Consider the following 750911-nt stretch of genomic DNA (forward strand, 5'->3'; position numbering starts at 1 on the left):
GTTCGCGGAGGCGGCCACGCGGGCGCTGCTCGACACGGCGGCGGTGAGCCCGGACGCACCCGCGCGGGCCGTCCACCTTCGGCCGGCCGCGGAGTTCTGGGTATGAGCGATCCAGTGCGGCAGCCGGCCGGGCACGCGGCGGGGAGTCCCGTCGCCCGGGTGCAGTCGGCCTTCGCCGAGGCGGGCGTCACCGGGTGGCTGCACGCCCTCGACATCGACTCGGGCGCGGAGACCGGCGTCGGTGCGGACCACCCCGTGGTCACCGCCAGCGTGCACAAGCTCTGTCTGCTCGTGGCCCTTCACCAGGCCGCGGCCGAGGGCCGGCTGGACCTCACCGAGCAGGTGGAGTGCGCACCGGACGGGCGCGCTCCCGGGCCCACCGGGACGGCCGCGATGCTCGACCCCGTACGGATGTCGGTGCGCGACGCCGCGTATCTGATGATGGCGGTCAGCGACAACGCGGCGGCCGAGGAACTCGTGCGGCGCGTCGGCCTGGCGGCGGTCAACGCCTCGATGGCCCGCCTCGGCCTGACCCATACGCACGCCACGCACACCTTCCGCGAGCTGCTCGACACGATGCGGGAGGACGCGGGTCCCGGCGGCGCGGCGATGCTGACGGAGCCTCATGTCATCAGCCATCTGCGGGCGTTGGACCCGTCCCGCACCAATCGGAGCACTCCGCGCGACATGACCCGGCTGCTGGCCGCCGTGTGGCGCGACGAGGCGGCCCCGCCCGAGCACGGCGCGGCGATGCGGCGGATCCTCGGGCTGCAGGTGTGGCCGCACCGGCTGGCCTCCGGGTTCCCCTTCGACGACGTGCACGTGGCCGGGAAGACCGGGAGCCTGCCCACGGTGCGCAACGAGGTGGGGGTGGTGGAGTACCCCGACGGGGGGCGGTACGCGGTGGCGGTGTTCACCCGGGCCGCGAGCGGGGCGGCGACGCTGCCGGCCGCGGACGCGGTGATCGGGACGGCGGCGCGGGTGGCGGTGGACGCGCTGCGGCGCGGCCGGGGCTGACCCGCCCGGCCCGGTGTCGGGCCACCCGACGCCGGACCGCCCGCCAACCCACCCCCGGTCAACCCCACTTGACGGCCTCTTGATCTCCGCATTCCCCCCACGTGAACCGTTCCCCACCAGAGTGGCTCTGGCATGTGCCCAACATGTCCACCCAACTCTCAGGGGGGTTCCATGAGAAGACACACCCGCATCGCAGCCCTCCCGCTGCTCGCCGGCGCCCTGGCCCTCGCGCTGCCCGCGGCCGCCCACGCCGAACCGCACCGGCCGTCCGGTGCCCGCGACACCTTCCACGGCACCAAGCCCTCGTGGGCCACGGCGAAGGCCGACCGGGGTGCCACCCCGGACAGCGGCAAGGTCTCCGCCCGCGTCTACCTCGCGGGGCGCGACGCGCAGGGCCTCGCCGCCTACGCGAAGGCGGTCTCGGACCCGGCCTCACCCTCGTACGGGAAGTACCTCAGCGCCCGTCAGGCACAGGCCCGCTTCGGCGCGACGGCCGAGCAGATATCCGCCGTGAAGGCGTGGCTCAAGGACTCCGGCCTCACCGTCACCGGCACCACCCGCCACTACCTCACGGTCACCGGCGACGTCGCCGCCGCCGAGAAGGCGTTCGGCACCCAGCTGCGCCAGTACGCCAAGGGCGACAGGACCTACCGCGCGCCCGCCGCCACCGCCTCCGCGCCCGCCTCCCTCGACGGCGCCGTCCTGACCGTCACCGGCCTGGACACCGCCCCGCACAAGGCGAGCCACCAGGACGAACTGCCGCCGCCGGACGCGGTGTTCAGGAACTCCGGGCCCTTCTCCTCGTACTACGGCTCGAAGACCGCGAAGACGCTGCCGAGCGCGTACGGAGCGAAGATCCCGTACGCCGTGAAGGGGTACACCGGCAAGCAGCTGCGCGCCGCGTACGGGGCGGGCAAGCGGACCGGGAAGCACGTCCGCGTCGCCATCACCGACGCGTACGCCTCGCCGACGATCGCCAAGGACGCCGCGACGTACGCGAAGCGCAACGGCGATCCGGCCTACCGCAACGGGCAGTTGAGCCAGGTCCTGCCCGGCGAGTACACGAAGACCAAGGAGTGCGGGGCCGCCGGCTGGTACGGCGAGGAGACCCTCGACGTCGAGGCCGTGCACGCCGTCGCGCCCGCCGCTGACATCGTGTACGTGGGCGCCGCGTCCTGCTACGACGACGACTTCCTCGACTCGATCGGCAAGATCGTGGACGGGCACCTCGCGGACATCGTCTCCAACTCGTGGGGCGACATCGAGGCGAACCAGACGCCTGAACTGCTCGCCGCCTACGACCAGTTGTTCCAGCTGGGCGCCGTCCAGGGCATCGGCTTCTACTTCTCCTCCGGCGACAACGGCGACGAGGTCGCCAACACCGGCACCAAGCAGGTCGACGTCCCCGCCAACTCCGCCTGGGTGACGGCGGTCGGCGGCACGTCGCTCGCCGTGGGCAAGCACGACAAGTACGGCTTCGAGACCGGGTGGGGCACCCTCAAGGCCACGCTCGCGCCCGACGGCAAGAGCTGGAAGGACTTCCCCGGCGCCTTCAGCGGCGGCGCGGGCGGCGGCACCAGCAAGACGGTGCCGCAGCCGTTCTACCAGCGCGGCGTCGTACCGGGCGGTCTCGCCAAGGCGAACGGCGGCGGCAAGGCGATGCGCACCGTCCCGGACATCTCGGCGGTCGCCGACCCCAACACCGGGTTCCTGGTCGGCCAGACCCAGACCATGCCCGACGGCTCCCTCGGCTACGACGAGTACCGCATCGGCGGTACGTCGCTGGCGGCGCCGGTCATCGCGGGCGTCCAGGCGCTGGCGCAGGAGGAGCGCGGCGGCCGTCCGGTCGGGTTCGCGAACCCCGCGATCTACGACCGGTACGGGTCGGGGCGCGTGTACCACGACGTGACCGACCGCCCGAAGGGGCGTGAACTCGCCGTCGCCCGCGTCGACTTCGTCAACGGGCACGACGCGTCGGGCGGGCTCACCACGTCGGTGCGGAGCCTGGGCAAGGACAGCTCGCTCAAGGCGGTGCGGGGGTACGACCCGGTGACAGGGGTGGGCTCGCCGGCGGCGGGCTACATCCGCTCCTACCGTCGCTGACGGCCTCCTTCTTCTGCCGCGTCCGCCACTTGATGTGTGGCGGACGCGCCTCCGGCGGTTCTTTCCCCAATCCCGCCCCTTCCCGAATTCCCCGGCTCCGCCGGGGCCTGGGGCGCCCTGATCGCGGCCTGCTCGTCCTCAATCGCCGGACGGGCTATCTATAGCCCGTCCGGCGATTGAGGACGAGGCCGTCCAGGCCGATCGGGGGTTTAGGGGCGAAGCCCCAGGAAGGGCACCCCAGGGGCGACGGAGTCGCCGTATCGGGAAGGGGCGGGGTCGGGGAAAGAACCGCCGGAGGCGCCCCCAACGCCGCCCCTACGCCAACCGCCCCAGCTCCTCCCGCCTCAGCCTCCCCACCAGCTCCTCCCCCCGCACGAACCTCTCCACCTCCGCCACCGCGAACTCCCCCAGCCTCCGCACCTCGCTCCCCTGCGCCCCCGCGACATGCGGGGTCACCAGCACGTTGGGAAGCCCCAGCAGGGGATGCCCCGCAGGCAGCGGTTCCGGATCCGTCACGTCCAGGAACGCGTCCAGACGCCCCGCCCCGCACTCCCGCGCCAACGCCTCCGTGTCCACCAGCGACCCCCGCGCCGTGTTGATCACCACCCCGCCGTCCGGGATCAGCTTCAGCAGGTCCGCGCTCACCATGCCCCGGGTCTCGGGGAGTTGCGGCGCGTGCACCGTCACGATGCTGCTGGAGCGGCACAGCTCCGCCAGCTCCACCAGTTCGGCCCCGAGCGCGGCCGCCTCCTCCCGCGTCACATACGGGTCCGCGAGCAGCACCCGGTACCCCGCGTCCGACGCGGTCAGCGCCGCGATGACCCCCCGGCCGATCCGGGACGCGCCGATCACGCCCACCGTCCGCGCGTCCGCCCCGGTCCGCTCCGTGAACGAGGGCCACCCGGCCGCGTACCGGGCCGCCGTCGGCAGCGCCCCCTTCGCCGCGAAGGTGATCGCGGCGAGGGTGTAGGACACGACGGGGGCCGCGTTCGCGTCGGCCGCCGAGGAGACCACCACGCCCCTGTCCCAGACCGCGTCCGTGACCACCGGTTTCACCGAACCGGCGGCGTGCACCACCGCCTTGAGGCGGGTCGCGGGAGCCAGGATCTCGGCGGTCAGGGGCGGGCAGTTCCAGCCCGTGATCAGGATCTCCGTCTCGGCCAGGACCGTGCGGGCCTCGGCGCCCAGGAGGGTGCCGGTGAGCAGGGCGGGCGCCAACTCCACGCTGCGGGCGAGCCGTTCGCGGATGTCGGGCGCGAACACCCGGGCCGCCACGTCGGCGCTCATGGCGAGCGCCGTGATCGGAGTCTCTACCTGGTCTGCCACGCGTGGCCGCCCCTCGTAGTAACCGGTTACCTCTCAGCGGCAGGAGGCTAGGACGAGGACGGGAGCCTGGTCAAGAGACAGGCAGGCGAGGGGGGTTGACCGGGCGCAGTAACCGCTTTAGATTCCCGGCACCTTGTTCGGACGGCCGTACTCAAGTCAGGGGCTGCTGTGTCAACGGTGACGAAGGACCGGACGGAATCCGGGGCGGTGAAGCCGCCCGGCGGGAGCGAGAAACGGGCAAAAGCAAGTAAAGGCGGCGCCGGTGGGGCGTGGAAACGGTTTCAGTCCTCCCGGGTGCTCCTGCTGCTCATGGTCCCCGGAGTCGCGTACTTCCTGGTGTTCCACTACGGCGCCTTCTTCGGCAACGTGGTGGCCTTCAAGGAGTACGTGCCCTTCGACGGACTCTGGGCCAGCCCCTGGGTCGGGGGCGACAACTTCAGCCGGATGTTCGGGGATCCGGACTTCTGGCACGCGACGGGGAACACCCTGTTCCTCGCCACGCTGCAGCTCGTCTTCTTCTTCCCGGTCCCGCTCGGCCTCGCCCTGCTGCTGCACAGCCTGACCCACGATCTGACCCGGCGGTTCGTGCAGTCGATCGTCTATCTGCCGCACTTCCTGTCGTGGGTCATCGTCGTCGCGCTCTTCCAGCAGGTGCTCTCCGACACGGGACTGCTCAACTCCGTGCTCGGTGACGCCGGGCTGCACTCCATCGACATCATCGGCAACCCGGACGCGTATCCCGCGCTCGTCGTCGCCCAGGTGGTCTGGAAGGACGCGGGCTGGGGCACGATCATCTTCCTCGCCGCGCTGATGCAGGTGGACGAGCAGCAGTACGAGGCCGCCGCGATCGACGGGGCCGGGCCCTGGCGGCGGTTCTGGCACGTCACGCTGCCCGGCATCCGGCCCGTGATCATCCTGCTGCTGATCCTCAGGCTCGGCGACTTCCTCAACACCGGCCTCGAACAGATGCTGCTGCAGCGTCAGTCGGTCGGGCCGGAGACCGGTGAGGTCCTCGACACCTTCGTGTTCTGGCAGGGCATCGTCGGCGGCGACACCGGCTACGCGGCCGCGGCGGGCCTCTTCAAGGGAGTTGTTGGTGCGATCCTCGTCTTCACGGCCAACAAGATCGCCCACCGTCTCGGCGAGCAGGGAGTCTACAAGTGAGCACTGACGCACCGCGGTTGGCGCCGGTCAGGCCCTCCTGGATGGAGAAGCCGAAGCCCGTCACGAAGATCGCGAAGACCCTCGCCGTCGTCACCGTCCTCGCCCTCGTCCTGGTGCCGTTCCTCGTCATCGTCTCGACGTCCTTCGCCTCCAACCGCGAGGTCGTCGAGAACGGCGGCTGGGTGATCTGGCCGAGCGATCCGACGCTGCGCGCCTACGAGCAGATATTCGAGGGCGGGGTCGTCACCAAGGCGCTGTGGGTGAGTGTCGGGGTCACCGTCATCGGCACGGCCTTCTCGCTCGCGTGCACCACGCTCCTCGCGTACGCGCTGAGCCGTCCCAAGGTCTTCGGCGGCCGGCCGATCCTCCTGTTCGTCCTGTTCACCTTCCTCTTCCCGCCCGGCATGATCCCGGCCTTCCTGCTGGTCAAGGGCATGGGAATGCTGGAGAGCTACAGCGCGATCATCGCCCCCGTCCTCATCAACGTCTTCAACCTCGTCGTGCTGCGCGGCTTCTTCCAGGGCATCCCGGAGGAGCTGTACGAGGCGGCGCGGATCGACGGCGCGGGCGACTGGGCCGTGCTGTGGCGGATCGTCCTGCCGCTGTCCAAGGCGGCGCTCGCCGTGGTCGGGCTCTTCTACGTGGTCAGCTACTGGAACGCCTGGTTCCATGCCTCGATCTATCTGAACTCCGACCAGTGGCCGCTCCAGCAGGTCCTGCGGACGTATGTGATGGGCGGCTCGCAGATCGCCGACACCGGGCTCAGCGACGCCGCGAACGTCTCGGCACCGCAGACCATGCAGATGGCCATCCTCGTCGTGGCCACCGTGCCCGTCCTGCTCGTCTACCCCTTCCTGCAGAAGTACTTCACCAAGGGCGTGCTCACCGGCGCCATCAAGAGCTGAGCCAACTCCCCCCTCCCCACCGAGAGGTTGACACTCATGTCTGCTCCGGACTCCTCGTCCTCCTCGTCCTCCTCGATCTCCTCGATGTCGCGCCGGACGCTGCTGCGCTCCATCGCCGTCGGGGGCGCCGCGATCGCCGCGCCCTCGGTGCTCACCGCGTGTTCCACCGGCTCCAGCGGGGGCGGGGACGTCTCCAACGCGGGCAAGAAGGCGGCGCCCTGGCCGACGTACACCGCCGTCAAGGGCCCGGCGCCCGACCTCGCCCCCGACATCAAGGGCGTGCAGGCGGGCTACACCAAGTACCCGGAGAAGCTCGTCCAGGCGATGAGCCAGAAGCCCGGCACCGGCAAGGAGAAGATCAAGGTCCTCTCCATCACGTACGGCACTCCGCCCAAGCCCCTCGGCTCCAACAAGTACTGGCAGGCGGTCAACGAGGCCCTCGGCGTCGACATCGAGTTCACCGTCGTGCCCGACGCGGACTACCGGGCCAAGATGTCCACGCTGATGTCGGGCGACGACCTGCCGGACGTCATCAACTTCGGCGGCGGCTACTTCCTGCCCCGCGAGCAGCAGTTCGTGAAGAGCCGCTGCGCCGACCTCTCCGACCACCTGTCGGGCGACAACATCAAGCACTACCCGAACCTCGCCAACATCCCCACGTACGCCTGGGAGGGCATGGGCCGCATCGCGGGCCGCATCTACGGGCTGCCCATCGAGCGGGCCAAGGTGCAGGGCGCGATGTTCATCAACCGGGAGGCGTTCGACGAGGCCGGCTACAAGCCGGGCATGACGGCCGAGGACTTCGCGGCGATGGCGAAGGACGCCTCGAAGGGCAAGAAGTTCGCGCTCGGCGCGTCGACGGTCGGGATCTTCGGCTACCTGTACCACGCGATGTGGCACGGGGCGCCCAACGAGTGGCAGATCAAGGACGGCAAGGTCACTCCCATGTACGGGACGGACGAGTTCAAGGCCGCCCTGGAGTTCATGTCGGACATGCGCAAGGACGGCTCGTACACCCCGGACGCCACGTCGATCTCGCAGGTGGACCTGAAGACGCAGTTCTACAACGGCACGGTCCGCTCCATGACGGACGGCTGGGGCGCCGTGCTCTCCAACGCCCAGGGAATCAAGGACGAGTTCACGCTCGACTGCGCCGTGCCGTACACGGTCGGCGGGGCGTCCACCGTCTACCAGCAGAACCGCGGCTGCTTCGGCTACACCGTCCTCAAGAAGGCGTCCAAGGAGCGCATCAAGCTGATCCTGCGCGTCCTGGACTGGCTGGCCTCGCCGTTCGGCTCCAAGGAGTACCAGCTGATGCACTACGGCCTGGAGGGCCGCCACTTCACGTACGACAAGAACGGCGACCCGGTGCCGACCTCCACCGGCCTCGTCGAGTCCAAGACCAACCTGCCCTTCGCGTACCTCATGGACGCCCCGCAGGTCCTCTACAACCCCGGCTACCCGGACCTCACCAAGCGGCTGCACGCCTGGCAGCAGAAGGTCGCCCCGCAGCTGGTGCCGAACGACCACTGGGGGCTGCAGTCCTCGACGTACAACCGGCAGCAAGCCACCATGCAGCAGATCATCGAGGACGGGGTGACGGCGATCGTCGCGGGCCGCAAGAAGGTCTCCGACTGGGACTCCATCCACGACAAGTGGCTGGCGCAGGGCGGCAGCAAGACCATCCAGGAGTTCGAGAAGGAGTGGGAGGCCGCGCACTGACCCCTGCGAACCGCCCTGCGGGGCGGTTCGCGATGATGGAGGCCGGCGCGGGATGCCGGGGCGTGGTGACGGGGCGTGGTGGTCCACAACCACGCCTCGGACGGGGCGAGTTGAGGAGAGACAACTGTGGGTGAGCGGGTCACCATCCGCGATGTGGCCGCGCGCGCGGGCGTCTCGGTAGCCACCGTCTCGCGGGTGCTCGCGGGCAACTATCCGACGTCGACGGCGTCGCGCGCCAAGGTCCTGCGGGCCGTCAAGGACCTGGACTACGTCGCCAACGCGCACGCGCGGGCGCTCGCGGGCGCGGGGCGCAAGATGATCGCGGTCCTCATGTACGACGTGGTGGGGTCCTTCTACGGGGAGGTCGCCCAGGGCGTGGAGATGGAGGCCGCCCGGCACGGCAGGCTCACCCTCGTCGCGTCGACGGGCAGCGACCCGGAGCGGGAGCTGGCCCTCGTGCAGATGATGCGCGAACAGGCCGCCGAGGCCGTGGTCCTGGTCGGCGGCGTCACCCAGGACGAGGAGTACCGCTCACGGATGGCGCGGTACGCGGAGGCGCTCGCGGCGGCGGGCTCCCGGCTCGTGCTGTGCGGCCGCCCGGCCCCGGCCCCGGACGTGCCCGCGCTCGTCGTCGAGTACGACAACGAGTCGGGCGCGCACGCGATCACCAGCCATCTGCTGAGCGCGGGCCACCGCAGGATCGCCCTCATCGGCTACTCCCCCGGCAACACGACCGGCGACGACCGCGTCACCGGGTATCTGCGCGCGCTCGACGACCACGGGGTGCCGCGCCAGGAGGCGATCCTCCACGGCGTGGGCTTCGGCCGGCACAACGGCTACCAGGCGATGCGGGAACTCCTCGAAAAGGCCGACGGGAAACCGGAGTTCACGGCGGTGTTCGGCGGCGACGACCGGGCCGCGGCGGCGGCCTGCACGGCGCTGCGGGAGTTCGGCCTGCGGATTCCGGAGGACGTCTCGGTGGTGGGGTACAACGACGACCCCGTCGCGGGCGACGTCGTACCCGGCCTGACGACCGTGCACATCCCCGGGGAGGAGCTGGGCCGGATGGCGGTGCGGCGGGCCCTGGCGGGCGGGCCCCGGGGGGCTCAGGAGCGGCACGTTCTGGGGACGCACATCGTCGTACGGGAGAGTGTGCGGGCGCCGCGGCGGGGGTGACTGGTCCTCTCCGGCTCTCCGCGCCGGGGCTCTCGCCGCGCCGCGGCCTGGCTTCGCGGCGCTCCGCGCCCCCGTGTCTGCGGCGCTCCGCGCCGTGCCTCTCCGGCGCTCCGCGCCGTGAACCCGCCGCTCCGCGGCGGTCTCCCACCCGGCCCACCCGGCCCACCCGGCACTCTGCGACTTTCCGAGACCTACCGCGGCTCTTGTCGCGTCCGCCCTATCACCTCGGCCACTTCCCCCGGCGCGTCCCGCGCCACCAAGTGCCCTGCCCCGTACGCCACTTGATAGCTCGCCCCGAGCTCCTCCGCCAACCCCCGCTGCTGCTCCAGCCACCCCCGCGATCCCCCCGCGTACGCCGCGAGCACCGCGACCGGCACCCCGGCAGGGAGCGGCAACTCACCTCGGAGCGCGCCCAGTTGCTGCGCCACCTCGCCGTACGTCGCGTACTCCATGAGCCCGCCCCGCGCACCCCGGATCACCCGCCCGACCGCACGGGTCACCCCGAGACGGGCCGCTCTCGCGGGCAGCGGCCGCACCCGGCGGCCGCCCCGGTGGAACGGCACGCTGGAGTCGATCAGGACCAGGCCCGCCGTCCGGTCGGGGTGGCGGCGGGCGAACGCCTCCACGTGGAATCCGGCCAGCGAGTGGCCGACGGCCGTGACCCGGCGGGCGCCCAGGCCGAGCGCGTCCAGGACGTGGGCGATCCGGTCGGCCTCCGCCTCGAGGGCGGGTGCCGTGCGGGCGGGGGCGCTGCGGCCGACGCCCGGGCGGTCGAAGGTGACCGTCGTCCAGCCCGCGCCGGTGAGCAGCGGCACCACCAGGTCCCAGTGGGAGCAGGGCAGTCCGAGTCCGGCGCTGAGGACGCAGACGGGCCCCGCACCGTCGCCGGTCACCTGCGCGTGGTGCGGCACTCCCCCGATCCGTACGAACCGCACGAACCGCACGAACGTCATGGCGTGCGCCGTCGTCGTCTGGTCACCGTCCCCGCCAGCAGGCCCAGCCAGACCGCGATCAGGAGCACCTGGAGGCGCTGGCCGAGGCCGAGGGCCCAGGAGCCGCGGCCCGTGTCGAGGGCGGCGATGCCCGCCAGAGTCCATACGGTGGCGGCCAGTTCGAGGGCGACGAAAGCGGGGCCGCGGCGGGCCAGCGGGGGCAGGGCGCCGTAGCGGCGGGCGGCGAGGGTGAGCAGGACCATGGCGACGAGGGCGGCCGTGACCGCGACGCTGCTGCTGACCGAGTGCGCGGTGTGCGTCGCGGGCACGAGTCCGTCGCGTTCCCGTGCCGCGCACGCGGAGTCGGAGGTCGGGGCGCAGCTGAGCGGGAGCCGGGAGTCGGCCGCGGTGGCCGCCCCGAAGAGGGCGAGGGCCGCCCAGCCCGCGACGGCGAGGGGGCGCCGGGGCAGGGCGCGGGAGAACAGTCCGCAGCCGGCGCCCGCGAGGACGAGGAGCCCGGCGACGAGGTCCGTGGTGCGGAACAGGACGCCGTAGGGCTGGTCCTGGGCGGCGAGTTCGCTGACGTAGGCGAGGACGGGGTCGAGCCCGGTGGTGAGCAGGGCCTCCAGGACCCAGGCGCTGTAGGCGACGGCGCCGAGCGCGAGGAGCACGGCACAGGCGGCGACGAGGACTCCCTCGAGGGAGGACGCGGCGGGTGGCTTACGGAAGCGAGGGCTGGACATATCCGCACAAATGCTATTCGGCGAGCCGTGTGTCCTGGTGGTCAGGGTGGATCCACTCCGGTTTGCGGAACTTGAGGAAGGCGAAGGGCGCGAGGACGCCGATGAGCAGGAGGCCGCCGCCGACGATCAGGAGGTAGCGCCAGAGGGGGCCGCTGCCGAACTGGTCGGGCGGCACGAAGCCGATGCCGAGGGCGAGCAGCGAGGCGACGAAGCCGGTGCCCGCCACCAGCTTCACGGCGGGCACGACGAAGCCGCGCTCGACGTGCGGCCGGGTCACGCGCAGCCGCACCACGGCCAGGAACATCAGCAGGTACGCGATGAGATAGATCTGGATCGTGATGACGGAGAACATCCAGTACGCGCTGGAGACGTCGCTGCTGAACGCGTAGAGGATGCCGATCAGGGTGGTGAGCACGCCCTGCGCGACCATGATGTTCTGCGGGGCGCCGTGCTTGTTGAACCGCTGGAGGAAGGGCGGCAGATAGCCCTCCTGGCGGGCGATCAGGAGCAGGCCCTTGGCCGGTCCGCCGAGCCAGGTGAGCATGCCGCCGAGCGCGGCACAGACCAGCATGATGCCGACGACCTTCGTCATCCAGCCGATGTCGAAGTGCCCGAAGAAGGCGTCGAACGCCTGCATGAGGCCCGCGGTGAGGCTGAGCTGCTCGGACGGCATGACCCAGCTGATGGCCAGGGCCGGAAGGATGAAGATCAGCAGGACCAGGCCGGTGGCGAGGAACATCGCGCGCGGGTACTCGGCGCGGGGCTTGCGCAGGGACGTCACATGGACGCCGTTCATCTCCATGCCCGCGTACGAGAGGAAGTTGTTGACGATCAGGACGAGGCTGGACAGGCCCGTCCACGGCGGCAGCCAGTGATCGGCGCTCATGGGCGCGGCCGAGGCGTTGCCCTGCCCCAGGAAGACGAGGCCGAGGACGACGAGCAGGACGCCGGGGATCAGGGTGCCGATGATGAGGCCGAACGAGGAGAGACCGGCGATCGCCTTGGTCCCGCGCGAGCTGACCCACACGCCGGTCCAGTAGACGACGATGATGACGCAGGCGACGTACGGGCCGTTCTCGGCGAGGCTCGGGTGGATGACGTACGCGAAGGTCGAGGCGACGTACGCGAGCAGGCTCGGGTAGTACGCGATGGTCAGGGCGAACTGGCACCAGACGGCGACGAAGCCGAGCGGCTTGCCGAGCGCCTCGCTGACCCAGCGGTAGATGCCGCCGGACCAGCCGGAGGCGAGCTCGGCGCCGACGAGGGCGGTGGGCAGCAGGAAGACGATCGCGGGCAGCAGATAGAGGAAGACCGCGGCGAGCCCGTAGATGGCCATCGAGGGCGAGGGACGCAGGCTCGCCACGGAGGCGGTGGTCATCAGGGCGAGGGTCACCCAGGAGATGCTGTTTCTTCCCGGGAGTTCCCCCCGGACCCCCTGGCGCCGGGTGCCGGTGTCCCCGGCGAGCTCGTCGGCGCCACCGCCCGCCGCGGCCGCTCCCGCCATGGCCGCTCTTCCCGCTTCGCCCGCATTGTCCGCAGTCGTCATGCGCCCATGATCATGGGAGTGCCGGGGGGCCGCACGTCGCGGGATACCGGGCGGGGGTAGGGTGCGGTCCATGGCGACGACCACGAAGAGGCGGGCGGGGGCGCGGCAGCTGCTGCTGCTCGCCGCGCTGCTCTTCGGGATCGTGACGATGCATACGCTGGGGCATCCGACGGGGCACGGCTCCAGCTCCGGCTCCGGCTCCGGGGGGTCCGAAGCCTCCGCCATGACGCACGCCCAGGGCATGGCCGCCGGGCAGGACGTGACCGCCGGGCAGGGCATGACCGCTCACGAAGAGCGGCCGCCGCACGCGACGGGCGGCGCGGAAACGAAGCCCCGCGCCGAAGCGAAGCCCCTCCTCGGAACGAAGCCCCTCCTCGAAACGGCGTCCCGCACCACGGCGGACCCCGTCCCCGCCCGGCACGGCGGCATGGACCCGCTCTCCGTCTGTCTCGCCGTCCTCGGCGGCCTCACCCTCGTCCTGCTGCTCGCGGCCGCCGTGGCCCGGACGTGGGGCGGGGCCGGACTCGTGCGCCCGCGCGCCCTGCTCGCCGCCGCGCTGCGGCCGCGTCCGCCGCCGCCCCGCATACTCCTCGCCCGCCTGTCGGTGCTGCGCATCTAGGCCGCGTACCGGCTGCTCCGTGCTGCCCAGAACCGGGCCGGAGCGGCGTACGCGTCCCTTCACACGCACCATCGAGACGAGGTGTACTCAGACATGCGCACTCCCACTCCGCGCACCCCCGCTCCGCGCACGCACACTCCCGGCGCCCCTTCGCGCCGCACCCTGCTCGGCGCTTCGATCGCCGTCGCCGGCACGGGACTTCTGTCGGCCTGCTCCGGCTCCGACGGCTCCGGCGGCTCCAGCGGGTCCGGGCACGGCGGCCACGGCGGCACCGACGCCGCACCCGAGGGCTATGTCTCCCCCTCCGGCAAGGAGGTCGCCGCGGCCGAGAAGAAGCGCGGCAAGGGCCCGGTCCGCGAGGTCAAGCTCATGGCCATGGCGGGCAAGGTGGAGCTCGGCGACGGCGCGGCGGTCCGGACCTGGGCCTACGACGGGCGGCTCCCCGGCAAGGAGGTCCGGGTGACCGCGGGCGACACCCTCGCCCTCACCCTCGCCAACCACCTGCCCCAGCCCACGTCCCTGCACTGGCACGGCATCGCGCTCCGCAACGACATGGACGGCGTGCCCGGCGTCACGCAGAAGGACATCAAGCCCGGCGCGGACTTCACGTACCGCTTCACGGTGGCCCACCCCGGCACGTACTGGTTCCACCCGCACTCGGGCGTGCAGCAGGACCGCGGCCTGTACGCGCCACTGATCGTGGAGGACCCGAAGGAGCCCCTGAAGTACGACAAGGAGTGGGTCGTCGTCCTGGACGACTGGGTCGACGGGGTGCAGGGCTCGACCCCGGACGCGGTCCTCGCGGAGCTCCGCAAGGGCATGGGCGGCCACGACATGGGCGGCGACTCCGGCGGCATGGGCGGCATGGACCACGGCGGTGGCGGCGACGGCGGTGGCGGCCACGACATGTCCCACATGTCGATGGCGACGGACGGTTCACCGAAGCCGTCGGCCTCGGCCTCCGGCCCCTCCCGCATGATGATGGGCGCCAAGAGCGAGCTGCTCGGCGGCGACGCGGGCGACGTGGAGTACCCGCACTACCTCGTCAACGGCCGTACGCCCGGGGCCCCTTCGTCCTTCAAGGCCCGCCCCGGCGACCGCATCCGGATCCGCTTCATCAACGCGGGCGGCGACACCGCCTTCCGGGTCGCGCTCGGCGGCCACGAGATGACGGTGACGCACACGGACGGCTACCCGGTCCGGCACGCGAAGACGGACGCGCTGCTGCTCGGCATGGGCGAGCGCTACGACGTCCTGGTGACCGCGGGCGACGGGGTCTTCCCGCTGACCGCGCTCGCCGAGGGCAAGAAGGCGTCGGCGCTCGCGCTCCTGCGTACGGGAGGCGGCGCGGCCCCGTCGGCGAAGACCCGCCCCAAGGAGCTGGAGGGCCGCCTCCTGACCGCCGACAAGCTCACGGCGGACGCCTCCGTGGCCCTGAAGTCCCGCACACCGGACCGCACGGTCAAGCTCCAACTGACGGGCGGCATGGCCAAGTACGACTGGGCCTTCGACAAGAAGCCCTACTCCCCCTCGCAGCGCCACCCGGTCCGCGCGGGCGAACGCGTCCGCCTGGTCTTCGCCAACTCCACGTCGATGTGGCACCCGGTCCACCTCCACGGCCACACCTTCGCCCTGGCGAACGTCGCGGGCGGCCCCCGCAAGGACACCGCGATCGTCCTGCCGAACGGCACCCTGACGGTCGACTTCGACGCGGACAACCCGGGCCTGTGGATGGTGCACTGCCACAACGTGTACCACTCGGAGTCGGGGATGATGACGGTTCTGGGGTACCGGGCCTGACGCCCGTCGCGTACCGGGTGGCCCGGGGCCCGAGGGCCCGATGGTCCCGGCGCTGAGGCCCATCGGTCCCCGAGGAGGGACCCTGGAGGGATAAGCAGGAGGTAAAGATTCCGGCAGAGTGGATGGATCCCCCCACTCCACTCTGCCGGAAGGCCGTCCGAACATGTCCACACCCAGCACTTTCTCGCCCCCACCGCCCTTCCCCGTGCACCAGGCCCGCAACGGCCTCGGCACCGCCTCCCTCGTGCTCGGCATCATCGGTGTGCTGAGCGGGCTGATCCCGCTGCTGTTCTGGCTCGCGGGCATCCTCGCGGTGCTGGCCCTCGTCTTCGGACTCATCGGCGTCGGGCGGGCCCGCAAGGGGCAGGCCACCAACAAGAAGACCGCGATCTGGGGCACCTCGCTGGGCGCGGTCGCCGCGGTGCTCGCGGTCGTGGGCCTCGTCATCACCGTCACCGCCGTCGACGACGCCGTGAACTCGCTCAAGGGGACGGGCGGAAAGAAGGAGTCGTCGGCCGACAGAGACTCCAAGGGCTCCGACGAGCTCGGCTTCGGTGACACCTTCGCGTACGACGACGGCATGAAGGTGACCGTCGCCAAGCCTGCCGCGTACAGCCCCGGCGACTCCGCCGTCGGCCACAAGAAGGGCAACAAGGCCGTCCAGGTGCGCATCACCGTCGTGAACCGCTCGAAGGACAAGGTCGACCTGAGCCTCTCCACCGTCCACTTCAAGGACGCGAACGGCGCCGAGGCCGAGCAGATCTACGACGACGGGATGCCGAAGGAGTTCAGCGGAAAGCTGCGTCCGGGCAAGCAGGCCGTCGCGACGTATGCCGTCTCCCTCCCCGCCGATGCCGCCTCCTCCCTGGAGGCCGACGTCGAGCCCGGCTTCCTCGACTACGAGGACGCCAGCTGGACCGGCACGGTCAAGTAGGCCCCGCCCCACCGTCCGACAGGACATCGCGTCGCTCTGACGATTAAACTGGGCCGCGTGCCTCAACTACGTCTCGCACTGAACCAGATCGACTCCACCGTCGGCGACCTCTCCGGGAACGCCGAGGCGATCGTCCACTGGACCCGGCACTCCGCCGAGCAGGGGGCGCACCTCGTGGCGTTTCCCGAGATGGCGCTGACCGGGTACCCCGTGGAGGACCTCGCGCTGCGGTCCTCCTTCGTGCGGGCCTCGCGGGACGCGCTGCGCGCGCTCGCCGTGCGGCTGCGGGACGAGGGGTTCGGGGAACTGCCCGTCGTCGTCGGCTATCTCGACCGGTGCGACGAGGCCAAGCCCAAGTACGGGCAGCCCGCCGGGGCGCCGCGCAACGCGGGTGCCGTGCTGCACCGGGGGGAGGCCGTCCTCACGTACTCCAAGCACCACCTGCCGAACTACGGCGTCTTCGACGAGTTCCGGTACTTCGTGCCGGGCGAGACCCTGCCCGTCGTCCGGGTGCACGGCGTCGATGTCGCGCTCGCCATCTGCGAGGACCTCTGGCAGGACGGGGGGCGCGTGCCGGCGGCCCGGTCGGCGGGGGCGGGGCTGCTGCTGTCCATCAACGCGTCGCCGTACGAGCAGCACAAGGACGACCAGCGGCTCGAACTCGTGCGGAAGCGGGCGCAGGAGGCCGGGTGCACCACCGCCTATCTCGCCATGATCGGCGGGCAGGACGAGCTGGTCTTCGACGGGGACTCGATCGTCGTCGACAAGGACGGTGAAGTCATCGCGCGCGCACCGCAGTTCGCGGAGGGGTGTGTGGTGCTCGACCTGGAGCTGCCCGCCGCGGGGGACGTGCCGTCGGGGGTCGTGGACGACGGGCTGCGCATCGAGCACGTCACCGTCTCCGAGGAGCCCCTCGCCGCCTATGAACCCGAGCTCACCGGCGGGTACGCCGAGCGGCTCGACGACGACGAAGAGGTCTACTCGGCGCTGGTGGTGGGGCTGCGGGCGTACGTCGCCAAGAACGGCTTCCGGTCCGTGCTCATCGGGCTCTCCGGCGGCATCGACTCCGCGCTGACCGCCGCCATCGCCTGCGACGCCCTGGGCGCGCAGAACGTGTACGGGGTCGCCATGCCGTCCCGCTATTCGTCGGAGCACTCGATCAGCGACGCGGAGGAGCTGGCACGGCGCACCGGCCTCAACCTCCGCACGGTGTCCATCGCCCCGATGTTCGACGCCTACATGGGCGCGCTGGGGCTCACCGGCCTCGCGGAGGAGAACCTGCAGTCGCGGCTTCGCGGCACGATGCTGATGGCGCTCTCCAACCAGGAGGGCCACATCGTGCTCGCGCCGGGCAACAAGTCCGAGCTGGCGGTGGGGTATTCGACCCTGTACGGCGACTCGGTGGGCGCGTACGGGCCCATCAAGGACGTGTACAAGAGCTCGATCTTCCGGCTCGCGAAGTGGCGCAACCGGTCCGCCGCAGAGCAGGGCCACACCCCGCCGATCCCGGAGAACTCCATCACCAAGCCGCCCAGCGCGGAGCTCCGTCCCGACCAGGTCGACACGGACTCGCTGCCGGACTATCCCGTGCTCGACGGGATGCTGGAGCTGTACGTGGACCGGGACCAGGGCGCGGAGGCGGTCGTCGCCGCCGGGTACGACCGGGCCCTGGTGACCAAGACCCTGCGGATGGTGGACGCCGCCGAGTACAAGCGGCGCCAGTATCCGCCGGGCACGAAGATCTCCCCGAAGGGGTTCGGGAAGGACCGGCGCCTTCCGATCACCAACCAGTGGCGCGAGGGCAGTTGAGGGTTCCTCCCGAGGTTCGCCGCGGGGTTCGCCGCGGGGTTCGCCGCGGGGTTCCTCCCGAGGTTCGCCCCGAGGTCCGACCCGGGGGTCAGGTGCGGGCCGACTCGCAGGAGTCGGCTCCCTCGGCCCCCGGGGAGGCCGCCACCAGGCGCCCCTTGCCGAGGTCCACGCCCCGCCGCCGGTCCACCCCGTACGCCACCCCCGCCACGGCCACGCCGAGCACCGCGAGCCCCGCGCCCGCGACCGCCGGGGAGACCACGCCGAAGCCCGCCGCGAGGGCGAGGCCGCCGATCCAGGCGCCGCCCGCGTTGGCGAGGTTGAAGGCCGCCTGGTTCGCGGAGGAGGCGAGGGAGGGGGCCGCCGACGCCTTCTCCATGACCATGAGCTGGAGCGGGGATCCTGTGGTGAACGCGGCCGTGCCGAGCAGGACCACCGCGAGGGCGGCCGTGGCCTCCGTACGCATGAGGAGCGGGAAGAGCGCGAGCACGGCGGCGAGCGCGGTGAGGCCGCCGAAGAGGGTGCCGCGCAGGGAGTGGTCGGCGAGGCGGCCGCCGAGGAGGTTGCCCGCGGTCGCGCCGACGCCGAAGAGCGCCAGGAGCAGCGTGACGGTGGACTCCGCGTAGCCCGCCGCGTCCGTGAGCATGGGCGTGATGTAGCTGTAGGCGGCGAAGAGCGCGCCGAATCCCGCGACGGTCGTGCCGAGGGCCAGCCACACCGGCACGCTGCCGAGGGCCCGCAGCTCCCCGCGCAGGCCGACGGAGTCGCCGTGGCCGTGGTCGGCGGGGACGAGCAGCGCGAGCGAGGCGATCGCGGCGAGGCCGATGGCGCTGACCGCGAGGAACGTGGCGCGCCAGCCGAGCTGCTGCCCCATGGCGGTGGCCACCGGGACGCCCACGATGTTGGCGACGGTCAGGCCGAGGAACATCAGCGAGACCGAGCGGGCCTTGCGCTCCGGCGCGACGAGCCCGGTGGCGACGACGGCGCCGACGCCGAAGAACGCGCCGTGCGGCAGTCCGCTGAGGAAGCGCGCCGCCAGCAGCAGGTGGTAGTCGGGGGCGGCGGCCGAGAGCGCGTTGCCGACGACGAAGAGCACCATCAGGCCGATGAGCACGCGCCGCCGCGGCAGCTTCGCGGTGACGGCGGCGAGCAGCGGGGCGCCGATGACCACGCCGAGGGCGTACGCGGAGACCAGGTGTCCGGCGGTGGGCAGGGATATGTGCAGGTCGTCCGCGACGTTGGGCAGCAGGCCCATCATCACGAACTCGGTGGTGCCGATACCGAAAGCGCCCACGGCGAGGGCGAGCAGGGCCAGGGGCATGAGGGAGGGCTTTCCACGGGTGGGGCAGGAGGGGCGGAGCCCTCAAGGGTACGGCTCAGAGTTCGACGCGCGCCGCGATCGGCAGGTGGTCGCTGCCCGTCTCGGGCAGGGTCCAGGACGAGACCGGCTCGACGCCCTTGACCATGATCTGGTCGATGCGGGCCATCGGGAACGACGCGGGCCAGCTGAAGCCGAAGCCGCTGCCCGCCGCGCCCTGGGTGGAGCGCATCTGCGAGGTGACCGCGTTCAGCGCACGGTCGTTCATCGTGCCGTTCAGGTCGCCGAGCAGGATGGCCTTGCCGGTCGTGTCGTGCGAGATGGCCTTGCCGAGCGCGTCGGCGCTGTTGTCGCGCTGGGTGGCGGTGAAGCCCGCGTCGAGCTTGACCCGCACCGAGGGCAGGTGCGCCACGAAGACGGCGACCTCGCCCTTGGGCGTCTCGACCGTGGAGCGCATGGCGCGGACCCAGCCGAGCTTGATGTCGACGGGCTTCGTGCCGGTCAGCGGGTACTTGCTCCACAGGCCGACGGTGCCCTGCACGGAGTGGTACTTGTACGTGTCCTTGAGCGCCTTCTCGTACGTGGGGACGGCCGAGGCCGTGAGCTCCTCCAGGGCCACCACGTCGGCGCCGGACTTGGCGACGTCGCGGGCGGTGCCGGTCGGGTCGGGGTTGTCCGCGTTCACGTTGTGGGTGGCGACGGTGAGGTCGCCGCCGGTGCCCTGCTTGTCGGTGAGCAGGCCGCCGAAGGCGTTGAGCCAGACGATCACCGGGAGCAGCAGCGCGATCAGGGCGGTCGCGGACCTGCGGACCACGCCGATGACTAGGAGCACCGGGATGAAGACGCCGAGCCAGGGCAGGAAGGTCTCGGTGAGGCTGCCGAGGTTGCCGATGTCGTTCGGGATCTGCGCGTGGAACAGCATCACCAGGGCGAGCAGGACCGCGACGGCGGCGGTGGCGATGCCGCGCCGCCAGACGCCGGGGTCGTTGCGCAGGGTGTCCAGCAGGCGCCGGAGCCGACGGCGCCAGGACTGCGGGCCTTCGGGCCCCGAGCCGCCGTTGCCCGTCTCCGTCACATACGCCTGCGCCATCACTGCTGTCGCCTCGCTTGCCTGCCGTGCCCGCCATCTCTCCGCCCTGGAAACCCTAGGCGATGATCCGGCGTCGAACTGCGCCGTCCGTGACGGCCGTACGGGCACGAGGACGAACGAGGCGGCGGCCGGGGTTCCGGCCGGCGGTGGCGCAAGCGTTCTCTGTGACGAAACGCGCACAAACGTCTGGGCGGAACTCCCTGGTGGGGGCCCGGGTCAGGGCCGGGCGGCCGGTTTCGGTCCGAGCCCGTCGAGGACGCAGTCCACCATGCGCTCGGCGAGCCCTTCGTCGAGGGGCGCGTCGTGCCGCATGACCGTGCGAAGGAGCATCGGCCCGGTGAAGAGGTCCGCCGCCATCTCGACGTCGACGTCGGCCCGCAGCTCCCCGTTCGCGGCGCCGCGGCGCAGCACCTCGTGCATGAGGCGGCGGCGCGGGCCGATGACCGTGGTGTGGTAGGCGTCCCACAGCTTGGGCAGGCTCTTCATCTGCGCGAAGACGTTGTGCAGCAGCGCCGACGAGCGCAGGCTGAGGCCGCGTCGGCGCTGCCACTCCAGGAGGCTGACCACGTCGTCGCGCATGGAGGTGCCGGGCAGCTGGGGGTCGGGGTCCTCGAAGCCGCGCAGGACGTCGACGAAGAGGGCCTCCTTGCCGGGCCAGCGCCGGTAGATGGTGGCCTTGCCGACGCCGGCGGTGCGGGCGATCCGCTCGATGGACAGGTCGGTGAGGGGCACCCCGTCCTCCAGGAGCTTCATCACGCCCTCGAGGATGGCCCGCTCGACCGCCTCGCTGCGGGGTCTGCCCCGGGCGCCCGTCCGCACCGTGTCCGTCACGTCAACTCCCGCTTCCTCGCCTGCCCCCGCCACACCGTCGATTGTCCCTGGTCACGAACCCGGCCCCCGCCGCCCTCGGCGGTGGGGGCCGGTGCGCCTCACTGGCCCGCGCCCACCTTCTCCGGCGCACCCGTCTGCTCGGTGGGTGCCGCGGGGGCCTTGCCCGGCAGGAACAGGGCCGTCACGACGGCGCTGATCAGGGCGACGCCCGCGCCCCACAGGGCGGTGACGTGCATGGCGTGCAGGAACGAGTCGTTGGCCGGGCCGATCAGTGCCTGGCCCTTGGGGCCGAGCTTCTCGGCGACGCCGAGCGTGGCCTCGATGGACGCTCCCGCGGTGTCGCGCAGCCCGGGCGGGAGCAGCCCGAGCTTGTCCTCGATGCCGCTGCGGTACGCGGTGGAGAGCACCGAGCCGAGCACGGCGATGCCGAGTGCGCCGCCGACCTGGCGGAAGGTGTTGCTGAGCGCGGACGCCGAACCGGCCTTCTCGCGCGGCAGGGCCTGCATGATCACGACGCTGGTGGGCGTCATGACGTGCGCCATGCCGGTGCCCATCAGGAAGAAGATGACTTCCAGGATCCAGATGGGGGTGTCCGCGTCGAGGGCGGTGAACGCGGCGAGCATGCCCGCGAGCAGCACGAGCCCGCCCGTGGTGGTCGCGCGGACGCCGATCCGGTCGACGACGAGCCGGGCGCGCGGCGCGAAGATCAACTGGGCGGCGGCGAGCGGCAGCATCAGGGCGCCGGTCTCCAGCGGCGAGTACCCGCGCACGCTCTGGGTGTAGAAGACGGAGAAGAAGGTCACGCCCATCAGCGCGAAGAAGACGAGCGCGATGGCGCCGATCGCGGCCGAGAAGACCTTGTTCTTGAAGTAGTTGATGTCGATGGACGGGTGGTCGCTGCGCTTCTCGTAGACGACGAACGCGACGAGGACGGCCAGTCCCGCGGCGATGGTGGCGAGCACCTGGGCGCTGGTGAAGTCGCCCTCGTCGCCGCCCTTGATGATCCCGTACACGAGCAGGACGAGGCCGACGACGGACAGGACGACGCCGACGAGGTCGATCCGGCCCGGCTTCGGGTCCCTGGAGTCGGGCACGAGCGCGATCATCAGCACGACGGCGATGATCACGATCGGCACGTTGACCAGGAAGACCGAGCCCCACCAGAAGTGGTCGAGCAGCAGGCCGCCGGTGATGGGGCCGATGGCGATGGCGAGGCCGACGCCGCCCGCCCAGATGCCGATGGCCTTGGGCTGCTCCTCGCGCTCGAAGACGTTCATGAGCACGGCGAGCGTGGCGGGCATCACGAAGGCGGCGCCGAGGCCCATCACAGCGCGGAACGCGATGAGCTGGACCGGCGAGCCGGACTCGGCGGCGAGCGCGGAGCCGATGCCGAAGACGACGAGGCCGCCGATGAGGACCTTCTTGCGGCCGAGCCGGTCACCGAGGAGCCCCGCGGTGAAGAGCAGGCCCGCGAAGACCAGCGTGTAGGAGTTGATGGCCCATTCCAACTCGCCCTGGGTGGCGCCGAGTCCGGTGGGTGCGGGGGTCGAGATGGTCTTGATGGCGACGTTCAGGATCGAGTTGTCGAGCACCACGATGAGCAGGCTCAGCATCAGGACGCCGAGGATCGCCCAGCGGCGGCGGTGCACCGCCTCCGGTATGCGAGGAGGCGTGGGCAGGGCGGGAGTTGTCATGCGTCTCAGCCTAAGGCCATTTCGATACGAGACCGTCTCGTATTGGAAGAGACTTTACCGAACGACTGTGCGCGGGCCCCTCTAGCCTCCCCCTGCCCCGCGGTGCGACGATGGACGTGATCCGGGGACGCCGTCAGGGCGCCTCGAGACGACAGAAGGAGCCGTTGCGATGACGCAGCTTTCGGCTGCCCAGAAGCCGGGCCAGAGCTCTGCGCCGACACCCGACAGCAGCAAGGCGCTGTACGGAGGCAAGAGCAACCGCCGCATCACCGTCCGCGACCTCACCGCCGCCAAGGAGCGCGGCGAGAAGTGGCCCATGCTCACCGCGTACGACGCGATGACCGCCTCCGTCTTCGACGAGTCCGGCATCCCCGTGATGCTCGTCGGCGACTCGATGGGCAACTGCCACCTCGGCTACGACACCACCGTGCCCGTCACGCTCGACGAGATGACGCTGCTCGCCGCCGCCGTCGTACGGGGCACCAGGCGCGCCCTGATCGTCGGCGACCTCACCTTCGGTTCGTACCAGGAGGGCCCCGTGCAGGCGCTGCGCTCGGCGACCCGCCTGGTCAAGGAGGCCGGGGTCGGCGCGGTCAAGCTGGAGGGCGGCGAGCGCTCCCACGAGCAGATCAAGCTGATCGTGGACGCCGGGATCCCCGTCATGGGCCACATCGGTCTGACCCCGCAGTCGGTCAACACCATGGGCTACCGGGTGCAGGGCCGCGGCGAGGAGGCCGCCCAGCAGCTGCTCCGGGACGCCAAGGCGGTGCAGGACGCGGGCGCGTTCGCGGTGGTCCTGGAACTCGTACCGGAAGAGCTGGCCGCCGAGGTCACGCGCATCCTGCACATCCCCACCGTCGGCATCGGCGCGGGCGTCGAGTGCGACGCGCAGGTCCTGGTGTGGACGGACATGATGGGCCTCACCCCCGGCAAGATGCCGCGCTTCGTGAAGCAGTACGCGGATCTGCGCGGCGTCATGGGCGACGCGGCGCGGGCGTTCGCGGAGGACGTGGTCGGCGGGACCTTCCCGGCGGCCGAGCACGCCGTCCACTAGGGCCTGTCCGGCCCTTCGGCCGGCCCCCCAGGAGCCACTGCGGCACCACGACAGCCCGCCGATCTCCCCCTGTCGGCGGGCTGTCGGTCGCTTGTCGGTGGATTGTCGGTGGCGGCTGCTCTCATAGGGGCCATGACGCGAATCGACACCAACACCAGCAGCGGCGAGCACGCCGTGGAAGTACGCGGGCTGGTCAAGCACTACGGGGAGACGAAGGCCCTGGACGGCGTGGACCTCGACGTCCGCGAGGGCACCGTCCTCGGCGTGCTCGGCCCCAACGGCGCGGGCAAGACGACGCTCGTGCGGGTCCTGTCCACCCTCATCCAGCCCGACGCGGGCAGCGCCTTCGTGGCCGGCTACGACGTGGTCCGCCAGCCCCGCCAGCTGCGCCGCCAGATAGGTCTCACCGGCCAGTACGCCTCGGTCGACGAGAAGATCTCCGGCTTCGAGAACCTGTACATGATCGGCCGCCTGCTCGACCTGTCGCGCGCCGACTCCAAGCGCCGCGCGGGCGAGCTGCTCGAGCGGTTCTCGCTCACCGAGGCCGCCAAGCGCCCGGCGGGGACGTACTCCGGCGGCATGCGCCGCCGCCTCGACCTCGCGGCGTCCATGATCGGCCAGCCCGCCGTCCTCTACCTGGACGAGCCCACCACGGGCCTCGACCCCCGCACCCGCAACGAGGTGTGGGACGAGGTCAAGCGCATGGTCGGCGAGGGCGTCACCGTGCTGCTCACCACCCAGTACATGGAGGAGGCCGAGCAGCTGGCCTCCGAGCTCACGGTCATCGACCGCGGCCGCATCATCGCCAACGGCGGGATCGACGAGCTCAAGGCCAAGGTCGGCGGCCGCACCCTGCGCATCCGCCCCTCGGACCCGCTGCAGCTGCGCTCCCTCGCCCAGGACCTGGACGAGTCGGGCCTGACCGGCCTCGCCACCACCACGGTCGACGCCGGAGCGGGCACCGTCCTCGTCCCCGTGCAGAGCGACGAGCAGCTCACCGCGATCATCGGCGCCCTCGCCGCCCGCGGCTACGGCCTCGCCGACGTCAGCACCGAACTGCCCAGCCTGGACGAGGTGTTCCTCTCCATCACCGGCCAGAAGGCTAGCGCTCCGCAGGACGCGGCGCCCGTTCTCGAGGAGGTCGCCGTATGAGCACCACCACCCTGGAAGCCCCAGTCGACGCCCCCGCCCTGCGCAAGGGCGAGGCCGACGGCCGCATCGGGCTGCGCGGCAACCTCCGCCACACCGGCGCCCTGGTCCGCCGCAACCTGCTGTGGATCAAGAACGACCCGGAGTCGATGTTCGACGCCGTCCTGATGCCGGTCGTCTTCACCCTGCTGTTCGTGTACGTCTTCGGCGGCTCCATCGGCCAGGCGCTCGGCGGCGGCCAGGACGCCTACGTCCAGTACGTGATACCGGGCATGCTCGCAATGATGAGCATGAACATCGCCCAGGGCGTCGGCACCGGCTTCAACGAGGACTTCCACAAGGGCATCATGGACCGCTTCCGGTCCCTGCCCATCGGGCGCGCCTCCGTCCTGGTCGCCAAGATCTCGGTCGAGCTCCTGCGCATGCTCATCGCCACCACGATCCTGATGATCGTCGCGATGCTCGTCGGCTTCGACATCAACGGCCACTGGGCCGGTCTGCTCGGCGCGGTCGGCCTGTCGGTGCTGTTCGGCTCGGCCATCATGTGGATCTTCCTGGTCCTCGGTGTGACCATGAAGAACGCCCAGTCCGTGCAGGCGATGGGCTTCCTGGTGATGATGCCGCTGCAGTTCGGCTCGTCGATCTTCGCGCCGCCGCAGTCGATGCCGGGCTGGCTGGAGAGCTTCACGAAGTACAACCCGATGTCCGGGCTCGCGGACGCGGCCCGCGGCCTGATGCTGGGCGGCAACTACCCCATCGCGCACGGCCTGTGGGTGACGCTGGCGTGGACGGTCGGCCTGACGGTCGTCATGGCCCCGGTCGCGATCCACAAGTTCCGCACCAAGAGCTGACGTTCACTGGGACGCACGGCTCGCGTGCGGCCACGGGGGGTGTGGGTCCCGTCGGTTCGCGCCGGACGTCAGACGAGGGCGGTGGCCTCTTCGAGAGAGAGGTCGCCGCCCTCGGCGTATGCCGAGGCATAGCGCGCTTCGCCGAGCGCGGCGCGGGCGAGGCGCTCGGCCTCGTCGTGGATCTGCCGCTCCATCGAGTTCGGGACATGGCCGGGCGGGGCGTGGCGGTGGGCGGCCCCGACGAGCCGTGCCGCGTCCTCGGCGCGGCCACCGCCGTCGAGAGCGGAGAGCGCCCAGGCCGCGATGAGCAGCGTCATGGCGCGCATGTGCGGCGCGATCACGATCGACACCGGGTCGGCTGCCAGCTCCAGGGTCCGGCGGGCCTTGACGAGCCCCTGCGCGTACTGTCCCTCGGTGAGGTCCAGGCAGGCGTGGGCGCTCAGGATGAAGCTCTCGAAGAGCGGGAAGCGCATCACCTTGAACTCTTCGGACAGCAGGTCGAGTTGCTCGCGCGCCTCGGCGGTGCGCCCGGTGAGGCCCAGCCGCTTGGCGAGGTACATCCGGGCCGCGGGCCACGCCTCGTTGGCGGGACGGTGCTCGTCGCCGAGGACGTCCCGCAGGATCGCCTCGCCCCGCTCGCCCTCACCGGCCTCGATGAGCACTTCCGCGCGCCGGGACCTCAGCAGCGCGATCTGCGACTGCGCCCCGAGCACCTCCGCGCGCGCGATGGCCTCCTCGAAGTCCCGTGCCGCCAGGGCGTATTCACCTCTCCGCTCACGGGCCTCGCCGCGCACGGCGAGCGTCTCGGCCTCGCCGAAGGCGTCGCCGAGCTCCCGCACGATGGCCAGCGCCTCCTCGGCGTCGCCGAGCGCGTCGCCCGCCCAGTCGCTGCGGTTGGCGAGGATGTTCGCCCGCATCTGCAGGGACAGGGCGAGCTCCCAGGTGTAGCCGTGCTCGCGGCAGGCCGCCACCGTCGCGTCGATGATGCCGCGCACGTCCGTGGTGCCGCCGGTCAGCATCACCGCGTAGAACCAGAGGTTGCCCGGGGCCCAGCAGGTCTGCGGCATGCCGGGCCGGTAGGCGTTGCGGATGCGGCGCAGCTTCGCCTCCCCCTCCGCGGTCTCCCAGATGTCCAACTCCATGTCCATGGAGGCGAGTTGGATGAGGTGCACCCCGCGGCGGGCCTCCTGGAGGAGCTCGCCGGTCCAGGGCAGCGGGCGGTCCGTGCACCGCTCGTGCAGCGGGGCGGCGGGGACGAGGGGGTCCGCGAAGGGGTCCGGGCCGAGGTCCTTGACCAGGTTCGACCAGTGCCGGGACTCGGTGCGCAGATCGCGGACCTGCCAGAACCAGGCGAGGGACAGGACCAGGCAGAGCCCCTCCTGCTCGACCCCGGCGGCGACGGCGTGCCGCAGGGCGGTGCGCAGGTTCTCGTACTCGGTCTGGAGCCGCTCGATGGCGGCGAGCTGGCCGCGGCCGCGCAGCTCGGGGTCGGTGGTGCGGGCCAGCTCGTTGAAGTACGCGAGGTGGGCGCGCTCGGCGAGGGGCCGCTCGGCGGCGTCGCCGAGCCGCCCGGCCGCGTACTCGCCGACGGTCTCCAGGAGCCGGTAGCGCATCTCCCCGTCCGCCGAGGCCGAAGGGGCCGCGACGACAAGGGACTTGTCGACGAGGGAGCCGAGCACGTCGGCCACGTCCAGGACGTCGGGCGCCTTCCCCCCGTACGCCCCGCCGCACACCGCCTCGGCGGCGGCCAGGTCGCAGCCGCCGGAGAAGACCGAGAGGCGGCGCAGCACGGCGCGCTCGGCCTCGTCGAGGAGGTCCCAGGACCAGTCGACGACCGCCCTGAGGGTCTGCTGGCGGGGCAGGACGGTGCGGGCTCCGCTGGTCAGGAGGCGGAAGCGGTTGTCGAGGCGGTCGGCGATCTGGCGGGGCGTGAGCATCCGCAGACGGGCCGCGGCCAGCTCGATGGCGAGCGGCAGGCCGTCCAGGCGGCGGCAGATCTCGGCGGCCGCCTCCGGGTCGGCGGTGACCGAGAAGCCGGGGCGCGCCGCCGCGCCGCGCTCGGCGAACAGGCGCAGCGCGACCGGCGTCGGCAGCGGTTCCACGGGACGGAGCAACTCCCCCGGCACGCCGAGGGGTTCACGGCTGGTGGCGAGGATCGTGAGCCCCGGACACCGCTCCAGGAGCCGCTCGGCGAGCCGGGCCGCGGTGTCCACGACGTGCTCGCAGTTGTCGAGGATCAGCACCATGCGGCGCGGGACGCAGTACTCGGTGAGCCGGACGAGCGGGTCGTCGCCGCCGCGCTCGGCGACGGCGCGCAGCTCGTCGGCGCCCGCGCCCCGCAGCAGGGACTCCCGGGCGCCGAGCGCGGTGAGCACGGCCTCGGGCACCGCGTCCGGGTCGGCCGCCGGGTCGACGGGCGCCAGCTCGGCCAGCCACACCCCGTCCGGCGCGGCGTCCCCGAGGGTCTCGGCGGCCTCCTGCGAGAGCCGGGTCTTGCCGGCGCCGCCGGGCCCGAGCAGCGTGACGAGCCGGGCCCGCCCGAGGTCACCGCGGATGACGTCGATGTCGGACTCGCGGCCGACGAAGGAGGTGAGGCGGGCGCGGAGGTTGCCCCGGCGGGGGGCGGGGGCGACCGGAGGCGGGGGCGCAGGGGCCGGGGCCGCCGGAGCCGGGGGCGGAGTCGGAGCCGAGGCCGGGTTGAGCAACTCATGCTGGAGGGCGCGGAGTTCGGGCCCCGGGTCGGTGCCGAGGCGGTCCGCGAGGAGGCGGCGCACCTCCTCGTACGCGGCCAGGGCCTCGGCGGGGCGGCCCGCGTCGCGCAGGGCCCGCAGCCGCAGCGCCTGGAGCGGCTCGTCGAGGGGGTGGGTGTCGCAGAGCGCGGTGAGCTCGGGCAGGGCCTGCTCGGCGTCGCCCAGGGCGAGCGCCGCCGTGAGCCGCAGTCTGCGCGCGTCCAGGCGCAGGCCCGCCCACCGGGCCGCGTCCGCCGACCGGTCCGGCAGATCGGCGAGGGCAGGCCCGGCCCACAGCGCCAGGGCGGCGTCGAGGGCGTCGGCGGCCTTGGCCGGGTCGCCGTCGGCGAGGGCGCGGCCGCCCTCCCCGGTGAGCCGCTCGAAGCGGAAGACGTCCACGTCGTCCCGGTCCGCGCACAGCCGGTAGCCGCCGCCCTCTGCGGAGGCGACGGCGTCCGCGCCGACGGCCCGGCGCAGCCGCCCGACCAGCGCCTGCAGCGCGCCCGTCGCGTCGGCGGGCGGCTCGTCGCCCCACACCTCGTCGACGAGCACGGCCGCCGGTACGGGGCGCCCGGCGCGCAGCGCGAGCACCGTCAGCAGGGCACGCAGCCGCGCCCCGCCGACCGGGACGGAGCTGCCGTCGGGGCGGAGTGCCTGAGTGGTGCCGAGAACGCGATATCGCACGGTGCCATTGTCCCTGGTGGGCTCGGTCGGATGAGGGCTCGGGCTCAGCGGCCCGGAGGGGTCACTTCCAGTTCGACGAGGACCCCCGTCTCGTCGTGCCGGTAGCCGCGCCCGTCCCGCACCTGCCCTTGGTCCTCGTGGCTCTTGAACCACTTGGGGCAGGTGTCGACGGAACGCAGCCGACGCTCGCCGGGGACCACCTCGTACGTACGGGAGCCCGGGTGCGTCTCCGCGAAGCCCTCGCTGACCACGTGGATGGCCCGGACCCGCCCGACCGTACGCGGCCACTGCGCACCGTGCCGCTCCACGGAGAGCAGTCCGGTGAGGCGGACGCGCTCGGGCAGCGGGTCGTCGGCGCCCCAGCAGACGGTCAGCCCCCGGTCACGGACGACGGCGACCCAGCCACGGTCGCCCCCTTCGTCGTCGTCATCGCCGTCGCCCTCGTCCTCGTCGTCCTCGTCGTCCTCGTCGTCTTCCTCTTCGTCGTCCGACTCCTCATCGAGATCCGCCTCGTCGTCGAAGTCCTCGACCTTCTCCACCAGCCCCTCCACCACGCTCAACTCGCCCTCCCAGCCGACCGGATCGGACAGCTGCCCCCGCTCCGCAAGAAGCAGCGGCCACGCCACCTCGTCCCCCACCGAGAACGGCGTGCCGCAGCACTCCATCTGCCAGTCGTCGTACCTCACGTGCCAGAGCGCCATGCCCCTAGCCTCCCCGGAACTCAACGGCGATTGCGAGACGTTTTCCCAGCACGCCCAGTACGGTCGTCGAGCACGCCCCACGACCCGGCAGGACCAGGAGCCCCATGACCACCGCCCCCACCCGCAAGAGCGACCGGCGGATCAGCCCCGTCTTTCTCGGGATCGCCGCCGTCACGGCGGTCTCCGGCTGGGCCGCCTGGACGGGGTACGCGTCCCAGCCGGGCTTCGCCGTCTTCCTGTTCGTGACGGCCGCCTGGATCGTCTCGCTCTGTCTGCACGAGTACGCACACGCACGCACCGCCCTGCACAGCGGCGACATCTCCATCGGCGCGAAGGGCTATCTGACCCTCAACCCGCTCAAGTACACGCACGCGCTGCTCAGCATCGTGCTGCCCGTGCTCTTCGTGATCATGGGCGGCATCGGTCTGCCCGGCGGCGCCGTCTTCATCGAGCGGGGGCGGATCCGCGGACGCTGGAAGCACAGCCTGATCTCGGCGGCGGGCCCGCTGACGAACGTGCTGTTCGCGGTCGTCTGCACCGCCCCGTTCTGGCTGCACGCGCTGGACGGCGTGCCGGACACGTTCCGGTACGCGCTCGCGTTCCTCGCGCTGCTCCAGGTGACGGCCGCGATCCTCAACTTCCTGCCGATCCCGGGCCTGGACGGCTACGGGGTGATCGAGCCCTGGCTCTCGTACAACATCCGCCGCCAGGTGGAGCCGTTCGCGCCCTTCGGGCTGCTCGCGGTCTTCGGCATCCTGTGGATCCCGGAGGTCAACGGCTGGTTCTTCGACGCGATCGACGCCGTGCTGCGCTCGCTCGGCGTCAGCGACTGGGACACGTACTGGGGCCAGAAGCTCTACCGCTTCTGGGAGGGCACGCAGGAAGTGCCCCCGGCGCTCAGCTCTTAGCGAGCGTCGCGCGGCGCAGGTAGTACCAGCACATGTTGGAGGAGAGCCCCGCGAGCAGCACCCACACAATGCCGATCAGGCCGCCCCGCCAGAAGGAGACGACGGCCGCGACCACGGAGAGGACGCAGACGACCAGGGCATAGATCGCGAGGCGGGGCATGGGGGGAGGCTCCTGTCGAGGCGTTCCGGTACGGCGTACGGAACCAGTGTCCCCCATGCCCCGAACGTCCTAGACGTCGGTCACGCGCAGCCCGGCGTGCGCCTTGTAGCGGCGGTTCACCGAGATCAGGTTGGCGACGAGCGACTCCACCTGGTGGGCGTTGCGCAGCCGCCCGGCGAAGACGCCGCGCATGCCGGGGATGCGGGCGGCCAGGGCCTGCACCACGTCCGTGTCGGCGCGGCTCTCGCCGAGGACCATCACGTCCGTGTCGATCTCCTCGACCTCGGCGTCCTGGAGGAGGACCGCGGACAAGTGGTGGAAGGCGGCCGTCACCCGGGAGTCGGGCAGCAGGGCGGCGGCCTGCTCGGCGGCGCTGCCCTCCTCGGGCTTGAGGGCGTAGGCGCCCTTCTTGTCGAAGCCGAGCGGGTTCACGCAGTCGACGACGAGCTTGCCGCTCAGCTCCTCGCGCAGGGACTCCAGCGTCTTGCCGTGCCCCTCCCACGGCACGGCGACGATCACGATGTCGCTGCGCCGCGAGCACTCCGCGTTGTCCGCGCCCTCGACGCCGAGGCCGAGCTCGGCGGCGGCGGCCTCGGCCCGCTCGGCCGCGCGGGAGCCGATGATCACCTTCTGGCCCGCGCGGGCCAGGCGGTAGGCGAGCCCGCGCCCCTGGTCGCCGGTGCCGCCGAGCACGCCGACGACGAGCCCGGACACATCGGGCAGCTCCCAGGGGTCCTTGGCCGGGGCCTTCTGCACACTGTCAGTAGAGGTCATACCGTGACCTTACTCAGGCGTACGCCGGGTCAGCTCCCCCACCGGTATCCGCCGGAACGTGATCGTCTCGTACGCGCTGAAGTCCCCCGTCTCGTAGAGCAGTCCCACGGTGCCCGCGTCGGCGCGCACCAGGTCCGAGTAGGCGGCGGGCAGCCCGTCGACGGTGTGTGCGGGCTCCCAGGTGGTGCCGCCGTCGTGGCTGCGGCGGACGGTGAGCAGGGCGCGCAGGCCGCCGGGGTCGGCCGGTCCGGAGAAGAGCAGCACGTCCGGGTCGCGCAGCTGCAGGACGCAGCCCTCGACGACGGGGGTGACCAGGCCCGCCTGCGGCCGGAAGGGCTTCACCAGACTCTCGCCGCCGTCGAGGGAGTGGGCGTCGGCGCGGTTGCCGGGGGCCGGGGAGTCGTTGCGGGTGTTGAAGTAGAGCCGCCCGTCGGGGAGTTCGGCGCCGGTGGTCTCGTTCACGTTGATGTAGCCGTTGACGTTGTCGTCGACGTAGCCGATGCGCCAGGTCTCGCCCCGGTCGTCGCTGAGCAGGCCGTGGCCGCCGTTGTACTTGCCCTCGGTGCCGTTGTCGGAACCTGTCGGCGGCAGCGAGTGGTTGGCGGGCACGACGACGCGGCCGCCGGTCACTTGGAGCGCGTGGCCCGGCGTGGTCGCGTACCAGCGCCAACTCGGCCGCTTCACCTGGCCGGTGATCTCCCGGGGTGCCGACCAGGTGAGCCCGTCGTCGTCGCTGTGCTGGAGCCAGACGCGGCGGCCGTCGGCGGCGGAGACCTGGCCGCGCCGGATGGCGTCCTCCGTCGCGGCGGCGGCGTTCCTGACCTGGACGAGGAGGATGCGCCCGGTGTCGAGGACGACGGGGGCGGGGTTGCCCGCGAGGTCGGCGCCGTTCGCGCCGACGATTTGGAGCGGGCCCCAGGTGCGGCCGCCGTCGGTGGACCGCTTCAGGACGATGTCGATGTTGCCCGCGTCGCTGGAGGAGCCGACCCGGCCCTCGCAGAAGGCAAGGAGGGAGCCGGTGTTCGTGGCGACGACGGCGGGGATGCGGAAGCTCGCGTACCCCTCGCGGCCCGCCCGGAAGGGAACTGACGTCTCATATGCCATCTCTCTCACCTCCCCTCTCCGGGCGAATTCGAAGTGAACTCGGCCTGACCACTGCACAGTTGGGGCAGGATGCGACTCCATGGACGCCGTACGGGTCGCACTCCTCCGCGAAGTGCTCGCCGGGACCGACTGTCTCGCCGCGACGCGCCGCTTCGCGGGCACGCTGCGCTCGTCCGTCGTGCCGCACGGCGGCGGTCTGCTCCTCGTCGGCACCCCGGCGTACGAGCCCTGGCACCTGGCCGCGCACCTGGTGGACGAGGCGGCCTGGTCCGGCACCCCCGAACTGACCCCCACCCTCGTACGGCACGAGGCGCGCCCCGGCGGCCCCGCGCACCTCTCGGTGGGGCTCGGCAGGATCGAGGCGGCCCGGCGCGGCGAGACCCTCCTGGTGGTGGCCCCGGACGCGCCGGGCGCCCCGCTCCTCGAGCGGGTGCACGACGCGCGCACGGCGGGCGCCACGGTGCTCACCCTGGACGGCGGCGACGCGGCCGGCGGCGACCACGACCTGCGCGCGATGGCGCACGAGGCCCTCACGGTGCCCGAGACGCCCGACCTCGACCTGGACACGGTGCAGCACCTGGTGAGCGCGGCGGCGGGCGAGAACTCGCTGCCCGCGCCGCGGGGCCGGCGCCGCTTCCGGGACCGACTCTCGCGCCTGGCCGACCAGTTGACGGCGCCGCCGCCCGCGCGCTGGTAATTCGGTTGCCGCGGGCACGACCTGCGGCTGAGCATGACTGTTCGTGAACGACGACGACCATCCCTCTCCACTCCGCCCCCGGCTCCCGCTGCGGCGGCGGCTCGCCGCGGTCCTGCCCGACCTCTCGCCGTGGCGCTCCACCCGCGACTTCCGGCTCCTGTGGGTGCAGGGACTGGTCACGTACTTCGGCAGCTTCATGGCGATGATCGCGCTGCCGCTGCAGATCAAGGACCTCACGGACTCGCCGCTCGCGGTCGGCGCGATGGGGGCCGTGGAGCTGGTCCCGCTGATCGTCTTCGGCCTGTACGGGGGCGCGCTCGCCGACGCCGTCGACCGCCGCAAGGTGATCCTCCTGAGCGAGGCGGCACTCGGCGTGCTGGCCGTGATCCTGCTGGTGAACGCGCTGCTTCCGCAGCCGCTGCTCTGGCCCCTGTACGTGGTCGCGGCCGGGGTCTCGGCCCTGTCCGGCCTGCAGCGCCCGGCCCTCGACTCCCTGATGGCCCGCATCGTGCCGCACGACCAGCTCACCGCGGCGGCCGCGCTCAACTCGCTGCGCTGGAACGTCGGAGCGATCGCGGGGCCCTCGCTCGCCGGTGTCGTGGTGGCCTACGCGGGCCACGCCACGGCGTACGCGATCACCGTCGCCGGCTTCACCGCCTCGGTCGCCCTGTGCACCCGGCTCTCCCCCGCGCCCGCCGCGCACGACGCGGAGAAGCCGTCGCTGCGGGGGCTCGCGGAGGGTGCCCGCTACGCCTGGTCGCGCCCGGTGCTGCTCGGCACGTACGCCATCGACATGGCGGCGATGTTCTTCGCCTTCCCCAACACGATCTTCCCGTTCCTCGCGGACGACCTGGACGCGGAGTGGTCGCTGGGCCTCATGTACGCGGCGGGCGCGGTGGGTTCGCTCCTGCTCAGCCTCACCAGCGGCTGGACCTCACGGGTGCGGCGGCACGGGCTGCTCGTCGTCTTCGGTGCCGCCGGGTGGGGCCTCGCGATCACGGCGGCGGGGTGGTTCGGGAACGTGTGGGTGGTGCTGTGCTGTCTGGCGCTCGCGGGAGCGGGCGACATGCTCAGCGGGCTCGGCCGCTCCACCATCTGGAACCAGACCATCCCCGACGAGCTGCGCGGGCGGCTCGCCGGGATAGAGGTCCTCTCGTACAGCGTCGGCCCCCAGCTCGGCCAGGTCCGCGCGGGCGCCGCGGCGGGCTGGACGGGGACCCGGTCCGCCATCTGGTCGGGCGGGCTCGCGTGCGTGGCCGCGGTGGGCGTGCTCACGGCGACGCTGCCGAAGCTGATGTCTTACGACGCTTCGACGGACTCGGACGCGGTGCGCCGGCGGCGGGCTGCCGGGGAGAAGGTTGCCCTCTGAGTGCGTTGCCCTGCCCCGTCGCTCCGCGACGGCAACCACCACGCCGCTCCGCGACGGCAACCACGTCGCTCCGCGACGGAACTCCGCCGCTCCGCGGCGTGACTGCTTCGCCGCTCCGCGGCGGGTCTCCCACCCACCCACCCGTTCTCTGCGACGCGAGGGCGACCGAGGTCGCGGGCGGGTGGGCCGGGAAAGAGAGCTCCCTGCGGCCACGGACCCCGGCCGAGGTCGCGGACGGCGGGCCGGGAGGGACAGAGCCCTGCATCCACGGACCCCGGCCGAGGTCGTGGGCGGGTGGGCCGGGGAAGAGAGCTTCCTGCGGCCCGGGGCCGGTCGAGGTCGGGCCTCGGGGTCAGGTGTCCCCGTCCTCCGCCTCGCCCTTGCGGTCGTGCCAGCGCGGGTCCGTGTCCCATTCGAGGTTGCGGTCCTGGGCCGTCTGCATCGCGTGTTCCGCCTCCTCGCGGGTCGCGTACGGCCCGAAGCGGTCCTTGGCCGGGCACTCCGGGCCCTCCTCGACCTTCTTGTGCTCCAGGCAGTAGAACCACTCACCCGGCTTACCGACCGGCGTCCGCTTCTTGAACAGGGCCATCGTCGAGCTCCTCTCCGTCCCGTTCACTGTCCCGCTCTCTGAGCCATGCTGCCCCAAGCCCGCTGGTTAGACTCGCTGGCATGTCTGGCCAGTCACTGCTCGTACCAGGGGAGATCTCCCCCACCCGCCCCGTCCCCGGCAACATCAGGCGCCCGGAGTACGTGGGCAAACCGGCACCCACCCCTTACACCGGGCCCGAGGTGCAGACCCCCGAGACCATCGAGCTGATGCGGACCGCCGGGCGGATCGCCGCGCAGGCGATGGCGGAGGCCGCCAAGCACATCGCACCCGGCGTCACCACCGACGAGCTGGACCGGGTCGCCCATGAGTACATGTGCGACCACGGCGCCTACCCCTCGACGCTCGGCTACCGCGGCTTCCCCAAGTCGCTGTGCAGCTCCGTCAACGAGGTCATCTGTCACGGCATCCCGGACTCCACCGTCCTCAACGACGGCGACATCATCAACCTCGACGTGACCGCGTACATCGGCGGCGTGCACGGCGACAACAACGCCACGTACCTGGTCGGGGACGTCGACGAGGAGTCGAAGCTCCTGGTCGAGCGGACCCGGGAGGCCACGCACCGCGCGATCAAGGCGGTCAAGCCGGGCCGTCAGATCAACATCATCGGGCGCGTCATCGAGTCGTACGCGAAGCGGTTCGGGTACGGCGTCGTCCGTGACTTCACGGGCCACGGCATCAACTCGTCCTTCCACTCCGGCCTGATCGTGCCGCACTACGACAGCCCGCACGCCACCACCGTGATCCAGCCCGGCATGACCTTCACCATCGAGCCGATGCTGACCCTGGGCACGTACGAGTACGACATGTGGGAGGACGGCTGGACCGTGGTCACCAAGGACCGGAAGCGGACCGCGCAGTTCGAGCACACACTGGTGGTGACCGACAGCGGAGCGGAGATCCTCACGCTTCCCTGAACCGACCGCGGGTAGCGTTTTTACCGACAGGGTGTCGGGAACCAGTTGACTTAGGTAAGCCTAACTTGGAATGATCGACCGCGGTCGCACTGGTTCCCGCCTTTCCTCTTCGGCATCGGAGGCCCCCGATGAACACGCCGTTCTCGACGCTGATCCGCACCGCCTCGCACGAACAGCACACCGAGGCGGAGACGTCCACGTTCATGAGCGACCTGCTCGGCGGCAGGCTCGGCGTCGACGCGTACGCGCGCTACACGGAGCAGCTGTGGTTCGTCTACCGCGCCCTGGAGGACGGTGCCGACGCCCTGCGGGACGACCCCGTCGCGGGCCCCTTCATACGACCGGAGCTGCTCCGCGTCACCGAACTGGAGCGCGACCTGGCGCACCTGCGCGGCCCGCACTGGCGCGCCCACCTCACGCCCCTGCCGGCCACGGCGGCCTACGCGGCCCGCGTCGAGGAGTGCGCGCGCACCTGGCCGGGCGGCTATGTCGCCCACCACTACACCCGCTACCTGGGCGACCTCTCCGGCGGCCAGATCATCCGCGGCAAGGCCGAGCAGACCTGGGGCTTCGCCCGCAAGGGCGACGGCGTGCGCTTCTACGTCTTCGAGGACATCTCCAACCCGGCCGCGTTCAAGCGCAGTTACCGCGAACTCCTGGACGGCCTCGACGCGGTGGTGCGGGACGATCTGGAGCGCCAGCGCATCATCGACGAGTGCAAGAACGCCTTCGCTTTGAATACGAGGGTCTTCGCCGAGCTCGGGGCCGAGTTCCCTCTCACCGCGTGAACCCCTCATCAAGCCGGGGAAAGGGAAACCCTCCCGCCCACCTCGATCAGCCCACCCGGACCGGGCGCCGTCAGGACCTGTGATCCCCGCCCCTGGCGGACGTTCAGCGCTCGGCCCAGCTCCTGCGTGAGCAGCAGCGCCGCCGCCCCCGTCGCCTCGTCCTCGTCGATCCCGTCCCCCCGCCCGGGGAACCCCCGCGCCCGCACCTTCCCCGCCGCCTCGTCCTCCCACGCCCACGCGTAGATCCACTCACCGGGCGGCAGGATCCCCAGCGCGTCCACCTCGGCGACGCTCGCGTACTGGCGCGTCGCCTTCCCCGACACCCACTCCGCCCGCCCCGTGATCCACGTGAACTCCCCGTCCTGGCGCGCCTCCACGACGCCCGCCTCGGTGCGCAGTTCCGGCAGGTCGAGGAGCCAGGCGGAGCCCACGCACGGGTGCCCCGCGAAGGGCAGGCGCTGCGAGGGGGTGTAAATGTCGATGACCCCGCGCTCGGGGTCATCGACGAACACCGTCTCGCTGTAGCCGAGTTTGCCCGCGAGGGCCTGCCGGTCCGCGACGTCCGGCAGCAGGGCTCCGTCGCGGGCCACTCCCAGCTCGTTGCCGTGCCGACCGTCCGGCCCGCAGAAGACACGCACCACGTCGAGGGAGTCCAGGGCATCGGGGAATTCGCTCATCCCCGCATTGAAGCATCCGTCCGCTGCCGACGCCGCGCCGCGTACATCGCGCCCGCGCCCACCGCCACGACCGCGCCCGCCGCGCCGAGCAGCGCCCCCGACGGGACCCCCGCACCGGTGCTGGCCAGCGAGCCGGAGCCGCCGCCGACGGTGTCCGCGCCGTCGCCCAGGGAGACCGAACCGCCGCCCGTGGAACCGGAGTTGCCGGAATCACCGGAGTTGCCGGAGTCCCCCGACCCGGCAGGTCCGCCGGTCCCGCCCGACGGGAGCTTGCCGTCCGCGGTCAGCGTGAGCGCCAGCGTCACCGGGTCGATCGGGTCGCCCTCCTTGTACTGGGAGGGGGCCTGGTCGCTGGCGAACTGCCGCGCGCCCGCCGCCGTCAACGCCGCCGGGACCTGGTCGAGGACCACGACGTCGTCCTTCGGCCCGTACGAGACCTTGGAGAGGTCGAGCGTCGCGAACTTCACGTCGTCGTGGGTGCCCTTGGGCGTGGTGACGTCGACCGTCAGCGTGCCCCTGGCGCCGTCGGCGGCCACCTTGATGTCGCTGAACTTCATGTCGATGCCGTGCGCCTTGTACTGGAAGCGGACGGCACCGCCGAAGGACGCGGTCAGCTTCTTGGCGTCGGAGTCCAAGTCGGCCTTGGCGTACGGGAAGTCGTAGCCGTTGTCGTTCTTCCTCGCGCCGCCGGAGGGCACCGCCGTGCCGCCGGACTCGATGTAGCGGCGGAAGGACTCCTTGACGCCCCAGGCGAGCGAGCCGTCGAAGACCGCGCCTTCGGGGTGCGTGGTCTCCGTCGGGGCGGAGGTGCCCGTCGGCCGCGTGGTCGGGGCCATGGTCGGGGACGCGGTACCCGTGGGGTTCTGTGTCGGGGTCTGCGTGGGCGCGGGCGTCCGGGTGGGGGTCGGCGTGGGGGGCGGCGTGGGCGTCGGCGTGGGCTCCGGGGACTTCTGCGCGACCGTCAGCGGGTCGCCGGCCGCGCCGGTGTAGCGGCCGCCCCCGCCGAGCGCCTCGTCGGCCTCCTTGGTCAGCTTGGTCTTCATGTCGGTCATGGAACGCGTGACCGTGACGTCGGCGAGCGGCACGTCGTCCTGCGCGGCGCCGCCGTCCTTGCTGACGTCGGCCGTGATCCTCGCCCTGGCGCTGTCGAAGCGGACGTCCGACAGCTTGACGTCGAAGCCGTGCAGCTTCGAGGTGAAGTTGACGCTGCCCTTGAAGGCGAGGGAGACGGTGTGCTTGTCCGTGTCGTACGACCCGGTGCCGTCCACGAACGTCAACGGGCCGTTGTCCTTGGCCTGTTCGGCGCCCCCGGCGGGGGTGATCTTCCCCGCCGCCATGCCGGTGACGTAGGTGCGGTAGCTCTCCTTCACGCCCCAGGTCAGCCGGTAGTCCTTCAGCGGGGTGTCCGCCGCGGCGGCGGGGGCGGCCGCGAGGACGGTGGCGCCGAGGGCCACGGCGGTGGCGGCGGCCGAGGCGAGGGCTATGGGGCGGCGGATGGCAGCCATGGTCGGGGGTCTCCTTGAGGGAACTTGAGGGAAGTCGGGAGTGCGAGAAGCGGCCTGGAGTTGCTGTTGCGGTGGTGAAGTGGCGTTCTTTGCAGGTCAGTTGGCGGGGTCGGTGGTGCTGGTGGCGCTGGCGGCGCGGCGCCTGCGGAGCACCCCGAAGGTGATCCCGGCGGCGAGCAGCACCGCGACGCCCGTGCCGATCCCGATCGGCACCGCCGCGGAGGAGCCGTCCGACGCCTTCGCCGTCTTCCCGGTGCCGACGGCGGCCTTCTTCGCCTCGGGCTGCGGGCTCGCGGACGAGCCGAGGTCCGGCAGCGCGGGCAGGTGCGCGTCGGCGTCGAGGGCGACCGCGAGGGAGACGGGGTCCATCGCGGTGCCCGCCTTGTACATCGAGCCGAAGGTCCTGGCGCCCTGGGCGGTGAGTTCGGCGGGGGCCTCGGCGAGGGTCACCAGGCCGTCCTTCGGGGTGAGCCGACCGGCTCTGAAGGTGATGAGCGGGGCCTTCTTCGCCGTGAGGTCCTTGCTGTCGACGTCGGCGGACAGGGTGCCCTTGCCGTCCCGCACGGCGACGGTGACCTTGCTGAGCGCGATGTCGAGGCCGTGCTTTCCGGTGAAGCGGATCCCGCCCGCGAAGTCCGCGTCGAGGGTGTGCTTCTTCGGGTCGTACGTGCCTTCGCCGCGCGGGAAGCGGAAGAGCGCGCCGCCGTCCTGGGCGCCGCCGGACAGGGTCCACTTGCCGTGGGCGAGGGAGCCGGTGACGTATTCGCGGAAGGTGCGGCGCACGCCCCAGTCGACGGCGGCGTCCTCGATGCGGCCCGCCGCCTTCGCCCCCTTCTTGCCCTTGCCCCTGCCGTCCTTGTCCTTGCCCTTGTCCTCGCCCTTGTCGTCCTTGTCCTTCGCGGGGCTCTCGGCGCCCTTCCCGGACGGGTTCCCGGCCGTGGACTTCGGTGCGAGGTCCGCGGAGAGGCTCACCGGGTCGAGCCGGGTGCCCGACGCGTAGTACCCGGCGAACGCCTTGGCGCCCTGCGAAGTGAGCGTGGCGGGAAGGCCGGTGAGCGCGATCGGTCCGCCGCCGCCCTTCATGGCGAGGCCGGACACGTCGAGCGAGGCGAGCGGGACCTGGGCGGCCGTGGTGACCTTTCCGGTCCCCTTCTCCTTGCTGACCATGTCGGCGTAGAGGGTGCCGGAGCCGCCGGAGACCTTCACGGTGGGGCGGCCGATGGTCAGGTCGAGCTCGTAGGAGCCGCCCTTCTTGTGGCCGGTGAAGTGCACGGCGCCGGAGAACGAGGCGCGGAAGGCGCCGCTTTCCGGGTCGTAGCCGCCGCTCGCGGAGTGGAAGCGGAACTGGCTGTCGCCGACCGTCGCGGCACCGCCCTGAAGGGTCCAACTGCCGTGCGCCACAGGCCCGGTGACGTAGCTCTGGAAGGAGGATTTGATGCCCCAGTCGAGCCGCCCGCCCCGCACCGTGCGCTCCTCGGCGTGCGCGGCCGTCGCCGTGAGCAGCACCCCGGCGAGCACGACGAGCGGGACGAGCGCGGCGATCAGGGTGATGCCCGGCCTGCGGACGGCCGCGCGTATGTGTGCCGACGTGGACATCGGACTCCTCCTGCACCTGTGCACATGTCAGGTCCACTCGGGACCTGGCGATTTAGGTAAGGCTAACCTAAACTATGATCGCCGGGAGCGGGAACCCCTCCCGCCCCGGCAACCTCGCCCGGCACCCCAACAGCACGACAGGACGGTGGACTTCGGTGCGCACGCAGCGCTCACAGCCCCGCGCTCTTCGCCTCGCGGGCACGCTCGCCACCGCGCTCGCCCTCCTTCTGACGGGGTGCGGCACCTCCGGCGACGGAGGCGGTAGCGGCGGTGGAGGTGGTGGTGGAGGCGGCGGTCACGGTGGGCCCGGCGCCGCGCACGCGAAGAGCGCGCCCGCCGACCGCGTCGAGCCCCTGAAGTCGACGCCCCGGCCCCAACTGCCCGTCACCGTCCGCTCCGCCGACGGTCACAAGGTGACGGTCGAGGACACCAGCCGGATCGTGCCGCTCACCGGGTCCCTGAATGAGATCGTGTTCACCCTCGGCCTCGGCAAGCACGTGGTGGCCCGCGACATCACCGCCACCTTCGAGCAGGCCGGGAAGCTGCCCGTGGTGACGCGCGCCCACGACGTGTCGGCCGAGAGCGTGCTGTCCCTGAAGCCCACCGTCGTCCTCGCCGACACCACCACGGGCCCCGCCGAGGCCCTCGGCCAGATACGTGACGCGGGCGTCCCCGTCGTCGTGCTCGACCCGGCCAAGAACCTGGGCGACGTGGACCGGAGGATCGACGCCGTTGCGGGCGCCCTCGGCGTGCAGAAGGCGGGCACGGAACTCAAGTCCCGTACGCGGGAGCGCATTGCGCAGGTGCGGAAGTCCGTCCCCGCGCACACCGGCAAGCCCCGGGTGGCCTTCCTCTATCTGCGCGGCTCGGCCTCCGTGTACCTGCTCGGCGGGCGCGCGTCGGGGGCGAGCTCGCTCCTGGAGGCGGCGGGCGCCGTCGACGCGGGCAAGGCGTCGGGCCTGAAGAAGGACTTCACACCGATCACCAGCGAGGCGCTCGCGGCGGCCGCGCCGGACGCGATCCTCGTCATGACCAAGGGCCTGGAGTCGGTGGACGGCGTCGACGGGCTCGTGCGCATCCCCGGCGTCGCCGAGACCCCGGCGGGCGCCGACCGCCGCGTCGTCGCCATCGACGACGGCACGCTCCTCAACTACGGCCCCCGCACCGACCAGGTCCTGAAGTCCCTGGTGGACCAGCTGTACCGGGCGGACGGACAGTGACGGCCACACAACCGGCGGACGCCACGGGCGAGTTGACCGCCCAGGAAGCTGCCGCCACCGCGCCGCCACGCCGCCGCCCCGTCGCCCCCGTCCTCACCCTCGCCCTGCTCGCCGCCCTGCTCCTCCTCTGCCTCCTCTCCGCCGGGATCGGCGCCTACGACATCCCGCTCGGGGACGTCCTCGGCTCGGTGCGCCACCGCATGGGGCTCGGCGGCGCCGCCCTGGGCCGGGTCGGCGAGAGCGTGCTGTGGAACGTGCGGCTGCCCCGGGTGACGCTCGCGCTGCTCGTGGGCGGGTCGCTGGGGTGCGCGGGGGCACTGATGCAGGGCGTGTTCGGCAATCCGCTCGCGGAGCCGGGCGTCATCGGGATCTCCTCGGGAGCGGCTGTCGGCGCCGTCGCCTCTCTCGCGTTCGGGCTCGGCTTCTTCGGGAACTGGACCGTGACGGTGTGCGCGTTCCTCGCGGGCCTCGCGACCGTGCTCCTCGTGTACGCGCTGTCACGCAACGGCGGGCGCACCGAGGTCGTCACGCTCATCCTCACCGGGATCGCCGTGAACGCCTTCGCGGGCGCCCTCATCGGCCTGTTCCTCTTCTTCGCCGACAACGCCCAGGTCAGCCAGATCACGTTCTGGCAGCTCGGCTCGCTGGCGCAGGCGACCTGGCCGAAGGTGCTCGCGGTGCTGCCGTGCGCGCTCGCCGGGCTGGCCGTGGCGCCGTGGTACGCACGGAAGTTGGACCTCCTCGCACTCGGGGAGCGGCCCGCCCGGCACCTCGGCGTGGACGTCGAGCGGCTGCGGATCGTGCTCATCCTCGTCGTCGCGCTGCTCACCGCGGCGGCCGTGGCAGTCGCCGGGATCGTCACGTTCGTGGGCCTCCTCGTGCCGCACCTGCTGCGCATGGCGGCGGGTCCCGGGCACCGGTTCCTCGTCCCGGGCAGCGCGCTCGGCGGCGCCGTCGTGCTGGTCGGCGCGGACCTCGCGGCCCGCACGGTGGCCGCCCCGGCCGAGCTGCCGCTGGGAGTGCTCACGGCGCTCTTCGGCAGCCCGTTCTTCTTCTGGCTGCTGCGCAGGACCCGGCGCAGGCAAGGGGGTTGGGCATGATCCTCCGGCTGGGCAGACAGCTGACCGGACGGCTGAGCGGACAGCTGAGCGGACTCGCGCACGAGCCGCCCGCTCCCGCCGCGCCCGGCGAGCCTCTCGCCGAGGCCGACGGGGTGCGCGTCCGGCTCGGCGGCCGGGACGTCCTCGCCGGGGTCACGCTCGCGGCGCGCGCGGGCGAGGTCCTCGCCCTCGTCGGCCCCAACGGGGCGGGCAAGTCGACCCTGTTGGCCGCGCTCGCCGCCGACCTCCCGGCGGACGAGGGAGTCGTACGGGTCTGCGGGCGCCCCGCCACCGGGTGGAGCGCCCCCGAACTCGCCCTGCGCCGCGCCGTGTTGCCGCAGTCGGCCGCGCTCTCCTTCCCGTTCACGGTCGAGGAGGTCGTCCGGATGGGGCGAGCGCCCTGGGCCGGTACGCGCCGCGGGTCCGACGAAGACGACGACCGGGTGGTGGCCGAGTCGCTGGCCGCCACGGAGGTGGACGCCTTCGCGGCGCGGCCCTTCGCGGCGCTCAGCGGCGGGGAACGGGCGCGCGTCGCCCTGGCCCGCGTACTGGCGCAGCGCGCGCCCCTGCTGCTCCTCGACGAGCCGACCGCCGCGCTCGACCTGCGCCACCAGGAGCTAGTGCTCCGGCTGTGCCGGGAGCGGGCGGCGGCCGGGGACGCGGTCGTCGTGGTCCTGCACGACCTGGGCCTGGCGGCGGCGTACGCCGACCGGGCGGCGGTCCTGTGCGACGGGCGGGTGGCGGCGGAGGGGGCGCCCGGCGAGGTGTTCACGGAGGAGCTGCTGTCGCGGGTGTACCGGCAGCGCGTGGACGTCTTTCCGCATCCGCGGACAGGGGTTCCGCTCGTGACTCCGGCCCGCCCCATCCGTTGACTCCGGCTCCACCCCTCCCAGTCCTCCCAGCCCCCTTGATCGCACCCCTTGACCCTCCCTTTGCCTGCCCATGGACGGCCCATCGCCGGGCCGTGACCTGCCCGTGAGCAGGGCGCGATGCGTGAGAGCTGAATCACCGGACGGGTGGGTACTACCGAGGTAAGGCTCGGTTAAGTTAGGTCCGCCTCAGTCGAGCAGCACCCGTCCGTGAAGCGTCTTGGAGCCCGTATGCGACCCGCCCGCCTCTCCGTTGTCACCGCCGCAGCGACCGTCGCGGCCCTGGCCGCCGTCACGGGCTGCACCGAGAAGAGCGACGCCAAGGGCGGCGACGGGGCGATCAAGGTCACCGCGTCCGACAACAAGTGCGAGGTGTCGAAGAAGGAGTTCCCGGCCGGGCACGTCGAGCTGGCCGTGGAGAACAAGGGCTCCCGCGTCACCGAGGTCGAGATCCTGTTCCCGGACGACCGCATCGTCACCGAGCGCGAGAACATCGGCCCCAGCACCAAGCACACCGTCACCGCCGAGGTGAAGGCGGGCGACTACCAGATCGCCTGCATCCCCGGCATGAAGGGCAAGGGCGTGCGCCAGCAGGTGAAGGCGACCGGCGGCGGCAAGACCGCCAAGCGCGACCCCCGCCTGGACAAGGCCGTCGCCGACTACCGCGCCTACGCGCAGGAGCAGGCCGATCAGACGCTGCCCAAGGTGAAGGTCTTCACCGACGCCGTCCGCAAGGGCGACCTGGAGGCCGCGAAGAAGGCGTACGCCCCCTCCCGCATCGGCTGGGAGCGCACCGAGCCGGTCGCCGAGTCCTTCGGCGACATCGACCCGAAGGTAGACGTCCGCGAGGACGGCCTCGCCAAGGGCCAGAGCATCGAGAAGGACTGGACCGGCTGGCACCGCCTGGAGCGGGCGCTGTGGAAGGACAAGAAGATCGGCGAGCGCGAGAAGGAGCTCGCCGACCTGCTCGACAAGGACCTCAAGGACTGGCAGAACCGCGTCGGCAAGGCCGTGATCACCCCGACCTCCATGGCCAACGGCGCCAAGGAGCTCCTCGACGAGGTCGCCACCGGCAAGGTGACCGGCGAGGAGGAGCGCTACTCGCACACCGACCTCGTCGACTTCAAGGCCAACGTCGAGGGCGCCGAGAAGTCGTACGAGCTCCTGAAGCCGGTCGCCGCCGAGAACGACCCGGCGCTGACCAAGGAGCTCGACAAGCAGTTCGCGGCCATGAGCAAGCTCCTCGACAAGTACCGCGAGGACAAGGGCGGTTACGACTTCACCTCGTACGACAAGGTCGGCAAGCCCGAGCAGAAGGAGCTGTCCGACGCCGTCAACGCGCTCGCCGAGCCGCTCTCGAAGCTGGCCGCGGCCGTCGTCAAGAGCAAGTAGCGCAGGCGCAGCAGGAGTTCAGGGAGAGCCGAGGAGCCTGTCATGGCGGACACCGAGACCACTACCGAGACCGTGCCGGAACCGGCACCGGACGAGGCGACCAACTCCCGTGCCCCGTCGCGGCGTTCACTGCTCGGCTGGGGCGGCGCGGGGCTCGCGCTCGGCGCCGCCGTGGCGGGCGGCGCGGTCGCCCTCGCCCGGGACGACGAGAACGAGGCGGTACCCGCCGGCGAGGCGGGCGCGGCCGTCGCCTTCCACGGCCGTCACCAGGCGGGCATCGCGACCGCCGTCCAGGACCGGCTGCACTTCGCCGCGTTCGACGTGAAGACCGCCGACCGGGACGAGTTCGTGCAGCTCCTCAAGGACTGGACGAAGGCGGCCGCCCGCATGACCGCCGGCCACGAGGTCGGCGAGGGCGCCTACGGCTCGCTCGCCGAGGCGCCGCCGGACGACACCGGCGAGGCCCTCGGCCTCAAGCCGTCCCGGCTCACCCTCACCATCGGCTTCGGGCCCTCCCTGTTCGAGAAGTTCGGCCTGGCGGACCGGCGGCCCGAGGCTCTCGTGGACCTGCCGAAGTTCCCCGGCGACAACCTCGACAGGACCCGCAGCGGCGGCGACCTGTGCATCCAGGCGTGCGCCGACGACCCGCAGGTCGCCGTGCACGCCATCCGCAACCTCGCCCGCATCGGCTTCGGCAAGGTCGCCATCCGCTGGTCCCAGCTGGGCTTCGGCAAGACGTCGTCGACGACGCCGGACGCGCAGACCCCGCGCAACATGATGGGCTTCAAGGACGGCACCCGGAACATCGCGGGCACGGACGCGCGCCGGCTCACCGAGCACGTCTGGGTGGACGGCAGGGACACAGACGCGAACTCGGCCTGGATGACCGGGGGTTCGTACCTCGTGGCGCGCCGCATCCGCATGAACATCGAGACCTGGGACCGGACGTCGCTCCAGGAGCAGGAGGACGTCTTCGGCCGCGACAAGGGCGAGGGCGCGCCGGTCGGCAAGGCCAAGGAGCGCGACGAGCCGTTCCTGAAGGCGATGAAGCCGGACGCGCACGTGCGGCTCGCGCACCCCGACAGCAACGGCGGTGCGACGATCCTGCGCCGCGGCTACTCCTTCACCGACGGCACCGACGGCCTGGGCCGCCTGGACGCGGGGCTGTTCTTCCTCGCGTACCAGCGCGACGTCCGCAAGGGCTTCATCCCGGTGCAGCGCAGCCTGTCCGAGAAGAACGACGCCCTCAACGAGTACATCCAGCACGTGGGTTCCGCGGTCTTCGCGATCCCGCCGGGCGTCCGCGACAAGGACGACTGGTGGGGCCGGGCGCTGTTCGCCAAGAGCTCCAAGGAGGCGTGAGCAGTCCATGTTCGGCAACTATCTGATCGGCCTGCGCGAGGGACTCGAGGCCAGCCTCGTCGTCTGCATCCTCATCGCCTACCTGGTGAAGACGGGGCGCCGGGACGCGCTGCGCCCCATCTGGATCGGCATCGGCGTCGCGGTGGCGCTCGCGCTCGGCTTCGGCTGCGCGCTGACCTTCGGCTCGCAGGAGCTGACGTTCCAGGCGCAGGAGGCCCTCGGCGGCTCCCTGTCGATCCTCGCGGTCGGCCTGGTGACGTGGATGGTCTTCTGGATGCGGCGCACCGCGCGGCACTTGAAGGCCGAGCTGCACGGCAAGCTGGACGCGGCGCTGCAGATGGGCACGGGCGCCCTGGTCGCCACCGCGTTCCTCGCCGTGGGCCGCGAGGGCCTGGAGACGGCCCTGTTCGTGTGGGCGTCGGTGCGGGCCTCCAACGACGGCACGCACGGCCCGCTGATCGGCGTGATCCTGGGCCTGCTCACGGCCATCGCGCTCGGCTGGCTGTTCTACCGGGGAGCGGTCCGCATCAACCTCGCGAAGTTCTTCACCTGGACCGGCGGTCTGCTGGTGGTCGTGGCGGCGGGCGTCCTCGCGTACGGCGTCCACGACCTGCAGGAGGCGGAGTTCCTCGGCGGTCTGCAGAACAAGGCGTTCGACATCAGCGGGGCGATCCCGCCGGACAGCTGGTACGGCACGCTCCTGAAGGGCGTCCTCAACTTCCAGCCCGACCCGACGGTGCTCCAGGTCGTGGTCTGGCTCCTGTACCTGGTGCCGACGCTGGCGCTGTTCCTCGCGCCCTCATTCCGATCCGGACGCAACATCCGTACCGCCGTCCCCCCGTCGAACTCCCGTGTCTAGGATCAGCCTTGACTCAACGGGCGCTGCCATCGGAGCTCGCCCGACAGGCTGATCAGCGGGGAAGAAACTCATGCGAAACTCCCGTATCGGGACGACCCTTGCCACGGTGACCGCCGCGGCCGCCGTCGCACTCGGCGGCACGCTCGTCGCGGCCCCCACCGCCTCGGCGGCGGGCACCGTCGGCGGCACGGCGTGCAGCAAGAACATCAAGAACCACCAGATGCTCGTCGGCAGCTTCGGCGCTCCCGCACGCAAGGGCCCGGCCGCCAAGTACGGCCAGATCACGCGGCTGCAGTCCTTCGACGGCTTCTACGTCCGCTGCTACAAGATCAACAGCCACCACAACAAGTGGTTCTACGGCGACCTGCCGCGCTCCAGCAAGCGCGGCTGGGTCTACGAGACGTACCTCCAGGAGCTCTGACCGGCTGCTCGCTCGCTTCCCGGGCCCGATATGGTTCGGGCCCGGGAAGGGCTAGGTGAAGGTAATCCGATGAGTAGGGTTCGACGTCTGAGCCGGCTGGCCATGCCGGCGGCCGCGGTGACCGCTCTGGCGCTGGCGGCGAGCGGCTGTGTGACCGTGCACGGTGAGCGGGAGGTCGTGCCGTCGGCCACCAAGGCCGAGGCGGCAAAGGCCCTGCAGTCCTTCCTGGCCGCGTACAACAAGGCGGAGAAGGCGTACGACCCGGCCCTGGACGCGGACCGGATCAACGGCCCGCTGGGCGCCATCAACCAGGCGGGCCTGAAGTCGCGGGGCGTGCAGCACCCGGGCGGCAACCCCAACGGGACCCCACTGAAGCTCACCGACGCCAAGTACTCCATCCCGAAGAAGGCGGGCTGGCCGCGCTGGTTCGTCGCCGACACGAAGGCGACCAACCGCAGGCCGGAGAACATCCGCTGGATCTTCGTCTTCACCAAGAGCGGCCCCGACGAGGTGTGGCGCGCCTCGTACCTGAACCTGGTGGCACCGGAGCGCGTCCCCGAGCTGAAGAAGGACAAGGACGGCTACATCGAGCCGGTGCCGGCCGACTCGGCCCGGCTCGCGGTGGCGCCCGCGGACCTCGGCGAGCAGTACACGACGTATCTGAACAAGGGCGGCGACCAGTTCGCGCCGGGCGACCACACGACGCGGTGGAAGGCGATCCGCGACAAGAGCAAGAAGAGCCGCGGCGGCATCGGCTACCAGTACATCGACCAGCCGCAGAACGGCGGCGCGTTCGCCCCGGTGGCGATGCGCACCGAGGACGGCGGCGCGCTGGTCTTCTTCTCGACGCACCACTACGAGAAGCAGACGGCGGCCAAGGGACTCGACCTGAACGTGGACGGCGACGCGAAGGCCCTCATGGAGGGCGAGGCGAAGGAGTCGGTGACGCTGGAGCGCGTCTCGAACCAGGTGGTCCTCGACCCGAAGAAGTCCGGCGGCGGCAAGGTGGCCTTCCTCGGCCGCATCCAGGGACTCACGGGCGCGAAGGGCTCCTAGCCCCCGCGCGGGGACCGGGATGCGTGACGGTCAGCCGCGCAACGGCCAGGCGGCGACGTCGTGTTGGGGCTCGCCCGCGACGCGCGCGCACTCGTCGGTGAGCGTCTCCAGGAGCGTCAGCGGATCCGGCAGCGGATGCTCGGGGCCGCGCACCCAGTCGACGCTCAGCCCCTCGGGCAGCCGCGCGGGCGGCACCAGAACGTACGAACCCCGGCAGTGCCAGCGCAGGCCGGGGTGTTCGTCCATCGTCTCGGGGTGGCAGTCCAGCTCGCAGGGCCACCACTCGTCCTCGTCCTCGGGGGTGCCGCGCGTCGCCGTGTAGAAGAGCATCCGACCCTGCCCGTCGGCGGCGCCGGACTCGGCCACGGGGCCGACTTCGATCCCGGCGTCGAGGAGCCGCTCCAGGGCGGCGCGGCCCGCTTCGAGGGGGACGTCGAGGACGTCGTGGACCATGCCGGTCGCGGTGATGAAGTTGGCCTGCGGCTGGTGCCGGGCCCAGCGCTCGATCTGCGAGCGGTCGGTCGTGGACTGCGTCTGCCAGGCGAAGGAGACGGGGTGCCGGGCCGGGGTGGGGCAGCCGATGCGGTCGCAGGAACATCGGTAGCCGCTGGGGTGGGCGGCCGGGGCGAGGGGCAGTCCCGCGGCCGCGGCGGCGAGCAGCAGGCGCTCGCGTCCGCCCGCGCCGTCCGCCTGGTCCGTGGCGTTCTTCGGACGGCGACCGCGGCCGAGCCACTGGGAAAACCTGCTCTGTCCGCCGGTGCGGCGGCCGAACTCCGCGCCCATCTATCCCCTCATCTCGCTCTGGTCACCTCACTGTGATTCCTCACCGTGATGCCCGTCAGCATGACCTATGGTCCCACCATCCTGCTCTCCGGGGGGCCAGAGCCCACATCCGGGGTACGGGGGCGGATGCCAGCCGCTGGGTGACTTAGCGCGTCATTGCGTACTAAGAAGGGATTTACCCCCCTACCGTGGTCGCCATGGTCACTCGGACTGTGCTCACCGGTCTCACGACTCTGGCCCTCGCCGGGCCCTCAGGTTTCCTCGCCCCCCTGGAGTGGGGCGGCGGCCCCCTCACCGTGGACGCACTCCCCCGCGTCGTCTACACCGCCCATCGCGGCGGCGCCCTCGAAGTGCCGGAGAACAGCATGTCCGGCCTGGCGGCGGCGTACGAGCGCGGCACGGCCCAGGTCCTCGACTTCGATACGCGGATACTGCGTGACGGCACGCTCGTGGTCATGCACGACGAGATGCTGGACCGCACCACCTACCAGTCCGGCTCGGTGCACCGGCTCGACCGGCGCGGCTGGCAGGACGTGCGCATCCGCCCCAGGACGGAGCTGCCGGGCCGCTGGCGCCCGGAGCGGCCGCCGACGGTGGCGGAGGTCCTGGACCGCTTCGGCGGGCGGATCATGCTGATGCTGGAGGCGAAGGACCCGCGCAGCCTGCGGGCGCTCGGCGCGGCCATCAAGTCCCGGGGCCTCGCCCGCTCGGTCTTCGTGAACTCCAACAAGCCCGCGGTGGCCCACCGCGCGCACCGCATGGGTCTGCTGGCGCAGCTGTGGCGATCGAAGAAGCAGATGCGCACCGACCAGCCCGAGCAGTGGGCGTCCTTCGTCGACCTCCTGGACGTCGACTACAAGGCGCGCGACCAGGACCTGATCCGTGCGGTCAACTCCGGCATCCCGCGGGTGTGGGCGCACACGGTGACCACCCCGAAGCAGCGCGACCGGGCGCTGCGGCTCGGCTGCAACGGCATCATCACGGACGCCCCGGGGCGGCTCGCGCGCACCCCGGCGAAGGGGCTCAAGTCCCCCGGGCGCAACGCCGATTGGCCGCTGAACGAGGACCCTTTCCGGGAGGGTCCTAGCGCGGTGTGATGCCGTAGAGCGCGTACTCGACGAGCTTGTCGGCGTACTCGTGCGTGAGCGGGCCCGTTCGCTGCAGCCAGCGCTGCGCGAGCGGGCCCGTCCACAGTTCCAGGGCGATGCGGGGGTCGACGGCGGGGGCGACCTGGCCCGCCTCCTGGGCCGCGCGCAGGCGGTTCACATAGAGCTGGAGCGAGGGCTCCAGGAGCCGCTCCACGAACTCGGCGCCGAGCTGCGGGTTGAGCATGCCCTCGGCGGCGAGGGCGCGGTAGGGGGCGTCGTACTTCGGGTTCACGAGCTCGTCGACGGTGGCCCGCAGCACGAACTTGAGGTCGGCCTCCAGATCCCCGGTGTCCGGGATCTCGTACGGGGCGTCGGCACCCTCGCCGTCCTTGTTGGCCTCCGCGTGGGCCTGGCCGCCGAGGTCGAGGAAGGCGTCGAGCAGGACGTCACCCTTCGAGGGCCACCAGCGGTACACGGTCTGCTTGCCGACGCCCGCGCGGGAAGCGATGGCCTCGATCGTCATCTTGCTGAAGCCGACCTCGCCGACGAGGGCGAGGGCGGCGTCGTAGATCGCGCGGCGCGAACGCTCGCTGCGGCGCGTGGAGTCAGGAGCGGTCTTCTGGGCCATGCCGTCGAAGGTAGCACTCGACGAGGCGAGACGTACCGTCTCTTTTGGCATTGACAAGACGCCCCGTCTCGTCCAGAGTGAAGGCCAAGCGAGACGAACCGTCTCACCAATTCGAAGGGCGTCTCTCGCAGGTCGCAGATCGCCCTTCGAAGTCGTCCACGGAAACGGAGGCCGGACATGACCCGAGGCGGATCCGGAAACATGCTGGGCGTCGGCGGCACCCGCAGCAAGCTGTCGCGCAGGGCACTGCGCGGCGGAGGGGGCGCCGGGCGCGTGGGCGGCGGGCTCAGCCCGCAGGAACAGAAGCGTGAGCTGCTGCGTAGATTGCAGGAGGGCCGCTCGGCCGACGGACGGTCATGAGCGCAGAGAACGGGTGGCGTCCGAACCACCCGTTCAGTTCACTGCGGGAGGGCTCCTCAGACCGCACCATGGGCAGCATCTGCCCCTGCGGTATGTGAGGAGCCCTCCTTGCTGCGAACTGCCCGGCGCGCCACACCCCGGCGCTACCTGATGTGCTCACCGGCACACTTCAAGGTCACGTACTCCATCAACCCCTGGATGGACCCGGCCAAACCCGTGGACGTCCCCCTCGCGGTCGCCCAGTGGGAAGACCTGCGCGACCGCTACCGCTCGCTCGGCCACACCGTCGAGGAGCTCACCCCTCGGACCGGACTGCCGGACATGGTCTACGCGGCCAACGGCGCCACCGTCATCGGCGGCCGCGTGCTCGGCGCGCGCTTCGCCCATGCCGAGCGGGAGCTGGAGGCCGCGGCCCACGTGGAGTGGTTCCGCGCGCACGGCTACACCGACATCCACGAGCCGGACCACATCAACGAGGGAGAGGGCGACTTCGCCGTCACCTCCTCCTACGTCCTGGCCGGGCGCGGCTTCCGGGCCAGCCCCCTCTCGCACGGCGAGGCACAGGAGTTCTTCGGCCGCCCGGTCATCGGACTCGACCTGGTCGACCCCCGCTACTACCACCTCGACACGGCGCTCGCGGTCCTCGACGACGCGACCGACGAGGTCATGTACTACCCGCCCGCGTTCTCGCCCGGGAGCCGCGCCGTCCTGGAGCGGCTCTTCCCCGACGCGCTGATCGCCGAGGAGCCGGACGCCGCGGCCCTCGGCCTCAACGCGGTCTCGGACGGCCTGCACGTGCTGCTTCCGCAGGCCGCCCTCGGCCTCTTCGAGCCGCTCAGGGAGCGCGGCTACGAACCCGTCGGGATGGATCTGAGCGAGCTGCTCAAGGGCGGTGGCAGCGTGAAGTGCTGCACGCAGGAGCTGCGTCCGTAGCCGTCAGGAGAACCGTCACGAGAGGTCACCCGGACAGAGCCGGCGCGGCTTGTCGTCGCCCTTCAGGCGGGCGTCGGCACAGCCGCCCGGCAGTCCCTTGTACGCCTTCTTGCCGAAGTTGGCGGTGACGGTGAGCGTGCCCTTCCCGAAGACGGTGCGCTGGACCAGGTGGTCCGGGGTCAGGTTCCGGAACGAGGTGAGCTCCTTCGCTCCCGCCGCCTTGTGGAGCGGCTCGAAGTACCGCTGCAGGGCGGCGAGTTCGCGACCGTGCTGCTTCAACGACGGCCCGTCGAGGACGTAGTTGAGGGGCGTGTTGTAGAGCATCGCGAGGAGGGCCCGGGTGGTCTTCTGCCGCGGCAGCTTCTCGTACGACAGCTCCCAGCGCTCCGTGTTGACCAGGGAGCCGTGCAGCGCGGTCTCGTACAGGGGGACGCGGTAGCGCGGGTCGTACATGGCCTTGGCGACGTCGGCCGGCAGCTCGGCGGGCTTGAAGAACACCTTCGGGGCGTTCTCCGGGTAGTAGCCGCCCCACTTCTCGCGGTCCTTCTGCACCGCCCAGTAGCCGTCCGCGGTCGGGGTCGCCGCGCCGTGGTCGAAGGCGAGGACCCCGTTGGCCCAGGGCTGGGCGGACTCCGAGCCGAGGACGGGCCCCCGAACTCCTTGACCTCCCTGGCTGCCCTGGCTGCCCTGGCCGGTGGTGCGGCGCATCCGCGCGAGCCGGTTCTCGCGGTCCTCGGCCTTGGTCATCGGGTGGCTCCCCGCGTGGTCGCGGAAGAGCTCGCCGGTGGCGTCGACGTCGAGGAAGTAGCTGTTGGAGCCGTTCGCGAGCATGGTGCGGGTGCGGTCGCGCAGATAGTGGTGGCGGGACTCGGCCCGCTCGAACGCCTCGGAGCTCAAGTAGCAGCCCCGGCCCCCGAACCCGGTCTCCGGCTTCCCGTCCGCGCGGCGCACGCAGAAGTCCGGGTAGACGGTGCCGGGCCAGGTGGAGACCGGCGAGTCGGAGCTCTTCGGGTCCTGGCCGTTGTCGAAGGAGTCGTACGGGCCCACGAGGTATCCGGCCTTCTTGGCCTCCCGTACGGCCGCCGCGTCCATGGGGTGCTCGTCGGCGTCGTAGCCGAGCCACATGCGGTCCACGCCGAGGGCGCGCAGCTTCTTGACGCCCGCGGCGGTGCGGGCGTCGCCCCAGGTGTAGGCGTGGAAGGCCCCGAGGAGCTTGCGGGTATCCGGGTTCTCCTTCATCTTCCGCTCCAGGGAGCCGAGTCGGCCGCGCTCGGCGAGGTAGGAGCGGTAGTCGGCGGCGGGGGCCACGGGGTTGCCGTCGGTGAGGGCGAGGGTGACGGTGTAGGTGCGGGTGCCGTCGCCGCCGTCGAAGGTGTGGCGGGCGGTGGTGCGGAGGCGGTCGTGGGAGTCCTGGGCGAATTTCAGGGTGGTGCCGAGGTCGGTGGGGGTGAGGTAGCTGACACCCCGGCCGTGGCCGAGGGAGTAGCCCCAGAGGGGGAGGGACAGGTCGGCACCCATGTCGATGGCCGCGCCGCCCAGTTGGCCCTTCTTCCCGGTCCAGAAGGCGTCCTTCACCGGGATGTCGAGCCCCTCCCCGCGCGGGAGTTGGAGGCTCGCGGAGTCGTTGCCCGCCTCGGTGACCGGCCAGTCGAGCGTGGTGTCGCGGCGGGACGTGACCGAGAGGGAGAGGCGGCCGTGGTCGGTGCGGGCCGTGACGTCGAGGCCGCGGTCGGGGTAACTCCACTTCTTCGAGCGGCCGTTGTCGGTCGACCTGACGGGGCCCGGCTTGCCGAGGTCGGTGGGCGAGGGGGCGGAGAGGGCGAGTTCACGGCCGGCGCGGGTGCGGGCGGTGACGGCGAGGGTCGCGGTGTCGATGGTGGTCCGGCCGCCGGTGACGTCCAACTCCACGTGGTTTCCGTGGGGTTGCTCGGCTCCGGCGGTGAAGGCGTAGGTGGTGGCTCCGGCGGCCACGGCCGCCAGGGCGAGGCTCAGGGCTAGGAACCTTGTCTCCGAGCGTTTGCGGGCGTGGCTCGGGGACTGAGGGTTGGTGGTTGGCATGAGGATGTGGATAGTCGGGGGTTCTAAGAGGTTTCTAAGTTCCCCGCTGAATCTGTGAGCGCGCTCCGCGCGTGGGCGCCCCTTCCCGAAACCGCCGCCGCGGCCCCGAGTCGCCCTCCATCGCCTGAACGGCTCGTCCTCAATCGCCGGACGGGCTAGTCAGTTCCGGCCGGAGGCCAGGAGTCGCCCCACTGCGCGTCCCTCGCCGCCTTGTACAAGGCCCCGTGCCGCTTCGTGACCGTCTCCCGCGCAAGGCCCGGCTCCGGTGCCCCGCACAGGTCCAGGAGCACCTGGCCCTTGCGGATCTGGGGGCGGCGCACCACGCGGGCGGCCGCCGGGGAGGAGTCGAAGCGAGTGGCGGCGACATAACTGAACTTCTCGTCCTCGTACGCCAGTGAGCCGCCCTTCACCTGGCGGTGCAGGGACGAGCGGCTGACCCGGGCCGAGAAGTGGCACCAGTCCGTGCCGGGGACGATCGGGCAGGGCGCGCCGTGCGGGCAGGGGGCCGCGATGTGGAAGCCCGCCGCGAGCAGGCGGGTGCGGGCCTCGATGATGCGCGCGTAGCCGTCGGGGGTGCCCGGTTCGACGATGACGACGGCCTGTCCGGCGCGGGCGGCCGCGTCCACGACGGCGTGGCGGTCGCCCTCGGTGAGCTCGTTCAGGACGTACGAGACGGTGACCAGGTCGGCGGGGTCCAGGGCGAGGGCCGAGCCGATGCGGGCACGGCGCCAGTCGGTGTCCGTCAACTGAGGCAGGGCAGCGGCCAGTTGGCGGCCCAGGGCGAGTGCGGGGTCGGCCCAGTCCAGGACCGTGACCGGGCGCTCGCCGTCCCACGTCGCGCTCGCCGCCCAGATCGCCGCTCCGGTGCCGCCGCCCACGTCCACGTGGCTTGCGGGGGCCCAGTCGGCGGGGGCCGCGTCGGCGAGGGCGGTGAGGGCCGACCGTACGGCTTCGAAGGTGGCGGGCATGCGGTACGCCGCGTAGGCCGCGACGTCGGCGCGGTCGCGCAGGACCGGGGCGTCGGTGGGGATGTGTCCCCGGTAGTTCGCGATCAGCCGGTCCACGGCCTGGGCCGCCTGCCGGGGCGGAAGGTCGGCGAGCAGCCCCGCCAGGGCCGTGCGCAGGGTCTCAGCTGGGGAAACGACGTCACTCACCCGGTGATTCTAGGCGCCCGGCGGAGGTGGGCGCCGCGGCCGCCCGGGCCAGCCTGGTGGCCGCCCTGGCCCGTGGTCCGCTGTCCGGCGGGCGCCGCTTCGGGTGCACCGTGTTGGCGAGGAGCACCAGGAACGTGTCGGTGGCCCGGTCCAGGACCAGGGACGTGCCGGTGAACCCGGTGTGTCCCGCGGCGCCGCGCCCCGCGAGCTCGCCCATGAACCACTCCTGGTCGACGCCGAAGCCGAGGCCCGGCGCCGTCAGCATCAGGTCCACGTGGTCGGCGCCGAGGATGCGGGCCCGGCCGTAGGAGCCGCCGCAGAGCAGGGTGCGGCAGAACACGGCGAGGTCGCCGGCGGTGGAGAAGAGACCGGCGTGGCCGGCGACGCCGCCGAGTGCCCAGGCGTTCTCGTCGTGCACCTCGCCGCGCAGCGGCCCCCGGTCGGCCTTGGCCCACGGGGTGCGCTGGTCCTCGGTGGCGGCGGCGTCGGCGTGCCGGCCGAAGGAGGTGGCGGTCATGCCGAGGGGGCGGGTGATGCCGTCGCGGACGAGGACGTCGAGGGTGCGTCCGGTGATCCGCTCCAGGACCTGCTGGAGCAGCAGCAGGTTCAGGTCGGAGTAGGCGTAGGTGCTGCCCGGCGCGGTGAGCGGGGCCTCGGCGCACAGGGCGGCGGTGCGGGCGGGGGCGTCCGGGCTGGCGTACAGGGGGAGTTCGGGGCGCAGCCCGGAGGTGTGGGTGAGGAGGTGGCGGACCGTGATGCCGTGCCGGGCGGCGGCGGTGAGCTCGGGGACGTAGGCCGCGGCGCACGCGTCCAGGCGCAGCGTGCCGCGCTCCAGCTGCTGGACGGCGGCGACCGTCGTGAACAGCTTGGTGAGCGAGGCGAGGTCGAAGGGCGTGCCGGTGCGCATCGGGGTGCGCAGGCCCGGCGGCAGCTCGACGCCGCTGTCGGTCTCCTCGTCGTACGCGGTGTAGCGCACCGCCCAGCCCGCCGCCTCCTCGACGGCGATGACCGGGCCGCGGCCCGCGAGCACCACGGCGCCCGCACACCAGGGGCGCGGGCCGTGGGTCAGCGCGCGGACCTCGCGTACGAGCTGACGCATCTCCTCCGGATCGAGACCCGCGCGCTCCGGGGTGCCGGGCCGCAGGGAACGGGGTGCTGCGCTCAGTGCTCCGCCTCCTCGCGGGACGTGTGCTGCCAGGGGCGGCACAGTCCCACGAAGCAGGCGATGGCCGCCAGTGCGCAGGCCAACTGGACGACGGCCATCGGCACGGCGGTGTCCTCGCCCGCGATGCCGACGAGCGGCGAGGCGACCGCGCCGACGAGGAAGGAGGTGGTGCCGAGCAGGGCCGACGCGGAGCCGGCGGCGTGCGGGGTGCGGGTCAGGGCGAGGGACTGGGTGTTGGGCATCGCGAGCCCCATGGAGGACATCAGCACGAAGAGCCCGGCCGCGATCGGGAAGAGCCCGATGTCGTCGCCGAAGACCCCGCTCGCCATGAGCAGCAGCGCGACGGAGGCGAGGGCGATGAGGGCGAGCCCGAGCCCGAGCACCTTGTCGAGGCTGACCCGCCCGACGAGGACCTTCCCGTTGATCTGCCCGGCGACGATCAGTCCGACGGAGTTGATCCCGAAGAGCAGGCTGAAGGTCTGCGGCGAGGCCCCGTAGATCTCCTGGATGACGAACGGGGAGGCCGAGATGTACGCGAACAGGGCGGCGAAGGCGAAGCCGCCCGCGATCATGTAGCCGCTGAAGACGCGGTCCTTGAGGAGTCCGCCCATGGTGCGCAGGGCGGCGCCGGTGCCCCCGCTGTGCCGCCGCTCCGGGGGCAGCGTCTCGGGCAGGGCCCGCCACACCAGCAGCGTCAGCGCGATGCCGACGCCGGTGAGCACGACGAAGACGCCGCGCCAGTCGGTGACGCGCAGCACCTGCCCGCCGATGAGCGGCGCGACGACGGGCGCCACACCGGAGATCAGCATCAGCGTCGAGAAGAACCGCGCCATCTCCACCCCGTCGTAGAGGTCCCGGACGACGGCGCGCGCGATCACGATCCCGGCGGCTCCGGCGAGGCCCTGGAGGAGGCGGAAGGCGATGAGGAGCTCGGCGTTCGGGGCGAGGGCGCAGATGGCGGTGGCGACGATGTAGACGAGCAGCCCCGCGAGGAGGGGCCTGCGCCGCCCCCACTTGTCGCTCATCGGGCCGACCACGAGCTGGCCGAGGGCCATGCCGAGGAGGCAGGCGGTGAGGGTGAGCTGGATCGTGGCGGCGGGGGCGTGCAGTGAGTCGGTGACCTCCGGGAGCGCGGGGAGGTACATGTCCATGGAGAGCGGCGGGGTGGCGGTCAGGCCGCCGAGGACGAGGGTGACGAGGGCGCCGGTCGCCACGCGGCGGGCGGCGACGGGGTTCTTGGCCCCCGTCGCCCCCGCTATCGCCGTCTCTGCACTCTCAGGCATGGCGCCCCTCCCCTTTTGGTTGGCTCGACCATCCATGGTCGCAGCTGAGGAGGAGTGCTCTTTCCCCGATCCCGCCCCTTCCCGGCTGCATCTATTGGCGCGCTCCGCGCGCGCAGGGGGCTCCGCCCCCAGGGCCGCGGGAGCGGTTTCGGGAAGGGGCGGGGTTGGGGAAAGTGACCGCCGGATGCTACGCCGGGTGCAGTCCCGGGTTGCCCGCCTCCGTCACGAACGACGCCGCCGTCACGATCGGCGCACCCGGCGTCGTCACCGCCGACACCGTCTTGAAGTCGGCCCGCGCCGACTCCCGCCCGAGCCCGACCGTCACATAGCCGCGCCGCCCGTTGTAGAACTTCAGGTGCGGGTTGGCCTTCATGTACGTGTCCCAGTTCGCGGGCTTGTCCGCCCCGTCCTTCCCGCTCGCGACCGACGTCGCGACGATCTCCGTACCGACCACCTTCGACGACGGATCGGCGAAGTCCGCCTTCACATCAAAGGCGTACCCGACGTGCACGTCCCCGGTGAGGACCATCAGGTTCTCCACGTCCGCCGACCGCGCGCCCGCCAGCACCCGCTGCCGCGACGCCACGTACCCGTCCCAGGCGTCCATCGACACCTTCGCCACCGGGTTCAGGTCCAGCTTCCGCTCGGAGAAGGTGACCTGCTGGGGGACGACGTTCCACAGAGCGCGCGAGCGGCGCCAGCCGTCGATGAGCCAGCGCTCCTGCGTGGCCCCGGTGATGGTCCGCGCCGGGTCGAGGGACTCGGGCCCGGGTATGTGCGCCCCGTCCCCGTACGCCTGGTCCGAGCGGTACTGGCGGGTGTCGAGGATGTCGAACTGCGCGAGCCGGCCCCAGACCAGGCGGCGATACAGCTGGGCGTCGGGGCCCGACGGGAGCTGGGCGCGGCGCAGCGGCTGGTTCTCCCAGTACGCGCGGTACGCGGAGGCGCGGCGCAGCAGGAACTCGGCGGGCGGGTCGTCGTTCTCGCTGGTCTCGTCCGCGTAGTTGTTCTCGGTCTCGTGGTCGTCCCAGGTGACGGCGAAGGGGTGCGCGGCGTGCGCGGCCCGCAGGTCCGGGTCGGACTTGTAGAGGGCGTAGCGCAGGCGGTAGTCCTCCAGTGTCAGGGTCTCCTTGTTGAAGTGCGCGGGCAGCGTGCGGTCCGTGTAGTTGCGGGCGCCGCCCACCGCGTTCACCGCGTACTCGTAGAGGTAGTCGCCGAGGTGGAAGACCACGTCGACGTCGTCCTGCGCCAGGTGCTTGTACGCGGTGAAGTAGCCGTCGTGGTACGCCTGGCAGGAGACCGCGGCGAGGGTCAGCCCGGCGGGGCGGGACCCGGCGGCGGGCGCGGTGCGGGTGCGGCCCGTCTCGCTCACCCACTTCCCGGCGCGGAAGCGGAAGTAGTAGACGCGCCCGGCCTCCAGGTGGTCCACCTCGACGTGCACGGCGTGGTTGAACTCGGGGTGCGCGGTGACGGTCCCTCTGCGGACCACCCGGCGGAAGCGGGCGTCGTGGGCCAGCTCCCAGGCGACGGTGACGCGCTGCTGCGGCAGACCGCTGCCCGGCTCGTACGGGGACGGGGCGAGGCGGGTCCACAGGATGACGGAGCCGGGCAGCGGGTCGCCGGACGCGACGCCCAGCGTGAACGGGTCGGCCTTGATGCCCCGCGCGTCCAGCTCGGCGGCGGCCGCGACGCCCACGGTGGGCAGGTTGGTGGCGAAGGCGAGCGCGGCGGCGGCCGCGGTGCCGGTGAGGAACCCGCGGCGGCCCAAGTGGCGTGCGGCGGCGCGGAGTTCGGGTGCGTGCTGTGCTGCGGGCTGACCTGCGTACGTCATGTGCCCCTCCCCTGACGATTGGTGTCAGGGGCAAGTACAGGAGGGCACGGGGTCCTGGGGACGACGGAATTCTGTCACGTACACAACAGCCGGATGGCGGATGGGTGATGCCCGCGGTGTCCAGCCTCCCGTACGCTGCGGGGCCATGAACGCTGAGCGAACTGAGCATCCGACCGGAGCCGCCGACGGGTCCGCGGGCACGTCCCCGAGGACCGCCGTGGTGACCGGGGCGGGTTCCGGCATCGGCCGCTCCGTCGCCGTCGAACTCCTCCGCTCCGGCTGGTCGGTGGCGCTCGCCGGGCGGCGGGCCGAGACGCTCGAGGAGACGGCGGGCCTCGTGCCGGACTCCTTCGACGGCGGGCGTGCGCTGTGCGTGCGCACGGACGTGGCGCGGCCGGACGACGTCGAGGGGCTCTTCGCCGCCGTGCGCGACGAGTTCGGCCGGCTCGATCTGCTCTTCAACAACGCCGGTACGTTCGGGCCCGGCGGCGTCCCGGTCGAGGAGCTCCCCTACGACGCATGGCGGCACGTCGTGGACACGAACCTGAACGGCGCGTTCCTGTGCGCGCAGGCCGCGTTCCGGCAGATGAAGGAGCAGGAGCCGCAGGGCGGCCGGATCATCAACAACGGATCGATCTCGGCGCACGTGCCGCGCCCGCACTCGGTCGCCTACACGGCGACGAAGCACGCCCTGACGGGGCTCACCAAGTCCCTGTCCCTGGACGGCCGTCCGTACCGGATCGCCGTCGGCCAGATCGACATCGGCAACGCGGCGACGGACATGACGGAGCGCATGCGGTCCGGAATCCTGCAGGCCAACGGCGAGTTGGCGGTGGAGCCGGTGATGGACGTGGCGGACGTGGCGCGCACGGTGCGGCACATGGCGGAGCTGCCGCTGGGTGCGAACGTGCAGTTCGCGACGGTTCTCGCGACAGCCATGCCGTACGTGGGGCGGGGCTAGCTCTCGTTACGAAGGCCCGTTGCGGGGCTGGTTCTCAGCATGGGGCCGCCCCGCCGGGTCACGCCTGTCCGGTCTCGAAGCGGGAGATCTTGTCCCCCTCCACCGTGAACCGCCACTTCGTCCGCATCTCGCCCCACGTGTCGTTCCGGTACGTGACGAGCAGCGCGCGGCCGCCGTCCGACTCGTTCTCGACGTCCATGTGACCGTTGCACGAGAAGATCTCGCGCTCGGTCCAGTCGGCGATGTCGCGGTCGGAGCCGTCGTCGGACATCGTGGCGCCCGGGGTCAGAAGGGCGTGGAAGCCCTCCTGGTCGTGGGCGTTGACCGCGGTGACGAAGGCCCGGACCACCGGGTCGCTCAGCCTGTTTACCTGGATGCTCATGGGCCCACGGTCACACCGGGCGGGCCGGGCCGCCACCGGGCGTACCCCAACAGGTTGGCGGGAATCGCGCCGGCCTCGCCCTGGCACGACGGGCACGACGGGCACGACGGGCGCCCGTGTCGCCCGGCGCCGGGAAAATCGCTGCCCCCGCCGATCGTCCCGGACTACGGTTCGCCTCCATGACCTCTGAGACCCCTGAGACCTCTGAGACCCCTGAGACCTCTGCCGCAGCCACGTCCGCCGACGCCCCGCCCCGTCTCACCCGCCTCGCCTTCCACGGCCCGCTCTCCGAGGCCCGCGCCACGGGGATCGTGGAGCGGCTCACCGGGGGCGGCCGTGCCCCGCGCACCGTGCTCGATATGGGCTGCGGCTGGGGCGAGTTGATGCTGCGCGTCCTCGCGGCGGCGCCGGACGCGACCGGGGTGGGCGTCGACCTGAACGGCGAGGACCTGGCCCGCGGCCGCGCGGAGGCCGAGCGGCGCGGGCTCGCGGACCGGGTCGAGTTCGTGGAGGAGTCGGGCCTGGACAGCGCGCGCGGCCCCGCCGACGTCGTGCTGTGCCTGGGCGCCAGCCACGCCCTGAGCGAGGCCGAGCCACCCCTGTACTCCGCCGCCGCCCTGCGCGCCCTGCGCCGCCTGGTCTCCCCCGGCGGCCGCGTCGTGCTCGGCGAGGGCTTCTGGCAGCGCACCCCGACCCCGGACGAGCTCGCCCACATGTGGCCGGACGCCCACGCGGGCCAGCACATCTTCCTCGGGGACCTGGTGGACGAGGCCGTCGCGGCGGGGTTCAGGCCGCTGTGGGTGGAGACGGCGAGCGGCGCGGAGTGGGAGGAGTTCGAGTCCGGCTACCGCACCGACACGGAGGAGTGGCTCGCCGCGCACCCGGACCATCCGCTGGCCGCCGAGACCCGCGCGCGGGTGGACACGCAGCGCTCCAGCTGGCTGCGCGGGTACCGGGACGTGCTCGGCCTCGCGTATCTCACGCTGGCCCCGGTGGGCTGAGGCCGCACCGCGGACGGCGCCGCCCACGGGGGTGGACGGCGCCGCCTCACAACTGCCTTGCACCATCAGGGACTTGAAGAGTCACCCGGCGGCTCAGAACTTGAACGGCCCCGGCGCCTGCGCCGACGTCGCGTTGCAGGTCGCCGTCACGCCGAGGACGGTGACGGTCAGCGACTTGCCCTCCAGGCTGTCCCCCGCGGCGACGGTGCCGGTGAGCGGGCCGGTGGAGACGTCGCCGCCGGAGGGAATGGCCGGGTTGGAGTTGCCGGTGAAGTCCGTGGTGCCGGAGCCGTTCTTGGTGAGGGTCAGCGTCGACTTCACGGAGTTCGCGCCGATGTCGATCGGCGCCTTGATCGCGGAGGTGGACACTTCGATGGTCGCGGAGGTGCCGTCCTGGGTGGCCTTCAGGGTCGCGTTGCCCTTGCCGTAGGTGCCGCAGTCGAAGTCGATGGTCGCGGTCTGGGGGTCGACCGCCTGCGCGGCCGGTGCCAGGACCAGCGCGCCGAGGCTCAGGGCACCGACGCCCAGAGCCGAACATATGAGCCTTCGGCCGTGCGTGCCATGTCTCATGAGGGGCCTGCCTTCGGTGGGGAGGGATCCCGTCCGTCGGTGGGGGGTGATCCCGTCCTTGGGTGGGGGGGGGGTGATCCCGTCGAGCGCTAGCGCCGCCTGCATCCCGTCCCTGACGGTCTGTCAGCGACCGGGATCGCGCTTATTGAGGCACAGGTGGCGCGAGGGGGCAAGGCAGACCCCTCCTCGCATTGACATGTCACGACCAATTCCGGCCGCAGTCACCACACACCTCAGGAATCCCCCGCGACCCGCCGGTGCACATCGGCGCTCAGCTTCTCCAACACCCCCACCAACAGCCCCCGTTCCTCCTCCGACAGGCAGCTCACGAGGGTGGCCTCCCGCCCGAGCACGACATCGACGGACCGCTCGACGAGCGCGTGCCCCTCGTCGGTGAGCGACACCATGACGGTCCGCCGCCCCTCCTCGCCGGGCCCCCGCTCCACCAGCCCCTGCCGCTCGGCGCGGGCGACGCGCTGCGAGACGGCCCCCGCCGTCACCAGGGTGCGGCGTGCGATCTCGCGCGTGCTCAGGGCGTACGGGGGTCCGGAGCGGCGGATCACGGACAGCAGGTCGAGGGTGGCGGCGTCGATCCCCGCCACGCGCAGGATCCGCGCCCGGTCGTCGGCGAAGAGCTTCGCGAGGCGCCAGATGGGCGTGACGACCTCGATCGACTCGGTCGGCGTGCCGGGCCGCTCACGCTGCCAGGCGGCGGCGATCTCCCGTACCGGATAAGGGTGTTGGAGATCACCCACCGGGGGCATGGCGTCGTCCCGCATCCTGCGACCCCTCTCTCATCTCTCTCGACGCCTCTCTCGACGCCTCTCCTGGACTCTCTCGGACTCTCTTGACGCGCGCTACGTTTAGACCTAAACATAGCAGGAGGCAGAAGATCACCACCCACCGCACAGGAGGAGCCGTGCCCCGCACCGCACTCGTCACCGGAGGCACCAGCGGCATCGGCCGCGCCGTCGCCGCCCGCTTCGCCGCCGACGGCGCGCGGGTCGTCGTCACCGGACGCCACGCGGACACCGTCGAGCTCACCGCCAAGGAGCTGTCCGCTTCGGGCGCCCCGTGCCACGGCATCGTCTGCGACGCGACCGACCCGGCACAGGTCGCGGCGCTGGCCGCCCGTACCGACGTACTGGAATCGGTGGACGTCCTGGTCAACGCGGCAGGCGGCCTGTTCAACGCCCCTTCGGCGCAAGCCACTTCGACCACTTCGCCCACTTCGACCACTTCTGGCACTCCGACCACTTCCAGCACTCCTGACGCTCCCCTGGAGCGCCTGGAGCACCTGCTCGCCGAGTGGCAGGGCAACCTCGCCCAGAACCTGCTCGGCACGGTCCTCACCACGACGGCGCTGCGCGACCGGCTCGCGGCGGGCGCCTCGGTCATCAGCATCGGCTCGATCGGCGCGGAGCGCGGGGGCGGCTCGTACGGGGCGGCGAAGGCGGCCCTCGCCGCGTGGAACGCCACGCTCTCCGCCGAACTCGCCCCGCACGGCGTGACCGCGAACGTCATCGCGTCCGGCTATGTCGAGGGAACCGCCTTCTTCGGCGGGGAGCTGGCCGCCGCGCGCCGCGCCGCGCTCGTCGAGGAGACCCACAACAAGCGCCCCGGCACCCCCGAGGACATCGCCGAGACGACGTACTTCCTCGCCTCCCCCGGCGCCCGCCACATCACCGGACAGACGATCCACGTCAACGGCGGTGCCCACACGACGCGTTAGGCCGCGCCCGCACCGCCCCGGCATGCTTCGCTTGCCCCATGGAACCGCTCGCCACCAGCGTCATAGCCGTGCTCGGCACCCTCCTCGGCTCGGCCCTGACCCATCTGTTCCAGCGCCGCGCCACGCTGCGCACGGAGGAGTTCACCCGCCGCGAACGCCTCCGCCAGGAACGCATCGACGCCTACTCCTCGTACGGGGGCGCACTCGCCAACTACCGGCGTGGTCAGGTGGATTACTGGTTCGCCCGGCACGGCGGGCGCGTCTCCGAGGAGTCCGAGCTGCACGAGATGCGCCGCGAGGCCCAGCGGCTGCGGGCGGCGGCGATGGAGGCGATGTTCCGCGCGGAGCTGCTCACGGACTCGGCAGCCCTGCACACCATGGGCCGCCGGGCCCTGGAGGCGATCAGCCGGATCGCCACGGCCGAGACCCGCGACGAACTGGCCCGGGAGCGAGAGGTCTCGCGCACCCTGATCTACGAATTCATCGGGGCGTCACGGGCACACATTCCCCCGCATGCCGCGCGCCCCACAGGGGCGCCCGTCGCGTGACCCCCCAGGCATGAGCGAGCCGTGTCCTGTTCTTCTTCCAACCGAGCGGATCGTTGCGGGCGATCTCATCCCAGGTGCGGGCGTTCGCCTCGGAGAAGGCGCCACTGAAGGGGCGCCGAACAATTGGCAGCCCCACAGAAGGCGGTATGCACTCCCAAGGGGATTGGCGCCCCTTTAACAGCACTGCCCGGCAGGCCAGTTGACCAGACGTCAAGAATTGAAAGAACGAAAGGGCGCTAATGATCCATGTCCGCGATGGCCGACACGATTCGTTGCGGTGAAACACAGGAGGCCCGATGAGCAACCGCAAAAGCGAGGATGACGCCCACGCCAGAACGGGGTCCGAACCTTGGATCGCAAAGCCCGATGCGAATCCTACCCACTCTTTCCGAAGTGAAGCGGCTCATGGAATGCATGGTTTGAAGGTAATGATCGAGTCAAGGTATGTTCATGCCGCCGCCAGCCAGGTCCGGACCAGGCCGCGAACTGGCGGGAAGAGCGAGCCGAACTGCAGCCCATCGCGGACGGCGATTACCTGCGCACCAAGGGCGGCAAGCTCGACCCTTAATTCCGTCTCGGATTAGTGGTGCATTGACGCACGCACGGAGCCTCCCGGCGCCTTCAAGCCGGGGGCTTCGACCCAAGGAGACAAGGAATCATCGTGACCCCCACCACGAGCGACGCGAAGAAGCCAGAGATCCCGAGCCTGCCTATATGGGTCACCGTCCCCATCGGCTTCGTTGTCGCCTTCATCCTCGGCGAGTACTACGACTTCGAATGGTGGCAGCGTTTCGTCACCGTCGTCACCGCTTCTTTCCTTGTAGAAGCGATCAACCAGGCTGTGCGCCGCGCCGCACACAGCAGGAAGAACATGGGCAAGGTGTGAACATCGACGTTGCCGTGGCCCAGCTATTGCCGCGCCGGATTGCCGCGGCACTCTCCGCGGCAGTCCTGCGCCCGTGGTGCCAACGGCACACTCCCCAGGGACTCCCCATGGCCCCTCCGGGTCATGAAGCAAGCAGGTCCGCGCCAGCTCAGCCGGGCGAGGGGCAGACGAGTCGGGCTGTACGCCGGGTTCTGTGCCGCGGGTCCTCGCGGACGTCGCGGCGACGGCCATCCATCTAGGGCCGGCGTTGCCGCCGGCCTCGTGCGGTCTACCCGCGGACTCGGGCGGGCAGCCCTCGATCGTCCGCGCAGGAGCCGCCGTTTTACCGGCCGCTCCCTCTTGACCTTGCTCCAGGTGGGGTTTACCTAGCCGCCTGAGTCACCTCAGGCGCTGGTGGTCTCTTACACCACCGTTTCACCCTTACCGAGGACCGGAGTCCTCGGCGGTCTGTTTTCTGTGGCACTGTCCCGCGGGTCACCCCGGGTGGCCGTTAGCCACCACCTTGCCCTGTGGAGCCCGGACGTTCCTCGGGAGGAACCCTGGTGAGAGGGGTCCCCACGCGGCCGTCCGCCCGGCTCGTCTGCCGTGCCGACCATCGTACCCGGCGCGTGGTCCTCCCAGGTCCGGAGGCCGCGGTGGCGAGGAAGGAGCCCGCCAGGATCAGGGCGAAGGACACCAGGACCGTGGCGGTGAGGGGTTCGCCGAGGAACGCCGCCCCCGCCGCGACCGCCACCGCCGGGTTGACGTACGTGAAGACGACGGCCCGCGTCGGGCCCGCCTCGCGGATCAGTTCGAGGAAGACCACGAAGGCCAGGGCCGTGCACAGGACTCCGAGGCCCGCGAGGGAGAGCAGGACGGTTGGAGTGGGGAGAGTGGTGGGCCAGGTGGCGGCGGCCGCCGGGGCGTAGACCAGGGCGGCGAGGAGGAGGCAGGGGGCGATGAGCTGGAGGGTGGGGACGTTCTTGAGGTGGCGGGCGGCGATCAGCGGGGCGATGGCGTAGCCGAGCGCCGTGAGCAGGACCTCGGTGAGGGAGCGGGCGTCGCCGCCGGTCAGGTGCGGGGCGGTGAGGACGGCGACGCCGGACAGGCCGAGGGCGAGCCCCGCGAGACGGCGGGCGCCGAGCCGTTCGGTGTCGCCGAAGAAGCGGGCGAGGACGGCGCCGATGATCGGGACGGCGGCGATCAGGAGGCCCGCCGTGGAGCTGGAGAGGTGGCGCTCGGCGTCGGTCAGGGTCCACCAGGGGCCCAGGATCTCGATGCACGCGAAGGCCAGCATGGGGCGCCAGTGCGCGCGCACCACACGGGCCAGTCCGCCCTGTCGCAGGGCGAAGGGGAGCAGGAGGGCCGCGCCGAGCGCGCAGCGCGTGAACACCACCATGGAGGGGGACAGTCCGTCCACCGCCACCTTGATCATCAGGTACGGGATGCCCCACAGGACTCCCATGAGGGAGAAGAGGAGCCAGGCGCGTGCAGTCATGGGGGGAGTGTGGGGCGGGGTGCCCCGGGGCGTCTTGAACGTCGTTGCGGACGGCGAACACCGCACGGCGAACGGCAGACGGCAGACGGCAGACGGCGAACGGCGACGACCGCACAACCGACGGCGGGTGATGGGCTACGGGCCGGGGGCGGTGGGCTGCTCGCCGTCAGAGGTCAGCGGCGCGACGCGCGCACGCTCGTGCGGTACGCGGCCGGGGTGACCCCCACCACCCGGCGGAACCAGCGCGTCAAGTGCGCCTGGTCCGCGAAGCCCACGAGTGCCGCCGCCTCGGCCGGCCGGTGTCCGGCCTCCAGGAGCGCGCGGGCGCGCGTCACCCGGTGCTGGGCCAGCCAGGCGTACGGGGGCAGGCCCACCGTGTCGCGGAAGGCGCGCAGGAGCTGGTAGCGGGAGAGGCCGAGGGGCGCGGCGAGTTCGGCGAGGGTGGGCGGGGCGAGGAGTTCGTCGGCCAGGCGGTCGCGGACCTCCAGGGCGATGCGGGCGGCGCCGGGGACCGTCTCGCGCAGGGGGCGGGCGGTGCCGTGGCGGCGGGCGAGGGCCGTGAGCAGCCAGGGCAGGCGTGACTCCGCCTCCAGGGCGTCCGGAGCGGCGCCGTCCGCGCTGAGTTCGCGGTGGGCCAGGCGGATCGCGGCGGCCAGCTCCGGGTCGTCGATCACGGGGTCGCGGAAGTGCGGGAGGAGGGCGGTGCCCTCGGTGAGGAGGGAGCTGCCGGGGTACAGGGCGCGGTACGCGTAGCCCCCGCCGGGACCCGGGCCTCCCGTGTGCACCTCGCCGGGGGCGAGCACCACGATGGAGCCGGGTCCGAGGTGCAGCCTGCCGCCCCGGTAGTCGATGATCTCGGAGCCGCCGACGCAGACGCCGACGGTGAACTCCTCGTGGAAGTGCGGCGCGTAGCGGTGCCGGTCGAAGCGGGCGGTCAGCAGGTCGAGCGACTGGCACGGGCCGAGCGGCGCACGGGTCCACAGGGCCTGCTCACGTCCGCGCTCCCCCGTCCCGGTCACTTGCGCCCCCTTCGCGTATGCACTGGACTCCGCTGCGCCGGCCCTTGCCGGCCCTCCTCAGGAGTGCAACGCCTCCGTGCCCTTCTTCCATGCCGCCGTGAGGTCCGCGCCCTCCGGAAAGCGTCCGTTGATCTCCAGGATGACCATGCCGTGCGCGAACGCCCAGGCGGCGCGGGCCAGATCACCGTCGCCGTCGCACACCCTCAGCAGGGGCGCGGCGGCGCGGTCCTCCAGGCCCGGTGGCAGGTCGTGGCGCGGCAGGGGGCGCTCGGTGGCCAGGCGGTAGAGGTGGGGGTGGGCGAGGGCGTAGTCGCGGTAGGCCGTGGTGAGCGCCGCGAGGGAGCCCGGCGACGCGGTCTCGGCCGCCTCGCAGGCCACCGCGAACTCGCTGAGCATCAGCGCGATCAGCTCGACCTCGACGGCCGACTTGTCGGGGAAGTGCTTGTAGAGCGAGGGCGCCTTGATGCCGAGGCGGTCGGCCAGGGAGCGCATCGTCAGGGCGCCGGCGCCGGACTCCTCGAGCACGGCCCTGGCGGCCTCGACGATCTCCCGGGCACGGGGGGTGAGCCGGTCAGCCACGCTGGAAGCCTTCCTTCGTACGCAGTCCATAGCCGAAGGCGCGATCGTACGAGATGTGGGCCAGCCAGCCGCACAGGGCCGCGAACGCGGGGGCCCAGGTGAAGGGCGCGTAGGTGTACGCGACGATCAGGGCCAAGGGGATCAGGGCGCGGTGGGCCGTGTTGTAGAAGGGCACCGCCTTGGGGGCGAGCCGGCCGTGCTCCATGTGGGGCGCGTCGCGCAGCGCGACCAGGAACGTCAGGTCGGGTGCGATGAAGAAGAAGAAGGCGAGGCCGCCCGCGAGCCAGCCGTGGTTCACGCCTTCCAGGACGGCGAACGCGGACCAGAAGAGCGCGTTGGCGAGCCACGCGGACCGGCGGATCACGGTGAGGGGGGCGGTCCTGCGGGGAGTGACGGCGACTGTTCCGCTCATGGCTGTCTCCTTCGAGCGAGGCGGGCGGGCTAACTAAGTTAGCCAGAACAGTATGGCTAACTTAGTTAGCCGTCAAGGGGTGCGCGCCCCACGGGACCTGCTGCCCCCGGCGGCACGGCGCTTGACCTTGCCGCAGCGTCAACGTTTCTACTGAAGCCATGCGGATCGGAGAGATCGCCCGGGTTGTCGGTGTGACCACGCGGGCCATCAGGCACTATCACCACCTCGGGCTCCTGCCCGAGCCCGAGCGGCGCCCCAACGGGTACCGGGACTACGGGGTGCGCGACGCCCTCGCGCTCGCGCGGATCCGGCGGCTCACCGAGCTCGGGCTCGGCCTCGACGAGGTGCGGGACGTGCTCGCGGACGACGCAGGGCGCGAACTCGCCGAGGTCCTGGGCGAGTTGGACGAGGACCTGGCCCGGCAGGAACGGGCGATCCAGGAGCGGCGGGAGCGGCTGCGCGTGCTCCTGGAGGAGGCGCGGGAAGGGCGGCTGCCCGCCGACGGGCCCGTGTCGCCGGGGCTCGCGGGGCTGCTCGGCGCCTTCGGGCCCACCGACTCCCCCGCCGCCACCAAGGACCGCGAGCACCTGACGCTGCTCGACACCGCCGCCGACCCGGAGCAGCGCGACCGGCTCTACGCGGCGCTCACCCCGCTCGCCCAAGAGCCTGAACTCACCGAGCGGTTCGGGGAGTTGTACCGGCGGCTCGACGGGCTGGCCGACGCCGATGCCCGTGATCCGCGGGTCGCGGCGCTCGGGGCCGAGCTCGCCGCGAGCGTGCCGGACGGGCTGCTCGGGGTCATCGGCCAGGAGGAGGGCGTGCGGGAGGGGCTGGAGAACGGGTTCGGGGAGGCGTTCCTCGCCGACTTCGCGCCCGCGCAGGCCGCCGCCGTACGGATCATGCTGGACGCCCTCGCGGCCCGGCTGCGGGAGCGGGAGCGGGAGCAGGAACGGGAGCAGGAACGGGAGCAGGAACGGGAGCAGGAACGGGAGCAGTCATGAGGCGGGCCGTGCGGGTGGTGGTGCGGCTCGCCGGCCATGAGCTGCGCGGGCTGCACAGCCTCGGGCTCTGGGTGGCGCGGCGGCGGCACGGGGTGCGGACGGCGGGTGACGGTGCGCTCGCCGCCCCGTACACCGGGCCGCAGACCGCCATGCTCTTCGGGCTCGCCTTCGCCGCGGTCGTCGAGACGGTGGTCCTGGCCGTGCTCGTCCCCTGGCCCCTCGTGCACGCGATCCTGCTGTTCCTCGACGCCTACACCGTGGTGCAGATCGTCGCGCTGCACGCCGCGTGTGTGACGCGGCCTCATGTGGCGGGCGCCGACGGGTCGTTGAGGGTGCGGTACGGGCAGTTCCTCGACGTGCGGATACCGGCCGGGGGCGTGCGGGACGCGCGCGTGGAGCGCCGTTATCCGGAGGGCGGACAGGTGCAGCTGAGCGCCGACGGGGTCCTCGACGTGGCGGTGGGCGGCCAGACGACGGTCACCGTCGAACTCGACCGACCCCTGGAATTCGTACGGCCGTTGGGGCGCCGCGCCACCGCCCGCACCGTGCGGCTGCACGCCGACGACCCGGCCGGGCTCGTGGCCGCGCTCAGGCGGGCGCGAACTGGACCTTCGCCGTCAGCGGATCAGCCTGCGTGAGCCGGACCCGCAGGCGCTCGCCGAGCGGGAGCTTCGAGGTGCCGCCGGAGATGCGGGCGACCACCGCCGGGTCCTGGACGTGCACGGTGCCGACGGCCGGTTCGTGCTCCTTCACCTCGATGACCGTCGCGTCGAAGATCTCGCCGACCCGGTCCTTGAGCAGCGCCGCCTCCACGATGTCGATGGATTCGCGCTCCACGGTGCCCGCCCGGCGCGAGCCGTCCGCCATCTCCTTGGGGAGCGCGTCGAGCGCGGCGCGCACCCACTCCGGCGGCTCCTCCCCCGCGACGGCCGCGACGCACAGCTCGCTCGCGTACCGGTCGACGAGGCGGCGCAGCGGCGCGGTGCAGTGCGTGTACTCGTCGGCGACGGCGGCGTGCACGGTCTGCTCGGGGATCTTCCCGTCGGTGAAGACGGTGTAGCCCGCGCCGCGCAGCAGCGTCGTGCACTCCTGGAGGAAGGCGGCGTGCCGGGTGTCGGCCGGGTCGAGGGAGCGCACCACCTGCGCGTACGGGACGTGGTGCGGCCAGTCGACGCCGAGGGCCTTCGCGCAGCGGCGCAGCCGGGCGACCGCCCCGCCGGGCGCGACGGGCAGGGTGCGCAGGATGCCGGTGCCGGCCGCGGTCATGAGGTCGGCGGCGGCCATGCCGGTGAGCAGGGAGATCTGCGCGTTCCAGCCGTCGGCGGGCAGCGGGGCGCGGTATTCGAGGCTGTACGCGCCGTCGCCGCCCGCCACGATCTCCTGTTCGGGAACGTTGAGGGAGATGCCGCCCCGCTCCACTTCGAGACGTTCACGCAGCTCCCCGATGTCCTTGAGGAGCGCGAGGGCTTCGGGCGCCGTGCCCTCGTCGATCTGCCGCTGCACGCCCGCGTAGTCGAGCTTGGCCCGGCTGCGCACGAGGGCCCGGCGCACGTCGGTGGCGACGCGGCGCCCGTCGGCGTCCAGGTCGATGCGCCACAGGACGGCGGGCGCGACCTGGTCGGGCAGCAGGCTCGCGGCGCCCTCGGACAGGAGGGTCGGGTGCAGGGGGACCTTGCCGTCCGGGAAGTAGAGGGTGAGCACGCGCCGGTGCGCCTCGGCGTCGAGCGCACCGCCGGGCGTCACGAAGGCCGCCACGTCGGCGATGGCGTAGTGCACGCGGTAGCCGCCGTCCGCGCGCCGCGCCAGGTGCATCGCCTGGTCCAGGTCGACCGAGGTGGGCGGGTCGATGGTGAACAGCGGCAGGTCCGTGGCGTCGTAGCCGGGCAGCCGGGGCGCCTTGGCCGCGGCCTCCGCCTCGGCGAGCACGTCCGCGGGGAAGCCGTCGGGCACGTCGAGGCTCGTCCGCAGCTCACGCAGGGCGTCGCGGAGGGGGGCGGTCTCGGCTGCGGCGGTGACGTGGAGCTGGCGGCGGGGCATGAGATCGAGCGTAGGGCGGGGTGAGGCGGGCGGCACCTCGATGGCCGGTCCGCGACAGCCCGGCAAGGGGGGTCCCGTGCTCCTCAAGAGCTTGGGGGAGTTTGAGGACGATGCCGTTCGGGCCGATAGGGGGGCCGGGGGCGAAGCCCCCGCGAGGGCGGCCCCGCGTAAGGTGGCGCGGGGCCCGCACGCCCACCCACCCCCCGTAGAAGGAGAACCACGTGCTCACGCTGCTGCCGCCCTCCGAAGGCAAGGCCGCCTCCGGCCGCGGCGCCCCGCTCAAGGCGGAGTCGCTCTCGCTGCCGGGGCTCGCCGAGGCGCGGGCGGCGGTCCTGGACGAGCTGGTGGAGCTGTGCGCCGCCGACGAGGACAAGGCGCGCGAGGTGCTCGGGCTCAGCGAGGGGCTGCGCGGCGAGGTCGCGAAGAACGCGGAGCTGCGCACGGCGGGCGCGCGGCCCGCCGGGGAGATCTACACGGGCGTGCTCTACGACGCCCTCGACCTGGCCTCCCTCGACGCCGCCGCGAAGCGGCGTGCCGCCCGCTCGCTGCTCGTGTTCTCCGGCCTGTGGGGCGCCGTCGGCGTGGCCGACCGCATCCCCTCGTACCGCTGCTCGATGGGGGTGAAGCTGCCGGGGCTCGGGGCGCTCGGCGCGTACTGGCGGACGCCGATGGCCGCGGTCATGCCCGAGGCGGCGGGCGACGGGCTGGTGCTGGACCTGCGCTCCTCGGCGTACGCGGCCGCGTGGAAGCCGAAGGGCGAGGTGGCCGGGCGGACGGCGACGGTGCGGGTGCTGCACGCGCCGACCCGCAAGGTGGTCAGCCACTTCAACAAGGCGACCAAGGGGCGGATCGTCCGCTCGCTCCTGAGCGCGGGCGCCGTGCCGCGCGACCCCGCCGAACTCGTCGACGCGCTGCGGGACTTGGGTTACGAGGTGGAGGTCGAGACGCCCGCGAAGGCGGGCCGGGCGTGGAGCCTGGACGTCCTGGTGGACGAGATCCACTGAATCCTCCCCCCCAGAAGGGCGTTGCGTGCTGCGCAACGCCCTTTGCGCATGTTGTGAACGCCGGGGCAGGATGACGGCATGACTTCCTCCGCGCCTGCGCCCTCCGTGCTTGACCTCGCCCCCGTCGTGCCCGTCGTCGTCGTGGAGGACGTCGCCGACGCCGTGCCGCTGGCGCGGGCGCTGGTCGCGGGCGGGCTGCCCGCGATCGAGGTGACGCTGCGGACGCCGGCCGCGCTCGCCGCGATCCGGGCGATCGCGGACGAGGTGCCGGACGCCGTGGTGGGCGCGGGCACCGTCATCAGCCCCCGGAACGTCGCCGACTCGGTCGCCGCCGGGGCCCGCTTCCTGGTCAGCCCCGGCTGGACGGACACGCTCCTGGACGCGATGAAGGGGTCCGGGGTCCCCTTCCTGCCGGGGGTCTCCACGACGTCGGAGGTCGTGGCGCTGCTGGAGCGCGGGGTGAGCGAGATGAAGTTCTTCCCGGCGGAGGCCGCGGGCGGCGTCCCCTATCTGAAGTCCCTCGGCGCTCCCCTCCCCCAGGCCCGCTTCTGCCCGACGGGCGGCGTGAACCTCGCGTCCGCCCCGTCGTACCTGGCGCTGCCCAACGTGGGCTGTGTGGGCGGCAGCTGGATGCTCCCGAAGGACGCGGTGGCGGCGAAGGACTGGGCCCGCGTGGCGGAACTGGCCCGCGAGGCAGCGGACTTGGGGCGCTAGGCCGCGTCCGGCCTGGAGCACCCCCGTACCCCTCGGCTCAGCGCAGGTGCGCCGTCTCGTTCAGCAGCCGCACGCTCGCGTTCCCGTCCCCGTAGTACGCCACCACCGACAGCGAAGCCGCCGAGAGCTCCATCCGGAACAGGGACTCCGGCGGCGCCCCGAGCGCGAGCCGGACCAGCGTCTTGATCGGCGTGACGTGCGTGACGAGCAGGGCCGTGCGCCCCGCGTACTCCGCGACGAGCCGTTCGCGCGCCGCGGCCACCCGGCGGGACACCGCCGCGAAGCTCTCGCCGCCGCCCGTGGGCGCGGTCTTCGCCGAGCCGAGCCAGGCGTTCAGGTCGTCCGGGTACCGCTCCCTGACCTCGCCGAAGGTCAGCCCCTCCCACGCCCCGAAGTCCGTTTCGCGCAGGCCCTCTTCGACCCGTACGTCGAGTCCGAGCCGGGCGGCGACGGCCTGCGCGGTCTCCCGGCAGCGGCGCAGCGGCGAGGTCACGACGGCCTGCACCGTCCCGCGCGCGGCGAGCGCGGCCGCGACCCGCTCGGCCTGCCCGCGGCCGACGTCCGACAGGGCGGGGTCGCTGCCGCCGCTGCCCGAGAACCGCTTCTCGGGCGTGAGCGCCGTCTCGCCGTGGCGCAGGAGCACGAGGGTGGCGGGGGCGCCGAGGTCGGGCGCGGCCCAGCCGACGGACGGGGCGGTTCCGGTCCCGGCACCTGTCCCGGTACCGGAACCGGTGCCGGTCCCTGTGCCGGTACCTGTCCCTGCCCCCGTCCCGACGTTCGTGGCGGCGCGGGCGTCGGCGTCGAGCTCAGCCGTCGAAGCCGAGGGGGACCACTGTTCGCCCCGCTTCCCCGCGTCCATCGCCTCGTTCGCGAGCCGGTCCGCGTGCTTGTTCTGCTTGCGCGGGATCCACTCGTACGTGACGTGGTCCGGCGGGAAGACGCGGGCCGCCTCCGCCGCCAGGGGCTTCATGTCGGGGTGCTTGATCTGCCAGCGGCCCGACATCTGCTCGACGACCAGCTTCGAGTCCATCCGGACGTGCACCGTGGCGTCCGGGTCGAGCGCGTGGGCCGCCCGGAGACCGGCCACCAGGCCGCGGTACTCGGCGACGTTGTTCGTCGCGACGCCGATGTACTCCGCGGCCTCCACCAGGGTCTCCCCGGAGGCCGCGTCGATCACGACCGAGCCGTAGCCCGCGGGCCCCGGGTTGCCCCGGGAGCCGCCGTCGGCCTCGACGATGAACTCGCCCATGCGCGGGGGTCCTTACAGGCCCGACTCGGACGTGCGCACCAGGATGCGGCGGCAGTTCTCGCAGCGCAGGACCGTGTCCGGGGAGGCCGCCTTCACCTCGTTGACCTCGGTGATGTTGAGCTCCAGGCGGCAGCCCTCGCAGCGGCGCTGGAAGAGCTTGGCCGCGCCGACGCCGCCGTGCTGCTCGCGCAGCTTGTCGTAGAGCTTCAGCAGGTCGGCCGGGATCGCGCCCGCCACGACCTCGCGCTCCTTGCCGACCGTGGCCGTCTCCCCGTCGAGCTCCTCGGCGGCGGTGTCCCTGCGGCCCGTCGCGTCGTCGATCTTCGACTGGACCGAGGAGACGCGCTCCGTCAGCTCGGCGACCCGCTCCTGCGCCGACTCGCGGCGCTCCATGACCTCGAGGACCACGTCCTCCAGGTCGCCCTGGCGCTTGGCGAGGGAGGCGATCTCCTTCTGCAGGTTCTCCAGGTCCTTGGGGGACGTGACGGCACCCGAGTCCAGGCGCTGCTGGTCGCGCGAGGCGCGCTTGCGCACCTGGTCCACGTCCTGCTCGGCCTTGGTCTGCTCGCGGGCGCAGTCGCCCTCCTCGGTCTGCGCGGCGACGAGCAGGTCGCGCAGCTGCGTGAGGTCCTTGGTGAGCGACTCGATCTCGGCGTGCTCGGGCAGCGACTTCTTCTTGTGCGCGAGCTGCGTCAGGCGTACGTCGAGGGCCTGGACGTCGAGGAGTCGGATCTGGTCGGCGGGCGCGGCGTTCAGTTGGGGGCTCCAGAGGATGTGTAGGTCGAGGACGCCGCGTGGGCGGTCCAGGGGTCGGTGACCGTTTTCGAGACGTGGACGCGGAGGTCCCAGCCGTGGCGGTCGGAAATCTCGTCGAGCTGGGCGGCGGCCAGCTCGCACCAGGGCCACTCGGTCGCCCAGTGGGCGGCGTCGATGAGGCCGAGCGGTGAGTGCTGGGTCGCCTCGGACACCGGGTGGTGGCGCAGGTCGGCGGTGAGGAACGCGTCGACGCCCGCGGCACGCACCGCGTCGAAGAGGCTGTCGCCGGAGCCGCCGCTCACCGCGACGCGGTGCACGATCGCGTCCGGGTCCCCGGCGACCCGGATGCCCTGCGCGGTGGCGGGCAGCCGCTTCGCGGCGCGCTCGGCGAACTCCCGCAGGGTCTGGGGGTGGTCGAGCTCGCAGATCCGGCCGAGGCCGTTCTCGGGTACGAGGGGTCCGGTGACCCGCAGGTCGAGCGCGCCCGCGAGGGCGTCGGAGACTCCGGGGTCGGCGGTGTCGGCGTTGGTGTGCGCGACATGCAGCGCGATGTCGTGCTTGATCAGGTCGTGGACGACCCGGCCCTTGAAGGTCGAGGCCGCCACGGTCGTCGTGCCGCGCAGATAGAGCGGGTGGTGCGTGACGATCAGGTCGGCACCCAGGCGGACCGCCTCGTCGGCGATCTCCTGGACCGGGTCGACGGCGAACAGGACCCGGGAGACCTCGGCGTCCGGGTCCCCGCAGACCGTGCCGACGGCGTCCCACTGCTCGGCCCGCTCGGGGGGCCACAGGGCGTCGAGCTCGGCGATGACTTCAGACAGACGGGGCACGCAGAAAAGGCTACCTTCCCCCCGCGCCCCACCGGTCGGCGCTGCCTACTTGACCAGGAATCCCCGGAGGTCGTCCAGGACGGAGTCGGCCGCCGTGACGCCGAGGCCCAGGTACCAGGTCTCGTCCGGGACGTTCTCGGCCTGGCCGTCCTTGACCGCGCCGAGCTTCTTCCACAGCGGGTTCTTCTCCGCCTCGGAGCGGCCGGTCTTCTGGGCGTCGCCGTAGACGCCGGTGAAGATCCAGTCGGCGTCGGCCTCGTCGATCTTCTCCGGGCTGATCTCCGTGGCGAGGTCGTTGACCTGCTGGTTCTTCGGGCGGGGCAGGCCCGCGTCGTCGAGGATCGTGCCGATGAAGGACGCCTTGGCGTAGAGGCGGGTGCGGTCCGGCATGTAGCGCAGCATGGTGACGGTCGGCTTCTTGCCGCCGTCCTGCTTCGCCACGTCCTCGCCGAGCCGCTTCGCCTTCTTCTCGTACGCCGCCAGGTTCTGCTTCGCCTCGGCGGTCTTGTCGAGGGCGGCCGCGTTCAGGAGGTAGTTCTCCTTCCACGTGAAGCCGGGGCGGATGGAGAAGACCGTCGGGGCGATCTTGGAGAGCTGCGGGTAGAGCTTGGCGGCGCGCAGCTCGCTGCCGAGGATCAGGTCGGGCTTGAGGTTCGCGATCGCCTCCAGGTTGAGGGAGTTGATCGTGCCGACGTTCTTCGGGTCCCCTGCGGCCTTCTTCAGGTAGCCGGGGACGCCGTCGTCGCCCTCGGTCGGGGCGTAGCCGACGGGCCGCACGCCGAGCGAGACCGCGTTGTCGAGCTCGCCGACGTCGAGGACCACGACGCGCTTCGGCGCGGCCTTGAGCTCGGTCTTGCCGCGGGCGTGCTCGATGGTGCGCGGGAACCGGCCCGGCTCGGCCTTGGTGCCCATCTTCGCGGTCTGGTCGGCGGCCTTGGCGAAGTCCTCGCCGCCCTGCGCCACGGCCTTGCTGCCGCTGCCGTCGCCGGACTTCCCGGAGCCGTCGGAGTCCGCCGCGCCGCAGGCCGCGAGCGACAGGGCCGCGGTCACGGCGAGGGCGACGGCGGCGGTGCCGCGGTGGCGGCGGCTGCGTATGGACGACGGGGACATCGGTGCTCCAGGGGGTACGGCGGGCGCGCGAGGTCGTGAGGGATCGCGAGGAGTCGCGAAGTCACGAGGGACGCGGACGGCCCGCTCACTTAGGTTCGCCTTACTTTAAGCGCCTCGCCCCCGCTCAGCACAACCACCCCTCGTTGCTCAGGCGAACCCGCGCATCGCCACCCTTATGCGTGAAGCCGATGGCGGGCGGTGCCACGTGAGTGCGTACGAAAACTAGCTTCGACGCCGGAGGTGGCTCCCACAGATGACAGCGCCGACGACGACGATCAAGGTGACCCCGGTTTCCCCCGCACCGCCCACGGCATCCCCGGCTTCCCCCACGCCCCCGGTACCGGGCCTCACCCTCACCGCCGACGGGTCGTACGCCGCCCGGCTCACCCGCGCGCACGGCACGGGCGACGCCTGGTTCCCGGAACGCTGGACCCTGGACTCGTCCGAGCCCTACGCGGTCGCGCTCCCCGGCGGCCAGCCCGAGGAGCCCGGCACGGAGGTGCAGGCCATGGGCGACGGACGGGTGCTCATCCACCGGCGCACGGACGGACGGCACACGTTCACGCTGCTGTACCCGACGGGCCGGGCGCCCGGCCCCGGAGGGTCGGGGACCGGGTCGGGGACCGGCTCGGCGACCGGCTCGGCGACCGGTTCGGCGACCGGTGAGGTGCCGCTCGGCGCCGTGGAGTGCCCGGACGGCGAGCCGCTGCGGCTGCTGCCGCCCGCACCCGGCGGCACCCACGCGTACGCCGTCGCGGCGGGCGAACGGTCGTCCGCCGTCTGGCTCGTGGCGGGCGGCGCCTTCGGGCCCGAGCATGTCGCCGAGGTTCCCGGGCGCTGCTCCGGCGGGGTGTGGCTGGACCGCGCGGGCCGACTGCTCGCCCTGGACCGGGAGTTGGACGGCCGCACGAAGACGGTCGCCGTCGACCTGGAGCGCGGCGGCGAGGTCTCCCCGCTGCTCCAGATCTCGGAGGAGAGCGACGACCGGCTGCTGCTCGCCGACGCGGACAGCGGACTGCTCCTCATCCGCTCCGACGCGCCGGGCCGACCCCGGCTCGGCTGGGGCGTGCTGGGCAGCTCCCTGCCCGTCCGCTTCCCCGACTCGCTGCTGCTGCCGGACCTGACGGTGACGCCGTTCGCGATCCAGCCGGGGCAGGTACTGATGCCGGAGAGCTGCGGGGTGGCGTTCGCGCTGCGGATGAGCGAGGGGCCGGGAGGGGGCCCCGGCGGGGCGGCGTGGCTCGGCTTCTGGCGGCCCGCCGACCGGACGGTCCATCAACTCGGGGCACCGGACGGCTGGTTGACGGGGTGCGGATTCTGGTCGGGGGACGGGGTGCTGCACCTTCCGTATGCCACGGAGGCGGTGCCGTGCGGAGTGGTGCGGGTACCGGCACCCGCGCCCGCGCCCGTGGAGTCGGCGGTCCGGGTGCGCGCCATACCACCGACGCCCACCGCGCCGCGGCCGGTGCCCTTGGGGCAGGCGCCGCTCGCCGGTCGGGGGACGGGCGGTTAGACTCGCCCGGCTGTACCGAAGGATCTTGTTACGGGGTGAGTTGTGTGATGACGGACACCAGTACAGAGACGGGGACCGAGAGGGACAGGGACGGCGGCAGGGACGGTGAGCGGCAGGACCCGCGGGCGGCCGTCGCCGCGGGTTCCGGTCGGCACCGGGGGGCGTCCGCCTCTCATGACGGGGAGGGGACTCCTCGGGGGCGGCATCGCCGTCAGAACGGCTGAGGTCGGCTTTTTTTCTTTCCCCGATCCCGCCCCTTCCCGAAACCGCCGCTCCGCGGCCCTGGGGCACCCGATATCGCCTTGGGGGCTCGTCCTCAAACGCCGGACGGGCTGACATCACTCAGCCCGTTCGGCGCTGGTCAGCCCCTCTTCAGGCCCAGCACCTCCGCCGCCGCGAACGTCTCCTTCGCGGGGCGGCCCGCGTAGTGCGGGGTGAGCACCTCGTCCAGTTCCTCGAACGTGAACGTCTCCTTCGCGGAGTCGAACTTCGCGCTCACCTTGGGGCGTTCGACCACCGCCACCATCCCGCCGTGCACCACGAGCAGCTGCCCGTTCACGCCCGCGGCCGCCGGTGAGGCCAAGTAGCCGACGAGCGGGGCGACATGCTCGGGAGCCAGCGGGTCGAGCTGGCCGTCGCCCGGCTCCGCGAACCCCGCGAACACGTCCTCCGTCATCCGCGTACGCGCCCGTGGGCAGATCGCGTTGGACGTCACGCCGTACTTGGCGAGGGCCAGCGCCGTCGAGGTGGTGAGGCCGACGATGCCGCCCTTGGCCGCCGCGTAGTTCGGCTGGCCCGCCGAGCCCGCCAGGAACGCCTCCGAGGAGGTGTTGACGATCCGGCCGTACACCGGGGCGCCCGCCGCCTTGGAGCGCTCGCGCCAGTGCACGGACGCGAAGTGCACCGTGTTGAAGTGGCCCTTGAGGTGGACGTGGATGACCGAGTCCCACTCGGACTCACTCATCGAGAAGATCATCCTGTCCCGCAGGATGCCCGCGTTGTTGACGAGGATGTCGAGTTTTCCGTACGTGTCGATCGCCAACTGGACGAGTCCGCGGGCCTGTTCGTGGTCCGCGACGTCCCCGGTGTGGGCGACGGCCTGGCCGCCCGCCGCCCGGATCTCGGCGGCGACCTCCTCGGCGGGGCCCGCCGACGCCTCGCCCGAGCCGTCCCGGCCCGGCTGGCCGAAGTCGTTGACGACGACGCGCGCGCCGAGCCGGGCGAGTTCGAGGGCCTCGACACGGCCGAGTCCGCGGCCCGCGCCGGTGACGATCGCGGACAGGCCGTCAAGTGGCAGTGACATCAAAGTCCCTTCAACGCTCTACAGGTACGAGGCAGGTACGAGGCAGGTATGAGACAGGTACGAGTGGTTCAGATCTCGATGCACGTGCGCAGCGCCACGCCCGTCCGCATCTGGTCGAGGGCCTCGTTGATCTCCGCGAGCGGCACCCGGTGCGTGATGAGGCCCTCCAGGTCGATGCGGCCCGCACGCCACAGCGCGATGGCCCGCTCGTACGACTCGAGCACGTCTCCCCCGCCGTACATGGACGGCAGGATCTTCTTCTCGTCGAAGAACAGCTCGAACATGTTGACCTGGAAGAAGTCGTCGAGCGCGCCCGCGCCGACGACGCACAGCGTGCCGCCGCGCCGCGTCTTCTCGTACGCGGTGCGGGCCGTGGCGGACTTGCCGACGACCTCGAAGACGTAGTCGAAGCCCTCGCCGCCGGTGATCCGCTGCTTGGCGTCGTCCAGGGCGTCGGGGGCCACCGCCTCCGAAGCGCCGAACCGGAGGGCCGCCTCGCGCCGCGACTCGACCGGGTCGACGGCGACGATCTGTGCGGCGCCCTTGAGCCGGGCTCCCTGGATCGCCGAGATGCCGACGCCGCCGCAGCCGATGACGGCGACCGACGAACCCGCTTTGACGTCCGCGGTGTTGATGGCCGCGCCGAGGCCCGTCGTGACACCGCAGCCGATCAGCGCCGCGATGTCGAAGGGCACGTCCTCGGGGATCGGCACGGCGCAGCCCGCGTCGACCACGACCTCTTCCGTGAACGTGCCCGTACCGGCGAAGCCGAAGAGATCCCCGCCGGAGCGCTTGAAGTTGGGCGTGCCCGCGTTCATGAACCCGGCCAGGCACAGCTGGGTCTGGCCGCGCTTGCAGGCCGGGCACTGTCCGCACGCGGGCAGCCAGCAGACCAGGACCCGGTCGCCCTGCTTGACGTGGGTGACGCCGTCGCCCACGTCGATGATCTCCCCTGCGCCCTCGTGGCCGGGGATGAAGGGGGCGGGCTGCGGGAGCACCCCGTTCATCGCGGAGACGTCGGAGTGGCACAGTCCGGTGGCCCGGACGCGGATCCTGACCTTGCCGGGGCCGAAGCCCACCGCCTCCACGTCGTCGAGGACTTCGAGCTTGTCCTGGCCTATCTCATGCAGTACGGCTGCGCGCATGACGGTGCGGCTCCTTTCGGCAAGGTCCTGACCGGGTCGTGCCTGATTGTCCTTACTGGGCCGGCTAGTTGTGCAGGACGAGGGTGTCGGCGAGGACCGGTGCGTCGTCCCGCTCGACGGCCGTGACGCTGACCTGGACGCGGCCCGGCGACTCCCATAGGGCGATGCGCAGGGTCTCGCCGGGGAAGACGATCCCGGCGAAGCGCGTGCTGTAGGAGGTCACGCGCGAGACGTCGCCGCCGAGCACGGTGTCCACGACGGCCTTGAGCGTCATCCCGTAGCTGCACAGGCCGTGCAGGATCGGCCGGTCGAAGCCCGCGAGCTTGGCGAACTCGGGGTCGGCGTGCAGCGGGTTCCAGTCCCCGGAGAGCCGGTAGAGCAGCGCCTGGTCCTCGCGGATGGGCCGCTCGACCGTCTTGTCGGGGGCGCCCGTCGGGGCCTCCAGGCGGGTGGAGGGGCCGCGGTCGCCGCCGAAGCCGCCCTCGCCGCGCACGAAGATCTGGGCGTCGCTCGTCCACAACGGGCCCTCGGCGTCCGCCACTTCGGTGCGCAGGACGAGGATCGCCGCCTTGCCCTTGTCGTAGACCGCCGCGACCCGGGAGGTGGTGGTGGCCTTCCCCTTGACGGGGATCGGCCGGTGCAGCTCGATGGTCTGGCCGCCGTGCAGGACGGAGGCCAGGTTGATCTCGACGCCGGGTGCGGAGAGCCCGCCGACGACGCCCATCCCGGCGCCCGCGACGGTGGCGAAGCTGGGCAGGACGTGCAGCTTGGACTCGAGGGTGTAGCGCAGCTCGTCGGGGTCGGTCGCGGGCACGCCCGCGCCGAGGCCCAGGTGGTAGAGCTGGATGTCCTTGTGATCCCAGCTGATCTCTGCGGACCGGGGCTCGGCGGCGACGGCCTTGGCGGCATCGATGGGCATTCGGCATCTGCTCCTTGGCTGAACGAAGACCTCGGCGCGACCGTCCGCACCGTCGGCCGCACCGAGGTCGCTTGCGACCGGCCGAACCGTCCGTTCTAGAACGCGTTCTAGGGCCGGGTGTCCCCATGTATAGCCCAGCACAGAGGAGTTGGGAAGACTCCTGACGTTACGTCAGATCCGGTCCCCGCGGCCCGAGCGGTGACATTTGTCCTGGCCGAGTCCGGATATCCGCATCTGCCGCGCGGACACCTCCGCTTCGTAGCGTCATAGCCATGACGAAGACAGCAGAGAGCGGGGCGACCGGGGCGGCCGTCGCCTTCGCGGGGGCCGTGAAGCACTTCGGGCCCGTGCGCGCCGTGGACGGCGTCGACCTGGAGATACCGCGCGGCCAGACCGTCGCGCTGCTCGGCCGCAACGGCGCGGGCAAGTCCACCACCCTCTCCCTCCTCCTCGGTCTCGACGAGCCGGACCGGGGCAGCGTGCGGCTCTTCGGGCGCACCCCCGAGCAGGTCGTCGGCGCCGGGCTCGTCGGGGCGATGCTCCAGGAGGGCCGGCCCGCCCGCCGCGTCACCGTCCGCGAACTCGTCTCCTTCGTCGCCGGGCGCTACCCGCGGCCCATGCCCGTCGACGAGGCGCTGCGGCTCGCGGGCATCGGCGAACTCGCCGGGCGCCGCGTCGACAAGCTGTCCGGCGGCCAGATCCAGCGGGTGCGCTTCGCCGTCGCCCTCGCCGGTGACCCCGCGCTCATCGTGCTCGACGAGCCCACCGCCGCCCTCGACGTCGAGGCGCGGCAGGCGTTCTGGACCTCGATGCGGGCCTACGCCCGGCGCGGCCACACCGTCCTGTTCTCCACGCACTACCTGGAGGAGGCGGACGCCCACGCCGACCGGATCGTGGTCATCGACCAGGGCCGGATCGTCGCCGACGGCAGCGGCGAGGAGCTGCGCAGGGCCGGGGGCGGCAGCCTCGTCTCCTTCGACCTCGCGGGCCGCGGCACCGAAGGTCTCGCCCACCTCCCGGGCGTGGTCGCCCTGGAGGTGCGCGGGGACCGGGCGCGGCTGCGCACCGAGGACTCGGACGCCACCGTCGTCGCGCTGGCCGGTCTCGGCGCCGTCCGCGGCCTCGAGGTCGCCCCGGCCTCCCTCCAGGACGCGTTCCTCGCCCTGACGAGCCCCGCCGCTGCCTCTGCTCCGTCTGCTGCCTCCGCTGCCTCTGCTTCATCCCTTTCCGACCCGTCCGGCGCCGATCTGGAGACCGTGTGATGTTCGAGTACATCAAGCTGGAAGTGCGCAGGACCCTGCGGGACATCACCTTCGTCCTCTTCGGCATCGGGATGCCCGTCCTGATGTACCTCCTCTTCACCAACATCGGCGGCGACGACGGCAACAGCGGCGAGTGGAAGACCGTCTCGATGGTCGGCATGGCGGCGTACGGGGCGCTCGGCGCGGCCCTGGCCACCGGGACCGGTGTCGCCGAGGACAAGTCGAACGGCTGGCTGCGGCAGCTGCGGGTCACCCCGATGCGCCCCCGTGACGTGGTGCTCGGCCGGGCGCTGTCCGGCTCCGTCACGGTCCTTCCCACCATCGTCGCGGTGCTCCTCTCCGGGGTACTCGTCAACGGCATCGCGCTCGACGCCTGGCAGTGGGCGTCCGTCGTGGTGCTGCTCTGGCTCGGCTCCCTCCCCTTCACGCTGCTCGGCATCGGCAACGGCTACCGCCTCACCGCGCAGACCACCGGCGTGGTGAACGTGGCGTGCAACCTGGGGCTCGCGGTGATCGGCGGACTCTGGTTCCCCACCAGCCAGTTCCCCGACTGGCTGCGCACCCTCGGCAGCTACACCCCCGCCAACCGCTTCGGCGAGCTCGGCTGGTCGGCGGCCGCCGGCGGCGCGCCCGGCCTGGCCACGGTGGCGGTGCTCTCCCTATGGCTGCTGGCCTTCGGTTCGTACGCTGTGATCTCTTACCGCCGGGCCGCGCGGACCGTGTGACGGCACGATGGGCGCGACAGGAGCAGAGATGACGGACAAGGGCACGTCCAAGGCCCCCGGGGCCTGGTCGGAGTACCGGCGCCAGCGGCGGGAGTGGAAGGCCGAGTGGACGGAGCGCAAGGCCCGCGCCAAGGAGCAGGCGGCACAGACCCGCGCCGAGAAGAAGTGCGAGCGCTCCTCCCGCGCCGAGGAGGTGGGACCGGCCAGCGGCTTCGCCCTGCTGCCCTGGCTGATGATGGGCATGGGCGCCTTCACGAACCTCGTCTCGGGCGAGGCGGCCAACCCCTGGCTCGGGGGCCTCGGCCTGATCGTCTTCAACTCCCTGTACATCAACGTGGCGTTCCGTGCCTTCCACAAGAAGGCGCGGGAGGCGCCCGCCACGAAGGTCATGCTGGTCCTGATGGCGACCGTCACGTGCGCGCTCGGGATCGGCTACGGCGGCAACTTCCTGATGTTCTTCCCGGTCCTCGGGCTCGCCACGGGCGCGGTGCTGCGCGGCAAGCAGCTCGCTCCCGCCGCCTTCGGCCTCGCCATCACGGCGGGGGTCATCGGCGGTGTGCACGAAGGGTGGGACGCCGCCGGATACGCGTACGGCACCTTCATCTCCGTCATGGTGACCGCCGCGATCCTCGCGCTCTCCGACACGGTCCGCGAACTGCGGGAAACCCGCGAGGAGTTGGCCCGCACCGCCGTCGAGAAGGAGCGGCTGCGCTTCTCCCGCGACCTGCACGACCTGCTCGGCCACACGCTGTCGGTGATCGTCGTGAAGGCGGAGGCCACCCGGCGGCTCGCCCCGCGCGACCTGGACGCGGCGCTCGGCCAGGTCTCCGACATCGAGGCCGTCGGGCGGCAGGCGCTCACCGAGATCCGTGAGGCCGTCACCGGCTACCGCGAAGGCAGCCTCGCCACGGAACTCGACCGGGCCCGCGATCTGCTCGGCGCCGCCGGGATCGAGACGGTCGTCCGCCAGTCGGGGCCGCCGCTCGACCCGCAGACGGCCGCCCTGCTCGGCTGGGTGGTGCGCGAGAGCGCCACCAATGTCGTACGTCATTCCAAGGCCTCCCACTGTGAGATCGAGGTGGCGGGCACCACCGAACGGACCCGTCTCGTGATCACCGACGACGGGCGCGGCGTAGGCTCGGGCACGCCCGGCAGCGGGCTGAAGGGACTGGCCGAGCGCCTCGCGGCGGCGGGCGGCTCCCTCGAGTCGGGTCCCGCGCCGCGCGGGGGCTTCCGGGTCACCGCCGAGCTGCCGGTCACCGCGCTGCCGGTCGACGGGACCGGCCCCGGCCAGGAGGAGCCCGCCCCATGATCAGAGTCCTGCTCGCCGAGGATCAGGGCATGATGCGGGGCGCCCTCGCGCTGCTCCTCGGCCTGGAGGAGGACATCGAGGTCGTCGCGCAGGTCTCGGCGGGCGACGAGATCGTGGACGCGGCCCTCGCGGCGCGACCGGATGTCGCGCTGCTCGACATCGAACTGCCGGGCCGCAGTGGGCTGGACGCGGCGGCCGACCTGCGCAGTGAGTGTCCCGAGTGCCGGGTGCTCATCCTCACGACCTTCGGCCGGCCCGGGTATCTGCGGCGGGCCATGGAGGCGGGTGCGGCGGGGTTCCTCGTCAAGGACGGGCCGGTCGAGGAGCTCGCGGAGGCGATTCGGCAGGTGCTGCGGGGTGAGACCGTCATCGATCCGGCGCTGGCTGCGGCGGCGTTGAGTGCGGGGCCGAGTCCGCTGACGGGGCGGGAGGCGGATGTGCTGAAGGCTTCCGTGGACGGGGCGACGGTCGCCGATATCGCCGGGAAGCTGCATCTGTCGGAGTCGACTGTCCGGAACTACCTCTCTGCGGCCATCGGGAAGACGGGGACGCGGAACCGGATGGAGGCGGTCCGGGAGGCGCGGCAGCGGGGGTGGTTGTAGGGGGTTTTCCCTTCCCCGAGCCCGCCCCTTCCCAAAACCCGCCGCTCCGCGGCCTTGGGTGCCCGTCCTGGGGCTTCGCCCCTTGCCCCCCGATCGGCCTCAACGGCCTCGTCCTCAAACGCCGGACGGGCTCAGTCCTCCACGCTCACCACCTTCGCCTTGCCCTTCTCGTCGAAGACCTTCACCGTCAGCAACTTCCCGTCCGGGCCCGGGTCGTCGTCGTCCTGCACGAACCACTTGTCCGTGGCGCCCTTCGCCTTCAACAGGGGAGGCTCCGCCGTGCCGCCGTCGTACTCGAATGAGACGTCCTTCACCTTGGGGCCCACATGCCCAACGGTCAGATGGCGGCCTCCGACGGCGACCCGCGCCGCCTCGTATCCCAGGCCGTCGTCCCCCTTCGTCTGCTTTTCTTGGAAGCCGAAAGACGTCGGATTCCTCTTGCCGTCGACGGTCACCATCACGACGTGCCAGGACCGGCCCTCGGCGGCCGTCGGATCCGCCTCGCGGGCCTTCCAGACGCCCGCCTGGATCATCCGCTTCTTCTGCTCCTTCGCCTCGGCGTCGGTTCGCGGTGCGCCCCAGACCTGGAGCTCCGCCTTACCCACCTCCTCCACGTTCTCGTCGTAGAGATCCGTGAGGCTGGTGAACTGCGGGATGTACACATGCCGCTCCTCCGCCGTCCCGTACCGCGAAGCCACCTGCGACTGCTCCCGCCCGTCCACCACCGCCAGCGCGATCGTCCCCGTCGAGGCCGCGAGGGCCAGTGCCGTCGCTGCTCCGACCGCCCAGCGGCGTGCCCTGCGGCGGCGGCCGCCTCGCATCACCGCGGCGTAGGGGGGTATGCCGACCTCCACCTCGTCCGCCGCCTCAGCCAGGCGGAGGGCGATGTCGTGGTGTGCCATGTCCTGTTCACCGGTCATCGGTCCATTGGTCATTGGTTCACTTCTCCCCTCGGGCGGCGACCGTCGCGGTCAGTACCGGTATGGCGCGGAGTTTGGCGATGCCCTTCGCGGCGTTGCTCTTCACCGCGCCGACCGAGCAGCCCATGGCCTCGGCGGTCTGGGTCTCGCTCAGGTCCTCCCAGTAGCGCAGGACCACCGCTTCGCGCTGGCGCAGCGGAAGTTGGGACAGGGCCTGGAGCAGGGCCGCCCGGTCGTCGGACTGGGCCATGCGGTCGCCCTGCTCGGGTCCGTCGGCCGCCTCGAATATCGGGGCCGAGTCCTGGAAGGAGAGGAACTCCTTCAGCTTTCTGCGGTGTTTGCGGGCATGTGCGTTGATCATGATCCGGCGCACGTACGCGTCCGGGTCACCGGCCGCGGTCACCTTGCGCCAGGACACATAGGCCCGCTCCAAGGACGACTGCACCAGGTCCTCCGCGGCGTGCTGCTCCCCCGTGAGAAGGAATGCCGTGCGCATCAGCTGTGGCCAGCGGTGCACGACGAACCCCTGGAACTCATCGTCCAGAGTCTGCTTTCGCTCCCCCATGAGTACCTCCTTGCATAAGGGAGTCCATGGGGGTCGAAAACCGTTGCCTCGCATCCCGGGGAGGGAGAAGAAAACCCCGGGGAGAGAGCCGAAAGGGGCGAGCCGGGCCGTTCAATTCCCCGGTCAGGGGCGAGAGTTCGCCTTTTGTCCGGGCATCCACACCAGCAGCACCACAACCGCCACCAGCAGGATGAATCCACTCGTACGGAACGCCATCGCGTATCCGGCGGTCAGCGCCTCCGGGCTCGTCGAGCCCGCCATCTTCGACGCCGCCACCGTGGAGAGCACCGCGAGGCCGAGCGCGCCGCCCATCGTGCGGGACGTGTTGATCAGGCCGGAGACCAGACCCGCGTCGCCCGGAGCCGCACCCGACGTGGCCAGGGAGGCCAGCGGGGTCGTGGCGAAGCCCGCGCCGAACATCATCACGATGCCGGGGAACAGGATCGACGTGACGTAGGAGCCGTCGGCGGTCATCGTCGACTGCCAGCCGAAGCCGGCCGCCGCCACCAGGACGCCGAGCACCGAGACGTTCTTCGCGCCGATCACCGGCATCACGCGCGGCGCCAGCTTCGAGCCGAGGACGATCGTGAGGGAGGAGGGGATGAGCGCCAGACCCGCCTTGAGCGGGGAGTAGCCGAGGACGTTCTGCGCGTACAGCGTCATGAACATCCACATCGCGAACATGCCGCCGCCGCACACGAACATCGCGGCGTTCGCCGCCGACACCGAGCGCACCCTGAACAGCTTCAGCGGCATCAGCGGCGCCTTCGTCCGCGCCTCCACCAGGAGGAAGAGGGCGAGCAGGAGCAGGCCCGCGGCCAGCGGGACGAGGGTCTTCGCCGCCGTCCAGCCCTCCGCCTCCGTCTGCACGATGCCGTACGCGAGGGTGGCGAGCCCGGCCGTCACCAGGACCGCGCCCGGCAGGTCGATCCTGCGGCCCTCGCCCGCGCGGCTCTCCGTCAGCCACAGCACCCCGGCGGCCAGGACGAGCGCACCGATCGGCACGTTGATCAGGAGCACCCAGCGCCAGGAGAGCAGGTCCGTGAGGACCCCGCCGACCAGGCCGCCCGCCGCGCCGCCGCCCGCGCCGACCGCCGCCCAGGTCCCGATGGCCCGCACCCGCTCCGGGCCCTCCGGCACCGCGGAGGTGAGGATCGTCAGCGTCGACGGCGCGAGCACCGCGGCGCCGAGCCCCTGCACGGCGCGCGCCAGGAGCAGCTGCCACTCGGCCTGGGCGAGGCCGCCCGCAAGGGACGCCGCGGTGAAGAGCCCGAGCCCGACGAGGAACATCCGCTTCCGCCCGAAGAGGTCGCCCGCGCGGCCGCCGAGCAGCATGAACCCGGCGAACGCGATCGAGTAGGCGTTGACCACCCATTGCAGCCCGGTCGCGCTCATGCCCAGGTCGGCGCGCATGGAGGGGAGCGCCGTGTTCACCACGGACACGTCCAGGACGACCAGGAACTGGCCGGCGCAGGCGGTGAAGAGGACGGCCCACAGCGGCGCGGCCTTGCGGGCGGCGGCGCCGGGCGTGGGTATGTACGTGTCGGTCGAGCTTGAGGGCATGACGGACATCCTCTCAGCCACCGGATGCCCCGTACATGGGATTTTGGCCCGAGGGGTCTCGGCCGCCAGACCTAGGCCACGTCGGTGCGGGAGTCGGGAGAGCCGCCCTTGCGCGCGATGACGTACGCCTGCTCCGTCCGCTCCGTCGGCTTGGCCGCCCGTACGAGCCGGGAGTCCACCGTGAACCCGGCCGTCGCGAGCTGCTCCTCCAGGCGCTCCGGTCGCATGCGGTGGAAGTCGAGGCCGAGCTGGTGGCCAAACGCCTCCTTCACGTGGAAGGGTTCGTCGCCCACCTGGAAGGCGAGCACCAGCAGACCGCCGGGGGCGAGCACCCGGGCGAGCTCGGCGAGCACGTCCGGGAGCCGCTCCGGCACGATGTGGATCAGCGAGTACCAGGCGACGACCCCCGCGAGCGCGCCGTCCGCCAGGTCGAGCGCCGTCATCGAGCCCTCGTCGAAGCGCAGCCCGGGGTGGTCGCGCCGGGCCTGTGCCAGCATCCCCGGCGACAGGTCCACGCCGAAGACGTCGAGGCCGAGCGCGGCCAGGTGCGCCGTGACGCGCCCGGTCCCGCAGCCCACCTCGACGACCTGTCCCGCGCCGTCGCCGAGCATCTCCACATATGCGGCGAGCATCGCCCGGTCGTAGGGGTCCGGGATCGGCACGGGCCCGATGAGCTCTGCATAGTCGCCGGCCATGGCGTCGTACGCGGCACGGGCGGTCTGGATGTAGGCGGCTTCAGTCATGGACCTGGACCCTAGGGCCTGTCCGGCGGATCTGGCCGCGGTCGCGGGCTGTGGCACGCACATCTGCGGCGTTGTCGTCGCTCGCCAACGCTCCGCGTTGACTCCCTCCTCCGCCTTGCAGCTGCACGCACCACAGCCCGCTCACCGGCGACGCAAGGGCCAGCTCGAAATCCTGCGGCCTGATCCGCCGGACAGGCCCTAGCCCCGCCCACTGACAACGACCGTCGGCGACGGCGTCAGGCCCCCGCCGACACCGACGGGATCAGCCCCGCCGCAGCAGCGTCACCACCGCCGCACCCCCCAGCCCGATGTTGTGCGCGAGCCCCACCCGGGCCCCCGCCACCTGCCGGGCCTGCGCCTCGCCGCGCAACTGCCAGGTGAGCTCGGCGACTTGGGCGATGCCGGTGGCGCCGAGCGGGTGGCCCTTGGAGATCAGTCCGCCCGAGGGGTTCACCACCCAGCGCCCGCCGTACGTCGTCGCCCCGCTCTCCACGAGCTTGCCGGACTCCCCCGCCGCGCACATGCCGAGCGCCTCATAGGTGAGGAGCTCGTTGATGGAGAAGCAGTCGTGCAGCTCGACGACGTCGACGTCCTCGATGCCGAGGCCCGACGCCTCGTACACCTGGTGCGCGGCCGCCCGGGACATCGGCTGCCCGACGACGTCGATGCAGGAGCCGGAGTCGAAGGACTCGGCGGTGTCCGTCGTCATGGCCTGCGCCGCGATCTCCACGGCCTTCGCCTCCAGGCCGTGCCGCTCCACGAACCGCTCGGAGACCACGACCGCCGCCGCCGAGCCGTCCGAGGTCGGCGAGCACTGGAGCTTGGTGAGCGGCTCGTGGATGGTCTTGGCGGCGAGGATCTCGTCGACGGTGTACGCGTCCTGGAACTGGGCGTACGGGTTGTTCACCGAGTGCCGGTGGTTCTTGGCGCCGACGGCCGCCAGCTGAGCGGCCGTCGTGCCGTACTTCTCCATGTGTTCGCGGGCCGCGTTGCCGAAGATCTGCGCGGTGGGCGGGGACATCTCGAAGCCGTGCCTGGCCGCCATGACGCCGTAGTGGCGGGCCACGGGCGAGGTCTTGAAGTCGCCGCCGTCGCTGCCGCCGCCGAGCGAGCCGCGCGCCATCTTCTCGAAGCCGAGCGCCAGCACACAGTCGTTCAGGCCGCCCTCGACGAACTGACGGGCCATCATCAGCGCGGTCGAGGCGGTCGCGCAGTTGTTGTTGACGTTGTAGACGGGGACGCCCGTCAGACCCAGCTCGTAGGCGGCGCGCTGTCCGGCGGTGGACGCCTGGAAGCAGTAGCCGACCGGGACCTGCTCCACCTTCTCGTACGGGATCCCGGCGTCCTCAAGGGCGTTGGTGCCCGCCTCCTTCGCCATGTCCCAGTACTGCCAGTCGCGCGTCTCGGGCTTCTCGAACTTCGTCATGCCTACGCCGACGATGTACGCCTTCATGGGGTCCCTTTCCGTGATGGGTCAGTCGCGGGGCAGGCCGAGGATGCGCTCGGCGACGACATTGAGCTGGACCTGGGTGGTGCCGCCCGCGATGGTCAGGCAGCGGGAGAGCAGGAAGCCGTGCACGGACCGCTCCCCCGCGCCCTCGCGCACCGCGCCGTCCGGTCCGAGGAGTTCGAGGGCGAGTTCGGCGACCTTCTGCTGGTGCGGGGTCTGCACGAGCTTGCGGATGGAGGCGCCGGGCCCCGGTTCCGCGCCCGCGACCTGCTGGGTCGTGGTGCGCAGGCCGATACAGGCGAGGGCGTGCGCCTCGGCGGCGAGGGCGCCGATCCGGGCGCGGGTCGCGCCGTCGAGGTCGGCGGCGCGGGCGATGAGCGCTTCGAGGCCGGTGTCGAAGGTCAACTGGTCTGCCATGTGGACGCGTTCGTTGCCGAGCGTGTTGCGGGCCACGCGCCAGCCGTCGTCGACCGTGCCGACGACGGCGTCGGCGGGCAGCGGCGCGTCGTCGAAGTAGACCTCGTTGAAGAGGGAGTCCCCGGTGATCTCCTTCAGCGGCCGGATGTCGATGCCGGACCCCTCTTCGGAATGCGCGGCCTTCATGTCGACGAGGAAGTAGGTGAGCCCCTTGTGCTTGGGCGCCTCGGGGTCGGTGCGGGCCAGCAGGATGCCGTGGTCCGCCCACTGTGCGGCGCTCGTCCACACCTTCTGGCCGCTGATCCGCCAGCCGCCCTCGGGGGTGCGCTCGGCCCTGGTGCGCAGCGAGGCGAGGTCGGATCCGGCGTCGGGCTCGCTGAACAGCTGGCACCACAGGAGCTCGCCGCGCAGGGTGGGCCCGAGGAAGCGCTCCTGCTGCTCCTTCGTCCCGTACGCGATGAGGGACGGCACCACCCAGGTGGCGATGCCGAGGTCGCTCAGCTTCACCCCGGCGGCGGCCAACTCCTGCTGCACGGCGAGCTGTTGGACGGGTCCGGCACCGAGCCCGTACGGCGGTGGCAGGTGCGGGGCCGCGTAGCCGGTGGGCGCGAGGGCGGTCCGGGCGGCGGCGGGGTCGAGGCCACGCGCCCGCTCGATGACCTCGCGCGCCTGCTCCCGGTACGCCTCCGCCTCCGCGGGCAGTTCCAGGCGGAGTTCGCGGCGCGCACCGTCGGCCGCGAGCCGCACGGCCCGCAGCCGGTGCGCGTCCCCGGCGCCGAGGAGCTGCCGGGCGACGACGGCCCGCCGCAGATACAGATGGGCGTCGTGCTCCCAGGTGAAGCCGATGCCGCCGAGGATCTGGATGCAGTCCTTGGCGCAGGAGTACGCGGCGTCGAGCGCCGTCGCGGCGGCGAGCGCGGCGGTCAGCGCGCGCACGTCCGGCGCCACCGCCTCGTCGGCGGCACGGGCCGCGTCCCAGGCGAGGGCGCGGGCCTGCTCGACGCGGACGAGCATGTCGGCGCACAGGTGCTTGACGCCCTGGAACTGCCCGATGGGCCGCCCGAACTGCTCGCGCACCTTGGCGTGTTCGGCGGCGGTGTGCAGCGCCCAGGCAGCGGTGCCGCAGGCGTCGGCGGCGAGCACGACGGCGGCCAGGTCGCGGACGGTCGCGGAGTCCACGGCGAGGATCCGCCCGGCCGGGACCCGCACGCCGTCGGCGCGGACCTCGGCGGTGGGCCGGGTCGGATCGGCGCTCTCGTGCGTACGGAGGGTCAGCGCGCTCGCGTCGACGGCGGCCCATACGGTGCCGTCGGCGCCCTGGGCGGCAAGGACCAGCAGATCGGCGTCGGCCCCGCCGAGCACGGGCGGCGCCGTCCCGTCCAGGGTGAGGCCGTCCGCGTCCACGACGGCCGTGAGGGTGCCGGGCCCGAGGGCGACGGCCCCGATACGCGCACCGCTCGCGAGGTCGGCCGCGAGCGCGCGGGCCCCGGCGCGGTGCAGCACCGAGGAGGCGAGGCCGCCGGCGAGGAAGGGCCCGGGCAGCGCGGCCCGCGCCGCCTCCTCCACGACGACGGCCAGGTCGACCAGGGTGCCGCCCCCGCCCCCGTACTCCTCGGGCAGGTGCGCCGCGAGCAGGCCCTGCTCGGCGAGCCCGTCCCAGTAGGCGGGGCGGCCGCCGCCGGGCGGGGCGTCGAGCAGCTTGCGGACCTCTTCGGGGGGCATGGCGCGGGTGATCCAGCCACGTGCGGCCGCCGCCAACTCCCGTTGTTCTTCGGTGATTCCGATCCCCATGCGCGTCCGTCCTCGCCGGTAGCAGCGTGCATGCTTGCGTGCTTGCTTGCGGAACGGCGCCAGAGTAGAACACGTTTCAATCTGACGGAAGGTCAGATGCGGCGTCCGGTGCGGACACCCGGTTCGGCGGAGAATCGCTGCTCCCCACGGGCCCGCCAAACGTCCTGGTTAACAGAAGGTCAAGACTTCCCCTGGTACGACACCCGTCGGAATAGTCGCCCCAGGAAACAGGTTCAACCAGCACGTACCTGTGCCCACGCACGCCTGCCAAGAACCACTTCCGCACCGGAGGCCCCCCGTAATGTCGCAGTCGACGACCCCCATACGCGGCTCCCGCACACGCGGCACCCGCGGAGTCGTCCCCGTACTCGCCTTCGCCGGGATCGTCGTCGCCGTCATGCAGACGCTGCTCGTCCCGGTCATCAAGGACCTGCCGACCCTGCTGCACACGGCACCGTCCAACGCCACCTGGGTCATGACCGCGACCCTGCTCGCGGGCGCCGTCGCCACCCCGATCATGGGCCGGCTCGGCGACCTCTACGGCAAGCGCCGCATGCTCCTCACGAGCCTCGCCGTCATGGTCGTCGGCTCCCTCGTCTGCGCGTTCACGGACGACCTCCTCGTGATGATCGTCGGCCGAGCGCTGCAGGGCTTCGCGATGGGCGCCATCCCGCTCGGCATCGGCCTGATGCGCGACGAGCTGCCCCGCGAGAAGCTCGGCTCCGCGATGGCCCTGATGAGCTCCTCCATCGGCGTCGGCGGCGGCCTCGCCCTGCCGCTCGCGGCGCTCACCGCACAGCACGCCGACTGGCACGCCCTCTTCTTCGGCTCGGCGGGACTCGGCACCCTCTCGATCATCCTGACCCTGGTCTTCGTACCGGAGAGCAGCGTGCGGGCGGAGGGCACCTTCGACGTGCTGGGGGCGCTCGGCCTCTCCGCCGGACTCGTCCTCTTCCTCCTGCCCATCACCAAGGGCAGCGACTGGGGCTGGAGTTCGGCCACCACGCTTGGCCTGTTCGGAGCGGCGGCGGTCGTCCTCGTCCTCTGGGGCGTGCTGGAACTGCGGATGGCGGCGCCGCTCGTGGACCTGCGCACCACGGCCAAGCGCTCGGTGCTCTTCACCAACCTCGCCTCGATCATGGTCGGCGTCGCCTTCTACGCGGTCTCGCTGGTCCTGCCCCAGCTCCTCCAGCTGCCGGCCTCGACCGGCTACGGCCTCGGCCAGTCGATGGTCGTCGCGGGCCTGTGCGTGGCGCCGCTCGGCCTGACGATGATGCTGATCGCCCCGGTCTACGCCCGCCTCTCGGCGAAGTACGGCCCGAAGCTCACCCTCATCCTCGGCATGCTGGTCATCGCCATCGGCTACGGCGCGGGCCTCGGCCTGATGAGCGCCGCCTGGCAGACCGTGGTCATCGCGGTGGTCCTCGGCGCGGGCATCGGCCTCGCCTACTCCTCGCTGCCGGCCCTGATCATCGGCGCCGTCGACCCGTCCGAGACGGGCGCGGCCAACGGCCTCAACACCCTGATGCGCTCCATCGGTACGTCGGTGTCGAGCGCCGTCATCGGCATGGTCCTGGCCAATACGGCGCAGCACGTCGGGCCGGTCGCGGTGCCCACGATGCACGGGTTCCGGGTGTCGTTCCTGATCGCCACCGGGGCGGTGGCGGTGGGGCTGCTCTTCGCGCTGCTGCTGCCGTCGCGGGGGCGTGGGGCGGCGGCCGCGGCGCCGCAGAAGCCGCAGCTGCGGGCCAGCAGCGAGGAGGACGCGGCGCTGGAGCGCGCCACCGCTGCCCTGGCGGGCTTCCACGGGCGAGTGCTCGACCCGACGGGGGCGCCGGTCGCGCGGGCCAAGGTCACGCTGATCGACCCTCGCGGGCGACAGGCGGGGGCCGCGCTCACCGACCACGAGGGGCACTACGCACTCGCCGTGCCGGGTGACGGGAACTATGTGCTGGCCGCGACGGCCGCGGGGCATGCCCCGCGGGCTTCCTCCGCGGCGCATCCCGGGGCGGATGCGGCGGTCGAGGTGGACTTGGCGCTGCCGGGGGAGAGTGGCGTTCCGGCCTGATTCCTTCCCTTTCCCCGATCCCGCCCCTCCCCGAATCAGCGACAGGGGGTCCAGGGGCGAAGCCCCAGGAAGGGCGCCCCAGGGCGACGGAGTCGCGGGATTCGGGTAGGGGCGGGATCGGGGAAAGGAAACCCGTGCGGCACGATGGGCGGCCAGACACCCGTACCCCCGGAGGAACCCCCATGGAGCCCACCTCGGAACCCAAGCCCGAGATCCTCGCCGCATTCGAGGCGGCGAAGGGCTTCATGCCGCTCACCGAGGGCCTCGCCCTCCACGCCGCGGCGACCGAGGCGGCACGCCTCGGCCTCCCCCTCCTCGAGGTCGGCACCTACTGCGGCCGCTCCACCATCCTGCTCGCCGCCGCCGCCCGCGAGGCATCCGTGAGCGCGCTCACCGTCGACCACCACCGCGGCAGCGAGGAGCAGCAGCCCGGCTGGGACTACCACGACCCCGAGACCGTGGACCCGGAGGTCGGCCTGATGGACACGCTCCCCACCTTCCGCCGCACCCTGCACAAGGCGGGCCTGGAGGAGCACGTGATCGCGCTCGTGGGCCGCTCGCCGAAGGTGGCGGCGGCCTGGGGCGGCCCCCTCGGCTTCGTCTTCATCGACGGCGGCCACACCGACGAGCACGCGACGGCGGACTACGAGGGCTGGGCCCCGAAGCTCGCCGAGGGCGGACTCCTCGCCATCCACGACGTCTTCCCGGACCCGGTGGACGAGTGGACGGGCCAGGCCCCGTACCGCATCTATCTGCGGGCCCTGGCCTCCGGCGCGTTCACGGAGGTGTCGGCGACCGAGTCGCTCCGCGTCCTGCGGCGAACGGGAGCGGGCATCTGACACGGCGGTTAGGCTCGCTGGCGTGTCGTACGTAGGTCCGGAATTCGAGCCCGCGGATCCCTCAGGGTCCCCCCGCCGTCGCCGCTTCGGCGGCCGTCCCCTCACCGTGGCTGCCGCCGCGCTGGTCCCCGCGTGTCTGGCGGGCTGGCTGATCTGGGACGCGACGGCGGACGACGGCGGCAAGGACCCGCAGGGCGCCCCGCCCGCGTCGAGCTCCTCGGCGTCCTCCGGTCCGGACGGCAAGGGCGAAACGGGACCGGACGGAGACAAGGACAAGGACAAGGGCAAGGACAAGGACAAGGACAAGGACGGCAAGGGGCACGGATCGAGCTCCAAGCCGTCCGGACCGTCCGCACCGGCCGCGTCCTCCAAACCTTCACACTCCTCCCGCCCCGCCGCCTCCGGCCCCCTCAAGGGCAAGGTCGTCGTGATCGACCCCGGCCACAACTCCGGTAACTTCCGCCACACTGCCGAGATCAACCGACCGGTAGACATCGGGACGAACCAAAAGGAATGTGACACAACGGGCACATCCACCAACAACGGCTATACGGAAGCCCAGTTCACCCTCGACGTCTCCCGCCGCCTGCGCACCCTGCTCGAAAAGGAAGGCGCAACGGTCAAGTTCACACAGGACGGCGACCGCCCCTGGGGTCCCTGCGTCGACGAGCGCGCACAGATCGGCAACAAGGCCCACGCGGACGCCGTCGTCTCGGTGCACGCGGACGGCTCGGCCGCCGGAAATCGCGGCTTTCACGTCATTCTCCCCGCGAAGGTGCAGTCGGGTTCCGCCAATACGTCCGGAATCGTCGCCCCGTCAAAGGAGTTGGGCGAGCGCATCGCCGGAAAGTTCCTGCGGGTGACGGGCAGCGCCCCCTCCAACTACGTGGGCAACGGCACGGGCCTCGACGTTCGCGGGGACCTCGGCGGCCTCAATCTCTCGACCGTCCCCAAGGTGTTCATCGAATGCGGCAACATGCGGGACGCCAAGGACGCGGCCCAGCTCACGAGCGGCGCGTGGCGCCAGAAAGCCGCGCAGGGGATCTCTGAGGGAATCGTGGGGTTTCTGCGGGGGTAGGTCACAGCTGCCTGTGATCTCTTTATCCCGAGCAGACACCCCACCCGCATGGACGATATTGTCCTCCGTACGATGAGGGGCCACCCCCGCGCTTCGCGCACCGCGACACGACCGCGACTACGGCGACAGCGACGCCTCCACTGACGAGACGACTGACGAAGGACCTGAAGTGAATTTCCGCTCCCTCACTCGAGGCGACGGCGTGGTGATCGGAGCAGCGGTGTTGCTCTTCATCGCCTCGTTCCTCGACACCCTCGACATCGACGGCGCCCCCAGCGACAAGCTGCCCAACGCCTGGGAAAACGGCAACCTCCTGCTGAGCGTGTACCTGCTCGGCATCATCGGTGCCGCGCTGATCGTCTTCGGCCGTGCGCTGCCGGCGCAGACCAAGGTCATCGGCCTCGACCTCGGCCAGGTCGGTGCCGCCTTCACCGTCGCCTCCGCCTGGAGCGCCCTCGGCGCGATCTTCGACACCGACCAGTCCTACGGCTTCTTCTTCGACACCAGCCTCGGGGGCAGCAAGACTCCCGACGCCGGCGTCGGCCTCATCCTCGGCCTGATCGGCGCCCTCGCCCTCGCCGCCGCCGCCGTCGCCACCAACCTCGTCCCCGCCCTCAAGGCCCCCCTCATGGGCGGCCCGAAGCCCATGGCCCCGCAGCCCTACGGCGGCCAGCCGCAGGGTGGTTACGGCTACCCGGGCGCCCAGCAGGGTCAGCCGCAGCAGCCGTACGGTGCGCAGCCGGGTCAGCCGCAGGGCGGTCAGCCGGGTCAGCCCTACGGCGGGCAGCCGCAGGGCGGTGGCCAGACCCCGCCGCCGCAGGCGCAGCAGCAGGCCGCCGCTCCGGCCGGGGACTTCTCCCCGTTCTGGTTCGCCGTGCCGGTGCCGCGTCCGCTGTACGCGGAGGACGGCTCGCCCACGCCGATCGCCGAACTGGCGCCCGGCACCTGGTACTTGGCCGTCGAGCAGCGCGGCCAGAGCCTGGTGGCCCAGACGCAGGACGGCCGTCGCGGCGTCCTGCAGGACACCACGGGGATCCAGCGCGGCTGACCCCGACCAGCACACCGCACAGCAGCCCCTCGCCCCTTCCGGGCGGGGGGCTGTTGTCGTACAGTCGCCTCCCTGACGGCAACTGACGTACCGTCAGATATAGCGATACGGTGTCGGAAGATCTCTGGGAGGCACGCCATGCGACTCGGACTCGCACTCGGCTACTGGGGGCGCGGACCGAGCGCCGAGCACGTGCCCCTCGCGCAGGAGGCCGAGCGCCTCGGGTACGACTCCGTATGGACCGCCGAGTCCTGGGGCTCGGACGCCTTCACGCCGCTGACCTGGATCGCGGCGCAGACCTCGCGGATCCGGCTCGGCACGGCCGTCGCGCAGATGGCGGCCCGCTCCCCCACCACCACCGCCATGCACGCCCTCACCCTCGACCATCTGTCGGGCGGGCGCATGATGCTGGGGCTCGGGCTGTCCGGGCCGCAGGTGGTGGAGGGGTGGTACGGGCGGCCGTTCCCGAGGTCGCCGCTGACCGCGACGCGTGAGTACGTGGACGTCATCCGGCAGGTGCTGCGGCGCGAAGGGCCGGTGGAGGTGGCGGACGGGCGCTTCCACCCACTGCCGTACCGGGGGGAGGACGGGACGGGGCTCGGCAAACCGCTGAAGCCGATCACCCACCCCCTGCGGGCCGAACTGCCCGTCCTGCTGGGCGCGGAAGGACCCAAGAACATCGCCCAGACCACGCGCATCGCGGACGGCTGGCTGCCGCTGTACTGGTCGCCGACACGGACCGACGTCTATGAGGCGTCGCTCACCGATCTGCCCGAGGGGTTCACCATCGCCCCCATGGCGCGGGTGAAGGTGTGCGACGACGTGAGCGAGGGGCTGTTGCCCGTCAAGGCGATGCTCGGGTTCTACATCGGAGGGATGGGGCACTCCGCGCGGAACTTCCACGCCGACCTGATGGCGCGCATGGGATACGAGGCGGAGGCCCGGCGCATCCAGGAGCTGTTCCTGGAGGGGCGGCGGGAGGAGGCCGTGCTCGCCGTGCCGGACGCGTTCGCCGATGAGATCTCGCTGGTGGGACCGCGCGAACGGATCGCCGAGCGGCTGGAGTTGTGGCGCAAGGGTCCGGTGACGGACCTGCTGGTGCTGTCACCGGACCGTGAGACGCTGCGGGTGCTGGCCGAGCTCAACGGTTAGGGCGTGATCCGCGCGACCGGCTCTACCCCTTCGCCAGCTCTCCCGCCGACGGCACCTTGTCCTTGACCTCCGCGCCCGCGCTCTTGCCCGCGTCCTTCACCGAGTTGATGATCCCGTCGAAGGAGTTCACCACCGAGTCCGTGGAGTCGCCCTTGCGGAGCTTGGAGGGGAGGTCCTTCAGCGCGTCGATGCCCGCGGACAGCGGGGCCACCGCCTTCGCCAGCGTCGGATCGCCCTGCGCGTTCTTCACCGCCGCCTTCAGGCGGTTGTAGGTGAAGGCGCCCGCCAGGCCCGCCTTGACCAGGGCGAACTTGCGGCCGTCCGCGCCGTTCTTGAACTTGCCCGCGCGGAACGGCTTCACGATCCACTGGTACGTCGCGCCCGCGGCGAGGCCCGCGTTGGTGACGAAGCGGGTCTTCGCGAACTTCTGCTTCTCGGCGGAGCTGGTGCCGGTGGGCGTCGCCGCCGAGTCCTTGTCGTCGTCGTTGCAGGCCGTCGCGCCCACGAGCAGGGTGCAGCAGAGAGTGAGGGACACTCCGGCACGGCGGATGGATACAGCAGATATCGGTGTTGCCACGGCTGCGGCCTCCAGGGAGGTGGGCGGTTCTCATCGCAGCCTCGCCCTGCCCCTCGGGTGCCGCCACTCGGGCGAGCCCATCCGGGGACGGCCGCCGGGGGGCTCGGAGTCACCGGGGGTTTCGACGCGCTCACGTCAGGTACTCGTACGCCATGTCTCCGACTTCTCTGCGACATCGCTACGGCAACAACGAAGCAGCCAAGGTCATCGTGGTCGTCGCCGACGTGCTGGCCCTGATCCTGGGGCTGTGGATCCTGATGTACCTGCTCGACGCCAACCGGGCCAACGACCTCGTCCGGGTCGTCCACGGCGCGGCCCGGTGGCTGGCGAGCTGGTCCCACGACCTGTTCACGTTCGACGACGCCTGGGCCCGGGTCGTCGCGGGCTACGGCCTCGCCGCGGCGGTCTACCTCGTGGTCGGCCATCTGATCGCGGGCCGGCTGCGGCGCCTCAACAAGTAGGTACGGCTAGGGCCTGATCCGCCGGACAGGCCCTAGGTGCAGCAGTCCGGGCGCGGGCCCGTCGGCAGCCGCTCCCCCGAGAACACCGCGCACGTCGCCTCGTCCCCGCCGAGCGCCGCCACCGCGAGGAGCAGTGAGCCCGCCGTCCAGGTGGTCAGCTCCTCCGGCCAGATCGCCTTGTCCTCGTAGACGTATCCCGTCCAGTAGAGGCCCGAGTCCGCGTCGCGAAGGTGCTGGATCGACTGGAGGATCTCCAGGGCGCGGTCGGACTCGCCCAGGATCCAGAGGGCGAGGGCGAGTTCGGCGCTCTCGCCGCCCGTGACCCAGGGGTTGGGCACGACGCAGCGCACCCCGAGGCCGGGCACCACGAAGCGGTCCCAGCCCTCCTCCATACGGGACTTGGCCGCCGTCCCGGTCAGGGCGCCGCCGAGGACCGGGTAGTACCAGTCCATCGAGTAGCGGTCCTTGTCCAGGAACCGCTCGGGGTGGTGGCACACCGCGTGGGCGAGCGCGCCCGCCGCCAACTCCCAGTCGGGCTGCGGCTCTTCGCGCTGCTCGGCGATGGCGAGGGCGCAGCGCAGGGCCTGGTGGACGGACGAGGACCCGGTGAGGAGCGCGTCCGTGACCGGAGTGCCGTCCGGCTCCCGCTTCCAGCCGATCTGGCCGCCGGGCTGCTGGAGCGCCAGGACGAACTCGATCGCCGCGACCACGACCGGCCACATGCGGTCCAGGAACGCCTCGTCGCCCGTGGAGAGGTAGTGGTGCCAGACGCCGACGGCGACGTACGCGCAGAAGTTGCTCTCCTGGCCCCGGTCGGTGACCGCCTCGGCGTCGCCGTCCGCGTAGGCCGCGTACCAGGACCCGTCCGGGTTCTGGTGGCGCGCCAGCCACTCGTAGGCGCGGGCGGCGGCCTGGTGCTCGCCCGCCGCGTCCAGGGCCATGGCCGCCTCGGTGTGGTCCCACGGGTCGAGGTGGTGGCCCCGGAACCACGGAATGGCACCGTCGGGGCGCTGGACGGCGAGGATGCCGCGGACGGTGGCGGCGGCCTCGGCGGCGGTCAGCACGCCGGGCAGGACGAGGCGTTCGGTCCGCTCGGGGCTCGTCACTTGGCGGCAGCCCGGGTCGTCTTCTTGGCGGGGGTCTTGGTGGCGGTCTTGGTGGCGGTCTTGGTGGTCGATTTCGCGGTCGCCTTGGCGGGCGTCTTCGCGGGCGTCGCCTCAGCCGCCGCCTCGGTCGTCGCCGCCTCGGCCCGCGGCAGGTGCGGCTTGGTGGCGTACGCGACGAAGCTCTTGCCCACGACCGGGTTCAGGAGCTGCTCGGCGACCCGCGTGGCCAGGGGCTTCTTCATGATGTCCCAGACCAGGAGCTTGTGGTACGCGCGGACGGGCAGGGCCTTGTCGTTGTCGACTCCGAACGCGCACTTGAGCCACCAGTAGGGAGAGTGGAGCGCGTGGGCGTGGTGCGTGCCGTACGGCTTGAGCCCGGCCTCCTTCATCCTGCCGAGGAGCTCGTCCGCCTTGTAGATCCGGATGTGGCCGCCTTCGACCTCGTGGTACTCGTCGCTCAGCGCCCAGCAGACCTTCTCCGGGCCGTAGCGCGGGACGGTCACCGCGATGCGGCCGCCCGGCTTGAGCACGCGGACCATCTCGGCGAGCACACCCTTGTCGTCCGGGATGTGCTCCATGACCTCGCTGATGATCACGACGTCGAACGACTCGTCCGGGAACGGGAGGTTGAGGGCGTCGCCCTCCATGGCGGTGGCCGTCGCGCCCGCCGGGGCCTCCCCCGCCTCCTTCATCGCCGCGAACCACTTGGCGACCTCGCGGATCTCCTCACCGTTCTGGTCCAGGGCCACCACCTGGGCCCCCCGCCGGTAGCACTCGAAGGCGTGCCGGCCCGCGCCGCAGCCCAGATCGAGCACGCGGTCGCCTGCGGCGAGCGGGAAGCGGGTGAAGTCGACGGTCAGCACGTGCTCCTGCTTTCGTGGTGGGGGCCTGCTACTTCGCGGGCGACGGTTCCTCCGGCCGTGGCGCGGGCCTGTCCGCGCGCCACCGCGCGGGCCGCACCCCGGTCCGCGGAGCGCTCGATCGCCTCCCGGTAACGAGCCACGGTGCCCTGAGCCGCCCGCGCCCAGGTGAACTTCTCCAGCACCCGCTCCCGCCCCGCCGAGCCGAGCCGAGCCCGCAGGGCAGGGTCACCCAGAAGCCGTCCGAGCCCAGCGGCCAGCGCCCCCGCGTCGCCGGGCGGCACCGCCAGGCAGGTCTCGCCGTCGGGGCCCGCGACCTCGGGGATGGCGCCGCCGGTCGTGGCCACCAGGGGCGTCCCCGTGGCCATCGCCTCCGCGGCGGGCAGGGAGAAGCCCTCGTACAGGGAAGGGACACAGGCGACCTGGGCCGAGCGGACCAGGTCGACCAGCTCCTCGTCCGAGATGCCCTTGACGAACTCGACGGCGCCCTCGAGCCCGTATCGCTCGATGGCCGTCGCGACGGGGCCGTCCTCGGGGCGCTTGCCGACGACGACGAGGTGCGCGGCGGTGTGCTCGGTGCGCACCTTGGCGAGCGCCTCGACGAGGTGGACCAGACCCTTGAGGGGGACGTCCGCGCTGGAGGTGGTGACGATGCGGCCGGGGACCTCCGCGACCGCAGGGTCCGGGGAGAAGAGGTCCGTGTCGGCGCCGATGTGCACGACGTCGATGCGGCCGGGGCGGACGCCGAGGTGGTCGATGATCTCCTGGCGGGACGTGCCGGAGACGGTGAGCACGGAGGGGAGGCGGCGGGCGACGCGCTTCTGCATGCGCGTGAACGCGTACCAGCGGCGGACGGAGGCGCGGCGCTTCCAGTCGGGTGCCGCGTTCAGCTCCAACTGCCGGTCCACGGTGATGGGGTGATGGATCGTCGTGACGAGCGGCGCGCCCAGGTCGCCCAACAGCCCGTAGCCGAGGGTCTGGTTGTCGTGCACGACGTCGAACTCGCCGCGCCGCGACCGCAGATGGCGCCGGGCGCGCAGGCTGAACGTGGCGGGCTCGGGGAAGCCGCCGGTCCACATCGTCGCGACTTCGAGGGCGTCGACCCAGTCGCGGTACTCGTCCCGCTTCGGCGTGCGGAAGGGGTCCGGCGAGCGGTAGAGGTCCAGGCTCGGCAGCTCGGTGAGCTTGAGCCCTTCGAGGCCGGGACCCTCGTCGAGCACCGGATAGGGCTGGGCGCCGATGACTTCGACGCTGTGGCCGAGCCGGGCCAGCTCGCGCGAGAGATGGCGGACGTAGACGCCCTGGCCCCCGCAGAACGGGTTCCCCTTATACGTGAGGAGAGCGATGCGCAGCGGGCGGTCCCCCTGGGCTCCTCCCGGTCCGTCCGACCCCTCTCGGGGGCCCGCCTCCACGGCCTCAGCGGTCACTCTCGGCCCCCTTCTCCCTGCAGTTGTCCGCGAGGTTACGCCGGGACGGTAATCTAGAACAAGTTTCAGACTTGATCGCTCGATGCGCTTCGAATCTACCGGCAGGTAGTCGAGCTGTAAGGCCCGGATCAGGTGATTCGCGCCACGGCGCAGGCCCTGCCATGCTGTGCGATCCCGGGGGAGCTTCCCCGGTTCGGGACAACGGGAGCAGGTTCGGGACAACGGGACCTGGTTCGGAACAACGGGACTTACGGGATTTACGGGATTTACGGGATTTACGGGGACTGACGCGACTTATGACAGCGGACGCGAACACAGGCACTCCGGCGTCGCCGCCCCTCACCGAGCGCCAGGAGGCGCGCCGCCGCCGCATCCTGCACGCCAGCGCCCAGCTGGCCAGCCGGGGCGGCTTCGACGCGGTGCAGATGCGTGAGGTGGCCGAGTCGTCGAGCGTCGCCCTCGGCACGCTCTACCGCTACTTCCCGTCCAAGGTCCATCTGCTGGTCGCCACCATGCAGGACCAGCTCCAGCACATGCACACCACGATCCGCAAGCGCCCGCCCGGCGGCGAGAGCCCGGCCGAGCGGGTCGCGGAGACGCTCATGCGGGCCTTCCGCGCGCTGCAGCGGGAGCCGCACCTCGCGGACGCGATGGTGCGGGCGCTGACCTTCGCGGACCGCAGCGTCAGCCCCGAGGTGGACACGGTCTCGCGGCTCACCACGGCGATCATCCTGGAGGCCATGGGCCTCACCGAGCCGCCGACCGCCCAGCAGCTCTCCGCGGTCCGCGTCATCGAGCACACCTGGCACTCGGCCCTGATCACCTGGCTCTCCGGGCGGGCCTCGATCGCCCAGGTGAAGATCGACATCGAGACGGTCTGCCGGCTCATCGACCTCACCACGCCACCGCCGAAAACGGGCCCCGCCCAGTAGCACGGGCCGGTCCGCCCAGTAGCACAGACGGATGCGCGGGGGCGCACGCCCGCGCGGCCGATGCGCCCCGTGCCCCCTCTTGGCCTCCCCTTGGCCAGATCTCTGCGTCCATGGCGCCGGTGGCGCCGCTATGAATGGTCTGGCGTGCTTGGGGACCCGTCCGGCCAGACCCTCCGGACGGGGCCCACGAGGCGAACGGACCGGAAAATGCGGAGCTGGAGGGGCAGAGCGTGATCCGGGTACTGCTCGTGCACGATGCCTGTCTGTTGCGATCGGCTCTGGCGGAACGACTCGCCCGCGAGCCTGACTTGGAGGTGTTTCACGCTCCGTGGCGCGGAGCGCGGGGTCACACCACTGCGGTGCGCCCCGACGTCTGCGTGGCGGACCTGGACTGTGAGACGACGTACGGAATCGCCCCGCTGGGCGAGCTCATGAACAGCGCGACGGGCCGAGGGGGCCCACCGCTGCTCGTGCTCGCCAGCGCGCACCGTCCCGGGCTGCTGCGGCGGTCCATGGAGGCGGGGGCGCTCGGCTACGTCGACAAGGCGAGTCCGCCGGAACGGCTGCTCACCGCGATCCGTCAGGTCGCGGCGGGCGCCCGCTTCGTGGACGAGTCACTGGGTTTCGGTTTTCTGAAAGCGGCCGACATGCCGTTGACCCAGCGGGAGTTGAGCGTGCTCTCACTCGCCGCCGGGGGTGCGTCGATCGCGGACATCGCGCGCCGGCTCCATCTGTCCAACGGGACGGTGCGCAACTACATGGCCGCGATCACCCGGAAGACCGGGGCGCGCAACAGGATCGACGCCATACGGATATCCCAGGGGGAGGGCTGGGTGTGAGGCCGCCGCCGTGGCCTGCGGGGACCAGTTCCCCGCGAGGTCGCGGTAGAGCGGAGACCGCTCGATGAGCTCGCCGTGCCGCCCGCACAGGGTGCGTGGCCCGTCCATCACGAGGACACGCCCTGCACGGCGGGCCGAGCTGATGCGGTGCGCGATCACCACGAGGGTGGACCCCGGCCGGGCCGCGAACGCCCGCTCGGCGCGGGCCTCCGCCACCGGGTCCAGATGGCAGGTGGCCTCGTCGAGCAGGACGAGGGCGGCGCGGGACACGTACGCGCGGGCCAGGGCTATCAACTGCCGCTCCCCCGCCGAGAGTTGCGCCGGATCGACCGCTCCCTCGAGGCCGCCGAGCCGCCGCAGCAGCCCGCCCATGCCGACGGCCTCGGCGGCCGCCGCGAGCTCCCCGTCGGGCGGCGGGTCGGACTCCGCCCGCAGATAGCGCAGGTTCTCCCCGAGGGTCCCGCTGAAGACGTACGCCTCCTGCGGGATCAGCACCCGTCGCCCCACCGCGTCCGCCGAACGCGCCTCCCGCCCCTCGACCCGCACGCCCCCCGCCCCCGGCACGAGCAGCCCCGCGACGAGCCCCGCCAGGGTGGACTTCCCCACCCCGCTGGGCCCGACGACGGCCAGGTGCTCGCCCCGCGCGACGGTGAGGTCGAGGTCCCGTATGACGGGTTCGGCGCGGGGCCCGTAGGCGAAGGTCACGGAGGTCAGCCGCACGGCAGGAGGTGGCGTCCCCGCCTCCGAAGGAGCAGGTCCCGCAGAGGAGTCGGGGAGTTCGGGCCGTCGCGACGAGGTGTCCGACGTCAGCCGCCGCAACACGATCACCAGCCGCGATCCCCCCGCCCCCAGCCCGTGCACCAGGTTGTGCAGCGCCGGGAGGAGCGCCTGCGTCAAGTAGGCGAGGGCGCCCGCCAGATCGCCGGGCGTCACCTGGTGGTCGAGCAGCCACGGCGCCGTCACGAGGAGCAGGACGATGGGCAGCTGGCCGCCGACGGTGAGGGCGAGCAGGCGCAGGACGCCCCAGCGGGCCAGGGTGCGGGCCGTGCGGGCCTCCGCCGCGATGGACGCGTTCAGCGCGGTGGCCGTCTGCTCCTCGGCGCCCGCCGCCGTGACGTCCCGCAGTCCCGGGCAGACCTCGCCGAGCCGGGCCGCGAGTGCCTCGTCCGCGATCAGGAACTCCTCCTGGCGGCGGGCCAGCGGCGCGAGCGTCAGGGCGAACAGGAGGAGCCCCGCGAACAGCGGCGGGACCACGATCAGGAGCAGCGCGGGAGAGAGCTTGAACAAGCCGATCAGGGCGCCCGCCGCGGTGAAGACGAAGGAGCGCGAGACCATGACGAGGCCCGCGAAGGTGTCCCGCGCGATCTCCACCTGCTGGGTGAGCCGGGAGACCGCCGCGCCGTCCGCGTCCCGCAGGCCGCGCGCCACCACCCGCCGCGCGAGGGCGTCCCGCAGCGGCTCCACGAGCCGGGCGACGGCCCGGTAGACCCGCCCCGTCCCGTACGCCGCCGCGAGCACCCCGAGCGCGGCGGCGCCGAGCCAGCCGAGCCCGGTCCGCTCCCGGCCCGCGAGGAACCCCTCGTCGAGGGCGCGCGCGAGGGCGTACCCGGTGAGGAACGTCTGGCCCGTCTCCAGGACCGACCAGAAGGCCAGCTGGGCGACGACCCATCGGCGGGCCCAGAGGAAGCGCATGCCCTTGCGGTACGTGCCTTCGGCCCCGCTCGTACCCTTGCGGTCCGTGCCTTCGGCCACGCTCATGCCTCCCCCGCCCACTCCGGCCCCTCCGCTTCACTTGCTTCCTCCGCCTCCCCGAACACGGCCCGGTACTCGGGGAGTTGCCACAGCTCCGCGTGCGCACCCATCGCCCGGATGCGGCCGCCGTCGAGCCAGGCCACCAGGTCGGCGCGGGCCGCCGTGGCGGCCCGGTGGGCGATGATCAGGCGGCTGGACTCGGGGGTGTGGCGCAGCAGCGACTCGGCGATGCGGTGTTCGGTGACCGTGTCGAGGCTGGACAGCGCGTCGTCGAGGACGAGCAGCCGCCCGCCGCGGGCGAACGCCCTTGCCAGGCCCAGGCGTTGGGCCTCGCCTCCGGAGAGCGGGGCCTCGGCGCACGGCGTGGCGTACCCCTCGGGCAGGCTGCGCACGAAGGCGTCGGCGCAGGCGGCGCGGGCGGCCTCGCGGATGCGGGTGGAGCCCTTCGGGCCCGCTTCGCCCGGCGCCGGGAGGCCCAGACCGATCGTGCCCTCGATGGTGGCGCCGAGCAGCGCGGGCCGTTCGAAGGCGTAGCCGACGGCGCGGCGCAGCTCCTCGTGGCCGAGCTCGCGCAGGGGCACGCCGTCGAGGAGCACGGTGCCCTCGTCGGGGTCGGCGAGGCGGCCCGCGAGGGCGGCGAGCAGTGACTTGCCCGCCCCTGAGCGGCCGACGACGGCGAGGGTGTGTCCGGCGGGCACGACGAGGTCGACGCCGTCGAGGACGGTGCGCTTCCCGCGGCGTGCCGTCACGCCGCGCAGCTCCAACTTGCCGTTTCCTGCCGGTAGTTCGGATGCGCCGTAGGGCGTCATGGGTTCCGTGAGGACCTCGTCGAGGCGCCGTCCGGCGGTCCTGGCGCGCACCAGTGTGGAGAGCTGGCCGACGAGGACGCCGATGCCGGTGGCGAGCATCGCGTAGCGCGAGGCGGCCAGCACGTCGCCGAGGGAGACCCGGTGGTTCATGAGGAGATGGCCCGCGACGGCGAGGACGCCGAGCTGGAGCAGGGGCGCGACCGCGAGGGCCTGGGCCTGGGAGCGGCCCTGGACCCGCCACATCCGGTGGCCCTGGCGGGAGAGTTCGGGCAGCGGCCGCAGTACGCGGGCCTCTTCCTTGGTGTGGGTGTGCGCGGCGGCGATGGTGCGGGCGCCGCCGATCGCCTCGGTGAGCAGACCCGCGATCTCGCCCTGGGTGTGCTGGTAGCGGGCGACGCAGTCGGTCGAGGCGCGGGTGAACGCCTTGAGGACAAGGGCCAGTACGGGTGCCCCGCCGAGGAACACGGCCGCCAGCCAGGGGTCGATGAGACCGAGCGCGACGACGGCGCCGAGCGGGCCGACGAGGGCGGCGAGCAGCGCGGCGAGGGTGGCGGGTGCGGCGCCCGCCTGGTTGGCGTTGCCGATGAGCCGGGCGACGAGGTCGCCGGGGGTGAAGCGGGCCGTGGCGCGCGGCCCGGCGCCGCACACCTGGCGCACGAGGCGCTCGCGCATCCGGGCGGTGGTGCGGGCGTTGGTGGTGCCGGTGAGGACTTCCTCGCAGCCGTCGAGCAGGGCCATGCCGCCGACGAGGGCCGCGCAGGCGAGCACCCAGCGGGTGGCGTCGGCGCCGGCGACCAGGCGGTCGAGGGCGTGCCCGATGGCGAGCGGGAGGATCAGGTTGGCGCCCGCGACGGCGACGGTGAGCAGGCACAGGACCGCGCAGCGGCGCGCGCTCGCCCGCAGCTCGGTGCGCACCATGTGGTCGGGGCCGACTGGGGGGTCCACCAGAGGAGTTGCCATAAGCGGTCGGGGGCCTCGCGTCCGTGGCGGGAGAGACGGGGACCGGACGGACCTCCTGGGGGAAGTGCCGTCCGGACCCGTCGTCATGACGGCGCGTCAGCGCAGTGGACGCCGCGCGTCGATGGCGCTACAGCGGTGGTTGTCGGTCAGAGGCACAGCACGACGCTGGCCGCGCTCCAGCAGAGCAGCAGGCTCGCGACGCTGCCGCCGCCACCGCCGCCGCCACCGGTGACCTCTTCGGTCTCCATCGTCTGCAGGTCCAGAAGCGACATGGTGTTCCCTTTCTCGATGTGAAGCGAGCGGTTGCGGTTCAGAGACAGACGGTGACGCTGACGGCGCTCCAGCAGAGCAGCAGGCTGGCGACACTGCCGCCGCCACCGCCTCCGGTGACCTCTTCGGTCTCCATCGTCTGCAGGTCCAGGAGCGACATGGTGTTCCTCTCTTTCTGGGGATGCGGGGACGTTCGGTGGTGCGGTCACGACTCCGCGGCCCCTGGTCCAGGGGTGCGGAGCCGGTTCTGGGGCCGCTCGGGCGGCGGCAGGAACGGCACGTGCGGGGTGTGCGGGCCGTCGCCGAGCGTCGCGCCGAGCGCGAGCAGGCAGCCGGCCGTCCCGGTGTGCAGATCCATGGAGAGACGCATCATCTGGTCGCCGGGGAAGGCGAGTTGGCCCTGGTACGGCATCGTGAACCAGCCGAGCGCCTCGACCTGCGCGGCGACCTCGCCGGACGTGACGTTCGGCGTGGTGGTGCGGCCCAGGTGCAGCAGGAGCCCGGCCCGCCCGCGGAACAGCCCGGGCTGCACACAGAACCGGGCGCGCGCGGCGGCGAGGATGTCGGGGCGTGCGGCTTCGAAGCGTTCGTCGGGCCGGTGGGCGAGGTAGTCGTCGAGGACCATGCCGATGCCGACGCTGCCGTCCCCGAGGTAGGGCAGGGTGCGCCAGCCCTCGTCCACGGCGAGGCTTCCGTCGCGCTGCGGCACGCACCGGTCGAGGTCGGCGTGCAGGGCCCGCGCGGCCAGTTCGAGCAGCGCGGGGTCGCCCTCGCTCTCGTACAGGCGCAGGAAGAGCAGCGCGGAGCCGGCGTGGCCGTGCAGGAGTCCGGCGCGGGGCCTCTTGGGCGGGTCGGCGGCCGCCCGGTCGAGGCGTTCGCCGAGGAGGTGCGCGGCGCGCAGGGCGTGGTCGCGCAGGGTGCGCTCGCCGGTGGTGTCCGCGAGGCCGTGCAGGACGAGGCCGAGGCCCGCGAGCCCGCCGTACAGGTGGGAGGGGAGCCGCTGCCAGTTCTCCCGGAGGATGACGTCGACGAGGTCGAGGGCGCGGCCGCGGTGGCCGAGCGCGTCCAGGACGTGGGCGATGCCCGCGGCCCCGTCGTACAGGCCGAAGGGGGTGCCCTGCGGCACCGGGTCGGTGTGCTTGAGGAGCCAGCGCTCCCCTTCTTCGTAGCGCTCGGCCCCGGTCTGGTGGAGCGCGAGCAGGACCCCGGCGGCACCATGGGCGATGCCCAGTCCTCCCCCCTCGCTGAACTGGGCGATGTCGCCGGGGAAGAGGCGGTCGTCACGGTCCGGTGTGGCCGCGGCGAGGATGGCCCTGACCATGGAGTCCCGGCTCGCGGGCCAGTCCCCCGGCTCGACGGGGGGCCGCTCCCAGGTCACGGGCGCGGTGGCGGCCGCCGTGGGCGCGGACCCGGGCCGCTCGATCTCGCGCACGGCCTCGTCGAGGAACTCCCGTGGCACGTCGGGGAATTCGGCGGCGACGAGCCGGGCGAGGTGTGCGGCCTTGCCCCGGTCCACGGAGAGCAGCGTGGTGAGCGGCAGGAACAGCGCGAGCCGCAGACAGGCGAGGGCGTAGCGGTCGACGTCGGGTCCGGTGCGGTCGGCGGGCGCCACGAAGCCGGGGTGGGCGACGACCTGGCGGCCCGCCTCGCCGCCGGTGGTGGCGGCCTCGAAGTCGAGCAGTGCCACGGTCTTCTCGTCGGGGGCGACCATGATGTTGAACAGGTGCAGGTCGTTGAAGACGACGCCCCGTTCGTGCACGGCCGTGACGGCCTCCTCGACGGCGCGGTGCATGCGCAGCGCCCACTGGGTGTACTCGGCGACGTCGGCCGGGTCGGGGTCGCCGACGCAGAGCGGGTGGCGCTCGGCGTAGAAGGAGTTGAGGGTGCGGCCCTCGAGGAAGTCCATGACGAGGAAGCGGTGGTCGCCGAGGAGGAACCAGTCGCGCACCTCGGGTGCGACGCCGAGGCCCGACAGCGCTCGCAGGGCGTCGCGTTCGCGCTCCAGGCGGGTGACGGCGTCGGCCCCGTCGGCGGCGAGGCCCGCGTGCGGGCGGCCCTCCTTGAGGACGACCTTGCGGCCGTCGCGGGTGTCGGTGCCCACGTAGACGCCGCCGCCGTTGGAGAAGTGCAGCGCCTTCTCGATGCGGTACGGCAGGTCGGTCACGGTCGTCGTGTTGCGCGCGGCCAGGTGGGGTTCGAGGAACGGCGGGAGGGTCACCCAGGCGGGCACCTTGAAGACGGGGTCCCTGGTGTCGGGCACGAGCCGTCCCTCGCCGTCCTCGACGGCGGGCACGAGGTTGCCCTTCTCGTCGGCGCAGACGCGGCGCGTGAAGGCGCCGTAGCGGACGTACAGCGGGCCCTCGCCCCAGCGCAGGTCGGTGAGGATGTACGGGCCCTCGAAGCCCTCCAGGAGCCTGCCCAACTCCCTCAGTATCTCGTGGAGTTGACTCTCGTCGGCGGGGTAGACCGTGACGGCCTTGCCGCTGCCGTCGCGGCCCGCGTACTTGCTGTTGCGCAGGTGCAGCAGCTGGCGGCTCGGCACGAACTTGAAGGGCACGGCGCGCGGCACGCAGTAGTCCCACACGGCGGCGGCGATCGCGTCCGCGTTGGCCAGGGTGGCGCTGACGTGCACCTTCCAGCCCTGCTGCGGGCCGGGCCTGGGCTCGCCGGCGTCGTCGAGCGGGACGAGGGTGAGCCAGTCGCCGGCGCGGCGCTGCCGCCAGCCGGGCGGAACCGGCCTCTCGGCGGTGGCGAACTCCCCGGTGACGGAGGTGTTCTGGGTGCGCGAGGGGACGGAGAGCCGGTCCGGGGTCTCGTAGAAGTGCCTGTCGGCCAGACAGTAGACCTCGTACCGCTTGTCCATGGCGTCCCCTCCCTGCACGGCGTCGGGAGAGAGATTTCCAGGGCGCAAAGGGCGGGGACAGTAACGGCTGTCATCAGATCACCGTGCGGAACGCACGGGTAAAGTCCCGTTCGCCCGCGTTCGAGAACACATTGAGCGCACGATGTTCACAATTCGCATACACATCGCAAACGCCCAAGCCCTCGAACGCGGGCGCGACTTGAACATGCCCCGGGCCAACCCACACTGACCGAAAGTCAGTCCTCCGGCGGGAACACCACTTCACCGCTGCCCACGAGCGTGATCGTGATCGCCTCGACGGGGCAGCCCTCGGCCGCTTCCAGCACCTTCTCGTTGGCGTCGATCTCCGGGTCCGTCGGGTGCGACTGCCGGGCGGAGTCCAGCGAGAAGCGGCCCTCCGCCGTGCTCACGCACATGCCCGAGCCGATGCACACGGACCGGTCGACCTCCACGTGCCAGCGATCACCCATCAGGCACCCGCCCCGTCGTAGCCCGCCGGCAGGTGGATCATCTTGTGCTCCAGGTACTCGCCGAAGCCCTCGGGCCCGAACTCCCGCCCCAGACCGGAGTTCTTGAAGCCGCCGAAGGGGCCCATCATGTCGAGGCTGAAGGTGTTCACGGAGTACGTGCCCGTGCGCACCCGGCGCGCGATGTCGATGCCGCGCTCGGTGTCACCGGTCCACACGCTGCCGCTCAGGCCGTAGTCGGAGTCGTTGGCGATCCTCACGGCCTCCTCCTCGTCCCCGTACGGGAGCAGGCAGATGACCGGGCCGAAGATCTCCTCGCGGGCGATCCGCATCGAGTTGTCGACACCACCGAAGAGCGTCGGCTCGACGTACCAGCCGCGGTCGAGCCCGTCACCGGCCGGACGCCCGCCCCCCGTAAGGATCTTGGCGCCCTCCTCCTGCCCGATGCGGATGTAGTCGAGCGAGCGCTGCTGCTGGCGCTCGGCGACGAGCGGGCCGAGCTCGGTGGCCGGGTCCATCGGGTCGCCGACCTTCAGGGCCGAGGCCGCCGCCGCGAACGCCTCGGCGAACTCGTCGTAGCGCGAGCGCGGCACGAGGATGCGCGTCTGGGCCACGCATGCCTGGCCGTTGATCATCCACGCGAAGGGCACGATGCCCGCGACGGCGCCCGCCGCGTCGGCGTCGGGCAGGATGATCGCGGCCGACTTGCCGCCCAGCTCCAGGGTGACCCGGGTGAGGTTCTTCGCGCAGACCTCCATGACGCGCTTGCCCGCCGCCACGGACCCGGTGAACGACACCTTGTCCACACCGGGGTGCCCCACCAGATACTCGCTGACCTCCCGGTCGGCGCACAGGATCGACAGGACCCCCTCGGGGAGCCCGGCCTCCTGGGCCATCTCGGCGAGGAGGTAGGCGTCCAGGGGCGCCTCGGGCGAGGTCTTGAGGATCACCGGGCACCCGGTGAGCAGCGCGGGCGCGAGCTTGGCGGCGGCGGTGAACTGCGGGACGTTCCACGGCACCACGGCCGCCACGACCCCGACCGGCTCGCGCCGCACGAGCAGCTTGCCGAGGACGCCGTCGCGCGCCTCCTCGTACGGGAAGTCGCGGGCGATGGCGATGGCCGCGTCCCACGCCATCATCGAGGAGAGCGCCTGCACCATCACGCTGGCGGTGAAGGGGGTGCCGTTCTCGGAGCTGATGGTGCGCGCGACCTCCTCGTGCCGCGCCGCGAACAAGTCCTTTATTTTACCGATGACTTCGATGCGCTCCTCGACGGTCATCCGTGGCCACGGACCCTCTTCGAACGCCTTGCGCGCGGTGGCCACGGCCCGGTCCACATCGGCCGGGGCGGCGTGCGGCACCCGCGCGAAGACCTCGCCGGTGTGCGGCGAGACCACCTCGATGACGTCCCGGCCGAGCGGATCGACCAACTCCCCGCCGATGACGAGCTGTCCGTATTCCTTGATGTCCGCGCGTTCCGTCATGGTGACTGCCTCCTGCGACCCGTGCCGCTGCTGACGCCGTCCTACGCTGTCTGACACTGTTTCAGAACTGATACCAGTTCTAGTTATAGTGAGCAATGGCCGCGCGGCCACCGTGAGTTGACAACGAGAGACGGGGGCACCCCATGGCAGAGGTGACCGGACCGCAGGTGACCGACCACGGCGGGGGCGTGTGGAGCATCAAGGTGCCCATCCCGGACAACCCCCTCGGCCACACTCTGGTCCACCTCGTCGACACCGACGCGGGCCCGGTCCTCGTCGACACCGGCTGGGACGACCCGGACTCCTGGACCACCCTCACCACCGGGCTCACCGCCTGCGGCGTGGGCGTCGAGGAGGTGCACGGCGTCGTCATCACCCACCACCACCCCGACCACCACGGCCTGTCCGCGAAGGTCCGCGAGGCGTCCGGGGCCTGGATCGCGATGCACGAGGCGGACGCGGCGGTGGTGCGCCGGATGCGCGAGTACCCGGTCCAGCGCTGGTACGGGTACATGGCCGACAAGCTGCTCGCGGGCGGCGCCCCCGCCGAGCACGTCGCCCCGCTCCTCGCCGCCCGCGACGCAGGCCGCACCCCCAGCCTCCCCGGTGCCCGCGCCGCGCTGCCCGACCGCGCCATCACCCCCGGCGAGCTGCTCACCCTGCCCGGCCGCAGGCTGCGCGCGATCTGGACCCCGGGCCACACCCCCGGCCACGTCTGCCTCCACCTGGAGGAGCGGCACCCGGCCGAACTCCCCGGCCACGGCCGCCTGTTCAGCGGCGACCACCTGCTGCCCGGCATCACCCCGCACATCGGCCTGTACGAGGACCCGGACGACCAGACCGTCACCGACCCCCTCGGTGACTACCTCGACTCCCTGGAGCGCGTCGGCCGCCTGGGCGCCGCCGAGGTGCTCCCCGCCCACCAGCACGCCTTCACCGACGCGCAGGGCCGGGTGCGCGAGCTGCTGGCCCACCACGAGGACCGGCTGCGCGACCTGGCGACCCTCCTGGCCGCCCCGCTCACCCCGTGGCAGCTCGCCGAGCGCATGGAGTGGAACCGGCCCTGGGACCAGATCCCGTACGGCTCCCGCAACATCGCCGTCTCGGAGGCGGAGGCCCATCTGCGGCGGCTCGTGAAGCTGGGCCGGGCGGAGGCCGTGGTGGGCAGCGACCCCGTCACGTACGTGGCGGTGTAAGGAGCGGGCAGCGGAGGGGCGGCGTACGGGCCGGTAGAGTGGGCCCGTCGTCATCATGCCCGTACGGGGGGAAGCCGGTGGAAATCCGGCGCTGACCCGCAGCCGTCAGCCACCGCGAGTGGCGAGCCGGAATGCCTCGTACGGGACGTGACCGGCTCGCGCCATCGGGACGTCCGATGGCCGGCACCGTCGAGGCATACGGAGCCGGAGCCGCCCGGAGCCCGTGTCCGCACGCGCCCGTGCTGCCCCGCTCCCCGCAGGGAGAGGCAACCCGCCGCATCATGAACGTTCGCCGCAGCTCAGCGGTCCTGGCCGCCGTGGCCGCAGCTGTCGTCGTCGGAGCGGCCGCCGCGCCGGCCGCCGTCGCGGACAGCGCGAAGCCCTCGCCCTCCAGCGCCCCGCTCCCGTCCGGCCTGTACGGCAAGGGCGACCCCAAGGCCGACGGCGTCTTCCGCCAGTCGTACGCCCTGCTCGCCCAGGACACGGCGGGCGTCAAGCCCGCGACGAAGGCCGTGGACTGGCTCACCGGGCAGCAGTGCGCGAGCGGCGGCTTCGCGGCCTTCCGCGCGGACGTCTCCGAGCCCTGCGACGCGAAGACGCCGGTCGACAGCAACTCCACCGCCTCCGCCGTGCAGGCCCTCGCCGCGCTCGGCGGGCAGGACAAGACGGTGAAGAAGGCCGTGTCCTGGCTGAAGTCGGTGCAGAACCAGGACGGCGGCTGGGGCTACAACCCGGGCCTGAAGAGCGACGCGAACTCCACCAGCCTGGTCATCGGCGCCCTCGCGGCGACCGGCGAGAAGCCCGCGTCCGCCAAGTCCCAGGACGGCAAGTCGCCCCTGGACGCGCTGGCGAAGCTGGCGATGGACTGCGACAAGGACGGCGGCGCCTTCGGCCTCGCCGACTTCAAGACCGGCAAGCTCTCCCCGAACGCGGACGCGACGGCGGCGGGCGTGCTCGGCGGCCTCGGCCAGGGCCTCGTGGTGAAGCCCGGCGCCAAGCAGGACTCCGCCCCCAAGTGCGCCAAGGCGACCGACTTCGGGCAGGCCACCGTCAACGGCACCGGCTACCTCCTGAAGACCCTCGCCAAGGACGACCACCTGACGTCCACGCTGCCGGGCTCCGAGGACCAGCCGGACTACGGCAACACCGCGGACGCCGTGGTGGCCCTCGCCGCCGCCGGCCAGCAGGAGCAGGCGAAGAAGTCGGCCGACTGGCTGGCGAAGAACGCCGCGGACTGGGCGAAGAAGTCCGGCAGCCCCGCCGCCTGGGCCCAGCTCGTCCTCGCCGCGCACGCCTCGGGCCTCGACCCGCGCGACTTCGGCGGCACCGACCTCGTCAAGGCGCTCAACGCTACGGGCCCGGCCCCGCAGGCCGACGCGGGCTCCGCCGACAGCGACAAGAAGAAGGACAGCGACGACGACGGCGTCAGCGTCTGGTGGATCGTCGGCGTCGGCCTGGTCTTCGGCTGCGGCATCGGCTTCCTGATCAGCGGCCGCAACAAGAAGAACAAGCTGTGACGACGGCGCGGAGCACGGCGGCGCGGAGCGCGGGGGCCCGGAGCGCGAGGGCCCGGAGCGCGGGGGCCCGGATCACGGGGGCGCGGGTCACCGCTTTCCTCGGGGCGCTGCTCGCCGCGGCCCTCGTGCTCACCGCCGCGCCCGCCGCCCAGGCCGCCGGGTACCGGTACTGGTCGTTCTGGGACCGCGACGGCAAGCAGTGGGTGTACGCCACCCAGGGGCCCTCGACCGCGCGGCCCGACGACGGGGACGTGCAGGGCTTCCGGTTCGCCGTCTCCGCCGACTCCAAGGACGACGCCGCCCAGCCGCGCGGCGCCGCCGACTTCGCCGCGATCTGCGCCAGGACGCCCGCCGAGGACGGCCGCAAGCGGATCGCGCTCGTCCTCGACTTCGGCACCCCGGGCGACGCCCCCGGCGGCGAGACGCCGCCGAAGCCGCGTACCGCCTGCGCCCGGGTCGCCGAGGACGCGACGACCGCGGAGGCCCTCGCGGCGGTCGCGAAGCCGCTGCGCTACGACAACAACGCGCTGCTCTGCGCCATCGACGACTACCCGAAGAAGGGCTGCGGCGAGCAGGTCTCCGGCGACGGCCGCGAGGACACGACGAAGCCGGCCGCGGCGGACAAGAGCGGCAAGGACGACGACGGCGGCCCCTCCGTGGGGCTCATCGCGGGCGGGGCGGCCGTCGTGCTGCTCGGCGCGGCCGCGATCTGGCAGGCCCGCCGCCGTCGCGGCTGACGCGGGCGCCCTGGACACGCAGGATGACAGCTGTGAAGCGTGACCGCCGCGTGCGCGGGATGCTCGCGCCCGAGGCGCACCGGAGCAACTCCCTGCATCCGGGCGCCTGGTGGGTGTGGGCGCTCGGCCTCGGCACGGCGGCGTCCCGCACCACCAACCCGCTCCTGCTCGGGCTGCTCATCGGTGTCGCCGGGTACGTCGTCGCGGCGCGCCGCACGTCCGCGCCATGGGCGAAGTCGTACGGGGCGTTCGTGAAGCTCGGGCTCGTGGTCATCGGCATCCGGCTGCTCTTCGCGACGGTGCTCGGCTCCCCGATCCCGGGCACACACGTCCTCGTCACGCTCCCCGAAGTGCCGCTGCCCGACTGGGCGAAGGGCGTGCGGATCGGCGGCCGGGTCACCGCGGAGGGCCTCACCTTCGCCCTGTACGACGGGGTGCGCCTGGCCGGGCTGCTCATCTGCGTCGGCGCCGCCAACGCGCTCGCGAGCCCGGCCCGCCTCCTCAAGTCGCTGCCGGGTGCCCTGTACGAGGCGGGGGTCGCCGTCGTGGTGGCCATGACCTTCGCCCCGAACCTGATCGCCGACGTGCAGCGCCTGCGGGCCGCCCGCCGCCTCCGCGGCCGCCCCGACCGGGGCATCCGGGGCCTGCTCCAGGTCGGACTCCCGGTCCTGGAGGGCGCGTTGGAGCGGTCGGTGGCGCTGGCGGCGGCGATGGACGCGCGGGGCTTCGGGCGCGCGGCACAGGTTCCGGTACGGGTCCGCAGGACAACGGCGGCCCTCACGCTCGGCGGCCTGATGGGCGTGTGCGCGGGCACGTACGGGCTGCTCTCGGCGCAGGGCGCGGGCTACGGCCTGCCGGTCCTGCTGGCGGGGCTCCTCGCCGCGCTCGCCGGGCTCCGGCTCGGCGGCCGCCGCTCGGTGCGCACCCGCTACCGCCCCGATCCGTGGGGGTGGCGGGCGTGGCTGGTGGCCGGGTCGGGGGTGGCCGTGGGCGGCCTGACGATCTGGGCCTCGACGGTGGACTGGACGGCGCTGCACCCGGGCGTCGTCCCACTGGTCGCGCCCTCCCTGCCGCTCTGGCCCGCGGCGGCGGTCCTGATCGGGCTGCTCCCGGCGTTCGTGGCACCGGTGCCCGCGGCGGAGCAGCGCCCCGGCGGCGCACCGGAGGCCCCCGACGCAGGGTCCGCCGAGCCCGCTCTCCCCGTCCCGCCGGTGCACCGCCTGCGCCCTTCCGCCCCGCCCGCCGACGCTCCCGCCGACGCTCCCGCCGACGCCCCCTCCGAGGAGACCTCCCGATGACCGCCATGATCCGGTTCGAGGACGTCTCGGTGACGTACGAGGGCGCGCCGGGCCCGACCGTCCAGGGCGTCGAACTCTCGGTGCCCGAGGGCGAGTTGGTCCTGATGGTGGGCCCTTCGGGGGTCGGCAAGTCCACGCTCCTGGGCACGGTGAGCGGCCTCGTCCCGCACTTCACCGGAGGCACCCTGCGCGGCCGCGTGACCGTGGCGGGCCGCGACACCCGCACCCACAAGCCCCGCGAACTCGCCGACGTCGTGGGCACGGTGGGCCAGGACCCGCTCTCCCACTTCGTGACGGACACGGTGGAGGACGAGCTCGCGTACGGCATGGAGTCGCTGGGCCTGGCCCCCGAGGTGATGCGCCGCCGCGTCGAGGAGACCCTCGACCTCCTGGGCCTCGCGGGCCTGCGCGACCGCCCGATCGCCACGCTCTCCGGCGGCCAGCAGCAGCGCGTCGCGATCGGCTCGGTGCTGACCCCGCACCCCCGGGTCCTGGTCCTCGACGAACCCACGTCGGCCCTGGACCCGGCGGCCGCCGAAGAGGTCCTCGCCGTGCTCCAGCGCCTCGTCCACGACCTGGGCACCACGGTCCTGATGGCCGAGCACCGCCTGGAACGCGTCGTCCAGTACGCCGACCAGGTCCTCCTCCTGCCGTCCCCCGCCGCACCCCCCGTCCTCGGCGCCCCCGCCGACCTGATGGCGGTCTCCCCGGTCTACCCCCCGGTCGTCGACCTGGGCCGCCTCGCCGGCTGGTCCCCCCTCCCCCTGACGGTGCGGGACGCGCGGCGGGGGGCGGGGGCACTGCGGGAGAGGCTGGCGGGGGCGGAGCCGGGAGGACGGGGGGCGGAGGAGGCCGCGCCCGAGACGTCCACGGACCCGGGTCCGGCTGACGGCGGCGGATCCGTCAGCCCGGGTCCGGGTCCGAGTCCGAGTCCGGCCGACGGCGGTGCCCTGCCCGCCCATATCCAGTCCCTCGCCCTCCGCCGCGGCCGTGTCGAAGCCCTGCGACGGGTCGACCTCCGTGCCGCGCCCGGCGAGACCATCGCGGTCATGGGCCGCAACGGGGCCGGGAAGTCCACCCTGCTCTCCGCTCTCGTCGGGCTGCTCGCGCCCACGGCGGGCAGCGTCCGGGTCGGCGGCGTCGTCCCGCACCGGACGAGTCCGCGCGAGCTGTTGCGGCACGTCGGCCTCGTACCGCAGGAGCCGCGCGACCTCCTGTACGCGGACACCGTGGGCGCCGAGTGCGCGGCCGCGGACCGGGACGCCGACGCCGCGCCGGGGACCTGTCGCGCCCTGGTCTCCGAGCTGCTCCCGGGCATCCCGGACGACACCCACCCCCGCGACCTCTCCGAGGGCCAGCGCCTCACCCTCGCCCTGGCCATCGTGCTGACGGCCCGCCCCCCGCTGCTCCTCCTCGACGAGCCGACCCGCGGCCTCGACTACGCGGCCAAGGCCCGCCTGGTCACGGCCCTGCGCCGGCTCACCGCCGAGGGACACGCCATCGTCCTGGCCACCCATGACGTGGAACTGGCCGCCGAGCTCGCGCACCGCGTGGTGATCCTCGCGGACGGCGAGGTCGTCGCGGACGGGCCGACGCCGGACATCGTCGTCTCCTCCCCTTCCTTCGCCCCGCAGGTCACCAAGATCCTGGCGCCGCAGCAGTGGCTGACCGTCGCCCAGGTGCGGCGGGCCCTGGGCGGGGTGCCGTCGTGAGCGCGCCCTCGCCTGAGGAGGGGCTTCCCTCCCCTGGGAAGGGAAGCCCCTCCTCCGGGAAGGGAAAGGTGAAGGCCGCGGCGGCCCAGGCCCGGCCCATCCGTCTCGGCAAGCGCTCGGTCACCGCCCTCGCCCTCGTCAGCGCCGTCGGCGTGGTCGCCTTCGGGTGGCCGCTGCTCGCCGGGCCCGACTCGGGCCTGAACGCGCACGCTCAGGACGCGCCCTGGCTGTTCGCCGCGCTGCTCCCCCTTCTTCTCGCCGTCGTCGTGGCGACCATCGCCGACGGCGGGCTCGACGCGAAGGCCATCGCGATGCTGGGCGTGCTCGCCGCGGCGGGGGCGGCGCTGCGGCCGCTGGGCGCGGGCACCGCGGGGATCGAGCCCATGTTCTTCCTGATGGTGCTGAGCGGCCGCGTGCTCGGCCCCGGCTTCGGCTTTGTGCTCGGCGCCCTGTCGATGTTCGCCTCCGCGCTGCTGACGGGGGGCGTCGGGCCGTGGATGCCGTTCCAGATGCTGTCGATGGGGTGGGTGTGCATGGGGGCGGGCCTGCTCCCGGGCCCGGACGTCCTGCGCGGGCGGCGCGAGCTGTGGATGCTCGCCGCGTACGGAGCGGTCTCCTCCGTCCTGTACGGAACGGTGATGAACCTCCAGGGCTGGCCCTACCTCGGCGGCCTGGCCACCGGCGTCTCCTTCGTTCCCGGCGACCCGCTCACCGACAACCTGGGCCGTTTCATCGCGTACTGCCTGGCCACCTCCCTCGGCTGGGACCTGCCGCGCGCGATCGTCACGATCCTGCTCAGCCTCGCCCTCGGCCCCGCCGTCCTGAAGGCGCTGCGCCGGGCGACCCGGCGCGCGGCCTTCGAGGCGCCCGTCACATTCGAGCCCCCGAAGCCGTGAGGGGCGACCACCCCTCCGTGACGAAAGGGGTCCCGCCTCCGTGAGGCGGCCCACAGGACCTTGGTCCTCTACTAAGCACGCACGTAGCGGACTCTCCTTGATACGTACGCGTCAAAACCCGCTCTGACCTGCGCATTGAGAGCCTCGTCACATGAGGGACATTCCGCGTGAGTGCGACTCCCACTAGTAAAAGGGGTCATTGCGGCGAGGTAACAGCCCTGCTTCTCTGGATGAGTCGCACGGCGCCGACCAGCCCACCCGGGCCCTGGGCCCTGGTCGACACACTCCCGTCTGCTTCGCGGTGTCTGGCACGCACGCTCGCGGCGTTGCGGAAATGTCCTGGTAGCTCCGCTACAAGGACGTTCCCGCGCCTTGCGATCGCACGCACCAGACACCGCGAAGCCCGCCCTCCGGGCGGACGACGGGAGTGTGTCGACCAGGCCCCGGCGCCGCCGCATGCCCCCCACGCCCCCCGTGTTCCCCGGCGTGCCCGCGACCGCCCTGTCCCCGACCGGAAGGTCCCCTGTGTCCGCCTCGCTCCTCCGCCGCATCGCTTCCCCGAAGAAGGCCCTCACCGGTGCCGCCGTGGCCATCGCCACCACCGGTATGGTCCTCGCCGCGGCCCCCGCTCAGGCAGCCACTCCCACCGTCGCCAAGGCCGCCCCGGCCGCGGCTCCGGCCGCCGCCCCCGCCTCGGCGCAGGCGATCGCGCAGCAGATGATCCCGGACCCGGCCCAGTACGCGGCCTTCTCCAAGATCGTCTCCCACGAGAGCGGCTGGAACGTCCACGCCTCGAACGCCTCCTCCGGCGCCTACGGCCTGGTCCAGGCCCTGCCCGGTTCGAAGATGGCCTCGCACGGCGCCGACTGGCAGAGCAACCCGAAGACCCAGATCGCCTGGGGCCTCGACTACATGAACTCCCGCTACGGCAGCCCGGTCGGCGCGTGGAACTTCTGGCAGTCCCACGGCTGGTACTGAGCCGAACCACTGACTGACTGACGCACGGCGGCACCCCTCACACGAGAGGTGCCGCCTTCGTCGTGCGTACGGCAGGTCAGCGCACCGCCGCGAACCACCGCGCGATCTTGGGCGCGGCCACCTGCACGGACCCGAAGTGGTCCACGTCCCCCTGGTTCATGACGGGCGCCCGCACCCCGTTCTTCCCCAGGTCCGCGGCGCAGCTGCGCGCGTTCCCGATGGGCACGTCGGTGTCGGCCGCCCCCGCGTACAGCCGCACCGGCGCCCCGGGCTTCCAGTCACAGACGCCGTCGTTCGCGTCGAGCGCCTCCTTCAGCCCGCCCTCCGGGTGCTTCATCCGCTCGTAGAAGGCGGGCGTGAGGAGCTGCTTCACGTTCTTCGGGAGCACCTTGAAGACGTCCTCCTCGCCGTGCCGCCCGTCGTACAGCGCCTCGACCCGGTCCGCGTACGGGGCGCGGAAGACCTCCGCCGGGTCCTTGTAGAGGGGGTGCAGCCGGTTCTGGGCTACGAGGAAGTACGAGAAGTAGAGCACTCCGCTGGTGTCGTTGATCCGCCCGTCGTAGAGCGCGGGGATCTCCTGCCCGGCGAGGTCATAGGGCCCGCTGACGGGTGCGAGGGCCCGCACGCGATAGCCGTGCCCGCCCCGCTGGGCCAGCTCCCTGCCCAGGGCCATCGCGACCTGCCCGCCCTGCGAGAACCCGGTCAGGTACAGGTCCCCGGTGAGCGGCCTGCCCTTCGCCCCTGCCGCCGTACGGGCGGCGCGCAGCATGTCGACGGAGGCGGTCACGGCGGAGGCCGTGTCCATGTACGGGTGCAGGCCCGGCCCCTTGCCGAGCCCCAGGTAGTCGGGGGCGGCGACGGCCTTGCCCGCGGCGGCGTGCAGGAAGGGGCTGAGGCGGCCGAAGTCCTCGGCCGTGGAGGGCGCGTAGTCGCGGTGGACCATGGTCCCGTGCGTGTCCGAGACGAGCCCGAGCCGGTGCGGGCCGCCCTTCGGGAGCGCCAACAGGCCGGTGGCGGTGGTGGGTCGGCCGTGCGTGTCGACGGTGCGGTAGGTGAGGCGGTAGGCCCGCACCCCGTACCGGACGGTGTCCGTGCCGATGTCGCCCTTCTTGAGGAAGGCGGCGACCTGGGTGCGGGTGAGGTCGGCGACGGGGGTGACGGCGAGGAGGGTGCCGCGCGCACCGCTCTCGTGGACCGCCCCTCGGGGGGCGGTCCCGTCCCTGTCGCCCGCGACGGCGGTCGCGGGGGCGGCGGCGAGAGCGGTGAGGAGGGTGAGGGCAACGGCGGTGCGGCGCTTGGTGGTTGTCGTCATGCGGAAAACGCTAGAAAGGGAGCGCCCCCTTCAGTATCCGCCCACCACCCGAACCCAGGGTGTACTTCTCCCCACCCCCGCCCCTGGACGGGGGTGGGGACAGCCCGTCCGGCGATTGAGGACAAGCCCTTCAGGCGATACAGGCCCACCCAAGGCGACGGAGTCGCGGATTCGGGAAGGGGCGGGATCGGGGAAGGAACCGCCGGAGGCAAGCCCCAGCCCCCCCACCTACAGCCGCTGAATGATCGTCCCCGTAGCGACAGCGCCCCCCGCACACATCGTGACAAGCGCGAACTCCTTGTCCCGCCGCTCCAGTTCGTGCAGAACCGTCGCGATCAGCCGCGCCCCCGTAGCCCCCACGGGATGCCCCAGAGCGATCGCCCCGCCATTCACGTTCACCTTCTCCAGGTCCTGCTCGAAGACCTGCGCCCAGCTCAGCACCACAGAGGCGAAAGCCTCGTTGATCTCGACCAGGTCGATGTCCTTCAGGGACATCCCCGCCTTGCCGAGCACCGCCCGCGTCGCGTCGATCGGCCCGTCCAGGTGGAAGTGCGGGTCCGCCCCCACCAGCGCCTGCGCCACGATCCGCGCCCGCGGCTTCAGCTTCAACGCGCGCGCCATCCGCTTCGACGCCCACATCAGGGCCGCCGCGCCGTCCGATATCTGCGAGGAGTTGCCCGCCGTGTGCACCGCCGTCGGCATGACCGGCTTGAGCTTGGAGAGCCCCTCCATCGTGGTGTCGCGCAGCCCCTCGTCGCGGTCCACGAGCCGCCACATGCCCTGCCCGGCGGCCTGTTCCTCCTCGGTCGTGGGGACCTGGACCGCGAACGTCTCGCGTTTGAAGCGCTCCTCCGCCCACGCCACGGCGGCCCGCTCCTGTGAGATGAGACCGAGGGAGTCGACGTTCTCGCGGGTCAACCCCCGGTTGCGCGCAATGCGTTCGGCCGCCTCGAACTGGTTCGGCAGGTCCACGTTCCACTCGTCCGGGAAGGGCTTGCCAGGCCCGTGCTTGCTGCCTGATCCCAGCGGTACCCGCGACATCGCCTCGACGCCGCAGCTGATGCCCACGTCGATGACGCCCGCCGCGATCATGTTGGCGACCATGTGGCTGGCCTGCTGGGACGAGCCGCACTGGCAGTCCACGGTCGTCGCCGCCGTCTCGTACGGGAGGCCCATGGTGAGCCAGGCCGTGCGCGCCGGGTTCATGGACTGCTCGCCCGCGTGGGTCACGGTGCCGCCGACGATCTGCTCGACGCAGTCGGCGTGGATGCCGGTCCTGCCGAGGAGTTCGCGGTAGGTCTCGCCCAGCAGATAGGACGGATGGAGATTGGCGAGGGCGCCCCCGCGCTTGCCGATGGGGGTGCGTACGGCTTCGACGATGACAGGTTCCGCGGCCATGACCAGATCCTCTCCATCCACCACCCGCAGAACGCCCCGGCGCGCCCCGCAGAGAACTAGTACGCGTTCTAGTTCTGCCCCGCAGTCTGCTGACCCGCACCCCACCGCCGCAAGGGTCTTGCACTGACCTTCCCCGCGTCCTGCACGAGTGGGGCCTCCCCTGTTCCTTGAGAACTTGGGGAACGACCCTGTCACGAGCCTTGCCACTTGTAGAACCCGTTACTACCTTGCGAGGCATCTCCTGATGGACCGTCAGACATAGACATGGAGCACCGATGCCCTGTCCCGCGCTGCCCGACGGGTTCGACTTCACCGACCCGGACGTACTCCAAGACCGCGTCCCCCTCCCGGAGTTCGCACAGCTGCGGCAGACCGAGCCGGTCCGCTGGATCGAGCAGCCGCACGGCATATCCGGCTTCGACGACGCGGGCTACTGGGCCGTGACCCGGCACGAGGACGTCAAGTACGTGTCCACGCACCCGGAACTCTTCTCCTCGAACACCAACACCGCCGTGATCCGCTTCAACGAGTCGATCCAGCGGGACCAGATCGAGGTCCAGAAGCTGATCATGCTCAACATGGACCCGCCCGAGCACACCCGGGTCCGCCAGATCGTGCAGCGCGGCTTCACCCCGCGCGCCATCCGCTCCCTGGAGGACGCGCTCCGCGACCGCGCCCGCTCCATCGTCGAGAAGGCGCTCGCGGGCGCCGACCCGGACGACGGCAGCTTCGACTTCGTCACCGACGTCGCCGTCGAACTCCCCCTGCAGGCCATCGCCGAGCTCATCGGCATCGAACAGGACGACCGGGCCAAGGTCTTCGACTGGTCCAACAAGATGGTGGCGTACGACGACCCGGAGTACGCCATCACCGAGGAGGTCGGCGCCGAGGCGGCCATGGAGATCATCGGGTACGCGATGAACCTCGCCGCGGCCCGCAAGGAGTGCCCGGCCAAGGACATCGTCAGCCGGCTGGTGGCCGCCGAGGACGAAGGCAGCCTCTCCTCCGACGAGTTCGGCTTCTTCGTGATCCTGCTCGCGGTCGCGGGCAACGAGACCACCCGCAATGCCATCACCCACGGCATGCACGCCTTCCTCACCCACCCCGACCAGTGGGAGCTCTACAAGCGCGAGCGCCCCGAGACGACGGCCGAGGAGATCGTGCGCTGGGCGACCCCGGTGGTCTCCTTCCAGCGCACCGCGACACAGGACACCGAGCTCGGCGGCGCGCAGATCAAGAAGGGCGACCGGGTCGGGATCTTCTACTCCTCGGCCAATAACGACCCCGAAGTCTTCGACGCGCCCGAGAAGTTCGACATCACCCGCGATCCCAACCCGCACCTGGGCTTCGGCGGTGGCGGCCCGCACTTCTGCCTCGGCAAGTCCCTCGCGGTCCTGGAGATCAACCTCATCTTCAACGCGATCGCCGACGCGATGCCCGGCCTGCGCCTCACCGGCGACCCGCGCCGGCTGCGCGCGGCCTGGCTCAACGGCGTCAAGGAGCTTCAGGTCAGCACCCGCTGACCTGCCTCATGGGAGGCAGGGGCGAACACCTCCCACGCCCGGCCCCTGCCTCCCCCTGAGGATCACCGCCGCTCGTTCCCCCGACAGCGGGCCCGATCCGGTCAACTTTCTTTACGGAACCAACGTTTCCGTTGCGTATCGCGTCTGAAGTGGTGAACCTTCCTGTTCCAGGCGTCGAACAGAAATGGTGGCCGTGGCCTCTGCCGAGCTCTCTCTCGTCCCGTCCGGCGGCAGTGCGGCCAGCGGGTGGAAGGAGTCCTTCCGAGGCTTCCGGCGGCGCCACCGCATAGCGCTCATCGCCGTCGGCGCGACACTCCCCCTGTACGTGATCTGGTGGGCCTTCCTCGCCACCGGGGGCGGCGACCTCGCCGCGCAGGAGGCATGGGCCCGGTTCGCGGCCGACCACGGCAAGTCCGCGTACAACCTCTTCTGGTACGGCGGCATGCACACCGCCAACTACTCGCTGATCTCCCCGTATCTGATGGCGGCCGTCGGGGTGCGGACGGTGACCGCCGTGTCCGGGGTCGCGGCCGCCTGGCTGGTGTCCGAGCTCCTCGTCCGTACGGGGATCCGCCGGCCGCTGTGGCCCGCGCTGCTCGCCTCGCTCGCGGTGTGGTGCAACGTGGCGTCGGGGCGCACCACGTTCGCGCTCGGCGTCGCCTTCGGCCTCGCCGCCTGCCTCGCCCTGGTGCGGGAGCGGCGCCTGACGGTCGCGGTGCTGTGCGGGGCCCTGTCGACGATGGCCTCGCCGGTCGCGGGGCTCTTCCTGGTGGTGGCGGGCGCGGGCTACTTCTTCGTACGGGACTGGCCGCGCGCCGCCGCGCTGCTGGCCCCGCCGGTCCTGATCGTGGCGACGACGACGCTGCTGTTCCCGTTCAAGGGCGAGCAGCCGATGCCGTACGACCGGGTCTTCCCGCCGGTGCTCTTCAGCGCGGCGCTGATCCTGGCGGCGCCGCGCGGGTGGCGGGTGCTGCGGTGGGGCGCGGGCGCGTTCGCGGTGGGCACCGTCCTGACGTATCTGATCGCGAGCCCGATCGGGACGAACGTGGAGCGCCTCGCCGAGCTCTTCGCCCCGGCCGCGCTGCTCGCCGCCCTGCTCCACAGGACAGGCCCCAGGGCCCGCCGGATCGTGCTGGTCGTCGCGCTGGTCCTGTCGTCGGCGTGGGTGGTCAAGAAGACCGCCGACGACCTGGTGGAGTACACGGCGGTGCCGAAGTGGGCGGCCGACACCAGCGGCGTGGTGCGGGAGCTGCGGCGGCTCGGCGCCGACCGGGGGCGGGTCGAGGTCGTCCCGGCCCGCGACCACCGCGAGGCCGCGGCCCTCTCCCCGTACGTGAACATGGCGCGCGGCTGGAACCGCCAGCTGGACGTGGAGCGCGGACGCCTCTTCTACGACGGCACGTTCTCGGCCACCACCTACCGGGCCTGGCTGGACCAGTGGGCCGTGGGCTTCGTGGTGCTGCCCCTGGGCAAGCCGGACGGGCCCGCACAGGCCGAGGCGAAGCTGGTGGCGAGCGGCCCCGCGTGGCTGGAGCCGGTGTGGCAGGACGCGCACTGGAAGGTCTTCAAGGTGAAGAACGCGGTGCCGCTGGTCTCCAAGCCCGCGAAGGTGGTCCGCTCCTCGGGCTCGGACGTGGTGCTGCGGGTGCCCCGGCGCGGTCCGGTGACGGTGCGGCTCGTGTACTCGCCGTGGCTCCGGGCGGAAGGCGGCGCGTGCCTGACGCAGCTCGGCGAGTTCACGCGGCTCTGGGTGCCCCGGCCGGGCACCTACAAGATCAGCTCGGGGTACGGTCCTGCGCGGAGCCGTCCTTCGGCCTGCTGACCCCGGCGGATCCGGCCGGATCCGGGGCCGGGGCGGTCGCGGGGCGCTCGGCTCCGGTGGCGAGCTTCGACGGCGTACGGACGCGGGGCCCCGCCAGCAGATGACCGAGGCCGAAGCCCGCGCCGACGACCGCGGCGCCGCCGGCCGCGTCGAGCACCCAGTGGTTGCCCGTCGCGACGATCGCGGAGGCCGTGAAGAGCGGGTGCAGCAGGCCGAGGGCCTTCATCCACCACTTCGTCGCGATGATCGCGATGACCAGGCCGCACCACAGGGACCAGCCGAAGTGCAGCGAGGGCATCGCCGCGTACTGGTTGGTGAGACCGGTGAGCGTGCCGTAGTCCGGCTTCGAGAAGTCCTGCAGGCCGTGCACCGTGTCGATGAAGCCGAGGTCCGGCATCAGGCGCGGCGGGGCCAGCGGGTAGGCCCAGAAGCCGATGAGCGCGAGGACGGTCGCGAAGCCGAGCGCGGTGCGCGCCCAGCGGTACTCGGCGGGGCGGCGGACGTAGAGCACCGCGAGGACGGTCAGCGGCACCACGAAGTGGAACGACGTGTAGTAGAAGTTGAAGAAGCCCTTGAGCCAACCCACCTGGTACACGGCGTGGTTGACCCAGTGTTCGATGTCGATGCGGAGCGCCGACTCGACGGCGTGGACCTGCGCACCGTGGTGCTCGGCGGTGGCGCGGCCCCCGGATACCGTGCCGCCGGTCGCGGCGAGGCGGACCTGCTGGTAGGCGGAGTAGCCGACGCGGATCAGAAGCAGTTCGAGGAGCAGGTTGGGGCGGGCCAAAACGCGGCGCCAGAACGGCAGCAGCGGCACCCGCGACCAGCGCGCCGGCACGGGCTGCGCGTACGGGGCGGGCAGCGGCTCTTGGTAGTGCGGCGAGGTGCGGGACAGGAACGGCACCGCGCAGGCGGCGGCGAGGGCCGCGATCAGCACGATGTTGTCGCTGATCGGCGCCAGGACCGCCAGGTTGGGCAGCAGCATCTTCGGCGGCAGCGTCAGCGCGAGGACGACGAGGACCGGCCACATGTAGCGGTCCGAGCTCCGCCTGCCGACCCGGCCGACCACCGCGAGCAGCACCCACAGGAGCTGGTGCTGCCAGGTCGTCGGGGAGACCGCGACCGCCACACAGCCGGTGACGGCGACGGCGAGCAGCAGCTGGCCGTCCTTCGCGTACGTCACGGCGCGGCGCAGGCCGAGGACGGTGACGGCGGCGCTGAGCGCGAGGAACAGGCCGATCTCCAGCGGCCCTTGGATGCCTGAGCGGAGCAGGACGCCGTGCAGCGACTGGTTGCTGAGGGCGGCCGGGCTGCCGCCGAGGCCGACGCCGGCGAGGTGGTGCCCCCAGTACGTCCACGAGTCGTGCGGCATCGCGGCCCAGGCCAGGGCGGTGGCGGCGGCGAACGTGCCCCCGGACGCCACGGCGGCGCGCCTGCGCCCGGTGCACCAGAGCAGCGGCACGAAGAGCAGCACGGTCGGCTGGAGGGCGGCGCCGACGCCGACGAGGACGCCGCTGGACCGCTCCCCGCGCACGGCGAAGCAGCCGAGCAGCACGAGCAGGACCGGCATGATGCTGGTCTGGCCCAGGAACATCGTGTTGCGCACCGGCAGGGACAGCATCAGCAGGCTGACCGCGATGGGGGCGGCGAGCAGCGAGGTGCGCCGGGACACGGGCTTCGGCAGGGCACGCGCGGAGACCAGGCCGAGCACGACGACGAGGCCGAGCGTCCCGAACGTCCAGGCCCAGCCGAGCGCCTGCTCGGCCGATCTCGCGAGGGGTTTGAGGACGAGTCCGGAGAACGGGGTGCCGGTGAACTTGTCCGCGTCGTAGAGCGAGCCCTTCACATGGAGGACACCCTCCGGACCGACCCACGTCTCCAGATCCGTCAGCCGCTCCCCCTCGGGGGTCCGCAGGACGACGGCCGCCTGCCGTGCCGCGAGGACGGCGGCGATCAGCCAGAGGGCGACGCGCAGCGCCGCGATCCGCGCCCGGTCCGCGCCGGTCGCCGCTGTTCCGAAGGCATTTCCCGGTCCGCTGTGCTCCGCGTTCTCCACGCCTCGTCAGCCTTCCGCCCCCGATCCGCCCGGACGGTCCGGGCGTTTCAGCCCCGCGGGGACGCAGGCGCCCCCTGAAAAGGGACGCACGCAACCCTCATGTCACCTGGCAGTCATTTCGCTTTCTCTCGGCCATTTGTGCGCACAGTTCCACGATCCGGCCGCGACAAAGATCACACAGCGCGCATACCGGCCACACCGCGAGAAGGCGTGTTTGGCCTGTATAGCAACCGTTTCCGCGCATTGCGCGGTTGGCCGAACACCACCCGTAATGGTGCCCCTTGCACCTAAGGTCGCTTGCGGCCGTCTCGTCCCCGACGGCCCCGTCCGTGCCCCCGTCCCCGAAAGCAGGCGAGCGAACTCTTGGCGAGCGCCACCTCCGTCGCCCTCCGCGAGGAGCCCACCGGCCCCCTTGCCCCGGACCGCCAGGACGTCACCGTCTCCGACCCCGTGCTGGTCAAGCGCGCGGTGAAGGCGGCCGCGCTCGGCAACGCGATGGAGTGGTTCGACTTCGGCGTCTACAGCTACATCGCCGTGACGCTCGGCAAGGTCTTCTTCCCCTCGGGCAACGCCACCGCCCAGCTCCTGTCCACCTTCGGCGCCTTCGCCGCGGCCTTCCTGATCCGCCCGCTCGGCGGCATGGTCTTCGGCCCGCTCGGCGACCGCGTGGGCCGCCAGAAGGTCCTGGCGCTGACCATGATCATGATGGCGGCGGGCACCTTCGCGATCGGCCTGATCCCGTCGTACGCGACGATCGGCGTGGGCGCCCCGGTGCTGCTCCTCCTGGCCCGCCTGGTGCAGGGCTTCTCGACGGGCGGCGAGTACGCGGGCGCGGCGACGTTCATCGCCGAGTACGCGCCGGACAAGAAGCGCGGCTTCCTCGGCAGCTGGCTGGAGTTCGGCACGCTCGCGGGCTACATCGGCGGCGCGGGCCTGGTGACCCTGATGACGGCGCTCCTGTCCGCCGACGACCTGGTCTCCTGGGGCTGGCGCATCCCGTTCCTGATCGCGGGCCCGATGGGTCTGATCGGCCTCTATCTGCGCATGAAGCTGGAGGAGACCCCGGCGTTCGCGGCGGAGCTGGAGAAGGCGCACCAGGACGAACAGGCGCGCCCGAAGGTACGGCTGCGCGAGATGGTGACCGGCCAGTGGAAGGCCCTGCTCCTGTGCATGGGCCTGGTCCTGGTCTTCAACGTCACGGACTACATGCTGCTCTCGTACATGCCGAGCTACCTCACGAGCGAGCTCAAGTACGACGAGACGCACGGGCTGCTGGTGGTGCTCGTGGTGATGGCGCTGATGATGTGCGTCCAGCCGTTCGCGGGGGCGCTCACCGACCGGGTGGGGCGCCGCCCCGTCATCGCGGCGGGCTGCGCCGGCTTCCTCTTCCTCTCCGTCCCCGCGCTGCTCCTGATCCGCCAGGGCTCGCTGTGGGCGATCGGCCTCGGCATGGCTGCGCTCGGCCTGCTCCTGGTCTGCTTCACGGCCTCGATGCCGTCGACCCTGCCGGCCCTCTTCCCCACGAAGGTCCGCTACGGCTCGCTCTCGATCGGCTTCAACATCTCGGTGTCGATCTTCGGCGGGACGACTCCGCTGGTGGTGACGGCGCTGATCGGGGCGACGGGGAACATGATGATGCCCGCGTACTACATGATGGCGGCGGCTGTGGTGGGTGGCGTCGCGGTGTGGTTCATGTCGGAGTCGGCGGGCCGGCCACTTCCCGGCTCACCGCCGGCGGTGGAGCGGTAGGGGTTCCCTTTCCCCGACCCCGCCCCCTTCCCGAAACGGCGACTCCGTCGCCCCTGGCGTGCCCTGATCGCGGTCTGCGGCCAGCTCGTCCTCAAGCGCCGGCCCACCCGCCCATAGTGAAGCCCGTCCGGCGATTGAGGACGAGGCGCGTTCAGCGCCGATAGGGGGCGAGGGGCGAAGCCTCAGGAGGGCGCCCCAGGGCGACGGAGTCGCCGTATTCGGGAAGGGGCGGGATCGGGGAAAAGGAAAATCCCGCTACCCCCGCGGCACACTCCCCTGCCACCCCACAAACAACGGCACCCCCACCTCCCCCTCGTCCCCCACCACCACAACAACCCCAAAGGGCCGCTCAAAAGCCACCCGCTCCACCCGCCGGACAGGCGGCGCCGCACCCGGCGCCATGGGAACAGCGGTAACGGCCGCAGCCTCAACCCCCGCCTCCCCCACCCGCACCACAGCCTCCTGCACCACCTCCGACACAGCGAGCCGCTCCGGCGACATCAGGGAGAAGTCCGCCCGAGCCCCCAGCACCGCCCCCGCCCCCAACTCCCCCAGCTGCTCCGTCACATCCACCCGGCGCCGCAGCACGAACCGCGGCAGGGCCAGCGCCACCACATCCGCGTCCAGCGAGGCACACCGCTCGGGCCCGGCGGCCCACCCCAGCGGCAGCACCTCCTCCGCCCCGGCCCCCACCGCCCCCAGCACCAACCGCACCCGCACCGACGAAGCCCCGGCGCACCGCAGCTCGACGACCGTCGCCCGGCCGCCGTCCACCGACCACGCGTCCCCCACCGGCACCGTCCGATGCATCGTCGGCACCCGGTGCCGCACCCCCGCCCCGTCCACGAAGTCCGCGTCCCGCGTCGCCGCGCCCTCGAAGGGGACCTCCCAACGCGCCTTCAGGGCAAGCGCGTTGACCAGCACCAGCAGCATGTCCGGGGTCAGCTCCACCGGGAGCCGGTCGATCAGCCCTCCGGTGGCTTCCCGCACCCACGCGTCCACCTCCTCCTGCCCGCCCGGATCCCCGGGGCCCTCCGGCGCCAGCGGCCCGAAGCCCACGTCCGGGAGCGCCTCCCGATAGGCGCGGTAGACCGGGACCTTGCTCCACACGCGCGTGGCGACCCCCAGCGCGTCCTCCCCCGCGAGTGCCCGGCCCACCTCCGTGACCGCCCTCGCCGCGTCCGGCCCCGCGGCCCCGAGCAGCCGCCGCAGCTCCTCGGCCGTCTCGCCCCGCGCCCCCGCCGCGACCGCCGTCAGCGCGAGCCAGAGCCCGGCGGGCGAACACACGAAGTCACCGCCGCCGCAGCCGTCGCCGGAGCTCTCCTCCCCCTCGCCGCTCCCCGCCGGCTTCGCCCCCGCTTTCCCCTTCGCCTCCGCCGCCACCAGCGGCACCCACCGCTCCGCCAGCCCGCGCATCGCCTCCGCCGCCGTCCCCGACAGCTCCATCTGGCCTGCCCCGTACGCCACTTGGCCCCCCGCTTCCCGTCCGCGCCGTCTCCACGCCGCTCCACTCGCCACCAGCACGCCCAGTATGCGAGGCACCGCTGACAATCCGCCGCGCACCGGCTAGGCTCCTTAGCGAAACTAACTAGGCATGTGAACGGAACGGCGCACCACAGAATCAGCGGGCCACAGCGCCAGCAGGCCACAGCGCCAGCAGGCCGTCAGCAGGCCACAGAGCCGAAGAGGAGCCATGACCGACCAGCAGTCGCAGCAACAGCAGCAGTGGAACGACGTCGACAGCTACTTCACCGACCTCCTCGCCCCCGCCGACGAGGCCCTCGCCGCGGCCCTCGCCGACAGCGACGCGGCCGGGCTGCCGCAGATCGCCGTCGCACCGAACCAGGGCAAGCTGCTCCACCTCCTCGCCCAGATCCAGGGCGCCCGCCGCATCCTGGAGATCGGCACCCTCGGCGGCTACAGCACCATCTGGCTGGCCCGCGCCCTGCCCGCCGACGGCAGCCTCGTCACCCTCGAGTACGCCGCCCGCCACGCCGAGGTGGCCCGCGCCAACCTCGCCCGCGCCGGGGTCGACAAGAGCGTGGAGGTCCGCGTCGGGCCCGCCCTCGACTCGCTGGCCGCGCTCGGCGCCGAGGGCGTCGACCCCTTCGACCTGGTCTTCATCGACGCGGACAAGGCCAACAACCCGCACTACGTGGAGTGGGCGCTCAAGCTCACCCGGCCCGGCAGCCTGATCGTCCTCGACAACGTGGTGCGCGGCGGCGCCGTCGCCGACGCCACCAGCACCGACCCGAGCGTGCGCGGCACCCGCGAGGCGCTCGGTCTCTTCGCCTCCCACCCCCGCCTGGAGGGCACGGCAGTGCAGACGGTCGGCGTGAAGGGCTACGACGGCTTCGCCCTCGCCCGCGTGCTGGACTGAGGAGCGGGGCGGTCCGGGGGCCCGTAAGCCCGTCGGGTCTCTCAACCCTCGTGGTAGAAGCCCACGTTCACGCTGCGCGGTCCCGAGCGGTCCTGGATGACCACCTCGCCCGAGCCGCCCCGGGGCAACGGCGCCGTCCCTCCGTACAGGAGGGGCTGCGCCGCCCCGGCGACGAGCAGGCGGACCTCGGACGCCGGGTCGGGCTGGGAGCCGCGCAGCCAGACGACGGCCCAGGACCCGTCGGTGCCGCAGCGGAACTCCAGGTGGGTGCGGGATATGAACAGCCAGTCGTCGGGGGTCACCAGGCGGCACACACCGCGGTCCCGGCCCACGCGCAGGACCGCGCCCGGCCGGCTCGGCGCCTCGGCCATGAGCATGCCCGCGGTCGCGCCCGCGTCCGCGTCCGCGCCGGACATCGAGGCCATGGTGAGCTCCAGCACGTGCGCTCCTTAGGTCGGCTGGTTCAACACGGCTGAATCTAATGGAGGTTCGGCATCTGCGACGGAAGGTTCTGCGTCTGCGACCATGGATCCATGACGGAGCGCAAGCCACCCGGGGTCGACTTCGAGTCGTGGGTCGACAAGCAGATCCGTGAGGCGGAGCAGCGCGGCGACTTCGCCGCCCTGCCCGGCGCGGGCAAGCCCCTTCCCGGCGGCAACGACACGACGTACGACGAACTGTGGTGGGTCAAGAAGAAGATGGCCCGCGAGGGCCTCTCCCCGCTGACGCCCACCCTCGCCCTGCGCAAGGAGGCCGAGGACGTCCGGGCGGCCGCCGCCGACGCGCCCTCCGAGAGCGCGGCCCGGCGCCTGGTCACGGAGCTGAACGAGAAGATCCGCGAGGCCCTGCGCGTGGCACCGCCGGGCCCGCCGCTCGGCCTGACGCCCTTCGACGTGGAAGAGGTCGCCCGCGACTGGCGGGAGCGCCACCCCGGCCGCTAGCCGGTATCCGGAAGCCGGTAATCCGCGGTAGTCCGCGGTAATTCGCTTGCGGGGCACGGTCGTACGGGTCCGAGAATGACCCGCATGACCCGCATGACCAGCGTTCAGCACCAGCCCGCCGCCGTATGGACCGTGGCTCCGGAACCGTCCGACTCCCCCGTCGCCCTCGCCCTGTGGCGGGCGTACTACACGGAGGTCAGCGACCGCTGGTTCCGGCTCCACGAGGGGCGGGACACCCCGCCCGACGAGCTGGAGCGGGAGGTCGTCGCGGCGGAGGACGGCGCGACGCTGGTGCCGCCCGCCGGGGTGCTGCTGCTCGGCCGGTACGGGGACGAGCCGCTCGGCATGGCCGGGGTGCGCCTGATCGACGCGGAGACCGCCGAGCTGAAGCGCGTCTTCGTACAGAAGGAGGCGCGCGGCACGGGCGGCGGCCCCGTCCTCCTGGCCGCCGCCGAGGACGCGGCACGGGGCCTCGGCGCCCGCCGGATGGTCCTCGACACCCGCAGCGACCTGGCGGAGGCGTGGTCGCTGTACGAGCGGAACGGCTACGTACGGACCGAGCCGCACAACGACGAGGAGTACGCCGAGCGCTGGTACCGCAAGGAGCTCACGGAGTCCTGAGTCTCTCGGTACCTCTTCGGGCGCGGCTCAGGCCGCCAGGCCCCGGGGTGACGGCGGTGAGCCGTCGGGGCGCGGGCGTTCGCTGTCCGAGCCGCACAGCTCGCCGCTGAGCTCCTCGACGAGCTGCATCAGGTCCGTGGGCCGGTCGGGGCCCCACCAGTCGCCGAGCAGCTCCGACAGGGACTCCTCGCGGGCCTTCGCCAGCTCGGCCGCGACGCCCCGGCCCGCCTCCGTCAGGACCAGGTCGAGCCCCTCGCGCACCGCGAGGCGCCGCTCCTCGACCTGCCGGGCCGCCTGGGTGATCACCGAGAGCGGCACCACGCTGCGCTCGGCGAGCACCGCGGGCTCCACCGAGCCGTGCCGGCTGATCCGCAGCAGCAGCCAGCTCGCCGCCGGGTGCAGGTCGTAGCCCGCCCGCTCGGTGATCCGCTCGTAGATCTCGCGGCGCCCCTCCCGCGTGCCGAGCACCGAGAGGGCCCGCGCCACCTCGTCGTACGAGGAGCGCTCCACCGGGTTGCTGGCCAGCGTCTGGGTGGTGTCGGGGGCCGTGACGGAGCCGCGCAGCTTGTCCTCGCGCAGGAACCAGGAGAGGGCGAAGGCGAGCAGGGCGACCGGGGCCGCGTACAGGAAGACGTCCGTGATCGACGAGGCGTAGGCGTGCAGGACGCCGGGGCGCAGCGCCGCCGGGAGCTCCGCGATGCCGCGCGGATCCGCCTTGAGCGAGTCCGGGCTGACACCGGGCGGGAGCTGCTGTCCGGAGAGTGCCGACGTCAGCTTGGTGCTCAGCCGGTTGGCGAAGATCGTGCCGAAGATCGCGACGCCGAAGGAGGCGCCGATGGAGCGGAAGAAGGTCGCGCCGGACGTGGCGACGCCCAGGTCCTCGTAACTGACCGCGTTCTGCACGATGAGCACGAGCACCTGCATGACCAGGCCGAGCCCGAAGCCGAACACGAAGAAGTAGCCGCTCATCTCCGCGGTGCTGCTGTTCTCGTCGAGCTGGTGCAGCAGAAGCAGCCCGAGCGTGGTGACCGCCGTACCGGCGATCGGGAAGACCTTCCAGCGGCCGGTGCGGCTGACGATCTGCCCCGACGCGGTCGTCGAGATGAGCATGCCGGCCACCATCGGCAGCATGTGCACACCCGACATCGTCGGCGTCACACCCTGCACCACCTGCAGGAACGTCGGCAGATAGGTCATCGCCCCGAACATCGCGAAGCCCACGACGAAGCTGATGACGGCCGACAGCGTGAAGGTCCTGATCCGGAACAGCTTCAGCGGCAGTACGGGCTCCGCGGCCCGCCGCTCCACGGCCACGAACACCACGGCGAGCACCACGCCCGCCACCGCGAGCCCGATGATCTGCGCCGAGCCCCACGCCCAGGTGGTGCCGCCGAGCGAGGCGACGAGGACCAGACAGGTCGCGACCGAGGCGATGAGGAAGGTGCCCAGGTAGTCGATGGTGTGCCGGGTGTCGCGGCGCGGGATGTGCAGGGTGGTGGCGATGACGGCGAGGGCGATCACGCCGACGGGCAGGTTGATGTAGAAGACCCAGCGCCAGCTCAGATGCTCGGTGAAGACCCCGCCGAGCAGCGGCCCGAGCACACTGGTCGCCCCGAAGACCGCGCCGAACAGCCCCTGGTACTTGCCTCGTTCGCGCGGCGGGACCAGGTCACCGACGATCGCCATGGACAAGACCATGAGCCCGCCGCCGCCGAGCCCCTGCAGCGCCCGGAACCCGATCAGCTGCGGCATGTTCTGCGCCATCCCGCACAGCGCCGAGCCCACCAGGAAGATCACGATCGCGGTCTGGAAGAGCTTCTTGCGCCCGTACTGGTCGCCGAGCTTTCCCCACAGCGGGGTCGCGGCGGTCGAGGCGAGCATGTACGCGGTGACGACCCAGGACAGGTGCTCCAGTCCACCGAGATCGCTGACGATCGTCGGCAGCGCCGTCGACACGATCGTCTGGTCGAGGGCCGCGAGCAGCATCCCGAGGAGCAGCGCCCCGATGGAGACCAGGACGCCGCCCTGGACGTGCTCCGAAGGGGCTCTGCCGTGTGCGCCCCTTCGCGCGCCCGCCGCATCGCCCTGTCGCGCGCCCGCCACGTCGCCCTGTCGCGCGCCCGCCACGTCGTCCCGTCGTGCGCCCGTCACGTCGTCCTGCGTCATCGGCACCTCCTGAGGCTCCCGCCGGGACTCCCGGCCAGGCAGTCCTGGGGACCCTTCTCACACCCCATCCTGGTCCGGTTGTCCTGTTATGGCCTGTTGAATCCTGCGGGAGCCCTGGGAAGGGGCGGCGGGCGTCTGCATAATCGCTGGAGTCTCCGGGGGGAGCGCACGCGCAACGAGGGAGAGGATGCACACAGTGACCGGAGCGAACGTCCGGGACGGCGGGCACGGCGACCGCGGCGGGCCCGTATGCCCCCGCTGCGGCGCGGCACGCGAACTCGGCACGGCACCGGACTGCGGCTGCGCCGAGCGGGCGGGTGAGGCGGCGCGGGACACGCGCTCGGCGGCCGCGGCGGCCGCCGAGGACTTCGATCCGCTGCGGATCCGCCCGTACGTGTCCCTCCCGGAGCCGGGGCCGGAGCTGGGACCGGGCGCGGGCTCGGACTCGGACTCGGACTCGGGGGATCCGGGGGCCTCGACCGTGCGGGTCCCGCCGGTGTCGGCGGGGCTGATGCCTGCGGCTTCGGCTTCGGCTTCGGCTTCGACGGCACTGGAACCGGTGGACCCTGTGGATCCGGTGACGGACCCGGTCCCGGAAGACGGCTTCGCACCCGGCCGCCCACCACGACGGCGTCGCGTCGCGCTGTTCGCCGGGGCCGGAGCGGCGGCCGCGGTGGCAGCCGTCGCGGTCTTCGCCACGGGGCCGTTCTCCTCCGATACGGAGGCGGGGCCGGGCTCGGGCGGAGGGGCCCGCGACGATCGCGCGCTCTCCGACACGGCGACGAGGTCGGGGCCGGGGACCGACTCCGGCCTGTCCCCCGCCCCGACCCCGTCCAAGGCGAAGTCCTCCCCCTCGGCCACGGCCTCGCACCGCGCGAGCGCGTCCCCGTCCCGGTCCGCGTCCAGGGCCCCGCTCACGCCCTCCGCGACCGCGCCTCCGTCGACGGCGCGGGCCACGGGTTCGGTGGAGCCCCCCGCGTCCCGCCGCCCGCCGGAGCCCGCGGGCACGCTCCGCACGGGCGACTCCGGCAAGGACGTACGTGAACTCCAGCAGCGCCTGGGCCAGTTGTACCTGTACATGGGTCCGGCGAACGGGCGCTACGACGCGGAGGTCGCGGATGCGGTGGCCCGCTATCAGTGGGCGCGGGGGATCGACGCGGACGAGAAGGGTGTGTACGGGCCGACCACGCGGCGGAGCCTGGAGTCGGAGACGAAGGACCCGTAGGGCCCGTAGGGCCCGTAGGCCAGTAGGGGCCTGCCGCTCTCAGCCGATGGTGAGCTGAAGCTCGCCGCCGGGGAGGGCCTGGACCTGTACGTGGGTCAGGTCGGGCACCTGCACGGTGGGGTGGTAGGCCGCCGCGCGGGGGCCCACACCGACGACGCGCATCCCTGCCGCGAACCCGGCGGCGATGCCCGCCTCCGAGTCCTCGAAGACGATGCAGTCCTCGGGGGCGACGCCCAGTTCGGCGGCGCCCTTGAGGAAGCCTTCGGGGTCGGGCTTGCTGGCGCCCACGCTCTCGGCGGTGATGCGGATGTCGGGCAGGCCGAGTCCGGCGGCGGCCATGCGGCCGGTGGAGAGCGGGACGTCGGCGGAGGTCACGAGGGCGTGGGCCCGGCCTTCGAGGGAGGCCATGAAGGCGGCGGCGCCGGGGACGGGGACGACGCCGGTCATGTCGGCGGTCTCCTCGGCGAGCATCTGCCGGTTCTCGGCGTAGTTCTCTTCCATGGGGCGGTCCGGGAGCAGCACGACCATGGAGGCGTAGCCCTGTCGGCCGTGGACGACCTTCAGGACCTCGACGGGGTCGAGGTCGTGGCGTGCGGCCCAGCGGTGCCAGCAGCGTTCCACGACGGCGTCGGAGTTGACGAGGGTGCCGTCCATGTCGAGAAGGAGGGCGCGGGCGGTCAGGACAGTGGTGGCCGTCATCGGCGTTCTCCAGAGCGCAGGGGGAGTCAAGGCGGCCCCGCCCGCCGGTCAGGGAGTACGGGCGGAGCCACTTTGTTCCTCCACGATACAAAACGGTTCCGCGTGTTGGCCAACCACCCCCTGCCGCGGGGTGGGGGCGGCCGGTGGGTGGGCGGGTGCTGGTGGGTGGTGGGGCGGGGTGGGGACGCGGCGGTATGTCCGTCCTCGAAACGCCTCGGGCGCCGAACGAGTACACGAGTACTGCCTTGGGCGGGTTGCTGTACTGCGGGCGGACATACCGCCGCGTCCCCACCCCTCCCGCCGTCGCCCGCCTGCAGGCCGTCCCACCTTGCTGGGGGGTGTCTTTCAGCCCGTCCGGCGTTTGAGGACGAGGCCGTTCAGGCCGATGGGGGGTCTGGGGGCGCAGCCCCCAGGGGGTGCCCCAGGGGCGACGGAGTCGCCGTATCGGGAAGGGGCGGGGTTGGGGAAAAAGCCCCCGGCAGGGACCACCCGCACCCCCTTACGCAATCGCCTCCCAGAGGCTCCACACACCCAGCCCCAGCATCAGCAACGCCGCCACCTTCGTGATCAAAGCCAACGGCACCCGCTTCATCAGCGCCTTGCCGCCCACGATCCCGAGCCCCGCCACAGCCCACAGCGCCAGCACGGCCCCCAGCCCCACGGACAGCGGATCGTCGTACCGGGCCGCCAGGTTCGCCGTCATGATCTGCGTCAGATCGCCGAACTCCGCGACCAGGATCAGCATGAACCCCGCCCCGGACACCTTCCAGAAGCTCTGGTCCTTCGGCTCGCGGACCTCCTCCTCGTCCTCGCCGCCCTTGAGCAGCAGCATCGCCGCCCCGCCGAGGAAGAGCACACCGGTGAGGGCGTGCAGCAGCTGCTGCGGGAGGAGGGTCAGGACGCTGCCCGCCGCCACGGCGAGCACAACATGGACCACGAACGCCGCCGCCACCCCCACGAACACGTACGAGGCGCGGTAGCGCGTGCCGAGGACGAGCCCGGCCAGGGCCGTCTTGTCGGGGAGTTCGGCAAGGAAGACGACGCCGAAGACGAGCGCCATCACGCTGATGCTGATCAAGGGTTCCTCAATCGGTCGGGACTGCCCCACCGAGAGTGCGCGCTCCGTCACGTACGACACCTCGGCATGGCAGCGCACGGACGGCGTACACACACGCGTGTACGCCAGGCACTGCTTGCCGAAGGTCTCGCTGGCCGGTCCCCGTGGGACCCGCCTCCGGGCGCCGGCCCAGCCATCCAGTGATGGCCGAGCAGTATGTCGACGGTCCGGCGAAGAGCTACTCCCCTTCTGCGCCATCCATCGTACGTGACTTCCGGACAGCCCCCACCAGGGCCTTTCGCCCCGGGAGGCGAGTGACGCGGGCCACACGCCCCCCTCCATGACACCGGCGCACAAGCACCGAAGACGGCACCGGCCCGCCCCGAAGGTCGCGCCGCCCAGCACCTACAGCAGCGCCGGCGCGCCCCCGAAAGTGACGCCGCGCCAGTCCGTTACGCCAACTCCCCACTCTCTTCCCCGGCATGACACCCCGCCAGACCCCTTGAACTCCCCGCCCCATTGACGCGACCCTGTCACCTGGCGCACACCTGCAGGAAACCCCACAGCGCCACCATGGCCACGCCCCACCGGCCAACGTCCCCCCACATCAAGGGAGTTCACATGTCCCGCGTCTACGCGCGTCGACTCACCGTCTCGGCCTCACTCACCGTTCTCGTCTCCGCCGCCACCCTCCTCGCCGGATCCCCCGCCCAGGCCGCGCCCCCGGACCCGGTCAGCGCCGCCACCGCCCGCACCTACCTCGGGCAGCTCACCGAGAAGGCCGAGGGGTCGTCGGACGGCTACAGCCGCGACAAGTTCCCGCACTGGATCACGCAGTCCGGTGCGTGCAACACCCGCGAGGTCGTCCTCAAGCGCGACGGCACCGACGTCCAGCAGGACGGCAGTTGTGCGGCCGTCTCCGGGAAGTGGCACTCCGCCTACGACGGGGCCGACTGGACCAAGTCCTCCGACCTCGACATCGACCACGTGGTGCCGCTCTCCGAGGCGTGGAAGTCGGGGGCCAGCGCGTGGACGACCGCGCAGCGGCAGGGGTTCGCCAATGACCTCACCCGGCCGCAGCTGATCGCCGTCACCGACAACGTCAACCAGGGGAAGGGCGACCAGGACCCGGCCGAGTGGCTGCCGTCGCTCACCTCGTACCACTGCATGTACGCCCGGATGTGGGTGGACGTGAAGCACCACTACGACCTGACCGTCGACCCGGCCGAGAAGAAGGCCCTCTCCGGCATCCTCGACGGCTGCTGACCTCCGGCCGGGAAGAACCCTCCGATGGGGAGGAACCGGCCCGCCCGCCTTCGTCGTTCCGTACCGTACGGGGCGACGGAGGAGGGTGATCACCGTGGCACGGCTGCGCCTTGGTCCACTGCTGAGGTACGTCGACGGTTCGGCGGCGACCGTCTGGGTCGAGGCCGACCGGCCCTGCACCGCCGAAGTGCGGGGCGGGGGAAGGGTGCTGGGGAGCGCGGCCACCTTTCAGGTTGCCGGGCACCACTATGCGCTCGTGCCGGTGAGCGGGCTGCGGCCGGGGAGCGAGACCGCCTATGAGGTGCGGCTCGGCGAGAGCGTGGTGTGGCCGCTCGCCGATTCGCCCTATCCGGCCAGCGTCATCCGCACCCCGGGCGACGGCGAGCGCGCCCTCCGGGTCACCTTCGGGTCCTGCCGCTGGGCCGCCCCGCCCTCGGGAGAGCACGACCCCGTCGGGCCCGACGCCCTGGACACGCTGGCCGCGCGGCTCGCCGCCGACCCGGGGGCGGAGCGGCCCGATGTGCTCCTGCTGCTCGGTGACCAGGTCTACGCCGATCAGACCTCCAAGGCCACGCGGCGCTGGCTCGCCGCCCGGCGGAGCCTGAACGATCCGCCGGGGGATCAAGTCGCCGACTATGAGGAGTACACCCGGCTCTACTACGAGTCGTGGCTCGATCCCGAGGTCCGGTGGCTGCTCTCCACCGTGCCCAGCTGCATGATCTTCGACGACCACGACGTCATCGACGACTGGAACACCAGCGCCTCCTGGCTCGCCGAGATGCGGGCCACGCCCTGGTGGCGTGAGCGGGTGCTCGGCGGCCTGATGTCGTACTGGGTCCATCAGCACCTGGGGAACCTGCCGCCCGGCGAGCTGGAGGCGGACGAGGTGTACGCCGCCGTGCGGGCCACCCCTGACGGCACGGACGCGCTGCGCGCCTTCGCCGCCAAGGCCGACGCCGAGCCGGGCGCGGTCCGGTGGAGCTACCGGCGGGACTTCGGGCGGGTGCGGCTGCTCATGGTCGACACCCGGGCGGCCCGCGTCCTGGACGAGCGACAGCGCGCGATGGTCGACCCGGAGGAGGCCCGCTGGCTGCGGGAGCAGGCCCTGGACGGGGACGTCGATCACCTCCTGATCGGGTCCTCGCTGCCCTGGCTGCTGCCCCATCTCATCCATGACGCGGAGGGGTGGAACGCCGCGCTGTGCCGGGGTGAGCGCGGTGCGCGCTGGGCCCGGATCGGTGAAGACCTGCGCCGGCGCTCGGACTTGGAGCACTGGGCCGCCTTCCCGGCGTCGTTCGACGCGCTGACGGAGCTGGTCGCCGAGGCGGGCTCGGGGCCGGACGCCCCCGCCACGGTGTGCGTGCTCTCGGGGGACGTGCACCACGCGTATGTCGCCGAACCGGAGTGGACGGCGGGCGCGGGGCCGGACTCACGGGTGCTCCAGCTGACCTGCTCGCCCGTCCACAACTCCATCCACGCCTCGATACGGCTGGGCTTCCGCTTCGGCTGGAGCCGCGCGGGACGTGCGCTGGGGCGGCGCTTCGCCCGCCACGGCCGCACCCCCCGGATCCCCATCAAGTGGCGCAGAACGGGCGGGCCTTGGTTCGGCAACCAGCTCATGACGCTGACGCTGCGCGGGCGTTCGGCGGGGCTGCGCCTGGAGCAGGCGCGCGCGGCGGGGAGCGGGGGCGCACGCCTCGAAGCGGTGGCGGAGAGCACGCTCACCGAGGAGTGACACACGCCACACCCGGAGGCGGATCGTCCGTTACGGGGTTCGACTCCGGCCCCTTCGGCGGCATGATGAGGCGGACCATCCGGTTCCTGCGCCCCATACGCCCCGGGAGTCACAGTTTTGTCCGCAGTGAACGAGCCTCAGCTGTCCGCGGCGGACGACACCCCGCTCGCCGTCGCCCTCGTCGGCGCGGGCCCCCGAGGCACCAGCGTCCTGGAGCGCCTGTGCGCCTCGGCCGCCGAACTCCTCGCCCCGGGCACCCGCCTGACCGTCCACGTCGTCGACCCCGCACCCCCGGGCCCCGGCCGCGTCTGGCGGACCGCACAGCCGCCCGAGCTGCTGATGAACACGGTCGCCTCCCAGGTGACCCTCTTCACCGACGAGAGCGTCGACTGCGCGGGGCCCGTGCGGCCCGGTCCGAGTCTGTACGAGTGGGCCGCGAGCGGGGCGGGCGACGGGCGCGGCGGGCGTGAGCCGGGGCTCGGGCCCGACGACTACCCGACCCGCGCCTGCTACGGGCGCTACCTGGAGTGGGTCTTCGCCGAAGTGCTGCGCACCGCCCCGGGCGCGGTGCGCGTCGAGGTGCACGCCGCCCGTGCGGTGCGGCTGGAGGACCTGGAGGAGCCGCAGGAGCCGGAAGGCGGGGGCGGGGGGCTTCAGGTTCTCGTCCTCGACGACGGGCGGGAGCTGGCCGGGCTCGCCGCCGTGGTGCTCGCCCAGGGGCATCTGCCCGCGATCGCCGGCCGGGGGCAGGAGCGGCTCGCCGAGCACGCCGCCCGCCACGGCCTGCGCCACTTCGCGCCCGCCAACCCGGCCGACCTGGACCTGTCGCCGCTTGCCCCCGGCGAGCCGGTGCTGCTGCGCGGGCTCGGCCTCAACTTCTTCGACCACATGACGCTGCTGACCGAGGGGCGCGGCGGGCGGTACGAGCGGGGGGCCGACGGCCGCCTCCGGTATCTGGTCTCGGGCAACGAGCCGCGCCTGTACGCCGGTTCGCGGCGCGGCATCCCGTACCAGGCGCGCGGCGACAACGAGAAGGGCCCCTACGGGCGGCACCGGCCCGCGGTGCTCACCGGCGACGTCATAGCCCGCTTCCGCAAGCGCGCCGACAGCGGGGACGCCCCGGACTTCCTCGCGGAGATATGGCCGCTGGTCGCCAAGGAAGTGGAGACGGTCTACTACGCGGCGCTCCTCGGCGAGCGCGGCGGTGCCGCCTTCCGCGAGCGGTTCCTGGCCACCGGGCACCGCAGCCCCCAAGAAGCCCTGATCCTCGACGAGTTCGGGGTGGACGAGAGCGAGCGCTGGTCCTGGGACCGGCTGTCGAGGCCGCACGCGGACCGCGCCTTCGGCTCCCCGGGCGAGCACCGGGCCTGGCTCCTCGCCCATCTGCGCGAGGACGCCGCGCAGGCCGCGCTCGGCAACGTCGCGGGCCCCCGCAAGGCCGCCCTCGACGTGCTCCGCGACCTCCGCAACGAGCTGCGGCTCATCGTCGACCACGGCGGCCTGACCGGGGCCTCCCGGCGCGAACACCTCGACCGCTGGTACACCCCGCTCAACGCCTTCCTGTCGATCGGGCCGCCCCGCCGCCGCGTCGAGGAGATGACGGCCCTGATCGAGGCGGGCGTCCTCGACGTGCTCGGTCCGCGCCTCGAGGTGCGGGCCGGGGACGGGGCGTTCCACGCGCACTCCCCCGACGTCGCGGGCTCCGGGGTGCGGGTGAGCACGCTGATCGAGGCGCGGCTCCCCGAGCCGGACCTCCGGCGCACCCGGGACGAGCTGCTCGGGCGGCTCCTGAAGACCGGACAGTGCCGCCCGCATGTGGTCGACGGGTACGAAACCGGAGGATTGGATGTGACGCCCCGCCCGTACCGCCTCCTGGACCGCCAAGGGCGCGCCCACGCACGGCGGTTCGCCTTCGGGGTGCCGACCGAGGGGGTGCACTGGGTGACCGCCGCCGGGGCCAGGCCCGGGGTCGACTCGGTGACCCTGTCGGACGCGGACGCGGTGGCACGAGCGGTACTGCGGACGGTGGCGCAGGCGCAAGTGGGACTGGCCGGTAGCTGCCAGAACCGGGAAGCGGAATGCCCGGGATGGCCAGATGTTGAACTTGCAAGCATTGATTAGGTGCGCCTAACCTAGGGCCTCCGCTCGGTTACCCGTCCCCAAAACCGAAGGAGTCCCCACCATGACTGGACGGCTCAACAGCGCCCAGCCCTACGCCCTCGGCCTGTTCCGCATAGTCATCGGCCTGCTCTTCGCCTGCCACGGCGCGAGCACGCTCTTTGACGTGCTCGGCGGCCCGATGGGCGGCAAGGCCCCCGAGGTCGGCGCCTGGCCCAGCTGGTACGCGGCCGTGATCCAGCTCGTCGGCGGCGGCCTGGTGATGCTCGGCCTCGGCACCCGCGCCGCGGCGTTCATCTCGTCCGGCTCGATGGCCTACGCCTACTTCAAGGTCCACCAGCCAGAGGCCCTGTGGCCCCTGCAGAACGGTGGCGAGGCATCGGCGATCTTCTGCTGGGCCATGCTGCTCTTCGTCTTCACCGGCTCGGGCGCGCTCGGCCTCGACCGGCTCTTCGCCGCGCGCGGCGCGGACGGCCAGGAGTCGGCCTCGGACCGCACGCCGATCGCCGCCTGACGGCACCCTGCCCCACGACGGCGCCCCTTCCCTTCGTACGAGGGAAGGGGCGCCGTTCTGTGTCCGCCGGCTCTGTGTCCGCCGGCTCTGTGTCCCCCGGCTCTGTGTCCCCCGGCTCTGCGAGAGCGGGCTCTACGGGAAGGGCGGTGAGCCGAAGGGCACGGTGAAGCAGGCCACCCGGTCGCCCGCACCGCCCTGCTCGCGGTGGAGCACCACGGACTGGGCCCCGCCCGGACGCAGTCCCCAGCGGTGGTGGGCGCTCGCCCGGCCCGAGCCGTCCGCCCGTGCCGTGAAGTCGAGCCACACCTCGTTGTCGGGGTTGCGGTAGGCCGGGTTCTCGGAGGGCTGCACCGGGTCGGGGCGGTGCTGGTAGTGGCCGCCGGCCGCCGCCGGGTCGGCGCCGCAGGGCTTCTGGTGGACGTGCACGCCGTACTTGTGGCCCGCCTTCAGGCCCGTGACCCGCAGCCCGACCGTCGTGCCGCGCTCGTCGCTGCGCTGCTCGACCCGGATCCACGCCGCCGCGGGGACCAGCTTCATGTCGTACGTGATCGCGGGCGACGGGATCAGCGCCGTCGGCGGCGCGAACTGCGCCGAGGCCCGCACCCAGTAACAGTCCGCGGCGCCCGGACTCGCGCCGCCGCCCGCCGCGAGCACCGCCGCCGCCACCGCGCCGGCCAGCATTCCTGCCACCATGTCCCTGCTCTCCTTCGCCTCGCCCCCTTGTCGTGTCCTGCTTCGTTGGTACGGGACGTGGAGGGCGCCCGCTCCGCGGGGGACGGCAGGTGGGTGAACGTGATGTAGCGAACATCTGAGCCCCCAGCGGATCTCCGCCCGAGGGCTCGGCGTACGCTGTACAGCTGTCGTCAGCCCCGGCCGCCCCAGCAGTCACCGTGGCACCAGGGCCGATGATGGGGGTGCAAGGGGGAAACGGGGACATGGGGAGTTTGTTCGGTGCTTGAGAGCTTGGGTGCGTTGACCGGCAGCCCATGGATCTATGTCGTGGTCGTCGTCTCCGTGCTCTGCGACGTCTTCGTCCCCGTGCTGCCCAGCGGCGTGCTCGTCATCACGGCGGCCACCGCGGCGGCGGCCGCCGGGACCAACTCGGGACACGTCCCGCGCGACGTCCCCGACATGCTGGTCCTCACGCTGTGCGCGGCCACCGCCTCGGTCCTCGGCGACCTCGTCGCCTACCGGCTCGCCTGGCGCGGCGGCGAACGCTTCGACCGTGCCATCGCCCGCTCCCGCCGCCTCACGAGCGCGCAGGAACGGCTCGGCGCGGCGCTCCAGCGGGGCGGCGGCGCCCTCGTGATCCTCGCCCGCTTCGCCCCGGCGGGCCGCTCGGTCGTCTCCCTGGGCGCGGGCGCGGCACACCGCACGGTGCGCGAGTTCCTGCCCTGGTCGGCCCTGGCCGGCGTGGCCTGGGCCCTCTACAGCGTCGGCCTCGGCTACTTCGGCGGCCAGTGGCTCGGCGCGACCTGGCTGGCGACGGGCGTCTCGGTGCTCGCGCTGTTCGGGGCGGGCGCGGCGGCGGCCTTCATGATGCGCCGCCCGGCCCCGGCGACGTGACCTTCCGGGCACACGGCGCCCGGCCCACCGACTAACTCGCGGAGCGGCTCGCGGCGCCCCGCACCTCCAGGTGGGCGAGCAGGTCCGCCGTCGCCTCCGCCACCGCGTCGACCGCGCGGTCGAAGACCTCGCGGTTGTGGGCGGCCGGGGCGCGGAAGCCGGACACCTTGCGCACGTACTGGAGCGCGGCGGCGCGGATCTCCTCCTCGGTGGCCTCTTCGGGGAGCACGGGCGGGCGGAGTGTCTTGATGCTGCGGCACATGCCTCCAGCTTGCCTCGCCCGGCGCCCCGCCGTCGGCATACCGCCCTTCTTCCCGACTCTGCGCGATCGCACAGTGTCGGGGCACGAGGCTTCTGGTGATCGGCTGCTCGTAGCGACTTCTGATGATCGGCGGCTCGGAGCGACTTCTGGTGACGGCGGCTCGGAGCGTGCCGGGCTCCCGGAGGGATCAGCCCAGTCCTTGCCCGACCCTCTTCGCCCGCCCCAGCAAGAGCTCCCGCTCCCTCTCGTTCCGCGTCAGCGACGCCGCCCGTTCGAACTCCGCCCGCGCCTCCTCCGTGCGCCCGAGCCGCTCCAGCAGGTCCCCTCGTACGCTCGGCAGCAAGTGGTAGTCCTTCAGGGCCGGTTCGGCCGCGAGGGCGTCCACGAGGGGCAGGGCCGCCGCCGGGCCGTGGGCCATGGAGACGGCGACCGCGCGGTTCAGCTCCACCACCGGGGACGGGGTGAGGGTGACGAGGCGGCCGTAGAGGGCGGCGATCGACGTCCAGTCCGTGTCCTCGTAACGGACCGCCTGAGCGTGGCACGCGGCGATCGCGGCCTGGAGGGCGTACGGGCCCATGTCCGGGCCGATCCCGGCGCGCTCCAGGGCGGCGAAGCCGCGGCGGATCAGCATGCGGTTCCACTTGGCCCGGTTCTGCTGAGCGAGCAGCACGGGCTCCCCTTCGGGCCCCGTGCGGGCCGTGAAGCGGGACGCCTGGAACTCCAACAGACCGGCCAGCGCGTGCACTTCGGGCTCCTCGGGCATGAGCCCGGCGAGCACCCGGGCGAGCCGGAGCGCGTCCTCGCACAGGGCGGGGCGCAGCAGGTCGTCGCCCGCCGTCGCGGCGTAACCCTCGTTGAAGATCAGGTAGATGACGTCGAGGACGGACGCCAGACGCGCGGGCCGCTCGGCGGCGGCCGGCACCTCGAAGGGCACCTGCGCCCGCGCGAGGGACCGCTTGGCCCGTACGACACGCTTGGCCACCGTCGCCTCGGAGACCAGGAACGCGCGCGCGATCTCCGTCGTCGACAGTCCGCCCAACAGGCGCAGTGTGAGGGCGACTTGGGCCTGCGTCGACAGGACCGGGTGGCACGCGGTGAAGATCAGCCGGAGCAGGTCGTCGTCGATGTCGTCGGCGTCGGCGAGGTCGGGCGGCGGCACGTCCTCCAGGGTCCGGCCGACCTCCGCCAGCTTGCGCGCGTACGTCTCCTTGCGGCGTACGAGATCGATGGCGCGCCGCTTCGCCGTGGTCATGAGCCACGCGCCGGGCCGGTCCGGCACCCCCGCCGCGGGCCACTGTTCGAGCGCGGCGACCAGGGCGTCCTGCGCGAGTTCCTCGGCGATGCCCACGTCGCGCACGATGTGGGCGACGCCCGCGATGATCCGCGCCGACTCGATCCTGAAGACCGCCTCGACCGTCGTCCGGACCGGTCCGGTCGCACTTCCTGCCGTCACGGGCACCCATCAGAGCAGCCATCGAGAGGACGGGCAAGCGCGACCGGTCGGCCGGTCAGCGGTCAGCGGTCAGCGGTCAGCGGTCAGCGGTCAGCGGTCAGCGGTCAGCGGTCAGCGGTCAGCGGTCAGCGGTCAGCGGTCAGACGAACGGAGTCGGCGGTCGACTCACCGTTCCGTCTCCGCCCGTCTCTCCGTCCCCGCTCACATCTCCTCGATCTCGCGGATCTCGGCCGAGACGGTCCACTCCTTGGGGTGGATCTCCAGGAACCGCTTCGTCCACTCCAGGGCCTCGGCCTTGTCCTTGGCCTGGATGATGGAGTAGCCGCCCACGACCTCCTTGGTCTCGGTGAACGGCCCGTCGGTGTAGCCGAGTTGGCCACCGTCCCAGGTGACCCGGGTGCCCTCGGCGGTCGGCTTGAGCCCGGCCGTGTCGAGCATGACCCCGGCCTTGGTGATCTCTTCGTAGAGCTGGCCCATGCGCTCGTCGAAGTCGCACCCCGAGCCCTCGGCCGGGGGGTTCTGCTCGTCGATACGGATCATGGTCAGGAAGCGCGGCATGGTGACTCCTCGGTCTGAGTGGTGCGGCGGACTCTTCCGCCTCTCACTCCTGCGTCGAACGGCGCCGCGCCGGATCGACACCTTCCCCGAAGAATCTTGAAAAAGTTTTCCGGCTCAGGCCGGCACGCCGTCGACCGTCGGCACGACCACGCCGAACAGGTCCCCGACCGTCGTCAGCGCGGCGGCGTGCAGCGCGGCCGCGGGCACCACCGAGCCGTCCGGTCCCGGCAGGGCGCGCGTCGCGGTGGCCTCGGCGACGACGGTGGGCCGGTAGCCGAGGTTGAAGGCGCCCTGGGCGGTGAAGGCCACGCACATGTGCGTCATGAACCCGGCCAGGACGAGGTCCTTGCCGCTGCCCGGGCCGAAACCCAGGCCGGTCAGGGTCTTTTCGAGCTCGGTGGCGTGGAAGGAGTTCGGGAACTGCTTCACCACGACGGTCTCGCCGTCGACCGGGGCGACCTCGTCGCTGATCGCGCCGATGTGGGCGCGGATGTCGTACGGGGTGCCCTCGCCGCCGTCGTTGACGACGTGGACGACCGGGGTGCCGGCGGCCCGGGCGCGCTCCAGCAGCAGGGCCCCGGCGGCGAGCGCCTCGTCGGCCCCCTCCAGGGCCATGACGCCCTCGCGGTAGGTGTTCTGGAAGTCGATCAGGACCAGGACGGACTCGCTCAGGCGGGGCGGCGTGCTGTCGAGGCCGACGACGTCGCGGAGGGTCTTGGACGGGGTGGTGTTGCTGCTCATCGGGGGTCCTTTCACAGGTGATACAGCGGTTTCGGGCATGGCGGAGCCAGCCTCAGGAAGGTGAGAGAGGTACGTGGTGAGTGGCGAGTGGTGAGTGGCGCGGTCAGGCGATCTGCGTGCGGAAGCGGCGCCGGTAGGCCACCGGCGTCGTCGCGAGCTGCCGCCGGAACGCCCGGTGCAGCGTCTCGACCGAGCCGAGCCCGGCCGCGGCCGCGATCCGGTCGAGCGGCTGGTCGGTGGTCTCGAGGAGGCGCCGGGCGACCTCGATGCGCGCGGCCTCGACGTAGACCGCGGGGCTGCTGCCCGTCTCCTGGGTGAAGACCCGGGCGAAGTGCCGCTCGCTCAGACACATCCGCTCGGCCAGGGCCGCCGCGGACAGGTCGTGGTCGAGGTGGTCGGCGATCCACAGCCGGAGCTCGTCGATGTCCCGGCGCGCGGTGGCCGAGCGGCGCAGCGGCACCGAGAACTGGCTCTGGCCGCCCTGCCGCTTGAGGTACATCACCAGCTGCCGGGCCACCGCGAGCGCCGTCTGCTCGCCCTGGTCCTCGGCGACCAGGGCGAGGGCGAGATCCAGACAGGCGCTGATCCCGGCTCCGGTCCACAGGCGGCCCCGGTCGGTCCTGACGAAGATCGGGTCCGGGTCGACCGTGACGTCCGGGTGGTCGGCGGCGAGCTGGCTCGCGGTCGACCAGTGGGTCGTCGCCGTCTTCCCGTCCAACAGGCCCGCCGCGGCCAGCACATGGGCGCCCACACAGACGGACGCCACCCGCCGGGCGTGCGGCGCGGTCGCCTTCACCCAGGCCACGACGTCCGCGTCGATACGGGCCACGGGCCCCGCCTCGGCCATGTCGACGGCGCCCGGCACGAGCAGGGTGTCCACCTGCCCGCCCACGTCGTCGAAGGCGAGGTCCGCGAGCAGCCGGACCCCGGCCGAGGTCCGCACCGGGCCCGCGGCCGGACCGGCGAGGCGCACCTCGTACCCGGCGCGGCCGCCGGTCTCCCGGTTGGCCAGGGCGAAGACCTCGGCCGGGCCGGTGACGTCGAGGAGGTCGACGTCGGGGAAGACCGCGATGACGACTCGGTGCGGAAGGGGCATGTCCTCATGCTCACCGCTCCGCCCTCATGGCCGCAATGACGATTCCCTGTCACATCCAGACATCCGGACACCCTCGCCCGCCCTCCGCTTCCGCACTCCCCGGACCGGATCAAGACACTCCACCGGCTTCGCTCGCCTCTCGAATTCGAACAGGAGTAGCATTCCCGCGTGGCTGCATCACCGTCGTCTTCCGCGTACGAGTTCCCCAGCGACCTCCTCGCCGGACAGGAGGAACTGCACCAGGTCAGGTCCGAGCTGATCGCCCTCCTGAAGCGCCTCCCCTGGTCCGTCGAGCCCCTCGACGGCTTCAGCGACGACGGCGGCTGGCGCAAGGTGGAGCGCCCCGCGTCCCCCGGCTGGACCCCGGACGAGCAGGCCGAGGTCGAGAAACTCCGCGACAGGGAGCGAGAGTTGGCCGTCTTCGTCAGCTGTCACCGCTTCTGGAAAGAGCTGTCGGGGCCCGACGCGGTCACGGCACGCGCGCAACTCAAGCACGCCCACGCCACTCCGCCCCCGCCCGGCTCCGGCGCCGACGAAAGCCGTTGACAGGCGGCTACGGCGGGCGTTGACTCGCCGTACGGCTCCCCGCGATTCCAGGAACTCCAGCCCTGTGAGCCCGCGGAGGTAATCACGACATGACTGTTCTGCTCACCGCTCTGCTCGTGCTGCTGATCGGCTTCGGCTTCGCCAACCATCTGCTCTGGCTGGCCGCGGCGGCACTCCTCTACTTCATGGTCAAGTACCGGGACGAGCTCAAGCCCGGCTCCGGATCCGGGAGTTCCGGCTCCGGTGCCGCGGGCGGGGGCGGGGGCGCGGGAGGCTCCGGCGGTGGCGGCGGTGGCGGCGGCGGCTTCACCGCCCCGAACTACCACGCGTACCGCGTCCGCCGCGACCGCATGGAGCGCTGGGACCGCAGGTACCGCCGCACCCACCGCACACGCCGCTCCTGACCGTGACGGGCGCGGCTCCCCGTAGGCTCCGGACGCGCCCCTCCGTACGTGACGGATGTGACCCCACGTAACTGATGCGGCTCCCGCGATACGACTAGTCACCGGTACGAGTGGCGCGATGACTGCGCGCGGCGACGGCTGGGGTATTGCTGAACACGCAACGCAATCACCCAACGTAATCACCGCACTTGGGGAGCCACTCACATGCGCCACCGCGCCCTCCTCGCCCCTGCCGCCGTCCTGGCAGCGGCCCTCACGACCTTCGCCCAAACGGCCGCAGCGACGCCGGACACCTCCACGTCACGAGCACACTCCGTAGCCACCCCGCCCGGCCGCGTCTGCTTCTGGACGCAACCCGGCATGATGGGCCAGGCGTGGTGTTACGGCCCGCCGGGCTACGCCGAGGCGGAGAACGGCACCCAGCGCAACGCCCACTCCTTCGAGTCCCGCTACAACGGCACGGTCTACGCGATCAGTTACAGCTCGGGCTCCGGCTGCCTCTACCGGGAGATCCGCACGGACGACTACTCCGAGGACTGGGAGTGGGCCGGAAAGCTCGACGGCGTCAGCCACGAGACCATGGGCTGCGAGCCGGGCTGATCCACCGATCATGAGCAGCACACCTCCCCAACTGCCGGTGCCGTCAAGGGCATTGCTCTCCCGTCACCGCACCGCCGGAGCCCTCGCCCTGTGCGCCGCCGTCCTCCTGAGCACCCTCACCGGCTGCGCACCCGCCCCTGCCCGCCCGCACGTCCTCTCCTCGGCCGACATCATCAGGGCCGCGCAACAGCAGCTCACGGACCGCTGCCTGCTCCGCCAGGGCCTCACCCCGCCCAGGCCGGGACGGCACGCCAGGAGCGAGGCCGAGGAACAGCGCATGTCCGGCGCCCTGTTCGGCTCCGGCCGCACCGAACTCTCCCTGACCCTGCCCACCGGCTACTCGGTGCGCGCCCACACCGACGGCTGTCTGGCCGCGGCCCAGCGCTCCCTCTACGGCGACCAGCGCCGCTGGTTCCACGCCTCCACCATCGTCAACAACCTCAAGCCCGAGGCGGCCCACGGCCACGACAGCCTCGCCTCGGTCCGCGACCGCCACCGCGCCGACATCGCGGAGTGGCAGCGGCTGCGCGCCCGCGCCCTGACCCGGGCCAAGGCACAACTCACCCGCCAGCGCCAGAACACCCACCAGCACCAGAAGGAGAACGTCTCTCGATGAACAAGCCCCTCGCCCTGCTCTCGGCCACCCTGCTCACGCTCGGCGGCGCCTTCATGACCACCACCGGCACCGCCCAGGCGGCCTCGTGCCCGAGCGGCGAGTTCTGCGCCTGGACGGACGCCAACTTCGGCGGCCAGCGCACCAACTGGTCGGGCGACGACCACGACTGGGAGGACCCGATCCAGGACCAGGACTCCTCCTGGGCCAACCACGGCATCACCGGCCCCGGCATCAAGGACCACGTCCAGGTCTACGAGAACCCGGGCCTGATCGGCCTCGGCACGGTCTGCCTCGGCCCCGGCCAGGAGATCGCCTCCGACAGCTGGGGCAACGACAGCGGCGACTCCCACACCTGGAAGATGGAGTGCTGACGCACGGCCCGCACGACCTCGCGGGCCCCGCATGACAAAGACCCCCAGCCGCAGTTGGCTGGGGGTCTCGGTCGCTGGTGGGCGCGGACGGTTTCGAACCGCCGACATCTGCCTTGTAAGGGCAGCGCTCTACCGCTGAGCTACGCGCCCGGGTTGAATCGACAGCCTACCTTGCCGGTGGGCCCGGCTCGCAAACCCGTCACGAGCTGCGGGACGCCCGTCCCGCCGGCGGGCAAAGTCACCGTGCGCGGTGCGAACTATCCGCCCGGTGTGTTCGTCTTTACCGGGTGGGAGAATGGGACACCGGGCAGGGCGAATGACAGCACGGGAGAGGGAAGTGACGGCGACGACACCTACGCGGCCGCACACGCCGAGCGGGCCGCGCGCGGACCGACGCCGCCATGGGTCCTCCGTACCCGCGTCTCCCGTCGCCCGCCGCTCCCGCCCGCGCCTGCGCGGAGCCGTCGCGGACACGCTGACGCTGATGCTGCTGCCCCTCCCGCTGCTCGCCGCCGCACTCCCCGCCGCCTTCGCCTCCGGCGGCACCCGGCGCTGGTTCGGCGGCCGGGGCGAGAGCGTGCGGGCCGAGGCGCAGGCCGCGAAGGACGCCGCGGCGGCCGCGTTCTATGAGCTGGACACGGCCCAGCGCGATCTGCGGATCTCCATCGAGACCATCGTCGCCGTCGACTCCACCCCCGCCGCCCAGCGCGCCGTCGCCGACTTCGAGGCGCTCGGCCACCGCATCGACGAGGTAAGCCAGCGCTACATCACGGCGGTCGACGCCCACGACCTGGACCGGGACGACCTGGACAGCTCCGTCGCCGCCCGCGCCCGCACCGAGCTGACCCAGGCGAAGGACGAGCTGACGCGGGCCAAGCAGGACCTGGAGCGGTTCTCGCAGGGGCTCGGCCCGCTCCTCGACAAGGCCGAGACACAGCTGGCCCGGCTCGCCCCGGCGGTGGAGCGCGCCCGCCAGACCCTGCTCGCCGCCAGCAACGCCCTGGACGCGGTGCGCGCCGCGGGCCTCAGGGCCGACGACCTCGCCGCCCGGCTCGCCGCCCTCGGCCCCGAGCTGACCAAGCTCAACCAGGGCGCGGGCCGCCATGGCGTGCCGGAGACGCTGCAGCGCGCGGACCGTGTCCTGCGCGACGCGGAGGCCGTGCGCGCCGAGGCCGAGCGGCTGCCCGAGCGGGCCAAGGAGATCGACAAGCGGCTGGTCTCGCTGCGGACGCGCGCGCAGGCGCTCACCACCCGCAGCGGCCAGGTCGACCCGGTCCTCAGCGAGCTGCGGCGCCGGTTCGCCGCCGCCTGCTGGCAGGACCTCCAGCGGGTCCCCGACCAGGCCGGTGAGAACGTGCGGCAGGCCGAGACCAAGCTCAAGGAGGCCCAGCAGGCGCGCGACGACCAGCGCTGGCCGGACGCCACCGCGCTGCTCTCCACGGTCCGCGCCCTGCTCAACTCGACGGACGAGGCGGTGTCCGCGGCCGGCGACCGGCTGCGCCGGCTGAACGCGGTCGCGAAGGACCCGCAGCAGGAGATCGAGCGCACCCGCTTCGCGATCCGGGACGCCCAGCGGCTGGCCATGGCGGGCCGCCACACCCCCGAGCCCCGGCACGCCCGCCCCCTCGACGACTCGGTGGCCCGTCTGGACCGGGCGATCGCCTCGCTCGAAGGGCGCCACCCCGACTACTGGCACTTCCTGACCGAGACGGAGGCGGTGCGCGGGACGGTGGCGCGGGTCGTCTCGCAGATCAGGGAAGAGCGGGGCCAGGGCGCCTGACCAGCGCGGTCGGGCCCGGCAGCGCCCGCTGCGGTTGGTGGTCCGCCCCCTGCGGGCGGATGCTGGACGTACGTACGTCCTCCACGAAGTACGTCAGTCGTCCGCGCGCACGAAGGAGGCGGACATGGCCACGCACGTGCTGCATCCACGGCGACACCACATCACCCTCGACGAGCACCTGCCCGTCGACCACCGTCTCAGCCGGGTCTACCGCGTCGGCGCGGGCCTCATGGGTCTCGTCCTGCTCGCGTTCGGGGTGCTCGGCCTGATCGACAAGATCGGCTTCTTCGACACCCGGGGCGACACCGTCGCGGGCCTGAACACCAACGGCGCGCTGAGCGTCCTGTCCATCGGCGTCGGGCTGCTGCTCTTCGCGGGCATGGTGATCGGCGGGAACTTCGCGTCGACCCTGAACATGGTGCTCGGCGTCGTGTTCATCCTCAGCGGCTTCGTCAACCTCGCCCTGCTGGACTCCGGCTACAACTTCCTCGCGTTCCGCATCCAGAACGTGCTGTTCAGCTTTGTGGTGGGTGTCCTGCTGATGTTCTTCGGCATGTACGGGCGGGTCGGCAGCGCCCTTCCGCACGACAATCCGTACTGGAAGGCGCGCCACCGCGACGGCTGAGGTCAGCCGCAGCAGCCCCCGCCGCAACAGCCGCCGCCCCCGCCCGACTTCGGGGCGGGCGCCGCGGCCGCGCCGCCGACGGCCACCGTCGACAGGAGCTTGACCGTGTCGTCGTGCCCGGCGGGGCAGGCGGCAGGGGCGCTGGACTCGGCCATGGGACGGCTGAGTTCGAAGGTGTCGCCGCAGCTGCGGCAGCGGTACTCGTATCGGGGCATGGGCACAGGTTACGAGGTCCCCGGCGGACGTGGGGCGGCCCGGGTCACACGCTTCCCGCGGCGCCCAGGAAGCGGCGGAGGATCTCCTCACCCGCCGCCACGCCCCGCTCCGCCAGCGCCGTGAGACCGGGCGCCGCGAAAGCGGTGTCGGCCAGCTCCCCGTGGCCGGGGCGCCAGGAGCGGTCGGCGGCGAGCAGGAGATCGGCGTCGAGCAGCGAGTCACCGGCGGCCAGGACCTGTCCGGCGCCGACGCGGCGGGCCACCTCGCGCGCCGCCGCGCTCTTGGTGAGCGGCTTCGGCACCGCGTAGATCTTGCGGCCCTGGAGCGAGACGGTCCAGCCGCGCCCCTCCGCCCACGCCGCGAGCTCCTTCACCCAGGCGTCCGGCAGCAGCGCCCGCTCGACGACGAGGTATGCGAACAGGTCCTCGGCGACGCGCTCCTTGAGCAGCCACGCCGGGTCGGCCGTGCGCACCAGGTGGTCGCGGACCTCGGCGAGCGGGGCGCACTCGGCGGCGAGGCGGACCCCGACGGCGGCCCGCCAGTCGGGGTCGGAGACGCCGTCGACCAGCAGGTGGCCGCCGTTGGCGCAGATCGCGAACTTCGGTACCGGGCCCGGCAGTCGGATGCGCCGGTACTGCTCGCGGGTGCGCGTGGTGGTGGGCACGAAGACGGCGGCGCGGCCGAGCTCGTCCAACAGCCCGGCGGCGGTCTCCGTCACGTACGACAGCGGCTTGCCCTCGTACACCTCGACGCAGAGCAGCCGGGGCGCCTCGGCGTCGGGCACGGTCAGGCCGAGGGCGGCGGCGGAGTAGATGAGGGTGCGGTCGAGGTCGCTGGCGACGACGGTCACGGGGGTGGTCGCTTCGGTCACGGGAGTGGTCACTTCGCCGCCACCGCCTTGCCGTCCGCGCCCGTGGCGCCGCGCGTGTACTTCGGGTGGATCAACCCGACGCAGCTGTACGGGAGTTCGGCGACCTCTTCGACGGGGACGCCGCGCTGCTCGGCGAGGAGCCGGATGTGGTCGAGGTCGGCCCCGGCACCGGCGCGGGCCAGGATCTTCCAGGGCACGCGGCGCAGCAGCACGCGGGTGGTCTCGCCGACGCCGGGCTTGACGAGGTTCACGTCGTGGATGCCGTACTCCTCGCTGATCCGCTCGACGGCGGCCCAGCCCTCCCAGGTGGGCGCGCGGTCCACCGAGAGCACCTCCTTGACCTGGGCGTCCACCGCGTCGGCCACCTCGTCGAAGCGGTCCTGGACCGCGGCGAGGAAGTCCCGGGAGACATCGGCGTCGGCGAGCTCGCGGTAGAACTTCGCGCCGTGGAAGTCGTGCGGGCCCACCAGGTCGGCGCGGAGCACCGTACGGGAAATGAGGCCGGAGACCGTGGAGTTGAGGCACGCGGAGGGGATCAGGTAGTCCTCGCGGGTGCCGTAGGTGCGCACGCAGGAGCCGGGGTCGGCGAGCACGGCGATGTCGGGGCTGAAGCCCCTGGCGCCGCCGCCCTCCTCGAACTCCCGTATCGCTTCGGCGAGTTCGCGGGTGATGGCACCCTTGCCGGTCCAGCCGTCGACGAACACGACGTCGGCCGGGTCGTGGTGGGCGGCCAGCCAGCGCAGCGCGTTGGCGTCGATGCCGCGGCCGCGCACGATCGACACCGCGTAGTGCGGCAGGTCCAGGCCCCGGCGGTGCGCGGCCCAGCGGCGCATGAGGACGCCGACGGGGGTGCCCGCGCGGGCGAGCGAGACGAGCACCGGGCGCGGTGACCGCTCGGCGAGCACCGTCTCGGTGACGACCCCGGCGGCCTGCGCGACGCGGGCGGCGGAGGCGTCGAGCGCGGCCCGGAACAGCTCCTGGTACTGCGCGCTCGGCTGGTACTCGACGGGCAGCGACTCCGCGTAGTGGGCGCCGCCGCTCTGGATGGCCTCCTCGCGCTCCTCGGTGGGGGCTTCGAGGGTGACGTCCGAGAGGTCCTGCAGCAGCCAGCCGACGTCTTCGGGCTCGTACGAGGAGAAGGCGGGGCCGCGGAGGGGCTCGGGCAGATCGGGCACGGCGGGCCTTTCGGGGACGTACGAGGGGACGACGGCGAGCAGCACGTGCCCGGTGTGCGCGCAGAGCTGCGCCAACAGGCCGTCGGGGGCGTGGAGTTCGGGGGTGTCGGCGACCGAGTCGACGACGGCGACGACCGCGTCGAAGCCGGCACCCGCGACGTTGTAGGCGTACCGCTCGCCGGGGCCGTCGGCGGAGGCGTCCGCGGGGTCGTCGTGGGCGGGGAAGACCAGGCGGCTGCGTATCGCGTAGCCGGGGTCGTCCACGGCGAGAACGGGCGAACGGGTGGTGGTGGAGTAGCGCACCTCCGCGTCCACGCCGCGCTCAAGGGCGACGCCGAGCGCGAGCGGCGCGTACATCAACTCCTCGAAGCCGAGGACGAGTACGCGGCGGGCAGCTGCCGGGAGCGCGTCGGCGATGCGCTCGGCCATGCCGGGCAGCGCGGCGTCCAGCGCCTTCCGGTGCTCCGGAGTGAAGCCGTGCCGCCCGCCGTCGGGGACACCCGCGGGCCAGCCGAGTGCGACGCGGGTGACGGGCGCGACAGGGACGACGGGGGCGCCTTCCGCGCGGGGCGCGGGCACCGCCGAGGTGGCCGCCTCGTGCTCCGCGACCAGCGCCTGCCCCTTCTCCAGGACGCCCTCGGGCAGCCGCACCGTGCCGCTCGCGGCCGCCACCAGGTCGACCCGGGCGCCGATCTCCGCGGCGAACTCCGCGAGCCGGCCCCGGTCCGCGGGCGAGCGCATGTCGACGAGCGCGACGATGACGTACCGGTCGCGGGGGTAGCGGGCGTGCAGGGCGCGGATGGTGTTGAGGACGGTGTTCCCGGTGGAGAACTCGTCGTCGACGAGGACCAACGCGCCGTCGCCCGCGAGGAGTTCGGGGTCCTCGGGCAGGATCAGATGGCTGGTGGCGTGCGAGTGGGCCTCCTCGAAGCCGCCCGCCCGGGCCACGCCGGGGACGGGGCGGCGGGTCGAGTGGAGGTAGGGGGCGCTGCCGATGCCGTCCGCGACGGAGTGGCCGAGGCCGGTCGCGGTCTCCGCGTAGCCGAGCACGACGGCGCGCGCGGCCGCGTCGGCGCCGAGCAACTCCCGCACCCGCAGACCGAGTTCGTATCCCGAGCGCCACACCACGGACGGCCGCTGCGGCACGTGCTTGCCGAGGACGTTCGACACCAGCAGATGGGCGCGCTTGGGGTTGCGGCGCAGGGCGAGCCCGAGCAACTCCTTCAGCCTGCCGTCACCGTCGGTCCCTTCGCCCCCTTCGAGCGCGACCCCGAGCCGCTCGGCGACCCATGTACCCGACCACTCCACGTTCTCTGTCTTCCTCACGTCGTTCACGTTCACGTTCGCGTTCATGGTCAGGCGGGCAGGCCCGCGGTGAGCAGCTCCACGAAGCCGATGTCCTCCTTGGCGACGCCGAAGACCTCGGCGCGCTGCAGGGTGCGCTCGGCCCAGGCGCGGTGCGGCTTCACCTCGTTCATCTTGTTCGTGTACGCGGAGCGCATCACTCCGCCGCCGTCGCGCTCGGGGCGCAGGATGTCCTCGGCGTCGGAGAACTCCTCGTGGCTGACGACGGACAGGGCGTGCACGGGCAGCACGTGCGAGGGGTGGATGCAGGTCTTGCCGAGCAGTCCGTTGGCCCGGTCGAGCTCGATCTCACGGAGCAGGCCGTCCATGTCGTGCTCGATGAGGGCCTGGCGCAGTTCGTCGGCGCGGCCCTCCAGGAAGGGGCTGCGGCGCAGCTGCGGCTTGAACATCCGCTCCTGGACCCGGAAGTACTCCCACACGGGTCCGGTCACGGTGAAGCCGGTGCCGTCGGCCCGGCCCAGGACGTTCACCACGTCCGCGATCACGGAGGCGACGATCTGCACGTCGTACGCCGTCATGTGCGGCGGCCTGCGCAGCCCGTGCGCCGAGCAGAAGTCGGTGACGCCGAGGCGCAGCGCGAGGACCCGGTCGCGGTACTTGTCGACGGTGCGGGAGATCCCGGCGAGCGTCTCGACGCGGCTCTCCAGGTGCAGCAGCTCGGGCGACTCCAGGACCGGCATGGCGAAGAGCCGCCGCCCGCTCGCCGCCTCGGCGGCCGTGAGCGCCTCGAGGAAGGGCACGCCCCGCTCCTCGGTGAACTTCGGCAGCACGAATCCGGACAGCAGGCGGATGGCGGGGCCGAGGCGGGCGGCCAGGTCGGGTATCTGCTCGGGCGTGCGGACGCGGATGAACAGGAGGGGCAGCTGGACCTCGATGCCGCGGGCGGCAAGGTCCGTGAACTGGCGGACGAGGTTCTCCTCGGCGTCGGTCACATCCGCGTCGCCGATCGAGTCCTCCAGGCACAGGACCATCGAGATCACGCCACGCCCGGCCTGTTTGACGATGTCGTCGGCGAGGCGGGGGCGGGTCGCGGGGCTGTAGAGGGTGGCGCCGAGGGCGGCCGCGAGCATGCGGGGCGGGGAGTCCGCGGTGAAGGCACACGGCTCCCTGTGGAAGAGGCGCTGACGCACCTCTGGGGCGATGTGCCCGAAATGACGCATGAGATTTCCTGGTTTCTCCCGTATCGACGGTACGCCCTGACGAGATGTGGCCGGTAATAGTACGTAGAGACCCATGTCCGGGGTTCCCTCCGGGCATGAAATTCAGGTAACCCACCCATGTCGTACGCGCTGGTCACAACCGTGGAGCCGCCCCTCGGCCGGATCCGCGCGAGGCAGCGGGCCACGGGCCCCCCGCGTTGTCCGGGCCCGAGCCGGGAAGGCAGGATGACCGCATGACGCACGCGATGTTGAAGGGGTCGAACGTCCCGCTGGACGCCACGGCGGTACGGGCGGTGCTCCGCTGGGCCCCGGGTCAGGGCGTGCCCGACGTCGACGCGTCGGCACTGCTGCTCGGCACCGACGGCCGCGTGCGCTCCGACGAGGACTTCGTCTTCTACAACCAGCCGCGCCACCCCTCGGGCAAGGTCTGGCGCCTCGGCAAGAAGCGCGTCGCCGAGGGCCTCACCGACACCATCCAGACCGACCTCGCGGGCCTGGACGCCGCGGTCGGCAGGGTCCTCCTGGTCGCTTCGGCGGACGACGTCCCCTTCGAGCGCGTACGGGCGCTGCGCATCCTGCTGTACGACGCCACGAGCGGCTCTGACGATCCGCTGGCGTACTTCGACATCACCCCGCAGACGGGCGCCGAGACCGCGCTGATCTGCGGTGAGCTCTACCGCCGCGGCGACGGCTGGAAGTTCCGCGCCCTGGGCGAGGGCTACTCGAACGGTCTGGTGGGCCTGGCCACCGACTTCGGGATCTCCGTGGACGAGTCGGAGGCCGCTCCCCCGGCGACCGGGCACCTGACCGCGGCCCCGGCGACCGCCGCGGCGGGCACGGCGGGCACGGCCGCTCCCGAGCCCGCACCCGAGGCCTCGCAGCCGCTGCCGCCGCCCGCCCAGGCACCCCAGACCGGCTACGGCTACCCGCAGCAGCCGCCGCTGCCGCCCCACCAGCCCGCGCCCCAGCCCGGCTACGGCTACCCGCAGCCCGCGGTGGCACAGCCTTCGTACGGCTATCCGCAGCCGGTCGCGCCCGTGCCGGACCCGAACTTCCGGATGCCGCCGCAGGGCCCGCAGTTCCTCGCCCGCTGAGCCCGGCCGACCGGCCGAGCCCGGCTGACCCGGCCGAGGCCCGCTGAGGCTCAGCCGCCGCCCGCCTTCGTCTTGTAGCCACGGCCCCACTTCATGCCCCAGCCGTAGAGCCGGTCGAGCTCGGACTGGAAGCCGTAGACGAACTTCACCTCGCGGGTGACGATCAGCTCGCCCTTGTGGTTCTCGATGGAGACCACGGCGCAGGACCGGGCCTGGGGCGCGCGCTCGTCGAGGTTGATCTCGATGCGCGGGCCGTTGCTCGGGTAGAGCGTCACCTTCGCGTGCGTGCGGTCGAAGGCGGGCGTCTGGTCGTAGATGTAGACGAAGACCAGGAGCCGCTTGATCGAGTCCCGGTGGTCGAGGTTGACGAAGAGCGTCTCGCCCGAGCCGGACCCGAAGCGGTCGTCGCCGCTGCCCTTCACGTACGGCGGCGAGTTGAGGCTGCCGAAGAAGTTGCCCAGCGGCTGCACCACGCCCTTGGCGCCGTCCGTCAGCTCGTACAGACAGCCGAGGTCGAGGTCGACGTTGACCATGCTCTGCGTGTGCGCCTGCACCTGCTCGGGCTGGAAGGCCCGGAAGGGGTGGCGCAGCAGGCCGCCCTTGCCCCGCTTGGTGACGATGTCCGACGTGCGCATCTGCCAGGACAGGTTGACCCGCAGATTGCCGCTGGCCGCGCCCTGCTTGTTGAGCGAGACCCGCGGCCGCCGCTTGGTGAGTTCGATGGAGTTGGTCGCCGCGCTCCCGGAGATGTACTCCGGCGACCGCCTCGGCCACAGACCGTCCAGGAAGGACATACCCGCCCCCAAATCACGTACGAATGCCCCGCTGTGAATGCCCCGCGGGGCGGCCCCGAGGAGTCATCCCCGATGGCCGCCCCGCAGAAGCGTTCCTCATTCAGGCCCTGGTCACACTCCGGATTTCGGACCCTTGTCAGACCTCAGACCTCAGACCTGAGGCCGCAGACCTCAGACCTCAGACCTCAGACTCCGGACGAGACCTCAGACTTCTCGTCCGAGCCCGTCGCTTTTCCCTCTGCCGCCGCCAGCGCCCTGTTGCGCCGGACCGAGGAGATGAACGACCAGGCGATCAGGAGGACGCCGACCGAGCCGGTGATGACCTCGTGGATCTCGTACTGGATGGTGACGAGCAGGATCGCGGCGAGGGCACCGATCGCGTAGTGCGCGCCGTGCTCCAGGTAGACGTAGTCGTCGAGGGTGCCCTGGCGGACCAGGTAGACGGTGAGCGACCGGACGTACATGGCGCCGATGCCGAGGCCGAGCGCCATCAGGACGATGTCGTTGGTGATCGCGAAGGCGCCGATGACGCCGTCGAAGGAGAACGACGCGTCCAGGACCTCCAGGTAGAGGAACATGAAGAACGCGGCCTTGCCGGCCATCACGACCGCCGGGACCTTCTTGCCGCTCTTCTTGGCCTCTTCCTCGGCCTCGTGCTCGCGCTCCTCGTCCTCCTCCAGCTTGTTCTCGAAGTAGCCGGAGAGGCCGCCCACGATCAAATAAGTGATCAAGCCCGCGATGCCGGCGATCAGGACGGTCTGCGCCTTGTCCACATGGACGCCGCCGTGCTGGTGGGCGTTGGTGGCGAAGGTCATCGCGGAGACGAGCAGCACGATGAGCGCGATGCAGACGGAGAGCATGTCGACCTTGCCGAGCTTGGCGAGCGGACGCTCCAGCCAGCCCAGCCACTTGATGTCCCGGTCCTCGAAGATGAAGTCGAGGAAGATCATCAGCAGGAACATGCCACCGAAGGCGGCGATCGACGGGTGCGCGTCGGTCACCAGCTGCTGGTACTTGTCCTTGTCGTCGAACGCGAGCTTGACCGCCTCGATCGGGCCGAGCTTCGCGCTGATGGCGACGATCACGACCGGGAACACGAGCCGCATGCCGAAGACGGCGATCAGCACACCGACGGTGAGGAAGATCTTCTGCCAGAAGGCATTCATCTTCTTCAGGATCCCGGCGTTGACCACGGCGTTGTCGAAGGACACCGAGATCTCGAGGATGGACAGGATCGCCACGATCCCGAAGCCGGTCCACCCCCCGTAGAACACCGCCGCGACAAGGCCGAGCGCGGTGACCGCGAACGACCAGCCGAACGTTTTCAGAAGCACTGGCTACCCAATCGTGTGTGTACGGGCTCCCGTGTAGCGGTCTCCCCCGCGCCGGTCCCCGGCTTTACGCAACATTGACCTCGCAGTGTAGAGCGCCCGTGCCCCGGCCGGAGTGGGCGACCCCCGTTCCGGAGCGATGCCCGGCCACGCTGCGTCCGGCACCCTTTACGAGACGTTGACCCCGAAGTCGAGAGCGATGCCGCGCAGACCGGACGCGTACCCCTGACCCACCGCACGGAACTTCCACTCGCCCCCGTAGCGGTAGACCTCGCCGAAGATCATCGCCGTCTCCGTGGAGGCGTCCTCGCTGAGGTCGTAGCGGGCGAGCTCCTGGCCGTCGGCCTGGTTGACCACGCGGATGAAGGCGTTGCTGACCTGGCCGAAGGTCTGTCCGCGGTTGTCGGCGTCATGGATCGAGACCGGGAAGACGATCTTGTCGCAGTTGACCGGGACCTTGGAGAGGTCGATCAGCAGCGACTCGTCGTCCCCGTCGCCCTCACCCGTGAGGTTGTCACCGGTGTGCTCGACGGAGCTGTCCGGGCTCTTGAGGTTGTTGTAGAACACGAACCACTCGTCCCCGAGGACGCGGCCCCCGTTGCACAACAGGGCGCTGGCGTCGAGGTCGAAGGGGGCTCCGGTGGTGGAGCGCGCGTCCCATCCGAGCCCGACCAGGACCTGCGTGAGATTCGGTGCGGCCTTGGAGAGGGAGACATTGCCCCCCTTGGCGAGCGTGACGCCCATGATCGTGATCCTCCCCGTGGTGACGAGAGTTGTGTGAGCGCGTCCGGCGCCGCACGGAGAAGTGCGGCGCCGGACGACGTGGTGAGAGGCTGCTCGGCTCAGACGTTGACGCCGAAGTCCTGCGCGATGCCGCGCAGGCCGCTGGCGTAGCCCTGGCCGACGGCCCGGAACTTCCACTCCGCGCCGTGCCGGTACAGCTCACCGAAGACCATGGCGGTCTCCGTGGAGGCGTCCTCCGAGAGGTCGTAACGCGCGATCTCGGCACCGCCCGCCTGGTTCACGACGCGGATGAACGCGTTGCGGACCTGGCCGAACGACTGCTGACGGCTCTCGGCGTCGTAGATCGAGACCGGGAAGACGATCTTCTCCACGTCGGCGGGGACCGCGGCGAGGTTCACCTTGATCGCCTCGTCGTCGCCCTCGCCCTCACCGGTGGTGTTGTCACCGGTGTGCTCGACGGAGCCGTCGGGGCTCTTGAGGTTGTTGAAGAACACGAAGTTCTGGTCGTTGGCGACCTTGCCCTCCGCGTTGGTCAGGATGGCGCTGGCGTCAAGGTCGAAGTCCGTACCGGTGGTGGTACGGACGTCCCAGCCCAGGCCGACCGTGACAGCGGTCAGGCCAGGGGCCTCCTTGCTCAGCGATACGTTGCCGCCCTTGCTGAGGCTGACTCCCACGAGTCCTCCCAAATCGGTGTCCAGGGGCGGGGAGCCCCAGTCGTGCTTTGCCATCGGATCAACGTGTGGATCCTAGTGACGGGTTCCCGGCCGCCACAGGCTCCGCACCCGAAGAATCACAGGGTGTCACCCCTGAGGAATCACAGGGTGCCGAGCGCCTTGACGTACTCGTTCAGGTCACGGGCGTCCGGCAGACCGTTGACCACGGTCCAGCGCACCACGCCCTCCTTGTCGATGATGAAGGTGCCGCGCACCGCGCAGCCCTTGTCCTCGTCGAAGACGCCGTACGCGCGCGAGACCTCGCCGTGCGGCCAGAAGTCGGAGACCAGCGGGTACTCCAGACCCTCCTGCTCGGCGAAGACGCGCAGGGTGTGGATGGAGTCGTTGGAGACGGCGAGCAGCTGCGTGTCGTCGTTCACGAACTTCGGCAGCTCGTCACGGAGGGCGCAGAGCTCACCGGTGCAGACGCCGGTGAACGCGAACGGGTAGAAGAGCAGCACCACGTTCTTCTCGCCGCGGAAGTCCGAGAGCCGCACGGTCTGGCCGTGGTTGTCCTTGAGCTCGAATTCCGGGGCCTTGGCGCCGACCTCGATGGCCATGAGTACGCATCCCTTCCACGGGTCTGTTCGGGTGACGCCCACCCTACGCAAAGGCCCCCTTGGACGTACGTACGTCCAAGGGGGCCCGGGAAACTCAGGCGGTCGGCACCCGTGTCACCGCTTCTTGGCCGCGCCCTTCGGCGTGATCAGGCGGCTGCCGTTCCAGTCCTTGCCGGCGTTGATGCTCTTGGTCTGGGACAGGCCCGCGGTGGTGGATGCCTCGCCGATCTCGCTCGGCTCGACGTAGCCTTCGCGGCCGGTCTTCGGCGTGAGGAGCAGGATCGAGCCGCCCTCCTCCATGTACGCGATGGCGTCCACCAGCGCATCAGTCAGGTCCCCGTCGTCCTCACGGAACCAGAGCACCACGGCGTCAGCCACGTCGTCGTATTCCTCGTCGACGAGCTCTGTGCCGGTAGCCTGCTCGATGGCCTCGCGGAGCTCCTGGTCGACGTCTTCGTCGTAGCCGATCTCCTGGACCACCATGTCGGGCTGGAAACCCAGCCTTACGGCAAGGTTCGTCTCCGCGTGGTCCGCGGTCGCGCTCACGGATTGCCTCCTGATCATGTTTTCGGGAATGCCTTCAGCCACGCGCGTGCGCGGGGCATTGGCCGTAGTCCACACGGGCGGGGCGGATCGCGCAAGTACCCGGCCGTCAAGACCGCCGAAACGGTGACGTTCCCGGCCGTGTCGCCGCAACTCCCGTCACGCCCGTACGGCGGCCGGTGAAACGCACCACAGCGATCTGCCGAAAGTGCCGGACCTCGAGGCCGTAAGCCCCGGTGATGAGGGCCGAACGGCCTGACCGAGGCACTAGGCAGGATGGGCGTATCGTTGCGATTTGGCCGAGCCTACCCCAGGGCCTCCGGGCTGCCCTCTCCGTCAGCTGTCAGCGGAGTTGCCGTTTCCGCCTCAGTTACCTTTCGGTAGAGATGACGTTTCCGCCCGGGCGGTAGACGATGGGGAGCGGTGCACGGCCAGGCATGACCCAGGCGAAAGCCCCCAACAGCGAAGGAACAGCGTGGCTTCCGGACCCGATCGCAACCCGATCATCATTGGCGGCCTGCCGAGCCAGGTCCCGGACTTCGATCCCGAAGAGACCCAGGAATGGCTCGACTCCCTCGACGCCGCGGTCGACGAACGCGGCCGCGAGCGGGCCCGCTATCTGATGCTCCGACTCATCGAGCGGGCCCGCGAGAAGCGCGTCGCCGTTCCTGAGATGCGCAGTACGGACTACGTCAACACCATCGCCACCAAGGACGAGCCGTTCTTCCCCGGCAACGAGGAGATCGAGCGCAAGGTCCTGAACGCCACCCGCTGGAACGCGGCCGTGATGGTCTCCCGCGCCCAGCGCCCCGGCATCGGGGTCGGCGGCCACATCGCCACGTTCGCCTCCTCCGCCTCGCTCTACGACGTGGGCTTCAACCACTTCTTCCGCGGCAAGGACGAGGGCGACGGCGGCGACCAGATCTTCTTCCAGGGGCACGCGTCCCCCGGTATCTATGCCCGCGCCTTCCTCCTCGACCGGCTCTCCGAGCAGCAGCTCGACGCCTTCCGGCAGGAGAAGTCCAAGGCGCCGTACGGCCTTTCCTCCTATCCGCACCCGCGCCTGATGCCGGACTTCTGGGAGTTCCCCACGGTCTCCATGGGCCTCGGCCCGCTCGGCGCGATCTTCCAGGCCCGCATGAACCGCTACATGGAGGCGCGCTCCATCGCGGACACCTCCAAGTCGCACGTCTGGGCCTTCCTCGGCGACGGCGAGATGGACGAGCCCGAGTCGCTCGGCCAGCTCTCCATCGCGGCGCGCGAGGGCCTGGACAACCTCACCTTCGTCGTCAACTGCAACCTGCAGCGCCTCGACGGCCCGGTGCGCGGCAACGGCAAGATCATCCAGGAGCTGGAGTCCCAGTTCCGCGGCGCCGGCTGGAACGTCATCAAGCTGGTCTGGGACCGCAGTTGGGACCCGCTGCTCGCGCAGGACCGCGACGGCGTCCTGGTCAACAAGCTCAACACCACCCCCGACGGACAGTTCCAGACGTACGCCACGGAGACCGGTTCGTACATCCGCGACCACTTCTTCGGCGACGACCACCGGCTGCGCTCGATGGTCGAGAACATGACCGACGACCAGCTCCTGCACCTGGGCCGTGGCGGTCACGACCACAAGAAGATCTTCGCCGCGTTCTCGGCGGCCAAGGCCCACAAGGGCCAGCCGACCGTGATCCTGGCGCAGACCGTCAAGGGCTGGACCCTCGGCCCCAACTTCGAGGGCCGCAACGCGACCCACCAGATGAAGAAGCTGACGGTCGACGACCTGAAGCGCTTCCGCGACCGGCTGCACATCCCGGTCACGGACAAGCAGCTCGAGGACGGCGCGCCGCCGTACTACCACCCGGGCCGGAACTCGGAAGAGATCCAGTACATGCACGACCGCCGCAAGGGCCTGGGCGGCTACGTCCCGACCCGTGTGGTGCGCTCGAAGCCGCTGCAGCTCCCCGAGGACAAGACCTACGCGAGCGTGAAGAAGGGCTCGGGCCAGCAGTCGATCGCCACGACCATGGCCTTCGTCCGGCTCCTGAAGGACCTCATGCGGGACAAGGAGATCGGCAAGCGCTTCGTGCTGATCGCCCCCGACGAGTACCGCACCTTCGGCATGGACTCCTTCTTCCCGAGCGCGAAGATCTACAACCCGCTCGGCCAGCAGTACGAGGCCGTGGACCGCGACCTGCTCCTCGCGTACAAGGAGTCCCCGACCGGTCAGATGCTGCACGACGGCATCTCGGAGGCGGGCTGCACGGCCTCCCTGATCGCCGCGGGCTCGGCCTACGCGACCCACGGCGAGCCGCTGATCCCGGTGTACGTCTTCTACTCGATGTTCGGCTTCCAGCGCACCGGCGACCAGTTCTGGCAGATGGCCGACCAGCTGGCGCGCGGCTTCGTCCTCGGCGCCACCGCGGGCCGCACGACGCTGACCGGTGAGGGCCTCCAACACGCGGACGGCCACTCGCAGTTGCTCGCCTCGACCAACCCGGGCTGTGTCGCCTACGACCCGGCGTTCGGCTTCGAGATCGCGCACATCGTCAAGGACGGGCTGCGCCGGATGTACGGCCCGGACAGCGAGGACATCTTCTACTACCTCACCGTCTACAACGAGCCGATCCAGCACCCGGCCGAGCCCGCCGACGTGGACGTCGACGGCATCCTCAAGGGCATCCACCGCTTCAAGGCGGGCGAGCAGGGCGCCATCCCGGCGCAGATCCTCGCTTCCGGTGTCGCGGTGCCGTGGGCGGTCGAGGCACAGCAGATCCTCGCTTCCGAGTGGAATGTGAAGGCGGACGTCTGGTCGGCGACCTCCTGGAACGAGCTGCGCCGCGAGGCCGTCGAGGTGGAGCGGCACAACCTGCTGCACCCCGAGGAGGAACAGCGCACTCCGTACGTGACGCAGAAGCTGTCCGGTTCCGAGGGCCCCTTCGTGGCGGTCTCGGACTGGATGCGCTCCGTGCCCGACCAGATCGCGCGCTGGGTGCCCGGCACGTACCAGTCGCTCGGCGCGGACGGCTTCGGCTTCGCGGACACGCGGGGCGCGGCCCGGCGCTTCTTCCACATCGACGCCCAGTCGATCGTGGTCGGCGTGCTGACCGAGCTCGCCCGTGAGGGCAAGATCGACCGCTCCGTCCTGAAGCAGGCGATCGACCGCTATCAACTGCTCGATGTCACGGCGGCGGACCCGGGTGCGGCCGGGGGCGACGCGTAGACGACGCGCGGACCTCGCCTTTTGCACGGCGAGAGCTCTTTCGGAGGGCGGCGGGCCAGGACCCGCCGCCCTCCGGCGTTTCCTACGATGCGCCCATGAAGGAACAACCCGCACAGATCCGTTGGGAGCGGCGCACCCAACGCCCGCTCCTCGCGCTCGCGGTGGCATTCGCCGTCGCCTACGCCGTGCCGATCGTGGCGCCCGACGCGGCCAGTCCGGTGGCGACGACATGCGCCGTCGTGGAGTGGGGCGTGTGGGGGCTGTTCGCCACCGACTATCTGGTGCGACTCTCCCTCACCGAGCACCGCACGGCCTTCATCCGCAGCCACTGGCTCGACCTCTGTGCCGTGATCCTGCCGATGCTCCAGCCGCTGCGGCTGCTGCGGGTCGTCTCCACGCTGATGCTCGTCGGGCGGCGGGCCCGGATGGCGTCGCAGATCAAGCTGACGACGTATGTGGCGGGGGCCGTGGTCGGCCTGCTGATGTTCGGCTCACTGGCGGTCCTCTCGGTGGAGCGGGAGTCGCCCAACGGCAACATCAAGACGCTGGGTGACGCGGTGTGGTGGTCCTTCACGACCATGACGACGGTCGGCTACGGCGACCATGCGCCGACGACCGGGCTCGGCCGGATCCTGGCGGTCGGGCTCATGCTCTCGGGCATCGCCCTGCTGGGTGTGGTCACGGCCAACATCGCGGCCTGGTTCATCGCGCGGTTCGAGAAGGACGATGTCGAGGAGCGGCGTCAGACGGCGGCGATCGAGGCGCTGACGGCCGAGGTGCGGGCCCTGCGGGCCCAAGTGACGGCGCTGTCGGGTGAGTCGGGGTCGGGCTCTGCGGCCGGAGTGGCGGGAGGGCTCAGAGGTACGGGAACTACCGGAGGTACGGGAAGTACCGGAGGTACCGGAGGACCCAGAGGTACCGGAGGTCTCGGAGGTTCCGGAGGCGTTCCCCACCCCGTTCCCCACGGGCCGGCCGTCGAGGGCTCCGCCACGGGGGCGGAGCCGCTCGGTGGGCCGGCCTGACGCGGTTCTTTCAGCTCTCCCAGACCTTGAACGCCCGCACGCGGTAGGGCGATTGGGGCGTCCAGGTGCCGCCGCCCGGATAGGTGTCGAACTCCCCGGTCTCCGCGCACTCCACCGACTGATAGGTGGTGACGGGCCGACCGGTGCGGTTGGCGAGAGCCTGCGCGCTGCCCCCCTCCGGCAGCGCGACACAGCTCTCGACATCGGTCCCGGCCAGCTCGTACACCTGCCGTGCCCCCTTGAACCCGGCCTTCTCCCAGAGGCAGAGCTCGCCCGGACCGCACCCTCCGAGTGTCGGCGGCGCGGCGGCTCCCGCATGGCCCGGCGTGAGGATCACCGCGGTGAGCGCGGCCGCGGCCACCGTCGCGGACATGGCCGCGGACATGGCCGCGGACATGGTCGTACGCATGTGCATCAACCCCCGTGTCGTGCAGATCAGTTGCGAGCGCGAAGGCCCGTGTCAGCACTGTGGCCCGCCGCGACGTCCGATCGGAAGGGGTACGGATGTGCGTCACCCGGATAGGCGAAAGCCCCCCGAGCTGACCCGGAGGGGCTTTCCCTGAGAGGTGGCTTCCAGCCGCTGACGTGGAGGTCAGATGCGCGCCTGACGTGGGGCCAGATGCGCGCCTGACGTGGGGGTCAGATGTGCGCCGCCCCCGCGCCCGCCTCGGCGTTGGTCCCGCGCTTGGTGAGCAGGGCGACGAGGATCGCCACGACCGCGACGCCCGCCGCGACGAGGCAGGCCATGCTCATGCCGGAGATGAAGGTGTCGTGCGCGACGCCCGTGATCTTCTCGGCGATTCCGGCCGGGGTGTGCGGCGGCACCGGGGCGCTGCCGACCTGGACGGCCTCCGACGCCTGGTCGAGCTGCTCGGGCTTGAGCGGCGGGAGCCCCGCGTCCGCCCAGTTGCCCCCGAGGTCGTTGTCGACCTTCGAGGCCATCACGGCGCCGAGCACCGCCGTGCCGAGGCTGCCGCCGATCTGCATGGCGGCCTGCTGGAGTCCGCCCGCGACGCCGGAGAGCTCCATCGGGGCGTTGCCCACGATGACTTCGGTCGCGCCGACCATGACGGGCGCCAGGCCGAGGCCGAGGAGGGCGAACCAGATGGACATGACGCCGCTGCCGGTGTCGGTCTCCAGCGTGGACATGCCGTACATCGCGACGGCCGTCAGCAGCATGCCCCCGGCCAGCGGGACGCGCGGGCCCAACTTCGTGATCACCGCGCCCGCCAGCGGCGAGCCCACGATCATCATGCCGGTGAGCGGCAACAGGTGCAGGCCCGCGTCGACCGGGCTCATGGCGTGCACGTTCTGCAGGTAGAACGTGACGAAGAACAGGCCGCCCATGAAGGCGATGGCCATGAGCACCATGAGGACCACACCGGCCGACAGCGGCACGGAGCGGAACAGTGCCAGCGGGATCAGCGGCTCCTTGACCTTCGACTCCCAGAGGGCGAAGACCAGGAAGCAGACCACCGAGGCGCCCAGGAACATCCAGGTCTTCCCGTCGCCCCAGCCCCACGCCGGAGCCTTGATGAGCGCCCAGACGAGGCAGAACATGGCGCCGGACAGCAGCGCGATGCCGGGGAGGTCGAACGACCTGGGGGCGTTCTCCGCGCGGTGGTCCTTGAGGATCACGAGGCCGAGGACGAGCGCGATGATGCCGACCGGCACGTTGATGAAGAACACGGACTGCCAGCTGACGTGCTGCACGAGCAGACCGCCGATGATGGGGCCGCCGGCGGTGGAGGCACCGATCACCATGCCCCAGATGCCGATGGCCATGTTCAGCTTCTCGGCCGGGAAGGTGGCCCGCAGCAGGCCGAGCGCGGCGGGCATCAGGAGCGCACCGAAGAGGCCCTGGGACACCCGGAAGGTCACCACGAGGGCGATGCTGTCGGACAGGCCGATCGCCCCCGAGGCGGCGGCGAATCCGACCACGCCTATGAGGAAGGTCTGACGGTGGCCGAACCGGTCGCCGAGCTTGCCCGCGGTGATCAGCGTGACCGCGAGGGCGAGGAAGTAGCCGTTGGTGATCCACTGGACGTCGGCGAAGCTCGCGTCGAGGTCCTTCTGAATGGCCGGGTTGGCGATCGCCACGATGGTGCCGTCCAGGGCCACCATCATCACGCCGATCGCGACGGAGAAGAGTGTCAGCCAAGGGTGGCCACGCAGCCCCTTGGCCGCCGGAGCGGGCGGGGGCTCCGGGACCCTGTCCGCCTTGTCGACAGTGATCTGACTAGTCATGCGCCGAGGCTAGTGACAGCCGCTGACAGTTGACAATTCATTTCACTAGTCTGTAGCTGTCACCTAGCTCACAGGTAAGGTGAACTGCGAAAACAGTCGAGACGAGGGCCGTGGTGTGAGGATCGAGCAGTCAGCGACGAGCCCCGCCGAGGAGGCCGTCACCTCCGCCCCCTCCGGGCTGCGCGAGCGCAAGAAGCAGCGCACCCGTGACGCACTACTGCGCGCGGCCCTCGAACTCTTCACGACCAAGGGGTACGAGGAGACGACCGTCGACGAGATCGTCGACGCCGTCGAGGTCTCGCAGCGCACGTTCTTCCGGTACTTCACCAGCAAGCAGGACACCGCCTTCGCCGTCCAGGAGATGGTGGAGCGGAAGTTCGTCGAGGCGCTGCGCCAACGCCCCGCGGACGAGGCGCCGTTCACCGCCATGCGCGGAGCCGTGATCGGCGCGTGGGACGCGCTCAGCGACTCCATCGAAGAGGTCGTCCCGGTCGAACTCCACATGCGCACCTACCAGATGATCGAATCCACCCCCTCCTTGCTCGCGATCTATCTGCGCCGCGCCATCGACATGGAGGAGGAGATGGCCCGGGTCATCGCCGCGCGCGAGGGCCTGGACGTGGACACGGACCCACGCCCGCGCGTGGCCGTCGCCGCGTTCGGCGGGGTGATGCGGGTGACGGGGCGCCTGTGGGGAGCCGGCGGGGACGTCAGCGTCGAGTCGCTGCGCGCGGTCACGGAGGACTACCTCGACCATCTGGAGCCCGCGTTGGCGAAGAGCTGGCGCACGAGGTGACCGACGGTCCGCGCATGAGGTGACCGGCAGCCCCGACGGGCGCCACTCCTGTAGTCGATCAACTCCTCTGCGTGCGCAGTCGCGTTGAGCGAGCGGATTCACACCAGGAGTCAACTGTTACCGAGAGAAACCCCAGTCGCGCACCCTCTACGGAGCGTGAACAAGTGGCTGCAGGTGCGCCCGGTTTGCCGCAATTACCCTATGGGAAACGTGATCTGCCTCACCCCCTGCACGGCGGGCCTCACGGTTCTCCTAGGGTGTCCCGTAGTGACTTCCTTCGACTCCTCTCCCCAACTCAACGCCTGGCGCGCCCTGCTCGCCCTCGCCGTCGTGTTCGTCATGCTGGCGACCACCGGCTGGACAGCAGTGCGCCACAGAGGCGTGGCGTCCCCGCTCGAAGCCACGCTCTCCGCCTGGGAGCGGGGCCACATAGACGGGCGCGCGCTGCCCGACCCCCACGGCCCCGCGGACCGCCTCGCCCGCTTCTTCGCGACGCTCACCGCACAGCAGCGCACCCGGCTCGTCGACCGCTACCCCTTGGCTGTCGGCAACATGAACGGCGCCCCTGTAGACCTGCGTTACCGCGCGAACCGCGTCGCCCTGGGCCAGGCCCGCAAGATCGAGCGTCGGCACATGCACGACGACCGGCTCTCACCCCTGGGGCAGCAGGAGGCGGAGCGCAGGATGAAACGGTTCGGGGTGATGATGCGCCCCGAACGCCACGTGCTCGCCTTCGATCCCATGGGGTCCGGGCGCATGGCCGAGGTCTTCGGGGACCTCGACAAGGCCGACCGGGTCTCCGTCGTGGTGCCCGGCGTCGACACCAATCTGCTCACCTTCGAGCGGACGTACCGCAAGTACACCGCCCCGGTGGGCATGGCCAAGGCGCTGTACGCCGCGGAGCGCGAGGCCAGCCCGCGCACGCGTACGGCCGTGATCGCCTGGGCCGACTACACGGCGCCCGTCGGCATCGGTGTGGACGCCGCGACGGCGATGCGGGCCGACGACGGCTCGGTGCGCCTCGACGCCCTGGTGCGCGCGCTGCCCGGACGCTCCCCCGTCGCGCTCTACTGCCACAGCTACGGCTCCGTGGTCTGCGGTGTCGCGGCGCACCGACTCCCGTCCCGGGTCCAGGACATCGCCGTCGCCGGCAGCCCCGGCATGCGCGCCGACAAGGCTTCCCAGCTGGGCACGCACGCACGGATCTGGGCCACCCGCGACGGCGACGACTGGATCGCGGACGTGCCCAACATGGAGGTCGGCGGGCTCGGACACGGTGCCGACCCCGTGTCCGACGGCTTCGGCGCGCGGGTGCTGTCCGCGACGGGCGCCGTCGGCCACACCGGCTATTTCACGCCGGGCACGGAAAGCCTCACCAACTTCGCCGAGATCGGCACCGGTTCCTACGACTCCGTGCAGTGCGCGAGCAGGGATGACGCCTGCCGGGAGGGTTTGTCCGGTGGGTCTGCGGCCTGACGCGCGTAGAAATCGATGAAACAGCGGCCCGCCGCAGGAGGGACGGAGGCGCGCGTGCCGCCTACGATGAGCCGCATGGGTGACGTACTGGCCGGATTTCATGCCGCCTGGGAGTTCGAGTCCGACTCCGTGCTCATCCGCTTCGAACGGGGAATCCGCACGCCGAAGCTCTTCCAGGCGCTCGGCGAACGCCGCATCCCCCTCGAGGCGATCGCGGCGGTGACGCTCACGCCCGGCAAGCGCGGGACGGTCGTCCTGCACGCCGTGCCGAGACCGGGAGCGGATCCGCTGATGGAGGCCGCGGCCGGACAGCTCAAGGACGGCTGCGACCCCTACCGCCTGGTGCTGCCCGCCGAGCGGGAGACCCTCGCCGAGTACTACGCCGACGAGCTGCGGGCCCAGCTCCCGCCCGGGAGCTCCGAGCCCACGGACCGCTATCTGGTGACCGCGCCGGAGGCTCCGCTGCAGTTCAAGGCGTACGACGGGAAGGCGTCCTTCGACGGCAAGTCGGTGAGCTTCCGCTGGTTCTGGACCGGCGCCTCCTCGGCGAAGTGGAAGGCCGGTGACCAGAACTTCCTGGTCACCGACATCAGCGGCATCGAGTGGCGCTCGCCCGAGGTCTTCGAGGGGCATCTGCGGCTGCTGCCCCGCGAGACTCCGGCCGGCGGCCAGGCCGCGCAGGCGGACCAGGACCCGGCGGCCGTGGTCTTCGGCCTCGGCTACGGCCCGGTCCACGAGTCGCTGCCGTTCGCGGCGTCGGTGCTGTCGGCGGTGCGGACCTGTGGCCCCGCCCTGACGCCCGGCGCGAGCACGGTCCCGAGTGCCACCCCGGCCGTGCGCCGCGACCCCGCGGACATCGCCGAGCGCATCCGGCACCTGGGCGAGCTGCACCAGGCGGGGCTGCTCACGGACGAGGAGTTCACGACGAAGAAGGCCGAGCTGCTCGCCGAGCTGTGAGTGCTCCTACCTGGCTCATACCTGGGTAGGGGGTCGGGTCCGGCTCTCCGGTATGACGGCGGGCCGGGCGGTTCATGCCTAGTCTGATCACGCCATGAGCAGCACATCGACACCTCGCGGGCACGGCCCCGACCACGACAGCAACCACGATCACGACCCCGCCCCGCCGGCGTCCGAGCCGGAGGGGGCCCGGGCCGCCCGACGGCATGCCGCCACCGCCCTCCGCGAGGGACTGGGCGCGCTGGGCGCCGCCCTGGCAGCACCCCCGGTCCGCTCCGAGCCCCTGCTCGCGCGGGCGCAGCAGCGGTGGGTGCGCCTGTTGCCGTACGTGATCGTGCTCGGCTTCACCCTCGCACTGCTCCCCGTCACGGTGACGGTCCTGACGCAGGACTACAAGGTCAACGGCGCGATCGCGGGCGCCCTGGCCTCGGCCCAGTCCCTGCCGCTGCTCCTCGCTCTGACCCAGCCGCTGCTGGCCTGGCGGATCGTCTTCGCCGCCGATGTCCTGGGCGGCTTCCTGATCATGAATGCCCCGGGTCTGGACGGCCGGTCCTGGCCCTGGACGCCCATGGTGGTGGTCGGCTACCTGCTCCTCATGGTCCTCCTGGGCCTGCGCGAGAGGCGCCGCACGCTGTTCACCGTGTGGTTCGCCACCGGGGCCGCCGGGCTCCTCTTCGAGCTGGTCTCGGGCGAGCGGAGTGACGGCATCAATCTGCTGCTCTTCGTGCTGAGCGGGGTCGCTCTCCTCGTCTCCGGCACCCTGCGGGAGCGCGGTGACGCCGAGCGCAGACTCGTCGAGCAGGAGACCATCAGCGAGGCCGAGCGCTCCCGCCGCACGCTGCTGGAGGAACGGGCGCGCATCGCCCGGGAGTTGCACGACGTCGTCGCCCACCACATGTCCGTGATCACCGTGCAGGCGGACTCCGCGCCCTACCGTCTGGACGGTCTGCCCCACCCGGTCCGCGCGGAGTTCGAGAGCATAGCGGCGAGCGCCCGTGAGTCCCTCACGGAGATGCGGCGGCTGCTGGCCGTGCTGCGCAGCGAGGAGGCCGCGGGCGACCTGGCCCCGCAGCCGGGGCTCGACCGGCTGCCGCACCTGGTGGAGGCGACCGTGCGGGCCGGCATCCCGGTCGATCTGTCGCGCCCCGAGCTCGCGGTGCTCCGACAGCTGGCCGACGTCTCCCCGGCCGTGGACCTGTCGGCGTACCGCATCGTCCAGGAGGCCCTGTCGAACGTGATCCGGCACGCCCCCGGTGCCCGCACGGAGATCACGCTCACCCTGGACGCCGACCGCCTCCTGATTCTCGTGGTCAACGGCCCGCCGACGGAGCGGCCCGCCCCGCTGGAGGGCGACGGCACCGGTCACGGGCTCGTCGGCATGAAGGAGCGCGTACGGTTGGTCGGCGGCACGGTCGACGTCGGCCCGCTGCCCGACGGCGGCTTCCGAGTGGCGGCCCGACTCCCCCTCCTCGAAAAGGACTCCGGCACCGCATGACCATCCGCGTGATCATCGTCGACGACCAGGCCATGGTGCGGGCGGGGTTCGCCGCGCTGCTGTCGGCGCAGAGCGACATCGACGTCGTGGGCCAGGCGCCGGACGGCAAACAGGGCGTCGAGGTGAGCCGCAGCACGCACCCCGACGTGGTGCTGATGGACGTCCGCATGCCGGAGATGGACGGACTGGCCGCGACCCGCGCCCTGTTGGACCCGCCGCCCGGCGTGGTGCACCTGCCGAAGGTCCTGATGCTCACCACCTTCGACGCCGACGACTACGTGTACGAGGCGCTGCGCGCCGGTGCCTCCGGCTTTCTGCTCAAGGACGCCCCGCCCGCCGATCTGATCTCCGCGGTACGGGTGGTGGCGGCCGGCGAGGCGCTGCTCGCCCCCTCGGTGACGCGACGTCTGATCGCGGACATCGCCCAGCGCAAGCCACCCCTGCGCAAGGACCCGGCGCTGCGGCTCAACGGTCTGACGCCGCGTGAGACCGAGGTGCTGGAGCTGATCGCCCGGGGCCTGTCCAATCAGGAGATCGCCGAGCGCCTGATCCTCGCCGAGCAGACGGTGAAGACCCACATCGGGCGGGTCCTCGCCAAGCTCGATCTGCGCGACCGCGCCCAGGCCGTGATCTTCGCGTATGAATCGGGCCTGGTCACGCCGGGCGGGCAGTAGCCACCCCCTACTCCGGTATGAGTCCCGGATACCCCGGTATCAGCTGAGAGTTGGCTCCGCGGTGTGACGTGCCGCGACAGATCGTCTTCCTACCTTTCGCTGCGTCAGGCCACAGCGCGCCACGCAGCAGGGAGGGAGACGAGCCATGCGCCGTCAGTCCGGGAAAGCCAAGACCGTACGAGCACCGCGGATTTCGCGGACTTCGCGGACGTCACGCCCGTCACGGACCTCGTGGAGGGGCCGCGGCAGGCGGACACTGGTCGCGGCGGCGCTCACCACGACGATCGTGGCGGGCACGGCGGGCTGGACCGTCGGCAATGAGCAAGAGCCGCTGACGGGCCCGCCGCCGGGCACGAGTTCCTGGCGCGCGGACCATGCGCTGGGCCGTGAGCTGCCGGATCCGGAGACGGCCACCCCGGACCGAGTCGCCCGCTTCTTCGACGCGTTGAGCCCCGCACAGCGGCGTTCCCTGGTGCGGCGGCATCCCTCGGTCGTCGGAAACCTGGACGGCGTCCCGACAGCCCTCAGATATGAGGCCAACTCCCTTGCGCTCAAGAAGGAGCGCGCGCGTGAGCAGAGCCGGGCGACCGACCCCGGGCTGACCCTCCAGGACCACGAGCACGCCCGCGCCCAGGTGGAGCGCTACGAGGAACTGCTGCGCCCAGGGCGCCGGATACTCGCCTTCGACCCGCGCGCGCGGGGCCAAGTGGCCGAGGTGTACGGGGACTTGGAGCGCGCCGAGCACGTGTCCGTCGTCGTCCCCGGCTCGGACATCGACCTGGACTCCTTCGACCGGACGACGGATGTGTACGGCACCCCGGCCGGCATGGCCCGCACCCTGCACGCGCAGGCGGGCGACCGCACGGCCGTGGTGGCGTGGGTGGGCTACACCACCCCGGTCGGCCTGGGCCCGGACGCGGCGACAGGGCGGCTCGCGGAGGCGGGTGCCCCGCGGCTCGCCCGCTTCGTCCAGGGTCTGACCGCGTCCGGCGCGCCCCGGCCCGCCGTGTTCTGCCACAGCTACGGCTCGGTGGTGTGCGGCCTGGCCGCGCCCCGGCTGCCCGCCGCCGACCTGGTGGTGCTCGGCTCCCCCGGCATGCGCGCGGACAGCGTGGCCGAACTGCACACGACGGCCCGCGTCTGGGCCGCCCGGGACGACAGCGACTGGATCGCCAAGGTGCCGAACGTCGAGTTGTTCGGGCTCGGCCACGGCGAGGACCCGACGGACCCGGCCTTCGGCGCCCACCGGGTGCCCGCCGAGGACGCCCGAGGCCACACCGGCTACTTCGCCCCCGGCACCGACTCGCTGCGGGCCTTCACCGACATCGCCACGGGAGACGGCTCCTCCGTCCCCGTGGGCCCCTGACCCACCGGAGAACTTCGATGAACGCCACCGTCGAGCGCGACACCAGAGCCGACGTCCGCACCAAGCCGGGCCCCCAGGGCAAGACCGGTCCGAGGGGCGCCCTGCGCACGGCAGCCGCGGCCATAGAGGCGAAGACGCCCGCGCACCGCGACCGGGCCGTGGACGGACTCCGGGCGCTCGCCCTCCTCGCCGTGCCGATCGGGCACTGGATGCTCGGCGGCTTCACCCGCGACCCGGGCGGCGCCCTGCACAACACGAGTCCGCTCGCCTCGTTCGGCTTCTTCGCGCCCCTGAGTTGGGTGCTGCAGATGCTGGGGATCTTCTTCCTCGTCGGCGGGTACGCCGCCACGCTGTCGTACCGCAGGGCGACGGCGCGTGGTGAGTCCACGGGCCGCTGGCTGCGCGGGCGACTCGTCCGCCTCGGCCGTCCGGTGCTCGGCGTGACGGCGGTGTGGGCGGCACTGCTGCCGGTGCTCCACACACTGGGGGTGCCGGGCACGACGCTGCGGACCGCCTCGACGCTGGTGATACAACCCCTGTGGTTCGTGGGCGTGTACACGGTGATCACCGCGCTCACGCCCTGGTGCATCCGTGCGGCCCGGAGATTCGAGGGCTGGGCCGCCGCGCCCCTGCTGGGCTCGGTCGCCGTGGTCGACTTCCTGCGGTACGGCCCGTTCGCCGCCGCGATGCCCTCGTGGCTCAGCTTTCTGAATCTCCTGCCGGGCTGGCTGTTCGCCTACCAACTGGGCGTCAGCTGGGGCGAGAAGAGGCTCGGCAGGCGCGGCGCCTGGCTGCTGCTCGTCGGGGGCACGGCGCTGTTCGCGGCGCTGCTGCTCGTCTGCCACTACCCGGCGTCGATGGTCGGCGTCCCGGGCGAGGTCCGGACGAACTCGCATCCGCCGTCGCTCCTCGTCCTCGCCCTCGCGGCCGCACAGAGCGGGGCGGCGATCCTGCTGCGCGACCGGATCGGCCGGCTGTTGCGCAGGCCGCTGCTGTGGGCGCCGGTGGTCGTCATCAACCTGTCGGCGATGACGATCCTCTGCTGGCATCAGACGGCGCTGCTGGCCGCGGCCGTGCCGGGGGCGGTGTTCGGCGCGGTGCCGGGCCTGACCAGCGGCCCGGACACGCTCGGCTGGATACTCGCGCGGCTGCTCTGGCTCCCGGTCTTCGCGGGTCTGCTGATCCTGATAGGGCGGTACGCACGCGGCTTCGAGGGCCCTTGGAAGCGTGCGACGCACGCGCGGCGGGCGCTCGCCGCGCTGCTCGCCGCCGGGTTCGCGGTGTTCGCGCTGGGGCTTGCGTGACCAGCGTGTTCCGCGAGCCCGGCGGGTGGCTCCCGTCCGCTGTGCTACTCGCGTCCGGCCGAGGTGAACGTCATGTCGGCGTAGCGGTCGCCCGCGACCTGGGAGGCGATGGGGGCGAGCGCCGAGAGCTCGGCGTCGGTGAGCCGGATGCGCGTGGCCGCGGTGTTCTCCTCGACGCGGGTGCGCTTGCGGGTGCCGGGGATCGGGATGACCGGGAGCTGGTGGATGTCGGCCTGCTGCTGCACCCAGGCGAGGGCGATCTGGCCGAGGCTCGCTCCGTGCGCCTCGGCGACGGTGCGGACGGGGTCCAGGAGAGCCACGTTGGCGAGGGCGTTGTCGCCGGTGAAGCGGGGCTGCTGGCGGCGGAAGTCGTCCTGGCCGAGCTCCTTGTCGGCGCTGATGAACGAGCCCGTCAGGAAGCCACGGCCGAGCGGCGAGTACGGGACGAGGGCGACGCCCAGTTCGGCCGCGGCCGGTACGACGCCCCGCTCGATGTCGCGGCTGAAGAGCGACCACTCCGACTGGAGGGCGGCGATGGGGTGCACGGCGTGGGCGGCGCGCAGTTCGGAGCCGGTGACCTCGCTGAGGCCGAGGTGCTTGACCTTGCCCGCGGCGACGAGTTCGGCCATGACGCCGACCGTCTCCTCGATCGGCACCTTCGGGTCGCGGCGGTGCATGTAGTAGAGGTCGATGGCCTCGACGCCCAGGCGGCGCAGGCTGGCGTCGACGCAGGCGCGGATGTAGTCCGGGTCGTTCCTGATGATGCGCTTCGTCGAGTCGTCCGGGTCGATGGCGAGGGCGAACTTGGTGGCGAGGACGACCTCGTCGCGGTGGGCCTTGAGGAAGGGGGCGAGGAACTTCTCGTTCTCTCCGGCCGCGTAGGCGTCGGCGGTGTCGTAGAAGGTGACGCCGAGTTCCAGCGCGCGCTCCAGGGTGACGCGGGCCTCGTCGGCGTCCGTGGGGCCGTAGGCGAAGCTCATGCCCATGCAGCCGAGTCCCTGGACGCCGACTTCGGGGCCGCCCGCGCCGAGGCGTGCGGTGGGGATGGGGGCCGTCGCGTCCGTGGTGTTCCGCTCAGCGGTCATCGGTGGTCAGTGCCTCTCCGGTGCCTGCTCGGCGCCAGCGTAGATGTTGATCTTGTAGTCGAGCACGGCGAGCGCGTCCTGGAGTTCGGCGATCCGCGCGCGGACGTGGTGCCGGGTCTCTTCGAGGAGGCCGTGCCGTTCGGCGAAGTTGTCCGGGCCCTCGCGGACCAGCTCGGCGTAGCGGACCATGCCCGCCACGGGCATGCCGGTCAGCCGGAGCTTGCCGACGAGGGACAGCCAGTCGAGGTCACGGTTGCGGTAGCGGCGCTGGCCCGTGTGCGAGCGGTCGACGTGGGGCATGAGCCCGATCCGCTCGTACCAGCGCAGGGTGTGCGCGGTCAGACCGGTGTAGGCGACCACCTCGCTGATCGTGTAGTGGTCCTGCCCGTCCGGGCGCGGGTGCGGTGCGGGCTCCGCGGCGCAGGCGTCGACCGTGGTGGGCGTGGCCGGTCCCGGGGCGGGCGTGGCTGCTGCGAGGCTCTCCATCACCGTCATGACCGTCACGCTAGAGCCTTGGAGTGCACTCCAAGCAAGAGGGTTCGGGGAAATCGGGAGGACGTCTCACGGCCCGGTCACTACGGTGCCGACCATGAGCCACTCACGCGACACCACCCCGGTTCCCGTCCGGCGGGCCACGCCCGACGACGCCGAGGAGGTGCTCAGGCTGCGCCAGGTGATGATCGACTCGGTCTTCGCCGCGGACGGCTCCACGGACTGGCACGCGGAGTCGCTGACCACGGTGCGGCGCCGACTGGCCGACGGGGACGGGGAGTTCGTGGCGTTCGTGATCGACCATCCGCAGCGGCCCGGGGTCCTGGCGGCGCTGGTCGCGGGGACCGTCGAGTACCGCATCGGGCGCGCGGGCAACCCGCACGGCAAGCTCGGGCACGTGTTCAGCGTGGCGACCGATCCCGATCAGCGGCGGCGCGGATACGCACGGGCCTGCATGGAGGCGGTGCTCGACTGGTTTCGCGAGCAGGGGGTGCCCAGCATCGATCTGAACGCGTCGACCGAGGCGGAGCCGCTCTACGCCTCGCTCGGCTTCGTCCGCAAGCCCGACCCCTCGATGCGGCTGAACTTCTAAGGCTTAGGCTCGGGGACATGCAGAGCCTGGCGTTGATCGAGAACTGGCCGGTACCGACCGCGGCCGCCGCCGTCGTCCGCGCGGACGGAACCGTCGTCGGCAGCCGTGGACCCACGGGACAGCGGTTCGCCCTCGCCTCGGTGACCAAGCCGATCGCGGCGTACGCGGCGCTCGTCGCGTACGAGGAGGGTGCGATCGAGCTGGACGAGCCGGCCGGCCCCGAGGGGTCGACGGTCCGTCATCTGCTGGCACACACCAGCGGGCTCGCCTTCGACGAGCACCGGGTGATGTCGGAGCCGGGCACGCGGCGGCTGTACTCGAACGCCGGGTTCGAGGTGCTCGGGGATCACCTCGCCAAGGCGACGGACATCTCCTTCGCGGAGTATCTGCGCCAGGCGGTGCTCGAGCCGCTGGGGATGTCCTCGACCTCGCTGGAGGGCGGTGCGTCGCCCGCCAAGGACGGGGTGTCGAGCGTCGACGACCTGGTGCGGTTCGCGGCCGAGGTGCAGGCGCCCCGGCTGCTCGACCCGCGGACCGTGGCCGAGGCGATGTCGGTGGTGCACCCGGGCCTCAAGGGCGTGCTGCCGGGGTACGGGCACCAGAATCCGAACGACTGGGGGCTCGGCTTCGAGATCCGGGACTCCAAGTCGCCGCACTGGACGGGGAGTTCCTCGTCGCCGCGGACGTTCGGGCACTTCGGGCAGGCCGGGACGTTCCTGTGGATCGACCCGGACGCGGGGGCCGCGTGCGTGGCGCTCACGGACCGGGCGTTCGGGCCGTGGGCGGCCGAGGTGTGGCCTGCGTTCACCGACGCGGTGCTCGCCGAGCTGCGGGGCTGAGCCCCCGCCCCATCCCCAGACGCCCGGACCTCGGACCTCGGACCCACCGTCGGCCTCAGCCCGTCATCTCCCAGAGCAGCAGCTCCGCCGGGCCGCCGCCCGTCGCCACCGCCGCGAGGCCCTCGGCGTCGGTGATGCGGGCCGAGTCGCCGGGCTCAAGCAGGTCGCCGTCGAGCGAGGTGCCGAGCGCCACCGCGCCCCGCACCACGTGCGCATAGACGAAAGGGGCGTCGGGGAGCGCGGTGCGCTCGCCCGGGGCGAGGCGGCGGGGGTGCAGCAGGGCGCCCGCGGCCGGGACGGCGTACGGGGTGGAGTCGGCGATGCCGCGGACGATCTCGTAGTGCGGTTCGCCGCCGGGTGCGAGGGGGGACAGCCACATCTGGACGAAGGTCAACGGGCGGTCGCCGTCGTTGCGTTCGACGTGGCGGACGCCGCCGCCCGCGCTCAGCCGCTGCACGTCGCCGGGGCCGACCACCGACTCGTGCCCCTGTGAGTCGCGGTGCGTCAGCTCGCCCTCGACGACCCAGGTCACGATCTCGGTGTGGCTGTGCGGGTGCTCGTCGAAGCCCGCGCCGGGGGCGAGCCGCTCCTCGTTGCAGGCCAGGATCGCGCCGAAGCGGAGGTTGTCGGGGTCGTAGTACGGCCCGAAGGAGAAGGCGTGGAGGGACTCGATTCCGGCCGCCGTCTCGCCGCCGCGGTACCGGTCGCCGGAGCGACGTACTTCAATCACGCACCCCACGGTAGACCCGGCCCCGCACAGCACCGTCCGGATAAGGCAGTCTTGTCCCCGTGCCCGAACCCTCTGCGAACGAAGCCCACCAGGAGTCCACCCCGGACGGACCGGCAGCCCACCGCTCCGCCCACCCGCACGCCGCGACCCTGAAGCGCCTCGAGAAGTCGTCCGGCAGCCTCGCGGCGCAGGCCATCGCGCGCATGGACGAGACCCTGTCCTGGTACCGGGCCATGCCACCGGAGAACCGCTCCTGGATCGGCCTGGTCGCGCAGGCCGGTATCGCCGCCTTCACCGAGTGGTTCCGGCACCCGGACGCCCCCCAGGCGATCTCCACCGATGTCTTCGGCACCGCGCCCCGCGAGCTGACCAGGGCGATCACGCTGCGCCAGACCGTGGAGATGGTGCGTACGACGATCGAGGTCATGGAGTCCGCGATCGACGAGGTCGCGGCACCCGGTGACGAATCGGTGCTGCGCGAGGCGCTGCTCGTCTACGCCCGCGAGATCGCCTTCGCGACGGCGCAGGTGTACGCGCAGGCCGCCGAGGCCCGCGGCGCCTGGGACGCCCGGCTCGAGTCCCTGGTCGTCAACGCCGTGCTGTCGGGCGAGGCCGACGAGGGCGCCGTGTCCCGGGCCGCCGCACTCGGCTGGAACTCACCGGAGCATGTGTGCGTGGTGCTCGGCACCGCCCCGGACGGCGACAGCGAGCTGACCGTGGAGGCCATCCGCCGGGCCGCGCGCCACGCCAAGCTGCAGGTCCTGACGGGGGTGCTCGGCGACCGGCTCGTCGTCATCGCGGGCGGCAACGACAACCCGCTGCACGTCGCGAAGTCCCTGATCGGGCCGTATGCGGCCGGGCCCGTGGTGGCCGGGCCCATCGTTCCCGACCTGCTCGCCGCCACCCGGTCCGCGCAGGCCGCGGCCGCCGGGCTCAAGGCGTGCGCAGCCTGGCAGGACGCCCCGCGCCCGGTGCTCGCGGACGATCTCCTGCCGGAGCGCGCGATCGCCGGGGATCCCTCCGCCAGGGAACAGTTGGTGGAGGAGATCTACAGACCGCTGGAGGAGGCGGGCTCCGCGCTCCTGGAGACGCTCAGCGTGTACCTGGAGCAGGCGAGCAGCCTCGAAGGGGCGGCCCGGATGCTCTTTGTGCATCCCAATACCGTGCGCTACCGGCTTCGACGTGTGACTGACGTCACCGGATGGTCGCCGTCCGATGTGCGCTCCGCGTTCACGCTGCGGATCGCGCTGATCCTGGGACGTCTGGCCGACGGGGATCCCCAGCCGTAGCATTTTGTCGGGGACCTACAATTCCCCCAGCCGTTCTTCGTCCCTGTCCCCACGGGCGGGTCCCACCGCCCACAAGAGAGAGTGTGAGAGTGCTCGTACTCGTCGCTCCCGGCCAAGGCGCTCAGACGCCCGGCTTCCTGACCCCCTGGCTCGACCTCCCCGGCGCCGCCGACCGCCTCGCCGCGTGGTCCGACGCCATCGGTCTCGACCTCGCCCACTACGGCACGCAGGCCGACGCGGACGCCATCCGCGACACCGCCGTGGCCCAGCCCCTGCTGGTCGCCGCCGGTCTGCTCTCCGCCGGGGCACTCAGTGACACCCTCGCCGAGCACGCCCCGGGCGCCGTCGCCGGGCACAGCGTCGGCGAGATCACGGCCGCCGCGTGGGCCGGCGTACTCACGGACGACGCGGCCCTGGGACTCGTACGCAAGCGCGGTCTGGCCATGGCCGAGGCCGCCGCCGTCACGCAGACCGGCATGGCCGCGCTGCTCGGCGGCGACCCGGACGTCACCGTCCCGCACCTGGAGAAGCTCGGCCTGACCCCCGCGAACGTGAACGGCGCGGGCCAGATCGTCGCCGCCGGCACCGCCGAGCAGCTCGCCGCGCTGGTCGAGGACAAGCCCGAGGGCGTCCGCAAGGTCGTGCCGCTCAAGGTCGCGGGCGCGTTCCACACGCACCACATGGCCCCGGCCGTGGCGACCCTGGAGGCGGCGGCCAAGGAGCTCGCCCCCGCGGACCCGAAGCTCACCTACGTCTCGAACCGTGACGGCCGCGCCGTCGCGAGCGGTGCCGAGGTCGTGTCCCGCCTGGTCGGCCAGGTCGCCAGCCCGGTCCGCTGGGACCTGTGCATGGAGACCTTCCAGGAGATGGGCGTCACGGCGCTCATCGAGGTGTGCCCCGGCGGCACCCTGACCGGTCTCGCCAAGCGGGCCCTCAAGGGCGTCAAGACCCTCGCACTCAAGACCCCCGACGACCTCGACGCCGCCCGCGCGCTCATCGCCGAGACCGCCGAGGCATCCGACGACGCATCCGCCGCCGCCGCGGCGGGAGCCTGACAAGGAGCCGGAAGCATGGCGAAGATCAAGCCCAGCCAGGGCGCCCCGTACGCCCGGATCATGGGCGTCGGCGGCTACCGGCCGACCCGGGTCGTGCCGAACGAGGTGATCCTCGAGACGATCGACTCGTCCGACGAGTGGATCCGCTCCCGCTCCGGCATCGAGACCCGCCACTGGGCCTCGGACGAGGAGACCGTCGCGGCGATGTCCGTCGAGGCGTCCGGCAAGGCGATCGCGGACGCGGGCATCACGCCCGAGCAGATCGGTGCCGTGATCGTCTCGACCGTCTCGCACTTCAAGCAGACCCCGGCGATCGCCACCGAGATCGCGGACAAGATCGGCGCGGGCAAGCCCGCCGCCTTCGACATCTCCGCCGGCTGCGCGGGCTTCGGCTACGGCCTGACCCTCGCCAAGGGCATGGTCGTCGAGGGCTCCGCCGAGTACGTCCTGGTGATCGGCGTCGAGCGGCTCTCGGACCTCACGGACCTGCACGACCGTGCGACGGCCTTCCTGTTCGGTGACGGCGCGGGCGCCGTCGTCGTCGGCCCCGCCAAGGAGCCGCGGATCGGCCCGACCGTCTGGGGCTCGGAGGGCGACAAGTCCGAGACGATCAAGCAGACCGAGTCCTGGGAGGCGTTCCGCAACGGCGGCGCTCCCGACAAGTTCCCTGCCATTACGCAGGAGGGCCAGGCGGTGTTCCGCTGGGCCGTGTTCGAGATGGCGAAGGTCGCCCAGCAGGCGCTGGACGCGGCCGGAATCACCGCGGACGACCTGGATGTCTTCATCCCGCACCAGGCCAACGAGCGGATCATCGACTCGATGGTGAAGACTCTGAAACTGCCGGAACACGTCACGGTCGCCCGCGACGTGCGCACCACCGGTAACACCTCGGCCGCCTCGATCCCGCTCGCCATGGAGCGGCTCCTGGCGACCGGCGAGGCGAGGAGCGGCGACACAGCGCTGGTCATCGGCTTCGGGGCGGGTCTCGTGTACGCCGCCACGGTCGTTACCCTCCCCTAGGCATCAGTTCGGATCACCCGATCCGGACGGAAGCCATCACAACCCTCTCGATACATACCGAAGGAGCGCCAACATGGCCGCCACTCAGGAAGAGATCGTCGCCGGTCTCGCCGAGATCGTGAACGAGATCGCCGGGATCCCCGTTGAGGACGTCCAGCTGGACAAGTCCTTCACCGACGACCTGGACGTCGACTCGCTGTCCATGGTCGAGGTCGTCGTCGCCGCCGAAGAGCGCTTCGACGTCAAGATCCCCGACGACGACGTCAAGAACCTCAAGACGGTCGGCGACGCCACGAAGTACATCCTCGACCACCAGGCCTGAGCCACTTTCCCGTAAGGGAACGCCGGCCGAGCCAGCCGCCACCCGGCGGTGGCGCCGCCTCATCCGCACGCTCTCTAACCGTGGAGAAAGAATTCCAGTGAACTCGACCAATCACACTGTGGTCGTCACCGGTATCGGCGCAACCACACCGCTGGGTGGCGACGCAGCCTCGACCTGGGAGGGCCTGATCGCCGGCCGCTCCGGCATCAGCCTCCTCGAGCAGGAGTGGGCCGCCGAGCTGCCCGTGCGCATCGCCGGCCAGATCGCCGTCGAGCCGACGGAGACCATCCCGCGTCCGCAGGCCCGCAAGCTGGACCGCTCGGCCCAGTTCGCGCTCGTCGCCGCCTACGAGGCGTGGAAGGACGCGGGCTTCGAGGGCAAGGCGGGCGAGGAGACGGCCGTCGACCCCGACCGCCTCGGCGCGGTCATCGCCTCCGGCATCGGCGGCGTGACGACCCTCCTCGACCAGTACGACGTGCTCAAGGAGAAGGGCGTACGCCGCGTCTCCCCGCACACCGTGCCGATGCTCATGCCCAACTCCCCCGCCGCCAACGTCGGCATCGAGCTGAACGCCCGCGCCGGTGTGCACACTCCGGTCTCGGCGTGCGCGTCGGGCGCGGAGGCCATCGGCTACGCGATCGAGATGATCCGCACCGGCCGTGCGGACGTCGTGGTCGCGGGCGGCACGGAGGCGGCCATCCACCCGCTGCCGATCGTCGCGTTCGGCAACATGATGGCGATGTCCAAGAACAACGACGACCCGCAGGGCGCCTCGCGTCCCTACGACGTCGACCGCAACGGCTTCGTCCTCGGCGAGGGCGCGGGCGTGGTCGTCCTGGAGTCCGAGGAGCACGCCAAGGCCCGCGGCGCCAAGATCTACGCGGAGGCCATCGGCCAGGGCATCTCGGCCGACGCCCACCACATCACGCAGCCCGAGCCGACCGGCACCGGAATCGCGGCGGCCGTGCAGCACCTGCTGGACAACACGGGCCTCAAGCCCGCCGAGATCGTGCACGCCAACGCGCACGCGACCTCGACCCCGCAGGGCGACATCGGTGAGATCCGCGCGCTGCGCAAGGTCCTCGGTGACGACCTCGACCACGTCGCGATCTCCGCGACGAAGTCGATGACCGGTCACCTCCTGGGCGGCGCGGGCGGCATCGAGACCGTCGCCACGGTCCTCGCCCTGAAGAACCGCATCGCTCCGCCGACGATCAACATCGACAACCTCGACCCCGAGGCCGACGCCGACATCGTCCGGGGCGAGGCGCGAGCTCTGCCCGAGGGCACCATCGCGGCGCTGAACGACTCGTTCGGCTTCGGCGGACACAACGTGGTGCTCGCCTTCCGCAGCGTCTGACGGCGCACCAGCAGTACGTAAGCGAAAGGGCCCCCACCATCCGGTGGGGGCCCTTTCGCACGGGTCAGACCACTTGGTGCAGCCACCGCACCGGCGCGCCCTCTCCCGCGTACCGGAAGGGCTCCAGTTCGTCGTCCCAGGGCTTGCCGAGGAGCTTGGCGAGCTCGGCCTCCAGGACGCTCTCGCCCTGCTGGGCGCGGGTGAGCGCGGCGCGGAGGCGGTCCTCGGGGATCAGGATGTCGCCGTGGATGCCGGTGACGGCGTGGAAGATGCCGAGTTCGGGCGTGGCGCTGTAGCGCTCGCCCTCGGCGGTGGCGCAGGGCTCGGCCGTGACCTCGAAGCGCAGCAGGTGCCAGCCGCGCAGCGCGGAGGCGAGCTTGGAGGCCGTGCCCACCGAGCCCTGCCAGGAGAACTCGGATCTCCAGGTGCCCGGCGCCGCGGGCTGCCGGATCCAGTCAAGGCTGACGCGCGCGCCGAGTACGCCCGCGACTGCCCATTCGACGTGCGGGCACAGCGCGCGGGGCGCGGAGTGCACGTACAGAACTCCACGTGTCGTCACCGGGACCTCCAGTGTGGGTCGAGGTTCGCCTTCCCCAGCGGCCTCGCGCCCGTGCCGAGCAATTGTTCCCAGATACTAGATAAACACTAGAAAAAAGGGACAGATGTGACGTGATGTAATTTAGCGGAACCAGGTAAGCGGGGTGCCACTGGGTGGCGAGGCTACCGTGCGGCGGGACAAGGAGTGTGACGTACCGTCGGTCCGATGGCCCGGAATCGCCCAGGTTTCACTCGCAGGGACCGCATGGCCACGGGGTGTACGACACCATGGCCGTGCGGCGATGTCGAGGTTGTCGACAGAGGGGACGGTAGGGGATGCGGAACCTGCGGTACCGCGTGCGCGGCGTCATCACCACCGTGACGGCTGCGCTGCTCGGCGCCGGGGCGCTCACCGCGTGTGACGCCACCGGCGACAACTCCCCCGGCCCCCAAGGTTCCTCGGCCCACCGGCCGTCCCCCAAGCCCACCCCGACGTGGGACACGAGCCCGCGCTCCGTCGCCGCCGTCGGCGACTCCATCACGCGCGGCTTCGACGCCTGCTCGGTGCTCTCCGACTGCCCCGAGGTGTCCTGGGCCACCGGCTCGGACGCCGGGGTGAAGAGCCTCGCCGTGCGGCTGCTCGGCAAGGATCGGGCGGCGAAGCACAGTTGGAACTACGCGCGCACCGGCGCCCGCATGTCGGATCTGACCGGGCAGGTCGAACAGGCCGCCGCCAAGCGGCCCGAGCTGCTCACGGTGATGGCGGGCGCCAACGACGCGTGCCGGTCCTCCGCCGACCAGATGACCTCCGTCTCCGAGTTCCGCGCCGACTTCGAGGATGCGCTGCGGGCGCTGCGCCGCGAGCTGCCCAAGACGCAGGTGTACGTGGCGTCGGTGCCGGACCTGAAGCGGCTCTGGTCGCAGGGGCGCGCCAACCCGCTGGGCAAGCAGGTGTGGAAGCTGGGCATCTGCTCCTCGATGCTGGCCGACGCGGACGCGATGGACGCCAAGGCGACGCAGCGCAGGGCCTCCGTGCAGGACCGGGTGGTCGCGTACAACGAGGTCCTCAAGGACGTCTGCGCCAAGGACAAGCGCTGCCGTTACGACGGCGGGGCGGTCTTCGACTACCGCTTCGACGGCGATCAGTTGAGCCACTGGGACTGGTTCCACCCCAGCAAGGACGGCCAGTCGCGGCTCGCGGCGCTCGCGTACCGGGGGATCACCGCGAAGGAGCCCCTCGCTTAGGCTGCCCGGCTCGTTCCTCGCATAGGGTCGCGATCATGCGCAGTGAACTCTTCGGCACGCTTCCCGACGGCACGCCCGTGCACCGCTGGACGCTGGAGCGTGGCGGAACGCGGGTGCGGGTCCTCACGTACGGCGGGATCGTGCAGTCCGTGGAGGTCCCGGACGGGCAGGGGGAGGTCGCGGGGATCGCGCTGGGGTTCGCGGAGCTCGGCGGGTATCTGGAGCACCCGGGGCCCTACTTCGGGGCGCTGGTGGGGCGGTACGCGAACCGGATCGCGGGCGGGGTCTTCTCGCTCGACGGGGAGACGTACCGGCTCGCGCAGAACAACGGGCCCAACTCGCTGCACGGGGGCGAGTGCGGATTCGACAAGCGGGTGTGGGAGGCGGAGCCCGTCGGGGAGGACGGGGCGGAGGGCGCGGAGGGGGTGCGGCTTTCGCGGGTCAGCCCTGACGGGGAAGAGGGCTTCCCCGGGCGGCTCACCGTCTCGGCCACGTATCGGCTCGGGGAGGACGGGGCCCTCTCCCTCGCGTACGAGGCGCGGACGGACGCGCCGACCGTGGTGAGCCTCACCAACCACACGTACTGGAACCTCGCGGGGGCGGGGACGGGGAGTGCGCGGGGGCACGTGCTGCGCGTCGCGGCGGGGCGGTACACGCCGCTGGACTCGGTGCAGATCCCCACCGGGGAGTACGCGGAGGTGGCGGGGACGCGGTGCGACTTCCGGGAGGAGCGGGTGGTGGGGGCGGGGTACGACCACAACTTCGTGCTCGACAAGGGGGTCACGGAGGGGGCGGAGGCGGTGGCCGAGCTGTGTGACCCCTCGTCGGGGCGGGTGTTGAGCGTCGCCACCACCGAGCCGGGGCTGCAGCTCTATACGGCGGATCACTTCGGGGCGGGGCTGCCGTTCGCTCCGGGGGACGGGGTCGCGCTGGAGACGCAGCGGTTTCCCGACTCGCCGAATCAGGACGGGTTCCCCAGTGCGGTGCTGCGGCCTGGGCGTGTGTTCGCTTCGGAGACCGTGTATCGGTTCTCGGTGAGGTGAGGTGAGACACACGCGCCCCGGCCCGGCCGTCAGGTGCCGGGGCGGGGCGCGTGGTGTGCGAGGGCCGTCAGACGGTGATCTCCGCGCTGAGGCGGCGGTCCGTGAGCGACCGGCCCGCTTCCACATGGTACGAACCCGCCTGGTGTGACCAGGAGTTGGCCTTCTCGTCCCAGATCTCGAAGGCGCGGTGCGGGAGTTCGAGGGTCAGCTCCGCGCTCTCGCCGGGTGCGGCCTCCACCGTGGCGAAGGCGGCGAGCCGGCGCGCCGGGCGGGTGCTGTCGGGGGTGGTCGGGGCCACGTAGAGCTGGACCACCTCGCGGCCCGTGCGCGTGCCCGAGTTGCGGAGGGTGACGCGGGCCGTGGTGCCGACGACGGTCAGGGACTCGTACTCCCAGTCGGTGTAGCCGAGGCCGTGGCCGAAGGGGTACGTGGGGGTGGCGCCGGAGCGGTCCCAGGCCCGGTAGCCGATGAACGTGTCCTCTGTGTAGGAGAGTTCGCCGTTCGTGGGGGTGACGTCCGTGACCGGGGCGTCCGCCAGGGTGCCCCACGTCGTGGGGAGGCGGCCGCCCGGTTCCGCCGCGCCGAGGAGCACGTCCGCGAGCGCCGCGCCGCCCTCCTGCCCGGGGAACCAGCCGAGCAGCACCGCCGCCACCTCGTCGCGCCACGGAAGTTCCACCGGGGAGCCGGAGTTGACGACGACGACCGTACGGGGGTTGGCGGCTGCCACCGCGCGCACGAGGTCGTCCTGGCGGCCGGGCAGGCGCAGGTCCTGGCGGTCGAAGCCCTCGGACTCGACGCGTTCGGTGGTGGCGACGACGACCACGGCCGTGTCCGCGGCACGGGCGGCCGCCACCGCCTCGGCGATGAGCGCGTCGGCGTCGCGGCGCGGGCCGAGGTGGACGAAGGAGAACATGACCGCGGGCAGCGGCGGCGCGTACTCCTTGGCGAGGGTGTGCAGGAGCGAGACCTCGACCGGCCGCCCCTCGGTGAGTTCGACCTGGGCGCGCTCGGCGGAGGCGCCGAAGAAGGCTTCGAAGGGGTCGGCGTCCGGGCTCATGGCCTGGAATCCGTCGTAGTGGACCGTGCCGTCGACGGTCAGCCTGAAGGCGCCGAGGCCGCGGGTGCCGAAGGAGTGCGGGCCGCTCTCGCGCGGCGTGAACGTGCCGGTGACCTCGATGCTGTGCAGGGCCTCGTGGGTGACGCCGGCGGGCAGGTCGTCGCCGATCCACTGGACCTGGCCGGAGGGCAGGCTGCCGACGCCGAGCACGGTGCCGGACTCGTCGCGGCAGACGGCGCGCAGCTCGAACCCCTTGTCGGCGGGGGTGAGTTCCTCGCTCGGGTCGGCGCCGACCGAGTAGCTGAGGGCGCCCTCGGGCAGTGCGCCGGTGAGGCCGTCGAGCGGGGAGACGACGCGGGCCGGGAAGACGGTGGCGGAGCCGCCGCCGAGGACGCGGGCGTCGCGCGCGGCGGCACCGCTGAGCGCGATCGTGGCAGCGCCGTCCAGGGGCAGGGTCCCGCCCTCGTTGCGTACGAGGACGAAGGCGCGGCGGGCTATCTCACGGGCCAGGGCCTCGCCGTCGACCTCGGCCGGGAGCTCGCCGACGACCGGCTCGGCGCCGTCGAGGATGCCGACGCGGGCGGCGAGGCGGAGCACGTTGCGCACGGCCTCGTCGACGGTGGCCTCGGCGACCTGCCCCGCGCGCACGGCCGCGGCGAGCGGTTCGCCGTACACCGTCCGCGGGCCCGGCATGGCGACGTCGAGGCCGCCCTCGATGTCGCCGGTGGTGGAGCGGGCGGCCATCCAGTCGGAGACGTTGTAGCCGTCGAAGCCCCACTCGCCGCGCAGGACGTCGCCCACGAGGTAGCGGTGCTCGGTCATGGTCGTGCCGTTGACCTGGTTGTAGGCGGTCATGATGCCCCAGGGGTGGGCGTTCTCGACGATCGCTTCGAAGGGCGCCAAGTAGAGCTCGCGCAGGGCACGTTCGGAGACCAGGTTGTTCACGGTGAAGCGGTCGGTCTCGGCGTCGTTGGCGACGAAGTGCTTGACCGTCGTGCCGACGCCGCCGGACTGCACGCCCTGGACGTAGCCGCTGCCGATCTGCCCGGTCAGATACGGGTCCTCGCTGTACGCCTCGAAGTGGCGGCCGCCGAGCGGGGAGCGGTGCAGGTTGACGGTGGGCGCGAGCAGCACGTGGACGTGCTTCCGGCGGGCCTCCTGGGCGAGCAGCACGCCTGCCCTGCGGGCGAGTCCGGGGTCCCAGGTGGCGGCGAGCGCGGTCGGGGACGGCAGCGCGATCGACGGATCGTCGGCGGTCCAGCGCACGCCCCGGACGCCGATGGGGCCGTCCGACATCACGAGCGGCTTCAGGCCGATCTCGGGCAGCGCGTGCAGCGACCACATGTCCCGGCCGCCGAGCAGCCGCGCCTTGGCGTCCAGATCCAGCTTGCCGAGCGCGGCCTCGACCACGGCCTCGCGGGCGCGCTCGGCGTCCTGGTCGACCTGGGTGGGGCTGATTCCGGCACTGGTTACCGCCATGGCGGTGCCTCCTCGTTGAGTCCGTTCCGTGTCCCCGGTCCCTCCATCCTGCATCCGCTACCTGTGAAGCGGTAGGTTTCGTTATCTCCTCGTAATATGAAGGTGGCGTACGGTCCTCCGAGCAGGGGCGGAGGCGGAACGGGGCGAAGGGAAGGGGCTCAGGGCATGGCTGCGGTGCGGGCACGGAGCGAGGAGCGGCGGGCGGAGATCCTGCGCGCGGCGCTCGAGGTGATCGCGGAGCGGGGCTACCGGGGAGCGAGCCTCGGGGCGGTCGCCGAGCGGGTCGGCCTCACGCAGCAGGGCCTGCTGCACCACTTCCCCACCAAGGAGGCGCTGCTGGTCGCGGTCCTGGACGCGCGCGACCAGTGGGACGCGGTACCGGGCGGCGAGCTCCGCCTGGACCTGCTCGGCTCCCTCGTCGAGTACAACGCGATGCGCCCCGGCATCGTGCAGACCTTCTCGGCCCTGCTCGGCGAGAGCGTCACGGACGGGCATCCGGCGCGCGAGTTCTTCACCCGCCGCTACGAGACGGTGCGCGCGTCCTTCGCGGAGCTGCTGCGCGCCGAGTACGGGGACCGGCTGCCCGGGGGTCTGACCCCGGAGGCGGCGGCGCCGCTCCTGACGGCCGTGATGGACGGGCTCCAGTACCAGTGGCTGCTCGACCCGGAGTCGGTGGACATGCCCGGAGCCTTCGCGGACTTCCTCAAGCTGATTGCCCCGCAGGAGAGTTGACGGCCGCGACCACGTCGATCTCGATGAGGGCCTCGGGCCGGAAGAGGCGCGGCACCTCGACGGTGGTGCTCGTCGGCGGGGCGCCGGTCAGGTAGCGGGTGCGGACGGCGCCCTCGGCGATCTGGCCCGACACGTACAACAGGACGCCTCCGTCGTCGAGTTGGGCGCGGGCCACTCGGGCCCTCAGGGTGCGGGGGCGGTGGCGGGGTTGTCGAGGGTGACGTTCACGGGGTCTGCTTCTCCTGTTCGTGGCTCCTGCCCGGGTGGCGGCGGATCCGGGTGACGGCGTGGGCGATGTCCTCGTGGACGACGGCGGGGTCGGCGGCGGCCGCCTCGAAGTGGGCCAACACCGCTTCCATCGCCGGGAGTTGGACGGTCCCCGTGGCCAGGGCGACGTCCTTCACGGCGAGGTCGCTGCCGAAGTGGACGTCGGTGGCGAAGGCGCGGGCGACGGCGCCGCCGAGGGGTCCCCGGGCGAGGGCGTCCCGGGCGGTGGACTCGTCGAGGCCGAGGGCGTCGGCGAGCCGCATGGCCTCGGCGACCAGGGCGACGCCGCCGATCACCGCGGTGTTCACGACGAGCTTGAGGGCCGCGCCGGAGCCGAGCACCCCGGTGCGGGTGACGGACCCGAACCGCGACAGGACGGGCACGATCGCGTCGGCGTCACCGCCCGCGAGGACGCCGAGGGCGCCCGCCTCCGCCTTGTCGGTGCTGCCCGTCACGGGGGCGTCGACGAGGGTCACGCCCTGCGGCATGCGGGCGCCCAACTCCCGTACGGCGTCGGGGCCCACGGTCGACATCTCGGCCCAGTGCACGCCGGGCCGCAGCAGCGGCAGGATGGCGTCGGCGACGGCGCGAACGGCCTCCGGTCCGGCCAGCATGGTGATGACGACGTCGGCGTCGCGCACGGCGTCGGCGGGGTCGGCGGCGACCCGCGCACCCTGGCCGGCGAGCGGCTCGGCCTTGGCCGCGGTGCGGTTCCACACGGTCAACGGGTGTCCTGCGGCAAGGAGTTGGCGGGCCATGGGTGCGCCCATGCGACCGAGCCCCAGGAAGGCGATCTTCTTCATGGCCTCGACGTTAGGCCCAGACAAGGCATGCGACAAGCGAGTGTCTAGCATGTCAGCCATGCTGATATCGCACGCCTCGCCCGATGTCTCCACCGTCTGGCTGCGCGTCTTCCTGGACGTGGCCCGGCACGGCTCGTTCACCCGGGCGGCGCGGGACCTCTCCTTGACGCAGTCTGCGGTGTCGCGCCAAGTCGCCTCGCTGGAGGCGGCGTTCGGCGGTGCGCCCCTCTTCGACCGGGAGGCGCGCGGCGTGCGGCTCACCGCGCACGGCCGGACGCTGCTCCCGTACGCGGAGACGGTCGTCTCCCAACTGTCGGGTGCGGGGCGGGCGTTGACGGAGCTGGACGAGGTGGACGGCGGCACCCTGCGCCTGGGGGCGTTCGCGACGGCGGACGCGGGCCTGGTGCCACGGGCCCTCGCGGCGTTCCGGGAGCGCCACCCCGGGGTGACGGTGACCAGGGAGGAGGGCCTGACGCCGAGGCTGCTGGCCCGGGTGACCGAGGGGGCGCTGGACGTGGCGGTGGTGTCGACGACGGGCGGCGCGCTCACGGACGCCGCCGCCTGCGATCTGAGTCATCTCCTCGACGAGGCGCTGTACGTGGCGGTGCCCGCCGGACACCCGCTGGCCGGGCGGGCGGAGGTGGGCCTCGCCGAACTCGCCGACGAGGACTGGGTGTCCGGCAGCGCGCAGGCCGAGGGCACCTTGCTGGACGCGGCGCTGCGGCACGGCTTCCGGCCCCGGGTCGCACATGTGGTGGCGGAGTGGACGGCGAAGCTGGGGTACGTCGCGGCGGGCCTGGGCGTGACCCTGGTGCCGACGCTCGCGGCGGGTGCGGCGCGCCCGGACCTGGCCCTGGTCCGCGTACGGGACGAGGGGGCGCCCGCGCGGGCGGTGTACGCGGCGACGCCGAGGGGCCGGGCGGCGCCGCCTTCGCTGGACCCGTTCCTCACGGCGCTGCGGGAGGCGCTGCCGGGGCTCACGACTGCCTCGGGAAGGCCCTCCGGTACGCGCCGGGCGAGACACCGACCTGCTTGAGGAAGTGGTGGCGGAGGTTGTTGGCCGTGCCGAGCCCGCTGAGTTCGGCGACCTTCTCGACGGGCAGGTCCGTTGCCTCCAGGAGGGACTGGGCCCGGCCGAGGCGCTGGCTCAGCAGCCAGCGCAGCGGCGTCGTCCCCGTGGCGGCCTGCAGCCGCCGGTAGAAGGTCCGCGGGCTCAGGGCGGCACGCCGCGCGAGGTCGGTCACGGTCAGCGGCTCGTCGAGGCGCTCCCTGGCCCATTCCAGTACGGGTCCCAGGCCCGCGTCGTCCGTGGCGGGCACCGACAGGTCGACGAACTGCGCCTGGCCGCCGGTGCGGTGGGCGGGCACCACCATGCGGCGGGCCAGCTGGTTGGCGACGTGGGCGCCGAGGTCGCGGCGGACCAGGTGGAGGCAGAGGTCGAGCCCGGCGCTGAGTCCGGCGCTGGTGAGGACGTCGCCGTCGTCGACGTACAGGACCGAGTCGTCGACCTCCACCTTCGGGTAGCGGGCGGCGAGTTGGGCGGTGTGCATCCAGTGGGCGGTGGCCCGGCGCCCGTCGAGGAGGCCCGCCTCGGCGAGGGCGAAGGCTCCCGTGCACAGGGAGACCATGCGGGCGCCCGCGTCATGGGCGTCGCGCAGCGCGTCGGCGAGGCCGGGCGGCAGCGGCTCCCCCTCCTCCACGCAGGGGTCGGGCACGGAGGTGACGATGACGGTGTCGGCGCCGGCCAGCCCTTCGAGGCCGAAGGGGGTACGGAGGGACAGCCCGAAGTCACCGCCGCCGGGCCCGCGTTCACCTGTGGGTCCAGCGGTGGGTGCGCCGGTGGACTCGCCGGTGGGTTCGTCGGTGGCGCACAGCCTCATGTCGTACCAGTGCTCCACGAGGTCGGGCTGCGGCTTTCCGAACACCGTGAAGGGGATGCTCAGTTCGTACAGGTCCCAGGAGGGGACCTCGATCTCGGCCGGGACGACGACGGCGACGGTACCTGCGCTCATGCGTCCGAGGCTATGGCAGGAATTTGGCGGCCGCCGTCACCCCTGTCACTGTTGTGCGCTTCGCCGCGCTGCGAACGTGATCTTCATGAACGCGAAGCACACGAACGTCACTGTCATCGGCCTCGGCGCCATGGGTTCCGCCCTGGCCTCCGCCCTCCTGGACGCCGGCCACCCCACCACTGTCTGGAACCGCTCCCCGCAGAAGGCCGAGCCGCTGGCCGACCGCGGCGCCCGCGTGGCCGCCACACCCGAGGAGGCCGTCGCGGCGGGCGAGTTGATCGTGGCCTGCGTCCTGGACTACGACGCGCTGCGCACCGTCCTCGCCCCGGCGGCACAGGCGGGCACGCTCACCGGCAAGACCCTGGTGAACCTGACGTCGGGCTCGCCCGAGCAGGCCGTCGAGATGGCCGCTTGGGCGGGTGCGCAGGGGGCGGAGTACGTCGACGGCGGCATCATGACGACGCCGCCGGGTGTCGGCAGCCCCGAGATGATGTTCCTCTACAGCGGCTCGGAGGCGGCGTTCACCGCGCACCGCCCGCTGCTGAGCGCGCTCGGCGACCCGCTGTACCTGGGCACCGAACCGGGCCTGGCCTCGCTCTACGACGCGGCGCTGCTGGGCCTGATGTGGGCGACGTTCACGGGCTGGCTGCACGGGACGGCGCTGGTGGGCGCGGAGGGGACGGCCGCGACGGACTTCACGTCGGTGGCCCTGCGCTGGCTGCGGGGCGCGGTCTCCGGCTTCCTCACGACGTACGCGCCCCAGGTGGACGCGGGCCGCTACCCGGGCGACGACGCCACGGTCGACGTGCAGATCGCGGCGATCGGCCACCTCATCCACGCGGCGGCCGGGCGCGGCATCGACAACGCGCTGCCGGAGCTGCTCAAGTCGACGATGGAGCGGGCGAGTTCGGCCGGGCACGGGAGCGACAGCTACGCGAGCGTGATCGAGGTGCTGCGGCGGACGTGAAGGTGCCCCTCCCCCGGGTACGTGGGCGGGAAGGGCGGCAGGACGGAGTCGAGGGTGTAGCCGCACTTCTGGGCCACTCGGCACGAGGCGTGGTTGGCGGCGGAGTGGAGGAGTTCGAGGCGGTCGGAGGGCGTCGGGAGCCCTGAGTCGAACGCCCAGCGGGAGGCGGCGTCGAGGGCGCGGGCGGCGATGCCGCGCCCGCGCGCCTCGGGGGCGACCCAGTACCCCACTTCGGAGGCGGCACCGTCCCGGCTGCGATCGGGCTCGACCCTGACGGCGACGTGCCCGACGGGCCGGCCCCCGCCTGCCCCCTCCCCCTCCCGGCCCCCGCCCACGGCCTGTTCCACCACGGCAAAGCCGAAGCACGCCCCGCTGACGCGCCCCGCCTCCTGCTCCTCGATCCACCGCAGAGCGTCCCCCTCCCCCTCCAGCCCCGTCACCAGCCACCGCCGCAGCTCCGGGTCCCGGTGAGCCGCCACGAGGGCCCCCACGTCATCGGGGCGCCAGGGGCGGAGGGTCAGGCCGGGGGCGGAGGGGGTGGGGTCGACGTGCAGGGTGAGGGTGGCGGGGGTCATGGGAAGCTCCTTCGTCCGACAGGCACCGTAGCGCGAGTCCCTCTGGGCACCCGATACTTCCTCCACCCCACCCGTTACGGAAGGAACCACGTGACAAGGACCCGCGTGCGTGCGCGACTTGGTGTGTTCGGTGTTGTCGGTGCCCTCGTCGTGGGGGTGGGAGTGGGTGCCGGAGTGGGCGGTGGGACTGCTCTTGCTGGTGAGCGGGGTGGGCAGGGGGCGGCTGCCGGGGCCACCGTCGAGGAGCAGCGGCTCGATCGGGCCGCTCCCCAAGAGATATTGCGGCGCAGTGGGTTCGACGGCTTCGCGCCCGCGTTCGGGCGTGCGTTGGACGAGGCACGGTCCTACGAGGAGGCCGAGCGTGTCGTCGTACGGCACGGGTCCGGTCTGTGGCGGCGGGCCGTCGCGCGGGCGCAGGGGCGGGGGCCGGCCGGTGGGGATCTGAGTCGCGATGACGACCGGCCGCTTTACTGGGCCCGGCTCGGGATGACACGTGCGCTGCGCGCGTGGGAGCCGCCTCGCGGTGAGCGCTTCACCGAGCGTCAACGCGCCGCGCTGATGAAGGAGTTGGAGTTCTTGTCGCGCGGGCAGCGTGACGTCCGTTACCCGGCCCGCCGCCACCAGGCCAAGCGGATCCTCGTGACCGGTTTCGACCCCTTCACCCTCGACCGCGACATCCGCATCAGCAACCCCTCCGGCGCCACCGCCCTCGCCCTCGACGGGACCACGGTCCAGACCCCCGGCGGGCCCGCCCGCGTGGAGGCCGTCGTGTTCCCCGTGCGCTGGGACGACTTCGCCGACGGAGTCGTGGAGCGGGCCCTGCGGAAGCAGCTGCCGCGCGTCGATCTCTTCACCACGATCAGCCAGGGGCGCGTGGGGCGGTTCGACGTCGAGCGGAACAACGGGGCCTGGCGGGGCGGGTTCCCCGACAATGAGAACCTCTCGCGCACCGGGACCGTTCCGGTCGGCCGCCCGGACACGCAGCCTCAGTGGACCGTGACCACCCTGCCGTACAAGGAGATCACCGGCGCCGGTACCGGGCGGTTTCCCGTGTACGACAACACCAGCGTGACCGAGATCCCTGCCGGGGAGACCGAGCCCGTCGTCCGGCCCGGTGGGCCCACCGAGGGGTCCGCGGCCCGGGAGGGCGGCGGCGGGAACTATCTCTCCAATGAGATCGCCTATCGGGCCACGCTGCTCAGGGACCGGCTCGGGCTGCACGACCGGCTGCCCGGGGGGCATGTGCACACGCCCGTGCTGCAGTTCGGCGCCGGGAACACCGACCCGGCCACCGGGACCGTCACCGATCCCGAGTTCGTGCGGAACCGGCTCGACATCATCCGGCAGGTGACGGGGATCCTGACTGTGGCGGCCGGGGCGACGGAGTCGCGTCGGGCTCAGGGTCCGGGGCCGGATCGGAGTCCGGGGACGGTTCGGACTCCGGCTCCGTAGGCTCCCCCACCAGGTCCCGCGCCATCAGCGTCGCCCCCGCCACCGCCCCCGGCATCAGGAACACCGCCACGAACGGCACCAGGAACGCGAGGGCGAGGGGCGTGCCGAAGCCCCACGCCAGGGTCTTGCGGGCGCGCAACAGGGCGAGGCGCTCGCGGAGTTGGACGTCGCGGCGCTGGAGGGCGACCGCCGTGAGCTCCTCCACCAGGAAGAAGCCCGTGACGCAGAAGCCGATGGCCGGGACCACCGTCTGCCCGGCCACCGGGATGAAGCCGAGGGCGAAGAGCAGCACGCCCCACAGCGCCGCCCGCACCAGGATCCGCAGGCTGTCCCGCGCGGAGATCCACAGGTCCCGCCAGAGCGGCAGGCCGGACTCGGGCGCCGTGCCCGAGATCGATACGTCGACCTTCTCCGACAGCGACTCGTAGAAGGGCTGGCCGATCAGCAGCGTCACCGCCGTGAACGTCACCACCGACAACAGCAGCGCCAGCGCGAAGAGAAGCGCGGTGAGGAAGCCGCGGAAGAGGCCGAGCCACGGCGAGGACCAGTCGTCGGCGAACGGCGTCGCCCAGCCCACCAGGTCGGCGCCCCACAGCGCGAGAGCGACGAGCGCGGCCGCGTACAGGACAAGGGTGATCAATCCGGGCAGCAGGCCCCAGCCGTACTGCTTTCCGTGCTGGGCGACCCAGCGCTGTCCCTTCACCAGGTAGCCGAAGCCCCGTCGCAGATCACGCATGCGGCACACCCTATCCGCAGGCCGTGCGCGGGGCCGGGGCCCTCTTGTTGCACGGGAGTTGAACCGGTAGACCACGCGTACCGATCTTCCGTGTCCCGGAGGTACGCATGCGAATATCCCGGCCCATAAGACCCGACCGACCCGGCCGTCCCGTACTGGTCACCACCCTCGCCGCCACCGGCGCCCTCCTCCTCGCGCCGCTCGCCGCACCCGCCGCAGCCGAGCACGACGGCCCGGGGCGGTCGGCCGCACACCGCGAAGGCGCCCCGCGCGACGCCCCCGACCGCGCCGCCACCGCGCCCGAGGCGGCCGCCGACCGGGCCCTCTCAGCCCAGGACGGCACGGCCCGGGACGGCACGCCCCAGGACGGCGCGGCCGTCGACAAGCGCGGCTACCCCCGCCACGACCCCCTCGAACGCGTCCCCGCCGATCCCGCCGACAAGTCGATCAAGCTGGGCCTCACTCCGTACCACGGCATCGCCCCGAAGCTGGAGGCCCTGCGGAAGCTGAGCGACCGGGTCAGCGTCGAGGTGGCCGGGCGGTCCGCGGGCGGGCATCAGCTGTATCTCGTCACCGTCACCGCACCGGAGTCCGCCCGGGAGACGGCCCGGCAGGAGCGGATGCGGGAGCTCATCGAGAACCATCCCGCCGCGGCCGCGAAGGACCCCGGCGTCAAGGCGCACTACAAGACGCCCGTCTTCATCAACAACAACATCCACGGGGACGAGTGGGAGGGCACCGATGCCGCCCTGAAGCTCGTCGAGGAGCTGGCGAAGGCCAAGGACCGCAAGACCGCCACGCTGCTCGGCCGCAACCGCGTCTACCTCAACATCACCACCAACCCCGACGGGCGCATCGCCGGGACCCGTGAGAACGCCAACGGCTTCGATCTCAACCGCGACTTCATCACCGCGTCCCAGCCGGAGGACCGCGCGATCCGGCGTATCGCCGTCGACAAGCAGCCCGCCGTCATGATCGACCTGCACGGGTACGTCAACGGGACGCTCATCGAGCCGACGACGCCGCCCCACGGCGAGAACTACGAGTACGACCTGTTCCTCAAGAACGCCTACGCCAACGCCCTCGGCATGGAGTCCGCCGTCAACGGGCTCGGGTACACGGAGGAGAAGGACGGGGTGAAGCCCGCCGTCATCCCCTTCCGGGACCAGAAGGAAGGGTGGGACGACTGGCCGCCGATCTTCACGCCGCAGTACATGCCGTTCCACGGCGCGGTCGCCGCGCACACCATCGAGTTCCCGATGCAGGTCAACGGCGACGAGTACGACGGCCAGCCGGTGAGCGAGCTGCGTCGGCGCTCCGCCATCAACGTGGACATCGCGGGGGCGGCCATGCGGGCCACCCTCAACTACACCGACGGACATCGGCGTTCGGTCATCCGTGATCAGATCGAGGTGTTCCGGCGGGGCGCGGCCGGAGCCGCGCAGGTGCCCGTGTCGGAGGAGACCGTGCCGGGGGTGCCGGGGATCGGGCCCGAGGACGTGTACACGACCCGCTTCCCCCGGGCGTACGTCATTCCGGCGGGCGGTCGCGCCGGGGGGAAGCAGCGGTCGGACACCGCCGCCGCCCGGCTCGTCGACCACCTTCTCGCCAACGACGTCCGCGTGCGGCGCGCCACCCATGACTTCCGGCTCGGCGGACGCGCGTACGCCAAGGGCTCGTACGTCGTCGACATGCATCAGCCCAAGCGCGGCATCGCCAACGTGATGCTCGCCGACGGGCGGGACATCAGCGACAAGGTCTCGACGATGTACGACATCTCGGGGTGGAGCCTCGGGCGGCTGTGGGGCGCGAGCGTCGCGGAGGTCCGCTCCGGCTCCCCCGCGCGCGTGCCCTCGCGTGCGGTGTCGGCCGCCACGCGGGTCGGGTACGTCGCGCCGCGCGGCGATCTGCGTCTCCGGCTCTCCGACCCGAGGGAGATCGCCGCGCTCAACGGCCTTCTGGAGGAGGGGATTTCCGTACGCCGGGCCGCCGACGGAAGCGCCGTCGTGCCCGGGTCGGCGCGGGACGCCGCACGGTCGGCGGCGAAGAAGTACGACGTCTCCTTCGACGCCACGAAGAAGCGGGGCGGCGCCCCGATGCACCGCGTGAAGGTCGCCGCCGCCGTCACACCCGGCGAGCTCTTCGCGCTGCGCGAGATGAACTTCGACGTGGTGCCGGTCTCCACGGGCATCCTCAACTCCGGCTTCGACTGGGGGAATTCGCGCGTGGGGGCGCTGTTCGTGTCGGCCGGGCTCGACTACGGCAAGCTCACCGGGCAGGCGCGCTCCGGCCTCGACGGCTTCCTCAAGGGCGGCGGCACCGTCGTCGGGCGCGGCGCGGGCGGTGCGGCGCTCAACGCCGGCGCGAAGCTGCTCGCGGCGAAGGCCGTCGAGGGGAACGGGGACGCCAACGGGGTGGTGCGGCTGGCCAACGCGGGCGGCGCCGTCACCGGGGACGCACCCGCGTACGGCTTCGTCTACGCGCCCGTGTGGTTCACGGACCTCGGCCCTGGCGTGCGCACCGACCAGTCGTACGGGACCGGGAATCCGCTCGTGTCCGGGCACTGGCGCGCCCTGGACGACGGCAGCGGCGGGCCGGGGGCTGCGGCCGGCCAGGCGTCGGTGGTCAGTGGCTCCGCCGGGGGCGCGAAGGTCGTCCTGTTCGGCACGGAACCGCTCTTCCGCGACCATCCGAAGGGGGAATTCGCCCAGGTGGGACGGGCTCTGCTGGGGTGAGGGCGGACCCACGGGCCGAGCGGGAATGCCGTCCGGGCCCGGCGCCGTTGCCCCGTCATGACGCGTGAAATCACCATCCAGGGAACCGTTGCCAAGGGGTACGAGTCCGTCCGGGACGCCTTCACCTCCGTTCTCGCCGGTGAACAGCCCGAGTACGCGGGACAGTTGGCCGCCTACGTGCGCGGGCGGCAGGTCGTCGACCTGTGGGTCGGGCCCGACACCGACGGGGACACCCTCTACGGCGTCTACTCCTCCACGAAGGGCGCCGCGCATCTCGTCGCGGCGCTCCTCGTGCAGGACGGGACGCTCGACCTCGACCGCGAAGTCGCCCACTACTGGCCGGAGTTCGCCGCCGGGGGCAAGGGCGGGGTGACGGTGCGCGAGCTGCTCGCGCACCGGGCCGGGGTCGTCGGCGTGCCGGGCGGGTTCAGCCCGGAGGAGATCGCCGACGACCGGGCGATCGCGGCGCGGCTCGCGGGGCAGCGGCCCTACTGGCGGCCGGGCAGCGCCTTCGGCTACCACGCGCTGACCATGGGCGCCCTCGTCGGCGAGGTGGTGTTCCGGGTCTCCGGCGGGCGCACGCTCCAGGAGATCTTCGAGGAGCGGGTGCGGGCGCCGCACGGGCTCGACGTGCATCTGGGGCTGCCGGAGGCGGAGGAGCGGCGCTTCCACTCCGTGCTGCCGATGGCGCCGAGCCCCGAGCAGCGGGCCCTGCTCGACTCCCGGCCCGAGGCGCCGCACAGCCTGCTCTCCGTCGCCTTCAACGGCAACGGCGCGCACCCGACGGACATCGAGTCGTTCCCCAACTCCCGTGCGGTGCGGGCGAACGGGCCCGCTTCGGCGGGCGGCGTCGCGTCCGCGCGGGGGCTCGCCGGGATGTACGCGGCGCTCTCCACCGGCATCGAGTCCGGGCCGCCGCTGCTCACCGCCGACACGCTCGGCGCCTTCGGGCAGATCCACTCCATCGGGCACGACGTCGTCGCGAACACCCACAAAGCCTTCGCGATCGGCTTCCAGGCGACGTCCGAGTGCTGGTACCCGTTCCTGGGCGCGGGCTCCATCGGGCACAGCGGCGCGGGCGGTTCACAGGCGTTCGCGGATCCGAGCACCGGCGTCGCCTACGGGTACACGCGCCGCCGGTACGCGTTCCCGGGCGGCGCGGCCGTGGAGAACGAGCGGCTCGCGCTGGCCGTGCACCGGGCGGCGCTGAGCGCCTGACCGGAGCCGCTGCACCCCCTGGACAACACACGAGGGCCGCACTCCGCCGAGTGCGGCCCTCGTGTGTGATGCGCGATGCGCGGGGGTCAGGCCACGGACAGCTCGACCTTGATGTTGCCGCGCGTGGCGTTCGAGTACGGGCACACCTGGTGCGCCTTCTCGACGAGGGACTGGGCGGTGGCCGCGTCCACGTTCGGGATGGAGGCGGAGATCGCGACCTCCAGGCCGAAGCCGCCCTCCTCGTTCTGGCCGATGCCGACCTTGGCGGTGACGGTCGAGCCGGAGATGTCGACCTTCTCCTTGCGGGCGACGACACCGAGGGCGCCCTGGAAGCAGGCGCTGTAGCCGGCGGCGAAGAGCTGCTCGGGGTTGGTGCCCGCGCCGGAGCCGCCCATCTCCTTCGGCGGGTTGACGACGACGTCGAGCTTGCCGTCGTCGCTGGCTACGCGGCCGTCACGGCCGTTCTCGGCGGTGGCGACGGCGGTGTACTTGACGTCGATCTTCTGGATGGACATAAGTGCCGATTCCTCCTGAGATACGCCGTCGCTGCGCGCCCACAGCGACGACTTTGTGGAAGTAGGTTATCGGATGCCGGAAGAGGCGTCCGGGGGCCGGGGTGAGAGCGGGGCCGCTCAGGCCAGGGAGACGATCATCTTCCCCGTGTTCTGGCCGTGCAGCATCCCGAGGAAGGCGTCCACACCGCTCTCGACGCCCTCGCGATACGTCTCGTGGAACTTGAGCTCGCCCGAGGCCACCAGGGCCCCGACCTCGCGCACGAACTCCGGCTGCAGCGCCGCGTGGTCCCCGACGAGCACGCCCTGGAGGCGCAGCCGCTTGCCGATGATCATGGCCATGTTGCGGGGGCCGGGCGTCGGCTCGGTGTCGTTGTAGCCCGCGATCATGCCGCAGATGGTGGCCCGGCCGTGCACGTTCATGCGGCTGATGGCCGCTTCGAGGTGCTCGCCGCCGACGTTGTCGAAGTAGACGTCGATACCGTCGGGCGCGACCTCCTTGAGCTGGTCGACGACCGGCTTGGGGTCCTTGTAGTTGAACGCCGCGTCGAAGCCGTACTCCTCCACGAGCAGCTTGACCTTCTCGTCCGAGCCCGCCGAGCCGACGACGCGGGACGCGCCCCTGAGCTTGGCCAGCTGGCCGACCTGGCTGCCGACGGCGCCGGCCGCGCCGGAGACGAAGACCGCGTCGCCCTCCTTGAAGGACGCGACCTCGAAGAGGCCCGCGTACGCCGTCAGGCCCGTCATGCCGAGGACGCCGAGGTAGGCGGTGAGCGGCACCTGCGAGGCGTCGACCTTCTTCGCGCCGCGGGCCGGGACGTCGGCGTACTCGCGCCAGCCGAGGCCGTGCAGGACGTGGTCGCCGACCGCGAAGCCCTCCGCGTTCGACGCGACGACCTCGCCGACCGCGCCGCCGTCCATGGGCTTGTCGAGCTGGAAGGGCGGGATGTACGACTTCACGTCGTTCATGCGGCCGCGCATGTACGGGTCCACGGAGAAGTGCAGGTTCCGGACGAGGATGCGGCCCTCCTCCGGCGCGGCGACGGGGGCCTCGCGCAGGGCGAAGTCCTCCGGGACCGGCCAGCCGTTCGGCCGCCGGACCAGGTGCCATTCCCGGCTGACGGTCGGGAGCTGCTCAGGGGTGGCTGACATCCGGAGTCCTCCTGCGGTTCAGATCCTCGGGGCGGATCAAGATTGCTTCAGGTAGTGAAACAACCATGCTCCTAGATATTTCATGTTGTCAAGTAAACCGGTAGCCTGGATCCCATGACCGAAAGCAGCCCGCGCCACCCCGCACCCCGCACCGATCCGCTGACGCTCGAAGTCGTCGAGCTGATCGGCACGGTCGTGGCGCGCTACTACGAGGAGTACGAGGAGGCGGCGGGCCGGCACTCGCTGACCGGGGCGCAGGCCCGGGTCCTCGGGCTGCTCTCGCTGGAGCCGATGCCGATGCGGCGGATAGCGCAGAAGCTGAAGTGCGAGCCGTCGAACGTGACGGGGATCGTGGACCGGCTGGAGTCCCGCGGCCTCGTCGAGCGCCGCCCCGACCCCGCCGACCGGCGCGTGAAGCTCGCCGCGCCCACGCCCGAGGGGACGAAGGTCGCGCGCAGCCTGCGCGAGTCCCTGAACTTCGCCCGCGAGCCCCTCGCGGAGCTGTCGCGACAGGAGCGGGTCTCGCTGCGCGACCTGCTGCGGCGGATGCTGAGCGAGGACGCCGCGGAGGGGTGACTCGCCCTTCGTATACGAGAGTTCGTATACGAGAGTTACGTGCACCACCACAGGAAGCGGTCGCAGGTCTCTGTGGGCGTGGGCTTCGGTGTGGGCCTCGGCTTCGATGTGGTCGGCGGGGGCGCGGGGCGCGTCGTGGCGGGGGTGGTGCTCGCCGGGGACGTCGTGGCGGGGTCGGCGGCGCCGTCACCGCCCGGCTCCTCCGTATCCGCATCCGCTGCGCTCTTCGCGCCCTTGCCCTTGGCCTTGCCCTTGCCCTTGGTCCCGCCCTCGTCCGTGTTCTTCGCGTCCTCGACCTGGGTCCCGGGGACCGACGACGAGGGGCGCACGGACGTGGTGGGGGCCGTGGGCGACGAGGGTGCGGCGTCCGTGTCCTCCGGCACGTCGGCCGAGGGCTCCGCGTCCGGCTCCGACGCCGCCTTCGGGTCCTCGGAGGGGCCTTCCGTGGCGAGTTCGGCGAGGCTCAGGCCGCCCGCCGCGAGGGCCAGGCCCGCGGTGGCGAGCAGGATCTTGTGACGGCGGCGCCGGTGGGCCCTGCGCCGCCGGTCCCGCCCCCGGTCCCGCCCCCGGCCCCGTACGCGCGGCGCCTCGTCCGCGTACGTGTCCTCGGCGTCCTCCGGGGCCACCCGCGCGGCGACCGACTCCGCGTACTCACGACAGGCTTCCGCCGGGGTTCCGCACCCCGGGCAGGCGAGGGCGCCGTTGAGGTGCCTGCGGCACGGGTGGCAGTAGTCCATGAGGCTTGGAGGCTAGGTGGCGCGGTGGTCACAGAGGTAGGTGTGGCTGTGAATGTTGTGTGGGGAAGCGGGGGTTCCGGGGCTGTTTCTCCTTTCCCCGATCCCGCCCCTTCCCGAATCCGCCGCTCCGCGGCCCCGGGGCACCCGATATCGCCTGAACGGCTCGTCCTCAAACGCCGGACGGGCTGAGTGTGCTCGGCCTCGTCCAGGGGCGCAGCCCCAGGAAGGGTGCCCCAGAAGAAGGGGTCACACCCGGCCCAGCTCCCCGCGCAACCGCCGCGCCCGCAGCACCAGTTCGAGTTCGAAGCGGCGGTCCGGGTCGTCCACCTCGTCGCCCCAGAGCTCGCGGATCTGGCGCAGGCGGTAGCGGACCGTCTGAGGGTGGACGCCCAGACGGGCCGCCACCTCGGGGGCGCCGCCGCGGGTCTCCAGCCAGGCGAGCAGGGTCTCGGCCAGGCGGCGGCCGTGGGCGGGGCCGCAGTGGGTGAGGGGGGCGAGGCAGCGGCGGGCCAGGTCCTCGATGAGCTCCTCGGGCTGGAGCAGGACGAGGGCTTCCGTGTGCTCGGTGCAGTGCAGGACCTCGCCCGACGGCAGCAGCCCCCGCTCCATCAGGCGGACCGCGGCCTGGGCCCAGCGCAGCGACTTGGCCGCGTCGGCCAGCGGCACCGGCGGGCCGATCGCGCCCGACCAGCCCGCCATCGCCCGGCGCAGCAGTTCGGGGCGGCCCGCCGCCTCGGGCTCGGGCACCACCATGCGGGGCTGCTCCGTCTCCATGTCCAGGAGGACGCCCTCGCCGACGGCGGGCGCGACGGCCTCGCGCGCGGGGCGCAACAGGACGCCGACGGCGACCCGTTCGGGCAGCGCCCAGCCGACCCGCGCGGCCCGCTCCACGAGGGAGTTCGAGTTCTCCGCCGGGGTGGCGCGGCCGGAGCGGGCGTAGTCGGCCCGGGGGGCGACGGCGTCCCGTACCGCCTCCGGGCCGCGCTCGGCCAGGAGCAGCTCCATCAACTTCCGCTGAAGGCGCAGCCGTTCGCCCGCCTGCCGGGCCGCCGCCTCGGCGTAGCCGCGCACGGACTGGTCGACCAGGCCGTCCAGGTACTCGAAGCCGGACTCGGCGAGCTCGTACATCGCGGGCGGCGGGATCTCTATCTCCTGGCCGATCTCGGCGAGGCGGCGCCAGGCCAGGCGCACACCGAGCCGGTAGATCGCCTGGAGCGAGTCGAGGCTGCGGCCGTGCAGCCCCTCGCCGCGGCCGAACTCCTGGAAGACCTCCGGGTGGTAGCGGGGCCGGCCCTCGGCGGAGGCGAGCTGCTGGACGAAGCCCTCCAGGGCGCGCCGTATCCCGATGAGCGCCATCGGCTCGCCGGAGTCGTCGAGGACGACGGGCAGGCCGGGGTACTCGGCGCGGATCTCCCGGAGGATGTCCTGGGCGAGGGCGGGCACCTCTTCGAGGGCGAGCGCCGCGAACCGCCGCACCAGGCGGGGCGGTACGTCACGCCAGGCGGAGCGGGCGGGCAACCCCCGTGCCCCGGCGGCCAGTTCGGGAACACCTGAGGCCGTGGAGGCGTGAGTTTCGGTCGTTTGCTGCGCTTGGGTCTCGGAGACGGCCATGGGCACCACTCACTGTCCGCGCGGCGGGGTCTCGTAGTGCACCAGTGGGGTGTTGGGCTGGTCAGGCGTGGCGTTGAGCGCGGCGACGATGCCGAGGGCGGCGCCCACGGCGAGGGCCGCGCCGAGGGCGGCGGTCAGTGTGGCGGCGAGCAGTCTGTGCATCGCAGGGTCAGCCTCTCTGCTGGAGGTCCGTCCCCACCCTGGTCACGCGGAACCCGGGGGCCGCACAAGCCCTTGTCCCATGGGTCCCGCTCTTTGGCTCACCGGCCCCGTCCGGCAAGTGCCCAGTGTCGACAACGCATTGACACTCCGTCAAGGGTACGCATACGGTTCGCGGCCGATACGGCTCAGTAACAGGCTCAGTAACACTTCTCCGAACAGAGGTGCCCTGATGCGCCGCACATCCCGCCCGTCGCCCGGCCACCACCCCTCATCGAGGCCCTGCGGGCCGCACCAGCCATCTCCGCTTTCCCTGATCCTCACGGGTCTTGGGGTCTTCCTCCTCGTGCTGGCCGCGATGCTGGCCTGGTACGTGGAGCCGCACGCCAAGCGCACCCCGATCAACATCGACGTGACCACCGTCTTCAAGGGCAAGGGCAGCTACTTCGACACCGAGAAGATCAAGACCGTCCACGACCGGAATCTCACCGTGACCCGGCAGGTCAGGGGCGATGTGAAGGACAGCGACAAGAGCGGGAAGGCCGTCTGGGACGTCTCCACGTCGGTGGACCCGGACAAGTCGCTGCCCGCCGCCGACCCGCACGACTCGCTGCAGTGGACGCTGGAGCGCTGGGTCACCGACCGGAAGACCAACGCGCCGGTGCACTGCTGCGGCGAGGAGCCGTACTTCGAGGGCGAGGCGTACCTGAAGTTCCCCTTCGACGTGGAGAAGCGCTCCTACCGCTGGTGGGACAACACCCTGGGCGCGACGGTGCCGTTGCAGTACCGCGGCAAGAAGAAGATCCAGGGCTACGAGGGCCTGCGCTTCACCGCGACCGTGAAGGCCACCAAGACGGGCACCCGGCAGGTGCCGGGCCGCATGGTCGGGCTGAAGAAGAGCCAGGTGATCGCGGACGAGTACTACGCCAACCACGGCATCGAGCTCGTCGCCGACCAGCGCACGGGCCGGATCATCTACGCCGCGATCGGGCCCCGCAAGACCCTGCGCGCGCCCGGCTCGAAGAAGGACTCCACGGTGCTGCTCGACAGCGAGCGGATCGCGTTCACGCCGAAGACGCAGCGGGAGCAGGTCGATCTCGCCGACACCGACAGCACGAAGCTCAAGCTGGTCGGCACAACGCTGCCCATCGGGGCGGGCGCCCTGGGGCTGCTCCTCGGCGTCGCGGGCCTCGTCCTCGTCGTGCGGGGGCGGCCCGAGCGCAGCGGTGACGGCGGTGGCGGGCGGCACCGGGAGGGGGCGGAGCCGGGGAGTCCGAATCCTGATACGTCCCCAACCGCCCTGCAACACACCACGATGTGATGAGACGTCAGCTCGAATAAGCCCGGAAATTGTCATCTCCGTGAGTAGCCGCGCCCTGCCGCGCGGCGAAAACTGTCCAACCCCACCCACGCACAGTCCCCGCACAGCCACAGCACGGTACCTCCGCAACAGTCCCCCGCAGTTCCGCAGTTCCGCAGAGTTCCGCAGTCCGGCAGTCCCGAGTTCGGCAGTCCTGCAGTTCCGCTTGTTCCGCGCGACGTACCAACGCACCACCGCTCGATCCCCCCACGCACCACCCGCCCGACCCCCCACAGTTCCGCACCCTGAGACGAGTTGGAGCACGCATGCCCCAGCACGTACCTTCCTCGCTGCGCGACACGTCCCCTCGGGTCGCGCAGCACCCTCCGGCGCGTCCCCCACATCCGCGCCGGATCGTTTTTCTCGCCCGCCGCGACCTCGGCAACCCGGCCGCGGGCGGCTCCGAGCTCCTCGTCGACCAGCTCGCCGGCGGGCTCACCGGGCTCGGCCATCAAGTGACGCTGTTGTGCGGCGGCCCCGCCGCCTACCGCGACTACCGGGTCGTCTCGGCGGGCGGTGACTCCGGGCACTATCTGCGCGCCCGGTCCGCCTTCGCCCGTCAGGTCGGCGACTGCGACCTGCTGGTCGAGGTCTGCAACGGCATGCCGTATCTGGCGCCGCTCTGGCACCGGGGGCCCACCCTGTGCCTGGTCAACCACGTCCACACCGACCTCTGGGGCATGCGCTTCCAGGGGCCGCTCGCCCCGGCGGCCCGGCTCGGCCGCAAGCTGGAGCACTGGGCGCTGTCCGGCGCGCAGCGCGACAACCTCCTGGTCGCCGTCTCCCCGTCCACCGCGACCGCCCTGCGGGACCTGGGAGTCGAGCGGGAACGTATCCGCATCGTCCACAACGGCGTCGAGGAGCCGGGACCCCTGCACCCCCGCTCGGACGAGCCCCTGTTCCTCGCGATGGGGCGGCTCGTCGAGTACAAGCGCATCGACCTGCTGCTGCGCCTGTGGGAGCGGGTCAGACCCGTCACGGGCGGCCGCCTGGTGATCGTGGGAGACGGCCCCGAGCGCGGGCGGCTCGAACAACTCGCGGGCCCCGGCGTGGAGTTCAGGGGCCATGTCCCGGAGGCGGAGAAGCACCGGCTGCTGTGCGAGGCGTGGCTGCTCCTGCACCCCTCGGCGGTGGAGGGCTGGGGCCTGGTGGTCACGGAGGCGGCGGCCCGGTCGACGCCCACGATCGGCTTCGACGTGCCGGGCCTGCGGGACTCCGTCGAGGACGGCGTGACCGGCCTCCTCGCCCGCGGGGAGAGCTCCTTCGCCGCGGCCTGGTGCACCCTGGCGCTCAGCACGGAGCGCAGAGAGAACTTCGGCAAGGCGGCCTGCGAACACGCGGCCCGCTTCCGCTGGGCGCACACCGTACGGCAGTTCAGCGCGGCGGCGGTGGAGGCGGTGGAGCGCCATCAGGAAGACCGGCGCCCCGGCAAGGGCGGGAGCCGCCAACCGTGAAAGACCCTTCCCTGCGCCGCTCCGTCACCCTCTTCCGGGCCTTCCTGCGGGAGCAGCAGGAGCCCGAGCGGTGCTATTCGCTCCTGGCCCGGGACGCCGCCGACCAGGTCGAGGCGTACGGCGGCCGGGTCGCGGACCGGGTCGTCGTCGACGTGGGCGGCGGGGGCGGCTACTTCACGCAGGAGTTCCGGCGGCGCGGCGCCCAGGCGTTCCTGTTCGAGCCGGACCTGGCCGAGCTGGGCGCCGCCGGTCAGAAGCCGCCGGACGGGGCGGTCGTCGCCGACGGCTATCTGCTGCCCCTCGGGGACGGCGTCGCCGACGTCGCGTTCTCCTCCAACGTCCTTGAGCACGTCTCCGACCCGCAGACCTTCCTGAGCGAGCTGGTGCGGGTCACCCGGCCCGGCGGGCTCATCTACGTCTCGTTCACCAACTGGCTCTCGCCCTGGGGCGGTCACGAGTGGGCGCCCTGGCACTACCTGGGCGCCGACCGGGCCCGGCTGCGCTACGAGAAGCGCACCGGACGGCCGGCCAAGCACACCCTCGGCGAGAACCTCTTCGCCCATCACGTCGGGCACACCCTGCGGCAGGTGCGGGCCCGCGACGACGTGCGCGTCGTGGCGGCCCGCTCCCGCTACTGGCCGTTCCTGGCCGGTGCCGTCACGAAGGTGCCCGGCGTCCGTGAGTTCGCCACCTGGAACCTCCTCCTCATCCTCCGGCGGTATCCATGACCAGCACGGTGCAGGCACCACCCCCAGCTCCGGCACGGCCCACGGCGCCCGCCCCCGAGCCCCCGAGCGGCCCGCGGTCGCGGCGCTGGCTCGCCGGGTTCTGGGCCGTGGTGTTCGTGGCGTTCCTCGCGGTCCATCCGGGCCGGATGACGTTCGACACCAAGCTGGGCGTGGCGCTCGACCCGTGGCAGTTCCTGTCCGATCTGGGGCAGTTGTGGCACGACCGGGGCGGCTTCGGCGGGATCCAGGACCAGTACGTCGGTTACGCCTTCCCGATGCTGCCGTTCTACGGGCTCGCGAAGGCCGTGCACCTCCCGGTCTGGCTGGCCGAGCGGCTCTGGTTCTCGCTGATCGTCTCGGTCGCGTTCTGGGGCGCCCTGCGCCTGGCCGAGCGGCTGCGGATCGGCAGCTCGGCGTCCCGGCTGCTCGGCGCCGTCGTGTACGCGCTGTGGCCGGTGTTCACCGTCGTGGTCGGCTCGACGTCGGCGGCGGCGCTGCCCGGCGCGTTCCTGCCGTGGGTGCTGCTGCCGCTCACCAATGACCGGGTGAGCGCCCGGACGGCGGCGCTGCGCTCGGCGCTGCTCATCCCGTTCATGGGCGGCGTGAACGCGGCGGCCACGCTCGCCTCGCTGCTGCCGGTGGGGCTCTATCTCCTGTCCCGGCCGAACGGTCCCCGTAAGCGCAGGCTCATCCTGTGGTGGGTGCCGGGCGTCGTCCTGGCCACCGCGTGGTGGGTGGTGCCGCTGCTGATGCTCGGCATGTACGGGGAGAACTTCCTTCCGTACGTCGAGACTTCGGCGACCACGACCGGCACGATGTCGGCGACCGAGTCGCTGCGCGGCGCCGGGAACTGGGTGGCGTATCTGCACTTCGGCGAGGCGTGGCTGCCCGCCGGGTGGACCGTCGCGAGCGCCGTGGTCACCATCGTCTGCTCCGGGTTCGCGGCCGCGCTCGGCCTCGCCGGGCTCGCCCGCCGCGACCTGCCCGAGCGGCGCTGGCTGGTGCTCACCGTCCTCTCCGTCGTCCTGATCACCCTCGCCGGGTACGGCGGGGCTTTCGGGGCGCCGTTCCACGGGACGGTGCAGGGCTGGCTGAACGGCTGGCTGGTGCCGTTCCGCAACATCTACAAGTTCCAGACAGGGCTCGCTCTCGCCCTGGCCTTCGGCCTCGCGCACCTGGTGGGCATCGCCGCGCAGGCGCGCGGGGCGCGCCGGGTGCGGGGGCGGCGGTACGCGCCGCTGATCGCCGCCGTCCTGGTGCTTCCGGGGCTCGCCTGGCCGTACCTCAACGGCTCGATCCTGCAGCCGGGTTCGTTCCAGAAGCTGCCCACGTACTGGCAGACGACCGCCGACTGGCTGGAGAAGTACTCGCCGGACTCGCGCGCCCTCGTCGTGCCCGCCACCGCGCACGGCATCTACACCTGGGGCTCCACCATCGACCAGCCCCTCGACGTCCTCGCCGACTCCCGCTGGGCGCAGCGCGACTACGTACCCTTCGGCACCGCGGGCAACCGGCGGGCCATGGACGCGGTCGAGCAGGCCCTGATGACGGGCGGCCAAGTCCCGGGCCTGCGGGACTACTTGTCGCGCGCGGGGCTCCACTACGTCGTGGTCCGCAACGACCTCGACCCGGACCAGGTCGGGAACGTGCCGACGTCGACGGTGAAGCGGACCCTGGAGGAGTCCGGCTACAAGCGGGTCACCGGCTTCGGCCCCACCGAGACCGGCGGGATCATCCCGAACGACACGCCCGTGCAGGTCGAGGGCCTCTACCCGCGCCAGCGCGCCGTCGAGATCTACGCCCCGGACTCCGGCGCCCGGCGCCCCGGTCAGGCGGGCCTGAAGCCCGTCTCCAACACGGCGGTGGTCAGCGGCGGCCCCGAGTCGCTGCTCCCGCTCTCCGCCGACCCCGAACTCCGGGACCGGCCCACGGTGTTGACGGGCGACAACCACCCGGGCCTCGGCAGGGCCGGGCTGCAGACGGTCGGGGACGGGCTGCGCCGCGCCGACACCCGCTTCGGCCTGGTCAACACCAACACCTCGTACCCGTACACGCGCGACGAGCGCAACGCGAGCGACGCCGAGCAGGACGCGGGCAAGAAGCCGCACCAGATCCTGCCGACGAAGGGCCAGGAGCACCAGACGGTGGCCCAGCTGCGCGGCGCCCGCTCGGTGACCGCGTCCAGCTACGGGAGCTGGCTGTTCCACCTGCCGCAGTACGACCCGGTGAACGCCTTCGACGGCAACCCGGACACCGCGTGGACCGAGGGCACCCCGAGCCACCCCGAGGGCCAGTGGATCCGGGCCGAGTTCACGAAGAAGACCGCGATCCCCTCCTCGTTCAAGGTCACCCCGCTCCCCCAGGAAGGCGTGCGGCCCGCGCCGACCAAGGTGAAGGTGGAGACGGAGCAGGGCAGCGTCGTCAGCGACCTCCAGCCCAACGGGATGGCGCAGCGGATCAACGCCAAGGCGGGCGCGTCGAGTTGGGTGAAGATCACCATCCTGGACGTGGAGTCGGGCAAGTCCGGGCTGACCGGCGCCGGGTTCGCGGAGGTCTCCCTTCCCAAGGTGCAGATCACCAAGCTGCTGCGGATGCCGACGGACACGGAGCCCGCGGACGAGCGCGAGCCCACCACCGACGCCGCCGCGACCACGTACTCCATGCACCGCTCCGCCGACCCCAGCGGCCTGTCCCCCGTCACCGCCGAAGCGGGCCTGCACCGGCGCTTCTCGACGCCGGCCGAGGGCACGTACCAGGTGAAGGCGAGCGCCGTCGCGGTGCCCGGCGAGGAGCTCGACGAGCTGCTCTACAAGGTGGCGCCCGACCAGGAGCAGCAGATCGTGGCGAGTGCCGACTCCACGTCGTCGCTCGGCACCGGCCTGTCGCCGCGCAACCTCACGGACGGCGATCTGACGACGGCCTGGATCGCCGGGGACCGCCCGGTCATCCACCTGAAGTGGCCGGGCAAGCAGCCGGTCGGCGAGGTCGTGCTCCCGGCGGCGGGCGGTCTTTCCACCCGCCCCGAGGAGATCCAGATCAGCACGCCGGACGGGGACACCACCGTCGGCGTCGACCAGAACGGCGTCGCGCGCTTCGACCCGATCACCACCGACCGCATGACCATCACCGTCACGAAGAAGGCGCACCTGACCGTCCACAACCCGGTGGCCGACGACGACCTGCAGCTCCCGGTGGGCCTCACCGAGGTGTACATCCCGGCCCTCGACAAGTACCGCACCGAGCAGCCCTCGCCCAAGCGCACCTTTGAACTCCCGTGCGGGCAGGGCCCGGTGGTCGCGATCGACGGAAAGCTGTACGAGACCAGCGCCAAGGGCACCGTCCGCGACCTCGTGGACCGGCGGCCCGTCGACGTGACGCTCTGCCAGCGGGGCAAGGAGAAGCCCGAGGTGACGCTCGGCTCGGGCGGGCACAGCGTGGAGGCGGGCGACGCGGGCCCGCTCGCACTCACCGGCGCCGAGCTCACCCGGGGCACCCCGGGCGCCCTCGACACCACCAAGCGCACCCTGACCGTCAAGGACTGGCTGGGCGACCGCCGCACGGTGCAGGTCGGCTCGGGCGCGGCCTCGTACCTGACGACGTACGAGAACGTGAACGACGGCTGGAAGGCGACCCTCAACGGCAAGGAGCTGACCTCGCTGCGGCTCGACGGCTGGCAGCAGGGCTGGCTGGTGCCGCAGGGCGAGGGCGGCACGATCAAGCTCTCGTACGAGCCCGCGGACACCTACGAGGCCGGGCTCTTCGGCGGCGCCGCGGGCGTGCTGCTGCTCGCCGTCGCGGTGTTCGTCCTGTGGCGGCGGCGCGAGCCCGCCGACGACGACACCGAGCCGGTCCCGCCGCCCGGACCCGGCCTCGTGCTCGGCACGGTGGTGCTGACGCTGGTGGGCGCCGTGATCGCGGGCCTGTTCGCGCTGCTCGTGCCGGTGCTCGCCGTCGTCGCGTGGAAGCGGCACCAGCTGCTCGTCCCGCTCGCGTTCCTCGCCATGGCGGCGGCGGGCGTGGTCGCGGCGACGGGCGCCGGAGAGCCGTCGGGGGCGGACGCGGGCGCCTTCTCGCCGGCCGCTCAACTCCTCGCGCTCATCGCGGTGTTCGCGGCGCTCGTGACGGTGCGGGACGAGGAGCCCTGGGCGCGCCCGGCCGCCGAGGGCGAGCAGGCCGGGTCGGACCCGTCGACGGCGACGCCGCCCTTGGGTACACCGGGAGCACCGGGGAACCCGAGCCCGTACACGCCCTACGTCTCCGGGCCGACCCTCGCCGCGCGGGGACCGTCCGCCGGGCAGCCGGAGCCGGACCCGCCGACCAGGCCGCTGCCGCAGCGGCGGCCCAAGTTCAAGGCGACGCCGCCGGAGCCGACGGAGCCACCGAAGCCGTCACCGGGGACCGGCCCCGAGTCGCCGCCCGAAACACCGCCCCCGGGGGAAGGCAACCGCACATGACCGCTCTGGAACACCCCGCACGACGCGCCGACGAGCCCGGCCGGCCCCCGGAACGCATCCCGTTCCCCGTGGTCGACGAGGTCGCGCGGCACTGCCTCCAGGAGGAGGAGCCGGAGACGGTGCACATCGAGGTGCACCTGCCCGGCGTCCCCGAACCGGCCCGTCTGAAGGCCGCGTTCGGGGAGGCTCTGCGGCGCCACCCGCGCATCCTGATGCGGGAGGCGCGGGGCCCCTGGTACCGGCGGCGCTACGAGTGGGAGCTCACCGACGGGCCGGACGTGGAGGTGGTGACGTACCCGGCGGCGGAGCGGGACGCCCTGAAGCGGGCCAGGGAGCGGTCGCTCACCGAGGCCCCGCCGCTGACGTCGTCCCCGCCGATCCGCCTGGAGGTGGTCACCCCGGACGCGGACGCCACGGTGCGGGACACCGCCGAGGAGTCCGGCGCCGTCCTCTTCCTCACCATCAACCACACCGCTCTCGACGGCCCCGCCTGCCTGCGGGTCCTCGCCACCGCCGCCGAGCTGTACGGCGGCCGCGACAACTCCCCGGCCGCGCCGCCCGTCCGTGCGGCGGCAGCGGCCGACCAGCAGAAGGAGGAGCAGCCGGACGCCCCCTCCTCCCCCTGGGCCCCGCCCGCCCGCGTCGCCCACGGCACCCCCGCGCCCTCGCCCGGCAACGGCATGCTGGTGGCCGAACTCCCGGTCCCCAAGCGGCCGAAGGGCTCGGCGTTCACCGTCAACGACCAGTTGATGGTGGCGACGGCCCTGATGATCGCGCACTGGAACCGGGAGCACGGCGAGAAGCCCCGCCCGCTGCGCATCACCATGCCCGTCGACGACCGGCCCCGCGACGTGACGATGCCCATCGGGAACGGCACGCGGCTCGTCGAAGTCCCCTTCGCCGCGGACGAGTTGAACGGCAAGGAGTGGACTCCGGCGGAGATCCGCGCGCTCCTCACCCGCACCTCGGGCCGCACCCGCGCCCTCAAGTCCCTGGCCCGCCCGCAGCTCGGCCACGGCGCGGCGCTGCTCACCGCGCCCGTCGTCCCGGTGGGCCTGCGCGCCGCCGTCACCCGGGGGCTGCGCAGGGCCGCCGCGCCCTGGACGTCCACGACGCTGCTCAGCAACATCGGCCGCGTCCCCTACGCCCTCGACTTCGGGGACGCCGGGCGCGCGCACGCCGTGTGGTTCTCCGCGCCCGCCCGGATGCCGCGCGGCCTCACCGTGACGACGGCGTCCACGGCGGGCCGGCTGCACCTCGCCCTGCGCTGGTCCAGGACCCTGCTCAGCCACGGCGACGGCGCCCATCTGCGCGACCTCTTCGAGCACTACTCCCACGCCACGGAGGAGACGGCATCCCGATGAGTACCGCGCCTTCGGCGCACACCGCGCCCACCTCGACCACCGCGGACCGGCGCCCGCCGAGCCTGCGCGACTTCTACGAGAACCCGGCCGTGCCGGTGGCCTCCGGCGACGCCCGCAGCCTGCGCCAGGCGCGGCTGCTCGCCGCCGCGCTCGGCCCCGCCACCGGGCCCACCGGTCCCGCCGTGGTCCTCGACATCGGCTGCGGCGACGGCCGGGCCGCGCGGACCGCGGCGCCGCTGCTCGCCGGGCACCGCGTCGTCGGCGTCGACTGGTCGCAGGACGCCCTGCGGCGGGCCCAGGCCCACCTCCCGTACGCGATCAGGGGTGAACTCACCGACGGCGGCCTTCCGTTCACCGACGGGGCCGCCGACGCCGTGCTCTTCAGCGAGGTCATCGAGCATCTCGTCGACCCGGACAGCGCCCTGGACGAGCTGCGCCGGGTCCTGCGGCCGGGAGGCCATCTGATGCTGTCCACGCCGAACCTCGCAGCCTGGTACAACCGGGGGCTGCTCCTCGCGGGCGTCCAGCCGGTGTTCTCCGAGGTCAGCCTGCGCGGCATCCACGGCCGCCCCGGCAGCGAGGTGGTGGGACATCTGCGCCTCTACACCGCCCGCGCGCTCAGGGAGTTCGTGGCGGCGTCCGGCTTCGAGGTGGTGCGGGTCGCGGGCGCGCCCTTCCACGGGGTGCCACGGCCGCTGCGCGCCCTCGACAGACTGGCCTGCGCGGCGCCGAGCGCCGCCTCGATCCTGCTCCTGCACGCACGGAGGACCTGAGCGATGTGGGTGGGTGTGGCCGCCGCGCTCCTCGCCAACCTCCTCTACAGCACCGGCTTCGTCCTGGAGAAGCGGGCCCTGACCTCGATGCCGTCGGTCAGCGTGCGCAACCCGGCGCGGCTGCTGCGCAACGTCCTCGGCAGCCCGCTGTGGATCGGCGGCTCGCTGGCGCTCGCGGCGGGCTTCGGCGCGCAGCTCGCCGTCTACCGGACGCTGCCGATCGCGGCCGCGCAGGGCATCTTCGTCTCCGGCCTGGTGCTGCTCCTGCTGCTGTCCTCGGTGCTGCTCGGGGAGCGGACGTCGGGGCGCGAGCGGTACGCGGTGGCGGCGATCCTGGTGGCGCTGCTGATGGTGGTCCTCTCCCTCAAGGAGGGCTCGGACACGGTGAGCCACAGCGCTCCCGTGCCACTGGTCCTCACCGTCTGCCTGCCGTCGCTCGCGGCCGGCGTCTGGCTGTACGGCAACGCGGAGCGGCGCTCCCGGCACCGGCACCGGCTGCCCACGACGGGCGTCGAGTACGGCGTGGCGGTGGGCCTCCTGTACGGGGTCAGCTCCCTCGCCATCAAGGGCGTCTCCAGCTACCTGACGACGGAGAACCTGGGCTCGGCGGTCGGCCACCTCTTCCGCTCCCCGTACCCCTATCTCCTCCTGTTCACCGGCGCGTTCGGCCTCGTCATGTCGCAGGCCGCGCTGCAGCGGTGCCGGGCGTCCCTGATCGTGCCGGTGTGCACGACGGTCACGTCGCTGTTCACGGCGGTCCTGGGGACGCTGGCCTTCGGCGAGGCGCTGCCGCACGAACCGGTCCGCCTTGCCCTGCGCATCGGCGGCACGGCACTGGCGGTGTCGGTGCTCCTGGCCATGCCCAAGCACGACGCACCACCCGCCACCCCCCAACCCCCCACGACTCCGAAGGAGTTGACGTCCGGATGAACCCCGACGACCCACTGCTGAAGATCCTTGCCTGCCCCCTCGACAAGGGCCCGCTGCACCTCCTCACCCCCGAGGACGTCCTGTACAACCCGCGCCTGCACCGCCGTTACCCGATCATCGACGGCATACCGCAGCTGCTTCCCTCCTCGGGCGAACAGGTCCCCGAGGAGGAACACGAGCAACTCGTGAAGCGGATCTCCCCATGACGGCCGGCGAACACGGAACAGGCGAACACGGCGAGGGCGCACACCGGGACCGGCACCGGGCGGCGGGCGACCCGACCCCGCACAAGACCCTCGCCGCCCGCCTCGCCCCGCACCTCCCGGCCCGGATCGTCGCCTCGCTCGCCCGCCTCGTCTACCCGCGCTTCGAGCCGGAGCTGGCCCGCCTCACCGACCTGTGCCCGCCCGGCTGCGCCACGGCGGTGGACGTCGGCGGCTGGTACGGCCCCTGGTCGCGCCGTCTCGCCGCACGCGCGCACCGCGTGGTGACGGTCGAACCGGTGCCTCACCTCGCCCGCCTCCTCGCGGACAGCACACCCCGCAACGTCCGCGTCATCCAGGCGGCGGCCACCGACCACCCGGGCACGGCCCGCCTCTGGCTGCCCACGGGAGACCGCGGCGACCGCGGCGTCTCCTCCCTGATCCGCCGCGACATCCACGGCACGGCCCTCGACGTCCCCTGCCTCACCCTCGACGGACTCGGCCTGCGCGACGTCGACTTCATCAAGATCGACGTGGACGGCAACGAACTCCCCGTCCTGCACGGCGCGGAGGGCATCCTCTCCCGGGACCGCCCGGCGCTCTTCGTGGAGCTGGAGTCCCGCATCCAGCCCATCGCCCCGATCGTCGAGCACCTCACCGGCCACCACGGCTACGAGGGCTGGGTCCTGCCCCACGACACCTGGCTCCCCCTCACCGCGTTCGACCTCGAAGCACACCAGTCGGACACGTCGCACGTGGTCACCCAGGGCCTGCTGCGCCGCGTCCTGACCCCCCGCCATCCGCGGTACGTCAACTCGGTCCTGTTCCTGCCGCACGGCCGCCGCCCCGGCGAGCGTGCGGTGCGCAACCATGGAGCCCATGCCCGCTAGCTCCGCTCCCCGCCCCGACCCCGCCGCCCCCTTCACGCCGCTCTCCTTCCAGCTGGTCCTGCTGCGCCGCATGGCCGACCACAACCCGGACCTGGTCGAGGACGCCCGCCACCAACTGGGCGTATCCATCGGGGAGATGAGAGAGGCGAACGCCCGCTGGCAGGCGATGACCCGCTCCCGGAAGTCCCGCGGCGCCGCATCCCGCTACCGCTCGGTCCTCGGCCCTCCGTCCGACACGGTGCGCCGCCAGGTCGGCGACCTGTCCTGCGAGGCGCTCCTGTGGCCGGTGCCGCTCTGGCCGGACCTCCGCTTCGAGATCCTCCTGGCGCCGAACGGGGCGGTGTGGAACGAGTGGCTGGTCCGCGCCCCCGGCACCCCGCCCCCCGTGCTCCGCACCCTGGCGGACCTCACCCCCTGGTCGTGCACGGTGGACGAGGTGGCCCGCGCGTTCGCCCCCGCCCGCCCCTTGGAGGGCACGGCTCCCACGCGGTGGGGGCTGGCCTTTTCGGGGGCGGACGAGGACGGTCACGTCCGCTCGTGCGTCGCGGAGTTCACGTGGGGGCTGCTGCAGCGGGTGGCGCTGCGCGACTAGCTCCGCAGGAAGGCGCGTACGCCCTGGGACACTCCGTCGTCACCCAGCAGGTCGTTGTGCTTGAGGCAGCCCGCGGCGTTGTTGGCGGCGCCGTCCAGCGGGACGCTGTCGTCCGGGTTGATGACCTCGTCGCAGTGGGACCACCAGGTCGCGTACGCCACGCCGCCGGGCGTCTCGTCGCCCTCGGCGAGTCCGTCCTGGACGTACGAGCCGGGCGTCATGTCCCGGCACGCCTGCGACCAGGCGGCGCAGGCCCACGCCGTGCTGGTGCCGTGGTTGGGCCCGGCGAGCGAGGCCCAGTGGGCGACGGTGCCGGTGCCGCCGCCGTACTTGACGTACCAGCGGGTGACGAGGCTCCCGAAGGAGTGGGCGACGACGTCGACCTTGGTGGCCCCGGTCTTGGCGCGCACCTCGTCGACGTAGTCGGCGAACCGGCCGGAGAGCGTCTCGTTCACGGACTGACTGGTGTCGTAGCCCCAGGAGTACAGCTCGTCGTCGGTGTACCCGTCGGCCTTGAAGTCGTCGCGCAGCGAGCCCCAGACGCCGGGGTCGGCGTTGTAGCCGTGGACGAAGACGACGGGGGTGTGGGAGGCGGCGGGGGCGGGTGCCGGTTCGGCCAGGGCCGGGGTGGCGGCGGTGCCGAGGAGGAGGCAGGCCGCGAGGGCGGGGGCGGCGAGGTGCCGCGGTGTGGGGGACATGGGGAGAAGGGTGAGGCTTGAGGGTCGGGATGAACAGGGTCGTGCACGGTCCACCTCCGGCGGCCTTCCCCCCCCCACCCCGCCTCTTCCCGGTACGGCGGCTCCGTCGCCCCGGGGCACTCCCCCGCCTCCCCGCGCAAGATGTGACACGTGAGGATGTTGAGGCGATCCGGAAACGCTCAACTACCGCACATTCAGGGTCAGTTCACATGGACGCTCGGATTCATGGCCATGGCCTCACCGCGCCTATGATGCCGCCCATGGCAAGCCACGGGGATCTCATAGCGGGCCGCTACCGCATCACAGCACGGCTGGGGAGAGGCGGCATGGGCACGGTCTGGCGCGCCCAGGACGAGCTGCTCGGCCGCGCCGTCGCGGTCAAGGAGCTGCACGTCGACGACGGGCTCTCGGCCGTCGACGCCCAGGTGCAGCGCGAGCGCGTGCTGCGCGAGGCCCGCACCGTGGCGCAGATCCGGCACCCCGGCATCCTGGTCCTGCACGACGTGGTGCAGCACGACGGGCAGCCCTGGCTGGTGATGGAGCTGATCAACGGCCGTTCGCTGGCGGACCGGATCACCGCCGAGGGCCCGCTGCCGCCCGCCGAGGCCGCCCGCATCGGCCTCGACCTGCTCGCCGCCCTGCGCGCAGCGCACTCCGCCGGGGTGCTGCACCGCGACCTCAAGCCCGCCAACGTCCTGCTGGAGTCGGGCAGCAACCGCGTCGTCCTCTCGGACTTCGGCATCGCCCAGCTCGACGGGCAGACGACGCTCACCGCGACCGGCTCGTTCGTGGGCTCCCCCGAATACACGGCGCCCGAGCGGATGTCGGGGCGGCGCACCGGCCCCGAGTCCGATCTGTGGTCGCTCGGCGTGCTGTTGTGCGCGGCCGTCGAGGGCGAGTCGCCGTTCCACCGCGACTCCGTGGCGGGCGTGCTGCACGCCGTCGTGGTCGACGAGGTGCGGCTGCCGGAGTCGGCGGGGGTGCTGCTTCCGGTCGTACGGGGGCTGCTGGAGCGGGACGCGGAGCGCAGGTTCGACACGGCGGAGGCGGAGCGGGCACTGCAGTCGGCGCTGAGCGGCGCCGGAAGCCCGAACGAGTACCGCGCGCCGGGGGCCGGCCGGCCTCCGCACGGCGAAGCCGCGACCGTCCCGCACACCCACGCCGCCCCGCCGCCGCCCCCTCCCGCCGCCACCCTCCGCCAGGAGAACGGCCCGGGCCGCCAGGGCACCCCCGGCGACCCGGGCGAGCCCGTGGTGCACGCCTCCGCCCGGGCCGCGAACCGGCGCGGGCGACGCGGCCGCCGTGCCCTCGTCATCGGTGTCACCGTCGCCGCGCTCGCGGCGGGCGGGGTCGGCGCCGGGGTGTGGGCGATGACCCGGGACGACACCAACTCCTCGGCGCAGTCTGCCGGTTCGGGCGGCGCGGCCGAGGAGGTGCGCGAGCAGGACGTGCCGACGCCGCACCCCAGCAAGAAGCAGAAGGACAAGAAGAAGGACAAGAAGACCTCGGCGCCGAAGCCCGACACCAGCAGGCCCGGCCGCAAGAAGGGCGACGGGCCCAAGGTCCCCACCCGGGCCCCGGAGCCCGCGGAGTCCCCGGCCTCCGCCGGGTCGCCCAAGCCGACCACGCCATCGGGCACGGGTTATCACACGGTCACGGACCCGACGGGCTTCTCCTTCAGCGCGCCGACCGGGTTCACCCGTACCCCCGAGGGCCCGCGCGTCTACTACTACTCGCCGGGCAAGGAGTTCCGCATCGGCGTCCACCCGCAGGAGCAGGACCCCGCGGGCCCGTACGAGGTGATGCGCCAGGCGCACAAGGACGGCCCCTCCGACTATCCGGGCTATCGCGCCGCCTCGGTCACGAAGACCACCCACAACGGACACCCGGCGGCGCTCTGGGTGTTCACGTGGGACGGCAGCTCGGCGGACGGCGGCCCGCGCACCACGTGGGACCTGAGCTGGGACGAGGGCGGAAAGATGTACGACCTGTGGGTGTCCGCGCCGACGGGGCAGCAGGCGACGGGCAAGCGCCACTTCGACAAGGCCAGCGGGTCCTTCAAGGCGGCCGCCGGGGGCTGAGCGGCCCTTCGCGGACCCCGTCGCGGGTCCGTTCACCGGCCCCGTCACGGGCCCGCGGCCGTCGGTCGCGGCACGGGGCCGTATGGGTGGAAGAGGCCGGAGAGCCGGGGCAAGTCCGCGGCCGGGCGGAACTGTGCGATTAAGCGATCAATTCCACAGTCCCCTGCCGAAAGGATCCCGTATCCATGTCCCGCACCCTTCTCTCCGCCCGTGCCGCCGCCTTCGTCGTGGCCGCCGCGCTCGCCTCGACGGTGGCCCTGCCCGCCGCCGCGCACGCCGCCCCGGCCGCCCCGAAGGCGCCGGTCTCGGCGCCCGCCGCACCCGTCGCCGCCCCGGGTGACGACACCCCGATCGTCGCGGCGAACAGCACCGTCTCGCTCGGCCTCAACGCGGATCTGGGCATCCAGGGCAACGTCGGCCTGAAGATCGGCAGCGGCCGGATCGTCACCGCCGACCACCGCATCGTCGGCGGCACGGTGAACCTCACCGGCGTCATCTCCCTGAAGGCCGGCGCCAAGGCGGCCACCGTGTCCAACGTCAGCATCGACCTGGCCACCGGTGCCGTACGGGGCTCGGTCAATGGCCGGGTGATGGTGCTCGGCAGCATCGACACCAGCTCCCTGCACGCGTACTCCAAGGAGGGCGAGCACCTCCTGCACCTCGACATCGGCCTCAGCGCCGACAACAACATCGTGCTGAGCGCGGCCGCGGCGGCGCGGCTGAACGCGGCGCTCGGCGTCGACGTGCTGGCGGAGGGCGCCGTCCTCACCACCGGTTCGGTCGACCTCGGCCTGAACCTCGACGCCGCCCTCGCCGCGGACCTCGACGTCGACCTGAACGCCGCGGTCGACGCGGGCATCGACGTGGACCTCGGCCTCAACGCGGACATCGACCTGGGCCTGAACCTGCTCGGCGGCGTCCACCTCCTCTGACCCTTCCCCTCCCCAGCGGAACAGGCCCCCGCGCTTCGCTCACGCGGGGGCCTGTTCCGTGCCCGGCGGCAGGACCTAGGATCTCGGCCTGATGAACGATCACCACGACGACGACCACGACACCCACGACGCCCACTACAAGGAACTCAGGGACAGGCTCAGCGATCAGCCGGAAGCGTCGCTCGGCGGCGTCGCACGCGGGCAGATCCGGCGCGGCGTGGTCACGGTCATCGCGCCGTTCGGCGCCTTCGTGGAACTCCACGGCACGGACCTGGACTTCAGCGCCGGCTCCCCCGTACAGGCGCTCGTGCGCATCCCGGAGATCACCTGGGCGCACATCTCGCACCCCTCCGACGTGCTGGCCGTGGGGGACGAGATCTCCGCGGAGGTGCTCCACGTCGACGCGGAGCGGGGGCAGATCTCCCTCTCCACCAAGGCCCTGGAGCCGAAGCCCCAGGAGTGAACGGGCCCGATCGGGGCCCGTGAGCGGTCACATCCGCTGCACGAACTTCTCCCGCCACTGCGGCACCGGATCCGTGCCCAGCTCCGTCCAGTACTCGCGGCCCTCGACGATCACGCCGTCGCGCACCGTCCAGAACGACGCGACCCGGTGGGTGCCCATCTCCTCGTGCGGGACCTCCACTTCGGAGACGACCTGGTCGCCGCCGTCCGCCACGACGCGCAGGACGTGGATCGACCAGCCTTCCGGGTACGTGGAGTTGAGGCCCACGTAGTTGGCGCGGCCCACGATGCGTTCGCCGCTCGCGGGCCACTCCACGACCACGTCGTCGGCGAGCAGCGCGCCGACCCCGTCCCAGTCCCGGTCCTGCGTGCGGTGCCACAGCTGCCGCACGATCTCCGTAGGTTCCATGTCCGCATACTCCCATATGCGAACAGGGGAGCAGTTGTTCCCTGGAACAGGTGATCGTCGCCCCAGAGTTTGCGTACGGCCCCTGTGATTGACGATGCTTACGGGGCGCAACCAACGGGCTGCAGACCGTAGTTGACGTTCCATCAAGTCCCGTATGTCCCACGTATGTCCCAAGGAGAAGCACCACCATGAACCTCATCACTGACGTCCTCGCCGGTCTCGCCCACTTCGTCGGCTGGCTGGTCTGACGTCACCCGCAGGACCGCACGACAGCGCGGCGCCGCCTCCCCCGTCCCAGGGGAGGCGGCGCCGCCGCGTTCGGCGGAAGCGGCTCGGCGGAAGCGGTTCGGCGGGAGCGGTTCAGCGGGCGTAGAAGTCCCGCGCCGTCCCCTTGCCGTCCCTGGCCCGGCCCAGCAGGCTCGCCGGGTACTCGATCAGCCAGTAGCTCGCCGTCCCCGCCACGAGCGCCACCGCGAGCACGGCGAGAAGCGCGACGGGAAAGCCCGCCCGGCCCGACGGGAGCAGGCCCGACCGGTCGAGCTGGAGCATCACCGGTTCGTGCCAGATGTAGAGGCTGTAGCTGATCAGGCCGACGGCCGTCAGCAAACGGGACCTCAACAGGCCGTGCCAGCGCGGCTGTTGGCCGGTCCGCAGATGCAGCGTGGCGTACAGGAGCACGCTCCACAGAACGGCCGCGATCGGGTGGTAGAAGGTCTGCCCGAAGTTCTCCGGCGCGGACGTGTACGAGAGCACGTACAGGCCCGCCGCCGCGCCGAGCGCCAGCGGCGCCGCCCCGCGCGCGGTGAGCCGCCCCCGGTCGCCGAGCGCCACCAGGAGCACCGCGAGGCCCATCCCGGCCGCGAAGCCGCCGAAGCGGGCCTGCGGCCCGAAGTACACCGGCCAGTCGGTGTACGGAACACCGGCGAGGTAGTGCGCGCAGCCGATCCAGGCGACCGGCGCCGCGAACAGCACCGCGCACCCCGCGCCGCACAGGACGACCCGCGCCCGCCTCGTGGGCAGCTTGCGGCACGCCCGCACGGCCAGGGGGCCGAGCGCGACCAGCACCAGATAGAAGGCGACTTCGAGGGCGAGCGACCACGTCGGGCCGAGCGTGTAGAAGATCCGCTCCCGGTCGAAGACATGGGTGAAGGTGAGGTGCTCGACCAGGTCCCGCCAGTCCCCCGGCAGCGTCGGGTTGCGCGTCGCCCACACCACGAGGACCGCCAGGAAGTACAGCGGCAGGATGCGGACGGCACGCCGGAAGAGGAACACCCGGGCGGTGCGCACCGAACGGTCGTCGCCGTCGATGGCCGCCCGCGCGTACGACAGGGTGAGCAGGTACGCCGACATGACGAAGAAGAGGTCGATGACCTCCAGGGAGAACAGCGCCCCCAGGTAGGGGCTGTCCAGCGGCGGGTGCGAGCCGTCCGCGTCGTACGTGTGGTACTGCTGCCACACGTGGAAGATCACCGTGCTGAGCGCGGCGACCCCGCGGAATCCCTGGAGTTCGAGGGCGCGCCGCCCCGGGGCCGGGGTGGTGGCGGCCGTGGTCGCCGTGGCCGCCGTGCGGGCCTCGGGCGTGGCCGTCGTGGCCGTCGTGGCCGTCGTGGCCGTCAGCGCGGTCATGAAGCCTCCGCCCGTGCCGTCGCCGCAGCGGCCGTCTCCGTGCGCGGTGTGACCCGCCACTTCCGGTCGCCCAGCGCCTCCTTGAGGTGGGACTGGCGGGCCACCATGTTCTTGAAGTGGGTGTAGAAGACGGTCGTGACGACGAGGTAGCGCCAGAACCAGCTCTTGCGGCGGCGTAGTTCGGGCACCGCGAGCCGCCAGGCGAAGGCCGCCTGCACGAGCCCCGCGGAGAGGGTGAGCGCGAACGCGATCAGGCAGACGGGCACCGCCCAGTCGAGGCGGTCGGCGCCGCCCGCCCGCCAGGCGGCGTGCAGCAGCACCGGCAGGATCTGCAGGGTCAGCCACGGCTGCACCTCGCGCCAGCCGAGCAGCACGAAGAGGCCCGCCTTCTGCCGCCGTGTGAAGGACGGTGAACGCAGCCCCTGCCACAGGTACTTGAGCGAGACCTGGAGCCAGCCCTGCGCCCAGCGGGAGCGCTGGTTCCACAGCGGCCGCAGCGTCGTGGGCGCCAACTCCCTTGATATGAGCGTGCGGTCCATGGCGATGCGGGCGCCCGCGTTCAGGGCGCGCAGCGTGGAGTCGATGTCCTCGGTGAGCATCGAGCCGTGCATGCGGGTGCGCGCGAGCAGGTCGGTGCGCCAGAAGCCGTTGGAGCCGCCGAACACCCCGAAGCCGTACATCCGGGTGCGCCCGGGGTGGCTGACCGCGTAGATCGCCTCGAACTCGACGCCGACGAGCTTCGCGACCCAGGAGCTCTCGCCGTTACGGATGACGCAGTGGCCCTGCACGACGTCGTAGCCGTTCGACAGCCAGTCCCAGGCGCGCCGGAAGGCGTCCGGGGCGGGGTGGTGGTCGGCGTCGAAGATCCCGACGAACTCGCCGCGCACGCGCGTGGCGGCCGCGTTGATGTTCTGCGCCTTCGAGGTCGACCCGGCGACGGGCAGCAGCACGAGCCGCCGGTCCCGCTCCGCGATCTCCCGCAGCGTGTCCTCGACCGGCAGCGGGTGCGGGGTGTTGTACGCGAGGACGATCTCCAGCTCGTTCGGGTAGTCGAGGCGCAGGAACGACTCGACGGTGTCGACGATCGTCGCGGCCTCGTTCGGCAGGTACGCCGCGATGACGGCGCTCGCCGCCGGGTACGGCTGGGCGGGCCCGTCCGGGCGCGGCTGGGCGTCGAGCGAGAACAGGCACTCCAGAACGATGAGCAGCGCCGACAGGACGAGTCCCGCGACCACCACCCAGTACGCCACCGCGGCGGCGTCCCAGCCCATGGCGTACGCCTGTTGGTACAGCAGGAACGGCAGCCCGATGCCGAGGACGAGCGGCAGCAGCGGCGTGAGCGCGCACAGCAGCGGACGCAGCAGCGGGCGCAGCCGTGGCCGCGGGCCGAAGCGGGCGCCCGCGCGGTGCCGGTGCGGGGTGCTGGTGCGCATCCACGGCTCGTACCGCACGGGCCGCAGATCGCGGTGGCGCACGGCCTCCGCGACGGCGTCCCGCGCGTACTCGGCGGCCCGCTCGTGGTCCGGGCAGCCGGCGAGCGGGGTCCAGCCGACGACCGGGGTGAGCCGGACGTTCTCGTCGGCGACGACGAACCGGGTCCCGGCGACGGAGTGCGCGAACTCCCGCAGCGCGACGACGGCCGCGTCCTCATCAACTCCCGGCATCAGGACGAGAAGCTGCCCCTTCTCGTCCCAGCCGAGCCGGCTGGCGGCCGCGCTGCCCAGCCTCTCCGCGACGCCCGCGAGCCGCTCGGCGACCTCGCGCCGCACCCGCGGCCCGAGCCGCGCCTCCAGGGCGCTCATCTCGGCGACGCCGACGACGGCGAGGATCCCGCCGAGGCGGGCGGCGGCGGGCCTGCGCAGCTCGCGGTCGAGCTCGTCCATGAAGTGCGGGGCGGAGTAGAGCCCGGTCCGCGGGTCCCGCATCAGATGCTCGACGGGGATCGGCACCCGGTGCAGCTTGGCGGCGATGCGGGCGGACAGCTCGACGGGCGCGGAGGTCTCCGGCAGACAGTCGTCGGCTCCGTGGCGCAGCAGGTCGGCGACGGCCTCCGGGTCCGGGTCGCGGTCCTCGGTGACCATGACGAGCGGCAGCGCCTGCCCGGCCGGGTCGCCCCGGACCTCCCGTACGAGCGCGATCCCGCCGGATCCTCCGGTGCCGCCGTCGAGGGCGACGATCGCGTCCGGGGGCGCCTGCCGGACCTGCCGGTGCACCTCGCCGGGGGCGGCGTGGGTGACCTCGTACCCGGTCGACTTCAGGTTGCTGGTGAGCTGCTCCCGACCGGGCCCTGGCGGGCCGACGGCGAGCACATGAGCGACGGCGCCCGGGGCCTGACGGGGGCCCGGGCGCGGCGGTATTGCAGTGACCATATGTGTGTGGTCCCATCCTGTTCGGATTGTGGGGGAGGACCACCGACCAACCCGAAATCCCGGGCCAATCGGCCACATCAGCCTCAACGATCTCTGTGACACCGCATCTTCAGGGGCGTAAAGCTCTGATTACGCCCCTGTGCACGGACTGAGCACACGAAGGAGAGCACCCACGTGACCGCACCCTCCGGCCCTCTGTTCCCGTCCCTGTGTCCCGGGCGCACCACCGACCGCCCCGCACTCCGCTTCGGTGAGCGCTCCCTCTCGTACGCGCAACTGGCGGACTCGGCGGGCACGTTGGCGGGACGGCTGGCGGGCGCGGGCCGCGTCGCGGTGTGGGCGACGCCGACGCTGGAGACGGCCGTCGCGGTGGTGGCGGCGCTCCTCGCCGGGGTGCCCGCGGTGCCGCTCAACCCGAAGTCGGGGGGCGGGGAGCTGGCGCACATCGTGGGGGACAGCGAGCCGACAGCGGTGCTGGCGGGGCCGGGGACTCAACTCCCGGAAGCCTTGCGGGAGTTGCGACAGGTCGAGGTCAGGGCCGAGGCGGCACCCCCAGGGTTCCGACTCCACGACACGGTACGCACGGAGACGCCCCTCGACCCCGAGTCCCCCGCCCTGATCGTCTACACGTCCGGCACGACGGGCCCGCCCAAGGGCGCCGTCCTGCCCCGCCGCGCGCTCGCCACGACGCTGGACGCGCTCGCGGACGCCTGGCAGTGGACGGCCGACGACGTCCTGGTGCACGGCCTCCCCCTCTTCCACGTCCACGGTCTGATCCTCGGCGTCCTCGGCCCGCTGCGGCGCGGCGGCTCGGTGCGCCACCTCGGCAGGTTCAGCACGGACGGGGTGGCCAGGGAGCTGAGCGCGGGGGCCACGATGCTGTTCGGGGTGCCGACGATGTACCACCGCATCGCCGAAGCGCTCCCGGACGACCAGGAGTTGAGCAAGGCCCTGGCCTCCGCCCGCCTCCTCGTCTCGGGCTCGGCGGCGCTCCCGGTGCACGACCACGAGCGGATCGCGGCGGCGACGGGCCGCAGGGTCATCGAGCGCTACGGCATGACGGAGACGCTGATGAACACCAGTGTGCGCGCCGACGGGGAGCCCCGCGCCGGCACGGTGGGCGTGCCGCTGCCCGGCGTCGAGCTGCGCCTCGTGGACGAGGCGGGCGAGGAGCTGCCGCCCGGTGACCCCGAGGCGGTCGGCGAGATCCAGGTGCGGGGCCCGAACCTCTTCACCGAGTACCTGGGGCGCCCGGACGCGACGGCGGCGGCGTTCGCGCCGGGGGGCTGGTTCCGTACGGGGGACGTGGCGCTGCGGGACGCGGACGGATACGTCCGGATCGTGGGGCGGAAGGCCACCGACCTGATCAAGAGCGGCGGTTACAAGATCGGGGCGGGCGAGATCGAGAACGCCCTGCTTGAGCACGACGGGGTGCGGGAGGCGGCGGTGACGGGCGAGCCGGACCCGGACCTGGGCGAGCGGGTGGTGGCGTGGGTGGTCCCGGCCGACGCCCAACAGCCGCCTGCCGCAGAGGAGTTGGCGGACCATGTGGCACACCGTCTCGCCCCGCACAAGCGGCCGCGGGTGGTCCGCTACCTCGCGGCGCTGCCCCGCAACGACATGGGCAAGGTGATGAAGCGGGCGCTGCGGGAGGGCTGAGGGTGGCGGCCGGGGCGGGGCGGGGCCCTTCGGCTGAGGGCGGCGGGCGGGGCGGGCCCTTCGGCTACGCCCTAAGACCGAGCCCCGAACCCGTCCCGCACCAGCTTCAGCACCTCCCCCTCGGACAGCCCGAGCTCCCGCGCCTGGTCGACGAACTCCCGTACCCGTACGAGGAGTTGGGCCCGGTCGCGGGAGCTGCGGCCGTCCACCACGACGGCGCCGCGCCCCCTGCGCAGCTCGATCAGCCCCTCCTCGCGCAGCCGCTGGTAGCCACGCAGGACCGTGTGGACGTTGACGCCGAGGGAGTCCGCGAGCATCCGGGCGGCGGGCAGCCGTTCGCCGGGGGCGACCGCGCCCTCGGCGATGGCGCGGCGCACCGATGCGGCGATCTGGTCGCCGAGGGGCTGCGGCGCGGCGGGGTCGACCCGGAACAGCATCAGCGCCTCACGGGCTCTCGGCCGGCGAGGGCGTTCAGCAGGGCGGCCGCGGTCGCCGAGTCGTCGACGGTGACGGCGAACTCCCGCCCGCCGGAGCGCCGTACGACGACGGCCTCCCCCGACCGCAGGATCACGCCGGACCGTCCGCTGCGGACGCGGTAGCCCCAACCCCCGTAATCGGCCAGCGCCCTGACCTCCCGGCTGTCTGCCCGCCCGACCTCGGCGAGCGGTACCCGCACGCGCGGCCAGGGCAGCGGCGTGAACCGGACGGTCAGCCCGTGCCGGTCGACGGTGACGTGCGGGGCGCAGAAGACGAGGCAGAGCAGCCCGCACAGCAGCGGCACGGCGCCGCTCCACCCGTCGACGTACACCATGACGCCCCCGAACACGACCAGGACCGCGCTCACGGCGCCGAGCACGCGGGAGGACGCGCGCCGGGACCAGCTCGCCACCTCCTGGTCCGCGAGGCCGAGCCTCTCGACGGGCCCGCCCGCGCCCGGCGGCGGCGCGGACTCGGGGAGGTTCCGCACCGCCAGGAAGCCGGCCCCGGCCGCGAGCGCCCCCACCCCGACGGCCGACGCGAGCTGCCACAGCGGCAGTCGAACCGTCCCGGCGTCGGCGCCGACGTCCAGGTTGGCGCGCAGCGTGGCCACCATCAGACAGCCGACGAGCCCGGCGACGCCGTATCCGATGACGAGCACCGCCCGCACCCCGCGGGCATCCCGCTGCGCGGCGGCCGCGATGCCGCCCCACAGGACGGCCATCCCGAGCAGCAGTGCGGCGGCCACGACGACGAAGGACCCGCGTGAGGAGTAGCCGTCGGCGCCGCCCCCGCCGCCGAAGTGCGTGGCGATCCGCTCCGGCAGCCGCTCCCGCCAGGCCAGGAAGAAGGCCAGGTCGACCGCGAGGGCCAGCGGGAACGGCAGTGCCGCGAGGACGACGAGACGGCTCCGGACCCGGCTCCGGAGCTGCGCTCTGATGTGGCTCATGGAAACCCCCTTGTTCGCATAGTAGTAGAACAAGTTGGGGTCCGGCGACCTCCCCCGAAGGCCGCCCACTCCGCCCACGTCGCCTACTTCACCCCCACCGCCCCGACGATCTCCTGCACCACGGCCCCACCCCGGTCATCCGCGACCGAGGCCCGCAGCGACACGGACGACGCACCGGAGGGCACCTTCAACTCCCCCTTCCAGGACGGCTTTTGGCCCTCCCTCCGCAGCTCGGCCGGGCTCCACGTCTTCCCGTCGTCGTACGACACCTCAAGCCGTCCGCCCCCGATGCTTCCGGTGTCCACGGCCCCCTTCACGTACTCGGCGAAGATCCCCACCGGGACGGTCCGGCCGCCCCGCACCGCGCCCGTGAGGTCCGTGTGCACGTCGAACCCGAGGTTCAGCAGCGGCAGATACGTCCTCCGGTCGGCCGGGGTCTCCTTCGACCTGAAGGTCCACTCGGTGTGCCCCTTCGTCGCCCGCCCCCAGACGGCCGGGGCGAGGGACGTGTCGGTCACCACCTTGTAGGTGCGCTCGGCCGGGTCCGCGTCCCAGGCGTACACGCCCGAGCCCTTCCTCCGGTCGACCAGCTTCCCGTCCGCGTACACCTCGCTGAACTGCGTCATCCCGGAGCCCTCGTCCCACACGTCGCCGAACCCGGTGTGGTCGGGCCCCGAGTCGCCCCAGCCGGGCACGTTGAACTCCAGGTCGTTGCCGGTGCGCGTCTGGCCCCAGCCGAGCCCGGTGCCGAGCCACGGGTGCCACACCGGCCGGAACCAGTCCAGCTCCCCGCGCCGCCCGCCCCGGTAGGCCACCAGGCCGCTGCGCTGCTCCAGGGACGTCGGGCCCGCCTGCGCGGACTCGTGCCACCGCGTGCCGCCGCCCGTCGACACGTACTCCGTCCGCCGCACCGGGTACGCGATCTTCTCCAGGAATCCGAGCCCGACCGGGAAGGCGTCGCTGATCGCGTACCGGAACTCGCCGCCCGCCACCGGCTTCGCCGCGTGGAACTCGGCGTCAAGGACGGCCAGTTCACGCTTGCCCGGCCGGTACGCGAGGTCCCGCTCCGGCACCGCCCCCGTGTACGACTTGGCGAGGTCGTACACGTACGGCGTGTACGGCGTCCCCGTCGACTCCACCGTCCGCCCGGCCCGCGCGGCGGCGATCAGCCGCGCCCCGTCCGCCGCGTCCACCGTCGCGATCTGCAGCGGCCGGTCCGCGTTGTCGTCCGTGCCGAACCACGCCATGAGACGCCCCGGCACATCGTCCGTCACGTAGAGCGCCTTCGCGCCCGCTTCCTGCGCGGCCCGCGCGAGCTCCGCCGGGGTGGCGCCGCCCCGGGTCCGGCGCACCACCACCGCCTTCCCCCGCACGTCCTTGCCCGCGTAGTCGGCGGGGGCGCCGCCGCCCGCGTCCACGAGGGCGAGCTTCGTGCGGCCCGCCGTCAGCGTGCCGCCGGGCTGCGGCACCGCCTCCTCCAGCCCCCGCACGGCGAGTTGGGGCTGTCCGAGCCGCCACACCGTGCGGTACGCGAAGCTGCCCCGGGTCACCTTCCGGGTGGGTGCCGCGAAGACGCTGTCGTAGGTGAGGGGCACTTGCACCGCACCCTGGAGGTCCGCACCGTTCGCCGCACGGTCGTACTCCATGACCAGTTGCCGCGTCTCGGTGCGCCGCCCCACATCGGCGACGACCCTCCTCAGCTTCCTTCCGTCCAAAGTGACGTCGCGATCCCGGTCCAACGTGATCTCGGGCGCCGCGAGGAAGCCGAGGCCCAGCGAGTCCTTGCCGCCCGCGCCGCGCACGTCCAGGAAGGAGCTCAGCGCGTACGTGCCCGGCTTCAGGCGCAGCTCGACCGTGCCGGAGTCACCGGCGGAGACCGGGAACGGCTCGGTGCCGTCGGCGAGTTGCTGCACCACGAGGTCGGCGGCGGTGGCGGCGCCCGCGCGGTCCTTGACGTGGACCGTGAGCGTGTACCGCTCGTCCTCCTTGACCAGCCCGAAGGCGGTGTGCGCGACTTCCTTGCCGCCGGAGGTGGCGACGATGCGACCACTGTTGTTCCCGACGGCGGCCTTGGCCCCGTCACCGGTCACGGTGGTCGTCGCGGTGCCGTGGGCGGGCACGGTGAGGGTGCGGTCGGCGAGTGCGCCCCCCCCTTCGCCCCCTCCTTCCACGGCAAGGCTCAACTCCACGTCGCTGTCTGCGGAGTTGGTGTAGGCAAGACTCCGCCGAACAGGGCGATTGCTGTCGTACGGCCACCTGTAGAAGCCGAGATCGAGGCTGCCCGTGGCGGTGACCTGGGCATCGACGGCATCCCCTGCGCTGACCCGCCCCGCACCCACCACATAAGCGGACGCGTCGAGTTGCGTGGAGCTGGACAGGAGCGCGTCCTTGAGCCGGGCGCCCGACCAGTCGGGGTGCCGCTCGGCGAGCAGCGCGGCGGCTCCCGCGATGTGCGGAGTGGCCATCGACGTACCGCTCATGGAGGTGTAGTAGCCCTCGCCGCCGGTCAGTTGGGAACGGGCGGCGAGGATGTCGACACCGGGCGCGGACAGGTCGGGCTTGAGCGCCTGGTCGCCGATGCGGGGGCCCTGGCTGCTGAAGTCGGCCGCGCGGTCGCCCGAGTCGACCGCGGCCACGGTCAGGGCGGCGTCGGCGGCGCCGGGCGAGCCGATGGAGGAGGGGGCGCCGCTGTTGCCCGCCGCGACGACGAAGAGCGCGCCGGTCTCCTTGGACAGGCTGTTCACGGCGGCGGCCATCGGATCGGCGCCGTCGCTCGGCTCCCGCGAACCGAGGCTCATCGACACGACCTTGGCGCGCACGTCCTTGGCGGCCCACTCCATCCCGGCGATGATCTCCGACTCGGACCCGTTGCCGGAGTCGTCGAGCACCTTGCCGACGGCGAGCGTCGCACCGGGCGCGACGCCCTTCTCCTTCCCGTCCGACGCGGCGCCGCTGCCGCCGACCGTGGAGGTGACATGGGTGCCGTGACCGTGCCGGTCGGCGACGTCCTGCCCCGGAATGAAGCTCTTCGTCTCGCCCACCCGGTCCTTGAGGTCGGGGTGCGAGACGTCGACGCCGGTGTCGAGCACGGCGACCTTCACGCCCTTGCCGGTGAGCCCGGCCTGCCACGCCTTCGGGCTGCCGATCTGCGCGTTGCTCTGCTCCATGTCGGCCCGCACGCGCCCGTCGAGCCAGACCTTCCGCACCCCACCGTGGAACCGCGAACTCCCCGTCCCATACGAGGAGTTGCCCGTCTCCCCCACAAGAGATCGCCAGAAGCCCCCCTCGCCCCGGGCGCCCTTCGTCTCGGCGCCTTTCGTCTCGACGGCCTTCGTCTCGACGGCGAGGGCGCCGATGCTCGGCAGCGCCCGCACCTTCCTCGCCCCCGCGGGCACCGCGGCATCGCGCAGGCGTTTCGTGTACGTCACGACGAGCGGCAGCGCTGCGCCCGGCTCTCCGAGCCCCTGCCGTATCAGCTCGGTGACGTCGAAGAGCCTCCGGTCGAGCACCCCGGCCCGCAGATAGGGCCGCGCCTCGTCCGGCACGACGGTGACGTGCCCGCCCGCGACCTGACTCCTGACCGCCCCACCGGCCCCGTCGGGCCGCCGCACGGTCACGGTCTGCTTGCCGCCGCCCAGTGGGGTCACGGTGACGCGGTCGCCGGTCACGAGGGTGACGGTGCGGGCGTCGGCCCGTACGGGGCGAGCCTCGCCGCCACCGGTACGGGCGACACCGTGCCCGGCCGGGAGCAGGGCGAACGCGAGCCCCACCGACACCACCAGTCGTACGCTGCGCCCCACGGGTGATCTGCTCATGCCAGGAGTCTGAAGGGCCGCGTGTGACAGGGCTGTTGACGCGCACTGGCGGAAACCCGCCACAGCACATTCCCGCCGCCCTGGGGCTCCGCCCTACGCCTCCGGCACCCTCGCGTCATACCTCGCAAACCCCCGCCACACCAGAGCCAGCACCCCCACAGCCACCACACACACCACCCCGCCCCCCACCACCGCGACCTCCGGCCCCGCCCAGTCCCCCACCGACCCCGCGAGGAACTCCCCGAGCCGCGGCCCGCCCGCGACCACCACCAGGAACACCCCCTGAAGCCGCCCCCGCATCTCATCAGGAGTGGCCGCCTGCAACATCGTGTTGCGGAACACCATGGAAGAGGTGTCCGCGTACCCGGCCAGCGCGAGAAAGAGGAGCCCGAGCCACAACTGCCGCGTCAGCCCGAACGCGGCGATCGCCCCGCCCCACCCCGCGACGGCCAGCAGAATCGCAAGCCCGTGCCGGTGCACCCGCCCCTGCCACCCGGAGAGCACCCCACCCGCGAGCGCCCCCACGGCCGGGGCGGCCGCCAGCAGCCCCGCCGTACGCGCGTCCCCCGCGAACCACACCACGGCGACGGCCGGGAACAGCGAGCGCGGATGCGCGAACACCATCGCGCACAGATCGGTGAAGAACGTCATGCGCAGATGGGGCCGCGACCCGAGAAACCGCAGCCCGTCGACGACGGAAGCCCTCTTACGGGCCTCCGCCGCACCCCCTGGCCGGGCCCCGGGCACCGCGGCCGCCCCCGCCGCCTCCGGCCGCATCGCGGGCAACCGCCACATCGCGTACAGCGAGGCACTGAAGGCCACCACGTCCACGGTGTACGCGGCCTGGTAGCCCCACACCCCGACGACGACACCCCCGAGCATCGGCCCCAGCATCGAACCGGACGTCATCGTCACGGAGTTGAGCGCGTTCGCGGCGGGCAGCTGCTCCGGCGGCAGCAGGCGCGGGATCATCGACGTACGGGCCGGGGAGTTCAGCGACAGGCAGACCGCCTGCAGCGCCACCACCGCGTACAGGAACCAGACATGGTGGAACCCGGCGAACGCGGCGACCGCGAGCGTCACCGACAGCGCGCAGGACCCGGACGCCGAGCCGAGCCCGAGCCGGCGCCGGTCCACCCGGTCCGCGACCGCGCCCCCGTACAGGCCGAGGGCGAGCAGCGGGACGAGGGAGCAGAGGCCGACGAGGCCCACGGAGAAGCTGGACCCGGTGATGTCGTAGACCTGGAGCGAGATGGCGAGCGTCGTCATCGCCTGGCCGACCCACGAGATGGTGTTGCCGAGCCAGAGGCGCCGGTAGTCGGCAGAGGTGCGCAAAGGCGTCAGATCGGCGAGTATCCGCCTTTTCTTGGCGGGCCGCTCCGGGTCCACTGGTGGAGGGGATATCGGGGGGACACCGGCTTCGTCGCCGCTCTTCGAGGTCGTTTCTGGCACAGGGGACTCTAACCGGGACGCCGTCCGCTCCCTCAAGACCACCCGTGCGGCCGCACCCCGGCCGGCTCAGCCCAGCGCGCGCGCCGCCCACGGCCACCGCACGATGCGAGACAGGGGACCGCCGCCCGGCGGTCCTCAACGGTCTGCGCTCTCGGGAGGATCTGCCATGACCGTCAGTCTGGAGCAGTTGCGCCGCTGCCATCTCGCCGTCGACCTGGGCGCCGCGCGCACCCGCGTGTTCGTGAAGGGCGCGGGCCTCGTCGTGGACGAGCCGAGCGCCGCCGCCGTGAACACCAGGACCGGCGCGCTCATCGCGGTCGGCGAGTTCGCGGAGCAGATGACGGGGCGCACCCCCGCCTACATCCGGGTCGTGCGGCCCGTCTCGGGCGGCACCGTCGTCGACATCGAGATGGCCCAGCGCATGCTCCGCCACCTGCTCGGCGAGAAGCTCCGCCGCACCCTGCGCCGCAAGCCCCGGCTGCGCGCCGCCGCCTGCACCCCGCACGACGCGGACCCGCTCGCCCAGCGCGCGGCGGTCGAGACGATGGTCGGGCTCGGGGCCCGGCGCGTGGAGCTGGTGGACACCCTGATCGCGGCGGCCGTCGGCTGCGGGCTGCCCGTGGAGCGGCCCGAGGCGACCATGCTGATGGTGTGCGGGGCGGCGACCACGCAGGTCGCGGTGCTCTCGATGGGCGCGATCGTGACCGCGGAGCGCATCCCCGTCGGCGGCGAGGCCATCGACCACGCGATCGTCCAGCACCTGCGCCACCAGCACGAACTGGTGCTGCCCAGCCAGTCCGTGCGCCCCCTGCAACTGGCGCTCAGCGGCAACGGCCTGACCCCGCAGGGCCCGGCCTCCACCGAGATCCACGGCCGGGACGTGGCGACCGGGCTCGCCCGCTCCGTGCAGGTCGACACGGCCGCCGTGCGCGACGCCATCCACACCCCGCTGACCGCCGTGCTCGACGGCATCGGCAAGGTCCTGCGGGACTGCCCGCCGGATCTGGTGGCCGACCTCGCCGACCGCGGCATCATGATGGTCGGCGGAAGCGCCCTTCTGCCCGGTCTTGACCAGATGCTTCGCAATGCGACCGGAATGCCGGTACATATCGCGGAACGGCCTGATGTATGCGCTGTTCTCGGACTTGGTGCGATGCTGGAGGGCAAGATCCAGCCGCTGGTCCTGGACCCGCTGTCCGCAGGCTGACCGGCCGAGCAGCCCGCCGGCCGAGCAGCCCACCGGCCGAGCGGCTGACCGCCCCGAACCGGAGTACGGAGTACGACGTCCCGATGACCGAAGGTCCCGCAGCACCCCGGCTCCCCCAGCTCCTGGAAGCCGTCCTCGACATCGGCACGGACCTCGAACTGCGCACCACGCTCCAGCACATCGTGTCCCGCGCCGCCGAGCTGACGGACGCGCGGTACGGGGCGCTCGGCGTCCTCGGGCCCGGCGGCAGCGGCATCGCCGAGCTGCTCACGGTCGGCCTGGACGAGGGGCAGCGGGAGCGGATGGGCCGCCTTCCCGACGGCCACTCCGGTGTCCTCGGCGCGCTCATCAAGGACGCCCGGCCGCTGCTCCTCGACGACCTGGCGGACGACCCGCGCTCCAGCGGGATGCCCCAGGGCCACCCGGGGATGCGCGGCTTCGTCGGCGTTCCGATCCGCGTCCAGGACGAGGTGTTCGGCAACCTCTACCTGACCGACAAGCGCTCCGGCTCCTTCACCGAGGAGGACGTCCAGCTCCTGGAGGTCCTCGGCGGGCAGGCGGGCATCGCGATCGGCAACGCCCGCCTGTACGAGGCGGCGCGGCAGCGCGAGCGCTGGATCGAGGGTGCGGCCGCGGTCACCACGTCGCTGCTGACCGGGGAGGCGGCGGCGGACGCGCTGTGGACCGTCGCGGAGCGGGCCCGGCTGCTCGCCGAGGCCACCGCCGGGGTGATCCTCCAGCCCACGGAGCAGGGCGGCATGCGCATCGTCGCGGCGTCCACGAACGACCCGCGGGGCCCGCACCCCTCGCTCCGCTTCCAGAACGACCTGATCGGCACCACCATCCAGCCGGGCACCGCCGTCCTGGAGCAACTCCTCGGCGGGGAACCGGTGTTCATCGAGGACTCGGCGACCGACCCGCGCATGACCACCCCGGTGCGCAGCCGCTTCGGCCCCAGCATGATGCTGCCGCTGCAGGCGGGCGGACAGCTCATCGGCACCCTGGCCCTGCCCCGGCACCGCGGCGCCCGCCCCTACACCCCGGCCGAGCGGCTGCTCGCCACGCAGTTCGCCTCGCAGGCGGCGATCGCCCTCGTCCTCGCGGACGCCCAGACGAGCCGGCAGCGCCTCGCGGTCTTCGAGGACCGCGACCGGATCGCCCGCGACCTGCACGACCTCGTCGTCCAGCGCCTCTTCGCGACCGGCATGATGCTGGAGTCCACCCGCCGCCGGGCCCAGCTGCCGGTGGTGCAGGACACCCTCGACCGGGCCGTGGACGAGCTGGAGGCCACCATCCAGGAGGTCCGCACGGCCATCTTCGCGCTCCAGCAGCCCCCGGCCGACGCCCCGACAACCTTCCGCGGCAAGGTACTTCGCGAGACGGCGGGCGCCGCCGCGGTCCTCGGGCTCCAGCCGTCCGTGCACTTCACCGGCGCCGTCGACGCCCGCGTCACCGACCCCCCGGGCAGCCACCTCCTGTCCGCCCTGCGCCGCGCCCTCGCCGCCGTCTCCCGCCGCACGGACGTGACCCGCGTGGACGTGACGGTCGACGCGACGGCCGCGCTGCCGGACGGGCGCGAGGCGGTGCGGCTCACGGTGCACGACGACGGCAGGACGGACGACGGGGCCACGGGCACGACGGAGACGTGGCAGGCCCCGCTGCAGTGAGTCCGGGTGACAACTGAAGCCGAACAGCTGACACTTCCTGAAATCTGTCACCTCTACGGCGTCACAGCGCCACCAGCGACACCTCGGTCGCCTTCACGCTCGTCCACACCTCGGTCCCGTCCATGAGCCCCAGGTCGACCGACGCCTGCGGGGTGATCTCGGCGACCAGGTCGGGCGCCCGGTCCGAGGTGATCAGGACCCGCAGCCTGCTGCCCGCCGCCGTGATCTCGCGCACCGTCCCCGGCCAGACGTTGCGCGGACTGCCCTCGGGCTTGTCCCGGTGCAGCGACACCGCCTCGGGCGCGATGATCGCGAGCGCCCGGGTGCCCTCGTCCAGCGGGTCGGCGACCACCAGCTGCCCCGCTCCGGCGAGGGCCAGCGTCCCGTCCGAACACGCCGTCCCCGGCCAGGCGTTGCGCCCCAGCATCCGGGCCACCCACGGCGAGCGCGGATGCCGGGCCACCTCGGCGGGCGGCGCGTCCTGGAGGGTGCGCCCCTCGTCGAGCACGAGGACGCGGTCGGCCAGCGACACGGCCTCCACCGGATCGTGCGTGACGATCAGACAGACGCCGCCGAAGGAGTCGAGGTGGCGGCGCAGGGTGTGCCGGACATGGGCGCGGGTCGTCTGGTCGAGGGCGGCGAGCGGCTCGTCGAGCAGCAGCAGCCGGGGCCGCGCCGCCAACGCCCGCGCCAGGGCGACCCGTTGGGCTTGACCGCCCGACAGCTGCGCGGGCTTGCGGTGCGCGAGGTGGCCGACGCCGAGCCGGTCCAGCCACTCCCGCGCCGCGCGCCGGGCCGCCGGCCGCGCCACGCCCTGCGCGCGCAGCCCGTACGCCGTGTTGGTCAGGGCGCTCAAGTGCGGGAAGAGCGCGCCCTCTTGGGGCACCCAGGCGACGCCGCGCCGGTGCGGCGCCAGGGCGGTGACGTCGCTGTCGCCGAGCCGGAGCTCGGCGCGGGCGCGCGGGGTGAGGCCGAGCAGGGCGCGCAGCAGCGTGGTCTTGCCCGCGCCGTTCTCGCCGACGACGGCGATGGTGGTGCCGGGCTCGGCGTCGAGGGTGAGCCGGTTGAATCCGGTGACGTCGGCGTGCAGGGCCCAACGCTCCTGCGGTGCGGACGACTTGACGTCCGCAGGAGGTGCGACGGGCGCGTCGAGCCCCGGCACGGACTCCTCGGCCACCACCCGCCGCTTCGCCCGCCGCCCCCCGTCGGCCGCCCCGCCCGTCCACCGCCCGCGCAGCGCGACGAGGACGGCCATCGCGATGGCGAGCAGCAGCAGCGATACGGAGGTCGCGGCCTCCGGCGAGTCCTGGAGCAGCAGATACACCTGGAGCGGCAGTGTCTGCGTGGAGCCCGGCAGGTTCCCCGCGAAGGTGATGGTGGCGCCGAACTCCCCGAGCGCCCGCGCCCAGGTGAGCGCAGCCCCGGCGGCGAGCCCGGGGGCGACCATCGGCACGGTGACGGTGAGGAAGACCCGTACGGGAGAGGCCCCGAGCGACGCGGCGGTCTCCTCGTACCCGGGCTTCAGCCCCGCGAGGGCCCCCTCCAGGCTGATGACGAGAAAGGGCATCGCCACGAAGGTGGCGGCGACGATCGCGCCCGAGGTGTGGAAGGGCAGCACGATCCCGAAGGTGTTCTCCAGCCAGGGCCCGATGAGCCCGCGCCGCCCGAACCCGAGCAGCAGCGCGACACCGCCGACGGTCGGCGGCAGCACCATGGGCAGCAGCACGAGCGACCGCACGAGCGCCTTGCCGGGAAACTCCACCCGGGCCAGGACCCAGGCCAGCGGCACCCCGAGCACGATCGAGAACCCGAGCGCCCAGAAGGACACGTACAGGGAGAGCTTCAGCGCCTCGGTGACGCCGGGGCTGGTGAGGTGGGTGCCGAGGTCGCCCCACTCGGTGCGGGCGAGGATGCCGAGCAGCGGCAGCGACAGGAACGCGACCGCGAGCAGGGCGGGCACGGCGAGGGCGAGGGGCGGGCGGGTGCGCCCGGGTGCGTGTTTCCGGAGAAGGCTGCTCATGGCGGGTTCCTGGGAAGGGTTTCAGCCGGGGCCCGCCGCGTGGGTCGGGCCCCGGGTGTCGGGGGTGCCCGGCCCCCCGACCGGGCACCCCCGCGCGAGGGTTATGGCTTTTGGAAGCCCGCGTCCTGGAGGATCTTCTGCGCCTTCGGCGTGCTGAGCCACTTCACGAAGTCCGCGGCCTCCTTGCCGTGCCCGGACTCCTTGATGGTGGCCGCCGGGTAGGAGGCGACGGCGTTCTGCGCGTCCGGGATGTCGACGGCGTCGGTCTTGCCGGTCGCCGACGCGGCGTCCGTCTTGTAGACGAGACCGGCGTCGGCCTCGCCGAGCTCGACCTTGCTGAGGACGGCGCGGACGTTGGGCTCCTTGGAGACCGGCTTCACCGTCACCTTCTGGGCGTCGAGGATCTGCTTGCTGTACCGGCCGACGGGCACGGTGTCGTCGGCGAGGACGACCTTCAGCTTCTCGTTCGCCAGGTCCTTGAGTTCCTTGACCTTGTCGGGGTTGCCCTGGCGGGTGGCGATGACGAGGCGGTTCTTGGCGATGACGGCCGGGGTGCCGGTGTCGGCCTTCAGGCCGTCCATGGTCTTGGTGTCGGCGGTCACCAGGACGTCGCCGCCGGAGCCCTGCTTGACGTGCGCGGCCAGCTCCTGCGAACCGGCGAAGGAGGGCGTGAACCTGGTGCCGGGGTGCTCCTTCGTGTACGCCGCCTGGAGCTTCGGGAGCACGTCGGTGAGCGAGGAGGCGGCGAGGACGGTCAGGTTGACGTCCTTCGAGCCGGCGGCGCCGTCCTTCTTGCCGTCGTCGTCGTTGCCGCAGGCGGCGAGCGGCGTGAGCAGCGCGACGGTGACCAGCGCGGCGGCGGCACGGCGCCTGGTGAGGACCGGGGAGAGGGAACGGGACATGAGGGTAGGACTCCTTGCCGGGCGGGGCGACGGGGACGGCCGCCGCTGAACTGGGGCCGCAACGAGCGGTGTTGACGGCTCAGGGGAACAGCGGTGTGGGGGCGCGCTGCGCGGGACGGCTCAGGTGCGGTCGATGTGCACGCTGGTCGACTTCACACGGGCGGTGGCCTCCATGCCGACCTCGAGGCCGAGCTCCTCGACCGCTTCGCGGGTCAGCAGCGACACCAGCCGGTGGGGGCCTGCCTGGATCTCGACCTGCGCGGCGACGTCGCCGAGCTTCACGGCGGTGACGATGCCGGGGAAGGCATTGCGCGCCGAGGTGTAGGAGGCGTCCTCCTCCGTGTTCCCGCTCTGGGCGAGCTCGACGGAGAAGGCGGCGAGGGCGCGTCCGTCGATGAGGCGGCGACCGCCCTCGTCACGGTGCGTGGCGACCCGGCCCGCGTCCGCCCACCGCCGTGCGGTGTCCGGGCTGACGCCGAGCAGGCGCGCCGCCTGGCCGATTGTGTAGGACTGCATGTGCGACAAGGTACGGCTCTCAACCTTGCATTTACAACCTGTAGTGGGATCTTCCATGGCACCTGCGATGCGCCTGTAGAAATGCACAAGCCCGCGGTCATGAATCAGGGCGGATCCGCAAAGTGGGCAAGCGCACGTTTAGCCGGGCGCACCCGGAAGATTGCGCACCCTTTCCGCGAATCGTCCACGAGATCCTCGCGATCCATGGAGGAAGCAGGGCACCGCCAGGAAGATGCACACCGGTCAACTCCTCAACATTCGCCCGAAGTTGTCCGCATCTGCCCCGTTGCGCGGCCGCCGCCTTTCCCGCCCCGTCGACCGGCCGGTAGGCATGGACACCCCACCTCACTGGAGTAGTCCCGGGCGCTGTTCCCGAGGGCCTCGGCAAGGGTGGGGGAACCAGTCCCCGTGAGAGAGGGAGTCCATGGCAACGCTGTGCAAGCCCGCCGTCAGTGTCCCGGAACATGTGATCACCGTCGAGGAGACGCTGGAGCTGGCGCGCACGCTGCACGCCGGCCACCCTCAACTCCCGCTCGCACTCAGACTGATAGCCAACACGGGCGTGCGCACCCGGCACCTCGTGCAGCCCATCGAGGAGACCCTGCGCCACCCCGGTTTCGAGGACCGCAACCGCCTCTACGAGGCCGAGGCGAAGGCCCGGGTGCCCGCCGTGGTGCGCCAGGCCCTGGACAACGCGGGCCTGTGCGCCGCCGACATCGACGTGATCATCTACGTCTCCTGTACGGGCTTCATGATGCCGTCGATGACGGCCTGGCTGATCAACACGATGGGCTTTCCCGGAGACACCCGGCAGATACCCATAGCCCAGCTCGGCTGCGCCGCCGGCGGTGCGGCCATCAACCGGGCGCACGACTTCTGCACCGCCTACCCGGACGCCAACGCCCTCATCGTGGCCTGCGAGTTCTGCTCCCTCTGCTACCAGCCCACGGACCTGGGCATCGGCTCGCTCCTGTCCAACGGCCTGTTCGGCGACGGCATCGCCGCGGCCGTCGTCCGCGGCCACGGCGGCACGGGCGTCACCCTGGAGCGCAACGGCTCCCACCTGGTGCCCGCCACCGAGGACTGGATCTCCTACGACGTCCGCGCCACCGGCTTCCACTTCCTGCTCGACAAGCGCGTGCCCACCACGATGGAGCCGCTCGCCCCGGCCCTCGAGGACCTCGCGGCCGACCACGGCTGGAACGCCTCCGACCTGGACTTCTACATCGTCCACGCGGGCGGCCCGCGCATCCTGGACGACCTGAGCACCTTCCTGCACGTGCCCCCGGAGGCGTTCCGCTTCAGCCGGGCCACGCTCACCGAGCGCGGCAACATCGCGAGCGCCGTCGTCCTGGACGCGCTGCGCCGCCTCTTCGAGGAGGGCGGCGCCCACGAGTCGGCGCGCGGCCTGATCGCCGGGTTCGGCCCGGGCATCACGGCGGAGATCTCCCTGGGCCGCTGGACCCACGACGCGAGCGCCGCGGCCCGGGTCGGCGCCCGCGACACCGGCGACGACGTGGAGGCCCTCGTATGACATCCCGTACGACCGGGACGGCGGCCGGCGAGCGGGGCGAAAGGCCGGACGAAAGCGGTTGCCCCTTCACCGCCGACGACGCCACCGACACCACCACCCCGCCCCCCGTCCGCGACTGGCCCGCCCTCGACCTGGCGGGACCCACCGACTTCGACCCGGTCCTCGGCGAGCTGATGCGCGAGGGCCCGCTCACCCGGATCAAGCTGCCCCACGGCGAGGGCTGGGCCTGGCTGGTGACCCGCTACGACGACGTGAAGCAGGTGACCAACGACGCCCGGCTCAGCCGCGAGGCGGTCGTGGGGCGTCACGTCACGCGCCTGGCACCGCACTTCATCCCGATGCCGGGCGCCGTCGGCTTCGTCGACCCGCCCGACCACACCCGGCTGCGCCGCGCGGTGACGTCGGCGTTCAGCGCCCGGCACACGGAGCGCCTGCGCGGCCGCGTCCAGGGCGCCCTGGACGCCCTCTGCGACGAGCTGCTCGCCCAGGGCCCGCCCGCCGACCTCACCGAACGCCTGCTCACCCCGTTCCCCATCGCGGTGATCAGCGAGGTCATGGGCATCCCCGGCGAGCACCGCAAGGACATGCACGACTGGACCCAGCTGATCCTCTCCTCCTCCGAGGGCGCCGACCGCAGCGAGCAGGCCAAGCAGGCCATGGCGGCCTGCTTCACCACACTGATCGGCGAGCGCGCCGACGGCGAAGACGTCGTGTCCCTCCTGGGCACGGCGGTCGCCCGCGGCGACCTCTCGCAACAAGAGGCGGTGGGTTTCGCCATCCTCATCCAGATCGGCGGCGAGGCGGTCACCCACAACACCGGCCAGATGGTCCACCTCCTGCTGTCCCGCCCCGACCTGTGGGACCGGCTGCGCACGGACCGCGCCGTGCTGCCGCGCGCCACCGACGAACTGCTCCGCTTCATCCCGCACCGCAGCGCCGTGGGGCTGTCCCGCATCGCCCTCGAAGACCTCGACCTGTGCGGCCGCACGGTCCGCGCGGGCGAGCCGGTCTACGTCTCCTACCTGGCGGCCAATCGCGACCCGGACGTCTTCCCGGACCCCGACACCGTCGACTTCGACCGCTCCCCCGCGAGCCCGCACGTCTCCTTCGGCCACGGCCCGCACTACTGCGTGGGCGGCCTGGTCGCCCGCATGCAGTCGGAGCTCCTGCTGACGGCGCTCCTGGACCGCTTCCCCGGCCTGGCCCTCGCGGTCCCGCCGGACGAGGTCCGCTGGCGCAAGGGCGCCCTGATCCGCGGCCCCGAGGCGTTGCCGGTCACCTGGTGAAACGGCGCCCGGCGAACGACGAGCGAGGAGGCCCGACGCCCCCATGACCGCACTGACTCCCCCGGCCCCCGAGGGCCTCCTGCTCCCGCCCGGCCACGGCCGCACCGTCCGCACCGCCGCCCAGGAGGTGACGTTCAAGGTCACCGGCGCGCACTCCCGCATGGCCTCCAGCTTCGAGGTGACGGTGCCGCCGGGCTTCGACGTCGGCGCCCACGTCCACACCCGCAGCGAGGAGCTCTTCTACGTCCTGGAGGGCGAGCTCGACATCCTGGCCTTCGAGCCCCGCGTGCGCACCCCCGACCGCTGGCAGCGCTGGGAGTCGCCCACCGGGCGCCGCGTCACCCGGGCCACCCCCGGCACGGTCATCGCGGTCCCGCCCGGCTGCCCGCACGCCTTCGCCAACCCCACGGACACCCAGGCCCGCATGTTCTTCCTGTCTTCCCCGCCCCCCGACCACGAGCGCTACTTCGACGAACTCCTCGACATCCTGGCCGCGGCCGAGCCCCCGGACCCGCCCGACCCCGCCGCCATCGCGGAACTCCGCACCCGCTACGACATCGAACAGCTGACCCCCCTGCGTCACAGCCATTGACAGTCCGTCAGACGGTCTGGACCATACCGGCGGAGAAAGCGTTTTCCATCGCGCCCACACCTTCGAAGGGTGACGCCATGAGAGACCGCACCACCGCCGCACTGCTCACCGCGACCGCCTGCGCCTACGCCCTCCTGACAGCCCCCACCACCCACGCCACGACGGCACCCTCCGCCACCGGCACGGGCCTGATCGACCCGGCGACCCCGACCCATGCCCAGCCTCTCGACGCAGAGGCGGCCCAGACCCTCGTCTTCAGCGACGAGTTCGACGGCGCCACGGTCTCCACCGCCCGCTGGACCGCCCGCGACCAGGAGCGCGCCGGAGCGGCCCCCGGTGACCGCTGGTGGTACAAACCCGCCAACGTCCGCACCGACGGCAAGGGCGCCCTCGCCATCGACGTGGGACAGCTGGGCCCGAACCAGTACTCCGGCGGCCGCATCGACAGCCAGGGCAAGTTCGCGTACACCCACGGCACCCTCGAAGCCCGCGTGCACACCCCGGCGCGGACCAACGGCCACCTCGCCGCGGTCTGGCTCCAGGCGGACGCGGGCCTCACCCCGGGCGGCGCGGTCGACGGCACGGCCCGCGACGGCGCCGAGATGGACATCACAGAGACCAACTACCAGGCCGACAAGTTCTCCGCGACGCTCCACTGGGACGGCTACGGCGCCGACCACCAGTCCTCCGGCACGGTCGCGAACGCCCCCGGCCTGCACAGCACCTGGTACCACACCTTCGGCCTGAAATGGACGCCCACGCAGCTGCAGTTCCTGTACGACGGCACGGTGGTCCGCACGGTCACGGACCCCAAGCTCATCAGCCAGGTCAAGGAGTTCCCGATCCTCTCCCACGAGGTCCTCGACAACTGGGCCGACGGCTCCGTCCACGACGAGACGTTCGACTGGCACGCGACGATGTACGTGGACTACATCCGCGTGTGGCAGTAGATCCGTGTGTGGCAGTGACCCCCGCCCGCCCCTACGGTGATCGCGTCCGAGGAAGACGGCTCGACGTAGGGAAACACCCCATGCTCACCGCGGTATTCGTGCGCACGCTCAAGCCCGGAGTCACCGACGAACAGTTCAGAGCGGCCTGGGCCCCCGAGAACCGCGAGGGCGCGTATCCGGCCCGGGTCACGGTCGCCCGCAACACCGCCGACGACCGCCAGGTCATCACGGTCCTGCACCTGGACATGACCCTGGCCGAGTTCCAGGAGCGGGCCGCTTCCCTGACCCGCCCCGACGCCCTGGACCGCCTCGCGGAGATCGTCGAGAGCACCGAGCTGACCGGCGTCTTCGAGGACGTCTTCGACGAGACGGCACTGTGACGGCCCTGTCGGGCCGAAGCCTTCACCGCAGGTCGAAACGTTCCTGCCGGGGGAGCCTTGGTGGGGCGGGTGGGACTCGAACCCACGGCCGACGGATTATGAGTCCGCTGCTCTAACCGGCTGAGCTACCGCCCCTAACGGCGCGTCGCGCACATTTGTGCGCGCCGTCTGCCGCAGCATAGCCGCTCATACGATCTCCTGCTTCGGATGGTCGGCATCGCTCGACCATGAGGACCGCGCCCGCGCCCGCGTGGTTCCACCAGGGACGAAATCCCGCACAAAGAAGGACCCTTGAGGCTCACCTCAAGGGTCCTTCGACAAGCTCTCCCGACTGGACTCGAACCAGTAACCTGCCGGTTAACAGCCGGCTGCTCTGCCAATTGAGCTACAGGAGACCGAGCTCCCCCGACTGGACTCGAACCAGTAACCTGCCGGTTAACAGCCGGCTGCTCTGCCAATTGAGCTACAGGGGATCGTCTCGCTTGCAACGATGTCACCTACCTGGGGATTCCCGGGCGGCGGGCGCTCGCTGCGACACATACATTAGCGCAAGCAGGGGGGTGCTCCGCCAATCGGTATCCCCTGCGACCGACGTCGACGCAAGGGAAGGGTGGCAGTCATGCGCTACCGGCTCACATTCGTCGCCGGGCTGGCTCTCGGGTATGTGCTCGGGACCCGCGCCGGACGCGAGCGCTACGAGCAGCTGAAGAAGTCCGCCCGAGAGGTCGCCCAGAACCCCGCCGTGCGCAACACCGTCGAGTCCGCGGCCCAGCAGGGCAGGGACGTCGCGGGCAAGGCGCTCCACTCGGTCTCCGAGAAGGTGGGCGACCGGATGCCCGACTCCGTGGCCGAGCGCGTGCGGTCGCTGCGCGAGCGGGGGCAGGGCGGCGGCGAGGACGACGACTGGGGCACCAGCAACACCTAGGGGCCGGGGCCTTCGGGGCGGACGGTTGCGGGGCGGTGCGCGTGGTGCGGCAGAATTCCTGGCATGGGGATAGTCGCAGGGCTGGACAGTTCGCCCGATTCCACGCGCATCGTCGTCTGTGACACGGACACGGGGGCCGTACTCAAGCAGGGCTATGCCCCGCATCCGCTGGAGAGCGCCGAGGGCGGGGGCCGTCCTTCGGACGTGGATCCGCAGGCGTGGCTGCTGTCCCTCGGCGAGGCAGCGGGCGGGGGGCTGCTCGAGGGCGTGCAGGCCATCGGCGTATCGGCGCAGCAGAACGCGCTGGTGCCGCTGGACGCGGGGGGTGTCACGGTGCGGCCCGCGCTCGTGGGCAACCATCCGCGGGCGCAGGTCGCCGCGGCGGATCTGATCGACGGGCTCGGTGGGCGGCAGCCCTGGGCCGAGGCCGTGGGGGCGGTGCCGCAGTCGGCGCTCCCCGTCACGAAGCTGCGCTGGCTGGCGAAGAGCGAGCCCGATGCCGCGCGCCGGGTGGCGCTGCTGATGCAGGCCCACGACTGGCTGGTGTGGCAGCTGCTCGGGCGCCCGGCCCGGCGTACGACGGACCGGGGCGGGGCCTCCGGGACCGGGTACTGGTCGGCGGCCACGGGCACCTACCGGCCTGATCTGGTGGAGCTGGCGCTCGGGCACCAGGCGATGCTGCCCGAGGTGATAGGTCCCGCCGAGGCGGCCGGGACGACGCCCGAGGGGCTGCTGATCTCGGCGGGCACCGGCGAGACGATGGCGGCGGCGTTCGGGCTCGGGGTGCGGCAGGGCGACGCGGTGGTGTCGCTCGGGGCCTCGGGGTCCGTGATGGCCGTGCACCATGAGGCGCTCGTCGACCCGAGCGGGATCATCACCTCGCTCGCGGACGCCACGGGCATGCATCTGCCGGTGGTGCATACGCTCAACGCCGTACGGACGCTGCGCGGGACGGCGGAGATGCTGGGCGTGGACGGGCTGGAGGCGCTGTCCGAGCTTGCGATGAAGTCGACTCCGGGGGCGCACGGGCTGGTTCTGCTGCCCTATCTGGAGGGCGAGAAGACGCCCAATCTGCCGCATGCGGCGGGGACGCTGACCGGGCTGCGGCGGGAGTCGATGAAGCCCGAGCACCTGGCGCGGGCCGCCTTCGAGGGCATGCTGTGCGGGCTCGCGGACGCGCTCGACGTGCTGCGCGGCCGGGGCGTGGACGTGCAGCGGGTGTTCCTGCTCGGGGCGGCCGCCGAGCTGCCCGCCGTGCAGGCGGCGGCGCCGATGCTCTTCGGCACGCAGGTCGTGGTTCCGCAGCCCGCGGAGTACGCGGCGATCGGTGCGGCGCGGCAGGCCGCGTGGGCGCTGACCGGGCAGCTGCCGCAGTGGCAGGGGGCCACGGCGCAGGTGTTCGAGCCCGGTGAGGAGCTGGCGGTGGGCAAGGCGGTGCGACAGCAGTACGTGACGGTGCGGGAGCAGGCGCACCCCGGGGCGATGGCGGGAGCGTAGGGGCGGCGTCGCGGAGCGTAAGCCCTTTCTGGAGGCTTTCTGGGGTGGGGCCGTTTTTTGACCCGGTCATGGGTTAATCCGTTGTACGCCGACGGGTCAGGTGGCGGAGGATGGTGGGCGACCTCGCCCATGAAGCCATGAAGAGAACCTCCCAAGCCTGACTCGAGAGACCGAGCGTGCTCATACGACTCCTGCGGACCCACCTCGGTCCGTACAAGAAGCCCATCGCCCTGCTGGTGCTGCTGCAGTTCCTGCAGACCTGCGCCTCTCTCTATCTGCCCACCCTGAACGCGGACATCATTGACAACGGTGTCGTGAAGGGAGACACGGGCTACATCCTGTCGTTCGGCGGTCTCATGATCGCCGTCACCGTGGTCCAGATGGTCTGCAACATCGGCGCCGTCTTCTTCGGCGCGCGGACCGCCGCCGCGCTCGGGCGTGACGTCCGGACCGCCGTCTTCGACCGCGTGCAGTCGTTCTCCGCGCGCGAGATGGGCCAGTTCGGGGCACCCTCGCTGATCACCCGGACCACCAATGACGTCCAGCAGGTGCAGATGCTCGTGCTGATGTCGTTCACGCTGATGGTGTCCGCGCCGATCATGTGCGTCGGCGGCATCGTGATGGCCCTCGGGCAGGACGTGCCGCTCTCCGGTGTCCTGGTCGCCGTCGTCCCCGTGCTCGGCATCTCCGTGAGCCTCATCGTGCGGAAGCTGCGCCCGCTGTTCCGCACCATGCAGGAGCGGCTCGACACGGTGAACCGGGTGCTGCGCGAGCAGATCACCGGCAACCGCGTCATCCGCGCCTTCGTGCGGGACGACTACGAGAAGGAGCGCTTCCGGGGCGCCAACGCCTCGCTGACCGAGGTGTCCCTGGGGACCGGCAAGCTGCTCGCGCTGATGTTCCCCATCGTGATGACCGTCGTGAACATCTCGTCGATCGCGGTGGTGTGGTTCGGCGCCCACCGCATCGACAGCGGCGGCATGCAGATCGGGGCGCTCACCGCGTTCCTCGCGTATCTCATGCAGATCGTGATGTCCGTGATGATGGCCACCTTCATGTTCATGATGGTGCCGCGCGCCGAGGTCTGCGCCGAGCGCATCCAGGAGGTCCTGGACACGGAGTCGAGCGTCGTGCCGCCGGCCGACCCGGTCCGCAAGCTGCTGCGCCACGGCCACCTCGAAGTGCGCGGGGCCGGGTTCCGGTACCCGGGCGCCGAGGAGCCGGTGCTCAAGGCGATCGACCTGGTCGCGCGCCCCGGGGAGACCACCGCCGTGATCGGCTCGACCGGCAGCGGCAAGTCGACGCTCCTCGGGCTCGTACCCCGGCTGTTCGACGCCACCGACGGTGAGGTCCTGGTCGACGGCGTGGACGTGTCGACGCTCGACCCCAAGCTGCTCGCGAAGACCGTGAGCCTGGTGCCGCAGAAGCCGTACCTCTTCGCCGGCACCGTCGCGACGAACCTGCGCTACGGCAATCCCGACGCCACCGACGAGGAGCTCTGGCACGCGCTCGAGGTGGCCCAGGCCAAGGACTTCGTGGAGAAGCTGGAGCACGGGCTCAACGCGCCCATCGCGCAAGGCGGTACGAACGTCTCCGGCGGCCAGCGGCAGCGCCTGTCGATCGCGCGGACGCTCGTACAGCGCCCGGAGATCTATCTCTTCGACGACTCGTTCTCCGCGCTCGACTACGCCACGGACGCCGCCCTGCGCGCGGCGCTCGGCCGGGAGACCGCCGAGGCGACCGTGGTGATCGTCGCCCAGCGCGTGTCGACCATCCGGGACGCCGACCGGATCGTGGTCCTCGACGAGGGCCGCGTCGTCGGCACCGGCACCCACGGCGAGCTGATGGACGGCAACGAGACCTACCGGGAGATCGTGCTCTCCCAGCTGACGGAAGCGGAGGCGGCCTGATGGCAGGGCCAGGCGGAATGATGGCGGGCCCCCCGCAGAAGTCGCTGGACTTCAAGGGGTCCGGCAAGCGGCTGCTCGCGCAGTTCAAGCCCGAGCGGGCCACCATGTACGGGATGCTCGTCGCGGTCGTCCTCAGCGTCGGGCTCTCCGTGGTGGGCCCGAAGATCCTGGGCCGGGCCACCGACCTGATCTTCGCGGGCATCGTCGGGCGCGACATGCCGGAGGGCGCCACCAAGGAACAGGCGCTGGAGAACCTGCGCCAGGGCGGGCACGGCGGCATGGCCGACATGCTCTCCGGGCTCGACTTCACCCCGGGCAAGGGCATGGACTTCGGCGCCATCGGCTCCGTACTGCTCCTGGCGCTGTGCACGTTCCTCGCGGCCGGTCTGATGATGGCGATCGGGACGCGGCTCTCCAACCGCGCGATCAACCGGACCGTGTTCCGGATGCGCGCGGACATGCAGGCGAAGATGTCGCGGCTGCCGCTGTCCTACTTCGACAAGCGCCAGCGCGGCGAGGTCCTCAGCCGCGCCACCAACGACATCGACAACATCGGGCAGACGCTCCAGCAGACGATGGGGCAGCTCATCAACTCGCTGCTGACGATCATCGGCGTCCTGGTGATGATGCTGTGGATATCCCCGCTGCTCGCACTGGTGGCGCTGATCACCGTGCCGCTGTCGTTCCTCGTGGCGACGAAGGTCGGCAAGCGCTCTCAGCCCCAGTTCGTGCAGCAGTGGAAGACCACGGGAAAGCTCAACGCGCACATCGAGGAGATGTACACCGGCCACACCCTGGTGAAGACCTTCGGGCGCCAGGAGGAGTCGGCCAAGGCGTTCGCCGAGCAGAACGACGCGCTGTACGAGGCCGGGTTCAAGGCCCAGTTCAACAGCGGTGTCATGCAGCCGCTGATGTTCTTCATCTCGAACCTGAACTATGTGTTGGTGGCCGTCGTCGGCGGTCTGCGGGTGGCCTCCGGGTCGCTGTCCATCGGTGATGTGCAGGCGTTCATCCAGTACTCGCGGCAGTTCTCGATGCCGCTCACGCAGGTGGCCTCGATGGCGAACCTGGTGCAGTCCGGGGTCGCCTCGGCCGAGCGGATCTTCGAACTCCTGGACGCGGACGAGCAGGAGGCCGACCCCGTGCCGGGCGAGCGCCCCGACCAGCTGCGCGGCCGCGTCGAGATGGAGCACGTCTCCTTCCGGTACGAGGAGGACAAGCCGCTCATCGAGGACCTGTCCCTGACCGTGGAGCCGGGCCACACCGTCGCGATCGTCGGGCCGACCGGTGCGGGCAAGACGACGCTCGTGAACCTGCTGATGCGGTTCTATGAAGTCACGGGCGGGCGCATCACGCTGGACGGCGTCGACGTGTCGAAGATGTCGCGGGACGAACTGCGGTCCGGGATCGGCATGGTGCTCCAGGACACGTGGCTGTTCGGCGGCACGATCGCCGAGAACATCGCGTACGGCGCCGCGAAGGACGTCACGCGCGAGGAGATCGAGGAGGCCGCGAAGGCCGCGCACGCGGACCGGTTCGTCCGGACGCTGCCCGAGGGCTACGACACCGTCCTCGACGACGAGGGCACCGGGGTGAGCGCGGGCGAGAAGCAGCTCATCACCATCGCGCGGGCGTTCCTGTCCGACCCGGTGATCCTGGTGCTCGACGAGGCGACGAGTTCGGTGGACACGCGTACGGAGGTGCTGATCCAGAAGGCGATGGCACGCCTCGCGCACGGCCGCACTTCCTTCGTCATCGCGCACCGTCTGTCGACGATCCGCGACGCGGACACCATCTTGGTGATGGAGAACGGGGCGATCGTCGAACAGGGCACGCACGACGCCCTGTTGGCGGCCGAGGGGGCCTATGCACGGCTGTACGCGGCCCAGTTCGCGCAAGCCGTGGCAGAGGTCGACTGAGGCTCAGTCGAGGTAGCCCCTGAGCTGGTCCGCGAAGGCGTGGTCCCGCAGCTTGTTGAGGGTCTTGGATTCGATCTGGCGGATGCGTTCGCGCGTCACGCCGAAGATGCGGCCGATCTCCTCCAGGGTGCGGGGCCTGCCGTCCGCGAGGCCGTAGCGGAGCTGGACGACCTTGCGCTCGCGCTCTCCGAGGGTGGAGAGGACCGCCTCCAGGTGCTCGCGGAGCAGCAGAAACGCCGCTGATTCCACGGGACTTGTGGCGTCGCCGTCCTCGATGAGGTCGCCGAGCGCGACGTCGTCCTCCTCGCCCACGGGGGCGTGCAGCGATACGGGTTCCTGGGCCAGGCGCAGCACCTCACTGACGCGCTCGTGCGGCAGGTCGAGGTGGGCGGCGACCTCTTCGGGGGTCGGTTCGTAGCCGCGCTCCTGGAGCATGCGGCGCTGGACGCGGACGACCCGGTTGATCAACTCGACCACGTGGACCGGGACTCGGATCGTGCGGGCCTGGTCGGCGAGGGCGCGGGACATGGCCTGGCGGATCCACCAGGTCGCGTACGTGGAGAACTTGTAGCCGCGGGCGTAGTCGAACTTCTCGACGGCGCGGATCAGGCCCAGGTTGCCCTCCTGGACGAGATCGAGCATCGTCAGTCCGCGGCCCACGTAGCGCTTGGCGACGGAGACGACCAGGCGCAGGTTGGCCTCGATGAGGCGGCGCTTGGCCATGCGGCCCGCGACCACCAACTTGTCGAGGTCCAGGGCGAGTTGGGTGTCCAGGTCGGGGGTGCTGCCGAGCTTCTCCTCGGCGAAGAGACCGGCCTCGACGCCCCGGGCGAGCTCGACCTCCTCGGCGGCCGTGAGCAGCGGTATCCGGCCGATCTCGCGCAGGTACTGGCGGAACAGGTCGGAGGAGGGGCCGCCGGTGTCGGCGCGGGTGCGGGCGGCGGGCACCTCGACGGGCTCCGCGGCCTCGACGGGCTCCGCGGCCTCGACGGGTTCCGCGGCCTCGGCGGGTTCCGCGGCCTCGGCGGGCTCGGCCTCCAGGACCTCCGGGGCCTCCGCTTCCGGGCCTTCGGGGCCTGCGGACTCCGGTGCCGACTCCTGGACTTCCGGGTGGTGCGCGGCGCGGCTCTGTTGCGGCACCGCCTCCAGGACGGTGGTCTCCGCCTCCGGTTCGGCGTCCGTGTCCGCGCGCGTGGCGGTGTCGTTCTGGGTGAGGGTCTGGGTCTGCACGGGGGCGACCTCCAGGGTGATCGCAGCTGAGGCGTGCGGCAGCGGTAGGACGGGATCGGCGACCGCGGGCTCACCGCTGTCCGTCCCGAACACGATGTGTGGAACCGCGGGGGTGTCGGGCCCGCTGTCTGCGGGCCGGCCGCGCTCCGAGGACTCAGGCACCGCAACCCAGTGTGGGGTACGACACACGGCCGCCACGAGGGGCATGCGGTGACTTTTTGAGTCCCGTCCGTGACCGCGTGGTTACCCGCCGGGTAACCATTGGCCCTAGGGCCAGTCCTTCCGTTGCCCGGCGGCGCCTCAGAGGGCGCCTGCGCCCCGTTCACGCAGCGCCTGGCCGTACTGCTGGAGAATCCACAACTCGTTCTGCACGGAGGCGAGTTGCTGGGGGTCGCCGCCCGCGCCGAGACGGGTGAGGGTGCCCTGGATGTCGCGGACGCGGCGGTCGACGGCGCGCAGCCGGACCTGGACGAGCTGGATACCTGCGTACATCTCGTCGACCGTGCGGCGCAGGATGGCCTCGACGGCGAGCTCCGTGACCATGGCGCGAACGGCGTCGTCCGGCGCGGCTTCCCGTACGCGCGCGATGTACGCCTGCTCGTCCTGGACGCCCGCCTCGGCGCCGCCCGCCTCCTCGATGGCCTGGCGCACGGCGGCGTACGGCGGGGCGGTGAACTCGTCCGTCCCGTACGCGTCGAAGGCCGGGGAGACCAACTCGGGGCGCTGCAGGGCGAGTTTGAGCAGCTCGCGCTCGGTGCGGTGGGCGGGGCTGCGCAGGGTCAGGGCGGGGCCGCTGAAGCCCGGGGACGCCTGGTTCTCGTACGCGGGCGAAGGGCGGCGCTGCTGGGCGGGGGCGGGGCCCTTGGAGCCGCGCTCGCGGGCCCAGCGGGCCAGCTGGGCCACGCGCTTGACCACGAACTGGGTGTCGAGGATGCCGAGCATGCCGGCGAGCTGGACGGCGACCTCGTGCTGGGCGCCGGTGTTCTTGATGCGGGCGACGACGGGCGCCGCCTCGTCGAGGGCCGCGGCGCGGCCCGCCGGGGTCTCCAGGTCGTAGCGGGCGACGATCTGGCGGAGCGCGAACTCGAAGAGCGGCGTGCGGGGCTCGACCAGGTCTGCGACCGCCTCGTCGCCCTTGGCCAGGCGCAGCTCGCAGGGGTCCATGTTGTCGGGGGCGATGGCGATGTAGGTCTCGGCGGCGAACTTCTGGTCGTCCTCGAAGGCGCGCAGGGCGGCCTTCTGGCCCGCCGCGTCGCCGTCGAAGGTGAAGATCACCCGGGCCGAGCCGTTGTCCATCAGGAGGCGGCGGAGGATCTTGATGTGCTCGCCGCCGAAGGCGGTGCCGCAGGTCGCGATGGCCGTCGTGATGCCCGCGAGATGGCAGGCCATCACGTCCGTGTAGCCCTCGACGACGACCGCGCGGGAGGACTTGGCGATCTCCTTCTTGGCCAGGTCGATGCCGTACAGGACCTGGGACTTCTTGTAGATCGGGGTCTCGGGGGTGTTGAGGTACTTCGGGCCGTTGTCGTCGTCGCGGAGCTTGCGGGCGCCGAAGCCGACGACCTCGCCGCCGATGTCGCGGATCGGCCACATCAGGCGGCCACGGAAGCGGTCGATGGGGCCGCGGCGGCCCTCCTGGGAGAGGCCGGAGAGGGTGAGCTCCTTGTCGGTGAAGCCCTTGCCGCGCAGGAAGCGGGTCAGGTGGTCCCAGCCCGCCGGGCTGTAGCCCACGCCGAAGTGCGCGGCCGCCGCCTGGTCGAAGCCGCGCTCGGCGAGGAACTTCCGGCCGATCTCGGCTTCCGGGGACTCCAGCTGGTCCACGTAGAACTGCGCGGCCGCCTTGTGGGCCTCTACCAGGCGGATGCGCTCGCCGCGCTGGTGCGAGGGGTTGTACCCGCCCTCTTCGTAGCGCAGCGTGATGCCGGCCTTGGCGGCGAGGCGCTCCACCGCCTCGGAGAAGGTGAGGTGGTCGACCTTCATCACGAAGGTGAGGGTGTCGCCGCCCTCCTGGCAGCCGAAGCAGTGGAAGAGACCCTTGCTGGGGCTGACCTGGAAGGACGGCGACTTCTCGTCATGGAAGGGGCACAGGCCCTTCAGGTTCCCGCCGCCCGCGTTGCGCAGTTGCAGGTACTCGGACACCACGGCGTCGATCGGGACCGCGTCCCGAACCGCCTTCACGTCCTCGTCATTGATCCTGCCTGCCACGCGTGAATTCTACGGGGATGCGGTGACAGTCCTGACCGAGGGAGCCTCAGTCCGTCAGCGAGGCGAGCGGGACCGAGGGGTCGGCGAGCGCCTCGGGGTCCGGCTTCGCTCCTGTGCGGATCAGGTTCTGGATGGCCTCCGTCACATCCCACACGTTCACGTTCATCCCCGCGAGGACGCGGCCCTCCTTCAGCCAGAAGGCGATGAACTCCCGCTTGCCCGCGTCGCCGCGGACCACGACCTGGTCGTACGTGCCCGGGGGCGCCCAGCCCGAGTACTCCAGGCCCACGTCGTACTGGTCGGAGAAGAAGTACGGGACGCGGTCGTAGGTGACCTCCTGGCCGAGCATCGAGCGGGCCGCCGCCGGGCCGCCGTTCAGGGCGTTGGCCCAGTGCTCCACGCGCAGCCGGCCGCCGAAGACGGAGTGCGGGGTCGCGGCGACGTCGCCCGCGGCGTAGATGTCCGGGTCCGAGGTGCGCAGGCCCGCGTCGACCGCGATGCCGCCGCCGTGCGCCCGGTCCACCAGGGCGAGGCCCGCGGACTCGGCGAGGGCGGTGCGGGGGGCGGCGCCGATGGCGGCCAGCACGTCGTGCGCCGGGTGCTCCTCGCCGTCGTCCGTGCGGGCCGCGAGGACCATGCCGTCCTGGCCGGTGATCTCCGTGAGCTTCGCGCCGAAGTGGAAGCGGACGCCGTGCTCGGCGTGCAGGTCGGCGAACATCTGGCCGACCTCGGGGCCGATGACGGCGTGCAGCGGGGTGGGCTCCGGCTCGACGACGGTGACCTCCGCGCCGTACTCGCGGGCGGCCGCGGCGATCTCCAGGCCGATCCAGCCGGCGCCCGCGATCACCAGGTGGCCGTTGTCCCGGCCGAGGGCCGTCAGGACGTGGCGCAGCCGGTCGGCGTGGGCGAGGCGGCGCAGGTGGTGGACGCCCGCGAGGCCCGTACCGGGGACGTCCAGGCGGCGCGGTTCGGCGCCGGTGACGAGCAGGAGCTTGTCGTAGCCGATGACCGCGCCGTCTCCGAGGGTGACCGTCTTGGCGGCGCGGTCGATCGCGACGACCGTCTGGCCGAGATGCAACTCCACGTCCGCCTGGGCGTACCAGGCCGGTTCGTGGACGAAGACGCTGTCGCGGTCCTCCTTGCCGAGGAGGTAGCCCTTGGACAGCGGCGGGCGTTCGTAAGGGTGGTCGCGCTCGTCACCGATGAGGATCACACGGCCGGTGAACCCCTCGGCGCGGAGCGTCTCGGCCGCCTTGGCTCCGGCCAGACCTCCTCCGACAATGACGAACGTCTGATCAGCGTCGACCACTTGATGCCTCCTCGTTGCTTTCAGGCCGTACGTGAGCGTCCCGCACGGAGCGTGATGACGGAAGGGGGCGTCAGCACATTGGGCCACTTTTCGTCACGCCCCGTGGTCACCCCATGGTCACGGGCCGCTATCTGCGCGACGTGAGCCGGGCGTGCAGGGAGCGTGCGGCGGCGTCCGTGAGGGACGCGATCTGGTCAATCACGACGCGCTGCGCGGCGCGGTCGTCGGGTGCCGCGTCGTAGAGCGCGCGGAACTGCGGGTCCAGCCCTTCGGGCGCGCGCGCGGTGAGGGCCTCGGCGAGTTCGGCGACGCAGACGCGCTGGTCGGCGCGGAGCCGCTCCTGGGCGGGGCGCTGCATCACGTACAGGTCGGCGACGGCCTTGAGGACGGCGCACTCGTGGCGGGCCGCGCGCGGGACGACGAGTTCGGCGGCGTACCGGGTGAGGGGGCCGGTGCCGTACCGCGCGCGGGTGGCGGCCTCGGCGGCCAGGCAGAAGCGGCCGATGAGCTGGCTGGTGGCGTCCTTCAACCGGGCCTGGGCGACGGCCGATCCGTCGTAGCCGTGCGGCCACCACTCCTGTTCCAGGAGGCGGTCGAGGGCCTCGGAGAGCTCTTCGGGGTCGGTGTCCTCGGGGACGTAGCGGCCGATCGCGACGGCGAAGACGTCCCGGCGCTCGGGCTCGGCGTGCAGCGCGTTCGGGTCGATGTGCCCGGCGTGCAGGCCGTCTTCGAGGTCGTGCACCGAGTACGCGACGTCGTCGGACCAGTCCATGACCTGCGCCTCGAAGCAGGTGCGGGTGCCGGGGGCCTCCTTGCGGACCCAGTCGAAGACGGGCCGGTCGTCTTCGTAGACACCGAACTTGGGGGACGCCGGGTCGGTGGGGTGGGCGCCGCGGGGCCAGGGGTACTTGGTGGCGGCGTCGAGGGCGGCCCGGGTGAGGTTGAGGCCGACGCTCACCAGTTCGCCCGTCGCCTCACTTCTTACGAAGCGCTTCGGTTCGATGCGGGTGAGCAGGCGCAGCGACTGGGCGTTGCCCTCGAACCCGCCGCAGTCCTCGGCGATTTCGTTGAGGGCCTGCTCCCCGTTGTGACCGAAGGGCGGGTGGCCGAGGTCGTGGGAGAGGCAGGCGGTCTCCACCAGGTCGGGGTCGCAGCCGAGTGCGGCGCCCAGCTCGCGGCCGACCTGGGCGCACTCCAGGGAGTGGGTCAGCCGGGTGCGGGCGCTGGCGTCCCACGCCTGGAACTTGGTGCCGGGCGTGACCACCTGGGTCTTCCCGGCGAGGCGGCGCAGCGCGGCGGAGTGCAGCACGCGCGCGCGGTCCCGCTGGAAGGCGGTGCGGCCCGGCCGCTTGTCCGGTTCCGGCGCCCACCGCTCGACGGCCGCCGCTCCGGCCGCCCCGGCCGCCTCGTTCTCGAAGTGCGCGTTCTGTGCTGTGCCTTCCATGCCATCGACAGTAGCTCTCGCGCCTCGGTCAGGCGCTGGCGAGCTGGCGTGCCGCGGCCTGATCCCGGCCCGTGCCGGTGCGGGCCTCGTCGTAGCGGTGCAGGAGGAGGCGGGCGAGGGCGGGGTGGTCGCCGAGCGGGGCGGCGGCGATCCACGGGCCCGCCGCGGCGCACTGGGCGGCGAAGCGGCCCGGCGCGGTGAAGTACGAGGCGACGGCGGCCCGGTGGCGGCCGCGGGCGGCGAGCGAGCCCAGCGCGTCCGCGACGGTGTGCGGGGTGCCCGGGGTCGGGGTCGCGTAGGCGGGGACGACGGGGACGCCGAGGCGCTCGGCGAGGAGCCGCGCGGTGTGGCCGGTGTCGGTGGCGGACTCCGGGTCGCGGGAGCCCGCGGCGGCCAGCACGACGCCGCTGCGGCGGCGCGCGGCCTCGCTCGTACGGGGGTTCCAGCCGGCCTCGACGAGCCGGGCGTACAGCGCCTCGACGAGCAGCGGGTGCGGGCCGAGCGGGGCGGCGACGCGGGCGGTGAGGCCGGGCGTCGCGGCGACGGCGGCGGGGATGTCGTGCTTGACGTGGTAGCCGCGGCTGAGGAGGAGGGGGACGAGAACGGGGGCGGGGGCGGCGGGGTCACCGGGGGCGGCGGCGCCTTCGGTGGCCAGGTCCGCGAGGGTGTCGCCGAGCAGGGGTTCGTTCAGCTCGATGTGGCCGAGGCGTACGGGCAGTCCGGGGCGCAGGGCGCGGGCCCGGTCGAGGAGGGCCGTGACGGTGCTGAGGGCGCGCGGGTCGCGGCTGCCGTGGGCGACGACGACGAGCGGGGCCTGCGCGGGGGCGGAACCGGGAGCGGGGGTGCGGCGTCTGCCGTTGCGGGAGACGTCGCCGAGCTGGCTGCCGAGCTGAGCGGTGATGCGGTTCATGAGTTGCGCCGTGCTCTCTAGAGGGGTGCTGCCGGACTCGTCGCGCGGAGGGTTCGACGGCGTCATGGACCGAGGATGGCCGCGGCAGATTGCGGAGGTGTTGCGTGGCGGTGACGGGTGATTTCGCGGAGGCTCACGGGCCGGGGCGGGGCGTTGTCAGTGGGGCCGCCTACCTTTGATCGTGCGGTCGGGTGACCGGCGTGGGGGTGGGATCGGTGCGGGGGTCGCGCGGGGGCGCGGCGGTCAGCGGGAGGGGGGACGGGGATGGACCGGGGGACAGAGTCGGAGATGGACGAGAAGGCTGAGGGGACGCGGGAGGCACGGGAGGCGCGAGGGCCCCGGGCGGCGCAACGGGCGGGGTGGGCCGGGGCGTTGGCGGCCGTGCGGCGGGGGTGGGGTCGGGTGTGGCGGCGGCCCAGGTGGCCGCGGACGCGGGCGGGGCAGCGGCGGCTCGTGCAGTCCGTGATGGTCTGCTGCGTGCTCGCGCTGCTGCCCGCGACCTGGCTGTTCGTGACGACGGACGACCGGCTGCGCACGACGGCGGACGTGCCGCGCACCGAGGTGGCGGTCGTCTTCGGCGCGGGGCTCTGGGACGGTGAGCCGTCCCCGTATCTGGCCCACCGCCTGGACGCGGCGGCCGAGTTGTACCGCGCGCACCGCATAGAGGTCGTGCTCGTCACGGGCGACAACAGCCGCGAGGACTACGACGAACCGGACGCCATGCGCGCCTACCTCACCGAGCGCGGCGTCCCGGACCGCCGCATCGTCAGCGACTACGCGGGCTTCGACACCTGGGACTCGTGCGTGCGCGCCCGCAAGATCTTCGGGGTGGACCGGGCCGTGCTGATCAGCCAGGGCTTCCACATACGCAGGGCGGTCGCACTCTGCCGGGCGGCGGGCGTGCGGTCGTACGGGGTGGGAGTGGACGCCGTGCACGACGCGACCTGGTACTACGGCGGCGCCCGCGAGGTGTTCGCCGCGGGCAAGGCGGCGCTCGACGCGGCGGTCCGGCCGGATCCGCGGTTCCTGGGGCAGAAGGAGGAGGGGGTGGAGCGGGCGCTCGCGTCGCCGCGGTGACCGCGCAGGGGTGGGTCACGGAGACCTCGCAGCGCTGGTCGGCGTGACCTCACAGTCGTGGGCGTGGGGCGCTGAGGCCGGCGTACCGCATGCGTAACCGCGTGCACGGGGCCGCGTAACACGCAGGTCGGACGCTGGGTGGCATGCACTCCACGGCGATATCGGAGACACCGGCGGACTCGAAGGCAGGGGCTCCGGCGGCGACGCTCACGCACTGCCCGTACTGCGCGCTGCAGTGCGGCATGGGCCTGGTCCCGGGGCCGGGTCCCGGCGGGGTGGAGGTCGTGGAGCGGGCCGGGTTCCCGGTGAACCGGGGCGCGCTGTGCGGCAAGGGGCGGACCGCGCCCGCCGTGCTCGCCGGCCGGGTCCGGCTGACCGAGCCCCTCGTCCGCTCCCCCGCCACCGGCGAGCTCACGCCCGCCACCTGGGAGGAGGCGCTCGGGCGGATCGCCGGGGAGCTGGCCCGTACCCGCCGGGAGCACGGAGCGGACGCGGTCGGGGTGTTCGGCGGCGGTGGGCTCACCAACGAAAAGGCGTACGCGCTCGGGAAGTTCGCGCGGGTCGTGCTCGGGACCTCGCAGATCGACTACAACGGCCGGTTCTGCATGTCGTCGGCGGCCGCCGCGGGACAGCGGGCGTTCGGGCTCGACCGGGGGCTGCCGTTCCCGCTCGCGGACATCCCGCGCACCGGGTGCGTGATCCTGGTCGGCTCGAACCTCGCGGAGACGATGCCGCCCGCGCTGCGGTTCTTCACGGAACTGCGGGAGAACGGCGGGAAGTTGATCGTCGTCGACCCGCGCAGGACCCGGACCGCCGAGCAGGCGGACCTGCACCTGGCGCCCCGGCCGGGCACGGACCTCGCCCTGGCGCTCGGCCTGCTGCACCTGGTCGTGGCCCAGGGCCGCACGGACGAGGAGTTCATCGAGGAGCGCACCACCGGCTGGGCACAGGCGCGGGCGGCGGCGATGGCGCACTGGCCGGAGCACGTCGAGCGGATCACGGGCGTCGCGGTGCCCGAACTGCGCGAGGCGGTGCGGCTGTTCTGCGACGCCAAGACGGGCATGGTGCTCACCGCGCGCGGGCCCGAGCAGCAGTCGAAGGGCACGGACACCGTGGGCGCGTGGATCAACCTGTGCCTGGCCACGGGCCGGGCCGGGCGGCCGCTGTCCGGGTACGGCTGTCTGACCGGGCAGGGCAACGGCCAGGGCGGCCGCGAACACGGCCAGAAGGCCGACCAGTTGCCCGGCTGCCGGAAGCTGACGGATCCGGCGGCGCGGGCCCATGTGGCGCGGGTGTGGGGGGTGGAGCCACAGGCGCTCCCCGGGCCGGGGCGGTCGGCGTACGAGCTGCTCGACGCGTTGGGCGGGGACGTGAAGTCGCTGCTCCTGATGGGGTCCAACCCGGTCGTGTCGGCGCCCCGGGCCGCGCATGTGGAGGAGCGGCTGCGGTCGCTGGATTTCCTGGCGGTGGCGGACGTGGTGCTGTCGGAGACGGCGGCGCTCGCGGACGTGGTCCTTCCGGTGACGCAGTGGGCCGAGGAGACGGGCACGGTCACGAACCTGGAGGGCCGGGTGCTGCTGCGGCAGCGCGCGGTGTCTCCGCCGGAGGGGGTGCGCAGCGACCTGGAGGTGCTGCGGGGGCTCGCGGCGCTGCTCGGCCACGAGAAGGGGTTCCCGGCCGAACCGGAGGCGGTGTTCGAGGAGTTGAGGAGGGCGAGTGCGGGGGGTGTCGCGGACTACTCGGGGATCACGTACGAGCGGTTGAGGGAGCCGTCCGGCCCGGAGGGTGATGCGGCGGAGGGTGGGGCTGCGGAGGGTGATGCGGCGGGGGTGTTCTGGCCGTGTCCAGGGGGGCTTGAAGGTGATGCAGAGGCGCTGGCGGCCTCGCATCCCGGGACGCCCCGGCTGTTCCTGGAGCGGTTCGCCACCGAGGACGGGCGGGCCCGGTTCGTGCCGGTGGTGCACCGGGCGGCCGCCGAGGAGCCGGACGCGGAGTACCCGGTGCTGCTCACCACGGGGCGGGTGCTCGCGCAGTACCAGTCGGGGGCGCAGACGCGGCGCGTGGACGAGTTGAACGAGGCGGCGCCGGGGCCGTTCGTGGAGCTGCATCCCCGGCTCGCCGCGCGGGTCGGGGTCGCGGACGGCGAGCCGGTCGCCGTGGTCTCGCGGCGCGGGCGGGCGGTGGCTCCCGCCCGGGTCAGCGAGGCGATCCGGGCCGACACGGTGTTCATGCCGTTCCACTGGGCGGGAGAGGGGCGCGCCAACTCGTTGACGCACCCGGCGCTCGATCCGGTGTCCCGGATGCCGGAGTTCAAGGTGTGCGCGGTGCGGGTCGAGGCACATCGGGTGAGCGGGGCGCCCCTCTGAGCACCTTGCCCCCGGCTCCCTCTGAGCACCTCGCCCCGGCTCCCTCTGAGCACCTCGCCCCGGGCGCCTGCTCAGAGCGTCACTGGGCGCCGCCCTGGCCCGCGCTGCCCATCGGGCCGACCTTCACCGGGGAGCCGGAACCGTCCGTGACGGGCAGTGACTTGGCGCCCGGCCACGCCATGGTGAAGGACTTCGTCTCGTTCGGCGGGGTCACCACGATGCTGGTGACGCCGACGCCGGAGCCGCCCGACTCGTTCAGCGGGTAGGTGACGCCGAAGGACACCGACTCCCCGTCCTTGAGGGTCACCGGGGTGGACTTCTCGCCACTGCGCTGCGCGGACAGCGAGCCCTCGCTGGTCTTCAGGTCGACGCCCGCGTAGCCGGCGAGCACGCAGTCGTGGCCCGCGCCGTTCTTCATCGTCACCGCCACGGTGCCCTCGGGGTCGCCGTCGATGGTGCTGTCCGAAGCCGTGATGTCCAGGTCGTCCGTACGGCACTTGTCCGACGCGCCGCTCCCGCCGGAGCCCGCGCCCTGCCCGCCGGAGTTCTGCCCGGCGGTGTCCTTGCCGCCGGAGCCCTTGCCGCCGGAGTCCTTGCCACCGCCCTGGTCCGAGCCGCCCGCACCCGAACCGCCGCCCGAGGACGCCTTGGTGGGCGCGGACGACGGGTCGCTCTGCGCCGTGTCGTCACCGTTGCAGGCCGCGAGGGAGAGACCCGCGGCAACGGCCAGGGCGGCGAAGGTGAGCTTGCGAACGCGCATCGTGTGGTCCTCAGTGTGGGTCGGGGGCCGGCCGCTCGCTACGAGCCGTTACGAGCCGGCGTTTCTGAGCACCAAGAGCTGTCCGGCCCGGTGAACCGTTCCTCCCAACTGCCCGCCAAGACATTCCTGTTACACGCACAGCCAGGCACGATGACCGCCGCAACCGGGCGCATCCCGCCCGGACGGCGGTTCCCGCCACCGTTCCGCGTCCGTTCCGCGTCCGCTCCGTGTTCCCTCGCGGTCACCGCCCGCTGGGACAGACCCGTGACGCAGGGGGACTTGACCACTCCCAGTGGCATGCTCTCCTCAACCCGCCCCGTCCCGCCCCTCCCTGTCCCGCCCCGTCCGTCCCGCCCCTCACCTGTCCCGCCAGTCCCCCGTCTCGATCACCCGCCCCCTCTCCCGCAGCCCCTTCTCCACCTCCGGCGCCGCCACGTACACCCACGCCCGTACCGCCCTGCCGTCGCCGAGGCGCACCTCGCGGGCGGTCCGCTCGTACACGTTGCCCGGCGCGCCCGGCGCCGTGTACTCCTCCAGGACGTCCAGGGCGGCGAGCAGCCAGCCGTACACAGAGGGGCGAGGTGTCATCAACTCGCCCCGTATACCCGCCCCTTGGGCGAAGGAGGACTCCACCGCGTACGGGTATCCGGGGCCGTCGTACAGGACGGCCCCGGGCAGCGTCGCCGGTTCCTCCGACCGGGCCCGGCCCCGGACATAGGCCGCGTGGTTGGGCTCGCCGGGGCGCAGGGTGCCGTAGACGAAGAACGGGATCACCCCGCCGTCTCCCGCTCCACCCACTCCGCGTACGCCGGGGCCGCCCGTACCACCGGCGTCGCGATGATCTCCGGGGTGTCGTAGTCGTGGGCCTCGGTCAGCCATGCCTCCAGGGCGGCGTAGCGGGCGGCCGTCGTCTTGAGGAGGAGCTGCCACTCGCGGGCCGTCTCGACGGCGCCGTCCCATTGGTAGACGGAGGTGACGGGGCCGTTGATCTGCACGCAGGCCGCGACGCGGGCCGTCACCGCGCCCCGTGCGAGCCGCGCCGCCTTGTCCTCGGTGTCCGTCGTGGTCAGGACGGTCAGCAGGTGCGGGTCCGTCCGGTCGTTCTCGCTCACTGCCTGGACTCCTTCTCGTTCACTGCCCGGGCTCCTTCATTCACAACTCAGGGGTCGCTCGCCCTCCCCCTACCCTCTCCTCCGGCCCGACGCCCCGCCCCCGGCGGGCCCTCCTGCCAGGTCCAAGGTCCCGATACGGGGGATCGCGGCACTTGTAGTGGGTTCTGTTACATAACATCCCGGTTTCTGTGATGCGGGCTTCCTACTGTCGACTGCGGTGGCCGGTCCCTCTGCCGAATCCCCGCGCAACCGGACCGGCCGCCACCACCCCCTTCGCAGCCCTCCCGCCTCCCTGCCCGACGGTCACCATGAACCAGCGTTCCCCTCGCCGCCGCCTCCTCCTGGCCGCGCCCCTCGCCGCCCTGGCCGCCGCCGCGCTGGCCGGCTGCGGCGGGGCGAACGGGCTCGCGGACGGTGACATCGCGCCGTCCATGTCCGTGCAGCCGCACCCCGAGCCGTTCTGGCCCGCCTGGTCCAGCCCCTCCTCGGACGCGCCCGCCGCCGACACCGCCACCCGGCAGCCCCCGCCGAAGGCCCTGAAGGGGCTGCCGAAGGTGGACGACGACCAGATCGCCGACCTGGACGTCGCGACGATCCTGCGGGCCGACCCGCGCATGAGGCCCCTCTCCGACCGGGCCACGATCTCCGGGCCGGGCCGCGCCGGACTGCGGCCCCCCGTGTACGCGGACCTGACCGGGGACGGCAGGCGGGACCTGCTCGTCGCCGCCGACCTGGAGAGCGGGCGGAGCGTGCTCGCCGTGTACACGATGCGCGACGGCAAGGTGTACCCGATCCTCTTCACCTCCGGGCGCCGCATGAGCATCGAGGCGCTCGGCAAGGACATCCTCGTGCGCAGCCCGTGCGCGGACGGTGGCGAGCAGGCCGTGCGCTACCACTGGAACGGGGTGCGGATGGGGACCTTCGAGGACAACAAGACCTACAAGAAGTCGCCCGAGAACCCGAGCGCGCCCGCGCCCGACCCGAAGCCCGAGGCCGACGAGAGCGAGGGGCCCCGGCCCGCGCCGTCCGGCAACGCCTCGCTCGCTGCCCCGCCGAAGAAGCCCTCGCGCGGCGACGGGCGCTCCTCCCTGCCGCCCGCTCCCCCGCTCATCGGGCCCACCGCCGAGCCCACCGGGCAGGCCCCCCTCCCGGAGCCCGAGGACGAGGGCGGCGGCCCGGCCGACGTCGACGGCGGCGACCTGGACGGCACCTCGTGAGGCGTGTCCTGTGCCGCGCCCGTGCCGGGCTCAACTCCCTCGGCCTGCGCTGGAAGATCGCCGCCCTGCTCGCGGTGGGCTGCTCAGTGGTCGCCGTCGGCATCGGCCTGCTGATCCACCAGGCGCGGCTCGACCAGGTCTCGGAGAACGCGCGCTCGGGCGCCACCGCTCAGCTCATCCGCGTGCGACAGCTGTACGCGCTGACCGGGCAGGTCCACCAGGACGACGCGGACGCCTCGATCGACGACCCGAACCTGCCGGGGCCGCTGCGGGCCGCCGCGCTCGCGGGCAAGCGGACGACGTATCTGGACATGAGCTCCGACGAACCGGCGGTCTGGGCGGCCCGGCCGATCGGCCACCAGGTCCTGTCCATCCGCGAGTCGCTGCACGAACAGGCCGACGAGATGGCCGACTTCGACCAGCAGCTGATGGCCTCCGGCGCCCTCGTGGTCGGGCTCGCCGCGCTCGGCGGCGCGGGTCTCTCCAGCCGGCTCAGCCGGGAGCTGCGCACCGCGGCGGCCACCGCGCGCCGCATCAGCCAGGGCGACCTGGACGCCCGCATCGGCCATCCGCGCCCTGCGGGCACCGGGCGCGGCAAGGACGAGGTCGCCGAACTGGCCACCGCCGTCGACACGATGGCCGCGTCGCTGCAGCGCCGCCTGGTGGCGGAGCAGCGGTTCACCGCGGACGTCGCGCACGAGCTGCGCACGCCGCTGACCGGCCTGTACACCGCCGCCGAGCTGCTGCCGCCGAGCCGCCCCACGGAGCTGGTGCGCGACCGGGTCGGCGCCCTGCGCACCCTCACCGAGGACCTGTTGGAGATCGCCCGGCTCGACGCCGACGTGGAGAAGCCGGACCTGGCCGTGCATCCGCTGGGCTCGCTGGTGGAGTGCGTCGCGGAGCGGGCGGACGTGCCCTGCGAGTCGGTCGGGACGCCCGTTTTCGTACGGACGGACGCGCGCCGTCTGGAGCGGATCCTCGACAACCTCGTGGGCAACGCCCGCAAACACGGGGCGGGTTCGGTCCAGGTGCGGGTCGAGGGGGCCGTGGTGTCGGTCCGCGACCACGGCTCCGGCTTCCCCGAGCGCCTCATCGAGGAGGGTCCGCGGCGCTTCCAGACCGGCGCCACGGAGCGCGGCCAGGGCACCGGCCTCGGCCTGACCATCGCGTTCGGCCAGGCCCAGGTGATCGGCGCCCGGGTCGCGCTGCGCAACGCGGACGACGGGGGCGCGGTGGCGGAGGTCCACCTGCCGCTGGCCTGACGCGCCCCCGCGGGGCCTGGACTCCCGTACGCGCGACGGCTCTCAACTCCCGTACGGGCGCACCGCCTTGGCCTCCCGCAGCGCGTGGCCCCACCAGGCGAGCTGGTCGAGCATCGCCTTGGCGGCGGCGTCCGGGGCGGCCGGGTCGCGGTGGTTGCCCTCGTCGTCGAAGTGGGCGCCCGCGTTGTGGAAGGAGACCGTCTCGCGCACGGTGACGGTGTGCAGCTCGGCGAAGACCTGCCGGAGCTGCTCGACGGCGCGCAGGCCGCCGGAGATCCCCCCGTACGAGACGAAGGCGACGGGCTTGGCCTGCCATTCGTCGCGGTGCCAGTCGATGAGGCTCTTGAGGGAGGCGGGGAAGGAGTGGTTGTACTCGGGGGTGAGGACCACGAAGGCGTCGGCGGCGTCGAGCTTGGGCGTCACCTTGCCGAGTTCGGCGAGGACTTCGGGGCTCGGGCTGAAGGAGAGGGCGGTGGGCAGCTGGGCCTCGGCGGCGTCGATGACGTCCACGACGAGGCCGTCGCGCTCCCCCACCCGGTCGAGCAGCCAGCGCGCGACGATCGGGCCGAACCGGCCCTCGCGGTTGCTGCCGATGATGACGGCGACGCGGAGCGGGGCGTCGGCCGAAGAGGTCGAAGAGGTCGAAGAAGCCGAGGAAGCCGAGGAAGCCGAAGAGGAACTGGTGGCTGCAGAAGTCGTGTTCATGGGAGACAGGCTCTTAGTTGAACCAAGGTTTAAGTCAAGCGCCTTCGCGGACTACTCTTGCGCGCATGTCGTCGCATCTCGCACCGGACGCCAGGGAAGCCACTGTCGGAGAGCTCGCCGAGCGCAGCGGGGTCGCCCCGTCCGCGCTGCGGTTCTACGAGCGCGAGGGGCTCATCACGAGCCGCCGCACCACCGGGAACCAGCGCCGCTACAGCCGGGACACGCTCCGCCGGGTCGCCTTCATCCGCACCTCGCAGCGGCTCGGCATCCCCCTCGCCACCATCCGCGAGGTGCTCGGCCTGCTCCCCGACGACCGCACGCCGACGCGGGAGGACTGGGCGCGGATCTCCGAGTGCTGGCGCAGCGACCTGGACCAGCGCATCCGCACCCTGCAGCGGCTGCGCGACAACCTCACGGACTGCATCGGCTGCGGCTGCCTCTCGCTCGCCAAGTGCGCGCTGTCCAACCCGTGGGACGAACTGGCCGCCCACGGACCGGGGCCGCGACGGCTGATCGAGGACGGAGAGGCGGAGGCGTAGCGGCGGAGGCGTAGCGGCGGAGTTGTAGAGGCGGAGGCGTAGCGGCGGACATCGGGCACCCGCACCCTGCGCCCCCGGCGCCCATGGCACCGTGTGGGCCATGACGCATACCGCACTCGTACACCGCCTGGAGATCGACGGCGCGGCCGCCACCGCCGACCGGCTGCTCTGGCCCGCCCTCGTCAACGACGGGCACTTCACCGCGATGCAGGTCAGGGACGGCAAGGTGCGCGGGCTCGCGCACCACCTCGAGCGGCTCGACGGCGCGACCCGGGAGCTGTTCGGGCGCGAGCTCGACGGCGGCCACGTCCGGCGGCTGATCCGGCACGTGCTCCGCGACGACCTCCCCGACGCCTCCGTACGCGTCTATGTGCACGCGCCCGACGACGAGCCGTCCGTCATGGTCACCGTCCGCGCCCCCGCCCAGATGCCCCCGGACGCGCAGGCCCTGAAGTCCGTGCCCTACCAGCGCCCCGTCGCGCACATCAAGCACCTCGGCGGCTTCGGCCAGACCCACCACGGGCGGCTCGCGCGGCGCGCGGGCTTCGACGACGCGCTGCTCACCGGGGTGGACGGGACGATCAGCGAGGGCGCCGTCACCAACATCGCCTTCTTCGACGGGGCCGAGGTCGTCTGGCCCGACGCCCCCTGCCTGGAAGGCATCACGATGCAGCTCCTCGAACCGCGGCTCGCCGGGGCCGGGCTGCCCACCCGGCGCGGCCCGGTGCGGCTCGGGAACCTGTCCGCGTACGCCTCGGCCTTCGTCACGAACGCGCGGGGGATCGCGCCGGTGCGGCGGATCGACGAGGTCGACTTCGTGGTGGACGAGAAGCTGATGGCCGCGGTCGCGGAGGTCTACGACGCGGTGCCGTGGGACGAGATCTGAGGTCGGCTCAGATCTCCGGGCGGGGGCCGGGGGCGCCCGGGTCACCCGTTCACAGGCGCGCGGGCCAGGCTTCGGGCGGAGCTCCGCGACACGCCGTATGACCTGCCGGAACGTTGGCGATGGAGCGTCGGGCGAGCGCCCGTATCCGAGTTTCTGATGGCCCATCAGGAGGCGTGGGCCGCCGACTGCCACTTACCTCGGTAGGGCCGGGGTGCGGGCCGCACCCCGCGCCCCCTGGTCGGGTCTCTCGGAGGAGCAAGCCCATGACGCGCAAAGGCCGCCGCCCGCTCACCACCGCCGTGCTCACCGCCGCGGCCGCGGGTCTCTTCGCCGCTCCCGCGTACGCGGCGGGTCCGGGCGGCGGCACCGGCGCGGGTGGCCTGGAGGTCTATCCGGCGACGGTCACGCCGGGCACGACGGTCACCGTGAACACCACCGCCTGCGGCGCGGGCGGCACCGCGACGGGCGACGCGAGCGCGGTCGGCGCGGGCACCTTCACGCTGGCGCCGAGCACGCACGAGGAAGACGCGATCGGGCAGTTCAGGGTGCCGCCGTCGGCACAGCCCGGCACCTACGAGATCGTCGCGAAGTGCGCGGGCTCCGGCGCGGGCGGCAAGCAGGTGGCGGGCGACCTGATGGTCACGGTCACCTCCACGGCCAGCGCCCGCGAGCAGTCCCCCGTCCCTCCGAAGGGACACGTCAAGACGGGGGTCGGCGGCGCACTCGGCCCCGACCCCGTGCAGACCGCGGCGGGCGTGGCGGCACTGGCCGTCGCCGCCGCGGGCGGTACCTGGCTCCTGCACCGCCGGGCGAGAGGCGACAGGATCTGACGGACACCCTCCGCTGTCCACCGGTACCGCCGTCCCCCTCCGGGCCCGCCGCCATGCGCGCCCGGAGGGGGCCTACCCGACCCGGAAGGGGACGAACTCATGCGACGTGCCCCGAGCAAGAAGAGGGTCGTACTCGGGAAGAGCGGGAAGAAGAGGGTCGCGCCCGGCAGGAAGCGGGTCAGCACCTGTGTCATAGGGGCGATCACCGTCCTCGCGCTCGGCTCGGGCGCCTGGCTCGTGGTCAGCGGCCAGGAGGGGCACCCGCCCCCGCAGCCCTCCGCGGCCCAGGCGGCGCGGGCCCACGACGGCCACGACTCCCCCGCCGCCGTCTCGCTCCAGCCGCTCCCGCCCTCGCCGCCCGACCGCATCCGCATCCCCTCCCTCCAGGTCGACGCGCCCCTGATGGGCCTCGGCCTCACCCGCCAGGGCAGCCTCGACGTGCCGCCCGCGGCGAAGACGAACCTCGCCGGGTGGTACGAGGCGGGCACCACGCCCGGCGAGACGGGCACCGCGATCGTCGCCGGGCACGTCGACAACGAGCGGGGGCCCGCCGTCTTCTACGAGCTGGGCGGTCTGGCGCGGGGCCGCACGGTGGAGGTCGACCGGCGGGACGGCACGGTGGCCGTGTTCACGGTGGACGCGGTCGAGGTGTACGACGCCAAGGACTTCCCCGACGAGAAGGTGTACGGCCCGGCGCGCCGCCCCGAGCTGCGGGTCATCACCTGCGGCGGGGCCTACTCGAAGCAGACCGGCTACCAGGGCAACGTGGTGGTGTTCGCGCACCTCACGGGCAGCCGCTAGCGCCCACGGGCAGCTGTTGGCGCGTCACGCCACCCACTGCTCGTACGCCATCTTGATCACCAGGCCGACCACCGTCGTCAGGAGCACGACCCGGACGAAGCCGCTGCCCTTCTTCAGGGCGGTGCGCGCGCCGAGGGTGCCGCCCGCGAGGTTGAAGACGGCCATCAGACCGGCCAGTTGCCACAGGATCGCGCCCTGCCAGGCGAAGGTCGCGAGGGCGCCCGCGTTGGTGCAGCAGTTGACGATCTTCGCGGTGGCGGAGGCGGAGACCAGGTCGAGGTGGAGCACGGCGGTCAGGGCGAGCACGAGGAAGGTGCCGGTGCCGGGGCCGATGAGCCCGTCGTAGAAGCCGATGCCGAGGCCCGCGATGCCGATCGCGGCGAGGATGCGCCGGGGCGAGGCGGGGCCGGTCGCGGGCGCGGTCCCGAAGGCGGGCTTCAGGATCACGAAGGCTCCGACCGCGACGAGCACGACCATGATCACGGGCTTCAGCACGTCGGTGCTCATGCCCGCCGCGAAGAAGGCGCCGCCCATCGAGCCGAGGAGCGCGGCGAGCCCGATGCGCACGGCGGTGCGGACGTCGACGGGGGTTTTCCGCACGTACGTGACCGCGGCCCCCGTCGTCCCGACGATCGCCACGGCCTTGTTGGTGCCGAGGGCGTGCGCGGCCGGGGTGGAGCCCGGCAGGCCGAGCAGCAGGGCGGGGAGCAGCAGCAGTCCGCCGCCGCCGACCACGGCGTCGATCCAGCCCGCCGCGAGGGCGGCGAGGCAGAGGACGACCACCGTGGTCAGAGATATGTCGGGCATGATCGCGACCCTATGGACGCGATACGTGGGACGTCCATGGAAACAGGGAGAGTTGAGCGGCTTCTGAGGTTTCCGTTTCGGCAGGTGAGATGCGCTCCTCGCGGGCGGTCAGGGCGCCGCCTGGGGTTCGGGGGTCGTGACCGGGGTGCGGTCGGGGGCGGGGGGTGCCGTCGGGTCGACCGTGAGGGCGAGGGCGGTCGCGACGAGGGCGCTGGCCCCGGCCAGGCCCGCGGCGAGGCGGCGGCGGGCCTGGAGGGTGGGGCCGGGGCCGGGGGTGGCGGGTTTGCGGTGGCGTCCCATGAGGGCGTCGGCTCTCCGTGAGTGGCGGTTTCAGACTTCAGACGTCAGGTTTCAGATTTCAGATTTCAGAAGCTGAAACACTCCGCGTGGATGCGCTCCTCGGGGACCCCGGCCCGCACCAGCGCCGCCGTCGCCGCCGCCGTCATGCCGGGTGGCCCGCACAGGTACACGTCGTGCTCGGCGAGGCCGGGCACGAGGTTGCGCAGGGCCTGCGGGGCGAGGGGGTCGAAGGAGGCGTCGGAGCGGCCGAGGAGGTAGTGGAGCGCCGCCTGCCGCCCGCGCGCGATCTCCTCCAGCTCCTCCTTCAGTACGAGCTGCTCGGCGCTGCCCGCCCGGTAGAGCAGGGTGATGTCACCGGGGCCGCCCGGCAGCGTCTCGAAGAGGGCCCGCATGGGCGTGATGCCGACGCCGCCCGCGAGGAGCAGCACCTTGCGCCGGGTGCGGCGGTGCGCGGTGAGGGCGCCGAAGGGGCCGGTGGCGAGGACCCGGGTGCCGGGCCTGAGGCGGCGCATGCGGCGGGTGTGGTCGCCGAGGGCCTTGACGGTGATGCGCAGGGTGTCGCCGCGCACCGGCGCGGAGAGCGAGAAGGGCAGCGCCGTGTGCCAGAGCCTGCGCTGCAGGAACCGCCAGCGGAAGAACTGACCGGGCTCCGCGCGCAGTTCGTCGAGGCCGATGCCCTGCATGACGACGGAGACGACACCGGGCCCCTCCACGCGCACGTCGAGGACGCGCAGGCTGTGCCGCAGGGCCTGGCGCACGGGCACGACGAGGCGGTACCAGACCAGCAGCACGGCGACGGTCGCGTGCAGCATGGCCCACAGCCACACGGTCAGGACGCTGCCCGCGACGTCGGGGCCCACGACCTGGTGCGCGAAGGCGAGCCCGGCGCCGAGGTAGGTGAGCAGGTGCAGGGCGCGCCAGGTCTCGTGCGGGATGCGGCGGCGGGCGGCGCGGGCGCTGCTCACGCCGACGGCCACCAGCAGCGCCGTCCCCGCGCCGGCCGCGGCGAGCCCCGGGTAGCCGAGCAGGTCGAGCCCGGCGGAGAGCAGGTCGGTGCCGGTGTGCGCGGCGTAGCCGCAGAGGGCGAGCAGGGCGTGGGCCGTGCAGAGCGAGAGCACGGAGCGGCCGCCGAGGGCGTGGCGGCGGGCGAGCCGGTCGGCGCCGACGCCGTGTTCGAGGGCGGGGACGCGGGCCATCAGGAAGAGCATGACGAGGATGCCGTAGCCGGCGAGGAGGCCGGTGAGGTGAGCGCCTGTCGCGCAGAGCGCGTCGAGCCGGGCCGAGGGTTCGACCTGTACGGCCCAGAGGGCGGTCACGAGGACGGCTCCGCCGAGGATTCCGGTACGGAGGCGGGTGGGCGAGATCCTCAGCGGCCGGACCTCGTGCGTGCGTGCCCTCGCCTTGGGCTTCGGGCGCCGTACCTTTTCGGCCGCACCGCCGTCGTGGTGCTTTCGTTGGGACGGGAGCCGCCCTGCGGCACGACTGCCCGCAGCAGGGTTCTGCCGCAGGTACGCGCTCAGCGCGGGGTACGCGTCTGTCTGGGGCTCGGCCTCGATCGTCACGACCGGCACGCTAAAGCCTTCGTGAGACTGAAAGGGGCTGGTCAGGCCCTCGGGGCGGATCCTTAAGGTCCCCTTGAGGAACGGCTCAACGGACCTTAAGCAAGAGCCCGGAAGAGCCCCGGAAAAGCCCCGGAAAAGCTCCGGAAGAGCTCCGGAAGAGCCCTCACACCCGCTGCCCCGCAGGGCTGAGGCACGCGTTCCCCCGAGGAAACAGAAGGGATCCCGACGGGTAACACCCGCCCCGCACGCTGCGGTTCATGACCTCGAAACAGCGCGTGGCGGTGATCGGCGCCGGGCTCGCGGGCGTCCGGCTCACGCAGCGGCTCGCGGACGCCGGACACGAGCCCGTGCTCATCGGCGACGAGCCGCACGCCCCGTACAACCGCGTGCTGCTCGCCGAGGTGCTCGCGGGCCGCTACGGACCCGAGCTGCTCGCCCTGCCCACGCCCCGCGCCGAGCACCTGCGCACCCGCGTGGTCCGTGTCGACCGGGCCGAGCGGGTGCTGCAGTGCGAGGACGGGGCCGTCGTCCCGTACGACACGCTCGTCCTGGCCACCGGCTCCAACCCGGTGCTTCCGCCCCTGCGCGGCCTTTTCGCGCCCGGTGCCCGTGAGCTGCCCGGCGGCGTGCATCCCTTCCGTACCCTCGACGACTGTCTGGCCCTCGCGGACGCCGTGCGGCGGCCGGGGGTGCGGGCCGTCGTCATCGGGGGCGGGCTGCTCGGTGTCTCCGCGGCGCGCGCGCTCGCCTCACGGGGTGCGCAGGTCGTCGTGACGCAGCAGGGCGACCGGCTGATGGAGCGCCAACTCGATCCCGCTGCTTCGGAGTTGGTGCGGCAGTACCTGGCCGGGCTCGGGGTCGAGGTGCACACCGAGTGCCGGGTGCGCGGCGTGCGCGTCGAGGACGGGGCGGTGCGCCGCGTGGAGCTCGCCGACGGCTATCTGCTGGACGCCGACGTGGCGGTGCTCGCCTGTGGTGTGCGTCCCCGGGTCGGCCTCGCGCAGGCGGCGGGCCTGGAGGTGCGCCGGGGCATCGTGGTCGACGACCGGCTGCGCACCAGCGACCCGCACATCCGGGCCATCGGCGACTGCGCCGAGCACGCCGGCCAGGTGCACTGTCTGGCCGCGCCCGCCCTGGAGCAGGCCGAGGCCCTCGCCGCCCAGCTGACGGCGCCGGACGACGCGGCCCCGCCGCCCGCGTACCCCGGCACCCGCTCCCTCACCCGGCTGACCCTGCACACGGCGGCGCCCGATGCGGCGCCCCTGGAGCTCGCGGCGTTCGGGGACCCCGAGCCGCGCCCCGACGACGACGTGATCCAGCTCGCGGACGCCACCCGCGGGACCTACCGGAAGGTCGTCGTGCGCGGCGACCGGCTCGTGGGCGGGGTGCTGTTCGGCGAGCTGTCCGCCGTCGGCTCGCTCGCCCGCGCCTGGGAGGACGACGACCCGCTGCCCGCCGAGGACGCCGGTGCCAGCCCCCTGCTCCACCTGCTCACCAACGACGGAGGCCGCTGACATGCCGACACCCGCTGACATGCCGGAGACCACGGACATGCCGAAGACCGCAGACCACCGCCCCACGCTCGTCCTCGTCGGCCACGGCATGGTCGGACAGCGCTTCCTGGAGGCCGCCGCCGAGCAGGGCGTCACGGCCACGCACCGTGTCGTGGTGCTCTGCGAGGAGCCGCGCCCCGCCTATGACCGGGTGCACCTCACCTCGTACTTCTCGGGCACGAGCCCCGACGAACTCTCGCTCGTCGAGCCGGAGTTCATGGCGAAGCACGGCATCGAGCTGCGCCTCGGCGACCCGGCCGAGCACATCGACCGGTGCGCGAAGACCGTGCTCGCGCGCTCCGGGGAGACCTTCGCGTACGACACGCTGGTGCTCGCCACCGGGTCGTACCCGTTCGTGCCGCCGGTGCCCGGCAAGGACGCCACGGGCTGCTTCGTGTACCGCACCATCGAGGACCTGCTGGCCATCGAGGAGTACGCGAAGGAGCACGCCACGACGGGCGCCGTGGTGGGCGGCGGGCTGCTCGGCCTGGAGGCGGCGGGCGCGCTGCGCGGGCTCGGACTCGCCACGCACATCGTGGAGTTCGCGCCCCGGCTGATGCCGCTCCAGGTCGACGAGGGCGGCGGCGCCGCCCTGCTGCGCACCATCGAGAACATGGGCCTGGACGTGCACACGGGCGTGGGCACCCAGGAGATCGTCGCCGGTGCGGACGGCGCGGTGACCGGGATGTTGCTGTCCGACGGCTCCGAACTCGCCGCGGATCTCGTGGTGTTCTCGGCCGGGGTCCGCCCCCGCGACCAGCTCGCGCGCGAGGCGGGCCTCACGGTCGGCGAGCGCGGCGGCATCACCGTCGACGAGCGGTGCCGCACCAGCGACCCGGACGTGTTCGCGATCGGCGAGTGCGTACAGGCGGCCGACGGCCGGGTGTACGGCCTGGTCGCGCCCGGGTACGAGATGGCCGAGACGGCGGCGGCCGCCATCGCGTCCGGCGGGGCGGGCGAACCGGCCTTCACCGGGGCCGACCTGTCGACCAAGCTGAAGCTGCTCGGCGTGGACGTCGCCTCGTTCGGGGACGCGCACGGCGCCGCCGACGGGTGTCTCGACGTCGTCTACGCGGACTCCCGCTCGGGCACGTACAAGAAGCTCGTGATCGGCGCGGACGGCGCGCTGCTCGGCGGCGTCCTGGTGGGCGACGCGGAGGCGTACGGGACGCTGCGCGCCCTGACGGGTTCGGTGCCGCCGGTCGCGCCCGAGCAGCTGGTCCTTCCGGCCGGGGCGGGCTCGGGCGCGGCGCTCGGCCCGGAGGCGCTGCCCGACGACGCGGTGGTCTGCAACTGCCACAACGTCACCAAGGCCGCCATCCAGTCCTGCGCCACGCTGCCCGAGGTGAAGAAGTGCACCAAGGCCGGTACGGGCTGCGGCAGTTGTGTGCGTCTCATCGGCCAGCTCCTGCCGCAGAGCGGCGACACGGGCCTGTGCGGCTGCTTCGGGCAGACCCGGCAGGAGCTGTACGAGATCGTGCGCACGCTGCGCCTCACCTCGTACCGCGAACTCCTGGACCGCTACGGGCGCGAGGAGGCGCGCGGCGGCGACGGCTGTGAGGTGTGCAAGCCCACGGTCGGCTCGATCATCGCCTCGCTGGCCCCGACGATCGGCGCCGACGGCTATGTCCTCGCGGGCGAGCAGGCCGCGCTCCAGGACACCAACGACCACTTCCTCGCCAACCTCCAGAAGAACGGCTCCTATTCGGTGGTGCCGCGCATCCCCGGCGGCGAGATCACCCCGGAGAAGCTCATCGTGATCGGCGAGGTGGCGCGGGACTTCGGGCTCTACACGAAGATCACCGGCGGTCAGCGCATCGACCTGTTCGGCGCGCGGGTCGAGCAACTGCCCGTGATCTGGGCGCGGTTGGTGGAGGCGGGCTTCGAGTCCGGGCACGCGTACGGCAAGGCGCTGCGCACCGTGAAGTCCTGTGTCGGACAGACCTGGTGCCGCTACGGCGTGCAGGACAGCGTCCGCATGGCCATCGACCTGGAGCTGCGCTACCGGGGCCTCAGGTCCCCGCACAAGCTGAAGTCGGCGGTGTCGGGGTGCGCCCGCGAGTGCGCGGAGGCGCAGTCCAAGGACTTCGGCGTGATCGCCACCTCGAACGGCTGGAACCTGTACGTCGGCGGCAACGGCGGCGCCACCCCGCGCCACGCGGACCTGCTGGCCCAGGACCTGTCGGACGCCGAACTGGTGCGCCTCATCGACCGGTTCCTGATGTTCTACATCCGCACCGCAGACCGCCTGGAGCGCACGTCGACCTGGCTGGAGCGGATCGAGGGCGGCCTGGACCACGTGCGCGACGTGGTGGTGCACGACTCGCTCGGGCTCTGCGCCGAGCTGGAGGCCCTGATGGCCGACCATGTCGCCCACTACCGGGACGAGTGGGCCGAGACCCTCGACGACCCGGAGCGCCTCGCGCGCTTCGTCTCCTTCGTCAACGCGCCCGGGGTGCCGGACCCGACGGTCCAGTTCGTCCCGGAGCGCGAGCAGATCAAGCCGGACCTGCCGTTGCTGAGCATCGGCTCGCGACCCCTGGAAGGGACTGTTGCGCGATGACCGTCGCACCCGAGAAGACCGACCTCTCGGTCCAACTCCTGCTGGCCGAGGACTGGTTCACCGCCTGCGAGCTCTCCCTGCTCACGCCGGGGCGCGGCGTCGCGGTGCTGCTGCCGGACGGTGCGCAGGCCGCGGTGTTCATGGACCGCACGGGCCAGGCGTACGCACTCGACAACCGTGACCCCTTCACGGGAGCGGCGGTGCTCTCCCGGGGCCTGCTCGGCTCGGCGGACGGCCGCGCCTTCGTCGCCTCCCCGCTGCTCAAGCAGCGCTTCGACCTGGAGACGGGGCGGTGCCTGGACGACGACGAGGTGTCGGTGGCGGTGTACTCGATCAGGGTCGCCTGATCCCGGCCTCCGGATTTCTTGACCGATCGTTCTCGATAGCCGTAGAGTCGCATCCGTGGCCAGGACCAAGGAATTCGACCCTGAAGCCGCGCTCCAGTCGGCCCTAGAGCTGTTCTGGCGGCGCGGCTACGAGGCGACGTCGATGGCGGACCTCGTCGAGCACCTCGGCGTGGGCCGCGCGAGCATCTACGCGACGTTCGGCAACAAGCACGAGCTGTACCTCAAGGCCCTGGAGCGCTACGGCGAGGCACAGGGCCCCCGGCTCCTGAACGAGCTGTCGCAGCCGGGGCCCGCCCTGCCCGCCGTGCGTGCGGTGGTGCGGCGCTTCGCGAGCGAGGCGACCACCGAGGAGGGCCGCCTGGCCGGCTGCTTCATCACCAACACGGCCGCCGAGCTGGCCCCGCACGACCCGGCCGCGGCCCGCACCGTCGAGCGCAGCTGGGAGCAGCTGGAGACGCTGCTGCACTCCGCGCTCGTCCGCGCCCAGGCACAGGGCGAGCTGCCCGAGGACCGGGACGCACTGGCCCTCGCCCGCACGCTGCTGGTGCTGATGCAGGGGGTGCGCGTGGTCGGCAAGGCCACGCGGGACCCGGCCCGGGTGCGGGCGGCGACGGAGCAGGCGCTGGCCCTGCTCGACTGACGCCCGCAGGATTCCCGCACGAGCACCCGCCGAACTCCCGCATGCACCCTTGCCCCCTTCTCCATGCCCTCATACTGAACCGATCGTTCAAGAAAAGAGCACTGTGATGACGACCCAGACCGCCACCCCCCGCGTCCGCTTCTCCGGCCGCACCGCCCTCGTCACCGGCGCCGGTTCCGGACTCGGCCGCGCCATCGCGCTCGCCTTCGCCGCCGAGGGCGCGAACGTCGTGCTCGCCGGGCGCACCGAGGCCACCCTGAAGGAGACCGCCGAGCTCGTCGAGGGTCCGGGCGAGGTTCTCGTCGTGCCCGCCGACGTGACCAGCTCCGCCGACCTGGCCGCCCTCGTCGCCGCCGCCGTCGAGCGCTTCGGCTCCCTGGACGTGGCCGTCAACAACGCGGGGATCCTGCGCGCCGGGCAGCCCGCGGCCGACCTCCCCGAGGAGGACTGGCGCACGATGCTCGACATCAACGTCACCGGCGTGCTGCTCGCCCTGCAGGCCGAGGTGCGGCAGATGCGCACACAGCCGGGCGGCGGCGCCATCGTCAACATCGGCTCCACGCTCGGCGCCCACACCAGCAAGCCGGGCACGAGCGCGTACGGCGCCACCAAGGCAGCCGTCTCGGCGCTGAGCCGCGCGGCCGCCGTCGAGCACATCCGCGACGGGGTGCGCATCAACACGGTCAGCCCCGGCTCCTCGGACACCTCCATGTCCTTCCAGCCCGGCGAGACCGAGGCCGACCGCGCGGCGCGCATCAAGGAGACCAACCCGCTCGGCCGGGTCGCCAGGACCGAGGAGGTCGCCGCGGCGGTCCTGTACCTGGCGGCGGAGGAGTCCGGCGCCGTGGTCGGCGCGGACCTGGTGATCGACGGCGGCTCGCACGCCTGAGCGCCGAACCGGAAGGGGGGCGTCAGGGCGGCTGTCCGCCCGGCCGTCCTGACGTAGGCTCTCCAGCGCACTTACTCATCGGTAAGAAGTGTGGAGGGATCCCCCATGACGGGCTGGAACGCGAGCGACATCCCCGACCAGGGCGGCCGCACCGCCGTCGTCACCGGCGCCAACAGCGGCCTCGGCTATGTGACGGCACGCGAACTGGCCCGGCGCGGCGCCCACGTGGTGCTCGCCTGCCGCTCCCGGGCCCGCGGCAACCACGCCCTCGACCGGCTGCGCGCCGAAGTCCCCGCCGCCGAGGCCGAGTTCCGGCCCCTCGACCTGGGAGACCTGTCCTCCGTACGGGAGTTCGCGGCGGCCTTCGGCGAGCGGGCCGAGGGGCCCGAAGGGACCGAGGGGCGGCTCGACCTGCTCGTCAACAACGCGGGCGTGATGGCCCTGCCGTACGGCCGCACCGCGGACGGCTTCGAGACCCAGTTCGGCGTGAACCACCTCGGCCACTTCGCCCTGACCGGGCTGCTGCTCCCCCTGCTCCTGCGCACCCCGCACGCCCGCGTGGTGAGCGTCTCCAGCGGACTGCACGCCCTCGCCGACATCGACCCGCGCGACCTCAACAGCGAGCGCCGCTACCGGCGTTGGGTCGCCTACGGCCGCTCCAAGACGGCGAACCTGCTGTTCGTCCACGAGCTGGCCCGGCGCCTCGCCGCGACCGGCTCCGACGTGGTGGCGGCCGCCGCCCACCCCGGCTACGCCGCCACCAACCTCCAGACGGCGGGCCCCCGCCTCGAGGGCCGCCGGGCGGCGGAGCGCGTCGTGGAGCTCGGCAACCGGATCATCGCCCAGCCCGCCGAGACGGGCGCGCTGCCCCTGCTGTACGCGGCCACGGCGCCCGGCGTCCGCCCCGACTCCTTCACGGGTCCCCGTGTCGCGGGCCTGCGCGGCGCCCCGGCCCCGTCGTGGCGGGCCCGGCGCACCCGTGACGACGCGCGGGCCCGGCGGCTGTGGGAGGAGTCGGAGCGGCTGACCGGGGTGACGTACGAGGAGCTGAAGTCCTCGTGAGCGGGCGGGCCGGGAACCCGTAACTCCCGGGCAGCGGAAGGCGGTTCGCCCGCGGCCGCCGCGAGGGGATGCGTCCGCCGCCCGCCCTCAGCTGTCGCGGGCTTCCTCTCCCGTGAGCCCCGGAGTGAGCCCCGACGCCTCGAAGACCGCCCGTGCCGCCTCCGCGTCGGCGCGGTCCGTGAAGCGGTGCAGGACGGTGACGCCGGTGCGCAGCAGCCCGCGTGCCTGGGCCTCCCGGGCGCCCCGGTCCAGTCGGTGCAGGAGCAGCGGGTTGTCGGTGAGGACCTTCGGGTCGAGCTCCACGCGGTTGCCGAGGGAGTCGCACAGGACGAGCCGGGCCGCGACGCCGCCGTCCAGGCGGACGGCGGTCAGCAGACCCGTGCAGACGCGGCGGGTGCGCAGCAGTCGGCGCACCGCGAGCCAGCCGGGGCCCGCGGTCACCCGCGCCGGGTGGAGCACCACGTGGAGGAGAGCCGAGAGTCCCGCCCAGAGCGCGGCGCGGGGCCAGGTCAGCGTGGTGTTGGCGCCGTCGACGATCAGGACGAGGACGAACAGGGCGAGCGCGCAGAAGACCGCGGCCCGCACCTCGCCCGCCCAGGTCCGGTCACCGACGACGTCGGCCGCCGCCCCGGCGTCCGTACCGGCGTCCCCTCCGGTGTCCGCAGCAGCGCCCGTACCGGGCTGTGTGCCGCCCCTGCCGCGCGCGACCCCGAGTACGGCCCCGCGCACGACGCCCCGCGCGGTGCCCCGCGCCCTCGTCCTGTGAAGTCCCATGTGCCGCACGGTAGGACGGTGGCCCGTCCGCGTCAGGGCCGTTGACGCGGCGCATATCCCCGGCGGCCGCTCCTTGACGGCGCCCTGACGGACTCATCAAGGAAGCGTCAGGATGCACACAGCGGGCGCAAAGGAGCTGACAACAGCGCGCTTTCATGCCGCGCGCCCCGCTCACGCTGGCCTCTCCTGCTGTCGACACCGTGCGCCGGACGGCCGTCTCCCTCCGGTGCACGGGAGCCCGAAAGGCCCGCCCATGACCACTGTCTCCGAGACCCCCTCCGCCGCCGCGACCCAGGAGCCGCCCGATACCGAGGCGGAGCGGGCGGGCGACGAGCACCGGCTGACCGCGCTCCAGGGGCTCGCCGCGCTGTCCCTGGACGCCATGGCCTCGGTCGCGTACGGGCCCGAGGCGATCGTCCTCGTGCTCGCCGCGGCGGGCGGCTACGGGCTCGGCTTCACGCTCCCCGTGACGCTCGCGATCGCCGCGCTGCTCGCCGTCCTGGTGGCGTCCTACCGCCAGGTCATCGCCGCCTTCCCGGACGGCGGCGGCAGCTACGCCGCCGCGAAGACGCACCTCGGGCGGCGCGCCGGCCTGGTCGCCGCGGCCTCCCTGGTCCTCGACTACGTCCTGAACGTCGCGGTCGCCGTCACCGCGGGCGTCGCCGCCCTCACCTCCGCCTTCCCCGAGCTGTACGGCGACCGGCTGTGGATCTGCCTGACGGTCCTGGTCCTCATCACCGCCGTGAACCTGCGCGGCATCGTCGACTCGGCGCGCGTCTTCATCGCCCCGACCGCCGTGTTCGTCCTCGCGATCCTCGCGATGGTCGCGGTCGGCCTCTTCCGCGACGGACCGGCCTCCACCGAGGCCGCCGAGGGCCACGCGTCGGTGCTCGCCTCGAACGCGACGTCGGTCGGCGCGCTGCTCCTCCTCAAGGCGTTCGCGTCCGGCTGCTCCGCCCTCACCGGCGTCGAGGCGATAGCCAACGCCGTGCCGTCCTTCCGCTCCCCGCGCGTCAAGCGCGCCCAGCACGCGGAGGTGGCCCTCGGCGCGCTCCTCGGCGCCATGCTGATCGGCCTGTCCGTGCTGATCTCCCGCTTCGGGCTCCAGCCCGTCGAGGGCGTCACCGTCCTCGCGCAGCTCGCGGACGCCTCGCTCGGCCACAACTGGGCTTTCTACGTCGTGCAGTTCGCGACGATGATCCTCCTCGCCCTCTCCGCGAACACCTCCTTCGGCGGCCTGCCCGTCCTGATGAGCCTGCTGGCCCGGGACAACTACCTGCCGCACGTCTTCGCCCTCAAGGCCGACCGCCAGGTGCACCGCCACGGCGTGCTCGCCCTCGCGGCGGCGGGCGCCCTCCTCCTGGTCTTCTCGGGCGGCGACACCAACACCCTGGTGCCGCTCTTCGCGATCGGCGTCTTCATCGGCTTCACCCTCTGCCAGACCGCGATGGTGCTGCACTGGCGGCAGACGAAGCAGTACGCGAAGGCGGCGCTCAACGGCTTCGGCGCGGTCCTCACCGGTGTCTCGGCCGTCGTCGTCACCGCCACCAAGTTCACCGAGGGCGCCTGGCTGATCGTGCTCGCGCTGCCCGCGATCGTCCTCTCCTTCGAGGCGGTGCACCGCGCGTACGCCCGCATCGGCGAGCGCCTCGGCCTCGGCCGCATCCCCGAACCCCCGCACCGCGACCACTCGCTGGTGATCGTCCCCGTCTCCCACCTGTCCCAGGTCACCTCCGAGGCCCTCAACGCCGCCGTCTCCCTCGGCGACGAGGTGCGCGCCGTCACCGTCACCTACGACGACCCCGACGACCGCCGCGCCACCGACGCGCTGCGCCGCGACTGGGAGCTGTGGCGCCCCGGCGTCGACCTGGTCGAACTCCCCTCGGACACCCGGACGGTGGGCCGCCCGGTCGCCGAGTACGTCCAGCGGATCTACCGCTACCACCCCGGTACGCGGGTCACGGTCCTCATCCCGGAGGCGGAGCCCGCCCACGTATGGCAGCGCCTGCTGCAGAACCAGCGGGGCGCGGTCCTGGCGCACGCGGTGCGACGGGACACGGACGCGGCGATCTGCCGTCTGCGCTTGCGCTGCTGAGGCCCGTACGGCGGGCCCGTACGGCGGGCCCGGCCGCGGTACGGACACCGGCCGACGTGACGGCCGGACCTCGCCATACCCCCGCAACACCCCTGTCGTAATTCCCCCTCATGGTTGATCGTTAGGGCGTCAGCGCACGCATGCACGCACGCCTCGACACCACAGGGGGAACGACATCATGCCCATCAGCCGCCGCGCGCTCCTCGGCACCGGCACCGCCCTCGGCCTGCTCACCGCCTGCGGATCCAACACCGGCCGGGACGGAGGGAGTTCGGGCGGGAAGGGGCCGAAGCTCTCGCAGTGGTACCACCAGTACGGCGAGACCGGGACCGAGGACGCGGTGAAGCGGTACGCCGCCGCGTACAAGAAGGCGGGCGTCAGCGTCCAGTGGCGGCCCGGCAACTACGACGAGCAGACCGCCGCCGCCCTCCTCACCGACTCCGGCCCCGACGTCTTCGAGGTCAACGGCCCCACCCTGGACCAGATCCAGGGCGGCCAGGTCGTCGACGTCACCGACCTGGTCGAGCCGGTGAAGGACGACTTCAACCAGGCGGCGCTCGCCCCGAAGACGTACGACGGGAAGATCTGGGCCGTCCCGCAGGTCGTCGACATGCAGCTGCTCTACTACCGCAAGAGCCTCCTGGCCGACGCGGGCGTCGAGCCGCCGAAGTCGATGGACGAACTCGTCGACGCGGCCAAGGCGTTGACCACGAAGAAGACCAAGGGCCTCTTCCTCGGCAACGACGGCGGCGCCGGCGCCCTCGGCATGACCCCGCTCTACGCCGCCGGGCTCTCCTCCGTCACCGAGGACGGCAAGGTCGGCTTCGACGACCCGGCCGCCGCCCGCATCATGGCCAAGCTGCGCCAGCTGTACGCCGACAAGTCGCTGCTCCTGGGCGCCCCCTCCGACTGGTCCGACCCGTCCGCGTTCGTGCAGGGACTGACCGCGATGCAGTGGTCGGGCCTGTGGGCGCTGCCCGGTGTGAAGAAGGAGCTCGGCGACGACTTCGGGGTGCTCGCGCTGCCCGCGGACGGCTCCCGCGGCAAGCCCACCGTGCCCGTCGGCGCCTTCGGCTCGGCGGTCAGCTCCCGCAGCAGGCACAAGGAAGCGGCCAAGGACTTCGTGAAGTGGCTGTGGATCGAACGGACCGACTACCAGCGGGACTTCGCGCTCTCGTACGGGTTCCACATCCCGGCCCGCATCTCCCTCGCCAAGAAGGCCGACCAGCTCAAGGAGGGCGCGGCCGCCGACGCCGTCCGCTTCGCCACCGAGCACGGCTACGCCGAGCCCCTCCTGTGGACCCCCGCGAGCCGCACCGCCTACCAGGACGCCCTCAGCCGCATCATCAAGTCGGGCGCCAACCCGGAGAGCGAGCTGAAGAAGGTGGTCCGCACGGTGCAGAAGGAGCTGGACCGCGTCAAGAAGAAGTCCTCATGACGGCGGCGGAGACGGATGCGGATACGGATACGACGGCCAAGGTCCACGAGGGGCACCGACTCCGCCTCCGCAGACGCCTGCTCGGCCCCCAGAACCGCAACCTGTGGTTCTGGGTCTTCGTCGGCCCCTTCGCGCTCGGCCTGGCCGTGTTCACGTACGTGCCGCTCGGCTGGAGCCTCTACCTCAGCTTCTTCGACGCCCACAACACCGTCTCGCCCACCGACTTCGTCGGCCTCGACAACTACACGTCGATGCTGGGCAACGACGCCTTCACGGACAGCCTGTGGACGTTCGCCCTGTTCTCCCTCTTCATCGTCCCGACGACGTTCGCCCTGTCCCTCGCGCTCGCGCTCATGGTGAACAGGCTCCGCCGCGCCCAAGCCTTCTTCCGCTCGGTCTTCTTCCTCCCGGCGGCGTGCAGTTACGTCGTCGCGGCGCTCATCTGGAAGATGTCGATCTTCAACGGGGTGCGGTTCGGGCTCGCCAACACCGTCCTCGGCTGGTTCGGCGCCGACCAGACGGCGTGGCTGTCGACGACGGACCCGCCCTGGTACTGGCTCGTCATCGTGACGGTGCGGCTCTGGCTGCAGGCGGGCTTCTACATGATCCTGTTCCTGGCCGGGCTGCAGCGCATCTCGCCCACCCTCTACGAGGCGGCGGCCGTCGACGGCGCCAAGCCCGGCTGGCAGGTGCTGCGCCACATCACACTCCCCCAGCTCCGCGCGACGTCGATCGCCGTCGCGCTCCTGCTGGTCATCAACGCGTTCCAGGCGTTCGACGAGTTCTACAACCTGCTCTCGGACTCCCGGGGTTACCCGCCCTACGCCCGCCCGCCCCTCGTGTACCTCTACTACACGGCGCTCGGCCAGGGGCAGAACCTGGGCGTGGGCAGCGCGGGCGCCATGATCCTCGCCGTGATCATCGCGGTGGTGACGATCGGCCAGGCCCGCTGGTTCGGCCTCGGCAGAAAGGAGGACTGAGACATGGAGAACGCCGTCGTCCGGGTGGGCCGCGCGCTGCGCGTGGTCCTCCTCATCGCACTCGCCCTCCTCTTCCTGATCCCCTTCTACCTCCTGGTCCGCAACGGCCTCGCGTCCGAGCACGACATCACGTCCCCCGACTGGACGTTCTTCCCGTCGGAGCTGCGCTGGTCGAACGTCCGCGAGCTCTTCGACGACACGACGGTCCCGATGGCGCGCTCTCTGTACAACTCGGCGCTGATCGCGATCCTGACGACCCTCGGCACGCTCCTCCTGGCCTCCCTCGCGGGCTACGGCCTGGCCCGCATCCCCTACCGCTGGGCGAACCAGGTCTTCTACGCGATCCTCGGCACGATGATGGTCCCGGCGGCGGTGACGTTCGTCCCGACCTTCGTCCTGGTGTCGTCCCTCGGCTGGGTCTCCACGCTCCGCGGCCTGATCGTCCCGACCCTGTTCTCCGCGTTCGCGTGCTTCATCTTCCGCCAGTACTTCCTGGGCTTCCCACGGGAGCTGGAGGACGCGGCACGCGTGGACGGACTCGGCCCCTGGCGGACGTACTGGCGGGTGGTCGTCCCCAACTCCCGCCCCGTCTTCGCGGCGGTCGGCACGATCGTGTTCATCGGGGCGTGGAACTCCTTCCTGTGGCCCCTGGTGATCGGCCAGGACCGCAACGCATGGACGGTCCAAGTAGCGCTCTCCTCCTTCACCACATCCCAAGTCATCCGCCTGCACGAGCTGTTCATGGCGGCGGCGGTCTCGATCGTCCCGCTGCTGGTGGTGTTCCTGTTCTTCCAGCGGTGGATCGTGGCGGGGGTGGAGAGGTCGGGTATCGACGACTAGGGCTGCGCCCAGCTAAGGGCGGGCACCGGGTCCAACGGACACACCCCGCAGGAGCGCGGTGAACTCCTCGTATCCGATGCCCTGCCCCCGCCCGCTCCACATCTTCTGGGCGAGCGTCCCGAAGGTGGGCTCGACGAGCCCGAACACGTCGTCCTCGGTGTACGTGGCGTGCACCAGGTCGTTCCATACGGCGGACATGGCGCCCCGCAGAACCGGATCGAAGGGTTCGAGGGACTCGGTCCCCGGAAAGACATGCGGCTCCCAACTCCCGTACAGATAGGGCCCGTCGAGCCCGTGCCCGTGGTAGTAGTCCGCGAACGGCACGATGTAGAGATTGGCGTCATTGGTATTGACGACCTGCCGATACCCGTCCCGCTTCGCGGCCTGCGGCCCATACCACCCGTTGTTCCAGCTGTGCATGACGACGTCGTGGTCGTAGGCACTCGCGCCACCACCGGCCATCTCGGAGAGACTCCCCCAGGCGCGAGGGGTCTTGTGGAGACTCCGCAGATGGGCGGCCATCTGATTGAAATAGGTCCGGTACTGCTCCTCGGGCCCGGTGTACTCGTCGGCGCCGTAGTGCACTTCGGGACTCCGGAACCACGGCGCGAATTCGCTGAACACCTCCTCCATGAAGCGCATGGTCTCGGGCTTGGAGAGGTCGAGGTGATCGGAATTGGGCCCGCCGAGCCCCAGCTCGGGCCTGAAGCGGACGAAGGAGCGGGAGTGCGCGGGGGCGTCGATCTCGGGGGTGAGCTGGACGGCGTGCAGGGCGGCGAGATCTTCGAAGGAGTCCCAGTCGGCACGGGAGTACGCCCCGTCGGGCGCGGCGAGCCCTTCCCACTTCTCCTTCTCACTGCGCAGCCGGAAGGCGTCGTACGCCTTGCTCCAGTCCCCGCCCGGCGCCTTGATCTCGTTGTCGTTGAGGTGGAGTTGGAGATCGTTGACCTTGAACCACCCCATGACGCGGAGCATGCCGCGGATGAAGTCGGGGGTGAAGAAGCGCCGCCCGACGTCCAGCATGAAGCCGCGGAGCCGATAGTTGGGCCAGTCGCGGGCGCGGCCGACGGGGAGGTGGGTGCGGGTCGGCCGCTCACCGGTGGGGCCACCGGTCAGCAGGGCCTGGAGGAGTGAACGGGTGCCGTAGTAGGCACCGTTGTAGGCGGGCGCGGTGACGGTGACGGTGGAGCGGGTGACATCGAGGTCATACCCTTCGCGGGCGTACCGCTCGCCGCCCTCGGGGTGCCGGGCGCCCGGGTCGAGGCGCAGCAGGATCTCCCCGGGGCGGGGGCGACGGCGCCCCGCGACGAGGGGCGGGGCGAGGCGGATGCCGCTGACTTCCTTGATGTCGCGCGCCAACTGCTGGGCCAGTGGGAGGAGTTGCGTGGCGTCGTGGGAGGCGACGACGACGCGGGAGTCCGGCCCTAAGACATACGCACCCGAGCCGCCGTCCCACTCCTGGAGGGCGGGGACGACGGCGGGGCGGGGGTTGCCTCTGGTGGCTCGGGGGCCTTCGCTGCCTTCGGCGCCCTGGGCGGCGTGAGCCATGGGCAGCGGCACGGCGACAGTGGCGCCCGCGACGGCTATCGCGGAGATGAGGCCGCGACGGGAGAGAGGGGAGGAGTGGGAGGGACGGGAGGGGTCAGTCATGTCAGAGGACTACACCATTGAACTCCCCATCACCACAAGGGAATCAACAGAACCGGACGCCCCTTGCAGGGTTCCCCGCCCACCCGGTCTCGGCGGGGCGAGCGACGTCGGTCGCGGCCTGGCGTGGCCCGGCGGACGGCCCAGCCGGACAGCGATTCGTTAGGGTGGACCCACCCTAGGGAGCCGGAGGAACAGCAATGCCCGAGACGGCGCGCCAGATCGCCGACGATCTGCGGGCACGCATCAGTTCTGGAGAATTCAGGCCCGGCGCCCGCCTGCCGGGCGAGCCCACGCTGGTCCAGCAGTACGGCGTCGCCAAGATGACCGCGAGCAACGCACTCAGGCTCCTGATCACCGAGGGCCTCGCGTACGCGCGCCCCGGCTCCGGCACCTACGTGCGCGAGTTCCAGCCGATCCGCCGGGTGGGCAACGAACGGCTGTCGTCGGCCCGATGGTCGTCCGGCGAGTCGGTCTGGGCGGCAGAGACCGCCGGGCGCCCGGTCGAGGTCCGCGACATCGAGGTGTCCGAGTCCCAGGCCCCACGCTGGGTGGCCAGGGGGCTGGCCCTGGCCGAGGACGCGCCCGTGATCGTACGGAGCCGCCGGTACTTCGTGGACGGGGAACCAGTGCAGCTGGCGACGTCCTACTTCCCCGCCGACCTCGTACGCGAGACCCGCATCGCTCAGCCGGACTCGGGCCCCGGTGGCGCATACGCGCGGCTCGCGGAGGCCGGGGCGGCCCCCGTGGACTTCACCGAGGAGTTGCGCGCCCGGATGCCGAGCCCGGAAGAGACCGAACAACTGGGCCTCCCCTCAGGGACACCGGTCATCGAGATCTACCGAACGGCGCTGACCTCCGATCACCGCCCGGTGGAGCTGAACCGGATGCTTCTGAACGCAGGAGCGTACGTGCTGCAGTACGGCTTCGGCAGCTGACCTCTTCCCGCGGCATCTGAGCACCAACTGTCCCCCGTCAGACGTGACTTCATGAGATCTCGTTGCCCTCCCTAGGGATATCGGTCGAGAATCTCCCTAGGGACGTTCTCACCTCCCGGCACCCCCTCACGTAGGGAGAGATCTCGCATGCCAGAAACCCCACGCACACCATCCAGGTGGTCGCTGCCGACCTCGAGACTCGCGGACAGCCCACGCCTGCTCCCCTGGACCGGCCCAGAGGGCAAGCCCGCCTACCTCCTGACCGATGGCTCCGGCCCGGTATCGCGTCTGGCCGACACCATGGAAGCCGTGCACCTCGGCATAGGGGGCGACCTCCTGGACCACTCACGATCCATGCTGGCGGAGCACGACCTGTCAGCGGCAGAGCTGCGGTACTTGGCCGACCGGCTGACGGAGTCGCTGCACGAGGTTGTCCGCGTCGCCGAAAGCCGTGGTGCGCGGCTGATTTCGCAAGCGCACGACACGGCGTAGCAAACACCCCCGTCCGCGTCGGGCGGGCCGAGCGAAGCCGCTGGGCTCACCCGCCCGACGCGGACGGCCGGCACCGGTTACACCAGCTCCCTCACCTCACAGCACCCCGTCCCGCTCGGCCCGCCCCTGCCCCGGGGTGGCGTGGCACGTCACGTCCTTGCCGGGCAGGCGCCCGGTGACGAGGTACCGGGTGGCGGTGTCATTGGCGCAGGGGCTCTGCGGCTCGTTCTGTCCGTACAGGACCCCGTGGCCCTCGCCCTCGTCGACCGTCACCATCCGGGAACCCTTGAGCGCGCGGTGCATGCTCTGGGCGGCCCGGAGCGGGGTCTGGGAGTCCCACTCGTTCTGCACGAGGAGGGTGCGGACGTGATTGTCGACGGTCGCCACTTCCTCGGCCGGCTTGTCCCAGAAGGCGCAGGGGGTGATCCCGGCCGCGAAGTCCCCGAACAGCGGGTAGCGGCGTTCGTCGCGGGCCAGGTCCCGGCGGTAGGTCTCCGGGTCGCGGGGCCAGCTGCCGGTGTCGGAGCAGATGATGGTCCAGAGCGCGGAGACGCCGTTGTCGCCGGGGCCGTCGGGCTCCTCCGGTATCGACGGGACGGGCTCGCCTGCGGCCGCCTTCTTCAGCTTGGCGACGAGCCCGGCGGCGGACTTGACGGTGAAGAACTCGGCACGCAGCCCGTCCCGGATCTGCGCCCCGTCGAACTTCCTGTCACCGACCACGATGGGCTCGCGGTCGGCCTGCCGGACGATGTCCCAGAAGGTCTTGGAGACCGCGGCTGGGGTGGACCCCAGGTGGTACGTGGCGTCGCGCGCCGCGGTCCACTTCGACCAGCGCGCGAAGGCGGGCTCGACCTCCGGCGCCCAGATCCGGAACATCTCGCGCCACATCCGCTTCGGGTCGACGGAGCTGTCCAGGACGAACCGGTCGGCGCGGTGCGGGAACAGCTGGGTGTAGACGGCGCCGAGCCCGGTCCCGTACGAGACGCCGAAGTAGGAGATCTTCCGCTCGCCGAGGGCGGCGCGCATGACGTCCATGTCGCGGGCGGTGTTGTTGGTGGTGATGTGCCGCAGCGTGTCCCCCTCCTTGGCGCGGCACTTGTCGGCGACGGTCCTCGCCCAGGCGACGTTGGCCCCGAAGTCCCGGTACGGGCGCGGCCACACCTTGTCCTCCGCGGTCATCCCGCAGCTGAGGGGCGTGCTCTCGCCGATGCCGCGCGGGTCGAAGCCGATGAGGTCGTAGCGCTCCTTCACGGGCTTCGGCAGGCTCTCGTCCGCTTCGAGCGGCAGATCGAGCCCCGGCCCGCCCGGCCCTCCGGGGTTCATGAGCAGCACGCCGTGCCGCTTGCCCGGGTCGCTCGCCTTGATCCGGGATATCGCGACGTCGATGATCTTCCCGTCCGGGTCCCCGTAGTCGAGGGGGACCTGGATGGTGGCGCACTGGTACTTGGCGGGCTGGTCCGGGGAGCAGCGCTTCCACTGTGGGGTCTGGTGGGTGAAGCGGTCCAACTCGCCTGTCTGGCTTGCTGCTTGGGGCGCCGTCTGGGGTGCTGCCTGGGGTGCTGCCTGGGCGGCCACGGCCGGGATCAGCGCGGCGACGGCGCTCCCCGCGATGACGGGCACGAGAAGTCGTCTGCGTAACGAGGGAGCCACGTGGGCGTCCTTCCGGTCGACGGTGTGGGTCGACCGGAAGGACGCGGGGAGAGGGGGTCGTACCTCCCATACCGGCAGAGTTGTCGAGGTCCGATGGCGCACTTCAGCGGCGCACGTCAGCGCGCTCCCCCGCAGCCAGTCGCCCTCCGCTGCACACGGCCTTCCCGTACGCCCCGTACGCCGTGGCGCGCTGCCGGTGTTCACCGCGCACGGCGAGCGCACACCGCGCTTCCCCGCCGCCCGCGCCGAGTTGGACCCGAACCACCGGCTCCTTGCCGAGCGGAACCCGGACGGTCTTCTTCCACGGGAGCCCGACGCCGGTCTCCGCGGTGGCCGCTCCCTGCGTGCTGCGCGCGAGGTAGGCGATGTCGGCCTTGCCGGTGCCCGTCACCTCGTAGGTGACGGCGGCGGTCGGCACGGGGCGCTCGCCGGAGGAGCCGCCGCCGAAGAGGCCGCCGAGCACGTACGCGAGACCCGCGCCGGCCACGAGCAGCAGGGCCCCGAGCGCGGCCGCGAGAGATTTCCGGGTCACTGAATTCAGACTCCTCAGCTGAGCTGCTCCACGGCCGCTCCACGAACGAATAGTTCACGCATAGCGCATGCATAGCGATGGCAAAAGTCCCGCCAGGGCTGGACGTTTATACAACACCCCGCCCCTCGGGACCACCCCGTGCGCAAAACAGGACCTACCGCCCCGATAGGGGGCACCGCGCGACGCCACCCATGTCGGACTCCCAGCCAAGTGCCCCTTATCTGCACCCTGTTGACGCACCGGCAAATATCGGCTTACAACTCCTCCCCTGTTTTGCATCCGCCGCTCCGGAATTCCCCGAGTGGCGCTCAGTCCTGCCCGCTTTTCCATGGGGCGCATTTACGCAAGAAGCTTCTTGAAAGAAGGTAGTCGGAGCAGTGAAACCTGGTTATCGCAGGCTGCTGGTGGGTCTGATCGCGTCGGCCGTGGTGGGCACCGCCCTGCCGCAGGGCGCCTTCGCGGCCCCCAAGGAAGCCCCCGAGGCGGAACAGAGACGTGAGTCCACGAACGGCCCTCCGAAGGCGCCCCCGAGGAACCTCCCGAAGGACCCGCCCAAGCGGACCTACCCAGCCAACTCACCTCGCTTGAAGGTCACTTACGGCGCGGGCGGCGGCACCGCACTCGACACCCCGACCGTCGTGCACGGCACGGGCCCCGAACTCTCCTGGCCCGCGCACCACAGGAAAGCCAAGAAGGCCAAGGGCGCCGACGCCGTCGTCGAGTACCAGGTGCACCGCTCCTCGCACCCCGGCTTCCGGCCGACGACCGCCACTCTCGTGGCCACGCTCGGCAAGGGCGCGCGGCACTTCAAGGACACCACCGCCACCCCCACCCCGGCGAACAGCGCCACGGCGATCAGCCGCAGCTACGCCTACCGCATCGTGGTGAAGACCAAGGACGGCCGGCTGCTCGGCTCCCCCGTGCGCCGCGTCGGCGTGCCGAAGGCGGGCCAGACCCTGCGCGTCCTCAAGGCGGACCGCTCGCACACCAAGCAGCTCGCCGCCGCGCGGGGCACGAGTACGGCGGTGAAGTTCCCGACCACCGGCATCCCCAAGAAGGCACAGGTCCTTCAGGCCCAGGTAGGCGCCACCCCGCCACGCGGGGCCAGGAGCGGAGCGACGTATGAACTCCGCGTGCTCAAGGGCAAGTCGAGCACGGCGACCGAGACAAGCAAGCAGCCGCGCACCGGCCCCGTCATCTCCGACGCCAAGGCCGACGGCCGCTCCCTCACCCTGGACGCCACCTCCCTCGCCCACCAGTGGGTGAAGAACCCGAAGACCAACAAGGGAATCCTGCTCACGGCGAGCAGCGGCAACGGCAACGGCAACGGCAACGGCAACGGCAACGGCAACGGCAACGGCAACGGCAACACCCTCGCCGCCACCACCCCCGAGCTCCGCGTCATCTCCGCCGAGCCCACCCCCTGGGACACCTACTACGCGCCCCGCACCCCCACCCGCCTGACCGCCGCCAACACCTACCCGGTGGACGTCACGGTCACCAACACCACGACCACGGCCTGGCCCGCCGCTGAGCGGGAGCTGTCCTACCGGTGGGCGCACCCGGACGGCACGGACGCGACGACCACCGCCAACCAGCTCAAGACCGACATCCCGGCCCTGGCCCCCGGCGCGTCCGCCACCGTCAAGGCCACGGTGAAGGCCCCGGCCGTCGACGGCAACCGCCGCGCGGGCTACACCCTCACCTGGGACGTCCACAACAAGGCGGACGACACCTGGCTCTCCCAGAAGCCCGGCATCGGCGGCCTGGCGCAGCACACCGCCGTCGAGGACCCGACCGCGGACCGCCTCGGCCTGGAGAAGCAGCACACCTACACCGGCAAGAACACCGGCGCGGGCTCCAGCCTGATGGCCAACCTCGGCTCCGGCAACACCACGTGGTCGTACAACGCGTTCGCCAACCCGGGCCGCGGCATCAACACCTTCGCGCGCTTCACATACAACGCGCAGGACACCTCGGACAGCCAGCTCGGCAGCGGCTGGTCGGCACAGGCGTCCGGACCGCTGCGGCTCGGCGCGGTCCTGGACTTCCACCCGGACGAGAACCCGTCCGAGGCGTACGTCATCGACGGCGACGGCACGCAACAGGTCTTCCGCAAGCAGCAGAGCAACGGCACGTGGAAGCCCGCACCGGGCTACCACTACCGCCTGACGGCCAAGGCGGGCGCGCCCGCGACGTGCGGCACGGGCGCGGGCGACCCCGAGGTCCCCGACGCCTGGACGCTCACGCGCCCCGACGGCACCCGCTTCCTGATCAGCTGCGACGGCTACCTGACGGCGGTCATCGACAAGAACGGCAACACACAGACGTACGTCTACGAGCTGCGCGACTCCGGCAACCGCCGCGTCAAGTTCCTCACGCAGATCAAGGACCCCTCGGCCCGTACGTCCCTCACGCTCGACTACTACCGCGCGGGCGACAAGACGTACGAGTACATCGACGACCAGGGCGAGAAGGTCTCCGGGACCGACCTCTGGAACCCGAAGATCTACGACCACCTCAAGTCGGTCACGGACGTCTCGGGCCGCAAGGTGGCCCTGCACTACACGACGAAGGGCCTCCTCGCCCGCCTCACCGACGGCACGGGCTCGGCCCAGCCCAAGGAATTCAAGTTCACGTACGACGCGGCGCAGGGCACCAAGAACGCGAAGCTGAAGAAGGTCACCGACCCGCGCGGCAACAGCACCGGCCTCGACTACTCAGTGACCGCCGACACCGACTACCGCTGGTCGGCCAAGACGATCACGGACCGCCTCGGCGAGACGACGGACTTCACGTACAAGAAACTGTCGAACGGCGACGAGACGAAGGTCACGGACGCTGAGAAGAACACGTCGACGTACGAGACGGACGACAGCGACCGCCCGGTGAAGGTGGTCAACGCCAAGTCGCAGTACACGAAGCTGACATGGGACGCCGACAACAACGTCACCCTGCTGGAGGAGAACAACGGGGCGAAGACGGCGTACTGCTACGACCCGGAGACGGGCTACCCGCTGTGGGAGCGCTCGGCGGAGGAGAACAAGGCCGGCGTGCCGGACGCGGCTGACTGCGCACCGGGCAAGTCCCCGCCGCACTCCACCCGTTACGAGTACAAGCCCCGCGCCGACGGCTACTCCACGGACCTGGTCAAGAAGACCTCGGCGGAGAACCGCACTTGGGAGTTCGGCTACGACACCAAGGGCAACCTGAAGACGGTCACGGACCCGAAGGGCGTCGCCTCGGCCGAGTCCGGCGACTACACGACGGCGTACGACTACGACGCCTACGGCCAGCTCACCAAGGCGACGGACGCCAACGGCAACCCGACCCTGTACTCGGACTTCGCGGCATCGGGCTACCCGCGCACGACGACGAACGCCCTGAGCGAGACGACAAAGACGACCTACGACGAACTCGGCCAAGTCACCGAGGTCCTCGACCCCCTGAACAAGAAGACGACGCAGACGTACGACGCGTTCGGCCGCCCCCTGGTGTCGAAGGTCCCGAAGGACCAGGCGGCAGGCGTCTACCTCACGACTCCGGCCCCCGAGTACGACGCCAACGACAACGTCACGGTGTCGACGGCGCCGAACGGCGCGGTCTCGAAGGCCACGTACGACAAGGCCGACCAGGTCGTCGACGCCACGGCGCCCAAGGACACGGCGACATCGGCGGAGCGCAAGTCGGTCTACACGTACGACAAGGTCGGCAACCTGCGGACGACGACGGAGCCGAAGGGCGTGGCGACGCCGTCCGACCCGGACGACTACGTCACGACGAACAAGTACGACGAGATCTACCAGCTCACCGAGGTCGTCAACGCCAAGAAGGACAAGGTCAGTTATGTCTATGACGGCGTCGGCAACCCGGTCCGCGTCATCGACCCGAAGAAGAACGAAACGACCGACCCCGACGACTACACGACCAAGACCGACTACGACATGAACCACCGTGTGGTGGCGGTCGCGGACGCGACGGGCCGCACGGTCAAACAGTCCTACGACAAGGACTCCCTGGTCGTCTCCACGACGGACCAGGAGGAGAACACCACAAGGAACCACTACGACGAGCGCGGCAAGCTCGCGGTGGTGGAGGTGCCGCACGAGGGCACGAAGCTCCGCACCACCAAGTTCGGCTACGACGAGGTCGGCAACCGGATCAAGGTCTTCACGCCGCGTTCGGTGGCGGCGGACCGCCCCGACGCGTTCGTGGCGGAGACCACGTACGACGCCCTGAACCGCCCGGACCTACAGATCCAGCCGTACGACCCGAAGGACGCCCGCTACAACAAGAAGGTCTGGACGAAGACGACGTACGACGCGGCGGGCCGCACCAAGACGGTCTCGGCGCCCCCGTCGGAGGGCGAACAGACCCGCAACGACACGACGTACGACTACTTCGACAACGGCATGGTGAAGTCGTCGAAGGACGCGTGGAACATCACGACGACGTACGACTACACGGACCTGGGCCAGCAGAAGGCGCGCCAGCTCACCTCGGCGGCGGGTTCGTCGAGCCGCACGATGCGCTGGGACTACTTCCCCGACGGCAAACTCAAGTCCCTTGACGACGACGGCATTCCGGTGGGCCGGAGCGAGGTCCTCGGGGACAAGTCCCAGCAGCGCACGGACGGCTCCTGGAAGCTCCCGATCCCCAAGTCCGGCTCGTACACGGCGTACGCGGACTACCCGAAGGACGGCAAGGGCTGGGTCAAGCTCGACAAGGACGAGTACAAGCGCGACGAGACGGCCACGCTCAAGTCGGCCGCTCCCGCCGCGAAGGTGAAGCTGGTCCGCGACAACTCGGCGGACGCGGACACAGAGCGCAAAAGGTTCGCGTACGCCTATGACGTCAACGGCAACCTGACGTCGATCGACGACAAGTCGACGGGCACGAAGGTCGACGCGTACACGATCTCGTACACGGGCCTGAACCAGGTGGAGAAGGTCGTGGAGGCCCTGGCGGGCCAGGAGAAGAAGGCGACGTCGTACACGTATGACGCGAACGGCCAGCCGGAGACTCTTACGCACCCCGACCAGTTCTCCAAGTACACGTACGACGTGCGTGAGTTGGTGAAGACGGTGTCCGTCGGGAAGTCGTCCGATGACGCCTCCCCGAAGGTGACGTCGTACGACTACACGTGGCGCGGCGAGAAGAAGACCGAGACCAAGGCCAACAAGAACACGGTCGACTACACCTACTACCTGGACGGCGCGCTCAAGTCCCAGACGGAGAAGAAGCCGAACAACACGACGCTGGTCTCCTCGCACTCCTACGCCTACGACGCCAACGGCAACAAGGCGCAGGACGTGGCGAAGAAGATGAACGCCGACGACACGTCCAAGTACCTGTCTTCCACGACGGATTACACGTACGACCCGGTGGACCGCCTGTCGAAGTCGACGCGGACGGGCGACGGAGCGGGCACCGAGACCTACGTCCACGACGACAACGCGAACGTCATCTCGCAGACGGTCAAGGGCAAGTCGACGACGTACGGCTACGACCGCAGCCGCCTCCTGAAGGCGACGTCGGGCGGGGCGACGGCGACGTACAACTACGACCCGTTCGGCCGCCAGGAATCGGTCACGTCCGGCGGCAAGGTCATCGAGCGCACCACGTACGACGGCTTCGACCGCGTGAAGCAGCACGACAAGGCGGACGCGTCGACGGGGGCGATGAAGGCGACGAAGTACGCCTACGACCCCCTGGACCGCACGCAGTCACGGACGGACTCGGCCGGCAGGACGACGGACTACACCTACCTGGGCATGTCGGGCGAGGTCCTGGGCGAGGAGGTCGCGGGCAAGCTGACGAAGTCGTACCAGTACAGCCCCTGGGGCGAGCGCCTGTCTCAGGTCAAGCAGGCCGCGGACGGCAAGACCGAGGACATGTACTACGGCTACAACAGCCACACCGACGTCGAGACGCTCACGGACAAGGACGGCAACGCGAAGGCCACGTATGGCTATTCGGCGTACGGCTCGAACGACGCGGCCGACTTCACGGGCATCGACAAGCCGACGGCGTCGGACCCGACGAAGGAGTCGTACAACCCGTACCGCTTCAACTCGAAGCGGTGGGACGCGGCTTCGGGGACGTATGACATGGGGTTCCGGGATTACAGCCCGGGGCTCAATCGGTTCTTGACGCGGGATATGTACAACGGGGCCTTGGCGGACATGGGGCTCGGGAGTGATCCGCTGACCGGGAACCGGTACGCATTCGCTGGCGGAAACCCTCTCACCTTCATCGAGCTGGACGGTCACATTCCCGGGATTCCCGTAGTGACGGACACCTTGAACGGCCTCAAGGATGGTTTGACCGGAGGCATCAAGCAGGGCCTGAAGGCCGGCGTGAAGCTCCCCCTCAAGCGGAACCCCGTGGGTACCGGGCTGTCCATACTGAAGCTTCTCGGGATCATCGATAAGAACCCGTTGGACAAGGCCGTTGACAAGGCCCTTGACAAGGCCGCAGATACACTCTTCGGGGGGTCGAACGGAAAGTCCACGGGCCGTGGCCGGGACAACGAAAGTCGCTGCGAAGACGAACCCCGGTCAAAGCGCTATAACTACCAGCCCTTGGATGGGAATGGCAGGCCCCAGGGAGTCAGTGCACTGATCTGCCCAGGTGACCTCAAGCCGACCGGGGCCGCACGAGATGATGGTGCGTCAGTTGCCGTGCATGGCTTTCCTGCACCAGAGAAGAACATCGGCCCCGACGGGAAGCCGATATTCCACCGTTCCCACATCATCGGCGACAAGTTCAGTGGCGAGTGGCGCAGCGAGAATCTGTTCACTGGCTACGCGCGCATGAACACGAGCGGGATGAAGCGCTGCGAGAACAAGATGGTGAAGCAACTCAAGGCGGGACAGTGGGTACTGTATTCCGGAGAACTGAACTACTCGAACCGTGACGAGATTCCGGACAGCATCACCATGACCGCACAGACAAGTCAGGGCACGCTGTTTCGGGCAACCGTCCAGAACAAGCCAGGATGGCAGACGACATGCTGATCATTGAGGAACTGGAGCGGACAGTCCCTGCGCTGACACAGTGGCGGTCCGCAGGCGAGCGTGGCGTGAACTGGTCAGTGATCGAGGGAGAGTTGGGTGCTTCACTGCCGCCCGACTACCGGGCCCTCGCAGACCATTACCCCACGCTGCTGATCGACGACTTCATGGTTGTCACGCTGCCCACGCCGAAGCGGGAGCTCGATTTCGTCTCCGGCGTCCGCGAGACCTCGGAAATACTGCAGGACCTGCTGGAAGTGGACGAAAGCCACGGATACGCTCCCTTCCCCGAGGAGAACGGACTCCTCGGCTGGGGCAGTTCCCTCTCCGGCGACCAGTTCTACTGGCAGGTCGGCTCGACGGATGACCCGGGAGCGTGGCGGGTCGTCGTGAGCGGCAGGAACGACGACTGGTGGACGTTCGAAGGCGGGGTCGTGGAATTTCTTGTGGCAGCCCTCGGAAGGAACATCGACCTCCCCGGATTGCCATCTTCGTTCCCGACCTCTCCACCTGAAGTGAAGGGGATCGAGCACCGGTAAGACACATAAGGGCTGCACTACGGACACCGTCCGTAGTGCAGCCCCGGCGCGTACCCCCTTGAGGCCAAGCAGGCTGCGTGGGCCCCGTCGAACTCTCCCAGGAAGGGCAAATGTCCGTTATTGGAAGCTGATTGACGCGGCTTCGAGTTCTCACCTACAAGTCCCTCTGCTTCTTCCCGCCGGGGCGGAAATATTCAAGAACCTTGGAAAATGAGAGGGCGATTGTCAGGCATGTCACATCTGCTCGCTGGCGACAGAGTCAGCCACTACACCGAGGGGGAGAACGTGGGCACCGTCGTCGCCGTCAGGCGCCCCTGGTGGGCATTCTTCGCCCCGGTCTACTGGGTGGACTGGGGCCGAGACGCCCTGCCCGTGCCGCACTCACACGGCCTGTGGCTCGCGCCCGGCCCCGGGCCGAGCGCCGTTCGCGAGAGTCCGGCCGAACGCGCCGACACACAACAGGCACCAAAGGTTGTACAGGCGGCCGAAATCGAATGCGTGACAAGGGACATACGCGGGACCCGCAACAGCTGAGCTGGGGATTCCGCCTGTTTAGTGTGGGGCGCATGGGGCGCTCCGCTTACCATTCACGCCCGCGCGCCGACATCTCGCGGGCAGAGGTAACAGCAAGAGTCAGGGGTGGGGAACAACATGAACGGGGACGGCAGACCTGAGCTGAAAGCCGCGGGGGCGGACGAGTTCAGGGCCGCTGGGATGCGGCAGTACGTCAAGGGATTTGTCGCGGAGGTGACTTCGCGTAATCGGCTGCCCCTCGACTATTCCGTGCAGAGCCTCCGGGTCGTCGACTTCGTCGTGGAGGGGCTACGCAAGGGCGGCAAGGAACGGCAGGACGTAGAGCCCGTGTTGAGCGGGCTAGGGGCGTACGTCGGTGAAGTCCTCGTCCGTCGCGCGGGCGCCGTCTGGGTCGACTTCGACGAGGAGCAGCGCGCCTACTTCGGTCAGCCAGTGGGCGTGCGGATGCCCGACGGGCGGGTGTGGAGTCCGCTCGGCAAGGTCGTGAACCTCTACGAGAGCGGGGGCGAGGGCGGTGCCGAGGAGTCGCTGCAGACCTTCTACCTCACCCTCCCGGGGAGAGCCCGCCGGAGCGTGGAGGCCGTCTGAGGCGGACGCGTGAAGCGGGGCAGAGACAAAGACACAGACCACGGGGAGCTGGCGCGCGCGGTCGCGCGGGCCAAGGACGGTGACGAGGAAGCGTTCGCCGCCGTCTACCGGCTGGTGCACCCCGGCCTGCTCGCCTACGTCCGCGGACTCGTCGGCGGCGACGAGGCGGAGGACGTCGCCTCTGAAGCCTGGCTGCACATCGTGCGCGACCTGAGCCGCTTCCACGGCGACGGGGCCGGCTTCCGGGCCTGGGCCGCCACCGTGGCCCGCCACCGCGCTCTGGACCACCTGCGCCGGGTACGGAGCCGGCCGCGTGCCGACACACTCGACGAGGTCACCCTCGAACTGCACGCCGCACAGGACACCGAGAGCGAAGCCCTCGAATCTCTCGCGACCCGTCAGACGCTCGCCCTCATCGGCGAACTCCCCCGGGAACAGCGCGAAGCCGTCCTCCTCCGCGTCATCGTCGGCCTCGACGGCCCCGCCGCCGCCCGCGCCCTCGGCAAGCGACCGGGCGCCGTCCGCAGCGCGGCCTACCGCGGGCTGCGCCGCCTCGCCCGGACGTTGGGGATTCGCAGGGTCGGGAGTGGCTGGCCGGACGCCAGAGTCTCCCGGCCGAGGACCCCATGCGCGGAGCAGGCGAGGTGTTGAGCGTGCGTCACCTGGAGCAGAGACGACGACTGGAACAGAGACGACGAAGAGGCAGCCCCTCCGCACAAGGAGCCGCCTCTTCGTCATGTGCCGGGACCGGCGTCGCATCGGTTCTGAGGGTCGGGTGACACGACGCCGGTCCCGGGGGTTCCGGAGGTTCGTGGCACTCCGGAGTCTGTGGCCGTCACGAGGACGGCCATGGTGTCAGCGGCTGTCCGAGCCCCCACCCTGCGCCGCAGCCCGCCCCGCCTCGAGCCGCGCCACCGGAATGCGGAACGGGGAGCAGGAGACGTAGTCCAGGCCCACCTCGTGGAAGAAGTGGACGGACTCGGGGTCGCCGCCGTGCTCGCCGCAGACGCCGAGCTTCAGGTCGGGGCGCGTCGCCCTACCGGCCTTCGCTGCATCCCGTACGAGCTTGCCGACGCCGTCCTTGTCGATCGTCTCGAACGGGGAGACACCGAAGATGCCCTTCTCCAGGTACGCCGTGAAGAACGAAGCCTCCACGTCGTCGCGGGAGAAGCCCCAGACCGTCTGGGTGAGGTCGTTCGTGCCGAAGGAGAAGAACTCCGCGGCCTCCGCGATCTGGTCGGCCGTCAGGGCCGCCCGCGGGAGCTCGATCATCGTGCCGAGGGCGAGCTTCAGGTCCACGCCCGTCGTCGCGACGACCTCCGCGATGACCTGCTCGGCCTCCTCGCGGACGATCTCCAGCTCCTGGACCGTGCCGACGAGCGGAATCATGATCTCCGCGCGCGGGTCGCCCTTGGCGTTCTTCCGCTCCGCCGCCGCTTCGGCGATGGCGCGGACCTGCATGGTGAAGAGACCTGGAATGACCAACCCCAACCGCACACCCCGCAGCCCCAGCATCGGGTTCTGCTCGTGCAGCCGGTGCACCGCCTGGAGCAGCCGCAGGTCGTTCTCGTTGGCGTCCTTGCGGGACTCGGCGAGTGCGACGCGGACCGAGAGTTCCGTGATGTCGGGGAGGAACTCGTGCAGCGGGGGGTCGAGGAGGCGGACCGTGACCGGGAGGCCGTCCATCGCCTCGAAGAGTTCCACGAAGTCCTGCTTCTGGAGGGGCAGGAGTTCCTTGAGGGCGTCTTCGCGCTCGTCCTCGGCGTCGGCCAGGATCAGGCGCTCGACCATCTCGCGGCGCTCGCCGAGGAACATGTGCTCGGTGCGGCACAGGCCGATGCCCTGGGCGCCGAAGCGGCGGGCGCGCAGGGCGTCCTCGGCGTTGTCGGCGTTGGCGCGTACGCGCAGGCGGCGTACTCGGTCCGCGTACGCCATGATCCGGTGCACGGCGGCGACCAGTTCGTCGGCGTCGTCGGCGCCCGCGTGCATGCGGCCCTCGAAGTACTCGACGACCGGGGACGGGACGACCGGGACTTCGCCCTTGTAGACCTTGCCCGTCGAGCCGTCGATGGAGACGACGTCGCCCTCCTCGATCACCAGGCCGCCCACCGTGAGCCGGCGGCGCTTGGTGTCGACCTCGAGGTCCTCGGCGCCGCACACGCAGGTCTTGCCCATGCCGCGGGCGACGACGGCGGCGTGTGAGGTCTTGCCGCCGCGGGAGGTGAGGATGCCCTCCGCGGCGATCATGCCGTCCAGGTCGTCGGGGTTGGTCTCGCGGCGGATCAGGATGACCTTCTCGCCGCTGCGCGACCACTTGATGGCCGTGTACGAGTCGAAGACCGCCTTGCCCACGGCCGCGCCCGGGGACGCCGCGATGCCGCGGCCGATCTGCTCGACCTTCGCGTCCTCGTCGAAGCGCGGGAACATCAGCTGCGCGAGCTGCGCGCCGTTCACCCGGCGCAGCGCCTCCGCCTCGTCGATGAGGCCCTGGTCCACGAGCTGCGTCGCGATGCGGAAGGCGGCACCGGCGGTGCGCTTGCCCACGCGCGTCTGCAGCATCCACAACTGGCCGCGCTCGATGGTGAATTCGATGTCGCAGAGGTCCTTGTAGTGGGTCTCCAAGGTCTCCATGATCTGCATGAGCTGGTCGTACGACTTCTTGTCGATCTGCTCCAGCTCGGCGAGCGGGACCGTGTTGCGGATGCCCGCCACCACGTCCTCGCCCTGCGCGTTCTGCAGGTAGTCGCCGTAGACGCCCTGGTGGCCCGAGGCGGGGTCGCGGGTGAAGGCGACGCCGGTGCCGGAGTCGGGGCCGAGGTTGCCGAAGACCATCGAGCAGACGTTGACCGCGGTGCCGAGGTCGTGCGGGATGCGCTCCTGGCGGCGGTAGAGCTTGGCGCGGTCGCCGTTCCACGAGTGGAAGACCGCGTTGATGGCGAGGTCCATCTGCTCGCGCGGGTCCTGCGGGAAGTCCCGCCCGGCCTCCGTCTTGACGATCTTCTTGAACTTCGTGACGAGCTTCTTCAGGTCGGCCGCTTCGAGGTCGGTGTCGACCGTGACCTTCTTGGCCTCCTTGGCCTTCTCCAGCGCGTCCTCGAAGAGGTCGCCGTCGACGTCGAGGACGGTCTTGCCGAACATCTGGATGAGACGGCGGTACGAGTCCCAGGCGAAGCGCTCGTCGCCCGCCTGGTCGGCGAGGCCCTTCACGGACTTGTCGGAGAGCCCGATGTTGAGGACGGTGTCCATCATCCCGGGCATGGAGAACTTGGCGCCCGAACGGACCGACACCAGAAGGGGGTTGTCGGCCTGGCCGAGCTTCTTCCCCATCTTCTGCTCGAGGGCGTCGAGGTGCGCGCTCACCTCGTCACGGAGTGCCGCGGGCTCCTCACCGCTGTCGAGGTACGTCTTGCACGCCTCGGTGGTGATGGTGAAGCCCGGAGGCACGGGGAGACCCAGGTTGGTCATCTCGGCGAGGTTCGCACCCTTTCCGCCGAGCAGGTCCTTGAGGTCCTTGTTGCCCTCGGTGAAGTCGTAAACGAACTTCAGCTCTTTGTTTTCCGACACGGGTCTCGACTCCTCGAGGACTCGGTGGCTGCCCTGACGGCGAGGAACATACCCAGATCCAAGGCTTCTGGGTACGTCGACTTGGGCGTCATGCGGCCGTAACCACTCGTCCGCCAGGAGATCGAAAGTAACCAGTGAGTAATGCGACCTTCATCGCCGCGTTCACTTCTCGAAGGCTCAACCCCCGTAGAGCCCGATTATCGCTCACATGAGCGCACTACGGAGACATCTGAGTTCAAGCTGTAAATGATCGAGCGATGGCACTCAGTGCCATGTCTTAGAGGTCTGCAGTCGTGCCTTTACCCGCTCATCTGAGCGGAACCCCTATCAGGGGTGGCGAGAATCACGCCGTTTGAGGGCTCTCGCGACCGGCATGCGGACACCGCTTGAGACGCCAGGAGGACGCCAGAAGGACGCCTGGAGGACGTCCGAAGGACAGCGTTCCGGCGTCAGAAGCCGAGCGCCGCGAGGCGCTCCTCGGCCCGCGCGGGCGCGTACAGGTGCTCCACCACCATCGCTCCCGCCCCGGTCAGGCCCGCCCGCTCGCCGAGCCGGGACGTGACCACGTCCAGGTGGGCGGTGGAGCGGGGCAGGGCCCGCTGGTAGAGGAGCTCGCGGACGCCGGTGAGGAAGGGTGTTCCGGCCAGATCTCCGGCGATCATGAGAACCCCGGGGTTGAGCAGCGTCACGACCGTCGCCAGGACCTCGCCCACCTGCCGCCCCGCCTCCCGCGCCAGGCCGACCGCCTCGGGGTGGCCCGCCGCGAGCAGCTCCCGCACATCCGAGCCCGAGGCCGCGGGCACCCCGGCGGCGGTGAGCCGACGGGCCACCGCGCGGCCGCTCGCCACCGCCGCGAGACAGCCGTACGAGCCGCAGGTGCACAGCTCCTCCGCGCCCTGCGGGACCCGGATGTGGCCGATGTCGCCCGCGCCGCCGTCGATGCCCCGGTAGACCTGGCCGCCGACGACCACGCCCGCGCCGATGCCGGTGGAGACCTTGACCAGGGCGAAGGCCGAGCAGTCCGGGAAGCCGGTGCGCTGCTCCCCGTACGCCATCAGGTTCGCGTCGTTGTCGACGAGGACCGGGGTGGTGTCCGGGCCGCCCGCGCTCTCGGCGAAGGCGCGGCGCAGCCGGCCTCTTATGTCGTAGCCGTCCCAGCCCGGCATGATCGGCGGCTGCACGACGCGGCCCGTCTCCCGGTCCACCGGGCCCGGCACGGCGAGGCCGATGCCGCAGACCGTGGCGGCCGGGCGGCCGCTCGCCGCGAGCAACCGGCCGAACCAGGAGCCGAGTTCGGCCAGGCAGGACTCGGGCCCGTCCTCTATGTGGAGCGGGCCCGTGTGCTCGGCGAGCAGGTCGCCGGTGAGGGTGAGGAGGGCGGCGCGGGCGTGCCGGGTGTCGAGGTCGGCGGCGAGGACCACCGCGTGCGCGTCGTCGAACTCCAGGCGGACCGAGGGGCGGCCGCCGAGCGGGGAGCCGGTCCGCTCGGCGGCCGAGCTCGCGCCCTCGCGCAGCCAGCCCGCGCGGAAGAGCCGGTCGAGGCGCTGGCCGACCGTGGCCCGGGAGAGTCCGGTGGCCTCCTGGAGGGCGCCGCGCGTGGTGGCCCGGCCGCTGCGGACCAGGTGCAGCAGGTCCCCTGCGCTCGCCTGGCCGCGCGCCGGATGCGACTGCTGTGCCCGCTGCTGTTGCGTCCGCTGCGGTGCGTGGCTCCCGGCCATCCCGGCCCCCCTTGCGCTCATCAACTCACCGTTACATATTAGGTTTTGCGTGTTAAGTAGACGTAACTCTATGGTTGACAGAACCAAACTTGAAGGCCCCCGTGAGGGGTCGCGCCACGGTTCTCGCAGGCCCGTGGTGACCGGTGTCCCGGGAGACCGTGTGGACCGCACGACCACAGCGCAGTTGAACCCCGCCCGCCTCGGCTCGGGCCCGCCCGCCGGACCGTCCGCCGAGCTGTCCCTCTCCCCGCCCCGCCCCGCGCACCGGGTGCTGCGCGTCCGCGCCGCGCGGGTCCTGCACGGGAACTGGACGGGGACGTCGACGGTCCCTTCGCGCGACCTCTACCCGCACCAGTGGTCCTGGGACTCGGCCTTCGTCGCGATCGGCCTGCGCCATCTCTCGCCGCTGCGCGCCCAGTTGGAGCTGGAGACGCTGCTCGGCGCGCAGTGGGGCGACGGCCGGGTGCCGCACATCGTCTTCAACCCGGACGTGCCGCTCGACGCCTACTTCCCGAGCCCCGACTTCTGGCGCTCCACGACGGCAGGCAGCAGGGCCGGGGCACCCCGTGCCGTGCAGACGTCCGGCATCGTCCAGCCCCCGGTGCACGCCCTCGCCGCGCTCCTCGTCCACCGCGCCGACCCCGGCCTGTCCCGGGCCCGCTCGTTCCTGCCCCGCATCCACCGCCGCCTGGCCGCCTGGCACCACTACCTGCTGCACCACCGGGACGCGGGCGGCGCGGGCCTGGCCGCCGTGGTGCACCCGTGGGAGCAGGGCATGGACAACAGCCCTTGCTGGGACGGCCCGTTGAGCCGCGTCCGGCCCGCGTCAGCAGGCACGTTCCGGCGGGCGGACCTGGACCACGGGGCGGCGCAGGACCGGCCGACGGACCTGGATTACGGGCGGTACGTGCGGCTTGCGATGGACTATCGGGACCGGCAGTACGCCGATCGACACTCGGATGGCGACGGTGGGTTCGGGGACTTCGCCGTCGAGGACCCCGCCTTCAACGCGCTGCTGATCGCCTCCGAGCAGGCCCTCGCGCGCATCTCCGTCGAACTCGGCCCGGAGTACCGCGAGGACGCCGCGCTGCGCCGCGCCCGCGTGGAGCGGCTGACGCGGGTGCTGGTGGAGCGGCTCTGGGACCCGGCGGAGGGGATGTTCCTCTGCCGCGACCTGAAGGAGCCGACCCGACTGGCGGCCGGTGGCGGGCTGTTGCCGGTACGGGCCGTCGGCGGGCTGCTGCCGCTGGTCCTGTCCGGGCTGCCCGGTGACCTCGTCCGCGCCCTGGTGCACACGGCGTGCGGGCCGCACTTCGGGCTCGGGCCCGGCTCCGGTGTGCGGCTCGCGCCCAGTTACGACCTGACGGGGGACGCCTACGACCCGCACCGCTACTGGCGCGGACCTGCCTGGATCAACACCAACTGGCTGCTGGAGCGGGGGCTGCGGACCCACGGCGAGACGGCGCTCGCCGACCGGCTGCGCGCCGAACTGCTCGCCGTCGCGGGCGAGTCGGGCTTCGCGGAGTACGTCGACCCGCACACGGGCCGGGGACGGGGCGCGCGCGGCTTCAGCTGGAGCGCCGCGCTGACACTCGATCTGCTTCTCGGGGAAGGAGTCAACAATGACTGAGCGCCCCCAACTCCTGGTGCGGGGAACCACGTTCGCGGCGATCGGCGCGGGCGGTGACATCAGCGGAGTGCGGGGCACCGCCGCCGCCCTGGACGGCCTGTTCGTGCGGGACGCCCGCCACCTCAGCCGCTGGCAGCTCACCGTCGACGGCGCGGTCCCCGAGACGCTCACGCCCGACGGACCGGACGCCGGGGCGACGGACGCCGTGCGCTGTGTGCTGGTGCCGCGCGGCGGCCGCCAGGAGCCGCCCGCGTACACGCTCTTCCGCGAACAGGCCGTCACCGACGGGGCGTTCGTGGAGCTCCTGCGCGTCACCAGCAACCGCCCGGTGCCCACGCGGCTGCGGCTCGCGCTGACCGTCGACGCCGACTTCACGGACCAGTTCGAGCTGCGCGCCGACCACCGTACGTACACGAAGACGGGCGCGGTGCGCTCGCGGCGCGTACTGCGGGACGGGGACGGGGACAGGAACGGTCACGGGAACGGGAACGGGAACGAGAAGGCCGAAGGGGCCATCCAGGGCATCGAGTTCGCGTACCGCCGGGGTGGCTGGACCTCCCGTACGACGGTGTCGGCGGAGCCCGCGCCCGAGGCCGTCGAGGAGACCGGGACGGGCGCGCGGCGCCTCGTCTGGACCCTCGACCTGGAGGCGCACGCCTCCGCGGACGTGGCACTGCGTGTCGCGGCGCATCCGCACGGGGCGCCCGTGCCGGCCGAGGTGCCCGCATCGCCCGCCGCCGCGGCGCTCCAACTCAGCGCGGCGGAGGCCGAGTTCACCGACGCCGTGCCGCTCCCCCGGGGCTGGCCGGAGCTGGCGGCGGCGTGCACGCGCGGCCTCGCGGACCTGGCGGCGCTGCAGGTGCCGGCGCGGGGCCCGGACGGCGAGGAGCTGCGGGTGCCTGCGGCCGGGGTGCCCTGGTTCTTGACGCTGCTGGGCCGGGACGCACTGCTCACGTCCCTGTTCGCCCTGCCGTATCTGCCGCGCCTCGCGGCCTCGACGCTGCCCGCGCTCGCGGCGACGCAGGCGACGGCGTCGACGGACCGTCCGGTCGCCCAGCCCGGCAAGATCGTGCACGAGGTGCGGCACGGCGAGCTCGCGCACTTCGGGCAGGTCCCCTTCGGCCGCTACTACGGCTCGGTGGACGCGACGCCGCTGTTCCTGGTGCTGCTCGGCGCGTACACGGAGCGGACCGGCGAGGTGGCGATGGCCCGCCGCCTGGAGGGGCACGCGCGGGCGGCCGTCGGCTGGATGCTGGACCACGGCGGGCTGACGTCACGCGGGTACCTGGTGTACCGGGCGGACGAGGGCGGCCTCGCCAACCAGAACTGGAAGGACTCCCCCGGCGCGATCTGCGGCGCCGACGGCAGCAGTGCGAGCGGGCCGGTGATGGCGGCGGGTGCGCAGGGGTACGCGTACGACGCGCTGTGCCGGACGGCGTGGCTGGCGCGGACGGTGTGGGACGACAAGGTCTACGCGGACCTCCTCGCCCAGGCGGCCGCGGATCTGCGCAACCGCTTCCAGCGGGACTTCTGGATGGCGGACCGCGCCTTCCCGGCGCTCGCACTCGACGGGGAGGGGCGCCAGGTCGACGCGCTGGCCTCCGACGCGGGCCATCTGCTGTGGTCGGGGCTGCTCGACAAGGAGTACGGGGAGACGGTGGGGCGGCGCCTCCTTGAGCCGGACTTCTTCTCGGGGTGGGGGGTGCGGACGGTGGCGTCCGGGCAGGGGGCGTATCACCCGCTGTCGTACCACCGGGGGTCGGTGTGGCCGCACGACAACGCGCTGATCGCGCTGGGGCTCGCGCGGTACGGGCTGCATGACGAGGCGCGGGCCGTGGCGTCGGGTCTGGTGGCGGCCGCCGCTGCGGACGGGGGGCGGCTGCCGGAGGTGCTGGCGGGGTATGAGCGGTCCGTGTATCCGGTGCCGGTGCCGTATGCGTACGGGTGCGCGCGGGACGCGCGGTCGTCGGCGGCGCCGCTGGCTTTGCTCACCGCGGTAGGCGCAGCCTGAAGAGAGATTCAATTACCAGATGGAAGTCAACTAGTCAACCTCTCCTCCGGGTTCGGGCGGCCTCGTGAACACACGGGCCGCCCTTTTGTTTTTGCTAACCGCGAGATTCGGGCGCGGGTTCGACTCCGCAATTGAGGCAGGCGTTCCCCTCCGTCCCCCGCACGGAGGGCTAGTCAGCAAATCGTAGTTTTCCCGCATGGGAGATGGCAGCCTTCTTCTTCGTAACCCACTTCTGCGCGCCGAAGGGCCTAAGTCATGCCTGCTTCCCCACAGTTCGGCCGCCCCGCCGATGATTCCGAAGCAGAGCTTCGACGCAAGAAGCAGGAACTGGCCCACGCAGATGCGGAGTTGAGGCGTCGACGCCAGTGGGCGGACCGGCTCCTGATGGTGCGGACGGCATTCGTAATCGTCGAGGCTGTCACAGGGAATCCGGTCTACCGGTGGGCACACAGGTTGATCAAGTGGGTCATTGATCTCCTTCGGGATTCCGAATGATGCGAGGTAGGGGTAGGGCATGAGTTCGACCATCAATGACGAGCCGTTTCCGCTTCCGGTCGCGGCCGAACGCCAAGAGGCTTGGATCCAGGCCGTATTGGCAACCGACGGGGTCAATCTTCCCCGAGGCGCCCTGGAGAACATCGCGCCCTTCATCGTCGACCCCGAAGACACGTTGGGCGAGCCCGACGACCAGGGCGTGCGCACCCTGAAGGGCGGCGCCGTCCGCCGCATCCGAACAGACGCGGGTGACATGGTCATTGCCGTCGTCCGCATGCATGGCGTCGGCGGTGTGCAGTGGGGGCACAACGAACGGATCAGCTCGATCTGGCGTTCTGTCGCGGACCCGACGGTCGGCAGGACGACCGAGAGAGCGCTGGCCACGGTGCGCCCCTGGAAAGCCGTCGACGGCGAGGGGCGCGAAACGTTCTTCGCCGCACTGGAAAGTGTCGCGGCGAACCGACAGGCCCTGATCATGAATGCCGAGGACGCAGCGGACGAGCTGAAGAAGCGGGACCGCGTCCGGCCCTACGACCTTGAGGAAGATCTCGTCCTCAACGGGCAGCAAGACCCCGGGATGTATGTGCCGCAACAGGTGCATCTGGAGGAGAATACCGAGACAGACTCCGAGGGTAACTCCCTTTACCCGGACTCCTATTGGGGATGGATGGCAGTCCGGGGGAATAATCGAACACAAAAGCGCCAATCGATTTTCCGTCTGACATCCGGCGAAGTGCTCGCCGGCGTCCCGGCAGAGAAGCTGGGCCGAGGCGGCGACAAAGTCATCTGCGACCCTCGCATCTGGCTCCCCGAGTTCTCCGCCCTGCTCAACAGGGAGTACGCGGAGGCGGCGGCGCAGTCGCAGGACGACGAGCTGGATCCCACAACCGGCTCACGGGCGCAGCGGGCCGCCGCCATCGCCGTGGTGGACGCGCACCTGGTGGTGGGCACTCCGACCCCCCAGCGCCTGTACCGCATCGTGCAGATGAACAACCGGCGCGACCATGTCCACCCACCACTGGAGTTCGAGGCCCTCGACCGGTCCCGTGCGCTCGGGCGGAGCGTTCTGGGCATGTACGTGGCGCGCCGGGCCATGGACGAGAAGACGGCGGAGGTACTGTCCGGCCTCACACCCATCCGTGAACTCCCGGACGCTTCAAAGGACATGAACGTCTCCGAGCTACGCGACCTGCGGTCCATGAGACTGCTGCTAGAGCTCTTCCCCGTCGACCCGCGCAAGCGGCTCCTGCTGCGCCAGGCTCTCAGCGAGAATCCGCCGTCCCAGCTCAAGGCGCCAGAGATCAACCAGCGGGCCCGCACCTGGTCGGCGCTGACCTCCGAGAGCTATCCGGCCCCCTGGAACCCCCGCGTGGGAGAGATCTTCTCCACCAAGGTCCGGGAGGGCATCGTCCTGTCCGGGCGGCGGCTGCCGGAACTCCTCGCGGCCGCAGACACCGACGACTCCGCCTTCGAGGAACTCGTGTCCTACCGGGCGGCACACTGGCTGGCCGCCTTCGGCATTATCGAGCCCGACCGGGGCTCCCTCTCCGGTCAGGAGGTGATCGGTGACACCGGCGAGAAGGTCCGCAGATCCCGCAGGAGCGTCGCCAACTGCCTTCAGGCGCTGCGCCACGAGAGAAGCCGTATGCGGGCGGTCGGCGTGCTGAGGGCGCTGGTCGCGGCCATGGACGACGGGGACCGGCGGCCGTGGCGGGTGAGCGACTCGGGCACGGAGATGACCGGCCGTGAGATGACGCCTCTCTGGTTCGACATGGAGTTCCCGAAGGACACCGGCATGAGGCCGCGCAGGACGACGGCCCCCACGGCACCACCGACGAGGGCCGCGCCCCCACCCCTGCCCACACCCACGCCGACGCCGCCCGCACCCTCACCCACGCTCCCGTCGACGCCGCCCGCTCCCCCGGCGGCACCCCCGTCGCCCCGGCCCGCCCCGACGATTCCGCCGCAGTCCGACCCCTCTGCCTCCGGTGAACCCCCCACCCTGGATGCCCTGGCGGCGCGCGTCGAAGAAGGGATCCGGGGTCTGCACACGGCCTCCGCCCAGGTCGGCGATCTGCTGGACGAACTCACGGAACGCAGCCGCTCGGCGTCCGTCACCCGGCCCATCGACCGAAAGCGGGCCGAGACCGCCCTCCGGCTCCTGACGCAGACGCTGGTGCAGGTGGGCAAGCTGCCGTCGGCCGTGGAGGGCCTGTCGGAAACCGTCTGAGCCGACCCCCTGCCGAAAGCGGGGTCAGCCGCCCGACGTGTCCAGTTCTGCCTCTGCGCTGATGCCCGCGCAGTCGTACGGGTCCTTCAGCCAGCCGTCCGGCAGGACCACCCTGTTGTTGCCGGACGTGCGGCCGCGCGGGCCGTCCGCGCCCGTCGGCCAGGGCTGGTCGAGGTCCAACTCGCCGAGGCCGTCCTCCAGTTCGGCGAGCGACGACGTCACCGCGAGGCGCTTACGCATCTCCGAGCCGACCGCGAAGCCCTTCAGGTACCACGCCACGTGCTTACGGAAGTCGATCACACCCCGCGACTCGCCCTCCCGTCTCCCACCACCACCCTCAACGGAGGCCCTACGGGCCGTCCCTCCTCTTTCGATCCACTCGTCGAGCAGCGTCGCGTGGCGCAGCATGACGCGGGAAACCTCCCGCAGGGACGGGGACTTGGGCGCGCCCGTGCCCTCGAAGGCCGCCACCAGGTCGCCGAACAGCCACGGGCGGCCCAGGCAGCCGCGGCCCACCACGACACCGTCGCAGCCCGTCGACCGCATCATCCGGAGCGCGTCGTCCGCGCACCAGATGTCGCCGTTGCCGAGCACCGGGATCTCCGGCACGTGCTCCTTGAGGCGCGCGATCGCGTCCCAGTCCGCCGTGCCCCCGTAGTGCTGCGCCGCCGTGCGTCCGTGCAGGGCGATCGCCGTGACGCCCTCCTCGACCGCGATGCGGCCCGCGTCCAGATACGTGATGTGGTCGTCGTCGATGCCCTTGCGCATCTTCATCGTGACCGGGAGGTCGCCCGCGCCCGAGACCGCTTCCCTCAGGATCGCGCGGAGCAGGTGGCGCTTGTACGGAAGGGCCGAGCCGCCGCCCTTGCGCGTGACCTTCGGGACCGGGCAGCCGAAGTTCAGGTCGATGTGGTCGGCCAGGTCCTCCTCCGCGATCATGCGGACGGCCTTGCCGACGGTCGCCGGGTCCACCCCGTACAGCTGGATCGAGCGCGGCTTCTCCGTCGCGTCGAAGTGGATCAGCTGCATCGTCTTCTCGTTGCGCTCCACCAGGGCGCGCGTCGTGATCATCTCGCTCACGAAGAGGCCCTTGCCGCCCGAGAACTCCCTGCACAGGGTGCGGAAGGGCGCGTTCGTGATCCCCGCCATGGGGGCGAGCACGACGGGCGGCTGCACCTGGTGGGGGCCGATGGTCAGAGCGGACATCAGGGGTTCTCCGGGACGTGCGGACGAGAGGGGCCGGGGGGGCAAGCCTCCATTGTCCCTCACTCCTCCGGCAGCTCCGAAAGGTGTCGCAGCCGGACCTCCGTCTCGTCGTCCGCCGGTACGTACGCCACCAGGCGGTGCGCCTGCGGCTGTGCGGCCAGCCAGAGGTTGCGGTGTTCCAGGCGCAGCAGGCCGACCCGGGGGTGCTGGTAGCGCTTGACGTGGGCCGACATCGTGCGGACCTCGTGCCGCCCCCACAGCTCGCGGAACTCGGCCGAGGCCGCGAGCAGGCCGTCCAGGCGCTCCTTCCACAGCGGCTCGGCGCCGTGCTCGGCCATGGACGCGCGGTACTTGGCGATCAGGTCGCGCAGCATCTCGTCGTGGTCGAGGAACGTCTCCCGCCAGCGGGGGCTCATGGTGAGCAGCCAGAGACAGTTGCGCTCGTGCGGGGCCAGGTCCAGGGGGTCGCCGAAGACCTGGGCGAAGGGGCGGTTGTGGGCGAGGACGTCGTAGCGGGCGTTCTGGAGGGTGGCGGGGTAGGGGGCGATGTTGTGCATCAGGCGGCGGGCCGTCGCGGAGATCGCCGCGCACTCCGCCTCGGGGCGCGGGTCGATGACCCCGGCGAGCGTGAAGAGGTGGGCGCGCTCCATGCCGTCCATCAGCAGCGCCCTGCCGATCGCGTCCAGGACCTGCGCCGAGACCTTGATCGGCCGGGCCTGCTCCAGCCACGTGTACCAGGTGACGCCCACCGCCGAGAGCTGGGCGACCTCCTCGCGGCGCAGGCCCGGGGTGCGGCGGCGCGGGCCGCGGGGCAGGCCGGCCTGTTCGGGCGTGACGCGCTCGCGGCGGCTGCGGAGGAAGGCGGCGAGTTCCTGGCGGCGGATGGCGGCGCCCTCTCCGGGCACGGTCGCGCTCGGGATTTCTGGGGCAGCAGGGGTAACGGTCACCTCTTCAGGCTGCCCCATACCCCAGCCGGTTACCAGGTTCGCTTGGTACCAGGATAAAGAGACTCTGGTACCCCTCTGGGCGGCGGATCATCGTCGTATCCGTGACTCTCGCGACCCGCACCGAACCCGCCCGTCCCACCAGGACCGGGCCCCCTGACGCTCCCGTCCTCAGCCCTCTCGGCCTCTTCACGATCCTCCTCGGCGCCTCCCTCTCCAGCATCGACTTCTTCATCGTCAACGTCGCCCTGTCCAGCATCGAGCGCGATCTGCACGCCTCGCCCGCCGCCCTGGAGATGGTTGCCGCGGGCTACGCCGTCGCGTACGCCGTGCTGCTCGTCCTCGGGGGCCGGCTCGGGGACACGTACGGCCGCAGGCGGCTCTTTCTGTGGGGTGTCGCCGCCTTCGGGCTCACCTCGCTGGCCTGCGGGCTCGCGCCCGGCGCCTGGTGGCTGGTGGGGGCGCGGGTGGCACAGGGTGCCGCGTCCGCGCTGATGCTGCCGCAGGTCCTCGCCACCATCCACGCCACGACGCGGGGCGAGCGGCGCGCGAAGGCGGTCGCCAAGTACGGCTCCGTGAGCGGGCTCGCCGTCGTGCTCGGGCAGGTGCTCGGCGGGGTGCTTGTCGCCGCCGACCTCGCGGGCACCGGGTGGCGGGCGGCGTTCCTGGTCAATGTGCCGGTGGCGGCCGCGGCCCTGCTCGTCGGGGTGCGCGCCGTGCCGGACAGCCGCGCGGGGCAGCCCGCCCGTGGTGACCTCGGCGGCACCGTGCTGCTCGGGGCCGCCCTCGTCGCGCTGCTGCTGCCGCTGATGGAGGGGCGGGCCACCGGCTGGCCGCTGTGGTCGGTGCTGCTCCTGGCGGCGTCGGTCCCCCTGGCCTTCGCCTTCGCGGCCGTGGAGCGGCGTGCCGAACTCGCCGGTGGCAGCCCGCTGTTGCCGCCCTCGCTGCTGCGCGAGCCGGGTGTGCGCCGGGGTCTCGTACTGGGGCTGCCCATTTTCATCGGCTTCAGTGGCTTCATGTTCGTCTCCGCGGTGACGCTCCAACAGGGGCTCAGGTACGGGGTGTTGACGGCCGGGCTTGCGCTGATCCCCATGGGTGTCGCCCAGTTCGCGGCGTCGATGTTCACGCCGCGCCTGGTCAGCCGCCTGGGCAGCCGTGCCATGACGCTGGCCGCGCTGACCCACGCCGTCGGTCTCGTGGTGCTCGTCGCCACCGTCCTGCTCACGCCGTGGCACGACCTGACGCCGCCCGCGCTCGCCCCCGGCCTGGCGCTGTGCGGTCTCGGCCAGGGCGTCCAACTCGCCCTCTACTACCGGATCGTGCTCGCCGCCGTGCCCGCCGAGCGCGCGGGCGCGGGCAGTGGTCTCGCCGCCACGGTCCAGCAGTCCTGCCTCGCGGTGGGCGTCGCGACGCTCGGCTCGCTGTTCCTGGCGCTGCTGCCGGGGCTCGGGATGCGGCGGGCGTTCACGGTGGTGCTCGCGGTCCAACTGGCGGGCCTGCTCGCCCTCGCGGGCCTGAGCCTGCGTCTGCCGCGCACCTTGCAGTAACCGGGTCGGGCGACCGGTTCTGCGGTTACCGTCGAACCCATGCCCGAGACCGAGCTCACGCCGCGGCGGCGGCTCCTCGTCCTGGCGATCTGCTGCATGAGCCTGTTCATCGTCACCCTGGACGCCACCGCGCTGAACGTCGCGCTGCCTTCCATGGCGCGGGAGTTCGACACCAGCATCTCGGGCATGCAGTGGGCCGTCGACGCCTACACCGTGGTCCTCGCGTCGCTGCTGGTCCTCGCGGGCTCGACGGCCGACCGCGTGGGGCGCCGCCGGGTGTTCCAGGCGGGGCTCGCGCTCTTCATGCTGGGCTCGCTGCTCTGCTCCCTGGCCCCCACCCTGCAGACCCTGGTGCCGTTCCGGGCGGTGCAGGCCGTCGGCGGCTCGATGCTGAACCCGGTCGCCATGTCGATCATCACGAACACCTTCACGGCACCACGTGAGCGGGCCCGCGCCATCGGCGTCTGGGGCGGCGTCGTCGGGATCTCGATGGCGGCGGGGCCGCTGGCCGGCGGGCTGCTCGTGGAGGCCGTCGGCTGGCGCGCGATCTTCTGGGTCAACCTGCCGGTGTGCGCGGCGGCACTGCTCCTGACCACGCGGTACGTCCCCGAGTCCCGCGCCCCGAAGCCGCGCCGCCCCGACCCGGTGGGCCAGCTCCTCGTGGCGGCGCTGCTCGGCTCCGTCACGTACGCGATCATCGAGGCGCCCTCGGCCGGGCTGGAGTCCCCGCTGATCCGCACCCTCATCGGCTGCGCGGTGCTCAGCCTCCTCGCCCTGCTCGCCTACGAACGCCGCCGCCCCGAGCCCCTCATCGAGCTGCGCTTCTTCCGCTCGGCGCCGTTCAGCGGGGCGACGCTCATCGCGATCTGCGCCTTCGCCGGGCTCGGCGGCTTCCTGTTCCTGACGACGCTCTACCTCCAGAACGTCCGGGGCCTGGACGCGCTGCACACGGGGCTGTGGGTGGCGTCGATGGCGGCGGTCCAGGTGGTGTGCGCGCCGCTGTCGGGGCGTCTCGTCGGGGGGTGGGGGCCCCGCGTTCCCCTGCTGATCAGCGGGGTCATGCTGACCTCGGCGTGCGTCCTGTTCGCCGCGTTCGGGGCGGAGCGGGAGACCGGGACGCGCCTGGCCGCGTACATCCTGTTCGGCATCGGCATGGGCTTCGTGAACACCCCGATCACCAACACGGCGGTCTCCGGGATGCCCCGCGCCCAGGCCGGTGTCGCGGCGGCCGTGGCCTCCACCAGCCGCCAGTTCGGGCTCGGCCTGGGCGTCGCGGTGTGCGGCTCGGTCCTGGCGTCCGGGGTGGCGTCGGGGTCGTACGGCCCGGCGAGCGCGGCGGCGAGCCGTCCCGCCTGGTGGATCCTCGCGGGCTGCGGTGCCGCGGTCCTGGTCCTCGGCCTGGTCACGAGCGGGCGGTGGGCGCGGGGGACGGCACAGGCGCTGTGGGCGGCGGAGGAGGAGGCGGAGCCCGTACGACCCGAAGTTACAGATAACAAAATTTGAAATCTGTCACCGATGGGTGCATGGTGGAGCCATGGCAACCATGCGAACGCTTCCCCTCGGAACCACCGGCCCCCAGTCCTCCGCCCTCGGCCTCGGCTGCATGGGCATGTCCGCGCTGTACGGCGACGCCGACCGCGCCGAGTCCATCGCGACCGTCCACGCCGCCCTCGAAGCGGGCGTCACGCTCCTCGACACCGGCGACTTCTACGCCATGGGCCACAACGAGATGCTGATCGGCGAGGCCCTGCGCACCGCGCCCGCCGCCCGGCGCGAACAGGCGCTCACCAGCGTCAAGTTCGGCGCCCTGCGCGACCCGGACGGCGGCTGGTCCGGCTACGACGGGCGCCCGGCCGCGGTGAAGAACTTCGCCGCGTACTCGCTGCAGCGCCTCGGCGTCGACCACATCGACGTCTACCGCATCGCCCGCGTCGACCCGGACGTCCCGATCGAGGAGACCGTCGGCGCCATCGCCGAGCTCGTCGAGAAGGGCCACGTCCGGCACATCGGGCTCTCGGAGGTCGGCGCCGACACGATCCGGCGGGCCGCCGCCACCGCCCCCGTCTCGGACCTGCAGATCGAGTACTCGCTCATCTCGCGCGGCATCGAGGAAGAAATCCTCCCCGCCGTCAGCGAGTTGGGCATCGGCGTGACGGCGTACGGGGTGCTCTCCCGCGGCCTGATCTCCGGCCACTTCACCCGCGACCGCAAGCTCGCCGCGAACGACTTCCGCGGCATGAGCCCGCGTTTCCAGGGCGAGAACCTCCGGCACAACCTCGACCTGGTCGAGCAGCTGCGCAAGATCGCCGAGCAGAAGGGCGTGAGCGTCGCGCAGACCGCGATCGCCTGGGTCCTCGCGCAGGGCCCCCGCCGGGACGCGGCGATCGTCCCGCTTGTCGGCGCCCGCACCCGCGAGCGGCTCGACGAGGCCCTGGGCGCCCTCGACGTGACGCTCGACGAGGCGGACCTGGCCGCGATCGAGCAGGCCGTGCCCGCGGGGGCGGCGGCGGGCGACCGCTACCCGCAGGCGCAGATGGCGCACCTGGACAGCGAGAAGCACTGACCGACGCGCCAGGTAAGTTCATCGGCATGGCTACCGAGACCCTGACCGCCGAGCGCATCCTCGCCACCACCGAGGAGGTGCTGCGCCGCCACGGAGCCGCCAAGGCCACCGTGGTCGACGTGGCCCGCGCGCTCGGCGTCAGCCATGCCGCCGTGTACCGCCACTTCCGTACGAAGGCGGCGCTGCGGGAGGCCGTGACCTGGCGCTGGCTGGACCGCACCGCGAAGGCGCTGTCCGGCGTCGTCGCCGCCGACGAGCCCCCGGCGGCCAAGCTCCGGCACTGGCTGACGGGCCTGTTCGACGCCAAGAAGCACAAGGCGGGCGACGACCCGGAGCTGTTCGCCACGTACTCCGTGCTGGTCGGGGAGTACAGCGAGACGGTGGACCGGCACATCGCCGACCTCACCGCGCAGCTCACCGAGATCATCCGACAGGGCGTGACCCAGGGCGAGTTCACCTCCCCCGACACCCCCGCGACAACGGCCCGCGCGATCTTCGACGCGACCTCCCGCTTCCACGACCCGGGCTACGCCCCGCAGTGGTCCGAGCCGGGCATCGACGAGGCGTTCACGGCCGTGGTGGACCTGGTGATACGGGGCCTGCGCCCGTAGGGCGTCCCCTACGTCCCCTTCGACGGATCCACCGTCGCCTGGTGCTCCTCCGCCAGATGTTCCTCCGCCTTGAGCCACGGCAGGAACTGCGCGGACTTGCGCCAGCCGCAGGTGTCGCACGTCAACTGGCGTGAGACACCCGCCTTTTGCACGTGGACGACGTGTTCGCGCCCGTGCTGGTCCCATCTGCTGACCTTGCTCGTGGTCATCGAAGGCATGCCGACCAGTGTGCAGAAGAAGCCCCCGGTTTCCCATGGGAAACCGGGGGCTTCTTACGTACTTCACACGGCGAACGCCTCGGCGTCAGCCGGTGTCCGCAGGCGTCAGCAGCCGACCAGGCGCTGGGCCAGGTAGCCCTCGATCTGGTCGAGGGAGACGCGCTCCTGCTTCATCGAGTCGCGCTCACGGACCGTGACCGCGTTGTCGTCCAGGGTGTCGAAGTCGACCGTCACGCAGTACGGCGTGCCGATCTCGTCCTGGCGGCGGTAGCGGCGGCCGATGGCGCCCGCGTCGTCGAACTCGATGTTCCAGTTCTGCCGGAGTGCCGTCGCGAGGCCCTTGGCCTTCGGGGACAGCTCCGGGTTCCTCGAAAGAGGCAGGACCGCGACCTTCACCGGGGCGATGCGGTGGTCGAAGCGCATGACCGTGCGCTTCTCCAGCTTGCCCTTGGCGTTGGGCGCCTCGTCCTCGATGTAGGAGTCGAGGAGGAAGGCCAGCATGGTGCGGCCGACACCGGCGGCGGGCTCGATGACGTACGGGGTCCAGCGCTCGCCCGCCTCCTGGTCGAAGTAGGAGAGGTCCTGGCCGGACGCCTTGGAGTGCGCGGAGAGGTCGTAGTCCGTGCGGTTCGCGACGCCCTCCAGCTCACCCCACTCGCTGCCGCCGAACTGGAAGCGGTACTCGATGTCGGCGGTGCGCTTCGAGTAGTGGGAGAGCTTCTCCTTCGGGTGCTCGTACCACCGCATGTTCTCCTCGCGCAGGCCCAGGCCGGTGTACCAGTTCCAGCGCTGCTCCATCCAGTACTCCTGCCACTTCTCGTCCTCGCCCGGCTTGACGAAGAACTCCATCTCCATCTGCTCGAACTCGCGGGTGCGGAAGATGAAGTTGCCCGGCGTGATCTCGTTCCGGAAGCTCTTGCCCATCTGGGCGATGCCGAACGGCGGCTTGCGGCGCGAAGTCGTCTGGACCTGGCTGAAGTTGGTGAAGATGCCCTGCGCGGTCTCCGGGCGCAGGTACGCGACGGAGCCGCTGTCCTGCGTCGGGCCCAGGTGCGTGGAGAGGAGACCCGAGAACTGCTTGGGCTCCGTGAACTGGCCCTTGGTGCCGCAGTTGGGGCAGTTGATGTCCGCGAGGCTCTCGGGGGCGCGGCCCTTCTTCTCCTCGTACGCCTCCTCCAGGTGGTCCGCGCGGAAGCGCTTGTGGCAGGAGGTGCACTCGGTGAGCGGGTCGGTGAAGGTGGCGACGTGCCCGGACGCCTGCCAGACCTCGGTGGCCAGGATCACCGACGAGTCGATGCCGACGACGTCCTCGCGCGAGGTGACCATGTAGCGCCACCACTGGCGCTTGAGGTTCTCCTTCAGCTCCACGCCCAGCGGTCCGTAGTCCCAGGCGGCCCGCTGGCCGCCGTAGATCTCACTGCAGGGGAAAACGAAGCCACGGCGCTTGCTCAGGCTGACGATGGTGTCGATCTTGTCGGCGGCCACGGTGCTCTCTTCATTGCGACGGCGGTGAGCGCGCTGGATACGCGCTCCGGGAGCGAATGGTTCAGGTTACCGGCGGCCGTACCCCCCGGATCAAATCGGTTCCCGGACCAGGGGCCACGAGCCCCTTGCTTGTAAGGGTCGCCTCACCCTTGTTGACAATCGTTTCCATCTTTGTTGAAAATGAGTGTCATGAACGTACGACGCCTCATACCCACCGCCGCCGTCGCCTCCGCCACGGTCCTCGGCCTGACCGCTCTCACCGCCTGCGGCGCCGGCACCGGCAAGAACAGCGACGGCAGGCTCGACGTAGTGGCGTCGTTCTACCCGATGGCCTTCCTCGCCGAGCAGATCGGCGGCAAGCACGTCGCCGTCACCAACCTCACCGAGCCCGGCCAGGAGCCGCACGACCTCGACGTCAGCGCCAAGCAGCGCGCACAGCTCGAGGAGTCCGACGTCGCCCTCTACCTCAAGGGCCTGCAGCCCGCCGTGGACGACGCGATCAGCCAGTCCGGCATCAAGACCAAGGTCGACGCCGCATCCCTGACCAGCCTGGAGAAGCACGGCAACGAGGTCGGCGGGCACAACGGCCACGACCACGGCGACGACGACCACGGGCACGACCACGGCGGCGAGGACCCGCACATCTGGCTCGACCCGGTGAAGTACGCCGAGGTCGCCGAGGGCGTCGGCAAGGCCATGGAGAAGGCCGACCCGGACCACGCGGCCACGTACAAGGAGAACACCGCGGAACTGGTGAAGAAGCTGGGCGGCCTGGACAAGCAGTTCAAGGACGGGCTCGGCAAGACCAACTCCAAGGTCTTCATCACCACCCACGCCGCCTTCGGCTACCTCGCCGAGCGCTACGGCCTCACCGAGGAGGCCATCAACGGCCTGGACCCGGAGAGCGAGCCCAGCGCCAACCGCGTCAAGCAGCTCCAGACGATGGCGAAGGAGGACGGGGTCAGCACCGTCTTCTACGAGACCCTCGTCAGCAGCAAGACCGCCGAGACCCTCGCGAAGGACGCCGGTCTGAAGACCGATGTACTCGACCCGATCGAGGGCATCACCGACAAGTCCAAGGGCAAGGACTACTTCCAGGTGATGGAGTCCAACCTCAAGGCGCTCCAGAAGGCCCTGAACACCAAGTGACCGCCAAGTGACCACCACCAGCAGCATGGAGGGCGCATCCGTCATGAGCGAGTCAGGCGAATCCGTCGTGAGTGAACCCGTCATATCCCTGCGCAAGGTGACGGCGGAGCTCGGCTCGCGCCCCGTGCTGCGCGGCATCGACCTCACCGTGCACCGCGGTGAGGTCGTCGCGCTGCTCGGCGCCAACGGCTCGGGCAAGTCGACCGCCGTGCGCAGCGTCATCGGCCAAGTCCCGGTCAGCGGCGGCGAGATCGAGATCTTCGGCACCCCGCGGCGCCGCTTCCGCGACTGGGCCCGGGTCGGCTACGTCCCGCAGCGCACCACCGCCGCGGGCGGCGTGCCCGCGACCGTGCGGGAGGTCGTCTCCTCCGGGCGGCTCTCCCGCGCCCGGTTCGGGCTCCTGCGCAAGGCCGACCGGGACGCGGTGACGCGCGCCCTGGAGCTCGTCGGCATGGCCGACCGCGCCAAGGACTCCGTGAACGCCCTCTCCGGCGGCCAGCACCAGCGCGTCCTGATCGCCCGCGCGCTCGCCGCCGAACCCGAACTGCTGATCATGGACGAGCCGATGGCGGGCGTCGACCTGGCCAGCCAGGAGGTCCTCGCCGCGACCCTGCGCGAGCAGGTCGCCGCCGGGGCCACGGTCCTGCTGGTCCTGCACGAACTCGGCCCGCTGGAGCCGCTGATCGACCGGGCCGTCGTCCTGCGCGACGGCTGTGTCCTGCACGACGGGCCGCCGCCGAAGGCCGTCGGCCAGCACGCGCTGCCCGGCCACGACCACGTCCACCCGCACACCGCCGACGCGGAGCCGGTCCGCACGGGTTTGCTGAGCTGAAGGCCGAAGACCATGGAAATCCTCAACTACGCCTTTATGCAGCGGGCGTTGCTCGCCGCCGTGCTCGTCGGCATCACCGCGCCCGCCGTCGGGATCTACCTCGTCCAGCGCCGCCAGGCCCTCATGGGCGACGGCATCGGCCACGTCGCGATGACCGGTGTCGGCCTCGGCTTCCTGCTCTCCACCTCGCCGGTGTGGATGGCCACGGCCGTCGCCATCGTCGGCGCCGTGATCATGGAGCTGATCCGCTGGTACGGGAAGACGCGCGGCGACATCGCGCTCGCGATGCTCTTCTACGGGGGTATGGCGGGCGGCGTGATGTTCATCAACCTCGCGCCGGGCGGCTCGAACGCGAATCTCCAGTCGTATCTCTTCGGCTCGCTCTCGACGGTCTCCGAGGAGGACGTCACGGCGATCTGTCTGCTCGCGGCCTTCGTGGTCCTCGTCACGGTCGGCCTGCGCCGGCAGCTCTTCGCGGTCAGCCAGGACGAGGAGTTCGCGCGCGTCACGGGCCTGCCGGTGCGCGCCCTGAACCTGCTGACGGCCGTCACCGCGGCGGTCACCGTCACGGTCGCGATGCGCGTCGTGGGCCTGCTCCTGGTCTCCGCCCTGATGGTGGTGCCGGTGGCGGCGGCCCAGCAGCTGACCCGCAGCTTCAAGGCGACGTTCGTGATCGCGGTGGCCATCGGCATCGCCACGACGCTCGGCGGCACCGTCACCTCGTACTACCAGGACGTGCCGCCCGGCGCGACGATCGTGCTCCTGACGATCGCGGTCTTCATCGCCCTCACGCTGCTCGCCACCCCGCTCGCGCGGCGCCGGGCGCGGGCCGCGGCCCTCGTGCCCGACGATCCGGCGGAGTGCACCATTCCGGCGCAGTCCGGCGCCCAGGTCCCCGCCCAGTCCCCGGCCAAGGTCTGAGGTTCGCGTCTGACCACCACTGAGGCTTGCCTGGCACAATGGCGGTCGGCAACAGACATGAGCACCGTGAGGAGGAACCCGTGGCAGCCCCGGTTCGAGGCAGGTCGACCCGCCAGCGCGCGGCCGTGGCGGCTGCGCTGGACGCCGTGGACGAGTTCCGCAGCGCCCAGGAACTGCACGACATGCTCAAGCACCAGGGCGACTCCGTCGGTCTGACCACGGTCTACCGCACGCTCCAGTCGCTCGCCGACGCCGGAGAGGTCGACGCGCTGCGCACCAGCGAGGGCGAGACCGTCTACCGCCGCTGCTCGACCGGCGAGCACCACCACCACCTGGTGTGCCGGGTGTGCGGCAAGGCCGTGGAGGTCGAGGGGCCCGCGGTCGAGAAGTGGGCCGAGGCGATCGCCGCCGAGCACGGGTACGTGAACGTGGCGCACACGGTGGAGATCTTCGGGACGTGCGCGGACTGCGCGAAGTAGCGAGCCGGAGCAGCAAGACCCTACGGGAAGGGGCCCGCACCGTCTGCGTGACGGTGCGGGCCCCTCTCCGTATGCAGGTCCCGTGATCCAGGCCCCGTGATCCAGGTCCCGTATGCGGGGCTCAGTCCTTCTTGAACTGCAGCTCGTTCGGGATCGCGCCGCCGAAGCGGCGGTCGCGGGAGGCGAACTCCAGGCAGGCGCGCCACAGGTCGCGCCGGTCGAAGTCCGGCCACAGCACGTCCTGGAAGACCATCTCGGCGTAAGCGCTCTGCCAGAGAAGGTAGTTGGAGGTGCGCTGCTCGCCGCTGGGCCGCAGGAAGAGGTCCACGTCCGGCATGTCCGGGTAGTACAGGTACTTCGCGAAGGTCTTCTCGTTCACCTTCGACGGGTCGAGGCGGCCCGCCTTCACGTCCTCGGCGAGGGCCTGCGCGGCGTCGGCGATCTCGGCCCGCCCGCCGTAGTTCATGCAGAAGTACAGGGTCAGCTTGTCGTTGCCCTTGGTCTGCTCCTGGGAGATCTCCAGTTCCCGGGCGACCGACTTCCACAGCTTGGGCATGCGGCCCACCCAGCGCACCCGCACGCCCAACTCGTCCAGCTGGTCACGGGTCTTGCGGATGAAGTCGCGGTTGAAGTTCATGAGGAACTTCACTTCGTCCGGGGAGCGCTTCCAGTTCTCGGTGGAGAAGGCGTACAGGGAGATCGCGCCCACGCCCATCTCGATGCCGCCCTGCAGCACGTCGAGGACCCGCTCGGCGCCGACCTTGTGCCCCTCGGTGCGCGGCAGCCCCCGCTCCTTCGCCCACCGCCCGTTCCCGTCCATGACGATGGCGACGTGCTTGGGCACCAGCTCGCCGGGGATCTTCGGCGGCTGCGCGCCCGAGGGGTGCAGTTCGGGGGCCTTGTACTCACGGCGGGACCGTCCGAGGATGCCGCGTCGTGCCATGGGGGGCTCTCCAGTGTGTGGGGTCAGGTCTTTTCTACGTACCGTAGCGAGCGCAGTCCGCGCTCCAAGTGCCAGTGCAGATAGGCCGATACGAGGCCGCTGCCCTCGCGGGCGTGGCGCGCCTCACAGGCGTCGGCCGTCGCCCAGTCACCGGTCAGCAGCGCCGCGAGGTGCGCGAGGGCCTCCGCCGACGGTACGACACTTCCGGGCACCCGGCAGTCACCGCATATCGATCCGCCCGCCCCGACGGAGAAGAACCGGTTGGGGCCCGGCAGGCCGCACTTGGCGCAGTCGCTGAAGCTGGGCGCGTAGCCGTTCACGGCGAGGGAGCGGAGCAGGAAGGCGTCGAGGACGAGGTGCGGCTCGTGCTCGCCGCGCGCGAGGGTGCGCAGCCCTCCCACAAGGAGGAGGTACTGCTGCACGGCGGGCTCACCTTCATGGTCGGTGAACCGCTCCGCCGTCTCCAGCATGGCCGTGCCGGCGGTGTAGCGGGCGTAGTCGGTGACGATCCCGCCACCGTACGGAGCGATTGTCTCACTCTGTGTGCACAACGGGAGCCCGCGCCCGATGAGTTCACTTCCCCGCGCGAAGAACTGCACGTCGACGTGGGAGAAGGGTTCGAGGCGGGCCCCGAACTTGGACTTGGTGCGCCGCACGCCCCGGGCCACGGCCCGTACCCGCCCGTGACCGCGCGTGAGCAGCGTGATGATGCGGTCGGCCTCGCCCAGCTTCTGGGTGCGCAGCACGATGCCGTCATCACGGAACAGACTCATGGGGTCATTCTCGCGTACCGCGTGGGCGGGTGTGGTCGGGGTGGCTGATCGCCTCCCAGGGCACCTGGTTCCACGGGCTCGACCGGTTCGCCGGGTCGAGGAGCTCCTTGAGGTGGGCGTCCGACGCGGCCTGGGGCGCCGGGAGGTCCTTCTCCCCCTCCCCCTTGGACCTGCGGCTCTGGAGGTCCTCCCGCCACACCATGCGGCCGAGCAGATAGTGGTCGGCGTACTCCTGCCACGACGCGTACGTCCGCACGACCGCGGGGACGATGTTCTTCAGGGCGGTCCAGGTGTCGGCCTCCGTGAGCATCCCGCAGGCGAACCCCCTACGGGATATGTCCACATACAGCCCCGCGTCCCAGGCCAGCGGCTCCACCCCGAGGCGCCGTCCGAACCCGGCCCGGTATCCGTTGCGCGCGAGCCCGTCCAGCCGCCGCGCCAGCGCCTCCCGCGAGGTGATCCCCCACTGGTCGGCCAGCCACGCGCGCGCCTTCTCGTCGTCGATGCGGGTGAAGGGGTACAGGGTGGTGCGCGAGGCGTCGCGGTCCCGGCTGACCGGCGCCGCGAGGGACACCATCCACAGCTGGTGCGCGGTGAGCGGCGTCCGGTACCGGCTCTCGGTCCTCGGCTTTCTCTTCCACTTCCATATCGCCATGCGCCCGCACCCTACGTGAGGCGTCGGGTGCGCCTGGGGCGCTGGGGCGTCAGGGCACCTCCCCCCGGCTCCTCGCGTTCGCGTACGCCGTCGCCGCGCGCAGCCGCTCGGAGGTGGTCGCCGTGCGCAGCGCGCCCGGGACGCAGTCCCACTCCTTCCCGCCCCCGTACGGGCGGAGCTGGACGTACGGGCCCTCGTGACCCATCACCCGGCCCACCTGGCCGGTGCTGGTGTCCACGGCGTACGAGCCGATGGGGAGCCTCGTCATGGGTGAGCCCCCAGCGCCTTGGTGAGCCGTTCCGCCGCGTCGAGGTCGCAGCGGCCGAGCTCCACGAGGGGGCGGGGCGCCTCTCGTGCCAGCGAGACAGGGTCAATACCCAGTGAGGGCAACGTAATTCCGGCCCTTGTCAGGGCAGTCCGCAATTCCTTCACGACGTCCTCCACCTCTTGTGCCTGCTCGTCCGACACGTGGCTCCCCTTTCCCGTCGGGTTTCACTCTTCGTGTCACTACGGTGACGGTTTTCGCGTACGGTCGGGAGAGGGCTGGGCTCTACAACTGCGGGGCTGTGGAGGTGGGTTGGCCATGGCCAATGGTTCGAGGCAGGCGGCTTGGGAGTTCTTCGGGCTGGAGTTGAAGCGGCGCCGGGAGGATGCCGGGCTCAGCCAGTCGGCGCTGGGGGTGCGGGTTTTCGTATCCGGCGGATACATCGGCCAATTCGAACAGGCCATTCGTAAGCCGCAGTTGGATGTGGCTCAGCGAATTGATGAGGTGCTGCAAACCGGGGGTTTTTTCGAGCGGATGTGGCGGAAACTCATCAAGGAGCAACCGTTTGAGGAGTACTTCGCGCACGTGGCGGAGCTGGAACGGCTGACCACCCGGATCTGCGAGTTCGAACCAGCGTTGGTCCCGGGCCTTCTGCAGACACCTGAGTACGCCCGAGCTCTCTACCTGGCGAGCAACCCCTTCGCCACGGACGAGTACATCGAGGAGCTGATCAGGGCGCGCCTGGACCGGGCATTGATCTTGAGGGACGCTACACGGCCCGAGTATTGGGTGATTGTGCACGAGACGGCGCTCCGCGTGCCGGTGGGAGGACCCGCCGTCATGGCCGGACAGCTGGAACACCTGGCGGCGACGGTGCGCGAGCACAAGGTGTTGGTCCAGGTGCTTCCGTTCGCTGCTGGTGCGCACCCGAGGATGGGCAAGATGATGAAGCTCATGGAGTTCGAGGACGCGCCACCAACTGTCTATACAGAGGGCGTGCATTCGGGGAATCTGCTGGACGAACCAGCAGTGGTGAAGCGTGTTGGGGCGTCCTACGATCTGCTCAGGGCCGCCGCACTGTCGCCGGAGGCGTCCCTGGCTCTGGTAGAGGCGGCGGCGGAGGACTACAGACGATGCGCGAGTACGACTTGAGCAACGCCTGCTGGCGTAAGAGCAGCTACAGCAGCGGCGACGGTGGCGAGAATTGCATAGAGGTCGCGCACGACTTCCCCGGCGCCGCCCGCTGGCGCAAGAGCTCCTACAGCAACGGCGAAGGCGGCAGCTGCGTCGAGGTAGCCGACAACGTCCCCGGCGTCGTCCCCGTCCGCGACAGCAAGGCCCCCGAGGGCCCCGCCCTCGTCATCACCGCACCCGCCTGGCAGGCGTTCGTCGATGCGCTGGCCTAGCGGGGACACCAGCCTCGGCTACGAGCTGGGGTTCAAGATCGTGCGGCGGGGCTACGACCGTGCGCAGGTCGACGCCTATATCGCCAGGCGCCGTATGGGGGGTTAGCCCTACCCGGAAGTGGGCGGGTAGCGGGATCGTCGCGGGCCACGGCGCCCGGAAATGCTGAGACCGGCAGACAGGCCGACAGGCACATGCCGGTGGTTTCCCGGCGTTTCCCCAGGAGTTGAGCTCGTGCGCACACAGGTATCGAAGAAGCCCCGTCTCGTGGCGGCCGTGGCCACGGCCGCAGTGACCGCAGGTCTCCTGACCGTGGGCACCCTCGCACCGACCGCGGCGGCGACGGCGGCCCCCGCCCAGCGGGACACCGTGCAGCGCGGACTCGACGCGCTGGTGCGTGGCGACGACGGCGTGCCCGGCGCGCTGGCGAGCGTGCGGGGAAAGCACGGCCCCACCCGTACCTACACCGCGGGCGTCGGCGACCTGGCCACCGGGGCGGAGGTGCCCCGGGACGGCCGGGTGCGGATCGGGAGCAACACCAAGACCTTCACGGCGGTGGTCGTGCTGCAGCTCGTCGCGGAGGGGAGAATCCGCCTCGACGAGCACATCGACACCTATCTGCCGGGCCTCGTGCGAGGGGACGGGATCGACGGGAACGACATCACCGTACGGCAGATCCTGCAGCAGACCAGCGGGCTGCCCGACTACACCAAGGCCGATCTGCAGCCGCGGCGCTACGAGCCGCGTGAGCTGCTCGACATCGCGCTCCGGTACAAGTCCGAGTTCGATCCGGGGTCCAAGTGGGCCTACAGCAACACCAATTACGTACTGGCGGGGCTCCTCGTCGAGAAGGTCACCCACCGGCCCCTCGCCCAGGAGATCGACCGGCGCGTCATCCAGCGCGCCGGGCTGCGCCACACCTACTTCCCCGCCCCCGGTGACGTGACGATCCGGGGCCCGCACCCCAAGGGCTACTACCGGGAGGCGGCGGGCGCGCCCTTGCAGGACATCACGGAGATGGACCCCTCCTGGGCCTGGGCGGCGGGTCAGCTCGTCTCCACCAACTCCGACCTCAACCGGTTCTTCACCGCGCTCATGGGCGGTGAACTCCTCCCGAAGCCCCAGCTGGACCAGATGCGCAGGACCGTGCGCGCCGGGACGCCCTTCGCGAAGGGCGCCCGCTACGGCCTCGGGCTCGTGCGCACGCCGCTGTCGTGCGGCGGGGTCTACTGGGGCCACGGCGGCAGCTTCCCCGGGTACGAGACGCGGGGCGGTGTCACGGGCGACGGCCGGGCGGTCAATGTCGCGGTGACGATGCAGCCGTCGGACAAGACGACCATGCCGAAGGTGGAGAAGCTGGTGGACAAGGCGTTCTGCCGCTGACCGCAGGCCGCAGTTCGCAGGCCGTCGACTGTCGGCTGTCAGCTGTCGGCCTGCGAACTGGGCTGCTCCTACTGCCGGTTGATCGCCCGGGTGATGCCTGCCGCGATCGTCGTGGCGAGGGTCCAGCCCGTGACGATCAAGGCGTACGAGAGCCACTGGTAGAAGCCGTCGGGGGCGAAGCGCTCCTCCTGGCCGAAGCCGATGATCGGGAGCATCAGGTCGAGGGTGTAGAAGACCGGGTTGAAGTCGGGGGCCTCGCCCGCCTTCAGGGGGCGGGGGTGGTGGAAGCCGTAGGCGAGGGAGCCGGTGAGGAGCAGGGAGAGGAGCCAGATCGCGGCCCGCGCCGGGCGGAAGCCGTAGCCGACGGTGCCGTCCTGGATCTGGCCCCAGATCTTCGCGTACCAGCGGAGCGTCCCGCGGTGGCGGCGGAGTTTCGCGAGCTGGACCGTGCGGGCGGCCGCGTCGTCGCCGATACGGCGGTAGGCGGCGGTGAGCTGCTCGTACTCGTACGGGACGTAGCCGTCCATGTCCCGCTCCAGGACTTCGAGGCGGCGCTCGGCGGGCTCGTGGGGGTCGAGGGTCGCGTAGGTCAGGCCGTCGAGGCGGACCACGGTCGGCCAGGTCTCGGGGGCGATGTGCAGCAGGTTGACCTGGGCGCGGCGCAGGGTGACGCGGCCTTCGATGGGGGCGGCCTCGCGGAACCAGAGCTCGCCCGCGGAGACGCTGCTGGCGCGCAGGGCCATGCCGCCGGGGTTGGCGAGGCGCGCGTAGGCGAAGTTGAGCTGGCCGGGGATGCGGGCGCCGCGCAGGTTGACACGGCCGTGGGCGGTGAGGCGCATGGCGTGCAGGTCGGTGCCGCCGCTGAGGTTGGAGGCGTGCAGGGCGGTGCCGCCGGGGTTGCTGAGGACCGCGTAGTCGAAGGTGATGTTCCCGGCGACGACGGCGCCCGCGAGGCGGACCAGGCCGTGGGCGATGAGGCCGCCGTCGGCCTGGAGGTCGTCGTCGATGGTGGCGCGGTTGAGGGCGAGGACGGGTTCGGAGAGGGGGACGTGGGCCTCGCCGAGCCGGGCGCCGTCGATGAAGAGCGCCCCGGCGATGCGGGCGCCGCCGAGCCGGACGGGGCCGCGGACCCGGCAGCCGGTCATCCGCAGCGAGCCGTCGACCCGCAGGCCCGCCCCGTACAGGCCGGGCAGCACGGAACGGCCCAGGTTCAACTGCCTCAACTGCGCGCCGTACAGGTCGAGTTTGTCGTCGAAGTAGCAGGACCACAGGTGCATGGGGGCGTCGATCTCCGCGTACTGGAGGTCGAGCTTGCCGCTGATCCGGGCGCCGGCGATTCTCAGAACGGGCGTCTCACCGGTCTGCCGGGGTTCCTCGATGAGCAGGGCCCGCAGCACTTCGGCCCGCACGGTCCGCTCGTCCCCCCACCCCTCCCCGCCGTCCGCGGGCTCCCGATGCCGCTCCCGGAAGTCGACGGTGCGCCCCACGGGAAACGCCTCCCACACCCGCAGCTCGGCCTCCGACAGCTGGCTCAGCTCCATCTCGGCCCCCCGTGCCCATGCCCCAGTACGGAAGGTACTCCTGGATCAAGCCATCAGTGAGTCGCCGAAGACAACACCCTCAACACCGCTCCTCTCACTGCCGGTTGATGGCCCTGGTGATCCCCGCCGCGATCGTCGTGGCGAGGGTCCAGCCCGTGACGATCAGCGCGTACGAGAGCCACTGGTAGGCGCCCTTCGGGGCGAATGCCTCCTCCTGGCCGAAGCCGATGATCGGGAGGAGCAGGTCGAGGGTGTAGAAGACCGGGTTGAAGTCGGGGGCCTCGCCCGCCTTCAGGGGGCGGGGGTGGTGGAAGCCGTAGGCGAGGGAGCCCGTCAGGAAGAGGGAGAGGAGCCAGATCGCGGCTCTCGTGGGGCGGAAGCCGTAGCCGACCGTGGCGTCCTGGAGGTAGCCCCAGGGGCGGGCGTAACGGGGCAGTGTCGAGCGGTGGCGGCGGAGTTTGGCCAGCTGGACGGTGCGGGCGGAGGCGTCGTCGCCGATGCGACGGTACGCAGTGGACAGTTGCTCGTACGTGTATGACACAAAGCCGTCCACGTCCCGCTCAAGGACTGGTAGGCAGCGCTCGGCAGGCTCGTGCGGGCCAAGCCGGGCATAGGCCAAGCCGTCGAGGCGAACCTTGTCAGGCCAAGTCTCCGGGGCTATGTGCAAGTAGTCGAGTTGGCAGCCGCGCAGGGTGACAAGACCCTTGATAGGCGTGGCCTGGCCAAGGTTGAGTGCGCCTGCGACAGCGCCGCTGACGCGCAGTGCTGTGCCGCCCGGGTTGGAGAGGTGGGCGCCCTCCAGGTTGAGATGACCGGGGATGCGGGCACCCACCAAGTTGAGCCGTCCATGCGCCTGAACCCGCATCGCATGCAGGTCCGTCCCCGCGCTGAGGTTCGACGCATGCAGCGCCGTCCCACCCGGGTTGCTGAGGACCGCGTCGTCGAACGTGATGTTCCCCGCGACGACCGCGCCCGAGAGGCGGACCAGGCCGTGGGCGGTGAAGCCCGCGTCGGCCCGGAGGTCGTCGTCGATCGTCGCGCGGTTGAGGGCGAGGACCGGTTCGGAGAGCGGCTGGTCCGGATCGCCGAGGTGCGCGGCCTCGAAGAAGAGCGCCCCGGCGATCCGCGCGCCGCCGAGGCGGATGGGGCCCGGGGTGACACGGCACCCCGACATGCGGACGGAGCCGTCCACGCGCAGCGCGATCGCGTTCACGCCGGGAAGGACGGAGTGGCCCAGGTTCAGCTGGCGCAACTGCGCCCCGTACAGGTCCAGTTCCTCCTCGAAGTAGCAGGACCACAGGTGGATCGGGCCCGGGATCTCCGCGTACTGGAGGTCCAGCTTTCCGGTGATGCGGGCGCCGTTGACGCGGAGGTAGGGGATCTCGCCCTCCGTACGGGGGCCGTCGAGGAGGAGGGTACGGAGGACCTCCGCGCGCACCGTGCGCGCGGGACCCCAGTGCGCGCCGTCGTCGGCCGGTTCCCTGCGGCGCTCCCGGAAGTCGACGGTCCGCCCGAACGGGAACGCCTCCCACACGCGCCGCTCGGCCTCCGTCAGCTCGCTCACGTCCATCCGCACCACTAACTCCCTGTCGCAGTAGATGAGTTCGGAAAGTATCTTCGCGGCGTCACCCCCACCACCCGCCGGAACGCCGCCACGAACGAGCTCGCCGACGCGTAGCCGACGCGTGCCGCGACCGCCTCCGTCGTGCGGCCCGCCGCCAGGTGCGGCATCGCGGCGCGCATCCGCAGCCGCTCGCGCCACTGGCCGAAGGCCAGGCCCGTCTCGGCGCGGAAGAGGCGGGCCAGGGTGCGGGCGCTGGTGTCCGTCCGCTTGCCCCAGTCCGTCAACGTGCGGGGGTCCGCGGGGTGTTCGGACAGGGATCGCGCCACCTCTCGCGCCCGTGGGTCGGTCGGCTCGGTCAGGGTGATGCTTCTCAGCTCCGGTACGGGGTCCAGGGCGTCCAGGAGGACGGCCTCCGCGCGGGACCGTGCGGGCGGGGTGAGGTCGGGGCGGGAGAGGTGGTCGATCAGGGCGCTCAGGAGCGGGCCCACGGCCAGGACGGTGGGCTCGGTCCAGGCGTCGGGGCAGTGGGCCGGGTCCACGTACGGGCTGCGCAGTGCCGCCGAACCGGTCGGGCCCGCCGCCGTGGTGTGGGGCAGGCCCGCGGGGATCCAGAGGGCGAGGGAGGGCGGGAGCAGCCAGCTGCCGCGGTCCGTGCCGACGCTCAGCAACCCCTCGGTGGACCAGGCCAGTTGGTGGAAGGGGTGCCAGTGGCGGGCGATCACCGTGCCGCGCCGGAGTGGGAAGTCTCCGACGAAGACCGCACCCAGGGAGTCGTGTCCGGTTGGCGACATGAGTCGGCAGCGTAGCCCGTGGTGGACAGGGAGGGGCCGCTTCTAGCGTCGTGCGCATGCCGATGAACCGTGTGCACCGCAAGCTGTGCAGCTCCGAGGAGTGGGCGCAGGCCGTCGAGGAACGGCTGCTGCCGTGGGCTCTTGAGGAGGTGGAGTTGGGGGACGATCTGCTGGAGGTCGGGCCGGGGTACGGGGCCAACCTGCGTGTTCTCGTGCGGCGGGTGGCGCGCATGACGGCCGTCGAGATCGACGGGCCGACCGCCGCGCTGCTCGCCGAGCGGTGGGGGGAGCAGGCGCGCATCCTGCATGCGGACGGGGCTCGACTGCCGCTCGGGCAGGAGTCGTTCTCGTCCGTCGTGTGTTTCACGATGTTGCACCATGTGCCGAGCCGCGCGCTCCAGGACCGGATCTTCGCCGAGGCGTTCCGCGTGCTGCGACCCGGCGGAGTCTTCGCGGGCAGCGACAGCATGTCGAGCCTGCGCTTCCGGATCCTGCACTTCCTGGACACCATGAACGTCGTGGATCCGGACGGGCTCCCCGAGCGCCTGGAGGGCGCCGGCTTCACGGAGGTCGTGGTGGACCTGCACCCCGAGGTCCGTGGCTTCCGCTTCCGTGCGCGCAAGCCATGGACCTCGGCCGTCGCGGGGCAGGAGCCGTGAGGGGGCGGATCGCGCCAATTCCGGTTGTGGAGGCGGGTGCGATCGCGGGCGGAGTCGAGGGGTGAGCGGGGAGTACGGGGAAAGAGTTGAGCGCTTCTCGGCCCAATGCGGGCCATCTTTCGCATACCTCGCCCACTTGGCCGAACCGCGCATGTACGAAGTACGTGCAGCGGGCATGGAGTGGGAAGCGGAGCGCCCATCCGTATAGCTCCACAGCTCCACAGCTCCATAGCTCCACAGCTCCACAGCTCCGTACCGCGACGCCTTATCCGTATAGCTCCGCACAGCTCGGAGGCCCTCATGGCCGAAGCCATTCCCTTCCCGCAGGACCGCACCTGTCCCTACCACCCGCCCGCCGACTACCGCGCCCCCGCCCGGCAGGGCCCCGTCCACCGCGTGACCCTCTACGACGGGAACGAGGCGTGGCTGGTCACCGGGCACGCCGAGGCGCAGGCGCTGCTGACCGACGCCCGGCTCTCCAGCGACCGGCAGCGCAACGACTTCCCCGTCGTCGCGCCCCGCTTCGACCAGTCCCGCACCCGGCCGACGCCGCTGCTCGGCGTGGACGACCCGGAGCACAACCGGCAGCGGCGCATGCTGATCCCGGCGTTCGGGGTGAAGCGGATCGCCGCCCTGCGGCCCCGGATCCAGCTCATCGTGGACGGGCTGCTCGACGCCGTCCTGGAGAAGGGCCCGCCCACCGAGCTGGTCGCGGACTTCGCGCTGCCGGTGCCGTCCATGGTGATCTGCGAGCTGCTCGGCGTCCCGTACGCGGACCACGAGTTCTTCGAGTCCGCCTCGCGGCGGCTGCTGCGGGGCCGCACGGCGGCGGAGGCGGAGGCCGGGCGCGATCAACTTCTGGACTATCTGCGGGATTTGATCGGGAAGAAGGAGCGGGGGGAGGCGGCGGACGCGGGCGAGGGAATCCTCGACCAGCTCATCCGTGAGCGGCTGCCGGAGGGCGACCTCGAACGCGAGGACCTGACGTGGATGGCGCTCGTGCTGCTGGTCGCCGGGCACGAGACGACCGCCAACATGATCTCGCTCGGCACGTTCACACTCCTCGAACACCCGGACCAGCTGGCCGCGTTGCGGGCGGACCCGGAGCTGCTGCCGGGGGCCGTGGAGGAGCTGCTGCGCTTCCTGTCGATCGCCGAGGGGCTGCAGCGGATCGCCACCGAGGACATCGAGGTGGGCGGCGTGACCATCCGGGCCGGCGAGGGCGTCATGTTCGCCACGTCCACCATCAACCGCGACGGCGCCCGCTACCCCGACCCCGACGCCCTGGACGTGGCGCGGTCCGCCCGCCACCACGTCGCGTTCGGCTTCGGCGTGCACCAGTGCCTGGGGCAGAACCTGGCGCGGGTGGAGCTGGAGATCGCGCTGCGGACGCTCTTCGAGCGGATCCCGGATCTGCGGCTCGCCGTTCCGGTTGCGCAGGTGCGGCACAAGCCGGGCGATACGTTGCAGGGGTTGGTGGAACTTCCCGTCGCATGGGGTGAGTTGTGAGCGTGAGCAGTCGCCGTATCGACATCGACAAGGACAAGTGCATCGGCGCCGGGCAGTGCGTGCTGACCTCGCCGGAGGTCTTCACGCAGGACGACGACGGGTTCAGCGAGCTGCTGCCCGGCTACGAGGAGAAGCTGTCGGGGGCCCTGGTGCGGGAGGCGGTGCGGGTCTGTCCCGTGCAGGCCATCTCGCTCGACGAGGGTCCGTAGCCTCTGAAGGGCCTCCGTAACCCCTGAAGGGCCCCCGGTGTCAGCCCAGTTCCTCCGCGAACAGGGCTGCCACCCGGCCCCAGGAGTCCTCGGCCGCCGCCTTCGCGTACGCCGGTCGGCCGGGGACGAAGAACGCGTGCTGCGCCCCCGGGTAGACGGTGATGTCGTGCCGGACCCCGGACGCGGTGAGCGCGGCGGCGGTCTCCTCCCGCTGGCCGGCGTCGATGACGTGGTCGAGCTCCGCGAAGAACATCCGTACGCGGGTGTCGTGCCCCGCGATCGCGTACGTGCCGGAGAGCAGGGCGTCGGGGCGGCTGAGTGCCGTGCCGGGCTCGGTCAGCCAGCCCGGGTAGTAGAGCGCGGCGGCCGCGAGCGGGAGGCGGGTGGCGGCGAAGTACGTGACGTGCCCGCCGAGGCTGAAGCCGAGCATGCCCGCCTTGTCGGCGTGCGCGCCCGCGTGCGTGGCCGCGTGGGCGAGGGCGGCGCGCAGGTCCGACTCGACGCCGTCGCGCGTGAGTCGGGACACCAGGTCGAAGGCGCGGGCGCTGTTCTCGTCGCTCTCCGCGAAGCCGTTGCCGGTGTCCTGGCCCGCGCGGTGGTAGAGGTCCGGCGCGACCGCGACGTAGCCGAGTGCGGCGACGTCGCGGGTGACGGCGCGGACCTGGTCGGTCAGGCCCCAGAGTTCGGCGCCGATGAGGACGGCGGGGCGGGGGGTGGTGCCGGGGTGGTCGACAGGGCGGGCGACATAGGCGGCCATGGGGGCCGAGGAGTCGGACCTCGGTATGTGGACCTGATCGGCCGTCACTTCATATGTCTCGTACGTCGTGCCCGTCTCGTACGTCACGCTGTGTTCCCCCCGGACTCACTTTTTGCTGGTTCCTGCTCGACTCTGTCACGAACTCCTGTTCAGTGTCAGGAGAATCCCGCAGGTCACGGCGGCCAGCGCGGAGAGCAGGGCGAGGAGAGCGGGTGGGGTGAGAGGGCCGCCGGAGTGGGTGAGGAGGGTGAAGGCGTACGGGGTGAACATGCCCGTGTAGGCGGCGGTCCAGAAGTGGGCGGTGCGGCGGGCGAGTTGGTGGGGCGGGGCGAGGGCGGTCGTCTCGGTGAGGCCGTAGGTGAGGGCGAATCCGTAGCCCGCGCCGAGTGCGGCCGCGGACGCGAGGGTGGGGCCCTTCTGTTCTGCGGCCACCGAGAGGGCGGCGGCGGCCAGGGCCACCGTCATGGTGAGGAGTCCTGCCACCGCGGTGGCGAGGCGGTGGATTCTCGCCAGGCGGCGGGCCAGGGGCTGGATGAGCAGGCCCGTGCCGGGGACCACCGCTGAGGCCACTCCTGCGTAGATCACGTTGCCGTGGACCAGGGCGGGGAGGGTGACGAATCCCGTGGCGGGGGCGGCGAAGACCCAGGGGGCCAGCGGGATGACGGTGCGGCCGAACTTGTGGGTGACTTGATGTTTCTGGTTCGTCGCACCCGCCGTCGTGGGCTGTGCCCACCCGTTCCGCCGTGCGGAACGCCTGCCCACAGCGGTAGCGGCAGGCTCAGCCGTCGTGCGGCTGCCGGCCGCAGCAGGGGCGGCTGGGCCCATCGTTTCCGGGCAAGCCCACGCCGCCAGGCCCGCCACCGCGGCCAGGAGTATGTGGGGCACGTACGCCGTCACCATCGGATGGGGGGACCACTGGGCTATGAGGGCCGCCGCCAGGCCACCCGTGGCGAAGCCCGCCGAGACGTAGAGGCCCGAGCGGCGGGCGGCCGTGGTGGCAGGAGTGGACGGGGACACGTACGGCGGGGAGGAGAGTTCCTTGATCCAGGCGCTGCCCGCCGCCAGGAGCGCGCCCGCGCTGACCCCCGTCAGGAAGCGGCCCGGCCAGAGCAGGAGCGTCGAGGTCGCGCCGCACATGAGGAGGAGCGTCGACGCCAGGTTCAGGGCGAGGGCCGTGAGGGCCACGGGGCGGCGGCCGAGGCGGTCGGCCAGCGGGCCGCCGATCAGGAGGCCCGGGATGAGGCCGACGACGTAGAGGGCGAAGAGGCCCGTCACCGCGGACTCGGAGAGGCCGAGCCCGGAGCGGTAGGCGCCCAGGAGCGCGGAGAACTGGTTGGCGCTCCAGCCCGAGGCCGTCATGATCCATCCGGCGCGGATCCCGTACCGGGGGTGAGGGGGCGGGGGTGGGCCCTGTGCCGGGGTGGTGGCGGGCCTTGTCGTCGGGGTCGTGCTGGTCATGTGCGTAGTTGTACGGAGGCGGGCGGGACCCGCGCCGCTCGCGTTCACGAATCGTGAAGGGCGTGCGAGCGGGGCGAGGCGGGCGCCGTACGCTGGAAGGCATGGCGCTTGACCTGCGGCTTCTGTCCTCCTTTCTGGCGGTCGTGGAGGAAGGACACTTCGGGCGGGCCGCGGCACGGCTCTTTCTGTCGCCGCCCGCCGTCACCCAGCACGTGCGCCGCCTGGAGACCGACCTCGGGGCCGTACTGCTCGACCGGAGCGCGAGCCCCGTCGTGCCGACCCCGGCGGGCGTGCGGCTGGCGGGGCACGCCCGCGTGCTGCTCGCCGCGTCCAACGCCGCCGTGGCGGACCTGGCCGACATGGCCGAGGGGGCATCGCACCGTCACGGCGATCGGGGGCCGTCGCCGGAGCGGCCGCTGCGGGTGGGGATCATGGGGCACGGGTCGGCCGAGCTGACCCCGGCCGCGATCAACGCCTACCGCCGGGCCCGGCCCGAAGTGCCGGTCGTCACCCGGCAGTTGGACTTCACCGAACATGTCTCCGCGCTCGTCGAGGACCGCGTCGACGTCGCCTTCGTACGGCCCGACCCCGATGACGAGCGGATCGCCGTAGACGTCATGACGACGGAGCAGCGCATCGTGGCCGTGCCCGCCCGGTCCCCGCTCGCCGACGCCCACAAAGGAGGGGCCACCGTCGCCGACATCGCCGAGCTGCCCTTCGTGCGGCTGCCCCGGCACACCCCGCGCACCTTCACCGACTACCTGTACTTCGACCAGGAGGCCCAGCGCCGCAGCACCGAGTACGCCGTCACGCCGCAGGAGGTACTCACCGGCGTCGTGACGGGGCGGGCCGCGGGCTCGGGACTGTGGTCCTTCGCCCGCTACTACGCGTGGCCCGGCGCGACGTTCGTGCCGATCGTGGACGCCCCGTGGGAGAGCAGCTACCTCGCCGTGCGCGCGGGCGACGACAATGCGGAAGTGCGGATCTTCCGGGCTCTCGCGGCCGCTCTGGCACGGGAGTTGGGGCCGCGCATCAACGACGGTCACCTTCTCTGACGTCCACCGTCAGGGCGCGCTCGTCGAGGACGATGTGCAGGCTGCGGCCGTCCGCCGTGATCCGGGTGCGGGCCTGGACCCCGTCGGGGAGGTCCGGCAGGACGGGGTGGACCCCGGCCTCCGCCCGGACGCGGTCGAGGAGCGCGCGGAGCGCGGGCGGGCCGGGGCGCGTGCCCAGGTACCAGGCGGTGCCCGCCCCGTACGCGTGCCGGGTCACGGCGGGCAGGCCGTCCAGTTCGCCCTCGAAGGCCGTGACCGCCTCCGCGCCCTCAAGCCGGATCACCTCCGCCCAGCTCCCGTCGGGGCGCGGCGCGAACTCCTCCACGCACAGCCCGAGCACCTCCCGGAAGGGCGCCGGGTAGCCGCCGAGGTGGACGCGGTCGTGCTCGTCGACGATGCCGGAGAAGTACGACAGGACGAGGGTGCCGCCGTCGTGGACGTACCGGGTGAGACGGGCGGCCGTCTCCTCGCTCACCGCGTAGAGGTGCGGGACGAGGAGGAGGCGGTAGCGGGTCAGGTCCGCGTCGGTGGGGACGATGTCGCAGGCCACCGACGCGTCGTACAACGGCTTGTGGTGGGCGAGGGCCGCGTCGAGGTAGGAGAGGCGGGCGCTGGGGTGGGCGTCGAGTTCGAGGGCCCACCAGTTGGGCCAGTCGAGGAGGAGGGCGGCGTCGGCGGGGGCGGGGTGCGCGCCGAGGAGTTCCGGGAACTTCCTCAACTCGGCTCCCAGTTCCGTGACTTCGCGGAAGGTGCGGGTGCCGGGGCCGCCGTGCGGGACCATCGCCGAGTGGAACTTCTCCGCTCCCCCGCGTGACTGGCGCCACTGGAAGAAGAGCGCCGCGTCCGCGCCGTGCGCGAGGGCCTGCCAGGTGTCGTGGCGCATGCGCCCCGGCGGCTTGCGGCCGTTGTGGGAGCGCCAGTTGACGGCGCCCGGGGCCTGCTCCAGGAGCAGCCAGGGCTGTCCGTCGCGCAGGCCGCGCATCACGTCGTACGAGAAGGCGGCGCGATGTGCGGCGTCGGGGTCGTGCGGGTCGGGGTACGAGTCGTAGGAGACGACGTCGAGTTCGCGGGCCCAGGCGAACAGGTCGAGGGTCTTGGCGACGGGCACGAAGTTGGTGGTGACGGGGATGGCGGGGGTGAGGCGGGCGAGGACGGCGCGTTCGGCGCGGTAGCAGGCGAGGAGTTCGTCGGAGGAGAAGCGCTGGTAGTCGAGCTGCTGTGCGGGGTTGCGGAAGGAGGGGGCGGCGCGCGGGGTGTGGATCTCGTCCCAGGCGGCGTACCGCTGCGACCAGAAGTCCGTGGACCAGGCCGAGTTGAGAGCGTCGAGGGTGCCGTAGCGCTCGCGCAGCCAGATGCGGAACGCCTCCGTGGAGACCTCGCAGTGGCAGTGGCGCGAGATGTGGCAGCCGTATTCGTTGTTGATGTGCCAGAGCGCGAGGGCCGGGTGTCCTGCGTAGTGGGTGGCGAGGCGTTCGACGAGGCGGACGGCGTGGGTGCGGTAGACCGGGCTGGAGGGGCACCAGTGCTGGCGGGAGCCGGGGTGCAGGCGGGTGCCGTCGTCGAGGACGGGGAGCGTCTCGGGGTGGCGGCGGGCCAGCCAGGGCGGCGGTGACGCGGTCATGGTGGCGAGGCACACCGCGATGCCCGCGTCCGCGAGTCGGTCCATGTGGGGGTCGAGCCAGCCGAAGTCGTGGGCGCCCGGGGTGGGTTCGGAGGCGGCCCAGCCGAAGATGCCGAGCGTGACGAGGCTGACGCCCGCCGTCTTCATCAACGCGGCGTCCTCGGCGTGGACTTCGGGGGGCCACTGCTCGGGGTTGTAGTCGCCGCCGAAGCCGGGGGCGGGGAGGCGGGTGTGGAGGGGGTGGAGCCGGGCAGGGGGAACAGAGGGACGGGAGGGGCGCATACCGCACTCCCCTTCCCCCGCTCCCCGCGCCCCACGCGCCTCGCCGCGTCCCACGACGTCCCCCGCGCATCCCGGCGTCTCCGGACGTCTCATCCCACGGCGCGTCCCAGCAGGTCACAGCGCCGGGAATCCCATGAGGTCCCTGGGACGGGCGCCGTTCAACCACGGCCTGTGCCCTTCCGTGAATCTGTGTGAGCACCGCAGCCCGGCCGGTGGCAGCCGCCGCTCGGCCGGTGCGGGAAGAGCGGGAAGACCCGCGTCTCACCACACTCGAAGGGGGATCCCATGGACCAGGTCCGTGCCTGGAAGGACCCGTACTACCGGCGGCAGCTGGACGCAGCGGCGCAGTCGGCGCCGGAGAGCCCGGCCGGGGTCGTGTCGCTGAGCGACGACGAGCTCGGGGAGGTCGGGGGCGGCACCACCTGGGGCGCCGTCGTCACGGGCGGCGTCATCGCCGCCTCGCTGGCCCGGTGCTCGCCCGACGGAACCATGTGCGGCAGCTGCAAGTGGGGCTCCGCCGGCTGCTGCTGAGCACTCCGCCACCCATCACCTACCCACGGGAGAGACCGACATGGACGAGATCAGGGCCCTCAAGGACCCGTACTACCGCCGGGCCCAGGGCGAGACGGCCCCGGCGCACCCCTCCGGGGAGGTGGGGCTCACCCCCCTCTCCGAGGACGAGCTGGCCGCGGCCGCCGGGGCGGGCTCGCACGGACTGGCCACCTTCGGCTGCTGCCACCAGCCGGGCACCGGCTGGACGTGGACCACGCCGTCCGTCAGCCCGACGGTCTCGGCGGGCTGCGTCATGACCGTCACCGTGTGCCACTAGCCGCACCGCACCGAAGCGCCGAACGAAGACGGGGGCCGTCCGGCAGGGCCGGGCGGCCCCCCATCGGATCAGACCCAGGGGGAGACGCGATGAGCGAGCAGACGACGACGGCGGGCGACGTGGCCGTGGTCCCGTGGTGGCGGGCCGCGCCCCTCACCGAGCGGGCGTCCTGGACGCGCGCCGGAGACGACGACACCGGGTGGGGGCAGCGGGTCGCGGGAGGCGGGGACGCGGGAGGCGGGGACGCGGGAGGCGGGGACGCGGGAGGCGGGGACGCGGCCGAACGGCACGCCTTCTGGCGTGAGTTGTGGTGGGTGGACCAGCAGCCGGAGACCGTCGCCACCCGCGTGGCGGCCCTGGGTGTGGGCGAGGAGGAGTTCCGGGCACTGCTGGACGAGCCGTCGGGCGCCCCCGTCGCGCCGGACGCCGACCGGCCCGCGTGGCTGCGCCGCATCGAGGCGGCCACCCGCGACGACGCCGGGCGGGCGCACCCGGAGGCCGACCTGGGGCTGCTCGAACCCTTCCGGGCGGTGCTCGTCGACGCCCGGCACCGGCTGCGCCGGGACCTCGCCGCACTGCCCGTACCCCCTCAACTGCGCGCGCTGGACAAGGTGTTGCTCGACACCATGCCGCTGCCGAGGCTGTGGGAGGCCGTGAGCCGGACCCTGGTGCTCGAACTGAACGTGGCCCGCCTCGAGGGGCGGCTCACCGGCGACACCCCCGAGGAGCGGTTCGCCGCCTTCGTGGAGCTGCTGCGCACCGACGAGGTGCGGCAGGCGCTGTGGACGGAGTACCCGGTGCTGCTGCGGTACGTGACGGAGCTGTGCGAGCAATGGGTGGCGCGGGCCGGGGAGTTCGGGCGGCGGCTCGCGGGCGACTGGGGGCGACTGCGGGAGGCGGGGCTGCTGCCCGCGGAGCCGGGGGCGCTGACCGAGGTGTCCTTCGGGGCGGGGGACGTGCACCGGGACGGGCAGAGCGTGGCCCTGCTGCGCTTCGAGGACGCCCGGCTCGTGTACAAGCCGCGCTCGCTCCGCGCCGACCTCGCGTACAACGGACTGCTCGGCTGGTTCAACGCGCAGGGGCCGCGGCACGCCCTGCGCACCGTGCGCGTCCTCGACCGGGACGAGGGTGGTGCCGACGGCTACGGCTGGGCCGAGTTCGTGGCGTCGGCCCCCTGCGCCGACCGCGGCGAGGTGCGGGCCTTCTACTGGCGGATGGGCGCCCAACTCGCCCTGCTGTACGCCCTGCACGCCACCGACATGCACTTCGAGAACGTCATCGCGTCCGGGCCGCACCCGGTCGTGGTGGACCTGGAGGCGCTCTTCCACACCGTCGTCTCGGAGGCCGTGCGCACCCAGCGGGAGCAGGACTGGCGGGATCCCGCACAGTCCTTCCTGGAGACCTCCGTGGCGCTGACCGGGCTGCTGCCCGGCCACATGCTGTACCGCGACGAGGACGACCGGGTGCAGCGCACCGACATGAGCGGCATCGGCGGCGAGGCGGGCCAGCTGACCCCCGCCGAGGTGCCGGGCTGGGTGGGCATCGGCACCGACGAGATGCGCCTGGTCAAGCAGCGGCAGCCGATGGAGGGCTTCGGCAACGCGCCCCGGCTCGGCGATGCGCCCGTCAACGCCCGCGACCACCGGGCCGACGTGGTCGCGGGCTTCCGCGACGCCTACCGGATCCTCCTTGCGGGACGCGCCGAACTCCTCGCCCCCGAGGGCGTGTTGGCGGGCTTCGCGGACGCCCCGTTCCGGGTCATCTTCCGGGCCACCCGGCTCTACGGGCAGCTGCTCACCGAGAGCCTGCACCCGGACTTCCTGCGGGACGCGCGGGACCGGGACGTCTGTCTGGACCGGCTGTGGGGCGGGCTCGCCGAGCAGCCGGGGCGGGGCCGGATCATCCAGTCCGAGATCGCCCAGCTGCTGCGGGGCAACGTGCCGCTCTTCGACTTCGTGGCCGCGGAGCGCGCGGTGCGGCTCGGCGACGGCTCGCGGGTCGAGGACTTCTTCGACGAGGCGCCGTACGAGCGGGTGGCCCGGCGCGTCGCGGGGCTCGGCGAGCGCGACCTGGAGCAGCAGGTCCGCGTCATCGAAAGCTCTTATCTGTCCCAGGAGATGGCGCTCACCGAGGCGCGCTGGCCGGGCTGGTCGCGGCGGGCCGCGCGGGACGAGGTGCGCCCCGGGCAGCTGGTCGCCGCGGCCGCGGAGATCGGCGACCGGCTCCTCGCCGACGCGATCGGCGACGGCACCCGGGACGGCTGGCTCAGCCTCAACCTCCTGGACGAGCGGATCTGGACCCTGGGCACGACCGGCATGGACCTGTACGGGGGGCTGCCGGGCATCGGGCTCTTCCTGGGCCAGCTGGGGCAGGCGGCGGGCCACGCGGGGGCGGCGCGGGCGGCGGAGCGGGCCGCCGACGAGCTGACGCGCCGGCTCACCTCGCTCCTCGACGACACGGCCGCCCCCACCGGCCCCGACAACTCCACCGGCTCCGCCCACTCCACCGGCCCCGACGATCTCGAACGGAACGACCCCGACCACGAGTTGACCAACGTCGGGGCGGGCGGGCCGCTGTCGGGCCCCCTCTACTTCCTGTCCGCGCTCACCGCGCTGACCGGCGAGGACCGGTGGCGCCCCACCATCGACCGGATCATCGCGCTGCTCCCCCGGCGCAGCACCACGGACCCCCACCTCGACGTGGTGAACGGCTCGGCGGGCGCGGTCCTCACCCTTCTCGCCGCGCACGAGTCGCTCGGCGACCCGGCGGCGCTCACGGCCGCCACGCAGGTCGCGGAGCGGCTCCTGACCACACAAGTCCCCTCGCCCGAGGGCCACTTGGCGTGGCCGTCCAAGCTCGGCGCGAGCGGCCGCCCGCTGGCGGGCTTCTCGCACGGTGCCGCGGGCGGCGCCCTCGCCCTCATGGCCCTGAACTCGGCTGCCCCGGACGCCCGTTACGGGCAGGCCGCGGCGCGGGCGCTCCGCTTCGAGCAGACCCTGTTCGACCCGGTCGCCGGGAACTGGCGCGACGTCCGCGACGTCGCGGTCGGCGGGCGCGGCGAGGGCACCTTCATGAACGCCTGGTGCCACGGCGCCCCCGGCATCGGCCTCTCCCGCCTCGCCCTGCTCCGCCACGGCGGCGTCCCCGGCATCCCGGACGCGGACCTGCGCGCCCAGCTGAACCGGGCGGTCTCGACGACGCTGGCCGCGGGCCTGGAGGGCGACACCCTGACGGGCGTGGGCAACCACAGCCTGTGCCACGGCGACCTGGGCAACCTCGAACTGGTCCGCGCGTACGCGGAGTTCACGGGAGACACGGACCTGTCGGCCCAGGTCCGCCGCACCCTGCGCACACTCCTCGACGCCGCAGGGACGGGGGGCGGCTGGCTGTGCGGGGTCCCCTTGGGCGCCCCGACTCCGGGCCTCATGACCGGCCTTGCCGGAATCGGCCACGCGCTCCTCAGGGCGGCGAACCCTGAGCGGACCGGCTCGGTGCTGCTGTTCGAGGGGGCACGGCCGTGAAGGGCGTCTTCCGCCCCGAGAGCGTCGCTGCGTACCGGGCTCGGCCGCGCAGGGGCGGCCACGTGGGCGGCGGCATGGGCGGCGGCGTGGTCGCGGTCCCGGAGCGCGGCGAGAGCCATGAGAGCTGGGACTCCAGCGGGAGCTCGGGCGCGAGCGAACACACGTATGCGCTCCGGCGCAGACAGAGCCCGGCCCCTCACGAGGGCGTGAGCCCCCGCTCGCAGGCCCGCTCCACGAGTGGCGCCGCCATCCCCGTCCCCCTCCCGCGCCTTCCCCTCCTCATCGCCCTCCTCGTCACCCTCGCCTCCGCCGTCGCCCTCACCTGCATCCGCGTCGACACCACCACCCAGGCCAGCGTCGTCCCCGGCACGGCCCTCGGTGACGGTCGGGCGCGGCACCTCCGGCTTCTCGTGCCCACCGGGCTCCACCCGGCCACCGGTCAGCACGTCGACGTCGGGAAGCCGGGGCACTGGCGGGGCGCCGTGCTGCGCGTCGAGGAGGAGGCGAAGGTGCCCGAGGGGTTCCGGCTCGTGGAGGCCGTCGGGGTCCGGCCGCGGGACCGCGTGGGCGAGGCGCGCGGGAGGGAGCCCGGCACCGTCTCCGTCCGCACCGGCAGCCGCCCCGTCGCCGCCGCCTTGGCCGACCGCATCCTGCCGTAGCCGCACCTGCGAGAACCACGAACCACGACACAGAGACCTGACCCGCGTACCGCCAAGGGGCCCACGTACCCCAAGGGACCCACGTACCGCCAAGGGGGAGAACGACGTGCCGCTGCGCACCAAGCGCGTCCGCTACCAGCCGCAGACGTCGGCGACGGAGTGCGGCGCCGCCTGTCTGGCCATGATCCTCAGCTACTTCGGCTGCCGCACCGCCGTGCGGGACCTCCGCGAACGGCTCGGCATCGGCCGCGACGGCGCCACCGCGCTCGCCCTCGCGCGGGCCGCGCGCGAGTACGGGCTCGCCGTGTCCGCCGTGCGCTGCGAGCCCTGGCAGCTGCCCCGCCTCGCGCTGCCCGCGATCGTGCACTGGGGGTTCCAGCACTTCGTGATCCTCGAGGAGATCTCGCAGACGTCCGCCACGATCATGGATCCGGCGGGTGGGCGCAGGACCGTCGGCATGGATGAGTTCTCACGGGAGTTCACCGGCGTCGTGCTCACCTTCGAGCCGACCCCGACGCTGGCCAGGAGCGGACGCGAGCAGCAGGGAATCGTCCGCTTCCTGGGGCGCTATCTGCCGCGCAGGCTGGGGATGTTCGGGGCCATCGCCGCCTTCTCGCTCCTGCTCACCCTCATCGGGCTGCTGCCCGCAGGGCTCACCTCGTACGTCGTCGACACCCTCATCCCCAGCGGGTCCGCCTCCGCGCTGCCCGTGGTCTCGCTGAGTGTGGGGCTGCTCGTGCTCAGCATGCTCGTCGTCACGTACGGGCGGTCCGTGATGCTGCTCTATCTGCAGACCGTCATCGACATCCGGCTGATGAGCAATTTTCTGGGCCATCTGCTGCGGCTGCCCTTCAGCTACTTCCAACTGCGCACCAGCGGTGACCTGTTGCTCCGCCTCAGCAGCAACGCCATCATCCGCGACCTCGTCACCAGCCAGGCCATCGCGCTCCTCCTCGACCTGGCCAGCTCGGTCCTCTACCTGGGCCTGCTGTTCAGCATCGCCCCCGACTACGCCGGTGTGATCCTCGCCTTCGCCGTCGTGCAGCTCGGCACGGTCGTCGTCACCACCCGGCGCGCCGCCGACCTCAGCCAGCGCGAGCTCGGCGCCATGTCGGAGGCGCAGAGCTACATGGTCGAGTCGATCGTGGGGGTCGAATCGCTGAAGGCGTCCGGGGCCGAAGGGCATGTGTACGAGCGGTGGGAGCGGCTCTTCGGGAGTCAGGTGGACGCCGCCCGGCGCCGCAAGGCCCTCGACAACGTCGTGGACGCCGTCGTGCAGACGCTGCGCACCGCGATGACGCTCGGCCTGTCCCTGTACGGGGCGTGGTGCGTCCTGGACGGGCGGATGTCGCTCGGCACGATGCTCGCCCTGAACGCGATCGGCGGCAGCCTCATCGTGCCGATGAACAACCTCGCCAACACGGCCCGCCAGATGCAGACGGTCGGCGTGCACGTGGCCCGCCTCAAGGACGTCCTCGACGAGGAGCCCGAGCAGGACGACGCGACGCCGCGCAGGCAGTTCACCCTGCGCGGCGCCGTCGAGCTCGACCGGGTCTCGTACGCGTACGGCAAGGGCGGGCCCCCGGCCGTGCGGGACGTCTCGGTCTCCTGCCCGCCCGGGTCCCTGATCGCGGTGGTCGGCGCGACCGGCTCGGGCAAGAGCACCCTGTCGCGGCTGCTGCTCGGCCTCTACCAGCCGTCGTCGGGGCGGGTGCTGTACGACGGCGTGGACCTGGCCGAGGCGGACGTGGCGGCGGTGCGGCGGCAGTGCGGGGTGGTCGTGCAGGACGTCGCCGTGTTCAGCGGGTCGATCCTCGACAACATCACGCTGGCCGCCCCGGACGCGCCGCTCGACGAGGTCGTCGAGGCGGCCCGGATCGCCTGTCTGCACGACGACGTCATGCGGATGCCCATGAAGTACGAGACCTATCTCGCCGAGGGCGGCATGGGGCTCTCCGGCGGGCAGAAGCAGCGCCTCGCCCTCGCCCGCGCCGTCGTGGCCCGGCCCGCGCTGCTCCTGCTCGACGAGGCGACCAGCCATCTGGACGCCCGCACCGAGGCCGAAGTGCACCTGAAGCTCAGCGAGTTGCGGTGCACGCGGGTCGTGATCGCGCACCGGCTCTCCACCGTACGCTCCGCCGACCTCATCCTCGTCATGGACCAGGGGGAGGTCGTCGAGCGCGGCACGCACGAGGAGCTGCTGCGGCTGCGGGGCGCCTACGCGAAGCTCGTCGCGGCGCAGACCGGGGGTGAACGGGGCGTCGCACAGGGCGGGTTCGGGCCCGCGCCCGCCATGGACACCCTCCAGATCTCCGTGCCGAACCCGCAGTCCGTGATCCTCGCCGCGGCCCGCGCGGGCCACCACCTGGAGGCCGCCGCGCTGGCCGCCGCCCACCAGCAGGAGGCGTACCGGCACGCCGGGCCCGGCTCCCCCGAGGTCACCCACTGGGTGGAGGTGCGGGCCGACCTGGCGCGGCTCGCCGGGGACGCGGAGCGGGCCTGCCGGCTGTGGATGTCGGCCGCGGACGCCCGTCTGGAGCGGCTCGCACACCCGGAGAAGCACCCGGCGAAACACCGGGAGACCTCCGACCAATCCGGCGGAACCGAGAAGGTCGAGGAGGCCGTGGACCGCGCGCACCGCGAGTGGCGGCGGGTGACCGACCCGAAGGTGGCGCACGCCCTCGCCGCGGACCTGCTCGATCTGCGGGCCCGGGTGCCGGGCGGCCGACCCGCCGCACCGCCGCGGCCACGGGTCGAGGCACTGGCCAACCCCCGTGCAGAAAGGCCGTGTTCGACACCTTGACCTGCCCCTGCGGCCCTCCTATCGTCGCCACGCTCCCACGACGTAGGACGTGGGATCTCTACAGAGTCCCAGAGTCCCGGGGTTCCCCTCACCCCACTCCTTCATGGAGGCACCGTGAGCGACACCGACCGGCGTTCCTTCCTCAAGCACACCGGCGCCCTCGGCGCCGCCGCCGCCCTCACCTCGACCCTGTCCGCCTGCTCGTCCGGGCCGGAGTCCACCAGCGACACCGGCGGCAAGGACTCGGAGGGCAGCCTGACCGCCGTCATCGGCTATGGGAACGACGGGAGTTGGGACCCGACGATGACGGCGTCCGCCTTCGCGATGGCGGGCAACGAGCACATCTACGAGGGGCTGCTCGGGACGGACCCCATCAGCCGCGAGCCCTATCCCGCGCTCGCCACCGCGCTGCCCGCCGACCCGAAGGCCACCACCTGGAAGTTCCAGCTGCGCGCGGGCGCCACGTGGCACGACGGCAAGCCGGTGACCGCCGACGACGTCGTCTTCGTCTTCGAGCGGATCCTCGACCCGAAGACGCAGACGCTCGCCAAGGGCTTCTTCGAGAGCTGGCTGAAGGGCGTCAAGAAGGTCGACGCACAGAACGTGGAGCTGCAGCTCAAGTTCCCCTTCCCGGACGGCGTCGCGCGGCTCACCCTCGCCAAGATCATGCCGAAGCACGTCTTCTCCAAGCCCGGCGCCTGGGACGAGGCGACGAAGGGCAAGGCGGTCGGCTCGGGCCCGTACCGGCAGACCGCGCACCACCCGAAGTCCAACACCACCTTCGAGGCGTTCGCGGACTACAACGGCCCGCGCAAGGCCGCGTTCAAGAAGATGAACTGGCTGACGATCGTGGAGGCCGCGCCCCGCGTCGCCAAGATCTCCGGCGGCAGCGCCGAGGCGGAGATCTCCGACAACATCCCGTACGCCAACATCGAGCAGCTCAAGAAGGGCGGCCTGACGGTCGAGGGCGGGGCCGGGATGAACAACCTCTTCCTGCTCTTCCAGACGAAGCACAAGCCCTTCGACGACGTGCGCGTGCGCCAGGCGCTGCACTACGCCATCGACACGGAGAAGATGATCCAGATCGCCCTGCGCGGCCACGGCAAGGCGTCCACGTCCTTCCTCAACGAGGGCAACCCCACGTACCGGCCGGCGAAGACGGTGTACGCGTACGACCCGGAGAAGGCGAAGAAGCTCCTGAAGGCCGCCGGGGTGAGCGGACTGAAGATCAACATCATGGCCGTGAACGTGAGTTGGATCTCGGACTGCCTGCCCACCATCAAGGAGGGCTGGGACAAGATCGGCGTGGAGACGACCCTGGACTCGCAGGAGACCACCGCCGTCTTCACCAAGCTCGACCAGAAGAAGGACTTCCAGGTCGTCGCGGCCGCCTCGAACCCGAACCAGTTCGGCATCGACGCCGACCTGATCATGCACTACAACTACGGGCCCGAGAACATCTGGATGGGCTACGCCCGCTGGGCCGAGACCGCCACCGCCAAGCACCTCTTCAAGCTGATGGACCAGGCCACCAAGGAGCCGGACGCCACGAAGAAGAAGCAGATGATCCAGGACTACATCGACATCGTCGCCGAGGAGGCGGTCCTCTACCCGGTCGTCCACAACGAACTCATGACGGCCTGGGACCCGAAGAAGATCACCGGGGTGCGGGCCCAGCCCTATCCCGGCATCAACCTCCTCCAGGCGAAGCGGGCCTAGGGCAAGGACGCCTCACGTGACCGCGATCATCCGCATCCTCGCCCGGCGCGTCCTGCTGCTCGTCCCGCTCCTGCTCGGCATCGTCCTGTTCGTCTTCCTCGTGATGCGGTTCTCGGACGTCGACCCGGCGTCCGCGTTCTTCCAGGGCGCCAACCCGACGCCCGCGCAGCTGCACCAATTCCGGGAAGACAACGGCCTGTTGGATCCACTGCCCGTGCGCTACGTCCACTTCCTGGGGGACCTGACCCACGGCGACATGGGCATCAGCGTCCTGACCCGCTCCCCCGTCGTCGACCAGATCACCACGGCCCTGCCGCTCACCGTGCAGCTCACCTTCCTGGGGCTCGGCATCGCCGTGGTGCTCTCCCTGGCCGGCGGCATCACGGCGGCCATCTACCGGGACCGGCTGCCCGACCAGCTGATCCGCGTCGTCTCCCTGACCGGGGTTGCGGCGCCCGGCTTCTGGCTGGCGCTGCTGATGATCCAGTACCTGGCCGTGGAGCTCGGCTGGTTCCCGACGGGCGGCTACATCAACCCCGGCGACTCCTTCACCGGCTGGCTCAAGTCCATGACCCTGCCCGCCTTCGCGCTGTCCCTGCCGGTGGCCGCGCAGCTCACCCGCATCATCCGCACCGCCGTCGTCGAGGAGCTCGACAAGGACTACGTGCGCACGGCGATCGGCAACGGACTGCCGCCGGTCGTCGTGGTGGGCCGCAACGTGCTGCGCAACGCCCTCATCAACCCGCTCACCGTGCTCGGCCTGCGCGTGGGCTATCTGCTCGGCGGCGCCGTCGTCATCGAGACGATCTTCTCGCTGCCCGGCATGGGGAAGCTGATGATCGAGGCCGTCAAGAACGGTGACCCCGCCGTCGTGCAGGGCGTCGTCATCACCACGGCGGTCGGCTTCGTGGTCGTCAACCTCGTCATCGACATCCTGTACCTGCTGGTCAATCCGCGCCTGAGGGGGACGGCCTGATGATGACCTCGCGCGCGGCCCGCACCGCGAAACTGGCCCGCCCCGGCATCCGCCTGCGCTCCCTGCGGCGCCTGCCGGTCCTCTCCCGCATCGCCCTCGGCGTCATCACGACGGTCGTCCTGGTCGCCCTCTTCGCCCCCCTCATCGCCCCGCACGACCCGCTCGACCAGGCCCCCATGGTCGACGGCACCGGGCACCCCTCCAGTGAGCACTGGATGGGCCAGGACAGCCTGGGCCGCGACATCCTCAGCCGCCTCATGTACGGGGCGCGCTGGTCGCTCGCGATCGGGCTCGGCGCGACGCTGCTCGCGCTCGCGGTGGGCGCGCTCATCGGCGCGGTCGCGGCGACCTCCCGCAAGGCCGTCGACGAGACGCTGATGCGCTGCCTGGACGTCGTCATGGCGTTCCCCGGGATCGCGCTCGCCGCCGTCCTCGTGGCCGTGTTCGGCGGCGGCATCACCGTCCTGATCTGTGCCATCGCGTTCCTGTTCACGCCGCCGATCGCCCGCGTCGTGCGCGCCAACGTCCTGGACCAGTACGGCGAGGACTACGTGGTCGCGGAGCGCGTCATCGGCGCCCGCACCCCGCACGTCCTCGTCCGGCACGTCGCCGTCAACTGCGCGGCGCCCATCCTGGTGTTCTGCACGGTGCAGGTCGCCGAGGCCATCGTCTTCGAGGCGTCGCTGTCCTTCATCGGCGCGGGCGTGCGGCCCCCCGACCCGTCCTGGGGCAGCGTCATCGCCGACGGCAAGAACATGGTGCTGATCGGCGGCTGGTGGGCGACGGTCTTCCCCGGCCTCCTCATGCTGATCACAGTCCTGTCCCTGAACGTCCTCTCCGAGGGCGTCTCGGACGCCTGGGCCGCCCCCGCCGCCCGCGACGTCACCGGCGCCCGCCGCGACGACCGCCTGGAGGCCCCCGAGCCCGGCTCCGGCAAGGTCCTCGAACTCCCGGGTCTCACCGAGGCCGGGGAGCGCCTCCGCTCCCGCGCCCGCCCCCTCCCCGAGGGCGAACCGGTCCTCTCCGTACGGGACTTGGCGATCGGCTTCGACGCCCGGCACGGCGGCGTGGACATCGTCGACGGCATCAGCTTCGACGTCCGCCCCGGCGAAGTCCTCGGCCTGGTCGGCGAGTCGGGCTGCGGCAAGTCCCTCACGGCGCTCACGGTCATGGGCCTGGAGCCGAAGGGCGCCCGCATCCGGGGCCGTGTCACCTTCGGCGGCAGGGAGCTCATCGGCCTCCCGATGCGCACCCGCCGCCGCCTCCTCGGCCACGACATGGCGATGATCTACCAGGACGCCCTGTCGTCCCTCAACCCGGCGATGACGGTACGGGCCCAGCTCAAGCAGGTCGTACGGAGGGGTGGGCGGCGGACCTCCGTCGAGCTCCTCGAACTCGTCGGCCTGGACCCGGACCGCACCCTGCGCAGCTATCCGCACGAGCTCTCCGGCGGCCAGCGCCAGCGCGTCCTGATCGCCATGGCCCTGTCCCGCGACCCGAAGCTGATCGTCGCCGACGAGCCCACCACGGCCCTCGACGTCACGGTCCAGGCCCAGGTCATCCAGCTCCTGCTCCGCCTCCGCGAGGAGCTGGGCTTCGCGCTGATCCTCGTCTCGCACGACCTGGCCCTCGTCGCGGACGTCACCGACCGGGTGGTGGTGATGTACGGCGGCCAGATCGTCGAGACGGGCGTGACCGCCGACCTGGTGGAGCACCCCACCCACCACTACACGCGCGGCCTGCTCGGCTCCGTGCTCTCCCTGGAGTCGGCGGCAGAACGCCTGACGCAGATCAAGGGGGTCGTGCCGTCGCCGGCTGACTTCCCCCAGGGCTGCCGGTTCGCGGACCGCTGCCCGCTCGCGAGCGAGGTGTGCCGCACGACGGCGCCCGAACTCCTCGGCGGGACGCGGCACTCGACGGCCTGCCACCATCCGGCACCGGTCGGCGAGGTGCCCGCGCCCCGGGGAAGCGAGGCAGTGAAGTGACCTCTCCAAGTGAAGTGACCGCCCCACTCGTCGAGTTGAACGACGCGCACGTGGTGCACAAGGCGCGCACCGGCGGCCTGTTCTCCCGCGACCGCGTGTACGCCCTGACCGGCGCCGACCTCACCATCGCGCCCGGCGAGACCCTCGGCGTCGTGGGCGAGTCGGGCTGCGGCAAGTCGACCCTCGCGAGGGTCCTCGTGGGGATCCAGCCCCCGTCGGCGGGCACGGTGGCGTTCCGGGGCCAGGACCTGTGGACGATGACGCCGGCGCAGCGCCGCGAGACGATCGGCCGCAACACCGGCATGATCTTCCAGGACCCCTCGACGGCCCTGAACCGCAGGCTCACGGTGCACCAGATCCTCCGCGACCCGCTGGACGTCCACCACCACGGCAAGGGCGCCCAACGCGACGCCCGGGTACGTGAGTTGATGTCGCTGGTCGGACTCCCGAAGGCCCTCGCCGACGGGCTGCCCGGCCAGCTCTCGGGCGGCCAGCGCCAGCGCGTGGCGATCGCCCGCGCGCTCGCCCTGGAGCCGTCCCTGGTGGTGGCGGACGAGCCGACGAGTGCGCTCGACGTGTCGGTCCGCGCCCAGATCCTCAACCTCCTCCTCGACCTGAAGGAGCGCCTCGGGCTCGCCCTGGTCTTCGTGTCCCACGACATCCAGACGGTGCGGCGGATGAGCGACCGCGTCATCACGATGTACCTGGGCCGCATCGTGGAGGAGTCCCCGGCGGCGGAGATCCTGGACCGCGCCCGCCACCCCTACACCCGGGCCCTGTTCTCCGCGACCCCCGGCCTCCTCGACCCCATCGACCCGATCCCCCTGATCGGCCCGGTCCCGTCCGCGACGCACCCGCCCACCGGCTGCCCGTTCCGCACCCGCTGCTGGAAGGCGGACGAGGTGTGCGCCACCGCGATGCCGGACCCCGAACCTTCCGGCCCCACCCACTCGTTCCGCTGTCACCACCCCGTGGGCGACGGCCAGCCGACCCACGACCTCGTCGCCCAGGCCGCCGCCACGGCCACGACCGACGCACGCACATCCAGGGAGCCTTCATGACGCTTGCCTCGCCGCTCACCGGTGTCATTCCGCCCGTCTGCACCCCCCTGACACCGGAAGGCGAGGTGGACACGGCGTCACTGACATCCCTCACCGACCACCTCGTCACCGCCGGGGTGGACGCCCTGTTCGTCCTCGGCTCCTCCTCGGAGGCGGCGTACCTCACGGACGCCCACCGCAGGACGGTGGTGGAGACGGTGACCGGCCATGTGGCGGGCCGGCTCCCGGTCCTGGCAGGCGTGATCGACATGACGACGCCCCGGGTCCTGGAGCACGTGCGGGCGGTCACGGCGGCGGGCGCGGACGCGGTGGTCGCGACGGCCCCCTTCTACACGCGCACGCACCCGGCGGAGATCGAGCGCCACTTCCGGCTGCTCGCCGAGCGGGCGACGACACCGGTCTTCGCCTACGACCAACCGACGTCCGTCCCCCTCAAGCTCTCCCCCGACCTGGTGCTCACCCTCGCCCGCGACGGCGTCCTCGCCGGCCTCAAGGACTCCAGCGGCGACGAGGGTTCGTTCCGCGAGGTCCTCATCAACTCCCGTACGCTGCCCGGCTTCAGCGTCCTGACGGGCTCGGAGCTGACGGTGGACGCGGCCCTCGCGATGGGCGCCGACGGCGTGGTCCCCGGCCTCGGCAACGTCGACCCCGAGGGCTACGTACGCCTGTACCGGGCCTGCCGCGCGGGCGACTGGGAGCGGGCGCGGGCGGAACAGGAGCGCCTGTGCCGCCTGTTCGGGATGGTGCGGGCAGGAGACCCGTCCCGCATGGGCGGCAGCTCATCGGCCCTCGGCGCGTTCAAGGCGGCGCTGCACCTGCGGGGCGTGATCGCCTGCCCGGTCACGGCGGAGCCGCAGGTGCCGTTGTCGGCGGCGGAGGTCGAGCGGGTGGGGAAGTTCCTGGCGGGGGCCGGGTTGTTGTGAGTTCAACCCCTGGGTGGACAACCGCTCCGCGTACCGCGCAGGTTTACCACCGTTTCCCACCCTGGGGTTGACGGCCGAGCGGTGACCGGATCCGTACCTTCGTCCCTGGTACGGCGGACGATCCGCCGGGCCCGCGGCCGACCACCGCGGGCACGCCACACCACAGGGGGAACCTCATGGGCACCAGATCACGCCTGGCTCCGATCGCCATGACCGGGGTCCTTCTCGGCGGCGGCCTCGCCGCCGCCACGGCCACCGCCGCGAGCGCCGACGCCCCTCAGGCCAAGGTCGCCGCGCAGTCCTGCTACGGCGGGGCGAAGAACTACAAGTCCACGCGCGACATGTGGCCGAGCGTCACCGGCTACGTCAAGTTCAGCGGCCGATGCGGCGACATCAACGTCAAGCCCAACGCCAACGTCAAGGTCGCCGTGTGCTGGCAGCGGACCGGCAAGTGCCAGGACCACTGGACCTACGCCAAGAAGGGCAGGTGGGCCGTGGTCGCCACCAACGTGCGGCGCGGCGCCGGCTTCCAGCTGATCTTCTGGAACAACAGCACCGGCAAAGTCGCCTACTGACCTCGGGGGAAACTCATGCACGTACGCACACGTCTTGTTCCGTTCGCCCTGACCGGCGTTCTGCTCAGCGGCGGGCTCGCGGCCTTCGCGGCGACGTCCGCGGCGGCCGATGCCCCGAAGGCATCCATCCAGAGCTGCTACGGCGGGGCGGAGAAGTACATCGCCAACTCCCGCGGCGGCAGCGACGCCTACTGGCCGAAGGACAGCTTCCGCCGGGTCACCGGTCACTGCAACGACATCAACGTCAAGGTCAACTACGACCGGAAGTTCGTCGTCTGCTGGAAGGGCCACTCGTGCCCGACCACCTGGAAGCAGGGCAAGAAGGGCCGCTACGTGGTCGGCGCCCACATCAACGGGCGCAAGGACTTCTACCTGAAGTTCCGGGGCACGAACCGGGGCACCGGCAAGGTCGCCTACTGACCGGGGAGGTCACCCATGCGCACCCACGCACGCGTGCTCCCGCTCACCCTGACCGGCGTGCTGCTCGGCGGAGCCCTGGCCGCGGTGGCGGCGGCGCCCGCCGGGGCCGGCGCGGGCGTCCGGCCGGACGCGGGGGTTCAGTCCTGTTACGGCAGCGCGCAGAAGTACACGGCCGTCGGCTATCCGTCCCTCAACACGGCCATCTGGCCGGACGGCCGCTGGGCGACCACCACTTCGAAGTGCGCCGACATCAACGTCAAGACCAACTACACGCGCAATGTACGGGTCTGCTGGGAGACCGGGGCCTGCACCGGCTTCACCCTGGCCAGGGAGGGCAAGTGGACCGTCGCCGCCCCCAGGGTTCCCAACGGCACGCGATTCCGGCTCTACTTCAGGGGCGCCAACAACGGCACCGGCAAGGTCGCCTACTGACCCCTCGGAGCTGACCTCCCGCAGCTGGCCCCTCACAGCTGACCCGCCCGCACCAGGCCCGACTCGTAGGCCGCAATGACGAGTTGGGCCCGGTCGCGGGCGCCCAGCTTGCCCATGATGCGGCTCACGTGGGTCTTCGAGGTCAGCGGGGACAGGCCCAACTGGTCGGCGATCTCCGTGTTGTTGAGGCCGCGGCCGACCAGCATCAGGACCTGTCGCTCGCGGTCCGAGAGGCCGTCGGGGCCGCCCGCGAGGTCCGCCGCCGCCTCCGGGTCGGGAGAGCGCAGCACCCGGGCTATCAGACGTGAGGTCGGGCCCGGCGAGAGCAGGGACTCGCCCGCCGCCACCGTGCGGATCGCGTCGAGGAGTTCGGCGGGCTTGATGTCCTTCACGAGGAAGCCGGAGGCCCCGGCCCGCAGGCCCTCCACCACGTGCTCGTCCGTGTCGTACGTCGTCAGGATCAGCACCTTCACACCCGCCAGGTCCTCGTCCGCGGCGAGCAGCCGCGTCGCCTCGATCCCGTCGAGGTCGGGCATGCGGATGTCCATCACGATCAGGTCGGCCCGCTCGGTACGGGCCAGCTCCAGCGCCTCCCGGCCCGTGCCCGCCTGCGCGACCACCTCCATGTCGGGCGCGGACTCGACGAGCATCGCGAACGACGCCCGTACGAGGGTCTGGTCGTCGGCGAGCAGTACGCGGATCGTCATGCGGCTCCTCCGGGCCCGGCGGCTGCGACGGCGGCCCCCGCGGCCACGAGCGGCAGCACCGCCGACACCATGAAACCGCCCTCCTCGCGCGGCCCCGCCTCCAGGGTCCCGCCCACGCTGCGGGCCCGCTCCCGCATCCCGAGCAGCCCGAACCCGGGCGTGTGGGACGGGTCCTGGACCGTGCGCCCGTCGTCGCAGACCGTGACCCGCAGCACGCCGCCCCCGGCCCCCGCACCCTCCGCCCCCGCGTCCGCGTGCTCGGTGCGCAGGCCGACGCGGATGGTGAGCCCGGGGCCGCCCGCGTGCCGTACGGCGTTGGTGAGGGCCTCCTGCACGATGCGGTACGCGGCGACGCCCACGGCGGGCGGCGTCGCGCACTCCTGGACGTCGACCTCCACCGCGGCGCCCGCCGTGCGCGCCGACTCCGCGAGGTCGGCTATGCCGTCGAGGCCGGGGAGAGGTCCGCGTGACTCGTCGGCGGCGGCCGCGCCCCCGTGCACGTCGCCGTCCGTGCCCGACCTCAACACCTCCAGCGTGGCCCGGAGTTCGCCGCGCGCCGTGCGGCAGGTCTCCGAGATGTCCTCCAGGGCCTTGGCGACGGCCGCCCGGTCGAGCCGGTCCGGGTCGGCGGCCAGGACGTGCGCGGCGACCGACGTCTGCACGCCGACGAGCGTGATGCTGTGCGCGAGCAGGTCGTGCAGATCGCGGGCCACCCGCAGCCGCTCCTCCGCGACCCGCCGCCTGGCCTCCTCCTCCCGCGTCCGCTCGGCCCGTTCGGCCCGCTCGACGACCGACGCCACGTACTGCCGGTGCACGCGCACGTACACGCCGAGGATCAGGAACGACACGATCCAGCCGGTGATCCGCAGCGCCTCCCGGCCCTCGGCGATGCCCTGCCCGAACTTCACGCCCAGCATCACGCCGATGACGCCCGCGCCGACCACCACGGTGCGCAGCGGCCGCCCCGACATGGCCACCGTGAACAGGGCGAGCATCGAAGCCGCCATGGGTGCGTTGTGGTTGTAGTTCAGCGCGTGGTACGGGGCGACGAAGGCGGCCAGGGCGACGAAGGCGCCGAGGGGGGCGCGGCGCCGGAAGACCAGCGGCACGTGGAGGGCGAGCAGCAGGGTCCAGCCGACCGCGTCGGGCGCCCGGCTGTCGCCCCCGCCGCCCCGCAGGCCGATGAACACGGCGCAGGCGGCGCAGACCAGGGCGAACAGCGCGTCGACGCGCAGCGTGCGGGCCACACCCGCCCGTACGTCACGGGGGCCGGGCGGTCCGAGCAGGCGGGGCAGGGCTATACGCATGAGGTCCACCGGTTCATCTTGGGGCAGGAAGGCGCCCCTCCGGCAGGGAGGGGCGCCAAGCGCCGTGCATCGGCCGTCAGGGCGCGCGGGCGAGTTCCGGCTCCCGCTCGGTCGGCTCCGGCGGACGGGGCGCCTTCGACAGCGGCCCCGGCCACCACACCTTCCGGCCGAGCAGCAGGCTCGCCGAGGTCACCAGGTACGTACGGACGAGGAAGGTGTCCAGGAGCACCCCGACCGCGATCACGAAGCCCAGCTCGACCATCTGCACCAGCGGCATGTTGATGAGCACCCCGAAGGTCGCGGCGAGCACGAGCCCCGCCGAGGCGATCACGGAGCCCGTCGTCCGCAGCGCCGTGAGGGCGGCGGCCTCCGGTTCGGCGCCCGCGAGGGACTCCTCGCGCATCCGGTGCATCAGGAAGATCCCGTAGTCGACGCCGAGCGCGACGAGGAAGACGAAGGAGAGCAGCCCGAGTCCCGGGTCCGTCCCGTCGAAGCCGAACAGCGGCCCGAAGACGAGCCCGCCGATGCCGAGCGAGGCCCCCCACACCGCGATCACGGCGACGAGCAGCAGGAGGGGTGCGACGAGGCTGCGCAGCAGCGCGATCAGGATGAGCAGGATGGCCGCGAGGACGAGCGGCACGACGACGGTCCGGTCCCGGGCGTTGGTGTCCTTGAGGTCGAGCTGCTCGGCGCTGGACCCGCCGACGAGGGAGTCCTTGCCGTCGAGCCGGTCGCGCAGGTCCTCGATGGTGCGCGTCTCGGCGGCGGACTGCGGTGCGCCCTTGGCGACGACGCTGATCTCGGTCCAGCCCCCGCCGCTGCGCCCGCGCTCGGCCCCGACGACCCCCCGCACATCCCGGACGTCCCCAAGTACCGCGTCGGCGGTGCCCGTCGGGGCGAGGACGGTGAGGGGCTGGGTTCCCCGCTCGGGGAAGGCTTCGGCGAGCTGCTGCATCGCGGCGATCGCGTCGGGCTTGCTGGTGAAGGAGTCCTCCTGCTTGAGTCCGCCCGGCAGATTGAGCACACCGAGCGCGAGCGCCCCGAGCAGCACGGCCCCGCCCAGGAGCACGGCACCGGGCCTGCGCCCCGCCGAACCGCCCATCGCGGCGAAGAGACTGCGCCGCTTCGCCTTCGGCTCGCTCCCGAAGGCGGGCACCAGCGGCCAGAACACCCGCCGCCCGAGCAGCACGAGCACGGCGGGCAGCAGGGTCAGCATGGCGACGAGCGCGCACAGCACGCCGACGGCCCCCAACGGCCCCATCCCCCGGCTGCTGTTGAGGTCGGCGGCGAGCAGCACGAGCAGCCCGGCCGCGACGGTGAGGGAGGAGGCGATCACGGCGGGCCCGCAGCCGCGCAGCGCGGCGGCCATCGCGTCGTAGGGCCGCTCGACCCGACGCAGCTCCTCCCGGTAGCGGGAGACGAGCAGCAGCGCGTAGTCGGTCCCCGCCCCGAAGACGAGGATCGTCATGACGCCGGAGCTCTGCCCGCTGACGGTGGTCCCGAACGCCTGGTTCAGTCCGTACGCGACGCCCATCGACAGGTAGTCGGCGATCCCCGCGACGACGAGCGGCACCAGCCACAGGAACGGGCTCCGGTAGATGAGGATCAGCAGGATCGCGACGACGGCGACGGTGGTGTAGAGCAGCGGCCCGCCGAGCGCGTTGTACACCTCGGCGGCGTCGGTGGCGAGCCCGCCGGGCCCGCCCACCTCGACCTGCAGCCCGCCCTCGCTCTTGGCGATGTCCCGCACCTCGTTGACGAACTCGTCGCGCAGCTTCTCGTCCGTGCCGGGCTTGGTGCTGGCGACCGGGTACATGAGGGTGGTGCCGTCCTTGGAGGGCACTGCCCTCGGTGCGGCGACGAGGTCGAAGTCCCCGCCGATGCGGTCGACTTGGCGCCCCGCGGTGGCCTTGTCGGCGGCGGTGAGCCCCCCGTCCCGGTGGTAGACGAGCACGAGCTCGGTGGTCTCCCCGCCCGGCAGGGCTTCCTGGATCTTCGCGACCTGCGTGGAGTCGGCGTTGGCGGGCAGGTAGTCGACGGCCCTGTCGTGCTGCACATCCCCGAGCTTCCCGGCGAACGGCCCCGCGAGGGCGAGAACGGCTACCCACAGCGCGAGCAGCGTCCAGGGCACGGCGCGGCGCCGCTTGGCGGTGGTCCCCATCGGAGGGCCTCCCTGTCGTGACGGATTCTGGAGTCGTTGAGTACGCGATCCAGAGTCCCGCCGCGATCGGGCGGTCTCGTCGGGCGAGAGGGCGAGTTGGGGGTTACGACGGGGAGAGGCGAGGCGGGTCCGCTACTCCCGGGGGAGTATTCAGCCCGTCCGGCGATCGAGGACGAGGCCGTTCAGGCCGATCGGGGGTCCAGGGGCGAAGCCCCGGGAAGGGCACCCCACCCAGGAGGGAACTCAAACGGACAGGGCGCCCTACGACGGCGTCGTACGCGCAGCGGCGAGCAACTGCGACACGTCGTCCACCGACAGCGTCAACGCGACCCCCGCGGTCCCCAGGACCTCCCGCTCAGCGGGTGTGTAGGGACCGTCGGCGAGGGCGACACGGGCCCCCGTGAGCAGCACGGCCTCCCGCCCCGCGGGGGCGAGGTGGGGCGCCAGCGGCCCGAGCGCCTCGTGGAGTTCGATGGCGAGCCCCACACCCCCGTCCTCGGCGGGAGCGACGCGCCCCGTGTCGGCCTCGAGTCCGGTGACGAGGGAGATCAGCTGCTCCTCCGAGCAGTCGTCGAAGCCCGCCTCGCACAGCGCGCCGATGGCCAGGTCCAGGGTGGCGCGCGCCCCCGTGCCGCCCGCCGCGAGGACGGACAGGACCACGGTGTGCACGGCGTCGCGGAGCATCGCGGACAGCCGCGTGGTGGTGGGGTGGTCGAGGACGTCCGTGCCGAACTGGTCCTGGCAGGCGGCGCATTCGACGACGGGCCCGGCGGCCCCGCGCGGGAGGACGGGCAGCCCGAGGAGCACGAAGCGGCGTTTTCCGGTCCGCCGCTGGTAGTTGCGGTCACCTCCGCAGCCGGGGCAGAAGAACTCCCCGTCGCCCACCGTCGTCCACGAGGTCCGCACTCCGATGACGCGCGCCGAACGTGGCGAACGCCCGCCGAAGATACGCGATTTCCGACCGTTTCGTCCCCGATCTGGCAGCACCACGCACCTCCGTAAGCCCGCGGCAACGCTGCCGCGCTGGCGTGATGTTAGCCACATCATTGAGGCCCCGTCAGCACTCCGTACGAGAGATGGCCGGTTGACTGCCTGGACAGACTGCGGCCCCGGCCGCGTGCGACGCGGTCGGGGCCGGGGTCCTCCGTCCTGAACTGCCTTAACGCGCGGCGCGGTTCACCGCGGACACGACGGCCTTGAGGGAGGCGCGTGTCGTATTCGCGTCGATGCCGATGCCCCACAGGACCTTGTCGCCGATGGCGCACTCGATGTACGAGGCGGCCTGCGCGGAGGCGCCCTCGCTCATCGTGTGCTCCTGGTAGTCCAGCAGGCGCACGTCGATGCCGATGGACTGCAGGGCGTCGAAGAAGGCGGAGATCGGGCCGTTGCCGGTGCCGGTCAGGACGGTGTCGGCGCCGTCCAGGGTGGCCTCGACGGTGAGGGTGTCGACGCCGTCCGTGTCGGTCGTGGTCTGGCCGTTCCTGACCTGGATGCGGCCCCAGGGGTTCTCCGGGTTGGGCAGGTACTCGTCCTGGAAGACGCTCCAGATGTCCTTCGGCGTGACCTCGCCGCCCTCGGCGTCCGTCTTGGCCTGGATGACCTTGGAGAACTCGACCTGCATGCGGCGCGGCAGGTCCAGCTTGTGGTCGTTCTTCAGGACGTAGGCGATGCCGCCCTTGCCGGACTGCGAGTTGACGCGGATGACGGCTTCGTACGAGCGGCCCACGTCCTTCGGGTCGATCGGCAGGTACGGGACGGCCCACTCGATGTCGTCGACGGTGACGCCCTTGGCCTTCGCGTCGGCCTCCATGGCGTCGAAGCCCTTCTTGATGGCGTCCTGGTGGGAGCCGGAGAAGGACGTGTAGACCAGGTCGCCCACGTACGGGTGGCGCGGGTGGACCTCCATCTGGTTGCAGTACTCCCACGTACGGCGGATCTCGTCGATGTCGGAGAAGTCGATCTGCGGGTCGACGCCCTGGGAGAAGAGATTCATGCCCAGCGTCACCAGGTCGACGTTGCCGGTGCGCTCGCCCTGGCCGAACAGACAGCCCTCGACGCGGTCGCCGCCGGCCATGACGGCCAGCTCGGCGGCGGCGACGGCGGTGCCGCGGTCGTTGTGCGGGTGGATGGACAGGCAGACGTACTCGCGGCGCGACAGGTTGCGCGACATCCACTCGAAGCGGTCCGCGTGCGTGGACGGCGTCGAACGCTCCACCGTGGCGGGCAGGTTGAGGATGATCTCGCGGCCCGGACCCGGCTGGTAGACGTCCATGACGGCCTCGCAGACCTCCAGGGCGAAGTCCAGCTCGGTGTCCGTGAAGATCTCGGGGCTGTACTGGTAGCCGAACTCGGTCTCCGGGTCCAGCAGCTTCTCCGCGTACTCCATCACCAGGCGGGTGCCGTCGACGGCGATCTGCTTGATGTCGTCCTTCGAGCCGCGGAAGACGACGCGGCGGAAGACCGGGGCGGTGGCGTTGTACAGGTGGACCGTGGCGCGCCTGGCGCCCTTCAGGGACTCCACCGTGCGCTCGATCAGGTCCTCGCGGGCCTGGGTCAGTACGGAGATCGTGACGTCGTCCGGGATGGCGCCCGGCTCTTCGACGATCGACCGCACGAAGTCGAAGTCGGTCTGGCCCGACGCCGGGAAGCCGACCTCGATCTCCTTGTAGCCCATCTTGACCAGCTGGTCGAACATGCGGCGCTTGCGCTCGGGGGACATCGGGTCGATCAGCGCCTGGTTGCCGTCGCGCAGGTCCGTGGAGAGCCAGCGGGGCGCCTTCGTGATCCGCTTGTCCGGCCAGGTGCGGCCGGGGATGTCGACCTGCTCGTACTGCCCGTACTTGTGCACCGGCATGGCGGTGGGGCGCTGGAAGTTCGGCATGGGGCGGGGCTCCTCGGGAGTGTCCGGAAGGACGGCCGACGGTGGCGCAACACCGAACTCCGCGGGGAGGGGGTCGGCCTCGACTACAGGCCCTCGCCGCGGCAGCTAAGGAGAAGCAGCCCGAATCGCATGATGGGCGGCAGCTTAGCCGAGCCGCGCGTTGTGCGCGGGCCCGTATCAGTATGCGGGACCGGAAGGCGGTATCGGGCAAAAGGTGATGAACCCCTCGATTCCCCTCCACGCCCCGGCGCACGGGCAAGCCAGGCATCCACCCCACGGGGGTGAATTTCCCCTACGCACGCACCACCGGGACCGCCCGCCGACCCGGCCCCCCACCTGCGCTTTCCCGCCCACTCCCGACCCAGGGGCCCCGCCGGAGGCCCACCCCCGCCCGCCAAGCAATCATGGTTGCAGGTAGTGACAGAGTCATGACCCAGTGCCACATTGCCGCCATGACCACCAGCCCAGGCTTCGAGCCTGTCTTCTGCACCATCATCCCGCCCCACGTCCTCGACACTCTCGCCCAGAGTGCGGACCCCGCGGTCGCCAAGGCCGCCCGCAAGTCCCTGATCCAGGACGCCTCCCAGCGCACCGCGCGCCGGCTGACCACGGTCATCGGCGCCCCCTCTATCGCCGCGCCCAAGGGCGCCGAAGCGGGCAAGCCGCACCGCACCGTCTACGACGCACGGCACCACCAGGACCTGCCCGGACGCAAGGTCCGCGGCGAGGGCGACAAGCCCGGCAAGGACGCCTCGGTCAACCGCGCCTACGCGGGCCTCGGCGCCACCTTCGAGCTGTACCTGAAGGCGTACCAGCGCGACTCCATCGACGGAAACAACATGCCGCTGGACGCGACGGTCCACTTCGACCAGGACTACAACAACGCCTTCTGGAACGGCGAGCAGATGGTGTTCGGCGACGGCGACGGCGAGATCTTCCTCGACTTCACCATCCCCGTGGACGTCATCGGCCACGAGCTGACCCACGGCGTCACGCAGCACACCGCGAACCTGACGTACTTCGGCCAGCCCGGCGCCCTGAACGAGTCGATGTCGGACGTCTTCGGCTCGCTCATCAAGCAGTACACGCTCGGCCAGACGGCCGCCGACGCGGACTGGCTGATCGGCGCCGGCCTGCTCGCCCCGCGCGTCACCGGCAAGGCGCTGCGCTCCATGAAGGAGCCCGGCACGGCCTACGACGACGACGTGCTCGGCAAGGACCCGCAGCCCGCCGACATGGACCACTACGTCACGACGGGCCGTGACAACGGCGGCGTGCACATCAACTCCGGCATCCCCAACCGCGCCTTCTACCTGGTCGCCGAGCGCCTCGGCGGGAACGCCTGGGAACGGGCCGGACAGATCTGGTACGACGTCCTGACCGGCGGCCGGCTCCAGAAGCAGGCCCTCTTCACGGACTTCGCGAAGCTGACGGTGGCCGCGGCGCGCGCCCGCTACGGCGACGGCGACGAGCTGAAGGCCGTCATCGACGCATGGGCGACGGTGAAGGTCCCCGCCAACGGCTGACGGTCCGCTACCACCCGCTCACCGCCTGGAGTAGAACAAGACCCATGCGTATCCAAGTGAGGCGTACGGGAGGTTTCGCGGGCATCGAGCGGCACGCCGAGGTGGACACCTCGGGCCGCGCCGACGCCCACGACTGGGAGGCCCTGGCCGAGCAGGCACTCGCCGCCGGCCGGGGCACTCCCCCCATCGGAGTGCCGGACGGCTTCAGCTACCAGATCACGGTGAACGGCCAGACGGTGTACTGCGCGGACCCGCGCTTGACGGAGGAGCAACGCCGCCTGATCACAAGGGTGTTGAAGGAGGGCGCGTAACGGTCCCCCGGCCCGTCCGGCGTTCAGGGGCGGGCCGGGGAAAGAAACTTGAGAAATGTTCACCTTTCTTGCGCACCCCCATTGACTCCCGCCCCACCGGGTACGCAGGATCCCGCCCATGACCGCAAGCGCACTCCCCCGGTTCCCCGAGGACTTCCTCTGGGGCGTGTCCACCTCGGCCCACCAGATAGAGGGAGCGACGGACCACCGCGCCCCCTCCGTCTGGGACGCCTTCACCGCCACTCCCGGCACCGTGAAGGACGGCACGGACGCCACCACCGCCTGCGACCACTACCACCGCTACCGCGAAGACGTCGCCCTCATCCGCGACCTCGGCGTGGGCGCCTACCGCTTCTCGGTCTCCTGGCCCCGCGTCCAGGCGGAGGGCACGGCCTTCTACGACCGCCTGGTGGACGAACTCCTCGCCGCGGGCGTCCAGCCGGTCCCGACCCTGTACCACTGGGACACCCCCCTCTCCGTCGAGGAGAAGGGCGGCTGGCTCACCCGCGACACGGCGCACCGCTTCGAGGAGTACGCCACCACGGTGGCCGAGCGCCTCACCGACCGGGTCTCGACGTGGATCACCCTCAACGAGCCCGCGGAACACACCCTGTTGGGCCACGCGCTGGGCCAGCACGCCCCCGGCAAGAAGCTCCTCTTCGACGCGCTTCCGGCCGCCCACCACCAGCTCCTCGCCCACGGTCTGGCGGTCCGGGCCCTGCGCGCCGCGGGCGCGACCGGCATCGGCATCGCCAACTCGCACGGCCCGACCTGGCCCGCGTCTAACGCCCCCGAGGACACCGCGGCGGCGGACTTCTACGACACGCTCCTCAACCGCCTGTTCGCGGACCCGCTGCTCCTGGGCAACTACCCGGACGGAATGGGCGAGTTGATGCCCTCACCGGATCTCGCCGCGGACCTGAGGACCATCGCGGAGCCGATCGACTGGTACGGAATCAACTTCTACCAGCCGACCAAGGTGGGCGCCCCGCTCCCCGAGGGCACGGCGACGGAGTTCTCCGGCCTCACGCTCCCCCCTGAACTCCCCTTCTCCCCACGGGAGATCGAGGGCTACCCGGTCACGGACTTCGGCTGGCCGGTGGTGCCGCACGCCTTCACCGAACTCCTGCTCTCCTTCCGCGCCCGCTACGGCGACCGCCTCCCGCCCCTGATGATCACGGAGAACGGCTGCAGTTACGAGGGCGTGGACGACCAGGAGCGCATCACGTACCTCGACGGCCATCTGCGGGCCCTGCACGAGGCGGTCGCCGCGGGCGTGGACGTGCGCGGATACTTCGTCTGGTCGCTCATGGACAACTTCGAGTGGGCGGAGGGCTACAAGCAGCGCTTCGGCCTGGTCCACATCGACTACGAGACGCTCACCCGCACGCCGAAGGCGTCGTACCACTGGCTGCGCGAAGCCCTTCGGGCCCAGGCCCAACGCCCGTGAAGACAGCCGAGGCCGACCCGCTGACCGAGCCGACCGTCCGGGTCGGCCGCGCCTGGACCACCACCCTCTCCCTCGCCAACGGCGCGATCTGGGTGGGCTGGTACGGCCCGCTGCAGATCCTGCTCGCCGTCCAGGCGGAGGACCTGGCCCCGTCCGGCACCTCGAAGGAGACGGTGCTCGCCTGGGTGACGGGCGCCGGCGCGGTCGTCTCGCTCGCCGCCAACCCGCTCTTCGGCGCCCTCTCCGACCGTACGACGTCCCGCTGGGGCCGCCGCACGCCGTGGATCGTGGCGGGCACGACGACGGGCGCGGCCGCGCTGCTCCTCCTGTCCGCCGCGCCCTCGGTGTGGTGGATGGCGGCGGCCTGGTGCCTGGTCCAGCTGACCCTGAACGCCGCGTTCGCTGCGGTCACCGCGGCGGTCCCGGACCGGGTGCCCCGGCTGCAACGCGGCTCCGTCGGCGGCTGGTTGGGCGCGGCGCAGCTCCTGGGCGTGGTGGCGGGGACGGGCCTGGCGACGGCGGCCGGGGGCACGGTGGCGGGCTACGCGGCGTGCGCGCTCTTCACGGTGGCCGGCGTGCTCCCGTACGTCGTCCGCCACCGCGACCTCCGCCTGGACCCCGTCGACCGCCCGCCCTGGCACACCCGGGCCTTCCTCGCCTCCTTCTGGCTGAGCCCGCGCCGCCACCCCGACCTCGCCTGGGCCTGGCTGACCCGCTTCCTCATCAACGTCAGCAACTCCGTCGTACTCCTCTATCTCCTCTACTACTTGAGGGACCGGCTGCACCGCCCCGACCCGGACGAGGGCGTGCTGATCCTGACGGCGGTGAACGGCCTGACGATGCTTGCGACGGTCGTCGTGGGCGGGGTCTGGTCGGACCGCACGGGCCGCCGCAAGCCCTTCGTGATCTGGTCGGGCGCGCTGATGGCGGTGGCGACGGGCCTGCTCGCGACGTGGCAGACCTGGCCCGGGGCGGTCGTCGCGGCGGCGGTCCTCGGCATCGGCTTCGGCGTCTTCACGTCGGTGGACTTCGCCCTGATGACGGACGTGCTCCCCGAGGCCATGGACCGCGGCAAGGACCTGGGCGTCATCAACATCGCCAACTCCCTTCCCCAGGTGGCCGCCCCGGCCCTGGCGGCACCGATCGTGACGTACCTGGGCGGGTACCGGGTGCTGTACCTGGTGGCGGCGGTGATCGGCCTGGTGGGCGCGGCGCTTGTGGTCCGCGTGCGGGGCGTGGACTGAGCGCCCCGGACATGTGGCCCGGGAACGGGGCAAAAAATGGTCTGTACCCGTCCGCCCGACGAGCTTTGATGTCCCCATGACCACCCCCACCCCCACACCGGCCCCGACCCCGACCCCGTCGGACGCACCCCTCCTGCACCGGCTGGAGCGCTACTACGACACGGTGCCGCGCGCGGCGGCGCGGGCCGAGGACTTCGGCCCGCTGACCCTGTTCGTACGGGAGTCGGGCGGCTGGCCCCTCTACGCCCGCCCCACCCTCGGCCGGACGGGCCCCGCGGCGACCCCCGCCGACATCACCCGCGTACGGGCGCGGCAGCGCGAACTCGGCCTGCCCGAAGCCTTCGAGTGGATCGGCGAGTTCACCCCCGGCCTTGCGGCATCGGCCCGCGCGGCGGGCCTCACGGTCCACGCCCACCCGCTGATGGCCCTGCCCCCTTCGGCCCCGACTCCCGCCACTCTCCCCTCGGTTCGCGTCATCACCCCCGAAGACCCGGCCCTCCACGGCGCGCTGGCCCTCCCCCACCTGGCCTTCGCCACGCCCGGCACGGCGGTGGGCACGGCGGGCCCGGCCGAGCTGACGGCGGAGATCATGGCCCACATGAACGACGGCGCGGTCCCCGCGACGAGGGAGCGCATCCGCGCGGGCCGCACGGTCCTCGCGGCGGCGGTCGAGAACGGCGTCGTCGTCTGCTCCGGCATGCACCTGCCGGTGGGCACGGTCACCGAGATAGTCGGCATCGGCACCCTCCCCTCGGCCCGCCGCAGGGGCTTCGGCGCGGCGGTGACGGCGGCCCTGGTCGCGCACGCGCGGGCGAGCGGGGTGGAGACGGTGTTCCTGTCGGCGGGGGACGAGAACGTGGCGCGGCTGTACGGAAGGCTCGGGTTCGAGCGGGTGGCGACGGCGCTCATAGCGGAAGCCGACTGAGCCCGAACCCTTGAGCCCGCCCGGCGATTGAGGACGAGGCCGCTAGAACCCCAGCTTGCGCAACTGCCGCGGATCCCGCTGCCAGTCCTTCGCGACCTTCACATGGAGGTCGAGGAAGACGGGGGTACCGAGCAGGGCCTCGATCTGCTTGCGGGACTTGATGCCGACGTCCTTCAGGCGCTTGCCCTTCGGGCCGATGATGATGCCCTTCTGGCTGGGGCGCTCGATGTAGACGAAGGCGTGGATGTCGAGCAGCGGCTTGTCCGCGGGGCGGTCCTCGCGCGGCAGCATCTCCTCGACGACGACCGCGATCGAGTGCGGCAGCTCGTCCCGTACGCCTTCCAGCGCCGCCTCGCGGATCAGCTCGGCGACCATGACCTGCTCGGGCTCGTCCGTGAGGTCGCCCTCCGGGTAGAGCGTCGGGCCCTCGGGCAGCAGCGGCACGATGAGGTCGGCCAGCAGGTCCACCTGCTTCTCGCCCACCGCCGACACCGGCACGATCTCGGCCCACTCGAAGCCGAGCTCCTTGCCGAGCTGGTCGATGGCGATGAGCTGCTCGGCGAGGGTCTTGCTGTCGACCAGGTCCGTCTTGGTGACGATGGCGATCTTCGGCGTCTTCTTGATGGAGGCGAGCTCCTTGGCGATGAAGCGGTCGCCCGGGCCCAGCTTCTCGTTCGCCGGCAGGCAGAAGCCGATGACGTCGACCTCGGCCCACGTCGTGCGCACCACGTCGTTCAGCCGCTCGCCGAGCAGCGTGCGCGGCTTGTGCAGCCCCGGGGTGTCGACCAGGATCAGCTGCGCGTCGGGCCGGTGCACGATGCCCCGCACCGTGTGCCGCGTGGTCTGCGGCCGGTTCGAGGTGATGGCCACCTTCTGGCCCACCAGAGCGTTCGTGAGGGTGGACTTGCCCGCGTTGGGGCGGCCGACGAAGCAGGCGAAACCGGCACGGTGTCCGGCCTCGGACGGCTCGGCAGAAGACGGGGTACGAACGCTCATGGCGCCCATTGTCCCTGATGCCGACGGCCACGCCGCACCGCACGGCGCCCTCCCCCGCCCGCACCCGCCCCCGTGAGCCCCCGGAAACCCCCCGGCAACACGAAACGCCCCGGAAACACCGAGGTGCACGGCGCGAAACACCGACGCGTGACGCTCTTCCCCCATGACCCCCACGGAGCCCGCGCCACTCGACCCGCTCACCCCGCTCGCCGCCGCCCCGCGCCTCGACACGGGGGACACCGCCTGGCTGCTCGCGGCGACCGCCCTCGTCCTGCTCATGACCCCGGGCCTGGCCCTCTTCTACGGCGGCATGGTCCGCGCGAAGAGCGTCCTGAACATGCTGCTGATGTCGTTCGTCTCGATCGCCCTGGTCACCGTGGTGTGGCTGCTCGCGGGCTACTCCCTGGCCTTCGGGGACGACGCGTTCGCGGGCCTGATCGGGAATCTCGACCACCTCGGCATGGCGGGCATCGGCCCGGACACCCTCACGGGCTCCGTCCCCACGCTCCTCTTCACCACCTTCCAGCTCACCTTCGCGATCATCACGGCGGCGCTGATCAGCGGCGCGATCGCGGACCGCACCCGGTTCGCGGCCTGGCTGGTCTTCGTGCCCGTGTGGACGCTCCTCGTATACGTTCCCGTGGCCCACTGGGTGTGGGGCCCGGACGGATGGATCGCGCACTCCCTCGGGGCCGTCGACTTCGCGGGCGGCCTGGTCGTGGAGATCGCCTCGGGCGCGTCCGGGCTCGCCCTCGCCCTGGTCCTCGGTCCCCGCCTCGGCTTCAAGAAGGAGGCGATGCGCCCGCACAGCCTGCCCATGGTGATGCTCGGCGCTGGGCTGCTCTGGTTCGGCTGGCTCGGCTTCAACGGCGGCTCGGCCCTCGGTGCCAACGGGCTGGCCGCCGCGTCCCTGCTCAACACCCTGGTCGCGGGCTGCACCGGCCTGCTCGGCTGGCTCTTCGTGGAGCAGAAGAGGGACGGGCACCCCACCACGTTCGGCGCCGCCTCGGGTGCGGTGGCGGGCCTGGTCGCGATCACCCCGGCGTGCGGGATCGTGGGCATCGCCGGCGCGGCGGCGGTGGGCCTCGCGGCGGGCGTCGTCTGCTCGTACGCCGTCGCCTGGAAGTTCCGCCTGGGCTACGACGACTCCCTGGACGTCGTCGGCGTCCACTTCGTCGGCGGCGTCGTCGGCACGCTCCTGATCGGCCTGTTCGCCACGGCGACGATGACCGGCGAGGGCGGCGCCGAGGGCCTCTTCTACGGGGGCGGCCTCGGCCAGCTCGGCAGGCAGACGGTGGCGGCGGCCGCCGTGGCCGCGTACACGTTCCTCGTCACGTACGGGATCGGGAAGGTCATCGACCGCCTCATGACCTTCCGGGCGTCCCCCGAGGACGAGTTGACCGGCCTCGACCAGACCGCGCACGCCGAGACCGCCTACGATCACGGCGTCTCTTCCCCGTCCCCGCTGAAGAGCACCCCGAAGAGCCCGCTGAAGAAGGAGCACTCCGCATGAAGCTCGTCACCGCGATCGTGAAGCCCTTCCGGCTCGACGAGGTGAAGACGGCGCTCCAGGAGCTCGGCATCCACGGCCTCACCGTCACCGAGGCCAGCGGATACGGGCGCCAGCGCGGCCACACCGAGGTCTACCGGGGCGCCGAGTACCAGGTGGACCTGGTGCCCAAGGTGCGCATCGAGGTCGTCATCGAGGACGACGACCTGGACGCGGTCGTCGACGCCGTCGTGCGGGCCGCCCGCACGGGCAAGATCGGCGACGGCAAGGTCTGGGCGGTCCCGGTGGACACGGTGGTCCGGGTGCGCACGGGCGAACGGGGACCGGACGCGGTGTGAAGCCCGCGCGGCCGGGCCGTGGACGGCCCGAGCCCGGCCCGGAAAAGCCCTCGGTGTTGTCGGTGGCCCGTCGTACTCTTGGCAGTGCAAGGCTGTCGAGCGGCGCGAGCCCCGCACCGAGGAGGTTGAGCAGGCCCTTAGCGGGCGGCCCATGACGCAAACACCCACAGCGCAGACACAGGCCCGAGCTCATTTCACCGTCCCGGCGAAACACCCCATGGTGACCGTCCTGGGCTCCGGTGACGCCCTGTTGCGTGTGATCGAGAAGGCTTTCCCGGCGGCCGACATCCATGTCCGGGGGAACGAGATCAGCGCGGTCGGCGACGCCCATGAAGTCGCCCTGATCCAGCGCCTGTTCGACGAGATGATGCTGGTGCTCCGCACCGGACAGCCGATGACGGAGGACGCAGTGGAACGCTCGATCGCCATGCTCCGGGCGGACGAGAACGGCGAGGGGGACGGCTCCGAGACCCCCGCAGAGGTCCTCACCCAGAACATCCTCTCGTCCCGCGGCCGCACCATCCGCCCCAAGACCCTCAACCAGAAGCGCTACGTCGACGCGATCGACAAGCACACCATCGTCTTCGGCATCGGCCCCGCCGGTACCGGCAAGACGTATCTGGCCATGGCCAAGGCGGTGCAGGCGCTGCAGTCGAAGCAGGTCAACCGCATCATCCTGACCCGCCCCGCGGTGGAGGCGGGCGAGCGCCTCGGCTTCCTGCCCGGCACGCTCTACGAGAAGATCGACCCGTATCTGCGCCCGCTCTACGACGCGCTGCACGACATGCTCGACCCCGAGTCGATCCCGCGCCTGATGGCGGCCGGGACGATCGAGGTGGCCCCGCTGGCGTACATGCGCGGCCGGACGCTGAACGACGCGTTCATCATCCTCGACGAGGCGCAGAACACGAGCCCCGAGCAGATGAAGATGTTCCTCACCCGCCTCGGCTTCGACTCGAAGATCGTGATCACGGGCGACGTGACGCAGGTCGACCTGCCGAACGGCACGAAGAGCGGTCTGCGCCAGGTCCAGGACATCCTGGAGGGCCTCGACGACGTGCACTTCTCGCGGCTCACCTCGCACGATGTCGTCCGGCACAAGCTGGTCGGCCGTATCGTCGACGCGTACGAGAAGTACGACAGCGAGAACGGCACCGAGAACGGCTCCCACAAGAGCCGCGGGCACAAGCGTTCATAAACGGGAAGCAGACAAGCCAGCGCCATGTCGATCGACGTCAACAACGAGTCCGGAACCGAGGTCGACGAGCAGGCGATCCTCGACATCGCCCGCTACGCACTCGCGCGGATGCGCATCCACCCGCTCTCCGAGCTCTCGGTGATCGTCGTGGACGCCGACGCCATGGAGCAGCTGCACGTCCAGTGGATGGACCTGCCGGGCCCCACGGACGTGATGTCCTTCCCGATGGACGAGCTGCGCCCGCCGAGCCGGGACGACGACGCCGCGGAGGCCCCGCAGGGGCTGCTCGGCGACATCGTCCTGTGCCCGGAGGTCGCCGCGAAGCAGGGCCAGGAGGCCCCCACGCAGCACTCCATGGACACGGAGCTCCAGCTCCTCACCGTCCACGGCGTGCTGCACCTCCTCGGGTACGACCACGAGGAGCCCGACGAGAAGGCCGAGATGTTCGGCCTCCAGGCGGCGATCGTCGACGGGTGGCGCGCCGAGCAGGGCCTGACCGGGCCCTCTCCGGCGCCCACCGTCTCGTAGCGCCGTCATGAGTCTCCAACTGATCGCGGGCGCCATCGCCTTGGTGGTCGTCGCCTGGCTGGCGGCGTGCGCCGAGGCGGGCATCGCCCGGGTGTCGAGCTTCCGCGCCGAGGAGGCGGTCCGCTCCGGTCGGCGCGGCAGCGCGAAGCTCGCCCAGGTCGCCGCCGACCCGACCCGCTATCTGAACGTGGCGCTGCTGGTCCGCGTCGCCTGCGAGATGGCCGCGGCCGCCCTCGTCACGTACGGCTGTCTGCGGTACTTCGACGAGACCTGGCAGGCGCTGCTGTGCGCGATCGGCGTGATGGTCCTCGTGTCGTACGTGGCCGTGGGCGTCTCGCCGCGCACCATCGGCCGCCAGCACCCGCTGAACACGGCGACGGCGGCGGCGTACGTGCTGCTGCCGCTGGCCCGGATCATGGGCCCCATCCCGCCGCTGCTCATCCTGATCGGTAACGCGCTGACGCCCGGAAAGGGCTTCCGCCGCGGCCCGTTCGCCTCCGAGGCGGAGCTGCGCGCGATGGTCGACCTCGCCGAGCAGGAGTCCCTCATCGAGGACGAGGAGCGCCGCATGGTGCACTCCGTCTTCGAGCTGGGCGACACCCTCGTCCGCGAAGTGATGGTGCCCCGCACCGACTTGATCGTCATCGAGCGCTACAAGACGATCCGGCAGGCGCTCACCCTCGCGCTCCGGTCCGGTTTCTCCCGCATCCCGGTGACGGGCGAGAGCGAGGACGACGTCGTCGGGATCGTGTACCTGAAGGACCTGGCCCGCAAGACGCACATCAACCGCGAGGCGGAGAACGAGCTGGTGTCGACGGCCATGCGCCCCGCCACCTTCGTCCCGGACACGAAGAACGCGGGCGATCTGCTGCGCGAGATGCAGCAGGAGCGCAACCACGTCGCCGTCGTCATCGACGAGTACGGCGGCACGGCGGGCATCGTCACCATCGAGGACATCCTCGAGGAGATCGTCGGCGAGATCACCGACGAGTACGACCGTGAGCTGCCGCCCGTGGAGGAGCTGGCCGGCGGCTGCTACCGCGTGACGGCCCGGCTCGACATCGGCGACCTCGGGGAGCTCTTCGGGCTCGACGAGTTCGACGACGAGGACGTGGAGACGGTCGGCGGGCTGCTCGCGAAGGCGCTCGGCCGGGTGCCGATCGCGGGCGCGTCGGCGGTCGTGGAGCTGCCGGACGAGCGGGAGCTGAAGCTCACCGCGGAGTCGGCGGCCGGCCGGCGGAACAAGATCGTGACGGTCCTTGTGGAGCCGGTCGCGCCGGTGGGCGCGGAGGCCGAGAAGGGCGAGAAGGGCGAGAAGGGGGACTGAGGAGAGATGACTCCGGATGAACTGCGCGCGTTCTGCCTGTCGTTCAACGACGTGGTGGAGGACTTCCCGTTCACCCCGGAAACCTCGGTCTTCAAGGTCGCGGGCAAGCTGTTCGCCCTGACGCGCCTGGACGGCAGCCCGCTCACCGTCAACCTCAAGTGCGACCCCGACATGGCGGTCCAGCTGCGCGCGGCGCACCCGGAGATCGTGCCGGGCTACCACATGAACAAGCGCCACTGGAACACGGTCACGGTCGACGGAGAGCTCCCGGACGCGAGGGTCCGGGAGCTCATCGAGGACTCGTACGACCTGGTGGTCGCGGGCCTGCCGAGGGCGGTAAGGCTCCGCCTCGACCGGCCCTGACCCGTCAGGCGGCAGCCCGCCGGCGCAGGCCGAGGCCCACCAGAGCGGCCGTCGCCAGCACCACGATCGCGTCGATCAGGAGCACCGTCCGCGTGCCGGACATCAGGTCCGTGCCGGTCGTCGCCAGGACGCCGAGCAGCGGGATGCCGACGGTGATGCCGACCTGCTGGGTGGAGGTGACCAGGCCGGTGGCCAGGCCCTGCTCCTCGTCGGGGACGCCCGAGGTGACCGTCACGCCGTACGAGATGATCGCGCCCAGGTGGAACATGCTCGCGATCGACACGGCGGCCGTCGCGAGCCACACCGACCAGGAGCCCTCACCGAGCCCGAGCAGCGCCGCCACGAACAGGCCCTGCCCCAGGAGCGAACCGGTCAGCGTGCGGCGCGCCCCGAAGCGGCCGATGACCTTCGGCGCGACCATCCCGGCGAGCACCGAGAGCACGCCCTGCACCCCGAACACGAGACCCGTCTGGAAGGCGGAGAGCCCCAGGATCTCCTGGAGGTAGAGGGTCAGCACGAAGACGACCGTCGACATCATCGAGAAGGTGACGAGCCCGCCGAGGTTGCCCCAGGCCACGGAGCGGCGCCGCAGCATCGGCAGCGAGACCAGCGGCGCCGCGCTGCGCGCCTCGACGGCGACGAAGGCCACGAGCAGCAGCACACCCGCCACCAGCGAGGCGATGACGTCGAGGCCGCCGAAGCCGCGCTCGGCCGCCGTCGACAGGGCGTAGATCAGGGAGAGCAGCCCGCCGGTGACGGTCACGGCGCCCGGCACGTCCAGGCGCGGCCGGTCCGGGGTGCGGGACTCGGGCAGCAGGCCCGGTGCGAGCGGCAGCACGATCAGCGCGAAGACGGTGAGCAGCCCCATGGTGGAGCGCCAGCCGAGGGTGTCCGTGAGGACGCCGCCGAGCACCATGCCGACGGTGAAGCCGAGGGAGAGCAGCGTCCCGGAGATCCCGAGCGCCCGGTCGCGCTGCGGCCCTTCGGGGAACGTCGTGGTCAGCAGGGACATGCCGGTCGGCACGATGGCCGCCGCGCCCAGGCCCTGCAACGCCCGGCCCGCCAGGAAGGACGCCGGGTCCCAGGCGAAGGTGGCGAGCAGCGAGGCGGCGCCGAACAGGGCGAGCCCGGCGAGGAAGAGCCTGCGCCGCCCGAACAGGTCGCCGGTCCTGCCGAACAGGAGCAGGAAGCCGCCGGAGGGCAGTGCGAAGGCGGTGACGGCCCACTGGAGCGCCGACTGGCTCATGCCGAGGTCGGCGCCGAGCACGGGCAGCGCCACGTTCAGGACGGAGAAGTCCAGGGCGACCATGAACTGGGCGGCGCACAGGATGAAGAGGACGAGCTTGTCGCGGGCGGAGAGCTTGGGGACGGCGGGGGTGACCGCCGGTGTGGTGCGGGTGGGTGGTGGGGTGAGGGTGTCGATCGCCATGGCAAGAGCTTCCGGCGTCCGGGAGGGACGTGGGGAGCGGGAACTTATCCTGGTGGCCGCACCACCAGACAGGGGGAGAGGACATGTCCAAGGCAGCCGCGGAGGAGAAGCCGGCCGACGAGGCCAAGGCGCGCAGGCTCGCTGAGCTGCGCGAATTCCTGATGAGCCGCCGCGCCCGGGTGAGCCCCACGGAGGCCGGGCTGCCGGACGGCGGCGCGCGCCGCCGCACCCCCGGCCTGCGCCGCGAGGAGGTTGCCGTGCTCGCGGGCGTCGGCGCCTCCTGGTACCAGTGGCTGGAGCAGGGCCGCGACATCTCGGTGTCCCCGCAGGTCCTGGACTCGGTGGCCCGCGTCCTGAAGCTGTCCAGCGCGGAACGCCGCCACTTGTACGTCCTGGCCGGCCTGAACCCGCCCGCGCCCGAGGTCGAGCAGTCCGACCTGTACATGTGCGAGGGGCTGCAGCGGCTCATCGACACGTGGATGCCGTTCCCGGCGCACATCATGGACCCCTACTACAACTGCGTGATGTACAACGACGCGGCCGGGATGGTCCTCGGCATGCGCCCCGAGAACACACAGAACTGCATCATCGACTTCTTCACGGACCCCATCTACCGTGCGCGCAGCGCCAGTTGGGAGCAGAACGCGGCATCGGTCGTCGCCCAGTTCCGGGCCGCCTGCTCCGATCACCCCGACGACGAGGGCTTCCAGGCGGTGATCAGCGAACTGCAGGAGATCAGCCCGGAGTTCGTGGAGCTGTGGGAGCGCCGGGACATCCAGGCGGCGGGCCAGGTGCGCAAGGAGATCGTGCACCCGGTGGTCGGGGTGCTGCACGTCGAGTCGACGGCCATGAAGGTTCCCGCACGCCCCGACCTCACGGTCGTGCTGCACACGCCGCTGCCGGAGGCGGACACGGCGGCGAAGCTGGAGTGGCTGGCGTCGCCGGAGGGGCGGCGGGGCTCGATGTATCCGGTGGCGATGTAGGCGGCGGCGCTTCGTATGCTCAGGGCATGACTCACAGCACGCCGGAGAGCACCCCGGAAAGCACGCCCGAGAGCACGGAGCTCGGCCCCGAGGACCGCAAGATCGTCACGCTGGCCCGCTCGGCCCGCGCCCGCAACGGGGTCGCGGAGGGCGCCGCCGTCCGCGACGAGACGGGCCGCACCTACGTCGCCGGCACGGTCTCGCTGGACTCCCTGAAGCTGTCCGCGCTGCAGACGGCGGTGGCGATGGCGGTGGCGTCCGGGGCGGAGTCCCTGGAGGCGGCGGCGGTCGTCTCCACGGGGGATTCGGTCGCAGCGGCGGACCTCGCGGCGGTCGGCGACCTGGGCGGGGCGGGGACGCCGGTGTTCCTGGCGGGGGTTGACGGGACGGTCCGGTCGAGTGTGGCGACGAGCTAGCTCCCCCTCGCCGGACGGGCTGGACCCACTCAGCCCGTCCGGCGTTTGAGGACGAGGCCGTTCAGGCCGATACGGGGGTCTAGGGGCGAAGCCCCAGGAAGAGCGCCTCAGGGCCGCGGAAGCGGTTTCGGGAAGGGGCGCCCGCGCGCGGAGCGCGCTCATGGATACAGCGGGGAAAGGAAACCCTCAAGCCGACCGCCGGAACCCGATCGTCGGCACCGCCCGCCGCAGCGGCCAAGGCCGCGACACAGCAGGCAGCTTCCCCTCCAGGAACCCGTACCGCCGCAGCGCCACAGGATCCTGCCCCTCCACATCCCGCACCCGCCGCCACCAGGCCGCGACCTCCGCCCACCCGGGTGCGGAAAGGGACCCCCCGAACTCCTGCACGGACAACGCCGCCGTGAGCCCCGCGAAGGCGAGCCGGTCCGCCAGCGGCCACCCCGCGAGCGTGCCCGTCACGAACCCCGCGACGAACACGTCCCCCGCCCCCGTGGGATCCAGCGCCTCGACCTCGATCGCGGGCACGTCCGCGGTCTCCCCGGTCCGCCCGTCCACCGCGTACGCGCCCTCCGCGCCGAGCGTGACCACGGCCAGCGGCACATGCTCGGTCAGCGCGCGGGCCGCCGCCCGCGGGCAGTCGGTGCCCGTGTACCGCATGGCCTCCGCCGCGTTCGGCAGGAACGCCTCGCAGTACGCGAGGTCGGGCAGGCTCGCGAGGTCCCAGCGCCCGGTGTCGTCCCAGCCCACATCGGCGAAGATCCGGGTCCCGGACGCCGCGGCCTGGGCGACCCAGGGGGCGCGGACACCGGGCACGAGCGAGGCGACGGCGGCCCGGGAGCGGGGCGGGCACGCCTCCCCGGCCGCGTCCCCCGCGAGCGGCACCTCCTCCACGGGCGGCTCGTGCCCGTGGCTGACCATGGTGCGCTCCCCCTCGTACGCCATGGAGACGGTCACCGGCGAGTGCCAGCCGGGGACGGTCCGGGACGGGGTGAGGTCGATGCCCTCGCCCTGTTCGAGGGTGTCCCAGCAGTACTCGCCGTAGTGGTCGTCCCCGAAGGCGGCCGCGAGCGAGGTGTGCAGGCCGAGCCGGGCGAGCGCGGTCGCCATGTTGGCCACGCCGCCGGGGCTCGACCCCATGCCCCGGGCCCAGGACTCGGTCCCGCGCACGGGCGCGGAGTCGAGCCCGGTGAAGATGATGTCGAGGAAGACGGTGCCGGTCAGATAGACGTCGCAGGGCGGATCGCCCGCTCTGCGGCTGTCCTTGAGCGGGTCGACGGCGGGCGACTGGGCGGGTACGACCATGCAGGCAACGTAACCGAAACCCCCGCCTCAGGCGCGCACCACCCGTCACCGGGACGGCACTTCAGGAACTCGCCCCCGTCGCCCTCCCGTCGCGCTCCCGTCGCGCTCCCGTCGCGCTCCCGTCGCGCTCCCGTCACCGACGGGCCCTTCCGGCCCCGGCGCCTGGGAGACGCGCGCCCCCTCGACCGTGCGGCAGGCGTCTCACCGCGCGAGCTCGGCCGGCTCCCCCAACCGCGTCAGCTTCATCGGGTTCGCCGTCGCGTAGATCCGGCTGACCCGCCCGCCCTCCACCGCGACGCTCACCGCGGCCAGTTGCCCGTCCGCCTCGACGCGCCCCGCGAGCGCGCCGTTGAGCCACACGGCCGAGACCGTGCGGCCGGGGCGCGCGAGGAGGCGCGCCACGAGTGCGGCCCCGTGCAGCGGTTCCAGGGCGGCGTTCGCGAGCCCGCCGCCGTCGGCGACCATGACCACGTCCGGCGCCATGACCTCCATCAGCTCCGCGATCCTCCCGGTGCGCAGCGCGGCCAGGAACCTTTCCACCACGACCTGTTGCTCCGCCCGGTCCACGCTCACCCGCGGCCGCCGGGCCGCCACGTGGTCGCGGGCCCGCCGTGCGATCTGCCGTACCGCCGCCGCGGACTTCCCGACGGCACCGGCGATCTCCCCGTACGGCAGGTCGAAGACCTCACGGAGGACGAACACCGCCCGTTCCGTCGGCCCGAGCGTCTCGAGCACGGTCAGCAGCGCCACGGAGACGCTCTCCGCGAGCTCGACGTCCTCGGCGATGTCGGGGCGGGTCAGCAGCGGCTCGGGCAGCCACTCGCCGACGTACTCCTCGCGGCTGCGCGACAGCGTCCGCAGCCGGTTGAGCGCCTGCCGGGTGACGGTTCTGACGAGGTACGCCCGGGCGTCGCCCACCCGCGTACGGTCGACGCCCGCCCAGCGCAGCCAGGACTCCTGCACCACGTCCTCGGCGTCGGCCGCCGAGCCGAGCATCTCGTACGCGACGGTGAACAGCAGGCTGCGATGGGCCACGAAGGGGTCCTCGGCCGTCATGCCGGGGACACCACGTCGTCGGGGCGCGCGGCCAGCGGGATCTCGCAGGAGTCGGAGTAGCCCTGCGAGGTGATGCCGTGCGCCGTGTTGCAGCGGCCGGCGAGGTTGGCGAAGCCGATGAACACCGTGAGCTCCACCATCGCCGCCGGGCCGAGCCGGTCGAGCAGGCCCGCGTACAGCTCGTCGGTGACGGTCGGCGGCGTGTTCGTCATGGCCTGCGCGTACGCGAGGACGTCCCGCTCCAGCGGTGAGAACACCTCCGCGTCCCGCCAGCGCGGCACCTGGCTCGCCTTGGCCAGGTCCAGGTCCTGGTGCTGTGCCTGGAAGTAGTTGACGTCGAGGCACCAGCTGCAGCCGATCTGCGCGGCGACGGCCATGTGCGCGAACGTCTTCAGGCTCGCGTCGACCGCGCCCCACCCGGCCAGCCCGGCCGTGAACTCCTGGCTGGCCGCGGCGACTTCAGGGTGGTGCGCAAGGACCTCGTTGGGCTCGGGCACGGCGCCGAGCTGCTTGATCATGGCCTCGCGGACGTCGGGGGCGAGGTCGGCCTTGGGGATGCGGATCGTCACGGTGCTCTCCCTGTGCGTCTGGGTGCCTGTCGGCCCGTTCGACATGAAGACACCGGCGGGGCCCGGGATGTGACAGGCCCCGCCGGACAGGCCCTAGAGAGCCAGCTCGGCCTCGATCAGGTCCGCGGCCCGCTCCGCCCCTCCCTCGGCCCGCGCGGCCGCCTGCAACTGCGCACTGCGCGCGGCGACTTCGGGGTCACCGGTCAGGTCGAGCAGGGCCGCGCGCAGGGCGTCCGCCGTCGCCTCCCCCGTGTCGAGCCGCCGCCCCACACCGAGCTCGACCAGCCGGTCGGCGTTGACCGGCTGCTCCGCGCCCTGCGGCACCGCGATCATCGGCACCCCCGCGGCGAGCCCCTCGCCCGCGCTGCCCATCCCCGCATGCGTCACAAAGGCGTCCGCCTGCTGGAGGACGGCCAACTGCGGTACCCAGGAGTGCACTTCGACGTTGGCGGGCAGGGTGTCCCCCAGCTCGGCGGCCGTGACGTGCTTGCCGATCTGCAGCACGACGTGCCACCCCGGCAGGTCCCCGAAGGCGGCGACACACTCCCGGTAGAAGCCGGGCTGCTTCGTGTACGCGGAGCCGAGCGAGACGAGCAGCACCTTCTTGCCCGCGGCGCCGGCCGGCCGCTCCCAGCTCTCCCGCGTCACCCGCTCCCCGGAGCAGGACCCCACGAAGCCGACCCGCTCCGGGTCGACCCGCTCCGCGTTCATCTGCATGGCCTCGGGGATCATGGCGATGGTCCGCGGCGCCGTCCCCGAGAACGCGCCGACGTCCAGCGTGGTGGCCCCGCACCCGGCGAGCCACGCGCCGAACCGGGCCTCCAGCTCCGCGGCCCCGGGCAACCGGGCGAGCTGGGCGCCCACTTCCTCCTGGTACCCCTCCCAGGCCACATAGGTGGGCGACAGCTGCAGGAACGGCCGCCCCTGCGCCTCCGCGAGCGCCCGCGCGACGTACGCGCCGATGTCGTAGAGGTACAGGTCGGCCGGGTCCTCGTCGTACACCTCGTGCAGCCGGGGCAGCACGGCCTTCGCGTCGTCGAGGAAGAGCCCGCTCGCCTCGATCGGGTCCTCGGGCCAGATGTTGTCCCGGAAGGGCAGCGTGGAGTCGACGGGGACGAGTTCGGCGCCGGTGGGCTCGATGAGCCCCGCGGTGGCCGGGTCGTTGGCGTACGTCACGCGGTGACCGCGCGCGACCAGCTCCCGGATGATCTCCAGGCTGGGCAGGACGTGGCTGACCATGGGGACGCCGACCATGGCGATATGGGCAGGGCGACGGGACATGAGAGTTCTTCCTTCATCGGGGATCGGAACGCTGTGAACGGGCGCGGATGAACCGCGTGTCAGCCGTAGATCTGAAGGAAGGAGTCCATGCGGGGAACCGTAACCCGCCCTCGACGATCAGTCGAACGAATATGCCTCGACTTCCGCGAGGTAGCGCGCCCGCAGCTCCTCCTCCGCCGGGCTCCCGTCGAGGAACGACGCAAGGAAGGAGTTGCGCGCCAGCTCCCGCAGCCGCTCCTGGCCGAGCCCGAGCGCCTCGTGCACGGCGTGGAAGGTGTCGTCCACGTAGCCGCCGAAGTACGCCGGGTCGTCGGAGTTCACGGTGCACAGCAGCCCGGCGTCCATCATGCGGGGCAGCGGGTGCTCCTCCAGGACGTCGATGGCGCGCAGCCGGACGTTCGACAGCGGGCACAGGGTGAGCGGGACCCGGTCCGCGACGAGCCGCCGGACCAGCTCCGGGTCCTCCATCGACCGCAGGCCGTGGTCGATCCGCTCGACCCCGAGCAGGTCGAGCGCCTCCCACACGTACGAGGGGTCGCCCTCCTCGCCCGCGTGCGCGACCTTGCGCAGCCCGAGCTCGGCCGCCGCCGCGTACACCTCGGTGAACTTCGAGGCGGGGTTGCCCACTTCGGCGGAGTCGAGGCCGACGCCGGTGAGGTGGCCGAGGTACGGGCGGGCGGCTTCGAGGGTCTCCATCGCGGACTCCGCGGACTGGTCGCGCAGGAAGCACATGATGAGCCGGGTGGAGATCCCGTGGCGCTCCTCGCTGCGCGCGAGGGCCCGGGTCAGACCCGTCACGACCGTGCCCATCTCCACGCCCCGGGCCGCGTGCGCCTGCGGGTCGAAGAAGATCTCCGCGTGCCGCACGCCCTGCGCGGCGGCCCGCGTCAGATACGCCTCGGCGAGCTCCTCGAAGTCGGCCTCGGTGCGCAGCACGGCCATGAGCCCGTAGTAGAGGTCGAGGAAGGACTGCAGATCGTCGAAGAGGTACGCCTTGCGCAGCTCCTCGGTGTCGGCGTAGGGGAGGGGGACGCCGTTGCGGGCGGCGAGCGCGAAGGCGAGCTCGGGTTCGAGGGTGCCTTCGATGTGGAGGTGGAGTTCGGCCTTGGGGAGGGGCATGGCGGTGCTCTCGTTCAGGGGGTGCGTTTGGGTACGGGGACGCGCATCAGGTCCTGCGCGACGGTCAGTTCGCCCTCGAACCCGGCGGCCCGTGCCTGCCGCGCGAAGGCGTCGGGGTCGGCGTAGCGCTGGCTGAAGTGGGTGAGGACGAGATGGCGCACACCGGACTCCCGTGCCACGGAAGCGGCCTGACCGGCGGTCAAGTGACCGTGATCGGCGGCGAGTTGCCCGTCCTCGTCCAGGAAGGTCGACTCGATGACGAGCATGTCGCAGCCCTCGGCGAGCGCGTACACGCCGTCGCACAGCCGGGTGTCCATCACGAAGGCGAACCGCTGCCCGCGCCGCGCCTCGCTCACGTCGTCGAGCGAGACCCCGCGCAGCTCCCCCGCGCGCTGGAGCAGCCCCACGTCGGGCCCCTTGATGCCGTGCTCGGCGAGCAGCGCGGGCAGCATGCGCCGCCCGTCGGGCTCGACGAGCCGGTAGCCGAAGGACTCGACGGGGTGGGACAGCTTGCGCGCTTCCAGGGTGTACGAGGGGGTGGCGGCGAGCAGCCCGTCCCCGACGACCGGCACCTGGGCGATCTCGACGGTCTCGCGGTAGGCGGTGGCGTACCGGAGGCGGTCGAAGAAGTGCTGTCCGGAGCCCGGGTAGTGGGCGGTGACGGGATGCGGGACCCGGTCGAGGTTGATCCGCTGGACCACCCCCGCGAGACCGAGCGAATGGTCCCCGTGGAAGTGCGTGACGCAGATCCGGTGCAGGTCGTGCGCGGCGACCCCGGCACGCAGCATCTGCCGCTGCGTGCCCTCACCGGGGTCGAAGAGCAGCCCGTCGCCGTCCCAGAGCAGCACGTAGCCGTTGTGGTTGCGGTGCCGGGTCGGGACCTGGCTGGCGGTGCCGAGGACCACCAATTCGCGTGCGGACAAGGCGCGTTATCCAGGGGGCCACTGAAGGCCGCGGCCGCCCAGGAGGTGGGCGTGCGCGTGGAAGACGGTCTGGCCCGCGCCGGAGCCGGTGTTGAACACGGTCCGGTAGCTGTCGAGCTTCTCCTCGGCGGCGACCACGCCGACCTCGCGCAGCACATCGGCGGCGATCTCGGGCTCGGCGGCGCCGAGGGAGGCGGCGTCCGGGTGGTGCACCTTGGGGATGACCAGGATGTGGGTGGGGGCCTGCGGGTTGATGTCGCGGAAGGCGACGGTGGTCTCGGTCTCCCGGACGATCGTCGCGGGGACCTCCTTTGCGACGATCTTGCAGAACAGGCAGTCGGCCTGCGGTTCACCCGCCATCGGGCGCCCTCCTGGGTCCTCGATCAACACGAACGTTCGCATCGTATCGGTCCCTTTTCCCCGCTGTTTCCCTAGTGCGCTCCGGACCCTCCGGCCCCTCGGTCCGGGAGCTCGGGCAGCTCGGGCGCCACCCGGGCCCCCCTCTCCTCCAGAGCGCTCAGCGCCAGCCGGACCGCCTCGTCCAGCTGCGGGTCCCGCTCCCCCACATAGTCCCCGGGAGTGACCACGACCTCCACGTCAGGATCCACCCCGTGGTTCTCCACGCCCCACCCGTAACCCTCCATCCAGAACGCGTACTTCGGCTGCGTCACCAGCGTCCCGTCCACCAGCCGGTACCGGCTGTCGATCCCGATGACCCCGCCCCAGGTCCGCGTCCCCACCACGGGCCCGATCCCCAGCGCCTTGATCGCCGCGTTCACGATGTCCCCGTCCGAGCCGGAGAACTCGTTGGCGACGGCCACCACGGGCCCCCGCGGCGCGTCCATCGGGTAGCTCAGGGCCCGCGAGCCCCGCGGCAGGTCCCAGCCCACGATCTTCCGCGCCAGCTTCTCCACCACCAGCTGCGACGTGTGGCCGCCCCGGTTCTCCCGCACGTCGACGATCAGCCCCTCCCGCGCGACCTCCACCCGCAGGTCGCGGTGGATCTGCGCCCACCCGGGAGCCTGCATGTCCGGCACGTGCAGATACCCCAGCCGCCCCCCGGACAGCTCGTGCACATACGCCCGCCGCCCGGCGACCCACGCGTGGTACCGCAGCGGCTCCTCGTCGTCCACGGGGACCACCACCGCATGCCGCGGATCGCCGCCCCCCGCGGGCGAGATGGTCAGCTCCACGGGCTTGCCCGCCGTACCGACGAGGAGCGGCCCCGGCCCGGCGACGGGGTCGACGGGCCGCCCCGCGACCGCGAGCACCGCGTCCCCGGGCCGCACCGCGACGCCGGGCGCGGCGAGCGGCGACTGGGCGGCGGGGTCGGAGGTCTCGGACGGCAGGATGCGGTCGATGCGCCACGCCCCGTCGGCGCCCCGCGAGAGGTCCGCGCCGAGCAGCCCCTGCCGGGTCTCCGCGCTGCCCCAGCCGCCGCGCGGCGTCACGTACGCGTGCGAGGTGCCGAGTTCGCCCGCGACCTCCCAGAGCAGGTCCACCAGGTCGTCGTGGGTGGCCACCCGCTCCAGGACCGGGCGGTAGCGGTCCAGGATCCCGTCCCAGTCCACCCCGCCCAGGTCCGGACGCCAGAAGTTGTCGCGCATGAGGCGGCCCGCCTCGTCGTACATCTGCCGCCACTCGGCGACCGGGTCGACGCTCTGCCGCACCCGCGACAGGTCGACGGTGATGTTGGAGTCGCTGTCCTCGTCCCCGGAGGCGCGGCGGTCGCTGGGGACGACCTTCAGCGCCTCGCCCGTCCACAGCAGCACCCGCTTGCCGTCCCCGCTGACCGCGAAGTGGTCGGCGTCCGCGGCGAGTTGCTCGACGCGGTGCTGCACCAGGTCGTAGCGGCCCAGCTCGGTCTTGGGGTCCGGGTCGGACGGCGTGGCCCGGGACGCGCCGAGCACCCCGAGCACGGGGTGGCGCAGCCACAGCAGGCCGTCCTTGGCGGCGCGCAGCGTCGTGTACCGGGCCGCCTCGACGGGGAACGGCACCGTGCGGTCGGCGAGTCCGTCGAGGTCGATACGGGTGACGGGGGCGCCCTCGCTGTCGGGCGTCTCGGCGTGCGGGCCGTCCGGTGCCTCGAAGGGGCGGCCGTGGCGCTGCGGCCCGAAGGGGGACGGCGTGGTCGCGGCGAGCGTGATCAGGTGCGGCCGGGAACCGCCCACGAAGGCGAGGTCGAAGACGTGCTCGTCGTAGACCGGGTCGAAGGCGCGCGCCGACAGGAACGCGAGGTGCTTGCCGTCGAGCGTGAACGCGGGCGAGTAGTCGCGGAAGCGCAGCGGCGTCGCCTCCGAGACCGAAAGGTCCGCGGTGTTGGCGAGCTTGAGCTGGCGCAGCGGCCGCGGCCCGGCGTGCGACCAGGCGAGCCAGGCCGAGTCGGGCGAGAAGACGAGCCCGGTGGCGTCGCCGTCCTCGCTGCGGTCGACCTCGCGCACCTCGCCGCTCTCCCGCTCCACGAGCAGGACCCGGCCGTCGTGGGCGGCGACGGCGGCGCGGCTGCCGTCGGGCGCCATGGCGAGGGACAGGACGCGGCCGAGCTGTCCGGCGGCGAGCCTGCGCGGCGTCGCCGCGGGCGCGAGGCCCGTCGCGGGCGCGAACTCCAGGGCGTCGTCGCCCTCCGCGTCGGTCACCCACACGACGTGCTCCTCGCCGTCCACCCGGAAGGTGCGGGGCAGCCGGGCGCGCACCCCGTCCTTGGCGGCGAGCGCGCGGGCGGGCCCCGAGCGGTGCGTGACCCAGTGCACGGCGCCGCGCACGGCGACGGCGCTGCCGCGCCCGGTGTGGTCGGGCTCGGCGGCGCCGAACCAGCGGGCCGCGTTCACGGGGTGGGGCTGCAGGTCGGTGCGCTGGCCGCCGAGGCGGATGTCGAGGCGGCGCGGCTCGGCCTCCGACAGATCGTCCAGGAGCCAGAGTTCACCGGCCGAGGCGTAGACGACGCGGGTGCCGTCGGTGGCGGCGTGCCGGGCGTAGAAGCTGTTGATCCCGGTGTGGCGGCGCAGGTCCGAGCCGTCGGGAAGCGAGGAGTAGACGGCCCCCACTCCCTCGTGGTCGGAGAGGAACGCGATCCTCTCCCCCACCCACATCGGGTACTCGATGTTCGCGTCGAGGCCCTCATGGACGCGCACGAACCCTTCGGCGCCCTCGTGCTCACCGGGCTCCCGGATCCACAGCTTGCCCGCCGTCCCGCCCCGGTACCGCTTCCACCAGGCGGCCTCCCGCCCCATCGGCGCGGACAGCAGCAACTCCTGGGGCCCGCCCGTCTCCCGCCACCGCCCTTCCAGCGAATCGCTCCGCTCGCCCCTTTGTTTATAGGCGACATCGCCCACGATCCCGTACGGCAGGACCCGCGCGGGCCCCCCGTCGAGCGGCACGGCCCGCGCCCAGGTGCGGCGCAGCGACGCCTGGCCCTGGGTGCTGAGCGCGAGGACGTCCCCGTCCGGGGTCCAGCCGCGCACGGAGGTCTTCCAACTCCCCCAGTACGTCAGCCTTTTGGAGGCTCCGCCGTCGACGGGCGCCACATACACCTCGGGCGCCCCGTCCCTCGTGGACGTCCAGGCGACGGTGGTGCCGTCCGGGGAGATCCGGGGGTGGTTCACCGGCATGTTGTCGGCGCTGACCCGCCAGGCGCGGCCGCCGTCCAGGGCGGCCACCCAGACATCGTCCTCGGCGGTGAAGGCGATCAACTCGCCGTGCAGGTGCGGAAATCGGAGATACCCAGGGTGCGCGGTCTGTGTCACTCGATCAGCCTACGTGCTCGCTCTGACAGACCGGCCTCACTTGCCGGGCTGGACGGTCACGGTGACCGTGACGGTCGGGTCGGGCTGGTGCCAGGTCGGATCGGGCTCGGGGTCGGGCTTGGGGTCGGGTTTCGGATCCGGCTCCGGGTTCGGCTCCTCGGTCTGCGGCGGACCGCCCTCGCAGTCGCCGAGGACGCTGACGCGGAACCACTCCTTGCCCTCGACACGGGCGGTCAAGTCCCCTCGTACGCACCGGTCTTCGACCTCGCTGGTGACCTTCCCCGTGAGGGTGATGTCGCGGCCGTCCTCGGCCTCGCCCCGGCAGTCCACCGAGGCGGCCCCCACGTTCTTCTCACCGTTGTTGTCGACGACCTTGGCCTTGCCGTACGTGGCCGTGCAGTTCAGCCAGCGCACATCGACGTGCTGCCGCTCCAGTTCGCGCGTCCCCATCTGGTCGGTGGTGACCGCGACCGCGGCGAAGTTCATCTGCCCGCCCGAGTCCGTCTGGCCGTCGGCCGGCTCGCAGGCCGACAGCGCCGACATGCCCACGGCGGCGGCCCCTGCCAGGGCGACGCCCATGAGCGACCGACGTCCGCGTAAACGCCTCATGGCCCCCATGAAGGGCAGGGTGCCACTGGAAGCGTCGCCTCGGTAGACCGCTTGCGGACACAGAGCGGACTCGTGTCGGCGTGTACGGCGGCCGAAAGAGAGTCAACCTCGGCAGCCGGCGCGAGGAGTCAGGACGACCGCAGCAGCAGCCATTCCTGAAGCTCCACCAAGTTCCCCTCGGGGTCCTTGAGATGGGCCACCCGCATGCGGTCCGTCAGCGGCGCGGGCCCGTGCGCGAGGACCGCGCCGCGCGCGACGATCTGCGCGCAGTACGCGTCCAGGTCGTCCACCCGCAGCACCACGAGCGAGCGGTGCCCCGTCGCCGACTCGCCCAGCTCGCCCAGGAGCTGGGCCATCATCGACCGGTCCTGGAGCGCGATGCCGGCGGAGCCGACGGCCGGGCTGAACTTCTCGTACGGTCCGTCGGCCGCCCCCGACTGCGGCTTCAGGCCGAGCACCTCACCGTAGAAGCGGTAGCAGGCGCGGAAGTCGGACACCAGCAGCCGTACCTGAGCGAGTTCCACGAAATCCCCCTGTTGCGCGCCGAGTCGGCGCGGGTGGGGCGGGTCAGGACCAGCGGCCGGTGCGCCCCAGGAGCAGCGCGGCCGCGGCCGTCCCCGCCGTCGACGTACGCAACACGCTAGGCCCGAGCCGGAAGGGACCCGCACCCGCGTCGGCGAAGAGCGCCAACTCCTCAGGGGATACGCCCCCTTCGGGCCCGACCACGAGGACGATGCGGCCCGCGTCCGGCAGCGGCGCCGTGGCGAGCGGCTCGCTGCCCTCCTCGTGCAGGACGGCCGCGAAGTCGGCGCCGTCGAGCAGCGCCGCGACCTGCTTGGTGGTGGCGAGCTCCGCCACCTCGGGGAAGCGCACCCGGCGCGACTGCTTGCCCGCCTCGCGCGCCGTCGCCCGCCACTTGGTGAGCGCCTTGACGCCCCGCTCGCCCTTCCACTGCGTGATGCAGCGCGCGGCGGCCCACGGCACGACCGCGTCGACGCCGGTCTCCGTCATGGTCTCGACGGCCAGTTCGCCCCGGTCGCCCTTGGGCAGAGCCTGGACGACGGTGATGTGCGGCGCCTCCTCGGGCTCCTCGCGCACCGCCTCCAGGCGCACCGTGAGCCGGTCCTTGCCCTCGGCTGCCACGACCACGCCGGGCGCCCAGCGGCCCGCCCCGTCGGTCAGGACCACGTCCTCACCGGCGCGCAGCCGCTTCACGGAGACGGCGTGCCGCCCCTCGGCCCCGTCGAGCACGAACTCCCGGCCGCCGTCCCCGGAAAGTCCCCCGGCGACGAACACCGGCGCCGTCATGCCGCGCCCCCGGCGCCCTGCGCGCTCTGCTCGCCCTTGGGCTCCTCGCACAACGCGGCCGTCGCCGCGTCGAGTTCGGCCTTCAGGACCTCGACCAGCTGTCCGGCGGGCAGCTCCCGCGCCATCCGGTGGCCCTGCCCGGCCCACAGCGCCATGCCCTGTGCGTCCCCGGCCTTCGCGGCGGCCTTGCGCAGCGGGCTGGTGAGGTGGTGGATCTGCGGGTAGGCGGCGGGGGCGTACGGGCCGTGCTCGCGCATGAAGCGGTTGACGAGGCCGCGCGCGGGCCGCCCGGAGAAGGCCCGCGTCAACTCCGTCCGTACGAAGAGGGGGTTGGTCATGGCCTGCTTGTGCAGCGCGTTGGCGCCCGACTCGGGGCAGACCAGGAACGCCGTGCCGAGCTGGGCCGCGTCGGCTCCGGCGGCGAGCACGGCGGCGATCTGCGCGCCCCGCATCAGGCCGCCGGCCGCGATCACCGGCAGCTGAACCGTTTCGCGCACCTGGGTGAGCAGCGAGAGCAGCCCGAGCCCCGCCCCGTCGGTCTCCGGGTTGTCCCGGTGGGTGCCCTGGTGGCCGCCCGCCTCGACGCCCTGCACGCACACCGCGTCGGCGCCCGCCCACTGCGCGGTCTGCGCCTCCTCGGGCGTGGTGACCGTGACGACGGTGAGGGTGCCCACGCGCGCGAAGGCGTCGAAGACGTCCCGGGTGGGGCAGCCGAAGGTGAAGGAGACGACCGGCACGGGGTCGTCGAGCAGAGTCGCCAGCTTGGCGTCGTACCCGTCGTCCCGCCCGCTGTCGGGGTCGCCGAGCTCGCTCTCGTACCAGGTGGCCTCACCGGCGAGCTGATTGCGGTAGACCTCGACGGCTGCCTGGTCGGCACAGTCGGGCTGCGGCATGAACAGGTTGACGCCGAAGGGCCGCGACGTGAGCCCCCGCACCTGCTTGACCTCTTGGTACATCCCGTCGGCCGTCTTGTACCCGGCGGCCAGGAAGCCCAGGCCCCCGGCCTCGGAAACGGCGGCCGCGAGCTGCGGCCCGGAGGCACCGCCCGCCATGGGGGCCTGCACGATCGGACAGGGGCAGAGATCGGTCAATGGGGAGGCCATGACGGCATCGTGCCACGTTCATCTCGGGGCACCGAATCGCCCCTTCCGGTACGCCCGCACGAAGCGGCGCCCCTCCCCCGAAGGGAGGGGCGCCGCCTGGAACACCGACCGGAGTACGAGCCGGACTACCGCCCGTTGAACGCATCCTTCAACCGCGAGAACAGGCCCTGCTGCCCCGGCTGGAACTGCCCCGTGGGCCGCTCCTCGCCGCGCGCCTTCGCCAGCTCCCGCAGCAGCCGCTCCTGCTCGGGGTCGAGCTTCGTCGGCGTGAGCACCTCGACGTGCACGATGAGGTCGCCGCGCCCGCCGCCGCGCAGATGCGTGACACCGCGCCCGTGCAGCGGGATCGACTGGCCGGACTGGGTGCCGGGCCGGATGTCGACCTCCTCCATCCCGTCCAGCGTCTCCAGCGGCACCTTCGTGCCGAGGGCTGCGGCCGTCATGGGGATGGTCACCGTGCAGTGCAGATCGTCGCCGCGCCGCTGGAAGACCGGGTGCGGCAGCTCGTGGATCTCGACGTAGAGGTCACCGGCGGGACCGCCTCCCGGCCCCACCTCGCCCTCACCGGCGAGCTGGATCCGCGTGCCGTTGTCCACACCGGCCGGGATCTTCACGGTCAGCGTGCGCCGCGAGCGGATACGGCCGTCACCGGCGCACTCGGGGCACGGCGTAGGAACAACCGTCCCGAAGCCCTGGCACTGCGGGCACGGCCGCGAGGTCATGACCTGGCCGAGGAAGGACCGCGTGACCTGCGAGACCTCACCGCGACCGCGGCACATGTCACAGGTCTGCGCGGACGTACCCGGAGCGGCACCCTCACCGCTGCAGGTCGTACAGACCACGGCCGTGTCGACCTGGATGTCCTTGGTGGTCCCGAAGGCGGCCTCGTCCAGCTCGACCTCGAGCCGGATCATGGCGTCCTGGCCGCGACGGGTCCGCGACCGCGGCCCGCGCTGGGACGCCGTACCGAAGAACGCGTCCATGATGTCCGAGAAGTTCCCGAACCCGCCCTGACCGAAGCCGCCCGCGCCCCCGCCGCCCGCCTGGGACAGGGGGTCGCCGCCGAGGTCGTAGACCTGCTTCTTCTGCGGGTCGGAAAGAACCTCGTAGGCGGCGTTGATCTCCTTGAAGCGCTCCTGCGTCTTCGGATCCGGGTTCACGTCCGGATGGAGCTCGCGCGCCAGCCTTCGGAAAGCCTTCTTGATCTCGTCCTGGGAAGCGTCGCGGCGCACGCCGAGTACGGCGTAATAGTCCGTGGCCACTTACGACTCCGCCAGGATCTGTCCGACGTAACGTGCCACTGCGCGTACTGCTCCCATCGTTCCCGGATAGTCCATGCGGGTCGGGCCGACCACGCCTAGTTTCGCTACTGCCTCACTGCCCGAACCGTAGCCGACCGAGACCACGGAAGTGGAGCTGAGCCCCTCGTGGGCGTTCTCATGACCGATCCGTACGGTCATGCCCGAATCCGTAGCCTCACCAAGCAACTTGAGGAGCACGACCTGCTCCTCCAGCGCTTCGAGGACCGGCCGGATGGTGAGGGGAAAGTCATGTCCGAAGCGGGTGAGATTGGCGGTGCCGCCGATCATCAGCCGCTCCTCGGTCTCCTCGACGAGCGTCTCCAGGAGGGTGGAGAGCACCGTGGCCACCGTGGCCCGGTCCTCCGCCTCGAAGGACTCCCCGAGGTCCTGCACCAGCTGCGGCACGTCCGCGAACCGGCGCCCGGCGACCCGGCTGTTGAGCCGCGCCCGCAGATCCGCGAGCGAGGTCTCCCCGAACGGGGCCGGGCAGTCGATCATGCGCTGCTCGACCCGGCCCGTGTCCGTGATCAGGACGAGCATGAGCCGCGCGGGAGCCAGCGAGAGCAGCTCCACGTGCCGCACGGTCGAGCGCGTGAGCGACGGGTACTGCACCACCGCGACCTGCCGTGTCAGCTGCGCGAGCAGCCGCACGGTGCGCCCGACGACGTCATCGAGGTCGACGGCGCCGTCAAGGAAGTGATGGATGGCCCGCCGCTCGGGGGCGGTCATCGGCTTGACGCCCGCGAGCTTGTCGACGAAGAGACGGTAGCCCTTGTCGGTCGGGATCCGCCCCGCGCTGGTGTGCGGCTGGGCGATGAACCCTTCCTCCTCGAGCGCGGCCATGTCATTGCGCACGGTGGCCGGCGAGACCCCGAGGCGATGCCGCTCGGTCAGCGCCTTGGACCCGACCGGCTCCTCGGTCCCCACGTAGTCATGGACGATGGCGCGCAGCACCTCAAGCCTGCGTTCACTGAGCATCCGTGCTCACCTCCGCCTGTCCGTCCACTGGAGCCCCGCTTCCCCGCCCTGGCACTCACCGTTGCCGAGTGCCAGCCGTCACCGGCCCAGTGTACGGCCGTGAGGTACGGGCCCGGCAAGGGCGGACCCCCCGATGTCATCCCGACGTGCAAGGCGGGCCCACGACGGCGCCGCCGCTCCGCGACCGGCTCGGACAGCCGTGCGCGCGCAGGACTGCCCGAGAGTGCGGCTGCCGCCTGGCCCCGTCGGCGCTAGCGTCACCGTTATGGACATCACGCCCGCATGGGACGAGACGGGCTGGGAGCGGCTCACGGCGCGCGTCGGCCGCCGCCGCCTCCCGGCCTGGGACTGCACCGCCGGACTCGTCGTCGGCGACGACGCCGCCCTCATGATCGAGGCGGGCGCCAGCCTGCGCGAGGGCGCCGAGCTCCGCACCCAGGCCCGTACCCTGCTCGGCCCCGGCCGCCGGGTCACCCATCTCGCGCTCACCCACCCCCACTTCGACCACGTCCTGGGCGCGGCGGCCTTCGCGGGGGTGCAGGTGTTCGGCGCGGCGGGCCTGGACACCGCACTCGCCAACGGGCGCGACGACCTGCGGGCGGACGCCGTACGCCACGGCCTCCCCCTCGACGCCGCCGCCGAGGCCACGGACCTCCTCGTCCACCCCCACCACTTGGTGTGCGGCGAATGGACCCTGGACCTGGGCGGCGGCACCCAGGTCCTGCTCGCCAACATCGGCCCGGGGCACACGGGTTACGACCTGGCGGTCCTCGTCCCCGGCGGCCCCGGCGCACCCGAGGTCGTCTTCTGCGGCGACCTGGTGGAGGAGTCCGGTCAGCCCCAGGCGGGCCCCGACGCGATGCCCTCCCACTGGCCCGCGGCCCTGGACCGCCTCCTGGACCTGGGCGGCCCGGACGCGCTGTACGTCCCCGGTCACGGCGCGGTGGTGGACGCCACCTTCGTACGCAACCAGCGCGATGAACTGGCCCGCCGTTTCCGGGTGTCGTAGCGTCTCCCGAATGCGCAGCTACAGCCCCGACTTCACACCGCCGTGGAAGAAGAAGACGCCGCCCCCCGAGGTCCCGGCGGAACAGGACCTGGTGGTCGAGGAAGTCACCACAGGCTTCTGCGGGGCGGTGATCCGCTGCGAGAAGACGGCACAGGGCCCGACGGTCACGCTGGAGGACCGCTTCGGCAAGCACCGCGTCTTCCCGATGTCTCCGGCCGGCTTCCTCCTGGAAGGCCGCGTGGTGACACTCACCCGCCCCACCCCCACGACCCCCTCCCCCTCTCCCTCTCCCTCCCGCACGGCCTCCGGCTCGGTGGCGGTGCCGGGTGCGCGCGCACGGGTGGCCCGGGCCGGACGCATCTACGTGGAGGGCCGCCACGACGCGGAACTGGTCGAGAAGGTCTGGGGCGACGACCTCCGCATCGAGGGCGTGGTCGTCGAGTACCTGGAAGGCATCGACGACCTCCCGGCCATCGTCTCCGACTTCTCCCCGGGCCCCGACGCCCGCCTCGGCGTCCTGGTGGACCACCTGGTCCCCGGCTCCAAGGAGTCCCGCATCGCGGCCCAGGTGAGCAGCGACCACGCCTTGGTGGTGGGCCACCCGTACATCGACGTATGGGAGGCGGTGAAGCCGTCGTCCCTGGGCATCCGGTCCTGGCCCCGCGTCCCCAAGGGCCAGGACTGGAAGACAGGCGTATGCCACGCCCTGGGCTGGCGGTTCACGAACACGGGCGAGGCATGGCAGCACATCCTGTCCTCGGTGCACAGCTACAAGGACCTGGAGCCGGCGCTGCTGGGCAGAGTGGAAGAACTGATCGACTTCGTGACGGGCTCCCCGACCTAGCCCGTTCCGGGAGCCTCTTCAGCCCGTCCGGCGTTCGAGGACGAGGCCGTCCGGGCCGATACGGGGGATCTGGGGGCGAAGCCCCCAGGAAGAGCACGCCAGGCCCGGCGGAGCCGGGGGATTTCGGGAAGGGGCGGGATCGGGGAAGAGGAAACTCAATCCACCAGATCCCGCACCACCCCATCAGCCAACAACCGCCCCCGAAGCGTCAACACGGCCCGCCCACCGGCAAAGGCCCCCTCCTCCAGCAACCCGTCCCCCACAGCCCGCCGCGCAGCGGCAAGCCCAGCCTCCTTCAGGAGGGACAAGGGCGCCCCCTCGCGCAGCCGAAGCTCCAGCAGCACCCGCTCAACCCTCCGGTCCTCCCCCGAAAGCACTTCCCGCCCGGCCCCCGGCGACCTCCCACCCGCAAGAGCCCCCGCATACGCCCCGGGATGCTTCACGTTCCACCACCGCACACCCCCCACATGGCTGTGGGCCCCCGGCCCGGCCCCCCACCAGTCGGCCCCCCGCCAGTACAGCTCGTTGTGCAGGCACCGAGCGGCCTCCGAGGTGGCCCAGTTGGACACCTCGTACCAAGAGAACCCCGCACCCCCCAGCACCTCATCGGCGATCAGATACCGGTCCGCGTGCACGTCGTCGTCGGTCATCGGCACCTCCCCGCGCCGAATCCGCCGCGCCAGCTGCGTCCCTTCCTCGACGATCAGGGCGTACGCGCTCACATGGTCGGGCCCGGCCCCGATGGCCGCCTCCAGGGAGGCCCGCCAGTCGTCGTCGGACTCCCCCGGGGTCCCATAAATGAGATCGAGATTCACGTGCTCGAACCCCGCGGCCCGCGCCTCCGCGACGCACGCCTCGGGCCGACCGGGCGTATGCGTACGGTCGAGCACCTTCAGCACATGCTGCCGAGCGCTCTGCATCCCGAAGGAGACCCGGTTGAACCCGCCTTCGCGCAGCGCGCTCAGATACGCCGGGTCGACGGACTCGGGATTGGCCTCGGTAGTGATCTCGGCATCATCGGCGAGCCCGAACTCGTCCCGGATCGCCCCCAGCATCCGTACGAGGTCCCCGGCGTCGAGCAGCGTCGGCGTCCCCCCGCCGACGAAGACGGTCCGCACCGGCCGGGGGTCGTCCCCCAGCACCTTCCGCGCGAGCCGCACCTCGTCGGCCAGGGTCTCCGCGTAGTTGTCCCGGGAGGCGAGCACTCCGCCGGAGCCGCGCAGCTCGGTGGCGGTGTAGGTGTTGAAGTCGCAGTACCCGCAGCGCGTGGCGCAGTAGGGGACATGCAGATAGAACCCGAGCGGCCGCTCCCCGGCCCCGTCGAGGGCGGAGGGGGGCAGGGCCCCGTCGTCGGGCACGGGCTCACCGTCGGGAAGAGCAGAAGGCATGGACTCATTGTCCCGCACTGTGACAGCCCGCCCTGGCGGCCTCTCAGGAAAGGCTCACCGCGCCTGCAACACCAGCACAGCCAGATCATCATCCGGCGGCCGCTCAGAGAACTCATGCACAAGCCGCCGGATCCGCTCGGCCACAAGCCCCGCATCCAGCCCCGCACACCCCGCCAGCGCCACCGCGAGCCCCTCCCCGTCGTCGAACTGCGCCCGCCCCCGCCGCCGCTCCGTCACCCCGTCCGTCACACACAGCAAGGTGTCCCCCACGCCCAGCTCGTACGTCTCGCTCACATACGTCTCGTCGTCCACGACCCCCAGCAGCATCTGCGAGGACCCCATCCCCTGCACCTCGCCGTCCGCCGAGAGCACCAGCGGCAGCGGATGCCCCGCACACGCCACGGTGCACCGCACCCCGCCGCCCTCGAGCGGCACCAGCTCTCCGTACAGCAGGGACAGGAACCGCGCCGTCGTCCCGTCCGGCGGCGCCGGCTGGCCGCCCGCCACCGCGACCACCGCCGCCGCCGCGTCCGCCGCCTCCGAGGCGTCGTCGAGGAGCAGCTGGTTGAGGCGGTCGAGGACCTCCGCGACCTGGTAGCCCTCGCGGGCGAGCAGCCGCAGCCAGGGCCGAGCGAGGCCGATGACGACCGCGGCCTCCGGGCCCTTGCCCTGGACGTCGCCGAGCGCGAAGCACCAGCGGCCGGGCCCGGCCTGGAACACGTCGTAGAAGTCGCCGCCCGGGCCGCCCTGGTCCCGGGGCTCGTACACCAGGCCGCTCTGCACGCCGGGGATCTCGGCGACGGCGTTGGGCAGCAGCCCGCGCTGCAGGACGCGGCTGATGGTGGCCTGGCGCTGAAAGCGGCGGGCGGCCCCGATCGACAGGGCCACCCGGCGACTGAAGTCCTCGATGAGGCCGGTGACTTCGTCGGGGAAGCGGAGCAGCCCCGCGCGCCCGATGACGAGCGCGCCGACCGACCGGCCGCCCGCGGAGAGCCGGTACGCGAGGGCCGTGCCGGACTCGTCGGTGCCGAGCACCTCGCCGGGCCACGGCACCGGCACCGCGCCGGTGCCGACCGACTCGGGCAGCCGCGGCGGGTCCTTCTCCAGGGCGCCGCGCAGGTCCTCCATGCGGTGCTCGCTGGTGTGCCAGACCCGGGCGAGCCGCGTCCCCACCGCCCCGCCCGCCGTGGCCCGGCCGGACTCCGCCTCGTCCTCCAGCCAGATCGCGCACCAGTCCGCGAGCCGCGGCACGAGGAGCTGGCCGGCGAGCGCGGCGACGAGGTCCTCGTCGAACTGTCCGGCGAGCAGGTCGGACGCCTCGGCGAGGAAGGTGAGCGCGCCGCGGTTGACCCACTCGGTGTCGTGGGTGACGCGCTTGGGCAGCGGGGCGAGGATCTCGGCGGTGCGCAGGCCGCGTTGGAGGGCCTGCGCACCGGCGTACGACTCGATCTCCTGCACGGCCTGGACGCCCTCGACGGGCAGCCGGGCCCAGACGGTCTTGGTGCCGGTGCGGTAGGTGATGCCCCAGGACTCGGAGAGGGTGGCGACGAGCCGGAGGCCCCTGCCGTACTCGGGGGTGCCGGGCGGGCTGGGCTGGCTGGGGGCGTCGCTGCGGACGGCGCGGGCGGGGTGGTGGTCGGAGACCTCGATGAGCAGCGCGTCCTCGCTCTCGCCGGGGCCCGCCTCGTCCAGGCGGCAGAGCAGCTCCACCGAAGTGCCCGCGTGCACCACGGCGTTGGTGACCAGCTCGCTGACCAGGAGCACCGCGTCGTCGGCGAGCCGGTCGGTGATCCCGGCCGCGGCGGGCACGGCCAGCTCGGTCCAGTCGGCGAGCGCCGCGCGCAGGAACCGGCGCGCGGCGGCGGGCGCCAGGGGGTTTCCGGGCAGCGAGGTGCGCACCACCGCGGGCGGGCCGGGGAGGCCCGCGGGCGCGGCGGAGGCGCGGAAAGCGGTCTCCCGTTGCATCGGAATGGACCCCACGGTTCGGCTCCTGAGCAGTTAGGGCAAATACGCCTCAGGCGACAGGAACAGAGTGACAGACTGGCCACGCCCATAAGCACCGAGTTACTGAAGTGGGCCATCATGAGTGAGAACAGTGCTATGCCCGCGCTCGGACCCGGTCAGATTCCGGCATCGGACCACACAGGGCCCGACCGCGCACCTGACCCCACGGCTCCCCAGGGCGCCGTCCCTTCGGCCACGGCGGCACCCGCCGTCACGGCCACCCGTGCCACCGTCCCCGCACCCGCGCCACCTCCGGACGAGGGCACCATCACCCCAGAGGCCGCCGAGCTGCGCATCCTGCTGGCCGCGATGCGGTCCGCCCGGGACGGCAAGTTCGCCAGAATCCCGCCGGGCGTCGCCAACTCGGGCCTGGCCAGCGAACTCACCTCGGTGTTCAACGAGATGGTGGACCGCTCCCTGCACTTCGACGCCGAGCTGAGCCGCGTACGACGGGAGATCGTCCGGCACGGCCGCCTCGACGAGCGGTTCACGGCCAGCCCCGGACAGGGCAGTTGGGCCAACCGCATCTTCGAGGTCAACTCGCTCCTGGACGCCCTCGCGACGCCCGCGGCCAACGCGACCCGGGTCCTGAACGCGGTGGCGGGCGGCGATCTGACCCAGCGCGTCGCCCTGCACGACGGCACCCGGGAGCTGCGCGGCGACATGCGGCGGCTCGGCCGGGCCGTCAACACGATGGTCGACCAGCTGTCCCTGTTCACCGGCGAGGTGACGCGGGTGGCCCGCGAGGTGGGCACCGAGGGGCGGCTCGGCGGCCGGGCCAACGTCCGTGGCCTGTCCGGCAGTTGGCGGGACGTCACGGAGGCCGTCAACACGATGGCGGCCCGGCTCACCGCACAGGTCCGCGACATCGCGGCGGTGACCACGGCGGTGGCGCAGGGCGACCTGACGCGCACGGTCACGGTGGAGGCGACCGGGGAGCTCCTGGAGCTGAAGCTCACCGTGAACACGATGGTGGACCAGCTCTCCGCCTTCGCCGACGAGGTCACCCGCGTCGCCCGCGAGGTCGGCACCGAGGGGCAGCTGGGCGGCCGCGCCCAGGTCCGCGGCGTCTCCGGCGTCTGGAAGGACCTCACCGACAACGTCAACTTCATGGCGTCGAACCTGACCTCGCAGGTCCGCAACATCGCCCAGGTCACCACGGCCGTGGCCGACGGCGACCTGAGTCAGAAGATCACCGTGGCCGCGCAGGGCGAGATCCTGGAGCTCAAGGACACCGTCAACACGATGGTGGACCAGCTCTCCGCCTTCGCCGACGAGGTCACCCGCGTCGCCCGCGAGGTCGGCACCGAGGGCCGGCTCGGCGGCCGCGCCCAGGTCCGCGGCGTCTCCGGCGTCTGGAAGGACCTCACCGACAACGTCAACTTCATGGCGGACAACCTCACCGGCCAGGTCCGCAACATCGCGCAGGTCGCCACGGCCGTGGCCCAGGGCGATCTGTCGAAGAAGATCGACGTGGACGCGCGCGGCGAGATCCTGGAGCTGAAGACCACCATCAACACCATGGTGGACACGCTGTCGTCCTTCTCGTCCGAGGTCACCCGCGTCGCCCGCGAGGTCGGCTCGGAGGGCCAACTGGGCGGCCAGGCACGGGTCGAGGGCGTGTACGGCACCTGGAAGCGCCTGACGACGAGCGTGAACGAGCTGGCCCTGAACCTCACCACCCAGGTCCGCGCGATCCTGGAGGTCGCCTCCTCGGTGGCCCAGGGCGACATGACGCGCTCCATCACGGTCGAGGCCCGCGGTGAGGTCTCCGAGCTCAAGGACAACATCAACCTGATGGTGTCCAACCTCCGTGAGACCACCCGCGCCAAGGACTGGCTGGAGTCCAACCTGGCCCGTCTGGCGGGCCTGATGCAGGGCCACCGCGACCTGATGGAGGTCGCGGACCTGATCCTGCGCGAGCTGACCCCGCTGGTGAACGCGCAGTACGGCGCCTTCTTCCTGGCGGGCTCGGACCCGGACGAGGCGACCCCGCTGCAGGCGGTCTCCGCCAAGGGTCTCGCCTTCATCGCCGGATACGGCTCCGCGCAGGGCACCGTCATCGACACGACGGGGATGCCCGCGCACGGCCTGGTGCGCCAGGCGGTCCTGGAGAAGAAGCGGATCCTCCTCGACGAGGTGCCGCCCGACTACATCAAGATCAACTCCGGCCTCGGGGACGCGTCCCCCGCCAGCGTCGTGATCATCCCCATCCTCTTCGAGGACCAGGTGCTCGGCGTGATCGAGCTCGCCACGTTCTCCCGGTTCTCCGACGTCCACCTGGCCTTCTTCGACCAGTTCGTCTCCACCATCGGCGTGGCGATCAACACCATCATCGCCAACTCCCGTACGGAGTCGCTGCTCGGCGAGTCCCAGCGCCTGGCCACCCAGCTGCGCGAGCGCGGCGACGAACTCCAGCGCCAGCAGGCCGAGTTGCGCCGCTCGAACGCGGAACTGGAGGAGAAGGCAGCCCTGCTGGCCACCAGCTCCCAGTACAAGTCCGAGTTCCTCGCCAACATGTCGCACGAGCTGCGCACCCCGCTCAACTCGCTGCTCATCCTGGCCCGGCTCCTCTCCGACAACCCCGACAACCACCTCTCCGACCAGGAGGTCCAGTTCGCGACGACCATCCACCGCTCGGGCTCCGACCTGCTCCAGCTGATCAACGACATCCTGGACCTGTCGAAGATCGAGGCGGGCCGCATGGACGTACGCCCCAAGAGCCTCCCGCTGATCAAGGTCCTGGACTATGTGCACGCCACCTTCCGGCCGCTCACCCTCGACCGGGGGCTTGCCTTCGACGTGGCGGTGGGCAAGGACGTGCCGCGCGAGATGTTCTCGGACGAGCAGCGCCTGCAGCAGATCCTGCGCAACCTGCTGTCGAACGCGGTCAAGTTCACCTCGGCGGGCCGCATCGAGCTGCGTGTCACCCTCGTGCACGCCGCGGACGCCGCCGCGAGCGCCCTCACACCCGACCCCGGGGACCTGATCAGCTTCGCCGTCACGGACACCGGCATCGGCATCCCCGAGGAGCAACTCCCGGGAATCTTCGAGGCGTTCCAGCAGGCCGAGGGCGCCACCAACCGCAAGTACGGCGGCACCGGCCTCGGCCTCTCCATCAGCCGCGAGATCGCGGGGCTCCTCGGCGGCCGCATCACGGCCAAGAGCGAGCCGGGCGAGGGCTCGACCTTCACGCTGTACGTGCCCGTGGTGCACCCGGGGCACGGGGCGGCAGCGGCGGCGTACGCGGCCCGGCTCGTCCCGGCGCCGGTGCCCCAGGAACAGGAACTGCCGCAGTTGGCACGGGAGTCGGAGTCTCCCGTCTCGATACACCCCACCCCCTACGGCCAGGACGACAACTGGCCGGCCCCCGCCAAGCTGGAGGAGTGGAAGTCGGGCCGGGCCGGCCAGGTCCTGTCGGGGCGCCGCGTGCTCATCGTGGACGACGACATCCGCAACGTCTTCGCCCTCACCCACGTCCTCAGCCGCGTCGGCATGCCGGTCCTGTACGCGGAGAACGGGCGCGAGGGCATCGAGACCCTGGACCGCAACCCGGACATCGACATCATCCTGATGGACATCATGATGCCGGAGATGGACGGCTACGAGACGATCGCCGCCATCCGCCGCACCCAGCGCTGGAGCGGGCTGCCGATCATCGCCCTGACCGCCAAGGCCATGCCGGGCGACCGCGAGAAGGCCATCTCCCAGGGCGCCACCGGCTATGTGCCCAAGCCCGTGGATGTGGACCAGCTGCTCACCGTCGTCTGCGCTCTCCTCGACCCGGAGGGAACCGACGCCGCCGATCAGCCCGAGGCGCCTTCCGGACCACCGGCGGAGAGCGCAGTACCGAACGAGACCGAGTGAGGCATCACGATCATGAGCACTGAGGTCAAGGCCGACAACCGCGCGAGCATCCTCCTTGTCGACGACATGGAGGACAACCTGATGGCTCTCGAAGCGGTCCTGGGATCCCTCAACGAACCTCTGGTACGGGCTCGTTCGGGCGAAGAGGCCATGAAGGCGATTCTGCGGCAACGATTCGCCGTGATCCTCCTGGACGTGCGGATGCCCGGCATGGACGGCTTCGAGACGGCGACGAACATCAAACGCCTCGACCAGACGAAGGACGTGCCCATCATCTTCCTGACGGGCACCGACAACGACGCGGGCTACGCCTTCCGCGGCTACGCAACGGGCGCGGCGGACTACCTCACCAAGCCGTTCGACCCCTGGGTGCTGCGCGCCAAGGTCACGGTCTTCCTCGAACTGCACCGCAAGAACCGGCAGTTGGAGCGGATGCTGCTGCGCGAGCAGCAGCAGTTCGACGACCTGGCGGCCCGGCTCTCGGCGATCGAGACGCACATGGCGGCGAGCAGCCTCAAGGACGTGCTCGAACTGCGCCACCACGTCACACACATGGAGCAGATGCTCCAGGACATGCGGCGCGAGCGGGGCGCCTGACACCGGGCCGCCCCGCTCGCACGCGACGCCTCACGCCTCCCGCGAGCCCGCGTACATGTCCTCGATGAGGTGCTTGTACTCCCGCTCGACGACGGGCCGCTTCAGCTTGAGGCTGGGCGTCAACTCGCCGTGCTCCACGTCGAGATCACGGGGCAGCAGCTGGAACTTCTTGATGGTCTGCCAGCGCTGCAGCCCCTCGTTGAGCTGCTTCACATAGCCGTCGACGAGCTCGACGGTCACGGGTGCCGCCACCACCTCCGCGTACGACTTGCCCTCCAGGCCGTGCTCCTTGGCCCAGTCGAGGATCGCGGGCTCGTCGAGGGCGATGAGGGCGGTGCAGAAGTTCCGGTCGGCACCGTGCACGAGAATGTTCGAGACATACGGGCACACGGCCTTGAACTGGCCCTCGACCTCGGCCGGCGCGATGTACTTCCCGCCGGAGGTCTTGATCAGGTCCTTCTTCCGGTCGGTGATCCGCAGGTACCCATCGGCGGACAGCTCACCGATGTCCCCCGTGTGGAACCACCCATCGCTCTCCAGGACTTCGGCGGTCTTCTCGTCGAGCCCGTGGTAGCCCTGCATGATGCCGGGCCCTCGCAGCAGCACCTCGCCGTCGTCCGCGATCCGCACCTCGGTACCGGGCAGCGGCTTGCCCACCGTGCCCGTCCGGTACGCCTCACCGGGGTTGACGAAGGACGCGGCGCTGGACTCCGTGAGCCCGTACCCCTCGAGGATGTGGATCCCGGCCCCGGAGAAGAAGAACCCGATCTCCGGCGCGAGCGCCGCCGACCCGGAGACCGCGGCCCGCAGCCGCCCGCCGAACGCCTCGCGCAGCTTGGAGTAGACGAGCGCGTCGGCGACCTTGTGCTTGGCGCCGAGCCCGAACGGCACCGAAGCGGTCCCGGTCCTGCGGAAGTTGTCCTGGCTGACCTTCGCGTACTCGCGCGCGACCTCGGCCGCCCACTGGAAGATCTTGTACTTGGCCCCGCCCCCGGCCCGCGCCTTCGCGGCCACGCCGTTGTAGACCTTCTCGAAGATCCGCGGCACGGCGGCCATGTACGTGGGCTGCACCACCGGCAGATTCTCGATGATCTTGTCGACGCGCCCGTCGACGGCGGTGACGTGCCCGAGCTCGATCTGCCCGGAGGTGAGCACCTTGCCGAAGACGTGCGCGAGCGGCAGCCACAGGTACTGCACGTCGTCCGGTCCGAGCAGCCCCGTCGCGGCGATGGCCTTCGCCATGTACGACCAGTTGTCGTGCGGCAGCCGCACGCCCTTGGGCCGCCCGGTGGTGCCCGAGGTGTAGATGAGCGTCGCGAGCTGCTCGGAAGTGATCGCCGCGACCCGCTCCTTGATGAGGTCCGCGTCCTTCTCCAGCCGGGCGGCCCCGCGCGCCTCGAGCTCGGCGAGCGTGAGGACCCACCCGTCGGGGTCCCCCTCCGCCGCCGCGACACCCGTGCCGTCGATGACCACGACATGGCGCAGCTCGGGCAGATCGGCCCGCCGCTCCCGCGCCTTGTCGAGCTGCTCCAGGTTCTCCGCGATCAGGACCTTGCTGCCGGAGTCGGACACGATGAACGCGGACTCTTCGGCGTTGGTCTGCGGATACACCGTCGTGGTGGCCGCGCCCGCGCAGAGGATGCCGAGGTCGGCGAGGATCCACTCGACCCGCGTCGACGAGGCGAGGGCCACCCGGTCCTCGGGCTGCAGACCGAGCTCGATCAGTCCGGCCGCGATGGCGTACACCCGCTCGGCGGCCTGCGCCCAGCTCAGCGACTTCCAGGCGTCGGGCCCCTCACCGGAGGCCGGCGGGACCGGGTAGCGATAGGCCTCGGCATCGGGCGTGGCCGCCACCCGCTCCAGGAAGAGATGCGCCACCGAAGGCGGACGGTTCTCGATCAAGGTCTGTGTGTCGCTCACGACATCCTCCGGGCCCGCGACAGTGCGGCGACTGGCTTGGCGGCTGCTTGTTGGTCCCTGGCGGCTACTTGTTTAACTTGCGAGTAACCTCGAGCAGTGATCAGAGTAGAGCGCCGACGCCCGGTGCGTAAGGGCCTGCTGCCTGTCACTTTCTACAGAACGAAACCCACCGCTCACGCGCACGGGCCCGCCGCGCCGAAGCGCGACGGGCCCGTGTGTGCTGCCGTCTCAGACGGCCGCTTGCGACACCTCAGCCGATGGCGGCGGTGACGGTGGCGGCCAGGTCGGTCAGGACGTCGATCCCGACATTGGTGTCGTTCGAGATGTTGGTCGACACCCCGGCCGGTCCGTGCACCTTCACCCCGGAGTCGGCGCTGGTGCCGTTCACCGTGTTGCTGGCACCGATGTCGAGCAGACCGCCGACGCTGATGCCGGTGTTGGCCTTGCTCTGCACCAGCGGCTGAGTCGCGCTCTGCTGCGGCGGCTCGGGCTTGGCGTCGGCGGCGGCCGCCGTCGAACTCATGGCCCCCACGAGCAGAAAGGCCGCGAGGACACCGCCCGCAGCGCGTGCAATTACGTTCTTATTCATGGTCTTCCTCCTTCAAAGGGGAACGGTAACCAGAATTCAGCGAACGTAACACAGGTAATTCGTCTGCCTGGGACAGTGCACCCCGTAGAGAGCATTAGGAATACAAATGCGGGCCCGGCGCAATGTGCCGGGCCCGCGGGATGTATCACCGTGTCATTGCTCGAGGAAACGACGCGGCTTCACATCGAGGGAATTCAGCCGCCGACGGGCAGGCCGCCCATGAGCGGGGTGCCCTCGGCGGCACGGGCCGAGGCGCCCTGCAGCGCCTTGGTCTTCGAAGCCAGGTCGTTGTTGGTCGCCAGCTTGTCGGCAACCTTGCTGACGCCGTTGACGATGACCTCGGCGTTGATGTCCTTCAGCGGGTTCTTGACCTCGTTCTTCGAGACGGTGCTGCTGTCCACGAGCTGGTCGTCGCCCTTCGCCGCCGCCGGGGCGTTGTCGACGTCGTCGGCGAAGGCAGGAGCGCCAGCACCCAGGGCAATCATGGTTCCGGCAACAACCGCAGCAGCCTTCGTGTACTTCACTTCAGTCCCTTTCCGAAGAGGCGTCCTTCACGGTCACGACCGTCGTGCCGCCCGAGCGTCTTGCTGGCCGCTCGGAACGCCGCTTCCACCCTTCGTAACGGGAGGCCCCCGGCTGCGGAAACTCCTGAACTCCGGCTTTTTTGGCAATCACCCAAATGTCGCAAGCGCTTTTCTAATTCTCACATCAACCAAAAAGGCGCCTGTCCGGTGGACGGACAGACGCCTTTGACGCGTGAGCGCGCAGCAGCCTCGGAAGGCGGCCTCGGGGAGGTCAGCCGCCGATCGGCATGCCGCCGATCAGGCCGGAGCCCGGGAGGCTCCCGGCAGCGCCCTTGGCACCGCTGCCCAGCGCCTTGGTCTTGGAGGCCAGGTCGTTGTTGGTCGCCAGCTTGTCGGCGGCCTTGCTGACGGCGTCCGACACGACCTCGACGTTGACGTCCTTCAGCGGGTTCTTGACCTCGTTCTTCGAGACCGTGCTGCTGTCCACGAGCTGCTCGTTGCCCGCCTGCTGAGCCGCCGGGGCGTTGTCGACGTCATCGGCGAAGGCGGGCGCACCGGCACCCACGGCGAGCATGGTTCCGGCGACGACCGCAGCGGCCTTCGTGTACTTCACTTCAGTCCCTTTCCGGAGAGGCGCCCATCATCACGGTCACGACCGTCGTGCCGCCCGAGCGTCTTGCTGGCCGCTCGGAACGCCGCTTCCACCCCCCGTAACGGGACACCCCCACGGACAGAAACCCCCTAACCGCAGCCTTTCTCGCATCCCACTCCAATGACGCAGACGCTTAACAAACACTCAGATCAACCAAAAAGGCGCCCATCCGGTCCATGGACGGGCGCCTTCCGGCGAGCTGCGCGGCCTTACTTCTTGACCTTGCCTCCGGCGCTGTCGTCGCTGGAGAGCACCGCGATGAAGGCTTCCTGGGGCACCTCGACGGAGCCCACCATCTTCATCCGCTTCTTGCCCTCCTTCTGCTTCTCCAGGAGCTTCCGCTTACGGGAGATGTCACCGCCGTAGCACTTGGCGAGGACGTCCTTGCGGATGGCGCGGATGGTCTCGCGGGCGATGACCCGGGAGCCGATCGCGGCCTGCACCGGCACCTCGAACGCCTGCCGCGGGATGAGCTCGCGCAGCTTGGCGACGAGCCGCACCCCGTAGGCGTAGGCGGCGTCCTTGTGCGTGATCGCCGAGAACGCGTCGACCTTGTCGCCGTGCAGCAGGATGTCGACCTTGACGAGCTGGGCGGACTGCTCGCCCGTGGGCTCGTAGTCCAGGGACGCGTAGCCGCGCGTCTTCGACTTCAGCTGGTCGAAGAAGTCGAAGACGATCTCGGCGAGCGGCAGCGTGTAGCGGATCTCGACGCGGTCCTCGGAGAGGTAGTCCATGCCGAGCATCACGCCGCGGCGGTTCTGGCACAGCTCCATGACCGAGCCGATGAACTCGCTGGGCGCGAGGATCGTGGCGCGCACGACGGGCTCGAAGACCTCGTCGATCTTGCCCTCGGGGAACTCGCTCGGGTTGGTGACCGTGTGCTCCGTGCCGTCCTCCATGATCACGCGGTAGACCACGTTCGGAGCGGTGGCGATCAGGTCGAGCCCGAATTCGCGCTCCAGCCGCTCACGGATCACGTCGAGGTGCAGCAGGCCCAGGAAGCCGACGCGGAAGCCGAAGCCGAGCGCCGCCGAGGTCTCCGGCTCGTAGACCAGCGCGGCATCGTTGAGCTGCAGCTTGTCGAGGGCATCGCGCAGCTCCGGGTAGTCGGAGCCGTCCAGCGGATACAGGCCCGAGAACACCATCGGCTTCGGGTCCTTGTAGCCGCCGAGCGCCTCGGTCGCACCCTTGTGCAGGGACGTGATCGTGTCGCCGACCTTGGACTGGCGGACGTCCTTCACGCCGGTGATGAGGTAGCCCACCTCGCCCACGCCGAGCCCGTCGGCGGCCAGCATCTCCGGGGAGTTGGTGCCGATCTCCAGGAGCTCGTGCGTGGCGCCGGTGGACATCATCCGGATCCGCTCGCGCTTGTTGAGCTGTCCGTCGACGACTCGTACGTACGTGACGACGCCCCGGTACGAGTCATAGACCGAGTCGAAGATCATCGCGCGCGCGGGGGCGTCCTTGACGCCGACCGGGCCGGGGATCTCGGCGACGACCTTGTCGAGCAGCGCCTCGACGCCCATGCCGGTCTTGGCGGAGACCTTCAGGACGTCTTCGGGCTCGCAGCCGATGAGGTTGGCGAGCTCCTCGGAGAACTTCTCCGGCTGGGCGGCCGGCAGGTCGATCTTGTTGAGCACCGGGATGATCTTGAGGTCGTTCTCCATCGCCAGGTAGAGGTTGGCGAGGGTCTGGGCCTCGATGCCCTGGGCCGCGTCGACGAGGAGGATGGTCCCCTCGCAGGCCGCGAGTGAACGCGAGACCTCATACGTGAAGTCCACGTGGCCCGGGGTGTCGATCATGTTGAGGATGTGGGTGCTGCCCTGGTCGGGCCCCTCGGTGGGGGCCCAGGGCAGACGCACCGCCTGGGACTTGATCGTGATGCCGCGCTCGCGCTCGATGTCCATGCGGTCGAGGTACTGGGCGCGCATCTGCCGCTGCTCGACCACTCCGGTCAGCTGGAGCATGCGGTCGGCGAGCGTGGACTTGCCGTGGTCGATGTGCGCGATGATGCAGAAATTGCGGATCAGAGCCGGGTCGGTACGGCTCGGCTCGGGCACATTCTTAGGGGTCGCGGGCACGCAGGGTCCTGTCTCTTGAGGCGCCTGTCGCCTCGGGTCGGATCTATACGTAGGTTCCATCGTCCCATGGGTGAGGGACTGTGCTGGGTTTGGGCCGGTCGGAGGACGGCTGGTAGCCTGGGCAGCTGTGTCTCGTAGCCCTCTCAGCACGAGGCGCGGGCCGGGATCCCCCGGTGAGCCGGGTCCTCCCGGCGCAGCACCACCCATTCATCAGTACCTGAACCTGAAAAGGCTCTTTCGTGGCGAACATCAAGTCCCAGATCAAGCGGATCAAGACCAACGAGAAGGCTCGGCTGCGCAACAAGGCCGTCAAGTCCTCCCTGAAGACCGCGATCCGCAAGGCCCGCGAGGCCGCTGCCGCCGGCGACGCCCAGAAGGCCACCGAGCTCACGCGCGAGGCTTCGCGCCAGCTCGACAAGGCCGTCTCCAAGGGTGTCATCCACAAGAACCAGGCCGCCAACAAGAAGTCGGCGCTTGCTTCGAAGGTCGCGTCCCTCAAGGGCTGAACCTCTGCTGAGCGCCTCTGATCCTTCGGACGGCGGCGCTCACGTGATGTGACGCCGTCACGGGACCCCGCGGGCCCTCTCTCCCGCTCCCGGACGGCACCCCGGATCCGTACACGACTGCGTTCGCCACGCGGGTACGGATCCACCGAGCTTGAACCGAAGGCCCCGCCCCTCGTCCTTCCCCAGGACGACGGGCGGGGCCTTCGGCGTGTACGGGTATGCCTGTCTAGCCGCGGCGCGAACGGGCCGCACGGGCGATCGCGACGACGGCCTTCTCCAGGGCGTACTCGGGATCGTCCCCGCCGCCCTTGACGCCCGCGTCCGCCTCGGCACAGGCACGCAGAGCCGCCGCCACTCCGTCGGGAGTCCAGCCGCGCATCTGCTGGCGCACCCGGTCGATCTTCCACGGCGGCATGCCCAGCTCGCGGGCGAGGTCCGCGGGGCGCCCGCCGCGCGCGGAGGAGAGCTTGCCGATGGCGCGCACGCCCTGGGCGAGGGCACTGGTGATCATGACGGGGGCGACGCCCGTCGACAGGGACCAGCGCAGCGCCTCCAGGGCCTCGGCCGCCCGGCCCTCCACGGCACGGTCCGCCACGGTGAAGCTGGATGCCTCCGCGCGGCCCGTGTAGTAGCGGCCGACGACCGCCTCGTCGATCGTGCCTTCGACGTCCGCGACCAGCTGCGACACCGCGGAGGCGAGCTCGCGCAGGTCGCTGCCGATCGCGTCCACCAGCGCCTGGCACGCCTCCGGGGTCGCCGAGCGGCCGAGGGTGCGGAACTCGCCGCGTACGAACGACAGCCGGTCCGCGGGCTTGGTCATCTTCGGGCAGGCGACCTCGCGGGCGCCCGCCTTACGGGCGGCGTCAAGCAGGCCCTTGCCCTTGGCACCGCCCGCGTGCAGCAGGACGAGGGTGATCTCCTCGACCGTGGCGCCGAAATACGCCTTCACGTCCTTGATCGTGTCCGCCGACAGGTCCTGCGCGGAGCGCACGACCACGACCTTGCGCTCGGCGAACAGGGAGGGGCTGGTCAGCTCGGCGAGCGTGCCGGGCTGCAGCTGGTCGGGGGTGAGGTCGCGCACGTCCGTGTCGGCGTCGGCCGCGCGGGCCGCCGCGACGACCTGCTGCACGGCGCGGTCGAGGAGCAGATCCTCCTGGCCCACGGCGATCGTGACGGGAGCGAGGGGATTGTCGGCTGAATCAGTCTTCCTGGCCATCGCGGTCAAGCATCCCACGCGGCACTGACAGCCCGTCCCGTAGCGGAGAATGGGCCGGTGACCGACGTACGACATGTGCTGGTGCTGCCCGACCGCGACGCCGCGGAGGAAGTCGCCGAAGAACTCCCCGACCGCTTCGGGGTCACCGAGGAACCGCAACTGGTCCGCGACGCCCTGGCCGGCGAGGACGACGCGGAGGACGCCCAGTGGCTGGTCGTCGTGGAGGACCCGGAGCAGCGCCTGGACAAGGCGGCGCTCGATGAGCTCGCCGCGGAGCACGAGGGCTGGCTGGAGGCCCCGTAACCCAGCAGCCGGCCACGGCTGCTGCGTCTCCGGCTACGCCTGCTGGGCCTTCGGCTACGTCTGCTGAGTCTTCGGCACGACCTGGATGTCGAGCTCGATCGCGATGCTGGCGCCGACCGCCGCGATGCCACGGGCGAGCATCGTCTGCCACGTCATCGTGAAGTCGTCGCGGTGCAGCTCGGTGGTGGCCCGGCAGGCGGCGCGGGTCTCGCCCTGGAGGCCCTGGCCGACACCGAGGTACTCGGCGTCGAGGGTGACCGTGCGCGTGACGCCGTGCAGCGACAGGGCGCCCGTGATCGCCCAGCGGCTGCCGCCCTTGTGCGTGAAGCGGTCGCTGTAGAACTCCAGCGTCGGGAACCGCTCCACGTCCAGGAAGTCGCCGGACCGCAGATGGTCGTCGCGCATCTTCACGGCGGTGTCGATGGAGGCCGCGTCGATGACGACGTGCATCGCCGACTCCTCCATGCGGTCCGCCATCCGTATCGCGCCCGCGAAGGTGTTGAAGCGGCCGTGGATACGGGCGAGGCCGATGTGGCGGGCGCTGAACGCGACGGAGGAATGCATCGGGTCGATCTCCCAGTCGCCCGGCTCGGGCAGCGCGGGCGGCGGGGCGACCTGGAGCATGACGTCGCCCATGGAGGCGTGCGCGCTCTCCCCGACCGTGGCGCTCGCCCGGTACGGCGTGAAGCCCTCCGCCGAGACCGCGAGGCGGTAGTCGCCCGCCGGGACCGTCGCCACGAAGGACCCGAACGGGTCGGTGCCGCCGCTCACGACCTTGCGCCCCATCGCGTCGCTCACCGCGAACTCCGCATGCCGCACCGGCTCGTTGACCGGATCCAGGACCCGGCAGCTGAGCACGCCCGCGCTGGGCGGAACCGGCATCGCCGACAGGGGTCCCGCTCCCCCGCCCCGATTCGTACGGTTTCCCAGCCAACGGCCGAACATGTGCGACGCCCCCCTGAGCGACTTGACACCACCTGCAACGAAGAGGCATTCGATCACCGTTGCGGCATTCGATGCAACACGAACTTACATCGCAGCAATCACGCCGAACTGCCGCGACTATGGCCAGACGCCCGAATTGATCATTCCGATTCGACCTCCTTCCCAGCTGAGACCGGGGTTACCGGCTGTTACCGCTTTTCACCGGGTGGCCACCCCCCACTGCTGTGCCGCACCTCCCTTTCCGGCCCGCCCGGCCACCGCGATCGAGCCGTCCCGGTCCGTCCGCAGCACCCGCGCTCCCCCGGCGGCCAGCGCGGCGACCGTCCGGCGCGAGGGATGGCCGTACGGGTTGTCCGCACCGCACGAGATCAGGGCCAGGCGCGGGGCCACCCTGCGCAGCAGCAGCGGGTCCTGGTACGCGGAGCCGTGGTGGGCCACCTTGAGCACGTCGACCGGTGGCAGCGAGGCGAGGGCGGGGGTGCGCAAAAGGGCCCGCTGCGCCGGTGGTTCGAGGTCGCCGAGGAGCAGCAGGGTGAGCCCCGCGGTACGTACGAGGAGGGTGACGCTGGCGTCGTTCGGACCGTCCGGCGGTGGTCCTGGCGGGGGCTGCGGCCACAGCACCCGCCAGTCGAGGGCGCCCGCGCGACGCCGCTCGCCCGCCACCGCGCGGATCACCGGGACGTGGTGCGCGGCGGCCCGCTCCCGCACGAACGCGGCCTGGCCCTGCGGCTCCTCGTACCCCGTCGTCTGGATCACCCCGACGGACCGCCCCCGCAGCACGCCCTCGAGGCCCGCGACATGATCCGCGTGGAAGTGCGTGAGCAGGACCAGCGGCACGCGCGTGACACCGAGCGACCGCAGGCAGCGGTCCACCGGCACCGGGTCGGGACCGGCGTCGACCACCACCCCGGCCCCCGCTCCCGCGGCGAGCACCATGGCGTCGCCCTGCCCCACGTCGCACATCGCGTAGCGCCAGCCGGGCGGCGGCCAGCCCGTGAACACCCGGGTGAGCGGAGCGGGTTGCACCACGATCAGGACGAGCAGCAGGGCGCACGCCACGGCGATCAAGGGGTGGCGCGGCAGCTTCCTGCCGAACAGCACGACCACCGCCGTGACGAGCACGAGCAGCAGGCCCCCGGCCCAGCCGCCCGGCCAGTCGACCCCGCCGCCGGGCAGAGCGGCGCCGGTGCGGGCGATGTCCGCGATCCACCCGGCGGGCCAACCGGCGCCCCGGGCGAGGGCCCTGGCGACGGGCATCGCCACCGGGGCGGCAGCAAGGGCGGCGAACCCGAGGACCGTGGCGGGCGCTACGGCGAACTCGGCGAGGAGATTGCACGGCACCGCCACCAGACTCACCCGCGCGGCGAGCACCACGACCACCGGGGCGCACACCGCCTGTGCCGCGGCGGCCGCCGCCAGGGCCGCCGCGAGCCTCGGGGGCACCCGACGTCGCTCGAGCGCGTCGCTCCACTTGGGGGCGAGGGTGAGCAGCGCCCCGGTGGCGAGGACGGAGAGCAGGAACCCGTAACTCCGGGACAGCCAGGGGTCGTACAGGACCAGCGCCAGGACGGCGGCCGCGAGCGCCGGGATCAGCGAACGGCGCCGCCCGGTGGCGAGGGCGAGCAGCACGATCCCCCCGCACGCCGCGGCCCGCAGCACGCTCGGATCCGGTCTGCACACCACGACGAAGCCGAGGGTGAGCCCGCCGCCCAGCAGCGCCGTCGCCCGCAACGGGATGCCCAACCTCGGGGCGAGCCCCCGCCGTTCGGCCAACTGAGCGCTGCCGGGTGGCCCGATGAGCAGGGCCAGCACGATCGTGAGGTTGGCGCCGCTGACGGCGAGGAGATGGGTGAGGTCCGTCGCCCGGAACGCGTCCGCCAGCTCCGGCGGCACCCGAGAGGTGTCCCCGATGACCAGGCCCGGCACCAGGGCCCGCCCGTCCGCAGGGAGCCCTTCGGTGGCTTTCCGCAGACCGGACCGGAGCGTGCCCGCGAGACGTTGGGGACGGGAGGGGCCGCTCAGCACGGTGGGACCGACGGGCCTGCCGGTCACCCGTGCCACCGCGGCGTATTGAGCGCCTTCCTCCAAGGGGGGTGCGAGCCTTGCCCGGACTTGGATGCGGGTCGAGGGGAGGAGCTTGAGCCAGGGGGAGTTGGGGGTGGGGTCGGTGGTGGAGCCGGTGGTGGAGCTGGAACGGGAGTCAGGGCGGGAGTCAGGGCGGGAGTTGGAGCGGGAGTCGGGGCGGGAGTTGGGGCTGGGGGCGGAGTTGAGGTGGCTCGGGTTGGGGGCACGGTTCCGGCTTGAGTCGGGGGGTGCGGCCGGGGTCCGGGGCCTGCTGGTCGGCGTGATGATCAGGACGGGTGCGCGGGTGCGGGTCAGGGCGGCGGGCTTCCTCGCGGGCCGTGTCGTGACGCCGACCAAGTCCGCTTCCACCACCACCGCGGGCGGTGCCTGGTGGTCGCCGGTGACGCGGGGCCGCGTACGCCGGGGATCCGACGTGATCTCCAACTCCGCCGTCACCTCCGCGTAGTTCCGGGCCAGGGAGGGGACCGGGCCCCGGCGCAGATCCGCCCCGTGCAGGGACGCCGAGGTCGCGGCGGCCGCGGCGCACAGCAGGGCGGCCACCAGGGCCACGGTGCCCCGGCCCGCGAGCGCCCGGACCACGCCCCGCGTCCGGCCCTGAACCCGGCCCGGCGTCCGCCCGGAGCCACGCGGCCCTGCCCCCGATCGCCCACCCACCCCGCACCGTCCGCCCACGATGAGCAGCCCGCCCGCCACCGCGACGCAGGTGCCCGCCGCGACCGCCACCCACCCCGCGGGTGCGTCGAGGGCCAGGGCCGCCGCGCCCCAGGCGGCCAGGGCGGGCGGAACGAGGCGGAGGTCCGCCGGGCCCTCCTGGCGCGGGTGTGCGGCCCCGAGTCGGCTCCCGGACGAGGCGTGAACGTCCGCGCGCCGCACGGCCGTACGGGATGTCACGGCTGTACGAGACGTCATGGCCGTACGCGTTCGAGACGTCATGGGCGTACGAGATTCTGGAGGTCGGCGAAGCGGCGGTCGCCGATGCCGTTGACCTCGCGCAGCTCGTCCACGGAGCGGAACCCGCCGTGCTCGGTCCGGTAGTCGATGATGTGCTGCGCGAGGACGGGGCCGACACCCGGCAGTCCGTCGAGCTGTTCGGCGGTGGCCGTGTTGAGCCCCACGGGGGTGGAGGGAGCCGTCGCGTCTCCTACTCCTCGTGCCCCTCCCGCCCCATCTGTTCCTGCTCCTCCCGCCGCGCCTGCCCCGCTCCCTCCCGGCGGTCCGGCCCCCGCCCCGGGGACACCCACCGCCACCAGCTCCCCGTCCACCAACAGCCGTGCCCGGTTGAGCCCTTCGGCGTCGGCCCCGGGACGGAGCCCGCCCGCGGCGCGCAGCGCGTCGGCCACGCGCGAGCCCGGTGGCAGCCGGTGGATGCCGGGCCTGCGGACCTTTCCGCTGACGTCCACGACGATCCCGGCGCCACCCGGAGTACCCCGCCCGTCCGGGCCCGCCGATGCCCCCGCCCCGTCCGGCGTCGGCGCCGCACCGGGCGCCGGGGCAGGCTCGGTCTCCCGCTCGGACGCCGCCTCGCCCCCGCTCCGCACCACCTCCGGCGCCCGCACCGGCTGGGTCCTGCCGGACCAGAAGTACTGGCCCGCGAAGGCCGCGGCGAGAACCAGGACCGCGCAGAGCGCGACGAGGCTGCGCCGCTCCAGGCCACACCGCAACTGCAGCCACACCGGCAGCCGTTCACGCACCGCGAGCCCGGCGCGCACGCGCCACGGAGCCGGAGCCGGATCCAGGGCCGGATCCGGGGCTGGATCCGGGGCTGGATCCGGGGCTGGATTCGGGGCCGAGGCCGGAGCAGGTGGAGGGGCCGAAGCCGGAGCAGGTGGAGGTGAAGGTGGAGGCGCAGGGGCAGGCGCAGGGGCAGGGGCCGGAAGCCGGGTCGGCGTCGCGGTCGGATCCCGGTCCGTCTCCGGCGCCTCGCCGCCGCCCCCGCTCTCACCCCGGGACTCACCCCCGGCCGCAGCAGGCGCCCGCGCCCCCAACTCCCGCGCCCCTCTCCCCCGTTCGGGAAAGAGCGTCTCCACCCGCTCCCGTACCACCTGAGCCGTCCGCTCCGACGCATGGGTGCGCCGCACGCGTCGGAGCGCCCGACGCCGTCCTGCTGGGGCTACGCGCCCGTCCGACCCGGGGCCGCGCCCCGGTCCGCTCGTCGCGCCCGTCGTCCTGGAAAGTGATCGAAGTGCCATGCGAATGACGCTAGGCACTCACCGATCCCTTTGTTGATCTTGCTCAATTCCCGGGGATTACCCAGCAGTTGTGGACAACTCCATCACCCACACGCGCCCCACGCCCACACAGCACACGAGAACCGAGAGGCGAGAAACGGGCACCAGCAGGACCTCACCGCGGCGAGACCACGGCCCCCAGCAACCCCGGCCCCGTGTGCGCCCCGATCACCGCGCCCACCTCGCTCACATGCAGCTCGGCCATGCAGGGCACCCGGTCCCGGAGCCGGTCCGCGAGGGCCGACGCCCGGTCCGGTGCCGCGAGATGGTGCACCGCGATGTCGACCTCGCTGCCCCCGGCCCGCTCCACCACGAGCTCCTCGAGGCGGGCGATCGCCTTCGATGCCGTGCGCACCTTCTCCAGCAACTCGATCCGGCCGCCGTCCAGTTCGAGCAGCGGCTTCACCGCGAGCGCGGAGCCGAGCAGGGCCTGGGCGGCGCCGATGCGGCCGCCCCGGCGCAGATAGTCGAGGGTGTCGACGTAGAAATAGGCGGACGTGCTCGCGGCCCGCTTCTCCGCCGCCGCCACCGCCTCGTCCACGGAGCCGCCCGCCTGGGTCGTCTGTGCGGCGGCGAGCGCGCAGAAGCCGAGCGCCATCGCGACCATGCCCGTGTCCACGACCCGCACCGGCACCGGTGCCTCGCGGGCGGCGAGGACCGCGGCGTCGTACGTCCCGGAGAACTCCGAGGACAGGTGCAGCGAGACGATGGCCGTGGCGCCCGCCTCGGCGAGCTCGCGGTAGGTCGTGGCGAAGACCTCCGGGCTGGGCCGGGACGTGGTCACCGGCCGCCGCTTCTGGAGCGCGAGTGCGAGCGAGCGGGCGGAGATCTCCGTGCCCTCTTCCAGCGCCTGGTCCCCCAGGACCACGGTCAGCGGCACCGCTGTGATGCCGTGCCGCTCCATCGTCCGCTGCGGCAAGTAGGCCGTGGAATCCGTGACGATCGCGACATGGCGGGACATGAGCTGGAGATTACCTTCCGGGGCCTGGGCGCGGCAGCCCGGCCCCATTTCGCCGGATCAGGTGGATCAGGTGGATCAGGTCGTGCTCTCCGGCCTCGCCTGCTTCTCCCAGGGGTATGTGGGCCGCGGGGTGGGCGGGGTGATCGCGGGCTGAGTCGGTTCCTGTGCGGACGCGGTGGGTGCAGTGGACGCGGTGGAGGGAGTCGGCTGCGGGGATGCGGTGGGGGTTCCTGCGGGCGGGGCGGTCTCCGGGGTGTCCTTCGTCCAGTGCCGCAGCGCACCCGCCTCGATGTCGATCTGGGTGCTCAGCGAATCCAGGTCGTCGTCGGCGAAGCGGCGGCTGCGGTCGCGGGCCGCCCAGCGCAGGGAGTCCGCGGACTTGGTGATCTGCGCCGTGCGCTCCCGCAGGACGGGCAGGCGCTCGCCGAGGCCGGCCTTGTCCGGGTCGCGCTCCAGGCGCCTGAGCTCGGCGTCCAGCTCATGGCCGTGGGCGCTGAGGCGCTTGAAGAGGTCGAGGGACTCCTGCAGCGAAGCGTCTTCGGCGACGCCCGCGTGCAGCGCGTCCTGCGTGGCCCGCATCGACGTGCGCAGCGAGAGGCGGAGCTCGGCGAGCTCGCCGGCCGAGCCTGGCTGGTAGAAGGTCTTCGCCCGCAGCGTCGTGTCCTCCACGGAGCGGCGGGCCTGCGTGATGGTGCGGTCCACGCCGCGCTTGGCGGCCTTGACCACCTTCACCGTCATATAGGCACCCAGCGCCACGAACAGCACGAAGATCAGCGCGAACACGGCGAACACGGCATCCACGAAGCTCCTCCTCCTGCCGCTGCGAGCGGCCCTCGCCCACTTCTCCACGGTAAACGCAACGGGCAGGCCGTGGGTTCCAGCGGAACCCCCAACCTGCCCGTAGGGGACTACCCTTATGCGCCGCCCGCGGCCGGTGGCCGAGGGGCCCGAGCCTTAGGCCGGAACGATGTTCACCAGCTTCGGCGCGCGCACGATGACCTTGCGGATGCCCGCTCCGCCCAGTGCGGCCACCACCCGCTCATCGGCCAGGGCGGCCTTCTCCAGCTCCTCGTCCGAGATGGTGGGCGGCACCTCCAGGCGCGCCTTGACCTTGCCCTTGATCTGCACGACGCAGGTCACGGCCTCGTCCACCACGTACGCCGGATCGGCGACCGGGAAGTCCTGGTGGACGACCGAGTCGGTGTGGCCCAGCTTGCGCCACAGCTCCTCGCCGATGTGCGGGGCCAGCGGCGCGATCAGCAGCACCAGGCGCTCGGCGACGGACCGGGGCAGGTCGCCGCCCGCCTTGGTCAGGTGGTTGTTCAGCTCGGTGATCTTGGCGATGGCCGTGTTGAAGCGCATGCCCTCCAGGTCCTGGCGGACGCCGTCGATCGCCTTGTGCAGGGCCCGCAGGGTCTCCTCGGGGACGTCGCCCTCGGCCAGGTCCACGACGGTGACCTCACCCGTCGACTCGTCGACGACCAGACGCCACAGCCGCTGCAGCAGCCGGTACTGGCCGACCACCGCGCGCGTGTCCCACGGCCGCGACACGTCCAGGGGGCCCATCGCCATCTCGTACAGGCGCAGGGTGTCCGCACCGTACTCGGCGCAGATCTCGTCCGGAGTGACCGCGTTCTTCAGGGACTTGCCCATCTTGCCCAGCTCGCGCTTGACCGGCTCGCCCTCGAAGAAGTACGCGCCGTCGCGCTCCTCGACCTCGGCGGCGGGCACCGGGAAGCCGCGGCCGTCCCGGTACACGTACGCCTGGATCATGCCCTGGTTGAACAGCTTGTGGAACGGCTCGGCGGACGAGATGTGCCCCAGGTCGAACAGCATCTTCGACCAGAAGCGGGCGTACAGCAGGTGCAGCACGGCGTGCTCGGCGCCGCCCACGTACAGGTCGACGCCGCCGGTCGGCTGCCCCGCGCGCGGGCCCATCCAGTACTGCTCGACGGCCGGGTCGACCAGCTGCTCGCTGTTGTGCGGGTCCAGGTAGCGCAGCTCGTACCAGCACGAACCCGCCCAGTTGGGCATGGTGTTGGTCTCGCGGCGGTACTTCTTGGGCCCGTCGCCCAGGTCCAGCGTGACGTTGACCCAGTCCTCGTTGCGGGACAGCGGCGTCTCGGGCTGGGTGTCGGCGTCGTCCGGGTCGAAGGTGCGCGGGCTGTAGTCGTCGACCTCCGGCAGCTCCAGGGGCAGCATCGACTCGGGCAGGGAGTGCGCGATGCCGTCCTCGTCGTAGACGATCGGGAAGGGCTCGCCCCAGTAGCGCTGGCGGCTGAACAGCCAGTCGCGCAGGCGGAAGTTGACGGTGCCCTCGCCGATCCCGCGCGCGGACAGCCACTCCGTGATCCTCGCCTTGGCGTCGACGACGCCCAGGCCGTCCAGGGAGATCTCGTCGTTGGCGGAGTTCACCAGCTTCGCCTCGTACGAAGCGAAGGCGTCGTCCCAGGTGGCGGGGTCCGTGCCGCGGCCCGCGGCGGAGCCGCTGTCAGATGCCGTGGACGGATCCACGACGCAGCGCATCGGCAGCTCGAAGGCGCGCGCGAAGGCGAAGTCCCGGGTGTCGTGCGCCGGGACGGCCATGATCGCGCCGGTGCCGTAGCCCATCAGGACGTAGTCGGCGATGAAGACCGGGACCTGCTCGCCGCTGACCGGGTTGGTCGCGAACGCGCCCGTGAAGACACCGGTCTTCTCCTTGGCGTCGGCCTGCCGCTCCACGTCCGACTTGGAGGCGGCGAACGCGCGGTACTTGGCGACGGCCTCGGCCGGGGTCGCGTGCCCGCCGGTCCACACGTCGTGCGTGCCCTCGGGCCAGGCGGCCGGGACGATCTTGTCGACCAGGTCGTGCTCGGGGGCCAGCACCATGTAGGTGGCGCCGAACAGGGTGTCCTGGCGGGTGGTGAAGACGGTGATCGCGTCGCCCTCGGAACCGACCGCGAAGTCGACGCGGGCGCCTTCGGAGCGGCCGATCCAGTTGCGCTGCTGCAGCTTGATGGCCTCGGGCCAGTCCAGCGCGTCCAGGTCGTCCAGCAGGCGGTCCGCGTACGCGGTGATGCGCATGTTCCACTGGCGCAGCTTCGCCTTGAAGACGGGGAAGTTGCCGCGCTCGGAGCGGCCGTCGGCGGTGACCTCCTCGTTCGCCAGCACGGTGCCCAGGCCGGGGCACCAGTTGACGGGCGCGTCCGAGGCGTAGGCCAGGCGGTAGCCGCTCAGGACGTCAGCGCGCTCCGAAGCGTTCAGTTCGCTCCACGCGCGCGTGGAGTCCGGGACGGCGCGCTCGCCGCTCTCGAACTGGGCCACCAGGTCCGCGATCGGGCGGGCCTTCTTCGCCTCGGTGTCGTACCAGGAGTTGAAGATCTGGACGAAGATCCACTGGGTCCACTTGTAGTAGTCCGGGTCGATCGTCGCGAAGGAGCGGCGCTTGTCGTGTCCCAGGCCCAGCCCGCGCAGCTGCGCCTTCATGTTCTCGATGTTGGCCTCGGTGGAGACCCGCGGGTGGGTGCCCGTCTGCACCGCGTACTGCTCGGCGGGCAGGCCGAAGGCGTCGAAGCCCAGGGTGTGCAGGACGTTGTGGCCGGTCATGCGCTGGAAGCGGGCGAAGACATCCGTGGCGATGTAGCCCAGCGGGTGGCCGACGTGCAGGCCCGCACCCGAGGGGTACGGGAACATGTCCATGATGAACTTCTTGGGGCGTGCGACGACCGCAGGGTCGCCCGCCAGGTCGCCGCTCGGGTTCGGCGCCTCGTAGGTCCCGTCGGCGTCCCAGAAGTCCTGCCAGCGTGCCTCGATCTCGGCGGCCAGGGCGGCCGTGTAGCGGTGCGGCGCGGCCACCTCGGAGGCGGCAGCAGAATTCGTCTCGCTCATGATCCTCAAAGCTCCATCGATCGTCTCTGCCTGCGCATTGGCCGCGCTGGTCGCAGCTGGCCAAATAAAAATGCCCCTCACACAGGAGGGGACGCCGCGCCGATTCCGACCGCGATTCCGCGGCGGTCGGGACTGATCAGCGCGGCTCGCTAAGCAGAAGGCGTACGGCACGCATGGCGTCAGGGTACCGCAGCCCTCACGCGGCCCGCGACGAGCTTTCGGGCGGCCGCCGCCGGGGACGACTCATGGCCAAGGATTACTCGGCGTACCGCCCTGTACCGGGACAACACCAAGATCCCATCGCGCTTTGATAACAACGCAATAACTCAAACCCCGTACCCACCGGTATGGAGCGACTTAGCATGCGGCGGGACCGAACTTCTTTCGGAGCCGCCCCCATGAACTCTCCGCACCCCCTGAATTCTCCGCAGTCCGGGTATCCCCGCCGCCGGAGCACCTCGTTCCGCACCCCTGCCGGTCCCGGCAGACCACTCCGCCGCGCCGCCGCCGTGGCGGTGCCGGTGCTGATACCCGTCCTGGTACTCGCCGGTGGCGACGCCTTCCGGGCCGCACTCGACTTCACCACCGGAGTCCTCTCGCTCGTCTCCCTGACCGCCTCGGTGGCCTGGGGCCTGGTCGCCACGGACCGGCTCTTCCTGCGCTCGCGCCAGCGATTACTCGCCCAGGCCGTGCACCGCGCCACCGCCGTCGCCGCCATCGGCTTCCTGCTGCTGCACGGCACCGTGAAGCTCGCGCTCGGCCATGTGTCCCTGGTCGGCGCCCTCGTGCCCTTCGGGCTCGGCGTCACCGGCAGCGCCGGGCTCATCGGCCTGGGCGCCCTCGCGGGCCTGCTCATGGTCCTCACCGGGATCACCGGCGCCCTGCGCAGCGCCTTCGCCGCACCCGCCGGGGTCGCCTCGCGCTGGCGGTCGCTGCACATGCTGGCCTACCCCGCCTGGTGCGCGGCCCTGGTCCACGGCCTGTACGCGGGACGCCCGCCGAAGCCCTGGGTGATCGCCCTGTACTGCCTGTGCCTGGCCGGCGTCGCCGGGGCCGTCGTGCTGCGCGGGGCCCCGCTGCCGGTGAAGCGGAAGGTCGCCGCCCGCGTCCTGGCCCTCCTGGAACCTGGCACCCGCTACCCGGCGAGCGCCCCCGCCGCCCGCAGCACCACCCCCCACGCCGCCCCAACTCCCGCCCCGACCCAGGCGGACGCCCCGGCGGACACCCCGCCACACGGCCTGGCCGCCGCCTACCGCGCCCTCGCGGCCGCCCCACCGCCCCCGGCTCCCCCCACGGCCCGCACGCCCCGCTGGCCCGCCCCCTCACCCCCGCCGCCCGCCGAGGCGCCCCCGGCCCACCACGAACCCGGCCACGACGCCAGTGACACCCGCCACGAACCCAGCCACAGCCACTCCCCCCGCCACGCCTCCGGTACGGGCCTGTCCGCACCGGGCCCGGGTGAACCCTGGAACGCGTCCACCGGAGGTCCCCAGTGAACGCCGCGCTGCCCGACGTCCCCGAGGTCCGCGTCGTCGGACTCCCCCTGCTGACCGCGGGCTTCGACCTCGTCGAACGGCTCGGCCTCGACATGCACCTGAAGGTCCACGGGCCGCTGCAACCGATGGCGGGCGAGCCGCTCGCCGCCCTCGCCGAGCAGATCGCGCTGCGCGGCCGCGGCGGCGCGGGCTTCCCCTTCGCCCGGAAGCTGCGCGCGGTCGCCGACGCGGCGATACGGCGCGGGGTCCGGCCCGTGGTCGTCGTCAACGGAAGCGAGGACGAGCCGGCCTGCCGCAAGGACACCGTCCTGCTCAACCGCGCCCCGCACCTCATCCTGGACGGCGCCCTCCTCGCGGCGGAAGCCCTCGGCGCGCGCACCCTCGTCGTCGGCGTGACCCGCGAGTCCACGGAGTCGTCGATGCGGACCGCCCTCGCCGAGCGCGGACTGCGGGACCGGCGCGGAGCGGCACTACGCGCGCGCGTGCAGCGCAACCCGGTGCGCATGGTCACCGGGGAGTCCTCGGCCCTGGTGCGCTCGGCCGACGGCGGCCCCCCGCTGCCTCCTGGACGCAAGGTCCGTACCGCCGACTCCGGAGTGGGCGGCGCCCCCACCCTGCTCTCCAATGCGGAGACCTTCGCCCAACTCGCCGTGGCCGCCCGCATCGGCGCCGACCGCTATGTGCGCACCGGCCTCCGGGACGAGCCGGGCACCGTCCTGATCACCCTCTCCGGAGCCGTCGCCCGCCCCATGGTCGTGGAGGCGCCCACCGGGGTGCCCCTGCGGTACGTCCTCGAGCTGGCCGGGGCCCCGGCACTCCCCCAGGGCGTGCTGACGGGCGGGTATCACGGCAGGTGGCTGGATGCCGCCACGGCGCACGACGCGGTCGTCTCGCGGGCCGCTCTGGAGGCGCGCGGGGGTGCGCTCGGCGCGGGTGCGGTCCTGCCGCTCGGCACGGACACCTGCCCCCTCGGGGAGTCCCTGCGCGTCGCGAACTGGCTGGCCGCCGAGAGCTCAGGACAGTGCGGCCCCTGCTACCTCGGCCTGCCCGCGGCCGCGCGGGGCCTGGCGGACGTCCTGGAGGGAGGCGGGCCGACCTCTCTGGAGGCGCTGCGCGAGGTGACGCGGGCGGTGAAGCGGCGGGGGGCCTGCAAGCACCCGGACGGCTCGGCGGCCTTCCTGGAGTCGGCGCTCTCGGTGTTCACGGACGACCTCGCGGCGCACGTCCTGGGCGGCGGATGCGGCCGCCCTGTGGTGGGCGTGCTGCCGCTCCAGCAAGAAGTGCCGCAAGGAGAGGCCCCGAGCGGGCGTCGCATCGCCGTCGACTGGACCCTGTGCCAGGGACACGGCCTGTGCGCGGACATCGTCCCCGAGCTGATCCAGCTGGGCCCCGACGGCTTCCCCTCGGTCGCGGAAGCGCCCGTACCGCAGTACTCCGAAGCGCGAGCCTCGCGCGCCGTGCGCCGCTGCCCCGCCCTGGCCCTGCGCCTGGAAGAAGACCCGGCGGCGCCTCCCTCTCGCCCTGCACCGCCCCCGGCGCTCCCACCCGGCCGCGGCCGCCGCGCCCTCGGATCCGGGCGTCCCTGACGCCCCCGATGCCCCGACGCCCTCAGCTCCCTCAATGAGGCCGTCACGAGCGCGACTTGAGAGCCGGGCGACCCGCAGCACGACGAGGGCGGCAAGACCCTTTCGGATCTTGCCGCCCTCATCATCTGTGGAGCTAAGGAGAATTGAACTCCTGACCTCCTGCATGCCATGCAGGCGCTCTACCAACTGAGCTATAGCCCCGTGCTTCGTTCCGCCCGGTTTCCCCGGCGGCTCCGCCAACATTACACGGTCCTCCCCCTGCCTCACCAAATCGTTTCCGGTCTGGCCCGGTACAGCCCGATTCGGGCACTACTGTCAGCCGTCGTGACCGTGATCGCGTTCGCCGCCGCCCGCCGTCGTGTGCCCCTCGCCGCCGGGGTCTGCCTGCTCTCCTTCGCGGCCTTCTGGCTGGCGCAGCGCGCCGCCGAGGTGTCCATGATCGACCTGATGGTCTACCGCGCCGAGGGCGAGACCGTGCGGGCGGGCGGCGACCTGTACGCGCTGCGCACCACCGAGGCCCATCTGCCGACCACGTACCCGCCGTTCGCCGCGCTCCTGTTCACGCCTCTGACGCTGCTGGACACGGCGGCGATGCGGACCCTCGCGACGGTCGGCAACCTGCTGCTCCTCGTCGCCTTCGCGCACCTCTCCTTGCGGCTGATCGCCCCCCGCGCGCGCGTGGGAGCCGCCCTGTGGGTGGCCGCGCTCGCCGTCTGGGCGGAGCCGGTGTGGACGACGCTGCGGTACGGGCAGATCAATCTGCTCCTGGCCGTCCTGGTGCTGTGGGACCTGACCCGGCGCCCCGGCGGCCCCGGTCACCGCTGGGCGGGCGTGGGCATCGGCCTGGCGGCGGCGATCAAGCTCACGCCCGCGCTGTTCGCGGTGTTCCTGCTCCTCGCCGGGGTCGCCGAGGCGGTGCGGAAGGGCCATTGGCGGCCCCCCGTGCGGCACGCGTGCGTGGGGGCCGCGGCCTTCGCCGGTGCGACGGCCTTGGCGGCGGCCGTCCTGCCGTACGACTCGCGCCGCTTCTGGACCCGGATGGTCTTCGAGGCGGGCCGGGTCGGGTTCCCCGAGGACACCGCGAACCAGTCGCTGCGCGGGGTGCTCGCACGGCTCCTGCACACGCCCGAGCCCGGCCCGTGGTGGGCGGTGGGCGCCGCCGTCGCCGGGGCCGCGGGGCTCGGGGTCGCCGTGGCGGCGGCGCTGCGCGGGGAGCGGGACTGGGCGGCCGTCTCGTGCGCGGCGACGGCACTGCTCGTCAGTCCGGTGTCGTGGTCGCACCACTGGGTGTGGTGCGTGCCGATGGTGCTGCTGCTCGGACGGGAGGCGCTGCGGTGGGGCGGGCGGGTCCGCCGGGCGGTCGCCGGGGCCGTCGGCCTGGTCTTCTGCTCGTACGCCCTGTGGTGGGTGCCGCACGGGGTGGGGCGCCTCGAACTCGCCCAGGATCACGGCGAGATGGCGCTCTCCGCGCTCTACGCGCTGAGCGCCGTCACCTTCCTCGGGGCCGCGGCACTCAGGCCGTGGCGAACGAATAGAAGCGTTTGAGCGTGCAGTGCTCGTCGAGCAGGCGGCCGTAGATCGGCTCGCCCTCGAGTTCGCGGTACGTCTCGATCGGATCGCCCTTTATGATCAGCGCCCGCGCGCACTCCTCGCACCAGTACTGGTAGTCCGCATTGACCGGTTCCATGTCGCGGACGATCGGCGTACCACTGCCGCACCAGTCGCACTTTCGCCTGTGTGCACCCATCGATCAGCTCCAGCTGTGGCCGCAGGCCGTGCACACGTAGGAGACACCGCCGTTGTCGCCGAGGACCTGGGCGACGTGGGAGGAGCCGCAGGACGGGCAGTTCAGAAACGTGCCTTCACGACGTATCACTGCCTTGCCGGGGAGGTTGCCGACCTCCCCGAGGATGCTCGCAGGCATCACGTCTCCCTCCCGACGGGCCACCCTCGGTGAATCGCAGTCCCCTTCCGGCCGTCCGATTCTGCCACGGCGCGAGCGACCCGGTCAGCGACGCCGTCGTACCAGTCCGGACACGACGCCCAGGACCGCTGCCCCCGCCAGCGCGTACGCGCACACCAGGAGCGCATCCGCAGAGCCGTACGCCCCCTGAACCCCGTGTGCCTCAAGCCTGTTCAGGAAGAGGGCGCCGAAGACCGCGACGCCGATGAGCTGGCCGAGCTGGGTGACCGTGGCGAGCAGGCCGCTGGCGTCGGCCGCGTCTTCGGGGCGCACCGTCGAGAGCGCGCGCGTGAGGGCCGGGCTGAAGGCGAGGGCGAGGCCCGCTCCCGTACCGGCGAAGGTCGCGTACACGGCCGGGCCGATGCCGCCGCCGTCCCGCAGCAGCAGCCCCATCGCGGCGACCGACACGGTGGTGACCACGAACCCGCCCGGGATCAGAGCCCGTTGGACCGCGGCCGGCCAGTGCCGCCAGGTGAGCCCGACGGCGCCGAAGACCACCGCAGTCGGCGCGAAGGTGAGCCCGGCGCGCAGCGCGCTGTAGCCGAGGCCGCTCTGGAGGTGCAGCGTGAGCACGAACAGGAAGCCGCCGTTGACCGCCATCACGGCGCCGATCCGGAACACCGCGAGCCCCATGCCGGGCACCCGGAGCACCCGCGGCGCGACCAGCGGCGCCCCGCCGCGCCGGGCGAGGCGGGACTCGTACGCGCAGAACAGCGCGAAGACGGCCCCGGACCCGGCCAGCGAGAGCCACGACCACAGCGGCCAGCCCTCCTCCTGGCCGAGCACGAGCGGCACCGTGAACAGCGAGACCGCGGCTCCGAGCAGCACGAGCCCCGGCAGGTCGAGCCCGCGCGCCCGCTCCCGCTCCTGTGCACGGTCGCCCGGCAGCACCCGCCGCCCGAGGAACAGCAGGGCCACCCCGACCGGCACGTTGACCAGGAACACCGGCCGCCACCCGGCCCCGAACAGGTCGGCGCTGACGAGGACTCCGCCGACGACCTGCCCGGCGGCGGCCCCGGTCGCGAGCACCGCCGAGTACGCGCCGAGGGCCTTCGCACGGGCCTCTCTGGCGAAGTTGCGCTGGATCAGGCTGAGCACCTGGGGGATCAGCAGCGCCGAACCGGCGCCCTGCGCGAGGCGGAACGCGATCAGCTCGCCGGTGCCCTGGCTGAGCCCGCAAGCGAGCGAGGCCGCGGTGAACAGGGCCAGCCCGGTGAGGTACATGCGCCGGTGCCCGACGAGGTCGCCGAGGCGCGCGCCGGTGATCAGGAGCACCGCGTACGCGATGGTGTAACCGGCGATGACGAGCTGCAACTCGGCGCCGGACGCGTGCAGTTCGGAGCCGATGGTGGGCGCCGCGACATTGACGATGAAGACGTCGAGCAGCGCCATGAACTGGGCGCCGAGCACCACCGCGAGCAGCCGTCCGGGCCGCCGCCCGGGGCCGTTGTCAGTGCCAGGGTCTTTACTGGGTGCGGGAGTTGAACCGGCGGACGCCGGAGGGGTGGTGGTTGTCATGGCATCGAGACTGGCGGCGACCGGACACGGGTACCGAGAGCCCGCTGATGCTGGTACTGCCAGCACCTGGCAGCGCGCGGGGCGGGCACCGACGATGGACCGATGGGGGATGTGACGACGTTGGCCACGACACAGCGACGCAGGCCGGAGCTGGCCGCCTTTCTGCGCAGCCGCAGGGCGCGGGTCACACCGGCCGACGTGGGCATGCCGCCGGGCCTGCGGCGCCGCACCCCGGGGCTGCGCCGCGAGGAGGTCGCCCAGCTCTCCGGCGTCGGCGTGACCTGGTACACATGGCTGGAGCAGGGCCGCCCCATCAACGCCTCGTCGCAGGTCCTGGACGCGGTCGCGCGCACCCTCCGCCTCGACCAGCCCGAGCGCGAGCACCTCTACCACCTGGCCGAGGTCCCCTGCGCCCCGCTCCTGGGCGCCCCCGCACAGAAGGTGGGCCCGGAGATCCAGGGCGTCCTCGACGCCCTCGACCCCCACCCGGCGGTGGTGTACAACGCGCGCTATGACGTCCTGGCCACCAACCCCGCCTACCGCGACCTCTTCGCCGTCCAGCCGGCCGAGCTGATGGGCGTTCCGAATGTGCTGTGGTCCCTGTTCACGGTCCCCGAGCCGGTCTGCCCCCTGGTCTTCCGGGACGCGGAGCTGCCGAGGATGGTGGCGACGCTGCGCGGCGCGTACGGACGGCATGTGGGCGAGCCCGCCTGGGAGCGGTTCATCGAGCAACTCTCCACGGCCAGCGCGTACTTCGCCGAGCTGTGGGAGAGCGGCGACGTCACGCCGCCGGGTGCCCGCGTGAAGACGTTCCGGCACCAGGCCGTCGGCGAGCTCCGCATGACGTCGGTCTCGCTGTCCATCGACGGACTGCAGGAGTGCCGGGTCGTGACGTACACACCGGACGACTTCGAGAGCCGCGAGCGGATGGCGAAGCTGCGGACGCTCCGGGAGACGCTGTGGCCCGCTTAGCCGCGACCCGCCCGGCGGTGCTCCGCCCGGGGACCACAAGCAGAAATCCCGCCCCCTGCCGGGGACGGGATTCCGTAAGTGTGGAGCTAAGGAGAATTGAACTCCTGACCTCCTGCATGCCATGCAGGCGCTCTACCAACTGAGCTATAGCCCCTTGTGTTCTTCCGTTCCCCCCGCTTGGCGGGGCGAACAAGAAGAACTTTAGCCTGCGACCAGCCAGAAAGTGAAATCCGGGTCCCGGGCCCTCAGCGGGCCGCCCGCACCCGGCCTGACCAGGCCCTAGTCGTCGTCCCCGAGCACCGGCTCCGGCAGCGTGCCCGCGTTGTGCTCCAGGAGGCGCCAGCCGCGCGCACCCTGGCCGAGGACCGACCAGCAGCAGTTGGAGAGGCCGCCGAGGCTCTCCCAGTGGTGGGAGTCCAGGCCGAGGAGGCGGCCGATCGTCGTGCGGATCGTGCCGCCGTGGCTGACGACCACCAGCGTCCCGTCCTGCGGAAGCTTCTCGGCGTGCCGCAGGACGATGGGGGCGGCCCGGTCGGCCACCTCCGTCTCCAGCTCGCCGCCGCCGCGGCGCACCGCCTCACCGCGCTTCCACGCGGCGTACTGCTCGCCGAAGCGGGCGATGATCTCGTCGTGCGTGAGGCCCTGCCACTCGCCGGCGTAGGTCTCCCGCAGGCCCTCGTCGTGGGTGACCTCGAGGCCCGTGATGGCCGCGAGCTCGCCCGCCGTGGCGGCCGCGCGCCTGAGGTCGGAGGCGATGATCGCGTCCGGCTCCAGCGAGGCGAGGAGGCGGGCGGCCCGGCGGGCCTGGGCGACGCCCGTCTCGGTCAGGTCGATGTCCGTCGAGCCCTGGAAGCGGCGTTCCAGGTTCCAGGACGTCTGGCCGTGCCGCCACAGGATGACGCGGGGGCCGCGGGCGCCGCTCAACGCAGCTCCCCGTCCAGGTCGGCTGCCTCCTCCGCGGCCTGCTGCTCGGCGTGGGCGGCGGCCTTGCCGCGGGTCGCCTTGGCGTCCTCGGGCAGGTCGATCTCGGGGCAGTCCTTCCACAGGCGCTCGAGCGCGTAGAACACGCGCTCCTCGCTGTGCTGGACGTGCACGACGATGTCCACGTAGTCCAGCAGGATCCAGCGGGCGTCGCGGTCGCCCTCGCGGCGGACCGGCTTGGCGCCGAGCTGCTTGTTCAGCTGCTCCTCGATCTCGTCCACGATCGACTTGACCTGACGGTCGTTGGGCGCGGAGGCGAGCAGGAAGGCGTCCGTGATCGAGAGGACGTCGCTGACGTCGTACGCGATGATGTCGTGCGCGAGCTTGTCGGCGGCCGCCTGCGCGGCGACGGTGATGAGCTCGGTGGAGCGGTCCGTAACGGTCACTGGTGAGCTTTCCTTCGGCTGGTCGATACTCCCCAAGGGTCTCACGGACCGCCGACAGCGCCCCAGGCGATTACGTCACCGGCCCCGCACCGGGCGCGTCACCGGCCCCGCACGGGGGCGCGCCACCGCCCCCGCACACCGTTCGCCGCCGGGCTCACCGCGCCTTGTAGTCCTGGCCGAGGACCACCGACACGTCCGCGTTCGCCGCCGTCCTGCCCTTGCGGACCGCGCTCGCCGGGAGGCCGAGGGTCTTGGCGACCTCGGACGCCGCCTCCTTCTGCTTCGCGTCCGCGTAGGTCACCTGCGAGGCGGCCCGGGCGGCGGAGCCCGTACCCGCGTCGACGAAGGTGTAGCCGCCGTTGACGAGGGAGACCCGGGCGCCTTCCTCCGCGCCCTTGGCACCGGTCGCGTTCTGGACGCCGACCCGCACGGCCGCGCCCTTGTCGGGGCTCTTCACCGCGCCGCCGAGCACGTCCTTGACCACGCTCGCGCTGGCCTTCTCCGTGAGGGTGCCGTCCTGGCGTACCGGAAGGAGCGCCGTCGTGTAGTCGCCGCCCTTCGCGCGGTCGGCGAGCTTGGCGAGGAAGGCGCCGAGGTCCTTGTCCGTCAGCGAGGGGTCGAGGACCTGCGCGAGCGACTGCACGGTGGTCGTGGCGGCCTGCTGGTCGGAGGAGAGCTTGCGCAGGACGCCCTGCAGGACCTGGCCGAACCGGGTCAGCTGCGCGTTCTCGGACTCCCCGGGCGCGCGGTAGGTGGCGTACGCGACGGCCATCGGGCCGCTCAGCGTCTGCTGCTCGCCCTTCTTGACGAGGGGGGCCTCGCCCTTCTTCTTCGCCTTCGGGTCCGGTACGTCCGCGTTCGTATTGATGTCGATGTTGCCGACGAGGTCGACGAGGTTGTTGAGGTAGGGGGTGTCCAGGCGCCAGGTGCCCTCGACCTTGGTGCCGAGCAGGGTGTCGATCGACTCCCGGGTGCCGCTGGAGCCGTCGTCGTCCACGGACTTGCCGAGCGTCGTGGCGGCGCCGTCGTCGTCGGTCACGGACAGCGAGTTGGGGAGCAGGACGGTGGTGCCCTGCCCGGTGGTGGTGTTGTTCACGAGCAGGGCGGTGGAAGTGCCGCCGCCCTTGGTGTTGTGCAGGTGGATCACGACGACGTCGCGGTTCTGCGGACCGGCCGCCGCGGCCCCGCCGGAGTCGCTGTCCGACTGGCCGGGCAGCTTGCCCGCGTACCAGAGGTAGCCGACGCCGCCGACCGCGACCAGGGCGAGGACCACGACCAGCGCGATCAGCCGGGAGCGGCCGCGCCGCTTGGCCTCCTCGCGCCGCTCGCTGCGGCTCTCGGTGAACTTCAGCCAGTCGATGACGTCTTCGGAGTCGTCGTCCGGCTCCTCGATGAAGGAGAACTGCTCGGTGCGGTAGTCGCGCTCCGGACCGGCCGCGGACTCGGGCCCCGGCCCGGGTTCGGGCTCGTGGTGCCGAGGGGCCTCCTGCGGCTGCTGGTGCGGCTGCTGCGGGGGCGACTGGTGGGGCTGATGTGACTGGTGGTGCGGCTCGTGCGACTGCTGCTGGGGGATCCAGCCGGTCTGCTGCTGCTCGTACGGCGGGTAGGAGCCGGTGTCGTACGCGGGCTGGTTGGCCGTGTCGTACGGCGAGGGGGCGGCCGTCGGCTGCGTGCCGGTGGCGTACGGGTCGTAGCCGTACCCCTGGGGCTGCTGCTGCGACTGGGGCTGCTGCGTCTGCTGCTGCCCGGCGTACGGGTCGTACGCGGGCGGCTGCTGGGGCTGCTGGTGTTGCTGGGGCTGCTGCTGGACCTGCTGGTACACCGGCCGCCCGTACTCGTCGTACCCGACGACCTGGTACTGATCAGCCGCGTACTCCCCCGCATACGGGTCGCCGCCCGCGTACGGGTCGTACTGTCGGTCGTTCACCGGTGCCCCTCTCGGCTCACTCGCCGCGGTACAGCTCGCGCTTGTCGATATAACGCACCACACCGTCCGGCACCAGGTACCAGACGGGATCCCCCTTGGAGACCCGCGCACGGCAGTCCGTGGACGAGATCGCCAGGGCCGGCACCTCCACGAGCGAGACTCCGCCCTCGGGCAGCCCCGGGTCGGCCAGCGTATGGCCGGGACGGGTGACTCCGATGAAGTGCGCCAGTGAGAACAGCTCTTCGGTGTAGCGCCAGGTGAGGATCTGGCCGAGCGCGTCGGCGCCCGTGATGAAGAAGAGGTCCGTGTCGGGGTTGAGGGTGCGCAGGTCGCGCAGGGTGTCCGTGGTGTACGTGGGGCCGCCGCGGTCGATGTCGATGCGGCTCACCGAGAACTGCGGGTTCTCGGCGGTCGCGATGACCGTCATCAGATAGCGGTCCTCGGCAGGAGAGACCTCTTTGTCGCTCTTCTGCCACGGCTGCCCGGTCGGCACGAACACCACCTCGTCGAGGTGGAACTGCGCGGCGACCTCGCTGGCCGCCACCAGGTGTCCGTGGTGGATGGGGTCAAACGTTCCGCCCATGACGCCGAGGCGGCGCTTGCCCTTGCTCGCCGGGCCGGCACCGGGGCCGGTAGGCATGTCCTGCTCTCCCATGCGTGCAGACCCTACCGGCCCGGCGGACGGGCTCTCGTTCTGCCCGGTTGAACGGTGAACCTGGTTCAGCGGTCCCGGTTGAAGCGCGTGGTGATCCACAGCAGCAGAAGCAGGACGGCGAGGGCGCCGCCACCGGTGAGATACGGGCTGAGGCTTTCGTGGTTGCCGCCGTGCTCGCCGCCCTCGGAGGCGAGGGTGGCCAGCTGGGCGGCGGTGCTGTGGAGGCTCATCGTCAGCAGGACCTATCCGGGGTGATGGGATGGGGGATCGGGACTAAGACTTCCGGCCCATCGTAAGCGGGGGCCGCGCTCCGGCTCACGCCGACTCAGCTGTTGCGGTCACCCGGGGAGTTGCCGGGTGCGGCGTCCGGCTGCTCCGCGGAGCCCGCGGGCTCCTGCGCTCCCCTGTTCGCGGGCTCCCGCGCGCCCTCCTTCGCGGACTCCTGCGCGCCCCCGTCGCGGTAGCCCCGCAGCAGGAACCAGCCGACCAGGACGCAGCCGACGACCATGACGATCAGCACGACGCGGAGCAGGTTGCCCGGCCCCTGATGCCCTGTCGCCTTGGCGGCCTCGGTGACCCAGGCGGCTGCGGGGGTGTACTCCATGACGGACGACTCCTTCTGTGGCTGCCCTGTCACGGTATCTCCGCCTAGGCTGGGGCCAGCCTCGGGGGCCAGAGGAGGACAAGACATGGGGGATGCGGCATGACCGACGACAACCACGACGGCTCGGGCAGCGGCCACGAGAGCGTGCCCAGCAGGCAGCGCAGGCGCTTCCCGGGGATCTCCTCACGGGCGTACGAGCATCCGGCGGACCGCTCGGCCCTGGTCGCCCTGCGCAAGCTCAGCGGCTTCGACACGGTCTTCAAGGCGCTCAGCGGCCTGCTGCCCGAGCGGAGCCTCAGGCTGCTGTTCCTCTCGGACTCGGTACGGGTCTCGGACGCGCAGTTCGCGCACCTCAACACCATGCTGCGGGACGCCTGTTACATCCTGGACCTGGAGAAGGTCCCGCCGATGTACGTGAACCAGGACCCGGTGCCGAACGCGATGTGCATCGGCCTGGACGAGCCGATCATCATCGTCACCACGGGCCTCGTCGAGCTGCTCGACGAGGAGGAGATGCGCGCGGTCGTCGGCCACGAGGTGGGCCACGCCCTGTCCGGCCACTCCGTCTACCGCACGATCCTGCTGTTCCTCACCAACCTCGCCCTGAAGGTGGCGTGGATCCCGCTGGGCAACGTCGCGATCATGGCGATCGTGACGGCGCTGCGCGAGTGGTTCCGCAAGTCCGAGCTGTCGGCGGACCGCGCGGGCCTGCTGGTCGGGCAGGACCTCCAGGCGTCGATGCGCGGCCTGATGAAGATCGCGGGCGGCAACCACCTGCACGAGATGAACGTGGACGCGTTCCTGGAGCAGGCCGAGGAGTACGAGGCCGGGGGCGACCTGCGCGACTCGGTCCTGAAGATCCTGAACGTGCTGCCGCGTTCGCACCCCTTCACCACCGTGCGCGCCGCCGAGCTGAAGAAGTGGGCCGCGACCCGCGACTACCAGCGGATCATGGACGGCCACTACCCGCGCCGCGACGAGGACAAGGACACCTCGGTCTCGGACTCCTTCCGCCAGTCCGCGGCGAGTTACGCGAGCGACGTGCGCAGCAGCAAGGACCCGCTGATGAAGCTGGTCACCGACATCGCGGGCGGCGCGGGCGACCTGGGCGGCAGGCTGCGCGGGAAGTTCACGGGCGGCGCGGCCGGCGGATCCGGCACCTCCGGCAACCCCGGTGGCTCCGGCAACTCCGGCCCGGACACGGGCAGTTCGGACCCCGGCCCCGGCAACTCCCCCGAAGACGGGGGCAAGTAGCCGCGACGGGGGGGGGCAAACAGCCACGACGGGGGCAAGCAGCTACCGCGACAGCGAAGGCTGGGCGGCGGGCGCCAGCGCACCGCAGAGCGCGGTCGCGGCGCCCGTCGCGTACGGGTCCGTACCGGCCGGGCCGCCCGCCGTCGCGTGCTCCCCGGCGAGCAGCGGCCGCAGCCGCGCCGTCGAGTCCGCCGAGCAGGACAGCGGCCCCGCCTGCGCGGCCGAGCCGAACAGCTCGGTCTGGCGCAGCCGCAGATCGTCGCGGTCGAACCGGAAGTGCAGCTCGCGGCGGAGGGTGAACAGCGAGACCGGCCCGGTGTGCGTGCCCGCGGGCCGCAGGGCGTAGACGAAGGTGTGGTCCGAGACGACCTCGAGGGTGTTCTTGTCGGTCTCGGCGATGCGCAGGGTGCCCTGGACGCGGATGCCGGGGTCGGCGAGCTCCACCCGCCGCGGGTCGAAGCGCACCAGCCAGCCGGTCGGGGCGTGCCGCCCGTCCGCGGCGGGGTGGCGGAAGCTCTCGTCGAACTGGTCGAGCAGCTCGGGGTCGAGCAGGATCCGCGCGGAGCGCACCGAGTCGCCGGTGAGCACGTCCGGGTCGAGGGAGGACTCGACCAGGTAGTCCTTGGCGGTGGTCAGGGCGGCCACGACCTGGCCGTCCGAGAAGTGCGCCGTGCGCCGGGCCGCCGGGAGGTTGATGCCGCTGGCGCCCACCCGGAACTCCTTGGCGGGGCTGTGCGCGTAGAGCTCGGCGGCCTTGGCGGCGCCGGGCACGGCGCCGCGCGGGGCGAGCGGGACGACGGTCATCCGCAGCGGCTCGGGGCGCCGGGCCGCCGGGGACTGGTAGGGGTGGCGGACACCCATGTAGATCGCGGTGCCGAAGGCGACGGCGATCAGGATGACGAGGATGACGGCCTGCCGGGAGAGGCTCTTGCGCAGACCCGGGCGGCGCCGCACCGCGCGCGCGTGGTCCCCCATGCGCTCCTGCGCGGAGAACTCCTGGAGCCGGGCAGCGCGGACGAACGACTCGTCGAAGACGACGGATCCGTATTCGTCCTCACCACCACCGGGTGCGCCTTCGGGGGTCCCCGCAGGTGGTTCTCCTGGGCCGCCCATACCTTCAGGGTAGGTCTCCAGGCCGTCAGGTAAACGCCCTGGTACACGACAAGTTCCGACAACTCTTCACGAGGCCGGTCAGGGGGTGCGGGGCACGGCGGATACCGGCGGCGGGCCGTATTCCGCGGAGACCGAGGGGCTGTCCGAGACGGTCGGCGAGACGCGGTCCTGCTGCTCGGAGGCGGGCGGCGGCACCTGGTCGCGGCCGGACGAGGCTCCTCGGTAGACCGCGGTGAAGGCGAGGGCGACCATGCCGATGCCCATGAGCAGGGCGAGCATCCACGCTATGGGGCGCTGCCAGCGGATGTGGGAGCCGTAGCCCTTGGCGCGGGCGTACTCCTCGGGGTCCAGGTCGCGCTCGTAGAAGTCGTCGGCGCTGTCGTAGTCGCGGCCGAACTCGCCGGTGCCGTCCGGGCCGTAGCCGTCCTCGTACAGCTCGTCGTCGCCCGGGTCGTGGCCGGATCGCCGCGTGCGGGCGCGGCGGGCCTCCGCCTCGGACGCCTCGGCGCGCGCCTGGGCGGCGGCCAACAACCGCTCCACCGCGCTGGGTTCATGGATCTCGGCGGCCCGCACGAAGTCCTCGTCGAAGACCACGGAGGCGAACTCTTCGTCCGCACCCCCGCGGTCGCGCTCGTCGTCGGGCTCCCAGCCGTCAGGGAACGACGGCGTGCCCCCCACGTCCTCCGGCACCCTTCCAGCCTAGACCCGGAAGGGGCAATTTGGGCGGACGGTAAGGGAATTCAGGGGTTGCTACGAGGTTCCGGACGGAACGGCGGAGGATCAGCGGGTGTGGCCGTCGCCGGTGACGATGTACTTCGTCGACGTCAGCTCGGGCAGCCCCATCGGGCCGCGCGCGTGCAGCTTCTGCGTGGAGATGCCGATCTCGGCGCCGAAGCCGAACTGGCCGCCGTCCGTGAACCGCGTCGAGGCGTTCACCGCGACCGTCGTGGAGTCCACGAGCTGGGTGAAGCGGCGGGCGGCCTGCTGCGAGGTGGTGACGATCGCCTCGGTGTGCCCGGAGGTCCAGCGCCTGATGTGCTCCACGGCGCCCTCCAGGGAGTCCACGACGGCGGCCGCGATGTCGTACGAGAGGTACTCGGTCTCCCAGTCCTCCTCGGTCGCGGGCACGACGGTGGCCTTCGAGCCGGGGGCGTACGCCCCGACGCGCGCGTCGGCGTGGACGGTGACGCCGGCCTCGGCCAGGGCGTCCAGGGCGCGCGGCACGAAGGCGTCGGCGATGTCCTGGTGCACCAGGAGGGTCTCGGCGGCGTTGCAGACGCTGGGGCGCTGCGCCTTGGAGTTCACGAGGATGTCGACGGCCGTGTCGAGGTCGGCGTCCGCGTCCACGTAGACGTGGCAGTTGCCGGTGCCGGTCTCGATGACCGGGACGGTGGACTCCTCCACGACGGTCTTGATCAGCGAGGCGCCGCCGCGCGGGATGAGCACGTCCACGAGCCCGCGGGCGCGCATCAACTCCCGTACGGAGTCCCGGGATTCACCCGGCACGAGCTGCACGGCGTCGGCGGGCAGACCGGCCCCCTCCACGGCGTCCCGAAGGACCTTCACCAGCGCGGTGTTCGACTCGTACGCCGAGGAACTGCCGCGCAGCAGCACCGCGTTGCCCGACTTGAGGCAGAGCGCGGCGGCGTCCACCGTCACGTTCGGCCGGGCCTCGTAGATGATGCCGACGACGCCGAGCGGGACGCGGACCTGGCGCAGGTCGATGCCGTTGGGCAGGGTCGAGCCGCGGACGACCTCGCCGACCGGGTCGGGCAGCGCGACGACGTCCCGTACGTCCGAGGCGATGGCGGCGACGCGCTCCGGGGTGAGCGTGAGCCGGTCGATGACCGTCTCGCTGGTCCCGGCCTCCCGCGCGCGGGCGGTGTCCTTGGCGTTGGCCTCGACGACCTCGGCGGTGCGCGCCTCCAGGGCGTCGGCGATCGCCAGGAGGGCGGCGTCCTTCGCGGCGCGCGGCAGCGGCGCGATCACCGCGGCGGCGTCCCGCGCGCGGTGGGCGGCCTGGGCTACGGGCGAGAGAGTGTCGTCGTACGAGGTCATGGGGGCAGGGTAATGGGCCCGCGGGCGGGCGCCGAGCGGGTTTCCAGTCCCCGAGACGGGGTGGCCGCCACGGGGACCGGCGGGTCAGAACGGGTGCACGCCGACCGGGGTGGCCGGCTGTGGCCCGTAGCCCTCGGCGATGCGGTGGTGGTACGTGTCCCGGTCGATGACCTCGAGGCCGACGATCTCCCACGGCGGCAGCTGGGCACTCTGCCGGTGCTCGCCCCACAGGCGCAGGGCGACCGCGGCCGCGTCGTGCAGGTCGCGGGCCTCTTCCCAGTAGCGGATCTCGGCGTGGTCCTGGGCGTAGCGGCTCGTCAGGAGAAAGGGGTGGTCGTGGGCGAGCTGTTCGAGGCCGCGCCTGACCTCCTTCAGCGGGGCCTCGGCGCCCGAGACGCTCAGGGTGACGTGCCACAGGCGGGGCGCTTCCACGGTGTCGCCCTCCTGGCTCTCCTCCGTGCTGCTGCCTGAGCTCTCCCGCGCACCGGCGTACGCCGCCCCCGTGGCGACGCTCGTCAGCGCGGCCCGCTCGCCGGGCCCGCGGGACGCCGCCCCTTGGCGTACTCGTCTCACGACGGCCTCCTTTACGCGATGGTGGTGCCGATACGCAACGGTGCTGCGGAACTCGAACTGCTTGCAACAAAGTTGAGCAGGCCAAGAGCTCTCGCGGGGCAGTTTTGGGGAGTTTCACCTCGCAGAGGCCGCCCCACACCTGCATTCGCAGCGATTTTCGGCCGGGGGCCGAGGGATCCAAGGGCCCCAGGGGTGCCGCAGGGGTCCCTCAGGGGCGGGCCGGGGATCTCCAGGGCAGGTCAGGGATCTTCACGGGTGCAGCAGCGCCAGATCGTCCCGGTGCACGACCTCCCGCTCGTACGCCGGTCCGAGCTCCCGGGCGAGGTCTCGGGTGGAGCGGCCGAGCAGCCGCGGGAGCTCCTTCGCGTCGAAGTTCACCAGACCGCGCGCGACCGCGCGGCCCGCCGTGTCCCGCAGCTCGACCGGGTCGCCCGCGGTGAACTCGCCCTCCACCGCGGCGATCCCGGCGGGCAGCAGCGACTTGCGGCCCTCGACGACCGCGCGCACCGCCCCGTCGTCGAGCGTGAGCGCGCCGCGCGGCTCGGAGGCGTAGCGCAGCCACAGCAGGCGGTCGGCGGAGCGGCGGCCCGTGCTGTGGAAGTACGTGCCGGTGTCGCGGCCCGCGAGGGCGTCGGCGGCCTGGCTCGCGGAGGTCAGCACGACGGGGATCCCGGCGGCGGCGGCGATCCCGGCGGCCTCCACCTTGGTGACCATGCCGCCGGTGCCGACCCCGGCCTTGCCCGCGCTGCCGATCTTCACGTGCGCTATGTCGGCGGGGCCGCGCACCTCGCCGATGCGGGAGGTGCCGGGCTTGGCGGGGTCCCCGTCGTAGAGCCCGTCCACGTCGGAGAGGAGGACGAGGAGGTCGGCGCGGACGAAGTGGGCGACGAGGGCGGCGAGCCGGTCGTTGTCGCCGAAGCGGATCTCGTCGGTGGCCACCGTGTCGTTCTCGTTCACCACCGGGAGCGCGCCCATGGCCAGGAGCTGGTCGAGGGTGCGCGAGGCGTTCTGGTGGTGCGCCCGGCGCGCCATGTCGTCGGAGGTGAGCAGCACCTGCCCCACGCGTACGCCGTAGCGCGCGAAGGAGGCGGTGTAGCGGGCCACGAGGAGGCCCTGGCCCACGCTGGCGGCGGCCTGCTGGCGGGCGAGGTCCTTGGGGCGCCGGCGCAGGCCGAGCGGGGCGAGCCCGGCGGCGATGGCCCCGGAGGAGACGAGCACGACCTCCCGCTCTCCCCCGCCCGCCCGTCTCCCGCCACCGCCCTCAACCGAGGCCCTGCGGGCCGCCCCCTGGATTCGGGCTTTGGCCAGTACGTCGACCAGAGCGTCAACGCGGTCGGCGTCCAGGCCCCCCGATGCGGTGGTCAGGGACGAGGACCCGACCTTGACGACGACCCGGTGGGCCTCTGCCACTGACTGCCTTGCCCCTGTCACACGCTTCCCCAGTTGCTCACATTTGCGCTTAGGGCCTGCAATCTACGCGAGTGCGCGCACGGGGCGCCCGCGCATTTCGAGGGGCGGACGGCGACCGTTCCTGAGGCGAAAATGGCTGCTTCGGTTCATTACCTTTGCCCCTGTATCCGGTGATAGTGGTCACGGAAGATTGCTCCGGAGCCACCGGGCGTCATACGGTCAGTGGTCGACTTCCCCCCTGTCCATCCTGCCCATCCCCCCGCCAGGAGCCCAGCCCGTGCCCTCAGCCGGACTCGCCCCCCGTCGCGTCGTGCAGCTGTCCGCGCTGCTCGCGATGTTCGCGCTCTTCACGGCCCAGCTCGTGACCGCGCTGCTGCCGTACGTCCCGGTGTTCATCGCCGCGTCCGCAGCGAACCTCGCTCTCGATGTCTACCTGCAGTACAAGCAGCCGGGACTGCTCTCGCTCCTCAGCAAGATCCGCTTCGACGTGACCGTGCGGCAGCTCCTGCGCGACATGCTCGTCCTGGTCGGCCTGCTGCGCATCGACGGCATCGAGCCGCTGGCCGAGCAGTCCCCGCTGACGATCGCGCTGCTCGCCTTCTACGTGCTGCACTTCTGCTGCCACGCGGCCGCCGTCCTGGTGCGCCGCACCCGCTCGCTGCCGATCGTCACGCGCAACATCGACGCGTCCGCGCTGCACCTGAGCGCCGCCCCGCCGCGGATCCTGTCCCGCCGGCAGGGCCACCGCCTGCTGCTGTTCTCGATCCCCACGACCGTCGGCCTGCTGGTCACGGCGGCGACCACGGACGCCTACTGGGGCGGCATCGGCCTCGGCATCTCCATCACCCTGCTGGCCGGCGGCACCTTCTACCTGGCCACCTGGCTGCTGCCGAAGAAGCGCGCGAAGAACGCCGAGCAGGTCATGCAGTGGCTCGACAAGTGGCTGGCCGACTACAAGCCGACCGTCGCGATGTACTTCTCCGGCGGCACGACCTCCGCGTACCAGGCGAACATGTGGCTCTCCACGCTCGCCGCGGTCGACGGCAACCCGCTGATCGTGCTGCGTGAGCGCTTCATGGTGCAGAAGATCGACGCGACCGACGTCCCGATCATCTGCTTCCCGAAGGTCGCCACGATGTTCTCCCTGGAGACGTCGACGCTGAAGATGATGCTGCACCCGGCGAACGCCGCGAAGACCTCGCAGGTCCTGCGCATCCCCTCGATCAAGCACGCCTTCATCAACCACGGCGAGAGCGACAAGCTCTCCTCCTGCAACCCGTACGCGAAGGCGTACGACCAGGTCTGGGTCGCGGGCCCCGCCGCGCGCGACCGCTACCAGCTCGCCGACATCGGCGTCGAGGACAAGGACGTCGTCGAGGTGGGCCGCCCGCAGCTCTCCCCGATCCGCCCGTACGCGGGGGCGCCCACGAGCCCGTACACGACCGTCCTGTACGCCCCCACCTGGGAGGGCTGGGACGGCAACCCGGGCAACACCTCGGTCGTCCTCGCGGGCGAGAACATCGTGCGCGCGCTGCTCGCCGACCCGAAGGTCCGCCTCCTGTACAAGCCGCACCCGATGACCGGCTCGCAGGACCCGCGCGCGGGCGCCGCCAACGAGCGCATCAAGGCGATGATCGCCGAGGCCAACACCAAGCGCTCCGGCGCCCGGCCCGGCCCCGAGGCCGCCGCCGAGCTGACCCGCCGCGCCGCCGAGCTCGACGAGCTGACCCGGACGGCGTTCCGCAAGAGCTCCGACGAGATGGAGCGGATGCTGCTGCAGGGCAGCCCGAAGGGCGACCGCCAGCGGGCCGTGGCCGAGGCGACCGCCGCCTGGGAGGCCGCGTACTGGGCCTCGTTCCCCGAGTGGGAGCACCAGATCGTCACCGGCCCCCGCCCGGCGATCTTCACCTGCTTCAACGCCGCCGACCTGCTGATCAGCGACGTCTCCTCGGTCGTCTCGGACTGGCTGAGCAGCGAGAAGCCGTACGCGGTGGCGAACACCTCCGGGATGTCGGAGGCCGAGTTCCGCGCGGGCTTCCCGACGGTGCGCGCGGCGGCGATCCTGTCGCCGTCCGCCGAGGGCGTCCCGGCGCTCCTGGAGTCGGTGCGCAACCCCGCCACCGACCCGTACGCGGAGGACCGGGCCGAGCTCAAGGAGCACCTCCTCGGCCCCTCGGACCCGCCGTCCCTGGCCCGCTTCAACGCCGCGGCCCTGGCCCTGTGCGAGCAGGCCGACGAGCGCCGCGTGCGCATGGAGGCCCGCCTCGGCGCCGGCATCCCCGGCCAGCGCACCGCCGAGGAGGCGGAGGAAGCCGCACAGGAAGCCGCGCAGGACGCCGCCATGGACAACGGCGCGGACAACGGCGCGGAGGACTCGGTCACCGCGTAGTCCCGCGCCGTCCCGTCGTGCGGTAGCACCCAGCAGGTACGAGAAAGGCCCCCAGAGCGATTCTGGGGGCCTTTCTCGTACACAGGGGGGGGCTTACCGGAGCCGTCGGCTCCCGGCCCTCCTAGAACGGCTCAAAGTCGTCGTACTCCCGCTGGGCCTCGTCCCGCTCGGCCTCGCGGTCCTTGCGGCGCTGCGCGGCCGGACGCGGGGCCTCCAGGCGGTGGTCCTCGCCGCGGCGGCCGAGCATCTCGGCGCCGGCCTGCATCGTGGGCTCCCAGTCGAAGACGACCGCGTTCTCCTCGGGGCCGATGGCGACGCCGTCGCCGGAGCGCGCGCCCGCCTTCATCAGCTCGTCCTCGACGCCGAGGCGGCTGAGCCGGTCCGCGAGGTAGCCGACGGCCTCGTCGTTGTTGAAGTCGGTCTGGCGCACCCAGCGCTCGGGCTTCTCGCCGCGCACGCGGAAGAGCGGCTCGCCGCCGATCTCCTCGCGGGTGACCGTGAAGCCGGAGTCGTCGACGGCCTTGGGGCGGATGACGATGCGGGTCGCCTCCTCCTTCGGCTTGGCCGCACGGGCCGCGCCGACCAGCTCGGCGAGCGCGAACGACAGCTCCTTGAGGCCCTTGTGGGCCACCGCGGAGACCTCGAAGACGCGGTAGCCGCGCGCCTCCAGGTCGGGCCTGACCAGGTCGGCGAGGTCCTGTCCGTCCGGCACGTCGATCTTGTTGAGGACGACGAGGCGCGGCCGGTTCTCCAGGCCCGCGCCGTACTGCCGCAGCTCCTCCTCGATGACGTCGAGGTCGGAGACGGGGTCGCGGTCGGACTCCAGGGTGGCGGTGTCCAGGACGTGCACGAGGACGCTGCACCGCTCGACGTGGCGCAGGAACTCCAGGCCGAGGCCCCGGCCCTGGCTGGCGCCCGGGATGAGCCCCGGCACGTCGGCCACGGTGTAGACGGTCGAACCGGCCGTCACCACGCCCAGGTTGGGGACGAGCGTCGTGAACGGGTAGTCCGCGATCTTCGGCTTGGCGGCGGAGAGCACCGAGATCAGCGAGGACTTGCCCGCGCTCGGGTAGCCGACGAGCGCCACGTCCGCGACGGTCTTCAGCTCCAGGACCACGTCCCGCGTCTCGCCCGGCTCACCGAGCAGCGCGAAGCCGGGGGCCTTGCGCCGGGCCGAGGCGAGGGCCGCGTTGCCGAGGCCGCCGCGGCCGCCCTGACCGGCCACGAACGTCGTGCCCTGCCCGACCATGTCGGCCAGCACATTGCCCTGCTTGTCGAGGACGACGGTGCCGTCCGGGACCGGCAGGACCAGGTCCTGGCCGTTCTTGCCCTCGCGGTTGTCGCCCGCGCCCGGCTGGCCGTTGGTGGCCTTGCGGTGGGGGCTGTGGTGGTAGTCGAGGAGCGTGGTGACGTCCTGGTCGACGACGAGGATCACGTCACCGCCCCGGCCGCCGTTCCCGCCGTCGGGCCCGCCGAGCGGCTTGAACTTCTCCCGGTGAACGGAGGCACAGCCGTGGCCTCCGTTACCCGCGGCGGCGTGCAGCTCGACGCGGTCCACGAAGGTGGTCATGGTTCAGTGCCTCCTGGGGGTCCCCCCACGCCTTTAGGGCAGAGGGGGTGTACGGAAATGTCTTTTATGCGTTAGCTGTAACACGCGAAAGGCGGACCTGCTTCCCGATGACAGGGAAGGAGGTCCGCCCTCGCAGAACTCGCTCGACGAGCGCCTGATCAGTCAGAAAGACGGACTCAGGCGACCGGAACGATGTTCACGACCTTGCGGCCACGGTGGGTACCGAACTCCACCGCACCGGCGTCCAGCGCGAACAGGGTGTCGTCCTTGCCGCGGCCGACGCCCGAGCCCGGGTGGAAGTGGGTGCCGCGCTGGCGGACCAGGATCTCACCGGCGTTGACGACCTGACCGCCGAAGCGCTTCACGCCGAGCCGCTGAGCATTGGAATCGCGACCGTTCCGAGTGGACGATGCGCCCTTCTTGTGTGCCATCTTGTCTCAGTCCCTTACTTCGCAGCCGTGGGGATGCCGGTGACCTTGATCGCCGTGTACTGCTGACGGTGACCCTGGCGACGGCGGTAGCCGGTCTTGTTCTTGTAGCGAAGGATGTCGATCTTCGCGCCCTTGTGGTGGTCCACGACCTCGGCCTGGACCTTGATGCCGGCCAGCACCCACGGGTCGCTGGTCACGGAGTCGCCGTCGACGACGAGCAGGGTCGAGAGCTCGACCGTGTCGCCCACATTGGCGGTGGAAATCTTGTCAACCTCAACGATGTCGCCGACAGCAACCTTGTGCTGGCGACCACCGCTGCGCACGATGGCGTACACGCGGAACTCTCTCTCGCTCGGAACGGATCCCCGCAGTCCAGCCGCCCGCGAGAAGGCAGACGGCCTCTCCCCTGGCCTGGGCCCTGGGAGGAAATAGGTTTACGAGGGTGCGGCAGTCCATGTGGACACGCCGACGGTCAAGGTTACGGGGCCCGCCCTGAAGGGTCAAACCGGCCCTTGACCAGCTCAGGTCCTGGGATTCTCACCGTCCGGCGGCAGCGGCTTCACGCCCTTGCACAGGTCGGTGGTGTCGGCCTTGCCCGGCCAGGCGACCGCCTTCGCCCGGTCGAAGTGGGCGCGGTAGGTGTCGTGCACGCCGTCGTCGTCGACCTTCACGATCGCCTCGTCGTTCTCGCGCAGCGCCGGGCCCGTGTAGTTCTGCGAGCCGGTGAAGGAGACCTTGTTCCGCTTGCCGTCGTACACGCCGTCGATGAGCAGGTACTTCGTGTGGATGATGTACGGCGTCGTGAGCTTCTGCCCGGGGTGCAGCGGGTCCCGGTCGTCGTTGTAGCAGCGCAGCGTGGGGCCGCCGGACTTGTGCAGGGTCTCCCAGGTGCCGGGGGTTCCCTGGCTCTTCTTGCTGTCGGTCTCGGCGTAGACGAGGTCCACGGAGCAGCCGGCCTTCTTCAGGGAGACCAGCTTGTCGGCGATCTGCTTGCGCGTGACCTTGAAGATGGCGGCGCGGACCTTCGTGCGCTGCTTCACTCCGTGCGCGTCCTTGTAGGTGCAGCTCACGTTGTTCAGGACCGAGTACATGGTGTCGGTCTCGTTCACCGAACCGTCGCGCGGGAAGAAGTACGCCTTGTAGAGGCCGCTGCTGACCGTGCGGTAGTCCCAGTCCCGCCAGCGCTTGCCGACCATGTCGCTGAAGTAGTCCGCGTACGCGTCGTACATCGTCGGGTTGTTCGGCAGCAGCAGCGCGTCGTTGAAGAACTTCGTGTGCGCCGAGGGAGTCGAGTTCGACGTGGTCTGCACGACGACGTCCTTGGCGCCCTCGACCTCCGAGAACAGCCAGAACTTGTTGTGCATGATCGACTGGCCGTACTTGGGGTCGCCCAGACAGGACTTGTGCGGCGGGCAGAGCGCCACGAAGGACGACTTGGCCGGATCGGTGCCGAGGGCCTCGGCGAGCGTGGCGTACGAGGTGTTCGTGGGCCGGTCGCTCCTGCTGGACTCGTCGAGCAGGATCTGCACGTGCACGCCGCGGTTCTTCGCGTTCACCAGCGCCTGGACGACCGTGGCCTCCCACACGTGGTAGACCGCGACCTTGATCGTCGAGCCCGGCTTGGCGGCGTCGGTCAGCTGGAGCAGCCGGGTGCGTATCGCGTACTGCTGGTCGGCGTCGCCCTTCGGGTCGTTGAAGACCGGCCCCTCCGGCCATGCCTGCGCGGTGTTCTGCGCGGTGTCGTCCGCCTCGGCGGTGCCCACGGCGCCGACGGCCTGGATCCCGGCGGCCGACAGGACGGTGGCCAGGGCCACGGCCCGGCGCCCGGCCGCGGTCGGCTTCGCCGCACGGTGTTTGCCCGTGCCTCTGAGACGCGGCAGCGTCATCGGTGTTCCCTCCCCTGGCGCGGCCGCGTGATCTCCCCAACCCCCGCGTACGCGCCGTGTGTTGTTCTGCCTGTGTTGTACACCATTCGCCCCAGCCGGGGCAGGGCGCATCACGTCATCCGGTGCGCCCCACACGCACCGGTGCCCCTGGCCGACGCATTCCGTCGGCCAGGGGCACCGTGGTACTGCCGTACCGCCTACCGGTCGGCTCAGCCCTCGTCGGCCGAGGCCGAGACGCCGGAGAGCGTGGGCTGCTCCGCCGCCGCGGTCTTCTTCGACGCCGACTTGGTGGTCTTCGCCGCCTTCTTTGCCGTCGTCTTCTTGGCGGCGGTCTTCTTGGCAGCCGTCTTCTTGGTGGCTGCCTTCTTGGCCGTCGCCTTCTTGGCGGTCTTGCGCGCCGTCTTCTTGGCGGGCGCCGCCTCCTCGGCCTCGGCCTTCACCTCGGCCTTGTCATCGGACTCGGACTCGGATCCGGACCCGGCCTCTGCCTTGTCCTTGTCGGCCGACGGCACGACCACGACGGCCGTGTCCTCGGACGCGGTCGGCGCCGCGGTCTTGCGGACCGCGCGACGCCGCGGACGGGCCGGGGCCGCGGCCTCGGCGGGCGCCTCTGCGACGGGCTCGGCCTCCTTGGCGACCGGCGCGCTCGGCTCGGGCTCGGCGGGGGTCACGACCTCCGCGGCCTCCGCCGACTTCGGCGAACCGGCCGGGGCCGACGCCTTGCGGGTCGCACGCCGGCGCGTACGTCCCTTCGGCGCGGCGTCGTCGGCCGCGGGAGCCTCGGCCGGGGCCTCGGCGGCCACCGGCTGCTCGGGCTCGACGGGCGCCGCCGCCTTCGGGGCTTCGGCCTTCGGGGCTTCCACCTTCGGAGCCTCGGCCTTCGGAGCCTCGGCCTTCGAAGCGGCCTTCTGCTCGGCCTTCTTCCCGGCCCTCTTCTCCGCCTTCGCGGCCTTCTCCGGCTTCTCCGCCGTCTCCGGCTGCTCGGACTCGGCCTTGGGAGCCCCGGCCGGAGCCGACGCCCTGCGGGTCGCACGGCGGCGCGAGCGGCCACCACGGGACGCGGCGGCCTCGGCCTCGGCGGCGCTGCTGTACAGCTCCTCGTCCGGTACGAAGTCGGGCTCGGGCAGCGCCACCGGAGCGGCGGCCTCCGCCGCGACCTCGGCCTCGGTCTCCACGGCCTCGGCGGACTCGGCCGTCTCGGCCGCGACCTCGTGCGTGTGCTCGTGACCGTGGTCCGAGCCGCCCCGGCCGCCGCGCTTCTTGCGCTTGCCGCCGCCACCCTGGGAGGTGGGCTGCTCCATGTGCACGATCACGCCGCGGCCGTTGCAGTGGACGCAGGTCTCGGAGAAGGACTCCAGCAGGCCCTGGCCGACGCGCTTGCGCGTCATCTGCACCAGACCCAGCGACGTCACCTCGGCGACCTGGTGCTTGGTCCGGTCCCGGCCCAGGCACTCCAGCATCCGCCGCAGGACCAGGTCCCGGTTGGACTCCAGGACCATGTCGATGAAGTCGATGACGACGATGCCGCCCAGGTCGCGCAGCCGCAGCTGGCGCACGATCTCCTCGGCCGCCTCGAGGTTGTTCCTCGTGACGGTCTCTTCGAGGTTGCCGCCCTGACCGGTGAACTTGCCGGTGTTGACGTCGATCACGACCATGGCTTCGGTCTTGTCGATCACCAGCGAACCGCCGCTGGGCAGCCAGACCTTGCGGTCGAGCGCCTTCATCAGCTGCTCGTCGATCCGGTACGTCGCGAAGACGTCGACCTCGGACGTCCACTTCTGGAGCCGGTCCGCGAGGTCGGGGGCGACGTGCGAGACATAGCCGTGGATGGTCTGCCACGCCTCGTCGCCGCTGATGATGACCTTGGAGAAGTCCTCGTTGAAGATGTCGCGGACGACGCGGACGGTCATGTCCGGCTCGCCGTACAGCAGGCTCGGCGAGCTCGTGGAGGCCGCCTTCGCCTTCTTCTGGATGTCCTCCCACTGCTGCTGCAGCCGCTCGACGTCACGGCGCAGCTCGTCCTCGCTCGCGCCCTCGGCGGCGGTGCGCACGATGACGCCCGCGTCCTCGGGGACGATCTTCTTGAGGATGGTCTTCAGACGCGCGCGCTCGGTGTCGGGCAGCTTGCGGCTGATACCGGTCATCGACCCCTCGGGGACATAGACCAGGTAGCGGCCGGGCAGCGAGACCTGGCTGGTCAGGCGGGCGCCCTTGTGGCCGATCGGGTCCTTGGTGACCTGCACGAGGACCGACTGGCCGGACTTGAGGGCGGACTCGATGCGGCGCGGCCCGTTGGCCATGCCGAGCGACTCGAAGTTGACCTCGCCCGCGTACAGGACGGCGTTGCGGCCCTTGCCGATGTCGATGAAGGCGGCCTCCATCGACGGCAGGACGTTCTGCACCTTGCCGAGGTACACGTTCCCGACGTACGAGGTCGACTGCTCCTTGTTGACGTAGTGCTCGACGAGCACGTTGTCCTCGAGGACGCCGATCTGGGTGCGGTCGCCGTTCTGGCGGACGATCATCTCGCGGTTGACGGCCTCGCGGCGCGCCAGGAACTCCGCCTCGGTGATGATCGGCACCCGGCGGCGGCCCTGCTCGCGCCCCTCGCGGCGGCGCTGCTTCTTGGCCTCGAGGCGGGTGGAGCCCTTGATGGACTGCACCTCGTCCGACGGCGCGTCGTCCGAGGACTTCTTGGCGCGCGGCTCGCGCACCTTCACGACCGTGCGCTCGGGGTCACCGGCGCCCGGCTCGCTCTCGGCCGAGTCACCGGCGCGACGGCGGCGGCGACGGCGACGACGGCTGCTGCTGGAGCCGGACCCCGAGGACTCCGGCTCGGAGTCGCCGTCCTCGGCGTCCTCGTCATCGTGCTCGGCGGTGTCGGCCGCGTCCGCGTCCTGCTCGGCGGCGTCGCCGTCGGCGTGCTGGTCCGTGGCCTCGTCCGTCTCGGCGGACTCACCGCGCCTGCGGCGGCGGCCGCCACGGCGACGGCGACGGCCCTGGCGCTCGCCGGTCTCCTCGGCGTCACCGTCCTCGGCGGACTGCTGCTCCTCGGCGTCGGTCTCGGCCTCGGTCTCGGTGTCGGTGTCCTCGTCGGCGGCCTTGGCGGGGGCCTCCTGCGGGGCGGCGGCCTCCTCGTCGGCGGCGCGGCGACGGCGGCGACGGCGCGGGGCCTGCTCCTCCTCCACGGCGGCCGGGGCCTCCTCGACGGGCGCCTCGGCGGCCTCGGCGGCGGCCGCAGCGGCGGCGCGCTCCGGCGTCTGGAACATCGGCTCGGTGAAGACCGGCGCCTGGAACACCGCGACGGCGGGCCGCTTGGGGCGGCGCCCCGAGTCCTCGGCGTCCTCGGCGGCCTCGCCCCTGGCGGAGCGGGCCTTCTGCGTGGCGGGCGCGGAGAACCCGGCGGCGGCCTTACGGGTGGCGCGGCGGCGGCTGCGCGCGGGCGCGGCCTCGGCGGGCTCCTCGGCCTTGGTCTCGGCGGGGGCGGCGGCCTGCTGGGGCTCCGCCTCCTGCGCGGCCTCGGCGGCCTTGGGCTCCCCGGCGGGCGCGGACGCGCTGCGGGTGGCACGGCGACGCGAGCGGCGCGGGGCGGCGTCCGCGACGGGCTCGGCGGCGGACTCGGCCTCGGCGGCCTGCCCGGCGGGCTCGGTCACGGTCTCGGCGGGGGCGGCGGCCTCGGCGGTCTCCGCGGACTGCGGCGCCCCGGCGGGCGCGGAGGCACGACGGGTCGCGCGACGGCGCGTACGCCCGGTGGGCGCGGCCTCCTGTGCGGGCTCGGCGGCGGGCTGCTCGGCCTCGGCGGGGGCGGCCTTGGCCGGCTCCTCCTGGGCGGGCGCGGCGGCCTCGTCCCCCTTCGGCGCCCCTGCGGGCGCGCTGGCACGACGGGTCGCACGGCGGCGCGGGCGCGCGGCGGGCGCGGCCTCGGCCTGCGGGGTCCCGGCGGGCGCGGCGTCGGCCGCCGCTGCCGTCTCGGCGCTCTCGGCGCCCTGGTCCGTGGCGGGGGTGGCCGGTATGGCCGGAGCCGCCTCGGCGGTGCCCGCGGGGGGTCCCGCGGGACGCGACGCCGCCCGGCGCCGACGGCGCGGAGGCAGGGTGTCGCTGGGGGTGCTGTTCTGTTCCGAGCCCTCAGTGGGTTCGTTCGGCTCAAGCATGCGGGCGGTTCTCCCGTCACGCTCCCGGGCGCCGCGCCTGGTCCGGTGTTTCCGGCCCGCGCTGCGCAAACAGCGGGGCCGCCATCCGGGGCGCGGGCGCCGCACGGGAGCTCTCTATGTCTTGTCTCGCCGGTTCCGTACGCCCATGTGCGGACGGCCTGGCGAAAGTCTCGGTCAGTGCGCTGCCCGACCCAGGTGGCTCCCGAGTACGAGGGCGGCGCTTCGACATCCGTCCCTACGCGGGACCTTCCTTACGCCGGCACCTTCGCGGCGGCAGTTCAGGCTGCCTCGCGGTCGGGTGCGAGCGGGTCGGTCACCGTGCCGGTCTCGTCATCGAATGGCCCCTGCGCCAGCCTGGTCACCGCTGCGGGGACCGGCGGCGCCAGGTCGGCCACAGCTCGGAGACCGGACAGGACGTCGTCGGGTCGCACGGCAGGTGTCACGTGCCGAACAACCAGCCGCAGTATCGCACAGGCTCTGTCGGTCGGCCTATCAGCCGGATCACTGATCGCTTCCAGGCTCGCGACGGCCTCGCGGGCGTCGAAGGTGCGCATGCCGTTCTTCGTGCGGCGCTGGACCTCGACGGTCTCGGCGGCCAGGAAGGCGGCCGCGGCGCGCTCCGCCTCGGCGAGCTCGACGCCCTCCAGGCGCAGCTCCCAGACGGAGGCGGCGAGCCGGTCGGCGAGGCCCGAGGTGCGGGCCTCGACCGCGTCGACGATGTCGAGCCCGGTGGGCAGCGACTCGTCGAGCAGCTCACGGAGCTTGTCCACGTCACGCGGGGCGGTGAGCGCGATCTCCAAGTACTCGGCCTCGCTGCCGGTGCCGGTGGGTGCGGCATTGGCGTACGACACCTTCGGGTGCGGGGTGAACCCGGCCGAGTACGCCATGGGCACCTCGGCGCGGCGCAGCGCCCGCTCGAAGGCGCGCTGGAAGTCGCGGTGGCTGGTGAACCGGAGGCGGCCGCGCTTGGTGTAGCGCAGTCGGATGCGCTGCACCGCGGGTGCGGGCGGCGGGCCTACGGGCTGTCGCTTGCCCAGTGTCCCTGTCCTTAGTGAATATCGGTCTTCGTGAGTGCGGTCGTACTGCTACCTAGAGTACGTGGCTCCGCGGGGTCCGGTTCCCGCCGGGCCACCGGGACCGGGGCGGGCTCGCGCGGGGCGCCGAACAGCGTCCTGCGCACGTCGGCGCGGGCCTGGCGCAGGCTCTGCCGGGCGGCGGAGAGGGCCTGCCGGGTGGCGCGCCCCACTTCCCGGGCCACCTTCGCGGCGGGCCGCCACACCACGTCCCGGACCACGTGCCCGATCGGGGTGAGGACCGTCCGGTACGCCCAGCGCACCGGCTCCACGAAGATCCAGCGCAGCAGCGTGCCGAGGAACCGCCCCACGGCCCGCGACACATACCCGGCCACCCGCCACGCGTGCCCGAGCGCGTCCCCGATCTCCCGTCCGACGACGGCGAGCACCCGCCCGACGGGCGTAAGGATCCACCGCCACACCGCGACCAGGGGCACCACGAAGATCCATCGCAGGAGCGTCCCGACGACGAGGACCACGCCGCGCGCCAGCCAGCCGATCCCGGCCGCAACTCCCTTGACCAGCCAGGCGATCGCATGCCCCAGCGGGGTGAGCACGCTCGCGTACAGCCACACCGCGGGCACCACGAACAGCACCCGCAGGAGCCACACCGTGCCGTGTCCGACAGGGCTGAACACCCGCCGGTACAGCCACGACAGGGGCACCACCACGAGGTAGCGCCACAGCCAGCTCACGGGCACCACGACCAGGTACCGCCACAGCCACGCACAGGCCGCGCCGATGCCCCGGCCGCAGGCGGCGAGGGCGCGGCCGATGCCGACGAGGACCCAGCCGACTCCGCTCGCGACCGCCGTGGCCACCCAGGCGACGGCCCTTCCGACCGGCGCGAGCACCCACGCGTACAGCCACGACAGCGGCACCACGAACAACACCCGCCCCAGCCATGCCAGTCCACGCCCCACCGGGCGCAGCAGGCTCCGGTACAGGAGGCGGCCGAAGGCGGTGAGGGCGTCCCAGACCAGGCGCACCGGGACGACGAAGACGAAGACCACGATGCGTACGGGGATGCGGATGGCGACCGCGAGACAGCCCTCGGCCTCGCGGGACACCGCGGCGGGCGCCGGGGGCGGCGGGGGCTGCGGGGGCTTCTCCAGGTCCATGTCGTCCTAGACGTTCAATGGGCGGCGGTCGGTTCGGATCCAGTAGCGCAGCTTCCCGCCGCGCTCGTCCTCGAACTCCCCGTCCGCGGCCTCTATCACCTTGCGCGAACCGGAGTTGTCCACGTCGCACGTCACCAGCACGGATTCCAGGCCCAGTCGGGCCGCGTGCGGCAGACAGGCGCGCAGCATCGCGGTGGCGTGGCCGCGGCGGCGGGCACTGGGGCGGACGTCGTAGCCGATGTGGCCGCCGTACTCGCGCAGGAAGCGGGTGGCGACGGTGTGCCGGATGGAGAGGCGCCCCAGGTAGTCCGTCCCGTCCACGTACCAAAGGGTCGTGACGGGAACGGAGTTCGGCCCCTCGGGATGGGCGGCGGCGAGGACCTCGGCGACGTACGCGGCGAAGACCTCGGGGTCCTGCCAGCGGCCGCCGTAGTCGCGCAGCACCCGGCCGAGCGTCGTGTCGTCGCCGGGCGCGCCCCGCCCCTCGGCCCGGAACTCCTCCATCGCTGCGACGAAGGAGCGGTGGACCGGGCCGGCGGGCGGGGTGAGGCGGGGCATCCGGGGATGCTATCCGGGCGCTACTTCACGACCGTGAGCGGCAGGAGCTTCTTGCCGGTCGGGCCGATCTGGATCTCCGTCTGCATCTGCGGGCAGACGCCGCAGTCGAAGCAGGGCGTCCAGCGGCAGTCCTCGACCTCGGTCTCGTCGAGCGAGTCCTGCCAGTCGTCCCAGAGCCAGTCCTTGTCGAGGCCCGAGTCCAGGTGGTCCCAGGGCAGGACCTCCTCGTAGGTGCGCTCGCGCGTCGTGTACCAGTCGACGTCCACGCCGAAGGGGGCGAGCGCCTTGTCGGCGCAGGCCATCCAGCGGTCGTACGAGAAGTGCTCGCGCCAGCCGTCGAAGCGGCCGCCGTCCTCGTAGACGGCGCGGATGACGGCGCCGATGCGGCGGTCGCCGCGGGAGAGCAGGCCCTCGACGATGCCGGGCTTGCCGTCGTGGTAGCGGAAGCCGATGGAGCGGCCGTACTTCTTGTCGCCGCGGATCTTGTCGCGGAGCTTCTCCAGGCGGGCGTCGGTCTCCGCGGAGGAGAGCTGCGGGGCCCACTGGAAGGGGGTGTGGGGCTTCGGCACGAAGCCGCCGATGGAGACCGTGCAGCGGATGTCGTTCGAGCCGGAGACCTCGCGGCCCTTCTGGATCACGTTCATCGCCATGTCGGCGATCTGCAGGACGTCGTCGTCCGTCTCGGTGGGCAGGCCGCACATGAAGTACAGCTTCACCTGGCGCCAGCCGTTGCCGTACGCGGTGGCGACGGTCCGGATCAGGTCCTCTTCGCTGACCATCTTGTTGATGACCTTGCGCATGCGCTCACTGCCGCCCTCGGGGGCGAAGGTGAGGCCGGAGCGGCGGCCGTTGCGCGTGAGCTCGTTGGCCAGGTCGACGTTGAACGCGTCCACCCGGGTCGAGGGGAGGGAGAGGCCGATCTTGTCTTCCTCGTACCGGTCGGCCAGGCCCTTGGCGATGTCGCCGATCTCGGAGTGGTCGGCGGAGGAGAGGGAGAGCAGGCCGACCTCTTCGAAGCCGGTGGCCTTCAGACCCTTCTCCACCATGTCGCCGATGCCGGTGATGCTGCGCTCCCGCACCGGGCGGGTGATCATGCCCGCCTGGCAGAAGCGGCAGCCGCGGGTGCAGCCGCGGAAGATCTCGACCGACATGCGCTCGTGGACCGTCTCCGCGAGCGGGACCAGGGGCTGCTTCGGGTACGGCCACTCGTCCAGGTCCATGACGGTGTGCTTGGACACGCGCCACGGGACGCCCGACTTGTTGGGCACGACGCGGCCGATGCGGCCGTCCGGGAGGTACTCCACGTCATAGAAGGCCGGGACGTAGACGCTGCCGGTCTTCGCGAGGCGGAACAGGACCTCCTCGCGGCCGCCGGGGCAGCCCTCGGCCTTCCACGCGCGGATGATCTCCGTCATGTCGAGCACGGCCTGCTCGCCGTCGCCGATCACGGCGCAGTCGATGAACTCGGCGATCGGCTCGGGGTTGAAGGCCGCGTGGCCGCCCGCGAGGACGATCGGGTCGTCGATCGTGCGGTCCTTGGACTCCAGGGGGATGCCCGCGAGGTCCAGGGCCGTCAGCATGTTCGTGTAGCCGAGCTCCGTGGAGAAGCTGAGCCCGAAGACGTCGAAGGCGCGGACGGGGCGGTGCGAGTCCACGGTGAACTGGGGGACCTTGTGCTCCCGCATCAGCTCTTCGAGGTCCGGCCACACGCTGTACGTGCGCTCGGCGAGCACGCCCTCGCGCTCGTTCAGCACCTCGTAGAGGATCATGACGCCCTGGTTGGGCAGCCCCACCTCGTAGGCGTCCGGGTACATCAGGGCCCAGCGGACGTCGCACGACTCCCACGGCTTGACGGTGGAGTTCAGCTCACCGCCGACGTACTGAATCGGCTTCTGCACATGGGGCAGCAGGGCCTCAAGCTGAGGGAAGACGGACTCGGCAGGCATCTCGCGAACCTTCGTGAGCTGGCAGGGGTGACCCTCAAGCCTAACGCGTCCGGCGTAGCGCCCCGGCCCGTTCACTGATCGGCTCCCATGTCTCGGGCAGCGCCCACTCCGCCCAGGCGGCCCGCAGCTCCTCCCGCCCGTACAGGACCCCGTACGTGAACGCGCTCTCCCCCGCCGCCTGCGCCTGCACCCCCAGGTCCCTGAGCACGGGCCGCGCCATCACGCTGTCCTGGTGGTCGCCGAGCAGCCCCTGCAGCGCCTTCATGTCCCGGACCGTCTCGGCGGCGGGCTCGCCCAGCGCCTTCTTGGCCGCCTCCGCCGCGTACCGGGTGCGCTTGGCGGACTTGCGGGCCGCGTGCAGCGACAGGTCGCGCTCGGTGCCCGGGCTCTCGGCGAGGGCCGCCTCGATGTGCTTGCCGAGCCGGGCGTAGCCGCGCAGCACCGCCTTGGCGAGGGCGTCCTCGGAGATCTTCGTACGCAGCGGGGGCTCCGCGACGAGCGCGTCCACTCTCTCCAGGAGGGCCAGGTACCGCTTGCCGTCGAGCACCGCGACCAGGTGGCGCCGGGAGCCCTGCCTGCGCGCCCGCGACCAGGTGCGCAGCCGGGTGCGGACGGGGCCCACGACCAGCTCGCGCGGCAGCCGGTCCAGCGACTCGAAGAGCCGCTCGGTGAGCACCTCCCGGTCCCGGTCCAGGCCCAACTCCCCTGCCAGCCACTTCAGTTCGTCCCCGATCGGATCCGTGACCGCGCGGTCCAGGACCTTCCGGTACGACTTGAAGGCGCTGCGCATGCGCCGGGTGGCGACCCGCATCTGGTGCACCGAGTCGGGCAGGTCGCGGCGGACGGCGGGGTCGAGCTCGACGAGGGCGTCGCGCTGCACGCGGAGGTAGGCGAGGACGTGGTCGGCGGGGGTGCCCGTTTTCCCGGACTTCCCCGACTTCCCCGACGTCTTCTCCTTCTTCGGCTTCTTCGGCTTCTTCGGCTTGCTTCGCTTCGGCGCCGTCCCCTCCTGCGCCCTGGCCAGCTTCGACGCCGAGTCCGACCGCTCCACCCCCGCCTTGCGCAGCTTCTTCTCGACCTTGTCCAGGAGCGCCGGGTCCCCGTCGTCCGCCAGCTCCACCTCGATCTCGGTCCACTCGGCCGTGCCGCCCTCGCCGGTGAGCCGCTCCGCCCGCACCCGGTCGACGCTGAACTCGGCGAGCAGCGCGCCCTCGGGGTCCACGAGGTGGCTCAGGTCGCGCGCGGACAACAGCCGCATGACGGGGGCGAGTTCGGCGTCGCGCACCCGGGACCGCACCAGGCCGAGGAGCGCGCGCGGCACCGTGTCCGAGAGCGGGGCCCGGACCTCGTCGCGCACGCCCTCCGCCAGGGAGACCGGCAGCTTCAGGTGCCAGCCCGCGTCGTCGCCGCCCGTGCGGCGGCGCAGCGTGATGGAGGCGGCGGCCAGGCGCTGGTCGGCGGTGTCGTAGTAGACGGCATCGAGCTCGGCGACGCCCTTGTCGAGGACGCCCGCGACCCCGGCGACGCGGGTCAGGTCGGGCAGCTCGGTGCCCGGCACGACGTCGTACTTCCGCTCGATCTCGCGCTTCGTCTCCGCCATGACCCGAATTTAGACGCCAGGCGGGGCCCTGGGCAGCCCCAGGACCGGTCTCCCCGAAGAGCTACGCCGACATGGGCCGCTGCACCTTGATCGACTGCAGCAGCCCGACCGCCACCCACACCGCGAACATCGACGACCCTCCGTACGAGACGAAGGGCAGCGGCAGACCGGCGACCGGCATGATGCCGAGCGTCATCCCGATGTTCTCGAAGGACTGGAAGGCGAACCAGGCGATGATCCCGGCCGCGACGATCGTGCCGTACAGCTCGGTCGTCTCCCGCGCGATGCGGCAGGCCCGCCACAGGATCACGCCGAGGAGCAGCAGGATCGCCCCGGCGCCGACGAAGCCGAGCTCCTCGCCCGCGACCGTGAAGACGAAGTCCGTCTGCTGTTCGGGGACGAACTGGCCGGTGGTCTGCGAGCCGTGGAAGAGGCCCGAGCCCGAAAGGCCGCCCGAACCGATCGCGATGCGCGCCTGGTTGGTGTTGTAGCCGACGCCCGCCGGGTCGAGCGCGGGGTTGGCGAAGGCCGCGAAGCGGGCGATCTGGTAGTCGTCGAGGACGCCGAGCTGCCAGACCGCGATGGCGCCCGCCGCGCCCGTGCCGACGAGCCCGAAGATCCAGCGGTTGGAGGCTCCGGAGGCGAGCAGCACGCCCAGCAGGATCATCACCATCACCATGACCGAGCCGAGGTCGGGCATGAGCAGGACGATCAGTATCGGGACGGTCGCCAGGCCCAGGGCCTGCAGGACCGTGCGGTGGTCGGGGTGGACCTTGTCGCCCGCGTCGACGCGGGCGGCGAGCAGCATCGCCATGCCCAGGATGATCGTGATCTTCACGAACTCGGAGGGCTGCAGCGACTGCCCGCCGATCACGAGCCACGCGTGCGCGCCGTTGATGGTCGCGCCGAGCGGGGTGAGGACGAGCAGGACCAGGAAGACCGAGACGCCGTAGAGGATCGGCACGGCGGTGCGCAGGGTGCGGTGGCCGAGCCAGACGGTGCCGACCATCAGGGCGAGGCCGATGCCGATGTTCCCGACGTGCTTGAGCAGGAAGGCGTAGGGGTCGTCGCCCACCAGCTCGGTGCGGTTGCGGGTGGCCGAGTAGACGAGCGCGCAGCCGATCGCGGAGAGCGCGAGCGCCGCGAGGAGCATCGGCCAGTCCATCCGGCGCACTATCGAGTCGCGCGCGAACAGCCGGGAGAGCGTGGAGCGTTCGGGGCCGTAGCCGGAGACGGAGAAGCCGTTGCCTGTCATCACGGGTCAGTCCCTCCGTCCGGCCGTGGCGCCGGGCAGCGCGGCCGCGAGCTCCTGCTGCTCCTGCGGCGGCTTCGGCTTCTCCGGCTTGAAGGGCTTGATCTTTGGGGAGTCGATCGACCCGTCCGGCTCGATCTTCGGCAGGGACTTCTGCGGCTCGGGAAGCAGCGCCTTCTTGAGGTCCTGCTTGCCGCTCTCGTCCAGGCCGTAGATGCCGTCGTAGATCTTGCGCACGGCGGGGCCGGAGGCCCCGGAACCCGTACCACCCTGGGAGATCGTCATCACGATCGAGTAGTCCTTGGTGTACGTGGCGAACCAGGAGGTCGTCTGCTTGCCGTAGACCTCGGCCGTGCCCGTCTTGGCGTGCATCGGGATCTTGTCCTGCGGCCAGCCGCCGAAGCGCCAGGCGGCGGTGCCGCGGGTGGCGACTCCCGCGAGGGCACCGTCTATGTCGTCGCGGGTCTTCTGCGTCATCGGCAGCTTGCCGTGCGACTTGGGCTTGATCTCCTCGACCTGCTTGCCGTCGGCGCTGACGATCGCCTTGCCGACGGTGGGGTCGTGGAGGGTGCCGCCGTTGGCGATGGCGGCGTAGATGGAGGCCATCTGGATCGGCGTGACGAGGGTGTCGCCCTGGCCGATGGAGTAGTTGACGGAGTCACCGGCGCGCATCTTCATGCCTTCCAGGCAGTTCTCGTACGCGATGCGCTCGGCGTAGTCGCCGCTCTTCTTGCCGGACTTGCACCAGCCGTCCTTGTTGGCCTTCCAGTAGTCCTTCTTCCACTGGCGGTCCGGGACGCGGCCGCTGACCTCGTTCGGCAGGTCGATGCCGGTCTCCTTGCCGAGGCCGAACTGGTGGGCCGTCTTGTAGAACCAGTCCTTGGCGTCCTTCTTCGGCTTGTTGCCGCCGTCCTTGGCCCACTGGTCGTGGCTCAGCTTGTAGAAGACGGTGTCGCAGGAGACCTCGAGGGCCTGGCCGAGGGTGATGTTGCCGTGGCCCTCGGACTCGAAGTTCTTGAAGGTCTGGCCGCCGATGGAGTACGAACTCGGGCAGGGGTAGCGGCCGTTGAAGCTGTAGCCCGCGTTGACCGCCGCCGTCGAGGAGATGACCTTGAAGATCGAGCCGGGCGCTGCCTGGCCCTGGATCGCGCGGTTGAGCAGCGGGTAGTTGGACTTCTTGCCGGTGAGGTTGGCGTAGTCCTTGCCGGAGATCCCGCCGACCCAGGCGTTGGGGTCGTACGTCGGGTTGGAGGCCATGGAGACGATGCGGCCGGTCTTGTTCTCCATGACGACGACGGCGCCCGCGTCGGCCTTGTAGTTCTCGCCGGTGTTCTTGTCGAACTCGCCGCGGGCCTTCTTCATCGCGTCGTTGAGCCAGTACTCGGACAGGGCCTGGACCCGGGCGTCGATGCTGGTGACGACGTTCGAGCCGGGCTCGGCCTTGTCGGCCTTGGCCTTGCCGATGACGCGGCCGAGGTTGTCCACCTCGTAGCGGGTCACGCCCGCCTTGCCGCGCAGCTGCCTGTCGTAGGTGCGCTCCAGGCCGGAGCGGCCGACCTGGTCGGAGCGGAGGTAGGGCGAGTCGGTGTCCTTCGCCTTGTTGATCTCGTCGTCGGTGACGGGCGAGAGGTAGCCGAGGACCTGCGCGGTGTTGGACTTGCCGGGGGCGGCGTAGCGGCGCACGGCGGTGGGCTCGGCGGTGATGCCGGGGAAGTCCTCGGAGCGCTCACGGATCTGCAGGGCCTGCTTGGGAGTGGCCTCGTCCGTGATCGGGATGGGCTGGTAGGGCGAGCCGTTCCAGCAGGGCTGGGGGGTCTTGGAGTCGCAGAGGCGGACCTTGTCGGCGACGTCCTTGGGGCTCATCTCCAGGACGTCGGCGAGCTTGGCGAGGACCGCCTTGCCGTCGTCCTTCATCTTCATCAGGTCCGTGCGGGACGCCGAGACGACGAGGCGGGTCTCGTTGTCGGCGATGGGCACGCCGCGCGCGTCCAGGATCGAACCGCGCACGGCGGGCTGGACGACCTGCTGGACGTGGTTGCCGGAGGCTTCCTTGGCGTACTCGTCGCCGTTGCGGATCTGCAGGTACCAGAGGCGGCCGCCCAGGGTGAGCAGGAGGGAGACCACGAGGATCTGGAGAACGACGAGGCGGATCTGGACCCGTGGGGTCCGTCCCGTCTCAGGAATGTTGGTCACTTCGCATCGCCTCCCCGGTACGTGAAGTGGTGTGCGCTCACAGGCGCTTGACCCCCTTGATGCGTCCGGCCCGCGCGACCCGGGCCTTCGCCGCCTTCATCCGCAGACCCCCGCCGCGCTGGCTGCCGATGCGCAGTCCGGTCCCCGAGGAGAGCCAGCCGGACGAGACGTCGGCGGCCTTCGTGGAGCTCGACGAGCTCTCTCCCAGCGGGTCGTTGTCGGCGCGCCGGGCGAGGGCGATGATGAACGGCACCGTGAACGGCGCGAGCAGCAGGTCGTACAGGGCGGCCGTGAACAGCAGCCCGCCGAGGCCCACATGGCGGGCCGCGGTGTCGCCGACGAGGGCGCCCACGCCCGCGTACAGCAGGGTCGTGCCGATGGCGGCGCCGACGACCACGAAGAGCGGGCCGCTGGCCGAGCGGAGCTTGCCGCCCTCCGGCTTGGCGAGGCCCGCGAGGTAGCCGATGACGCAGAGCACCAGGGCGTAGCGCCCGGCGGCGTGGTCGGCGGGCGGCGCCAGGTCGGACAGGAGGCCGGCGCCGAAGCCGATGAGGGCGCCGCCGACGTGGCCGTAGACCAGGGCGAGCCCGAGGACGGTGAGGAGCACCAAGTCGGGTACGGCGCCCGGCAGTTGGAGGCGGGCGAGGACGCTCACCTGGATCACGAGGGCGACGACGACCAGCGTGGTGGAGAGCAGGATTCGGTTGAAGCGCATGGGTCCGGTGCTCCTACTGCTCGTAGCCGTTGTCGGCGTTGCCCTGGGGCTGTCCCGACGGGGTGGCCGTGACGGTCACCGTCGGGGTCGGCTTGGGCTTCTCGGGCTTGGGCGGGAGGACCGTGTCGCGGGGGTCCTCCCGGGGGGCCTCGACGACGACGCCGACGATGTCGAGCTTGGTGAAGCCGACGTACGGCTTGACGTAGACGGTGCGGGTGAGGTCGCCGCCGGAGGGGTCGACGCGGACGACCTCGCCGACCGGGACGCCGGGCACGAACGGCTTGTCCTTCTGCGAGCCGAAGGTCACCAGGCGGTCGCCCTTCCTGACCTTGGCCTTGCCGTTGAGGAGCTGCACCGCGAGCGGGCGGTCGCCCTGGCCGGTGGCGAAGCCGAGTTCGTCGGTCTTCTCCATGCGGGTGCCGACGGTGAAGTCCGGGTCGTTGGCGAGCAGGACCGTGGCGGTGTTCGGGCCGACCGTGGTGACGCGGCCGACGAGCCCGTCCCCGTTCAGGACCGTCATGTCGCGCTTGAGGCCGTCGTCCGAGCCGGCGTCGATGGTGACGGTCCAGGAGAAGCCCTGGGCCGCTCCTATGCCGATGACCTCGGCGCCCTTGATGCCGTACTGCCCGGCGCCCGCCTTCTTCAGCATGGCGTCGAGCTGGCGGACCCGGCTGCGGTTGCGGTCGTCGCTGCCGAGCTTGGCCTTCAACGCGGCGTTCTGGCGCTCGAGTTCGGCGATCCGATCGTGCCGGTCACCGGAGTCACGGACCGCGCCGATGGCGTTGCCGATCGGGTCGACGGCTGCCGACACTCCGTTCTCGACCGGTCCGAAGACGGTCGCGGCGGCCTGGCGGGCACCGTCGACCGGCGAGTCCTCGCCCCCTCTGATGTCCACCGTGATCAGTGCGAACGCGATGGCGATCAGCAGCACCAGGAGCAGCCGGCTCTCTCGTGTGTCCCTCACGTGCGGCGGCCGTGCCTTCCTCAGTAGGAATCTGCAGAGTCTCTCTGCCGTGCCTGTATTGCTATGCCTCTATATCAACGATCCGCCGCACGGGACGGCAGGTACCCGTACGGCGGATTTCAGAGTGTCAGCTCATCTGCGGGGCTGGGCGTCCAGCACCTGCTGGAGCGCCTCGAACTCCTCGACACACTTGCCGGAGCCGAGCGCCACGCTGTCCAGCGGGTCCTCGGCGATGTGGATCGGCATGCCCGTCTCACGGCGCAGGCGCTCGTCGAGCCCGCGCAGCAAGGCGCCGCCACCCGTCAGAACGATGCCGCGGTCCATGACGTCACCCGACAGCTCGGGCGGGCACTTGTCGAGCGTCGTCTTCACCGCGTCCACGATCGCGTTGACCGGCTCCTCGATGGCCTTGCGGACCTCCGCGGCGGAGATGACGACGGTCTTCGGGAGGCCGGAGACCAGGTCCCGGCCGCGGATCTCGGTGTGCTCGTCGGCGTCCATGTCGTACGCGGAGCCGATGGTGATCTTGATCTGCTCGGCCGTGCGCTCGCCGAGGAGGAGGGAGTACTCCTTCTTGATGTGCTGGATGATCGCGTTGTCCAGCTCGTCGCCGGCGACGCGGATGGACTGCGCCGTGACGATTCCGCCGAGCGAGATGACGGCGACCTCGGTGGTGCCGCCGCCGATGTCCACCACCATGTTGCCGGTGGCCTCGTGGACCGGGAGGCCGGAGCCGATGGCCGCGGCCATGGGCTCCTCGATGATGTGCACCTGGCGGGCGCCGGCCTGCGAGGACGCCTCGATGACCGCGCGGCGCTCGACGCCGGTGATGCCCGAGGGCACACAGACGACGACGCGGGGGCGGGCCAGGTAGCGGCGCTTGTGGATCTTCAGGATGAAGTAGCGGAGCATCCGCTCGGTGATTTCGAAGTCGGCGATGACGCCGTCCTTCAGCGGTCGCACGGCGACGATGTTGCCGGGCGTGCGCCCGATCATCTTCTTCGCTTCCGCGCCGACCGCGAGGATGCCGCCGGTGTTGGTGTTGATCGCGACGACGGATGGTTCGTTGAGTACGATCCCCCGACCCCTGACGTACACCAGCGTGTTGGCGGTCCCGAGGTCGACAGCCATGTCACGGCCGATGAACGACATGTTGTTCCCCATGAGGATGCGTCTGGCCTTCCCTAGTGGAGCGTGTGATGGCTTGTTAGGTAGGCGAGGTGGGTGCTGTGTGGCGTGGAGGCTTCCATCGTAGTCTCGCCTGCACGGACACGGCGCGAGGGTCTTCGCCATTGTCAGCAGATGATGGGGCGCCCCGCTCTTGGAGACGTGCCATCGGAGGCATGGGTTCCCCCAATTGGGGCGCATATGCCAAGGGACGGCCGAACTTCTCCGGCCGTCCCAGGTCAGAGCGGTGCGGCGCTGACAAGGCGTCAGAAGCGCGTCCACATCGCGGACGGGCATTTCTGGATCTCTTACGCGAGATTTAAGGAATCCCTTACGCGGGACTCACACGCGACTTATGCGATGCCGGGGAAGAAGATCTTCAGCTCCCGCTCGGCGGACTCCTCCGAGTCCGACGCGTGGATGAGGTTCTCGCGCACGATGGTGCCGAAGTCGCCGCGAATGGAGCCGGGGGCGGCGGCGATGGGGTCGGTGGGACCCGCGAGCTGACGCACGCCCTCGATGACGCGCTCGCCCTCGACGACGAGAGCGACGACCGGGCCGGACGACATGAAGGCCACAAGCGGCTCGTAGAAGGGCTTGCCCTTGTGCTCGCCGTAGTGCTGCTCCAGGGTCTCCTGGTCCAGGGAGCGGAGCTCGAGCGCGCTGATGGTCCAGTTCGCCTTGCGCTCGATCCGGCCGATGAGCTCGCCGATCAGACCCCGGCGGACGGCGTCGGGCTTCAGCAGGACGAGGGTGCGCTGGCTCATGGTGTGCGGCTCCAAGCGGGTCAACGGATACGGGGATTCCCCGCACCCTACCGGGGGCCACTACGCGGCGTTACCTCCGGCCTCGGCGGCGGCCTCCGCCTGGGCCGCGAACCGCGCCTTCGCCTCGTCGATCTTGCGGCCGAAGTGGACCGACGCCCACCACAGGGCGGCGAAGACCGCGCCCATGAAGAACATCGTCGGGACCACGAAGCCGCTCGCGATCAGGGCGATCTGGAGGGCCCAGCCGAGCTGGACGCCGCCGGGGCGCGTGATCATCCCGCAGAGCAGGACGCACAGGAGCATCGCGATGCCGCAGACCGTCCAGACGGTGCCCATCGTCAGGTCCGGGTCCTTCATGGCGACCAGGCCCGCGAACCCCACGATGAAGAACTCGCCGATCAGCGTCGAAGCGCAGAGCGTACGCACAGCGGTCAGCCCCTCCCCAGGAGCAGTCGGGCCTCGCCGACGGTGATGACGGAGCCGGTGACGAGGACGCCGCCGCCGGCGTACTCGCCCTCCTCCTCGGCGAGCGTGATCGCGGCCTCCAAGGCGTCGTCCAGGCGCGGCTCGACCTGCACCCGGTCCTCGCCGAAGACCTCGACGGCGACGCCCGCGAGGGCGTCCGCGTCCATCGCGCGGTGGCTGGAGTTCTGCGTGACGACGATCTCGGCGAAGATCGGCTCGAAGGCTTCGAGGAGGCCCCGGACGTCCTTGTCGTCGCTCGCGCCGACCACGCCGATCAGGCGGCTGAAGTCGAAGACCTCGCTGATCGCGGCGGCGGTGGCGCGGGCACCCGCGGGGTTGTGCGCGGCGTCCACCACGACGGTCGGCGAGCGGCGCACGACCTCCAGGCGGCCGGGCGAGGACACCGAGGCGAACGCCTTGCGGATGGTCTCGATGTCGAGCGGCCGTGCGTGCTGCGAGCCGATGCCGAAGAACGCCTCGACGGCGGCGAGCGCCACCGCGGCGTTGTGCGCCTGGTACTCGCCGTGCAGCGGCAGGAACACCTCCTCGTACTCCCCGCCGAGGCCGCGCAGGGTCAGGAGCTGGCCGCCGACCGCGACCTGGCGGGCGACGACGCCGAACTCCAGGCCCTCGCGCGCGACCGTCGCGTCCACGTCGACGGCCTTCTTCAGGAGCACCTGGGCGGCGTCGACCGGCTGCTGGGCGAGGATCACCGTGGCGTCCGGCTTGATGATCCCGGACTTCTCGACGGCGATCTCGGCGGGCGTGGAGCCGAGCCGGTCCGTGTGGTCGAGGTCGATGGGGGTGATGACGGCGACGGAGCCGTCGATCACGTTCGTCGCGTCCCAGCTGCCGCCCATGCCGACCTCGACGACCGCCACGTCCACCGGGGCGTCCGCGAACGCGGCGTAGGCCATGCCCGTGAGCACCTCGAAGAAGGAGAGGCGGTACTCCTGCTGGGAGTCGACCATCTCCACGTACGGCTTGATGTCTTGGTACGTCTCGATGAAGCGCTCGGGGGCGATGGGGGCGCCGTCCAGGCTGATCCGCTCGGTGATCGACTGGACGTGCGGCGAGGTGTAGCGGCCGGTGCGGAGCTCGAAGGCGGCGAAGAGGGCCTCGATCATGCGAGCCGTCGACGTCTTCCCGTTCGTCCCCGTGATGTGGATCGACGGGTAGGCGCGCTGGGGCTCGCCCAGCACGTCCATCAGGGCCGCGATGCGGCTGACGGAGGGCTCCAGCTTGGTCTCGCCCCAGCGGCCCGCGAGCTCGGTCTCCACCTCGCGCAGGGCCCGGTCCACCTCCGGGTCGGCCGGGCGGGCCGGGACGTCTCCCTCGGGCGGGCCCGACTGGGTGCGCAGGGTGCGGCTGCCCGCCTCGATCAGCGCGAGGTCGGGGTCGCGGTCGGTCTCGGCCTCGACGATCTCCTCGAAGGTCGAAGGGACATCGCCGTCGTCGGCACGGTCGTCATGCGGGGGCAGCTCACTCACGTACGCCAGTCTACGGAGCCCCACCGACAGCGGCCGTCGCCCCACCGGCAGCGGGCGTTCAGGACCTTCGGCCCGCCCGATTCGGGACTTTGGTCCCGCCGAACCGGAGAATCGCCGGGCAAACTTGGCGATCATGGACATAGGCATCGACCTCGGTACGGCGAACACCCTCCTCTACGTCCGCGGCCAGGGCATCGTGCTCAACGAGCCCTCGGTGGTCGCCGTCAAGGAGGGCGCCAAGGGCGCTCTCGCCGTCGGCACCGATGCCAAGGAGACCATCGGCCGGACTCCCGGCTCCATCACGGCGATCCGCCCCCTGCGCGACGGCGTGATCAGCGACTACGAGGCCGCCGAGGAGATGATCCGGCACTTCGTGCGCAAGGTCGTGCCGGGCCGTCGCCCCCGCACCCGCATGGTGGTCTGCGTGCCCTCCGGGGTCACCCCCGTCGAGCGCCGCGCCATCGTCCACGCCGCGCAGCGCTCGGGCGCCCGCGCCGTGCACCTGGTCGAGGAGCCGATGGCGGCCGCGATCGGGGCGGGCCTGCCGGTGGCCGAGCCGCGCGGCTCGATGGTCGTCGACATCGGCGGCGGCACGACCGAGGTCGCCGTCATCTCGCTCGGCGGCATCGTCACCGCGCAGTCCCTGCGGGTCGGCGGCGACCGCCTCGACACCGCGATCACCGACTACGTACGCAAGGAGCACGCGCTCCTCATCGGCGAGCGCACCGCCGAGGACATCAAGGTCGCGATCGGCTCGGCGTGGCCGGTGCCGGGCGAGGACGCCTTCGAGATGCGGACGTTCACCGTGCGCGGCCGCGAGAAGGTGGGCGGCCTGCCGAAGACGGTGGACCTGACCGCGCGCGAGGTGCGGGCCGCCCTCGACGAGCCGGTGGAGCAGATCATCGCCGCCGTGAAGGCGACCCTGGAGGAGTGCCCGCCGGAGCTGTCCGGCGACATCATGGAGCACGGGATCGTGATCACCGGTGGCGGCGCCCTGCTCCCCGGGCTCGACCTGCGCGTCTCCTCCGCGACGGGCATCCCCGTCGTCGTGGCCGAGGACCCGCTGGACAGCGTCGCGCACGGCTGCGGCAAGTGCGTGGAGGACTTCGACGGGCTGGAGCGGGTGATGTCCGCGGCGTGACCCTCGCGGGTCGCGTGACCGTCGGGGTGCGGCGCCCTTCCCGGGGCTGCGCCCCTGGCCCCCCATCGGCCTTCGGCCTCGTCCTCAATCCCCCCAAGCTCTTAAGGAGCAGGGGGGGACCCCCTTGACGGGCTGAACTACCCCAGCTGTCCCGCCGGCAGCTCCGCCACCACCTCGTACACCCCGTCCTTCGGACCGGCCGTGAACGACCCGCCCACCGTCCGCACCCGCTCCGCCATCCCCGCCGTCCCCGTACCCGCCGACACCGGCGCCGACAGGGGAGCCGTCGCCGGGAGCGCGTTGCGGACGCGGACGCGGAGGAAGGGCGCCTCGATCGTGACGTGGACGTGGACCGTCTCGCCCGGCGCGTGCTTGGCCGCGTTCGTCAGGCACTCCTGGACCACCCGGTGCACCGCCGCCTGGCGCAGCGGGGAGAGGCGGTAGGCGGCGCCGTCGACGAGCAACTCGACGGGGCTGCCCGCGCGGCCGCTGCGCTCGGCGAGCTCCGGCAGGGCGTCCAGGCCGGGGGTGGGGGCGCCGTCGGTGCCGCGCTGGACGATGATCTCGTTGAGCATGCGGTGGGCGCAGCGCGCCGTCTCGGAGAGTTCCTCGAAGCCCGCCGCGCCGACCTCGTGTCCGCCGCCCGCGGCCCGGCGGGCCAGGACCTGGGAGCGGACGCTCAGCAGCGTCAGCTCGCGCCCCACGAAGTCGTGCACGTCCCGGGCGATGCGCATCCGCTCGCGCTGCACCGCGTGCAGGGCCTCCGTCTCGGCCCGCTGCTCCTGGAGCGCGCGCACCAGGTCCTGGCGGTTGGCCGCGACCCCGACGCCCGCCGCGAGCGCCCCGATCGGCACGACCAGGCTGAGGAAGGAGCTGAGCGTCTCACCGCGGTGCGGCGGCCAGCCCGGCTGCAGGAACATGACGTACGCGAAGGCGACGTACCCGACGACACCGAGCACCGCCGCCCGGCGCCCCCGGTAGCGGCCCACCGAGTAGAGCGCGAACTGGGCGAGCGTCAGCTCGTGCAGCCAGCCCAGGAACAGCAGCGCGACGGCGTACGGGACCCAGGGCAGCGAGCGGCGCACCATGAGGGACGCGGCGCCGAGGGCGAGGACGACGGCGGCCATCGCGCCGTTGAGGGAGTTGTCGCCCGCGGCCAGGCCCGGGATGTCCAGGGCGAGCAGGGCGAGACAGCTGAGCGAGGTGAGCAGGTCCAGGGCTCGCTGACTCTGCGCGGCACGCCCGGCGAGGCGGCGGCCGCTGGCCACCGCCTGACGTATCGCCGTGCGGGCGGCCCTGTCGTGCATCTCTCCATCATCCAAGGTCTTTCGGCCCGATTGAACGGACTTCCGGCCTGGATGTGGTGATTTGCAGCACTGTGTGCGACCGCAACGGGACCTTCGCCCGGCGCCTCGGGACCAACGCGTCTACCGGACGGCTCCCCACCCCGGTCACGGTCGAATGCATGCCCTCCGCCACCCGGACCGCGTCCCCCGCGCCGCCGACCGAGACCCCGGCCGCCCCCGCCCGCGGCTGCCGCCCGCTCGGCCTGCTCCTGCTCGTCGCGGGCGCCGTCGGCACGCTGGCCTCGGCCGTCCTGACGTACGACCGGATCCAGTCCCTGGCGAACCCGGCCTTCTCCCCCGGCTGCAACATCAACGCGGTGCTCAGCTGCACCGACGTCATGACGACCTGGCAGTCCAACCTCTTCGGCTTCCCGAACATGCTGCTCGGCATCGCCGGGTTCGCCGTCCTGGGTGCGCTGGGCCTCGTCCTCGCGGTGGGCGCCGTGTTCCCGCGGTGGCTGTGGCTCTGCGTGCAGGCGGCCGTGACGGGGGCCTTCGCCTTCGTGGTGTGGCTGGCGAGCCAGTGCCTGTACGTGATCGGGGCGCTGTGCCCCTGGTGCATGCTCGTGTGGGCGGTGACGATCCCGGTGTTCTGGTGCGTCACGGTGCGCTCGCTGCGGACGAGGGCGCTGCCCGCGCCGTCCTGGCTGGTGCGCGCGCTCGCACCGCGCTACGCGTGGCTCGGGCTCGCCCTGATCTACGGCGTCCTCACCGCGCTCGTACTGATCCGTTTCGGCGACCAACTGCTCTGATCCCGGGTGCGCACGGCGCGGCGAGGCGATCATGGCCGCGCCCCGGGGGTCTCATCGGACCATGTGGTATGCCCAGAACCCCGGCCGCCGGACCCGTCAGATCCTCGGTGACGCCGCCGTCCTGATCTGGACCGCTCTATGGTGTGCCGCCGCGCTCACCGCGTACCGGCTGGCCTGTCTCCTCACCCTCCCCCGAACCCTCCAGGAGCACCGCCTTCCCCTGCTCGGCGACCGCGTCGGCACCGCGCTGCGCGAGGTCGCCCGCGCCACCGGGCAGATCGACCCCGCCCTGGTGCGGGGCCTGGTCACGGCGGGCTCCCTCGCCCTCTTCCTGGTGCCCGTCGGCCTCGTCCTCGGCTCCTGGTTCCCGCGCCGGCTGCGCTGGCACCGCCAGGCCGTCGCCGCGCGGGAGCTCGCGGCCTGCGACGACGGCCGGGAACTCCTCGCCCTGCGCGCCCTGATGCGGCCCCTCGACGAGATGACCGTGCTCGCCGAGAGTCTCGGCGACACCCTCCCCGACCCCACCCCCGGCAGCCTCGCCGAGGGCTGGCGCAGCGGCGACCCGGAGACCCTCGACGCCCTGGCCGACGCGGAGCTGGAGCGGCTCGGGCTCGCACTCGAACACGAGCCGCACACGGAGGTGCCGGAGGAAGCGGACGCCGGGCCCGTGGAGCTGATCTCTCAGGGGGAGCGGGTCGAGCCGCCCGTACCCACCGTCTGAACACACGCCGACACGGCGAAGGCGCCCGGAACCTCAGCGGTTCCGGGCGCCTTCGGTGTGCTCGGCGTGCTCGGCGTGCTCGGCGTGCTCGGCGTGCTCGGCGTGCGGCGTGCTCGGCGTGCTCGGCGTGCTCGGCGTGCTTACGCGGCGGGCAGCGCCGCCAGCTGGGCCTCGATGCGGGCGATGTCCTCGTCCGCCTTGGCGAGACGGCCGCGGATCTTGTCGACCACGTGGTCGGGGGCCTTGGCCAGGAACGCCTCGTTGCCGAGCTTCGCGTTGGCCTGGGCCTTCTCCTTCTCGGCGGCGGCCAGGTCCTTGGCGAGGCGCTTGCGCTCGGCGGCCACGTCGATCGTGCCCGACAGGTCGAGCGCGACCGTGGCGCCCGCGACCGGCAGGGTCGCCGTCGCCGCGAAGGCGTCGCCCTCCGGCTGGAGGCGCAGGAGCTGGCGGATGGCGGCCTCGTGGGCGGCGAGCGCCGTGCCCTCCAGGGTGAGCCGGGCCGGGACCTTCTGGCCGGGCTGCAGGCCCTGGTCGGCGCGGAACCGGCGGACCTCCGTGATCGCCTGCTGGAGCGCGGCGATCTCCTGCTCGGCGGCGGCGTCGCGGAAGCCGCTGTCGGTCGGCCAGTCCGCGATGACCACGGACTCACGGCCGGTCAGCGTCGTCCACAGCGTCTCCGTCACGAACGGGACGACCGGGTGGAGCAGGCGCAGCGTGACGTCCAGGACCTCGCCGAGGACGCGGCCGGAGACCTTCGCGGCCTCGCCGCCGCCCATGAACGTGGTCTTGGACAGCTCCACGTACCAGTCGAAGACCTCGTCCCACGCGAAGTGGAAGAGGGCGTCCGAGACCTTGGCGAACTGGTAGTCGTCGTAGAGCGCGTCGACCTCGGCCACCGTCGCGTTCAGGCGGGAGAGGATCCAGCGGTCGGTCGCGGACAGCCGCTCCGCGGGCGGGAGTTCGCCCTCCACCGTGGCGCCGTTCATCAGCGCGAAGCGCGTGGCGTTCCAGATCTTGTTGGTGAAGTTGCGCGAGCCCTGGACCCAGTCCTCGCCGATCGGCACGTCCACGCCGGGGTTGGCGCCGCGGGCGAGCGTGAAGCGCAGGGCGTCGCTGCCGTACTTGTCCATCCAGTCCAGGGGATTGACGGCGTTCCCGAAGGACTTCGACATCTTCTTGCCGAACTGGTCGCGGACCATGCCGTGCAGGGCGATGGTGTGGAACGGCGGGGTGCCGTCCATCGCGTACAGGCCGAACATCATCATCCGGGCGACCCAGAAGAAGAGGATGTCGTAGCCGGTGACCAGGACGGAGTTCGGATAGAACTTCGCGAGCGACTCGGTCTCCTCGGGCCACCCCAGGGTGGAGAACGGCCACAGCCCGGACGAGAACCAGGTGTCGAGGACGTCGGTGTCCTGCTTCCAGCCCTCGCCGGTCGGCGGCTGCTCGTCGGGGCCGACGCAGACGACCTCACCGTTCGGCCCGTGCCACACGGGGATGCGGTGGCCCCACCACAACTGCCGCGAGATGCACCAGTCGTTGAGGTTGTCGACCCAGTCGAAGTAGCGCTTCTCCATCTCCTGGGGGTGGATCTTGACCTTGCCGTCGCGGACCGCGTCACCGGCGGCCTTCGCGAGCGGGCCGACCTTGACCCACCACTGCATCGACAGGCGCGGCTCGACGGTCGTCTTGCAGCGCGAGCAGTGGCCCACGGAGTGGGTGTAGGGGCGCTTCTCGGCGACGACGCGGCCCTCGGCGCGCAGGGCGCCGACGATGGCGGAACGCGCCTCGAGCCGGTCGAGGCCCTGGAACGGGCCGGGGGTGGTGATGACGGCGTGCTCGTCCATCACCGTGATCGCGGGCAGGTCGTGGCGCTGGCCGATCTCGAAGTCGTTCGGGTCGTGCGCCGGGGTGACCTTGACGCAGCCGGTGCCGAACTCGGGGTCGACGTGCTCGTCCGCGACGACCGGGATGGAGCGGTCGGTCAGCGGCAGCTTGATGAGCTTGCCGATGAGGTGCTTGTAGCGCTCGTCCTCGGGGTGGACGGCGATGGCGGTGTCGCCGAGCATCGTCTCCGCGCGCGTGGTGGCGACGACGACGGTCTCGTCCCCGTCCCCGTACTTCAGCGAGACGAGCTCACCGTCGTCGTCCTGGTACTCGACCTCGATGTCGGAGATGGCGGTCAGACAGCGCGGGCACCAGTTGATGATGCGCTCGGCGCGGTAGATCAGCTCGTCGTCGTAGAGCTTCTTGAAGATCGTCTGGACGGCCTGGGAGAGGCCCTCGTCCATGGTGAAGCGCTCGCGCGACCAGTCGACGCCGTCGCCGAGGCGCCGCATCTGCCCGCTGATCTGCCCGCCGGACTCGCCCTTCCACTTCCAGACGCGCTCGATGAACTCCTCGCGCCCCAGGTCGTGGCGGGACTTGCCCTCCTTGGCGAGCTCGCGCTCGACCACGTTCTGGGTGGCGATGCCGGCGTGGTCCATGCCGGGCTGCCAGAGCACCTCGAAGCCCTGCATGCGCTTGCGGCGGGTGAGGGCGTCGATGAGCGTGTGCTCGAAGGCGTGGCCCAGGTGCAGGGACCCCGTCACGTTCGGCGGCGGGATGACGATCGTGTACGGCGGCTTCTCGCTCTTCGCGTCGGCGGCGAAGTAGCCCCGGTCTACCCAGCGCTCGTACAGCGTCCCCTCTACGTCGGCCGGCGTGTACTGGGTCGGCAGTTCGGGAGTGGTCGCTGGATTCTGCTGCTGAGTGTTCTCGGTCACGGGGTCAGTTTAGAGGTGTGCGGGACCCGTGCCGAAACCGGAATCCGCGGTAACGCTTGGGCTCCGCGGCCCCCACGCGGCGCGAGGTTCGGTCAGGATGTCCGGTACACATCAGCAATCCCAGGGGGACCCCTCACTATGAGCTACAACCAGCCCGGCCCGTACGACGGCCAGCCCCAGCAGCCCGGCCCGTACGGCGGCCAGCAGCCGCAGCAGCCAGGCCCCTACGGGCAGCAGCCGCAGGCCCCGTACGGCCAGCCGCCCCAGGCCCCGTACGGCCAGCCGCCGCAGACCCCGCCGCCCGGCTACGGCTACCCGCAGCAGGGCCAGCCCGGCGGCTACAGCCAGCCCCAGCAGCCGGGCCCCTACGGGCAGCAGCCGCAGGCCCCGTACGGGCAGGTGCCGCCGCCTCCGCCGGGTGGTGGGGGCGGCAAGAAGACGGGGCTCGTCATCGGCGCGGTCGTGCTCGTGGCGGCGCTCGGGGTGGGCGGGTACTTCGTCTTCGGCAAGGACGACGGCGGCGGCAACGGCTCGGTCAAGGACGACGGCCCGCACAAGCTGGTGGCTCCCGCCTCGGTGGCCGGGTACACGAAGGACTCGTCCTCCGCCGGCGACGACGGCCCGCTGGGCGACGCCGACTCGGAGAAGGCCGCGAAGATCGGCATCAAGGGCGCCACGAAGGTGTCGGGAGAGTACAAGTCCGACCGGAAGGCCCTGAACTTCAGCGGCTTCTACGGGAAGATCAGCGACCCGAACAAGACCATCGACGGCGCCTTCGGCCTCGCCCACGAGAGCTCCAAGGACACCGGTGACAACGCCGGCGGCAAGGAGTCGGTCGTGTGGGAGGGGAGCCCCTCGGAGGTCTCTCCGGCCGGTCTCGACGGCGCCCTCATGAAGTGCCAGACGGCCAAGGTCACCGAGGGCAGCGCCACGGTCACGTTCCCCCTGTGCATGTGGGCCGACAACAGCACATTCGGAATGGTCATGAACATCGACCAGGCGGCGTTCGTGAAGGGCGGCGGTCCGTCGACCGACGACGTCGCGGCGCTCGCGGCCAAGCTGCGCAAGGCGGCACGGGTCAAGGCGTAACGCCCGCGCAGGCGTAAACAGCCATGAAGGCCCCGAAGCAGAGCGCTTCGGGGCCTTCGTACGTCAGTCCTCTGGCACAGCCCATCAACAACTCCGCATCGATCCACCCCGGCGACCCCACGCCCACCGGCCATCGGTCAGGATGTCTGAAACAGATAAGCGTTCGAGGGGAACGGATCCCGCAATGAGCTACAACCAGCCGGGCCCGTACGGTGGGCAGCCTCCTCAGCAGCCCGGCCCGTACGGCGGCCAGCCGCAGCAGCCGGGCCCCTACGGCCAGCCGCCGCAGGCTCCCCAGCCCGGCTACGGCTTCCCGCAGCAGCCCGGCCAGCCCGGCCCCTACGGGCAGCAGCCCCAGGCCCCCTACGGCCAAGCCCCCTACGGCCAGGTCCCCCCGCCCCCGCAGGGAGGCGGGAACGGCAAGAAGACCGGCATCATCATCGGCACCGTGGTCGCGCTGGTGGCCGTCGGCGTCGGCGTCTTCTTCCTCACCAAGGGCGGCGACGACGACAAGGGCGGCAAGGGCGGCGGCTCGTCCGTGGCCGACGGCGGCGGTGGCGGAGGCGGCGGGACCGGCGTGACGGACGACGGCCCGCACAAGCTCACGACCCCCGAGACCGTCCTCAGCGAGTACAAGAAGGACAGCGGCGCGAGCGGCGGTGGCGGCTTCACCGACGACGACCTCAAGGACGCCGAGAAGGCGGGCGTGCTGAACCCCACGTCAGTCAACGCCGGTTACCAGGCGGGCGACAAGAGCAACCCGCTGTCGGCCAAGGCCCTTCAGTTCATGGGCGTGTACGGCAAGATCGCCGACCCGGCCAAGACCGTCGACGGCATGTTCGCCAAGCTGAAGGAAGACTCCGCGAAGGACACCAACGGGTCCAGCACCGGTGAACTGACCGGCAGCCCCGAGGACTTCAGCACCAAGGAGGCGGCGCTGAAGTGCCAGGAGTCCGTCTTCAAGAACAACTCCCCGTCCAGCGGCGCCGCGAGCGGCCCGAAGGAGATTCGCATGCCGGTCTGCATCTGGGCGGACCACAGCACGCTCGGCATCGCGGTCCCGGTCGAGATGGCGGACGCCATGGCGGGCAAGAGCCCGTCCCTCGACGACGCCTCGGACACCGCCCTCAAGCTCCGCAAGGAAGTCCGCGTCAAGCTCTGACACCTCTGACGCACCGGACACCTCTGACGCTCCAGCACCACGACCCCCGGAGGGGACACACCCAATGAGCTACAACCAGCCGGGCCCGTACGGCGGCCAGCCCCAGCAGCCCGGACCCTACGGCCAGCAGCCCCAGCAGCCGGGCCCCTACGGCCAGCAGCCCCAGGCCCCCCAGCCCGGCTACGGCTACCCCCAGCAGGCCCCCCAGGGCGTCCCGCCCCAGCAGCCCCCCTACGGCCAGGGCCAGCCCCAGCAGGGCTACGGCTTCCCCCAACAGCCCGGCCAGCCCGGCCCCTACGGACAGCAGCCCCAGGCCCCTTACGGCCAGGTCCCGCCCCCGCCCCAGGGCGGTGGCAGCGGCAAGAAGACCGGCCTCATCATCGGCGCGGTCGCGGTGGTCGCGGCGATCGCGGTGGGCGGCTACTTCCTCTTCGGCAAGAGCGACGGCGGCGGCTCCGCGGCCGTGAAGGACGACGGACCGCACAAGCTCACGACGCCCGCGACCGTCGTCGACGGCGAGTACAAGAAGGACGAGGGCGGCGGCGGCATGGGCAGCATCAACGCCGCCAAGGCGGAGAAGGCCGGGGTGAAGAACGCCAAGGACGTCTCGGCCAACTACAAGGGCGGCGACGAGTCGAACCCCATGTCGCAGAAGCAGATCAACTTCGGCGGCGTCTACGGCGACATCGACGACCCCGAGAGCGTCGTCGACGCCATGTTCGCCAACGCCGAGAAGGAGCAGGCCAAGGGCAGCTCGAAGGTCACGATGGTCGGCAGCCCGAAGGAGTACAACCCCGCCGAGCTCGACGGCGCCGTCATGAAGTGCCAGGAGATGAAGGTCGCCATGGGCTCCACCGGCGGCACCGACACCGGCACGCCCAAGGAGATGTCGGCCGCGACCTGCATCTGGGGCGACCACAGCACCATCGGCTTCACGGTCGGCGTAGACGTGGCCTCCGCCATGGCGGGCAAGAGCGCGGACCTGGACACCGCCGCGACCAACACGGCCAAGCTCCGCAAGGAATCCCGCGTCAAGCTCTGAGCCGTCCGAACCGTAAGCGCCCCGAGGCGGGGCACCCAAGCGGCTTCGCACACGAAGAGGGGCGCCCGGCGAGTAACTCGCCGGGCGCCCCTCTCAGTTGGCGTGCCGTGTGCGGCAACCTCCGTGCCGCTACGCCGACTTCTGTTCGCCGCTGCCCGAGCCGCGGGAGTCGCGGGGGACCAGGGTCGGGTTCACGTTCGAGTGGACGACGTCCGCCGTGATGACGACGCGGGCGACGTCCTTGCGGGACGGGACCTCGTACATCACCGACTGGAGGACCTCCTCCATGATGGCGCGCAGGCCGCGGGCGCCCGTCTGGCGGAGGATCGCCTGGTCCGCGATGGCCTCGAGGGCGCCGCGCTCGAAGTCCAGCTCCACACCGTCGAGTTCGAAGAGGCGCTGGTACTGCTTGACCAGTGCGTTGCGGGGCTCGACCAGGATCTGGAGGAGCGCTTCGCGGTCCAGGTTGTGGACGCTGGTGATGACCGGGAGGCGGCCGATGAACTCCGGGATCATCCCGAACTTCACCAGGTCCTCCGGCATGATGTCCTCGAAGCGGTCCTTCTCCTCCAGCTCGCGCTTGGAGTGGATGGTGGCGCCGAAGCCGATGCCCTTCGCGCCCGCCCGCGACTCGATGATCTTCTCCAGGCCCGCGAACGCGCCGCCCACGATGAAGAGGACGTTGGTCGTGTCGATCTGGATGAACTCCTGGTGCGGGTGCTTGCGGCCGCCCTGCGGCGGGACCGAGGCGGTCGTGCCTTCCAGGATCTTCAGCAATGCCTGCTGGACGCCTTCGCCCGATACGTCGCGCGTGATCGACGGGTTCTCGGACTTGCGAGCCACCTTGTCGATCTCGTCGATGTAGATGATGCCCGTCTCGGCCTTCTTGACGTCGTAGTCGGCGGCCTGGATGAGCTTCAGGAGGATGTTCTCGACGTCCTCGCCCACATAGCCCGCCTCCGTCAGCGCCGTCGCGTCGGCGATGGCGAACGGGACGTTCAGCATGCGGGCCAGGGTCTGGGCGAGGAGAGTCTTGCCGGAGCCCGTCGGGCCGAGCAGCAGGATGTTGGACTTGGAGAGCTCGATCGCGTCGTCACGACCCTGCGCGCCGCCGTTCTCGCCGGCCTGGACGCGCTTGTAGTGGTTGTAGACCGCTACCGAGAGGGCCTTCTTCGCCGGCTCCTGGCCGACGACGTAGCCCTCCAGGAACTCGTAGATCTCGCGGGGCTTGGGCAGTTCCTCCCAGCGGACCTCGCTCGTCTCCGCGAGCTCTTCCTCGATGATCTCGTTGCAGAGATCGATGCACTCATCGCAGATGTACACACCGGGGCCTGCGATGAGCTTCTTGACCTGCTTCTGACTCTTCCCGCAGAACGAGCACTTGAGCAGATCGCCGCCGTCACCGATGCGTGCCACGGTGTGCTTCCCCTTCGCCTGGGAGACGCCCTTGGTCCAGCGGCTCCTGGTGCCTTGTATCCGACGGTACCTTGCCGGGCCCCCCGTTCGGGCCCCCCTTGGCACGGTTCACTTCGCCGAGGAACCGCGCCAAGGGAAACGCAGATGCTACTGCGCGCTCAAGCGACCGAGGAGTTGTTCATCTTCCGGGTGGAGATGATCTGGTCGATCAGGCCGTACGACAGCGCGTCCTCGGCCGTGAGGATCTTGTCGCGCTCGATGTCGTCGCGGATCTTCTCGATCGGGGTCGTGGAGTGCTTGGCCAGCAGTTCTTCCAGCTGAGCACGCATGCGGAGGATCTCGTTCGCCGCGATCTCCAGGTCGGAGACCTGGCCGCGGCCGGTCTCGCTGTACGGCTGGTGGATCAGGACGCGGGCGTTCGGCAGCGCCATGCGCTTGCCCGGCGTACCGGCCGCGAGGAGCACGGCGGCGGCCGAGGCGGCCTGGCCCATGCAGACCGTCTGCACGTCCGGCTTCACGAACTGCATCGTGTCGTAGATGGCCGTGAGGGCGGTGAAGGAGCCGCCCGGGCTGTTGATGTAGACCGAGATGTCACGGTCGGGGTCCATCGACTCCAGGCACAGGAGCTGCGCCATGACGTCGTTGGCGGAGGCGTCGTCGATCTGGACGCCCAGGAAGATCACGCGCTCCTCGAAGAGCTTCGCGTACGGGTCGTACTCGCGCACGCCCTGCGAGGTGCGCTCGACGAAGCGCGGGATCACGTAGCGGGACTCGGCGCTCGGACCGGTGTACTGGCCGGCGGCCTGCTCGGCGCGCATCCGGTCGTAGAGGCCGCTGCCGGGGAAGTCGTTCACTGTGTCTCCTGAAGATGGGCTGAGGTCGGCTTCGGGGCTCGGAACAGGTCGGGCAGACCCGTCAGGCTCCGGTGCCGCCGCCGCCCGGCATTCCGGCCGCCGTCGGCATGATGTCGTCGATGAGGCCGTACTGCTTGGCCTCCTCCGGGTCGAACCAGCGGTCGCGGTCGGAGTCGTGCGTGATCTGCTCCACCGACTGACCGGTGTGGAACGCCGTGAGCTCGGCCATCCGCTTCTTCGTGTGCAGCAGCCGCTCCGCGTGGATCTTGATGTCCGAGGCGGAACCGGCGAGGCCCGCGGAGGGCTGGTGGATGAGGATCTCGGCGTTCGGCAGCGCGAAGCGCTTGCCGGGGGTGCCGGCGCTGAGCAGGAACTGGCCCATGGAGGCGGCCATGCCCATCGCGATCGTCACCACGTCGTTCTTGATGTACTGCATGGTGTCGTAGATCGCCATGCCAGCAGTGATCGAGCCGCCGGGGCTGTTGATGTAGAGGTAGATGTCCTTGTCCGGGTCGGAGGCAAGGAGCAGCAGCTGCGCGGTGATCTTGTTCGCGATGTCGTCGTCGACCGGCTGGCCGAGGAAGATGATCCGCTCGTTGAGCAGCCGGTTGTAGACCTGGTCGCCGAGGCCACCACCGATGGAAGGCTCGCCGGCGGCGGAGGGCATCAGATTCGTCACGTATCCACCTGCTCGTCTTACGACGGCGCCGGGCCGTCTCACGTCTTCTGGGGGGCGGGGTCGCTGCGCGCTCGCTGCGCTGTGCGGTTGCGGGACTCCCCTGCCCTCGTATTCATGGACCCTAACGCTTGGCTCCCGCCGGGGAATCCCGCTAGGGGAACTGTTCGCTGTGAGCGCAGGTAGCTCCCGCTGGGGGCTGCGGACTTGGGTGCCCCGCCGGGGCGGTGCCCTGACCGCGGCAGACGCGTCTGCCGGATTTCGCCACGGCGGCCCCTGCGGATCGCCGCCGGCCGGTCGCGCAGTTCCCCGCGCCCCTGCAGGGCGCCCCGGCGACACGACGGCCCCCGGGACGTGGTGTCCCGGGGGCCGTCGTGGGTGCTGCGGATGCCGAGATCAGCTCTCGGTCTTCTCCTCGGCGGCGTCGGCCGACGCGGCCTCGACGGTCTCGGCCGTCTCGTCCTCGTCGTCCTCGAGGTCGACGATCTCGCCGTTGGTGTCCTTCACGGTCGCGGCCTCGACGACGACGGCGAGCGCCTTGCCGCGGGCGACCTCGCCGACCAGCATCGGGACCTGGCCGCCCTCGACGACGGCCTGGGCGAACTGGTCGGGGGACATGCCGGAGGACTGGGCGCGGCGCATGAGGTGCTCGGTGAGCTCCTCCTGGCTGACGTTCAGCTTCTCCTTGTTGACGAGCTCGTCCAGGACGAACTGCGTCTTGATGCCCTTGACCGCCTGCTCGCCGGTCTCGGCGTCGAACTCTTCCTCGGTCTTGCCCTGGATCTCCAGGTACTTCGCGAGGTCGAGGCCCATCTGGCCGAGCTGGTGGTGCTCGAGGTTGTGCTTGCGGGTCTGGATCTCGTCCGCGAGGAGCTTCTCGGGGACGGGGACCTCGACCAGCTCGAGCAGCTTCTCCAGGACGCGCTCCTGGGCCTGCGTGGCCTGGTCGTACTGCTTCATGTTCTCGAGGCGCTTGCGGCTGTCGGCCTTCAGCTCGTCGAGGGTGTCGAACTCGGAGGCGAGCTGCGCGAAGTCGTCGTCGAGCTCCGGCAGTTCGCGCTTGGCGACCTGCGTGACCTTGACGGTGATCTCGGCGTCCTTGCCCTCGGCGGAGCCGCCCTTGAGCTGCGAGGTGAAGGTGGCCTCGCCACCGGCCTCGACGCCCTTCACGGCGTCGTCGATGCCGTCGAGCAGCTCGCCGGAGCCGATGGTGTAGGAGACGCCGGACGCGACGCCGTCCTCCAGGACCTCGCCCTCGACCTTGGCCTCCAGGTCGATCGTCACGACGTCGCCGTCCTCGGCGGCACGCTCGACCGGGGAGGTGGAGGCGAAGCGCCCGCGCAGCTCCTCGACGGCCTTGTCGACGTCCTCGTCGCTGACCTCGACCGCGTCGACCTCGACCTCGATGCCGGAGTAGTCCGGGATCTCGATCGCGGGACGGATGTCGACCTCAGCGGTGAAGTTGAGGGTCTCGTTGTCCTTCAGCTCGGTGATGTCCACCTCGGGCTGGCCCAGGACGTTGAGCTCGGCCTCGTTGACCGCTTCGGTGTAGAACTTCGGAAGCGCGTCGTTGACGGCCTCCTCCAGGACGGCACCGCGGCCGAACCGCTGGTCGATGACGCGCGCAGGGATCTTGCCCTTGCGGAAGCCCTTCACCGTGACCTGCTGGTTGATCTTCTTGTACGCCGCGTCGAGGCTGTCCTTGAGCTCCTCGAAGGGCACCTCAACAGTGAGCCGAACCCGGGTCGGGTTCAGGGTCTCCACGGCGCTCTTCACGGTTCGGTCTCCTTGGTGGGCTGACTTCTGGGTTTCTGCCCGGTTGAGAGACACACGGGCACGCAGCTTGCATAGTAACGGCAAGCGGGAGTCGACCCACAATGCGATCTTGTGCGGAGCCGCACGGAGAAGAAGAGCAGGTGGTCGGGGTGGCGGGATTTGAACCCACGGCCTTCCGCTCCCAAAGCGGACGCGCTACCAAGCTGCGCCACACCCCGTCGGTGCGACACGTAGGGTACATGCCCCCAGGCAGTGCGGCTCCCGCAATAAACCCGGAGATCGCGCGGAGATCCTGCGGAGCGGGACGGGGTGTGCGGGCAGGGGGTGCGACCCGCTACGATGCTTGCCGTACCGCGCTCGCTGACCAGCAGCGACCGGCGGTGCACTCTGTGTGCGGGCGTAGCTCAATGGTAGAGCCCTAGTCTTCCAAACTAGCTACGCGGGTTCGATTCCCGTCGCCCGCTCTGTGGCCTCCGGCCCGGACCGCCGAGCTCAGCGGTCCGGGCCGGAGGCGTTTTCAGAAGCTGATCCCGTTGATCGTCTCCGCCACGGAGTTGAGGAACCTGTTTATCTCCGGGGCCATGCCCGTCGACGCCAGGAAGAAGCCGAAGAGCACGGCGACTATCGCCGGCCCCCACTTGAGCGACCCCCCGCGGATCAGCACCACAAGGATGATCGCCAACAGCAGTACCACTGACAGCGAAATGGCCACACTGATCACACCCTAGGTCGGTCGCTTCCCGGCCCGGGGGGTACGACCCCGCACACCCCCGCCAGGTCCATCGTGCCACCAACGGGCGTGTCCTATGCGGCTGGTGACGCATCGTCGGCCACCCTGGCGCGGACCTGCCGCGTCCGCTCCGCATTTGCGGCCCGCGAGCGAGGGAATTCGGCGTGATCGTTTCCATGGGCACACAGGTCGCACACAGAGATTGTTCGCCGTAAATTCGAATTGCCGCCGGGGACACATCGCACGGTGCGCCGATGCCCGTAACCCGCTTAATGAATCGGACATTTCACCAGAGTCGCCCGCGGGCGTTATGCGCCATTTAAGCGGGATGAGTTGCGACCTAAGGGACATTTTTCAGGCGATGAGGCACCGATGGGTGGTCATGATCGGCACCCCATTGCTTTGTGGATCGCTATGTCGACACCACGGATTCGGGGGTACTCGCACTCAAAGCACGGGCATTACACGGAATTGAGTGACGGGTGAGATGAAGGTTTTACGAAAGCACCCGGGCGACGCTAGGGTGCCTCAGATGTTCCACGCTGCCACGACCCCCGCAAGCGCAGTGCGGTCACGGATCGTCTCCCCCAGCTCCTGGTGGGAGGGCCTGTGACGAACTCGGTGCACCCGCACGGCCGCCACCGGGCGCCGCTCCCTCCGGCGCAGCCCGCGTCCGGAGTGCCGAGCCCGCGCCCCCCACACGCCCCCGAATCCGCTTACTCCCCCGGTTCCACGGCCACTTCGACGGCCGGCTCCACGGCGACCGCCACCGCTCCCCCGGTCGCCCCCTCCGCGCAGGGCGCCCCCCACGCCAAGCCCGCGAAGCAGCGCGACTCGTTCTTCGACAATGCGAAATATCTGGCCATCGTCCTTGTGGCGATGGGTCATTCATGGGAGCCGCTGACCGACCACAGCCGCGCCGCCGAGGCGCTGTACATGGTCGTCTACACGTTCCACATGCCGGCGTTCATCATCATCTCCGGCTACTTCTCGCGCAGTTTCGACATGCGGCCGGACCGGCTGAAGCGGCTCGTCACGGGCATCGCCGTGCCGTACGTCATCTTCGAGGTCGCGTACACCTTCTTCAAGCGGTGGGCCGACGACGACCCGACGCAGCCGATCAGCCTGCTCGACCCCTGGTACCTCACCTGGTTCCTGGTCGCGCTGTTCGTGTGGCGGCTGACCACTCCCCTGTGGAAGCTGGTGCGCTGGCCGGTGCCGATCGCGCTCGGCATCGCCGTCCTCGCCGTGATCTCCCCGGACATCGGCGACGACCTCGACCTGCAGCGCGTCCTGCAGTTCATGCCGTTCTTCGTGCTCGGCCTCTTCATGAAGCCCGAGCATTTCCAGCTCGTACGGCGTCGCGAGGTGCGGATCCTGTCCGTGCCGATCTTCGCCTGCGCGGTGCTGCTCGCCTACTGGGCGGGGCCGCGGATGACGTCGGTGTGGTTCTACCGGCGGGACAGCGCCCAGGAGTTGGGCGTGCCGTGGTGGGTCGGTGTCGTGATGACCCTCGCGCTCTTCGGCTGCTCGCTCGTCCTCACCGCGTGCTTCTTCGCGTGGGTGCCGCGGCGGAAGATGTGGTTCACGGTCCTCGGCGCGGGCACGCTGTACGGCTACCTGCTGCACGGGTTCATCGCGAAGGGGTCCCGCTTCTGGGGCTGGTTCGACGACTACGAGTGGCTGCACAAGCCGTACGGCGAGGTCTTCGTGACCCTTGTCGCGGCGGGCGTCGTGACCGCGCTGTGCACGCCGCCGGTGCAGCGGATGTTCCGGTTCGCGATGGAGCCGAAGATGGAGTGGGCGTTCAAGCGGGACGCGGCCGCGCTCGCGCGGGAGCGGGCCAGGTCGTAGCTCCTTCTCACAGCCCCAACAGGGCGCGCATGTGGGCGTACTTCGCCTGCAGGCGCGCCCTTGTCGGTTCGTCGAGGACCGCGAGGCGGGCCGGGTCCGCGTTGTGGGCCAGGTCCGCTTCCTTGACCAGGCGGGCGCCGGGGGTGGCGAGGATGCGGGAGGCGTAGGTCTCGGGGGGTTCGCCCTTGCGCTTGGTGAGGGCGCGGACGATGTCCTTCGTGCGGTGCGGCAGGGGGGCGTCGTGCAGCCACTGTTCCGTGAGGGCGTTGTCCTCGAGGGAGTCGTGGAGCCAGGCCGCTGCGATCTGCTCCTCCGTGCCGCCCCTTTGCCTGACTCCTTCGGCCACTGCCTGGAGGTGCTCTGTGTAGGGGCGGCCCGCCTTGTCCGTCTGGCCCTCGTGGGCCCTGCGGGCGAGGGCTTCGATGTCAGGGAGGGGGAGGTGGGGGCTCGGGTTCATGCGGGGATTCTTTCCCCAAGCCCGCCCCTTCCCGAAATCCCCGGCTCCGCCGGGCCCCAGGGCGCCGCCCTGGGGCTTCGCCCCTTACCCCCTGTCGGCGCTTCGCGCCTCGTCCTCAAGCACCGGACGGGCTGAAGGGGCCCCGGAGCGGGCTCAGTTGTTCTTCAGCGCCGCCCTTGCCGGAATGACCGTCGCCGCCAGGCCCAGCGCCAGCGCCGTGCCCGCGAACGAGGCGTAGACGAACGGGGGGATGTACGGGTTCTCGCCCGTCAGGCCCCTCATCATCGGGATCAGGGTCGCCAGGGCGATCGCCGTGCCCAGGATGATGCCCGCGCCCGCCACGAGGAGGGCCTCCCAGCGGACCATGCTCAGGACCTGGGCGCGGGTCGAGCCGATGAGGCGGAGGGTGCCGAGTTCGCGGCGGCGGTCGAGGACCGTCATCACCAGGGTGTTGACGGCGGCCACGGCCGCGAAGCCGCCCAGCACGGCCGCCATCGTGGTGTTCGCCCAGGCGTTGAGCTCGCGGTCCAGGGACTGTGCCGTGGTGTAGTCGGCGCGGTTCTGGATCGTGGTCCCGGGGGCCAGGGAGGTCAGGGCGTGGGGGGTGCCGCCCTTGGTCCAGAGTTCCGCGTCGAAGGGGGACGTCACGTGCTGCCTCAACGCCGTTGCGGGGAGCGTCACTTGGGAGAGGCCGAGGCCGCGGCCGTAGGTGGCCACGATCTTCGGGGACGCCTTCGTGCCGTCGGGGAGGCGGAGTTCGAGGCGGTCGCCCGTCTTCACGTGGGCCGCGCGGGCGAGGTTCGCGTCGACGGCGATCTCGTTCCTGCCCAGGGTGAGGGTGCCCGTCTCGACGGACAGGTCCTGGACCTGGGCGAGGTCGCGGGGCGAGCCGGTGATGCCCTGGGCCGTCGCCGACTCCAGCCGGCGGTCGCCGCCCGAGCCCGCCGGGACGAGGACCGAGGTCTTGAGGATGCCGACCGCGGCGTCCACGCCGGGGGCCTTGGCCGCGCGGGACCGGGCGTCGGGGGCCAGGCCCGCGCCCGACGCGGACGTGACGATGTGGTCCGCCGTGATGCCGTCGCGCTGCTGGTCCGCCGCCACCTTGTCCTCGCTGGTGTGCATGAAGACCAGGACGGAGGAGAAGGCCATCGCCAGGACGATGGGGGTGATCGCGGAGGCCAGACGGCGGGCGTTCGTACGGGAGTTGGCGGCCGCGAGCGACGCGGACGCGCCCGCGCCGCGCAACGGGAGGCCGAAGAGGGCCGCGCAGCCGCGGGCCACCAGGGGGCCGAGCAGCGCGACGGCGAGCATGAACAGCATGACGACGCCGAGCGCCGCGTTGGCCGCGTCCTCACCGGTGGTGGTGGCGGCCAGGCGGGCGCAGACGATGCCGCCGACCGTCGCCGCGACGCCCAGCGGGGTGCGGATCCAGCCGAGGGGCAGCCGCTCCACGGACGCCTCCGTCAGGGCCTGGCCCGGCTTGATGCGGGAGGCGCGGCGGGCGGCCATGTACCCGGCGGCGAGGGCCGTGAGCATGGCGGTGCCGACCGCCGTGACGAGGGGGATCCAGGAGACGGAGAGGTCCACCGACTCGGGGACCGCACCCTTGTCCTGGAGCTGGCCGAACCACCAACCGGCCAGGGCGATTCCGGGCAGGCAGCCGATCGCGCCCGCGAGCGGGGCGACGAGGAGGGCCTCGGTGGCGATGGAGCGGCGGATCTGCCGCGGGGTGGTGCCGATGGCGCGCAGCAGCGCGAACTCGCGGGCGCGCTGGCCGACGGAGAGCGCGACGGTGCCCGCGGCGGTGAAGACGGCGACCATCGTGGCGATGCCGCCGAAGGAGCCGCCGAGGCCGGTGAGCAGCTCCTTCGCCTCGGCGAGCTGCGCGTCCTCGACGCTGCCCCGGTCGTCACCGGTGTGCACCTTGGCCTTGCCGCCGAGCGCGTGCGCGACCTGCGACTTCAGCTGGGCGTCGGTGACGCCGTCCCTGGGCAGGACGGCGATGGCGTCGATGCGGCCGGGGTGCCCTGACATCCGTACGGCCTCGGCGTCGGTGAACCAGGCGGTGGGGGCGCCCTGTTGGGCGACCGTCCCGGAGACGCGGAAGGTGCGGGGGCCGTCGGCCGTGGTGAGCGTGGTGCGGTCGCCGACCTCGGCGCCGGGGGTGGCGAGGACGACCTCGCCGGAGTGCGGGGCCCGGCCCGCCGTGAGGTGCTCGCCGGTGAAGGCGGTGGAGCCCCAGCCGTGCGCGGTCACGGCGGTCCTTGCGGACTGCACGGGGAACGTCAGATCGGGTACGGCGCTGCGCGCGCCGGGCACCGAAGCGGCCTTCGCCACCAGGGAGTCGTCCAGGCGGGCGCGGTCGGGGACGAGGGCGCCGTTGTCGCTGCGGTCGTCGCCGCCGCCGGTGACGAAGTGGGACTGCTGGTCGGCGGCGGCCACGACGGAGGCGTGTGCGTAGCGCTCCGGGGGCACGGTGGCGCGCAGGCCGGTCTCCAGGAGGATGCCGCACGCCGAGACGATCATCGCGGCCATCATCAGGGCGACGAACGTGCCCACGAAGGCCGCGGGCTTGAACCTGACCGCTGCGCGAGCCAGGCCGTTGGGGGCGAGCATGCGTTCCTCCGGGAACTCGGGTGAGAGGTGTGGGTGGGTGTGCGCGCGGTTCCGTGTACGCGCGGTTCCTGTGCTCGCGGTTCCGTGTGCGCGCAGTTGCCCGCGCCCCTGATTACGCTGCCGCCGCCGCGTACGCAGGAGCCGTCAGGGTCGTCATGCGCGTCGCGATCCGGTCCGCCGACGCGCGCTCCAGGTGATCCACGATCGAGCCGTCCGCCAGGAACAGGACCCGGTCCGCGTATGTCGCCGCCGTGGGGTCGTGGGTGACCATGACCACCGTGGCGCCCAGCGAGTCGACCGCCGAGCGGAGAAGTCCGAGGATCTCGGCGGCCGTTGTGGTGTCCAGGGCGCCGGTCGGTTCGTCCGCGAAGACCACGTCCGGCTGCGTGACCAGGGCGCGGGCGATCGCGACGCGCTGCTGCTGACCGCCGGAGAGCTGGCCGGGGCGGCGGCGCCCCTTGTCGGCGAGGCCGACGCGGGCGAGCATCTCGGCGGCCGCGCGCCGGTCGGGGCGGCGGCCCGCGAGGCGCATCGGCAGGAGCACGTTCTGCTCGACCGTGAGCGAGGGCAGCAGGTTGAAGGACTGGAAGACGAAGCCGAGGCGGGTGCGGCGCAGGGCGGTCAGCTTGTTCTCGCCCATCGACGTGATGTCGGTGCCGCCCAGGCGGACGGTGCCCGACGTCGGCCGGTCCAGGCCCGCCGCGCACTGCAGGAACGTGGACTTGCCGGAGCCCGAGGGGCCCATCACCGCGGTGAAGCTGCCGCGCGGGAGCGTCAGGTCGATGCCCGCGAGGGCGTGCACGGCGCCGGAGCCGCGGCCGTACTGGCGGCGCACACCGTGGAGTTCGACGGCCCAGTCGCCCTGCGGCGCGTGGCCGTGCGACTCGTGGCCGAGCGGCGTGCCGAGGGTCGGCACCGCGTCCTTTGCCGCCCTGTTCTTCTTCCGCCGCAGTCCCATGACCTGTCCGCCTCTCCGTACGAATTCGACCTCTTGAACGTACGGAGCGGGGGGCGCCGCGGACCATGACGGCTTCCGGCGGATCCGGGGTAGGGCAAACCCCACCCCATCCCCTGAGGAAACCTTTTGGTAAGCTAACTATTGACGCGTTCTTTACGACCCCTTGACTCTCTTGACTCTAAGGAGCGGGCCCATCGGACACGCAGACACCCTGATAGCCATGGGCGGCGCCTTTCTCGCCGCCGCAGTCCTCGCCCGCCTCGGCGGCCGCATCGGACTCCCCACGATCCCCCTGTTCATCCTGGCCGGGATCCTCCTCGGCCCCCACACCCCCGGCATCGTCCTGGTCGCCGACCCGCATGACCTGGAGATGCTCTCCGCGCTCGGCCTCGTGCTGCTGCTCTTCTACCTCGGCCTCGAGTTCCACATGGACGACCTCAAGGCGGGCGGGCGCAAGATGGCGCTCGCGGGCGGCACGTATCTCGCCCTGAACGTCGGCGCCGGCCTCGGTTTCGGATTCGCCCTCGGCTGGGGCACCTCCGAAGCTCTGGTCCTCGCCGGGGTGCTCGGCATCTCGTCGTCCGCGATCGTCACCAAGGTGCTGGTCGACACCGGGCGGCTCGGCAACCCCGAGACCAAGCCGATCCTCGGGATCATCGTCGTCGAGGACATCTTCCTGGCGCTGTACCTGGCGGCGCTGCAGCCCATCCTGTCCGGCGCCGACTCCCTGGCCGCCGCCGTGATGGACGGCGGCAAGGCGTTCGCCTTCCTCATCCTGCTCGCGCTCGCCGCGCGGTTCGGGACCCGGATCACGGACCGCCTCTTCTCCGTCAAGGACGACGAACTCCTCGTCATCTCCTTCCTGGGCGCGGCCGTGTTCGTTGCCGGAGTCTCGGAGTGGTTCGGGGTCGCGGACGCCATCGGCGCCTTCATGGTCGGTCTGATGCTGGGCAGCACGGCGTCCGGGGCGCGCATCCTGAAGCTGGTGCATCCGCTGCGCGACGCGTTCGGTGCGATCTTCTTCTTCGCGTTCGGGCTGTCCATCGATCCCGGGGACCTGCCCGTCGTGCTGTGGCCGGTGCTCGCCGCCGTCGCCGTGACGCTGCTCATGAACGTCCTCGCCGGAATCGGCGCCGCGCGCGTGTACGGCTTCGGGCGCGGGCCCGCCGCGAACATCTCCACCACCCTGCTGGCGCGCGGCGAGTTCGCGCTGATCCTCGCGACGATGGCGGCCGGTGCGGGACTCGACGAGCGGCTCTCGCCGTTCATCGCGGGCTATGTGCTGCTGCTCGCCGTGCTCGGACCGCTGGCGGCCGTGCGGTCGGAGTGGCTGGAACGGGTGCTGCCCGCGCGGCTGTTGCCCGCCCCGGTGACGGCGTCACAGGCAGCGGCGGAAGCGGCGGCGCACGAGCCCGTGGGGGTCACGCCTCCCGGCAGATGAGCAGCAGCGCCCTGTCGTCGTTGACGTCCTTGGCGACCGCCTCGATCAAGTGCCAGGCGGCGCCGTGGAATCCGCCCGCGACATAGCGGTCGGCCTCGCCGGTCAGCCGGTCGATGCCCTCCGTGATGTCGCGGTCGGACGTCTCGACGATGCCGTCCGTGAACAGCATCAGGACGTCGCCGGGGCGCAGCGAACCCTTCACCGGGTCGAACTGCGCCCCGTCGTAGACGCCGAGCAGCGGGCCCTCGGCCGCCTTCTCCTCCCAGCGGCCGCTGCCCGCGCTGAGGTGCAGGCCCGGCGGGTGGCCCGCCGAGAAGAGCTCGTAGTCGCCCGAGTCCAGGTCCAGGACCAGGTGGATGGAGGTGGCGAAACCTTCGTCCCAGTCCTGGCGCAGCAGATAGCCGTTGGCCGCCGGGAGGAAGGCGTGCGGCGGCAGCGAGCCGAGCAGGCCGCCGAAGGCCCCGGACAGCAGCAGGGCGCGCGAACCCGCGTCCATGCCCTTGCCGGAGACGTCCGTGAGGACGACCTCCACCGTGCGGCCGCCGTTCGTCCGCGCGGCCACCACGAAGTCGCCCGAGAACGACTGGCCGCCCGCCGGGCGCAGCGCCATCTCGCGGTGCCAGCCGCGCGGCAGCTTGGGCAGCTTGCTCTGCACCCGGATCCGCTCGCGCAGGTCGAAGAGCATCGTGCCGCCGCCCCGCCAGGGCACCCCGACCCTGCTGCGGAACTGCGCGATGAGCAGCCCGAAGAAGCCGCAGGCCGCGACCACCAGGACGATGCCGGGGGTGACCCGGGACGGGCCCTGGGTGTACGGGCCGAGCCGGACGGACTCCACGATCAGGGCCGCGGCCGCCGCCGCGTACAGGCCGAGCAGGCTGGCCGGGCGCAGCAGCAGCCCGCCCGCGACGATCGGCAGGACGAGGGCGGCCGGTGAGCACCACATCGAGTTCACGAGCGTGCAGCAGGTGATGACCGGGACCGTGAGGAGCAGACCGGCCAGGGCGACCCAGTCCGAGCCGTCGCCGCGGAAGTAGTCGACACCCGATTTGCGCAGCGCGACGCGGGCCCGGTGCATCCTCTTCTTGAACCGGGCCGTGAGCGTCTCCGCTTCCGCACGTCCACCTGCCATTGCTCGTGGACCCTATCCACCGGGCCAGGCGCTTCGCACGGGAGGTACCACTTGTCCCCCGTCAGGGGCACGGCCGTGGCCGGTTGTCGACGGGTGTGCGGGGCGGGTGCGGCGCTCTTCCGGAGCGCGGAAATCCTGTCGCTGCCTGCCGCCCGTCCCTGCTACTCATGGCATATGACGACAGATCTGAGGGTGCTGCGCGAGGCCGAGTGGGACACGTACTACGGGCTCCTGGAGCGTGCCTTCGGCGGGGTCACCGAGTCGCCCGAGGAGCGGCGCCTGTGGCGGGACCTCACCGAGTGCGAGCGGTCCCTCGCGGGCTGGGACGGCGAGGAGTGCGTGGCCACCGCCGGGGCGTTCAGCTTCCGGCTCAGCGTGCCCGGCGGCGCCCTCGTCGACGCGGCGGGCGTCACCATGGTGGGCGTCGCCGCCACCCACCGGCGGCGCGGGCTGCTCACCGCGATGATGCGCCGCCAGCTCGACGACGTGCGCGAGCGCGGCGAGAGCCTCGCGGTCCTCACCGCGTCCGAGCCCGTCATCTACGGCCGCTTCGGCTACGGCGCCGCCACCCAGCAGCTGCGCGCCGACATCGACACCACCCAGGTCCGGCTCACCGTCCCGGACGGCACCGACGAGGTGACGCTGCGGTACGCCGACCCCGCCGAGGTCCTCGACGCCTGCGAGGCGGTCTACGCCCGGCTGGTGCCGCAGCGCCCCGGCATGCTCGCCCGGCGCCCCGGCTGGGAGCAGCTCGGGCTCCTCGACCCGGAGAGCGAGCGGGGCGGGGCGTCGCCGCTGCAGTGCGTGGTCGCCGAGCGCTCCGGCTCCGGCTCCGCGGCCGGCTCCGGGGAGGTCGTCGGATACGCCCGCTTCCACGTCAAGCCCGAGTGGGACTACGCCGGCCCCAAGGGCGAGGTGCAGCTGTACGACCTGGAGGCGCTCGACCCGGCGGCGAACGCGGCGCTGTGGCGGTTCCTCTTCGACATCGACCTGACGTCGGTGCTCCAGGTGCGCAACCGCCCCGTGGACGACCCCTTCCTCCACCTCGTCACGGACGTGCGCCGCAGCCGACTGCGGGTGCGGGACTCCCTGTACGTACGTCTGGTGGACGTGGGCGCGGCCCTGGAGGCACGCACCTACCGGGCGCCCGTGGACGTCGTGCTGGACGTCACGGACGACTTCTGCCCCTGGAACAGCGGGCGTTGGCGGCTCACCGGCGACGCGAAGGGGGCGAGCTGCAAGCGGCTGCCGGACACGGACGGCACCCCGCCCGATCTCGCCCTGTCCGTACGGGAGTTGGGCTCCGCCTATCTGGGCGGCGTCTCACTGTCGGCGCTGGCCGGGGCCGGGCGGGTGCGGGAGCTGCGGCAGGGGGCGGTGGCGGAGGCGGCGCTGGCGTTCGGGGCGGATGTGGCGCCTTGGCTGCCGCACGGGTTCTAGAACGGTGTGAGTGAGAGCGGGGACTCCCCCGTTCAACTCACTTGCCCCGCTGGCACTTCGGGCACCAGAAGAGGTTGCGGGCCGCCAGGTCCGCCGTGCGGATCTCCGTGCCGCAGATGTGGCACGGGAGGTTCGCCCTGCGGTACACGTACACCTCGCCGCCGTGGTCGTCGACGCGCGGCGGGCGGCCCATGGCCTCGGGGGTGTGCTCGGGCCTGACCGTGTCGATGCGGTTGAGGCGCACGCCCTCGCGCATCAGCTCGACGAGGTCGGACCAGATCGCGTCCCACCGGTCCTCGGTGATGTCCCTGCCCAAGGTGTACGGGTCGATGCCGTGCCGGAACAGCACCTCGGCGCGGTAGACGTTGCCGACGCCCGCGATGACCTTCTGGTCCATGAGCAGGGCGGCGATGGTGGTGCGGCTGCGGGCGATGCGGCGGTACGCCTTCCCCGGGTCGTTCTCGCCGCTGCCCGGGTCCGTGGGGCGCAGCGGGTCCGGGCCCAGGCGGTCGTGTATCGCCTGCTTCTCGCCGTCCGTGATGAGGGCGCAGGTGGTGGGGCCGCGGAGGTCCGAGTAGTGGGCCTCGTTCGCGAGGCGGAGGCGGACGGTGTCCGTGGGGGGCGGGGCGGGGGCGTCGCCGAGGGCGTACTTGCCGAAGAGGCCGAGGTGGATGTGGACCCAGCCGGTCGCGGCGAAGCCGAGGAAGAGGTGCTTTCCGTGGGCTTCCGTGGTGGTGAGGGGCTGGCCGGTGAGGAGGGCGGCGCTGTCGGAGAACTTGCCTTGGGGGCTGGTTGCCGTGAGGGGGGCGCCGGTGGCGAAGCGGGTGCGGTGGTCCGCTGCGAGGCGGTGGATCGTGTGCCCCTCGGGCATGGTGCTCCTCTTGGTGTGCGGGGGGGGTGCCTCCGGCGGTTTCTTCCCCAGTCCCGCCCCTTCCCGAATACGGCGACTCCGTCGCCCCTGGGGTGCTCTTCCTGGGGCTTCGCCCCTAGACCCCCGTATCGGCGCTGAACGCGCCTCGTCCTCAAACGCCGGACGGGCTGAAATGCCCCAGCCCGTCCGGCGATTGACAGCTAGCTCTGCGGGTGGTGTGCCGGGATCTCCGGCAGCTCGCCCGTCTCCTCGTAGCGGCTCAGCATCTCGATGCGGCGCGTGTGGCGCTCCTCGCCCGAGTACGGGGTGTTGAGGAAGATCTCGACGAACTTCGTCGCGTCCGCCTCCGAGTGCATGCGGCCGCCGATCGAGATGACGTTCGCGTCGTTGTGCTCGCGGCCGAGCGCCGCCGTCTGCTCGCTCCAGGCCAGCGCCGCCCGTACGCCCTTGACCTTGTTCGCGGCGATCTGCTCGCCGTTGCCGGAGCCGCCGATCACGATGCCGAGGGACTCCGGGTCCGCCGCCGTCTTCTCCGCGGCGCGGAGGCAGAACGGGGGGTAGTCGTCCTGGGCGTCATAGATGTGGGGGCCGCAGTCGACGGGGTCGTGGCCCTGGGCCTTCAGCCATGCGACCAGGTGATTCTTCAGTTCGTAACCGGCGTGATCAGAGCCGAGGTAGACGCGCATGGCTCCGAGTGTGGCATGACCCACGCCGGGCAGGCGTATCCGGGGCCACATAGCAAGGAGGGGAAGCAGGGGGTGACGGGCGGGGGTGGGACCTTCGGCCTGAATACAACGATCCGGAGTCGGGACTTCCGTCCCGATCATCCCTGAGTTTGAATGCGGGGGCTCGTGACCGTGAACCTAAGGATTCGCCCATGACCTCGCAATCCTCCCTTGCGAAGGAAGACAGCCGCCCCAACGGCCCTGGGGATCCGCAGTCCGGCGGTGCCGGAACCGGCGGAGACGGACTAGGCAGCAATGACAGTGCCGGGCTGAAGGCCGGGCTCAAGAACCGTCATCTCTCCATGATCGCCATTGGTGGTGTCATCGGGGCGGGGCTCTTCGTCGGCTCCGGGTCCGGCATCGCCGCCGCCGGGCCCGCGATCCTCATCTCGTACGCCCTCGTCGGCACCATGGTCGTGCTGGTGATGCGGATGCTCGGGGAGATGGCCGCCGCACGGCCCGCCTCCGGCTCCTTCTCCACCTATGCCGATCAGGCCCTCGGGCGCTGGGCCGGGTTCTCCATCGGCTGGCTCTACTGGTTCTTCTGGGTCGTGGTGCTCGCCGTCGAGGCGACCGCCGGTGCCGTGATCCTGAACGGGTGGATACCCGCCGTGCCGCAGTGGGGCTGGGCCCTCATCGTGATGGTCGTGCTGACGGCGACCAACCTCGTGTCGGTCGGCTCCTACGGGGAGTTCGAGTTCTGGTTCGCGGGGATCAAGGTCGTCGCCATCGGGGCGTTCGTCGTCGTCGGGCTGCTCGCCGTCTTCGGTGTGCTGCCCGGGTCCGACAACCCCGGGGACGGGCTCGCGCATCTGACCGATGCCGGCGGGTTCTTCCCGAAGGGCGCGGGCGCCATCCTCACCGGTGTGCTCATGGTCGTCTTCTCGTTCATGGGCTCCGAGATCGTCACGCTCGCCGCCGGTGAGTCGGAGGACCCGCAGAAGGCGGTCACCAAGGCCACCAACAGCGTCATCTGGCGGATCGGCGTCTTCTACCTCGGCTCCATCTTCGTGGTGCTGACGCTGCTGCCGTGGAACGACAAGTCGATCACCAAGGACGGGTCGTACGTCGCCGCGCTGAACTCCATCGGGATCCCGCACGCCGGGCAGGTCATGAACGTCATCGTGCTGACCGCCGTGCTGTCCTGTCTCAACTCGGGGCTCTACACCGCCTCCCGCATGGCCTTCTCGCTCGGCCAGCGCGGGGACGCGCCGAAGGCGTTCGCGCGCACCACCTCGCGCGGTGTGCCGCAGGCCGCGATCCTCGGCTCCGTCGTCTTCGGCTTCCTCGCCGTCTGGTTCAACTACCAGTGGAAGGACACCGTCTTCGACTTCCTGCTCAACTCCTCGGGCGCGGTGGCCCTGTTCGTGTGGCTCATGATCTGCTTCACGCAGCTGCGCATGCGCGGCATGATCCTGCGCGAGTCGCCGGAGAAGCTGGTCGTGAAGATGTGGCTCTTCCCGTATCTGACGTGGGCGACGATCGCGATGATCTCGTTCGTGCTCTGCTACATGCTGACCGACGCCGCCAACCGCAAGCAGCTGCTGCTCTCGCTCCTGGTCGCGGCGATCGTGGTCGTCATCTCGCTGGTACGGGAGAAGATGCGCCCCCGCGTCACCGACGCCCCGTAAGGACGCTCTGCAGGAACACTCCGCAGGAACACCCCGTAAGAAAAGTTGACGGTGCCTGTCAGCTTTCTGCGACAGCCTTCCCCTCGTACGCACCACATCGCGTACGAGGGGATCGTCGTACCTACGGAGGCTGACGTGATCGACCACACCGCCGAGCGACTCGTGTTCCGGCCCGGCGACGCCGGGTACGAGGACGAACTCGCCGGATTCCAGACCGGTTTCGCACAGCGGCCCGCGATCGTCTTCGGCGCCTCCTCCGCCGCCGACGTGGCCGCCGCCGTCTCGTACGCCGCCGGGGCCGGGCTCCCCGTGGGGGTGCAGGCCACCGGGCACGGGCTGCCCGATGCCGCCGAGGGCGGCGTGCTGATCTCCACAAGGCGCATGGACGCCGTGAGCATCGACGCCGAGGGCCGCACCGCCGCCGTCGGCGCGGGCGTGCGCTGGGGGCAGGTCGTCGCGGCCGCCGCCGAGCACGGGCTCGCGCCGCTCAACGGGTCCGCGCCGAGCGTGGGCGCCGTCTCGTACACGCTGGGCGGCGGACTCGGCATCCTGGCGCGGGAGTTCGGGTACACCGCCGACCATGTGCGGTCCCTGGAGGTGGTGACCGCCGACGGCCGACTGCGCCATGTCACCGCCGCGTCGGAGCCCGAGCTGTACTGGGGGCTCCTCGGTGGCGGGGCGAACCTCGGTGTGGTGACCCGGCTGGTCGTCGGGCTCGTGCCGTTGACGCGGGTGTACGGCGGGGCGATCGACTTCGACGGGGACGAGGTGGACCCGGCGGAGATCCTGCGCGGGTACACGGAGTGGGCGCGGACCGTGCCGGACGAGGTGACCTCGTCGGTCGCCGCACTCGTCTACCCGGACATCCCGCAGCTCCCGCCGCGGCTGCGCGGCCGCTACCTGGTGACGGTGCGCGTCGCGTTCACGGGGAGCGAGGAGGAGGGTGAGCGGCTCGTCGCGCCCCTGCGGGCCATCGGCGCCCCCGTGTCCGACTCGATGCGGGAGATGCCGTACGCCGACAGCCACACCATCCACAGCGACCCGGACTTCCCGCACGCCTACTACGGGGACGGCGTCATGCTCGACGAGCTCGAACTCGCGGGCGTGACCGAGCTGTTCCGGGTCAGCGGGCCCGCCGCCGACACGATGCACGTCGTCCAGCTCAACCACCTGGGCGGGGCGCTCGCGAAGCCCACCCAGAACGCGGTGCCGTACCGGGAGGCGGGCTGGCTGATGCGGATCCTGTCGCCGCTGGACGAGCGGACGGACCGCGAGGCCGCCCGGACCCATCACGCGCGGGCCCTGCGCTCCGTCGCGGACCAGGCCCTGGGGCGCTCCCTCAACTTCACCTTCGGGGGCGGGGACCGCGGCGCCGAGGGCCTGTACGACGCGGAGACGCAGAAGAGGCTCGCCGGGCTGAAGGCCACATACGACCCGGCGAACCTCTTCAGGCGGAACTACAACGTCAACTGACGTACGGGCGTCAGGACTTACTCCTGACGTACGGGCGTCAGGAGTCGCGGCCGAGCAGCTTCCACGCGGTGGGCAGCGCGCCCATCGCGAGGGCCGCCTTCAGGGCGTCGCCGATCAGGAAGGGCGTGAGCCCGGCGGCGACGGCCTGGGTCAGCGACATGCCGGTGGCCGCCGCGAGGTAGGGGACGCCGACCGCGTAGATGATCGCGGAGCCGAGCGCCATGGTGCCCGCGGTGGGCAGCACGGAGCGGTCGCCGCCGCGGCGGGCCAGGGCGCCCACCACCGTGGCGGCGAGCAGCATGCCGAGGACGTAGCCGAGGGTCGGCAGCGCGGCACCGGACTTGGCCTGGGCGAACCACGGCAGGCCGGCCATGCCGACGAGGGCGTACAGCGCGAGGGAGAGGAAGCCGCGGCGGGCGCCGAGCGCGGTACCGACGAGGAGGGCCGCGAAGGTCTGGCCGGTGACCGGCACGGGCGAGCCGGGGACGGGCACGGCGATCTGCGCGGCGAGCCCGGTGAGCGCGGCACCGCCGAGCACGAGGGCGGCGTCCCGCACGCGGGGAGCCACACGGGAAGAGGGGAGCAGGTCGGCGAGGACCTGGCCCGGGCGGGTGGAGAGGGCAGCCGTGCTCATCGGGGCTCCGCGGGTGGTGTGGGTGGTGAGTGGGACGCGTTGACGCTATCCCAGGGCCCGGGGCGGCCACACGGTCTCCGGCTCACAAAGGGATGAGCCGGGGCTTGGTGGGCTCTGTACAAAGGCGGGGGCCCAGGCGCCGGTCGGCGTGACACGCATCACGGAGGCCAGCCCGTTTTGCGCCGGACGGCTCCCGGCGGGGACACTGTAGGTTCTCCCCAATTTCTCTGAGCACCCCGAGAGCAAGCCGATCACCATGCACGCGCCCCAGACCGACCCGGCCGCCACGGCCGCACCCCTCGGGGACGAGAACGAGCCCCTCGGCGGCGGGCTCAAGCAGCGCCACCTCACCATGCTCGGGCTCGGCGGTGTCATCGGGGCCGGGCTCTTCGTCGGCTCCGGGGCCGGGATCGCCGTGGCCGGGCCCGGCATCGTCGTCTCGTATCTGATCGCGGGCACGCTCGCGATGTGTGTGATGCGGATGCTCGGCGAGATGTCCGCCGCGATGCCCGCGTCGGGGTCGTTCTCCGTGCACGCGGAGCGGGCCCTTGGCCGGTGGGCCGGGTTCTCGGTCGGCTGGCTCTACTGGTTCCTGCTCGTGGTCGTGCTCGCCGTGGAGGCGACCGGCGCCGCGCAGATCGCCAACCAGTGGGTGCCCGGCGTGCCGCAGTGGGCGTGGGTGCTGCTCTTCATGTTCGTGTTCACGGGGGCCAACCTGGCGGCCGTGAAGAACTTCGGCGAGTTCGAGTTCTGGTTCGCCGCGCTCAAGGTCTTCGCCATCGTCGCCTTCCTGGTGCTCGGCCTGCTCGCGGTCTTCGGGGTGCTGCCCGACACGGACCCGGTCGGCTTCACGCATCTCACCGGGGACGGCGGCTTCCTGCCGAACGGCTGGAGCGGGGTCGTCTCCGGCGTGCTCGCCGTCGTCTTCGCCTTCGGCGGCCTGGAGGTCGTGACGATCGCGGCGGCCGAGTCGGACGACCCGGTGCGCTCGGTGGCCCGCGCGGTGCGCAGCGCCGTCTTCCGCATCCTCTTCTTCTACGTCGGGTCGATGCTCGTCATCGTGACGGTGCTGCCGTGGACGGCGCAGAAGTCGGGCATCAGCCCCTACGTCACGGTCCTCGACTCGATCGGCGTCCCCTCCGCCGGGACGATCATGAACATCGTGGTGTTCGTGGCGCTGCTCTCGGCGCTCAACGCCAACCTCTACGGCTCGTCCCGGATGGTCTTCTCGCTGGCCGAGCGCGGCGAGGCGCCCAAGGGGCTGCTGAAGGTGTCCCCGGGCGGGGTGCCGCGGCGCGCGGTGCTCGCCTCGGTGGCCTTCGGGTTCGTGTCGGTGTTCCTGAACCTGAAGTGGCCGGACACGGTCTTCTCGTATCTCCTCAACGCCGTGGGCGCGGTGCTCCTGTTCGTCTGGGCGCTGATCGCGGTGTCGCAGCTGCGGCTCCGCCGGCGCATCGAGCGGGAGGCGCCGGAGCGGCTCGTCCTGAAGATGTGGGGCTTCCCGTACGTGACCTGGGCGGCGCTCGTGGCGATGGCCGTCGTCATCGGGCTGATGCTGAACGACGACGGGGCGCGGCCGCAGCTGCTGTGGTCGGCGGGGGCGACGGCGCTGGTGCTCGCGGTGGCGGGGGTACGGGAGTTGCGACAGCGGCGCGCGTGACCAAAGGGGCGTTCAAGGTCTACGGGGCCTAAGGGCTCTATGGGGCCTGACACGTCTCATGTGACGGCGACGTGAACATGACGTGTCGAGATCTGCACCATGTGTGAGCGTGGTGTCCGTATACCGGTCAGCTGTTCCCTGTGAGCGGTGCGGTTGCTCAGACTGTGGGCGCCTGTCTCCCCCTGTCTCACTGTCCCCCCGTCTCAGCTACTGAACAGGGCACGCCCATGTCACGGACGTCCGCTCCCCAGGACACAGCACCTGTCGCAGCGCCCCCCGGCGAATCCGCGCTCGGCCACGGCCTCAAGCAGCGCCATCTTTCCATGATCGCTCTCGGCGGCGTGATCGGGGCCGGGCTCTTCGTCGGCTCCGGTGCGGGCATCGCCGCGGCCGGTCCCTCGATCGTGCTCGCCTATGCGATATCCGGCGCTCTCGTCATGCTCGTGATGCGCATGCTCGGCGAGATGTCCGCGGCCAACCCGGCGTCCGGCTCCTTCTCCGTGCACGCCGAGCGCGCCATCGGCCCCTGGGCGGGCTTCACGGCGGGCTGGTCCTTCTGGTTCCTGCTGTGCGTGGCCGTCGGACTGGAGGGGATCGGCGCGGCGCAGATCGTGCACGGCTGGGTGCCCGGGGTGCCGGAGTGGGCCTGGGTCGCCGTGTTCATGCTGATGTTCTGCGGCACGAACCTGGCGGCGGTGAAGAACTTCGGCGAGTTCGAGTTCTGGTTCGCCGCGCTCAAGGTGAGCGCGATCGCCCTGTTCCTCGTCATCGGCGTCCTCGCCATCCTCGGCGTCCTGCCCGACACGGACGCCCCCGGTCTGACGAACCTCACCGGCCACGGCGGCTTCATGCCCAACGGCACGGAGGGGCTGATCGCGGGCCTGCTCGCCTCGGTCTTCGCGTACGGCGGTCTGGAGACCGTCACGATCGCGGCGGCCGAGTCGGAGCACCCCATCCAGGGCGTCGCGAAGGCCGTCCGCACGGCGATGTGGCGCATCGCCCTCTTCTACGTCGGCTCGATGGCCGTCGTCGTCGTGCTGCTGCCCTGGACGAAGGAGGAGATCCCGGCCAAGGGCCCGTACGTCGCGACGCTCGACTACCTGGGCATCCCCGCCGCCGGCCAGATCATGAACGTCGTCGTCCTCATCGCCCTGCTCTCCGCGATGAACGCCAACATCTACGGCGCCTCCCGCATGGCGGGCTCCCTGATCGGCCGCGGCCTCGGCCCGCGGGTGATCGGGGCGATCCACGGCGGGGTGCCGCGCGTCGCCGTCGTCACCTCGTCGCTCTTCGGCTTCGTCTGCGTGCTGCTCAGCTACTGGCGGCCCGACGACATCTTCCAGTGGCTCCTGAACACCATCGGCGCGCTCATCCTCGTCGTCTGGTTCTTCATCGCCGCCTCGCAGCTGCGGCTGCGCCGCCGCCTGGAGCGGGAGGCGCCCGAGAAGCTCGTCGTGAAGATGTGGGCCTACCCGTACCTGACCTGGCTGGCCCTCGCGGGCATGGCGACCGTGTTCGTGCTGATGGCGCGCCAGGAGGACACGCGGGTGCAGCTGTACTACGCGGGCGGTCTCACCGTGATCCTCGCGGTCGTCGGCTTCGTGTGGCAGAAGCTCGGCCTGCAGCGCGAGGCGGCGGAGTAGCGCTCTGCTGTCACCCCACCCTCGAAGGACCCCCGGGCCGCCAACTGGCCCGGGGGTCCTTCGCGTTGCCCGCCCGCTGCTCCCTCTCCGGCTCCGGCCCTAGGTCCAAGGGCCGATCTTCCTGGTCAGACTCCTGCTGCTAGCCTGCACTTGCACATTGATTGCAATAAGCTCTGCATCATGCAGTCAGAGGGCTCGGAGGGCTCGGACATGGCCATTTACACGCTTCCTGAACTTCCGTACGACTACGCGGCGCTCGAACCGGTCATCAACCCGCAGATCATCGAGCTCCACCACGACAAGCACCACGCGGCGTACGTGAAGGGTGCGAACGACACCCTGGAGCAGCTGGCGGAGGCGCGCGACAAGGAGTCGTGGGGCGCCATCAACGGCCTGGAGAAGAACCTCGCGTTCCACCTCTCCGGGCACATCCTGCACAGCATCTACTGGCACAACATGAACAGCCCCAAGGACGGTGGCGGCGGCGAGCCCACGGCCGCCGACGGCGTGGGCGACCTCGCGGACGCCCTCACCGAGTCCTTCGGCTCGTTCGCCAAGTTCAAGGCGCAGCTGACCAAGGCGTCGGCCACGACGCAGGGTTCGGGCTGGGGCGTCCTCGCCTACGAGCCGCTCAGCGGCCGCCTCGTCGTCGAGCAGATCTACGACCACCAGGGCAACGTCGGCCAGGGCTCGACCCCGATCCTGGTCTTCGACGCCTGGGAGCACGCCTTCTACCTGCAGTACAAGAACCAGAAGGTGGACTTCATCGAGGCGATGTGGGAGGTCGTCAACTGGCAGGACGTGGCGAAGCGTTACGCGGCCGCGAAGGAGCGCGCCGGAGGTCTGCTGCTGGCTCCCTGAGCCGGTGCGTGAGTCGTCCTGCTCGTGATCGTCTTCTCAACCTTCACTTGCAGGCGGATGGACGGAAGGCCCCCGTGAGGACGTGACTCGCGGGGGCCTTTCGGTAGGCCGGGTTCCGGTGGACGGTGGCGCCATGACGATGAAGCGGTGCCCCAACTGCGAGGACACGATGCAGGACTTCCGCAAGCTCACGGCCCGCGAAAGGGCGCACGTCGTGACCCGCGTCGGAGAGTCGGACGCCGACGAGTACCTGCGGTGCGGGAACGGGAGCTGCCTGCGGGTCCAGCGGTACTTCGACTGGGACGACGGCTTCGACTTGCCGCCGTCGTTCCGCTGACCGCCTCGCCCACCGCCTCGAACTCCCTTGCCAGGCCCGTCTCGTGGAGGCGGGCGAAGGGGGTGAAGGGGATGCCGTACTCGGATTCGCCGCGGTCGAAGTTCCAGGACTTGTGGAAGGCGACCGAGTGGATCTCGGTGGTGCGGGTGCCGTCCGGGGCGACCGTGACCGTGCCGCGGACGCGGTACTGGACGCCGCGCAGGGCCAGCCACCAGTCCAGCGAGTCGCGGCGCGCGACGAGCACGCCGCGCCAGCCGCTGTCGGCGGGGTAGGTGCCGGGCGCCTCAGGGGCCTCGGTGCGCCAGCGGCGCGGCTGCGACGCGACCGCCGCGCGCACCGCGGGGACCGCCAGGAGGCGGTCGGCGTCGAGCACGTACGGGGTTCCCGTGCCGTCGAGGTAGTGGCGCAGGGTGGCCGCCGCCGCCCGCAGGCCGAGCACGGACCAGAGGGCGGCGAGCAGACGGCACCCTGCCCGCACCATGTGGTCGGTCACGCGGGCGGGCAGGGTGGCATGGGGGGCATTGTCGTTCGGCAGGGCGGGGTCGTCGCGCCCGCCGTCCCTGCCGATCTCCATAGGGGGACGTTATGCCAGGTCAGGCCCGAGCGCCTGTTCAGCCTGTGCGGACTGTGCAGTGAGGGCCCCGGGCCGCCGGGCCGTGTCAGTCGAAGATCGGGCCCTGTGTGCGCGTGCGCTTGATCTCGTAGAAGCCCGGGATGCTCGCCACCATGAGCGTGCCGTCCCACAGCTTCGCGGCCTCCTCGCCCTTGGGGGCGGGGGTGACGACGGGGCCGAAGAAGGCGATCTGCTCGCCGTCGGAGCCGGGGACCGCGATGACCGGGGTGCCGACCTCCTGGCCGACCTTGTCGATGCCCTCCTTGTGGGAGGCGCGCAGCTCCGTGTCGTACGTGTCCTTGTCCGCGTATTCGATGAGGTCGGCGGGGAGGCCGACCTCGGCGAGGGCTCCGGCGATCACCTCGGGGGTGATGCCCTCTCCCTGGTTGTGGATGCGGGTGCCGAGCGCGGTGTAGAGCTTGCCGACGACCTCATCGCCGTGCAGCTCCTGTGCGGCGGTGACGACGCGGACCGGGCCCCATGCCTTGCCGCCGGGGCGCATGTTCTCCACGTACTGCTCGGGGAGCTCGTCGAGCTTGTCCTCGTTCAGGACCGCGAGGCTCATCACGTGCCAGCGGACCTCGACATCGCGGACCTTCTCCACTTCCAGCATCCAGCGGGAGGTCATCCAGGCCCAGGGGCACAGCGGGTCGAACCAGAAGTCGACGGGGGTGCGGTTGGTGGTGCCGTTCTCCGACATGTCTCTCCCTAGGGAATGGGTGCGCCTGGGCGGGAGAACACCGGGGGCACGTCGGGGCATTCCCGGATGTCGGCGCCCCACGGCACATGCGAGGATCGTAGACATTCGTACGAGTCATGCCAGCTGTCATGCCAGTCATGCGAGCCACAAGGGAGTGCCGCCCGTGCCCGGTGAGAATCTGTCCCGCGACGAGGCCCGTGAAAGGGCCGCCCTGCTGTCCGTCGACGGGTACGAGGTCTTTCTCGACCTGCGCTCCGCGATCGGCGAGAGCGACGCGGAGGAGGGTGCGCCGCGCACGTTCCGGTCGGTGACCACGATCAGGTTCCGCTGCGCCGAGCCGGGCGCCGCCTCGTTCGCCGACCTCATCGCGCCGAGCGTCACGGCCCTCTCGCTGAACGGCACGGACCTGGACCCCTCCGAGGTCTTCGACGGCACCCGCATCACCCTCGAAGACCTCCAGGGGGAGAACGAGCTGGTGGTGGACGCCCAGTGCGCCTACAGCCGCACCGGCGAGGGCATGCACCGCTTCGTCGACCCGGAGGACGGCGAGGTCTACCTGTACACGCAGTACGAACCGGCCGACTCCCGCCGCGTGTTCGCCAACTTCGAGCAGCCCGACCTCAAGGCGCCGTTCCGCTTCGAGGCGCAGGCGCCGGAGGGGTGGACGGTCTGGTCGAACGGCGTCGGTGAACTGGCCGACGGTGTATGGAAGTTCGCCGAGACCAAGCCGATCTCCACGTACATCACGGCGGTCGTCGCGGGCCCGTACCACTACGTGACGGACACGTACGAGAAGGTCTTCGAGGACGGCTCCAAGCTGGAGATCCCGCTCGGCGCGATGTGCCGCAAGGGCCTCGCCAGGCACTTCGACGCGGACGACGTCTTCCTGGTGACGAAGCAGGGGCTCGACTTCTTCCACGAGCACTTCGACTACCCCTACCCCTTCGGGAAGTACGACCAGGCGTTCGTCCCCGAGTACAACCTCGGGGCGATGGAGAACCCGGGCTGTGTGACCTTCCGCGAGGAGTTCATCTTCCGCGGCAAGGTGACCCAGGCGTCGTACGAGCGCCGGGCCAACGTCATCCTGCACGAGATGGCGCACATGTGGTTCGGCGACCTCGTGACGATGCAGTGGTGGGACGACCTGTGGCTCAAGGAGTCCTTCGCGGACTTCATGGGCTCCTTCTCGATGGTCGAGGCCACCCGCTTCACCGACGGCTGGATCACCTTCGCCAACAACCGCAAGGCATGGGCGTACCGCGCCGACCAGCTCCCCTCGACGCACCCGGTCACGGCCGACATCCGCGACCTGGAGGACGCGAAGCTCAACTTCGACGGGATCACGTACGCCAAGGGCGCCTCCGTGCTGAAGCAGTTGGTGGCCTACGTCGGGCGTGACGCCTTCCTGGAGGGCGCCCGCCGCTACTTCAAGCGGCACGCGTACGGCAACACCCGCCTCGGGGACCTCCTGTCGGTCCTGGAGGAGACCAGCGGGCGCGACATGGCCGCCTGGTCGCGCTCCTGGCTGCAGACGGCAGGCGTCAACTCGCTGACGCCGCAGGTCACTTTGAACGCGGAGGGGCGGATCACCGAGCTCGCCGTGGTCCAGGAGGCGGCGGCCTCACACCCCGAACTGCGGCCGCACCGCGTGGCCGTGGGCCTCTACCGACGCTCCGCGGGCGGCGAGCTGGAGCGGTACGCGCGCGCCGAGGTGGACGTGGACGGGCCCCGCACCGCCGTCGCCGAGCTGGCCGGCGCCGAGGCCCCCGCGCTCGTCCTCGTCAACGACGACGACCTGACGTACTGCAAGATCCGCTTCGACGAGAACTCCCTGGCGACGCTCCGCGATCACCTGGGCGACATCTCCGACCCTCTGGCCCGCGCGCTGTGCTGGACCGCGCTGTGGAACCTCACGCGCGACGGCCTCATGCCCGCGCGGGACTTCATCGGCCTCGTGCTGCGGTTCGCGGGCCGCGAGTCCGGCATCGGCGTCCTGCAGATGCTGCACACCTGGGCCACCTCCGCCCTCGTCCACTACGCGGCGCCGGACTGGCGCGAGCAGGGCGGCCGCGACCTCGCCGAGGGCGCGCTGCGCGAGCTGCGGATCGCCGAGCCGGGCAGCCAGCACCAGCTGACGTGGGCCCGCTTCTTCGCCTCGGTGGCCTCCTCGGACGCCGATCTCCAGCTGCTCCAGGGCCTGTTGGACGGCACCGCGAAGATCGACGGCCTGGACGTGGACCAGGAGCTGCGCTGGGCCTTCCTCTCCCCGCTCGCCGCGCACGGCGCCGCCGACGAACGGGTCCTCGCCGCCGAGCTGGCCCGGGACGACACGGCGTCGGGCAAGCGGCACCAGGTCCGGTGCCTGGCCGCGCGGCCCTCGGCGGCGGTCAAGGCGCAGGCGTGGGCGTCCGTGGTGGAGTCGGACGCGCTGTCCAACGCGCTGGTGGAGGCGACGATCGCGGGCTTCCAGCAGCCGTCGCAGCGGGAGCTGACCGCGCCGTACGCGGCGAAGTACTTCGACGCCATCGAGCGGGTCTGGAGCGAGCGGTCCATCCAGATCGGGATGGACGTGGTGCGGGGCCTGTTCCCGCATCTGCAGGACCGCGAGGAGACGGTGGCGGCGGCGGACGCGTGGCTCGCCGCGCACGAGAGCTCCGCACCCGCCTTGCGGCGGCTCGTGCTCGAGGCCCGCGACGACCTGGCGCGGGGGCTGCGGGGGCAGGCGTGCGACGTCGCCTCGGCGGCCGGCTGAGAGTCTGAGCAGCTGAGGGCCAAGGGTGCGGGGCTCCGGGGTGGGCCCCGCACCCGGCCCGGAACGAGGGTCACCGACTTGTGACCCTCGGGTTTGGGAAGGGCCGTAACCCCCGTTCGGACCAGGGGGTTTCGGCAGTCGAACGCCCGTACTTTAGGACGGGCTTGTCCGGTTTTGTCGACGGGACTGTAACAGCGGTTAGGGGGCGGATCAGGCCCGGGAATGGCCTGGTCATGAACCACAACACCCCGCTCTCGCCGCTCCCCCTCCGCCACCTCGCCGCCACCCAGCGCCGCGTCATGAGCTCCGCCCAGCTCCGCGCGCACGGCATCTCGACCGCCGACACCGCCGCCCACTGCCGCCCCGACGGACCGTGGCAGCAGCTCCTGCCCGGTGTCTGCCTGCTCCACCCCGGCCCCCCGACCAGCGAAGAGCGCCTGCACGGCGTCCTGTTGTACGCGGGCCGCCCGCCGGCCAAGGAGGCGCGCACCGTGCCCGCGCAGCCCGGCGCCGGTGAGCCGCACGCCCCGTACGCCGACGCGATGATCACGGGTCTCGCGGCCCTCGCCCTGCACCGGTTCTCGGCCGCGCCCCCGCTGCTCTCCCTCGACCGGATCGACGTCCTCGTGCCCCGCACCCGGCGGCTGCGCTCCACCGGCTGCGCCCACCTGGTGCGCACCCACACGCTGCCGACGCCGCTGCAGATCACCGGCGTCCCCGTCGCCCCCGTGCCGCGCGCCCTCGCCGACGCCGTCGCGCAGCTCACCGACGCGGGCGCGGTGCGCAGGCTGCTGACCGAGGCGGTGCGCGGCGGGCACTGCGAACCGGCGGCCATCGTCAAGGAGTTGAACCACGCGCGGCTCCTTGGCCGGCCCCATGTCGTGGACGCCGTGGACTCGCTGCTCGCCGAGGGGCGGGCCATCGCCGAGGACCGGCTCTACCGGATGGTGCGGGAGCAGGGGCTGCCCGACCCGCTGTGGAACGTGGACCTGCGGCTGCCCGGCGGGCCGCACCTCGGGGGCGTCGACGCCTACTGGCCGGACCAGGCCGTCGCCGTCGAGCTCGACACCCGCGCGCCCCGCCAGGACGAGGACGCCCTCTGGTCCGAGTACGCACGAAAGCGGGAGCATTTGGAGCGACTGGGGATCACCGTCGTCCACATCACCCCCAAGAAGCTGCGGGAGTCCCTGGAACAGCAGGCGGCCGTCGTACGGACCGCGCTGATGGCCTCGGACGACCGCGATCCGGCGGCCTATGTGGTGGTGCTGCCCAGATAGCACCGCCCATGGGGCGCCGGAGACCCCGCACGCGGGGTCCCGGAAGGGGGCAGGAGGGGAGTGAAGGGGCGGATCACCGGTTGCCACCGGGGTCCGCCCCTTCACCTGTGCGTCAACCACCGCCGTGGAGCTGCTACTTGGCGCAGAACTCCGCCTGCATGACGGCCAGGGCCTTCTCCCCGTCGATCGCCCCGTTGAGGTTGAGGGCGAGCGCGTGGCGGCCGTCCGCCGTCGAGCCCGCCACGGTCGACGAGCCGTGCATGTCGCCGCCGTGGCCCCACACCGTCGCGCCGCAGGGGAACGCGAACGGTTCGAGGCCGAGGCCGTAGCGGCGGCCCTCGTCGTCGGCGGCGACCGTCGTCTTCATCTCGGCCAGCTGCCGCTTCGGCAGGAGCTTTCCGGTGAGCAGCGCCGCGTAGAAGCGGTTCAGGTCGGCGGAGTCGGAGATCATGGAGCCCGACGAGCCCGCGACCGAGGGGTTGAACTCCGTCAGGTCGTAGAGCTTGGCATCCGGCGCGTCGGACAGCTTCTTGTACCCCCGTGAACTGGGCGCGGGCACCGTCGGGTCGGTGCCGGGGAGGCTGGTGGCGTGCAGGCCGAGGGGCGCGATGACGCGGCGCTCGATCTCGTCCGCGTAGTCGTGGCCGGTGACCTTCTTGATGATCATCCCGGCGAGGACGTAGTTGGTGTTGGAGTAGTTCCAGCCCTGGCCCGGCGCGAAGTCCGGCTTGTGGCGCATGGCGATCCTGACCTCCTGCTCGGGGGTCCAGGTGTCGTAGCGGTGCTTCAGGAAGCGCTCGCTGAAGACCCGCTCGCGGAACTCCGGGTCGGAGGAGATGTCGTAGACGCCACTGGTGTGATTGAGGAGCTGGCGGACGGTGATCCTGTCGCCGTCGTGGCCGTGGCCCTCCACCACCCCCGGCAGCCACTTCCCCACCGTGTCGTCCAGGTCGATCTCCCCCTCCGCCTCCAGCTGGAGCAGCACCGTCGCCACGAACGTCTTCGTGACGCTGCCGATCCGGAAGTGGTCGTCCGCGCCGCGCGGGGCGCCGGTCGTCAGGTCGCCGGTGCCCGAAGTGCCCTTCCACACCCTGCTCTTGTCGACGGCCTGCGCGGTCGCGCCCGGGGCGTCCGGGCCGACGGCGGCGGCGAGGGCCCGCTGGGTGGCCTCATGACCGCGCGGCTTCGCCTCGTGGCCGCCCGCCGCCTGGGCCGCCGGTGCCGCGAGCGCCGCCGTGACGGCCGCCGCGGCCGCCGCGGCGGCGAGTCCTCTCGCCATGCGTGTACGTGCTGACATGTGTCGCTCTCTCCTTCGTGCGTGGGCTACTTGCCGCAGTACTCGGCGGTGACGATCGCGTCGATGCTCTTCTCGTCCGTCCAGTCGCCGTTGTAGTTGAAGGCGAGGGAGTGGCGGCCGTCGCCCGTCGTGACGGCCTGGGACGTGGAGCCGTGGATGCCGCCGCCGTGGCCCCAGACCGGGGCGCCGCCGTCGCAGGGCAGCTTGTTCTTCATCAGGCCGAGGCCGTAGGAGGCGTTCGGCGAGTCCTCGCCCATCGGGACCGTCGTCTTCATCTCGGCCAGCTGCTTCTTCGGCAGGAGCCTGCCGCCGAGGAGGGCCGCGTAGAAGCGGTTCAGGTCGGCCGCGTCGGAGATCATCCCGCCCGCCGAGCCCGCGATGGTCGGGTTGAGCTCGGTGACGTCGTACGTGCGGCCCTGCGCGCCGTCCGACAGCTTCGAGTAGGCGCGCGAACTGGGCTGCGGCACCTTCGAGCCGGTGCTCGGGACGCTCGTGGCGCGCAGGCCGAGGGGCTTGATGACCCGGTGCTCGATCTCGTCCGCGTAGTCGTGGCCGGTGACCTTCTTGATGACCATGCCGGCGACGAGGTAGTTGGTGTTGGAGTACTTCCAGCCCTGCCCGGGGGCGAAGTACGGCTTGTGGCGCATGGCCAGCTTCACCTGCTGCCCGGGGGTCCAGGTGTCGTAGCGGTGCTTCAGGAAGCCCTTCGTCTCGAAGACCTTCGCCGTGAACTCCGGGTCGTCGGTGTAGTCGTAGACGCCGCTGGTGTGGTTGAGGAGCTGGCGGACGGTGATCCTGTCGCCGTCATGGCCGTGGCCCTCCACCACGCCCGGCAGCCACTTCCCCACCGGGTCGTCCAGGTCGATCTTCCCCTCGCCCTGCAGCTGGAGCAGCACCGTCGCCACGAACGACTTCGTGATGCTGCCGACGCGGAAGCGGTCGTGCGCGCCGCGCGGGGTCTTCGTCCTCAGGTCGCCGACACCCGAAGTGCCGCGCCACGCACCGTCCTTGTCGACAGCCTGCGCGGTCACGCCGGGCACACCGTCCCGCACGGCGCCGTCCAGCGCCTTCTGGGTGGCCTCGTGCCGTCCCGTGTCCGCCGCGACGGCCGGCGCGGCGAGACTCCCCGCCACCGCCGCCGCCACGACCACGGCCGCTCCCGCAAGCCCCGTACGTGCCCTCATCCGTTCGCCCTTTCCTCCGCCTGATCGAGTCGGTCGGGCGAAGGGACTCGCGGTGCGGGGACGGGGGTTGACCGGGGACGGGCCGGTTGGGCGAGATCCGGCCGGTGCGGAATACGGGTGGTGTCCTCAGGGGCGTGCTGGGGCTGTCCCCCGTCACCTCTTGCGGAGCACCAGCTCCGTGTTGCGATCACCTGGGTCTCCGCCCAGCGTCGGCTTGGCGCCCGGGGCGTTGAAGGACAACTCGCGGTAGAGCGCGGCGAGTCCGGTCTGGGAGAGATCGGCGAAATCCGTGCGGTGCGGGGCTGCGGACTCGATGAGCGTGGTGAACAGGGAGACCGTGCCGTCGTGGTTGTCGACGACCTCCACCACCCGGGCCAGCTGCGGGAAGTCGATGTGCGAGGCCGTGGAGACCTCCCAGAACGAGCCCTTCGCGGTGTGGTGCGGCGTGATGTCGTTCTTGTGGCTGTGGCCGTTGACCCACGCCAGGACGGAACGGTGCCGGGCGAGGACGGAGACGAGCTCCGGGCCGCCGTGCCGCTTCTCGTGCGGGGCGCCGGGCACGGGGCGCAGGTTGCGCATCGTCTTGCTGGTGTGGTGGCTGAACACGATGACGTGCGCGGCGCCGTCCGCCTTCTTCTCGTTGGCCGCCAGCGTGCGCTCCAGCCAGCGCAGTTGGGCGGTGCCGACCGAGCCCTCGTAGTGGCCGCCCGGGTCGGTGGTGTCCAGGCTGACGCCGAGGACGTCGTCGCTGATGCGGAACGTGTAGTACTGGGTGCGCTCGGCGAGGTTCGCCTCGGTGTAGCCGTGGCCGACCGGGCCCTGCCCCTTGTGGGCCGGGTCCAGGTGCGCCTTGAGGTACTCGGCGGGAGTGAAGGGCGCCCGGGACTCGTCCGGGGTGACGGAGCGCATGTGCCGGGCCTCGCTCTTCAGGAGCGCCTTGAACAGGGCGCCCTTGGGGTCGCGCCCCTTCTTCACGGCGTCCCACATGGCGCCGCCCCGGTCGGCGTCCAGGTTCATCAACTTCCGCCCGCCGACGGCGAATTCCTGGAAGTACGGGTCCCCGGGCGCCCAGCAGCCGCCGGGCAGCGCGTCGTGATTGCCGACCGTCGAGTACCAGGGCAGGCCGAGCCCCGGGCTGTTGACCTCGCGGATCGCGGCCTCCAAGAAGCCGTGCAGCCGCGGGAAGCCGAGCTTCTTGTCGGCGTCGCGCAGGGCGGAGTCCGGGTGCCAGTACAGCTTCAGACCGCTGTCCTGCACGCCCTCGTAGTGGCGCGGGTCGCCGCTGTTGGGGGTGATCCGGCCGCCGCTCATCACCTTCATGAACCACTCCAGCTCGTTGCGGGAGTTGTTGTCGGTGTTGTCGCCGGTCGTCACCACGCAGTTGAGGGGCGCACCGGTGGCGGGGCCGCCGCGCAGCGCGTTGACGCGCTCCACGAGGGCGATCGCGCCGGGCACCGAGAGGGCCTCCTGCGGGCGCCAGGAGCTGGCGGTCTGCGCCCTCAAGTACTCGTAGCGCAGCGGGTGCTGGACGTCGACCAGGTGCAGGTCGGTGAACTGCACGAAGGAGCCGAGCGTGGTGCGCCGCCCGGCCCGGCCCGGCTTGGCGGCGGCGAGGTCCCCGCGGACCACCCGGTCCCACGCCGGGCCGTCGCCGAGGCGCCGGTAGCCGGAGGTGCCGCGGGCGGTGGCGACGGAGAGGAGGGTGGTGCCGCGCTCGTACGGCAGCTGCGGCACCGAGACGGGCCGGCCGCGCCCGCCGACGACCGGGGTGCGGGCGACGACGGCCGGGTCGGCGGCGGGCCCCGCGGCCGCCTCGCCGCTGCCGGGGCCGAGCGCGTAGCCGACGCCCGCGGCGACGGAGACGGCACCGGTGGCCGTGAGGAAGGCCCGGCGGTCGAGACCGGCGAGGGTGCGCGCCGCCGTGGCGGCGGAGTGGGCGGCGGCGGTGGAGGTTGCGGTGGCGACAGAGCGTATGCGCGACATGGCGCGGTCTCCCCGGTTGCGAACGCGTCGGCAGTGGTCGCGGGGAGGCCGTAAAGAAGCAGACCGTGGTGCGGCCGGCGAACTCCCCGCTCGTACTGGATCGTTGGCATCGGGGGTGAGCTGGGGGTTAACGCTTACGCAACGGGGGGCGCCGATCACCGTACGTGGATCAGTGCGCACCCTTGAGGGCCATGGGGGAATCGCCTGCGGGAGAGGTGGCGGTCACGGCGTGTTCACCTTTTGGGGTACGGGGCACCCTGGTGGCGCGCGGGGGGCTACTCCTGGTGTCCCGACGCCGGTCGCTTGCGCCAGAGTTCGAGGCCGACGTCCACGAGGCTCACCCGGTCCAGGTCCGGGACGCCGTCCAGGGGGTGCCAGGCCGCCAGGTCGGTGGAGCCGTGCTCCTCGTGGCGGAGCGCGCCGCCGGTGATGTGGCCCTCGTACACGATCCGCAGCCCGTGGAAGTCGGCGACGGCGCCCAGGCGGCGCGGGTAGCGGCGGCGCAGGGAGTCGACGCCGAGGAGGGTGACGGGCTCGACGACGTAGCCCGTCTCCTCGTCGACCTCGCGGATCACCGTGTCGTACGGGTCCTCCCCGTGGTCCATGCCGCCCCCGGGCAGCGTCCAGCGCTTGGAGCCGTCGCCCGCCACCCAGCGGGCCAGCAGCACCTGCCCGTCCCGCACGCATACGGCGTAGGCCGCCACCCGGAGCTCTTTCTGCACAGATCGACGCTAGTCCCCATAAGCGGGATCTGCGTGTCGGAGCGGCGGGTTGGCGGGCGAGTACCCGGGAGGCGCAACCATTCACGTACCCTTAAGGGGTTAGCAGCGTCCCGCCCCCGAGGGAGCCCTCCATGCCCGCCCCCCACGACCCCCGCCCCCTCACCGGCGAGCCCCTCTCCCTCGACCTGCTCAACACCCGCTGGAACCACGACGGGCTGAGCCGGGACCTCCTGGCCGACGAGGCGGGGCTCGGGATCTGGCTCGCCGCCAACAGCCTCGACGACCGCTTCGCCGCCGACGCCCCGACCCTGCGCCACACCCTCACCGCCCGCGACGCCCTCCGCGCCGTCGTGGACGGAGCCCCGGGCGACGCCGCCGCCCTCGCCCGGGTCGACCAGATCCTCGGGCACGGCCGCATCCGGGCCACCCTCACCGCCGAAGGGCCGGGCGAGGAGCCCGAGTTCGGGGACCGGGCGTGGGGGCCCGGCTGGCTGGCCGCGCGCGACTACCTCGGCCTGCTCACCAAGGCGCCCGACCGCATCCGCGCCTGCGCCCACGACGCCTGCGTCCTGCACTTCTTCGACACCTCGCGCAACGGCACCCGCCGCTGGTGCTCCATGGCCGTCTGCGGCAACCGCGCGAAGGCGTCCCGGCACTACGCGCGGTCGCGCGAGAGCTGAGCGCATACAACTTCGCCCTGATTGGCCCGACTTGGGCGCGATGACGCATGGCGGAAGTACGCCATGGCCTCACCCCGCCTCGGACAACTCTCCCCAAGCAGCGGTCACTTACGTAAAGCTATGCGGTCACCTGGTCCCGCATTTCGGACCCTTTCCGCCTTTCCGCCTTTACGTACAGGGATGCTGATGACCCCCGATCCCCAGCGCGTGCCCCTAACGGGCGCGAGACGCACGGCCCGCCTCGCGATAGCCGTCGGCCTGGCCGCCGCGCTCGGCGCCGCCGCCCCGCTCCCCCTGGCCCTCGCCGCCGACCACCCGGCGCCCGAGACGAAGCCCACGAAGTACGCCGCCCAGAAGCTCGGTTCGGCCGACGCCGAGCTGCTCGCCGACGCGAAGGCCGACGGCGAGAAGACCGTCACCATGATGGTCGCCACCGCACCCGGCGCCACCGAGCAGGTCGCCCGCCAGCTGGACGCCGTCAAGGGCGGCTCCGTAGGCCGCACCTACGACGAGCTCGGCTACGTCCGCGCCACCGTCCCCACCTCCCGGGCCGACGCCGCCATCAAGGCCGCCGAGAAGCTGTCGTCCGTGCACGGCATCGACCTGCGGCACGAGATCAAGCTGGACGACCCCAAGCCGCAGGCCGCGAAGGCCGCCAAGGGTGCCAAGGCCGCCAAGTCCCGTACCAGCACAGCCGGTTACCCGGCCCCGGGCAAGACGACGCCCGCCAAGAACCCGTACAACCCCTCCTTCGAGACCGGCGCCGTCGACTTCGTGAAGGAGCACCCGAAGGCCGACGGGCGCGGCGTCACCATCGGCATCCTCGACTCGGGCATCGACCTCGGGCACCCGGCGCTGCAGAAGACCACCACCGGCGAGCGGAAGATCACCGACTGGGTGACCGCCACCGACCCCATCGTCGACGCCGACGGGACCTGGCGGCGGATGACCAACCCGGTCAGCGGGCCGGTGTTCACCTGGGACGGCGAGACGTGGAAGGCGCCCGCGGGGGCGTTCCAGGTCAACCGGTTCCGCGAGTCGGCCACCACGGGCGGCGACGCCAAGGGCGACATGAACCGGGACGGCGACACCACCGACAGCTGGGGCGTCCTGTACGACGCGGCCGCCGGGACCGTCCGCGTGGACCTGAACAACAACCACGACTTCACCGACGACGAGGCGATGAAGCCGTACAAGGACGGCCACCAGGTCGCCTACTTCGGCACGGACAACCCCGACACGGACGTCGTCGAGCGGATCCCCTTCGTCGTCGAGATCCGCAAGGACGTGCCCACCGACCCGTACGGCGGTGACTGGGTCGGCAAGAAGGCCGACTTCGTGAACATCGGCGTCATCGAGTCCGAGCACGGCACGCACGTCGCGGGCATCACCGCCGCCAACTCCCTGTTCGGCAACAAGAACATGAACGGGGCCGCGCCGGGCGCGAAGCTCGTCTCCTCTCGGGCCTGCACCTGGACCGGCGGCTGCACCAACGTCGCGCTGACCGAGGGCATGATCGACCTCGTCACGAAGCGCGGCGTCGACATCGTGAACATGTCGATCGGCGGCCTGCCCGCCCTCAACGACGGCAACAACGCGCGCGCCGAGCTCTACAAGCGCCTCATCGACACGACCGGCGTGCAGCTGGTGATCTCGGCGGGCAACAGCGGTCCCGGCGCCAACACCATCGGCGACCCCGGCCTCGCCGACCACGTGCTGTCCGTCGGCGCCGCGATCTCCAAGGAGACCTGGGCCGCCAACTACGGCTCCGAGGTGACCAAGCGGTACGCGATGATGCCGTTCTCCTCGCGCGGCCCGCGTGAGGACGGCGGCTTCCAGCCCGTCATCTCCGCCCCGGGCGCCGCGATCAACACCACGCAGACCTGGCTGCCGGGCTCCCCGGTCGCCGAGGCCGGCTACCAACTGCCCGCCGGCTACTCGATGCTGCAGGGCACGTCGATGGCGTCGCCGCAGGCCGCGGGCGCGTCCGCGCTGCTGCTCAGCGCCGCCAAGCGCGAGAAGGTGAACCTCACCCCGGCGAAGCTGCGCACCGCCCTGACCTCGACCGCGCACCACATCCGCGGCGAGCAGGCGTACGCCGAGGGCTCCGGCCTCATCGACATCGTGGACGCCTGGGACGCCGTCGAGGACGGCGCGAGCGCGCACGAGTACACGGTGAAGGCGCCCGTCGACACGGCTCTCGACCAGGAGCTGAAGAAGCCCGGCACCGGTCTCTACGACCGTGAGGGCGGCCTGAAGGCGGGCCAGAAGAAGACGTACGACGTGACGGTCACGCGCACCTCGGGCCCGGACCGCGCGGTCCGCCACGAGCTGGACTTCGCGAACAACCACGAGGACACGTTCCGGATCGTCGGCAAGGACGACATCTCCCTGCCGCTGAACAAGCCCGTCACCGTGAAGGTCCAGGCGAAGCCCCGGTCCGCCGGGCTGCACAGCGCGATCCTCACCGTGGACGACGAGCGCACCGAGGGCGTCGACCAGCAGATCATGACGACGGTCGTCGTCTCCACGCCGCTGGCGGGGCCCTCGTACACCTTCTCGGCGTCCGGCTCGGTGCAGCGCAACAGCACCACGTCGTACTTCGTGACGGTCCCGCAGGGCGCGAAGTCCCTCGAACTCGCCCTGGGCGGACTGAAGGACAAGAGCCAGACGCGGTTCATCGCCGTCCACCCGTACGGCGTCCCGGTCGACCCGACCTCGACCGTCAACTGCTACCCGAACTACCCGAACCCGGCCAACACCTGCCGCCCCGACGTGCGTGCGTACGCCGACCCGCAGCCCGGCGTGTGGGAGGTCGAGGTCGAGTCGCGCCGCACGTCGCCGCTGCTCGACAACCCGTACAAGCTGGACGTGGCGGCGCTCGGCGTCGCCTTCGACCCGGCCGTGCAGAAGGTCCCGGAGGCGAAGGTCGGCACCCCCGCCGCCGTCACCTGGAAGGCGAGCAACCAATTCGCCGCTGTCGAGGGCAAGGTGAAGGGCGGCTCGCTCGGCTCGTCGAAGTCCGGCCGGCCCACCATCAAGCAGGGTGACACGGCCTCGTCGACGGTCGAGGTGCCCGCGGGCGCGACCCGGCTCGACGTCGCGATCGGCGGCGTCTCGGACACCGCCGCCGACCTGGACCTGACGGTCCTCAAGGACGGCGTGGTCATGGGCTCCTCGGCGGACGGCGACTCGGAGGAGGCGGTGAGCCTCGACAAGCCCGCCGCGGGCACGTACACGATCGAGGTGGCGGGCTACTCGGTGCCGTCCGGTTCGACCGCGTACGACTACCGCGACGTGTTCTTCTCGCCGTCGCTCGGCACCCTCACCGTCGACGAGAACAAGACGGTGAACCTCCCCAACGGCGCCTCCGCGGACGTCTCCGGCGAGGTCGTCGCCAAGACCCCGGCGGCCGAGGGGCGCCGGCTCTTCGGCGAGGTGTCGCTCCTGAACGGGCGCGGCACGGTCGCGGGCAAGGGCAGCGTGGTGATCGAGAAGGTCACTCCGTAGCGGGCCGCTGAGCAGGTGAGCAGCTGAAAGGGCGGGCACTTGAAGTTCAAGTGCCCGCCCTTTTCCCGTACTTCAGTGCACTACTTCTTGAGCGAGCTGAGGTCGTACGCGTACGTGCCGACCGCGTGCGCGATCACGTCGATGTTCAGGTCGAACGCCTTGCGGTCGACGTTCTCCAGGGTGTCCCCGGCGCCGTGGTAGTTCGGGTCGAAGGCCACCCCGGCCCTGCCGCCCCACTTCGCCGCCTGCTCCGGGGTCTTGATCTCCTCGGCCCCGGTGTACGTGCCTCCGGCCGGGATGCCCACCGCGATGAACGGCCCGTAGTCGGAGCGGCCGTCGAAGTCGTAGCCCTCGTGCGGGACGCCGCGCTTGTCGAGGTAGCCGTTGATCAGGCCCTCGATCTGTGCCGAACCGGCCGGGCCCGCGCCCGCGCCCTCCTTGTCGGAGTCGTCGCCGTCGTAGACGAGCTGCGCCGGGTTGGGCGAGCCGATCATGTCGAAGTTCAGGTAGAGCTTGATGGCCTTCTTCTGCTTCGCGCTCAGCTGCTTCACGTAGTGGTCGGAGCCCAGCAGGCCCAGCTCCTCGCCCGACCACCAGGCGAAGCGGACCTTGTTGGCGGGCTGCTTGCCGCTCTTCTTCGTGGCCTTGGCCAGCTTCTGGGCGACCTCGATGAGGCCCGCGGAGCCGGTGCCGTTGTCGTTGATGCCCGGACCCTCGGGCACCGAGTCCAGGTGGGCGCCGAGCGCCACGACCCGGTCGGCGCGGCCGCCGCGGGTCTCCGCGATGACGTTGCGGGTCTTCTTCTCGGTGGCCTTGGTCGCGACGTCGAGGGTGACGGTGACCGGTCCCTTGGCCAGGTCGGCGGCGAGCTGCTCGCCGTCGGCCCTGGTGACCCCGGCGGCCGGGATGTGGGCCTGGGACGGGTCGGAGACGCTGCCCGCGACGGGCTTGTCGCCGGAGTGGTTGTAGACGAGGATCCCGGCCGCTCCGGCCTCGGCCGCGGCGGCCTCCTTCTCGGCGAAGGTGCAGGAGCCGCGCTTCACCAGCGCGATCTTGCCGGTGAAGGTGTCGGACGTGTAGTCGTCGGGCGTGCAGCCGGGCGTCTCGTCGACGCGCGCCGCGGCCAGCTGCGCCTTGAGACCGCCCTTGGGGGTGGCCTTGCTGAACTCGAAGGCCGTGGTCTTCAGGTCGCGGGGCTGCGGCGCGACGACGGAGAGCTTCTCGCGCAGGGTCGTGGACTCGGGGAAGGTGAAGTACTGGTACTTCACCTTGTACCCGGCCTTCTTGAGCTGGCCGTACACGTACTTGGCGGAGGCGTCGTGGCCCGGCGTGCCGGCGGCCCGGTTGCCGCCGTGGGCGTCCGCTATCTCCTGGAACTTCTCCAGGTGGCGGTGGGCGCTCTTGCCGGAGGACGCCTTGACCAGCTTCTTGGCGAGCTTGGCGCCCTGTTTCGCGGGGCGGTCGTGCGGGTCCTGTGCGCCTGCCGGGGGTGCGGAGGCGAACAGGACCGGGACGGCGACGGCCGCGGTGATGAGGGCGGCCGTCGCGCGGCTGCGGCTGCGGCTGCGGCTGGTTGAGCGCACAGGGGTGTCCTTCCTTGCTGGACCGGTGACGGGTTCGCCACCGGTCGCGGTGCGAGGAAGGTAGCCTGGGAAAACCCCAGTTCAGGCTGGTTTCCGGGGTCTGCAACGCCGCCTTCACGGACTTGTCACTCAGCCGCAGGAAACACCCCCGCCCCGGGCGCCGGGCAGGGCGCGCTCGACCCACAGCCGCGTCGTGGCGATGTCCGCGCCGGTGGACCGGATGTCCGGGGTCCGCCGGCCCCGGGGGATGCCGATGAGGGTGCGGTCCCCGGGCCTGAGCCGCGGGTCCACGTTCACCTCCATCTCGAACGTGACCTTCCGGGCCCCCTTGTCCGGCTTGTAGTAGCGCGCGACGTCGAGGGTGATCCGGTCCCGGGTGCCGCCGGGCAGCGGCTCGACGCGCGTCACGGTGCCTTCGACGATGAGCCGGGCGCAGGCGACGTAGCCCTCGGGCGACTGCTTCGCGCTCCCACTGCCGCTCCCGCTGCTGCTCCCACTGCCGCTCTCGGCACCGCTGTCGTGCCCCGGCGAGTGGGGTGCGGCCGCCTTGCCGTCGCTCTTCGCGGCGTCGGCGTCATCGCCGCCCATCCCGCCCCCGGACCGTGCCACGAGCAGCCCGAGCCCGCCCACGAGCACGCAGGCGAGCACGGCGGCGAGGGCGAGGAAGGCCCGCCGGGCGGCTGCGGACGTGCCCGGCCGAGGGCCGCGCCGCAGGGCAACCGGCCCGGCCGGGTGACGCGACGTCGGCGGCACCCCGGCCAGCCCGTCCCCCACCACGCGCAACTGCTCCCGCAGCACCCGCACGTCCGCCACCGCCGCCTCGTACTCCGCCACCAACTCGGCGTCGTCGTAGGCGTCTTGGGGAAGGCCCTCTCCCGTGACGGCCGCCATCAGGGCATCGGGGCTCAGAGCACCGGGACTCAGGGCATCGGAGTTCTCGGCCACCGTCACACCACCTCCCCTTCGTGCAGCCGCACCCGCAACTGCCGTACCGCCGCGTGCAGCCTGCTCTTCACCGTGCCCTCCGGGACGCCAAGCTCCTCGGCGATCGCGCGCACCGGCAGGTCGGCGTAGAAGCGCAGGACGACGACCTGGCGCTGGGTGTCGGGGAGCTCGCCGAGGCCCTGGGCGACGGCGAGGGAGAGGGCGCGGGACTCGGCGGCGTCGTCGGTGGCCTCCCGCCAGGTGGCGGCCAGGCGCTCGCCGAGCCGCTCCCGGCGGCGGCGGGCCCGGTGCCAGTCCATGGCGAGGTTCGAGGCGACGACGGCGGCCCACGCGGACACGTCGCGCGGCGCCTCCTGACCGCGCGCCGCCCGCTCCAGGAGCCGCAGCCTGACCTGCTGCACCCCGTCCTGCAGCTCGCCGTGCGGCACCCCGCCGAGCGACAGGACGGCGCGCACCCGGTCCTCCTGGGCCGCGTCCAGCGGATCGGCCGCCTGCGCGCGGCGCGCTTTTCTGCGCAGCAAAGCACTCCCCCTCCCGCGTTTCCCCTACGACGCGGGAGGGAGCCGAAACGTTCGCGGCCCCCTGAGGAAAGTCACGGGGAAACGCCGGAGGGAAATGTGGCGTCCCGCACCTCGGACAATGGATTGGACAAGCCGGGCCTGGACAGACGCATGATGGAGAGCATCAAGCCAGGCCACCAGGCCGCACCCGCGTACGGAGGAGTCTCGTGAAGGTCGGAATCGTCGGAGCCACCGGTCAGGTCGGCACGGTCATGCGCAAGATCCTCGCGGAGCGGAAGTTCCCCGTGGACGAGCTGCGCCTGTTCGCCTCGGCCCGCTCGGCCGGTTCGGTGCTCGACGGCGTGACGGTCGAGGACGCCTCCACCGCCGACTACACGGGCCTCGACATCGTGCTCTTCTCCGCCGGTGGCGCCACCTCCAAGGCCCTCGCCGAGAAGGTCGCCTCGCAGGGCGCCGTCGTGATCGACAACTCCTCGGCCTGGCGCCGTCACCCCGAGGTCCCCCTCGTCGTGTCCGAGGTGAACCCGCACGCGATCAAGAACCGCCCCAAGGGCATCATCGCGAACCCGAACTGCACGACGATGGCCGCGATGCCCGTCCTGAAGCCGCTGCACCAGGAGGCGGGCCTCCAGGCGCTCGTCGTCGCCACCTACCAGGCGGTCTCCGGCTCCGGTCTGGCCGGCGTCGAGGAGCTGTACTCGCAGGTCGAGAAGGTCGGCGCGGACGCCACGAAGCTCACGCACGACGGCTCGGGCGCCGACTTCCCCGAGCCCGACAAGTACGTCGCGCCGATCGCGTACAACGTCCTGCCGATGGCGGGCTCGATCGTCGACGACGGTCTGAACGAGACGGACGAGGAGCAGAAGCTCCGCCACGAGTCCCGCAAGATCCTGGAGATCGAGGACCTGAAGGTCTCCGGCACCTGCGTCCGCGTGCCCGTCTTCACCGGCCACTCCCTGCAGATCAACGCCCGCTTCGCGCGCCCGCTGAGCCCCGAGCGCGCCACGGAGATCCTCCGGGGCGCCGAGGGCGTCGTCGTCACGGAGGTGCCGACGCCGCTGGTCGCCGCGGGCAAGGACGACTCGTTCGTGGGCCGCATCCGCGCCGACGAGACGGTGGAGAACGGCCTGGCGTTCTTCGTCTCCGACGACAACCTCCGCAAGGGCGCCGCGCTGAACGCGGTGCAGATCGCGGAGCTGGTCGCGGCCGAGCTCAAGGGCTGACGCCCCGCCCGCGGGGGAGCGGTCTCACCCGGACCGCTCCCTCGCGCAGGCCACCACGAGCAGCGCGGCCCCGGCGAGGCCGCCGCCCAGCCACAGCACGTGCGAGACCCCGCTCTCGTCGGCCACCCGGCCCCCGGCCAGGGCGCCGAGCGCGATCGCCGCGTTGAACACCCCGGCGAAGAGCGCCGACGCCGTCTCGCGGGCCTGCGGCGCGGCCGCCATCACCCAGTTCTGCGCCGAGACCGAGACCCCGCCGTACGCGAGGCCCCACAGCACGAGCAGCGTCACCGACGCGGCCAGGGAACCCCCGGCCGGTTCGAAGGCGAGGACCACCGCGGCGAGCCCGGCCGAGACCACGAGCAGCGCCCGGCGCGGGTCGCGGGCCGCCACGGCGCCGCCCGCGAAGTTCCCGACGATGCCCGCGACCCCGTAGGCGAGCAGCACCGCGCTGATCAGTCCGGCACCCAGTCCCGGCACCCGCTCCAGGACGGGCCGGACGTACGTGTACGCGGCGAAGTGCCCGGTGACCAGGAGCGCCACCCCGGCGAGCCCGGCCCGCACCCGCCCGATCCGCAGCACGCCCCCGTAGGCACCGGGGCGCACCGCCTGCTCGGCGGGGAGGGCGGGCAGCAGCCGCAGCAGCAGCACCGCGACGACCAGCGAGAAGGCGCCCATCACGGCGAACGCCCAGCGCCAGCCCGCGAGTTCACCGAGGAAGGTGCCCGCGGGGACGCCGAGGACGGAGGCGACCGCGATCCCGCTGAAGATGACGGCGGTGGCCCGCCCCGCGTCGGCCGCGCGCACCAGGCGCACCGCGAGCGAGGCGGCGATGGCCCAGACGCCGCCGATGCAGACACCGACCAGGACCCGGGCGGCGAGGAGCACGCCGAAGGCCGGGGCGAGCGCGGAGAGCAGATTGGCGGCGGCGAGCAGCCCCATGAGCACACCGAGGACCGTGCGCCGGTCGGCGGCGCGCACCGCGACGGGCAGCAGCAGCGCGGCGAGCGCCGCGACGACGCCGGGCAGCGTGACGGTCAGCCCTGCGGTGCCGTCGGTGACGCCGAGACCGGAGCCGAGGGAGGTGAGCAGGCCGACGGGCAGCATCTCGGTGGTGACGACGGAGAAGGTGGCGGCGGCCGCGACCAGGACGGGGAGCGGCACCAACTTCCCTTCCCTGGAAGGGAGTTGAGGATCGCGAAGGGACCCTGTGGGGGTGGTTGTTTCCATGCCGCCCAGCTTTGGGCGCGCGGGCCCGGGGAACAACGGCGAAGATCTCATCCTTGTATGAGCCAGGCTCATCAATCGCGTGAGCCGCGGTGCTGCGACTGGCGTACGGCGCATGAGGAGGGGTGACGGGTGAACGGTCCGGAGCGGGGCCTGGAGATACGGGAGCTGGAGTGCTTCCTCGTGCTCGCGCAGGAGCTGCACTTCGGCCGGGCGGGCGAGCGGCTCTACGTCTCCCAGAGCCGCGTCAGCCAGCTGCTCGCCTCGCTGGAGCAGCGGATCGGCGCCCGCCTGGTGTCGCGCACGAGCCGCCGCGTCCACCTGACGCCGCTTGGCACCCGCTTCCTCTGCGAACTCACCCCGGCGTACGCGGAGTTGGCCTCGGTGGTGGACCGGGCGCGGTCGGCGGCGCGGGGCGTGGAGGGCACGCTGCGGATCGGCTTCCAGGGGACGGCGGACGCCCGCCTCATGACGGCGATCACCACCTTCCAGGAACGGCACCCCACCTGTGTCACGGAGATCGTGGAGATCCCCTTCGCGGACCCCTTCGGGGCGGTGCGCGCGGGCGACGTGGACGCGGCGATCGTGCTGCTGCCGGTGGCGGAGCCGGACCTGGTGCTCGGCCCGGCCTTCTCGCAGGAGCGGCAGACGGTGGCGGTGTCGGTGCGCCACCCCTTCGCGAGCCGGGCCGCCCTCACCTCGGCGGAACTGGCGCAGACCCCCCTGATCTCCGCGGCGCCCCCCGCCCCGCCCTACTGGCGCACGGCCCACGCCCCGTCCCAGCTGCCCGCGCCCGCCGTGCGCACGCTCCAGGAGGGCCTGACGCTGGTCGCGGCGGAGCGCGGGGCGATGCTGCTGTGCCGTCCGACGGCGGAGTACCACGGGCGCCGCGACGTCACGTTCGTGCCGGTGGAGGGGCTGCCGGACTCGGTGCTGGGGCTGGTGTGGCACCGGGAGGGAGAGACGGAGCGGGTACGGGAGTTCGCGCGGGCGGTGGAGTCGGTGTCGGGGGAAGCAGCCGTACTCCAGGGCCCTGATGTGCACGAGGGCGCCAGGGCGTAGGTCACCCCGATGTGCGCCGGTACGCCACCCCCAGCTCCCCCAGCTCCGCGGGAGTGAGCACATCAGCCACCCGCTCGAACCCCTCCGGCGCCCGCTCCGCCACGGCCCGCAGCACCCGGTCCGCCGGCATGTCCCGGTTCGCGAGGACCACCGCGTTCGCCACCGGCCGCCGCGCCGCCTCGTACGCCCGCAGCCCCGCCACCCGGTCCGCCCCGGCCCGCGCCAGACAGTGGGCCAGGACCGCCGCGTCCAGGACCGCCTGGGAGCCGCCGTTCGAGCCGACGGGGTACATGGGGTGGGCCGCGTCGCCAAGCAGCGTCACCGGACCGCGCCCCCACCGGGGCAGCGGGTCGCGGTCCACCATCGGGTACTCCAGGATCCGACGCGTCGCGGCCAGCAGGGCGGGCACGTCCAGGTCGCCGATCCGCCAGCCCGCGTAGTGCGGCAGCACGTCCGAGAGGCGGCCCGACCGGTTCCAGTCCGCGGGGCCCGACCCGGCCGCCCCGTGGTGGTCGACGGGAAACCGCACCTCCGCCACCCAGTTGAGCACCGCGCGCCCCCGCGACTCCGCCTCCCGCGAGACGGGGTACACCACCAGCTTCACGCTCGCGTTGCTCCCCGCCACCGCGACCGCGCGCCCGCCGAGCACCGGATGCCAGTCCGTGACGCCCCGCCACATGCGGATGCCGTTCCACAGGGGAGGGCCCTCGCCCGGGTGCAGGCGGGCCCGCACCCCGGAATAGAGCCCGTCCGCGCCGACAAGGGCCCGCACCCCCACCCCGTACTCCCGCCCCCGCCCCACGTCCCGCAGGATCACCCGCAGCAGCGAGCCCTCCATCTCGGCGAAGCGCACGAACGCCGTGCCCGTGCGCACCGCGTGCTCGCCGAGGCGGTCGCGGACGGCCTCCAGGAGGATCAGCTGGAGCGCGCCGCGGTGCACGGAGTACTGCGGCCAGTGGTGGCCCGCGGCGCGGCCGCGCGGTTCGCCCCAGATGCGGTTGCCGTGCCGGTCGTAGTGGACGATCTCGTCGGTGGGGACGGCCGTCGCCGCCAGCTCGCCGGCCAGGCCGAGGTTGCTCAACTCCCTTACCGCGTGCGGGAGAAGCGTGATGCCGACGCCGTGCGGGCGCAGCTCCTCGACCGTGTCCACGACCCGGACCGGGATGCCCGCGGCGTGCAGGCTGAGCGCGGCGGTGAGCCCGCCGATGCCCGCGCCTGCCACGAGTACGTCGATTCCCATCACCGCTCCCCGGGGCGTGAGTCGAGAGGCGCGGATGCTAGCGGCGCGGGAGCGGTCGGACAATGCCGACTTTCGGCCCCTCGCGAACCCCGTACGGCCCTTGTACGGGCCCTTTCCGTGCCCCGTGCCGAGCACCGGGGCTTATCCCCGCCTTATCGGGAGGCAGGGCCGTGAAGCGCCGTGGAAGGATGGCCGGAAACGTCATAAGTCACCACGTCACCGCATCGAGGAGATGACCGCGTGCCCGGCACCAATCTGACCCGTGAAGAGGCGCAGCAGCGGGCGAAGCTGCTCACCGTGGACGCCTATGAGATCGACCTCGATCTGAGCGGCGCGCAGGAGGGCGGTACCTACCGTTCCGTGACCACGGTGCGCTTCGACTGCGCCGAGGCGGGGGCCGAGAGCTTCATCGACCTCGTCGCGCCCGCCGTGCACGAGGCCGTGCTGAACGGCCGTTCGCTGGACGTGGCCGCCGTCTTCCGGGACTCCCGCATCGCCCTGCACCACCTGGAGCAGGGGCAGAACGAGCTGCGCGTGGTCGCCGACTGCGCGTACACGAACACGGGCGAGGGCCTGCACCGCTTCGTCGACCCGGTCGACCAGCAGGCGTACCTGTACACGCAGTTCGAGGTGCCGGACGCGCGCCGCGTCTTCGCCTCCTTCGAGCAGCCCGACCTCAAGGCGACCTTCCAGTTCACCGTGAAGGCGCCGGAGGGCTGGACGGTCGTCTCGAACTCCCCGTCGCCGGAGCCGAGCGAGAACGTGTGGCGCTTCGAGCCGACGCCGCGCATCTCCACGTACATCACGGCCCTGATCGTCGGCCCGTACCACTCCGTGCACTCCTCGTACGAGAACGCGGAGACGGGCCAGTCCGTCCCGCTCGGCATCTACTGCCGCCCCTCCCTCGCCGAGTTCCTCGACGCGGACGCGATCTTCGACGTCACCCGGCAGGGCTTCGACTGGTTCCAGGAGAAGTTCGACTACGCCTACCCGTTCGCCAAGTACGACCAGCTCTTCGTGCCGGAGTTCAACGCGGGCGCGATGGAGAACGCGGGCGCGGTGACGATCCGCGACCAGTACGTGTTCCGTTCGAAGGTGACGGACGCCGCGTACGAGGTGCGGGCCGCGACGATCCTGCACGAGCTGGCGCACATGTGGTTCGGCGACCTGGTCACCATGGAGTGGTGGAACGACCTGTGGCTGAACGAGTCGTTCGCCACCTACGCGGAGGCCGCCTGCCAGGCGTACGCGCCGGAGTCGAAGTGGCCGCACTCCTGGACCACGTTCGCCAACCAGATGAAGACGTGGGCGTACCGCCAGGACCAGCTGCCGTCCACGCACCCGATCATGGCGGACATCCGCGACCTGGACGACGTGCTCGTGAACTTCGACGGGATCACGTACGCCAAGGGTGCCTCCGTCCTCAAGCAGCTCGTGGCGTACGTCGGGGAGGACGAGTTCTTCCGCGGCGTCCAGGCGTACTTCAAGCGGCACGCGTTCGGGAACACGCGCCTGAGCGACCTGCTCGGCGCCCTGGAGGAGACCAGTGGCCGCGACCTGAAGACGTGGTCGAAGAAGTGGCTGGAAACGGCGGGCATCAACGTCCTGCGCCCGGTCGTGGACGTCGACTCCTCCGGCACCATCACCTCCTTCGCCGTCAAGCAGGAGGCCCCGGCGCTCCCGGCCGGCGCCAAGGGCGAGCCGACGCTGCGCCCGCACCGCATCGCCATCGGCCTCTACGACCTGGACGACGAGTCCGGCAAGCTGCTGCGCACCGACCGCGTGGAGCTGGACGTCGACGGTGAACTCACCCCCGTGGAAGCCCTGGTGGGCAAGGAGCGCCCGGCGGTGATCCTCCTCAACGACGACGACCTGTCGTACGCGAAGGTCCGCCTGGACTCCGAGTCCCTGGCCTTCGTCACGGAGCACCTGGGCGACTTCGAGGCGTCGCTGCCGCGCGCCCTGTGCTGGGCCTCGGCCTGGGACATGACCCGCGACGCCGAACTGCCCACCCGCGACTACCTCTCCCTCGTCCTCTCCGGCATCGGCAAGGAGTCGGACATCGGCGTGGTCCAGTCGCTGCACCGCCAGGTGAAGCTGGCCCTCGACCTGTACGCGGCCCCGGCAGGCCGGGACGCGGCGCTGGCCCGCTGGACCGAGGCGACCCTGGAGCACCTGCGGGCGGCCGAGCCGGGCAGCGACCACCAGCTGGCGTGGGCCCGCGCCTACGCGGCGACGGCGCGCACGGACGCCGAACTGGGGCTCCTGGAAGACCTGTTGACCGGCAAGGAGACGATCGAGGGCCTCGCCGTCGACACGGAGCTGCGCTGGGCGTTCGTCGCCCGGCTCGCGGCGACGGGCCGCCTGGACGAGGCGGGCATCGACGCGGAGCTGGAGCGCGACAGGACGGCGGCGGGCGAGCGGCACGCGGCGTCGGCCCGCGCGGCGCGGCCCACCGCCGAGGCGAAGGCGGCCGCGTGGGCGTCGGTCGTGGAGTCCGACTCGCTGCCGAACTCGACGCAGGAGGCCGTCATCGCCGGCTTCGTCCAGACCGACCAGCGTGAACTCCTCGCCCCGTACGCGGAGAAGTACTTCGCGGCGGTCAAGGGCGCGTGGGACTCCCGCTCGCACGAGATGGCCCAGCAGATCGCGATCGGCCTCTACCCGTCGATCCAGGTGTCCCAGGGGACGCTGGCCGCGACGGACGCGTGGCTTGCCGAGGCCGAGCCGTCGGCCGCTCTGCGCCGCCTCGTCTCGGAGGCCCGCGCCGGGATCGAGCGGGCGCTGAAGGCGCAGTCCGCGGACGCGTAAGACGCGTAAGGCGTACGAAGGACGGGGCGCCCTCTCGGCCGAGAGGGCGCCCCGTTCGTTTCGGGCGACGGGATCACTCAGGTGGCGGGCCGGATCCCGAGCCGGTGGCGGAACACGTCGCGCGGGTCGTACGCCGCCTTCACCCGCTGCAGCCGCGCGTAGTTGCCCTTGTAGTAGAGCGCGTGCCACGGCACCCCCGACGTGTTCTGCGCCGGGTCCGCCAGGTCCGTGTCCGGGTAGTTGATGAACGCCCCGTCGCTCCCGGCGCCCGGTGCGGGGACGCCGCCGCTGTCCGCGTACACGGACCGGTACAGCGAACGCACCCACTCCAGGCGGGGGTTGGCATCCTGCTCCGGCTTCCAGTCCGTCATGTAGATGGCCTTGAGGATCGAGTCGCGCTGGGCGACGGCGGTCGCGTCGGGCGCGACGGTGTTGACCCGGCCGCCGTAGGAGACCAGCCACAGGGACCCGCTGATCCCCTCCCCCGCCCTGCCGCCCCCCAAGTGGTCGTGGACGGCGGCGATCTGACGGTCCGTGAACCGCTGCCGCAGATAGCCCGACTTGATCTTGAAGGGCGCCGAGCCGCCCTCCTGGACGGCCGCGACCGACTGCAGCCACGGCCGCTCCTCCATCGTCCGTACGGGCCGCGCGCCGACCCCTCGCCCGACGGCGTCCACATACGCGTCGACCAGGCGCCGCGCCCCGGGCAGGGTGGCGTCGAGCAGGCCGCTCAGCGGGAGGAAGCCGAGCGAGCGGTGGTTGGCCATCAGGGCGCTGAGCATCCCGGCGTACGGGGAGTCGGGCGCGCTGTGGCGCTCGTACCACTCGCCGTGGTTGCGCAGCAGCCGCGCGAAGTCCCGGGCGTCGAGGTCGTGCCACCCCCAGGTGGCCGAGAAGGTCAGCATCGCGGCGGGCGGGCGCGGCAGCAGGCGCGCGGGCTCGGCGTCCCGGTCGGCGCGCGGGTCGCGGAACCAGTACCGGGTGACGACCCCGAAGTTGCCGCCCCCGCCGCCGGTGTGCGCCCACCACAGGTCGTGGTGCGGGTCCCGGGGGTCCCGCGTGGCCACGACGGCGCGGGCGCCGCCCGCCCGGTCCACGACGACGACCTCGACGGCCTCCAGGTGGTCCACGCACAGGCCGTGGCGCCGGGACAGGGTGCCGTAGCCGCCGCCGAGGACATGGCCGCCGACGCCGACCTCGGCGGTGGCGCCCGCCGGGATCGTCACGCCCCAGCCGAGGAACAGCTGCCGGTACACCTCGCCGAGCAGGGCGCCCGGCTCGACCTCGAAGGCGCGGCGCTCCTCGTCGAAGGAGACCCGCCGCATCGGGGACATGTCGATGACGACGCGGACCTCGGGGGCGTCGACGAAGTCCTCGAAACAGTGGCCGCCGCTGCGGACCGCCGGGCGCCTGCCCTCCGCGACCGCGTGCCGCACCGCGTCGACGACCTGCTCCGTCGTCTCGACGAGGCGGACGTAGTCGGGCCTGCCCACGAAGCGGGCGTTCGCTCCGCGGGTGGTGAGGGAGGGGTAGCGGGGGTCCTGCGGCCCCACGGGGGCCGGTGCCTTGGGGGTGGGCCCGGCTGCGGCCGCGGAGGTCGCCCCCACGGCTGCGGCGCCCGCTGCCGCGGTGGCCAGCACCTTTCGCCTGGTCAACTGCCCCGGGTGGGGCGCCCTTGATCGCGCTTCGCGCTCGTCCTCAATCGCCGGACGGGCTGGTGGGCGGTTGCCGTGGTCCATCACTGCTGCTCCCGTCGGGGGTGCCGTAGATGATCTTGTGCGCACCCTCACACGGGCTCGGCGGCCAGCCCCCGAGGCGGCCGCCTCAGCGTGTCTCCACCGCCTCCCGCAGCGCCCCCAGAACCCGGCCCACCCCGGCGCCGTCCTCCGCACCCCTGCGCACCGCCGCGACCACATGGCGGCGCGGGTTGTCCTCCTCCAGGACGCGCATCACCACGCCCTCCCGGTTCGTCGCCGCCATCCTCGGGACCAGGGCCACGCCCATGCCCGCCTCCACCATCGCCAGGATCGCCGTCCAGCCGGACGCGCTGTGGGCCTGCTCCGGTGTGAAGCCCGCCGCCTCGCACGCGGCCCGGGTGATCTCCGACCAGGGGCCCGAGCCGCCGAAGATCCAGGGTTCGCCGGAGAGGTCCGCGAGGCGGAGGTCCGCGTCGGCGGCGCGCGGGTGACCGGCGGGCAGCGCCACGTCCAGCGGGTCGGCGAGCAGCGGCACCCGGGTGAAGCGGCGGTCGGTGTCGGTCGGGGCGTGGGCGGCGAGCGACAGGGTGAGGTCGACCTCGCCCGCCGCGAGCAGCTCGTACGCCTCGGCCGCCTCGGCCTCGCGGACCCGCACCGTGATGCCGGGGTGGGCCGCGCGCAGCGCCCGTACCGCCGGGACGACGAGGGCGGGCACGGCCGTCGAGAACGCCCCGACCCGGACCTCGCCCGCCTCCCCCTGCGCGTAGGCCGCCAACTCCGCGTCGGCGCGCTCCAGTTGGGCGAAGACGGCCTCGGCGTGCCGCAGCACGAGGTGGGCCGCGTCGGTCAGGCGGACCCGGCGGCCGTGGGCCTCAAGGAGCGGGACACCGAGCTGCTTGGCCAGGTTGGACAGCTGCTGCGACACCGCCGACGGCGTCATCAGCAGGGCCTGCGCCGTGGCCGTGACGGTCCCGCGGTCCCGCAGGGTCCGCAGGATCTGCAGCTTCTTGATGTCCCACTCGCTCATCTCCCCAACGTACCCAGGCATGTCCCGCTCCTGATCACCGACCGAAGGGACCCGCGACGCCGCCCGGGACGCCGGACCGCGACGCGATGCTGTTGCTCGCGCGCGCTCCGGCGTCCCGTCCCCCGTCGGGGGTGTGAGGCGGCGGTCACCGTCGCCGGGCCGCGGAGCCCAGGATCACACCACCGAGGATCAGCACCATGCAGACCACCTGGAGCCAGCCGATGCCCTCGCCGAGGAGTGCGAAGGAGAGCAGGGCCACGCAGACGGGCTGGAGGTAGTAGATGACTCCGGCGCGGGCGGCGCCGATGAGGGAGATCGCCTTGTTCCAGGCGAAGAAGGCGACGGCCGAGGAGACGACACCCACGTACAGGAGCGGCGAGACCGTGCCGACGGTGGGCGTGAAGCCGCCCTGTACGGCGAGGCTGACGAGGAAGACCGGCAGCAGCATCAGCGCGCCGAGCACGAACGTGGTGAAGAGGAAGGCGAGCCCGCCGATCTCCTGCGGCTTGCGGCGCAGCACCGCGCTGTAGGAGCCGAAGGCGAAGGCGCCGCCGATCACCCACAGGTCACCGGCCGCGAAGTCCATGGCGAGGGAGCCCTTGCTGACCAGGAGCAGCACTCCGGCGCAGGCGACCAGCATCCCCGTCACGCGGCGCGCCCCGAGCCGGTTGCCGCCGAGGCGTTCGTAGACCGCCATGAGGACCGGCGACGCGGCCATGATCATGCCCATGTTCCCGGCGGTGGTGGTCACGCCGGCCTGGTTGACCAGGGTGTTGTAGACGGTGACGCCGAGGAGCGAGGCGAGGAGCAGGAAGCGGATGTGCTCGCGTATCAACCCCCTTTGCCGCCATGCCTGCCGGGCGGCGAAGGGCGCGACCGCGGCGATCGCGATGAGCCAGCGCCAGAAGGCGTGCTGGACCGGGGGGACGGTGTCGGCGAGAGCGCGGGAGGTGACGAAGCTGCCCGACCAGACGACCGTGGCGAGGGCGGCGAGGGCGAGCCCGATGCCGACGGGACGCGGCACGCCCTTGGTCCCGCTCGTCGGCTCGGTCTGCGCCGCGGCCGTCTTCGGCTCGGCGTGAAGGGGGGTCCGGTCCAGGACGGTAGCCACTGATATCCCTTGTCTCTCTTCCCCGTTCGGGGAGTTCGCGCCTCCCCGGCCGGGTCGGACGGGGAGGTCTTGATCGCTTACGGGGCTACCGTCGCACCGCACCAACAGTTACGTCCATCGAATCTTTACGAGCGATCTTTGAAGCTGTGCTGAACGTTTGCGGGCGCTGCGGCATCAGCTGCCCCGTGAGCGTCGCCCCGAACGCGAGCGCCATGCCCGCGACTTGCAGCGGGCTGAGCGCCTGGCCGAGCGCGGCCCAGCCGATGACCGCCGCCGTCAGCGGGGAGAGCGGGCCGAGGAGGCTGGCCTGGGTGACGCTGAGGCGGCCGATGCCACGGAACCAGAGCCAGTACGCGACCGCGGTGTTGGCCAGGGCGAGGTAGAGGTAGCCGCCGATGTTCCGCCCGTCCAGGGCCGGGGGCGCCCCCTCGACCAGGAACGCGACCGGGGCGATCAGGAGCCCGCCCATGGTGAGCTGCCACCCGGTGAGAGCCAGCGGCCCGACGCCTTCCGGCCGGCCCCACCGCTTGGTGAGGACCGTGCCCGTCGACATCGACGCCGTCGAGGCCACCGCCGCGAGCACGCCGACGAGGTCGAACGCCCCCGCCGACTTCAGCACGACCAGGCTGACGCCGAGCGCGGCCGCGGCTCCGGTGAGCAGGGTCCGGAGGCTGGGCCGTTCACTGAGCAGCACCGTCGCGAGACCCGCGACGAAGAGCGGACCGACGGAGCCGACGACCGCGGCCATCCCGCCCGGGAGCCGGTACGCGGAGAGGAACAGGAGCGGGAAGAAGGCCCCGATGTTCAGCGCCCCCAGGGCGGCCGACTTCCACCACCACTCCCCTCTCGGCAACCGCCTGGCCAGGGCGACGAGCAGCAACCCCGCGGGCAGGGCCCGCATCATGCCGGTGAACAACGGGCGGTCGGCGGGCAGGAACTCGGTGGTCACGAAGTAGGTCGAGCCCCAGGTGATGGGGGCGTAGGCGGTGAGCAGGACGGTGGCGGCGCGGTTCATGGCGGTTCCCTCGGCAGGAGTGGCTGAGCGGCCGGGCCGCGGGGGCTCGGCCGGAGTAGCTTGGCAAGAAGTAGCTTAGCCGTAAGCTACTTTTCGTCAAGCTACTTGCTTGCAAGCAATCGAACCGGGCCGGATACTGGGACCCATGAACGCCAACGCCACGCCCGACCCCACCGCAGAACCCGACGCGGTCGACGCGATCATCGAGCAGTGGGCCACCGTGCGGCCCGACCTGGAGACGACCCCGATGGAGGTCTTCGGCCGCGTGTACCGCACCTCCCACGCGATGGCCGAGCACGTGGAGCGGGCGTACCGCCAAGTGGGCACGTCCCGGGGCGAGTTCGACGTCCTGGCGACGCTGCGGCGGTCCGGGGAGCCCTACACGCTCTCACCGCGCCAGCTCGCGACGACGCTGATGCTGACGACGGGCGGCATGACGGGCCGCCTCGACAAGCTGGAGCGCGCCGGGCTCCTGCGCCGCTCCCCCGACCCGCACGACCGGCGGGGGCTTCAGGTGACGCTCACGGAGGAGGGGCTGGATCTGGTGGACCGGGCCGTGGTGGCGGGGCTGGCGGCGCAGCGGAAGGCGCTGGAGGCGGCGGGTCTTGACGCGCAGGAGGTCTCCCAACTGGCAGACCTCCTGCGGAAGTTGCTGGCGGGCACGCAGTCGTCGTAGGGCGTTCCCTTTCCCCGATCCCGCCCCTTCCCGAAACAGCGACTCCGTCGCCCTGGGCGGGCCTTCCTGGGGCTTCGCCCCTAGACCCCCGTATCGGCCTGAACGGCCTCGTCCTCAAACGCCGGACGGGCTGAAAGGCCAGCCCGCCCGGGAGCCTGGGGGCGGAGCCCCCTGCGCGCGCGGAGCGCGCCAATAGATGCAGCCGGGAAGGGGCGGGATCGGGGAAGACGCATCGTCCGACGCCCACGCCACATACCCGTCAGGCCGGACCAGCACGGCCCGACGCCGACGCCCATCAGCCCACCGCACCACCTGCACCCCCTCCCCCTCGTACGCCACCCCCTCCGGCACCACCAGCACGAACTCCCCGCCCCGCAGCGCCTCGTAGAGCCGTCCCTCCTTCAGCGCGAGGTCCGGTGCCCGCCGGCCCACCAGCGCGTGGGCGCCCTTCGGCGCGGGGTAGGCGATGCCGACGCCGGTGATCTGGCCGACGGCCTTCCGCCGCACCGGGCGGGCGTGCCCCACCAGGCCCGCCACCAGCGCCCGCGCCGCCCGCGTCCACGGCCGCTTCGCCATGGCGAGGCGCACCAGGCCGCCGCTGCTCCGCAGCACCGCCTTGCCCACCGGGTGCCGCTCCGCCTCGTAACTCTCCAACAGCCCTTCCCCGCCCTGCCCCCGCACGGCCCGCACCAGCTTCCAGCTGAGGTTCGCCGCGTCCTGGAGGCCCGTGTTCATGCCCTGGCCGCCCGCCGGCGAGTGCACGTGCGCCGCGTCGCCCGCGAGGAACACGCGGCCCACCCGGTAGGCGGGCGCCTGGCGTTCGTCGCTGTGGAAGCGGGACGTCCAGCGGGCGTCGTGCATCCCGAAGTCATGGCCGAACGCCTGCCGGACGATCTCCTTGACCTCGTCCAGGCCGAGCGGCTCGCTGTCGGGGACGTCACGGGTCCGGTTCCAGCCGATGACCCGGTAGTAGCCGTCCGCGAAGGGCGCAAGAAGCGCGAACGCGTCCCCGGCCGCGCTGACCGTGAGCGCCGAGTCCGGCTTCTCGGCGAGCCGCACGTCGGCGAGGACGAGCGACTTGATGACCGACTTCCCGGGGAAGGGCAGGCCGACCGCCTGCCGGACGCCGCTGCGCATCCCGTCGGCGCCGACCACGTACGCGGCCCGCAGCGTGCTCGACTCGCCGTCCGCGCCCCGGACTTCGAGCGAGACGCCCTCCCCGTCCTGCCGCAGCCCGGTGACCTCCGTCTCGTAGCGGAACCGCACCCCCGCCGCCACCGCCCGCCGCTCCAGGACCCGCTCCACCTCGTACTGCGGCAGCACCAGCACGTAGTTGAAGCGGGACGGGAGCGTGGAGAGGTCGACGGCGAGCCGGGTGAAGAGGTTCAGGCCGGTCAGCCGCTCCCCCTTGGCCACCAGTTCGTCGGCGAGGCCCCGGGCGTCGAGCTGTTCGAGCGTGCGGGCGTGCACGACCAGGGCGCGCGACAGGTTGCTGATGTGGTGGGCGCGCTTCTCGACGAGCGTGACGGGGACGCCCGCCGCGGCCAGATCTCCGGCGAGCAGCAGCCCGGTGGGGCCCGAACCGACGACGATCACAGTCATGACTGCCTCCTGAAGCCGCTGATGTCGGCGATGCCGACGCCTGCTGGTCAACGCCTGTTGGTCAACGCTTGTTGGCCAACGTAGAACCGCGGCCCTGGACTGTCAACGCTTGTTGGCCTACGTTTGTTGGCATGACCGAAACCAGCTCAGGACCGGCCGTCGCACGCCGCTCCGACGCGACCCGCGGCGCCATCCTGGCGGCGGCCCGGGAACGCTTCGCGGCCGACGGGTACGAGCGGGCCACCATCCGGGCCATCGCCCGGGACGCCCGGATCGACCCGTCGATGGTGATGCGCTACTTCGGCAACAAGGAGGGCCTGTTCGCCGCGGCCATCACCTTCGACCTGCGGCTGCCCGATCTGGCGGCGGCACCGCGCGAGGACGTCGGGCGGGTGCTCGTGGGGCACTTCCTGCGCGTGTGGGAGGAGGCCGAGGTGCTCACCGCCGTGCTGCGCGTGGGCATCACCAACGCCGCGGGGGCCGAGCGCATCCAGGACATCTTCAAGGAGCAGCTGCTGCCGGTCGCGCGCCGCGTCTGCCCCGATCCGGCCGCCGCCCCGGCCCGCGCGGCGCTCGTCGCCTCACAGATCCTCGGCATGGCCCTGACCCGGTACGTGCTGCGCCTGCCGCCGTCCGTCGCGCTCGGCCAGGAGGAGATCGTCGACTGGCTGGCGCCGACGGTGCAGCGCTATCTGACCGCCGAGCGGCCGTAACTGCCCACAGACACGTCGAGGGCGCCCGGCAGCAACGCGCGTACGAATGGGGTCTCCCCTGCTCATCAAGAGCTTGGGGAGGCGTACGTTGCTGCCGGGCGCCCTCGGCGAGGAGAAAGGTGCGGCTCAGCCCTGCTTGGTCTGCTTGCGGGACTTGTCGCCCACCATCACGAGACCCGCGATCACCAGGAACAGCACGATGGGCGCCGCGACATAGAGGCCGAGCGTCTCGATCACGCTCAGGCCGGGACCCGGGTCGTCGCCGTCGTCACGAATGTTCGCGAGCGCGGGGGACGACATGAGCAGCATCATCAGCGTCGTACCGGCTGCCACGGCACCGGCGCGCAGTGCGTTCTTCTTGTCCACGGGCCAAACGTAGCGAACCGCTAAACGGGCCGCGCGCCCGGGGGTGCCGTACGGGTAGCCGCACGGGTGGCGGCGGGGCTCCGGAACACCTCCATGAACGCGTGCAGACGGCGGCTCGCGGTGAGCTCCTCCAGGCTGAGCGGGCGGCCGTCCGCGCCGGCGAGGGGCAGGCGCCAGTTGGGGTACTCGTCCCGGGTGCCGGGGAGGTTCTGCGGGCGGCGGTCGCCGACCGTGTCCGGGAGCCAGACGCCGACCATGCGGGCCGGGGTGCGCAGCAGGAAGCGGTGCACGGCGCGGATCTCGTCCTCCTCCCAGCCCCCGCCGCCCGGCAGCAGGCCGAGCAGGGACAGGACGCCGAGCCACTCCGCGACGTCGGCGGCCGCGGCGGCCCGCTCGACGGCGAGGGGGCGGGCCAACAGGCCGAGCCGGTGCCGGAGTTCGACGTGCTCACCGGTGATCCGGGCGGCCGTGGGCGGCAGGTCGTGGGTGGTGGCCGTGGCCAGGCAGCCGGCCCGCCAGCCCTCGGGCGGCAGCGGCCGTCCCGTGCCCGCGCCCCCGTCCGCGCCGACCCACTCGCGCTCGAACCAGAGCACGGACGTGCCGAGCACCCCGTGCCGGTGCAGGGTCTCCCGCACGCCCGGCTCGACCGTGCCGAGGTCCTCGCCGATGACGAAGGCGCCCGCCCGGTGCGCCTCCAGGCAGAGCACCGCGAGCATCGCCTCGGCGTCGTAGTGGACGTACGTGCCGTCGGTGGGCCGCCCGCCGACGGGGATCCACCAGAGCCGGAACAGACCCATGATGTGGTCGACGCGCAGCGCCCCCGCGTGCCGCAGAAGCCCGCCGACCACGGCGCGCAGGGGCGCGTAGCCGGATGCGGCGAGGCGGTCGGGGCGCCAGGGCGGCAGCCCCCAGTCCTGGCCGTGGGCGTTGAACGCGTCCGGCGGGGCGCCCACGGACATGGACGCGGCGAAGACGTCGCGCTGCGCCCAGGCGTCGGCGCCGTCCGGGTGCACGCCCACCGCGAGGTCGTGCACCAGGCCGGTCGCCATCCCCGCCTCGCGGGCGGCGCGCTGGGCGGCGCCGAGCTGGGCGTCGGTGAGCCAGGCGAGCCGGGAGTGGAAGTCGACGCGGTCGAGGAGCGCGTTGCGGGCGCGGGCGGTCCCGGCCGAGGCGGGGTCGCGCAGGGCGGGCGGCCAGACGCTCGGGTCCGGGCCGTACGCCTCGGCGAGCGCGCACCAGGTGGCGTGCGCCTCCAGGTCCTCGCCGTGCTCGGCGAGGAAGTCCCCGTAGTCGGCGCAGCGGCCGGGTCCGAGGGGGATCTCCGCGATGAGTTCGAGGGCTTCCTTCTTGAGCGCCCACACGGCGTCCCGGTCGATCAACGCGCCCTTGCGCAGCACCGATTCACGGAGCTCGGCGGCCCGCCGCAGCAGCACGTCGACGCGGTCGCGGGCGGCCCCCGTCAGGTGGGTGTACTCGGGGACCTCCTCGACGCGCAGGTGCACGGGGTCGGGGAAGCGGCGCGAGGACGGGCGGTACGGGGACGGGTCGGTGGTGCCGCCGGGCGGCCCCGGCACGGCCGCGTGCAACGGGTTGACCTGCACGAAGTCACAGCCGACGCGGCGCCCCGCCCAGGACGCGAGCTCGGCGAGGTCCCCGAGGTCACCCATGCCCCAGGAGCGGGCCGACAGGAGGGAGTAGAGCTGCACGAGGAAGCCGTGCCCGCGGTCGGGCGGCCCGGTGATCTCGTACGGGGCGACGACGAGGTGCGCGGTGACGGGCCTGTCGCGGCCGGGCACGGTGGCGGTGAGGTGGTGGACGCCCAGGGGCAGTTCTTCGGGGCCGGGCCCCGGCTCGCTCGTGTCCGCCGTTTCCCACGCGAAGCGGGCGCCGTCCTCGGTGTCGACGCGGAGGCGGGTGCCGGGGGGCAGCCCGGCCCAGGGGCCCGCGTCATCTTGCGCGTCGCGGCCGGCGGCGTCCGGACCTCCGCGCCAGCACACCACGGTCGGCGGCAGGACACGCTCCCGTAACTCCGACTCCCGTACGTCCAGGGCGTGTTGAACCCCTTCAGGGGTGCTCGCGTCGACGTCCAGGGCGGCGAGTGCGGCGATCACCGCGGCGTCGGTGGCGCGGACCGTGCGGTCCGGTGAAGGAGAGTACGACGTGGCCACTCCGTATAAGGCGGCCAGCCGGGAAAGGGTCATCTAGACCCCCATGAAGTCCAGGCCCGAGGCCGTGCCCGTGGCGGTCGGCTCGCTGGTCAGAGGGGCGGCGTCCGCGAGGGGCGGCTCGCTGGTGAGGGGGGCGGCGTCGGCGAGCGGGGGCTCGCTCGTCAGGGGCGGCTCGAGGCAGCCGCAGGAGCAGGAGCCGTCGAGGCCGGAGTCGGGGTCGGACACGCGCAGCGGCATCGCGGAGACCTGGAGCGGGACAGCCGAGAGCTCGGTCTGTTTGGAGAGGGCGTCGAGCAGAAGGTTCGCGGAAGCAGCCACGTGGGGACTCCTCGTCAGGGGGCAGGTTGCGGCTGTATCTACCCAGCGCGCGGCGGCGCACCCGCATCCCGTTCGGCTTCGTGTCGCGCGTCACATTCCGCCTCCCTCGCGGGAGTTATTTCTCCGCTCTCCGTGTTCGCCCGGAGATCCTGTGTCACACCCGGCCCACCGGGGCATTCCCTCCCGCCCGCCCCTGCGGCACACCGCTACGCTCCGTTGACACTCGACACGCCTGAGTGATGGGCTCGGGGGCCGACCATGCGGTGGGCTCCGAAGCCTGAAGTCCGCAGCCTGAAGCCTGCGGAGAGGGCGCCCTCTGCGGAGGGCGCGGCCGAGGAGCCCGGTGAGGGAAGGAGCGGCCGTGCACGTGCGGCGCAGGAAGGGCGCGACGGCCGTCGCCGTCGCCGTCATCGCGGGCACGCTCGGCAGCGCCCCCACCGCACTCGCCACCCCCACGACCCCCGGTACCCCCGCCACCACACCCGACGCGAACACCACCCCACCCCTCCCTCCCGTCTGGCCACGCCCCCAGTCGATGTCACCGCGCGCGGCGGACCAGTCGATTCCCCTCACGGACGAGGCGGTCCTCGTCGCCGGGGAGGACGCGGACCCGTACGCCCTGGAGGCGATCCGCACGGCGCTGCGGGAGGCGGGGGTGCGGCGGATCACGCGGGTCAGGGACGAGGCAGGACTGCGCGCCGGCGGCTCGCTGGTGGTGCGGGCGGGCGGACCACCGGGCGCAACGGCGCTGGCGGCCCTGGGCGCACCGGCCCGCGGCGACCTGCCGTCCGGCGGCTACCGGCTGGCGACGGGCCGGTACGCGGGCCGCGGCACGGTCGCGCTGGACGGGGTCGGCGAGGACGGCCTGTTCCACGCGGCACAGACGTTCCGCCAGATCCTGGAGTCACGGAAGCCGACAGCGGCCGGGGGCACGCGCACGCTTCCGGGCCTGACCGTGCGGGACTGGCCGGCGACGCCGGTTCGGGGCCTGACGGAGGGCTTCTACGGCACTCCGTGGACGCGGGAGCAGCGGGCGGCCCAACTCGACTTCATGGGCAGGACGAAACAGAACCGCTACCTCTACGCGCCGGGCGACGACCTGTTCCGCCAGGCCCGCTGGCGCGAGCCCTACCCGGCGGACCAGCGCGCCGACTTCCGCGCCCTGGCCGAGCGGGCCGCGCGCAACCACGTGACCCTGGCCTGGGCGGTCGCCCCGGGCCAGGCCCTGTGCATGTCCTCGGACGCCGACATCAGGGCCCTGAACCGCAAGCTGGACGCGATGTGGGCGCTGGGCGTACGCGCCTTCCAACTCCAGTTCCAGGACGTGAGCTACAGCGAGTGGCACTGCGACGAGGACGCCGAGACGTTCGGCTCGGGCCCGCGCGCAGCGGCGAGGGCGCAGGCACGGGTGGCGAACGCGGTGGCCCGGCACCTGGCGGAGCGCCACCCGGAGGCCCGCCCTCCCGCGCGCACCCTCTCCCTGATGCCGACGGAGTACTACCAGGACGGCGCGACGGAGTACCGCACGGCGCTCGCCCGACAGCTGGACCACCGGGTGGAGGTGGCGTGGACGGGCGTGGGCGTGATCCCGAAGACGATCACAGGTCGTGAACTGGCTGACGCGCACCGGGCGTTCGGCGCCCACCCCTTGGTGACGATGGACAACTACCCCATCAACGACTTCGCGCAGGACCGTATCTTCCTCGGCCCCTACACGGGCCGCGAGCCCGCGGTGGCGAACCGCTCGGCGGCGCTCCTGGGCAACGCCATGGAACAGCCGACGGCCTCCCGCATCCCGCTCTTCACGGCGGCGGACTACGCCTGGAATCCACGGGAGTACAGGCCCGGCGCCTCCTGGCGGGCGGCGATCGACGACGTGACGGGCGACGACGCGAAGGCGCGGGCGGCGCTACGAGCCCTGGCGGGCAACGAGGCGTCGTCGGTCCTGGGCGCGACCGAATCGGCGTATCTGCGGCCGCTGATGCGGGAGTTCTGGACGTCGCGGACGAGTGCGGGCGGGGCCCGGACGGCGAAGGCGTCCTCCTCCCTCCGAGCCGCCTTCACAGTGATGCGCGAGACCCCGCACCGCCTCGGCTCGAGCTCCACGGCGGGAGCGGACGACCTGGGTTCCGAAGTGCGCCCCTGGACGGCCCAGTTGGCGCGCTTCGGAACGGCAGGCGAGACGGCCATCGACATGCTGCGCGCACAGGAGCAGGGCGACGGCGCGACGGCCTGGCGTTCGTACCGCGAACTGAGGCATATGCACGGGCAGTTGAGGACTGCGGCCCACGAGGTGAAGGTGGGCGAGGGCGTCCTGCTCCCCTTCATCACCCGCGCTCTCACGTCGTACGAGAGGTGGGCGGGCCTGGACCAGAAGCAGGCGACCACGCGGGCCACGGCCCACTTCCCGCGTCCCCACCGCCTCGCCGCGGTGACGGCGCTGACGGCCCCGGGCAGCAAGGGCAACGTGGAGGCACACGTACCGGGAGAGGGCTGGCGCCGCGTCGGCCCCCTCTCCGAGACGGGCTTCACGGAACCGACGCCACCACCGCACCTACGGGCGGACGCGGTCCGGGTGACCCTCACCGAGGGCACGGTCCACCACGTGGTGCCCTGGTACGCGGACACTCCCTCGGCACGCCTCTCGCTGGCACGCTCGGAGACGGACGTGGAGATCGGCGGCGCGCCACAGCGGGTGACGGCACGCCTGCTGTCCCGCCGCCCGTCGACGGTGACGGGCACCCTGAGGGCGAGGCCCCCCAAGGGAATCAGGGTGACGACTCCCGCTCCTTCAACTCTCGCGCGCGGCACGGGGATCGAAGTCCCTGTGGAGGTACAGGTCCCGGCAGGAACCCCCTCGGGCACCTACGACATCCCGCTGACCTTCGAGAACGGCGAGACGCGCATGCTCGCGGTACGGGCGTTCCCGCGCACGGCGGGCCCGGACCTGGCGCGGGCCAAGGGCGCGAAGGCTTCCTCGTCCAGCGACGAGACGCCCGACTTCCCCGCAGCCGACGCGATCGACGGCGATACGAGGACGCGCTGGTCGTCTCCGCCGGAGGACGGCGCGTGGTGGCAGCTGGAGCTGTCCGAGCCGGTCCGACTCGGACAGCTCGTTCTCCGCTGGCAGGACGCCTACGCGTCGGCGTACCGCGTCCAGACGTCGGCGGACGGCAGGACGTGGCGCACGGCGGCGACGGTGCGGGACGGCAAGGGCGGCCGGGAGTCGGTCCGCATGGACGCGCCGGGTACGCGGTACGTGCGGGTGCAGGGCGTGAAACGGGCTACGCGGTACGGGTATTCGCTGTGGTCGGTGGAGGTGTATGCGGTGGGCTGAGAGGCATCAGGCGCCTGCCGCTCACACGGTCACGGGTACCGGACGGCCAGGGCTGTCGAGCCAATAGGTGGCCTCCTCCATCGGCTTGACCGTCATCCCGAACCGGTCGGGGTCAGGCTTGCCCTGGCCCGTCCACCACGAGTAGGCAGTCTCCACCTCCGTCCACAGCTCACGGTGCCCGGACTGGCGGACCTCGAATTCCTCAGCCTCCGGAATGAAGTCCACCGTGGCCCAGCACTTCACCGCCCGATCGCGCAGCCACAGGGTGTACGAGCCATCGCCATACGACTCCATCCACGGTGCGAAGCCACGCGTCTGAAGGCCGATGACGAACATCGCCGCCCATGTCCCCACGTCGTCAGGATTGAGGCTGGTCATGCGGCGCACACCATCCGCAGGCCACTTCTGGCTCCGAAGGTATACGTCTGTGCCAGGCCATGCGCCACGTTGCTGGCGCAGGCGCATGAATGCCGACGAACCGGTGAACTTGCCGGAGACGCAGCCTTCTTCGCCAACCCTCAACCTCACGTTCGCACCACCCCCGTAGGTCGTCGAATACGGGGCAACAATGACCGCACCCTCCCGGCATTGCCTGATCACGTCCGGAGGGAAATCGAGCAAGGAAGCCGTGAACAGAACACGGTCGTAGGGCCCGCCCGGAAGGTATCCCTGTGAGCCGTCACCGAAGATCAGCGTTGGCTTGTATCCGGCTCCTGCCACATGCCGCCTGGCCGACCGGGCGTTGTTCGGGTCGAATTCGATGGAGAAGACGTTCTCGCCGCCGACGCGCTCACTGAGAAGACCAGCGGACCACCCCATTCCGGTACCGATCTCTAGCACCCTGTGCCCGCGGCGCACATCAAGGTCCTTGAGCATCGAGAACACCATGCTCGGCTGGCTGACAGAGCACGTCGGGACTCGGCCCTTGCCGCGCCCCGCGTGCTTTCCGTCGTCCCACTGCGTCGTCAGGGATACGTCGCTGTAGACCGCCCTGAACCAAGCGTCGGGATCTTCTCTGCGATCGATCGACTCGCCCTGTCCAGACCCTTCGACGCGCCCCGGCCAGATCACGTCCGGTACGAACAAGTCCCGCCGGGCTGCGGCGTAGGGCCCCAGCCAATCCGCCGAGAGCACACCTTTGCCGACGAGCACGGAAGCCAATCGCTCAGCCCCGTCCTCCGCCACGTCGTCCGCATTCACCTGCTGCTGCCGCCGTTCGTGTCGCTGTGACCGGAGTCGTCGCCCTCGCCCTGGCCTCCGCCGCCGTGCTTGTTTCCGGAGTTGGAGTCGTCCTCTCCGCCTCGTACGATCCACGGCTTTCCCCTGTGCTGGTTCATCGGCCCTCCCAGGCATCGCGCTTGCTGTGGCCCGTCACCGACCCGCCGGGCGGAACGGGATCAGGATTGGGGGGCGCAGGAGGTGTTGTCATGATGGCCTCCCTAGGGCTCACCCCGGCAGCGGACGATCCGCCCCCGCAGTCGGCGTCGAACGACGAATGACGAATGACTCCGACGATGCTTCGAGCATCGAACTACGGGGTTCTGCAGCTCAATTGACTTCTACGAACTTGCACGGATTCACTCGCAGGCGCTGATGGCCGCAGCGATCAGCCTCCTGGCCTCTGCCCCATAGGCAGCGATACCGGCCAGCTCGGCGAAAGCCTTGGCGTATTCAGCAATCTCGCGAGGCTGCGTAATGGTGAGACCCGCGGAGACCAACTCGACCGACACCTGAGCCTCGTCGTACACGGCGAATGACTCGGTCGGCCAGGCGTCACCTCGTCGCACGCCCATGGGGATCACACCGAGACTCACGGCGGGCGTTGCGGTCATCCCGACCAGGTGTCCGAGCTGGGACACCATCGTCTCCATGTCGCCGATGAGCGTGCGGAGCACCCATTCCTCGATCAGGAAGACAAAGCGGCGCCCGCCGGTATGCAGCACGCGCTGTCGCTCCATTCGTGCCGCGACAGCCTCTTCGGTGTCATCCACGGTGCCCCTGACGGAGACAACCGTCTTGAGGACAGCTCTGGTGTAGTCCTCGGTCTGGAGGAGTCCCGGAACGACCCACGACTGGTAGAAGCGGAACCGGTGGGTGCGTTCGAAGAGCGGCAGCACCGACTGCTGGACACGCTTGAGGCCGCTGCTTTCCAGGCGTCGCCACTCGACGTACATGCCGTCGATGCCACGGGCGGTGGCGATGAGATCCGCGGTCTGGTCCTCCGCCGCGCAGATGCGGGTCCAGATGCGAATGTCCTCGTCCGAGGGCGGGGTCCGCCCGTTCTCCAGACGGGAGCTCTTCGACTCGTGCCATCCCGCCGCCTCCGCCACGGCACGAGCGGACAGACCTGCATCCTTCCGGATCTCCCGAAGACGCCTCCCGAGCGCCTCCTTGGCGCTCTGGACGCTTGATGAAGGCGACGACGGCGACGGCAGCGGCGGTGACACAGGAATCCGTTCCTACTTGTGGGTCAGACCGGCCTGTACTCCTTGTGCGGCGTTGCCCGTTCCCACACCGCTTCAAAAGCCGTGGAGCACAGTCGCACGACTTCCGGTTCGGCCGTGCGCTCCTCATCGCCCTCCGGAGACAACTCGCCGTCGCCGGTGAAGTGCAGGAAGACGACGAGGTCATCATCGAACAGCCAGAAGTCATTACCTGGGAGAGCCAGGTCCGATGCCTTGCGGCGAGGCAGCCAGCGAACCTGCTCCCCTGCCGCGACGTTGCTGGGCGTCAGGTGGTGCTCAAAGCGCAGATAGTCACTCATGGGCTCCGAGAAGATCCGGGCCCGGCGCACCTGAACGCCCCGACCGGTGATCTCTTTCATCAGCGTGAGCCAGGGCCGTGAGTGAGGGTCGCGCTCCGGCATGACGCTGCGCGGGTCCTGTGCCCAGGAGACGTACCTTGAGTCCGACGTCATATAGCCGTCCCGCATCTCCAGGTGCACGGCCGATCGCTGCGCCCGCCTGAACAGCCCCTCAAACGTCGGCTCCTGAACCACCATTCACCTCCGGGAAGAACCGCGCCATGTACGTGGGGATCTCCACAACAGTCTCGTGTTCGGGAAGATCCATCTGTGAGAGCCGCTCCTCGTCCAACACCTTCAGCCCTTGGACGAGGTACCTGCCCGCCACATCGTCGTAGTAGACGGTCGCCGACTTGCCCTCGGGAGAATTCGGGTCCTTGCCCAGCATGTGCAACGCCACGACGCCCACCTCGCTCGTTGAGGACGATCTCTGTGTACGAGCTTGCGCTCAACTCGCCTTGCGACGCACCGAACTTGCACGAACTTGCACCGGCTTAAGGTTGCGCACCGATCGACGCGGCTCTCTTCTGCGGCAGCCCGCGCACCGGTCGGCCGCTGCCGACGGTCGTGTATTGCCGAGGGGGCGGGGCGGTGAGCGGGCTGAGAAGGCCCGGCACGGAGCACGCACCGGAACCACACCGCATACCGAGAGCACCACCAACTCCGCATCTCCAGAGCCACCATCACCAAAGCCGCTCACACACTCGCCGCGAGCCGGACCAGTCGATGGGCCACCGTCAGCCACTACCCGCCCCGGGTGGAGGGGGTGGTGGGTGGGCCAGGACGGCACCGAGCGGGAAACGCTCACCACGACGAGCCGGGCGCCCCTCGCCGTGCACCTCTCGGCCGTGCCCTCCTCGCCGTGCACCTCTCACAGCACGAGACCTCACACCACGTGCGACCTGACACCACGCGAGCCCAGCCACCGTGCGCAGTCGGCCAGCACGCGAGACCGGTCACCGCACCAGACCTACCTTCACGCAAGCCCAGCCGCCTTGCCGCACCCCTCACGCCCACGCACCGCCCTGGCCCACCCACCACCCCCCGCCCACCCTGAGCGGACAGGTGACCCGGCGAGTGCGCTCGGCTCAGCTCGAACTCGCGCGCACCACGGCCAGGAAGCTGGACCACGCGGTGGGCGCGAGCCGGAGTATCGGGCCCTCCGGGTCGGGGTCCTTGGAGTCGCGGACGGCGACTGTATCGGGGACGTTGCGGGCCACCTCTACACACTCGCCACCCGTGCTGCTGTAGCTGGACTTCACGAAGTGGAAGGTGTTGGTCACTGCATGTCCTCGCTGATGCTCTCGATCAGTCTGAGCGAGTCCCTCGGGGCCAGGCTCAGCCGTGCCGTACGGTCGAAGAACGAGCTGTACGTGGCGCTTTCAGCCTCGTTCTCGATCCATACGGTAGCCGCGATGGTGTCGACGTGAACCACATCCACCGCCCCCGCTTCGGCGAAGGAGACGATGGTGAAGGCCCCAGCCATGCAGGCATGACCGCCCGCCCGGAACGGCAGCACCTGGATGCGCACATTGGGCAGTTGGGCCTGCTTCAGGATGTGCTGCAGCTGGGGTCGCATCACCTCCGGCCCGCCCACCTGCTGCCGGAGCGCCGCCTCTCCGATCACGGCGTACACATGAAGCGGTTCGCTTCCCTCCAGGCGGGCCTGCCTCTTGACTCGCACGTCGACGACCCCCTCAATCTCATCGGGGTCGGTCCACCCTCCCTCGCTGACCGCGAGGGCCCTCGCGTACTCAGGTGTCTGCAGCAGTCCAGGAACGAATGCCTGTTGCCAGGTCCGTACGCCGACGGCAACGTCTTCCATGGCGATGTACTCGGCCATCGAGCCCGCTTGCGGCGAGTGATGCCACCACCCCTTCGCCTTCCGTCGCTCCCGGTCCAGCTTGGCCAACTCCAGTAGCCGGGCAACGGACTTCGGGTCCTCGACCCCGTAGAACTCGCACAGCACCCGGATGTCCGGATCCCGCATGGGGACCCAACCTCGCTCCATCTTCACGATCTTCGTGCCGGTCGCATTGATGGACTCGGCGGCCTGCTGCTGCGTTCTCCCTGCGGCATCACGCAGACGCAGCAGGTCGCCACCAAGCCTGCGGGCCAGCACAGTTGACGCTCGATTGCCTGCGGACTGAGTCGATCGGTTCACGGTCACAGTGTGTCCCCCCAACGTCACCAGGTCGATGCCATTCACACTTTGGGGAATATATTCCCCGATTGGATTGCCTCCAGAGTCACGGCTCGCTACTTTCAGTACTCAACCGCTAACGCAGCGGCCCCAGTTGGCGGAAGAGCACCACCCATGCCCGCCCCGGCAAGGGACCCGGCAGAGCCACCGCCACCCCGACCGCACAAGGAGGTGCGCGTCACATGGCCGAACCAGAAGAAGCGCCCCCACCTCTCCACGAGGACACCCTCAACTACACCCCCACCCCCCGCAGCATCCCCCTCGCCCGCCACAGAACCGCCCGCCTCCTCACCGAATGGGGCCACCCCACCCTCGCGGGAGACGCCGCCCTCATCACCTCCGAGCTGATGACCAACGCCCTCCTCCACGGCAGCCACCGCGACCGCCTGATCCACGTACGGATCGCCCTCACCTCCACCACGCTCCACATCGAGGTCAGCGACCCACGGGGCGAGCGGCTGCCGAGCCCCCGCCCGGCAGAGGAGACGGACCAGTTCGGACGGGGCCTCCACCTGGTCGGGGCGCTGGTCGACGACTGGGGCGTGCGACCTCGCGAGGGCGTCGGAAAGACCGTCTACGCAACGTGGGCACTCGACGCAGCCGGACGCCCCTGCCCGGTCCTCACCAAGAAGGGGCACCAGTGACCAAGGCATACATGGACGGGGACTCGGACGGGGGCAGGGACGCTCCCCTCACCCCCCAGCCCGAACTCACACTCCCGGCCCTGCGGCAGGCCGTGGCCACCGTCGCCCCGTCCCGACTGCCCGAGTTCCACGAGGACCTCCAGCGCGCGTTCGTGCGGGCAGCCGACGAGGACGGCGTCGTACCGATCCGGATGTTCCACCGGCGGTGGGAGGTCGTCGTCGAGATCGAGCGGCACCCCGAGACCGCGCGTCGACCGCACGCCGCCGAGGCGGCCCTGAACAGTTCAGATCCGGCGGAACGGGACCGGGCGGTCCAAGAGGCTGGAGACATCGTGCGCGCCGCGCACCGCGAGGTGGCCGGTGGCTGACTGGCACCGCATGAGCGCAACACAATTCGAAGAGCTCGCCCGGCACGCGTCCCGCACCTCCGAAGGTGCACGGCTGGAGTTCATCCACGGACGCCTCGGCGAGAAGGCCGGGGTCGACGGGAATCGCGGAGCCGTCATCGCGTGGCTGACCCGCCTCTTCCTGCGGAGCCGTCCAGAGCTGTGGCTCGACCCCCTGCAGGGGTTGCTCGTCGAGAGCAACAAGGAAGGCCGCGCCCGCCGCGACCGCGTCGACAAGCCCCGCGCCTACGCCTCGACCGGCATCCCGGTCTATCTGCTCGTCGACCGCGAGACCTGCGAGATCAAGGTGCACAGCCAGCCCGACGGCGGCCGCTACGAGCAGGTGATGACTCTCCCCTTCGGCAAGGACGTCACGCTGCCCGACCCCGTCGGCATCACCCTCGACACCGAGCCGCTGAAGAACTGGGTGCGCTGAGCGAGAGACATCAAGCGCGCATACGTGGAGGGGGCGCCCGGAACAATCCGGGCGCCCCCTCCACGTATGAACGAGAAGAACTACTTCGCCAGGTTCGGCGGCGGCGCTATCGGCGCCGTGGCAAGCGACTGCGGCGACGTCGTCGACGCGTACGCGGACGGCGCCGCGACCCCCGCCGTCGGGTCCGGAGCCGCCGACTCCTCCACCGCGACCGGCACCCCGCCGACAATCCGGATGCCCGCCTCGTCGAACGCCCGCTTGATCCGCCAGCGCAGCTCCCGCTCGACGCCCAGCGACTTGCCCGGCATCGTCTTCGCGGAGACACGGACGACCATCGAGTCGAGCAGCACGCTGTCCAGGCCCAGGATCTCCACCGGGCCCCACAGCCGCTCGTTCCAGGGCTCTTCCTTGGCCATCGTCTCGCCGACCGCGACCAGCGTCGCCTGCACCTTCTCCAGGTCCTCGTCCGAGCGGACCGTCACGTCCACGCCCGCCGTGGACCAGCCCTGCGAGAGGTTTCCGATGCGCTTGACCTCGCCGTTGCGGACGTACCAGATCTCGCCGTTGTCGCCGCGCAGCTTGGTGACCCGGAGGCCGACCTCGATGACCTCGCCCGAGGCCACCCCCGCGTCGATGGAGTCGCCGACCCCGTACTGATCCTCGATGATCATGAAGACGCCCGAGAGGAAGTCCGTCACCAGGTTGCGGGCGCCGAAGCCGATCGCCACGCCCGCCACACCCGCCGAAGCGAGCAGCGGGGCGAGGTTGATCTTGAAGGTGCCGAGGATCATCAGGGCCGCCGTGCCCAGGATCAGGAACGACGCGACCGAGCGCAGCACCGAGCCGATCGCCTGCGAGCGCTGGCGGCGGCGCTCGACGTTGACCAGGAGGCCGCCGAGCGCGGTCCCGTCGACCGCCTGCGCCGTGCGGTTCATGCGGTCTATGAGCTTGGTGATCGCGCGGCGGACCAGGACGCGCAGGGTCATCGCGACCACGACGATCAGGAGGATCTGGAGACCGATGGCCAGCCAGGTCGACCAGTTCTGCTCCACCCAGCTCGCCGCGTTCGTCGCGCTCTCCTGCGCGTCCTCGAGCGTGACGGGCTTCTTGGTTCCGGTCGGGTCCGGGTCCGGTCGTGTGGCCGACAGAACGGCCGGTACGGCGGACAAGATCACGGCAGGTACCTCCAGGCATCGCGTCCTGCCCGGCGAAGGGGACAGCGGGACAGACAAGGGAGCAAGACGTCTGGACTGCGAGCCGGGCAGACCCACCACACTAACGGGGCATTGTGTGTGGATCGTTGTGATGTTCGAGGGAGAGACGGTGCTCACGTAGTGACGCCGGGCACGGGACACGGCGCTCACCCCCGCGCGCCCGCAGACACCCCCGGACACCCCCGCACGCGCTCCCCCCGCTCCCCCTCGCCCCACCCGGCCCAGCAGCCCATGTGGTCGAAAACACTCCAAGGCCGTTACCGGGACATGGTGGCGCTACGACCAGGCATGAGGGGAAACTGGCTACAGATCGTCCCGGCGCGAGCCACGCGCCGCCGGCGTACAAGGAGGCATCCGTGCCGCATGTCCTGGTCCTCAACGCGTCGTACGAGCCGCTCGGCGTCGTACCGCTCCGCCGCGCGCTCGTTCTCGTCCTGGAGAACAAGGCTCTCTGTCTGGAAGAGTCCGGCGCCTTCATGCACAGTGCCACCCGCACCGTCCCCGCACCCAGCGTGGTCCGCCTCAAGCGGTTCGTCCGGGTCCCTTACCGGGGGCCCGTTCCTCTGACCCGGCGTGCACTGTTCGCCCGTGACGGCGGCCGGTGCATGTACTGCGGTGGCGTCGCAACCAGCGTCGACCACGTCATCCCGAGGAGCCGCGGCGGCCAGCACGTCTGGGACAACGTGGTGGCTTCGTGCCGCCGCTGCAATCACGTCAAGGCCGACCGTCATCTCGTCGAGATCGGGTGGCGGCTGCGGCACAAGCCCGCCCCGCCCTCGGGGCTCGCCTGGCGCATCATCGGGACCGGACATAGGGACCCGCGCTGGCTGCCGTACTTGCAGCCATTCGGCGCGGACGACGCCTTGGCCCGGATCGACGGCATTTCTGCCTGACGTCCGGGCTTTTTGTACGCCGCTCCGGCGGTACGCCACTTCGGTGGTACGCCGCTCCGGCGGTACGCCACCTCGGTGGTACGCCGCTCCGGCCGCGTCGCGTCCGCTGCGTCCTCACGAGCGCCCTCGCAGGTAACGACTTGGTTGCCTCGGGGGCGCTCGCTATTGACGCCCCATTCACGGCGGACTTACGTTCAACCCACCCAATAGGAAACCTTCCTAACAGTGCTGGCAGGCGAGGGTGGAGGAGCAGCTCATGGGTGGTTCGACCCCTGGATCGAGCCCAGGTTCGACGCCGGGAACACCTCGCGTCCTGCGCGCCATGAACGACCGCGCAGCCCTGGACCTCCTCCTCACCCACGGCCCCCTCTCCCGCACCCGCATCGGCAACCTCACCGGGCTCTCCAAGCCGACCGCCTCCCAGCTGCTCGCCCGCCTCGAAGCGGCCGGGCTCGTGCGCGCGACCGGGACGAGCGAGGGGCGGCCGGGGCCCAACGCCCAGCTGTACGCGGTCAACCCGGGTGCCGCGTACGCCGCCGGGCTCGATGTGAACCCGGACCGCATCCTCGCCGCCGTCGCCGACATCACCGGCCGGACGGTCGGCCGGTTCGAGCTGCCCACGCCGGGCCGCCGCGCCGACCCCGTCGTACGCCAGGTGACCGACGCCCTGGACGGGGCGGTGAAGGCCGCCGGGCTCGCCCGGTCCGACATCCACCGCCTCGTGATCGGGACGCCCGGCGCCTTCGACCCGAACACCGGCCGCCTGCGGTACGCGAGCCACCTGCCCGGCTGGCACTTCGCCACGCTCCTGGACGAGCTGGCCGCCGCCCTGCCGATGCCCGTCGAGTACGAGAACGACGTCAATCTGGCCGCCATCGCCGAGCAGCGGCTCGGCGCCGCCCGCGGCCACGAGGACTTCGTGCTGCTGTGGAACCAGGAGGGGCTCGGTGCCGCCCTGGTGATCGGCGGCCGGCTGCACCGCGGCTGGACCGGGGGCGCGGGCGAGATCGGCTTCCTGCCGGTGCCGGGGGCGCCCCTCGTGCGGCAGGTCACCAAGGCGAACAGCGGTGGCTATCAGGAGCTCGCGGGCGCCCAGGCGCTGCCGCGGCTCGCCCGTGAGCTGGGCATCGCGCCGATCCCGCAGGGCACGCACGCGGAGGCGGCCAGCGCGCTCCTCGCCGAGGCCGCCGCCGCGCTCGTCGACGACCCCGGGTACGAGGGGCCTCACCGGCGGCTCCTGGAGACCTACGCGACCGCGCTCGCCACCGGTCTCGCCTCGCTCATCGCCGTCTTCGATCCCGAACTCGTCGTGCTCAGCGGCTCGTTGCAGACCGCGGGCGGCGAGCCGCTGCGTGAGCTGGTCGCCGCCGAGCTGGAGGAGCTGGCCGCCTCCCGGCCCCGCCTCGTCGTGGGCGACGTCGCCGAACACCCCGTGCTGCGTGGCGCGTTGGAGAGCGCCCTGGCCGCCACCCGCGACGAGGTCTTCGACACCTCCCGCTAGCCCCTCGGCTCCCCTTCCGAGAGATCTCCGCACCCCTCGTCCCGTCCCACCCCGCCACAGGGAGACCTTGTCATGCCCGCAACTAATCGACGTATGGCCGTGGCCCTCGCGGCCGCCGCCTCCATAGCCCTGCTCGCGACCGCCTGCACCGGCCAGTCCGAGTCGGGCGCCAATGACGACGCCTCCAAGGAGACGACGCTCAACTTCTGGCACGCCTGGTCCGCGCCCTCGGAGCTGAAGGCCGTGAAGAAGCTGGTGGCCGGGTTCGAGGAGGCGCACCCCAACATCCATGTGAACGTCACCGGCGGCATGACCGACGACAAGATCAACCAGGCGCTGCGGGCGGGCGGCAGCAAGTCGCCCGACGTCATCTCCTCGTTCACGACGAACAACGTCGGGAAGTTCTGTTCGTCGGGCGCGCTCGTCGATCTGAACCCCTTCTTCAAGAAGTCCTCCATCGACCCGGAGAAGACCTTCCCGAGGGCCATGAACGAGTACACGCAGTTCGAGGGCAACCGCTGCACCGCCCCGCTCCTCGGCGACGCGTACGGCCTCTACTACAACAAGGACGCCTTCAAGAAGGCCGGGATCAAGAGCCCGCCGAAGACGTGGACCGAGTTCGAGGCCGACGCCAAGAAGCTGACGAAGGAGAAGGGCGACTCCTACGAGCAGTTGGGCTTCATGCCGAACTACCACGGCTGGGAGTCCACGACCGAGCACTACTTCGGGCAGTTCTCGCCCACGTACTTCGACAAGAGCGGCAAGTCGAACCTCGCGAAGGACCCCGCCTTCAAGGACGGCTTCACGCTCCAGAAGCGGCTCGTGGACGGGCTCGGCGGCTTTACGAAGCTGGAGAAGTACCGCTCCAAGCTCGGTGACGAGTGGGGCCCCAAGCACCCCTTCCACACCGGCCAGGTCGCGATGCAGCTGGACGGCGAGTGGCGGCTCGGGATGGCCGAGGAGACCAAGCCCGGCTTCGAGATCGGCGTCGCGCCGCTGCCCGTACCGGACGAGCAGAAGGACGAGTACGGCAAGGGCTATCTCACCGGCACCATCGCGGGCATCGCCGCCACCAGCAAGAAGCAGAACGCCTCCTGGGAGCTGGTGAAGTACATGACCACCAACACGGACGCCGTGGTCGGCTTCGCCAACGACATCCACAACGTCCCCTCCACGCTCGCCGCCCTGAAGTCCCCGAAGCTCAAGTACGACCCGCGCTTCAAGACCTTCCTGGACATCGCCGCCGACCCGAAGTCGACCACCAGCCCGGCCTCCCTCAACGGCGGCACGTACCTCGTGACGATCCAGCAGTTCGGCTACGACTACGAGAGCGGCAAGACCAAGGACCTGGACGCCGGCCTCGCGAAGGCCGCCCGGCAGATCGACACGGACATCGAGCAGGCCAAGTAGGCGTCGGCGAACGGGACTTGGACTCGCCATGAGCAGTACGTACACGCTCCGTGCCAAGCGGCGCCGCTCCGCGCTGCGCACGCTCGCCTTCATGTCGCCGTGGCTGATCGGCTTCGCGGTCTTCTTCGCCTACCCGCTGATCTCCACCGTCTACTTCTCGTTCATGCACTACGACGGCTTCAAGCCGCCGACGTGGAGCGGGACGAAGAACTGGACCTACGTCTTCCAGCACTACCCGCTCTTCTGGCCCGCCCTGCGCAACACCCTGTGGCTGGTCGCGATCATGGTCAGCCTGCGGGTCCTGTTCGGGCTCGGCATCGGGCTGCTCATCACGAAGATCAAGACGGGTACGGGGGTCTTCCGCACCCTCTTCTACCTGCCCTACCTCGCGCCGCCCGTCGCCGCGACCATGGCCTTCGCCTTCCTGCTCAACCCCGGTACGGGGCCGGTCAATTCGATCCTCGACGCGGTCGGGCTGCCCAGCCCCGGCTGGTTCAACGACCCCACCTGGTCCAAGCCCGCCCTGACGATGCTGGCCCTGTGGGGCGTGGGCGACCTCATGGTCATCTTCATGGCCGCGCTGCTCGACGTGCCGAAGGAGCAGTACGAGGCGGCGGAGCTGGACGGGGCCTCGGCCTGGCAGCGGTTCCGCTTCGTGACGCTGCCGAACATCTCGCCCATCGTGATGTTCGCCGTGGTCACCGGCGTGATCCAGACGATGCAGTACTACACGCAGCCCCTCATCGCCGGGAAGGTCGCCTCGGGGGTGATCCAGGGCGCGGGCACCCAGTTCGAGCCCGGCTACCCCGACAAGTCGACCCTCACCCTGCCCCAGCTCGTCTACAACCTCGGCTTCCAGCGCTTCGACTACGGCTCGGCGTGCGTGGTCGCGCTGGTGCTCTTCGCCCTGTCCATGGTGTTCACCGCGTTCCTGATGCGGCGCCGGGGCGGCCTCATCCAGGCAGGTGACTGACCCGTCATGACCTCCGTACAGACCTCTCAAGTCCTTGAGAAGCCCGTCCCGTTGAAGGCGCCCTCGCCCGCCGAGCGCACCGCCCGCCGCAGGCTCCTCCTGGAGTGGATCGGCGTGCACGCCCTCGGCGTCGCGGCCGCCCTCTTCTTCGTGCTGCCCTTCGTCTTCGTCCTGCTGACCTCGCTGATGAGCGACAGCCAGGCGCTGAGCCGCGATCTGATCCCGGACACCTGGGAGTGGGGCAACTACAAGAAGGTCTTCGACACCCCGGGCTTTCTGACCTGGTGGAAGAACACCCTGATCTACGCGGGCCTCGGCACCGTCCTGACCGTCGCGTCGTCCATCCCGGTCGCCTACGCCCTCGCCAAGTTCCGCTTCCGCGGCCGCAATCTGTCGCTGATGCTGGTCATCTCGATGATGATGCTGCCGCCGCAGGTCGTCGTGATCCCGATGTACCTGTTCTGGGCGAAGCAGCTGGACCTGTCCGGGACGCTGTGGCCGCTGATCATCCCGATGGCGTTCGGCGACGCGTTCTCCATCTTCCTGCTGCGGCAGTTCCTGATGACCATCCCGAACGAGTACGTGGACGCGGCGAAGGTCGACGGCTGCGGCGAGTTCAAGACCCTGGTGCGGGTCGTCCTGCCGATGGCGAAGCCGGGCATCGCGGCCGTCGCCCTGTTCCAGTTCTTCTACGCCTGGAACGACTACTTCGGACCGCAGATCTACGCGTCCGAGAACCCCGGTGCCTGGACGCTGAGTTACGGCCTGGAGTCCTTCAAGGGCGCGCACCACACCGACTGGAACCTGACCATGGCCGCGACCGTACTGGTCATGGCCCCCGTGATCCTCGTGTTCTTCTTCGCCCAGAAGGCGTTCGTCGAGGGTGTCACGCTGACCGGAGTGAAGGGCTGAGTGAGAGCTGACATGAAGCTGGCTGTAGTGGGCGGGGGGTCCACGTACACCCCCGAACTCATCGATGGTTTCGCCCGGTTGCGGGACACCCTGCCCGTCGAGGAACTCGTCCTGATCGACCCGGCGGCCGACCGCCTGGAGCTCGTCGGCGGCCTCGCCCGGCGCATCTTCGCCAAGCAGGGCCACCCGGCCCGCGTCGTCACCACGTCGGACGTGGACGGGGGCGTGGAGGGCGCCGACGCGGTGCTCCTCCAGCTCCGGGTGGGCGGCCAGGCGGCCCGCAACGAGGACGAGACGTGGCCGCTGGAGTGCGGCTGCGTCGGCCAGGAGACGACCGGCGCGGGCGGCCTCGCCAAGGCGCTGCGCACCGTCCCGGTGGTCCTGGACATCGCCGAGCGGGTGCGCCGCACCAACCCGGACGCCTGGATCATCGACTTCACCAACCCGGTCGGCATCGTGACCCGCGCCCTGCTCCAGGCCGGGCACAAGACGGTCGGCCTGTGCAACGTGGCGATCGGCTTCCAGCGGCGGTTCGCGCAGCTCCTCGGGGTCACCCCGGGCGACATCCACCTGGACCACGTGGGCCTCAACCACCTCACCTGGGAGACGGGGGTGCGCCTCGGCGGGCCCGAGGGCGAGAACGTCCTGCCCAAGCTGCTCGCCGAGCACGGTGACGAGATCGCGTCCAGCCTGAGCCTGCCGCGCTCGGTCCTGGACCGCCTGGGCGTCGTCCCCTCGTACTACCTGCGCTACTTCTACGCCCACGACGAGGTCGTGCGGGAGCTGCGCACCAAGCCGTCGCGGGCCGCCGAAGTCGCCGCGATGGAACGCGAGTTGCTCGACATGTACGGGGACCCGGCGCTCGACGAGAAGCCGGAGCTGCTCGCCAAGCGCGGCGGCGCCTTCTACTCGGAGGCGGCGGTGGACCTCGCGGCGTCGCTGCTCGGCGGGGGAGGCAGCCCGTACCAGGTGGTGAACACGTACAACAACGGCACGCTGCCGTTCCTGCCGGACGACGCCGTCATCGAGGTGCAGGCGGCCGTGGACGCGAACGGCGCCCGGCCGCTGCCGGTGCCCGCACTCGACCCGCTGTACGCGGGGTTGGTCTCCCATGTCACCGCGTACGAGGACCTGGCCCTGGAGGCCGCGACGCGCGGCGGCCGCGACCGGGTCTTCAAGGCCCTGCTGGCCCACCCGCTGGTGGGCCAGCACGAGGACGCCGACGGGCTCACCGACCGGCTGATCGCGCACAACCGGGAGCACCTCGCGTGGGCATGACGGCAGCGCCCGCCGCGGTCCTCGGGACCGGCTCGGTCCTCGCGATCGACGCGGGCAACAGCAAGACCGACGTCGCACTCGTCGCCGCCGACGGCCAGGTGGTCGCGGCGGCGCGCGGCGGCGGGTTCCAGCCGCCGCTGGTGGGGGTCGGGGCGGCCGTGGACGTACTGGCCGAGGCGGTGGACCGGGTGTTCGCGGAGGCGGGTCTGATCCCGGGCACCCGGATCGGCCATGTCTCGGCGTGCCTCGCCAACGCCGATCTGCCCGTGGAGGAGGAGCAGTTGGCGGCCGCGCTGCGGGCCCGCGGCTGGGGCGAGAGCGTCACCGTCCACAACGACACCTTCGCGATCCTGCGCGCGGGCGTCGAGGAGCCGCGCGGCGTGGCCGTGGTGTGCGGCGCGGGCATCAACTGCGTGGGCCTGCGGCCGGACGGGCGGACCGCGCGGTTCCCCGCGATCGGCCGCATCTCCGGGGACTGGGGCGGCGGTTGGGGCCTGGCCGAGGAGGCGCTGTGGCACGCGGCCCGCGCCGAGGACGGCCGCGGCGGCCCCACGGAGCTGGCCCGCGCCCTGCCCGCGCACTTCGGCCTCGACTCCATGTACGCGCTGATCGAGGCGCTGCACCTGGAGCGCATCGACGCGGTGCGGCGCCATGAACTCACCCCGGTCCTGTTCGCGACGGCGGCGGCCGGCGACCCCGTGGCGAGCTCCCTCGTGGACCGGCTCGCGGACGAGGTGGTGGCCCTGTCGACGGTCGCCCTCACCCGCCTCGACCTGCTCGGCGAGGAGACGCCGGTGCTGCTCGGCGGCAGCATCATGGCCGCGCGCCATCCACAACTCGACAACCGCATACGGGCGTTGCTCGCCGACCGGGCCCCGAAGGCGGTGCCCCGGATCGTCACGGCCCCTCCCGTTCTGGGCGCGGCGCTGCTCGGCCTTGACCGGGTGGGGGCCGCGCGTGAGGTGCACGCGCGCGTGCGGGCGCATTACGAGCGACCGGCACCCTGAGGAGACGCGGCGGGCGCCGAAGGGAACCGAACAGATCCGAAACTCGTGTTCATGGGCAGGGGGATGCGCGGGGACGTCCTTCGCCGCGCGCCGTGATCCCGTGCGTGATCCGAACAAGATCCAGTCAATGCCTGTGCGGATGTCAGTCCCTGCGGCAATACTTGCGGCCGTGCACCTCTTCCCGCGCCGGGCGGAGGTGAACGTCCAGTGACCAAGGGGGAGGTCGGGGTCAGGTGACACACCCGCCGAACGGCAGCGCGGCACCGCCGGGAGCGCCAGGGGCGCCGGGCGCGCCGGGACAGGCACCCGCGCGGTCCGCGCCCACGATGCCCGCGGTCCCGCCGCAGGCCGCGGCGTCCACCGCGGCCCCCGCCGCCGAGCCCCCCTCTCCCCCGCGCCGCACGGCCTGGGCGGAGGGCACGGACCGGCTGCGCGCGGCGGCGACGACGGAGCCGGGCAGGCTGCGCATCATCGGCGCCGTCCTGGCCCTCCTCGTCGTCGCGTTCGGCGCCGTCACCACCTGGCAGATGTCCGACCGCTCGGCCGCCGCCGACGACGTGCTGCACCGCAGCCAGCCCCTGAGCGCCGACGCCGCCGCCATCTACCGTTCCCTCGCGGACGCCAACACCGCGGCCTCCAGCGGCTTCCTGGCCGGCGGCCAGGAGCCCGCGAGCGTCCGCCAGCGCTACGAGCGGGACATCAGGACGGCGTCCGAGAAGCTCGCCACGGCGGCGTCGAGCGCGGGCCCGGACTCCTCGTCGGCCGCCGCCGTCGCCGAGCTCAACAAGCTCCTGCCGCAGTACACCGGCCTGATCGAGCGCGCCCGCGCGGGCAACCGCCAGGGACTGCCCCTCGGCGGCGCCTACTTGCGGTACGCGAACGACAAGATGCAGGAGCAGATGCTCCCCGCCGCCGAGAAGCTCTACCAGGCGGAGAACGACCGGCTCGGCTCGGACTACGGCGACGCGAAGCCCTACCCCTGGGCCGCGATCGGCCTCGGCGTCGTCGCGATCGCCGGCCTCGTCTGGGCCCAGCGCCGCAACTACCGCCGCACGAACCGGGTGTTCAACCACGGACTGCTCGCCGCGACGGCAGCGTCCGGGGTGGTCCTGCTCTGGCTCGTCGCGGGCCACAGCATCGCCCGCGCGGATCTCACGGACTCGTACGACCACGGCGTGAAGTCGTTGAACGTCCTCCAGGACGCCCGCATCAACTCCCTGAAGGCCCGCGGCAACGAGAACCTGACACTGGTCAGCCGCGGCGCCGAGACGGTCAAGGTGGGCGAGGACGTCAAGGACAAGTTCGACGTCGCCTTCAAGGCCCAGATGAAGGCGCTCGGCGACACCGACAGCGGCCTGCTGGGCAACGCGGCCGACCTCGCCGACGACAAGGACGGCAAGCAGCCGGTGGCCAAGGCCGTGGCGGGCGTCACGGAGTGGAAGAAGCGCCACCAGGCGGCCCGCGTCGCCGACGACGGCGGCGACTACCAACAGGCTCTCGACCGGGTCATCGGCAGCAAGAAGGACGTCCCGACCGGCGAGTGCTTCGACAACGTGGACGCGGCGCTGGAGAGCGCACTCACCCACGAGCAGGCCGAGTTCAAGCAGGCCGCCTCGGACGGCAGGGGGGCCATGACCGGGCTCCCCGTCGGCGCCGCCGTGCTGGCCGTGCTCGCCGCGGCGGGCGCCGTGCTCGGCATCGGGCGCAGGCTTTCGGAGTACCGATGAGAGGGGGCGCGCGGACGATGCGTACGCGAGGGGGCAAGACGTCGAGGCTGCGCGGCTGGGGCGGCGTCGCCACCATGGGCGCGGCCTGCGCGCTGACGGCCACGCTGGTGGTGGCCCTGCCTCGGGGGGCGGACGGCGGCTCCGAGGGCGCGCCCAACGGGGCACAGCGCGTCTCGGAGGCGGCGCAGGCGCGTGTGCCGGGCGCTCCGCGGGCGGCCGCCAAGGACTGCGTCGACCAGAGCCCCCGGGCGTCGACCGACGACGGTCCGACGATCGATGAGATCAAGAACCGCAAGGTCAAGAAGCTCATCGTGGGCGTCGACCAGAACAGCCTCGGCTGGGGCTACCGCGACCCGAACAAGCCCGGGGGCGAACTGGAGGGCTTCGACATCGACTTGGCGCACGCGATCGCCAAGGAGATCCTCGGCGACCCCAATGCCGTGCTGTTCCGCGCCATCCCCACCAACCAGCGCATCCCGGCCCTCAAGAACAAGCAGGTCGACATGGTCGTGCGGACCATGACCATCAACTGCGAGCGCCTGGACGACGTCGCCTTCTCCACGGGCTACTTCGAAACGGGCCAGCAGGTCCTCGCCCCCAAGAACTCCACGGTCACGGGCTACAACCACACGCTCAAGGGCAAGAAGGTCTGTTCGGCCGAGGGCTCCACCGCCCTCAAGGCGCTTCAGGAGGAGTCCCATGGCGCCGATATCAGCACCACGGTGCCGAACCAACTCGACTGCCTGGTAAGGCTTCAGCTCGGCGAGGTGGACGCCGTGGTGACCGACGGCGCGCTCGGCGCGAGCCAGGCCGCGCAGGACCCGACGGTCGAGCTCAAGGGCACCCCGTTCACCACGGAGTTCTACGGAGTGGCGATGAACAAGGACGCGACCGACCTGGTCAAGCGGGTCAACGCCGTCCTGGAGGACTACCGCAAGGACGACAACGGCTGGAAGAAGTCGTACAACGACTGGCTCAAGGACAACCTGGGCGGCAAGACGGCGAGCCCGCCCGCCGCGCAGTACGGCTCCGACTGACGTACGGGGTACGGCAGTCAGGGACCCACAGACAGAGAGGTGATCGATGAGCGTCGCGGGACCCCCCGGTCCTGTGATGGACCGGGACGAGGTGGACCGTGCGCTGGCACGGCTCGACGCCGAGCACGAGGCGATCGAGACGTCGCTCCTCGCCCTGCAGGACCACGCGGGCCGCCGACTCCTCGAAGGCGCCCGGCTCACCGGCACCACCCAGGACAGATGGGACGCCACGGAACGCTCCATCACCCAGCTCTGGGCGTACTTCGACGCGTACGCGGACGCCCTGCGCACCGCCCGCGACCTGCGCGCACGCCGCCGCTGGCCGAGCCGGGACGACCTGGTGGAGCTGACCGACCTGCTGCGCGGCGAGAGCGTCACCGTCCCCGGCACCGCGAACGCCCCCGCGTCCCCCTCGATCACCGGCCCCGCCAAGCTCACCGAGCGCTTCACCCTCGCCGAACTCGTCGACCGGATGAACGAGTTGTACGCCCACTCCCTGGACGTCGTCGTCGCCGCGGACGCCGTCTGGTCGGCGCTGCCCGCCCGCATCGACCTGCTCGCCGCCGAGCTGGCCCGCACCCGCCAGCTCGCGCACTCCGTCGGCGTACGGCCCGGGGAGCACCCTTCGGGGGACGACCTGGAGCGCATCACGGCGGCGCTCACCACGCTGCGCGAGCAGGTGGTGTCCGATCCGCTGGCCTACTGGCAGCCCGCGCAGGGGAGTTCGGCGCCCGGCGGCGGCAGGCCGAGCACGGACGCGTACGACCGTCAGGCCCGCGCCCTGGAGGAGGTGCGCCGCGAGATCGACGCGGTGCTCACGGTCCGCCAGGACGCGGAGGCCCGCCTCGGCCGCCTCCGCGACGTGCTGTCCCGCGCGGACCGCACGCTCGCCGAGGCCCGCTCCGCGCGCGGGGAGGTCCTCGCGAAGATCGCCGCCTCCGAAGTGCCCGCCGTCAGCGGCCCGCCGACCGCGCTCCAGGAGCAGCTGGCCCTGGCCGCCGACTACCGCAGGCACGCCCAGTGGCACCGCCTCTCGCCCCTCCTGGAGTCCCTGGAGCAGAAGGCGGAGGACGAACTGCTGCGCGCACGCGAGTCGTTGACGGCGGTCACGGCCCCGCTCGCGGTCCGCGCCGAGCTGCGCGGCCGCCTCGACGCGTACAAGGCGAAGGTCGCGCGGCACGGCCTAGCCGAGGACTCGCTCCTGATCGAGCGGTACGACGCGGCGCGCCGCATGTTGTGGAGCGCGCCCTGCGACCTGCGTGTGGCCGAGGAGGCCGTGCTGCGCTATCAGCGGGCGGCCGCCGAGGCGTTGGCGCCCAGGGTCCCGCAGCAGGGCGGGCCCACCGACCGGAGGGGGGAATCATGAGCCAGCAGAAGAGTTGCCAGCGGCCCGGGTGCACCGGTTCGTACGAGGACGTGGGCGGCGGCGAGCTGTACTGCGACACCTGCGGCCTCGCCCCGGTCGTCTCGCCCAGCGGCATGGTGAGCTCGCCCCCGACGGGCATCACGGCCGGCGGCAAGGACTCCGGCAGCAGCTCAGGGAGCAGCAGTTCGCGCTCCTCCCGGTCGGCGCGCTCGCAGTCCTCGCGCCGCTCCGTCTCGGGCCGCCTGTCCCGCTCGCTCTCGCTGTCGGGGCGCACGTCGTCGCGGTCGGTGTCCGTGCGCAGCTCGGGCACCGCGGCCTCGTCGGGCCGCAGCAGGCTGGGCGTCGGCCTGGTCTCGGTGCCGCAGGTGCCGCGTCCGGACCCGGCGCAGGCGGTGCAGGAGAACCCGGAGGTGCCCGAGCGGAAGCGCTTCTGCTCGCGCTCGGACTGCGGCGCCCCGGTGGGCCGCGCGCGCGGTGAGCGGCCGGGCCGCACCGAGGGGTTCTGCACCAAGTGCGGCCACCCGTACTCGTTCGTGCCCAAGCTGAACCCGGGCAACATCGTCCACGGCCAGTACGAGGTCGTGGGCTGTCTCGCGCACGGCGGCCTCGGCTGGGTCTACCTCGCCATCGACCGCGCGGTGTCCGACCGCTGGGTGGTCCTCAAGGGCCTCCTCGACACGGGCGACCAGGACGCGATGGCGGCCGCGATCTCCGAGCGCCGCTTCCTCGCCGAGATCGAGCACAGCAACATCGTGCGGATCTACAACTTCGTGGAGCACCTGGACCAGCGCACGGGCTCCATGGACGGCTACATCGTCATGGAGTACGTCGGCGGCAAGTCCCTCAAGGAGATCGCCAACGGCCGCCGCACGGAGGCCGGCAAGCGCGATCCGCTGCCGGTCGAGCAGGCGTGCGCGTACGGCATCGAGGCCCTGGAGGCCCTCGGCCACCTGCACAGCCGCAACCTCCTGTACTGCGACTTCAAGGTCGACAACGCGATACAGACCGAGGACCAGCTCAAGCTCATCGACATGGGCGCCGTCCGCCGCATGGACGACGACGAGTCGGCGATCTACGGCACGGTGGGCTACCAGGCCCCGGAGGTCGCGGAGGTCGGCCCGTCCGTCGCCTCCGACCTCTACACGGTGGCGCGCACCCTCGCCGTCCTGACCTTCGACTTCCAGGGCTATACGAACGTCTTCGTGGACTCCCTGCCCGACCCCGACAACATCGAGGTCTTCCAGAAGTACGAGTCCTTCTACCGCCTCCTGGTCCGCGCCACCGACCCGGACCCGGCCCGCCGCTTCGCCTCCGCCCAGGAGATGGCCGAGCAGCTCACCGGCGTCCTGCGCGAGGTCGTGGCCCTCCAGACGGGCCGCCCCCGCCCCTCCCTGTCCACGCTCTTCGGCCCCGAACTGAAGGTCACGGACACGGAGTTGTTCGCGGAGCTGGCGGGCGAGGTGTCCCGGCTCGGCGCCCGGACGCCGGACGCCGCCGCTGTGGCCCTCGTCGGCGGCGGCGCCAGCCTCGTACGGCCGCTGGACGCCCCCGCGACCGCGCTGGCCCTGCCCGTCCCCCGCGTCGACCCGAACGACCCGAACGCGGGCTTCCTCGCCGGTCTCATCGCCTCCGCGCCCAGCGAGCTGATCAGCGCCCTGGGCGCGGCGCCCACGCAGTCCATGGAGCTCCAGCTGCGCGGCCTGCGGGCCCGCCTCGCGATGGGCGAACTGGAGCCCGCGGCACGGGCGCTTGCGGACCTGGAGCTGCAGCACCCGGACGACTGGCGGGTGGTCTGGTACCGGGGCGTCGCCGCCCTCGCGACCGGCGACCACGAGAACGCGGCGCTGTCGTTCGACGCCGTCTACGACGCGTTCCCCGGCGAGCCCGCCCCCAAGCTGGCCCTCGGCGTCTGCGCGGAGGTCCTCGGCCAGCTGGACAACGCCGCCGAGTACTACCGCCTCGTGTGGACCACCGACCCCAGCTATGTCAGCGCCGCGTTCGGCCTGGCCCGGGTGCAGCTCGCCGCCGACGACCGGCGCGCGGCCGTGCGCACCCTGGAGTCCGTGCCGGAGGCGTCGATCCACTACACGGCGGCCCGGGTCGCGGCCGTACGGGCCCGGCTGCGGCAGCGCTCGGCGCCGGAGTCCGCCCCGGCGGCGGTGCACCTCCTCCTGGACGACCTGACGGCGGCGGCCGGGCAGGTCGAGGCCCTCGCGGGCTTCGGTCTGGACGCGGTCCGCAGGGAGCGCCTGTCGACCGAGGTCCTCGGCACCGCACTCGACTGGGTACTCTCCGGTAAGCACTCTGGCCACGCCTCGGCTCCGCCGTCCCCCACCGCGCGGACGGTGCTGCTCGGCAGCGACCTGGACGAGCGTGGCCTGCGATTCGGCCTGGAGCGTTCGTACCGGACGCTGGCCCGGCTCGCTCAGGGTGGCGACGAGAGGATCCAACTGGTGGAGCGGGCAAACCGTTTCCGCCCCCGGACGTGGGTGTGAGTGATGGCGCAGATGCACCAACTGTCGGCCTGCCCCAGCTGCGAGGAGCCGCTGGAGTCCGGCGACCTGTTCTGTGGCGCCTGCGGGTACGACCTGTCGGCGGTCCCGGAGCCGCCGGACGACCGCCCCACCATCGCCATCAACGGCGCGCCACGGGCGGACGCCCCCGACTCCGCGTGGCCCATCGCACCTGACGTGGACAGCTCCGACATGCCCGTCCCGACGCACCTGCCGACGGACCTGCCGGGCACCGACTCGGGCGGCCTCGAACTGTCGGCGGAGGCTTCAGCCGCACCGGAGCCGGCGTCGGAGCCGGCATCGCAGTCGGCAGCGGGACCGGTACCGGAGTCGGCAGCAGGACCGGTACGGGAACCGGGCGAGGTCCGGTCCGACGAGCCGGACGAGTACCCGCTGCCCGCACCCACGCCCGCGCCCGAAGCCGAGGGCCCCGCCGACCCCCGTACCGCCGCGCCCGACGCCACACCCCCCACGGGCACCAAGCTCTGCGTCGCCTGCCGCTCCGGCCGCGTCGACCCGGACGGCTACTGCGAGAACTGCGGCCACGCCCAGCCCCGTGAGCGCGACCACATGGAGCAGGAGCTCGACCAGGTCGCCGCGGTGAGCGACCGCGGCCTGCGCCACCACCGGAACGAGGACGCGTTCGCGATCTCCTCGGCCGCGCTGCCGGGCGGCGCTCCGGCCGTCGTCGCGATCGTCTGCGACGGCGTCTCCTCGGCGACCCGCCCCGACGAGGCGTCCCTCGCCGCGTCCCGGGCCGCCAACGAGTCGCTCCAGGAGTCCCTGCCCCGCGGCATCCACCCGCAGCAGGCCATGCACGACGCGATCCTGGCGGCGTCGGACGCCGTCAACGCCCTTGCCCTGGAACCCGCTTCGGCCCGCGAGCACTCCCCGCACCAGAACGCCCCCGCGTGCACCCTCGTCGGCGGCGTCGTCGCGGGCGAGCTCCTGGTCGTCGGCTGGGTCGGCGACAGCCGCGCCTACTGGATCCCCGACGACCGCACCGGCCCCACCGTCCGGCTCACCGAGGACGACTCGTGGGCCGCGCAGATGGTGGCCGCCGGGCTGATGAACGAGGCGGAGGCGTACGCGGACGAGCGCGCCCACGCCATCACGGGCTGGCTCGGCGCGGACGCGTACGAACTGGAGCCGCACACCGCTTCCTTCAAACCGGACCGGCCGGGTGTAGTGGTCGTATGCACCGACGGACTGTGGAACTACGCGGAGGCGGCCGAGGAGATGGCGCAGGCCGTGCCCGCCGACGCCGCGGTCCGCCCGCTGCACAGCGCCCAGGTCCTGGTCGGCCACGCCCTGGACGGCGGGGGCCACGACAACGTAACAGTGGCGGTGCTCCCGTTCTCCGTGGCGCCACAAGGGGCAGGATCGGCCTAGCAGCACAGGGGGCAGCAGCACACGGCGGGACTCCGTCCACCAGGACAACAGGGTCCAAAGGGACAACAGGCCGCCGTGCACCCGTACTTGATCACCCACGTGCCGTGGGAGAAGCCTGAGGGGGGAGCAGCATCCATGGCCAATTTCAGCAAGTCCACCGTGCCCCAGTTCACGGTCGACGTGTACCAGAACGAGTTCCTGCCGGACGGCGGCCGCGACGTCAACGCGATCGCCACGGTCACCGCGACCGGCGGCGGCACCATCGGCACCGCGGTCTCCGCGCCGCACCTCTACTCGGCGGGCCAGGCCCCGGACGCCGCGGTCGCGATCATGGTCGACTGCTCCGGTTCGATGGACTACCCGCCGACGAAGATGCGGGGCGCCCGGGACGCCACGGCCGCCGCGATCGACGCCGTGCGCGACGGCGTGCGCTTCGCGGTGATCGGCGGCACCCACGTCGCCAAGGAGGTCTACCCCGGCGGCGGCCGGCTCGCGGTGGCCGACGCCCAGACCCGCGAGCAGGCCAAGCAGGCGCTGCGCAAGCTCAGCGCGGGCGGCGGCACGGCGATCGGCACCTGGCTGCGCCTGGCGGACCGCCTGCTCAACTCGGACGACGTCCCCGCGTCCTCGGTGCGCCACGGCATCCTGCTCACCGACGGCCGCAACGAACACGAGTCGCCCGAGGACCTCAAGGCCGCCCTGGACTCCTGCGCCGGACGCTTCACGTGTGACGCCCGGGGCGTCGGCACGGACTGGGAAGTGAAGGAAGTCACAGGCATCGCCTCGGCACTGCTCGGCACCGCCGACATCGTTGCCGATCCGGCCGGGCTCTCCGCCGACTTCACGCAGATGATGGAGGCGGCCATGGGCAAGGAGGTCGCCGACGTGGCGCTCCGGCTGTGGACGCCGATGGGCGTGGAGATCCAGTTCGTGAAGCAAGTGGCGCCCACCGTCGAGGAGTTGACCGACCGGCGCACCGAGGCGGGGCCGCGGGCCGGGGACTACCCCACCGGCTCCTGGGGCGACGAGTCCCGCGACTACCACATCTGCGTACGGGTGCCCGGGGCCGAGCTCGGCCAGGAGATGCTGGCGGCCCGGGTCTCGCTGGTGATCCCGCAGGGCGACGGCACCGTGCAGACGCTCTCCCAGGGCCTCGTACGGGCGGTGTGGACGGACGACATGGCGGCCTCCACCTCCATCAATCCGCAGGTCGCGCACTACACGGGCCAGGCGGAACTGGCACAAGTCATCCAGCAGGGTCTCGATGCCCGCAAATCGGGCGACATGGACGGCGCAACCGCCAAGCTGGGCCGGGCAGTTCAGCTCGCCAGTGCCTCGGGGAACGCGGATACCGCGAAACTGCTTTCGAAGGTGGTGGACGTCGTGGATGCCGCGGCAGGTACTGTTCGATTGAAGGCGAAGGTCGCCGAGGCCGACGAGATGACGCTCGAGACCCGGTCCACGAAGACCGTTCGCGTGAAGAAGTAGCCAGCAGCAGCCGGAAGCGGCAGCCAGAAGCAGCCACACTTCCTGCACCACCCAGCGAGAACACGGCCCCTCGGGCCGGAGAAGGAGAGGGGGAAGCGCCGACATGCCGACCTGCCCGAACGGACACCAGTCGGGTTCCGACGACTGGTGCGAGGTCTGCGGTCACCGCATGGCCGGTGCCGTACCTCCGCCCCCGCCCCCGCCGCCCCCCGCCCAGGGTTACGGCTATCCCCCGCCGCCTCCGGGCGCGGACCAGGGCTACGGCTACCCGCCGCCGCCTCCGGGCGCGGGGCAGCCGGGCCCCGGTGGCTTCGACGGTCCCGGCGGTCCGGGTGGCCCTGGCGGTCCCGGTGGCCCCGGTGGTCCTGGTGGTCCTGGTGGTTTCGACGGCCCCGGCGGTCCCGGTGGTCCGGGCCGTTCGCACCTGTCGGCCGTGCCGGACCTCGCGCCCGAGCCCGAGCTCTGCCCCCAGTGCCGCACCCCGCGCGAGGCGAACGCCCCGTTCTGCGAGGAGTGCCGCTGGAACTTCCTCACGAACACGGCGACGTCGTACACCCCCGCCGCCCCCAACCCGCCGCTGCCGACGCCCGGGCCCGGCCCCGCGCAGCAGTTCCAGCAGCAGCCGCCTCCGCCGCCGATGGGCGGCGGCCCGGGTGGCCCCGGCGGGCCCGGTGGCCCTGGTGGCCCCGGTGGTCCGCAGTCCGGTCAGGACCCCTTCGAGTACCAGGGCTCGCGCCCCTCGCAGATGAACCGCCCGGCCGAGCCGATCCCGCCGTACGGCAACGGCGCGGGCAACGGCACCCCGCCGCCCGGCCCGAACCAGCCCGGCCCGAACCCGCCGGGTGCCCCGCAGGCGTATCACCAGGGTCCGCCCGCGCCCGCCTTCCCGCAGGAGGGCGGTGCCCCGCAGGGACCGCCGCCCCCGTCGGGCCCGTCCTTCGGCGGTGGCGGCGATGACTGGGTGATCTCCCCGCCGTCGGCGCCCGTCACCGGTCCGGGCGGTCCTGGTCCGGGCGGTCCTGGTCCGGGTGCTCCGGGTCAAGGTGGCGCGGGCGGTCCCGGCACGGCTCCCGGCCCCGACGACTGGGGCCGGCCGCAGGGCCAGCAGCCCCACGCCCCGCAGGGCTTCCCGGGCGCGGCCCCCGGCACCCCGGGCGGCCCCGGCGGCCCGAGCGTCCAGGGCGTGCCCAGCGGCCCGGCCACGAACCACGGCCCCGGCACCTGGTCGGCGACGATCGGCCCCGACCGCGAGTACTTCATGGCGATGATGCAGCGCAGCGGCCCGGAGGCATCGGGCCTGAACCTGCCCGCGTACTCGCCGGAGCAGCAGCGCCAGCTCGCCGGGAACCAGATCACGATCGGCCGCCGCCGCCACTCCACGGGCGACACCCCGGACATCGACCTGTCGGTGCCCCCGGAAGACCCGGGCGTCTCGCACCAGCACGCGGTCCTGGTCCAGCAGCCGGACGGGAGTTGGGCGGTCGTCGACCAGAACTCGACGAACGGCACGACGGTCAACAACGGCGAGGAGCCCATCCAGCCCTTCGTCCCGATCCCGCTCCAGGACGGCGACCAGGTGCACGTGGGCGCCTGGACGACGATCACGATCCGCCGCGACTGACCTGACGCAGGTGGGGCGACTCAGAGGGGCCAGACGTACGGCCCCTCGGGGTCGTCCAGCCAGGCCCATGCGTACGGGCCGCTGACCGTGACGCCGAACCGTTCGCGGTTCGGCCGCCCCTCGCGCTGCCACAGGGCGAGCGCCTCATGCGGATCGAGGCTCCCCGCGGTCAGTTCGAGCAGAAAACGGAAGAGTTCGTTCTGCAGGGCCCTGCGCGGCAGCCCCCCGATGTGCTGCTCGCGCGGGGCCCTTTCGCCGCCGCCCCGCAGCGGCACGAAGTACGCGGGCGTGTGCAGGAACCGCCCCTCGGCGTGCTCGGCGTCCCGCACCTCCACGGCGATCAGCCCCGTCGCGAGCGGCGCGAGGATCCGGGCGCCGGGCCGGCACTGGGCGAGCCAGGGCCGCGGCAGCGACGTCAGGGTGCAGGTGGCGATGATCCGGTCGTAGGGCGCCCGCTCGGCACACCCCGCGGCCCCGTCCCCGGTCACGACCGCCGGGTGGTACCCGGCCGCCGCGAGATGCCTGCGCGCCGACTCCGTGATCTCCGGGTCGAGATCCACGGTCGTGACGTGCGCATCCCCGAGCCGGTGCGCGAGCAGCGCGGCGTTGTACCCGGTCCCGGCCCCGATCTCCAGCACGTCGCAGCTGTCCCCCTCGACCTCCCCCACCGCGAGTTCGGCCAGCATCTTCGCCATGAGCGAGGGCTGGCTGCTGGACGAGAGCAGCTCCCCGTCCCGTACCCGGGTGGCGAGCGGCGCGTCCGCGTAGGCACCACGCAGCCACCGCTCCCTCCGCCCAGGGTCGGGGTCCTCCCCCCAGAGCCGTTCGTACCCGCCCCCGGCGCTCACGTAGTAGTAGGGCACGAAGAGCTGCCGGGGCACGGCCTCGAACGCCTCCCGCCAGGCCGGATCGTCGTCCCACGCCCCACTGGCCTCGATCTCCCGCACGAGCGCGGCGCGCGCGAGGACGGCGGGGTCGGCGGCGGGACCTGCATGCGTGCCCATACGTCTACTGTGCTGCGCGACGGCCGCTGAGGCGAGTGGCAGGGAGAGGACGGCGGGCGTGGGGAGCGGGGAGACCTAAGCCTTCGGTCCTCGTCCGCCCCGTCTGAGACCATGGAAGGGTGAATGAGATCCCGCGCGGCACGCTTCAGGAGCAGACCTTCTACGAACAGGTCGGTGGCGAGGAGACCTTCCGGCGCCTGGTGCACCACTTCTACGAGGGAGTCGCACAGGACCCGCTCCTGCGTCCCATGTACCCGGAGGAGGACCTCGGCCCCGCCGAGGAGCGCCTCGCCCTGTTCCTGATGCAGTACTGGGGCGGCCCCCGCACCTACAGCGACAACCGCGGCCACCCGCGCCTGCGCATGCGGCACGCCCCCTTCACGGTCGACCGCGCGGCCCACGACGCCTGGCTGAAGCACATGCGCGCGGCGGTGGACGCCCTGGACCTCACCCCGGACCAGGACCAGACCCTCTGGAACTACCTGACGTACGCGGCGGCCTCCATGGTCAACTCGGAGGGCTGAGCTCTCCCCTTGCGGGCGGGCGTGCCGCAGGGCGGCTCCCGTCCCAGAGACAGGGCACCCCGCCGCCGGGCAACGTGCTCAGACGGGGGCCACGGACAGCGACCCAAGTCCCGCCCCACGTACGGCGGTAGAGCCATAAGGGGTCCGCAGCCGAAGCCAGTTCCCGGCCGACAGCAGGTCAACCGACTCCCCGCGCAAGAACCCAAGAGACTGCGCCGCATGAGCGGCCCGCACGGGCAACCCCGTGTCCCCCACGGGCCGCGACCAGATCTCCCGCCCCACCCGGTCGAGTTCGGCCCGAACCCTCAGCTCGGGCGCCAACTCCTCCACCCGGCCCCGGAATTCACGCACGGCACCGGCGACCATGCCCCGCAGGGCGGCCATACCCGGCAACCCGGGCTCCTGCTGCCACCCACCCCGAGGCGGCAGCACCCCGGCCCAGGGCGGCCCGGTGACCGCACCGGGCACCACGGCCGTCCCGGCCGTCTCGACGGCGTCCGCCGACTCCCCCACGGACTCCAGGAGTTCACCGGCGGAGACGGTGACGTCGAGCGAGGTCTCCAGCCCGTACTCGTACGGCTTCGCCAGCCGCGCCGTACGGATCGCGAGCACCTCGAACGACGGCGGCCGCCCGAACACGGCGACCGCGTCCCCGTGCGCCTGCAGCCGCACCGCGGCGGCCTTGTCGTAGTGGATGAGGCGCGCCAGGAAGGCGGCGAGGTCCGCCGCCTCCCCGGCATCCGCGAAGTGCAGCCGCCCGGTCATGCGGCGAGCGCCCCCGAGCCCCCGTCGTGCTCCTCGTCCGCGTCGTCCATGTAGCCCTCGAGCACGGAACGCTCCTCGGCGGTGATCCGCCGCGGCCGCTGCGCCCGGAGGTCGTACGGCACGACGACGGTCGAGGCCCGCACGTACACCTGCTCCTCGTCCTTCACCTCGTACGAGATGGTGAGCGAGGCCGCGCCGATCTTCGTGACCCACGACTCGACGGTCACCGGGGCGTGCCGGTGCACCAGCGGCCGCAGGTAGTCGATCTCGTGGCGGGCCACGACGGACCCGCCCGCGAAGGAGGGTCCGTCATCGTCCGCGGGCTTCAGCCGGAACATGAAGTCGATCCGCGCCTCCTCCAAGTACTTGAGGAAGACGGCGTTGTTGACGTGCCCGAAGGCATCCATGTCCGACCACCGCAGCGGGCACTCGTAATAGTGGCGAGTCATCAGCCGCGGGTCAGCTTCTTGTAGGTGGCGCGGTGCGGACGAGCCGCGTCCGGACCGAGCCGCTCGATCTTGTTCTTCTCGTACGACTCGAAGTTGCCCTCGAACCAGAACCACTTGGAGTCACCCTCGTAGGCGAGGATGTGCGTGGCGACCCGGTCCAGGAACCACCGGTCGTGGGAGACGACCACAGCGCAGCCCGGGAACTCGAGAAGAGCATTCTCCAGGCTGCTCAGGGTCTCGACGTCGAGGTCGTTGGTCGGCTCGTCGAGGAGCAGCAGGTTGCCGCCCTGCTTGAGGGTCAGCGCCAGGTTGAGGCGGTTGCGCTCACCACCGGAGAGCACACCCGCGGGCTTCTGCTGGTCCGGACCCTTGAAGCCGAAGGCGGACACGTACGCCCGCGACGGCATCTCGACCTGCCCGACGTTGATGTAGTCGAGCTCATCACTCACCACGGCCCAGAGGGTCTTCTTCGGGTCGATGTTGGAGCGGTTCTGGTCGACGTACGAGATCTTGACGGTGTCGCCGACCTTGATGGAGCCGGAGTCCGGCGTCTCCAGGCCCTGGATCATCTTGAACAGGGTCGTCTTACCGGCACCGTTGGGGCCGATGACACCGACGATCCCGTTCCGCGGCAGCGTGAAGCTCAGATCGTCGACGAGGACCTTGTCGCCGAACGCCTTGCTGAGGTTGTTGACCTCGACGACGATGCTGCCCAGGCGCGGGCCCGGCGGGATCTGGATCTCCTCGAAGTCCAGCTTCCGCATCTTCTCGGCCTCGGCCGCCATCTCCTCGTAGCGGGCCAGACGCGACTTCGACTTGGTCTGGCGCCCCTTGGCGTTGGAGCGGACCCACTCGAGCTCTTCCTTGAGCCGCTTCTGCCGCTTCTCGTCCTTCTTGCCCTCGACCTTGAGGCGCTCGGACTTCTTCTGCAGGTACGTCGAGTAGTTGCCCTCGTAAGGGATGGCGCGACCGCGGTCGAGCTCGAGGATCCACTCGGCGACGTTGTCGAGGAAGTACCGGTCGTGGGTGATGGCCACGACGGTGCCCTTGTACTGGGCGAGGTGCTGCTCGAGCCAGTTCACGGACTCGGCGTCGAGGTGGTTGGTGGGCTCGTCGAGGAGCAGCAGGTCCGGCGCCTCGATGAGCAGCCGGCACAGGGCCACACGCCGCTTCTCACCACCGGAGAGGTTGGTGACGGGCCAGTCGCCGGGCGGGCAGCCCAGGGCGTCCATGGCCTGCTCCAGCTGACCGTCGAGGTCCCACGCGTTGGCGTGGTCCAGGTCCTCCTGGAGCTTGCCCATCTCCTCCATGAGCTCGTCCGAGTAGTCGGTGGCCATGAGCTCGGCGACCTCGTTGAACCGCTTGAGCTTGCCCATGATCTCGGCGGCGCCGTCCTGCACGTTCTCCAGGACGGTCTTCGTCTCGTCCAGCTCGGGCTCCTGCATGAGGATGCCGACGCTGTAACCGGGCGACAGGAACGCGTCACCGTTCGACGCGTGCTCGACGCCTGCCATGATCTTCAGGACCGTCGACTTACCGGCACCGTTCGGACCCACGACACCGATCTTCGCGCCGGGCAGGAAGTTCAAGGTGACATCGTCGAGGATCACCTTGTCGCCGTGCGCCTTGCGCGCCTTGCGCATGGTGTAGATGAACTCAGCCAAGAGAAACCGTCCGGCAATCAGTGTGTGGGCAGATACACCCCATCTTGCCGTACGGCCAGGCCCCGGAGGAAACCGGATAGCTTCGCTCCGGGGCCCGGACGCACGGCAGCCGTCGTGGCCGCGCGGCTGCGTTCCGTGCACGCCTACGCTCTGTGCACGTCGCGCTCCGTGCGCGTCCGCGCGGAGGGAACTCAGCCCTCCGTGGAAGGCGTTCAGTCCTCCGTGGACGCGGAGGGCGACTGCGTGGGGTCCTTCTTCTTGCGGAGGACGAGGACCGTCGCGCCGCCGAGGACGACCAGGACGATCGCTATGCCCGCGATCATCGGGGTCGCGTTCGAACCGCCCGTCTCGGCCAGGTCGCCGCTGCCGCCCGAGGTTCCGCCGGCCGACGCGGGGCTCGGCTCGGAGGCGGGCTCGGCCTTGTTGCCCACGGTGCTGCCCGCCGTGCGGCAGTCGAGGACGCCCTTGAAGCGCTTCTCGAAGCCGTTCGGTCCCTTGATGGTGAAGTCGTAGGGCTGGTCTTCCTGGAGCGGGATCGTCACCGTCCGGGACGCCCCGGCCTCGATGGTGTGCTTGAAGCCCATGAGGCGGAACGTGAACGGCTCGTCCCCCTTGTTGCTGGCCGTGATGTCCACGCCGCCCTTGGCGCAGTTCTTCTCCGCCGAGAGCGCGGGGACGGCGCCCTTCTTGGCCCAGTTCGCGGTCGCCGTGGCCGAGACCGTGGACTCGCTGGAGCCCGCGAGGATCTGGGTCTGGCTGTGGGTCTCGGAGGTGAAGGCCCGGCCGACCGGGATCGTGGTGGACGCCTGCACGGCGAGCGCGGCGGAGCCGTCCGTCGCGTCCTTGGGGACGTCGAAGTAGAGCTTGCTGCCGTTGGCCGCGGACTTCGCGGGCTTGCCGTCCTTGCCGACGACCTTCACGCCGGTCGCCGCCGAGTCGGCGGGCTGGGCCACGCTCACGCTCTCCGCGTCGGTCCGCACGGTGACCGGGCCGATCCGCTCGCCCGCGCGCCCGGACAGGGCGGGCGGGTCGAGGGTGAGGGACGCCTTGGGCTCCGCGCCGCCGCGGGCGCTGCGCTGCAGATAGTCCGCGAGCTTCTCGGCCTGCGGGTCGAGCGCCTCGACCTTGGCGTTGTCCGAGTAGCGCCAGATCGCCACCTGGGTGCCGGCCGCCGCCGACTTCTCGGTCAGGGCCCGCGCGCCCGCCTTCCTGGCGAGCTCCGCGAGGTCGTTCACCTGCGGGTAGGAGTGCTGGAGGATCCAGCGGATCTTGCCCGCGTTCTTGTTGGCGCTCAGGGACGTGCCGCTCCAGGGGGTCTCCTGGTACTTCGCGTCCTTCTGCGTGGGGTTGTGGATGTCGATGCAGTACGTCTGCAGCGTGCCGCCGTCCTCCACGGACATCTCGAAGAGTCCGGCCGGGACCTGCCGGCTGCCGCCCTCGTCCTTGATGACCGCCTGGTCGTACGTCTGCAGCCCGCCCAGGGTCGCGGTCGCGCCACCTCTGTGCTGCGGGGCCTCCTCCGCCGTGGCCGGACCCGCGACGGCTATCGCGCCCGCCGCGACGAAGCCCGACACCACGGTCGCCGCCGCCAGGCGGACGGCACCCCGACTACGTATGGACAACGCAGAAAACACTGAATTCCCCTCCGGGCGGGACCTCTTGCACATGGGGGGTGTGGTCCCGCAGCCGATTCACATGAGCAGGCATGACTGAGCAACTGCCTCTTGCGCTACGCCCGGCATCCTAGAGACGCGGCGCACCACGCTCCCCAGTCATACCTTTGGATAACCGATCCGACTCGGAATCGTTATCGGGGACACCCTTTTTGAGCTGGGGTTATCGACAAATCAATGCTTCCGGATGTGGGCCGGCTGTGATCACGTGTGGCGGAATCCGGAGTGCTGACGATTCGTCACCCCACGGCAGCGGCTGCGGAATCGGGTGCGGCATCGGGCTCCTTCTCCCACTGCGGCATGTCCTGCTCCGGCCGCTCCGACCGCTCCGGTTGCTCCTGCTGCTTTCGTTCCGCCTGTGTCGATTCCGCCCGGTTGTACACACGCCGGAACGCCGAGGTGCCGCGCGCCAGATCGTGGCCGATCGCCACCGCGTCGATGTCCGCCGACATGAAGTGCTGCCCGCCGCGCTCCTCGCTGCGCACCCTCAACTTCCCCCGCACGATCACCGGTTCACCGAGCGCGACCGACCCCTGCACGTTCAACGCGAGCCCCCGCCACGCGCACACCGTGAAGAAGTTGGTGTGCCCATCCGCCCACATCTGCTGCTCGCGGTCGAAGTGGCGTGCCGTCACCGCGATCCGGAAACGCGTCACCGGACCGGAGGGCAACTCCCGGAAGACCGGGGTCGTCGCGACATTCCCCACCACCGTCACCAAGGTCTCGTTCATCCCGAACCACTCCCCCGTCCATCCGCGGCCGCCGCACACCGGCGGGCCCGTCCCGTCCGGTCGCAACCGCGCATTCAGATTGCCCCGGACGGAACGGGCCCGCTGAGCCCTGTGCCCTACCTGCCAGTTGTGGACATCCCCGTCACCCGCACGGGGTGGTGACCCGCACGTACTGCTCCCGCACCTCGCGGTACCGCAGCAGCTCCGCCGCCACCGGATCGAGCACCCGGGCCCTGCCGCACCCGGCCGCCGCCTCCCGCAACCGGCGCTCCGCGTCGAGCCCGTACCGCCGGGCGGGCCCTCGCGCCGCCATCCGGCTCGCCCACTCCACGCACGGACCGCCGACGATCCCCGCCAGCATCAGCAGCACCGGCACGCCCAGGTTCGGCGCGGAGACCCCGACGATCTGCGCCACCAGCCAGAGCCCGCCGACGACTTGGAGCAGCGTCATCGCCGCCTGCGCGAGCACCGCCACCGGCCACCAGCCGGGCCGCGGCGGCCGCCCGGCCGGGAGGCCCGCCGTCACCGCCAGCTCGTCCAGCGCCTCCGGCAGCCCCTCGGCGCCGCGCACCGCCGCCTCGCGCACGGCCTGCCCCCACGGCGCGGGCAGCCCCGTCGCCGCCTCGTCGGCCACCGTGCGCACCGCGTGCTCGACGCGCTGGCGCGCGGTGGCCTCCTCGTCCACCGGGGCCCGCGGCACCGGTCCCGGCAGGCCGTGCGGTGCGCGCTGCGCCTCGTACCACCGCCACAGCCGCAGCCACGGCGTGCCGCACGCCCGGTTCGCGTGCCTGCGCCAGGCCCGCTCCGCCGCCTCTCCCGCCGCCGCCGCGCCCACCGCGTCCGCGAGCCGGTCGGCGAACTCCTCGCGCGCCTGCTCGCTCAGCCCCGTCCGGCCCCGCGCCGACGCCGCCTGCCCCGCCACGTACACCGGACGGAGCCGCTGCGCGGCGGCGTCCACGTCGGCGGAGATCCGGCGGGCGGCGGCGCCCCGCTCCTGTGTGAACTGCCCGAGCGCGTCCCGGAGTTCACCCATGCCCTCCCCGGTCAGGGCGGACAGCGCGAGCACCGTCGCGCCCGGCTCGCCGTGCTCCCCGAGGGCGATGCCGTCCTCGTCGAGCAGCCGCCGCAGATCGTCGAGCACCTGGTCGGCGGCGTCGCCGGGGAGCCGGTCGATCTGGTTGAGGACGACGAAGGTGACCTCGGCGTGGCCCGCCATGGGCCGCAGATAGCGCTCGTGCAGGATCGCGTCGGCGTACTTCTCGGGGTCGACGACCCAGATGACGGCGTCGACGAGGGTGAGGATCCGGTCCACCTGCTCGCGGTGGTCGACCGCCGCCGAGTCGTGGTCGGGCAGGTCGATCAGGACGAGGCCCTGCAGCGCCTCGGCGTCGGGCCCCTGCAGGGGGCGGCGGCGCAGCCGCCCGGGGATGCCGAGCCGGTCGAGCAGCCCGGCCGCGCCGTCCGTCCAGCTGCACCCGATGGGCGCCGCGGTGGTCGGCCTGCGCACGCCGGTCTCCGAAATCATCACGCCGGCAAGGGAGTTGAACAGCGTGGACTTGCCGCTCCCGGTGGCGCCCGCGATGGCGACGACGGTGTGCCGGTCGGAGAGTCTGCGTCGGGCGGCGGCCTCGTCGAGCACCCGGCCCGCCTCGGCGAGGGTCGGGCCGTCGAGCCGCGTCCTGGAGAGGCCGACGAGTTCGCGCAGCGCTTCGAGGCGGCCGCGCAGGGGGCCTTCGTACGGGCCCTTGGGCGCCGTCGCCGCCGTGTCGCCGCCTGCGCCTGCGCCGGCGGCGGTGGCGGTGGCGGTGGCGGTGGCGGTGGCGGCGTCCGTACGGGCTCCGCTCGCGACGCGCCGCGCGATGAGCCCGTCGTCCCAGGCCCCTTCGGAGAGCCCCCCAGAGATCCCTCCAGAGCCCTCTTCGGCGATCCCTTCAGAGATCCCTTCGGCGACTCGCTCAGCGACTCCTTCAGCGGCTCGTCCGGAATCCTTGGCGCTCCCTCCGGAGCCCCGCGACGGGTCGACGTGATCGGTGTGGTCCGTGACGGCGGTCACCGCGGTCACCTCTCCTTCTTCAGTACGGACAGCGCGGCGATCAGCTCGGCCTGCGGTTCCGGGTTCACGTCGAGGGCGTCGAGGGGGGCGAGGCGCCGCTCCCGCTCGGTGGCGAGGACCTTGTCCAGGTAGTCGGTGAGCAGCCGCCCGCCCCGGTCACGCAGACGCAGCGCCCCGTGCGCGCCGATCCGCTCGGCGAGGGTCTCGCCCGCCGACCGCGCACGGCGCCCGCCGAGCAGGGCGGTGGCCAGGAGGGCCGCGACCGCTTCGGGGTCGGGCAGGACGTTCTTGTCGGCCCGGTCGAGCCCGCGGATCTCCTCCTCCGCGTACTCCTCCAGGACGCGCCGCCACCTCCGTACGGCCATGCCGATGCGGTGTTCGGCGTTCTCGCCTTCCTGGTCGGGGCCGGTGAGTCCGGGCACTCCGGCGGCGGGCTCACGGCGCCATGCCTCGTCGATGCGCTCGTCGGCGGCGGTCACGGCGCACAGCAGGAGCGCTTCCAGGCTGCCGGCGACGGCGTCGAGGAGCTCGCCCGCCGTGCAGTCCAGGGGGTAGCTGCGCCACCGCTTCAGGGCGTCGCCCGCGAGCACGGCGCCCGCCTGCAGCCGCCCCCGCACGCGCGCGTGCTCGTTCTCGTACGCCTCGTCGACGGCCGAGGTCAGCCGCAGCGCGGCCGCGTACTGGGCGGCGACGGCGCCCGCGAGCTCCGGCATCCGCGCGTCCAGGGAGCCGATGACCCCGCGCGCGGTGCGGGCGATCGCGTCCTCCCGCGCCCGCGGGTCCTGGGTCCGGTGGGTGAGCCAGGCCCGCAGCGGCGCGACGGCGGTGGCGGGCAGGAGTCCGCCGCCGCCCGCCGACTCGGGCAGCTCGGGCACCGTGAACCGCGGCACGTCCCCGAGCCCCGCCTTGGCGAGGAGGGCCCCGAACTGCCGCGACACCTCGGCCACCACCTGGTGCGGCACCCGGTCGAGGACGGTGACGAGGGTGGCGTCGTGCTCCTTGGCGGTGCGCAGGAGGTGCCAGGGCACGGCGTCCGCGTACCGGGAGGCGGTGGTCACCATGACCCAGACGTCGGCGGCGGAGATCAGCTCGGCGGCGAGCACCCGGTTCTCGGAGACGAGCGAGTCGACGTCCGGGGCGTCGAGGAGGGCGAGCCCCCGCGGGAGGCTGTCGGCGGTCTCGACCCGCAGGGCCCGCTCGTCCCCGTCCCCGGACTCACCGCTCGGGCAACCACCCCTCTCGCCCTCTTCTTCGTCCAGACGGGGCACCCACACGCGCGTGAGGTCGGGCAGGACACGCAGCCCGGCGAACCAGTGGTGGTCCTCCGGGTGACAGACGAGGACCGGCGTGCGCGTGGTCGGCCGCAGCACCCCCGCCTCACTGACCTGCCGCCCCACGAGGGAGTTGACGAGCGTGGACTTGCCCGCCCCCGTCGACCCCCCGACGACCGCGAGGAGAGGCGCTTCGGGCGCCTTCAGGCGGGGCACCAAGTAGTCGTCGAGCTGCGCCAGCAGCTCCTCGCGATCGGCACGCGCGCGTGGCGCCCCCGGAAGGGGGAGCGGAAAGCGTGCGGCGGCGACGCGCTCACGCAGGGCGGAGAGAGCGTCGAGCAATTGAGGCCGTACGTCCAAGGTCACCACATGCGAAGAATGCCCAATTTTGACGGCTTTCTGAAGCATATGGGCGCCCCTGCGTGCCGATCGGACACATGGGACGGAAGGGGCGACTGGGGCGCAGGCATAACGAGTGCACAACACCCGGGGCGGGAGACGCCAAAAGCGGTGCGCGATTCGCACCTGCCTGCGATTATCAGGACCGCTTCACTGAACCTCCACATCACGTCGGGGAGGCGAAGCACCAGGGACAAGGACCCGGGAGCCCTATCCTTGTCCCCGGCAAGGTCACGGATCTCCCCCCACGTCCGTGCTCCACGCCACGGCCACCCGCCACCATCCGGCCCCCGTAGCTCAGTGGATAGAGCAGGCGCCTTCTAAGCGCTTGGCCGCAGGTTCGAGTCCTGCCGGGGGCGCTTTCCGTGCCTCTCCTCCGGGAGGGGCCTTCTGGCTTCGCGGCGGGTGGGCCGAGGGATGCCGCCAGGCCGGGATCAGGCCGGGATCACGCACATGTTGGGCACGTAGCCCTTGACGCCGCGGTACGAGATGTAGCCCCAGCCGTCCCAGTTCTTGGGGGCGCCGCACTTGCTGGTCTTGCCGCCGGAGACGCCCTTGTACCAGCAGCCCTTGGTGTTCTTGTACATCAGGCGCAGCGTGGTGGACTTGTGGCTCGGCTTCTTGTGGATCTTGACGTTGTTGGGGGCCTTGATGGGCTCCTTGCACGCCTTCGCCTTGGCGCCGGCCGCGACGGACGCCTTCGCGCCGTCCGTCGAGGTCGCCGTTGCCGCCGGGGCCGCTCCCAGGAGAGCGACGGCGGTCAGGACCGCGGGGACGATCAAGCGCTTCTTCATTCAGTTGCTCCGTACTGTGCGCATCGAGCCTTGTGCATCGAGCGGAACTCGCATCTCTACCTGATCGCACACCCGTTCAACAAGCTTGAACTGCTGGTCCGTTACAGTCGAATGTCCACGGCGTCGACGCCGTCCACGACTTCATCCGCAGGGGGACCGACATGGCACTGTTCGGGAACGCGCACGCCGTCGACCCGGCGTCCGCGCAGCAGGAGTACGCGCGACTGCTGGGTCACGGGGAGCAGGTGCACGCCGCGTACCTGCTGATACGCGACACCATGCTCTTCACCGACCGCCGGCTCATCATGATCGACAAGCAGGGCATCACCGGCAAGAAGGTGGAGTACCACTCCGTCCCGTACAAGAGCATCTCGCACTTCGCGGTGGAGACCGCCGGGCACTTCGACCTCGATGCCGAGCTCAAGATCTGGATCTCCAGCAGCACCGTGCCGATCGAGAAGACCTTCACCAAGGGCGTCGACATCTACGAAGTGCAGGCCATCCTGACGCAGTTCGTGGCTCGCTAGGCGCAGGCGGGCACCGCGGGAGCCCTCCGTCAGCCTGGCCCGTCCGGCAGCTTCAGTTCCCCGTACGCGCCCTTCGGGACCGTCGGGTGCCGTGGTGCGATCGGCCGCACGCGCGCGTACGGGGTGTTCGGTGCCGGGCGGGGGTCGGCCTCGCCCTTGTTGGGCCAGAGCGACATCGCCCGTTCCGCCTGGGCCGTAATCGTCAGGGACGGGTTGACGCCCAGGTTCGCCGAGATCGCCGAACCGTCGACCACCGAGATGCCGGGGTGGCCGTGCAGGCGGTGGTAGGGGTCGAGGACGCCGGTGGCCGGGGTCGCGCCCAGGGGGCAGCCGCCCAGGAAGTGGGCCGTCAGGGGGCGGTTCGTCAGCTCGCCCACGTTGGTGCCCGCGAAGCCGTTGATGCGGTCCGCGACCAGGCGGGCCGCCTCCCAGCCCTCGGGGATGTGGACGGGGTTGGGTTCGCCGTGGCCCTGGTCCGCGGTGAGGAGACGGCGGCGGCCGAGGCGGGTCGTGAGGGAGTTGTCGCGGGTCTGCATCACCAGGCCGATGATCGTGCGCTCCGACCAGCGGTGCGTCGTCGCGACCCGGGCCACCAGGAGCGGGTGGGAGAGGAAGGCCAGGGCCGCCGCCAACGGCTTGGGGATGTTCTTGCGGTACTGGGGGACGCAGATGAGGGCCATGAGGTTGGAGCCCTTGCCGTAGCGCACGTTCTCTATGTGGGTCGTGGGGGTGGGGTGGATCGAGGAAGTGATCGCCACCCCGTGGGTGAAGTCCAGGGGGCCGTCGCCGCGCTTCTTGCGGTAGCGGCGCGGGAACGTCACCGCGCCCACCAGCGCCTCGGAGTTGGTGCGCGTCAGGGCGCCCAGGCGGGGCGAGAGGCGGGGCAGGGCCCCGGTGGCCTTCATGCGGTGCAGGAGCGTCTGGGTGCCGTACGTGCCCGCCGCCAGGATCACCCGGGGAGCGCGCAGCGTCGAACGGGGGCCTCTGCGGCGCCTGTTGGTGGGGAGCGTCTCCACCTCGAAGCCCCGCCCCGCCTCGCGCTCGCGCAGGCCCACCACCGTCGTCATCGGGTGGATCCTCGCCCCGGCCCGTTCCGCCAGGTACAGGTAGTTCTCCGTGAGGGTGTTCTTCGCGCCCACCGTGCAGCCCGTCATGCACGACCCGCACTCCGTGCAGGCCCTGCGGTGCGGGCCCGCGCCGCCGAAGTACGGGTCCGGAACCTCCTTGCCCGGCTTGGCCGTCGACTCGCCCGTCGCGTCCGCGCCGTCGCCGAAGAAGACGCCCACCGGCGTCAGGCGGAACGTGTCCGCCACGCCCATCTGCTCCGCCGCCGCGCGCAGGTGTTCGTCCGCCTCCGTCGTCGTGGGGTTCCGGCGCACCCCGAGCATGCGGCGCGCCTGGTCGTAGTACGGGGCCAACTCGCGCTGCCAGTCGGTGATCCCGGACCATTGGGGGTCCTCGAAGAAGGCCGGGGGCGGTACGTAGAGGGTGTTGGCGTAGTTGAGAGAGCCGCCGCCCACTCCTGCGCCTGCCAGCACCATGACGTTGCGCAGCACGTGGATGCGCTGGATGCCGTAGAGGCCCAGGCGCGGGGCCCACACGTACTTCCGCAGGTCCCAGGAGTTCTTCGGCAGCGTCTCGCGCGTGAAGCGGCGGCCCGCCTCCAGGACGCCCACCCGGTAGCCCTTCTCCGTCAGGCGCAGGGCCGCCACCGAGCCTCCGAAGCCGGAACCCACGACGATCACGTCGTAGTCCCAGTCCCCATGGCCTTCGCGCTCGTCCTCGTACGGCGTGTCACTCACCGTAGAGCCCCTCGATCTCCGCCGCGTACGCCCGCGTCACCGCGTGCCGCTTGATCTTCAGGGACGGGGTGAGCAGGCCGTTGTCCTCCGTGAACTCGCCCTCCACCAGGACGAACTTACGGATCGACTCCGCACGCGAGACCGACTCGTTCGCGTAGTCCACGGCCTTCTGGACCGCCGCGATCATCTTCGGGTCGCGGCACACCTCGGCGAGCGGCGTGTCCTTGGGGCGCTTGCGGACGGCCAGCCAGTGTTCGACGGCCTCCGGTTCGAGGGTGATGAGCGCGGCCACGTACGAGCGGTTGTCGCCGACCACCATGCACTGGCCGACCGGGGCACGGCTGCGCAGCCGGTCCTCCAGGACCGCCGGGGAGACGTTCTTGCCGCCCGACGTGACGATGATGTCCTTCTTGCGGCCGGTGATGGTGAGGTAGCCGTCGTCGTCCAGCGCCCCCAAGTCACCCGTGGCGAACCAGCCGTCGGTGAGGACCGCGTCCGTCGCCGCCTCGTTGTTCCAGTACGCGCCGAAGACGATGCCGCCCTTGATGAGGACCTCGCCGTCGTCCGCGATGCGCACGGCGGTGCCGGGGACGGGGAGGCCGACCGTGCCGGGGCGGGGCTTGAGGGGCGGGATGATCGTGGCGGCCGCGCTCGTCTCCGTCAGGCCGTAACCCTCGTAGATGATGATCCCGGACGCGTAGAAGAAGAGGTTGAGGTTGCGGTCGAGCGGGGAGCCGCCGCTGATCGCGTAGCGCAGCTTGCCGCCGACCTCCTTGCGGATGCGCCGGTAGACCAGCAGCTCGTAGAGCGCCCAGCCGAGGTAGAGGCCGAGGGAGGGGCCGGGCCCGGTGCCGAGGAACTTGTTCAGGTACGCCTCGCCGAAGCGGACGCCGATGCGTTCGGCCCGGTCGAAGGAGGCGCCCCGGCCGATCTTCTCGGCGGTCGCGCGGCCCGTGTCGTGGATCTTCTCGAAGAGGTACGGCACGCCGACGAGGAAGGTCGGCCTGAACGAGCGGAGTTCCGGGCGGAGTTCGTCCGGTTTGATGCTGGGGAAGTGGCCGAGCTCGATGCGGGCCAGCAGGCAGGCGATCTGGATCGTGCGGCCCAGGATGTGGGCGAGCGGGAGGAAGAGGAGCGTGGCGGCCGTCTGGCCGGTGACCTCTTTGAAGATGGGGTGCAGGAGGTCGACGGTGTTGGCCGCTTCCGCGTGCAGGTTGCCGTGGGTGAGGACGCAGCCCTTGGGCTTGCCCGTGGTGCCCGAGGTGTAGCAGATGGTGGCGACCGTGTCGGGGGTGAGCGCGGTGCGGCGCTTGGTGACCTCCTCGTCCGCGACGTCGCGGCCGTGCGCCACCAGGTCGGTCACGGCGCCCTCGTCGATGCGCCAGACGCGGGGCCGGTCGGCCTCGTCGAGGGAGCCGCACGCGGTCTCGGCCGTGTCTGCTTCTCCGACGGTCCCGGCGGTCCCGGCGGTCTCGGCGATGAGGAAGCGGGCGCCCGAGTCGCGGACGATCCACTCGATCTGCTCGGCGGAGGACGTGGCGTAGATGGGGACCGTCTGGCCGCCCGCCGCCCAGATCGCGAAGTCGAGGACCGCCCACTCGTAGCGGGTGCGGGACATCAGCGCGACGCGGCCGCCCGGTTCGAGGCCCGCGGCGATCAACCCCTTGGCGGCAGCGGTGACTTCGCGCGCGAAGGCGGCGGCCGTGACCGGGCGCCAGGCGCCGCGCTCCTTGCGGCGCAGCACCACCGCGTCCGGGGCCTCGGCGGCGTTGGTGAAGGGGATGTCGGCGGTCGAGCCCGTCGTGGCCTTCGGCGCGAGGCGGGCGGCGTGCACCTCGCGCACGGTGCCGTGCTCGTCCCGGATGAGTTCGACCCGGGCGCGGTCGGCCAGGTCGCTGCGGCGCTGTGCCTGCTTCAAGTCCTTGCGTACGCCCATGACGGCTCCCGGCTCCCGGCTCCCAGCTGCGTGCAAGAGGTCGTGCGAGGTGGTGCGGTGCGCGATGCAGTACTTACTGGGAGGTCAACTTACCGACGCGTAAGGAAAATTCAATGGGTCCGACGGCAACAATCAGGGCGCGGCCGGGACCCAGACCTCGCCCTCCAGGACCCTCCCCATCCCCACCCACACCATGTTCATCAGCCGCAGCGTGACCCCCTCCGGCGACTGGTCCGGGTGGCGGCTCATCCAGTCGGTCAGCGAGTCCGCCGCGCCGACCAGCGCGTGGGCCACGAAGTCGGCGTCCTCGTCGTCGAGTTGCGAGCCGCCGCCGCTCTCCGTGATGCCCGCCCAGACCAGGCCCGCGACCTCCGCCATGACCGCGCGCCGGGCCTCGGCGACCGTGGCCGCGATGGTCTCGCTGAGCTCGGACGCCTGGCGGTGCAGCACGACCCAGCTGTCGCGGTGCTCGGCGACGAAGGCGAAGAAGGCGGAGAGCCCGGCGTGCAGGCGCAGCTCGGGGGCGGCGCCGCCGGCGCGGGCCGCGCCCTGGAACGCGGCGACCAGGCGGTCCGCCTCGCGCCGGATGCAGGCGAGGAAGAGGCCCTCCTTGGAGTCCAGGTAGAGGTAGACCATCGGCTTGGAGATGCCCGCGAGTTCGGCGATCTCGTCGACGGACGCGGCGTGGTAGCCGCGCTTGGCGAAGACCTGCACGGCGACGTCGATGATCTGCTGCTCGCGCTCCTGGCGGGGGACGCGTCGCTTCCGCTGGGGGCGCTCCTGGGAGTTGGTCACCGTCGCATCCTCCCCGAACCCGTTGCCAAGCTCTCCCTCCCCCGCTACCTTACCCAATAGTAATCTTACTAAAGAGTAAGGAGATTGCCGTGGCGGACGGCACCGCGGACGGACTGGCCGGCCTCGACTTCGCGAGCGTGACCCCCGAGGAGTTCGCGAAGATCGTGAAGGGCCTGTCCAGCAAGGAGATCGGTGAGATCGCGCAGGACGGCGCGCTGCGGGCCCGCGTCCTTCAGGAGGTCTTCGGGCGCATGGGGCGGCAGTTCAAGCCGGACGCCGCGGGCTCCCTCAAGGCACTGATCCGCTGGAAGATCACCGGCTCCGGCGACAACCCGGAGGCCGTCTACGAGACGGAGATCGCGGACGGCACCTGCACGGTCCGCGAGGGCCGCTCGAACGCCGACCCGCGCGTGACCCTCGTCCTCGGCGACGCGGAGTTCCTCAAGCTGGTCTCCGGCAACGCCAACCCCGTCACGATGTTCATGATGCGCAAGCTCAAGGTCGCGGGCGACGTCGCCCTCGCCTCGGGGCTCACGCGCTACTTCGACATCCCGAAGGCGTGAGGGGCGCACGGCCATGGCGTTCTCCCTCGAACTGACCGAGGAACAGCGGGACCTGCGGGACTGGGTGCACGGCTTCGCCAAGGGCGTGGTGCGCCCGGCCGCCGCCGAGTGGGACGAGCGGGAGGAGACTCCGTGGCCCGTCATCCAGGAGGCCGCGAAGATCGGCCTGTACGGCTTCGAGTCGCTGGCCGACCTGTTCGGCGACCCGAGCGGCCTCTCGCTGCAGATCGCGAACGAGGAGCTCTTCTGGGGTGACGCCGGCATCGGCATGGCCCTGTTCGGCACCTCCCTCGCGGTCGCCGGGATCTTCTCGTCCGGCACCCCCGACCAGCTCGCGGAGTGGGTGCCGCAGTGCTTCGGGGACGAGTCGGAGCCGAAGGTCGCCGCGTTCTGCGTGTCGGAGCCGCAGGCGGGCTCGGACGTCTCCGCGATGCGTACCACCGCCCGCTACGACGAGGCGAAGGACGAGTGGGTGATCAGCGGGCAGAAGGCGTGGATCACCAACGGCGGGATCGCCAACGTCCATGTGGTCGTCGCCTCCGTGGAGCCCGGTCTCGGGGCGCGCGGGCAGGCCGCCTTCATCGTGCCGCCGGGGACACCCGGCCTCGAAGGGGCCAAGAAGATACGCAAGTTGGGGCTGCGCGCCTCGCACACGGCTGATGTTTTCCTCGATGACGTACGGGTACCCGGCGCCTGCCTGCTCGGCGGCAAGGAGAAACTGGACGCCCGGCTCGCCCGGGCCCGCGAGGGCGGTCGCGCCAAGGGACAGGCCGCGATGGCCACCTTCGAGGTCAGCCGGCCCACGGTCGGCGCGCAGGCGCTCGGCATCGCCCGGGCCGCGTACGAGTACGCGCTGGACTACGCCGGGGACCGGGAGGCTTTCGGGCGTCCCATCATTGACAACCAGTCGATCGCCTTCGCCCTCGCGGACCTGCGCACCGAGATCGAGGCGGTGCGCCTGCTGATCTGGCAGGCCGCCTGGATGGCCCGGAACGACAAGACCTTCGACGCCGGGCAGGGCTCGATGTCGAAGCTCCGCGCCGGTGAACTCGCCGTCACGGCAACGGAGAAGGCCGTGCAGGTGCTCGGCGGCGCGGGGTACAGCCGGGAACACCCCGTCGAGCGCATGTACCGGGACGCGAAGATCTACACGATCTTCGAGGGGACGAGCGAGATCCAGCGCCTGGTGATCGCGCGGGCGATCTCGGGCCGCCAGATCCGCTAGGCCCACTTCGGGGGACACCGATACGCCCCTGGGAGCCCTCACCACACCCACGCCGCTCCCAGGGGCCCCTCTCTGCCGGCAGCCGTTCAAGCAGGTGCTGACCTGCGCCGATGAGGGGAGCATGACGTCTACGCACACTCCTGTACGAGAGTCCGGCGGCGGCACCGGGCTCCTCGGCCTCTCCCCCGGGCGGGCGGACGCCCAACGCGCGTGCTGGTGGGCCCGGTTGCGGCCCGCGGTGTGGCTGCTGCCCGCGCTCGTGATCGGCTTCGCCGGGTTCCAGCGGCGCTGGATGTCCGACGACGGGCACATCTACCTCCGGACCGTGCGGCAGATCCTCGCGGGCAACGGGCCCGTCTTCAACGCGGGCGAGCGCGCCGAGTCCTCCACCGGCACGCTGTGGCAGTGGCTGCTGGTGCTCGCGGGGCTGCCGGGCGGCGACCTGGCCGTCATCGCGATGTACGGAGGGCTGCTGTGCACGGCGGCCGGCTTCGCGCTCGCCGGGCTCGGCGCGGTGCGCCTGCACGGAGGGCGCCGGGCCCTCGTCCCCGTCGGCGCGCTGGTCCTCCTCGCCCTGCCGCCCGTCTGGGACTTCGCCACCTCCGGCCTGGAGACGGGCCTCGCCACCTGCTGGCTCGCCGGGGCGTGGCTGCTGCTCGTCACCCGGCCCGGCGCCCTGTCGAGCTGCGTGGTGCTCGGCCTCGGACCGCTCGTACGGCCGGACCTGGCGCTGGTGTCGGCGGTGTTCCTGGGGGCGCAGTGGCTCATGGCGCGGCCCTCGCGGCGGGCGGCGCTCGGCGGGCTCGGGGCGGCGCTCGCGCTTCCGGTCGCGTACGAGGTCTTCCGGCTCGGGTACTACGGGCAGCTGATGCCGCTGCCCGGGGTCACCAAGGAGGCGTCGCAGAGCCTGTGGGGGCGGGGGTTCACCTATCTCGGTGACTTCTCCGGGCCCTATCTCCTGTGGCTGCCGCTGCTGTTCGTGGCGGCCGCCGCGCTGCCCGCAGCGCTTCCCGCCGGGCGCGCCCGCACCGTGGCGCCGCCCGTGGTGCCCGCGCTCGCACCCGTCGTCGCGGGGGCGCTGTGCTGGGTGTACGTCATCAAGGTGGGCGGCGACTTCATGCACGCCCGGATGTTCCTGCCCGGCCTCTTCCTGATGCTGCTGCCCGTGTTCCTGGTGCCCGTCACGCGCGTGTGGGCGATCGCGGCGGTCGGGGTCGGGGTGTGGGCCATCGCGTGCGCGGGCTGGCTGCGCCTTCCGTACGAGGGGCGGATCGGGCCGCAGGGGGTCGCGGACGAGCGCGGCGTGTACGTCCAGCAGAACGCGGCCGCCCACCCCGTGCACCACACCTTCGCCGGCAAGCCCGGCAACGCGCACTTCGGGCAGCTGGTGCGCGCGGCGGAACGCTCCGGTCGGCCGACGCTGCTGCTCGCCTGGACCCCGACGGGGGCCAACTCCCCCTCGGTGACCGGCATTTACAACACCCTCGGCTACAGCGGCACCGTCATCCCCCTGACCGGCGCCGCCCTCGACCCGATCGGGCTCGCCTACCCTCTGGCCGCGCACTCCGAGCGGGTGGCGCACGGCCGCGTGGGCCACGACAAGCAGCTGCCCAACGAGTGGGTCGTCGCCGACCGGGGCACCGACGCGCTGCCGCCCGGCTACGACCGGGCCCGCGTCGACGCCGCCCGCCGGGCCCTGCGCTGCGGCCCCCTCGCCGAGCTGCGGGCGGCGACGCGGGAGCCGATGACGGCGGGGCGGTTCTGGCGCAATCTCAGCGGGGCCTGGGGTCGGACGACGTTCCGCTTCCCCGCCGACCCGGTGCGGGCGGAGCGGGAGCTGTGCGGCCGGTCGAACTGAACAACATCTTGGAGCAGATTCCAACTCCTTTGTCGGGCAGGGTACTTGTGTGGTGCGTGGTTCTGTCTGAGGCTGAGGGTTCTTGTTGCCTTGCGTGGGGAGTCATCGCATGAGCGCACATCGGCCGAGCCGCCGCTCGTTCCTCGTCACCGGCACCGCCTTGGTGGGGTGGGCCGCCTTCGCCGCACAGAAGCAGGCGTTCGCCCGGGACACCCCGGGCGGCAGCGGCACCGAGTGGGACGCGAATCCCCGCGTCTTCCAGGTCAACAGAGAACCGGCCAGAACCAGACTCGTCCCGTACGCGAGCACCTCCGCGGCCCTGCGCGGCAGGCTCACCCAGTCCCCGTACTACCGCTCCCTCAATGGCAGTTGGCACTTCCACTGGTCCAAGAACCCGGACGAGCGCCCGGTCGGCTTCGAGGCGCCCGGCTACGACGTGAGCGGCTGGGACCGCATCACCGTGCCCTCCAACTGGGAGATCGAGGGCTACCCGGAGCCGATCTACCTCAACATCCGCTACCCGTGGGAGGGGTACGAGAAGCCGGACTTCCCTAACGTCCCCCACGCGTTCAACCCGGTCGGCTCCTACCGGCGCACCTTCACCGTCCCCGACGACTGGGACGGCCGCCGCACCCTCGTCTCCTTCCAGGGCGTGAAGTCCGCGTTCTTCGTGTGGGTCAACGGGGAGAAGGTCGGCTACAGCGAGGACAGCTACACCCCGGCCGAGTTCGACGTCACCGCACACCTGAAGCCCGGCACCAACTCCCTTGCCGTGGAGGTCTACCGCTGGTCCGACGGCAGCTGGCTGGAGGACCAGGACATGATCGACCTGTCCGGGATCTTCCGGGACGTGTACCTGTACGCGATCCCCGCCGTGCACGTGCAGGACCTCTTCGTGCAGACCGACCTGGACGCCGCCTACCGCGACGCGACGCTGTCCGTCACCACCGTCGTACGCAACAGGGGCGGGGGCGATCCGGGGCGGCACCGCGTCGAGGCCATGCTCTACGACGCCGAGGGGCGGCCCGTGCTGGGGCAACCCCTGCGCGGGGAGGCCGAGTTCGACAAGGAGCTCGTCCTGGAGACCGGGGTGAAGGCGCCCGCCCTGTGGTCCGCCGAGAGCCCGAGCCTCTACACCCTCGTGGTCACGCTCCTGGACCCGAAGGGCCGCAAGAGCGACATCCAGCGCACCCGGGTCGGCTTCCGCAAGGTCGAGTTCGGGCCGGGCAAGTGGACCGTCAACGGCAAGCACGTCATGTTCCACGGCACCAACCGGCACGAGTCGCACCCGGACTTCGGACAGGCCGTCCCCGAGTCGGTCATGGTCGAGGACGTCCGTCTCATGAAACGGCACAACATCAACGCCCTGCGCACCTCGCACTACCCGAACCACCCGCGCATGCTCGAACTCTGCGACGAGTACGGCCTGTACGTCATCGACGAGACCAACCTGGAGACCCACGGGGTGCGCGACCGCCTGCCCGGCTCGCTGCCCGACTGGACCGACGCCTGCGTGGACCGCGTCCGCTCCCTCGTGGAGCGCGACAAGAACCACGCGTGCGTGGTGGCCTGGTCGCTCGGCAACGAGGCCGGGGAGGGCGACACCTTCAAGGCCATGGCCGCCTGGGTGCGGGCCCGCGACACCTCGCGGCCCGTCCACTACGAGGGCATGAACTCCGTCGCCGACGTGCACAGCGAGATGTACACCAAACCGGCCGACGTCGAGGCGTACGGCAGGTCGGGGAAAACCACCCCCTACATGCTGTGCGAGTACACGCACGCCATGGGCAACAGCAACGGCAACCTCCCCGAGTACTGGGAGATCTTCGAGAAGTACCCGAACCTGCACGGCGGCTTCGTCTGGGACTGGGTCGACCAGAACATCCGCCGCCCGATCCCCGGCGACAAGAAGCACACCTACCTCTCGTACGGGGGCGACTGGCACCCCGGCTACCCGACCGACGGCAACTTCAGCTGCAACGGCCTGGTGGCGTCGACCCGTTCGCCGCACCCCGGCCTGATGGAGATCAAGAAGGTCTACCAGCCGGTGGCGGTCACGGCGGGCGACCTCGGCGTGGGCGCGGTGTCGGTCCGCAACAAGCAGCTGTTCAGCGGCCTGGACGCGTACGAGCTGCGGTGGAGCGTGACCCGCGACGGGGACGCCGTCCAGCACGGCACGCTGCGGGCCCCCGATGTGGCGCCCGGCGCGACCGCCACCGTCCGCATCCCCTACCGGAAGCCCACCACCCTCGAACCCGGCGCCGAGTACTGGCTGAACGTGTCCTTCGCCCTGCGCGACACGACGCGGTGGGCCGAGGCCGGGCACACCGTCGCCGCCGAACAGCTGGCCCTCGACTGGCACGCCCCCGCCCCGGCCGACCCGTCCCCGGGCACCCTGCCGCCCCTCGAACTCACGGAAACAGAGAGGGAGTTCAAGGTCGGCGGGCGTGACGTGGAAGTGGTGCTCTCGAAGTCGGCCGGCACCCTCACCTCGTACCGGATCAAGGGGCGGGTGCTGCTCGCGGGCGGCCCCGTGCCGAACTTCTGGCGCGGCCCGACGGACAACGACATCGGCCGCAAGTACCAGGAGGAGGCCGCCACCTGGAAGGAGGCGGGGGCCAAGGCGAAGGTCGATGCGGTGAAGGCGGCGCAGCCCTCCCCCGGCGAGGTCACGATCGAGGTGACCGCGACGCTGCCCACCTCGCCGCTGCCCTCCACCTGGACGACGGTGTTCACCGTGCGCGGCGACGGTGAGCTGCGCGTCCGGCACACCCTGAAGGCGGCCGCGGGGCTGCCCGACATCCCGATGGTGGGCGCCCTGCTGACCGTCCCCGAGGGGTTCGAGCGGCTCGACTGGTACGGGCGCGGGCCGCACGAGAACTACCAGGACCGCAAGTCGGCCGCGTTCGTGGGCCGATACCGCTCGACGGTGGACGCCCAGGTCGCGCCGTACGTCCGTCCGCAGCAGACCGGCAACATGACGGACGTACGGCGGCTCGCCCTCACCGACCGCTCGGGCGCGGGCCTCGTGGTCACCGCCGACCCCGCCGCGGGCGAGGAGCTCCTGGAGACGAGCGCCCTGCACCACGCCCCGTCCGACCTGGACGGGCCGAAGCACCCGCACGAGGTGAAGCGGCGCAAGGAGACGGTCCTCGGGGTCAACCACCGGCAGATGGGCGTCGGCGGCAACGACTCCTGGGGCGCGCCGCCGCTGGCGGAGTATCTGCTGCACGCGGGCAGGACGTACACGTACGCGTACCGGGTGAACCCCGCGGAGAAGTTCACCCCTTGAGGCGGTTCGCCTGCTCGATCGCGTCCGCGAGGCGGCGCACGTCTCCACCGCCGGAGCCGTCCTCCAACTCGCGGGCGCGCGCGGCCAGTTCACCGAGCGGCAGGGCGCCCGGCAGGCCGTTCCAGCGGGAGTCGCCGGAGCGCAGGGCGTTCGCGAAGTAGGCGGCGGTCGCGGCGACGCGCAGGCCGCGCGGGGTCGAGCCGTCCCACACGCCGTGGCGCACCGCGTCCGCCTCGATCGACTGCGACTCCTCGTGCGGGGCGCGGCTGTCGGGGTCGAGCCAGCGGACGCTCGCCGTCGCGAGACGGCCGCTCGCGCCGGGCCGGAGACGGACCGCGTACAGCGCCGTCACCGTGTGGCCGGGGCCGACCTCGCCGCCGTCCACGGTGTCGTCGCGGAAGTCGTCGTCGGCGACCTGCCGATTGTCGTAGCCGATGAGGTGGAAGTTGACGACGGCCCGCGGGTCGAAGGCGACCTGTGCCTTCGCGTCGCGGGCGCGCAGCTCGATGTGGGCGGGGAGCTGTTCGCAGAACACCTTGCGGGCGTCCTCGTCGCTGGAGACGTAGGTGGTGTGGCCGTCGCCCTTGTCGGCGAGGCGCTCCATCAGGGCGTCTCCGTAGTCGCTACCGACGCCGACGCCGAAGAGGGTGATGCCGTGGGTGCGGCGGGCGTCGGCGATGCGGTCGAGGATGGCGTCGGCGCGGGTCTCGCCGGTGTTGGCGAGGGCGTCGGAGAGGAGGACGACGCGGTTGGTGGCGCCTTCGCGCAGGCCGAGGGTGGCGGTCTCGTAGCCGGTGGTGACGCCCGCTTCGAGGTTGGTGGAGTCGGTGGGTTCGAGGGTGTCGATGGCCTCGTGGACGCGGGCGCGGTTGCTGTCCTCGGCGTACGAGCGGTCGGCCGGGGCGGCCTTGAGCCGGTAGCCGTCCTCCGATCCGGCTCCCTCGGCGTGCACGCGGCGTCCGCCGAGCCGGGTCATGGGCAGGATCGTCTCGGCCTCGTCGCTGAAGGTCACGAGGGCCACCGAGTCGTCGGGGCGCAGCTGGTCCGTCATGGTGTCGAGGGAGCGCTTGACGAGGTCGAGGCGGCCGGGTTCGGACATGGAGCCGGAGACGTCGATGACGAAGGTGAGGGCGGCGGGCGGACGGCTGGGGAGCGGAGCGACTTCCTTGGAAGGGCGGTGGCGGGAGACGGGCGGGCGGTCCGCGTCCGAGGTGTCGGGGCCGGTGGCGAGGCCGACGCGGAGGAGGGACCAGTCGCCGCCGTCCTCGCGGCTGTCGGTGCCCGTACCGGCGCGGGCGCCGTCCACCGTCACCGAGAAGCCGTCGCCGTCCGGGCGCGGATAGTCCTGGCGGAAGCTGTTGACGAACTCCTCGGGGCGGACCGTCGCCGGGTCGGGCAGGCGGCCGTCGGCGAGGGTGCGCCGGGCGTAGCCGTACGAGGCGGTGTCGACGTCGAGGGCGAAGGTGGAGAGGTAGTCGGGCGCGGGCGCCACCTCGCGCTTCTCGTCGCCCTGGTGTTCCTCCGGGGTGGCCGCGTCCCCTCCCGTTCCGGTTCCGGCGGACGGGTGCGCGGGGGCGGGCAGGGGCGCGCCGTCCTGGACGCCGCCGCTGTGGCCCTTCGCGCTGTCGGCCTTCTCCTTGCCCCCGTCGTCGCCCCCGCTGCACCCGGTGAGCAGCAGGCCGCCCGCCAGGGTCAGGGCGACGAATCCTCGTCCTGCTCGTCGCGTCGTCCGGATCCGCATCACGGCCCCCTCTTGTCTGCGTCGGCACTCACGACTGTGACGCGGGAGGCGGCCGGAACGATCGGTCCGGTGCGTTGCGGACCGGTCTCGATGAGGCTACGGCGGGCGGCCGTCGTGACCGGTAGGAGACGTACCGGAGACCCGGAGATCCCGGGCCGGGAGGGTCAGGACACCACGTCCTTCCTGGCGAAGCCCCGGAACGCGAGCGCGAAGAGCACCAGCGCGTACGTGACCGAGACGGCCGCGCCCTGGATCATGCCGCCCCACTCGGGGCGGGTCTGTACCGCGTCGGCCCAGGCGAACTGCCAGTGCGCGGGCAGGAAGTCGCGCCAGTCGCCGAGTGCCGTCACCGCGTCCAGGACGTTGCCCACGATCGTCAGGCCGACCGCGCCGCCGACCGCGCCGAGCGGGGCGTCGGTCTTCGTCGACAGCCAGAACGCGAGGGCGGCGGTGACGAGTTGGGACACGAAGACGTACGCGACGACGATGAGCAGCCGCTGCCCCGCCGTGCCCGCCGCGAGGGTGCCCCCGGTGGGGATCTCCAGCGGCCCCCACCCGTAGGCCACCGTGCCGACCACGAGGGCGACCAGCGGCAGCAGCAGCATCGCGGCGGCGCTGAGGGCGAGCGCGACGGTGAGCTTGGACCACAGGAGGCGGGCGCGGGGCACGGGCGCGGCCAGCAGATAGCGCAGCGACGACCAGCTGGCCTCGGAGGCGACGGTGTCCCCGCAGAACAGGGCGACGGGGATGACGAGGAGGAAGCCGGCGGACACGAACAGGCACACCGCCGCGAAGTTCGCGCCGGACGCGGTGGCCGTGTCCATCAGCGTCACCGCGCCGTTGCGCGCGCCCGGCGAGCCGCCGATGGCGAACGCCGCGACGAGCACGAAGGGCAGCAGCGCGAGCACGCCGAACATCACCAGCGTGCGGCGCCGCTTCAACTGCCGTACCGCCTCGACCCGCAGCGGCAGGGTCCGGCCCGCCCGGTAGCCGGGCGCGGTGGCGCGGGCCGTGGTCGCCGCGCTCCTCGCCGCACTCTTCGCCGCGCTCATGCGGAGCCTCCGATCAGGGTCAGGAACGCGTCTTCGAGGCGCCGGTGGGGGCCCATGGACGCGACGGGGATGTCCAGTCGTACGAGTTCCGGCAGCAGCTTCGCGGCGCCTGCCGTCCCGTCGGCACCGTCGGCCCCGGTGGCGTCGAGCCGGACCAGGAGCCCGCTCTCCGCGCGCACCGCCGAGGCCACGCCCGGCAGGGCGCCGACCTTCTCCACGAGGGCGTCCGGGACGTCGGCCGCGAGGCCCACCAGGAGCGTGTCCCCGGAGCCGACGATCTCGGCGACCGGGCCCGCCTGGACGAGGCGGCCGCGGTCCATCACCACGAGGTGGGTGCAGGACTGCTCGACCTCGGCCAGGAGGTGGCTGGAGACGATGACGGTGCGGCCGCCGCGCGCGTAGCGGATCATCACCTCGCGCATCTCGCGGATCTGGGGCGGGTCGAGGCCGTTGGTCGGCTCGTCCAGGATGAGCAGGTCCGGCAGGCCCAGCATGGCCTGGGCGATGGCGAGGCGCTGGCGCATGCCCTGCGAGTACGTCCGCACCGCGCGGGCCAGGGCGTCGCCGAGACCGGCGATCTCCAGGGCCTCGTCCAGGTGGGCGTCCTCGGCGGGACGCCCTGTGGCCTTCCAGTACAGCTCCAGGTTCTCCCGGCCGGAGAGGTGGGGCAGGAAGCCCGCTCCTTCGACGAACGCGCCGACGCGGGAGAGCACCGGGGCGCCCGGCCTGATGGCGTGCCCGAAGACGCGGATCTCGCCCTCGTCCGGGCGGATCAGGCCCATGAGCATGCGCAGCGTCGTCGTCTTGCCCGCGCCGTTCGGCCCGAGCAGGCCGAGGACCTGGCCCTTCTCGACGCGGAAGGAGACGCCCTTGACCGCGTACCGGTCCGTCGACTTCGCGTACCTCTTGGTCAGGTCCGTGATCTGGAGCGGGACGTCGGCGAGGTGGGGGTCCGGGGCGGGGGCCGTGGTGCGGCGGCGCGCGGTGACCAGGAGGGCCAGGGCGAGGACGGCTCCGGTGAGGGGCAGCCACCACACCCAGGAGGGCAGCGGGGCGGCGGCCGTCTTCACGCCGGGTGCCGTCGGCACCGTCAAGTCGCCCTTCAGGGAGACCTGATAGGTGGCGGGCTCGGCCGGGGAGGCGTAGCCGAGGTCGGTGGAGGAGAGGGCGAGGCGCAGGCGGTGGCCCTTCTGCACCTCGTGGTCGATGGCGGGGAGGGTCAGCTCGACGTCCTTGCCGTCCTTCGCGTCCGGCACCCGCACGGGGGCGACGAGCTGGGCGGGCAGGACCTGCTGGCGGCCGTCCGGGCCGACGTCGTAGACCTTCCCGAAGAGCACCGCGTCATCGGTGGACGACTTCACGTGGACCTTGGCGGTCGGGGTGCCGGTGACGCGGAGGTTCGCGCCGAGCGGGCGCGAGTCGAACCGGGCGTACTGGCCGGGGAAGTCGAGGGAGACGCCGATGCCGAGGGCCGACAGCTGGGACAGACCGCCCCCGGCTCCGCCACCGCCACCGGCGGCGCCCGAGTCGTCGTCGTCTTCACCGCCGCCGCCCCCGCCACCGAGGCCGGGCACGCCGGAGATCGCGGGCGGGGAGCCGCCCGCCGGATTGGTGACGCTCTGCTCGCGCCCGCTCAGCTCCACGGACCGTCGGCCGCTCTCCAGGCCGGGGTAGCTCTCCCCGCTCGCGCCCCTCAACTGGGCGGCGCCGTCGGTGGAGTCGATGCCTCCGGTGCGGGTGACCCGGAAGGCGGGGCCGGTGTCGGCGCCCTTGTCGTCCTTCAGGTAGCGGTCGAACCAGGAGGTCACGCGGGAGTCGAGCCGGCCCGTCTCGGGGTCGCCGCCGTCATGGCCGCCCGCGAGCCAGTCGACCTTCACGGGCGCGTGGTTGGCGCGGATCGCCTTCTCCATCGCGTCGGCCTGGCCGAGCGGGAAGAGCGAGTCCGACTGGCCCTGCATGATCAGCGCGGGGACCTTGATGCGGTCGGCGACGGCGGAGGGGCTGCGCTCGGTGAGCAGCCCGCGCGCCTTCGCGTCCGGCTTCCCGGCGGCCGCCACCCGGTCGTACATGGCGCACAGACTGCGCTCGAACTTGTCGCAGCCGCCCCCGGAGTTGATGAAGATCCCGGCCCACAGCTTCTTGAAGACGCCGTTCGGCAGCAGTGCGTCCGCCAGGTTCCAGTACGTGATCTTCGGGGCGATGGCGTCGACCCGCTGGTCGTACCCGGCGGCGAGCAGGGAGATCGCCCCTCCGTACGAAGCGCCGGTGACGCCCACGCGCGGGTCGCCCGCCTTGTCGAGGCGGACCTCGGGGCGCTTCGCCAGCCAGTCGATGAGCCGGGAGACGTCGGCCACCTCGGCCTTGGGGTCGTTCAGCCCGATCTTCCCCGTGGACTTGCCGAAGCCGCGCGCGGACCAGGTCAGGACCGCGTACCCGTCGCGCGCGAGCTGCTCGGCCTGGGCGCGGGTCTCGGCCTTGCTGCCGCCGAAGCCGTGGCCGATGAGGACGGCGGGGCGCTTCACGGCGGGGTCGCCCGCCGTGAAGTACGACGTGTCGATCCTCGCGCCGTCCATCGCCATCATCCGGTCGGCGCGGTGCACGGCCGGCTCGTCGTCGGACGCGACCGCCGTCCAGGTGCCCGCCCCCGCGAGCACCACCACGGCGGCCGCGGCGGCGATCCAGCGGCGCGGGCCGCGCAGCGCGGACAGCCTGGGCCCGGTCAATCGGAGATCCATGCGTCAACGGTACGGTCGCCCACCGACAACCGCGGCAGCCGACGGTCGGAACCCGCGTACCTCCCGGGGAAGTAGACTCCGGCCCCCGCGTACCGCCAACGTGGTACGCATGCGCATCTCACCCGCGACCACACCCGCCCAACTCCTCGCCGCCGGGCCCCTCTTCGACAATCCCCAAGCTCTCGGCTTCGCTCGAGCAGGGGAGGCCCCATTCGCCCGCCCCGAGTGGGCGGAGCGGTTCCTGGCCGCCCCGGGGCACCACCTCTTCCTCGCGTACGAGGAGAAGTCAGACATCCCCGTCGGCTTCGTCAGCGGCGTCGAGACGATCCACCCCGACAAGGGGACGGAGATGTTCCTGTACGAGCTGAGCGTCGCCGAGACGCACCGGCGCCGTGGCGTCGGCCGCGCCCTCGTCGGGGCCCTGGCGGCGCTGGCACGGGAGTTGGGGTGCTACGGGATGTGGGTGGGCGTCGACACCGACAACGAGGCGGCCCTCGCCACGTATCGGAGCGCGGGAGCCAAGGACGAGGGCCGCTTCGCGATGCTGAACTGGGACCTGCGGTAGCGCCCCCGCCGGATGAGGCGCTAGGGCCTGTCCGGCGGATCAGGCCCTAGCCGATCCGCTCGTCCTCCGGCAGGGTCACCAGCCACCGCGTGTCCGCGCGCGGGCGCAGGTACCCCGCCCAGTACACCGTCGCCACCGCCACGATCCCGCCCGTCCACGCCAGGTACGACAGCTCCTGCCGGCTCAGGATGTAGCCGAGCACCGCGATGAGCAGCACCGGGAGCGCGGGCCACAGCGGCATCCGCCAGGCGGGCACGTCGCGGTGGCCGCCCCGGCGGGCGAGCAGCGCGGCGACCGCGACCAGCAGGTACATGCCGGTGACGGAGACGCCCGTCACGCCGTACAGGGTGTCGAGGTCGACGAAGCAGAGCACCGCGCCGGGCACGCCCACCAGGAGGGTCGCGACCCAGGGGGAGCCGAACCGGCCGAGCCTGCTGAGGGCGTGGTTGACCGGCTCGGGCCACGCCTTGTCGCGGGCCGAGGCGAACAGGACGCGGGAGTTCTGGATCACCATGACGATGCCCGCGTTGATGATCGCGAGGGCGACGCAGAGGCTGACGAAGGTGCCGACCGCCGAGTTGCTCCACGCCTCGACCATGCCGCTGATGTCGCCCGAGGTGAGCGCCGTGAGGTCCTGGGCGCCGAGGGTGATCGCTGCGACCGGGACCAGGATGATCACCGAGGAGATGGCGAGGGTCGCGAGGACCGTGCGGGCCACGGACTTGCGGGGGTTCTCCAGCTCTTCGGAGAGGTAGACGGCGGTGGAGAAGCCCTGGGTCACGAAGAGCGCGATGGCGAGGCCCGAGACGATCAGCATGGCGGTCACGGTGTCGGTGTGCCCGTGCGCGCCCGCGACCTCCATCGACACGAGCGAGCCCGCGCCGCGCTCCGCGTGCGTGAAGCCGAGGACGGCCACGACGGCCGCGGCGATCACTTCGAGGACCAGGAAGACGCCGGTGATCCACGCGTTGGCCCGCAGGTCGAGCAGGCCCGCGAGGGTGGCGAGGAGCATCACGCCCGCGCCCGCCACCGAGGGGTCGAGGTGCACGAGGGGCGCCAGGTAGTCCGCCGTGCCCATGGCGATCACCGGCGGGACGATCATCACGACCAGGAGGGAGAGCACGAAGACCAGCCAGCCCGCGAGGCGGCCCGCCATCGTGGAGACCATCGCGTACTCGCCGCCCGCGCTGGGGATGAGGGTGCCCAGCTCCGCGTAACAGAAGGCGACGGCTATGCACAGGAGCGAGCCGATCGCGATGGTGAGGGCGGTGGCGGTGCCGAGCGAGGAGAAGAGGTCGGGGACGACCACGAAGAGCGTGGAGGCGGGCGTCACGCAGGAGAGCGTGAGCAGGGTGCCGCCGACGACGCCGATGGAGCGCTTCAGCTTCTGGGGGCGGCCGGGCGCCGCGGGTGCCTCGGCAGGGGCCTCGGCGGGGGACTGGAGCGGGCGGAGCGTGTCGGTCATGGAGCGGTATCCGATCGACTCGTGCGGCAGGAGGTGCGCGTCGGGGGCGTCCGGCGCGTTATGGAACCCCGTCACAACCGGAACGTCAACGGCCGTTTCCCTACGGATTCCGCAGGGGCCACCGCGCGCTCACCGACCCCAACTGGCCATACTTTCCCAGGGCTTTACATCCATAGGTGGCAATGACTAAGCAGTGCCGCCTGTTGACCTTGATAACGAAGGCACTTCACCGACTGCACCTGTGCCGCCCGATTTGCCCTCTCCGCCTGGGGAGCGCACGGGAACCGCAGCTCCTCCCCCGAAAAAGAAACGGGGCCGCCCGCATTCCGGACGGCCCCGTCGCTCCGGGCGACTGCGCTCGACTGCGCTCAGTGGTTGCGCGGGAACCCGAGGTCCACGCCCGCCGGGGCGTCGGAGGGGTCGGGCCAGCGCGTGGTGACGACCTTGCCGCGGGTGTAGAAGTGCGTGCCGTCGTTGCCGTAGATGTGGTGGTCCCCGAAGAGGGAGTCCTTCCAGCCGCCGAAGGAGTGGTAGCCCACGGGCACCGGGATCGGCACGTTCACGCCGACCATGCCCGCCTCGACCTCCAGCTGGAAGCGGCGTGCGGCGCCGCCGTCGCGGGTGAAGATCGCGGTGCCGTTGCCGAACGGCGAGGCGTTCATGAGGGCCACGCCCTCCTCGTACGTGTCGACGCGCAGCACGCACAGGACGGGGCCGAAGATCTCGTCCTTGTACGCCTGGGCCGTCACCGGCACCCGGTCGAGCAGCGAGAGGCCGATCCAGTGGCCGTCCTCGAAGCCCTCCACGGTGTGGCCGGTGCCGTCGAGGACGACCTCGCAGCCCTCGGCCGCGGCGCCCGTCACGTACGAGGCGACCTTGTCGCGGTGGGCGGCGGTGATCAGCGGGCCCATCTCGGAGGAAGGGTCGTTCCCGGGCCCGATCTTGATCTTCTCGGCGCGCTCCTTGATCTTCGCGACCAGTTCGTCACCGATCGAACCGACCGCCACCACGGCCGAGATGGCCATGCAGCGCTCGCCCGCCGAGCCGTACGCGGCGGAGACGGCGGCGTCGGCGGCCGCGTCCAGGTCGGCGTCCGGGAGGACCAGCATGTGGTTCTTGGCGCCGCCCAGTGCCTGGACGCGCTTGCCGTTCGCGGAAGCGGTCGTGTGGATGTAGCGGGCGATCGGGGTCGAGCCCACGAAGGAGACGGCGGACACGTCCGGGTGCTCCAGGAGGCGGTCCACGGCCACCTTGTCGCCGTGCACGACGTTGAAGACGCCGTCGGGAAGCCCGGCCTCGGCGAGCAGCTCGGCGATCTTCATCGACGCCGACGGGTCCTTCTCGCTGGGCTTCAGCACGAAGGTGTTGCCGCACGCGATGGCCAGCGGGAACATCCACATCGGCACCATGGCCGGGAAGTTGAACGGCGTGATGCCCGCGACGACGCCCAGCGGCTGGCGGATCGACGACACGTCCACCCGCGAGGCGACCTCGGTCGACAGCTCGCCCTTCAGCTGCACCGTGATGCCGCAGGCCAGGTCGACGATCTCCAGACCGCGCGCGACCTCGCCGAGCGCGTCCGAGTGCACCTTGCCGTGCTCGGCGGTGATCAGCTCGGCGACCGCGTCGCGGTTGGCGTCGAGGAGGGCGCGGAACTTGAAGAGCACCGCGGTGCGCTTGGCGAGCGAGGAGGTGCCCCAGGTCGCGAACGCGGCCTTCGCGGAGGCCACCGCGGCGTCCACCTCGGCCACGTTCGCGAAGGCGACCTGCGTCGTGACGGCGCCGGTCGCCGGGTCGGTGACCGGACCGAACGTGCCCGAAGCGCTCTCCACAGCCTTCCCGCCGATCCAGTGCTGGACGGTCTTCGTCATGACAAGCATCCCTACTCTCACAGGTGGCGGCGTCGGGCGGTGACGTGCCGGTCGTACTCTTCCCTGGCCTTGACCGCCGCCTGACGGGTCGCGGTCTCGGCCACGGGCACATCCCACCACGCCTGTGCGGGGGGCGGGCCCGACACTGTGTCTGCCGTTTCCGTCTCCACGTAGACACATGTGGGGCCGTCCGCGGCGCGCGCCTCGCGCAGCGCGCCGCGCAGTTCGTCGACGGTCCTCGCGCGCAGCACGCGCATCCCGAGCGAGGCCGCGTTGGCGGCGAGGTCGACGGGCAGCGGGTCCCCGGTGTACGTGCCGTCGGGCGCCCGGTAGCGGTAGGCGGTGCCGAACCGCTCGCCGCCCACGGACTCCGAGAGCCCGCCGATCGACGCGTACCCGTGGTTCTGCAGGATGACGACCTTGATCGGCAGGCGTTCCTGGACGGCGGTGACGATCTCCGTCGGGTTCATCAGATACGTCCCGTCGCCGACCAGCGCCCACACCGGCCCTCCGGGCTCGGCCAGGCACACCCCGATCGCCGCCGGGATCTCGTATCCCATGCAGGAGTAGCCGTACTCGACGTGGTACTGCCGGGGCGAGCGCGTCCGCCACAGCTTGTGCAGGTCGCCGGGGAGCGAACCGGCCGCGTTGATCAGGACGTCGGCGCCGGTGACGATCTCGTCGAGGGCGCCGAGCACTTGGGCCTGGGTGGGCCGGGCGTCGATCTCGGCGGCCTCGAAGGCGGCGGCCACCCGGTGCTCCCAGCGCGCCTTGTCGCCGCCGTACGCCACCGCGTAGGCGTCCTCGACGCGATGGCCGCGCACCGCATCGGTGAGGGCCTCAAGTCCCGTACGGGCATCGGCGATCAGCGTCAGGGCCGCCATCTTGTGGCCGTCGAAGGGCGCGATGTTGAGGTTCAGGAAGCGGACGCCGGGGGCGGCGAAGAGGGTGCCGGAGGCGGTGGTGAAGTCGCTGTAGCGGGTGCCGACGCCGATCACCAGGTCGGCGGTGCGGGCCAGTTCGTCGGCGGCGGCGGTGCCGGTGTGGCCGATGCCGCCGACGTCGGCGGGGTGGTCGAAGCGCAGCGAGCCCTTGCCGGCCTGGGTGGCGGCGACCGGGATCCCGGTGGCGTCGGCGAAGTCCTTGAGCGCCTCCTCGGCGCCGCTGTGGTGGACGCCGCCGCCCGCGATGACCAGCGGGCGCCGGGCCGCCCGCAACGCCCGCGCGGCGGCCTCGACTTCCCGCGGGTCGGGGGCGGGGCGGCGCACGCTCCACGTCCGCTCGGCGAAGAACTCGCGCGGCCAGTCGTACGCCTCCGCCTGCACGTCCTGCGGCAGGGCGAGGGTGACGGCGCCGGTGTCGACGGGGTCGGTGAGCACGCGCATCGCCTGCAGCGCGGCCGGGATGAGGGCCTCGGGCCGGGTGATCCGGTCGAAGTACTTGGAGACGGGCCGCAGACAGTCGTTCACCGACACATCGCCCGCGTACGGGACTTCGAGCTGCTGGAGCACCGGGTCGGCGGGCCGGCTGGCGAAGACGTCACCCGGCAGCAGCAGCACCGGCAGGTGGTTGACGGTGGCGAGCGCGGCGCCGGTCACGAGGTTGGTGGCGCCGGGCCCGATCGAGGTGGTGACGGCGTGCGCGGCGAGCCGCCCCGACTGCCGCGCGAACCCCACCGCGGCATGCACCATGGCCTGCTCGTTGCGCCCTTGGTGGAAGGGCATCTCGTCCCCGTACTCGACGAGCGCCTGCCCGATCCCCGCCACGTTGCCGTGCCCGAAGATCCCCCAGGTCCCGCCGATGAGCCGCCGCCGCGCGCCGTCCCGCTCGGTGAACTGCCGCGACAGGAAGCGCACCAGGGCCTGCGCGGTGGTGAGCCGGACGGTGGGAGCGGCCTGGGTGGAGCCGGTGCTGGTCATCGGTACGCCTCCGTGTGATCGGGGTGGAAGCAGATCCGCCACTCCCGCTCGGGGCCGGGGCCCGCCATCACGTTCAGGTAGTACAGGTCGTGGCCGGGCTGGGCGATCGACGGGCCGTGCCAGCCGTCGGGCACGAGCACGACGTCACCCGTGCGGACCTCGGCGAGGACGTCGGTGCCGCCGTCGCGGGACGGGAACACGCGCTGGTACCCGAACCCCTCGCGCCCGTCCCGGGCCCGCTCCACCTCGAAGTAGTAGATCTCTTCGAGCTCGGACTCGACGCCCGGGCGGTGTTCGTCGTGCTTGTGCGGCGGATACGAGGACCAGTTGCCGCCGGGCGTGATGACCTCGACGGCGATGAGGCGGTCGCACGCGAAGGCGTCGGCGGACGCGAAGTTGCGGACCTGGCGCGCGCAGTTGCCGCTGCCGCGGGCCTCGACGGGAACCTCCGGCGCGGAGCCGTAGCGGGCGGGGAGTCGACGCTCGCACTTCGCTCCTGCCAGGGCGAAGCGGCCTCCCGCGCCGGAGGCGATCTGGATGCGGGCATCCCGGGGCACGTAAGCGAAGTCGCTGACTCCGCTGAACACGCTGTCCCGGCCCAGCAGTTCGATGATCCCGCCTTCGGCGTGCACCGTACAGCCGCCGGTCAGGGGCAGCACGATCCATTCACTCTCACCGGTGGCGAAGGAGTGCAGGCCGCCGGGCGGCAGTTCGACGATCCGCAACGCCGAGTGAGCGAGCGGCGTCTGCCGGGGATCGATGTCGAGGGCGTAGGCACCACCGGCCGTACTGCCCCTGGGTACGTACGACATGGAACGCCTCCTCGCTGCAGCGGTCTCCCTCGCGGCGGTCACAACAGTCCTACGGCGGTGTCGACCGCACCGGCCACGTCCCCGTCGGGCGGGTACAGCAGCGCGCGGCCGGCGACCAAGCCCTGCACGGTGGGCAGTTGCAGCGCTCCGCGCCACTTCTCGTACACCGCGTCCTCGTCGTTCGCACCGTTTCGATCATCCCCCACATCGCCGCCGAGCAGCACCGCGGGCAGCGTCGAGGTCTCCAGGACGCGCGCCATGTCGTCCGGGTTCCGGGTGACGGGCACCTTCAGCCAGGTGTACGCGGAGGTGCCGCCGAGGCCCGAGGCGATGGCGATGGAGGTGCTGACGGCTTCGGGGCTCAGGTCGTTGCGAAGCCTGCCGCTCCCCCCTTCCCTCCCGCTCAGGAACGGTTCGACGAACACGGGGAGGCGGTGCTCGGCCATCGCGTCGACGGCGCGCGCGGCGGCGTGCAGCGTGTCGAGGGAGCCCCGGTCCCGGTGGTCGACGCGGAGCAGCAGCTTGCCCGCGTCGAACCCGATCCTGGCCAGGTCCTGGGGCCGGTACCCCGTGAACCGGTCGTCCAACTCGAACGCGGCGCCCGCGAGCCCGCCGCGGTTCATGGACCCCATCACGACCTTGCCGTCGAGGGCGCCGAGCAGGAGGAGGTCCTCGAGGATGTCGGCGGTGGCGAGGACGCCGTCCACGCCGGGGCGGGACAGGGCGAGGCAGAGCCGTCGGAGGAGGTCGGTCCGGTCGGCCATGGCGAGGGGGTCGCGGCCGACGCCGAGGGCGCCCCGCGCGGGGTGGTCGGCGGCCACGATCAGCAGCCGCCCGCTCGGGCCGAGGAGGGGGCGCCGGGGGCGGCGGGCCGCGGCTTCGGCGATGGCTTCGGGGTGGCGGGCGCGGGTTCTGGCGAGGGCGCCCGGGTCGATGGTCATGGGCATTTCCCCGCCCCCCTCTGATCGCGGCCTGCGGCCTGCTCGTCCTCAATCGCCGGACGGGCTGGACATAGCCCGTCCGGCGATTGAGGACGAGGCGCGAAGCGCCGATTGACGGTGCCCCAGGGGCGACGGAGTCGCCGTTTCGGGAAGGGGCGGGGTCGGGGAAGAGTCACGTCACCGCCCCCGCACGGACCGCCGCCTCGACCTCGCCGGGAAACGGCATCGCGGACGAACACTCCAGCCGAGAGGCGACGATCGCCCCCGCCGCGTTCGCATACCGCACCACCCGCTCCAACTCCCATCCCGCCAGCAGCCCATGGCACAGCGCCCCACCAAAGGCGTCCCCGGCCCCCAGCCCGTTCAGCACGGTCACCGGCAGCGGCGGGACCTCCGCGCACTCCCCCGCCGCACTCATCGCGAGCACCCCCTTGGGCCCCTGCTTCACCACCGCGAGCTCCACTCCCGCGTCCAGCAACGCCCGCGCGGCCGCACCCGGTTCACGCTCCCCGGTGGCCACTTCCACCTCTTCGAGGTTCCCGACGGCGACCGTCGCGTGTGCGAGTGCGGCCTCGTAATGCGTACGCGCCTCGCCCGCATCCGCCCAGAACATCGGCCGCCAGTCGAGATCGAAGACCGTGATCCCCGAAGTCCGCGCACCCAGCGCCGCCAGCGTCGCCCCGCGGCTCGGCTCCGCGCACAGCCCCGTCCCCGTCATCCAGAAGATCCGCGCCGACGCGACCGCGCCCAGGTCCAGTTCGTCACCCCGGATCTCCAGATCGGGCGCCTTCGGCAACCGGTAGAAGTAGAGCGGGAAGTCGTCCGGCGGGAACACCTCGCAGAACGTGACCGGCGTGGGCAGGCCCGCGACCCCGGTCACCCAGCGGTCGTCGACGCCGAACTCCCGTAGCGCGGCGTGGAGATACTCGCCGAAGGGGTCCTCTCCCGTGCGCGTGACGACCGCCGTGCGCCGGCCCTGCCGCGCCGCGGCGACCGCGACGTTCGTCGCCGAGCCGCCGAGGAACTTCCCGAAGGACGTGACCTCCGCGAGCGGCACCCCGGCCTGAAGCGGGTAGAGGTCCACCCCGATCCGGCCCATGGTGATGACGTCGTACGGATCGGTCACCGCGTCCTCGCTTCCTGTCGTCTCCCCCAGGTCTAATCCCGTCCCGGGAACCCTGTCAACATTTTGTCCTTACATTCGGACCACCCTTGACACCCTTCTGAAGCGGCCGGGAGGCTTGGGCCATGACGACGCTGCCCCGCCTGTCACACATCCGGATCGGTTCGGCTCCCGACTCGTGGGGCGTGTGGTTCCCGGACGACCCGCGGCAGGTCCCCTGGCGCCGCTTCCTGGACGAGGTCGCGGAGTCCGGCTACGAGTGGATCGAGCTCGGGCCGTACGGATATCTCCCGACCGACCCGGTCGTGCTCGGCGAGGAGACCGCGCGGCGCGGCCTGAAGGTGTCGGCCGGGACCGTCTTCACGGGGCTGCACCACGGGCCCGCCGTCTGGGACGAGACCTGGGCCCACGTCGCGGACAACGCCGCGCTCGCGCGGGCGACCGGCGCCGGGCACCTCGTCGTCATCCCCGCCTTCTGGCGCGACGACAAGACCGGCGAGGTCCTCGAGGACTCGACGCTCACTCCGGAGCAGTGGCGCCATCTCACCACGCAGACCGAGCGGTTGGCGCACGAGGTGCGGGAGCGGTACGGGCTGCGCGTGGTCGTCCACCCGCACGCGGACACCCACATCGACGGCGAGGAGAACGTCGCCCGCTTCCTGGACGCGACCGACTCCGACCTGGTCTCGCTCTGCCTGGACACCGGGCACTACGCGTACTGCGGCGGCGACAGCGTCAAGCTCATCGAGACGTACGGGGAGCGCATCGGCTATCTCCACCTCAAGCAGGTCGACCCGGCCGTGCTCGCCCAGGTCCGGGACGAGGAGCTGCCGTTCGGGCCCGCCGTGGCGCGGGGCGTGATGTGCGAACCGCCGGCCGGGGAGCCGGCCCTGGAGCCGGTGCTCGACGCGGCGCAGCGGCTCGGGGTCGACCTCTTCGCCATCGTCGAGCAGGACATGTACCCCTGTCCGCCGGAGCAGCCGCTGCCCATCGCCCGGCGGACCCGCTCGTTCCTACGATCATGCGGGGCCTGACGGGGAGGTAGGACATGAACGGGGGGACGGGCAGGAGGCCGGCGGGGCGGAGAGCCGGCGGGATCGGCATGCGCGGCATGGGGCTCGACGGGCTGCGCACCCCGGCCCGCTCCGCCCGCTCCCGGGACGGGAGTTGGGAGATCGCGACGGGGCTGCCGCATCCGCGGCTGCGGCCCGGCGTGATCAGCTACCGGGGGATGCGGTTCGCGCTGCCGGGCCCGCGCCGCCGTCTCGAAGTGCCGATCGGCGCGGTCACGCTGCTGCTCGGCTTCGACCGGCCGGTGCGGATCTCCGGCCTCGCGGGCTCGGCCCGCCCCTCGGTGTCGCTGGTCTCGGTCCTCTCGGGGCTGTCCACGGAGCCGGTGATGGGCGAGCACGACGGCCGTCTCGCGGGGATCGAGGTGCTGCTCACGCCCTGGGCCGCGTTCACGCTCTTCGGCACCGCCCTGCACGAGCTGTCGCACCACAACATCGACCCCGACGAGCTGGACCTCGGCCCCGCGCACGGCCGGTGGGAGAGCGTCGGCGAACTCGCCGGCGCCCTCGGCGACCTGCCCTCCTGGACCCAGCGCTTCGCCCTCCTCGACGACGCGTTCGCGCGCTGGGCCGAGACCGGCCCGCCGTCGTCGGCGCGCACGGTGCGGGCCTGGAGCGAGCTGGTCCGCACCCAGGGCGCCGCGCCGGTCGCGCACATCGCGGAGGAAGTCGGCTGGAGCGTGCGGCAGTTGGAGAACCGCTTCCGGGAGCAGATCGGCATCGGCCCGAAGGCGGCCGGGCGGGTGCTGCGGCTCCAGCGGGCCCGGCGGCTGCTCGCGGCGGGGCGCAGCCAGGCGGAGACGGCGGCGCTCTGCGGCTTCTACGACCAGGCGCATCTGAGCGGCGAGTTCAAGGCGATGACGGGGTGCACCCCGGGGGAGTTCTCGGTGGCCCGGCGCCGGGGGCCGCTGCCCGGGGGGCCGCCGCAGCCGGACCGTCTCGCGGGCGAGCCGACGAGCCTGATCCTGCCCTCGGACCCCTCGGCGCGTGCCGCGTTTTTCTCCAAGACCCGGGGGCGGCGCTGACGGCACGCTGTGCCCTTCGAGCCGCACGACGAGCCTTATGCCCCCGGGGGAAGCGGGGAAGCCGGCGGGCCGGACCTGGCGAATGAGGTATCCCCTGCTCCTCAAGAGCTTGGGGAAAGGCCCGGCCCGCTCAGCTTGCTCCGTTCTCAGCTCGCTCCGTTCTCAGCTCGCTCCGTTCTCAGCTCGCTCCGTTCTCAGCTCGCTCCGTTCTCAGCTCGCTCCGTTCTCAGCTCGCTCCGTTCTCAGCTTGCGCCCCGCGAGCGCCCTGCCGACGCGCCCCTCGCACGCATCGCACGCGTCACAAATCCGCCCGTCCTGTCACACATGTCCCGCATACGCGGGTCTTGCGTCACAGCCGGACGACAGCCGCCCCCCTGCGCGCCCCCCACGTCGTTCACCGGGCACAAGGCTGAGTGATCGCCAGCGTCCGCGCCGCAGCTCCCCCGACGGCTCTCCCGAGCCGCCCCTGCGGCGCCCGCAGGGAGGTGCCACTGATGACCGACCGAAGGCTCTGGTCGTACAAGGAGATCGCCGCGCACATCCGGGTCCAGCCCGACACCGTGCGCTCGTACCGCAAGCACGGACTGCTCCCCGCCCCCGACCACGTGGAGGGCGGCAAGCCCTACTGGTACGCGGACACCATTCGCGCCTGGGTGGCGGCGCGCCCGGGCAATCGCGGCCGGAGATTTGATTGATACCCCCTAGGGGTATAGTGTGGGACGTGTCAGAGGATCCCCGGCGACTCCGGGGCTCCTCCTGCACGTTACGACTCCCCCTGCACACCTGCTTCACCGAGTCATCGAGGAGAACGCCATGAGCGCCCAGACCGAGCTCCCCCAGGCCAGCACCGAGTCGACCGGCTCCTGCTGCTCCCCCAGCGGCTCCTGCCACTCCGGCGACGCCGCCGAGACCCCGCAGGGCGCCACCACCACCGTGTACGAGGTGACGGGGATGACCTGCGGCCACTGCGAGGGCGCCGTCTCCAGCGAGATCTCCGAGATCGCCGGGGTCAGCTCCGTGACGGCCGTCGCCGCCACGGGCCTGGTGACCGTCGTCTCCGACGCCCCGCTCGACGAGGAGGCCGTGCGCGCCGCCGTCGACGAGGCGGGCTATGAGCTCGCCGGAGTCAGCAAGAGCTGACCTGTCACTGCACCGCAGTCGGCCGGGTACCCGCGAGGGTCCCGGCCCGCTCGGCGTTCCCCGCCCCTCGTACGCGCAGCGAAAGCTCGTCCTCGTAGCGAAAGAACCACCGCCATGACCACCCGCGAAGCCGAACTCGCCATCGGCGGGATGACCTGCGCCTCCTGCTCGGCCCGCATCGAGAAGAAGCTGAACCGCCTGGAGGGGGTGACCGCGTCGGTCAACCTCGCCACGGAGAAGGCGAAGGTGTCGTACGCCGACGGGGTCGAACTCCCGCAGCTGATCGCGACGGTCGAGAAGCTGGGCTACTCGGCGGCGGAGATCAAGCCGCCGCCCCCGGAGCCGGAGCCGAACCTTGCGGCGGCACCCGACGACCACGCGGGCGAGAGCGGGGCGCTGCGGCAGCGGCTGCTCGTCTCCGCCGCGCTCTCCCTGCCCGTGGTCCTGCTCGCGATGGTCCCCTCGCTGCAGTTCGACAACTGGCAGTGGCTCTCGCTGACCCTCGCCGCGCCCGTCGTGGTCTGGGGCGGATACCCCTTCCACCGCGCCGCGTTCACCAATCTGCGGCACGGCGCCGCCACCATGGACACCCTTGTCTCGGTGGGCACCCTGGCCGCCTTCGGCTGGTCGCTGTGGGCGCTGTTCTTCGGGACGGCCGGGATGCCGGGGATGCGGCACGGCTTCGACCTCACCGTCTCGCGGACAATGGGGTCTCCCCTGCTCGAGCGAAGCCGAGAGCTTGGGGAAGGCTCGTCGACCATCTATCTCGAAGTGGCCGCGGGCGTCGTCACGTTCATCCTGCTCGGCCGCTATCTGGAGGCCCGCTCCAAGCGGCGCGCGGGCGCCGCCCTGCGGGCCCTGCTCGAACTGGGCGCGAAGGACGTCTCGGTGCTGCGCGGGGGCGCGGAGGTACGGGTTCCGGTGGCGCGGCTCGCCGTGGGAGACCGGTTCGTGGTGCGGCCGGGAGAGACGGTCGCCACCGACGGGACCGTGGTCGAGGGCGCGTCGGCCGTCGACGTGTCGATGCTGACCGGTGAGTCCGTGCCCGTCGACGTGACGGTGGGCGACGCGGTGACCGGGGCGACCGTGAACGCCTCCGGGCGGCTCGTCGTCGAGGCCACCCGGGTCGGGGCCGACACCCAACTGGCCCGGATGGCCCGGCTCGTCGAGGACGCGCAGACCGGCAAGGCCGAGGTGCAGCGGCTCGCCGACCGGATCGCCGCGGTCTTCGTGCCCGTCATCTTCCTCATCGCGCTCGGCACGCTGGTGGGCTGGCTGCTCGCCACGGACGACGCCACCGCCGCGTTCACCGCGGCCGTCGCCGTCCTGATCATCGCCTGCCCGTGCGCCCTCGGGCTCGCCACCCCGACCGCGCTCATGGTGGGCACCGGACGCGGCGCCCAGCTCGGCATCCTGATCAAGGGCCCCGAAGTCCTGGAGTCCACCCGGCGGGTGGACACCGTCGTCCTGGACAAGACCGGGACGGTGACGACCGGGCGGATGACCCTGGCGGACGTGCACGCCGCCGAGGACATCGAGGAGAAGCAGCTGCTGCGGCTCGCCGGGGCCCTGGAGCACGCCTCCGAACACCCCCTCGCGCGGGCGGTGGCGGCGGGCGCGGCCGAGCGGCTCGGCCTGGGCGCGGGCCAACTGCCCGTACCGGAGCGGTTCGAGAGCGTCGCCGGGCAGGGCGTGCGGGGCGCGGTGGACGGGCACGAGGTGCTCGTGGGGCGGGAGCGGCTGCTCACCGAGGCCGGGATCGACGGACTCGACCGGCTCGCCCCGGCGCGGGAGGCGGCGCGGGCCGCCGGGCGCACCGCCGTGCTCGTCGCCTGGGACGGGCAGGCGCGCGGTGTTCTCGAAGTGGCCGACGCCGTCAAGGAGTCCAGCGCCGAGGCGGTCCGCGCGCTGCGCGCCCTCGGCCTCACCCCGGTCCTGCTCACCGGCGACGGCCGGCCGGTCGCGGAGGCGGTCGCCCGCGAGGTGGGCATCGGCGCCGACGCCGTCCACGCGGAGGTGCTCCCCGAGGACAAGGTCGACGTCGTGCGGCGGCTGCAGGGTGAGGGCAGGGTCGTGGCGATGGTCGGGGACGGCGTGAACGACGCGGCCGCGCTCGCCACCGCCGACCTGGGCCTGGCCATGGGCACCGGCACGGACGCCGCGATCGAGGCGAGCGATCTGACGCTGGTGCGCGGGGACTTGCGCGTGGCGGCCGACGCCATCAGGCTCTCCAGGAAGACCCTCGCCACGATCAAGGGCAACCTCTTCTGGGCCTTCGGCTACAACGTCGCCGCGGTGCCGCTCGCGGCCGCCGGTCTGCTGAACCCGATGATCGCGGGCGCCGCGATGGCGTTCTCTTCGGTCTTCGTGGTCTCCAACAGCCTTCGCCTGAGGGCCTTCACATAGTCCCCGCAGGCTCGTTGCGGCATTCTCACCTCTGACGCCGGATCGGCATATCGGGGCTCTTGCGTACCTTCGGGACATATGCAAGAGACGCAGATCACAGTCATCCGAACGTAACCATTGAGGGGGCTCGCGAGTCTAAGAGTGCGATGCCAAGGACGTCTTGGGGGACGTCTCGGGCATCGGGGACAGAGTGTCTTGGGGGATGCTCTGGAATTGCGTTGCCGGGGCACGTGCACCGGGGAGCTTTGAGCGGCCCTCCCGTACGTACGCGTCCCGGCAGACCGCAGCGGCGCGCTGCCCACAGTCGCCCGGCCGGATCCCGTGGGGGGAATCCGCACCGGGACACAGGAAAGCGCCCCGACCGTCGACCCGTGGGGGGATCGGCGGCGGGGCGCTTTTCGCCGTCTCAAGGCCCGCTCAAGGCCCGCTGCATCAGCGGGCCTTGGTCAGGGGCTTGGTCAGCGGACCGTGCTCAGCGGGCCTCGACCGGGACGAAGTCCCGAAGGACCTCACCCGTGTAGATCTGGCGCGGGCGGCCGATGCGCGAACCCGGCTCCTTGATCATCTCGTGCCACTGGGCGATCCAGCCCGGGAGGCGGCCGAGGGCGAACAGGACCGTGAACATCTCGGTCGGGAAGCCCATGGCGCGGTAGATCAGGCCCGTGTAGAAGTCCACGTTCGGGTAGAGCTTGCGCTCGACGAAGTAGTCGTCGGCGAGGGCGTGCTCTTCCAGCTTCAGGGCGATGTCGAGCAGCTCGTCCGACTTGCCGAGGGCGGAGAGGACGTCGTGCGCGGCGGCCTTGATGATCTTCGCGCGCGGGTCGAAGTTCTTGTAGACCCGGTGCCCGAAGCCCATGAGCTTCACGCCGTCTTCCTTGTTCTTCACCTTGCGGATGAAGGTGTCGACGTCGCCGCCGGTGGCCTGGATGCCCTCGAGCATCTCCAGCACCGACTGGTTGGCGCCGCCGTGCAGCGGGCCCCACAGGGCGGAGATGCCCGCGGAGATCGACGCGAACATGTTGGCCTGCGAGGAGCCGACCAGGCGGACCGTGGACGTCGAACAGTTCTGCTCGTGGTCCGCGTGCAGGATCAGCAGCTTGTCGAGCGCGGAGACGACGACCGGGTCGAGCTCGTACTCGGCGGCGGGCACCGAGAACGTCATGCGCAGGAAGTTCTCGACGTAGCCGAGGTCGTTGCGCGGGTAGACGACCGGGTGGCCCTGCGACTTCTTGTACGCGTAGGCCGCGATCGTCGGAAGCTTGGCGAGAAGGCGGATCGTCGAGAGGTGACGCTGCTTCTCGTCGAACGGGTTGTGGCTGTCCTGGTAGAACGTCGACAGCGCGCTGACCACGGACGACAGCATCGCCATCGGGTGGGCGTCGCGCGGGAAGCCGTCGTAGAACCGCTTGACGTCCTCGTGCAGCAGGGTGTGCTGCGTGATCTCGTTCTTGAACGTGGCCAGCTCGTCGACCTTCGGCAGCTCGCCGTTGATCAGGAGGTACGCCACCTCGGTGAAGGTGGAGCGCTCGGCCAGCTGCTCGATCGGGTAGCCGCGGTACCGGAGGATGCCCTGCTCGCCGTCGAGATAGGTGATGGCGGATTTATAGGCGGCGGTGTTGCCATAGCCGCTGTCCAGGGTCACCAGACCGGTCTGGGCGCGCAGCTTCCCGATGTCGAAGCCCTTGTCGCCGACGGTCGATTCGATCACCGGGTAGGTGTACTCGCCATCGCCGTACCGCAGTACTACAGAGTTGTCGCTCACGTCATCCCTCACCGACGTTGTGCCTCTTCTTCGAGGTGCCCTGACTGTCTCTACCATCCCCCATTTGGCCCTGGAGAGTGCACTCGGGGTCGACCATTGGGCCTATTGACGGCACTGAGTGCCGCCAACCTGCTCATCCTGCCGCCTATGCCGTGGTTCCGGAAGTGGTCTGTGACCTTTGCGACTCATTTGATCGATCAAACGTGACCTGCCCGTAGTGGATACGGGCGTTGAGCCGCCTCGACCGCTTCAGGCGGGCCTCCGTCCCGAGAGGCGGAAGTCCAGCGCCGTACAGCGCCTGCCCGCCGAGACCGTGCGCACCGCTTGTCCGAGAGCCTTGCGCGAACCGACCAGGACGACCAGCTTCTTGGCGCGGGTCACGGCGGTATAGAGCAGATTCCGCTGGAGCATCATCCAGGCGCCGGTGGTGACGGGGATCACCACCGCCGGGTACTCGCTGCCCTGCGAGCGGTGGATCGTCACCGCGTACGCATGGGCCAGCTCGTCCAGTTCGTCGAAGTCGTACGGGACCTCCTCGTCCTCGTCGGTCAGGACCGTGAGGCGCTGGTCGTCGACGGACAGGGCGGTGACCACACCCACCGTGCCGTTGAACACGCCGTTCAGGCCCTTCTCATAGTTGTTGCGGATCTGGGTGACCTTGTCGCCGACGCGGAAGACGCGGCCGCCGAAGCGCTTCTCCGCCAGGTCGGGGCGGGCGGGGGTGATGGCCTGCTGGAGCAGGCCGTTGAGGTTGCCGGCGCCCGCGGGGCCGCGGTGCATGGGGGCGAGGACCTGGACGTCGCGGCGCGGGTCCAGGCCGAACTTGGCGGGGATGCGGTGCGCCGCCACGTCCACCGTGAGCCGGCCCGCGTCCTCCGTCTCCTCCTCGACGAACAGGAAGAAGTCGCTGAGGCCCGAAGTCAGCGGCGGGACGCCGGAGTTGATCCGGTGGGCGTTGGTGACCACGCCGGACTGCTGTGCCTGGCGGAAGATGCGGGTGAGGCGGACGGCGGGGATCGGGCTCTGTTCGCTGAGCAGGTCCCGCAGGACCTCGCCCGCGCCGACGCTCGGCAGCTGGTCGACGTCGCCCACGAAGAGGAGGTGGGCGCCGGGCGGGACGGCCTTCGCCAGCTTGTTGGCGAGCAGCAGGTCCAGCATGGACGCCTCGTCGACCACCACCAGGTCGGCGTCCAGGGGGCGGTCCTTGTCGTACGCCGCGTCCCCGCCGGGCTTCAGCTCCAGGAGGCGGTGGACGGTGGACGCCTCGGCGCCGGTGAGCTCGGCCAGGCGCTTGGCGGCCCTGCCGGTGGGCGCGGCCAGCACGACCTTGGCCTTCTTGGCGCGGGCCAGCTCGACGACGGAGCGGACCGTGAAGGACTTGCCACAGCCGGGGCCGCCGGTGAGGACGGCGACCTTGCGGGTCAGGGCGAGCTTGACCGCCTCCTCCTGCTCGGGGGCGAGCTCGGCGCCCGTGCGGTCCGCGAGCCAGGCCAGGGCCTTGTCCCAGGCGACGTCCTGGAAGGCGGGCATGCGGTCGTCCGCCGTGGTGAGGAGGCGCTTGAGCTGGGCGGAGAGGGACAGCTCGGCGCGGTGGAAGGGGACCAGGTAGATCGCGGTGACGTCGCCCTCGCCCTCCGGCCCCGGCACCGTCTCCCTGACGACCCCCGGGCCGTCCTCCTCTGTCTCCTCCTGGGCCGCGAGCTCGGCGAGGCAGTCGATGACGAGGCCCGTGTCGACCTGGAGGAGCTTGACCGCGTCCGCGATCAGGCGCTCCTCGGGCAGGAAGCAGTTGCCCTGGTCGGTGGATTGCGAAAGGGCGTACTGCAGACCGGCCTTGACGCGCTCCGGGCTGTCGTGCGGGATGCCGACGGACTGGGCGATGCGGTCGGCGGTGAGGAAGCCGATGCCCCAGACGTCGGCGGCCAGGCGGTACGGCTGGTTCTTCACGACCGAGATCGACGCGTCGGCGTACTTCTTGTAGATGCGGACGGCGATGGAGGTGGAGACGCCCACTCCCTGGAGGAAGACCATGACCTCCTTGATGGCCTTCTGCTCCTCCCAGGCAGCGGCGATCATCTTCGTGCGCTTGGGGCCGAGGCCGGGGACCTCGACGAGGCGCTTCGGCTCCTGCTCGATGATGTCGAGGGTGTCGGCGCCGAAGTGCGTGGTGATGCGGTCCGCCATGACCGGGCCGATGCCCTTGATGAGGCCGGAGCCCAGGTAGCGGCGGATGCCCTGGACGGTGGCGGGCAGCACTGTCGTGTAGTTCTCGACGGTGAACTGCTTCCCGTACTGCGGGTGGGAGCCCCAGCGGCCCTCCAAGCGCAGGGACTCACCGACCTGGGCGCCGAGGAGCGAGCCGACCACCGTGAGCAGGTCGCCGGCGCCGCGGCCCGTGTCCACGCGCGCGACCGTGTAGCCGGTCTCCTCGCTCGCGAACGTGATCCGCTCCAGGACCCCCTCGACGACCGCCTGCCGCGGGGGCGGCACCGCTCCTGAACTCGCCATGATCCGACGTTACCGCCGGGCGCCGACAGCGTGGCCGGGCTGTGGATAACCGGACAGTTTCGAGGGGCCCGGCCGACCGGCCGGGCCCCTCAGGTGTCTCCCTCCCCTGTCGATGGCTCCCCGAGATCCCCCCGGATCTCCCCCCTCCGGAAACACCGACGCCCAGTACGACCCGCGTCGGCCCGGAAGGGTTGCACGGAGTCGCCGAAAAGTTTCCCAGAGTGCCGACATATCGGGTCAGACGTAGCGTTTACGGCATGAGTGATGACGCTTCTTCCTTTGAGCAGGACGTGCTCGACCAGCTCGGCGATGACCAGCTCCAGGAACTGGGGCAGCTGCCCGGTGTCGCCGAGGCGGGCGGTCCTCAGCAGTTCGTCTCCCACACCGTGTCCGCGCTCGCGGGCGGGCTCCAGGACAAGGCGGCGGGGGCGCCCGAGGACGCCGACGAGGTGAAGCAGGCCGTCGCGGAGGTCGCGGAGGCTCCCGCCGACGGTGCGGCGCCCCTCCAGGGCGTGGCCACCCTCGGGGGGCTCGGCGGGCTCCTCGGCGGGTCGATGATGTCGGGTGTGCTCGCGAAGATGAGCAAGCCGGTCGCCTCGGCCGTCTCCAAGAAGACGGGCCTTCCGGAGGCCACGGTCAGCCGGGGGATCGAGATGCTGATCCCCATCGTGCTGGCGGTGATGGCCAAGCGGGCGAGTGGCGCGAAGGCGCCGGGTGCGGGGGCGCAGGCATCCGGGGGCTTGGGTGATCTGCTGGGCGGCATCTTGGGCGGCGGTAAGAAGTAGCCCCTGGCCCGCCCCTTCCCGAAACCGGGGGCAGGCCCCCGGGCCCCCGGGGTGGGTGGGCCTTGCGGGGGCTGCGCCCCCTGCACCCCTGCTCCGGGGCTCCGCCCCTTGCCCCCATCGGCGCTGAACGCGCCTCGTCCTCAAACGCCGGACGGGCTCAGAGATCTCCGCCGGACAGGCTGATGCGGAACCTCTTCGCCGTCTCCGCCAGCAACTCCCTCCCGTCCCCCGCCCACAACTCCTCGTTGAACAGCTCCACCTCGACGGGACCCGTGTACCCGGCCGCCTCCATGTGGCCGTGCCACTCCCTCATGTCGATGGCGCCCTCCCCCAGCTGGCCCCTGCCGTTGAGGACCCCCTGGGGCAACGGCGTGATCCAGTCGGCCAGTTGGAAGGCGTGGAGGCGGCCCGTGGCGCCCGCGCGCGCGATGTGTGCGGGCGCCGTGTCGTCCCACCAGACGTGGTACGTGTCCACGCAGACGCCGACCTGGTCGGCGGGGAAGCGTTCCGCGAGGTCCAGGGCCTGGGACAGGGTCGACACCACGCAGCGGTCCGAGGCGAACATGGGGTGCAGGGGCTCGATGGCCAGGCGGACGGAGCGGTCGGCGGCGTAGGGGGCCAGTTCCGCGAGGGCCTCCGCGATGCGTTCCCGGGCTCCGTGCAGGTCGCGGCTGCCCTTGGGGAGGCCGCCCGAGACCAGGACCAGGGTGTCCGTGCCCAGCGCGACCGCCTCGTCGATCGCCGCCTTGTTGTCATCGATGGCCCACCCACGCGCGCGTGCCTCGATGTCCGTCAGGAAGCCGCCCCGGCAGAGGGTGGTGACCGTCAGGCCCGCGTCGCGCATCAGCCGCGCCGTCTCCGCCAGGCCGTACGCGTGCACCGGTTCGCGCCACAGGCCCACCCCTCGTACGCCCAGGTCCACGCAGGCCGTTGCCAGTTCGGGGAGGCCGAGCTGCTTCACCGTCGCCTGGTTGATGCTGAAGCGCGCCGGCCCGGTCTCCGCCGGCGTCGTTGTCGTCGTAGGTGTCGCTGTCACCGGTCTGCTCCGTACACCTGGTGGAACGTCTTCATGCGGAACGCCGCACGCTCCGGGTCATCGAACAGGTCGAGGTCGCGGGCGAGTTCGTAGGCGCGCCGCAGATGGGGCAGCGAACGGGCCGACTGGAGGCCGCCGACCATCGTGAAGTGCGACTGGTGGCCCACGAGCCAGGCGAGGAAGACGACGCCCGTCTTGTAGTAGCGGGTCGGCGGCTGGAAGAGGTGGCGGGACAACTCGACCGTGGGGTCGAGGAGTTCGCGGAACCTCGTCACGTCTCCTGTGTCCAGGGCCCGGACCGCTCGCGCCGCCAGGGGCCCCAGCGGGTCGAAGATGCCCAGGAGCGCGTGGCTGAAGCCGTGGGTGTCGCCCGCGATGAGCTCGGGGTAGTGGAAGTCGTCTCCCGTGTAGCAGCGCACCCCCTTGGGGAGGCGGCGGCGCAGGGCGATCTCCCGGTTCGCGTCCAGGAGGGAGATCTTGACGCCGTCCACCTTGTCGGGGTGGGCCGCGACGACCTCCAGGAAGGTCTCGGTCGCGGCGTCGAGGTCCGGGCTCCCCCAGTAGCCGGTGAGCGCCGGGTCGAACATGGGGCCGAGCCAGTGGAGGATGACCGGTTCGGACGCCTGGCGGAGCAGCCATCCGTACGTCTCGATGTAGTCCTCGGGGCCGCGCGCGGCCGCCGCCAGGGCCCGTGAGGCCATCAGGATCGCTTGGGCGCCCTCGCCCTCGACGAGTTCGAGCTGCTCCTCGTAGGCCGCCCTGACGTCCGCCAGGCGCGCCGGGACGGGGAGTTGGTCGGTGCCGACGCCGCACGCGACACGGCCGCCGACCGCGCGCGCCTCGGCGGCGGAGCGGCGGATCAGCTCGGCCGCGGCCGTCCAGTCGAGGCCCATGCCGCGCTGCGCGGTGTCCATGGCCTCGGCGACCCCGAGCCCGTGCGACCAGAGATGGTGGCGGAAGGCGAGCGTCGCGTCCCAGTCGATGGCCGCCGGCGAGTCCGGGGAGACGTCGGCGTGCGGGTCGGCGACGACGTGGGCCGCCGAGAAGACGGTCCGGGACACCAAGGGGGACGACGGGGACGCGCCCGTGGGTGTGGAGGTCACAGCGTGATCTCCGGTACGTCGAGGCGGCGGCCCAGCGCCGCCGAGCGCAGCCCGAGTTCGGCGAGCTGGACGCCGCGGGCGCCTGCCAGCAGGTCCCAGCGGTAGGGCGCGTCCGCGTACACGTGCTTGAGGAAGAGCTCCCACTGGGCCTTGAAGCCGTTGCCGAAGCCGCCGGAGGCGTCCGGTCCGTTGTCGGGGACCTCCTGCCACTGGTCGCGGAAGGAGTGGGTGGCCGGCAGGTCCGGGTTCCAGACCGGCTTCGGGGTCGAACCGCGGTGCTGGATGCGGCAGTTGCGCAGGCCCGCGACGGCCGAGCCCTCCGTCCCGTCGACCTGGAACTCGACGAGTTCGTCGCGGTGCACGCGCACCGCCCAGGAGGAGTTGATCTGCGCGACGGCGCCGCCCTCCAGCTCGAAGAGGCCGTACGCGGCGTCGTCGGCGGTGGCGTCGTACGGCTTGCCGTTCTCGTCCCAGCGCTGCGGGATGTGGGTGGCGGTGAGCGCCTGGACGGTGCGCACGCGGCCGAACAGCTCGTGCAGGACGTACTCCCAGTGCGGGAACATGTCGGTGACGATGCCGCCGCCGTCCTCGGTGCGGTAGTTCCAGGAGGGGCGCTGGGCGCTCTGCCAGTCGCCCTCGAAGACCCAGTAGCCGAACTCGCCCCGGACGGACAGGATCCGCCCGAAGAAGCCGCCGTCGACGAGCCGCTTCAGCTTGAGCAGGCCCGGCAGAAAGAGCTTGTCCTGGACGACGCCGTGCTTGACGCCCGCGGCGTTCGCGAGCCGGGCGAGCTCCAGGGCGCCGTCGAGGCCGGTGGCGGTGGGCTTCTCGGTGTAGATGTGCTTGCCCGCGGCGATGGCCTGCTTGAGGGCGCTCTCGCGGGCGGCGGTGACCTGGGCGTCGAAGTAGATGTCGACGGCCGGGTCGGTGAGGACCGCGTCCAGGTCGGTGGTGAAGTGCTCCAGTCCGTGCTCGGCGGCGAGGGCGCGCAGGGCGTGTTCGCGGCGGCCCACGAGGACCGGCTCGGGCCACAGGACCTCGCCGTCGCCCAGGTCGAGGCCGCCTTCCTCGCGCAGGGCGAGGATCGAGCGGACCAGGTGCTGCCGGTGGCCCATCCGTCCCGTCACGCCGTTCATGGCGATGCGCACCGTCTTGCGTGTCACGTTGCGTCCGTCCCTCCGTAGAGCGAATAGCGAGCTGATGCCAAGCGAGAGATAAGCAAGATAGCAAGCGCTTTCTACACGAGAGAAAGTTAGCCTGCCTCCAAGGCCCGGACAAGACGGAGGATGACCAGATGACCGTGACCCTGGCGGACGTGGCGGCCCGCGCCCAGGTCTCCCCCGCCACCGTCTCCCGCGTCCTGAACGGGAACTACCCCGTCGCCGCCGCCACCCGGGAGCGGGTGCTGCGCGCGGTGGACGAGCTGGACTACGTCCTGAACGGCCCGGCGAGCGCGCTCGCCGCCGCCACCTCCGACCTGGTCGGCATCCTGGTCAACGACATCGCCGACCCCTTCTTCGGGATCATGGCGAGCGCGGTCCAGTCGGAGATCGTCGGGCCCGGAGGGCGTGCGGGCGGGGAGCGGATGGCGGTCGTGTGCAACACGGGCGGCTCCCCGGAGCGCGAACTCACCTATCTCACACTCCTCCAGCGCCAACGCGCCGCCGCCGTCATCCTCACCGGCGGGGCGATCGAGGACGCGGAGCACGCGGAGGCGATCGCGGGGAAGCTGCGGCGGCTCGCGGAGGCGGGGACGCGGGTGGTGCTGTGCGGCAGGCCGCCGTCGCCGGCCGCCGACACCGACGCGGTGGCGCTCGCCTTCGACAACCGCGGCGGCGGACGGCGCCTGACGGAGCATCTGCTCTCGCTCGGCCACCGCCGCATCGGCTACATCGCGGGCCCCGAGGAGCGCACCACGACCCGCCACCGCCTGGAGGGCCACCGCGAGGCGCTCGCCGCGCACGGCGTCCCCGACGAGCAGGGCCGCACCCTGCACGGCCCGTACGACCGCCGCTCCGGCTACGACGCGACGGCCGAACTGCTGCGCCGCGAGCCGGAGTTGACGGCCGTCGTGGCCGCGAACGACACGGTGGCCCTGGGAGCCTGCGCGGCCCTGCGCGACCGCGGCCTGCGCATCCCCGACGACGTCTCGGTGGCGGGCTTCGACGACCTCCCCTTCAGCATCGACGCGGTCCCCGCGCTGACGACGGTGCGCCTTCCCCTGTACGAGGCGGGGGCGCGGGCGGGCCGCATCGCGATGGGGCGGGAGGCGGCGCCGCCCGGGGGTGTGGCGACGGTGCACGGAGAGCTGATGGTGCGGGGGTCGACGGGGGCGCCGCGGCGGTGAGACGGGGGCGGTGCGACGGGGCCCTCCGGCGCCCGGGCGGCCCCGTCAGACCTTGACCACGCGGACAGCGCGGCCGCACAGGACCAGGAGGTCCTCGGGGTCCGACGCCAGGACCGTCACCGGGGCGGGCGAGGCGAGTGCGGTGGCGGCCACGATCGCGTCGAGCGCGTACTTGTGGCCGTGCAGCCCTGCTGCGGCGAGGAGTTTGCTCGCGTGGCGGGCGACGGCTTCCGTGGGCGGGATGATGTTCACCCGTGAGACGGCATAGTCGAAACGTGCCTGGTTGGTCTCGGGGTCCCGCGCTTCGACGAGCGTGACGGAGCTGCTGACGACGCGCACGTCCTCCGCCTCAGCCGCGGTCAGCCACTCGGTCAGTTCAGGCGTGCGTCGTACGAGTTTGGACAGGCCCTCACAGTCCAGGACGAGCGTGCCCGTCACGCGGCGTCCGCCGAGCCCGACGCGTCACCGCGCAGCAGGGCACGCTTGGCCTCGACCGCCGCCTGGTCGACCGGGCCGTGCTCGGCTTCGGCGTCTTCGATGAGTTCGCGCAGCCGGTCTCGCTCCAGCTGGCGCTGGATCAGGGACTCGACGTAGGCCGACATGCCTCGCTTCCCCGTGCGCGCCTTGAGCGCCTCGATGGTGCCCTCGTGGAGCGAGACGGACACGGGGCGGACGGGTCCTTCGCCGGGAGCGGGGGAGTCAGCCATGGCAGCCATTTAACAAGAGTTTTGTTATTCGGGCGAGTCCGTACGGGCGGCACAGAAGGGTGAGCCATCCGACCCGAAGGGTTCCCCCACGGCCCGGCCCGCCGTACCGTTGACTAAGTCAAAGGAACCTCGGGGTGATCCGCCATGGTGATCAGGAAGTCCGAGAGCGTGGCCGCCGCCGCGCTCGCGCCCGTGCAGGAGCTGCGCGCCTTCAACCGGTTCTACACGAACCTCATCGGCGCCCTCGACTACAGCCGCCACCTCTACGTCCCGTACACCCTCACCGAGTCCCGCGTGCTGTACGAGCTGGCGCACAGCCCGCGGACCGACGCCGCCGACCTCCGGGGCGAACTGTCGCTCGACGCGGGGTACTTGAGCCGTCTGCTCGCCAAGTTCGAGCGGGACGGGCTCGTCGAGCGCGGGCCCTCCGCGCGGGACTCGCGGCGGCAGCGCATCACCCTCACCGCGCGCGGGCGCTCCGCCGCCGACCTGCTGGACGAGCGCTCGCGCGAGGCCGTGGGGGCGCTGCTGTCCGGGGTGTCCGCCGGGGACCGGGCGCGGCTCGCGGCGGCCCTCGGGACCGTGCGGGAGATCCTGAGCGGCTCCCGGGAGAGAGCCCGGCGGGCCGAGGACGTGGTGCTGCGCGAGCCCGGCGCCGGCGATCTCGGGTGGATCGTGGAGCGCAACGCCGCCGTGTACGCGGCCGAGTTCGGCTGGAACACCGACTACGAGGGCCTCGTCGCGCGGATCGTCGCCGACTTCGCCGAGGACCACGACCCGCACCTGGAGCGGGTGTGGATCGCCGAGCTCGACGGGCGGCCCGTGGGGTGCGTGATGTGCGTGCGCGACGAGGCCCCGGGCACCGCCCGGCTGCGGCTGCTGCTCGTGGAGCCGGACGCCCGGGGCCTGGGCGTCGGAGACCAACTCATCCGTGCTTGTGTGGAGTTCGCGCGGGGCGTGGGATACCGCGAACTCGTCCTGTGGACCAATGACGTGCTCGAAGCGGCCCGGGTCCTCTATCAGCGGCACGGCTTCGTGCTGGCCGCCGAGAAGCCGCACCGGTCCTTCGGGGTCGACCTCGTGGGACAGGACTGGCGGCTGGGGCTGCACGCCGCACCCGCGTGAGAGCGGGCCCCGTGCGAAAGCGCCCGGCATCGGGGGCCCGGCAACGCGGGGTTGACCCTGTTCGCACGGCGGATAGTGTCCCCGCCATGAAGCTCGCCTTCTCCACCCTCGGTGTCCCCGGCCTCCCCCTCCCCGACGTGCTGCGCCTCGCCACCGAGCACGGCTACGACGGGGTGGAGCTCCGCGCCCACCCCGAGGAACCCGTGCACCCCGGCATCGACCTGGTCCAACGGGCCGACGTGGCCGCCTCGTTCAAGGAGAGCGGCGTGCGGATCCTCGGTCTCGCGGGGTACCCGCGCATGGCCGAGCCCGGGGACGACGGGCCCGTGCTCGCAGAGGTGCGGGAGCTGGTCGGCCTCGCCCGTGACGTGGGCGCGCCCTTCGTCCGGGTCTTCCCCGGCGGCGGCACCGAGCAGAGCTCCGAGGAGGCCGACGCGACGGCGGCCCGACGCCTCGGCGCCGCCGCCGAGTTCGCCGCCGACGCCGGGGTCCGCATCCTCCTGGAGACCCATGACTCGCACCGCACCGGCGCCGCCGCCGCCCGCGTCATCGGCACGGTCGGGCACCGCCAGGTCGGCGCCCTGTGGGACGTGATGCACACCTGGCTGGGCGGCGAGCGCGTCGCCGCCTCGTACGCGGCGCTCGCCCCGCAGCTCGGCTATGTCCAGGTCAAGGACATCGCCTCCGCCGACGACACCACGCCCCTCCCCCTCGGCGCGGGCGTCCTGCCGCTCGCGGAGTGCGTGGGGCTGCTGCGGCGCGAGGGCTGGGACGGGTGGCTGTGCTGGGAGTACGAGAAGCGGTGGTACGAGGACGCGGCGCCGCTGCCCCAACTCCTCAGCGCCGGGCGGGAGTACCTGGCGCGGCTGCTCGCGACGGACGGGCGGCGGGCGAACCCATGAGCGTACGGGGGGACTTGACGGCCGGGCCCAGCGACGTCAGCGCCACCCCCGCCACAAGGAGCGCCCCCGCGCACCACCGCAGCCCGGTCACGGACTCCCCCAGGAACAGCGCCGACGAAGACATCCCGACGACAGGGACGAGCAGCGAGAACGGCGCGACCGTCGACGCGGGGTGGCGGCGCAGCAGATAGCCCCAGGCGCCGAAGCCGAAGACCGTGGTGATCCACGCGACGTAGACGATGATCCCGGCGCCCTGCCAGTCCAGGGAGCGCAGGGCCGCGAGGTCCGCGGACGGGCCCTCGAAGAGGAGCGAGAGGGCCAGCAGCGGCAGGACCGGGACGGTGCTCACCCACACCATGAAGTTGAGGGCGTCGGGCGGGGCGGCCTTGCGGGTGAGGACGTTCGAGACGCCCCAGCAGGCGGCGGCGCCGATCAGCAGCGCGAAGGCGCCGAGCGGGCCCGTCTCCCCCTCGTCGACGGCCGCGACGGCGATCCCGGCGAGGGCGATGACCATGCCCAGCGCCCGTGTCCTGCCCGGTCGTTCACCGAGCGCCGCGAAGGCGAACACGGCCGTGAAGACCGCCTGGATCTGGAGCACCAGCGAGGAGAGCCCGGCGGGCATCCCCGCGTCCATGCCGATGAACAGCAGCCCGAACTTGGCGACGCCGAGGACCAGGCCGACCCCCACGATCCACTTCCAGGCGACCTTCGGGCGGCCCACGAAGAAGACCGCGGGCAGCGCCGCGACGAGGAACCGCAGCGCGGAGAAGAGCAGCGGCGGGAAGTGGCCGAGGCCCACCTCGATGACGACGAAGTTGACGCCCCAGACGGCGGTGACGAGCACGGCCAGGCAGATGTGAGCAGGTCGCATGCGTCGAGGATCACCCGCCGCGACCATGTAGGACCAGCGCGGATCTCTGCATGATTGGATGAAGCAACGCTAATGAATGGGGAGTTCATGCACAGGGGTGCGCACCCGAGGAGTCCACGTGCTTGATCTCGCCCGGCTGCGCGCCCTGCACGCCGTCTCCGTGCACGGCACCGTGGGCGCCGCCGCCACCGCGCTCGGCTACACCCCGTCCGCGGTCTCCCAGCAGATAGCCAAGCTGGAGCGGGAGACCCGCACCACGCTCCTGGAGCGGCGCGGCCGCGGCGTCGCGCTCACCGAGGAGGCGCTCCATCTCGCCGAGACGGCACGGGAGTTGATGGCGATCGTGGAGCGTGCCGAGACCGAGCTGGAGGAGCGGCGCGGGGTGCCCGCGGGACGGCTGACCGTCGCGGCGTTCGCCTCGGCCGCGCGCGGGCTGCTGCCCCAGGTGCTCGCCGAGCTCGCCCGGGACCACCCGCAGCTCGACGCCCGGATGTCGGAGGTGGACCCGCACCTCTCCATCGACCTGGTCGCCAAGGGCGCCGTCGACCTCGCGGTCGTGCACGACTGGGACATCGCCCCGCTGCCCACCCCGCCCGGCGTGGACCAGGCGGTCATCGGCGACGACCTCTGCGACCTCGTCGTCCCGGCGGGGCACCGGCTCGCGGGGCGCGCCTCGGTGCGCCGCGAGGAGCTGAAGGGCGAGCGCTGGATCACCCAGCCGCCGGGCCTGGTCTGCCACGAGTGGCTGATCAGGACGCTCCGCGAGGCGGGCTGCGAGCCGGACATCGCCCACCAGGCGGAGGAGAACCCGACGCTGGTCGCGCTCGCCGCGGCGGGCCTCGGCATCGCGCTCATCCCGCGCCTCGGCCGCGGGCCGCTGCCGCCGGGCGCGGTGACGGTGCGGCTCGACCCGCTGCCGGTGCGCAGGCTGTACGCGCTGTGGCGCACCGGGGCGGCGCGGCGGCCCGCGATCGCCGAGGCGGTGCGGGTGCTGCGGGCACACTGGCCGGTGCCCGACGCGTGACCGCGCCCCGCGCCCCGCGCCCCGCGCCCCGCATCAAACGTTCCGCTTCCCGCTTCCCGCCCGAGCATCACACCCGGCGCCACTCACCCCGGCCGTACCAACTTCCGGGAATTGCCCGTTCCCCGGGAACCCTGGCGACGGGCCGTCCGTCCAAGCAGCATGCTGCCGGAGAGTCTCCGCGTGGCGGTGTCGGCATCGCTGCTGGCTGCGAACGCTGACCACCCTCTCCGCCGCCTGCGGCCGACAGCACGCCGTCACCGGTGCGCCCCCTCCACACAGTGCCGGTGACGGCCCCTTCCCCTGCCCTTCCCGCACCCTTCCCGCACCCTTCCCGCGCACGCTCGTTCGCCTAAGCTCCGAGACATGTCCGATGCCGAAGCCGCACCTGTATCCGCGTCCGACGACGGCCGTCTGCGCGAGCTCATCGGCCGCATGACCCTGGAGGAGAAGGTCGGCCAGCTCTTCGTCCTCCATGTGTACGGGCACTCCGCCGACGCCCCGGACGAGGCCGACGTCGACGCCAACCTGAAGGAGCTCGGCGTGCGCAACGCCGTCGAGCTCGTCGCCAAGTACCGCCCCGGCGGCATCATCTACTTCGGCTGGGCCCACAACACCCGCACGCCGCACCAGATCGCCGCCCTCTCCAACGGCATCCAGGCGGCGGCCCTCGCCCACGGCCCGCGCATCCCGCTGCTGCTCTCCGTCGACCAGGAGCACGGCGCCGTCGCCCGCATCGGCGCGCCCGCGACGCTGCTGCCCGGCGCGATGGCGCTCGGTGCCTCCGGGTCCCGCTCCGACGCCCGCGAGGCCGCCCGGATCGCGGGCACCGAGCTGCGCGCCCTCGGGGTGCGGCAGAACTACGCGCCGCTCGCCGACGTGAACGTCAACCCGGCCAACCCCGTCATCGGCGTCCGCTCCTTCGGCGCCGCCCCGGACGCGGTCGCCGCCCTCCTCACGGCGCAGGTCAAGGGGTACGAGCGGGACGCCGAGGTGGCCGCCACCGCCAAGCACTTCCCGGGGCACGGCGACACGAGGACCGACAGCCACACCGCCCTGCCGTACATCCACCACACCCGCGAGCAGTGGCAGGAGCTGGACGCGCCGCCGTTCCGCGCGGCCGTCGCCGCCGGGATCGACTCGGTCATGACCGCGCACATCGTGGTGCCCGCTCTCGACCCGGCCGAGGACCCGGCCACCCTCTCGCGCCCCATCGTGACCGGCATCCTGCGCGAGGAGCTCGGCTACGACGGCGTCGTGGTGACCGACTCCCTCGGCATGCAGGGCGTCCGCACCAAGTACGGCGACGACCGGGTGCCCGTGCTCGCCCTGAAGGCGGGCGTCGACCAGCTCCTCAACCCGCCGAAGCCGGAGATCGCCTGGACGGGGGTGCTGCGGGCCGTCCAGGACGGCGAGTTGACACAGGAGCGCCTCGACGCGTCGCTCCTGCGCATCCTGCGCCTGAAGCGGAAGCGGGGCCTCTTCGACGACCCCTACGCCTACGGGCAGCGCCGCGTGGACCGCGTCGTCGGCACCCGCGCCCACCTCGCGGCGGCCGACCGCATCGCGGAGCGCACGACGACGCTGCTGCGCAACGAGGGCCCCCTGCTGCCCCTCTCCCCCACCACCCACGGCGACGTCCTGGTGGTGGGCGCGGACCCCTCCTCCCCGTCCGGGACAACGGGCCCGCCCACGGCGGTACTGGGCGCCGAACTGACCCGGCTGGGCTTCACGGCAACGGTGTTGTCGACCGGAACGGCACCCAAGGAGGCGAAGATCGCCGAGGCGGTGGCGGCGGCGCGGAATGGGGCCTCCCCTGCTCGAACGGAGTTGAGAGCTCGGGGACGGGACGCGGTGCTCGTGGCCACGTACAACCTGGCGGGCGGCGACGCGCAGGGCGCGCTGGTGTCGGCCCTCGTGGCGACCGGCGTCCCCGTGGTCACGCTCGCCGTCCGGAACCCGTACGACGTGGCGTTCCTGCCGGAGGGGGTGGCCGCTTCGCTCGCCTCGTACGGCTGGACGGACGTCGAAGTGCGGGCGGCGGCACGGGTGTTGGCGGGCCGGGCCGACCCCCGGGGGCGGCTGCCGGTGGCGGTGCCGCGCGCGGACGACCCGGAGCGGGTGCTGTATCCGGTGGGGTACGGGCTGTCGTACTGAGGGCCGAGGACCGCCGCCGCGGGCCGAGCGGCCCCTGACGTACGTGACATACGCACCGCGCCCGGCGCACCACCCCCAAAGGGGCCAAAGCACCCCGCGCACCTGGCGTGCGCCCGCCCGCGCGGGCCACGCTGGGTGCGGATATCGGGGGGTTTGCCATGCTTGCCAGGTCCATGGGGACGACGGGAGTGGTGTGCGCCGCTGTGCTGCTCGCGGTCGCCGCGGCGCTCACCGGGTGCCAGCAGAACGGCGGTTCGGGCTCGTCGTCGGACGGGAACCTCGACGGCGGCGGACGAGGCGGCGGACGCCCGACCGCGAACGGGTCGGCGACGGCCGGGGGCGGGGCGGCGTTCCTCGCGGTCGGCGACTGCAGCTCGCGGGGGCAGCAGACCTTCACCGAGGTGCCGTGCGGGAGCGAGCGGGCGGCGGCGCGGGTCGTCGCGCGCCACGACGGCGAGGTCTCGGAGGGGCCGCCGTGTCCGGCGCGGACGGACTTCGTCCTGCACATCAGCGAGAACCGGCCCGCGGTCGACGAGGACGGGGACGGGGAGGTCCCGCAGGGGTACGCGTGCATGCGGAACCTGGAGGCGCCGCATCCCGGGGACCCCGGGGGCGGGGGCGGGCCGCGGACCGTGGTGGGGGACTGCGTGTACGGGGTGGGGCGGGGGGAAGTGCGGGAGACGGCGTGCGAGGGGGCCGGGGACCGTAAGCCGGAGTATCGGGTGCGAGTAGCAGTGACGGACCGGTCCAAGTGCCCGGCGGACACGGCGCTTTACGTTTCGCTGGGGGGTGCGAGGCCGGTGGGTTGCGCGGTCAGAGTTTGAAGCTTCCCCGATCCCGCCCCTTCCCGAATCAGCCGACTCCGTCGGCCCTGGGACGGGCGCCCCAGGGGCGGCGGAGTCGCCGTATCGGGAAGGGGCGGGATCGGGGAAAGGAGAAGCTACGGCCGCAGCGTCAACTCGCCCTGCTTGGCCGGGCGGTCCAGCTTCGCGTCGTACGGGGCCTTGGCCGCGGACTTGGAGAGCCCCGCCCACGCGAGGATCCGCTCCGTCGCCTTCGCCTTGTCCGCCGCGGCGAGGCCCTCCACCTTCGCGCCGTGGTTCGCGTTCGGCGCCGTGAAGACGTACGAGTCGTGCTTCTTGCCCTGCGCGGGGCGGAATGGCTCCGCGCCCCACGGGTCGTCGGCCCCGTACACGTACAGCATCTGGTGCGCGTTCTTGTGGACCCAGCGGTCCACGTCCTTCATCGCGCCCTTCTGGAACTTCATGGGGATGTCACGGGGCACGAAGTTCCGCGGCGGCTGGTAGCCGTAGCGCGAGAGGTCGCCCAGCCAGGGCTGCGTGATGGTGGGCGAGCCCAGCTGCGTGCCCGCCTGGTAGTAGTACGGGGTGTACGGGTCGAGGCCCTGGTCGGTGTAGGAGGACCAGCCGCCGACGTTCTCGACGTAGTCGAAGAGGGCCTGGTCGGTGACCGTCTTCGCGTCCGGCACCTTCGCGCACGCGGTCGCCGCGGGCTGGTACTGCCAGAAGCCCCACACCAGGTCCAGGACGACGGCCTCGAACGCCTTGTCGAGGGTGCCCACCGTCTTGAAGGTGTACTTGTTCTCCTCCGCGTACGCGGCGAGCTTCTTCGACAGCGGTTCGCGGCGCACCAGCGCCTCGCGCTGCACGGCCTCCAGCTTGGTGCGGCACTCCTTGGTGCCGACCGTCTTGAAGAAGTCGTCGTACGCCGAGTCCTCCTTGTTGTTCACGTCGTTGGGCGCGACGTACGCGACGACGCCGTCCATGTCGCGCGGGTAGAACCGCTCGAAGTACGTGGCGGTCATGCCGCCCTTGGAGGCGCCGGTGGTCAGCCACTTCTTGCCGTAGAGGGGCTTGAGGGCCTCGAAGATGCGGTGCTGGTCGCTGGCGGCCTGCCAGATGTCGAGCTTGGACCAGTCGGCCGGTTCGGGCCGGGACGGCTTGAAGAAGCGGTACTCCGTGGAGACTTGGTTGCCGTCGACGATGCGGGTCGGCTCCGCGCGGCTCGGCGTGGTGGAGAGGCCGTAGCCGGAGGTGGAGAAGACCGTCGGCCGGTTGGTGTCCTTGTGTAGCACCGTCAGGCGCTGCTTGAAGGTCCCCTTGGAGGGGTGCCGGTGGTCGATCGGCTGGACGTAGTTGAGGACGAAGTAGCGGTAGCCGTCGTACGGTTTCTCTTCGATCAGGCTCATGCCCGGTATCGCGAGCAGTCTGTCCTTGATGTCCGGCTCCGCGGGCGCGGCTGTGGCCGCACCGGCGGTCGCTCCGGTCAGGCTCACGGTGCCTATGAACACCACGAGCGACAGGAGCCATCTGAGCGCCTTGCGCATGCACCCTCCCTTTGACACAGCGGTGACCGGAACCTAACCGAGCCAACCGGTGTCACACCAGGGGCAATTGGCGCCAGGCCCGCACGCCTTCAGAAGATCGCCGTGCAGATGGCCACGCAGATCGCCGCACTCCTCAGCAGAGGATCCAGCCCTTGCTGATCCCTCTCCCGCCGACCTTCCCTCGCACCCACACGCAGCGGTGTCCCACGTACACCTTCACCGGGCCCGCGTGGTGCGTGTAGCGGCCCTTGTCGCGGGCGGGGCGGCTGCCGCGCACCTGGATGCTGACGGACATGGTCTGGCGCACGCCGGGGCGCTTCGTGTACGTCACGGCGCACACATAGCGGTCGTCCTTGTAGACGACGAGCTTGCCGGTGCTGAACGCGAAGGTGTGCACCTTGCGGCCGGCGCAGTCCGCGGCGACGGCGGCGCCCGCCGTGCCCGCGGCGGGGCCGGTGAGCACGAGGAGCGCGGCGGCGGTCAGGACGGCGAGCGCCCCCGCGAAACGGCACCGTATCCGGCCACGTCGGCCACGGCTGCCAGCACCTCTCACGACTTCCCCTCCCACCACAACGGCATCAGCGTACTGAGGTACCGACGCACGGCCACAGGCGGGCGGTTGCGGAATCTCTCGTACTTTTTGCCGTGTTTGGGGGCAACCTCCCGTGCACACCCGATGTCCAACAGGGCAGAACGTGAAAGGGGTCCCTGATGACTCGTCCGACCCGTACCCCGTGGCGCGGCAAGACCGTTCTGGCCTCCGCCGCGCTGCTCGTCGCCGGAGCGGCGGTCCCGTCCGCCGCGTACACCCACACGTCCACCTCGGCACCCACCGGCCACCCCGCCCGCAGCGGCAGCCCCGGGCCCGCCTACGACCGGGTCGCGCACTTCTACGGCGCCTACATCGACGTGGCCAACGACCGGGGCAGCAACGCCCTGGCCGCGCAGGCGCGGAACTTCTACCTGACCAAGGACCTGCGGGCCCGGCTGCTCACATGGGAGAAGCGGCACGACGCGGACGGCGTGCTGCGGGCGCAGAACGTGCCGAGCGCGTGGAAGGTGACCCCGGGCGACAACGCCATGGGCCACACCTACTCCACGGTCCGGCTCACCTGGGGCACCGGCAAGCACGTCACGTACACGTATCTGAGCGTCCGTTCGGACCTGGAGACGCGGAAGATCTCCGACATCACCGCGAAGTACTGACCCCGGCCGGGGTCCCGGCCTCGTCCGGGGACTCCCCGACGAACGTCCGCCACAGCTCCGCGTACCGGCCCCCGCGCGCCACGAGTTCCTCGTGCGTGCCGTCCTCCGCGACCCGGCCGTGGTCCATCACGACCACGCGGTCCGCGCGGGCGGCCGTGGTCAGGCGGTGGGCGACCACCAGCGTGGTGCGCCGGCCCGCGATGCGGTCGGTGGCCTGGTTGACCTGGGCCTCGGTGGCGAGGTCCAGGGCGGCGGTGGCCTCGTCGAGCAGGAGGATGTCCGGGTCGACGAGCTCCGCGCGGGCCAGGGCGATCAGCTGCCGCTGTCCGGCGGAGAGGTTGCGGCCGCGCTCGGCGACCTCGTGGAGGTAGCCGCCGTCGAGGGTGGCGATCATCTCGTGCGCGCCGACCGCGCGGGCCGCCGCCTCCACCTGGGCGTCGGTGGCGTCGGGGCGGCCGTAGGCGATCGCGTCGCGCACGGTGCCCGCGAAGAGGTACGCCTCCTGCGGCACGACGCCGAGGCGGTGCCGGTACGCGGTCATGTCCAGCTCGCGCAGGTCGGCGCCGTCGACGGTGACGCGGCCGTCCGTCGGGTCGTAGAAGCGGGCGACGAGCTTGACGAGGGTCGACTTGCCCGCGCCCGTCTCGCCGACGAAGGCGACGGTCTGTCCGGCGGGTATCCGCAGCCGGACGTCGCTCAGCGCCTCCTCCGGCGCGCCCTCGCCCGCCGCCGCGTTGTACGCGAAGCCGACGTCCTCGAAGGCGATCTCGCCGCGCAGCGACAGGACGTCGCGCGGGGCGTCGGCGGACTTGGTGGAGGCGGGCTCGCGCAGCAGCTCCTGGATGCGGCCGAGGGAGACCGTGGCCTGCTGGTAGCCGTCGAAGACCTGGGACAGCTGCTGGACGGGGGCGAAGAACAGGTCGATGTAGAGGAGGTAGGCGACCAGGGCGCCGGTCGTCAGGGTGCCCGCCTCCACCCGGTTCGCGCCCACGACGAGAACCGCGACGACGGCGACCGACGACAGGAGCTGCACGAACGGGAAGTACACGGAGATCAGCCACTGGCCGCGGATGCGGGCCTGCCGGTAGCTGTGGCTGTTCGCGGCGAACCGCTCGCCGCCCGCGCGCTCCCGCCCGAACGCCTGCAGGATCCTGAGGCCCGCGACGGACTCCTGGAGGTCGGCGTTGACCACCGACACCCGCTCGCGCGCCAGCTCGTACGCCTTCACGCTGGCCTTGCGGAAGAAGTACGTGCCGATGACGAGCAGCGGCAGCGTCGCGAAGACCACGAGGGCCAGCTGCACGTCGAGCACGAGGAGCGCGCCCATGATGCCGAGGAAGGTGACGACGGAGACGAAGGCGGTGACGAGCCCGGTCTGCAGGAAGGTGGACAGGGCGTCCACGTCGGTCGTCATCCGCGTCATGATGCGCCCGGTCAACTCCCGCTCGTAGTAGTCGAGTCCGAGCCGCTGGAGCTGCGCGAAGATCTTCAGGCGGAGCGAGTAGAGGACCCTCTCGCCGGTACGTCCGGTCATCCGCGTCTCGCCGGTCTGTGCCGCCCACTGCACCACGACGGCGGCGAGCGCGAGCCCGGCGGCGGTCCAGACGGCGCCCATCGCGAGGCGGTTGACGCCGTCGTCGATGCCGTGCCGGATCAGGACCGGGAGCAGCAGGCCCATGCCCGCGTCCACGGCGACGAGGAGCAGCGCGAACAGGAGCGGCCTGCCGAACCCGGCGAGCAGCCTGCGCAGGCCGTACGACTCCTCGGGCGTGACGGCGCGCGCCTCGTCGATGTCGGGGGTGTCGGTGGCCGGGGGCAACGCGTCGACCTGGGCGAGGAGTTCGGGGGTCGACGGCATCCCGGACAGCGCGGTGTCCTTGGGCTCGCGGTCGCCGGTCCACAGGGCGGGCGTGATGCCGCGCTCGGCGTCGAACTCGGCGTCGAGCTCTTCTCGTACGGTCGTGTCCTCGGGCACCTCGACGGGCACGGCCCGCCCCGGCGAGACCCCGCCGAGCTCGTCCGGGTCGGTGAGCAGGCGCCGGTAGAGGGCGGAGCGCTCCTGCAGCTCCTCGTGGGTGCCGAGGTCGGCGAGGCGGCCGTCGTCGAGGACGGCGATGCGGTCGGCGAGGCCGAGGGTGGAGCGGCGGTGCGCGATGAGGAGCGTGGTGCGCCCCGCCATGACGCCCCGGAGCGCCTCGTGGATCTCGTGCTCGACGCGGGCGTCCACGGCGGAGGTGGCGTCGTCCAGGACGAGGAGGCGGGGGTCGGTGAGGATGGCGCGGGCGAGCGCGATGCGCTGGCGCTGGCCGCCGGAGAGGGTGAGGCCCTGCTCGCCGACCTTGGTGTCGTAGCCCTCGGGCAGCTCGGCGATGAAGCGGTCGGCCTGGGCGGCGCGCGCGGCCGTCTCGATCTCCTCCCGGGTGGCCCCGGGACGGCCGTACGCGATGTTGGCGCCGACCGTGTCGGAGAAGAGGAAGGAGTCCTCGGGCACGAGCCCGATGGCGGAGCGCAGCGAGTCGAGGGTCAGCTCGCGCACGTCGTGGCCGCCGATGAGGACGGCGCCGTGCGTCACGTCGTAGAAGCGCGGAAGGAGCAGTGAGACGGTGGACTTGCCGCTGCCGGAGGAGCCGACGACGGCGAGGGTCTCGCCCGGGGATATCTGGAAGGTCAGACCGTCCAGGACCGGCCGCCCCTCCTCGTAGGCGAAGCCCACCTCGTCGAACTCGACGGTGGCGGGGGCGTCGGCGGGCAGCTCCTTCGTCCCGTCCGCCAGGGTCGGCTCGGTGTCGATGAGTTCGAGGACGCGCTCGACGCCGGCGCGGGCCTGCTGGCCGACGGTGAGGACCATGGCGAGCATCCGCACGGGCCCGACGAGCTGCGCGAGGTAGGTGGAGAAGGCGACGAAGGTGCCGAGCGTGATCTCGCCGCGCACCGCGAGCCAGCCGCCGAGCGCCAGCATCGCGACCTGCCCGACCGCGGGGACGGCCTGGAGGGCGGGCGTGTAGCGGGAGTTGAGCCGGATGGTGCGAAGCCGCCCGGCGAAGAGCCGCCGCCCGACCTCGCGCAGCTTCCCGGTCTCCTGCTCCTCCTGCCCGAAGCCCTTCACCACGCGTACGCCGGAGACGGCGCCGTCGACGACGCCCGCGACGGCGGCGGCCTGGGCCTGCGCGTACCAGGTGGCGGGGTGCAGGCGGGAGCGGGAGCGGCGGGCGATGTACCAGAGGGCGGGGGCGACGGCGAGGGCGACGAGGGTGAGCGGCAGGGAGAGCCACGCCATGATCACGAGGGAGATCAGGAAGAGCAGGATGTTGCCGATCGTCATCGGCAGCATGAAGAGCAGGCCCTGGATCAGCTGCAGGTCGCTGGTGGCGCGGCCGACGACCTGCCCGGTGGACAGCTCGTCCTGGCGCCGCCCGTCCAGCTTCGTGATCGTCCCGTACATCTCGGTGCGCAGGTCGTGCTGGACGTCGAGGGCGAGGCGGCCGCCGTAGTAGCGGCGGATGTAGGTGAGGACGTAGACGAGGACGGCGGCGCCGATGAGGGCGCCCGCCCAGGGGGCCATGGAGCGGGTGCGGTCCGTGACCACGTCGTCGATGATCACCTTCGTGATCAGCGGGACGAGGGCCATGACGGCCATGCCGCCGAGGGAGGACCCGAGGGCGAGGACGACGTCCTTGGGGTAGCGCCAGGCGTACCCCGCCAATCGCTTGCCCCAGCCCCGTTGCTCAGCCACCGTGTGTGCCTCTCGTCGACCTGACCTGCCGAGAGCCCCAACACAAGGGTGACCGGATTTCATCCCTCCGCAACAAAACGGGGACCAGCGGCCGAGGCCACCGGTCCCCGGGACGTACGCCTGCGGAGACTGCGGAGACGTACGCCCTACGCCTGCGGAACCGCCACGAACGCCTCCTGGGGCGCGGTGGTGGGCGCGTACCGGCGCTGTGTGCGCGGCGCGAGGTCCTTGTGGACGGCCTTGGCCACGCCCTGGATGGTGGTGACGCCGTAGTTCATGGAGCTGTTGCCGTGCGTGAGCACGGAGATCGTGTAGTCGTGGCCGCCGCCCTTGAAGGCGCCGATGCTGTGCACCCGCCAGCCGTGCGTGGACCGCTGCAGCCAGCCGTTCTTGACGTGGATCGCGGTGCCGGACGGCGCTCCCGCCGGGGTGCCCCAGCGCTGGGACGGGACGACCTTGCCCATCAGCTTCAGGATGTAGGCGCGGGCGTTGTCGCTGAGGACCGTGTTCTTGGCGGTGATGAGCGCGAGGAGCTTCTGCTCGTCGGTCGCGTTGATCCGGGTCAGGCCCCAGTAGCCGCCGGAGCCGGGCACGGTCTTGGTCATCTTGGCGGCCTTGAGGAAGCCCTTGACCTTGGTGGTGCCGAGCTGGCGCCAGAGCTTGCTGGTGGCCGCGTTGTCGGACTTGGTGATCATGGCGTACGCGAGGTCCGACTCCCGCGTCGTCAGCCGCCGCTCGGTCTTCTTGGCGTCCCACAGCAGCGTCGCGAGGACGGTCACCTTGACGACGCTCGCCGAGTCGAAGGAGGTGCCGGCGCGCAGGGTGCAGCTGGTCTTGGTGGTGCGGTCGTAGAGGCCGACGGCGACCGTGCCCTTGCGGTTCTTCAGGGCCGCGGTGATGTCCTTCTTCAGCTTCGCGGCGAGGCCCGCCTGCTGCGAGGAGCAGCTGACCTGGGGCGTTGCCGCCGCGGCGGCGGGCGTGGCGGTCGCCGCGGTCAGGCCGAGCGGTGCGAGCACGCCGATGGCGAGGCCCGCCGAGAGCGTGCGGGCGCGCCGGGACGCCCCGGATATCCGGTGAGTCATGGAGGTTCCCCCCTGGGTCTTTACGAGCGCGCCCCCCGGCGCACTCGCCCCACATGACTCACCGGTACCGGTGAACGGTTGTACGGAAGGTCAGAGATGTGTCGGAGCGAACATCTTCAGGACCGCCGGAAGCACCACGACCGAAGGCCCCGGCTCGGCCAGCGCCTTCGCGAGATCGTCGCGGAGCGCGTCCGGGGTCGTGCGCACGCCCGGCACCCCGAAGGACTCCGCGAGGGCGACGAAGTCGGGGCGGGCCAGCTCCGTGCCCGTCGCCTCCCCGAAGGCGTCCGTCATGTACTCGCGCAGGATGCCGTAGCCGCCGTCGTCGACGATCAGCCACGTCACCGGCAGGTCGTACTGCAGGGCCGTGGCCAGCTCGGCGATCGAGTACATCGCGCCGCCGTCGCCGGAGACCGCGAGGACCGGCTGCGAGGGGTCCGCGACGGCCGCGCCCAGGGCGGCGGGGAAGGCGTAGCCGAGGCCGCCCGCGCCCTGCGCCGAGTGCATCGTGTTGGGGCGGCGGGCGTCGAAGGCGGACCAGGCCCAGTACGCCAGGATCGTCATGTCCCAGAAGGACGGGGCCGCGGACGGGAGCGCCGCGCGGACCGAGGCGAGGAGGCGCTGCTCCAGGCCGAGCTCCTGGCCGTCGATGCGCTCGCGCACCCGGTCGAGGACGGCCCGCACCCGCTCGGGCGCCGACGGGTCCTCGCGGGGTGCCTCGATGGTCTCCAGGAGGGCGGAGAGGGCGAGGCGGGCGTCCGCGTGGATGCCGAGCGCCGAGTGGTTGGACTCCAGCTTCCCGGCGTCCGCCTCGATCTGGACGACCCGGCCGCGCGGGGTGAACGTGTGGTAGTTCGAGGACAGTTCACCGAGTCCCGAGCCGACCACGAGCAGGACGTCCGCGTCCTCCAGGAAGTCCGTGGTGTGCCGGTCCTCCAGCCAGGACTGGAGCGAGAGCGGGTGCTCCCAGGGGAACGCGCCCTTGCCGCCGAAGGTGGTGACGACCGGGGCGTTCACCAGCTCGGCGAGGGCCCGGAGCTTGCCGCTCGCGTCGGAGCGCACGACACCGCCGCCCGCGATGATCGCCGGGCGCTCGGCGCGGGACAGCAAGTCGGCGGCGACGGCGGTCAGTTCGGGACGCGGGACGACCTCCTCGGGCGTCGCGTCCACCGCCGTGACGACGGGCAGCTCCGCCTCGGCGAGCAGCACGTCCTGCGGGATCTCCACCCAGACAGGGCCGTGCGGGGCGGTCAGCGCCGACTCCCAGGCCGCGGCGATCGCGGAGGGGATCTGCGACTGCGTGCGCGCCGTGTGCACCGACTTGACCACGTCCCTGAACGAGGCGGCCTGGTCGCGGAGTTCGTGCAGATAGCCGCGGCGGCCGCCGCCGAGCCCGGCCGCCGGCACCTGGCTGCCGATCGCGAGGACCGGCGCGGACGCGGCCGCCGCCTCCTGGAGCGCGGCGAGCGCCATCAGCGCGCCGGGCCCGGTGGACAGCAGCAGCGGGGCGGCCTCGCCGGTGATCCGCCCGTAGGCGTCCGCCGCGAACCCGGCGTTGTTCTCGACGCGCAGCCCGACGTACGTCAGCGAGGAGCGGCGCAGCGCGTCGAACATGCCGAGCGCGTGCTGGCCGGGCAGTCCGAAGACGGTGGTCGCGCCGAGCCCGGCGAGCGTCTCCACGACCAGGTCTCCGCCCCGGCGGCCCGGTGGAGGGTTCAGCGCGGCCTCCGTCTGGGCCGGGGTCGGACGGAGCACCAGGTCGTGGTCGTGAGTCACTTCGCGCGGGCCTCGGCAATCTGGCGGGACATGATCGTCGTCAGTTCGTACGCGGTGTGGGAGGCGGCCACGGCCGTGATCTCGGCGTGGTCGTAGGCGGGCGCGACCTCGACGACGTCGGCGGAGACCAGGTTGCAGGAGGCGAGCCCGCGCAGGATCTCCAGGAGCTCGCGCGAGGTCATGCCGCCGGCCTCCGGCGTGCCCGTGCCGGGCGCGTGGGCCGGGTCGAGGCAGTCGATGTCGATGGAGATGTACAGCGGCCGGTCGCCGATGCGCTGGCGCAGCTGGTCGGCGACCTCGTCGGCGCCGCGGCGGTAGATGTCCGCCGAGGTGACGATGCCGAAGCCCATCTTCTCGTCGTCGGTGAGGTCCTGCTTGCCGTAGAGCGGCCCGCGCGTGCCCACGTGCGACAGGGCGGAGGTATCAAGAATCCCCTCCTCCACCGCCCGCCGGAAGGGGGTCCCGTGCGTGTACTCGGCGCCGAAGTACGTGTCCCAGGTGTCCAGGTGGGCGTCGAAGTGGAGCAGCGCGACGGGCCCGTGCTTCTTGGCGACGCTCCGCAGCAGCGGCAGGGCGATGGTGTGGTCGCCGCCGAGGGTCATCATGCGGGCGCCGGAGCCGAGCAGGTCGTCGGCGGCCGCCTCGATGGTCTCGACGGCCTCGTTGATGTTGAACGGGTTGGCCGCGATGTCCCCGGCGTCCGCGACCTGCGCGAGCGCGAAGGGCGAGGCGTCCTGCGCCGGGTTGTAGGGCCGAAGCAGCCGGCTCGCCTCCCGGATCGCGTTGCCCCCGAAGCGGGCGCCGGGCCGGTAGGACACCCCGGTGTCGAAGGGCACCCCGACGACGGCGACGTCCGCCTTCCCGCCCACCTCGTCGAGCCGGGGCAGCCGGGCGTACGTGGCGGGGCCGGCGTAGCGGGGGATGCGGGAGGAGTCGACGGGTCCGCGGGGCGCTTCGTTGCCGTTCATCTAGATGTGCCTTCTTTCCTGCGTAAAACTGCTGATTCTGACTTTACTGAGGTACGGGAGCGGCCTGAGCCACGGGTTCCTCGCCCCGCCCCGCGAGCCGCTCACGCCAAGCGGCGAGCACCGCCGCGTCCGTCGGCTTCGTGGCCAGGGACACGACCACGTACACCACGAGCGAGGCCAACAACCCGTAATACACCGGCTCGTTGGCGAGGATCCCGTACCCCCACATGAGCCCGACGACGGAGAGCCCGCCCGCGCCGACGGCCGCGAGCGCCCCCGCCCCCGTCCCCCGCCGCCACAGCAGCCCGCCGAGGATCGGCACGAGCAACCCGCCGACGAGCAGGTTGTAGGCGACGGTCAGGGCCTCGACGACGTCGTTGAGGGCGATGGCGATGAGGATCACGGCGACGCCCATGACGAGGATGAAGGCACGGTTTCCCTTGACCTCGTCGTGGTCGGCGCCCTTCACGGAGGCAGTCCCCCGCACCCGCGCCCAGATGTCGTTGTTGGCGACGGTCGCACACGCGATGAGCGCTCCGGAGGACGTCGACATCACGGCGGCCAGCGCGGCGGCCAGCACCAACCCCCGTACGCCCACCGGCAGTTCGTCCTTCACGATCGTCGCGAACGCGGAGTCCGCACTCGGCAGCTTCGGGTACATGACCTTCGCCGCCGTACCGATGACGGCGCCCGCGAGCGCGTAGACCAGGCAGTACGTGCCCGCGACGGTGCCTCCGTAGCGGGCGACCCTGTCGCTGCGCGCCGTGAAGACGCGCTGCCAGATGTCCTGCCCGATGAGCATGCCGAACGTGTAGATCAGCACGTACGTGAAGATCGTCTGGCCGCCGATGCCCAGCGGCTCGAAGTACGCACCGGGCAGCTCGGCCTTCATCTCGCCGAAGCCACCGGCCTTGACGACGGCGATGGGCAGCAGCAGGAGCAGCACGCCGACGGTCTTCACCACGAACTGCACCATGTCGGTGAGCGTGATCGACCACATCCCGCCGAGCGCCGAGTACGCGACGACGATGGAGCCGCCGAGGACGATCGCCACGGTCCGGTTCAGGTCGAAGAGCACGTCGAAGATCGTGGCGTAGGCGATGGTCGAGGTGACGGCGAGCATCAGCGTGTACGCCCACATGACCACTCCGGAGAGGACGCCCGCGCGGCCTCCGTAGCGCAGGTCGAGCATCTCGGAGACGGTGTAGACCTTCAGACGCGCGATGCGGGCGGAGAAGAAGACGCTCAGGGCCAACAGCCCCAGACCGATCGTGAAGACCATCCAGGCGCCGGAGAGCCCGTACTGGTAGCCGAGCCCGACGCCGCCGATCGTGGAGGCGCCGCCGAGGACGATCGCGGCCATGGTGCCGGAGTACATCCAGGGGCCGAGGCGGCGGCCCGCGACGAGGAACTCGGCCTTGGACTTCGCGCGGCGCATGCCCCACCAGCCCATGGCCAGCATCCCCGCCAGATAGACGACGATCACGGTGTAGTCGACGGCCATGGGAGCTCGCTCTCTCGCGGATACCTCGTTCATCGGGGGGTGGCTCGGCCCCTGACCTTAGGTGGCCGGAAAGAGGCGGAGAAGTGTACGTTTCCTCCATCTCCCACGCTTGAGATGGATGGATCGTCCACCATGTCCGACCGCGCCGCGCCGTCCCTCGCCGCTCCCCCCACCCCGCCCGTCCCGCTCACCGCCCTCCTCGCCCGCGAGGACCTGGGCCTGCGGCAGATCGCGGGCCCGGACGCCGCCGGGACGGCCGTCCACTGGGTGCACACCTCGGAGATGGCGGACCCGTACCCGTACCTCCTCGGCGGCGAACTGCTGCTCACGGCGGGCGTGCACCTCGCGGACCCGACCGGTGCGGACGGCCATCTCGACGCCTATGTGGAGCGGATCGTCGCGGCGGGCGGCGCGGCCCTCGGCTTCGGGGTCGCGCCCGTGCACGACACGGTTCCGGTCGCCCTCGTGGCGGCCTGCGAGCGCGTCGGCCTGCCGCTCCTGGAGGTGCCGGAGCGCACGACGTTCAGCGGGGTCGCCCGCGCCGTGTGGCAGCTGATGGCACAGGCCCGGCACGCGGAGCTGCGCCGGGTCACGGAGGCGCAGCAGGGCCTCGCCTCTGCGGCGGCCCGGCCGCACCCGGTCGCCGCGGTGCTGCGCCAACTGGCGTCGCGGATCGGCGGATCGGCGGTCCTGTACGGGCCCGACGGGGCGGAGCTCCAGGCCGCGGGGCGCGCGCCGAGCGGTGCGCGGGCGGCGCTGGGAGAGCTGGCCGCGGTGGTACGGGGGCCGGGGCGCCCCGCCTCCGCGTCGGACGCCGTGGCGGGCGCCCACCTCACGGCGTACGCGCTCGGCGGCCGCCGCGGCTTCGCCCTGGCGCTCGCCACGGAGGGCCGCGCGCCGGGCGACCACACCATCGCGGGCGCCGCCGTCGTGCTCCTGTCGCTGCTCACCGGGGAACACCAGGGCGCGCCCGAAGCGGCCCGCTCGGCCGCCCTCGTACGGCTGCTGCTCGGCACCGCCCCCGAGGACGTCGGGCCTCTTCTCGGCGGCGACCGCTGGAGCGTGGTGCACGCGCGCGGGGAGCGCGGTCCGCTGGCCGCGGCCGCGCTCGCGGCGGCGCTCGGCACCGCGCTGGTGGATGCCCCCGTAGATGCCGCTGCGGCTGCTCCTGTGGCTGCCTCTGCGGCAGCTCTTGAGTCCGCCCCTGTAGCGGCGCGGGACGATGTCGTACGTCTCCTTGTCGCCGCCGACAAGGAGGTGGCTCCCCTGGACGGCTGGACCCTGGGCCTCTCCGCCCCCGCGGCCCCCGGCGACCTGGCCGCCGCCGACGCCCAGGCGGCCCGTGCACTGCGCCGCGCCGAGGCCACCCGCGCTCCCCTGGTGCGCCACCGGGAGGGCGGGCTCGCCTCCTTGGTCGCGCCCGCCGAGGCCGACGCCCACGCGCGCGTACTGCTCGCCCCGCTCGGCGACAGCGCGCCGCTGGCCGAGACCCTGCGCACCTGGCTTTCCCTGCACGGCAGTTGGGACCGCACGGCGGTCGCGCTCGCCGTGCACCGCAACACGGTGCGCCAGCGGATCGGCCGCTGCGCGAAGCTGCTCGGCGCTGACCTGGACGACCCGGACGTCCGCATGGAGCTGTGGTTCGCGCTCGGGCGCCTCCGTGACGGGGTGTGAGCCGCGTCCACCGTTCGAAACTGCTGTGCCCACCGCCCGCATCCGGCGGCAGAATAGATCCATGCCGATACCCAGCCGTGCCGCGCTCGTCGAACACCTCGTCCGCTCCCGCATCGCGGGCGACGTCGCCACGCCCCGCGAGAACAACCTCTCCCACTACCGGAAGCTCGCGAACGGCGACCGCCACTACTGGCTCGGCCTGGAGCTCGGCGACCGCTGGACCGACGAGCAGGACGTCCTCGCGGTGATGGCGGAGCGCTGCGGCGTGAACGACGACGCGGAGCACCGCCACGGCCAGGACACCATCGACCCGGAGCTCACCGTCGACGCCCTGGAGCGGATGGCGGCCCGGCTGCGCAAGGCCGCCGCGGGCAGACAGAGCGTCCTGTTCGCGACCGGCCATCCGGGCGGCCTGCTCGACGTGCACCGGGCGACGGCGGCGGCCCTGCGCGCGGCAGGCTGCGAGATCGTCGTGATCCCCGAGGGCCTGACGGCCGACGAGGGCATGGTCTTCCAGTTCGCCGACGTCGCGGTCCTGGAGCGCGGCGCGACGCTGTGGCACACCCACTCCCCCGAGCCGATGAACGCGATCCTGGACGGCCTGGAGCGCGCGGGCCGCCCCCAGCCCGACCTCGTCGTCGCCGACCACGGCTGGGCGGGCCGCGCCGGCCAGCGCGGCCTGGACTCCATGGGCTACGCGGACTGCAACGACCCGGCGCTGTTCATCGGCGAGGCCGAGGGCACGCTGCAGGTGACGGTCCCCCTCGACGACCACGTCACGAGCCCGCGCTTCTACGACCCGATGACCGCCTACCTGCTGGACGCGGCGGGGCTCTCCCCCGAGTCCTGAGCCGTCCCCGGCGTCGGGTCCAGATAGACGCGCCTGATCGCCGGGAACCGCTCCTGCAGCCGCTGCGCCATCGTGTCGCAGGCCCGCTCGATGTCCCCGGCCGTGGCCATGTCCCGGAAGTCCACCTTGGCCGCGACGAGGACCTCGCCCGGCCCCTGGAGCAGCGTGGTCAGCTCCAGGACGTCCACCACGTGCGGGTCGGCGAGCAGCTCTTCGCGGACGGCGTCGCGCATCTCCTTGGGCAGCGGACGCCCGATCAGGAGCTCGGAGTTGGCGTGCCCGAGCACCCAGGCCACGTACACGAGCAGCACGCCGATGCACAGCGAGGCGACGCCGTCCCACACCCCCGAGCCGGTGAGCTGCCCGCCGAGCAGTCCGCCCGCCGCGAGCACGAGGCCGACGAGGGCGGCGGAGTCCTCCATCACGACGGCCTTCACCGCGGTGTCGGGGGTGTGCCGCAGATAGTGCTTCACGTGCACCCCGAAGCGGTCGGCCTCGCCGCGCGCCTGCTTGAGGCCGGTGCGCAGCGAGTAGCCCTCCAGGAGGAAGGCGACGCCCAGGACGACGTACGAGACGAGCGGGTTGCCCGGTTCCTCGCCGTGCGTGAGGGTGTGGATGCCGTCGTACACGGCGAAGACGCCGCCGCCGACGAAGGTGGCGACGGACGCGAGCAGCGCCCACACGTAGCGGGCGCCGCCGTAGCCGAGCGGGTGGTCCTCGTCGGCGGGGCGCTCGCTGCTCTTGAGCGAGACGAGGAGCATCAGCTCGGTGACCGTGTCGGCCACCGAGTGCGCCGCTTCGGAGAGCATCGCGCTGGAGCCGCTGATGACGCCCGCGACGGCCTTGGCGGCCGCGATCCCGAGGTTGGCCGCGGCCGCGACGATGACGGTGAAGGCGCTCTCTCCGCCGCCCGCTGACGATTGCTCACTCATGTACGGGACGTTATGTCCGTTCCCCGCGGAGCGCGACGTCGGTGGCGCGCGACGTCAGCGGGGCCCGACGCCGGCGGGGGCCTGACGTCAGCGGGGGACCCGCACCACGCCCTCCTGAATGACCGTCACCGCGAGCCGCCCGTCCTGCGTCCAGATCCGCGCCTGCCCGAGGCCGCGCCCGCCGGAGGCCGAGGGCGACTCCTGGTCGTAGAGCAGCCACTCGTCCGCGCGGAAGGGCCGGTGGAACCACATCGCGTGGTCGAGCGAGGCCCCGACCACGTCGCCGACCGCCCAGCCGCCCCGGCCGTGCGCGAGCAGCACCGAGTCGAGCAGCGTCATGTCGGACACGTAGGTGGCGAGGCAGACGTGCAGCAGGTGTTCGTCGATGGCGCCGTCGAGCTTGCCGTTGGTGCGGAACCACACCTGGGAGCGGGGCTCCCGGGGCTGTCCGACGGTGCCCCAGGGCGGCACGTCGGCGTAGCGCAGGTCGACGGCCCCGCGTGCCTTGACGAGGCGGTCGGCGACGTCCGCCGGGAGGTGCCGGGGCAGCATCTCGGCGGCGGTGGGCAGCGACTCGGGGTCGGGTGCGGCAGGCATCCGCTCCTGGTGGTCCAGGCCCTCCTCGTACGCCTGGAAGGAGGCCGAGAGGTGGAAGATCGGCTGCCCGTGCTGGACCGCCACGACGCGGCGCGTGGTGAAGGAGCGCCCGTCGCGGATCCGGTCGACGGTGTAGACGATGGGCGCGCCGGGGTCGCCGGTGCGCAGGAAGTACGCGTGCAGGGAGTGCGCGTACCTGTCGTCGGGGACGGTGCGTCCGGCCGCGACGAGGGCCTGCGCGGCGACCTGGCCGCCGAAGACCCGGGGCACGATGGCCGACCGGCTCACGCCCCGGAAGATGTCCTCCTCGATCCGCTCCAGGTCGAGCAGACCGAGGAGGGACTCCAGTGCCTCGCTCAACTACAGACCCATGTCCTTCGCGATGATCATCTTCATGACCTCGTTGGTGCCGCCGTAGATCCGGTTGACGCGGTTGTCCGCGTACAGCCGGGCGATCGGGTACTCGTTCATGAAGCCGTAGCCGCCGTGCAGCTGGAGGCAGCGGTCGATGACGCGGTGGGCGACCTCGGTGCAGAACAGCTTGGCGGAGGCGGCCTCGGCGGGGGTCAGCTCGTGGGCGTCGAGGGCCTCCAGGGCGCGGTCGGCGACGGCCTCGGCGGCGTCCACCTCGGCCTGGCAGGCGGCCAGTTCGAACTTCGTGTTCTGGAAGGACGCGACCGTCTTGCCGAAGACCGTGCGGTCCTGGACGTACTCCTTGGCGAACCGGACGGCGGCCTTGGCCTGCGCATAGGCGCCGAAGGCGATGCCCCAGCGCTCGGAGGGCAGGTTCTGGCCGAGGTAGTAGAAGCCCTTGTTCTCCTCGCCGAGCAGGTCCTCGACGGGCACCTTCACGTCGACGAACGCCAGCTCGGCGGTGTCGGAGGTCCGCAGGCCGAGCTTGTCGAGCTTGCGGCCGACCGAGTAGCCCTCGGACTTGGTGTCGACGGTGAACAGGGAGATGCCGAAGCGGCGGTCCTGCTCGGTCGGGGCGGCGGTGCGGGCGCAGACGATGACGCGGTCGGCGTGCACACCGCCGGTGATGAAGGTCTTGGCGCCGTTGAGGACGTAGTGCGTGCCGTCCTCGGAGAGCTTGGCGGTGGTCTTCATGCCCGCGAGGTCGGAGCCGGTGCCCGGCTCGGTCATCGCGAGGGCCCACATCTCCTCGCCGGAGCAGAACTTGGGCAGGTAGCGCTTCTTCTGCTCGTCGCTGGCGAGCATCTGGATGTACGGCAGGCCGAGCAGCACGTGCACGCCGGAGCCGCCGAAGGAGACGCCCGCGCGCGCGGTCTCCTCGTACATCACGGCCTCGAACTTGTGCGAGTCGATGCCCGCGCCGCCGAACTCCTCGGGGACGCGGATGCCGAAGATGCCGAGCTCGGCGAGCTTGTAGTAGAAGTCGCGGGGGGCCTGACCGGCGGCGAACCACTCGTCGTAGACGGGGACGACCTCGGCCTCGATGAAGGCCCGGAGAGTCTCCCGGAACGCCTCGTGGTCCTCGTTGAATACGGTACGGCGCACGGAAAGACTCCCTCTACCTACGGTGCCCACGGCAACTAAGCGCTTGCTCAGAGGCACGTTACCCGGGAGTCACCAGAGCGTCCAGAGATGTGAGTCACCCGGCGGCAGACGGAAGGCGCACCCCTCGGCGACCGGAAGGCTCACCCGGCGGCGGCCGCGAACGCCCCGCGCGCGAGGCGGTGCAGCAGCTCCGCCATGCCGGTGCGGCTCGGCACCGCGTCCCGGCGGCTGAGGTGCGGAGTGGAGTTGAGCAGGCCGAAGACCGCGTGCACCGACACCCGCGCCGCGTTCTCCGCGAGGTCCGGGTAGACCCGGCGGACCACGTCGACCCAGAGCTCCACGTACTGCCGCTGGAGCTGGCGGACCAGCTTGCGGTCGCTGTCCCGGAGGCGGTCGAGCTCGCGGTCGTGCAGGGTGATGAGCGGGCGGTCGTCGAGCGCGAAGTCGATGTGGCCGTCGATGAGCGAGTCGAGCAGCGCGTCCGGCGACCCGTCGGACTCCGCGACCCGGCGCTTGCCGCCCGTCAGGAGCTGTCCGCTGATCCCGACGAGCAGCTCGGCGAGCATCGCGTCCTTGCCCGCGAAGTGCCGGTAGAGGCCGGGGCCGCTGATGCCGACGGCGGCACCTATCTCGTCCACGCCCACGCCGTGGAAGCCGCGCTCGGCGAAGAGCCGGGCGGCCTCCCGGAGGATCTGCTCACGGCGGGTGGGGGCGTCGGTTCTGGTGGCCATGAAATCGATTCTAGACAGGTCGGTTAGCGGTCGTTAACCTTAAGGAAACGCGTTAACGCTCATTAACCGAGCAAGGGGGCTCGACGGATGCAGCAGGCACCGGTGCTTCACAGCGCGGCTGATCCCGCGTCCGACACCTGGCGGGCGAACGAGGCGGGACACCGTGCCCTGGTCGACGAGTTGCGGGCCAAGCTCGCCGCGGCGGCTCTCGGCGGCGGCGAGCGCTCCAGGGCCCGCCACGTGGCGCGCGGCAAGCTGCTGCCCCGCGACCGCGTGGACACCCTCCTCGACCCCGGCTCCCCGTTCCTGGAACTGGCCCCTCTGGCGGCCGACGGGCTGTACGGGGGCGATGCCCCGGCGGCGGGCGTCATCGCGGGCATCGGCCGGGTCAGCGGCCGCGAGTGCGTGATCGTCGCCAATGACGCCACGGTCAAGGGCGGCACGTACTACCCGATGACGGTGAAGAAGCACCTCCGCGCCCAGGAGGTGGCGCTGGAGAACCGCCTCCCCTGTGTCTACCTGGTGGACTCGGGCGGCGCCTTCCTGCCCATGCAGGACGACGTCTTCCCCGACCGGGAGCACTTCGGGCGGATCTTCTACAACCAGGCGCGGATGTCGGGCGCGGGCATCCCCCAGATCGCCGCCGTCCTCGGCTCCTGCACGGCGGGCGGGGCCTACGTCCCGGCGATGAGCGACGAAGCGGTGATCGTCCGCAACCAGGGCACGATCTTCCTGGGCGGCCCCCCGCTGGTGAAGGCCGCGACCGGCGAGGTCGTGACGGCCGAGGAGCTCGGCGGCGGCGAGGTGCACTCCCGCGTCTCCGGCGTCACCGACCACCTCGCGGAGGACGACGCGCACGCGCTGCGGATCGTCCGCACCATCGCCTCGACCCTCCCCGCGCGCGGGGAGCTGCCCTGGGCGGTGCGGACCCCGCAGGAGCCCAAGGTCGACCCGGCGGGCCTTTATGGGGCGGTGCCCACGGACTCGCGCACTCCCTATGACGTACGGGAAGTCATCGCGCGCGTGGTGGACGGCTCCCAATTCGCCGAGTTCAAGGCCGAGTTCGGGCAGACCCTGGTGACGGGCTTCGCGCACATCCACGGCCACCCGGTCGGCATCGTCGCGAACAACGGCATCCTGTTCGCCGAATCCGCCCAGAAGGGCGCCCACTTCATCGAGCTGTGCGACCAGCGCGGCATCCCGCTGGTCTTCCTGCAGAACATCTCGGGCTTCATGGTCGGCCGGGACTACGAGGCGGGCGGCATCGCCAAGCACGGCGCCAAGATGGTCACGGCGGTGGCCTGCACCCGGGTGCCCAAGCTGACGGTCGTCATCGGCGGCTCGTACGGAGCGGGCAACTACTCGATGTGCGGCCGCGCCTACAGCCCCCGCTTCCTGTGGATGTGGCCCAACGCCAAGATCTCCGTCATGGGCGGCGAGCAGGCCGCTTCGGTCCTCGCGACCGTCAAGCGCGACCAGCTGGAGGCGCGCGGCGAGCAGTGGCCCGCCGAGGACGAGGAGGCGTTCAAGGCCCCCATCCGCGAGCAGTACGAGACCCAGGGCAACGCCTACTACGCGACGGCCCGCCTCTGGGACGACGGCGTGATCGACCCGATGGAGACCCGACAGGTCCTGGGTCTGGCCCTGACCGCCTGCGCCAACGCGCCACTGGGCGACCCCCAGTTCGGCATCTTCCGGATGTAAGGGGAGCGACAGTGACTTCGAAAACTCCGAGGACTCCGAAGGGCCCGACGATGTTCGACACGGTCCTCGTCGCCAACCGTGGCGAGATCGCGGTCCGCGTCATCCGCACGCTGCGCGCCCTCGGCGTCCGCTCGGTCGCCGTGTACAGCGACGCGGACGCGCAGGCCCGGCACGTCCGGGAGGCCGACACCGCCGTACGGATCGGCCCGGCCCCCGCCACCGAGAGCTACCTCTCCATCGAGCGCATCCTTCAGGCCGCCGCCCGCACCGGCGCCCAGGCCGTCCACCCGGGCTACGGCTTCCTCGCGGAGAACGCGGAGTTCGCGCGCGCCTGCGCCGGGGCGGGCCTCGTCTTCATCGGCCCGCCCGCCGACGCGATCTCCCTCATGGGCGACAAGATCCGCGCCAAGGAGACGGTCGCGAAGGCCGGCGTCCCGGTGGTCCCCGGCTCCTCCGGCAGCGGCCTGACCGACGACCAACTGGCGGCCGCAGCACGGGAGATCGGCACGCCGGTCCTCCTCAAGCCCAGCGCGGGCGGCGGCGGCAAGGGCATGCGCCTGGTGCGCGACGAGGCGCTGCTCGGCGAGGAGATCGCCGCCGCCCGGCGCGAGGCCCGCGCCTCCTTCGGCGACGACACCCTGCTCGTGGAGCGCTGGATCGACCGCCCCCGGCACATCGAGATCCAGGTCCTCGCGGACGGCCACGGGAACGTCGTCCACCTCGGCGAGCGCGAGTGCTCCCTGCAGCGCCGCCACCAGAAGATCATCGAGGAGGCGCCCTCGGTCCTGCTCGACGAGAAGACGCGGGCCGCGATGGGTGAGGCCGCGGCCCAGGCGGCGCGCTCCTGCGGGTACGCGGGCGCGGGCACGGTGGAGTTCATCGTCCCCGGCGGCGACCCCTCCTCGTACTACTTCATGGAGATGAACACCCGCCTCCAGGTGGAGCACCCCGTCACGGAGCTGATCACCGGCCTGGACCTGGTGGAGTGGCAGCTGCGGGTGGCGGCGGGCGAGCGACTCCCCTTCGCCCAGGACGACATCACCCTCACCGGCCACGCGGTGGAGGCCCGCATCTGCGCGGAGACCGTATCCATGAAAGAGGGGTCCAGAGGCTTCCTCCCCTCGGGCGGCACGGTCCTCGCCCTGCACGAGCCGTCCGGCGACGGCGTGCGCACGGACTCGGGGCTCAGCGAGGGCACGGAGGTCGGCAGCCTCTACGACCCGATGCTGTCCAAGGTCATCGCGTACGGCCCCGACCGCGCGACGGCCCTGCGCAAGCTGCGCGCGGCCCTGGCGGAGACGGTCACGCTGGGGGTGCCCACCAACGCGGGGTTCCTGCGCCGACTCCTTGCCCACCCGGCCGTGGTGGCGGGTGAGTTGGACACGGGCCTGGTGGAGCGGGAGGCGGAGGGGCTCGTTCCGGGCGAGGTCCCGGACGAGGTGTACGCGGCCGCGGCGGCGGTGCGCACCGAGCGGCTCGCCCCGAAGGGCGACGGCTGGCGGGACCCGTTCTCCGAGCCCAGCGGCTGGCGGCTCGGCGGCACCCCGGCACCGCTCACCCACTGGCTGCGCGTACCGGGCCAGGAACCCGTCGCGTACGCCGCCCCCGAGGGGGCCACCGTCACGCCCGGCCGGGTCTCGGTCGCCCACGAAGGGGCGCTGCACACGTTCACGTACACCGACGACTGGCTGGGCCGCGACGGCGACTCCTGGCACGTCCAGGACCACGACCCCGTCGCCGCGAACCTCACCGGTTCCGCACACGCCGGCGCCGACTCGCTCACCGCCCCCATGCCCGGCACCGTCACCGTCGTGAAGGTGGCCGTGGGGGACGAAGTCGCCGCGGGGCAGGGCCTGTTGGTGGTGGAGGCGATGAAGATGGAGCACCTCATCTCCGCGCCCCACGCGGGCACCGTCACCGAGCTGGACGTCACCCCGGGCACCACCGTCGCCATGGACCAGGTGCTCGCCGTGGTCGCCCCCGCAGCGGAGGAGGACGCCAAGTGACCGCCGCCGGACTGCCCATGACCGTCCCCGCACCCGACCTGCCCGCGCGGGTCCGCATCCACGAGGTGGGCGCCCGGGACGGCCTGCAGAACGAGAAGACGGCCGTGCCGACCGAGGTGAAGGCCGAGTTCATCCACCGCCTCGCCGAGGCGGGGCTGACCACCATCGAGGCGACCAGCTTCGTGCGCCCCGAGTGGGTGCCCCAACTGGCCGACGCCGAGCAGCTGTTCCCGCTTCTCGGCGACCTGAAGGGCGTCCACCTCCCGGTCCTGGTGCCGAACGCGCGCGGCCTGGACCGCGCCCTGGCCCTCGGCGCCCACCGCGTCGCCGTCTTCGCCAGCGCCACCGAGTCCTTCGCCAAGGCCAACCTCAACCGCTCGCTGGACGAGGCCCTCGCCATGTTCGAGCCGGTGGTGGCCCGCGCCAAGGCGGACCGGGCCGCGAAGGTGCATGTGCGCGGCTATCTCTCCATGTGCTTCGGCGACCCCTGGGAGGGCGCGGTCCCCGTCCATCAGGTCGTCCGCGTCGCCAAGTCCCTGATGGACATGGGCTGTGACGAGCTGAGCCTCGGCGACACCATCGGCGTGGCCACCCCCGGCCACGTCCAGGACCTCCTCTCTGAGCTCAACGAGGAGGGCGTGCCGACCGACCGCATCGGCGTGCACTTCCACGACACGTACGGGCAGGCGCTCGCCAACACCCTGGCGGCCCTGCAGCACGGCGTGACGACGGTGGACGCGTCGGCGGGCGGCCTCGGCGGCTGCCCGTACGCGAAGAGCGCCACCGGCAACCTCGCCACCGAAGACCTCGTGTGGATGCTGCGGGGACTCGGCATCGACACCGGGGTCGACCTGGGCCGTCTCACCGCCACCAGCGTGTGGATGGCCGAGCAGTTGGGCCGACCGAGCCCGTCCCGCACCGTCCGCGCCCTGAACCACCAGGAGCAGTGAGAACGATGGACCACCAGCTCTCTTCCGAGCACGAGGAACTCCGCCGCACCGTCGAGGAGTTCGCGCACGACGTCGTCGCCCCGAAGATCGGCGACTTCTACGAGCGCCATGAATTCCCGTACGAGATCGTGCGCGAGATGGGCCGCATGGGCCTGTTCGGGCTGCCCTTCCCCGAGGAGTACGGGGGCATGGGCGGCGACTACCTGGCGCTCGGCATCGCCCTCGAGGAGCTCGCCCGGGTCGACTCGTCCGTGGCGATCACGCTGGAGGCGGGCGTCTCGCTCGGCGCGATGCCGCTGCACCTGTTCGGCACGGAGGAGCAGAAGCGCGAGTGGCTCCCCCGCCTCTGCGCGGGTGAGGCACTCGGCGCCTTCGGCCTCACCGAGCCGGACGGCGGCTCGGACGCGAGCGGCACGCGCACGACGGCGGTGCGCGACGGCGACGACTGGGTGATCAACGGCTCGAAGTGCTTCATCACCAACTCCGGTACGGACATCACGGGCCTGGTCACGGTCACGGCGGTCACCGGCCGCAAGCCCGACGGCCGCCCGGAGATCTCCGCGATCATCGTCCCGTCCGGCACCCCGGGCTTCACGGTCGCCGCCCCGTACTCGAAGGTCGGCTGGAACGCCTCGGACACCCGGGAGCTGTCCTTCTCGGACGTCCGCGTCCCCGCGGCGAACCTGCTGGGTGCGGAGGGCCGCGGCTACGCCCAGTTCCTGCGCATCCTCGACGAGGGCCGGGTCGCCATCGCGGCGCTCGCGACGGGGCTCGCGCAGGGCTGCGTGGACGAGTCGGTGAAGTACGCGAAGGAGCGGCACGCGTTCGGCCGCCCGATCGGCGCGAACCAGGCGATCCAGTTCAAGCTGGCCGACATGGAGATGCGGGCGCACATGGCGCGCATCGGCTGGCGGGACGCGGCGTCGCGCCTGGTGAGCGGCGAGCCGTTCAAGAAGGAGGCGGCGATCGCGAAGCTGTACTCGTCGACGGTGGCGGTGGACAACGCGCGCGAGGCCACGCAGATCCACGGCGGCTACGGCTTCATGAACGAGTACCCGGTGGCGCGGATGTGGCGCGACTCCAAGATCCTGGAGATCGGGGAGGGCACGAGCGAGGTCCAGCGCATGCTGATCGCGAGGGAGCTGGGCTTCGCGGGCTGACGGCTCGCGCGCCGGCCTGGCGGGCGGGCTCGGCGGAGGCCGGGGGCCGGGGGCCGCTGGCTGGAATCAGCCTTAGGTTAGGTTAACCTAAGCCCCGTTCCAGCCAGCGCAGCGAAAGCAGGACCGTCCCATGGCCCACGCCCGCCTCCCCCAGCTCTCCCGCCGAGGCATCCTCGCCGCAGGCGGCGCCCTCGGACTGACCGCCGCGCTCGCCGCCTGCGGCAGCGAGAAGAAGGACGGCTCGGGCGGCGGCAACACGGCGGGCACGGGCAAGTCCGGCCCCTGGAGCTTCAAGGACGACCGCGGCACCACCGCCAAGCGCGACGCCGTCCCCAAGAACATCGTCGCGTTCACCGGCGTCGCCGCCGCCCTTCACGACTACGGGGTCCAGGTCAAGGGCGTCTTCGGCCCGACCAAGACCAAGGACGGCAAGCCCGACGTACAGGCCGGCGACCTGGACATCTCCAAGGTCGAGATCCTCGGCAACGCCTGGGACCAGTTCAACATCGAGAAGTACGCGGCCCTCGCGCCCGAGCTCCTGATCTCGACGATGTTCGACGCCAAGGGCACCCTCTGGTACGTCCCCGAGGACTCCAAGGACAAGATCCTGGGGCTCGCGCCCAGCGTCGGCATCAGCGTCTACGACCGCCAGATGACCCAGCCCCTGCAGCGCCTGCTCGCGCTCGCCGAGTCGCTCGGCGCCGACGTGAAGGCCGCCAAGGTCGTCGCGGCGAAGAAGCGCTTCGAGGCCGCCGCCGAGCGGCTGCGCAAGGCCGCTAAGTCGCGCAAGGACATCAAGGTCATGGTCGGCTCCGCGAGCCAGGAGCTGTTCTACGTCTCCGGCACGAACCTCTCCGCCGACCTGGAGTACTTCAAGGCCCTCGGCGTGAACTTCGTCGAGCCGCCCGCGAAGACCCTGGAGGCGTCCGGCGGCTGGTTCGAGAACCTCAGCTGGGAGAACGTCGACAAGTACGGCGCGGACATCATCATGATGGACAACCGCACCTCGGCCATCCAGCCCGCCGACCTGGACAAGCCGACCTGGAAGAAGCTCCCCGCGGTCAAGGCCGGACAGGTCGTCCCCCGCGTCACGGAGCCCATTTACTCGTACGACAAGTGCGCGCCCATCCTCGAGAACCTCGCCGAGGCCATCGAGAAGGCGAAGAAGGTGAGCTGAGCCCCACCGCGCCCCGAACCGCCCCCTCCCGTTCACCGGAGGGGGCGGTTCTGTCTGTGCGCCCCGTTTCGCTTGCGCACCCTCAGTCCCGCTTGCGCACCCTCAGCCATCCAAATTAGGTTAGGCTTACCTTAGTTACTACCCCTCCTGCCCCGAGGACAGTTGATGCGCTCGCACCTGCTCAATGACACGACCGCGGAGCGGTACCGCGGCTCCGTGACCGAAGGAATCGAGCGGGTGGCGGCCAGACTCGCCACCACCGACCGGCCGTTCACCGGAGTGACCGCCGACGCCCTCGCCCCGCGCGTCGAGGCCGTCGACCTCGACGCCCCGCTGCACGACACCATCGCCGCCCTGGACGAGCTCGACGAGCTCTACCTGCGCGACGCCGTCCACTCCCACCACCCCCGCCACCTCGCCCACCTCAACTCCCCCGCCGTGATCCCCGCCCTCCTCGGCGAGGCCGTGCTCTCGGCGGTCGACTCCTCGCTCGACACCGGGGACCGGTCCGCGGGCGCCACTCTCATCGAGCGCAGGATCGTCGACTGGACCGCGGAGCGCCTCGGCCTCGGACCGGCCGCCGACGGCATGTTCACCGGCGACGGCACCCAGGCCGACCTCCAGGCGCTCCTGCTCGCCCGCGAGGAGGCCGGGGAACCCGGCACCGACGCCGCCCGACTGCGCGTCTTCACCTCCGAGGCGGGCGACCGGAGCGTGCGGCGGACCGCCCGGCTGCTCGGCCTCGGCGCTGACGCCGTCGTCACCGTCCCCGTCGACCGGCACAAGCGCATGCACACCGTCGCGCTCGCCCGCGAGCTCGCGCGCTGCCGCCACGACGGCCTCGTCCCCATGGCCGTCGTCGCGACCGCGGGGACCGCCGACTTCGGCTCCATCGACCCGCTCCCCGAGATCGCCGAGCTCTGCGCCCAGTACGCCACGTGGCTGCACGTCGACGCCTCGTACGGCTGCGGGCTGCTGGCCTCCACCACCCGGCGCCACCTCCTCGACGGCATCGAGCACGCCGACTCCGTGACGGTCGACTTCCACAAGTCCTTCTTCCAGCCGGTGAGTTCCTCGGCGGTCCTGGTGCGGGAGCGGGGAGTCCGGGACCGGGGAGTGCGGGACCGCGGCGTGCGCGCAAGCGTCCCCGACCAGACCCACGACTCCCCGCGGTCCACCCGCCGCTTCGACGCCCTCAAGCTGTGGATGACCCTGCGCGTGATGGGCTCCGACGCGATCGGCTCGCTCTTCGACGAGGCGTGCCGACTGGCCGCCGCCGGCTGGAAGATGATCGCCGCCGACCCCCGCTTCGACGTCGTCGTGGAGCCCCGGCTCGCCACCCTCGTCTTCCGCTACATCCCCTCGGCCGTCACGAGCCCCGCCGACATCGACCGCGCCAACCTCTACGCCCGCAAGGCCCTGCTCGCCTCTGGTGACGCCGTCGTCGCCGGGGCCAGGGCGGGCAACCGCCAGTACCTGAAGTTCACCCTGCTCAACCCCGAGACGACCACCGCCGACATCGCGGCCGTCCTGGACCTCATCGCCGGTCACGCCGAGCAGTACCTGGGAGACTCCCTTGTTCGCGCCAGTTGACTTCACCGTCCGCGCCCTCGACCCCCTCACCGACTCCGAGACCGTCCACCGCTGGGTGACCCGCATGCGGGGGTCCCGGCTCGTCGACGTGGAGCGGGAGTGCATGGCCGTCGCGGCGTCCGAGCACCGCGAGGCGTTCCTCGGGCTGCGCGACGGCACGCCCGCGTTCCTCCTGGAGCGCTACGACCCGCGGCACAGCGACGAGTTGGCCGGGCTGTACGAGCCCGAGCCCGGTGACGTCGGCATGCGCTTCCTGGTGCCTACGACCGACCGGCCCGAGCACGGCTACACCCGGGCCGTGCTCACCACGATCATGGAGCTCCTGTTCGCCGACCCGGCGGCCGCCCGCGTCGTCACCGACCCCGATGTGCACGACACGGCCGTGCAGGACCTGCACGAGATGGTCGGCTTCGAAGCCGTACGCGAGACAGGGGAACCGGGGAAGGACGCGCTGCTGAGCTTCTGCACGCGCTCCCAGTTCGAGGCGGCGTCCATCCGGTTCGCCGTCCTGGAAAGGGCGTTGGCTGTCTGAGCCGAAGGGCTGTGCCCGGCCGACCGTGTGCAGTCGGCCGAGCACAGTCAACTAGGCGCTCGGCCAAGGTACTTGCGGCGACTTGTAGTAGTTGATCCCCATCGCGTCCCAGCGCGGCCCCTGCTGCGCGAGCCGCACCTTGTACGCGTTCCAGTCGTGCGTCGAGGCGGGCGACCAGCCGAGCTCCGCGATGCCGGGCAGCCGCGGGAAGGCCATGTACTCGATGTGCGCGGAGGTCGAGATCGTCTCCGACCACAGCGGCGCCTCGACGCCCGCGATCGAGTCGGCGGGCGCGCCCGCGAGATACGTGCCCGGGTCCCAGTCGTAGGAGCGCTGCACCTCGACGTACCCGGCCCAGGCGAGGCCGAGCGGGGTGTCCTTGGTGTACTTCATGTCGAGGTAGGAGCGGTCGGCCGGGGAGATGACCAGCTTGGTGCCGTTCTTCGCGGCGTTCACCACCTGGTCGCGCTCGGCCTGGCCGGTCGCGTCGTAGCCCCAGTACTGGGCGATGGCGCCCTTCGCGGGGTGCGCGCCGGTCAGCTGGTGCCAACCGACCGCGGTCTTCCCGTACTTGGCGACGACCGGCTGCACCTTGTCCATGAAGGCGACGTAGTCCTCGTGGCTGGTGGAGTGCGCCTCGTCGCCGCCGATGTGGAGGTACTTGCCGGGGGTCATGGCGGCGATCTCGCGGATGACGTCGTCCACGAAGTCGTACGTGATGTCCTTCTTCACGCACAGCGAGCTGAAGCCGACCTCGGTGCCGGTGTAGAGGGGCGGCGCGACGCCGTTGCAGTTGAGGTCCGCGTACGAGGCGAGCGCCGCGTTGGTGTGCCCCGGCATGTCGATCTCCGGGACGACCTCCAGGTAGTGCGCGGAGGCGTAGTCGACGATCTCCTTGTACTGCGCCTTCGTGTAGTAGCCGCCCTTGCCGCCGCCGACCTGGGTCGAGCCGCCGTACTCGGCAAGGCGCGGCCAGGAGTCGATGGCGATGCGCCAGCCCTGGTCGTCGCTGAGGTGCAGATGCAGCTTGTTGACCTTGTACAGCGACATCTGGTCGATGTACCGCTTGACCTGCTCCACGGTGAAGAAGTGCCGCGACACATCGAGCATCGCGCTCCGGTACCCGTACCGCGGGGTGTCCTCGATGGTGCCGCCCGCGACCAGCCAGGGCCCCTTCTGCGCGGTCTTCTCCTCGGCCGCGGCGGGCAGTTGCTGGCGCAGGGTCTGCACGCCGTGGAAGAGCCCGGCGGGCCTGCGGGCGGTGATGGTGACGGCGCCGCGGTCGGAGGTGAGCCGGTAGCCCTCGTCGCCGAGGCTCTTGTCCTTGGCGCTGAGCCGCAGCCGGATGCCGTCGCGGCCGGTGTCGTCGGTGACCTTCAGGCGGTAGCCGGTGGAGGGCCGCAGGACGCCCGCGAGGTAGTCGCCGATGCGGTGCGCGGCCCGCGAGCGGTCGTCCACCCGTATCCGGGTCTTGGCGCTGATCTGGTACGGGGATCCGCCCGCGGCCACCTTCGCGGGCGCGGGGACGACCTGGCCGAGGGGGGTGGGGGTCGCGGTGGTCTGGGGGGCGCGGGCGGCACCGGAGGAGGGAGCGGCCCCCACGGCGGAGACGCCGGCGGCGGCGACGAGCAGCAGTGCGCCGAGGATTCGGGTCGATCTGAGGTGCTGTCTCACAAGCGGTCCCTTCGACGGGCCGGGCGGCGCGGGCGCCGCACTGTGGGGGCATCGCAATCGAACGGCCATGCAAGCGCGCGCCCTACACCGGGTCAAGGGGCGTAGACCAACTCAGAACATCTCTCCAACAGGTCGGATGCGAGAATCCATGCATGGCGGAAATCATCCAGCGCGACGGCACCTGGACCTTCGACGGGGAGACCCTGCGGCTCGTGCCCGGACACGACAAGAGCGTCTCGCTGCTCCGCAAGACCCTGGGCGAACTGGCCGTCCCCCTGCGGGCGTTGGCGGGCATCGCCTTCGAACAGGGCAAGAAGTCGGGCCGGTTGCGCCTCCGGCTGCGGGACGGCGCCGACCCGCTGCTCCAGGTGACCGGCGGCAAGCTCAAGGACGCCACGGACCCCTACCAGCTCACGGTGGAGCCCGACCGCCACGGAGTCGCCGAGTACCTGGTGGACGAGGTCCGCAACGCCCTGCTCCTGGAGCAGGTCCCCGCCACCCCCTGTGACAGCTACCTCCTGCCGGGCCCCGCCGTCCCGCTCTCGGTCTCGGCGGGCGACGGCACGGCGAGCTTCGACGGGGAGCGGATCCGTCTGGAGTGGAACTGGAAGACGGAGGAGGGCAAGGCCGCCTCGGGCACCCGGTCCCTGGCGCTCGCCGACATCCAGTCCGTGGAGTGGCACCCGGCGCTGGGCCTGGAGAACGGCCACCTCCGCTTCACCGTGCGCAACTCCCCCACCAAGGCCCCGCCGAAGTACGACCCGAACGCGGTCGAGCTGTGGGGGTTCAAGAAGGACCCGCTGATGGCCCTGGTCGGCGCCGCGGTCCAGGTCCGGCTCGCCCACCCCGCGGCGCCCGCGCCCGCCGACGCCCCGGCCGAGCTCCCCGCGCCCGCCCCGGCGGCACCCGCCGCTCCCGGGGCCCCGGCCGACGACCACGACGCGCTCCTTCGCCGGCTGCGCGAACTGGGCGAGCTGCACCAGGCCGGGATCCTCACGGACGAGGAGTTCAGCGCGGCGAAGCAGGCGGTCCTGAAGCGCATGTGAACGCGCGCGTGAAGCGCAGCTGAGACAGCGCGCGATCAGCTCGTGACGCGTTCAGGTCTTGCCTGCGACACGTCCGTGCCCGAAATCGGGCAGGATTCTTGCGAATGGGTCGTAGATACCCCAGGATCAACGAATGCACGACGACCTGGTGGATCATCTGACGCGCAGCACCCCGCTCCAGCGGGGCGAAGCCCTGCGCGTCATCCAGGACGTGCTCGCCTACTTCGACGAGACGACCGAAGAGTTCGTCCGTCGCCGCCATCGCGAACTCCAGGGGCAGGGCCTGGTGAACGCGGCGATCTTCGAGCGGATCGCGGCGGACCTGGAATACCGCGCGGTCGCGCCGCCCGAGCTCACGCTGAGGCAGCTGCGCCGCATCGTCTACGGCTGAGGAATACCCCTATGTGCGGAATCGTCGGTTATATCGGCAAGCGAGACGTAGCCCCCCTCCTCCTGGAGGGACTCCAGCGCCTGGAGTACCGCGGCTACGACTCCGCGGGCGTCGTCATCACCAGCCCCAAGGCCACCGGCCTGAAGATGGTCAAGGCCAAGGGCCGCGTCCGCGACCTGGAGGCCAAGGTCCCCGCCCGCTTCAAGGGCACGACCGGCATCGCCCACACCCGCTGGGCCACCCACGGCGCCCCGTCCGACGAGAACGCCCACCCGCACCTGGACGCCGAGAACAAGGTCGCCGTCGTCCACAACGGCATCATCGACAACGCCTCCGAGCTGCGCACCCGGCTGACCGCGGACGGCGTGGAGTTCCGCTCCGAGACCGACACCGAGGTCCTCACCCACCTCATCGCCCGCTCCCAGGCCGAGAAGCTGGAGGACCGGGTCCGCGAGGCGCTGCGCCACATCGAGGGCACCTACGGCATCGCCGTCATGCACGCCGACTTCAACGACCGCATCGTGGTGGCCCGCAACGGCTCCCCGGTCGTCCTCGGCATCGGCGAGAAGGAGATGTTCGTCGCCTCGGACGTCGCCGCCCTCGTCTCGCACACCCGCCAGGTCGTCACCCTCGACGACGGCGAGATGGCCACCATCAAGGCCGACGACTACCGCACGTACACGACCGAGGGTTCGCGCACCTCGGCCGAGCCGACCACCGTGGAGTGGGAGGCCGAGTCGTACGACATGGGCGGCCACGACACGTACATGCACAAGGAGATCTGCGAGCAGGCCGACGCCGTGGACCGCGTGCTGCGCGGCCGCATCGACGACCGGTTCGCCACCGTGCACCTCGGCGGCCTCAACCTCGACGCCCGCGACGCCCGCACCGTGCGCCGCGTGAAGATCCTGGGCTGCGGCACCTCGTACCACGCGGGCATGATCGGCGCCCAGATGATCGAGGAGCTGGCCCGCATCCCCGCGGACGCCGAGCCCGCCTCCGAGTTCCGCTACCGCAACCCGGTGGTCGACCCCGACACCCTGTACATCGCGGTCTCCCAGTCCGGCGAGACGTACGACGTGCTCGCCGCCGTGCAGGAGCTCAAGCGCAAGGGCGCCCGGGTCTTCGGCGTCGTGAACGTGGTGGGCAGCGCCATCGCGCGCGAGTCGGACGCGGGCGTGTACGTGCACGCGGGCCCCGAGGTCTGCGTGGTGTCCACCAAGTGCTTCACCAACACGACGGTCGCCTTCGCGCTGCTCGCCCTGCACCTGGGCCGCATCCGCGACCTGTCCGTGGCCGACGGCAAGCGGATCATCGAGGGCCTGCGCAAGCTGCCCGGCCAGATCGCCGACATCCTCAAGCAGGAAGAGGAGATCAAGAAGCTGGCGAAGCGGTACGCCGACGCCAGGTCGATGCTCTTCATCGGCCGGGTGCGCGGCTACCCGGTGGCCCGCGAGGCGTCCCTGAAGCTCAAGGAGGTCTCGTACATCCACGCCGAGGCGTACCCGGCCTCCGAGCTGAAGCACGGCCCGCTCGCCCTCATCGAGCCCGCGCTCCCGACGGTCGCGATCGTCCCCGACGACGACCTGCTGGAGAAGAACCGCGCCGCGATGGAGGAGATCAAGGCCCGCAGCGGCCAGATCCTCGCGGTCGCGCACCAGGAGCAGGAGAAGGCCGACCACACCATCCTGGTCCCGAAGAACGAGGACGAGCTGGACCCGATCCTCATGGGCATCCCGCTCCAACTCCTCGCGTACCACACGGCGTTGGCCCTGGGCAGGGACATCGACAAGCCCCGCAACCTCGCCAAGTCCGTGACGGTGGAGTAGCCCTCCCCTCCCCCCAGCACGTGGGACCTGTCCTCCCACGTGAACGGTCCCCCGTGCGTGCCACCAAGCACACGGGGGACCGTTCTTCAAGGGCCGGGGTCGCCCATTACCCCGGCCCGCGCCTGCCTCAGCCGGCGGCCGTCACCCCCCGGCCGGCAGGCCGCCCCGGCAGCTCCGTACGCCACTTGGCGAGAGCGGCCGTCGCGCCGTACCAGGCGAGGAGCCCGCTGACCGCGGCGAACCAGCCGCCGGCCTTGGCGAGAGCGTCGCCGTCGCCGAACGCCGCGACGGCGAGCAGCAGAAGGGCCACGAAGAGCAGCCCGTACGTGCCGCGCACGAGGGTCCCCGCGCCGGCCGCGCCGAGCGTCAGGCTGAGGGCGACGAGCGCGAAGAGCAGCAGGAAGAGACCGGCCGCGTTGGCGGAGACCTGTGCGTCGGCGGTGACGCCCCAGGTGAACCAGAGGGCGCCGAGCGAGGCGTACGCCGTGCCGTTGCCGGCGTCGCGGTCGCGGAAGGCGAAGAGGCCCGCGACGAAGAGCGCGATGCCGCCGACATAGGTCGCGAGCGAGACGGCGTCCGCCGCCGTCACGCCGTCGATCACTCCGGTGTGACCGAGTCCGAAGGCCAACAGGGTGAGGCCGAGGGCGAGTTGCCCGAGCGTCGAAGTGGTGCTTCCCGCAGAGACGTCGTTGTCCACGGCGGGCTCCCTTCAGAGAAGAGCACATGTGCAGTTGTGCAGTCGTGCTGCGTGGTGCTGGGCCGTGCGTTGTGCCAGCGACCCTTATGTACCCTTCACAAGCGAACAAACCACCTCTACGCACGAGTAGATTTATCTATTCGGCAAAGGAAGTTGACGGCACGGCCCCTCATCTCACCTGGGGGAACGGCGAGTTACGGGATGACGACGACGGGACGCTGCGCCCGCCGCGCGAGCCGGCCCGCGACCGAGCCGAAGATGCGGCCCACGATGCCGTGCGTGGTGCCGACGACGATGGCGTCCGCCGAGTACTCCCGGCCGACCTCCTCGAGCTCGTGGCAGATGTCGCCGCCGCGCTCGACGAGGATCCACGGGACCTCGGACAGATACTCCGCACAGGCGAGTTCGAGCCCGAGTACTTCCGTGCGGTGGTCCGGCACGTCGACGAAGACCGGTGGTTCACAGCCCGCCCAGACCGTGGTGGGCAGGCGGTTGGCGACGTGGACGATGATCAGCCCCGAGCCGGAGCGATGGGCCATGCCGATCGCGTACGCGAGCGCCCGCTCGCTGGACGTCGAGCCGTCGAAGCCGACGACGACGCCGTGCCGGAAGGCGGGATCGCAGGAATGACGTGGTTCTTCCGCCGCTTGGGGGGTCGCTGTCGGATCGGCGACCTGCCGCTTGCGGTCCGCGTGTTCGGAGAATTCGTGACCGGCCATCGGTGTCTCGGCGAAGGAGTCCTCGTGTGGGAGGGTCGGCTTTGTCCAGGTGGCCCGCGGTGCGGAGCCGGGGTGAGCAGGGGCGGGACGTGCAGGTCAGCTGAGAACCGGAGCTGTGACCGGTTATCACCTTTCCAACCCCATACCCCCAAGGGTACGGCGACACTCCTCTCCTGCCCAGGGCCTGCGCCAGGCCCCGTAAGGGCCGCCCGGCGTTCACCGGAGCATGCATGAGCGACGCCCGTATGGCAATGGCTGCTGCCCCGTACAGGCGGTTTGTACCCGGCCTGCAGCACCCCGATGTTTACGCCAGTGACCGCCTCGCCGACCGCGCGTTGAACCTCTGAAGCCATCGCCACAGGGAGCACGCCGTGCCTGGACCGTCCACCGCGCCTGCAGCCGCCCCCAAGCTCTCGACCGCGCTCGAGCAGGGAGGACCCCCCTCCCCTCAGAGTCGCCGCCACCCGTCCGAGGGGACGCGCGAGCGCCGCCGCCCCGCGCCGCCCGCCCCGCGCGGCCCCGAGGCGCCGCCCGCCGCGGCCCCCGCGCGGGCCGGCCAGCAGGACTCGGTGAGCGACGTGGTCCGCTGGGCCGCCTTCAGCTGTGTCCTCGTCCCGGTGGTCCTCATCGGATACGGGAGTTCACTCGCGGGCGCGGCCGGGTCCGCGCTCGGGCTCGCGGCCGTCACCGGAGTTTGCCGAGTGCTACTGCGACAGTCCGAGCGGGGTGCCGCGCGGGCGTACGCCGAGCGGCACGCGGCGCAGCACGGCCGGCACGGGCGGGCGGGTGCGGGAGTGCGCCGGGGCGGCCACCGCGCTTAGGAGAGAGGAGGGGCAGCGCGCAGCGCTTCGGGTAGGGCGGTGGTGGGAGACGGGTGGGCGTACGCCGGTCGACTGACTGATTCACACACACGCCCACAGCACTTTTCAGCCAACTTCCTACATGCGTGCATTCCTTGGCGGAACAGGGCCCCAACCCCCGTCCGACCAGGGCTGAAAGACGTCCAGAAGTCGCTCGCACCATACGGGGACCGGCCATGGAGCGAAGGCGCACTTCCCAGCAACGCCCCAGAGTGCAACGCTTCGTGATCGAATGCTTCACGCCAAGTTGCCATGTCGACAATGTGCCAGGTGCTGAACTGGTCATCCCGGGATGACGGGACGCAGTAGATTCGATCTTGACTGTAATACGGCGGGGGACTGGTGGAGGACCGAGGGGAAACGTGCAGGAGCGACAGGTCCAAGAACAGGGAGCCGCGACGTCCGAGGGGGGCTTAGCGACATGAGCCACGACTCCACTGTCGTGCCGGAGACCGCGGCACGGAAGCTGTCCGGGCGCCGCCGCCGGGAGATCGTAGCGGTGTTGCTGTTCAGCGGTGGCCCCATCTTCGAGAGTTCCATACCGCTCTCCGTGTTCGGCATCGACCGGCAGGACGCCGGAGTTCCGCGGTACCGGCTGCTGGTGTGCGCCGGAGAAGAGGGGCCGCTGCGCACTACTGGGGGCTCGAACTCACCGCGCCCCATGGGCTCGACGCCATCGGGCGGGCGGGCACCGTCGTCGTACCGGCCTGGCGGTCGATCACGTCACCGCCGCCGCCGGAGGCGCTCGACGCGCTGCGCCGCGCCCACGAGGAGGGGGCCCGCATCGTCGGGCTCTGTACCGGAGCCTTCGTGCTCGCGGCGGCCGGGCTGCTCGACGGCCGCCCGGCGACGACGCACTGGATGTACGCGCCGACGCTGGCCAAGCGCTATCCGTCCGTGCACGTGGATCCGCGCGAGCTCTTCGTCGACGACGGCGACGTCCTGACGAGCGCCGGCACCGCGGCCGGAATCGATCTCTGTCTGCACATCGTGCGGACGGATCACGGCAACGAGGCGGCGGGTGCGCTCGCCCGCCGGCTCGTGGTGCCGCCGCGCCGGGCGGGCGGCCAGGAGCGCTATCTCGACCGGTCGCTGCCGGAGGAGATCGGCGCCGACCCGCTGGCCGAGGTGGTCGCCTGGGCCCTGGAACACCTCCACGAGCAGTTCGACGTGGAGACCCTGGCGGCACGGGCGTACATGAGCAGGCGCACCTTCGACCGGAGGTTCCGCTCGCTCACTGGGAGCGCTCCATTGCAGTGGCTGATCACCCAGCGGGTGCTCCAGGCACAGCGGCTCCTGGAGACCTCCGACTATTCGGTGGACGAGGTGGCGGGCCGCTGCGGCTTCCGCTCCCCCGTCGCGCTGCGCGGGCACTTCCGCCGCCAGCTCGGCTCGTCCCCCGCCGCCTACCGGGCCGCCTACCGCGCCCGCAGGCCGCAGGGCGACCGCCCGCCGGAGGCCACGGTGCCCCCGGTGCCGCCGCCCCCGCCCATGGTGGAGGCCGGTCCGGTGCCCACACAGACCCGGCGCACCGCGGCCGCCAGCTCCCTGGGACCGGCGGCCTCGCTGCCCATGGAACCCGGCAAGCCGAACTCGGATGTGTTCGCGTCAGGGCGTCCGACTCTGCCCGGCCCGAGGAGCGCGCCGTAGGGTAAGACGCATGAACGATCGCATGGTGTGGATCGACTGCGAGATGACCGGGCTCTCGCTGACGGATGACGCACTTATCGAGGTGGCCGCACTGGTCACCGACTCGGAACTGAACGTGCTCGGCGAAGGTGTGGACATCGTGATCCGCCCGCCGGACGCGGCGCTGGAGACCATGCCCGAGGTGGTGCGGCAGATGCACACCACCTCGGGGCTCCTCGACGAGCTGGCGGGCGGCACGACGCTCGCCGACGCCGAGGAGCAGGTCCTGGCGTATGTACGTGAGCACGTCAAGGATCCGAGGAAGGCGCCGCTGTGCGGCAACTCCGTCGGCACCGACCGCGGCTTCCTGCTGCGGGACATGCCGGTCCTCGAGGACTTCCTGCACTACCGGATCGTCGATGTCTCCTCCATCAAGGAGCTCGCCCGGCGCTGGTACCCCAGGGCGTACTTCAACAGCCCGGACAAGAACGGCAACCACCGCGCGCTCGCCGACATCCGCGAGTCGATCGCCGAGCTCCGCTACTACCGCGAGGCGATCTTCGTCCCGCAGCCCGGGCCGGACTCGGACACCGCGAAGGCCATCGCGGCGCACCACGTGCTGCCTGCGGAGTAGCCGCTGAGACGGTCTCGGGAGCCGTCTCGTACAGGGTCCGCAAAAGGCGGGCGCGAGCACCCCTTCGGACCCTGTACACTTTTTCTCGGCCGGTCGGAAGAACGACAAAAGACCGGGCATGGTGGGTGTAGCTCAGTTGGTAGAGCACCTGGTTGTGGTCCAGGTGGCCGCGGGTTCAAGTCCCGTCACTCACCCTGAAGGGCGAAGGCCCCGGTTCCTCGGAACCGGGGCCTTCGTCGTGTGTGCGTTCACGGGCGCGCGTCTCCGGGCTCACGACGAGGCCCGCTCCACCAGCTCCGTCGGCAGCACGATCTGCGGCCGCAGCAGCCTGCGGGACGCCGTCGGGCGGCCCTCGGCGGCCTGGGCGATCTCCTCCAGGAGCAGCTCCGTCATCACCCGGCCCATCTCGGTGATCGGCTGGCGCACGCTCGTCAGCGGCGGCTCCATGTGCCGGGCGATCGCCGAGTCGTCGAAGCCGACCAGGGCCACCTCGTCCGGTATCCGGCGGCCCGCCGCGCGCAGCACCCGGCGGGCGCCCGCCGCCATCACGTCCGAGCCCGCGAAGACCGCGTCCAGGTCCGGCCTGCGCACCAGGAGCTCCGCCATCGCCCGGTGGCCGCCCTCTTCCGTGAAGTCGGCCGGGGCGATCAGGTCCTCGGGCGCGGGGTGGCCGCCCTCGGCGAGGGCGTCGCGGTAGCCCGCCAGGCGGCACTGGGCGCCGTACACGTCCAGGCGGCCGGTGATCGTGGCTATGGTGCGGCGGCCGCGGGACAGCAGGTGGGCGACGGCGGCGCGGGCGCCCGCGTAGTTGTCGGAGTCGACCGAGGCGAGGGTCTCGTCGGCCGAGCGGCGGCCGCTGATCACCGCGGGGATCTCCAGCTGCTCCAGGAGGGCGGGCAGCGGGTCGTCGGCGTGCACGGAGATCAGCAGGACGCCGTCCACACGGTGCGCCGCGAGGTACTGGGCCAGGCGCCTGCGCTCGCCCTCGCCGCCCGCGAAGGTCAGCAGGAGCTGCAGGGAGGTGTCGGCGAGCGCCGTGCCCACGCCGTGGATGATCTCGGAGAAGTAGGGCTCGGCGAAGAAGCGGGACTCGGGCTCGGGGACCACGACGGCGATGGAGTCCGTGCGGTTGGCGGCCAGCGCGCGGGCCGCGGTGTTCGGCACGTAGCCCAGCTCGGCGACGGCCTCCTCGACGGCGGCGCGGGTGTGCTCGCTGACCCGCGGCGAGCCGTTGATGACCCGGGACACCGTGCCCCGGCCCACGCCCGCGCGTGCGGCCACCTCTTCGAGGGTCGGACGCCCCCCGCGCCGCCCCTTGGGCTGACGAGCCGTCATTTTGGCCTCCCAACTCTCCACCGTCCGGCGCCTTGACACTCCCCCGCCAAGCTACGACTCTTCAACACATCACGTATGGGAGCGCTCCCACCGTACCCGGCCCGTCAGCGACCCGCACCTCCCCCGAACGGCAACAACGAGTCAACTCACCTTCACAAGAACCGTAGTTGAGACCGGAGGACGTCATGCGCCACAGGACCGCACCGCGCTACAGGAGTCGAACATCCCGCAAGGTGGTGGTCCTCGCCGCCGTCGCCGCCCTCTCGGCCGGTCTGCTCGCGGGCTGCGCCGAGGACACCGACGAGCCCGGCGGTTCCTCGGGCGGCGGCGGGGGCGGCAAGGGGAAGACCACCATCAGCATCGGGGTGTTCGGCAACTTCGGGCTGCAGGAGGCAGGGCTCTACAAGGAGTACGAGAACCAGCATCCCGACATCAAGATCGTGCAGTCCTCCATCGAGCGGAACGAGAACTACTACCCGCAGCTGCTCACCCACCTCGGCTCCGGCAGCGGGCTCGCCGACATCCAGGCCGTCGAGGTGAACAACATCGCGGAAGTCACCGCCACCCAGGCGGACAAGCTCGTGGACCTCGGTTCCGTTCAAGGGGTGAAGCAGAGCAACTTCCTTGACTGGAAGTGGAAGCAGGGCACCGCGAAGGGCGGGACGACGGTCGCGCTCGGCACGGACGTCGGCCCGCAGGGCATCTGCTACCGGCGGGACCTCTTCAAGAAGGCCGGGCTGCCGACGGACCGCGAGGCGGTCGGGAAGCTGTGGGCCGGTGACTGGAGGAAGTACCTGGAGGCCGGGAAGCGCTACCAGGCCAAGGCGCCCGAGGGCACGGCCTTCGTGGACGGGGCGGGCGGTGTGATGGCCGCGATCACCGGCAGCAGCGCGCACCGGTACTACGACAGCGACGGCAAGGTCATCTACAAGACCAACCCCGCCATAAAGGAAGCCTGGGACATCTCCGCGGAGTTCGCGAGCGCGGGCCTGACCGCGAAGCTCCAGCAGTTCCAGCCCTCCTGGAACTCGGCGTTCGCCAACGGCAGGTTCGCCACCGTCTCCTGCCCCGCCTGGATGCTCGGCTACATCAAGGACAAGGGCGGCAAGGCCGCCGAGGGCAAGTGGGACGTCGCGGCGGCGCCGAAGCCCAGCAACTGGGGCGGCTCCTTCCTCGTCGTGCCGAAGGCCGGCAAGGGCAAGCACCCCGAGGAGGCCGCCAAGCTCGCCGCGTGGCTGACGGCGCCCGAGCAGCAGGCCCGGTTCTTCGAGAAGCAGGGCAGCTTCCCCAGCTCCACCGCCGCCTATGGGCTGCCCGTCGTGAAGGACGCCAAGCACCCGTACTTCAACAACGCGCCCATCGGCAAGATCTTCGCCAAGGCCGCCGAGGACGCGCCCGTCCAGATCCTCGGCCCGAAGGACCTGGTCATCGCCACGAACCTGGCCGACGTCGGGATGCTCCAGGTCGACCAGAAGGGCAAGTCGTCGGCGGCCGGCTGGAAGGCGGCGACCAAGGCGATCGACAACGCACTGGATCTGTGAGCCGGATGGCGAGCGAGTACGAATACGAGAGTCCCCGCCCCAAGCCGCGTGCGGTGCGCGGGAGTTCCGAGGCCGAGGAGCGGCGGCGGGCGCGCCGCAGCCGCCGCTACCGGTGGGACGTGAAGTGGAGCCCGTACGCGTATGTGGCGCCGTTCTTCGTCTTCTTCGCGGCCTTCGGGCTCTTCCCGCTGCTCTACACGGGCTGGGCCTCGCTGCACCGCGTGGAGCTGACCGCGCCGAACGACATGGAGTGGGTGGGGCTCAGGAACTTCTCGCGGCTGCTGAGCGACGACTTCTTCTGGAACGCCCTGCAGAACACCGTGACCATCGGGCTGCTCTCGACCGTGCCGCAGCTGATGATGGCGCTCGGGATCGCACACCTGCTCAACTACAAGCTGCGCGGCTCGATGTTCTTCCGGATCGCGGCCCTGACCCCGTACGCCACCTCGGTGGCGGCCGCGACCCTCGTCTTCGTGCTCCTCTTCGGGCACGACTACGGAATGATCAACTGGGGCCTGGGGCTCGTCGGCATCGACGCCGTGGACTGGCAGAACGGGCCGCTGGCCTCGCAGGTCGCGGTGTCGACCATCGTGATCTGGCGGTGGACGGGGTACAACGCGCTGATCTACCTCGCCGCGATGCAGTCCATCCCGAACGACCTGTACGAGTCGGCGGCGCTGGACGGGGCCTCGCGCTGGCGGCAGTTCCTGCACGTGACGCTGCCGTCGCTGCGGCCGACGATCCTCTTCACGTGCGTGGTGTCGACGATCGGCGCGATGCAGCTCTTCGGCGAGCCGCTGCTCTTCAACGGCAGCGCGGTGCCGAACGGCGGCTCCGACCACCAGTTCCAGACGCTCGGCCTGTACCTGTACGAGCAGGGCTGGTTCAACCTGCACCTGGGCCGGGCCTCCGCGATCGCCTGGGCGATGTTCCTGATCCTGCTGGTGATCGGCCTGGTGAACTGGCTGATCGCCCGGTACATCCGCAAGAGCGAGGGGGACCTGTGAGCGGATCCGTGGGCAAGTCCGTGCACACGTCTGCGCACAAGCGGAAGAGCCGCGCCGGGCGCACCCTGCACGGCGGGAAGCTCACCTACGCCGTGCTCGTCGTCTTCACGGTCCTCTCGCTCTTCCCGCTGGTGTGGACGGCGATCGCCGCGTCCCGCAACAACACGCGGCTCGCGCAGTCCCCGCCGCCCCTGTGGTTCGGCGGCAACCTCTTCAAGAACCTCGAGATCGCCTGGACCGACGCCAACATGGGCACGGCGCTGCTGAACACGATGGTGGTGGCGAGCCTCGTCACGATCGGCACCGTGCTCTTCTCCACGCTCGCCGGGTTCGCCTTCGCCAAGCTGCGCTTCCGGTTCAAGAACGCGCTGCTCCTGATGGTGATCGGCACGATGATGGTGCCGCCCCAACTGGGCGTCGTACCGCTGTACATGCTGATCGCCAGGCTCTCCTGGACCGACCAGCTGCAGTCGGTGATCCTGCCGGGCCTGGTCTGCGCCTTCGGGGTGTTCTTCATGCGGCAGTACCTGATCCAGGCGCTGCCCACGGAGCTCATCGAGGCGGCCCGGGTGGACGGAGCGAGCAGCATCCGCGTCGTCTGGCACATCGTGTTCCCGGCGGCGCGGCCCGCGATGGCGGTGCTCGGCATGCTCACCTTCGTGCAGTCCTGGAACGACTTCTTCTGGCCGATCATCGCGCTGACCCAGAGCGGCAGCCCCACCGTGCAGGTCGCCCTGACCGGGCTCGGCCGGGGCTACATCCCCGACCAGTCGGTGATCATGGCGGGAGCGCTCCTCGGGACGCTGCCGCTGCTGCTCGTGTTCATCGTGTTCGGCAAGCAGATCGTGGGCGGGATCATGCAGGGCGCGATCAAGGGCTGAGCCCTCGCCCCACGTACCCGGATCAACGCCAACTCCCCTTTCCCGTACGACACTTGGGAGCGCTCCTATGACCGAGACGACCCTGCGCTTTCCCCCCGGCTTCCTGTGGGGCTCCGCCACCGCCGCGTACCAGATCGAGGGCGCGGCCCGGGAGGACGGCCGCACCCCCTCCATCTGGGACACCTTCAGCCATACGCCGGGCAAGGTGCTCGGCGGGGACACCGGCGACGTCGCCGTGGACCACTACCACCGATGGCGGGACGACGTGCGCCTGATGGCGGACCTCGGCCTGTCCGCGTACCGCTTCTCGGTGTCCTGGACGCGGGTGCAGCCCACCGGGCGCGGCCCCGCCGTCCAGCGCGGCCTGGACTTCTACCGGGCGCTTGTCGACGCCCTCCTGGAGCACGGCATCCAGCCGATGGTCACCCTCTACCACTGGGACCTGCCCCAGGAGCTGGAGACGGGCGGCGGCTGGCCGGAGCGGGAGACCGCGCTGCGCTTCGCCGAGTACGCGGGGCTCGTCGGGGCCGCGCTCGGCGACCGGGTGGAGCTGTGGACGACCCTCAACGAGCCCTGGTGCAGCGCCTTTCTGGGGTACGGGGCGGGGGTGCACGCGCCGGGGCGGACCGACCCGGTGGCCGCCCTGCGCGCCGCCCACCACCTCAACCTGGCGCACGGGCTCGGCGCGGCGGCGCTGCGCGAGCACCTGCCCGGCCGCGCCCGCATCGGCGTCAGCCTCAACCCGAGCGCGGTCCGCCCGCTCACCGCGTCGCCCGCCGACCAGGACGCCCGCCGCCGCATCGACGCGCTCGCCAACCGGATCTTCACCGGGCCGATGCTGCACGGCGCCTACGACGACGACCTGTTCGCCGACACGGCCCCGCTCACCGACTGGTCCTTCCACCGGGACGGCGACGCCGCGGCCGCCCACCACCCGCTCGACTTCCTCGGCGTCAACTACTACGCGCCCGCCGTGGTGTCCGCGGGCACGGGCACCCCGACCGGGGAGCCGTCGCCGTGGCCGGGCGCCGACGGGCACGTCACCTTCCACCAGGCGCCCGGCGAACTCACCGCGATGGACTGGCCGGTGGACCCGACGGGCCTGAGCGACCTGCTGCTCGGGTACGCCGCCGAGGCGCCGGGGCTGCCGCTGTACGTGACGGAGAACGGGGCGGCGTACGACGACAAGCCGGGCGCGGACGGCCGGGTGCACGACCCCGACCGCATCCGCTACGTCCACTCCCACCTCTCGGCGCTGCACCGCGCGATCGAGGCGGGCGCCGATGTGCGCGGGTACTTCCTGTGGTCGCTCCTCGACAACTTCGAGTGGGCCTACGGCTACAGCAAGCGCTTCGGGGCGGTGTACGTGGACTACGAGACGCAGGTGCGAACGCCCAAGTCGAGTGCCCGCTGGTACGCAGGGGTGGCGGCGGGCGGGGAGCTGCCCCTGGAGGTGACGCTGGAGCCGCCCGCGTAGGGCGACCTGTGGCCTGAGACCTGGGGCGGGGGAGGAGTCCCGGCTCCCCCCCCGCCCCCCTGCTCCTGTGGCAGCTTGTCCGTGAACTGCCTAGTTTCCCGATATGGGAGTCATCAAGGACCACCCCGAGTTCGCGCTGTTCATCTGCCTCGCCGGGGGCTATCTCCTCGGCAAGCTGCGCGTCGGGCCTCTCACCCTGGGCGGCATCTGCGGGACGCTGATCGTCGCGCTGCTCCTCGGTGCCTGGACCAAGGTCCAGATCGACGGGGACGTGAAGACCGTCTTCTTCGCGCTCTTCATCTTCGCCCTCGGCTATATGGCCGGGCCGCAGTTCTTCGCCAACCTCAACCGCAAGAGCCTGCGGTTCTTCGCGCTGTGCGGGATCGAGCTGGTCTGTGTGCTCGGCATCGCGTACGGCCTGGCGAAGGCGTTCGACCTGGACGTCGGCACGGCCTCGGGCATCCTCGCGGGCGCCGCGACCGAGTCGGCCGTGGTCGGTACGGCCACCGAGTCCATCGGTGAGCTCAGCGGGCTCAGCGCCCAGCAGATCTCCGAGTACCAGGGGCACGTCGCCACCGCGTACACCGTCTGCTACCTCTTCGGCCTGATCACGATCGTGCTCTACACCAGCCAGATCATGCCGATGATGATGCGCATCAACCTCGCGGACGCCTCCCGCCGGCTGTGGGAACAGATGCGCGGCGGCAGCGAGGGCCTGGAGCCCGACGAGCGGCCCGCGATGCCCGGCCTCGTCGGCCGGACCTACCTGGTGACCAGCGCCGACGGCCGCACCGTCGGTGACCTGGAGACGGCCATGGACGGCCGCGTCACCGTCGAGCAGATCAAGCGCGGCAGCAAGGCCCTCGCCCCCTCCCCCGATCTCGCGCTGACCCTCTCCGACCTGGTGCTTGTCGTCGGACGGCGGGCCAACGTCATCGAGGCGGGCCGCGAGATCGGCGTCGAGACCCCCGGAGTGCCGGGCCTGGACTCGCCGCTGGCCTCCACCCAGGTCGCCGTCACCGAGAAGAGCGCCGACGGGCAGAGCCTCAACCAGCTGCTCCGCACCTACCCGGAGTTCATCAAGGACGGCGTGTACGTCACCGAGGTGCTCCGGGGCGACCAGCGGCTGCCCGCCACCGCCGACACCGTGGTCCACCGGGGCGACGTGCTGACGCTGACCGGCGCCCGCTCGGGCCTGACCAAGATCGTCACGAAGATCGGCGCCGTCGTGAAGAACGACGCCACCGACTTCATCTACCTGGGCCTCGGCATCGCCGCCGGTTCGCTGCTCGGGCAGATCGTGGTGAACTTCGGCGACGTCCCGATGTCGCTCGGCACCGGCGGCGGCTGTCTGATCTCGGGGCTGCTCTTCGGCTGGTTCCGCTCCCGCAGACAGACCTTCGGGGCCTTCCCGCCCCAGGCCGCCACCACCCTCAAGGACATGGGCCTCGCCGTCTTCATCGCCTGCACGGGCCTGCTCTCGGGGCCGCAGGCGTGGCCGCTGCTCAAGCAGTACGGGGCGCTGCTCCCCGTCGCGGGGATCGCCATGGTCCTGGTGCCCGCGACGCTCTCGCTCCTCGTCGGCCGCAAGCTCCTGAAGATCGAGCCGCCGCTCCTCGTCGGCGCCATCGCGGGCCAGCAGTGCTCGACCCCCGCGATCACCTCGGTCACCCAGGTGGCCCAGAGCTCCGTGCCGATGCTCGGCTACACGATCACGTACACGCTCTCGAACTTCCTGTTGCCCCTGACCGGTCCGCTCCTCGTGGGCGTCCTCGGCTCCTAGGAGCCCCGGCGCCCGGTCAGACCATCCCGTACGCAAGGAGCCACCGTGCCGAAGAGCACCATCCCCCGCGAGAAGATCAAGGAATACGCGCAGCTCTCCCCGTTCGAGCTGAAGAACATCTTCATCGACATCGCCAAGAAGGCGCAGGCCGACCAGCCGGGTCAGAAGGGCAAGTCGTCGGTCCAGATGCTCAACGCGGGCCGCGGCAACCCCAACTGGCTGGCGTCCGGCCCCCGTGAAGCCTTCCACGCGCTCGGCTACTTCGCCCTCTCCGAGTCGCGCCGCGTGTGGACCGCCGACAACCTCGGGGGGATGCCCGACATCCCGGGCTCCGGCGAGCGGTTCGACACGTTCGTGCGCCGGCACCCGGACCTGCCCGGCATCGAACTCCTGCAGAAATGCGTGGAGTTCGCGGTCAAGCGCTTCGGCTTCGAGAAGGACGCCTTCGTCCACGAGCTCACCGACAGCTCGGTCGGCGACAACTACCCCGTCCCCGACCGCATCCTGACCCACACCGAGCAGATCGTGCGCGGCTACATCGACGACGAGATGTTCGACAAGCGGCCGCCCGCGGGGAACGTCTCGTACTTCGCGACCGAGGGCGGCACCGCCGCCATGTGCTACATCTTCGACTCCCTCATGAAGAACGGGATCCTGAAGAAGGGCGACAAGATCGCCCTGATGGTCCCCGTCTTCACCCCGTACATCGAGATCCCCGAACTCGACACGTACGAGTTCGACGTCACGTACATCGAGGCCAACAAGTTCGTCGAGACGGGGGTGCGCGAGTGGCGCTACCCGGAGGAAGAGGTCGCCAAGCTGGAGGACCCGGAGATCAAGCTGGTCTGCCTGGTCAACCCCTCCAACCCGCCCTCCCTCGCGCTCAGTCAGCGCGTCGCCGACCAGATCAGGGACATCGTCGCGACCAAGAACCCGAACCTGCTGCTCGTCACCGACGACGTGTACGGCACGTTCGTGGAGGGGTTCCGGTCCATCGCGGCGGACCTGCCCCGCAACACCCTGCTCGTGTACTCGTACTCGAAGCACTACGGCTGCACGGGCTGGCGGCTCGGCGTGATCGGCCTCAACGACGACAACGTCATCGACGACATGCTGAAGGCGCTCCCCCAGGCCGACAAGGACCGCCTCGACAAGCGGTACGGATCGCTGTCCCTCGAACCCGGGAAGATCCGGTTCATCGACCGGCTGGTCGCCGACTCCCGCCAGGTGGCCCTCAACCACACCGCCGGGCTCTCGCTCCCCCAGCAGGTCATGATGTGCCTGTTCTCGCTCTTCGCCATGCTGGAGGAGGGGCAGGAGTACAAGCGCAGGATCCGCGCCACCGTCCAGCAGCGCCTCGAACTCCTCCTCGAAGGCGCCCAGATGAAGATCAGCGACGACCCGAAGCGGGCCGGGTACTACATCGAACTCGACCTGATCGCCGAGGCGGAGCTCGAGCACGGCAAGGACTTCGCGGACTTCCTGGAGACGAACTACGAGCCCATCGACCCGCTGTTCCGCCTGGCCGAGCAGACCGGCGTGGTGCTCCTCAACGGTGGCGGGTTCGAAGGGCCGGAGTGGTCGGTGCGGGTGTCGCTGGCCAACCTCGACGACCTGGACTACCTGAAGATCGGGCATCATCTGCGGGCGATCTTCGATGACTATGCGAAGGAGTGGGAGGGGTCCAGGGCCTGAACAGGGCGGCGCCCCGGCCGGGTTGGGGTTCCGGCCGGGGCACCGTGTGGGGGGATGCAGCTGGTCTGGTGTGACGCCTACTTGTACGCGCCGAACGCCTTGGTGAAGTCGAGCGGGGACTGCGCGATGGAAGAGCACGTCGGCTGCGCGGAGTTGGACGGGCCGCCCTCGCACGCCTTGTCCCGGGTCGAGGACCACATCGACAGCCAGCCGAGGCCCTTGTCCGCGGCGAACTTCACGAGCTCGTCGGCGTCGTCCTTCTTGAACACCTCGACGTTGACGTCGTTGACGCCGATCATCGGGGTGACCGCGACGGCGTTCCACGCGGCGGTGTCCGAGAGGCCGAGCACGCCCTTGATCTGCGCCTGCGTGGCGGTCGCCGCCTGGGTGGCGTACTTGCCCATGTCACCGCTGTAGGACGGCCCGTAGTCCATCGCCATGATGTTCACGGCGGAGACCTTCACGCCGTTCTTCCTGGCGTTGGCGACGAGGTCCACGCCGGGCTGGGTGAGCCCCTCCGGCATCACCGGCAGCGTGAAGGAGACGTCGAGCCCGGGGTGCGCCTTCTGGAGCTGGGCGATGGCCTGGGCGCGCCGGGTGTTGGCGGCCGTCTCGGGGAGCGCCGCGCCCTCGATGTCGAAGTCGACCTTGGTGAGCTTGTACTTGTCGATGACCTTGCCGTACGCCTTGGCGAGCGAGTCGGCGCTGTCGCACTTGAGCCCGAGCTCGGAGCCGGCGGCCCCGCCGAAGGACACCCGGACGTCGCCGCCCTTGGCCCGCAGGGCCCCGATCTGTGAGGCGACCTTGTCGTCGTCGAGGCCGGTGCCCCCGCCCCACAGCGGCTCGCAGCTGCCGCCGGAGGTGATGAAGGCGAGGTTGAACTCCTTCACGCCGGTCTTGGTGGCGGTGTCGACGAGGTCGTAGGCGGGGGCGAGGGAGGTGTCGACGAAGGGGGCGAACTTGGCTCCGCCCTTGCCGCCTTGGGGCTTGGTGGGGGTGGGCTTGGGGGTGGGGGTGGGCTTGGTGGTCGCGGTGGGCTTGGAGGTGGGCTTGGGCTTGGTGGTCGTGGTCGGCTTGGCCGTGGGCTCGGGGGTGCCGGTGGGGCGGCCGCTCGGTGCGGGGGTGGCGCCGTCGTCCACGGCGCACTTGGCGTCGTTGATCAGGCACTTGGCGGGGTCGGCGGTGCCCGAGACGACGAAGCCGACGGTCACGGACTTGCCGGGTGCGAGCTCCTTGTCGTAGTGGGCGGGCGTCACGGTGACGTGCCGTCCCTCGACGGTGTGCTCGGCGTTCCACAGCGAGCTGAGCCTGGTGCCGGCCGGCAGGTCGAACTCCAGCGTCCAGTCGGACTGGGCCTTGTCGGTGGCGTTCTTCACGACGTACTGGGCGGTGTAGCCGCCGGCCCACTGGCTGGTCTTGGTGTACGCGGCGCCGACCGCGGCGGCCTGTGCGGTCCCGGAGAGGAAGAAGGCGCCGCCGCCCACGACGGCTGCGGCGACGATCCCGCCCATCGCCTTGTTCTTGCCGCTGACTCTGCGCCGATGGGTGCTGCTCATCGCGTGCCTGCCTTAGCTCTACGGGGAGGGGGTGGGGGTGGAGAGGGGGGTGAAGAGGTGGGGGTGCGGGCAGCACGCTAGCGACACCCAATGCGACAATTCGGGCGAGAGGGGCGGTTGTTGAGGTTCTTAGGGCGGGCTTAAGGGAGGGATGGGGGCGCATTAAAGGTCGAGACCAATCGGCCCTCCGCGAGGCCGGGGCCGGTGCGCCTGTCTCGTCTCGGGTGACGGGGACGGGGGCGGGTATGTCCGTCCTCGGGCCGCAGCACCGTGATGGCCGGAGCCACCCGGCGAATGACCTGGAGTACTGCGGGCGGACATACCCGCCCCCGTCCCCTCGGGCCGCATCGCGCCTGCGGACCGGAGCCACACCGCCTGCCGCCTGCGGGCCGGAGAGGGCCGCTGGCCCGCAACCCGCCTGCCGCCTGCGGGCAGTCGTGCCGCAGGGCGGCTCCCGACCCACAGACAGGCACCCCGTTGCCGGGCAACTTCTGCGGCTTGAGGGTCACCACGGCGCTGCTCGGGGCAACCACGGACAAGGGCAGCCCCGAGGTACCGCTCAGCTCGCGCTGGAAGCCCTCTTGCGGCGGCGCACCGCCGCGCCCCGGTGGCCCCGCCGGACCGGGCGGCGGCCGTCCAGCTGGATCCAGATCCGGACCTCGGTCCCGCCCAGGACAGAGCGCCCGATCCGTACATCCCCACCCGTCGACTCCGCGAGCCGCCGCACGATGTCCAGGCCGAGCCCCGTGGACCCGTCCTCCCCCGACCCCGCGCCCCGCGCCAGCGCCGTCTCCGGATCCACGATCCCCTCCCCCGCGTCGGAGACGAGAACGATCACCGCGTCGTCCCCGTTGTGCACGTCCACCGCGAAGGCCGTGCCCTCCCGCGTGTGCCGGAAGACGTTGCCGAGCAGCGCGTCGAGCGCGGCCACCAGATCGGGGCGCGCCACCGGGATACGGACGGGGCGCTCCACCCCGGCCACCCGCACCTCACGTCCCTCGTCCTCCGCGAGCGCCGACCAGAAGGCCATCCGGTCCCGGATCACTTCGGCGGCGTCGCACCCGGACCCGGGCCCCACCGGGGCCGTCTGGGGCTTGGCCTCGCGCGCGGTGCGGATGATCGTGTCGACCTCCCGCTCCAGGGTCTCCACGGCCGTACGGGTCTGCTCGGCGGCGGGCCCGTCGCCGAGGGAGGCGGCGTTCAGCCGCAGGACCGTGAGCGGCGTGCGCAGGCGGTGGGACAGGTCCGCCGCCAACTCCCGCTCATTGGCGAGGAGTTGCACGACCTGGTCCGCCATCGAGTTGAAGGCGACCCCGGCCTGGCGGAGTTCCGTGGGACCCTCCTCGCGCACCCGCGCGCCCAGCTTCCCCTCCCCCAGGTCACGCGCCGCACCCGCGAGACGCTTGGCCGGCTGGACCATCCGTACGCCCAAGCGGTCCGCCACCGCCACGGAGCCGATGATCAGCGCGACGCCCACGCCCGCGAGCACCACCCACGCCGTGGTGACGCCGTTGCTGACCTCGCTCTCGGGGACGTAGATCTCCACGACGGCGACGCCGGAGCTGAGCGCGGTGGGCGCCAGGAGGGCGAAGCCGCCGGGCACCTTCACCGTGCGGGCGCGGCCCTCCTTGCGGGTCTCCTCGACGTCGGCGGGCGTTGCGCGGCGGTCGCCGATCTTGAGGGCCGGGGCGTCGCCTATCGCCGGGACGTACACCGCCATCCGCCCGTCGCCGCCCGCCTCGGAGGTGGCGACGGCACGGTTCAGCTGGTCGCGGTCGGTGGTGATGGAGAGCGTCGGGCCCATGCCTGCCGCGTGCCGCTCCGCCGCCGAGAACGCGCGGTCCCGCGCCATCTCCTTGATGACCAGGCCGAGCGGCACCGCGAAGGCCACCACGACCATCGTCGTGACGGCCAGACAGACCTTGACCAGCGCCCATCTCACTGGGGTGGCTCCAGCTTCACGCCGACGCCCCGCAGCGTGTGCAGATAGCGCGGGCTCGCGGCCGTCTCGCCCAACTTCCGCCGCAGCCACGACAGATGGACGTCGATGGTCTGGTCGTCCCCGTAGCTCTGCTGCCAGACCTCGGCGAGCAGCTCCTTGCGGGGCACGACGACACCGGGCCGCCCGGCGAGGAAGGCCAGCAGGTCGAACTCGCGCCGGGTCAGGTCCAGGCGCACCCCGTCCAGCTCGGCCTGGCGGCGCAGCGGGTCGATGGCCAGGCCGCCGACGCGTATCTCGCGGCTGGGCGGGGCCTCGCCGCCGCCCCCGCCGCGCGAGCGGCGCAGCACGGCCGCCATCCGGGCCGAGAGGTGCTCGACCGAGAACGGCTTCGTCAGGTAGTCGTCGGCGCCGTCGTTCAGGAGCCGGACGATCTCCGCCTCGTCGTCGCGGGCCGTGGCGATGATCACGGGTACGTCGGTGATACCGCGCAGCATCTTCAGGGCCTCGGCCCCGTCGAGGTCGGGCAGGCCGAGGTCCAGGATCACCACGTCGAACCGGAAATGAGCGACCTCGCGCAGCGCCTCCAGGGCCGTCCCGACGCTCCGCACGGTGTGCGAGGCGTCCGTCAGATGCCGGATGAGGGCGGAGCGCACGAACTGGTCATCCTCGACGACGAGCACACTTGCCATGGGCGGCACCGTACGCCATACGAGGGAACCCGGTCCTCCTTGGTCACACCCTGGTCGCACACGACACCGGGGGCGTCCGTGGTGCAGTATGGCCCGCGATGCGCAGAGGACTCATACACGCAATGGCCTGGTCGCTCGCCACCGGCGCGGCGGTCACGCTGTCCTGGTGGGGTGTCCACACGGTGATGGCGGGCACCGCCTACGACCCGCCGCGCGCCCTTCCGCTGCAGAGCGGGGCGGGCGCCGAGCCGCTCGTCTCCGCGACCCGGCGCCCCGAGAACCCGCCGTCCTCCGGCAAGCCGTCGAAGAGCCACAAGCCGTCCGGCGACGCCTCGAAGCCGGCCCCCTCGCACTCGAAGTCGTCGAAACCGGGCACCAAGACCCCGAAGCCGCCGCCCTCGTCCTCGTCCTCGGCGTCCTCGTCGGCGTCCGCGGGGAATGTGAAGAGCTACAACACCGACGGCGGCCGGGTCGTCTTCGACATCGGCGAGGACTCCGCGACGCTGGTCTCCGCGACCCCGGCGTCGGGCTGGTCGGTGCAGGTGTGGAAGCAGGAGTCGTGGATCCGCGTGGAGTTCACCGGCGGCGCCGCGAAGGTCTCGGTCTTCTGCACCTGGCACGACCACAAGCCGATGGTCGAGATCGACAAGTACTAGTACGCGTACGGGCGTACGGGCTCACCGGAAGACCGACGGCGGCGGCGCCGGTGAGGCCACCGCGGCCGCGTCCGTCACCACCGCCGCTCCCCCGGTGAAGTCCGCCAGCGCCCGGCCGTGTTCGACCCTCCCGGGGTGCGGGTCGCCCGCGCTGCGCCGGGTCAGCTCCGGGACGGGCAGCGGGGTGTCGGAGCCGAGCAGCACCGCGTTCCCGAACCGCTTGCCGCGCAGCACCGCCGGGTCGGCGACGAGGGCGAGCTCGGGGAAGACGGCGGCGGCCGTGGCGACCTGGCCGCGCAGATAGGCGAGCGGCGGACCGTCGGCGAGGTTGGCCGCGTAGTACCCGCCGGGCCTGAGGACCCTGCGGACGGCGGTCAGGAACTCCGTCGTGGTGAGGTGGGCGGGGGTGCGGGCGCCGCTGAAGACGTCCGCGATGACGAGGTCCGCCCAGCCGTCCACGACCTTCGCGAGCGCCTCCCGGGCATCGGCGCCCCGCACCCGTATCCGGGCCTGGGGGTCCAACGGCAGCTCGCGGCGGACCAGTTGGACGAGGGCGGTGTCGCGCTCGACGACCTGCTGGGTGGAGCGGGGGCGGGTCGCGGCGACGTAGCGGGCCATCGTGAGGGCGCCGCCGCCCAGGTGCAGGACGTGGACGGGCTTGCCCGGCGGGGCGACGAGGTCGGCGATGTGGCCGAGCCTGCGCTGGTACTCGAAGGCGAGGTGGGCGGGGTCGTCGAGGTCGACGTGCGACTGCGGGGCGCCGTCCACGAGCAGCGTCCAGGCGCGCGGCCGGTCCCGGTCGGGCATCAGCTCCGCGAGCCCGCCGTCGACCTTCTCCACGACGGCTTCCCGCGCGCTGTCCCTGGACCGTGCCTTCCTCGCCATCGGGCCATTATCCGCGGCCGCGGGGGCGGGCACCCGTTGATCTCCCGGGGCCCGCCCGGGGCCGGGGTCAGCGGCAGTTGTCGGCGGCCTCGATGGTCCGTGCCGCCTGGCCGAGCGCGGCGCGCAGGACCACCGGGTCCGTGACCGGGTCGGCCTCGCGGGGCGGCACCAGCCAGCCGGTCCCGGCGACGGGCGGCGCGGGGTCGAGCTCGGGGCGGGCCTCCGGGGCGAGGGACACGCCGCGCCCGTACGTCTGCGTGCACGCACTGCCCGGCAGGTCCCAGCCGTCCGCGGTGCCGGGCGGCACCAGGAAGCCGAGGGTGTCGCAGCCGCCGTCGTGCAGCACGGGCCCGACCCCGTCCCCGGCCCCGCGGCGCAGGATGTCGACCGCCTCCAGGCCCTGCCGGGCCGGGACGGTGACCAGGTCGCAGGGGGCCACGCCGGACGGGGGCGCGCTGTGCTCGGGCGTCGGCCGGTGCCGGGCCGTGGTCTGTGAGGGCTGGGGGGACTGGTTCGGGGACTGTGGGCGCTGTGGGGCGCCGCCGAGGCGGCTGCTGTCGCCGATGCTCTCCATGCCGACCTCCAACAAGGGAACCCCTCCTCGTCAGTGCGGAAGCCGCATGGTCGCGGCGCTCCCTCTCCGCATGGTTCAACGCGCGACGTCGTCAACGGCTACGGCGCCACGCCGCCGCAAAGGATGGCACTTCATGGCAGATCGTGGGTGAGATATCCGGTTTGTAGCCAAACTCCGCGTGCCGGAGCGGTCACAGCCGGTACCTTCGTGCTCCGCCGGAACAGGGGCAGCGATGCGGGGTCCCGACCGATCCCGCACCTCTCGTCCGGCACGCTCCGCACGAGAGGGCAAACGGCCATGGCGTCGTCATCGATGGCATCGTCAGCGGGGGCACCGCAGTCCCCCGCTCCGGGGGGCCCGCGGCCCAACCTCGTCTTCCGCAGGCTGCGCGGGCATCTCTCGCCGGGCGAGTTCGCCGCCGCGGTGCGCCGGGCCGCCCGCGAGATCGGGGAGCGGGTCAGCTGCGACGCCCGGTACATCGGACGCGTCGAGGCGGGCCAGATCCGCTGCCCCAACTACGCGTACGAGCGGGTGTTCCTGCACATGTTCCCCGGCCGCACGCTGACGGACCTGGGATTCGCGCCCCGCGAGACGGTGCGCGGGCGGGGGGCGCAGACCGTGGGTGCGGCGCCCCCGCCGCACCCCGAACTCTCCACCTCCACCCAGCCGTTCGAGATCCAGCACAGCGAGATCCAGAGTTACGAGGAGAGCGACGTGCAACGTCGCGCGTTCATGACCGGCTCCACGGCCACCGTGGCAGCCGCCTCTTTGGTGCCCTTCGGCCTCGCCGTCGGCGCACCCGCCGAGGCCCTCGACCGACGGGCCCACGACATCCGCCGGGTGGGCGAGGCGGAGGTGAGCGCGGTCGAAGAGGCCGTGCGCAGGATCCGGCTGCTCGACGACCGGCACGGCGCCGACGGGCTCTACCGGCGGGCCGCCGCCCCGCTGCGCACCGCCTTCGACCTGCTCGACGCGGGCACCACCCGCCAGTGCACGGCCGACCGGCTGCACGCCGGCGCCGGTGAACTGGCCATCTCCGTCGGCTGGTTGGCGCACGACTCGGGCCGCTTCGACGACGCCCGCTCGCACTACGCGGAGGCGCTCGCCACCGCGCGGATGGCCGGCGACCCGGGGCTCGAGGCGCACGCCTTCTGCAACACGGCCTTCCTGGCCCGCGACGCCGGGCGCCCCCGCGAGGCGGTGCGGGCCGCGCAGGCCGCGGCGCGCGCCGCCAAGCACCTCTCCTCGCCGCAGCTCCTGTCGCTGCTCGCGCTGCGGGAGGCCGGGGGCTGGGCCGGGCTCGGCGACCGGGCGGGCTGCGAGCAGTCCCTGACCCGCGCCCACGCCCTGTTCGACCGGGGCCCTTCGGACGCCGACCCGGAGTGGATGAGCTTCTACGGGGAGGCCGAGCTGGAGGGCCTGGAGGCGCAGTGCTGGTCGGCGCTCGGCGACTGGGCGCGCGCCTCCCGGCACGCCCGCCGCGCGGCCGCCGTGGCCTGTGCGCAGACCCCGCAGTTCACCCGGAACATCGCGCTCTACACCGCCGAGCTCGCCGACGACCTGGCCCGCGCGGGCCGCCCGGACGAGGCGGCGACGGCGGGGCTGCGGGTGATCGCGCTCCTGGACGAGGTGCAGTCCTCGCGGATCCAGTCGATGCTCGCGACGACCGCGCGAGTGCTCCTTCCGCACCGGCGCGCCTCGGGGGTCGGCGGGTTCCTGGAGCGGCACGCGGCGCTGCCGAGGGCCGTGTAGGCACGTGCTTCGCCGTGAGCGGTTACACGTGCTCCAGGTGGCCCGTCTCGTTCCAGGACTCGATGGCCGGGGCGCCGTAGGCCCAGCCGAGGACGGACAGCGAGGTGGGGCTGAGCCGGATGCGGGCGGCGAAGTCGATGTCCTCGCCGAGCCAGCGCGCGCCGATCGCCCGCAGCATGTGTCCGTGCGCGAAGACCAGTACGTCGCGGTCGGCCTCGCGGGCCCAGGACACCACCTCGTCCGCGCGCGCGGTGAAGTGCTCGATGGTCTCGCCCCGGGGGACGCCGTCGCGCCAGATGAACCAGCCGGGCCTGATCTCCTGGATCTCGGCGGGCGTCATCCCCTCGTACGCGCCGTAGTCCCACTCCATGAGCGTGTCCCACGTGGTGGCGCGGTCCCCGAAGCCCGCCAGTTCGCAGGTCTCCCGCGCGCGGGAGAGGGGGCTGGTGCGGATCTCCACTTCGGAGAGGCCGTCGAAGGGGGCGCGGTGCAGGCGCTCGCCCAGGAGCTTGGCGCCGCGGCGGCCTTCGTCCAGGAGCGGGACGTCCGTCCTGCCGGTGTGCTTCCCGGACAGCGACCAGGCGGTCTGTCCGTGCCGGGCCAGCAGGATGCGCGGTGCCATGAGGGGGGCCTTCCGACTTGGGGTGATCTGTGCTGCCTCTCCATCATCACTCACTCGTACGGGAGGCAACCCGCTCGTGGATCTCAGCGTCTTTGTCGACCAGGGGCAGACCTGCGAGTGCCACGGCACGCGCCGTAAGGTGTGGCGGCGGCCTTGTCGCACGAAGACCAGAGATCTGATTTGGGGGAACCACCGGATGCCGCAGACCGACGCTCCGGGCACCGCGGGCATATCCGGGCACCGGCTCCGCTGGTGGACCGAGCTTCCGCTGATCGTCCTCGTGTACGCCGCCTACTCGGCGGGACGGCTGCTCGCGCGCGGGTCCGTGCAGAGCGCCGTCGACCACGGCGTCGGGATCCTCGACATCGAGAAGGCCCTGTACATCAACGCCGAGAGCCCGCTGAACCGGCTCTTCACCCAGCAGGCGTGGATCGGCGTCCCGGCCGACTTCTGGTACGCCTCGCTGCACTACCTGGTGACGCCCGCGATCCTGATCTGGCTCTTCCGCAGCCGCTCGGTCCACTACCGGGCCGCCCGCGCCTGGCTGATGACCTCGACCCTGATCGGCCTGATCGGCTTCACGCTCCTGCCGACGTGCCCGCCCCGGCTGCTCAGCGCGGGCCACGGCTTCGTCGACACCATGGCGCAGTACAGCAACTGGGGCTGGTGGGGCGGCGAGGCGAGCGCCCCGCGCGGCATGGGCGGCATGACCAACCAGTACGCGGCGATGCCGAGCCTGCACGTGGGCTGGGCGCTGTGGTGCGGGATCATGCTGTGGCGGCACGGGCGCTCGCCGCTGACCAGGGCGGCCGCGGTGATCTACCCGCTGGGCACGACGATCGTGGTGATGGGCACCGCGAACCACTACCTCCTCGACGCGGTCGCGGGCGTCGCGGTGATGGGCATCGGGTTCCTGCTCGCCAAGCCGGTGATGCGCGTCGCGGACCGGGTGAAGGCCCGCCTCTTCCCGTCCCTCGCGGGCTCCCCCGCGGCCTCTGACGACGCAGAATCCTCAATTGTCGGTGCCGGGTGCCAGACTTCCCCGCGTGAGCGAATTCCCCGACAGCGCAAGCAGCCTGCCGAGCCGGGAGCCAGTGCGGGATCCGGTCCAGGAGCCAAGACGGGTACCCAGCCCGCCGACGCGGGCGACGGCGCTCCGGCACCAGCTCGCTGAGCTGCGCGGCCCGGACGTCCCCGCCAAGGCGCTTGACGCCCGCGCCCTGGCCGCCCTCGCCGCCAACCCCGGATGCCGGCGCAGGGCGCTCCTGGACGGCGCGGGGGTGGACAAGGCGGCGCTCGCGGACTCGCTGGGCGCGCCCGGAGCCTTCGGCCAGTCCCAGTTCGCGTTCATGCGGGGCAACGCCTTCGAGGCGAAGGTGAAGGCCGACGGCGGCGCGGAGCTGCTGCGGCTCACGCACACCCGCGTGGGCGGCGGTGACGAGCCGCTGCCCGGTGAGGCGGCCGTGCCCGACCTGTCGGCGGTGGGCCCCGAGGGCCGGGCCGCCCGCACGGCGCTCGCCCTGCGCGAGGCCACGCAGTCGGCGGGCTGGACGCTGCTCGACCACCCCATGCTGGCGCTCGACGTCGCGGGCACCCCGGCGTTCCTGGAGCCGGACGCGGTGGTGGTCGCGCCGGACGGCAGCTGGACCGTCGTCGAGATCAAGTCCTTCCCGATGATCGACGGCGCGGCGGACCCGGCGAAGGTGGGCGCCGCGGCCCGGCAGGCGGCGGTGTACGTGCTGGCGCTGGAGCAGGTCGCGGCCCGGCTGCCCGAGCCCGCCCCGCGCCTGCGCGACCGGGTCCTCCTGGTCTGCCCCAAGGACTTCTCGAACCTCCCCACGGCGGCCGCGATCGACGTCCGCAAGCAGCTCTCGGTGACCCGCCGCCAGCTGGCCCGGCTCACCCGCGTCGAGGACATCGCGGCGGAGCTCCCCGAGGGCACGACGTTCGACGTCTCCCGCACCCCCGAGGAGCTGACGTCGGCGGTCGCCTCGGTCCCGGCGACCTACGCCCCCGAGTGCCTGGCCGCCTGCGAGCTGGCCTTCCACTGCCGCGACCGCTCCCGCGCGGGCGGCGAGGTCACGTCCCTGGGCCGGTCCCTGCGCGGCGAACTCGGCGGCCTGACAACGGTCGAGGGCGTCCTGTCGGCGGCCGCGGGCCACACCGGCGATCCGGACGACCCGGCCGTGGCGGCCCTGCGCAGGGCGTCGGCGCTGCGCGCGGAGGCGCTCTCCGGGGCCGGTGCCGCGCGCACGGCGAGGGTGGCCACGTGACGCTGATCGACGACCTGGCCCGCGCGGAGCGGGGACCTGTGGCGCCCGATGCCGCCCCGGGCAGCGGCCGCGCCTCGACGCCCGGCCGGGGCCACCGCGCCGCGCGCACGGAGGTGGCCGCATGTCCCTGATCGACAACCTGGCCCGCCTCGAAGCGGTCTCCACGGGCCGCGCGCAGCCGCGGGCGACCGTGCGGCACCGGCGGCTCTCGCAGCGGCCCCTCGTCCTCGTCCCGCTCACCACGGCGGGCGAGGCGGGGGCGCCGCTCGGGGCTCTCGTGGGGACGGAGCGGACCGCGCCGCGGCTGCTGTTCGTGGCCCAGCCGCGCGACCGCGACCTGCGGTTCACGTTCCTGGCCCAGCTCGCCGACGTCGTCCTTCCGTACGTGGAGTCGTATGCGGCGGAGGTCGAGGCGGTCGAGCGCAAGGAGACCGACGCGGAGACCGGCAAGCGCGTCACCGTCGAGGCCGAACTGTGCGCGGACGCACCGCAGTTGATCGTCCCGAGCCGCGCGGGCATCGAGTTCGTACGGCTCCTGGGGCGCTCCATGCGGTTCAGGCGCACCGCCGAGCAGGACCCGGACGCCCCGTACCCCGCGCCGCCCCGCGTCCCCCTCCTGGGCCGCTGGCTGACGCACTTCGGGGAGCGCGCCCGCGTGCCCGGCTCGTCCCTCCTGACGGCCATGACGGACCTCCTGTCGCGGCACTGGGCGACGGGCCAGTCCACCCTGGAGGAGCAGCACCTGGGCGCGCTGCTCGCCTGGATCGAGGCCCCGGAGGGCACGTCGGGCGCCGAGGCCGCACTCCGTGCCGAGCTGGGCCGGGACGCGGCCGGACAGCTGCTGTGCCCGCCCGCGGGCCCGGCCACCGACCCGGCGTTCGACAACGACCTGCTGGCCCCTGCCATCGAGCGCCACGACCGCGCGCGCAGCGCCCTCGCGGCGGCGGAGGACGGCGTCGAGGCGGACGCCCGCCTGGCCGAACTGGCCGTGGCGGAGCGGGAGATCCGCGCCCTGATCGAGAGCCGCACCCGGCCCACGTGGGACGCGGTGTGGCGCGGCCTGGACGCCCTGTGCACGCTCCCCGAGGCCGCGCACGCCGAGGACCGCTGGACCCGCGACCGCTGGTCGTTCACCGGCCACCGCGACCGGGTGAGCGCGGGCGAGCCCCCACAGCCCCGCCTGGACGACGCGGTGACGGCGGCGAACAAGCTGGCCACGCGCGAGCGCGAACAGGCCCGCCTGGATGCCCAGGAGGCCCTCGACGACCCCCTCGTCATGGCGGGCCGCCGGCTCGCGGGCGAGGCGTTCGCGGGCGAGGTGACGGAGGCGGTGATGGCGTACAACGAGAAGGGGCGCCCCCGCCCGCTGCTCACCGTCGCCACGGACGACCGGCCGCACCTGGGCGAGCGCACGAAGGTGTACCGCTCCCTCGAAGGCAAGCCCCAGTCGGCCGAGTTCGTCGCGTACGAGGCGGAGGGCGACGTTCAGGTGGTCGTGCTGCGCCTCCTCGACAAGATGGGCCGCGGCAAGGAGCCCGACGCGGGCTCCGTACCGGAGAAGGGCGACCGGATCTGCTGGACGCTGTTCGAGCACGAGCAGCGCGGCGGGCCGAAGCTGCCGGACCCGGAGGAGACGCCGTGGACGCACGGCGGTCCGCCCGCCGCCACCGCCGAGAGCCCCGACCCCGTCACGCCGGAGGACACGCTGTGACCGATGTGACTACCGTGACCACGCGGCACACCCCCTTCGACCCGGCGGCCGCGGCGACGCGCGCCACCGACGCGATCCTCCACGACACACTGCACGGCGAGCACCGGGGCGTCGTGGTCGACTCACCGCCGGGCGCGGGGAAGTCCACGCTCGTCGTCCGCGCGGCCCGCGAACTGGCCGCCGCGGGCCGCCCGTTGATGGTGATCGCGCAGACGAACGCACAGGTGGACGACCTCGTCCTGCGCCTCGCCGAGAAGGACCCGGAGCTGCCGGTCGGCCGCCTGCACAGCAGCGACCCGGACGCGTACGACAAGGCCCTGGACGACCTGCGCAACGTCCGTACGTCGACGAAGGCGGGCGACCTCGCCGGGCTCGACGTCGTCATCTCCACGGCCGCGAAGTGGGCGCACGTGAGCAACGTCGAGCCGTGGCGGCACGCGATCGTCGACGAGGCGTACCAGATGCGTTCGGACGCGCTCCTCGCGGTGGCCGGGCTCTTCGAGCGGGCCCTCTTCGTGGGCGACCCGGGCCAGTTGGACCCCTTCTCGATCGTCGGCGCGGAGCAGTGGGCGGGCCTCGCCTACGACCCCTCGGCCTCCGCGGTCTCCACGCTCCTGGCGCACAACCCGGACCTCCCCCAGCACCGCCTCCCCGTCTCCTGGCGCCTGCCGGCCTCGGCCGCGCCCCTGGTCTCGGACGCGTTCTACCCGTACACGCCGTTCCGCAGCGGCACGGACCACGGCGACCGGACGCTCGACTTCGCGGTGCCGTCGGACGGTTCGGGCCCGGACCGGGTCATCGACGAGGCGGCGCAGGCGGGTTGGGGCCTGCTCGAACTCCCCGCGCGCCACACCCCTCGTACGGACCCCGAGGCGGTACGGGCACTCGCCCAGGTCGTCCGCCGCCTCCTGGACCGGGGCGGCGCGGCGACGTCGGAGCGCTCCCCCTCCCCGACCCCCCTCACGGCCGACCGCATCGCCGTCGGCACCGCCCACCGCGACCAGGCGGCCGCGGTCCGCGCGGCCCTCGCCGAACTCGCCGTCACGGACGTCACGGTGGACACCGCGAACCGCCTCCAGGGCCGCGAGTTCGACGTGACGGTCGTCCTGCACCCCCTCTCGGGCCGCCCCGACGCCACGGCCTTCCACCTGGAGACGGGCCGCCTCTGCGTCCTGGCCTCCCGTCACCGCCACGCCTGCATCGTGGTGTGCCGCGCGGGAGTGGGCCCCCTCCTCGACGACCACCCGTCGACGGACCCGGTCCAACTGGGCGTCACGGTCAAGTTCCCGGACGGGTGGGAGGCGAATCACGCGGTGCTCGCGCGCCTCGAAGAACACCGGGTGGCGTGGCGGCCATGACCCGGCGGGCGGGCCCCGGCGACGTACTTGCGGCCCAAGGGACAATGGAAGACGGCCCAGTGCCGAGTGGCCGGTGTCGATGAGGAGGAGTGACCCATGGCGGAGTCCGAGCGGCCCACGGAGCAGCGGCGGATGCGACCCGCGCCGTTGCTCTTCGAACCCGCGGAGGCCGCCGCCGATCCGGAGAACTTCTTCGACCTGGAGAAGATCGAGGACCCCCGCGAGCTGCTCTCCCGGGCCACGGAGCTGACCCACGCCTTCCGTGCCGCGACGGACCGCTCCATCGAGTTCCAGGCGATCGCCGCCGCCCAGCTCGCGGACCCGCGCCGCTTCGACCGGCTGACCGCCGCGGCGATCGCCGAGCGCGCGGAGTGGACCGAGGACTACGCGAAGAAGATGGTCGAGTTCGGCCGTGACCTGCTGCGCGGGCGGGCCACCGGCGAGTCCTGAGCCGCGCACGGAACCGCACCGAGCCACGCCGAGCCGCGCCGAGCCGCACGGAGAAGATCTTCTGGCATATGCCAGGGGGTCAAGGTACTCCACGCCCCCCACCCTTGTCCCGGTTTCTGGCAACTCTCAGAAATGGAACCCTCACTACCGGTAGATGTAGCTGGCATGAGCAGCACACCTCTCCCCACACATCCCGCTCTCCCCGCTCCGCACCCCCACGAAGTCACCTCCGCAGGCGCCGCCTGGCTCGCCTCCGCTGAAACGTATCCCCGCAGCGCCCTCACCCACTGGCGCGCACGCCCCGCCGCCCCGGCCGTCCTGCCCTGCGGCTCCGTCTTCGACGTGGTGAGCGTGCCCGCCGTCTTCGGGCGGCGGATGCTCGACCGGTTATGGGAGGACGGGCCCGGCTCGGGCCCCGTCGCCGCGCACCGCGGCCGCGTGCTGCTCTTCGCCGCCCCCGGCACCGCCCACCGCCTCCCGTCGCTCCTGGAGTGGGAGGAGTGGGGCTCCGCCGTGCCCTCGGTCCTCTGCCACGGCGTGGGGGACGCCGTGACCGTCCCGCCGCCCACCACGGGGGCCGACGCCCCGCCCGCCGCCCGGCTCGACTCCCGCTGGCTGGTGGCCCCCGACACCCGCCACCCCTGGCTGCCGGGGCCCGAGGTCATGCTCTGGGCCTGCGTGCGGGCGGCCCGCTCGACCTCGGCTTCCACCGTGCGTATATCGATTTTTCCTCCCGCCGATCAGGATGCTAAGGTCTACGACGTCAGCAGGCGCCGCTAGCTCAGTTGGTTAGAGCAGCTGACTCTTAATCAGCGGGTCCGGGGTTCGAGTCCCTGGCGGCGCACAGACGAGAAGGGCCCTCCGTTCGCGGAGGGCCTTTCTGCTTGTCTCGTCAGCTGGTCAGCCGGAGAGGACCTTCACCGTCCACGCCCCCGACGCCGTCCGCCCCTCCACCGTGATCCGCACGTCCTCGCCCGGCACCGTGAAGCTCTCGCCCGCGCGCACCGGCGCGTCCGCGAGCGGCGGGTAGACCGACTCCGACCAGCAGGACTCCGAGCGGGGGTGCGCGTCGACGACCTCGACGGGGCCGCGGCCCGACGCCGCCGCGCCGCTCACCCGGTAGACCAGGACGCCCTGGCTGCAGGTGGCGTGGTCGTTGCCGGAGGGGCCGCGGGCCTCCAGGGCGATGGCCGAGTCACGGCCCGTGCGGATCACCGCGAGCTTCGCGCCGCCCACGCCGCCGCGCACGGGGGCCGCGGAGAGCGGCTCCAGGGTGAGCCGGTCGGTGCCCGGGGTCACGCACCGCACCTGCCGCGGGTCGAGCCAGCCCAGCTTCCACTTGTGCCAGCCGAAGAGGTCCGGGGCGAGCCCGAACTGGCTGCCCATGACGTCCCAGTCGCCGACGTAGGTGTCCCAGTCGCCCTTGCCGTCCGAGGGGCGGTGGTAGAGGTCCGGGAGGTCGAAGACGTGGCCCGTCTCGTGGGCGAGGACGTTGCGGTCCGGCGGGTGCTGCTCGAAGACCGTGACGATCCGCTTGATGTCCGTGCCGTCGGCCCGCATCGGCTCGTCGAAGTTGACCACCTTCGTCGCGTCCGAGTCGACGCCCGGGGCGTCCGGGTCGGCGACGAAGTAGACGATGTCGTACTTCCCGAAGTCGACGTGCGGATCGGCGGCGGCCACCGCGTCGCGGAGGTAGGCGGTGCGCCGCGAGGCGTTCCAGTCACGCTGTATCTCGTACGAGGTGGAGTCCTCCGGCATCTCGATCCACTCGCGCTGCGGGTGCGGGCGCAGCGTGAACTTGCCGTACGAGGCGCGCTCGAAGAAGCGGCTGGTGGCCGGGAAGTAGTCGGCGGTCAGCTCCTCGGGCGTGGTCAGCGGCGGGGAGTCCGGGAACGAGAGGAAGACCATCACCGCGTCCAGGTTCCGGTCCGGCCGCGGATAGGCCGTGTTCCAGCTGTCCAGGCCCTCCGAGTGGTGGGCCGAGGTGCGCTGGAGGGCGCACGGGGGCGCCGCGGCGTGGGCGGTGGTGGGTCCGGCGACGAGTCCGGTGGCGGCCAGAGCGGTCAGGGACGTGAAGGCGGCGGCGGCACTGCGGATCCAGGGCCGCTCCCCTCCACGAGTGAGTCCCCAAGGGGGGAGCTGACGCGGCACGTCGACCTCCGGGTGCGGAATGCGGGACACCCCACCCACCCTGTGATGTTTTGTTGAACTTCGCCCTGTTTGTCTAACCCGGGAGAGTGAGTGAGCGGCGCCCGGACCGTTCACGGAATGTCACAAGCGATCGGTTCGGGACCGTAGGCGACGGGAGCGGTCGGGGGCCGAGCAGAAATCGTCGGCCGCCCGGAGCGGCCGCCACGCGAGACCGGGACGTGGCTGGAACGCCGCTCTGGGCTCCCTCTATGATCGGCACACTTTCCTGCGCGGACCCGGCCCGATTGGCACTGCCCGAGATCAACTGCACTGCGGGAGCAAGCGGTGAACGGAACGTCTGAAGGGCCAACGCCCACGGCGGTCACAGAACCCGAACCAGTGAGGCCGCCCGTCACGGAGCGTCGCACCCCGCCCCAGGGCGAACCGTGCGCGGATCCCGTGACGCAGGGCGGCCGGAACCATCGCAGCACCGACCATCGCGGCACCGACTTCTCCGCGGCCTTCGCCGCGGCCCCCCTCCCCCTCGCCGTCGTGGACCGCGACGGCCACGTCGTGGCCCCGAACGACGCCTTCGCCGCCCTCGCCGGCGCCGCCCCGGCCGAGCTGACCGGAAAGATCGCCGCCGATCTGGTGGACCTGGCCTCCGACGCCCGCACCTGGCACGCGTACCGCGAGGTGCTCCGCGGCCGGCAGGCCCGGCTGCGCTGCACCCGGCGGCTCAAGCACCCCGACGGGCACTCCCTGTGGGCGCAGATCACCGTGACGCCGATGCCGCACGGCGCCCCCGCCGTGCTGCTCTCCGTCGCCGACATCAGCGCGCGCCGCGAGCTCCAGGCCCGCCTGCGCCACCTCCAGATGCACGACCCGGTGACCCGCCTGCCCAACCGCAGCCTCTTCTTCGAGCGGCTCGCCACGGCGCTGGAGGCGGGCGCGTACGACGACACCAGCACCGGGCGGATCGGGCTCTGCTATCTCGACCTCGACGGGTTCAAGGCGGTCAACGACACCCTCGGGCACCGCGTCGGGGACCGGCTGCTCGCCGCCGTCGCCGAGCGGCTCACCCGCTGCGCCGACCAGGCCGGGTACGGCAGGGCCGCGGCGCCGCTGGTGGCCCGGCTCGGCGGCGACGAGTTCGCGCTGCTCATGGAGGACTCCACCGGCACCGACCAGCTGGCCGACCTCGCCGAGGCGGCCCTCAAGGCGCTCCAGGAGCCCTTCGACCTGTCGGGGCAGCGGCTCGCCGTCTCGGCCTCCATCGGCGTCGTGGAGCGGCGCGCGGCGGGCACCACGACGACCGGTCTGATGCAGGCCGCGGACACCACGCTGTACTGGGCGAAGACCGACGGCAAGGCCCGCTGGACGCTCTTCGACCCGGAGCGCAACGCGCACCGCATGACCCGGCAGGCCCTGTCGAGCTCGCTGCGGCCCGCCGTCGAGCGCGATGAATTCGTCCTGGACTACCAGCCGTTGGTGAGCCTGGACGGGGGCGAGGTGAGCGGGGTCGAGGCACTGGTGCGCTGGCGGCATCCGCAGTTTGGCCTATTGACGCCGAATCGGTTCATCGGCCTGGCCGAGGAGGACGGTTCGATCGTGCAGCTGGGCCGCTGGGTGCTGCGGACCGCCTGCCGCCAGGCCCGCCGCTGGCAGCTCGAACACCCGGACAGGGACCCGCTGTTCGTGAGCGTGAACGTCGCGGTGCGGCAGGTCTGGGACTCCGACCTGGTCGCGGACGTCGCGGAGATCCTCGCCGAGACGGGGCTCGCCCCGCGCCTGCTGCAGCTGGAGCTCACCGAGTCCGCCGTCATGGGTTCGGCCGGGCGGCCCCTGCAGGCCCTGCAGGCGCTCAGCGACATGGGTGTGCGCATCGCCATCGACGACTTCGGCACCGGCTACTCGAACCTCGCGTATCTGAGCCGGCTCCCCGTCTCCGTACTGAAGTTGGACGGATCGTTCGTTCGGGGCTTCCAGTACGAGGCGAACGCGGGTTCCGGCGAGGCGCCGCACATCAGCCCCGCCGACGAGGTGATCGTGGAAGCGCTGGTGCAGCTGGCCCACCGGCTGGGGCTGACCGTCACCGCGGAGTGTGTGGAGACCTCCGGTCAGGCCGAACGGCTGCGGCGGATCGGGTGCGACACGGGGCAGGGGTGGCTCTACTCCCGGCCCGTGGCGCCGGATCGTATCTCCGCGCTGCTCGCCTCCGGCTAGGTGGACGTCTCTCCGGTCGTGTTCTGACCGCGGGCCGGTGGGGGCTGGTCGCGCAGTTCCCCGCGCCCCTTAATCTCTTCCCCTCTCACGGATACGCACGCCTCTACGAAGTCCCGTACCACTTCCGGCACTTGGTCCCCCTTCGGCCACGCCACCCCCACCTCGCTCGGGCTCACCCCGCGCACCGGCCGGTAGACCACGTCGGGGCGCTGGTAGAAGCGGGACGTGGCCTCGGGGGTGAGGGAGATGCCGTAGCCGTTGGCGATGGCGTTGAGCCACTCGTCGGGGTTGTGGGCGACGGCGCCGATCGTCGCCGGGCGGCCCTCGCGTTCGTCGGTGGCCAGCCAGTAGTCGCGCCACCAGCCGGACTCGGGAGGCGTGGCCACGAAGGGCTCGTCGAAGAGGTCGCGGAAGTCGATCGTCTCGCGGTCCGCGAAGGGGTGGGCCGCGGACAGCGCCACCCAGCGGTCCTCGGTGATCAACACCTCGGTGCGCAGGGCGTCCTGGCCGGGGAAGGGCAGCCGCAGCAGGGCCGCGTCCGCCGCGCCGCTCGCCAGCCCCGCCGTCGGGTCGTCCCAGGCGGTCTGGGTGAGCTGCACCCGCCAGCCCGGACGGCGGCGGGCGAACTCGGCGACGATGCGCTGCGTCAGCTCGTTGGCGCCGCTCGCCACGAACCCGACCCGCAGTACCCGCGCCGCCTGGCTCGCGGCGCCGCGCGTGGTGCGCAGGGCACCGTCCCAGGCGTCCAGGACGGCGGGCGTCGCGGCGGCCAGGGCGCGGCCCGCGTCGGTGAGCGCCATCCCGGCCCGTGAGCGCGTGAACAGCTCCACACCGAGCTGCGCCTCCAGCTGCTTGATCTGCTTGGTCAGGGCGGGCTGCGAGATGAAGAGGCGCTCGGCGGCCCGGGTGAGATGACCCTCCTCCGCGACGGCGGCGAAGTAGCGCAGCAGGCGGGTGTCGATGTCCATGCCGTCAGGTTATGGAAAGGGGTATTGGACCGGGGTGCCGGGGCGGGGCGAAGCTCGATGCGTCACCGGGAAAGCCACCCGGCGACAGACCACAGATCACAGACCACGGACAACGGCCTTACGGAAAGGGGGAGATCGCGATGGAGCCCACCGGACCCGAGCTCGTACGGCGCTTCTTCGCCGCGTACGCCACCGGCGACCTGCACACGCTGCGCACCGCCGTCCTGGCGCCCGACGCGGTGTGGCACGTGCCCGGCGACCACCCCCTCGCCGGGACCCACCGGGGCGCCGACGCGATCGTCGCGTACTTCCGGCGGCTCGCGGAGTGCGACTTCCGGGCCGAGGTCCTCTTCCAGGGCGCCGACGACCGGCACGTCGTCGAGGTGCACCGGTGCCGCTCCGACGACGGCACGCTCGACACGACCTGGGTGCTGATCTTCCGTATCGACGGAGGAATCGACGGAGGAGCCGACGGCGGAGTCGACGGCGAACGGATCACCGAGATCCGGAAGTACCCCGCCGACCAGGCGCAGGCGGACGCCTTCTTCCGCCGCGTGTACGCCGTCTGACGCTCACTCGCTTCCCCCTTACGTCCCCTTCCACCCCCTTCCGCTGAGGAACCCATGACCACCTCTCTGGACACCCGTTTGCCTGAAACGGCCCCAACCGCCCCTGCTTCCACGGGATTTGGGCTCCGCGCCTGGCTCATCCTCATCACCCTCGCCGGGGCCTCGTTCATGACGGGCCTCGACTACTCGATCGTCATGGTGGCGCTGCCCGAGATCGGCCGCGACCTGGCCTTCGGGTCCGCGAGCACCCTGCAGTGGGTGGCGACGGCGTGCCTGCTGCCCACCGCCGGGCTGCTCCCGCTCTTCGGGCGGCTCTCCGACCTGGTGGGCAGGCGGCGGCTGTTCCGCCTCGGCACCTTCCTGTTCACCGCGCTGTCCCTGGTGGCCGCGGCCGCCGTGTCGCCCGCCATGCTGATCGCGGCCCGCGCCGGCCAGGGGATCGCGGCCGCGATGATCGCGCCGACCGCCATCGCCCTGATGACCTCGGCCTTCCCCGAGGGCCCGCAGCGCACCAAGGCGCTCTCCGTGAACGGTGCCCTCGTCTCGCTCGGCTTCGTCGTCGGCACCATCGGCGGCGGCGTGATCACCAGCGGGCTCGACTGGCGCTGGACCATGGTCCTGTTGACGGCCCTCGGCTCCGTCGTCCTGCTCGGCTCCTTCACCGTCCTGCCGAAGACCGACGTCCGCCGCGCAGGCCGGCTCGACCTGCCCGGCGCCGTGCTGTCCAGCGCCGGTCTGACCGCCCTCGTGTACGGCATCTCCACCGGCTCGGACGCCGGGTGGGCCGCGCCGGTGACCGCCCTGTCCCTCGTCGGCGCGGTGGCCCTGCTCGCCGGGTTCTTCGCCGTCGAGGCCCGCCACCCGGCGCCGCTCGTGCCGCTCGGGCTGCTGAGGCGGCGCACGGTCAAGTGGGGCTTCCTCGTCGGCACGATCACGTACGGGATGTGCGGCGGCGCCACCCTGCTGCTCACCCTGTACATGCAGGACGTGCTCGGCTGGTCGCCGCTGGCCACCGGCTTCGGGTTCCTCGCCGAGGGCGTGGCCGCGATCGCCGGCGGCACGCTGGCCGCACGGGTCATCGCCCGGCGCGGCACCACCGCGGCGCTCCTGCTCGGCCTGGCCGTCCAGGCCGCCGGGACCACCGGGATGTTCCTGCTCCCGGCCGACGCCAACCTGCCGCTGCTGCTTGCCACTTCGGGTGCCATGGGTTTCGGCCACGTGCTGTCGGTGGTGGCCGTGGTCGCCACCATCACCTCGGGCCTGAGCGAGGACGAGCAGGGCGTGGGCGGTTCGATCGCGCAGATGCCGCTGTACGTCGGCGCGATCGGCACGGCGATCCTGACGGCCGTCGTCTCGGCGAGCGCGGGCTCCGCGCTGACCGGGCTGCACCACGCCTTCCTGGTGGCGGGCCTGATCGCGGCGGCCGGGCTGCCGGTGGCGGGGGTGCTGCTGCGCCGCAGGTGAGGTGAGCACGTACGGATACGCGAGGGCGCCGTCTCCCCGGGGAAGGGGAGGCGGCGCCCTCGCGTGCGGTCAGGCGGCCGGGAGGCCGTACGCGTCCGCGATCAGCTCGTAGCTGTGCACGCGGACGTCGGAGCTGTGCGCGTTGGCCGTCAGCATCAGCTCGTCGGCGCCGGTGCGCTTGGCCAGGTCGTCGAGGCCGGCGCGGACCTCGTCGGCGGTGCCGTGGATGACGTTGGAGTTCCAGTTCGCGATGAACTCCCGCTCCATCTCGTTGAATTGATACGCCTCGGCCTCCTCGGGCGTCGGCACGAGACCCGGGCGGCCGGTGCGCAGGCGGACCATGTTGAGGGCGGCGGCCAGGACCTGGCGGCGGGCCTCCCGCTCCTCATCCGTCGCGAGCGCCGAGACGCCGATCAGGGCGTACGGCTCGGTGAGCACCGCCGAGGGGCGGAAGGACTCGCGGTAGAGGTCGAGGGCCGGGATCGTGTTCTGCGCGGAGAAGTGGTGCGCGAAGGCGAAGGGCAGCCCGAGCGTGCCGGCGAGCCGGGCGCTGAAGCCGGACGAGCCGAGCAGCCAGAGCGGCGGCCGGTGCGGGGACTGGACGCCGCCCGGCGAGGTCGCCTGGACCGGGCCCGGCACGGCGTGGATGCGGGCGTACGGGTGCCCGTCCGGGAAGTCGTCGTCGAGGAAGCGGGTGAGCTCGGCGAGCTGCTGCGGAAAGTCTTCCCCAGGCTCTCGGCTTCGCTCGAGCAGGGGAGACCCCATTGCACCCTCGTTGAGGCGATCGGTGCGGCGCAGGGCGGCGGCGGTGGCGCCGTCCGTGCCGGGCGCGCGGCCGAGGCCCAGGTCGACGCGGCCGGGGGCGAGCGCCTCCAGGGTGCCGAACTGCTCGGCGATGACGAGGGGCGCGTGGTTCGGCAGCATGACGCCGCCGGAGCCGAGCCGGATGCGGTCGGTGTGGGCGGCGAGGTGGGCCAGGATCACGGCGGGCGAGGAGGAGGCGACGCCCGGCATCGAATGGTGCTCGGCCACCCAGTAGCGGTGGAAGCCGCGCCGCTCGGCGAGGCGCGAGAGGGTCACGCTGGTGCGCAGCGCGTCGCTCGCGGTGCGTCCGGCGCCGACGGTGACCAGGTCGAGGACGGACAGGGGCACGGGTGCGGTACCGTGCCGCTCGCCGCGGATCCCGTCGCCCGCGTCGCCCGGTCCGCCCGCACGCCCTTCGTTCCGGTCCACTGCGTCCTGTGCCACGGGGGCCTCCTGCTGTGCTCTGCGTCCGTACGTATGTCATGTGGGTACGCAGGGGCGAACAGGAGTGGTTCTCCGCTTATTCCCGGACCGCGCCCGGACCGTGTCCCGGGACGGGTTCAGCCACCGCCGAAGAACCGCCACAGCGCGTAGATGAGCCCGTACACGACCATCGCGAGCAGCCGGTGCAGCACGAACGCGAGCAGACAGGCGCAGGCCCCGAACGCGATGCGCCCGCCGCGCCAGGTCCGCGTCGCGGGGACCAGCCAGCTCGCGACGAGAAGGGCGAGCGTCGGCGCGTACACCACGAACCAGGCGGTGGGCAGGGGCATCGCCGACTGGTTCAGGTACGCGATGAGGAGGGCGAGCGGGGTGCAGAGGGCCGGGGGCAGCCACCACAGGCCGTCGCGCGGGGCGGCGGCCGGGCGCGGGCGGGGGGCGGCCGGGTGGGGCGGCCAGGGCGCGGACGCGTACGGGTTCGGGTTCGGGTGGCTGGGGTGCCTCATGCGGTCCAGTCGACCGCCCGCCGGGGAGGGCGGGGCAGGGCACTCCTACTCAGTACGTGGGCGTCCCGTACTCAGCTCCCGCCTCCCAGGAACCGCAGCACCGCGAGCACCCTGCGGTGGTCCGCGTCCGCCTTCGGCAGGTCCAGCTTCGCCAGGATGCTGTTGATGTGCTTGGCGACCGCGCTCTCGCTGACCACGAGGCGGGCCGCGATGCCCGCGTTCGAGCGGCCCTCCGCCATGAGGGCGAGCACGTCGCGCTCGCGCTCGGTGAGCCGGTCAAGGGGATCGCTGGTGCGACGGACCAGGAGCTGGGCGACGACCTGGGGGTCCAGGGCGGTGCCGCCCGCCGCGACCCGGCGCAGCGCCTCGATGAACTCCTCGACGTCCGCGACCCGTTGCTTGAGGAGATAGCCGATGCCGCTCGTGTTCGTGGCGAGGAGCTCGGCCGCGTACCGCTCCTCCACGTATTGGGAGAGCATCAACACCGCCGTGTCCGGCTGCTGTTGACGGATGGCCAGGGCCGCGCGCACGCCCTCGTCGGTGAAGCCGGGCGGCATCCGGACGTCCACGACGGCGAGGTCCGGGCGGTGCGCGGCGACGGCGGCGAGCAGCCCTTCCGCGTCCCCCGCCTCCGCGACGACCTCGAACCCGGCCATCTCCAGGACCTTCACCAGGCCGACGCGGAGCAGGACCGAGTCCTCGGCGATCACGGCACGTCGTCGTACGTCGGGCACGGCAGCTCCACGCTCATCATGGTCGGGCCCCCCACGGGGCTGCTCATCCGGAAGGTTCCGTCCACGGACCGCACTCGCTGGGCAAGCCCCTTGAGTCCGCTCCCCTTGGCCGGGTCGGCGCCGCCCGAACCGTCGTCGGCGATCACCACCCGCAGTATGTCGCCGAGCCGGGTGACCGTCACCTCGGCGCGGGTCGCGTCCGGGGCGTGCTTGGCGATGTTGGTCAGCGCCTCGGAGACGACGAAGTAGGCGACGGCCTCCACGGCGGGCGCGGCCCGGCGCGGCAGCTCGGAGCGCAGCCGTACGGGCACGGGGGCGCGGGCGGCGAGGCCCGACAGGGCGGCGTCCAGGCCGAGTTCGTCGAGGACGGCCGGGTGCAGTCCGCGCACCAGCTGGTTGAGCTCCTCGATGGCCTCCTTCGCCTCCCGGTGCGCCGTGTCGATGACCTCGCGGGCCTCGGGCGGCAGATCGGTGAGCGTCGCCCTGGCCAGGCCGAGGCCCAGGGCGAGCGAGACGAGGCGCTGCTGGGCGCCGTCGTGCAGGTCGCGCTCGATGCGGCGGCGCTCGGCGTCCGCGGCGTCGACGGCGCCCGCGCGGCTCTCGGTGAGGTCCTCGACGCGCCGCTCCAGCTCGTCGGAGCGGCTGACCCCGAGGACGCCCCGCCCGACGAGGTTCTCCAGCCGGACGAGTCCCGCGGCGCTCGCGGGCACGGCGGCGAGCAGGCCGAGCCCGAGGGCGGAGACCACGGTGGCCCAGGTGCTGTAGCCGGGGTGGCCGACCCGCCAGTCGACGGGGACCAGCCAGATCCACCCGATGGCGAGGGCGGCCGCGAGCCCCGTCAACACGGTGGCCAGCAGGGCGAGTTCGAGGATTCCGAGCAGCGGACCGACCAGCCAGTTGTAGCCGAACTGCCGCTTGGGCTGGGTGAATCGGAGCCGCGGCAGGTCCACTCCGCACAGGGTGCGGAAGCGCCAGCGCTGGACCTCCGTGAGGCCGTACCCCGTGAGGAGCAACAGCACCACGGGGATCGGGAGCAGCGTCGGAGCGGTGGACGAGGTCGCCTTGACGGTCTTGATCAGCAGCCCGAGAACCCAGAAGAAGAGAGCCGCCGGGAGCAGATGAGGCAGCACCCCGGCGGCGGCGAAGAGCAGATCGCGCCGGAGCCGGGTGAGGGCGCGGCGCAGCCGGGGCGGAATGGTCATGATCAAACGATAGGGCGCGGGGGGCGGTGGCCGCGCTGCACGCAGTTTCCGTCTTCGGGGTGCAACCTGTGCCACCCCAAGACGGATACGGGTGTTACTGACGGGGGCCGCGTGGTGGCGGAGCGTGGCGAGGGAGCCCGAAGGCCGGGTTCACCACGACCGGAGGCGCGACGCGATGACCCTCACCACTTCCCTCAACTCTCCTTCCCTGACGAGTGGTTGGGCACCTACCGACACGCTGCGGCGCCGCCGGTGGCAGGGCCGGGTCCTCGTCGGCGCGGGCCTCGCCCTGCTCCCGTGGATGGGCTACCTCGCGGGCACGCTCCCGCCCGCCCAGGCGGCGGCATGGGTGGCCCTGGACGCCCTGGAGGCGGCGTGCCTGTGCGCGGCGGGCGCGCCGCTGCTGCGGGGCGAACCGGTGCGGCGGGGCGCGGCGTTGGGGGCCGCGGTGCTGTTGGTCGCGGACGCGTGTGTGGATGTGGCGACGGCGGGGCCGGGGGCGGAGCTGGTCCAGGCGGTGGGGATGGCGGTGGGGGCGGAGCTGCCGTTGGCGGTGTTGTGCGGGGGGTTGGGGGTGGCGCGGAGCGGCAGGTAGCGGGCGCGCGGAGCGGGTAGCGGCAACAGCGCCGCCCGCCCCTGACGGCCCCCGCGACCTACACCTGCACCACGGGCTCGCGGCTGAACAGCGTCCCCAGTCCCGGCGCGTTGACCCTCCGGCCCGCGAGCCGGAGGCCCTCCCACAGCGTGACCTGGTTCGCGGTGAGCACCGGCTTGCCGAGCGCGGCCTCGACCTCCGCGACATACGCGGCCGTGTGCAGCGCGGTATCGGGCAGCAGCACCGCCTCCGCGTCCGGGTGGTCGCCCTCGCGGGCCAGCGCGAGCACCTCGTCACGTCCCCACGTCCCCACCTCCGCCGCGGTGATGATCCCGCTCCCCCGCATCGCGACGACCTCGGCCCCCGCCGACTTCAGGAACGCCGAGAAGTGTCCCGCGACGTCCTCCGGATACGTGGCGGCGACCGCGACCCGGCCGGCGCCCACCTCCCGTACCGCATGGGCGAACGCGAACGACGTCGAGGACGCGGGCAGCCCCGCCGCCCGCGCGAGGCCCCGCACCTGCTCGTGCGCGCCCTCCCAGCCGAAGACGAAGCTGGCGCTGGTGCACGCCCACACCACCGCCTCCGCGCCGGTGAGCCGCAGCTCCTCCACCCGGTCCGTGAGGCGCTGCGCGGAGCCCATCTCCAGGAGCGCGTCCACCCGGTGGGCGTCCTCGCCGATGTCCGTGTGCACGACGTGCAGCCGCACGTCGCTGTCGAGCATCTGCTCCATGCGGGGGTAGTCGTCCTCGGCGGAGTGCCCCGGGTAGAGGAATCCCAGTGCGGTCACGTCGTCCAGCCTCCTTCTGACTCTGCGGGCGGTGGCGGCCCTTCGGGCAGTCCCGTCAGCTCCCCTCCCGGTACCCCGGGCAGCCCCGGCGGCTCCGCCGGGGGACCGAGCGGCACCTCCGGCGGCGCGGCGACCGCCGGCGGCAGTGGTGACGCCAGCGGATCGGCGCCCGGCCGCGCCGCCGGGTCGATCAGAGCCTGGTACGGGCCTACAGCACGCGTACCCACGCGGCGCAGGGCCGACCACATGGTCACCTGGTTCGCCGAGATCACCGGCATCCGCAGCTCGGCCTCCAGCTGCGGGATCACGTCGTAGGTGGGGAGGTTGGTGCAGCTGATGAAGAGCGCATCGGCCGGGCCGTTCCCGTCACCGAGCACGGCCCGGCGGGCCATGTCCGCGACATCCCGGTACGGCACCTTCCAGATGTGCCGGGTCAGCCCCAGATAGGCGCGCCCGATGACCTGGACCCCGGCCTCCTGCAGGTACTCCTCCAGCGACTGTGTGACCGACCAGGTGTACGGCGTGACCAGCGCGATCCGCCGCACGTCCAGCTCGGCGAGCGCCTCCAGGAGCGCGCCCGACGTGGTCACGGAGTGGATGCCGCCGCCCTCGCGCATCATGGCCTCGCACATGGCGCGCTCACCGGCGGTGCCGCCGACGAAGCTGCCGGACGTGCAAGCGTAGGCGAGGACTTCCGGTTCGGCGGCGCTCAGCGCGCGGACGGCCTCGGCGAGCGTCTCGTGCTCGCTGACCAGGCGGGCCAGGTCGAGGCTGACCTCGACGGGGACGAACGGCGTACGGGTGAGATGCAGGGAGACCTCGTCCGGAACCCAGCGCCACAGTTCGCGGTCGAGGGCGAAGTCGAAGGGGGCGACGACGCCGACACCGCGTTGCGGGTGCGGTCCGCCGAGGAAGGAGACGTCCATGAGCAGGCCCCAAGATCGTCGTGCGTGTTGACATGAGGGACCGGCCGGGGGCCGGGAGGAGCAGTTGCCGGCGACGCGCCGGGACGTCGGGACGGGGACGGTTCGGCCGCTGGGCCGCAGTGCCTTCGGTGTGCCTCTGCGCAGCTGATCCGCTGTCGATCCGCTGTTGATCCGCTGTGCGGTTGTGCCTCTGTTGACGAAGGTAGGTTCCGGTGCCAGCGTGGTCAATCCGCACACCAATCCGCACATCCCAGACGGCTGCCGACGCCGGATCCCAGCGGCGGCAGAAGCCGGGACCTCCATGGAATCGGAGGCTCGTTGCCAAACGGTTTCCCCCAGATGTCCGGTTCATCCCTCCCGACCCTCCTCGTGCTCGACGCCGGGCCCGATGTGCCGCCGCCCCGGCTCGGCCGCCTCGCCGGGCGGGTGCATGTCCAGCATGCCGACGCGTCGACGCTCGCGGCCCGACTCCCGTCCGCGGACGCCCTGCTGGTGTGGGACTTCTCCTCGCACGCCGTCCGGCACGCCTGGCCGGGCGAGGGGCCGCGGCCGCGCTGGGTGCACACCGCGAGCGCGGGCGTGGACCATCTGATGTGTCCCGAACTCGCGGCCTCCGACACCCTCGTCACCAACGCCCGCGGCGTCTTCGACGCACCGATCGCGGAGTACGTCGCCGCGCTCGTCCTCGCGATGGCCAAGGACCTGCCGCACACGCTCGCCCTGCAGGCGGAGCGCACCTGGCTGCACCGCGAGACCCGGCGCGTGGCGGGCACGCGCGCGTGCGTGGTGGGCTCGGGGCCGATCGGGCGCGCCATCGTCCGCGTCCTGGAGGCGCTCGGCATCACCGTCGCCCTGGTCGGCCGGACCGCGCGGGCGGACGTGCACGGGCCGGACGAGCTGGACCGGCTGCTCACGCGCGCCGACTGGGTGGTGTGCGCGGCGCCGCTCACCGACGACACCCGGGGCATGTTCGACGCGCGCCGCTTCGCGCTCATGCCGCCGTCGGCCTGCTTCATCAACATCGGCCGCGGCCCGCTGGTCGTGGAGAAGGACCTGGCCCTCGCCCTCACGAACCGGGGCCTCTCGGGCGCGGCCCTGGACGTCTTCGAGCGGGAGCCGCTGACGCCGGACAGCCCGCTGTGGTCGGTGCCGGGCCTGATCGTCTCGCCGCACATGAGCGGCGACACGGTGGGCTGGCGCGATGAACTGGGCGCGCAGTTCGTCGAGTTGTACGAGCAGTGGGAGGCGGGCGGGCCGCTCGCGAACGTGGTCGACAAGAAACGTGGGTATGTCCCAGGACATTGATCACGCACACGGCACCACGTGGCTACGTAGCCACAGGGTTACAGGGCCACGTGGCCCTGTAGTGCCGTGACGCCGTAACGACGCAGGAGGCTGGATGTCCGAGCTCACCGACCTCACCGCCGTACAACTCCTCGACGGCTACCGCAAGGGCGAATTCGGCCCGGTCGACGTGACCCGCGCGGCGCTGCGCCGGGCCGAGGAGACCGAGCCCGCCGTGAACGCCTTCGTGCGCCTCACCCCCGACGAGGCCCTCGCCCAGGCCGAGGAGAGTACGCGGCGCTGGCGGGCCGGCGAGCCACAGGGGCTCCTCGACGGCGTGCCGGTCTCGGTGAAGGACATCCTGCTGCAGCGCGGCGCCCCCACCCTGCGCGGCTCCAAAACCGTCTCGGAGGAGGGCGCTTGGGACGAGGACGCCCCTTCGGTGGCCCGCCTTCGCGAGCACGGTGCGGTGTTCATCGGCAAGACGACGACGCCGGAGTTCGGCTGGAAGGGCGTCACCGACAGCCCGCTGAACGGGGTCACGCGCAATCCGTACGACCCCTCGCGCACCGCGGGCGGCTCCAGCGGCGGCAGCGCGGCGGCGGTCGCCCTCGGCGCGGGCGCCCTGTCGCTCGGCACGGACGGCGGGGGGTCGGTGCGCATCCCCGGCTCCTTCTGCGGCATCTTCGCGCTGAAGCCGACGTACGGGAGGGTGCCGCTGTACCCGGCGTCACCGTTCGGGACGCTCGCGCATGTGGGGCCGATGACGCGGGACGCGGCGGACGCGGCCCTGACGATGGACGTGATCAGCGGCTCCGACTGGCGGGACTGGTCCCAACTGGCCCCGGCGGCGGGCGACTTCCGCTCGGCCGTGGAGGGCGGCGTGCGCGGCCTGCGCATCGCCTACTCCCCCTCGCTCGGCGGCCAGGTGGCGGTGCGCCCCGAGGTGGCGTCGGCGGTCCGGCGGGCGGTGGAGGCCCTCGCCGCGCAGGGCGCCTGGGTGGAGGAGGCCGACCCCGACTTCTCGGACCCCGTGGAAGCCTTCCACACCCTGTGGTTCAGCGGGGCGGCGCGCGTGGTGCAGCATCTGCCGCCCGCCAAGCGGGAGTTGCTCGACCCCGGCCTGCGCGAGGTCGTCGGGGCGGGCGCGCGGTACAGCGCCCTGGACTACCTCGCGGCGGTCGACGTACGGATGGAACTGGGCCGCCGCATGGGCCGCTTCCACTCGACGTACGACCTGCTGGTGACGCCGACGCTGCCGATCACGGCCTTCGAGGCGGGAGTTGAGGTGCCGAAGGGCACGGGCTCCCGGCGCTGGACGGGCTGGACCCCCTTCACGTACCCCTTCAACCTCACCCAGCAGCCCGCGTGCACGGTGCCGTGCGGGGTGGACGGGGAGGGGCTGCCGATCGGGGTGCAGCTGGTCGGTGCACGGCACGCGGACGCCCTCGTCCTGCGGGCCGCGCACGCGTTGTACGGGGCCGGGGCGGCGGACATCGCCGCCCCCGGCACCCCTGGACCCGCGTCCGGCGGAACTGGCGCTACGCCCGACGGAACTGGGGCTACGCCCGGCGGAAGCTGAGGGTCTCCCCCAGCGCCCCGCCCCGCCACAGGTCCTGACACGCCTCGGCCATCCGGTCGAGGCCCTCGACCACCTGGCCCCACACGATGCCGGGGACCCAGCCCACGTCACCGTTGATCAGGAGATTGTTGCGCTCGTAGAAGAGGGCCAGATCGACGACCGTGCCCTGCTGGTCCTTTTCGTAGCCGTATGACTTGGTGCCCAACTCCGTCCCGGTGAAGGTGAAATAGCAGAGGTCACCGGGGATGGGGGTGATGGTGGGGTTCTCGAGGGGCGGCTCTTGCGGGGCGAACGCCGGGAAGAGGGCGTAGATCTCGTTGCGGGCGTATTTCGCGTGATAGACGTCGCTGCCCAGGGGGAGGGCGTCCCACACGGCCGCACAGGTGCGCGGGGCGCGGTCGTCGAGGAGTTTGGCGGTGCAGCGCACATCGCGCTTGTCGAGCGAGACTTCGATAAACCGGTCTGCCATACGGTCTCCTTGCCCTTCACGGTTTTCCGCGGCCCATTTCCTTGGCCTCTTGCCCTTTTGTGCACCTCACCAACAGACAATTGAGGCGCTCTGTCGAGGCGAGCAGAATCTCGCGTGCTGCGGATTCGGGACGCAGAACTCCCCCAATGCTGCAGCACGCATCCATCGCTCGCAACGCCCCGGCCCCCGGGCCGCTCAAAGGAGTTGACGGAGTTGACCTGGACAATGAACCCACACACCGACGACGCGCCGCGCGCACAGCGCACGAGCCCGCGCGCCAGGAAGGCCGTGCTCGGCTTCGTCGCCGCCGCGCTCAGCGTCGGCGCCACGCTCGGCGGCACGGCGGGGGCCCAGGCCGAGCCCACGCCGACCCATAAGGGTCCGCACTGTTACGACGGACCTGCCAACTGCGTGCTGACCAAGTACCACCCGCGCAAGGGCACCGTGCGCGTCACGGTGAACAACGTCGGCCACTCCCCGTACCTCTACGGCGGCGACGTGCGCCACCGCGGAAAGATCAAGTGCACTTTCGAGGTCCGCGACAAGTGGAAGAAGAAGACCTTCAAGTGCAAGAACATGCCGAAGGGGAAGCTCCGCCTCGCCATGCCGTACGGCAAGAGCACCCACATCAGCATGAAGTGGTAATTCCCTCCGGGCCTCTCCGGCCCCATACGCCTAGTGCCCGACGGCCCCACCCGGCCGCCGGGCACTACGCATTCAAGCGCCGTAAACAGTCCCAGAAACACCATGAGCGACTTCAGGGACATTCGGCATCGCCTTGCTCACCGGCTGGAAACGACTGGCATACCTCGCATGCAATCGGGTAGCCGCGCGCCCATGGCTCCACCACAGGGGAACATCGATGAATACATGGACAGGTCGCTGCGCCGCCGCTCCTTGCTCCTAGGGGCGGCGGCCGTGGGTGCGGTCGGCGTCACGGGCTGCAGCCTGGCGCCGGAGGAAGGGAAGGTGGAAGGCGGAGACCTGCTCGAACGGCTCCGGTCGTCGGGCACCGTCAAGGTGGGCGTCTCGGGCGAGCAGCCTTTCGGCTACATCAACGAGGACGGCGAGGCCACCGGGGAGGCGCCCGCCATCGCCCAAGTCATCTTCAAGCGGCTCGGCATCCCCAACATCAAGCCCGTACCCACGCAGTTCGGCGCGCTGATACCGGGCCTGAAGGCGCTGCAGTTCGACGTCGTGTCGGCAGGCATGTACATCATCCCGGTCCGCTGTGAGCAGGTCCTCTTCTCCGATCCCGACTATTTGATGCTCGACGCCTTCGTCGTCCCCAAGGGCAACCCGCACAACATCCAGTCGTACGAGGACATCGCGAAGAAGGGCCTCAAGCTGGCCAGCGGCTCCGCGTTCGCGGAGATCGGCTACGCCAAGGCCGCGGGCGTCAAGACGGTCACGGAGCTGCCCGACCTGGTGGCGGGCCTCGAAGCGGTCGCTCAGGGGCGGTTCGACGCCTTCGCCGGTACGAGTGTGACCGTGAAGAACGTGGTGAAGGGCAACAACCGCGTCGAGTCGTCCAAGCCCTTCCAGCCGATGGTCGACGGCAAGCCCGCCTACGGCGCGGGCGGATTCGCCTTCCGGCCGTCCGAGAAGAACTTCCGCGACGCCTTCAACAAGGAGCTGCACAAGCTCAAGGAGAGCGGCGAACTCCTGCGGATCGTCCGGCCGTTCGGATTCACCGAGCGGGAGATGACCGACCTCACGGTGGAGAAACTCTGCCCTCCGGCACCAGGGGCCGCCTCATGATGTCGCAGAAGTTCTTCACCGAGTGGTTCCTGCCGGGCATCTGGATCACCATCCAGGTCCTCGTCTACAGCGCGGCGCTCGCCTTCGCGATCGCCTTCCCCATCGGCGTCCTGCGCACCTCGCGCTTCTGGATCGTACGGTTCCTCGCCGGCGCCTACTTCGAGATCTTCCGCGGCACGTCCGCACTGGTCCTGATGTTCTGGATGGCCTTCGCGGTGCCGCTGCTGCTGCGCATCCAGTTCGTGCCCATGGGCGCGGGCGTGCTCGCGCTCGGCCTGACCTACGGGGCGTACGGCTCCGAGATCGTGCGCGGCGCGCTGGCGGCCGTGCCGCCCGCCCAGCGCGAGGCCGGGATCGCCCTGAGCTTCACGCGCGGGCAGCGCCTGTGGCGCATCGAACTCCCACAGGCATGGCCGGAGATGATCCCGCCCTTCAACAACCTGCTCATCGAGCTGATGAAGGGCACCGCCCTGGTCTCGTTCATCACCGTGGCGGACATGACGTTCGCGGGCGGCCTGCTGCGCCAGGCCAAGAACGAGAGCGCGCCGATCTTCACGCTGCTGCTCGTCCTCTACTTCGTCCTCGCCTTCACCCTCACGCGCGGCATGCGGCTCCTTGAGCGGCACGCCAAGACGAAGGTCGGCCAACGGCCGGACAAGGTCGGCTGGTTCAGCGGCCTGCGCGCCAAGTCGGGCAGCGATGCCGCGCTGACCAGCAGCGGCGTGGGTGGGGGTGCCAAGTGAACTGGGACTGGGACAACGTCGACAAGTTCATGCCGCGCTTCTGGGACGGCCTGGCCGTCACCCTGCAGGCCCTCGGCTGGGGCGCTCTGATCGCCTTCGCGCTCGGGCTCGTCTGGGCCATCGCCCAGCGCTCCGCCCCCGCCTGGATCCGGATACCGGTGACCGCGGTCACCGAGTTCATCCGCAACACCCCGCTGCTCGTGCAGCTCTTCTTCCTCTTCTACGTGGTCCCGGAGTGGGGCCCCACCATGTCCCCGCTCACCACCGGCATCGTCGGCCTCGGCCTGCACTACTCGACGTACACCTCCGAGGTCTACCGCGCCGGCATCGACGGTGTCCCCGTCGGCCAGTGGGAGGCCGCCACCGCGCTGAGCCTCTCCAAGACACGGACCTGGACCGCGGTGATCCTGCCGCAGGCCATCCGCCGGGTGATCCCTGCCCTCGGCAACTATGTGGTCGCGATGCTCAAGGACTCTCCGCAGATCTACGCCATCGGGGCCCTGGAGATGCTGGGCCAGGCCCAGAGCTACAGCCAGGAGACCTTCACCCAAGAGGCGATCACCGTCGTCGGTGTCGCCTTCATCCTCATCGCCTACCCGGCTTCTCTGCTTCTGCGATTCCTGGAGCGTCGTCTTGTCCGCTGACAGCAGCACTTCCCAAGAGATAAAGAACCCCGCCGTCGACGGCAGCGAGCTCATCCGCTTCGACAAGGTCACCAAGCGCTTCGGCGCCAATGTGGTCCTCGACGAGCTCGACTTCTCGGTGGCCTCCGGCAAGCACGTCACGCTGATCGGTCCGTCCGGCTCCGGCAAGACGACGATCCTGCGGCTGCTGATGACCCTGCTCAAGCCCGACGAGGGCACGATCAAGGTCGGCGGCGAGTACCTCACGCACGAGGAGAAGAGCGGCAAGCTCGTGCCCGCGGGCGACAAGCACGTCCGCGAGGTGCGCAAGAACATCGGCATGGTGTTCCAGCAGTTCAACCTCTTCCCGAACATGAAGGTCCTGCGGAACATCACCGAGGCCCCGGTCAGCGTCCTCGGTCTGCCCAAGGACGAGGCGGAGGTGCGCGCCCGCGAGCTGCTCGACCTGGTCGGGCTCGGCGACAAGTGCGACGCCTACCCGACGCAGCTCTCCGGCGGCCAGCAGCAGCGCGTGGCGATCGCCCGCGCGCTCGCCATGCGCCCCCAGGTCCTGCTCCTCGACGAGGTCACCTCGGCCCTGGACCCGGAGCTGGTGGCGGGCGTCCTCGACGTCCTCCGCGACATCGCCCACACCACGGACATCACGATGCTCTGCGTGACCCACGAGATGAACTTCGCGCGCGACATCTCGGACCAGGTCCTGATGTTCGACGCGGGCCGGGTCATCGAGTCCGGTACGCCGGAGAAGATCTTCACGGACCCGGAGCACGAGCGGACGAGGGAGTTCTTGAGCGCGGTGCTCTGAGGCACGCGGTGCTCTGAGAGCACGTGGTGCCTCTCAGGGGCACGCAGCGGTCGCCCCCCGCCTGAGCCCGGCCACCCCTCGATGTGGCCGGGCTCCCGCATGTCGTCTCGCCTCTTCGTGCACCTCCCCAAAATGCAATTGTGCGGCCGAGAGCAGGCGCTGGAGAATTTTCCTGAACCTCCACGCACAGCAATTCACCAATGACCGCGAGAAGACATCTCGGCTCGGAATTACTTGGTGAAGCGAACCCCGGGGAGAGTGAGTCATGAAAAGCAGGAACAGCATCGCACGGGCCGCGATCGGAGCGACCGCCGCTGTCGCCGTCGTAGCACTGCTGCCGAGTTCTGCGTCCGCGAAGACGGTCTACACCGAGAAGGCACACGCCTCCAAGAGTTCCCCCAAGATCGACGGCCACTGTCTCTGGCTGAAGTCCGGCCATGTGGACAAGCCCGTCGCGATGGCGTGTTTCAAGAAGGCCGGACACAGGTTCTGGGTCCGGGACTACAAGCGTGACGGAATGCGCGTAGAACTCCGTGGACAGGTCAACAAGAACGGCGCCGGATACCGCTGCTACGGAAACTACAAGGCCGGCTGGCGCAAGTGCACCAAGATCGGCAAGAAAATGCCCGGTCACGCCGTCTTCGCGTGGAACATCAGCCTGAACAAGGGAAACAAGGTCATCAGGGTGGGCGACATGAAGATGAGCCGCACGTGACGGGCAGCGTCCCTGGGCCCGGATCCTGAGCCGCATCCGAGGCATATGCCAGTGGGGTGTGTTCCGGACGTTGCAGCCGGAGCACACCCTTCTTTCTCCTCAACAGGCGCTCCGCTAGCGGCTCTTGACCGTTATCGTGGAACTGGAAGACCCACGAAAGACCGAAAGACCGACGGGCTGTCCTAGCATCGCAACGCCGCAGGGGGGAAGCCGTGGCGCTGAAGCACGAGCCGACCACACCGGACTCCATCCAGAGCGCCCTGCGGGTGCTCGAACTCGTCGCCCGCCGGGGCACGGGGGTCACCGAGACAGAGCTGTCCCGCGACACCAAGCTCCCCGCCGACCGCCTCACCCCCCTCCTGCGCATGCTGCGCCGCGAGGGCTACGTGGAGCAGATCGCCGACGGCGCCTACGTCACCGGTGAGTCCCTGGCCCGCCTCGGCTCCGCCCACCAGCGCGGCGGGGCGTTGCGCGAGCGGCTCCAGCACACCCTGGACGGGCTGCGGGACTCGATCGGCGCGGCGGTCTACTTCAGCCGGTACGAGGACGGCGAGATCACGATCACCGACGTCGCCGAGGGCCCCCGCACCCCGAAGGTCAACGAGTGGGTGGACTTCCGCTCCTCGGCCCACGCCAGCGCGGTCGGCAAGAGCCTGCTCGCCCAGCTCGACGTGGACGGCCGCCGGGACCACCTCTCCCGCCACAAGATGGCCCGCCTCACCTCGCGCACCATCACCAACGAGCGGGTCCTCCTGAACCGCCTCGCCTCCCAGCCCGCGACGGTCCCGGTCCTCGACCTCCAGGAGTACGCGGTCGGCACGGTCTGCGCCGCCGTCCCCGTCACCGCGGGCGCCGCCGTCGGCTGCCTCGCCCTCTCCCTCCCGGTCGAGCACGCCCACCGCCTCCGCGAGGCCGCGGACACCCTGAACCGCGGGGCGGCGCCGGTGCTGCTCTCCCTGTCCATCTGAGGGTCCATCTCAGGCCGGGCCGCCTCCGTACGGCCGTGGTCGGGAGCACCCCCGCGGACCAGGTACTATTTACGAGTCAGCAGGCGCCGCTAGCTCAGTTGGTTAGAGCAGCTGACTCTTAATCAGCGGGTCCGGGGTTCGAGTCCCTGGCGGCGCACAGACGGTGAAAGGCCCCTCGTGAGAGCGAGGGGCCTTTTGCGTTGCCCTCACTCAAGCGACTGCGGGGGTCGGCGCCGGGCTCAGGAGGGCGGCACGCGCGTGGAGGCGGTGCAGGTACTCGTACGCCGTGGGCAGTGTCTCCAGGAGCGTCTGCTGATGGCGGCTGATCCTTGCGAAGTGTTCGTCCGCCCTGAGGACCGCCGTCGCGTGGTGGCACAGGGCGGGGGGCGGGGTCGCGCCCCGCGGGTCCAGGGCCGTCAGGAGCGTGCGGAGCCTCGCCTCGTGCGCGTCGGAAGGGTCCGGGGTGAGGCCCGTCGTGTGGTTCTCCAGGCACCTCAAGAGCCGGTCCGAGAGCGGGAGTTCGTGGCGTGAACGCCAGAACGCCGTGTCCTTGCGGGGGGATGCCCAGTAGAGGAGGCGGGTTGTGTCCGTTGCCTCCTCGTACGCGGTGCGCGTCGCCCTGTCGTAGCCGGGGGACGGGGCCTCCCGTGCCTGCTGCGACGGGAGGTTTCTGATCATGTACGTCAGTTGGGACAGCGTCGCCGTCAGGCCCGGGGGCATGAGCGGGTCCGTCCGCCAGGCCGCCTCGCCCAGCGCCACACAGTTCTTCACCCACGCGCTGCGGGACCGGCCCGCGGCATGGAGCGTGTGGACGTGGTCCACGCCGGTTCGGTCCAGCAGGGGGCGGCGCCACACCCAGCCGTCCGGGAGTGCGGTGAGGGTGCTGAAGGGGGCGACATGGCCGGACCGTGTCATTGCCGTGGGGTGCGGGACCGTCGTCCTTGTCACTCCGCCGGTATTCCTTCCCTCCTCCCCCAGCCATTCCTCCCCCAGGATCGTGGAGAAGAGTTTCCGCTCCCTGCCCGTGCAGTCCACGAAAAGGTCCGCCTTGATGGCCCGGCCCTCTTCTGTGTGGAGTGATGTGAGCATTCCGTTCTCGTCGCGGGTCGCCCGGAGCGGGGTTCCTGTCATCGCCCTGGCCATTCCTTGCGCGATCGTCGTCCTGCGCAGGAAGTTCCTCAGCATTCCCGCGTCCGCGTGCCAGCCGTACGGAACCGCCGCCCTGCCGTCCAGCCAGCGCGGGGACTTCCCGGCGTCCAGGAGCGGGGGTTCACGGAAACAGGCGTAGTCGTACGGTTCTGTGGTGCGGCCCTCCGCGCGGCGCAGGCGCCAGAAGTCGGAGAGGGGGAAGTCCTCGCATTCCGGAACTCCCGCCCACGGAAGGGAGAAGTGGTCGGGTGCCGCGGTGGAATTCGGGGTGCGCCAATTCTCGTAGCGCACGGCCAGGTTGAAGGTCGCCGACGCCGCCCGCATCCAGGTCTCCTCGGGGATGCCGAGGGGGTCGAAGAGGTCCCGCTGTACGTGCGGGGCCAGGGTGATGACCTGGTCCGTCTCCGTCTGTGCGGTGGTGCGTCGCGGGGGTTCGAGGACCGTGACGCGGACCGTGCCGGGGAAGGCCGAGGCCAGTCGCGCGGCCGCGGTCCAGGCGGTCAGCGTGCCGCCGACCAACACTATGTCTTCGATTCTCCTGTCCCTGTCCATAGGGGGAGGGTTCTCCCGCCTTCTGTATTTCAGCTATATACGGGCTATGGAGTCTCCTCCAGTTGCCTTCTTCTCGGCTACAGGTCGGGCGGAGAATTGGTATAGCGCCGAGCTCCACTCTGTTTGTGCGGGACCTGAACGGGGCCCGATACACACAGGAGGAGAAATGTTCGACAACGAGATTCCCCCGGCCCAGGTCCAGCACCCCCTGGAAGTTCTGACCGAGATCGAGCGCAGCGCGGCGATGGACCAGGAACTCCTGCTCCGGGACGGCGGGACCCCCTGGTCCGATCTGCTCGCCGAATACGTCGACGCCCTGAACGCGCTCGCCACCGACGGCACCGTCGAGAACGGATTCATCGCCACGTACGGCCTTGACGAAGGCCATGCGGGTGGCTGCGGATAACACGCGGGAATGGCCTGGTGGCCGACCGGGAGAGGACATCCGGTCGGCCACCAGGCCGTGAGAGAAGAGGAAAGAGGGAAAGAGAAGTCAGTGGGAGAGCGCCGGTACGCGCGTCTCCTGCCGCGCCAACAGCGCCGCCAGCGGCAGCAGTTCGTACTCCGGTACCTCGCCGTCTCCCCACGGCTCCGCCAGGCGCGCGTCGGTGAGCTGTTCCAGGATCTCCTCCGCGTCGTCGGGCGGCAGGTCGAGCAGGGCTGCCGCGTCCGTCGCCGTGAGGCGGGGCAGGCGGGCCGCCGCCAGCGTCGTGAACGCGGCCGACAGCGGTGGGGCGAGGGAGGTCAGGGCCGGGCGCAGGGTGGCGGTCAGGTCCAGGCTGCCGATGCTCAGTTCGGTGAGCCTGCGGTCCTCGGGGGCCAGGCGGTCCGCGAGGCGCTGGGGCGGCCAGTGCGGGCGGTCGGCCAGGCGGGCCGCGGCGATGCGCAGGGCCAGCGGGAGGCGGTCGCAGAACTCCGCTATGTGTGCGGCGACTTGGGGTGCCTGCGTCAGGCGGTCCGTGCCCGCTATCGCCGCCAGGAGCGCGGTCGCCTCCGCCGGTGTCATGCGGCCGAGCCGGAGCAGGTGGGTGCCCGCGAGGGTGGCCAGGGCCGGGCGGACGCCGGTGACCAGGGTGCGGCTCGCGCCGCCGCCCGGGAGCAGGGGGCGCACCTGTGCGTCGTCGGCCGCGTTGTCGAGGACGACCAGGACGCGGCGGCCGGACAGGAGCGTGCGGTAGAGCTGGGCGCGTTCGTCCAGGCCGGCGGGGAGTTCGTCGCAGGGGGTGCCCAGGGCGCGCAGGAACCAGCCGAGGACGTCGCGCGGGGCGCGGGGCGCGCCGTCGTCCGTGCGCAGGTCCGCGTAGAGCTGGCCCTCGGGGAAGTCGGTGCGGCAGTGCTCGGCGGCCCACAGGACGAGGGCCGACTTGCCGGTGCCGGGGGCGCCGGTGATCGCCACGTCATGCCCGGTGCGCAGGGCGGACAGGATCTCGTCCGTCGCGGCCGCGCGGCCGGTGAAGTCGCGGGGAGCCGCGGGCAGCAGGGCCGGAGAGGGGGAGGGAGCGGGAGCGGCTGCGGCCGTGAGAGAAGGGTGCTGCGTCAACTGGGGGTCGGGCGCGGCCAGTTCCCGCTCGGGCTGCCTCAGTGTCGCCGTCTCCCGCTCCCTCGCTGACGCGCCCGGTACCCCCGGTACTCCCGCCAGCGTCCCCGTCAGGATCTCCTGGTGCAGGGCGCGCAGCCCGGGGCCGGGGTCGATGCCGAGTTCGTCGGCGAGGACGGTGCGGCCCTCCTCGTACGCGGTGAGGGCGTCCGCCTGGCGGCCGCAGCGGTAGAGCGCCGTCATCAACTGGCCGCGCAGCACCTCCCGTACGGGGTGGCGGGCCACCTGCGCGGTGAGGGCCGGGACGAGTTCGGTGTGGCGGCCGAGGGCGAGGGCGGCCTCGGTGTGGTGTTCGGTGGCGGCCAGGCGGGCCTCCTCCAGGTGGGGGCCCTCGGCGGTGGTGAGCTGTTCGGTGACGCCGCTGAGCGCCGGGCCGTGCCAGAGGGCGAGCGCCGTGGCCAGCTTGCTCTCCGCGGCCGTGTACCGGGTGGCCGCGAGGTCGGTCCGGGCCTCGGCCGTGAGTGTGCGGAAGGAGTCCCAGTCGAGGGTGGCCGTGGCCAACTCCAGGCGGTAGCCCGCGCCTTGGCGCTCCAGGCCGTGGTCGGGGCCGAGCCGGGTGCGCAGGCGGGTGCGGAGGCGGGACATGTAGGTGTAGAGCTGGTTGGTGCTGGTGGCGGGGGGCTCCCAGCCCCAGAGGAGCGTCGTCAGGCGCTCGTCCGTGATGACCTGGCCGTGCGCGAGCAGCAGGGCCGCGAGCGCGGTGCGCTGCTTGGCGCCGTCCAGGGCGACCTGGCGGCCGTCAAGCTCGGCCGACACCGGTCCGAGGATCTTGAAGTCCATGCGGGCCTCCGCTGTTTCGCGGGCCCGTTCCCTACCCGGGCCGTCTGCCGCGAAAAGCTACTGACCTGCTGTTTTCTCGCGCTGTTGGTGCGGTTTCGAGGCTTCGAAAGAGCTTTGAAACCGGCGGAAAAGACCGGCTCCGTAACTTTCTTGGCATGCCGCAGGGCAGCCGCCCACAGCGGGCACCGAGAGTCTGGGAGAACATCATGAACCGGTACATCCACTCCGCCAAGAAGTACGCCGCCACCGCCCCCGTGGGGCGCTTCGCGGCCGGGGCCGTGCTGCTGCTCGCGGCGGCCGGAACGGTGGGCGCCACGCAGGGCATGGAGCCGTTCGCGGCCCATCACGGCGCCACGGTCGCCAGTGCCGTCACAGACGACCCGTGGACGGTCGCGCCGCGCACCGACGACCCGTGGACTTCTGCTCCAGCGACCACCGACGGCGCCCGCACGGACGACCCGTGGACGTGAACCGGAGCGGGGCCCCGGGGGCCGTCAGGGACGTACGAGGGCGAACAGTCGCTCCGAGTCGGCCTGTTCGTCTTGCGCGAGCGCCACCAGGAGCTGCTCGACCCGCTCGCGCCAGGTGCGCACCCCGGCCTCCGCGAAGAGCTCGCCGGCCGCGTTGAAGCTGGCCGCCGCGCCCGCCCGGTCCGCGCGCAGCGCCCGTACACAGCCGAGGACGGCGCCCGCCCGGGCCTTCAGGTAGCGGTCCGGTACCTCCTCCGCGGCCCGCACCGCGTCCCGCAGGACCGTCTCGGCCTCCGCCAACTCCCCCCGGCGCCACAGGGCTTCACCCAGGGCGCGCAGCACATGCGCCTCGCCCCGCCGGTCCCCGCTGCCCACGACCAGGTCGAGCGCGCGGCGGCACGCCTCCTCCGCGCGCTCCCCGTCACCCTGGTGGATCAGCGCCTCCGCGAGCCGTACGGTGCTCATCGCCTCGCCCCGCACCGTGCCGAGGCCCCGGCTGCGCGCGACCGCCTCCGAGGAGAGGACCAGGCTGGCCTGCGGGTCGCCGCGCTCCAGCTCGATCTGGGCGAGCAGCCCGAGCACATGGGCCTCGGCGTAGTGGTCGCCGACGGCACGGAACGTCTCCAGTGAGCGGCGGCCCGTGGCGTACGCCTGGTCGAGGTCGCCGCGGTGGCGCTCGCACAGGGCGAGGTTGCGCAGCACGAGGGCGCGCCCCTGGTCCTGGCCGAGTTCGTCGAAGAGGGTGAGGGCGCGGCCGAGGCGGTCGTAGGCGGAGTCGTACTCCCACTGCACGATCTCCAGGGTGCCGAGGGAGTGCAGCATCGCCGCCTCGCCGAGCCCGTCCCCGGTGCGGCGGGCGGCGGCGAGGGCCGCGTCGCCGCACTGGGCCCAGTCCTCCAGGTAGTTGCGGTTCTGGAAGAGGGTCACGGCGGTCATCGTCAGGTCCCAGGCATACGCGGACTCGTCGTCCCTGGCGAGCTGGCCGATGAGGCCGGTGAGGGCGAGGCGCTCCGTCTCGAACCACTCCAGCGGGTCCTCCAGGAGGCTGTCCACGTAGTGCGCGGGCAGCTCCCGCAGCGGTGCGGGTCCGTGCACGACGGTGTAGTCGCCGCCGTAGACGCGGCGGTGCGCCTCCCGGGCCAGGCCGAGCCAGCCCGCGCCCGCGCGGCGCAGCGCCGCCCGCCGGGTCTCCTCTTCCTCCTCGGCGAGCCCGCACTCGCGGGCGAAGAGCCGCAGCAGGTCCTGGAAGCGGTAGCGGACGTGCCCCGTGGTCGCGTGCAGCGGCTCCAGGAGCTGGGCGTCGACGAGCTGCTCGATGAGGTCCTCGGCGTCCACCGGGTCGATGTCGAGGAGGGCCGCGCCCGTCCACGCCGAGAACTCGGGCACGCACACCGTGCCGAGCAGCCGGAACATGCGGGCGGTGGCGGGTGCGAGGTCCCGGTAGCTGAGCCTGAGCCCGGCGCGGACGCCGCGCGCGTCGATGCTGAGCTCGTCCAGCCTGCGGTGCTGGTCCTCCAGGCGGGACACCAGCGTCCGTACGGACCAGTGGGGTTTGGCCGCGAGCCGGGCGGCGGCGATGCGCAGCGCGAGCGGCAGCCGGTCGCAGAGCTCGCTGAGCCGGGCGGCGCCCACCGGGTCGGCGCTGAACCGGTCGTCGCCCGCGACCCGGGAGAGCAGCGCGAGGGACTCGTCCTGGGCGAGCGAGCCGAGCTGCAGCGGTACGTAGGCGTAGTCCCCGGCGAGCGCGCCGCCCATGCTGTCGCGGCTGGTGACCAGGACGCAGCAGCCGGAGGTGCCGGGCAGGAGGGGCCGGATCTGCTGGTAGGAGCGGGCGTTGTCGAGGACGATCAGGACCCGGCGGCCGTCCAGGACGCTGCGGAAGAGGGCGGTGCGCTCCACCTGGTCGGCGGGGATCTGCGGGCCCGGCACGCCGAGGGCGCGCAGGAACCGGTCGAGGACGGCGGCCGGTCTGCGCGGCGACTCGTCCTCGTCGTAGCCGCGCATGTCGGCGAAGAGCTGGCCGTCCGGGAAGCGGGCGACGACCTGGTGTGCCCAGTGGACGGCGAGCGCGGTCTTGCCGACGCCGCCGGTGCCGGTGAGCGAGCCGACCGGAAGGGCGGCGCCGCCGAGGTGGCCCAACAGGCGGTCCAGGGCGGCGAGTTCGGGGGCGCGGCCGGTGAAGGAGGCGGGGCTCGGCGGCAGGTGCGCGGGGACGGCGGCGCCCTGGACGAGGGTGGCGTTCTCGGTGGGCGGGAGCAGCTTCGGGGAGTCGGCGAGTATCTCCTCGTGCAGCTCCTGGAGGGCGGGCCCCGGGTCGATGCCCAGCTCCTCGGCGAAGAGGCGGGCGCCGTCGCGGTACGCCTCCAGGGCCTCGGCGCGGCGTCCGGAGCGGTAGTGGGCGAGCATCAGCAAGGCCACGGCCTTCTCGCGCAGCGGGTTCTCGCGCACGAACCCGGAGAGTTCCGCGATGAGTTCGCCGTGCAGGCCCAGGTCCAGGCGGAGCGCGGTGAGCTGCTCGTACACGTCGAGGCGCAGCTCGGTCAGGCGCGCCGACTCGGCCTCCACGCGCTCCGCGGTGATCCCTTCGAGGGCGGGTCCGCGCCACATCGCGAGGGCTTCCTCGAAGTGGCCGATGGCCTCGTCGCCGCGCCCGCGCCGGGCGGCTTCCCGGCCCTCGCCCGCGCGCTCCTCGAACTCGACGGCGTCGATGCGGTGTTCGCCGGCGTAGAGCATGTAGCCGGGGTGGCTGGTGACGAGGATGTCCTCGACGCCGACCGCCGCCTTCAGGGTCTTGCGGAGTGCGGAGACGCAGATGGCGAGCTGGTTGCGGGCGGTGGCGGGCGGGTTGCCGTGCCAGATCGCGTCCGCGAGGGCGTCGGTGGAGACGACCTTGCCGGGTGCCAGGAGGAGCATGGACATGAGGGTGCGTTGGCGGGCGCCCTGGAGGGGAACCGGTTGTCCGTCGACCCTGATGTCGAGGGGGCCCAAGATGCGGAAGTCCACCTGTAGCACGTGGGGCTCCCCTCTTTTGTCCTGGTCGCGCGCTCTCTTTGCTTGGGTAACAAGGGCCCTTGCAGGGCCGCAATGAGGGCGGCAGCAAGCTGCCAGTGCCCTCCCGGGCGGGGGGGGCGGGGCCGGGGCCCGTTTCGTTTCAACCTGCGGGCCGGTGGGGGCGGGCGGGGACGCGGCGGCATGTCCGTCCTCGAAACGCCTGGGGCACCGTAGGAGTGCATGAGTACTGGGGTGGGTGGGGTGCTGTACTGCGGGCGGACATGCCGCCGCGTCCCCGCCCTCCCGCCGTCGCCCGTGTGCGGGCCGGTGGGGGTTGATCGCGCCCACGCGGCGGAGCCGCACACGAGACAGCCCCGCGCCCCCGACAGGGCACTAAAGCGCCTGCCAGGACGCCGGAGCCATCGCCTCCGGCCTGTGCCAGCGGGCCGTCCCGGCTCGGGCTTCCTCCTCGTTCGGGGTCGCGCCTGCGGTGAGGGCCGTCAACAGGGCCACCACCGCCGCCAGTTCCTCGGGGGTCGGGCTGCCGTGGATCACCTTGAACAGGGCCGGGGCCAGGGGCCCTTCGAGCGCGGGGGCGGGTGCGGTCATGGCGGGGCTCCTCACATCGGGGGGTTGCCGTGTTTGCGCGTGGGCAGCGCTGCGTGTTTGGGGCGGAGCATCGTGAGCGTCGCGATCAGGGCCGAGCGGGTGTCGGCGGGGTCGATGACGTCGTCGACGAGGCCGCGCTCGGCGGCGTAGTACGGGTGCATGAGCTCCGTCTTGTACTCCTTGACCATCCGGGCGCGCATCGCCTCGGGGTCGTCGGCGGCCGCGATCTGGCGGCGGAAGACCACGTTCGCGGCGCCCTCCGCGCCCATCACGGCGATCTCGTTGGCGGGCCAGGCCAGGGACACGTCGGTGCCGATGGAACGGGAGTCCATGACGATGTACGCGCCGCCGTACGCCTTGCGGAGGATGACCTGGACCCGGGGGACGGTGGCGTTGCAGTACGCGTACAGGAGTTTGGCGCCGTGGCGGATGATGCCGCCGTGCTCCTGGTCGACGCCGGGCAGGAAGCCGGGCACGTCGACGAGGGTGACCAGGGGGATGTTGAAGGCGTCGCAGAGCTGCACGAAGCGGGCCGCCTTCTCGGAGGCGTGGATGTCCAACACGCCTGCCAGGGCCTGGGGTTGGCTCGCGACGATGCCGACGACCTGGCCGCCGAGGCGGGCGAGCGCCGTGATGACGCTGGTGGCCCAGCGCTCGTGGACCTCCATGTACTCGTAGTCGTCGACGATCTCTGAGATCACTTCGCGCATGTCATAGGGCCTGCTGCCGTCCAGGGGCACCAGGTCCAGGAGGCGCTCGCAGCGGCGGTCCGCCGGGTCCTCGGGGGTGGAACCCGGGGGCGTGTCGCGGTTGTTGGCGGGGAGCAGGGAGAGGAGGTAGCGGACCTCCGCCAGGCAGGTCTCCTCGTCGTCGTACGCGAAGTGGGCCACCCCGCTCACGCCCGCGTGCACATCCGCGCCGCCCAGGCCGTTCTGGGTGATCTCCTCACCCGTCACCGCCTTCACGACGTCCGGGCCCGTGATGAACATCTGCGACGTCTCCCGGACCATGAACACGAAATCCGTCAGCGCCGGTGAGTACGCCGCACCGCCCGCGCACGGGCCCAGCATCACGCTGATCTGCGGGATGACGCCCGACGCCCTCGTGTTGCGCTGGAAGATCCCGCCATAGCCCGCCAGGGCCGAGACACCCTCCTGAATGCGGGCGCCCGCGCCGTCGTTCAGCGACACCAACGGCGCCCCGGCCGCGATGGCCATGTCCATGATCTTGTGGATCTTCGTCGCATGCGCCTCACCCAGCGCACCCCCGAAGATTCGGAAGTCGTGCGCGTACACGAAGACCGTCCGGCCCTCCACCGTCCCCCAGCCGGTGATCACACCGTCCGTGTACGGCCGTTTCGCCTCCAGGCCGAAGCCCGTCGCCCGGTGCCGGCGCAACTGCTCCACCTCGTTGAACGAGCCCGGATCCAGCAGGAGTTCGATGCGCTCGCGCGCCGTCAGCTTGCCCTTGGCGTGCTGCGCCTCGGTGGCCGCGGGGACGCCGTCGAGGACGTCGCGGCGGATGCGGGTGAGCTCGGCGACCCGCTCGGTCATGGTCATGGACTCCAACTCCCTGTCCGTCGGCTGGTGCGGAGCTCCGTCAGCTGGTGCGGAGCGCGACGTAGTCACAGAGCGCGTGCAGCGCGCGGCGGGCCGGGAGGGGCGGCAGCGCGCGGAGCGCCTCGCGCGCCCGGTCGAGGCGGCGCCGCAGCACCGCCTCGGTCTCGGTGAGGGCGGACGAGCGGGCGAACAGGGCGAGGGCGCGGTCGGCGTCGGCGGGTGCGAGGGGACCGTCCGCGAGCAGGTCGCGCAGTTCGGCGTCGGCGGGGTCGGCGCCCTCGCGGGCCAGGACGACGGGCAGGCTGGGGACGCCGGCCAGGAGGTCCTTGCCGCGCTGCTTGCCGGTGAGTTCGGCCGGGGAACTCAGGTCGAGCAGGTCGTCGGCTATCTGGAAGGCGATGCCGAGCTGCTCGCCGTACTCGGTGAGGGCGGCCACCTCGGGTGCGGCCGTGCCCGCCTGGAGGGCGCCGATGCCGAGGGACATCGACAGGAGGGCGGCGGTCTTGCCCTCGGTCACCTGGAAGTAGTGGGTGACCGGGTCCATGTCGGGTCCGGGCCCGCTCAGCTCGCGCAGCTGCCCGGCGACGAGGCGGCCCGCGGCCTGCGCGTTGAGGTGGACGGCGCCGGGGCCGAGGTCGGCGGCGAGCTGCGCGGCGCGGGCGAGGAGCCAGTCGCCGCCGAGCACGGCGGCCCGCTCGCCCCAGCGGGCGTGCGCGCTGGGAACGCCGTGCCGGGTCTCGGCCTCGTCCATCACGTCGTCGTGGTAGAGCGAGGCGATGTGCACCAGCTCGGCGATGACGGCGGCCTGCGTGACACCGTCCCGCCACGGCTCGCCGAACTCGGCGCCCAGCAGGACCAGGAGGGGGCGCAGCCGCTTGCCGCCCGCGTCCGCGAGGTGGCCGGTGAGGGCGGCGACGCGGGGGTCCAGGGAGCCGTGCGCCGTGGACTGGAGCCACTTCTCGGCGCGCTCCAGGGCCTCGCTGAGTCTGTGCTCGAACTCGGGGTCCTCCAGGGCGAGTCGGCCGAGGAGCCCGGCTGTCTGTCGTACGTCCATGGGGGAGCCCCTCTGCCGTGCCCGTGTACTTCGGTGATTTCACGTATTCCGGTTACGGAAATCAACTCTCGGTCGCGCCCAAATCCCCTACAACGGGCCTGACATGAAGGTGTTACGGGTGTCAGCTTCCTGACGTGCTTTCCGGTGGCCGCCGAATAGGGAAATGCCGTGGATACGCTCCCTGCGATCTCCGTTCCCCGGTCTCCGAGCCCTCTGAGAAAGGCACGCAAATGCGTATCCGAATAGCCTTCGCCGCGGCGGGTTCCGCCGCGCTGCTCGCCCTCTCCGCCGCCCCGTCCACAGCCAACCCCTCCACGGCCGTCGGCGCCGCTGCCGAGGGCCCGCGCGCCTGCGGTGAACTGCGGCTCACCGGCTCGCTGCCCGCGCCCGCCCCCGGCACGGCGGTGCGGCAGGAGGTGACGATCGGGGCGGACTGCAGGCCGCGCCTGGGAGAGGTGCGCGTGACGACGCTCGCGGCCGGCGCCGAGCACCGCCTGAAGAGCTGGAACGAGATGTACGACTGCTGCAACATCCGCATGACCGGGCTCTACACGGACTCTTCCTGGACCACCGACGGCGGGCGGATAGCGCGGGCGAACACCGACGTCACCCAGCAGTGGAACCGGGAGCCGTGGAACGCCGGCTGGTCGCTCGCGGACTCGGCCAAGGGCACCGACTGCCTCACCGACTGCACGGCGTCCCGCACCGAGGCCCGTGCCCGCTTCACGTACAAGGGCATCTTCGACACCTCCGGCAACCGGTACGAGAACGCGCACCACTCGTCCATCGAGCTGAAGAGCGACGGGACCGGGACCTGCACGTTCGACGTGGAGCTCAAGAACACCTTCGTCGGCTGGAACTGGCGGCGGGGCTGCTCCTGACCCGCACGTATACAGGGTTGGCAGCAAGCTGCCACGCGGCTTGAGGCATTGGCCAGACCCCTCCACCCGCATTGTCAGGAACCGGCAAGGGCCCGGGTGGAATCAAGTGCCGCTGCCTAGGCTCCCCAAGAAATCCCGGTACGCCATTTCTCGCGAAGGAGTCTCATGTTCGGACGGATTGGACGTTTAGCCGTCCACCGGCCCTGGGTGACCATCTCGGTCTGGATCATCGCCGCGGTGGCTCTTGTGGCGCTCGCGCCCCAGCTGAAATCCACCAGCGACCAGGCCGACTTCCTCCCGTCGCACTACGAGTCGGTCCAGGCGGAGAAGACGCAGGAACGCGCGTTCCCCCAGCATGAGCAGCCGGCGGCCGTCGCGGTGTTCCAGCGGGCGGACGGGCAGAAGCTGACCGGAGCCGACAAGGCCGCGGTCGGGAAGATCGCCGCGGGGCTCCAGAACCGCGGCTTCGAGAAGATCAAGGGGGTGCGGACCAGCCCGGAGGCGGTCTCGCCCAACGGGAGGATCGCCCTCGCCAACGTCGTCGCGACCGTCAAGGACCCGTACGACGAGGGGCTTTCGGAGTCCATCAAGAAGCTGCGCCAGGCTGCGAAGCCGCTGCTCGACGACACCGGCCTGAAGGTCGGCTTCACCGGGCAGGCGGCCAGCGCGCTCGACTCCAAGGAGGCGTCCGGCGACACCGACGCCATGATCATGTCGGCGACGCTCGCGCTCATCGTCGTGCTGCTGCTCATCCTCTTCCGCAGCCCGCTGATCGCCGTGCTCCCGGTGCTGATCATCGGGGTCGCCTTCATGGTGGCCACCGGACTCATCTCCACCGCCGCCGAGCTGGGCGGGCTCAAGGCCGACAACTCGATCTCCGCGATCCTCATCGTGGTCCTCTTCGGCGTCGGCACCGACTACATCCTCTTCCTGCTCTTCCGCTACCGCGAGCAGCTGCGCGGCGGGCAGGACCCCAAGCAGGCCATGATCAGCGCGGTCGCGCTCGTCGGCGAGACCATCGCGTCCGCGGCGGGCGCCGTCATCGTCGCGTTCCTCGCGCTGCTCCTGTCCACCATGGGCATGCTCCGTGCGATGGGCCCGTCGCTCGCGATCTCCGTCGCGGTGGCGCTGCTCGCCGGGCTCACCCTGGTGCCCGCCGTGTTCTCGCTGCTCGGCACCAAGGCGTTCTGGCCGTCCAAGGCGTGGCGCAAGGAGCCCAAGGCCACCGTCGCGGGGCGCGTCGGCTCGCTCGCGGCGCGGCGTCCCGGGCCGGTCGCCGCCCTCACCGCGGGCGTCCTCGCGGTGCTCGCGCTCGGGGTGCTCAGCTTCCGCGCGGAGTTCGACACCGACAGCTCGCTGCCGCAGAACCTGGAGTCGGTGCGGGCCATGAAGGACATGCAGCAGGGCTTCTCCGCGGGCCAGACCGACCCGACCTCGGTCTACCTGGAGAAGACCGGCGGCGGCACCCTCAGCAAGGGTCAACTTGCCGACTTCCGGGCCGCGTTGCAGAAGGTGGACGGGGTCAGCCAGGTCTCCCCCGCCGTCAAGGGCACCGAGGGCTCCATCGCCCAGTACGACGTGGTGCTGAAGTACCGGCCCGCCGAGGACAAGGCCATCGACCTCGTCTCGGGGCCGCTGCGGGACGCCGCGCACCAAGCGGCGCCGGACGGCACGAAGGCGCTGGCCGGCGGGACCACGGCGGTGCTCGCCGACATCGAGACGGCCGTGAACCACGACTACAAGGTGGTCTTCCCGACGGCCGGACTCGCCATCCTGATCATCCTGGGGCTGCTGCTCCGCAGCGTGATCGCCCCGCTGTACCTGATGATCTCGGTGGCGCTCGGCTTCGGCGCCACGCTCGGCGCGACGGTCTGGATCTTCCAGGAGGGCCAGGGCAAGAACGGCCTGCTGTTCACGCTGCCGGTGATCGTCTATCTCTTCGTGGTCGCCATCGGCACCGACTACAACATCCTGATGGTGGCCCGCCTCCGGGAGGAGATCGAACAGGGCCGCTCGCCGCGCGAGGCGACGCTGCGCGCCGTCTCCCGCTCCGTGCCGACCATCGGCGCCGCCGCGGTCATCCTCGCCGGCACCTTCGGCGTCCTGATGCTCGCCAAGAACTCCATGCTCCAGCAGATGGGCTTCGCGGTGGCCTTCGGGATCCTGCTGTCCGCCTTCGTCATGGCGATGCTGCTGGTGCCGACCGTGACCACGCTGCTCGGGCACCGGGCCTGGTGGCCGGGGCACCGGCCCGTGGCGCCGCCCGCGGCCGCCTCCGGAACCGAGCCGTCCGTACCGGCGGGCCGCTCCGACGACGACCGAACGCTCGTGTAATTCCCGTGACTTGTACGAGAGGAGGGCGCCGCCCGGGCCCCGCCGCCGACGCGGTGGAGCCCGGGCGGCGCACCCGCGTATGGAGCTGACCCTCTTTCTGTTCATCGCCGCCGTCACCCTCGTCCTCACCGTCTCGCTGCTCTCCGTCGGGGCCCGGCGCCTGCTCGGGCTCCGCATCGGCAAGGTGCGGGCCACCCTGACCGGGCTCGTCGCCATGGGGTCGAGCGGGCTGATCGGCGCCGCCATGGGTGAGGCCCGGCGCGGGGCGCTCATCTCGGTGCAGATCGGCCTGACCGTGCTCGTCGCGGTGGGCTTCCTCGCCCTCTCGGAGGCCGTGCTGCCCTCCGGGTCCATCTCCGGCGTGGTGCGCTGGCCGCAGGCGGTGCGCCGCCGCCTCGCCCGCACCCGCCGCTACGCCCAGCTCTCCCGGATCGCGGTCCGCCACGGCCTGGGCGGCGCGGTGCGCGGCCGGGGTCTTCGCGGGCCCGACGCGGCCGGGGAGCGCGGCCGGGTCGCGGCCGATCTGCGGCTCGCCCTGGAGGAGGCGGGCGCCACCTTCGTGAAGCTCGGGCAGGTCCTGTCCACCCGCTACGACCTGCTGCCGCCCGAGTTCGTCACCGAGCTGACCAAGCTCCAGCACCAGGTGGCCGCCGAGCCCTGGGAGGAGGTGGAGAAGGTCCTCACCGAGGAGCTCGGCAAGGAACCCGCCGTGTTCTTCGCCGAGTTCGACCACGAGCCGCTCGCCGCGGGCTCCATCGCGCAGGTGCACCGGGCCCGGCTCAGCTCCGGCGAGGAGGTCGTGGTGAAAGTGCAGCGGCCCGGGGCGCGGCCCGTGGTCGACCGGGACCTGGACATCCTGTTCCGGATGGGCCAGAAGTTCGAGGAACACACCGCGTGGGGGCGGGACATGGGCGCCCTGGAGCTCGCCGAGGGCTTCGCCACCTCTCTCAACGAGGAGCTGGACTTCCGCATCGAGGCCCGCAACATGGCCACCATCAGGGCCGCCGCCGACCGCCCCGACATGGTCTCCACCGTCCGTATGCCCCTCGTGCACGAGGACCTGTGCGGCAAGCGCGTCCTCGTCCTGGAGTGGCTGAGCGGCACCCCGCTCAACGCGGCGGGCGGTCTCATGGAGGAGCGCGGCCTGGACCGCACCGAACTGGCCCGCCGGCTCCTGGAGTGCGTCCTCGAACAGATCATGATCGGCGGGGTGTTCCACGCCGACCCGCACCCCGGCAACATCATGCTGCTCGACGACGGCGACCTCGGCCTGATCGACTTCGGCTCGGTGGGCCGCATCGACCGGGTGCTGCGGGCCGCGCTGCGCAATCTGCTGCTCGCCATCCACCGCAGCGACCCGGTGGCGCTCTCCGACGCGCTGCTCGAACTCGTCGACCGCGGCGAGGAGATCGACGAGATGCGCCTGGAGCGGGCCCTCGGCAGGTTCATGGCCCGCCACCTCACGCCCGGGGTCCGGCCCGACCGGGAGATGTTCGCCGACCTGTTCCTGCTGGTGGCCCGGCACGGGCTGACCGTGCCGCCGGAGATCGCGGCGACGTTCCGGGCGCTCGCGACCCTGGAGGGCGCGATGGAGCAGCTGGTGCCGGGCTTCGACATCGTCGCCGAGGCGCGCGCCTTCGCCACCGGGCAGCTGGAGCGCAAGCTCAGCCCGAAGTCGCTCGGCGAGGTGTTCTCCGAGGAGGCCCTCGCGCTGGCGCCGCTGCTGCGTCGGCTGCCCCGGCGCGTGGAGCGGATCACCAACTCCCTGGAGCACGGGCGGCTCGGGGTGCGGGTGCGGCTGCTCGCCGACGAGCGGGACCGGCGCTTCGTCCGGTCCCTCGTGCACGACGTGCTGCTCACGTTCCTGGGCGGGGTGACGGGGCTGATCGGTGTGCTGCTCCTCGGGACCGACAAGGGGCCGACGCTCGGCGACTCGCTCAGCCTCTTCCAGCTGATCGGCTACAACCTGATGGTGGTGAGCTGCGTCCTGGTGATCCGGGTGGTGTTCGGGATCTTCAAGTCGCAGCGCCCCGCCCGCAGATGACCTGTCGTCAGGCTGCGCTGAATGCGACGGGTGCGCTGCTGAACCCGTACAGGAAGTTGGAGTACACGCGCTGCGCCGTGCCGCGCGGCTCGATCCCGCCCACCATGTCCCGCACGGCCGCGAGGAGCGCCTTCAGCTCCTCGCGGCCGAGGAACGCGCCGAGGCAGAAGTGCGGTCCGTGGCCGAACGTCACGTGCTTGTTGGGGGTGCGGGCCAGGTCGTAACGGCGCGGGTCGGGGAAGGCGGTCTCGTCGAAGTTGGCGGAGGTGTTCCACAGCGTGACGATGTCGCCCGCCGGGATCACCCGGCCGCCCACCTCCACGTCCACCAGGGCGCGCCGCCCGAAGTGCATCGCCGGGGTCGTCCGGCGCAGCACCTCCTCCGTGGCGCTCGCCACGCTCACCTCGCCCGCCTTGAACGCCCGCCACTGGTCCGGGTGTTCGATGAACGCGAGGATCGCGCCGATCGACGCCATGCGGCTGGACTCGTCGCCGCCGATGATGAGGCTGTAGCAGTTGAAGACGATCTCTTCCTCGGTGAGGGGCCGGCCTTCGACCTCTCCCGTCGCGAGGGCGCTGATCACGTCGTCGCCCGGGTTCTTGCGGCGGGCGCGCGCCAGGTCCGAGAAGTACAGGAGGATCTCGTTGCGGGCCAGCCAGGCGTCCTGGGCGGTGGCGTCGCCGCTGTCCGCGCTGAGGACCTGTTTGTTCCAGTCGAGGAGCGCCTGGCGGTCCTGCGGGGGCACCGCCATCAGGTCGCAGATGGTGCCCATGGGGATGTGCTCGGCGACGGCCTCCGCGTAGTCGAAGCCGTCCCCGCGGTCCAGGACGTGCGAGATCAAGTCCCTTGTGCGTACGTCGACCTGCTCGACGACATGGCGCAGGGCGCGCGGGGAGAACGACTTCAGCATGAGGGTGCGGATCGCCCGGTGCCGGGCCCCGTCGCTGACCGCGAGCATCTTCCCGGCCGCCGAGTCGCCGCCCTGCAGGAGCGTGGACAGGACGTTGCCGCGCTCGGAGGTGAAGCGGGTGTTGTCCTTGTAGACGGCCATCACGTCGGCGTAGCGGGTGAGCGCCCAGAAGGACGGCAGGCCGCCGCGGGCCGGGTGGTGGTGGACGGGCCGCTCGTCGCGGAACCGCCGCCACAGGTCGTGGAGTTCGTCCGGCGTCTCGGTGACGAAGGTCTTGGGGTCGGTGAGGTCGACGGCGTCGAGATCGCCGGGGGCGTATGTCTCGCTGGTCATGGTCATGTCCGCTCTCACAGTCGGTTCAGGGGCCGGTGCGAACTGTCGGTTCAGCGGGCCGGTGCGAGCTGTCGGTTCAAGGGCTTGAAGGGCTCGTGCGTACGGGGAGTTCGGCGCGCCGCCGGATGCCGTGCAGCCAGTCCCGGCGGATGAGCCCACTGGGCAGCCGGATGAGCAGCCAGTAGCGGGCGAACGCGCGGCGGGCCCGCTCGTCGGTGCTGACCACACGGGTCTCGGTGGTCAACTCGCCTTTCTCGCAACGGAAGTTGAAGGCCACCTTGTAGTGGCCGGGCCGGTCGAAGGCGCGGAAGGACTCGCCGGGCGGCGCGGGCAGGGTGGCCGGACCCTTGGGGTCCTCGGTGGCCACCACCGCGCCGATCACCAACTCCCTTTCGTCACGGTGCAGTTCGGTGAAGCCTCCGCCCGTCATGGCGCCGAGGAACGGCTCCTCGGACTTGGTGCGCTTGGTGCCGAGGGAGCCGATCAGGAGCAGCGCGTGACAGAAGGGGACCTCCCGCCAGCGGGTCTCCTCGACGGCCCGCAGCACCCGCTCGCGGGGCGCCCGGACCGCCGTCGCGTGCCGCTCCCGGTGGTCCCAGTGCGGCAGCAGCCGGTCAAGTGCCGAGTCGGTCACGGACGTTCACCTCCTGGTGCGGCGCTGGAAGTCGAGGGCGAGCACGGTGAACAGGAGCCCGCCGAGCATCCAGTACGGCTCGTAGAGCAGCACGCTGAACCGGTCCTCGCCCGTGAGCGGCTCGTCCCGCTGCCCGGTGAGGTAGACGGCCAGGTCGACCATGGCGGGCGCCGCGTGGAAGACCATCAGGGCCGCGCAGCCCCAGGCCCCGGCGAGCACGAGGCGGCGCGGGAAGACCAGGCCCCAGGGCTGCACCAGGGCGAGCGCGAGGGCGGCGCCGCCGAGGTTCATCGGGATGGCGATCAAGTCGATGACGAACAGCGGGGTGTTGTCGACCAGGGACTCCCCCGGCGGCAGCCCGAAGGTGCCGCCGAGGGCCCAGTAGCAGTGGAACGCCGCGAACACGACCATCCACGCGCAGGCGAGGACGCCCGTGCGCCACGGCCAGGCCGCCGCGGCGGGATAGTTCTCCCGCGCGGCGTCGAGCCGCTCGGTCACAGTGGTCAGGACGGAGCGTGCGTGATCCATGGCGGTCCCATCGGGGTCAGCGAGCTTCATCAGGTCGACAAGTCCGACCCGTACCCCATCGGGCAGCCGTATACGACATTGCCGTCGCCCTCGACCTCGCTCGTCTCCTCGGCGGGCGGCGCGTGCACCTGGCTGCGGGCCTCGTGCAGGTCAGGGTAGAACCACTTGTCGAGCGTGGAGCGCAGGAACGCCGCACCCGCGCTGCCGCCGCTGCCCGGCCGGGTGCCGAGGGCCCGCACCACCAGCATCCAGTGCTGGTAGCGCCACTGGTGGAAGAGCGCGTCGTACTCGAGGAGGTCCTCGGCGGTGTCGCGCAGCTCCTCGTCGGGCTGGCCGGGCGCGAAGAGCTTCTCGGGGGTGAGGCCGCGCCGCTCCAGGACGCGGGTGAAGGCGTCGGCCACGTTGGGCTCCTGGAAGCGGCGCCGCAGCCGCTCCCGCTCCTCGTCCGTGGCGCCCGGCAGGTTCAGATAGCGGCGGTCCCGGAGCCCCGAGGCCATCTCCAGCTCGCGGAACTGCACCGACTGGAATCCGCTGGACTCCCCCAGGGCGCCCCGGAACTCGTTGAACCCGGCCGGGGTCATGGTGGTGAGGACGTCCAGGTGCCCGAGCCACAGGCCGGTCACCCGGGTGAGCCGGCGCAGCGACCAGCGGGCCCGCCCGAACATCTCCCGGTCGATGGCGGTGCGGATCAGCTCCAGCTCGTCGAGGGCGCAGGAGAACCACAGCTCGATGGCCTGGTGGGTGATGATGAACAGCTTCTCGTCATGGGCCTCGGTGCGCGGCCGCTGGAGCCGCAGCAGGTCGGCGACCTCCAGGTAGGAGCCGTACGACAGGGGTTCGTCGGCGTTCTCCTGCGCGTCGGCCGGGCCCGACGGGGGGTTGGGGGTGATGGGTTCGGCGATGGTGTCGGTCATGCGCGGCTGTCCCCTCGGTGTGCGCCGCTCAACGGGCGGCGGCGGTGCGGTACTTGCGGATGGCGAGCGGTGCGACGGTCGCGAGGATCAGCGCCATCCAGACCAGGCTGAGCGCGACGGGGTGGTCGTTCGGGAAGGAGTGCCCCGCGGCCGCGGTGGGGTTGCCCCACAGCTCGCGGCAGGCGCCGACGACGGAGCTGAGCGGATTCCACTCGGCGGCGACGGTCAGCCAGTGCGGCAGGCCGGTCAGCGGGATGAAGGCGTTGGACAGGAACATCACGGGCATCAGGAGCAGCGACGGCACCGACGAGGCGGTCGTCGGGTCGCCGAGCGAGAGCCCGATGAGCGCCCCGAGCCAGGCCACCGTGAAGCCGAAGAGCAGCAGGATCCCGAAGCCCGCGAGGACCTTCAGGGCGTTCTCGTGGGTGCGCCAGCCGATGCCGAGGCCGACCGCGGCCATGGCGACGCAGCCGATGGCGCGCAGCACGGTGTCGCCGACGGTGCGCCCGATCAGCACGGCCGCGCCCGACATGGGCAGCGAGCGGAACCGGTCGACGAGCCCGTTGCGCAGGTCCTCGACGGCGCCGACCGCGGTGCCGGGCACGGCGCTCAGGACGCCCTGGACGAAGATGCCCGCCATGATGAACTCTTCGTAGCCGCCGTTCGGCACCTCGATGACGCTGCCGAACAGGACGCCGAAGAGCAGCGCGAACACCATGGGGAGCACGACGGCGTTGACGAGGCGCCCGGGTGCGCGGCGCAGGTGGCGCAGATGCCGTTCGACGCAGATCACGCCGTCGGTGAGGGCGGCGCCGAAGCCGTCGCCGCGCAGCTGGTCCGGGCCGGTTGCGGGGCCGGTGAGCACGCTCATGCCGCGCTCCTTTCCGTCGTGCGCGTACGGGCGTCCGCGCCGGCTTCCAACGGGGCTTCCACCGGGGTTTCCGCCGTGGCGTCCGAACGCCCGGTGAGGCTGAGGAACACGTCGTCGAGGGACGGGCGGCGGACCGCGAAGTCGCTGACCGCGATGCCGCTCGCGCGCAGTGCGGCGGCCGCCTCCGCGATGTCGTCGAGCCCGGTGGCGAGCTGGACGCGCAGGACCCGCCCGTCCTCGTCGGCGACCGGTACGGCGCCCACGGCGCGGCTGAGCGCGGCGGCCGCGGCGGCGCGCTGCTCCGGGTCGGCGAGGCCCACTTCGAGGCGCTCCCCGCCGACCTTGCGCTTCAGCTCGTCCGAGGTGCCCTCGGCGATGACGCGGCCGGAGTCGATGACCACGTTGCGGTCGGCCAACTGGTCGGCCTCTTCGAGGTATTGGGTGGTGAGCAGGACGGTGACCCCGGCGGCGACCTGTTCGCGGATCATCGCCCACAGGTCGAGGCGGCTGGCCGGGTCGAGCCCGGTGGTGGGCTCGTCGAGGAAGAGCACGGACGGCCGGGCGACCAGGCTGACGGCGAGGTCGAGGCGGCGGCGCATGCCGCCCGAGTAGGTGCCCGCGGTGCGGCCCGCGGCGTCGGTGAGCCGGAAGCGCTCCAGGAGTTCGTCGGCCCGGCGCCGGGCGGCGGGCCTGCTGAGGCGCTGCAGCATGCCGACCATGCGGAGGTTCTCGGCGCCGGTGAGCTGCTCGTCGACGGCCGCGTACTGGCCGGTGAGCCCGATGGCGCGCTGCACCTCCTTGCGCTCGCGGACCACGTCGTACCCGGCGACCCGGGCCGAGCCCGCGTCGGGTTCCAGGAGGGTCGCGAGGATCCGTACGGTCGTGGTCTTGCCCGCGCCGTTGGGGCCGAGGACACCGAGCACGGTGCCGGCCGGGACGGCGAGGTCGACGCCGCGCAGGGCCTCGTGGTCCCCGTAGCGCTTGCGGAGTCCCTCCGCCTGGATTGCCAGCTCCACTGCTGTCTCCTCACTCACCGCGGACTCGGTCCGCGAGGGCCTGTTCTGCGTTCTTCCGCACGCGGTTCCTCAGGGCACGGCCGATCTCGGCGATCGGCCCGGGACCGGTCATCTCGTCGTGGGCGCAGGCGATCTCGTGGATCTCCAGGCGCCCCGCCACGTGGCGCCGCCAGGAGTCGACGCGCGGCGCGTCCTGGCCGCGGCCCTCGGTGGCGAAGAAGTACAGGACGTCGCCGCGGTGGACGCCGGGGCGCAGCACGTCGCCGACGGCCTGGTTGTTGGCGGCGACCCGCTCGATGGCCGCGACGTGCCGGGCCTCCAGGCCGGCCAGGGCGTGCTCGCCCTCGCTGAGCACCCCGGCCACGGCCGCGTGGTCGAGGGCGGCGCCGTCCGGCACCTCGTCGCCCGCGAGACCCGCGAGTCCGCGCAGGAAGTCGTCGCCGTGGTGCTCGACGTGCTTGCGCCCCTCCGGGTAGGCGTCGAGCAGCGCGAGCAGCGCCACCTCCTCGCCCGCCTCCTGGAGCCGGGTGGCCATCAGGTGCGCGACGAGGCCGCCGAAGGACCAGCCGAGCAGGTGGTACGGGCCGTGCGGCTGCACCGAGCGGATCTGCTCGATGTAGTCGTCGGCCATCTCCTCGGCGGTGTGCGGGAGTTGGCCGGTTCCGGTGAGCCCGCGCGCCTGGAGCGCGTACACGGGCCGCTCGCGCTCCAGGGCCGGGACGAGGCCGGAGTACACCCAGCCGACGCCGAGCCCGGGGTGGACGCAGAACAGCGGCGGCAGGCTGCCCTCGGCGCGCAGCGGAAGGAGCACCTCCAGGGCCGTGTCGATGGAGCCGGCCGAGTCGGTGCCGAGCCGGGGCGCGAGCCGGGCGACCGTGGGCGCCTCGAACATGGTGCGGATGGTGAGGGTGGTGCCGAGGGTCTCCCGGATGCGCCCGGCGAGCCGCATGATCAGCAGCGAGTGGCCGCCCAGGTCGAAGAAGTTGTCGTCGACGCCGACCCGGTCGACGCCGAGCACCTCGCCGAAGAGGCGGCACAGCAGTTCCTCGCGGACGGTGCGGGGCGCCCTGAACTCTCCCGTGGCGCTGAACTCCGGTGCGGGCAGAGCTCGTTGGTCGAGCTTGCCGTTGTGGGTGAGGGGCAGCGCGGCCAGGGTGACGAACGCGGCGGGCACCATGTAGTCGGGCACCGATCCGGCGAGGAGCGCGCGCAGTTCCTCGGCCGCGGGCACGGCGTCGCCGGTGACGTACGCGACGAGCCGCTGGTCCCCGGGGGTGTCCTCGCGCAGCACGACGGCGGCCCGGGTGACGCCCGGGTGCCGGGCGAGCACGGACTCGATCTCGCCGGTCTCGATGCGGAAGCCGCGCAGCTTGACCTGTCCGTCGGCCCGGCCCGCGTACACGAGCTGCCCCTCGGCGTTCCAGTGCGCGAGGTCCCCGGTGCGGTACATCCGTGCCCCGGCGGGGCCGAACGGGTCGGCGACGAAGCGCTCGGCGGTGAGCGCGGCGCGGCCCAGGTAGCCGCGGGCCAGGGAGGCGCCCGCGATGTAGAGCTCGCCGCGCACCCCGGCGGGGACGGGGCGCAGCCCGGCGTCCAGGACGTAGGCGCGGGTGTTGGCGAAGGGGCGGCCGATCGGGACGGGGCCGTCGGGGAGCCGGACGCCGGGTTCGACGCGGTACTGGGTGCAGTTGACGGTCGCCTCGGTCGGCCCGTACACGTTCACGACGGCCGTGCCGGGGTGGCGTGCGCGGAATCCGGCGAGCGCGTCGGCGGTCAGCGCCTCGCCGCCGACGAGGAGTTCGCCCGAGGGCGAGACCGTGCCGGGCAGCGCGGCGAGCAGCGGCAGATGGCTCGGGGTCGCCTTGAGGAAGGTGGTGTCCAAGCCGTCCGTGGTGCCCGCGCCGTCCGGCTCCTCGTCGAGCGCGGCCAGGTGCACCCGGCCGCCGGTGACGAGGGGCGTGTAGAGGGCGGTGACGGTCAGGTCGAAGGTGACCGGGGAGTGCAGCAGGGCGGTGCCGGCGGCGCTCGGGTAGGCGTGGGCCGTCCAGCTCAAGTAGTCGGCCACCGCGCGGTGTTCGACGACGACGCCCTTGGGGCGGCCGGTCGAGCCGGACGTGTAGATGACGTACGCGGGGTGGGCCGGGGCGAGCGGGGCGGACCGGTCGGCGTCGGTGAGGTCGCCCGCGCCGCGCGTCTCCAGGTCCCGCACGGTGTCCCGGGCGTCGAGGAGCAGCAGCGGCACCTGGGTGGCGGGCAGCCCGGTGGCGACGGTGCCCTCGCTGAGCAGCAGCACGGGCGCGGCGTCGGCGAGCACGAAGCGGGTGCGGTCGGCGGGGTGGTCCGGGTCGAGGGGCAGATAGGCGGCGCCGGACTTGAGGACCGCGAGCAGCGCCACGACCAGGTCGGCGGTGCGGGGCAGGGCGATCGCCACGACCCGCTCGGGAGCGGCGCCGTGCGCCACGAGGACCCGGGCGAGCCGGTTGGCGCGGGCGTTCAACTCCGCGTAGGACAGGGTCTCTTCGGCGGTGACGAGGGCGGTCGCGGACGGGGTCCTGGCGGCCTGTGCCTCGATGAGGGCGGGCACCAGGGCGGCGTCGTGGTCGGTGTCCGGGACGCGGGTGCCGCCGTCGCCCGCGGCGAGCAGTGCGGCGCGCTCCTCGGGGGCGAGCACGTCGAGGGTGGCGACGGGCGCGTCCGGCCGCGAAGTGGCCGCCGTGAGCAGCGTGTTGAGGCGCTGGACGAGGAGTTCGGCGGTGGAGCGGTCGAAGAGTTCGGTGTTGTACTGGAGCACGCCGTCGATCCCGGCCGGGGACCCGGCGGCGTCGAAGGTCTCCCCGAGGTGGGCCGCGAGGTCGAACTTGGCGACGCCGGTCTCCGCCGCGTACGGGCTGGTGGTGACCCCGTCGAGCGCGAAGGCGGCCTCGGCGTTGTTGTGGACCGAGAGGAGCACCTGGAACAGCGGGTGCCGGGCCAGCGAGCGGGCCGGGTTGAGGACCTCCACGAGCCGCTCGAAGGGCAGGTCCTGGTGGGCGTAGGCGGCCAGGTCGGCCTCCCGTACCCGGTCCACGAGCTCGCGGAAGGTGGGCGTGCCCGAGGTGTCGGTGCGCAGCACCAGGGTGTTGACGAAGAACCCGACGAGGTCGTCGAGGGCGTCGTCGGTGCGCCCGGCGATGGGTGTGCCGATGGGGATGTCGGTGCCCGCGCCGACGGCGCCGAGCGCGGCGGCGAGCCCGGCCTGGAGCACCATGAACATGCTGGCGCGGCCGTCGTGGGCGAGCCGGGCGAGGCGGCCGTGCAGCTGGGCGTCGAGGGTGAAGCGGACGCCGTCGCCGCGGTTGCCGAGGACGGTGGGCCGGGGCCGGTCCAGGGGCAGCGCCAGCTGGTCGGGCAGGCCCGCCAACGCGTCCTTCCAGTAGGCGAGTTGCCGGGCGGCGACGCTGCGCGGGTCGGCCTCGTCACCGAGAACCTTGCGCTGCCACAGCGCGTAGTCCGCGTACTGCACGGGCAGGGCGGGCAGGGCGGGGGCGGTGCCGGTGCGCCGGGCGGCGTAGGCGGTGGCGAAGTCGCGGGCGAGCGGCGCCATCGACCAGCCGTCGGTGGCGATGTGGTGCAGCACGAGGAGCAGTACGTGTTCCTCGGCGGCGGTGGTGAACAGGTGGGCGCGCAGCGGGACTTCGGTGGCGAGGTCGAAGCCGCGGGCGGCCTCGGCGCTCAGCAGGCCGGGGAGGGCGTCCTCCTGGGTGGTGGTGAAGGTGAAGCGGGGCAGGAGCGCCCGCTCGGCGGGCAGGACCTGCTGGCGCGGCTCTCCGCCCACGGCGGGGAAGACGGTGCGCAGGGTCTCGTGGCGCTCCAGGACGTCGGCGAGCGCGGCGTCCAGGGCCTGCTGGTCGACGGGGCCGTGCAGCCGGACGGCCAGGGGAATGTTGTACGTGGCGCTGGGCCCCTCCATGCGGCCCAGGAACCACAGCCGGTGCTGGGCGAACGACAGCGGCACCGCTTCGGGGCGTTCGGTGGCGCGCAGCGGCGGGCGGGCGCCCCCGGCGGCGGCGACCCGCTCGGCGAGCTCGGCGGGCGTGGGTGCCTCGAAGAGGGTGCGGATGGCGAGCTCCACACCGAGGTCGGAGCGGACCCGGGAGACCAGGCGGGTGGCGAGCAGCGAGTGGCCGCCGAGCGCGAAGAAGCTGTCGTCGACGCCGATCGCGTCGATGCCGAGGATCTCCGCGAAGAGCGCGCACAGCGCCTCCTCCTCGGGGGTGCCGGGCGCGCGGCCCGCCCCGGATCCGGCGAGCTCGGGCGCGGGCAGCGCCTTGCGGTCGACCTTGCCGTTGGGGGTGAGCGGGAACTCGTCGAGGACGACGGTCGCGGACGGCACCATGAACTCGGGCAGCACGGCGGCGATGTGGGCGCGCAGCGCCTCCGGGTCGGCCTGCGCCCCTTCGGCCTCGACAGCGTAGGCGACGACCCGCTTGTCGCCGGGCTCGTCCTCGCGCACGATCACCGCGGCGTGCCCGACGCTCTCGTGCGAGGCGAGCACCGACTCGATCTCGCCGAGCTCGATGCGGAAGCCCCGCACCTTGACCTGGTTGTCGGCGCGGCCCGCGAACTCCAGCTGTCCGTCGGCCCGCCACCGGCCGAGGTCGCCGGAGCGGTAGAGGCGGGTGCCGGGCGGACCGAAGGGGCTGGCGACGAAGCGTTCGGCGGTGAGCCCGGGGCGCTTGAGGTAGCCGCGGGCGAGGCCGGGCCCGGCGATGTACATCTCGCCGACGGCGCCGGGCGGCACCGGGCGCAGCCAGCGGTCGAGCACGTACACGCGGGAGTTGACGAAGGGCCGGCCGATGGGCGGGGTGCCGCCGATGCCGAGGGCGGCGCTCATGGTGGCGCCGACGGTGGTCTCGGTGGGTCCGTAGCCGTTGAGGAGGCGGCGGCCGGGGGCCCAGCGGGCGACGAGTTCGGGGGTGCAGGCGTCGCCGGTGGAGACCAGCGTCGCCCCGGCGAGCACGTCGGGCCCGGCGGGCAGCGAGGCGAGCGCGACCGGGGGCAGCGTGGCGTGGGTGACGCGGTGGCGGGCCACGAGCGTGGCCAGGGGGTCGCCGGGCATCAGCTCCTCGGCGGGGCCGAGGACGAGGGCGGCGCCGGAGAGCAGCCCCATGGAGATGTCCCAGAAGCCCGCGTCGAAGCTGACGGAGGCGAACTGCAGGACCCGGCTGCCGGGCCCGGCCTGCACCGCGTCGGCCTGGGTGGCGACGAGGCTCGCGAGGCCGCGGTGCGGGACCACGACGCCCTTGGGGCGGCCCGTCGAGCCGGAGGTGTAGATGATGTACATCGGGTGGTCGACGGTGAGCGGCGCGGTGCGCTCGTCGTCGGTGAGGTCCGCGGTGTCGTACGCGGACAGGGCGGCCGTCGTCGCGGGCGCGTCCAGGACGAGGCGGGGCACGTCGGTGGCGGCCTCGCCGAGGAGCCCGGCGGTGGTCTCGGTGGCGATCAGCAGGGCCGGACGGGCGTCGTCCACCATGAACGAGAGCCGGTCGACGGGGTAGTCGGGGTCCAGCGGCAGATATCCGGCGCCCGCCTTCAGGACGCCCCACAGCGCGACGACGAGGTCCACGGAGCGGGGCACCGACACGGCGACGAACTGCTCGGGGCCGACGCCGAGTTCGACGAGGTGCCGGGCCAACTGGCTGGCGCAGGCGTCGAGTTCGGCGTACGAGACGCAGGTGTCCTGGAAGAGCAGCGCGGGCGCGTCCGGGGCCTCGGTGACGCGGGCCCGGAACAGCTCGGGCAGGGTGGCGGGGGCGAGGTCGCGGGCGGAGTCGTTCCAGTCGGCCAGGAGGCGGCGGCGCTCGGCCGGGGAGAGCACGTCGAGGCGCCCCACCGGCTGCCCGGGGTCGGCGACGACAGCGGTGAGCAGCCGTACGAGCCGGTCGAGCACGGCCCCCGCCGCCTGCTCGTCGAAGAGGTCGGGCGCGTAGCACAGGCGCAGGTGCAGGTCGTCGCCCATGAGTCCGGCGGCGAGGTTGAGCGGGTAGTGGGCGCCGTCGCGGCCGTCGACCCCGCTGAACCGGACGCCGTCGACGACGAGTTCCTCGGTGGTCGGATCGACGGGGTAGTTCTGGTAGACGAGGGTGGTGTCGAAGAGCTCCTGGTGGCCGGAGAGCTGCTGCACGTCGGTGAGGCGCACGTGCTGGTGGGCGAGGAGCTCGGACTGCTCGGACTGGAGCCGGGTGAGGGCGTCCAGGAGGGACTCGTCGGGCCGGAACCGGACGCGCACCGGCAGGGTGTTGATGAAGAGGCCCACCATCGTGTCGACGCCCGGGATCTCCGGCGGCCGGCCGGAGACGATGGCGCCGAACACGACGTCGTCGCGCCCGGTCAGGCTGGACAGGAGCAGCCCCCACACGCCCTGCACCACGGTGTTGACGGTGAGGGAGCGGCCGCGCGCGAAGGCGAGCAGGCCCTGGGTGATCTCGGCGGGCACCTCGTGCCGCAGCCAGCCTGGTCGCACCAGTTCGCGGCCCCGGTGCACGGGCGCCACCAGCGTCGGCTCGTCGACGTCGGCGAGCGCGGAGCGCCAGGACTCGCGGGCGGCGTCCGCGTCCTGCCCGGCCAGCCAGGCCAGGTAGTCGCGGTAGGGGGTGACGGGGCGCAGGACGGCCGGGTCGCCCTTGCTGCCGTACAGCTCGAACAGCTCACGGACCAGGACCGGCACGGACCAGCCGTCCATCAGGATGTGGTGCTTGGTGAGCATCAGCCGGAAGCGGTCGGGGGCGAGCCGGAAGACGGTGAAGCGCAGCAGCGGCGGCCGGGTCAGGTCGAAGCCGCGGGCCCGGTCCTCGTCGGCGTGCCGGGCCAGTTCGGCCTGCTGCTTGTCCGCGTCGAGGGCGCTCAGGTCGATCTGCTCCCACGGCACCGGCACCCGGCTGTGCACCAGTTGCACGGGCTCGCTGGAGCGGTCGTGGCGGAAGCCGACGCGCAGGTTCGCGTGGCGCTGGAGCAGGGTGCGGGCGGCCCGGCGCAGCGCGCGGGCGTCCAGCGGGCCCTCCAGGTCGAGGAGGAGCTGGTGGACGTAGAGGTCGGGTCCGTCCTCGTCGTAGAGGGCCTGGAACAGCATGCCCTCCTGGAGCGGGGACAGCGGCAGGACGTCCTCGATCGCGGACTTGACGGGATTGCCGGGCTTACTGGACTTGTTCACCGGGTGCCTCCGTGGATGCCCCGGCCGCCGAGCCGGGAAGGAATCGGACTCCTGCGGAGTGGCGCAGGAACGGTGTTCCACCCCCCAGACGGATCACCGTCCGTGAGGCAGCTGGTACTATCAGCGACGTGCTGAGCGAGAACCAAGCCAGCACAGCAACTCCCTTGCTTGCGGTACCAAACCGGGCTGGTTCCAACCCGGCTGGTGTTGATCGTGTAAGAGCTGGTGGCCCGCTGGGCCGCAGCCAACGTGAGCCAGGAATCCCCGGCTTCAGCTGAGGGAGGGTTCAATTGGCCATCTCCCATTCGTCCGTGAAGTCGCCTGAGTCGTCGTCCTCGTCGTACTCGTCGTCCCAGTCGTCGACGGGGACGGCCGACTCGGCGTTGAAGGCGTCGAGTTCGTCCTGGCTGATCCGGACCAGCGAGAGGTCCGAGGGGGTGAGCCCGCCGATGCCGGCGTGCTCGGCGTGCGCGGCCAGGGCCCGCACGGCGCGCGAGAAGCAGTCGCTGAGCGCGCGCACGTCCTGTTCCCGCAGCAGGGTCTGCGGCCAGGACCAGACGAGCTGCAGGCGCGGCCCGTCGGGGTGGTCCTCGGTCATCGCGTTGACGCCGAGGGCGTGGGTGAGCGGGGTCTCCGGGTCGGGGCGGCCGCCGCCGAGGTCGGCGCCGCCGACCATGTCCGCGTCGACGACCGGCGTCCACGGCGCGGCCGTACTCCCGTCCGAACTCGCGGACCGGCCCAGGTAGTTGAAGCTGATCTGCGGCCCGGGGAGGTCCTTCAGGACGTCCCGGGTCTCGTGGTTGAGGTGGCGGAGCAGGCCGTAGCCGAGCCCGTGGTCGGGCAGGGCGCGCAGCTGCTCCTTGACGCGCTTGAGCGCCTCGCCGACGGCCGGTCCGCCCGCGGCGAGCGCGGCCGGGTCGTGGACGCCCGGGTCGAGCCGCACCGGGTGCAGGCTGGTGAACCAGCCGACGGTGCGGGACAGGTCGACGCCCTCGACGACGTCCTCGCGGCCGTGCCCCTCCAGGTCGACGAGGAGGGCCGTGCCGTCGGCGTCCTCGTCCTCGTCCTCGTCGTCCAGGTCGATGTCGCCGCGCGCGGTCCGCCAGTCGGTGACGGCGAGGGCGAGCGCGGTCAGCAGGACGTCGCCCGCGCCCGCGTGGTAGGCGGCGGGCAGCGTGGTGAGCAGCGGCGTCATCTGCTCGGCGCCCTCGCTGGTGGTCAGGAACCGCATGGTCGCGAACACGTCCTGGCCGGGGTCGAGGGGCCGGTCGCCGAGCAGCGCGTCCGGCTCCTCCAACATCTCTTCCCACAGCGGGAGTTCGGCGGTCCGCTCGGGCTTGTGGGCGAGCTCCACGAGGTGCTCGGCCCAGCGCCGGAACGAGGTGCCGGTCTCCTGGAGCGAGGGTTCCAGGCCGACGGCGATGGCCTCGCAGGCGGCCGCCAGGTCCGGTACGAGGACCTGCCAGGACACGTTGTCGACGACCAGGTGGTGGGCGACGAGCAGCAGCCGCCCCGCGGCGCCGGGCCCGGCGTCGAACCACACGGCCTGGAGCATCACCCCGGCGTCCGGGTCGATGCGGCCCCAGGCTGCCTCGCTCTCCGTGGAGGTGAGCGCCCGCAGCGCCGCCGCGTCGAGCCCGGCCGCGTCGACCCGGCGCACCCGCGTAGCGGCGTCGACGGTGCCGCGTTCGGGCACGTCGAGCCGCCACCGCCCGGTGTCCCGGGTCAGCCGGGCGCGCAGCGCGTCGTGGTGGTCGAGGACCACGCCGAGGGCGCCGGCGAGCCGCTCCTCGGTGAGTCCGGCCGGGGCCTGCAGCAGCATCGACTGGTTGAACCGGCCGATGGGACCGCCGCGTTCGCGCAGCCAGTGAATGGTCGGGGTGAGCTGCACCTCGCCGATGCCGAGGTCGGGGCCCTCGCTGACGACCGAGTCGAGGCTGGTCGCAACGGCGGCGAGAGCGGCCACCGTGCGGCGGTCGAAGACCTGGCGGGGCGT

Annotated in this window: 637 protein-coding genes, 12 tRNA genes, 1 other RNA gene, 4 pseudogenes and 1 riboswitch (1 of these 655 cut by a window edge); of the genes and pseudogenes, 323 read left to right on the forward strand and 331 right to left on the reverse strand. The window is 71.9% G+C overall.

What is annotated here, in order from left to right; all coding sequences use genetic code 11:
- From ACQB60_RS02865 to ACQB60_RS02875, 3 genes are all read left to right on the forward strand, one after another.
- Positions 1–106: the final stretch of a LysR family transcriptional regulator gene (locus ACQB60_RS02865; protein ID WP_496924184.1), read on the forward strand. It extends 863 nt beyond the left edge of the window; only the last 106 of its 969 coding nucleotides appear in the window; its start codon lies off the left edge, out of view; it ends in the stop codon at positions 104–106.
- The gene (locus ACQB60_RS02870; protein ID WP_496924185.1) at positions 103–1017 is read left to right on the forward strand and encodes a serine hydrolase; all 915 of its coding nucleotides are present in this window, start codon (positions 103–105) and stop codon (positions 1015–1017) included. The genes ACQB60_RS02865 and ACQB60_RS02870 overlap by 4 nt, the downstream gene beginning before the upstream one ends.
- 171 nt (positions 1018–1188) lie before the next feature.
- Entirely contained in the window at positions 1189–3120 is a 1932-nt protein-coding gene (locus ACQB60_RS02875) for a S53 family peptidase (RefSeq protein ID WP_496924186.1), read from the forward strand.
- Between the two features lie 315 nt (positions 3121–3435).
- On the opposite strand, the gene ACQB60_RS02880 is transcribed toward ACQB60_RS02875, so the two are convergent.
- Complete coding sequence (locus ACQB60_RS02880; protein WP_496924758.1) at positions 3436–4407, reverse strand: hydroxyacid dehydrogenase; 972 nt, start codon at positions 4405–4407, stop codon at positions 3436–3438.
- A gap of 348 nt (positions 4408–4755) precedes the next feature.
- Between ACQB60_RS02880 and ACQB60_RS02885 the strand changes: the two genes are divergently transcribed.
- From ACQB60_RS02885 to ACQB60_RS02900, 4 genes are all read left to right on the forward strand, one after another.
- Positions 4756–5610 (forward strand): ABC transporter permease, encoded by an 855-nt coding sequence (locus ACQB60_RS02885; protein ID WP_496924759.1) that lies wholly within the window; start codon positions 4756–4758, stop codon positions 5608–5610.
- Positions 5611–5651: 41 nt separating this feature from the next.
- Positions 5652–6515: a carbohydrate ABC transporter permease gene (locus ACQB60_RS02890; protein WP_496924760.1), complete on the forward strand. Its 864-nt coding sequence runs from the start codon at positions 5652–5654 to the stop codon at positions 6513–6515.
- Between the two features lie 36 nt (positions 6516–6551).
- Positions 6552–8237, forward strand: a complete 1686-nt coding sequence (locus ACQB60_RS02895; protein WP_496924187.1) for an extracellular solute-binding protein — start codon at positions 6552–6554, stop codon at positions 8235–8237.
- 126 nt (positions 8238–8363) lie between these two features.
- Positions 8364–9413: a LacI family DNA-binding transcriptional regulator gene (locus ACQB60_RS02900; protein ID WP_496924188.1), complete on the forward strand. Its 1050-nt coding sequence runs from the start codon at positions 8364–8366 to the stop codon at positions 9411–9413.
- Positions 9414–9604: 191 nt separating this feature from the next.
- Here the strand turns inward: ACQB60_RS02900 and ACQB60_RS02905 are convergent, their stop codons facing one another.
- Genes ACQB60_RS02905 through gadC form a run of 3 tightly spaced genes read right to left on the reverse strand, consistent with a single transcriptional unit; the run spans position 9605 to position 12634 of the window.
- A complete protein-coding gene (locus ACQB60_RS02905; RefSeq protein WP_496924189.1) occupies positions 9605–10366 on the reverse strand; it encodes an alpha/beta fold hydrolase in 762 nt (253 codons plus the stop codon).
- Complete coding sequence (locus ACQB60_RS02910; protein WP_496924190.1) at positions 10363–11088, reverse strand: DUF998 domain-containing protein; 726 nt, start codon at positions 11086–11088, stop codon at positions 10363–10365. The genes ACQB60_RS02905 and ACQB60_RS02910 overlap by 4 nt, the downstream gene beginning before the upstream one ends.
- Positions 11089–11101: 13 nt before the next feature.
- Positions 11102–12634 carry a glutamate/gamma-aminobutyrate antiporter GadC gene (gadC, locus tag ACQB60_RS02915; RefSeq protein WP_496924191.1) on the reverse strand — a complete coding sequence of 511 codons (1533 nt, stop codon included), beginning with the start codon at positions 12632–12634 and terminating at the stop codon, positions 11102–11104.
- 70 nt (positions 12635–12704) lie between these two features.
- On the opposite strand from gadC, the gene ACQB60_RS02920 reads away from it, so the two are divergent.
- From ACQB60_RS02920 to ACQB60_RS02935, 4 genes are all read left to right on the forward strand, one after another.
- A complete protein-coding gene (locus tag ACQB60_RS02920) occupies positions 12705–13253 on the forward strand; it encodes a hypothetical protein (protein WP_496924192.1) in 549 nt (182 codons plus the stop codon).
- A 93-nt stretch (positions 13254–13346) separates the two neighbouring features.
- Positions 13347–15053 (forward strand): multicopper oxidase family protein, encoded by a 1707-nt coding sequence (locus ACQB60_RS02925; protein WP_496924193.1) that lies wholly within the window; start codon positions 13347–13349, stop codon positions 15051–15053.
- A gap of 163 nt (positions 15054–15216) precedes the next feature.
- Positions 15217–15987: a DUF4190 domain-containing protein gene (locus ACQB60_RS02930; protein WP_496924194.1), complete on the forward strand. Its 771-nt coding sequence runs from the start codon at positions 15217–15219 to the stop codon at positions 15985–15987.
- 57 nt (positions 15988–16044) lie between these two features.
- On the forward strand, positions 16045–17796 hold the full coding sequence (locus ACQB60_RS02935; protein ID WP_496924195.1) for an NAD+ synthase: 1752 nt from the start codon (positions 16045–16047) through the stop codon (positions 17794–17796).
- 88 nt (positions 17797–17884) lie between these two features.
- Here ACQB60_RS02935 and ACQB60_RS02940 read toward each other — a convergent pair whose 3' ends face one another.
- The 4 genes from ACQB60_RS02940 to ACQB60_RS02955 all read right to left on the reverse strand — a co-directional run bounded on the left by ACQB60_RS02940 (position 17885) and on the right by ACQB60_RS02955 (position 22726).
- Positions 17885–19114, reverse strand: a complete 1230-nt coding sequence (locus ACQB60_RS02940) for an MFS transporter (RefSeq protein ID WP_496924196.1) — start codon at positions 19112–19114, stop codon at positions 17885–17887.
- Positions 19115–19169: 55 nt separating this feature from the next.
- The gene (locus tag ACQB60_RS02945) at positions 19170–20204 is read right to left on the reverse strand and encodes an endonuclease/exonuclease/phosphatase family protein (protein WP_496924197.1); all 1035 of its coding nucleotides are present in this window, start codon (positions 20202–20204) and stop codon (positions 19170–19172) included.
- Between the two features lie 213 nt (positions 20205–20417).
- Positions 20418–21032 carry a TetR/AcrR family transcriptional regulator gene (locus tag ACQB60_RS02950; protein ID WP_496924198.1) on the reverse strand — a complete coding sequence of 205 codons (615 nt, stop codon included), beginning with the start codon at positions 21030–21032 and terminating at the stop codon, positions 20418–20420.
- 98 nt (positions 21033–21130) lie between these two features.
- A complete protein-coding gene (locus ACQB60_RS02955; RefSeq protein ID WP_496924199.1) occupies positions 21131–22726 on the reverse strand; it encodes an MFS transporter in 1596 nt (531 codons plus the stop codon).
- A 169-nt stretch (positions 22727–22895) separates the two neighbouring features.
- Between ACQB60_RS02955 and panB the strand changes: the two genes are divergently transcribed.
- From panB to ACQB60_RS02970, 3 genes are all read left to right on the forward strand, one after another.
- Entirely contained in the window at positions 22896–23780 is an 885-nt protein-coding gene (panB, locus tag ACQB60_RS02960) for a 3-methyl-2-oxobutanoate hydroxymethyltransferase (protein ID WP_496924200.1), read from the forward strand.
- Between the two features lie 132 nt (positions 23781–23912).
- Positions 23913–24932 carry an ATP-binding cassette domain-containing protein gene (locus tag ACQB60_RS02965; protein ID WP_496924201.1) on the forward strand — a complete coding sequence of 340 codons (1020 nt, stop codon included), beginning with the start codon at positions 23913–23915 and terminating at the stop codon, positions 24930–24932.
- On the forward strand, positions 24929–25780 hold the full coding sequence (locus ACQB60_RS02970) for an ABC transporter permease (RefSeq protein ID WP_496924202.1): 852 nt from the start codon (positions 24929–24931) through the stop codon (positions 25778–25780). The genes ACQB60_RS02965 and ACQB60_RS02970 overlap by 4 nt, the downstream gene beginning before the upstream one ends.
- Positions 25781–25848: 68 nt before the next feature.
- Here the strand turns inward: ACQB60_RS02970 and ACQB60_RS02975 are convergent, their stop codons facing one another.
- A complete protein-coding gene (locus tag ACQB60_RS02975) occupies positions 25849–29193 on the reverse strand; it encodes an AfsR/SARP family transcriptional regulator (protein ID WP_496924203.1) in 3345 nt (1114 codons plus the stop codon).
- A 44-nt stretch (positions 29194–29237) separates the two neighbouring features.
- Positions 29238–29894, reverse strand: a complete 657-nt coding sequence (locus ACQB60_RS02980) for a DUF6578 domain-containing protein (RefSeq protein ID WP_496924204.1) — start codon at positions 29892–29894, stop codon at positions 29238–29240.
- 104 nt (positions 29895–29998) lie between these two features.
- On the opposite strand from ACQB60_RS02980, the gene ACQB60_RS02985 reads away from it, so the two are divergent.
- Complete coding sequence (locus ACQB60_RS02985; protein WP_496924205.1) at positions 29999–30802, forward strand: site-2 protease family protein; 804 nt, start codon at positions 29999–30001, stop codon at positions 30800–30802.
- On the opposite strand, the gene ACQB60_RS02990 is transcribed toward ACQB60_RS02985, so the two are convergent.
- Genes ACQB60_RS02990 through ACQB60_RS03000 form a run of 3 tightly spaced genes read right to left on the reverse strand, consistent with a single transcriptional unit; the run spans position 30792 to position 32840 of the window.
- Positions 30792–31019, reverse strand: coding sequence for a hypothetical protein (locus ACQB60_RS02990; protein WP_496924206.1), 228 nt, complete (start codon positions 31017–31019; stop codon positions 30792–30794). The genes ACQB60_RS02985 and ACQB60_RS02990 overlap by 11 nt on opposite strands.
- Before the next feature lie 12 nt (positions 31020–31031).
- Complete coding sequence (npdG, locus tag ACQB60_RS02995; RefSeq protein WP_496924207.1) at positions 31032–31736, reverse strand: NADPH-dependent F420 reductase; 705 nt, start codon at positions 31734–31736, stop codon at positions 31032–31034.
- A gap of 9 nt (positions 31737–31745) precedes the next feature.
- Complete coding sequence (locus ACQB60_RS03000; RefSeq protein ID WP_496924208.1) at positions 31746–32840, reverse strand: sialidase family protein; 1095 nt, start codon at positions 32838–32840, stop codon at positions 31746–31748.
- 79 nt (positions 32841–32919) lie between these two features.
- Here ACQB60_RS03000 and ACQB60_RS03005 point away from each other — a divergent pair, with 79 nt between their 5' ends.
- Together ACQB60_RS03005 and ACQB60_RS03010 are read left to right on the forward strand one after the other, a co-directional pair.
- Positions 32920–33537 carry a hypothetical protein gene (locus ACQB60_RS03005; protein WP_496924209.1) on the forward strand — a complete coding sequence of 206 codons (618 nt, stop codon included), beginning with the start codon at positions 32920–32922 and terminating at the stop codon, positions 33535–33537.
- 88 nt (positions 33538–33625) lie between these two features.
- Positions 33626–34906 (forward strand): MFS transporter, encoded by a 1281-nt coding sequence (locus tag ACQB60_RS03010; RefSeq protein ID WP_496924761.1) that lies wholly within the window; start codon positions 33626–33628, stop codon positions 34904–34906.
- Between the two features lie 352 nt (positions 34907–35258).
- On the opposite strand, the gene ACQB60_RS03015 is transcribed toward ACQB60_RS03010, so the two are convergent.
- Complete coding sequence (locus tag ACQB60_RS03015) at positions 35259–35495, reverse strand: hypothetical protein (RefSeq protein ID WP_496924210.1); 237 nt, start codon at positions 35493–35495, stop codon at positions 35259–35261.
- Between the two features lie 80 nt (positions 35496–35575).
- On the opposite strand from ACQB60_RS03015, the gene map reads away from it, so the two are divergent.
- Both map and ACQB60_RS03025 read left to right on the forward strand, forming a co-directional pair.
- Positions 35576–36433, forward strand: coding sequence for a type I methionyl aminopeptidase (map, locus tag ACQB60_RS03020; protein WP_496924211.1), 858 nt, complete (start codon positions 35576–35578; stop codon positions 36431–36433).
- 128 nt (positions 36434–36561) lie between these two features.
- The gene (locus ACQB60_RS03025; protein ID WP_496924212.1) at positions 36562–37221 is read left to right on the forward strand and encodes a biliverdin-producing heme oxygenase; all 660 of its coding nucleotides are present in this window, start codon (positions 36562–36564) and stop codon (positions 37219–37221) included.
- Between the two features lie 8 nt (positions 37222–37229).
- On the opposite strand, the gene ACQB60_RS03030 is transcribed toward ACQB60_RS03025, so the two are convergent.
- The 3 genes from ACQB60_RS03030 to ACQB60_RS03040 all read right to left on the reverse strand — a co-directional run bounded on the left by ACQB60_RS03030 (position 37230) and on the right by ACQB60_RS03040 (position 40999).
- Positions 37230–37898 carry a PhzF family phenazine biosynthesis protein gene (locus tag ACQB60_RS03030; RefSeq protein WP_496924213.1) on the reverse strand — a complete coding sequence of 223 codons (669 nt, stop codon included), beginning with the start codon at positions 37896–37898 and terminating at the stop codon, positions 37230–37232.
- Entirely contained in the window at positions 37895–39403 is a 1509-nt protein-coding gene (locus ACQB60_RS03035) for an HtaA domain-containing protein (protein ID WP_496924214.1), read from the reverse strand. Before ACQB60_RS03035 ends, ACQB60_RS03030 begins: the two co-directional genes overlap by 4 nt.
- A 96-nt stretch (positions 39404–39499) precedes the next feature.
- Positions 39500–40999 (reverse strand): HtaA domain-containing protein, encoded by a 1500-nt coding sequence (locus tag ACQB60_RS03040; RefSeq protein ID WP_496924215.1) that lies wholly within the window; start codon positions 40997–40999, stop codon positions 39500–39502.
- A 155-nt stretch (positions 41000–41154) separates the two neighbouring features.
- On the opposite strand from ACQB60_RS03040, the gene ACQB60_RS03045 reads away from it, so the two are divergent.
- The 8 genes from ACQB60_RS03045 (at position 41155) to ACQB60_RS03080 (ending at position 49278) form a co-directional block, all read left to right on the forward strand.
- Complete coding sequence (locus ACQB60_RS03045) at positions 41155–42219, forward strand: heme/hemin ABC transporter substrate-binding protein (RefSeq protein WP_496924216.1); 1065 nt, start codon at positions 41155–41157, stop codon at positions 42217–42219.
- 32 nt (positions 42220–42251) lie between these two features.
- Positions 42252–43319: a FecCD family ABC transporter permease gene (locus tag ACQB60_RS03050; protein ID WP_496924762.1), complete on the forward strand. Its 1068-nt coding sequence runs from the start codon at positions 42252–42254 to the stop codon at positions 43317–43319.
- Complete coding sequence (locus tag ACQB60_RS03055) at positions 43316–44191, forward strand: heme ABC transporter ATP-binding protein (protein WP_496924217.1); 876 nt, start codon at positions 43316–43318, stop codon at positions 44189–44191. Before ACQB60_RS03050 ends, ACQB60_RS03055 begins: the two co-directional genes overlap by 4 nt.
- 228 nt (positions 44192–44419) lie before the next feature.
- On the forward strand, positions 44420–45580 hold the full coding sequence (gene efeO / locus ACQB60_RS03060) for an iron uptake system protein EfeO (protein WP_496924218.1): 1161 nt from the start codon (positions 44420–44422) through the stop codon (positions 45578–45580).
- A 42-nt stretch (positions 45581–45622) separates the two neighbouring features.
- Positions 45623–46942 (forward strand): iron uptake transporter deferrochelatase/peroxidase subunit, encoded by a 1320-nt coding sequence (gene efeB / locus ACQB60_RS03065; RefSeq protein WP_496924219.1) that lies wholly within the window; start codon positions 45623–45625, stop codon positions 46940–46942.
- A 7-nt stretch (positions 46943–46949) separates the two neighbouring features.
- On the forward strand, positions 46950–47801 hold the full coding sequence (gene efeU / locus ACQB60_RS03070) for an iron uptake transporter permease EfeU (RefSeq protein ID WP_496924220.1): 852 nt from the start codon (positions 46950–46952) through the stop codon (positions 47799–47801).
- A gap of 70 nt (positions 47802–47871) precedes the next feature.
- Entirely contained in the window at positions 47872–48222 is a 351-nt protein-coding gene (locus tag ACQB60_RS03075; protein ID WP_496924221.1) for a hypothetical protein, read from the forward strand.
- A gap of 69 nt (positions 48223–48291) precedes the next feature.
- Positions 48292–49278 (forward strand): SCO2278 family lipoprotein, encoded by a 987-nt coding sequence (locus tag ACQB60_RS03080; protein ID WP_496924222.1) that lies wholly within the window; start codon positions 48292–48294, stop codon positions 49276–49278.
- Positions 49279–49308: 30 nt separating this feature from the next.
- Here ACQB60_RS03080 and ACQB60_RS03085 read toward each other — a convergent pair whose 3' ends face one another.
- Positions 49309–50061, reverse strand: coding sequence for a bifunctional DNA primase/polymerase (locus ACQB60_RS03085; protein WP_496924223.1), 753 nt, complete (start codon positions 50059–50061; stop codon positions 49309–49311).
- A 197-nt stretch (positions 50062–50258) separates the two neighbouring features.
- On the opposite strand from ACQB60_RS03085, the gene ACQB60_RS03090 reads away from it, so the two are divergent.
- Complete coding sequence (locus ACQB60_RS03090; protein ID WP_496924224.1) at positions 50259–51158, forward strand: glycerophosphodiester phosphodiesterase; 900 nt, start codon at positions 50259–50261, stop codon at positions 51156–51158.
- Here the strand turns inward: ACQB60_RS03090 and ACQB60_RS03095 are convergent.
- Positions 51145–51777, reverse strand: coding sequence for a TetR/AcrR family transcriptional regulator (locus tag ACQB60_RS03095; RefSeq protein WP_496924225.1), 633 nt, complete (start codon positions 51775–51777; stop codon positions 51145–51147). The genes ACQB60_RS03090 and ACQB60_RS03095 overlap by 14 nt on opposite strands.
- Positions 51778–51954: 177 nt before the next feature.
- On the opposite strand from ACQB60_RS03095, the gene ACQB60_RS03100 reads away from it, so the two are divergent.
- The gene (locus ACQB60_RS03100; RefSeq protein WP_496924226.1) at positions 51955–52137 is read left to right on the forward strand and encodes a DUF6243 family protein; all 183 of its coding nucleotides are present in this window, start codon (positions 51955–51957) and stop codon (positions 52135–52137) included.
- A 111-nt stretch (positions 52138–52248) separates the two neighbouring features.
- Positions 52249–53070, forward strand: coding sequence for a dimethylargininase (ddaH, locus tag ACQB60_RS03105; protein ID WP_496924763.1), 822 nt, complete (start codon positions 52249–52251; stop codon positions 53068–53070).
- A gap of 15 nt (positions 53071–53085) precedes the next feature.
- Here the strand turns inward: ddaH and ACQB60_RS03110 are convergent, their stop codons facing one another.
- The 5 genes from ACQB60_RS03110 to ACQB60_RS03130 form a co-directional block, all read right to left on the reverse strand.
- Positions 53086–55128, reverse strand: coding sequence for a glycoside hydrolase (locus ACQB60_RS03110; RefSeq protein ID WP_496924227.1), 2043 nt, complete (start codon positions 55126–55128; stop codon positions 53086–53088).
- Between the two features lie 155 nt (positions 55129–55283).
- Complete coding sequence (locus ACQB60_RS03115; protein WP_496924228.1) at positions 55284–56282, reverse strand: small ribosomal subunit Rsm22 family protein; 999 nt, start codon at positions 56280–56282, stop codon at positions 55284–55286.
- Positions 56275–57381: a serine hydrolase domain-containing protein gene (locus ACQB60_RS03120; protein ID WP_496924229.1), complete on the reverse strand. Its 1107-nt coding sequence runs from the start codon at positions 57379–57381 to the stop codon at positions 56275–56277. Before ACQB60_RS03120 ends, ACQB60_RS03115 begins: the two co-directional genes overlap by 8 nt.
- A gap of 62 nt (positions 57382–57443) precedes the next feature.
- A complete protein-coding gene (locus tag ACQB60_RS03125; protein WP_496924230.1) occupies positions 57444–58730 on the reverse strand; it encodes a Bcr/CflA family multidrug efflux MFS transporter in 1287 nt (428 codons plus the stop codon).
- A gap of 187 nt (positions 58731–58917) precedes the next feature.
- Entirely contained in the window at positions 58918–60561 is a 1644-nt protein-coding gene (locus tag ACQB60_RS03130) for an alkaline phosphatase D family protein (RefSeq protein ID WP_496924231.1), read from the reverse strand.
- Positions 60562–60706: 145 nt separating this feature from the next.
- On the opposite strand from ACQB60_RS03130, the gene ACQB60_RS03135 reads away from it, so the two are divergent.
- Positions 60707–61522, forward strand: coding sequence for an SDR family oxidoreductase (locus ACQB60_RS03135; RefSeq protein ID WP_496924232.1), 816 nt, complete (start codon positions 60707–60709; stop codon positions 61520–61522).
- Positions 61523–61580: 58 nt separating this feature from the next.
- Here ACQB60_RS03135 and ACQB60_RS03140 read toward each other — a convergent pair whose 3' ends face one another.
- The gene (locus ACQB60_RS03140; RefSeq protein WP_496924233.1) at positions 61581–61904 is read right to left on the reverse strand and encodes a nuclear transport factor 2 family protein; all 324 of its coding nucleotides are present in this window, start codon (positions 61902–61904) and stop codon (positions 61581–61583) included.
- A 179-nt stretch (positions 61905–62083) separates the two neighbouring features.
- Between ACQB60_RS03140 and ACQB60_RS03145 the strand changes: the two genes are divergently transcribed.
- Positions 62084–62905: an SAM-dependent methyltransferase gene (locus tag ACQB60_RS03145; protein WP_496924234.1), complete on the forward strand. Its 822-nt coding sequence runs from the start codon at positions 62084–62086 to the stop codon at positions 62903–62905.
- 93 nt (positions 62906–62998) lie between these two features.
- Here ACQB60_RS03145 and ACQB60_RS03150 read toward each other — a convergent pair whose 3' ends face one another.
- Together ACQB60_RS03150 and ACQB60_RS03155 are read right to left on the reverse strand one after the other, a co-directional pair.
- Positions 62999–63475, reverse strand: a complete 477-nt coding sequence (locus tag ACQB60_RS03150) for a hypothetical protein (RefSeq protein ID WP_384837410.1) — start codon at positions 63473–63475, stop codon at positions 62999–63001.
- Between the two features lie 233 nt (positions 63476–63708).
- Positions 63709–64254 carry a MarR family winged helix-turn-helix transcriptional regulator gene (locus ACQB60_RS03155; protein ID WP_496924235.1) on the reverse strand — a complete coding sequence of 182 codons (546 nt, stop codon included), beginning with the start codon at positions 64252–64254 and terminating at the stop codon, positions 63709–63711.
- A gap of 140 nt (positions 64255–64394) precedes the next feature.
- Here ACQB60_RS03155 and ACQB60_RS03160 point away from each other — a divergent pair, with 140 nt between their 5' ends.
- The 3 genes from ACQB60_RS03160 to ACQB60_RS03170 all read left to right on the forward strand — a co-directional run bounded on the left by ACQB60_RS03160 (position 64395) and on the right by ACQB60_RS03170 (position 66641).
- Entirely contained in the window at positions 64395–65207 is an 813-nt protein-coding gene (locus tag ACQB60_RS03160; protein WP_496924236.1) for an SDR family NAD(P)-dependent oxidoreductase, read from the forward strand.
- 38 nt (positions 65208–65245) lie between these two features.
- Positions 65246–65755 carry a plasmid transfer protein KilB gene (gene kilB, locus ACQB60_RS03165; RefSeq protein ID WP_496924237.1) on the forward strand — a complete coding sequence of 170 codons (510 nt, stop codon included), beginning with the start codon at positions 65246–65248 and terminating at the stop codon, positions 65753–65755.
- A 661-nt stretch (positions 65756–66416) separates the two neighbouring features.
- Complete coding sequence (locus tag ACQB60_RS03170; RefSeq protein WP_496924238.1) at positions 66417–66641, forward strand: hypothetical protein; 225 nt, start codon at positions 66417–66419, stop codon at positions 66639–66641.
- 164 nt (positions 66642–66805) lie between these two features.
- Here the strand turns inward: ACQB60_RS03170 and rnpB are convergent.
- The 5 genes and pseudogenes from rnpB to ACQB60_RS03195 form a co-directional block, all read right to left on the reverse strand.
- Positions 66806–67220, reverse strand: an RNA gene (gene rnpB, locus ACQB60_RS03175) — RNase P RNA component class A.
- Between the two features lie 70 nt (positions 67221–67290).
- Positions 67291–68118: pseudogene (locus ACQB60_RS03180) on the reverse strand (DMT family transporter); the annotation flags it as partial.
- A gap of 173 nt (positions 68119–68291) precedes the next feature.
- Positions 68292–69137 (reverse strand): helix-turn-helix transcriptional regulator, encoded by an 846-nt coding sequence (locus tag ACQB60_RS03185; RefSeq protein ID WP_496924239.1) that lies wholly within the window; start codon positions 69135–69137, stop codon positions 68292–68294.
- A 57-nt stretch (positions 69138–69194) separates the two neighbouring features.
- Positions 69195–69746 (reverse strand): TetR/AcrR family transcriptional regulator, encoded by a 552-nt coding sequence (locus ACQB60_RS03190; protein ID WP_496924240.1) that lies wholly within the window; start codon positions 69744–69746, stop codon positions 69195–69197.
- Positions 69709–70128 (reverse strand): DUF4260 family protein, encoded by a 420-nt coding sequence (locus ACQB60_RS03195; protein ID WP_496924241.1) that lies wholly within the window; start codon positions 70126–70128, stop codon positions 69709–69711. Before ACQB60_RS03195 ends, ACQB60_RS03190 begins: the two co-directional genes overlap by 38 nt.
- A gap of 158 nt (positions 70129–70286) precedes the next feature.
- Here ACQB60_RS03195 and ACQB60_RS03200 point away from each other — a divergent pair, with 158 nt between their 5' ends.
- Both ACQB60_RS03200 and ACQB60_RS03205 read left to right on the forward strand, forming a co-directional pair.
- A complete protein-coding gene (locus ACQB60_RS03200) occupies positions 70287–71129 on the forward strand; it encodes a MerR family transcriptional regulator (protein WP_496924242.1) in 843 nt (280 codons plus the stop codon).
- Complete coding sequence (locus ACQB60_RS03205) at positions 71126–71767, forward strand: hypothetical protein (protein ID WP_496924243.1); 642 nt, start codon at positions 71126–71128, stop codon at positions 71765–71767. Before ACQB60_RS03200 ends, ACQB60_RS03205 begins: the two co-directional genes overlap by 4 nt.
- On the opposite strand, the gene ACQB60_RS03210 is transcribed toward ACQB60_RS03205, so the two are convergent.
- The gene (locus ACQB60_RS03210; protein WP_496924244.1) at positions 71718–73166 is read right to left on the reverse strand and encodes an RNB domain-containing ribonuclease; all 1449 of its coding nucleotides are present in this window, start codon (positions 73164–73166) and stop codon (positions 71718–71720) included. The two genes, ACQB60_RS03205 and ACQB60_RS03210, sit on opposite strands and share 50 nt — an antisense overlap.
- A gap of 221 nt (positions 73167–73387) precedes the next feature.
- Here ACQB60_RS03210 and yaaA point away from each other — a divergent pair, with 221 nt between their 5' ends.
- Together yaaA and eda are read left to right on the forward strand one after the other, a co-directional pair.
- Positions 73388–74170, forward strand: coding sequence for a peroxide stress protein YaaA (gene yaaA, locus ACQB60_RS03215; RefSeq protein ID WP_496924245.1), 783 nt, complete (start codon positions 73388–73390; stop codon positions 74168–74170).
- 78 nt (positions 74171–74248) lie between these two features.
- Positions 74249–74884, forward strand: coding sequence for a bifunctional 4-hydroxy-2-oxoglutarate aldolase/2-dehydro-3-deoxy-phosphogluconate aldolase (gene eda / locus ACQB60_RS03220; protein WP_496924246.1), 636 nt, complete (start codon positions 74249–74251; stop codon positions 74882–74884).
- 37 nt (positions 74885–74921) lie between these two features.
- Here the strand turns inward: eda and ACQB60_RS03225 are convergent, their stop codons facing one another.
- The 4 genes from ACQB60_RS03225 to ACQB60_RS03240 are packed head-to-tail and all read right to left on the reverse strand — an operon-like array spanning position 74922 to position 78829.
- The gene (locus tag ACQB60_RS03225) at positions 74922–76133 is read right to left on the reverse strand and encodes a bifunctional RNase H/acid phosphatase (protein ID WP_496924247.1); all 1212 of its coding nucleotides are present in this window, start codon (positions 76131–76133) and stop codon (positions 74922–74924) included.
- 12 nt (positions 76134–76145) lie between these two features.
- Complete coding sequence (locus ACQB60_RS03230) at positions 76146–76889, reverse strand: zinc ribbon domain-containing protein (protein ID WP_496924764.1); 744 nt, start codon at positions 76887–76889, stop codon at positions 76146–76148.
- Positions 76886–77719 carry a Nif3-like dinuclear metal center hexameric protein gene (locus ACQB60_RS03235; RefSeq protein ID WP_496924248.1) on the reverse strand — a complete coding sequence of 278 codons (834 nt, stop codon included), beginning with the start codon at positions 77717–77719 and terminating at the stop codon, positions 76886–76888. Before ACQB60_RS03235 ends, ACQB60_RS03230 begins: the two co-directional genes overlap by 4 nt.
- 45 nt (positions 77720–77764) lie before the next feature.
- Positions 77765–78829: an ABC transporter substrate-binding protein gene (locus tag ACQB60_RS03240; protein ID WP_496924249.1), complete on the reverse strand. Its 1065-nt coding sequence runs from the start codon at positions 78827–78829 to the stop codon at positions 77765–77767.
- 253 nt (positions 78830–79082) lie between these two features.
- Here ACQB60_RS03240 and ACQB60_RS03245 point away from each other — a divergent pair, with 253 nt between their 5' ends.
- A complete protein-coding gene (locus ACQB60_RS03245; protein WP_496924250.1) occupies positions 79083–80342 on the forward strand; it encodes a hypothetical protein in 1260 nt (419 codons plus the stop codon).
- Between the two features lie 361 nt (positions 80343–80703).
- On the opposite strand, the gene ACQB60_RS03250 is transcribed toward ACQB60_RS03245, so the two are convergent.
- The 3 genes from ACQB60_RS03250 to chsH3 all read right to left on the reverse strand — a co-directional run bounded on the left by ACQB60_RS03250 (position 80704) and on the right by chsH3 (position 83709).
- Complete coding sequence (locus ACQB60_RS03250) at positions 80704–81645, reverse strand: 3-oxoacyl-ACP reductase (RefSeq protein ID WP_496924251.1); 942 nt, start codon at positions 81643–81645, stop codon at positions 80704–80706.
- A gap of 68 nt (positions 81646–81713) precedes the next feature.
- Positions 81714–82790, reverse strand: a complete 1077-nt coding sequence (locus ACQB60_RS03255) for a Zn-dependent alcohol dehydrogenase (protein ID WP_496924252.1) — start codon at positions 82788–82790, stop codon at positions 81714–81716.
- Positions 82791–82854: 64 nt separating this feature from the next.
- Entirely contained in the window at positions 82855–83709 is an 855-nt protein-coding gene (chsH3, locus tag ACQB60_RS03260; protein ID WP_496924253.1) for an enoyl-CoA hydratase ChsH3, read from the reverse strand.
- A gap of 272 nt (positions 83710–83981) precedes the next feature.
- Here chsH3 and ACQB60_RS03265 point away from each other — a divergent pair, with 272 nt between their 5' ends.
- Genes ACQB60_RS03265 through ACQB60_RS03280 form a run of 4 tightly spaced genes read left to right on the forward strand, consistent with a single transcriptional unit; the run spans position 83982 to position 87610 of the window.
- Positions 83982–84971 carry an ABC transporter ATP-binding protein gene (locus tag ACQB60_RS03265; RefSeq protein WP_496924254.1) on the forward strand — a complete coding sequence of 330 codons (990 nt, stop codon included), beginning with the start codon at positions 83982–83984 and terminating at the stop codon, positions 84969–84971.
- Entirely contained in the window at positions 84971–85696 is a 726-nt protein-coding gene (locus ACQB60_RS03270; protein ID WP_496924255.1) for an ABC transporter permease, read from the forward strand. The genes ACQB60_RS03265 and ACQB60_RS03270 overlap by 1 nt, the downstream gene beginning before the upstream one ends.
- 28 nt (positions 85697–85724) lie before the next feature.
- Complete coding sequence (locus tag ACQB60_RS03275) at positions 85725–87008, forward strand: sensor histidine kinase (protein ID WP_496924256.1); 1284 nt, start codon at positions 85725–85727, stop codon at positions 87006–87008.
- Positions 87005–87610, forward strand: a complete 606-nt coding sequence (locus tag ACQB60_RS03280) for a response regulator (RefSeq protein WP_496924257.1) — start codon at positions 87005–87007, stop codon at positions 87608–87610. The genes ACQB60_RS03275 and ACQB60_RS03280 overlap by 4 nt, the downstream gene beginning before the upstream one ends.
- Positions 87611–87741: 131 nt before the next feature.
- Here the strand turns inward: ACQB60_RS03280 and ACQB60_RS03285 are convergent, their stop codons facing one another.
- The 6 genes from ACQB60_RS03285 to ACQB60_RS03310 all read right to left on the reverse strand — a co-directional run bounded on the left by ACQB60_RS03285 (position 87742) and on the right by ACQB60_RS03310 (position 95059).
- A complete protein-coding gene (locus tag ACQB60_RS03285) occupies positions 87742–88545 on the reverse strand; it encodes a hypothetical protein (protein ID WP_496924258.1) in 804 nt (267 codons plus the stop codon).
- Positions 88546–88549: 4 nt separating this feature from the next.
- A complete protein-coding gene (locus tag ACQB60_RS03290; protein ID WP_496924259.1) occupies positions 88550–89095 on the reverse strand; it encodes a SigE family RNA polymerase sigma factor in 546 nt (181 codons plus the stop codon).
- 123 nt (positions 89096–89218) lie between these two features.
- Positions 89219–90667 (reverse strand): MFS transporter, encoded by a 1449-nt coding sequence (locus tag ACQB60_RS03295; protein ID WP_496924765.1) that lies wholly within the window; start codon positions 90665–90667, stop codon positions 89219–89221.
- A 62-nt stretch (positions 90668–90729) separates the two neighbouring features.
- A complete protein-coding gene (locus ACQB60_RS03300) occupies positions 90730–91401 on the reverse strand; it encodes a class I SAM-dependent DNA methyltransferase (protein ID WP_496924260.1) in 672 nt (223 codons plus the stop codon).
- Between the two features lie 262 nt (positions 91402–91663).
- Entirely contained in the window at positions 91664–92854 is a 1191-nt protein-coding gene (locus ACQB60_RS03305) for a lipid-transfer protein (RefSeq protein WP_496924261.1), read from the reverse strand.
- 21 nt (positions 92855–92875) lie between these two features.
- Entirely contained in the window at positions 92876–95059 is a 2184-nt protein-coding gene (locus ACQB60_RS03310) for an acyl-CoA dehydrogenase family protein (RefSeq protein WP_496924262.1), read from the reverse strand.
- Between the two features lie 301 nt (positions 95060–95360).
- Here ACQB60_RS03310 and ACQB60_RS03315 point away from each other — a divergent pair, with 301 nt between their 5' ends.
- The 5 genes from ACQB60_RS03315 (at position 95361) to ACQB60_RS03335 (ending at position 101244) form a co-directional block, all read left to right on the forward strand.
- The gene (locus tag ACQB60_RS03315; RefSeq protein WP_496924263.1) at positions 95361–97127 is read left to right on the forward strand and encodes an MFS transporter; all 1767 of its coding nucleotides are present in this window, start codon (positions 95361–95363) and stop codon (positions 97125–97127) included.
- A 182-nt stretch (positions 97128–97309) separates the two neighbouring features.
- Positions 97310–97966: a class I SAM-dependent methyltransferase gene (locus tag ACQB60_RS03320; protein WP_496924264.1), complete on the forward strand. Its 657-nt coding sequence runs from the start codon at positions 97310–97312 to the stop codon at positions 97964–97966.
- Positions 97967–97988: 22 nt separating this feature from the next.
- Positions 97989–99044, forward strand: a complete 1056-nt coding sequence (locus ACQB60_RS03325) for an N-acetylmuramoyl-L-alanine amidase (protein WP_496924265.1) — start codon at positions 97989–97991, stop codon at positions 99042–99044.
- A gap of 169 nt (positions 99045–99213) precedes the next feature.
- On the forward strand, positions 99214–100092 hold the full coding sequence (locus ACQB60_RS03330; protein WP_496924266.1) for a hypothetical protein: 879 nt from the start codon (positions 99214–99216) through the stop codon (positions 100090–100092).
- Positions 100093–100230: 138 nt separating this feature from the next.
- Positions 100231–101244 (forward strand): LLM class F420-dependent oxidoreductase, encoded by a 1014-nt coding sequence (locus tag ACQB60_RS03335; RefSeq protein ID WP_496924267.1) that lies wholly within the window; start codon positions 100231–100233, stop codon positions 101242–101244.
- Positions 101245–101266: 22 nt separating this feature from the next.
- Here the strand turns inward: ACQB60_RS03335 and ACQB60_RS03340 are convergent, their stop codons facing one another.
- A complete protein-coding gene (locus tag ACQB60_RS03340; RefSeq protein WP_496924268.1) occupies positions 101267–101779 on the reverse strand; it encodes a hypothetical protein in 513 nt (170 codons plus the stop codon).
- A 194-nt stretch (positions 101780–101973) separates the two neighbouring features.
- Here ACQB60_RS03340 and ACQB60_RS03345 point away from each other — a divergent pair, with 194 nt between their 5' ends.
- A complete protein-coding gene (locus ACQB60_RS03345) occupies positions 101974–102282 on the forward strand; it encodes a hypothetical protein (protein ID WP_496924269.1) in 309 nt (102 codons plus the stop codon).
- Between the two features lie 32 nt (positions 102283–102314).
- Here the strand turns inward: ACQB60_RS03345 and ACQB60_RS03350 are convergent, their stop codons facing one another.
- Genes ACQB60_RS03350 through ACQB60_RS03360 form a run of 3 tightly spaced genes read right to left on the reverse strand, consistent with a single transcriptional unit; the run spans position 102315 to position 105675 of the window.
- Positions 102315–103388, reverse strand: a complete 1074-nt coding sequence (locus ACQB60_RS03350; RefSeq protein ID WP_496924270.1) for a prenyltransferase/squalene oxidase repeat-containing protein — start codon at positions 103386–103388, stop codon at positions 102315–102317.
- Entirely contained in the window at positions 103385–104251 is an 867-nt protein-coding gene (locus ACQB60_RS03355) for a class I SAM-dependent methyltransferase (protein ID WP_496924271.1), read from the reverse strand. The genes ACQB60_RS03350 and ACQB60_RS03355 overlap by 4 nt, the downstream gene beginning before the upstream one ends.
- The gene (locus tag ACQB60_RS03360) at positions 104245–105675 is read right to left on the reverse strand and encodes a glycosyltransferase family 4 protein (RefSeq protein WP_496924272.1); all 1431 of its coding nucleotides are present in this window, start codon (positions 105673–105675) and stop codon (positions 104245–104247) included. Before ACQB60_RS03360 ends, ACQB60_RS03355 begins: the two co-directional genes overlap by 7 nt.
- Positions 105676–105971: 296 nt before the next feature.
- Between ACQB60_RS03360 and ACQB60_RS03365 the strand changes: the two genes are divergently transcribed.
- Together ACQB60_RS03365 and ACQB60_RS03370 are read left to right on the forward strand one after the other, a co-directional pair.
- Positions 105972–106607, forward strand: coding sequence for a TetR family transcriptional regulator (locus tag ACQB60_RS03365; RefSeq protein WP_496924273.1), 636 nt, complete (start codon positions 105972–105974; stop codon positions 106605–106607).
- A gap of 512 nt (positions 106608–107119) precedes the next feature.
- A pseudogene (locus ACQB60_RS03370) lies at positions 107120–107362 on the forward strand (LuxR C-terminal-related transcriptional regulator); the annotation flags it as partial.
- Here ACQB60_RS03370 and ACQB60_RS03375 read toward each other — a convergent pair.
- From ACQB60_RS03375 to ACQB60_RS03405, 7 genes are all read right to left on the reverse strand, one after another.
- A complete protein-coding gene (locus ACQB60_RS03375) occupies positions 107288–109204 on the reverse strand; it encodes an ATP-binding cassette domain-containing protein (RefSeq protein ID WP_496924274.1) in 1917 nt (638 codons plus the stop codon). The pseudogene ACQB60_RS03370 and the gene ACQB60_RS03375 overlap by 75 nt on opposite strands.
- Positions 109201–110967 (reverse strand): ABC transporter ATP-binding protein, encoded by a 1767-nt coding sequence (locus ACQB60_RS03380; RefSeq protein WP_496924275.1) that lies wholly within the window; start codon positions 110965–110967, stop codon positions 109201–109203. The genes ACQB60_RS03375 and ACQB60_RS03380 overlap by 4 nt, the downstream gene beginning before the upstream one ends.
- 146 nt (positions 110968–111113) lie before the next feature.
- The gene (locus tag ACQB60_RS03385; RefSeq protein WP_384837521.1) at positions 111114–111239 is read right to left on the reverse strand and encodes a SapB/AmfS family lanthipeptide; all 126 of its coding nucleotides are present in this window, start codon (positions 111237–111239) and stop codon (positions 111114–111116) included.
- Positions 111240–111277: 38 nt separating this feature from the next.
- A complete protein-coding gene (locus tag ACQB60_RS03390; protein ID WP_384837524.1) occupies positions 111278–111397 on the reverse strand; it encodes a SapB/AmfS family lanthipeptide in 120 nt (39 codons plus the stop codon).
- 45 nt (positions 111398–111442) lie between these two features.
- Positions 111443–114100 (reverse strand): class III lanthionine synthetase LanKC, encoded by a 2658-nt coding sequence (gene lanKC / locus ACQB60_RS03395; protein ID WP_496924276.1) that lies wholly within the window; start codon positions 114098–114100, stop codon positions 111443–111445.
- Positions 114101–114336: 236 nt separating this feature from the next.
- Entirely contained in the window at positions 114337–114570 is a 234-nt protein-coding gene (locus tag ACQB60_RS03400; RefSeq protein WP_496924277.1) for a ferredoxin, read from the reverse strand.
- Positions 114570–116051, reverse strand: a complete 1482-nt coding sequence (locus ACQB60_RS03405) for an aldehyde dehydrogenase (RefSeq protein ID WP_496924278.1) — start codon at positions 116049–116051, stop codon at positions 114570–114572. Before ACQB60_RS03405 ends, ACQB60_RS03400 begins: the two co-directional genes overlap by 1 nt.
- A 143-nt stretch (positions 116052–116194) precedes the next feature.
- Between ACQB60_RS03405 and ACQB60_RS03410 the strand changes: the two genes are divergently transcribed.
- From ACQB60_RS03410 to ACQB60_RS03440, 7 genes are all read left to right on the forward strand, one after another.
- Positions 116195–117247: a Strvi_7410 family MBL fold metallo-hydrolase gene (locus ACQB60_RS03410; protein WP_496924279.1), complete on the forward strand. Its 1053-nt coding sequence runs from the start codon at positions 116195–116197 to the stop codon at positions 117245–117247.
- A 68-nt stretch (positions 117248–117315) separates the two neighbouring features.
- Positions 117316–117383, forward strand: a riboswitch (cobalamin riboswitch).
- 145 nt (positions 117384–117528) lie between these two features.
- On the forward strand, positions 117529–118764 hold the full coding sequence (locus ACQB60_RS03415) for an SCO2321 family membrane protein (protein WP_496924280.1): 1236 nt from the start codon (positions 117529–117531) through the stop codon (positions 118762–118764).
- Positions 118765–118835: 71 nt separating this feature from the next.
- A complete protein-coding gene (locus ACQB60_RS03420; RefSeq protein ID WP_496924766.1) occupies positions 118836–119501 on the forward strand; it encodes an SCO2322 family protein in 666 nt (221 codons plus the stop codon).
- Between the two features lie 23 nt (positions 119502–119524).
- The gene (locus ACQB60_RS03425) at positions 119525–120799 is read left to right on the forward strand and encodes an energy-coupling factor transporter transmembrane component T (RefSeq protein ID WP_496924281.1); all 1275 of its coding nucleotides are present in this window, start codon (positions 119525–119527) and stop codon (positions 120797–120799) included.
- A gap of 5 nt (positions 120800–120804) precedes the next feature.
- Complete coding sequence (locus ACQB60_RS03430) at positions 120805–122511, forward strand: ABC transporter ATP-binding protein (protein ID WP_496924767.1); 1707 nt, start codon at positions 120805–120807, stop codon at positions 122509–122511.
- Positions 122508–123407 (forward strand): ECF transporter S component, encoded by a 900-nt coding sequence (locus tag ACQB60_RS03435; RefSeq protein ID WP_496924282.1) that lies wholly within the window; start codon positions 122508–122510, stop codon positions 123405–123407. The genes ACQB60_RS03430 and ACQB60_RS03435 overlap by 4 nt, the downstream gene beginning before the upstream one ends.
- Before the next feature lie 525 nt (positions 123408–123932).
- Positions 123933–124385: an aggregation-promoting factor C-terminal-like domain-containing protein gene (locus ACQB60_RS03440; RefSeq protein ID WP_496924283.1), complete on the forward strand. Its 453-nt coding sequence runs from the start codon at positions 123933–123935 to the stop codon at positions 124383–124385.
- 76 nt (positions 124386–124461) lie between these two features.
- Here ACQB60_RS03440 and ACQB60_RS03445 read toward each other — a convergent pair whose 3' ends face one another.
- Both ACQB60_RS03445 and ACQB60_RS03450 read right to left on the reverse strand, forming a co-directional pair.
- Positions 124462–125697: an alpha/beta hydrolase gene (locus tag ACQB60_RS03445; protein ID WP_496924284.1), complete on the reverse strand. Its 1236-nt coding sequence runs from the start codon at positions 125695–125697 to the stop codon at positions 124462–124464.
- A 228-nt stretch (positions 125698–125925) separates the two neighbouring features.
- Positions 125926–127095, reverse strand: coding sequence for a steroid 3-ketoacyl-CoA thiolase (locus ACQB60_RS03450; protein WP_496924285.1), 1170 nt, complete (start codon positions 127093–127095; stop codon positions 125926–125928).
- Positions 127096–127370: 275 nt separating this feature from the next.
- On the opposite strand from ACQB60_RS03450, the gene ACQB60_RS03455 reads away from it, so the two are divergent.
- Positions 127371–128618 (forward strand): cytochrome P450, encoded by a 1248-nt coding sequence (locus tag ACQB60_RS03455; protein WP_496924286.1) that lies wholly within the window; start codon positions 127371–127373, stop codon positions 128616–128618.
- Between the two features lie 184 nt (positions 128619–128802).
- Positions 128803–130440: a hypothetical protein gene (locus ACQB60_RS03460; protein ID WP_496924287.1), complete on the forward strand. Its 1638-nt coding sequence runs from the start codon at positions 128803–128805 to the stop codon at positions 130438–130440.
- Here ACQB60_RS03460 and ACQB60_RS03465 read toward each other — a convergent pair.
- A complete protein-coding gene (locus ACQB60_RS03465) occupies positions 130394–132496 on the reverse strand; it encodes a bifunctional glycosyltransferase 87/phosphatase PAP2 family protein (RefSeq protein ID WP_496924288.1) in 2103 nt (700 codons plus the stop codon). The genes ACQB60_RS03460 and ACQB60_RS03465 overlap by 47 nt on opposite strands.
- Positions 132497–132859: 363 nt before the next feature.
- Between ACQB60_RS03465 and proP the strand changes: the two genes are divergently transcribed.
- Positions 132860–134245 carry a glycine betaine/L-proline transporter ProP gene (gene proP, locus ACQB60_RS03470; protein ID WP_496924289.1) on the forward strand — a complete coding sequence of 462 codons (1386 nt, stop codon included), beginning with the start codon at positions 132860–132862 and terminating at the stop codon, positions 134243–134245.
- Positions 134246–134500: 255 nt separating this feature from the next.
- Here proP and ACQB60_RS03475 read toward each other — a convergent pair whose 3' ends face one another.
- Positions 134501–135691, reverse strand: a complete 1191-nt coding sequence (locus tag ACQB60_RS03475; protein WP_496924768.1) for a serpin family protein — start codon at positions 135689–135691, stop codon at positions 134501–134503.
- Positions 135692–135938: 247 nt separating this feature from the next.
- On the opposite strand from ACQB60_RS03475, the gene ACQB60_RS03480 reads away from it, so the two are divergent.
- Positions 135939–136625 carry an O-methyltransferase gene (locus ACQB60_RS03480; protein ID WP_496924290.1) on the forward strand — a complete coding sequence of 229 codons (687 nt, stop codon included), beginning with the start codon at positions 135939–135941 and terminating at the stop codon, positions 136623–136625.
- A 41-nt stretch (positions 136626–136666) separates the two neighbouring features.
- Here the strand turns inward: ACQB60_RS03480 and ACQB60_RS03485 are convergent, their stop codons facing one another.
- Positions 136667–137065 (reverse strand): FHA domain-containing protein, encoded by a 399-nt coding sequence (locus ACQB60_RS03485; RefSeq protein WP_496924291.1) that lies wholly within the window; start codon positions 137063–137065, stop codon positions 136667–136669.
- Between the two features lie 93 nt (positions 137066–137158).
- Here ACQB60_RS03485 and ACQB60_RS03490 point away from each other — a divergent pair, with 93 nt between their 5' ends.
- Positions 137159–137566, forward strand: coding sequence for a DnaJ family domain-containing protein (locus ACQB60_RS03490; protein WP_496924292.1), 408 nt, complete (start codon positions 137159–137161; stop codon positions 137564–137566).
- Positions 137567–137659: 93 nt separating this feature from the next.
- Positions 137660–138187, forward strand: coding sequence for a GNAT family N-acetyltransferase (locus tag ACQB60_RS03495; RefSeq protein WP_496924769.1), 528 nt, complete (start codon positions 137660–137662; stop codon positions 138185–138187).
- A gap of 27 nt (positions 138188–138214) precedes the next feature.
- On the opposite strand, the gene ACQB60_RS03500 is transcribed toward ACQB60_RS03495, so the two are convergent.
- Positions 138215–140353 carry an MFS transporter gene (locus ACQB60_RS03500; RefSeq protein WP_496924293.1) on the reverse strand — a complete coding sequence of 713 codons (2139 nt, stop codon included), beginning with the start codon at positions 140351–140353 and terminating at the stop codon, positions 138215–138217.
- Positions 140354–140549: 196 nt separating this feature from the next.
- On the opposite strand from ACQB60_RS03500, the gene ACQB60_RS03505 reads away from it, so the two are divergent.
- Positions 140550–141578: a peptidoglycan-binding domain-containing protein gene (locus ACQB60_RS03505; protein WP_496924294.1), complete on the forward strand. Its 1029-nt coding sequence runs from the start codon at positions 140550–140552 to the stop codon at positions 141576–141578.
- Positions 141579–141617: 39 nt separating this feature from the next.
- On the opposite strand, the gene ACQB60_RS03510 is transcribed toward ACQB60_RS03505, so the two are convergent.
- Together ACQB60_RS03510 and ACQB60_RS03515 are read right to left on the reverse strand one after the other, a co-directional pair.
- Positions 141618–142277, reverse strand: a complete 660-nt coding sequence (locus tag ACQB60_RS03510) for an HAD-IA family hydrolase (protein WP_496924295.1) — start codon at positions 142275–142277, stop codon at positions 141618–141620.
- 499 nt (positions 142278–142776) lie between these two features.
- Positions 142777–143355, reverse strand: coding sequence for a TMEM165/GDT1 family protein (locus tag ACQB60_RS03515; RefSeq protein WP_496924296.1), 579 nt, complete (start codon positions 143353–143355; stop codon positions 142777–142779).
- Positions 143356–143955: 600 nt separating this feature from the next.
- On the opposite strand from ACQB60_RS03515, the gene ACQB60_RS03520 reads away from it, so the two are divergent.
- The 4 genes from ACQB60_RS03520 to ACQB60_RS03535 all read left to right on the forward strand — a co-directional run bounded on the left by ACQB60_RS03520 (position 143956) and on the right by ACQB60_RS03535 (position 148967).
- Positions 143956–144600: an HNH endonuclease family protein gene (locus ACQB60_RS03520; protein WP_496924297.1), complete on the forward strand. Its 645-nt coding sequence runs from the start codon at positions 143956–143958 to the stop codon at positions 144598–144600.
- Positions 144601–144694: 94 nt separating this feature from the next.
- Positions 144695–146335 carry an alkaline phosphatase D family protein gene (locus ACQB60_RS03525; RefSeq protein WP_496924298.1) on the forward strand — a complete coding sequence of 547 codons (1641 nt, stop codon included), beginning with the start codon at positions 144695–144697 and terminating at the stop codon, positions 146333–146335.
- A gap of 117 nt (positions 146336–146452) precedes the next feature.
- A complete protein-coding gene (locus ACQB60_RS03530) occupies positions 146453–148456 on the forward strand; it encodes an FAD/NAD(P)-binding protein (protein ID WP_496924299.1) in 2004 nt (667 codons plus the stop codon).
- A 61-nt stretch (positions 148457–148517) separates the two neighbouring features.
- A complete protein-coding gene (locus ACQB60_RS03535; protein WP_496924300.1) occupies positions 148518–148967 on the forward strand; it encodes a DoxX family protein in 450 nt (149 codons plus the stop codon).
- Positions 148968–149099: 132 nt separating this feature from the next.
- Here ACQB60_RS03535 and ACQB60_RS03540 read toward each other — a convergent pair whose 3' ends face one another.
- Complete coding sequence (locus ACQB60_RS03540) at positions 149100–149660, reverse strand: superoxide dismutase family protein (protein WP_496924301.1); 561 nt, start codon at positions 149658–149660, stop codon at positions 149100–149102.
- Between the two features lie 258 nt (positions 149661–149918).
- Here ACQB60_RS03540 and ACQB60_RS03545 point away from each other — a divergent pair, with 258 nt between their 5' ends.
- Positions 149919–150533 carry a DedA family protein gene (locus ACQB60_RS03545; protein ID WP_496924302.1) on the forward strand — a complete coding sequence of 205 codons (615 nt, stop codon included), beginning with the start codon at positions 149919–149921 and terminating at the stop codon, positions 150531–150533.
- A 31-nt stretch (positions 150534–150564) separates the two neighbouring features.
- Here ACQB60_RS03545 and ACQB60_RS03550 read toward each other — a convergent pair whose 3' ends face one another.
- The 5 genes from ACQB60_RS03550 to ACQB60_RS03570 all read right to left on the reverse strand — a co-directional run bounded on the left by ACQB60_RS03550 (position 150565) and on the right by ACQB60_RS03570 (position 154643).
- Positions 150565–150795, reverse strand: coding sequence for a DUF2277 domain-containing protein (locus ACQB60_RS03550; protein ID WP_496924303.1), 231 nt, complete (start codon positions 150793–150795; stop codon positions 150565–150567).
- A 187-nt stretch (positions 150796–150982) separates the two neighbouring features.
- Positions 150983–152254 (reverse strand): RNA polymerase sigma factor, encoded by a 1272-nt coding sequence (locus ACQB60_RS03555; protein WP_496924304.1) that lies wholly within the window; start codon positions 152252–152254, stop codon positions 150983–150985.
- A gap of 195 nt (positions 152255–152449) precedes the next feature.
- Positions 152450–152806, reverse strand: a complete 357-nt coding sequence (locus ACQB60_RS03560; RefSeq protein ID WP_496924305.1) for a YciI family protein — start codon at positions 152804–152806, stop codon at positions 152450–152452.
- A gap of 114 nt (positions 152807–152920) precedes the next feature.
- Positions 152921–153547 (reverse strand): isochorismatase family protein, encoded by a 627-nt coding sequence (locus tag ACQB60_RS03565; RefSeq protein WP_496924306.1) that lies wholly within the window; start codon positions 153545–153547, stop codon positions 152921–152923.
- A 103-nt stretch (positions 153548–153650) separates the two neighbouring features.
- On the reverse strand, positions 153651–154643 hold the full coding sequence (locus tag ACQB60_RS03570) for a GlxA family transcriptional regulator (RefSeq protein ID WP_496924307.1): 993 nt from the start codon (positions 154641–154643) through the stop codon (positions 153651–153653).
- A 168-nt stretch (positions 154644–154811) separates the two neighbouring features.
- On the opposite strand from ACQB60_RS03570, the gene ACQB60_RS03575 reads away from it, so the two are divergent.
- From ACQB60_RS03575 to ACQB60_RS03595, 5 genes are all read left to right on the forward strand, one after another.
- Entirely contained in the window at positions 154812–155189 is a 378-nt protein-coding gene (locus ACQB60_RS03575; protein WP_496924308.1) for a DUF8825 domain-containing protein, read from the forward strand.
- Between the two features lie 89 nt (positions 155190–155278).
- Complete coding sequence (locus ACQB60_RS03580) at positions 155279–155593, forward strand: hypothetical protein (protein ID WP_496924309.1); 315 nt, start codon at positions 155279–155281, stop codon at positions 155591–155593.
- A 204-nt stretch (positions 155594–155797) separates the two neighbouring features.
- The gene (locus ACQB60_RS03585) at positions 155798–156193 is read left to right on the forward strand and encodes a hypothetical protein (protein ID WP_496924310.1); all 396 of its coding nucleotides are present in this window, start codon (positions 155798–155800) and stop codon (positions 156191–156193) included.
- A 10-nt stretch (positions 156194–156203) separates the two neighbouring features.
- Complete coding sequence (locus tag ACQB60_RS03590) at positions 156204–156809, forward strand: hypothetical protein (protein WP_496924311.1); 606 nt, start codon at positions 156204–156206, stop codon at positions 156807–156809.
- Entirely contained in the window at positions 156806–157180 is a 375-nt protein-coding gene (locus ACQB60_RS03595; RefSeq protein ID WP_496924312.1) for a peptidase inhibitor family I36 protein, read from the forward strand. The genes ACQB60_RS03590 and ACQB60_RS03595 overlap by 4 nt, the downstream gene beginning before the upstream one ends.
- A 75-nt stretch (positions 157181–157255) precedes the next feature.
- On the opposite strand, the gene ACQB60_RS03600 is transcribed toward ACQB60_RS03595, so the two are convergent.
- Positions 157256–157330: transfer RNA gene (locus ACQB60_RS03600), tRNA-Val, on the reverse strand.
- A gap of 166 nt (positions 157331–157496) precedes the next feature.
- On the opposite strand from ACQB60_RS03600, the gene ACQB60_RS03605 reads away from it, so the two are divergent.
- Positions 157497–158960, forward strand: coding sequence for a hypothetical protein (locus tag ACQB60_RS03605; RefSeq protein ID WP_496924313.1), 1464 nt, complete (start codon positions 157497–157499; stop codon positions 158958–158960).
- A 124-nt stretch (positions 158961–159084) separates the two neighbouring features.
- Positions 159085–159585 carry a DUF4383 domain-containing protein gene (locus tag ACQB60_RS03610; protein ID WP_496924314.1) on the forward strand — a complete coding sequence of 167 codons (501 nt, stop codon included), beginning with the start codon at positions 159085–159087 and terminating at the stop codon, positions 159583–159585.
- 2 nt (positions 159586–159587) lie between these two features.
- On the opposite strand, the gene ACQB60_RS03615 is transcribed toward ACQB60_RS03610, so the two are convergent.
- From ACQB60_RS03615 to ACQB60_RS03630, 4 genes are read right to left on the reverse strand one after another with little or no spacing between them, the layout of a single operon-like run.
- Positions 159588–159800 (reverse strand): FmdB family zinc ribbon protein, encoded by a 213-nt coding sequence (locus tag ACQB60_RS03615; RefSeq protein ID WP_384830907.1) that lies wholly within the window; start codon positions 159798–159800, stop codon positions 159588–159590.
- 44 nt (positions 159801–159844) lie between these two features.
- On the reverse strand, positions 159845–160672 hold the full coding sequence (locus tag ACQB60_RS03620) for an HAD family hydrolase (protein WP_496924315.1): 828 nt from the start codon (positions 160670–160672) through the stop codon (positions 159845–159847).
- An 8-nt stretch (positions 160673–160680) separates the two neighbouring features.
- Complete coding sequence (locus tag ACQB60_RS03625; RefSeq protein WP_496924316.1) at positions 160681–163200, reverse strand: phosphoribosyltransferase; 2520 nt, start codon at positions 163198–163200, stop codon at positions 160681–160683.
- Between the two features lie 2 nt (positions 163201–163202).
- Positions 163203–164372: an HpcH/HpaI aldolase/citrate lyase family protein gene (locus ACQB60_RS03630; RefSeq protein ID WP_496924317.1), complete on the reverse strand. Its 1170-nt coding sequence runs from the start codon at positions 164370–164372 to the stop codon at positions 163203–163205.
- Positions 164373–164605: 233 nt separating this feature from the next.
- On the opposite strand from ACQB60_RS03630, the gene ACQB60_RS03635 reads away from it, so the two are divergent.
- On the forward strand, positions 164606–165466 hold the full coding sequence (locus ACQB60_RS03635) for a TerD family protein (protein ID WP_496924318.1): 861 nt from the start codon (positions 164606–164608) through the stop codon (positions 165464–165466).
- Between the two features lie 50 nt (positions 165467–165516).
- Here the strand turns inward: ACQB60_RS03635 and ACQB60_RS03640 are convergent, their stop codons facing one another.
- The 6 genes from ACQB60_RS03640 to ACQB60_RS03665 form a co-directional block, all read right to left on the reverse strand.
- Positions 165517–166260, reverse strand: coding sequence for a TerD family protein (locus tag ACQB60_RS03640; RefSeq protein WP_384830917.1), 744 nt, complete (start codon positions 166258–166260; stop codon positions 165517–165519).
- Between the two features lie 185 nt (positions 166261–166445).
- The gene (locus ACQB60_RS03645; RefSeq protein WP_496924319.1) at positions 166446–167594 is read right to left on the reverse strand and encodes a DUF475 domain-containing protein; all 1149 of its coding nucleotides are present in this window, start codon (positions 167592–167594) and stop codon (positions 166446–166448) included.
- A 165-nt stretch (positions 167595–167759) separates the two neighbouring features.
- Entirely contained in the window at positions 167760–168335 is a 576-nt protein-coding gene (locus ACQB60_RS03650) for a TerD family protein (protein WP_384830922.1), read from the reverse strand.
- A 98-nt stretch (positions 168336–168433) separates the two neighbouring features.
- Positions 168434–169009, reverse strand: a complete 576-nt coding sequence (locus tag ACQB60_RS03655; RefSeq protein WP_384831479.1) for a TerD family protein — start codon at positions 169007–169009, stop codon at positions 168434–168436.
- A 140-nt stretch (positions 169010–169149) separates the two neighbouring features.
- Positions 169150–169608, reverse strand: coding sequence for a peroxiredoxin (locus ACQB60_RS03660; protein ID WP_384830925.1), 459 nt, complete (start codon positions 169606–169608; stop codon positions 169150–169152).
- A gap of 114 nt (positions 169609–169722) precedes the next feature.
- On the reverse strand, positions 169723–170154 hold the full coding sequence (locus tag ACQB60_RS03665; protein ID WP_496924320.1) for a DUF3052 domain-containing protein: 432 nt from the start codon (positions 170152–170154) through the stop codon (positions 169723–169725).
- Between the two features lie 472 nt (positions 170155–170626).
- Between ACQB60_RS03665 and aceE the strand changes: the two genes are divergently transcribed.
- Together aceE and ACQB60_RS03675 are read left to right on the forward strand one after the other, a co-directional pair.
- Entirely contained in the window at positions 170627–173359 is a 2733-nt protein-coding gene (aceE, locus tag ACQB60_RS03670) for a pyruvate dehydrogenase (acetyl-transferring), homodimeric type (RefSeq protein WP_496924321.1), read from the forward strand.
- A gap of 95 nt (positions 173360–173454) precedes the next feature.
- A pseudogene (locus ACQB60_RS03675) lies at positions 173455–174174 on the forward strand (potassium channel family protein); the annotation flags it as partial.
- Between the two features lie 217 nt (positions 174175–174391).
- On the opposite strand, the gene ACQB60_RS03680 reads toward ACQB60_RS03675, so the two are convergent.
- Positions 174392–174790, reverse strand: a complete 399-nt coding sequence (locus tag ACQB60_RS03680) for a peptidase inhibitor family I36 protein (protein WP_496924322.1) — start codon at positions 174788–174790, stop codon at positions 174392–174394.
- Positions 174791–175020: 230 nt separating this feature from the next.
- On the reverse strand, positions 175021–176508 hold the full coding sequence (locus ACQB60_RS03685; protein WP_496924770.1) for an MFS transporter: 1488 nt from the start codon (positions 176506–176508) through the stop codon (positions 175021–175023).
- Positions 176509–176743: 235 nt separating this feature from the next.
- Between ACQB60_RS03685 and ACQB60_RS03690 the strand changes: the two genes are divergently transcribed.
- From ACQB60_RS03690 to ACQB60_RS03720, 7 genes are all read left to right on the forward strand, one after another.
- Positions 176744–177424 (forward strand): TetR/AcrR family transcriptional regulator, encoded by a 681-nt coding sequence (locus ACQB60_RS03690; protein WP_496924323.1) that lies wholly within the window; start codon positions 176744–176746, stop codon positions 177422–177424.
- 267 nt (positions 177425–177691) lie between these two features.
- Entirely contained in the window at positions 177692–178900 is a 1209-nt protein-coding gene (locus tag ACQB60_RS03695) for an alpha/beta hydrolase (protein ID WP_496924324.1), read from the forward strand.
- A gap of 75 nt (positions 178901–178975) precedes the next feature.
- Positions 178976–179857 (forward strand): DUF4429 domain-containing protein, encoded by an 882-nt coding sequence (locus ACQB60_RS03700; RefSeq protein WP_496924325.1) that lies wholly within the window; start codon positions 178976–178978, stop codon positions 179855–179857.
- 94 nt (positions 179858–179951) lie between these two features.
- Positions 179952–181352 carry a sensor histidine kinase gene (locus tag ACQB60_RS03705; protein WP_496924326.1) on the forward strand — a complete coding sequence of 467 codons (1401 nt, stop codon included), beginning with the start codon at positions 179952–179954 and terminating at the stop codon, positions 181350–181352.
- A complete protein-coding gene (locus ACQB60_RS03710) occupies positions 181349–182026 on the forward strand; it encodes a response regulator (protein ID WP_384830950.1) in 678 nt (225 codons plus the stop codon). Before ACQB60_RS03705 ends, ACQB60_RS03710 begins: the two co-directional genes overlap by 4 nt.
- Before the next feature lie 286 nt (positions 182027–182312).
- The gene (locus ACQB60_RS03715; RefSeq protein ID WP_496924327.1) at positions 182313–183392 is read left to right on the forward strand and encodes an alpha/beta hydrolase; all 1080 of its coding nucleotides are present in this window, start codon (positions 182313–182315) and stop codon (positions 183390–183392) included.
- Between the two features lie 17 nt (positions 183393–183409).
- Positions 183410–184696: an acyltransferase family protein gene (locus ACQB60_RS03720; protein WP_496924328.1), complete on the forward strand. Its 1287-nt coding sequence runs from the start codon at positions 183410–183412 to the stop codon at positions 184694–184696.
- A 44-nt stretch (positions 184697–184740) separates the two neighbouring features.
- Here the strand turns inward: ACQB60_RS03720 and ACQB60_RS03725 are convergent, their stop codons facing one another.
- Both ACQB60_RS03725 and ACQB60_RS03730 read right to left on the reverse strand, forming a co-directional pair.
- Positions 184741–185781 (reverse strand): aldo/keto reductase, encoded by a 1041-nt coding sequence (locus tag ACQB60_RS03725; protein WP_496924329.1) that lies wholly within the window; start codon positions 185779–185781, stop codon positions 184741–184743.
- 6 nt (positions 185782–185787) lie between these two features.
- A complete protein-coding gene (locus ACQB60_RS03730; protein ID WP_496924330.1) occupies positions 185788–186276 on the reverse strand; it encodes a MerR family transcriptional regulator in 489 nt (162 codons plus the stop codon).
- 94 nt (positions 186277–186370) lie between these two features.
- On the opposite strand from ACQB60_RS03730, the gene ACQB60_RS03735 reads away from it, so the two are divergent.
- Entirely contained in the window at positions 186371–186865 is a 495-nt protein-coding gene (locus tag ACQB60_RS03735) for a GNAT family N-acetyltransferase (protein ID WP_496924331.1), read from the forward strand.
- 17 nt (positions 186866–186882) lie between these two features.
- Positions 186883–187704 (forward strand): serine hydrolase domain-containing protein, encoded by an 822-nt coding sequence (locus tag ACQB60_RS03740; RefSeq protein WP_496924332.1) that lies wholly within the window; start codon positions 186883–186885, stop codon positions 187702–187704.
- A 55-nt stretch (positions 187705–187759) separates the two neighbouring features.
- On the opposite strand, the gene ACQB60_RS03745 is transcribed toward ACQB60_RS03740, so the two are convergent.
- Complete coding sequence (locus tag ACQB60_RS03745) at positions 187760–188434, reverse strand: pirin family protein (protein WP_496924333.1); 675 nt, start codon at positions 188432–188434, stop codon at positions 187760–187762.
- A gap of 59 nt (positions 188435–188493) precedes the next feature.
- Here ACQB60_RS03745 and ACQB60_RS03750 point away from each other — a divergent pair, with 59 nt between their 5' ends.
- From ACQB60_RS03750 to fabF, 5 genes are all read left to right on the forward strand, one after another.
- Positions 188494–189723: a PucR family transcriptional regulator gene (locus ACQB60_RS03750; protein WP_384830973.1), complete on the forward strand. Its 1230-nt coding sequence runs from the start codon at positions 188494–188496 to the stop codon at positions 189721–189723.
- Between the two features lie 89 nt (positions 189724–189812).
- Entirely contained in the window at positions 189813–190778 is a 966-nt protein-coding gene (locus ACQB60_RS03755; protein ID WP_496924334.1) for an ACP S-malonyltransferase, read from the forward strand.
- Positions 190779–190793: 15 nt separating this feature from the next.
- Complete coding sequence (locus ACQB60_RS03760) at positions 190794–191798, forward strand: ketoacyl-ACP synthase III (RefSeq protein ID WP_496924335.1); 1005 nt, start codon at positions 190794–190796, stop codon at positions 191796–191798.
- 73 nt (positions 191799–191871) lie between these two features.
- Positions 191872–192120: an acyl carrier protein gene (locus tag ACQB60_RS03765; RefSeq protein WP_103834200.1), complete on the forward strand. Its 249-nt coding sequence runs from the start codon at positions 191872–191874 to the stop codon at positions 192118–192120.
- 97 nt (positions 192121–192217) lie between these two features.
- A complete protein-coding gene (gene fabF, locus ACQB60_RS03770; protein WP_496924336.1) occupies positions 192218–193480 on the forward strand; it encodes a beta-ketoacyl-ACP synthase II in 1263 nt (420 codons plus the stop codon).
- A gap of 64 nt (positions 193481–193544) precedes the next feature.
- On the opposite strand, the gene ACQB60_RS03775 is transcribed toward fabF, so the two are convergent.
- Complete coding sequence (locus tag ACQB60_RS03775; RefSeq protein ID WP_384830986.1) at positions 193545–194039, reverse strand: DUF3145 domain-containing protein; 495 nt, start codon at positions 194037–194039, stop codon at positions 193545–193547.
- Between the two features lie 314 nt (positions 194040–194353).
- Between ACQB60_RS03775 and ACQB60_RS03780 the strand changes: the two genes are divergently transcribed.
- The gene (locus tag ACQB60_RS03780) at positions 194354–195262 is read left to right on the forward strand and encodes an SGNH/GDSL hydrolase family protein (protein WP_496924337.1); all 909 of its coding nucleotides are present in this window, start codon (positions 194354–194356) and stop codon (positions 195260–195262) included.
- A gap of 35 nt (positions 195263–195297) precedes the next feature.
- Complete coding sequence (locus ACQB60_RS03785) at positions 195298–196305, forward strand: aldose epimerase family protein (RefSeq protein ID WP_496924338.1); 1008 nt, start codon at positions 195298–195300, stop codon at positions 196303–196305.
- 67 nt (positions 196306–196372) lie between these two features.
- On the opposite strand, the gene ACQB60_RS03790 is transcribed toward ACQB60_RS03785, so the two are convergent.
- A complete protein-coding gene (locus ACQB60_RS03790) occupies positions 196373–198841 on the reverse strand; it encodes a beta-glucosidase family protein (RefSeq protein WP_496924339.1) in 2469 nt (822 codons plus the stop codon).
- Positions 198842–199006: 165 nt separating this feature from the next.
- Here ACQB60_RS03790 and ACQB60_RS03795 point away from each other — a divergent pair, with 165 nt between their 5' ends.
- Complete coding sequence (locus ACQB60_RS03795) at positions 199007–199573, forward strand: TetR/AcrR family transcriptional regulator (protein ID WP_496924340.1); 567 nt, start codon at positions 199007–199009, stop codon at positions 199571–199573.
- Here ACQB60_RS03795 and ACQB60_RS03800 read toward each other — a convergent pair.
- Complete coding sequence (locus ACQB60_RS03800; protein ID WP_496924341.1) at positions 199545–199748, reverse strand: hypothetical protein; 204 nt, start codon at positions 199746–199748, stop codon at positions 199545–199547. The two genes, ACQB60_RS03795 and ACQB60_RS03800, sit on opposite strands and share 29 nt — an antisense overlap.
- A 49-nt stretch (positions 199749–199797) precedes the next feature.
- The gene (locus ACQB60_RS03805) at positions 199798–200643 is read right to left on the reverse strand and encodes an NAD(P)-dependent oxidoreductase (protein ID WP_496924342.1); all 846 of its coding nucleotides are present in this window, start codon (positions 200641–200643) and stop codon (positions 199798–199800) included.
- Between the two features lie 49 nt (positions 200644–200692).
- On the opposite strand from ACQB60_RS03805, the gene ACQB60_RS03810 reads away from it, so the two are divergent.
- On the forward strand, positions 200693–201679 hold the full coding sequence (locus tag ACQB60_RS03810; RefSeq protein WP_496924343.1) for a LysR family transcriptional regulator: 987 nt from the start codon (positions 200693–200695) through the stop codon (positions 201677–201679).
- On the opposite strand, the gene ACQB60_RS03815 is transcribed toward ACQB60_RS03810, so the two are convergent.
- Positions 201621–202655 carry a helix-turn-helix domain-containing protein gene (locus ACQB60_RS03815; protein WP_496924344.1) on the reverse strand — a complete coding sequence of 345 codons (1035 nt, stop codon included), beginning with the start codon at positions 202653–202655 and terminating at the stop codon, positions 201621–201623. The genes ACQB60_RS03810 and ACQB60_RS03815 overlap by 59 nt on opposite strands.
- Here ACQB60_RS03815 and ACQB60_RS03820 point away from each other — a divergent pair.
- Positions 202654–203622 carry an NAD(P)-dependent oxidoreductase gene (locus tag ACQB60_RS03820; protein ID WP_496924345.1) on the forward strand — a complete coding sequence of 323 codons (969 nt, stop codon included), beginning with the start codon at positions 202654–202656 and terminating at the stop codon, positions 203620–203622. The genes ACQB60_RS03815 and ACQB60_RS03820 overlap by 2 nt on opposite strands.
- Here ACQB60_RS03820 and ACQB60_RS03825 read toward each other — a convergent pair.
- Positions 203586–204197, reverse strand: coding sequence for a GNAT family N-acetyltransferase (locus ACQB60_RS03825; protein ID WP_496924346.1), 612 nt, complete (start codon positions 204195–204197; stop codon positions 203586–203588). The two genes, ACQB60_RS03820 and ACQB60_RS03825, sit on opposite strands and share 37 nt — an antisense overlap.
- Positions 204198–204302: 105 nt before the next feature.
- Between ACQB60_RS03825 and ACQB60_RS03830 the strand changes: the two genes are divergently transcribed.
- Complete coding sequence (locus ACQB60_RS03830; protein WP_496924347.1) at positions 204303–205649, forward strand: pyroglutamyl-peptidase I; 1347 nt, start codon at positions 204303–204305, stop codon at positions 205647–205649.
- On the opposite strand, the gene ACQB60_RS03835 is transcribed toward ACQB60_RS03830, so the two are convergent.
- Entirely contained in the window at positions 205534–206385 is an 852-nt protein-coding gene (locus tag ACQB60_RS03835; RefSeq protein ID WP_496924348.1) for an EI24 domain-containing protein, read from the reverse strand. The genes ACQB60_RS03830 and ACQB60_RS03835 overlap by 116 nt on opposite strands.
- Positions 206386–206492: 107 nt before the next feature.
- Between ACQB60_RS03835 and ACQB60_RS03840 the strand changes: the two genes are divergently transcribed.
- A complete protein-coding gene (locus ACQB60_RS03840; RefSeq protein ID WP_496924349.1) occupies positions 206493–209120 on the forward strand; it encodes a M14 family zinc carboxypeptidase in 2628 nt (875 codons plus the stop codon).
- A 57-nt stretch (positions 209121–209177) separates the two neighbouring features.
- Positions 209178–210338 (forward strand): serine hydrolase domain-containing protein, encoded by a 1161-nt coding sequence (locus ACQB60_RS03845; protein ID WP_496924350.1) that lies wholly within the window; start codon positions 209178–209180, stop codon positions 210336–210338.
- 86 nt (positions 210339–210424) lie between these two features.
- On the opposite strand, the gene ACQB60_RS03850 is transcribed toward ACQB60_RS03845, so the two are convergent.
- Positions 210425–210853 (reverse strand): organic hydroperoxide resistance protein, encoded by a 429-nt coding sequence (locus ACQB60_RS03850; RefSeq protein ID WP_496924351.1) that lies wholly within the window; start codon positions 210851–210853, stop codon positions 210425–210427.
- 117 nt (positions 210854–210970) lie between these two features.
- Positions 210971–212002 (reverse strand): NADP-dependent oxidoreductase, encoded by a 1032-nt coding sequence (locus ACQB60_RS03855; RefSeq protein ID WP_496924352.1) that lies wholly within the window; start codon positions 212000–212002, stop codon positions 210971–210973.
- Between the two features lie 114 nt (positions 212003–212116).
- On the opposite strand from ACQB60_RS03855, the gene ACQB60_RS03860 reads away from it, so the two are divergent.
- Positions 212117–212578 carry a MarR family winged helix-turn-helix transcriptional regulator gene (locus ACQB60_RS03860; RefSeq protein ID WP_496924353.1) on the forward strand — a complete coding sequence of 154 codons (462 nt, stop codon included), beginning with the start codon at positions 212117–212119 and terminating at the stop codon, positions 212576–212578.
- A gap of 35 nt (positions 212579–212613) precedes the next feature.
- On the opposite strand, the gene ACQB60_RS03865 is transcribed toward ACQB60_RS03860, so the two are convergent.
- The 3 genes from ACQB60_RS03865 to ACQB60_RS03875 form a co-directional block, all read right to left on the reverse strand.
- Complete coding sequence (locus tag ACQB60_RS03865; RefSeq protein WP_496924354.1) at positions 212614–213315, reverse strand: SCO2400 family protein; 702 nt, start codon at positions 213313–213315, stop codon at positions 212614–212616.
- Positions 213316–213561: 246 nt separating this feature from the next.
- On the reverse strand, positions 213562–214833 hold the full coding sequence (locus tag ACQB60_RS03870) for a PucR-like N-terminal domain-containing protein (protein ID WP_496924355.1): 1272 nt from the start codon (positions 214831–214833) through the stop codon (positions 213562–213564).
- A gap of 102 nt (positions 214834–214935) precedes the next feature.
- A complete protein-coding gene (locus ACQB60_RS03875; RefSeq protein WP_384831046.1) occupies positions 214936–215088 on the reverse strand; it encodes a hypothetical protein in 153 nt (50 codons plus the stop codon).
- A gap of 229 nt (positions 215089–215317) precedes the next feature.
- Here ACQB60_RS03875 and pgfA point away from each other — a divergent pair, with 229 nt between their 5' ends.
- The 10 genes from pgfA to ACQB60_RS03925 all read left to right on the forward strand — a co-directional run bounded on the left by pgfA (position 215318) and on the right by ACQB60_RS03925 (position 227833).
- A complete protein-coding gene (gene pgfA / locus ACQB60_RS03880) occupies positions 215318–216406 on the forward strand; it encodes a cell envelope lipid trafficking protein PgfA (RefSeq protein ID WP_496924356.1) in 1089 nt (362 codons plus the stop codon).
- 305 nt (positions 216407–216711) lie between these two features.
- Complete coding sequence (locus ACQB60_RS03885) at positions 216712–217899, forward strand: glycosyltransferase family 4 protein (RefSeq protein WP_496924357.1); 1188 nt, start codon at positions 216712–216714, stop codon at positions 217897–217899.
- Positions 217896–218627, forward strand: coding sequence for a class I SAM-dependent methyltransferase (locus tag ACQB60_RS03890; protein WP_496924358.1), 732 nt, complete (start codon positions 217896–217898; stop codon positions 218625–218627). The genes ACQB60_RS03885 and ACQB60_RS03890 overlap by 4 nt, the downstream gene beginning before the upstream one ends.
- Positions 218624–223081 (forward strand): alpha-(1->3)-arabinofuranosyltransferase, encoded by a 4458-nt coding sequence (locus ACQB60_RS03895; protein WP_496924359.1) that lies wholly within the window; start codon positions 218624–218626, stop codon positions 223079–223081. The genes ACQB60_RS03890 and ACQB60_RS03895 overlap by 4 nt, the downstream gene beginning before the upstream one ends.
- Entirely contained in the window at positions 223078–224445 is a 1368-nt protein-coding gene (locus ACQB60_RS03900; protein WP_496924360.1) for a condensation protein, read from the forward strand. Before ACQB60_RS03895 ends, ACQB60_RS03900 begins: the two co-directional genes overlap by 4 nt.
- Complete coding sequence (locus tag ACQB60_RS03905) at positions 224442–225218, forward strand: class I SAM-dependent methyltransferase (protein WP_496924361.1); 777 nt, start codon at positions 224442–224444, stop codon at positions 225216–225218. Before ACQB60_RS03900 ends, ACQB60_RS03905 begins: the two co-directional genes overlap by 4 nt.
- 15 nt (positions 225219–225233) lie before the next feature.
- Positions 225234–226148, forward strand: coding sequence for a hypothetical protein (locus ACQB60_RS03910; RefSeq protein WP_496924771.1), 915 nt, complete (start codon positions 225234–225236; stop codon positions 226146–226148).
- Positions 226145–226354 (forward strand): Trm112 family protein, encoded by a 210-nt coding sequence (locus ACQB60_RS03915; RefSeq protein WP_496924362.1) that lies wholly within the window; start codon positions 226145–226147, stop codon positions 226352–226354. The genes ACQB60_RS03910 and ACQB60_RS03915 overlap by 4 nt, the downstream gene beginning before the upstream one ends.
- A complete protein-coding gene (locus ACQB60_RS03920; RefSeq protein ID WP_496924363.1) occupies positions 226351–227241 on the forward strand; it encodes an FkbM family methyltransferase in 891 nt (296 codons plus the stop codon). Before ACQB60_RS03915 ends, ACQB60_RS03920 begins: the two co-directional genes overlap by 4 nt.
- Entirely contained in the window at positions 227222–227833 is a 612-nt protein-coding gene (locus ACQB60_RS03925) for a hypothetical protein (protein ID WP_496924364.1), read from the forward strand. Before ACQB60_RS03920 ends, ACQB60_RS03925 begins: the two co-directional genes overlap by 20 nt.
- On the opposite strand, the gene ACQB60_RS03930 is transcribed toward ACQB60_RS03925, so the two are convergent.
- Positions 227830–228531 (reverse strand): esterase/lipase family protein, encoded by a 702-nt coding sequence (locus tag ACQB60_RS03930; protein ID WP_496924365.1) that lies wholly within the window; start codon positions 228529–228531, stop codon positions 227830–227832. The genes ACQB60_RS03925 and ACQB60_RS03930 overlap by 4 nt on opposite strands.
- A 260-nt stretch (positions 228532–228791) precedes the next feature.
- Between ACQB60_RS03930 and ACQB60_RS03935 the strand changes: the two genes are divergently transcribed.
- From ACQB60_RS03935 to ACQB60_RS03945, 3 genes are all read left to right on the forward strand, one after another.
- Positions 228792–230612, forward strand: coding sequence for a serine/threonine-protein kinase (locus tag ACQB60_RS03935; RefSeq protein ID WP_496924366.1), 1821 nt, complete (start codon positions 228792–228794; stop codon positions 230610–230612).
- 185 nt (positions 230613–230797) lie between these two features.
- Positions 230798–231544 (forward strand): hypothetical protein, encoded by a 747-nt coding sequence (locus ACQB60_RS03940; RefSeq protein WP_496924367.1) that lies wholly within the window; start codon positions 230798–230800, stop codon positions 231542–231544.
- 91 nt (positions 231545–231635) lie between these two features.
- Positions 231636–232007, forward strand: a complete 372-nt coding sequence (locus tag ACQB60_RS03945; protein ID WP_496924368.1) for a S1 RNA-binding domain-containing protein — start codon at positions 231636–231638, stop codon at positions 232005–232007.
- A 27-nt stretch (positions 232008–232034) separates the two neighbouring features.
- Here ACQB60_RS03945 and ACQB60_RS03950 read toward each other — a convergent pair whose 3' ends face one another.
- From ACQB60_RS03950 to ACQB60_RS03960, 3 genes are all read right to left on the reverse strand, one after another.
- The gene (locus tag ACQB60_RS03950) at positions 232035–232415 is read right to left on the reverse strand and encodes a nuclear transport factor 2 family protein (protein WP_496924369.1); all 381 of its coding nucleotides are present in this window, start codon (positions 232413–232415) and stop codon (positions 232035–232037) included.
- 360 nt (positions 232416–232775) lie between these two features.
- A complete protein-coding gene (locus ACQB60_RS03955) occupies positions 232776–234041 on the reverse strand; it encodes an acyltransferase family protein (RefSeq protein WP_496924370.1) in 1266 nt (421 codons plus the stop codon).
- Positions 234038–236410 (reverse strand): glycosyltransferase, encoded by a 2373-nt coding sequence (locus ACQB60_RS03960; RefSeq protein ID WP_496924371.1) that lies wholly within the window; start codon positions 236408–236410, stop codon positions 234038–234040. The genes ACQB60_RS03955 and ACQB60_RS03960 overlap by 4 nt, the downstream gene beginning before the upstream one ends.
- A 174-nt stretch (positions 236411–236584) precedes the next feature.
- Between ACQB60_RS03960 and ACQB60_RS03965 the strand changes: the two genes are divergently transcribed.
- Positions 236585–238069, forward strand: a complete 1485-nt coding sequence (locus ACQB60_RS03965) for an acyl-CoA synthetase (RefSeq protein WP_496924372.1) — start codon at positions 236585–236587, stop codon at positions 238067–238069.
- Between the two features lie 71 nt (positions 238070–238140).
- On the opposite strand, the gene ACQB60_RS03970 is transcribed toward ACQB60_RS03965, so the two are convergent.
- The 4 genes from ACQB60_RS03970 to ACQB60_RS03985 all read right to left on the reverse strand — a co-directional run bounded on the left by ACQB60_RS03970 (position 238141) and on the right by ACQB60_RS03985 (position 244714).
- Positions 238141–238506, reverse strand: a complete 366-nt coding sequence (locus ACQB60_RS03970) for a GntR family transcriptional regulator (protein ID WP_496924373.1) — start codon at positions 238504–238506, stop codon at positions 238141–238143.
- On the reverse strand, positions 238506–239495 hold the full coding sequence (locus ACQB60_RS03975; RefSeq protein WP_496924374.1) for a DUF1648 domain-containing protein: 990 nt from the start codon (positions 239493–239495) through the stop codon (positions 238506–238508). The genes ACQB60_RS03970 and ACQB60_RS03975 overlap by 1 nt, the downstream gene beginning before the upstream one ends.
- A gap of 83 nt (positions 239496–239578) precedes the next feature.
- Positions 239579–243310 carry a S8 family serine peptidase gene (locus tag ACQB60_RS03980; protein WP_496924375.1) on the reverse strand — a complete coding sequence of 1244 codons (3732 nt, stop codon included), beginning with the start codon at positions 243308–243310 and terminating at the stop codon, positions 239579–239581.
- Between the two features lie 93 nt (positions 243311–243403).
- Complete coding sequence (locus ACQB60_RS03985) at positions 243404–244714, reverse strand: MFS transporter (RefSeq protein WP_496924772.1); 1311 nt, start codon at positions 244712–244714, stop codon at positions 243404–243406.
- Positions 244715–244928: 214 nt separating this feature from the next.
- On the opposite strand from ACQB60_RS03985, the gene ACQB60_RS03990 reads away from it, so the two are divergent.
- A complete protein-coding gene (locus tag ACQB60_RS03990) occupies positions 244929–245969 on the forward strand; it encodes a rod shape-determining protein (RefSeq protein WP_384831099.1) in 1041 nt (346 codons plus the stop codon).
- Between the two features lie 83 nt (positions 245970–246052).
- Positions 246053–247636 carry a sensor histidine kinase gene (locus ACQB60_RS03995; protein WP_496924376.1) on the forward strand — a complete coding sequence of 528 codons (1584 nt, stop codon included), beginning with the start codon at positions 246053–246055 and terminating at the stop codon, positions 247634–247636.
- 61 nt (positions 247637–247697) lie between these two features.
- Here ACQB60_RS03995 and ACQB60_RS04000 read toward each other — a convergent pair whose 3' ends face one another.
- The 3 genes from ACQB60_RS04000 to ACQB60_RS04010 all read right to left on the reverse strand — a co-directional run bounded on the left by ACQB60_RS04000 (position 247698) and on the right by ACQB60_RS04010 (position 251074).
- Positions 247698–249656, reverse strand: coding sequence for an ABC transporter permease (locus ACQB60_RS04000; RefSeq protein WP_496924377.1), 1959 nt, complete (start codon positions 249654–249656; stop codon positions 247698–247700).
- 101 nt (positions 249657–249757) lie between these two features.
- The gene (gene modA, locus ACQB60_RS04005; protein WP_496924378.1) at positions 249758–250558 is read right to left on the reverse strand and encodes a molybdate ABC transporter substrate-binding protein; all 801 of its coding nucleotides are present in this window, start codon (positions 250556–250558) and stop codon (positions 249758–249760) included.
- 120 nt (positions 250559–250678) lie between these two features.
- Complete coding sequence (locus ACQB60_RS04010; RefSeq protein WP_496924379.1) at positions 250679–251074, reverse strand: TOBE domain-containing protein; 396 nt, start codon at positions 251072–251074, stop codon at positions 250679–250681.
- A 424-nt stretch (positions 251075–251498) separates the two neighbouring features.
- Between ACQB60_RS04010 and ACQB60_RS04015 the strand changes: the two genes are divergently transcribed.
- The 5 genes from ACQB60_RS04015 (at position 251499) to ACQB60_RS04035 (ending at position 255816) form a co-directional block, all read left to right on the forward strand.
- Entirely contained in the window at positions 251499–252608 is a 1110-nt protein-coding gene (locus ACQB60_RS04015) for a type III polyketide synthase (protein WP_496924380.1), read from the forward strand.
- Positions 252605–253894, forward strand: coding sequence for a cytochrome P450 (locus ACQB60_RS04020; protein WP_496924381.1), 1290 nt, complete (start codon positions 252605–252607; stop codon positions 253892–253894). The genes ACQB60_RS04015 and ACQB60_RS04020 overlap by 4 nt, the downstream gene beginning before the upstream one ends.
- 43 nt (positions 253895–253937) lie before the next feature.
- Positions 253938–254486 (forward strand): cupin domain-containing protein, encoded by a 549-nt coding sequence (locus tag ACQB60_RS04025; RefSeq protein WP_496924382.1) that lies wholly within the window; start codon positions 253938–253940, stop codon positions 254484–254486.
- A gap of 77 nt (positions 254487–254563) precedes the next feature.
- A complete protein-coding gene (locus ACQB60_RS04030; RefSeq protein ID WP_496924383.1) occupies positions 254564–255436 on the forward strand; it encodes a glycoside hydrolase family 16 protein in 873 nt (290 codons plus the stop codon).
- 80 nt (positions 255437–255516) lie between these two features.
- On the forward strand, positions 255517–255816 hold the full coding sequence (locus ACQB60_RS04035) for a hypothetical protein (protein ID WP_496924384.1): 300 nt from the start codon (positions 255517–255519) through the stop codon (positions 255814–255816).
- Positions 255817–255874: 58 nt separating this feature from the next.
- Here ACQB60_RS04035 and ACQB60_RS04040 read toward each other — a convergent pair.
- The 3 genes from ACQB60_RS04040 to ACQB60_RS04050 form a co-directional block, all read right to left on the reverse strand.
- A tRNA-Ile gene (locus tag ACQB60_RS04040) sits at positions 255875–255951 on the reverse strand.
- 187 nt (positions 255952–256138) lie between these two features.
- Positions 256139–256211, reverse strand: a tRNA-Asn gene (locus tag ACQB60_RS04045).
- Between the two features lie 5 nt (positions 256212–256216).
- A tRNA-Asn gene (locus ACQB60_RS04050) sits at positions 256217–256289 on the reverse strand.
- Between the two features lie 146 nt (positions 256290–256435).
- Here ACQB60_RS04050 and ACQB60_RS04055 point away from each other — a divergent pair.
- The 4 genes from ACQB60_RS04055 (at position 256436) to ACQB60_RS04070 (ending at position 262067) form a co-directional block, all read left to right on the forward strand.
- Positions 256436–256741 (forward strand): YtxH domain-containing protein, encoded by a 306-nt coding sequence (locus ACQB60_RS04055; protein ID WP_384831128.1) that lies wholly within the window; start codon positions 256436–256438, stop codon positions 256739–256741.
- 63 nt (positions 256742–256804) lie between these two features.
- The gene (locus ACQB60_RS04060; protein ID WP_496924385.1) at positions 256805–258238 is read left to right on the forward strand and encodes an FGGY family carbohydrate kinase; all 1434 of its coding nucleotides are present in this window, start codon (positions 256805–256807) and stop codon (positions 258236–258238) included.
- A gap of 176 nt (positions 258239–258414) precedes the next feature.
- Positions 258415–260148, forward strand: a complete 1734-nt coding sequence (locus ACQB60_RS04065; RefSeq protein ID WP_496924386.1) for an ABC transporter ATP-binding protein — start codon at positions 258415–258417, stop codon at positions 260146–260148.
- On the forward strand, positions 260148–262067 hold the full coding sequence (locus tag ACQB60_RS04070) for an ABC transporter ATP-binding protein (protein WP_496924387.1): 1920 nt from the start codon (positions 260148–260150) through the stop codon (positions 262065–262067). The genes ACQB60_RS04065 and ACQB60_RS04070 overlap by 1 nt, the downstream gene beginning before the upstream one ends.
- A 3-nt stretch (positions 262068–262070) precedes the next feature.
- Here the strand turns inward: ACQB60_RS04070 and ACQB60_RS04075 are convergent, their stop codons facing one another.
- From ACQB60_RS04075 to ACQB60_RS04095, 5 genes are all read right to left on the reverse strand, one after another.
- Positions 262071–263459, reverse strand: a complete 1389-nt coding sequence (locus tag ACQB60_RS04075) for an RNA polymerase sigma factor (RefSeq protein ID WP_496924388.1) — start codon at positions 263457–263459, stop codon at positions 262071–262073.
- Between the two features lie 138 nt (positions 263460–263597).
- Positions 263598–265502 (reverse strand): DNA primase, encoded by a 1905-nt coding sequence (dnaG, locus tag ACQB60_RS04080; RefSeq protein WP_496924389.1) that lies wholly within the window; start codon positions 265500–265502, stop codon positions 263598–263600.
- Between the two features lie 46 nt (positions 265503–265548).
- Entirely contained in the window at positions 265549–266811 is a 1263-nt protein-coding gene (locus ACQB60_RS04085; protein ID WP_496924390.1) for an NAD(P)/FAD-dependent oxidoreductase, read from the reverse strand.
- 127 nt (positions 266812–266938) lie between these two features.
- Positions 266939–268255 (reverse strand): deoxyguanosinetriphosphate triphosphohydrolase, encoded by a 1317-nt coding sequence (locus ACQB60_RS04090; protein WP_496924391.1) that lies wholly within the window; start codon positions 268253–268255, stop codon positions 266939–266941.
- Between the two features lie 28 nt (positions 268256–268283).
- Complete coding sequence (locus ACQB60_RS04095; RefSeq protein WP_496924392.1) at positions 268284–269231, reverse strand: sirohydrochlorin chelatase; 948 nt, start codon at positions 269229–269231, stop codon at positions 268284–268286.
- A 399-nt stretch (positions 269232–269630) separates the two neighbouring features.
- Between ACQB60_RS04095 and ACQB60_RS04100 the strand changes: the two genes are divergently transcribed.
- Positions 269631–270242, forward strand: a complete 612-nt coding sequence (locus ACQB60_RS04100) for a SanA/YdcF family protein (RefSeq protein ID WP_496924773.1) — start codon at positions 269631–269633, stop codon at positions 270240–270242.
- 143 nt (positions 270243–270385) lie between these two features.
- Entirely contained in the window at positions 270386–272608 is a 2223-nt protein-coding gene (locus ACQB60_RS04105) for a molybdopterin oxidoreductase family protein (RefSeq protein WP_496924393.1), read from the forward strand.
- Positions 272609–272687: 79 nt separating this feature from the next.
- On the opposite strand, the gene ACQB60_RS04110 is transcribed toward ACQB60_RS04105, so the two are convergent.
- The 3 genes from ACQB60_RS04110 to cutA all read right to left on the reverse strand — a co-directional run bounded on the left by ACQB60_RS04110 (position 272688) and on the right by cutA (position 274480).
- On the reverse strand, positions 272688–273368 hold the full coding sequence (locus tag ACQB60_RS04110) for a DUF4232 domain-containing protein (protein ID WP_496924394.1): 681 nt from the start codon (positions 273366–273368) through the stop codon (positions 272688–272690).
- A 357-nt stretch (positions 273369–273725) separates the two neighbouring features.
- A complete protein-coding gene (locus ACQB60_RS04115) occupies positions 273726–274142 on the reverse strand; it encodes a gamma-glutamylcyclotransferase family protein (protein ID WP_496924395.1) in 417 nt (138 codons plus the stop codon).
- A complete protein-coding gene (cutA, locus tag ACQB60_RS04120) occupies positions 274139–274480 on the reverse strand; it encodes a divalent-cation tolerance protein CutA (RefSeq protein WP_496924396.1) in 342 nt (113 codons plus the stop codon). Before cutA ends, ACQB60_RS04115 begins: the two co-directional genes overlap by 4 nt.
- Positions 274481–274788: 308 nt before the next feature.
- Between cutA and ACQB60_RS04125 the strand changes: the two genes are divergently transcribed.
- Both ACQB60_RS04125 and ACQB60_RS04130 read left to right on the forward strand, forming a co-directional pair.
- A complete protein-coding gene (locus tag ACQB60_RS04125; RefSeq protein ID WP_496924397.1) occupies positions 274789–275697 on the forward strand; it encodes a hypothetical protein in 909 nt (302 codons plus the stop codon).
- A complete protein-coding gene (locus ACQB60_RS04130) occupies positions 275694–276959 on the forward strand; it encodes an ATP-binding protein (protein ID WP_496924398.1) in 1266 nt (421 codons plus the stop codon). Before ACQB60_RS04125 ends, ACQB60_RS04130 begins: the two co-directional genes overlap by 4 nt.
- A 42-nt stretch (positions 276960–277001) precedes the next feature.
- Here ACQB60_RS04130 and ACQB60_RS04135 read toward each other — a convergent pair whose 3' ends face one another.
- Positions 277002–277664, reverse strand: coding sequence for an NADPH-dependent FMN reductase (locus tag ACQB60_RS04135; protein WP_496924399.1), 663 nt, complete (start codon positions 277662–277664; stop codon positions 277002–277004).
- A 65-nt stretch (positions 277665–277729) separates the two neighbouring features.
- On the opposite strand from ACQB60_RS04135, the gene soxR reads away from it, so the two are divergent.
- The 4 genes from soxR to ACQB60_RS04155 all read left to right on the forward strand — a co-directional run bounded on the left by soxR (position 277730) and on the right by ACQB60_RS04155 (position 280720).
- On the forward strand, positions 277730–278203 hold the full coding sequence (gene soxR, locus ACQB60_RS04140) for a redox-sensitive transcriptional activator SoxR (RefSeq protein WP_496924400.1): 474 nt from the start codon (positions 277730–277732) through the stop codon (positions 278201–278203).
- 100 nt (positions 278204–278303) lie between these two features.
- Entirely contained in the window at positions 278304–279089 is a 786-nt protein-coding gene (locus tag ACQB60_RS04145) for an aminotransferase class IV family protein (protein WP_496924401.1), read from the forward strand.
- A 263-nt stretch (positions 279090–279352) separates the two neighbouring features.
- On the forward strand, positions 279353–279919 hold the full coding sequence (locus tag ACQB60_RS04150) for a GVDTG sorting domain-containing protein (protein ID WP_496924402.1): 567 nt from the start codon (positions 279353–279355) through the stop codon (positions 279917–279919).
- 99 nt (positions 279920–280018) lie between these two features.
- A complete protein-coding gene (locus tag ACQB60_RS04155; protein WP_496924403.1) occupies positions 280019–280720 on the forward strand; it encodes a class F sortase in 702 nt (233 codons plus the stop codon).
- Between the two features lie 24 nt (positions 280721–280744).
- Here the strand turns inward: ACQB60_RS04155 and ACQB60_RS04160 are convergent, their stop codons facing one another.
- From ACQB60_RS04160 to ACQB60_RS04170, 3 genes are all read right to left on the reverse strand, one after another.
- A complete protein-coding gene (locus tag ACQB60_RS04160) occupies positions 280745–281527 on the reverse strand; it encodes a sulfite exporter TauE/SafE family protein (protein ID WP_384831179.1) in 783 nt (260 codons plus the stop codon).
- 108 nt (positions 281528–281635) lie between these two features.
- On the reverse strand, positions 281636–281827 hold the full coding sequence (locus tag ACQB60_RS04165; RefSeq protein WP_496924404.1) for a hypothetical protein: 192 nt from the start codon (positions 281825–281827) through the stop codon (positions 281636–281638).
- 65 nt (positions 281828–281892) lie between these two features.
- The gene (locus ACQB60_RS04170) at positions 281893–283197 is read right to left on the reverse strand and encodes a ferredoxin reductase family protein (protein WP_496924774.1); all 1305 of its coding nucleotides are present in this window, start codon (positions 283195–283197) and stop codon (positions 281893–281895) included.
- A 449-nt stretch (positions 283198–283646) separates the two neighbouring features.
- On the opposite strand from ACQB60_RS04170, the gene ACQB60_RS04175 reads away from it, so the two are divergent.
- The 6 genes from ACQB60_RS04175 (at position 283647) to ACQB60_RS04200 (ending at position 290443) form a co-directional block, all read left to right on the forward strand.
- Entirely contained in the window at positions 283647–284903 is a 1257-nt protein-coding gene (locus tag ACQB60_RS04175; RefSeq protein ID WP_496924405.1) for an NAD(P)/FAD-dependent oxidoreductase, read from the forward strand.
- A gap of 37 nt (positions 284904–284940) precedes the next feature.
- Positions 284941–287505, forward strand: a complete 2565-nt coding sequence (gene nirB, locus ACQB60_RS04180) for a nitrite reductase large subunit NirB (protein ID WP_496924775.1) — start codon at positions 284941–284943, stop codon at positions 287503–287505.
- Positions 287502–287852: a nitrite reductase small subunit NirD gene (gene nirD / locus ACQB60_RS04185; protein ID WP_496924406.1), complete on the forward strand. Its 351-nt coding sequence runs from the start codon at positions 287502–287504 to the stop codon at positions 287850–287852. The genes nirB and nirD overlap by 4 nt, the downstream gene beginning before the upstream one ends.
- 55 nt (positions 287853–287907) lie before the next feature.
- The gene (locus ACQB60_RS04190) at positions 287908–288492 is read left to right on the forward strand and encodes a TetR/AcrR family transcriptional regulator (protein ID WP_496924407.1); all 585 of its coding nucleotides are present in this window, start codon (positions 287908–287910) and stop codon (positions 288490–288492) included.
- Between the two features lie 106 nt (positions 288493–288598).
- On the forward strand, positions 288599–289381 hold the full coding sequence (locus ACQB60_RS04195) for an SDR family NAD(P)-dependent oxidoreductase (protein WP_496924408.1): 783 nt from the start codon (positions 288599–288601) through the stop codon (positions 289379–289381).
- 105 nt (positions 289382–289486) lie between these two features.
- Positions 289487–290443 carry an oxidoreductase gene (locus ACQB60_RS04200; protein ID WP_496924409.1) on the forward strand — a complete coding sequence of 319 codons (957 nt, stop codon included), beginning with the start codon at positions 289487–289489 and terminating at the stop codon, positions 290441–290443.
- Positions 290444–290530: 87 nt separating this feature from the next.
- Here the strand turns inward: ACQB60_RS04200 and ACQB60_RS04205 are convergent, their stop codons facing one another.
- Positions 290531–291217 carry a hypothetical protein gene (locus tag ACQB60_RS04205; RefSeq protein ID WP_496924410.1) on the reverse strand — a complete coding sequence of 229 codons (687 nt, stop codon included), beginning with the start codon at positions 291215–291217 and terminating at the stop codon, positions 290531–290533.
- A gap of 253 nt (positions 291218–291470) precedes the next feature.
- On the opposite strand from ACQB60_RS04205, the gene ACQB60_RS04210 reads away from it, so the two are divergent.
- The 4 genes from ACQB60_RS04210 (at position 291471) to ACQB60_RS04225 (ending at position 296570) form a co-directional block, all read left to right on the forward strand.
- The gene (locus ACQB60_RS04210; protein WP_496924411.1) at positions 291471–293312 is read left to right on the forward strand and encodes an APC family permease; all 1842 of its coding nucleotides are present in this window, start codon (positions 291471–291473) and stop codon (positions 293310–293312) included.
- Positions 293313–293490: 178 nt separating this feature from the next.
- Positions 293491–294750, forward strand: coding sequence for an ABC transporter substrate-binding protein (locus tag ACQB60_RS04215; protein ID WP_496924412.1), 1260 nt, complete (start codon positions 293491–293493; stop codon positions 294748–294750).
- Positions 294747–295730 (forward strand): carbohydrate ABC transporter permease, encoded by a 984-nt coding sequence (locus tag ACQB60_RS04220; RefSeq protein ID WP_496924413.1) that lies wholly within the window; start codon positions 294747–294749, stop codon positions 295728–295730. Before ACQB60_RS04215 ends, ACQB60_RS04220 begins: the two co-directional genes overlap by 4 nt.
- 3 nt (positions 295731–295733) lie before the next feature.
- Complete coding sequence (locus ACQB60_RS04225) at positions 295734–296570, forward strand: carbohydrate ABC transporter permease (RefSeq protein ID WP_496924414.1); 837 nt, start codon at positions 295734–295736, stop codon at positions 296568–296570.
- A gap of 12 nt (positions 296571–296582) precedes the next feature.
- Here the strand turns inward: ACQB60_RS04225 and ACQB60_RS04230 are convergent, their stop codons facing one another.
- Complete coding sequence (locus ACQB60_RS04230) at positions 296583–298220, reverse strand: beta-N-acetylhexosaminidase (RefSeq protein ID WP_496924415.1); 1638 nt, start codon at positions 298218–298220, stop codon at positions 296583–296585.
- 197 nt (positions 298221–298417) lie between these two features.
- Between ACQB60_RS04230 and ACQB60_RS04235 the strand changes: the two genes are divergently transcribed.
- Both ACQB60_RS04235 and ACQB60_RS04240 read left to right on the forward strand, forming a co-directional pair.
- On the forward strand, positions 298418–299155 hold the full coding sequence (locus ACQB60_RS04235) for a GntR family transcriptional regulator (protein ID WP_496924416.1): 738 nt from the start codon (positions 298418–298420) through the stop codon (positions 299153–299155).
- Between the two features lie 147 nt (positions 299156–299302).
- A complete protein-coding gene (locus ACQB60_RS04240; RefSeq protein WP_496924417.1) occupies positions 299303–299647 on the forward strand; it encodes a hypothetical protein in 345 nt (114 codons plus the stop codon).
- Positions 299648–299743: 96 nt separating this feature from the next.
- Here the strand turns inward: ACQB60_RS04240 and ACQB60_RS04245 are convergent, their stop codons facing one another.
- The gene (locus ACQB60_RS04245; RefSeq protein WP_496924418.1) at positions 299744–301297 is read right to left on the reverse strand and encodes an alpha/beta hydrolase; all 1554 of its coding nucleotides are present in this window, start codon (positions 301295–301297) and stop codon (positions 299744–299746) included.
- Positions 301298–301400: 103 nt separating this feature from the next.
- On the reverse strand, positions 301401–301829 hold the full coding sequence (locus ACQB60_RS04250; protein ID WP_496924419.1) for a hypothetical protein: 429 nt from the start codon (positions 301827–301829) through the stop codon (positions 301401–301403).
- Between the two features lie 377 nt (positions 301830–302206).
- On the opposite strand from ACQB60_RS04250, the gene ACQB60_RS04255 reads away from it, so the two are divergent.
- From ACQB60_RS04255 to ACQB60_RS04270, 4 genes are all read left to right on the forward strand, one after another.
- Positions 302207–308848 (forward strand): DNA/RNA non-specific endonuclease, encoded by a 6642-nt coding sequence (locus ACQB60_RS04255; protein WP_496924420.1) that lies wholly within the window; start codon positions 302207–302209, stop codon positions 308846–308848.
- Complete coding sequence (locus ACQB60_RS04260) at positions 308830–309384, forward strand: SMI1/KNR4 family protein (RefSeq protein ID WP_496924421.1); 555 nt, start codon at positions 308830–308832, stop codon at positions 309382–309384. Before ACQB60_RS04255 ends, ACQB60_RS04260 begins: the two co-directional genes overlap by 19 nt.
- 714 nt (positions 309385–310098) lie before the next feature.
- Entirely contained in the window at positions 310099–310506 is a 408-nt protein-coding gene (locus ACQB60_RS04265) for a hypothetical protein (protein WP_496924776.1), read from the forward strand.
- Between the two features lie 9 nt (positions 310507–310515).
- Entirely contained in the window at positions 310516–311157 is a 642-nt protein-coding gene (locus ACQB60_RS04270) for an RNA polymerase sigma factor (protein ID WP_496924422.1), read from the forward strand.
- Positions 311158–311361: 204 nt separating this feature from the next.
- Here the strand turns inward: ACQB60_RS04270 and ppdK are convergent, their stop codons facing one another.
- Positions 311362–314070 (reverse strand): pyruvate, phosphate dikinase, encoded by a 2709-nt coding sequence (gene ppdK, locus ACQB60_RS04275; RefSeq protein WP_496924423.1) that lies wholly within the window; start codon positions 314068–314070, stop codon positions 311362–311364.
- Positions 314071–314519: 449 nt separating this feature from the next.
- Positions 314520–315809, reverse strand: coding sequence for an ROK family transcriptional regulator (locus ACQB60_RS04280; RefSeq protein WP_496924424.1), 1290 nt, complete (start codon positions 315807–315809; stop codon positions 314520–314522).
- A 139-nt stretch (positions 315810–315948) separates the two neighbouring features.
- Here ACQB60_RS04280 and ACQB60_RS04285 point away from each other — a divergent pair, with 139 nt between their 5' ends.
- Both ACQB60_RS04285 and ACQB60_RS04290 read left to right on the forward strand, forming a co-directional pair.
- Positions 315949–317418, forward strand: coding sequence for an MGH1-like glycoside hydrolase domain-containing protein (locus ACQB60_RS04285; protein ID WP_496924425.1), 1470 nt, complete (start codon positions 315949–315951; stop codon positions 317416–317418).
- Positions 317411–319429 (forward strand): amylo-alpha-1,6-glucosidase, encoded by a 2019-nt coding sequence (locus tag ACQB60_RS04290; RefSeq protein ID WP_496924426.1) that lies wholly within the window; start codon positions 317411–317413, stop codon positions 319427–319429. Before ACQB60_RS04285 ends, ACQB60_RS04290 begins: the two co-directional genes overlap by 8 nt.
- Positions 319430–319895: 466 nt before the next feature.
- Here the strand turns inward: ACQB60_RS04290 and ACQB60_RS04295 are convergent, their stop codons facing one another.
- Positions 319896–320525, reverse strand: coding sequence for a hypothetical protein (locus tag ACQB60_RS04295; protein WP_496924427.1), 630 nt, complete (start codon positions 320523–320525; stop codon positions 319896–319898).
- A 132-nt stretch (positions 320526–320657) separates the two neighbouring features.
- On the opposite strand from ACQB60_RS04295, the gene ACQB60_RS04300 reads away from it, so the two are divergent.
- Positions 320658–322154, forward strand: coding sequence for a hypothetical protein (locus tag ACQB60_RS04300; protein WP_496924428.1), 1497 nt, complete (start codon positions 320658–320660; stop codon positions 322152–322154).
- A 24-nt stretch (positions 322155–322178) separates the two neighbouring features.
- Here the strand turns inward: ACQB60_RS04300 and dusB are convergent, their stop codons facing one another.
- Positions 322179–323360: a tRNA dihydrouridine synthase DusB gene (gene dusB, locus ACQB60_RS04305; protein ID WP_496924429.1), complete on the reverse strand. Its 1182-nt coding sequence runs from the start codon at positions 323358–323360 to the stop codon at positions 322179–322181.
- Positions 323361–323419: 59 nt separating this feature from the next.
- Complete coding sequence (locus ACQB60_RS04310; protein ID WP_496924430.1) at positions 323420–324325, reverse strand: helix-turn-helix transcriptional regulator; 906 nt, start codon at positions 324323–324325, stop codon at positions 323420–323422.
- Positions 324326–324408: 83 nt separating this feature from the next.
- On the opposite strand from ACQB60_RS04310, the gene ACQB60_RS04315 reads away from it, so the two are divergent.
- From ACQB60_RS04315 to ACQB60_RS04330, 4 genes are read left to right on the forward strand one after another with little or no spacing between them, the layout of a single operon-like run.
- Complete coding sequence (locus ACQB60_RS04315; protein WP_496924431.1) at positions 324409–325851, forward strand: MFS transporter; 1443 nt, start codon at positions 324409–324411, stop codon at positions 325849–325851.
- A 39-nt stretch (positions 325852–325890) separates the two neighbouring features.
- The gene (locus ACQB60_RS04320) at positions 325891–327354 is read left to right on the forward strand and encodes an MFS transporter (protein ID WP_496924432.1); all 1464 of its coding nucleotides are present in this window, start codon (positions 325891–325893) and stop codon (positions 327352–327354) included.
- Positions 327355–327394: 40 nt separating this feature from the next.
- A complete protein-coding gene (locus tag ACQB60_RS04325; protein ID WP_496924777.1) occupies positions 327395–328414 on the forward strand; it encodes an aldo/keto reductase in 1020 nt (339 codons plus the stop codon).
- A 26-nt stretch (positions 328415–328440) separates the two neighbouring features.
- Positions 328441–329025 (forward strand): TetR/AcrR family transcriptional regulator, encoded by a 585-nt coding sequence (locus tag ACQB60_RS04330; protein ID WP_496924433.1) that lies wholly within the window; start codon positions 328441–328443, stop codon positions 329023–329025.
- An 8-nt stretch (positions 329026–329033) separates the two neighbouring features.
- Here the strand turns inward: ACQB60_RS04330 and ACQB60_RS04335 are convergent, their stop codons facing one another.
- Together ACQB60_RS04335 and ACQB60_RS04340 are read right to left on the reverse strand one after the other, a co-directional pair.
- Positions 329034–329243, reverse strand: a complete 210-nt coding sequence (locus tag ACQB60_RS04335; protein WP_496924434.1) for a hypothetical protein — start codon at positions 329241–329243, stop codon at positions 329034–329036.
- Positions 329244–329348: 105 nt separating this feature from the next.
- Positions 329349–330728, reverse strand: coding sequence for a glycine--tRNA ligase (locus ACQB60_RS04340; RefSeq protein ID WP_496924435.1), 1380 nt, complete (start codon positions 330726–330728; stop codon positions 329349–329351).
- Positions 330729–330917: 189 nt separating this feature from the next.
- Between ACQB60_RS04340 and ACQB60_RS04345 the strand changes: the two genes are divergently transcribed.
- From ACQB60_RS04345 to ACQB60_RS04360, 4 genes are read left to right on the forward strand one after another with little or no spacing between them, the layout of a single operon-like run.
- Positions 330918–331877, forward strand: a complete 960-nt coding sequence (locus tag ACQB60_RS04345) for a metal ABC transporter substrate-binding protein (RefSeq protein ID WP_496924436.1) — start codon at positions 330918–330920, stop codon at positions 331875–331877.
- 43 nt (positions 331878–331920) lie between these two features.
- Positions 331921–332709, forward strand: coding sequence for a metal ABC transporter ATP-binding protein (locus tag ACQB60_RS04350; RefSeq protein ID WP_496924437.1), 789 nt, complete (start codon positions 331921–331923; stop codon positions 332707–332709).
- A gap of 12 nt (positions 332710–332721) precedes the next feature.
- Positions 332722–333630, forward strand: a complete 909-nt coding sequence (locus ACQB60_RS04355) for a metal ABC transporter permease (protein ID WP_496924438.1) — start codon at positions 332722–332724, stop codon at positions 333628–333630.
- Positions 333631–333668: 38 nt separating this feature from the next.
- Positions 333669–334109: a Fur family transcriptional regulator gene (locus tag ACQB60_RS04360; RefSeq protein WP_384831507.1), complete on the forward strand. Its 441-nt coding sequence runs from the start codon at positions 333669–333671 to the stop codon at positions 334107–334109.
- A 121-nt stretch (positions 334110–334230) separates the two neighbouring features.
- Here ACQB60_RS04360 and ACQB60_RS04365 read toward each other — a convergent pair whose 3' ends face one another.
- The 5 genes from ACQB60_RS04365 to ACQB60_RS04385 are packed head-to-tail and all read right to left on the reverse strand — an operon-like array spanning position 334231 to position 336948.
- Positions 334231–335052: an isoprenyl transferase gene (locus ACQB60_RS04365; RefSeq protein ID WP_496924439.1), complete on the reverse strand. Its 822-nt coding sequence runs from the start codon at positions 335050–335052 to the stop codon at positions 334231–334233.
- Between the two features lie 23 nt (positions 335053–335075).
- Positions 335076–335825 (reverse strand): DNA repair protein RecO, encoded by a 750-nt coding sequence (gene recO, locus ACQB60_RS04370; RefSeq protein ID WP_496924440.1) that lies wholly within the window; start codon positions 335823–335825, stop codon positions 335076–335078.
- A gap of 4 nt (positions 335826–335829) precedes the next feature.
- Complete coding sequence (locus ACQB60_RS04375; protein WP_496924441.1) at positions 335830–336480, reverse strand: DUF1266 domain-containing protein; 651 nt, start codon at positions 336478–336480, stop codon at positions 335830–335832.
- 49 nt (positions 336481–336529) lie between these two features.
- Positions 336530–336748, reverse strand: coding sequence for a hypothetical protein (locus ACQB60_RS04380; RefSeq protein WP_384831303.1), 219 nt, complete (start codon positions 336746–336748; stop codon positions 336530–336532).
- Positions 336745–336948 (reverse strand): hypothetical protein, encoded by a 204-nt coding sequence (locus ACQB60_RS04385; protein ID WP_496924442.1) that lies wholly within the window; start codon positions 336946–336948, stop codon positions 336745–336747. Before ACQB60_RS04385 ends, ACQB60_RS04380 begins: the two co-directional genes overlap by 4 nt.
- Positions 336949–337063: 115 nt before the next feature.
- On the opposite strand from ACQB60_RS04385, the gene ACQB60_RS04390 reads away from it, so the two are divergent.
- The 3 genes from ACQB60_RS04390 (at position 337064) to ACQB60_RS04400 (ending at position 339532) form a co-directional block, all read left to right on the forward strand.
- Complete coding sequence (locus ACQB60_RS04390; RefSeq protein WP_496924443.1) at positions 337064–337897, forward strand: helix-turn-helix domain-containing protein; 834 nt, start codon at positions 337064–337066, stop codon at positions 337895–337897.
- Positions 337879–338151: a DUF397 domain-containing protein gene (locus tag ACQB60_RS04395; protein ID WP_496924444.1), complete on the forward strand. Its 273-nt coding sequence runs from the start codon at positions 337879–337881 to the stop codon at positions 338149–338151. The genes ACQB60_RS04390 and ACQB60_RS04395 overlap by 19 nt, the downstream gene beginning before the upstream one ends.
- A 232-nt stretch (positions 338152–338383) precedes the next feature.
- A complete protein-coding gene (locus tag ACQB60_RS04400; RefSeq protein WP_496924445.1) occupies positions 338384–339532 on the forward strand; it encodes a serine hydrolase domain-containing protein in 1149 nt (382 codons plus the stop codon).
- Positions 339533–339600: 68 nt separating this feature from the next.
- On the opposite strand, the gene ACQB60_RS04405 is transcribed toward ACQB60_RS04400, so the two are convergent.
- The 3 genes from ACQB60_RS04405 to ACQB60_RS04415 form a co-directional block, all read right to left on the reverse strand.
- Positions 339601–341073 (reverse strand): membrane-associated oxidoreductase, encoded by a 1473-nt coding sequence (locus ACQB60_RS04405; protein WP_496924446.1) that lies wholly within the window; start codon positions 341071–341073, stop codon positions 339601–339603.
- 94 nt (positions 341074–341167) lie between these two features.
- Positions 341168–342643, reverse strand: a complete 1476-nt coding sequence (locus tag ACQB60_RS04410; RefSeq protein ID WP_496924778.1) for a membrane-associated oxidoreductase — start codon at positions 342641–342643, stop codon at positions 341168–341170.
- An 8-nt stretch (positions 342644–342651) separates the two neighbouring features.
- Positions 342652–343428, reverse strand: coding sequence for an AraC family transcriptional regulator (locus tag ACQB60_RS04415; RefSeq protein WP_496924447.1), 777 nt, complete (start codon positions 343426–343428; stop codon positions 342652–342654).
- A 56-nt stretch (positions 343429–343484) separates the two neighbouring features.
- On the opposite strand from ACQB60_RS04415, the gene ACQB60_RS04420 reads away from it, so the two are divergent.
- From ACQB60_RS04420 to ACQB60_RS04430, 3 genes are all read left to right on the forward strand, one after another.
- Positions 343485–344087, forward strand: a complete 603-nt coding sequence (locus tag ACQB60_RS04420) for a class I SAM-dependent methyltransferase (protein WP_496924448.1) — start codon at positions 343485–343487, stop codon at positions 344085–344087.
- 300 nt (positions 344088–344387) lie between these two features.
- Complete coding sequence (locus tag ACQB60_RS04425; protein ID WP_496924449.1) at positions 344388–345596, forward strand: cytochrome P450; 1209 nt, start codon at positions 344388–344390, stop codon at positions 345594–345596.
- 2 nt (positions 345597–345598) lie between these two features.
- A complete protein-coding gene (locus ACQB60_RS04430) occupies positions 345599–345805 on the forward strand; it encodes a ferredoxin (RefSeq protein ID WP_496924450.1) in 207 nt (68 codons plus the stop codon).
- Between the two features lie 40 nt (positions 345806–345845).
- Here the strand turns inward: ACQB60_RS04430 and ACQB60_RS04435 are convergent, their stop codons facing one another.
- On the reverse strand, positions 345846–346649 hold the full coding sequence (locus tag ACQB60_RS04435) for a dienelactone hydrolase family protein (protein WP_496924451.1): 804 nt from the start codon (positions 346647–346649) through the stop codon (positions 345846–345848).
- A gap of 48 nt (positions 346650–346697) precedes the next feature.
- The gene (locus tag ACQB60_RS04440; RefSeq protein WP_496924452.1) at positions 346698–348020 is read right to left on the reverse strand and encodes an MFS transporter; all 1323 of its coding nucleotides are present in this window, start codon (positions 348018–348020) and stop codon (positions 346698–346700) included.
- 101 nt (positions 348021–348121) lie between these two features.
- Between ACQB60_RS04440 and ACQB60_RS04445 the strand changes: the two genes are divergently transcribed.
- Complete coding sequence (locus tag ACQB60_RS04445) at positions 348122–349075, forward strand: LysR family transcriptional regulator (RefSeq protein WP_496924453.1); 954 nt, start codon at positions 348122–348124, stop codon at positions 349073–349075.
- Here ACQB60_RS04445 and ACQB60_RS04450 read toward each other — a convergent pair.
- Complete coding sequence (locus tag ACQB60_RS04450; protein ID WP_496924454.1) at positions 349053–350978, reverse strand: beta-galactosidase; 1926 nt, start codon at positions 350976–350978, stop codon at positions 349053–349055. The genes ACQB60_RS04445 and ACQB60_RS04450 overlap by 23 nt on opposite strands.
- 285 nt (positions 350979–351263) lie before the next feature.
- On the opposite strand from ACQB60_RS04450, the gene ACQB60_RS04455 reads away from it, so the two are divergent.
- The 13 genes from ACQB60_RS04455 to ACQB60_RS04515 all read left to right on the forward strand — a co-directional run bounded on the left by ACQB60_RS04455 (position 351264) and on the right by ACQB60_RS04515 (position 366881).
- On the forward strand, positions 351264–351509 hold the full coding sequence (locus tag ACQB60_RS04455; RefSeq protein WP_496924455.1) for a mersacidin/lichenicidin family type 2 lantibiotic: 246 nt from the start codon (positions 351264–351266) through the stop codon (positions 351507–351509).
- 40 nt (positions 351510–351549) lie between these two features.
- Entirely contained in the window at positions 351550–351807 is a 258-nt protein-coding gene (locus ACQB60_RS04460) for a mersacidin/lichenicidin family type 2 lantibiotic (RefSeq protein ID WP_384831347.1), read from the forward strand.
- An 89-nt stretch (positions 351808–351896) separates the two neighbouring features.
- Complete coding sequence (locus ACQB60_RS04465) at positions 351897–355328, forward strand: type 2 lanthipeptide synthetase LanM family protein (protein WP_496924456.1); 3432 nt, start codon at positions 351897–351899, stop codon at positions 355326–355328.
- The gene (locus tag ACQB60_RS04470) at positions 355325–355987 is read left to right on the forward strand and encodes a hypothetical protein (protein WP_496924457.1); all 663 of its coding nucleotides are present in this window, start codon (positions 355325–355327) and stop codon (positions 355985–355987) included. The genes ACQB60_RS04465 and ACQB60_RS04470 overlap by 4 nt, the downstream gene beginning before the upstream one ends.
- Before the next feature lie 106 nt (positions 355988–356093).
- On the forward strand, positions 356094–358790 hold the full coding sequence (locus tag ACQB60_RS04475) for a peptidase domain-containing ABC transporter (RefSeq protein ID WP_496924458.1): 2697 nt from the start codon (positions 356094–356096) through the stop codon (positions 358788–358790).
- Positions 358791–358904: 114 nt separating this feature from the next.
- A complete protein-coding gene (locus ACQB60_RS04480; RefSeq protein WP_496924459.1) occupies positions 358905–360509 on the forward strand; it encodes an ABC transporter substrate-binding protein in 1605 nt (534 codons plus the stop codon).
- Positions 360510–360525: 16 nt separating this feature from the next.
- Entirely contained in the window at positions 360526–361485 is a 960-nt protein-coding gene (locus ACQB60_RS04485) for an ABC transporter permease (RefSeq protein WP_496924460.1), read from the forward strand.
- Positions 361485–363470, forward strand: coding sequence for a dipeptide/oligopeptide/nickel ABC transporter permease/ATP-binding protein (locus tag ACQB60_RS04490; protein ID WP_496924461.1), 1986 nt, complete (start codon positions 361485–361487; stop codon positions 363468–363470). The genes ACQB60_RS04485 and ACQB60_RS04490 overlap by 1 nt, the downstream gene beginning before the upstream one ends.
- Positions 363471–363484: 14 nt before the next feature.
- Positions 363485–364531 (forward strand): ABC transporter ATP-binding protein, encoded by a 1047-nt coding sequence (locus ACQB60_RS04495; RefSeq protein WP_496924462.1) that lies wholly within the window; start codon positions 363485–363487, stop codon positions 364529–364531.
- Complete coding sequence (locus ACQB60_RS04500) at positions 364528–365454, forward strand: dihydrodipicolinate synthase family protein (protein ID WP_496924463.1); 927 nt, start codon at positions 364528–364530, stop codon at positions 365452–365454. The genes ACQB60_RS04495 and ACQB60_RS04500 overlap by 4 nt, the downstream gene beginning before the upstream one ends.
- A gap of 176 nt (positions 365455–365630) precedes the next feature.
- The gene (locus ACQB60_RS04505) at positions 365631–366029 is read left to right on the forward strand and encodes a hypothetical protein (protein WP_496924464.1); all 399 of its coding nucleotides are present in this window, start codon (positions 365631–365633) and stop codon (positions 366027–366029) included.
- A gap of 15 nt (positions 366030–366044) precedes the next feature.
- Positions 366045–366449: a hypothetical protein gene (locus ACQB60_RS04510; RefSeq protein WP_496924465.1), complete on the forward strand. Its 405-nt coding sequence runs from the start codon at positions 366045–366047 to the stop codon at positions 366447–366449.
- A gap of 15 nt (positions 366450–366464) precedes the next feature.
- Positions 366465–366881, forward strand: a complete 417-nt coding sequence (locus ACQB60_RS04515) for a hypothetical protein (RefSeq protein ID WP_496924466.1) — start codon at positions 366465–366467, stop codon at positions 366879–366881.
- 32 nt (positions 366882–366913) lie between these two features.
- Here ACQB60_RS04515 and ACQB60_RS04520 read toward each other — a convergent pair whose 3' ends face one another.
- From ACQB60_RS04520 to leuA, 5 genes are all read right to left on the reverse strand, one after another.
- Positions 366914–367588 (reverse strand): response regulator, encoded by a 675-nt coding sequence (locus ACQB60_RS04520; RefSeq protein ID WP_496924467.1) that lies wholly within the window; start codon positions 367586–367588, stop codon positions 366914–366916.
- Positions 367585–368895, reverse strand: a complete 1311-nt coding sequence (locus tag ACQB60_RS04525; protein ID WP_496924779.1) for a sensor histidine kinase — start codon at positions 368893–368895, stop codon at positions 367585–367587. The genes ACQB60_RS04520 and ACQB60_RS04525 overlap by 4 nt, the downstream gene beginning before the upstream one ends.
- Before the next feature lie 76 nt (positions 368896–368971).
- Positions 368972–371056 carry an MMPL family transporter gene (locus tag ACQB60_RS04530; RefSeq protein WP_496924468.1) on the reverse strand — a complete coding sequence of 695 codons (2085 nt, stop codon included), beginning with the start codon at positions 371054–371056 and terminating at the stop codon, positions 368972–368974.
- A 261-nt stretch (positions 371057–371317) separates the two neighbouring features.
- A complete protein-coding gene (locus ACQB60_RS04535) occupies positions 371318–372043 on the reverse strand; it encodes a TerB family tellurite resistance protein (RefSeq protein ID WP_496924469.1) in 726 nt (241 codons plus the stop codon).
- 172 nt (positions 372044–372215) lie between these two features.
- Positions 372216–373937, reverse strand: a complete 1722-nt coding sequence (leuA, locus tag ACQB60_RS04540) for a 2-isopropylmalate synthase (RefSeq protein ID WP_496924470.1) — start codon at positions 373935–373937, stop codon at positions 372216–372218.
- A gap of 452 nt (positions 373938–374389) precedes the next feature.
- Here leuA and ACQB60_RS04545 point away from each other — a divergent pair, with 452 nt between their 5' ends.
- The 5 genes from ACQB60_RS04545 (at position 374390) to ACQB60_RS04565 (ending at position 379393) form a co-directional block, all read left to right on the forward strand.
- On the forward strand, positions 374390–375463 hold the full coding sequence (locus ACQB60_RS04545) for a M4 family metallopeptidase (RefSeq protein WP_496924471.1): 1074 nt from the start codon (positions 374390–374392) through the stop codon (positions 375461–375463).
- A gap of 44 nt (positions 375464–375507) precedes the next feature.
- Complete coding sequence (locus ACQB60_RS04550) at positions 375508–375774, forward strand: protealysin inhibitor emfourin (protein ID WP_496924472.1); 267 nt, start codon at positions 375508–375510, stop codon at positions 375772–375774.
- A 118-nt stretch (positions 375775–375892) separates the two neighbouring features.
- Positions 375893–377224 (forward strand): GH1 family beta-glucosidase, encoded by a 1332-nt coding sequence (locus ACQB60_RS04555; RefSeq protein ID WP_496924473.1) that lies wholly within the window; start codon positions 375893–375895, stop codon positions 377222–377224.
- Positions 377221–378468: an MFS transporter gene (locus tag ACQB60_RS04560; RefSeq protein WP_496924474.1), complete on the forward strand. Its 1248-nt coding sequence runs from the start codon at positions 377221–377223 to the stop codon at positions 378466–378468. Before ACQB60_RS04555 ends, ACQB60_RS04560 begins: the two co-directional genes overlap by 4 nt.
- A 76-nt stretch (positions 378469–378544) precedes the next feature.
- On the forward strand, positions 378545–379393 hold the full coding sequence (locus ACQB60_RS04565; RefSeq protein ID WP_496924475.1) for a GNAT family N-acetyltransferase: 849 nt from the start codon (positions 378545–378547) through the stop codon (positions 379391–379393).
- 42 nt (positions 379394–379435) lie between these two features.
- Here ACQB60_RS04565 and era read toward each other — a convergent pair whose 3' ends face one another.
- Positions 379436–380398, reverse strand: coding sequence for a GTPase Era (gene era, locus ACQB60_RS04570; protein ID WP_384831401.1), 963 nt, complete (start codon positions 380396–380398; stop codon positions 379436–379438).
- 154 nt (positions 380399–380552) lie between these two features.
- Here era and ACQB60_RS04575 point away from each other — a divergent pair, with 154 nt between their 5' ends.
- From ACQB60_RS04575 to ACQB60_RS04600, 6 genes are all read left to right on the forward strand, one after another.
- Positions 380553–381902: an ammonium transporter gene (locus tag ACQB60_RS04575; RefSeq protein ID WP_496924476.1), complete on the forward strand. Its 1350-nt coding sequence runs from the start codon at positions 380553–380555 to the stop codon at positions 381900–381902.
- Positions 381899–382237, forward strand: coding sequence for a P-II family nitrogen regulator (locus ACQB60_RS04580; RefSeq protein ID WP_496924477.1), 339 nt, complete (start codon positions 381899–381901; stop codon positions 382235–382237). The genes ACQB60_RS04575 and ACQB60_RS04580 overlap by 4 nt, the downstream gene beginning before the upstream one ends.
- Positions 382238–382388: 151 nt before the next feature.
- Positions 382389–383435, forward strand: a complete 1047-nt coding sequence (locus tag ACQB60_RS04585) for a PhoH family protein (RefSeq protein WP_496924478.1) — start codon at positions 382389–382391, stop codon at positions 383433–383435.
- 24 nt (positions 383436–383459) lie between these two features.
- Positions 383460–383963 carry an rRNA maturation RNase YbeY gene (gene ybeY / locus ACQB60_RS04590; RefSeq protein WP_496924479.1) on the forward strand — a complete coding sequence of 168 codons (504 nt, stop codon included), beginning with the start codon at positions 383460–383462 and terminating at the stop codon, positions 383961–383963.
- 7 nt (positions 383964–383970) lie between these two features.
- Positions 383971–385290 (forward strand): hemolysin family protein, encoded by a 1320-nt coding sequence (locus tag ACQB60_RS04595; protein WP_496924480.1) that lies wholly within the window; start codon positions 383971–383973, stop codon positions 385288–385290.
- 6 nt (positions 385291–385296) lie between these two features.
- Complete coding sequence (locus tag ACQB60_RS04600) at positions 385297–385653, forward strand: MmcQ/YjbR family DNA-binding protein (RefSeq protein ID WP_496924481.1); 357 nt, start codon at positions 385297–385299, stop codon at positions 385651–385653.
- A gap of 4 nt (positions 385654–385657) precedes the next feature.
- Here the strand turns inward: ACQB60_RS04600 and ACQB60_RS04605 are convergent, their stop codons facing one another.
- Positions 385658–387082, reverse strand: coding sequence for an MFS transporter (locus ACQB60_RS04605; protein ID WP_496924482.1), 1425 nt, complete (start codon positions 387080–387082; stop codon positions 385658–385660).
- Between the two features lie 83 nt (positions 387083–387165).
- Here ACQB60_RS04605 and ACQB60_RS04610 point away from each other — a divergent pair, with 83 nt between their 5' ends.
- Positions 387166–388065 carry a helix-turn-helix transcriptional regulator gene (locus tag ACQB60_RS04610; RefSeq protein WP_496924483.1) on the forward strand — a complete coding sequence of 300 codons (900 nt, stop codon included), beginning with the start codon at positions 387166–387168 and terminating at the stop codon, positions 388063–388065.
- A gap of 26 nt (positions 388066–388091) precedes the next feature.
- A complete protein-coding gene (locus ACQB60_RS04615; protein ID WP_496924484.1) occupies positions 388092–388481 on the forward strand; it encodes a cytidine deaminase-like protein in 390 nt (129 codons plus the stop codon).
- A gap of 186 nt (positions 388482–388667) precedes the next feature.
- On the opposite strand, the gene ACQB60_RS04620 is transcribed toward ACQB60_RS04615, so the two are convergent.
- From ACQB60_RS04620 to hrcA, 14 genes are all read right to left on the reverse strand, one after another.
- On the reverse strand, positions 388668–389783 hold the full coding sequence (locus ACQB60_RS04620; RefSeq protein WP_496924485.1) for a carbohydrate kinase family protein: 1116 nt from the start codon (positions 389781–389783) through the stop codon (positions 388668–388670).
- Between the two features lie 201 nt (positions 389784–389984).
- Positions 389985–390839: an RNA polymerase sigma factor SigJ gene (gene sigJ, locus ACQB60_RS04625; RefSeq protein ID WP_496924486.1), complete on the reverse strand. Its 855-nt coding sequence runs from the start codon at positions 390837–390839 to the stop codon at positions 389985–389987.
- Entirely contained in the window at positions 390836–391408 is a 573-nt protein-coding gene (locus tag ACQB60_RS04630) for a carboxymuconolactone decarboxylase family protein (protein ID WP_496924487.1), read from the reverse strand. The genes sigJ and ACQB60_RS04630 overlap by 4 nt, the downstream gene beginning before the upstream one ends.
- A gap of 93 nt (positions 391409–391501) precedes the next feature.
- A complete protein-coding gene (locus ACQB60_RS04635) occupies positions 391502–392689 on the reverse strand; it encodes a macrolide family glycosyltransferase (RefSeq protein WP_496924488.1) in 1188 nt (395 codons plus the stop codon).
- A gap of 117 nt (positions 392690–392806) precedes the next feature.
- Entirely contained in the window at positions 392807–393808 is a 1002-nt protein-coding gene (locus ACQB60_RS04640) for an adenosine deaminase (protein ID WP_496924489.1), read from the reverse strand.
- A gap of 14 nt (positions 393809–393822) precedes the next feature.
- Complete coding sequence (locus tag ACQB60_RS04645; protein ID WP_496924490.1) at positions 393823–394731, reverse strand: ribonuclease Z; 909 nt, start codon at positions 394729–394731, stop codon at positions 393823–393825.
- A gap of 6 nt (positions 394732–394737) precedes the next feature.
- Entirely contained in the window at positions 394738–395091 is a 354-nt protein-coding gene (locus ACQB60_RS04650; RefSeq protein WP_496924491.1) for a histidine triad nucleotide-binding protein, read from the reverse strand.
- A 71-nt stretch (positions 395092–395162) separates the two neighbouring features.
- Positions 395163–398474: a S41 family peptidase gene (locus ACQB60_RS04655; RefSeq protein ID WP_496924492.1), complete on the reverse strand. Its 3312-nt coding sequence runs from the start codon at positions 398472–398474 to the stop codon at positions 395163–395165.
- A 36-nt stretch (positions 398475–398510) separates the two neighbouring features.
- Positions 398511–399083 (reverse strand): hypothetical protein, encoded by a 573-nt coding sequence (locus tag ACQB60_RS04660; protein ID WP_496924493.1) that lies wholly within the window; start codon positions 399081–399083, stop codon positions 398511–398513.
- A gap of 128 nt (positions 399084–399211) precedes the next feature.
- Positions 399212–399607: a VOC family protein gene (locus tag ACQB60_RS04665; RefSeq protein ID WP_496924494.1), complete on the reverse strand. Its 396-nt coding sequence runs from the start codon at positions 399605–399607 to the stop codon at positions 399212–399214.
- A gap of 43 nt (positions 399608–399650) precedes the next feature.
- The gene (locus ACQB60_RS04670) at positions 399651–400391 is read right to left on the reverse strand and encodes a 16S rRNA (uracil(1498)-N(3))-methyltransferase (RefSeq protein WP_496924495.1); all 741 of its coding nucleotides are present in this window, start codon (positions 400389–400391) and stop codon (positions 399651–399653) included.
- Complete coding sequence (locus ACQB60_RS04675; protein ID WP_496924496.1) at positions 400388–401494, reverse strand: nitronate monooxygenase; 1107 nt, start codon at positions 401492–401494, stop codon at positions 400388–400390. The genes ACQB60_RS04670 and ACQB60_RS04675 overlap by 4 nt, the downstream gene beginning before the upstream one ends.
- Positions 401495–401619: 125 nt before the next feature.
- On the reverse strand, positions 401620–402756 hold the full coding sequence (gene dnaJ / locus ACQB60_RS04680) for a molecular chaperone DnaJ (protein WP_496924497.1): 1137 nt from the start codon (positions 402754–402756) through the stop codon (positions 401620–401622).
- Positions 402757–403773, reverse strand: coding sequence for a heat-inducible transcriptional repressor HrcA (gene hrcA / locus ACQB60_RS04685; protein WP_384831466.1), 1017 nt, complete (start codon positions 403771–403773; stop codon positions 402757–402759).
- A 271-nt stretch (positions 403774–404044) separates the two neighbouring features.
- Between hrcA and ACQB60_RS04690 the strand changes: the two genes are divergently transcribed.
- Both ACQB60_RS04690 and ACQB60_RS04695 read left to right on the forward strand, forming a co-directional pair.
- A complete protein-coding gene (locus ACQB60_RS04690; RefSeq protein WP_496924780.1) occupies positions 404045–404782 on the forward strand; it encodes an MBL fold metallo-hydrolase in 738 nt (245 codons plus the stop codon).
- 10 nt (positions 404783–404792) lie between these two features.
- Positions 404793–405626, forward strand: a complete 834-nt coding sequence (locus ACQB60_RS04695; protein WP_496924498.1) for a DUF3097 domain-containing protein — start codon at positions 404793–404795, stop codon at positions 405624–405626.
- Between the two features lie 155 nt (positions 405627–405781).
- Here ACQB60_RS04695 and hemW read toward each other — a convergent pair whose 3' ends face one another.
- Both hemW and ACQB60_RS04705 read right to left on the reverse strand, forming a co-directional pair.
- Positions 405782–407014, reverse strand: coding sequence for a radical SAM family heme chaperone HemW (gene hemW / locus ACQB60_RS04700; protein WP_496924499.1), 1233 nt, complete (start codon positions 407012–407014; stop codon positions 405782–405784).
- Positions 407015–407068: 54 nt separating this feature from the next.
- Positions 407069–408994, reverse strand: coding sequence for a SpoIIE family protein phosphatase (locus ACQB60_RS04705; RefSeq protein ID WP_496924500.1), 1926 nt, complete (start codon positions 408992–408994; stop codon positions 407069–407071).
- A 333-nt stretch (positions 408995–409327) separates the two neighbouring features.
- Here ACQB60_RS04705 and ACQB60_RS04710 point away from each other — a divergent pair, with 333 nt between their 5' ends.
- Positions 409328–412885, forward strand: a complete 3558-nt coding sequence (locus tag ACQB60_RS04710) for a HAMP domain-containing hybrid sensor histidine kinase/response regulator (RefSeq protein ID WP_496924781.1) — start codon at positions 409328–409330, stop codon at positions 412883–412885.
- Positions 412886–412897: 12 nt separating this feature from the next.
- Complete coding sequence (locus tag ACQB60_RS04715) at positions 412898–413482, forward strand: response regulator (protein WP_496924501.1); 585 nt, start codon at positions 412898–412900, stop codon at positions 413480–413482.
- Between the two features lie 30 nt (positions 413483–413512).
- Here the strand turns inward: ACQB60_RS04715 and ACQB60_RS04720 are convergent, their stop codons facing one another.
- The 5 genes from ACQB60_RS04720 to lepA form a co-directional block, all read right to left on the reverse strand.
- Positions 413513–415402: an AMP-dependent synthetase/ligase gene (locus ACQB60_RS04720; RefSeq protein ID WP_496924502.1), complete on the reverse strand. Its 1890-nt coding sequence runs from the start codon at positions 415400–415402 to the stop codon at positions 413513–413515.
- A 250-nt stretch (positions 415403–415652) separates the two neighbouring features.
- Positions 415653–415991, reverse strand: a complete 339-nt coding sequence (locus tag ACQB60_RS04725; RefSeq protein ID WP_496924503.1) for a hypothetical protein — start codon at positions 415989–415991, stop codon at positions 415653–415655.
- 194 nt (positions 415992–416185) lie between these two features.
- A complete protein-coding gene (locus ACQB60_RS04730) occupies positions 416186–416515 on the reverse strand; it encodes a hypothetical protein (protein ID WP_496924504.1) in 330 nt (109 codons plus the stop codon).
- Between the two features lie 271 nt (positions 416516–416786).
- Entirely contained in the window at positions 416787–417128 is a 342-nt protein-coding gene (locus ACQB60_RS04735; RefSeq protein WP_496924505.1) for a hypothetical protein, read from the reverse strand.
- 248 nt (positions 417129–417376) lie between these two features.
- Positions 417377–419248 (reverse strand): translation elongation factor 4, encoded by a 1872-nt coding sequence (gene lepA, locus ACQB60_RS04740; protein WP_496924506.1) that lies wholly within the window; start codon positions 419246–419248, stop codon positions 417377–417379.
- Between the two features lie 239 nt (positions 419249–419487).
- On the opposite strand from lepA, the gene rpsT reads away from it, so the two are divergent.
- Positions 419488–419754, forward strand: coding sequence for a 30S ribosomal protein S20 (gene rpsT, locus ACQB60_RS04745; RefSeq protein WP_496924507.1), 267 nt, complete (start codon positions 419488–419490; stop codon positions 419752–419754).
- Between the two features lie 226 nt (positions 419755–419980).
- Here the strand turns inward: rpsT and holA are convergent, their stop codons facing one another.
- Positions 419981–420970 (reverse strand): DNA polymerase III subunit delta, encoded by a 990-nt coding sequence (gene holA, locus ACQB60_RS04750; RefSeq protein ID WP_496924508.1) that lies wholly within the window; start codon positions 420968–420970, stop codon positions 419981–419983.
- Positions 420971–421027: 57 nt separating this feature from the next.
- On the opposite strand from holA, the gene ACQB60_RS04755 reads away from it, so the two are divergent.
- Positions 421028–421273 (forward strand): hypothetical protein, encoded by a 246-nt coding sequence (locus tag ACQB60_RS04755; RefSeq protein ID WP_496924509.1) that lies wholly within the window; start codon positions 421028–421030, stop codon positions 421271–421273.
- A gap of 54 nt (positions 421274–421327) precedes the next feature.
- Here the strand turns inward: ACQB60_RS04755 and ACQB60_RS04760 are convergent, their stop codons facing one another.
- From ACQB60_RS04760 to leuS, 6 genes are all read right to left on the reverse strand, one after another.
- The gene (locus ACQB60_RS04760; protein ID WP_496924510.1) at positions 421328–422218 is read right to left on the reverse strand and encodes a YceI family protein; all 891 of its coding nucleotides are present in this window, start codon (positions 422216–422218) and stop codon (positions 421328–421330) included.
- Between the two features lie 198 nt (positions 422219–422416).
- Entirely contained in the window at positions 422417–425194 is a 2778-nt protein-coding gene (locus ACQB60_RS04765; RefSeq protein WP_496924511.1) for a ComEC/Rec2 family competence protein, read from the reverse strand.
- A gap of 38 nt (positions 425195–425232) precedes the next feature.
- The gene (locus tag ACQB60_RS04770; protein WP_496924512.1) at positions 425233–426012 is read right to left on the reverse strand and encodes a ComEA family DNA-binding protein; all 780 of its coding nucleotides are present in this window, start codon (positions 426010–426012) and stop codon (positions 425233–425235) included.
- Positions 426013–426646: 634 nt separating this feature from the next.
- Entirely contained in the window at positions 426647–427492 is an 846-nt protein-coding gene (locus ACQB60_RS04775) for a DegV family protein (protein WP_384839500.1), read from the reverse strand.
- Positions 427493–427567: 75 nt separating this feature from the next.
- Complete coding sequence (locus ACQB60_RS04780; protein ID WP_496924513.1) at positions 427568–428293, reverse strand: hypothetical protein; 726 nt, start codon at positions 428291–428293, stop codon at positions 427568–427570.
- 153 nt (positions 428294–428446) lie between these two features.
- Complete coding sequence (gene leuS, locus ACQB60_RS04785) at positions 428447–431359, reverse strand: leucine--tRNA ligase (RefSeq protein WP_496924514.1); 2913 nt, start codon at positions 431357–431359, stop codon at positions 428447–428449.
- A gap of 398 nt (positions 431360–431757) precedes the next feature.
- Between leuS and ACQB60_RS04790 the strand changes: the two genes are divergently transcribed.
- Both ACQB60_RS04790 and ACQB60_RS04795 read left to right on the forward strand, forming a co-directional pair.
- Positions 431758–432855 carry a ferric reductase-like transmembrane domain-containing protein gene (locus tag ACQB60_RS04790; protein WP_496924515.1) on the forward strand — a complete coding sequence of 366 codons (1098 nt, stop codon included), beginning with the start codon at positions 431758–431760 and terminating at the stop codon, positions 432853–432855.
- Positions 432852–434441, forward strand: a complete 1590-nt coding sequence (locus ACQB60_RS04795) for a ferredoxin (protein WP_496924516.1) — start codon at positions 432852–432854, stop codon at positions 434439–434441. The genes ACQB60_RS04790 and ACQB60_RS04795 overlap by 4 nt, the downstream gene beginning before the upstream one ends.
- A gap of 128 nt (positions 434442–434569) precedes the next feature.
- On the opposite strand, the gene ACQB60_RS04800 is transcribed toward ACQB60_RS04795, so the two are convergent.
- Positions 434570–434642, reverse strand: a tRNA-Ala gene (locus ACQB60_RS04800).
- 123 nt (positions 434643–434765) lie between these two features.
- Between ACQB60_RS04800 and ACQB60_RS04805 the strand changes: the two genes are divergently transcribed.
- The gene (locus ACQB60_RS04805) at positions 434766–435986 is read left to right on the forward strand and encodes a glycosyltransferase 87 family protein (RefSeq protein WP_496924517.1); all 1221 of its coding nucleotides are present in this window, start codon (positions 434766–434768) and stop codon (positions 435984–435986) included.
- Here the strand turns inward: ACQB60_RS04805 and ACQB60_RS04810 are convergent.
- From ACQB60_RS04810 to ACQB60_RS04820, 3 genes are all read right to left on the reverse strand, one after another.
- Positions 435955–436188 (reverse strand): hypothetical protein, encoded by a 234-nt coding sequence (locus tag ACQB60_RS04810; RefSeq protein ID WP_028813478.1) that lies wholly within the window; start codon positions 436186–436188, stop codon positions 435955–435957. The genes ACQB60_RS04805 and ACQB60_RS04810 overlap by 32 nt on opposite strands.
- Before the next feature lie 3 nt (positions 436189–436191).
- Positions 436192–436365, reverse strand: a complete 174-nt coding sequence (locus ACQB60_RS04815; protein ID WP_384839536.1) for a hypothetical protein — start codon at positions 436363–436365, stop codon at positions 436192–436194.
- An 84-nt stretch (positions 436366–436449) separates the two neighbouring features.
- On the reverse strand, positions 436450–437922 hold the full coding sequence (locus ACQB60_RS04820) for an MFS transporter (RefSeq protein WP_496924518.1): 1473 nt from the start codon (positions 437920–437922) through the stop codon (positions 436450–436452).
- Positions 437923–438024: 102 nt separating this feature from the next.
- On the opposite strand from ACQB60_RS04820, the gene ACQB60_RS04825 reads away from it, so the two are divergent.
- Positions 438025–438894: a helix-turn-helix transcriptional regulator gene (locus ACQB60_RS04825; protein WP_496924519.1), complete on the forward strand. Its 870-nt coding sequence runs from the start codon at positions 438025–438027 to the stop codon at positions 438892–438894.
- 81 nt (positions 438895–438975) lie between these two features.
- On the opposite strand, the gene ACQB60_RS04830 is transcribed toward ACQB60_RS04825, so the two are convergent.
- From ACQB60_RS04830 to ACQB60_RS04860, 7 genes are all read right to left on the reverse strand, one after another.
- A tRNA-Ala gene (locus ACQB60_RS04830) sits at positions 438976–439048 on the reverse strand.
- 125 nt (positions 439049–439173) lie between these two features.
- Positions 439174–439818 (reverse strand): histidine phosphatase family protein, encoded by a 645-nt coding sequence (locus tag ACQB60_RS04835; RefSeq protein ID WP_496924520.1) that lies wholly within the window; start codon positions 439816–439818, stop codon positions 439174–439176.
- Positions 439815–440261, reverse strand: a complete 447-nt coding sequence (gene rsfS / locus ACQB60_RS04840; protein WP_496924521.1) for a ribosome silencing factor — start codon at positions 440259–440261, stop codon at positions 439815–439817. The genes ACQB60_RS04835 and rsfS overlap by 4 nt, the downstream gene beginning before the upstream one ends.
- A 154-nt stretch (positions 440262–440415) precedes the next feature.
- The gene (locus ACQB60_RS04845) at positions 440416–442188 is read right to left on the reverse strand and encodes an LCP family protein (RefSeq protein WP_496924522.1); all 1773 of its coding nucleotides are present in this window, start codon (positions 442186–442188) and stop codon (positions 440416–440418) included.
- A gap of 16 nt (positions 442189–442204) precedes the next feature.
- On the reverse strand, positions 442205–442843 hold the full coding sequence (gene nadD, locus ACQB60_RS04850) for a nicotinate-nucleotide adenylyltransferase (RefSeq protein WP_384839553.1): 639 nt from the start codon (positions 442841–442843) through the stop codon (positions 442205–442207).
- A 65-nt stretch (positions 442844–442908) separates the two neighbouring features.
- A complete protein-coding gene (locus ACQB60_RS04855; RefSeq protein ID WP_384839556.1) occupies positions 442909–443073 on the reverse strand; it encodes a hypothetical protein in 165 nt (54 codons plus the stop codon).
- 95 nt (positions 443074–443168) lie between these two features.
- On the reverse strand, positions 443169–443447 hold the full coding sequence (locus ACQB60_RS04860; protein ID WP_496924794.1) for a hypothetical protein: 279 nt from the start codon (positions 443445–443447) through the stop codon (positions 443169–443171).
- Between the two features lie 99 nt (positions 443448–443546).
- Between ACQB60_RS04860 and ACQB60_RS04865 the strand changes: the two genes are divergently transcribed.
- Positions 443547–444701 (forward strand): M48 family metallopeptidase, encoded by a 1155-nt coding sequence (locus tag ACQB60_RS04865; protein ID WP_496924523.1) that lies wholly within the window; start codon positions 443547–443549, stop codon positions 444699–444701.
- 42 nt (positions 444702–444743) lie between these two features.
- Here ACQB60_RS04865 and ACQB60_RS04870 read toward each other — a convergent pair whose 3' ends face one another.
- The 5 genes from ACQB60_RS04870 to proB form a co-directional block, all read right to left on the reverse strand.
- Positions 444744–445814, reverse strand: a complete 1071-nt coding sequence (locus tag ACQB60_RS04870) for an SCO2583 family membrane protein (RefSeq protein ID WP_496924524.1) — start codon at positions 445812–445814, stop codon at positions 444744–444746.
- 78 nt (positions 445815–445892) lie between these two features.
- The gene (locus ACQB60_RS04875; RefSeq protein ID WP_496924525.1) at positions 445893–446504 is read right to left on the reverse strand and encodes an SCO2584 family spore wall biosynthesis protein; all 612 of its coding nucleotides are present in this window, start codon (positions 446502–446504) and stop codon (positions 445893–445895) included.
- A gap of 90 nt (positions 446505–446594) precedes the next feature.
- Complete coding sequence (locus ACQB60_RS04880; protein WP_496924526.1) at positions 446595–447872, reverse strand: glutamate-5-semialdehyde dehydrogenase; 1278 nt, start codon at positions 447870–447872, stop codon at positions 446595–446597.
- An 84-nt stretch (positions 447873–447956) separates the two neighbouring features.
- Complete coding sequence (locus tag ACQB60_RS04885; RefSeq protein ID WP_384839570.1) at positions 447957–448445, reverse strand: DUF8830 family protein; 489 nt, start codon at positions 448443–448445, stop codon at positions 447957–447959.
- A 249-nt stretch (positions 448446–448694) separates the two neighbouring features.
- Positions 448695–449876: a glutamate 5-kinase gene (proB, locus tag ACQB60_RS04890; RefSeq protein ID WP_496924527.1), complete on the reverse strand. Its 1182-nt coding sequence runs from the start codon at positions 449874–449876 to the stop codon at positions 448695–448697.
- 256 nt (positions 449877–450132) lie between these two features.
- Here proB and ACQB60_RS04895 point away from each other — a divergent pair, with 256 nt between their 5' ends.
- Positions 450133–452244 (forward strand): hypothetical protein, encoded by a 2112-nt coding sequence (locus ACQB60_RS04895; RefSeq protein WP_496924528.1) that lies wholly within the window; start codon positions 450133–450135, stop codon positions 452242–452244.
- Between the two features lie 121 nt (positions 452245–452365).
- On the opposite strand, the gene obgE is transcribed toward ACQB60_RS04895, so the two are convergent.
- From obgE to folC, 18 genes are all read right to left on the reverse strand, one after another.
- On the reverse strand, positions 452366–453814 hold the full coding sequence (gene obgE, locus ACQB60_RS04900; RefSeq protein WP_496924529.1) for a GTPase ObgE: 1449 nt from the start codon (positions 453812–453814) through the stop codon (positions 452366–452368).
- A gap of 176 nt (positions 453815–453990) precedes the next feature.
- Positions 453991–454245, reverse strand: coding sequence for a 50S ribosomal protein L27 (gene rpmA / locus ACQB60_RS04905; RefSeq protein ID WP_010986870.1), 255 nt, complete (start codon positions 454243–454245; stop codon positions 453991–453993).
- Positions 454246–454259: 14 nt separating this feature from the next.
- Positions 454260–454580: a 50S ribosomal protein L21 gene (gene rplU, locus ACQB60_RS04910; RefSeq protein ID WP_384839581.1), complete on the reverse strand. Its 321-nt coding sequence runs from the start codon at positions 454578–454580 to the stop codon at positions 454260–454262.
- 186 nt (positions 454581–454766) lie between these two features.
- The gene (locus ACQB60_RS04915) at positions 454767–456131 is read right to left on the reverse strand and encodes a phospholipase D-like domain-containing protein (protein ID WP_496924530.1); all 1365 of its coding nucleotides are present in this window, start codon (positions 456129–456131) and stop codon (positions 454767–454769) included.
- A gap of 209 nt (positions 456132–456340) precedes the next feature.
- Entirely contained in the window at positions 456341–460282 is a 3942-nt protein-coding gene (locus ACQB60_RS04920) for an Rne/Rng family ribonuclease (protein WP_496924531.1), read from the reverse strand.
- A 278-nt stretch (positions 460283–460560) separates the two neighbouring features.
- A complete protein-coding gene (locus ACQB60_RS04925; RefSeq protein ID WP_496924532.1) occupies positions 460561–461277 on the reverse strand; it encodes a TIGR03936 family radical SAM-associated protein in 717 nt (238 codons plus the stop codon).
- A 53-nt stretch (positions 461278–461330) separates the two neighbouring features.
- Positions 461331–462476, reverse strand: a complete 1146-nt coding sequence (locus ACQB60_RS04930) for a hypothetical protein (protein ID WP_496924533.1) — start codon at positions 462474–462476, stop codon at positions 461331–461333.
- Between the two features lie 6 nt (positions 462477–462482).
- A complete protein-coding gene (locus ACQB60_RS04935) occupies positions 462483–463034 on the reverse strand; it encodes a GNAT family N-acetyltransferase (RefSeq protein WP_496924534.1) in 552 nt (183 codons plus the stop codon).
- Positions 463035–463054: 20 nt separating this feature from the next.
- The gene (locus ACQB60_RS04940) at positions 463055–464980 is read right to left on the reverse strand and encodes a TIGR03960 family B12-binding radical SAM protein (protein ID WP_496924535.1); all 1926 of its coding nucleotides are present in this window, start codon (positions 464978–464980) and stop codon (positions 463055–463057) included.
- A 40-nt stretch (positions 464981–465020) separates the two neighbouring features.
- The gene (locus ACQB60_RS04945) at positions 465021–466580 is read right to left on the reverse strand and encodes a CYTH and CHAD domain-containing protein (protein WP_496924536.1); all 1560 of its coding nucleotides are present in this window, start codon (positions 466578–466580) and stop codon (positions 465021–465023) included.
- Positions 466581–466641: 61 nt separating this feature from the next.
- On the reverse strand, positions 466642–467835 hold the full coding sequence (rodA, locus tag ACQB60_RS04950) for a rod shape-determining protein RodA (RefSeq protein ID WP_496924537.1): 1194 nt from the start codon (positions 467833–467835) through the stop codon (positions 466642–466644).
- 6 nt (positions 467836–467841) lie between these two features.
- The gene (mrdA, locus tag ACQB60_RS04955) at positions 467842–470025 is read right to left on the reverse strand and encodes a penicillin-binding protein 2 (protein ID WP_496924538.1); all 2184 of its coding nucleotides are present in this window, start codon (positions 470023–470025) and stop codon (positions 467842–467844) included.
- A gap of 37 nt (positions 470026–470062) precedes the next feature.
- Positions 470063–470740 carry a rod shape-determining protein MreD gene (mreD, locus tag ACQB60_RS04960; RefSeq protein ID WP_496924539.1) on the reverse strand — a complete coding sequence of 226 codons (678 nt, stop codon included), beginning with the start codon at positions 470738–470740 and terminating at the stop codon, positions 470063–470065.
- Between the two features lie 13 nt (positions 470741–470753).
- On the reverse strand, positions 470754–471704 hold the full coding sequence (gene mreC / locus ACQB60_RS04965) for a rod shape-determining protein MreC (RefSeq protein ID WP_496924540.1): 951 nt from the start codon (positions 471702–471704) through the stop codon (positions 470754–470756).
- A 132-nt stretch (positions 471705–471836) separates the two neighbouring features.
- Entirely contained in the window at positions 471837–472856 is a 1020-nt protein-coding gene (locus ACQB60_RS04970; protein WP_030362602.1) for a rod shape-determining protein, read from the reverse strand.
- A gap of 368 nt (positions 472857–473224) precedes the next feature.
- Positions 473225–473638, reverse strand: coding sequence for a nucleoside-diphosphate kinase (gene ndk / locus ACQB60_RS04975; protein WP_384851178.1), 414 nt, complete (start codon positions 473636–473638; stop codon positions 473225–473227).
- 60 nt (positions 473639–473698) lie between these two features.
- Positions 473699–474064 carry a DUF4233 domain-containing protein gene (locus ACQB60_RS04980; RefSeq protein ID WP_496924541.1) on the reverse strand — a complete coding sequence of 122 codons (366 nt, stop codon included), beginning with the start codon at positions 474062–474064 and terminating at the stop codon, positions 473699–473701.
- A 5-nt stretch (positions 474065–474069) separates the two neighbouring features.
- Positions 474070–475593 (reverse strand): bifunctional tetrahydrofolate synthase/dihydrofolate synthase, encoded by a 1524-nt coding sequence (gene folC, locus ACQB60_RS04985; RefSeq protein WP_496924542.1) that lies wholly within the window; start codon positions 475591–475593, stop codon positions 474070–474072.
- A gap of 133 nt (positions 475594–475726) precedes the next feature.
- On the opposite strand from folC, the gene ACQB60_RS04990 reads away from it, so the two are divergent.
- Positions 475727–476734 carry a rod shape-determining protein gene (locus ACQB60_RS04990; protein ID WP_496924543.1) on the forward strand — a complete coding sequence of 336 codons (1008 nt, stop codon included), beginning with the start codon at positions 475727–475729 and terminating at the stop codon, positions 476732–476734.
- 137 nt (positions 476735–476871) lie between these two features.
- On the opposite strand, the gene ACQB60_RS04995 is transcribed toward ACQB60_RS04990, so the two are convergent.
- Positions 476872–478041 (reverse strand): sensor histidine kinase, encoded by a 1170-nt coding sequence (locus ACQB60_RS04995; protein WP_496924544.1) that lies wholly within the window; start codon positions 478039–478041, stop codon positions 476872–476874.
- A 158-nt stretch (positions 478042–478199) separates the two neighbouring features.
- On the opposite strand from ACQB60_RS04995, the gene ACQB60_RS05000 reads away from it, so the two are divergent.
- Both ACQB60_RS05000 and ACQB60_RS05005 read left to right on the forward strand, forming a co-directional pair.
- Entirely contained in the window at positions 478200–478832 is a 633-nt protein-coding gene (locus tag ACQB60_RS05000; protein WP_496924545.1) for a vitamin K epoxide reductase family protein, read from the forward strand.
- A gap of 61 nt (positions 478833–478893) precedes the next feature.
- Positions 478894–479553: a hypothetical protein gene (locus tag ACQB60_RS05005; protein WP_496924546.1), complete on the forward strand. Its 660-nt coding sequence runs from the start codon at positions 478894–478896 to the stop codon at positions 479551–479553.
- Positions 479554–479693: 140 nt separating this feature from the next.
- Here ACQB60_RS05005 and ACQB60_RS05010 read toward each other — a convergent pair whose 3' ends face one another.
- Positions 479694–482318, reverse strand: coding sequence for a valine--tRNA ligase (locus tag ACQB60_RS05010; protein WP_496924547.1), 2625 nt, complete (start codon positions 482316–482318; stop codon positions 479694–479696).
- Positions 482319–482456: 138 nt separating this feature from the next.
- Here ACQB60_RS05010 and ACQB60_RS05015 point away from each other — a divergent pair, with 138 nt between their 5' ends.
- From ACQB60_RS05015 to ACQB60_RS05025, 3 genes are all read left to right on the forward strand, one after another.
- Positions 482457–483407, forward strand: coding sequence for a hypothetical protein (locus ACQB60_RS05015; protein ID WP_496924548.1), 951 nt, complete (start codon positions 482457–482459; stop codon positions 483405–483407).
- Between the two features lie 184 nt (positions 483408–483591).
- Positions 483592–484569, forward strand: coding sequence for a hypothetical protein (locus ACQB60_RS05020; protein ID WP_496924549.1), 978 nt, complete (start codon positions 483592–483594; stop codon positions 484567–484569).
- A gap of 64 nt (positions 484570–484633) precedes the next feature.
- Positions 484634–485611: a hypothetical protein gene (locus ACQB60_RS05025; protein WP_496924550.1), complete on the forward strand. Its 978-nt coding sequence runs from the start codon at positions 484634–484636 to the stop codon at positions 485609–485611.
- Positions 485612–485740: 129 nt separating this feature from the next.
- On the opposite strand, the gene clpX is transcribed toward ACQB60_RS05025, so the two are convergent.
- The 5 genes from clpX to ACQB60_RS05050 all read right to left on the reverse strand — a co-directional run bounded on the left by clpX (position 485741) and on the right by ACQB60_RS05050 (position 490551).
- Positions 485741–487027: an ATP-dependent Clp protease ATP-binding subunit ClpX gene (gene clpX, locus ACQB60_RS05030; protein ID WP_496924551.1), complete on the reverse strand. Its 1287-nt coding sequence runs from the start codon at positions 487025–487027 to the stop codon at positions 485741–485743.
- Positions 487028–487185: 158 nt separating this feature from the next.
- Positions 487186–487881, reverse strand: coding sequence for an ATP-dependent Clp protease proteolytic subunit (locus ACQB60_RS05035; protein ID WP_384851221.1), 696 nt, complete (start codon positions 487879–487881; stop codon positions 487186–487188).
- A 61-nt stretch (positions 487882–487942) separates the two neighbouring features.
- Entirely contained in the window at positions 487943–488548 is a 606-nt protein-coding gene (locus ACQB60_RS05040) for an ATP-dependent Clp protease proteolytic subunit (protein ID WP_496924782.1), read from the reverse strand.
- Positions 488549–488953: 405 nt separating this feature from the next.
- Complete coding sequence (gene tig, locus ACQB60_RS05045) at positions 488954–490333, reverse strand: trigger factor (RefSeq protein WP_496924552.1); 1380 nt, start codon at positions 490331–490333, stop codon at positions 488954–488956.
- A gap of 141 nt (positions 490334–490474) precedes the next feature.
- Positions 490475–490551: transfer RNA gene (locus tag ACQB60_RS05050), tRNA-Pro, on the reverse strand.
- 175 nt (positions 490552–490726) lie between these two features.
- On the opposite strand from ACQB60_RS05050, the gene ACQB60_RS05055 reads away from it, so the two are divergent.
- A tRNA-Gly gene (locus ACQB60_RS05055) sits at positions 490727–490797 on the forward strand.
- Positions 490798–490850: 53 nt separating this feature from the next.
- On the opposite strand, the gene ACQB60_RS05060 is transcribed toward ACQB60_RS05055, so the two are convergent.
- Positions 490851–491045 (reverse strand): hypothetical protein, encoded by a 195-nt coding sequence (locus ACQB60_RS05060; RefSeq protein ID WP_384832077.1) that lies wholly within the window; start codon positions 491043–491045, stop codon positions 490851–490853.
- A gap of 627 nt (positions 491046–491672) precedes the next feature.
- On the opposite strand from ACQB60_RS05060, the gene ACQB60_RS05065 reads away from it, so the two are divergent.
- Complete coding sequence (locus ACQB60_RS05065) at positions 491673–492917, forward strand: acyltransferase family protein (RefSeq protein WP_496924553.1); 1245 nt, start codon at positions 491673–491675, stop codon at positions 492915–492917.
- A gap of 7 nt (positions 492918–492924) precedes the next feature.
- Here the strand turns inward: ACQB60_RS05065 and ACQB60_RS05070 are convergent, their stop codons facing one another.
- The 3 genes from ACQB60_RS05070 to ACQB60_RS05080 all read right to left on the reverse strand — a co-directional run bounded on the left by ACQB60_RS05070 (position 492925) and on the right by ACQB60_RS05080 (position 496948).
- Positions 492925–493374, reverse strand: coding sequence for an HD domain-containing protein (locus tag ACQB60_RS05070; RefSeq protein ID WP_496924554.1), 450 nt, complete (start codon positions 493372–493374; stop codon positions 492925–492927).
- Between the two features lie 153 nt (positions 493375–493527).
- Entirely contained in the window at positions 493528–495990 is a 2463-nt protein-coding gene (locus tag ACQB60_RS05075; protein WP_496924555.1) for an FtsX-like permease family protein, read from the reverse strand.
- Between the two features lie 112 nt (positions 495991–496102).
- On the reverse strand, positions 496103–496948 hold the full coding sequence (locus tag ACQB60_RS05080) for an ABC transporter ATP-binding protein (RefSeq protein ID WP_496924556.1): 846 nt from the start codon (positions 496946–496948) through the stop codon (positions 496103–496105).
- Positions 496949–497168: 220 nt separating this feature from the next.
- On the opposite strand from ACQB60_RS05080, the gene ACQB60_RS05085 reads away from it, so the two are divergent.
- Positions 497169–498389, forward strand: a complete 1221-nt coding sequence (locus ACQB60_RS05085; RefSeq protein ID WP_496924557.1) for a cation:proton antiporter — start codon at positions 497169–497171, stop codon at positions 498387–498389.
- Here the strand turns inward: ACQB60_RS05085 and ACQB60_RS05090 are convergent.
- Complete coding sequence (locus ACQB60_RS05090) at positions 498370–499518, reverse strand: PP2C family protein-serine/threonine phosphatase (RefSeq protein ID WP_496924558.1); 1149 nt, start codon at positions 499516–499518, stop codon at positions 498370–498372. The two genes, ACQB60_RS05085 and ACQB60_RS05090, sit on opposite strands and share 20 nt — an antisense overlap.
- Positions 499519–499692: 174 nt before the next feature.
- Here ACQB60_RS05090 and ACQB60_RS05095 point away from each other — a divergent pair, with 174 nt between their 5' ends.
- Positions 499693–500958: a GNAT family N-acetyltransferase gene (locus tag ACQB60_RS05095; protein WP_496924559.1), complete on the forward strand. Its 1266-nt coding sequence runs from the start codon at positions 499693–499695 to the stop codon at positions 500956–500958.
- Positions 500959–500995: 37 nt separating this feature from the next.
- On the opposite strand, the gene ACQB60_RS05100 is transcribed toward ACQB60_RS05095, so the two are convergent.
- Both ACQB60_RS05100 and ACQB60_RS05105 read right to left on the reverse strand, forming a co-directional pair.
- Positions 500996–501829: an Fpg/Nei family DNA glycosylase gene (locus tag ACQB60_RS05100; RefSeq protein WP_496924560.1), complete on the reverse strand. Its 834-nt coding sequence runs from the start codon at positions 501827–501829 to the stop codon at positions 500996–500998.
- 200 nt (positions 501830–502029) lie between these two features.
- Positions 502030–502515, reverse strand: coding sequence for a ribose-5-phosphate isomerase (locus ACQB60_RS05105; RefSeq protein ID WP_496924561.1), 486 nt, complete (start codon positions 502513–502515; stop codon positions 502030–502032).
- Positions 502516–502706: 191 nt separating this feature from the next.
- On the opposite strand from ACQB60_RS05105, the gene ACQB60_RS05110 reads away from it, so the two are divergent.
- Both ACQB60_RS05110 and ACQB60_RS05115 read left to right on the forward strand, forming a co-directional pair.
- Positions 502707–504185, forward strand: a complete 1479-nt coding sequence (locus ACQB60_RS05110; RefSeq protein WP_496924562.1) for an amino acid permease — start codon at positions 502707–502709, stop codon at positions 504183–504185.
- A gap of 138 nt (positions 504186–504323) precedes the next feature.
- The gene (locus tag ACQB60_RS05115; RefSeq protein WP_496924783.1) at positions 504324–505658 is read left to right on the forward strand and encodes an FAD-binding oxidoreductase; all 1335 of its coding nucleotides are present in this window, start codon (positions 504324–504326) and stop codon (positions 505656–505658) included.
- 37 nt (positions 505659–505695) lie between these two features.
- Here ACQB60_RS05115 and ACQB60_RS05120 read toward each other — a convergent pair whose 3' ends face one another.
- Entirely contained in the window at positions 505696–506292 is a 597-nt protein-coding gene (locus ACQB60_RS05120; RefSeq protein ID WP_496924563.1) for a biotin transporter BioY, read from the reverse strand.
- 256 nt (positions 506293–506548) lie between these two features.
- On the opposite strand from ACQB60_RS05120, the gene ACQB60_RS05125 reads away from it, so the two are divergent.
- The 3 genes from ACQB60_RS05125 to ACQB60_RS05135 all read left to right on the forward strand — a co-directional run bounded on the left by ACQB60_RS05125 (position 506549) and on the right by ACQB60_RS05135 (position 510456).
- Entirely contained in the window at positions 506549–507952 is a 1404-nt protein-coding gene (locus tag ACQB60_RS05125) for an amino acid permease (protein ID WP_496924564.1), read from the forward strand.
- A gap of 227 nt (positions 507953–508179) precedes the next feature.
- A complete protein-coding gene (locus ACQB60_RS05130) occupies positions 508180–509595 on the forward strand; it encodes an amino acid permease (RefSeq protein ID WP_496924565.1) in 1416 nt (471 codons plus the stop codon).
- A 210-nt stretch (positions 509596–509805) separates the two neighbouring features.
- Entirely contained in the window at positions 509806–510456 is a 651-nt protein-coding gene (locus ACQB60_RS05135) for a superoxide dismutase (RefSeq protein WP_496924784.1), read from the forward strand.
- A gap of 188 nt (positions 510457–510644) precedes the next feature.
- On the opposite strand, the gene ACQB60_RS05140 is transcribed toward ACQB60_RS05135, so the two are convergent.
- Positions 510645–511367 (reverse strand): hypothetical protein, encoded by a 723-nt coding sequence (locus ACQB60_RS05140; RefSeq protein ID WP_496924566.1) that lies wholly within the window; start codon positions 511365–511367, stop codon positions 510645–510647.
- Between the two features lie 85 nt (positions 511368–511452).
- The gene (locus ACQB60_RS05145) at positions 511453–512106 is read right to left on the reverse strand and encodes a DsbA family oxidoreductase (RefSeq protein ID WP_496924567.1); all 654 of its coding nucleotides are present in this window, start codon (positions 512104–512106) and stop codon (positions 511453–511455) included.
- A 163-nt stretch (positions 512107–512269) separates the two neighbouring features.
- Between ACQB60_RS05145 and pepN (ACQB60_RS05150) the strand changes: the two genes are divergently transcribed.
- On the forward strand, positions 512270–514858 hold the full coding sequence (gene pepN / locus ACQB60_RS05150) for an aminopeptidase N (protein ID WP_496924568.1): 2589 nt from the start codon (positions 512270–512272) through the stop codon (positions 514856–514858).
- A 233-nt stretch (positions 514859–515091) separates the two neighbouring features.
- The gene (locus tag ACQB60_RS05155; protein WP_496924569.1) at positions 515092–516135 is read left to right on the forward strand and encodes a hypothetical protein; all 1044 of its coding nucleotides are present in this window, start codon (positions 515092–515094) and stop codon (positions 516133–516135) included.
- A gap of 133 nt (positions 516136–516268) precedes the next feature.
- Here the strand turns inward: ACQB60_RS05155 and ACQB60_RS05160 are convergent, their stop codons facing one another.
- The 4 genes from ACQB60_RS05160 to ACQB60_RS05175 all read right to left on the reverse strand — a co-directional run bounded on the left by ACQB60_RS05160 (position 516269) and on the right by ACQB60_RS05175 (position 521321).
- On the reverse strand, positions 516269–517432 hold the full coding sequence (locus tag ACQB60_RS05160; RefSeq protein WP_496924570.1) for a serine hydrolase domain-containing protein: 1164 nt from the start codon (positions 517430–517432) through the stop codon (positions 516269–516271).
- Positions 517433–517458: 26 nt separating this feature from the next.
- Positions 517459–518616, reverse strand: coding sequence for a serine hydrolase domain-containing protein (locus ACQB60_RS05165; RefSeq protein ID WP_496924571.1), 1158 nt, complete (start codon positions 518614–518616; stop codon positions 517459–517461).
- 153 nt (positions 518617–518769) lie between these two features.
- Entirely contained in the window at positions 518770–520599 is a 1830-nt protein-coding gene (locus ACQB60_RS05170; RefSeq protein ID WP_496924572.1) for a TIGR03767 family metallophosphoesterase, read from the reverse strand.
- A 275-nt stretch (positions 520600–520874) separates the two neighbouring features.
- The gene (locus ACQB60_RS05175; protein ID WP_496924573.1) at positions 520875–521321 is read right to left on the reverse strand and encodes an NUDIX hydrolase; all 447 of its coding nucleotides are present in this window, start codon (positions 521319–521321) and stop codon (positions 520875–520877) included.
- 131 nt (positions 521322–521452) lie between these two features.
- Here ACQB60_RS05175 and ACQB60_RS05180 point away from each other — a divergent pair, with 131 nt between their 5' ends.
- Entirely contained in the window at positions 521453–522001 is a 549-nt protein-coding gene (locus tag ACQB60_RS05180) for a CGNR zinc finger domain-containing protein (RefSeq protein WP_496924574.1), read from the forward strand.
- A 186-nt stretch (positions 522002–522187) separates the two neighbouring features.
- Entirely contained in the window at positions 522188–525511 is a 3324-nt protein-coding gene (locus tag ACQB60_RS05185; protein ID WP_496924575.1) for a S8 family serine peptidase, read from the forward strand.
- 80 nt (positions 525512–525591) lie between these two features.
- Here the strand turns inward: ACQB60_RS05185 and ACQB60_RS05190 are convergent, their stop codons facing one another.
- The 3 genes from ACQB60_RS05190 to ACQB60_RS05200 all read right to left on the reverse strand — a co-directional run bounded on the left by ACQB60_RS05190 (position 525592) and on the right by ACQB60_RS05200 (position 528560).
- Positions 525592–527094 (reverse strand): M28 family metallopeptidase, encoded by a 1503-nt coding sequence (locus tag ACQB60_RS05190; protein ID WP_496924576.1) that lies wholly within the window; start codon positions 527092–527094, stop codon positions 525592–525594.
- A gap of 129 nt (positions 527095–527223) precedes the next feature.
- A complete protein-coding gene (locus tag ACQB60_RS05195; protein ID WP_496924577.1) occupies positions 527224–528045 on the reverse strand; it encodes a hypothetical protein in 822 nt (273 codons plus the stop codon).
- Positions 528042–528560 carry an RNA polymerase sigma factor gene (locus ACQB60_RS05200; protein ID WP_496924578.1) on the reverse strand — a complete coding sequence of 173 codons (519 nt, stop codon included), beginning with the start codon at positions 528558–528560 and terminating at the stop codon, positions 528042–528044. Before ACQB60_RS05200 ends, ACQB60_RS05195 begins: the two co-directional genes overlap by 4 nt.
- Positions 528561–528766: 206 nt before the next feature.
- On the opposite strand from ACQB60_RS05200, the gene ACQB60_RS05205 reads away from it, so the two are divergent.
- A complete protein-coding gene (locus tag ACQB60_RS05205; protein ID WP_496924579.1) occupies positions 528767–529783 on the forward strand; it encodes an aspartate-semialdehyde dehydrogenase in 1017 nt (338 codons plus the stop codon).
- A gap of 24 nt (positions 529784–529807) precedes the next feature.
- Here ACQB60_RS05205 and ACQB60_RS05210 read toward each other — a convergent pair whose 3' ends face one another.
- Positions 529808–531010 carry an MFS transporter gene (locus ACQB60_RS05210; RefSeq protein WP_496924580.1) on the reverse strand — a complete coding sequence of 401 codons (1203 nt, stop codon included), beginning with the start codon at positions 531008–531010 and terminating at the stop codon, positions 529808–529810.
- A 129-nt stretch (positions 531011–531139) separates the two neighbouring features.
- On the opposite strand from ACQB60_RS05210, the gene ACQB60_RS05215 reads away from it, so the two are divergent.
- Positions 531140–532069, forward strand: a complete 930-nt coding sequence (locus tag ACQB60_RS05215; protein WP_496924581.1) for a LysR family transcriptional regulator — start codon at positions 531140–531142, stop codon at positions 532067–532069.
- A 1-nt stretch (position 532070) separates the two neighbouring features.
- Here ACQB60_RS05215 and ACQB60_RS05220 read toward each other — a convergent pair whose 3' ends face one another.
- Positions 532071–533309: a flavin-dependent oxidoreductase gene (locus ACQB60_RS05220; RefSeq protein WP_496924582.1), complete on the reverse strand. Its 1239-nt coding sequence runs from the start codon at positions 533307–533309 to the stop codon at positions 532071–532073.
- A gap of 240 nt (positions 533310–533549) precedes the next feature.
- Here ACQB60_RS05220 and pepN (ACQB60_RS05225) point away from each other — a divergent pair, with 240 nt between their 5' ends.
- A complete protein-coding gene (gene pepN / locus ACQB60_RS05225; protein ID WP_496924583.1) occupies positions 533550–536120 on the forward strand; it encodes an aminopeptidase N in 2571 nt (856 codons plus the stop codon).
- Between the two features lie 77 nt (positions 536121–536197).
- Here pepN (ACQB60_RS05225) and ACQB60_RS05230 read toward each other — a convergent pair whose 3' ends face one another.
- From ACQB60_RS05230 to ACQB60_RS05245, 4 genes are all read right to left on the reverse strand, one after another.
- Positions 536198–537775 carry an FAD-binding oxidoreductase gene (locus ACQB60_RS05230; protein WP_496924584.1) on the reverse strand — a complete coding sequence of 526 codons (1578 nt, stop codon included), beginning with the start codon at positions 537773–537775 and terminating at the stop codon, positions 536198–536200.
- A 169-nt stretch (positions 537776–537944) separates the two neighbouring features.
- Positions 537945–538844: a LysR family transcriptional regulator gene (locus ACQB60_RS05235; protein WP_496924785.1), complete on the reverse strand. Its 900-nt coding sequence runs from the start codon at positions 538842–538844 to the stop codon at positions 537945–537947.
- A 145-nt stretch (positions 538845–538989) separates the two neighbouring features.
- Positions 538990–539955, reverse strand: coding sequence for a DMT family transporter (locus ACQB60_RS05240; protein ID WP_496924585.1), 966 nt, complete (start codon positions 539953–539955; stop codon positions 538990–538992).
- 85 nt (positions 539956–540040) lie between these two features.
- Positions 540041–540970, reverse strand: a complete 930-nt coding sequence (locus ACQB60_RS05245; RefSeq protein WP_496924586.1) for an EamA family transporter — start codon at positions 540968–540970, stop codon at positions 540041–540043.
- Between the two features lie 145 nt (positions 540971–541115).
- Here ACQB60_RS05245 and ACQB60_RS05250 point away from each other — a divergent pair, with 145 nt between their 5' ends.
- Entirely contained in the window at positions 541116–541646 is a 531-nt protein-coding gene (locus ACQB60_RS05250) for a MarR family winged helix-turn-helix transcriptional regulator (protein WP_496924587.1), read from the forward strand.
- 114 nt (positions 541647–541760) lie between these two features.
- Here ACQB60_RS05250 and ACQB60_RS05255 read toward each other — a convergent pair whose 3' ends face one another.
- Complete coding sequence (locus ACQB60_RS05255) at positions 541761–543248, reverse strand: FAD-dependent monooxygenase (protein ID WP_496924588.1); 1488 nt, start codon at positions 543246–543248, stop codon at positions 541761–541763.
- 131 nt (positions 543249–543379) lie between these two features.
- Here ACQB60_RS05255 and ACQB60_RS05260 point away from each other — a divergent pair, with 131 nt between their 5' ends.
- The gene (locus tag ACQB60_RS05260) at positions 543380–543961 is read left to right on the forward strand and encodes a TetR/AcrR family transcriptional regulator (protein ID WP_496924589.1); all 582 of its coding nucleotides are present in this window, start codon (positions 543380–543382) and stop codon (positions 543959–543961) included.
- A 126-nt stretch (positions 543962–544087) separates the two neighbouring features.
- On the opposite strand, the gene ACQB60_RS05265 is transcribed toward ACQB60_RS05260, so the two are convergent.
- Genes ACQB60_RS05265 through ACQB60_RS05275 form a run of 3 tightly spaced genes read right to left on the reverse strand, consistent with a single transcriptional unit; the run spans position 544088 to position 546813 of the window.
- Positions 544088–544327 (reverse strand): hypothetical protein, encoded by a 240-nt coding sequence (locus ACQB60_RS05265; RefSeq protein ID WP_496924590.1) that lies wholly within the window; start codon positions 544325–544327, stop codon positions 544088–544090.
- Positions 544328–544347: 20 nt separating this feature from the next.
- Positions 544348–546528: a 4-alpha-glucanotransferase gene (gene malQ, locus ACQB60_RS05270; protein ID WP_496924591.1), complete on the reverse strand. Its 2181-nt coding sequence runs from the start codon at positions 546526–546528 to the stop codon at positions 544348–544350.
- Positions 546529–546813 carry a hypothetical protein gene (locus tag ACQB60_RS05275; RefSeq protein ID WP_496924592.1) on the reverse strand — a complete coding sequence of 95 codons (285 nt, stop codon included), beginning with the start codon at positions 546811–546813 and terminating at the stop codon, positions 546529–546531. It abuts the gene before it with no gap.
- A gap of 361 nt (positions 546814–547174) precedes the next feature.
- Here ACQB60_RS05275 and ACQB60_RS05280 point away from each other — a divergent pair, with 361 nt between their 5' ends.
- Positions 547175–550150: a glycoside hydrolase family 84 protein gene (locus ACQB60_RS05280; protein WP_496924593.1), complete on the forward strand. Its 2976-nt coding sequence runs from the start codon at positions 547175–547177 to the stop codon at positions 550148–550150.
- A gap of 21 nt (positions 550151–550171) precedes the next feature.
- On the opposite strand, the gene ACQB60_RS05285 is transcribed toward ACQB60_RS05280, so the two are convergent.
- The 7 genes from ACQB60_RS05285 to ACQB60_RS05315 all read right to left on the reverse strand — a co-directional run bounded on the left by ACQB60_RS05285 (position 550172) and on the right by ACQB60_RS05315 (position 555117).
- Positions 550172–551350 carry a methyltransferase domain-containing protein gene (locus ACQB60_RS05285; RefSeq protein WP_496924594.1) on the reverse strand — a complete coding sequence of 393 codons (1179 nt, stop codon included), beginning with the start codon at positions 551348–551350 and terminating at the stop codon, positions 550172–550174.
- Positions 551347–551487, reverse strand: a complete 141-nt coding sequence (locus tag ACQB60_RS05290; RefSeq protein WP_496924595.1) for a hypothetical protein — start codon at positions 551485–551487, stop codon at positions 551347–551349. The genes ACQB60_RS05285 and ACQB60_RS05290 overlap by 4 nt, the downstream gene beginning before the upstream one ends.
- A gap of 240 nt (positions 551488–551727) precedes the next feature.
- Positions 551728–552585, reverse strand: coding sequence for a helix-turn-helix domain-containing protein (locus ACQB60_RS05295; protein WP_496924786.1), 858 nt, complete (start codon positions 552583–552585; stop codon positions 551728–551730).
- Between the two features lie 35 nt (positions 552586–552620).
- Positions 552621–553148, reverse strand: a complete 528-nt coding sequence (locus tag ACQB60_RS05300) for a DUF6879 family protein (RefSeq protein ID WP_496924787.1) — start codon at positions 553146–553148, stop codon at positions 552621–552623.
- Positions 553126–553353, reverse strand: coding sequence for a hypothetical protein (locus ACQB60_RS05305; protein ID WP_496924596.1), 228 nt, complete (start codon positions 553351–553353; stop codon positions 553126–553128). Before ACQB60_RS05305 ends, ACQB60_RS05300 begins: the two co-directional genes overlap by 23 nt.
- Positions 553354–554041: 688 nt before the next feature.
- Positions 554042–554236 (reverse strand): DUF397 domain-containing protein, encoded by a 195-nt coding sequence (locus ACQB60_RS05310; protein ID WP_496924597.1) that lies wholly within the window; start codon positions 554234–554236, stop codon positions 554042–554044.
- Positions 554233–555117 carry a helix-turn-helix domain-containing protein gene (locus tag ACQB60_RS05315; RefSeq protein WP_496924598.1) on the reverse strand — a complete coding sequence of 295 codons (885 nt, stop codon included), beginning with the start codon at positions 555115–555117 and terminating at the stop codon, positions 554233–554235. The genes ACQB60_RS05310 and ACQB60_RS05315 overlap by 4 nt, the downstream gene beginning before the upstream one ends.
- 221 nt (positions 555118–555338) lie before the next feature.
- Between ACQB60_RS05315 and ACQB60_RS05320 the strand changes: the two genes are divergently transcribed.
- Genes ACQB60_RS05320 through ACQB60_RS05330 form a run of 3 tightly spaced genes read left to right on the forward strand, consistent with a single transcriptional unit; the run spans position 555339 to position 556622 of the window.
- Positions 555339–555800 carry an ATP-binding protein gene (locus tag ACQB60_RS05320; RefSeq protein WP_496924599.1) on the forward strand — a complete coding sequence of 154 codons (462 nt, stop codon included), beginning with the start codon at positions 555339–555341 and terminating at the stop codon, positions 555798–555800.
- Positions 555797–556168 (forward strand): hypothetical protein, encoded by a 372-nt coding sequence (locus tag ACQB60_RS05325; protein ID WP_496924600.1) that lies wholly within the window; start codon positions 555797–555799, stop codon positions 556166–556168. The genes ACQB60_RS05320 and ACQB60_RS05325 overlap by 4 nt, the downstream gene beginning before the upstream one ends.
- Before the next feature lie 10 nt (positions 556169–556178).
- Positions 556179–556622 carry a Uma2 family endonuclease gene (locus ACQB60_RS05330; protein ID WP_496924601.1) on the forward strand — a complete coding sequence of 148 codons (444 nt, stop codon included), beginning with the start codon at positions 556179–556181 and terminating at the stop codon, positions 556620–556622.
- A gap of 80 nt (positions 556623–556702) precedes the next feature.
- Here ACQB60_RS05330 and ACQB60_RS05335 read toward each other — a convergent pair whose 3' ends face one another.
- Positions 556703–557791, reverse strand: a complete 1089-nt coding sequence (locus ACQB60_RS05335; protein ID WP_496924788.1) for a mechanosensitive ion channel family protein — start codon at positions 557789–557791, stop codon at positions 556703–556705.
- Positions 557792–558192: 401 nt separating this feature from the next.
- On the opposite strand from ACQB60_RS05335, the gene ACQB60_RS05340 reads away from it, so the two are divergent.
- The 14 genes from ACQB60_RS05340 to ACQB60_RS05405 all read left to right on the forward strand — a co-directional run bounded on the left by ACQB60_RS05340 (position 558193) and on the right by ACQB60_RS05405 (position 576954).
- The gene (locus ACQB60_RS05340; protein ID WP_384831917.1) at positions 558193–558729 is read left to right on the forward strand and encodes an HNH endonuclease; all 537 of its coding nucleotides are present in this window, start codon (positions 558193–558195) and stop codon (positions 558727–558729) included.
- Positions 558730–558985: 256 nt separating this feature from the next.
- Positions 558986–560230: an ROK family transcriptional regulator gene (locus ACQB60_RS05345; protein WP_496924602.1), complete on the forward strand. Its 1245-nt coding sequence runs from the start codon at positions 558986–558988 to the stop codon at positions 560228–560230.
- Positions 560231–560302: 72 nt separating this feature from the next.
- Positions 560303–561640 (forward strand): ABC transporter substrate-binding protein, encoded by a 1338-nt coding sequence (locus ACQB60_RS05350; protein ID WP_496924603.1) that lies wholly within the window; start codon positions 560303–560305, stop codon positions 561638–561640.
- 28 nt (positions 561641–561668) lie between these two features.
- On the forward strand, positions 561669–562613 hold the full coding sequence (locus ACQB60_RS05355) for a carbohydrate ABC transporter permease (protein WP_496924604.1): 945 nt from the start codon (positions 561669–561671) through the stop codon (positions 562611–562613).
- Between the two features lie 6 nt (positions 562614–562619).
- Positions 562620–563525 carry a carbohydrate ABC transporter permease gene (locus ACQB60_RS05360; protein ID WP_496924605.1) on the forward strand — a complete coding sequence of 302 codons (906 nt, stop codon included), beginning with the start codon at positions 562620–562622 and terminating at the stop codon, positions 563523–563525.
- A gap of 12 nt (positions 563526–563537) precedes the next feature.
- Positions 563538–564803, forward strand: coding sequence for a 6-phospho-beta-glucosidase (locus ACQB60_RS05365; RefSeq protein WP_496924606.1), 1266 nt, complete (start codon positions 563538–563540; stop codon positions 564801–564803).
- Positions 564800–565810 carry an N-acetylglucosamine kinase gene (locus ACQB60_RS05370; RefSeq protein WP_496924607.1) on the forward strand — a complete coding sequence of 337 codons (1011 nt, stop codon included), beginning with the start codon at positions 564800–564802 and terminating at the stop codon, positions 565808–565810. Before ACQB60_RS05365 ends, ACQB60_RS05370 begins: the two co-directional genes overlap by 4 nt.
- A gap of 233 nt (positions 565811–566043) precedes the next feature.
- Positions 566044–567537 carry a GlnX family signal transduction membrane protein gene (locus ACQB60_RS05375; RefSeq protein WP_496924608.1) on the forward strand — a complete coding sequence of 498 codons (1494 nt, stop codon included), beginning with the start codon at positions 566044–566046 and terminating at the stop codon, positions 567535–567537.
- A 17-nt stretch (positions 567538–567554) separates the two neighbouring features.
- Positions 567555–568574 carry a glutamate ABC transporter substrate-binding protein gene (locus tag ACQB60_RS05380; RefSeq protein ID WP_496924609.1) on the forward strand — a complete coding sequence of 340 codons (1020 nt, stop codon included), beginning with the start codon at positions 567555–567557 and terminating at the stop codon, positions 568572–568574.
- 46 nt (positions 568575–568620) lie between these two features.
- Positions 568621–569940 carry a coiled-coil domain-containing protein gene (locus tag ACQB60_RS05385; RefSeq protein WP_496924610.1) on the forward strand — a complete coding sequence of 440 codons (1320 nt, stop codon included), beginning with the start codon at positions 568621–568623 and terminating at the stop codon, positions 569938–569940.
- Positions 569937–572435: a serine/threonine-protein kinase gene (locus ACQB60_RS05390; RefSeq protein ID WP_496924611.1), complete on the forward strand. Its 2499-nt coding sequence runs from the start codon at positions 569937–569939 to the stop codon at positions 572433–572435. The genes ACQB60_RS05385 and ACQB60_RS05390 overlap by 4 nt, the downstream gene beginning before the upstream one ends.
- A 3-nt stretch (positions 572436–572438) precedes the next feature.
- Positions 572439–573845 carry a PP2C family protein-serine/threonine phosphatase gene (locus ACQB60_RS05395; RefSeq protein WP_496924612.1) on the forward strand — a complete coding sequence of 469 codons (1407 nt, stop codon included), beginning with the start codon at positions 572439–572441 and terminating at the stop codon, positions 573843–573845.
- Positions 573846–573980: 135 nt separating this feature from the next.
- The gene (locus ACQB60_RS05400; protein WP_496924613.1) at positions 573981–575333 is read left to right on the forward strand and encodes a vWA domain-containing protein; all 1353 of its coding nucleotides are present in this window, start codon (positions 573981–573983) and stop codon (positions 575331–575333) included.
- Between the two features lie 103 nt (positions 575334–575436).
- Positions 575437–576954 (forward strand): FHA domain-containing protein, encoded by a 1518-nt coding sequence (locus ACQB60_RS05405; protein WP_496924614.1) that lies wholly within the window; start codon positions 575437–575439, stop codon positions 576952–576954.
- 20 nt (positions 576955–576974) lie between these two features.
- Here the strand turns inward: ACQB60_RS05405 and ACQB60_RS05410 are convergent, their stop codons facing one another.
- Entirely contained in the window at positions 576975–577958 is a 984-nt protein-coding gene (locus ACQB60_RS05410) for a methyltransferase domain-containing protein (RefSeq protein WP_496924615.1), read from the reverse strand.
- 119 nt (positions 577959–578077) lie between these two features.
- Between ACQB60_RS05410 and ACQB60_RS05415 the strand changes: the two genes are divergently transcribed.
- Positions 578078–578482 (forward strand): globin, encoded by a 405-nt coding sequence (locus ACQB60_RS05415; RefSeq protein WP_496924616.1) that lies wholly within the window; start codon positions 578078–578080, stop codon positions 578480–578482.
- Between the two features lie 78 nt (positions 578483–578560).
- On the opposite strand, the gene ACQB60_RS05420 is transcribed toward ACQB60_RS05415, so the two are convergent.
- The 7 genes from ACQB60_RS05420 to ACQB60_RS05450 form a co-directional block, all read right to left on the reverse strand.
- Positions 578561–579247, reverse strand: a complete 687-nt coding sequence (locus ACQB60_RS05420; protein ID WP_496924617.1) for a DUF8010 domain-containing protein — start codon at positions 579245–579247, stop codon at positions 578561–578563.
- Entirely contained in the window at positions 579244–579696 is a 453-nt protein-coding gene (locus ACQB60_RS05425) for an acyl-CoA thioesterase (protein WP_496924618.1), read from the reverse strand. Before ACQB60_RS05425 ends, ACQB60_RS05420 begins: the two co-directional genes overlap by 4 nt.
- Positions 579696–581360 (reverse strand): energy-dependent translational throttle protein EttA, encoded by a 1665-nt coding sequence (ettA, locus tag ACQB60_RS05430; RefSeq protein WP_496924619.1) that lies wholly within the window; start codon positions 581358–581360, stop codon positions 579696–579698. Before ettA ends, ACQB60_RS05425 begins: the two co-directional genes overlap by 1 nt.
- A 212-nt stretch (positions 581361–581572) precedes the next feature.
- Complete coding sequence (locus ACQB60_RS05435) at positions 581573–583027, reverse strand: Cys-Gln thioester bond-forming surface protein (protein ID WP_496924620.1); 1455 nt, start codon at positions 583025–583027, stop codon at positions 581573–581575.
- A 245-nt stretch (positions 583028–583272) separates the two neighbouring features.
- Positions 583273–583764 carry a single-stranded DNA-binding protein gene (locus ACQB60_RS05440; RefSeq protein WP_496924621.1) on the reverse strand — a complete coding sequence of 164 codons (492 nt, stop codon included), beginning with the start codon at positions 583762–583764 and terminating at the stop codon, positions 583273–583275.
- Positions 583765–583906: 142 nt separating this feature from the next.
- Complete coding sequence (locus tag ACQB60_RS05445; RefSeq protein WP_496924622.1) at positions 583907–585826, reverse strand: GTP-binding protein; 1920 nt, start codon at positions 585824–585826, stop codon at positions 583907–583909.
- Positions 585823–587496 carry a dynamin family protein gene (locus ACQB60_RS05450; protein WP_496924623.1) on the reverse strand — a complete coding sequence of 558 codons (1674 nt, stop codon included), beginning with the start codon at positions 587494–587496 and terminating at the stop codon, positions 585823–585825. The genes ACQB60_RS05445 and ACQB60_RS05450 overlap by 4 nt, the downstream gene beginning before the upstream one ends.
- A gap of 277 nt (positions 587497–587773) precedes the next feature.
- Between ACQB60_RS05450 and ACQB60_RS05455 the strand changes: the two genes are divergently transcribed.
- Positions 587774–587846 (forward strand) — tRNA-Arg (locus ACQB60_RS05455).
- 75 nt (positions 587847–587921) lie between these two features.
- On the opposite strand, the gene ACQB60_RS05460 is transcribed toward ACQB60_RS05455, so the two are convergent.
- Positions 587922–588281 carry a hypothetical protein gene (locus tag ACQB60_RS05460; RefSeq protein ID WP_496924624.1) on the reverse strand — a complete coding sequence of 120 codons (360 nt, stop codon included), beginning with the start codon at positions 588279–588281 and terminating at the stop codon, positions 587922–587924.
- A 161-nt stretch (positions 588282–588442) separates the two neighbouring features.
- Between ACQB60_RS05460 and ACQB60_RS05465 the strand changes: the two genes are divergently transcribed.
- Positions 588443–588808 (forward strand): PH domain-containing protein, encoded by a 366-nt coding sequence (locus tag ACQB60_RS05465; RefSeq protein ID WP_496924625.1) that lies wholly within the window; start codon positions 588443–588445, stop codon positions 588806–588808.
- Between the two features lie 29 nt (positions 588809–588837).
- On the opposite strand, the gene ACQB60_RS05470 is transcribed toward ACQB60_RS05465, so the two are convergent.
- The 3 genes from ACQB60_RS05470 to ACQB60_RS05480 form a co-directional block, all read right to left on the reverse strand.
- Entirely contained in the window at positions 588838–590610 is a 1773-nt protein-coding gene (locus tag ACQB60_RS05470) for a GMC oxidoreductase (RefSeq protein ID WP_496924626.1), read from the reverse strand.
- Positions 590603–592546 (reverse strand): AMP-dependent synthetase/ligase, encoded by a 1944-nt coding sequence (locus ACQB60_RS05475; protein ID WP_496924627.1) that lies wholly within the window; start codon positions 592544–592546, stop codon positions 590603–590605. The genes ACQB60_RS05470 and ACQB60_RS05475 overlap by 8 nt, the downstream gene beginning before the upstream one ends.
- Positions 592547–592678: 132 nt before the next feature.
- Complete coding sequence (locus tag ACQB60_RS05480) at positions 592679–593341, reverse strand: TetR/AcrR family transcriptional regulator (RefSeq protein WP_496924628.1); 663 nt, start codon at positions 593339–593341, stop codon at positions 592679–592681.
- Positions 593342–593430: 89 nt separating this feature from the next.
- On the opposite strand from ACQB60_RS05480, the gene ACQB60_RS05485 reads away from it, so the two are divergent.
- The 4 genes from ACQB60_RS05485 to lacZ all read left to right on the forward strand — a co-directional run bounded on the left by ACQB60_RS05485 (position 593431) and on the right by lacZ (position 600279).
- Complete coding sequence (locus ACQB60_RS05485; protein ID WP_496924629.1) at positions 593431–593904, forward strand: SCP2 sterol-binding domain-containing protein; 474 nt, start codon at positions 593431–593433, stop codon at positions 593902–593904.
- 13 nt (positions 593905–593917) lie between these two features.
- On the forward strand, positions 593918–595129 hold the full coding sequence (locus tag ACQB60_RS05490; protein WP_496924630.1) for an acyl-CoA dehydrogenase family protein: 1212 nt from the start codon (positions 593918–593920) through the stop codon (positions 595127–595129).
- 121 nt (positions 595130–595250) lie between these two features.
- The gene (locus tag ACQB60_RS05495; RefSeq protein WP_496924631.1) at positions 595251–596987 is read left to right on the forward strand and encodes an arabinofuranosyltransferase AftB family protein; all 1737 of its coding nucleotides are present in this window, start codon (positions 595251–595253) and stop codon (positions 596985–596987) included.
- 109 nt (positions 596988–597096) lie between these two features.
- Positions 597097–600279 carry a beta-galactosidase, LacZ type gene (gene lacZ / locus ACQB60_RS05500; protein WP_496924632.1) on the forward strand — a complete coding sequence of 1061 codons (3183 nt, stop codon included), beginning with the start codon at positions 597097–597099 and terminating at the stop codon, positions 600277–600279.
- Here lacZ and ACQB60_RS05505 read toward each other — a convergent pair.
- The 3 genes from ACQB60_RS05505 to ACQB60_RS05515 all read right to left on the reverse strand — a co-directional run bounded on the left by ACQB60_RS05505 (position 600269) and on the right by ACQB60_RS05515 (position 605807).
- A complete protein-coding gene (locus ACQB60_RS05505; protein WP_496924633.1) occupies positions 600269–602020 on the reverse strand; it encodes a vWA domain-containing protein in 1752 nt (583 codons plus the stop codon). The two genes, lacZ and ACQB60_RS05505, sit on opposite strands and share 11 nt — an antisense overlap.
- 164 nt (positions 602021–602184) lie before the next feature.
- Positions 602185–603072, reverse strand: coding sequence for an ABC transporter permease (locus ACQB60_RS05510; protein WP_496924634.1), 888 nt, complete (start codon positions 603070–603072; stop codon positions 602185–602187).
- On the reverse strand, positions 603069–605807 hold the full coding sequence (locus ACQB60_RS05515) for an alpha/beta fold hydrolase (protein ID WP_496924635.1): 2739 nt from the start codon (positions 605805–605807) through the stop codon (positions 603069–603071). The genes ACQB60_RS05510 and ACQB60_RS05515 overlap by 4 nt, the downstream gene beginning before the upstream one ends.
- A 109-nt stretch (positions 605808–605916) precedes the next feature.
- Here ACQB60_RS05515 and ACQB60_RS05520 point away from each other — a divergent pair, with 109 nt between their 5' ends.
- Complete coding sequence (locus ACQB60_RS05520) at positions 605917–606372, forward strand: GNAT family N-acetyltransferase (protein WP_496924636.1); 456 nt, start codon at positions 605917–605919, stop codon at positions 606370–606372.
- 46 nt (positions 606373–606418) lie between these two features.
- On the opposite strand, the gene ACQB60_RS05525 is transcribed toward ACQB60_RS05520, so the two are convergent.
- The 6 genes from ACQB60_RS05525 to iolC form a co-directional block, all read right to left on the reverse strand.
- Positions 606419–607837, reverse strand: a complete 1419-nt coding sequence (locus tag ACQB60_RS05525; protein ID WP_496924789.1) for an APC family permease — start codon at positions 607835–607837, stop codon at positions 606419–606421.
- A gap of 368 nt (positions 607838–608205) precedes the next feature.
- Positions 608206–609708, reverse strand: a complete 1503-nt coding sequence (gene mmsA, locus ACQB60_RS05530) for a CoA-acylating methylmalonate-semialdehyde dehydrogenase (RefSeq protein WP_496924637.1) — start codon at positions 609706–609708, stop codon at positions 608206–608208.
- 17 nt (positions 609709–609725) lie between these two features.
- A complete protein-coding gene (gene iolD / locus ACQB60_RS05535) occupies positions 609726–611627 on the reverse strand; it encodes a 3D-(3,5/4)-trihydroxycyclohexane-1,2-dione acylhydrolase (decyclizing) (RefSeq protein WP_496924638.1) in 1902 nt (633 codons plus the stop codon).
- Positions 611624–612439 (reverse strand): 5-deoxy-glucuronate isomerase, encoded by an 816-nt coding sequence (gene iolB / locus ACQB60_RS05540; protein WP_496924639.1) that lies wholly within the window; start codon positions 612437–612439, stop codon positions 611624–611626. Before iolB ends, iolD begins: the two co-directional genes overlap by 4 nt.
- 38 nt (positions 612440–612477) lie before the next feature.
- Positions 612478–613380: a Cgl0159 family (beta/alpha)8-fold protein gene (locus ACQB60_RS05545; RefSeq protein ID WP_496924640.1), complete on the reverse strand. Its 903-nt coding sequence runs from the start codon at positions 613378–613380 to the stop codon at positions 612478–612480.
- 172 nt (positions 613381–613552) lie between these two features.
- A complete protein-coding gene (gene iolC, locus ACQB60_RS05550) occupies positions 613553–614506 on the reverse strand; it encodes a 5-dehydro-2-deoxygluconokinase (RefSeq protein ID WP_496924641.1) in 954 nt (317 codons plus the stop codon).
- Between the two features lie 122 nt (positions 614507–614628).
- On the opposite strand from iolC, the gene ACQB60_RS05555 reads away from it, so the two are divergent.
- The 5 genes from ACQB60_RS05555 to ACQB60_RS05575 all read left to right on the forward strand — a co-directional run bounded on the left by ACQB60_RS05555 (position 614629) and on the right by ACQB60_RS05575 (position 620144).
- Complete coding sequence (locus tag ACQB60_RS05555) at positions 614629–615537, forward strand: sugar phosphate isomerase/epimerase family protein (RefSeq protein WP_496924642.1); 909 nt, start codon at positions 614629–614631, stop codon at positions 615535–615537.
- Positions 615538–615605: 68 nt separating this feature from the next.
- Positions 615606–616598: a helix-turn-helix domain-containing protein gene (locus ACQB60_RS05560; RefSeq protein WP_496924643.1), complete on the forward strand. Its 993-nt coding sequence runs from the start codon at positions 615606–615608 to the stop codon at positions 616596–616598.
- A 494-nt stretch (positions 616599–617092) separates the two neighbouring features.
- The gene (locus tag ACQB60_RS05565; RefSeq protein ID WP_384831793.1) at positions 617093–617293 is read left to right on the forward strand and encodes a helix-turn-helix transcriptional regulator; all 201 of its coding nucleotides are present in this window, start codon (positions 617093–617095) and stop codon (positions 617291–617293) included.
- Positions 617294–617411: 118 nt separating this feature from the next.
- Positions 617412–617738 (forward strand): heavy-metal-associated domain-containing protein, encoded by a 327-nt coding sequence (locus ACQB60_RS05570; RefSeq protein ID WP_496924644.1) that lies wholly within the window; start codon positions 617412–617414, stop codon positions 617736–617738.
- A gap of 114 nt (positions 617739–617852) precedes the next feature.
- Entirely contained in the window at positions 617853–620144 is a 2292-nt protein-coding gene (locus tag ACQB60_RS05575; RefSeq protein WP_496924645.1) for a heavy metal translocating P-type ATPase, read from the forward strand.
- A gap of 472 nt (positions 620145–620616) precedes the next feature.
- Here ACQB60_RS05575 and ACQB60_RS05580 read toward each other — a convergent pair whose 3' ends face one another.
- The gene (locus ACQB60_RS05580; RefSeq protein WP_496924646.1) at positions 620617–621906 is read right to left on the reverse strand and encodes a citrate synthase; all 1290 of its coding nucleotides are present in this window, start codon (positions 621904–621906) and stop codon (positions 620617–620619) included.
- Between the two features lie 249 nt (positions 621907–622155).
- Positions 622156–624414, reverse strand: a complete 2259-nt coding sequence (gene recD2, locus ACQB60_RS05585; protein ID WP_496924647.1) for an SF1B family DNA helicase RecD2 — start codon at positions 624412–624414, stop codon at positions 622156–622158.
- A gap of 257 nt (positions 624415–624671) precedes the next feature.
- Here recD2 and ACQB60_RS05590 point away from each other — a divergent pair, with 257 nt between their 5' ends.
- Positions 624672–625199, forward strand: coding sequence for a DUF937 domain-containing protein (locus ACQB60_RS05590; RefSeq protein WP_496924648.1), 528 nt, complete (start codon positions 624672–624674; stop codon positions 625197–625199).
- Between the two features lie 157 nt (positions 625200–625356).
- Here the strand turns inward: ACQB60_RS05590 and ACQB60_RS05595 are convergent, their stop codons facing one another.
- From ACQB60_RS05595 to ACQB60_RS05605, 3 genes are read right to left on the reverse strand one after another with little or no spacing between them, the layout of a single operon-like run.
- The gene (locus ACQB60_RS05595) at positions 625357–626235 is read right to left on the reverse strand and encodes a sugar phosphate isomerase/epimerase family protein (protein ID WP_496924649.1); all 879 of its coding nucleotides are present in this window, start codon (positions 626233–626235) and stop codon (positions 625357–625359) included.
- Positions 626232–627338, reverse strand: a complete 1107-nt coding sequence (locus tag ACQB60_RS05600) for a dihydrodipicolinate synthase family protein (protein ID WP_496924650.1) — start codon at positions 627336–627338, stop codon at positions 626232–626234. The genes ACQB60_RS05595 and ACQB60_RS05600 overlap by 4 nt, the downstream gene beginning before the upstream one ends.
- On the reverse strand, positions 627335–628501 hold the full coding sequence (locus ACQB60_RS05605) for a Gfo/Idh/MocA family protein (protein WP_496924651.1): 1167 nt from the start codon (positions 628499–628501) through the stop codon (positions 627335–627337). The genes ACQB60_RS05600 and ACQB60_RS05605 overlap by 4 nt, the downstream gene beginning before the upstream one ends.
- Positions 628502–628632: 131 nt before the next feature.
- Here ACQB60_RS05605 and ACQB60_RS05610 point away from each other — a divergent pair, with 131 nt between their 5' ends.
- Positions 628633–629685, forward strand: coding sequence for a LacI family DNA-binding transcriptional regulator (locus ACQB60_RS05610; protein ID WP_496924652.1), 1053 nt, complete (start codon positions 628633–628635; stop codon positions 629683–629685).
- Positions 629686–629730: 45 nt separating this feature from the next.
- On the opposite strand, the gene ACQB60_RS05615 is transcribed toward ACQB60_RS05610, so the two are convergent.
- Both ACQB60_RS05615 and ACQB60_RS05620 read right to left on the reverse strand, forming a co-directional pair.
- Positions 629731–630123: a type II toxin-antitoxin system VapC family toxin gene (locus ACQB60_RS05615; protein ID WP_496924653.1), complete on the reverse strand. Its 393-nt coding sequence runs from the start codon at positions 630121–630123 to the stop codon at positions 629731–629733.
- A complete protein-coding gene (locus ACQB60_RS05620) occupies positions 630120–630392 on the reverse strand; it encodes a hypothetical protein (protein WP_496924654.1) in 273 nt (90 codons plus the stop codon). The genes ACQB60_RS05615 and ACQB60_RS05620 overlap by 4 nt, the downstream gene beginning before the upstream one ends.
- 144 nt (positions 630393–630536) lie before the next feature.
- Here ACQB60_RS05620 and ACQB60_RS05625 point away from each other — a divergent pair, with 144 nt between their 5' ends.
- Together ACQB60_RS05625 and ACQB60_RS05630 are read left to right on the forward strand one after the other, a co-directional pair.
- Positions 630537–631517 (forward strand): bifunctional helix-turn-helix transcriptional regulator/GNAT family N-acetyltransferase, encoded by a 981-nt coding sequence (locus ACQB60_RS05625; RefSeq protein WP_496924655.1) that lies wholly within the window; start codon positions 630537–630539, stop codon positions 631515–631517.
- Positions 631518–631603: 86 nt separating this feature from the next.
- Positions 631604–632419: a sugar phosphate isomerase/epimerase family protein gene (locus tag ACQB60_RS05630; RefSeq protein WP_496924656.1), complete on the forward strand. Its 816-nt coding sequence runs from the start codon at positions 631604–631606 to the stop codon at positions 632417–632419.
- Here the strand turns inward: ACQB60_RS05630 and ACQB60_RS05635 are convergent.
- The gene (locus tag ACQB60_RS05635) at positions 632355–633290 is read right to left on the reverse strand and encodes an EamA family transporter (RefSeq protein ID WP_496924657.1); all 936 of its coding nucleotides are present in this window, start codon (positions 633288–633290) and stop codon (positions 632355–632357) included. The two genes, ACQB60_RS05630 and ACQB60_RS05635, sit on opposite strands and share 65 nt — an antisense overlap.
- A 118-nt stretch (positions 633291–633408) precedes the next feature.
- Between ACQB60_RS05635 and ACQB60_RS05640 the strand changes: the two genes are divergently transcribed.
- The 3 genes from ACQB60_RS05640 to ACQB60_RS05650 all read left to right on the forward strand — a co-directional run bounded on the left by ACQB60_RS05640 (position 633409) and on the right by ACQB60_RS05650 (position 637292).
- Entirely contained in the window at positions 633409–634314 is a 906-nt protein-coding gene (locus ACQB60_RS05640; RefSeq protein ID WP_496924658.1) for a LysR family transcriptional regulator, read from the forward strand.
- Positions 634315–634677: 363 nt separating this feature from the next.
- The gene (locus ACQB60_RS05645) at positions 634678–636468 is read left to right on the forward strand and encodes a glycoside hydrolase family 3 protein (protein ID WP_496924659.1); all 1791 of its coding nucleotides are present in this window, start codon (positions 634678–634680) and stop codon (positions 636466–636468) included.
- Positions 636469–636626: 158 nt separating this feature from the next.
- Entirely contained in the window at positions 636627–637292 is a 666-nt protein-coding gene (locus ACQB60_RS05650) for a hypothetical protein (RefSeq protein ID WP_496924660.1), read from the forward strand.
- Positions 637293–637408: 116 nt separating this feature from the next.
- Here the strand turns inward: ACQB60_RS05650 and ACQB60_RS05655 are convergent, their stop codons facing one another.
- A complete protein-coding gene (locus ACQB60_RS05655) occupies positions 637409–638815 on the reverse strand; it encodes a S28 family serine protease (protein WP_496924661.1) in 1407 nt (468 codons plus the stop codon).
- Between the two features lie 133 nt (positions 638816–638948).
- Positions 638949–639368 (reverse strand): hypothetical protein, encoded by a 420-nt coding sequence (locus ACQB60_RS05660; protein WP_496924662.1) that lies wholly within the window; start codon positions 639366–639368, stop codon positions 638949–638951.
- A 158-nt stretch (positions 639369–639526) separates the two neighbouring features.
- Here ACQB60_RS05660 and ACQB60_RS05665 point away from each other — a divergent pair, with 158 nt between their 5' ends.
- Positions 639527–640021 (forward strand): hypothetical protein, encoded by a 495-nt coding sequence (locus ACQB60_RS05665; RefSeq protein ID WP_496924663.1) that lies wholly within the window; start codon positions 639527–639529, stop codon positions 640019–640021.
- Here ACQB60_RS05665 and ACQB60_RS05670 read toward each other — a convergent pair.
- From ACQB60_RS05670 to ACQB60_RS05690, 5 genes are all read right to left on the reverse strand, one after another.
- Entirely contained in the window at positions 640005–643754 is a 3750-nt protein-coding gene (locus ACQB60_RS05670) for an ABC transporter ATP-binding protein (protein ID WP_496924664.1), read from the reverse strand. The two genes, ACQB60_RS05665 and ACQB60_RS05670, sit on opposite strands and share 17 nt — an antisense overlap.
- 146 nt (positions 643755–643900) lie before the next feature.
- Positions 643901–644836: a serine hydrolase gene (locus tag ACQB60_RS05675; protein WP_496924665.1), complete on the reverse strand. Its 936-nt coding sequence runs from the start codon at positions 644834–644836 to the stop codon at positions 643901–643903.
- A 90-nt stretch (positions 644837–644926) separates the two neighbouring features.
- On the reverse strand, positions 644927–646612 hold the full coding sequence (locus ACQB60_RS05680) for a thiamine pyrophosphate-binding protein (protein ID WP_496924666.1): 1686 nt from the start codon (positions 646610–646612) through the stop codon (positions 644927–644929).
- On the reverse strand, positions 646609–647580 hold the full coding sequence (speB, locus tag ACQB60_RS05685; RefSeq protein ID WP_384831728.1) for an agmatinase: 972 nt from the start codon (positions 647578–647580) through the stop codon (positions 646609–646611). The genes ACQB60_RS05680 and speB overlap by 4 nt, the downstream gene beginning before the upstream one ends.
- 43 nt (positions 647581–647623) lie before the next feature.
- Positions 647624–649084 (reverse strand): sodium:solute symporter family protein, encoded by a 1461-nt coding sequence (locus ACQB60_RS05690; protein WP_496924667.1) that lies wholly within the window; start codon positions 649082–649084, stop codon positions 647624–647626.
- A 114-nt stretch (positions 649085–649198) separates the two neighbouring features.
- Here ACQB60_RS05690 and ACQB60_RS05695 point away from each other — a divergent pair, with 114 nt between their 5' ends.
- On the forward strand, positions 649199–650758 hold the full coding sequence (locus tag ACQB60_RS05695) for a PucR family transcriptional regulator ligand-binding domain-containing protein (RefSeq protein ID WP_496924668.1): 1560 nt from the start codon (positions 649199–649201) through the stop codon (positions 650756–650758).
- A 61-nt stretch (positions 650759–650819) separates the two neighbouring features.
- On the forward strand, positions 650820–651608 hold the full coding sequence (locus ACQB60_RS05700; protein ID WP_496924669.1) for a phosphatase: 789 nt from the start codon (positions 650820–650822) through the stop codon (positions 651606–651608).
- Here ACQB60_RS05700 and ACQB60_RS05705 read toward each other — a convergent pair.
- The 4 genes from ACQB60_RS05705 to ACQB60_RS05720 all read right to left on the reverse strand — a co-directional run bounded on the left by ACQB60_RS05705 (position 651569) and on the right by ACQB60_RS05720 (position 655386).
- On the reverse strand, positions 651569–652540 hold the full coding sequence (locus tag ACQB60_RS05705; protein WP_496924670.1) for a cation diffusion facilitator family transporter: 972 nt from the start codon (positions 652538–652540) through the stop codon (positions 651569–651571). The genes ACQB60_RS05700 and ACQB60_RS05705 overlap by 40 nt on opposite strands.
- 87 nt (positions 652541–652627) lie before the next feature.
- Positions 652628–653497 carry an acyl-CoA thioesterase gene (locus ACQB60_RS05710; RefSeq protein WP_496924671.1) on the reverse strand — a complete coding sequence of 290 codons (870 nt, stop codon included), beginning with the start codon at positions 653495–653497 and terminating at the stop codon, positions 652628–652630.
- Positions 653498–654655, reverse strand: coding sequence for an acyl-CoA dehydrogenase family protein (locus tag ACQB60_RS05715; RefSeq protein ID WP_496924672.1), 1158 nt, complete (start codon positions 654653–654655; stop codon positions 653498–653500).
- Positions 654656–654795: 140 nt separating this feature from the next.
- Positions 654796–655386 carry an SACE_7040 family transcriptional regulator gene (locus ACQB60_RS05720; protein ID WP_496924673.1) on the reverse strand — a complete coding sequence of 197 codons (591 nt, stop codon included), beginning with the start codon at positions 655384–655386 and terminating at the stop codon, positions 654796–654798.
- Positions 655387–655473: 87 nt separating this feature from the next.
- Between ACQB60_RS05720 and ACQB60_RS05725 the strand changes: the two genes are divergently transcribed.
- From ACQB60_RS05725 to ACQB60_RS05755, 7 genes are all read left to right on the forward strand, one after another.
- The gene (locus ACQB60_RS05725) at positions 655474–657090 is read left to right on the forward strand and encodes a carboxyl transferase domain-containing protein (protein WP_496924674.1); all 1617 of its coding nucleotides are present in this window, start codon (positions 655474–655476) and stop codon (positions 657088–657090) included.
- A 50-nt stretch (positions 657091–657140) separates the two neighbouring features.
- Positions 657141–659096 carry an acetyl/propionyl/methylcrotonyl-CoA carboxylase subunit alpha gene (locus ACQB60_RS05730; RefSeq protein ID WP_496924675.1) on the forward strand — a complete coding sequence of 652 codons (1956 nt, stop codon included), beginning with the start codon at positions 657141–657143 and terminating at the stop codon, positions 659094–659096.
- Positions 659097–659113: 17 nt separating this feature from the next.
- Positions 659114–660046, forward strand: a complete 933-nt coding sequence (locus ACQB60_RS05735; protein WP_496924790.1) for a hydroxymethylglutaryl-CoA lyase — start codon at positions 659114–659116, stop codon at positions 660044–660046.
- Positions 660047–660051: 5 nt separating this feature from the next.
- Positions 660052–661206 (forward strand): acyl-CoA dehydrogenase family protein, encoded by a 1155-nt coding sequence (locus tag ACQB60_RS05740; protein WP_496924676.1) that lies wholly within the window; start codon positions 660052–660054, stop codon positions 661204–661206.
- A gap of 130 nt (positions 661207–661336) precedes the next feature.
- Positions 661337–662383, forward strand: a complete 1047-nt coding sequence (locus ACQB60_RS05745) for an ABC transporter substrate-binding protein (RefSeq protein WP_496924677.1) — start codon at positions 661337–661339, stop codon at positions 662381–662383.
- Positions 662384–662548: 165 nt separating this feature from the next.
- On the forward strand, positions 662549–663976 hold the full coding sequence (locus ACQB60_RS05750; protein WP_496924678.1) for a pyridoxal phosphate-dependent decarboxylase family protein: 1428 nt from the start codon (positions 662549–662551) through the stop codon (positions 663974–663976).
- Positions 663960–664508: a GNAT family N-acetyltransferase gene (locus ACQB60_RS05755; protein ID WP_496924679.1), complete on the forward strand. Its 549-nt coding sequence runs from the start codon at positions 663960–663962 to the stop codon at positions 664506–664508. Before ACQB60_RS05750 ends, ACQB60_RS05755 begins: the two co-directional genes overlap by 17 nt.
- 51 nt (positions 664509–664559) lie before the next feature.
- Here ACQB60_RS05755 and ACQB60_RS05760 read toward each other — a convergent pair whose 3' ends face one another.
- Positions 664560–666182, reverse strand: a complete 1623-nt coding sequence (locus tag ACQB60_RS05760) for a beta-N-acetylhexosaminidase (RefSeq protein ID WP_496924680.1) — start codon at positions 666180–666182, stop codon at positions 664560–664562.
- A 152-nt stretch (positions 666183–666334) separates the two neighbouring features.
- On the opposite strand from ACQB60_RS05760, the gene ACQB60_RS05765 reads away from it, so the two are divergent.
- From ACQB60_RS05765 to glmS, 3 genes are all read left to right on the forward strand, one after another.
- The gene (locus tag ACQB60_RS05765; protein WP_496924681.1) at positions 666335–667228 is read left to right on the forward strand and encodes a DUF4429 domain-containing protein; all 894 of its coding nucleotides are present in this window, start codon (positions 666335–666337) and stop codon (positions 667226–667228) included.
- 133 nt (positions 667229–667361) lie between these two features.
- The gene (locus ACQB60_RS05770) at positions 667362–667619 is read left to right on the forward strand and encodes a hypothetical protein (RefSeq protein ID WP_384831687.1); all 258 of its coding nucleotides are present in this window, start codon (positions 667362–667364) and stop codon (positions 667617–667619) included.
- 11 nt (positions 667620–667630) lie between these two features.
- On the forward strand, positions 667631–669448 hold the full coding sequence (gene glmS, locus ACQB60_RS05775) for a glutamine--fructose-6-phosphate transaminase (isomerizing) (protein WP_496924682.1): 1818 nt from the start codon (positions 667631–667633) through the stop codon (positions 669446–669448).
- Between the two features lie 127 nt (positions 669449–669575).
- Here glmS and ACQB60_RS05780 read toward each other — a convergent pair whose 3' ends face one another.
- On the reverse strand, positions 669576–670145 hold the full coding sequence (locus tag ACQB60_RS05780; RefSeq protein ID WP_496924683.1) for a GPR1/FUN34/YaaH family transporter: 570 nt from the start codon (positions 670143–670145) through the stop codon (positions 669576–669578).
- A 194-nt stretch (positions 670146–670339) separates the two neighbouring features.
- Positions 670340–670864, reverse strand: coding sequence for a universal stress protein (locus ACQB60_RS05785; protein WP_384831680.1), 525 nt, complete (start codon positions 670862–670864; stop codon positions 670340–670342).
- Positions 670865–671433: 569 nt separating this feature from the next.
- Between ACQB60_RS05785 and ACQB60_RS05790 the strand changes: the two genes are divergently transcribed.
- The 4 genes and pseudogenes from ACQB60_RS05790 to ACQB60_RS05805 all read left to right on the forward strand — a co-directional run bounded on the left by ACQB60_RS05790 (position 671434) and on the right by ACQB60_RS05805 (position 674181).
- The gene (locus tag ACQB60_RS05790; RefSeq protein ID WP_384832095.1) at positions 671434–671685 is read left to right on the forward strand and encodes a hypothetical protein; all 252 of its coding nucleotides are present in this window, start codon (positions 671434–671436) and stop codon (positions 671683–671685) included.
- A gap of 460 nt (positions 671686–672145) precedes the next feature.
- Positions 672146–673374 (forward strand): annotated as a pseudogene (locus tag ACQB60_RS05795) (GlxA family transcriptional regulator).
- A 10-nt stretch (positions 673375–673384) separates the two neighbouring features.
- Positions 673385–673987, forward strand: coding sequence for an oligoribonuclease (gene orn / locus ACQB60_RS05800; protein ID WP_384831677.1), 603 nt, complete (start codon positions 673385–673387; stop codon positions 673985–673987).
- Positions 673988–674108: 121 nt separating this feature from the next.
- Positions 674109–674181: transfer RNA gene (locus ACQB60_RS05805), tRNA-His, on the forward strand.
- Positions 674182–674257: 76 nt separating this feature from the next.
- Here ACQB60_RS05805 and ACQB60_RS05810 read toward each other — a convergent pair.
- Positions 674258–675322 (reverse strand): LacI family DNA-binding transcriptional regulator, encoded by a 1065-nt coding sequence (locus tag ACQB60_RS05810; protein ID WP_496924684.1) that lies wholly within the window; start codon positions 675320–675322, stop codon positions 674258–674260.
- Between the two features lie 185 nt (positions 675323–675507).
- On the opposite strand from ACQB60_RS05810, the gene ACQB60_RS05815 reads away from it, so the two are divergent.
- The 6 genes from ACQB60_RS05815 to ACQB60_RS05840 all read left to right on the forward strand — a co-directional run bounded on the left by ACQB60_RS05815 (position 675508) and on the right by ACQB60_RS05840 (position 683706).
- Positions 675508–676863: an ABC transporter substrate-binding protein gene (locus ACQB60_RS05815; RefSeq protein ID WP_496924685.1), complete on the forward strand. Its 1356-nt coding sequence runs from the start codon at positions 675508–675510 to the stop codon at positions 676861–676863.
- Between the two features lie 5 nt (positions 676864–676868).
- Positions 676869–677870 (forward strand): carbohydrate ABC transporter permease, encoded by a 1002-nt coding sequence (locus ACQB60_RS05820; protein ID WP_496924791.1) that lies wholly within the window; start codon positions 676869–676871, stop codon positions 677868–677870.
- Positions 677867–678751 (forward strand): carbohydrate ABC transporter permease, encoded by an 885-nt coding sequence (locus tag ACQB60_RS05825; protein WP_496924686.1) that lies wholly within the window; start codon positions 677867–677869, stop codon positions 678749–678751. The genes ACQB60_RS05820 and ACQB60_RS05825 overlap by 4 nt, the downstream gene beginning before the upstream one ends.
- 67 nt (positions 678752–678818) lie before the next feature.
- A complete protein-coding gene (locus ACQB60_RS05830) occupies positions 678819–680228 on the forward strand; it encodes a GH1 family beta-glucosidase (protein ID WP_496924687.1) in 1410 nt (469 codons plus the stop codon).
- A gap of 103 nt (positions 680229–680331) precedes the next feature.
- A complete protein-coding gene (gene aspT, locus ACQB60_RS05835; RefSeq protein WP_496924688.1) occupies positions 680332–682011 on the forward strand; it encodes an aspartate-alanine antiporter in 1680 nt (559 codons plus the stop codon).
- A gap of 45 nt (positions 682012–682056) precedes the next feature.
- Positions 682057–683706 carry a bifunctional aspartate transaminase/aspartate 4-decarboxylase gene (locus ACQB60_RS05840; protein ID WP_496924689.1) on the forward strand — a complete coding sequence of 550 codons (1650 nt, stop codon included), beginning with the start codon at positions 682057–682059 and terminating at the stop codon, positions 683704–683706.
- A 77-nt stretch (positions 683707–683783) separates the two neighbouring features.
- On the opposite strand, the gene ACQB60_RS05845 is transcribed toward ACQB60_RS05840, so the two are convergent.
- The 3 genes from ACQB60_RS05845 to ACQB60_RS05855 all read right to left on the reverse strand — a co-directional run bounded on the left by ACQB60_RS05845 (position 683784) and on the right by ACQB60_RS05855 (position 687893).
- Positions 683784–685262 carry a glycoside hydrolase family 18 protein gene (locus ACQB60_RS05845; RefSeq protein ID WP_496924690.1) on the reverse strand — a complete coding sequence of 493 codons (1479 nt, stop codon included), beginning with the start codon at positions 685260–685262 and terminating at the stop codon, positions 683784–683786.
- A 559-nt stretch (positions 685263–685821) separates the two neighbouring features.
- Positions 685822–687204: a sensor histidine kinase gene (locus tag ACQB60_RS05850; RefSeq protein WP_496924691.1), complete on the reverse strand. Its 1383-nt coding sequence runs from the start codon at positions 687202–687204 to the stop codon at positions 685822–685824.
- Entirely contained in the window at positions 687201–687893 is a 693-nt protein-coding gene (locus ACQB60_RS05855) for a response regulator transcription factor (RefSeq protein ID WP_384831647.1), read from the reverse strand. The genes ACQB60_RS05850 and ACQB60_RS05855 overlap by 4 nt, the downstream gene beginning before the upstream one ends.
- A 98-nt stretch (positions 687894–687991) precedes the next feature.
- Here ACQB60_RS05855 and ACQB60_RS05860 point away from each other — a divergent pair, with 98 nt between their 5' ends.
- Positions 687992–688549, forward strand: a complete 558-nt coding sequence (locus ACQB60_RS05860; RefSeq protein WP_496924692.1) for a hypothetical protein — start codon at positions 687992–687994, stop codon at positions 688547–688549.
- Positions 688550–688570: 21 nt separating this feature from the next.
- On the opposite strand, the gene ACQB60_RS05865 is transcribed toward ACQB60_RS05860, so the two are convergent.
- Positions 688571–689434, reverse strand: coding sequence for a spermidine synthase (locus ACQB60_RS05865; protein ID WP_496924693.1), 864 nt, complete (start codon positions 689432–689434; stop codon positions 688571–688573).
- A 67-nt stretch (positions 689435–689501) separates the two neighbouring features.
- Positions 689502–690008, reverse strand: a complete 507-nt coding sequence (locus tag ACQB60_RS05870; protein WP_496924694.1) for a hypothetical protein — start codon at positions 690006–690008, stop codon at positions 689502–689504.
- 297 nt (positions 690009–690305) lie between these two features.
- Here ACQB60_RS05870 and ACQB60_RS05875 point away from each other — a divergent pair, with 297 nt between their 5' ends.
- The gene (locus tag ACQB60_RS05875) at positions 690306–691760 is read left to right on the forward strand and encodes an NsdA family TPR-like regulatory protein (protein ID WP_496924695.1); all 1455 of its coding nucleotides are present in this window, start codon (positions 690306–690308) and stop codon (positions 691758–691760) included.
- 22 nt (positions 691761–691782) lie between these two features.
- Here ACQB60_RS05875 and ACQB60_RS05880 read toward each other — a convergent pair whose 3' ends face one another.
- Complete coding sequence (locus ACQB60_RS05880; RefSeq protein ID WP_496924696.1) at positions 691783–692382, reverse strand: histidine phosphatase family protein; 600 nt, start codon at positions 692380–692382, stop codon at positions 691783–691785.
- Between the two features lie 196 nt (positions 692383–692578).
- On the opposite strand from ACQB60_RS05880, the gene ACQB60_RS05885 reads away from it, so the two are divergent.
- From ACQB60_RS05885 to ACQB60_RS05920, 8 genes are all read left to right on the forward strand, one after another.
- Complete coding sequence (locus ACQB60_RS05885; RefSeq protein ID WP_496924697.1) at positions 692579–693556, forward strand: phosphatase PAP2 family protein; 978 nt, start codon at positions 692579–692581, stop codon at positions 693554–693556.
- A complete protein-coding gene (locus ACQB60_RS05890; RefSeq protein WP_496924792.1) occupies positions 693477–694655 on the forward strand; it encodes a hypothetical protein in 1179 nt (392 codons plus the stop codon). Before ACQB60_RS05885 ends, ACQB60_RS05890 begins: the two co-directional genes overlap by 80 nt.
- Positions 694652–694786, forward strand: a complete 135-nt coding sequence (locus ACQB60_RS05895; RefSeq protein ID WP_496924698.1) for a hypothetical protein — start codon at positions 694652–694654, stop codon at positions 694784–694786. Before ACQB60_RS05890 ends, ACQB60_RS05895 begins: the two co-directional genes overlap by 4 nt.
- Positions 694777–696366: a hypothetical protein gene (locus tag ACQB60_RS05900; protein ID WP_496924699.1), complete on the forward strand. Its 1590-nt coding sequence runs from the start codon at positions 694777–694779 to the stop codon at positions 696364–696366. Before ACQB60_RS05895 ends, ACQB60_RS05900 begins: the two co-directional genes overlap by 10 nt.
- Complete coding sequence (locus ACQB60_RS05905) at positions 696363–697724, forward strand: AAA domain-containing protein (RefSeq protein ID WP_496924700.1); 1362 nt, start codon at positions 696363–696365, stop codon at positions 697722–697724. The genes ACQB60_RS05900 and ACQB60_RS05905 overlap by 4 nt, the downstream gene beginning before the upstream one ends.
- 96 nt (positions 697725–697820) lie before the next feature.
- Positions 697821–698174 carry a DUF8844 domain-containing protein gene (locus ACQB60_RS05910; RefSeq protein ID WP_496924701.1) on the forward strand — a complete coding sequence of 118 codons (354 nt, stop codon included), beginning with the start codon at positions 697821–697823 and terminating at the stop codon, positions 698172–698174.
- 165 nt (positions 698175–698339) lie between these two features.
- The gene (locus ACQB60_RS05915) at positions 698340–698954 is read left to right on the forward strand and encodes a bifunctional DNA primase/polymerase (protein ID WP_496924702.1); all 615 of its coding nucleotides are present in this window, start codon (positions 698340–698342) and stop codon (positions 698952–698954) included.
- A tRNA-Lys gene (locus ACQB60_RS05920) sits at positions 698945–699018 on the forward strand. The genes ACQB60_RS05915 and ACQB60_RS05920 overlap by 10 nt, the downstream gene beginning before the upstream one ends.
- Positions 699019–699074: 56 nt before the next feature.
- Here the strand turns inward: ACQB60_RS05920 and ACQB60_RS05925 are convergent.
- Positions 699075–700355 (reverse strand): M6 family metalloprotease domain-containing protein, encoded by a 1281-nt coding sequence (locus ACQB60_RS05925; RefSeq protein WP_496924703.1) that lies wholly within the window; start codon positions 700353–700355, stop codon positions 699075–699077.
- Positions 700356–700649: 294 nt separating this feature from the next.
- Between ACQB60_RS05925 and ACQB60_RS05930 the strand changes: the two genes are divergently transcribed.
- Positions 700650–702530 carry a putative bifunctional diguanylate cyclase/phosphodiesterase gene (locus ACQB60_RS05930; RefSeq protein WP_496924704.1) on the forward strand — a complete coding sequence of 627 codons (1881 nt, stop codon included), beginning with the start codon at positions 700650–700652 and terminating at the stop codon, positions 702528–702530.
- Here the strand turns inward: ACQB60_RS05930 and ACQB60_RS05935 are convergent.
- Positions 702527–703498 (reverse strand): LysR family transcriptional regulator, encoded by a 972-nt coding sequence (locus tag ACQB60_RS05935; RefSeq protein ID WP_496924705.1) that lies wholly within the window; start codon positions 703496–703498, stop codon positions 702527–702529. The two genes, ACQB60_RS05930 and ACQB60_RS05935, sit on opposite strands and share 4 nt — an antisense overlap.
- A 140-nt stretch (positions 703499–703638) precedes the next feature.
- Between ACQB60_RS05935 and ACQB60_RS05940 the strand changes: the two genes are divergently transcribed.
- Both ACQB60_RS05940 and ACQB60_RS05945 read left to right on the forward strand, forming a co-directional pair.
- The gene (locus tag ACQB60_RS05940; protein WP_496924706.1) at positions 703639–704067 is read left to right on the forward strand and encodes a nuclear transport factor 2 family protein; all 429 of its coding nucleotides are present in this window, start codon (positions 703639–703641) and stop codon (positions 704065–704067) included.
- 54 nt (positions 704068–704121) lie between these two features.
- Complete coding sequence (locus ACQB60_RS05945) at positions 704122–705531, forward strand: MFS transporter (protein ID WP_496924707.1); 1410 nt, start codon at positions 704122–704124, stop codon at positions 705529–705531.
- Between the two features lie 69 nt (positions 705532–705600).
- Here the strand turns inward: ACQB60_RS05945 and ACQB60_RS05950 are convergent, their stop codons facing one another.
- The 4 genes from ACQB60_RS05950 to ACQB60_RS05965 all read right to left on the reverse strand — a co-directional run bounded on the left by ACQB60_RS05950 (position 705601) and on the right by ACQB60_RS05965 (position 709218).
- On the reverse strand, positions 705601–706779 hold the full coding sequence (locus ACQB60_RS05950) for an LLM class flavin-dependent oxidoreductase (protein ID WP_496924708.1): 1179 nt from the start codon (positions 706777–706779) through the stop codon (positions 705601–705603).
- 116 nt (positions 706780–706895) lie between these two features.
- Positions 706896–707282, reverse strand: a complete 387-nt coding sequence (locus ACQB60_RS05955) for a hypothetical protein (protein ID WP_496924709.1) — start codon at positions 707280–707282, stop codon at positions 706896–706898.
- A 71-nt stretch (positions 707283–707353) separates the two neighbouring features.
- Positions 707354–707992 carry a response regulator gene (locus ACQB60_RS05960; protein ID WP_496924793.1) on the reverse strand — a complete coding sequence of 213 codons (639 nt, stop codon included), beginning with the start codon at positions 707990–707992 and terminating at the stop codon, positions 707354–707356.
- Positions 707989–709218: a sensor histidine kinase gene (locus tag ACQB60_RS05965; protein WP_496924710.1), complete on the reverse strand. Its 1230-nt coding sequence runs from the start codon at positions 709216–709218 to the stop codon at positions 707989–707991. The genes ACQB60_RS05960 and ACQB60_RS05965 overlap by 4 nt, the downstream gene beginning before the upstream one ends.
- Before the next feature lie 175 nt (positions 709219–709393).
- On the opposite strand from ACQB60_RS05965, the gene ACQB60_RS05970 reads away from it, so the two are divergent.
- Complete coding sequence (locus tag ACQB60_RS05970) at positions 709394–709813, forward strand: hypothetical protein (RefSeq protein ID WP_496924711.1); 420 nt, start codon at positions 709394–709396, stop codon at positions 709811–709813.
- A gap of 58 nt (positions 709814–709871) precedes the next feature.
- Here the strand turns inward: ACQB60_RS05970 and ACQB60_RS05975 are convergent, their stop codons facing one another.
- Positions 709872–710603 carry a maleate cis-trans isomerase family protein gene (locus ACQB60_RS05975; protein ID WP_496924712.1) on the reverse strand — a complete coding sequence of 244 codons (732 nt, stop codon included), beginning with the start codon at positions 710601–710603 and terminating at the stop codon, positions 709872–709874.
- Positions 710600–711529, reverse strand: coding sequence for a maleate cis-trans isomerase family protein (locus ACQB60_RS05980; protein ID WP_496924713.1), 930 nt, complete (start codon positions 711527–711529; stop codon positions 710600–710602). The genes ACQB60_RS05975 and ACQB60_RS05980 overlap by 4 nt, the downstream gene beginning before the upstream one ends.
- 339 nt (positions 711530–711868) lie before the next feature.
- On the opposite strand from ACQB60_RS05980, the gene ACQB60_RS05985 reads away from it, so the two are divergent.
- Positions 711869–712834: a D-2-hydroxyacid dehydrogenase gene (locus ACQB60_RS05985; RefSeq protein ID WP_496924714.1), complete on the forward strand. Its 966-nt coding sequence runs from the start codon at positions 711869–711871 to the stop codon at positions 712832–712834.
- A gap of 94 nt (positions 712835–712928) precedes the next feature.
- A complete protein-coding gene (locus ACQB60_RS05990; protein WP_496924715.1) occupies positions 712929–714395 on the forward strand; it encodes an amidase in 1467 nt (488 codons plus the stop codon).
- Here ACQB60_RS05990 and ACQB60_RS05995 read toward each other — a convergent pair.
- Complete coding sequence (locus ACQB60_RS05995; RefSeq protein ID WP_384831580.1) at positions 714376–714864, reverse strand: DUF3830 family protein; 489 nt, start codon at positions 714862–714864, stop codon at positions 714376–714378. The two genes, ACQB60_RS05990 and ACQB60_RS05995, sit on opposite strands and share 20 nt — an antisense overlap.
- 225 nt (positions 714865–715089) lie before the next feature.
- Between ACQB60_RS05995 and ACQB60_RS06000 the strand changes: the two genes are divergently transcribed.
- The 8 genes from ACQB60_RS06000 (at position 715090) to ACQB60_RS06035 (ending at position 720657) form a co-directional block, all read left to right on the forward strand.
- Positions 715090–715509, forward strand: a complete 420-nt coding sequence (locus tag ACQB60_RS06000) for a hypothetical protein (RefSeq protein WP_496924716.1) — start codon at positions 715090–715092, stop codon at positions 715507–715509.
- Between the two features lie 192 nt (positions 715510–715701).
- Entirely contained in the window at positions 715702–716625 is a 924-nt protein-coding gene (gene ehuB, locus ACQB60_RS06005; protein WP_496924717.1) for an ectoine/hydroxyectoine ABC transporter substrate-binding protein EhuB, read from the forward strand.
- Positions 716622–717368: an ectoine/hydroxyectoine ABC transporter permease subunit EhuC gene (gene ehuC, locus ACQB60_RS06010; protein ID WP_496924718.1), complete on the forward strand. Its 747-nt coding sequence runs from the start codon at positions 716622–716624 to the stop codon at positions 717366–717368. The genes ehuB and ehuC overlap by 4 nt, the downstream gene beginning before the upstream one ends.
- Entirely contained in the window at positions 717365–718012 is a 648-nt protein-coding gene (gene ehuD / locus ACQB60_RS06015; protein ID WP_496924719.1) for an ectoine/hydroxyectoine ABC transporter permease subunit EhuD, read from the forward strand. The genes ehuC and ehuD overlap by 4 nt, the downstream gene beginning before the upstream one ends.
- Positions 718002–718817, forward strand: coding sequence for an ectoine/hydroxyectoine ABC transporter ATP-binding protein EhuA (gene ehuA, locus ACQB60_RS06020; RefSeq protein ID WP_496924720.1), 816 nt, complete (start codon positions 718002–718004; stop codon positions 718815–718817). The genes ehuD and ehuA overlap by 11 nt, the downstream gene beginning before the upstream one ends.
- A gap of 265 nt (positions 718818–719082) precedes the next feature.
- Positions 719083–719532, forward strand: a complete 450-nt coding sequence (locus ACQB60_RS06025; protein ID WP_496924721.1) for a hypothetical protein — start codon at positions 719083–719085, stop codon at positions 719530–719532.
- Positions 719533–719744: 212 nt separating this feature from the next.
- A complete protein-coding gene (locus ACQB60_RS06030) occupies positions 719745–720500 on the forward strand; it encodes an IclR family transcriptional regulator (RefSeq protein ID WP_496924722.1) in 756 nt (251 codons plus the stop codon).
- An 83-nt stretch (positions 720501–720583) separates the two neighbouring features.
- A tRNA-Lys gene (locus tag ACQB60_RS06035) sits at positions 720584–720657 on the forward strand.
- 53 nt (positions 720658–720710) lie between these two features.
- Here ACQB60_RS06035 and ACQB60_RS06040 read toward each other — a convergent pair.
- Complete coding sequence (locus ACQB60_RS06040) at positions 720711–722201, reverse strand: tryptophan 7-halogenase (RefSeq protein WP_496924723.1); 1491 nt, start codon at positions 722199–722201, stop codon at positions 720711–720713.
- A 166-nt stretch (positions 722202–722367) separates the two neighbouring features.
- Between ACQB60_RS06040 and ACQB60_RS06045 the strand changes: the two genes are divergently transcribed.
- Positions 722368–722607, forward strand: a complete 240-nt coding sequence (locus ACQB60_RS06045; RefSeq protein WP_384831554.1) for a DUF6269 family protein — start codon at positions 722368–722370, stop codon at positions 722605–722607.
- A gap of 87 nt (positions 722608–722694) precedes the next feature.
- On the opposite strand, the gene ACQB60_RS06050 is transcribed toward ACQB60_RS06045, so the two are convergent.
- Complete coding sequence (locus ACQB60_RS06050; RefSeq protein ID WP_496924724.1) at positions 722695–724578, reverse strand: AfsR/SARP family transcriptional regulator; 1884 nt, start codon at positions 724576–724578, stop codon at positions 722695–722697.
- Between the two features lie 206 nt (positions 724579–724784).
- Between ACQB60_RS06050 and ACQB60_RS06055 the strand changes: the two genes are divergently transcribed.
- Positions 724785–725048, forward strand: a complete 264-nt coding sequence (locus ACQB60_RS06055) for a hypothetical protein (RefSeq protein ID WP_496924725.1) — start codon at positions 724785–724787, stop codon at positions 725046–725048.
- 24 nt (positions 725049–725072) lie between these two features.
- Here the strand turns inward: ACQB60_RS06055 and ACQB60_RS06060 are convergent, their stop codons facing one another.
- The 4 genes from ACQB60_RS06060 to ACQB60_RS06075 form a co-directional block, all read right to left on the reverse strand.
- Positions 725073–728060, reverse strand: coding sequence for an AfsR/SARP family transcriptional regulator (locus ACQB60_RS06060; RefSeq protein ID WP_496924726.1), 2988 nt, complete (start codon positions 728058–728060; stop codon positions 725073–725075).
- A 372-nt stretch (positions 728061–728432) separates the two neighbouring features.
- Positions 728433–728648: an acyl-CoA carboxylase subunit epsilon gene (locus ACQB60_RS06065; protein ID WP_496924727.1), complete on the reverse strand. Its 216-nt coding sequence runs from the start codon at positions 728646–728648 to the stop codon at positions 728433–728435.
- Between the two features lie 11 nt (positions 728649–728659).
- Positions 728660–730207, reverse strand: coding sequence for an acyl-CoA carboxylase subunit beta (locus ACQB60_RS06070; RefSeq protein WP_496924728.1), 1548 nt, complete (start codon positions 730205–730207; stop codon positions 728660–728662).
- 40 nt (positions 730208–730247) lie between these two features.
- Complete coding sequence (locus ACQB60_RS06075) at positions 730248–731261, reverse strand: polyprenyl synthetase family protein (RefSeq protein ID WP_496924729.1); 1014 nt, start codon at positions 731259–731261, stop codon at positions 730248–730250.
- A gap of 230 nt (positions 731262–731491) precedes the next feature.
- Here ACQB60_RS06075 and ACQB60_RS06080 point away from each other — a divergent pair, with 230 nt between their 5' ends.
- The 3 genes from ACQB60_RS06080 to ACQB60_RS06090 all read left to right on the forward strand — a co-directional run bounded on the left by ACQB60_RS06080 (position 731492) and on the right by ACQB60_RS06090 (position 736520).
- Entirely contained in the window at positions 731492–732142 is a 651-nt protein-coding gene (locus tag ACQB60_RS06080) for a hypothetical protein (protein WP_496924730.1), read from the forward strand.
- Positions 732143–732307: 165 nt separating this feature from the next.
- The gene (locus tag ACQB60_RS06085; protein WP_496924731.1) at positions 732308–734476 is read left to right on the forward strand and encodes an MMPL family transporter; all 2169 of its coding nucleotides are present in this window, start codon (positions 732308–732310) and stop codon (positions 734474–734476) included.
- A 79-nt stretch (positions 734477–734555) separates the two neighbouring features.
- Positions 734556–736520, forward strand: a complete 1965-nt coding sequence (locus ACQB60_RS06090; protein WP_496924732.1) for an ABC1 kinase family protein — start codon at positions 734556–734558, stop codon at positions 736518–736520.
- Between the two features lie 7 nt (positions 736521–736527).
- Here ACQB60_RS06090 and ACQB60_RS06095 read toward each other — a convergent pair whose 3' ends face one another.
- The 8 genes from ACQB60_RS06095 to ACQB60_RS06130 form a co-directional block, all read right to left on the reverse strand.
- Entirely contained in the window at positions 736528–737763 is a 1236-nt protein-coding gene (locus ACQB60_RS06095; RefSeq protein ID WP_496924733.1) for a cytochrome P450, read from the reverse strand.
- A 76-nt stretch (positions 737764–737839) separates the two neighbouring features.
- Entirely contained in the window at positions 737840–738397 is a 558-nt protein-coding gene (locus ACQB60_RS06100) for a hypothetical protein (RefSeq protein WP_496924734.1), read from the reverse strand.
- A 6-nt stretch (positions 738398–738403) separates the two neighbouring features.
- Positions 738404–738925 carry a DUF3995 domain-containing protein gene (locus tag ACQB60_RS06105; protein ID WP_496924735.1) on the reverse strand — a complete coding sequence of 174 codons (522 nt, stop codon included), beginning with the start codon at positions 738923–738925 and terminating at the stop codon, positions 738404–738406.
- Positions 738926–738954: 29 nt separating this feature from the next.
- Positions 738955–739839 carry a tryptophan 2,3-dioxygenase family protein gene (locus ACQB60_RS06110; protein WP_496924736.1) on the reverse strand — a complete coding sequence of 295 codons (885 nt, stop codon included), beginning with the start codon at positions 739837–739839 and terminating at the stop codon, positions 738955–738957.
- Positions 739840–739867: 28 nt separating this feature from the next.
- Positions 739868–740710 carry an ABC transporter permease gene (locus ACQB60_RS06115; RefSeq protein ID WP_496924737.1) on the reverse strand — a complete coding sequence of 281 codons (843 nt, stop codon included), beginning with the start codon at positions 740708–740710 and terminating at the stop codon, positions 739868–739870.
- The gene (locus tag ACQB60_RS06120; RefSeq protein ID WP_496924738.1) at positions 740707–741726 is read right to left on the reverse strand and encodes an ATP-binding cassette domain-containing protein; all 1020 of its coding nucleotides are present in this window, start codon (positions 741724–741726) and stop codon (positions 740707–740709) included. Before ACQB60_RS06120 ends, ACQB60_RS06115 begins: the two co-directional genes overlap by 4 nt.
- Before the next feature lie 10 nt (positions 741727–741736).
- Positions 741737–748915, reverse strand: a complete 7179-nt coding sequence (locus ACQB60_RS06125) for an amino acid adenylation domain-containing protein (protein ID WP_496924739.1) — start codon at positions 748913–748915, stop codon at positions 741737–741739.
- A gap of 286 nt (positions 748916–749201) precedes the next feature.
- Positions 749202–750911, reverse strand: a 1710-nt coding sequence (locus ACQB60_RS06130; protein WP_496924740.1) for a condensation domain-containing protein, incomplete at its 5' end; no start/stop codon positions are given.

Origin of the sequence: Streptomyces odontotermitis, assembly GCF_050510915.1 — a bacterium.
In the GTDB taxonomy this organism is placed as follows: domain Bacteria; phylum Actinomycetota; class Actinomycetes; order Streptomycetales; family Streptomycetaceae; genus Streptomyces.

What these genes read in the sequence shown, in the direction of transcription:
- ACQB60_RS03895 (WP_496924359.1), top strand. Translation starts at nt 218,624, where the DNA reads ATGACCAGCACGGTGCAGGCACCACCCCCAGCTCCGGCACGGCCCACG.
- pgfA (WP_496924356.1), top strand. Translation starts at nt 215,318, where the DNA reads ATGCGCCGCACATCCCGCCCGTCGCCCGGCCACCACCCCTCATCGAGG.
- rodA (WP_496924537.1), bottom strand. Translation starts at nt 467,835, where the DNA reads ATGACAGGCAACGGCTTCTCCGTCTCCGGCTACGGCCCCGAACGCTCC.
- ACQB60_RS04500 (WP_496924463.1), top strand. Translation starts at nt 364,528, where the DNA reads ATGACGCTTGCCTCGCCGCTCACCGGTGTCATTCCGCCCGTCTGCACC.
- ACQB60_RS03410 (WP_496924279.1), top strand. Translation starts at nt 116,195, where the DNA reads ATGGCAGAGGTGACCGGACCGCAGGTGACCGACCACGGCGGGGGCGTG.
- ACQB60_RS03430 (WP_496924767.1), top strand. Translation starts at nt 120,805, where the DNA reads ATGATCCGGTTCGAGGACGTCTCGGTGACGTACGAGGGCGCGCCGGGC.
- ACQB60_RS05360 (WP_496924605.1), top strand. Translation starts at nt 562,620, where the DNA reads ATGACCTCCGTACAGACCTCTCAAGTCCTTGAGAAGCCCGTCCCGTTG.
- ACQB60_RS06105 (WP_496924735.1), bottom strand. Translation starts at nt 738,925, where the DNA reads ATGGATCACGCACGCTCCGTCCTGACCACTGTGACCGAGCGGCTCGAC.
- ACQB60_RS04160 (WP_384831179.1), bottom strand. Translation starts at nt 281,527, where the DNA reads ATGCCCGACATATCTCTGACCACGGTGGTCGTCCTCTGCCTCGCCGCC.
- ACQB60_RS02910 (WP_496924190.1), bottom strand. Translation starts at nt 11,088, where the DNA reads ATGTCCAGCCCTCGCTTCCGTAAGCCACCCGCCGCGTCCTCCCTCGAG.
- ACQB60_RS05465 (WP_496924625.1), top strand. Translation starts at nt 588,443, where the DNA reads ATGGCACTGTTCGGGAACGCGCACGCCGTCGACCCGGCGTCCGCGCAG.
- ACQB60_RS03405 (WP_496924278.1), bottom strand. Translation starts at nt 116,051, where the DNA reads ATGACGGAACGCGCGGACATCAAGGAATACGGACAGCTCGTCATCGGC.
- ACQB60_RS04790 (WP_496924515.1), top strand. Translation starts at nt 431,758, where the DNA reads ATGAACTCTCCGCACCCCCTGAATTCTCCGCAGTCCGGGTATCCCCGC.
- ACQB60_RS04870 (WP_496924524.1), bottom strand. Translation starts at nt 445,814, where the DNA reads ATGGGCGGCCCAGGAGAACCACCTGCGGGGACCCCCGAAGGCGCACCC.
- ACQB60_RS03900 (WP_496924360.1), top strand. Translation starts at nt 223,078, where the DNA reads ATGACCGCTCTGGAACACCCCGCACGACGCGCCGACGAGCCCGGCCGG.
- ACQB60_RS03935 (WP_496924366.1), top strand. Translation starts at nt 228,792, where the DNA reads ATGGCAAGCCACGGGGATCTCATAGCGGGCCGCTACCGCATCACAGCA.
- ACQB60_RS04605 (WP_496924482.1), bottom strand. Translation starts at nt 387,082, where the DNA reads ATGGCGATCGACACCCTCACCCCACCACCCACCCGCACCACACCGGCG.
- ACQB60_RS04310 (WP_496924430.1), bottom strand. Translation starts at nt 324,325, where the DNA reads ATGGGGCAGCCTGAAGAGGTGACCGTTACCCCTGCTGCCCCAGAAATC.
- ACQB60_RS05400 (WP_496924613.1), top strand. Translation starts at nt 573,981, where the DNA reads ATGGCCAATTTCAGCAAGTCCACCGTGCCCCAGTTCACGGTCGACGTG.
- ACQB60_RS04145 (WP_496924401.1), top strand. Translation starts at nt 278,304, where the DNA reads ATGACGCATACCGCACTCGTACACCGCCTGGAGATCGACGGCGCGGCC.
- ACQB60_RS05990 (WP_496924715.1), top strand. Translation starts at nt 712,929, where the DNA reads ATGTCCGAGCTCACCGACCTCACCGCCGTACAACTCCTCGACGGCTAC.
- ACQB60_RS05125 (WP_496924564.1), top strand. Translation starts at nt 506,549, where the DNA reads ATGCACGCGCCCCAGACCGACCCGGCCGCCACGGCCGCACCCCTCGGG.
- ACQB60_RS04510 (WP_496924465.1), top strand. Translation starts at nt 366,045, where the DNA reads ATGCACGTACGCACACGTCTTGTTCCGTTCGCCCTGACCGGCGTTCTG.
- ACQB60_RS05785 (WP_384831680.1), bottom strand. Translation starts at nt 670,864, where the DNA reads ATGGCCGGTCACGAATTCTCCGAACACGCGGACCGCAAGCGGCAGGTC.
- ACQB60_RS04515 (WP_496924466.1), top strand. Translation starts at nt 366,465, where the DNA reads ATGCGCACCCACGCACGCGTGCTCCCGCTCACCCTGACCGGCGTGCTG.
- ACQB60_RS03315 (WP_496924263.1), top strand. Translation starts at nt 95,361, where the DNA reads ATGTCGCAGTCGACGACCCCCATACGCGGCTCCCGCACACGCGGCACC.
- ACQB60_RS05350 (WP_496924603.1), top strand. Translation starts at nt 560,303, where the DNA reads ATGCCCGCAACTAATCGACGTATGGCCGTGGCCCTCGCGGCCGCCGCC.
- ACQB60_RS05980 (WP_496924713.1), bottom strand. Translation starts at nt 711,529, where the DNA reads ATGGACGTCTCCTTCCTCGGCGGACCGCACCCGCAACGCGGTGTCGGC.
- ACQB60_RS03915 (WP_496924362.1), top strand. Translation starts at nt 226,145, where the DNA reads ATGAACCCCGACGACCCACTGCTGAAGATCCTTGCCTGCCCCCTCGAC.
- ndk (WP_384851178.1), bottom strand. Translation starts at nt 473,638, where the DNA reads ATGAGCCAGCGCACCCTCGTCCTGCTGAAGCCCGACGCCGTCCGCCGG.
- ACQB60_RS05855 (WP_384831647.1), bottom strand. Translation starts at nt 687,893, where the DNA reads ATGGCAAGTGTGCTCGTCGTCGAGGATGACCAGTTCGTGCGCTCCGCC.
- ACQB60_RS05555 (WP_496924642.1), top strand. Translation starts at nt 614,629, where the DNA reads ATGACGACGCTGCCCCGCCTGTCACACATCCGGATCGGTTCGGCTCCC.
- ACQB60_RS04530 (WP_496924468.1), bottom strand. Translation starts at nt 371,056, where the DNA reads ATGGGGACCACCGCCAAGCGGCGCCGCGCCGTGCCCTGGACGCTGCTC.
- ACQB60_RS02885 (WP_496924759.1), top strand. Translation starts at nt 4,756, where the DNA reads ATGGTCCCCGGAGTCGCGTACTTCCTGGTGTTCCACTACGGCGCCTTC.
- ACQB60_RS05105 (WP_496924561.1), bottom strand. Translation starts at nt 502,515, where the DNA reads ATGCGCGTCTACCTCGGCTCTGATCACGCCGGTTACGAACTGAAGAAT.
- hrcA (WP_384831466.1), bottom strand. Translation starts at nt 403,773, where the DNA reads ATGCTCAGTGAACGCAGGCTTGAGGTGCTGCGCGCCATCGTCCATGAC.
- ACQB60_RS04345 (WP_496924436.1), top strand. Translation starts at nt 330,918, where the DNA reads ATGAACGTACGACGCCTCATACCCACCGCCGCCGTCGCCTCCGCCACG.
- ACQB60_RS03140 (WP_496924233.1), bottom strand. Translation starts at nt 61,904, where the DNA reads ATGAGCATCCAGGTAAACAGGCTGAGCGACCCGGTGGTCCGGGCCTTC.
- ACQB60_RS04635 (WP_496924488.1), bottom strand. Translation starts at nt 392,689, where the DNA reads ATGTCCCGTCGCCCTGCCCATATCGCCATGGTCGGCGTCCCCATGGTC.
- ACQB60_RS03785 (WP_496924338.1), top strand. Translation starts at nt 195,298, where the DNA reads ATGCGCAGTGAACTCTTCGGCACGCTTCCCGACGGCACGCCCGTGCAC.
- ACQB60_RS04815 (WP_384839536.1), bottom strand. Translation starts at nt 436,365, where the DNA reads ATGCCTGCGAGCATCCTCGGGGAGGTCGGCAACCTCCCCGGCAAGGCA.
- ACQB60_RS05495 (WP_496924631.1), top strand. Translation starts at nt 595,251, where the DNA reads ATGACGTCTACGCACACTCCTGTACGAGAGTCCGGCGGCGGCACCGGG.
- ACQB60_RS03015 (WP_496924210.1), bottom strand. Translation starts at nt 35,495, where the DNA reads ATGGCCCTGTTCAAGAAGCGGACGCCGGTCGGTAAGCCGGGTGAGTGG.
- ACQB60_RS02895 (WP_496924187.1), top strand. Translation starts at nt 6,552, where the DNA reads ATGTCTGCTCCGGACTCCTCGTCCTCCTCGTCCTCCTCGATCTCCTCG.
- ACQB60_RS06110 (WP_496924736.1), bottom strand. Translation starts at nt 739,839, where the DNA reads ATGACCGACACCATCGCCGAACCCATCACCCCCAACCCCCCGTCGGGC.
- ACQB60_RS03595 (WP_496924312.1), top strand. Translation starts at nt 156,806, where the DNA reads ATGAACAAGCCCCTCGCCCTGCTCTCGGCCACCCTGCTCACGCTCGGC.
- ACQB60_RS04555 (WP_496924473.1), top strand. Translation starts at nt 375,893, where the DNA reads ATGACCGCAAGCGCACTCCCCCGGTTCCCCGAGGACTTCCTCTGGGGC.
- ACQB60_RS03905 (WP_496924361.1), top strand. Translation starts at nt 224,442, where the DNA reads ATGAGTACCGCGCCTTCGGCGCACACCGCGCCCACCTCGACCACCGCG.
- ACQB60_RS05750 (WP_496924678.1), top strand. Translation starts at nt 662,549, where the DNA reads ATGCGCTCGCACCTGCTCAATGACACGACCGCGGAGCGGTACCGCGGC.
- ACQB60_RS05440 (WP_496924621.1), bottom strand. Translation starts at nt 583,764, where the DNA reads ATGAACGAGACCTTGGTGACGGTGGTGGGGAATGTCGCGACGACCCCG.
- leuS (WP_496924514.1), bottom strand. Translation starts at nt 431,359, where the DNA reads ATGAGCGAGACGAATTCTGCTGCCGCCTCCGAGGTGGCCGCGCCGCAC.
- ACQB60_RS03520 (WP_496924297.1), top strand. Translation starts at nt 143,956, where the DNA reads ATGTCCCGCGTCTACGCGCGTCGACTCACCGTCTCGGCCTCACTCACC.
- recO (WP_496924440.1), bottom strand. Translation starts at nt 335,825, where the DNA reads ATGAGTCTGTTCCGTGATGACGGCATCGTGCTGCGCACCCAGAAGCTG.
- ACQB60_RS03090 (WP_496924224.1), top strand. Translation starts at nt 50,259, where the DNA reads ATGGTCACTCGGACTGTGCTCACCGGTCTCACGACTCTGGCCCTCGCC.
- ACQB60_RS04165 (WP_496924404.1), bottom strand. Translation starts at nt 281,827, where the DNA reads ATGGGACGCCACCGCAAACCCGCCACCCCCGGCCCCGGCCCCACCCTC.
- ACQB60_RS04125 (WP_496924397.1), top strand. Translation starts at nt 274,789, where the DNA reads ATGAACCAGCGTTCCCCTCGCCGCCGCCTCCTCCTGGCCGCGCCCCTC.
- ACQB60_RS04670 (WP_496924495.1), bottom strand. Translation starts at nt 400,391, where the DNA reads ATGACGGCGCCGGTGTTCGTCGCCGGGGGACTTTCCGGGGACGGCGGC.
- ACQB60_RS06080 (WP_496924730.1), top strand. Translation starts at nt 731,492, where the DNA reads ATGCGTATCCGAATAGCCTTCGCCGCGGCGGGTTCCGCCGCGCTGCTC.
- ACQB60_RS03875 (WP_384831046.1), bottom strand. Translation starts at nt 215,088, where the DNA reads ATGCACAGACTGCTCGCCGCCACACTGACCGCCGCCCTCGGCGCGGCC.
- ACQB60_RS04240 (WP_496924417.1), top strand. Translation starts at nt 299,303, where the DNA reads ATGCCAGAAACCCCACGCACACCATCCAGGTGGTCGCTGCCGACCTCG.
- ACQB60_RS03660 (WP_384830925.1), bottom strand. Translation starts at nt 169,608, where the DNA reads ATGGCCATCGAGGTCGGCGCCAAGGCCCCGGAATTCGAGCTCAAGGAC.
- ACQB60_RS02955 (WP_496924199.1), bottom strand. Translation starts at nt 22,726, where the DNA reads ATGACAACTCCCGCCCTGCCCACGCCTCCTCGCATACCGGAGGCGGTG.
- ACQB60_RS05185 (WP_496924575.1), top strand. Translation starts at nt 522,188, where the DNA reads ATGACCCCCGATCCCCAGCGCGTGCCCCTAACGGGCGCGAGACGCACG.
- ACQB60_RS03550 (WP_496924303.1), bottom strand. Translation starts at nt 150,795, where the DNA reads ATGTGCCGCAGCATCAAGACACTCCGCCCGCCCGTGCTCCCCGAAGAG.
- ACQB60_RS03680 (WP_496924322.1), bottom strand. Translation starts at nt 174,790, where the DNA reads ATGCGTACGACCATGTCCGCGGCCATGTCCGCGGCCATGTCCGCGACG.
- ACQB60_RS03610 (WP_496924314.1), top strand. Translation starts at nt 159,085, where the DNA reads ATGGCCACGCACGTGCTGCATCCACGGCGACACCACATCACCCTCGAC.
- ACQB60_RS03345 (WP_496924269.1), top strand. Translation starts at nt 101,974, where the DNA reads ATGTCTCCGACTTCTCTGCGACATCGCTACGGCAACAACGAAGCAGCC.
- ACQB60_RS05095 (WP_496924559.1), top strand. Translation starts at nt 499,693, where the DNA reads ATGACGACAGATCTGAGGGTGCTGCGCGAGGCCGAGTGGGACACGTAC.
- ACQB60_RS05900 (WP_496924699.1), top strand. Translation starts at nt 694,777, where the DNA reads ATGTCCCTGATCGACAACCTGGCCCGCCTCGAAGCGGTCTCCACGGGC.
- ACQB60_RS05620 (WP_496924654.1), bottom strand. Translation starts at nt 630,392, where the DNA reads ATGGCTGACTCCCCCGCTCCCGGCGAAGGACCCGTCCGCCCCGTGTCC.
- ACQB60_RS06045 (WP_384831554.1), top strand. Translation starts at nt 722,368, where the DNA reads ATGTTCGACAACGAGATTCCCCCGGCCCAGGTCCAGCACCCCCTGGAA.
- ACQB60_RS05915 (WP_496924702.1), top strand. Translation starts at nt 698,340, where the DNA reads ATGAGCAGCACACCTCTCCCCACACATCCCGCTCTCCCCGCTCCGCAC.
- ACQB60_RS05330 (WP_496924601.1), top strand. Translation starts at nt 556,179, where the DNA reads ATGAGCGCAACACAATTCGAAGAGCTCGCCCGGCACGCGTCCCGCACC.
- ACQB60_RS05085 (WP_496924557.1), top strand. Translation starts at nt 497,169, where the DNA reads ATGGGCGGCGCCTTTCTCGCCGCCGCAGTCCTCGCCCGCCTCGGCGGC.
- ACQB60_RS05000 (WP_496924545.1), top strand. Translation starts at nt 478,200, where the DNA reads ATGCCCTCCGCCACCCGGACCGCGTCCCCCGCGCCGCCGACCGAGACC.
- ACQB60_RS03730 (WP_496924330.1), bottom strand. Translation starts at nt 186,276, where the DNA reads ATGACGGTGATGGAGAGCCTCGCAGCAGCCACGCCCGCCCCGGGACCG.
- ybeY (WP_496924479.1), top strand. Translation starts at nt 383,460, where the DNA reads ATGTCGATCGACGTCAACAACGAGTCCGGAACCGAGGTCGACGAGCAG.
- ACQB60_RS05560 (WP_496924643.1), top strand. Translation starts at nt 615,606, where the DNA reads ATGCGCGGCATGGGGCTCGACGGGCTGCGCACCCCGGCCCGCTCCGCC.
- efeO (WP_496924218.1), top strand. Translation starts at nt 44,420, where the DNA reads ATGCGACCCGCCCGCCTCTCCGTTGTCACCGCCGCAGCGACCGTCGCG.
- ACQB60_RS04295 (WP_496924427.1), bottom strand. Translation starts at nt 320,525, where the DNA reads ATGCACCTGTTGCGGCACATACATCCCGGGGTCTTGCTGCCCGTTGAG.
- ACQB60_RS03150 (WP_384837410.1), bottom strand. Translation starts at nt 63,475, where the DNA reads ATGAGACATGGCACGCACGGCCGAAGGCTCATATGTTCGGCTCTGGGC.
- ACQB60_RS04425 (WP_496924449.1), top strand. Translation starts at nt 344,388, where the DNA reads ATGGCCGAAGCCATTCCCTTCCCGCAGGACCGCACCTGTCCCTACCAC.
- ACQB60_RS04210 (WP_496924411.1), top strand. Translation starts at nt 291,471, where the DNA reads ATGACCACTGTCTCCGAGACCCCCTCCGCCGCCGCGACCCAGGAGCCG.
- ACQB60_RS05395 (WP_496924612.1), top strand. Translation starts at nt 572,439, where the DNA reads ATGGCGCAGATGCACCAACTGTCGGCCTGCCCCAGCTGCGAGGAGCCG.
- ACQB60_RS05380 (WP_496924609.1), top strand. Translation starts at nt 567,555, where the DNA reads ATGCGTACGCGAGGGGGCAAGACGTCGAGGCTGCGCGGCTGGGGCGGC.
- ACQB60_RS05080 (WP_496924556.1), bottom strand. Translation starts at nt 496,948, where the DNA reads ATGGGACTGCGGCGGAAGAAGAACAGGGCGGCAAAGGACGCGGTGCCG.
- ACQB60_RS04550 (WP_496924472.1), top strand. Translation starts at nt 375,508, where the DNA reads ATGCGTATCCAAGTGAGGCGTACGGGAGGTTTCGCGGGCATCGAGCGG.
- malQ (WP_496924591.1), bottom strand. Translation starts at nt 546,528, where the DNA reads ATGACCCTTTCCCGGCTGGCCGCCTTATACGGAGTGGCCACGTCGTAC.
- era (WP_384831401.1), bottom strand. Translation starts at nt 380,398, where the DNA reads ATGGGCGCCATGAGCGTTCGTACCCCGTCTTCTGCCGAGCCGTCCGAG.
- ACQB60_RS04010 (WP_496924379.1), bottom strand. Translation starts at nt 251,074, where the DNA reads ATGCAGTCCTACACAATCGGCCAGGCGGCGCGCCTGCTCGGCGTCAGC.
- ACQB60_RS04220 (WP_496924413.1), top strand. Translation starts at nt 294,747, where the DNA reads ATGACGGCGGCGGAGACGGATGCGGATACGGATACGACGGCCAAGGTC.
- ACQB60_RS02870 (WP_496924185.1), top strand. Translation starts at nt 103, where the DNA reads ATGAGCGATCCAGTGCGGCAGCCGGCCGGGCACGCGGCGGGGAGTCCC.
- ACQB60_RS05545 (WP_496924640.1), bottom strand. Translation starts at nt 613,380, where the DNA reads ATGACCATCGACCCGGGCGCCCTCGCCAGAACCCGCGCCCGCCACCCC.
- ACQB60_RS04650 (WP_496924491.1), bottom strand. Translation starts at nt 395,091, where the DNA reads ATGGCGGGTGAACCGCAGGCCGACTGCCTGTTCTGCAAGATCGTCGCA.
- ACQB60_RS05435 (WP_496924620.1), bottom strand. Translation starts at nt 583,027, where the DNA reads ATGTGCAAGAGGTCCCGCCCGGAGGGGAATTCAGTGTTTTCTGCGTTG.
- ACQB60_RS04860 (WP_496924794.1), bottom strand. Translation starts at nt 443,447, where the DNA reads ATGGAGTACACCCCCGCAGCCGCCTGGGTCACCGAGGCCGCCAAGGCG.
- ACQB60_RS05170 (WP_496924572.1), bottom strand. Translation starts at nt 520,599, where the DNA reads ATGTCGCGCATACGCTCTGTCGCCACCGCAACCTCCACCGCCGCCGCC.
- ACQB60_RS03055 (WP_496924217.1), top strand. Translation starts at nt 43,316, where the DNA reads ATGATCCTCCGGCTGGGCAGACAGCTGACCGGACGGCTGAGCGGACAG.
- ACQB60_RS04030 (WP_496924383.1), top strand. Translation starts at nt 254,564, where the DNA reads ATGAGAGACCGCACCACCGCCGCACTGCTCACCGCGACCGCCTGCGCC.
- ACQB60_RS03540 (WP_496924301.1), bottom strand. Translation starts at nt 149,660, where the DNA reads ATGGTGGCAGGAATGCTGGCCGGCGCGGTGGCGGCGGCGGTGCTCGCG.
- ACQB60_RS03795 (WP_496924340.1), top strand. Translation starts at nt 199,007, where the DNA reads ATGGCTGCGGTGCGGGCACGGAGCGAGGAGCGGCGGGCGGAGATCCTG.
- ACQB60_RS04945 (WP_496924536.1), bottom strand. Translation starts at nt 466,580, where the DNA reads ATGGCGGAGACGAAGCGCGAGATCGAGCGGAAGTACGACGTCGTGCCG.
- ACQB60_RS03205 (WP_496924243.1), top strand. Translation starts at nt 71,126, where the DNA reads ATGAGGCGGGCCGTGCGGGTGGTGGTGCGGCTCGCCGGCCATGAGCTG.
- ACQB60_RS04930 (WP_496924533.1), bottom strand. Translation starts at nt 462,476, where the DNA reads ATGGACCTGGAGAAGCCCCCGCAGCCCCCGCCGCCCCCGGCGCCCGCC.
- ACQB60_RS04225 (WP_496924414.1), top strand. Translation starts at nt 295,734, where the DNA reads ATGGAGAACGCCGTCGTCCGGGTGGGCCGCGCGCTGCGCGTGGTCCTC.
- ACQB60_RS05625 (WP_496924655.1), top strand. Translation starts at nt 630,537, where the DNA reads ATGGTGATCAGGAAGTCCGAGAGCGTGGCCGCCGCCGCGCTCGCGCCC.
- ACQB60_RS05565 (WP_384831793.1), top strand. Translation starts at nt 617,093, where the DNA reads ATGACCGACCGAAGGCTCTGGTCGTACAAGGAGATCGCCGCGCACATC.
- ACQB60_RS03305 (WP_496924261.1), bottom strand. Translation starts at nt 92,854, where the DNA reads ATGAAGGCGTACATCGTCGGCGTAGGCATGACGAAGTTCGAGAAGCCC.
- ACQB60_RS04580 (WP_496924477.1), top strand. Translation starts at nt 381,899, where the DNA reads ATGAAGCTCGTCACCGCGATCGTGAAGCCCTTCCGGCTCGACGAGGTG.
- ACQB60_RS04015 (WP_496924380.1), top strand. Translation starts at nt 251,499, where the DNA reads ATGGCAACGCTGTGCAAGCCCGCCGTCAGTGTCCCGGAACATGTGATC.
- ACQB60_RS05830 (WP_496924687.1), top strand. Translation starts at nt 678,819, where the DNA reads ATGACCGAGACGACCCTGCGCTTTCCCCCCGGCTTCCTGTGGGGCTCC.
- ACQB60_RS05770 (WP_384831687.1), top strand. Translation starts at nt 667,362, where the DNA reads ATGCACGACGACCTGGTGGATCATCTGACGCGCAGCACCCCGCTCCAG.
- ACQB60_RS04405 (WP_496924446.1), bottom strand. Translation starts at nt 341,073, where the DNA reads ATGGAGCTGAGCCAGCTGTCGGAGGCCGAGCTGCGGGTGTGGGAGGCG.
- ACQB60_RS05655 (WP_496924661.1), bottom strand. Translation starts at nt 638,815, where the DNA reads ATGCGCAAGGCGCTCAGATGGCTCCTGTCGCTCGTGGTGTTCATAGGC.
- ACQB60_RS04415 (WP_496924447.1), bottom strand. Translation starts at nt 343,428, where the DNA reads ATGTCGCCAACCGGACACGACTCCCTGGGTGCGGTCTTCGTCGGAGAC.
- ACQB60_RS04445 (WP_496924453.1), top strand. Translation starts at nt 348,122, where the DNA reads ATGGCGCTTGACCTGCGGCTTCTGTCCTCCTTTCTGGCGGTCGTGGAG.
- ACQB60_RS03765 (WP_103834200.1), top strand. Translation starts at nt 191,872, where the DNA reads ATGGCCGCCACTCAGGAAGAGATCGTCGCCGGTCTCGCCGAGATCGTG.
- ACQB60_RS06025 (WP_496924721.1), top strand. Translation starts at nt 719,083, where the DNA reads ATGAAAAGCAGGAACAGCATCGCACGGGCCGCGATCGGAGCGACCGCC.
- ACQB60_RS05735 (WP_496924790.1), top strand. Translation starts at nt 659,114, where the DNA reads ATGACCGTCCCCGCACCCGACCTGCCCGCGCGGGTCCGCATCCACGAG.
- modA (WP_496924378.1), bottom strand. Translation starts at nt 250,558, where the DNA reads ATGTCCCGTTCCCTCTCCCCGGTCCTCACCAGGCGCCGTGCCGCCGCC.
- ACQB60_RS05740 (WP_496924676.1), top strand. Translation starts at nt 660,052, where the DNA reads ATGGACCACCAGCTCTCTTCCGAGCACGAGGAACTCCGCCGCACCGTC.
- ACQB60_RS05370 (WP_496924607.1), top strand. Translation starts at nt 564,800, where the DNA reads ATGACGGCAGCGCCCGCCGCGGTCCTCGGGACCGGCTCGGTCCTCGCG.
- ACQB60_RS05650 (WP_496924660.1), top strand. Translation starts at nt 636,627, where the DNA reads ATGCTTGCCAGGTCCATGGGGACGACGGGAGTGGTGTGCGCCGCTGTG.
- ACQB60_RS04410 (WP_496924778.1), bottom strand. Translation starts at nt 342,643, where the DNA reads ATGGACGTGAGCGAGCTGACGGAGGCCGAGCGGCGCGTGTGGGAGGCG.
- rpmA (WP_010986870.1), bottom strand. Translation starts at nt 454,245, where the DNA reads ATGGCACACAAGAAGGGCGCATCGTCCACTCGGAACGGTCGCGATTCC.
- ACQB60_RS03190 (WP_496924240.1), bottom strand. Translation starts at nt 69,746, where the DNA reads ATGGACTGCGTACGAAGGAAGGCTTCCAGCGTGGCTGACCGGCTCACC.
- ACQB60_RS03635 (WP_496924318.1), top strand. Translation starts at nt 164,606, where the DNA reads ATGACGCACGCGATGTTGAAGGGGTCGAACGTCCCGCTGGACGCCACG.
- ACQB60_RS03710 (WP_384830950.1), top strand. Translation starts at nt 181,349, where the DNA reads ATGACCATCCGCGTGATCATCGTCGACGACCAGGCCATGGTGCGGGCG.
- ACQB60_RS03630 (WP_496924317.1), bottom strand. Translation starts at nt 164,372, where the DNA reads ATGCGTCATTTCGGGCACATCGCCCCAGAGGTGCGTCAGCGCCTCTTC.
- ACQB60_RS05100 (WP_496924560.1), bottom strand. Translation starts at nt 501,829, where the DNA reads ATGCCCGAGGGGCACACGATCCACCGCCTCGCAGCGGACCACCGCACC.
- ACQB60_RS03290 (WP_496924259.1), bottom strand. Translation starts at nt 89,095, where the DNA reads ATGGGGGAGCGAAAGCAGACTCTGGACGATGAGTTCCAGGGGTTCGTC.
- ACQB60_RS03125 (WP_496924230.1), bottom strand. Translation starts at nt 58,730, where the DNA reads ATGCCTGAGAGTGCAGAGACGGCGATAGCGGGGGCGACGGGGGCCAAG.
- ACQB60_RS05525 (WP_496924789.1), bottom strand. Translation starts at nt 607,837, where the DNA reads ATGACCGACACGCTCCGCCCGCTCCAGTCCCCCGCCGAGGCCCCTGCC.
- ACQB60_RS04710 (WP_496924781.1), top strand. Translation starts at nt 409,328, where the DNA reads ATGCGGTCCGCCCGGGACGGCAAGTTCGCCAGAATCCCGCCGGGCGTC.
- ACQB60_RS03535 (WP_496924300.1), top strand. Translation starts at nt 148,518, where the DNA reads ATGACTGGACGGCTCAACAGCGCCCAGCCCTACGCCCTCGGCCTGTTC.
- ACQB60_RS03210 (WP_496924244.1), bottom strand. Translation starts at nt 73,166, where the DNA reads ATGCCCCGCCGCCAGCTCCACGTCACCGCCGCAGCCGAGACCGCCCCC.
- ACQB60_RS03035 (WP_496924214.1), bottom strand. Translation starts at nt 39,403, where the DNA reads ATGGCTGCCATCCGCCGCCCCATAGCCCTCGCCTCGGCCGCCGCCACC.
- ACQB60_RS03375 (WP_496924274.1), bottom strand. Translation starts at nt 109,204, where the DNA reads ATGAGCGTGGCCGAAGGCACGGACCGCAAGGGTACGAGCGGGGCCGAA.
- leuA (WP_496924470.1), bottom strand. Translation starts at nt 373,937, where the DNA reads ATGCCGAACTTCCAGCGCCCCACCGCCATGCCGGTGCACAAGTACGGG.
- ACQB60_RS05110 (WP_496924562.1), top strand. Translation starts at nt 502,707, where the DNA reads ATGACCTCGCAATCCTCCCTTGCGAAGGAAGACAGCCGCCCCAACGGC.
- ACQB60_RS03135 (WP_496924232.1), top strand. Translation starts at nt 60,707, where the DNA reads ATGAACGCTGAGCGAACTGAGCATCCGACCGGAGCCGCCGACGGGTCC.
- ACQB60_RS05935 (WP_496924705.1), bottom strand. Translation starts at nt 703,498, where the DNA reads ATGGACATCGACACCCGCCTGCTGCGCTACTTCGCCGCCGTCGCGGAG.
- ACQB60_RS05005 (WP_496924546.1), top strand. Translation starts at nt 478,894, where the DNA reads ATGTGGTATGCCCAGAACCCCGGCCGCCGGACCCGTCAGATCCTCGGT.
- ACQB60_RS02930 (WP_496924194.1), top strand. Translation starts at nt 15,217, where the DNA reads ATGTCCACACCCAGCACTTTCTCGCCCCCACCGCCCTTCCCCGTGCAC.
- ACQB60_RS04600 (WP_496924481.1), top strand. Translation starts at nt 385,297, where the DNA reads ATGACTCCGGATGAACTGCGCGCGTTCTGCCTGTCGTTCAACGACGTG.
- ACQB60_RS05210 (WP_496924580.1), bottom strand. Translation starts at nt 531,010, where the DNA reads ATGGAAACAACCACCCCCACAGGGTCCCTTCGCGATCCTCAACTCCCT.
- ACQB60_RS03780 (WP_496924337.1), top strand. Translation starts at nt 194,354, where the DNA reads ATGCGGAACCTGCGGTACCGCGTGCGCGGCGTCATCACCACCGTGACG.
- ACQB60_RS03865 (WP_496924354.1), bottom strand. Translation starts at nt 213,315, where the DNA reads ATGGACTACTGCCACCCGTGCCGCAGGCACCTCAACGGCGCCCTCGCC.
- ACQB60_RS04810 (WP_028813478.1), bottom strand. Translation starts at nt 436,188, where the DNA reads ATGGGTGCACACAGGCGAAAGTGCGACTGGTGCGGCAGTGGTACGCCG.
- ACQB60_RS03380 (WP_496924275.1), bottom strand. Translation starts at nt 110,967, where the DNA reads ATGGCAACTCCTCTGGTGGACCCCCCAGTCGGCCCCGACCACATGGTG.
- ACQB60_RS05700 (WP_496924669.1), top strand. Translation starts at nt 650,820, where the DNA reads ATGCCGATACCCAGCCGTGCCGCGCTCGTCGAACACCTCGTCCGCTCC.
- ACQB60_RS04825 (WP_496924519.1), top strand. Translation starts at nt 438,025, where the DNA reads ATGGGGGATGTGACGACGTTGGCCACGACACAGCGACGCAGGCCGGAG.
- ACQB60_RS05460 (WP_496924624.1), bottom strand. Translation starts at nt 588,281, where the DNA reads ATGAAGAAGCGCTTGATCGTCCCCGCGGTCCTGACCGCCGTCGCTCTC.
- ACQB60_RS03425 (WP_496924281.1), top strand. Translation starts at nt 119,525, where the DNA reads ATGACAGCTGTGAAGCGTGACCGCCGCGTGCGCGGGATGCTCGCGCCC.
- ACQB60_RS03995 (WP_496924376.1), top strand. Translation starts at nt 246,053, where the DNA reads ATGACCGAAGGTCCCGCAGCACCCCGGCTCCCCCAGCTCCTGGAAGCC.
- ACQB60_RS05820 (WP_496924791.1), top strand. Translation starts at nt 676,869, where the DNA reads ATGGCGAGCGAGTACGAATACGAGAGTCCCCGCCCCAAGCCGCGTGCG.
- ACQB60_RS03615 (WP_384830907.1), bottom strand. Translation starts at nt 159,800, where the DNA reads ATGCCCCGATACGAGTACCGCTGCCGCAGCTGCGGCGACACCTTCGAA.
- ACQB60_RS04395 (WP_496924444.1), top strand. Translation starts at nt 337,879, where the DNA reads ATGCGCGAGTACGACTTGAGCAACGCCTGCTGGCGTAAGAGCAGCTAC.
- ACQB60_RS04775 (WP_384839500.1), bottom strand. Translation starts at nt 427,492, where the DNA reads ATGTCCCGCCATGTCGCGATCGTCACGGATTCCACGGCCTACTTGCCG.
- ACQB60_RS02990 (WP_496924206.1), bottom strand. Translation starts at nt 31,019, where the DNA reads ATGGGGGACACTGGTTCCGTACGCCGTACCGGAACGCCTCGACAGGAG.
- ACQB60_RS06115 (WP_496924737.1), bottom strand. Translation starts at nt 740,710, where the DNA reads ATGAGCGTGCTCACCGGCCCCGCAACCGGCCCGGACCAGCTGCGCGGC.
- ACQB60_RS05995 (WP_384831580.1), bottom strand. Translation starts at nt 714,864, where the DNA reads ATGGCAGACCGGTTTATCGAAGTCTCGCTCGACAAGCGCGATGTGCGC.
- ACQB60_RS03990 (WP_384831099.1), top strand. Translation starts at nt 244,929, where the DNA reads ATGACCGTCAGTCTGGAGCAGTTGCGCCGCTGCCATCTCGCCGTCGAC.
- ACQB60_RS03605 (WP_496924313.1), top strand. Translation starts at nt 157,497, where the DNA reads ATGACAGCACGGGAGAGGGAAGTGACGGCGACGACACCTACGCGGCCG.
- sigJ (WP_496924486.1), bottom strand. Translation starts at nt 390,839, where the DNA reads ATGACGGCCGAGGACCCCTTCGTGGCCCATCGCAGCCTGCTGTTCACC.
- ACQB60_RS05510 (WP_496924634.1), bottom strand. Translation starts at nt 603,072, where the DNA reads ATGAGCGCGGCGAAGAGTGCGGCGAGGAGCGCGGCGACCACGGCCCGC.
- nadD (WP_384839553.1), bottom strand. Translation starts at nt 442,843, where the DNA reads ATGGGAGAGCAGGACATGCCTACCGGCCCCGGTGCCGGCCCGGCGAGC.
- ACQB60_RS06000 (WP_496924716.1), top strand. Translation starts at nt 715,090, where the DNA reads ATGAACCCACACACCGACGACGCGCCGCGCGCACAGCGCACGAGCCCG.
- ACQB60_RS04105 (WP_496924393.1), top strand. Translation starts at nt 270,386, where the DNA reads ATGCACTCCACGGCGATATCGGAGACACCGGCGGACTCGAAGGCAGGG.
- ACQB60_RS05155 (WP_496924569.1), top strand. Translation starts at nt 515,092, where the DNA reads ATGAACCACAACACCCCGCTCTCGCCGCTCCCCCTCCGCCACCTCGCC.
- ACQB60_RS04265 (WP_496924776.1), top strand. Translation starts at nt 310,099, where the DNA reads ATGCGGCAGTACGTCAAGGGATTTGTCGCGGAGGTGACTTCGCGTAAT.
- ACQB60_RS04260 (WP_496924421.1), top strand. Translation starts at nt 308,830, where the DNA reads ATGGCAGACGACATGCTGATCATTGAGGAACTGGAGCGGACAGTCCCT.
- mmsA (WP_496924637.1), bottom strand. Translation starts at nt 609,708, where the DNA reads ATGACGAAGACCGTCCAGCACTGGATCGGCGGGAAGGCTGTGGAGAGC.
- hemW (WP_496924499.1), bottom strand. Translation starts at nt 407,014, where the DNA reads ATGCCTTCTGCTCTTCCCGACGGTGAGCCCGTGCCCGACGACGGGGCC.
- ACQB60_RS03855 (WP_496924352.1), bottom strand. Translation starts at nt 212,002, where the DNA reads ATGTCAGCCACCCCTGAGCAGCTCCCGACCGTCAGCCGGGAATGGCAC.
- ACQB60_RS03100 (WP_496924226.1), top strand. Translation starts at nt 51,955, where the DNA reads ATGACCCGAGGCGGATCCGGAAACATGCTGGGCGTCGGCGGCACCCGC.
- ACQB60_RS03740 (WP_496924332.1), top strand. Translation starts at nt 186,883, where the DNA reads ATGCAGAGCCTGGCGTTGATCGAGAACTGGCCGGTACCGACCGCGGCC.
- ACQB60_RS04380 (WP_384831303.1), bottom strand. Translation starts at nt 336,748, where the DNA reads ATGACGAGGCTCCCCATCGGCTCGTACGCCGTGGACACCAGCACCGGC.
- ACQB60_RS04760 (WP_496924510.1), bottom strand. Translation starts at nt 422,218, where the DNA reads ATGTTCGGCCGTTGGCTGGGAAACCGTACGAATCGGGGCGGGGGAGCG.
- ACQB60_RS05425 (WP_496924618.1), bottom strand. Translation starts at nt 579,696, where the DNA reads ATGACTCGCCACTATTACGAGTGCCCGCTGCGGTGGTCGGACATGGAT.
- ACQB60_RS05675 (WP_496924665.1), bottom strand. Translation starts at nt 644,836, where the DNA reads ATGACTCACCGGATATCCGGGGCGTCCCGGCGCGCCCGCACGCTCTCG.
- ACQB60_RS03825 (WP_496924346.1), bottom strand. Translation starts at nt 204,197, where the DNA reads ATGACCCCCGCCACCCTCACCCTGCACGTCGACCCCACCCCCTCCGCC.
- ACQB60_RS03320 (WP_496924264.1), top strand. Translation starts at nt 97,310, where the DNA reads ATGGAGCCCACCTCGGAACCCAAGCCCGAGATCCTCGCCGCATTCGAG.
- ACQB60_RS03225 (WP_496924247.1), bottom strand. Translation starts at nt 76,133, where the DNA reads ATGGGCGAGTTCATCGTCGAGGCCGACGGCGGCTCCCGGGGCAACCCG.
- ACQB60_RS05420 (WP_496924617.1), bottom strand. Translation starts at nt 579,247, where the DNA reads ATGACCGGGCGGCTGCACTTCGCGGATGCCGGGGAGGCGGCGGACCTC.
- ACQB60_RS05910 (WP_496924701.1), top strand. Translation starts at nt 697,821, where the DNA reads ATGGCGGAGTCCGAGCGGCCCACGGAGCAGCGGCGGATGCGACCCGCG.
- ACQB60_RS02940 (WP_496924196.1), bottom strand. Translation starts at nt 19,114, where the DNA reads ATGCCCCTGGCCCTGCTCGCCCTCGCCGTGGGCGCTTTCGGTATCGGC.
- ACQB60_RS03200 (WP_496924242.1), top strand. Translation starts at nt 70,287, where the DNA reads ATGCGGATCGGAGAGATCGCCCGGGTTGTCGGTGTGACCACGCGGGCC.
- ACQB60_RS03390 (WP_384837524.1), bottom strand. Translation starts at nt 111,397, where the DNA reads ATGTCGCTCCTGGACCTGCAGACGATGGAGACCGAAGAGGTCACCGGA.
- ACQB60_RS03250 (WP_496924251.1), bottom strand. Translation starts at nt 81,645, where the DNA reads ATGTCACTGCCACTTGACGGCCTGTCCGCGATCGTCACCGGCGCGGGC.
- ACQB60_RS03455 (WP_496924286.1), top strand. Translation starts at nt 127,371, where the DNA reads ATGCCCTGTCCCGCGCTGCCCGACGGGTTCGACTTCACCGACCCGGAC.
- ehuC (WP_496924718.1), top strand. Translation starts at nt 716,622, where the DNA reads ATGATGTCGCAGAAGTTCTTCACCGAGTGGTTCCTGCCGGGCATCTGG.
- ACQB60_RS03625 (WP_496924316.1), bottom strand. Translation starts at nt 163,200, where the DNA reads ATGAACGCGAACGTGAACGTGAACGACGTGAGGAAGACAGAGAACGTG.
- ACQB60_RS05220 (WP_496924582.1), bottom strand. Translation starts at nt 533,309, where the DNA reads ATGGGAATCGACGTACTCGTGGCAGGCGCGGGCATCGGCGGGCTCACC.
- ACQB60_RS05075 (WP_496924555.1), bottom strand. Translation starts at nt 495,990, where the DNA reads ATGCTCGCCCCCAACGGCCTGGCTCGCGCAGCGGTCAGGTTCAAGCCC.
- ACQB60_RS05320 (WP_496924599.1), top strand. Translation starts at nt 555,339, where the DNA reads ATGGCCGAACCAGAAGAAGCGCCCCCACCTCTCCACGAGGACACCCTC.
- ACQB60_RS03275 (WP_496924256.1), top strand. Translation starts at nt 85,725, where the DNA reads ATGACGGACAAGGGCACGTCCAAGGCCCCCGGGGCCTGGTCGGAGTAC.
- ACQB60_RS04330 (WP_496924433.1), top strand. Translation starts at nt 328,441, where the DNA reads ATGGCTACCGAGACCCTGACCGCCGAGCGCATCCTCGCCACCACCGAG.
- ACQB60_RS03850 (WP_496924351.1), bottom strand. Translation starts at nt 210,853, where the DNA reads ATGTCCATCCAGAAGATCGACGTCAAGTACACCGCCGTCGCCACCGCC.
- ACQB60_RS04195 (WP_496924408.1), top strand. Translation starts at nt 288,599, where the DNA reads ATGACGACCCAGACCGCCACCCCCCGCGTCCGCTTCTCCGGCCGCACC.
- ACQB60_RS05590 (WP_496924648.1), top strand. Translation starts at nt 624,672, where the DNA reads ATGAGTGATGACGCTTCTTCCTTTGAGCAGGACGTGCTCGACCAGCTC.
- ACQB60_RS04620 (WP_496924485.1), bottom strand. Translation starts at nt 389,783, where the DNA reads ATGGTCGTACCCGCCCAGTCGCCCGCCGTCGACCCGCTCAAGGACAGC.
- ACQB60_RS03970 (WP_496924373.1), bottom strand. Translation starts at nt 238,506, where the DNA reads ATGCTGTTCCGGGTCGACCCCGCCGCGCCGCAGCCCCTCGGCGACCAG.
- ACQB60_RS05475 (WP_496924627.1), bottom strand. Translation starts at nt 592,546, where the DNA reads ATGGGCGTACGCAAGGACTTGAAGCAGGCACAGCGCCGCAGCGACCTG.
- ACQB60_RS03840 (WP_496924349.1), top strand. Translation starts at nt 206,493, where the DNA reads ATGCGAATATCCCGGCCCATAAGACCCGACCGACCCGGCCGTCCCGTA.
- ACQB60_RS05610 (WP_496924652.1), top strand. Translation starts at nt 628,633, where the DNA reads ATGACCGTGACCCTGGCGGACGTGGCGGCCCGCGCCCAGGTCTCCCCC.
- ACQB60_RS05940 (WP_496924706.1), top strand. Translation starts at nt 703,639, where the DNA reads ATGGAGCCCACCGGACCCGAGCTCGTACGGCGCTTCTTCGCCGCGTAC.
- ACQB60_RS04990 (WP_496924543.1), top strand. Translation starts at nt 475,727, where the DNA reads ATGGACATAGGCATCGACCTCGGTACGGCGAACACCCTCCTCTACGTC.
- ACQB60_RS05815 (WP_496924685.1), top strand. Translation starts at nt 675,508, where the DNA reads ATGCGCCACAGGACCGCACCGCGCTACAGGAGTCGAACATCCCGCAAG.
- ACQB60_RS04640 (WP_496924489.1), bottom strand. Translation starts at nt 393,808, where the DNA reads ATGCCCCTCCCCAAGGCCGAACTCCACCTCCACATCGAAGGCACCCTC.
- ACQB60_RS04465 (WP_496924456.1), top strand. Translation starts at nt 351,897, where the DNA reads ATGAGCGAGCAGACGACGACGGCGGGCGACGTGGCCGTGGTCCCGTGG.
- ACQB60_RS04035 (WP_496924384.1), top strand. Translation starts at nt 255,517, where the DNA reads ATGCTCACCGCGGTATTCGTGCGCACGCTCAAGCCCGGAGTCACCGAC.
- ACQB60_RS04355 (WP_496924438.1), top strand. Translation starts at nt 332,722, where the DNA reads ATGGAAATCCTCAACTACGCCTTTATGCAGCGGGCGTTGCTCGCCGCC.
- ACQB60_RS05180 (WP_496924574.1), top strand. Translation starts at nt 521,453, where the DNA reads ATGCCCGCCCCCCACGACCCCCGCCCCCTCACCGGCGAGCCCCTCTCC.
- ACQB60_RS02880 (WP_496924758.1), bottom strand. Translation starts at nt 4,407, where the DNA reads ATGAGCGCCGACGTGGCGGCCCGGGTGTTCGCGCCCGACATCCGCGAA.
- dusB (WP_496924429.1), bottom strand. Translation starts at nt 323,360, where the DNA reads ATGTCCGCTCTGACCATCGGCCCCCACCAGGTGCAGCCGCCCGTCGTG.
- eda (WP_496924246.1), top strand. Translation starts at nt 74,249, where the DNA reads ATGACTTCCTCCGCGCCTGCGCCCTCCGTGCTTGACCTCGCCCCCGTC.
- ACQB60_RS03860 (WP_496924353.1), top strand. Translation starts at nt 212,117, where the DNA reads ATGACCGAAAGCAGCCCGCGCCACCCCGCACCCCGCACCGATCCGCTG.
- ACQB60_RS05090 (WP_496924558.1), bottom strand. Translation starts at nt 499,518, where the DNA reads ATGGCAGGTGGACGTGCGGAAGCGGAGACGCTCACGGCCCGGTTCAAG.
- ACQB60_RS04350 (WP_496924437.1), top strand. Translation starts at nt 331,921, where the DNA reads ATGAGCGAGTCAGGCGAATCCGTCGTGAGTGAACCCGTCATATCCCTG.
- efeB (WP_496924219.1), top strand. Translation starts at nt 45,623, where the DNA reads ATGGCGGACACCGAGACCACTACCGAGACCGTGCCGGAACCGGCACCG.
- npdG (WP_496924207.1), bottom strand. Translation starts at nt 31,736, where the DNA reads ATGACCTCTACTGACAGTGTGCAGAAGGCCCCGGCCAAGGACCCCTGG.
- ACQB60_RS04060 (WP_496924385.1), top strand. Translation starts at nt 256,805, where the DNA reads ATGGGGATAGTCGCAGGGCTGGACAGTTCGCCCGATTCCACGCGCATC.
- ACQB60_RS05365 (WP_496924606.1), top strand. Translation starts at nt 563,538, where the DNA reads ATGAAGCTGGCTGTAGTGGGCGGGGGGTCCACGTACACCCCCGAACTC.
- ACQB60_RS04610 (WP_496924483.1), top strand. Translation starts at nt 387,166, where the DNA reads ATGTCCAAGGCAGCCGCGGAGGAGAAGCCGGCCGACGAGGCCAAGGCG.
- ACQB60_RS06095 (WP_496924733.1), bottom strand. Translation starts at nt 737,763, where the DNA reads ATGACCAGCGAGACATACGCCCCCGGCGATCTCGACGCCGTCGACCTC.
- ACQB60_RS05130 (WP_496924565.1), top strand. Translation starts at nt 508,180, where the DNA reads ATGTCACGGACGTCCGCTCCCCAGGACACAGCACCTGTCGCAGCGCCC.
- ACQB60_RS04100 (WP_496924773.1), top strand. Translation starts at nt 269,631, where the DNA reads ATGGTCTGCTGCGTGCTCGCGCTGCTGCCCGCGACCTGGCTGTTCGTG.
- ACQB60_RS04455 (WP_496924455.1), top strand. Translation starts at nt 351,264, where the DNA reads ATGGACCAGGTCCGTGCCTGGAAGGACCCGTACTACCGGCGGCAGCTG.
- ACQB60_RS03580 (WP_496924309.1), top strand. Translation starts at nt 155,279, where the DNA reads ATGACTGTTCTGCTCACCGCTCTGCTCGTGCTGCTGATCGGCTTCGGC.
- ACQB60_RS05450 (WP_496924623.1), bottom strand. Translation starts at nt 587,496, where the DNA reads ATGCTTCAGAAAGCCGTCAAAATTGGGCATTCTTCGCATGTGGTGACC.
- ACQB60_RS03570 (WP_496924307.1), bottom strand. Translation starts at nt 154,643, where the DNA reads ATGCCCCTTCCGCACCGAGTCGTCATCGCGGTCTTCCCCGACGTCGAC.
- aspT (WP_496924688.1), top strand. Translation starts at nt 680,332, where the DNA reads ATGGGAGTCATCAAGGACCACCCCGAGTTCGCGCTGTTCATCTGCCTC.
- ACQB60_RS03385 (WP_384837521.1), bottom strand. Translation starts at nt 111,239, where the DNA reads ATGTCGCTTCTGGACCTGCAGACGATGGAGACCGAAGAGGTCACCGGT.
- ACQB60_RS05870 (WP_496924694.1), bottom strand. Translation starts at nt 690,008, where the DNA reads ATGGAGAGCATCGGCGACAGCAGCCGCCTCGGCGGCGCCCCACAGCGC.
- ACQB60_RS05405 (WP_496924614.1), top strand. Translation starts at nt 575,437, where the DNA reads ATGCCGACCTGCCCGAACGGACACCAGTCGGGTTCCGACGACTGGTGC.
- ACQB60_RS04585 (WP_496924478.1), top strand. Translation starts at nt 382,389, where the DNA reads ATGACGCAAACACCCACAGCGCAGACACAGGCCCGAGCTCATTTCACC.
- ACQB60_RS04505 (WP_496924464.1), top strand. Translation starts at nt 365,631, where the DNA reads ATGGGCACCAGATCACGCCTGGCTCCGATCGCCATGACCGGGGTCCTT.
- speB (WP_384831728.1), bottom strand. Translation starts at nt 647,580, where the DNA reads ATGAACGGCAACGAAGCGCCCCGCGGACCCGTCGACTCCTCCCGCATC.
- ACQB60_RS03095 (WP_496924225.1), bottom strand. Translation starts at nt 51,777, where the DNA reads ATGGCCCAGAAGACCGCTCCTGACTCCACGCGCCGCAGCGAGCGTTCG.
- ACQB60_RS04880 (WP_496924526.1), bottom strand. Translation starts at nt 447,872, where the DNA reads ATGACCTCGTACGACGACACTCTCTCGCCCGTAGCCCAGGCCGCCCAC.
- ACQB60_RS05880 (WP_496924696.1), bottom strand. Translation starts at nt 692,382, where the DNA reads ATGGCACCGCGCATCCTGCTGGCCCGGCACGGACAGACCGCCTGGTCG.
- ACQB60_RS03475 (WP_496924768.1), bottom strand. Translation starts at nt 135,691, where the DNA reads ATGGAGCTGTCGGGGACGGCGGCGGAGGCGATGCGCGGGCTGGCGGAG.
- ACQB60_RS03585 (WP_496924310.1), top strand. Translation starts at nt 155,798, where the DNA reads ATGCGCCACCGCGCCCTCCTCGCCCCTGCCGCCGTCCTGGCAGCGGCC.
- ACQB60_RS03955 (WP_496924370.1), bottom strand. Translation starts at nt 234,041, where the DNA reads ATGACCGCGCTGACGGCCACGACGGCCACGACGGCCACGACGGCCACG.
- ACQB60_RS05645 (WP_496924659.1), top strand. Translation starts at nt 634,678, where the DNA reads ATGTCCGATGCCGAAGCCGCACCTGTATCCGCGTCCGACGACGGCCGT.
- ACQB60_RS04325 (WP_496924777.1), top strand. Translation starts at nt 327,395, where the DNA reads ATGCGAACGCTTCCCCTCGGAACCACCGGCCCCCAGTCCTCCGCCCTC.
- ACQB60_RS03960 (WP_496924371.1), bottom strand. Translation starts at nt 236,410, where the DNA reads ATGGTCACTGCAATACCGCCGCGCCCGGGCCCCCGTCAGGCCCCGGGC.
- ACQB60_RS04575 (WP_496924476.1), top strand. Translation starts at nt 380,553, where the DNA reads ATGACCCCCACGGAGCCCGCGCCACTCGACCCGCTCACCCCGCTCGCC.
- ACQB60_RS06070 (WP_496924728.1), bottom strand. Translation starts at nt 730,207, where the DNA reads ATGACCATGACCGAGCGGGTCGCCGAGCTCACCCGCATCCGCCGCGAC.
- ACQB60_RS03980 (WP_496924375.1), bottom strand. Translation starts at nt 243,310, where the DNA reads ATGAGCAGATCACCCGTGGGGCGCAGCGTACGACTGGTGGTGTCGGTG.
- ACQB60_RS05260 (WP_496924589.1), top strand. Translation starts at nt 543,380, where the DNA reads ATGACCGAAACCAGCTCAGGACCGGCCGTCGCACGCCGCTCCGACGCG.
- ACQB60_RS03030 (WP_496924213.1), bottom strand. Translation starts at nt 37,898, where the DNA reads ATGAGCGAATTCCCCGATGCCCTGGACTCCCTCGACGTGGTGCGTGTC.
- ACQB60_RS03790 (WP_496924339.1), bottom strand. Translation starts at nt 198,841, where the DNA reads ATGGCGGTAACCAGTGCCGGAATCAGCCCCACCCAGGTCGACCAGGAC.
- ACQB60_RS05235 (WP_496924785.1), bottom strand. Translation starts at nt 538,844, where the DNA reads ATGAGCGAGTGGGACATCAAGAAGCTGCAGATCCTGCGGACCCTGCGG.
- ACQB60_RS03040 (WP_496924215.1), bottom strand. Translation starts at nt 40,999, where the DNA reads ATGTCCACGTCGGCACACATACGCGCGGCCGTCCGCAGGCCGGGCATC.
- ACQB60_RS04205 (WP_496924410.1), bottom strand. Translation starts at nt 291,217, where the DNA reads ATGGGACTTCACAGGACGAGGGCGCGGGGCACCGCGCGGGGCGTCGTG.
- ACQB60_RS05015 (WP_496924548.1), top strand. Translation starts at nt 482,457, where the DNA reads ATGAGCTACAACCAGCCCGGCCCGTACGACGGCCAGCCCCAGCAGCCC.
- ACQB60_RS05020 (WP_496924549.1), top strand. Translation starts at nt 483,592, where the DNA reads ATGAGCTACAACCAGCCGGGCCCGTACGGTGGGCAGCCTCCTCAGCAG.
- ACQB60_RS03365 (WP_496924273.1), top strand. Translation starts at nt 105,972, where the DNA reads ATGACAGCGGACGCGAACACAGGCACTCCGGCGTCGCCGCCCCTCACC.
- ACQB60_RS03085 (WP_496924223.1), bottom strand. Translation starts at nt 50,061, where the DNA reads ATGGGCGCGGAGTTCGGCCGCCGCACCGGCGGACAGAGCAGGTTTTCC.
- ACQB60_RS04915 (WP_496924530.1), bottom strand. Translation starts at nt 456,131, where the DNA reads ATGACGCTGCCGCGTCTCAGAGGCACGGGCAAACACCGTGCGGCGAAG.
- ACQB60_RS04055 (WP_384831128.1), top strand. Translation starts at nt 256,436, where the DNA reads ATGCGCTACCGGCTCACATTCGTCGCCGGGCTGGCTCTCGGGTATGTG.
- ACQB60_RS03720 (WP_496924328.1), top strand. Translation starts at nt 183,410, where the DNA reads ATGAACGCCACCGTCGAGCGCGACACCAGAGCCGACGTCCGCACCAAG.
- ACQB60_RS05255 (WP_496924588.1), bottom strand. Translation starts at nt 543,248, where the DNA reads ATGACTGTGATCGTCGTCGGTTCGGGCCCCACCGGGCTGCTGCTCGCC.
- ACQB60_RS05745 (WP_496924677.1), top strand. Translation starts at nt 661,337, where the DNA reads ATGGCCCACGCCCGCCTCCCCCAGCTCTCCCGCCGAGGCATCCTCGCC.
- holA (WP_496924508.1), bottom strand. Translation starts at nt 420,970, where the DNA reads ATGGCCAGGAAGACTGATTCAGCCGACAATCCCCTCGCTCCCGTCACG.
- ACQB60_RS03000 (WP_496924208.1), bottom strand. Translation starts at nt 32,840, where the DNA reads ATGGCATATGAGACGTCAGTTCCCTTCCGGGCGGGCCGCGAGGGGTAC.
- ACQB60_RS04935 (WP_496924534.1), bottom strand. Translation starts at nt 463,034, where the DNA reads ATGCCCCGCCTCACCCCGCCCGCCGGCCCGGTCCACCGCTCCTTCGTC.
- ACQB60_RS02985 (WP_496924205.1), top strand. Translation starts at nt 29,999, where the DNA reads ATGACCACCGCCCCCACCCGCAAGAGCGACCGGCGGATCAGCCCCGTC.
- ACQB60_RS05490 (WP_496924630.1), top strand. Translation starts at nt 593,918, where the DNA reads ATGGCGTTCTCCCTCGAACTGACCGAGGAACAGCGGGACCTGCGGGAC.
- ACQB60_RS02875 (WP_496924186.1), top strand. Translation starts at nt 1,189, where the DNA reads ATGAGAAGACACACCCGCATCGCAGCCCTCCCGCTGCTCGCCGGCGCC.
- ACQB60_RS03975 (WP_496924374.1), bottom strand. Translation starts at nt 239,495, where the DNA reads ATGAGCCACATCAGAGCGCAGCTCCGGAGCCGGGTCCGGAGCCGTCTC.
- ACQB60_RS03495 (WP_496924769.1), top strand. Translation starts at nt 137,660, where the DNA reads ATGACCAGCGTTCAGCACCAGCCCGCCGCCGTATGGACCGTGGCTCCG.
- ACQB60_RS04290 (WP_496924426.1), top strand. Translation starts at nt 317,411, where the DNA reads ATGACTGAGCGCCCCCAACTCCTGGTGCGGGGAACCACGTTCGCGGCG.
- ACQB60_RS06075 (WP_496924729.1), bottom strand. Translation starts at nt 731,261, where the DNA reads ATGGACGTACGACAGACAGCCGGGCTCCTCGGCCGACTCGCCCTGGAG.
- ACQB60_RS04695 (WP_496924498.1), top strand. Translation starts at nt 404,793, where the DNA reads ATGCGCAGCTACAGCCCCGACTTCACACCGCCGTGGAAGAAGAAGACG.
- ACQB60_RS04820 (WP_496924518.1), bottom strand. Translation starts at nt 437,922, where the DNA reads ATGACAACCACCACCCCTCCGGCGTCCGCCGGTTCAACTCCCGCACCC.
- ACQB60_RS04420 (WP_496924448.1), top strand. Translation starts at nt 343,485, where the DNA reads ATGCCGATGAACCGTGTGCACCGCAAGCTGTGCAGCTCCGAGGAGTGG.
- ACQB60_RS03080 (WP_496924222.1), top strand. Translation starts at nt 48,292, where the DNA reads ATGAGTAGGGTTCGACGTCTGAGCCGGCTGGCCATGCCGGCGGCCGCG.
- ACQB60_RS04230 (WP_496924415.1), bottom strand. Translation starts at nt 298,220, where the DNA reads ATGACTGACCCCTCCCGTCCCTCCCACTCCTCCCCTCTCTCCCGTCGC.
- ACQB60_RS04320 (WP_496924432.1), top strand. Translation starts at nt 325,891, where the DNA reads ATGCCCGAGACCGAGCTCACGCCGCGGCGGCGGCTCCTCGTCCTGGCG.
- ACQB60_RS03245 (WP_496924250.1), top strand. Translation starts at nt 79,083, where the DNA reads ATGACAGCGCCGACGACGACGATCAAGGTGACCCCGGTTTCCCCCGCA.
- ACQB60_RS05630 (WP_496924656.1), top strand. Translation starts at nt 631,604, where the DNA reads ATGAAGCTCGCCTTCTCCACCCTCGGTGTCCCCGGCCTCCCCCTCCCC.
- ACQB60_RS02925 (WP_496924193.1), top strand. Translation starts at nt 13,347, where the DNA reads ATGCGCACTCCCACTCCGCGCACCCCCGCTCCGCGCACGCACACTCCC.
- ACQB60_RS04150 (WP_496924402.1), top strand. Translation starts at nt 279,353, where the DNA reads ATGACGCGCAAAGGCCGCCGCCCGCTCACCACCGCCGTGCTCACCGCC.
- ACQB60_RS05410 (WP_496924615.1), bottom strand. Translation starts at nt 577,958, where the DNA reads ATGGGCACGCATGCAGGTCCCGCCGCCGACCCCGCCGTCCTCGCGCGC.
- recD2 (WP_496924647.1), bottom strand. Translation starts at nt 624,414, where the DNA reads ATGGCGAGTTCAGGAGCGGTGCCGCCCCCGCGGCAGGCGGTCGTCGAG.
- ACQB60_RS05875 (WP_496924695.1), top strand. Translation starts at nt 690,306, where the DNA reads ATGGCGTCGTCATCGATGGCATCGTCAGCGGGGGCACCGCAGTCCCCC.
- ACQB60_RS04090 (WP_496924391.1), bottom strand. Translation starts at nt 268,255, where the DNA reads ATGGAAGGCACAGCACAGAACGCGCACTTCGAGAACGAGGCGGCCGGG.
- ACQB60_RS04920 (WP_496924531.1), bottom strand. Translation starts at nt 460,282, where the DNA reads ATGCTTGAGCCGAACGAACCCACTGAGGGCTCGGAACAGAACAGCACC.
- ACQB60_RS03560 (WP_496924305.1), bottom strand. Translation starts at nt 152,806, where the DNA reads ATGCCGCGCTTCCTGACCATGATCCGTATCGACGAGCAGAACCCCCCG.
- ACQB60_RS05865 (WP_496924693.1), bottom strand. Translation starts at nt 689,434, where the DNA reads ATGGCGAGGAAGGCACGGTCCAGGGACAGCGCGCGGGAAGCCGTCGTG.
- ACQB60_RS03940 (WP_496924367.1), top strand. Translation starts at nt 230,798, where the DNA reads ATGTCCCGCACCCTTCTCTCCGCCCGTGCCGCCGCCTTCGTCGTGGCC.
- ACQB60_RS03415 (WP_496924280.1), top strand. Translation starts at nt 117,529, where the DNA reads ATGAACGTTCGCCGCAGCTCAGCGGTCCTGGCCGCCGTGGCCGCAGCT.
- ACQB60_RS05385 (WP_496924610.1), top strand. Translation starts at nt 568,621, where the DNA reads ATGAGCGTCGCGGGACCCCCCGGTCCTGTGATGGACCGGGACGAGGTG.
- ACQB60_RS04525 (WP_496924779.1), bottom strand. Translation starts at nt 368,895, where the DNA reads ATGCGTATAGCCCTGCCCCGCCTGCTCGGACCGCCCGGCCCCCGTGAC.
- ACQB60_RS04365 (WP_496924439.1), bottom strand. Translation starts at nt 335,052, where the DNA reads ATGGCACGACGCGGCATCCTCGGACGGTCCCGCCGTGAGTACAAGGCC.
- ACQB60_RS03400 (WP_496924277.1), bottom strand. Translation starts at nt 114,570, where the DNA reads ATGGGTGATCGCTGGCACGTGGAGGTCGACCGGTCCGTGTGCATCGGC.
- ACQB60_RS04970 (WP_030362602.1), bottom strand. Translation starts at nt 472,856, where the DNA reads ATGTCGTTCATCGGCCGTGACATGGCTGTCGACCTCGGGACCGCCAAC.
- obgE (WP_496924529.1), bottom strand. Translation starts at nt 453,814, where the DNA reads ATGACCACCTTCGTGGACCGCGTCGAGCTGCACGCCGCCGCGGGTAAC.
- ACQB60_RS04595 (WP_496924480.1), top strand. Translation starts at nt 383,971, where the DNA reads ATGAGTCTCCAACTGATCGCGGGCGCCATCGCCTTGGTGGTCGTCGCC.
- ACQB60_RS02920 (WP_496924192.1), top strand. Translation starts at nt 12,705, where the DNA reads ATGGCGACGACCACGAAGAGGCGGGCGGGGGCGCGGCAGCTGCTGCTG.
- ACQB60_RS03925 (WP_496924364.1), top strand. Translation starts at nt 227,222, where the DNA reads ATGGAGCCCATGCCCGCTAGCTCCGCTCCCCGCCCCGACCCCGCCGCC.
- ACQB60_RS05140 (WP_496924566.1), bottom strand. Translation starts at nt 511,367, where the DNA reads ATGGAGATCGGCAGGGACGGCGGGCGCGACGACCCCGCCCTGCCGAAC.
- ACQB60_RS03920 (WP_496924363.1), top strand. Translation starts at nt 226,351, where the DNA reads ATGACGGCCGGCGAACACGGAACAGGCGAACACGGCGAGGGCGCACAC.
- ACQB60_RS04390 (WP_496924443.1), top strand. Translation starts at nt 337,064, where the DNA reads ATGGCCAATGGTTCGAGGCAGGCGGCTTGGGAGTTCTTCGGGCTGGAG.
- iolD (WP_496924638.1), bottom strand. Translation starts at nt 611,627, where the DNA reads ATGACCAGCACCGGCTCCACCCAGGCCGCTCCCACCGTCCGGCTCACC.
- ACQB60_RS04440 (WP_496924452.1), bottom strand. Translation starts at nt 348,020, where the DNA reads ATGACCAGCACGACCCCGACGACAAGGCCCGCCACCACCCCGGCACAG.
- ACQB60_RS05355 (WP_496924604.1), top strand. Translation starts at nt 561,669, where the DNA reads ATGAGCAGTACGTACACGCTCCGTGCCAAGCGGCGCCGCTCCGCGCTG.
- efeU (WP_496924220.1), top strand. Translation starts at nt 46,950, where the DNA reads ATGTTCGGCAACTATCTGATCGGCCTGCGCGAGGGACTCGAGGCCAGC.
- ACQB60_RS05705 (WP_496924670.1), bottom strand. Translation starts at nt 652,540, where the DNA reads ATGAGTGAGCAATCGTCAGCGGGCGGCGGAGAGAGCGCCTTCACCGTC.
- ACQB60_RS03270 (WP_496924255.1), top strand. Translation starts at nt 84,971, where the DNA reads ATGTTCGAGTACATCAAGCTGGAAGTGCGCAGGACCCTGCGGGACATC.
- ACQB60_RS05945 (WP_496924707.1), top strand. Translation starts at nt 704,122, where the DNA reads ATGACCACCTCTCTGGACACCCGTTTGCCTGAAACGGCCCCAACCGCC.
- ACQB60_RS05250 (WP_496924587.1), top strand. Translation starts at nt 541,116, where the DNA reads ATGAACGCCAACGCCACGCCCGACCCCACCGCAGAACCCGACGCGGTC.
- ACQB60_RS04565 (WP_496924475.1), top strand. Translation starts at nt 378,545, where the DNA reads ATGACCACCCCCACCCCCACACCGGCCCCGACCCCGACCCCGTCGGAC.
- map (WP_496924211.1), top strand. Translation starts at nt 35,576, where the DNA reads ATGTCTGGCCAGTCACTGCTCGTACCAGGGGAGATCTCCCCCACCCGC.
- ACQB60_RS05515 (WP_496924635.1), bottom strand. Translation starts at nt 605,807, where the DNA reads ATGGATCTCCGATTGACCGGGCCCAGGCTGTCCGCGCTGCGCGGCCCG.
- ACQB60_RS05730 (WP_496924675.1), top strand. Translation starts at nt 657,141, where the DNA reads ATGTTCGACACGGTCCTCGTCGCCAACCGTGGCGAGATCGCGGTCCGC.
- ACQB60_RS03950 (WP_496924369.1), bottom strand. Translation starts at nt 232,415, where the DNA reads ATGGAACCTACGGAGATCGTGCGGCAGCTGTGGCACCGCACGCAGGAC.
- ACQB60_RS06090 (WP_496924732.1), top strand. Translation starts at nt 734,556, where the DNA reads ATGGAGCTGACCCTCTTTCTGTTCATCGCCGCCGTCACCCTCGTCCTC.
- ACQB60_RS02970 (WP_496924202.1), top strand. Translation starts at nt 24,929, where the DNA reads ATGAGCACCACCACCCTGGAAGCCCCAGTCGACGCCCCCGCCCTGCGC.
- ACQB60_RS02890 (WP_496924760.1), top strand. Translation starts at nt 5,652, where the DNA reads ATGGAGAAGCCGAAGCCCGTCACGAAGATCGCGAAGACCCTCGCCGTC.
- ACQB60_RS05885 (WP_496924697.1), top strand. Translation starts at nt 692,579, where the DNA reads ATGCCGCAGACCGACGCTCCGGGCACCGCGGGCATATCCGGGCACCGG.
- ACQB60_RS03650 (WP_384830922.1), bottom strand. Translation starts at nt 168,335, where the DNA reads ATGGGCGTCACGCTCGCCAAGGGGGGCAATGTCTCCCTCTCCAAGGCC.
- ACQB60_RS03075 (WP_496924221.1), top strand. Translation starts at nt 47,872, where the DNA reads ATGCGAAACTCCCGTATCGGGACGACCCTTGCCACGGTGACCGCCGCG.
- ACQB60_RS04070 (WP_496924387.1), top strand. Translation starts at nt 260,148, where the DNA reads ATGGCAGGGCCAGGCGGAATGATGGCGGGCCCCCCGCAGAAGTCGCTG.
- ACQB60_RS04215 (WP_496924412.1), top strand. Translation starts at nt 293,491, where the DNA reads ATGCCCATCAGCCGCCGCGCGCTCCTCGGCACCGGCACCGCCCTCGGC.
- ACQB60_RS05290 (WP_496924595.1), bottom strand. Translation starts at nt 551,487, where the DNA reads ATGAACCAGCACAGGGGAAAGCCGTGGATCGTACGAGGCGGAGAGGAC.
- ACQB60_RS05765 (WP_496924681.1), top strand. Translation starts at nt 666,335, where the DNA reads ATGGCGGAAATCATCCAGCGCGACGGCACCTGGACCTTCGACGGGGAG.
- ACQB60_RS06050 (WP_496924724.1), bottom strand. Translation starts at nt 724,578, where the DNA reads ATGGACTTCAAGATCCTCGGACCGGTGTCGGCCGAGCTTGACGGCCGC.
- ACQB60_RS03255 (WP_496924252.1), bottom strand. Translation starts at nt 82,790, where the DNA reads ATGCGCGCAGCCGTACTGCATGAGATAGGCCAGGACAAGCTCGAAGTC.
- ACQB60_RS05860 (WP_496924692.1), top strand. Translation starts at nt 687,992, where the DNA reads ATGCGCAGAGGACTCATACACGCAATGGCCTGGTCGCTCGCCACCGGC.
- ACQB60_RS04855 (WP_384839556.1), bottom strand. Translation starts at nt 443,073, where the DNA reads ATGAGCCTCCACAGCACCGCCGCCCAGCTGGCCACCCTCGCCTCCGAG.
- ACQB60_RS03480 (WP_496924290.1), top strand. Translation starts at nt 135,939, where the DNA reads ATGACCGACCAGCAGTCGCAGCAACAGCAGCAGTGGAACGACGTCGAC.
- ACQB60_RS03450 (WP_496924285.1), bottom strand. Translation starts at nt 127,095, where the DNA reads ATGGCCGCGGAACCTGTCATCGTCGAAGCCGTACGCACCCCCATCGGC.
- ACQB60_RS05665 (WP_496924663.1), top strand. Translation starts at nt 639,527, where the DNA reads ATGACTCGTCCGACCCGTACCCCGTGGCGCGGCAAGACCGTTCTGGCC.
- ACQB60_RS04715 (WP_496924501.1), top strand. Translation starts at nt 412,898, where the DNA reads ATGAGCACTGAGGTCAAGGCCGACAACCGCGCGAGCATCCTCCTTGTC.
- ACQB60_RS03490 (WP_496924292.1), top strand. Translation starts at nt 137,159, where the DNA reads ATGACGGAGCGCAAGCCACCCGGGGTCGACTTCGAGTCGTGGGTCGAC.
- ACQB60_RS04490 (WP_496924461.1), top strand. Translation starts at nt 361,485, where the DNA reads ATGATGACCTCGCGCGCGGCCCGCACCGCGAAACTGGCCCGCCCCGGC.
- ACQB60_RS05810 (WP_496924684.1), bottom strand. Translation starts at nt 675,322, where the DNA reads ATGACGGCTCGTCAGCCCAAGGGGCGGCGCGGGGGGCGTCCGACCCTC.
- ACQB60_RS05505 (WP_496924633.1), bottom strand. Translation starts at nt 602,020, where the DNA reads ATGCGGATCCGGACGACGCGACGAGCAGGACGAGGATTCGTCGCCCTG.
- ACQB60_RS04025 (WP_496924382.1), top strand. Translation starts at nt 253,938, where the DNA reads ATGACCGCACTGACTCCCCCGGCCCCCGAGGGCCTCCTGCTCCCGCCC.
- ACQB60_RS03700 (WP_496924325.1), top strand. Translation starts at nt 178,976, where the DNA reads ATGGGTGACGTACTGGCCGGATTTCATGCCGCCTGGGAGTTCGAGTCC.
- ACQB60_RS04175 (WP_496924405.1), top strand. Translation starts at nt 283,647, where the DNA reads ATGACCTCGAAACAGCGCGTGGCGGTGATCGGCGCCGGGCTCGCGGGC.
- ACQB60_RS03845 (WP_496924350.1), top strand. Translation starts at nt 209,178, where the DNA reads ATGACGCGTGAAATCACCATCCAGGGAACCGTTGCCAAGGGGTACGAG.
- nirB (WP_496924775.1), top strand. Translation starts at nt 284,941, where the DNA reads ATGCCGAAGACCGCAGACCACCGCCCCACGCTCGTCCTCGTCGGCCAC.
- ACQB60_RS03810 (WP_496924343.1), top strand. Translation starts at nt 200,693, where the DNA reads ATGTCAGCCATGCTGATATCGCACGCCTCGCCCGATGTCTCCACCGTC.
- ACQB60_RS03285 (WP_496924258.1), bottom strand. Translation starts at nt 88,545, where the DNA reads ATGACCAATGGACCGATGACCGGTGAACAGGACATGGCACACCACGAC.
- ACQB60_RS03500 (WP_496924293.1), bottom strand. Translation starts at nt 140,353, where the DNA reads ATGACGCAGGACGACGTGACGGGCGCACGACGGGACGACGTGGCGGGC.
- ACQB60_RS03725 (WP_496924329.1), bottom strand. Translation starts at nt 185,781, where the DNA reads ATGACCGCTGAGCGGAACACCACGGACGCGACGGCCCCCATCCCCACC.
- ACQB60_RS05985 (WP_496924714.1), top strand. Translation starts at nt 711,869, where the DNA reads ATGTCCGGTTCATCCCTCCCGACCCTCCTCGTGCTCGACGCCGGGCCC.
- ACQB60_RS06065 (WP_496924727.1), bottom strand. Translation starts at nt 728,648, where the DNA reads ATGACCGCACCCGCCCCCGCGCTCGAAGGGCCCCTGGCCCCGGCCCTG.
- ACQB60_RS05145 (WP_496924567.1), bottom strand. Translation starts at nt 512,106, where the DNA reads ATGTCGGAGAACGGCACCACCAACCGCACCCCCGTCGACTTCTGGTTC.
- ACQB60_RS03300 (WP_496924260.1), bottom strand. Translation starts at nt 91,401, where the DNA reads ATGACTGAAGCCGCCTACATCCAGACCGCCCGTGCCGCGTACGACGCC.
- ACQB60_RS03130 (WP_496924231.1), bottom strand. Translation starts at nt 60,561, where the DNA reads ATGACGTACGCAGGTCAGCCCGCAGCACAGCACGCACCCGAACTCCGC.
- ACQB60_RS03280 (WP_496924257.1), top strand. Translation starts at nt 87,005, where the DNA reads ATGATCAGAGTCCTGCTCGCCGAGGATCAGGGCATGATGCGGGGCGCC.
- ACQB60_RS05845 (WP_496924690.1), bottom strand. Translation starts at nt 685,262, where the DNA reads ATGAGCAGCACCCATCGGCGCAGAGTCAGCGGCAAGAACAAGGCGATG.
- ACQB60_RS03590 (WP_496924311.1), top strand. Translation starts at nt 156,204, where the DNA reads ATGAGCAGCACACCTCCCCAACTGCCGGTGCCGTCAAGGGCATTGCTC.
- ACQB60_RS05720 (WP_496924673.1), bottom strand. Translation starts at nt 655,386, where the DNA reads ATGGCCACCAGAACCGACGCCCCCACCCGCCGTGAGCAGATCCTCCGG.
- ACQB60_RS03640 (WP_384830917.1), bottom strand. Translation starts at nt 166,260, where the DNA reads ATGTCCTTCCTGGACGGTCTGTGGCCGAGGCGGTCGCCGGAGTACATC.
- glmS (WP_496924682.1), top strand. Translation starts at nt 667,631, where the DNA reads ATGTGCGGAATCGTCGGTTATATCGGCAAGCGAGACGTAGCCCCCCTC.
- lacZ (WP_496924632.1), top strand. Translation starts at nt 597,097, where the DNA reads ATGAGCGCACATCGGCCGAGCCGCCGCTCGTTCCTCGTCACCGGCACC.
- ACQB60_RS05135 (WP_496924784.1), top strand. Translation starts at nt 509,806, where the DNA reads ATGGCCATTTACACGCTTCCTGAACTTCCGTACGACTACGCGGCGCTC.
- ACQB60_RS03945 (WP_496924368.1), top strand. Translation starts at nt 231,636, where the DNA reads ATGAACGATCACCACGACGACGACCACGACACCCACGACGCCCACTAC.
- ACQB60_RS06040 (WP_496924723.1), bottom strand. Translation starts at nt 722,201, where the DNA reads ATGGACAGGGACAGGAGAATCGAAGACATAGTGTTGGTCGGCGGCACG.
- ACQB60_RS03145 (WP_496924234.1), top strand. Translation starts at nt 62,084, where the DNA reads ATGACCTCTGAGACCCCTGAGACCTCTGAGACCCCTGAGACCTCTGCC.
- ACQB60_RS04000 (WP_496924377.1), bottom strand. Translation starts at nt 249,656, where the DNA reads ATGAGCAGCCTTCTCCGGAAACACGCACCCGGGCGCACCCGCCCGCCC.
- ACQB60_RS04095 (WP_496924392.1), bottom strand. Translation starts at nt 269,231, where the DNA reads ATGACGCCGTCGAACCCTCCGCGCGACGAGTCCGGCAGCACCCCTCTA.
- ACQB60_RS04200 (WP_496924409.1), top strand. Translation starts at nt 289,487, where the DNA reads ATGACGGGCTGGAACGCGAGCGACATCCCCGACCAGGGCGGCCGCACC.
- ACQB60_RS05570 (WP_496924644.1), top strand. Translation starts at nt 617,412, where the DNA reads ATGAGCGCCCAGACCGAGCTCCCCCAGGCCAGCACCGAGTCGACCGGC.
- ACQB60_RS05390 (WP_496924611.1), top strand. Translation starts at nt 569,937, where the DNA reads ATGAGCCAGCAGAAGAGTTGCCAGCGGCCCGGGTGCACCGGTTCGTAC.
- ACQB60_RS03460 (WP_496924287.1), top strand. Translation starts at nt 128,803, where the DNA reads ATGGTGGCCGTGGCCTCTGCCGAGCTCTCTCTCGTCCCGTCCGGCGGC.
- ACQB60_RS04725 (WP_496924503.1), bottom strand. Translation starts at nt 415,991, where the DNA reads ATGAATAAGAACGTAATTGCACGCGCTGCGGGCGGTGTCCTCGCGGCC.
- ACQB60_RS03445 (WP_496924284.1), bottom strand. Translation starts at nt 125,697, where the DNA reads ATGACGACAACCACCAAGCGCCGCACCGCCGTTGCCCTCACCCTCCTC.
- mreD (WP_496924539.1), bottom strand. Translation starts at nt 470,740, where the DNA reads ATGCGCTTCAACCGAATCCTGCTCTCCACCACGCTGGTCGTCGTCGCC.
- ACQB60_RS05965 (WP_496924710.1), bottom strand. Translation starts at nt 709,218, where the DNA reads ATGACCATTCCGCCCCGGCTGCGCCGCGCCCTCACCCGGCTCCGGCGC.
- gadC (WP_496924191.1), bottom strand. Translation starts at nt 12,634, where the DNA reads ATGACGACTGCGGACAATGCGGGCGAAGCGGGAAGAGCGGCCATGGCG.
- ACQB60_RS03815 (WP_496924344.1), bottom strand. Translation starts at nt 202,655, where the DNA reads ATGAGCGCAGGTACCGTCGCCGTCGTCGTCCCGGCCGAGATCGAGGTC.
- lanKC (WP_496924276.1), bottom strand. Translation starts at nt 114,100, where the DNA reads ATGGACAAGCGGTACGAGGTCTACTGTCTGGCCGACAGGCACTTCTAC.
- chsH3 (WP_496924253.1), bottom strand. Translation starts at nt 83,709, where the DNA reads ATGCCCATCGATGCCGCCAAGGCCGTCGCCGCCGAGCCCCGGTCCGCA.
- ACQB60_RS04235 (WP_496924416.1), top strand. Translation starts at nt 298,418, where the DNA reads ATGCCCGAGACGGCGCGCCAGATCGCCGACGATCTGCGGGCACGCATC.
- ACQB60_RS04460 (WP_384831347.1), top strand. Translation starts at nt 351,550, where the DNA reads ATGGACGAGATCAGGGCCCTCAAGGACCCGTACTACCGCCGGGCCCAG.
- orn (WP_384831677.1), top strand. Translation starts at nt 673,385, where the DNA reads ATGAACGATCGCATGGTGTGGATCGACTGCGAGATGACCGGGCTCTCG.
- ACQB60_RS04375 (WP_496924441.1), bottom strand. Translation starts at nt 336,480, where the DNA reads ATGGCGATATGGAAGTGGAAGAGAAAGCCGAGGACCGAGAGCCGGTAC.
- ACQB60_RS03685 (WP_496924770.1), bottom strand. Translation starts at nt 176,508, where the DNA reads ATGATGGTGGCCCTGGACGGCACCATCGTGGCGATCGCCAACCCGGCC.
- ACQB60_RS04135 (WP_496924399.1), bottom strand. Translation starts at nt 277,664, where the DNA reads ATGAACACGACTTCTGCAGCCACCAGTTCCTCTTCGGCTTCCTCGGCT.
- ACQB60_RS04450 (WP_496924454.1), bottom strand. Translation starts at nt 350,978, where the DNA reads ATGCGCCCCTCCCGTCCCTCTGTTCCCCCTGCCCGGCTCCACCCCCTC.
- ACQB60_RS04520 (WP_496924467.1), bottom strand. Translation starts at nt 367,588, where the DNA reads ATGACGATCCGCGTACTGCTCGCCGACGACCAGACCCTCGTACGGGCG.
- ACQB60_RS03110 (WP_496924227.1), bottom strand. Translation starts at nt 55,128, where the DNA reads ATGCCAACCACCAACCCTCAGTCCCCGAGCCACGCCCGCAAACGCTCG.
- ACQB60_RS03705 (WP_496924326.1), top strand. Translation starts at nt 179,952, where the DNA reads ATGAGCAGCACATCGACACCTCGCGGGCACGGCCCCGACCACGACAGC.
- ACQB60_RS02980 (WP_496924204.1), bottom strand. Translation starts at nt 29,894, where the DNA reads ATGGCGCTCTGGCACGTGAGGTACGACGACTGGCAGATGGAGTGCTGC.
- ACQB60_RS03240 (WP_496924249.1), bottom strand. Translation starts at nt 78,829, where the DNA reads ATGTCCCCGTCGTCCATACGCAGCCGCCGCCACCGCGGCACCGCCGCC.
- ACQB60_RS05040 (WP_496924782.1), bottom strand. Translation starts at nt 488,548, where the DNA reads ATGCCCTCCGCCGCCGGCGAGCCTTCCATCGGTGGTGGCCTCGGCGAC.
- ACQB60_RS03005 (WP_496924209.1), top strand. Translation starts at nt 32,920, where the DNA reads ATGGACGCCGTACGGGTCGCACTCCTCCGCGAAGTGCTCGCCGGGACC.
- ACQB60_RS02905 (WP_496924189.1), bottom strand. Translation starts at nt 10,366, where the DNA reads ATGACGTTCGTGCGGTTCGTGCGGTTCGTACGGATCGGGGGAGTGCCG.
- ACQB60_RS04940 (WP_496924535.1), bottom strand. Translation starts at nt 464,980, where the DNA reads ATGCCTGCCGAGTCCGTCTTCCCTCAGCTTGAGGCCCTGCTGCCCCAT.
- ACQB60_RS04615 (WP_496924484.1), top strand. Translation starts at nt 388,092, where the DNA reads ATGACTCACAGCACGCCGGAGAGCACCCCGGAAAGCACGCCCGAGAGC.
- ACQB60_RS05245 (WP_496924586.1), bottom strand. Translation starts at nt 540,970, where the DNA reads ATGAACCGCGCCGCCACCGTCCTGCTCACCGCCTACGCCCCCATCACC.
- ACQB60_RS04865 (WP_496924523.1), top strand. Translation starts at nt 443,547, where the DNA reads ATGACCGACGACAACCACGACGGCTCGGGCAGCGGCCACGAGAGCGTG.
- ACQB60_RS05070 (WP_496924554.1), bottom strand. Translation starts at nt 493,374, where the DNA reads ATGAACCCGAGCCCCCACCTCCCCCTCCCTGACATCGAAGCCCTCGCC.
- ACQB60_RS03805 (WP_496924342.1), bottom strand. Translation starts at nt 200,643, where the DNA reads ATGAAGAAGATCGCCTTCCTGGGGCTCGGTCGCATGGGCGCACCCATG.
- ACQB60_RS02965 (WP_496924201.1), top strand. Translation starts at nt 23,913, where the DNA reads ATGACGCGAATCGACACCAACACCAGCAGCGGCGAGCACGCCGTGGAA.
- ACQB60_RS05575 (WP_496924645.1), top strand. Translation starts at nt 617,853, where the DNA reads ATGACCACCCGCGAAGCCGAACTCGCCATCGGCGGGATGACCTGCGCC.
- ehuB (WP_496924717.1), top strand. Translation starts at nt 715,702, where the DNA reads ATGGCTCCACCACAGGGGAACATCGATGAATACATGGACAGGTCGCTG.
- ACQB60_RS05520 (WP_496924636.1), top strand. Translation starts at nt 605,917, where the DNA reads ATGCGCATCTCACCCGCGACCACACCCGCCCAACTCCTCGCCGCCGGG.
- ACQB60_RS05345 (WP_496924602.1), top strand. Translation starts at nt 558,986, where the DNA reads ATGGGTGGTTCGACCCCTGGATCGAGCCCAGGTTCGACGCCGGGAACA.
- ACQB60_RS03510 (WP_496924295.1), bottom strand. Translation starts at nt 142,277, where the DNA reads ATGACGGCCACCACTGTCCTGACCGCCCGCGCCCTCCTTCTCGACATG.
- ACQB60_RS03835 (WP_496924348.1), bottom strand. Translation starts at nt 206,385, where the DNA reads ATGCGTGATCTGCGACGGGGCTTCGGCTACCTGGTGAAGGGACAGCGC.
- ACQB60_RS05695 (WP_496924668.1), top strand. Translation starts at nt 649,199, where the DNA reads ATGGATGGATCGTCCACCATGTCCGACCGCGCCGCGCCGTCCCTCGCC.
- ACQB60_RS05635 (WP_496924657.1), bottom strand. Translation starts at nt 633,290, where the DNA reads ATGCGACCTGCTCACATCTGCCTGGCCGTGCTCGTCACCGCCGTCTGG.
- panB (WP_496924200.1), top strand. Translation starts at nt 22,896, where the DNA reads ATGACGCAGCTTTCGGCTGCCCAGAAGCCGGGCCAGAGCTCTGCGCCG.
- ACQB60_RS03885 (WP_496924357.1), top strand. Translation starts at nt 216,712, where the DNA reads ATGCCCCAGCACGTACCTTCCTCGCTGCGCGACACGTCCCCTCGGGTC.
- ACQB60_RS05025 (WP_496924550.1), top strand. Translation starts at nt 484,634, where the DNA reads ATGAGCTACAACCAGCCGGGCCCGTACGGCGGCCAGCCCCAGCAGCCC.
- ACQB60_RS05725 (WP_496924674.1), top strand. Translation starts at nt 655,474, where the DNA reads ATGCAGCAGGCACCGGTGCTTCACAGCGCGGCTGATCCCGCGTCCGAC.
- ACQB60_RS03310 (WP_496924262.1), bottom strand. Translation starts at nt 95,059, where the DNA reads ATGGGGATCGGAATCACCGAAGAACAACGGGAGTTGGCGGCGGCCGCA.
- ACQB60_RS03295 (WP_496924765.1), bottom strand. Translation starts at nt 90,667, where the DNA reads ATGTCCGTCATGCCCTCAAGCTCGACCGACACGTACATACCCACGCCC.
- soxR (WP_496924400.1), top strand. Translation starts at nt 277,730, where the DNA reads ATGTCGTCGCATCTCGCACCGGACGCCAGGGAAGCCACTGTCGGAGAG.
- ACQB60_RS03025 (WP_496924212.1), top strand. Translation starts at nt 36,562, where the DNA reads ATGAACACGCCGTTCTCGACGCTGATCCGCACCGCCTCGCACGAACAG.
- ACQB60_RS03120 (WP_496924229.1), bottom strand. Translation starts at nt 57,381, where the DNA reads ATGCGTCAGCTCGTACGCGAGGTCCGCGCGCTGACCCACGGCCCGCGC.
- ACQB60_RS03760 (WP_496924335.1), top strand. Translation starts at nt 190,794, where the DNA reads ATGGCGAAGATCAAGCCCAGCCAGGGCGCCCCGTACGCCCGGATCATG.
- ACQB60_RS05120 (WP_496924563.1), bottom strand. Translation starts at nt 506,292, where the DNA reads ATGAGCACGGCTGCCCTCTCCACCCGCCCGGGCCAGGTCCTCGCCGAC.
- ACQB60_RS05955 (WP_496924709.1), bottom strand. Translation starts at nt 707,282, where the DNA reads ATGAGGCACCCCAGCCACCCGAACCCGAACCCGTACGCGTCCGCGCCC.
- ACQB60_RS03155 (WP_496924235.1), bottom strand. Translation starts at nt 64,254, where the DNA reads ATGCGGGACGACGCCATGCCCCCGGTGGGTGATCTCCAACACCCTTAT.
- ACQB60_RS04020 (WP_496924381.1), top strand. Translation starts at nt 252,605, where the DNA reads ATGACATCCCGTACGACCGGGACGGCGGCCGGCGAGCGGGGCGAAAGG.
- ACQB60_RS05160 (WP_496924570.1), bottom strand. Translation starts at nt 517,432, where the DNA reads ATGTCAGCACGTACACGCATGGCGAGAGGACTCGCCGCCGCGGCGGCC.
- ACQB60_RS03195 (WP_496924241.1), bottom strand. Translation starts at nt 70,128, where the DNA reads ATGAGCGGAACAGTCGCCGTCACTCCCCGCAGGACCGCCCCCCTCACC.
- ACQB60_RS04335 (WP_496924434.1), bottom strand. Translation starts at nt 329,243, where the DNA reads ATGCCTTCGATGACCACGAGCAAGGTCAGCAGATGGGACCAGCACGGG.
- ACQB60_RS06085 (WP_496924731.1), top strand. Translation starts at nt 732,308, where the DNA reads ATGTTCGGACGGATTGGACGTTTAGCCGTCCACCGGCCCTGGGTGACC.
- ACQB60_RS04360 (WP_384831507.1), top strand. Translation starts at nt 333,669, where the DNA reads ATGGCGGTCGGCAACAGACATGAGCACCGTGAGGAGGAACCCGTGGCA.
- ACQB60_RS05165 (WP_496924571.1), bottom strand. Translation starts at nt 518,616, where the DNA reads ATGAGGGCACGTACGGGGCTTGCGGGAGCGGCCGTGGTCGTGGCGGCG.
- ACQB60_RS04280 (WP_496924424.1), bottom strand. Translation starts at nt 315,809, where the DNA reads ATGAGCGCAAGGGGGGCCGGGATGGCCGGGAGCCACGCACCGCAGCGG.
- ACQB60_RS04155 (WP_496924403.1), top strand. Translation starts at nt 280,019, where the DNA reads ATGCGACGTGCCCCGAGCAAGAAGAGGGTCGTACTCGGGAAGAGCGGG.
- ACQB60_RS03735 (WP_496924331.1), top strand. Translation starts at nt 186,371, where the DNA reads ATGAGCCACTCACGCGACACCACCCCGGTTCCCGTCCGGCGGGCCACG.
- ACQB60_RS04995 (WP_496924544.1), bottom strand. Translation starts at nt 478,041, where the DNA reads ATGCACGACAGGGCCGCCCGCACGGCGATACGTCAGGCGGTGGCCAGC.
- ACQB60_RS05970 (WP_496924711.1), top strand. Translation starts at nt 709,394, where the DNA reads ATGACCCTCACCACTTCCCTCAACTCTCCTTCCCTGACGAGTGGTTGG.
- ACQB60_RS04660 (WP_496924493.1), bottom strand. Translation starts at nt 399,083, where the DNA reads ATGAGGCGTTTACGCGGACGTCGGTCGCTCATGGGCGTCGCCCTGGCA.
- iolB (WP_496924639.1), bottom strand. Translation starts at nt 612,439, where the DNA reads ATGTCGTACGTACCCAGGGGCAGTACGGCCGGTGGTGCCTACGCCCTC.
- ACQB60_RS03565 (WP_496924306.1), bottom strand. Translation starts at nt 153,547, where the DNA reads ATGAGCAGCAACACCACCCCGTCCAAGACCCTCCGCGACGTCGTCGGC.
- ACQB60_RS04110 (WP_496924394.1), bottom strand. Translation starts at nt 273,368, where the DNA reads ATGCGCGTTCGCAAGCTCACCTTCGCCGCCCTGGCCGTTGCCGCGGGT.
- ACQB60_RS06055 (WP_496924725.1), top strand. Translation starts at nt 724,785, where the DNA reads ATGAACCGGTACATCCACTCCGCCAAGAAGTACGCCGCCACCGCCCCC.
- nirD (WP_496924406.1), top strand. Translation starts at nt 287,502, where the DNA reads ATGACCGTCGCACCCGAGAAGACCGACCTCTCGGTCCAACTCCTGCTG.
- ACQB60_RS03820 (WP_496924345.1), top strand. Translation starts at nt 202,654, where the DNA reads ATGCGTCCGAGGCTATGGCAGGAATTTGGCGGCCGCCGTCACCCCTGT.
- ACQB60_RS05690 (WP_496924667.1), bottom strand. Translation starts at nt 649,084, where the DNA reads ATGGCCGTCGACTACACCGTGATCGTCGTCTATCTGGCGGGGATGCTG.
- ACQB60_RS03335 (WP_496924267.1), top strand. Translation starts at nt 100,231, where the DNA reads ATGCGACTCGGACTCGCACTCGGCTACTGGGGGCGCGGACCGAGCGCC.
- ACQB60_RS03265 (WP_496924254.1), top strand. Translation starts at nt 83,982, where the DNA reads ATGACGAAGACAGCAGAGAGCGGGGCGACCGGGGCGGCCGTCGCCTTC.
- ACQB60_RS04545 (WP_496924471.1), top strand. Translation starts at nt 374,390, where the DNA reads ATGACCACCAGCCCAGGCTTCGAGCCTGTCTTCTGCACCATCATCCCG.
- kilB (WP_496924237.1), top strand. Translation starts at nt 65,246, where the DNA reads ATGGAACCGCTCGCCACCAGCGTCATAGCCGTGCTCGGCACCCTCCTC.
- ACQB60_RS03930 (WP_496924365.1), bottom strand. Translation starts at nt 228,531, where the DNA reads ATGTCCCCCACACCGCGGCACCTCGCCGCCCCCGCCCTCGCGGCCTGC.
- ACQB60_RS04675 (WP_496924496.1), bottom strand. Translation starts at nt 401,494, where the DNA reads ATGGCCTCCCCATTGACCGATCTCTGCCCCTGTCCGATCGTGCAGGCC.